Below are 907,942 nucleotides of genomic sequence, written 5' to 3'. Positions count from 1 at the left end.
AGTGCACCAGCAACGTCAGGGTCTGGGACACGCCGGGGAAGCCGGACGAGACCATGATGACAGCCCCGAACTCGCCGAGCGCGCGGGCGACGGTGAGGACCACGCCGTACGTCAGGCCCCACCGGATCGAGGGGAGGGTGATGCGCCGGAACGTCTGCCAGCCGTTCGCGCCGAGTGTCGCGGCGGCCTGCTCCTGTTCCTGGCCGATCTCGTGAAGCACCGGTTCGACCTCGCGCACGACGAACGGCAAGGTGACGAAGATCGTGGCGATCACCATGCCCGGTAGCCCGAATACCACCTTGAATCCGAGGGATTCGACACCTCCGAACCACCCGCCGGCACCCCACAGCATGATCAGGGCGACACCGACGACGATCGGCGAGACGGCGAACGGCAGGTCCACCACGGCTTGCAGCAGCCCGCGGCCGCGGAACCGGCCGCGCACGAGCGCAAGTGCGACGACGACACCGAACACGACGTTGACGGGCACCACGATGGCGACGATCAGCAGCGACAGGTTCAACGCCGAGATCGCCGCGGGCGTGCTGATCGACTGGAGGAACGCACCCACGCCGTTCTCGAATGTGCGGTAGAGGATCACCCCGATCGGAACGAGCAACAGGACCAACAGGTAGGCGAGTGCGATCGTCCGCAGCGAGATTCGCGTCCACGGGGAGACCTTCATCGGTCCTCCTCCTCCCGGCGCAGGCTGCGTCCCGTTGCCAGGCGCAGCACGAACAGCACGACGAAGGCGATGAGCAGCAGTGCCACGGACACCGCGGCAGCGTTCACCGGGCGGTCGATCTCGATCTGCTGCTGGATGTACTGCGACGCCACCTGGGTCTCGTACGGGATGTTGCCGCCGATGAGCACGATCGATCCGTATTCGCCGAGGGCACGGGCGAACGCGAGCCCGGCACCGCTGACGACAGCCGGGGTCAGCACGGGCAGTACCACGGACCGGAAGATGGTCAGGTTGTTCGCGCCGAGGGACGCCGCGGCCTCTTCCACCTCTCGGTCCGCTTCGAGGAGCACCGGCTGCACCGAACGCACCACGAACGGCAGCGTCACGAATGCCAGCGCGACGACGAGCCCCGGCTGGGAGGCGTTGAGATGGATACCGATCGGGCTCTCCGGCCCGTACAGCGCCAGCAGCACAATGCTCGCCACGATGGTGGGCAGCGCGAAGGGCAGGTCGATCAGGGCATTGACGAACTTCTTGCCCGGGAACTCGTCGCGCACCAGTACCCACGCGATGAGGGTGCCCATGACCACGTTGACGACCGCGACGATTGCGGAGACGACCACGGTGATCCGCAGCGTCGCCAGCGCGGCCGGGGCGGTGACGGCGTTCCAGAAGCCACTCGGACCGTCGGCGAACGCCTCGGTGGCCAGCGCCGCGAGCGGCAACAGAACGATGACGGACAGCCACAGCACGGCCACTCCGATGCCGAGCGGTCCGACCGTGCCGGTGGCTGCACGCAGCGGAGTGCGGCGGCGCGCCGCCGGGGCGGGAGCCGGCCTCGATCCCACCCCGGTGGCGCTGTCGGTGATACTCACTGTCCGGGCTCTACTTCGTGGCGTTGTCGTAGATCACGGCGATCGAGCCGGTCTCGGCCTTGAACAACTGCTCGTCGACGGCCTTCCAGCCGCCCAGGTCCGCGATCGTCCACAGCTTCGCCGGCTGCGGGAAGTCGGCCGCGAACTCCTCCGCCACCGCGGGGTCGACGGGACGGAAGCCCGCCTCCGCCCACAGACGCTGCGCCTGCGGGGTGTAGAGGAAGTCCGCGAACGCCCGTGCCTTCTCGGCGTTCTTCGAATTCGTGAGCACTGCAGCCGGATTCTCGATCTTGAAGGTGGTGGGCGGGGTGACGTGCTCGACAGGGTCGCCGTTGCGCTCGATGAACAGCGCCTCGTTCTCGTAGCTGAGCAGCACGTCGCCGGAGCCCTGCAGGAACGCCTCGGTGGCCTCGCGACCGGACTTGGGCTGGATCTTGACGTGCTCGTTCACGAGTGTGGTGACGTAGTCCAGACCCGCCTGCGGGTTCGCGCCGCCGTCGCTCTTCGCCGCGTAGGGGGCGAGCAGGTTCCACTTGGCCGAGCCGGAACTGAACGGGTTGGGCGTGACGACCTCGAGGCCGGGCTGCAGCAGGTCGTCCCAGTCGGTGATGTTCTTGGGGTTGCCCTCGCGCACCACGATCGTCACCACCGAACCGAAGGGAATTCCGTTGTACGGACCGGAGTTCCAATCGGCCTCGACGAGCCCGGCGTCGACGAGACGGGTGATGTCCGGCTCGACGGAGAAGTTGACGAAGTCCGCCTCGGCGCCGTCCTTGACCTTCCGGGACTGATCGCCGGAGGCGCCGTAGGACTGCTGGAACTCGACGTCCGCACCCTCCTCGGTGGCCTGGAAGGCGGGGATCAGCTTGTCGAATCCGGGCTTCGGCACGGCGTACGCGTACAGGTTGATCGTGCCGCCGGAGCCGTCGCCGCTGCTCTCACCTCCGCCCACGGTGTCGCTGGATCCGCCGGAGCACGCGGTCAGCACGGTCGCGCCGAGGGCGGCGAGGGCGGTGACGAACAGACCCGAACGTCTCTTCATGAGGTGATGCCTTTCCTGCAGGAGTGTCTCTGTGCGAGACGGGGGAGGACCCGGGCACACCGGTTCGAGGAGACGCTCCGCAGGACGGACGAAGGTGGTGGAGACGTGGACCCGAACGAGTCGGGCCGACGAATGTCACGCCGGACGGGGCGACGCGACTCCTCGGCAACCGGGGGGCGGCAACGATGCCGCAAGGGTTGGTGACGGGAGTCAGCGACGACAGTCGACGTCGGCGACCGCGCGCACGCCGACAGCGATCAGCGCCAGTTCATGGCGGACGCGAGGCACGGCGGTAGCGGACACGCGGCAGACTCTAGCAGAGGCACTCGGCCTGTTCGGCGGTGTCGCCCGGAAGCGCGCGCAGTCCGGTGACGCGACCGCCGCCCCCGCCGCCCATCGCGTCCATCGCCTCGCCGAGGAGCAGGCAGCCGGCGAACACGACACCGCCGACGGTGAGAACCGTGGCGTACATCTTGTCGATCACGATCTGCCTCCCGGCGGGTTCCGCGGTGTCGCGAGTGGTCGTGCTCCAGCGTGACGCGGGATCGGCGCCCCGAACTGTCCGGATTCTGGACAGCGACCCGACCCGCGTCACGGCACTGTGCGCGCGCCGGGCGAGCCCTCGCCCCCCTCGGCCGCGGCGACCCCGAGCATCAGCCGCGTGATCTCTTCCCGGTCCGACGCGCCGGGCAGGCCCCAGCCGGGCTGGTAGCCGTACATTTCCGCGAGCGTGATCGCGCGGCGGTTGCCGTCCGCCACCTCGACGTCGGTCGGGGTGATCAGACCGGGATGCGCGACGCCGCACGCCTCGGCCAGCTTGAAGATGTCCCGGCGCAGCGCCCGGATGTAGTTGGCGGCGCGCACCGACTTCAGCTCGACGTCGAGGCCGCGCTCGAGCCACGGGTTCTGGGTGGCGACGCCCGTTGGACACCGGTCGGTGTGGCACTTCTGGGCCTGGATGCAGCCGATCGCGAGCATCGGCTCCCGCGCGATGTTGACCATGTCGCAGCCCAGGGCCATCGCCACCACCGCGTTGTCGGGCAGTCCGAGCTTGCCGCCGCCGATGAACGTCACGTCGTCGCTGAGGCCCGCCTCCGTGAACAGCTTGTAGACCCGCGCGAAGCCGCTGCGGAAGGGCAGCGAGACCGCGTCCGTGAACACGAGCGGCGCGGCGCCCGTGCCACCCTCGCCGCCGTCGATCGTCACGAAGTCGACGCCGCGGTCGGAGTTGCACATCGCGTCGACGAGGTTCTGCCAGAACACCATGTCGCCGACCGCCGACTTGATGCCGACCGGCAACCCGGTCTCGTGGGCGATCAGCTCGATCCAGTCGAGCATGCTGTCGACGTCGTGGAACGTGGTGTGCCGCGACGGGCTGACACAGTCGCGACCCTCCGGGATGCCGCGGATCTCGGCGATCTCGGGGGTCACCTTGGCTCCGGGCAGCAGGCCGCCGAGGCCGGGCTTGGCACCCTGGCTCAGTTTGATCTCGATCGCCCGCACCGGCGCCGACTCGACGACGGCCTTCAGCCGGGCCAGGTCGAACCGGCCCTCCTCGTCGCGGCAGCCGAAGTACGCGGTGCCGATCTGGAAGATCAGGTCTGCCCCGTTGCGGTGGTAGCGCGACAGCCCGCCCTCGCCGGTGTTGTGCAGGCACCCGCTGGCGGCGGCACCGCGGTTGAGCGCCGAGACGGCGGCTCCGCTCAGCGAGCCGAAGCTCATCGCCGAGATGTTGACGATCGACTGCGGCCGGAACGCCTTCGCCCGCCCGCGCGCCCCGCCGAGGATCTTCGCCGACGGGATCCGCAGCTCCTCCCCGGCGTGCGGCGCCGCCGACGGCGGGGTCTCGGAGAACGTGCGGTGCTTGATGATCGTGTAACCGTCGGTGTATTCGACGTCGTTGTCGGTGCCGAAACCGAAGGTGTTGTTCACGAGTTTCGACGACGCGTACACCCAGCGACGCTGATCGCGGGTGAAGGGGCGCTCCTCGTCGTTGCCGGTGGTGATGTACTGCCGCAACTCGGGACCGACCGCTTCGAGCAGGTAGCGGCCGTGCCCGACAACGGGGAAGTTGCGTAGCAGCGCGTGGCGCCGCTGCAGCAGGTCGTACGAGGCGACCGCGGCCATCGCCGCGGCGGGGATTCCGAGGGCTTTCGACCACTTCATGGGGCCACCGTACGACGCTGCCGCGATGCCCGCCGACCTTCGTGAACGCGGTTTCGGGAGCGGGCCGGGCGGGTAGGCAGTGCACCGACACGCGTGCGCGGGGAACCCGGGCGCGCGGACACGGTGTGGACGACCGCGGACACAGTGTGGACGACGAGGGGCCGGCGATGCGCAGACACGATCGGGACTACGACGAGCGCGACCTCGAGGTCGACGACGCCGAGGATCACGCCGCGGGCCCGACCGCGGTGGCGGTGTCGCTGAAGCGGTCCCTCGAACGGATGGGACCGATCCGGACGGCGCAGACGCTGTTGCGGCTGAACCAGGCCGAGGGCTTCGACTGCATGAGCTGTGCGTGGCCCGATCCGGACCCGGGACATCGATCGGTCGCCGAGTTCTGCGAGAACGGTGCGAAGGCGGTGGCGGAGGAGGCGACCCGGCGCCGTGCCACTCCCGAGTTCTTCGCCGCACACAGCATCGCCGATCTGGATTCGCACAGCGAGCACTGGCTCGGCCAGCAGGGCCGCATCACGCATCCGATGATCAAGCGGCCCGGCGCCACCCACTACGAGCCGATCGACTGGGACGAGGCGTTCGCCCTGATCGGTGCGGAGCTGAAGGCGCTCGACAGCCCCGACGAGGCGATCTTCTACACCTCCGGGCGTGCCTCGAACGAGGTGGCATTCGCCTACCAGCTGTTCGCCCGGGCCTTCGGCACGAACAACCTGCCCGACTGCTCCAACATGTGCCACGAGTCCACCAGCATCGCGCTGCAGGAGTCGATCGGCATCGGCAAGGCGAGCGTCACGCTCGACGACGTGTACCACGCGGAGCTCATCGTCCTGCAGGGCCAGAATCCGGGGACGAACCATCCGCGCATGCTGACCGCCCTCGAGAAGGCGAAACGCAACGGCGCCACGATCCTGTCGATCAACCCGCTGCGCGAGGCGGGCCTGGTCAACTTCCGCAATCCGCAGACCCCACGCGGAGTCGTCGGCCGCGGCACCGACCTGTCGGACCTGCACCTGCCGATCGCGCTGAACGGCGACCTCGCGCTGCTGCAGGCGTTCGGTTCGCTGCTCGTGGAATGGGACGCGCTCGACCACGAGTTCATCGAACGGCACACCCACGGTTTCGAGCAGTGGCGCCACCACGTCGCCGGCGTCGACTGGGACGTCGTCACCACCGCCACGGGGCTGTCGCGGGAGCAGATCACCGAGGCGGCGACGCTGCTGCGCGACTCGCGCGCGACGGTGTTCTGCTGGGCGATGGGCCTGACCCAGCACCGCAACGCGGTGGCCACCATCAAGGAGGTCACCAACCTGGCCCTCGCGCAGGGCAACATCGGCAAGCGGGGCGCGGGTCTGTTCCCCGTGCGCGGGCATTCGAACGTGCAGGGCGACCGCACCATGGGTATCTGGGAGCGGCCGCCGGCCCACTTCCTCGATGCGCTGCAACGGGAGTTCGGCTTCGATCCGCCGCGCGAGAACGGCTTCGACACCGTCGACTCCATCCGGGCCCTGCGCGACGGCCGGGCCCGCTTCTTCATGGGGCTCGGGGGCAACTTCGTGCAGGCCGCGCCGGACACCCACGTCACCGCGGCGGCGATGCGCAGGGCCCGGATGACGGTGCAGGTCTCCACCAAGATCAACCGGTCGCATCTCGTGTGCGGCGAGACGGCGCTGATTCTGCCGGCCAAGGGCCGCACCGAGCAGGACGTGCAGGCGTCGGGCCCGCAGTTCGTGACGGTCGAGGACTCCACGTGCTCGGTCCACGCGTCCCGCGGACCGTTGCCGCCGGCGAGCGCGCACCTGAAGTCCGAGGTCGAGATCGTCTCCCGGATCGCCGAGGCCACGCTGGGGGACCGGTACGGCCTCGACTGGAAGGCGATGCGCGACGACTACGGCGTCGTCCGCGGCCTGATCTCGCGGGTGGTGCCCGGGTGCGAGAGCTACGACGTGAACGTGCGGCGGCCGGGCGGCTTCGTCCTGCCGCATCCGCCGCGCGATTCGCGCTCCTTCCACACCGCCTCCGGGCGGGCCGAGTTCGCGGTCTCCCCGATCGACGTGCTGCAGGTGCCCGCGGGGCACGTGATCCTGCAGACCCTGCGGAGCCACGACCAGTTCAACACCACCGTCTACGGGCTGAGCGACCGGTACCGCGGCATCGAGGGCGGGCGGCGGGTGATCTTCCTGCACCGCGACGACATCGCCGCCCTCGGCTTCGACGAGGGCGACCTGGTCGACCTGTTCACCCGGTGGGACGGCGACGAGCGGGTCCGGTGCGCGCGGTCGTTCCGGATCGTCGAGTACGACACGCCGCGCGGCTCGGCGGCCGCCTACTATCCCGAGACCAACGAGCTGGTGCCGCTGGATTCGACTGCACGCCAGAGCAATTGCCCTACCTCGAAATCCGTCGTGGTGTCCCTGGCGCGCGCGGGCGAGCGCAGCGGCGAGTGCCCGGAGGGCTCGCACCAGGGCCGCCTCGGGTCGGACTGGTCGCACAAGACCTGCCCGGACCCCGAGTACCTGTCCTGAGACCCGCTCAGCCGGCCCCGGTGTGCCGGGCCGCGGTACGCGAGTGACCGGCGCGGAACGCCGCCGGTGACGCCCCGTAGCGACGGGTGAACGCCTGCCGCAGCGTCTCGGCCGTGCCGAAGCCGCAGCGCGCCGCGACCGCCGTGACCGGCAGCGACGTGGTGGTGAGCAGGACGGCGGCGGACTCGAGCCGAACCCGGCGGACGTAGCGGGCGGGTGTGTCGTGCAGGTGGTGCAGGAACATCCGGGTGAGGTGCCGTTCGCTCATCCCGGCGCGCGCGGCGAGCGCGGCGGCCGACAGATCGCCGTCGAGGTGGGTGGTGATGTGGTCGACGAGGCGCCGCATCCCGCGGTCCTTCGGTTCGGGGGCCGTGGTGAACATGCTCATCTGCGCCTGGTTACCCGGCCGCTGCAGGTAGGTGACGAGGGCCCGGGAGACCCGGCGGGCCATGTCGGGGCCGTGGTCCTCCTCGACGAACGCGAGGGCGAGGTCCAGGGCGCTGGTCACGCCGGCGGCGGTGGCGACGTGCCCGTCGCGCACGAAGATCGGCAACGGATCCACCTGCACCTGCGGATACCGCGCGGCGAGCCGATCGGCGAACGCCCAGTGGGTGGTGGCGCGACGGCCGTCGAGCAGACCGGCGGCCGCGAGGACGGAGGCGCCCGTGCACACGGACGCCACCCGGCGGCTGTCCCGCGCCAGGCGGCGCACGTGGCCGACGAACCGGGCGTCGTCGGCCATGTCGACGTGCCCGAAGCCACCGGAGACCACGAGGGTGTCGAGCGTTCCGACGAGCCGCTCGAGCCGTCGCTGTCCGGCCAGCACGAGCCCGGTGTCGCAGGTGATCGCGGCCCCGCCGGGGGTGGCCAGCTCGACCCGGTACGCCGGGACCGCGCCGAACCGGTTCGCCGCCGCGAACGTGGTCGTCACGCAGGCGATGTCGAGCAGCTCCGCCCGGTCATAGCCGACGACCACCACGAGTCGTTCGTCCACACCGTCGACCGTAACCGGGGCCGGGCCCGGACGCGACGTGTCCGGCGGACAGGGATCCCAAATTTCCGGACCTGTCCGGCGCCCGGGTCTCGCCCGGCCGCCCCCGGCCGCCGATCGTGGAGGCATCCCCCACCACTGCCCCCGGGAGACCTCATGGACACCACGACGGCCGTGAGCACGGCCCGCCCCGCATCGCGCCGCTCGGCCGGGCCGGCCATCCTGGCGCAGCGCTGGCCGACGGTGGCGGCTCTTGCGTTCGCTCTGATCGGCACGCCCGCCGAGGCGAGCGTCGAGATCCTCACCGAGATGATGATGCTGCTGCCGTTCCTGTATCTCGTCACGGCCGTGCTCGACCGCCCGCGTGCGGTATGGGTGGTGTTCCCGGCCTCCTACACGGCGTGGTTCGTGGTGCGGGCGCTGGACGTCGTCGTGCCGTCGACGGTGCTGATCGGCGCCGCGGCGGCGGTCGTGGTCGTCGTGGGCGCGGTGCGCGGCCGGCTGCGCGACCGCCGTTTCCTCGTCCAGGCGGCCGGCATGATCGCCTTCGGGGCGCTCGGCCTGGTCGCGCTCGCCGTCGATCCGGACGTCGCCCGGTACATCGTCGCGGCCGGATGGTTCCTGCACGGCGTGTGGGATCTCGTCCACCATCGGCTCCGCGTCACCGTGGACCGTTCCTTCGCCGAGTTCTGCGCCGTCCTCGACATCGCGGTCGCCGTCGCGCTCGTCCTCGTGTGAGACACCGGTACTGAGGCCACTGTGCTGTTGGCCGACCCCGCCGCCATGGATGCGTACCTGCGGCGGGTGCAGGCCGAGATCGACAAGGTTCGCACCGATGCCGGCGCCGAGCTCGCCCCAGCTGCGGGAGCGGCTCGAACACCTTCGGTTGGACCGTGGACGGGCGTCCGTCCTGGGACGGAACGCTCAGCTGCGCCTGCGAACGAAGCTCCTTCCGCTGGGTCCGGAGAAACCTGCGTGCCCGTGTCGTCTCCACCGGACGGATGATGCGACCACTCTTCGTTGATGGCTGAGTGGCTCCTGATGTCCGGTCGTGCCTGCACACGATCAGGCCGATCGTATGGGCGTCGGCTTGTGAGAATCGTGGGGACGATCCCGCTCTGGTGCAGAACCAGCGCGTTCCGGTCTTGACGAACGAGAAACTCCACTTTGCAATTCGCGCCTGCACTGCTCAGCTCACGGCCATGATCATTGCTCAGTGTCCGGAGGCCTACAGTCCGATCGCGGCGCCGGCGGCCCAGGGCGGGCGTTCTGAGCCCGGGATGCACTGCCGATGGTCGGTGTCGATCTTCCACCGATTTCGGGACGATCGACGCTACCGGCGCCGGATGTCCCAACGGGCGGTGCACCCCGCCAGAAATGGCCCTCGTTCTCGACGCGCTCAGGTGCCTCGCACGCCCGCCCCGAGAGGCACGCCACTCCCTCTCCGATGACCGAGACTATGTCAACTTGCGGTCATGACACCAACTCCTTCAGTGGATTCAATGATCCGGACCCAGCGCGACCTACAAACGCTCGTTTGTCAAACGCAATGTAGATCATGCCCCGCCTCGGTGCAAGACGATCTCTAGTCGACGTCCGAGTTCTGCCGGCAGGAAGGGGGCACACGACTTTGGTTCTTGCACAATGTCATCGCATCTCCGTCTGTCCGCGTGCGGCGGGTAGAGAGCGCTCCGCCGACCGTGGGACCGCTATGACTACACACCCGCCGGTCTTGTGATCACAGATGCACCGCCCCGCTCGGTGTGAGGGTTGACACAACCGCTTCAAGCTCTAATACTTACGAGCGTACGTACGTTTAACCCCGAAGGGAACTGCGAACAGGGCGATCAGCTGGCACTTTTGGTACGAGAGCCGTCGCGCCAGCCGCACCAGCTGGCGCGGTGCCCGGCGGTGAAGGGAACCCCCAAGGTTCTCCGAATACGTCCGTCTCGTCCCGCCAACGGCACACGAAGTCATGTAGCTCGTTGATACGCACCAAGCACGGAGTCAACTGGTCCCGCTGCCGGCAAACCGCCGACTGTGCTGGACAGAGCTTGCGCGCGGCTCGTCAACTGACGCCTGCAGGAAAGATCCTCATCCCCCATAAAGGAGTTCTCAAGCATGCTGTTCGACACAATCAAGCTGGGCTCGATCGAGCTGCCGAACCGGGTTGTCATGGCACCGATGACGCGCGTCCGCGCATCCGAGACCGGAATGCCGTCCGATAGTGCCGCGCTCTACTACGCTCAGCGCGCATCCGCTGGGTTGATAGTCAGCGAAGGCATCTCCCCGTCCAAGCAGGGGCAGTCCGAGCCGAACATCCCCGGCCTCTACAACGACGAGCAGGAAGCCGCCTGGCGCCCGATCACCCAGGCGGTCCACGACGCGGGCGGACGGATCTTCGCTCAGCTCATGCACGGTGGCCGGGTCGGCCATCCGGAGATCAGCGGAATGCAGCCGCTGGGGGCTTCACCGATCGCGGCACAGGGCACGATCTTCAACTCAGGCGGCCGGCTCGCATTCGTGACGCCGGTCGAGATGACCGTCGAGCAGATTCAGGAGCAGATCGCGGTCTTCGTCGATGCGGCCGAGCGTGCTGTTGCCGCGGGCTTTGACGGCGTGGAGATCCACGGCGCCAACGGCTACTTGATCCAGCAGTTCCTCTCGGACAACAGCAATCAGCGCACCGACCAGTACGGTGGATCGAACGAGAACCGAGCCCGGTTCGCGGTCGAGGTCGCGACAGCGGTCAGCAAGGCGATCGGCGCAGACCGGGTCGGTATCCGGTTCTCGCCCGGTGGAAAGTTCCACGACATGAACGAGAGCGATCCCGCCGGCCTGTACACGACCCTGCTCGAGGCCCTCAATCCTCTCGGACTGGCGTACCTGCACATTCTTGAGACGGCGTCGGAGGAGATCAACGACAAACTGCGGGAGCTGTGGACCGGACCGCTGATCGTCAATCCCGCTCAGGTCGGTAGCTCGACGTTCGTCGACAAGACGGATGCCGATCGGTGGCTCGCACGGGGCGCCGATCTGATCGCTTTCGGCCGGTACTTCATCTCCAACCCCGACCTCGTGCGTCGCCTCCGAGACAATCTCGAGCTCGCCGAGCCTGATCTCGACACCTTCTACTCGGGCGGCGACAAGGGCTACATCGACTACCCGGAGTGGTCGCCGACGGCCGTCGGGTAATGAAAGGAATCAGGGTGGTGGCCGGTCCGAATCGAGTCGGACCGGCCACCACGTCGTTGCCGGACCAGCTTGCCTGGTCGGTGGCCGGGTACTCACAGGGGTCCGGTATCGGCAAGAGACGTTGCGTCGCAACGGCTTTCGTCAGTTCCTCGAGCGTTTCCGACCACGGTAACGCCGTCGTGCCGGCAGCAGCGGCCAATCCCCCGGGTACCGCGCATCCAGGTCATGCTCACCATCGCGTTCGACGAGTGGCACGCCGTCTGTGAAGGAGTGCACCACTGCGGACGCCGGACGCAGCGCCATTCGCGTCTTGCCCACACCCTGAAACCGGTGAACGTGACCAGTGGGTAGGTGCCGAGGAGTCGCGTGGCCTCGGCTAGTTCGGCACGCCGACCGACGAAGCCGGTCAACCCGAGCGCGAGGCCGGATGCTCGTTCCGGAGGGGTAAGCGAGATGGGAGCGCTTCCTTCACCGAGGAGGTGAGTCGACAACTGTCAGCCACCAGCTTAAACTTACAAGTGTTTGTTTGCGGGTGCGGAGGTCTGTCGCTGAGGGCAAGGATGACGCGCATTGAGATCGTTCGTACATCGGTGTCGTCCGGCAAACACCGTCGAGAACCGGCCCCTGGGAATGAGTGGATGATGATGCAGACCGATTGGGTCGGGCACTTGCCGTGCTCCGTTCCCGGCACATCACCGACCGCGAAGCCCGCTGCGAGCAACATCGATGCTGGAGCATCCTCGGGGCCCCCGGTGGCGCCGGCGTGAGGACGCACCGCGCCGAGGGAGTGACCGAAAGCGACTGGGTCCGTGGCGAACCGTTGACCGGCCGCGAGCACGAGGTACTCGGTATGATGGCGGCCGGTGCCTCGAACGCCGCAATCGGCCGCGACCTGTTCATCTCGGCGAATACGGTGCGGTTTCACGTGAGCAATATCCTTCGCAAGCTGGCGGTGACCAACCGAACCGCTGCGGTCGCGAAGATGAAGGAAGGCGCCGTCAGATGGTAGGTCGTGTCGAAGGTTCCGGGTTCTCGGGAACCACCTTCCGAGGCGGCCGCCCTTCACCTCAGGCATGGGCGCCGTGCCTACGCGCCGGTTCGCTCGCCTCGCGGTGAGCGCCGCGGGGGCGCGGGGCCGCCTATCGGCAGCATTCGATTCATCTCAGGGGCTCGGGAGAGAGTCGAACCGGCTGCGCACGCGGCGCAAATCGACCGAAGAGTCCTGCTGAGAAAGTGGTCAGCGCGCCTCGGTCGGAGCGTCGACGCGGACGTAACCCTCGAGCGTGCAGTCGTCGACATCAGGAAGGTACTCACTAAAGTTCTCGCCGAAGTAGATACCCGCCTTGCCGGTCAGGACGTATCCGCCGGTCTCGGCCTCTCCGTGGTGGTGCGGCAGGGACCGGTAGCCCGGACCGTTGAAAACCTTCCCGAACCGGATCTTGGTCGCCGGCGCGTGCTGCACGCTGACCCCGGAGACGCGCACGGCGCCGCCGGACTGACCTGCGCTTCTTCGCCCCCTCGCCCCTACGGGTGACTACCGGCTTGTCGTGCGCGGCCGTACTCGCCCCCTTTCGCGTCACTGATTGTGTGCTTTCCTTGCCTTCGTAAGCATCACGTCGCCCCGCGCAAGGGGTCGCGTATCACCGGCAGACGAGCGCCTGCGGCGCGACCACGACACCCGTCCACGAAGGACGTCGACGTGCCCGCGCTGATGGCGACGTCAGCGCAGCGGTTCGGGACGGCGCCGGATCATGAAGCTGCTGCGGAAGGTCATGACGGACTCGCCGCGCTGATTGAGAGCACTGTAGGCGAGGGTCCAGATTCCCTGGTCCGGCTTCTTCGTCGGCCGCGCAGCGACCAGTTCGGCTTCCGGATGCAGGGTGTCACCGATGATCACCGGACGTGCCGCTCGAACCTCGTCGAGCCCGAGCCAGGCAACGACGTTGTTGAAGTACCCCGTCTGGGTGGTCAGTCCGAGTGCGAGCGAGAGGGTGAACGGTCCATGCGCGATCCGTTGCCCGAACTGGGTGCCGGCGGCGTACTCCTCGTCGAGGTGCAGCGAAACAATGTCGCAGGTCAGGCCCGCCCACTGCACCAAATGCGCATCGGTGACGGTCATGCCGGGGCCCCGGAGAACATCGCCCAGTGCGAGATCTTCCCACCAGCGATCGGGCTGGCCGATCACGCGGGCCGTGGTGCTGATGTCGTTGGCTGTCATCGAAGCTCCTCATAGCGCCGGCACTGCCGGCCGTGTTAACGTACGAGCGATTGTTCGTTTTACAGTACGGGTCAGCCCGTCCGCCGGTCAATCATTTGGCCAACCTTGCACCCCGATCTCTTGGATGGGACGAGATGACGCACACCACGTCCTCGCTGCGGTCCGCGCACCGGCCTCTCCGGTGGCCGGTGGTGTCACCGCATCCCTGGTCACGACCGGTCTGCAACGCCTCGGCGCACCGTGCCACCACCCCCTGTGTCATCCCTGCACCAGTGGTGCCCTATCGAGTGAGGAAGTAATGCGACCCCTACGTTCTCTGTTGTTCGTGCCGGCCCATCGCGAGGGTTGGGCGCAGAAGGCGGTGCGCGCGGGTGCCGACGCCGTGATCCTCGATCTCGAGGATTCGGTTCCCGAGCCGAGCAAGGCCGACGCCCGCGCGATCGCGGCCGACACCATCGACACCCTGCGACGCGAGCATCCCGAGGTGACGGTGCTGGTGCGCCCGAACCCCCTCGATACGGACCATTTCGGCAAAGACCTGCAGGCCGTCGTCCGGGCTGGGCTCGGCGGCCTCCTGCTGCCGAAGATCTACGGCCCGCGAGAGGTCCTCGATTTCGCGGCCCTGCTCGACCACTTCGAGATCGAGGCCGCGCTCGACCGCGGCAGCGTGGAGGTGATCCCCACCCTCGAGACCGCGAAGTCGCTGGTGAACTGCGAGGTGATCGCCGCCGCGCATCCGCGGGTCGCGTCGTTGATGGTGGCCGCCGCCCGCGATGCCGACGTTTCGCGCGAGGTCGGTTTCGAGTGGACAGCCGAGGGTCTCGAGACCCTGCATTACCGCAGTAAGGCGGTGCTCGCCTGCCGCGCCGCCGGTTTGGCCCATCCCATAGTGGGTCTGTGGCAGGAGATTTCCGATCTGGACGGTTTGCGCCGATTCGCCGAGGGCAACCGTCGGCTGGGCTTTACCGGTCAGGTTCTCATTCACCCCTCACACATCCACACGGTCAACGACGTCTACGCACCGGACCCGAAGGTCGTCGACCGCTTCCGGCGCATGATCGAGGCCTTCGAACTGGCTCAGGCAAAGGGCCAGGCCGCCGCTCTGTTCGAGGGTGAACACGTCGATATCGCGCACGTCAAGACTGCCCGCGGCGTGGTCGCCCTCGCCGAATCCATCAATACGCAGTAACCGCAACAACCTCGTAAGGAACCGACAATGAGTGGACTGTACTTCGAAGAGCTCGAGCCGGGGCTCGTCCTCAAGCACGCGGTAACCCGCACCGTCACCGAGACCGACAATCTGCTGTTCACGACCCTCACCTTGAACGTCCAGCCCCTGCATCTCGACGCGGAATTCGCCAAGAACAGCATGTACGGCGAACGCATCGTCAACAGCGTCTTCACCCTCGGCGTCGTGGTCGGCATCCCGGTGCAGGAGACCACCCTCGGAACCACCCTGGGCAATCTCGGGTTCGAGGAGATCGCCTTTCCGGCGCCGGTGCTGATCGGTGACACCCTGCGGATCGAGACCGAGATCCTGTCTCGACGTGAGTCGAAGTCGCGCCCGGACACCGGCATCGTGCGGTTCGAACACCGTGGCTTCAACCAGAACGACAAGTTGGTTTGCCGCGTGCAGCGGTCCGGCCTGATGCTCAAGAAGCCCGCCGAGGTCGCTGTCTCATGAGGCTGGCCACGCTGCGCCTGAACGGATCATCGACCGCCGCCGCACGGATCGAGGGCGAGCGCGCGGTGCTGATCGAGCCCCATCCCAGCCTCTCGGATCTGTTACGGGATCCTCACTGGCAGCGCATCGCCACCGAGGCCGCCGGACAGGTGGTTGAGCTCGGTGCCGTGGAGTACGCCCCTGTGGTGACGCACCCGACGAAGATTGTGTGCGTGGGGCTGAACTACGCGAACCACATCGCGGAGATGGGGCGCGAACTCCCCCGCTATCCGACGTTGTTTGCCAAGTTCCCCGAAGCACTCATCGGCGCCTACGACGACATCCACGTCCCGGCCGAAGCCGATCAGCAGGTCGACTGGGAAGGAGAGCTCGCCGTCGTCATCGGCAAGAAGGCGAGAGCGGTGCAGGCCGCCGACGCCGGCGAGTACATCGCCGGCTTCGCCGTCGCCAACGATGTCACCATGCGCGATTATCAATATCGGACACAACAGTGGTTGCAGGGCAAGACCTTCGAAGGTACGTGTCCGCTCGGCCCGACGCTGGTGACCCCGGACGAGTTTTCGCTCGGTGCCCCATTGAACACTCTCGTCGACGGGGCCACTGTCCAGTCGGACTCGACCGGCGACCTGGTGTTCACCCCCACCCGGTTGATCGAGTACATCTCCCACATCGTCACCTTGCAGGCCGGGGACGTGATCTTGACCGGAACTCCCGGCGGGGTCGGCCACCCGACGGGAACACATCTGTCCGACGGCCAGATACTCACCACGGAGATCACCGGCCTGGGCATGCTGCGTAACACCGTGTGCGTAGCTGCTCCGATCGCGGTCGGCTGACACCCACACCGAGCTCCCACAATCGAATACGACACAGCCAGCCCTCCCAGTCCTTCCCGGACCGGGAGGGCTGGTGGGCGTCGGTCCGCGAGCTTCCGACGAGCTCCGCGGTCTGAATCACCTCGACGGTTCCCGCCCGGTCGTTCTCTCGCAGTACCGACCACCACAGCAACAGGCGCAACAGCGGTTTCGCCACCGAAACAACAGGTCTCGCGCATCGACGATGAGAGGGACGTCAGCGGCGCCGTCCTGCAGGCATGTGATGGCCGCGAGAATCCCATATCGCCCCAGGTCGCGGCATGCCGCAGATCACCCGTTGACGGATGCTGTGCTCTACGCCACAATACAAACAAACGAGCAAACGTTCGTCAGTGTCTGGCATCGAGAAGGAACATCCAATGAAAGCTCTGTCTTGTCGTCGCGCAGCCTTTGCCGGAGTTGTCTTCAGCGCAGCCCTGAGTGTCGCGGCGTGTACGGCCAGCGCCCCGGCCGAATCGAGCGGCAACTCCGGCGGTTCGACGAGCGACGGCGGCCAGGCCCTGCCGGTCGAGCAGCTGTGCGGCGATCGTCCGCTGAAGATCGCACATGTCGCCGGTTTCGGCGCCAACTCCTGGCGCAAGATCACGCAGGCCGAACTCACCGACGAGCTTTCCGCCTGCCCGAACGTCACCCTCGAGTACACCCAGGCCGACAACGACCTGCAGAAGTACATCACCGCGATCAACTCGTACACCGCACAGGGATTCGATGCGATCGTCACCTACGACGACTTCGGCAGTCAGGCACTCAGCGCCCTGAAGAACGCCCACGACTCCGGTGTGGTCGTCGTGCCCTACATCGCCGATCCCGGCGGGGAGGTCGGTGTCGACTACGACGGATACGTCCAGTACGACTTCGACGTCGAGGGCGACACGATGGCCAAGTGGCTGGCCGGCCAGGTCCAGCCGGGCGCCAAGCTGCTCTTCAGCGGTGGCCTGCCGGGTGGCAGCCCGTCGACCGTGGCGCTGTGGGACGGAATCCTGGAGACCTCGAAGGAACTCGGTGATCCGTTCACTTCGCTGACCAGCGAGCCGCAACCGTCGAGCTGGGACGCCGCGTACGAGCAGCGCGCGATGGCGGGGGCGCTGACCAAGTACCCGGAAATCGACGCTCTGGCATCGGATTACGGCGTTGCGTCGAAGGGCGGTCTGCGGGCGTTCATCAACGCCGGTCGCCCCATTCCGCCGCTGGCGACGTCGGCGACCGACAACGAACTCGGGTGCATGTGGTTGCAGCACCACCAGGCCAACCCGGACTTCCACTTGCTCACCCTCGACGGCACCACCACCGTCGTGCGCATCGCCGCCCGCAAGGCGCTGGCCGCACTGAGCGGCCAGCCCGACAACGAGCGGGAGAACTTCGAACTGCCGACGTTCATCGATACCCGCAACGGCAAGCTCCCGACCTGCCGCGAGGACCTGCCACCGGACGCCGACCTGTCCTCGGCGCTCTCGCCCGAGCAGCTTTCGGCCGTCTTCGAGTAGCGGCTGGGCGCGAGGGATGAGGAGTGGTCAACAGTGACTCAGCAAGACATCGTCGAGGATGTGATGTACGTGAGTGACCTACAGGTGCAGAATGATCCGGTCCAGGAGAGCACCGATCAGGACATCGTCCTGCGACTGGACGCAGTCGACAAGAAGTACCCGGGCGTCCACGCCATCAAGGGTGTCTCGCTCACCGTCCGGCGCGGCGAGATCCATGCGCTGGTTGGCCAGAACGGGGCGGGCAAGTCCACGCTCGTCGGCATTGCGGCCGGTTCGATCACCGCCGACTCGGGGACAGTGGAGATCGGTGGTGTCACCGCCACCGACCCGTCCCCGGACTGGTGTCGGGAGCAGGGACTGGCCATCGTCTACCAGGAACCGGCGCTTTTGCCGGATCTGACGGTGGCGGAGAACATGCGCCTGAGCATGCCCGAGGACCGCCGCCCTTCGGTCGGCGAGCAGGTCGGCTGGGCGGAAGGCATCCTCTCGCGGTGGAGCAGCGTGGCCGCGATCGATCCGCGCACCCCGGTCCGCGAACTGCCGCCCGATGCGCGGTTCGTCGTCGAAATTGCGAAGGCACTGGCGGAAGAGCCCAAGGTCATCGTCCTCGACGAACCCACCGAGCATCTGCTGCCGCCCGCGGTCGCCGAACTGTTCCGCCTGATTTCGGAGTTGATCGACGCCGGCGGCGCGGTCGTGTACATCTCGCACCGACTCAACGAGGTCAAGCAGATCGCCCACACCGTGTCGGTACTGCGCGACGGCGCACTGGTCGGGACGTTCGACGGCGCCGAAGTCACCGAGCAGGACGTGGTCAACCTCGTCGTCGGCCGCGAGCTCACCCGCGCGCACACCCGGGCCGAGACCCGCACGACCGCGCTCGGCGACACCTTGCTGAAGGTCACCGGATTTACCGGTGACGGGTTCGACGATCTGGACCTGACGGTCCGTGCCGGCGAGATCGTCGGGTTCGCCGGTGTCGAGGGGCAGGGGCAACGCGAGGTCCTGCGTGCGCTCGGCGGCCTGGTCACCGGGCACGGCACCATCGAGCTCGGCGGCCGCACGATCAAGACGTCGAGTCCGACCGCGGCGCTGGCCGGGGGGATCGCCTATCTGCCCCACGACCGGCACAACGAGGGCATTCTGCCGGGCCTGAGCCTACGGGAGAACGCCTCGCTGTCCTCTCTGCGGCGGTTGTCGCACCTCGGCGTGCTCTCACGGGTGCGCGAGCGCAAGGCCACATCGGAAACGTTCGCGTCGATGCGGGTCAAGGCGCCCTCCCCCGAGGTCGACATCACCACCCTCTCGGGCGGAAACCAGCAGAAGGTCGTACTCAGCCGCGTGCTGATGACCGAGTCGAAGCTGATTCTGGCCGACGAGCCCACCCAGGGCGTCGATATCGGCGCCCGGGAGGAGATCTACACCATCCTGCGTGAGGCGGCAGCCCGCGGCGCGGCGATCATCGTGCTCTCCTCCTCTGCTGCCGAACTCGAGCAGCTCTGCGATCGGGTCATCGTTTTCTCCCGCGGCAAGGCCGCGAAGGAACTCGTCGACGACGAGTTGTCCGAGCACGGCATCGCCCAGGCCGCACTGAGCGCCACCGGCAGCCGCAGTCGCGTCGGCGCGGCCCTGCAGAAAATCACTCTCGGCCGGAAGCTCGCCCGCAACGACCTCACTCCCGCCGCGATCCTCGCGCTCGCGACCATCCTGCTCGCCGGGGTGGCGATCACCCAGAGCGAGTTCTACCTCACCTCCCGCAACTTCGGGCTGATCTTGCCGCTGCTGGCCACCTTGGCATTCTTTGCGATGGCCCAGCAGGTGGTGATGATGGTCGGAGGCATCGACCTGTCGGTCGGGCCCCTGGCAGGGTTGCTCGTCGTGGTCGGCTCGTTCGTGCTGTCGGCGTACAAGACGCCGATCGGGATGATCATCGGGCTGATCGTGCTCGCGCTCGTGGCCGCGGTCGTCGGTCTGGTCAACTGGACCTTGGCAGCGGTGGTGAAGATCAATCCCCTGATCGCCACCCTGGTGACCTACACCGCGATCCAAGGCATCGCGTACCTGCTGCGACCACTGCCCGCCGGCAAGATCGACCCCGTCTTCCTGTCGTACGCGTCCACCACGCTCGGATTCATCCCGATCATGATGGTCTTGGCAATCATCGTCGCGGTGCTTCTCGAGTTCGCGATGTACCGGAGTCTGTTCGGTGTCCGCCTGCGCGCCACCGGATCCGCGCATGCCACCGCCGATCGGATCGGTGTGCGCACCATGAGGATCACTCTCATCGCGTACGTGGGCTGTTCGGTGTTGGTCGTCCCGGCAGCGGTGCTGCTGATGGCGCAGGCCGGGACCGGCAATGCCAGCATCGGGGACAGTTACACCCTTGCCAGCATCGGTGCCGCGGTGCTCGGCGGTGCCTCGATCTTCGGTGGGCGCGGCTCGTTCATCGGTGCTTGCCTCGGCGCGGTGCTGGTCATCCAGATCAACACGGTGGTGCAGTTCATCGGCTTGCCGCTGTATTGGCAGCAGTGGCTGCTCGGCGGTCTGACCATCGCCGCGGCCGCCTTCTATTCGAAGTCCCGAACCCTCGCAGAGCGGAGCTGACGGCGTGAGCGCACTGCACGCACAACAAGCACTCCCGGACACCGAACCGACGGGCGCCGGTCGGCGTCGCTGGACGCCGACCTGGAACGGCACCACCTCGGTCATCGCGATCACCGTGGCCCTGTTCGGCTTCAGCTGGCTCATCGCACCCGGCAGCGTCTCCGGCAGCGCGATCGACTCGCTGCTGCCCTTCGCCGGGATCCTGGCGATCGCCGCGATCGGACAGACCATCGTGGTCATGCTCAAGGGCATCGACCTGTCGCTGCCCGGCATGATGACCATGGCCGCCCTGGTCAGCAGCCAATACGCTCAGGACCACGGCAGCATTCTCACCGCCCTGCTCATCGTCGCCGCCATCGCCGTCGTCGTCGGGCTGGTCAACGGCATCGTCGTCTCGGCGTTCTCGGTGACCCCGCTGGTGGCCACCCTGGCAGTCAATGCCATCTTGATGGGCGCCGCCCTGGCCTACTCCGGAGGCACACCCACCCGTGCCCCCCAGAGCGTGTCCGACTTTGCTCTGGAAAAGACGATCGGTATCTCCAACACGGTGTGGCTGGCCATCGCGCTGATGCTCGTGACCGTTTTCGCCACCGGCCGCACCGCGTGGGGACGCCGGGTGGTTGCCGTCGGCTCGAACGAGCGCACCGCCCACGCGGCGGGGGTGCGTACCGCACGGATCAAGATCAGCGGTTATGTCGCCGCAGCGCTGTGTTACAGCGGTGCGGGGGTCCTGCTGGCCGGATATGTGAGCACACCGAACACCAATGCTGGCACCAGCTACCTCCTGCCGGCCATCGCAGCGGTCGTCGTCGGCGGTACCGCCCTGACCGGTGGCCGCGGCAACATCATCGGCACGGCCGTCGGGGCACTGTTCCTGAGCCAGCTCACCCAGCTGGTGCTCTCCCTCGGCGCACCGTCCTCCACCCAGTTCCTCGTCCAGGCCGTGGTCATCGCCGTCGCGGTGGGAGCACAGCAATTGGACCTGCGCCACATCCTCCACCGTCTGATTCCCGGAAAGGATCTTTCATGACGAACATCGGTCAGCGACTGATAGGCAAGGTGGCGTTCGTGACCGGCGCCGCCCGCGGTCAAGGCCGGTCGCACGCCCTGACTCTCGCCGGTGAGGGCGCCGACCTCATTCTGCTCGACTCGGTGCGCCCGATCGACCAGGTGAGCTACGCGATGCCGGACCACGCGGATCTGAAAGAGACCGCCCGCCTGGTCGAAGAGCGGGGCCGCAAGGCGGTCGTGATCGAAGCCGACGTCCGCGACGAGTCGATGATCGACTCGGTCGCCGCTGCCGCCACCGAGCTGGGACGACTCGACATCGTCGTCGCCAACGCCGGCGTTCTCGGTGCCGCCAAACCCTCCTGGGAACTCACCCGCGCCGAATGGGACACCCTCATCGACATCAACCTCACCGGTGTCTGGCAGACGATGAAGGCGGCGTTGCCGCACATCATCGCCGGTGGCCGGGGCGGGTCGATCATCGCGATCAGTTCCATCGCCGGCATTCGCGGTGTTCCGCACGTAGCGCACTACAGCGCCGCCAAACATGCCCTCGTCGGACTGGTCGGCTCGGTAGCGAACGAGGTTGCTCCGCACAATATCCGCGTCAACACGGTGCATCCGACCAACGTCCGTACCGACATGATCGACAACCCGACGGCGGCGAAGATCTTCCGACCGGACCTCGAGAATCCGACTCTCGACGACGGTGTCGAGGTCCTCGGTCGCATCAATCTGCTCCCGGTGCCGTGGGTGGACTCCGCCGACATCTCCGAGGCCGTCCTGTGGCTGGCCTGCGACGAGTCCCGGTACGTGACCGGCACGGCGCTGCCCGTCGATGCCGGAATGCTCGCAAAGTACCCCGGCTGACGATCCGCATTCCCCCTCGACAAGACCCCAACAGAGAAGGAAGATCAATGACAGTCAACGATGGGCCGGTCCGCACGATCGCACTGATCGGACGCAAGCCGGGTATGTCGTTCGCCCAGTTCGACGAGTACTGGCGGGAAAAGCACGCTCCCCTCGCCGCCCAGGTGCCCGGCGTGATCCGCTACGTGCAGCGGCACGTCGTTCCCCAGGAAGGTGCCACCGAACCCGACAACGGATTCGGGATCGACGGCCTGGCCGTTCTCGATTACGAGAGCGCGGAGGCGATGGAGGCAGGATGGGCGTCCGAGGCCGGTCAGGCGGCCCTGGCGGATGTCGAGAACTTCATCGGCAAGCACTACGTGGTGGTCCTCAAGGATCACGTCGTCGTCGGCGACGCCTGAATTCGTCGGCGTCCTTACACGCAGACACGTCAGTTAGGAGCCCGTCATGGATGTGGGCGTAGTTTACTTCTTCACCGATCAAGGTCCGGACCCCATCGAGTTCGGGCAGGCCGCGGAGGGTTACGGATTCGAGTCCCTGTTCGTGCCCGAACACACACATTTCCCGGCGTCCCGGAAAACCGACTACCCGATTTCCTATGGCGGGCCCGAGCTACCCGGGTTCTACCTGCGCACATATGACCAGATCGTCACGCTGTCGATGATCGCCGCGCACACGCGGACAATCATGCTCGGTACCGGCGTCTGCCTGCTCGCCCAGCACGATCCGATCGCCAAGGCCAAGCAGATCGCCACCCTCGACCACCTCTCCGGCGGCCGCGTCATCTGCGGTGTCGGAATGGGATGGAACGTCGAGGAGGCCGAGGCCCACGGCGTCGTCTGGAAGCACCGCTATTCGACCGTGCGCGACAAGCTCAAGGTCATGCAGGCGTTGTGGACCCAGGAGGAGGCGAGTTACGACGGGCAGCGCGCGTCCCTCGCCCCCTCGTGGGCGTGGCCCAAGCCGGCGCAACCGAGCGGCCCCCGCATCTATCTCGGTGGTGCCGGACCCACGACGATGCGGCATGCGGCCGAGTGGGCCGATGCCTGGTATGTCGTCCCCCCCGCCGACGATCCCACGCTGACCAAGAGCGTGTCCGAGTTCCGCAGGCTCGTCGAGAAAACTGGACGCGATCCCGATTCGGTGGGTATCGCGGTGGCGTCGGCGCCCCCGGACCCGGCCGTACTCGACAGCTATCGGGAACTCGGCATCGAGCGGGCGGTGTTGTGGGTCGATCCCGCCGACGATCCGGGCGAGGGCATGCGCAACCTCGAAACCGTCTCCAAGGTTCTTGCGCAGATCTCCTAACTACCTGCGTGCCCAGAAATCAACTTTTACAGGAGGACTCGTAGTCATGAACACAACTACCGTGGATGTGATCGTCAGCGAGCTCGCGGAGCGATTGACACGTCTCGAGGATGTCCGCGCAATCGAACAGCTCAAGTACCGCTACGCCGGATTCTGCGACAACAGCTACGACCCGGAAGGCATCGCCGGGCTGTTCGTCGAGGACGGCCGGTGGGTCGTGGACGGCGAGGGCGGTTCCATGACCGGCCACGAGGAGATCAAGGCTCACTTCAGGGCCTTGTCCGGCAAGATCACCTGGGCTCAGCACTACATGATCGCCCCCCGCGTCGAACTGAGCGAGGACGGCCGAAGCGCAACGGGGTACTTCTACCTGCTGTGCCTGTGCACCATCGAGAACAGCCAGGACCCGACCCAGAAAGATGCGGTCATCCTGACGATCAACTACACCGACCAGTTCGTCAAGCGCGACGGCGCCTGGTACTTCCAGGAGCTGCGCGGTCGCACCCACCAAGTGTCGAACTGGGACCAGGGTTGGGTCAAGCAGCCCTTCCGCGACTGACGGCCGTATCTGTTCGACGACCCCGGCCTCGCCCGAGCGAGGCCGGGGTCGTCCGTACGGGCCTACGGGCACCTCCGTCGCCCCGCACCTGTGGCGCATCCGGTCCGTGACGGATGTGGCGCAACGTCCCTTCATCAGAACACTCCTGTCGACCCTTCAACGGCGGCTCCACGTTGTCGGCCACGATCATGACCGATCGCGTGGTCGGCGGTGCGTGTGTCTTCGGTAGTTATTATCGTGCGGCCGAGACTAATCCGATTGCTGATAGCGGCGACCGACGGCGACGCTCAGGTCGCGCGACACAAGCCCCTGCGGCGCGAGAAGCGCGAACGCGAACGCCAGAAGGCGCCTCCACGGGCGGAAACCTCTGCGCACACGATGGTTCGTGCGACTCTTGCGTTCATCGCAGGTGGGGCGCTGTCGGATGCACCAGTTCCAAGCATGGCTTGTCGGGTTCACCCGGCAGACGTTGTTCGACTACGCGTACCAGAATATGCGGGTGAACACGATCGCGCCCGATTCGGTGGAAACCGTCCTGTTCCAGTACATCTCGTACAACGAGGATTTGCTGATCGTCGAGGCGCTGCGTAGTGCCCCGGCCGGCCGGCACGCGCCGCCCGGGGAGCTGGCGAATGTCGCGCTGTTCCCGGTCGGCGACGAGGCGAGCTTCGTGCAGGGCGCGGTCTACGTCGCGGATGGTGGCTGGGCGATCCGCTGACTTTCCTCACATCGACGGAAAACGGGCCGGACCGGATCGCGGTCCGAGCCCGTTTCGTCCGTGTTCGTCCCGTCATCCGGAAGCCACCTCGGGTGTGGTCGAGCACGACCCACAGAGTTCGCGGGAGAGCTCGCCGGTTCCGGGATGGCGCTGCTGTGGTGTGAGCGGTCCGGAATCGGAGAGCGTTCGGGAGCCGCCCCGCAAGGATGGCGCGTCGGCGGGTAGGCGGGTTTGCGGTCTCGCGGGTCGGCGGCCAGGGGTGGAGGGCGGTCTACAGCCGCGAGCGGCGGGCGCACTCCACGATCAGCAGGCCGAGGACGCCTATCGTCACCATGGCGTAGGTGGCGCTGCCGGTGGCGTCGATGATCAGTCCCAGCATCGGGGCGGCCAGCACGGCGCCGACATTGCTGACGGTGACGATGAGTCCGCTTGTCTGGTAGTTCGCCCGGGGCTGCGACAGTTCCGCCGCCCACGCCCAGTAGGTGCCACCGTAGAGCGAGGCCGCCAGGAACATGATGCACAGGTAGATTCCGAGTGTGCTCGCGGGGATCCCGGGCAGGGTCACGACCATGATTCCGGCCAGGTGTCCGCGTACACCCTGACGTGACGGTCCAGGTACAACCTCATATGTAGGTGTTCGGCGAGTCCTGCCGTTACTCGCCCACGGCAAGGGCCACCCTTCGATTCGTCTACCGCCAAGTCGACGAACCCGAAGGGTGGCCCTTGCCCATGATCCTCGATGGAGAGTCCTGGATGAACATCCGCCGTTTCACAGCACTGCACGAGGCCGGTGCGACCTATGCCGAGATCGCCCGTGAATGCGGCTGCGATTGGCGCACCGTGCGCCGCTACCTCGCCGCCGACGCCCCGACCACCCCACCGAAGGGCACGTCCCGAGCCGGGACGCAGCCCCGGGCGATCACCGACGAGACCGCCGCGGTGATCGAGCAGATGCTCCGCACCGACATCGGCCTCAAGGCATCGGTGATCTGCGAACGTCTCGCCGCCGACTACAACATCACCGTGCACTATCAACGTGTCAAAATGTATTGCCGCACAGCACGTCCCATAATTTCTGACGAACTGGACGCGGTTCGGTCCCGGCCGGCCGCGGGGTTGCATCGTCGCTTCGAAACCGTGGCAGGCGCCCAGGCGCAGGTCGACTGGGGTGAGGAAGGCGACCTGTTCGGCACCGGCCGCAAGGTCTACTCGTTCCACATGGTGCTCTCGTACTCCCGCGACCCATTTTGTTGTTTCACCCACAGCATGGATCTGTCCGCGTTCTGGGGCTGCCACATCCGCGCGTTCGACCACTTCGGTGGTGCCCCGGCCACCGTCGTCTACGACCGCACCAAAACGGTGGTGCGCCGCCACGTCCGCCCTGGTCATGCGGTGCCGCTGCACCCGGCCGCGGTCGCCTTCTCCGGTCATTACGGCTTCGAGATCGACGTCCTCGGTGCGTACCGCCCCACCGGCAAGGGGCGGGTCGAGCGGCAGGTCACGATCGTGCGCGACCACGTGCTGGCCGGCCGCACCTTCACCGACCTCGCCGACGTCGACCGGGCCTTCACCGAGTGGGTGCCGATCCGCCGCGGCCAGGTCCATCGCACTCACGGGCAGCTCATCGGGGATCGCGCCGGCGCCGATCACGCTGCGCTGCGGCCGCTGCCGGCCCAGCCGTATCTGGTGGCCGATGCGCACCTGCGGCGGGTCGGCAAGGACGCGTTGATCTCGTTCGAGGCGTCGTTGTACTCGGTGCCCGCCGACCGGGTCCGCGCCGGTCAGCGCGTCGAGGTCCGGGCCGGGACCGACAGCGTCGCCATCGCCGCCCTGACCTGCGACGGCGGGCAGATCCTGTGCGTGCATCCACGGGCGACGACGAAAGGGTCGTGGATCGTCGATCCGGCGCACTGGGCCGGCCTGCCGGACGGGCACACCCGCGCCACCACCATCGACCCCGACCCGCACCCCGGCCACGCCGTGACAACTGCCCCGTCGGCCCCGGCGCCGGTCGAGCTGCTCGAGCAACTGGTCGCGGCGAAGGTCGGACACATCCACGTCGACCACCGCCCCTTGTCGGTCTACGCCGACGTCATCTGACCACACAACCACCCTGGAGATACCAATGAATTCCCTTGTTACCCAACGTATCATCGACAACGCCCTCAAACTCGGTCTCGGTCACACCGCCGAGACCGCCGGCGAGGCCGCCGCCCGCGCCGAGACGGACTCGATGGGTTATCTCGACTTCCTCGACCACCTGCTCGCCGAGGAGTTGGCCGTGCGGGAATCACGGCGCTTCCGCAATGCCCTCAAGCTGTCGGCCCTGCCGCACCACAAGACCCTCGACGAGTTCGACTACAGCTTCCAACCTGGCCTCGAACCGCGTCGGGTCCGGGACCTGGCGACACTCGAATTCGTGTCCCGTGCAAGCAATGTCGCCCTTCTCGGTCCGCCCGGGGTAGGCAAGACACACATCGCGGTGGCGTTGGCTGTCGCGGCGTGTCAGGCCGGGTACTCGATCTACTTCACCACCCTCGACGACCTGGTCCGCAAACTCAAAGCCGCCGATGCGGTCGGGCGGTTGCCCAAGCAGCTGGGCAGCCTGATGCGCCCGTCACTGCTGGTGATCGACGAGGTCGGCTACCTGCCGCTCGACCGGGAGGAGGCCAACATGTTCTTCCAGTTGATCAGCCGCCGATACGAGAAGGGCGCGACGATCGTCACCAGCAACAAGTCGTTCACCGAGTGGGGATCGGTCCTCGGCGACGATGTCCTCGCCACCGCCATCTTGGACCGACTGCTGCATCACTGCGACGTGCTGACCATCAACGGGCCCAGCTACCGACTCAAGGACCGCCAAGCCCTTGTCAGCAAGCCCGACGCCCCGGCACCATAAGACCGTCGGACACCGACACATGAGGTCGTACCCGCAACGACAGATGAGGCCGTACCCGGACACCAGGCCCGCGCCGATCATGTTCGTCTGGAAGCGTTCACCGCGGAAGAGCCGGTCCGACATCAACCCCCCGATGGGGGCGGCGACCAGTTTGAACATGAAGGTGACGCCGATGATCGCGGAGGCTTCGAGCAGCGTCATTCCCCGGTCCTGTTCGAGGAACAGCGGCAGGGCGTAGGCGAGCCCGTAGAGGGTGATCGCGGTGCCTGCACCGTAGAGAGAGGACCACCAGATGCGGGAGCTGCGGAGCGCCTCGGCGAGCGACCCCGGCTTGGGCAATGCGTCGAAGCGGGTCGAGTGTGGGCGCCGGAGTCCGACGGGTTCGGCAACGAGAGCGTCCATCGACGGCACACCGGGGTGGGACTGGTGGAAGTCTTTGACGGTGAGCACGAACAACGCACCGCAGGCGATGCTCGGGACCACGGTCAGCCACATCGACGCGGTCTCCCACGACATGCCGCTGTCAGTCAGCAGTGGTCCGGCGAACGAGGTGATGGAGAAGCCGACGCCGAGGAAACCCATCAGCAGACCGGTGGCAAATCCGCGCCTGTTCTTGGGGAACCACAAGGAGGCGTGGGTGGCCAGCGACGCATTCATCACGCCGCCGCAGCAGCCCAGGAGCAGACGGAGCACAAGCATGCCCGTGTAGGACTCACCGACGAATGGGATCAACAGCCCCGAAACGACGTTGCAGAGCAGGCCGATGACGACGATCTTCTTCACCCCGATACGAGCGGCCCACTTGCCGGCGAAGACCGGCACCACGCAGAAGGTGAGCATCGATGCGGTGGTGAGCAAGGACAATTGGGTGGCATTGATTCCCCAGTCGTCCTGGATGACCGTGCCGAACACCGCCACGGTGTTCAGGCCGATGAAGCAGGTCATGAAGCACAGCAGGCTGACCAGCAGGACCCACCAGCTGTAGAGGGGTGCGCGCGTGTAGGTCGCACGCGTGCCGGTGAGCGTCAACGTTGTCATGACGTGGCTCCTGTATCTGGGACGCCGCCGACAAGGCAAAAGGCGCCGTCGGGACGGGTTCGATGGACCGAAGTGCACACGGTATGTGGTGCATCGACCGTGCTGGGCACCCGGAACGGATGGCATGCGGTGGCGCGGGATGGATCCGACAACGCCTTAAGCAAACGTACGTATGTTAGTTTGATCTCGCTTGCCGTGTCAACGGTCACAGCCGGGATTGCCTACCGGGCCAGCTCATAACGTTCCGGTGGGGGGATGAACCGGGGTACGGCCACAGCACACGCAGACGCCCGGCTGGTGTGCCAGCCGGGCGTCTGCGGGCGCTTCGAACGGTGTCAGGCGAGCGAGACGGTGACCGCCTTGCTCTGCAGGTACCCGTCGAGGGCTTCGCCGCCCATTTCCTTACCCCAACCGGACTGCTTGAATCCACCGAACGGCAACGCGGCATCGAAGACGTTGTAACAGTTGACCCATACCGCACCGGCGTTGACCGCCTCGGCGAAGCGGTGGGCCCGTCCGACGTTGGTCGTCCACACTCCGGCCGCCAGGCCGTAGGTGGTATCGTTCGCGCGGCGCAGCACCTCTGCTTCGTCGTCGAACGGCATCAGCGACACCACGGGACCGAAGATCTCTTCTCGGGCGATGGTCATGTCGTCGTCGACTCCCCCCAGCACGGTCGGCTCGAGGTAGTAACCGGGCTCGCGGGTTCGAGCGCCGCCGGCGATGATCTCGGCTCCGTCATCGAGTGCACCCTCGACGTAGGTCTTGACCTTGGAGCGGTGCTGGTCGGAGATCATCGGGCCGACCAGCACACCGCGCTCCGCGCTGGGACCGATCTTGATTTCCGGCACCTTGGCGGCGATGCGGTTCTGCACCTCGTCGTAGATGTTGCGGTGCACATACAACCGCGACCCGGCCGTGCAGGCCTCCCCCTGGGCGTAGAGGACAGCGCCCAGCACACCATCGACGGCGATGTCGAGGTCGGCGTCGTCATAGATGACGTTGGGGGACTTACCGCCCAGTTCGAGGGTCAGCTTGCTCAGATTCGATGCCGCCGCGACGACGATCCTCTTGCCGGTCTCGACCGAGCCGGTGAACGCGACCTTGTCGACCTGGGGATGACCGGCCAACGGGGCCCCGGCGTCCGCGCCCGTGCCGGTGATCACGTTGACCACTCCGTCGGGAATGCCGGCTTCGACGGCCAGCTCCGCCAGACGCAGCGGGGCCAGAGACGCGAGTTCGGCGGGCTTGAGCACCACCGTGCATCCGGCAGCCAGCGCCGGGGCAAGCTTCCAGACCGCGGCGAGTGCTGCACCGTTCCAGGGGATGATCTGAGCAACGACACCGACGGGCTGCCGGCGGGTGTAGGAGAAGAAGTCTCCGGGGGCCTGGCGCGAGAGCGGGATGGTGCGGCCCTCGAGCTTGGTGGTCCACCCGGCCATGTAACGCAGCAGATCAGCCATGTTCGGCAGATCGATGTCACGGATGAACGCGTACGGTTTTCCGCAGTCCTGGGTGTCGATGAGGGCGATCTCGTCGGCGTTGGCCTCGATGAGATCCGCGAAGCGGTGCAGGATGCGAGCACGGGCCTCGGCCGGCATCCGCCGCCACGGGCCGTCGTCGAACGCCCGGCGTGCAGCCTGCACCGCCAGCTCGACGTCGTGCGGACCGCCGGCGGCGAGTTCGGCGAGCTTGTCTCCTGTCGACGGGTCGAAGACGTCGATGGTGCCGCCTTCGACCGGATCCACCCATTTGCCGTCGATCAGCAGCTGATGACGACTCGGGTTGGTCTCGGACATCTTTATCTCCTTCTCGATAGAGCTGCTCGGCGAACACCGGACCACTGGCGGCGACGAGACGATGATGCGGCCGTGGGCGCCGCCGGGTGCGCTCGGAGGTCCTCCGGACCCGACACGCTTATCGCATACGAACGATTGTTCTTCTACAGTACCTGGGGGGTACCCGCCACTGTCAACGATCGTGCCCACCAGGGTCAGGGGATGTTGCCGCGGTAGCGCGCGGACCGGTACGGGGCCGGCCAGTCGAGCGTGTCCTCGACCCCGAGTTCCTTTGCCGCCTTGAGTGGCCACATCGGCTCGCGGAGCAAGTTCCGGCCGACGAAAACCGCGTCGGCGGCTCCGTCGACGAGGACCTGCTCGGCCTGGGAGGAGTCGGTGATCAGCCCCACAGCCGCGACCGGCAGGGCGGCCTCGCTGCGGATCCGGCGGGCGAAGGGCACCTGGTATCCCGGTCCGACGGTGATCCGCTGCTCGGGCGTCAGACCACCGCTGGAGACGTCGACGAGGTCGATCCCGGAGCCTTCGAGCGAGCGGATCAGCGCCACGCTGTCGTCGACGTCCCAGCCGTCCTCCACCCAGTCGGTGGCGGAAATCCGCAGGAACAACGGCAACTCCTCCGGCCAGACCGCGCGGACCGCGGCGACGACCTCCCGCAGCATCCGGGCGCGGCGGTCAGGGTCTCCGCCGTAGCCGTCGGTTCGCCGGTTGGTGATCGGGGACAGGAACTGGTGAAGCAGGTACCCGTGTGCGGCGTGGATCTCGACGACCCGGAATCCAGCGGCGAAGGCACGGGCGGCAGCGTCGGCGAAGTCGGTGACCACCCTCGCGATGTCGGCCACGGTCATCTCGCGCGGAACGGCTTGGTCCCCCCAGGCCGTTGCGGACGGACCGACCGTCTCCCAGCCGCCCTCGCCGACCGGAACGGTGCCGTCGCCCTCCCAGGGCACGTGCGCCGAGGCCTTGCGGCCGGCGTGCGCGAGTTGGATGCCGGGGATCGATCCGTGCTCGGTGACGAAGCGATTGATGCGGGCGAACGCCTCGAGCTGCGTGTCGTTCCACAGTCCGGTGCACTTGCGGCTGATCCGTCCGGCCGGGCTGACTGCGGTCGCCTCGGTGAGCACCAGTCCGGCCTTGCCCTTGGCGAAGGAACCGAGGTGCACCAGATGCCAGTCGTCGGGTATGCCGTCGTCAGCGGAGAACTGGCACATCGGCGCCACCCACAGGCGGTTGCGGAAGCTCACACCGCGCAGGGTCAGCGGTGAGAACAGCCGCGTGCGATGAACGGTGTTCTGAGACAACACGAACTCCTCGGGTCGGGTGTGGCGGTCATTCCAGCGTGGAGCCGGCGTTCGGGCCCTCGAGGAACTTGTTGGGAGTCAGGAAGAAGCACAGCACCAGGGCGCCGTTCGGGGAGGCGGCGCGGTGCTGGTTGCCCTGCGGCCGCCAAGAGAAGTTCCCGACCGTGGCTTCACCTTCCTCGTCGACGATGCTGCCCTCGAGCACCCAGGTCTGCTCGATCCGAACGTGCTCGTGCTTGGGCAGGACCGATCCGGGCTGCCAGCGGAACAGGGCGGTGAGCAGGCCGCTCTCTTCGTCCTTGAGCAGCACTTTGATGTCGATGCCGTCGTATCCGGAGGGCCGCCACGGCAGGGCATCGACGTCGACGTAGCGCGAGGCCAGGGGCGGCAGGGCGTTGAGAGCGTCGGCGAACGGGGTAATTGCGGTCATGAGTGAGCCTTCTTTCTGCGTGAGGGGTGCGATCGGTGCGGTCAGAACGACCGCGGCAGTCCCAGGTACTTCTCACCGATGTGGTTGCGGAGCATCTCGTTGGTCAGTGGCGCGAAGGTGTAGAGGCGGGCGTCGCGGAACAGCCGCTCCATGGGGTACTCCTTGCTGAACCCGGATCCGCCCATCAGGCGCATGCCGGCGTCGGTGACCGCGACGGCTGCGTCGGAGGCGGCGACTTTGGCCATGGCGCTGAGGATGTCGGCGCGTTTGCCGGTGGCGGTGGCTTCGGCGGCCTGCAGCATCAGCGCCCGAGCCGCTTCGACGGCGATAGCGCCGTCGACGAGTCGGTGCTGCCCGACCTGGAAGCTGCCGACGGGGCGCCCGAACACCTGCCGTTGCCGGCCGTAGTCGACGGCCGCGTCCAGGGCGCCGCGGGCGATTCCGAGCGCGGCGGCGGCGGCATTGAGTCGCTCCCCGTTGAGGGTGCCGAGCACCTGCCGGAACCCCTGATCGACGTGTCCGAGCACGGCGGAGGCGGCGACTTCGACGTTGTCGAAACTCACCTCACAGGTGTCGAGGCTGTGGATGGCAAAGGTATCGAGTTCTTTCACGGTGATCCCCGGGGTGTCAGTAGGGACCACGAACATGGTGATGCCGTCGATCGGCGAGGATTCCGGTGTCGAAGTCCGGGCCAGAACGATGAGGTTCCTCGCGTGCTGGGGGCCGGAGATCCAGGCCTTGGCGCCGTTGAGGATCCACCGGCCGTCGTCGGACTGCTTCGCCCGGGTGCGCATGACGCGAGCGACGTCGGTGCCGCCGTCGGGTTCGGTCAGCGCGAAGGCGACCCGCTCGCGGCCGTCCAGGAGCGGGGCCAGGACGGTGCGGCGTTGCTCGTGAGTGCCGTACTCGGTGAGTAGGCCGACGCCCATGTACTGCACGACCAGGCACACCGCCATCGAGGTCGGGCCGGCGGCGAGTTCTTCGAGGACGATGATCTGGTGTCGGGGGTCGGGGCCGGTCGCGCCGTCGGTCTGGGCGTCGAGTCCGATCAGTCCGGCTTTCCCGAGGGCGCGGTACAGCTCGAGGTCGAAGGCGTTGGCGTCGTCGAGCTCCCGGACGCGCTGCGGGGGTGCGTACCTCTCGATGATCTCGCGCACCATCTCGCGTAGATCCGCTTGCTCCGTGGTGTCCGGCAGGGTGCCGCTTCCGATCATGGGACTCCTCCAACTCGAGGTGACGGCGCCCTTCGGGGTCTCGAGGTGTTGCCGTCGTCGCGTGTGACCTGGTCACTCACCCCACCATACAAACGAACGAACGTTTTTCCAAGGGTCAACCGGCTTCGGGCTCGATCTAGACAAACAAACACCCGTTCGTATAAGATGTGTGATGCCCATTACAGAGGGCGTAGCGGACCTTTCGGTCCCACACCGCGACCGGTCCCGCCCTCGCTCGTCGCGAATTCGCGGTACACGCGCGAAAGAAGGCGCCGACCATCACGAGAAAGGGTGACCATGACTCCCACCGAGACCGCCGTCGACTGGAGTCGGCTCTGGTCGGATCCGGCGATGCTCCGCCTGCGGGGTGACCGCCGCAGTTTCTTCACCGTCGCCTGGAGCGTTTTCGCGGTGGCGTTCTGCACACTCGTCGGATTCGCGGCATTCGCGCCGGAAATCGTCGCGAAGCGTCCCGTGCCGGGCCTGAGCATCGGGCTGATCCTGTCCCTGACCTACGTCGCAACCGTGATGGGGCTCGGAGCCTGGTATGTGCGCCGCGCACGTCACTGGGACACCCTGGCCGCGGCCGTGCTGGACGCCCCCACCACTTCTCGGGAGCGAGAGGTCACGAGCAATGTCTGACGGATTCAACACCACCGCCGTCGTCGTCACCGTCCTGCTGCTGGCGACGACCTTCGTGGCCACCTACTTCGCCTCGCGCCGTACGAAGACGTCGGCGGAGTTCTGGACGGCCGGCGGTGGTATGACCGGACGCAAGAACGGCACCGCCATCGCCGGTGACTTCCTGTCCTCGGCGTCCCTGCTGGGCTATGCCGGGCTGGCCTACCTCTACGGCATGGACGGCATCGTCTACGCGATCTTCGCCTGCGGGATCTTCCTGATGGTGATGTTCCTGATCGCCGAGAAACTCCGCAACCTCGGTCGTTTCACGTTCGCCGACGCGCTCGCCACCCGGTTGCGGTCCGGTCCGGTGCGCATCGTCTCGGCGATCTCGACGCTGTTCATCTGCATCTTCTACCTCCTCGCCCAGATGGTGGCGGGCGGGGTGCTGATGGAAGCACTCGCCGGAATCGACTTCTCCTGGGGCGTGGTGATCGCCGCGGTCCTGATGCTGACCTACGTGCTCTTCGGCGGCATGCTCGCCACCACGTGGCTGCAGATCATCAAGGCCGTGGCCCTGATGACCGTCGTTGCGCTGCTGGTGATCCTGGTCCTTGTCCGGATCGATCCCAACCCGCTCAACATCATCGAGCAGGCGATCTCACAGAGTAAATTCGGCGACCACTACCTGGCCACCGGCAACTCCTTCAAGGGACCCTGGAACATCATTTCAATGGCGGTGGCCGTGACCTTGTCCGCGGTGGGCCTGCCCCACGTACTGATGCGGTTCTTCACCGTCCCCGATGCCATCGAGGCCCGCAAGTCTGCGATCTGGGCGATCAGCCTGATCGGCGGATTCAACGTCCTGATCGCCTTCCTCGGCATCTCCGCGCGTGCCGCCCTCGGCACCGGCGGTGAGGAAATCGCCGGCAAGGGTGGCAACCTCGCCCTGCCCGCCTTGACCGTCTGGCTCGGTGGCGGGGACGGATTCGCGTCAGACCTGCTGCTGGCGCTGGTGGTCGCGGTCTCGATCGCCACGCTGCTCGCGGTGTCGGCCGGTCTGGTGCTCAGTGCATCGAGCGCGATCGCCCACGACCTGTGGGCCAAGACTTTCCACCGGCCCGAACGGGAGGAGATGGCGGTCGGCCGGATCGCCGCGGTGGCGTTGGTGATCGTCACCGTCGGGGCCACCCTCGCCATCGGCGGAACCCAGAACGTCACCTTCCTGGCCACGCTGGCGACGTCCACCGCGGCCAGTGCGAACTTCCCCGTCCTGATCATGACGCTGCTCTGGCGGCGGATGCGCACCTTCGGGGCCGTGGTCGGCGCGCTGTCGGGTTTGCTCACCGCACTCGCGTTGATCCTGACCGGCCCCCTCGTCTGGCCGAGCCTGGCGCCGCTGCTGTCGGATTCGCTGTCGACCACCGCTCCGTTCCCGCTGGCATTCCCGATCCTGCTGTCGGTGCCCGCCGGCTTCCTCGGGTGCATCGTGGGCAGCTACCTCAGCCGTGAGCCGGCCGACGACGCCGCCTTCGACGAACTTCAGGTCCGCGCCCTGACCGGGGCGGGTCTGGACAAGACGAAGACCCTCGCGCACTGATCATTCACGGCGGCGTTCGACGAGGAATCTGCGGATCTTCCGGTCGAACGCCGCCGCGCATTCCCGATCGGTCGTCGAATTTCGGCCGACCCGACACAAGGAGAAAGTGCATGTCCGTCAAGATCGTTGCGCTGATCACCTCGAAGCCCGAACTCTCTCGCGACGAATTCCTCCGTTACTGGAATGTCGAGCATCCCCAATACGTTTGGAAACTCCCGGAACTCGAGCGCTACGTGCAGAACCCCACGATCGAGCATCGCAAGGGATGGGCGTACGACGGGATGGCGGAGCTGTGGTTCCCCTCGGTCGCCGCGGTGGCCCAGGCGTTCTCCTCGCCGGAGGCCGACGCGGTTCGCGAGCACGAGGAAGAGTTCATCGGCGACATCACCTGGTTCCTCGCGTCCGAGTCGGAGATCGTGCCGGTCTGATGGGCATTCCTCGCGGTCAGGGTTCGCGCAGGACCCCTTCCTGCGAGGCCGACGCGATGCGCGCACCCTCGTCGGTGGTGAAGTCGCAGGTGCACAGGCATCGACCACCGGTGGCGATCGGACTGGTCTGTCGACACAGCATCCAGTCGTTCATCGAAAACCGGCGGTGAAACCACATCGCGTGGTCGATGCTGGCCCCGGCGATGGCCCGGTTGCCGTACCAGGAGCGCCCGTGCGGCAGCAGCGCCGGATCGAGCAGGGTCAGGTCACTGACGTACGCCAGCAGGGCGGTGTGCAGCAACGGTTCGTCCGGGACGCCGGCGGCGGCACGCACCCAGAACCGCTGCTCGGGACTCCGGGTTCCGGCCGCGGCAAGCGCCTCGGGATGCTCGAGAAAGCGGATATCGAAGGGATGGGGCTGCGACCACCACGGGGGCAACACCGCACTCTCCGACTCGAGCCGCTCGTGCAGTGGCAGCAGTTCCTCCGGCGCCGCCTCCGGCAGCGGCGCGGACCATTGGTGCTCAGGGCCATCCTGCTCGGTCGCGAACGACAGCTGCAAGGTCGCCAGTACGTCCTCGCCCTGGGTGGCGAGGACAGTCCGGGCACTGTACGAGCGGCCGTCGCGCAGGATCATCACCTGGTAGGTGACGGGTGTATTCGGGTCGCCCCCGCGCAGGAACAGCGTGTGCAGCGAATGCGGATACCGGCCGTCGGGCACGGTCGCACCGGCCGCCATCACGGCCTGCGCGAGCACCTGCCCACCGAAGAGCCGCGGAAGTTTGCGCGCCGCGGTCGGTCCACGGAACCGGTTGCCTCCGGCGGAAGTCACCCGCAGAGCGTCGACCAGCAATTCCAGTTGTTCGGCAGAGGCAATCACCGTCCGCGTCCTCCTTGGCGTCGACCCCCGACCCGCGCAGGCGGGACGGGACCCATCGTTGACCGTTACCACATCGGACGGTACCGTAAGCGAACGTACGATTGTTTGTCTAACGGCATGGTCCTACGAAGGCGACCCCACACCGGGGCGTCCATCGGCACAGATATTCACACCCCCAAGGAGTCCGGGCATGTTGTCCAAGGTCCTCGTCGCCAACCGCGGCGAAATCGCGGTCCGCATCATTCGCACGTGCACAGAGGCCGGCATCGCCAGCGTCGCCGTGTACTCGGAGGCCGACGAGAAGGCGCTCCACGTGCGGCTGGCCGACGAAGCGGTGCTGCTCGGCGCGGCGGCGGCGTCCGAGTCGTACCTGGCGATCGACAAGATCATCGAGGCCGCCCGAAGCACCGGCGCACAGGCCGTGCACCCCGGCTACGGCTTCCTGGCCGAGAACGCCGCCTTCGCCAAGGCCGTCGAGGATGCCGGGCTGATCTTCATCGGGCCACCCTCGTCGGCGATCGAGGTGATGGGATCGAAGATCGCCGCCCGCGAGATCGCCGCGAAGGCCGACGTCCCGCAGGTCCCCGGTTCGCAGGGCACCATCGCCTCCGCGGCGGATGTGATCGCGTTCGGCGACGAGCACGGCTACCCGGTCGCGATCAAGGCCACCTACGGTGGTGGTGGCCGCGGCATGCGGATGGTCGCCTCGGCCCCCGACGCCGAATCCGCTTTCGCCTCGGCCAAACAGGAATCGGCCGCCGCGTTCGGCCGCGACGACGTCTACCTCGAGCGGTACCTGTCCAGTGCCCGCCACGTCGAAGTCCAGGTCTTCGCCGACACCCACGGCAATGCGGTATGGATCGGCGACCGCGATTGCTCGGTCCAGCGCCGGCACCAGAAACTGATCGAGGAGGCTCCCGCCCCCGGCCTGTCCGACGAGCTGCGCCGCGCCATGGGCGAAGCCTCGGTCCGTCTGGCCAAGCAAGTCGGCTACGTCGGTGCCGGCACCGTCGAGTTCCTCGTCGAGGCCGACCGGGAGGCCTTCTACTTCCTGGAGATGAACACCCGCATCCAGGTCGAGCACCCGGTCACCGAGATGACCCTCGGTCTGGATCTGGTCGCCGAACAGCTCGCCGTCGCCGCCGGGGAACCGCTGTCGATCACCGAGTCCGGTGCCGCCCCGCGCGGGCATGCGATCGAGGTCCGCGTCAACGCCGAGGACACCCGGGGTGCGCTTTTCATGCCCAGTCCCGGCCCGATCGCCACCGTCAAGGCGCCGACCCGGGCCGGTGTCCGCTGGGACGGCGGCTACGAATCCGGCGACGAGGTCCAGCCCTACTACGACAGCCTGGTCGGCAAGCTCATCGTGTGGGCACCCAGCCGGGACCGAGCCCTGGACCGGCTGACCCTCGCCTTGGACGAACTGGTCATCGACGGCGTTCCCACCACGGTCCCTGCCGCACGAGAGATCATTGCACACAAGGACTTCCGCAATGTGGCCATGCACACCAACTGGCTCGAACACGACATCGACTTCGCCTCGATGCTGCCGCCGGTCGTAGACCCCGACACCGACGACGACGCCGAGAACGAGGAGATCCAGCCCCGCAACGAGGTGTGGGTCGGTGATCGCCGCTACGTGATCCCGTTCTTTTCACCGGCCACGGCAGCCGTTCCCGGTGCCCTGGCGGCCGAGGCCCCGGCCCGGCGTGCGACCGGCGCGAGCGGCGGGCCGCGCAAGAAGCGAGGCGGTGGCGCCGCAGCGAGCGGTGAGGTCAAGAGTCCGATGCAGGGCACGGTCGCCCAGATCGACGTCGAGGTCGGCGCCCAGGTCGAAGCGGGCCAGGTGCTCATGGTCCTGGAGGCGATGAAGATGCAGAACCCGATCCGCGCCGCTATCGCCGGTGTCGTGGAGTCCCTGCAGGTGAAGGTCGGTCAGGTCGTGGCCTCCGGCGCCGCCCTGGCCACCGTCGTGGCGGCAGGTGAGTGAGATGGCCACACCAGCAGGGTCGTCGGTCGCGGTCGTCACCGGCGCCGGCGGCGGGCTCGGGGCGGTCACCGCGGCGGCGCTCGGTGACTTGGGCCTGGCGGTTGCCTGTGTCGACATCGACCAAGTCGCCGCCGAGCGCACCGCCACCGAGCTGAGCGGCCACGGGGTGGCCAGCGCCGCCTACGGTGTGGACATCACCTCCGAGTCGGCGGCCGAATCCTTGGTCGAAGCGGTGCACGCCGACCTCGGTCAGGTCTCACATCTGGTCAACATCGCCGGCATCCTGCGCCGCACCCATCTCGCCGACACCGACGCCGCGTCCTGGCGGCAGGTCATGGACGTCAACGTCACCGCCCCGTTCCTGCTCACCCAGTCCTTCGCCGACGATCTGCGGGCCGCCGAATACGGGCGGGTGATCAACTGCGCCTCCTTCGCCGGCACCCGCGGCTACGAGTACCCCGCCTACGCCGCTTCCAAGGCCGCGCTGATCAACCTGACCAGTTCGTTGCTGTTCGACTTCTGGGGGACCACAGTCACCGTGAACGCAGTCGCTCCCGGCGCGATGGTCACCCCGATGCTCGACCGACCCGCGGCAGAGCGGATGGCGGCCAAGACCCCGACCGGGCGCATCCTCGACCCCGAGGACGTCGCCGCGGTCATCGGCTTCCTCGCCGGCCGCTCCTCCCGCGGGGTCAACGGCACCACCACCGTGATCGACGGTGGCGCCTCCCTGCTGTTCAGCTACCGATGACAGCACCGTCGATTCGCAATCCAGTACCTCCCAAACAGTTTGGAAAGATCATGACTGACATTCTCGACCAGAAGACCACCGCCCCGGTGGGGCCGCACGAAGAACTCGACGCCCGCCTGGCCGCGGCCCGGCTCGGCGGCTCGGAGAAGCAGCGTCAGAAGCAGATCGAGGCCGGCAAGATGCTGGTCCGCGACCGGCTCGAGTTGCTCTTCGACAACGGGTGGTCCTTCGAGGACGGCCTGCTGGCCCGCTTCGACGAGGGTCTGCCCGGCGACGCCGTGGTCACCGCGGTCGGCAAGGTCGACGGCCGCGACGTGGTCGTGATCGCCAACGACTACACCGTCAAGGCCGGCACCTGGGGCAAGCGGACCTTCGAGAAGATCACCCGCGCGCAGGAACTCGCCGACTCCACCGGCACCCCGATCGTGTACCTGTTCGACTCCGCCGGCGCCCGCATCGACGAACAGTTCGAAAGCTTCGTCGGCCGCCGCGCCTGGGGCAACATCTTCTACAACCAGGTCCAGATCTCCGGCCGCGTCCCCCAGGTCTGTGCCCTGTTCGGCCCCTCCCCCGCCGGCTCGGCCTACGTGCCCGCGCTGTGCGATCTGACGATCATGGTCCGCGGGCACGCCACCGCCTACCTCGGGTCCCCGCGCCTGGCCCAGATGGTCACCGGCGAGGACGTCACCCTCGAGGAAATGGGCGGGGCGGAGATGCACTCGACCGTCTCCGGTCTGTCCGACGTCCTCGTCGAAGACGACGCCGAAGCCATCGCCGCCGTGCGGGTGTGGCTGTCGTTCCTGCCGTCGAACTGGCAACAGGAACCCCCGGTCACCGCACCGGCCGACCCGTCCGGTGCCCGGACCATCAAGGAGATCGTCCCCGAGGTCGAGTCCGAGATCTTCGACATCCACGAACTGATCGACTCGCTCGTCGACGACGCCAGCTTCTTCCCGTACAAGGACCTGTTCGCCCCGGAACTGGTCACCGGATTCGCCCGCTTGAACGGGCAGAGCGTCGGCATCGTCGCCAACCAGCCCACCGTCAAGGGTGGGGTGATCTTCCCCGATTCCTCCGACAAGGCCGCGCGGTTCATCTGGATCTGCAATGCCTACAACATCCCGATCCTGTTCCTGGTCGACATCGCCGGCTACATGATCGGCTCCGAGGTCGAACGTCAGGGCATCATCCGGCACGGCGCGAAGATGATCTTCGCGGTCTCCGAAGCCCGCGTCCCGCGCATCACCGTGCTGCTGCGCAAGGCGTACGGCGGCGGCTACCTCGCGATGTCCGGCGCCCCGATGCAGCCGGACGCCCTGATCGCGCTGCCGACGGCCAAGCCCGCGCTGATGGGCCCGGATGCCGCGGTCAACGGCATCCACTACAACCGCATCCAGGCCATCGAGGACCCCGAGGAGCGCGCGGCGTTCATCGCCGAGAAGCAGGCCGAGTACGCCGCCGGGATCGACGTGTTCAAGATCGCCAACGAGAACGCCGTCGAAGCCGTCGTGCCCGCAAACGAGCTGCGCAACGAACTCACCCAGCGCCTCGCCCTCTACCGCAAGCGGGACCGCACCGCCCCCGCCCGCCGCAACGGCGTCACCCCGGTATGAGCGGCCCGGTGCTCGCCCCGCGGCGGGAAGGGCTCACCGGAGTCGTCACCGGTGCGGGCACCGGGATCGGCCGCGCCTGCCTCGAGATGCTCGTCGACCACGGCGCCCGCGTGGATGCGTGGGACCGCAGCGCTGACGCGTTGTCCGACCTGGCCGACTGCGACCATGTCGCAGCTCGTACCGTCGATGTCACCGATGCCGATGCAGTCGCTTCGGCCGCCGTGTCCGCGCAGAACCATTGGCAGAGAATTGATTTCGTGATCAATTGTGCAGGTGTGTTTCTGGCCGGGCCGCTCGCCGAGGTCAGTGCGGCATCGGTGCGCTCGTTGTTCGAAGTGAACGTGCTCGGAACCACGCACGTCACGCAGGCGTTGCTCCCGGCGCTCGAGAGTAGCCGGGGCTCGATCGTGAACGTGGCCAGCTCGGTCGCCCTCAAGCCGACCGTCAGCAATGCGCACTACGCCGCCTCCAAGGCGGCGGTGGCGCATCTGACCCGGTGCTGGGCGCTCGAGCTGGCACCGGCGGGGGTGCGGGTCAACGCCGTGGCTCCCGGGCCGACACCCACGGCGATCTACCGGTCGGCCGGGATGAGCGCGGAGCAGGAGTCGACCCTCCTACGCGAGCGCGCAGCCGCGATTCCGTTGCGGCGGGTCGGCGACCCGCTCGACACCGCGCGGTGGATCGCGCGTTTCGCACTCGAAGACGACTGGACCACCGGTGTGGTTCTGCCCGTCGACGGCGGCATGGCGCTCTGACACCGCGACCGCCGTGCTCGGCCACGAAATCCCGGGCCCTCGAGCGACGAGGGTCCGGGATTTCGTTGTGCGTGAGCCACAAGCCCACCACTTCACTCGGTCGGCGTTTCCGGAGGACCGCTGGCCTGTCCCTTCCCTGCGCGGCGGCTGCGGCCCGGTCCGGACCACGTCGGCGAGTCTGACGGCCGACGAAGGCACGTGAAAGAAGTACTGCCCGCACCCCGGCGTGTCGGCCGAAGTGCGGGCAGTACGTGGGTGTCACGCGCGTTGAACCGGGTGACGCAGGGTACGGCGAGAGCGTGCTGGTGCCGGGCAACCGGGTTCCCGCGGTCGGGGCTGTATGCCGCCCGACCGCGGGATCCGGGAGTGTCAGCCGCCGACCTTCTGGCTGGCGCCGGCGTCGATGGGCAGGTTGATTCCGGTGATGTAGCGCGATTCATCGGAGGCCAGGAAGATGATCGCGTTGGTGATGTCGATGGGTTCGACCCACGGGATGTTCGGCAGCGAGTGCATGGTGGCGAAGGCATCGCGGGAGTCCTCGAGGGTGGGGTGCTCGAGGTCGGGTCGGAACAGCCCGTAGAAGGTCTCGTTCTGCAGCAGTTTGGTGTTGACGTTCGTCGGGTGCACCGCGTTGACCCGGATTCCCTTGGGGCCGAGCTCGTTCGCGAGGGTGTGCATCAGGCCGACGATGCCGTGCTTGGCGGTGACGTAGTGGCCGACGTTCGGGTATCCACTCAGGCTCGAGGTCGATCCGGTGAAGATCACCGAGCCGCCCTCTCCGCGCTCGACCATGTTCGGGACCGCGGCCTTGACGGTGTGGAAGACACCGGTCAGGTTCGTGTCGATCATGTCGTTCCACTGTTCTTCGGTCAGGTCCAGGACCTTGTTGGCCGAGATGATGCCCGCGTTGGCGCAGACGATGTCGATCTTGCCGAATTCGGCGAGGCCGTCGGCGACGGCGGCCTGCATCTGCTGCAGATTGCGTACGTCGGCCTGGGCGGTGACTACGCGGCGGCCCAGTTCCTCGACCAGCCGTGCCGTTTCCTTCAGGTCCTCGAGCGAGGCCATCGGGTACGGCACACTGCCGATCTGGTCGGCGATGTCGATGGCGATGATGTCAGCGCCCTCTTTCGCCAGTCCCAGTGCGTGTGAACGTCCCTGGCCGCGTGCGGCCCCGGTGATCAGGGCGACCTTGCCCTCCAAGCGGCTCATTGAGTTTCCCAATCTCTCGATGTACTTCACTGCCGGTATCGGGTGAGTGGCAACAAACGTACGTGCGTTTGTTTCCTTAGAGTGTGATCTGAACGACAGCAAATGTCAACCACCTCGCTCGAGGAGAGCGTGAGCCCGTCACGAGCTCGATGCCGCAATCGCAAAGGCGGCTCAGATCTGGTGAAATTCACTCTCGAACAGAGACTTTCGCAACAGCAGGAACGAAGGCCTCCGCTGCAATGCACGGTCGAGGTCTAGGCGGCATGGCATACCGGCACGCCCCGCGGAGCGGCCCAGCACAGGCGGCCCCGCCGGGTCGACGTGCGCGAATACTCGTCGACCCGAGTCGGTATGTCGGTCAGCCGGCGGTCTCGACGCCGAGCTGACGCAGGGCCATCGTGATGTAGGTGTTGACCACCTTGTCGAGCGACTTGGGGCCGCCGGGCTTGTACCAGGACGACACGTGTGCGCCCTGCGCCAGAATCGAGTAGGTCTGCAGTTTGGCGTCGAGGATGTCGGCGCCGGTCTCCCTGGCGACGTCCTTGACCAGCTTCTGCAGCAACCGCTCGTATTCGGCGCGTTTGGCGAGGACTTCTTCGAGGTCCCCGTCGCTGAGCGAGCGCAGCTCGGAATTGCCGATGAAGACTTCCCGGGCGTGTTCGGCGTGGTAGCGGATGTGGCAATCGACCGCAGCCTTGAAGCGGTCCACTGCCGTGCCGTCGACACTCTCGAGCGCGGCGTGGACCGCTTCGAGGAGTTCGTCCATGACCGACACCATGATGTCGGTCAGGAGTTCCTCTTTACCGCTGATGTGGTTGTAGAGGCTGCCGACCTGGATGCCGACCTCACTGGCCACCGTGCGCAGCGACGTCGCCTCGTAGCCGTGCGCGTAGAACAGCTTGGCCGCGGCCTCGCGAATCGCGAGATTGGTGCGCGCGCCGCCGCGTGTCACCCGAGTTGCTCGAGTCACTGTGCCCCTCCGAAGTAAAGTAGACGGTCCCCGAAGGGGCCGGCGAGCGATCTCGAAAACAATCGTACGTTAGCCGATCCACATCTGGCTGATCGTCTACGCGCCGTTACCAGCCCATCGCCGCCCGGATGTTTGTCTTGACGATCTTGCCGCTGGGATTCATCGGCAGGGCGTTCGGTCCGACCAAGGCGATCATCTTCGGCACCTTGTAGCCCGCCAGGCGCTCGCGCAGGAACGACGCGATCTCCGCCTCCGTGACGCTCTGGCCCGGTCGAACTGCGATGACCGCGCGCACTTCCTCGTCCCATTCCTCACTCGGAACACCGAGGACGGCCGCTTCCATGACCGCCGGGTGCGTGTGGAGCAGTTGCTCGATCTCCGAGCTGTACACATTCTCGCCGCCGGTCTTGATCATGTCCTTGGCTCGGTCACGGAAGTACAGGTAGCCCTGCTCGTCGCGGACCGCAAGGTCGCCGGTGCGCAGCCACCCGTTCTCGAGCACCTCCTTGGTGGCCTCCGGACGCCCGAAGTAACCGGTCATCAGATTGGGACCGCGGACACAGATCTCCCCGATCTCCCCGACGGCGGCCGGGGTGCCGTCGTACAGATCGCGCAGTTCGACCTCGGTGAGCAGGTACTCGGTCCCGATCGAGCCGTCGATCTCCGGCCGGAGCATGTCGTGGGGCTGCAGCCGGGTGACCATCGGTCCGGCTTCGGTGAGTCCGTAGCGGAAGAACAGCTCGACGTCCGGGATCAGCGCCGACACCGCCAGCTTGTCCGGCATGCGCAACAGGCCGGCACCGGTGTGCAGGGCCTTGAAGTGGCTGCGGAACCCGTCGGTGTCGAACGTGCCCGCCTTGAGCATGCGCCGGATCATGTTGGGCACGAGGAACATGTTGGTGATCGACTCGCGGGCGACGAGGTCCGCAATCTCGTCCTCCACGAACTTGTGCACGAGGACCGAGCTGTTGCCGGTGACGTAGTGCGGGAGGAACCAGCACAGCAGGGCTGCGGAGTGGAACAGCGGGGTGACGACCAGACCGCGGTCGTTCGCCCGGCCGCCGATCCGACAGTCCGCGATCTCGTTGACGGCGTTGGTCAGAATCGCCGAGTGCGAGAGTACGACGCCCTTGGAGAACCCGGTGGTTCCGCCGGTGAACAGAATGCAGGCGGCATCTGACGGGCCGACCGGGACATCCCGGAGCGACTGCAAGCTCAGAAGGTGGTCGAACTCCTCGCCCTCGTGCACGACCGTAATCGGCCCGTTCAGGCCGCCGCCGGCCAGCACCTCGGCGATCGCGGCATCGAATCCGTCACCGACGAGGACGACGCGGGCGCCCGTCTCGTTGATACCGTGCGTCAGCTCCTCGGTGGCCCACCGCCAGTTGTACGGGACGAAGGCCGCCCCGGCGGCCACGATGCCGAGAAACGTTTCGATGCTGAAGGCCGTGTTGCCGGCCAGCACACCGACGGTGTCGCCGGGCTTGACACCCTGGGCCCGGAGGCCGGCAGCGATCCGCCACGCCCGATCGGCGAGTTCTCCATGGGTGAGCCGCCGCGTCCCGTCGAAGATCGCTTCGCGTTGAGGCACCAGCCGCTCGTTACGACGAATAGCGTCGACGAGAGTAAACATCGTTCTCCTTAGCCGTACAGGTGTCAGTGTGGTCTCCAACACTACGCTAAACGTACGTACGTTTGCTAGTCCCAGGTTGTCTCACGGCAGTAGGGAGTGTCGGACAGGCCGCAACTGACGGAGGGGATGGGAATCCGGCGCAATTCTCATGGAGGCGCTGGGCGGGTCCTCACGGTGTGTCGGCCTGCGGCGGGCACTCTCGCTACCGACGGAAGCTCTAGGGCACCGCGATCACAGGAGCCCGGACCGACGCCATCATGGCCCTGACGCGCACCGGTGCTCAGCGCGAAGATCGCGGCGATCAAGTCGGCCCGTGGCCGGCCGGGCCGGGGCCCGCCGGGCGGCTCGCCTCGAGGTCGGCGCCACCCGAGTTGGCTCACGTTTCCGGGATGAACAGCGGCTCACGTCTGTGACCTGCAGTTTCTCGTCGGGATCGGTCTGATTTCACGCACTAACGGCGCTGGTTCTAGGCTCGGCAGGTGGCGTTTGTCAGGAAGGTGCGCACCAAATCCGGGGCCACGGCCGTGCAGATCGCCCGATATGTGGGCGGCCGGCAGGAGATCGTCAAGCACATCGGTTCCGCACATACCGACGTCGAACTCGGCATGCTTCTCGAACGCGCTCGGGCCTGGCTCGAACCCGATCAGCAGGTTCTCGATCTGGGCGTCACCCCGCAGGTTCCGGTCGAAAAGCCCCTGGCCGGCGGCCAGAGCGCACTTTTCGACCCTGCTCAGCGAACTTCGCAGGTGGACGCGCCGGGGCGCACCGAATCGACCGGGTCGGTGCTGCTGCGCCAGGTGCTGACCGATGTGTACGACCAGCTCGGGTTCGGGATCGTCGACGATGCGGTCTTCCGCGATCTGGTGATCGCCCGCATCGTCGAGCCCGGCTCGAAACTCGACGCCGGTCGCGTCCTGAAGGACCTCGGGGCCGATCCGCCGAGCTACGCCACGATCAAACGCCACCTGGGGCAGATCAATACCGGCAGATACCGGGATCGCATCGCCGAGCAGTGTTTCGAGTATGCCGCCGAAACCGGTGGTTTGAGCCTGTTGTTGTACGACGTGACGACCTTGTACTTCGAAGCAGAAAAGGAAGATGACCTGCGCAAAGTCGGGTACTCGAAGGAACGGCGGGTCGACCCGCAGATCGTGGTGGGGTTGCTTGTGGACAGAACCGGTTTCCCGCTGGAGATCGGATGCTACGAGGGCAATTCGGCCGAAACCCGCACGATCGTGCCGATCGTACGGCAGTTCCAGGCCCGCCACGACCTCGACGGGGTCGAGATGGTCGTGGCCGCTGACGCCGGGATGCTGTCCGCCGCCAACCTCGCAGCGTTGGACGAGGCCGGACTGAAGTTCATCGTCGGCTCCCGTACCACGAAGGCGCCCGGTGATCTTGCATCGCACTTCCATTGGAATGGAAACGTTTTCACCGATGGCCAGATCATCGACACCATCACTCCGCGGCACGGCCGCTCCGTGGTCAACAATCCCCGGCGACGGGCCGAGCCAATCTGGAACGCGACAGCGCATCCGAACGCGTGGCGGGCGATCTGGCAGTACTCACGCAGCCGCGCCGGCCGGGACGAGAAGACCCTCAATGCCCAGGAGGCCCGTGCCCGGGCGGTGGTCGACGGGGACACGGTTCCGAAGTCCACGCGGTTCGTGACGGTGACCGCGAAGGGCCGGCGACTGGACACCGCCTCGCTCGAGCGGGCACGGATGCTCGTCGGCCTGAAAGGTTACGTCACCAATCTCCCTGCCCCATTGATGGATCCGCGTGAAATCATCGCGAAGTACCACGAGTTGTGGCACGTCGAGCAGTCGTTTCGGATGTCGAAGACGGATCTGCGGGCCCGGCCGATCTTCCATCGCACCCGCGATGCGATCGAGGCGCACCTGACCGTGGTGTTCGCGGCGTTGGCCGTTTCCCGGGTGGTGCAGGAACGCAGTGGCCTCGCGATCGGCAAGGTCGTCAAGCTGCTGCGACCGTTGCGGTCGGCGACCATCGCGATCAACGGCACCCGACACACGTTCCCACCGCAGGTCGACGCCGACCTACAAGCACTGCTCGACCGGATTTCAGGATCTGGACTCACGCACTAACAAAATGAGCCAACTCGGGCCTGACGCGCACCGGTGCTCAGCGCGAAGATCGCGGCGATCAAGTCGGCCCGTGGCCGGCCGGGCCGGGGCCCGCCGGGCGGCTCGCCTCGAGGTCGGCGCCATCCGCGACACCCTGCCGCGGGAGGTACGCGCCAGGACCGATCCGACGATCGGCTACGTCAGCGTCCTCCCAGGTCGATGGTCCTCGTGGCGGTGTTGAGGGCTCACCGGGCGCGCAGCCGCAACCGGGTGTAGGTGAACGTGGCGTAGACGATGCCGAGGAGGAGCAGCATCCCGGCGGAGAGCAGCCACCACGACGGGGCGTGTTGCCACAGCACGTCGGCCTCGGCGGTCGGGTCCTTGGCACGCAGGTCGGCGGTCGAGGCGGTCGCGGCATAGCCCCAGCGCGACGGCGACAGCCACGACAGCTGGGCGAGCACGGCGCGCCCGGTGATGGGAATCAGGCCGCCGCTGAGCACGAGTTGCACCATGACCGTCACGACGAGCAGCGGCATCACCTGTTCGCCGGACCGGGCGACGGCCGACAGGGCCAGGCCGACCACCACGCAGGCACACGTGGTCAGCGCGATGTCGACGACGAGTTCGACGCTGCCGGAGGGGATCACGCTGCCGGGCCCGGGGGTGCCCTTGCCGACGAGGACGACGAGGACCAGCACGAGCGACTGCACGATCGCGGCGGCGCAGAACACCACGATCTTCGCGATCAGGTACGCCGAGGGCGCGAGCCCGGCGGCGCGTTCGCGGTGGTAGATCATCCGTTCGCCGACGAGGTCCCGGACGGTGAGCGACGAGCCCATGAAGCAGGCGCCGAGGATCAGCAGGATGAGGATGAATGCCAGCTCGCCGGGCTCCGCCCCCGGGCTCGGTGGGCCGAATCCGTCGCTGCCGGGCACCAGGATCGACAGCCCGCCGAGGATGAACGGCAGCAGTGACAGGAAGACGAGGTAGCCGCGGTCGGCACGGATCAGCCGCATCTGCCGCCGGGCGACGGTGCTCAGCTGTCGGCGGCGGGAGGTGTGGGCGGGGCGGCCCAGCGGCCCGGGGGCGGCGGCGGGGGGATGGTCGACGGCCGCGCTGCGGGCGAGGTGCTCGGCGTGCACCGCGTCGGGTTCGGCCGCGACGCGGGCGAAGATCTCCGCCCAGTCGGTGCTGCCGAGGGCGGCGCCGACCTCGCCGGGCGGCCCGACGTAGGCGGTCTTGCCGCCGGGGGCGAGCAGCAGCACCTGGTCGCACAGTTCGAGGTAGGACAGCGAGTGCGTGATGACGAGGACGACCCGGCCGGAGTCGGCGAGGCGGCGCAGCGTGGTCATGATCTGCCGGTCGAGCGCCGGGTCGAGGCCGGAGGTGGGTTCGTCGAGGATCAGCAGCGACGGCCCGGTGAGCAGTTCGAGGGCGACCGACGCGCGCTTGCGCTGGCCCCCGGAGAGGCGGTCGACGCGGGTACCGGCGTGCTCGGTGAGCTGTAGCTCGGCGAGCACCCGAGCGATCACCTCGTCGCGGTCGGCGCGGGTGGTGTCCGGCGGCAGCCGCAGTTCGGCGGCGTAGCCGAGGGCCTCGCGGACGGTGAGTTGCCGGTGGAGCACGTCGTCCTGGGGGACGAGACCGATCCGGGAGCGCAGGGCCTGGTATTCGGCGTGCACGCTGTGGCCGTCGAACTCCACGACCCCGTCGGTGGGGTTGCCGGTGCCGGACACGATCTTGGCCACGGTGGATTTGCCGGCGCCGGAGGGGCCGATGACGGCGGTGAGCGTGCCGGGCGGCGCGGCCAGGGTGACGTCGTGGAGCAGCCGACGATTCCCGTCGATGGTCAGCCCGACGGCGCGGACCCGCAGGCCACCGGTCGCGGGAGCCACCACCTTCTCCCGGGGGACGAGGGTGCCGTCCCGGACGACGAGGTCGGTGTTGCCGATCGTCACGACGTCGCCCTCGGTGAGGGCGGCGCGGGTGATCCGGGTGCCGGCGACGAAGGTGCCGTTGACGCTGCCGAGGTCCTCGATCTCGAGACCGGACGGTCCGGTGCGCAGGGCCGCGTGCTGCCGGGAGGCCAGGACGTCGGGGACGACGACGGCGTTGTCGGCGGCGCGGCCGATCGACACGTCGCCGGGCCGGGGCGCGGGACGGGGCCGGCGCAGCGGTCCGCGGGTGTCGCCGGCGCGGACCGCGGTCAGCTGGTCGAGCAGCCCCCATCTGCGTTCGCGGGTCGCCTCGGGTTCGGCGACGGAGATCCGGAGGTCGGGTCCCTCGGCCCGGTCGCCGAGCCTGGCGACGACGGTCCCGGTGACCCGGACCCGCTCCACCCGGCGGCCGTCGACGAAAAGCCCGTTCTTGCTGCCGGAGTCGACGAGATACCACCCGTCGTCCCAGTGCAGGAACGCGTGTTCGCGGGAGACCACCGGGTCGTCGAGGGTGACGTCCATCGATCGGTCGCGGCCGATGCGCACCGTCGCGCCGGGGCCGTAGCCGGCGCGCCCGTCGTCCCATTCGAGCAGGACCTGCGCGTGCCGGGTCTCCAGGTCGTCCATCGTCTCGGCCTTCCGTCAGACGTGTCCGCTCGCACCGACGTGCGGTCCTCGACCGCCCACCGACGATTCCCGACCGCTCGTCGCATCGTGCGCCGGGAGCCGGTCGATCTCCGATTCTCCCACTCCGGGAATGCCCAGGCCAGGCCGTCGACGCGGACGGCGCGAGTGTGGTGTGCCCGATTTGACAGGCGCTTGTGTGGCCCAGGACACTACTAACAGACCGCTTACCGACCGAGCGATCGGTCGTGGCGGTGGGAAGGTTCCGCAGTCGAGTGGAAGGAACTGCGTCGTGACGTCCGAGAAGCGTCCCTGGACCGCGCTCTACCCGAACGGGTTCGATCCCGAGCCGGCGGTGCCGTTCGTCTCCCTGGTGGACGCGTGGCGCGCCCGCGTGGATGCCAACCCGGACGGCAAGGCCATCGCCTACTTCGACGGTGTGCTGACCGCCCGCGAGACCGACGAGCTCTCCGACGCCCTCGCCGTCGCCCTCGCCGCCCGTGGGGTGCAGCGCGGCGACCGGGTGGGCATCTACCTGCAGAACATCCCCCAGTACGCGCTGACCCTGCTCGCGTTGTGGAAGCTCGGGGCCGCGGCGCTCGTGCTCAACCCCATGTACCGGCGGGCCGAACTGCGCCGCCTCGTCGACGACGCCGAGATCGTCGGCATCGTGTGCGCCGACACCGCCGTCGCGGAGACCGCGGACACCGTCCGCGACAGCTCCGTGCGGTGGATCCTCAGCACCAGCGACCTGGACTTCCAGACCCGCGACGACGCCCGGGTCTTCCCGTCGACGGACCGCGCCGTGGCCGCGCCCGACGGTGACCTCGTCGAGCTGATCGAACAACACCGGGGCCGGCGGCCGCCCCACGTCGAGATCACCGGCGACGACGTCGCGTTGCTCGCCTACACCTCCGGCACCACCGGTCCGCCGAAGGGTGCGATGAACACCCACGCCAACGTGCTGGCCGTGGCCACCACCTTCGGTTCCTTCGTCGGCCTGGCCGCCGGCGACGCGGTGTTCGCCGTCGCCCCGCTGTTCCACATCACCGGCGCCGTCATCAACGCCACGCTGGCGCTGGTGCACGACACCGCCCTGGTCTTCGCGAACCGCTTCAACGCCGAGGTCGCGCTCGAGGCCCTCGTCGAGCACGGGGTCACGTTCACGATCGGCTCGATCACGGTGTTCAACGCCCTGTACGAAACCCCCGGCGCCGAGGCCCGCCACTTCGCCTCGATCAAGACCCTCTACTCCGGCGGCGCGCCGATCCCGCCCGCGACCGTGGAGAAGTTCGAAGCGAAGTTCGGCAAGTACATCCACAACGCCTACGGCATGACCGAGACCTCCTCCGGCGTGATCGCGGTACCGCCCGGGCGGCGGGCACCCGTCGACCCCGCCAGCGGCACCCTCGCGATCGGCGTCCCGCTGCCCCTGCTCGACGCGCGTGTCGTCGATGCGGACGGCGCCGACGTCGAACCCGGCAAGCAGGGTGAACTGGAACTGTCCGGCCCGCAGGTGATCTCCGGGTACTGGCGCAACCCCGAGGCGTCCGCCGCCACCCTGCCGGGCGGGCGGCTGCGCACCGGCGACGGTGCGATCATCGACCGGCACGGCTGGGTCTACCTGGTGGACCGCCTGAAGGACCAGATCAACGTCTCCGGATACAAGGTGTGGCCCCGCGAGGTCGAGGACGCCCTGTACGAGCATCCCGCCGTCCACGAGGCCGCCGTCGTCGGCCAGCCCGACGACTACCAGGGCGAATCCGTGGTCGCGTACGTGTCGCTCGAACGCGACGCCCACACCACCGAGCGCGAGCTCGTGGACTTCGTCCGCGACCGCCTCGCCGCCTACAAGCGGCCCCGCCGGGTCCACATCGTCGAGAACCTCCCCAAGACCCAGACCGGCAAGATCCGGCGCAGCGACCTGCGCGACCGCACGATCCCCACCCCGACCGCCTGACGGTCCGTCCCCTCCGGCGTGACCGAATGTCACACGGGTTCGGTCACATCGAACCCATGTGACATTCGGCCACCGCTCCCGCGAACGAAAAGAGATACGACGTGAACACCGACGTCCGGAACACCCGGGGTGCGGTCGACACCGCGCCCACCCTGGCATCGAAGAAGAAATCGCTGTTCGCCAGCGCGGTCGGCAACGTGCTCGAGTGGTACGAGTGGAGCGCCTACGCGGTCTTCGCACCGTTCATCGCCGCGGTGATGTTCAACAACTCCGATCCGATCTCCGCGCTGCTGTCGACGCTCGCGGTCTTCGCCGTCGGCTTCCTCATGCGCCCCCTCGGCGGCATCGTGTTCGGCCGCATCGCCGACCGGCGGGGCCGCAAGTTCGTCCTCGTCACCACGATGCTCATGATGGCGACGGGCAGCCTCGTCATCGGCATCATGCCCACCTACGAGTCCATCGGGGCGTGGGCGTCGCTGATCCTGCTCGCCGCGCGGATCATGCAGGGCTTCGCCCACGGCGGCGAATCGGCCACCGCCTACTCGTACGTCGGTGAGATCGCCCCGCCGCACCGTCGCGGGATGTGGGGCAGCGTCGCCTTCATCGCGATCTTCGGTGGCTCGGTCCTCGCCTACAGCATCGGTGGCGCCGTCACCTCGTCGCTCTCCGAAACCGCCGTCGCCGAATGGGGCTGGCGCATCCCATTCCTCATCGGCGCCTGCCTGGCCCTGGTCGCCCTGTACCTGCGTCGCAGCATGGACGAGAGCGACGTGTTCGACGCCCACCAGGAGCAGGACGAGCAGCCGCGCATCCCGCGGAAGACCGTCGTCCGCGCGATCCTGCTGATGATCGGCATGACCTCCGGCATCACCGCCGCCCACTACACCTGGACGTCGTACGTCGCCACCTACGCGATCACCCAGCAGGGGATGGACCCCGACGTCGCCTACTGGATGTCGGTGATCGCCCAGTCGATCGCGCTCGTCTCCCTGCCCTTCTGGGGCATGCTGTCCGACCGGATCGGCCGCCGCCCGATGCTGTTCGCGTTCGCCGCACTGATGCTCGTACTGCAGCTGCCGCTGACGATGATGATCTCCTCGGCCGGATGGACCCTGCTCGTCGCGACGACCGTCGCGCTGCTCGTCGTGTCCGTCCCCGCGTCGGTGCTGTCGGCGACGCTGTCGGAGAGCTTCCCCACCCGGCTGCGGACCCAGGCGATCGGCTTCGCGTACTCGTTCTCCGTCGCGGTGTTCGGCGGAACCGCCCCGTACCTGAATCAGCTCCTGATCGGCCGCGGCATCGGATGGGCGTTCAGCGTGTACATCATGGTGCTGTGCGTGCTGACCGGCATCGCCTGCGTCTTCATGAAGGAGACCAAGGGCATCCGCCTCGAACACGCCTGACGGACGATCGGCTGCGCCCCGCCGGCACGGAACCGGCGGGGCGCAGCCGTGTCCCGTGACGTCCCGCGGCCCGGACCGGATGCCGTTACGCTGGGGCTGCCGCAGCGGCGGGACCGGTCCCGGCGTGCTATACCCGCTCCTCGTCGCGGTGACACGTCGATCCCGTGGGCGAGGAGGCGGTGTGCAGGCAGATTCCGGTGCGCGGCTGCGCGACAGCGACGGGCTCACCGGCCGGGAGGCCGCCGCGCGGCTCCGCCGGGACGGGCCGAACCAGCTTCCGGCCGCGCGACGGGTGCCGTGGTGGCGCAGGCTGATCGCGCAGCTCACGCACTTCTTCGCGCTGCTGTTGTGGTTCGCTTCGGCCCTCGCGTTCGTCGCGGGTATGCCGGAGCTGGGCATCGCCGTGATCGTGGTGATCGTCGTCAACGGCATCTTCGCCTTCGTGCAGCAGGAGCGCGCCGAGAAGGCCGCCGAACGCCTGGGGGAGCTGCTGCCCACCACCATCGTCGTGCGGCGCGACGGGGCGGTGCGCACCGTCGACGCCCGTGACCTGGTGGTCGGCGACGTCGTCGTGCTCACCGGCGGCGACCGGGTCCCGGCCGATCTGACCCTCGCGGTCGCGGGCCGCTGCACCTTCGACGAATCCACCCTTACCGGGGAGAGCGAACCGGTGCTCCGCACGGCCGGCGCGGCCGTGTTCGCCGGAACATTCGTCGCCGAGGGCGAATCCGAAGGGATCGTCACGGCGACGGGTGCGAACACCCGCCTCGCCGGTATCGCGGCCCTGACCACTTCGGTGCGACGTCCACCCGGCCCGCTCGATCTGGAGATCCAGCGCATCGTCCGGACGCTCGCCTTCGGTTCCGTCGGCGTCGGCGCGGTGTTCTTCGCCGTGTCTCTCCTGGTGGGGATCTCCTGGCAGGACGCCTTCCTCTTCGCGGTGGGCATCACCGTCGCCCTCGTGCCCGAGGGACTGCTGCCCACCGTGACGCTGTCGCTGGCGATGGGGGCGCAGCGCATGGCCCGCGACAACGCGCTGGTGCGCAACCTCGAGGCCGTCGAGACCCTCGGTTCGACGACGTTCATCTGCACCGACAAGACGGGCACGCTCACCCAGAACCAGATGAACGTCGTCGAGGCGTGGACCCCGGCCGGGACCGTCGCGGTGCGCGGGGAGGGGTATGCGCCCACCGGTGAGGTGACCGGCCCGGAGCCGGCGGTGGCGGCGGCCGCGACCGCCGGTCTCGCCGGTGCGGCCGCCTCGAAGGGTGGGATCACCCTCGACGACGACGAGTGGCGGGCGGTCGGTGACCCGATGGAGGCGGCGATCGCCGCGTTCGCGGCCCGTCTCGCCGGCCCCGGCGCACAGCCGGGGCCGGTCACCCGCCGGTTCGTGTTCGACCCCCGGCGCCGCCGCGAATCGGTGATCGTGGGCGGGCAGCTGCTCCTCAAGGGCGCCCCGGACGCGGTGCTTCCGCGCTGCGCCGACCCGGGCGAACTCGTCGACCGGGCGGAGGAGGCGCTCGCGGACATGGCGTCGCGGGGCCTGCGGGTGCTCGCCGTCGCCCGCCGGACCCTGACCGATCCCGGCGTGGAGACCGACCCGGACCTCGCCGAACGCGACCTCGAACTCCTCGGCCTGCTCGGCATGGAGGATCCGCCGCGGACCGCCGTCCCGGCCGCGTTGCGGGCCGCCCGCGGCGCCGGCATCAAGGTCGCGATGCTCACCGGCGACCATCCAGAGACCGCGCGCGCCATCGCCCGCGAGATCGGGCTGCTCGGGCCCGCGGGCCTGGTGGTGCAGGGCAAGGACCTGCCCGAGGACGATCAGCTGCTCGGTGCCCTGCTCGACCGGGACGGCATCGTGATCAGCCGCGTCTCGCCCGAGCAGAAGCTGCGCGTGGCCAAGGCCCTGCAGGACCGCGGCCACGTGGTGGCGATGACCGGTGACGGCGTCAACGACGGACCGGCCCTGCGGCAGGCCGACATCGGGGTGGCGATGGGTGAGGGCGGCACGGACGTCGCGCGCGAGGCCGCCGATCTGGTGCTGCTCGACGACGACTTCGCGACCATCCTCACCGCAGTGGAACAGGGCCGTGCCACCTACGCCAACATCCGCCGCTTCCTCAGCTATCACCTGACCTCCAACGTGGCCGAACTGACGCCCTTCGCGCTGTGGGGCCTGTCGGGCGGGCAGTTCCCGCTCGCCCTGGGGGTGCTGCAGATCCTGTGCATCGACATCGGCACCGATCTGCTGCCGGCGCTCGCCCTCGGTGGCGAGCCCCCGAGCCGGGACACGCTGAAACGCCCGCCGGAACGCCGCCACCTCGTCGACGGAACCCTGTTGGTCCGGGTGTTCGGTGTGCTCGGGCCGACCGAGGCAATCGTCGAGATGAGCGCGTTCCTCGTGGCGCTGCTCGTCGCGGGCTGGCGCCCCGGGGGCGAATTTCCCACCGGAACGGCACTTCTCGCTGCCTCCGGTGCCGCGTTCACCGCCGTCGTCCTCGGTCAGGTGGGCGCCGCGTTCGCCTGTCGCAGCGCGACCCGGCCGCCGTGGCAGCTCGGGTGGGGCTCGAACCGGCTGCTGCTGTGGGCCGTGCTCGCCGAACTCGTCGCCCTCGTCGTCTTCCTCGGCGTCGGCCCGGTCGCCGACGTTCTCGGGCACGCGGTTCCGCCGCTCGAGGCGCTGGGGGTCGCGCTTCTGGGCATCCCCGCGGTCCTCGTGGTCGACTCCGTGTACAAGCGGGTGCGCCGTCGCCGGCAGTGAGCCCCCGGGGCGTTCGGGGTGCGGGCATCCCGCCGCACGCGCACGATGGGACCGAAGGGGAGGAGCCGCATGGATGTCGTCACAGTCACGGATCTGCACAAGCACTACGGAGACGTGCGGGCCGTCGACGTCGTTGACGTGCCGAACCTGGGGTTGCGCCGCCGCGGCACCGGGTATCCCCGGAACACCGCTCGCCGATGATCGGAAGTGACCCGCCATGATCGTCCCCGGCCTGACCGCACCGGACCCGGACACGGAGCCGGGCTCGCCCGAGCCTGCCCCGCCGATCCCGCCGACGCCCACGCCGCCGCCGCCGTTCCCACCGGAGCCGAACCCGGTGCCGACCCCACCGGAGCCGCAGCCGCCGTTCCCGCCGGAGCCGGATCCCGAGCCCTCGCCGCCGCATCCGCAGCGGCCCTTCCCCCAGATCCACGACCTCGCGATGTGACGACCTCGCCGACGGCGGGAGTAAGGAGAGCAGGTATGTCGAGCATGTTCGGCCGCACGTTGCTCGGAACGACCGCGGCGACCGCCGCGACGGCGGTGGTGGGATCGATCGCCTCCCGGGACGTGGACACACGCTGGTACCGGCGACTGCGCAAGCCGTCGTTCCAGCCGCCGAGTGCGGTCTTCCCCGTCGTGTGGACGGCGCTGTACGGCGACATCGCGGTGAGTTCCGCGGTGGCCATCGACGAGCTCGAATCGGAGGCGCGGGTCGACGAGGCCACCTACTACCGGGCCGCCCTCGCGGTGAACCTGGCACTCAACGCGTCCTGGTCGTGGGTGTTCTTCAAGGCGCATCGGCTCGTGCCGGCGACGGTGGTCGCCGGGGCGCTCGCGGTGAGCAGCGCCGACCTGGCGCGCCGCGCCGCCCTCGCGAAGCCGGCGGCGGGGGCCGCGCTCGGCCCGTACGCGGTGTGGTGCGCGTTCGCCACGGTCCTCAGCGGCCGGATCGCGCGGCTCAACCGGTCCTGACCGAGCGCGGTCGTCAGTAGAGCGGGTCGTGGCGGATGCAGTCCGCGGGCACGCCGGTGGCCTGCAGCCGGAACTTGGTCGCCTGGATCATGGCGGGGGACCCGGCGATCTGCACGTCGTGCCCCGACCAGTCCCCGGCCTCGGCGACGCACCGGCTCACCGGGCCCTCCAGGAGGGACAGCCCGGCCGGCGGATCGGTGGGGCCGGTGAACCACCACGGGTCGGTCGGCGACTCGGTCACGGGCACGACCGTCAGCCACGGGTTGGTGCGGGCGAGGTGCCACAGGGTCGGCAGGTCGTAGAGGTCGCACGGGTAGCGCCCGGCGTAGAACACGGTGACCGCCCGCGTGGCGGGACGCCGGGCGAGGGCCATGAGCTGGGCCCGCATGGGGGCGATCGCGGTACCCGACGCGATCATCAGCAGCGGGCGCGGCCGACCGGGGGCGGGCCGCATCGTCTCCGCCCCCAGGGCGCCGATCGGTGAGCCGAGCACCCACGTCTCGCCGACGCGGGCGTGGCTCACGATGTACGGGCTCACCCAGCCGCCGGAGACGCGACGGACGTGGAACTCCACGGCGCCGTCCGCGTCCGGCGGCGTCGCCGGTGACAGGTAACGCCACATGCGCGGCCGCCCCGGAACCTGCACGCTCACGTACTGTCCCGGCTCGTACGCCATCGGCTGGTCGAGCCGCAGGCGCACGACGGCGACGTCGTCGAGCGGTCTGCGGTGCTCCACGACGGTGCCCACCCAGGCGGCGGGGCCGGTTTCGGCGGCCGCGGCCTCGGTCATCGTGGTGGCGACGAGGTGCAGCGCGTGGTGCCATGCGTCGTCGAGCTCGGTGGTCCAGTCGTCGCCGGCGGCCTGCGCCACCGCATCGATCAGGGCCTCGGTGAGCGCCTTGTACTGCCACAGCTCGATGCCGTACTTGCGGTGGTCGCGGCCGAGCTGCTCGAGGAACGGGACGACGGTCTCGGGTCGGCTCAGCCGGTCCACCACGTGGACGACGGCGTGCAGGATGCGTTCGCGTTGCTCGCCCATGGCGGCGGGAAAGTACTGCCGGGTCTCGGGATGACGCGCGAACAGGTTGGCGTAGAACGCTTTCGACAGGGTTTGCAGGCCGTCCGGGCGGGCGGACACGGCCTCGACGTTACTGCGGATCAGCGCACACAGTCTCGGGTCCACAATGTCCGCCACCTCCGCGATCCTGTCCGTGTGCGGCGCGGCGCATGCCGGACGCGTCGCACCGGGGAGCGACTCTAGGGCGGAATACTGCTTGTCGCGAATCGCCCTGTGCCCGGAACGGTCGGCCGGGGAACAGATCTCGGGACGTACGTCCCGGGCGGTCGGGTACTTCGGTCCTGTGGACGAAGCATGTGGACGAAATGCCGGCGCCGCGTGTGCGACCGGCACCACCTGCAGGCGGTGCCCGCATCGCCGCGAAGGTGCCTGGGGAGGAACGGAAGACGCGTCGGTCTCCGTGCCGTAGGTCACCGTCGCCGGAGGGTGCGGCGGCGGCCCGAAGGTCCCGCGACAATCGGGACCTTCGGGCCGGTTCCCCGGGACGGTTGCGTCGCCCCGGTGGTTACCGCTGGGCTGCAATGCGGTTGCGCATCGCCTCGAGCCCCGCGACGACGACAAGTGCGATCACCACGTGCATCAGCGACAGCGTGATCGTGCTCGGGGTGTCGAAGTCGGCGACGATCGTCGACGCGATGGTGCCGAGCGCGGCCACCGCGCCGACGACCTCGGCGACGCGGATGATGCCGAACCAGCGCAGGCTGAGCAGCGCCGCGAGACTCATGCCGACGGTGAGCGGGACGACGGTCATGACGAGAACGCCGCCCGGGGCGGCGCTTTCGACGGTGTCGCCGTTGGTCACCTCGAACGAGCCGCCGGCGGCGAGGCCGACGAGCCACAGTGCGACGTTGGCGACGAGAGCCACGACGACCGGGACGAGCACCGCCATCGGACGGCTGAGCGAGAAGGCGGGCAGGGTCGACGTGGTGGTGCGGTCGAGAGGCTTGACAACACTCATGGTGTCCTCCGGAAGGGCCGATGAACTGACGTCGCTCATCGTTCAACCTCGAGTCGACTCGAGGTCAAGTCCGTTCCGCGCAAGCTATGCCGCGGCCACCGCGCACCAGTCCACGGTGACCGAACGGGCACCGGAATGCGCGAGCATCGAACGCACGGGGCCGCCCAGGCACAGCTGCCGGTCGAGCTCCCGCTGCTCCGCATCCGGGTCGCGGGCGTCGGGGGCGCCCACGAGGATCTCCGCCGGCTCGGTGCTGCGCGCACCCTCCACCAGCAGTCGCTCCTCGTCGACCACCCGCACGGGCACGTCGTCCGATCCGGCCACGTCGCCGACCAGCAGGGCCACGTAGTCGGCGTCGTCGTCGGCGTCGTGATAGGCCAGCAGCCGGCCGCGGACGGTGCCCGAGGCGACCCGGTGATCGAGAGTCAGCCCGGACTGCGTGGGTGTTCCCGCCGCGACGGCACGCAGGCAGTGCGGCAACGTCACCCGTCGTGAGGTCCAGCTGAAGAAGGCCCCACACCCCGTTTCCATGGCACTCGCTCCTCCTCGGTACGTCCGGGCGAGGTGGTCCCCGGTTCTGTGATCAGTGTGCGCCGGGGGTCCGACATGTTCCGGGAGTGGCCGAGCTGCTGCCGGAGCAGGTTCAGGGCGTGGTGCTGGGCGAGCCGGACGGAGGTGGCATCGGTGTTCAGGGCACGGGCCGTGTCGGTGATCGACAGGCCACACGCGATGCGCAAGTGCAGCACGGCACGGTAGCGGTGCGGGAGGGCAGCGATCAGCGTCGAGGGTCGTGTCGCCGCCTTGTCCGTCGTCACCGCCTCGTCCGTCGTCACCGCGTGCGTCCTCCTCCGTCCGGTGCGGGACATCGTGTCGCGACCGGTGTCCCGGACGGAAGGGACCGGTGTCCCGATCCTGTGGGCGCGCGGCGTCTGCTGTGATGCACTCGCGGAACGACGCACCAGGAGGCTTTCGTGAGACCCACCACCGAGGACATCGAGCGGATGACCTCCACCCTGTTCCTGTCCGAGGACGCCCGGCCCCGTTCCCGGCGCGCGACATTCTGGACCCTGCTCGTGCTGGCCGCGGTCATCGCCTCGGCGGGCGTCGTCGCGGACTCGACCGCCACCGTCATCGGCGCCATGATCGTGGCGCCGCTGATGACGCCGATCGTCGGGACCGCACTGGCCGTCGTCCTCAACGACCACCGCAACCTGATCGCCTCCGCGTTGCTCGTCGTGGCCGGAGCGGCCGCGGTGGTCGCGACCGGATTCGCGGTGGGCCTGCTCGATCCGCTGGACGTGCTCGCGCAGAACAACACCCGAGTTGGCTCATTTTGTTAGTGCGTGAGTCCAGATCCTGAAATCCGGTCGAGCAGTGCTTGTAGGTCGGCGTCGACCTGCGGTGGGAACGTGTGTCGGGTGCCGTTGATCGCGATGGTCGCCGACCGCAACGGTCGCAGCAGCTTGACGACCTTGCCGATCGCGAGGCCACTGCGTTCCTGCACCACCCGGGAAACGGCCAACGCCGCGAACACCACGGTCAGGTGCGCCTCGATCGCATCGCGGGTGCGATGGAAGATCGGCCGGGCCCGCAGATCCGTCTTCGACATCCGAAACGACTGCTCGACGTGCCACAACTCGTGGTACTTCGCGATGATTTCACGCGGATCCATCAATGGGGCAGGGAGATTGGTGACGTAACCTTTCAGGCCGACGAGCATCCGTGCCCGCTCGAGCGAGGCGGTGTCCAGTCGCCGGCCCTTCGCGGTCACCGTCACGAACCGCGTGGACTTCGGAACCGTGTCCCCGTCGACCACCGCCCGGGCACGGGCCTCCTGGGCATTGAGGGTCTTCTCGTCCCGGCCGGCGCGGCTGCGTGAGTACTGCCAGATCGCCCGCCACGCGTTCGGATGCGCTGTCGCGTTCCAGATTGGCTCGGCCCGTCGCCGGGGATTGTTGACCACGGAGCGGCCGTGCCGCGGAGTGATGGTGTCGATGATCTGGCCATCGGTGAAAACGTTTCCATTCCAATGGAAGTGCGATGCAAGATCACCGGGCGCCTTCGTGGTACGGGAGCCGACGATGAACTTCAGTCCGGCCTCGTCCAACGCTGCGAGGTTGGCGGCGGACAGCATCCCGGCGTCAGCGGCCACGACCATCTCGACCCCGTCGAGGTCGTGGCGGGCCTGGAACTGCCGTACGATCGGCACGATCGTGCGGGTTTCGGCCGAATTGCCCTCGTAGCATCCGATCTCCAGCGGGAAACCGGTTCTGTCCACAAGCAACCCCACCACGATCTGCGGGTCGACCCGCCGTTCCTTCGAGTACCCGACTTTGCGCAGGTCATCTTCCTTTTCTGCTTCGAAGTACAAGGTCGTCACGTCGTACAACAACAGGCTCAAACCACCGGTTTCGGCGGCATACTCGAAACACTGCTCGGCGATGCGATCCCGGTATCTGCCGGTATTGATCTGCCCCAGGTGGCGTTTGATCGTGGCGTAGCTCGGCGGATCGGCCCCGAGGTCCTTCAGGACGCGACCGGCGTCGAGTTTCGAGCCGGGCTCGACGATGCGGGCGATCACCAGATCGCGGAAGACCGCATCGTCGACGATCCCGAACCCGAGCTGGTCGTACACATCGGTCAGCACCTGGCGCAGCAGCACCGACCCGGTCGATTCGGTGCGCCCCGGCGCGTCCACCTGCGAAGTTCGCTGAGCAGGGTCGAAAAGTGCGCTCTGGCCGCCGGCCAGGGGCTTTTCGACCGGAACCTGCGGGGTGACGCCCAGATCGAGAACCTGCTGATCGGGTTCGAGCCAGGCCCGAGCGCGTTCGAGAAGCATGCCGAGTTCGACGTCGGTATGTGCGGAACCGATGTGCTTGACGATCTCCTGCCGGCCGCCCACATATCGGGCGATCTGCACGGCCGTGGCCCCGGATTTGGTGCGCACCTTCCTGACAAACGCCACCTGCCGAGCCTAGAACCAGCGCCGTTAGTGCGTGAAATCAGACCGATCCCGACGAGAAACTGCAGGTCACAGACGTGAGCCGCTGTTCATCCCGGAAACGTGAGCCAACTCGGGCTGGACGTGCTCGCGCAGAACAACAGCCAGGTGGCGGGACGGGTCGCGCCGCGGATGATCGACCTCGTCGCCGCCTTGGCCACCGGTGCGGTCGGGGCCTTCGCGCTGGTGCGCCGCGATGTGTCCGACACCCTGCCCGGTGTGGCGATCGCGATCTCGCTCGTGCCGCCGCTCGCGGTGGTCGGCCTGACCCTCGAGTCCGGCGCGCCGCGGCAGGCCGGTGGGGCCCTGTTGCTGTTCGCCACCAACGTCGCCGCCATCGTCGCCACCGGCACCCTGGTCTTTCTGCTGGCGGGGGTGCGCGGGGCGGCGCACCGCGCCGGCCGTACGGTCGGGGACCTGCGCGGTCTCAGCGTGCTCACGGTCGTCGCCGCGGTCGTGCTCGTCGCGGTCCCCCTGGGTGTGTCCAGCACGCGAGTGATCCGGCAGGAGACGTTGAAGGCCGACGTCGCCCCCGTCGCGGAGCAGTGGGCGCAGGAGCAGGGCTGGGTGATCACCGACATCGGATTCCGCGAGTCCGTGCTGTGGATCGAGGCGCTCGGGCCGCCGCCCGAGGCGGATCCGGCGACCCTGCGCGACGCCCTGAACGAGGCCGGGCTGCGCGACGTCGACGTGGAGGTCACCCTCGTGATCGGCGGAACGCGGCGCCTGCCCGGCGGGTAGGGGCGGCGCTCAGCACACGACCGGCCGCGCCCCGGCCGGGTCCAGCGCGGCCAGCACCAGCTGCTCGGCGACCGGATCGTAGGGGATCGAGACGTGGTCGGCGGTGTTCGCGGGGCACACGTCCTGCAGCAGGATGTTCTGCGCGCCGGGCCCGGTGAGGAACGACGCCGTGTAGGGGATGATCACCTGGTCGTATCTGGTCGCGACGACCGTGTAGGAGACGCCCTCGACGGTGTCGCTGCCGGCGTTGAGCTCGGCGAGCACGGCATCCTGCGCGACCGACGGCGGCCCGAGCGACGGGTAGTTCGCCGGCGCCAGCCCGACGATGCGGCTGGTCTTGTCCGCCCCGCCGAGGAACCGCACGTACCACCGGGGGACGGCGCCGCCCTTGGAGTGACCGACGATGCTCACTCGCTCGGCGCCGGTTTCGGCCAGGACGGTGTCGACGAACGCCGCCAGTTCGCCGGCGGCGTCCGGGATCGGCTCGCGCGCCTTGAACGGCTCGCCCGGCGGTGCGCCGTAGTCGAGTGCGAACACGCAGTACCCCTCGGCCTTCAGCGCCGGTGCCAATCCGGCCCAGTTGGCGTAGGAGTTCTCGAGGAAGCCGTGGACGAGCACCACCGGTTCGGGATGCGCCGGTGTGGGCACGCAGTCGGCATCGTTCGTCCCGGCCGGGACGACGCCGGGATGCGCCAGCGAGTAGGCGAGCGCGGCGCCGAAGGTGCTCTGCGGCGGGCCGGTCGTTGCCTCCGGGGCACGCTGTTCGGCGCCCGCCGTGGGGGCGGCGGTCGCGATGCTGCACGCCGCGATCAGCCCTACGAGGGCGAGCCTGCCGACCATGCCGCCCATCCTCGCGTCCGGCGGGTGTCCGGGGGCGCGAAATGCGCGAAAGGGCGTCATCCCGCGGGCGTGGGCCGGACCTTCTGCTGCGTGACGCGCCACAGTCGCCGCGGCAGGCCGCCTTCCTCGAAGGCTTCCACCTGCGGTTCGGTGAATCCCTGCGCCAGACGCTCGACGAGTGCCCGATCGAAGAAGTGGACGACGAACCCGCCGTGCTCGGTCAGGTTGTCGCCCCGGTCCGTCCCGGTGGCGAAGTGGGCGTCGCCGGTGTGCCGCACGGTGTAGACGTGCCAGCCGCCCGGGCGCAGCACCCGATGCACTTCGGTGCCGAGCGCGTCGATCTCCTCGGTGGTGAGGGCCATGTTGAAGAGCATGTGGCTGTAGACGGCGTCGACGGACGCGTCGGCGACGGGCAGGGGTTCACGCACGTCGTGCACGCGGGTCGTGAGCCGGTCGGCCACACCGGCTTCGGCCGCGACGCGCCGGAGTTCGCCGAGGCCCTCGGGCGCGTAGTCGAGCGCGGTCACCGACAACCCGCCCCGGAGGAAGGCCAGCGTGTCCCGGCCCTGGCCGGCGCCGAGTTCGAGGACCTCACGCACCTGCTCGCGGTCGAACAGCTCGAGGGCGCGCCGGGCAGGCTCGCTCGGTGCGGGCCCGTACATCGTCGGGTTGTCGCGATAGGTGCGCTGCCAGTGTCCGCGCTGGGCGTCCAGGGCGCCGCGGTCGACATGTTCCATGCCGTGCCTTCCTCGTGACTTCCGGCCGTGGACGGCCGGCCCTGTGCGGTCGGGCGCGCCGGCGTCGATGCCCATCGACACATGGTGCCTCGGCTGCCTCCGAGGGCGGGCCCGAATCGTGGACCCGGCAGACGGTCCCGCTCGCGTCCCGCTCCGTAGCGAGCACCCGGCGACGCTCGATCGAATGGTCTGCCGGCCGTTGAGGTGGGGTCGATGTGCAGCGTAAAGTGAGTACGATCGTTGTCAGATGGAGGGTGTATGCGGACGATCCGTACCGTCGGTGACCTTGTCTCGCCTCTGGGGGATCGATCAACGCGGCGAATGTCATCATGCAACTGGCCGTGCCCGGAGTGGGGCAGGGAGTGATCGAGAGCGCGGTGCACTCCGGCCGGGCGGATCTGCATCCCGTCAAGCGCGCCCGCACCACCACCACGACGTACCTCGCGGTGGCGGTATTCGGCAACGAGGACGATCGCGCCTACGTGCGGGAAGCGGTACGGCGAATCCACGCCCGGGTCGTGTCCGGGCCGGATTCGGTGACCCCCTACAGCGCCAACTCTCCCAAGCTGCAGTTGTGGGTGGCGGTGTGCCTGCTGAAGTACTTCGTCGACCAGTACGAATACCTGCACGGTCCGTTGACCGACGCCGAGTACGAGCGGGTGCTTCGCGACGGGGCCACGTTGGGCACCACCTTGAACGTGCGGCCCGGGGCGTGGCCGGTCACGCGCGAGGAGTACGACAGCGTGTGGCGTGCGGGCCTGGACGAGGTGTCGATGACGGACGAAGTCCGTACCTATCTCGCCGCCCTGGCGGACCTCGGTTTCCTCGAGGTCCGGCTGGGCCGGGCCGGCTACGCGATACACCGAGCGCTCGGCCGCCCGTTCCGGCTCGTCACACGAGGAGCGTTACCGCCGGAACTCCGCGCGGTCATGGAATTCGAGTGGTCGTCGGACGATCAGCGCGCCTTCGCCCGGTACCTGCGCCTGCTGCGCGCCGTGCACCGGCCGACGCCGGGACTGTGGAGCATTCCGTGGAAGGCGTATCTGGTCGACCTGCGCCTGCGGCGCCGCTTGGGCCTGCCCGTCTTCTGACATGCCGCCGCGCCGGTGTCCGGGTGGCCGGAATATCGCCCGCACCGCACCGGTTCGTATAGTTGAGTAATCAACTATTGACGGAGGCTCATCGTGCAGTTCGGCATCTTCACCATCGGCGACGTGACCCGCGACCCGACCACGGGCCGCGTACCCACCGAGCACGAACGCATCGTCGCGATGACGGAGATCGCGCTGAAGGCCGAGGAGGTCGGGCTCGACGTCTTCGCGAGCGGCGAGCACCACAATCCGCCGTTCGTCCCGTCGTCGCCCACCACCATGCTCGGCTGGATCGCCGCCAGGACCGAGAAACTGATCCTTTCCACGGCCACGACGCTGATCACGACGAACGATCCGCTGAAGATCGCCGAGGACTTTGCGATGCTGCAGCACCTCTCGGGCGGCCGCGTCGACCTCATGATGGGCCGCGGCAACACCGGCCCGGTCTACCCGTGGTTCGGCAAGGACATCCGCCAGGGCATCCCGCTCGCGATCGAGAACTACCACCTGCTGCGCCGCCTGTGGCGGGAGAAGGCCCTCGATTGGGAAGGCAAGTTCCGCACCCCGCTGCGCGGCTACACCTCGACCCCGTGGCCGCTCGACGACACCCCGCCGTTCGTGTGGCACGGCTCGATCCGCTCGCCGGAGATCGCCGAACAGGCCGCGTTCTACGGCGACGGCTTCTTCCACAACAACATCTTCTGGAACCGGGAACACATCCAGCAGATGATCAGCCTCTACCGCACCCGGTTCGAGCAGTACGGCCACGGCGCCGCCGACCAGGCGATCGTCGGCCTCGGCGGCCAGGTGTTCATGGCGGAGACCGAGGAGAAGGCCAAGCGCGTCTTCCGGCCGTACTTCGACAACGCCCCCGTCTACGGTCACGGACCGTCGCTCGAGGACTTCTCCGCGACGACCCCGCTGACCGTCGGCACCCCCGAGCAGGTGATCGAGCGCACCCTGGGCTTCGCCGACTACGCGGGCGACTACCAGCGGCAGCTGTTCCTCATGGACCACGCCGGTCTGCCCCTCGACGTGGTGCTCGAGCAGATCGAGATCCTCGGCCGCGAGGTCGTGCCCGTGCTGCGCACCGAGTTCGAACGACGCCGCCCGGCGCACGTGCCGTCGGAGCCCCCGACGCACGCCTCGCTCGTCGCCGCGGGTCCGGATTCCCCGCACCGCCTCGTGGTTCCCGCAAAGGTGGATCTGTCCGCCGCCGAGGAGGCCGACGCCCGATGAGCCGCCGCATCGTCGTCGTCACCGCCGGGCTCTCGCAGCCGTCGTCGACGCGTCTGCTGGCGGACCGGATCGCCGCCGCCGTCACCGCGGCGGTCGGCGCGCGGGGTGAGTCCACGGATGTCGAGGTGATCGAACTCCGCGATCTCGCAACCGATCTCGCGATCACGGTCGCCACCGGCGGCCTGCCGGCCCCGGCCGTCGCGCGGGCGCGTGAGCAGGTGTCGCACGCCGACGGTCTGATCGCCGTCACTCCGGTGTTCACCGCAAGTTACAGCGGCCTGTTCAAGATGTTCTTCGACGTGCTCGACACCGACGCGCTGAACGGCATGCCCACGATCGTCGCCGCGACCGCGGGCTCGGCCCGGCACTCGATGGTGCTCGACTTCGCGATGCGTCCACTGCTGACGTTCCTGCGCGCGGTGGTCGTCGCCACGGGCGTGTTCGCCGCGACCGAGGACTTCGGCGACGGGGAGGCCGGCGTCGCCCTCGGCAGCCGGATCCGGCGGGCGGCCGAGGAACTCGCAGCGCTCGTCGTCGGTGAACGGACCGGTGTGGACGGCTTCACGCCCGCGTCCTCCCCGGCGCGGCCGCGCCCGTCGGGGAACTCGCTACGCGCCCCCGGCACGCCGTTCCAGGACCTGCTGCGCGCCCACATGGGTTGAGAACTCGTCGTACCGCGGCGTGGCGCGGAGCGGGTCGGGTAGGCCGTGCCGCATCCGAAACCTGATCACCCGGCCGGCAACCGCGCGCGCAACTCGTCCGCGCCCGGCCCGGACGCCAGGGGCAGCGCCACGCGGCGGCCGGTGAGCAGCAACAGGATCGCGGAGATCGGCCCCCGGATCTCCGGCCCCTCCCCGGCCGACCATTCGACGTCCGTGGCGGTGAGCCGGTAGCCGCGCAGCGGAAGGGAGCGGAAGACCCGGGCCTTGCCCCTGCCGCCGAAGGACCACACGCGGGTGGCCGCCGCGGCCGCCGCGGTCACCGGCATCTCGAGGTCGCGGTGCAGCGGGATCGCGATGTCCTGGCCGTGCACGAGGATGTCGCTCAGGGGCTCGAGGCTGGTCAGCCCCACGTTGCGGCGGCGGGAACCGATCGTCGCGCGCAGGTCCGCGATCAACCGGTCGGTCGGCAGGGCCGCCCGTCGGCGGGCGGCGGCGCAGATCATCGAGTTCAGCGGGCCGGGATGACGCAGAACCATCCGGACGCAGTCCCCGACGGTCAGCTGCTGCAGGGTCAGGTGGGCCGCGACGTCGCGTACCGTCCAGCCGTCGCACAGCGACGGCTGTGCCCATTCGTCGTCGGACAGCTGCCCGAGCAGGTCGGCCGTGCGTCGTCGCTCGCTGTCGATCGCGGCCCACACCTCGTCGTCGTTCATGGCCGGAGCCTTCCGTCTCAGCGGAACACCGGTGGCCGGGTCCTGGTGCGTTCGAGCTCGAAGACGTCCGCGAAGCCGGACAGCACTCGCGCCCTCGAAGACGCGCACGGCGTCGTGGCCGCGGGGAATCGAGTCCCCGGCGATCGGTTCGCCGGTCATATCGCACCTCCCGGACGGGCACAATCAGTACGATGTTGGTACCAATATAGTTCGATGATCGGACTATCGGCAAGGGAGGATGATGGCCGAGGACCTCAGTGCCGCCGTGCTGATGTTCATCGCCCAGCGCTCGGCGGAGAACCGCATTCTCGCGGCGCTGCGGCGCGCCGGCTACGACGACATCACGCTCGCCCAGGCGCGGGTGGCCGCCCGGATCGGACCCGGTGGAACCCGGCTGACAGATCTCGCTGAACAGGCCCAGGTGGCCAAGCAGACAGCCAGCTTCCTCATCGACCAGCTCGAGCGGGCCGGCTACGTCGAACGCACGGTCGACCCCACCGACGCCCGCGCGCGACTCGTGCGGATCGCTCCGCGCGGCGCCGAGGCCGGCCACGTCGCCCGGGCCGAGGAGGCGCGGATCGAGGCCGAGTGGACCGAGCATCTCGGTGCGCGCCGGATGAAGCAGCTGCGCGAGGCGCTCACCCTGCTCCGTGAGATCACCGATCCGTACCGGCCGTCGGGGGAGTAGTCGCCCGGTCACGTCCCACCGGACGTGGGGCGGTCATCCGCCGGTGTCACGCGCGCCGTACATCGGGAACGATGTTGGCGTTCCGATGAAAGGCGTTGTGCGGATCGTACTTCGCCTTGATCTCGGCCAGTCGGGCATATTTGGTGGGGCCGTAGGTGGCGCGCACCCGGTCCTGTTCGAACTCGGTCATGGAGTTGACGTACGCGCCGATGCCGACCGAATACGGGCGCAGGGCCTCCCAGACGGACCGCACCCACGCCCGCTCCGGTGGCAGCAGACCGGGATCGGGACAGACGCCGACGATGAAGACGGCGAAGCGTGGCGTCCGTCCGCCGCCGAAAGCGGTGTCGTCCTCCCTCGTTTCGCAGTACGCCTCGTCCAGCCGGTAGAACAACAGGAGCGACAGGGGCGAGTTCTTCTGCGGCACGACATCGACGACTGTCGCGATCAGATCGTCGGAGAGATCTTCGACGTAGCAACCCTTGTCGTAGCAGTAGAAGCCCCACGCGTTGCCCTCGTCGAGCAGCTGCTGCACGTCGACGTAGGGCATCGGCGTGACGAACTCGAACAGCGGTGGCAGAGCGCGCCGAATCCGCGCCAGCGCGTCCTCGTGCGTCTGCGGTGCTCCGAAACCGGTGACAAGGAAGGCATAGCCGGGCTGGAGGTGGTATTGCTCGGGCACGAACGGGGCGGGTGGGGCGTTCACGCCGGCGATCACGATGTTCAGCTCGCGGGGCAGCGTATCGATGACCTCCCGGGCGAGCCGCAACACCTCGGTGCCTTGATCCAGGCCCCAGAACAGGAGCCCGAACTGCACGACGGGGCCGGCCTCGTGCAGGCGGAACTCGAACTCCGTCACCACCCCGAAGTTGCCGCCGCCGCCCCGGATCGCCCAGAACAGGTCCGGATTCTCGTCCTCGGCGGCACGCAGGATCCGGCCGTCGGCAGTGACGACCTCGGCCGACTCGAGGTTGTCGATGCTCAATCCGGCCTGCCGGGTGAGCCAGCCCATTCCTCCGCCCAGCGTCAGTCCCGCGACACCCGTGTGACTGATCAGACCGGCCGGGACGGCGAGCCCGTGGGCCTGCGTGGCGGCATCGAGGTCACGCAACAGGGCGCCCCCGCCGACCCGTACTCGCCTGCTCTCCGGGTCGACGACGACGTGATCCATCGATCCGAGGTCGATCACCAGGCCGTAGTCGACGACCGAGGCGCCCGCGGTGCTGTGCGCACCCGCGCGCACGGCCATCTCCATTCCGTGCTCGGTCGCGTAGGCGATCGACGCCTTCACGTCGGCGGTGCTCCGGCATCGTGCGATCGCGGCCGGGCGGCGGTCGATGTCGGCGTTCCACACCGTGCGCGCTTCGTCGTAGTCCGCGTCGCCGGGTCCGAGAACCGGGCCCTCCATCGCGGCCCGCAGCATGCCGAGGTCGCCGGTCGTACGAGTCATGTGTCCTCCAGACGTTGCCGGGAGCAGGCGGGATCGTCTCCGGCGAGGCGTTCGGCGCGTTCCCGGATGCCGAGCAGCATCCTGCGCATCATCGGAAAATCGGCCAGTTCCATCAGCGCGACGGTGAGCGGAAGCGACGGCGTGGGCCGGTAGGAGGCCTTCAATCGGCTCACGAGCCGCGTCCGTCGCCCGTCGTCGATGGGATCGAGGCGCCACGACCACGTCGAATCCGGCTTCGCCCAGACGAGGCAGCGCCCCGGATCGAAGGAGTGCACCCGGAAGGACGTCGCCGCCGTGGCCCGACTCGCCATCGGCGCCGCCACGTCGCCGACCTCGATGCACTGCAGGCGCGGATCGATCGTCGTCGCGCTGGGCCGCCCCAGATTGTCGAGACGGTCGTAGGAGTAGAAGCCGGCCCGGTTGTAGCCGACCTGGACGATCCACGGCCACACGCACTCGGCCGGCGCCTCGATCGTGAGGGCACGGGTCGCAGTGAACGTCGCCGAGGAGAGGATGTCGTCTCCGGGCATCGCACCGGCGTGCTCGGCGGTCGTCGCTCCCCACCGCAGGTGCCACCGGCGGTAGAAGGCGAATGCGCTCACCGCTGTCGCGACGCCTGCGATCGTGAGGATCGCCATGAGGAAACTGTTCCACACCGGAGCCGGGGAGAGAAGGTCCCGGAGGCCCCGCTCATCCGCTTCCCCCGTGAGCCCGGAGGGCGAGGGCGGCCTGTACCACCGCGGCATGGGTGAGCGCCTGCGGGTAATTGCCGAGGTAGGCGCCGGTGCCCGGGTCCACCTCTTCCGGGAGCAGGCCGAGGGGGCCGGCGCGCCGCAGCAGCGTTTCGAACAGTTCCCCGGCTTCGGTCCGCCGGCCGGTGAAGGCCAGCGCCTGGACCAGCCAGAAGGAGCACGGCAGGAACGCGCCCTCGACGCCGGGCAGCCCGTCCTGTCCGGGGGGATATCGGTAGAGCAGAGGGCCTCCGGCCGACAGCTCGCTGCGGATCGCGTCGATCGTGCCGCGCACCCGGTGCGAGTCCGGATCCTCCATGCCCAGGACGGGGAGCACCAGCAGGGCGGCATCGATGTCACGCGACCCGTAGGTGCGGGTGTACCGATTTCCGATCCGGTCGAAGCCGCGGGCGAGCACCTCGTCGGCGAGGTCGTCTCGCGCCGCGAGCCAGCGCCGGCGACGACGGCTGGACAGGCGGTGGGTCTCGGCGATGCGCAGGGCCCGGTCGAGGGCCAGCCAGGCCATCATCTTGGAGTGCACGTGGTGGTCGGCGTCGCCCCGGATCTCCCAGATGCCGGCGTCCGGGTCACGCCACCGTGCGCAGACGTGATCGGCGAATCCCCTTACCATGCGCCAGGTTTCCGAATTCAGCGGCCGACCGGAGCGGACGAACGTCCATGCGGCGTCGACGACCCAGCCGTAGCCGTCGAGCTGATGCTGATCGGCCGCGTCGTTGCCGAGCCGCACGGGTACGCTGCCCGCGAAGCCCGGCCATCCCGGCAGGGTGCGTTCGGCGGGGGCGTGCCGGCCGTCGAGGGTGAACAGGACCGGCAGGCGGGGCCGCTGCAGGCGACTGGCGTGCAGGAGCCATCCGAGGAACCCGCGTGCCTCGTCGACCTTGCCCGCGCCCAGGAAGGCTGCGACGCCGATGCTGGCGTCGCGCGGCCAGGCGTAGCGGTAGTCCCAGTTCCGGACCCCGCCGGGCCACTCGGGTAACGACGTCGTCGGGGCGGCGATCGGCGCCCCCGACGGGGAATACGTGAGCAGCCGCAGCGTCAGCAGGCTTCGCACGACGGCCTCACGACAGGGCAGATCGTGAGCGATCTCCGCCGTCCACGCCCGCCAGCGTGCCTCGTCCTCGGTCACGAGCTCCCAGGCCGCGGCGGGAGGGAGGTGGATCAGCGGCTCGCGGTGGGCCACAGTCAGGACGACGGTGACCGGATGCCGCGGGGTCACGAGGATCGAGGTCGGCCGGCCCGGCGGGATCGGGGTGCCGGAGTCGCAGGCCAGGGACAGGGCGAGCGAGCCCCACTCGCACACGAGGTCGGGACCGCGCCGCACCTTCGGGGGGCGGTGGCGTTCACCGAGCCTCGGATCGAATTCGACGACGGCGCGCGCGGTTTCGCCCTCGACGGAGAGGCGACGCACGAGGACGGTCGCCGGGAGCAGCCGTCCGGCCACCTCCGCGATCATCGCCTCGCTCAGGGTGAGCCGGGTGTTGCCGAGGTCCCAGGTGGTTTCCAGCGTTGCGGTGTGCGTGCGGTAGCGGCGCCGGACGACGGTGGCATGCCCCTCGGGCCCGAGCCGGAACCGCCCCGCCGGCGCTCCGCCGACGAGTCGGCCGAAGACGGGATCTCCGTCGAAGCGGGGCACGCAGAGCCAGTCGAGCGATCCGTCGCCGGAGACCAGGGCCGCGGTGCGGGTGTCGCCCAGCAGGCCGTAGTCCCCGATCCGGGTCTGCGTGCCCGCCCTGTCCTCGATGCCACTCTCGTCGAAATCGGTCATCCTGAAAGTCATTTCAGCGCACCTGGAGAAGAAGGCCGAGTGCGGTGCCGTAGACGAGATGGGCGGCGACGGCGACGGCGGGGGTCTGCGCACCGTAGTTCAGGCCGAGCAGTCCGGGTGGTTCGAGGACCGCGGTGCTCCGTGGCCCGGCTCGATGGGAGGCCATGCGCGGATGCACGCCCGGCAGTAGTGGCAGCAGGACCGTCAAGGCGACCGCGACGTGCAGCAGGCCGAGCAGCATGCCCAGCCACCACGTCGCCCGGTGGAGCAGCGCGAAGGTGGCGGCGTAGCCGAGTGCGAAGGCCTGGCCGATCGCGAGGTGGATGAAGAATCCGACCACCCGGGCACGATCCGGGTCGGCGGTGACGACGGTGCCGAGCACGAGCGGCAGATCCAGGCGGCTGTAACCGGCCAGTTGGGCGGCGATCATGACTGCGGTCAGGGCGGTGGTGGCCACCGATCCGAAGAGCGCCCATCCGGCCCAGTCCATGGCGGAGTCACCTTTCGGTGGGGAGGTCGCTGCCGCCGGTCCACGGTCGCCGTCGGACGTCCGTGAACCGGCGGCTCGGTTTCACGATGTGCCCGGGGTGGGTCCGCGGCGAGTCACCGGGGCGGTGGCCAGCCGGGCCAGGGCGAGGGCGGCGACCGCCAATCCGAAGTCGCGCAGCGCGATGTCGAGGTAGCCGCCGAGGGTGACCAGGTCGACGATGATGCCGAGCAGCCATGCGGCCACGACGTAGCCGCCGATGGCGGGTCTGATCGCGACGACGATGCCGGCGAGGATCTCGACCACGCCGACCGCGAGCATGGCTTGGTGGGCGGTGCCCGGGACGAGGTCGTCGATCCAGGGTGCGAGGTAGCGCTCCCAGTCGGTGAGCAGGTTCGCGAACTTGTCGAGACCGAAGGCGATCGGGGCCACCGTGAACACGGTCCGGAGAAGGACGAATGCCTGGCGGGCGCCGGCGTTCGTGCCGGCCGGGGTGGAGTGGAGCGTGGTGGGGGAGGTGGGCGTGTGGCTCATCGAAGTCTCCTGACTTCTAAGAGGGAGTAGATTTGATTTTAGAAGTGTGACGTAGATTACGTCAAGAAGTTTCTCTTTTAGAAGGGGGAATCGTGCAGGACGAGTTCGCCGAACAGGCGTCGGGGATCGGTGCGCTGGCAGACCCGGCTCGAAGGTCCCTCTACCGCTACGTCGCCGCACAAGCGGACGCGGTCGGGCGCGAGCAGGCTGCGGCCGCGGTAGGCCTGCCGCTGCACGCAGCGAGGTTCCACCTCGACCGGCTCGTGGAGGAGGGCCTGCTCGAGACGGAGTACCGCAGGCTCTCGGGGCGGACGGGCCCGGGCGCAGGACGGCCGTCGAAGCTCTATCGGCGCTCGTCGCGCGAGCTGTCGATCTCCCTGCCCGAGCGGCGCTACGACCTCGCCGGGGAGGTTCTGGCGGCCGCGATCGAGCGGTCGATGCGCGACTCGGTGCCCATCTCGGAGGCGGTGCGGACCGCTGCTGTCGAGCACGGCCGGCGTATTGCCGCGAATGCGGCCACCCCAGCCGTGCCCGCCGGAACGGTGCCCGCTCCTATGGACGCGGGAGGTACCGACCTCGAACGTATGGCGCGGCTGCTCGCCCGGCACGGCTACGAGCCGCGCCTGTCCGGCGACGGGCAGATGCGGTTGGCGAACTGCCCGTTCGACCGGCTGGCGAACGAGCACCGTGAACTGGTCTGCGGGATGAACCTCGCCCTGCTCGACGGGGTCGTCGCCGGACTCGGGACCGACCGGCTCTGCGCGGAACTCGCCCCGGAACCGGGGTTCTGCTGCGTCCGGATCCGGGGCGTCGAGCGGTGAGTCGTCGCGGTTCCGGGCCTCAGAGCCCGAGCGCCGCGGCGACCTCCCGCAGGGCCGGAACCGGGTCGTCCCGCATCGGCAGGGCCTGGACCGCGACGTGGTCCGCCCCGGCGTCGAGGTGCTCCCGCAGACGCGACGCGATGTATTCCGCGTCGCCGTGCGCGACGAGCGCGTCGACGACCCGGTCGGTGCCGTCGTTGTCGAGTTCCTCGGCGGTGAAGCCGGTGCGTTCCAGATTCGCACGGTAGTTGCGCAGCTTCAGATACGGGTTGGCCACGGCCTTGCGGCCGATGGTGCGGGCCGTGGCGACGTCGGTGGACAGCACGATCTTCTGCTCGGGGGCGAGCACGGCGCCCGGGCCGAGAACGGCGCGCGCCTCGCGGGTGTGCTCGGGGGTGGTGAGGTAGGGGTGGGCTCCGGCGGCCCGGTCCGCGGACAGCTTCAGCACCTTCGGTCCCAGCGCGGCGAGGACCCGCCGCGCCTCGGGCACGCCCTCGCGGTCGAGCACGTCCAGGTACTCGACCAGTGCCGCGTAGGGCTTGCGGTACGTCTCACCGTGCGCCTCGGGGTGGCCGACGCCGACACCGAGCAGGAAGCGGCCGGGATGGCGTTCCTCGAGCCGGTGGTAGGAGGCCGCGATCTCGTCGGCGGGGGCGGTCCAGATGTTGACGATGCCGGTGGCCACGACGATGTTCTCGGTGGCGTCGAGGAGGCGTTCGGCCACCTCGAGGTCGGCGGGCGGCGAACCGCCGATCCAGATGGTGCCGTAGCCGAGCTTCTCGATCTCGGCTCCGGTCTCCGGTGGGAGGCCGGTCGCGTGCCGCCAGACGCCGAAGCGGCCGAGCGGGGGAGTCTGCGTCGTGTTCTCTGCCTTCGTCGAATCCGTCACGCCGGGTCCAACCTCCGTCGCCGCCGGTTTCATTCCGGGCGGTCGATCGGTGGCGGTCGGCCCGGACCGCGGCCCTGGATGATCGTCCAAACCCCTCCGCCGGACCGCGGCCGACTTTGTAGCTGCGGGCACCCCGGGAGCCGCCCCGCCTGCGCGAGGGTGGAGACACCGGAACGAAGGAGGCTCCCGTGCCGTACACCGTCGCCGAGTTCGACGCCCTGCCGGAACCCGAGGCCGTCGCGCTGCTGACGACCTGCTGCGCCGGCGCGACCTGGGCCGCCCGGGTGGCCGCCGGACGCCCGTACGGCGACCGTCCGGCCCTGCTCGACGCCGTGTCCGTCGCGATCGCGAGTCTCGACGACCACGGCCGGGCCGAGGCCCTGGCCGGGCATCCGCGCATCGGGGAACGTTCGGAGAGCGCGTCGTCGCAGCGGGAGCAGTCGGCCGTCGCCACCGCCGACGCCCGGATCCTTGCCGCCCTCGCCGCCGGCAACCGTGCCTACGAGGAGAGGTTCGGGCACGTGTACCTCGTGCGTGCGGCCGGGCGGTCCGCCGCCGAACTGCTCGACATCCTCCACCGCCGCCTCGGCAACGACCCCGCCACCGAGTCCGCGGAGGTGTGCTCCGCCCTGGCCGACATCACCCGGCTCCGGCTCGAACGTCTCGTGCTCGACGAGGCCGACGTCGCGTCCCGCGGGGGCGGGCGATGAGCACCCTCAGTACGCACGTGCTCGACGCCACCACCGGGACTCCGGCAGCCGGAGTGCACGTCGCCCTGGCCGGCGCGGACGGCACCGTCCTCGGGACGGGGCGCACCGACGACGACGGCCGGATCCGCGCACTGACCGGCGAGCCCCTGCCGCCCGGCACCTACACCCTCACCTTCGGCACGGGCGACTGGTTCGCCGAGCGCGACATCGTCCCCTTCTATCCGGAGGTCGTCGTCACCTTCCGGATCTCTGTGGCCGGCAATCGCTTCCACGTTCCGCTGTTGCTGTCCCCGTTCGCCTACTCCACCTACCGCGGGAGCTGACCCCATGACCGAACTGACCGGCAAGATCGTCCTCGGACCGCACCAGTACGGCAAGGCCGAGAACCGCGTGGTGCGGATCCATCGCGACACCCCGCGGCACGAGATCCGCGACATGAACGTCTCGTCCTGCCTGCGCGGCGACTTCGGCGCCGCGCACCTCGAGGGCGACCAGGGCACCGTCCTGCCCACCGACACCCAGAAGCAGACGATCTACGCCTACGCCAAGGGCGTCGAGTTCGTCGAGACCTACGCCCTCGCCCTCGCGCGGCACTTCGTCGACGACGTCGAACCCGTCCACTCGGCCCGCATCGAGATCGAGGAATACGCCTGGGAGCGCGTCGCCGTCGACGGCGTGGGACACGACCACACCTGGACCCGGAAGGGCTCCGAGGTACGCACCGCTTCGGTGACCGTCCAGGGTTCCGGCCGGGCGCGCCGGGAATGGGTGATCGGCGGGCTGAAGGACCTCGTCGTACTCAAGTCCACCGGTTCCGAGTTCGCCGGGTTCCTCACCGATCCGTACACGGTCCTCGAGCCGACTCGCGACCGGGTGATGGCGACGAGCCTCGTCGCGAAGTGGCGGTTCACCACGACCGACGTCGACTGGGACGTCACCTACGCCGGGATCAAGGCGACCATGCTCGAGCGGTTCGCGAACCTTCAGTCGAAAGCATTGCAGCAGACTCTTTTCGAGATGGGACGCGCCGTGCTCGAGAAGTACCCGTTCGTCGCCGAGATCCGGCTGTCGGCCCCCAACAAGCATCACTTCGTCTACGACCTCGAGCGGTTCGGCGTGGCCAACGACAACGAGGTCTTCCACGCCGACGACCGGCCCTACGGTCTCATCCAGGCGACGGTGCAGCGCGAGGACGCCCCCGACGCCGGGATCGCCTGGGACGCCTACACCGGCGCCGTCTGACGGGCCGCTCTCATGCCAGGGCGCGCACGGCGAGGTACACGTCGAGCCGGTCGCCGATGCGTCCGAGGTCGCGGCCGGTGAGTGCCTCGACGCGGCCGATCCGGTAGCGGACCGTGTTCAGGTGCACGTGCAGTCGGTCCGCCGTGCGGCGCCAGGAGCCGTCGCAGTCGAGGAACGCCTCGAGGGTGGCGAGCAGCCCGGCGTCGGTGCGCCGGTCGTGCTCGAGCACGGGTCCGAGGATGCGCCCGGCGAACGCGCGGCGCAACTGATCGGGAACGGCGGTGAACAACCCGAGCGCGGAATCGAGCTCGGCCGCCCGCACGCACACCGCCCCCGCGTCGCCGCGCGCCGCGGCGACGGCGGCGGCCGCGGAGCGCACCGCGCCGTCAACGGATTCGTCTGTGCCGCAGGCACTGACACCGACGAGTAGGCGAGTCCGGGCCAGCGCGGGAGCGAGGCGCCCCAGGCGCCGTCGCAGCGTGGCAACCACCTCGGACTCGTCGCCGTCGACCAGCGCGACGACGCGCCCGGCGACGTCGACGGTGGTGACGGCGCCGGACAACGCGTCCTGCACGGCGGCCCGCATCGCGGCGCGCTGCTCCGGGGTGCCGGCCGGGGCACGGTCGACCACCACGGCGACCGGTGATCTGCCGCAGTCGATGTCGCCCCCGGGGGGCGTCCGGTCCGCGGCCTCCCACCCGAGCCGGCGGCGTTCCTCCCGCCGCACCCGGTCGAGGGCCGCCACCGCGGCGAATTCGCCGAAGGCGTCGAGGCACTCCGCGTCCGGGGTGCCGGCGTGCCGGACCACGAGGTACCACGAGCCGATCCGGTCGGCGAGCCCCGAACCGACGGGCAGCACCGTGTATCCCCCCGCCACCTCGGCGGGCAGGCGATCGGCGGTCAGCGCGGTCCTGGTGAGGGCGTCGACATCCTCGTCGGGCAGGGGATCGGCGCCGGCGACGGGCATCCCGGTGGCGGTGAGCAGCCACGCCGACACCCCGAACTCCCGGGCGGTCCGGTCCGTGAGTTCGTCGAGGCTGCACCCGTCGGCGACCGCGGTGAGCAGCCGTCGCTGCCGGGCCAGGCCGGTCTGCAACCGGTCCATCCGCGCCCCGGCCATCCGGCCGGTCATGTACTCGATGACCCGGCTGAACGGCACCTCCTCGGGCACCGAGAGCAGCGGTATCCCGTGCCGGACGCAGGCCTCGACCACGTCGGACGGCACCTGCCCGTGCAGCGCCTCCCCGGCGGCGAGGGCGGAGACCCCGGCGCGGGCGAGCAGCGTGACGAACAGGTCCGCGTCCGCCGCGGTGCGCCGCCAGACGAGGCCGGTGAACACCAACGATCCCGCGCTCACGTAGCGGGTGGGATCGGGCATGTCGGTCGTGCACGCCCGCAGCACCGGGCGGGTGAGCGCATCGGAGTCGCCGTGCAGCAGGCGGATTCCGAGCTCCGGTGCGTCGAGGACATCCTGTAGCAGCACGGCGTTCACCTCCGGGTGACGGGTTTGGACGATCGCACAATACGAAGCCGATATTTCGGTTCCGTTTCGTGTGTGCCGACCGGGATGTTGCGGTTTCCGGGGCGTTGACTGGGAGCGTCGACGAGCGTGAGGAGCAACGCCGATGCAGCCGAACACCACCCGGCCGATCGTGATCCAGGGCGCGCACGTGGTGACGATGGACGCCGGACGGGCCGAGTACCGGCGCGGGCACGTCGTCGTCGAGGGCAACCGGATCGTCGCCGTGGGCGCCGGCGAGCCGCGCGGCTACGCCGACGCCACCCTCGTGGACGGCACCGGCTGTGTGCTGACGCCCGGCCTGGTGAACACCCACCACCACCTGTACCAGTGGATCACCCGGGGCCTCGCCGTCGACCACACCCTCTTCGAGTGGCTGACGACGCTGTACCCCGTCTGGGGTGGGATCGACGCCGACGCCGTGCACGTCGCGGCGAAGGGAGCCCTCGCCCACCTGGTGCGCACGGGCTGCACCACCAGCACCGACCACCACTACGTGGTCCCGCGCGACGGCGGCGACGTCTTCGGCGCCGAGATCGCCGCGGCCGCGGACGTCGGCATCCGGTTCCACCCGTGCCGCGGATCCATGGACCTCGGCGCGAGGGCGGGCGGCCTGCCACCGGACCACGTCGTCGAGGACCTCGACACCATCCTCGTCGAGAGCCAACGGGCCGTGGAGAGGTGGCACGATCCGTCGTTCGGGTCCATGCTGCGGATCGCGCTCGCACCGTGCTCGCCGTTCTCGGTGAGCACGGAGTTGCTGAAGCAGTCCGCGGTGCTCGCCCGCGATCTGGGGGTGCGGCTGCACACCCACCTCGCGGAGACCCTCGACGAGCAGGACTTCTGCACGGAGCGGTTCGGCTGCAATCCGGTGCAGTACATGGAGTCGCTCGACTGGACGGGCCCCGACGTCTGGTACGCGCACGCCGTGCACCTGGACGACCGCGACATCGGAGTGCTCGCCGCCTCGGGCACGGGCGCGGCGCACTGCCCGACGTCCAACGCCCGCCTCGGTGCCGGCATCGCCCGCGCCGCCGACCTGTACGCGGCGGGGGTACCGCTCGGTCTCGGGGTCGACGGGGCGGCGAGCAACGAGTCGTGCTGCATGCTCGAGGAGGCCCACCACGCCGCGCTGTTCGCCCGGGCCCGCAGCGGGCCGCGCGCGATGACGGTCCGGCAGAGCCTGGAACTGGCGACCGTCGGCGGGGCGCGGGTCCTCGGCCGGGAGAACGAGATCGGCTCTCTGGAGGTCGGCAAGCTCGCCGACCTCGCGCTGTGGCGGATCGACACGCTCGCCCATGCGGGCATCACCGATCCCGTCGCCGCGCTCGTGCTCGGCTCCCCGCCGCCGCTCGAGCTGCTGCTGATCGACGGTCGCGAGGTGGTGCGCCGCGACGAGGTGCGCACCGTCGACGAGACGTCGGTGGCCGCGGAGGTTGCCGCCGCGCACGACGCCCTGGTGGCGAAGGCGGGGTGAGCGCATGGACCTGCACACCGTGACCGCATACGACATAGCCTGTACCCGAGAGGATCTCGTCGCCGATGCTGCTACGGCGTTCGTCGGCGGCGGGACGTGGCTGTTCTCCGAGCCGCAGCCGCACCTGCGCCGGCTGCTGGACCTGTCCGGGCTGCGCTGGCCCGCTCTGACCGTCACCGACGCCGGTCTCGAGATCGCGGCCACCTGCACCGTGGAACGCCTCGCCGCGCTGTCGGGCACCGAAACATGGCCGAGCGCAGCGCTGTTCCATCAGTGCGCGGCGGCACTGCTCGCCTCGTGGAAGATCTGGAAGCGCGCCACCGTCGGCGGCAATGTCTGCCTCGCGTTCCCGGCGGGGGCGATGATCTCGCTGTCGACGGCGCTCGACGCCACCGCCCTGATCTGGGCGCCGGACGGCGCGGAGCGCCGGATTCCCGTGCAGCAGTTCGTTACCGGAAACGGCACGAATCTGCTCGGGCCGGGCGAGGTGCTGCGCAGCGTGCACGTCCCCGCGGCGGCGCTGGCGTCACGCACCGCGTTCCGCAAGATCGCGCTCGCCCCACTCGGCCGCTCCGGCGCGGTGGTGATCGGCCGCGTCGGCCCCGACGGCGCCTTCACGCTGTCGGTGACCGCCGCGACCGTGCGGCCCTACGTGTTCCGATTCCCCGAGCCACCCACGCCCGGCGAACTCGCCGACGCGCTGCGTACCGGTGTGCCGGCCGACGCGTACTTCACCGACGCGCACGGCGCCGCCGACTGGCGCCGCGCCGTCACCGCCGTCCTGGCCGACGAGATCCGGGAGGAACTGTCGTGAGGTTCACCGTCAACGGCCGCGAACTCGACGCCGACCCCCGTCCGGGACAGTGCCTGCGCACGCTGCTGCGGGAGCACGCCCATTTCGAGGTCAAGAAGGGCTGCGACGCCGGCGACTGCGGCGCCTGCTCGGTCCTCGTCGGCGGAGAGGCGGTGCACTCGTGCGTCTTTCCCGCCGTGCGTGCCGAGGGCCACGCCGTGACCACCGTCGCCGGCCTCGGCACCGGTGACGATCTGCATCCGCTGCAGCAGCGGTTCGTCGACGCCGCCGGGTTCCAGTGCGGATTCTGCACGGCCGGAATGATCGTCACCGCCGCCACCCTGACCGACGACGATCTGACGGACCTGCCGAACCGGCTCAAGGGGAACCTGTGCCGGTGCACCGGCTACCGGTCCGTCGACGACGCGCTGCGCGGCGTCACCAACGTGGAGGCGCCAGGGCCCGGGCCCTCCTGCGGGCGGTCCCTGCGTGCCCCGGCCGCCGCGCGGGTGGTGACCGGCGCCGAGCCCTACACCTTCGACACCACCGTCGCCGGTGCGCTGCACGTCGCCGTGCTCGGCAGCCCGCACGCCCACGCACGGATCGTCTCGATCGACACCACTGCCGCCGAGGCACTGCCCGGCGTGCACGCGGTGCTCTGTCACCGCGACGCCCCGGCCGTCGCGTACTCCACCGCCCGCCACGAACACCGGGACGACGACCCCGACGACACCGTGCTGTTCGACCGGATCCTGCGCCACCACGGGCAGCGGGTCGCGGCCGTCGTCGCCGAGACCCCGGCGCTCGCGCAGGAGGGATGTCGCCTGCTCGCCGTCGAATACGAGGTGCTGCCGTACGTCCTGGACCCGGACGAGGCGCGCCGGCCCGGCGCTCCGCTGCTGCACGCGGACAAGGGACCCGAGAACCGCATCGCCGATCCGTCGCGCAACCTCGTCGCCGAACTGCACGGCGAGGTCGGTGACGTCGACGCCGGCGTTGCCGCGGCCGCCGCCGTCGTGCGCGGCCGGTGGCAGACGCAGCGCGTGCAGCACACCCACCTCGAGACCCACGGCGCCATCGGATGGATCGACGGCAGCGGTGATCTCGCGACCGGGGGCCGCCTGGTGATCCGCAGTTCCACGCAGGTGCCGTTCCTCGTCCGCGACGAGCTGTGCCACATCTTCGGTCTCGACCGCGATCGGGTACGGGTGTTCGCCGCGCGCGTCGGCGGCGGCTTCGGCGCCAAACAGGAGATGCTCGCCGAGGACGTCGTCGCGGCGGCTGTCCTGCGCACCGGACGCCCGGTGCAGTGGGAGTTCACCCGCACCGATCAGCTCACCGTCGCGCCGTGCCGGCATCCGATGCGCGTGGACGTCACGGTCGCGGCCGGTGCCGACGGCGTCCTCACCGCCCTGGCGATCGATGTGCTCTCCGACGCGGGCGCCTACGGAAACCATTCGGCGGGAGTGATGTTCCACGGATGCGGCGAATCCGTCGAGGTGTACCGGTGCCCGAACAAGCGGGTCGACGCCCAGGCCGCGTACACCAACAACCGTCCCTCCGGTGCGTTCCGCGGTTACGGGCTGGGGCAGATCATCTTCGCAATCGAGTCGGCGATGGACGAGCTCGCCGTCGAACTCGGCATGGACCCGTACGAGTTGCGGCGGCGCAACGTCGTCGTGCCCGGCGACGACCTGGTGGGCGCGCACCCGGAGGGCGGCGATCTGATCTTCGGCAGCTACGGGCTGGACCAGTGCCTGGACCTGGTGCAGGACGCGATGCGCCGAGGCGGTGCCGGGGAACCGGCCGGGCCGCAGTGGCGCGTCGGTGAGGGCATGGCCCTGGCGATGATCGCGTCGAACCCGCCGGGCGGGCACGTCGCCGACACGTCCGTCGAACTGCTGCGCGACGGCACCTATCTCGCGCGGGTCGGCACCGCCGAGTTCGGCAACGGCACCACCACCGTGCACACCCAGATCGCCGCCACCGAGCTGGCCACCCACCCCGACCGCATCCGGATCCGCCAGTCCGACACCGACGTCACCACCCACGACACCGGTGCGTACGGATCGTCGGGGACGGTCGTCGCCGCCAAGGCGCTGCTCGCCGCCGCGCGGGAACTGCGCCGGCGGATGGTCAAACTCGCCGGACAGATCACCGGCACCGACCCCGACGACGCGGTGCCCGAGGCGGACGGGGTGCGTGCGGGCGGCCGCCTCGTCAGCCCCGGCGAACTGCTCGACGCGGCCGGCGGCACCCTGCGGGCCGAGGGCAGCCACGGCGGCCTGCCCCGCTCGTTGTCGTTCAACGTGCAGGCCTTCCGCGTCGCCGTCGACGTGCGCACCGGCGAGCTGCGGATCCTGCAGTCGGTGCAGGCCGCCGACGCCGGCGTCGTGGTCAACCCCGAGCAGTGCCGCGGCCAGGTGGAGGGCGGCGCCGCCCAGGCGATCGGGGTCGCGCTGTACGAGGAACTCGTCACCGACGACACCGGCCGCGTCGTCACCGATGCGCTGCGGAACTACCACATTCCGCAGTACGCCGACCTGCCCCGCACCGAGGTGTATTTCGCCGACACCTACGACGCGCTCGGCCCGATGGGCGCGAAGTCGATGAGCGAGGCGCCCTTCAACCCGGTGGCGCCCGCGCTGGCGAACGCGGTGCGCCGCGCGATCGGGGTCCGGCCGCACGAGCTGCCGCTCTCCCGCGACCGGATCTGGCGGCTGCTGCAGTGATCGGGGCCGGTTCCGTCGGCCCGCCCGTGCCGAGCGAATGTATCGCTCACTCGATCAGGCCGACGGAACGATACATTCGCTCGAGGAGGGGAGGGGCGAACAGGCGGTCTCAGGGGTGGCGGCGCCGCAGCAGCAGGTAGACGATCAGGGCCACCAGCGTCGACACGGCCACTGCCGGGCCGACGCGCTTGAGCACGGACCCGCGGGCGTACTGCATCAGGTCCAGCGGCGCGGCCTCGGTGGGCTGTGGTGCCGCCGTCACCGGCACGGCCGGGGTCACCTCCGGGGCCCCGCCCGCCGGGGGTGGGGGCGCGGCGGCCTCGGGCGTCGGCACCGGGGCGGGCGGGCCACCGAGCTTGTCCGCCAGGCACGCCGTGAACTGCTCGATGATCTTGCCGCCGACGTCGGAGATCATGCCCCGCCCGAACTGGGCGGGCTTGCCGGTGATGGACAGGTCGGTCACGACGGTGCCCTCGGTGCGGTCGCCGTCACCGACGAGGGTGATCGTGAACGTCGCGTTCACGGTGCCGTTGCCGCGCGAGTCCTTCGCGGCGGCCTCCATGACCGCGCGGCGGGCCTGCTCGTCGGTCTCGACGAACTCCCCGGTGCCCTTGTACAGCAGCTGTACCGGTCCCATCTTGATCTTCACCGTGCCGGTGAAGGTGTTGCCGTCGACGCCGGTGAGGGTGGCGCCGGGCATGCAGGGTGCCACCTTCTCGGGGTCGAGCAGTGCCGTCCACACCTCGTCGATGGGTGCCGGCACGGACATGTGGTGTTCGAGTTGCATGGTTCGTCTCCAGTGTGTGCTCAGGCGACGTCCGCTGCCGTCGCCACGGCACGGCGCGTGAGCACCCGCGCGAGCTGGCGGCGGTAGTCGGCGTCGGCGTTGCCGTCGCTCATGGGTGAGGTGCCCTCGGTGGCCTGCTCGGCGGCGGCACGGACGGTGTCCGCCGTCGCGGGCTGCCCGACGAGGGCCTGCTCGACGGCGTGCGCCCGCACGGGCACGGCCGCCATGTTCGTCAGCGCCACCCGGGCCTGACGGATCGTGCCGCCGTCCGTCTGCACGGTGGCGGCGACCGCGACGATCGACCAGGCGTGGGCCACCCGGTTGAACTTCTCGTACCGCGCCGCCCATCCCGTGAGCTTGGGGATCCGCACCTCGACGAGGATCTCCTCGGGTTGCAGGGTGGTGGTGAAGTAGTCGTCGAAGAACTCCGCGACGGGGATGCTGCGCCGCCCCGACGGTCCGGCCGCGACGAGGGTGGCCTCGAGGGCGAGCACCGGCGCGCCGAGATCCCCGGCCGGATCGGCGTGGGCCAGGGCCCCACCGACGGTGCCGCGGTGCCGGATCTGCGGGTCGGCCACCGTGCTCGTGGCTTCGGCGAGCAGCCGCGCGTGTTCACGCACGAGCGGATCGTGGATCACGTCGTGGTGGGTGGTCATCGCGCCGATCACGAGGTCGCCGCCGTCCTCGCGCACCCCCCGCAGGTCGGGGACGCGCCCGAGGTCGACGAGCGTGGTGGGGGCGGCCAGCCGCAGCCGCAGCACCGGCATCAGGCTCTGCCCGCCGGCGATGATCTTGGCGTCCTCCCCGGCAGCGGCCAGCGCGGCGACGGCCTCGTCGATGGTGGTGGGCGCGACGTAGTCGAACGTCGACGGAATCATCGGGCACCTCCCTGAGCCGATTGCCGAGCTGATTCGACGGCGTGCCACACCCGCATCGGGGTGCACGGCATCTCGATGTCCCGCACGCCGAGGTGGCGCACGGCGTCGAGGACGGCGTTGACCACCGCCGGCGTGGAGGCGATCGTGCCGGACTCGCCGACCCCCTTGACGCCCAGCGGGTTTCCGGTCGCGGGGGTCTCGGTGCGGTCGGTGGTGAACGTCGGCAGGTCCGCGGCCGACGGCAGCAGGTACTCGGCGAACGAACCGCTGAGCAGGGTGCCGGACTCGTCGTGGACGGCCTCCTCGTACAGGGCCTGCGCGATGCCCTGGGCGAGGCCGCCGTGCACCTGCCCCTCCACGATGAGCGGGTTCACGACGTGCCCGACGTCGTCGACGCACACGTACGAGCGGATGCGCACCTGCCCGGTCTCGGTGTCCACCTCGGCGGCGCACAGGTGCGTGCCGTGCGGGAACGAAAAGTTGTCCGGGTCGTAGGTGGCCTCGGAATCCAGGTTCGGCTCGATGCCTTCGGGCAGGTCGGCCGCGGTGAACACCGCGAGCGCGATGTCGCTCATGCCCACGGCCTTCTCGGTACCCCGGACCCGGAACCGGCCCTCGGCGAACTCGAGGTCGTCCTCCGAGCACTCCATCATGTGCGCCGCGATCGGGCGGGCCTTCGCGATCACCTTCTCCGCGGCCTTGACCACGGCCATACCGCCGACGGCGAGGGACCGGGATCCGTAGGTGTCCAGCCCCTTCGGCGAGGTCTGCGTGTCGCCGTGCAGCACCTCGATGTCCTCGAACGGCACTCCGAGCCGGTCGGCGACGATCTGGCTCCACGCCGTCTCGTGGCCCTGCCCGTGCGACGACGAACCGGTGACCACCTCCACCCGGCCGGTGGGCAGCATGCGGATCGCGGCGTGCTCCCAGCCGCCCGCCCCGTAGTTGAGCGAGCCGAGTACCCGCGACGGCGCCAGGCCGCACATCTCGGTGAAGGTCGACACCCCGATGCCGAGCTGGACCGGGTCCTGCCGGCGGCGGCGTTCCTCCTGCTCGCGGCGTAACTCGTCGTACCGGAACAGATCGCGGGCCTTCGCGGTGGCCGCCTCGTAGTTGCCCGAGTCGTACGTCAGGCCCGCGACGGTGTCGAACGGGAACTCCTCGTGCCGGATCCAGTTCTTGGCGCGCAGCTCGAGCGGATCCATCGACAGCTCGGCGGCGAGCTCGTCCATGATCCGTTCGATCCCGAACGTCGCCTCCGGCCGGCCCGCCCCGCGGTAGGCGTCGGTGGGCACCTTGTTGGTGAACACGTTGGTGCACGAGAAGTGGTAGGCGCCGAACTTGTAGATGCCGTTGAACATGAACGCGCCCAGGATCGGTACGCCCGGGGTGACGAGCCTCAGGTAGGCGCCCATGTCGGCGAGCAGCTCGACCTTCAGGCCGACGACGGTGCCGTCGCGGCGCGCGGCGAGGGTGAGCTTCTGGATCTGGTCGCGGCCGTGATGCGCCGCGACCATCGACTCGCTGCGGGTCTCGGTGTACTTGACCGGTTTCCCGAGCCGGCGCGCGACGAGCAGTGCGAGCAGTTCCTCCGGGGTCACCTGCAGCTTGCCGCCGAAACCACCGCCGACGTCCGGTGCGATCACCCGCAGCTTGTGCTCGGGGATGCCCAGCGTCATCGCCAGCATGATCTTGAGGATGTGCGGGATCTGCGTGGCCGACCACACGGTGATCTGCGGCCCGGTCGGGTCGACGACGACGGAGCGCGGTTCCATGAACGCCGGGATGAGCCGCTGCTGCCGGAACGTGCGCTCGACGACGACCTCGGCGTCGCGGATGGCCTGCTCGACGTCGCCGCCGGTGCCGGCCTCGGCGGAGTCGAACGTCCAGGTGGCGCTGACGTTGGTGCCGAGGTCCGGGTGCACGAGGTCGGCGCCGTCGCGGGCGGCGGTCGCCAGGTCGAGGACCACGGGCAGCTCGTCGTAGTCCACGTCGATCGCCTCGAGGGCGTCGTGGGCCTCGTAGGCGCTGCGCGCGACGACGAGGGCGACGGCCTCCCCGGCGAAGTTGACCGTGTCGACGGCCAGGGACGGCGCGGGCGGGATCTTCATGTCGGGGGTGATCACCCACGCGCACGGCAGGCTGCCCTGCTCCGGCGAGGCGTCCGCGCCGGTGAGCACCGCCACCACGCCGGGTCTCTGCCGTGCTTCCGACGTGTCGATCGAGGTGATGCGGGCGTGGGCGAACGGGCTGCGCAGGATCGCCATGTGCAGCATCCCGGGGAGGACGAGGTTGTCGGTCCAGCGGGTGCGCCCGGTGACGAGGTGCTCGTCCTCCTTGCGCCGCCGCGACTGGCCGATCTCGGGTTCGACGGTGCTGGTCATCGCCCGCCTCCTGCCGTCGTGTTGTCCGTCTGCAGTTCGGCGGCCCGGGCCTTCTGCGCCGCGTCCAGCGCCGCCCGCACGATGTTCTGGTAGCCGGTGCAGCGGCACAGGTTGCCCTCGAGACCCAGCCGCACCTCGTGCTCGTCGGGATCGGGATTCTCCTCGAGCAGGTCGATCGTCGACATGATCATGCCGGGCGTGCAGTAGCCGCACTGCAGTGCGTGGTTGTCGTGGAATGCCTGCTGGACGGGGTGCAGCACGCCGTCGCGGGACAGGCCTTCGACGGTCGTGACCTCCGCACCGTCGGCCTGCACGGCGAGCACCGAGCAGGATTTGACGCTGCGGCCGTCGAGGTGCACGGTGCAGGCACCGCAGTTGCTGGTGTCGCAGCCCACCACGGTGCCGACCTTGCCGAGCCGGTCGCGCAGATAGTGCACGAGCAGCAGCCTCGGTTCCACCTCGTCCGTGTAGGTCGTCCCGTCGACGGTGACAGTGATGCGCATCGGGCCTCCAATGCCGGGAACATCCGGGATCCAAGATCGTCGAGAAGTGTTCACTGACACTGTGCTCCAACGATGACCACCGAATACGCCGATTCGCCGAATCGGTGGCGGAACAACCTCGTTCCCGCGCGGGTGGCGGCGGGACGGGGGAATCCGACTCGCGAAGCCGACCCGCGGCAGGGCATTTTCGGTCCGCGTGCGGGGTACCCCCCGGGCATGGATCAGTCCGAAACTCCCCTGCTGGATGCACTGGATCAGTACCACCGGCTCGACCGTTACGGCTTCTCCCCGCCCGGCCACCGCCAAGGCCGCGGTGCCGACCCGCGGGTGAAGAAGGTCCTCGGGCTCGACACGTTCCGCTCGGACGTGCTCGCCTCGGGCGGCCTCGACGACCGGAAGTCGGGCAACGGCTACCTGTCGCGGGCCGAGCAGCTCATGGCCGAGGCGGTCGGAGCGGAGCAGGCGTTCTTCTCCACCTGCGGCAGCTCCCTGTCGGTGAAGGCCGCGATGATGGCGGTGGCGGGCAACGATCCGGGGGGACTGCTCGTCGGCCGGGACTCGCACAAGTCGATCGTCGCCGGGCTGATCTTCAGCGGCGTCACGCCCCGCTGGATCACCCCCCGATGGGACGAGGAGATGCACTTCTCCCATCCGCCGTCGCCGGACCAGGTGCGCGCGACGTGGGAGAAGTACCCGGATGCGGCCGGCGCGCTGATCGTCAGCCCGAGCCCCTACGGCACGTGCGCGGACCTCGAGGGCATCGCGAAGGTCTGCCACGAGCGGGGCAAGCCCCTCATCGTCGACGAGGCGTGGGGCGCGCACCTGCCGTTCCACGACGACCTGCCCACCTGGGCCATGGACGCCGGCGCCGACATCTGCGTGGTCAGCGTCCACAAGATGGGTGCCGGATTCGAGCAAGGATCGGTGTATCACCTACAAGGCGACCTGGTGGACGGGGCGCACCTGTCGGCCTGTGCCGACCTGTTGATGACCACGAGTCCGAACGTGATGATCTACTCGGCCATCGACGGGTGGCGCCGGCAGATGGTCGAGCACGGCGCCGAGTTGCTCGGTGACGCACTGCAGCTGGCTCGGCGTACCCGCGACCGGATCGCCGCGATCGACGGGCCGACCGTCCTCGAGGACCGGTTGCTCGGCGAGGAGGCCTCGCACGATCTCGATCGGCTGCAGATCCTCCTGGACGTGAGCGAACTCGGCGTCTCCGGCTATCAGTGCAGCGACTGGCTGCGCGAGCACTGCCGGCTCGACCTCGGCATGACCGATCATCGGCGCATCCTGGCCACCCTCTCCATGGCGGACGACGAGGGCACCACGGCCCGGCTCGTCGCGGCGCTCGAGTCGCTGTCGCAGGCCGCGGAGTCGTTCGATCCGCCGCCGAAGATGTATCTGCCGAGTCCCGGCGAGCTGCAGCTCGACTCGGTGATGTCGCCGCGCGACGCGTTCTTCGGCAGGGCGGAGATGGTCGACGCGGGCCGGGCCGCCGGGCGCATCGCGGCCGAGCAGATCACCCCCTATCCGCCGGGCATTCCCGCCGTCGTGCCGGGTGAGCGGCTCGACGACGCCGTCGTCGACTACCTGCGCAGCGGCGTGAACGCCGGGATGGTGATTCCCGACGCGACCGACACCTCGCTCGAGAAGTTCCGGGTCGCCGCCGAGGGCTGAGCGCGGCCGCCCCGGGCAGCTCCTACTGCCCGGGAACCGCGCTGTCCTCGTGGGCGTGGATCGGGCCCTCGGTGCGGGCGAGGTGCTCGCCCCGGCCACCCCATTTCAGCGCGATGATCTCCGCCGCGATCGACACCGCGGTCTCCTCCGGAGTGCGCGCCCCCAGATCCAGGCCGATCGGGGAGCACAGCCGGGCCAGCTCGTCCTCCGTCATCCCCGCTTCGCGCAGGCGCGCCAACCGGTCCTCGTGTGTCCGCCGCGACCCCATGGCACCGACGTACGCCAGGTCGAGCCGCAATGCCACCTCGAGCAGCGGCACGTCGAACTTCGGGTCGTGGGTGAGCACCGTGACGACCGTGCGCGAGTCGATGCGCCCCGCGGCCGCCTCGGCGGCGAGGTAGCGGTGCGGCCAGTCCACGACCACCTCGTCGGCGGCCGGGAACCGGGCGGCGGTGGTGAACACGCCCCGGGCGTCGCACACCGTCACGCGGTAGCCGAGGAACGAGCCGAGCTGCGCCATGGCGGCCGCGAAGTCGATGGCGCCGAACACCAGCAACCGCGGCGGCGGCTGGAACGAGTGGACGAACACCGACATGCCCTCGCCGCGGCGCTGCCCGTCCGGTCCGTAGTGCAGCGTCGCGGTCCGGCCCGCGGCGAGCAGACCCCGCGTGTCGTCGGCGACGGCGTCGTCCGCCCGCGCCGACCCCAGCGCCCCGTGCGCGCGATCCGGCCACACCGCCATGCGACGACCCACCCACGCCGGATCGGGATGCTCGGTGACGGTGGCGACCGCGACGGGTTCCCCGGCCCGCACCGACGCGACGACCTCGCCCAGCTCGGGGAATCCGGCGACGTCCACCCGTTCGACGAACACGTCGATGATGCCGCCGCACGTGAGCCCCACGGCGAAGGCGTCGTCGTCGGACACGCCGTACCGCTGCAACACGGGCACACCGTCCTCGATCACCTGCTGGGCGAGCTCGTACACGGCGCCCTCCACGCAACCGCCGGAGACGCTGCCGGTCACGGTGCCGTCGCCGGCGACGAGCATCGACGCGCCCGGTGCGCGCGGCGCGGAACGGAACGTCGAGACCACGGTTCCCAAGGCGACGGTGTCGCCGGCCCGGTAGCGACGGTCGAGTTCGTCGAGAACCTCACGCACGGTGGACCTCCTCCAGCAGTTCCTGCAGCGTCGCGAGGCTGTGCCCGGCGAGCAGACGGTCGAGATGCGGCAGGGCGGCCGCAATGCCGGACTGCACCGGCTCGTACCCGGCCGCCCCGGCGTGCGGGTTGACCCACAGCACGGCGCGGGCGAGGCGGCGCAGCTGGGCGAGCTGCTCGGCGAGCAGGCCGGGATCGCCGCGTTCCCAGCCGTCCGAGAAGATCACCACGACGGCACCGCGCGCGAGCCCACGACGGCCCCACCGGTCCAGGAACGCCCGCAGGGTCTCGCCGAGCCGGGTGCCGCCCGCCCAGTCGGGGACCGCCCGGCCCGCCGCGGCGAGGGCGAGTTCCGGGTCGCGGGCCCGCAGCGCGCGCGACAGCCGCGTCAGGCGTGTGCCGAGGGAGAACACCTCGGTGTGGGCGGGATCGGCGCGGGTCACCACGTGCGCGAACCGCAGCAGCGCGTCCGTGTAGGGGCTCATCGATCCGGAGACGTCGAGCAGCAGCACCACCCGGCGCGCACGGGTCGCCTTGCCGTGCCGGCTCGGCCGGACGGGCTCGCCCCCGGCCGCGAGCATCCGGCGCACCGTGCGGCGCGGGTCGATGCGGCCCCGGCGCGACGGGCGCAGCCGCATCGCCGGGCGGGTGGGCGGTCGCGGATGCAGCGTGGCGATCAGCTCGGCGAGGTGTGCCCGCTCGGCGTCGGACAGTTCCGCGATGTCGCGACGGCGGAGCACGTCGGCGTCGTCCGCGGCGACCCGCAGTTCCGGACCCTCCCCGGCGGTCTCGTCACCCCCCGCGGATGTGAGTCCGGCGATGCGGGCCCGACGCGGGGTGCGGGTCTGCGGCGACGTCACGCCGGGTGCCGTTCCCCCGAACCAGCTTTCGAACGCGAGGTCGTAGCGGGGGATGTCGTCGGGGTCGTGGCACAGGGTGGCACGTCCGGTCCAGTACACCTGCCGGCGGTCGCCGAGGTCGATCTCGCGCAGGGCGCGCACGTAGGCCTCGGCGGCGTCCGAGGCGACGGGCAGGCCGGCCGCGGCGAGGGCGCGGGTGAACCCGGCGATCCCGACGAGGGGACCTCCGACGTCCGCGGCCGTCGTCATCGCGGGCCTCACCCCGTCAGGAGCCGGTCGAGCCCGGTGCGGACCACCCGGTCGAGGTCCTCCCGGTACTTGAGGACGGCGCCCAGCGTCGCGGCCGCGGTCGTCGCGTCGAGCACGTCGCGGTCGAGTTCGCGCAGCGCTCGGGCCCAGTCCAGCGACTCGGCGACGCCGGGCGGCTTGAGCAGATCCATCCCGCGCATGGTCTGCACCGCGTGGGCGACCTGCTCCGCGAGGTGTTCGGCGATGCCCGGGATGCGGCGGCGCAGGATCTCCACTTCCCGCGCGAGGTCGGGATGTTCGAGCCAGTGGTACAGGCAGCGGCGTTTGAGGGCGTCGTGTACCTCGCGGGTGCGGTTGGAGGTGAGCACCACCAGCGGCGGCGTCCGCGCCCGCACCTGCCCGAGCTCGGGGATGGTGACGGCGTTCTCGTCCAGCACCTGCAGCAGGAACGCCTCGAACTCGTCGTCGGCCCGGTCGATCTCGTCGACGAGCAGCACGCACGGCGCGTCGGTGAGCGCCTGCAGCAGGGGCCGCGCCAGCAGGAACCGCTCGGTGTACAGCGAGCGTTCCGCCTCCTCGGCCTCCAGGTGGCCGCCGCTCGCGGCCTCGAGGGTACGCAGGTGCAGCAACTGCCGGGGGAAGTCCCAGTCGTAGAGGGCCTGGGACGCATCGATGCCCTCGTGGCACTGCAACCGGATCAGCGGCAGGGCCAGCGCGTCGGCGAGGGCAATGGCCAGCGATGTCTTGCCGGTGCCGGGTTCCCCCTCGCAGAACAGCGGGCGGCCCATGCGCAGCGCCAGGAAGGCGACCGTCGCGAGGCCGTCGTCGGCGAGATAGCCCGTCGTGTCCAGCGCCCGCGCCAGCTCCTTCGGTGAGCCGATCGCCGCCGATGCCGTCATGCTGCGAGCCTATGGCAGCGCCGCTGCCGTGGCGTCCTTTCGGAGCTCCGGAAGTCCGGAAAGGCACCATTGCCTCGACGTGCAGCCGGGGCCCTGCCTCGATCCGGCCGGCTCGGCCCTGATGTGCTCCCTCGTCGAGTTGTGTGCCACGACCGGCCGGAATCGGGACAATGTCTGCAAGGCCTTGCGGTCGACACTGACACCGACGGTGGTGCGACCCCGTGCGTCGGCCGCCGAAATTCGGACCGAAGGTTGTGGCCGCGCTGGTGTTTGGTGGGCGGTGCTCGCGATGCCGTCAGGCAAGCGTCCGGCCCCGATCCTGAGCGATCTGGTGCCCGTGTTGCGGTCGTTCCCGGAACCGGACATCCGCGACGGGACCACCGTCCTGCTCAGGGGATGCCCGAGGCGACGATCGACCGACGACTCGCCGTCGTGGGATCACCGCGCGACTGGGCCGTCGAGGGAGGTCAGTGTCGCGGTGAGTCCGGTGAACAGGATGTCGAGGCCGCGTTCGAGTTCCGCGGCGCCGTCGTAGGACGCCAGTACCGGTGCGAGGCCGCGCAGGAGGGGAAGTCGCCGATCGGTAGGCGGTGCAGTCCCAGGCGTAGCAGATCGTCGTGCTCGTCGGGTCGTTCGACGAGTTCCTGGAGCTCGCTGAGGACGTGACCGTGGAGGAATCCGAACAAGGCCCGGTAGACGTGCAGGGCATCAGTCGCGGTGAAGCCGGCCCGGGTGAGCAAGGTGAGGATGTCTTCCAGCGGGCGCAGTGTTCCCAGCGGCCGCAGTCCGAGGGGCGTCGCCAGGGGCCGGGTGACCAGGAGCGGGACAACGTGGGGATGGTCGAGCGCCAACCGGCGGAAGCCCCGGGCGACCTCCCGGAGTTGAGTTACCCAGTCGCCGTCGTCGGTGTCGACCTCGAGCTGTTCGAGGACGTTCTCGGCGACGGCGTCGAGGAGAGCGGCCTTGTTCGGGGCGTGACGGTAGAGGGTCATCGGGTCGCGGTCGAGGGCTTTGCCGAGGCGACGCATGGACAGTGCGTCGATTCCGTCGCGGTCGATGATCTCGAGTGCGGCCGTCAGGATTCGCTGTCGGGTGATCGGGCCGCCGTCCGGGACCCGACCCTTGCCGGAGCGGGGCGTGCGATCAGCGGGGGCCTTGGCCATCACAAACACTTCCTTCACTCATTTCCCCCCACCGTAGGCCTTTACCGTAGGTCTTGGCAGTAGACCTACAGTGTTGACATGCGGTGGATTTCGGCGTTGACTGAGTCTCACGACGTAGGCCCGGGAGGCCGCCATGATCATCATCTTCGGACTCATCGTCCTTCTCGCCGCCGTGATTGTCGGACTCACCGGCGTGCTGAGCAACAGCGGTGACGGGCACGCCGTGACCGACGGGTTTGCCGTGTTCGGCTATCACGTCACCGGCTCCACCGGCACGCTGTTCCTCTACGGCATCGTCGTCGGCGCAGTAGGGCTCATCGGGCTCAGCATGCTCCTTGCCGGCGCCCGGCGCACCTCCCGGCGCGGCCGTGTCGCCCGCCACGACCTGACAGAATCCCGCCGCGAAACAGCGGATGCGTACCAGGACCGGGACCGCCTCGCCGAACAGCGCGAGATGGCCGCCGCGAACCCGGATACAGTCGACAGGACACCGCACGGGACGAACCACCGCGACCAGCACGACGGGCGACGTGACTGGCGACACCCGTTCGGTCACCGAACAGGTCAAGCCACCGTGCGCCACGGCGTCACACACTGACGGCCGGCCCGGTACCGATTCATCCACGACCGGCGCATCCGTGCCGGCGAAACACCAGAGGAAGAAGAACCCGTCATGAGTATGCGTACAAAGTTCGCGCATTCGGCCGAGGCCGCCAAGGGCTCGGTGAAGAAGGTGTTCGGCAGGGCCACCCGGAATCGCAGCCTCGAAGCCGAAGGACGGGCCGACCAGGTCAAGGGCAACCTCAAGCAGTCCGGCGCCAAGATCAAGGACGCCTTCAAACACTAGATTCCGCATCTCACGTCGGTGCGCCGTGTGCTGCCCGGCGCACCGGCTGCCGTCCGCACAAGTAAGACAACCCGAAATCAGTTGGTCCTCATGATCGTTCTCGGAATCATCCTCGCCATCGTCGGCGTGGTCATCAGCCTGCCCATCCTGTTGTATGTCGGGGTCGCGCTCATCCTCATCGGAGTGGTCCTGGCGATCATGGGGTCGATGGGCCACGCGGTGGCAGGCCGACGCCACTACTACTGACCCGGCCCTGAGGCCGCACCGGGCGCCGCCCCCCACCCGGCGTTCCGGGTGGGGCTCGTCCGGAACCTGGAGCGCACCATGGCTATCTCCGATATCAAGGAATACGCACACCTCACCGACGAGGACGTCGAGGCACTCAGCGACGAGCTCACCAGCATTCGCCAGGACGTCACCGAGTCGCTCGGTGAGGCCGATGCCGCCTACATCCGCCGTACCATCGGCCTCCAGCGGCTACTGGATACCGCTGCGCGGCTGGTGATCTACGGCACCAGGGGCCCGGTTGGCTGGGTCCTCGGAACGGCGGCGCTCGGCGTGGCCAAGAGTGTGGAGAACATGGAGATCGGCCACAACGTCTCCCACGGTCAATGGGACTGGATGAACGACCCGGAAATCCACTCCAGCAACTGGGAATGGGACATGGCCGGCCTCTCGTCGCAGTGGCGCTACTCCCACAACTACCGCCATCACGTGTTCAGCAACATCGTCGGAATGGACGACGACCTCGGCTACGGTGTCCTCCGCATCACTCGTGACCAGCCCTGGAAGCCTGAACATCTGTTGCAACCGCTGCGGAATCTGTTGCTGGCAGCCACGTTCGAATGGGGCATCGCTCTGCACGACCTGTACTCCGAACAGGACCGCGTCGGCACCGCTGCCGAGAAATCCGCCCACTTCCGAGCGCTGATCGGGAAGATCGCCCGTCAGACGGGCAAGGACTACCTGCTCTTTCCCGCCCTCAGCGGACGTCGCTGGCGGCGAACGCTGACGGCGAACCTGACCGCGAATCTGGTGCGGAACGTGTGGGCGTACGTGGTGATCTTCTGCGGGCACTTCCCCGACGGCGCCGAGAAGTTCACCCTCGCCGAACTCGAGAACGAGACGAGGGCCGAATGGTACCTGCGGCAGATGCTCGGCGCGGCCAACTTCCGGGCCGGCCCGGTGATGGCGTTCCTGAGCGGCAACCTCTGCTACCAGATCGAGCATCACCTGTTTCCCGATCTCCCCAGCAACCGCTATGCGGAAATCTCCACCAGGGTGCAAGCGCTGTGCGAGAAGTACGACCTGCCCTACACCACCGGTCCCCTTGCACGGCAGTACCTGCTGACGCTGCGCACCATCCACAAACTCGCACTGCCCGACCGGTTCCTGCGAGCGACCGCCGACGACGCCCCCGAGACGGCCTCCGAACTGAAATTCCGTGCCTTGCGTGAGACGGGCGGGGAGGCTCCGGCTTCCCGCATCGGGCTACGGACAGCCCTACGAACCCTGCCCACGAACCGTCGCACCCCCCGACGGCGAATTCCACCACCAACATGGGACGATCGCCATGCCTGACACCACCCCTTCCCCGGCACCCGCCGCGAGCTCTTCGCCGGCGTCGTACGACAACTCGTCCTCCACCGCGGGCCGTCTGGCCCAGAACAGCATCTTCGAACGATTCGCCCGCGCGGGGTTCGTCGTGAGCGGCATCGTGCACCTGATCATCGGCTACATCGCCATCCGGCTCGCCCTCGGCGGCGCAGCCGGCACCGCCGACCAATCCGGCGCCATGACCGAACTGGCCGCAAAGCCGGGCGGCATCGCAGCACTGTGGGTGGGCGTCGTCGCGTTCGCAATCATGGGACTGTGGCGGCTCGCCGAAGCGGCACTCGGCAGTTCGTCCCGACCGGACGCCGACAGCAAGAAATCGGAAGTGATCGATCGTCTCAAGGCCTTTGCCCTGGCGGTGGTCTACTTCGCTTTCGCTTTCTCCGCGTTCGGTTTCGCCCGCGGCAGCGGCAAGTCCAGCAGCGGGCAGAGTGCGGGCATCACGGCCCGCCTGATGCAGTCCACCGCCGGTACGATCGTCCTCGTCGCGGGGGCGCTGGTCATCATCGCGGTCGGCGGATACCACGTCTACAAGGGTGTCAGTCGCAGCTTCCTCGACGACCTCGAAGGAACTACCAGTCCTCTCGTGCGACGACTGGGCATGGTCGGGTACATCGCGAAGGGTCTGGCCATCGCCGCCATCGGGTTGCTGGTGATTCTCGCCGTCAGTCAATCCGAGCCCGATAAAGCCACCGGACTCGACGGCGCCTTCAAAACCGTCGGGGCGCAACCCTATGGAGCTGCCCTCCTCATCGCGGCCGGCGTGGGCATCATCACCTACGGCCTCTACAGCTTCGCCATGGCCAGATACGCCAAGATGTAGCCGGGCGCAGCCCCGAGCCGCCGAACGGAGCACCCCCAGACTCTAGGCGTTTTTCATCAGTTGTCCGTCCGGAGCCACTAATTGGTCGCGGTGATGCGGACGGTAGACGCGTAGCGAACGGCGAGTTGTCGTATCGAGTTGCCACGGCCCGGTTCTGCTCGAGTTGGTTGATACCGCATTCGACGGCGTGCCGCTGCTTGCACCGTCGTTCACGCAGGAAGTCAGATTTCCGCCGCAGGCGACGTCAGCCGCCCGTGCACGCGCAGCCGGGCGATGCCCCCGTCGGGGTAGACGTCGAGCCGCACGTGCCGCAACGGCACGGCCGCGTCGACGCGGAAACGGTGCCGGCAGTCGGGCAGCAGTGCCGTCCGCGGCACGAGCTCGACCCACGCGTTTTCGTCGGAGAGCGCTGCGCCGTCCGGGATTCCGATCAGTCGTGCCCACCCGGGGGCGTTGCCGACGAAGTACGAGGTGTCGATTTCGACGTGGTCGACGTGGCCCTCCCCGGCCAGGCGCACCACCACATGGTCGTTGCCGCCGTCGCGGCGGCGGGCGTTCTCCCAGCCCTCGCCCATGTGCCGCGCCCGGCCGGGGGCGATGATGTTGCGCGGGGACGAGTAGAAGCGGTTCGAGCAGTCCACCACGTCGGCCCCGTGCTCGAGCGCGGCGAGGTCGATCGTCCCGGTGAGGAACGCCGGGTCGGGCCGGGGCTCGCCGTGCACCCGCAGCCGGGCCACCCCGCCGTCGGGAAAGATGTTGAGCCGCAGGTGTGTCCATCGGAATTCGCTGTCGACCGCGAAGGTGTTGGCGGTGTCCCCGGCGAGGGCCACCTTGTCGAGGATCGGCTGCCACGGCGCCGCGAGCAGCTGGTCCGGTGTCGGATACCCCTCCGTCTCGACGGCGTCCACCGAGGCGAACGGCGGGTAGTTGCCGGTGAACCATCGGGTGTCGATCACCACGCCGCGCACGACTCCGGGCACCCCGAGCCGGACGATCGCGAAGTCGTGGCCGGGTTCGCGGCGCCGCCGGGTCTCCCAGCCGTCGTACACCTTGCCCTTGTGCCCGAAGTCCCCGGTATCGAAGGCCGGGGGTTCCGGGGTGACGAGATTCTCCCGCTGGGCGAACAGTTCGTCATTGGCGTACACCACGGATCCGGCGAGGGTCCGGGACGCGAGGTCGGGCAGCTGCAGGAAAGCGGGGTCGGTCACGGGTTCGTCCTCTCACGGTCGAGCAGGCGCCCGCGCGGCGTCCGGTCCACGGGGCGGCCGCCGAGCCACGTCCCGCGGACCACCCCGGCCAGCGCGGTCTCGGCATAGGGGGTGACGGCGTTGCGGTGGTGCAGGCGTTCGGGTAAGACGACGAACGCGTCGTCGGGGGCGAGGACGCAGAAGTCCGCCACGTTGCCGATCGCGATCTCGCCCCGGTCGGTCATGCCCACCAGGTCGCGGGGGCCCCGGGCCATCCATCGGGTCACCTCCGCCAGGGTGTGGCCGCGGCGCCTGGCCTGGGACCACACGATCGGCAGGCCGAGCTGCAGCGACGAGATGCCGCCCCACGCCTCGCCGAAGTCTCCGGTCGCGAACTTCTTCAGTTCCGGCACGCACGGCGAGTGGTCCGAGACCACGGCGTCGATCGTGCCGTCGGCGAGGCCGCGCCACAGGCCTTCCCGGTTGCTCGCCTCGCGGATCGGCGGGCAGCACTTGAAATGGGTCGCACCGTCCAGGATCTCCTCGCTGAACAGCGACAGGTAGTGGGGGCACGTCTCGACGGTGACGGGCACGCCGTCGGCCTTGGCCTGCGCGATCAGTGGCAGGCTCCCGGCGTCGGACAGGTGCAGAATGTGGGTGCGGCAACCCGTTTCCCGGGCGCCCTCGAGCACCCGGGCGACGGCCCGCGACTCCGCGGCCGGCGGACGCGACCGCAGGAAGCCGGCGTACCGGCGGCCCGCGGGCGGCGGCTGGGCGTCGAGGGTGGGCCCGTCCTCGGCGTGGACGATGAGCAGGCCCCCGAAGCCCGCGATCGTGCGCATCGCGGCGAGCATCTGTTCCCGGTCGAGCGGCGGATACTCGTCCAGCCCGGAATAGGCGAGGAAGCACTTGAAGCCGTACACGCCCGCGTCCCAGAGCGGTTCGAGGTCGGCGAGGTTGCCCGGCACGGCGCCGCCCCAGAATCCGACGTCGACCGAGATCTGTTCGGCGGCAACCTTCTTCTTGACCTCCAGCGCAGCGACGTCGACGGTGGCCGGCACGGAGTTGAGCGGCATGTCCACGACGGTGGTGACGCCGCCCGCGGCGGCCGCGCGGGTCGCGGTCGCGAATCCCTCCCACTCGGTGCGGCCGGGGTCGTTGATGTGCACGTGCGTGTCGACCAGACCGGGCAGAAGAGCCTCGTCGTCGGCGAGGACGAACTCCTCGGCGCCCGCGGGGGCAGGGGCGTCGTAGGCCCCGATCGCGGCGATGCGCCCGTCCCGGAGCACGACCGAGCAGGGGTGTTCGCGGTCGCCGACGACGGCGCGTCGCGTGCGGATCACGGTGGGCATCCGGTGGGTCCTTCCTGTCGGCCCGCGAGCCGCGCCAGCCGGTCCGGCGTGGTCTCCGCGCGGTCGCGGACCTCGGTCTCGGTGAGGGCTCCGCAGGCGAGGCCGCGGAGCAGGAACGTGGCCAGGGCGCGGGCCGTCGCGGGTTCGTCGAGATAGCCGGAGTCACGCCCCGGCGACAGGTAGGCGGCGACGCGGGCCGCCGCGGTGGGGAACGAACGGCGGTAGAACGCGAACGTCGCGGCATAGCGGGTGGGCAGTTGCGCGGGGTGCAGGTCCCAGCCCTGGTAGAACCCGCGGCGCAGAGACCGCTCCACCAGCCGGGCGTGCAGGCCCCACGCGGCCCGGATCTGTTCGCGGGTGCCGACGGGGAGGCGGTTGGTGGATCCGTCGGACAGGGGTACGCCGGTGCCGGCGGCGGCCACCTGCATGGTGGCCTTGGCGTGGTCGGCGACGGGGTGGTCCATGGCCTGGTATTCGGCGGCGATGCCGCACGCGGCGGAGTAGTCGTAGGTGCCGTAGTGCAGTCCCGCGCAACGGCCCGCGGCGGCGTGCAGCATCCGCGCCACCTGGGCGGTGCCGTCGGGACCGCAGATCGCCTGCGGGGTCTCGATCTGGATCTCGAACCGCAGGGGAACGGCGAGCCCGTGCGCACGCTCGAGGTGCTCGCACATGGTGACCATCGCGGAGACCTGCTCGAGTGCAGTCACCTTGGGCAGGGTCACGACGAAACCGTCCGGAGCGGAGGCCTTCTCGGCGAGAGCACCGACGAAGGCGTCGAGCGTGCGGATCCCGCGACGGCGGGTGGCGGGCTCGAGACACTTGAAGCGCAGCCCCACGAACGGGGTGGCGGAGGGATTGCCGGCGAGAACGGTGGCGGCCCGGGCGACGTGGGCGTCCTCGTCGGCGTCGCGGTGCGGGCCGGGCACGTCCGTCTGGGGGAATCCGTCCTCGAAGTCGATGCGCAGATCTTCGATCGGCTCGGTGCCGAGCTTGGCCCGCACGAGCGGTAGGACCTGTTCGGCGAGCTCCGGTTCGATCCCCGTCACGCCGGCCAGGTCGCCGGGGCCGGAGCAGTTCTCGTCGAGCGCCCGGCGGGCGTGTGCACCCCACTCGGCGACGGTCGTCGCGTCGTACCGGTGGGCCGGCACGTACACGGTGTGCACGGGTTGCCGCGCCGGTGTCGTCCCGGGATAGGCGGTGGCGTACGCGGCGTCGACGGGCCCGAGCGTCGCGTCGAGCGAGGCGTGGAGCCGTTCGAGTCCGTCCACCGCTGCACGCTCCCGTCGTCTGTATCCACGGCTGTATACGCGTGGCTCCGCCGACGGTAGTGGCGTCGTGTCAAGCGAACGGTTAACCGCGGTAACGACGGTGTTACGCGGTGGACCGCGTGCGGCGAGCGAATGTATCGCTCACCTCCTCAGTCCGAGTCGGTGATACATTCGCTCGCCCCACCCGGGCGGGTGCTCAGCCGGCGGCCGAGAGATCGAGGCGCGTGGCCGACAGATCCGTGCGGCGCCGGGCCAGGTCAGCGGCGCCGACGATCCCGGCGTCGGGGCCGAGCTCGGCCAGCCGCACCGGGGCGGCCGGGCGGTGCCCGCGTCCGGTCAGCCGCTGGGCGAACGTGGCGACGGCGGGCCCGCGCAGCAATTCCCCGGCCTCGCACACACCGCCGCCGAGGACGAACACCTCCGGGTCGAGGAACGCGGCGAGGTCCGCCATGCCGTGCCCGAGCCAGGTGCCGATCGTGCGGAAGCACTCGAGCGCGGCGGCGTCGCCCTCGCGGGCGGCGGTGGTGACGTGGAGCCCGGTGATCTGCTCGGCGCGCCCGCCGGCCAGCTCGAGCAGCCGGCCGGCGAGCGCGGGCGAGATGCTCGCGATCTCCTGCGCCTCCCGCACCAGGGCCCGCCCGCTGGCGTAACGCTCCCAGCAGCCGTGGTTCCCGCACCCGCAGCGACGGCCGTGCGGCTCGACGTTGAGATGGCCGAGTTCCGCGGCCAGCCCCGAGGCTCCGCGGTGCAGGGCGCCGTCGATGATCAGCCCACCGCCGATGCCGGTGCCGACGGTGAGCACGATCGCGGTGCGGGCACCCCGGCCGGCGCCGAAGCGTGCCTCGCCCCAGGCGGCGGCGTTGGCGTCGTTCTCGACGACGGTCGGCAGCCCGCACGCGGCCTCGACGGCCTCGCCGAGCGGTTCGCCGCGCCACGCGAGGTTGGGGGCAAACAGCACGGTACGACGATCGGACGCGACGAATCCGGCGGCGCCGATTCCCACCGCGCACACGTCGTGCGCGGCGCGGAGTTCGCGGACCACGTCGGCGACGACGTCCTCGGTGCGGGCGGGGTCGTCCGACGGGGTGGCGCGGCGGAGCCGGGCGTGCAGGGTGCCGTGTTCGTCGACCACGCCGGCGGCGACCTTGGTGCCGCCCACGTCGATTCCGATGGTCAGTGCCATGTCTGTTCTCTCCCTGACTGTTCTGTTACCGGGTTGCCCGGGTTCAGGCGGCGTCCATGTCCTCGAGCTCGCGGCCCTTGGTCTCCTTGACCCAGCGCAGGACGAACAGCAGCGACAGCACCGCGCACACGGCGTAGAAGCCGTACGACAGCCCCAGCGACAGTTCCTTCATGGCGGGGAAGCTCACGGTGATGACCCAGTTGGCCGCCCACTGCGCGCCGGCGGCGAGCGACAGTGCCGCCGCGCGGATCCGGTTGGGGAAGGCCTCGCCGAGCAGGACCCACACGACCGGTCCCCACGACATGCCGAACGCGACGACGAACAGGTTCGCGGCGATCAGCGCGATCGGTCCCTGCAGTCCGGTCAGGTGCGGGGTGGTCACACCGTCGACGACGGTGGTGGAGGCGGTGGCGAAGACGACGGCCATCGTGGTGAGGGTGACGGCCATGCCGGCCGAGCCGATGATCAGCAGGGGCCGGCGTCCGATGCGGTCGACGAACGCGATGGCCACGAGGGTGGTGGCGATGTTGACCACGGACGTGACGACGGTGATGACGAGGGAGCTGTTCTCGTCGAATCCCACTGCCTGCCAGAGGATGCTGGAGTAGTAGAAGATCACGTTGATGCCGACGAACTGCTGGAACACCGACAGCCCGATGCCGATCCACACGATGGGCAGCAGGCCCAGCGCGGGTCCCCTCAGGTCGCGCAGCGACGGGGTGCGCTCGTGGCCGAGGGTGGCGCGGATCGATTCGATGCGCAGGTCGATGCCCTGCTCGCCGAGCAGCGTGCCGAGGATGCCGCGGGCCTCCCCGATGCGGCCCTTCGCGACGAGATAGCGCGGGGACTCCGGGATGGTGAGCGTCAGGAATCCGTACACGAGGGCGGGAACGGTCATGGACAGGAACATCCAGCGCCACGCCTCGAGCCCGAACCACAGTTCCTCGCGGGAGCCACCCGCGAGGGCGGCGAGGGCGTAGTCGACGAGCAGGGCGGCGAAGATGCCGACGACGATCGCGAGCTGCTGCAGCGATCCCAGGCGACCGCGTACCCGGGCGGGGGAGATCTCGGCGATGTAGGCGGGGGCGATGACGGAGGCGAGTCCGACGCCGACACCGCCGACGATGCGGAACAGGACGAGAGTTTCGACGTTGAAGGCGAATCCGGTGCCCAGCGCGCTGATCAGGAACATCGCGGCGGCGACCTGCATGGTGGTGAGCCGGCCGTAGCGGTCCGCGATGCGGCCGGCGAGGACGGCGCCGCCGGCCGCGCCGAGCAGGGCCGAGGCGACCGCGAAGCCGAGGACGGCGGACGAGACGGCGAACCGGGATTCGATGGCCGACACGGCACCGTTGATGACGGCGCTGTCGAAGCCGAACAACAGGCCGCCGAGCGCGGCGATGGCGGCGATGCGGACCGGCACCGGGGCGCCGGCGGTGTCCGGTCCGGTGTCGGGGACGGTCGGGAGCGCGACGTGGTTGCTCATGGGACTCCTCGTGGGCGGCGGGACCCGGCCGCGGCGGTCCCGTTCCGGGAGGCGAGTGGCGGCGGTCACGCGAACTGTGTGCTGGACCACAGTAGGACGAAGCGGCGTCAGTCGTCAAGAAATGAATGAAAAAACGTCTTGAGGCGCTGAATATGTTCGAATTTGAACCTAGTTCTGGACGTGAAGCGGCGTCGAAGCCTCGAAGATGATCTTCAGCGGGGGCTGGCCGCCCGCAGTCCGAGGGCGACCGCCCCGAGTACCTGGGCCCGGGCGCCGAGCGCCGCCGTCCGTACCTGCACGGTGCGCGCGGCGCTGGGCACCGCGTACCGCTCGATCGCGCGACGCAGGGGCTCGAGCAGCAGCTCTCCCGCCAGGGCGAGTTCGCCGCCGATCAGGAGGAGCTGCGGATTGAGCAGGTTGCACAGGCTCGCCGCCGCGACCCCGACGTGGCGGCCGGTGTCCGCGAGCACCCGGGCACACCCGGCGTCGCCGGCCTCGGCGAGTGCCACCACGTCCGCGATCGTCAGGCCGGGCCCCCGGCTCGGCTCGAGCAGCCCGATCACCACGTGCGAGGCCACCATCGTCTCTAGGCAGCCGCGGTTGCCGCACCGGCACACCTGGCCGAACTCGTCGAGGGAGGTGTGGCCGATCTCGCCGGCCGTGCCGGCGCGGCCCCGGTACAGCCGCCCGTCCAGCACCAGTCCGGCGCCGACGCCGTCGGACAGCTTGATGTAGGCCAGGTCGTCCACGCCGCACCCGGCACCCCAGATGTGCTCGGCCAGCGCACCGAGATTGGCGTCGTTGTCGACGTGGACGGGAAGCGCGAGCCGCTCGGCGGCCAGTGCGGCGGGGTCGACGCCCACCCAGCCCGGCAGGATCGACGGCCCGCCGATCCGGTGCGTGGCGGACTCGACTGGCGCGGGCAGGCCCATGCCGACGGCCGCGACGGCGTCGCGTCCGCACCCGAGTTCGACGAGGGCGTCGTCGAGAAGCGCCCCGGCCCTTGTTATCCCGTCCTCGGCACGATGTCCGCTCGCCAGCTCGACCCGCTTCTCGGCGAGGATCTCGTGCGACAGGTCGGCGACGGCGACGGTGAGATGCCGGTGCCCGAAATCGATTCCGACGGCCAGGCCCGCCGACCGGGTGAGCTTCACGGCCCGCCCCCGCTGGCCCGGGCGCTCGGCCGCGGCCACCTCCACCAGGCCGCTGGTGGTCAGTTCCCGCACCAGATTCGACACCGTGGCCGGGGCCAGACCGGTGCGCCGGGCGATCTCCGCCTGGGTGAGTTCGCCACCGGACTGCAGAACCCGAACCACCCGTTGCTGATTGGCCGACCGCAACGACGACTGCGAGCCGGGGTGGTCGGTGTCCTCACGCATCCGCCCAGGGTACCGTCCCCCGGCGCTCCGCTCGCTCCGGCCGGCGCGGAAGATCTGCGACCGGCCTGGTCGGATGCGCGCGTCACGCGCGCTGGTCGCGGCTGACGGCGAAACGCGCGGATCCAGCAACGTCGAGGGCTCGCCCCCGTCGCGTCCGAGTAGGACGGGGGCGAGCCCGGTCCGCCTACGCCTCGGCCAGGCGTAGTTTCGTGGTCACCTGCGCGAGTCGGGTGATCCGGGCCCAGTCCCGGGTCTGCACCGCATCGGCGGGGGTGAGCCACGAGCCCCCCACGCAGCCGACGTTGGGCAGCGCGAGGTAGTCGGGGGCGGTTGCGACCGAGATCCCGCCGGTGGGGCAGAACCGGGCCGCGGGCACGGGGGAGTGGACGGACGCGAGGAACCGGGTGCCCCCCGCGGCCTCCGCGGGAAAGAACTTCATCTCGCGGTAGCCGCGTTCGAGGAGCAGCAGCACCTCCGAGACGGTCGCGGCACCCGGCAGGTGCGGCAGTCCCGTGTCGGTCATGGCCTTCAGCAGCGACTCCGTCGCGCCCGGCGACACCAGGAAGCGCGCACCGGCCGCCGCGGCCTGCGCGGCCTGGCCGGGTTCGACGATCGTGCCGGCACCGACGGTGATCTCGGGAACCTCGGCGGCGATCCGCTCGATCGCCTCGAGGGCGCACGGGGTGCGCAGAGTCAGCTCGATCATCGGCACACCGCCGTCGACGAGGGCCCGGGCGATCGGGACCGCGTCCGCGGCATCGTCTATCACGACGACGGGAACGACGGGGGTCACGTCCAGCAGGCTCATCGGGGTCTCCTTCACGCGGGGTTGGGTTGGAAGACGCTGGCGCCGAGGGTGGCCGGGCCCACGGCGGCCCGCAGGCCCGCGAACAGTTCCCGGCCCGTGCCCGTCCAGGCGTCGTCGGTGGGGGCGTGGCCGGTCGCCACGCGGTCGGCGAGTGTGGCGTCGGACAGGTGCACGCACAGCGAGCCGGCGACGGCGTCGACGGTGATCAGGTCGCCGTCGCGGACGCGGGCGAGCGGGCCGCCGGCCGCGGCCTCGGGCGTGACGTGGATGGCGGCGGGAACCTTGCCGGACGCGCCCGACATCCGGCCGTCGGTCACCAGCGCGACCCGGCGCCCGCGGTCCTGCAGCACCCCCAGCGCGGGGGTGAGCTTGTGCAGCTCCGGCATTCCGTTCGCGCGCGGGCCCTGGTAACGCAGCACCGCCACGACGTCGCGGTCGAGTTCGCCCGCCTCGAAGGCCGTGAGGAAGTCGGCCTGGTCGTCGAACACCCGGGCCGGCGCGGTGACGATGTGGTGCTCCGGGGCGACCGCGGACACCTTGAGCACGGCCTCGCCGAGGTTGCCGTCGAGCACCTTGAGCCCGCCGTCCACGGCGAACGGGTCCACGACGCCGCGCAGCACGGTGCGGTCCAGGCTCTCGGACGGCCCGGTCTCCCACTGCAGCGTCCCGTCGCGCAGCCGCGGCTCCTGCGTGTACCGGTGCAGACCGGGGCCGGCGACGGTGGTGACGTCGTCGTGCAGCAGGCCCGCCGAGAGCAGTTCCGAGACGACGACACCGAGCCCGCCGGCGGCGTGGAAGTGGTTCACGTCGGCCGCGCCGTTGGGGTAGATCCGGGCGAGCAGCGGCACGACGGCCGACAGGTCCGCCAGGTCGCGCCACGTGAGCGTGATGCCCGCGGCCCGCGCGATCGCCACCAGGTGCATCGTGTGATTGGTGGAGCCGCCGGTGGCGAGCAGTGCGACGCAGCCGTTGACGACGGCCCGCTCGTCGACGACCTCCCCGACCGGGGTGAAGGCGGAGCCGAGCGCGGTGAGGCCGGTGACGCGGCGCGCGGCCTCGTCGGTGAGCGCGTCCCGCAGCTCGGTGCCCGGGTTGACGAAGCTCGCGCCGGGCAGGTGCAGGCCCATCACCTCCATCAGCAGCTGATTGGAGTTCGCGGTGCCGAAGAACGTGCACGTGCCGGCGCCGTGATAGGACGCGGCCTCGGCCTCGAGCAGGTCTTCGCGTCGGGCGCGGCCCTCCGCGTAGAGCTGCCGCACCCGGGCCTTCTCGCCGTTGGGCAGCCCCGACGTCATCGGCCCGGCCGGGACGAACACCGTCGGCAGGTGTCCGAAGCCCAGGGCGCCGATCAGCATGCCGGGGACGATCTTGTCGCAGACCCCGAGCATGAGCGCGCCGTCGAACATGTCGTGCGACAACGCGATAGCGGTGGACATCGCGATGACGTCGCGGCTGAACAGCGACAGCTGCATGCCGTCGCGGCCCTGGGTGATGCCGTCGCACATGGCCGGGACGCCGCCGGCGAACTGTGCGATGCCGCCCGCCTCGAGGACCGCGGCCTTCAGCCGTGCCGGGTACTCCTCGAAGGGCCGGTGCGCGGAGAGCATGTCGTTGTAGGACGAGACGATCGCGATGTTCGGCTTCACCAGCCCGCGCAGCGCGGACTTGTCGGCGGGCTCGGCCGCGGCGAATCCGTGGGCCAGGTTGGCGCACGCGAGGCGCCCGCGGGCAGGCCCCTTGTCGGCGGCGGCGCGCAGCCGCTCGAGGTAGGCGGCACGCTCGGCCCGGCTGCGCCGGACGATGCGGTCGGTGACCCGGGCGAGAACGGGATGGACGTGGCTCATGAGGAAGGTCCTTCGTACCAGGCGCGGCCGTCGCGCTCGATGAGGGTGATCGCGTCGGTGGGGCCGGACGTACCCGCCGGGTAGCGGCGCGGCACCCGGCCGGTGCGGTCCCAGGTCTGCAGGATCGGCTCGACCCATGCCCACGCGGTCTCGACCTCGTCGCGGCGCATGAACAGGGTCGGGTCACCCCGCACCACGTCCATCAGCAGCCGCTCGTACGCGTCGGGGGACGGACGGTCGAACGCGTCCACGTAGTTCAGATCCAGCGACACCGGACGCAGGCGGATCCCGCCGGGCCCGGGTTCCTTGGCGGTCATGTGCAGGCAGATGCCCTCGTCGGGCTGCAGCCGGATCACCAGGCGATTGGGTTCGGTGGCGCCCTCGGCCCGGGGGAACATCGGGTGCGGAACGTCCTTGAACTGCACCACGATCTCGGAACTGCGCTTCTCGAGACGCTTGCCGGTGCGCAGGTAGAACGGCACGCCGGCCCAGCGCCAGTTGCGCACCTCCGCGCGCACCGCGACGAAGGTCTCGGTGTGGCTGTCCGGGTTCTCCACCTCGTCGCGATACCCGGGCACGGCACCGCCGTCGACCAACCCGGGTCCGTATTGCCCGGTGACGGTGAATCTTTCGACGTCGTCGGGAGTCATCGGCCGCAGTGCCTGCAGCACCTTGAGTTTCTCGTCGCGCACGGTCTCGCGGTCGACGACCGTCGGCGGTTCCATCGCCACCAGGCACAGCACCTGCAGCAGGTGGTTCTGCAGCATGTCGCGCAGCGCCCCGGAGGTGTCGTAGTAGCCGCCGCGGGTGCCCACGCCGAGGGATTCGGAGACGGTGATCTGCACGTGGTCGATCCACGTCGAGTTCCACAGCGGCTCGAGCAGGGTGTTGGCGAACCGGGTGACCAGCAGGTTCTGGACACTCTCCTTGCCGAGGTAGTGGTCGATGCGGAAGATCTGCGACTCGTCGAACACCTCGCCGACCGCGTCGTTGATCGCGCGGGCGGACGCGAGGTCGCGGCCGATGGGCTTCTCGAGCACCACCCGCGACGTCGGCTCGACGAGTCCGTGCCGCGCGAGGTGATGGGAGATCGGCCCGAACAGCGAAGGGGCGCAAGCGAGGTAGAACACGCGCACGGAGTCCGGGGCCAGGACGTCGCGCAGGGCGGACCAGTCGTCCCCGCCTGCGAAGTCGACGCTCACGTAGTCGAGGCGGTCCAGGAACCGCGTGAGGGTGCCGGCGTCCAGCAGGTGGGCGGGTACGAAGCGCGCGAGCTCGCCGCGGACCTTGTCGCGGTAGCCGTCGGTGTCGAGGCCGGCGCGCGCGGCGCCGACGATCCGGCTGCCGGGCGGCAACTGGCCGTCGTGATCGCGCAGGTAGAGGGCGGGCAGGAGCTTACGGACGGCGAGGTCGCCGGTGCCGCCGAAGACGACGACGGTACAGGGAGCGGCGGGTGACATGGCTTGTCCTCCCGAATGAGGGGGTGAGGGCTGTCACTGGCAACCGTAGAACATCTTCCGCACTGAAACAACAAACTTACGCATTTCTAAGAACAAAGTCCGGTTCGACGCAGCACGCCGCGGCTGCACGAGGCGCTCTCGGGTGCGGTTCCTTGGTTCAATGGCGGTATGAGCCGATCCTCCAGCGCGCCCGCCACAGCGGGCGAGGTCTTCGCCCTCGTCCGCGCCGGCGCCGCGACCACCCGAAGCGAGATCGGGCACCACACCGGGCTCTCCCGCACCGCCGTCGCCGCCCGGGTCGCGGCACTCCAGGACCTCGGCCTCGTCGTCGAAACGGAGGAGGGGCCCTCCACCGGTGGGCGGCCACCGCTCACCCTCACCTTCGGGGCCGGCGCGGGCATCGTGCTCGTCGGCGCGATCGGCCGCAGCCGCACCCAGCTCGCCGTCTGCGATCTCGCCGGGGAACTGCTCCGGACCGAGGGCCTCGAGCAGGAGATCGGGGCGAGCCCGGGCGAGCTGATGCCGAAGATCGCCGCGCACCTCGCCGACCTGCGCGACGCGCTCGGTCCCGGCGCGCCCCGCACCGTCGGCATCGGGGTGAGCCTGCCGGGCACGGTGGACACGGTCCGCGGCTGCAGCCTCGACTCGCCGATGATGGCCGGCTGGGACGGTGTCGAGCTGCAGCCCTTCCTCGCCGGCCTCGGTGCGGCGCCGGTGTTCGTCGACAACGACGCGAACGTCATGGTGCTCGCCGAAAGGCTCGGCGAACGACGGAAATTCGATGACATGCTCCTCATCAAGGCGTCCACGGGCCTCGGCGCGGGCATCGTGTCGGGCGGTGTGCTGCAGCGCGGCGCGGTGGGCGCGGCCGGCGAGATCGGGCACACCAAGACCGCCGCCGCGCAGGGCGTCCTGTGCCGCTGCGGCGACGTCGGCTGCGTCGAGGCGATCGCCGGGGGCTGGGCCCTGGTCCGCGACCTGCAGGAGCAGGGCCGGGACGTGACCCACATCCGCGACGTCGTAGCCCTCGCTGTCGGCGGGGATGCGGAGGCGCGCCGCATGATCCGGGACAGCGGCCGGCGGATCGGTGAGGTGATCGCCGGTGCCGTCAACCTCCTCGACCCGGCGGTGCTCGTCGTGGGTGGCGACATGGCCGAGGCCTACGACGTGTTCGTCGCCGGACTGCGCGAAACCCTCTATCGCGACGCGGTGTCCGTGGCCACCCGCGCCCTGCAGATCCTGCCCTGGTCGCACGGCGATCGCTCCGGGATGATCGGCTGCGCCTCCATGGCTCTCGACCAGGTGCTCAGCGTGCGCGCCGTGGACCGGATGGTGGCCGAGCGGGGCCGCTGATCCGGCTACTCCGCCGGTTGACGGCGGATGAAGTCGGCCATACCCGGGACGGTGAAGGCGATGCGACCGTGCTCCGGTGCCCAGATCAGGCCCTTGCGGATGGCCGAGTTGCGGACGTCGCTGACACCGGTGGCGGTCGAGCCCATCAGCTGGGCGACCTTCCCGGACCGCGGGGTCTCCTCGCCGGTGGCGGCGAGCGCGGTGAGGTAACGGCGCTCGCGGTCGGTTGCCCGGTTCCAGCGGGACGGGAAGAATCCCTCGTCGAGGTGACGCCGGCCCACCTCGACGGCGAGTTCGGCATCCTCGAGCTGAAAGGGGCTGTGTGGAGCGATGTTCCAGATCGCCTTCCCGTACTCCTGGAGGAAGTACGGGTAACCGCCGCTGGCCTGGACGAGCACGGCGAGCGCGTCGTCGGTGAAGTCCCCGCCCTGACGGCGTACCGGGATGCGCAGGGCGTCGGCTGCGGCCGCCGGCGTGAGGGGGCCGATGGTGCTGTAGAGGAACTGTCGCTCCGCGTACGAGCGGTTGCCGGCCAGCACCGCGGGAAGATTGGGTAGTCCGGCGCCGATGAGGAAGAACGGCCATTCGCGCTGGTTCGCCCGGTGCTGGACGGCGAGCAGCGCCGACAGCAGATCGGAGTCGAGGTCCTGCATCTCGTCGATGAACAATCCGAACGCGCTGGATCTGGGCCGCAGTTCGGCGGTGATCGCTTCGACGAGTTCCTCGAGGTCGAGATCGATGTCGCCGCTGGCTGCCGGACGCTGGTCGAGGGAGAAGCTTGCGGTCGCCGGGCCGAGGCCGAGGCCGAGGGAGAAGCCGCGGGCGAGGTCGATGAGCGGGTCGATCGCGTGCTGGATCCGGTGCTTGCGGCTGTAGCGGCGCAGTCCGACCGTCAGCTCCTGGGAGAGCTTGGCGCGGACCGCGGTGGTGCCGGCCTCGCTGGGGCGGGCCTCGATGGCGATGGTGAGCCATCCCTGCCGGTCGGCGTGCTCGACGAGGGTGTTGAGCAGGGTCGTCTTCCCGACCCCGCGCAATCCCGACAGGATCGGGCCACGGTCGTAGTTCTGCCGTTTGCTGCGGGCGACCAGGAGTTCGAACGCCCCGATCTGCTCGTCGCGCCCCTCGAGCGCCGGCGGCCGGAGTCCGGAGTCGGGCTTGAACGGATTGAGCTCGAGGTCCATGGGGCGAGTATAGAGACTTATGGAGTTCTATCTGAAGTTCTCCATAACTGACCATAACGTCCCATAGTCGCCCGCAGACACCAGACTTCTTTGCACTCTGGGGACAATGGTGCAACCATGCACTCTATGGATGAAAGTGCAACAACTCCGTCCAGGCGGCGGAACCGCCGGATGGAGCGCACCAGAGCCGCACTCGTCGGCGAGGCGCGCGCGCTCACCGCCCGACATGGTCTTGCCGGGTTCACCGTGGAGGAACTCTGCGAGCGGGTGGAGATCTCCCGGCGCACCTTCTTCAACTACTTCCCGTCCAAGGAGGACGCGGTCCTCGGCGAGCCCCCGCTCAGCCTGACCCCCGAGGAGGAGGACGCCTTCGTGGCCGCCGGGCGGCACGACGGGGACGGCATCTCCCCCACGCTGCTCCAGGACCTCGTCGCGGTGATCCTCGCCCAGATCGGGCGCACCGACTTCACCCGCGAGCACGCGAAGCAGTACCACGACATCATCCACCGCGAGCCGCAGCTGCTGCCCCGCATCCTGCACAACGGCGAGGCCCAGCTCCGGCGGTTCGCCGAGGTCGTCGCCCGGAGAGAGAACCTGCCTCCCGACGATCCGCTGCCGCGGACCGTCGTCTACGCGCTCGCCGACATCACCCGGCACACCGCCGACGAGTTCTTCGGCGACGACACCGATCGACCCTTCGCGGAGCTGCTGCTCCGCAACCTCGACATCGTCCGGCGACTGTTCGGGCAGCGACTCGACCCCATCGAAACGGCAGGAAACCCGTGACCGCAACGTCGTCCCGGCCCGCGGCACCACCGTTGGTGCTCACGCAGCGCCGGATCTGGCTCATCTTCTCCGCGCTGATCGCCGGCATGCTGCTGTCGAGCCTCGACCAGACCATCGTCTCCACCGCGATGCCGACCATCGTCGGGCAGCTCGGCGGCGTCGAGCACCAGGCCTGGATCACCACCGCCTACCTGCTGGCGACCACCATCGTGATGCCGATCTACGGAAAGTTCGGCGACGTGTTCGGCCGCCGCACCCTCTTCCTCGTCGCCATCGCGGTGTTCACCCTCGCCTCCGCCGGCTGTGCCTTCGCCACCGACTTCTGGTGGTTCGTGATCTTCCGCGCGATGCAGGGCCTCGGCGGCGGCGGCCTGATGATCCTCTCCCAGGCCATCATCGCCGACATCGTCCCGGCCGACCAGCGTGGCAAGTACCTGGGTCCGCTCGGTGCGGTCTTCGGTGTGGCCGCCGTCGCCGGCCCCCTGCTCGGCGGCTTCTTCGTCGACCACCTGACCTGGCACTGGGCCTTCTACATCAACCTGCCCGTCGGCGTGCTCGCCTTCGCGATCGCCTGGTTCACCCTCACGCTGCCCACGAAGCGGCCCGAGAAGAAGGTCGACTTCCTCGGAGTGCTCACCCTCTCGGCCGCCACCACGTGCCTGATCCTGTTCACGGACTTCGGTGGCGACCGGGGCTGGACGGATCCGCTGACCCTCGCGCTCGCCGTCGGAGTGCTCGTCGCGGCAAGCCTTTTCGTCCTCGTCGAGTCCCGCGCCGAGGATCCGATCATCCCGCTGTCGCTGTTCCGCAATCCGATCTTCGTCAACGCCACCGCGATCGGCTTCACCGTGGGCCTCGGCATGTTCGCGGCGCTGGCCTTCATGCCGACGTTCCTGCAGATGTCGTCCGGCACCTCGGCCGCGGTCTCCGGCCTTCTGATGATCCCGATGATGGCCGGCCTGATGGCCACCTCGATCGCCTCCGGCATCGCAATCACGAAAACCGGTCACTACAAGGCGTATCCCATCGCCGGTGCCCTCGTCACGGCCGCCGCGATGTTGTGGCTGACCACTCTCGAAGGCAGCACGCCGCTGTGGCTGATCTGCACGATGCTGTTCACCCTCGGCCTCGGCCTGGGTCTGATCATGCAGGTGGTCGTTCTCGTGGTGCAGAACGCCGTGCCGCCCACCGAGATCGGGACCGCGACCAGCACCAACAACTACTTTCGGGAGGTGGGCGCGTCCCTCGGCGTGGCGGTCTTCGGCACGATCTTCACCAACCGGCTGGCCGAGAAGCTCACCGCCGTATTCACCGGAGCCGGGGCCTCCCCGGAGCAGGCCGGCCAGGCGACGGCGACGCTCGATCCCGCGGCCCTGAACCAGCTGCCGGACTCCGTGCGCACCGGCGTGGTCGACGCCTACGCCGACTCCCTCGCACCGGTGTTCTGGTACCTGATCCCATTCCTGTTGGTGGCCTTCGTCATCGCGTGCTTCCTGCGGCAGATCCCGCTGTCGCACGAGGCGGGCATGGTCGCCCGCGGTGAGGCGGTCACGGAGGAACAGCTGACGCACGCGGCAGGCGCGCGACCGCACCCCGCCGAGGCCGAGGCCGGGAGTCGACCGGCCCCGTGACGGCGTCCAGGCGCGCGGGGTCGGCCAGCGCCGCCCGAAGGCGGGACAACGCGCGATGCTGACCCACACGAACGGCGCCGGGCGTCGTCCGCAGGACGGCGGCGGACTCCTCCACAGACAACCCCTCGACCACCCGCAGGCGCAGGATTTCGCGTTGCCTGCGGGTGAGCGTCGAGAGCAGCGCGTCGACGTGCTGCCGCTCGCAGCGCAGCACGCGCAGCTCCGGACCGTCCCTCTCGCATACGGAGTCCGGCCGATTCCCGCGTGCGGCCGCGGCGTCGGCGGTGTCGAGGGCCTGGGTGGGGGTTGTCATCGAGTCGTGCCTTCCTTGCTGTGGCATGACGCATCGCGTCCGTTCACGCACCCACACAACCGGACGACCCTCGGGCGTCCATGGGAGTGAGCCGTGGATCTGCTGGGAAGTGCGCCTTCGGTGAACCCGACACGTGTCGGGGACACCGGTCACCGAGGTGCCGATGCCACTGCGGTGCCGGAGATCGCCACTGCGGTGCCGGAGATTGTCACTGCGTACCGGAGATCGTCACTGCGCGCACGGGGGATCCGCCGCCGAGTGCGCAGCGGTCCGTCCCGTCCTGCGTCAGCAATCCGAACACCCGGATCTTCGCATCGTCGCGAGTGGTGACGACGACGTGGTCCCACGGACCCCCGGCCGGGGCGTCGTCCTCGCGGGTGAGGTGCGGTCGCAGAGCCGTCCACCGATGCCAGTGCCGCGCGAACGACGACTCGTTCACCACGCGCCCGCGAGCGTGCTGTCCGGCCCGCGCGACATCGCGGGGCACGTCGAGGAAGACCAGCACCGGCGTCCAGCCTCGTCGCCGTGCCAGGCGGGCCGTCCAGTCGCGTCGGCGCCTGCGCGTGGCGGTGTCGTGAACGGCCACAGGCCCTTCGCTCCGGTGCGGTCCGGCCAGGAGGGTGCGCACCACGTCGAGGGTGTGCATGAGATGGACCAGTGGCCGATACCAGCGATACGGCAGGCCCGGCGGAAGCGCGGCGGCGAGGCGTTCGGCTCGGCGCTCCGGATCGAGAACGGTCAGACCCGGGATGTCGTGCTCGATCCGGCGAAGCAGGGTGCTCTTACCCGCTCCGGGAACGCCACCGGCCATCAGGAAGACGGCACCGGTGTCGCGCCCGGACGGGTGTCCCGGGTGGGGGACCGTCGGAGCTGAGGTGGTTATGACGATTCCTTTCCCTGCGGGCAGATTCGTGATCGATTCTGCCGTCTCCAGAATGCCGGCAGGGACTGGGCCGACGCTGAGTCCTTCCTGAGGTCCGGCTGTGAAACCGGGCCGCACCTCGCGGCCCGGCGCTCGCGCCTCGTCCGGTCGACTGTCACGCAGTTCTGTCACGCAGCTCCGCGAGCGCAGCGGTGCGCTGTTCGATCCAGGACCGCATCGAGTCCGCGCTCGACTGGAGGGAAGCGGCCGGGAGTGCGTCGCTGACAGGGACGGTCGAGACCAGGGTGTCGAGCATCTCGAGGGCGCGTCCGCTGCCGTACATCTGTTCGTGGAGGTCCCGGTAGGCGTCCTCGTAGACCTGGGTGAAGGCGTCGGATTCGAGGAACCGTGTCTTCAGGCTGTTGCCGGACTGCACCCGGCCTGCCCCCTGCCCGCCCTGCGGTGCAGCTGCGCCCGGAGGCAGCATCCCACGCGGCTGGGGCATGGTGCCGGGGTCGGCCGCCGCGGTGCCGGCCTCGCCCTGCCCGGGGCCGCCCATCGCGCCGGGTGTCATCGAGACGGTGTCGTGCGGGCCGGTGGTGACATCGCCTTGCATGGCCAGGTTCAGGTCCCAGGACACGACGGAGAGCTTGCCCGTCTGCAGGTCGTACCAGAGGTAGTAGTTCTGGCCCGGCCCGCTCATGTCGTCACCGTTGACGAGCAGGTTCTGCGTGGCGACGTACCGCGCGAACGAGTCCACGTCCACCCACTCCGACAGGTGTGCGCCGAACTCCTCGTCGCTCGCCGAGTCCAGCCACTTCAGGAAGCTGACGACCGGCTGCAGGTTCCCCGTCCCGACCGCATTGATCTGCTCGAACTGGTCGGCGTAGTCCGACTGGTCGTCGCCGATGTACTCGAACCGCGACGACGCGTCCGCCTTGTACAGGTAGCCGTCGGAGTCGAACAGGGAGTTCGCATACGTGTCGTCGGGGTGTTCGAGCAGCAGGCGCGTGGTGGTGGCGCTGTCGTTGACCGAATAGACCGTGTACGCGTAGCGCTGCGTCGGCTGCCCGGTCTCCGCGGTCAGCGACAGGGCCATCGCCTCGTTGAGCACGGGCGAGCCGGGGCGCACCGAGATCTCGGTCATGCCCTGGTAGGCGCGGCCGCCGGCGTTCTCGTCGAAGCTGATGAGCAGCGGCAGCGACGTCGGATCGTCCTCGGACGCCTGCGACATGCCGCCCGGGCCGCCCATGGCCGCCGGATCGAATCCGTCGGGCAGCTCCATCCCCTCCGGGGGCTCGAAGCCCTCGCCGCCGGGCCCGGCGTCCTCGCCGCGCACGCCCATGAGGGTGGAGTTGCCCTTCAACCGCACCGAGACGTCGGTGATCAGCGTGCCGTCGATGGTGACATCGGCGGTGACCCACTTCTTCTCGCCGGTGCTCTGGAAGGCGGTGATCATCTCGTCGTATTCCGCGTCGGTGATCTCGACCGACAGTTCGTGCGGGACCGAGGCGTCGAACAGGTCCACCGTGCCGGTGATGTTGTCGGTGATCTCCGAGGCGATGATCGTCGGGTCGCCGGTGATGTACGGGCGGATGCGGGTCGCCCCGAACACGGTCGCCAGGATCGTCACGAACACGACGAACACAGCCAGGAGTTTCCAGTGCCGGCGCAGCGACGTCGGGACCCGGTGCCGGAGCCGGCGCCGCGGCGGCGACTGCCCGGCGGTGGGTGTGTCGTCCATCAGATGTCCGTCTGGTCGTATCCGGTCAGGACGGTCACCCGCTGGCCGGTGTTGACCGCACTCAGGGCCGAGATCAGCTCGTTCGGCTTCGTGCCCTTCTTCAGCTGCGCGGTGTAGTACAGCTCGGTCAGCGCACCGGAGCGAACGGATTCGGTCGAGACCAGTTCGAACTCGGAGCAGTACCGGATGAGCACGTCCTCGACCAGCGCGTTGTACTCCTGCTCCGGCGGCACCTGCACCTTCACGACCTGACGCTGGACGTCGAGCTTGAACCAGTTGAACTTGTTCATGATCAGCAGCACCAGGCAGATCGCGATCGTCGCGGCGATCGCCAGCAGGTAGAAGCGGGTGCCGGTCGTCATGCCGACGGCCATCACCAGGAAGATGAAGCCTACATCGCGAGTTTCCTTGATGGCGTTGCGGAATCGAACCACCGACAGGGCGCCGACGAGTGCGAACGCGCGGGCGATGTTGGAGCCGACGACCAGCATGATCAGCGAGATCACCATGCCGACCAGCACGAGGGTCTGCACGTAGGACTGGCTGTAGGAGACGTTCCTGTGGGTGTGGCGGTAGACCCAGCCGATGATCGAGGCGAGCACGAACGACAGCGACAGCGACACGATGATGTCGAACGTCGTGAACGTCCCGCTGAGGTCTTGCAGGTCGAAATTCATGATGGTCCTGGTTCGGTGTAGGGACGGGAACGGCGCCCGTGCGGGGGACGCGGGCAGACGGTGCGGCGGTCAGCGCGCCATCGTCGAGGTCTCGAAGAGACCGGTCGGCACACGGTCGTCGAAGCCTTGCGGCAGAACGAGTTCGGGGGCGCCCATCCGGGAGCGCGGAGCGAGGCCGAACGCCTCGACGGACTGGCAGTACTTCGAGACGCGGACGACCGACATGTCCAGCCGGGCGGTCAGATCGGTCGCCCAGTACGGAACGCGTTCGTTGGCCTTCAGTTCGACGATCGCCAGCCTCGGCGGGACGACGAACCGGTTCTGTGCTCCCGAGGGGAAGTGGAAGTCGCGGTCGCGGCCGTGCACCTTGTGGTCGATCGTCACTCGCAGGCCGAGGTCGGCCTCGCGGCCGACGAACGCCTCCCGCAGGTAGCCGGTGGTCACGATCGGCCGCAGGTCGAGGTTGCCGATCAGCGTCGTCACCTCGTGGACGAACGGGCGTTGCGAGGGTTCGCAGTCGATCTCCTGCCGTCCGTCGAGCCAGCGTCGCGCGTTCCCGTACGGCACTGCGATGCGCCGTTTCTGGGTGACGCGGTTGACGCGCTGCTTGATCTCGATGTGCACCGGCGTGTCGTCGGTGCATTCGGAAGGGTTGCCGTACAGGCGCATCCGCAGCTTGCGCCGGAACCGCAGGCCCTCGATCTTCTCCCAGTAGAACCGCAGGTCCGGCGTGTCGTAGTAGAGCGAGGTGACCGGGTACCCGCCGTGGGGCGAATACGGATCGGTGTCCATCCGCGCCGCGAGTTCCCGCCGCAGTTCGGGGACCTTCATCTCGTCGACGAAGTATTTGATCTCGTAGCGGTTGAAGGCGTGCAGCCTGCCGGCGGTCTGCTGGTAGCCGGTCGGTGCGGTGGGGACGTCCTCCGCCCGGTGCGTGCCCTTCGCGGAGGACGTGCGGAATCGGTCGAACACTCCCATGGAACCGGCCTCTCGTCGGCGAACCGCTGTGCGGTGAACGCGATGCGAACGACACCAGTACAGCCGGTGACGCTCGAGGAACCTTGGGACGTTCCTGGCAGTCTGCTGGCAACGGGTACGCCGAGCGGGACGGCACCTTCGTCTCCGCGACACGAACCGACGAACGCCCCGACAATCAGCGAATGGTGGTCGCGGACGGCTGTGGACCGCGCGGCTGTGCGGTCGTGCGGATTCGGGGGAGCGAACTCGTCGCCGCTCTGCGCCTCAGGTTCCGGCGGACCGGATTCCCAGGACTCGGTGCCACCAGCGCCGACGCGGCGGCTCGGGGGCATACTCGCGCAGCACGGCGGCCGCTGCCGCGGCCCGCTCGGCGCGTTTCGACCGCAGCTCCGCCCGGTCCGCGGCCCACTGCCGGACCACCTCCTCCGGGTCGACCCTGTGGATGGGGACCAGGGGGCCGCTCGGTGCGCGCAGGCAGTCCACGATCCGCCGGTTCAGCTCCCGGACGATCTGCCGCACCGCCGGCTCGGAGGGCACGTCGAGCACGGTGCTGCGCAACCGCTCGATCTCCTTGCGCAGTTGCAGCGGGGGCGGCAGCAACGCCTCGGTCGACAGTCCTTCCCGGCGCAGATAGTCCTTCACCCACCACAGCTCGTCGTCGCTGCGATGCGGGATGGGTTTGCCGGCTCCCCTGAGGTTGTCGAAGTCGCCCCGCTCCTGCGCGACGCGGATCTGACGTTCGATCCACGACTCGAAGGTGATGTCCGGCCGCTTGCGCTCGGTCATGGAGGCGATTGTCCTCCGCGGGGCGCCGGGTTTCACGGTCGCGGGGTGACCGGGACCGTCGCCGACACGCCGATCGGATCGGAGACGAGGGGCGTCGCGACCATGTGCCAGCGGCCGCACGCGCAGCGCTGGTAGTGCACCACACCTTCGCTCGTCGGGTGGCGGGAGACCTCGGTCCAGTGGTGGCGATGGGATGTCTGCATGCCACCCAGCGTGATGTAATGGCATTGTGCATCTCAACCCTTACGGCGAATATGCCGTGCGGCTCGCCGCGGATCTGGTGAACGACCCACCCGTGACCGTCGACGCGCTGGTGCAGCGCTGCGTCGAGGCGGGCCTGGTGATCGACTTCCCGGTCGGTGCCGACGACCTGCTCGGCGTCGGCGCGATGCTCGGACGCTGGTGCCGCGTCGTCGACGCGACCGGGGACGCCGAGCGCGCCGCGCTGGTCAACGAGATGCTTGCCGCCGCATCGGCGTACCCGCGCATGACGAACCACGCCGGCGACGGCTGGCACCTGCACTACCGGGACGACCAGCATTCCCTCGCCGGTGTCGTCGAGGCCCTCGTCTCCGTGGGAACGGCCCTGCACCTGGTGGGCCGGGGCATGCACCGCCTCGGCCGCTGCGCCCTCGACGAGTGCGACCACGTCTACGCGGACACCTCCCGCAACGGGCGGCAGCGGTACTGCTCGCCGCGGTGCGCGAACCGCGACGCCGTGCGCCGGCACCGGGCCGCGCACGTCGGGTGAGCCGGGACGATCAGCGCGGAGCGGTGCCGACGACGACGGTCGCGAACGCGTCGTCGCTGTGTACCACCTGCGGGATCAGCCCGCTGCGTGCGAAGCACTCGGCGATCCCGGCGGCCTGCCGCTCGCTCGATTCGACCAGCAGGTGCCCGCCCGGTGCCAGCCATCGCCCGGCCGTCGCGGTCACCCGCCGCAGCAGGTCGAGGCCGTCGGCGCCCCCGTCGAGGGCGATGCGCTCCTCGTGGTCCCGGGCCTCGGCGGGCAGCAGCGCCAGGTCCGCGGTCGGTACGTACGGCACGTTCGCGAGCAGGAGATGGACGCGCCCGCGCAGCACCTCGGGGAGCGGGTCGTAGAGGTCGCCCTCGTACACCCGGCCGCCGAGCGCGGCGACGTTGCGGCCCGCGCACCGCACCGCGGCGGGATCGAGGTCCGTCGCATGCAGGTCCACCCCGGCAACGGCCGTCGCCACCGCGGCACCCAGGGCCCCCGAGCCGCAGCACAGGTCGACGACGACGGCGCCGGGCAGGGCGAGAGCGACGGCGCGATCGACGAGGAACTCGCTCCGCCGGCGCGGCACGAACACCCGGGGGTCCAGGAGGATGCGCAGGCCGTGGAACTCGGTCCAGCCGAGGATGTGCTCGAGCGGCTCGCCGGCGGCTCGCCGGTCCACCATGCCGGCGAGCTCGCCGGGCGTGCCGGCGGCCTCGACGAGCAGCCGCGCCTCCTCCTCCGCGAACACGCAACCCGCGCGCCGCAGGGTGGCCGCGACGGCGGAGGGATCCGGCGGAGTCGGCATGCGGCGGTGTCCCGGTCTCAGTCGGCGAGATCCTTGTATTCGGGGTGCTTGTCGATGAAGCCGTCGACGAACGGGCAGATCGCCACCACCCGCTTGCCGCGGGCACGCACGTCGTCGAGCGCGAACCGCACCAGCGTGCTCGACAGGCCTTGACCCGAGTAGGCGCGGTCGACCTCGGTGTGGTCGAACACGAGTTGAACGTCGCCGTCGGGGTGGTACTGGGTGTAGCCGACGACGGTGTCGCCGTCGCGCAGTTCGTAGCGCTGTTGCTGCGGATTGTGGACGGCGAAGACGGACGGGTCGCTCATGGCATTCCTCCGGCTGTTCAGGTGTTGTCGAGCAGGTGCGCGCGCATCGCGGTGTACGTGTCACCGAAGCGGGTCACGTCCTGACGGCTGAGCAGGTCGAACACGTAGGAGCGTACGGCCTCGACGTGTCCGGGGCTGGCCTGGGCCAGCTTCGCGGCGCCGGCCTCGGTGAGTTCGGCCAGCATGCCGCGCTTGTCCTCGTCGCATTCGACGCGTTGCACCCAGCCGGCGTCGACGAGGCGGCTGATCGCGCGGGTGACGCCGCTGCGGGTCGTGACGACGGCGTCGGCGAGGGCGCGCATGCGCAGCCGCCGGCCGGGGGCCTCCGAGAGGGCGACCAGCAGTTCGTAGTCGGTGAGGGACATCCCGGAGTCTTGGGTGAGCTGCTTGTCCAGGGCGCTCATCAGCAGCCGGGTGCTGTCGAGGTAGGCGCGCCAGGTGCGCTGCTCGTCGTCGCTGAGCCACCGGGTCTTCGTCATCCGTCGAGAATAACCGGGTGGTTGCTCAGGAAATCAATTCGGCCGTCACTGTTGCGGGGGACGTACCGGGTGCCGGCTGACGATGGAGATCCGGTTGAACGCGTTCATCGCCACGGCAACCCACGCGATCGCGGAGAGTTCGTCCTCGGTGAGCCGGGCGCGCGCGAAGTCGTAGTCCCGGTCCTGCAGGTGACTGTCGGGCAGCGTGGTGATCGACTCGGCGAGGGCGAGAGCGGCCTGCTCCTGCTCGGTGAACAGGTCCGTCTCCCGCCAGGCTCGCAGCACCGCGAGTCGCTGGGTGGTCTCGCCCTCGCGCAGGGCGTCCCGGACGTGCACGTCCAGGCAGTAGGCGCAGCCGTTCATCTGGGAGACGCGTACGTTCACCAGCTCCACGAGCCGACGCTCGAGTCCGGCGTCGGCCGTGGCCTGGCGGATCGCTTTGGCTACCTCGATCTGCGCCCGGTACACCGGGCGGGTCTGCTTGTCGATCGGGACGCGCGCCTCGCTCACTCCGGCGGCGATACGTGCACGGAGATGTAGAGGGCTTCGCCGAGCTGCTCGAGCAGGCCCAGCTGGGTCTCCAGGTAGTCGATGTGCTCTTCCTCGTTCGCGAGGATCTCCTCGAAGATGCGGGCCGAGGTGATGTCGCTGACCGAGCGCATGTACTCGGAGCCCTTGCGGAGGCGGTCGCGGGCCTCGATCTCGACCTGCAGGTCGGCCTCGAACATCTCCTTGACCGTCTCGCCGAGCCGCAGCGTGCCGAGCCGCTGGTAGTTGGGCAGGCCCTCGAGGAACAGGATCCGGTCGGTGAGGGTTTCGGCGTGCCGCATCTCCTCGAAGGATTCGGCGCGGGTGTGCGCGGCGAGCTTGGTCCAGCCGTTGTTGTCCTGCATCTTCGAGTGCAGGAAATACTGGTTGATCGCCGTGAGCTCGGCGGTGAGCTGCTCGTTGAGGTACTCGATGACCTTCTTGTCGCCCTTCATGGCGCCTCCCGGGGACCGAACGCGGATCGACCGCCGGGTAGGGGTCTAGACGGCGGTCTCGAGTTCGATCCTCTCATCCCGCTCGCGGGATGCGCGAACGATCGCCGAGATATTTCGGACGCACCGTCCGCAGTCGGTGCCGGCGCGGCAGGCCGCGCCGATCTCGCGGGTGCAGCGCGCCCCGGCAGCGATGTGGGCCTCGATGTGCCGGTGCGAGAGAGCGTGGCAGCTGCAGACGATCATCGAGACCCTCCTGGACGTACTACTTAGGTTCACCAAACCTTACCTCAATGAGGTGTGGCTTACCTGTGAGCGTAGTCACAATCCGGCCTCGGGCGCCCCGGGCAAGTGCCCAGTCCCGGCCCGGGGTGCCCTGAGGCCGGTGCTGCCGGGCTCAGGGCTGCCGAGTTCAGGGCTGCCGAGTTCAGGGCTGCCGAGTTCAGTGCTGCTGTGACTGCAACTGCGACGCCACCACCTGGTTGATCCGCTGCAGACCGCCGGGGGTCAGACCCGGTAGCTGTCCCTCGATGGTCCGGACGATCGTGCTGTCGTCGATCACCTTCTCGCTGGACTGGATGAGCACGGTCCCGGCGCCCGTGAAGTCGAACTGCCGCTCCTCGCCGGACTGCACACCGAACATGCGCGCCCCCGCCGCCACGAAGCCGTTGACCCACGCCTCGTCGTAGTGATGGCTCGGCGACGGGCAGTCCGCCCACCCGACGAGCGCCTCGGGATCGACCCGCAGCGGCGGCTCGGCGAACATCACGGGCCCGTTCGACGACGCGAGGAACTTGCCCGTCCCGATCAGCGTGAGGAAGCCCGGCACGATCGACTGGTTCAGCGACAGCCCGGGCTCGAACGCGAGCAGGTTCGCGGCCCGGATGGTGAGGTTGCCGTCGTCGAGGTCGTAGGAGTTGATGTCGTACCCACGGTCACCGAGGATCAGCTTCCCGTACCCCTCGGCGACGACGTAGTCGCCCATGTACAGCGGGGCCGAGAACTGGTGCGCCACCATCTGCAGCAGCTGCCCCTGCAGTCCGTGGGTGAGCGAGGTGAACTGCACCTGCCCGTAGTAGGCGATCATCGCGCCCTTGGACAGGAACCACGGGCTCTGCAGGTCGATGCAGAAGGCGTAGTGGTTGCCGGGCAGGTTGTCGCTGCCGACGAGGTGGGACGGGTTCAGGACGACGCTCACAGTTTCTCCTCCGACGCTTGCACGTAGACGATGCCCTGACCGGTGCATTCGAGCTGGAGGCCCTCGCCGCCGCTGCGCCCCGCGGTGCGCCAGCTCATCGCGGACTTCAGTTCCGTCCGCACCGGTCCGTGGGCGGCGATGAAGGACTGCGGGTCGACGACGACCGGGGCCGGCCCGCCGACCTGCAGCTCGAGGAATCCACCGTGCCCGAGCAGCACCGCGGCCCCGCGCCCGGACAGCTGGGTGGTGAACATGCCGGTGCCGGTCACCATGCCGGTGGCGGCGCTGCGCAGCGCGCCCAGGAAGCCGCCACCGCCCCCGCCGCCCCCGGCCGGGGGCGCCGACATCGACACCACCGAGCTCTGCAGGCTCGCGGTGTATCCCAGCAGCCGCGACGCCTCCACCCGCAGCTCGCCGCCCGCGGACAGGTCCACCACGTGCACCTCGAGGCCGCGGAAGCCGTAGTGCACCACGCCGTTGCCCTGCGCGAGCATCGTGCGTTCGTGCTCGCCCTGCATCATCCGTCCCGCCATCCCGGCGATCCCGCCCATGCCCGGCATCCCACCGGCCCCGGGTACCTGGTGCGGAGCGAACTGCACCATGCCGGTGTAGAACAGCATCGCGCCGCGACGGGCGACGACCGGCCCGGACTGGTTCAGATCGACCTTGACGACCTTGCCGTTGATCTTCGAGAACACCGCTGTCTCCGTCATCGCTGCCTCCCTCACCGCTCCGCCGGCTGGATGGACACGACGCCCATGCCGTCCCACCGCAGCGAGAACGCCTCGCCGCTGCCCTGACCGACGAACGTGCGCCACGAGACGTCGGTGACGAACGACTGGCTCAACTGTCCCTTCGCGCACACGAACGCGTCCGGGTCGACGACGAGCGGGTACTGCGGCGAGACCTCGAGGTGGATCAGTGGGCCACCGGCCGACAGCAGCGCGACCTGCCCGCTGCCGGTGACCGTCGTGGTGAACAGGCCCTGGCCGCTCATGTTGCCGCGCACCCCGGCGAACGTGACGTTCGTGGTGAGGTTGCCGTTCAGGGCGAGCAGTTGCTCCGACTCGACCTGCAGCGTCTCGTTGTTCAACTCGAGCACCGTGACGTCCTGCCCCTGATGGGCGAGATAGACCACGCCGTTGCCGGCGCACTCCATCAGCGACAGGCCCTCACCCGTGGCCCGCTGCCGCAGGCCGGCCAGCACGCCCTCGCCGCCGCCGAATCCGGCCGACTTGAACTGCACCTGACCCTCGTACGCCACCATCGACCCCGACAGTGCCCGGATGCTGGTGTTGTTCAGGTGCGCCTCTATGACCCGTTTCGATCTCTCGACCAGTCGCATGCGCGAACACGATAGACGCTCGGCCGCCGGTGCGCCCTTCCGGCTCGCGCCCGCCCGATGCGGACACCCCCACAATGGGTGCGTGCCCGATGTTCCCGACCGGACCCTGCTCGGCCGCGCCTTCGCCGTGCTGGGCGCGTTCACCGCCGAGCGCCCGCGCCTGACCCAGTCGGAACTGAGCCGCCGGACCGGGCTGCCCCTGCCGACGGTGTTCCGGCTGTGCGGCCAGCTCGTCGACGCCGGGGCACTCGAACGCCGTGCGGACGGCAGCTATCAGGTCGGGGTGCGGGTGTGGGAGCTCGGCGCCCTCGCGCCCCGCGCGCACGGCCTGCGCCAGGTGGCGATGCCCTATCTCGAGGACCTGTTCGATGCGACCCGGGAGAACGTGCAGCTGGTCGTCCGGGAGGGGCTCGAGGCGCTCTACGTCGAGCGGTTGTCGGCGCGCGGTGCCGTGGCCGTGGTCGGCCGGGCGGGCGGCCGGCTGCCGCTGCACGCGTCGAGCGGTGGGCTGGTGCTGCTCGCCCACGGCGGGCCCGAGCTGCTGCAGGAGGTGCTCGATGCCGGGCTCGAACGGTTCACCCCCGCCACGATCACCGACGAGGCCCGGTTGCGGCGCGTGCTCGACGGCGTCCGCCGCACCGGCATCGTGATCTGCCGCGAATACCTGAACGTGGGCACGATGGCGATGGCGGCACCGATCCGGGAGCGTTCCGGCCGGGTCGTCGCGGCGATATCGGTGGTGGTGTCGATCGATGCGGATCCCGCGCCGTTGATCCCGGCCATGCGAGCGGCGGCGAGCGGCATCTCCCGGCGGCTGACCTGAAAGCTGTCTTTCGCTGAGTGAAAGTGGGGGGTGACGACGTGGACCTTCCTTCGGGACAGTGAGGGTCGTCACCGCTTCCCGATCCCGAGGAGTCCCCCATGAGCGAATCCCGCACCCAGGTCGCCGTCGTCGGCGCCGGCCCCGCCGGGCTGATGCTGTCGCACCTGCTGCACCTGCGCGGCATCGAGTCCGTCGTGCTCGAGGCGCGCTCGCGGGAGGACATCGAGGCCACCATCCGCGCCGGCGTGCTCGAGCAGAACACCGTCGACCTCATGGTCGAGACCGGCGTCGGCGACCGGCTGAAGGCCGAGGGTTACGAGCACCACGGCGTGGAGTTCCGTTTCGGCGGCAGGGGGCACCGCATCGCGTTCGACGAACTCGTCGGGCGCGCGGTCACCGTCTACCCGCAGCACGAGGTCAACAAGGACCTCATCGCCCGCCGTCTCGCCGACGGTGGCGACCTCCGCTTCGGTGTCTCCGACGTGCAGGTCCACGACCACCTCACCGATCGGCCGTACCTGACCTACACCGACGCGCAGGGCAACCCGCAGCGCCTCGACGCGCTGCTCGTCGCCGGCTGCGACGGCTCGCGCACCGGCACCCGCGGTCTGATTCCGGCGCCGCAGGTGCGCACCGACCACTTCCGGCAGTACCCGTTCGCCTGGCTCGGCATCCTCGCCGAGGCGCCCCGCTCGTCGGAGGAACTGATCTACGCCCGGCACGAGCGGGGCTTCGCACTGATCTCCACCCGCACCGCCGACGTGCAGCGGCACTACCTGCAGGTGGACCCGGACGACGACGTCGCCAACTGGTCCGACGACCGCATCTGGAGCGAACTGCACGCCCGGGTCGACGGGGAGGGGGCCGAGATCAAGGACGGCCGGATCTTCGAGAAGTCGATCCTGCAGTTCCGCAGCTTCGTGTGCGAGCCCATGCAGCACGGCAACCTGTTCCTCGCCGGCGATGCCGCGCACACCGTCCCGCCGACCGGCGCCAAGGGGCTCAACCTCGCGGTCGCGGACGTGTTCGTGCTGGCCCGTTCGATGGACGAGTACCTCACCCGCGGTGAACGCGGCCGGCTCGACGGTTACACCGCGGAAGTGCTGCCGCGGGTGTGGCGGGCCCAGCACTTCTCGTGGTGGATGTCGTCGATGCTGCACGCCCACCCGGGCAGCAGCCCGTTCGACAACAAGCGCCAGGACGCCGAGCTCGACGCGATCACCCGTTCCGTCGCCGGGCGCACCCTGATCGCCGAGCAGTACACCGGGTGGCCCCTGGTCTGACGCGCCGACGCCTCCGCGTGCAGCCTGCTCCGGGTCGAACGGGAGCTTGTCGCGCCGAGCGGGCCGTGACGGCGGCGTCGGCCGAGTAGCTCCGACGACAAGTTCCCGCTGGACGCGGAAACCTCCCGCTCGTCGGCCGAGTGCGGACCGTCAGTACGACGCGCGGCCGCCGCTCGCGTCGTACACGGCGCCGGTCGAGAAGCTCAGCGCGTCCGAGGAGAGCCAGGCGACGAGTTCGGCGATCTCGTCCGGCCGGCCCATCCGGGCCATCGGCGTCAGGCTCTGCGACCGCGCCAGGATCGCCGGATCCGTTCCGGCGTTCATTGGGCTCTCCACCGCCGCGGGCGCAACCACGTTGGCGAGCACCCCGGTCGTCGCGATCTCCTTGCCGAGCGACTTCGTCAGCGCGATCACCGCGGCCTTGGACGCCGAGTAGGCGCTCTGCTTCGGATTGCCGTCCTTGGCCGCGATGCTCGCCAGGTTCACCACCCGGCCCCAGCCGGCGCCGATCATCGCGGGAACGAAGGCGCGGCACGCGAGGAACGTGCCGTCGACGTTGATGCGGAACGTGCGGTGCCAGTCGGACAGCGCGGTGTCGACCAGCGGCGCCGACGGTCCCACGACGCCGGCGCTGTTGACGAGGATGTCGACCCGGCCCAGGCGTTCTCGCAGCCGTTCGACGGCGACGGGGTCGGTGACGTCGACGCGTTCGTCGGCGCCGTCCGCGATGTCGGCGGTGACGACCCGGACGCCCGCGGCGGACAGCCGCCTCGCGCAGGCCGCGCCGATTCCGCTCGCCCCGCCGGTGACGAGCGCGGTCGCGCCCGAGGGATAGGTCACCATACGGCTGCTCCTCGCCGGTGTGTGGATAGTAGTCTGAATCCATGTGCGAAATCGAAACAATCGGAGACGCACCATGTATGAATCTGGATATACGGCTGTAGGTGCAGCCGTCAAGTCCCCGAAGGGATCGACATGGAGATCCGCTGGCTTCAGGCCTTCGTCGCCGTCGCGGAGGAACTGCACTTCGGCCGGGCCGCCGCCCGCTTGCAGATGGCGCAGTCACCCCTGAGTCAGACGGTGCGCAAGCTCGAGAAGGACCTCGGTGTGCCGTTGTTCGAGCGCAATACGCGCAGCGTCGCCCTCACGGCGGGCGGTCACGCCTTCCTGCCCCACGCCTACCACATCCTCGAAAGCGTCGAGACGGCACGGCAGGCCACGCGCGCGTCCGCCGGCGGCGTGTACGGCCGCATCAAGATCGGGTTCACCGGTGTGCTGAACCATCTTTCGCTCCCGCCGCTGACCCGGGCGCTGCGACAGCGTTACCCGGACATCGAGCTCGACCTCGTCGGCCGCATCATGACCCGCGAGGCGGTCACCCAATTGGAGAGTGGTGCATTGGATCTCGCGTTCGTCGGGCTGCCGGTCCAGTCCACGGCGGTGGCCACCCGGCTGATCCGCCGCGAGTCGTTCGGTGCCGTGCTGCCCTCCGACCACCCGCTCGCCGGAGAGCCGGAGATCGACCTGCACGAACTCGCGGACGACGGCTTCATCACCACCCCGTTGTCGGCGGGGTCGGCCCTGCAGGAGAGCGCCATGCGTGCGTGCCTCGACGCGGGGTTCCGCCCGCGCGTGGTCCAGGAGATCACCGACCCGTACATGATCCTGGTGCTCGTCTCGGCCGGCGTGGGGGTGGCGTTGATGACGTCGAGCATCGCGACGATCACGCCGCCGGGCACGGTCTTCGTCCCCCTCGCCGGAGAATCCGTCTACATGCACCACGGGATCGGCTGGTCGCCCCGGCGCGTGTCGCCGGCGCTCGAGGTGGCCTTGAAGGTCGCCGAGGAGATTCTTCCGACGCCCGATTGAGACGATAAGGGTCTTTATCTGAGACTTTTTCAGTGTTGGACGCTGCATAGTGCGGCGTGTCACGCTCGTCTCGTTCCGGCGACTGTGAGGGCCATCACCGAATGGCCGACTCGGCGTCCGTCGGATCCTGGGACGAAAGGAACGCCATGGCGAACACGCACGCTGCCGGCCCCGACGGACGACCGAACGAGAACGCCCGCCGGGCGGCCATCTCCGGTTTCCTGGGCAGCACCCTGGAGTACTACGACTTCTTCATCTACGGCTCCGCCGCAGCCCTCGTCTTCGGGAAGATCTTCTTTCCCGGCGACGGAGCCACCTCGACGCTGCTGTCGATCAGCACCCTCGGCGTCGCATACATCGCCCGCCCGCTCGGCGCCGTGCTGTGGGGGCACTGGGGCGACAAGTTCGGCCGGCGCAACGCCCTCCTGGCCTGCCTGATGCTGATGGGCATCGCCACGTTCGTCATCGGCTGCCTGCCCACCTACGAGCAGATCGGCATCGCCGCGCCGGTGATCCTGGTGCTGCTGCGCCTGCTGCAGGGCCTGTCGGCCGGTGGTGAATCCCCGGGCTCGTCGTCCCTGACGCTCGAGCACGCCCCGGCGCACCGGCGCTCGTTCTTCACGTCGTTCACCATGAGCGGCATCATGTTCGGCATCGTCATCTCGAGCCTCGTGTTCATTCCGGTGGCATCGCTGCCCGACGAGGCGCTGTACTCGTGGGGCTGGCGGGTGCCGTTCTGGCTCAGCATCGTCGTCACGGTGGTCGCGGTGTGGCTGCGCCGCAAGCTCGACGAGCCCGAGGTGTTCGAGGAACTCCAGGAGAACGGCGAGACCGCCACCCTGCCGGTCGTCGAGATGTTCCGCTCGCACTGGCGCACCGTCCTGCGGATCAGCCTCAGCGCCACGTTCGCCATGATCAACACGATCGTCAACGTCTTCGCACTCGCCTACGCCGTGCAGGTCGAAGGCTTCGAGCGCTCCACGATGCTGTGGGCGATCGCCGCCGCCAACTTCGTGGCGGTACTCAGCCAGCCCGTGGCCGGGCTCCTCGCGGACCGGATCGGCCGCAAGCCGGTGTTCGTGTTCGGTGCCCTCGGCTCGGGCGCGATGGTGTTCGCCTTCTTCCACGCCATCGGAACCGGCAGCACGCCACTGGTGTTCGCCTCGGGGATCGTGCTGATCGGCTTCTTCTACGCCATGCCGAACGGTGTCTACCCGGCCTACTTCCCGGAGCAGTTCCCGGCCCGGGTCCGGTACACGGGCATGGCCGTGAGCCTCATGCTCGGTCTGCTCGTCGCCGGATTCACACCCGCCGTCGCGCAGATGCTCTCGGCGGGGGACACCAGCAACTGGGCCCCGGTCGCCTGGATGTGCCTGGGCTTCGCGGTGCTGTCGTCGATCGCCGCCCTCACCGGTCCGGAGACCTACCGCACCCCCACCGAGGACCTGGGCGAGCGTCGCCCGGCGCCGGCGGCGCGACCGGCGCAGGAACTCGTCCGCAGCGACGTCTGACCGGCCACCGAGCCCCGGCGCCCGACGCGCCGGGGCCACGGGCCCGTCCCACCCCCGTAGGAGTAACCGTGACCCCGTCCACCGCCCGCCACCGCATCCGGCTCGTGGGGGCAGGCATCGCCTCGTCCCTGTCGCCGGCCCTCCACGAGCGCGAGGCCGCCGCACTCGGTGTGAGCGACTACCGCTACGAACTGCTCGACCTCGAGGCGGAGAACGTTCCCGTCGAACGCACCGGCGACCTGGTGCGCGCCGTCGTCGCCGGCGGCTGCACCGGCCTGAACATCACCCACCCGTGCAAGCAGGTCGTCATCCCGGCCCTCGACGGCCTGTCCGACAACGCCCGCCTGCTCGGCGCGGTCAACACCGTCGTCGTCCGGGACGGGCGCCTGATCGGCCACAACACGGACCACAGCGGATTCCTCACGGCGCTGCGCCGCGGGCTGCCCGATGCCGCCCTGGATGCGGTCGTGCTGGTCGGTGCGGGCGGTGCGGGCTCGGCGGTGGCCTACGCGCTCGCCGCCGCGGGTGTGGCGGACCTGCGGATCGCCGACGTGGACACCGCCCGCGCCGCGGACGTCTGCGCGCGACTGTCCACCGCCTTCCCCGCGACACGGGCCACGGCTCTGCCGGCGGAGGCGATCCCCGCCGCCCTGCGCACGTGCACCGGGGTGGTCAACGCCTCGCCGATCGGCATGGTCGGCCACCCCGGAACGCCGTTCGACACCGGCGCCCTGCACCCCGGGCTGTGGGTCGCGGACATCGTCTACCGGCCGATCCGAACCGAGCTGATCGCGGCCGCAGCGGTTCTCGGCTGCGACGTGCTCGACGGCGGGCAGATGCTCGTCGCCCAGGCCGCCGACACGTTCGCGCTGCTGACCGGGATCCGTCCGGACGTCGACCGCATGCGGAAGCACCTCGACGAGCTGATCTCGGACCGGGTTCTCGTGGCCGCGCCGGTGGACCGTGCGCCGGCCGGACGTCCCGATGCCCACCAGGAGATGGAATGAACACCACCGCGTCCTTCGCGCAACCGCTGGACATGGGTTCGGTCCGTTTGCGCAACCGCTTCGTGTCCGCGCCCATGGAACGCAACTACTGCGAACTCGACGGCACGATGACCGACCGCTACATTGCCTACCTCGAGCGACGTGCCGCCGGAGGCGCCGCGCTCGTCTTCACCGAGGCGAGCTACGTGCGGGCCGACGGCAAGGGCCGCATCCGCCAGATGGGTGTGGACGTCGACGAACGCATCCCCGGCATCGCCCGGATGGCGGAGGCGGTGCACGCCCACGGCGCGCTCGTCGGTGTCGAACTCAACCACGGGGGCCGCACCGCGCAGGGCGCGGTGAGCGGATTCGTCCCGGTCGCCCCCACCCCGATCCCGTGCGCGGTCGTCGGCGGCGAGATGCCCGAGCAGCTCGACAGCGACGACATCGAGCACCTCGTCGAGTGCTTCGGTGAGGCTGCGGCACGCTGCGCGGAGGCCGGCGTCGACGTGATCTCCCTGCACGGCGGGCACGGTTATCTCATCCACCAGTTTCTCTCGCCCGCATACAACCACCGCGACGACGAGTGGGCCGAGCCGACGCTGTTCGTCAACCGGGTCATCGACGCGGTCCGCACCATGGCGCCGGGTATCACTCTGGGACTGCGTTTCTCGGCCTTCGAGGCGGTCGACGGCGGGCTCGACGCGGAGACGACGCGCGAGCGCATCGACGCGATCGACACGCACCGGCTGGACTTCCTCGACGTTTCGGCGGGCAACTACGAGTCGGGGCAGTGGATCATCCAGCCGGGGGAGTGGCAGCGCGGTCTGCTCGCCCCGTACGCCGAACCGTATGCCCGCGACTTCGACATCCCGGTGGGCGTCGCCGGCCGGATCAGCTCACCCGAGACGGCGGAGCAGATCATCGCCTCCGGCCGGGCCGACTTCGTGAGCATGGCCCGGACCCTGCACGCCGACCCGGACTTCCCGAACCGTGCCCTCGACGGGGGTCGGTACCGGCCCTGTATCGCCTGCAACTACTGCATCGACAGCCTGGCGGCCGGGCCGATCCCGTGTTCGGTCAACCCGTGGGTCGGTCGCGAACTCGAGCAGCCCTCGACGCCGGCCGGGACCGCGGTGCGCGTCGCCGTCGTGGGCGGCGGACCGGCCGGCACGGCGGCCGCGCGTGAGCTCGCACTGGCGGGCCACAGCGTCGATCTGTACGACGAACGCGGCAGTCTGGGTGGCGATTTCGCGTTGGCCTCCCGGCTGCACGAGTACCCGGAATACCATCGGATCGTCGACTGGTACCGCGACGAACTCGCCGACCTGAATGTCACCTGCCACACCGGTACGAGAGTCGATGCCGCCACGCTGGCCCCGCTCGACTTCGACGCGATCGTCCTCGCGACCGGCGGGCGCGGACCGGCGATCGACCTTCCCGGTGCCGGCACGCGACGGATCCGCGACGTGCGGGAGTTCCTCGCCTCCGGGGACCCCGCGCCCGAGTCGATCACGATCTTCGGTGCCGACCGGGAGGCCGCGGCGGTGGCCGACGACCTGCTCCAGCACGGCACGAGGGTGGTGATGATCGGTCCGCAGGAGACGATCGCGCACGATGTCGGCCGTCGCGGCAAGATCGTCCTGCTGCCCCGGCTGGCGGCGAGCGAGAACCTCACCACGTACCTGTCGTCCGTCGTCACGCACATCGAGGCCGACCGGGTGGTCATTTCGACGAACGGGCAACAGCGCACCGTGCCCGCTCCCGGGGAACTGCTCGTCTCGCACGGCGTCGAGCCACGCGCCGGCCTGCTGACCGAGCTGCGGCGGCTCGCGCCGCGGCTCGGCGTCCATTCCGTCGGGGACGCGAGCGGCGACGGCGGCTCCCTTCATGCCGCGCTCGTCACGGCCGCCGACGTCGCCGTCCGCATCACCGCGGCCGCCGATTCGCGCGTGGGGGCCGACGCGTGAACCCGGAGACCACCGCGCCGGCACCGGATTCCGTGCGCACCGCGCTGCCGCGTCTCGGCCTGGGCACCTGGCCCCTCGTCGGGCCCGACGCCACGCGCGCCGTGCTCGCCGGCATCGAGGCCGGATACCGGTTGATCGACACGGCAGCGATCTACGGGAACGAGGACGCCGTCGGCGCCGCCCTCGCCACCTGCGGCGTGCCCCGCGACGACCTGTTCGTCACCACCAAACTCCGCGGCAGCGACCATGTTTCCGGCGACGTTCGCGGTGCCGTGGAGCGGAGCCTCGAGCGCCTCGGCCTCGAGCGGCTCGACCTGTTCCTCATCCACTGGCCGCTGCCGCGGTTCGACCGGTACGCCGCGGCCTTCGAGGCCATGCTCGAGTGCCGCGACGCCGGGCTCGTCCGCTACGTGGGGGTTTCCAACTTCCTCGGCCACCATCTGCGCAAGGTGGTGGCCGAGACCGGGGAGGCTCCCGCCGTCAACCAGATCCAGATGGACCCGTCGCTGGCCCGCCTGCCCGTCCGCCGCGCGAACGACGAGCTCGGGGTGTTCACCCAGTCGTGGAGCCCGCTCGGCCGCGGCGAGGTGCTCGGCGCCCCCGTCGTCGCCTCGATCGCGGACCGCGTCGGCTGCACGCGTGCGCAGGTCGTGCTGGCCTGGCACCTCGCGCAGGGCGTCGTGCCGGTCGCGCGGTCGGCGAACCCGGCGCGCCAGTCCGAGAATCTGGCCGCCGTCGACGTGGAACTCACGGCGGCGGACGTCGCCGCGCTGAACCGTCTCGACCGCGGCGAAGCCGCGGCCCGGGACGTCGAACGAGAGGAACACTTCTGATGCCCCTTCGTGCAGGCATCGTCGGATGCGGAAAGATCGCGGGCAACCACGCGCACGCACTGCAGCAGGTGCCCGGCGTCGAGGTCGTCGCGTGCTGCGACCCCGACCTGGAGCGCGCTCGCGCATTCGCCGCCCGGCACGGCATCGCCCACGCCGTCGGATCGGTGGCGGAGTTGTTCGCTCTCGGCCTCGACGCCTGCACCGTCTGCACACCACACCCCGTGCACGAACAGATCGTCCGCGCCGCCGCCGAGGCCGGGATCCACGTGCTGTGTGAGAAGCCGATCGCGGTGGACGTGGCCGCGGCCGACCGGATGATCGCGGCCGCCGACCGCGCGGGCATCACCTTCGGGGTGTTGTTCCAGCGCCGATTCTGGCCCGCGGCGCGCCGCATCAAGGCGGCGATCGAGGACGGCCGCCTCGGCGTTCCCGTCCTCGGGGAGGTGTCGGTGATCCTGCACCGCCCGTCGACCTACTACTCGGCCGACGCGTGGCGCGGGCGGTGGGACACCGACGGCGGGGGCGTCCTCATGACGCAGGCCGTACACCAGATCGACATGCTGCAGTGGTTCATGGGCGCGCCGGTCCGCGTCAGTGGCTTCGTCGGCACCCGCTTCCACGGCGAGCACATCGAAACCGAGGACAGCGCCTCGGCCGTCGTCTCGTTCGCCTCCGGTGGCACCGCGACGATCACCGCCACCACCGGCGCCAACCACAACCTCGGCAACCGCGTGACGGTGATCGGCGCAACCGGGGCGATCGCGAGCGTCCTCGAGTTCCCCGAGGGGCGTGAGGGCGTCAACGAGCTGTGGACCGCGCCGGGCGAGGTGGAGCTGCGAACCCCGTATTCCCCCGAGGTCGACGCCAATCTCGACGTCCGCGACGTCAACGCCGGCCTCGCCGACTTCCACACCCTGCAGGTCCAGGACTTCGCCGAGTCCGTGCTGACCGGCCGCCGGCCCGCGGTGACCGGGCGGGACGCCCGCGCCTCCCTGGCCGTCGTCGCCGCGATCTACGAATCCTCCCGCACCGGCCGGGTCGTCGACCTCGCGCCCGCACCCACCCTCGTCTCGTCCGGCAAGGAGCTCCGATGACCCCCGACACAGTGTCCGAATCCCTCACCTACGACGTGGTTGTCGTCGGGTCCGGCGCGGGCGGGCTGTCCACGGCCGTGGCTGCCGCCCACGGGGGCGCCTCCGTGCTCGTCGTCGAGAAGGCGGACGTGTGCGGCGGCGCCACCGCCTGGTCGGGCGGGTGGATGTGGACGCCGCGGACCCTGTTCGCCCACGCCGACGGGGTGCACGAGGACCGCTCGGAGCCGCGCCGCTACCTCGAACACCGGCTCGGGGACAACTTCGATGCCGCCAAGGTGGACGCGCTCCTCGACGGTGCCCCCGAGATGGTCGAGTTCTTCGAACACCACACGGCGCTGCAGTTCGTCCCCGGCGCCGCCATCGCCGACATCCACGGTGACACCCCCGGCGCCGGCACGGGACACCGCTCCGTCGCGCCGAAGCCCGTGAGCCTGCGCCGCCTCGGACCCGACGTCGCCGCGCTGCTGCGGCGGCAGCTGTACGAGACCTCGTTCCTCGGCATGGGCATCATGGCCGGCCCGGACCTGCAGGCCTTCCTGCACTCGACCCGCTCGGGCCGGGCGTTCCTGCACTGCGCGCGCCGCGTCTCGACCCACATGTTCGACCTCGCCACCAGGCGTCGGGGCCAGCAACTGGTCAACGGGACGGCGCTCGTGGGCCGGCTGCTGCGCTCCGCACTCGATGCCGGCGCCGACATCCGCGTCGCCACCGCCGCCACCGCACTCGTCACCGACCCGTCCGGCCGTGTCGTCGGTGTCCGGCTCGAGGGCCCCGACGGCGCCTACACGGTGTCCGCCCGCCGGGGTGTCGTCCTCGCGACCGGCGGGTTCACCCGCGACCTCGACCGGCGGCGAGAGCTGTTCCCCCGCACCCCGACCGGACGCGAACACTGGACGCTCACGCCGTCGACGACGACCGGTGACGGCATCTCGCTGGGCGAATCCGTCGGTGGCCGCCTCGACCGTTCGCTCGCCTCGCCGGTGGCATACTGTCCCGTATCCCTCGTCCGGTACCGCAACGGCAGGCAAGGCGTGTTCCCGCACATCCTGGACCGCGGAAAGCCCGGTGTCATCGGGGTGCTGGCCGACGGGCGCCGTTTCGTCAACGAGGCGCTCGGATATCACGACTACACACTGGCAATGGTCGAACAGGTGCCGGACGGCGAGGAGATCTGCTCCTGGCTGATCGCCGACCAGCAGTACCTGCGGTACTTCCCGCTCGGCATGGCCAAGCCCTTCCCGATCCCGACGTGGCCCTACCTGCGATCCGGATACCTCTCGAAGGGCCGGACGCTCCGCGAACTCGCGGAGCGGATCGGCGTCGACCCGGACGGGCTCGAGAAGACCGTCACCGCGTTCAACGAGAGCGCACGCCTCGGGGAGGATCCCGAATTCGGCCGCGGCACCACCCCGTTCAACGTCAAGTCCGGGGATGCGGACAACCCGTGGCCCAACCCGTCCCTCGCGCCGCTCGAGCGCGGACCGTTCTACGCCGTCAAGGTCGTCCCCGGCAGTTTCGGCACGTTCGCCGGCCTGGTCACCGACTCGTCGTCCCGGGTGCTGAACCGCGAGGACCGGCCGATCGACGGGCTGTTCGCGGTCGGCGTCGACCAGTCCAGCGTAATGGGCGGCCACTACCCCTCCGGCGGAATCAATCTGGGCCCGGCAATGACCTTCGGGTACCTGACCGGACGCCGCCTCGCATCGACCACAGGAGCCACCCGATGAGCACCCCGCTCGGCCTCGCCGCCCTCACCGTCCTCGACACCCCGCCGCTGCAGCACGTCGATCTCGCCGAACGGCACGGATTCGACACGATCGGACTGCGTCTGCTGCCCGCGGCGCCCGGCACCACGGCCTACCCGCTGCATGAGGACGACGCCGCGCTCTCCGCGCTCGTCCGCCGTCTCGCCGATTCCCCGGTCGAGGTGTTCGATCTCGAGATCATCCGTCTCGGTCCGGATTTCGACCCGTCCGACTACGCTCCGCTGCTCGAGGCGGGCGCGCGGCTCGGGGCGCGGGCCGTCCTGGTCGGCGGCGACGACCCCGACCGGGCCCGTCTCACCGACTCCTACGCGCGGCTGGCGGAGCTGTGCGCCTCCTACGGCATCGTTGCGAGCCTCGAATTCATGCCGTGGACAGCGGTTCCCGACGCGAAGACGGCCGTCGAGATCGTCGCCGGGGCCGACGGTCCGGCCCGCAGTGTGCTCGTCGACGCGCTGCACGTCGCACGCTCTTCCACGACCGTCGCCGACCTGGCGGTCATCCCGCGCGAGTGGTTGCACTACGCCCAGATGTGCGACGGCGCCACCCCCGCCCCGCGCGATCACGCCGAACTGATCCGGCACGCCCGGGAGGAAAGGCTCGTGCCCGGCACGGGCGGCATCGACCTCCCGGCGATCTGGTCCGCCCTGCCGGAGGGGTTGCCGGTGAGCATCGAGCTGCCGAACGAGCCGCTGCGCCAGGCGATCGGCACGGACGCCTGGCTCGAGCAGCTCGTCACCGCCACCAGGGCCGTGCTCGGACGTGTCCCGGCCACCGCGATCGTCGAGTGAATCCGGAGCGCAACCGAATTCGCTCGCAGTACCGGAATCCGCCCACGCCGTGGCGTGGGCGGATTCCGGTTCGCCGCACGGATCCTGTGCGGGCGGCGGTCAGAGCCCGAGGTCCTTGGCGATGATCGTCTTCATGACCTCGCTGGTGCCGCCGTAGATGCGGGTGACGCGGGTGTCGGCGTAGAGCCGCGCGATCGGGTACTCGGTGATGTAGCCGTAGCCGCCGTGCAGCTGCAGGCACTTGTCGATGACCCGGCCGGCGGCCTCGGTGCAGAACAGCTTGGCCTTCGCCGCGTCCGCGACGGTCAGCTCGCCCGCGTCGTGCAGGTCGAGGGCACGGTCGACCATGAGCCGGATCGCCTCGACCTCGGTGGCGCACTCGGCGAGGACGAACTTGGTGTTCTGGAACGACGCGACCGGCTTGCCGAACACCTTGCGGTCCTTGACGTACGCGATCGCGTGCGAGAGCGCCGCGGCCGAGGACGCCGATGCGCCGAATGCGATGGTCAGCCGCTCCTGCGCGAGATTGTGCGTCAGGTACGAGAATCCGGATCCCTCCTCGCCGAGCCGATCCGTCACGGGCACCTTCACGTCGGTGAAGGACAGCTCGGCGGTGTCGGACGCCTTGAGGCCGATCTTCTCGATCTTGCGGCCCACGGCAAAGCCCTCGGAGGTGGTGTCGACGACGAGAATGCTCAGCCCCGCGCGGCGGTCCTCCGGCGTGGCGGGCGCCGTGCGGCACACCACGAGGATGCGGTCGGCGAGCGCACCACCGGTGATGAAGGTCTTCGCGCCGTTGACGACGTAGTGGCTGCCGTCGGCCGACAGCTTCGCCGTCGTCGAGATGTTTGCCAGGTCCGACCCGGTGCCGGGCTCGGTCATCGCGATCGCGAACATCAGGTCACCCGAGGCGAATCCGGGCAACCAGCGCTGCTTCTGCTCCTCGGAAGCGTACTCGAGCAGGTACGGCAGGATCAGGTTGGAATGCACCGAGTAGCTGCCGAAGGACACGCCCGCGGCGGCCGTCTCCTCGGCGACGACGGCGTTGAACTTGATGGACTTCTCGCCGCCCCCGCCGAACTCCTCGGGCACCTGGATGCCGAGCACGCCGAGCTCACCGAGACGGCGGTAGAAGTCGCGCGGCGGATGCCCCTCGACCTCCCAGTCGTGGTGGACCGGCGCGACCTCCTTGGCGATGAAGTCGCGGACGAGCTTGCGGAAGGCCTCGTGGTCCTCATTGAACACGGTTCGCTGCACGGAAAGGTTCTCCTTCGAATGGGGTCGATGCGGATCAGAGTGCGTAGCTGCGCAGTACGCCCTTGCTGATGATCGTCTTCTGGATCTCGCTGGTGCCCTCGCCGATGAGCAGGAACGGCGCCTCGCGCATGAGCCGCTCGATCTCGTACTCCTTGGAATAGCCGTAGCCGCCGTGGATGCGGAAGCTGGCCTGGGTGACCTCCGAGCAGTACTCGCTGGTGAGGTATTTCGCCATGCCGGCGGCGACGTCGTTGCGCTCGCCGGAGTCCTTCAGCCGCGCGGCGTTGACCATCATCAGATGAGCGGCCTCGACCTTCGTCGCCATCTCCGCGAGGGAGAAGGAGATCGCCTGGTGCTGCGCGATGGGCTTGCCGAAGGTGGTGCGCTGCTGCGCGTACCGGGCGGCGAGTTCGAACGCGCGGATGGCGACGCCGCAGGCTCGGGCGGAGACGTTGACGCGGCCGACCTCGACGCCGTCCATCATCTGGTAGAAGCCGCGGCCGGGAGTGCCACCGAGGACATCGGTCGCCTTGGCGCGGTAGTTGTCGAAGATCAGCTCGGTGGTGTCGATCCCCTTGTAGCCCATCTTGTCGATCTTGCCGGGGATGGTGACGCCGGGCACGACCTCGCCGAAGCCGGCGGGCTTCTCCACGAGGAACGTGGTGAGATTCTCGTGGGGCTTGGCGGCACCCTCCTCGGTGCGCACCAGCGCGGCCACGAGGGTCGAGCTGCCGCCGTTGGTCAGCCACATCTTCTGGCCGTTGATCACGTAGTCGCCGTCGGCGTCACGCTTGGCCTTCGTGCGGATCGCGGCGACGTCCGAGCCCAGTTCCGGCTCGGACATCGAGAAGGCGCCGCGGGTCTCGCCGGTCGCCATCTTCGGCAGGTAGTAGTTCTTCTGCTCGTCGGTGCCGTGCTGGCGCAGCATGTAGGCGACGATGAAGTGGGTGTTGATCACGCCGGACACGCTCATCCAGCCGCGGGCGAGTTCCTCGACGCACAGGGCATAGGTGAGAAGCGACTCGCCGAGCCCGCCGTACTCCTCGGGGATCATCAGCCCGAACAGGCCCATCTCCCGCATCTGATCGACGATGGCCTGCGGGTAGGTGTCCGAGTGCTCGAGTTCCTGCGCGTTCGGGATGATCTCCCGGTCGACGAACTGCCGGACGGTGGCGAGGATCTCGGTCTGGAACTCGGTGAGGCCGAGGGTCTGGGCGAGACGGGTCATGCGAAGTCCTTCTCGAGGGCGGGGAGGGTGCCGGCGGGGACACCGACGGTCCCGTCGGTGGCGAGACGATCGATCTCCTCGGGCGTCAGGCCGAGGTGTTCGCTGAGGACGGCGGCGGTGTCGTCGCCGTTGGCCGGCGCCGGCCGGGGTGAGGGGTGGAGGCCGTCGAACGACATCGGCAGGCTGGGGGCCAGGTGCCCGCCGACGCGGGGCTGCTCAACGTACTGGAACATCGGATTGGCGGTGACGCGAGGGTCTTTCGCGATCTCGGCGAAGGTGCGGTACCGCTCGTGCAGGATCGAGGTGCCCGACAGGGCGGTCTCCACCTCGGCGGCGGTGTGCTCGCGGAACCACACGGCGAACAACGCGTCGAGTACCTCGCGGTGGCGGTAGCGGGCGCCCTCGTCGCGGAAGTCGGCGCCGAGGGCGGCTTCGAGCGCGTCGACCGCGGCCGTCGTGCCGGTCAGTTCGGTCAGGTCGCGGAAGTGGCGCGGGGTCAGCGCGACGACCATGAAGGACGCGCCGTCGGAGGTGGTGAAATCGCGACCGTAGGTGCCGTAGACGGCGTTGCCGATCCGGTCGCGGTCGGGCCCGCCGAGCTGGGCCTCGGCGAGGTAGCCGAGGTTGCCGACGGTGGCGAGGGCGACGTCTTCGAGGGGGAGCACGATCTTCGCGCCCGCACCCGTGACCTCGCGGCGGTGCACCGCGGACGCGACCGAGAGCGCGGCGTAGAGACCGCACGCGACGTCCCACGCCGGCAACAGGTGATTGACCGGTCCGGCGTGGCCGACGGGGCCGGTGGCGAGCGGGAAGCCCGCGGCGGCGTTGACGGTGTAGTCGACGGCGGAACCGCCGTCCGCGCGGCCCAGGACCTGCACGTGGATCAGATCGGGGCGGATCGTGGCGAGCTCGTTGTAGTCGAGCCAGTCGCGTCCCGCGGCGTTGGTGACGAGCACCCCGGCGTCGGTGATGAGGTCCCGGATCAGCTTGTGCGCGTTCGGGTCCCGGAAATCCGCCGCGAGGGAGCGCTTGCCCTTGTTCAGGCCCGCCCAGTAGATGGACTCGCCGTCCTCGGTGACGGGCCACCGGTGGTAGTCGGCAGCGCCGCCGATCGGGTCGACGCGGACGACCTCGGCGCCGAGCTGCGCGAGCGTCATGCCGCACAGTGGGGCTGCGATGAAACTCGAGACCTCGATGACCCGCACACCGGCCAGGGGCGCGGTGGACGAGGGAAGCTCGTCGATGGAAGCAGTGGAGTTCATATCGCCTGTCCTCATCCGGGCGGACGCCGGAGCCCAGGGCGCGCCGGCGAAGCTGTCCGAGCAAATATGCAGCACCGCCGGGCCACAGGGCCAACACCGTTCGGCTATAGGTCGGTTAGCGCCGATCAATGGCCCTCGCATTGGAGGGCCGGAAGTCCATAGGTTTCGACGATCGATCGATTCGTCGACGGGACATTGCCTCAGTGACCTAGACCACGTTGAATGGATCCCGAGCGCCTGATCGGTGCATCTCCTTCGATCGCCGACGCACCGTCCCGATCGATATATCCCTTCGAGCCATTAAGGGGACACTCCGGTGACCACTGGCGAAATCTCGCACGACGCAGCGCACGGCGCCCCGCCGAAGGGGGCGACACCACTCGTCAGCGGCAAGCAGGCATGGGGCATGACCGGCCTCGTGATCTTCCTGTACGTCGTCAACTACGCCGACAAGGCGGTGCTGGGCATCATCGCGCAGCCGCTGGCTCGCGAGCTGGGACTGTCCTCTTCCCAGATCGGCCTCGTCGGATCCCTGTTCTTCGTGACCTTCACACTCGGCGGCTTCCTGGCCGGCCCGCTCAACAAGTACCTCACCCTGCGGTGGGCGCTACTCGCGCTGGGCGCGATGTGGTCGGTGGTCATGCTGCCGCTGGTCGTCTCGGCGAGCCTGGTGATGCTGATCGTCACCCGCATGCTGCTCGGCCTGGCCGAAGGCCCCAGTTCGGCGCTCATGCACACCGCCGCGTACTCCTGGCATCCCCCGGCCAAGCGCGGCCTGCCCGGCGCCTTCCTCGCCGGCTCGGCGTCGGTCGCCAAGATCGCCCTCGCCCCGGTCCTCGCCTACATCACGGTCGAGTGGGGCTGGCGGGCCGCCCTGGTCTCCCTGTCGATCCTCGGCGCCGTGTGGATGGCCTCGTGGCTGACCGGCTGGAAGGAAGGCCCGTTCACCGCGACGGCCGTGAAGAAGGGGACCGGCACCGCATCCACCGAACCGTCGGTGCCGTGGAAGAAGATCTTCCTCACCCGCACGTTCATCAGCTGCGCCGTCCTGATCATGGTCGTCTACGCGCTCACCACCGTCGTGCTGACCTGGCTGCCCTCCTACTTCGAGGTGGGCCTCGGCTACAGCGCCCTGCAGGCCGGTTCGATGTTCGCCCTGCCGTCGATCGTCGGTCTCGTCCTCATGGTCACCTCCGGTTCGGTCACCGACCGGCTCGCCCAGCGCGGCTACCGCTCCCGGGTCGTGCGGATCATCGTTCCCGGCATCGGCGTCCTCGTCTGCGGTTCGGTCCTGGTCTTCCTGCCCAGCATCGGCACCCCCGGCCTCGCCGTCGCGGCCGTGTCCATCGGCTACGGCTTCGGCGCGATCGTCTTCCCCCTGATCAACGCCGCCATCTCGGAGCTGTGCCCGCCGCAGCAGACCGCCGGCACGATGGGCGTGTTCCTCGCACTGATGGCCGTCGGCGGCCTGATCGCCCCCTACGGCACCGGCGTGCTCGTCGACAACGCGGCCACCCCGGCCGAGGGCTACGCGACCGCCTTCCAGGTCATCGGTGCACTCGGCATCGTCGCGGCGATCCTCGTCCTGATCTTCGCGAACCCGGAGCGCGACCGCGCCGTCATCCGGGGCGAGTCGGACGCCACCGCGAAGGCATAGCTTCCGCCTAACGGAGTCATCCACCGAATGTCCTTTCCCCACCGGCCGGGTGCGTGATCGACTCGATATCGAGGACCACCACCCGGCCGGTCGTCGTCTCCGCTCCTCGCTCTTCTACTGCAGTAAGGAATCCCCATGCGCGATGCCGTGATCGTCGATGCCGTCCGTACTCCGATCGGGCGCCGTGGCGGTGCCCTGTCCGAGATCCATCCCGCCAACCTGTCGGCACACGTGCTCGGGGCCCTCGCCGACCGCACCGGGCTCGATCCCGCGTCGGTCGAGGATGTCGTGTGGGGTTGCGTGAGCCAGGTCGGCGAGCAGGCCGGAATCGTCTCACGCAGTGCCGTGTTCGCCGCTGGCTGGCCCGAGACGGTTCCGGCCACCACCGTGAACCGCGCCTGCGGGTCGAGCCAGCAGGCCGTCTCGTTCGCCGCGGCTACCGTGATCTCCGGTCAGAGCGACGTGGTCGTCGCCGGTGGCGTGGAGTCGATGAGCCGCGTCCCGATGGGCAGCGCGAGCAAGAACGGTGAGCACTTCCCGGCCGAGGTTCTCGAGCGGTTCGGTGTCGAGGGCTTCAGCCAGGGCACCGGCGCGGAGATGATGGCCGAGAAGTGGGGCCTGTCCCGCACCGCGCTCGACGAGTACTCGCTGCGCTCGCACGAGCTGTCCGCGGCCGCGACCGACGCCGGCGCCTTCGCCGGGCAACTCGCCCCGATCGCCGGCCTGAGCGCCGACGAGGGCATCCGCCGCGGGGGCAGCCTCGAGTCCCTGGCCAAGCTGAAGACCGTGTTCAAGGAGGACGGCGTGATCCACGCCGGCAACTCCTCGCAGATCTCCGACGGCGCCGGTGCCCTGCTGATCACCACGAGCGAGTACGCCGCGGCGCAGGGCTGGACCCCGATGGCCCGCATCCACACCGCCGTCGTCGCCGCCGACGATCCGGTCATCATGCTCACCGGTCCCATCGCGGCCACCGAGAAGGCGCTGAAGCGGTCGGGCCTGTCCATCGACGAGATCGGCGCCTTCGAGATCAACGAGGCGTTCGCCCCGGTGCCGCTCGCGTGGCAGATCGAGACCGGCGCCGCGATGGACCGGCTCAACCCCCTCGGTGGCGCCATCGGCGTCGGCCACCCGCTCGGCGGCTCCGGCGCGATCCTCATGACCCGTCTCGTGCACCACATGCGCGACAACGGCATTCGATACGGCTTGCAGTCGATGTGCGAGGCCGGCGGCATGGCGAACGCCACCATCCTCGAACTGCTCTGACACCCCGCTTCGCATTTCACGAAAAGGAACGAAAGATATGGAACTGAAGGGTCTTTCCGTCGCGATCACCGGCGGCGCCTCCGGTCTCGGCCTGGCCACCGCCCGCCGCGTCCTCGACGCCGGCGGCACCGTCACCCTCATCGACCTGCCCGGCTCGCCGGGTGCCGACGTCGCGAGCTCCCTCGGTGACGGCGCGGCCTTCGCCGCCGCCGACGTCACCGACGCCGAGCAGTTCGCCGCCGCCCTCGACGTCGCGCACGAGCGCGGCGGCCTGCGCGGACTCGTGCACTGCGCCGGCGCCGGCCGGAAGATGCGCGTCCTCGACAAGGAGGGCAAGGCCGGATCGCTCGAGGACTTCGAGTTCGTGATCCGGCTGAACCTGATCGGCTCGTTCAACGCGCTGCGTCTCGGTGCCGAGCGCATGGCCGCGCTCGAGCCGGTCGACGGCGAGCGTGGCGCCATCGTCATGACCGCGTCGGTCGCCGCCTTCGAGGGGCAGATCGGCCAGATCAACTACTCGGCGTCCAAGGCCGGCATCGTCGGCATGACCGTCGTCGCCGCCCGCGACCTGGCCAGCAAGAACATCCGCGTCAACACCATCGCGCCGGGCATCATGGACACCCCGCTGCTCGCGCGCCTGCGCGACGATGTGCGTGCCTCGCTCGAGAAGACCGTGCCGAACCCGGCGCGCCTGGGCCGCCCCGACGAGTTCGGCCGGCTGGCCACCAACATCCTCGAGAACGGCTACCTCAACGGTGAGACCATCCGTCTCGACGGTGCCATCCGCATGGCCCCGCGCTGAGGTGGGACGGATGACCATGAACCTGCCGGATCCGTCGACGATGTCGCTGTCCTACCCGGACGTGACGATGGGCGTGTGGGCGCCGAGCATGGCCGCCCTCTACGGCGACCGCCCGGCGATCGTCGACGGGGAACGGGTGTGCACGTACCGCGAGCTCGACGAGCGCTCCGCGCAGTTCGCCTCCGCCCTGCAGGGAGCCGGTGTCGCCCCGCGCGACGTGGTGCTGCTGCACGTGGGCAACTGCATCGAGTTCATCGTGGCCTACTACGGTGCGCTGCGGGCCGGCGCCACCGTGACGCTGGTCAACCCGCTGCAACCGGAACCGGGCCTGCGCAAGCAGATCGAGGAGACGGGCGCCGTGGCGGCGGTGACCCAGCCGCAGCAGCTCGGTGTCCTCCTCGGCGCCGCGGCGGGCACCACGGCCGCGACGATCGTGGTGGTCTCCGACGAGCCGGTGGAGGTGCCCCCCACCTCCGCGGCCGTCGTGCGGTACGACGAGTTCCTCGCCGGGCAGCCCACGGCGTTCACGCCGGCGGAGGTCGCCGGAACGGACGTCGCGCACCTGGCCTTCACCGGCGGTACCACCGGCATCTCCAAGGGCGTGCGCGTGCTGCACCGCAACGTGGTCGCCAACGTGACCCAGATGTGCGGGTGGCGGGCCGCCCACCAGGTCGTCACCACCGACGATGGGCTGGTCGCGCTGCGCCCGATCGAGGGTCTCGATGTGCACGGGGTGATCCCCGGTGAGGGCGCCACCGTCGTCGTGTCGCCCCTGTTCCATGCCCACGCGCTGATCAACACGTCGTTCCTGCTGCTGTGCGGCCTCACCCAGGTGCTCGCGGGCCGCTTCGACCCCGCCCGCATGCTCGAGCTCGTGGAGCGGCACCGCGCCAGCTACATCACCGGCAGCCCGGCCATGTGGCATGCGCTGGCCACCCACCCCGACGTCGCCCGCCGTGACACCACGTCGGTGCGGGTCGTGTCGTCGGGGGCGGCGCCGATCGACCACGTCACGCTCGAGGCGCTCGGTGCAGCGTTCCCGAACGCCCGCGTGGCCGAGGGCTACGGCCTGACCGAGGGCACGTGTGTGGTCACCGCCATGCCGCTGATCATCGGGTCCACCTATCGTCTCGGCAGTGTGGGCCTGCCCGTCTTCGACACCGAGATCGAGATCCGGGTCCAGGACGATCCGAGCGTCGTCCTCGGCGAGGGCGAGCGCGGCGAACTGTGGGTCCGTGGGCCTCAGGTGACCGACGGCTACCTCGGCCATCCCGAGATCACGGCCCAGCAGTACGTGGACGGCTGGCTCGACACCGGCGACATCGCCTACCGCGATGCCGACGGCTATCTCTACATCTGCGACCGCGCCAAGGACATGCTGATCTACAAGGGCTACAACGTGTATCCGCGTGAGCTCGAGGAGATCCTGGTGTCCCATCCCGCGGTGTCGACGGCGGCGGTGGTCGGCCGCGAGGCCGGCAACGTCGGGCAGGAACCGGTCGCCTTCGTGGTGCCGGTGCCGGGCGCGCAGCCCGACCCTGCCGAGCTGATGGCATTCGTTGCCGAGCAGGTCCTGCCCTACAAGAAGATTCGCGAGGTCGTCCTCGTGGACGCGCTGCCCACCTCCGCGGCGGGCAAGGTGCTCAAGACGGATCTGCGGGCCCGGATCGAGCAGGCCGCGGCCTCACGCTGAACCGGCAGCCGGGTACCGCGACGGTGCCCGGCTGTCGCCGTGTCGCCGTGTCGCCGCGTCGCCGCGTCGCCGCGTCGCCGTGTCGCCGCGTCGCCGAGCGAATGGACCATACTGTCGGTCTGATGAGGTGAGCGATACATTCGCTCGGACGAACAGACGAAAAGGGGCGGTGCCTTCGACAGGCACCGCCCCTCGTCGCGTTCCGGGGTCAGCCGCGCTGGGCCTGCTTGACCAGTCCGCCGCCGATGATCAGACGCTGGATCTCGCTGGTGCCCTCGTACAGGCGCAGCAGCCGCACGTCCCGGTAGATCCGCTCGACCGGCACCTCCCGCATGTACCCGGTGCCGCCGTGGATCTGCACCGCCAGGTCGGCGACCTCGCCGACCATCTCGGTGCAGAACAGCTTCGCCACCGACGGCGCGATCCGCCGATCGGTGCCCTCCACCCACGCCCGCGCCGCGTCGCGCACCAGCGCCCGCCCGGCCATCACCCCGGTCTGCTGATCGGCGAGCATCGCCTGCACCAGCTGGAAGTTGCCGATCGCGGTGCCGCCCTGCGTCGCGGTCGCCGCATACGCCACCGACTCGTCCAGCGCGCGCTGCGCCTGCCCCACCGACAGCGCCGCGATGTGCACCCGGCCGCGGGCCAGGGAGGTCATCGCGGCCTTGTAGCCGACGTCCTCGCTGCCGCCGACCAGCGCCGCGGCCGGCACCCGCACGTCGGTGAAGTGCACGTCCGCCGTCCAGGACCCCTCCTGGCCCATCTTGCGGTCCTTGGCGCCGACCTGCACCCCGTCGGTGTCGGCCGGGACCAGGAACACCGCGATGCCGGTGCCGTTCTCGTCGGCGGGGCGGGTGCGGGCGAAGACGACGAACAGGTCCGCGAGCGGGGCGTTGGTGATGAACCGCTTCTCGCCGGTGATGATCCAGTCGTCGCCGTCGCGCACCGCCTTGGTGCGCAGCCCGGCCGGGTTCGAGCCGGCGCCGGGCTCGGTCAGCGCGAACGACGCGACGACCTCGCCGGAGGCGATCTTCTCGAGCCACTGCGCCTTCTGCTCGTCGGTGCCGAACCCGACGAGGACCTGCCCGGCGATGCCGTTGTTGGTGCCGAACATCGACCGCAGCGACAGCGTGGTGTAGCCCAGCTCCATCGCCAGCTCGGCGTCCTGCGCCAGGTTCAGGCCCAGCCCGCCCCACTCCTGCGGGATGGCGTACCCGAACAGGCCCATCTCCTTGGCGGCGGTGCGGATGTCGTCCGGAATCGCGTTGGTGTCGGCGATCTCCTGCTCGCGCGGCACCACCACGCCGCGCACGAACGCGCGGGTCTGGGCGAGGATTTCCTGGAAGTCGTCGTCGTCGACCTGGGCAGCCGGCGTCGCAGTCGAGGTTGTCATGAATCCACCATCGGTTTCCGGGGCGGCGGGTGTCCAATACGAATCACCCCATCGCCACATAGGCACTGTCGATGAATGGGGCGGGGTCGAATCACCGGTCCTCTCGGTATATTCGGAGCATCAGCCGACGGGCGTCGCCCGCGTCCTCGATTCATCGGTGCCTTCCCACCGTCCCCGGACCGGGTGGGCTCGTGCGAAAGGAACCTCATGTCACTGCTGGAGAACCGAACCGCCGTCATCACCGGAGGCGCTCAGGGCATCGGTTTCGCGATCGCACAGGAGTTCGTCGACGCCGGCGCCCGGGTCGTCCTCGGCGACCTCGACCTCGATGCCGCGACGGCCGCCGCCGAGAAGCTCGGTGGCCGCGAGGTGGCCCGGGCGGTGCGGTGCAATGTGGTGAACGCAGAGGAGTGGGACACGCTCCTCGCCGAGGCCGTCGACGGGTTCGGCTCGCTCGACGTCGTCGTCAACAACGCCGGCATCACCCGCGACGCGACGATGCGCACCATGACCGAGGAGGACTTCGACCTGGTGATCGCCGTCCACCTCAAGGGCACCTGGCACGGCACCCGCAAGGCGTCGGCGATCATGCGCGATTCCAAGCGTGGCGCCATCGTCAACATCTCCTCGCTCTCCGGCAAGGTCGGCATGGTCGGCCAGACCAACTACTCGGCCGCGAAGGCGGGCATCGTCGGCCTCACCAAGGCGGCCGCGAAGGAGATGGCGCACCACGGCGTGCGGGTCAACGCGATCCAGCCGGGCCTGATCCGTTCCGCGATGACCGAGGCGATGCCGCAGAAGGCCTGGGATCAGAAGATGAGCGAGATCCCCATGGGCCGGCCCGGCGAGGTGTCCGAGATCGCGTCCGTGGCCCTCTTCCTCGCGTCCGACATGTCCTCGTACATGACCGGCACGGTACTCGAGGTCACCGGCGGCCGATTCATGTGAGTCCCTGTCTCACGGTCTCTTTCACAATCACTCTCCTCTCCCGAAGGTCGTCATGCGCGAAGTAGTCATCTGCGAGCCCGTCCGCACTCCCATCGGCCGCTACGGCGGAATGTTCAAGTCCCTCACCGCCGTCGACCTCGGTGTCGCCGCACTGAAGGGTCTTCTCGACCGCACCGGAATCGCCCCCGACGCGATCGAGGACGTCATTCTCGGCCACTGCAACGGCAACAGCGAGGCCCCCGCCATCGGCCGCGTCGTCGCGCTCGACGCGGGCCTGCCGATCACGGTGCCCGGTATGCACATCGACCGTCGCTGCGGCTCCGGCCTGCAGGCCGTCATCCAGGCTGCGCTCCAGGTGGGCAACGGCGACAACGAGGTCGTCGTCGCCGGCGGTGCCGAGTCGATGAGCAACGCCTCGTTCTACTCCGTCGACATGCGCTGGGGCGGCGCCCGCACCGGCGTGCAGATGCACGACAGCCTCGTGCGTGCCCGGGCCACCGCCGGCGGCCGCTTCTACCCGGTGCCCGGCGGCATGATCGAGACCGCCGAGAACCTGCGCCGCGACTACGGCATCAGCCGGCTCGAACAGGACGAGCTCGCGGTGTCCTCGCACGCCCGCGCCGTCGCCGCGCAGAAGAACGGCATCCTCGCCGAGGAGATCGTCCCGCTCACCGTCACGACCCGCTCCGGTGACGACGTCATCGACACCGACGAGCATCCCCGCCCGGACGTCACCGTCGAGTCGCTGGCGAAGCTGAAGCCGATCATGGGCAAGCAGGATCCCGAGGCCACGGTCACCGCCGGTAACGCCAGCGGCCAGAACGACGCCGCGTCCATGTGCCTCGTCACCACCCCCGAGCGCGCCGCGGAGCTGGGCCTGACCCCGCTCGTGCGGGTCGTGTCCTGGGGCTTGGCCGGTGTGGCTCCGAAGATCATGGGCATCGGCCCGGTTCCGGCCACGGAGAAGGCCCTCGCCAAGGCCGGCATCACGCTCGCCGACGTCGACGTGATCGAACTCAACGAGGCCTTCGCGGCGCAGGCACTCGCGGTGACCCGCGAATGGAAGTTCGGCGCAGCCGATTTCGAGCGCACCAACGTCCACGGGTCCGGCATCTCGCTGGGCCACCCGGTCGGCGCGACCGGCGGCCGCATGCTGGCGACGCTCGCCCGGGAACTGCACCGCCGCGACGGCCGTTACGGCCTCGAGACGATGTGCATCGGCGGCGGTCAGGGTCTGGCCGCGGTGTTCGAGAGGGTGTAGGCCGCTTCGCGGCCGGTGCGTCCTTTGGGCTGTGGGAGCAACTCAAAGGACGCACCGGCGCGTCAGCGCCGCCGTACCAGGTCGACGAACGCCTGACCCACCGCAGACAGGGTCGCCGGATCGAACGCGAGCCCGTACGTGCCCACCAGCCGCGGCTCGCATGCGCGCACCACGAGCCGGTCCCCGGCGGCCTCCGCCGGCACCCGATCCACGATCGACCCGCCGAGTCCGGCTGCTACCATCGGCAGCCGGACTTCGCGCTGGCCGACCAGGACGGAGATCTCCGGACGGGCACCGGCCGCGCGCAGCGCCGACTCCACCGCATCGACCATCGACCCACCGGTCGGCGCGAACACCATGGGGATGTCCGGCAGCTCGGACAGGTGGATCGGGCCCTCCGGCAGCTCGGATCCCGGCGGATACGCCAGCCACCACTCCTGCTCGCCCAGCTCGATCACCTCGAGTCCGTCGCCGCCCTCGAGCGGCAGGTGCGCGACGACGAACTCGCAGTGACCGTCGCGGATCAGCGACGCGACCAGCTCCTCGTCCTGCAGGGCCGAGAACCGCACCGCGACCTTGGGATATTCGCGGCGGAACCGCGCGATCAGCTCCACCAGCGGGCCGGCGGACAGTGCCGGGAAGGCCATGATGTCGAGCCGGCCCGCCACCGCGCCGTCCGACGTGGCGAGCAGCTCCTCGACCGCGGTCACGTCACGCAGGATCTGCCGGCTCGGGCCGATGAGGCTGCGGCCCGCCGCGGTGAGAACCATGCCGCGACCGATGCGGTGGAACAGCTCGACGCCGAGCTCGCGTTCGAGGCTGCGCAGGGCCTGCGACACCGTCGGCTGCGCGACGCCGAGCGCGGTCGCGGCCCCGTTGATGCCGTTGTTCTCGACGACCGCGAGGAAGTACTCCACCTGCCGGAAATCCACAGTCCTACACTCCCTGCCGCAGTGTCGAGGCGACGTCGAGGAACGCCGCCGCGGCCGGCGACGGCTCGCCCGCCCGCAGCACGAGTCCGACGGGCCGGGTCAGTGGCGGCTCCAGCGGCCGCACCGTCACCGTGGGCATCTGCTGTTCGGCCACCGGCCTGGGCACCACCGTTGCGCCGGTGCCCAGGCACACCAGTTCCCACGTCGCCGCCGGGTGGGCGCAGTCGACGACCACATTGGCGGCGTTCTCGGCGAGCAGCCCGCCCGCCTTCGCGGCGTTGGTCCGGTCGCCGAGATCGACGACGAGGGGTACGTCCCGCACACGGGTGCGCGGGATCGGGTCCGGCAGGTCGGCCGCGAGGTCGTGGTGGAGGGCGAGCACGAGTTCCTGCTCGAACAGCGGCACGGTGATCATGCCCGCGTGCTCGACCGACAGGTCGGTCATGCCGATCTCCGCCTCGCCGCGGCGCAGCGCGGTGTGCACCCCGGCGGGACCGTCCGTGTCGACGATCCGCACCAGGATGTGCGGGTAGCGGTCACGGAAGCGGCGGGCGAGCTCGATCATCGGGTCGAACGAGAACGACGAGTATGTCACCACGTCGACGCGGCCCGAGGCGAGTTCGCGTACCGCGGCGACCTTCGCCTTCGCCCGCTCGACGTCGGCGAGGATGCGGCGCGCCGCTACGTCGAGCCGGCGGCCGTCGTCGGTGAGCGTGAGCCGGCGCCCGGTCCGGTCGAACAGGGTTGTGCCGAGCCGACGTTCGAGTGTGCGGATGGCCTGCGACAGCGACGGCTGCGAAATGTAGAGGGACTGGGCGGCCTTCGTGATCCCACCCCGGTCGACGACCGCGACGAAATAGGTGATGAGGTGAAGGTCCACCGGCTCATCGTACGGGGACGGCGGTTGCCGGCATCCAGCGGTCCGGGTCGGTACCGCACCCGGTGACCACGTCCCGGTCGGCGAGAACCAACAGGTGGGCGTCGGTCTCCCGCACCGCGAGCCGGCACAGACGCGGCGACATCGTCTCGAACGGACGGGACCACGAGATCCGCGTGGCGACCTCCCACGCCGTGGAACCGGGATGCCGGGACACGGCCTCGGCGATCTCGGCCAGCCGTTCCTCGTGGTGGCCGAGCAGCGCCTGCGCGCGGGAAGCGACACCGCGGAAGCGGTATTCGTGGGCGGGGAAGACCTCGCCGTCGGGCAGGCTCGTGGTGGCGTGCAGCGACAGCAGGTAGCGGTGCAACGGATTCGGCAGTTCGCCCGGGACGGTGGAGATGTTGGGACTGATGCGGGGGAGCATGTGGTCGCCGCTGAACACCAGCTCGTGGGTGCGATCCACGAAGCACAGGTGGCCGGGGGTGTGGCCGGGCGTCCACACGGCGTGCAGGTCCCAGCCCGGCAGATCCAGGGGGGTGCCGTCGTCGAGCACGACGTCGAGCGACTCGCGCGGCCCGAACCGGACCAGTTCCATGACCTCGCCCGATCGGACCTCTTCGGGGGCTCCGAGCCGGGCCAGCTGCCGGGCCCAGGCCGCGGTGAACCCTTCCCGATCCGTGGCGGTGTGGTGGCCGAGCAGCGACGCGTCGGCGGCGTGCATCGCCAGTGCGGCACCGCTGACCTCGCGCAGCCGCGGCGCCAGGCCGAAGTGGTCCGGGTGCAGGTGCGTGATCGCCGCGAACCGGACCTCGGTGATGTCGTGCCCGGTCTGCCGGATTCCGTCGACCAGGGCCTGCCACGACTGTTCCGAGTCCCAGCCGACGTCGATCAGGGCCAGGCCGTCGGGCAGGGCCAGCGCGTAGACCAGCACGTAGCGCAGTGGGTTCTTCGGCATGGGCACGGGAATCGACCACAGCCCGGGCCGGACCTGCTCGACCGGTGGCAGCTCGCCGCGCCGCCACGCCTCCTGCTGCACGACGCCGACGACCTCGACCGCGGTCACGACACCTCCTCCGCGAGGGTGTCGCGCAACGTGCGCTTGAGGATCTTGCCGCTGGCGTTGCGCGGCAGCTCGCTCACGAAGTGGATGCGCTGCGGCTTCTTGTAGGAGGCGAGCCGGCTGGTGGTGAACGCGACCAGTTCGCTCTCGTCCGGCACGGCGGCACCGTCGGCCACCCGCACGACGGCGGTGACGGCCTCGCCCCACTTGCGGTCGGGGACCCCGACCACGGCGACCTCGGCGACGGCGGGATGCTCGGCGAGCACCGACTCCACCTCGATCGGGTAGACGTTCTCCCCGCCGGTGATGATCATGTCCTTCACCCGGTCGGTGACGAACAGGTAGCCGTCCTCGTCGAGGTGGCCGGCGTCGCCGGTGCGCAGGAACCCGTCGTGGGTGAACAGCGCCGCGGTCTCCTCCGGGCGCCGCCAATAGCCGGACGTGTTGTGGCGGGAGCGGCACACGATCTCGCCGGACCCTCCTACCGGCAGGTCCTCCCCGGTCGCCACGTCGCGGATGGCGATCTCCACACCGGGCATGGGGCGGCCCGCCGAGCGCAGCAGGTAGGAGCGGGGACCGGTCGGGTCGTGATCCTCGACGCGCAACGCGGTGACGGAGCCGCTCGTCTCCGTCATCCCGTAGCGCTGGACGAATCCGCATCCGAGGGTGTGCACGGCTCGGCGCAGCATCGACGGGGTGACGGGGGAGGCGCCGTAGAAGATCAACTGCAGGCTCGACAGGTCGAACCTTTCCAGGCCGGGCAGGTCGAGCAGCATCTGGACGGTCGCGGGCACCAGGAACGCATGGGTGATGCGATGGCGTTCGACGAGCGACGCGACGGTGCGTGGCTGGAACTCGCCGAGCAGGACGGCGTGCACACCGGCGGAAAGGCAGGTGCTCAGCCATCCGGCCCCGGCGATGTGGAACAGCGGCATCGCGTTCAGCGCGACCGAGTCGGGCTGCCAGTGGTAGATGCGCTGTCCCTCCTCGTCGTTGTGGAGGTTGCGGTGGGTGATGAGCACCCCCTTCGGCGTGCCGGTGGTGCCGGAGGTGTACAGCTGCAACAGCGTCGTGTCGGGGTCGTCGCCGCGGCCGGGATCGGTGTCGGCGCCGGTGGCGGTGAGCCGTTCCCAGGTCCACGCCCCGGGCAGCAGGTCGTCGCCGGGATCGGTGTCGACGAGGACGACGGGCAGGCCGGGCAGTGCGGCACGGATCGCCTCGGCTGCCGCTGCGAACCCGGATTCGACGACGAGCACGTCGAGTTCCGCGTCCTCGGCGATGCGGGCGGCTTCCGCCGGGGTGAGCCGCCAGTTCAGGGGGACGAACACCAGCCCCGCTTTCCCGCAGGCGACGAACGTCTCGGCGGACTCGAGCCGCATGCGCAGGAGCGCTCCGATCCGACCGCCGCGGCGGGCCAGACCGCTCAGGGCGGTCGCGAGCCGATTGGTGCGCCGATCGAGTTCGGCGAAGGTGACGGTGGTGTCGCCGCAGGTCAGTGCTAGTGCGTCCGGCCGTTCCGCCGCGTGCTGCCGGACCCGCTGCGGAAGGTGCAGACCGCTCACATCCCACTCCTCGCTCCGTTCGGCGAGCGCCTCGATGTCGGGCCCGCCGTGCCCGATCAGTCGATCACCAGCGCCTCGGCGGAACAAAGTCCAAGATCCACAGCGACCGATAGCGAGTGCCTATGTCGGGACCGGCGGCGCGCGACTGTCCTTGCGCGCAGAGGTGCTTCCTGCGCGGGTACGGCCCCCGACGGACGCGCGCAAGGAGCACGGCCGCGCGCGGTTGTTCGGCTCAGCCCGAGGCTCAGCGCCCGAGCGCAGCGACGACGCGGCGGAGCCCGTCGAGGTCCGGCGCAGTGTCCAACGTGAGCTGCCAGTCGGTGCCGGTCCACGGATCGGCCATGTGGGTGCCCGGCGCCACCGGTAGGTGCTGAGCCTCCTGCGAGAGCAGGTCCAGCAACGGCTCGTCCGTCACATCGTCGTCCTCGCCGACGATGATCACCGAAACCGGCTGTGTCGCAGACGCCTCCACGATCCGGATGACGTGCCTCAGATCGTCACGGGTGTAGCCGTGCGGGATACCCGCGAGCACCACGATCCGTGGCGCCGGTGGCTCGGCACCCGGATCCGCGGTCGCGGCCAGGGCGGCGAGATCGACCGCGTGCGCCACGTCGCGCAGCCGGGGTCCGATGTCCGGGATGTCGCGGACGACCGGGCTCGTCACTGCGAAGGACACCACATCGGTGAGGGCGGACAACGCACCGGCCGTGTCGACGACGTCGAGGCGCGCCGCCGGGTGCGCCGCGAGGAGCCGCACCACGAGGGCCGACACGATCGGGGCGGCGGCGACGGAGTCCCCGTCGACCCACAGCGGGCGCCGCAGCGGCAACGGGAGGCACAACGGAAGTGTCGGCGAGTCGCGATCCGGGGCCCCGAGTTCGCCTATCCGCAGCCCGTTTCCGCCGAGACCCGGCCGCTGCCACGCCGGTGCGTCCCACGAGGCCATCGCCGCGGGCAGGGCCGCGCGGACGGCGCGCAGTTCCTCGGTCAACAACGCGGTGTCGGCGGCGTGCCGGGCGCGAGCCGCGGCGATCAGCTCGTCGCATCGCCGATTCGCCTCGGCCCGAGCCTGGTCGGCGGCCGGTCCGGTGCGGCGGGCCGGGTCGGAGACGGCTGCGGACAGTTCCTCGTCGAGCCGGTGCAGTGCGTAGTCGTGTGCGGAGACGAGCGCGGCGGCGGAGCGGGATGCGTCCTCGAAGATCTGCCAGGTCTGCTCCCACGCCTGCTCCGGTTCGACCGGCACCGTCGCCGGGGTATCCGGCGAGGGCGGAGCCGGCTCGTCGTCGACGTCCACTCCGTGCGCGCGGAACAGTTCGGCGAGTCCACCGGCATACCCCTGGCCCACCGCCCGCAGCTTCCATCCGCCGTCGCGGCGGTACAACTCCCAGCAGATCACCGCCGACTCGGCACCGCCGGCGGGCGCGTCGAACGTCGCCGGCCCGGATCCGGGCGGCCCGGTCAGGTCGGTGGACAGCGCGCCCACCGGCCCTCGGTCCGAGGAGACCGCCAACAGCACCGCGGCGGCCTGCGGGCACACCCGGTCGAGATCCACGACGACGGCGTCGCCGGCCAGGTCCACGCCCGGCGCCGCGGGCTGGTTGTAGAACACGGCGTCGGCGGAGGTGCGTACCTGCAGGTTCGTGTCGACCACCAGCGCGCACACGTCCAGCGGCCCCGCCGCGCGCGCCGTGAAGCGGACCCGGCGCGCCGTCAGCGGGGCGTTCTGCCCCGCCGCGAATCTCCCCGTCACGGCGTCAGGACACCAGGAACCGGCCGAGCTGCGGCGCGGCCTCCCCGGGATGCTTGGCCTGGATGCCCTCGCCGATCGCCTGAAGCTTCCAGTCCTGCCCCTGCCGGTACACCTTGGCCATCACCATGCCGGTGAACGGCATACCGCCCTGCATGGTGTAGCGGGCCAGCTCGGCGTTGTTGGTGCCGTCCACCAGCCGGCAGAACGCGTTCGCGACCTGCTCGAAGGTGTGCCCCTTGTACGAGGTGACGATGAACATGACCGTCGTGATGTGGGCCGGGACCCGGGTGAGGTCGACGAGCACGACCTCGTCGTCGCCGGCGCCCTCGCCGGTGAGGTTGTCGCCCTGGTGCTGGACCGAGCCGTCCTTGGACCGCAGCTGGCCGTAGTACGCGACGTCGACGAGGTTCTGGTCGGCGAACAGCACGGCCGACGCGTCGAGGTCGATGTCGGCGGCACGGTTGCCGAACAGACCGCGCTTCGCGATCGGATCCCAGCCCAGCCCCATGCGCAGGTAGGTCAGGGCCACACCACCCTCCTTGCGGAGGGTGACCTTCTGGCCCTTGACGAGGCTGACCGGCCGGCTCTTGGTGAGGCTGACCTCGGGCTGGGCGTCCTGCGCCGGCTGCGGCGCGGAGGCCTGCACGTACGGCTGCGGCGGGGCCGGCTGCTGGTAGGGCTGCTGAGCAGAAGGCGGCGGCGTGGAGTAGGCCGGCGGTACGGGCGGCGCGGCCGGGGCCGACGGCGGCACGGGCTGAGCCGTTTGCGGCGCCGCCGCGGGCGCGTCGTCGACGCTCACCCCGTGATCGGTCACGAGCGCGGCGAACCCGCCCGCGTATCCCTGGCCGACGGCCCGCACCTTCCACGCGCCCTGCCGCCGGTACAGCTCGAGGGCGATCACGATCGACTCGCTGCTCAGCCCGTCGATCCGGTACTCGTAGAGGACGTTGCCCGCGGTGTCGGAGACCCGCGCGGACGGCGGGGCGAAGCGACCGAAGCTGCTCGACGCGTCGTCGAGGGTGATGACCGCGCGCACCTGGTCGATGTCTGCCGGCACCTGGTTCAGCGACACGGCCAGCGACGCGGCCTGCCCGGGAGCGCCCGGCACGAGCCGCACCCCCGGCCCGCTCGGCTGGTTGAAGAAGACGAAGTCGGCGTCGGAGCGCACCTTGCCGTCGGCCTTGACCAACAGGGCGGACAGGTCGGCCGGGGTGGTCAGCTCGAGCGAGACGACGACGTCGGTGGCGGTGAGGGGGCCGTTCTGACCCTTGGCGAGAGATACGGGCACGGGAGGGGTCCTCACTGTTACTGGAAACTCTGTCTTGGGGAACATGGAGCGTCACTGCCACTGTACGAACCCGCGCCGATCCGGGCGTATCGGGCGAACCAGGCCAGGATCTCCTCGCCGGCCCGGATCCCCGTTTCCCGGGTCACCGTCACCGTCGGGTGCCGCCAGTCCAGCGCCTCGAGTTCGCCGTGCCGCGGCCGGATCGCGGCGTCGGCGGCGATCAGCATCTCGGCGTCGAGCGCTCCGTCCCCGGCGGCGAGTACCGCGGCATCCGGGGCGAGCGTTCCGTCGGCGACCAGGCGCCGGCGGACCTCGGCGACGGCCTTGCTCTTGCACACCGCCGACGGCATCGTGTACAGCTTGCGGCCCTGCTGCGAGGCGCTCCACCCGCGGCCGCGGCACCAGTGGTCCCATTCGTCGAGGAACCCGACCGGCTGGGCGGCGACGTCGATCACGAGATAGCAGAACAACTCGTCGGCGATGCGGAACTTGTGCACCCAGTCGTCGGAGACGCGGCGCCGCAGTTCGGCGGTGACCTCGTCGAGTCCGGCGCCCTCGGCGCGCACGCCCGCGTCCACCGCCTGCCGCCACCCGGTGTCCGGCACACCGTCGGCGAGGATCACGCCGCCGTTGCTGGCGATCGCGTAGCGCCACGGTGCGCCGGGCAGCGCGATGCGCCGGAACTGTTCCGGGGTGCGCGTGGTGGTCGGCACCACCACCGCGGCGGCGGCCAGGTCGCGCAGGCGCTGCGCGGACGTGACGGTCAGGTACGACAGGGGCGCACCGTCGTAGTGCTCGACACACACCAGATCGCCGTCGACGACGGGCGATTCGCCCATCGCGGCGCGCGAGTAGATCATCGTGCGGTCGAGGTCGGTCGCGACGAGGGCGGTGGTCACGGCAGATCCTTGATCAGTCCCATGCAGGAATACGCCAGGTCGGGAACCGTTTCGACCGGCACGTCGCGGGCGGCGGCGAGCATCCGGATGTGCGCGTGCTCCTCGGCATCGGCCTCGCGGACCAGCACCCGCCACGGCACGCGCCGCAACAGCACCCGGGTGGTCTCACCGACACCGGGCTTGACGTAGTTGACGGTGGAGATGCCGTACTCGGCCCGTACCCTCTCCACCGACTCCCAGCCCGCCCACGTGGGGGTGCGGTCGGACCGCAGGATGTCCCCGGCGGCGGTGACTGCGGCGTCCCGGTCGCCGAATTCCGCGGCGACGGTGTCGAGGAGGACGGCCGAGACGTCCTCGCCGGCAAGTTCGGCGTAGAACTTGGCGCCGTGGAACTCGCCCGGGCCGATCAGGGTTTCGTTGAGGACGGTGCGTGAGACCAGGCCGGAGACAGTGGAATTCAGGCACGCCGAGGCGATGAGGAAGTCGTCGCGGGTGCCGTAGGTCCGCACGCAGTACCCGGGGTCGGCGAGCACGGCGAGGTCGCCGGAGAGTTCCGGACCGCCCGCGGCCCGGTACTCGGCCAGGGCCGCCGCGAGTTCGCGGGCGATGGCGCCCTTGCCGGTCCAGCCGTCGACGAACACCACCGAGGCCGGATCGTGACGCGCCGTCACGTGGTCGAGGGCGGCGACGTCGATGCCGCGGCCCCGCACGATCGACACCGCGTAGTGCGGCAGGTCCAGCCCGTGGTGCCGCTGCGCCCAGCGACGGATCAGGATGCCGACGGGAGTGCCTGCGCGGGCCAGTGATACGAGCGTCAGGTCCCGGCCCCGTTCGGCGAGCAGCAGTTCGGTGACCGTACCGACGGCGTGGGCGAGGCGCCCCGCCGTCGCGGCGAGTACCTTGTCGAACAGCTCGCGGTAGGCGGCATCGGGTTGGTATTCGATCGGCAGCGTCTCGGCGTAGTGGGCGAGACCCGACTGGATGCGGCGCTCGCGCTCGGCGATGTCGGCCTCGAGGGCGACGTGCGAGAGGTCCTTGAGGAGCCACCGCACCTCGTCCGGGGCGTAGGAGCCGAAGTCGGGTCCGGCCAGCGGAACGGTCATCGTCCCTCCCGGGCGGCGCGCAGCACCGACGGGTCGGTGGCGGGCACGACGGCGACGACCACGTCCTCCCCGGCGGCGGTCAGCACGTCGAGCAGGCCACCGTCGGCCCGGAGGCGATCGGTGTCGGCGGGATCGTCGAGCACCAGCAGCAGCCGTGCCCGTTCCTCCGGCCACCGCGCGTTGTACAGGTACCGCGGGACGTCGTCGGGTTCGGGTGCGATGAAGGTGAATCCGCGCCGAAGGGGGTAGCAGGGCACGTCCCGGACGTACGCAGGGGAGCGGGTGGTGGTCTGGAACCGCGTGGGGATCCCCCGGCGGGCGAGCGCGTCGGCGATGCGCAGCGGCAGGTACATCAGTTCCTCGTGGCCCACCACGACGACCGGCCGTCCCGGTCCGAGGGCGGTGGCCACGGCCTCGGTCGTGTGCTCGATCGCGGCGTCGAAAGCCGCGGTGTCGGTGCGCAGGAAGCCGTGCCGCCCGCCGTCGGGCACGGTCGCCGGCCACGGCAACGTCACGAAATCCACGGAGCCTCTTTGTGAGGCAACGGGATTCATATCCGGATCGGGCAGTGCGGCGACCCGCTCGACGAGCCCGTCGGGAAGGATCGTGTGTCCCGCCGCGAGGCTCACGTGGTCGATCCGGGCGCCGAGTTCGGCGGCCGCCTCGTCGACCGCGCGACGGTGATCGGCGGTGCGCATGTCCACCAGCGACGCGACGACGTACCGGGCGCGGGGATGGTGCCGGTGCAGGGACCGGATCGCGTCGACGGCCGTGGCGCCGGTGGAGATCTCGTCGTCCACCAGGATCAGCGGTGCGTCGTTCGCGAACAGCTCCGGCGACGTCGGCTGGAGCAGGTGCGACGTGGCGTGCGAGTGGCCTTCCTCGAACCCGGCGAAGGTGCCGGCGCCGGGCACGTCGCGCCGGGTGGAGTGCAGGTAGCAGCGCGCTCGCAGCCGGCTGGCCACACAATGACCCAGGCCCGTTGCGGTTTCGGCGAATCCGAGTACGACCGTGTCGTGCGCGGCGGAGCCCAGCAGGTCCGCGACGAGATCGCCGAGCCGGTCACCCGCGCCGATGACCGCGGCCGGGTCGGTGGGAATGTGCTTGCCGAGCACCGTGGAGACCAGCAGGTGTGCGCGACGGGGGTTGCGGCGCAGCCCCGGCACGACGAGGTCCGGCACGGTGTCGCCGGTCGCCGAGTCGAAGTGCTGCAGTTCCAGGCCGAATTGCTCCGTCGCCCAGGGTGACTGCAATCCCGCCGTCACCGGTCCACCAATGCCGTCAGCAGGTCCACGAAAGTGACTCCCTTGTTGGTGACGCCGAACACCGAGGCGCGCAGCAACGTCTGCTGCGCCCAGGTGCGGTGCGGACGCCGCTCGTTCATCTTGTTGCGGTAACCGGAGGCCTGCACGCCACCTGCGTCGCCGCCGAGGATGTCGACCGCGTCGTGGTACTCCTCGTGGGTGACCGCGGACAAGGCGTGCACCGCGGCCACATGGGAGGGATGGATCACGGTCTTGCCCTGGATGCCGTTCGCCCGGTCGAGGGCGATCTCGCGGAGCAGCCCGTCGAGATCCCGGCTGACGAGCTGCTGGCGGAACATCACCGCGTCGTGCTCGGCGAACGGCGTGGCCCGCAGCATCGGGCGGAACATGCGCTCGTGATCGGCGAAGTACTCCCAGACGGGACCGGTGATGACGAATCCGGTGCCGTCGGTGCGGCCGAGGTAGTTGACGACATCCGCAATGACGTCGACGACCACGCGCACGTCGTAGATGGTCAGGTCGCGGTCGCGGCGGATGCCGAACGTGCCGCACATGTCGGTGGCCCCGATCCGTACCGCCAGCACCCGGTCACGGTGCCCGGCGAGCAGTGCCGCGATCTGCTGCAACTCGCCGTCGCGGGTCTGCCGGTGCACCAGCTCGGCGGACTCGAGCACCGGCATCGCGTACAGGTGCTTGCCGAGCCGCTCGGACGCCGCCGCCACCGCATCGAGGAAGGCCGGCCCCGACGCCGCGGTGAACTTGGGCAGAACGAATCCGGTCAACGCGGTGACGCCGGGCCCCAGGATGTCGGCGATGCGGTCGACACCGTCGGGGGTGCGCACCCGGACGAACAGCAGCATCGTCGCGGCCGCGGTGCCGGCGAGCTCGTCGAGGGTGACGACCGCGTTGCGCAGGCCGTCCTCGACCTCGTGATCGGCGACGGCGTCCTCGAGGTCGATCACCATCGAGGCGACACCCTCGCGGGCTCGGCGGGCGATCGTGGCGGTCAGATCCGCGCGGGTGGCCGGGACGTACAGGGTGGCCCCGAGCGCGACGGCGAGCCGATCGCGCTCGTCGGCATCGGAGAATGCCTGCGGCGGATGCAGGAACAGCGTGTCCCGGGTCGCGCGGTCCATGTGGTGGAAATGGTGCATCGTGCGCATATCGGCGAAGGTTCCCCACTCATGCCTCTTCCGTTCGTCCTCTCATTCGTTGCACCACGCCGGCGATGAAGCGCGAAACGGCGTCGAGCTCTCGGACGTACGCCCAGTAGTCGGGGTGTACGCCGGTGAGCGAACCGACTGCCCTGTCGATCCGATCGAGCTGCGCGTCGAGCACCGATCCCCATTCTGCGGTCAACCCCCGTTGCACCGCGAGTTGTTGCGCGTCGCGCAGACGGAACCGTACCTGCTCCACCTTCGCGGCCGGATCACGGCGGACCGCGCGGAGGACGGACAGCCGCTCGGTGACGGCGTCGACGTAGCGTTCCGCCTGGGTGAGCGATGCCCGGGCCGCCGCGGTCAGCTCGAGCGCCTGCTCGGGCCGGTTCCCGGCCGAAGCCGTTCGCGCCGCGGTCACGTCGGCGTCGGCCCGGTCGAGGAACTCGCGGGCGGCGCGCTCGTTGCCGGACAGGTCGGCGGAGCTGGCCGCGTTGAACTCGCGCAGCAGGGCCGAGAACGCCGGCGCCAGGCTCTCGGCGCGGGTGCGGACCGCCGACAGGCGGGTGGTGACGGATGCCACAGCTTTCCGGGCGGACTCGGCCTTGTCCGGCGCCTGCGCGAGGGCGCGACGCAGGGCGATGGCCGCCTCCTCGGCCCGCCGTGCCGCCGTTCGGACGGCGCCGGTTCCCACCGCCGAATCCAGGGCGCGGACCTCCGCGTCGAGCGCGTTCGCCGCGGCCCGCACGGACGGGTAGTCGGCGTATGCGGCGTGCTCGGGCGCGTCCACCAGCGCCGCCGCGGCCTGCGCCTCGGTGCGGACCTGCCGGGCGAGCTGCGGGACGGTCTGTGCCACCGCGACCGAATGCTCGAGGTGTGCGCGGTGGCGATCGTAGAACTGGTCGAGGGTGCGGGTGGCGAGACCGATCTGCTGCAGAGCCTGTTCGTAGGCCGGGGCGGGAGCGAGCGGATCGGTCGGTTCGGTGCGGGCGAGGTGCAGGTACGTCTCGGCCGCGCGGTAACAGGCTTCGCGGACGGGCTCCCACTCGCGGCGCAGCCCGCGCTGCGGCGCGAGTTCGTGCGAGGCCGTGACGCCGGCCTCGGCGACGGACTGGCGGCGGTCCATGTCGAGGAACGCGGCGACCATCGCGTCGTAGGCGCCACGGGCCACCGGATCGTCGGTGCTCCCACCGCCGAAGAGGCGGCGCGTCCATCGGCTCGCCACGCCCCGAATGGTACTGGTCCGCGCGGTTCGGCCCCGTGCGCGCGCCCCGAGCATGGGGCGTCGGCGCGGAACAGCTATTAGGGTGGAGTGACACGCGCAAATCGGGCGTGCCCGCCCGGGCACCTCGTCCGGACCGACAGATCGAAAGGACCCCGCATGGGCGTCAGCTTGACCAAGGGCGGCAATGTTTCCCTCACCAAGGAAGCGCCGAACCTCACCGCCGTGGCCGTCGGCCTCGGCTGGGACATCCGCAGCACCACCGGTGCCGACTTCGACCTCGATGCCAGCGCGATCGCGACCGGCGCCGACAAGAAGGTCGTCTCGGACCAGCACTTCGTCTTCTTCAACAACCTCAAGTCCCCGGACGGCTCGATCGAGCACATCGGCGACAACCGTACGGGCGAGGGCGAGGGCGACGACGAGGTCGTCAACGTCGACCTGAGCGCCGTGCCGGCCAACATCGAGAGCATCTTCTTCCCGGTCTCGATCTACGACGCCGACTCCCGCAGCCAGTCGTTCGGACAGGTCCGCAACGCGTACATCCGCGTCGTCGACCGCGCCAACGGCAACGAGCTCGCCCGCTACGACCTGTCGGAGGACGCCTCCACCGAGACCGCCATGGTCTTCGGTGAGCTGTACCGGCACGGTGCGGAGTGGAAGTTCCGCGCCATCGGCCAGGGCTACGCGTCCGGCCTGGCGGGCATCGCCCGCGACTACGGCGTCAACGTCTGACGTCGCATCCGGATTCCGGATCCGGCCCCCGGCTTCGTCGCCGGGGGCCGCTTTCCTTGGTTCACCGATAAATTGCTGCAGTAGCCACCCTGCACCGCCCCGATCCAGACAGAAAGGCCACGCTTCGTGGTTCTGCGCATCTTCGGCATATCGTTTGCCGTCACCGTCGTCTCCCTGGTGGTCGCCTTCCTCTACGGCGGACCCCAGGCCCTGTTCCTCGCCGCGATCCTCGGCATCCTCGAGGTCTCGCTCTCGTTCGACAACGCGGTCATCAACGCCACCGTGCTGCAGCGGATGAGCGAATTCTGGCAGAAGATCTTCCTCACCATCGGCATCCTCATCGCCGTGTTCGGCATGCGGCTGATCTTCCCGCTGCTCATCGTGTGGATCGCCTCCGGCCTCGGTCCGATCGAGGCACTCGACCTCGCCTTGAACCCGCCGCCGAACGACGCCGCGTACTTCCCCGACGGCAGCCCCAGCTACGAGACCATCATCACCGACGCCCACCCGCAGATCGCCGGGTTCGGTGGCATGTTCCTGCTGATGCTGTTCCTGAACTTCATCTTCGAGGAACGCGAGATCAAGTGGCTGGCCTGGCTCGAGCGTCCGCTTGCGCGGGCCGGCAAGCTGGACCAGCTCGAGGTCGTCACCGCCTCGGTGCTGCTGGTGCTGACCGCCACGATCCTCGCTCCCGAGGACAAGGTCTCCACCGTGATGATCGCCGGCGTGCTCGGCATGATCACCTACATCGTCGTCAACGGGCTCGGCGAGCTGTTCCACATCCCCGAGGAAGAGGAAGAGCCGACGGGCGGGCCCACCCAGCTGGCCAAGGCCACCGGCAAGGCCGGGTTCTTCCTGTTCCTCTACCTCGAGGTGCTCGACGCGTCGTTCTCCTTCGACGGCGTGATCGGCGCGTTCGCCATCACCTCGGACCCGATCATCATCGCCCTGGGCCTCGGTTTCATCGGCGCGATGTTCGTCCGCTCGATCACGGTGTTCCTCGTCCGCAAGGGCACCCTCTCGGAGTACCGCTACCTCGAGCACGGCGCGCACTGGGCGATCGGTGCGCTCGCGTTCATCCTGCTGTACTCGATCGGCCATCACGTGAACGAGATCGTCACGGGTCTCGTGGGGGTCGCGCTCATCGGTGCCGCGTTCGCCAGCAGCATCCGCCGCAATCGTCAGGAGGCGAAGGCGACCGTCGCCGCCTGACCGCACGACTTCGATGGGAATCCTCGATCGGTTCGAGCGATCGAGGGTTCCCATCTTCGTATCCAGGGAAAGGTCTTACCCATGGCAATCGATTACACCCGACCCTCGAAGAACCCCGGCGACAAGCAGGGCGGAGTCGGCCTGAGCAAGATCAGCCTCACCAAGGCCGCTCCGACGGTCGGCCTCGCCAAGTCCGGAGCGGAGCGAGGGATCACCCATGTGAACCTCAACTGGTCCCAGGGCGGATCCCCGACCCCACGGAAGCAGGGGTTCCTCGCCAAGCTCACGGGTGGCGCGACGGGCCGCGGCGTCGACCTCGACCTCGCCTGCCTCTACGAGCTTGCCGACGGCTCCAAGGGCGTCGTCCAGGCCCTCGGGAACAGCTTCGGTGCGCTGGAGAAACCCCCGTTCATCGCGCTCGACGGCGACGACCGGACCGGCGCCGTATCCGGCGGTGAGACCATGCGCATCGACCTGGGCCAACCCGAACGATTCCGGCGGATCCTGATCTTCGCGATGATCTACGAGGGCGCCCCGAACTGGGCTGCCGTGGACGGTGTCGTCACCCTCACTCCGCCCTCCGGACCGCAGATCGAGGTGCGCCTCGACTCGCCGAACAATGGCGCACGCATCTGTGCCATCGCGATGCTGCAGAACACCGGCCGCGAGATCAGCGTCTCGCGGCTCGTCGAGTACGTCGACGGCAGCCAGTCCGACCTCGATCGTGCTTACGGTTGGGGCATGAACTGGGCCCCGGGCCGCAAGTAGCACCATCGCGCCCGATGGTGGCATTCGGCTGCAACGAATATCGGGCCGACAGCGATCCCTTCAGAGGTTCACCCCTTCGGGTGGAACGATGCCGACTACTCAGGGGGTTTGCCGTGACATCTCCGATTCTGTCCAAGGGACAGAACATCACTCTGCCGAGTGACCTGTCGCAGATCGACGTGGTCGTCGGGTGGGTCGAATCGGAGGTCGAGGTCGACGCTTCGGCGCTGCTGCTCGGCTCCGAACGAAAGGTACGTTCGGACGCGGACTTCGTCTTCTACAACCAGCCGGAGTCCGCCGACGGGTCCGTACGGTTCCTCGGCACGAGTACAACCGAAGAAGGAGCGCAGGCGCGGATCGCTGTCGTTCTCTCGGACGTGCCCGCCGACGTACACACGGTGGCGCTCGCGGGAAGCCTCGGTACCGGGAGATTCGGAGACCTGGGCAAGCTCACCCTGCGAGTGGTCGACCCTGCAGGGCATCCGGTGGCGGAGTACGTGACCGCAGATGCGACCAGCGAAGCTGCCTTCGTTTTCGGGGAGATATATCGGCGCAACGGCGAATGGAAGGTCCGTGCTGTCGGGCAAGGATGGGATTCCGGTCTGTCCGCGCTCGCGACGGATTTCGGCGTCGACATCGACGAGGAACCGGGGGGACCGTCGCACGACGCCGGTGACACCGTCTCAGTGCGCGACTCCGCTCACACCGATGCCGGGGAGGCACCGACCGCTCCGGCCGCGGATGTCATCGAGGACCACGCCGGCACATCCGCCGCACCTTCAGCGAAGCGGCGCGGTGTACGAACCACCAGGCGAGTTGTCACAAAGGCGAAGCCGATCGATTTCAAGCTCGCAGAGCACGACGCCTGGCAACCTGCGCGACTCTTCTCCGTAGCTGGAGTGGGTAGCGGCGAAGAGCAGGAACGCAGGGCAACGTCCGCGCTTGTTGCGACTATGCAGGCGGTACGTCCTTTCGCCCGTGCCATCTGTTCCCGAGTCGGGGCGCCGGCAGGTGCGTTCGAGGGTTATTGCGAAGTGCAGTACGCCCAGGGCGAGTCGAAGGTGATTCCCGACGCCGTGCTGAAGGTGTCGCGTGGCGCCAAACTCTGGACCGCGTTGCTCGAGGTCAAGACGGGGAACGGCAAGCTCAGACGGGAGCAGTTGGAGAACTATCTCGATGTCGCGCGGAAGAACAAGTACGACGTCGTCGTGAGTCTTTCGAACGACATTCCTGCCAGTGCGGGCGAGCTTCCCGTCGAGGTCGACCGCCGCAAACTCGCCAAGGTGGCCCTGCGGCATCTGTCCTGGTCGGAGGTAGCGCACGAAGCTCGCATGCTTCTGTCCCACGGCGGTGTCGACGATGCGCTGCAGGCGTGGATTCTCGGTGAGTTTCTTCGCTACCTGGACCACCCCCGGTCCGGTGCGGCCGAGTTCGTCGACATGGGACGCCATTGGGTTGGGGTCCGAGATGCCGTCGCGTCAGGAACTTTGCGTGCGGGCGACAAGAAGGCGGCAGCAGTGGCGGACACGTGGGTGTCCTTGGCGCGGCATCTTGCGCTTCGTTTGACCGCTGAATTGGGAGTGACGGTCAAACATGTTCTACCTCGGCGATACAACAACGACCCGAGTGCACGAAACGCCTACTTCGCAGAAAAGCTGGCGTCCGAGGGGACTCTCGAGGCCCTTCTCCGTATTCCGGAAACAGCCGGTGATCTCGTGGTAGTGGCCGATCTCCGCACCAACCGTGTCCGCTGCCGGACCACCATCGATGCTCCTGACGAAGGCACTTCGGCACGTCGATTGTCCTGGTTGCTGAGGCAACTGAAGGACGCACCGGGTGATGTCCAAGTGGAAGCAGTCTTCTCCGAGCGCGGAAACGAAGCCTGCGAGCATCTCGACGCCGTCCGTGCCGATTCCAAGATCCTCACCGAGGGGAGGGACGGCCGGATCGTCAGCTTCACCCTTCAGCAGGGCTTCCCTATGGGAGGCCGACGGTCGGGAACTGCCGCCGGATTCATCACCAGCGTGACCTCTTCCACCGACTCGTTCTATGCCGGTGTCGTCCAGCCCCTGAGGGGGTGGGTGCCGGCTGCTCCCAAACCGGCACCTCTCGGCGAACCGGCTGCTTCCGAGCTCGAATAGGCCCGGGGGAGGGCTCGCCCTACCGGCGGGCCCTTCACCGTTTCGCGGACAACTCGCGCAGCAGCGTCTCTGCGTCGGCGAACGCCCGCGCCCGTCGCACGACGGTCGGCGCCGCCGGCGGATGCCCGTCCCACCCGTGGAACAGCGTGCTCAGGCTCAGGACGATCCGCTCCGGGTGGATCCAAACGCCCCACCGGACGAATTCGGGATCCCGCACCAGCTGCCGGGCCGCCTCGAGCGGCCCGGCGCCGCGCGCGTACTGTTCCCGGCCGGCCTGCTCGAGCCACACCCAGTAGGCGCGCAACTCGCGGATCTCCGCGGGTCCGCACAGCGGCCCGTGACCGGGCACGTAGAGGTCCGCGTCCAGGGCCAGCAGCCGGTCGATCGCGGCGAGCCAGTTCTCCAGCGGCCCGTGCCACAGGATCGGGGTCGAGCCGATGAACAGCAGATCGCCGGCGAACACGATGCCGGCGTCCGGCACGTGCGCGATGAGGTCCCCGGCGGTGTGGCACGGCCCGAGGCGCTCGAGCTGGACCGGACGTTGCCCCACATCGAGCCGCAGGATTGTGTCGAAGGTGTGGTCGGGCAGCCGAGGCGATCGCAGCGGCAGGCGGGCGCCGCCCGGCACCCGGCGCATGTAGGCGGCCGCGGCGCCCAGCATCCCGGGCAGCGCGGCGAGCGGACGTCCGGCCGCCGCGAGCGCCGCCACCGCGGCGGGAGGGAGATCCTCGCGCATGCCGCGCAGCGCGGCCGCACTCGTCGTGATGCGAGCCGTCGCCGGAAGCGTGTCGTTGCCCCACCAGTGGTCGCCGTCGGAATGGGTGTTGACGGCCTCGGTGATCGGTGCCCGCGACACCAGCGGCTGCTGTGCCTCGGCGATCCGCCGCGCCAGCCGCGTGTCCCACGCGGTGTCCACGACCAGCGACGCCGTGCCCGCATCGACGACGAGACCGGTGTTCGCTTCTCCCCAGCCGCCCGGCGTCCGTACAACCGCCCACACCCCGTCGCCGATCTGCGTCAACCCGCCGTCGCCCACCGTTCGCCCCCCGTCCGCAGTGGCGGTGAGTCTAACCGCACGAGCCGGACCGTGGTTTGCCCCCGGCCCGGCCCGGGAACGCGGTATGAATCGCACGGACGGCGTCACGAGCGAAGGGGATCCCATGGGAACGACGGTTGCGGTCACCGGTCCCACCGGCGAGATCGGCAGGGCCGCGGTCGCGGCCCTCGAACAGGACCCGCGCATCGACCGGATCCTCGGCATGGCGCGAGGCCCGTTCGATCCTGCCCGGCAGGGCTGGACCAAGACCGAGTACCGGCAGGGCGACATCCTCGACCGCGGCGCCGTCGACGCCCTGGTCGCGGAGGCCGACGTCGTCGTGCACCTGGCCTTCGTCATCATGGGCTCGCGCGCCGAGAGTCACCGGATCAACATCGCCGGGACCCGCAACGTCTTCGAGGCGACGGTTGCCGCCGCCCGGCCGCGGCGTCTCGTGTACACCTCGTCCGTCGCCGCGTACGGATACCACCCCGACAATCCGACCCCGCTCTCCGAGGACGTGCCCACGCGTGGCTCGCACGAGCACTACTACTCCGAACAGAAGGCCGAACTCGAGCGGGTGCTCGACGAGGTCACCCGCGGATCGGACCTCGAGGTGTTCGTGCTGCGGCCCTGCATCGTCGCGGGGCCGCACGCGACCGCCCTGGCCGATGCCATGCCGTGGCGGCAGGTCGCCGCGCATCTGCCCGGGGCAGTGCGGAAGGCTGCCGGCGCCCTGCCCCTGCCGCGCCCGGTGTTCCCGGACCCCGGTCATCCGCTCCAGCTCGTGCACCACGACGACGTCGCGAGTGCCGTCGTCGCCGCCGTGACGTCCGAGGGGCCGCCCGGCGCGTACAACATCGCCGGCGACGGGGTGGTGTCGCTGTCGGACGTCGCGGCCGCGCTCGGCGCCCGGCCGATCCGGGTCCCGGCGTCGGTCGCGACGGCCGCGTCGGCCGTGGTTGCGCGGCTGCCGTTCCTGCCCTCGATGGTCGAGTGGATCCACACGGGCCGCACGTCCGTCGTGATGGACACGACGAGGGCCCGGACGCAGCTCGGCTGGCAGCCGCGCTACACGAGCGCCCAGACCCTCGCGGCGCTGGCGAGCGCGGTGGGTGGCGCCCGGTAGCAGTGGGTCAGCGTCGCGCGGCGGCGTGCGCGGCCATGCGGATCGGGGCGTTGACCGTGCCGTGACCCCGGTAGCCGCCGCGCCGCTGCACCAGTTCGAAGAACACCCGGGCACTGACGACCTTGGTGAACACCTGGAACAGCTCGCCGCCGTCCTCGTCCCGATCGTAGAGCACGTTGTATTCCCGCAGGGCGGCAAGCATTTCCGGATCCGGAGCCAGGCGCGCATCCAGATCGTCGTAGTAGTTGCGGGGGATCTCGAGCACCGGCGCTCCCGAATCATGCAGGGCGCGAGCGGCTTCCACCGCATCGTCGACACCGAACGCGATGTGCTGGGGGTGCCGCACGCCCGGTGCCCATTCGCCGCGACGGAGCACGGGTGCGACCAGGCCGACCTCGAAACCGTCCGTGGCGAGGACGCGGCTGCGCACCAAGCCGAACGGTCCCGCGTATTCGGCGGCCTCGGCGTCGGTCAGGCCCAGCACCGACCGGTAGAACAGCGTGGCTTCGTCGAATCGGTCGTAGGCCTGGGTCAGCGCGACGTACTCGGTGCACCGCACGCCCACCGCCGTCGTCGGCGTCGTGCCGGTGGGGCGGAAGTCGTTGCGCCAGCTCGCCGGGCCGTCGCTCCGCGACGACAGGAACAGGGCGGTGCCGTCCGGGGAGACCACTGCGGACAACGGTGCCTCACCCGGGCCGACGACCCGCGCCAGCTGCGGTGCCAGCAGCTCGTGGGCGTGCCGGGAGACGGCGCCGACGTCCGCGACCTCGATCCCCAGAGCGGTGACGGCCGCGCCCTCAGCCGCGCTGTGGGCCGGGTTCGAGGTGTTCACCAGCACCCGCGCATCCCCCTGCTCCCACAGCTCCACCGGCTTGCTGTGATGCTGCCCCGAGTGGGTGAAGCCGAGCGAGGCGAGGGCCGCACGGACCGGCTCCGCAGCGGTGGGCGGAGTTCCGATCTCCGTGAACGCGTGCCCGCGCACCTGTACCGGGTTGGGGTCACCGTCGAGCCGCAGTTCCAGATCGAGCAGCGAGCGCATCGCGTCGATCGCCGTCGGCACCGGCGCCGACTGGCGGAACACATCGTTGAACACCTCCAGCGAGAGCGGCCCGGTGTAACCCGCCGCGAGGACGTGCCCGACGAGTCCGACGAGATCGAACTCGCCTTCGCCCGGGAACACCCGGTAGTGGCGGCTCCACTGCAGGACGTTCATGTCCATCTCCGGTGCGTCGGAGAGTTGCAGGAAGAAGATCTTCTCGCCCGGGATGTCCGCGATGCCGGCGACGTCCTTGGTGCGGGAGAAGATGTGGAAGCTGTCGAGGCACAGCCCGAGGGCCGGATGATCGGCCCGGCGCACGATCTCCCACGAGCGCTGCCAGGTGTTCACGTGGCGGCCCCACGCCAGCGCCTCGAAGGCGATCCGCATGCCCCGCTGCGCTGCCGCATCCGCCAGTTCCCGCAGCTGCGCGGCCGCGAGATCGACATCGTCGACGGTGTGCGGCGACACCGACGAGCACACCAGCACGAGGTCGGTGCCGAGCTGTTCCATCACGTCGAACTTGTGCCGCGCGCGGCGCATGTTGCGGGCGTGGATCTCGGCCGGGACGGCCTCGAAGTCGCGGAAGGGCTGATACAGCGGGATGCTCAGCCCGAGTTCGGCGCAGCGCTCGCGCACCGCCGCGGGGGTGAGCGGGGAGCCGATCAGGTCGGGTTCGAACAGTTCGATGCCGTCGAACCCGGCGTGGGCGGCGGCGACGAGCTTGTCCTCGAGGGTGCCGGACAGGCACACGGTGGCGATTGCCTTGGCGCGCTTGGTCCCAGGACGGGGGTGGGTCATGGTCGGGCTCCTCCACGGTGCCGCCTGTGCGGGCGGACTCGGAATCGGGGACCGGTGCGCGAGGGCGGGTTTGCCCCGCACACCGGTATCGGCAGGGGTGGCTCGCCGCGGGTCGCGCGCGAGGGGACCGGTCTCGGGGTGTGGGGGCGCCGGTTACGCCTGCGCCGTGCGCTGGGCCACGAGCGCGCGCAGCGCCCACTCGTAGCCGGCGACGCCGAGACCCACGATGATCCCGGATGCGACCGGGGAGATGTAGGAGTGGTGGCGGAACCCCTCGCGGGCATGGACGTTGGAGATGTGCAACTCGATGAGCGGTACGTGGGCGCCCTTGATCGCATCGTGCAGGGCCACCGAGGTGTGCGTGTAGGCGCCCGCGTTGAACACCACCCCGAGGGACTCCCCGCGGGCGACCGCGGCGCCGGCGTCGTGGAGGGCGTCGATGAGGACGCCCTCGTGGTTGGACTGCCGGAAGTCGATGTCGACGCCCAGTTCCTTGCCGACGTTGCGGCACAGGGTCTCCACGTCCTCGAGGGTCTGCGCGCCGTACACGCCGGGCTCGCGGGTGCCGAGCAGGTTGAGGTTGGGGCCGTTGAGGACGAGCACCGAGGTCATGGACGAATCTCCTTTGCTTTCTTCGTGTTCCGGGGTCATCTCCCGGCCGGGTCTGTCAGTCGACGGGGCAGGCGGGCGGTGACGGTGCTCGAGCGCACGACGAGGTGGGTGCCGAGTTCCACAGGCGCAGCGCGGGGTGTGGTCTTTCCGTCGAGGACGTCGCACAGCAGGTCGATCGCAGTCACGCCGGCCTCGTCGAACGCGAGATGCACGGTGGTCAGCGGCGGCGAGGTCATCTCGCAGAGCCACGAGTCGTCGAACCCGACGACGGAGTAGTCGCGGCCCGCCCGCAGTCCGTGCTCGGCGAAGCCTTGCATGAGGCCGACGGCGGCCTGGTCGTTGTACGCGACGACGGCCGTCGTCCCGGTGCCGACCAGTTCCTCGGCCGCCTTCCGGCCCGCGACGACGAAGTCGGGCTCGAGGGGGCCGAGCACCGTGCCGGTGATGCCCCGGCCGGCGCAGGCCTCCACGAAGGCGGCGCGGCGGCGGCGCTGGGCGAGCCAGTACTCGGGGCCGCCGAGGTAGGTGACGGCAGTGTGCCCGGCGTCGGCGAGATGCTCGACGGCCTCGACCATGCCGTCGTCGGAGGACAGCAGCACGGCGGGCAGATCGCCGGCAGTGTGGTTGACGAGCACGACGGGCGTGACCCGTGCGAGATCCTCGAGGTCGGTGTCGGACATGCGCGGGGCGATCAGAACCAGCCCGTCGACCTGCCGGGCGATCGCCCGGACGAGGTCCAGCTCGTCGGCGGACCGTCCCTCGCCCGCCGCGACGAAGAGGGAGTAGCCGCGCGCGCGGGCCCGGTCCTGTGCCGACTCGACGGCGGGGCCGAACACGGGGTTGCGGATGTCCGGGACGAGGAAGCCCAGGTTGTGGGTGCGGCCGAGGGCGAGCGAGCGGGCGGTGGGGTTGGGGGTGAAGGACAGTGCCTCCGCGGCGGTGAACACCTTCGCGCGCGTGTCGGGACTGACGGCCTCCGGGCGGGAGAACACGCGTGAGACCGTGGCGGTCGAGACGCCGGCGCGCGCTGCGACCTCGCGAAGCGTCGCCATGGGTTCTCCTCGGGTGTGGGGTCCACCCACTGTGCAAGCGGTTACATCGCTTTGTCAAGCTGCATGTAACCGCTTGCGCGGAGGAGCGGCCCGGGTGCCGCCCGCCGACCGTTCCCAGCGGGCGACGCGTCGCTCACCCGTCGATGCTGGACATGTCCCCGTAGCGCTCCCCCCCGACCGCCTCCCGGGGCACCGCCGACTCGATCGCGCCCAGCTCGTCCGCGGTGAGCGACACGGCCGCGGCCTCGACGTTCTCCTCGAGGAAACGCACCCGCTTCGTCCCCGGGATGGGGACCACGTCGTCGCCCTGGGCGAGAACCCACGCCAGTGCCAGCTGGCCCGGGGTGCAGTTCTTGGACCGGGCCAGGCGGCGGACGGCGGTCACGAGCGCCAGGTTCGCCTCCAGCGCCGCACCCTGGAATCGTGGGAAATACGCGGTGCGGCGAGAATCCGAGCTCGAGATCGGACGGCGCCGTGATCGCGCCCGTCAGGATGCCGCGCCCGAGCGGCGAATACGGCACGAGCCCGATGCCGAGGTCACGCAGGGCCGGCAGGATCTCGTCCTCGATGTCGCGGGTGAACAGCGAGTACTCGGTCTGCAGCGCGGTGATCGGGTGGACGGCGTGGGCCCGGCGGATCGTCTCCGCGGACGCCTCCGACAGACCCAGATGGCGGACCTTCCCCGCCTGCACCAGTTCGGCCATCGCGCCGACGGTGTCCTCGATCGGCACGGTCTTGTCCACGCGGTGCTGGTAGTAGAGATCGATGTGGTCGACGCCGAGGCGGCGGAGCGACGCGTCGCAGGCCGCGTGGACGTATTCGGGCCGGCCGTTGATGCCGAGGCGGGTGCCGTCCTCGGCGCGCTCGTTGCCGAACTTGGTCGCGAGGACGACGCGGTCGCGGCGATCCGCGACGGCGCGGCCGACGAGGTTCTCGTTGGTGAACGGCCCGTACATGTCGGCGGTGTCGAGCAACGTCACGCCGAGCTCGAGGGCCCGGTGGATGGTGGCGACGGCATCGGCCTCGTCCCCGGTGCCGTAGAACTCGGACATGCCCATGCACCCGAGTCCCATCGCCGAGACCGTCAGCGGCGACGCGGTGCCGAGCGTGCGGGTGCCGAGTGGGGGCCGGGAGGTGTTGTTCGTGGTCATGGCGACGAGTCAAGACCTTCGAGCGCGCTCGAAGTCAAGCGCGAGCGCTCTCGCACGGTCCGTCGTCGCGGCCGCTCGTCCGGGAGAGGTAGATGTCGATCTTGCCGTCGATCGCGGCGAGGTGCTCGGTCACCTCGTCGAGTTGGGTGAGCACCCGCGCCCGGTGCGCGCGGAGCAGCGCGAGGCGGTCCTGTTCGTTGCCGCCGCCGGCCCGGCAGAGGGCCGCGTACTCGCGGATCTCGCGGATCGGCATGCCCGTCGCCCGCAGCCGGGTCAGCAGCACCACCCAGGAGAGGTCGTCCTCGGTATAGAGCCGGTGGCCGGAGGAGGAGCGGCCGATTTCACGCAGCATGAGGCCGTCGCGCTCGTAATAGCGGAGGGTGTGGGTGGTCAGACCGGTGCGCTCGGCGGCCTCGGCGATGGTCGCAACGGTCGTCGCGGAAGGGGCGGTCGTCATGGCTTCATGATCCGCCTCGGGGGTGGTCCTGCGCTCCGAAGGCGATCCGGGGTGGCCGCATCGGCACCACAGGGTGCCTGTCGAGGACCCGGATGGCGGCCGACGATGGGCGAACCCCGTTTCTCACCACCCTCAGGAGGCTGCCATGAAGACCCGGATCCGCACCACCGTCGCGGTCGTCGCGACCTTGTTCACCGTCGTCCTCGGCACCGCAGGCGCCGCGAACGCCGCCACCGCGACCGCGTCCGTCAAATGCGGCCACGTGACCATCCACTGCCCGGGCTGAGCACGGGCGGCGTCGGGGACGTCGCCGTTCCCGACGCCGCCCACCCTGGGCGCGGTGTGCGGCCCTCCGCGATGACGAACAGATGGATGATGAACAGATGATCGAGACACCCGTGATCGTGGGCATCGTGTCCATCTGCGTCGGATTCGTGCTCTTCGTGCTCGCCGCGAGCGGAACGCGCGGCGGATGGAACAGGAAGCTGACGATCACGCTGTTCGTCCTGTCGGTCCTGTTCCTGACGCTCGTGCCGGTGACCGGCGCGGTCTTCTTCGCGACCTGATTTCCGGTCACCTATCGAGGACCGAAACTGTCCGCATTCGTCCCTACCGTCGTAGTCGTAGCCAGAATCGACATCACGAAGGGCGGAAGCGACATGACCGAGCGGACCCTCTCCGGAGAACGGGCCGACATCCTCGACATGCTGGCCGAGCAGCGGAAGATGTTCCTGATCACCCTCCGCAACCTCGACGACGAGCAGGCCCGCACCCGCAGCACCGTCAGCGACCTGACCCTGGGTGGGCTGCTCAAGCACGTCTCGACCACCGAGCAGCACTGGATCGACACGATCCGCACACCCGACGACACCGCCGAGTTCGACATGGAGTCCGCGATGGAGCAGTACTACATGCGCGACGACGAAACCGTCGCCGGCCTGCTCGAGCGGTACGAGGCGATCGCGGAGCAGACGGAGGCCTTCGTCGCCGGCCTCGCGGACCTCGACCTGCAGGTGCCGCTGCCCACCGCGCCGTGGGCGCCGGAGCGACAGTGGTGGAGCGCCCGAAAGGTGCTGCTGCACATCATCCGGGAGACCGCCCACCACAGCGGTCATGCCGACATCATCCGCGAATCCCTCGACGGCGCGAACACCACCATGCAGCAGGGCACCGACGCCGGCATGACCTTCGACTAGACGTCCGCGCGCGGGGGTGCTTCCCGCGCGCGTCCGTACGAGCGCGGGAAGCACTTTCGGTCGCGGGACGGCAGCCCGATCCGCGACACGCGCACGAATGTCGTTGGCCGTGCGCTCGACACGGAGCAGTATCGGGCCATGTCGGCACTCTGGGACGAAGACGGCCGCGTCGCCTGGGAACTGCACGCGTCCGGGTGGGACTGGGAACAGATCGGTCGCGAACTCGCGTGCCCCGAACACATCGCACGCGAGATGTGCGAGAGACACGGCGCGGTGCTCGCCGAACAGGCGCAGCAGGACCATCCGACGCTGTTCGACCTGCCCTGACGACGGCGACGCGACGGGCACCCCGCTCGGACCTGGCCGAGTGCGGGTGCCCGCCTGCGTTGTCGTCAGTGGGCGCTCGCGACCTCGGCCCCGATCCCGGTTTCCGCGCGCACCAGCATCTCGGCGAACTTCTCGTCCTCGTGCGCGGAGCGTCCGCGTCGCTTCTCGGCCACGAGTGAGCCGACGACGCACGCGGCAAGGCCGAGCGGCATGGTGACGATCACCGGAAGCTGGATCGTCAGGGGTGCCGGGCCGCTGCCGAGCCACAGCGCCTCGGTGAGCATGAGACTGACGATGGTCGAGACCAGGCCGGTGAGGATTCCCCACACGGCACCGGTGCTGTTGAAGCGCCGCCAGTTCAGGCTGAGCACCAGCGACGGCAGGTGGGCGCTGCCGGCCACCATGAACGCCATTCCCATGAAGTAGGTGATGTTCGTGTCGTCGCCGATCAGCATGGTCAGCCCGATCGCGACGGCGCTGAACGCCACCGCACCGAACCGGGCGACACGGGCCTGGGCGTTCTCCTCGCGCGTGCGCGCCGCGACGTCGAGTTCGTCCACCGGCGGCTTGCGGGTCAGCGCCGGCCAGATGTCGCGGGCGAAGGTGCCCGCGGCGGAGATCACCACGCCGGCGACAACGGCGACGATGCTCGCGAACGCGACCGCCGCGACCATCGCGAGGGCGATCGAGCCGCCGATCGTGCCCACGCCCCCGCCGAGTTCGGTGACGAGCACGGGCGCCGCGAGATTGCCGCCGGCGCCGACCCGATCGGCGCCGCCGTCCCCCAGCAGGGCTGCGGCGCCGAAGCCCATCACGATGACGATCAGGTAGAACATGCTGCACAGCGCGACGGTCCAGCCCAGCGAGCGTCGGGCGGTGCTCGCCTCGGGGACGGTGAAGAAGCGGATCAGGATGTGTGCCATGCCCGCCGTGCCGAGCGCGAACGCCAGCGAGTACGAGACGAGGTTCAGCGCGCTGGTCTGCCCGAAGATCAGGCCCGGGGACAGGACGGCCTCGCCCGCAACCGCGTGCTCGGTCGCGGTGTCGAGGACCTTCGGGAAGCTGAACCCGAACTGCGCGAGAATGCCCAGCCCGACCACGATCGCGAGGACCGACAGGATCGTGGACTTGATGACCTGCACCCACGTGGTGGCGAGCATGCCGCCGACGAAGACGTAGATGCCCATGAGGGTGCCGGCGACGATGACGGACAGCCAGAACGGGATACCGGAGACCGACTCGAGCAGCACCCCGGCCGCGACGAGTTGCGCGAGCAACACGAAGGTGCCGGTGGCGATGGTGCTCAACGCCACGACGACCCGCACGCTGCGTGCCTCGGTGCGGAACACGAGTACGTCGGCGAGAGTGTACTTGCCCACGTTGCGCATCTTCTCGGCGAGCAGGAACAGCACGGGCAGGAACGAGATCACCGAGGTGCAGAGGATGACAGCGCCGTCGACGCCCTTGTAGAAGATCAGGCCGGTGGTTCCGAGAAAGCTTCCGGCCGAGATGAATTCACCGGCGATCGCGAAGCCGTTCTGCCAGCTCGAGATCGAGCGGCCGGCGGCGAAGAATCCGTCGGCGCTGCGGGCCCGCCGGGACACGGCGAACGTGACCCACAGGGTCAGCGAGATCACCGCCGCGCAGATCGCGATCGCGAGGTAGTCGGCGTCGCCGGTCATGCCGCACGCTCCTGGTTCTCGAGGACGGCCGCGACGGCGGCGTCGGCGGCGGGCTGGATGTAGATGCGGGTGAGCCGGAAGTAGGCGTAGACGAGGACCCACGTCCCGGCGAACTGGGAGAACACGACCCACAGCGAGAGGGGAACTCCGAGGAGCTCGGTGTCACCGAGGAATTCGGGGAAGTAGGCGAAGCCGACGAGGAAGGACGCGAAGAGCGTGATCGCGAGGGCGCCGAGGGAGTTGGTGACGGTGCGCCGGCGGCGGCGCAGTTCGACGACCTCGGGCAGGGAGAGCATCGCGCTCCAGGTCGGTTGCGTTCCGGTCTGCAACTCGGTCACGGCCGCACCGCCGCCCGGCGTGCCGTCTCCAGCGCGAAGAGGTTCTCGTCCCAGCCCTGCTCGAGCGGACCGAAGAAGTGGAAGCGGACCTGCTTGACCCGGTAGCGCCAACGGCCGTCGACCTTGACCACCTCGTCGGTGTAGCGGCCGGCGGCGATGGCGGGGGCGCCGTCGGTCACGCAGGGCTGCCACAGGAAGGACCGCACGGTGGCGCGGTCGCCGTCGAGGTCGATCTCCATGTTCGTGATGAAGTGCCAGAACGTGGTCAGCCCTCCGGCGGCGAGGCCCGCGAAGAACTCGCGCATCTCGGCCTTGCCGCGGGGATGGGACAGGCCGTCGAACTCGCCGTCGTCGGTGAACAGGTCCATCAGGGCGTCCCAGTCGCCGTCGTCGAGGTGACGGCAGTAGCGGGCGTCGAGCGAACGGATCGCCTCGAGGTCCTCGAGGCGGGTGATGCGCTCGGTGAGCGTGATGTCGGGGATGGTGGTCACAGGTGCGCCCTCCGAAGAAGTGGTTAACGCATGTTCATGTGAGGTGGACCATAGACGGGCGGTAACCGCACCGTCAAGACCGGCTTCTTGCTGGTCCCGACCTGGGCCTCTACCCTCCATCTCATGAACACTCGATCGGGCACGACCCTGATGGGCGTCCGGGACCGGATCCTCGACGCGGCGCTCGACGAGTTCTTCGCGGCCGGTTTCCACGGCGCGACGATGCGCACCATCGCCAATCGTGCTGGTTGCAGCGCTGCGAACGTCTACAACCACTTCGAGAACAAGTCGGAGTTGCTCGTCGAGATCCTCCGGGCGGCCAGCGACGAGCAATTCACCGCCACGCGCAACGCGCTGCGCAAGGCGGGTACGGATCCCGCCGAGCGCTGGCGGGTCGCCGTGGTGGCGCACGCGCTGTTCACCGCCCGTAATCCGCGTGAGTGCCTGGTGGCGAACACCGAGCTCCGGTATCTCGGCGAGGTGGATCGCAAGCGGGTGGTCGGTTCGCGGGACGCGCAGGAGCAGCTGTTCGTCGAGATCGCCGAACAAGGTTCCCGGATAGGGATTTTCGATGTTCCGCACGTGCACCAGGCCGTGACCGCGGTCCTCACGATGTGCGCCGGTATCCCGCTGTGGTTCCGCCCGGACGGGCCGCTCGGCGCGGCCGAGGTGGCCGACGACTACGGCCGGTACGCGCTCAACCTGCTCGGATACCGCCCCGCCTGAACTCCGGCGTTGACGCCCGGGCGGGAGCGTGCTGTACTGGGTGAACAAGCGTTAATAACCAGATTCTGGTTCACCGAGGGAGTCCCCCATGACCCACCGGCCGTCGCAGCCCCGTACCGACACCCCGCGGTACCTCACCGAAGAGCGCCTCGCCATCCGCGACCTCGCCCGTGACTTCGCCATGACGAAGGTGCTGCCCGTCGCCAACGAGCTCGACCCCGTCCAGGGCACCATCCCCGACTCGCTGAAGAAGGAGATGGCCGAGATCGGGTTCTTCGGCATCATGATCCCCGAGGAGCACGGCGGCCTCGGTCTCGGCGTGTTCGAGTACTGCCTGGTCGCCGAGGAGCTGTCCCGGGCCTGGATGAGCGTGTCCGGTCTCCTCGCCCGCGGCAACGGCATGGGCGGTGGCTTCACTCCCGAGCAGGAGGCCGCCCTGCTGCCGAAGGTGGCTCGCGGCGAATACCTCGGCGCGTACGCCCTGTCCGAGGCGGAGGCCGGCTCCGACGTCGCCAACATCTCCTGCCGGGCGACCCGCGACGGGGACGAATGGGTCGTCAACGGCACGAAGATGTGGTGCACCTACGCCGACGAGGCCGACTACCTGGTGCTGTTCGCCCGCACCGATCCGCACAAGGATCCGGCCAAGCCGCACCGCGGGATCAGCGCGTTCCTCGTCGAGAAGCAGCGCGGCGTGTTCCCGGAGGGAATCTCGGGCACCAAGGTCCGCAAGATCGGCTACTTCGGCTGGCACACCTGGGAGCTGTCGTTCGACAACTTCCGCATCCCCGCCGGCAAGATGCTCGGCGAGGAGGGCAAGGGTTTCTATCTCGCCGTCTCCGGGCTCGAGGTCGGCCGGGCCCACACCGCGGCCCGCGCGATCGGCCTCGCCCGTGCGGCCCTCGAGGACTCGATCGCCTACGTACACACCCGGCGCCAATTCGGCCGTCCCATCGGTGACTTCCAGCACCTGCGGTTCAAGATCGCGAAGATGGCGGCCGACATCGAGGCGGCCCGCCAGCTGATGTACTCCGTGGCCACCGACATCGACACCGGGCGGCGCTGCTCGCTCGAGGCGTCGATGTGCAAGCTCGTCGCCACCGAGATGGCCGAGCAGGTGACCAGCGAGGCCGTGCAGATCCACGGCGGTGCCGGCTACACCACGGACTTCCAGGTCGAACGGCACTGGCGCGACGCCCGCCTGACGAAGATCTTCGAAGGCACCAGCGAGATCCAGATGCGCATCATCTCCGACGAGCTGCTCGGAAGGCCGGAAACCGCATGAGCACCACACTGAACACCCTCCGCGTCGGCGATCGCACCGCCGGTTCCGGCCGGATGGCCGCCGACCTGCTCGCAGAGTCCGGAATCGTCCTCCCGACAGGGACGTTCGCGCTCGGGACCGTCGCCGCCGAGCTGCTCACCCCGCCTGTGCCCGCCGCGCACCGCACGGGACTGCGCTGGACGGCGATCACGCCGGTCACGGCGGTAGACCGGATCCGGTCGGAGGCCGTCGTCACCCGCGTCGAGGGCACCACCGCCGAGCGGTTCGTCCGCGTGCTCGATGCCGCCGGCGCCGTGCGGGAGGAGGGCACCGAGACCTGGCGGCTCGCCACGCCATCCGAACCTGTTCCGGCACTGGACTTCTGCACTCCGGCCTGGGGTGAGCTGCTCCGTGACCACCTCGAGGCCGACCCCGCCTTCGGGTCTGCCCTGGCCACCTGGGACGGCACCGTCGGCCTGCGCTGCGGCGACCGGGAACTGCACCTGCGGATCTACCGCGGCCGCATCGTCGACGTCACGCGGCGCACCCCGCACGGGGCCACCTTCACGTTCGTCGCACCCGACCACACCTGGGTCGACCTGATCCTCGGTGCGCACGACGACTTCATGCGCCGCGCAATCGGCGGCGAATTCTCCTCCACTGGAGACGGATACGAGTACCTCCGGCTCACCAAACCGCTGAACCTGATCATCGGCCACGCCCGTGCCGTCGCGAGAAAGGCCTGCTCATGATCGAGGCCCGTTACCTGGACATCGACGGAGCCCTCGGATTCGTCGAGATCGTCACCCCCGCCGGCGAACACGCCCCCGACGCGCTTCCCACCGTGCTGTGCATCCACACCGCCGGGCAGAGCGGGGTGCAGTGGCGGCACGTCGCCCACGACCTCGCGGCCCGCGGCTACCGCGTGCTCGTGCCCGACCTGCCGGGACACGGCCGATCCGAGCCCGCCCCGGACGGGCCGGTCACCAGCCTCACCACGTACGGCGACTGGCTCACCGCCCTGCTCGACGCGCTCGACGTGCACCGGCCGTACGTGCTCGGCTGCTCGATCGGCGGCAAGCTGACCCTCGAACTCGCCACCCGACCGGACCGGCCGCTCGCCGGCGCCGTCGCGATGGAGGCCGAGGCCGGCCCCGGCCGCGTCAATGTCTCGGGTCTGCGCCGCGAACTCGAGGACGTCGCCGGGCCGTCGCGCGCCGAACGCACCTATCTGGGCACCCTCGCCTCCGTCGGGCGTTCGGTACCCGCCGCGACGGCGCACCGGATCGCCCTCATGCACAAGCGGGAGGACCCGGAGATCTCGTCGTCCGACCTCATCGGCTGGGGCACCCACGACGTGCGCGACCGGCTGCCGCTGCTGACCTGCCCGCTCCACCTCGTCGTCGGGGCCGACGATCCGTGGCTCGACCCGGACGCCGTCGCGGACCTCGCCGTCCGGATCAACGACATCTCGCCGGGACGGGCGCGGTTCACCCGGCTCGACGGCGTCGGCCACTACCCCATGGAGGAGGTGGAGGGCTTCGCCGTCCTCGCCGACTCGTGGCTGACCGACCTGCGGGGCGCCACCGCGGAGGTGCTGTCGTGACCGCGACCACCACCTCCGGACTGGCCGCGTTCCTCGACGACCTCGTCGCCGCCGATCCCGGTGCCGTCGCCACCTACGACGTCGCCGACGGGCGGCTGCTGATCTGCAACAGGGCGGAGCTGCGGCGCCGCGTGCAGGCGGTGCGGGCCGAACTCGCGGCCGTCGGCGTCCGGCGCGGCCGGTGCATCGCGGTGCTGTTGCCCAACTGGTCCGACGCCCTCGTGTGGCAGTTCGCGGCCGCGGCGCTCGGCGCCCACGTGATCGGCGTGAACACCCGCTACAACACCGCCGAGGTGGCCCACATCCTCACCGCGGCGCGGCCGGCGGTCGTCGCCGTCGCGGCCGGCTTCCACGGCCTGGACCTGTTCGGCACGCTCCGTGCCGCCTCGGAGGTCGCCGCGGTGCCGGCTCCCGCGGTCGCGGTCGTCACCGGACCCGGCGGGGGATCCGCCGATCCGGCCCCCTTCGACCTCGGCGCCGGGTCCTGGTGCGCGGGCGGCGGCGACACCCGCGGCGTGCGCGCCCCGGACACGCCCGACACCGCGACGCTCACGCCCGCCGGCGCGGAGGACGATCCGGCGGACCCGCTGGCCGTCGCGTTCACCACGTCCGGCTCCACCGGAACCCCCAAGCTCGCCGCCCACCGCGACTCGGCGGTCGTGCGGCACGCCCGCGCCGACGCCGCGATCATGCGGGTCGAGCCCGGCGACGTCGCGCTGTGCGTGCTGCCGGTCTCCGGGGTGTTCGGCTACAGCACCGCCATGGCCGCGCTCGCCGGCGGTGCCGCGCTGCTGATGGAGCCGGTCTTCGATGCCGCGGCGACCCTGCGCCGCATGGAACAGCTGTACGTCACCCACGTCGTCGGGGGCGACGACCTGTTCGGCCGGCTCCACGACACGTGGCACGCCGAGATGCGCGCCGACCTGTCGGCACTGAAGTGGCTCGGCATCGCCGACTTCCTCGGCCGCTCGCACGAGATCGCCCGCTGGGCGCGCGACGAGTTCGGCGCCCACACCTCGGGCGTGTTCGGGTCGTCCGAGGTGTTCGCGCTGGCGTTGCTGTGGTCGGCCGGCGACCCGGAGTCGGTGCGCTGGAACGGCGGCGGCCGCCCGGTCGACCCGTCGGTCGACGTCCGCATCGCCGACCCGCTCGACGACCGTGTCCTCCCGGACGGGGAACAGGGCGAGCTGCAGGTGCGCGGCCCCAACGTCGTCGACGCCTACCTCGGCAACCCCGATGCCGCCGGCCGCGCATTCACCGCCGACGGCTGGTTCCGCAGCGGCGACCTCGCCGTCGCGACCGGAGACGGCGGCTACACCTACGTGTGCCGGATGGGAGACGTGCTGCGGCTGCGGGGGTTTCTCGTGGACCCGGCCGAGATCGAGCACCGTCTCGCCGAACACCCCGGGGTGCGGACCGCGAAGGTCGTCGGCATCACCGGCGAGGGCGGCTACACCCGGGCGGTGGGGTTCGTCGTCCCCGTCGAGGACGCCGTCGAGTTCGATGCGGCATCGCTGAAGGCGTGGTGCGCCGAGACGCTGGCCGCGTTCAAGGTGCCGGCGACGATCCACGTGATCGAGACGATGCCCACGACGGTGGGCGGCAACGGCACCAAGATCCGCGCCGTGGAACTGCGTGAGTGGGCGCAGCAATGGACCGACCGCGAAAGGGACTTCCGACGTGACCGCAACTGATGTGACCGCAACCGATGTGGTGATCTGCGAACCGCTGCGCACACCGGTGGGCCGGTACGGCGGGGCGTTCGTCGACGTCCCCGCCACCGACCTCGCCGCCGGGGTGATCTCGGAACTGCTGGCGCGCACGGGCATCGACCCGGAGTCGGTGGACGACGTGATCTTCGGCCAGTGCTATCCCAACGGCGAGGCCCCCGCGATCGGCCGCGTCGCCGCGCTCGACGCGGGCCTGCCGGTGACGGTGCCGGGCCTGCAGCTCGACCGCCGGTGTGGGTCCGGGCTGCAGGCCGTGCTCGACGCGGCGATGCGCGTGCAGACCGGCGTCGCCGACGTCGTGATCGCCGGTGGCGTCGAATCCATGAGCCGCGCCGAGTACTACACCGAATCGATGCGGTGGGGTGCCAAGGGGGCTCCGGCCGCCCTGCACGACCGCCTCGCCCGCGGCCGGGTCACCGCCGGCGGCCGTCACCATCCCGTCCCCGGCGGGATGCTCGAGACCGCCGAGAACCTGCGCCGCAAGTACGGCATCGGCCGACGCGAACAGGACGAGCTGGCCGTCGAATCGCACCGGCGCGCGATGGCCGCCATCGAATCCGGGGTGTTCGCGCAGGAGATCGTGCCGGTGGCGGTGCCCCAGCGCAAGGGCGACGACCGCATCGTGGACCGGGACGAGCATCCGCGCGCGGACGCCTCCGTCGACACCCTCGCGAAACTGCGGCCGATCATGGCGGCGCAGGATCCGGAGGCGACGGTGACCGCGGGCAACGCCAGCGGTCAGAACGACGGTGCCGCAGCCTGTCTCGTCACCACCCGCGCGCAGGCGGACCGCCTGGGCCTGCGTCCCCTGGGCCGGTTGGTGACCTGGGCGGTGGCCGGCGTCGCGCCGGCGGAGATGGGCATCGGCCCGGTGCCGTCCACCGAGAAGGCCCTGAAGCGCGCCGGCCTGACGCTCGCCGACATCGACCTGATCGAACTCAACGAGGCGTTCGCGGCGCAAGCACTCGCGGTGACCCGTGAATGGAACTTCGGGACAACCGATTTCGAGCGGACGAACGTCAACGGTTCGGGAATCTCGCTCGGCCACCCGGTCGGGGCGACCGGCGTGCGCATCCTCGCCACGTTGCTGCGCGAACTGGATCGTCGCGGGGCGCGCTACGGCCTCGAGACGATGTGCATCGGTGGCGGGCAGGGGTTGACGGCGATCTTCGAAAGGGCCGCATGACGACCCGGCCGCTCGAGGGGATCCGCGTCGTCGACCTGTCGAGCTTCGTCGCCGGTCCGACCGCCGGGCGCATCCTCGCCGAGCTCGGTGCCGACGTGGTCCGTGTCGATCCGGTCGCCGGCGCGGTCGACGGCGGGCGGTGGCCCCTCGCGGAGTCGGGGGCGAGCCTGTACTGGACGGGGTTGAACCAGGCGAAGCGGTCCGTCGCGGTGGACCTGCGCAGTGCGGACGGTCGTGCCGTCGTCACCGAGCTGATCGCCCGGTCCGGGGTGGTGCTCGAGAACGCGGCCCACGCACCGTGGCTTGCCCACGAGGTGCTCGCCGCGCGACGACCCGACCTGATCCACCTGCACATCGCCGGCAACGCCGACGGCACCCCCGCCGTGGACTACACGGTCAACGCCGCTGTCGGGCTGCCTCTCATGACCGGGCCCGTCGATGCTGCGGCCCCGGTGAACCACGTGCTCCCGGCCTGGGACCTGATCACCGGGGTGCAGGCGGCCCTCGGGATCGTCGCCGCGCTGCGCAGGCGGGACCGGACGGGGGAGGGCGCGTACCTTGAGCTCGCGCTCGAGGACGTCGCGGTGTCCGCGGTCGCGAGCATGGGCTGGCTGGCCGAGGCCGAGGAACGCGGCTCGGCCCGCGACCGGCAGGGCAACGCGCTCTACGGCAGCTACGGGTCCGACTTCGCCACGGCGGACGGCCGCGCCGTCATGGTTGTCGGCCTCACCCCCGCACAGTGGCGATCGCTCGTCGAGGTCACCGGCACCGCCGAGGTCTTCGCGGCGCTCGAACGGCACCGCGGGCTGCGGTTCGCCGACGAGGGTGACCGCTACGCCGCGCGCGACGAGATCACGGCGATCCTGCGTCCGTGGTTCGCGGCGCGCACGCTCGCCGAGATCGAGAAGGAACTGTCCGGCAGCCGGGTGCTGTGGGCGCCGTACCGGACCATGGACGAGGTGGCCGCCCGCGAGTACGCGGTGATCGAACGCGTCGAGCAGCCCGGCGTCGGCCCGGTGCCGACGGCGCGCTCCCCGTTGCGCTGGGACGGGACGTACACCGAGGCGCGCCCGGCGCCGCGCCACGGGCAGCACACCCGAGAGGTACTCGAAGAACTCGGTCTCTCCCCCGAGCGTGGAGACGAACCCGGCGGAGCGCGCTGACCGCGGCCGTGTCGAGTGCGCTGAGCGCCGTTCGGTCCGGTGACGAGTCCGGTCACTCCTCGGCGAAACCGCCGAAGAACAGCGCAACGAGCACGTCGGTGAACTCGTCGGTGGTGTATCCGTCCCGTCCCGGCCAGTGCATGCTCGCCCACAGCGCGTCCCGCACCGTGCGGTAGAAGACCTCGGCGGGGATGTCGGAGCGGAAGCTGCCGTCGGCGACGCCGGTGGCGATCGCGGTCAGCCAGTAGTCGCGCACCGTGCGCGACGGTGCGTCGACGACGTCGAGCAGGCCGTTGTCGCGCAGGTACTGCCGGTTCTGCTGGTAGATCGCCGTCGGATGGGGATGCTCCTCGATCACGACGAGGGTCTGGTGGATCAGGCCGCGCACAGTCTCGCGGGGACTCGTCGAGGTCTCCACGACGCGCCGGAAGCGCTGGTCGATGTCGGCCATGAAGCCGCTGAGGATCTCGGCGACGAGTGCATTCTTGGATCTGAAGAAGTGGTACAGGCTGCCGGAGAACACTCCGGCGCGTTCGCCGATGTCGCGGACCGTCGTCGGCCCGATCCCCTTGGTTGCGAAGAGTTCGGCCGCGAGCCGCATGATCTCGTCGCGTCGGTCCGACGTCATGGTCACCTCACCTTCCGATTCGCCGGTTCGGCGCGAGTTTTCCGCCCTCTGTTCCAACTGAGTGGGAGTGGGCAGCCCTGGCGGGGCGCCCGCGCCTACTGTACTGCACCAAGCGCTTGCTCAAGAAAGGTGGTGCGGACATGCCGACGCTGGAACAGGAGTTGGAACGCGAGTTCGAACAGTACGTCGGGAAGGTGGCCGAGCCCGCCCGGGTGGCCCGGTACGCCGTCGACGAGGCGATGATCCGGAACTGGGTCGAGGCCCACGACGACTACAACCCCGTCTACGTCGACCGGGACGCGGCCCGCGCGACCGGACGACCGGACGTGGTGTGCCCGCCCGCGATGATCTCGACGTGGGTGATGGCCGGCTACCGCCGCTGGCGCGAGGTGCAGCGGCTGCGCGCCGAAGGACGGACCGAGGACTTCGCCTACTCCGCGCTGATGACACTGCTGGACCGGCACGGTTGCACCTCCGTCGTCGCCACCAACGCCGAGCAGGACTACCACCGCGAACTCGTCCCGGGCGACCACGTCACCGCGCACTTCACCATCGAGTCGATCTCCCCGGTCAAGCACACCGGCCTGGGCCGCGGCTGCTTCGTCACCCTGCACAAACGCTACGAGAACCAGCACGGCGAACTGCTCGTCGAGGAGCGGTTCCGATTGCTCCGCTTCAACCCGAACACCACCGAGGAGGCGTGATGACGGCCGTTCCCAGGCTGACCGTCACCCAGGACAACGAGTTCTGGTTCGCAGCCGCCCGCGAGGGCCGGCTCGAGATCCAGCGCTGCAGCGACTGCGGCGCGCTCCGGCATCCGCCGGGACCGGCGTGCCCGAAGTGCCGCTCCTTCAAATGGGACACTGTCGAGTCGTCGCGCCGCGGCACCCTGCACAGCTGGACCGTGATCCACCACCCGAAGGACCCGTCCTTCGACTATCCCCTCGCGGTCGGGCTGATCGACCTCGAAGAGGGCATCCGGATCGTCGCCGACATCGGCGGGGTCGAGCACGACCGGCTGCAGATCGGCATGCAGCTCGAGGTCGGATTCGCCGAGCACGCGCACGGCGAAATCCTGCCGCAGCTGCGTCTACCGGGTGGAGGTGCCGCATGAGCCTGCCGACCGTGTCCGTCGGCACCGAACTGCCGGCACTGGACCTGCCTCTCGATCGCAGCACCATCGTCGCCACCGCGATCGCCTCCCAGGATTTCGAGGACGTGCACCACGATCCGGGCGCAGCCGGAAAGCGCGGCACGCCCGACATCTTCATGAGCATCAACTCGACGAACGGATTCGTCGACCGCTACATCACCGACTGGGCCGGGCCGACCGCCCGCATCCGCCGCGTCGCACTGCGGCTGGGCGTCCCCAACTTTCCCGGCGACACCATGCGCCTGACCGGGACGGTGACCCGCGTCGACGCCGGCGCCGTCACCGTCGAGGTGCTCGGCCGTAACGCCCGAGGAACGCACGTGACCGCCGAGGTCACCGTCGCACCGTACGAAGGACAGACACGATGAGCGGCAGGATAATTCCCGGCGGGGGCTTCGCCCGCAGGGCGGCGATCGCCGGCATCGGCGCCACCGAATTCTCCAAGAACTCCGGGCGCAGCGAATGGCAACTGGCCTGCGAGAGTGTGCTCGCCGCGCTCCAGGACGCACAGATCGGCGTCGAGGAGGTGGACGGCTTCGCGCTGTTCACGATGGAGACCAACCCCGAGATCGCGGTCGCCCGCGCACTCGGCATCCCCGAACTGACGTTCTTCAGCCGCATCCCGCACGGCGGCGGCGGCGCATGCGCACCCGTGCAGCAGGCGGCGCTCGCCGTCGCGAGCGGTGTCGCCGACGTCGTGGTCGTCTACCGGGCCTTCAACGAACGTTCCGGCACCCGGTTCGGCGCCGGCCCGCCGCCGTTCGCCTACACGGCCAACACCGATCAGGAATACCGCAACTGGATCAATCCCTACGGGCTGCTCACCCCCGCCCAGCAGGAGGCGTTCCTCGCCCGGCGCTACATGCACAAGTACGGCGCGACCAGCGCCGACTTCGGCCGCATCTCCGTGCTGTCGCGCAAGCATGCCGCAAACAACCCCAAGGCATGGTTCTACGAGCGGCCCATCACCCTCGACGAGCACCAGAACTCCCGGATGATCGCCGACCCGCTGCGGCTGCTCGACTGCTGCCAGGAGAGCGACGGCGGACAGGCCCTGGTGATCGTCAGCACCGAGCGGGCCCGCGACCTGCCGCACCCGCCGGCCGTCGTCTCCGCCGCCGCGCAAGGCGTCGGGCCCCAGCAGATCTCCATGAGCAGCTACTACCGCGAGGACATCGACGAGATGCCCGAGGTCGAGCTGGTGGCACGGCAGCTGTGGGATCAGGCCGGCATCGATCCGGACGACATCGACGCCGCAATCCTCTACGACGCGTTCACCCCGATGGTGCTGCTGCAACTCGAGGAGTACGGGTTCTGCGCCCGCGGCGAGGCCAAGGACTTCATCGCGGACGGCAACCTCGAACTCGACGGCCGTCTGCCCGTCAACACCCACGGCGGACAACTCGGCGAGGGATACATCCACGGCGTCAACGGAATCGCCGAGGGCGTGCGGCTGATCCGCGGCACGTCGGTGAACCAGCCCGGCAAGGACGTGGCGAACGTTCTGGTCACGGGCGGCTCCCCGGTGCCGCACAGCGCACTCGTGCTCTCCACCGACAACTGACCGACCACCCATCCAGAGGAAGTCCCGACATGACCGAACGCATCACCTATGCCCGCGCCACCCACGGCGAGGACGAAATCCGAGCGGTGGTCGACGTCCTGCGCAGCGGCCATCAGGGGCTGCGCATCGGCAAGAACGTCCTCGAGCTCGAACGCCGCATCCCCGAGCTGTCCGGGAAACAGTACGGCGTGATGTGCAACTCCGGATCCTCCGGCCTGTACCTCGCGGTCGAGCTGCTCGACCTGCCGAAGGGCAGCGAAGTCATCACCTCGCCGCTGACCTTCTCCACCGACGTCGCGCCCCTCGTGCGCGCCGGCCTGATACCGGTCTTCGTCGACGTCGAACCGAACACGTTCAACGTCGACGTCACCAGGATCGAGGCGATGGTCACCGACCGGACCCGCGCCGTGCTCATCCCGAACCTCGCCGGCAACTGCCCGGACTGGGACGCGATCCGGGCCGTCGCCGACCGGCACGACCTGAAGGTGATCGAGGACACCTGCGACACCCTCGGCGCCCGGCTGCGCGGCACGCCCACCGGCGCGCGCGCCGACCTGACCGTCACCAGCTTCTCCATGGCCCACATCATCACGTGTGCCGGCACCGGCGGCATGGTCATGATGGACGACGAGCAGACCCGCGATCGCGCACTCCTGCTGCGCCGGTGGGGACGTCGATCCGAGCCGAACCTGTTCGGCAACGGACGTGGACGCGTCTTCCGGGAGGATCTGGACGGGGTCGACTACGACAACGACTTCATCTTCGACCTGCTGCCGTGGAACTTCGAGCCGTCCGAACTCGGCGCCGCCTACGGTGTCGTGCAGCTGAACAAGCTCGCGCAGAACTACGAGCGGCGCCGCAAGACCTTCGCGGAGTTCACCGCCGCGTACGGCGCCTACCCCGAGTTCTTCAGCACGCCGGTGGAGACCGACGAACTCGACACCGCCTGGTTGTGCTATCCCGTCACGGTCACCGCCGACGCCCCGTTCTCCCGTAGCGACCTGCAGGAATTCGTCGACGCGCAGGGCATCGACACGCGAACCGTGTGGAGCGGCAACATCACCCGCCACCCGATGATGGCGGGCGTCGAGCACCGCGTGCCGGACGAAGGCCTGCCCGAGGCCGATGCGGTGTTCGAGCGCGGCATGACGCTCGGCATGAGCCACGGGCTGTCCGACGAGGAGGTCACCCGCGTGACCGACGCGATCCACGCCTTCGCCGCGAAGTGGAGGTGACCGCCGTGCCGTCTCGTTTCACCGGCCGCATCTGCGACAGCCTCGGCCTCGTCGACGAATTCGGGCGCGAGGTCCGCGGGCTCGACAATCGGCAGTGGACCCGGGTGCAGGTGCCCGAATGAAGCCCGTGATCGTCGACGCCGCACGCACCCCCTTCGGCAAGCGCGACGGCTGGATCTCCGGTCTGCACGCCGCCGAGCTGCTCGGTCTCGCGCAACGCGGCGTGCTCGACCGGCTCGACCTCGATGCCACCCTCGTCGAGCAGGCCGTCGGCGGGTGTGTCACCCCGATCGGGGAGCAGTTCGGCAACATCACCCGCACCGCGTGGATGCACGCCGGCCTACCGTCCCACACCGGGACCACCACCATCGACGCCCAGTGCGGCACCGCGCTGCAGGCGGTGCATCTCGTCGCCGGGCAGATCGCGCTCGGCACCCTCGAGGTCGGCCTGGCGTGCGGCGTCGAACTGATGTCGCGGGTCCCGCTCACCTACAAGGTCGGCACCGGCGCCGGCACCCCGCGGCCGGCGTCGTGGTCGGTGGACACCCCCGACCAGTACACGGCGGCCGATCGCATCGCCCGGCACCGCGGCTTCTCCCGCGAGGACCTCGACGCGTTCGGCCTGCGGTCGCAGCAGCGGGCGCGCGACGCCTGGGACGCCGGGTGGTTCGACCGGCAGGTCATCCCCGTCGCCGTCCCGAGCGACGACGGCGACACCACGGTCACCCGGGACCAGGGACTGCGCGAGACCGGCATGGAGGCGCTCGCGCGGTTGCGTGCCACGATCGAGGGCGGTCTCCACACCGCCGGCACCTCGTCGCAGGTGTCCGACGGGGCGAGCGCCGCGGTCCTGATGTCCGAGGACAGGGCACGTGAACTCGGTGCGGCGCCGCGGGCCCGGCTGCTCGCGCAGTGCGTCATCGGCGGCGACACCGAGTTCATGCTCGACGGTCCGGTGGCCGCGGCGCAGGTGCTGTTCGACCGCACCGGGATGACGGTCGCCGACGTGGACCTGTTCGAGGTCAACGAAGCCTTTGCGGCCGTGCCGATGTCGTTCGCCCAGGTGCACAAGGTCGACCCGGACGTGCTCAACGTCGGCGGCGGTGCCATCGCCCTCGGTCACCCGGCCGGCGCCACCGGAATCCGGCTGCTGGCCACCGCGATCGACGAACTCGAACGCCGGGACCGGCAGGTCGCGATGATCGCCATCTGCGCGTCGGCTGCCACCACGTGCATGATTCTGGAACGGATGTAAGTCATGGCCATTGCACTCGACGCCGACCATCGCGACCTTGCCGACTCCGTCGCGGGCCTCGCCCGTCGCCATGCCCCGATCGAACGCACCCGCGCCGCGTTCGCCGACCTGGCGGCGGGCAAGCGGCCCGAGATCTGGGATGCGTGCATCGCGCAGGGCCTGCACGCCCTGCACCTGCCCGAGGCGCACGGCGGCGGTGGGGCGGGACTGCCGGAACTCGCGGTCGTGGCCGAGCAGTTCGGCCGCGCCCTGGTACCCGGGCCATGGGTGCCCACCATCGTGGCCGGCGCGCTGACCGCCACCCTCCCGGCCGAGGGCACCGCGGCGGAGTTGTTGCGGCGGTTCGCCGACGGAGCGACCGGTGCCGCCGTCACCACCCCCGGTCTCGTCGCGATCACGTCGGGGCGAGGATTGACGGTCACCGGTGTCTCCGAGCCGGTGCTCGGGTTGCCCGGCGCCGACGAGGTGATCGTGCGCGCCACCGCCGACGGCGCGCCCGTGTGGTTCCGGCTCCCGCCCGCGGCCGGAGAGGTCGAGCTCGCCGACGGCGTGGACCCCACCCGCTCGGTGGGACGACTGCGACTGTCCGGAGCGGCGATCACGCCCGAGCACCTGCTCCCGGCGATCGACGACGACGACGTGCAGCTGATCGTCAACACCGTGCTCGGCGCCGAGGCGGCCGGGCTTGCGGCGTGGGCGCTGGACACCGCCGTGGACCACGTCCGCAACCGGCACCAGTTCGGCCGCCCGGTGGGCAGCTTCCAGGCCGTGCAGCACAAGGCTGCGATGATGCTGGTGCGTAGCGAGATCGCCTGTGCCGCCGCGTGGGACGCGGCCCGGTCGGTGCAGCAGGGCCGGGAGCAGCAGCGGCTCGCGGCGGCGCAGGCAGGACTGACGGCAGTGCCGGCGGCCGTCGACGTGGCGCTCGAATGCGTCACCCTGCTCGGCGGTCTCGGCTTCACCTGGGAACACGACGCGCACCTGTACTGGCGACGGGCACTGTCGATCGCCTCCGTCGCCGGCCCGGAGGACGTCTGGGCACGCCGGCTCGGTGAGCTCGCACTGTCGGACGAGCGCGACTTCTCCTTCGTCGAGGCCGATGCGCTACCGGAGCTGCGCGCGCAGGTCGGCGCCGTCCTCGACGAGGTACGTGCACTGCCGGACGACGCGGTGCACAGCGACGGATGGGCGCCGGCGCGAGGCGGGGCACGTCGCGCCCGCCTCGCCGAGGCCGGTCTCGTCGCGCCGCACTATCCCCGGCCGTACGGGCTGGCCGCCGGACCGCAGGAGCAGGCCGTGATCGCGGACGAATTCGCGCGCCGCGGCCTCGAACAGCCGACCACCGTCATCGGCGAGTGGGCCCTGCCCACCCTGCTGCTGCACTGCAGCGAGGACCAGCAGCGCCGCTTCGTCGCGCCCACCCTGCGCGGCGAGATCGTCTGGTGCCAGTTGTTCAGCGAACCGGGCGCCGGCTCGGACCTGCCCGGGTTGTCCACCCGGGCCCGCAAGGTGGACGGCGGCTGGATCCTCACCGGACAGAAGGTGTGGAATTCGATGGCGCACGAGGCGGATTGGGGTATCTGCCTGGCCCGCACCGATCCCGATGTGCCCAGGCACGAGGGCATCTCGTACTTCCTCGTCGACATGCGCAGCGACGGGCTCGACGTGCGGCCGCTGCGGCAGGCGACCGGGCGCGCGGAGTTCAACGAGGTGTTCTTCGACGACGTCTTCGTCCCCGACGACTGTCTGGTCTCCGAACCGGGGCAGGGCTGGCGCCTCGCGGTGACCACGCTCGCCAACGAACGGCTCAGCATGGGCGCACAGCTCGCGCACGGCGCGGCCGCGCGGGTGCGCGACCTCGTCGAGTCGGGCCGCTACGCCGCCGGCCGCGACGACGCGTTGCGCGTCCTCGGCCGCAACACCGGCCGCGAGATGGCCCTGTCGGCGATGAACCTGCGCAGCGTGCTGCGACGGTTGTCCGGTCTCGACGCCGGCGCGGAGATCAGCGTCCAGAAGGTCTTCAGCGCCCTCGCCCAACGCGACGGCTCGCGCGGGCTGGTCTCGCTGGTCGGCCCGGTCGGCGCCGTCGACGACGACGGCCACATGCTCGACCACATCGGCCTGCCCGCGGTGCTGTTCGGCGGCGGCACCATCGAGATCCAGCTCAACGTGATCGCCCGTCGCGTGCTGGGACTGCCGCGCTGACACCGAATCCATCACACGAACCTGGAGGGGCCATGCACCCGGAACTGTCCGACAACTCACGTCGGCTCCGCACCGAACTGCGCAACTACTTCGCCGAGATCATCGACGACGACGACCGGCGCGCACTCGTCGATCAGACCGAGGGCGGTCCCGTGTTCGACCGCATCCTGCGGCGGATGGGCCGCGACGGGTGGCTCGGTCTCGGCTGGCCCACCGAATACGGCGGCCGGGGAGAGGATCCCGAGGCCCTGTACGTGTTCTACGACGAGGTGATCCGCGCCGGCGCACCGCTGTCGCTCGTCACCCTCAACACCGTCGCGCCGGCGCTGATGAAGCACGGTACCCAGGCGCAGAAGGACTTCTTCCTACCGCCGATCCTGGCGGGCGAACTCATCTTCGCCATCGGCTACACCGAACCGAACGCGGGCACCGACCTCGCCTCGTTGCAGACCCGCGCCCGCATCGAGGGCGACGAACTGGTCATCAACGGCAACAAGATCTTCACCAGCGCCGGAGTCTACGCGGACTGGATCTGGCTGGCCGTCCGGACCGATCCGGACGCGCCGCGGCACGAGGGCATCTCGGTGGTGCTGGTACCGACGTCGGCGGCCGGGTTCTCGGTGACCGAGATCCACACCGTCGGTGGCATCAGCACCTCCGCCACCTACTACGACGACGTCCGCGTGCCGCTGACCAACGTCGTCGGCGAGCTGAACCAGGGCTGGGGCCTGATCACCAACCAGCTCAACCACGAGCGGGTGGCGCTCGCCGCCCGCGGTGGCATCGCGAACGAGTTGTACGACGCCGTCCTGGCCTGGGCGCAGTCCGAGCCCCTGGGCACCGGGACGGTCTACGACCTGCCCTGGGTGCGCGCCAATCTGGCGGAGACGTACGCGCTGCTCAGCGCCGCCGACCTCGTCAACCTCCGGCTCGTCGCGGACGTCGCCGCGAACACCCTCGGCGGCGGTGATTCCGCGGCGGCGAAGATCTTCGGCACCGAGGCGGTCGTCACCGCCTACGGCAAGATGCAGGAGATCCTCGGCGTGCGGGGTCTGCTCCGGCCCGGCAGCCCCGGTGCCGTCCTCGAGGGGCGCGTCGAAACCCTGGCGCGCAGAGCCCAGAACAACACCTTCGGCGGCGGCACCAATGAGGTGATGCGCGAGATCGTCGCCGCCAAGTGCCTCGGCATGACGCTCGCCGCCCGTCGCCGCACCGACGCCCCCACCTGCACGAGGAGCTGACATGGATTTCGAACTAGACGACGACCTGACGAGTGTGCAGGACCTGGCGTCCCAGCTCTTCCGGCAGCTCGCGCCGGTCGACCGGGTTGTCGAGGTGGAGAAGAACGAGGGCGGCTTCGACGCGAAGCTGTGGAGTGCCCTGGCCGACGCCGGTCTGCTCGGCATCGCGGTGCCGGAGGAGTCCGGTGGCGCCGGGATGGGCCTGCTCGGCCTGATCACGGTGCTCGAACAGCAGGGCCGGCACGTGGCGCCGGTACCGCTGTGGTCGGTGACGGCGGCCGCATCGGCGATCGTCCGTTTCGGCACGGCCGAACAGGTCGAACGCCTGGTCCCCGGCATCGTGGACGGATCCCGACCCGTCGTCGCGGCGTTCGACGCGCCCTACGGTGAACTCACCTCGCTGTCGGCGGTGAGCAAGGGCGACGACCTGGTCGTCAGCGGAACCGTCGCCGGTGTGCCCGCCGCAGCCGTGGCCGCCGCGACGATCGTTCCGGTCCGGTGCGACGACGGGTCGCTCGCCGTCGCGGTGATACCGACCGGGGCGGACGGTGTCACGGTGGAACCGGTCGCCGCAACCGACCGCGGCAGCCTCGCCCACGTCCGGTTCGACGACGTCGTCGTGCCCGCGTCCGATCGCCTGCCGGGCGACGGCGCGGAGACGGTCACCTGGGTGCGCCGCCGGATCCAGCTCGCGCTCGCCGCGGTGCAGCTGGGCGTGTGCGGGCAGGCGCTGAAGACGACGGCCGAATACACCTCGCAGCGAATCCAATTCGACCGTCCGCTGTCGACCAACCAGGCGGTGGCGGTGCGGGCCGCAGACGCCTACCTCGACACCGAGGCGATCCGGCTCACCACCCGGAGGGCGGCGTGGCTGCTCGACGCCGGACGGGAGCAGGAGGCCGAATCCGCGGTTCTCGTCGCCACATGGTGGGCGTCGCGCGGCGGTCTGCGGGTGGTGCACGCGACGCAGCACCTGCACGGCGGTATCGGTGCGGACGTGGACTACCCGATCCACCGCTACTTCCTGTGGGGACGGCAATTGTGCTTCACCCTCGGCGGTGCGGACGCCACCGCGGCCGAGCTGGGAGACGTCCTCGGATCCGCACCAGGAATCGGGGCGCCCGCATGACGAACGCCGGGCAGCTCGTCACCGGCGCGAGCCGCGGCACCGGCCGGGCGATCGCTCGAGATCCACTTCGGCGCGGACGAGGCGCGCCCGGCTGGTCGCGAACGCCCTGCACGAGGGCCCGCCCGACAGCGTGCACGGCGGGTTCAGCGCTCACCTGCTGGACTGCATGCTCGGCATCCTCATGCAGGCACGGGGCAGTCGTTCGCTGACGGCGTCGCTCGACCTGCGCTACCTGCGGCGCACGCCGCTCGACGAGCCGCTGGATCTGTATTCGCGGATCGTCGAGATCGAGGGCCGGAAGACCGTCGCCGGGGGTTGGATCGAATGCCGCGGTGAGTGCACGGTCGAGGCGCGGGGAGTGTTCGTCCGCGTCGAGGAATGACCGGTTCCGTCGACGGAACAGTGTGCAGGCAGCTCGAATTCGCGGCGCGCCGGACGACCTCCGGCGCGCCGCCACGTTCTAGTTCACGACACCCACGTGCGTTCGGTGCGACAGACGGGTCCGCGCGGTGGAACCGGGCCGGCCGGGTGTGAGCATCCGCGAGGTGCGGCGCGCGGTGGCCCAGACCATCGGTGCGATGTGGGCGAGTTCGACCGTTCCGCGGCACGCCACCGAGATCGCACCCACGACGCCGTCGGGCCCGACGACCGGTGCGGCGACCGCGCTGATGGACATGGGGCACGCGTGGCCGGGCACGAACGCGAGACCCTGCCGCTGGCGCACCCGGTTCAGACGGTCGTGCAGTGTCGACAGGTCGGCCCGGGACCGTACGTGCGGTCCGGCCGTCATGAGGGCGTCGACCTTCTCCGGCTCGAGACCGGCGAGCAGCGCCCGTCCGCTGACGGTGCTCTCGGCCGGCAGCCGGGCCGCGACCTGGGAGGGGATGCCCGCGCTCGCCGTGCCCCCGATCCGGTCGAGGAAATAGACGGACGAGCCTTCGAGCACCGTCAGGTGCGCGACTCCGCCGGTGCCGATCTGCAGGTCGTTGAGCATCCCCGCGGCTGCGGCGCGCAGCTGCGAGTAGTCCCGGGGTCGGGCCATCGTCTGCATCCGCAGACCGGGGCCGTATCCGCGGGAGTCGTGTTCGACCCAGTGAAGGTCGACGAGCTGGGTGAGCAGGCGGAAGGCGGTCGAGCGGGGCAATCCGGTGGCGGCCGTGATCTCCTCGAGGAACATCCGGTCGGGACCGGATGCGAACACGTCGAGGATCTGGGTGAACCGTTCCGCCACGCTGGGGCGTTGCTCGCGCGGCATGTCCGACGTCGGAATCGAGTCACTACGCGTCACTGTCAATGTCTGGCCTCCTTCGCTGCACTTTACCTAGCATTTGCTTGGTGCGCTATGCGGAATGCGGTGCGCTCCCGTCAGGCGGGAACGGGCCGTGTCTGCTGTGACTGCTCTGATGTGGTGCGCTCGTACAGAATCGAGGCGTTGCAGCCGCGGCGACAATTCCGCACCGGACGGTTCCCGGCGGTGCGTCGAACCGGACGGCAGGCGCCGCATGCTGCACACAGCGGAGGTGGACGGTGGAGACATTCACGGACGTGCTGCTCGCGCGGCGAGGCGACCCGAAAGTCGGACTGCGTTTCGAGGGGAGGGACTGGACCTGGGACGAGGTGGTGTCCGAAAGTGCCTGTAGAGCAGCCGCTCTCGAGGCGATCGTGACCGCCCCGGCCGGTCGGCAACGCCACGTCGGGGTCCTGCTGGACAACGTGCCCGATTTCGTGTTCTGGATAGGAGCCGGGGCGCTCGCCGGCGCCGTCGTAGTCGGAATCAACGCCAGCCGCGGCGGGCCCGAGATCGCTCACGACATCGCCCACGCGGACGTCGACCTCCTCGTCACCGAGAACCGGCTCGCGCACCTGGTCCACGGTGAGGAGCACGGCCTTGCGGAAGAGCGGATCCTGAACGTCGACTCGGACTCCTACGCCGAACTGCTCGCACCGTTCCGCGGCGTGGAGCCGCCCGCCGCGACACCGTCGCCTGAGCAACTTGCCCTTCTGCTGTTCAGTTCGGGATCGACCGGGGCGCCCAAGGCGGTCGTCGTCGGCCAGGGGCGACTCGGCCGGCTGATCGACGTTCTCGTCGACCGGACACAGATGCGCCGGGACTCGGTCGCCTACCTGTGCATGCCCTTGTTCCACGGCAATGCGCTCATGCTCAACCTGGGCACGGCGATGCGCGTGGGGGCCACGGTGGCGATGGTCCGCAAGTTCTCCGCCTCGCGTTTCGGGGACGACATCCACCGGTACGGCGCGACGTTCGTCAACTACGTCGGCCGGGCCCTGTCCTACGTGCTGAGCCGGCCCGAGGATCCCCGGGACCGGACGGGCACACTGGAACTGGCGTTCGGCACCGAGGCCTCCGAGGCCGACGTCGCGCGTTTCGCCGAGCGATTCGGCTGCACGGTGATCGAGGGTTACGGCCTCAGTGAGGGAGTGTTCCGGATCAACCGCACGCCCGGGACTCCGCCGGGCTCGCTGGGCCTGCCCGCCGGCGACGCCGACGTCCGGATCCTGGACGAGGCGACCGGACACGAATGCCCACGCGCCCGGTTCGACGCCACCGGCCGGCTGACGAACCCCGAGGCGGTGGGGCAGATCGTCGCGGTGGGGGCTGCCGGCATGTTCGAGGGCTACTACAAGAACCCGGGGGCGATGGCGGACCGCGTCCGGGGCGACGACTTCTGGTCCGGGGATCTCGGATACCGGGATGCCGACGGGTACTTCTACTTCGCCGGCCGCTCCTCCGACTGGCTACGGGTCGACAGCGAGAACTTCTCCGCGGCACCGATCGAACGGATTCTGCAGCGTCATCCGGCGGTCCTGTCCGCCCCGGTCTTCGCGGTGCCCGATCCGGTCACCGGCGACCAGGTCATGTGTGTACTCGAACTGTCGCCCGGCGCGCACCTGGACGGGCGACAGTTCGGTTCGTTTCTCGCTGCGCAACCGGACATGGGCGACAAGTGGTGGCCGCGGTTCGTGCGGATCGTCGAGCGAATCCCGTTGACAGGCAGCAACAAGGTGAACAAGGCGCCGTTGCGGTCCGCGGCGTGGCGCACCGACGATCCGGTCCTGGTCCGGGTGGGACGAACCAGCGAGTACGTTCCGTTCGACGAGGACGCGCGGGACCGCCACGAGGCCGAGTTCGTCGCGCACGGCCGGGCAGGACTGCTTCCGGCCCGATCGGTGGCCGCAACCCCGGTCGCCTGACCGGAACGACGGCACCCCGAGCCGGGCGGGGCGATCGGCGAAGTACCCGGAGACCTGTGCCTCGAGTTCGTCGCCGGTGCTTGGGGAGCGGCCCGCTCGGTGCTCGGGGGGAGCGGCCCGCTCAGTGCTCGGGGGAGCGGCCCGCTCAGTGCTCGGGGGAGCGGCCCGCTCAGTGCTCGGGGGGAGCGGCCCGCTCAGTGCCCGGGCGTCCGGTACGCGGCGTTGCGATGCACCGCGTCGTCCATCTCCTGCGGGGTGAGCAGCCGGATCGGCACGGAACGCGCGATGCCGGACGCCCGGGTGCGGAACTCGAGCGTGGCCACGGCGAGGTCGTCGGGCACCTCCCCGATGACGTAGAGGTCGTGCCCGCCGAGTGCGAAGTGCACGGACTCGACGCTGCCGCCCACGCTCTCGACCATCTCGGTGATGGCGGAACTACGGACGGAACCACCCTCGGAGAGCAGTCCCTGCGCGCCCTCCGGGGTGTAGGTGACCTGCCACAGGTACTTCGGCATGTTCTCAGCTCCTCGGCTGTCGGACCATTCCATGGTCGGGCTCGTGGACCCTCCCATCGTCGGCCCGGAGGCCCTGTCGCGGGATGGTTTCCGCCGGAACCGGCGTAGGTTCGTGATCGAACATCCGCCACCGTCCGCCGAGGAAAGGACCACGCCGTGCCCGAAGCCCCGCTGCCGCAGGCCGTCGCCGAGATGCTGGCCCAGCCGAATTACGCCACGATCAGTACGTTGCGCGCCGACGGACATCCGGTGTCGGTGCCCACCTGGTATCTGTTCGAGAACGGCCGCATCCTGGTCAACATGGACGCCGGTCGCACCCGCCTCGGGCACCTGCGGCGCGATCCTCGGGTCAGTCTCAGCGCCATGGACCCGACGGACTGGGTGACGCACGTGAGCATCCAGGGCCGGGTCACCGAGTTCGCCGACGACCCGGAACTGACCGACATCGACCGGATCGCGCGGCACTACACCGGCAAGCCGTACGGGGTGCGCAACCGGCCGCGGGTGAGTGCCTGGATCGACATCGACCGCTGGCACGCGTGGGGCCGGCTCAAGGACGTCGCCTGAGCCGGCCCCGGGCGGCCGGGCTCACACGAGCCCGGCCGCCTTGGCCACCTTGCGGATCTGGAAGGAAAGGACGATCAGCAGCACGCCGAAGAGGATCGCGTAGATGCCGAGCAACCAGATCAGGCTGATGATGCCGCTGCCCGGGAAGATCAGCAGCACGACGCCGAGCAGGACGGCGAGGATCCCGGCGAACAGCGACCATCCCCACCCGGAGTTCGGTACCTTCCGGAAGCTCAGCGCACCGATGATGCCGGTGACGCCGAAGAGGATCGCATAGAACGCGATGATGTACAGCACCACGAGCGCGGTGGCCGCCGGCCAGACGAGGGCGACGATGCCGGCGGCGATGGAGACCAAGCCCATCGCGAGCCACCATCCCCAGCCGTCGAGGCGGGCCCGGTCACGAATCGAGTGGTAGACGAGCACCACGCCGTCGACGATGGCATAGATGCCGAACACCACCACCAGGGCCCAGACGGTGATCCCGGGCCACACCAGCGCGACCACGCCGAACAACACGGCGAGGATGCCGCGGATCAGCACCAACCACCACATCTGTTTGAACAGGGGACTGAACTGATCGTTTGCGGTGAAAGCTCTCTCGGACACGGCCACTCCTAGGATGCGGTCTCGTAGTTCGGGCACAGCGTAGGCCCGTGCCGCGCCCGGCGCCCGCCGAATGACGATCCGATTCCCAGTCGTGACGAGCGTTACCGTGTAGCGGTGGCTCAGGTGCGGATCGGGATCTCCGGTTGGCGGTACGCCCCGTGGCGTGGCGACTTCTATCCGTCCGGCCTGCCGCAGCGGCGCGAACTCGAGTACGCCGCGGAGCGGTTCGGCTCCATCGAGATCAACGGCACCTTCTACGCGCTGCAGCGGCCGTCGAGCTTCCTACGGTGGCGCGACGAGACGCCGGACGGGTTCGTCTTCGCCGTCAAGGGCGGACGGTTCGTCACCCACATGAAGCGTCTCGTCGACGTGGACGACGCCCTCGCCAACTTCTTCGCCTCCGGTGTGCTCGCCCTCGGTCCCAAGCTCGGACCGGTGCTGTGGCAACTGCCCCCCACTCTGGCATTCGAGCCGGAGCGCCTCGGCGCATTTCTCACGAGCCTGCCCGCGTCGACGCGCGAGGCCGCGGCGCTCGCGGCGCGGCACACGGACAAGGTGCGCGAGGACCGGGTGTGGACCGAGATCGACGCGGACCGGCCGATCCGGTACGCGCTCGAGGTGCGCCACCCCAGCTTCGCCGACGAGGAGGCGGCCGCCCTGCTCCGCCGGCTCGACGTCGCCCTCGTCGTCGCGGACACCGCGGGCCGCTTCCCGTTCCTCACCGAGGCCACCACCGATTTCGTCTACGTGCGGTTGCACGGCGACACCGAGCTGTACGCCAGCGGCTACACCCCCGAGGCGCTGGACGAGTGGGCGGCCCGGATCCGCGGTTGGCGCTCCGAGGGGCGCGACGTGTACGTGTACTTCGACAACGACATCAAGGGCTACGCGCCGTGGGACGCGCTCGAGCTGCAACGCCGGGTGTGACATGGATGTCGGTGCCGGCTGGCAGGCTGGCGCCGACACGTCGGCAACCCCAGGAGGACATCGTGTGGCCAACGCAGTGGCCGGAGATCGCACGCGACGTTGCGGATCACACCGCGACCGCGCTCGCCGCGGCCCGGGCGCAGTCGGTGCCGGCGTGGGAGGACGCGGTGGCCGAGCTCGCCGCGTTGCCGTACGAGCAGGTCGCCGGGGTACACGCGACGATGATGCGGGAACTGCTCGAGGAGTTGCATCCGGACGGGCTGACCGGTGAGGACGTGCAGGCGGTGCTGGAGCGCAGCGCGCGCACGGCGTCGACGTGGCTGCCGTCACTGCAGCCGGACACGCTGGTCGCGGTGCTCACCGGCACGCTCGGGGTGTCCGATCCCGCCGCGCCGAAGGCTAGCCCCGACGAGTACCTGCGGGCGGGGCTGGTCGTGCTCGCGGATCTGCTCGCGGCACGCCGGGCGGGTCCCGAGCTCTACCTGCGCCGCGCGCTGGGCGAGATCGAACGCGCAGAGACGATCGAGCTGCCCTGACGTCCCGGATCAGGGCCGGGTCTGCGCCTCGACCTCGCGGGTGAGGCGCCGCAGCAGAGCGGTGAGGGTGTCGAGTTCGCCGTCGGTGAATCCGTCGAGCAGGTGGCGTTCCCGGGTGAGGCGGCGCGGGAACTCGGTGTCGACCACGGCTCGCCCCGCATCGGTGAGTGCGAGCAGGACCACGCGACCGTCCCGCTCGAAGCGCTGACGTTCGACGAGGCCGAGCCCGACGAGGCGGTCCGCGTGCTTGGTGGTGGAAGCGCCGCTCAGTCCGGTGACGGAGGTGACTTCGCTGGCGCGCAGCGGTGATTCGCTGCGGGCGAGGGCGCACAGCACCTCGAATTCGGGGCGCGTGACGCCGCTGGGGACGAGTTCGCGGTCCAGTTGGGCGAGCACCAGGGAGCTGATCCGCGTGATGCGGCCGACGACGTCGATGGGTCGCGTGTCGATGTCGGGGTACGTCTCGGCCCAGCCGACCCGCACGCGGTCGACGAAGTCCTCGGGCTGGGTGGCGTCCGTCATGGGCCCATTCTAGCGATGAGTCTCACAATCGATTTATATTTAATTTATATGTGAAGTATATACGCTGGGGGAGTGCCCCTCGCTACCTCTGTCCCGGACCGCAGCCGCCTCCGTCACTCGCGGATCGCCCTCGCACACTCCCTCTCGCCGACGGCGTGGCGCGAGTCGCTCGAGTTCCGCAGTGCGGACGCCACGCGCGCTCCGGCGCTGCGCGTCGGGGCGGCAGTTCTCGTAGTCCTTGTCGCGGGAGGGCTGCTGGATCTGCCGCATCCGGCCGGCTTCGCCGCACTCGGTGCACTCGCCTCGGCGTTCGGCCGGCACGAGCCCTACTCGCAGCAGGCCGGCAAGATCGCGGTGGTCGGCCTCGGGGTGGTCGGGTACGCCGCACTCGGTGCCGCCGTGGGGACCACCGGTGCGGCCATGTGGACGCAGATCGCGGTGCTCTCCGTCGCGGCCGCGATCGCCTTCTGGATCCTCGGCGCCTTCCGGCTGTCCGGCCCCGGCCCGGTGATCCTCATCTTCGCCGCGGCCGGTGCCGCCGGATTCGCCCGCACCGCCGTAGACGTGCGCGACGTGGTCGTCGCGACGGCCCTCGGCGCGCTCGTCGGCTGGGCCGTCGCGATGCTGCCCGCGCTGCATCACCCGCACGGTCCCGCCCGGCTCGCCGTGGCCCGGGCCCTGGCGGCAGTCGCGGCGATCGAACGCGACGGCGAACGGGCCGTGCCGGGCGCCCGGGCGGCGATCGGCCGCGCCCACGAGGTTCTCGCACTCGGCTCCAGCCGGACCGACCGGCACACCCACGAACTGCTCGCGCTGCTCGACGCGGCCGAGACGGTCGTCGACGGGGCCGCATCCGGCGTCGCGGCCGATCGCGTCGCCGAATTCGCCCTGTTCGAGGCCGAGCTGCGAAAGGTGCGGCGCGACATCGCGATTCCTCGCGTTGATGCGGCGGGGGCGCCGGTCCTCGCGCGGCCCGCCGGGTTCGCGCGAGAGGGATTCGCGCGGTTGCGCGATCGCGCGCTTCTCGTCGGCGTGGGCCGGGTGCTGCTCGCCGCGCTGATCGCGGGCTGGTTCGCCGAGGCCGCCGGTCTGCAGCACCCGCTGTGGGCGACGATGGGCGCGATGGCCGCGTTGCAGGGGGCCAACTACCGGAACACCGTGCAGCGCGCCATCCAGCGGTTGCTCGGCAACGTCGCAGGCGCGGTGCTCGCCGCCGCGCTGCTCGCGCTGTCCCTCGACTACTGGCCGTACGCGCTGGCCATCGTCGTCCTGCAGACGGTGGCGGAACTGTACGTGATGAAGAACTACGCAGCGACCTCCGTCGCGGTGACCGCGATGGCGCTGCTCCTCACCGGTCTCGGGGCGTCCGTCGGGCCGGAGATCGCGCTGAGCCGGATCGCCGACACCCTCGTCGGTGTGGTGGTCGGCGTGCTCGTCGCGGCCGCGACGATCGACCGCGCCGACCGGCATCACCTCACGGCAGCGCCGGCGCGCTGAGTGAGCCCCGCGCGGCGGGGCTGCGTGACGCCGCGGATCGCGGGTCACCCGTTAGCATCGGCGCATGCGCGTGCGCCGGATCGTCGACCTGAGCCGCACCGTCTCCGGCGACACCCAGGTCTACCCGGGCGATCCCGTGCCGGTGCTCACGCCGCACGCGACGCTCGAGCGCGACGGGTACAACCTGCTGCGGGTGGAGATCGGCTCGCAGACCGGAACGCACGTCGACGCCCCGCTGCACATGCGCGCCGGGGCCGCGCCGATCGACCGGGTGCCGCTCGAACATTTCGTGGGTCGCGGGATCGTCCTGGACGTGCGGGGCCTGCCGCCGCGCACCGCGGTGACGCGGCGGCACGTCGTCGACGGGGTGGCCGGCGGGCCGGACCCGGGCCCCGGCGACATCGTCCTCCTGCATACCGGGTGGGCCGAGCACTACGGCACCGATGCCTACTTCGAGCACCCCTATCTGTCGGAGGACGCGTGCCGGTGGCTGCTCGGGCGGGGCGTGCGCACCATCGGCCTCGACGCCCCGAGCATCGATTCCGCCCTCGGCAGTGACTATCCCGCGCATCGCCTCGTCGCCGAGGCCGGCGGCATCGTGTGCGAGAACCTGTGCAACCTCGAACTCGTCGACTTTCCCGATCCGCTGATCAGTCTTCTTCCGCTGCGGCTGCGGGACGCGGACGGCGCCCCGGTGCGGGCCGTGGCGATCGCGCTCGAGCCGTGATCAGGGCACCTGCGTCGCGACGATGCGTGCGGTGCCGTACGCCGCGGTACCGAGCGTGACGACCGCGAACGCCACGATCCATACCGCCGTCGGCACCCGGGTGAGCCACCGCAGCTGATCCGCGTCGGAGCCCTGCCCGCGGCCGCGCCGGTGGGTGCGCGCCAGTTCGAGCACCGGCCGGGTGGCGCCGAACAGCAGCACCCAGGTGGTCAGGTACGCGACGGTGTAGCGCACCAGCTCGTCGCCGTAGTAGGCGGCGGTCCCGATCACCGCGCCGGCCGCCAGCACCGAGACGAATCCGAAGAAGTTGCGGATCAACAGGATCAGCAGGGCGAGCGCGGCCAGCACGGACCACAGCACCGCTGCGGGCCGGTCGACGGTGAGCAGGGTCGCGGCCACGAACCCGAGCACGGCCGGGCCGGTGTACCCGGCGAACGCGGTGGCGATCATGCCCGGCCCGCGTGGGTTGCCGGAGGACACGGTCACGCCCGAGGTGTCGCTGTGCAGGCGGATGCCCGCCAGCTGCCGGCCCACGAGCCGTGCGACGAGCGCGTGCGAGCCCTCGTGTGCCTGGGTGATCACATGCCGCGTCACCAGCCACAGCGGGCGCACCGTCACCAGCACCAGCGCGACGGTGGCGGTGAGGGCGACGAGCAGGGGCGGCGCGGGCTCGCTCACCGCGGAGACGGCGTGCCATCCGGCGCGGACCGCCGACCAGAAGGACTCGAGTGGCGTGGACGGATCGGCCTCAGGGTCCACGGTCGGCACCTTTCTCTCGGGAGTCCGCCATCGTACGGTCCGGCAATTCGCTCCACGGGCGCCGGGAATGTGCCACTCTCTATAGGGGCTAATCATTCATATCAATAGGGAGGCCGGGTGTCGGTCGAGGTTCTGGAAAGGCGCCGGGTGGCTCGGCCGTCGTGGATCGCACTGTCGGTGTTCCTCGTGTTCGCGGCGAGTAATGCCCCGGCTCCGCTGTATGTGGTCTGGCAGCGCGAGATGGGTTTTCCACCCAGCACGGTCAGCCTGATCTTCGTCAGTTACATAGTCGGGTCGGTCGTGGCGCTGGTGTTCGGTGGCCGCGCTTCGGACCGATTCGGACGTCGGGCCGTCCTGCTGCCCGCCCTGGGTCTCGCGATCGTGGCCTGCCTCGTGTTCGCGACGGCCCGCACGCCCCTGTGGCTGGAGGCGGGGCGGTTCTTCATCGGCCTCGCATCCGGGGCGTTCGGCGCGGCGGGGTCGGCGGCGATCGCCGACGCGTTCGGCCCCGGCCGCGGAGCGCGTGCCGCGCTGTACGCGAGCGCGGCACCCGTCGCCGGGTCGGCCGTGGGGCCGCTGCTCTCCGGGGTGCTGGCCGACGTCGCGCCGGCGCCCACACGGCTGGTCTTCCTGGTGCTGATCGTTCCGCTGGCGGCGGCCGCGATACCGCTGACCGCCGTCGGCGGTCGTCCGGCCGGGGTGGGCGGTCGCTGGGTGCAGCTGCCGAGCATCCCGCGCGAGATCGCGGGAACCGTGCTGCTGTCCATGGCTGTGGCCGGCAGCCCCTTCGCGCTGGCGGGGCTGTTCATCTCCCTCGGCCCGGCGTTGATCGCCGACCTGCTCGGCAACGACACGCGAACCCTGGCCGGCGCGGTGTCGTTCGTGGTCTTCGGGGCCGGGGCCGGGGCGCAGTTCCTCGTCCGCCGGATGAGCATCTACCGGGTCGCGGTGGTCGGGCTCTCGGTTTCCGCGCTGGCTGCGGTGCTCATCGCCGTCGCCGTCGGCGCCGCCTCGGTGCCCGTCATCGTCGTGGCCGCGATCGCGGCAGGCCTGGGTCAGAGCCTGGCACAGCTCGCCGGGCTCACCCTCGCGCGCGGGTATGCGCCGGAGGGGCGGACCGCCGAAGTGGTGTCCATGGTGTGGCTCGCCGGATACGCCACCGTCGGGTCGGGGATCCTCGGGCTGGGATTCCTGGCGGACGGAATCGGCTTGCGCCCGGCGACTTACGCCTTCTGCGGGTTCTTCCTGGCCTGCGTCTGCGGTGCCGGGGTCGCGGTGGTGCGTCGCCGGCCGGTCGTCGAGGCACTCGGAGCGGACACCCATTGACACCCGACAATCAATGAATATGATTATGACCTAAATCACGCGGTCATCGAATCGGAGGAGTGCGCAGTGACCTACACCATCACCGAGCCCTGTGTCGACGTCCTCGACAAGGCGTGCATCGAGGAGTGTCCGGTGGACTGCATCTACGAGGGCGGCCGGATGATGTACATCAACCCGGAGGAATGCGTCGACTGCGGCGCCTGCGAACCCGTCTGCCCCGTGGAGGCGATCTTCTTCGAGGACGACGTCCCCGAGGATCGCGCCGGGTACACGCAGATCAACGCCGACTTCTTCGCCGAGATCGGCTCACCGGGCGGCGCTTCCAAGATCGGAAAGACCGACTACGACCCACCGCTCGTGAAGAGTCTGCCCGTACGGGCATGATCGCGGTCCGGGCTCCGCGACCCGGCCGGGGACCGGTGCTCCTGGGCGCCGCGGTGGCGGCCGCATTCACGTTCGCCGTCGTCGGGTCCAACATTCCGGGCCCGATCCTGCCGTTGTACGAGGACCATCTGGGCCTGTCCCCGTTCGTGCTGGCCGCCCTGTTCGTGACGTACTTCGTCGCCCTGGTGTCGATGTTCCTGGTCGTGAGCAGGAGCGCGCTCGGACGGTTCGCGTGGGCCGTCCTGCCGGGTGCGCTCGTCGTCGGGGTCCTCGGCGACGTCGCCCTGTGGTCCGGCGCCGACACCGTCTGGCTGCTCTTCGTCGGCCGTGCCCTGACCGGAACGTGTGTCGGGCTCGCCACCGGATCCGCCGCCACGCTCGCCGTGGCGGCGCGCGGCGACGCGGGCCGCACCCTGGCGGCGACCGGCGCGATCGCCGGCTCGTTCCTCGGCCTGATCGCCGCGGCCACCGTCGCCCAATTGCTGCCGGAGCCCACCGTTCTCATCTACCGGCTGCACGCCGTCTCCCTCGTGCTCTCGGGACTGCTGCTCGCCGCCGCGCTGTGGGGGAACAGGCGTCGGCTCTCCGCGCTCCGGCACGCCGAGCCCCCGCGCCCGGCGGGGCCCGTTCCGGCCGGCGCGGGCGCCGCGTTCGACCGGAACAGGTTGCCCGCCTACGGATTGGGTGCGGCCGGGTGGACGGTCGGCGGCATCGCCGTCGGCGTGCTGCCGTCGGCGTTGCGCGACGGGATCGGGTCCGAGCTGCTGGTGGTCGGCGTCCTCGCCGCCATCATCCTGCTCGTCACGGCCTGGTTGGGCCCCTACCTCGCCCGGGCCGCAGGCCGTTCCCCGGGGCCCCAGCTGTGTCTGCTCCTGCTCGCCGGTGGTGGCGTGTTCGTCGCCGCCGGCCTCGTCGCCCGCACGCTGTGGCCGGTACTGGCCGGCAGCTTCCTGTGGGGCATCGGGCAGGGCTTCGCATACGCGCAGGGCCTCATCCTGCTCACCGCCGGCATGACGCCGGTGGAGCAGGGGAGGAGCACGTCGCTGTACGCGTGTTCGTCGTACGGCTTCGCGGCGGTGATGATCCTGGTGGCCGGCGCCTTCTCGTCGGCGTGGGGATACTCCTACGGATCCGCCGGTGCGGTAACGATTTTTGTCCTCTTCTGTGTGGCCGTCGCGGGGGCGGGCCGGGGTCGGTGGACGCCGGCCGTCGCCGTGGACCCCGTACGCGTCCCCGCCCGCAAATAATTCCTGCGCATATCCGGATCGGCCTCTGGACATTTCGTCGGCGTGGCTCTACTGTGACGGGCATCACGACTAATGATGCATATCATTCGACCGGAAGGTGCACACATGTCTCGAGTCGACCGGAAAGTCCGGCGTCGTCTGCTCGGAGCCGCGAGCGCGTTCGGCGTCCTGTTCACGGCCGCCTGCGGCTCCGGCGGAAACGGCACCGTCGCCGACGGTGACCTGCCGGCCGAGATCAAGGTCGTCTCCGTGACCGACCAGACCGGCACCACGGCGTACGTCGGCAACAGCCAGCTCAAGGGCATCGAACTCGCGATCCAGGAGATCAACGAGCAGAATTACCTGGGTGACTCGAGGATCGTTCTGCAGAAGCGTGATTCGGCGAGCGATACGCAGACCGCGGTCAGCCAGGCCACCGAGACGCTGACCGACAAGAGTGTCAGCGCCCTGCTCGGACCGGTGCTCAGCGCCCATGCCGTCGCGATCGCCCCGCTCGTGGAACGGGCCGGGCTGCCGACGATCTTCACCCAGTCCGGCAGCGAGGGCGTCGTCATCGGCGACTACACCTACCGCGCGACGGCTCCGATGGAGACCTACTTCGTCAAGGCGCTCGAGCGGCTGCAGCAGCAGGGTGTGAAGACCGTGAGCGTGCTCTACAACGCGGGCAACGTCACCCTCGCCGGACTCGGTGAGAAGACCATCCCCGAGGGCCAGGAGAAGTACGGCTACCGGATCCTGTCGAGCACCTCCGTCCAGGCCACCACGCAGGACTTCGGCACCACCGCAACGAAGATCGCCGGTGAGAAGCCCGACGCGGTCATCGTCCTGCTCGTCGGCGCCGGCAACTCCACGGCCATGTCGCAGCTGCGCCAGGCCGGCTACACCGGCACCGTGGTGGGCAACCCCGCCGCCGGCGCGGGCAACCTCGCACCCGCCGGTGCCGCGGGCGCGGGCATGTACTGGGCCACCGACTTCAGCTTCCACCAGAAGGACGAGTCCTCGCAGCAGTTCGTCGAGGCGTACCGCGCCGAGTACAACGGGGAGAATCCGCTCAACTACGCGGCCGAGGGCTACGACGCGACCTGGATGCTCGCCCACGCTGCCAAGAACGCCGGCGGTGCGTCCCGCGACGACCTGCAGCGCGGCCTCGAGCAGGTCGTGGCCGAGGGCTTCGACGGCGCGCTCGGCCCGGTGCGCTTCGAAGGCAACGACATGCGCGTCAACGGCGTGCTCGTGGAATGGAACGGCACGGAAGAAGTGCTGATCGACGACCAGGAATCGGCGAAGTAGTGCGGATCGCTCCGCACCTGTGCACCAAGGAGTTCGACGAATGACCGGAAGAACATCGCACCGCCGCCGGGGAATCCCGGCCGGAGGAAGGCAGGCGTCATGTCACAGCTGGTGATCGACGCGCTCGTGCTCGGCTCCATCTACCTGCTCTTCTGCCTGGGAATGAGCATCTCCTGGGGAACGATCGACATCCTCAACTTCGCCCACGGCGGGATCTTCATGTTCTCCGCGTTCGTGGCCTCCCAGATCGTGTCCAACGTCGGTCTCGGGCTCGTCACGGTCTGCCTGATCTCCGTCGTGGTCGGGGCGGCGCTCTCGGCGGCCATCGACGTCTTCGCGTTCCAGCCGATCCTGCGACGGGCCAAGAACCAGCGGACCGCCGAACTGCAGATCCTCATCGGCGGCATCGGAATCGGCACCATCCCGGTCGCCGTCGTGCAGTTCCGCACGCTGAGCGAGCCGTTCGGTTTCGTGGGCAGCTCGTACGAGACGTCGGTCTACACCGTCGGCGACCTGCGACTGACGAGCACGGGCCTGATCGTGCTCGGCTGCGCGCTGATCCTCACGCTGGCGATCTCCTTCTGGCTCAAGAACACCAGCCACGGGCTCGCCCTGCGGGCCATCGGCGTGGACTCGGAGACCGCCGAACTGATGGGCGTCAAGCGGCGCCAGCTGTCGCTGCTGACGATGGCGGTGTCGGGCGGCCTCGCCGGCCTCGCCGGTGCCCTGCTCACCTACAACCTCGGCGCCATCACCGCCGAGAGCGGTGAGACCCTCCTCATCAAGGCGTTCGCCATCATCATCCTCGGCGGCGTGGGCAGCACCGGCGGCGCCGCGCTCGGTGCGATGGTGCTCGCGTTCTCCGAGGTCCTGGTGCTCCGCTACACCGGCGGCGGCTGGGTCGACGCCGTCGGCTTCGGCCTCATCCTCGTGGTTCTGCTGCTGCGGCCGCAGGGCATCTTCGGAAGGAAGGAGGTGCGACGGGTATGAGCGACTTCTACTTCTCCAACATCGTCCTCATCCAGAGCACGTTCACGGTGCTGCTCCTCGCCCTGAGCATCCAGATCCAGTTCCGGATGGGAGTGTTCTCCTTCGCCGGCGCCGCCTTCTACGGCATGGGCAGCTACGGCGCCGCAATCTTCGTGCTGCACTACGGATTCGACGCAATCTCCGCGACCGCCGCCATCGTCGTGATCTGCGCGGTCATCGGATACCTGCTCTCGCTGATCCTGCAGCGCCTCGCCGGCCTGTACCTGGCCATGGCCACCGTCGCGTTCGTCATGATCGTCACCGTCGTCGCCCACAACGGCGGCGAGCTCACCGGCGGCTCGGTCGGCCTGTTCGGCGTTCTCACCACCCCGGAGATCTCCGTCCCGCACCTGGCCGTCGTCTGTGCCGCCGTCGTCGCGGCGATGATCCTCAGCGAGCGCGGCCGCATGGGCCGGCGCATCGAGGCGGTCCGCGAAGACCCGGAACTCGCCTCGGCCATGGGCATCAACGTCGCCCGCTACCGCCGGATGTCCTTCGTGATCAGCGGTGTGCTCGGCGCGCTCGGAGGCGCCCTGAACATCCTGATGATGACGGCCATCGCCCCGGAGAACATCGGCTTCCCGTTGATCGTGCTCGCGCTGACGATCATCATCGTCGGTGGCTCCCGGTCCTGGCTCGGTGTGCTCATCGGCGCCCTCATCTTCACGTGGCTTCCGGTGATGCTGGAGCAGGTGGGCACCTACCAGAGCATCGTCTACGGCATCATCGTCGCCATCGCCGCGATCTTCATGCCCGGCGGCATCACCGGCGTCGTCACCGACCTGTACCGTCGCCGCCTCGCCCGTCGCGACAGCGCGGCCCTCGAGGACGCGGCTGCCGCGGAACGTCTCGCCGACGCGGCCGACGACGAGGCCGCCGCAGAACTCGGCGCCGAACTCGCGGGCACCGGTGCCCACTCCGCCTCGACAGGAGAAACGCGATGACCACCGAAGTCGCTCCCCAGGAGGGCGTTCCCGGCCGGGTTCCGGATCAGGTGCTACGCATCGAGGATCTCGCGGTCCACTTCGGCGGCATCAAGGCCGTCGACGGCATCACCCTGGGCCTCGAGCGCGGCCTGATCTCCGGCATCCTCGGACCCAACGGGTCGGGCAAGAGCACCCTGCTCGGCGCCGTCACCCGGCTCACGCCCCTGACCCGCGGATCGATGCACTTCGAGGGGCGGGACTTCTCCGGCGTCCAACCCGAGCAGGTGGCGCGGCTCGGCATCGGGCGCACCTTCCAGACCGTCCGTCTCCTCGACGATCTCACCGTGCACGAGAACGTCGAACTCGGGCACGACCTGATCGCGGGACCGCGACGGTGGTGGCGACGGGTCGACAGCACCGAACGCGACGCCGCCGAGGCGGCCGTGCGCACCGCCCTCGAGCGCACCGGGCTCGACGGCAAGGAGAAGCTGCGCCCCGGCCAGCTCTCGTACGGCCTGCAGCGCCGGGTGGAGATCGCCCGCGCCATCGTGATGTCCCCGAAGCTGCTGCTGCTCGACGAACCCACCGCCGGCATGAACCGCTTCGAACGCGAGGAGATCGGCCGGCTCATGTCCGACCTGCGTTCGGAAGGACTCACCCAGCTGATCGTCGAACACGACGTGCAGATGATGGTGGACGTCTGCGATCACCTCTTCGCCATGAACTCCGGACAGCTCATCGCCTCCGGTTCCCCCGCCGACGTGGTGCGTGATCCGGCGGTGCGCGAGGCCTATCTCGGAAAGCAGGACAACGATGATCGAGATTCGTGATCTGCACGTCGATTACGGCAAGGTCAGTGCCGTGCGCGGGGTGTCCGTCACCGCGCGGCCGGGCCGGGTGACGCTCGTCCTCGGCGCCAACGGCGCCGGCAAGACCACCACCCTCCGCACCGTCGCGGGGCTGACCACGCCCAGTTCCGGGGACGTGCTTCTGGACGGCGAGTCGATCAAGGGATGGCCCGCCCACAAGATCCTCAAGCGGGGCATCTCGCTGGTTCCCGAGGGCCGCAAGGTGTTCGGCTCGCTCACCGTCCACGAGAACCTCAAGATCGGGGGCCTGGTGGCGTCGAAGAAGGCCCGCGAGGAATCGATGCGGACCGTGTTCGAGATGTTCCCCATCCTCGAGGAGCGGCAGTCCGGCCCCGCCGGCCTGCTCAGCGGCGGCGAGCAGCAGATGCTCGCCTTCGGCCGCAGCCTCATGTCGCAGCCCGGGTACATTCTCATGGACGAGCCGTCGATGGGTCTGGCCCCCGCCGTGGTCGACCGGGTCATGGCCAGCGTGCGCAGCATCGCCGACCGTGGCATCGGCGTCCTCATGGTCGAACAGAACGCCGAGGCCGGCATGAAGATCGCGGACGACGTCGTCGTCGTCAACCGCGGCGAATCCGTGTACTCCGGACCGGTCGACGAGGCGCGAAACCACTCGTCCGTGGTGCTGGCCTTCCTCGGTGAAGCCGCGCTCACCGGAACCGACAACTGAACCGAGAACGGAAGAGAATGAAGAACAAGCGCATTGCCGTCGCCGCGTTGGCCGGTGTCGCCGGGCTCGCCCTGACCACCGCGTGCGGCTCGGGCGGCGGCGGAACCGTGGGGTCCGGCGAGATGCCCGGCGAGATCAAGATCGTGTCCGTGACCGACAAGACCGGTCTGACCGCCTTCGGTGGCCTGCCCCAGTTCCGGGGTATCGAGCTCGCCGTCGAACAGGTCAACAGCAGTGGGTTCCTCGGTGAGTCGAAGCTCGTGCTCGAGAGCCGCGATGCGGCCAGCGACACGCAGACCGCTGTGAGTCAGGCGACCGAAGCGACCGCGGACCGGTCGGTCAGCGCCCTGCTCGGCGGCATCTCCAGTGCCCAGGCGATCGCGATCTCGCCGCTCGTCGACCGGGCGAAGCTGCCGACCGTCTACACGCAGTCCGCCAGCGACGGTGTGCTCGGCGGCGACTACACCTTCCGGGCGACCCCGCCGCAGACCACGCACATCGGCACCTCCCTGGCTCATCTCGAGGACCTCGGCGTCGAGCGGGTCAGCGTGTTGTTCAACGCGGCCAACCCGGCCCTCGCGGAGATGGCGGAGAAGAACCTTCCCGAGGGGCAGGCCGAGCACGGATACCAGATCGTCTCGACCACGTCCGTGCAGAACACCACCCAGGACTTCGCGTCCTCGGCGACGAAGATCGCCGGGGAACGGCCCGACGCCGTGGCGATGCTCCTCACCGGCGCCCAGAACGCCACGGCCATGCGGCAGTTGCGCCAGGCCGGATACACGGGACCGGTGCTCGGCCAGACCGGTGCAGGCGCGAAGAACCTCGTCCCGGCGGGGGCTGACGGCGCCGGCATGTTCTGGACCGCCAACTTCACACTCGACCAGCCGGCGGCGTCGTCCCAGGAGTTCGTCGCGGCGTATCGGGCGAAGTACAACGAGGACCCGCTGAACTACGCGGCCGAGGGGTACGACGCCGCGTGGCTGCTGGCGCGCGCGATCAAGGCCTCCGGCGGTGCGTCCCGCGAGGACATCCAGCGTGGTCTCGAGCAGGTCACCGCCGAAGGATTCGACGGTGCACAGGGCGAGATCACGTTCGAGGGTCACGACATGCGTACCCCGGGCGTGCTCGTCGAATGGGACGGCAGCCGTGAGGTGGTCGTCGCCAAGCCGTCGGCCTGATTCATCCTGTGCCCGAATGTCACACCGCTTCGATCAGATCGAAGCGGTGTGACATTCGGTCCTTCGGCACACGAATGCGAGCGGGGCCCGGGAATTCCTCCCGGGCCCCGCTCGTCGTACCGCTGGGTCAGCGTCCCTGCCAGACGGGTTCGCGCTTCTCCTTGAACGCCAGCGCGCCTTCCTTCGCGTCGGCGGAGGAACGCACCGGCTCGTAGATCTCACGCATGCGCTCGAACTCCTCCTCGTTGGACCAGTCCCGGGCCTGCGCGATGATCTGCTTGGTGGCGCGCAGTGCGAGCGGGCCGTTCTTCGCGATGGTCTTCGCCAGGGCGATCGCCTCGGTCAGTGCCTGCCCCTCGGGCACGAGGCGGTTGAGCAGCTTCGCCTCGTACGCGGTCTGCGCCGGGAAGTACTCACCGGTGAGGCACCATTCGACGGCGAGCTGGTGCGGGACGCGGCGCGGCAGCCGCAGGAGTCCGCCGCCACCGGCCAGCAGGCCGCGCTTGACCTCGGGGAGGCCGAAGACGGCTGTCTCGGAGGCGACGATGAGGTCGCAGGCGAGCACGATCTCGAACCCGCCGGCCACGGCGTGTCCCTCGACCGCCGCGACGAGCGGCTTGGCCGGGGACTTCTCGGTGATGCCCGCGAAGCCGCGACCCTCGACGGAGGGGCGTTCGCCGGCGAGGAAGGCCTTCAGATCCATCCCGGTGCAGAAAGTCTTGCCGGCGCCGGTGATCACGCCGGCGACGAGATCGTCGCGGGCGTCGAGTTCGTCGAGGGCGGCGGCGACGGCGACGGCGGTCTCGGTGTTGATCGCGTTACGCACCTCGGGCCGGTTGATCGTGATGATCTGCACGCCGTCGGACTGTTCGACGTGTACGGGGGTGTCCATGGCTGTCTCCTAGCGGGGCTGCATGCGGATCGCGCCGTCGATACGGATCGTCTCGCCGTTGATCATCGCGTTGTCCACGATCGACAGGGCGAGCTTCGCGTACTCGTCGGGCTGCCCGAGGCGGGCGGGGTGCGGGGTCTGGGCGGCGAGTCCGTCGCGGATCTCCTGCGAGAACCGGGACAGGATCGGTGTGTCGAAGGTGCCCGGCGCGATGCTGTTGACGCGCACGAGCTTCCGGGCCAGATCACGGGCGGCGACGAGGGTCATGCCGACGACACCGGCCTTGGCGGAGGCGTAGGGGATCTGGCCGATCTGGCCCTCCCACGCCGCGACCGACGCGGTGAGGACGATGACGCCGCGTTCGCCGTCGACGGGCTCGTTGTTCACCATGCGGGCGGCCGACAGGCGCAGCACGTTGAACGATCCGATCAGGTTGATCCGGATCAGGTTCTCGTACATGTCCAGCGAACCGGGGGTGCCGTCCTTCTCGACGACGCGGACGGTGCCACCGCGGCCGGCGCAGTGCACGACGGCCCGGAGCGGAGCGCGTTCCTCGGCGGCGTCGAGCGCGCGGTTCACCGCGTCGGGATCGGTGACGTCGGCCGGGGCGAACGCGGCGAGCTCGCCGAGTTCCTTGGCGACGACCTCCCCGTCGGAGGTGGGCAGGTCGAGGATCACCGTCGGCACGCCGAGGCCGACGAAGCGCTTGACGGTGGCCAGGCCGAGGCCGGAGGCCCCGCCGGTCACTACCGCCGATCCCTGGGTGATGTCCATGATTTCTCCTGAGTCGGAAGTGGGTTTCTACAGTCGTTCCACGACGGTCGCGTTGGCCATTCCGCCGGCTTCGCACATGGTCTGCAGGCCGTAGCGCCCGCCGGTGCGTTCGAGGTGGTGGAGCAGTGTGGTCATCAGCCGGGCACCGGACGCGCCCAGCGGGTGTCCGAGGGCGACGGCGCCGCCGAGCGGGTTCAGGACGTCGTCGGACGCGCCGATCTCGCGCTGCCAGGCGAGGGGGACGGCGGCGAATGCCTCGTTGACCTCGAAGGCGGCGATGTCCCGGACGGACAGCCCGGCCCGGGCGAGGACCTTTTCGGTGGCGGGGATGGGGCCGGTGAGCATGAGGGTGGGATCGTCGCCCACGACGGCCGAGGCCACGATCGCGGCGCGCGGGCGCAGGCCGAGCGCGGCCGCCTTCTCCTCGGACATGATCAGCAGGGCGGCCGCGCCGTCGGAGATCTGCGAGGAGTTGCCCGCGGTGACCTTCCAGTCCAGCTCGGGGAAACGCTCGCGCCACGTGTCGGTGTCGAAGGCCGCGGGCAGACCGGCGAGCCTGCCGGCGGTGGTGCCCTCGCGGATGGTCTCGTCGGAGGTCACCACGCCGTCGGGGGTGGTGACGGGAACGATCTCGCCGTCGAACCAGCCCGCGGCGCGCGCGTGTGCCGCGCGTTCGTGCGAGCGGGCCGAGTACTCGTCCAGCTCGGCCCGGCTCAGTGCCCACTTCTGCGCGACGAGCTCCGCGGCGATGCCCTGCGGGACGAGATCGGGGAAGCGCTCGCGCACGGCGGGCCCGTGCGGGTCCTTGCCCATGGCCGCCGATCCCATCGGGACCCGGCTCATCGACTCGACGCCGCCGGCGACGACGATGTCGTACGCGCCGGCGGTGATGCCCTGGACCGCGAAGTCGACGGCCTGCTGGCCGGAGCCGCACTTGCGTTCGATGGTCACGGAGGGCACGTGCGTGGGAAATCCGGCCGCGAGCAGGGCCTGCCGCCCGGGGGTGGCGGACTGTTCGCCGGACTGGTTGACGCAGCCGATGAGGACGTCGTCGATCAGGCCGGGATCGAGGTCGTTGCGGGCGACGAGCCCGGCCAGGACCTGGGCGAGCAGATCGCTGGGGTGCACCCCGGCCAGCGCTCCCTGCGCTCTGCCCCGTCCGGTGGGGGATCGGACGGCGTCGACGATGACAGCGCGGGTCATGGGCGTTCCTCCAGTCGGGAAATCAATTCATGATGATGGTTACTATAAACCATTCTCCGACCGATCGTATGGCCCGCGTCACATCGGTAGGGCCCTCATCGGTAGGTCGACCAGGTCGGCAGGGATTCGGGGAAGTCGGCGCGCCGGTGCGGGGTGCCCGGCCACTGGATGCGCTCCGTCGTGCACAGGCCCGCATTCATCCGCTCGAACGGCACGGCGTACATGAACCGCAGGTCCCGGCGCCGGAACAGCCAGCGGCCGTCCACGCGGGCGTACTCGTCGGAGTACCGGTACGCCGCCATCATCAACGTCCCGTCGAGCGCCAGTTCTGCTCGGCCCGTGAGCAATCCGCGTGCGCGGTCCCCGTCGACGGAGATCTGGTCGCTCTGCGGCGAGTGCAGGGTCAGGCTGTAGCGGTCCATGGCGGCGACGTAGAACTCGCGGATCTCCTCGCGCCCGCGGGCGATGGAGCCGGCGCGCTCGAACTCGCCGTCCTCGGTGAACAGCGAGAGCAGGGTCTCGAGGTCGTGGTCGTCGACGGCGATGGCGTAGGCCGCGACGAGGTCCTGGATGCGCGCACGGTCCTCGAGCCGGGTGAGGCGCCGGGCCAGCTCCTCCAGCGCCCTCGGGGACGAGTCGAGTGTCGTCATGTGACCTCCATAGAAACTGATAACGATTGTGATGTATTGCACAATAGGCGGTGGAGGCGCGGGAAGGACAGGGCGGCGCCGGCGAGGCCGCGAATTCCGCAGGTGACGACCCTTCCGGGCCTGGGTGGCGACCATCGACCAAAGAAGCGATTGCCTCTTAATCATTATCATGGTTAGTATGTGAGTCATCGAACTGAGTGACCTTGACCACATCCGGTGGGCACTTTAGGTTAATGATGAACACAGAAAGGTGGGGACATGGCGACATCGCACGTCGACGACGAGCTCCGGGACATCCGTGCGGCCGCGGCGACCGTAGCCCGGGAGCGCTACGCACCGAAGGCTGCGCAGTGGGATCTCGAACGCACCGCGTTCCCGCACGACGAGCGTCGCTTCCTCGGCGAGCTGGGCTATCTCGGCATCTCGCTGCCGGAGGAGTACGGAGGGTCCGGCGCTCCGCTGTCCCACGCCCTGGCGGTGATCGAGGAGTTCGCGAAGGTGTGCCGGCCGGCGGCCTTCCAGATCTTCGAATCCAACACCGGTCCGGCCCAGGCCATCGCCCGCCTGGGCACGGAACACCAGAAGAAGACGTTCCTGCCGCAGATCGTCGCCGGCGAGAAGACCATGGCCGTCGCGATCTCCGAGCCCGACGCCGGCTCCGCCGCCACCGACATGACCACCAAGGCCGTGCGCACCGACAAGGGTGTCGTCGTCAACGGCATGAAGCGGTGGATTTCCAACGGCAGCGAGGCCGACGTCTACCTCACCTACTGCCGCATGGGCGATGCCCCCGGCGCCAAGGGCATCGGAGCCGTCCTCGTCGAGGCCGACCGGCCCGGCATCAGCTACGGCGCACGCGAGAAGCTCATGGGCTTCCGGGGCATTCCGTCGGCCGACATCTTCTACGACGACGTGGTCGTTCCGGAGGAGAACATCGTCGCCGAGGCCGGCGGCTTCAGGAAGCTGTTCGGCGCGTTCACCATCGAGCGCCTGGGCAACACGACCATGAGCCTGGCCATCGGACAGGAGGCGCTCGACCGCACCGTCACCTACGTGCAGGAACGCCACCAGTTCGGCAAGCCGCTCGTCGAGTTCCAGTCCGTCCAGATGACCCTGGCCGACATGGTCCTGCAGGTCGAGGCCGCTCGGCTGCTCCGCGATCGCGCCGTCGCGAACATCACCGACGGCCTGCCCGATCCGCTCGAGGTCTCCCTCGCCAAGTGCACCGCCAACGAGATGGCCAAGCGCGTCACCGACATGGCGATCCAGCTGCACGGCGGCAACGGGTACACCGAGGAGTTCGGAATCGAACGGCTGCACCGCGATTCGCACGGATGGGCGCTGGCGGGCGGCACGCCGACCATGCAGCGCACCCGGATCGTCTCCGAGCTCCTGGGCCGCACGTTCGATCAGCGCGCCTGACATTGCACATCAACGAAGAACTTCTCGAGAACGAGGTGAACGAAATGCTGGGTCGTTACGAGGGACGTATTGCCGCGATCATCGGTGGTGGTTCGGGCATGGGCCGCGCGATCAGCCATCGCATCGCCCAGGAGGGCGGCCACGTGTACGTCGCCGACCTGTCCGAGGACGGTGCGGTCACCGTCGCAGAGGAGATCCGGGCCGAGGGCGGTCAGGCCACTCCGATGCGGGTGGACGCGACGAACAACGACGATCTTCGCTCGCTCTTCGGCAAGATCGACGCCGACCACGGCGTCCTCCATGCGCTGCACGCGCAGGTCGGCATGCCCGGCCCGGGCGGCCTCGAGGTCGGCGACGCCGACTGGGAGAAGAACATCGCGGTCAACGTCAAGAGCGCCTACTACTCCACCACCCTCGGCTTCGACCTGCTGAAGAAGGCGGAGGGCAAGGGCTCGGTCACCCTCACGTCGTCGACATCCGCGCTGATCGGTTCGCCGTTCAGCCCGATCTACTCGATGACCAAGGGCTCGCTCGTCCCGTTCGCCCGCTCCCTCGCGCTCGTCGGCGCCAAGGACGGTATCCGGGTCAACGTCATCTGCCCCGGCCAGGTCGTCACGCCGATGCTCTCGCAGTTCTTCGGGCGCGAGCCCGGCGCCGACGTCTCGGCCCTGACCAAGGACTTCGTCGCCACCATCCCGCTCGGCCGGGGTGCTCAGCCCGAGGAGATCGCGTCGGTGATCGCCTTCCTCAACAGCGACGATGCCAGCTACATCACCGGCGTGACCATTCCGGTCGACGGCGGACTCACCGCTCAGTAACGACCACTTCGACCGGAGGGACAGGACCATGGTTCAGGTCGGATTGCTGCTCAGCGACGTTCCGAAGTCGGTGAGCCCCGCACAGCAGTTCAAGGACGTACTGCGCATCGTCGACGCGGCGCAGGAGAACGGCTTCACCTACATCGCGATCGGCCAGCACTTCCTCTACGGGGAACTGCGGTGGCTGCAGCCCGTGCCGCTGCTCGCGCGCCTCGCCGCGCACGTCGAGCCGCACATCAAGCTCGTCACCCAGATCATGATCGCGCCGCTGTATCACCCCGTGATGCTGGCCGAGGAGATCGCCACGCTCGACGTGGTCACCGAGGGGCGGCTGATCTTCGGTGCCGGCCTGGGCTATCGACCCGAGGAGTTCGACTACCTCGGTATTCCGTTCAAGCAGCGGGCCGGACGGTTCGACGAGTCGCTGCAGATCATGAAGAAGCTGTGGACGGAGGAAGAGGTCACCTTCCACGGCAAGTACTTCCAGCTCGAGGGCGTCAAGCCGCACCTGTTCCCGGTGCAGGATCCGCACCCGCCGATCTGGATCGGCGCGCACGCGATGGGCGGTGTCCGCCGCGCCGGCAAGTACGGTGACGCGTACGCGACGCCGCCGGAGACCCCGAAAGAAGAAGTGCTCGAACGCTTCCGGGTCGTACGGGACCTCTTCGCCGAGCGGGGCAAGGAATTCGGCCCGCAGCCGCTGCGCCGCAACGTGCTGGTCGCCGACACCCGCGAGCAGGCGATGCAGGAGTACGCCCGCGTGGCGCAGGGCCGCTACCTCACCTACGCGAACAAGGGCCTGGACGTCATGAAGGGCACCGACCTCGAGAACGAGTTCGCCAAGGCGGTGTCGAGCCACGCCGTCGTCGGCGATCCCGAGCAGGTCGTCGCCCAGCTGACCGACCTGGTGACCACCATGCCGGTCGACCCGCTGCTGATGCGTCCGCAGTGGCCGACGATGGACGCGGACGAGACCATCGCCGCCATCTCCCGGCTCGGCAAGGAAATCGTTCCGTCGATCACCGCGATCCCCGCAAACCGGGAGTTGTCCTGATGCAGACCTACACCGATCTGAAACCGACCTTCGCCGACCCGGAGGACTGGACGCTGGGCCACGTGCTGCGCACGTACGCTGCGTCCCAGCCGGATTCGGAGTTCCTCGTCACGCCGGAGGAGGATCGGCGCTTCACCTACGCCGAAATGCTCTCCTCCGCCGAACGGATCGCGAGCTCCTGGTATCGGGCCGGCGCGCAGCAGGGTGATCGGGTGATCATCATGGCGCAGAACTCGTCCCAGCTCGTGCGCTCCTGGTTCGGCACCGCGGTCGGCGCACTCGTCGAGGTGCCGATCAACACCAACTACGAGGGCGAGTTCCTCCGCCACCAGGTGGTGACCGTCGAGCCGCGGTGGGCGGTGATCGACGACACCTACGCCGAGCGGTTCGTGGCGATCGCCGAGCATGCGCGTGGCATCGAGAAGTTCTGGGTGGTCGACTCGGGAGCCGGAAACCGCGACCTGGCACTCGAACTGCTGCGCGCCAACGGCTGGGACGCCGAGGCGTGGGAGACGCTGGAGGCGGGCGAGGTGCAGGAGCTGCCGCAGGCACGGCCCCAGGACCTCGGCGCGATCTTCTTCACCTCCGGGACCACCGGCCCGTCCAAGGGCGTGGCGATGCCGAACTCGCAGCTGTACTTCTTCGCGCAGGAGGTGGTGTGCTTCACCCGGCTCACCCGCGAGGACACCTACCTCACCACCACGCCGCTGTTCCACGGCAACGCCCAGTTCATGGCGGTCTACCCCGCCCTGGTGGCCGGGGCGCGGGCCGTGGTGCGCTCGAAGTTCAGCGCGAGCCGCTGGATCGACCACGTGCGCGACGACGACGTCACCGTCACCAACTTCGTCGGGGTCATGATGGACTTTGCGTGGAAGCAGCCGCCGCGCGAGAACGACCTCGACAACCGCCTGCGCTGCGTGTACGCGGCGCCGACGGCCAGCTCCATCGTCGAGGACTTCAAGAAGCGCTACGGCATCGAGGCCTTCGTCGATGCGTTCGGGCTGACGGAGACCTGCGCGCCGATCGTCGCGCCCTACGGGGTGCCCCGGCCGGCCGGGGCCGCGGGGCTCGCGGCCTCCGAGTGGTTCGACATCCGCCTGGTCGACCCGGAGACGGACCGCGAGGTCGAGGTCGGCGAGGTCGGCGAGCTGGTCGTGCGTCCGGTGCAACCGTGGACGTGCAGCATGGGGTACTACAACATGCCGGAGAAGACGCTCGAGGCGTGGCGCAACCTGTGGTTCCACACCGGCGACGCCCTCAAGAAGGACGAGGACGGCTGGTTCTACTTCGTGGACCGGTACAAGGACGCGCTGCGCCGTCGCGGCGAGAACATCAGCTCCTACGAGATCGAGCAGGCGGTGCTCGGGCACCCGGCCGTCGTCGAGTGCGCGGTGATCGGTGTTCCCGCCGACGTGGAGGGCGGCGAGGACGAGGTGCTCGCGACCGTGGTCGGCACCGGCGACGTCGGTCCGGAGGAGATCCTGGCCTGGTGCGACGGCCGGATTCCGGCCTTCGCGATCCCGCGCTACCTTCGATTCGTCGGCGCGCTGCCCAAGACCCCGTCGGAGAAGGTCCGCAAGGCGGTCCTGCGCGAGGAGGGCATCACCCCCGACACCTATGACCGCACCGCGGTCTCCGACGCAGACCGCACCGCGGTCCCCGCGGTCTGACGGCCGGGAAAGGCAACCGAGATGGACTACAGCAAGAACGAGACCCACGAGGAAATCCGGCGGGGGATCCACGATCTGTGCAAGCGGTTCCCCGACGAGTACTGGGCCGAGCACGACGAGTCCCACGAGTTCCCGTGGGAGTTCTACAACGCCATGGCCGAGGGCGGCTGGATGGGTCTCACCGTCCCCGAGGAGTACGGCGGCGGCGGCCTCGGCGTCACCGAGGCCGCGATCGTCGAGCGGGAGATCGCCGCATCCGGCGCCGGCATGGGCGGGTGCAGCGCGGTGCACATCGGCATCTTCGGCTTCGAGCCGATCATCCACCACGGTTCCGAGGAGATGAAGCGCAAGTACCTGCCGCGCGTCGTCACCGGCGAGCTGCACACCTCGTTCGCCGTCACCGAGCCGGACGCCGGCACGGACACCACCAACATCCGCACGTTCGCCAAGAAGGTCGACGGCGGCTGGCTGGTGTCCGGCAAGAAGGTGTGGATCACCAAGGCGCAGGAGGCCGAGCGCATGCTCCTGCTGTGCCGCACCAGCCCCCGCGACGAGAACGCCAAGCGCACCGCCGGCATGACGCTGATGTTCGCGGAGATGGACCGCAGCAAGGTGCAGATCCGGCCGATCCCCAAGATGGGCCGCAACGCCGTCGACACCAACGAGCTGTTCATCGACGAGCTGTTCGTCGCGGACGAGGACGTCGTCGGTGAGGTCGGGCACGGCTTCCGCACCATCCTCGGCGGCCTCAACGCCGAACGCGTCATCTCGGCGAACGCCGCCCTCGGCATCGGTGAGGCGGCGTTGCGCCGCGGCGTCGACTACGCCAAGCAGCGCGAGGTCTTCGGCCGTCCCATCGGGAAGAACCAGGGCATCGCGTTCCAGCTCGCCGAGGCCCGCATCCGCCTCGACGCCGCCGAGGCGGTCCTGGACAAGGCGACGTGGATGGTCGACCAGGGCCTGCCGTGCGGACGGGAGGCGAACGCGGCGAAGTTCCTGTGCGCCGAGGCCGGCTTCTACGCCGCCGACGTCGCCCTGCAGACCCACGGCGGCTTCGGTTACGGCAAGGAGTTCCACGTCGAGCGGTACTTCCGGGAGGCGCGGCTCATGCGGATCGCGCCGATCAGCCAGGAGATGGTCCTCAACTACACGGCCGAGCACGTGCTGGGCCTGCCGCGAAGCTACTAGGAGGACGACGTGCAGCCGTATCGTTCGATCCTGTTCGTCCCGGGGCACCGCCCGAAGTGGGTGGACAAGGCCGTCGCGGCCGGCGCCGACTGCGTCGTGCTCGACCTCGAGGACTCCGTGCCGGCCGCGGAGAAGGCGGCCGCCCGCGCGACCGTCGCCGAGTCCATCGCGCGGGTGCGCGAGTCCAACCGGGACGTCGGGCTGTTCGTGCGCGTCAACCCCCTCGCCACCCGGCTGACCGGGGCCGATCTCGAGGCGGTCGTGGTGCCGGGCCTGACCGGCATCTTCGCCCCGAAGATCGAGCAGGCCACCGACGTCCTGCGCTACGACGCGCTGCTCGACCACTTCGAGCTGCGCAACGGGGTGGCGGGGCTCGAGTACATCGTGCCCGTCGAGACGGTGAAGGCCATCCACAACTGTCTCGAGGTGGCCACGGCGTCGCCGCGCGTCGGCGCCATGATCGGCCCGTCGGCCGAGCACGCCGACATCGCCCGCGAGGTCGGCTACGAGTGGACCCCCGAGGGACACGAAACCCTCTACCTGCGCAGCCGGGTGCTGCTGGCCTGCCGGGAGGCCGGCATCCACGCCCTGACCGGCCTGTGGGAGGATCTCGAGAACCTGGACGGGCTTCGCGACTTCGCGGTGCGAGGCCGGCAGCTCGGGTTCCGCGGGATGATTGCGATCCACCCCTCCCACGTGGCCACCGTCAACGACGTGTTCAGCCCGTCGGAGCAGGACCTGGAGTTCTACCGCGGACTCGCCGAGGCCTACGAGAAGGCGGAGGCGGAGGGCGTCGGCGCGCTGCGGTATCGCGGCCTGCACATCGACAAGGCCCACTACGACAAGGCAATTCAATGGCTCGAACGAGCCGAGGCGATCCTACGGAGAGGTGAACGGTGATGCGCGGTCTGTACTTCGAGGAGTTCGAGGTCGGGAAGCACTACAAGCACTCGATGACCCGCACCGTCACCGAGATGGACAACGTGCTGTTCACCTCGCTGACGATGAACATCCAGCCGCTGCACCTCGACGAGGAGTTCTGCAAGACGACGATCCACAAGCAGCGGGTGGTCAACAGCCTGTTCACCGTCGCGCTCATCGGTGCGTTCCACGTACCCGAGCTGACCATGGGGACCACGCTCGGAAACCTCGGCTACGACAAGGTCAAGTTCCCGAATCCGGTCTTCCACGGCGACACCCTGCGCGCGGAGACCACCATCCTGAAGAAGCGTGAATCCGAGAGCCGCACCGACAGCGGCATCGTGTGGTTCGAACACCGCGGCTTCAACCAGCGCGACGAACTCGTCTGCCTGCTCGAGCGCGTCGGCCTGATGGCCAAGCGCCCCACCACCGAGGAAGGTGCCTGAGATGACTGCAGCGCCCGAAACCGAATTCCCGTTGAAGGACTGGGTTCCCGAAACCCGGACCCTGCTGATCGGCGACCGGGAGGTCGAGCCCGCCGGTGACACGTGGGACGTCTACAACCCGGCCACCGAGGAGGTCATCGCCACCGTCGGCGGCGCCTCCACCGACCAGGTCGACGCCGCCGTCGCCGCCGCCCGCGCCGCCTTCCCGGCGTGGTCCGCCCTGAGCGGCGAGGAGCGCTCCCGCCACATCCACCGCTTCGCCGACGTGCTCGAGAAGGCCGCCGACCGGCTGCTGCCCTCGATCGTCAACGAGGTCGGCACGCCGGTCTCGCTCGCCGAGTACCTGCAGGTCAAGATGGCCGTCGACGAGCACCTGCGGTGGGCCGCCGAGGCCGCGAAGACCGACCGCACCGTCCATCTCGGCGAGTACGACAAGCCGGTGCCGACGATGAGCGACGTCGTGTACGAGCCGGTGGGCGTCGTCGCGGCGATCACCGGGTACAACTACCCGCTGAACCTGGCGATCTTCAAGTTCGGCGCCGCGCTCGCGGCCGGCTGCACCGTGGTGCTGCTCCCGTCCCCGCGCACCCCGCTGACCACCCTGTTCCTGGGCGATCTCATCCGCGAGGCGGGTCTGCCGCCGGGCGTGATGAACGTCGTCATCGGCGGCGCGGACGTCGGGCAGCGGCTGTCCTCGCATCCCGGCGTGGACCGGGTGTCCTTCACCGGTTCCGACGGGGTGGGCGCGAAGATCATGGAGCAGGCCGCGGCGAACCTGGCCGGCGTGACCCTCGAGCTCGGCGGCAAGTCGCCGAACATCGTGCTGCCCGGCGTGGACGTGCAGAAGATCGCCGTCGAGATGCACCTGCGCTGGTCCCGCAACGGCGGTCAGGGCTGCGCCGCCCTCGCCCGGCTGCTGGTGCACGACTCGGTCTACGACGAGTTCCTCGAGGCCGGCGCGTCGGCGTTCGACCAGATGGTCGTCGGCGACCCGTGGGACCGTGCGACGAACATCGGCCCGATGATCCGGCCCGACCACCAGAACCGCGTGCAGGGCTTCATCGACGGCGCGGCGGCCGAGGGCGGCAGGAAGCTGCTCGAGGTGACCAAGCCGCTGCCCGAGAAGGGCTGGTTCGTCAATCCGGTTCTGCTCGGCAATCTTCCGCCCAACGCGCGTGCGGTGCAGGAAGAGATCTTCGGTCCCGTCGCGGTGATCCTGCCGTTCAAGGACACCGAGGAGGCCATCCGCCTCGCCAACGACACCCCCTTCGGTCTCGCCGCGAACGTGTGGTGCGACGACCCGGTCGAGGCGCGCCGCGTCGCGGAGAAGATCCGCGCCGGAACGGTATGGATCAACGGCGGCGGTGCCATGCGGCCGGACGCGCCGTTCGGCGGCTACGGGCGCTCGGGAGTCGGCCGCGAGCTCGGTGAGTGGGGGATGCGCGAGTACCTCGAGGTCAAGCACATCCAGTGGCGGATCTGATTCGCCGGCAAGGTATTCGGCAACATCGCATTCGGCAGGGCCGAACCGGACGACAAGGCTAGGAGAGACGACGATGAACGCATCCGCTGCGGGTCCGCTCGCGGGAGTCAAGGTGCTCGAGCTCGGCACCATGTATGCCGCCCCCACCGCGGGGCGCATGCTCCGCGACTTCGGCGCCGAGGTGGTCAAGGTCGAGGACCCGACGACCGGAGACTTCGCACGCCAGTGGGTTCCGCAGAAGGAGGGGTTGTCGCTGGGCTTCTCCCGTCTCAACGCCGGGAAGAAGTCCCTCGGCATCGACCTGCGTTCGCCGGAAGGCCGCGACCTGGTGCGCCGGCTCGCGGCCGAGGTCGACGTCGTCGTCGAGTCGTTCCGTCCCGGCCGGCTCGAGGAGTGGGGCCTGGGCTACGACGTGCTGAGCGCGGACAACCCGGGGCTCGTGCTGGCCCGGGTGTCCGGGTTCGGGCAGACCGGACCCAATCGCAGCCTGCCGGGATTCGGCACCGTCGCCGAGACGGCCAGCGGTTTCGCGCACGTCAACGGCTGGCCGGACTCGCCGCCGACCTCCCCGCCGTTCGGGTTCGCCGATTCCATCGCCGGGCTGTCCGCCGCGATGGGCGTCGCGATGTCGTTGTACAAGCGGGAGCGGACGGGGCAGGGCGACGTCGTCGACGTCGCGCTGTACGAGCCGCTGATGTTCATCATCGGTGACATGTTCCTGCGCTACACCGCGCTCGGCGAGATCCAGCAGCGCATCGGCAACGCCACCGGCGCGGCGTCGCCGCGGGGCATCTACGAGGCCCAGGACGGGCGCTTCCTGTCCATCGCGGCGTCCAACCAGGGCATCGCCAAGCGGCTGTTCGCCGCGATGGGGCGGCCCGAGATCATCGAGAATCCCCGCTACGCCACCAACGCCGCACGCCTCGAGCACAACGACGAGGTGCAGGCGATGGTGAAGGAATGGGTCGGCTCGATGCCGCGGGCGAGCGTGCTCGAGACACTGGAGAAGTTCGAGGTCGTCAGCGCACCGGTGAACGATGCCGCGGACGTCGTCGCCGACCCGCACTTCCAGGAGCGCACCCTCGTCGAGATCACGGGCAACGAGATCATGAAGGGTGTGCTGATGCCGGGGCCGGTGCTGCACCTCGGCAGCTACGACGGTCCCAGCTACGACGGTGTGCCCACCATCGGCGAGCACACCGCCGAGGTGCTCTCGGACCGGCTGGGGCTGAGCGCGGACCAGCTCGCGGCGCTCGCCGAGGCGGGCGTGATCGGCAAGTCCTGAGAGTCGCACGGACCGCAGTCCGAAAATCGATGCGGTGAACCGGAATCCGCCCACGACACGGCGTGCGCGGATTCCGGTGTCACGCGCGAATTCACCAGGTTCGCCGACGCACGCAACGAGACGAGGTACCAATGCAGCTGAGTATCGGCTCGGGCTCGGCCTACGCCAACGACCGGCTCGAGACAGCGGCCGCCATGGCCGACAGCGGCCGGGTCCGGTACATGGGCTTCGACTGCCTGGCCGAACGCACGATGGCGCTGGCCCAGATCCGCCGCCTGCGCGATCCGTCGGCCGGCCAGGACGAACGCATCTCCGCCCTGGTGCCGATCCTGCGCCGCTTCCTCGCGTCGGGAGGTCGCGTCGTCGGCAACTTCGGTGCCGCCAATCCCGACGCCGCGGCGGCCGAATTCGCCGTCAATCTGCGCGCTCTGGGGCTCGGGGGGACCCGGATCGGCATCATCCGCGGCGACGACGTGCGGGACGCCGTCACGGCCGCCGACGTCGCGCTCCCCGAACTCGGCACCACCACGCGCGCGCTCGCCGACCGGATCGTCTCCGCCAACGCCTACATCGGAGCCGATCCGATCGTCGACTGCCTGCGGCAGGACGCCCAGATCGTGCTCGGCGGCCGGATCGCCGACCCGTCCCTGTTCGTCGGGCCGATCTGCCACGAGCTGGGATGGTCGCTCGACGACTGGGACCGCGTCGGCACCGCGACCCTCGCCGGGCACCTGCTCGAGTGCGGCGTCCACAGCACCGGCGGCAACTTCGAGGACCCGCCGTACCGGGTCGTCCCCGACCCGCACAACCTGAGCTTCCCCCTGGCCGAGATCGACGACGACGAGCTGATCGTCACCAAGCTCGACGGCACCGGCGGGGCCGTCGACCTGCGCACCACCCGCACCCAGCTCTACTACGAAATCCACGATCCCGCGCGCTATCTCACCCCCGACGTGACCGCGGACTTCAGCGACGTGCGGATCGAACAGGCCGGGCCCGACCGGGTACGCCTGTCCGGCGCCCGCGGATCCGCCCGGCCCGACACGCTCAAGGTGCTCGTCGGCGTCGACCTCGGATACAAGGCCGTCGCCGAGATCTCCTACGGCGGACCGGGCTGCGTCGACCGCGCCCGTCGCGCCGAGGAGATCGTGCGCCGGCGACTCGAACCGATCCGGGCGCAGATCGACGAACTGCGGATCGAACTGCACGGCGTCGACACCCTCTTCGGTGACCGGATCGCCGGCGGCGAGCCGGCGGAGGTGCGGCTGCGGCTCGCGGCCCGGGCCCTCGATCCCGACGTCGCCAAGGCCGCCGCCTACGAGGTCGAATACCTGTACTTCGGTCCCGCAGGTGGCGGTGGCGTGGTCACCTCGGTCGTCCCCGCCGTCGTCGTGACCCCCGCCCTGCTGCCCCGCAGCGAGGTACCCCTGTCCGTGGAGGTGACCACCGCATGAAACTTCGTGACGTCGCGTACAGCCGCTCCGGCGACAAGGGCGACACCAGCAACATCTGCGTGTTCCCGCACGACGACGCCGACTACGACTGGCTCCGGTCGGTGCTCACCGAGGACATCGTCGCCGAGGCGTTCGGGAACCTCGTCGAGGGCGAGGTGACCCGCTACGAGATCCCGGTGAACTGCTGCCTGAACTTCGTCCTCACCCGTGCCCTCGCGGGCGGGGTCTCCAAGTCCCTGCGGGTGGACCCGCACGGAAAGTCCTACCAGTCCCTGATTCTCGACATCGACGTTCCGGGACGCGAGGAGAGGCGATGATCCACGACCTGTTCGCCCGGGCGGCGCACGGCCCGTCCGTGCACGTCGGCGGCAGAGGGGAGACCGGGCGCGGCGAGACGTTCGACTCGATCGATCCCGCCACCGAGGAGGCGCTGGCACGGTGGACCGCCGCTGACCGGGAGCAGACCGAACGCGCGATCACGGCCGCCCGCCGCAGCTTCGACGCCGGGGAATGGCGCGCCGCCTCCCCGGACCAGCGCGCCAAGGTCCTGCGGCGGCTGGCGGACCTGATCGACGAGCACGCCGGGCAACTCACCGAACTGGTCGTGCGGGAGGTCGGATCACCCATCGGTCTGGCCCGCACCCTGCAGGTCGCGCAGCCGGCGATCAACTTCCGGTGGTTCGCCGACGCGGCGCTGCGTGGTCCCCGTGGGGGTTACCAGGAGCGGTTGCCCGGCATCCGCGGCGCGGTGTCGTCCGAGAGCCTCCTGCTGCGCGAGCCGATCGGCGTGGTCTCGGCGATCGTGCCGTACAACTACCCGCTGAACATGATCTCGTGGAAGGTGGCGCCCGCGCTCGCCGCCGGCTGCAGCGTGGTCCTGCTGCCCTCGCCGCGGGGCACGTTGTCCGCGCTGGCCTTCATGCACCTCGCCGACGAGGCCGGATTGCCGCCCGGCGTGCTGAATCTCGTGCCGGGTGGACCGGCCGTGGGCGAACTGCTCAGCTCCCACCCCGGGGTGGACATGGTGAGCTTCACCGGATCCTCCGCCGTCGGCGCGGCCGTGATGGCACAGGCCGCGGCCACCCACAAGAAGGTCGTGCTCGAACTCGGCGGCAAGTCCCCCAACATCCTTCTCCCGTCGGCGGACCTGTCCACCGCCGTGGGACCGTCGATCCTGCGGTTCTGCCGCAACGCCGGACAGGGCTGCGGCGCCACCACCCGGATCCTCGTTCCACACGATCGCATCGACGAATTCCTCGATCTGGCAGCGGGCTTCATCGAGGAGAACGTGCCGACCGGCGACCCGTTCGACGAGCGCACCGAAGTGGGGCCGCTGATCTCCGCCGAGCACCTCGCGCGCGTGCGCGGCTACCTCGACCGCGCCGTCGCCGCCGGCGGGCGCATCTCGGTCGCCGGCGAGCGGCCGGTGGGCAAGGGCTGGTTCCTGCCGCCGACCCTGGTGACGGGTGTGGACAACTCCGCCGAGATCTGCCGGGAGGAACTGTTCGCTCCCGTCGCGGTGGTCCTGCCGTACCGGGACGTCGACGAGGCGGTCGCCGTCGCGAACGACTCCCCGTACGGACTCAACGCGAGCGTCTTCGGCGACCACGCCGAGGCGGTGGCCGTGGCTCAGCGCCTCGACACCGGCACCGTCGCGATCAACGGTGGCGGCCCCATGCGGGCGGACGTGCCGTGGGGCGGATCGAAGCGCAGCGGCACCGGCGTCGAGATGGGCGAGGACGGGTTCGCCGAGTTCTTCCGGATCAGGCACCTGAACTGGCAGGTGCCGTCGTGACCACCGAAACCCGAATGCCCGCACACGCTCCCGCGTACCCGATCCTCGACGGACCGGCACCCGACCTCGCCGTCCGCGCGTCTACCGGAAGCCGTACCGTGCCGTGGCTGCTCGACCGGTGGCGCACCGACCGGCCGGAGACGACCTTCCTCATCTGGGAGCCGCACACCGGCGCCGAGGCGCAGCGCTGGAGCTATGCGGAATTCGCCGCCGCGGTGGATCGGCTCGCGGCCGGACTGCAGGCGCGCGGCATCGCACCCGGTGACCGTGTGGTGCTGCTGATGGACAACTGCCCCGACTTCCTCGTCGGATGGGCGGCGATCGTGTCGACCGGCGCGGTCGCGGTGTGCCTCAACACCCGCAGCAGCGCCGACGAACTCGCCTACTACGACCGGCACTGCGCCCCCCGGGCCGCGCTGATCGGAACCCGGTCGGCCGAGGCCGCGCGGGCCGCCATGCCCGGCCTGGAGTGGATCGCGACGACCGGCGGCACCGAGACCCTCGAGGCCGCGGCACCGGGGGGTACCGTGCCCGAAAGGGCGTCCGGCAGCCTCGGCGCGCTCGGACGGGCCGCCGGGGCACTCGCGCCGGTGTCCATCGATCCGCTCGCGCCCGCGAGCATCCAGTACACCTCCGGGACGACGGCGCGGCCCAAGGCCGTGGTCTGGACACACGCCAACTGCCTCTGGGCCGCCCGGGTCAACGCCGCCCACGCCGGGCTGCGGGGCACCGACGTCGGACTGATCACTCTGCCGCTGTTCCATACCAACGCCCTGGGCTACTCGTTTCTGGGACTGCTGTGGGTGGGGGCCACCGTGGTGCTTACCCCGAAGTTCTCCGCGTCCCGCTTCTGGGACGTCTCGCTCCGGCACCGGTGCACGTGGGCATCGGTGGTGTCGTTCATGCTCCGGGCCCTCGACGGTGCTCCCGTTCCGGCCGGCCACACCTACCGGCACTGGTCGGGCAGCGCGACGCAGCACTCGGTGGCCGACGGGATCCGCATGACCGGATGGTTCGGCATGACGGAGACCGTGTCGCACCCCGTCGTCAGCGAACTGGCCCATCCCGACCCCGACGGGACCATGGGACGTCCGGCCCCCGAGTACGCCGTCGCCGTCGTCGGCGACGACGGCCGTCCCGTCGAGCCCGGCACGGTGGGTGACCTGTGGGTGCGCGGAACACCGGGTGTGTCCCTGTTCGCCGGGTACCTGCACAACGACGACGCGACGCGGGAGGCCTTCACCGCCGACGGCTGGTTCCGCACCGGAGACCGGGTGCGCCAGGACCGCTCCGGGCAGTTGTGGTTCGTCGAGCGGTCCAAGGACATGCTCAAGGTCGGCGGTGAGAACGTCGCCGCCGCCGAGATCGAACGCGTGCTCGCGGCGGTGCCCGGCGTCCGGGAGGCCGCCGTCGTGGCGAAACCGGACCCGATGCTCGGCGACGTCCCGGTCGCCTTCGTGATCCCGGACGGCGCCGCGCCCGACGGCCTGCCGGCCGACATCGAACGGGCCTGCGCAGAACTGCTGTCCGACTTCAAACGACCGCGCGAGGTCCACCTGGTACCGGAGTTCCCGCGCGCCACCTTGAACAAGGTCGCCAAGGCGAAGCTGCGGCACTGGCTGCTCGAGCCGTCGACGGAAGCGAGGAAGACATGGACCTGGGTGTGATCCTCGGCGACGTGCACTCCACGCTGTCGCCGCGCGAGCACCTCGACGGACTGCTGCGCCAGGTCGAGGCCGCGCAGCGCAACGGCGTGCGCTACATCGTGATGGGCCACCACTACATCTACGGCAACCTGCGCTGGCTGCAGCCGATCCCGACCCTGGCGCGGATCGCGGCCGAATTGGACCCCGGCGTGAAGATCGGCACGATGGTGGTGCAGGTGCCGCTGTTCCATCCGGTCGCGCTCGCCGAGGAACTCGCCACCCTCGACATCCTGACCCGGGGCAACCTCATCGTCGGCGCCGGCGCGGGATACCGGCGCGAGGAGTTCGCCGCGTTCGGCGTCGACTTCGACCGGCGGTTCGCCATGATGGACGAGGCGCTGCAGATCATCCGGCTCATGTGGACGCAGGACGAGGTCGACTTCCACGGCAGGTTCTGGCGGCTCGACGGGGTCAAGACCCACATCCGTCCCTGGCAGGATCCCCACCCGCCGATCTGGATCGGCGCACTGAAGGATTCCGGCGTCCGGCGCTCCGCACGACTGGGCGACGCGTGGCCGGTGACGCCCGAAACCCGGACCGACGACATGCACCGCATGTTCGGCGTCTATGCCGCGGCGCGGCACAAGCACGGGCGGCCGCCGGTGGCGCGGCATCCGCTGCGCCGCGAGATCGTTCCCGGCGCCACCACCGAGGGTGCGTTCCGGCGCTTCGAATCCATGGCGCGGGACCGCCTCCTGGCCTACGCGCAGCGGGAACTGGACACCCGCGATGCCACCGCCCTCACCGAACGATTCCGGCAGGTCGCCGCCGCGGAGGCGATCGTCGGAACCCCCGACGACTGTCTCGGCCAGTTGCGCGCTCTCGCGGCGCAGGTGCCGGTCGATCCGGTGATCGTGCGCGCGCAGTGGCCCGACATGACGGCGGACGACGTCGTCGCGTACCTCGACGACCTCGGCCGCGACATCGTTCCCGGAATGCGCGAGATCGTGTCGATCGACGCCCGCACCATGGCGGCCCCCTCGGCGATGGCGTCCACGAGCCCGACAGGAGAAGTCCGATGACGCTCGACGACCGGAGCACCGAACCGCGTTGTCCCGTGGTCGACTTCGACCACAACTCCGCCGCGCACGCCGAGGACCCGGTCGGCTCCTACCGTCGGATGCGGGCGGCAGGGCCGGTGGTCCGGTCGACCCGTCACGGCGGCTTCTGGGTGCTCACCGACTACGACGGCGTGTTCGAGGCCGCCCGCGACGACCAGACCTTCTCGTCCGCGCGGTGCCCCTACGGCGGCGACGGCCTGGCCACCGTCATCCCCAAGACGCCGGTGAACCACCACATCCCCGTCGAACTCGATCCTCCGGAACATCGCAAGTACCGCAAGCTGATCAACCCGCTGACCTCCCCGGCGGCCGTCGAGCACCTGCGGCCGGCGATCGAGAAGTACACGACGTGGTTCATCGACCAGGTCATCGAGGCCGGCACGTGCGACTTCGCGACGGTCATCGGCGTGCCGGCCGTGGTGACGATCGACTGGCTCGGCCTGCCGCCGGCGGACTGGGAGCGGTACGCGCACGCCCATCACGCCGCGCTCTCCGACCTGCCGGGCACGCCGGAGTTCGAGCACGCCATCTCCGTCGAGTTCCCGTGGATGGAGGAGCAATTGCGGGCCGCGATCGCCGAGCGGCGCGTACGGCCGCGGGACGACGTGCTGAGTCACCTCGTCGGCTCGGAGGTGGACGGCCGGCCGGTGACGGACGACGAGGTATTCGCCATGGCGGAGCTGCTGATCTCCGGCGGCGTGGGCACCACCGCCTCCCTCGTCAGCCAGACGCTGATGTACCTCGACCGCAACCACGAGCTGCGTCGCACCCTCGCCGAGCACCCGGAGAAGCTGCCGCGGGCGATCGAGGAGTTCCTGCGCGTCTTCTCACCCACGCAGGCCCTGGCCCGCACGGTGACTCGTGATGTCGAGTTCCACGGGCACGACTTCCGCACGGGCGATCGCGTGCTCCTCGGCTGGGCGTCGGCGAACCGCGACCCGAAGGCGTTCGACGACCCGGACACCGTGGACATCGAGCGGTGGCCGAACCGGCACACGGCGTTCGGCATGGGTGTGCACCGGTGCGCCGGGGCGCACATCGCCCGTGCGCTGTCCGTCGGGATGCTCGGCCAGATCCTGTGCCGCATGCCGGATTACGAGATCCTGCACGACCGGGTGGTCCCGTTCGCGCACCAGGCGGTCAATCCCGGTTGGAAGCGAATTCCCGCGCGCTTCACGCCGGGACCGCGTATCGGCCCCACTGCCGGGAACGCGCGCCCCTTCTCGGCCTGAAAGGTTCATCTTCAAGAGATTTCGCGCCGGTGGAACGGGACGGGCGGACCGTGAACCCGGGGGTGCTCGCCGAATCGACCATTGACCTCCCGGGTCCGATGTGAGCATAATCATATGCAGAGATTTCTTCCGTTTCCGTTCTTCTCGCGTCTCGCGATCCACCGCTCTGCACGCAAGCCCGGCCGGCCTCCTCGCGGGGACGGTCGCCCGGTCCGTGACGCGAACCGAAGAGCGAGTCGAGAGAGAGGTTCACGTCATGGGATTCGACGGAATGGTTGCCTTCGTCACCGGTGCGGCGAGGGGACAGGGGCGCAACCACGCGGTGCGCCTCGCCCGCGAGGGCGCCGACATCATCGCGATCGACCTGTGCGCTCCGGTGCAGGGCGCCCCGTACGACATGGCCACCCGGGCGGACCTCGACGAGACGGTCCGCCTGGTGCAGGCCGAGGGGCGGCAGATCGTCGCCACCGAAGCGGACGTGCGGGATTCGGCCGCGGTCGCCAAGGCCGTGACGACGGGGGTCGAGCGGTTCGGCCGCCTCGACGTCGTCGTCGCCAACGCCGGGATCGCCGGCAGCTATCCGGTCGAGGATCTCACCGACGAGATCTGGCGCGACATGATCGACATCAACCTCACCGGCGTGTGGAACACGGTGAAGGCCTCCGTCCCGCACCTGCGTGCCGGCGGCCGCGGCGGCAGCATCGTGCTGATCAGCTCCATCGCCGGACTGAAGGGCCTGCCGAACAACGCCCACTACGCGGCGGCCAAGCACGGCGTGCTCGGCGTGATGCGCAGTCTCGCCAACGAACTCGGCCCCGAAGGTATCCGGGTCAACGCGGTCCTGCCGACCAACGTGGAGACCCGCATGCTGCTGAACGACGCGATCTACAAGTTGTTCCTCCCGGACGAGCCCCAGCCCACCCGGGAACAGGTCGAACCGCTGCTGCACGGCATGCACGCCCTCGACGTCCCGTTCGTGCAGCCCGACGACGTCAGCAACGCCGTTCTGTTCCTCGCCGGAGCCGAGTCCCGCTACGTCACCGGCATCACGATGCCGATCGACGCCGGCGCCCTGGTGAAGTAGTGACAGGCCCCGAAACGCGCTCTGCGACGGAAGGACACGACATGCTCGACGGCCGGGACCGCCACCCGCGACGGACGGAGGATGTCCTCGAGATCCGCGAACTGGCGACGCGGTACGCCCTGGCCGTCGACGACCACGACATGGAGACGCTGGCCGCGCTGTATACGCCGGACGCCGCGTTCCACGGTCTGTCGGAATCGCTGTGGGGGCGGGACGCGATCATCACCTACGTTCGTGCCGCGCTCGACGGATACGACGGGGTCAGCGTGCACACCCCGCACCCCGGCACGGTGGACTTCACCGATGAGGACACGGCGCAGGGGGTCGTGCCCTGCCACGTCGAGTTCGCGCAGGCGGGGGTGCAGAGCATTCTCGCGTTGCGATACCACGACCGTTACGTGAGACGGGCCGGGCGCTGGTACTTCGGCGAACGCCGGCTCGAGGTCCGGTACGCGACGCCGACCGCGACGTACGGGACGGTCCTCACGGCCGGGGCCGCACCCGACCCGCCGTCCCCTGTCGAGCAGGACGGACGACTCCGGCCGAGTCCGTCACCCACCTTCGACTGAACCATCCCGAGAGAGGGAATTACGATGCAAGACAACGACGGATCGGACGCCTACGACGTCATCGTGCTCGGCAGCGGGGGTGCCGGACTGTGCGCCGCCCTGTCGGCCGCCCGGTGCGGTGCCCGAGTGGGCGTGTTCGAGAAGGGCGAACTGCTCGGCGGTACCACGTGCCTGTCGAGCGCCGTGGCGTGGCTGCCGAACAACCGGTACGCGCGGGAGGCGGGGATCGTCGACTCGCGCGAGCAGTCCCTCGCCTATCTCGAATCCCTGTCGCACGGGATGATCCTGCCCGAGCTCGCGGAGGCGTTCGTCGACACCGTTCCCGAACTGCTCGACTGGCTCGACACCACGCCGCTGAAGATGCGCCTCGTCGCCGGCTACCCCGACTACCACCCCGAGCGGCCCGGCGGGATGCCGCAGGGCGGACGGTCCCTCGAACCCGACCTGTTCAGCTTCATCGACCTCGGCCGATGGGAGGACAAGCTCGTCGGGGTCCCGCGCCGTATGACGGTCGCGGAGACCCCCATCGGCGGCGGCACCGGCCACCTTCCCCCCGACGTGCTCGAGCAGCGGGAGCGGGACCGCGTGGAGGGCCTGGGCCGCGGCATGATCGCGGCCCTGCTCCAGGGCTGCCTCGACGAGGGCGTCGCCGTGCACACCGGGGAGCGGGGCGTGCGGCTGATCCAGGACGAGTCCGGCCGCATCACCGGCGTGCGGTTCGAGGGGCGGAACGGGGCGCACGACGTGCGCGCGGAGCACGGCGTCGTGCTCGCCACCGGCGGCTTCGAATGGGACGAGCGGCTGCGGCGCGACTTCCTGCGCGGACCGATGGCGCACCCCGCCACCGTGCCCACGTGCACGGGGGACGGATTGCGCATGGCGATGCGCGTCGGCGCGCAGCTCGGCAACATGCGCGAGGCCTGGTGGGCGCCGGTCGCGGTGCTGCCCGGGCAACGGGCGAACGGTGCCCAGGCCGTCCAGCTCGTGCACCGGGAGCGCACTGCGCCGCACTCGATCATGGTCAACCGGCTCGGCCGGCGGTTCACCAACGAGGCGACCAACTACAACGCGCTCGGTGGGGCGTTCCACCAGCTCGACGCGCACGACTTCGACTACCTGAACCAGCCGTGCTGGCTGATCTTCGACGCCGACCACGTCGAGAAGTACGGGGCGTTCGGGGCCGCGCCGGGCACCGAAGCCCCGGAGTGGGTCGTGCGGGCCGACACTCTCGCCGATCTGGCACGGCAGATCGACGTCCCCGCGGACACCCTCGAATCGACGGTCGCCCACTGGAACGAGGACGTGCGCCGGGGCCACGACAGCGAGTACCACCGCGGCGAGAGCGTGTACGACGGGTTCGTCGGTGACAAGAACAGGTACCCCGGCGTGGAATCCACCCTGGGACCCGTCGCGCGGGCCCCCTTCCATGCGGTGCAGATCCACAGCAGCACGCTCGGCACGAAGGGCGGTCCGCGCACCGACGCCGACGGCGCGGTCCTCGACGTCGACGATCGGGTCATCCCCGGCCTGTTCGCCGCCGGGAACGTCATGGCGGCCCCCACCGGCATGGTCTACGGCGGAGCCGGCGGAACCCTGGGCCCTGCCCTGGTATTCGGCTACCGGGCGGGCCGGGCCGCGGCGAGGGCGTCGGTCCGTGCGGACGATCCGTCGGCGGATCCGGCCGCGGCGCCGTTGCGGCCGGTGTCGCTCGCCTGACGGATCAGGGGAGGGATCCCTGCCGAATATCCGCGCGGTCCCCAGTCAGCCGCGACAGCCGTTCGTTGCTGTCGCGGCTGACTGCCGTGCGCGCGGCTCCGGAACCTGTGCCGGCACGGGACGTAGGTGTCCGGCGATCGGGGACCTTCGGACCTTGCGGGCTCACTAGCTAATAATCATGATAAGCATTAGAGTGCGGTTCGTCACAATACGCATACAATGAGAACGGGAGCACCCATGGGACGAGTAGCCGGAAAGGTCGCGCTGGTCACCGGCGCCGCCCGGGGCCAGGGACGATCGAACGCCGTCCGCCTCGCGGAGGAGGGTGCCGACGTCGTGATCCTCGACTCCTGCAAGGACGTCGACACGGTCGCGTATCCGCTCGCCACCACCGACGACCTCGCCGAGACCCACCGGCTCGTCGAGGCGACGGGCCGCCGCTGCCTGTCCCGGGTGGTCGACGTGCGTGACCAGGCGGCCCTCGACCTCCTCGTCTCCGACGCCGTCGACGAGTTCGGGCACCTCGACATCGTCAGCGCCAACGCCGGCATCGTCAGTTTCACGCCTACCTGGCATCTCAGCGACGAGGAATGGCAGAACGTCATCGACGTCAACCTCACCGGTGTCTTCCACACCGTGCGGGCCGTCGTGCCCCGGATGATCGAGCAGGGTACCGGCGGCGCGATCGTGCTCACCAGCTCGGTCGCGGCGATCCGGGCGAGCCGCAACCTCGGGCACTACGCGGCCAGCAAGGGCGGGGTCGTCAGCCTCATGCGCACCCTCTCCAACGAGCTGGGGGAACACGGCATCCGGGTCAACACCCTCAACCCCGGCGCCGTCCGGACGGACATGATCGAGAACGACGCCATGTACCGCATCTACCGTCCGGACCTCGAGTCGCCCACGCAGGCCGACATCGTCGACCACTGCCGCCGGCGCAACGAACTCGACGTCCCCTGGGTCGAGGCCGTCGACATCAGCAATGCCCTGGTCTGGCTGGCCTCCGACGAGGCCCGGTATGTGACCGGCGTGGTCCTGCCCATCGACGCCGGATTGCTCGCCAAGGCTTAGAACCCGATTCGCCGCCAACGAATCCCGTCTCGGAAGGAACGCACGATGGAAAGCCCCGATCGCTGTCCGGTCGTCCACTTCGACCACAATTCGCCCGAGCACTCGGCCGACCCGGCCGAGTCGTACCGGAAGATTCGCGAAACCGTCAAGATCGGCTGGACTCCCGCTCACGGCGGATACTGGGTGCTCTCCGACTACAGTTCGGTCTTCGACGCCGCCCGCGACGACGAGACGTTCTCCTCGGCGCGCAGCGAGTACGGCGGCGACGGGCTGTCCGTGGTGATCCCGAAAACCCCGCATCACGACCATATTCCGATCGAGCTCGATCCCCCGGAGTTCCGCAAGTACCGCAGGATCGTCAACCCGGTCAGTGCGCCGGCCGCCGTCGAGAAGATGAAGCCCACCATCGACCGGCACGTCGCGGGCTTCATCGACAGCGTGATCGAGAGCGGTGAGTGCGACCTGACGTCGGTCATCGGAGTGCCCTCGATCGTCACGGTGGAGTGGCTCGGACTCGACGTCTCGGAGTGGCGCCGCTACTCCAACGCCCACTTCCAGGTGCTCGCGGGAATTCCGGGCACCCCCGAGCACACCCGCGCGGTCGAGGTCGACTTCCCGTACCTGGCCGGACGCATCGAGCAGACCATCACCGAACGGCGACGGGATCCGAAGGACGACATCATCAGCTACCTCGTCCAGCAGGAGGTCGAGGGCAGCCCGATGAACGATCACGACGTGTTCGCGATCGTCGACCTGCTCATCTCCGGCGGCGTCGGCACCACCGCGTCCCTGGTGAGCAACTCGCTGGTCTGGCTCAGCCGCCACAAGGACGTGCGGCAGCGTCTCATCGACCACCCCGATCTCCTCGATCACGCCATCGAGGAGTTCCTGCGGTACTTCTCGCCGACCCAGGCGCTCGCCCGCACCGTGACGCACGACGTCGAGTTCCACGGCTGCCCCATGCAGAAGGGCGACCGGGTGCTGCTGTCGTGGGCCTCCGCCAATCGCGATTCGGAACTGTTCGACAAGCCCGACGAGATCGACATCGAACGGTGGCCCAACCGGCACACCGCCTTCGGCATCGGTGTGCACCGCTGCGCCGGTTCGCACCTCGGCCGGTACATGTCGCACGCTCTGATCAGCCAGGTGCTCGAACGGATGCCGGACTACGACGTCGACCTCGCGGCGCTGCAGCCGTACCCGCGACAGGGCGTGAACACCGGCTACCAGCGCATCCCGGCCACCTTCACGCCCGGTCGCCGGGTACTGACGGACTACACGCTGCAGTAACGTCTTTCGCCGACGCGGCAGTGACGTCTTTCGCCGACGCGGCAGTAACGTCTTTCGCCGACGCGGCAGTGCCGTCTTTCGTCGACGCGGCAGTGCCGGCCGTCCGCGTACGCGATCGCATGCGCGGACGGCCGGCTGTCGCGGCTGTCAGCCGAGCTTCCCGGTCGGTTCGAACTTCACGCGCAGTTCGGGGATGCTGCGGGTGTAGAGGCCCTCCTCGCGCGGTACGAAGCCGTCCTGGTACTCGATCGAGTCCATCGTGTCGAGCACGAGGTTCAGCGCGATGGTCATCTCCGTCTTCGCGAGCATAGAGCCCACGCAGAAGTGGCGGCCGAGGATGAACTGCACGTGGTTGGCCGCACCACTGAATGCTCGGTCGACGTTGAGGTCGGTTCGGAAGATGTCGAACTCGTCCGGATTCGAGAAGTGGCGCTCGTCGCGGTTGGCGGCCGCGAGCATCATGATGCACGTCGCCCCTGCGGGGATGGTCGAGTCCTCGATCTGCACCTCGTCCTCGGTCTGGCGCATGATCATGTGGACGGGTCCGGAATACCGCAGCGTCTCGGCGATGACGCGGTCGGCGAGGGTGCGGTCCTCGCGCACGGCCCGCATCTGCTCGGGATGGTCGATCAGATTGCGAATCATGCTGGCGATGGCCTTGTCCGTCGTCTCGCCACCGGCGACGAGGAGCAGACTGACGAAGGCCTTGATCTCCTCGTCGGACATCTGCTCGCCGTCGACCTCCGCGCGGCACAGGCGCGAGAGCAGATCGTCGCCGTCGCCCGAGCGTCGTTCGCGGATGATCGGCAGCATGTACTCGCGCAGCTCGACATGGGTGCGTTCGGCGGCGGCGTTGATCTCGGGGTCTCCGGCCAGGTTGTTGAGATAGGCCCTGATCGAGAAGTACCAGCCGCGGAACCGCTCGTGATCGCTCTTGGGCAGGCCCAGCATGTCGACCATCACGTTGATGGGGAATCGGCTGGTGAACTGGGAGACGAGTTCGGCCTCGCCCTGCCGGGCCACCGCGCCGAGCAGCTCGCCGGCGTTGCGCGCGACGATGTCGCCGATCAGCTGGGCGGCATTGTGGGTGATGGCCGGCATGAAGCGTTCGAGTCCGTTGCCGCGGAAGAACGGGTTGAGCAGCGCGCGGTGCGTGGAGTGCTCGCGCCCTTCCATCTGCAGGATCGTGCGGCCGTGGATGGGCTCGAGCTGCCATTCGTAGTTGCGGCTGGAGAACTTCGGGCTGCGGAAGGCCTCGGCGCAGTCGGCGTACCTGCTGATCAGGTAGCTGTCCGTGCCCTCGTGGTGCAGGGCCGGGTAGTGGTCGCGCAACACGCGGTGGAGCGGGTACGGGTTGTCGAGGAACTCGGGGGAGAGGATGTCGGGGGCGATGGGGCGGGGATCGACTGCGGTCACTCTGGGATCTCCTGATCGTCGAATCGAGGGTCGAGCAGGATCGGTGCCGGAGCACCGGTCGGGGTCGTGCCGCTCCGCCGAGGGTCTGGGGCCGGAGGTGGACAGTGATCCGGATCACTAGGTGCTGATAACTATAAATACGATTCGAATGATGTCAACGCATATTGGTGAAACGAGTTCTCGACGGGAACGGGCGCCCACTCGTGAGGAGTGGGCGCCCGCACCGAATCTGCCGTCCAGCTCGAGGGTGCTGCCACGCCGGCGGTAGTCGGCGAGCGCCGCGTCGTACTCGTCGTCCGATCCGAGTCGGCTGCACATGCTGGACCCGCAGCGGGTTAGAAGAACCGTTTGACGACCTTCGCTGTCGGCGCGACGTCCATGTCCGAGCGGACGTAGAGGGCGTCTGTGATCCGTTTGATCGGCAGGGGTGTGCCATGGATCGAGTTCGGATTCCACACCGAACGAGATCGAGCCGCGCCCGGACCATGCTTGCTTCGGGGTCACACGGCAGGAGTTGAGCACCAGATCCGCGAGCGACGGGTCCCCACCCTCGGGATTCGGGATGACCCGGAGGCCCATCGGCTTCATGTCGTAGGGCTCGAGGTCGACCGGACGCTCCGGCTTCATCTGTACGGTGCAGATGCGGCTTCCCTTGGGACGTTCCACGATTCCCTGCATGACCTCGCTTTCCTGCTGCCACTCGATGTGGCCGAACTTCTTGGGGTTGCCCCAGATCTCACGGCCGGCGGCGAGTGCCGACTCCTGGTTGAGCAGGATGCGGACGGGATAGATGCACGGCTCGCCCTCCCACGTGCAGTCGAGGAACTGGTAAGCCTCCTCGTACGCACCGAACGTGGTGAACGGCATCTTGGCGATGACGATGCGGACGGTTGCGGGGAGAGTGAGTTCGAAACCCGCTGCCTCCGGAAGGAGGTCGAGCGCGGCGTTCTCGTCGGTCTCGTAGGCGACCGTGATGGTCTCCATGTCGCGATAGTAGACGGGCGGCTTCGGGTAGAGCGGCTCGTCCACCGGCATCGTGTAGCCGAATTTCTCCCGGGTGAGTCGTCCCTGCTTGGCCATGATTGCTCCTTGCGTCGAGGGAAATGTGGCGGATCAGTGTTCGTAGACGGGTGTGGTGGTACCCCGGGGGACGATCATCTTGTCGAACTGCGCCTGCTCGATCAGGGCGGTGTCGCAGAACTCGAGCATGGCCGCGATCTTGTCGTCGCGGACGGTGACGATCCAGCAGTACTGGTTCTTGTACGGAACCCCGTTGCGGCCCATGCCATCCGAGCGGCAGAATACGACGACGCGCCCGTCCTCCAGCGAGAGGACGTCCTCGACCTCGAGTGGCTTGATGCCGTACTCCTGGCTCAGGCCCTGCACGGACGGGCCTTCGCGCTCCTCGCCGCGGAAGTTCGCGCCGAGAAAGTCGTTCTGGATGGACTCGAGACCCTTGTAGGTGCCCGAGATGGGAGTGGATCCGATGAGGGTCCAGGTGGCATCGGGATGGAAGTAGCGGGTGAACGCGTCTCCCACCCCCTCCGAATCGCCGCGGACGGCGGCGAGCCAGTTCTGTACGACCTTCTTTTCGTTGGTTCCCATGTCCATTCGCTTTCGTGATTCCGGGGCGGGCTGCTCCCGCGCCGGTCGACGGGTCGTCCCGAGGAAAGCCGCCGCCAATGCTCGCGCGGCGTCGGGGATGTGACGGGGACGGTCGAGCGGAAGTTGCGTCGAGAGCGCCTCCGCGGACGGTTCGGGACCGGAGTCGCAGTGATCCAGATCACCAATGCTGACGACTGTATACGGAATTTTGTGGGTGTCAACGGATTTCGCGAACTCCCAGGATGCCGAAGGGGCGTCCACTCGGTTGAGTGGACGCCCCTTCGCGCGCGGGAAACTACTGTTCCGTTGTTCTCGGCGGCTCCAGCGTGCGGAGGGCGGCGAGCAGTCGCTCCGGAATCTGCGCCTTCTTCCCGTCCGCGCCGCGCACGGCGAACGTGATCTTGCCGTGGGCGACGAGTTCGTCGCCGCGCTCGAAGTCGAATCCCAGCGCGTACGAGGTGGTGCCGAGGTGGTCGAGGACGACCGTGCAGGTCAGCTCGTCGAACACCTCGCAGCTGGTGATGTATTGGCACTCCGATTTCAGGCCCACGGTGTAGACGCCGACGGTGTCGAGCAACGTGTGGCTGTCGAGGCCGAACGAGTGCAGCCAGACGCTGTACGTGCGTTCCATCCACGGGTAGTTGATGGCGAAGTACGAGATCCCGACGGCGTCGCAGTCGCCGTAGGCGAGCTGGAAGCGCTGCTGCGTGACGGCGGTGGTGGCGGTGGTCATGTCGTGTCCTTCCGGGTGGATCAGGGGTGGCCGCCGTCGACGGTGACGATGGAGCCGGTCGTGAAACTCGAGGCGTCGCTCGCGAGGTAGAGGGCGGCGCCGACGATCTCGTCGGGCTGTCCGCCGCGCTTGGCGGCGAAGCGCTGCGCCCGCTGGGAGAACGCCTCCATGTCCCAGGAGTTGCTCACGTCCGTGAGGAAGGTGCCGGCCATGATCGCGTTGCTGCGCACCGTGGGACCGAACGCGTGTGCCATACCGATCGTAATGGCGTTGAGTCCGGCCTTGGCGGCGGCGTAGGGCAGGATGTCCGGCCTGGGGTGGACGGACCCGGCGCTGGAAATGTTGATAATGGATCCACCGTCGCCCTGCGCCATGCGGGTTCCGACGAGTGCCGCGAGCCGGAACGGGCCCTTGAGGTTCACCCCGATCACCTTGTCGAACAGCGTTTCGCTGACGGTGTCGAGGCTGTCGTACAGCGGGGACATGCCGGCGTTGTTGATCAGCACGTCGATCTTCCCGAAGTGGCCGTAGGCCGCCTCGACGAGTTCCTCGATCGACTCCCATCTGCCGACGTGGAACGAATGCGCAAGCGTCTTGCGTCCCGTCTCCTCGGTGATCTCGTCGGCGGTGGCCTGGCAGGAGGCCAGGTCACGGCTGGCGATGACGACGTCGCAGCCGGCGCGAGCCAGCCCGAACGCCATGGCGCGGCCGAGGCCGCGGCTGCCGCCGGTGACGATCGCCGTGCGGTCGGTCAGATCGAACGCGCGCGCGGGGTCGAAACCCGGGCGGGCCCGGCCGGTCGTTGAATCGGTCATCGAGTTCCTCCACTGGTCCTGGTTGACGGTATCCAATTCCTTGCTATTGTGATCATAGATTAGCGGATAGTGATCCAGTTCACGACAATGGCCGAGACCGCGCCGAGTCACACCGCCGTGTCGCACCCGGTGGATCGGACGCATCGCCAGAACGGAGTACAAGGTGAGTGACGACCAGCAGGACCTGTTCGCCCTGCCGCAGCGGTACCTCGACCTCCAGCGGGAAGCCCGGGACCTCGCGGCCGAGTGCGCCGACATCGCCGCGCGCGCCGACGAGGCGGACAGCTTCGATCCGGACGTCCGCAAGCGGCTGACCGCGTCCCGGCTCACCGAGGTCGTCGTGCCGGCTGCCTACGGTGGTCGCTTCGAGAAGGTCGATTCGCTCGCGGTGACCATCGTGCGCGAGGCCCTCGCCGCCGAGTCGGCCCACCTCGACTCCATGTTCGGCATGCAGGGCATCGGCAGCTACTGCATCAGCGTCGGCGGCTCCGAGGAACTCAAGGCGGAGTGGCTGCCCAAGGTGGCGCGGCTCGAGGCCGTGGCCGCGCTCGGCCTGACGGAGCCGCACGTCGGCTCCGACCTCAAGGCGCTCAGCACCACCGTCGTCGAGCGCGACGGCAAGCTGATCGTCGACGGGCACAAGTCCTTCATCACCAACGGCGGCGACGCGGACTTCTACAGCATCCTCGCCCGCGAGGGCGACGGATACTCCCTCGTGCTGGTCCCGGCCGACGCGCCGGGCCTGCGCATCGAGCGCCCGCACCAGATCATCGCGCCCCACGTGCTCAGCGACGTCATCCTCGAGAACGTCGAGGTACCGGTCGGCAACCGCATCGGGGAACCGGGTAAGGGCTTCGGGCTCGTCCTCGCCACCCTCGCCACGTTCCGCGTGTCCGTGGCCGGCGCCGCCGTCGGCGTGGCCCAGGCCGCGCTGGACGAGGCGGTCGCCCACGCCAAGACCCGGGAGGGCTTCGGCGTCAGCCTCGCGCGTCTCGGATCGGTGCCCGAGCACCTCGCCTCCTGCTGGACCGACATCGAGATGGCGCGCTCGCTGACCTACCGCGCAGCCGCCGCGTCGGCCCGCGACGCACGCGCCAATCTGCACCTGTCGTCGATGGCGAAGGTCGGCGCCACCGAGGCGGCCGCCCGCGTCGTCGACCGCTCGGTCCAGATCATGGGCCGCTTCGGGCTCGTGCGCGGCGGGAAGCTCGAGCGCCTCTACCGGGAGGCCCGTCCCATGCGGATCTACGAGGGCTCGACCGAGGTGATCTTCGATTCCCTGGCCAAGCAACTCGTGAAGGAAGCCCACTAGGGGCAGAATGCGGACCAGAGGCAGGAACCCATGACAACGGACGCGAACACCACCAAGCTGGAGCGAGTCGTCATCCGCTTCGCGGGCGACTCGGGCGACGGCATGCAGCTGACCGGCGACCGGTTCACCTCCGAAGCGGCCGCGTTCGGCAACGACCTCGCGACGCAGCCGAACTTCCCCGCCGAGATCCGGGCGCCGCAGGGCACGCTGCCCGGGGTGTCGTCGTTCCAGATCCAGATCGCGGACCACGACATCCTCACCGCGGGTGATCGCCCGGACGTCCTCGTCGCGATGAACCCGGCGGCGCTGAAGGCGAACATCGGCGACCTGCCGCGCGGCGGCACCGTCATCGTCAACACCGACGAGTTCACCAAGCGCAACCTGTCCAAGGTCGGCTACGCCGCCAACCCGCTCGAGGACGGCAGCCTCGACGAGTTCGTGATCCACCAGGTGCCGATGTCGAGCCTGTCGGTCGGGGCGGTCGAGCCGGCCGGCCTGAGCCGCAAGGACGGGGAACGCGCGAAGAACATGTTCGCGCTCGGGCTGCTGTCGTGGATGTACAACCGGCCGGTCGGGCGGATCGAGGAGTTCCTGCGCACCAAGTTCGCCAAGAAGCCGCAGGTCGCCCAGGGCAACCTGCTCGCATTCCACGCCGGGTGGAACTACGGCGAGACCACGGAGACGTTCGCGACGACGTTCGAGGTGGCCAAGGCGGACCTGCCGCCCGGTACGTACCGGCAGATCACCGGTAACACCGCCCTGGCCTACGGCCTGGTGGCCGCCGGTGAGCTGTCCGGGCTCGAGGTGTTCCTCGGGACGTATCCGATCACTCCCGCCTCCGACATCCTGCACGAGCTGACCAAGCACCGCAGCCTCGGCGTGACCACCTTCCAGGCGGAAGACGAGATCGCCGCCATCGGTGCGGCGGTCGGGGCCTCCATCGGCGGCGCCCTGGGCGTCACCAGCACCTCCGGTCCGGGCCTGGCCCTCAAGAGCGAGGCCATCGGCCTGGCCGTGATGACCGAAATCCCCCTCGTGGTGATCGACGTGCAGCGCGGCGGACCGTCGACGGGCCTGCCGACCAAGACCGAGCAATCCGACCTGCTGCAGGCGCTGTACGGGCGCAACGGCGAGTCGCCGGTCGCGGTGCTCGCGCCGCGCTCGCCGGCCGACTGCTTCGCCACCGCGGTCGAGGCGGCCCACATCGCCCTGACCTACCGGACCCCGGTGCTGCTGCTGTCCGACGGCGCCATCGCCAACGGCTCGGAACCCTGGCAGATCCCGCGGGTCGACGAGCTCGCCCCGATCGAGCCGGGCTACGAGACGGGCCCGGACGCCGGTGGTGCGCCCCTGCGCCCCTACGCCCGGGACCGCGAAACCCTGGCCCGCACCGTGGCGATCCCCGGAACGCCCGGCCTCGAGCACCGGATCGGTGGCCTCGAGAAGGCGAACGGCAGCGGCAACATCTCCTACGACCCGGCCAACCACGATCTGATGGTGCGCCTGCGCCAGGCGAAGATCGACGGGATCTCGGTCCCGGACGCCGAGGTCGACGATCCGTCGGGGCAGACGGAACTGCTGATCGTGGGATGGGGCAGTTCCTACGGGCCGATCGGCGAGGCGTGCCGCCGGGCCCGGCGTCGCGGCACCGCGGTCGCTCACCTGCACCTGCGGCACCTGAACCCGTTGCCGCGCAACCTCGGTGAGGTGCTCGGCCGGTACCGCACGGTGATCGCGCCCGAGATGAACCTGGGACAGCTGACGAGCGTGCTGCGGGCGCGCTACCTTGTCGACGTCCAGCCGGTGACCAAGGTTCAGGGCCTGGCCTTCCTCGCCGACGAGATCGTCGACGCGATCGATGCCGCGCTCGCCGGCACCCTGCGCGAGCTGGAACACGCCAAGACCACCGCCGCGCTGGCTGCGGCCGAGTACCGTCCGGAGCCGGACCGCGAGGAGGAATCGGCATGACCGAGTTGATCAGCCGCGTGGGCACCGATCTCGGCTTGAGTGCCACCGCGCTCGTCCCGACGACCGACACCCCGCAGAAGGCCAAGGACTTCACGAGCGACCAGGAGGTGCGCTGGTGCCCGGGCTGCGGTGACTACGTCATTCTGGCCGCGATCCGCAACTTCCTGCCCGAACTCGGCCTGCGGCGCGAGAACCTGATGTTCGTCTCGGGCATCGGCTGTTCGAGCCGGTTCCCGTACTACCTCGAGACCTACGGCCTGCACTCCATCCACGGCCGTGCGCCGGCGATCGCGACCGGTCTGGCCGTCACCCGGCCCGACCTGTCGGTGTGGGTGGTCACCGGTGACGGCGATGCCCTCTCGATCGGCGGAAACCACCTGATCCATGCGCTGCGCCGCAACGTGAACCTCACGATCCTGTTGTTCAACAACCGGATCTACGGCCTGACGAAGGGGCAGTACTCGCCCACGTCCGAGGTCGGGAAGATCACCAAGTCCACGCCGATGGGTTCGGTGGACCACCCGTTCAACACGCTGTCCCTCGCTCTCGGTGCCGAGGCCACCTTCGCGGGCCGAGCGCTCGACTCCGACCGCAAGGGTCTGACCGACGTGCTGCGCCGCGCAGCCGAGCACCGGGGCACCTCGTTCGTCGAGATCTATCAGGACTGCCCGATCTTCAACGACGGCTCCTTCGACGTGTTGCGCAAGGAGGACGCCGAGCAGCGGGTGATCCCGCTGCGCCACGGTGAGCCGATCGTGTTCGGCGCCGAGGGCCAGAAGTGCGTCGTCCGTGACGGATTCGGACTGCGCGTGGTGGACACGGCGACGGCCGACCCGGGTGCGATCGTGGTGCACGATGCGCACGCCGACGATCCGGAGTACGCCTTCGCGCTGTCGCGGCTGTCTGACCAGGACCTCGAACACACCGTGTTCGGCGTGTTCCGCAGCGTTGCCCGTCCGACGTACGACGACCTGGTGCGGGAGCAGAACGAGAGCGCCCGCACCGGCGGTCTCGACCGCCGAGACTCCCTGCAGTCCTTGTTGACCGGGCACGACACCTGGACTGTGTCCGATTAGCCCGATGTTCGAATAGGGTCGATCGCCGTCCCTCGGCGCGGAAACTGGGGTCCTCGTACCCCTAGACAATGCGCATGATTAGTATAAAGTGACTGCCATCACACCTCCCTTCCTTCCCTCCCCTCGGCAGGAGTAGTCGTAATGTCGCTCAGGAACGAAATCGAAAACGCCCTCGCCCGCTACGCGCTCGCCTACGACGACGGCGACATGGACGGCGTCGAGCGCGTCTTCGGCGAAACCGCCGTGTTCACCATGAAGATCGGCGACGGCGACCTCATCGGGCCGCTGAACGGCCGCGAGGAGATCATGGGCCTGTTCCGCGGCGCGCACGAGTCGCAGACCGACCAGCGGCGGCACATCACCACCAATCTGCTGATCGACGAGATCGACGAGAAGAACGTCCGCACGGTGTCCTACCTGCTCATCACCTCCGCGGAGAACGGTGCGCTGAAGGTGTTGTCCACGGGCAAGTACGAGGACGAGTGGACCCGGAGCGGCGGCGACTGGGTGCTCACCAAGCGGCACATCGCCCTCGACCTCCCGTACTGAACCCTCCCGCATCCGGAGACACCCATGACGATGAACCAGGGCCTCATCCCCGCCAAGTGGGCCGCCCTCACCCCGAACCGCATGGCGTTGTACGACGTCCCCAACGATCGCCGCATCACGTTCGCCGACCTCGACGAGCGCGTCCGGCGCCTGGCGAACGGACTGCGCGGACTCGGCCTGGAGAAGGGCGACCGCGTCGCCGTGCTGACCAAGAACAGCATCGAGTTCCAGGAACTGTTCTTCGCCGTCGGCCGAGCGGGACTGATCCTGCAGCCGCTGAACTGGCGGCTGGCAACTCCGTCCCTGCTCGGGCTCGTCGCCGACGCCACCCCGAAGGTGCTCATCACCGCCTCCGAGTTCCGGTCCGTGGCAGAGGAACTGAGTCGATCCACCACGGTCGACCACTGGCTCGAGTTCGGCCCGGGCGGAAGCGGGACGTACGAGGAGCTGCTCGCGAGCTCCAGTCCGGCCGAACCGATCTGGACGCCGAGCGTCGGGGGAGACGACCCGTTCTTCATCCTCTACACCGGCGGCACCACCGGCGAGTCCAAGGGCGCGCTGCACTCGCACACCAGCGCGGCCGCCGGCATGCTCAACCAGACCGTCGCCGAGCGGGTCGTTCCGACCGACGTCTACATGCTCACCGGCCAGATGTACCACATCCCGGTGGTGCTCTCGATGAACTACATGAAGCACGGATGTCCGGTCGTGCTGGTCAATTTCGAGGCCAAGCAGGCGCTCGAGATCATCGAGTCGGAACGGGTCTCGGCGTTCCTCGGCATCACCACGATGCTGAACTGGATGATGGCCGTGGAGAACTTCGACTCCTACGACCTGTCGAGCCTGCGCAACATCCAGTACGGCGGCGGCCCCATGCCGTCCGCGATCGTGCGCAGCGCGCTCGAGGCGTTCCCGTGCACCCTCATCCAGGGATACGGCCAGACCGAGGGCACGACGATGTCGTTCCTGTCCCAGGAGGACCACCTCGACGCGGTCAACGGCATCAACGAGCACCGGCTGAAGTCCTGCGGCCGCGAAGGATTCGGCACCACGATCCGGGTCGTCGACTTCGACGGCAACGAGGTCCCCAAGGACGGCAGGACCCCCGGCGAGATCGTGGTCCGCTCCGAGGCCAACATGCTCGGCTACTGGAACAAGCCGGAGCTGACCGCGCAGACCCTGCGCGACGGCTGGATGTGGACCGGCGACGTCGCGGTCTGGGACGAGGACCACTACGTCTATATCGTCGACCGGGCCAAGGACATGATCATCTCCGGTGGCGAGAACATCTACAGCATCCAGGTCGAAGAGGCCATCGGCGCCCATCCCGCAGTCCTCGAATGCGCCGTCATCGGCATCCCCGACGACGAGTGGGGCGAGGTCGTCAAGGCCGTCGTCGTGCTCAAGCCCGGGCACACTGCCACCGAACAGGAGATCATCGACACCGCCAAGCGGAACCTGGCCTCCTACCAGAAGCCCCGTTCGGTCGACTTCGTCGACGCCCTGCCGAAGGCGCCGACCGGGAAGATCATGAAGCGGGACCTGCGGGCGCCGTACCTCGAAGCGACGGCGGCCCGATGACCGTGGACACCGGACGCCGGGTGCCGACCGAGACCGAACTCGCCGAACTGGTCGGCACCCGCTTCCCCGGCGGCCAGGCCACGCTCGAGCCGTGGTGGGTGCACCTCGTCCTCGACAGCATGCTCGCCGACCCCGCCGACGGCGGTGCGCACCCGGTGCTGGTGTTCCTCGTCGCCACCGGCGCGATGGGCTGGAGCTGGGACGAGTTGTTCGCGGTGTTCGGGGCCACCGAGGCCGACGGCCCGATGGCCGGGGAAACCGAGACGGTGGTGCACCGGCCGCTGCGCGTCGGCGCCACCTACCGCGTCTCGGGCGAGATCGTCTCCGCGACACGCAAGGTGGGCCGGCGCACCGGCGTCTTCGACATCGTCGGCTACCGTCTCGACCTGCACGACGAGGACGGCGCGCACTGCGCCTCCACCACCAACTCGATCGTGTTCCCGCGGCGAGGAGAGAACGCATGAAACCGACTGTCGGACAGAAGATTCCCGAGCGCACCATCGACGCGGTGGATCCGGCCCGGATGAAGACCCTCTCGGCGCTCATGCGGGACCCGAACCCGATCCATTTCGATCGGAAGGCGGCGAGCGCGCTGGGCCTCGGCGACCGCACGGTCAATCAGGGCCCGAGCAACATCGCCTACGTCGTGTCCATGCTCGGCTCCTGGGCCGGTGGCGTGGACCGGGTCACCGGATACCGGTTCAGATTCCTCGGCAACGTATTCGAGGGTGACAGGCTGCGGGCCGCGGGCGTGGTGACCGACGTGGAGGAGACAGCCGACGGCCTCCTGGTGCGCTGCGACCTCACGCTCGACGTCCTCGGCGGAGCGCGCGTTCTCGAAGGCACTGGGACCGTCCGGTTCCCCGCCGATCGCTAGACACCATTTCCCACGAGAGGGGCGACAATCATGGCAGGACGAGTAGAAGGCAAGGTCGCGTTCATCACCGGGGCCGCCCGCGGCCAGGGTCGCAGCCACGCGCTGCGGCTCGCCGAGGAGGGCGCCGACATCATCGCGGTCGACATCTGCGAGAACATCGACTCGGTGACCCCGTACTACCCGCTGGCCACCGAGGACGAGCTCAAGGAGACCGTCCGGCTCGTCGAGGCCCTCGACCGGCGGATCGTGGCGCACCGCGCCGACGTCCGGGACCGCGCGGCGCTGCAGCGCGCCTTCGACGACGGGGTGGCGCAGCTCGGCGGCGTCGACATCGTGGTCGCCAACGCCGGCATCGCCACCTACGGCCGCTCGTGGGAACTCACCGCCGAGCAGTGGCGCGACATGATCGACGTCAACCTCACCGGCGTCTTCAACACCGCGGTCGTCGCGATCCCCACGATGATCGAGCAGGGCCGCGGTGGGTCCATCATGTTCACCAGTTCGATCGGCGGCCTCAAGGGCATTCAGCAGGTCGCCCACTACGTCGCCGCCAAGCACGGCATCGTCGGGCTCATGCGGACCATGGCGAACGAGCTCGGTCCCCACAGCATCCGGGTCAACACCATCCACCCGACGAACGTCGACACCATCATGATCCAGAATCCCGGGACGTACGGCATGTTCTCCCCGGGGGATCCGGAGCCGTCGCAGGAGAAGGCGATGCCGGGGTTCATGTCGCTGAACACGCTGCCGGTGCCCTGGGTCGAATCGATCGACATCAGCAACGCGGTGCTGTTCCTCGGCAGCGACGAGGCACGGTACGTCACCGGAGTCACCTTCCCGGTGGACGCCGGCGCGTACGTGAAGTGATGTGACGATGGCCGTCGGAATCGACGACAACGAGGATCTGCGTACACTGCGGGTCGACGAGGAGGGCATCGCCGAACTCGTTGCGGCGCAGACCGAATGTACCTTCGCCTTCAGTACGGCGGCCGGGTGGCCCGCCGGGGTGGTGATGAGCTACCTGCACCACGACGACCGGTTCTGGCTCACCGCCGCGAAGGACCGCGCGCACGTACGTGCGGCGATGCGCGAATCCCGCGTGACGCTCGTGATCTCGAATGCCGGCACCGGCCTGCCCGGCAGGCGGATGCTCGCCGTCCGCGGCCGCGTCACCGTCCACGCCGACGCGGAGACCAAACGCTGGTTCTATGCGGCGTTCGCGCAGCGCCATGCTCCGACCGATCCCGCAGCCTTCCAGCGACTGCTGGACAGCCCCAACCGAGTCGTCCTGGAAGTCCGTCCCGTTCGCATCGCGGTCAGTCACGACTCGACCAGGATGCCGGGCGACGGACGCGGCGGCTCGCTCGGGCCTCGACCGAACAAGGAGTGAACAATATGACCGCGGATCCGGACTCCGCCTACGCCCACCTGCTCTCGCCGTTCCAGATCGGCCCGATGAAACTGCGCAACCGCGTGGTGCTGCCGCCGCACGCCTCGGCGATCGGCAACATCTTCGGGTCCGAGGCCGACGCCGAACGCAACCTCGCCTACTACGTGTCCCGGGCGAGGGGCGGAGCCGCGTGGTTCGACAGCCTCAGCGCCTGGGTTCCGAACACCGGGGTGATCCCGGGGTTCGAGCCCACCGGCGTCGGCGCCACGGTCGAGGGCCACTACAGCCTGCCGATCTTCGTCGAACGCGTACAGGCGTATTCCGATGCCCTGCACGCCGAGGGCGCGGTGGCGACGGGGCAGATGGTCCACCAGGGCGGCATGCCGCATGGTGCGTCGTCGGTCCTGAGCGCTCCGGTGATCAACAACGTTCCGCACAAGCTGAACCGGGACGAGATCGCCTACTTCGTCGGCCAGTACAAGTTCTGTGCGGAGCAGGCCCAGAAGGCACGCCTCGACGGCGTCGAACTCCACATGAACCACGACGATCTGCTCGAGTACTTCCTCTCGCCGCTGACCAACAAGCGCGACGACGAGTACGGCGGCTCGATCGAGAACCGTTGCCGGTTCCCGGTCGAGGTGCTGCGGGCCATCCGCGACGTGATCGGATCGTCCATGGTCATCGGCATCCGGCTGAACCTGCGCGAGGAGGTCCCGGGTGGCTACGACATCACCGGGGCCATCGAGATCGCGCAGTACCTCGAGAGCACCGGCCTCGTCGACTACTTCCACGGCGTGGTGGGCAGCCCGTGGGGCAACCCGTCCTACATCCAGCCGCACTTCTACGAGGCCGGCCAGTGGAGCGATCTCGCCGGGCAGCTCAAGCGGGCGGTGTCGCTGCCCGTCGTGCACACGGGCCGCATCAACCACCCCGACGTCGCCGAACGGATCCTCGCGGCCGGCGACGCCGACGTCGTCGGCATGGCCCGCGCGCACATCGCCGAGCCGTCGATCATCGAGAAGGTCCGCACCGGCCGCGTCGACGAGATCCGGCCCTGCGTCGGCGGCAACGAGTGCATCAGCCGCCGCTACGTCGAGGGCCTGCCGTTCGGCTGCGCGGTCAACCCCGTCACCAGCAACGAGGTCGACGGGCCGTGGCCCACCGTGACCGACCCCCGGCGCGTGCTCGTCGTCGGTGGCGGCCCGGCGGGCATGGAGTTCGCGGCCCTGGCCCGGGAGAAGGGCCACGACGTGGAGTTGTGGGAGGCGTCCGACGTGCTCGGCGGCCAGCTGCGCACCGCGATCAACGCGCCCACGTACGACATGTTCGAGAAGTACCTGGACTGGCAGCAGCGCCGGCTCGAGCGGGCGGGCGTGAAGATCGACTACCGGCACGCGGCGACGAAGGCGGAGATCGAGGCCGCCGGATTCGACGTGGTGGCGGTCGCCACCGGCTCCACCCGCCGGATCCCGGACATCCCGGGCGTGTACGGCGACAACGTCGCCGACATCCGCGACGTCCTGAACGGCGACGCCGCGGTCGGCAAGCGGGTCCTGATCGTCGCGCAGGACGATCACATGCCGCCGCTGTCGCTCGCCGACTTCCTCACCGATCGCGGTCACGACGTCACCATCGTCTACGCGACGCAGGTCGCGGGCCAGCTGCTCGGCCGCTACATCGTCGGTGCGATCCTCGGGCGCCTCGACGAGAAGGGCGTGCAGTACCGGTTCATGGAGGACGTCGTCGAGATCACCCCGACCGGGGTGGTCACCCGCAACGTCTACTCCGGCCGCACGCACCAGGTCGACGGCTTCGACTCGGTGGTGCTCGCCTGCGGTGGCATCGGGGACGCCGGCCTGTACGAGAGCATCAAGGACGGCCCGGCCGCAGAGGGCGATCGGGAGGTGCACATCCTCGGTGACGCCTACGCACCGCGCCGCCTGGTGTTCGCCACCCGTCAGGCATTCGCGCTCGCGAAGCTGATCTGACGGACACCACAGCGGGGGTGCGGGCTTCGGGCCCGCACCCCCGCTGTGGTGTCCGTCGGCGATGAGCGGGAGGTTGCTGCGTCGAGCGGGAGGTTGTCGTCGTCGCTTCTCGCGTTTCGGCGCGAGATCCTCCCGCTCGGCGCGAGATCCTCCCGCTCGGCGCGAGATCCACCCGCGCGACACGAACGACGCAGCGAAAAGCGCCGGGCGATCGCTGGTCGCGATCGCCCGGCGCGAGATCCGCCGCATCAGGCCAGGACGAATCCCTTGAAGTCGGCGTCCCGGACCTCATTCCACGTCTGCTCGTAGAGCACGATTCCGCCGGCGTACGGCATGAAGATCTGCGGCTTACCGGGCACATTCGCGCCGCGGTACCACGACCCGGACTCGCCCTGCGGCCACAGGGTCATGTTCGCGATCTCCTCGACCGTCTCGACCCACGCGTTCTGCGCTTCCTCGGTGGCCTCGATCGTGGTCAGTCCGTGCTCGCGCATGTGGTCCATGGTCTCGACCGTCCACTCGACGTGCTGCTCGATGGCGGTCACCATGTTCGACAGCACCGACGGGCTGCCGACGTTGGCGATGATGAACATGTTGGGGAATCCGGCGGTGCCCAGGCCGAGGTGCGTCTTCGGGCCCTCCTGCCACGCCTTCTGCAAGGGCAGGCCGCCCCGGCCGCGAATGTCGATCTGGGTGAACGCGCCGGTGAAGGCGTCGAATCCGGTGGCGAGAACGACGGCGTCGAACTCGTACTCGGTGCCGTCGGCCAGATGCATGCCGTGTGCGGTGAAGCTGTCGAGGGGCTTCTTGCGCAGGTCGACCATTTCGACGTTGTCGCGATTGAAGGTCTCGTACCAGTCGGTGCCGACGACGGGCCGCTTCGCTCCCATCGGGTAGCCGAACGGCTTGAGGCTGTCCGCGACGTCCGGGTCGTCGACGATCTCGTCGATCTTGGCCCGGATGAAGTCACACACCGAGTCGTTCGCCCGTTGGTCCACCATCAGGTCCGCGAAGGCGCCGAGGAAGGCGATTCCTCCTCCCTGCCAACGCTTCTCGTACTCGGCCCACCGCTCCTCGTCGCTGACGTCGAACGCGGCCTTAGGATTGTCGTCGCGGATGCAGCCGGCGGCGGCGGTCCGGCAGGCACGGCGTCGCTCGCGGTAGTTCGCCTTGACGTTCGCGACGAACTCCGGGTCGAGCTTGTGGTTGCGGGCGGGAATGACGAAGTTGGCGGTGCGCTGCAGCACGGTCAGCTTGCCGGCCTGCTTGGCGATCTCCGGGATGGCCTGCACACCGGAGGATCCGGTGCCGACAGCGGCGACCCGGAGACCGGTGAAGTCCACTCCCTCCTCCGGCCACTCGCTGGTGCGGTAGATCGGCCCCTGGAACTTGTCGAGGCCCGGGACGTCGACGTCCTTGGGGACCGACAGGCAGCCGACGGCCATGAGGCAGAACCGTGAAACGTACTCGTCGCCCTTGTCGGTGCGAACGTGCCACTTCTGCTCGCCCTCGTCGAAACGGGCTTCGGTGACGGTGGTTTCGAGACGGATGTCGCGGCGCAGGTCGAACCGGTCGGCGACGTGCGAGAGATACGCCTGCAGCTCGGGCTGCGACGGGTAGCGCTCGCTCCACTCCCACTCCTGCTCGAGTTCCTCGTCGAATCCGAACGAGTAGTCGTGGCTGTCCACGTCGCAGCGGGCGCCGGGGTAGCGGTTCCAATGCCAGGTGCCGCCGACCTCCTCGCCCTTGTCGAGCGCGACGGCGGTGTAACCGTGCCTGCGCAGCTTCCACAACAGGTACAGGCCTGCGAAGCCGGCGCCGACGACGACGGCGTCGACCTCGATTGCGGATGTTGAGGAGTTGGGGGTTGCAGTCATCGGATGACCTCTCTGACTGGGGGATTCGGTCGGATGTGCCGATGTCGCCGCCGGGCTCGCGGTTTCGGTGAGCCAGGCGGGAGCGCGGTGCGGCCGGATGGTCGTCCGCTCGCGGAAAAGTTTGTGACGGGTATCACTCTATCAATGCGAATGGATATAATCAAAGGTGTAGAGCGGATATATTTGGCGGGCGTCGTCGCGCCACCCCGTGTGCGGGGCCGTTCCACACCCCCGTGTGCGGGGCCGTTCCACACCCCCGTGTGCGGGGCTGTTCCACACCCCCGTGTGCGGGGCTGTTCCACACCCCCGTGTGCGGGGCTGTTCCACACGGAAATCTCCGAATCCACCATGGAAAGAGGTCGACATGTACCGACTCGTCGCCGCGTACAACCACCCCGAGGATCCCGAGAAGTTCCTCGAGCACTACCGCAACGTGCACTCCAAGCTCGCGCTGAAGCAGCAGGGGATCCGGAACTACGAATGGGGCGTGTGCTCCACCCCCGACGGCAGCACCCCGCCGCACTTCCTGGTCGCGGTGTGCGACTGGGACAGCAAGGAAGCCATGCTCGCCGACATGGCGTCTCCGGAAGGGCAGCAGGGCGCCGCCGACCTCGAGAACTTTGCGCAGGCCGGCGTCTCGTTCGACTTCTACGAGATCACCAAGGACATCTGAGCCGAGACATGCGACAGGGTGGGGACCGCGAAGTCCCCACCCTGCCGCATGTGCCGCTGCCGTGCTCCGGTCAGGCGTCGAAACCGTCCATCTGCGGCGTGGTGAGGCCGGTGATGATCCGCTCGGCGATCTTCCAGCCGTCGGCGGTGCGGACGTAGCGGTCCTCGTTGAGCGCGATTGCCTTGATGGCGGCGCCGTTCTTCATCTCCGCTTCGGAGAAGACGTAGTTCGTACCAGTGGCGTGGTCGTCGTCCTCGAAGTCGATGACGTGGTTGGTGATGATGTGGAACTGCTTGTCCACTGCCTGTGCGTCCCGCTCGAAGAAGTCGAGGATCTGCTCGTGCCCCTCGTACCGGGTCAGGCCGACGGCGCTGGCGTCCCACGCTCCGTCGGGTGCGAAGGCGGACAGTGCCTCCTTGGGGTCGAATCGATCGAGGCCACGGGCGTAGAGATGGGTGATGCGGATGATCTCGTTGATGTCGTCGGCGCGCATGTGTCGGTCTCCGATGTACTCGAGGTGCAGGGTCAGGGAACGGACGGCAGGTCGATGCCGTCCAGGTCGGCCTTGATCTGGAGAGCAAGGTACTTGTTGTAGATGCGGGCGAGGGTGAGATTGCCGCCGCTGAACCAGAATCCGTCGTGACCCGAACGTCGCCACACCGACCGGATCTCGCCCTCGTCGTCGAGACCCCAGACCGGTCCGCATTGGTCGGCGACGGCGTCGCCCAGGACGCGTCGGGCAGTGTCGAGGATGCCCCGGAACCCGGTGGCGAACACAACGCTGTCGGCGGGTACGACGGTGCCGTCCGACATGACCACTCCCTCGGGAACGAACCGTTCCACGGTCTTCCCTGCGACCAGTCCGATCGACCCGGCGGCGACGAGCCGGGACGCTCCGACGTCGATGTAGTAGCCGCCGTTCCGGGTGAGGAAGAGGTCCATCGCTCCGGTCCCGCCGTCGCCCAGGTGATGACGGAATCCCCGGGCGCTCAGGGCATCGAGCAGGTCGCGATCGATGTCGGCCATGGCCGCGACGGCGGTGCGCAGGCCGTCGACGAATCCCTGGTCCCGCCGCGCGAACGACGCACCGACGAGGTCGGCGATCTCGGTGGGCGCGGTGTTCTCGCCGTAGGCGGGTTTCAGCATGACGTCGACCACGGTGGTGCCGCCGACGACGTAGGTCGGACCCCGCTGGACGAGGGTCACGTGAGCGCCGGTGTTGTACAGGTCCTGGGCGATGTCGTGGCCGCTGTTCCCGGTGCCGATGACGACGACATCACGGCCGCTCCGTCGTGGGTCCGTCGTGTACCGGCCGGAATGCAGCAGCTCGCCCGCGAATTCTCCGGTCCCGGGGATGTCCGGTACGAGCGGCTCGGTGCCGCTCAGGCCGGTGGCCAGGACCACGTGCTGCGGGCGCAGCACCCGCCGTTCACCTCCGCGGTCGAGCAGCACCTCCCACCGCTTCGTCGCGGGATCGTACGAGGCGCTCACGAGTTCCGTGCGGGTCCACACGTTCAGTTCCAGGGCTCGGGCGTAGATGTCGAGCCAGTCGCCCATCTTGTCCTTCGGTGTGAACACCGGCCAGGTGGGTGGGAACGGCATCATCGGCAGATGGTTCGACCACACGGGGTCGTGCAGCACCAGCGAGTCGTAGCGGTTGCGCCAGTTGTCACCCACGCGCTCGTTGCGCTCGACGACGAGCGCGTGGACGTTCATCGCCCCGAGGTAGGCGGCGAGCCCGAGACCGGAATGTCCGGCGCCGATGACGAGGACCTCCGGATCCTGTTCGGTGCACTCGCTCGCGAGGAGCCGGCGGTCACCCCAGTGGGTGGTGACGCGTTCACCGGGTTCCGGGGCGCCGTTCGGACGGCGTTCTCCCACAGCCGGTTCGGCCCCGGAGAGACTGTCGAGCGTCGTCAGGACAGCCGTCGCGCGCCAGCGGCCCATGTCGTCCGGGGTCAGTCGCGCGACGCCACGGACGTGTCCGAACCGGATGGTGAGGCGGAAGAGCAGCTGCACGACCGGCGGGCCCTCGCCTGTCGGCAGCAGCGCCGGTGGCACGGAGGAATCGAGCGCTTCGTCGCGGACCTCGAGATCCGCCGCGCCGGTGAGCAGCGGGCGGATCGCCGATTCGCCGTGCAGGCTGCGCAGATCGCCGGTGAAGGCGAGCAGATCGCGCCACCACGCGTCGGTGGCGAGTGCGTCCGGGTAGTCGTCGGCGTTTCCCGATCGGAGCGCACCGGCGAAGTCCGCGAGCCAGCGTTCGGCGACCGCGTCGGGGTGGGCGGGATCGAGGCGCGGTGTGTCGAGTCGAGCAGTCATGTGGTCTCCCGTTCGTCCGGCCGGGTCAGCGGAGGGTGTAGCCGGCGTCGACCTTCAGTTCGGTGCCGGTGACGTACCGGGCCTCGTCGGAGGCCAGGTACAACACCGCGTTGGAGATGTCGATCGGCTCGATCCACGGCACGGGCAGGACGTTGGTGGTGGCGAAGACCGGTGCGGCCTGTTCCTGGGTGGGATGTTCGACGTCCGGGAGGAACAGCCGGAAGCAGGCCTCGTTGAGGATCATGTCCGTGGCGACGCCGGTGGGATGCACGGTGTTGACGCGGATGCCGTGCGGACCCAGTTCCAGTGCGAGCGTGCGCATCAGGCCGACCACGGCATGCTTGCTCGCGGTATAGGGCGCGACGTTCGGCGTGCCCTTCAGGCCGGCGGTGGAGCTGGTGATGACGATCGACCCCCCGGTGCCCTGTTCGATCAGGTGCGGGGTGACGGCCTTGCACGTGTGCCACACGCCCTTGAGATTAATGTCGAGGACATCGTCCCAGTCGCGTTCGCTCACCAGGTGTGTCTCGTCGCCGAAGAGGAAGATGCCGGCGTTGGCGGCGACGATGTCGATCCGGCCGAGCTCGGCGATGCCCTCGTCGACCACGGCTTTGACGGCGTCGAAGTTACGGACGTCGGCCTTGCGGGCGATGATCCGGCGATCGAGTGCCTCCACGGCGCGCACCGTCTCGGCCAGGTCGTCCTCGGTGGCGCCGGGGTAGAAGCGGGTGACGCTCTCGATGTCCTCGGCCACATCGAGAGCGACGATGTCGGCGCCCTCCTCGGCGAGGCGGATCGCATGGCTGCGTCCCTGGCCGCGGGCCGCGCCCGTGATGAAAGCGACCTTACCTGCTACCCGTCCTGTCATAGCTGCTCCTTCGGGGGCCGCCGACGGGCCCGATCCGCCGTCAGCGGTAGGTGTTCCAGGTGGGAGCCGACTCCGGATAGTCGGCCTCGGTGTATCGGGTCTGGGGCCACCGAATCCGTTTGGTGGTACGGAAACTCGAGCCCATCGACTCGAACGGTACCGCGTACATGAACGACACGGCGCGTCTTTCGAAAAGCCAGGTGCCGTCCCGGCGCACGTATCGGTCGCGGTACCGGAACGCGGTCATCATCAGGGTGTCGTGGACCGCGAGTTCGGCATGGCCGGTCATGATTCCGCTTGCGTGCGAGTCGTCTTCGATCGTGACGAGGTGGATCTCGGGTGTGTGCAGCATGGTGTGGTAACGGTCCATGCTGGAGACGTAGAAGGGGCGGATCTGCTCACGGCCGCGCAGCTCGGTGCCGGCGACCTCGAAGACACCGTCCTCGGTGAACATCGACAGCACGGTATCGATGTCGTGGTCGTCGACGGCCAGGGCGTAACGTCCGGCCAGGTCCCGGATCTCGTCCTTGGCGACGAGGCGGCTCAGGGCGGCGGAATCGAGGTCCGCGAGTTTCGAGGCAGTCATCGGCTCTGTTCCTGTCGGAGGTACACGGATCGGGCCGGGACGGAGTGTGGACCCCCGTCCCGGCCCGTGCGCCGGGCGCGAACACTCCCGGGGAATCGCGTGTGCCGATCTAGTCGTCGTACATGATGACGCCGCGAATGTTCTTGCCCTCGCGGAGATCCTTGAACGCGGTGTTGATGTCCTCGAGCTTGTAGGTCTTGGTGACCAGCTCGTCGAGCTTGAACTCGCCACGGCGGTACATGTCGGCGATGAGCGGGATGTCGCGGCGCGCCGTCGTGGTGCCGTACAGGGTGCCCTGCAGGCGCTTGCCCGACATCGCGAAGGTGAACAGGTCGAACGGCACGTCGCGCTGGGTGACGGGAGCGGCGGCGGTGAGCACCAGGGTGCCGCCGCGGCGGGTCATCTCCTGCGCCGGGTTGAGCAGGTGCCCGTAGGCGATGTCGACGGTGATGATGACGACGTCGGCGCCCTGCCCCTCGGTGAGCTGGTCGACGACCTCTCGGCACTGTTCGAAGTTCTCGGTGGTGTGGGTGGCACCGAAGATCTTGGCCTGGTCGCGCTTGTGCTCGACGGGGTCGATCGTGACGATGTTCTTGGCGCCCTTGTGCCGGGCGCCCTGGACCGCGTTCATGCCCACACCGCCGGTGCCGATGACGACGACGGTGTCCCCGAGCTGGATGTCGGCCGCATAGACGGACGAGCCCCAGCCGGTGGGGACGCCGCAGCCGATCAGTGCGGCCTTGTCGAGCGGGATGTCCTTGCCGATCTTGACGCACGAGTCGATGTTGACCACGACGTACGGGGAGAAGGTGCCGAGGTAGGAGAACGGGCCGACGCCCTGGCCCCGGGCGTGGACGCGGTGGGTGCCGTCGGGGGCGAAGCCGCCGAGCACCCCGGCGCCCATCTCGCACATGTTGGAACGGCCGATGGTGCACATCTTGCAGTGGCCACAGGACGGCAGGAAGGACAGGACGACGTGGTCGCCGACCTCGAAGCCGGTGACGTCGGGGCCGAGCTCCTCGATCACGCCCGCACCTTCGTGCCCGCCGATGATCGGCGCCCAGTCGAGGGGGATGTCGCCGGTGTCGACGTGGTCGTCGCTGTGGCAGATGCCGGAGGCGGCGAGCTTGACCCGCACCTCCCGGCTCTTCGGGGGATCGATCTCGATTTCCTCGACGCTCCAACCGGACCGGGTTCCCGGCTCCCACAGCAGCGCTCCGATGGTCTTCATGGCTTCTCCTCGTGACGAACGGGGGTGAAGGCGCGAGCGGCGGCCGGCGTAGGGCGCCGGCACGGGCTCGACGGTGTTGATCGCTATGCATGCATGTGATCGCTATCACCATAACCATATGCATGGATATAAGCAATAGCGGTGTCGTCGGAGGTCGCCGGACCTCGGGAACCGGGCCGCCGGTCGCGAATCGGCCCGGAAACACGGCGGGCCCGCGCCGAGACGATGCTCGGTGCGGGCCCGCGGGGTCCGTGTCGCCGGACGGCGGCGACAGTGGTGTTCAGCCGCCGAGCGCCTGGTTCCAGGGCAGGACCTGGCTCAGGAGTTCGGGGAACTTGCGCTCGGCGTACCGGACGTATTCGTTGATGTGGTCGCGCATCCGGTCCTCGGACAGGTCCGCGTCGTGCGAATGCAGCGCCTCGTAGATCTGGATGTGCGCCTTGAGGGTCGTCTCCCGCAGCGGGGCGGGGTGGTCGACGCCCATCACCGTGCCGCCGGTGATCCGCAGCAGCGCGTCCGTCAGGTAGCCGAAGAGCGCGTTGCCGGTGGACCAGGCGATGACGTCGTGGAACTGCTTGTTCGTCTCGAGGAACGTGTCGATGTCCGCCGTGTCGAACGACTGCTGCATGCGGTCGACGGACTGCTTGAGCTCGAGCAGGTTCTCGTCGCTGATCCGCTCGGCGGCCAGGCGGCAGATGACGGGCTCGAGGGCGGTGCGGGCCTCCACGATCGTGCTGAGCGAGGCGTTCTGGAGCTGCATCAGCAGGATGATGGTGCTCGCCAGATGGGACGCGTCCGGATCGAGGAGGACGGGACCGCCCTTGGGCCCCGGCTTGAGGGCGATCATCCCCTGGAACTCCAGCAGCCGCAGTCCCTCACGGAGGGTGCCGCGGCCGATCTGGTACTCCTCGAGCATCGCCTTCTCCGGGGGCAGCAGGTCCCCGGGCTGCAGACCTTTTCGCGCCGTATCCCGGACGATCTGCTGGGCGACCACCAGCGATGTCTTCGGGCCTCTCGACATTGCAGCCACGGAACCTCCTTAGCCTCGTGGCCTCCTGACTTCCGGGAAGCGGAGGCTGTCACGGCGCAGCGGGTGCTCGCCGTGTCGGCGGATCGGGCGGGCAACTTCCCCGGACGATCCGAATTGTGCACTGTACTCATTGTGCACGCGATTGTGCACATTGATGTGCACCATTATCGAACGTGTGCCTATTCGGCGGGCGGGAACTGCGGCTTACGCTTTTCCAGAAAGGCCTGCGCACCCTCGATCATGTCGGCGCTGCCGATCGCCTGGACGAGCATGCCGAGCCCGTTGCTGAACGAGTCCCGGGCGGAGTTCCACCAGATGTTCGAGCTGACCTTGGTGATCTCGAGGTAGCGCGGGCTCAGGGCCTCGAACTCGCGGCACAGCGAGCGGACGGATTCCTCGAGAAGCTCGTCGTCGACCACCTCGTTCACCAGTCCCATCTCGTAGGCGCGTTCCGCCGGGTAGCGCCGGCACAGCAGCGACAGTTCCTTGGCGCGCTTCTCGCCGATCTGGACCCCCATCACGTTCGTGGCGCCGCTGACCGGAGAGCTGCCGACGCGGGGACCCGTCTGACCGAATGTCGCCGAGCGGGCGGCGACGGCGAGATCGCAGGCCACCACCAGTTCGTTGCCGCCACCTGCCGCGGCACCGTTGACGGCCGCGACGACCGGGCGGGGACAGGTGCGGATCGCGTCGAAGAGTTCGAGCGATGAACGGTAGAGACCCCGCAATTCCTTGACGGTGGGCTGGCTGAGCTGGCCGAGCGAGCCGCCGGCGCAGAAGCTTCCCCCCGATCCGGTGATGACCACCGAGCGGTACTCGGTGGCCTCGTGGAGCGCGTCGACCATGACAGCGCACATCTCGGCGTCGAAGGCGTTGCGGCGCTCGGGCCGGTTGAGCCGGATCCACAGGCTGGAGTCGACGGATTCGAGAACGACGCTCGTGGTGGTGGAGGTGGGGCTGCTCATGGGAACTCCTTCGGTCGAGGTTCACGGTTCGGCTCGGCGGGGTACGAGAGAGGCGGGGTATGGGAGGGGCTGGGGCCGGCGGGAGTGTCTCTGCGCCGGTAAGGAGCCAAGACACGAACTGTACGTTATAATCGTTAGCATTATTTTGGCCCGTCGGGAAGTGGGGGAGTGTCCGATCCGGACAGAGTTCCCGAACCGGCAGGTGCTCTCGGGAGGAGAAGGCGCGATGATCACAGGACGGGCGCCGAAAGCTGCCATGGTGGTGGCGCAGCACATCATCAGGGACGCGACCAGGCAAAACCTGGCGGCGGGCGATCTGCTGCCGTCGGAGCGGGTCATGCTCGAGAAGTACGAGATCGGCCGCGGCACGCTGCGGGAAGCCCTGCGGCTGTTGGAGTTTCAGGGGGTGATCGCCCTCAAGCCCGGCCCCCGGGGCGGGCCGGTGATACTGGATCCCGATGCGTCCCACCTCGCGAGTTCGCTCATCCTTCTCATGCAGCTCAAGGACGCGCCGTTCAGTGTCATCATCGAGGCGCGCACCGCCCTCGAGCCGATGATCAGCCGCCTGGCTGCCCAGCGCATCAGCGGGGAGACACTGGTCGAGCTCAAGGAGACCATCGACCGGATGCACGGTTCGCTCGGCGATCAGCACGAGTTCCTCGAGGCGAACAAGAACTTCCACGATCTGATCGCCTGGTCCTCGGGCAATCCGCTGTTCGGGTACATGGTCGATTCGCTGCTCGGAATCATGGACGGCACTGCGATCGGGATCGACTACCCACCGCACCGGCGCGAGGCGATCATCGTCGCGCACACCCAGATCTACGAGTCGCTCTCGCAGGGGGACCCGATCGGATCCGAGGAACGCATGCGCGACCACATCAACGCCTACCGGAGGTACGCGCAGCGCAAGTACCCCGACCTGCTCGAACAGGTCATCCAGTGGGACCGCGCCCTGGGCTGAGGCGCACGGCCGCACACGGAGGAAGGGGCCCCGGGTCGAACCCGGGGCCCCTTCCTCCGTCGTGTGCCGGCCGCTCGGAAGGCGTCGTCACTCGGTGACGACGGAGATCGCACGCTCGGGGCAGGACGCGGCGGCCTCGCGTGCGGCGTGCTCGTTGGCCGGGTCGTCGCCCCCGGGCAGGACGTACGCGTGGCCGTCCTCCTCGCGCAGCGCGAAGACCTGCGGGGAGGTCATGAAGCACAGCCCGTGGCCCTGGCAGTGGTTCTCGTCGACAACAACCTTCATCGGTCGCTCCTTCCGTCATCCGGATATCGAGGATGCCAGCTCGTTGAACATTTGATTTGATAGCCGGGCTGGCGGTGTGATCTACACTACTATATCATCTGTTATAACCATTAGCAGGAGATGCCCGATCCGACGCAGGAGGGTCCACGCGATGGACAGCCGCAATCGTTGCCCCGTCATCAACTTCGACCACAATTCGCAGGAGCACTCTGCCGATCCGGTCGCCTCGTACCGCAAGGTCCGCCAGAACGAGCGAGTCGCCTGGACGGAGGCGCACGGCGGGTACTGGGTGCTCAGCGACTACGACTCGGTCTTCGAAGCCGCCCGTGACGACGAGACGTTCTCGTCCGCGCGCAACGAATATGGGGGAGAGGGCCTTTCGGTCGTCATCCCGAAGACGCCGATGCACTTCCACATCCCCATCGAGCTCGATCCCCCGGAGTTCCGCAAGTACCGCAAGATCGTCAACCCGATCACCGCGCCCGCGGCCGTCGAGCGGATGAAGGCGCTCGTCGACCGCCACACCGCCGGGTTCATCGACAGCGTGATCGAGGACGGGCAGTGTGACCTCACCTCGGTCATCTCGGTTCCCTCCATCGTGACGGTGGACTGGCTCGGTCTCGACCTCGCCGACTGGAAGCGCTATTCCCACGCGCACCACCAGGCGCTCGCCGGCATTCCGGGAAGTGACGACTACCGCCACGCGATGGAGGTCGACTTCCCGTACCTGGGCGACCGCATGCGCGAGACCATCCGGGCCCGTCGCGAGAACCCCACCGACGACATCATCAGCTACCTCGTGCAGCAGGAGGTCGACGGTCGTCCGCTCAACGACTTCGAGATGTACTCGATCGTCGATCTGCTGCTCGCCGGCGGTGTCGGTACCACCGCGTCCCTGGTGAGCCAGGCGCTGGTGTGGCTCGCCGAGCACCCGGCCGTGCGGCAGCGGCTCATCGACGATCCGAGCCTGATGGACCACGCCGTCGAGGAGTTCCTGCGGTACTTCTCGCCCACTCAGGCGCTCGCCCGGACCGTCACCAAGGACACCGAGTTCCAGGGCTGCCCCATGAAGAAGGGCGATCGGGTGCTGCTGTCCTGGTCGTCGGCCAATCGCGACGAGAAGCTCTTCGACAACCCGGACGAGATCGACATCGAACGGTGGCCGAACCGGCACACCGCATTCGGAATCGGCGTACACCGTTGCGCCGGATCGCATCTCGGCCGCTACATGTCCAAGACGCTCATCACCCAGATTCTCGAGCGGATGCCCGACTACGAGGTGGACTTCTCCGCGCTCGAGCGGTACCCGCATCAGGGCACCAACATGGGCTGGCAGCGGATCCCGGCCACCTACACGCCGGGCCCGCGCGTGCTGTCGGACTACACCTTGTACTGAGTTGTACCGAGCGCACCCACCGCACCATCCGATTCATCGACAGGACAGGGGAACGCCGTGTTCAACGGCCGAAGAATCGTCGTCGTCGGCGGCGGCCTCGCCGGGCTCCGCACGTGTGAGGCGTTGCGCGCCGAAGGCTTCGACGGCGAGCTCGAGCTGATCTGTTCCGAGCCCACCCCGCCGTACGACCGCCCGCCGCTGAGCAAGTCCGCACTCCTCGAGGCGCAGGACACCACGTTCGACGTCGACTACGCGGCGCTCGGCGTCGAACTGCGCCTCGGTGTCCGGGCCCGGGCGCTCGACACCGCAGCCCGGGCGGTGCACACCGATGCCGGCGCACATTCCTACGACGCGCTGGTCGTCGCGACCGGGGCGGCCCCGGTCTCGCTGCCCGGGGCGGGCCGGCAACTCGTGCTCCGCACCGCCGCGGACGCCGAGCGTCTCCGCGCCGAGCTGCGCCCGGGAGCCCGCGTCGTTCTCGTCGGTGCCGGCTGGATCAACGCCGAGATCGCCACGACCGCACTGTCTCTCGGCTGCTCGGTCACCTGCGTGGAAGCCGGGTCCCGGCCGCTCGCGGGTCCGCTGGGCGCGCAGGTCGCCGAACGGCTGCGATCGTGGTGGGACGGAGTCGATCTGCGCTGCGGCACCGGCGTCGGCGAGGTCACGACAGACGGGCTGACACTGGACGACGGCACCGCACTGCCGGCGGACGTCGTCGTCACCGGTATCGGAGTGCGGCCCGACGTGGGCTGGCTGACCGGATCGGGACTCGAGATCGATCGCGGGGTCGTCGTCGACGAGTCGCTGCGAACCGCCGACCCGGCGGTGTTCGCCGTCGGAGACGTCGCGATGCGCTGGTCGCCCCGGTTCGGGACGCGACTCGGGGGTGAACACTGGGACGAGGCGCGCACCGGGCCGGCGACGGTCGCCGGCGCGCTCCTGCGACCGCAGTCGCCGCCCGTCTTCGACCCGGTCCCGTACTTCTGGAGCGACCAGTTCGGACACAAAATCCAATTCGTCGGACACAGAAGCGAATCCGACGATATGGTGTTCCGCGAGGGTGCGGACGGCAAGTGGGGTGCGGCCTGGTTCGATGCCGCCGGGCAGCTCACCGCGCACCTGAGCGTCGATTCCCCCCGGCACATGGTGCAGGCCCGCATGGCGATCGACCGCCGTGTCGTCGTGGATCCGGACGAGATCCGGGATCTGTCGGCGCCCCTGCAGGCGCCGGCCCCGGCAGCGAAGTAGTACTCCCATCCCATCCAGCGAGTCGCCGTGGCGAGAGTCCGCGGTCGAGTGGAGGAACACAGCATGACCACAGCCACTCCCATCCAGCTGAAGAGCTACGACAAGCTGTTCATCGGCGGATCGTGGGTCGAGCCGTCCAGCGACGCGGTGATCGAGGTGATCTCCCCGATCAACGGCGAGGTCATCGCGACCGTGCCCGAGGCGCGCGAGGCGGACATGGACCGCGCCGTCGCGGCGGCGCGCAAGGCGTTCGACGAAGGTCCCTGGCCGCGGATGACGCCCGCCGAGCGGGCGGAGATCCTCGTGCGCGTCGGGAACGAGGTGAAGAAGCGCATCCCCGAGATGGCCGAGGCCTTCACCCTCGAACTGGGCGCCCCCGCAGCGGTTTCCACTCTGTTCCACCAGAACGCCGTCGACATGTGGGACGACGCGGCCACGTTCCACGAGCGCTTCGCGTTCGAGGAGGAGCGCACCTGGAAGGGCGGGCACGGCAAGATCGTGCGTGAGCCCATCGGTGTCGTCGCGGTCGTGGTCCCGTGGAACGGTCCGGTTGCGACCGGCTCGCTGAAGATCTCGCCCGCACTCGCCGCGGGCTGCACGGTGGTGCTCAAGCCGGCCCCGGAGGGCCCCGTCACGATGATGATGCTGGCCGAGGCGCTCGACGCCGCCGGTCTGCCCGAAGGCGTCATCAGCGTCGTGCCGGCAGGACGGGAGGTGGGTGACTACCTCGTCAGCCACCCGGACGTCGACAAGATCAGCTTCACCGGCAGCACGGCGGCCGGCCGCGTCGTCATGAGCCGGGCCGCCGAGCGGATCAAGCGGGTCACCCTCGAGCTGGGCGGCAAGTCTGCCGCGATCATCGCCGACGACATCGACCTGGACACCTTCCTGCCCGGCATGGTGTTCGGCGGCATCGGTCACTCGGGGCAGGTCTGCGCCGCCCTCACCCGCATCATCGTCCCGCGCGAGCGCCAGGAGGAGGTCGTCGAGGCGATCAAGGCGGTGATGGAGAGCGTGAAGGTCGGTGATCCCCGTGACGAGGACACTGTCCTCGGCCCCCTGGCCGCCGAGCGTCAGCAGACGCGGGTGCTCGACTACATCGAGATCGGCAAGAAGGAGGGTGCCCGTCTGGTGACCGGTGGCGGCAAGCCCGCCCACCTCGACCGCGGGTGGTACGTCGAACCGACCCTGTTCGCGGACGTCTCCAACGACATGCGCATCGCGCAGGAGGAGATCTTCGGGCCTGTGCTGGTGGTCATTCCGTTCGATTCGATCGACGAGGCCGTCGCCATCGCCAACGACTCGGACTACGGCCTCTCCGGCTCCGTCTACGCGAGGGACGAAGAGCTGGCCCAGAGCATCGCGCGACGGGTGCGCACCGGCCAGATCTCCGTCAACGGCTACGCGATGTGCGTCGTGCAGCCCTTCGGCGGCTACAAGCAGTCCGGTCTCGGCCGCGAGGGCGGCATCGAGGGCTTCGACGCGTTCTTCGAAACCAAGCTGATCCAGCTTCCCTGACCCACGACGAAAGCGAAGGACCCGATATGACTGCGGTTTCTCCCGATCTCGCGCGCCGCGCGGAGGACGTGATGTACGCGTACGCGACCGCCGTGGACGAGGGCGACCTCGACGCCCTGCGCGCGCTGATCACCGACGACGTCTCGATCACCCAGAACGGCAAGGAGGATGCGGGCCCGGAGGAGTTCCTCGGCGTCTACCGTGCCTTCGCCGAGTCCGGCGCGGAGTTCTCCCGCCACGCGATCACCAACGTCCGCGTGTCCGACGAGGGCGACGGCCGGGTACGGGTCGACGCGTACTTCGAGGCCACGGTGGCCGGCCCCGAGGGCACGCAGCGGCTGTACGGGCGTTACGCCGACACGTTCGCCGAGCGTGAAGGGACACTGCTCATCGAACGCAAGCGCATCACCGTGGACCGCGTGCTGGACCAGCCGGCCTCCGCGGCGGCGTACGCGCCGTACTGATCGAACGGGAAAGGGCGGCGATTCGACGAATCGCCGCCCTTTCCCATGTCCTGGGGGCCGTCCTACGGGCGACCGCCGTGGGTGGCGCCGACGCGGGTGGCGAGCAGGCTCGCGTCGCGCGTGTGACGACGGGCGGCCTCCGAGGAGTTCGGCGCGGCACAGGCGTAGAGGGTGTTGCCCTCCGGGCCGCCGAGCATGCACGCGAACACCCCGGTCGGGAACACGACCTCGCCGGTGATCGCGCCACCCTCCTCGACGCGGATGACCCGCCGGTTGAGGGCGTCGGCGACCCACACCGCACCGTCGCTGTCGAGGCAGATGCCGTCCGGCGCGACCGCCGCGGCGCTCATCGCGGCCTTGACGGAGTCGGTGGGCAGGTCCGGACCGAACGCGGCCCAGGTGCGCTGCCCGCCGAGCCGGCCGTCGGAACCGATGTCGAACGCAGTCAGCTTGTTGCCCATGCTTTCCGCGACGATCAGCGTGCCGGTGGGGGTGATCACCATGCCGTTGGGGAAGCGGAGATCCGAGGCCTCGACGGTGAAGGACCCGTCGGGCGCGACACGGATCAGGTTGGCCGGCGCGATCGGGGTGTCGCGCTTGAACTCGAAGCCGAAACTGCCCACGTACGCGGTGCCGTCCTCGGCGACCACCATGTCGTTGAGTTTGCCGGTGGCGACCGACGAGAGGTCGGCGTGGACGACGATCTCGCCGTCGTGCTCGCGGCGCATGATCCGCCCGGACTCCATCGCGGTGATCAGCAGGCGGCCGTCGGGCAGCCAGCCGAGGCCGGACGGCTCGTCGCCGGGGAGGGTGGCCTCGACGGTCACCGCACCGTCGGCGCCGATCGAGATCACCTCGTGCCGATAGAGATCCGAGACCCATACCCGTCCGTCGTGCCAGCGGGGGCACTCGAGGAAGGCACGGTCGGAGACGACGGTGTCGATGGGGCTCTGCAGCGCGGTGTCCTGGTTTCCGGCAGTCATGGTCGGTGGCCTTCCGTAGTAGATGCGGGGAGATGCCCCCGGAACTCTCGCTTCCAAGCTAGACCAATCATGCGCATAGATAAAGGCCCTAGCGCGCCGGTATTGCAAATAATCATGCGTATGGTTATGGTGATGTGCATCACTCGCTGGGCGCCGACTCTGCGCATCCGATCGGGAGTCGTCGACGTCTGTCGAAACCCATGCCGCACACGAAGGAGATGCCATGGCCCTCGACCCGGCCACCACCGCGTTTCTTGCCGAGATGGCGAAGGCAGGCGGTCCGCCCCTGCACGAAATGGCCCCGCAGGAGGCCCGCGCCATGAGCGAAGGCTTCACGCCGCTCTACGGCGACGGCCCGGAGATGACCCGGGTGGAAAACCGCACCGTGCCGACTCCGGACGGTCACCAGCTGCCGATCCGGCTCCTGGTGCCGACCGACAACGCCCGCGGCGTCATCGCCTACCTGCACGGTGGGGGCTGGGTGGTCGGGAGCCTCGACGGGTACGACACGCTCGGCCGTCAGCTCGCCGAGCGCACCGGCTGCGTCGTCGCCCTCGTCGACTACCGGCTCGCGCCCGAGCACGTGTTCCCGTCCGCCGCCGACGACGCGTGGACCGCGGTGCAGTGGCTCGCGGCGAACCGTGCCACCTACGCGGCCGCGGACGCCCCGCTGATCGTGGGCGGTGACAGTGCCGGCGGCAACCTCGCCGCGGTGGTCGCGCAGCGCGCCGCCCGGGAGAACGGTCCCGAACTCGCCCTGCAGTTCCTCGCCTACCCCGTCATCGACTGCGACTTCGACACACCCAGTTACCTCGACCCCGCGAATGAGCTCATGCTCACCCGGGACGCAATGGTGTGGTTCTGGGACCTGTACGTGCCCGAGGCGAAGGACCGCACCCGCTGGGAGGTCGCCCCGATCAACGCGAAATCGTTCGATGGTGTCGCCCCGGCCGCGGTGCTGATCGCCGAGCACGACGTCCTGCACGACGAGGGCCGCAAGTACGCGCAGGCGCTCCGCTCGGCCGGAGTGCCACTGCGCGAGAAGGTGTTCACCGGGCAGATGCACGGATTCTTCCAGTTCGTGAACATCCTGCCGGGCGCGAAGGACGGCATGGACTACGTCGTCGAGGCGGTCGAGGACGTGCTCGCCGGCGCGGACATCGCCCGATGAGCCCCGATCGGACGGAGAACGGCATGGGTACCGATCGGACGGAGAACGGCATGGGTACCGAGAACACCGCCGAGGAGTTCGACGCGATCGTGGTCGGTGCCGGCTTCTCCGGCATCTACATGGTGCACCGGCTGCGGGAGATGGGGCTGACGGTCCGCGCCTTCGAGGCCGCCGACGGTGTGGGCGGCACCTGGTTCTGGAACCGCTATCCCGGCGCTCGATGCGACTGCATCAGCATGGAATACGCCTACACCTTCTCGCCCGAGCTGATCGACGAGTGGGAGTGGACCGAGCGCTATCCCGCCCAGCCGGAGATCCTGCGCTACCTGAACTTCGCCGCCGACAGACTCGACGTGAAGAAGCACTTCCGGTTCCGGACCCGGGTCGACTCGGCCCGGTTCGACGACCACACCGACCGATGGACGATCACCACCGACTCCGGTGACGTCGCCGTCGCCAAGTACTTCGTGACCGCGGTCGGCTGTCTGTCCACGTCGCAGACGCCGGACTTCCCGGGCCTGAACAACTTCCGCGGTGCGACGTACCACACGGCCGACTGGCCACGCGAGGGCGTCGACTTCACCGGCAAGCGGGTCGGGGTGATCGGCACCGGTTCGTCCGGCGTCCAGGTGATCCCGCTCGTCGCCGAGCAGGCCGAGAAACTGACCGTGTTCCAGCGGACTCCGGCGTTCAGCCTCGACTGCGGCAACCGCCCCCTCACCGAGGACGAGAAGCGGGAGTTCAAGGAGAACATCGAGACGTTCAAGGCGACCTCGAAGACCACACCGTCGGGCCAGTACACCGACACCCTCGAGGTCGGCGCGCTCGACCACTCCCCCGAGGAGCGGTGGGCGGTCTACGAGGAGCGGTGGAACCGGCACCGGGCGATCGACCTCATCGCCGCCTACCCCGACCTGTTCACCAACCGGGAGGCCAACGAGACCATCGCCGAGTTCTTCCGCAGCAAGATCCGCGCGGTGGTGCAGGACCCCGAGCTCGCCGAACACCTGTCACCGCGGACCTACCCGCTCGGTGCCAAGCGGATCACGCTCGACACCAACTACTTCCAGACCTTCAATCGGGAGAACGTCGAGCTCGTCTCCCTCCGCGAAGCGCCGCTCGAGGAGTTCACGGACAAGGGCATCCGGGCCGGGGGAACGGAGCACGAACTCGACGCGGTGATCCTCGCCACGGGGTTCGACGCGATCACCGGTCCGCTGCTGAAGATGGACATCTCCGGTGTCGGCGGCGAGACGCTGCGGGAGAAGTGGCAGGACGGACCCGTCACGTACCTCGGGATCGCGGTCGACGGGTTCCCGAACATGTTCATGCTCACCGGTCCCGGAAGCCCGAACGTGCTCACCAACGTGGTGTGCGCGATCGAGCAGCACGTGGAGTGGACCGCCGACTGCATCGAACGTCTCGAGCAGCGCGGCGCCCGCCGGTTCGAGGCGCTCGAGCCGTATACGCACGATTGGACCGAGCTCAACAACGAACTGGCGAAGGGCACGCTCTATCCCGAGGGCAACTCGTGGTACACGGGCGCCAATGTGCCGGGCAAGCCGCGGGTGATCATGTCCTACGTCGGTGGGCTCAACACCTACCGCGAGATCTGCGACGACGTCGCGGCCGAAGGCTATCGCGGTTTCGCCATCAAGTAACGGGAAACGGCAACGGCAGGACGCGCACTCGCGGCTGCGTGCCGCGGCGCGTCCTGCCGTCGTTTCCGAGGTTTCCGACGACGAGGAGTTCGTGGTGTCGCAGGGTCTGAAGTTGGGGTACAAGGCGTCGGCGGAGCAGTTCGGGCCGCGGGAGCTGGTGGAGCTGGCGGTGCTGGCGGAGGAACACGGGATGGATTCGGCGACGGTGTCGGATCATTTCCAGCCGTGGCGGCACAACGGGGGGCATGCGCCGTTCTCGTTGGCGTGGATGACCGCGGTCGGTGAGCGCACCTCGCGGCTGCAGTTGGGGACCTCGGTGCTGACCCCGACGTTCCGGTACAACCCGGCGGTGATCGCGCAGGCGTTCGCGACGATGGGGTGCCTGTATCCGGGACGGGTCATGCTCGGGGTCGGCACCGGGGAGGCGCTCAACGAGATCGCCACCGGGTATGCGGGGGTGTGGCCGGAGTTCAAGGAGCGGTTCGCGCGGTTGCGGGAATCGGTGGCGTTGATGCGCGAGTTGTGGACCGGGGAGCGGGTCGACTTCGACGGGGAGTACTACACCACGAAGGGGGCGTCGATCTACGACGTGCCCGCCGGCGGGATCCCGGTGTACATCGCGGCGGGGGGTCCGGTGGTGGCGCGGTATGCGGGCCGGGCGGGGGACGGGTTCATCTGCACCTCGGGTAAGGGGATGGAGCTCTACACCGGGAAGTTGTTGCCGGCGGTGGCCGAGGGCGCGGGCAAGGCCGGGCGGGACACCGGGGCGATCGACAAGATGATCGAGATCAAGATCTCCTACGACACCGATCCGGAGCGGGCGCTGGAGAACACCCGGTTCTGGGCGCCGTTGTCGCTGACGGCGGAGCAGAAGCACAGCATCGACGATCCGGTGCAGATGGAGGCGGCGGCCGATGCGCTGCCGATCGAGCAGGTGGCCAGGCGGTGGATCGTGGCGTCGGATCCGGACGAGGCGGTGGAGAAGGTCGCGGCGTATGTCGACGCGGGGCTGAACCATCTGGTGTTCCACGCGCCGGGGCACGATCAGCGGCGCTTCCTCGACCTGTTCGAGAAGGATCTCGCTCCCCGCCTGCGGGCGCTGGCCTGAGGAAGGAAAGTCCGAATGAGCACGGCCACAACTACACTCACCGGCACGGCGCCGTGGCGGGCGCTGGCCGCCCATCGCGGCGAGCTCGAGGCGGTGGATCTGCGGGGGTTGTTCGCGGCGGATCCGGGGCGGGCGCAGCGGTTCTCGCTGACCGTCGGGGAGTGGTACATCGACTACAGCAAGCATCGGATCACCGACACCACGGTGGGGTTGCTGCTCGAGCTGGCCCGGGCGTGTGGGCTCGAGGCCCGCCGCGATGCGATGTTCGCCGGGGACCGGATCAACACCACCGAGGACCGGGCGGTGCTGCACACCGCGCTGCGGCTGCCGCGGTCGGCGACGCTGACCGTGGACGGCACCGACGTGGTCGCCGAGGTGCACACCGTGCTCGACGCGATGGCCGGCTTCGCCGAGAAGGTCCGCTCGGGCACCTGGCGCGGCGCCACCGGCGAGCCGATCGCCACGGTGGTGAACCTCGGGATCGGCGGCTCGGATCTGGGCCCGGCGATGGTGGCGCGGGCGTTGCGGCACTACGCCGACGGCCCGGCGGTGCGGTTCGTCGCCAACATCGACCCGGCGGATCTGACCGCGCAGCTGACCGGCCTGGACCCGGCCACCACGCTGTTCGTGGTGGCGTCGAAGACGTTCACCACCGTCGAAACCCTCACCAACGCCACCGCCGCGCGGCGCTGGCTGGTCGCCGCGCTCGGCGAGGACGCCGTCGCGGCGCATTTCGTGGCGGTGTCGACCAACGCGAGCAAGGTCGCCGAGTTCGGCATCGACCCGGCGAACATGTTCGGGTTCTGGGACTGGGTGGGCGGGCGGTACTCGGTGGGCTCGGCGATCGGGCTGGCGGTGATGTGCGCGATCGGCCCGGTGCGCTTCGCCGAGTTCCTCGCCGGGATGCACACCGTGGACGAGCACTTCGCCACCGCCCCGCTGGAGGCGAACGCGCCGGTGCTGCTCGGGCTGCTGGGGGTGTGGTACGCGTCGGTGCTGGGCGCGCAGTCCCGGGCGGTGCTGCCCTACAGTCAGGACCTGGCCCGGCTGCCGGCGTATCTGCAGCAGCTGACCATGGAGTCGAACGGCAAGAGCGTGCGGCGGGACGGCACCGCGGTGGACCACGACACCGGGGAGATCTTCTGGGGGGAGCCGGGCACCAACGGGCAGCACGCGTTCTACCAGTTGCTGCACCAGGGCACCCGGCTGATCCCGGCCGATTTCGTCGGGTTCGCCGCCGCGTGCGAGGACCTGCCCACCCGGGACGGGACCGGCAGCATGCACCAGATCCTGCTGGCGAACATGCTCGCCCAGGCGAAGGTGCTCGCGTTCGGGCGCACCGCGGCCGAGGTCGCCGCCGACGGCACCGACCCGGGGTTGGTGGCGCACAAGGTGATGCCCGGCAACCGGCCCTCGACCACCCTGCTCGCCCCGGCGTTGACCCCGGCGACGCTGGGCCAGTTGATCGCGTTGTACGAGCATCAGACCTTCGTCCAGGGCGTGATCTGGGGCATCGACTCGTTCGACCAGTGGGGCGTCGAACTCGGCAAGACCCAGGCCCTGGCCCTGGCACCGGCCCTGACCGGCGCGGCGGACCCGGACACCGGCGACAGTTCCACCGACACCCTCGTCCGCACCATCCGGCGCCTCCGCCGCACGTGAGTCCCTCGGGCGGCCCCCACCGCCTCGAGGACGCACCGGCGAAGCCGCCCAGAGAAGGGAGAATCATGCCCGCGCCCAAGCTGTTGACCTTGCCCCCGGCGATCACGGAGTCCTGGGACTGGCAGCTGCACGCAGCCTGCCGGGACGCCGATGCCGCGACGTTCTTCCATCCGGACAACGAACGGGGTGAGGCGCGCACCGACAGAGTTCGTGCCGCGAAGCGGATCTGCCAATCCTGTCCTGTGCGGACGCAGTGTCTCCGGCACGCGCTCGAGGCCGGGGAACGGCACGGAATCTGGGGCGGGTTCTCGGAGGAAGAACGCAGAGTCCTGGTGCGGCCGTCGAACAGGGCACCCCATAGCCTGGAGCCGTGTCCGGTAGCCGTCTCCCCGAGATCCGCACGGGTGTCCGCGACTCCTGGGCGGTCGGTCTCGGCCTGATCCCGTTCGGCCTCGCGTTCGGGGTCGTGCTCACGCAGGCGGGCTTCGACTGGTGGTGGGCGCCCGTCTTCTCGACGGTGATCTACGCGGGCTCGATGGAGTTCCTCGCCGTCGGCCTGATCGGTGCGGTGACGCCGGTGGCGTCGATCGCCGCGGCGACCCTGCTCGTGAACTTCCGGCACGTGTTCTACGGGCTGTCGTTCCCCCTGGAGAAGATCCGCAGCCGGCTCGGCCGGGCGTACGGTGTCTACGCCCTCACGGACGAGACCTATGCCATCGTCGCCACCAAGCACCGCGACGAGCTGACCGGCCCGCGGATGCTGACGGTCGCGGCGACCTGCCAGCTGCTGTGGGTCGCCTCCGGGACCGCCGGCGCCCTGATCGGCGCGGCGCTGCCGGCGGGGCTGTCGGGCCTGGAATTCGCCCTCACCGCGTTGTTCGCCGTGCTCGCGCTCGACGCCTTCCGCCTCGGGCGGGACCTGCCGGCCTCGGCTCTCGCGGTGGTGTGCGGCCTCGTCGGGGCGGCCGTGTCGAAGGACGGCATGCTGGTGATCTCGCTGGGACTGTTCGTCGCGTGCCTGCTGGTGCGGTTCGTCTACCGCAACAAGGTGGCCCGTGCCTGAGCCGGTACCGGGCGCCGGCTACGTCGTCGCTGCCCTGATCGCGATGTTCCTCGTCACCGTGGGCCTGCGGGCGGCGCCGTTCGCCGCGCTCGCCCGGCTGCGGGAGTCGGACGTGGTGGGGTACCTCGGCGCCGCGATGCCGGCCGGCGTGATGGTCATCCTGGTGATGTACACCCTGCGCGACGTCGGGCCGGCGACGTGGCTACCGGCGGTGCTGGGCCTGGCGGGAACCGTCGCGGTGCACCTGTGGCGGCGCAGCGCGGCGCTGAGCACCGTGGCCGGAACCGCGATCTACGTCCTGGCCGGGGCGTTCTGGAGCTGAGCGGTGCGAGCGCCGACCGGCGCCGGGACCACGCCGGGGCGGCGGGAACGTGCCGCGACGACCGCGGCGACGAGCACCGCGAGACCGGTGACGCACTGCGCGTTGCCGAGGGTCTGCTGGATGGCCGACTCGACCCAGCCGTGCGTGGAGGTGTCCTCGAGCAGGTAGTTGGGTCCGACGAGGAAGACCAGCGTGGCCGGCAGCAGCACGGGCCACCACGAGCGGTACCGGGGAGCCAGCGCGACCGCGACGAGCAGCACGCTGTATGCCCAGTGGTGCGTGACTGCGATGGGCGCCGCGAGCAGGGTCGCCAGCGCGATCACCCCGAGGGCGACGACGTGCTCGCCGGCCCGGGTGAAGCGGTGGGCGGCCCAGAGCGCCGCTCCGACGACGAGCGCGACGCCCGCGAGCCACGCCGCGGTGTACGCGTGGCCCTCGAGGCCGAGCCGGGCGAGCAGGCCGCTGAGCGCCTGATTGCGGAAGAAGTCCTGGTCGCCGGCCCGGTCGGTGGCCCAGGCTTCGGTGGTCCAGAAGTACACGGAGGATTCCGGGCGCAGCCAGTACGCGAAGCCTGCGACGGCGAGGAACGCACCGAAGGCGCGCACCGCGGACGGCATGTCCCGACGGAGCAGGAACAGCACACCGAACGCGGCGGGGGTCACCTTGATCGCGGCGGCGAGCGCGATCCCGACGCCGCGGAACCGCTGCGGGATCACACCGAGGACGTCGGCGACGACCAGGGCCATGAGGATGATGTTGATCTGCCCGAACAGGAAGTTGGACCGGATGGGTTCGAGCCAGAGCGCCACGCCCAGCGCGGCGGTCGCGACCACGTTCGCGCGACGGACGTCCATGCGGTCGAGCGAGACCTTCAGCACCCACCACACCAGGCCGATCAATCCCGCGGTCCACAGCACCTGCATCAACGTCGCGTTGAGCAGGGGGAGCGGGGCGAAGAGGAACGCCGCGAACGGCGGATAGATGAACCGGAATCCCGAGTTGGTGTGGAAGCCCTCGGTGTAGAGGGGGGTGTGGTGCAGGAATGCCCACCCCGCGTCGCGGAAGACGGACAGGTCCATGAGGTATCCGGTGACGGCGTTCTCGAGGTGGACACCGACCACGATCGCCGAGGCCATCAGCCCCACCCCCACGAGCAGGGAGTACCCGGGCCGGGCACGGACTTCGGACAGCAGCACGGACGATCACCTCCGCTTGTCGGGACAGGAACCTCCCGGATACGTTACACAATCGTTGCCTTCGGGGCCGGATGCGCGGGTTGCCCGGTCCCCCACCGCGTTTCCGGCCGGTTTGTCCGGTTCGGGCGATTCCGTGCGACGGCCTGCCTCGCACAGTCGAGACGAAATCGCGATCTCTACGACGTCTCCTAGATATGGACAGAAATTCCTGTCGAGCGGGGCCTTGCGATACTGGGCGCATGCCGCGCCGCGTGCCCGAGGAGCTTCTGCCGCACCTGCGCCGCGCCCGCGATCTCGCGGACCGGGAATACGCGCAACCTCTCGACCTCGCCGGGCTCGCCGCCGCCGCGGGGGTCTCGAAGTATCACTTCCTGCGCAGCTTCACCGCCGTGTACGGCAGGACGCCCGGGGTTCACCTCACCGAACGACGCATCGAGCGGGCGCAGGACCTGCTGCGCGCGACGAACCTGACCGTGACGGAGATCTGTCACCTCGTCGGGTACAGCAGCCTCGGGTCGTTCAGCACCCGGTTCCGTCAGCTGGTCGGCGTCACTCCCACCGAGTATCAGGCCACGTTCGCCGAGTCCGGTGCGCCCCGCATCCCCGGCTGCTGGGTGTTCATGCACGGTCTGAGCGACCGCCGTCGAACTGCGCAATTTGGGAGAAGCCCGCACCGTTCCCGTCGATCTACGGTCGAGGCGTGCCGCACCATCGACCCGGAGGACACGCTGTGATCACCAACATCTCCCTGTTCACCCTCTATGTCACCGATCAGGACGAGGCGAAGAAGTTCTATGTCGACACGCTGGGGTTCGTGGAGACCGCGGACGTGGCGATGGGTGAGGGCTTCCGCTGGGTGACCGTCGCGCACCCGGACCACCCGGAACTCGAGGTGACGCTGATGGTGCCCGGCCCACCCCTGGGCCCGGACATGGCCGCGGCGGTGCGCCGCGCGCTGGCCGACGGCACCATGGGCGGTTTCGGGCTTCGCACCACGGACTGCCGCAAGACGTACGAGGAGCTCACGGCCAAGGGGGTCGAGTTCACCCAGCCGCCGTCCGAGCGTCCCTACGGTGTCGAGGCCGTGTTCCGGGACAACTCGGGAAACTGGCTCGTGCTGGTGGAGCCCCGCGAGTACACGCCCGACGAGTTCCGTTGATTCGGAACTCTACGACTTTCTCGAACTTTTCCGAGAGAGGGATATAAAGGCGCAGATCCACGTCGGGAAGCCGCCCGGACGCGCCGGCGGTACCCTCCTGTGCGGCGCCGGGCCGTCCGGCACGGTGACGCACGGGAGGGAACCCATGACACGGCAGGCGCCGGTGATCGCGCTGCTCGCTGCGGTGCTGGCGGCGACGCCGGCGCATGCCGCACCCGCCGAGCCCGCGACGGACGGGGTGCCCGGCAGCGGCCCGTGTGCGAGCGACACGTGGCAGCACGAGTCGCTGATCCCGAAGGACCTCGACATCCCGGTGCCGTACCCGGTGATCACCACCGTGCCGTACCCGGCGCCGGAACCGGAGACCGTGCGGATCGATCCGCCTCCGCTGCCGGTCGACCCGTGCGCCGATCCGTGCCCGGACCTGACCGACGAGCCGGTCACCCCGGATTCGGTCTTTCCCCGGATCGCCCTGAAGCCCAGTCCCTTCCACCTCGGCATCCCGGTGCCCGGCGAGGGGGCCGAGCCGCTGCCGCCGCTTCCGGCGCCCGAGACCCCGCCGATCGAGCCCGCCCCGCAGGCGCCCGCGCTCCCGGCTCCGCGGGTCGTCGAGGTCTCCACCGTCGCCAAGCAGACGGGCGCCGGATCGGTCACCCGGACCGACAAGCGCTGGCAGGTGTACGGCACCGATCTGGGCATCATGTGGGAGTCGGAGCCCGGCCGGATCGCCGTCGCGTTCGGTGACACCGTCGGCAAGGGCTTCCATCCGCCGGGCGGGCAGGGTGACGACTGGCGCAGCAACGTGCTGGCCTTCTCCACCGACCGTGATCTCGCCGACGGGATGAGCTTCGACTCGATGGTGCAGGACTCGCGGTGCCATGCCGCCGAGATCCTCGGCAGCCGCAAGCTCGACAACGTCGAGATCACCACGATCCCGACGTCGGGATTCGCGGTCGGCGACCGCCAGTACCTGACGTACATGTCCATCCGGACCTGGAACAGCATTCCCGGCACGTGGTGGACCAACCACGGTGGCATCGCGTACTCGGACGACGGTGGTTCCACCTGGACCAAGGATCCGTACGCCAAGTGGGACAACATCTTCGGCGTCACCAACTTCCAGGTGGCCGCGGCGGTGCCGGCACACGGATACGTCTACCTGTTCGGCACCCCCAATACCCGGCTCGGCTCGGTGGCGCTGGCCCGGGTGCCCGAGGACCGGGTGCTCGAGCCGGGCGCCTACCAGTACTGGCGCGACGGGAACTGGACCCCTGCCGGCGGATACACTGCGGCGACGCCGGTCGTGCACGGCCCCGCTGGGGAGTTGTCCGTGCGCTACGACGCCGCCGCGGACCGCTGGCAGATGACGTACCTGGACACCGCCAAGGCCGCGATCGTCGTGCGGGAGGCCGGGTCGCCCCAGGGAGTGTGGTCGGAGAGCACGCGGCTGGTCGGCGTGGAACAACACCCGGAGCTGTACGGCGGGTTCGTCCATCCGTGGTCGACGGACGAGGACCTGTACTTCATGCTCTCGACGTGGTCGGACTACAACACCTTCCTGCTGCGGGCGAGGATCGAGCGCTGAGCCGCGGCCGCCCATTGCCCGGCCGCCCGCTGACCGGCCGAATGTCACATGGGTACGGTTCGATCGAACCCATGTGACATTCGGTCACCTAGGTGCCGGTGATCTCGTTGGGGGTCTGCGGCAGCGACGCGGTCGTTACGGCGGCCGAGTCGAGGTCGACCGCGTGCAGCGCGTTGTTCGCCGGGTCGGTGACGTAGGCGGTGTGGCCCTGCACGTACAGCGCCGGGCGCGGTGACTGCCACTCGTCGGGCTCGGTCCACGGGGCGAGGACGTCGATGCGCCGGACCACCGCGCCGCTGTTCTGGTCGATCACGTGCAGCGCTCCGTCGGTGCCCAGGACGAGTGCCTCGCCGTGGGGTCCGCGTCCGAGCGAGCGGAACGTGTAGCTGGTGCCGAGGTCGACGAGCCGCAGCTCGCCGGTGCGGGTATCGGTGAGCGAGACACGCTGTGGTCGTTCGAGTTCCGCGTCCGGATCGCTCTTGTAGTCGCCGAGCACGATGTCGGACTCCTCGGATCCGGCCTGGTTGCCGATCCGGCCGTACGGGTCGGGGGCGCTCACCTTCGTGATCGTGCCGTCGCGGTAGACGAGCAGGCCGTCCTCGCAGCCCAGCACGACGGCCTCGTCGGCGGCGACGGCCTCGCCGTGCACGCCGGGGCACTGCTCGTTGCGGGTGATCTCCCGGCGCTCGGCGTCGAGGACGGCGATGCCGTTGCGGGACTCGCTGTTGCCGAGGGTGACGAGCAGGCTGCCGTCGGCGAGCGCGACCGCGACGCCGTGGTGCGCTTCCGGAGTGGTGTAGGTGTCGGTCTGCGGCGTGCCGTCGGCGAGGTCCGCGGGGTCGAGGATGTCGACGCGGCCGGTGCCGTCGTCGAAGAGCACGGTCCTGCCCGCGTGCCGGACGACGTGCCCGGGCTTGGCGGCGGCGAACTCGACGTCGGTGAGTGCCGCGCTGCCCGCGTAGTGGTGCGCGTGGTCGCCGTGGGGTTCGGACCAGCTGCCGGTGTCGAGGACGCGGAAGCGGCCGGCGGTGGAGACGAACACGTGCCGGCCGTCGCCGGCGGCATTGAGGCGGTTGAATCCGTCGAGCGGCAGGTCGGCGACGACGTCGAGGTCGTTCGCGTCGAGGACGAGAATGCCGCCGTCGTAGGTGACGGCGAGCCGGGGCTCGGCGGCAGCGACCTCGGCGGGGGCGGTCGGGGCGGGGGCCGCAGGGGCGTCCTCGGCGGTGGAGGTGGAGCAGCCGGCCACGAGCACGGCGGCCAGCCCGGCGGTGAGCGCGAGACTTCGGGAGGACTTCATGCCGGAACATCTACGCGTTATTGCAAACGAATGTCAAAGCCTATTATGCGAATGTCCGCATCCGGGATGTCCCGCGACACGCGGTGCAAGGAGGCGGTGTCCACGCGCGGCGCCGTTACCATCGACCGATGGACCCGGTCCGCAACCCGTACGCTCCCGGCGCGGGGCAGCGCCCGCCCGAGCTCGCCGGCCGGGCGAAGCAGCTCGACGCCTTCGACGTGGTGCTCGAACGGATCGCCCGCGGCCGCCCCGAACGCAGCGTCGTGCTCACCGGGTTGCGCGGCGTCGGCAAGACCGTCCTGCTCAATCAGCTTCGCTCCGCGGCGATCTCGCGGAGCTGGGGCACCGGCAAGATCGAGGCCCGGCCCGACCAGGACCTGCGCCGGCCGCTGTCGTCGGCGCTGCACATGGCGGTGCGCGAGATCGCCCCGGCCCATCCGCACCCCGAATCGGTCGAGTACTTCCTCGGCGTGCTCAAGTCGTTCGCGCTGCGGGCCACCGCGGACAAGGGCATGCGCGAGCGGTGGCAGCCCGGCATCGACGCCCCCGCGGTCAAGGGCCGCGCCGACACCGGCGACCTCGAGATCGACCTCGTCGAACTCCTGATCGACGCCTCCGGGCTCGCGCGCGACGTGGGCGTGGGCATCGCGCTGTTCGTCGACGAGATGCAGGACCTCGGCGCACCGGACATCTCCGCGATCTGCGGGGCGTGCCACGAGCTCAGCCAGGACGCCGCACCGCTCATCGTGGTCGGCGCCGGGCTGCCGCACCTGCCCGCGGTGCTCTCCGCGTCGAAGAGCTACTCGGAGCGGCTGTTCAGCTACCACCGGATCGACCGGCTCGACCGCGGCTCCGCCGACATCGCGCTCATCGCGCCGGCCGAGCGGGAGGGAGTGACCTTCACAGAGGAGGCGCTCGACGCGCTGTACGAGACGGCCGACGGATACCCCTACTTCGTCCAGGCCTACGGCAAGGCGACCTGGGACGTCGCGGCGACGAGCCCGATCACCGCCGACGACGTGCGCGTCGGCGCGCCCGCCGCCGAGGAGGAACTCGCCGTCGGGTTCTTCGGCTCCCGGTACGAGCGCGCCACCCCCGCGGAGCGGGAGTACATGCGCGCCATGGCCGACCTCTCCGGCGACGACGGTCCCGTCGCGACGTCGAAGATCGCGGCCGAACTCGGCCGCAAGCCTGCGTCGCTGTCGCCCGCGCGGGACGGGCTCATCAAGAAGGGGCTCATCTACTCCGCCGAGCGGGGCTTCATCGGATTCACCGTGCCGCACTTCGGACGGTATCTGCGCGCTCAGCACGACTGAGCTGCAACCGGATTCGCTGCAGGGCGCGGTGCTGGGCGATGCGGACGGCGCCGACCGAGGTGCCGAGCATCGCGGCGGTGCGTTCGGCGCTGTAGCCCTGCAGGATCCGCAGCTGCACCACGCGGCGCTGCTGCTCCGGCAGCAGCGCGAGTTGCCGGCGGACCGCGGAACGCAGCTCCTCGTCGAGCACGCCCTCCTCGGGCCCGGGGCCGGCGACGTCGTGCAGCGGCGTCACGGTACGCGCAGCCTTGCGCCGGGCGTCCGCGACCTTGTGCGTGGCGATCCCGAACGCGAAGCGCAGCAGCGACGCACCGCGATCCTGGTAGCGCGGCAGTGCCCGCGTCAGTGCGAGGCACACCTCCTGGGTGACGTCCTCGGCCGGAGTGTGCGCGCGGGTGCCCTCGTCCATGCGCGCGGCGCAGAAGCTCAGCACATGGGGGCGAACGGAACTCACCACCACGCCCACGGCGTGCGGTTCACCGGCGACGGCGCGCGGTACCCAATGGCGGAGCAGCTCCTCGGTTTCGATGCGGTGCACGGGGTGTCCTCTCGGGCGGGGAAGGTGGTGAGTTCCACCTTCCGTCGCCCGGGCGCCCCGGGCCAGGACCCCTGGGGGTGGTTACTCCTCCACCCACCGCACGGCGTCGTCCAGGCTCGCCCGGTCGGTGCGGCAGGTGTTGGCGGGGTGGCTCTCGTCGGCGTAGCCGAAGGAGATCGCGCACACGATGTCGCGCTCGTCGGAGATGCCGAGTTCGCGGCGGACGGCTCCGGCGGCCATCGCGACGGCGGCCTGCGGGACGGCGGCGATGCCGAGCGCCTGCGCGGCGAGGAGCAGGGTGGCGACGTACCCGCCGCAGTCGACCGCTCCGTACGTGCCGAGTGCCTTGTCGGTCGTGACGATCGCGACGTGCGGCGCCCCGAAGAAGCGGTAGTTCTCGAGCATCTGCTCGGTGCGGCGCGCGTAGTCGTCGCGGGCGATGCCGAGGCTGTTGTAGAGGGCGTAACCGGCGCCTCGGCGCCGGTCGGCGTACACCCCGCGGTACTCGGCGGGGCCGGGGATGTCCGGGTCGAGATGGCCGGACGCCGCCTGCTCGTACACCGCGGTCCGCAGCCGCTCGATGGCGTCCCCGCCGGCCACGACGACCTCCCACGGCTGGGAGTTGCACCACGACGGGGTGCGCTGCGCCATCCGCAGCATGGTTTCGATGTCCTCGCGCGGCACCGGCTTGGACAGGAACGCCCGGCAGGAGTAGCGGGTGTCGAGCAGGGTCGAGAGCGAGGCACGGTGGTCGATCGTCATGTGACCAGGGTCGCACAGGCACCTGTGTAGCGCTCGTTCAGGGCCGTCGTGCGGGACCGGCGGCCGTGTAGTTCTCCCGGTCGAACCGCCGGGTGCGCAGCCGGTATCGCCAGGACGAGCCCGGCCACAGCGACCGGTTCACCGCGTCGCGGTCCAGGTACCAGCTCCGGCACCCCGTGCTCCACACGGTGCCTGTCGAGCGCCGGCGCATCTCGTCGGCGAACTCTCGCTGGGTGGCCGCCCGCACCTCGAGTGCGGTGACGCCCTCCCGGTCGGTGGCGTCCATCGCGGCGGCGACGTAGCGGAGCTGGCTCTCGATCATGAACAGCAGCGAGGTGTGGCCGATGCCGGTGTTGGGCCCGCCGAGCAGGAAGGCGTTGGGGAACCCGGCGACGGTCGTGCCCAGGTGCGCCGACGCGCCGTCGCGCCCCCACCGCTCGAGCAGGGTGCGGCCGTCGCGGCCGACGACCGGCAGGCCGGCGAGCGCGGCGGACACCCGGAATCCGGTCGCATACACCAGGACGTCGGCCGCGTGTTCCCGACCGTCGACGGTGCGCACACCGTGCGGGCCCAGTCCCGCGACCGGGGTGGTGACCACCGTGCTGGAGTCTCGGGCGAGCGCGGGATAGTAACTGTCGGAGAACAGGATCCGTTTGCACCCGATCCGGTGCCGCGGGGTCAGGGCGCGGCGCAGGTCCGGGTCGGGCACCTGCCGGTGCAGGTGCCGCAGCGCCCGGGCCTCGAGGCGGGCGAGCCGGCGGTCGGACCCGGTGAGGGCGGGGACGAGCGCCTCGCCGCGCCAGTACTCGACCGTCCGTCGCGCGCGGTGCGGCAGCGGTAGGTGCTGCCTGCGGCGCGGCAGCACCCAGGCGGGGCTGCGCTGGAACAGCGTGACACGGCCGGCGGTGTCGGCGAGGTACGGGATCACCTGGGCGGCGCTCGCACCGGTGCCGATCACGGCGACGTGCCGCCCGGTGACGTCGACGGCGTGGTCCCAGCGCGCGGTGTGGAAGGCGGGGCCCGCGAAGGAGCCTTCGAGGCGGGGAATCTGCGGGACGTTCAGGGCGCCGGTGGCCAGGACGAGGAAGCGGGCCGCGTAGTCCGGACCGTGGTCGGTGCGCACGTGCCAGCGGCCCGTCGTCTCGTCCCACCGGCACCCGGTTGCGGTCGTGCCGTAGGCGATCCGGTCGTCGAGCCCGTTCCCTGCGGCGAACGCGTGCAGGTGCGCGAGGATCTCCGGCTGGGTAGCGCGGCCGCGGGCCCAGCCGGCCTGGGGAGCGGACGAGTACGAGTACAGGGCCGGATGGATGTCGCACTCGCACCCCGGGTAGGTGTTGTCGCGCCACGTGCCGCCGAGAGCGGCGCTCCGTTCGAGAACGCGCACGTCGCGGCCGCGTTGCCGCAGGTATGCGGCGGCACCGAGCCCGGCGAAGCCGGCGCCGACGACGAGTACTTCGGTTCCGATCACTTGAACAGTGTGCAAGTACCGGCTTCACCAGGCAAATTATGGTCTATATCGCCATCTAGTACGCGGTCGAGAATCCCGGATACTTCCCGATCAGACCACGTCCTCCTCGTTGCCCGGCGTGACCCGGCGCAGCCCCCGGTACGCGTCGGCGGGGGAGCGGCGGCCGGCCACGACGGCCTCGACCTCGGCGGCGATGGGCATCTCCACCTCGTACTCGCGCGCCAGTTCCATCACCGTCGGTGCCGTCTTCACCCCCTCGGCCACCTGGCCCAGCCGGGCCACCGCCTCCTCGAGGGTGAGCCCGCTCGCCAGCGCCTCGCCGATCCGGCGGTTGCGGGACGCCGGGCTCGTGCACGTCGCGATCAGGTCGCCCATGCCGGTCAGGCCGGCGAACGTCCGCGGGTTGGCCCCCATCACCTCACCGAGCCGGGTCATCTCGGCGAGGCCCCGGGTGAGCACCATCGCCCGGGTGTTGTCGCCGACCCGCAGCCCCTCGGCCATGCCCGCCGCGATCGCGACGATGTTCTTCAGGACCCCGCCGAGTTCACAGCCGAGGACGTCGGTGTTGCGGTACACGCGGAAGACCTTCGAGGCGAACAGTGGCTGCAGGGCCGCCGCGACGCGTTCGTCCGCCGTGGCCACCACCGCGGCGGCCGCCATGCCGTCGGCGACCTCGCCGGCGATGTTCGGCCCGGCCAGCAGCCCCACGGGGTGCCCCGGCAGGCATTCGCCGATCACCTCGGTGGGCCGCAGGCGCGTGCCCGGTTCGAGTCCCTTCGCGAGCGAGAGGATCGGCACCCAGGCCCGCACCTCGTTCGAGATCTCGGCGAGGGTGGCGCGGACCGCGTGGGACGGCACTCCGACCACCAGCACGTCGGCCTCGTGCGCGGCCTCGAGGAGGTCCGAGGTGGCGCGCAGGTTGGCCGGCAGGGTCCGCTCGCCGAGGTACCGGGTGTTGCGGTGCTCCTCGTCGATCTCGCGGGCGGTGTCCGGATTGCGGGACCAGAGCAGGGTCGGGGTGTTCCGGGCCGACAGCCCTGCGACGGTGGTGCCCCACGAGCCGGAACCGAGGACGACGACGCGAACCGGACGTGCCATGGGTTGTTGATCCTGTCTGCGCGGCGGGACGGTACGGCCCTCAGGGTGTCAGTTCGCCCGTCCCGGCGCCGGATTTTCGCGGTATGCCCGGTCCCCGATCTGCGTCGTCCCGTATGTGCGGATGCGCACACTGGCATATCTGATACCCCAGGGGGTATATTGACGATAGACCCCGACCGCTTCCCCGAGGAGGACGCCCATGTGTTACCCCGTCACCTGCCCCAAGTGCGGAAAGACCGGCTGGGGCGGCTGCGGCCAGCACGTCGACAGCGTGATGAAGTCCGTGCCCGCCGCCGAGCGATGCGCCTGCGACCAGGACTCCGCTCCCAAGACGAGCTCCGGCATCTTCGGCTCGCTGTTCGGCCGCTGACACCCACCGGCTCGGGACACGGCGGGTGCGCGCACCCACGCGCGCGCCCGCCGTCACCGGCCGGGGGTCCAGTCCCCCCGCTCGAGCAACCGCGACACGATCACCCCGGCCACCAGGCCCCAGAACGCCGCCCCGATGTTCCAGAACGTCACGTTCGCGGCGGTGACGACGAATGCCACCAGCGCCCCCATCGTGTACTTCGAGGCGAACGCCGTCACGAACGCGCCCTGCAGCGCCCGCAGCATCGCCAGGCCCCCGAGGGTCGCGACGAACGCCGCCGGCGCGGCGGTCATCCACCGCACGAACAGCGGCGCGAACAGTCCGAACACGATCGAATACAGCCCGAAACACACGGCCGCCGTGTACTGGCGGCTCCGCTCACCGGACGCGGTGAGCAGGGCGTTCGTCGGGCCGGTCAGGCACGTCGACACCGCGCCGACGCAGGCGGCACCGAGCGACCACACCCCGCACGCGATCGTGGTGACGTTGATCGGGGGCCGGTGCCCGGCCGCCGTGAGCACTGCGACGCCCTGCCCGTTCTGCACCACCAGCACGGTGATCGCCAGCGGGATCACCAACTCCAGCAACGCCGTCCACGTGAACACCGGGGCGGTGAAGACCGGCGACGCGAGGATACCCGCTCCGCCCGGGGCCGGGGAGAAACGCCCCGACGCCGCCACCGCGACCGCACCGGCGATCAGCGCCCCGAGGATCGGCGGCAGCCACCGGCCGATCCGGCCGAACGCGCTCAACGCCAGGAACATCAGCACCATGGGCGCGGCGATCGCGACGTCCGCACCGAGCGCGAGCACCAGGTCCACACCGAACTTCAGGAAGACGCCGGCCACCATCGCCATGACGATCGGCATCGGCAGCGCCTCCATCACCCGCCGCACCAGCCCGGACGCCCCCAGCACCAGCACCAGCAGGCCGGTGACCAGGAACGCCCCGATCACCTCCGGCCAGGACAGGTGCCCCAGCGACCCGCCGACGAGGATCGTGCCCGGAATCGTCCAGGCGAAGCCGAGGGGCTGCCGGTAGGCGATGCTCATCGCGATCGTCAGCACGCCGTTGAGGACGAAGATCCCGAAGATCCACGACGCCAGTTCGGCGGCGCCGAGCCCGCCGGCCGCGCCGGCCGCGAGGACGACCGCGACCGGCCCCGTCGACGAGAACACCAGCCCGATCACGCCGTTCGCCGCGTACTCGACGCCGAGGTCCCGCAGCACCCGGCGCGGCCGGGTCACGGGCCGAGCGGGCCGCTCGAGCAGGTCGGTGTCGTTCGGGGGAGAGGTCTTCTCGTCGACTGCTGTCATCTCTTCCTCACTCCTCTTGCCGGAACTGGGCGGCCAGCTCGCTGCGCGAACGGATGCCGAGCTTCGCGTAGACCCGTGTCAGGTGGTACTGCACCGTCTTCACCGACAGGAACAGCTCGCCCGCCACGTCCTTGTTGGTATTGCCCGCGGCCACCAGCGCGGCGACCGCCTTCTCCTGCGGGGTCAACGCCGCCAGATCCATGTGTGTCCGGCGGGTATCGTCGCCGTTCGCCTTCATCCCCCCGGCCTTGAGTTCGCGGTCGCAGCGCTGCACGTACGACGTCGCGCCGAGCGTCACGTACAGCTCGCGGGCCGTGCGCATCACCGCGTCCGCCTCCCGCCGGCGTCCGGCGCGGCGCAGCGTCTGCCCGTACGCGAAGTTCACGCGGGCACGGTCGTACGGCAGCGACAGCGTCGCCAGGTTCGCCAGCGCGTCCTCGAATATTCTGCGGGCGGCGTCGATGTCACCCCGTGCCCCGTGGATCCGTCCGCGCACGTATCCGAGCCGCGCCCGGGCGGACAGGTGCCCACGGGAGACGGCCAGTTCCTCGAACGGACGGAGGAACTCGTCGGCCTCGTCGACGCGTCCGGTCATCACGAGAGCATTCGCGTACAGGTCCGGCCACGGCCAGAAACCCGGTTCCACCAAGGCCTGCCGCCGACGGGTGGTGAGCGGTGCGAGGTGCCGCAGCACCCCGTCGTAGTCGGCGGCGACCTCTGCGCACTGGGCGGCCGCGATGCAGGACGGCACCACCATGACGGCATAGTCGGTGGCGCCCGCGCGTCCGCGACGCAGGTGCTCGCGGGCCAGCGACCAGTCCCCGCGCAGGGCGTGCACCTGTGCTCCCGTCCAATGCACCAGCGGCCGAAGCAGATCCAGGCCGGCCGTGTCGAGCTGTGCGGCCGCGCGGTCGACGGTGCGTACGGCGTCGTCCCATGCGCCGAGCGCGAACTCCGTGCGCGCCAGCCACGCCTGCGCCCACAACGAGATCCGGATCGAGCCGCCGCGGAAGACGGTCGGCTCGGCACTCTCGAGCTCCGCGCGGGCGCGATCCGGCTCGTCCAGCGCCAGGGCGAGCCAGCCCTCCGCCATGCGGATCCGCTGGCTCTGGGCGCCGAGCCGGAAGGTCTCCGACAGCTCTGCGTACGAGGCGCGTGCCTCGTCGACGCGGCCGGTCATGGCCAGGCCGAGGCCGCGGATCGCGGCCGACTCGACGGCAGCGGGCATGTCGGGAGCTACGAGGGACGACGCGCGGTCGGCCCACTCGACGAGGCCCGCGCCGTCGAGCTGGGCCAGCGAATGCAGCACCATGCGCTGGCAGATCATCGCACCCAGATCGGGGTCCCGGGCCGGGTCCGGGAGCAGTTGCCATGCGCGCGTGAGCAGCTGGGAGGCCTCGGCCGACCGGCCGCGCTGGATCGCCAGGTAGCCGAGCACCACGTCGCGCATGGAGCCCTCGGGCGCGGCCTCCATCGCCGGCACGAACGTCAGCGCCTGGGGCAGGTCCGCCGCGCCCGTGAGGGCGTCGACGCCGCGGATCAGCCGCTGCGCGCGCTGGTCGCGGTCGGGACTGATGCCACTCGCGATGATCAGTGCCTCGGCAGCATCCGACCACGCACCGACGGCGGCGCGGCGCCGGCCGTACCGATCGAGGCGGTCCGCGAGGTCCGCATCGGCGGTGGGGGTGGCGGAGACCAGGTGGGTGAGGGCGGCACCCTCGTCGTCGACCAGTTCGGCGGCGCGGGCGTGCAGGTCGCGCCAGCGGGCGGGACCGATGTCGTCCGCGACGGCGGCCCGCGTCATCGGGTCCGGGAAGATCAGGGTGACCGCGCCGCGCTGTTCGCGTCGCCGGAGCAATCCGGCGGTGTGCGCGGCGTCGAGCGCCGCGGTCGGGTCCGCCAGCCCGGCCAGCGCCGCGGCCTGGGTCAGGGTGCTTTCGCCACCGAGCACGGCCGCCGCTTCCACGAGTGCCCGGGTCTCGGCGGGGCAGTGGTCCAGCGTGCGGCGCACGGCGCCCGACCGTTCCTGGGGCGCCGGGAACCGGGCCTGCCAGTGCTGCCACTGGTTGCGGGGGATCTCGTCGAGCAACTGCAGGATCGGGCGGGGTGTGCCGAGAGTGTGCTCGAACAGCCGTCGCGCGGTCCACGGCGACAGGTCCACGCCGATGCGGGCGAGGGCCAGCTGGGCGATGTCCTGCGGCCCGAGGGGCCGCACGTGCACGGAGAGGGCGCGGTGATGGTCGAGCACCTGCCGGGTGCTGTCCGGGACCGCCTCCGGCAGCGGGTCCACGGTCACCAGCAGGACGAGCAACTGCTTGCCGTGGGCGCGGCGGACGGCGGACGACAGAGCCTGCAACGACTCGGAATCGGACCAGTGCGCGTCGTCGACGACGAGAACGGTGGGATCGTCCACGAGGGACAACAGTTCGTGCGCCACTTCCACCGGATCACGTCCGGTGACGGGGGCCTGCAGCAGTTGCTCGGCCGTGCTCCACGCGCGCGCCGCCTCCCACGGGACGCCCGCGGACACGCGGACCTGCCAGCCGTTCAAGACCTCGGTGAATCGTTGCACCAGGGCGGATTTGCCGATACCCGGCGGACCCTCGACGAGGGCGAGCACGGGTGAACCGGCTCGCGCCTCGCCGAGGTGACGGTCGAGCTCGGAGAGCTCTCGGGTACGTCCGACCAGCATGGCGGGGTGAGTCACACTTCCACGGTAGTGGGGCTCGCGGCCGCAGCTTCGGGGGTTCGGGCAACGTACTGCGCACCCCGTCGGATGGGAACGAACACCGTGACCAGGGCGCCGGCCACGGCGATGCCCGCGAAGATGTAGAAGCTCACGTCGTTGCTCAGCCCGGCACCGATGAGCAGGCCGCCGATGATGGGGCCGAAGATGCCGCCGAGCCGTCCGAATCCGGCGCACCAGGCGACACCGGCACCGCGCGCTGCCGTCTCGTAGTAGTTGGAGACGAACCCGTAGATGAGCACCTGGGTGCCGATCGTGCCGACCCCGGCGATCGCCACCGCGGTCAGCAGGACGGGCAGCGGGAACCCGAAGGTGAGGAGGATCAGTGCCAGGCCGGCGAGGCCGAACGTGGTGGCGATGACCGGCTGGGGACCGCGGCCGTCGGCGATCCGGGAGGCCAGGAGGCCGCCGATGATCGCACCGCCGTTGAGCACCAACAGGAATGCGAGCGAGCCCTTCGCGTTGTAGCCGGCGTCGGCCATGATCTTCGGCAGCCACGTGTTCAGGCCGTAGGTCAGCAGGAGCCCGGCGAAGCTCATCAGGCCGAGCAGGGTGGTGCCCCACGCGTAGCGGCGGGTGGCCAGTGCGGCGAATCCGACCTTCTCGGCCGGGGCCGGGGCGATCGTGGGCAGGGGGAGACCGAACTTGTCACAGACCGCGGCCGCCTCGTCCGTCCGCCCGCGCGCCTGCAGCCACATCGGAGATTCGGGGAGCTTCACCAGGGCCAGGGGCAGCAGGATCACCAGCGGCAGCGCGCCGATCCAGAACAGTCCGCGCCAGCCGATGGTGTCGCGCAGCACGATGGCCAGCAGAGAGGCGAGGACGCCGCCGGCGGGGACGCCGCTGTAGACGATCGCGTTGAACAGGTTCCGTTTCCCGGGCGGAGCGAACTCGGCCACCACGGCACCCGCGGTGGCGACGAGACCACCGACGCCGATGCCGGTGAAGAAACGCAGGATGCCGAAGGAGGTGATGCTGGTGGCCATCGCCGCGGCGCCCATGCCGACGGAGAACCAGACGATGTTGATCAGCATCATCTTCCGGCGCCCGAGCCGGTCGCCGAACGCGCCGGTGAACAGGGCGCCGACCATGACGCCGATGAGGGCGTACGAGCCCAGCGCGCCGCCCTGCTGCGCGGAGATCGCTCCGATCTGGCTGGGGTCGGCCATCAGTGTGGGCAGGATCGTCCCGTAGACGACGAGGTCGTAGCCGTCGAAGATGATCGCGAGCGTGGCGAGGGCGACGACCCAGATGACGGTGCGGCGGTGCCGGGGACTTGCCCAGGCGGTTGTGTTGTCGGCCATGTCGGCTCCGGTCTGTGAGTGCGGTCACAAATGAAACGGGGCAGAAAGAGGGCCTCACCGGCAGGGGATCCCTGGCCTGTCGGTGAGGCCTGTGGCGGTGCTGGGGTGTTACCCCAGGTCGCCGCCGGCGACGGGAAGAACCGTGCCGGTGATGTAGGAGGCCTCCTCCGAGGCCAGGAAGGTGATCGCGGCGGCCTGCTCGTCGAGCGTGCCGTACCGCTTGAGCAGCGAGGAGTCGACCGTCTGGTCCACGATCTGCTGGTACCAGCCCTTCTCCTGCTCGCTCTGCGCGGCGGGGCCGCGCGCTACCCGGCGGGCGGGGGCGTCGGTGCCGCCGGGGGCGGTGGCGACGACCCGGATCCCGTACGGGGCGGCCTCGAGGGCGAGCGCGGCGGTGATCGCGTTGACCCCGCCCTTGGCGGCGGCGTAGGGGACGCGGTTGACACCGCGCGTCGCCACGGAGGACACGTTGACGATCGTGCCCGAGCGTTGCTCGATCAGGTACGGCAGCACCGCGCGGCATGTCCACAGCGTCGGGAACAGCGACCGCTGCACCTCCGCCTGGATCTGCTCGGGGGTGTAGTGCTCGTACGGCTTCGCCCAGATCGTCCCGCCGACGTTGTTGACGAGCACGTCGATGCGGCCGTGCTGCTGCCGGGCCTCGTCGATCGCGGACTGCGCTCCCTCGAAAGTCTCGAGGTCGACGGTGACGGAGTGCGACTGGAAACCCTTCTCGCGCAACTCCTTCGCCACCTCGTGCACGAGCTCGGAGCGGTCGACGAGGGTCACGGATCCGCCCTCGGCTGCGATGCGGGACGCGACCACGAGGCCGATACCCTGCGCGGCGCCGGTGACGGTGACGACCCTGCCGTCGAAGCGGCCCGGGTACACGGTGCCGACCGGAAGAAGGGCACTCACGCGAGTTCCACCTTCGCGGACTCCTCGATGGCGCGGCGCATCGTCGCCTTGGCGTGCTCGGCATGGCTGACGATGAGGTCGCGGGCCGCCGCGCGGTCCTTGCGTTCGAACGCCCGCACGATCTGCAGGTGGTCGTGCGGAATCTGCTCGTCCACCCACTGCGCGGTGCGCAGCACCTTGCGCATCAGCTGGGTCACCTCGAGCCGGTTGTACGCCTCGAGCAGCACGGGATTGCCGCAGCAGCGGAACAGGAACTCGTGGAAGGCGGCGTTGGTGTCGGTGAACGCGCCCGCGTCGGTGAAGCGGTCGTGGTCGATCGACGCGGTCGACGCCTCGGCGAGAATCCGGAATTCCACGAGCTGCGCGTCGGTGAGCCGGCCGATGGTCAGCTCCAGCGCACCGAGTTCGAGCGCCATGCGCGCGTCGAACTGGGCGTCGGATTCGGTGACGGGCGGGTGCTCCTCGCCGATCTCGTAGTTGCCCACCGGCACCTGCTCGGCGGCGCCGAGGGACACCGGCAGGCCGGTCTCCTCGGCGGCCCTGGTGGCGGCTTCGAGTTCCCGCTCGGTGGGCCGGGGCGCCGGTTCGGCGGCGCCGGGGGTCGCGGAGTTGTTGAACTTCTCGAAGTAGAAGTTCGTCACCGAGATGCCCTCGTCCGACAGGTGCGTGCGCACCGCCTCGACCATCGGCGGCGGCCCGCACAGGTAGACGTCGACGTCGCCGTCGTTGAGGTGCTTCGGCTCGAACAGGCCGGTGACGTACCCCTTGTTGGGGGCGGTCGACTCCGGATCGGAAACGCAGTAGTCGAACGTGAAGTTCGGCAGCGACCGCGTGTAGGCCTCGAGCTTGTCCAGCTCGACCAGGTCCTGGTCGAAGCTGACGCCGTAGACCAGGTGCACTGGCAGGTCGCTGCCCTCCTCCTGCATCTTCGACAGGATGGCGAGCAGTGGCGCGAGGCCGGTACCGCCGGCGAGCAGGAGGGCGGGGCGCTTACGCTCACGCAGGAAGAAGCTGCCGAACGGGCCGGTGAACTGCAGGGTGTCTCCCACCTGGGCGCGATCACTCAGGTACTCGGACATCAGGCCGCCCTCGGTGATCTTCACCAGGAAGGACAACTGTGGGTCGTTCGGTCCCGTGCTGAACGAGTACGACCGGGTCTGTTCCGTTCCGGGCACGGTGATGTTCACGTACTGGCCCGGCAGGAACACCAGGTCGTCCCGATTGGGGATCTCGACGGTGAAGCCCACGGTGCTGGGAGAGAACCGCTGCAGGTCCGTGATCGTCGCCGTGTACGTCGCGGCCGCGGTCTTCGCGACGTCCGAGGTCGTCGCGATCTGCAGCACGAGATCGGATTCCGGGACCATCTGGCACGGCAGGCAGAATCCCTGCTCGGCCTCGTCGTCGGTCAGCGCCTCCTCGATGTAGTCGCCGCCGTCGTAGTTGCCGGACTCGCACAGTGCCTTGCAGGTACCGCACGCGCCGTCGCGGCAGTCGAGAGGAATGTTGATCCGCGCCTTGTACGACGCGTCGGCGACCGTCTCGTTCGGTCCGCACTTGATGAAGCGGGTCACCCCGTCCTCGAAGCTCAATGCCACCTGAAAGCTCACGGCATGTGCCTCCTTTCGTGAATCGGGGGTGGATCAGACGACGTAGACGTCCACGATGTGGTGGATGTAGTCGTTCTTGAGCACGATCTTCTTCTTCTTGATCACCGGGTGCGGGCCCGAGACGTCGAGGGTCACGAAGTTCGTGCCGAAGTAGGTGTCGGTGGTGTTGTACCGGTAGTACAGCGAGAACCAGTTGTGGCGCAGGTCGATCTCGGTGCCGCGGCGCTCGAGGATCTCGACGTTGGTGATGTTGTGGCCGGTGCGCGGTTCGGGCAGCGACGTCGCGGAGGAGCGGTCGGTGCGGATGCGGAACACCCGGTCCTCGAGGCCACCGCGGTTGGGGTAGTAGATGAGCGAGATCTCGCGCTGCGGGTCCTCGGTGAGCGCACCGTTGTCGTCCCATGCCGGCATCCAGTACTCGGCCTGCGGGTGGTAGCACTCGAGCCACTTCTCGAACTCGCGGTCGTCGAGGAGACGGGCCTCACGGTAGAGGAACTGCTCGATGTCGGTCTGCGTCAATTCCGTTGCGGCGGTCATGTCCTGGTCTTCCTCAGCGCTCGTTCGTGGTGGTGGGCTCGGCGGCGGCGTTCTCGGCGGTTTCCGCCGCGACGGCCTTGCGCATGCTCTCGAGCCAGAAACCGTGCTGGATCGGGTACAGGCCCTCGTCCTCGGTCTTCACGCCGCTCGACAGCACGTTCTTCATGCCGAGGTCCAGCGCGACCTGGTCCGGTCCGTTGAGCTGGTGGGTGGCGCCGCGGCTGAGGTCGTTCCACGGGGCGGCCGACGCGAGATAGGTCTTCTGGCAGGACCGGAACTCCTCGAGGTCGTCCGGGGTGGCCATTCCGGTGGCGTTGAAGAAGTCCTCGTACTGGCGGATGCGGTTGGCGCGGGATTCGGCGCTCTCACCCTTGGGGGCGATGCAGTAGATGGTGACTTCGGTCTTGTCCACGGAGATCGGCCGGAAATGCCGGATCTGCGAGGAGAACTGGTCCATCAGGTACACGTTCGGGTAGAGGCAGAGGTTGCGGGACGCGCCGACCATGAACTCGGCCTTCTTCTCGCCGAATTCTGCGGCGAGCTTGTCCTTGCGGGGGAAGAGCGGGCGGTCCTGCGGGTTGCCCCACCACATCCACAGCAGCAGGTGGCCGTTCTCGAACGAGTGGTAGCCGCCGCCCTGCTTGCCCCAGGTGCCGGCGTCCATCGCCTTGGTCTCGTTGGTCGACTCGCCGGCGGTGCGGCGCGCGGTGGTGGCCGCATAGTTCCAGTGCGTCGCCGACACGTGGTAGCCGTCGGCGCCGTTCTCCGCCTGCAGCTTCCAGTTGCCGTCGTAGGTGTAGGTGGACGAACCGCGCAGCACCTCGAGACCCTCGGGGGACTGGTCCACGATCATGTCGATGATCTTGGTGGCGTCGCCGAGGTGCTCTTCGAGGGGCTTGACGTCCTCGTTCAGGCTGCCGAACAGGAAGCCGCGGTAGCTCTCGAACCGGGCAACCTTGGTCAGGTCGTGGCTGCCGTCCTTGTTGAACCCCTCCGGGTAGCCGGCGTCGCGCGGGTCCTTGACCTTGAGCAGCTTGCCGTTGTTGCGGAACGTCCAGCCGTGGAACGGGCAGGTGAACGTGGTGCGGTTGTCGGTCTTGCGCCGGCACAGCATCGCGCCCCGGTGGCTGCACGCGTTGATCAGGCAGTGCAGCTCGCCCTCCTTGTCGCGGCTGATCACGACGGGCTGGCGACCGATGTAGGTGGTGAAGTAGTCCCCGTTGTTCGGAACCTGGCTCTCGTGCGCGAGGTAGACCCAGTTGCCTTCGAAGATGTGCTTCATCTCCAGCTCGAAGACTTCCTCGTCGGTGAAGATGTTGCGGCGCACTTGGTATCGGCCGCTGGCCGCGTCTTCGACGAGAGCGCCGTCGAGGGCGGCGCGCACATGGTCCAGGGTCTCGGTCATGGGGATCCTCCAGAAAGGGTGTCGGGTCGGCCCCGGCGGAGAATGGGGCTGTTTCCGCGTTATCTCCACCATGCCACCATGTGGCCGCAGTCACACCAGGCAAATGCCTAGGCCTACCTAGGACCCTCGGCAGGAGGGTAGGAAGTCCCCAAACGCCCGGTGCGTCCTTTGGGCTGCTGGAACAGCCCAAAGGACGCACCGGGGGTGGGTCACGTCGCCGAGGTGAACTTCTCCCGCCGGATCCGGCGCGGCGACATCCGGCGCCGCTTGCACGCCTTGACGGCGCTGTCGACGAAGGCCTCGGAGCCGCAGATGTAGCCCGTGTACTCCTTCGCCGACGCCACGTCCTCGACGAAGGCGTCGGGGGCGTAGCCCTCGCGGTCGCCGCCGGACTCACGGCTCAGGCACGCCACGAACCGGAAGCCGGGATGCTGCGCCTCCAGCTCGCGGAAGAAGCCGGAGTCGTAGAGGTCCTCGGCGGTGCGCACCCCGTGGTAGAGGACGATCTCGCGCCGCGGATCCAGCGACAGCGCCTGCCGGACGATGCTCTTCATCGGGGCCAGTCCGGTCCCGCCCGCGAGCAGCACCATGGGGCCGGTGGACTCCGCGTCGAACGTGAAGTCCCCGAGCGGTCCGGTGACGTCGACACGGTCGCCGACCGCGACGGTGCCGAACGCCCACCGGTCGCTCGCGACCCCACCCGGCCGGCGACGGACATGCAGCTCGAGCAGCTTCGCCTCACCCGGGGTGTTCGCCAGCGAGTACTGCCGCCGGACGCCGGTGCCCGGGACAGTCAGTTCGACGTACTGCCCGGCGGAGAATTCGAGCGGCGTGTCCAGGGTGAGCAGCATCCGCCGCGTGTCGTGGGCGATGTCGCGGACCTCGGTGACGGTGCCGACGAGGTCGCGCAGCGCGTGGGTGGCGTCCCGGTCCCGGCCGTCGTCGGTGCGTGGCCGCTCGACGACGGTGTCGCCGCACGGCGTGGCCTGGCACGCGAGGGCGAAGCCCGCGTCGCGTTCCGTCGCGGGCAGCGTCGCCTCGGGGGACGTGCGGTGGTCGACGGCGCCGGAGCGGACCCGGATCTTGCAGGTGCCGCACGTGCCCTGGTTGCACGAATTGGGCATCCACACCCCGCTGCGCAGCAGTGCGTCGAGCACGGTCTGCTCGGGTGCGCACGCGACGGTGGTGTCGCCGACGGTGACGGTGGCGCTCATGTCCTAGACCTCCCAGGTGACGTGCAGGGCGGTGGGTCCGCGGAAGCCCCAGCCCCAGAACTCGACGTCGGCGTTCGTGTCCCGCTCGAGGTTGGGGATGGTGTCGAGCAGTTCCTCGAGGCCGATGCGGCACACGTGGTTCGCGAAGTAGATGCCGGCGCACGCGTGGTTGCCGGCGCCGAACGCCAGGTGCGGCAGCGGCGGGCGGGTCATGTCGTATTCGGTGGGGGCGTCGTACTTGCCGGTGTCGTGATTGGCCGAGCCGTACGACAGGATCACCACGGTGCCTGCCGCGATGTCGACCCCGGACACCGTGGTGTCCCGCGTCGCGAGGCGGGCGGTCGCCGACCAGATCGGCGACGTCCACCGCATGCCCTCGGCGATCGCGCGCGGAATCAGACCCGGCTCGTCGACGACGGCTTCGAACTGTTCGGGCCGGCTGAACAGCCCCGCCAGCGTCGAGGACATGGCGTGCCCCGGCTCCTGCATGGCCCCGAGCAGGAACACGTACAGCGTGGGATAGATGTACTCGCGGTCGCGGGTCTGTCCCTCGGGCATGCCGTCGTGCAGCCAGTGCGACATCGCACTGTCGTCCGGGTGTTCGATCCAGTGGTCGATCAGGGGATCGACGATCGAGCGGATCTCCGCCTTCGCGGCGTCGCCGGCCGCGAACCGCTCCTGGTCGGTGAATTCACCGTGGTCGTCGACCTCGGCGTTGGTGAAGGAGTCGGACAGCTTGTGGAACCACTCGCGCAGCGTGTCGGAGCCGACGTCCTTCAGCCCGAGCAGGTCGCCGAGCGCGCGGACGCTGACCGGTTCGCAGTACCGGGCGACGAGATCGGCGCGGCCGTCGTTCTCGAAACCCTCGAGGTAGCGGCGGGCGATGGGCCGGACCAGGTCCTCGATCCAGCGGTCGACCTCGCTCGGCTGCAGCGCGGGTTCGACCATCGAGCGCAGATCCTGGTGGATGTCGCCGTTGACACCGATGATCGCGGGATGTCCGAACGTGCGGCCGCCGGCCGGGGTGATGATGGCCTCGAAGTCGTCGCTCGTCGCGATGGCGTGGCACGCCTCGGCGGTCGAGGCGACGAACGCGCCGAGGACGGGGACGAAGGCGACCGGTGCCTCGGCCCGCAGCCGCTCGTAGACCGGGTACGGGTTGCGCTCGAGTTCGGTCATGGTGATCTCGTCGATCCATGAAAGGGTGCTCGTCATCGGTAGTGCTCCTCGATGTGTCTTCGGCGGTTAGGCCCCTCGAGCGGGGCCGTTCGTCGGGTGAGGCAGAACATATGACGGCAGTCACACGATCGCCGAGACGATCCGCGCGGCCCCTGGACACATCGCGCGACTTTCTGTGACCGGCGTCTCCGCTACGTACGCTCGTGGTGTGAGTGCGACCGAGATCGGAGACTGGGATGCCGCATCCCGGGCGGTGGCGGACGCGTACTTTCCCCATGAGCTGACCGATTTGTCGGGCACCGACCGGCCGAAGCTGTCGCTGACGACGGTCGATCTCGGCGGGGTGACCCTCGGCCGCCTGCACTGGGGTGCCGACATCGCCATCGCGTGCGACTATCCGGGCGCCTACGAGGTGAACATCCCGGTCACCGGCCGGCTCGAGTCCCGTGGCAGCCACGGCGAGACCGTTTCGGTGCCCGGTCAGGCCACCGTCTTCCGGGCCGACACTCCGAGTGTGATCACCCATTGGGGCGCAACGTGTTCCGTGCTCGGGGTGAAGTTCGACCGGGAGCATCTCGAGCGGGAGGCCGACCGGATCCTCGGTTCGCCGGTGCGATCGAAGCTCGAGCTGCCCGACCAGCTCGACCTGACCGGTCCGGCGAGCGAGTGGCACGGGCTCGTCCGGGCCCTGTCCGAACAGCTCGACGGCGCCCTCGAGGTGGTGCGCAATCCGGTGGTCGGGGCGCAGCTCGCCGGTGCCGTGACCGCGGCGTTCGTCCTGGCCGTCGCCCCGCAGGACGGACCGGCCGGACCCCCGCGGCCGGGCATGATCCGTCGCGTCCTCGACGCCCTGCACGACGATCCCGGCCGGGCGTGGACCTCGGCCGACATGGCCGAACTGGCCGGCACCAGCGTCCGCCGCCTGCAGGAGGCGTTCGCCCACTTCGTCGGCCGCAGCCCGTCGGCGTGCCTGCTCGACATCCGGCTCGACCGCGCCCACGCCGACCTCGTCGCCGGAGCGGGCGCGGTCACCGTCGCCGACGTGGCCTACCGGTGGGGTTTCAGCCACCCCGGCCGGTTCGCCGCGGCGTTCAAGCGGCGCTACGGGACGACGCCCGCGGAGGTCCTGCGCGGCCGCTGACGCACACAGAAGTCCCGGACGTCGACAACCGTCGAGACGCTTGTCGATGTCCGGGACCTGTGTCGTTGCGTGCGCCTACCCGACCCAGAACTGCGGGGTGGGCCGGTCGAACGACAGCTCCGGGAAGTCGTCGTCGCAGATCGGGACCCGGGCTCGGCGCTCGACGTAGTCGTGGCCGTAGGCGCGCATGTGCTCGATGCACGCGACGGTGTATCCGACGGGATCGGGGTGGACGGCGGTGGCCGGCCGGAAGAGGTTGGGAAAACCCTTCGCCGTCAACGTGTTCGCCGTGCACCGCGCACCGTCGCGGCCGCACAGCGGGAGGGTGCCGTCCCCGTCGACGAGGAACTTGGCCCGCGCGACGACGGTCGAGCCGTCGAGGATGTCCCAGCGGTGGTCGACGTCGTCGTAGCGGGCGGAGGTCGCGCCGGCCGTGTCGTGGACGGCCAATCGCAGTTCGTCGCGCAGGCGGCCGGCCGCCCGCAGGGCGGCGAAGGAGCGCCCGAGGACCACGGCGTCGAACTCCGGGACGGGGGCATGGGCGACGGACTTCGAGGCGGTGGTCATCTCGGGCGCTCCTTCGCGGGTGGAACGCCGCGCGCGGGCGGCAGGGGATCGCCCGCGCGCGGCAGCTGGGGGTTACTTGCGGTAGTAGGCGCTGACGTCGTCGTTGCCGATGAGGTCGGGCACGGTCCAGCCGTCGAGGTCGTACTCGCTCATGAACTGCTCGGCCAGGCCCTTCATGCCGGAGACGATGCCGCGGTTCTCGGCGGCGAACAGCAGTTCGGCCTTGACGTTCTCGTGGTTGCCGGAGTAGTTGCGCTCGTACAGTTCGTGGCGGCCGCCGAACTCGGAGCCGATCGAGTCCCACAGGGCCTTCATGACCTTGACCCGGTCCACGGCGGTGATGCCGTCGGAGCCGCGGACGTACTTGTCCAGGTAGGGGCGCACCTCGGGGCTCTTGAAGTCCGCCGCCGACGAGGGCAGGTAGATCAGGCCGGACGCGACGTCCTGCTCGATGATCTCCTTGATCCGCGGGTAGCCGGAGATCATGAACATCCGGTAGGTCAGGCCGTACTCGAGCTTCGGGATGACGGTGTCGCCGATCCACGGCTCGGGGTCGCGGGCCATCGACTCGGTGAGCGACCAGAACAGGTTGCGCCAGCCGATGACCTCCCCGACGCGGGTCTGCACCCCGCGGAAACCGCCGGCGCCGGTGGCGTCGAGGGCCTTGAGCAGCAGGCCCGCGATGAAGTCGAGCTTGACGGCGAGACGGGTGCAGCCCTGGAAGGTGAACCGCGGCAGGAATCCGGACTGCGGGAAGAACGCGTTGATCTTCTCCACGTCCCCGTACATGAACACGTTCTCCCACGGCACGAGCACCTTGTCGAAGATGAAGATCGCGTCGTTCTCGTCCATGCGCGAGGACAGCGGGTAGTCGAACGGCGAGCCGACCACGGCGGCGTTCTGGCTGTAGGAGGCCCGCGAGATCAGCTTGATGCCGGGCGCATCCATCGGCACCGTGCAGATCAGGGCGAATTCCTTCTTCTTGATCGGCAGGCCGTAGTGGGCGATGAAGTTGTAGTTGGTGATCGCCGAGCCGGTGGCGACGACCTTGGCGCCGGAGACGATCAGGCCCGCGTCGGTCTCCTTCTCCACCTTCATGAACACGTCGCCGACCTGGTCCGGGGGCAGTTGCCGGTCCACCGGGGGGTTGATGATGGCGTGGTTCCAGTACAGGACCTTCTCCTGCGATTCGCGGTACCAGCGCTTGGCGTTGTCCTGGAACGGGGCGTAGAGCTCGCTGTTGGCGTTGAGGGTGCCGAGGAAGGAGGCCTTGTAGTCGGGGGACCGGCCCATCCAGCCGTAGGTCATCCGCGCCCAGGTGGCGATGGCGTCGCGCTCGGCGAGCAGGTCGTCGGCGGAGGTGGGGGTGCGGAAGAACGGCATGGTCACCCCGCCGTTGCCGGTGTCGGTGGGACAGGTGAGGGTGCCGACGTGCTCGCCGGTGTGCAGCGCGTCGTAGAGGCGGGCGGTCATGCGGATGGAGTTGCGGAACGCCGGATGGTTGGTGAAGTCCTTGACGCGCTCGCCGTGCAGCCAGATCTCGCGGCCGTCCTTGATCGATTCGATGTACTCGTCCCCGGTCATCGGCCGCGTGGCGAAGTTCTGCTGCCGGTTCGCCGGGGAATCGGCGGCGACGTTCACCGTGGAGCGGTCGATCGTGTTCTCGCCGGGACGGGACTCGAGAGTGGTCATGGATATCTCCTTGCGGGTGAAGGGAACTGGTAAGTGGTTCCGGGCGGTGGTCAGTTCACCGCGGCATCGAGGTGGAGCGGGGTGAACCGGGTCCGGGCGTCGAACCAGCCGCTGTGCGGATCGTCCATCGAGCCGTTCCATGCGGCGGAGGCGCTCGGTGCGCCGAGTTCGTGGAAGGTGCTCCGGTAGAACAGCAGCGGGGCGGTGTCGCGACACTGGGCGTCGACGATCTCGCCGATGTAGATCACGTGGTCGCCGCCGTCGTACTCGCGCCACGGGACGCAGGACAGGGTCGCCGCGGCCCCGGCGAGCACCGGCGCCGTGGGTCCGTCCTCGAACACCGGGCCGGGGGTCTGCGGCCGGCCGGCGAAGTGCAGGGCGGTGTCGACCTGGTCCGCGGCGAGGATGTTCACCGCGAACGGTGCGCCGGAGAGGAAGCCGCACGCCTTCGACGTGCGGGTCAGGGTGACCTGGCACAGCCGGGGCTCGAGGGAGACGGCGGTGAACGCGGTGACCGTCGCGCCGTGGGGTGTGCCCTCGCGGTTGGCGCAGGTGATCACGGTGACGCCACTTGCGAACTGTCCGAAGATGTTCCGGAGCCGACGCTGTTCCATTTCGGCGCTCCTCCCGGGTCGATCCGTGCTGGTGTGATGTAGACCATAGGAGCGGGTGGGTGCCGGCTGCGATCCGCTGAACGCGGTCGCTATCCGGTTAGCGCGGTCGGCGTGACCGATGGCCTCGTTTGCCCGGAGACGTGTTGCCCATCACACTGGGCAGTGGGTCCCGGGTATACCGGGACGAAGGTCCCGAATGGCGAACGGCGCCGAAGGTCCCGGGGACGGAAACGGAGGTACAGGGTGAGGTCGACGCCTGATCCGGCCGATTGGGACGAAGCCGAGCATGTGGTGTCCGACGCATACTTCCCGCACACCCTGGCCCCGCTGGCCGCCGGTACGGAACCGCACGTCGATGTCCGCGCGCTGCAGCTCGGTCCGCTGCGGCTGGCGCGAATCGGATGGGGCGCCGAGGTCACGGTGCAGTCGGACCATCCGGGTGCCTACGCGGTCAACATCCCCCTGTCCGGGCGCATCGAATCGGTGACGGCGGGCCGCGAGGTGGTCTCGGTGCAGGGACAGGCGTCGGTGTTCCGGCCGGACACCGCCGCCACCATCACCCGCTGGACCGACGACTGCGAGATCGTCGGCGTCAAGCTCGACCGCGACTACCTGGACCGTGAGCTGGCGCGGATCCTGGGACGTCCCGACCTGCAGTTGCCGGAGCAGGTGGACCTGACCGGGGAGGCCGGTCAGAGCTGGATGACCCTGCTGCGTTCGGTGGTCGACCAGCTGCGCGCGGACGAGGAGCTGTGGCGCAACCCATTGGTCGCCGAGCAGCTCTCCGGCGCCCTGACCTCGGCGTTTGTGCTCGCGGTGATGCCCGACGGCGGAACCGGCACCGCGGCGCGACCGCGGATCGTCAAGCGGGTCCTCGACCGCATCCACGAGGATCCGGCCCAGCCGTGGACGTCGGCGGACATGGCCGAGCTGGCGGGCGTGAGCGTGCGCCGCCTCCAGGAGGGATTCCGCGAGTACCTGGGGGTCTGTCCCCGCGACTACCTGCTCGACCTGCGCCTCGAGCGGATCCACGAGGAGCTCGCGGCCGGCGACCCGGCGGCGACGTCGGTCACGGAGGTGGCCATGCGCTGGGGGATGACGCACACCGGCCGCTTCGCCGCCGCCTACCGCCGCAAGTACGGCGTGACCCCGTCCGCGACCCTGCGCGGCTGACGAGACCTACCCGCGGTACCCGAGGTCGGCGCTGAGGTCGTTCGCGGACTTCACCAGGCAGTCCACGGCGAGCGCGCGGAATTCCTCGGGCGTGTGCCGGGCCGCCGACGTCGAGCAGGCGAGCACACCGACCACGGTGCCGGCGGCGTCGCGCACCGGCGCCGCCGCCGAGATGAGGCCCTCCTCGAGCTCGGCGGAGGTGAGCGCGTAGCCCTGGGCGCGCACCCGGGCCAGCTCGGCCCGCAGTTCGTCCGCGTTGCCGACGGTCGCGGTGGCGAGCTTCTCGAAACTCGTGTCGGCGACGACCTGCTCGACGGTGTCGGTGGGGGCCCACGCCAGCAGCGCCCGGCCCATCGACGTCGCGTATGCGGGGACCCGGGTGCCCACCGAGACGTTGATGCTCATGATGCGCCGCACCGGGACCCGGGCGGCGTACACCACCTCGGCGCCGTCGAGAACGCCGAGGGAGGCGGATTCGCCGGTGTACTCGGAGATCTCGACCAGCCGCGGCATGGCGGCCTCGACCAGGGCGTGCGAGGCGGAGTAGTGCTGACCGATGCTGAGCACGCGCGGGGTCAGCGACCATCGGCTGCCCGTGTTGCTCACGTAGCCGAGTTTCTGCAGGGTCAGCAGGATGCGGCGGACCGCGGGCCGGGACAGGTCGGTCTTCGCTGCCAGTTCGGCGAGGGACGGGTTGGGGTGCTGTTCGTCGAACGCGAGCAGCACGGCAAAGCCGCGCTCGATGCTTTGGACGAAATCCCGGTCCTGGCTAGGCATTGCTGGCTCCTACCTGCGGTTTCGGCGCCCGGGGCCACCCGGGTGTTGACAATCACCTGTGACTGGACGCACAGTGTGTGTACGCACTGCGATACGGAAGTACGCACAGCGTACAACCCGAGTGGCGAGAGCGCCAGCCCCGCGATCACCACGACAGCTTTCGTGACCATCGTTCGAGCCTCGCCGAGGAGGACACATGACCACCACCGAGAATCCCACCGCCCACGCGTCCGGCAATGCGGCCACCGACAAGTTCAAGAACGAGCGCGTCTCGTCGGACACGTCGGTCGAGCGTGCCGCCGCCATCTACAAGGATGTGCTCGGGGCGTTCGCCGAGATCATCCACAAGCACGAGGTCACCTACGACGAGTACCGCGTGCTCAAGCAGTGGATGATCGACGTGGGCGAGTACGGCGAGTGGCCGCTGTGGCTGGACGTCTTCGTCGAGCACGAGATCGAAGAGGTGCACTACAACCGCAAGCACTTCACCGGCACCAAGGGCAGCATCGAGGGCCCGTACTACGTGGCCGACTCCCCGAAGCTGCCGGCCAAGTGCACCATGCCGATGCGTGAGCAGGACAAGGCGGCCGAGTCCCTGATCTTCAAGGGCCGGGTCACCGACCTCGAGGGCAACGGACTGCAGGGCGCCACCATCGAGTTGTGGCACGCCGACGCGGAGGGCCTCTACTCGCAGTTCGCCCCCGGCATCCCCGAGTGGAACCTGCGCGGCACCGTCGAGTGCGACGACGAGGGCAACTTCGAGATCACCACCCTCAAGCCCGCCCCCTACAAGATCCCCGCCGACGGCCCGACCGGCTGGTTCATCGAGTCCTACGGTGGACACCCGTGGCGCCCCGCCCACCTGCACCTGATGGTGAAGGCCCCCGGCAAGCGCTCGATCACCACCCAGCTGTACTTCCAGGGTGGCGAGTGGGTCGAGGACGACGTCGCGACCGCGACCAAGCCCGAGCTCATCCTCGACCCGCAGCCGAACGCCGAGGGCGTCGACGAGGTGACCTACAACTTCGTGCTCGACCCCGAGGCCTGATCGTCTCCATGGACCGGGTCCACGTGAGTTGACGAATGCCGGTGTCCATCAAGAGGACACCGGCATTCGTCGTCCCCGAGGGTCCACTGTTGCCCGCATCACCGACGATATCCGATTGTGAGCTGTTCGATGTCCGACCCCGACCTGAAGATCGTCTCGATCGACACGACGATCATCGACGTGCCGCTGGTACGTCCGCACAAGTTCGCCACCACCACCGCCGAGAAGCAGCCCATCCTGCTCGTGGCGATCACCACCGCGGGCGGCGTCACCGGTTACGGCGAGGGCGTCGTGCCCGGCGGTCCGTGGTGGGGTGGTGAATCCGTCGAGACGATGAAGGCGATCGTCGACGGCTACATCGCCCCCTACATCGCCGGCCGCGGCGTCGACGAGATCAGCGGCATCATGGTCGACATCGAACGCGTCGTCTCCGGCGCCCGGTTCGCCAAGGCCGCCGTCGACGTCGCCCTGCACGACGCCTGGGCCCGCGCCCTCGGCGTCGGCGTGCACGCCCTGCTCGGCGGCGCCTTCCGCACCGGGGTCGACGTGCGCTGGGCGCTCGGCGCCGCGCCGGTCGAGGAGATCCTCGAGGAGGTCGAGGAGAAGATGGCGGCCCGCCTGAACTTCGCGTTCAAGCTCAAGATGGGCGCGCTCGACCCGAAGGTCGACACCGAACGTGTCGTCACGATCGCGCAGGCCCTCGAGGGCAAGGCCGGCGTCAGCATCGACGTCAACGCCCGCTGGGACCGGTTCACCGCGCTGCGGTACGTCCCGCAACTCGTCGACGGCGGCGTAGAACTCATCGAACAGCCGACCCCCGGCGAGCAGCGCGAGGTCCTCGCCGAGATCAACCATCTGGTGTCCGCCCCGGTCATGGCCGACGAGTCCGTGCAGACGCCGCACGACGCGCTCGAGATCGCCAAGCTCGGCGCCGCCGACGTCATCGCCCTCAAGACCACCAAGTGCGGTGGGTTGCAACGCAGCAAGGAGGTCGTGGCCGTCGCCAAGGCGGCCGGAATCCGCTGCCACGGCGCCACCTCGATCGAGGGGCCCATCGGCACTGCGGCGTCCATTCACTTCGCCTGCGCCGAGCCCGGGATCAACTACGGCACCGAGCTGTTCGGGCCGCAGCTGTTCGCCGTCGAGCTGCTGCAGACCCCGCTCGACTACTCCGACGGGCAGGTGCACCTCCCGCAGGGGCCCGGCCTCGGCGTCGAACTCGACATGGACGTCGTCAAGCACCTCGCCCGCGACTGACCACACCCGTGCGCGGTTTCGGTAGAAGCAGCTACCGAAACCGCGCACGGCCCGAAAGGAGTACGCACCATGGCACTGTTCCACGTTCGCATGGACGTCGACATCCCCCGCGACCTCGATCCCGAGGTGCGGGCCGAGACCGTCGCGCGGGAGAAGGCCTACAGCCAGGAACTGCAGCGCGAGGGCAAGTGGCGGGAGATCTGGCGCATCGTCGGCAAGTACAGCAACATCAGCATCTTCGACGTCGACTCCGCCGACGAACTCCACGAGATCCTGTGGAACCTGCCGCTGTTCCCGTACATGAACATCGAGATCATGCCGCTGACCAAGCACGGATCCGACATCAAGGACTAGTGGCCGCCGGCAGGCCATACTCGGGTAATGGACCTGCCGCTGCACGACGTCTACGCCGAACCGACCCTCGCGGACCTGATGCCGTCCGTGCTCGCGTCCGCGGGGGTGCCCGGCGAGGCCAACCGTCTCGCGCTCGACGAGCAGTCCCGCACCGTCGTGTTGCTCGTCGACGGCATGGGGTGGAACCTGCTGCGGCGCAATGCCGCAGCCGCCCCGTTTCTCACCGGACTCGACGGCCGGCCGATCCGCGCCGGATTCCCCACCACCACCGCGGTGAGTATCGCGTCGCTGGGCACCGGCCTGGCCTCCGGCGCCCACGCCATCACCGGTTACCAGTCCTACGTCGAGGAGATCGACGCCCCGTTCAACTGGCTGCGCTGGACCCTCGCCGGGACCGCAGTCGACCAGCGTGAGCGACTCGTCCCCGAATGGGTGCAGCCCCACCCGACGGCGTTCGAACGCGCCGACGCCGCCGGGCTCACCGTGACCACCGTCGTGCCCCGCAGCTTCGACGGCAGCGGGCTCACCCGGGCCGTGCTGCGCGGCGGCAACTTCGTCGGTGTCTCCGCCTACGGCGACCTGCTCGCCCACGTCGTCGCTGCCGTCGCCGCCGGCGACCGCACCCTCGTCTACTGCTACCTCGGCGAGGTCGACACGATCGGCCACCTCTACGGACCCGAGTCCCCGTCCTGGACCGCGCAGCTCACCGTCGTCGACCGGTTCGTCGAGCAGCTCGTCGCGGCCCTGCCCGCCGGGGCGCGGCTGCTGATCACCGCCGACCACGGCATGGTCGACGCCTCCCGGGGCCGTCGCGCCGACTTCGACCACATCTCCGGCCTCTCGGAGGACGTCGACGCGATCGCGGGCGAACCCCGTTGCCGGCACGTGCACACCCGCCGGCCCGACGCAGTGCTGGAGCGGTGGCGCAACGAACTCGGCGACGACATGTGGATCGGCACCCGCGACGACGTGATCGCCGGCGGCCTGTTCGGCCCGGACCCGTCGCCCGCCGCGTGCCGACGCATCGGTGACGTCGTCGCGATCGGCCTCGGCGAGTCCACGGTGATCCGCTCCGACGGCGAATTGGTCATGTCGCAGCTGCCCGGCCAGCACGGTGCGCTGACCGAGGAGGAGCTGCTGGTGCCGTTGCTGCAGGTCTGAGGGCTGAGGGTTCGGAAGATACGTGTGACGGAGAGTACCTCGACCGGGTATCGGCCTCGTCCTATCGTGGCGTACATGCGCACCCACGGATCGACGATCTGGCACTGGACGGTGAGCCTGCGGGCGATCCTCGTCTTCTGGTTCGTGCGGATCTTCGTGAAGCCGCTCTTCACCTGGTGGCCTGCCACCGATCGGGGCATCGAGACCCTCAGCCGGCTCGACCGTCGCGTCGACAAACTGCTGCCCCGACCGCGTGGCGTCGACATCGACCCCCTGACCCTCGGCGGGGTGCCCAGCGAGCGCATCGAACCGCCGCGACCCGCCCGGGACTCGCTCGCCGGGGTCACCATCCTGTACTTCCACGGCGGCGCCTTCGTGTTCTGCGGCCTCGCCACCCACCGCACCGTCTGCTCACTGCTCGCCGCCGAGTCGGGGGTTCCGGTGTACTCCGTCGCCTACCGGCAGCTTCCCGTGGGCTCGATCGGTACCTCCGTCATCGACGCGATGGCCGCGTACACCGCGCTGCTCGAGACGGTCGAGGACCCCACCCGCATCGTCGTCGCCGGTGACTCGGCCGGCGGCTACCTGGCGATGAAGGTCGCCGAGATCGCCGCGCTGCGCGGCATGATCCGGCCGGCCGCGGTGATCGGTTACTCGCCGCTGCTCAACCTCGAACTCGAGGAGCACGACCCCGACTTCATGAAGCGGGACGCGTACCTGCCGATGCGGCAGGTCGAGAAGCTACGCGACCGCTGGCTCGCCGGTCCCGACTACATCGAGGGCGAGGAGTCGCCCGTCCGTGCCGATCCGGCGCTGTTCCCGCCCGTGTTCTTCTCCGTCGCCGAGTACGAGATCACCCGACCCGACGTCGAGATCATGACCGGCGCCTTCGACGAGGTGGGCGCGACGGTCGAGACCCACCTGTGGGCCGGTCAGGTGCACGCCTTCCCGGTGATAGGGCAGGTGCTGCCCGAGGCCCGCACGCTGCTGCACTACAGCATCGACTTCGTGCGGCGCACCGTCGTCGCGCAGGAGCGTCGCCACACGGCATGACCCCGTCGTGGCGGCCCGATGTCACATCCATTCGATCTGAGTGACGCGGTGTGACATTCGGCCGCGTGCCCGAGCGGTCAGGTGTTGGTGTCGGACGGGTTCGGGGTGTCGGGGAACCCGGCGGACGGGGGGCCGTCCTCGCCGGCCGTGCACGTGACCCCGAGGGTGTAGGCGCTCATCGACAGCGATCCGTACGCGAAGCCGTCGACCAGGGGTTCGACGAGATCGTCGCCCACACTCGCCAGGCCCGCGAGGTACAGCAGCGGCAGGAAGTGATCCGTGGTGGGGACCGCGTGCTCGAAGTCGGCGTGCCCGTCGAGACTCGCGACACCGTCGGGGCGGTCCATGATCATGACCCGCGCCGCCGCGTCGAACCGGTGCGCCCAGTCGAATCCCTCGTCCGGGAGGCGCCGATCCATGCGGGCGAGGTTGTGCACGATGTTGCCGCTGGCCACGACGAGAACGCCCCGTTCGCGTAGCGGCGCGAGCTTCGCGCCGAGTTCGAGGTGGTAGTCGAAATCCTGGTAGGCGTTCAGGCTCAGCTGCACGACCGGCACGTCCGCGGCCGGGAAGGCGTGGGTGAGCACCGACCAGGTGCCGTGGTCGATGCCCCACGAGTCGACGTCCGCGCCGACCCAGGTCGGATGCACGACGTCGGCGATCTCCTCGGCCAGTTCGGGCAGCCCCGGCGCCGGGTACTGCACGTCGAACAGTTGCTGCTCGAAGCCGAAGAAGTCGTGGATCGTGCGCGGGCTGGGCATGGCGGTGACGGCGGTGGCGTTGATGAACCAGTGCGCCGAGATCGCGAGGATCGCACGCGGCGTGGGGACCGCGCGCCCGAACTCCCGCCACGCCCGGGTGTAGCGGTTCGCGTCGAGCGCGTTGCGGGGACTGCCGTGCCCGAGGAACGCGGCCGGCATGCGCGCGGACGGTTCGGCGGCCACGTCAGATGAGCCTCGGCCGGAGCCATTCCACGAGGTCGTCGAGGACCTGCTTCTTCTCCGGTTCGTTGAACACCTCGTGGTAGAGGCCGTCGTACAACTTCAGGGTCACGTCCGGCGACCCGACCCGCTCGGCGACGAGCCGGCTGCCGGCCGGAGCGGTCAACCGGTCCTCGGCGCCGTGCTGCAGCAGGACCGGCAGGTTCAGCGCAGGCAGCCGGTCGGGGAGGCTCTCCCCGGTGACGACGAGGGCCCGCGCGATGCCGGCGGGCACGAGCCCGTGGTGCACCAGCGGATCGGCTTCGTACGCGGCGACGACGTCGGGGTCGCGGGAGACGCCCGCGGAGTCGAGCTTCTGCACCGGTAGCTGCGGCAGCACGCGCCCGATGAGCTTGCCGAGTTCGACGACGACGCGCGGCGTGCCGGAGGTGACGTCGACCGCGGGGCCGGAGAGGACGAGGGCGGTGAGCTCGTCGGGGTGTTCGAGCGCGTAGGCCAGGGCGACGGCCCCGCCCATGGAGTGGCCGAGCAGGAACCGCGGCAGGCCGGGATTGTCGAAGGAGGCGATGCCGAACAGCCGGTTCACGTCGCCGGTGTACTCGGCCATCTCCCGCAGATATACGCGCCTGCCGCCGGAGCGGCCGTGCCCGCGGTGGTCGAGCGCGTACACCGTGAGGCCGAGATCACCGAGGCGCTCGATCACGTGGTCGTATCTACGTGCGTGTTCGCCGAACCCGTGGCACAGCACGAGCACGCCGGTCGGGTCCCCGCCGGGCGACCACACGTCGTAGACGATGCGGGTGCCGTCGGCACTGGTGAACGAAGTCTCGGTTCGCTGCATGATCGCTCCTCACCGCGTGGATCCGCCGCCGGATCGGGTCATCCTTCCACGAAACGCCGCCGGATCGGTGCGCATTTCGGCGACCGCGCGGCTGCGTGTTCAGTCCTCGGGTCCCGGCGGTGCCTCGCTGGTCATCGACCGTCGCAGCGCGAGGATCAGGCTCGACATCGCCGACGAGCGGGGCGCGTCGCTGCGGACCACGCCGCACACCGGGACGCTGAGGCGATTGCGCGCCTCGCGCATGTAGGCCAGGCCCGTCCGTGGGGTCTCCGCGGCGGTGCTCGGGTACAGGACCGTCCACGCCCGCGGATTGGTGATGACGTCGAGGGTGGCGGTGTGGTCGCTCGCGATCGACGGCCCGAGCTGCACCCGGCGTCCCACCGCGCGGAAGGCGTCCTCGATCACCGTGTGGATGAGCACCTGGCTGGGCCGGGGCGGCAGCAGCAGCGGGTAGGGCGCCAGGTCGCCGAGGTCGACGGTGGAGAACGCGGAAAGCGGGTGCCGGCTCGACGTGACGATGACCAGGTCCTCGATCCCCAGTTCCACGGTCTCGAGACCCGGGCGGTCGACGCCGCCGCGGATCAGGGCGACGTCGGCGTCGCCGCCGGCGACGGCGTCGATCCGGTCGGCGAAGCTCTTGATGACGAACTCGATGTCGATCGCCGGGTACTGCTCGCGGACGTGGGCGATGGCATCGAGGCTCTGGGACGCGAAGGTCATGTTCGCGGCGATGCGGATGCGGTTGCGCGGTTCGCGCGCCACCGCATACGCCTGCGCCTCGAGGCTGAGCACCTGCTGCGCGATGGGGACCAGCCGCGAACCGGCGGGGGTCAACCGCACCACCCGGGTGGACCGCTCGAACAGCGACGTATCGAGTTCCTTCTCGAGCCGGGTGATCTGGTGACTGATGGCGGACTGGGAGATGAAGCACTTCTGCGCGGCCTTGCTGAAGCTCAGCTCCTCGCTCACGGCGAGGAAGTAACGCAGCTGCCGGAAGTCCATGCCCCCAATCCTACTTATGAGCGATCGAGATAAGACTTCCGCGAATACGGCAGGTTGGTGGCCATCGGTCTGCCGTCTCCATACGGTGGTTGTCATACATCGACTTCAAGGTGGAGGTAGAGGTAATCGTGGGCAGCACAGCAGTGACCGATCGGACCGAGGTCGTCGTCGTCGGTTCGGGCTTCGGCGCGCTGGCAACGGCGAAGAAGCTCGCCAAGGCCGGGACGCCGTTCGTCCTGATTTCGGAGACCACCGAACATCTCTTCCAGCCCCTGCTGTACCAGGTCGCCACCGGCGTGCTCTCGGCCGGCGAGATCGCCCCGTCGATCCGCTCCATCCTCGCCAAGTACCCCAGCGCGGACGTCCGCCTCGGCCGGGTCGTCGACGTGCGGCCGGACGTGCACGAGGTCGACTACGTTGCCGGCGGCGTCGTCCACACCGTCGGGTACCGCTCGCTCGTCGCGGCGACGGGTGCGCGCCAGGCCTACTTCGGCCGCGACGAGTTCGAGAAGGTCACCTACGCCCTCAAGACCGTCGAGGACGCCGAGCGGCTGCGCCGGCAGATCCTGCGGTGCTTCGAGGAGGCGCACACCACCACCGACCCGGAGCGCCGCCGCAACCTGCTGAGCTTCGTGGTCATCGGTGCCGGCGCGACGGGCGTCGAGCTCGCCGGCCAGATCAAGGAACTCGCGGGCCGCTACTTCGAGCAGTCGTTCCACGACATCAGCGCCGACGACGTCTCCGTCACCCTCGTCGAGGGCGCGGGCGAGGCCCTCCCGGCCTTCGGTGGCAAGCTCAGCGAGTACACCAAGCAGTCGCTGGAGAAGTCGGGTGTCGACGTCGTGCTCGGCACCTTCGTCACCGACATCGACGAGCACGGTGCCACGCTCAAGGCGGGCGACGAGGAGCGCCGGATCACCGCCGAGACGATCATCTGGTCGGCCGGCGTGCGCGCCAACGACTTCGCCGGAGTCCTCGCCGAGCGCACCGGTTGCGCCACCGACCGTGCGGGCCGGCTGCTGGTCAACCCGGACCTCACCGTGGGCGGCTACGCCGACGTGTACGCCATCGGCGACATGACGTCGCTGAACAACCTGCCCGGGCAGTCGCCCGTCGCGATGCAGGGCGGCCGCCACGTCGCGCGGACCATCCTCGGCAAGCAGCCGGTGGGCACCCGATTCAAGTACCGGGACAAGGGCAGCATGGCCATCATCAACCGCTTCCGCGCGATCACCCGCGTCGGAAAGATCGAGCTGAGCGGCTTCATCGCCTGGGTGCTGTGGCTTGCCGTGCACCTGGTCTACATGGTGGGCTTCCGCAACCGCTACGTCGCGGTGATGTCGTGGTTCGGATCCTTCCTCGGTCACCGGCGCCCGCACTTCCACTACGCGCAGGAGCAGCACCGGCTCGACGCCGATGTCCCCGACGACGTGACCGTCACCGCTGCACCTGCCCGGGTCGACCGCGCTCCCGAGAAGAAGCCGGAACCCGAGAAGGTCAGCGTCCGATAGGGCGACTCGACGAGAACCGGGCCCCGTGCCGTTCACTGCGAACGGCACGGGGCCCGGTCTTCTCGCTGCCCCTGCCCCTGCCCCCGGCCTCTGCCGCGGCACCCGTCGCGCATCCGCACTCGGGTGCAGTGCGTTCGCCGGGAATGCCGGGGGACGTGTGTGGTTGGATGCGGCATGACGACTCTTGCCGAGAAGGCCGTAGCGCTGAAATCTCTGCACGTTCCGGGTGACCCGGTGGTGCTGCCGACTGTGTGGGATGCCTGGTCGGCGAACCTGGCGGTGCAGGCCGGTTTCGCCGCGTTGACGATGGGCAGCCATCCGGTGGCCGACTCGGTCGGCAAGCCGGACAACGAGGGTATGACGTTCGAGGAGCTGCTGACCCGGGTCCGGCAGGTCACCGCAGCGGTCGACGTCCCGATCTCGGTGGATGTGGAGGCCGGTTACGGCGAGGCCCCCGCTCGGATCGTCGAGGGGCTGCTCGGGGCGGGCGCTGTCGGATTGAACGTCGAGGACACCGTGCACAGCGAGGGCGGCCGGCTGCGCGAGCCGGCCGAGCACGCCGAGTACGTGGCCGGGTTGCGTGCCGCCGCCGACGCCGCCGGTGTGCACCTGGTGGTCAACGCCCGCACCGACCTGTTCGTCAAGAAGATCGGTGCCGAGTCCGACCGGGTGGACCGGGCGATCGACCGCCTGAAGCTGGCCGCAGATGCCGGCGCCGATGTGCTCTATCCGGTGGGCTTCCACAGCGACGAGGTCCAGCGGCGCCTGACGTCGGAGCTGCCGTTGCCGGTCAATGCGATCGCCCACCCGGCGAAGAACGATCTCGCGTCGCTCGCTGCCCTCGGCGTCGCCCGGATCAGCTTCGGGCCGCTGCTGCAGGCCACCCTGGCCGAGCGGGCGGGTGAGCTGCTGGGGCGGTGGCGCTGAACGATCGCGCAGCGCGCGTTCGCCGGCCGGGTGACTCCGCCGGCGTCCCACTCCGCACCGCTCGGCGACCGCCGACGATCGTCCGTCACGGCTCCGTCCGCGCCGCCAGCGCGTCCAGGTAGTGCTGGTTGTACATCACGCCGAGCACGTTGCCGAACGGGTCGACCACCGAGGCGGTGACGAATCCGGGGCCGTGCTCGACCGGCTTGTCGTGCACCGTCGCACCCATCGATTCGAGCCGCTCGAGGGCGGCCGCGGGATCGTCGACGTGCCAGTAGGTCGTCGCGGGGCCGGGCTGCCCGGGGCGCTCGTGGGCGACGAACCGCCCGTCGATGATCCCGAGTTCGTGCCCGTAGTCGCCGGTGCGGAACTCGAGGTATGCAAGCCTGCCCTCGACGGAGCGTCGGAAGTACGGCTCGACGCCGAGCAGTTCGGTGTACCAGGCACCGGCGGCCGTCAGGTCGTCGGCGAAGAAGCTGACGGTGGAGAGTCCTCGCAACATGGCTCGTTCCTTTCCTCGGGGGGGTGTCGACATCCATCCTGCGGGCGAAAGCGCTCACCTTCCGAGCACTTTTCGTGAGACATTTCGGGGATGCGCGCCGACCGTCTCGTCGCCGTCCTGCTGCTCCTGCAGAGTCGTGGGCGGGTGACCGCCGCCGAGCTCGCCGCCGAACTCGAGGTGTCCGTGGCCACTGCTCGCCGCGACCTCGAGGCGCTGTCCGCGGCGGGGATCCCGGTGTATCCGCAGCCCGGACGCGGCGGTGGGTGGTCGCTCGTCGGCGGCGCCCGCACCGACCTCAGCGGGCTCTCGGCCGCCGAGGCGCAGGCACTGTTCCTGCTCGTCGGCCCCGCGGCGGCCGTCTCCGGTGAGGTCAAGACCGCCCTGCGCAAGCTGGTGCGGGCGCTGCCGTCGACGTTCCGGGCCGACGCCGAGGCCGCTGCGGACGCCACGATGATCGATCCCACCCGGTGGGGCGCGCGAGACCGGCACCGGCCCGAGACGGTCGATGTTCTGCAGACCGCCGTCGTGCGGCGACGGAGAGTGCGCCTCGTCTACACCGACAGCGCGCGCGAGCGTAGTGAGCGGCTGGTGGACCCGTGGGGTCTCGTCGACAAGGACGACATCTGGTACCTGATCGCGGGGACCGATCGCGGCCAGCGCACCTTTCGCGTCGATCGGATCGTCCGGGCCGAACCGACCGACGAACCGGCCGCGCGCCCGGACGGCTTCGCGCTCGACGCCGCGTGGCGGCAGGTCGTCGGCGAGGTCGAGCAGCGGCGGTCACGTACCCGGGCGACCGTCCTGCTCGCGGCCCGGTTCGTGCCGATCCTGCGCGACCACTTCGGCCGGCACTGCCACGCCGCCGGCGAACTCGGCGACGGGCGCGTCCGGGTCCGCGTCGCCGCACCGACGCCGCTGGACATCGCTCGCACTCTCGCCGGCTGGGGCGCGATGATCGAGGTGACCGAACCGCCTTCCGTCCGGGCGGAACTCGCGCGGATCGGCGCGGAGCTCACCGGCCGCTACCGCGATCCGGAAAGCGCCGGTGCGGCACCGGAACGGGACTGCCGGTAGATCCGGCTCGCGGAAGAGGTGCAGGTCTCCCGTGGTGGCGAGGATCCGGCGTGCCGTGCGGGTATTCGGTGACATGGACGATCGGCGGGTCGAATCGGCTTGTGCGAGAAGAAGTGACGTGGCCGGCGAACGGCGGCGATTCGTACGGCGTCCCCTCCGTCCGGCCACGCACGGCGCGGCCCGCCGTGCGTGGCCGGACGGGATCCCGGTCGTGCCGGGGGTAGACTCCCGGCATTGTGGGAGAGCCTGGGGATCGCGACGCCGTGGACGCCATCGTCGCGCATTGGGCCGTGGCCCGTCCCGAACTCGACGTGTCGGGGCTGAAGGTGTTCGGTCGCCTCCACCGGAGCTTCCTCGTCTACAAGTCCCGCATCGCGCCCACGTTCGAGGAGCACGGGATCAACGATTCGGGGTTCGACGTTCTCGCCTGCCTGCGTCGCGCCGTGCCGCATCATCGGCTCACCGCGGGGGAGCTGGCCGACCAGACGCTGGTCACCACCGGCGGGCTGTCGCTGCGCGTCAATCGGCTCGAGCAGGCGGGCCTGGTGACCCGATCGAAGGACAGTCAGGACGCCCGGGTGGTGTATGTCGAGCTCACACCCGCCGGTGCCGCGCTCGTCGACTCGGTCGCCGACGCGCACTTCGCCAAGTTGCGCGCGATGCTCGGCGACCTCGACACCGGCGAGCGCGAGACGCTGGCGCGCCTGCTCGCCCGTCTGGAGCACTCCGCCCGAGCGGCCGAGTTCGAGGACTCGGGCACCGGTGTGGGCGTGGACTCGGACGCCGATCGGCCGGTCTGACGCCGCAGTCGGGCGTCCGCCGAGAAAAATTTCGGGATCTCTATGGCGCCCGCCACACCGCTGTGACCTGCGTCTCCTCCGTTTCGGCCCCGTAAATCCGGCGTAACGAGCGGCTGATCTGGGCATTCGGCTATTGACCTCTTTGCGCTAAGACGATACAAATCTCTTAGTGCAAAGATATCGACTCGGCGCGCACCACCCTCCGGCTCCGCGAGCAGCGTGGTCCGCGTCCGTCCCGACCGAACGGACCTCCCTCATGCCCATTGCTTACGCGTCCCCGCTCCAGGTGGGACCCGCCGAGCACGAGCCCGAGTCCGTCGACACGGTCGACGAGATCCTCGTCGCCGGCCGATGGCAGCGTGGACTCGGTGAGTGCATCGAGTCCGTCGACCCCGCCACCGGCCGGGTCTTCGCGAGCCTGCACACCGCGACCGTCGACGACGTCGACCGGGCCGTCACCGAAGGTCTGCGCGCCGCCCGCGGCGGGTGGTCGGCACTGCTCCCGCACGAGCGTGCACGGGTCCTGCACCGCGTCGGCAACGCCCTCGACGACGAGGCCGAACGGGTGGCACGGCTCCAGACCCTCGACACCGGCAAGACACTGCCCGAGACCCGGGCCCTGGTTGCCAGCGCCGCCAACACGTTTCGTTACACCGCGGCCGCACTCGAGACGATGGACTCCGCACTGACCACGCCCCGGGGGCCGTGGTTGACCATGTCGACGTACCAGCCGATGGGCGTCGTCGCCGCGATCACGCCGTGGAACTCACCGATCGCGTCCGACGCCCAGAAGATCGCCCCGGCCCTCGCCGCCGGCAACGCCGTCGTGAGCAAGCCGCCGGTGTGGGCGCCGTGGGTGACGCTGCGTCTCGCCCGCATCTGCGAGGCGGCCGGGCTGCCCGCGGGGGTGCTCTCGGTCCTGCCGGGATCCGGGCGCACCGTCGGCGAGGCGCTGGTCCGGCACCCGGACGTCGCCAAGGTCACCTTCACCGGCGGCACCGAAACCGGCCGTCACCTCGCGCATCTCGCCGCCGACAAGCTCATGCCGATCACGCTCGAACTCGGCGGCAAGTCCCCGACGATCGTGTTCGAGGACGCCGATCTCGAACAGGCCCTCGCCGGCGTCCTCTACGGCGTCTTCTCCTCGTCCGGGCAGAGCTGCATCGCCGGATCCCGGATCTTCGTCCACCGCAGCATCGCCGAGACCTTCACCGGCGAACTCGTCCGGCGCGCAGCGGCCCTGCGTCTCGGCCCCGGCACGGACCCGCGCACCCGGGTGGCTCCGATGGTCACCTTCGCGCACCGGGACCGGGTGGCCGCGATGGTCGACGACGCCGTCGCCGCCGGGGCCCGGGCGTTGTGCGGGGGCGCGATCCCGGCCGACGAACGGCTCTCGTCCGGCGCGTACTACCCGCCCACGGTGCTCACCGGAGCCGACAACGCCGCGACGATCTGCCGCGAAGAGGTCTTCGGTCCGGTGGCCGTCGTGCTGCCCTTCGACGACGAGGAGGACCTGATCGCGCAGGCGAACGACTCGGTATACGGGTTGGCCTGCGGCATCTGGACCTCCGACTACCGGCGGGCGTGGCGCGTGGCCGGCGCGGTGAAGGCGGGCACCGTCTGGATCAACACCTACAAGCAGTTCAGCATCTCGACGCCCTTCACCGGTCTCGGCGACAGCGGTCTCGGCACCGAGAAGGGACGCGAGGGCATCCGCCAGTACTGCGATCAGAAGAGCATCTACCTCGACCTGTCCGGCGAACCGATCGCCTGGGCCACCCCCGACCCGACAGAAACCCGAAAGGACTTTTCCCGGTGACCGATTCGATTACCGCGACCCACGACCGCACCGCCCACCCGTACAGCCCCGCCTACGCCGTCGCCGGCTTCGGGTTCGTCTCCGGCGCCCTGTCGGTCGACGAGCACGGAATCGCCGTCGACGGTACGACCCCCGCCCTCGACGCCGCGATCGCCCGCCTCGGCGAGCGCCTCGCGACCATCGGCATGACCCTGGCCGACGTCGTCAAGACCACGTACTTCGTGACCGACGTGACGCTCCGCGACGAGGCGAACCGCCACTACGAGAAGGTCTTCGCCGAGCCCCGGCCCGCCCGCTCGTTCGTCGAGGTCGCCGCCCTGCCCTACGGCGCCACCGTCGAGATCGAAGCCGTCGCGCATCGCGCCTGAACCCCCCACCGCACGAAAGGACCCACCTCATGGCCGCACCCGAGAAGACCACCGTCGACCTCGAAGCCCTCATCGACTCCTGCATCGCCAGCCGCGACAGCCGCTACGAGGACTGGGACACCCTCGGCTTCCAGGCCGCCAAGGGCGGAGATCGCTTCAAGCGCGCCCAGATCCGCTACATCGGCTCCGGTGCCACCGGCAACCACGAGGGCGACGCCCGCACGCTGCCCGCCGAGCACTTCACCCTGTCCAACATGCGGCTGCCCGCCGGTGCGGTCGGCCCGGAGCACACCCACCACGACGTCGAAGAGGTGTTCTTCGTGCTCGAGGGTGAGCTCGAGGTCGCGGTCCACGACGTCGAGGACGGCACCCGGAAGGCCGTCCGCCGGCTCGGCTACCGCGACATGATCCGCGTTCCCGCCGGCGTGCCGCGCAGCCTCGCGAACGTGGGCGACACCGACGCCCTGTTCTGCGTGATCATCGGCGCCGCGAAGCCGCAGCTGCCCACCTACCCGCCGAGCTCGGAGATGTACGGCGTCACCCGCTGACGCCGCCGAGAAGACCCTCCACCGACAGGGAGATCACCGATGGAGCAGTCCGTCCGACGTCGCCTCCGCGTCCACCAGAAGACCTGGGAGGCAGACGGAGTCACCAGCGTGACGTTCGTCGATCCGGCCGGTGCGCCGTTGCCGCAGTGGCAGCCGGGCGCGCATCTCGCCCTGCACCTGCCGAACGGTGTGGTGCGCGAGTACTCGCTGTGCTCGGATCCGCGGGACACCACGCGCTGGACGGTCGCCGTGCTGCGCGCCGAGCGCTCCCGCGGGGGCAGCGCCTACGTGCACGAGTCGCTGCAGATCGGCGCGGAGATCGACGTCGACGGACCGCGCAGCGCCTTCGCCCTCGACGCCGCCGCGACCGACCACGTCCTCGTGGCCGGCGGCATCGGCATCACCCCGATCGTCGCGATGATGCGGGAGCTGCGGGCGACGGGACGGCCGTGGCGCCTGCTCTACGCCGGACGCTCCCGGCAGGCCATGGCGTTCGTCGACGAGATCGCCGCCCATCCCGCCGAGCAGGTGACCGTCCACGCCGACGACGAGGCCGGGGGCCTGCCGGACCTCGCCGGGCTGCTGTCCGGCCTGCCGCCGACCGCCGTCGTCTACTGCTGTGGCCCCGCCCCCCTCATGGACGCGGTGGCCGCGACCGTCCCGGACCCCGGTCAGGTACGCACCGAACGGTTCGCGGCCCCGGAACCGGCGCCGCGCCAGGGGGAGGACACCGCCTTCGACGTGATCGTCGAGAGCACCGGCCGCCGCATCCCGGTGCCGCCGACCGTGTCGGTGCTCGACGCCCTCGCCGCCGCCGGTGTGCCCGTACCCAGCTCGTGCACCGAAGGCATCTGCGGGACGTGCGAGGTCGGGGTGATCAAGGGCGACGTGGACCACCGCGACTTCCTGCTCACCGAGTCCGAACACGCCGCCGGATCGACGATGTTCCCGTGCGTGTCCCGTTGCCGCTCCGCCGAACTCGTACTGGATCTGTGAGAAGGGAACCGGAACGCATGTACCACCACCAACTTCCGCGCTACAGCGACTCGCCCGTCTGCCGGCTGCGCGCCCTGCGCTCGGTGACCCTCTCGGTGCCGGACCCCGCCGCGTCGCGGGACTTCTACCACGAGGCCTGGGGACTGACGACCGTCGATGCCGACGGCGACCGATTCTGGCTGCGCGCCACCGGACCCGAGCATCACGTGCTCGCGGTCGAACGGGCCGACGTCAACGCGCTGGGACGGATCAGCTTCGCCCTCGCCACCCCGCGCGAGGTCGACGACGCCGCACTGGCCCTCGACCGGCTCGGCATCCCGCTGCTGCGCACGCCGGGCCCGCTCGACGACGCCGGGGGCGGCTACGGCCTGCAACTGGTCGATCCGGAGGGGCGGTGCCTCGAGTTGTCGGCCGACACCCACGCGGTGACCGAGCAGGAACCGGCCGGCCGCCGGGCCATCCCCCGCAAGATCGCCCACGTCGTGCTCAACACGACCGACATCGAACGCACCACCGCCTTCTACACGCAGGTGCTCGGCATGCGGGTCTCCGACTGGTCGGAACGGCAGATGTCCTTCCTCCGCTGCAACTCCGACCACCACGTCATTGCGCTCAACCGGGCGTCGTGGCCCTCGCTCAACCATGTGGCGTACGAGATGCAGAGCCTCGATCACTTCATGCGCGGCATCGGCGGGCTCCGGGCGCACGGCATCGCGCCGCAGTGGGGCCCGGGCCGGCACGGCCCCGGCGACAACACCTTCTCCTACTTCACCGACCCCGCGGGCCTGGTGTGCGAGTACACCTCCGAGGTCGCCCAGATCGACGAGGACGCCTGGCTGTGCCGCACGTGGAAGCGCACACCGGAACTGTCCGACCAGTGGGGGACGGCCGGGCCACCCACCACGACCGTGCGCGCCGCCATGGCCGGCAGCCCCGACCCGGGTCACCGCGACCGCGTCGAGGCCCGCGACGCCGACTACTTCTACGGGGCCGGCCTCGCGGCCGGAGCGCCGTCGTGACCGCGGACGCCGCGGTGACCGGGCACCTGCACGTCGCGCGGCTCGGGACGGGGGAGCCGGTGCTCCTGCTGCACGGCATCGGCGGCAACGCGAACTCGTGTGCACCGCTCGCGGCGGAACTCGCCGCCCGCGGACACGCGACGTACCGGCTCGACGCCGCGGGGTACGGCCGCTCCGCCGACCCGGTCGACGTCCGGCACGACCACGCGACGGACGTCCTGGACGTCCTCGACGACATCGACCCGGTCCGGCCCGTGCACCTGGTGGGCACGTCGTGGGGCGGAGTCGTCGCACTCGAGGTCGCGCGGCGCCGGCCCGACCGGGTGCGCACGCTCGTCCTCGCCGACAGCACCCGGGGCTCGGGCACGTCGCCCGAACGCGCCGCCGCCATGCGCGACCGTGTCCGCGCCCTGCGCGAGGCCGGCGCCGACCGGTTCGCGGCGGAGCGGGCACCGAAACTCACGGCGCCCGGAGCGCCCGGCGCCGTCCGCTCACGCGTCGCCGCCGACATGGCCGCCGTGCGCCTCGCCGGATACGCGGCGGCCGCGGAAGCCATGGCGACCACCGACCACGGGCCCATCCTGCCCACCCTGACCGTCCCCACCCTGGTCCTCGTCGGCGAACACGACGTCGTCACCGGCGTCGCCGAATCGCAGCTCCTGGCGGACGCGATCCCCGGGGCACGGCTCGTCGTCGTCGCCGATGCGGGTCACGCGGCGATCCAGGAGCAGCCCCGCACGGTCGCCCGCGAACTCGTCCGATTCTGGGAAGGAGCTGCGTGATGAGCGGAACCGTCGTGGTGACCGGGGCCGGCCGCGGCCTCGGCTACTGCATCGCCGAGCGGTTGTGTGCCGACGGACGCCGGGTGGTGATCGCCGAGCGCAACGCGGACACCGCCGAGGGCGCCGCCCGTGCCCTGCGCGAACGCGGCGGCGACGCGATCGCGGTGGTCACGGACATCGCCGATGCCGGCTCCGTGCGCGCTCTCGCGTCGCGACTGGCGGACGAGGGGCCGCTGACGGGCCTGGTCAACAACGCGGCCATCGCCGACGGCGTCGGCGGGGACGCATTCTGGGAACTGTCCGAGAGCGAATTCGACCGCATCACCTCGGTCAACGTGCGCGGCACCTGGATGGTGACCAAGCACCTGTGGCCGCTGCTCGCCGCCAACCGGGGCGCGATCGTGAACATGGCGTCCGACGTGGCCTTCTACGGATCGCCCCGGCTGATCCACTACGTCGCCTCCAAGGGCGCCGTCGTCGCGATGACCCGTTCGATGGCCCGGGACGCCGGCCCGCACGGGGTGCGGGTCAACGCCGTGGCCCCCGGGCTCGTCCGGGTCGAGGCCACCGAATCCGTTCCCGCCGCCCGCTATGCCACCTACGCGCAGGGCCGCGCCCTCCCGCGTGACCAGACCCCCGAGGACGTCGCCGGGGTCGTCCGGTTCCTCCTGTCGGAGGACGCCGCCTTCGTCACCGGCCAGACCGTCGTCGTCGACGGCGGATTCGTCCTGAACTGACCTGCTCGCCCGGCGAGCACCCGAACCCCACGGAGATCCCATGGACCTGCACCTCACCGGACGCACGGTGATCGTCACCGGCGCGAGTTCCGGTGTCGGCCTCGCCACCGCCCGGATGCTCGCCGCCGAAGGCGCCCGAGTGGCACTGTGCGCGCGGGACCTCGACCGCCTGCGCGCCGCCGCCGGCACGTTGGCGGCCGACCCGGCCGATGTCCTCACCGTCGCGTGCGACGTCACCGACCGGAACTCCGTGCAGGCCTTCGCCGATGCGGTCGTCGACCGGTTCGGGGGGATCGACGGGGTGGTGTGCAACGCCGGGCGCTCGCTGATGTCGACGCTCACCGACACCACCGACGAGCAGATCCGGGACGAGTTCGAACTCAAGATTTTCGGCGCGCTGCATCTGATCCGCGCGGCACGGCCGGCGCTCGCGAAGTCCGATGCGGCCTCCGTGGTGATCGTCAACGCGATCCTCGCGCGGCAACCCGAGTTGCGGCTCGCCGTCACCTCGGCGGCCCGTGCCGGACTGCTCAACCTGGCGCAGTCCCTGTCCGGGGAACTCGCACCCGACGGCATCCGCGTCAACTCCGTGCTGCTCGGCCTCGTCGACACCGGTCAGTGGCAGCGCCGCCACGCCGAATCCGGCGACGGCCGCGCCTTCGACGAGTGGAGCGCCGAGATCGCCGCCGACCGCGGGATCGGACTGGGCCGCTTCGGAATCGCGGACGAGGTCGCCTTCCCCGTCACCACCCTGCTCTCACCCCGCAACAGCTACGTGACCGGCGCGACCGTCGACGTCGGCGGCGGTGTCGGGCGCTACGTCTGACCCGCCAGTGGTCATCTGCATCGGAGGAAACATGGACACCCCCTCATCCGCGCCGGGTCGGCGCGCCACCGGCGGCGACGTCCTCGTGTCGGTCATGCGCCGGCACGGCATCGACACCGCGTTCGGCGTCGTCAGCATCCACAACCTTCCCCTCGTCGAGGCCGTCGCCCGCGACCTGAACTTCGTCGAGGTGCGGCACGAGGCCGCCGCGGTCAACGCCGCGGACGGGTACGCCCGCGCCTCGGGCCGCATCGGCGTGGCGCTGACGAGCACCGGCACCGGCGCCGGCAACGCCGCCGGATCGATGATCGAGGCCCTCACCGCCGGCAGCCGCGTCCTGCACGTGACCGGCCAGATCGAAAGCGAATACCTCACGCCCGAACCGGCCGCGTCGAGCCGCGGCGTGATCCACGAATTTCCCCGGCAACGGCAGATGCTCGACGCCGTCTCCCGGTACGCGACGACGATCACCGACGCCAAGGACGCCGAGGCGGAACTCGAGGCCGCGATCGCCCGCATCCTGTCGGCACCGCAGGGACCCGCCAGCGTCGAATGGCCCACCGACCTGCAGTATCTGGCGTCGCCGGACGAACAGCGAGCGGCGGAGGCCCGGATCGCACAGCCACCGGCCCCCAATGCTGCTGCGCTGGAGCGCGCCGCCGCGGTGCTCGCCTCCGCCGAGCGGCCCCTGCTGTGGCTCGGTGGGGGCGCCGCCGGCGCCGGCGACGAACTGCGCGCCCTCGCGGACCGGCTCGGGGCCGGGATTCTCACCAGCAACTCCGGACGGGGCATCGTGTCCGAGGACGACGACCTCGTCGTCGGGAACTTCGCGGCGTCCCCCGAGGTCGCCGGGCTCCTCGCCGACGCCGACGTCCTGCTCGCCGTCGGAACCCACTTCCGATCCAACGAGACCAAGAGCTACCACCTCACGCTGCCTGCGACGCAGGTGCAGATCGACATCGATCCCGCCGCGATCGGCCGGGTGTATCCGGCCACGGTCGGAATCGTCGCCGACGCCCGCACGGCACTGCGCGGCATCCGCGACGCGCTCGACGGCACCGTCCGGCGCGACGAGTGGGCGGCCCGGGTTCAGGCGGCGCGGAAGCGCAGCCGGGCCGCGCTCACCGCGTACATCGGCGGCTACGCCGAGATCTGCGAGGGCATGCGCCGCGTGCTGCCCCGCCGGTCGGTGGTCGCCCGCGACGTGACGATCCCGTCCAGCCAGTGGGGCAACCGCCTGCTGCCGTTCTACGAGCGCGAGACCAACATCTTCCCGCTCGGCGGCGGCATCGGGCAGGGCCTCGCCATGGGGCTCGGCGCGGCCCATGCCCGCCGGGACGTTCCGACGGTCGTGATGGCCGGGGACGGGGGTCTGGCCGTGCACCTCGGCGAGCTCGCCTCGCTCGCCGGGTCCGACGCCTGGTGCGTCGTGCTGGTGTTCAACGACGGCGGCTACGGCGTTCTCCGGAACATGCAGGAGGCCAACGGTTTTAGTCGGTCCGGGGTGGACCTGCACACGCCGCGGTTCGATCTGCTCGCCGCCTCGATGGGCATGCCGTACACCCTCGTGCAGCGGCCCGGCGTCTTCGAGTCCGCGTTGGGGGAGGCGATCGCGACGCGCCGGCCCGCGCTGGTCGAGGTCGACGTGACCGCCCTCGACCCGCAGCCCGGACCGTTCGTGCCACCGGTGCACGTGCCGACGGGAGGTGCCCGATGACCCCGCTGATTCGCGCCGAGGCGGCCTGGTGGACCGACGGGCAGGCCGCCGCCGCGCTGCGCGACGGCCGCGCGGTGCACCTGTACGCCGCGGGCGCCGACGCCGAACCCGCCCTGCGCGCGGCCGAGCGTCACGGCACCCTGCTGCGCAGCCTGATCCTGGCCGATCCCGTGTGCGACGTCGACGCCGTCGCCGGCCTCCTCGGCCGGATCACCGTCCCCACGCTGGTGGTGGCCTCCGCTCTCGGCGACGACACCGATCTGTCCGTACCGCAGCGGCTCGCGGGCGAGATCGACAACGGAGTCTTCGTCGTCGTCGACGGATGTCCGGCGCCCGTCCACCTCACCCGGCCCGAGTCCTTCACGGAATGGGCGAGCGCCTTCGCCGCCATCGCCGAGGGACTCGCCGCCCGCTACCGGTCCGGGCTCGCCGCCCCCACCCCCCACATCGAAGGAGTTCTCGCGTGAACCGCACTGCGACGGCACGATTCACAGAACCGTACCTGGAACCACGACAGACCCATCCCGATCCGCTGACCCCCTACGAGGACAAGCTCGCCGGGTCGCTCATGGAGATCTTCGGGACCGGCACCCACGACCTGCCCGGTGTCGTCGAGGGACTCAACGGCCTGGGCCTGCACGGCCCCGACGGCCGGCCCTGGACCGAGGACACCTTCCGCGCCGAAATGCGACGACTGGGGAGATGACATGACCACCTTCGAGACTGCACAGACCACCACCAGCGGCGCCCCGCGCCCGGCCGGACCGCGGTTCGCCGTCGGCACCCGCCGGCCGATGGACGCCGACGAGATCGCGGCGACCGGCCTGCGCGACCGCTGGTACCCGATCCTTCCGTCGCGCATGGTCGAACCGGGCGCGATGGTCAAGGTCACCCGCCTCGGCGTGGACTGGCTGCTGTTCCGCGACGCCCGGGGCGCGGTCCACATGCTCGAGGACCGGTGCCCGCACCGCAGCGCCCCGCTGTCGGTGGGGCAGCACCTCGGTGACCGCGTCGCCTGCCTGTACCACGGCGTGCAGGTCGACGGAACCGGCACCGTCGTCTCCGTGCCCGGCATGCCCGGGTGCGCGCTCGAGGGCAAACGCGCGACCGCCTCGCTGTCGGTGGTCGAGGCCGCCGACACGATCTTCGCGTTCGTGCCCCTGACCCACGACTCCGTGCCGACGCCGTTCGTCCTGCCGGACCGGCTCGCGGACGAGGAGGTGTCGTGGTTCCCCAACTACGCGGAGTGGGCCGGGCCGTGGCGCTTCTACATGGACAACGTGCTCGACCCGATGCACGGGGCCTTCCTGCACCGCAACTCGCACTCGATGTTCGGCGGCGACACCTCGGCGCGGTTCCGGATCCGCGAGACCGACCGCGGGTTCTTCTTCGAGAAGACCGACCAGCGCGGCGTGAACTTCGACTGGGTCGAGTTCGTGCGCGGATCGATGGACTACGTGGACCTCGAGATCCCCTACGCCCCCAATGCCGGTCCCGGCGGCGTGTTCGGCATCGTCGGCATGTGCACCCCGATCGACCGGGACCACTCCGCCATCTTCCACTGGCGCACCCGGCGGGTGTCGGGCTGGGAACGGGAGGCGTGGCGCTTCCTGTACCGGACCCGGCTCGAGGAACGGCACTGGGAGGTGCTCGAACAGGACCGCGCCGTCCTGGAGGCGCTGGCCGCGGATGCCGACGTCGAGGAACACCTCTACCAGCACGACCTCGGTGTCTCCCGGATCCGCCGGATCTACCGGGCCGACGCGAAGCAGCAGGCGGCGGTGCTCGCGGGAGTGCCGGCGTGAGCGGCGGGACCATGATGCTCACCGTGGTCCTGCGGCACGATCAGAGCCGGAACCTCGAACAGTTGCAGGGCCGGCTCGACGACGCGGACTGGTGGCACGGGTTCCCGCCCGAGGGGTGCGAGGTCGTCTCGTGGGTGGTCGCGATGGGGATCGGGCAGATCGTGACCCTGCGGCTGCCCGCCGATCGGCTGGCCGCCGTCAACGTCGAACTCGAGCGCCGCGCGTGGGGCGTGTTCCGCACCGAGTGCTACCCGACCTACGACTTCGTGCCGGTGCGGGAGCGGCTGACCCGCGAATCCGACGAACGTCGCGGCGCGGTGCTCCGATGACCCGGGTGGGTCACCCGGCCGTTCCGGAGCCGCCGCGGCTGGACATGTTCAGCAACGCCCGCGTCGTCGGCCGGCACTTCTTCGTCTCCGGCATGCACGCCGGCACCCCCGACGGTCCCGTCGGCGGTGCCGACGTCTACCGCCAGGCGCGGGAGGCGTTCCGACGCACCCGCGCGCTGGTGGAAGCCTGCGGCGCGCAGGTCGACGACATCCTCGCGCTGCGCATCTACGTCACGGACATCGGAGCCAAGGCCGCCGTCGGGCGGGCCCGCGCCGAGGTGTTCCGCGGCGACTTCCCGTGCTCGACCCTGGTCGCGGTGTCGGCCCTGGTCGAGGACGGCCTCAGCGTCGAGGTCGAAGCACAGGGAATCATCTCGGCGGCCGCGACGGCGGACGCGTAACCTTCTGATTCGACGCCCCTGGCAGGGCATCGACCGACCCGAGGACGCCACCATGCGCGGACCCAACACCACATCGTCCACTTCCCGAACCGACGAGGCAGCGCCGAACTGGCCCGTCCTCGTCCTGACCTTCGTCGCCGTCGTCCTCGACGGTTACGACACGATCGCCCTGGGCCTGTCGGTCCCGGCGCTCGCGAAGGACTGGGACGTCGCCCCGTCCCACTTCACCCCCGCACTGTCCCTGACCAGCGTCGGCGTGGCACTCGGTTACCTCGCCTGCGGCCGGATCGTCGCACGGTTCGGCGCCCGGCGCGTCGTGCTGGCCGCAGTGGTGGTGTTCACCGTCGGCTCGCTGCTGACCGCGTTCGCGTCGACGATCACCGAACTCACCGCCCTGCGCGTGCTGACCGGCCTCGGCCTCGGTGCGGTCCTGCCGGCGGCCGTCTCCCACGCGACGGCCCTCAATCCCGCCCGGCTGCGGCAGTCGATCGCCGTGTTCGTCACCATGGGCATCTCCCTCGGTGCGCTGATCGCCGGGGTGCTGGGCACGCGCCTGATCGGCGCGTTCGGCTGGGAATCGGTGTTCCTCGTCGGCGCCGCGGCCTCGGCCGTCCTGTTGCCGCTGCTGTGGATCGGCCTCCCCGACGGACGCGCCGCCGCCGGCGAGCCCGCGCCGGCCGCCGCCGCGACCGCGTCGGCGGTGCGCGAGGCGTCCGTCGCGCGCCTGTTCGACCCGGGGCTGCGGAGCCGCACGCTGCTGCTGTGGGGCTTCTCGTTCCTGATGTTCACCGTGTACTACGTCTTCTCGTCGTGGTTGCCGACGCTGCTGACGAGCTACGGGTTCTCGGCTGGGCTGGCACCGTTGGGCTCGGCCGCGCTCGGGGTCGGCAGCATCGTCGGTGCGGCGGTCCTCATGATCGGTGCGCTGCGGTTCCGGATGTCGTCGGTGCTCCTGGTCACCACGTCGCTGGCGATCGTCTTCCTCGTCGTGTCCGCGTTCCTCGGTCCCGACAAGGTGCTCTTGCTGATCGTGTTCGGCGGCGTGGGCCTCGGCATCCAGGCCGGCATGATCGGTCAGACCGCGCTGTCGGTGTCGATGTACCCGCAGGGGACTGCGACGACCGCGGTCGGCTGGTCCGCGTCCATGGGACGGCTCGGCTCGGTCGTCGGCCCGGTGGTGGGCGGCGCGCTCATCGGCCTCGGCGTCCCGACCGGCACCATCGTGCTGGTGGCGTGCGTTCCGGTCCTGGCCGCCCTGGTCCTCATCGCGGTGCTCGGCTGGATCACCGCTCCGAAGACCCTCTCGAAGTCGGCACCGGCGGCCGTGCCCGCAGGCCGCTGACGCGGCCGGTGTGTCCTTCGGGCTGCTGGAACAGCCCGAAGGACACACGGGCGTTTACGCCCTCTCGAACACCGCGGCCAGGCCCTGGCCGCCGCCGATGCACATCGTCTCGAGGCCGTAGCGGCCCTCCCGGCGGTCGAGCTCGCGCAGCAGGGTGGCGAGGATGCGGCCGCCGGTCGCGCCGACGGGGTGGCCGAGCGAGATGCCCGACCCGTGGGGGTTCAGGCGCGCATCGTCGGGCTCGAGGCGCCAGCTGCGGGTCACGGCGAGGGTCTGCGCGGCGAACGCCTCGTTGAGCTCGATCACGTCCATGTCCGCCAGGCTCAGGCCGAGGCGGCCGAGGGCCTTCTCCGTGGCCGGGACCGGGCCGATGCCCATGGTGCGCGGCGGCACCCCGGCCACCGCCCAGCTCGCCAGCCGGGCCAGCGGGCGCAGGCCCAGCTGCGCGGCCTTCTCGGCGGTGGTGACGATCGCCAGCGCGGCACCGTCGTTCTGACCGCTGGCGTTGCCGGCGGTGACGGTCGACTCCGGGTCGATCCTGCCGCGGATCGGGCGCAGCTTGGCGAGGGATTCGACGCTGGTGTCGGCGCGCGGATGCTCGTCGGTGTCGACGACGAGCGGATCACCCTTGCGCTGGGGCACGGCCACCGGGACGATCTCCTGCGCGAACACGCCGTCCTTCTGCGCGGCCACGGCGCGCTGGTGCGACTGGACCGCCAGGGCGTCCTGGTCGGCGCGGCTGATGGCGAACTCGGCGCGCAGGTTCTCGGCCGTTTCGATCATGCCGCCCGGCACGGGGAAGTCCCGGCCGCCGGCGGTGACCCGGGCGCGGGCCAGACGGTCGGACAGGGCCACGGCCTCACCCTTGACACCCCAGCGCATGCCGGTGGCGTAGAACTCGGCCTGGCTCATGGACTCGGCACCACCCGCGAGGATCAGGTCGCTGCCGCCGGACTGGACCTGCATGACGGCCTGCAGGACGGCCTGCAGCCCCGAGCCGCAGCGACGGTCGACCTGCTGGCCCGGAACCTCCACGCCGAGACCGGCGTTGAGGGCGGCGACGCGGCCGAGGGCGGGAGCTTCCCCGTTGGGCGAGGCCTGGCCGAGGATCACGTCGTCGACGTCGGAGCCGGAGATACCGGTGCGGGCGACGAGCTCGCGAATCACGGTGGCGGCGAGGTCTTCCGGTGCGACGTCCTTCAGGACGCCACCGAAGCGGCCGACGGGGGTACGGAGGGGTTCGCAGATCACTACGTCGCGCATGGCAGTTTCCTTGTCGATATTCGGGGTCAGTGCTTCTGGGTCCGGGCGAGATCGGCCGAGATCGCCGCTGCCGTCTCGATCACGGCGGGCACGAGTTCGCTCCGCACGGCGTCGAGGCTGTAGCGGGCGGCCTGGGTGGAGATGTTCACGGCGGCGACGACGCCGCCGGAGGCGTCGCGGATGGGCGCGGCCAGCGAGCGGAGCCCTTCCTCGAGTTCCTGGTCGACGATGCAGTAGCCGTCGCGCCGGATCCGGTCGAGCTCGGCGCGCAACCCGTCGGCCGTGATCAGGGTGCGGGAGGTGAGCGGCTCGAGCGTCGCGGTGGCGAGGTAGGCGTCGAGTTCGGCGGGGGAGAGCCCGGCGAGCAGGACGCGCCCCATCGAGGTGGCGTGCGCGGGAAAGCGCGTGCCGATGGTGATGGAGACGGTCATGATGCGGCTGACCGGAACCCGCGCGACGTAGACGACGTCGCCACCGTCGAGCACCGACACCGACGTCGACTCGTGGACGTTCTTCGCCAGCGCCTCGAGGTGCGGGCGTGCCACCTCCGGCAGCGTCAGGCTCGACAGGTAGCTGTAGCCGAGCTCGAGCACGCGCGGGGTCAGCCAGAACTGGGAGCCGTCCGTACGTACGTATCCGAGCTCGACCAGCGTGAGCAGGAACCGTCGCGCGGTGGCCCGGGTCAGGTCGGTGGCCCTGGCCACCTCGCTGAGGGTGCGCCGGGGGTGCTCGGCGTCGAACGCCTTGATGACGGACAGTCCGCGCGCGAGCGACTGCACGTAGTCCGGCGACGCTGCGGTCGCCGCGATCGGGTCGCCGTCGGTGATCGTCATGGTGTGGTGCTCCCCTCGCCGTCTGCGAGCGCCTGCCTGCCGAGCGCGAACGCCCGGTTGCTGTTCGGCACTCCCGCGTAGATCGCGGTGTGCAGGAATACTTCCACGAGCTCGTCGGGGTCGAGACCGGCGCGCAGGGCCGCCCGGATGTGCATGTCGAGTTCGTGCTCGTTGCCGACGGCGGTGAGGATCGCCAGCGTCAGCAGCCGGCGGGTGTGATGGTCCAGTCCGGGCCGGGACCAGACGTCGCCCCACGCGGTGCGGGTGATGAAGTCCTGGAACGGCTCGGTGAACGCGGTGGCCGCCGACATCGCCCGGTCGACGTGCGCGTCGCCGAGCACCGAGCGCCGGACCCGCATGCCCTGTTCGAAGGCGGCGGTGCGCTGCGCCCCGGCCGGGGTGGCGCGGGCGATGTGCTCGCGGATCAGGGCGGTGATCCGGCCCGCCTGTTCGACGTTGGCCAGGTGCGCGCCCGGGTCGACGACGTGGAAGGCGGCGCCGGCGATGCCGTCGGCGATCTGCTCCATGACGGCCGGCGGGGTGGCCGGGTCCTGGGCACCGGCGACGACGAGGGTCGGCGCGACGATGCGGGCGAGGTCGGGGCGCCCGTCCCACGTGGCCAGCGCCTCACAGCACGCGGCGTAGCCCTCGTCGCTGGTGCCCGCCACCATCTCGACGTGGCGTGCGACCAGGTCGGGGTCGCGTTCGGCGAGGCCCGGGGTGAACCAGCGGCCGACGATGGACTCGGCGATGGACGCCAGCCCGTCGGCGCGGACCGTGGCGGCGCGGTCGAGCCACGGCTGGGCCGGGGCGAAGGCGGCGGACGTGCACAGCAGGGTCAGGGTGCGGACGCGTTCGGGGTGGTGCGCGGCGAGCCACTGGCCGACGGCGCCGCCGAGCGACAGGCCCACGAAGTGCACCGAGCCGAGGCCGAGCGAGTCGAGCAGCGCGACGACGTCACCGCCGAGATCGGCCATCGTGTAGGGACCGGCGACGACGGGGGACTTGCCGTGCCCGCGGTGGTCGACGGCGACGACGTGGGCGATCGGGGACAGCGCGGTGATCTGCGGCGCCCACATCGACAGGTCGGAGCCGAGCGACCCGAGCAGCACCACCGGGGGAGCGGTGGGGTCGCCGTGCTGTTCGTAGTTGAGCGTGACGGTCATGCCTGTCCTCCAAGGGGCCGGTCGGCGGTGGTGTCGTGGTGGGCCAGGGCACGGTCGACGAGGTCGCCGGCATGGCCGAGGTAGCGGGTGGGGTCGAGCAGGGCGCGGACCCGGTCGGCGCCGAGGTGCTCGACGATGCCGGGATCGCGGTCGAGCGGAGTGCCGGCGCGGGCCGCCGCGGTGACGATCTCGCGCGCCGAGCCGGTGTGCTCGGACAGCGCCGCGGCGACCTTCTCCGCGAGGATCGCCCCGCCGGTGAGTTCGAGGTTGCGGGTCAACGCGTCGGCGTGGACGTGCAGCCCGGTCAGGCTGACCGAAAGCTGATGGGCCGCACCGCCGGTCAACCGGAGCAGGTCGGTGAGCGTCTCCCACTCGGCATGCCAGGCGCCCGCGGCGCGGGCGAACTCGTGGTCCGTCGACGCGAGGGCGGTCGCGACGAGGCCGGGCACGCGCCGCGCGGCCGCCCGGGCGGTGATCGCCGCGACCGGATTGCGCTTGTGCGGCATCGCCGACGATCCGCCCGGCGCGTCCTCGCTGACCTCGCCGAGTTCGGTTGCGGCCATGAGGACGACGTCGGTGGCGGGCTTGGCGACCGCGCCCGCGGCGACCCCCAGGGCGACCGCGAGCCCGGTCACGGGGGTACGCGCGGTGTGCCACGGCACGAGGGGCCTGGCCAGCCCGAGCAGGTCCGCCAGGGTGTCCGCGAACGCGAGGCCGTCCGGGTGCACTGCGGCGAGAGTGCCTGCTGCGCCGCCGTATTGGGCGGGCAGCGAGACGAGGGCGCGGTCGAGCGAGGCGGTGGCGTCGTCGAGCGCGACGAGCCACGTCGCGGCGAGGGCCCCGAACGTGGTGGGCAGCGCCTGCTGCCCGAGGGTGCGCGCGACCATCGGGGTGTCACGGTGCCGGCGGGCCAGGCGTGCCGTCGCCTCGGCGGCGCCGCGCAACTCGGCGACGACGAGCCGGCCGGCCTTGTGCGCCAGCAACATCAGCGCGGTGTCGAGTACGTCCTGGCTCGTGGCCCCGACGTGCACCGCGGCGGCAGGGGCCTGCGCGCGCTCCCGCAGGATCTTCACCAGGGGGATCACCGGATTGCCCCCGGCCGCGGAGAGCCGGCCCAGTTCGGCCGGGTCCAGTTCGCGGGTGAGTTCCCCGGCCGCCGCGGCGACGGCCGTGACGTCGGCGGCGGTGGCGCGACCGTGCTTCTCGGCGGCGCGCGTGATCGCCACCTCGACGTCGAGCAGGGCGGCGATCCACGCCCGGTCGGACAGCAGCGGTGCGAGGTCGCCGGCCCCGAACACAGGGTCGAAGAGGGCACCGCGGGTATTGTCGGACTGCGCCGGCACGGTCAAGGCACGCTCCCGTCTAGATCGCGAAGAACGGCGTCTCCACACCGTTCGGATCGAGGTCCTGAACGTACACGGTCCAGGCGTAGCCGTCGTCGGACTTGTCGGCGATCAGCTTGTGCCGCTGCGACTCCGGCAGCGCGGTGAGCACCGGGTCGGAGGCGTGCGCGGCGAGGTCCTCCGGGAAGTACATGCGGGTGCAGAGGCGGTCGAGCATGCCGCGCGCGAAGATCCCGACGTTCAGGTGCGGCGCCTCGTCGGCCTCGGTGTCGGACTCGTGGGCGCCGGGCTTGATCGTGTGGATCGCGGCGGTGCCGGTGCCGTCGGCGGCGCTGCGGGCGAAGCCGCGGAAGCCCTCGGCGCCGAACCGGCCCTCGGCGTCGGCCTGCCAGGTCTCGACCATGGCGTCGGCGATCGGCTCGCGGTTCCCGTCGATCACGGTGATGCGCACGGTGATCCGGCCGGGGGTGTCGGCGGGGACGACGTCCGCGCCGTCGGCCCACTCGAGGCCGATCTTCCAGTACGGACCGACGGTCTGCGACGGTGTGGGACCGAAGGCGGCGGTGCTCTGGTCGCCCGGGGTGACGGGGTAACGAGGAGCGAACTCACTCATCGTCGTCCTCCTCGTTCTCGAAGGGGGTGGCCTCGCGTCCGCGCAGGACGATGTCGAAGCGGAAGCCGAGGGCCCAGTTGTCGACGGTGGCGTCGTAGTCGAAGACGCTGACCATCCGGTGCCGCGCCTCGGCGGGCACCGCGTTGTAGATGGGGTCCTGGAAGAACATCGGGTCGTCGGGGAAGTACATCTGGGTGACGAGCCGCTGCGTGAACGCCGTGCCGAACAACGAGAAGTGGATGTGGGCGGGACGCCAGGCGTTGTGGTGGTTGCGCCACGGGTAGGCCCCGGGCTTGACGGTGGTGAACCGGTATCGGCCCGCCGCGTCGGTGACGCAGCGGCCGACGCCGTTGAAGAACGGGTCCAGCGGGGCGGGCCAGTTGTCGTCGACGTGCCGGTAGCGGCCGGCGGCGTTGGCCTGCCACACCTCGAGCAGCGCGTGGGGGACGGGCTTGCCGTTGCCGTCGAGGACGCGGCCGTGCACGATGATGCGCTGGCCGGCGGCCTCGCCGCCGTTGGCGATGCTCAGGTCGGCGTCCCCCTCCTGCACGCGGTCCTCGCCGAAGACCGGCCCGGTGAGCTCGCCGAGCCGCTGTGGGACGAGCGTGAGCGGCTGCGCCGGGCGGCGCAGCGCGGTGGTCCGGTAGTCGGGGAAGTCGAGCGGCGGGTGCACGCCGTCGGGGCGGGCGAAGCGGGGCGGCAGGTGAAGCATGGGACCTCGGTGTTCGATGCGTGTTCGCGATATGGACGGAAGGACGCTATGCGTACGAGGCTAGTGGGTCGTCCTGGCCGAATCAATATTCCCAAATGAAACAGTCTCGAAATGGTTCGTATCACGGACGGGGGTTCACATTACGCACAACTGCCGCTATCGTAGAGGCATGGACAAAGTCGTTGCCACCGCCGCCGAGGCCGTAGCCGACATCCCGAACGGCGTCACCATCGCCGTGGGCGGATTCGGTCTGGTCGGCGTCCCGGAAATCCTGATCAACGCGCTGCTCGAGCAGGGCGCCACCGACCTCGAGACGGTCAGCAACAACTGCGGCACCGACGGCTTCGGCCTCGGGGTGCTGCTGGAGAAGGGCCGCATCCGCCGCACCATCTCCTCCTACGTCGGCTCCAACAAGGAGTTCGCGCGGCAGTACCTCTCCGGCGAGCTCGAGGTGGAGCTGACCCCGCAGGGCACCCTCGCGGAGCGGCTGCGCGCCGGCGGCGCCGGCATCCCCGCGTTCTTCACCCCCGCGGGTGTCGGCACCCAGGTCGAGGAGGGTGGCCTGCCGCTGCGCTACGACGGCAAGGGCGGTATCGCCGTCGCGTCCCCGCCGAAGGAGACCCGCGAGTTCGACGGCGAGACCTACGTCATGGAACGCGGAATCGTCGCCGACTACGCCCTGGTCCACGCCTGGAAGGGCGACCGGCACGGCAACCTCGTCTACCGCACGAGCGCCCGCAACTTCAACCCGCCCGCCGCCACGTCGGGCCGCATCACCATCGCGCAGGTCGAGCACCTCGTCGAACCCGGCGAGCTCGACCCCAACGAGATCCATACTTCCGGCATCCACGTCCAGCGCGTCGTGCACGTCGGCCCCGTCACTGTCGGCATCGAGAATCGGACGGTCCGTTCATGACCCAGGCAGCCACCACCATCCAGAAGCTCACCCGTGAGCAGATGGCCGCGCGCGTGGCCGCGGAACTCTCGGACGGCCAGTACGTCAACCTCGGCATCGGCATGCCGACCCTGGTGCCCAACTACCTCGACCCGGACGTCGAGGTGATCCTGCACTCGGAGAACGGCGTGCTCGGTGTCGGGCCGTATCCGACCGAGGATGAGCTCGACCCCGAGCTCATCAACGCCGGCAAGGAGACCATCACGGTCATCCCCGGGGCCTCGTTCTTCGACTCGGCGGAGTCCTTCGGCATGATCCGCGGCGGACAGATCGACGTCGCCGTCCTCGGCGCGATGCAGGTCTCCGCCAAGGGCGACATCGCCAACTGGATGATCCCCGGCGCGATGGTCAAGGGCATGGGCGGCGCGATGGACCTCGTCCACGGCGCCAAGCGCGTCATCGTGATGATGGAGCACGTCACCAAGAAGGGCGAGCCCAAGATCTTCGAGGAGTGCACCCTGCCGCTCACCGGCAAGCACTGCGTCCAGCGGATCATCACCGACATGGCGGTCATCGACGTCACCGACGAGGGCCTGAAGCTCGTCGAGACCGCGCCCGGCGTGAGTGTCGACGACGTTCTGGCCGCGACCGCCGCGACGCTCATCGTCTGACCCTTCCTCCCCTGACGGGCCGAATGTCACACGGGTTCGATCTGACTGAACCCGTGTGACATTCGGCCGTCTGCGTTTACGGGGCGACCTCCTCGCGTCGCCACGCGAACGGCGCGAGCGGCGGGTCCAGCTCGGCGGCGGTGAGGCGGTTGGCGAGCGTCGAGAGGGTGAAGGTGCCGACGCCGAGGACCACCTCGAGGGCGTTGCGCGCCGTGAACCCCGCCGCGGTGAACTCGGCCCACCGGTCGTCGGGCACCGCACCGGCCGAATCGAGTACCGCCAGGGTGAACCTCCGCAGGACCTCGAGTCGTTCGTCGGCGAGGGCCCGGCCGGTGCGCAGTGCGTCGACGAGGTCCCCGGGTGCGCCCATCCTGGTGAGCTTCGCGCTGTGCAGGGCGACACACACGTGGCATTCGTTGCGGGTGGCGATCGTCAGCACCAGCACCTCCCGTTCGATCTCGCCGAGGCTGCTGCGCTCGAACAGTGCGTTGGCGCGGGTGAAGGCCGACAGCAGTGCGGGGGATTCGGCCATGAGCGCGACGGGGTCGGGCACGAATCCGAACTCTCGTCCGATCGCCGACATGATCGGCCGGGCTGCGGACGGCGCGGTCTCGGCGCTGTGGCGGGTGAAGGTGGTGGGCATCGAACCGTCCTCCGTTAAGATAGACAACATGGTTGACGGAACGGTAAACCAAGTTGTCGAATCCGTGCAAGGCCCCGGCTACGAGCTGCCACTCCTGCTGTTCGCGGGATTCCGTGCCCTGGTCGACGCTCTGCATCGGCAGCTCGCCGAGGAGGGGCATCCGGACGTGCGCCCCGCGCACGGCTTCGCGATGCAGGCCATCGGAACCGCCGGCGCCTCGGCCAGCGAGATCGGCCGCCGTCTCGGCGTGTCCAAACAGGCGGCGGGCAAGACGGTGGATCGGCTCGAGCAACTCGGGTACGTGCGGCGGGAGGCGGATCCGTCCGATGCGCGCGCGAAGACCGTCGTCCTCACCGACCGAGGCCTCGACTGCCTCCGGCGCTCCGCGGCGATCTTCGACGAACTCCGTGGCCGGTGGGGCCGGACGTTGGGCTCCGAGCGCCTGCGGCGGCTCGAAGCCGATCTGCGCACGGTCGCCGGCGCCGAGGGCTTCCGTCTCGATGCGCAGGCGTGGTTCGACCGGTGACCGCCGTGGCGCGGCGATCTGGACAACTCGGTTAATTCCGGTTAACTTCAGGGTCCGTTGTCCCGACCGGCCCAGGAGACCTTGTGAGCACGCGCTTTCCCGCCATGGAACTGAAGGATCTGCCCGGGGACATCGCAGAGCGCGTCCTCGAAGTGCAGGAGAAGTCGGGGTTCGTGCCCAACGTGTTCCTCACTTTCGCGCGACGTCCCGCCGAGTGGCGGGCCTTCTTCGCGTACCACGACGCGATCATGTTGCGGGAGGACTCCGGCCTGACCAAGGGCGACCGGGAGATGATCGTCACCACGATCTCCGCCGCCAACAACTGCCTGTACTGCGTCGTGGCGCACGGCGCGATCCTGCGGATCTACGAGAAGAAGCCGACGGTGGCCGACCAGGTGGCGGTCAACTACCGCACCGCCGACATCGAACCGCGGCAGCGCGCGATGCTCGACTTCGCCACCAAGGTCAACGAGCGTGCCTACGACGTCGACGAGGCCGACTTCGCAGCCCTGCACGCCCACGGCTTCACCGACGAGGACGCCTGGGACATCGCCGCGATCACCGCGTTCTTCGGCCTGAGCAACAAGATGGCCAGCGTGACCGGGATGATGCCCAATCCCGAGTTCTATCTCATGGGCCGGGTGCCGCGGCAGTAACGTTCAGCCGTCCTCGTCGTCGCGGGGTTCCGGCTCGGGCTTCGTCCTGCCGGTGGGGTCGACGACGAGATCGTAGCGGCGTCCGTATGTTTCGACCAACGCCTGCAGCACGGCGACGACGGGGACCGACACCAGCGCCCCGATCGCACCGAACAGCGACGCGCCGACGATCACCGAACCGAATGCGACGGCCGGGTGGATCGACACGGTCTTCGACGTGATCCGCGGGTGCAGCACGTAGTTCTCGACCTGCTGATAGGCAGTGCCGAACAACACCACCCACAGCCCGTCGATCGGCTGGTTGGCCGCGGCGATGATCGCCGGCAGCGCGATCGCGAGATACGTCCCGAGGGTGGGCACGAACTGCGACACGACCCCGGTCCACAGCGCGAGCGGCAGCCAGTACGGCACACCGATCGCCATCAGGAAGATGCCGGTGCCCACGGCGCTGACCGCACCCAGGATGAGCCGCGAGACGACGTATCCGCCGGCCTTCTCGACGGAGGTCTCCCACACCGTCGAGATCACCTGCTGCTGCCGGGCCGGGAACCAGCTCGAGATCGTGCGGCGCATCGCCGGTCCCTCGGCCGACATGTAGAACACGAACAGCAGCATCGTCATGGCCTGGAAGACCACTCCCACCACAGACGACACCACCCCCAGGACCCCGGGGGTGAACCGCTGGACCAGTTCCCGGACGGTCTCCGGGGTCAGGCGGAGGAGCTCCGGACCGGTGGCGAAATTCGTGTCGAAGACGCGGTTGGCCCATTCGGTGACCGCGGTGAGGGCGTCCGGCAGGGCCTTCAACAGCTGGCCCAGCTGCTCGACGAACAGGGTGCCGAACAGCGCGACGAACCCGATCGCGAAGGCCAGCAGAGAGAAGAGCACCAGGCCGGTGGCGGCGCCGCGCCGCATGCCGACGCGTTCGAGCCAGTCGACGACCGGCTCGAGGGTGATGCTCAGCAACCACGCCAGGAACAGCAGGCCCAGGAAGCCGCGCAGGTTGTGGAACAGCCAACCCGAGAGCTGGTAGGCGGCGACGGCGAACAGCACGTACAAGATCGTCGGCCGCAGCCAGCGGGGAGCACGCCGGCCGGCGTTCTCACGCTGCGCCGGTCGCCCGCCCGGGTCGTCCTCGCTCATCGCACACTCCGCGGTCGCCCGACTGTTCCGTACACAGCGGGAATGTACTCGCCTGCCCACCGCGGCTCGGAGCGAATGTATCGGTCGCTACCGCTGTCGAGATGAGCGATACATTCGCTCGGCCCACAGGGTTCGCACGGGACAACGAAACCGGCCCGGACTCGTGAGAGTCCGGGCCGGTGGTGGTAGCGGGGACAGGATTTGAACCTGCGACCTCTGGGTTATGAGCCCAGCGAGCTACCGAGCTGCTCCACCCCGCGTTGCATCGCCAACTATACACGAGGTCGGGGGTGCTCGCGTTCAGGGGCGTCCGGGCGCCCCAGGCTCTCCGCGTAGTAGCCGCGAATGTGCTCGACGATACGGGCGCGGGCCAGCTCGGGATCGCCCGCCCGAACGGCTTCGAGCAGCCCGCGATGCTCGCAGCGCAGCCGGGTGCACGTCGTGGGCCAGGTGGTCAGAGGGGCGCCGGCGAGCACGTAGCTTTCGATCGAGTCGCGCAGGCCCGTCATCATCGCCGCGATCACCTGGTTTCCGGCCGCGTCCGCCATCGCGATGTGGAACCGGGCGTCGAGCACCAGGAATTCGTGTGCGGCGAGCGTCGCCTCGTCCATCGCGTCGAGCAGTTGCTCGGCGTGCGACAGGTCCGGGGTGGGGTCGCTCGCGGCCAGCGCGCGCATCACCTCGGTCTCGAGGACGAGACGGGTCTGCACCACGTCCGACACCGGGAAATTCTGCGCTGCCACCTGCAGGCGCATGAGCATGGACATACCGCCGGTGGGCCGCGAGACGATCATCGCGCCCGCGGTGGGCCCGGAGCCGGTCTGCGCGGTGAGCAACCCGAGCGCTTCCATCACGCGCAGTGCCTCCCGCACCGACGAACGGCCCACCCCGAGCTCGGCGGCCAGGACGCGTTCCCCGGGCAACCGCTGGCCGGGGGCGAGGTGTCCCGAGACCAGTTGCTGCTCGAGGTGGTTCAACACGGTCTCCCATGCGCGGGGCTCGGACTGCGACATGGTGCGAGCCTATGCCGTTTGCCGGTCGCACCGAACGCGCGGATCCTGGGAGACAGTGATCGTCGTGAGGAGCAGTCATGACCGAACCGATTCCTCCCGAGCTCGAACCGTTCGTCGCCGAGAAGGTGGTGCTGCTGCAGACCCGGAAACGGGACGGCAGCTGGGTCGACACCCCCGTCAACATCGCGGTGCGGGGCGATCGCGCCTATTTCCGTACGCCCGGGCGGGCATCGAAGAACAAGCGGTTGAAGAACTTTCCCGAGGTACGCATCAGCCCGTGCACGTGGCGGGGGCGGGTCACCGGATCCGCGGTCGAGGCCACCGCCCGGCTGCTGTCGGGCGCCGAGTCGGTGGCCGCGGCACGCGCGATCGACCGCAAGTATCCGGTGCTGCAGCGCTACCTGGTGCGTGCCGCCCACAAGGTCATGCGCACGCCCACACTGCACTACGAGCTGACCGGGCTGCACCCGCCCCGGTAGTGCCGGCTCACGGCAGCATCCACGACAGCACCGGAGTCGACTGGAGATACACCAGCACACACAACAGCGCGAGCATCCCGACGCTGTAGCCGACGACCTTGCGCAGCAGCAGCGGCTCGCTGCCCGGCCGGGCGACTGCGGTCGCCGCGATGGTGAGGTTCTGCGGGCTGATCAGCTTGCCGACGACACCGCCGGAGGTGTTCGCCGCGACCAGCAGTGTCGGATCGATACCCGCGGCCTGGCCCGCTGTCTGCTGCAGCCGCGCGAACAGCGCGTTCGCCGAGGTGTCCGAGCCGGTGACGGCGGTACCCAGCCAGCCGAGGATCGGCGACAGCAACGCGAAGATCGCGCCGGTGCCGGCGAGCCACGTACCGATCGCGACGGTCTGCCCGGAGTGGTTCATCACGTACGCCAGTCCGAGCACCGTCGCCACTGTGGCGATGGAAATCCGCATCTTCCACAGTGTTTCGCCGAAGGTGCGGAAGGTGAGCCGGACGGTCATCGGGAACCGCCCGTCGCCGCTGCGCACCGTGTACACGACGCCGACGATGATCCCCGAGAGCAGCAGGAGTGTGCCGGGATTCGACAGCCACGGCAGCGTGTAGATCGCCCCGGTCGACGGATCCCCGCTCGCGGTGAGCAGATTCCCGTACAGCCCGGGCCACTCGATCTTGATGTCGGTGCCCGACAGCCACTTCGGCACGTCGAGGCCGAGGGTCCACAGCTTGGCGATGCCGAACACCACGATGACGAGCAGGTACGGGAACAGGGCCATTGCCGTGCGCACGGCGCCGATCGGTTCGGCCGTGACGTGCGAATGCTGGTCCTCGGGCGTGGTGGGCCGCCAGAACCGCAGCATGAGGACGGCGGCGGCGAGCCCGACGAGGGACGCGACGACGTCGGTGAGTTCGTACGAGAAGTTGCTCGAGCACCAGTACTGGGCGACCGCGAAGGCGAAACCGGTGACCAGCGCGATCGGCCACACCTGCCGGACGCCGCGCCGGCCGTCGACCAGCAGCAGCAACAGCAACGGCACGAACCACGCCAGGACCGGCGTCTGCCGGCCGACGACGGCCGCGATCTCGGTCGACGGGATGCCGGTGAGGTTGCCGGCGGTGGTGATCGGAATTGCCATGGCGCCGAACGCAACCGGTGCGGTGTTCGCGACGAGCACGGTGACGGCGGCGCGGATCGGGGGCATTCCGATCGCGATGAGCATCGCGCCGGTGATGGCGACCGGTGCGCCGAATCCGGCGAGGGCCTCGAGCATGCCGCCGAAGCAGAATGCGATGAGCATCGCCTGGATGCGCATGTCGCCGTGACCGACCGAGCTGAACACGTGCCGCAAGTCCTCGAAACGTCCACTGACAACGGTGAGTTCGTAGAACCAGATTGCGGTCACCACGATCCACATGACCGGGAACAGGCCGAACGTGATGCCCTGCAGCGCGGACAGTCCGGCCAGCGGCGCCGGCATGCCGAAGCCGACGACGGCGACGACGAGCGCGACGGCGAGCGCGCCGAGCCCGGAGTACCAGGCCTTGAGCTTGAGGCCGGCGAGCAGCACGAAGAACGTCAGCAGGGGGACCAGGCCCAGCAGGGCCGTCGCGGTGAGGTTGCCGGCGACGGCGGTGGTCGACGGCGTGTACGTCACCGCCAGCAGTTCGGTTTCCACATGAAACTCCCGGTTTGCGCCGCGGACCGCGGCGGGTTCTGTGGTCAGACCACAGGACCGTACACCATGACCCCGGTCACAATCGAGTGCCGGAGGGATCCGGGAGAATTTCGGCCGAGGGGGTGACGCACCGCACCGACCATGCGTTACTGTGGTCTGACCACATAGACCCGATGCGGAGATCCACATGCGAATCGCCCTGTTCGCGACGTGCCTCGGGGACACGATGTTCCCCGGTGCCGTCTCGGCCACCGCCCTGCTCCTCACCCGGCTCGGCCACGACGTCGTCTTCCCCGAAGGCCAGACCTGCTGCGGCCAGATGCACGTCAACACCGGCTACCAACCCGACGCGCTGCCCCTCGTCGAGAACTACGCCGACACCTTCGGCGACACCCACATCGACGCGATCGTCGCGCCGTCCGGGTCCTGCGTCGGTTCCGTGCGGCACCAGCACGAGATCGTCGCCGCCCGCTACGGCTCGCCGGCGCTGTGCGGCCGCGTCGACACGGTGAAGGCGAAGACGTACGAGCTGTCCGAGTTCCTCGTCGACGTCCTCGGCGTCACCGACGTCGGTGCCTACTTCCCGCACCGGGTCACCTACCACCCCACCTGCCATTCGCTGCGCATGCTGCGCGTCGGCGACAGACCGCTGCAACTGCTGCGGGCGGTCCGCGAGATCGACCTCGTCGAACTGCCCGAGGCCGACTCCTGCTGCGGGTTCGGCGGCACGTTCGCGATCAAGAACGCCGAGACCTCCACCGCGATGCTCGCGGACAAACTGTGCAACATCACAGCGACCGGCGCCGAATACTGCAGCGCCGGCGACTCGTCGTGCCTGATGCACATCGGCGGCGGGCTCTCGCGCCTGCGCACCGGGGCCCGCACCATCCACCTCGCGGAGATCCTCGCCTCCGTCGAACCGGCCGTCGCGCCGAAGGGAGTGCCCGAATGACCGTCCTCGGCATGCCCGCCGTCCCCCCGCGCGGCTCCGGCAATCTGCGCGGCACCGAGAAATTCCCCGCCGCAGCGCATCACGAACTCGCGAACACCCAGCTGCGCCGCAACATCGGCAAGGCCACCCACACCATCCGGGCCAAGCGGCTGAACGTGACCGACGAACTGCCCGACTGGCAGCAGCTCCGCGACGCCGGCGCCGCCGTCAAGCGCGACGTGCTCGGCCGGCTGCCGGAACTGCTCATCGAGCTCGAGGCGGCGGTCGTCGCCCGCGGTGGCGTCGTGCACTGGGCGGCCGACGCCACCGAGGCCAACGCCATCGTCACCGACCTGGTCCGCAAGACCGGCTCGGACGAGGTCATCAAGGTCAAGTCGATGGCCACGCAGGAAATCGGGCTCAACGAGCATCTCGAGGACCAGGGGATCACGGCCTACGAGACCGATCTCGCCGAACTCATCGTCCAGCTGGGTCACGACAAGCCGTCGCACATCCTCGTCCCCGCCATCCACCGCAACCGTGCCGAGATCCGCGAGATCTTCCTGCGCGAGATGCCCGATGTCGACCCCGATCTCGACGACAACCCGGCACATCTCGCGGCCGCGGCCCGCAAGTTCCTGCGCCGGAAGTTCATGACCGTGCCGGTCGCGGTGTCGGGCGCGAACTTCGGGATCGCCGAGACCGGCACGCTCGCCGTCGTCGAATCCGAGGGCAACGGTCGCATGTGCCTGACCCTGCCGCAGACCCTCATCACGGTGATGGGCATCGAGAAGCTGCTGCCCACCTTCCGGGACCTCGAGGTGTTCCTGCAACTGCTGCCGCGGTCGTCGACGGGGGAGCGGATGAACCCGTACACGTCGATGTGGACCGGCGTCACCCACGGCGACGGACCGCAGGAGTTCCACCTCGTGCTGCTCGACAACGGCCGCACCGCCGCGCTCGCCGACGGGGTGGGACGCGAAGCGCTGCACTGCATCCGGTGCTCGGCCTGCCTGAACGTGTGCCCGGTGTACGAGCGCACCGGCGGGCACGCCTACGGCTCGACGTATCCCGGACCGATCGGCGCCGTGCTCAGCCCGCAACTCGCCGGCATGGACACACCGGGTGACCCCAACGCGACCCTGCCGTTCGCGTCGAGCCTGTGCGGAGCATGTTTCGACGCGTGCCCGGTCAAGATCGACATCCCGTCGCTGCTGGTCGAACTGCGGCACCAGAAGGTCGAGCACGCGCCGTTCGGGGTCGAGGCCGCGGCGATGAAGGCGGCCTCGCTGGCGATGTCGTCGTCGCGCCGGTGGACGGCCGCGCAGAAGGCCGCCGGACTCGGCCGGCTCCTCGCCGGGAGGAAGGGGAAGATCACGACGCTGCCCGGGCCGCTGGGAGGCTGGACCGAGGCGCGTGATATTCCGGCACCACCGAAACAGACGTTCCGGCAATGGTGGAACTCGGACGAGGGGCGGGCCGCGCTGGCGCAGGCTCGCGAGAAGGGACGACAGCAGTGAGCACCCGGGATGTCATCCTCGGCCGGATCCGTGACGCCCTGACCCTGGCTCCGCCGGAGCCCGTGCAGGTTCCGCGCGACTATCGCACCGGACGCACCCTGCCCGACGCGCAGCGCCGGGAACTGCTCGTGGACCGGCTCGTCGACTACAAGGCACACGTCCGCGAGTGCACGCCCGGCGACCTGCCCGACGTGCTCGCACGGGTCCTCGCGGAGAGGGGTGTGCGGCGCGTGGGGATTCCCGCCGGACTGGATCCCTCGTGGCTGGCGCGGTTCGACGGTGACGTGGTGGTGGACTCGGCCGAGATTCCCGCGCCGGACCTCGGCGCACTCGACGGCGTCGTTACCGCCTCCGCCGTCACGTGCGCCGAGACCGGCACGATCTTCCTCGACGGAAGCCCGGGCCAGGGGCGGCGTGCGCTGACCCTGGTGCCGGACCTGCACGTGTGCGTGGTGCCGCTCGCTGACGTCGAGGTCGGGGTTCCGGAGGCACTGGCCCGGCTGGTGCCGGAGCGGCCCACCACCATGATCAGCGGCCCGTCCGCAACCTCCGACATCGAACTCGAACGAGTCGAGGGTGTGCACGGTCCGCGGACCCTGGACGTGGTGATCGTTGGGTGAGCCTGCTGAGCGAGCACACCCGGCCGGCCCTCGGCTGGCGGTTCCGCGGTAGCTGCCGATCCGCCGGTGAATTCTACTTCTTCGCCCCGGACGACGAACCATCGCACGTCCGGCGCCGGCGCGAGGCCGCCGCGAAGCGGATCTGCGCGAGCTGCCCGGTGCTGACGGAGTGCCGAACCCACGCGATGCTCAGCAGGGAGCGGCACGGTGGGTGGGGCGGTCTGTCGGAGCGGGAACGCCGCACCCGGCGCTGACCGCGGACGCGCTCCCCGGTTCCGTGACCGGGGAGCGCGTACCACCTCTGTGTCACACCGCGGCCACCAGCGGGGCCACGACCCGCCGTCCGGTGGCGGTGCGGATCGCATCGGTCAGCACGGCCGGGTCCGCGGTGTCGACGACCGCGGCGATGTGCGCGTCGGGCCGGACAACCCACACCTCGTGCGCTGCCGCGGAAAGGCTTTCGGCGAGCGCGCCGGTCGCATCGATGTCGTCGATGGCGTGGATCCGAACCGGAGCGCTCGTGGCGTCCAGCGCGAGCGTGCGCAGCGTGGTCGCGTCGACGTCGCGGCCGTGCAGGAGCAGGATTCCCGCCCGGGCCAGCGCACGCAGGCGCGTGGCCCGACCGCACACCGCGACCGGCATGTCCGGCAGCAGAACGCCCGGAACAGGCTGTGGAGCAACACCCCTGGCGGGCCGACCAGCGAAGGGACGGGCCGGGTCCGCGGTGGTCAGTGGCGAGTCGGCATACCAGAACGGTTCCGCGAGGCGGCCCGAGTCGACCTGGGCGCGGGCGTCGGCGTCGTCGGCCGCCGCCTCGAGGATACGCAGGCGGTGTGCGCGCTGCTCGTCGGTCTGCGGCACCAGGAAATCCATTGTCGCGGAGGTGACCTCGATGTTCTCGCGCGCCGCGGCCCGCCGCTCCAGGTCGTAGGTGTCCAGGAGCGACTCGTCGGCCCAGCCGCGCAGCACGAACGCGAGCTTCCACGCGGCGTTCTCGGCGTCGCCGACCCCGGAGTTCAGTCCGCGCGCACCGAACGGCGACACGAGATGAGCGCAGTCGCCGGCGACGAGGACGCGGCCCACGCGCATCCGGTCGACGAGACGAGCATGGAAGCGGTACACGGACTTCCACACGATCTCGTAGGGCAGCTCGGCGCCGATGATCCGGCGGATCCGGCGGTCGAGGGCGCCGCTCTCCGTTTCGGCCTCGAGGTCGTAGTCGCCGGGGACCTGCCAGTCGATGCGGAACGTCGAATCCGGGCACGGGTGGATGAGCACCTGGCGTCCGGGATTCCACTCGGGATCGAAGTAGAACCTGCGCTCGTGTGCCCAGTCGGGGATGTCGGCCTTGATGTCGCAGATGAGGAACTTGTCGTCGAACGTGCGACCCGCGAAGTCCAGCCCGAGGTGCGTGCGGAACCCGTCGGCCCGCGCCCCCATCGTCGCGACCGCGTAGGCGACGGGCACGACGGCGGGACCGTCCGGGGTCGTGCACAGCACGCGTACGCCGGCGTCGTCCTGGTCGATACCGTCGACATGGTGACCCCACCGGACCTCGATGAGCGGTTCCTCGGCGATGCGCTCGTCGAGCAGCTGCTCCGTGCGGGCCTGGGAGATGTTGACGAACGGCGGGAACGCGGAGCGGCCGTTGTCGACGAACGGTTGGGTGAACAGCTTCTCGTCGCGGTAGAAGGTGCTCGCGGTGTCCCACGTGACGCCCTCCGCGGCGACCTGCTCGCCGACACCGACGGCGGCCCACACTTCGAGCACGTCGCGTTGCTGGCAGATCGCCTTCGAGCCGATCGGGTCGCGTTCGGGGCGAGCGTCCAGGACGATCACGCGAATGCCCCACCGGGCGAGCAGCAGGGCGGTGGTCTGCCCGACAGGTCCGTTCCCGAGCACCGCGACGGTGCCGTTGTGAATGTTCCGCACTGTCATCACATTTCCTTCTCGTACCGTGGTGGGGTCAGCTCTGGAGCTGGGCCCAGACCTCGTGGTCGCGCTCGGCGGTCCAGATCACGGGCCGTTCGATGCCGGACAGTTCGTCCCACACCCGGGAGACGTCGAACGGCAGGCAGTGCTCGAAGATCGGCCAGTGCCCATAGCGGTCGAACAGTGCCGCGTGCGTCGCCTCGAACGCCTCCTTCAATGTGCCGCCACGCCGCTGCACGGTCCCTACCTCGGTGAGCATCACGTTCAGGAAGTGCCGGGTCTGCTCGATGGCGGCGTCGACCTCCTCGCGGCCGCGGCTGACCGCGCCGCGCCCGCCGACGAGCGCCTCGGCGCCGAGCGCCTTGATCCGGTCGAGTGTGCCGGTGGACCAGTCGCGGTGGAACGCGTCGCCCGTGTACAGCGCGGCCTGCGCCTCGACGAGATCGCCGGCGAACAGGATCTTCTGCTGCGGCAGCCACGCGACGATGTCGCCCTCGGTGTGGCCGCGGCCGAGGTGCTGGAGTACCAGGTTGCCGCGGTCGCCACCGAGGTCGATGGTGAGCCGGTCGCTGAACGTCAGTGTCGGCCAGGTCAGGCCGGGCACGGAGTCGGCACCCCTGGCCAGACGCGGCATGCGGCCGAACTCGGACTCCCAGTCCTCACGGCCGCGCTCGGCGATGAGGTTGTAGGTGTTCTCGTGCGCGACGATGGTGTCGGCGTCGAAGGCGGACGCTCCCAGCACCCGCACCGCGTGGTAGTGCGAGAGCACGAGGTAGCGCACGGGCTTGTCGGTGTGCTCACGCAGCTTGGCCAGCCAGTCGCGCGCCGCGACCGGGGTGGCGAGCGCCTCGAAGCACACGAGGAAGTCCTCGCCCTCGACAGCTCCGAGGTTGGGATCGCCCTCGGCGGTCAGCGCGTACACCCCGTCGGCGAGAATCTCGAGGGTCTGCTCCTTCTCGCCCAGATCGGCGGAGGAAGCGAAGGACAGTGCGGTCATATGGAACCACCCCCAGTTAGTAAAAGGTTTGAACGAATCTGTGACCAATGTAAGTGGCGTCACACCGGATGTGCAAGCCTTTGACCACTTCGGCACGGTGCATGCGGCGCCACCTCTACGCTGGCGGGGTGAGCGAGCCTGCGGACGACGTGGACAACCTGGACTTTCTGAGCTTTGTCGACTTCGCCGTGCGCAAGACGACGCGCGTCATGCCCGAGGTCGATCCCCAGTCGATGCGGCTCGTGCTCGAACTGACCCGGGTCGCGAGTGCGCTCGTCTACGACCTCGAGTCCACCGTGCACCGCCCGCAGGGCTGGAGCTGGCCCGGCTTCCGGGTGCTGTTCATGCTGTGGTTGTCCGGGCCGAGCGATGCCAAGCGGGTCGCCCAGCTCTCCGGTATGAGCCGCGCCGCCGTGTCCGCGCTGGTCAACACGCTGGAACGGGACGGCCTCGTGACCCGGCGGCGCTCTGAGCGCGACCGGCGCTCGGTCGAGCTGAGTCTGACCCAGGCCGGTGTCGACGCGATCACCAGCACCTACGCGGCGCACAACAAGCGCGAACGGACCTGGACGAGCGTGCTGACCAAGCCCGAGCAGACCATCCTGATCGGCCTGCTGGAGAAGCTCGCCACCGCGGCCGACGACCTCGATATCCACACCCGCGACTGAGTCGCGGCGCCGGAGTACTTGCGCTTTGTGATGGCCCTCACTTACGGTAGGGCGTCCAATCAATCAAAGCATTGATTGATTGATCCCTTCACACCCCATTGAGGTGATCATGTCGCTCGACATCTCCACGGCCGCCGGCGGCGGCACGACCCGGCCGGACGACGCCGGTCTCGACGCCGTCCTCGCCCTTGCTCGGCAACGCCGACGCCTGTCGCTCGGCTCCGCAGCCGTCCTGCTCGCCGTGTTCATGGGCTACATCGTCCTGACAACCTCCACCACGGTCTTGTCCGGCCGCCTCGGCGGACTCGGCATCGCGTACTGGGTCGGGTTCGCCGTCTTCGCCGCGATCCTCGTCGTCGCGCAGATCTACACCCGCTGGGCGCGCCGCATGGACGCAGTCGTCGATGCGCACCTTGCCGCGCTGGAAGGGCGGTGACCGGCATGGGACTCAGCGTCGCGATCGTCGTCGCCATCATCGGTGTCACCCTCGGCATCACCTACCTGGCCGCCAAGCGCAACACCTCCACGGACTCGCACTACGTCGCCGAGGGGCAGGTCGGGCCCGTCGGCAACGGACTGGCCATCTCCGGCGACTACGTCTCGGCCGCTTCGTTTCTCGGTATCACCGGCATGATCGGGATCGCCGGGTTCAGCGGCTTCTACTACGCCACCGCGGTGCCTCTGGCGTACCTGCTGGTGCTGCTCATCATCGCCGAACCGCTGCGCAACCTCGGCCGCTTCACCCTCGCCGACGCCGTCGCCGCCCGGTTCGACGGCCGCGGACTGCGCGCCGCTCTCGCCGTCACCACGATCGTCATCTCCGCGATGTACATGGTGATCCAGTTCGTCGGCGCGGGACTGCTCGTGCAGGCCCTGCTGGGCATCAAGTTCTGGGTCGCCGTCATCGTCCTCGGGCTGCTCATGGTCGTCTACACCATGTTCGGCGGCATGCTCGCCACCACCTGGGTGCAGGTGCTCAAGACCGGGCTGCTGCTGACCGGCACCGCTCTCATCCTGCTCCTGGTGCTCGCGAAGTACGGGCCGAGCCCGCTGCACGTCGTCGAGCCGCTGCCGGACTCGGTCGCGTCGTCGCACCCGCAGAACACCACCAAGACCTTCGACATCATCTCCCAGCAGCTCGCCCTTGCCCTCGGCGTGATGGGTCTGCCGCACGTGATGGTCCGGTTCCTCACCGTCAAGGACGCCCGCGCCGCCCGCAAATCCGGTGTGGTCGCACTGTGGATCTTCAGCGCCTTCTACGTGGTGCTGCCGTTCGTCGGATACGGCGCGATCCGCGCCCTCGGATCCGACGCCATCGCCGCCGCGCATCCGCAGGGTAACCTCGCCGTCGTTCAGCTCGCCGGCGCCCTCGGCGGTCCTGCCCTCGAGGCCGTGATCATCGGCATCACCCTCGCCACGATCCTCGCGGTCCTCGCCGGCGTCGCCATCGCCACCTCCGGAGCGTTCGCGCACGACCTCTACACTCACGTCGTCAAGGGCGGAAAGGCCACCGGTGAACAGCAATTGAAGGTGGCCCGGCTGTCACTGCTCGGCATCGCCGTCGTCGCCATGTTCCTCGCGCTCGGGGCCAAGGGCTTCAACCTCGGCTTCCTCGCCAACGTCGCGTTCGCCGTCGCCGCGAGCACCAGCCTGCCTGTGCTGCTGCTGAGCATCTACTGGCGCGGATTCAACCGCGTCGGCACGACCTGGGCCCTGGTCGGCGGCCTCGCAGTGAGCCTCGGGTTGGTGGCGATCAGTCCCAACATCCTGGGACCCACCGGGCTGATCCACGGGATCGACCCGATCTTCCCGCTCACGATCCCGGCCCTGGTGTCCGTGCCGGCGGGATTCCTGCTGGCCTATGTGGGCTCGCTGGTCGGCCGCTCCCGGCCGGAGGCCGCCGGCACCGACTTCGCCGAGATCGAACGCCTCGCACTCATCGGCCGCTGACACGGCCGGTGTGTCCTTCGGGCTGCCAGGACAGCCCGAAGGACACACCGCCGCGGCCACCACGGGTAGGGGAGCTACTGCCAGGGGACCCGGTAGGACTCCCATTCCTGCCCTTCCGCAGTCGAGGCATGCGGCTGTTCCGGGAACCACCGGAGCCGCGGATTCGCCTTCAGTTCGGCCACCTCCGGTGGAACCGGACGCGCCGTCACCTCGATCTCGGACCACCGGCACTGTCCGGCAGCGACTCTCGACGCATACAGCCGCAACTCGGGGGACGCGTCCGCGGTCGCTGCGAGTTGTTCCATCAATGCATCGTCGACCTCGATGCGTCGGTCCCGGTCGGCGCGGGCGAACCGTCGTGCGCGGATCACGGCGGCTTCGAGGTCGGTCACGGCCTGGTGGATTCGCCGCAGTGGACTGTCGAGGTGCGGCGGCACTTCCCTCATATCGCATCCGCCCACGGGTCCTCACCGACCGAATACGCGCTGGAGGGCTTGTTCACGGGGCCGCTCGCGTCTGCGACGCCGGCGAGGTCGATGGCCACCGCCGCCCTGTGCTCGGTGCGCTCGTGCGCCTCGGTCAGCGGCGCCAGCTTCTGCTCGACCCGATCCTGCAGGACGTCCGCCGGCGACGACAGTGCGTCGAGGAATTCCTTCAGTGCGTCGGCGAGGTCGCGGATCCGGTCCACTACATCGTCGACGAATTCCATCGTGTTCTGAACGATTTTGGTGATCGTGACGATCTGTGCGGCCGTGCCGACGAACGGAGTCTTCTTCAGGAGGAACTTCAACTTCTGCAACGCGTCGTCGAATGCCACTTCTTCTTCGAGCATCTCCTTCAGTGACCGAACCGCCGTGACGATCCCTTCCCGGATCTTCTCCGCAACCAGGTAGCAGGTTTCTTTGATGACGCGTCCGACCGGTCCTTCCCATCGGAGGGCATCGACGATGCGGTCGGCGTAGTCCGTGAACGCCCGGGCGGCCTGCCCGCCCCAGTGGGGATCCAGGGTCCGGACGACGGCGGCGAGGTTCCCGCCGCTGGTCTCTACCGCCTCCCCGGCGATGCGGTAGGCGTCGCCGAGGCGCTCGAGTTCGTTCCAGTTTCCGCTCAGCGGTTCGACGACCTGCGCGATCGGGCTCCACCCGGTCAGCATGTCGATCGCCTCGTCGACATCGCCGAGCCAACCGGCTGCATCCGCGACGACCTGGCGGACGTCCTCGGGGAGGGTTTCGGGGTGACCGAGTTCGATCCGGTCCGGACCGCCATACGGGAAGGTGCCGGGATACGGCCGCGCCGGACCGGGCGCCGGTGTGTCGGGATCGAATGCGTCGACCGACTCCGGGAAGAGCATGTTGGCATTGAGCCGTTCGTAATTCCGTGCCTCGGTGTCGTCGTACATCCACGCGCATCGGTTCAGTTCGATGCTGGTCTTCAGGCAGAGATCGGCAACCTGGAAGTATCGAGATTGTGCCGACGGGAGAACCGCCTGGAACCCGGCCCGGATCGTCTGCAACAGCACACCGTCGAAATTGCCGTTCGGCTCACCGTGGACGGCGAGGTACCGGTTCGCCCGCACAACATCGTGTCCGATCTCCTGCACGGCGACGGCAGCGCCGGCTATCCGGCGTGTGGTGGCGGAGAATTCCTCGTGCGTCCCGGACATCACGATCTCCTCAGCGACGCGACGAGATCATCGATAGAGCTGTCGTCGAGCTGTCCGGCCACACCGCGATCCGCCCGGACGACGAAGACCGCGACCTCCGCTGTTGCAAGGCCGGTGGTGGCCACGACGTCCAATCGCGCTGCCGGCGGGTCACATTCGTCGGTGGGAGGGATGTCGGACACCAGCGCCGTGAGCCGGACTGCCGGGTTTCCGGAAATCTCGAAATGGACGGGTCCAAATAGTTGATCGTCGGCAGTCGTCCCTCGTCGGAGTACATCCATTCGACCGCCCGGACTTCGTGAGCAGCGACGGTCAGGAGGTCGCCCGCGGGGCGCCCCGTGATCCCCACTGCGGCCAGCATCGACATGTCGTCTGCCTCGCAGTACTCCTTCCCGAAAGCGGATGCCGAACCGATCATCATCGCTGCACCGTCCCGGCTTCTCCAGCCCATGACCGATTGGCCCTGCCCGAACCAGCCGGCTGGAGTGGTGTACGTGAGCCCGAACCGTGTCGGTACCGGTTGCGGTTCCCCTTCGGGAACCTCCGGCGGGAGCGGAGCGCGCTCCATCGACGGGAAACCCGGGGGGAGTTCGCGCGGTGGTGTTGCGGCAGTGGGTGACTCGGTGCGTGTCGTCGTGATCGGTGGTGGTGGCGCCCAGCCGGAATCCGGAAGGTCCGGCCTCAGCAGGCTCGCCGCTGCCGATATTCCACCGATGGCCAGCAAGCCCCCCACATACCACAACGCCACCTTGGCCAGCTGAAGGACAACGACGCCCCATTTCGACATTGTTCGATCCCCCCTATCGACGGCAGAACCATACCAGTTGATGTGTTCCGCATGGGGATTGAACTTTTCTGGGCCGCGCAGATACCCGGATCGTCGTGTGTTCGTTCCCGGCTGTCGGGATGCAACCGTCGGCGACGTGCGCGGTCGTCCTGGCAACCGGCGGGGTGCGGCAGCGGTTGACCCGCAGACGCGCGGGTGCGGTCGAGGGAGGTCATGCGCTGTCCGCGAGGCGGTTCGCCCTCGCCCTTACGTACTGTCGAGGCGCCACTGCGCGAGTTGGACAGCGTTCGAGACACATTCGGTCAGCACGGCCAGCCGTTCGGTGGGTCCGTGCGCCGTGAGTACCTGCAGCCGGTCGGCCTCACCCATAGGGACGAAGCGTGCCAGCGCGAACAGCCGGGCACCCGGCTCGTCGGGCAGTTCGGTGATGCTCGGGGGTTCGATCCGGCCGCCCGACAGGCGGTCGAGCAGACCGTACAGCCGGCCGAGCCCCACGCTCAGGCCGGAGAAGTCCACCGGACCGGACTCCGTGTCCGGCCACGGCTCGACCTCCGCCCGCGGATACGGGTCGTCCGGTAGCCAGTCGATCACCCGGATGCGTTCCTCGCCGATGCATTCCAGGAAGTAGCGACCGTCGTCGAGTTCGGTGTCCATCACGATCCGCGCGACCGTGCCGACGTCGTGGCGGGTCTCGCCCCCACCCACCTCGTGGCCTCGCTCGATGAGCACCACGCCGAACCGCGGCCCGTCCGGATCTGCGAGGCAGTCCCGGACCAGCTCGCGATACCTCGGTTCGAACACGTGGAGTGGAAGGGCGTCGCCCGGAAGCAGCGCGGTTCCCAGCGGGAACATCGGGAGCACGGGCATCAGGGCAGCCGCAGCCGCGGTATCGGCGGCGCCGGGATCGGCTCGCCGCGCGCGATCTCCGTCAACAGGTGTTCCGCCCATGCCGCGAGGCCGTCTATGTCCAGCCCGTGCGGCGGCTCGTCCTCGTAATGGCGGATCCGAGCCTCCCCTTGCCGTAGCAGCGACGCGGCCCCGGCCGGATTGTCCCGCAGCAGATGCGTCAGCCCCACGGTGAGCTGCGCCAAGCCCTGCCACAGCGTCCGCTCGTCGGCCGGCGCCGACTTCCACGTGCCTTCCAGCACCTCGTGCGCATGGAACGGATACCCGTGGTCGAGCAGCCGCTGCGCCTCGGTGATCGCCTCGTCGGGCTCGAGCTGCAGGTCCTCCGGGACCCGTTCGACTCCCTCCTCGCCGTAGGGCAACGGGCGCCCCAGGGCGTCGCGCGGGCGGGCGTTCTGCGGTTTGCCGTCGACCGTTCGATCCCGTTCAGCCATGCACCCAGCGTAAACCGGCAGCGCCGACGCGACCCCGCTTCTCGCGCGCCCCGTCGACCGCGTAGGCCAGCTCGTCGCGCAGCAGCTCCGGGGTGGCCGGGCAGACGTGGGTGTGGTGGCCGGTCCGGAACAGGTACCGCCCGTCGCCTGCGACGTCGAACCAGCCGAGATCGGTGACCGGCGTGAAGTTCAGACCGTCCGGTGAGCACAGCACCCGCACGCTGCCCGTTCCGGACCGCGGATCGGTCAGCAGCCGCCGCAACCGGACGGCCGGGGGCGCCTGCGCGGTCCGGAGCACCTGCGTCGGGCGCGCGAACTCCGCCACTTCCGCGGTGGGTGCCGACAGCGCCGGCGCCGTACCCGGGGACGCGCCGGGTAGACACTGTACGACCGCCTCCGCCAGTGTGTGCGCCGCGGTCGCCGTCACGACGAGATCGCCGGCACGTCCCGGATCCTGCCGCGCCAGAACGGCGGAGTCGTGCCTGATGCATCCCCGCAGCCGCAACTGGGAGCCCTCCGAGAACTGCCCGTACACCTCGACGGCGACCTCCGCGTATCGCATCGTCGCTATCGCCGCGGTGAGCCGCTCGTCGGGATTCGTGCGCCGCCACCGGTGGGCCGCCTCGAGGTTCGCGGCGTGCTCGTCCTCCCACAGCGCGGTGGAGCGGTAGCGCAGAGGAAACGGAATCTCGTCGAGTCCCGTCGCGGTCCACAGGGCCAGGAACCGGTCGGGGGTGAGCCGCCACCTCATGCCGGATCGACCCCCAGCACCGGCGGCGCGGTGAGCGGCATCGGACCGACGAGCTCGTTCCCGTTGTCGGCGCCCACCAGATAACTGGGCACCGTGCGGGCGGCCTCGTCGTCGCGCGCAGGACGCGCCGGGGCGCCCAGCATGCCCGGGTACATGCCGCCCAGGCGGCTCGACCCGGCGCGGGTGCCGGCGCCCGACGTCGCCGGGTTCGTCGTACCGTTCGCGACCGGTAGGCCACCCACGGGTCCGAGCCCGCCGGGGCCGGCAGCGCCGGCGCCGCCGCTTCCACCGCCGGCGCCTCCGGACGTTGGACCACCGGGTCCGCCCGGAGGTCCACCCGAACCCGGGTATCGCTCCGGACCCGACGTCGCGCCGGTCGCGGTCGCGGCCGGGGTGGTGGCTGCATGCTCGCCGGCGCCCGGCGCCGGGCCGCCCGGGTCTGCTTCCCCGTCTGTCGCGGAGGTGCCGCGGGACGGAGCGTCCGTGACCTGCCCGTCGTCGGCGCCGGCCGCCGAGGCCGAGGGCCCGGTGCCGGCCGCCGAGGCCGAGGGGCCGGTGCCGCCGCCCCGGCCCTCCGCGCTGCCCGAGGGGTGCCGCGACGGATCTGCCCCGACCGGACCGGATCCTGCCGTCGCCTCGTGCGGCGACGGCAGGACCGGAACCGCCGTGCCGGATTCACGGTAGTGCGGGACGTAGAGCGATTCCATGACGCGTACTGCCTCGGCGTGCGCCGCCTCCGCCGCCCGCGCGAACTCGGTCGTGTCCTGGGGCACCACCACGCCCAGCGGCATCGGAATCTGCGCCGGCGGTGGTGGCACGTTGTTCCGCACAGCCGAAGCGACCTCCGATGCCGCAGCGAGTTTGGTCGACACCGCAAGTAGCGCGGTCACGAGTTGTTCGGTCGACCTCGCGAAGGAGCGGGTCGCCGCCACGGCGCGGCGCGCCGCGTCACCATCCCACCCCTCGGCAATCTTGTTGCAGATCATCTGGGTTCCGAAGATGAAACCGACGCTCATGTCGGTCGCGATCTTGCGCCAGCTCTCCGCCAGGCTTCGCATCGCGCCCGGGTCCATTCTCTGGACGTCTCGATAGATGGCGTCGTGCTCCATGCTGTGGAAGTTCTCGAATGCGGTGGCGTAGTCGGGATCGAAGCTGCCTTCGAGCCGTGCCACCAGTCTGGTGTGCCAGTCCGCCAGCGCGCCGACCCGCTCCGGTACCCGATGCTCGAGCAGCGGTTCGAGCATCGCTGCGACGGGATTCTCGTTCTCCGGCACCCTATTCGGTGCTTCCGCTCACGGTCCCGACGTGCTGCGCCGTGCGTCTTCCGGTGCCGTGCGAAACATCAAGTGACGTGTCCATGGAGTCCCCCCGATTCCGTGGTAGTGCGCAGCATCGTAGCGGACCGTGCGGTCTCGTGGCGAGTCGTGCCGAGGAACGAACGGCATCAGCCATCCGCGACTTTCCCAGTCATACGCTCCCCCAATTGTGTTCGCGGACGACTGGCACCCGCGCGGATACAGCACGACTCGTGGAATTCTCCGGGTTCCGGAGTGATGCGCAGTGGCGGCGGTTCACGCGGAGTCGGTGGTGCCGAGTTGCCGGGCCCAGTCGTAGTCGGCGTCGAGGAAGCCCTGTCCACCGGCGGCGAACGTGTCGCGCATGCGGGAGAGGGCCTCGTGGAATTGGGTGAGCCGCTCGTAGGCGGACTCGGGGGTGCCTCTGGCCTTGGTGAGGAAACCTTTCCGAAGCTGTTCCGCGGACTCGAATCCACCGAAGCTTCCGACTTTGGCCAGGTCTTCCGAATTGTCGATCGCATCGGAGAGTGTCGCGAGCATGGTGTCACAGATGGCGACGATCTCGTCGATGGTATGTGGGTCGAGTCGCAGCGCTTCGCTCACCTCGGGCCTTTCGATCAGTCGTCGATGACGGCGGCCATGCGCGAGGCTGTGTCCTCGAGCCCGGCGCACCATTCGTTGTTCGGGACTCCATTGCCGTGGTCGGGGTGATAGATGCGCGAGATGATGAGAACCCCGTACGACGTCTCCACAGTGACGGCACACGACTGACGCAAGCTCGGGTCGACCTCGAGGAGGGCGCGTCGTCCGTTGATCTCGATGGGAGTGGCGTACTCGGCGACCTTCTCCTGCACCTCGGCGAAGGTGATGTTGCCGGAGTTGAGATTGAGTCCGTAGCGACGGAGAACGCCGGGGATGCGCAGCGTGCCGTGATAGCTGCACCCGAGGAAGGTGTAGTGCGTCGCGGCGAAGTCGCTGATCTCCTCCGACCTCGGGTCGTAGCCCGCCTCGACGAGCACTCGGTCGGGGATGTCGAGGCAGGGGTCGAACGTGACTGGGGGGCGGTCGGATTCGTCGACGATGCGGGGTGTGCGTGTCGTCGTGGTGGTGGCGGGTGGTTCCGCGGGTGCCGCGGGCGTGACGGCGGTGCACGCGCTGACCGCCGCCGCGACGAGGGCGACGATCCATCCGCGAGTGCGCAGGTGTCGTCGTCGCTCTCGTTCGCTCGCTTCCCGGTCGCACGCGACATCGATTGCGGACGCGGACGACCGACAGCCGCGCGAACATTGCCCCCCGCCCATGGACCCCCCGATCCGTCGTGTGGGGACAGATGCTAGCGGACGGCGCCCACGAGCCGGAGGGCGAGATCGGAGTAGAGGTGCGCGAGGGCGTGGGGCTCGTGGTAGCGGCCGGAGGGGTACCAGCGGCAGATGTCGACGCACAGCGACATCAGGGCAAGGGTGACGCCCTCGGTGTCGGGGACGGTGAACTCACCCGAGGCGACGCCGGCGTCGACGATGGTGCGGACGACCTGGGTGGTGCGCCGCCGCAGGCCGGTGATGACGCGGTAGTGCTCGGGCGTCAGGGCGGTGAGCTCGTACTGGACGACGCGGGCGCGGCGATGGTGCTCGGCCTGCCACTCGGCGAACCGGCCGATGACGTTGGCCAGCCGAGTGGTGGCGTCCTCGCCGGGGAGGTCGGCGTCGCGCACGACCTCGAGGGCCAGGTCGTGGCCCTCGTAGCTGATCGCGTAGAGCAGCTCTTCCTTGGACTTGTAGTGGGGATACATCGCGGCCGGGCTCATGTCGAGGCGGGCGGCGATCAGTCTGGTGGTGGTGCCGCCGTAGCCGTTCTCGGCGAACACCTCGACGGCCGCCTCGCGTAGGCGGGCCGCGGCCTTCGATCCGCTGATCACCGCGTCCCTCGATGTGCTCACGTCCTGCTCCCGTTCCTGCTACGGCCCTGGTTGACAAGATAGCGGCCGCGGTTCACTATAAGCGCACGCTTAGAAAATAAGCAGATGCTTACAGATTTGAGGAGCGGTTGATGCAACGCACCCTGTACGGCCCCGATCACGAGGCGTTCCGCGAGTCGGCGCGCGAGTTCGTGAACCGGTTCGTCATGCCCCGTGCGGAGGAGCTCATCGAACGTCACGAGATTCCCCGTGACATCTGGATCGAGGCCGGTAAGGCAGGTTTCCTGGGACTCGAGATCCCGGAGCGCTTCGGTGGCATGGAGGCGAACGACTACCGCTTCAACGCCATCCTCGGCGAGGAGTTCGCCCGCGCGAACATGGCGCTGTCGTCGTCGATGGGCATCCACTCGGACATCACCGTTCCCTACATCGTCCACCTGGGCAACGAGGAGCAGCGTGAGCGCTGGCTGCCGCGCTGCGCCACCGGTGAGCTCATCTGCGCCATCGGTATGACCGAGCCTTCCGGCGGTTCCGACCTCGCCAACCTGAAGACCACCGCCGTGCGCGACGGTGACGACTGGATCCTCAACGGCGCCAAGACCTTCATCACCAACGGTTACAACTGCGACCTCGTCGTCGTCGCGGCCCGCACCGACCCGTCGAAGGGCGCGAAGGGCATCTCCCTGTTCGCCGTCGAGCGCGGCATGGAGGGCTTCGAGAACGGTCGCAAGCTCGACAAGGTCGGCCAGCCCGAGGCCGACACCGCAGAGCTGTTCTTCAAGGACGTCCGCGTCCCGCACGCCAACCTCATCGGCGAGGAGGGCATGGGCTTCATCTCGATGATGAAGATGCTGCCGCAGGAGCGGCTCGGCTCCGCGGTCAACAACGTGCACCACGCCAAGCACATCCTGCTCGAGACCATCGAGTACGCGAAGGAGCGCAAGGCGTTCGGCCAGGCCATCGGCGCCATGCAGTACAACAAGTTCCTGCTCGCCGAGCTGATCACCAAGATCGAGGTGGCCGAGGCCTACGTCGACCAGGCCGTCGAGGCCCACGCCGACGGCAAGCTCACCGCCGTGGACGCGGCCAAGGCCAAGTGGTGGACCGCGCAGACGCAGTCCGAGGTCCTGGACGCGTGCGTGCAGATCCACGGTGGCTACGGCTTCATGAACGAGTACCGTGTGGCTCGTGCATGGAAGGACGCCCGCGTCACCAAGATCTGGGCCGGCACCAACGAGATCATGAAGGAACTCATCGGCCGCGATCTGGGCCTGTAGAGACTCGAAGCGTCAACACAAAAAAGGAGCACGTGATGCCCGAAGCTGTGATCGTGTCCGCCGCCCGTTCTCCCATCGGGCGGGCGATGAAGGGGTCGCTCAAGACGGTGCGTCCGGACGACCTGGCCACCCAGATGGTCGCGGCCGCCCTGGCGAAGGTGCCGGAGCTGGACCCGGCCCAGATCGACGACCTGATGCTCGGCTGCGGCCAGCCCGCCGGCCAGTCCGGGTTCAACATCGCCCGCGTCGTCGCCGTGCAGCTGGGTTACGACTTCCTGCCCGGCGTGACCGTCAACCGCTACTGCTCGTCGTCGCTGCAGACCACCCGCATGGCGCTGCACGCGATCAAGGCCGGCGAGGGGGACGTGTTCGTCTCCGCCGGTGTCGAGTCCGTCTCCAGCTTCGTCACCGGCAACGCCGACGGGCTGCCGAACACCAGGAACCCGCTCTTCGCCGACGCCGAGGCCCGCACCGCCACGCTCGCCGAGGGCGGCACCGCGTGGACCGACCCGCGCAGCGAGGCCCTGCTGCCCGATGTCTACATCGCGATGGGCCAGACCGCGGAGAACGTCGCCTCGCTCACCGGCATCTCCCGCGAGGACCAGGACCGGTGGGGTGTGCGGTCGCAGAACCGGGCCGAGGAAGCCCTCGAGTCGGGCTTCTTCGAGCGCGAGATCAGCCCCGTCACCCTGCCCGACGGCACCGTCGTGACCACCGACGACGGGCCGCGGCCCGGCACCACCTACGAGGCCGTGAGCCAGCTGAAGCCGGTCTTCCGCCCCGACGGCACCATCACCGCCGGCAACGCCTGCCCGCTCAACGACGGCGCCGCGGCCCTGGTGATCATGTCCGACACCAAGGCCGAGGAGCTCGGGCTGACCCCGCTGGCGCGGATCGTCTCGACCGGCGTGTCCGGCCTGTCGCCGGAGATCATGGGTCTGGGCCCGATCGAGGCCGTGAAGAAGGCGCTCGCCCACGCCGGCAAGACCATCTCCGACATCGACCTGTTCGAGATCAACGAGGCGTTCGCCGTGCAGGTGCTCGGCTCCGCCCGGGAGCTCGGCATCGACGAGGACAAGCTGAACGTCTCCGGTGGTGCGATCGCCCTCGGTCACCCGTTCGGCATGACCGGGGCGCGGATCACCGCCACCCTGCTCAACAACCTGCAGACCCACGACAAGCAGTTCGGCGTGGAGACCATGTGCGTCGGCGGCGGTCAGGGCATGGCGATGGTGCTCGAGCGCCTGAGCTGATCGTCCCCCTCGGACCGGGAAGACGGATGAGGCGCGGTCGCGGGCCCGAAAGGGCTTGTGGCCGCGCCTTTTTCGAACTTCAGGTCTTGAACTCGAGCGCGAATTCAACTATACAATTCGCATAGGTATCGACTATCGGAGGAGACTACACACATGTCCGTGCTCGACAAGTTCCGCCTCGACGACCGCGTCGCGATCGTCACCGGCGCCTCCTCGGGCCTCGGCGTCGCCTTCGCCCAGGCTCTCGCGGAGGCTGGGGCCGACGTCGTGCTCGCGGCCCGTCGCGCCGACCGGCTCGAGCGGACCGCCGAACTCGTCCGTGCCGCCGGCCGCCGCGCGCTGAGCGTCGAGACCGACATCGCCGAGCCCGAGCAGGCGCAACGGATGGTCGATGCCGCGATCGAGCACTTCGGCAAGGTCGACATTCTCATCAACAACGCCGGCATCGGCACGGCCGTCCCGGCCACCAAGGAGACCCCGGAACAGTTCCGGCGCGTCATCGACATCAACCTGAACGGCTCCTATTGGGCCGCGCAGGCCGCCGGGCGCGTCATGCAGCCCGGCAGCTCCATCGTCAACATCTCCTCCGTCCTGGGCCTCACCACCGCGGGACTGCCGCAGGCCGCCTACGCCGCCAGCAAGGCCGGCGTGATCGGCCTGACCCGGGACCTGGCCCAGCAGTGGGGGGCACGCAAGGGCATCCGCGTCAATGCCATCGCGCCGGGATTCTTCGAGACCGAGATGACCGACGAGTACCAGCCCGGCTACCTCGACAGCATGAAGCCGCGAATCGTCCTGGGCCGCACCGGTGATCCCGCAGAGATCGCCGCCACCGCCGTGTGGCTCACCTCGGAGGCCGCCGGCTACGTCACCGGCCAGACGATTGCGGTCGACGGCGGCCTGACCATCAACTGAAGTTTCCAACCACAACAGCACGGAGGTAAGCAGTGAGCGAAACAGTCACCCGCACCGCCATCGTCACCGGAGCCGCGCGCGGCATCGGCGCCGCAGTCGCCAAGCGGCTGGCGCAGGACGGATTCCAGGTCGCGGTCCTGGACCTCGACGAGTCCGCATGCGGCGACACCGTCTCGGCCATCGAGGCGGCCGGCGGCAAGGCCCTCGCGGTGGGCGCGAACGTCGCCGACGAGCAGTCCGTCGCCGCGGCTGTGGAGAAGGTCGCGAACGAGCTGGGCGATCCCACGGTGCTGATCAACAACGCCGGCATCACCCGCGACAACCTGCTGTTCAAGATGACCGTCGACGACTGGGACGCCGTGATGAACGTGCACCTGCGGGGCGCGTTCCTCATGTCCCGGGCGACGCAGAAGTACATGGTGGAGGCCAAGTTCGGCCGCATCGTCAACCTGTCGAGCACCTCCGCACTGGGCAACCGCGGTCAGGTCAACTACTCCGCCGCCAAGGCCGGCATGCAGGGCTTCACCAAGACCCTCGCGATCGAGCTCGGCAAGTACGGCGTCACCGCCAACGCGATCGCCCCCGGCTTCATCGAGACCGAGATGACCGCTGCGACGGCCGAGCGGGTGGGCATGTCGTTCGAGGACTTCAAGGCCGCCGCGGCCTCGCAGATCCCCGTCGCCCGCACCGGAAAGCCCGACGACATCGCGCACACCGCCTCGTTCCTCGCGAGCGAGGGTGCGGGATTCGTGTCGGGTCAGGTCATCTACGTCGCCGGTGGTCCGAAGGACTGACGGCGGGGACCGATCCGCGACGACGCCGTGCGTCCCTCCCCCCTGCGGGAGGACGCACGGCGTCGTCGTCTGTGCGGTCGGCTACGGTTGCCGGACCGTCTGCCGGCGGTGCAGAAGCCAGCACGCGCCCGCGATCGTGGCGGTGAGTGCGCCCGTCGCGATGAGCTGGGTGCGGGCGGCCGTGTCGAACAGCGCGAGCACGGCGATGCCGGCGAGCAGGCCGAGGGTCGCGTACGACAGGTACGGGAAGCCCCACATCTTCAGCGGCAGGGCGTCTTCGGTGCCGTCGCGACGGGCCCGCCGGCGCAGCACGAGGTGCGAGACCGCCACGAACGTCCACAGTACGAGGATGGTCGAGCCCACGGCGTTGAGCAGCAGCGGCAACACCTTGTCGGGACGCACGTAGTTGAGTGCGACGGTGACGAATCCGAACGCGACCGAGGCGAGGACCGCGTTGCGGGGCACCCCGTTGGCGGCCACCCGGCCGAACGCGGGGTAGGCCGAACCGCGTTGCGAGAGGGAGTAGATCATCCGTGAGGCGCTGAAGAGCATCGCGTTGAGCGAGGACAGCAGCGCCACCACCACGATCACGGTCATCACGGCGGCCGCCCCCGGCACGGCGCCGGCGTTCAGCACCGCGACGAACGGGCCCGTGACGAGATCCTCGGACGTCCACGGCAGCACCGTCACCATGATCAGCACCGAGCCGATGTAGAAGACCAGGATGCGCCAGATCAGCGTGCGCACCGCGCGGCCGACGTTCCGGCGCGGATCGGAGGTCTCGGCGGCCGCGATGGCGATGATCTCGGTGCCGCCGAACGCGAACACCACGATGAGCAGGCCCGCGGCGATACCGGCGATACCGGTGGGCGCGAAGCCGCCGTGCGCGGTGAGGTTCGCGAACCCGGTGCTGTCGAAGGCGGGCACCCATCCCGCGATCATCGCGACGCCGATCGCGAGGAAGGCGACGATGGCGACGATCTTCAGTGCCGCGAACCAGAATTCGACCTCGCCGAACCGGCGTACGCCGACGAGGTTCACGCCGGTGAGCACCACCATGAAGAACAGTGCCGCGGCCCACTGCGGGATCCCGGGAATCGAGGCGGCGGTGATGGCGGCGGCGCCGGTCGCCTCCGCCGCGATCACGATGACCACCTGGATCCAGTACAGCCAGCCGATGGTGCGGCCGGCGACGGAGCCGAGGGCGTTCTCCGCGTGCACGGAGAAGGCGCCGCTGGCGGGGTTCGCGGCCGCCATCTCGCCCATCATCCGCATGATGAGGACGACGAGAGCCGCGGCGGCGAGGAACGAGACGAGGATGGCCGGTCCGGCGACGGCGATGCCGGCGCCGGAGCCGACGAACAGTCCCGCGCCGATCGCGCCGCCGAGACTCATCATCACCAGCTGTCGCGGCCGCATCGCCTGGTGCAGCATCGCCCGCGGCGCCGGCTCGGTGGTGGTGGCCGGCGTGGTGGCCAGGGTGTCAGTCATCGATGCGCTCCCCGGCCGGCACCAGCTGGTCGAGGGCGATCTCGAACGCGGTGGCCGCGACGCCCGTATGGTCGGCGCAGCGGTCGTGGCAGCGCTGCAGCGCACCCGCGACGGTGTCCGAGACGTCGCCGAAGATCGCCGCGTCCGAGACCTCCACGTCACCCTCCATGAGCTGGGCGAAGGCGCGGGCCATGCCGCTGTTGGCGATGAAGTCGGGGATCACGGAGACGGACTTGTCCGCGTGCTCGTAGGTGGGGCCGTAGAAGATCTCGTCGTCGGCGAAGGGCACGTTCGCTCCGCTGGCGATCACCTCGAGGCCGGCCGCGACCATACGGTCGACCTGTTCGCGGGTGACCAGGCGGGAGGCCGCGCAGGGGAGGAAGATCTCGGCGCCGAGGTCCCAGATCGCGTCGTGCACCTCGGTGAAGGGACGCATCCGGTCGCTGCGGAGCGCGTTGCCGTCCTTGTTCAGCAGCAGCGTGCGCACCTCGTCGAAGTCGAGACCGGCCGTGTCGAGGATGCCGCCGTCGCGGTCGATGATGCCGACCACGCGAGCCCCGGCCTGGGCCAGGTAGTAGGCCGCGGCCGCGCCGACGTTGCCCCAGCCCTGGACGATCACCCGCTTGCCCCCGAGCCCGTGATTGCCGGCGGGGTCGCCGTAGATGCGGTAGTGGTGGCGCACCGACTCGGCGACGCCCCAGCCCGTGATCAGATCGGCCACCGTGTACTTCGCATCCGGTGCCGGGGTGAACCGGGTGTCCTCGACGACCTTCGCGACACCGAGCCGCAGCTGCCCGACCCGCTGGACGCGTTCGCGGTCGTCCGCCGCGAAGTGCCCGTTGACGACGCCCTCCTGCGGATGCCACAGCCCGTTGCTCTCGGTGAGCGGCACGACCTCGGTCATCTCGTCGACGTTCAGGTCGCCGCCGGTGCCGTAGTAGGCGCGCAGCAGCGGCGCGACCGCCCGGAACCAGCGCCGCAGCACGCCGTCCTTGCGGGGATCGGAGGGGTCGAAGTCGATGCCGGACTTGGCGCCGCCGATGGCCGGACCGGAGACGGTGAACTTGACCTCCATCGTCTTCGCCAGCGACTCGACCTCGCGGCGGTCGAGGCCGCGGCGCATCCGCGTGCCGCCACCGGCCGCGCCGCCGCGCAGGGAGTTGATGACGACCCAGCCACGGGCGGTGGTCTCGGTGTCGTGCCACTCGAAGACGATCTCGGGGGCCTTGTCCTCGAAACGGGTCAGCAGGTTCTTCATGTCTTCTCTCGGGAGTCGGGACGGTGCGATGCCCGGGGAGCGGGCGAATGAAGAAGACTGTGACCGTGGTTACAGAGGAGGCGCAAGTGCGGCCTGCACTACTGGTCAGGCTGAAGAGCTGTAGCGCAGCCGCCCGTCGTTTTTCTGTGCAGTGTGCAGAGCTGTTTCGACGTTTTCGGCGGGTGGGGGCGAGCGCGCCGACCTTCAGCTCTACCGACGGTAGGCGGGCGCTTTGGCGGTTTTGCCCGGCTGCAGCGTGCGGAGCAGCGGCATGGCCCGGTACCGCACCACCTCCGACAGCACCATGACGCTGGTCGACCGGGCGACGATCGACGACCGGTTCAGTTCGATCAGCGTCTGCTGCAGACCGAGGTGGGAGTCCGCGGCGATCCGGCACAGAATGTCGCCGGCGCCGGTCGTCGCGAACGCCTCGAGCACCCCCGGAATCGCTTCGAGGACATCGGTGATCGCTTCGAGCGCGCCCTGGACGATCTCCATCGTCACGAAGGCCTGGACCTCGAATCCGGCGGCCGCCAGGTCCAGTCGCGGTTCGTAGCCGGCGATGATCCCGGACTCCTCGAGCCGGCGCAGCCGTGCCGAGACCGTCGCGCGCGCCACCCGCAACCTCCGGGACAGCTCCAGGGCGCCGATCTTCGGATCCGTGTGCAGCGTATCCAGGAGCGCGAAATCCAACTCGTCCAGCTGCACGGCGTCACGCATAGCCGTTCCTTCCGAAGAGGCGGCGGAAACTGTGCCGATTGTATAGCGGCTCGCCCGGCGTCCCGCATTTTCCAGTCAGGTCGATCAGCTGGGAGAGGCGAGATTGCACCGTCGCCGCGACGGGGTTTTTCCTGGTGACACACGACACACCGATGGCGCCGCGTCCGGCGGCAGGAGGAATCGCCATGACTCTCGAGTTCACCCTCACCGACAGCGAGAAGCTCGCCCAGCTGAACCCCGAGGAACTGCGGCAGCTCGTCGGCCTCGTCGAGTACGACGCCGAGCGGGACCCGTTCCCCGTCAGCGGCTGGGACGCGGTGGTGTGGGTGGTGGGCAACGCCACCCAGGCCGCGCACTACTACCAGTCCGCGTTCGGGATGGAACTGATCGCCTACTCCGGTCCCACCACCGGCAACCGCGACCACCACGCCTACGTCCTGCGCAGCGGGGCGGTGCGGTTCGTGGTCAAGGGTGCGGTCGATCCGGACAGCCCGCTCGTCGAGCATCATCGCCGGCACGGCGACGGCGTCGTGGACATCGCGCTGCAGGTGCCCGACGTCGACAAGTGCATCGCGCACGCCCGGGCCCAGGGCGCGACGGTCCTCGAGGAGCCGTACGAGATCAGCGACGAGTACGGCACGGTGCGGCTCGCCGCGATCGCCACCTACGGCGAGACGCGCCACACGCTCGTCGACCGGTCCCGCTACACGGGCCCGTATCTGCCCGGCTACGTGGAGAAGTCGTCGACCTACCGCAAGCGCGACGGCGCGCCCAAGCGGATCTTCCAGGCCCTCGACCACGTGGTCGGCAACGTCGAGCTCGGCAACATGGACGAGTGGGTCGGCTTCTACAACCGCGTCATGGGCTTCACCAACATGGCCGAGTTCATCGGTGACGACATCGCCACCGACTACTCGGCCCTGATGAGCAAGGTGGTCTGCAACGGCAACCACCGCGTCAAGTTCCCGCTCAACGAGCCGGCCGTCGCGAAGAAGCGCTCGCAGATCGACGAGTACCTCGATTTCTACCGTGGTCCCGGCGCGCAGCACCTGGCGCTGGCCACCAACGACATCCTCACCGCCGTCGACCGGCTCCGCGAGGAGGGCGTGGAGTTCCTCGCCACGCCCGACGCCTACTACGAGGACCCCGAGCTGCGCGCGCGGATCGGGAACGTGCGGGTGCCGATCGAGGAACTGCAGAAGCGTGGCATTCTCGTCGACCGGGACGAAGACGGTTACCTCCTGCAGATCTTCACCAAGCCGATCACCGATCGCCCGACGGTGTTCTTCGAGCTGATCGAGCGGCACGGTTCGCTCGGCTTCGGCAAGGGCAACTTCAAGGCCCTGTTCGAGGCGATCGAGCGCGAGCAGGCGGCGCGCGGCAACTTCTGACCGGACGCGCGGCGGGTCAGGAGATCCGGCTGACCTGCTCCCTCAGCGCGTGCTCAGTCCGGCGGACGATCGTGCCCACCAGCGGCTCGATGAGCAGCCCCGCCGCGCGACCGGCCGCGCCGCCGGGCAGCCGGTAGCCGAAGTCGACGGCGAGACGCATGCGACCGTCGCCCAGATCGTCGAACTGCCACGACGACAGGGTGCGGAAGCCGGAGATCGAGCTCAGCACGATCCGGTGGTTGTCTTCCCACTCGACGATCTCGAGCCGGGAGTCGAAGGTGGCCGGCCCGATCCGCATGCTCGCGTCGAAGCGCGCGCCCACGCCGCGGACCCGATCACCCACGGGCTCGAAGCGGGTGACTCCGAACATCCACTCCGGGACCGTGCGGTGATCGGCGACGTAGGCGAAGGCGGCCTGGCGGTCCACGTGCGCCACGCCGTCGTGGCACACGTGGATCATGCGGCGATCGTCAGTCATCCGGCGGCACCTCCGCCGGTGAACCTAGCGGACTTGCTCACGTCTCCGGGATCCGCCCGCACACCTGTGTGGGCGGATCCCGGAAGGGCGCGTGAATTCCCTTGTTCTCCAAGAATTTGTCGCCCGAAGCGAGCGGGCTCGCTCACGGGTGCGGCGCGATGCCGAACAGCAGGGCCTCGATCCCGGCCCGGAATGCGGCATCGTTGTCGACGGGTGTGGCGCCGGCGTTCCCGCCCGCGGAAGCGAGCAGGCCGGCCAGGTGGGGGTAGTCGCCGTGGGCCAGCATGGCGGTGATGTGCTCGGAGCCGCCACCGGCGGTGGGGGCGGACAACCCCGCCGCCTCCTGCGCGGCGAAGGTGGTGACCCAGCCTGAGAGCAGGGCGATTCCCATCATGGTCGCGGTGGCGTCGAGGCCGGTCGGTGCGAGGGCGCCGACCATGTGGTCGAGGTATCGCATCGAGTGCGGACCCAGTGTCGTCGTGCCCGCGACGCTCAACCACGGATGCCGACGGTGCAGCTGCCGGGCCTGCTCCGCGAGGGCGAGGACGTCGGTCCGCACGTCCCCGGTCAGGGGCGGGTACCGGTACTCCGCGGCGACGCGGTCGACCATGAGAGCGACGAGATCGTCCTTGCCTGCGACGTAGCGGTAGAGCGAGGCGGCCGCCGTCCCGAGTTCCTGCGCGACGCGCCGCATCGAAACGGCACGCAGCCCGTCTGCGTCGGCGAGGCCGACGCACGCCTCGGCGAGCTGCTCGAGCGTATGGGCAGGGCGCGGCCCGGGCCTGGGGTCGTCGGCGCGCAACCACAGCGAGGTCGGGGGTTCGGCATGCGGCATGGGTGCCAGCATGCACTACCCGGACAGTTGCGAACGACGTTCGCAGACGCGTACGGTGTAATTGCGAACGATGTTCCCAATCGTGGAGGTCGGAATGACGGTTCTGGAAACCGAGGCGCTCACCAGGCGGTACGGCAGCCACCTCGTGCTCGACGGGCTGAACCTGGAGGTGCCCGCCGGTCGGGTGCACGCGCTGCTCGGCCCCAACGGGTCCGGCAAGACCACGACCGTGCGGATGCTGGCGACCCTGCTGCAACCGACCTCCGGCAGCGCCAGGATCCTCGGTCACGACACCGTCCGCGAGGCTGCTCACGTCAAGCGCAACATCGGCTTCGTCGGCCAGTACCACGCGGTCGACCCCCGACTCGCCGGCACCCAGAACCTGACGATGGTTGCCCGCCTGAACGGGTACAGCGCCCGGGGCGCCCGCCGGCACGCAGACGACCTGCTCGAGCGCTTCGACCTGACCGACGCCGCGGCCCGGCAGGTGCACACATACTCCGGCGGCATGCGAAGGCGGCTCGACATCGTCGCGGGCATGGTCGTCCGTCCCGCGGTGCTCTTCCTCGACGAGCCCACCACCGGCCTCGATCCCCGCAGCCGCAACGAGATCTACCGGTATGTACGGTCTTTCGTGGAGGAAGGCACCACCGTCGTGCTCACGACCCAGTACCTCGACGAGGCCGAGCGGCTGGCGGACACGGTCACCATCCTCGACGCCGGTCGGGTCGTCGCCACCGGGACGCCGGACGCGATAGCCCGCACCATGGGCAGCGGCCTCGACGTCGTCGTGCTCGATCCGCACCGGCGGGGCGACGTCGCCGCGATCGTCGAGCGATTCGGCGGAAGACCCGTCGACGCGCCGGCCCGGGACGAGAATGCGCCGCTGCGGCTGACGTTCGGATTCGACGGTGAGCCGGCCGCCCTGCTGCCGATCCTGCGCGCCCTCGACGCGGAGGGCATCGCGGTGCAGGACATCGGCCGCCGGCGCGCCACCTTGGACGACGCTTTCCTCGCACTCACCGGTCGCCCGACCGAAGGGATTCCCGCATGACTGCCCCCACCGCCACCCGCACCGTCTCGCCGGCGGCGGGTGCCTGGATTCTGTTCCTGCGGGTGGCCGCGACGTACCGGAACGCGCCCGGCCTGCTCGCGGTGACCCTCGCGGCACCGCTGGGAATGATGCTGCTGTTCGGCTTCGTATTCGGCGGCGCGCTCGCCGGCGAATCCGACGCTGCCGCCTACCGGTCGTATCTGACGCCCGGAGTCCTCGTCCTCGTCGCGGCCATGGGGCTCGTCGTCACCGCGTCGACCGTGAACGCCGACCTCCGCAGCGGCCTGACGGACCGGCTGCGGGCCCTGCCCGTCCCGCCGGTCGCGGTGCCGGCGGGCCTCGCACTCGCGGAGACGGTGACCGGCGCCTCGGCGCTGGCGACGATGGCCGCCGTGGGATTTCTCGCGGGATGGCGGGTCGAGGCCACCCCCGCCGACGTGGCGCTTGCCGTGCTGCTGCTGCTCGCGTTCCGGTTCGCGCTCGCGTGGCTCGGGATCGTGCTCGGCGCCTCGATCCGCGACGAGCAGATGCTGCAGCAGGTGGCGCCGCTGATCTTCGGGGCGGTCATGTTCTCCAACGTCTTCGTCCCCACCGAGACGATGCCGGCCGTGGTCGCGACGATCGCCGAATGGAACCCCGTCAGCGCCGTGGTCGCGGCCCTGCGGCAGTTGTTCGGATCCGGGACGACGGTCGCCGCCGACGCGGCCTGGCCCATGCAGCATCCGGTCGTCGCGGCCTTCGCCTGGACGGCGGTGATCCTTGCCGTGTCCGTGCCGATCGCCGTGCGAGGGTACGCATCCTCCCGCTGATCGGATCCTTGCGCAGGATGCGCGTCGCTCAGGCGACGCGGCCGAGGTTCGAGCGCAGCGCCTGCTCGGTCTGGCGGATCGCGGTGCCCACCACCGGTTCGATGAGCTTGCCGAGCGCCCGTCCGGCCAGGCCGCCGGGAAGTTGGTACCCGAAGTCGACGTCGAGGCGGATCCGCCCGTCGCCGAGGTCGGCGAGTTCCCACGACGAGGCGGTGCGGAACCCCGCGATGGAGTCGAGAACGATCCTGCGGTCGAGTTCCCAGTCGACGATCGCAAGGCGGGAGTCGAGGCCCCTCGGTCCGATCTGCATGGTCGCGTCGAAGACCGCGCCGAGGCCGTTGACCTGCGGTCCCACCGGCACGAAGCGGTTGACGCCGTACATCCATTCGGGGACCGTGCGGTGATCGTCGAGGTAGGCGAACGCCACCTCGAGGGGAACCTCCGCAACGGCGGTGTGGCGGATGTGGATCATCGTGTACCTCCATGAGGACATTTCCGTTACCCACGGTATCAGGTAACTCGCGTCCCGGGGAGATCCTCAAAGTCGTCCATGCGGACGCTCGTCCTGCTCTACTCATGGTGACACAGTTCACAGTGGATCCGGTGGGAGGGTTCGTGAAGACCAAGGCTGCGGTGATCAAAGGGCTCAATCAGCCATGGGAGATCGAGGAGATCGACCTCGGAGACCCGGTCGCCGGTGAAGTGCAGGTGCGTCTGGCCGCGTCCGGACTGTGCCACTCCGACGAACATCTACGCTCCGGCGCGACGCCGATGGCGTCCTTCCCCGTCCTCGGCGGGCACGAGGGCGCCGGCGTGGTCACCAAGGTCGGGCCGGGGGTGGCCAACATCCGGGAGGGCGACCACGTCGTGCTCGCCTTCATCCCCGCGTGCGGGCGATGCCGTTCGTGCGCGAAGGGCCTGCAGAACATCTGCGACGAGGGGGCGAACCTCCTCACCGGGCAGGCCATCGCCGACAAGACGCACCGGGTGACCCTCAATGGTGATCCGGTCATCCAGATGTGCCTGCTCGGCACGTTCGCGCCCTACGTCACCGTGCACGAGGCCTCGGTCATCAAGATCGAGGACGACATCCCGCTCGACAAGGCCGCCCTGCTCGGCTGTGGCGTTGCCACGGGCTGGGGCTCCGCGACGGCGATCGGCGGCACCAAGGTGGGCGACTCCGTCGTCGTGATCGGCATCGGCGGCGTGGGCATCAACGCGGTGCAGGGGGCCGCGCACGCGGGTGCCCGGCACGTCGTCGCCATCGACCCGGTGGAGTTCAAGCGGGATCAGGCCAAGAAGTTCGGGGCGACCCACACGTTCGTCTCGATCGAGGAGGCGCTGCCGGTGATCGGCGAGATCACCTGGGGTGCGATGGCCGACGTCACGATCATCACCGTCGGTGAGATCCACGGGGACATCATCGCCCCCTCGATGGCGCTGACCGGCAAGGGCGGCCAGGTGGTCGTGGTGGGCATGGGCAGCGCCGCCGACACCCAGGTGACGCTGAGCCTGTTCGAGCTGACCCTGCTGCAGAAGCGCCTGCAGGGCGCGATCTTCGGTGGTGTCGGCCCGCGCTCGCAGATCCCGAAGCTGCTCGACCTCTACCGCAGCGGACAGCTCGAGCTCGACAAGCTGGTCACCAAGACATACCGGCTCGAGGACATCAACGACGGCTATGCCGACATGCACGAGGGTCGAAACCTGCGCGGCATGGTGCTCTACGGCGACGACGACTACTGACGGTAGCCGGCACCGGCACCGCGATCCGGTGACGGGCCGGCCGGCGGTGACGTTCGGCCGGCCCGCCGGCGGTGACGTTCGGCCGGCCCGCCGGCAGTGACGTTCGGCCGGCCCGCCGGCAGTGACGTTCGGCCGGCCCGCCGGGGTCGCCTACGGTGATGCCATGGAAACGCGTGAGGAAGCCGTCGAATCGGGATCGTGGCGGCAGTACGGGCCGTCGACCCTGCCCAAGCCGCTCGAGGCCGCCCTCGAGGCGTTCGCCGAGCGCGGTTACGACGGCACCTCGATCCGGGAGATCGCCGCCCGGGCCGGGCTGTCGGTGCCTGGCCTGTACCACCACTACCCGTCGAAGCAGGCGCTGCTGGTCTCGCTGACGACGGCGGTGATGGGCGATCTGCTCGACCGCAGCCGGCGGGCACTGGCGGAGGCCGGCCCCACGGCCTCCGAGCGGTTCGACGCGGTTGTCGAGTCCCTGCTGCGGTTCCACATGTTCCGGCGCAATCAGGCTTTCGTCGCCTCCACCGAGATGCGCAGCATGGAACCGGACAGCCGGAAGGCCTACATCGCGTTGCGCGACGAGCAGCAGCGGATGCTCGACGAGATCGTCCGGGACGGGGTGACGAGCGGGGAGTTCGGTACCGAGTTCCCGGAGGACGCGAGCCGGGCGGTGACCACCATGTGCGTCGCCGTCGCCGGGTGGTACCGACCGGACGGGCCGCTTGCTCCCGACGAGGTCGTCCACCGCTACCTCGCCATCGCGCGCTGCGCCGTGGGCGCACGGTAGGGACTGCGCCGTGGGCGCCCGGTAAGGACCGCGCCGTGGGCGCCCGGTAAGGACCGCGCCGTGGGCGCCCGGTAGGGACTGCGCCGTGGGCGCACGGTAGGTCGTCCGGGTTGACCGCGCGGGGTGGGGTGTGTCACGGTTGTCGTAACCGAGCGATCGATCGGTCGGGGTGAGGAGGAGGAATCGCGATGGCTGTCGATCTGTCGTACCCGGAACACGTCCAGGCACTGGTGGCGAGGACCGAGGAGTTCGTCCGGGAGCACGTGCTGCCCGTCGAGGACGCCCACAACGGTGACATCACCGCCGCCGGGGGCGACGACCTGCGGGTGAAGCTGCAGCAGGCGGCCAAGGACGCCGGCGTCTTCGCGCCGCACGCGCCCGTCGAGTACGGCGGCCACGGACTCGGCATGGTCGACCGCGCCCCGGTGTTCGAGGCGGCGGGCTACTCGCTGTTCGGGCCCATCGCGCTCAACATCGCCGCCCCGGACGAGGGCAACGTGCACATGCTCGCGCACATCGCCAGCCCGGAACAGAAGGAGCAGTTCCTCGCGCCGCTCGCCCACGGCGACGTGCGGTCCGGATTCGCGATGACCGAACCGGCACCCGGCGCCGGGTCCGATCCCAACGCGCTCACCACCCGCGCCGAGAAGGTCCCCGGCGGCTGGAAGATCAACGGCCGCAAGTACTTCATCACCGGGGCCGACGGTGCCGGCTTCTTCATCATCATGGCCCGCACCTCCGGCGAACCCGGACAGCGCGGCGGCGCCACGATGTTCCTCGCCCCCGCCGACACCCCGGGCCTGACCGTCGGCCGGCACATCGACACCATCGACCGCGCCATGATCGGCGGTCACTGCGAGGTCTTCTTCGAGGACCTGTTCGTGCCGGATTCCGCCGTCCTCGGTGAGGTCGACCAGGGCTTCGCCTACGCGCAGGTACGGCTCGGGCCCGCCCGCATGACGCACGTGATGCGCTGGCTCGGCGCGGCGCGCCGCGGCCACGACATCGCCGTCGCCCGCGTCGCCGAGCGGGAAGGCTTCGGCGGCAAGCTCGGCGACCTCGGCATGATCCAGAAGATGGTCGCCGACAACGAGATCGACATCGCCGCCACCCGTGCCCTGCTGACGCAGGCGTGCTGGGAACTCGACCAGGGCTCGCATGCGTCCAACTCCACGTCCATCGCCAAGACCTTCGCGGCCGAGGCGGTGTTCCGCATCGTCGACCGGTCGATGCAGATGTGCGGCGGCCTCGGCGTCTCCGCCGACCTGCCCGTCGCGCGGCTCGCCCGCGAGGTCCGCCCGTTCCGCATCTACGACGGGCCTTCCGAGGTGCACCGCTGGGCCATCGCCAAGCGCGCCGTCGGCGCCGCGAAGAAGGCCGCCGCCGCGAAGGAGAGCCGGGCATGAAGACCGCACAGCACGAGGGACTCGACCTGAGTGCCCTGCACCGCTATCTGGAGGACTCGGGCATCGCCCTCGACGGCGAACTGCGCGCCGAACTCATCTCCGGCGGCAAGTCGAATCTGACGTACGCGATCTTCGACGACACGTCGCGGTGGGTGCTGCGCCGGCCGCCGACGGCAGGGCTCACCCCGTCCGCACACGACGTCGCCCGCGAGTTCCGCATCACGTCGGCGCTGCAGGGTTGCGGCGTGCCCGTCGCGCAGACCGTCGTCCTGTGCGAGGACGACTCCGTGATGGGCGCTCCGTTCACCGTCGTCGAGCACGTCACCGGGCGGGTGATCCGCACGACCGAGGACCTCGCCACCCTGAGCGACGACGAGATCGAATCGTGCACCGGCGAGCTCGTCCGCGTGCTCGCCGCCCTGCACTCGGTGGACTACGAGGCCGTCGGCCTCGGAAACCTCGGCCGCCCCGACGGGTACGTCGCCCGGCAGGTGAAGCTGTGGGCCGGCCAGTGGGACCGGGTCAAGACCCGCGACCTCGACGACCTCGATCGGCTCCACGCCGCCCTCGCCGACGCGATCCCCGCGTCGTCGGCGGCGTCGATCGTGCACGGCGACTACCGGATCGACAACACCATTCTCGATCCGGCCGATGCCGGAAAGATTGCGGCGGTGGTGGATTGGGAACTGTCCACGCTCGGTGACCCGCTCACCGACGTCGCCCTGATGTGCGTGTACCGCAACCCCGCGCTCGATCAGGTGCTCGGCGAATCCGCCGCGTGGACGAGCCCGCGCCTGCCGTCGGCCGACGACCTCGCACAGCGCTACGCGGTGGCGACGGGCCGCGAACTCGCCCACTGGAACTTCTACATGGGCCTGGCGAACTTCAAGCTCGCCGTCATCGCCGAGGGCATCAACCACCGCTGGCGCGTGGGGGCGACCGTCGGCGACGGCTTCGACCGGGCAGGGGAGGCCGTACCGGTCTTCGCGGCCGCCGGCCTGGAGGCACTGCGGGGAGGCGCAGCGTGACAACCGATCTCGTGAACCCCAGCGCCCTGGTCACCGGCGCATCCCGCGGCATCGGGCTCGGTGTCGCCACCCGCCTCGCGGAGCAGGGCTACGGTCTGACCCTCACCGCGCGCGACGAGGCGCGGCTCGACGCGGTGGCCGCCGGCCTGCGCGACGCCGGTGCGCCCGAGGTCCGGGTCGTCGCCGCCGACCTCGGCGACCCCGACACCGCGGCACGCGTCGTCGCGGCGCACGAGGAGACGTTCGGCAGCATGCGGGCGCTCGTGCTCAACGCCGGCGTCGGCACCGCCGGCACCATCGCCGAGTTCCCGATGCGGCGCTTCGGCAAGACGGTGTCCGTCAACTTCGAGACCCCCTTCGCCCTGATCCAGGCATCGTTGCCGCTGCTGCGCAAGGCCGCGACCGCCGCCCCAGGCCGCGGTGCGAAAGTGGTTGCGTTGTCGTCGATCACCGGCGTCTACGCCGAGGCCGGCCTGGCCGTGTACGGGGCGACGAAGGCGGCGCTGATCTCTCTGGTCGAGACGCTCAACGCCGAGGAGTCCGGCAACGGTGTCAGCGCGTCCGCGATCGCCCCCGCCTACGTCGACACCGACATGTCCGACTGGATCAAGGACCGCATCCCCGCCGAGGAGATGCTCGAGGTGAACGACGTCGTCGAACTCGTCGACGCGGTGCTGCGGCTGTCCTCCCGTGCGGTGCTGCCGCGCCTGGTGCTCAGCCGGGCCGGGACGGACGCCTACCGGGCCTGAGCTCTCACCGGCCGTCCGCGAGTGCGCGGACGGCCGGGCTGGTCGCGTGCCGGACGAACGCGCAGTCCGCGAGGCGTTCGGCCGTTCCGAGGGTGAGCGTCATGTCGACCGAGTCGGCGAGCCGGTAGGGCCGGCTCTCGACGACGGAGCCGAGGACGCGGCGCAGCCGGGACACCTCCGCCCGCACCGCGACGGCGTGGTCCGGGTCGCCGTAGATGCCGTTGCTCACCTCGGTCACCGTCATTCCCTGCGGCCCCCGCAGGTGCAGCAGGAGCAGGATCTCGGCGTGCCGGGCGGACAGCGGGCTGCGCCACGCCGAGTCGGCGCCGCTGACGACGACCGTCGGCGTGCCGGACAGGTCCAGTTCGATCGCCATCCGCGCCGGGCCACCCGCGGGCCGGATCAGCCAGCCGTGCGCGAGCTGCTCCGGCACGCACAGGCCCAGGCCGGGCACGCTCAAGGTCCGCTCGGACGTCGGCGCCGCCACGCGCTTGGTGGCCGCAACGCCCGATGCGTGCGCCACCCACCCGTGCTCGTCGACGAGCAGCAGCGGCCCGCTCATCGAGGCGAGCACCGGCGCCGCGGCCGTGCGCAGCCGTTCGAGCCGGTTCTCGTGCAACCGCCACAGCTGCGCCTCGGCGAGTCGCACCGCCGTCTCGACGAGCGCGCTGATGGTGGGATGGATCGTCAGGGCGGGGCCGCTCACGTCGACCACGCCGAGCAGTTCCCCGGTGCGCGGATCGTGGATCGGTGCCGCGGTGCAGTACCAGGGGTGCTGGGACTGCTCGAAGTGCTCGGCGGAGAACAGCTGTACCGGGGCGGCCTCGGCGAGGGCCGTCCCGATCGCATTGGTCCCCACGGTCGACTCCGTCCACCGGGCGCCCTCGCTGAATCCGAGGCTGTCGGCGCGGCTGCGCACCTTGGCCGACCCGGCCCGCCACAGCACGATCCCGTCCGCGTCGGTCACGACCATCAACATGTGCGACGCCTCGGCCACGGAGCACACCACCTGCTCGAGGTCGCCGATCACCCCCGACAGCGGGGAGTTCCGCCGGCGCCGTTCGACCTCGGCGAGCGGCAGCAGGGCGCGGGCGTTGCTGCCGTCCGGAGCCAGCCCCGCGACGAGCACCCGGGACCAGGACCGGGCCACCACCGACCGCGGCCGCAGCGGCGACCGACCGCCGCCGATGACCGCATCGTGCATGCGCGCCAGCTCACGCGCGTATCGATGCAGGTCGGTGCCGGGTTCGATGGCGCTGAAGTTGCCCACTGTCTCCGTCTCTCGTCGGTCGGGTTGCGGTGAGCATATGCCGAATTGTGTGGCCGGCACCACACCCGTCGCGCGGCGGTGCCGCGGCGCAACGCACTGCAACACTTGTTGCGGCGACGCCGGCGCTGTGTTCTGGATCACGCGCCGGCCTCGGTAGCGGCGCACCCGGATGGTCCCGCGTCGGACATGGCCGAACAGGTCCGACGCCCGTACAGCGAGGAGATCGACCCATGAAGGCAGCCCGCTTCCACGGCCCCGGGGACATCCGGGTCGAGGATGTCCCCGAACCGGCGACCCGGCCCGGAACCGTCAAGGTCGAGGTCGAGTGGTGCGGTATCTGCGGCACCGACCTGCACGAGTACCTCGAGGGCCCGATCTTCGCCCCGCCCGCCGACGCACCGCACCCCATCACCGGCGAGACCGTGCCGATCACCCTCGGTCACGAGTTCGCCGGTGTCGTCGCGGAAGTGGGCGACGGCGTGGACGACGTGCGGGTGGGCGACCGGGTGGTCGTCGAGCCGTACATCATCTGTGGCCGCTGCGACGCCTGCCGCAACGGCCGCTACAACGTGTGCAGCACACTGGGATTCGTGGGCCTGTCCGGGTACGGCGGCGGCTTCTCGCAGTACGTCGTCGCCGAGCGGCGCTGGATTCATCCGCTCGGCGAACTCGGTACCGACGTCGGCGCCCTCGTCGAACCGCTCGCCGTCGCGTACCACGCCGTGCGGCTCTCGGGTGCGCGGCCGAGCCACTCAGCGCTCGTGTTCGGGGCCGGGCCGATCGGGCTCGTCACCACCTCGGCGCTGCGCGCGGCGGGCGTCGAGCAGATCATCGTCGTCGAACCGGCCGAGGTGCGGAAGAAGAAGGCCGAGCCGGCCGGGGCGGACCACATCATCGACCCGCGCGACGGCGACGTCACCGAGCAGGTGCTGGAGCTGACCGGCGGCCGTGGCGCCGACGTCTCCTTCGAATGCGCCGGCATCGACGCGGTCCTGAAGACCGCTATCCAGTCCACCCGGGCGGGCGGCACGTGCGTCAACGTCGCGATCTGGGGCCACGAGGCGAGCGTCGCCATGAACGACCTCGTCTTCCGCGAGGTCAACCTGCTCGGCAGCCTCGCCTACGCGAACGATCATCCCGCCACGATCGAGATGATCGCCTCCGGCAAGGTCGACCCCTACCAGTTCATCACCGGCCGGATCGGGCTCGACGACATCGTCAAGGACGGCTTCGAGGAACTGATCACCAACAAGGAGGAGAACGTCAAGATCCTCGTCCAGCCGTGATCGTCAGTCGTCGTCGCCGTTCTCCTTGTCCTCGCCGCGACGGCGCAGAAAGTTGAAGCCCGGGACGCCGACGATCGCCTGCCGCACGTCCTTCGCGACGCCCAGCAGCTCGTGGATCTCCGGGGCGACGCTCTCGAGCGTGCCCAGGATCGGCATCAGGGCCGTCATCCGGTCCGCGAGCTCCGGCAGCTGATCGAGCAGGACGACGGCCGCGTGGACCTCCTCGGCGCTGAGTTCCTCGATGAACTGGCCCGCGAGCGGCGCGGCCCGCGTCGCCATCGGCGCGTAGGTGTCGAGCAGTTCGCCGGCCGCGTCGGATGTGCGGCCGGCGGACGACACCACATCCTGCGCGCGGTGGGCCACGGCCGCGGCGTCGCCGACCACCGTCGAGCTGCTGTCGATGACCTCGTCGACCCGGCCGACGGCGGCGCGGGCGTCGGTGACGACCTCGTCGATGCGCGTGACGATTGCGCGGGCGTCGGTGACCACGTCGTCGACGCGGGCGACGAGCGCCTCGGTGGCCTCGAACAGGCTCGTGACCCGCCCGGGAACGGACACCGCGAACTCGGCGACCTCCACGGTCCGGTCCAGGGCGATGCGGGCGGCGCCGAGGGGGGCGGCGAAAAGCGACATCATGTGCTCATCCTGCCGGACGGGTGACCCTGCCGGTGTCATCGGGGAGCGGCCCTCCGCTAGCCTCTCCACTGCGGCCCGACGGACTTCCGCTGCGATGAGCGGTCCCGGACATGTCCCCACCCGCACGACTGAATTCGTGCTGCCCAGGGGACCTGACCGTGACGCTGCTTCGTACATCTGCCCGCCGGATCGCCGAGTTGGATCGGCCCGATTCGCTGGCGGAGCAGTTGTTGGAGCAGATGCTGTTTCGCACCGGTCATCGTCCCAGCCAGGCCGAACAGAAGTCGTGGAGCCGAAGCCTGCCGGTGCTTGCGCAGGATCTCGTCGATGCCGGTCTCGGCGATGTCGAGATGCTGCTCGAGTACCATCTGCCGCTCACCTCGCAGCGTGCCGACGTGGTGCTCGCCGGCACTCATCCGGCCACCGGGGCCGTGTCGTATGTCGTGGTGGAGCTGAAGCAGTGGTCGGCCGCGCGGCGCTTCGAGGACAATCCCGAACTCGTCGAGGTGGCGGGGATGCCGGGCGGGCCGAGGCTGCATCCCGTCGCGCAGGTCAAGGGGTACTGCGACTACCTGAGCGATTTCGCGCGCGCTGTCGCGGATCAGCCCGATGCCCTCGCGGGACTCGCGTATCTGCACAACGCCACCGATCCGTCCGCGGTGGCGGAGCTGCGCGCCTATCCGGGCGGGATCACCGGCCGATTGTTCACCGCCGCCGACCGCGGCGACATGATCGACTTTCTCCGCACCCGGCTCGCCCCGGTGTCCGGGCACACCGCAGGCGACACACTCTTGAAGTCCGCGGTCGCACCGTCCCAGCAGCTGCTGAAGGTCGCCGCCGCCGAGGTGCGCGACCGGCCGCAGTTCCATCTGCTCGGCAATCAGCAGTTGGCCGTGGACCTGGTGCTGCACGAGGTCGAGGTGTCCCGCGCCGCGGACCGCAAGCGCGTCGTCATCGTCACCGGGGGACCCGGCAGTGGCAAGAGCGTGATCGCGCTGTCCCTGCTCGGCGAGCTGGCCCGCCGTGGCCGCACCGTCCTGCATGCCACCGGGTCGCGTTCGTTCACCCAGACCCTGCGCAAGGTCGCCGGGGCGCGCGCCCCGCGGGTGCAGAAGATGTTCAAGTACTTCAACCAGTTCATGTCGGCCGAACGGAACGGCCTCGACGTGCTGATCCTCGACGAGGCGCACCGAATCCGTGAGACCTCCGTCGATCGGTATACCCGCGCCGAACTGCGCACCGATCGACCGCAGATCGACGAACTCATCTCGGCGGCGCGCGTCCCGGTGTTCCTGCTCGACGAGCACCAGGTGGTGCGGCCGGGCGAACTCGGCTCGCTCGAACAGATCGAGCGCTACGCCGCGACGCTCGGACTCGAAACCCATCACGTGCACCTCGGGGAGCAGTTCCGCTGCGGAGGCAGCGAGGAGTACGTGCTGTGGGTCAAGCGTCTGCTCGGTCTCGTCGAGGGTGGCCCGGTGCGGTGGTCGGGGGATCCGCAGTTCGCGGTGCGCGTGGCCGATTCCCCGGAGGAACTCGAGTTCCTGCTCGAGCAGCAGCGCGACCGCGGATACTCGGCACGCATGACCGCGGGGTACTGCTGGCCGTGGAGCAACCCCGACAAGGACGGCCGTCTCGTCCCGGATGTGCAGATCGGCGCGTGGGCACGGCCGTGGAACAGCAAGAGCGAACGCCGCACCGGCGACGCGCCGCCGGCCGCACTGTGGGCCACCGAGGACGGGGGTTTCGGGCAGGTCGGCTGTGTCTACACCGCGCAGGGTTTCGAATACGACTGGAACGGCGTCATCCTCGGACCGGACCTGGTGTGGCGGGACGGAGGATTCGTTTCGGTCCGTACGGCCAACAAGGATCCCGACTTCAGAAATGCGAAGAAGATCAGCGATATTCGATTCGATCGTCTGGTGCGAAACGTGTACAAGGTTCTCCTGACGCGGGGCATGATCGGCACCGTCATCTATTCCACCGACGAGCCGACTCGCGAGGCGCTGAGAAGGCTGATTCCCGAGGGAAATTGACACTACGCCGGGAGAGGCCGCGATCCGATCGCGTGTGGTTCGGCGACGGGACGCCGCATCACCGCCTACCGAGAGGAAATCGTGATCACCGCTTGGGCGATGAGCCGGTGGCGATCGTCTCCAGGGGTGTTCGAGTCGCTCCGCGAGACCGTTTACCTGATGCGCTCACCAGCGAACGCCCGGCGTCCGCTCGATGCGATGGAACGGCGGGATTCAGGCGAGAGGCAGCCGCACGAGCTGCTCGATGGTGACGACTGACCGTGTCGCGGTAGATGTGAGGGTCGCCGGCCTCTTGTGAAGCACCGGAACCCGGCGCACGCTGGACGTATGGCAGTCGCACCGAAGATTGCGGTGGCGGGCGCGGCGACGGCCGTGGTCTACGGGAGCCTCGTGCGCCCCCGGCTCGTGCGGTGGGGCGCCACCGACGAGGAGATCAGCGGGCCGTTCCCCGGCGCCGACCTGGTGCCCGACGGCGAGAGGTCGGGAGCGATGGCCGTCACCATCGACGCGCCGCCCGAGCAGGTGTGGCCGTGGCTGGTGCAGATGGGCTGGGACCGGGGCGGCTGGTACTCCTGGGATCACCTGGACAACGCCGGTCGTCCGAGCGCCCGGGAAGTGCACCCGGAATGGCAGGACATCCGGCCCGGCGACCAGCTGAAGTACTGGGCACCCGGCGCGGGACCGATGGACGCGTACAAGGTCGCGCGGATCGAGCCGAACCGTTTCCTCGGGCTGTACGGGCTGATCGATCTGCGGGGCCGCACCCTCGACCCCGGGCAGCCGCGACCGTCCGGCTATCTGGAAGGACTGTGGGGCTTCCAGCTGAAGGAGCTGCCCGGCGGGCGCACCCGCCTCGTCATCAGCGGATATCAGGCGGGCCGACCGCGATGGATTACGCGCCTCGTCTACTCCGGAATCTTCCCCCCGGTCGTGTGGATCATGCAGGCGCGCATGCTGGCGGTCCTCAAAAGAAGAATCGAAAATAACTCGCGGGCAATAGATTCGAATGCAGCGACAGGCGAGGTGCGACGACGCGACGACCATCGGCCTTCGTCGGCGGCGGTGAAATGGCGCGGCAGCCTGCACCGCGTCCGGCCCGGTCGAATCCCGATCCGGGACACCTCCCTCTATGTCGACGTCGTCGGGCAGGGGCCGCCGCTGGTGCTCATGCACGGCGGACCGTCGGCGGACCTGTGGACGATGCAGTCCTTCCGGCAGTGCGCGGATCGATTCACCCTGGTGTTCTACGACCACCGTTGCAACGGGCGGTCTGTCGGCGCCCCGGTCAGCTCGATGACGTGGGAGAACCTGACCGCGGACGCCGACGCCCTGCGCGAGCGGCTCGGGTTCGAGCGGTGGGCGGTGCTCGGGCACTCGTTCGGCGGGCAGGTCGCGCTCGAGTACGCGCTGCGTTACCCCGACCGGGTGTCGCGCCTCGTGCTCCTCGACACCGGCGCCGACAGTCGCTGGGAGCGGCAGAACGCACCCGAGGTGCTCCGCGAACGCGGCTACGACCGCAAGAAGGTGGAGCTGAGCCGGCGGTGGTTCGCCGGCGAGTTCACGCCCGGCGAGTACTACCCGATCTTCGCGCAGATCGGGGGCGCATACTTCCACCGGTCCGGACTCGGCGTGCTGGCGCACGAACTGAGGATCGGTGGGTGGCGTTCAAGGCCACGGGCGGAGCCGCTCATTTTCGCCGGCCGGCACCTGCTGAAGGATTGGACGGTCGCGGACCGTCTCGGCGAGATCACCGCCCCGACGCTCGTCGTGGCCGGGCGCGACGACTTCGTGTTCCCGCCGCAGTCTCAACGGGATCTGGCCGCCGGTATTCCCCATGCACGCCTTCGGATCATCGACCTGGCCGGTCACAATCCACACGACGAGCAGACGGCCGAGGTGATGGAGGCGGTCACGTACTTCCTCGGTGGCGGCCTTCCCGGCGGATGACGAACGTGCCGGAGCGGGAAGCGTGTCGAGGAAGCGGACGCCCTGCGGGCGGCTGCCCTCGACCGAGCGGAGACCCTGCGGGTCCCTGTGTTCTTCGGCCCCTTCCCCAACGCTGCCCGGTCGCCATACCCCGATAGACCTTCTCGGCCAGCACTTTCGGCCCCACGTCGCGGGCGACGTGCGGCTGTGCTGGACCCGAACGAACGTGTCGACCCGCGCGATCAGGTGCCCCGCCACCAGCTACGGGGACAAAGGTACTGGTGCCCAGTCGGTTTCGAGCACGACGAAGTCGCGCTCGCAGCGTCCGTGCGCTGACGTCGGACCACGGGAGAGTAGCGACGTGGACCGGTGTGTCTCGGTTACCGTTGCGCACACCGGGAACAGCGATGCACGACGAGCCCCTCGAAGCCGAGGGGCTCGTGCGTCAGGACGTCGACCGGGCGCGGCGGTGTGAGATCGGCGCGACGGAACGTGCGCGCGGTTGCGGATACACGCCCCTGCCGGGCGTGTGGATAGACTCCACCCTACGGTGCATGACAGCTCTTTTCTGTCGTGTGCCCAGACCCCGGTGCGGTGCTGCAACACCTGCCGGGGTCGACCTGTTTTCAGGCCAATGGAGGGATGGTGGCACGGCCGACGCGTGCCGTCAACTCGAACGCGCGTTCGGATTCTGGGGCGCGCGTGGCGAAATCCGAAGAGAGTCCGGCGCGTCGAGCACGCCCGAGGTGGGACGCCCGGCGATGGTAGGGCGTGGCGTCAATTTTCCGATATGTCCTTCTTGTCGTCGGCGGGTTCACCGCCGGGCTGGTGCTGGCCGCCCCGAGCGTCGACACCTATCCCTTGGCCGACGGGTTGCTGCCCGGGCCCGGTGTTCACATCCGACGTTGCTGCCGCCGGAGCCGGGGGGCTCGCGGCGCTGGCCGTGGCGGCAGCGATTAGCCGGCGCGTGCTCGCGGCCGCCCTGGTGGGGGCGATGGCGGTGGCCGTCGTCGCGCTGCCGGGAGGATGGCGGTTCGACGTGTACGTCGCGACGATCGGGGCGGGCCTGCTGCTCGGCGCGCTCGTCGTGCTGGGCGCCGAGAAGCTGCACGCCGCCCTGCCCGGAGTGGTGGTCGCCGGGCTGCTGACGGCCGAGCCGCTTGCGCAGTTCCGGGAGCTGGACTCGGCGCCTCAGCGGTACGCGTCCTACCTGGCAGCGAGCGTTCAACCGGTCAATGCCGTGTGGCTGTCGCTGGCGATCGTCACCGCCGTTGCGGCAGGGGTGGTGGCGCTGACCGCCCGAAACGACACGGCGCCGGTCGCCCGGGCGCGTGGGCGGGAGGTGGCCGTCGGCATCGGTGTGCCGATCCTCGGGGTGGGGCTGTACTGGTCGTTCCACCACGCGCTGTTCTCCCTGGACGACCTCGGGGAGGGTCGGTGGCTGTGGGGTCTGGTGGCGGTGCCTGTGCTCGTCGCCGCGGCGCTGTGGCTGCGGGGACGAACGGGGGCGGTGCTCCTGGCGGCGACGGCGGTGGTCGTCGCCGTGGGCGGCACCGTCTTGTGGTCGCCGGCCGCGTGGCCGGCGCTGCTGATCGGGCCGGTTCTCGTGGCCGTTGGTGTATGGCTGGGTCGCCGCAGGCCGATGCCCCTGGTGGGCGTGGGGCTGCTCGCGCTCGTCGCGGCTTCCGGGATCGTCGATCGTCCGCCGTGGGACAACGTGAACTTCGCGGCGACGATCCTCGTGGTGCCGTTCGCCGCCGCATACACGATCATCGCGTCACTGCCGTCGACGGCGCCCGTGACCGCCACCTCGCTGGCTCTGCCGTCGGTGCTGGCGCTGCCGCTGGTCGCCCAGTTCGGGTGGACGGCCTACACTCCGCTCACAGACGACGCAGCCGGGTGGAGTCCGGGTGCGTGGACGTGGACGTCGGTGGGCGCGTCGACCGCCGCCATCCTGGCCTGCGGTGCGGCGATGGTGTGGCTACGGCATCGCGGGACGAGCGAGGACATCGGAACCTGACCGGGACGTTCGCTGAGGAAACGAGTGCTGCGAGAATCCGAGCATGCCTGACTCCATGCGCGGATACTTCACCGAATCGGACGGCACGTACCTTCCCACGAAGTACGCCGTCAGCCCCTGGTCGTCGACGATGCTGGCCGGACCGTGCGTGACCGGCCTGCTCGCCCGGGAACTCGACAAGGACCACGGTCCCGACGGGTTCGTCCCCGCCCGGCTCACCGTCGACCTGTTCAGGCCGGTGCAGAACGCGCCCGTCCGGTTCGAGACGACCCGCGTGCGAGACGGCAACCGCATCCGCGTCGCCGACGCCTACCTGATCCAGGGCGACGACGTCACCGCCCGCGGGACCGTCGTCTACCTGCGCCCATCCGAGCAGCCGCCGGGCACCGTCTGGACCCGTGACGAGCACCCGACGCCGCCCGCCGAAGCACTCGACGGCCCGGAGGCGGGATTCGCACCCACCTGGTTCGGCAGCGACGCGCACCCTGAGGGCTGGTCGCAGGTGCGGTCCGAGCATCAGAACGCGAGCCGGAAACGCATGTGGTCCCGGCAGATTCCGGTGATCGTGGGGGAGGAGATGTCGCCGTTCGTGCGGACCGCGGTCGTCGGCGAGGGCACCAGTTTCATGGCCAACTGGAGCGACGAGGGCGTCGGCTTCATCAACGGCGACCTCACGCTGGCCCTCTCGCGGCTGCCCGTCGGCACCGAGGTCGGCGTCGAAGCCGATCACCACCTCAGCGCCGCCGGCGTCGCGGTGGGCACCTCGGTGCTGTTCGACCAGCTCGGCCCGTTCGGGACGGGCGCCGTCACATGCCTGGCGAACGCTCGTCGTCAGGTCGATTTCGGTTGAGCGGCACTGTGCCGAGCGCGCAGTTCTCGTGGACGTTGCCCGGCGCGTCGTCACGAGAACTGCACATCCGAGCGAACCCGTGACTGTCAGGTCTCTGCGGCTCACCTCGCAGACTGTTCAGCACCGGACATCGACAACCGTCGCGTTCGTTGTCGATGTCCGAAAGAGGTGCGGGAGGACGGGCGCAACGGCCCCCTCGAGCCGGTGCTTCGTCGTACTCGCGCGCGAAAGTGCTTCCTGCGCACGTAAAAGCACGCGCGAGAGAACATCGATGCGCGCGGATATCGGAGTTCCCTTCGCGCCCACCAGGGCCGCGCGAGGGCCGGATCCCGTCACCACACGGGACCGCGCACGACGCGACGCGCCAGCACCGCGGCGGTCGCGGCGACGCCCACCCCTTCCACCCACAACCTCGGATTCGTCGCCGGCGTCCGCTTCCGGGCGGACAGCGGCATCAGCTCGAAGTGCACGGACATGTCGTCCGTTCCGGGCTCGCGCCCGAACACGAGCCGGCTGGAGCCCAGACCGTCGCCGAGGTCGAACCGGAACGCGTACGGATCGGCGGGGTCGTCGGGGTGCAGCGGCAGGCCCCGGTAGAGCGGAGGCAGCGGGGTCAGGAACCGGAGCAGGAGTTCGCCGCGACGGACGAAGACCTCGACGCCGGCGCCGATCATGGCCCGGACGCGGGTGTCGGTGACCCGGCCGGGTAGGTAGTACCACCCGCAGATCTCGGACCAGACCTCGGGGCGCTGCGGAACATCGGTGCGGATCTTCTCGCCCGGAACGCCGAGCACGGACCCGAGCAGCGTCCCGGTTTCCACCGGCAGCCACATCACGGCCCGGTGCGCTCCGTTGGTGAAGGCGAGGATCCCGACGCCGTCGTCCGGGGCGACGGTGATCTGCGAGTTGAAGCCGGGCAGGATGCCCTGGTGCTCGGCCACGTGGTGGCCGCCCACGTCGCCGCGGAAGAAGGTCAGACCGACGCCCGGCAGCCGCGGATCGGCCTGGTACTGGGGCGCGAACATGGTGGCGAGCGTCGCGGGTTCGAGCACCGATCCGTGCTCGTTGGCGCCGCCGCCCAACAGCGCCGCGACGTAGCGGGCCATGTCCGTGGGTGTCGAGTACGCCGCGCCGGCTCCCGCCGTCACCGGTTCCCGCTCGGGGACCGCCCTCGGGCCACTCGAGCGCAGCGTGTAGCCGGTCGCGATCCGCGAGGCGTCCAGCTCGGACCGGACGAGGCTGGTGCTCGTCATGCCGAGGGGTTCGAAGACGTGCTCGCGCAGGTAGCGGTGCAGCGGCTGCCCGGTCATGTCCTCGACCATCTGGCCGAGCGTCGCGTGCGAGTGGTTCCCGTACCGGAACCTGGTGCCGGGCTCCGCGTCGATGCGCAGTCTTCCTCGATAGTGCTCGGCCAGGGATCGTGGCCGTCCGAGCTCGACGTTCTCCCCGAAATTCGGTCGGAGCGCGCCGGACGCCGGCGCCACCTCGCCGAGTCCCGCGGTGTGGGTCAGCAGGTGGCGCACCGTCGCGGGCCGCCAGCCGGACCGCGCGGGGACCAGCCGGAAGGCGCGCAGATAGTCGGCGGCGGGCGCATCGAGGTCGACGAGTCCCCGTTCCCACAGCTGCATGACCGCGATCGCCGTGAACGTCTTGGTGATCGATGCGATCCGGAAGATCGTGTCCTCGGTGACGGGTCTGTTCGACGGGATGTCCGCGACGCCGTGCCCGTGGAAGAACTCCAGGGTTCCGTCGCGGACCACGCCGACCGCCAGGCCGACGGCGGGCCGGCGGTTGAGGATCTCGTCGACTGCGGCCCGCAGCTCGGGCCTCTCGATCTCGGACATGGCTCCCCCTCGGGCGTCCCGGCTCGAATCGATCGTAGGTGGGTTGCTCGCGTCGCGCCCGAAAGTGCGGTCCGCGCGGGTAAGAACACGCGCGAGAGAACACCGATGGGCGCGGGTGTTCCGGGCCGACGCAGCAACCGCTGCGTGTCTTGCCCACAATCGGCGTTTCCGACTGGGCCTGCGGTGCCATACTCTCTGAATGTCCTTCAGCCGAGCCCTGGCTGGGCTGCCCGGTGTCGTGACGGTACGCCGTTACCGCCGCGAATGGTTGCGCTCGGATGTGACGGCCGGGCTCGTTCTGACCGCACTGCTCATTCCTGCCGGCATGGGCTACGCCGAAGCCGCCGGGCTGCCCGCGTACGCGGGACTGTACGCGACCATCGTGCCGTTGCTCGCGTACGCCGTCGTGGGACCGTCCAAGATTCTCGTTCTGGGACCGGACTCGTCGCTGGCGCCGCTGATCGCTGCGGCGGTGTTGCCGCTGACCGTGGCCGCGGACCCGGAAAGCGCACTGATCCTGGCGGGCGTCCTGGCGGTGCTGGTCGGCGTGATCATGATCCTCGGAGGGTTGCTGCGGCTCGGGTTCGTCACCGAGTTGTTGTCCAAGCCGTTGCGCCTGGGCTATCTCAACGCGATCGCGCTCATCGTGATCGTCGGGCAGCTGCCGAAGCTGCTGGGCTTCTCAGTCGACGCCTCGGGCCTTCTCGACGAGCTCGCCGGGATCGTCGGGGCGGTGCTGGACGGGGACGTCGACCCGACGACGGCGCTCGTGGGCGGTGTGTCGCTGGCGGTGATCATCGGGCTCAAGGTGCTGCATTCCAAGGTTCCGGGTGTTCTGGTCGCGGTCGGGGGAGCCATGGTCGTCGCCTTCGCGATCGACCTCACCGACGACATCGACATGGTCGGAGCCTTGCCGCGCGGTATGCCCCTCCCGTCGTTCGGCGGGGTGAGCTGGGATGAGGTGGCCGCGCTCGTGGGACCGGCGGCGGGTATCGCGTTGATCGCCTTCGCCGACTCCGGCGTGCTGTCGCGTACCTTCGCCGCCCGGCGGGGCGAGAACGTCGACGGCAGTACGGAGATGAAGGCGATCGGAGTCGCGAACGTGGCCAGCGGGGTGTTCGGCGGGTTCCCGATCTCGGCCAGCGGGTCCCGTACCCCGGTGGCAGAGGAGAGCGGAGCCCGCACCCAGCTGGCCGGAGTCGTCGGAGCCACAGCGGTGCTGTTGTTCGTTCTGCTCGCACCCGGAGTGACGGCGTATCTCCCCCAGGCCACGCTGGGGGCGGTGGTGATCGTCGCGGCGTGGGCGCTGGTCGACGTGCCCGGTGTGGTGCGGATGTGGCGGATGAGCCGCGTCGAAGCGGGTCTGGCCGCGGCAGCGTTCGTCGGCGTCGCCTTGGTGGGGGTCTTGCAGGGCATCCTGGTGGCGATCGGATTGTCCTTCGTGGCAGTGGTCGTGCGGGTATGGCAGCCCTATCGGACGGAGCTGGTCGCCCTTCCGGATCGGGACGGGTTCCACGACATCACCCGGCACCCCGAGGGCCGGCGCATCCCGGGTCTGGTCCTCGTTCGATTCGATGCTCCGTTGTTCTTCGCCAACGGGGAGATATTCGACAGCTACGTCCGTTCCTTGGTGAACGACTCGGCGTCGCCCGTCGAATGGGTCGTCGTCGCCGCCGAGCCGATCATCGGATTGGACACCACAGCCGTCGACGAAGTGGTCGACCTCGACCGGTATCTGGAGAGCCAGCACGTCAGGCTCGTCTTCGCAGAGATGAAAGGCCCCGTCAAGGATCGGCTCGTGCGCTTCGGCGTGGGTGACCGATTCGATACGTCGCGGTTCTATCCGACGATCGAAGCTGCGGTGAGCGCCTTCGAGCAACGGCGTCGGCGCCACGGCGACGACCGGCCCGAGGGCGACGGCCCGGAAACCTCGTGACGTACCGCGGATCGGTCCGACGAGCGAAGTGCGGCACGTGCCTCCTCGTCGGACCGTCGCGGCGCAGAAGCCGTCATCCGGTCGCGAGAAACGCATCGATGACCGGCACGACCTCGCCGGCTCCGGTGAGCACGTCGATGTGCCCCCCGGAGTGCATATGCAGGGTGGCATGGGGAAGCAGCCGGTGCATGATGCGGGCATTGACGGCGGGAACGACCGGGTCGTCGGTACCGGCGACCACGAGGACCGGTTGCCGGATCAGCGGCAGCAGCGGCAGGCTCGTCCACAGGGCCCCGGCGAGCAGTTGCTGCAGATACCCGGTTCGCGACGTCGTGCGGGGCTGCCTCCCGAGCAGGCCGGCGACCGCGCCGGCGTTCGGGCGGGCGGTACCGCCGTACAGTTCCGCGACGTTCGCCGCGGCCCAGGCGGCGTCGTCGAATCGCCGGCGGGTGAGCATCTTCGCCAAGGTGCGCGGACTGCCCGGGACGGACACTGCCCCGGTGCTGGTGGCGACGAGCACGAGACGCCGGCAGCGGCGCGGATTCTGCAGGGCGAACTGCTGAGCCAGGGCGCCGCCCCACGAGTATCCGACGACGTCGACGACCCGGAAACCGAGGGCGTCGAGGACCCGGCCCACGACCCATGCCAGATACGGGAAGCCGTACGGCACCAGCGACGACGGCGACCCACCGGCGCCGGGAACGTCGAAGCGCACGATCGTCGCCCCCGCGTTCCAGGACTCTACGATCGGACCGAGGATTTCCAATCCGGCGCCGAGACCGTTGCACAACACCACAGGAACTCCGCTCCCGTGGCGCACGCTGACCCGGATCCGGTGGCAGCCGACGCGGACGATCCGCTCCTCGAACCGGGTGTGGTGATCGAGCACGTTTCCGGCGGTCACGTGTAGAGCACAACCATCTCGGCGATACACACCGGTCGTGTCCCACCGTCGATCTCGCAGTTGATCTCGAAGACCGCCTCGAGACCTGCGGGCTTGTGCTGAAGTCGAAGCGTCATGATTGTTCCTCGAGATGTGGGGCGTTCTGCCCGGGGAGTGCGGGAGCGGCGTTGTGTCAGGCGTGCCCGGCACGGTCCGATTCGGGCACCCGACCCTGGGAGGACAGTTCCTCGAGGAGGAGGGGCACGCCGATGTTCAGCGAGTGGATGCCGATGGTGGTCGCGAGCTTCAGGACTTCGACGATCTCGCGGGCGGTGACGCCCAGATCGAGTGCGGCTCGTATGTGTCGCCGCAGCCCGGGAGCGTACATGTGGGTGCAGGAGGCATCGACGGCGATGCACAGCAACTGGACGACCTGCGGTGAGAGCACGCCGCTCTGGTACGGCTGCATCGTCGCCGTCAGGTAATGCTCGGTCCATTCGGGATCGAGTTCCTCGATCCCGTCCCACAGCGGGTTCCAGGTGCCCTCCGCCTTCATGCGGTCGACGATGGAAGGAGCCGCACCGGGCGTGTGGGCGGTCATCGGCCGCGAACCTGGTCGACGACGGCCGAGACCAGCTCGCGCTTGAGGATCTTTCCGGTGGCGGTCATGGGCAGGGCCGTGGTGAATTCGACGGACCGGGGGTACTTGTAGCCGGCCATCTGGTCCTTGCACCAGTCGATCAGCTCCGTCTCGGTGATCCGTGCACCCGGTTCGAGGATGACGAATGCCTTGACTTCTTCGCCGTGCCGTTCGTCCGGGACGCCCACGACGGCTGCGAGCGAGACCGCGGTGTGCGTCATCAGTACTTCCTCGATCTCTCGGGGGTAGACGTTGAATCCGCCGCGGACGATGAGATCCTTGGCCCGGTCGACGATGTAGTAGAAGTCGTCCTCGTCGCGCCGTGCGAGATCGCCTGTGCGGAACCAGCCGTCGCGCATCACCTCGGCGGTGGCGTCGGGCCGGCCGAGGTAGCCCTTCATCACGTTGTGGCCGCGGAGTGCGAGCTCCCCGACCTGGTCGTCGCCGAGAACGGGGTTCCAGTGCTCGTCGACGAGCTTGGCCTCGATGCCCCAGACCGGAACACCGATCGAGCCGGGGCGGGGGTCGCGTTCGGGGTCGCTGAAGACCGCCAGCGGCGAGGTTTCGGACAGACCGTAGCCCTCGAGAATCCGCACGCCGAAGCGGCGTTCGAACTGGGCGTGGATCTCCACGGGCAGCGCGGCGCCACCGGAGATCGCGCGCCGCAGGGAGCGGGAGATGCGGTCGACGTCGACGGTGTCGTCGACCGCGCCGAGCAGAGCCCAGTACATGGTCGGCACCCCGGCGAAGACGGTGATGTCCTCGCCGACCATGAGCTCGAGCGCCGCCTTCGCGTCGAACCGCGGCAGGAGCACGAGGGTGGCGCCGACCGACAGGCCGGCATTCATCGTCACGGTCTGGCCGAAGGAATGGAACAGTGGCAGGGTGAGCAGGTAGGTGTCCGGGCGCAGCGAGGTGCTGTCGAACAACCGGTTGGCGGTCAGGGCATTGAGCAGCATGTTCGCGTGCGTCAGTTCCGCGCCCTTCGGCCGGCCGGTGGTGCCGCTGGTGTAGAGGATCACCGCGGTATCGCCGGGCTCGCGAACGACGGTGTCGAATGTGTCCGGACGGGCCTCGACGGCCCGGGCGAGGGTGTCGACGCCGGGGATCGGCGACGACGTGTCCGGGTCCGCGGTGAGGAGAATCATCTCACGGCATCCGGCGGCGTTGTCGAATCCGGCACGGCCGTATTCGCCCATGGGCAGGTCGTCGGTGCCCTCGAAGCAGAAGTAGAGGGCGGCACCGGAATCGTCGAGATGGTAGGTGATCTCGCGCGGCTTGAGCAGGATGTTCAACGGCACGACGATCGCGCCGGCCTTGAGGATCCCGTAGTAGACGGCGGGGAACTGCGGGATGTTCGGGCACGAGAGCGCGACCTTGTCGCCGGGGCCGATGCCCCGGGCGGCGAGCAGGTTCGCCACCTGGTTGGCCAGGGCGTCGAGGTGGGCGTAGGTGAGGCGTTCCGTGCCGAAGACCAGTGCGACGCGATCGGGGTAGCGACGGACGGAGTCTTCCAGTAGTACGGAGAGATTGAGCACGAGAGTGTGTCCTGTCGTTGTGACGAGGGAGACGGTGGGGTCAGCTCAGGGGTGCGTCGGTGGCGGCGCGGACCTGCTCGGCGGTGACGCCGGGTGCGCACTCGACCAGCACCAGTCCGGTGTCGGTGACGTCGAGGACGGCGAGGTCGGTGATGATCCGTTGTACCACGGCCTCCCCGGTGAGCGGCAGGGTGCACCGCTCGACAATCTTCGATGCGCCGGTCTTGTCGGTGTGCTCCATCAGCACGATGACCGTGCGGGCGCCGTGGACGAGGTCCATCGCCCCGCCCATGCCCTTGACCATCTTGCCCGGCACCATCCAGTTCGCCAGATCCCCGGTGGCGGAGACCTGCATCCCACCGAGCACCGCGGTGTCGATGTGCCCGCCGCGGATCATCCCGAACGAGATGGCCGAGTCGAAGAACGCCGCACCGGGGTGGACGGTGACGGTTTCCTTGCCGGCGTTGATCAGGTCCGGATCGACGGCGTCCTCGGTCGGGTAGGGGCCCGTCCCCAGGATCCCGTTCTCCGAATGCAGCGTGACCCGCACGCCCTCGGGCAGGAAGTTCGGAATCAGCGTCGGCAGCCCGATGCCGAGATTGACGTACTGCCCCGGCGTGAGTTCCTGCGCGGCGCGGGCCGCCATCTCGGTACGTGACCAGCCGAGGGTGTCGATCACTGCGGTCATGCTCGGGCCTCCTTGGCGGCGCGCACGGTGCGCTTCTCGATCTGCTTGTCCTGCATTCCGGTGTGCACGATGCGGTCGACGAAGATTCCCGGAAGGTGCACCTGGTCCGGGTCGATCTCGCCGGGTTCGACGAGCTGTTCGACCTGGGCGATGCAGATCTTCCCGGCCATCGCGGCCAGCGGGTTGAAGTTCATCGCGGCCTTGTTGAACACCAGGTTGCCCTCGGTGTCGCCGCGCAGCGCATGTACCAGGGCGAAGTCCGCGGTGATCGATTCCTCGAGCACGTACCGCCTGCCGCGGAACTCGCGGATCTCCTTCGGCGGCGACGCGAGCGCGACGGATCCGTCCGCGTGGTAGCGCCACGGCAGCCCGCCCTGCGAGACGGGGGTGCCGACCCCGGCGGGAGTGAAGAACGCCGGGATGCCGGCGCCGCCGGCACGCATCTTCTCCGCCAGGGTGCCCTGCGGGGTCAGCTCCACCTCGAGTTCACCGGAGAGGTACTGACGGGCGAACTCCTTGTTCTCCCCCACATAGGAGGCGGTGACGCGGCGGATCCGCTTGTCGCCGAGCAGGATTCCCAGCCCGTGCCCGTCGACGCCGCAGTTGTTGGAGAACACCTCGAAATCGGTGCCCTCCCCCTCCGCGAGCGCCGCGATCAGCTCGTCCGGGATGCCTGACAGGCCGAAACCTCCGACTGCGAGCGAGGCACCGGACGGGATGTCGGCGACGGCCTCGGCCGCAGTTGTGTAGATCTTGCTCAATTTCTTTCTCCGTACTGGCGCAGGACGCGCGATGCAGGGGGGCGTGTGGCTGGCGTGAGGGGCGGGCCGGCGACCTCGAGTCGTGGCCCGCCCCGGAATCAGCACCGCGCTGCGGCGGATGCTGCGGTGTGCTCGATCAGTTCCTGCAGCAGCTCCTCGGCGCGCGGCCAATATCCGTAGCCGGCGGCGGGATTCAGGTGCCCGACGTTGCCGAGGTCGACCAGCCGGCTGCCCCACAGCTCGGCCATGCCGGTCACACGGCGGTAGCAGGCGAGTGGATCGTTGCGGCTTGCTGCGACGACACTCGGGAACGGCAGCCTCCGGCGAGGGATGGGGTTCCAGCCGCCACGGTCGAGGTCTTCGCCGGAGGGGTAGCCGGCGGGCAGCGGCAACTCCAGGTCCGCCGGGGTCGCCAGGAGGGCGCCCTGGATCGGCCGGGTGGGGTTCTGGGCCCAGTGGACTGTGGTCATGACTCCGGCGCTGTGGGCGACGAGCACGACCGGGCCGGAGATGTCGTTCAGGACGGTGTCGAGAGCGGCGACGCGGGCGGCACGGTCGAGCTTGTCGTGCTCGAGCGGGGGCACGGTGCGCGCGTCGTCGAGGCGTTCGGCGAGCAGGGTCTGCCAGTGGTCCGCGACGTGGTCTCGCAGACCCGGCACTATCACTACGGTCGGAGAGGTGGGGCTGTTCAAGATCGGCTCCAGGAGCTTGTTCGAAGTGACGGGGAAGCAGGAGTGTCTGCCTCAGCGGGCGACAGGAGTGCTCAGTGCGAGGAGTTTGCGCAGTCCCGCAGGATGGAGGCGCTTGCCGGCCAGCAGCGCGGCGATGGCGGCGAGGTAGACCAGGGGCGACAGCTGCAGCGCCTCTCGCAAGCCGAGCCGATCGGCGAGGATGCCGACGACGAACGGGCCCAGGGCGAGACCCAGCAGGTTGTTGGCGACGGTGAGCGTGCCCATCGCGGACGCGCGCACCGACGTGTGGGTCAGGTTCGCGACCATCGCTGCGGTTGGACCCGAGGAGCCGGCGGAGAAGAAGGCACCGATTCCGATGAGCACAAGCTGGGCGGGGCCGGCCTCGAGCCGGAAGGCGGTAAGCAGGCACACCAGCGCGATGATGCAGAAGACGACGGCAGCGGTCCACTTGCGGGTGATGTCGTGGCGGCCGAGGCGGTCGGTGATGATGCCGCAGACGACCATGCCACTGCCGACGAGAAGTACGACGATCGAGGCGGCGGCTCCGGCCTTGTCCGGGGCGAGGCCGTAGTACCGGTTGAAGTAGCTCGGCGTCCACGACAGCAGCACTGCGGCGGTGAATATCTGCAGTCCGCCACCGATGTAGGCGAACAGCACTGCCGGATTGGTGAACAGGCTCGACACCGGGGCGCGAAAGCCGTCGGGTGGGGTTGCGGTCTGCCTCGGGTGTTCGTCGGCGGCGTTCTCGGCGAGCCTGCGTTCGGTGACGAGCGTCCGGAACAGCGCAACCAGGATCAGGCCGAAGACCGCCATGGCCGCGAACGACCATCGCCAGCTCAGGTGCACGGCGATCACTCCGCCGAGCGCGACGCCGATCACCGACCCGAACGATCCGCCGGCCATGAAGGCGCCGCTGAGTGAGGCGTGCACCCGCGGGGCGAATACGCTCAGCACCACCGCGATGCCCACGCTGCCGTAGGCGGCTTCGCCGACGCCGACGAGGAATCTGGCACCGAGCATCTGCTCGAAGTTGGAGGCGACCGCACAGAGCAGGGTGGCCGCGCTCCACAACACGGCCATGAGCACGAGGCTCTTGACCCGGCCCCACCGGTCCGCGAGCAGCGACAACGGCAGGGTGAGCAGGCCGACCATGAGGGCGACGATGCTGGTGAGGGAGGCGAGCTGTGAATCAGACAGGGCCCATTCGCTTTTCAGGAACGGGAAGACGGCGCTGAGGACCTGTCGGGACATGTAGTCCGAGAGCAGCAGCCCGAAGGTCAGGGCGAAGACGATCCACGGGTACGTCCGTGAGCGCGTGTGGGGGCGGGGACCGGCGGCCGGTGTGCCGGTCGGATTCTCCACGGGGGAGGTGGGCAGTCCCATGGGAACTCCTGTGGGCGAGGGTGGCGGTGAATGCGGAGGAACGACAGCGAGGAGGACAGAACGAGACGTCGTGGGCCTCTCCCGTGGCACCGCCACGGGAGAGGTGGCACCCACGGCCGGGGCACGCACGGTGCTGTGTGCGTGCCCCTCCGGGGAGGTGTCCGGTGTGCCTGGCTCAGGCGTGCTGGGTGAAGCCGCGCTGGCCGGGCTTGCGGTTGGGTGCGAAGCCGACCTTGGCGAGGGTCTCGTCGGCGTCGGCGTAGCGCTCGTCGAGCTTGTAGATCTCGCGGGCCTCCTTGCCGGTGGCCACCTGCCGGCCGAGTTCACCGGCGATGCGCACGAGCTGTTCGATCTGCTGGACCGAGGTCATCTTCTCCTTGGTCGGCGTCCACAGGGTGTCCTCGTTGCCGACCCGGCAGTGCAGGCCCATCGCGATTGCCATGGTGTTGATCGGCAGTACCGACCGCATCAGGGTCTCGAGGGTCAGCACCGCGCCGTCGGGGGTGCGGCGGATGAACTCCATCATGTTGTAGGGGTTGGGGCCGTCGAACCCACCGCCGATACCGACCCAGGTCACCATCAGCGGGCCGGTGTAGACGCCGCGGCGGATCAGCCGTTCGACGGTTTCGAGCTGCGGGATACTCGAGAGCTGGAAGTGCGGCTGGATACCCTTGGCCTGCAAGCGCTTCAGGTGCTCTTCGACCCATTCCGGGCCGGCCGGGACGACCATCTCACGGTACGCCTCCCACACCTCGGGACGCTCGAAGGAGGTACCGCGGATGTCGTCGGGGGTCATCAACTCCACGATGTTCATCTGGCTGGTGTTGATGGCGATGGTGACCTGATCCGGGGCGGGATCGAGCTCGGCCAGCATGTGGCGGGCGTCGTCCGAGAGCCACTTGGCGTCGGCACCCTCCCCCTCGGGGGCGAACGAGATCGACCCACCGACCTGCAGGATCATGTCGGGCACGGCCTCACGCAACCGGCCGAGCAGCTCGTTGAACTTCGACAGCCGCTTGGAGCCCTTGCCGTCGAGTTCACGCACGTGGATGTGCAGGACGGTCGCGCCGGCGTCGTAGCAGTCCACCGCCTGCTGGACGTGCTCGTCCATGGTCAACGGCAGGTCCTCACGGAAGTCGTCGAGTTCCCATTCCGGGCCGTACGGCGCGGCGGTGATGACCAGTTTCTCCTGGTTCTCGGGGAACAGGGAATCGTCGAGGAAGTGCATCTGTGGTCTCCGTTTCAGAGTCGATGAGGAAGGAAGAGGAAGTCAGAAGGGGCGGTCGCCGATGATCCCGGCGCGCTCCATCTTGCGTACGGCGGGCCAATAGTCCTGCACCGCATAGTGTTGGGTGGAACGGTTGTCCCAGATGGCGATGCTGTTCTTCGTCCACCGCCAGCGCACCTGGTACTCGGGGATCGCGGCCTGGCTGATCAGGTACTGCAGCAGATTGCCGGCGCCGGGGGCGTAGTCGATCCCGAACCGGACATTGCCGGGGGTGTGGTAGTTGACCAGGTGCGTGGCAAAGGCGTTGACGAACAGGATCTTCTCGCCGGTCTCGGGGTGGGTGCGCACCACCGGGTGCTCCGCGTCCGGGTACCGCGCATGCAGCTGATGGCGCTGTTCCATCGGCAGGGCGGCACCGAAGCTCGCCTCGATGCTGTGCCGGGCCCGCAGTCCGGCGACCTGTTCCTTCACCGGCGCGGGCAGCCGCCGGTACGCCTCGGCCATGTTCACCCAGACGGTATCGCCACCGACCGGCGGCGTCTCCACGCACCGCAGCACGCACCCCATGGGCGGGTTCTGCCGCCATGTGGCGTCGCAGTGGTAGGCGTTCTCGTAGTGCTCGGGCGGGCTGTCGACGTCCTTGTAGATCCGCACCAGGCCAGGGTTGTCGGGGTCGCTGCCGACCATCGGGTGATCCTCGAGCGGACCGAACCGTTCGGCCAGCGCCACATGCTCGGCGCGAGTGATGTCCTGGTCGCGGAAGAAGAGCACCTTGTGTTCGAGCAGGAGCGCGTGCAGCTGCTCGAACAGCGCATGGTCACGCGAAACCTCCCCGAGGTCGACGTCGAACAGTTCGGCGCCGATGGTGCAGGTGAGCGGTTCGACGCGGAACTCCCGCGTGGTGGTCGTGGTCGTCTCCGACGGCCGGGTGGTGGTAGTCATGACAGATCCTTCGTGGGTGGTGGGGTGGCGGTGGTGTCCGGAGCAACATCCCGCCCAGCCGGGGTCAGAGGGTGAAGACCGACGAGCCGATGCTGCGACCGGCTTCGAGATCGTGGTGGGCGCGGATCGCGTCTTCGAGTGCATACCGCTGGTTGATCTCGATCGCGATCTTCCCGGTTGCGACGTGGGAGAACAGCTCTCCGGCGAGTTCGGCGCGCTCGGCCGGGTCGGCGATGTAGTCCGCGAGCGCCGGACGGGTCACGAACAACGATCCCTTGACCGCGAGCTGCATTGCGTCGATCGGCGGGATGGGCCCGGAGGCGGTACCGAAGCAGACCAGCAGACCGCGGCGCGCCAGCGAATCGAGGGAGGTCGAGTACGTCGTCCTGCCGATGCTGTCGTACACCACGGGAACGCCGGCGCCGTCGGTCAGTTCCCGCACTCGCTGCGCGACGTCCTCCTGCGTGTAGATCACGACGTGATCGCACCCGTGGGCGCGCGCTGTCTCGGCCTTCTCCTCGCTCGAGACCGTTCCGATCACGTTGATTCCCAACAACTTCGCCCACTGGGTGAAGATCAGGCCCACGCCTCCCGCCGCGGCGTGCAGCAGTACGGTGTCCCCGGCCTTCAGCGGGTGGATGCGGCGCAGCAGGTAGGCGGTGGTCAAGCCGCGCATGGTCATCGCCGCGGCGGTGTCGAACCCGATGGCATCGGGCAGGGGGATCAGGTGTTCGGCGGGCATCACGCGCTCGGTGCTGTAGGCGCCGAGCGGGCTGCCGGTGTAGGTCACCCGGTCGCCTTCCCGCACGTGCGCGACGTCCGGTCCGACGGCCTCGACCACGCCGGCGGCTTCGACGCCCATGCCGGCCGGCAGGGGAGCGGGGTACAGGCCGGTGCGGAAGTACGTGTCGGCGAAGTTGAGACCCACGGCCTCGTGCCGGATCCGGACCTCGCCCGGGCCGGGGTCTCCGACCTCGACGGCTTCCCACCGCATGACCTCGGGGCCACCGGTTTCGTAGAAGCGGACGGCTTTTGCCACAGTCTCCTCCTTGTCGCGCCTGCCGGCCCGTTCCACGGGGCAGGCTTCGGCGCCTTGATGTTTCTCGGGATGAAATTGCTTCCCGCTGTACGGGATCCGGGCTGTCGAGGGCACGTTGCCGTGCTCGACGGCGGTCGGTGTTCCGGCGGGAGGAGGTGGGCGATGTCGCGGCCGTGGCCGACGTTCCCCTCTTCCCAACCGGCTCTGTGTGATGGACCTAACAGTAGTGGAGTTCATGCCCGAATGCTTATCCCTAGGGGACGTGAAACTGTGCATTTCGGGACATGCAATGTGCGCCGGGGAAGGCTCTCGGTCCGGGCGGTCACCACATCCGGACTCGTCGATCGGATCCGGTCGACGTGGGTCGCGAATCCGGTGAGGGATCAGCGCGTTCCGGGCCGGTTCCAGGGCACGGGGCAACAGGCCGACAACCCGACCGGTGCCGGCCACCGAACCGGCTCCTGCCCGCCGGAATCGACGTCAGTGCGCGCCTGCTCGTTGCGGGCCGACTGCGGCCTCGGGCGGAAGCACTGGCGGCGGTCCCGATCGACGACGGCGGCGAAGCGCCTTCTCCGCCTCGACGACGATCGGGACGATCAGCGCCCAGCCGAGGCAGGCGAGCCACTGGCCCCCGGTCAGCGAGGTGGTCATCAGGAGTTCCTGGAGGAAGCCGATTTCGACGGCGAATACGGTGACCACGACGGGAATCGACAGGATCTTCAGCGCCCCGAGTATCGGTGCCTCCAGGCCGGACTCCGGATCGCGCCGCATGACGAGTCCGGCGAGGACGGATCCGAAGGACAGTACCACGAACGCCGTGGTCATGGGGACGTTCGCTTCGGTGGTGCTCATCTCGCCCGGGGCGAGGAGCATCGCGGCGAGGGTGACGGCGAACTGCAGTATGCCGTAGGCCAGCCACTGCGTGAACGCGCTCCGGTTGGCGATCGGCATCTCGGGGTCGCGGGGCGGTTTGTTCATCAGGTCGGGCGGCGGCGGGTCGAGCATGATGACCGCGACCGGGAACAGGGTGATGAAGAAGTGCTGGAACAGCACCATCAGCGGGGTCAGCGCCACCCCGTCGTTGATGTCGAAGATGCTCGCGACGAGGAACAGCAGCACCAGGGAGAACAGTTTCGACATCTGGTAACGGATGTAGGAGACGATCTTTTCGTAGATATTGCGGCCCAACCGGATCGCGGTGATCAGCGTTCCGAAGTTGTCGTCGGTGAGCACCATCTTGCCGGCCTGCTTGGTGACCTCGCTGCCCGAGCCCATGGCCACCCCGATGTCGGCCTTCTTCAGTGCGGCCGCGTCGTTGACCGCGTCGCCGGTCATCGCCACGACCGCGCCGGCCTTCTGCATGACGCCGGCGAGACGGAGCTTGTCCTGCGGGGTGACGCGACCGAACACGTGGAGGTTCGGCAGTGCTGCCGTCAGTTCCTCGTCCGACATGGCCTGCAGCTCGGCGCCGCCGATCGCGCCCGGCCCGAGGCCGAGCTCGGCGCCGATGGCGGATGCGGTGATCGCGTGGTCTCCGGTGATCATGCGGACGTCGATGCCGGCCTCGTGGGCGGTGCGCACGGCCTCGATGGCCTCCGGCCGGAGTGGGTCGATGATGCCGACCATACCGACGAACGTGAGGTCCTCGACGAACGCCATCGGGTCGGCGTTCACGGCCGGCTCCTGCCCGTCGAGCAGGCGTGCTGCGAACGCCAGGACGCGCAGGCCCTTCTCGGACATGGCCTGGTTCGCCGCGAGCAGTTCCTGCCGGACGTCGCCGATCGGTACCGCCTGCCGGCCGGGACGGAAGGCGTTCGTGCACCGCGCGAGAACGACGTCCGGTCCGCCCTTGACCAGTTCCACGAATCGGGTGGTGCCGTCGACCGGTAGGTGGTGGAACGTCGCCATGAACTTGTACGCGGAGTCGAACGGCACGGCGGCGACGCGGGGATACGTCCGCCGGGTCTGGGGAGCGTCGACGCCGACCTTCGCGGCGAGCACCACCAGGGCGGCCTCGGTGGGATCGCCGACCACCTGTCCGGTGTCGGAGACGGTGGCGTCGCTGTCGAGGCACAGCCCGTAGGCGAGCAGGGTGAAGTCGGGGGCCGCCTCGCCCGCGACGTGGGTGATGCGCCCCGACTTGCTGTATCCCTCGCCGTCGACGGTGTACCAGCGGCAGTGGAAGTACAGGGACCGCACGGTCATCTGGTTCATGGTCAGCGTGCCGGTCTTGTCGGAGTTGATCGCGCTGGTGGCGCCGAGGGTCTCGACGTCGGTGAGGTTCTTCACGACGGCCTTCGCCTCGGCCAGCTGGCGGGCGCCGTAGGCGAGCATGGCCTGGACGAACGTCGGCAGGCCGGTCGGGATCGCGGAGACCCCCATGGAGATGCCCAGCAGCAAGACCGTGGCCAGGCTCTGTCCGCGGATCACGCCGAGGACGACGATGAGAGCGACCGCGGTCCACGCGATGATGCCGAGCATCTTGGTGAGCGAATTGAGTTCGCGTTGCAGCGGCGACTTGCTCGGCGTGACGGCCGAGAGCATCGAGGCGATGCGGCCCATCTGGGTGTGCATGCCGGTTTCGGTGACCACCATGGTGGCGGTGCCGCGGGTGACCGAGGTGTTCTGGAAGACCATGTTGCTGCGGTCGCCGAGGGGGACGTCGGCGGCGCCGAGAGTCTGGGGATCCTTCGGGACGGGGGCGCTCTCGCCCGTCAGTGCCGCCTCCTGCGTCTCGAGGGTGGCCGAGGTGAGCAGCCGCCCGTCCGCGGGGACGATGTCGCCCGCCTCGAGCTGCACGACGTCGCCCGGCACCAGGTCGGTGGCGGCGAGCTGAACCAGTGTCCCGTCCCGGGTCACCCGCGCCTGCGGGGTCTGCATCTTCGCCAGCGCGTCGACGCTGGCGCGGGCCTTCAACTCCTGCCGGGTGCCCAGGACCACATTCAGTCCGACGAGTACGGCAACGATGATCGCCGTGGGGATCTCCCCGATGACGACGCTGACGACCGCCACCGCGACCAGCATCAGGTTCATCAGGTCCTTCAGCTGGAGCAGCGCGAGCGCCCGTGCCGACGGTGCGGGTTCGGAGACGATGCTGTTGGACCCGTAGCGTCGACGACGCTCGCCCACCTCGTCGCTCGTCAGTCCGGTCTGCGTGTCGGTGGCCAGTGCGGACACCACGACGTCGGCACTCTGGGCGTGCCACGTCGTCTGCGTTTGCCCTGTCGCGGGGGTGTCCGTCCGTTTCGGCGTGCGTTCTGTCGAGGCCATGACTGGCAGGTCCTTCCCGGCGCGGACGTCAGTAGGGAGTGGGGATCCAGTGCAGCGGTTGCGTCGACACCCGGTAACCGTCGGGGCTCTGCCGCGCCGGCAGGGTGATGTCGGGACCTTCCAGGGGCTCGTAGGGGATCTTGCTCAGCAGATGGCAGATGATGTTGAGCCGCCCGCGCTTCTTGTCGTCGTTGTTGGCGACATACCACGGTGCCCAGCCGGTGTCGGTGAAGCGGAACATCTCGTCCCGCGCCCGTGAGTAGTCGTACCACCGGCTGTACGACTGCAGATCGAGGTCCGACAGCTTCCAGATCTTGCGCGGATCGTCGATCCGGCTCTGCAAACGCAGCGTCTGTTGCTCCTCGCTCACCTCGAGCCAGTACTTCAGCAGGATTACCCCCGACTCCGCCATCGCGCGTTCGAACGCCGGAACGAGCTGGAGAAAGCGGTGCGACTCCTCCTCGGTGCAAAACCCCATCACCCGTTCCACACCGGCACGGTTGTACCAGCTGCGGTCGAAGATCACGACCTCACCACCGGCGGGCAGATACGGCAGATACCGCTGCACATACATCTGCGTCTTCTCCCGCTCGGTCGGTGCGGACAACGCGACCACGCGGAACACCCGAGGGCTCACCCGCTCGGTGATCGCCTTGATGACCCCACCCTTCCCGGCGGTGTCGCGCCCCTCGAACACGATGCAGATCTTCGCGCCCGACGCTTTCACCCACTCCTGCACCGCGACGAGCTCGGCGTGCAGCGGTCTGAGCAGACGCCGGTACTCCTTGTTCTTCATCGGTGGGGTGAACTCGACGGTCGGCGCGTGCAATTCGCCGGTATCAGCATGCTGCTGCGGCCCGCGCTTCGCGTCGCTGTGCGCCGTGCCCTTCTTCTTTTTCTTCTTCGATTTCGAGGGTGCGGATTTCGATCCCACAGCTGTATCTCCTGCTACCAGGAATCCGATGGATCATGCCCGGGGCCGGCTCGGGACCTTTCCGACCCGACGTCGAGTTCTCGAGTCCGGCACCGGAGGTGCGGACGATGCGTATGAATCGAGGGGGAATCGCCGGACGTCGCGCTCGCGTGTTCCGTCGATGGCGTGCATGGGTGGGATTCTCCTCCCAACCGTGCAGGGCATGTCGCGTTTTGCGGCGGATGGTCGGCGCTGTGTCGATTGCGAGGGCGGCCGATTACGAGGGCGGGGGCTCATGCCGGCGTCCCCGGCCTGCCGGCTCGCGGGCGCGAGTGGACGGGTCGAGCTTCGGCATCACGTCAGGTCGTTTCGATGTGACGTGCCTGGATCTGTTCCGACGACGAGTCTCCGGCGCGCCAGCGACTCGGGGTGCAGCCGAAGCGCGTCCGGAACCAGCGCGAGAAGTTGCCGGGCGAGGAGAATCCGAGCAGCTCGGAGACCTCCGTCAGGGAGTAGCGCCGGTTGCCGACCATGTGCCCGGCCAGTTCGGCGCGGACCGAATCCAGGAGCGACGAGAAGGTGTGGCCTTCCTCGGCGAGTCTGCGGTGCACCGTCCTGCGGTCCACCCCCAGGCTGCGAGCGACCTGCTCGATCGAGCAACGACCGGTGGGAAGCAGGAGTTCGATCAGCTCGCGGACGCGATTGAGCGTCGTCGCCTCACGAGGGGCATGCATCGAATCCAGGAGCTGCTGGGCGTAGGGTCGCAACAGCGGATCGGACATCGCATTGGGGGCGTCGAGGTCCTTGGCATAGAGGGTGATTCCGTCGAAGTCCTGCTCGAATTCGACGACGGGTCCGAAGGTCCGGAGGTGCGTGCGCATGTTGCGCGGGGCGGGATGGGTGAACGACACGGTGACGGGCTGCCAGGCCGGCCCGAGGAAGCCTTGCAGCAATCGGTGCAGAACTCCGACGGCGAGCTCGACAGATTGGCGGAAGGTCCCGGGTTTCCCCAGGTCGAGGGTGAGCCGGAGGGTCGCGACACCGCGGTGTTCGTTCAATCGGATGCGTAGCGCTTCGTTGTACATGTGCTCGTAGCGCATGAGGACCTTCAGCGCGCTGCGGACGTCCGGTTCCTCCCGGATGACCAGGCTCAGCGGGCCGAGGTTGGAGAATCGCCGGCGCTCGGCGAGGGCGAGACCGAAGTCGTCCCGGCCGGACTCGGCGGCGGAGCGTTCGAGCAACTCGGCGATCGTCGCTGCCGGCACCCAGCGGTCCTGCAGGCTCAGGCCGGCCGGGTCCAGCCCCGCGCTCCTGACGAGAGAGGCGGGGTCCAGGCCCAGCGAGTGGGCGAGTTCGACGTAGTTGTTCAGTGAGGCATAGCGTGCGAGAGGCTTCAACTGCCGCTTCCTGTCCCGAATCGATAAGCCACGCGACGAGTGATGACGACTATATCGGCGTCGGCCGAGAGGCTCGACGCCGCGACCGCGGGTTCGCCCGGTGCTGGGACGGGTCACGCCCGCCGAGACAGGAAGAAAGAAAAAGGACCGGCACGTCCGGTCGCCTCACGGCGAAAGGCGCAATGCAGCTCCAGCCGGACGGAACTCTGCAAAGGCAAAATAACTGAGCCCGGGGGACACGGAGCGTGCCGATCCGAACTCTTCAACACCGCCCCTGTCCCGGGTATTCCATCCCCGCCCGTGTGAACTGCATCTCGGATCGCTGATTTCTCACATTTCCGTCCGCCGACGCGTCTACCTCGTATACGCCGGATGGAAGGATCAACCCCGTGAACGCGACGCGAACCCACACGGTCGTCGACTCACCGATCGGACCGCTGACCCTGGTACGGACGGACGGGGCACTCAGTGGCCTGTACCTCGCCGAACACCGGCACCGGCCCGGCCCGCGCACCTTCGGAGATGCCGCGGCGGCCGGCTTCGAGGAGGTCACCGAGCAGCTCGCCGAGTACTTCGCCGGGCAGCGCACCGAGTTCACCGTGCCCCTGGCACTGCACGGCACCGCCTTCCAGCTCCGCGTCTGGCAGGCGCTGCGGACCGTCGCATATGGCACGGTGTGCACCTACACGGACCTGGCCGCCGCCGTCGGGCACCCCACGGCCGTGCGTGCGGTGGCCGCCGCGAACGGCCGCAACCCCGTCAGCATCGTCGTGCCGTGTCACCGCGTGATCGGCCGCAACGGCAGCCTCACCGGATACGCCGGGGGTCTCGCCCGCAAGCGCCACCTGCTCGACCGGGAGGCGCAGGTGACCCATGCCGTCCCCTGACCCGCTGCCGCCGTTCGAGCGGGTCGTCGCCGAGCACGGTGCCACCGTCCTGCGGGTGTGCCGCGCGCTGCTCGGTCCGGTCGACGCCGACGACGCGTGGTCCGAGACGTTCCTTGCCGCGCTGCGCGCCTATCCGGCGCTGCGTCCGGGCAGCAACGTCGAGGCGTGGCTCGTCACGATCGCGCACCGCAAGGCCGTCGACGTCCACCGCGCCCGGGCGCGGACACCGGTGCCCGTCGCCGCCCTGCCGGAACGCCCCCTCACCTCCGGGATGCCCGAGCCCGACGACGACCTGTGGTCGGCGGTCGCCGCGCTGCCGTTCACTCAGCGCGCTGCTGTCGTCTACCACCACGTCGTCGGCCTGCCCTACGCCGAGATCGCCGCGATCCTCGGCAACTCCACCGACGCCGCGCGCCGCGCCGCCGCCGACGGCCGGGCCGCGCTGCGCCGCCGCTACCTGACGGAGGAACCGTCATGACGCTCGAATCGTCGCCTGTCGATGCTGCCGACCTGACGCGCCTGCACGCGCGGCTGATCCTCGACGCCGAGGCCGCCGACCTGCTCGACGTCGCCTATCGGATCGTCGACACCCCCGTGGGACCGCTGCTGCTCGCCGCCACCCCCGCCGGCCTCGTGCGCGTCGCCTACGCCGCCGAGGATCACGAGGCGGTCCTCGCCCGGCTCGCCGCCGACATCAGCCCGCGCATCCTCGCCGCGCCCGCTCGGCTCGACGCCGCCGCCCGCCAGCTCGACGAGTACTTCCGCGGCGCCCGCACCGCGTTCGACCTGCCGCTCGACCTGCGCCTGGCCAGGGGCTTCCGCCGCGAGGTGATCACGCACCTGCCGCGCATCGGCTACGGCCGTACCGCCAGCTACGCCGAGGTGGCGACCGTGGCCGGCAGCCCCCGTGCCGTCCGGGCGGTGGGTACGGCGTGCGCGCGGAATCCGTTGCCCGTCGTCCTGCCGTGCCACCGGGTGGTGCGCAGCGACGGAGACCTCGGCAGGTACGTGGGCGGAGTGGACGTCAAGCGCGCCCTGTTGCGGCTCGAGGCCGCGGCGTGAGCGTCGCCCTGCGTTTGGCGGTGACGCCGCCGCTGGCCACCGCCCCGATGCTGGCGGCCCTGCGCAGCCACACCGTCGCCGGCCTCGAACGACACGACGCGGCCACCTGCACGCACGTGCGGTCGGTGCGGGGCCGGCACGGCCCGGCGGTGGTCGCGATCCGGCCCCGGCCCGACGCCGAGCACGTGCCCGTCCGGATCGACGCGGACCGCCGCGACCTGCCCGAGGTCGAGCAGTCGGTCCGGCGGTGGCTGGACCTCGACGCCGAGCCGGCCGTGATCGACGCGGCGCTCGGCGCCGATCCGCAGCTCGGCCCGATGGTGGCGGCCCGGCCGGGACTGCGCGTCCTCGGGACGACGGACTGGTTCGACACCGCCGTCCAGACCGTGCTGGGTCAGCAGGTCAGCGTCGCCGCCGCCGCCACGTTCGCCGGCCGGCTCGTCGCCCGCTACGGAGATCAGGGATCCGGTGATATGCGCTGCTTTCCGACCCCGGAGCGGCTCGCCGCCGCGGATGCCAGCGAGGTGCAGGGTGCGGTGGGGCTCACCCGGGCACGGGTGCGGACCGTGCTGGCGCTCGCTCGCGCCGCGGCTGACGGGCTCGATCCGGCCGAACCGGTGCGGTTCCGCACCGATCTGGCGGCACTGCCCGGCATTGGGCCGTGGACCGTGGACTACCTCGCCGTCCGCGTCCTCGGGGACCGTGACGCGTATCCCGCCGGAGATCTGGTGCTGCGCAGGGCCCTCGGCGTGGGTTCTGCCCGCGAGGCGACGGCCCGGGCCCGGCAGTGGAGTCCGTGGCGGGCCTACGCCGCGTTCCACCTGTGGACGCACGCCGCCTACGGCTCGCCCTCTCCGTAACGGTCCCGTATCGAGACATGCATGGGGAAAAGCACTTTCGTGTCACCGAACAAAAGCCGGGTCGCCGACTCCACCGCAGCGGACAGGTGCGCCGTCGCGGCCTCCGGGGTGCGGGTGTGCACCACGATCTCGTCGTGCTGGAAGAAGACGAGTTCGCCGGTGTCGTCGGCGGCCAGGCGCAGGCGCAGATCGGCCAGCACGCACAGCGCCCATTCGGCGGCCGTCGCCTGGACGACGAAGTTGCGGGTGAACCGCCCCCGCGCCCGCGCGTCGCCGTGCGCGAAGAAGTCGGCACCCGGCGGCGGGCACGCGCGGCCGAGCCACGAATGCACCACCTCACCGCGCTCACCGGCACGTGCGGCGCGTTCCACGAACTCCACCGCCTCGGGAAAGCTCCTGCGCAGCAGGGTGAGCATCGCACGTGACTCGCCGGCCGTCGCACCGTAGAGCACGCCGAGCACGGCCACCTTCGCCTTCGCCCGGTCGCCGCCGAACGCGGCCGCAGCCACCGGTGCGTACAGGTCGTCGCCGCCCGCCGCCGCCGTCATCCGCGGGTCGCCGGACATCGCGGCCAGGATGCGCGGTTCGAGCTGGCCGGCGTCGGCGATCACGAAGACGTGCCCGGGCTCGGCGATCACGCTCGACCGCAGCGCCTTCGGGATCTGCAGGGCCCCACCGCCGCGGCTCGCCCAGCGCCCGGACACCACGGCGCCGGGTACATAGACCGGATGGAACCGGCCGCCGCGCACCCAGGCGTCGAGCCACTGCCAGCCGTTCGTGCTGTGCAGCTTCGACAGATCCCGGTGCTGCAAGAGCAGCGGCACCGCCGGATGGTCGAGTTCGCGCAGCACCCATTTGCGGGTGGACGACAGGTCGATGCCTTCGCGGCGGAACGCCTCGAGAATCTCGTTGTGCGAGGCCGGATTCAGCGCACGACCGAACACCTCGCCGATCCGTGCGTTCAGTTCCGCGATCCGGGGCGGCAGCCCGTCGTCGGCGGGGCGCGGACCGAGGGTGCGCTCGAGCACCCGGCGGTGGTCGTCGGCGGAGAACGGCAACCCGTCGAAACCCATCTCCGCGGCGGCCAGCGTGCCCGCCGATTCGGCGGCGACGAGCAGTTCGAGCCGGGCATTGCCGGCGAGTTCGGTGCGCTGCCGCGCGAACTCGGCGAGCACGGTCTCGGGGTCGACGGTGGGGGCGACGTCGAACAGCCCGGGACGCTCGTCGACCGGTTGTTGTTCCGGTGGTGCGGGAATCCCGGCGCGTACGTTCAGGATCGCGCGTGTGGACGCCAGATCGTGGCATCGGCGCACCCGGATCCCGGCGCGAAGCAGGGCGGGGTACACGGTCGCGGTGCCGGTCCAGATCCACCGCGGCGGATCCGCCGCCTCGAGCGTCCGCACGGCCGTCGCGAGGTCGTCGTGGTGTTCGGCCGCGGCGAGCGGTCGCCCGTCGGCGCCGACCGGAACGGTCCATCCGCCGGGCGGCTGCCCGCCGGCGGTGTCGGGAACCAGTACGGTGCGCACCCGTCCAGTCTGCACCCCGGGCGATTTCATCCCCCGTTTCACCCCGGCGCGGCTGGGCCGGGCGGAATCGGAACGCTACCTTCGAGACCTGGGACCCCGCTGCTCTGCCCTCGAGGAGCAGCGGGGTCCTGTCTTTCGCGTCCTCAGGCCGAGGCGAGGGCGGATGGGACGGGTGCGGGTTCCGCGTCGCTGCGGCGGTGGAATCCGCGCACATCGTAGATCCGGGTCACCACCCCACCCAGCACGAGGCCGATGCCGAGTCCGAGGAGCGTCATCAGGGCGCCCCGGGTCAGACCCGCCGGCCCGCTGCCGTCGAAGTACAGGATGGCCCGGGTCGCGATGTACACCTGGTGCATCGGTTCGAACGTCGACAGCCACGAGTACAACGGCGGCATGGCCTCGAGTGGCACGGTGCCCCCCGACGACGGCAGGCCCAGGATGATGAAGATCAACAGGTTCACCAGCAGTCCGGCGGAACCGAACACGGCCATCACCGAGATCGAGGTGACACCCACGGCGGTGATCGCGAGGGCGCCGTACTCCCACAGCAGCAGGGCGCGGGTCACGGGCATGCCGAGCAGGGTGGCGATCCAGAGGTAGAGCGCGGAGACGATCAGTGCCAGGATCACCATGATCGCCCACTTCACGAGCAGGACCCGGAACCGCGACAGGTGCGCCGTCTTCCGGTCGACGTACCAGGGCCCGTACTCGGTGGGGACGAAGCCGAGGGCGCTGTCGACGAGCGAGTTGACGATGGTGGCGCCGGTGAAGCCCGCGAGGATGAGCAGCAGCGTGTAGTAGAACGCGGACAGGCCCAGTCCGGTGCCGTCGGGCAGGGGCTTGTGCTCGACGAAGCGGATGTCGATCGGATCCGCCAGCACCAAGCGGCTTCCGCCGGACAACTGCAGATCCGGGGCGCTGGTGGCGAGGGTATCGGTGACCGTGGTGGTGAGTTGCTCCCCGACGGTCGTGTTCACGGTGGTCAGGGCGCGGTCGGCGATCGACTCGACGATGCCCTTGCCGAAGGTGCCGGTGCGTGGGTTGGTGTAGACGGTGATGATCGGCTTCTCGATGTCGCCGGGGATCACGCTGCCCTGCGCAAGAATCGACGTGCGTTTGGTGAAGTCGCTCGGAATCACGATCGCCCCGTAGAGCCGGCCCGAATCGAGTCCCGAGGTCGCCGCGGAGATCCCGACCTGTTGCAGATCGATCTCCTCCGGATCGACCCCGTCGGCGATGGCGGCGGTGATCTCGGCGCCGAGGTTGCGCTGCTGATCCGAACCGGGGAGCACGTCGCCGACATCCTGGTTCACGATCGCGACCGGGAACTTGTGCAGATTGTCGGCCGGATTGATCATGCTGCCGATGTAGAGGGCCGCCAGGGCCGCCATCACGGCGGTCACCACGACGACCGGCACCAGCCAGAAGCGGGGGCTGCGCAGTGTGCCGGCGTGGGGGTCGGCGCTGATCTCCGTCGAACTCATTCCGGGCCTTCCATGGTGCGTGCAGTCGGGTAGTGCGGGTGGCCGGTCGGAACGGGCCGGCCACTCAATTGTGCACGCCCGTGAGCAGATAAGCGCCCTACTCGGCCCACTCGTGGCAGGAGACACGTCCCCGCCTCTCGCGCGAGATGGCTCACTCATGGGCACACTGGGGGCCGAGTGAGCGAATGTATCGTGCTGTCGGTCTGATCGAGTGAGCGATACATTCGCTGTTCATCCCGCAGGGCGCGCCGACGAACATCGGCTTCCTCGGCGCCTTGCCGTTCCTGATCGGCGGCATCGGCATGGTGCTGGTCGCCCGCAACTCGGACCGCACCGGCGAACGCAAGTTCCACGTGGTCGCGATGATGGTGCTCGCCGCGGTCGGGCTGTTCGGCACGATCATGTTCGTCGACACCCCGTGGGTGGCGCTGGGCTTCCTGTCCATGACCGCGATCGGCGTGCTCGGCTACCTGGCTCCGTACTGGGCGATGGCCTCCCGCGTGCTCACTCGCGCCGGGACGGCGGTGGGACTGGCCGCGATCAACACCATCGCCGCGATGGGCGGGTTCTTCGGCCCGTACGTCATCGGTAAGAACGCCACCGCCGACGACGTCACCATCGGCCTGTATTTCCCGATCGGGTGCCTGCTCGTGGCAGGAGTGATGCTGGCGCTGGTGAAGCTGCCGCGGGTTGCGGCGCCGGTGGACACCACGAAACTGGTCAGGCCCACAAATGTCTGAGCCCGAGGCTTGACGCAGCCCTTCGACCTCATGGTCGGAGGGCTGCGCTGCGTCAGGAGTGCCTCTTGCCGTCTCGGCAGGTCGTCTTCCTGGGGTTATGCCGCACCGGGACGCAGAACTACTATTACCTTCACAAATATTGCCATAGTTGCTATGGTTCACATCGGGAGGGAGAAGTGACGTGAAGCACTTCCCTGTTCCTTCGAGGAGGGCGTCGGCCGGAAGCACAGATGAGGTCGTCGCATCGTGAGCATGTTTTCAGACAGGTGGTGAAATGGGCATCGCAATGGTCCTGGACATGGCGTCGTCGGCCACACCCGATCGGCTCGCAATGGGACGCCGGGCCGATGGGACTACCTACAGGCAGCTCGACGAGATCGCGTCGAGGGGAGCCACGGTCCTGGAGAAACTCGGGGCCCGCCATGTGGTCTTCGTGGGCGTGAACGGCCCCGTTCTGCCGGTCCTGATGTTCGCCTCGGCGCGCGCCGGCATCCCGCTCGCGCCGCTGAACTACCGACTCGGCGCCGACCAGCTACGCGAACTGATCGAGCGGCTCGACCAGCCGATCGTCGTCGCCGACGACGTGTACGTCGACAAGCTCTCCGGGCTCTCGCACCGGATCGTCACGCCCTCGCAGTTCCACGAGCTCGCACGCACGACGGAGCGGGCGACGGGGGATCGCTCGACCGACGACGACACGGCGATCGTGCTGTTCACCTCTGGGACGACCTCCGCGCCAAAGGGCGTGTTGCTGCGCCACCGGCATCTGCTGTCGTATCTGCTCAACACCGTCGAATTCGGTTCTGCGGGAGAAGAACAGGCGACGATCGTCAGCACCCCGCCCTATCACATCGCGGGTCTGGGGGCGGTGCTCAGCAACATCTACGCCGGCCGTCGGATGGTGTATCTGCCCGACTTCTCGCCCCGGGCCTGGCTCGATCTCGTCCGAGAGGAGGAGGTATCGAGCGCGATGGTCGTGCCGACGATGCTCGCGCGCATCGTGGAACATCTCGACGGCGCACCCGCCGACACACCGTCTCTCGCGTCTCTCGCGTACGGCGGAGCCCGCATGCCACAGCCGGTGCTCGAAAAGGCCCTGACGGCCTTCCCCGACACCGGCTTCGTGAATGCCTACGGTCTCACCGAGACCAGTTCGACGATCGCCGTGCTCGGTCCCGAGGACCATCGGGCAGCGTTCGCCGACCCTGCCCTCCGCGGCCGGCTTGCTTCTGCGGGACGCATCGTTCCCGGGATGCAGGCCCAGGTCCGGGACGACGACGACGTGACCGTCCTCGCCGAGGGGGAGACGGGGCTGCTCTGGGTTCGCGGCGCACAGGTCAGTGGCGAGTACATGGGCAAGGGTTCGGTGCTCGACGCGCACGGCTGGTTCCCCACCCGCGACCGCGCCCGGATCGAGGACGGCTTCCTCTACATCGGCGGCCGCGCCGACGACACCATCATTCGGGGCGGTGAGAACATCGCACCGGCCGAGATCGAGGACGTCCTTGTGCATCACGGCCAGGTCCGTGAGGCGGCCGTGATCGGTGTGCCGGACGACGAGTGGGGCGAGCGGATCTGCGCGGTGATCGTGCCGAACAGCGAGGTTCACGACGATGCACAGTCGTTCCGGGCCTGGTGCCGTGAGCGGCTGCGCGGCTCCCGCACACCGGACGACGTCGTGTTCGTCGACGAGCTGCCGCGGACGCCGACCGGCAAGCTCGTGCGGCGCGACCTCGTCGACCGGATCTGCGCCGTCGCCTGACCGCCACTTCCGGGTACCGCCCCGGGCGCTCATCAGCTCTTTCGCAGTTCCCGATCCGACATGGAGGACGAGACCGACGTGAACCTCACCGGCACAGCAGATCCGACTCAGCAGGCGTGGGTGCTGCGCGCCCGGCCGAGCGGCCGGCCACGCGACACCGACGTCGAACTCGTGGCGACGACGATCGGTGCTCCCGGAGCCGGCGAGGTCCGCGTCGCGAACCTGGTGATGTCGGTCGAGCCGTACATGCGGGGGCGCATGGGCGGCGAGGCCACCTACGCGGAGCCCTACGAGATCGGCGAGCCGATGCTCGCCCCGACCGTCGGGCGCGTCACCGAGTCTTCCAAGAGCGCCGTCCCCGTCGGTGCTCTCGTCCTGCACGACCACGGCTGGCGGGAGCATTCGCTGGTCCCGGCATCCGAGTGCCGTGTCCTGCGGCACGACGACCTCCCGCCCGCCATGCATTTGGGACTGTTGGGGATTCCCGGCATGACGGCATGGGTCGGCGTCGAGCGGATCGCTCGCGTCGTGGCCGGCGATGTCGTGTTCGTGTCGTCGGCCGCCGGAGCGGTCGGCTCGACGGTTGTCCAGCTCGCGAAACTGCGCGGTGCCACGGTGATCGCGAGTGCGGGGTCGCCCGAGAAGGTTGCGCTCACGAGGAGCCTGGGAGCCGACGCCGCGTTCGACTACCACGACGGCCCGATCAAGGACCTTCTGCGCCGTGCGATGAACGAACTCGGTGTCACGGGCGTGGACGTGTACTTCGACAACGTCGGCGGAGAACATCTCGAGGCCGCAATCCGGGTGATCAACGATCACGCCCGCATCGCGCTGTGCGGAATGATCAGCATCTACAACGCGGCCGCGCCGCAACCCGGCCCGAGCAATCTCCTCAAGCTGATCTGGCGGCGCGCGCGCATGGAGGGTTTCCTGCTCGGCGACCACCTCGATGCCCGCGACGAATTCGAGTCGGAAATGGCCGGTCTCGTCCGCTCGGATCGGATTCGCTCGGTGCACACCGAGTTCACCGGTGGCGTCGCGGGCGCGTGGGACGCATTCCTCGGCATGCTCGACGGCACCGCCACCGGGAAGGCCGTGGTCCCGCTTGCCGCGGACACCGCCGGCGGCTGACCGAACCGAACCCGAAAGCACACCTCGATCGGCACCGCTGCTGCGGTACCGGCCCCGAACCTACCGAAAATCCGGCACAGCACCCGAAGCACACGGTGCGGCCCCATACCCGAAGGAGTCACACGATGACCGACCAGGCGCTGCCACTGGAAGGAAAGGTCGCCCTCGTCACGGGCGGGAGCCGCGGCCTCGGCCGGGAGATGACCCTCGCGTTCGCCCGTGCCGGTGCTGACACCGTGATTGTCAGCCGCAAGGTCGAAAGCTGCGAGAAACTGGCCGCGGAGGTCGCCGAGACCACCGGTCGCCGGGCCCTTCCGCTGGCCTTCCATGTCGGTGACTGGGACGCTCATCAACCGCTCGTCGAACGTGTCTACGAGGAATTCGGCCGCATCGACGTCCTCGTCAACAACGCGGGTATGGCCCCGCTGTACCCGAGCCTGGACCAGGTGTCGGAAGCCTTGTTCGACAAGGTCATCGACGTCAACCTCAAAGGCACCTTCCGCCTCACCGCACTGATCGCGCCGCGGATGGCCGCCGGTGCAGGCGGTTCGATCATCAACATCAGCTCGATCGCGGCCGAACGCCCGACGCCGAACGACCTGCCGTACGCCGCGGCAAAGGCGGGACTGAACGCCCTCACCAAGGGCTTCGCGCAGGCGTACGGGCCAACGGTGCGCGTCAACACGGTCATGGCCGGTGCGTTTCTCACCGACATCAGCAAGGCATGGGACATGGACTACGCCAACGAGATCTTCGAGGCCCTGCCGCTGCAGCGAGCAGGGAATCCGGACGAGATCGTCGGTGCCGCCTTGTACCTGGCCGGCCCTGGGTCCACCTACACCACCGGCGCGATCATCCCGGTCGACGGTGGTCGGACGTCGACCGCCTGATCGGGCGAACCCGTGATCGCGAACCCGTGATCGCCGGAACGCGGTGATCCCCTTTACGTCGGCCGTGCCGACCGTTCGACAGGAGTCGTCCCACATGCGTATTCCCTCCCGGCGCTCGCACGCTGACCGCACCGTCCGTCGCCGGTCCTCTCGCACCCGACCCACCGCCGTGATCGCCGTCGCCGTCGTGTCCACGCTGCTCGCCGCGTGCGGCGGGGGTGGTGACGATCGCATCACCTCAGAGGCCGTCGGAGCGACCGGACCCGCCGGGGACGAGTCGTGGCAGAAGATCGTCGGGGCCGCCGAGGCGGAAGGTGAGGTAACTATCTACTCCTCGAACGCGGCCGATGCCCTCGCCGAACTCGGCCGCCGCTTCGAGGCGGACTACGGGATCCGCGTGAACGTCGTCCGCGACGTCGATGCGAACATCCACCAGAAGGTCGGCGCGGAGGCGGACACCGGCAACCAGGTCGCCGACATCGTCACCCAGGCCACTTCACCCTGGGTCGTCGAGCTCGCGGCCGCCGGTGGGATCGCCGAGCCGATCGGTCCGGCCTTCACCGACCCGTCCTCCGAATACGACACCGACACGTTGCTGCGCGAGTCCGGCGACTTCGTCACCGGCGCCTCCGTGCTGACCTTCGGCTGGAACACCGACCGGTACCCCGCGGGACTGGAAAGCTATGAGGACCTGCTCGACCCGGCGCTTGCCGACGGCAAGATCGGTATCGTGCTGCCGACGTCGACCGCGCACGTCGACTTCTACGGCAGCTACCTCGAGCAGGTCGGTGGTGAGGGCTTCGTCGAAAGGCTCGCCGCGCAGAAGCCGCGGATCTACCCGGGCGCGCTGCCGGTCGCGCAGGCCCTCGCCTCCGGTGAGATCGCCGCGACGGTGTTCGCCCAGGACCAGACGGTGGAGAAAAAGAACGGCGCACCGGTCGACAGCGGGTTCGACAAGCTCGTGTGGGGGGCCCCGATGTACACGTCGATTCTGGCGAAAGCTCCGCACCCCAACGCTGCTCAGCTTCTGGCCAACTACATGGTTACCCCGGCCGGGCAGGAGGCGCTCTCGTTCCGCAACGCGGCCGTGCTGCCGAACGTCTCGTCGGCCGTGACGACGATCGACACGGTGGCGCCGCAGGACCTGAGCGCGATGACGCCCGAGGCGCTGGAGGCCCTGAAGGTCCGGTTCGGCCAGCTGTTCAACCAGTGATCCCTGCCGGCAGTGACTTCCGTTCACCGAGCGCTCTCGAGCGGGTCTCGACAACCAGTGGTATTCCGAGAAGGAGACGGATCGATGGGAAGAGTTGAAGGCAAGGTTGCGCTCGTCACGGGCGCAGCCCGAGGACAGGGCCGGTCGCATGCGCTGCGGCTCGCTCAGGAGGGCGCGGATGTCGTCGTCCTCGACGCATGCACCGAGATCGACTCGGTGCCTTACCCACTCCCGACCGAGGTGGAACTGAAGGAGACCGAGGCGCTGGTCGCCGCGACCGGGCGGCGCGTACTGGCACGCACCGCCGATGTGCGCAGCCAGGAGCAGCTCGACGCGGTCGTCGACGAGGCCCTCGCAGAGTTCGGCCACATCGATATCGTCGCCGCCAACGCCGGCATCGTCGGCTTCCGTCCCACGTGGGAGCTCAGCGACACCGAGTGGCAGGACATGCTCGACGTCAACCTCACCGGCGCCTTCCATACCGTCAAGGCGGTCGTGCCGGCGATGATCGAGGCCGGCCGGGGTGGTTCGATCGTCATCACGAGCTCGATCCAGGCCATGCTCGGATCCGCCAACATCGCCCACTACAACGCTTCCAAGAGCGGCGTCATGGGCCTGATGCGCACGCTCGCCGCGGAACTCGGCCCGCACGGCATCCGGGTGAACACCGTCAACCCGAGCGCCGTCGAAACCCCGATGCTGCTGAACGAGGCCACCTTCCGCATCTTCGGCCCGGATCTGGAGAACCCGGGGCCGGACGACCTGTGGGAACGCTCCAAGAACCGCAATCCGATGGGCGTCGGGTGGGTTTCGGCGGCCCACCTGAGCAACGCGGTGCTGTTCCTGGCTTCCGACGAGGCCCAGTACATCACCGGGGTCGCGCTCCCCGTCGATATGGGGGTGCGGCTGTGACGATCACCGAGACCAGCGGAACGACGTCCGCGGACCTGACGCAGCGGCTCGCCGGGCGGCGGGTGTTCCTCACCGGTGGCGGCAGCGGAATCGGCGCGGCCGTCGCACACCGCCTCGCCGCCGAGGGCGCGGCCGTCGCGGTCACCGACGCCCGTGAGGACGCGGCCGTGGAGGTCGCCGACGCGGTGCGCGCGGCCGGCGGCACCGTGATCGGGTCGGTGTGCGACGTCGGCGACGAGGCTTCCGTCGCCGCGGCCGTGGAAGCGGCCGTCGCCGAGTTCGGTGGACTGGACGGGGTGGTCACGTGCGCGGGCATTTCCGGGACCGCGATGCTGCACGAGATGGACCTGGGCCACTGGGAGCGCATCCTGCGGGTGAACCTCACCGGCACATTTCTGCCGCTGCGCGCGACGATTCCGCACCTGCTCGACGCGGACGGGGGGTCGATCGTCACCGTCGGATCGGTCGCGTCGCTGGTGTCCACGAATCTGAACACCCCCGGCTACGACGCGTCGAAGGGGGGCGTCCTGCAGTTGACCCGTTCGGTTGCCATGGGATACGCCGACCGCGGGATCCGGGCCAACTGCCTGTGCCCGGGTCTGGTGAGCACCGGACTGCGCGCGAATTCCGCCGCGCTGCAGGGCCCGGAGCCGGAGGCCACGCGCAGCCGGGTGGTCGAGAACACGGCGCTGGCGCGGTCCGCGGACCCCGGCGAGATGGCGTCGGTGGTCGCGTTCCTGCTCTCCGACGACGCCTCGTTCATGACCGGAGCCGCGATTGCCGCGGACGGCGGCTTGACTGCGAACTGACGAGACCGGTGGAATCCGGCCTCGACCTCGAGCATTCCGAAAACGACAGAACCCATCCGCCCGCCGCTTCCCGGCGAGCGCTACGCAGAGGTGACCGCCTATGTCCACCGACCCCACCTGGCGCAGGGATGCCTGCGCGATCGCCGGCATCGGCACGACGGAGTACTCCCGCGACTCCGGCGTGTCGGTCACGGCCCTGGCCGTCGAGGCCGCAGCGAACGCCCTCTCCGATGCCGGACTGACCCCGGCCGATGTCGACGGCATCGTCCGCAACGACATGGACCTGGTCTCCTGCGCGGCCCTGGCCGACGGACTGGGCGTTCCGAACCTGACCTACTGGGGCGAGGCCGGCCCGGGCGGCTCCGGCCCGGCCGCGATGGTCGCGCAGGCCGTCGCCGCGATCATGAGCGGGCAGGCGACCACCGTCGTGGTGTTCCGCTCCCTCAACGGCCGCTCCGGCCGTCGCTTCGGTCTGTCCCCGGTCGCCACCCCCGAGGTCGGGGGCAACGAGACGTTCGAGGAGTTCTTCGGCCCCTACGGCCTGCTGTCGTCGGGGCAGTACTTCGCCCTGGTCGCGCAGCGTTATATGACCGAAACGGGGTTGACCGCCGAGCAGCTCGCGCAGATCGCCCTGGTAACCCGCCGCCGCGCCAACTCCAATCCGGCCGCACAGATGTACGAGCGCGCCATGACGCTCGACGACTACTTCGACTCGCGCATGCTGTCGTCGCCGCTGCGTCTGTACGACTACTGCCTCGAGACCGACGGTGCCGCCGCGGTCGTCGTCACCACCACCGAACGGGCCGAGGACCTGAGGCAGACACCGGCCCTGATCCGGTCGGTCGCGATGTCCACCTGTCCGCACCCGCAGCCGGGCCTCATGTACCCGACGCTCATGCGTGAGGACATCACCGCCCTGCCGTCGAGGGTGTGCCAGGAGACGCTGTACTCGCGGGCCGGTCTCGGCCCGGCCGACGTCGACGTCGCACAGATCTACGACTGCTATTCGATCACTGCGCTGATTCAGCTCGAGGACTACGGATTCTGCAAGCGCGGGGACACCGGCGATTTCCTTGCCGACGGGCAGATCGACCTCGGCGGGTCGATCCCGATCAATACGAGTGGAGGACACATGTCCGAGGGATACATCCACGGAATGAACCACGTCGTGGAGGGAGTGCGGCAGATCCGCGGCACCTCCACCAGCCAGGTCGAGGGAGCCCGGGTCTCCCTCGTCACCTCCGCGCCGCCGCCGGCGGCCAGCGCGCTGATCCTGGTGTCGGCATGAGCGCCCGCGGCACCGCCGTACCGGCGGACACCACGCGAGACCGGCTGCGCCCCCTCGTCACCGAGCGCGGCAGCAAGGGCTTCTTCGACGCCGCCGCGGACGGAGAGCTCGCGATCCTCACCTGTGAGGACTGCGGCCGCCGCATACACCTGCCCCGGCCGCGTTGTGTGTACTGCGCGAGCACGTCGGTGCGCTGGAAGCCGGTCGCCCGCACAGGCACCGTCTATGCCCACACGATCGTCGAGCATCAGGTCCATCCGCTGTTTCCGGTGCCGTACACGGTGATCGTCGTCGACGTCGACGGTGAGGCGGACGGGGTTCGGCTGATCGGCAACCTGCCCGGCCGCATCGACGTCGCGGCCGGTACCCCCGTGCGTAGCGTGTTCGAGGACCTCGGCACCGACGCGACGGGCAACCCTGTGGTGCTGCCGGTGTGGGAGATCGACACCGAACGCACGGCCGTTACGGATGGAGCCGGCCGATGAGCGCCTCCACCGCAACGCGGCGCCCCATCGACCCGGAGTTGTTCGTCGGCGGCAACCCCGGGGCCGCGCTGCGGGGTGCCCGCTGCCCGTCCTGCGGCACGGTCACCTTCCCGTACCAGAGCGGTTGCCCGCGGTGCGGCGGGAATGCGATGACGGATCTCGAACTGCCGCGCGAGGGCACCCTATGGTCCTACACCGTGCAGTCCTTCCCGCCGAAACACCCGTTCGTGTGCGTCGAGCCGTTCGAACCGTTCGGCGTGGGCTATGTCGACCTCGGTGACGTGATCGTCGAGGCGCGGCTGACTGTCGCCGATGCGGATGCGTTGCGGATCGACATGCCGATGCGGCTGAAAACGATCGTCAACCACGTGGACGAGGACGGCACCGAGATCGTCACGTTCGCGTTCGCCCCGAACAGTGAGGAGCAGCGATGAAGGTCGCGATCGTGGGCGTCGGCATCCACAAGTTCGGCCGCACGGAGGGCGTGAGCGGGCTCGAGCAGGGCGCGTATGCGGCACGGCAGGCACTCACCGACGCCGGAGTCGAGTTCAAGGACATCCAGTTCGCGTACGGTGGCAGCGATTCGGCCGGCAACGCCGACACGCTCGTCTCTGCCCTGGGCCTGACCGGGCTGCCGTTCGTCAACGTCAAGAACGGCTGCGCGACCGGTGGCAGTGCCCTGACCTCCGCGGTCAGCCGGATCCGTTCCGGCGAGTCCGATCTGGGCCTGGTCGTCGGGTTCGACAAACATCCGCGTGGCGCGTTCAATGCCCGCCCCGAGGACAACGGTATCGGCCGCTGGTACGGCGAGAGCGGCATGATGGTCACCACCCAGTTCTTCGCGATGAAGATCCAGCGCTACCTCGTCGAACACAACCTGCCCAGGTCGCTGCTCGCGACAGTCGCCGCCAAGGCGTTTCGCAACGGCGCGCTCGCCCCCCACGCGTGGCGCCGCACGCCGATGACGGAGGAGCAGATCGCCGGCTCCACGATGGTCAACGACCCGCTGACGCAGTACATGTTCTGCTCACCCGCCGAGGGCGGGGTTGCTCTCGTCCTCGCCCGCGCGGACCGGGCTCACGAATACACCGATGCCCCGGTGTTTCTCGAGTCCGCGGAACTGCGCTCCAGGGAGTTCGGCTCGTTCGAGGTGTTCAGTCCGTGGACGTCACCCGAGCGGGCCGACGGCCCGACCGTCACGGCCTCCCGCGCGGCGTTCGAGGCCGCCGGCATCGAACCCGGCGATGTCGACGTCGCACAGATCCAGGACACCGAGGCCGGAGCCGAGATCATGCACCTCGCCGAGACGGGGCTGTGCAAGCACGGCGAGCAGGAGTCCCTCATCCGGTCCGGTGCCACCGAGATCGGCGGTTCGATCCCGGTCAACACCGACGGCGGCTGCTTGGCCAACGGCGAGCCGATCGGCGCGACCGGCCTGCGCCAGGTCTACGAGAACGTCGTACAGCTCCGTGGCGCGGCAGGGGACCGGCAGGTCCCCGGGGAGCCGAAGGTCGGCTTCACCCACGTCTACGGCGCGCCGGGTATCAGCGCCTGCACCGTCCTCACGCGCTGAGCGGCACATCCCGACTTCACCTTCCGAGTAGGAGATCACTGATATGGCATGGGATTTCGAAACCGATCCGCAGTTCCAGGAGAAGCTGGACTGGGTGCAGCGATTCGTGGACGAGGAGGTCGCCCCGGTCGACCGCGTCGTCGAGCACGCATGGGACGTCACCGACCCCACCCGGAACAAGCTCATCCGGCCCTTGCAGGACGTCGTGCGCGGGCAGGGCCTGTGGGCGTGCCACCTGGGCCCGAAGCTCGGCGGCCCGGGCTACGGCCAGCTCAAACTCGCACTGCTCAACGAGATCCTCGGCGCCACCCACAGTGGCCCCGTGGTCTTCGGCTGCCAGGCCCCGGACTCCGGCAACGCCGAGATCCTCGCGCACTACGGCACACCCGAACTCAAGGAGCGGTACCTTCGCCCGCTCATCGACGGCGACATCATGTCTTGCTATTCGATGACCGAACCGCGGGGCGGCTCGGATCCGACCAGCTTCGTCACCCGTGCCGTCCGGGACGGCGACCACTACGTCATCAACGGTGAGAAGTGGTTCTCCTCGCACGCCCGGTTCTCGTCGTTCCTGATCGTGATGGCCGTGACCGATCCCGCCGCCCCGCGGACGAAGCGCGCGTCGATGTTCGTCGTCCCCATGGACACCCCGGGTATCGAGATCATCCGCAACGTCGGGGTGTGGGGACATAACGAGGCGGAGGGCACCCACGCCTACATCCGTTACACCGATGTGCGCGTGCCCGCCGACCACCTGCTCGGCGAGGAGGGCGAGGGCTTCGCCGTCGCGCAGACCCGCCTGGGCGGCGGACGCATCCATCACGCGATGCGTACCGTCGGGTTGGTCCGCGCCTCGCTCGATATGATGCTCGAGCGCGCGGTGTCTCGTGAGACGCGCGGCCGGAGTCTCGCGGACATGCAGTTGGTGCAGGACATGATCGCCGAGTCGTGGGCCGAGCTCGAGCAGTTCCGCCTGCTCGTCCTGCGGACAGCCTGGAAGATCGACGAACTCGACGACTACAAGAAGGTCATCGCCGACATTTCCGCCGTGAAGATGGTGATGCCCAAGGTGCTCAACAACGTCGTGTCCCGGGCGATCCAGCTGCACGGTTCCCTCGGCATCTCGAAGGAGATGCCGTTCGGCAAGTGGCTGCTCGAGAGCTACCACATGGGCCTGGCCGACGGCGCCACCGAGCTGCACAAGCAGCAGATCGCCAAGCAGCTGCTGAAGAACGCCACGCCGGCGTCGGGCCTGTTCCCGACGACGCACCTGCCGGCGCTCGACGCGGCCGCCGAACTCAAGTTCGGCCTGCCCGCGGTGGGAGCCCAGTGATGACGGGCTCGGTCGTGTCCGGCGAGCAGCCGTCGGCCTCGAACGTCGGGGAGCCGCGCACGGAGGTCGCGCCGGTCCGGACGGGGGAGGACCTCGACTGGGCCGCGCTCGAGGCATACCTGCGGATGCACCTCGACGACGTCGACGGGGAGTTCTCCGTCCTGCAGTTCCCGCGCGGCTCGGCGAATCTCACCTATCGTGTGGGCTTCGGCGACCGTCTCCTCGTCGTGCGCCGCCCGCCCTTCGGCCAGCTCGCTCGGGGCGCTCACGACATGACCCGCGAATATCGGGTGCTGTCCCGGCTGCACCGCGAGTACGACCGCGCCCCCCGGGCGCTGTTGCACTGTGCGGACGAGAGTGTCGTCGGTGCCGAGTTCTTCGTCTCCGAGTACCGCGACGGTGTCGTGGTGTGGGATTCGGTGCCCGAGTCGATGTCCGGCGTCGACGACGCCGGCCGGCGGATCGGCTTCGCGGTGATCGACGCGCTCGCGGATCTGCATGCGGTCGACCCCGCCGCATGCGACCTGGCGGGCCTCGGCCGGCCCGAGGGCTACCTCGAGCGCCAGGTGCAGGGCTGGTCGGCACGATGGGACGCCGTCGCCGAGTACGCCCCGGCCGAGACCGCGGCGCTCGTGGCCGAGGCGACCCGGCGGATCCGCGCGGCGATTCCGGCAAGCCAGCGGGCCGGGATCGTCCACAATGACTACAAGGTCGACAACTGCCAATTCCCGCACGGCGACCCGGACCGGGTCAAGTCGGTGTTCGACTGGGACATGGCCACGACCGGGGACGTGCTGGTCGACCTGGGCACGCTGCTCAACTACTGGCCGGACCGGACCGTGGATCCGGCCTCGGACGCGGCGTTCATCGTCGTGCCCGGTATGCACGGCCTCGACCTTCCGTCGCGAGTGGAGGTGGTCGCGCGGTACGCGGCCGGCAGCGATCTGGACCTGTCGAACATCGACTGGTACGAGGCGTTCGGATGCTGGAAGACCGTGGTCATTCTGCAGCAGCTCTATGCACGGTTCGTGCGCGGCGAGACCACCGACGCGCGGATGGGTCAACGCGGCGAATTCGTCGCGCCCCTGGTCCGTCGCGCGCTCGGCCTGCTCCCCGCCTGACCCCGCCTCCGCACGCCCGTCCGCGCGGTGGCACCGGCCACCGCGCGGACGAGTCGTCTCACCATCGATCACACGAAAGGCGAACCCCATGGCCTCCATCGGACTGAGCGCATACGGAATGAATCCCACCGAACTCGTCGAACTGGCGGTCTGCGCCGACGACCTGGGATTCGACGCATTGTGGCTGGGGGAGCACGTGCTCCATCCGGTCGCCTACTCCAGCAGCCACCCTTCGACGGGGACGGCGCAGCACCACACGGGACCCATCGTCGATGTGTCGACGGAGCTGACGGATCCGTGGGCGGTGCACGCGGCCGTGGCCGCGACCACGAACCGCATCAAACTGGGCACGGCCGTGTATGTCACTGCCCTGCGGCACCCACTGCACACTGCGCGCACCACCATCACCGTGCAGGAACTCAGCGGCGGTCGTCTGCTCTTCGGGGTCGGCGCCGGATGGCTCGAGGAGGAGTTCGCAGCGTTGGACGTGCCGTTCCGCAAACGTTTCTCGCGCACCGACGAGTGCGTGACCATCCTGCGGAAGGCGTGGTCGGGCAGGCCGTTCTCCCATGAGGGCGAGCACTACCGGTTCGATGAGGTACAACTGCATCCTCGCCCCGTGCACGTGCCCGTCATCCACGGCGGTAACGGCCCGAAGGCGCTTGCCCGCGCGGCGCGGCTGGGAGACGGATGGTTCTCCTCCGGCACCCCGAGCTTCGGACAGGCGGTGGAGATGGTGAACGAGATTCGCAGGCTGCGGCGCGAATTCGGTCGGATCGGCGAGTTTCCGTGCTACGTGCGCGTCGACGCGGCGACTTCGGCGGACCTGCGCCGGTACCGCGACCACGGCATCGAGGACCTCGTGGTCTGGGCCGACTCGGTCTGGAAGGGCGACTCCGCCGAAGAGCGCCGCGCCTTCCTGACCGCGGCCGCCGATCGCCTGGGCGTGGGACCGTCGCGGGTGTGAGAGTCAGTCCGAGCCTGCGACGTTCACGACCGGGATCGACGCGCCGCTGACCGCGCGCGAGGAATCACCGAGCAGGAAGCCGATGACCTCGGCGATGTCGGTGGGGCGGGCCCAGCTGGAGCGGTCGGCCTCGGGCATTGCGTCCCGGTTGGCGGGGGTGTCGACCATGGTAGGCAGCAGACCGTTGACGCGGATGTTGTCGCCGGCGTATTCGACTGCGAGCGCCTGGACCAGGGCGGAGACGGCGGCCTTGGACGCGACGTAGGTGGCGGCGCCCGGGAAGGGCCGGACGGCGGCGGCGGAGCCGATGCACACCACGGACCCGCCGCCGTGGCGGATGAGTTCGGGTAGGGCGGCCTGGATGACGCGGTAGGCGATCGTGAGGTTGATCGACAACTGGGCCTCGAGGACCTCGATGGGCGTTTCGTGGACCCGGCGGCCGGCAGCGAATCCGCCGACGAGGTTGACCACGCCGTACAGCGGCCGGGCCTCGTCCTTCGTCGCGCACTCCACGACCGCCTCGACGTCCTGCTCGTCGGACAGATCGGCGCGGATCGTCTCGAGGTTCGGGTGCGGAGCGACGCGGTCGAGTTCGGCCTCGACGTACCAGGGGACCACCAGCCGCCAGCCGGCGTCGAGGAGGTGGCGGGTGACCGCGGCGCCGAGGCCGCCGGTGCCGCCGGTGACGATCACGGTGCGGGCGGGGGACATCTCGTTCATGGGCAGAGCCTTTCGAGGTGCGAACGGGTGGTATCGGGATGGGAGGTGCGGTCAGGGCACGCGAGGGTCGGCGCGCCGGATCTCGGGGGCCGCGCGCCAGTCGTCCAGCCCGTGCTCGACCGTGCCGATGCAGGTTTCGCCACGGGTCAGCGCGGACCAGTGGGCGTGATTGAGCTGGTGAAGGGTGAAGCCCGCGTCGAGGGCGGACTGGAATCCGCCGGCGTCCTGGCTCTGGTTCACCGATTCCTTGATCAGCAGGGCTGCCATCGTAGGGACCCGGGCGATCCGGCGCGCGAATGCGAGGGTCGAGTCGGCGAGTTCGTTCTCGGGGAAGATCTTCGAAACCATGCCGAGGGCATGGGCATCGGCCGCATCGAGGCAGTCACCGGTCAGGAGAAGTTCCTTGGTCTTGCGGAGACCGAACTCCCACGGATGGGCGAAATACTCGACGCCGCACATCCCCAGCCGGGTGCCGACGACGTCCGCGAACGTGGTGTCCTCGGCTGCGACGATCAGATCGCAGCTCCACATCAACATGAGCGCGGCGGAGTACACGGCTCCGTGCACCTGCGCGATGGTGATCTTGCGAAGGTTGCGCCAGCGGCGGGTGTTCTCGAAGTAGTAGTGCCACTCCTGGTGGTGGCGCATCTCGATCTCGGAGTAGGTGGCGCCGTTGCAGGCGTAGGTGACGTGCTGGTCCGGACCGGGAGTACGTTCGCGCACGTCGTCGGAGGAGCCGAGATCGTGCCCGGCCGAGAAGGACGGTCCGTGGCCCCCCAGGATGACCACGCGCACCGTGTCGTCGGCCTCGGCGCGTGCGTAGGCCTTGGCGAGTTCGACGAGCAGGCCCCGGTTCTGGGCGTTGCGCTGCTTCGGGCGGTCGAGCATGATGCGGACGATGCGACCCTCGTCGAGGGACTCGTAGGTCAGGTACTGGTAGTCGGTCATCACGGTCCTCACGGAGTCCGGCGCCGGCCGACGGTGTGTCCGCGCGCCCGACTAAATATTGCAATATTTGGTGTGGTTATCGATATGTACCGTATCCTTTGCTGTGGCGCAAGTCACCGGGTGGCTGTAAGGCTTTGCGGTTCAACGCTGCCGACGGTGGTGAACGGGCAGTCGGCGCCGGCCGAGGGCCAGCACCCCCAACGCCAGCGCGACGGCGCCGGCGGCGGCGGCGAACGGAACGTGAGGGTTGAAGATCTCGCCCATCCGGCTTGCGAGCCACGGGGCCACCGCGCCGCCGCCGAAGCGCACGAAGCTGTACGCCGCGGCTGCGGTGCTCCCGTCCACCGGCGCGGCGTCCATACCGATTTCGGTCACCAGGGTGTTGAGGACGCCCAGGAACAGGCCCGAGACGACGATGCACGTCACGACCGCCGGTCGGTTGCCGGTGAATACGGCCACGACTGCAAGGGTGAGGGCGAACAGGGCCAGGCCCAGGGCGGTCGCGCCGATCGCGCCGAGCGCGGTGCGCAACCGAGGCGCGACGGACACCGACGAGATCACCACGCACACGCCCCAGCCGCAGAAGACGAATCCGAGCCGAAGTGGATCGAGTTCGAGGACGAACGGCGCGTATGCGAACAGGGCGAAAAGGCCGAGGTGGTACAGCAGGGAGACGAGGGCGATCGACAGCAGGCCCGCGTGCCCGAGCGCCCGGAGCGGTGCGATGAGCGGGATCGGCCGGTCGGGCGTCGTGGCGGGCGGCAGCAGGACGACGAGCAGCGCGAAGGCCACGGCCATGAGTACGGAGGCGCCGAGGAAGGCGGCGCGCCAGGAGATCTGGCCGAGAAGTCCGCCGACGAGCGGGCCCGTCGCGATGCCGATGCCGACGGCCGACTCGTAGAACACGATCGCTTTCGGCGCACCGCCGGTCGCGGCGCCGACTATCGCGGCGAGCGAGGTCGCGACGAACAGCGCGTTACCCAGTCCCCATCCGGCGCGGAAGCCGATGATCTGGCCGAGCGTCCCCGACAGGCTCGCGCCCAGGGAGCATCCGGCGATGACGAACAGGCCCAGCAACAGGGTCTTGCGGGTGCCGATGCGGCTGGATATCGCGCCGGTGACCAGCATCGCGAGACCCATCACGGCCATGTAGCCGGTGAACAGCAACGACACCTGTGACGGCGTGCCGCCGAGCTGCTCGGCCAGCGGGCGCAGGATCGGGCTGACCACGCCGATACCCATGAACGCGACGATCACGGCGAACGTGATCGCCCATACCGCGCGCGGTTGCTTCGGCTGTCCCGGTGCCGCACCCGGGGGAGGCGCGGCAGCGGCTGTGGGCGGTTCTGCCGGACGCGCCGGGAGGGAAGTCTCGGCGGCGGGTATGGAGGGTCTGGTCGTCAAGGGGTCTCCGCTCTCGTTCGTCACCCGACGGGACACGCTCGACCGAGAACGCCGCGGAACTCCTCCGGATACGGTCATGCCGCATACGAACGGGCCGCACCTGCCGGGTGGACCCGGGGAGGCGGCGGCCGGACTACGAAGGGCAGGCTAGTCGGTCAGAGCCACTCCACCCGCTCGTCGAGGATGCGCGGGTTCTGGCGGCTGATGCGGTCGATGACCTCGCGCATGTGTGCGCGGGTCAGAGTGCGGGCGAGTTCGGCGTTGCCGGCAGCGATGGCGTCGTGGATCTGGCGGTGCGGCTCGGTGAAGGCCTCCCGCTCCTTCTCGTTCCACTCCTCGGGGTGGGCGCCGAGCATCCGGTCGGTATACAGGTGGGCCAGGGCCGAACCGGTGAGGTCGAGGACGTAGTTGCCGGTCAGGTTCCGCAGCGCGCTGTGGAATCCGGTGGCGGTCTCGGTGACCTCTTCGTTCGACATGTCCGGTCTGAGATCGTGGGCGGCCAGGGGAGTGAGGTCGACGTCCTCTCCGGCGGCGATCCGATCGGCGAGCATTGCTGCGGCCAGCCCCTCCATCTCCAGGGCGGCCTCGGCAACTTCGCGGAACTGAATGCCGTTCGCCTGCAGATACATCGACAGCGTGTCGCCGAACTCGGAGCCCGAGGGCTCCGACACGATCGGGCCCCCGCCCAGGCCCTGCCGGACCGTCACCAGCCCCTGCGCCTCGAGCAGGCGCAGGCCCTCTCGCACCGACGCGCGGCCGACCCCGAACCGCTTGGCCATGTCGTTCTCGGACTCGAGCGCGGAACCCGGGCCGAGCCGGCGGTCGGCGATGTCCTTGGCGACCATGCGCGCGACCGTCCGCGAGACCTTCTCGTTCCGTGTCATCGCGATGGCGCGTCGGAGGGCGGCGGTTCCTGTGGGAGAACCCATGGTGTTGCGCGTCATTCGATGTCCTCGTCGGTTGTTCGGTCGGCGATCGGGGTGGTGATGAGTATAGGGACGGGGACCGTCCCGACCGGGCACTCCTCCTTAACCATGCCAATATTTCGTATCTAATGCTATACCAAAGCTATGACGCAGCACACAGTGGAACCCTATTCGACGCACTCCGGCTCGCGGCACCAGGCGCTGGTGGGGCAGAATGCCCTGGTCACCGGCGGTAGCGAAGGCATCGGTCGCGGTATCGCGGAGCGGTTGCTCGACGCCGGCGCGACGGTCGCGGTGGCGGCCCGCCGCCCCGAGATCCTCGACGAGGCCGTCGCATCGTTGCGCGCCCGGTGCGGCGACGAGTCGCGGGTCGCGGGCATCGTGGCCGACATCGCCGACGCCGACTCGGTAGCGGCGATGTTCGAACGGGTCGAGCGGGAGTTCGGTTCGCTCAACGTCCTGGTCGCGAACGCCGGCAGCGGCACCGTGGCGCCGTTCCTCGAACTCACCGAGGAGCAGTGGCAGGCCTGCATCGACCTCAATCTCACCGGCACGTTCCGGTGCGTGCAGGCCGCGGCCCGCGCGATGGTCCGCCGAGAGGGGACGAATCGCTCGATCGTCGTGGTCTCGTCGATCCGGGCGCTGGGAGTGCGGCCGAGCCTGGTGCCGTACGGCACCGCAAAGGCCGGTCTCAACCAGTTGGTACGAATGGCTGCCTACGAGCTCGCCCCCACGGGCATTCGGGTCAACGCACTGTCCCCCGGGATCACTGCGACGCCACTTACGCAGGAGCGCAATTCGCTGTTCGACGAGCGTGCCGCCACCGTGCCGATGGGGCGCGCCGGTACGCCGGCGGACATGGCGAGCGCGGCGCTGTACCTCGCGGGCCCGGACTCGGCGTTCGTCACCGGGACGAACCTCATCGTCGACGGCGGGGAGTCCCTGTACTGACCTGTCACGCGGAAGCCGCGGGACCGGATCCCGTGCGTATCGAACAGGCCTTCACCGGTGATGTGATGTACAACTCATAAAACATTGCTATAGTTACGGTGTTTTTCACCCCGGCTCTGGAGGCCGCTCCGTCGAATCCGCGCCCGTGTGTCGCCGCGCCGGCCGACGGAACCACCACCACACGCAGCGTAGCTGCCGTGTGGCCCGAAAATCTTTGCAGTAGAACGTGACTGCGGTACGACGAAGGAGAACGCTCGATGACCAAGGTGATGAACGGAATCAAGGTCGTGGAGGTCGCGTTGTATGCGTTCGTCCCCTCGGCCGGCGCGATCCTGTCCGACTGGGGAGCCGACGTGATCAAGGTCGAGCACTCCGACTTCGGGGATCCGATGCGCACGACCGCGGCGTGGGGCGTGCCCGGCGACGTCGACGGCATGTCGGGTCTGTGGGAGATCAACAACCGTGGCAAGCGCGCCATCGCCCTCGACATCGCCACCCCGCAGGGTCGCGAGGTCCTCATGAAGCTGGTCGAGACGGCCGACGTCTTCTCCACCAACTTCCTGCCGGATGCGCGGACCAAGCTGGGTATCGACGTCGACGACATCATGGCGCGCAATCCGCGCATCGTCTACGCGCGCGGAACCGCCCAGGGTGTCGCCGGACCCGACTCCGAGAAGGGTGGATTCGACGGCATCACCTACTGGGCCCGCTCCGGTGCGGCGGGGTCGATCGCCCCCGACGACCTCGAGTGGCCGGCCAACATGCCGGGGCCGGCCTTCGGCGACGTGCAGAGCGGGATGGCGCTCGCCGGCGGGATCGCGGCCGGCCTGCTGCACCGTGAACGCACCGGGGAGGGCATCGTCGTCGACACGTCGCTGTTCGCGGTCGGCGCGTGGGCGATGCAGGCGACCATCGCCGGCGCCCAGCTCGTCGGGGCCGCGGAACTGCCCTATCCGGACCGGTCCGCGCCGGTGAACCCGGTCTCGAACATCTACCGGACCAGCGACGGCCGGTACATCCATCTGGCGTTGTTGCAGAGCCAGAAGTACTGGCCCGGGCTGTGCGAGGCGATCGGCCGACCCGACCTGATCGACGACCCGCGTTACGCGACGTTCGAGGACCGCGCCCGCAACACCCGCGAGTGCACCGCCGAGCTCACCGAGGTGTTCCGGACCCGCACCCTCGCGGAGTGGACGGACATCCTCGGCAAGCAGGAGGGACAGTGGGACGTCTTCCGCAAGCCCCTCGACGTGCTGACGGACCCGCAGGCGATCGCGAACGAGTACGTCCGCACCGTCGAGTACGAAGACGGGCGCACTCTGGATCTCGTCACGGCGCCGATGCGGTTCGGAAACGAGGCGCCGGTGCTCACCCGTGCCCCCCAGCACGGTGAACACACCGAGGAGGTGCTGCTCGAGCACGGCCTCGACTGGGATCAGATCGTCCAGCTCAAGGTCGACGGCGCGATCAAGTGAGCCGGCTCCGGGACGCGACGGTGGGCCACCGACGCCGTCGCATCCGGGTCGGCCTGGGAGCGCTGACCGCCCAGACTGTCGGCGGGACCGCGGCGGAGTCGGGCCGGGCGTTGGACGCCCTCGTGCGGCATGCCGTGACCGCTGAGAAGTCCGGGTTCGACTCGGTCTGGCTCAGCGAGCACCACTTCGCAGAGGACGGCTATCTTCCCAGTCCCCTGGTGGTGATGGGTGCGCTCGCTCGCGAGACCACCGCTGTCGACCTCGCGACCAACGTCGCGATCGGGCCGCTGTACGATCCGCTGCGGCTGGCCGAGGATGTCGCGGTCGTCGACCAGCTCAGCGGCGGGCGCGTGATTCTGGGCCTCGGACTCGGTTATCGCCCGGAGGAATTCGCGGCCCTCGGCGTCGATCGTTCGCGGCGCGGACGAATTCTGGAGACGACCGTCTGCACACTGCGTGCGGCCTGGTCGGGCGAGGCGGTCGTGACGGACGGACGGACCGGACATGCTGTGCCGGTGCGCCCGCTCCCCGCACAGACCGGGGGACCGCCGATTCTCCTCGGGGCGTTCGCGAGCCGGGGTGTGCGCCGCGCCGCGCGCATCGCCGACGGTTGGATCGCGCCCGACCTCGCGTCCGTCGCACAGTTGGCCCGCCGGCTCGAGATACTCGAACTCGCAGACCTGGACCGGCCCTTCCACATCGCCCTGACGATGTGCGCATTCACCGCCGCCTCGGGGGCGTGGGAGGCGGTGGCGCCCGGGCATTTCCTCGTCGGCGAGCGGTACCGGCGGTGGATGGCGCAGGCCGGTGACGGCGCCGTACCGGACGGGCCGGGCACGAACGTGCCCGTCCCGACGCGGCCGGACCATGTCGTGGCCGGCACGCCCGAAGAGTGTGTCGACCAACTGCGTCCGTGGTGGGAACTGCTGAGGGCGCTGCCGCAGACGGTGAGCGCGCACGTGACGGTGCGTGTGGTGTTCCCCGGAGTTGACGATGTGGCGACCCGCGAGTCGATCCGGCTGCTGGGAACGGACGTATTCCCGGCTCTGGCCGAGTGACTCGGCCCCTCGTGACGCGGAACGCTTCCGGGTATGGACTGTGATCTAAATCTCCGTTAATATTCGCATGTTCCTAATAGTAAGGGCATGCAATCCGCCGAGCGGATCTTCCGTTCGAACTCCATCCGATTCTCAGGAGGATTACGTGTACGACCTTCGCGATATCAAGATCATCGACACCGACACCCATGTCGTCGAGCCCCCGGACCTGTGGACCTCGCGGATGTCGACCAAGAAGTGGGGCGATCTGGTGCCGCACGTGCGCTGGGACGATCACCGCGGTGATCAGGCGTGGTTCGTTGCCGGCAAGCGCATGAGCGCGGTCGGTTCGCCGGCGATGGCCGGCTGGCACGAGTACCCGCCGAGCTGCCCGCCGCGATTCGAGGACACCGACCCGCGCTCGTGGGATCCGGCCAAGCGCCTGACGATCATGGACGACTACGGCATCCACGCGCAGATCCTCTACCCCAACGTCGCGGTGTTCAGCTCCAAGACGCTGCAGTCCAACGGTGACAACGAGTTGCAGATCGCGTGCATCAAGGCCTACAACGACTACCTGACCGAGTGGGCGCAATTCGCTCCCGGGCGGTACATTCCGGTCGGCATTCTGCCTTTCTGGGACATGGAGGCCACGCTCGCCGAGGTCGAGCGCGTCGCCGCGGCGGGTCACAAGGGGCTGGTCTTCACGCAGAATCCGGCGGCATTCGGTCTGCCGATGCTCACCGACCCGTACTGGGACCGCCTGTGGGCTTCGGCGCAGGAGAAGAAGCTGCCGATCAACTTCCACATCGCGTCCGGCGAGGTCGACCTCAGCGGCTTCGGCCACGAGAGCAACGGCGTGCACGCCAACTACGCGATGATGGGCATCTCGTTCTTCATGGACAACGCCCGCACCATCTCTCAGCTCATCTGCGGCGGCATCTGCGATCGATTCCCCGACCTGAAGTTCGTCTCGGTCGAGTCGGGCATCGGCTGGATCCCGTTCGCGCTCGAGGGCCTGGACTGGCAGTGGAAGAACTCGGGTGTGCACAAGGAGCACCCGGAGTACGAACTGCTCCCCAGCGAGTACTTCAAGCGGCAGATCTACGGCTGCTTCTGGTTCGAGCAGGACTCGGCCCGCAGCGCGATCGAGCAGCTCGGCGCCGACAACGTCCTGTACGAAACCGATTACCCGCACCCGACGTCGATGTCGCCCGGTCCGGCCTCCGATGCGCTGGCTCCCGACGAGTACCTGCGTCGCAACTTCGCACACCTGTCCGAGGCGGACGCCCGGAAGATCCTGCACGACAACGCCGCCGCGCTGTACAACCTGGACTCCTGAGTCCGCAGCCCCGCCGCTACCCCGTCTGCCGCGCATTCGCACGGCCCAGCACTGTGGAGGAAAGATGTCCCTCTCGGAGTTCGAGTCCCGCGCCCGCGCGTGGGTCGTCGAGAACGTCGCCCGACTCGGGTTCGACCGGGTCGACGACCCTTACGACGTGGCCGTGTTCCATGATCTCGGATTCGACGAGGAGAAGGCACTACTCGATCAGCACCGCGTGTGGCAGAAGGTCAAGCTCGAAGCCGGCTACGGCGCTCTCGACTGGCCGGAGGAGTTCGGTGGCGCAGGTCTCGGCGCCGATGTCGCGGAGGCGTTCTCCCGTATCGAGAACGATCACTGTCCTTTGCGACCGCACGAATTATTCTCCGTGACAATGCATCTGATCGCTCCTACTATACGGCTCCTCGGAACGGACGGGCAGAAGCGCGAGTTCCTGCCAGCGATGCTGCGAGGCGACCTGCTTGCGTGCCAGCTCTTCTCCGAGCCCGAGGCTGGATCCGATCTGGCGAACCTGGGTACCCGAGCCGTGCGCGACGGCGACGACTGGGTGATCACCGGACAGAAGGTGTGGACGTCGGGCGCACAGTTCGCCGACTGGGGTGAACTCATCGCGCGCACCGACCCGGACCAGCCCAAGCATGCGGGCATGACGGCGTTTCTGATTCCGCTGGACGCCCCGGGTGTCGAGATCCGCCCGATCCGGCAGATGTCCGGTGGCAGCAGCTTCAACGAGGTCTTCCTCGACCGGGTGCGCATCCCCGATTCGCTGCGCCTGGGTGGAATCGGCAAGGGCTGGTCCGTCGCGCTGACCACGCTGGCGTTCGAGCGGGAGGGCGGGTCCAACTCGGCGAACGTCGGCGGGCAGTTCGACCAGCTCCTCGCCACCGCCCGCACTCTCGGCCGCGACACCGATCCGCGGGTGCGCGAGCTCCTCGCGCGGGTCTACCTGCGGCAGAAGCTCGCCCAGGTCGACGTGCTGCGCGATCGTCAGGCCCGGGAGGCCGACGCCGCCCCGACGGCGGTCGGGTCGGTGCGCAAGATCCAGTGGGTCGACAAGCTCGCCGCGGTCTCCGAGGCTGCGCGCATCATCCTCGGACGCGATCTCGTCGCGGACACCGGCGTGCCGGGCACGTTCGGCTGGAACGCGCACGTGCTCGGCGCGCCCGGGTACAGCATCGCCGGTGGCTCCGACGAGATCCAGCGCAACATCGTTGCCGAGCGACTGCTCGGACTGCCGGCGGAAGTTCGAGTAGACCGCGGAGTGACCTGGCGGGAAGCACGCGCGCGTGCCGCCGCCGCGACCGCCTGAGCCGACCCTCGACGCCACGATCCGAACATCACCCTTGTGTACTACCCCTCGAGTACTGCTCTTCACGAAAGGCCGTGTTCCATGAGAATCTCGACGCTGCGCCGCACGATCACCGGACTGGGGGTCGCCGCGCTGACGTTCACCGCGGTCGCCTGCGGTTCCGGCACCACCACCGAGGTCGCCGCAGAGGACCTGGGCCCGCAGGGGGATGCCGCGTGGCAGGAGGTGATCGAGGCGGCCAAGCAGGAGGGCTCGGTGACGTACTACACCGGGCAGGCGACCGACAATCTCGAGAACCTCGCCAACCGCTTCGAGTCGGCGTACGGGATCACGGTCGACATCGTCCGTGACAACGACGCGAATCTGCAGACCAAACTGGCCGCGGAGGCCTCGACCGGCCGGCAGGTCGCCGATGTCGTCGCCTCGGCGGCCCGCCCGTGGGTCGACGAGCGTATCGCCGAGGGCTACTACGCCCCGGTCACCGGCCCGGCGTTCGACGCAGCCGAGTTCGACAGTGAGAAGTTCATGATCGGCGACACGATCTTCACCTCGTCGGCGGCGGTGCTCACCTACGGCTGGAACACCGACCGGGTCCCCGAGGGCATGGACAGCTACGAGGACCTGCTCGCCCCCGAGCTGGCCGGCGGCAAGATCGGCGTGATCCTGCCGGTATCCGCAGCGATCGTCGACTTCTACGACTACCTCGCCGACACTGTCTCACCCGACTTCGTCGAGAAACTCGCCGCGCAGCAACCACGCACCTATCCAGGTGCGCAGGCAATGGGTCAGGCCCTGGCCTCCGGGGAACTCGCCGCCACCGTCTACACCGTCCCGCTGACCGCCGAGAAGGCGGCCGGCGCGCCGGTCGAGTCAGCCATGCCGAAGCCGGTGTTCGGTGCGGCCTTCTACACGGGCGTCAGCGGCGCCGCTCCGCATCCCAACGCGGCGCAACTGTTCGCGAACTTCCTCGTGACCAAGGCCGGTCAGGAAGCGGTCGCCAACCGGGCCGGCGCGGTCCTGTCCGACATCGCGACGGCGGCGACTCCGGCCGAGAACATCTGGGTCAACTCGCGGACCGTTACCGCCGCCGATGTGGAGGCCTTCCGCGCCGAGTTCGAGCAGTTGTTCGGCGCTTCCCAATAAGCACACCGGTTCGGTACGGACCTGACACGAGAGGAATTTCCGATGAACGTCGGTGAACGTTTGAAGAGCGCGGTGTGCACCGCGGAGGTGATTGTCGTCCGTATCGACGACGGCGCGACGGGGCCGCTGCTGTGCGGCGGCGAGCCGATGAGCGCGGATGCGGCGCCAGCCGCACCCGCGCAGGGCGGCGAGCTTCTCATGGGTAAGCGCTACTCCGGTGGCGGCGTCGAGGTCGTGGTCGTGCGCGGCGGCGCCGGGCCGCTCGCGGTCGGTGACGAGGTCCTCAGCCAGAAGCAGGCAAAGCCCCTCCCGTCCTCGGACTGACCGGGCACCCGGCGCTCCCTCATCCACGAAAGGCGACAGCATGATTCTCGGAACCTCGGCCGCGGCAGAGGACACCGCGTTGCTCACCGACACCATCCGCTCGGTGATCCGTCGGACGGACCCGGTCGACGGACGCGCGGAGCGCGTATACCGCGACGGTCCGGTCGATCGTGACCTGTGGGCCGTGCTGGGCACCGAGATCGGCGTGGGTGCACTCGCCGTTCCGGAGGCCGCCGGTGGTCTCGGCGCGTCGTTCGCCGACGTCGCCGCCGTCCTCGAGCTGCTCGGTGCGGAACTGAGCAGGGTCCCGGTCCTCAGCGGCGTCGTTGCCGCCGCGGCGTTGTCGCGCTGCGACGGCGCGCCGCGTGCCGCGGAACTGCTCGCCGGCATCGCGACGGGGGAGACCGTCGTCGCCACTGTCGTCACCGCACCGGGTACGGACCCCGGATTTCGGGCTGAACACGTGGGTGACGACGTGTTCGTGACGGGCCGAGCCGGTTTCGTCGTGGATGGCGACGTCGCCGACACCGTGCTGATGCCCGCCGCCGACGAATCCGGGAAGGTGGGCCTCTACGCCGTCGACGCAGCCGTGCTCACGACCGAGCGGATGGACACTACCGATGCGACCCGGATCCTGTCCCGGGTTCGTGCCGAGGCCGCCCCGGCGACCGTCCTCGCGGAGCGCGCTCCACTCGGGTGGATCCACGACAGGGCGGTCGTGGCCCTCGCGTGCGAGAGCCTGGGCGTCGCGCGTACCTGCCTGGCCAATGCCGTCGACTACGCCGGCCGGCGCGTCCAGTTCGGCCGCGTCATCGGCGGATTCCAGGCGATCAAGCACATGCTCGCCGAGGTCTCCGTGGCCGTCGAACTCGCCGAGTCCGCCGTTGCCCACGCCGTGTGGGCCGTCGTGGAGGGGAGCGACGACGATCTGGCCGAGGCCGCTGCGATCGCAGCCCTCGCCTGCGGGGACGCCGCACGCCTCGCCGTCGAGAAGAACGTCCAGGTGCACGGCGGCATCGGCTTCACCTGGGAACACACCGCACACCTGTACTACCGCCGTGCTCTGACTTCCGGCGTCCTGTGGGGGAGCGGTGACGATCATGCCCAGCGCCTCTATGCTCTGGCCGCGGCAGGCGCTGCGACAAGCAGCGAGGCATCCACCGATCCGAGGCAGGAGCCGGCATCCGCCGTGCTCTCCTCCACCGAGTCCTGAACCCCGCTCGTTCAGAAAGCGAGTACACCGTGTCCCACGTCTCCGTACGCCAGCTGCTCAAGAACTTCGACGGAAAACCACCCACCGTCGCCGTCGACCACCTCGACCTCGAGATCGAGGACGGCGAATTCCTCGTGCTGCTCGGCCCGTCGGGCTGCGGCAAGACCACGACGCTCCGCTGCCTCGCGGGCCTCGAACAGCCGGCCGGAGGCTCCATCACCCTCGGCGACCAGGTGGTGTTCGACCGGCAGCGCGGCATCAACCTCACCCCGGACAAGCGGTTCATCGGAATGGTGTTCCAGTCCTACGCTCTGTGGCCGCACATGACCGTGCGCAAGAACATCGCCTATCCGCTCAAGTCCCGCAAGCTCACCGACGCTCTCGCGAGCGGGCGCGTCGAGGAGACCGCGGCGCTGGTGGACTGCGAGCGGTTGCTCGACCGTCTCCCCGCCGAGCTGTCCGGCGGTCAGCAGCAGCGCGTGGCTCTGGCCCGCGGCCTGGTCTCCCACCCTGACCTGGTGCTGTTCGACGAGCCGCTGAGCAACCTCGACGCCCGCCTGCGCGACCAGGTGCGCGCGGAGCTCCACGACCTGCACCAGCGCAAGCCGTTCACCGCGGTGTTCGTCACGCACGACCAGAGCGAAGCCCTCGCTCTGGGAACCCGGATGGCGATCATGAGGTCGGGCAGCATCGTCCAGATGGGCCCGCCCCGCGAGGTCTTCGAGGAGCCGGTCGACGAGTACGTCGCGGGTTTCACCGGCATGTCGAACCGGGTCCCGTGCGAGTACGTCGACGGCCGCTGGTACGCGTTGGGCACCGAGATCCACGGCATGCAGCCGCGTGCGGCCGCGTCGGTCGGCTCGTTCGTGGTGCGCCTGCGCCCCGAAAAAGTACGCCTGGTCCCGGACGTGGCGGACCTGCAGCCCGGCGAGGCGGGCATGGTCGTCAACGTCGACGACGTCGAGTACGGGGGCCTGCACCTGGACGTCATGCTCTCGGTCGCGGTCGAGGGCTCCCAACGCCGCGAGTTGCACGCCCGCGTCGCGACGTTCGATTCGTTCCGCGCACCGCGGCTGATCGAACGCGACGCGCGGATGGTTCTCGCCTTCGACCCGATCGACGGGCGCACCTTCGACACCGACGGCAGGGCGCTGCCGATGGATCAGCAGGCGCTCGTCAGCGCCCTGGTGGGGTGAGGGCGATGGCGATTCTGACACTGCCACGGACCGAGGAGAACGAGTCCGTCACAACCGCCCCGAACGGCATGCGGAATACGGCGGTGCGCGCCGGGGCACGCCGAATGGGTGTCGTCGCGTTCACCGCGTTGCTCGCCTACCTGGTCGTCCTCCCGATCGTGCGCCTGCAACTGACCGCGTTCGAGGACGGCGCTGCCGGTTACTCGCGGGCATTCGGATTGTCACGTATCGGTCAGATCCTGTGGTACACGCTCGGATTGGCGATCGGATCACTGGCCATCGCGATGGTGCTGGGAACCGCTCTGGCGTGGGCGGCCAGCCGCCTGCCCCGCCGATTCGCGTTCCTCGAAGTCCTGCCGATTCTGCCCATCGTCATTCCGGCTGTCGCCTCGATCGTCGGCTGGGCGTTTCTGCTGTCGCCGCGGCCCGGCTACCTCAACGCCATGCTGCGGAATCTGCCGTGGTGGTCGCACCTCGAGGAAGGCCCGGTCGACATCTACTCGATCGAGTGGATCGTCATCATCACCGGCTTCTCGCTGAGTTCGTTCGTCTTCATGTTCGTCCGCTCCGGATTCGAGAACATCAACTCCGAGATGATCGAGGCCGCACAGGTTTCCGGCATGCCGGAATGGAAGGTCTTTTTCAGGATCACCCTTCCGCTGCTGCGCCCGACCCTCATCTACGGCTCCGGTGTCGCGCTGCTGCTCGGTCTCGGCCAGTTCACCGGACCACTGCTTCTGGGCACCAACTCCGGCGTCAGCGTGCTCACGACCGAGATGTACTTCCAGATCAGTGACAGTCCCGCGCAGTTCGCGACCGCCGCAGCGCTCGGCTCACCGCTGCTCGTCGTCGGTGTCGTCGTGGTCTTCGCGCAGAAGGCGATGCTCGGCAATCAGCGTCGGTTCGTCACGCACGGCGGCAAGGCGTTCAAATCACAGGGTCGGCCCTCCAAGGCCGGCGTCGCGGTGATCCTGGTGTTCTCGCTGCTGTCGACGATCCTGCCGCTGCTCGCCCTGGTGTTCGTCGCGCTGTCCCGATACTGGCGCGGCACCATCGACTTCTCGACCCTGACGTTCGACAACTTCCGCACGATCTTCTCCGGCACGGCCGTGCCGGCCGCGGTCGGCAACAGCTTGATGTTCTCGTTCGCGGCCATGGCGATCGTGCTGCCGCTCGGCTTCGTCGCGGCCGGCCTGATCGTGCGCGGCCAGCGCTACCCGGCCCTTCGCCTCCTCGTCGACGTTCTGGTATCGATGCCGCTCGGAGTTCCAGCCGTGATCTTCGGCGCAGCGTTCCTGCTGACCTACACCACCGGTCCGATCATCCTGTACGGCACGCCGTGGGTCGTGATTCTGGTGTACGTCACGCTCATGCTGCCGTTCGCGACCCGCATGCAGCTGTCGTCGATGCTCGCGCTCGGCGACAGCTACCTCGAGGCGTCCCGCGTCAGCGGCGCGGGCTTCGTCACCACGAATGTGAAGATCTTGCTGCCGCTCATGCGCGGCAGCTTGGGCGGCACCGCGGCACTGCTGTTCGTGCTGCTCACCCACGAGTTCACGGCGTCGCTGCTCGTGCGCGCGTCCCGGACCCAGGTCATGGGCACCATCCTGTTCGAGTACTGGTCCAACGGCGGGTACCCGCTGGTGGCCGCCGTGGCCCTCGTGATGACGGGCGTGACCGCCGTGGGTGTCACTGCGGCGATGCTCGCCGGCGGCGCGGACGCGATGAGCAAGATGTGAGATGTCCCCGGACCGCCCGGCCGACCACGTGTCGGCCGGGCGGTCGTGCGTTCTGCCCGATTGTGCGGTGCCGACACACAACGGCGGACAGCCCGGGCTTCCGTATCGGAATTGATTAACACATATACTAACGCGGCCGTCCTCGGATAAGGTGGCGCCCATGACCGAAGCGGACGCCCGCGACCTCGACTACTGGTCCTTCGTCGAACTCGCGAACCGGCGCCTGAGCAGCCGATACGGCGATTACCACGAGCAGGCCACCGAGGTGCTGCTGACCCTCAACCGGGCCTCCGACATCGTCACGTACGACCTGGAGGCGGCCGTGCACCGCCCGAGGGGGCGGTCGTGGTCGGCGTACCGCCTGATGTTCGTCACCTGGCTTGCCGGCCCCATCGAGCCGAAGGTGGCCGCCAAGCTCACCGGCATGAGCCGCGCCGCTGTCTCCAATCTCGCGAAACCGCTGGTCGAGGCCGGCCTGCTGGCTCGCACCCCAGATCCGGAGGACGGCCGGTCGGTCCGCTTGTCGCTCACCGAGGCCGGCGAGCGGGAGATCGTGGAGACGTTCCGCGCCCAGAACGAGCGCGAGGCCGCCTGGGTCGATGTGCTGACCGAGGCGGAGCAGCAGATCCTCGTCATGCTGCTCAACAAGCTCATCACCAAGCGCAGCCGGTTCGATATGCGCGACCGCAACTGACAGCCGATCTTCCCGATGTGGTTGCGCTCACGTCCGAAAACTAGTTAAGGTGTTTACTAACACCGCGGGGGATCTCCGCGGATCAGCCACCCAGAGCCCGAGGAGCGGAATCCCATGGCGTTCTATCGACAGCTCGGCGTTATCCCGCCGAAGCGGCACACGCAGCACCGCAACGAGGACGGCGGGCTGTTCTACGAGGAGCTGATGGGCGAGGAGGGCTTCTCCTTGGACTCGGCGCTGCTCTACCACCGCCACATCCCGTCGGCCATCGTCGACGCGACCGAGTGGAAGCTGCCCGAGCAGGCCACCACCCCGAACCACCCGCTCAAGCCGCGCCACCTGAAGCTGCACGATCTGTTCCCGGAGACCGTCTGGGCCGAGACCGACGTCGTCACCGGCCGCCGGCTGATCCTCGGCAACGCGGACGTGCGCCTCTCCTACGTCGTCTCGACGAAGGAGTCGCCGCTCTACCGCAACGTCGTCGGCGACGAGATGGTCTACGTCGAGTCCGGCACCGCCCGCGTCGAGACCGTCTTCGGTGTGCTCGACGCGAAGGCCGGCGACTACGTGCTGCTGCCGATGGCCACCACGCACCGCTGGATCCCTACCGGCGACGAGCCGCTGCGCGCCTATGTCATCGAGGCCAACAGCCACATCGTCCCGCCGAAGCGCTTCCTGTCGCGGTTCGGCCAGTTCCTCGAGCACGCGCCGTTCTGCGAGCGCGACCTGCACGGCCCGACCGAGCTGATCCAGGTGGAGGACACCAACGTCGAGGTCCTGGTCAAGCACCGCACCTCGCACGGCATCGTCGGCACCCGCTACCTCGTGCCCAACCACCCGTTCGACGTCGTCGGCTGGGACGGCTGCCTGTACCCGTACACCTTCAGCATCCACGACTACGAGCCCATCACCGGCCGAGTCCACCAGCCGCCGCCGGCGCACCAGGCGTTCGAGGGCAACAACTTCGTCATCTGCAACTTCGTGCCCCGCAAGGTGGACTACCACCCGCTGGCGATCCCGGTGCCGTACTACCACTCCAACGTCGACTCCGACGAGATCATGTTCTACTGCGGCGGCGACTACGAGGCCCGCAAGGGCTCCGGCATCGGCCAGGGTTCGATCTCCGTCCATCCCGGCGGCCACGCCCACGGTCCGCAGCCCGGTGCCTACGAGCGGAGCATCGGTGTCGACTTCTTCGACGAGCTCGCCGTCATGGTGGACACGTTCCGGCCGCTCGAACTCGGCGAGGGTGCGCTCGCGTGCGAGGATGCGGCCTACGCCGGAAGCCGGAACCGGGGGCTGCAGAAGTGAGCACTCTCGGAGCCCTGCTGACGGAACTGTGCGACGACGCCGCGCTGTTCCCGCCCGGCAACGCCCCGCTCGATCGCGCCCTGCCGGCCCACGCCGCGCACCGCGTCGCCGACCACGCCGAGCTGGTAGGCACGTTCGTGTTCCCGGCGCCACGGATCCCGGAGCTGGTCGAGGCGCTCGGGCAGCGACCGCTCGGCGGTGAGCTGACACTGAGCCTGACCGTTCCCGGCGGCCCCGCCGCGGTCGTTCCCGCGATGGAGAGCCTGCGCGGCCTCGACGGCGTTGCCGTGGCGGCGCTCGAGATCGCCGTTCCGGCCGACGAGACCCCCACCGGGCTTCTCGTCGCCCTCGATGTGCTCGCCGCCGAGTACCCGGGAGTGGCTCTGTTCGTGGAGATTCCGCGCGACGAGCGCCGCGCCGAGATCCTCCAGGGTCTCGTGGGATCGCGCTACGCGGCGAAGTTCCGCACCGGCGGCGTGGTCGCGGAGGCGTACCCCGACGAGCAGGAACTCGCGGAGGCCGTCGCGACCGTGGTCCGCACGAAGGTCCCGTTCAAGGCCACGGCCGGTCTGCACCACGCGGTCCGCAACACCGACCCACATACCGGATTCGAGCAGCACGGATTCCTCAACGTGCTCGCCGCCGTCGACGCCGCGCTCGACGGCGCGGACACCCCGGACCTGGCGGCCGTGCTCGCCGACCGGAACGGTGACCGACTCGCCGCACGACTGGGCTCGCTGACACCCGCGCGTACCACTCAGGTGCGCAACAGCTTCCGTTCGTTCGGAACCTGCAGCATCGCGGAGCCGCTCGTCGACCTCATCGAGGTCGGCCTGGCTCCGTCGACGATGTCCCCGATCACCGAAGGATCCCTTGCATGACCGTCATCGACATTCCGGAAGATTCGCTCTTCGGCGCGAACAACCTGCCCTACGGTGTGTTCTCCACGGCCGGAACGCAGCCCCGCGTCGGTGTGCGCGTCGGTGACTCCGTTCTCGACCTGTCCGTCGTGTTCGACGACCCCGCCTTCGCCGAGCCCACCCTCAACGCCTTCATGGCGCAGGGCCGCGCCCGCTGGGACGAGGTGCGCGCCGCGCTGCAGAACCTGGTCACCGGGGACGTGCCCGCCGAGGCCGTGCACGCCGTCGCGGACGTCGAGCTGCACCTGCCGATCGAGGTCGCCGACTACGTCGACTTCTACGCGTCGGAGAACCACGCGTCGAACCTCGGACGGCTGTTCCGGCCCGACAACCCGTCGCCGCTGATGCCGAACTGGAAGCACCTGCCGGTCGGCTACCACGGTCGCTCGAGCACCGTCGTCGTTTCCGGCGTGGACATCGTGCGCCCGTGCGGCCAGCGCAAGGGCCCCAACGACCCGGCGCCCGTCTTCGGCCCGTCGATCCGTCTCGACATCGAGGCCGAGATGGGCTTCGTCGTCGGAGTCGGCTCCCCGATGGGATCGTCGATCACCCCGGACGAGTTCGCCGACCACTGCTTCGGGGCCGTCATCCTCAACGACTGGTCGGCCCGCGACATCCAGGCGTGGGAGTACGTGCCGCTCGGCCCGAACCTCGGCAAGTCCTTCGCGACCTCCATCTCCCCGTGGGTCGTGCCGCTGGCCGCGCTCGAGGCCGCCCGCGTCGACACCCCGGTTCAGGACCCGGAGCCGCTGCCGTACCTGAAGGGCACCGAGAAGTGGGGCCTGGACATCGATCTCGAGGTCGAATGGAACGGCCACGTCGTCTCACGTCCGCCGTACGCCCAGATGTACTGGTCGCCGGCGCAGATGCTCGCGCACACGTCCGTCAACGGTGCCGCCACCCGCACCGGCGACCTGTTCGGTTCCGGCACCATCTCCGGGCCGGAGAAGGACCAGCGCGGCGCGTTCATCGAACTCACCTGGGGTGGTAAGGAACCGGTTCAGGTCGGCGACGAGACCCGCACCTTCCTCGAGGACGGCGACGAGATCGCGATCTCCGCGACCGCGCCCGGCCCGGACGGCACCCGCATCGGCTTCGGCGAGGTCCGCACCCGCATCCTGCCCGCGAAGGACGCCGGCCGCTGAGCCGACTCTCCCCGGATCCGCGCGCCGGTTCGACAGCGGCGCGGTGCATTCCGCGCGTCGACGTCCGGTCGGCGCGCGGATCCGTTTCAGCGGACGATCAGCGAATCACCGACGGCCAGAACGCCGTCCGATGCCACGTCGGCGTAGACGCCGATGCAGGGGGCGGGCTTGCCGCCCGCCCGGTTCGGGACGCGGTTGCGGTCGGTGACGGTGCGCAGCATGTCGCGCCGGGCCGGCACCTCCTGGTGCGGCAGCGTCACCATCACACACCGCGCCGTGCGCTGCGTCGGCACGAGCGCGACGGAACCGGCCTCGACACGCCGGCCCAGCCAGTCGTCCTCGACGAACCCGGTGTCGTCGGTCGAGACCACGAGGTTGGGCCGGAAGCGGCGCAGCGCGACACCGGCGGTGTCGCCCGTGCCGAGCGCCTCCACGGCGGCCGTCGTGAGCAGGTGCAGCGGCGCCTCGTCGTAGGTGCGGGGGCGGGGCTCCAGGGTCAACGCACGCCCGGTCAGCTCGGACAGCAGCCCGGGGGTGCGCGGGTCGTCGCCGCGGGTGCACCGGCCGTCGGGCAGCGTGATCTCGAGGGCGGACGGATCCGACGGGTCGGCGTCGTCGAGCAGGCGGGCTCGGCACTCGAGCAGCCGCGACCAGGCCCGCACCTTCTTCGCTGACGCGACGGTGCCGGTCTCGGCGTCGATCACCGCCCACATGTGGTCGCCGCGCAGCCCGTCGGACTCGATCGCCGCCGACTGCAGTTGCTCGCCGCCGAACGACTTGACCGGGTAACGCCAGAGCTGGGAGACCTGCACAACGGGCCAGCATACGGACCGGTGTGTCCTTCGGGCGGTCGTGGCAGCCCGAAGGACGCACCGGCGCAGCCTAAGGTGTGGCGTATGAGCGATGATGCGACGCCGCGCCGTTGGGGCCTGACGATCCCCCTCGACGGCATTTCCCTGCCGGATCAGCGAAACCTGATCGCCGAACTGCCCGACCTCGGCTACACCGACGTGTGGTCGTCCGAGAGCAGCGTGGCCGACGCCTTCACGCCCCTGGCGCTGGCGAGCGTGTGGGCGCCGACGCTGCGCCTGGGCACCGCGATCGTCCCGGTGTTCACGCGCGGCCCGGCCACCCTGGCGATCTCCGCGGCCACCCTCGCCGCCGCCGCCCCGGGCCGCTTCGTCCTCGGCGTCGGAACCTCGTCCAACGTGATCGTCGAGAAGTGGAACAGCACCCCGTTCGAGGAGCCGTTCAAGCGGGCCCGCGACACGCTGCAGTTCCTGCGCGCCGCGCTCGCCGGTGAGAAGGTCACCCACAAGTACGACACGTTCGAGGTCAGCGGGTTCCGGGCCGGCCTCGTCCCCGATCCCGCCCCGCCCCTGCTGCTCGCCGCCCTGCGGCCCGGCATGCTGCGCCTCGCCGGACGCGAGGCCGACGGTGCGATCGTCAACTGGCTCTCGGCCGACAACGTGCGCACCGTCGCGCCGTACGTGCACGAGGGCGGAGCGGGCAAGGAGATCGTCGCCCGCATCTTCGTGCTGCCCGGCTTCGACGCCGAGACCGCCCGCAGCATCGGCCGTCGCATGATCGCCGCCTACATGAACGTCCCCGTCTACCGCGCCTTCCACGAATTCCTGGGCCGCAGCGAGGATTTCGAGGGCATGTGGCGGTTGTGGGGGAAGGGGGAGCGATCGGCGGCCCTCGCCGCGATCCCGGATCACGTGGTGGACCAGCTGGTCGTGCACGGGCCGCCGGAGGCGTGCCGGGAGCACATCGAACGGTACGTCGAGGCGGGTGTGACCACCCCCGTGATCGCGATGACCACCGCGGGCGATCCTACGGAGATGATCCGGGCCCTCGCCCCACGCTGAGTGCCGGATCCGCGCCGGGCGGTCGACCGCGAATCGAGCGCGCCACTGTCCGGGAACCGTGCGGCAGTTCCGTGCCGATCGGTTCGGCGCCGAGCGTCGTCACGATTCGGTCGCGGCGGTAACGTCCCCGTCGGGCACCGACGACATTCCGGGCAGATCGACCGCTGGGAGGCCGCGATGCCTGGACCGGATCTGCGTCGGGTGACCGTCGCCGCCGACGACGGCCTGCCCCTGTCGGTGCGGGTGCACGGACCCGCCGACGCGCCCGTCACGGTCGTGCTGGTGCACGGGCACTGCCTGCGCACCGACAGCTGGTCGGCGGTGCGCGAGCGCCTTGCCGGGCAGGCCGGCGCGGCGGTCCGCATCGTCGCCTACGACCAGCGCGGTCACGGCCGGTCGGGGGTCGGCGCGCCCGAGACGTACACCATCGAGCAGCTCGCCCACGACCTCGACGCCGTGCTGCGCACCGTCGTGCCCCGCGGGCCCGTGGTGCTGGCGGGGCACTCGATGGGCGGGATGGTGGCGATGGCCTACGCACGGCTGTACCCGGAGGCGATCGGCAGCCGCGTCGTCGCCGCCGCGCTCGTCGCGACCGCGGCGAGCGGCCTGGCCGACCTGGGGCTCGGCCGCTACCTGCGGCACCCGGCGGTGTCCGTGCTGCACCGCGCGGTGCGACGGGCGCCGCGGGTGATGCAGGGATCGATGCGCGTCGGCGGGCGGATGTGCGCGCCGGTGGTCCGTCGCGGCACCACGGACTCGTGGGCGCGTTCGCTGGCGACGACCCTGACGAACGAGACGTCGATCGTGACGCTCTCGCGTTTCCTGGCGGCGTTCGCGGTGCTGGACGAGTCGGCCGCGCTGGCCGTGCTCGCGGCGATCCCGGTCCTGGTGGTCGGCGGGTCGGCCGACGAGCTGACCCCGTTCGCGCATTCGCGGGCCATCGCCGCGCGGCTGCCGGCCGCCGAACTGGTGCGGGTCGACGGCGCGGGGCACTCGCTCATCGTCGAGCGCGCCGACGAGGTGGCGGCCGCGCTGCTGCGACTGCTCACCCACGTTCGGGGGGTGGCCACCCCCGTCGGGGTCGTGTAGGCAGGAGCACATGACCGACACGCGCACCGACCAGCCCGCCGCCGTTCTCATCGCCGTCGACGAGGCCTCCGGCATCGGCCTGCTCACCCTGAACCGTCCCGATCAGCGAAACCCGTTGTCCGCGGCGGCGATGCGCGAGGTCACGATGGGACTGCGCGCGCTGTCCGCGGAGTCCGCGACCCGGGTGATCGTGATCCGCGCCGAGGGGCCGGTGTTCTCCGCCGGTCACGACCTGCGCGAGATGATCGGCCGCACCCTCGAGGACGAGCGGGTCATCTTCGACACCTGTACCGAGATGATGCAGACCGTGCAGTCGGTGCCGCAGCCGGTGATCGCGTCGGTGCAGGGTGCGGCCGTCGCGGCCGGGTGCCAGCTGGTGGCGTCGTGCGACCTGGCGGTCGCGTCGTCGGACGCGGTGTTCGGCACCCCGGGGGTGAAGATCGGCCTGTTCTGCTCCACGCCGATGGTCGCGCTCAGCCGCGCGGTGGGGCGCAAGCGGGCCATGCAGATGCTGCTCACGGGCGAAACCATCGATGCGGAGACGGCCGCGGACTGGGGGCTGGTCAACTTCGTCGTCGACCCGGCGGCGCTGGAAACCGAGACCGCCGCGCTGGCCGCGAAGATCGTCTCGGCGTCGCCGGCGACGGTGCGGATCGGCAAGGAGGCCTTCTACCGGCAGATCGAGCTGCCGCAGGAGCAGGCCTACGAGGCGATGGCCGAGACCATGGCGACCAACGCGATGATCTGCGATGCGCAGGAGGGCATGACCGCGTTCGTGGAGAAGCGCCGGCCCGTATGGCAGGGCCGCTAGGCTTATCGAGCGTTAAGTCTGGACCATTGGTTGGACGTCCTATAACGTGTCCGATCATGAGCTCAGACCCGCGCGCGAACACCGTCGACGGCGTGCTGCACCGCAGCGCCGCCCGCTTCCCCCACCGCACCGCCCTGCGGTTCGGCGACCGCACCCTCACCTACCGTGAACTCGACGACGCGGTTACCCGGGCGGCCGCGCGGCTGCGCGCGCTGGGCCTGGACCAGGGCGATCGCGTCGCCGCGTACGGCACCAACTCCGACGCCTACGTCGTCGGGTACCTCGCCGTCGCCCGGGCCGGCCTGGTACACGTGCCGATCAACTACGCGCTGCGCGGCGAGGAGCTGAGCTACCTGCTCGGTCAGTCCGGAGCGCGTGCCGTCCTCGTCGACCCCGCCCTGGCCGGCAACCTCGAGCAGGTGCTCGCCGACGTCCCGGCCGAACACGTCCTGCCGCTACGCGACGCCGACGACTCGCTGCTCACCGCCGCGTGCGCGGGCGAGGTTCCGGAACTCGACGTGACCGTCTCCGACGCCGACCTCGTGCAGTTGCTCTACACCTCCGGCACCACGTCGAAGCCCAAGGGCGCCATGATGCCCCACCGGGCGCTGGTGCACGAGTACACCTCGTCGATCGTCGCGCTGGACCTGACTGCGGACGACAACCCGCTGGTCTGCATGCCGCTCTACCACTCGGCCGGCATGCACGTGTTCATGATGCCGTACCTGGCCGTCGGCGCCACGATCACGCTGCTGCCCGCCCCCGACATCCCGGAGATCCTCCGGCTCGTCGAGTCCGAGCGCATCGGCTCGCTGTTCCTCGCCCCCACGGTGTGGGTGCCGCTGGCGAACCACCCCGACCTCGAGACCCGCGATCTGTCGTCGTTGCGCAAGGCCCAGTACGGCGCGTCGATCATGCCCGTCACCGTGCTGAACCGGCTCCGCGGGCGCTACCCCGGCCTGGGGTTCTACAACTGCTTCGGCCAATCCGAGATCGGTCCGCTGGCAACGGTTCTGCGCCCGGAGGAGCACGAGGACCGGCCGTCGTCGTGCGGGAAGGCGGTGCTGTTCGTCGAGACCCGCGTCGTCGACGCCGACGGCAACGACGTGCCCGACGGTGAGTCCGGCGAGGTGCTGTACCGGTCGCCGCAGCTGTGCCTGGGCTACTGGGACAACCCGGAGGCCACCGCGGAAGCGTTCCGCGACGGCTGGTTCCACTCCGGCGACCTCGTCACGCGCGACCCCGAGGGCTACATCACCGTCGTCGACCGCATCAAGGACGTCATCAACACCGGCGGCATCCTCGTCGCCTCCCGGGAGGTGGAGGACGCGCTCTACACCCACGAGGCCGTCGCCGAGGTGGCGGTCATCGGCACGCCCGACGAGAAGTGGATCGAGGCCGTCACCGCCGTCGTCGTGCTGCGCGACGGCGCGGATGTCGACGAGCGCGAGCTGATCGACCACGTCAAGCAGCGGCTCGCGCCGTTCAAGGTGCCGAAGCTCGTCCGGTTCGTGGACACGTTGCCGCGCAACCAGAGTGGCAAGCTGCTCAAGCGCGAGCTGCGCACCACGTGACCGAATGTCACATGAGTTCGATCGAAGTGGAGCGGTGTGACATTCGGTCACACGCGACGGAAGGCTGAAGGACACCGATGGTCAAGAAGCACGTGCCGTCCTGGCACGACGACGAGGTACAGGCGGTCTCCGAACTCGCCCGTGACTTCTTCGAGCGCGAGGTGATGGCCCGCGCCGAGAAGTGGGACGCGCAGCGGCGCATCGATCGCGACGTGTGGCTCGCCGCAGGCAAGCTCGGGCTGCTGCTGTGCTCGGTGCCGGAGGAGTACGGCGGCGGTGGCGGCACCTTCGCCCACGATCTGGCCGTCTTCGAGGCGCAGGGCTACTCGGGTGACCTCGCACTGGGCATCTCGGTGCACAGCGGCATCGTCGCCCACTACATCCTCGAGTATGGCAGCGAGGAGCAGAAGCGGACCTGGTTGCCCGGCATGGCCACCGGTGAGATCCTCGGCGCGATCGGCATGACCGAGCCGGGCGCCGGCTCGGACCTCAAGGCCATCAAGACCACCGCGATCCGCGACGGCGACACGTACGTGGTCAACGGCTCGAAGACCTTCATCACCAACGGCTCGTCGGCGGACGTCATCGTGCTCGCCGTCAAGACCGACCCCAAGGCCGGTGCCAAGGGCGTGTCCCTGCTCATCGTCGACCTGCGCGACTGCCCCGGCTTCGCGGTCGGGCGGGTGCTGGACAAGGTCGGCCAGCACGGCGCTGACACCTCCGAGCTGTCGTTCACCGACGTGCGGGTGCCGGTGGCGAACCTGCTCGGCGGGAGCGAGGGGCAGGGCTTCGCACAGCTGATGGCGCAGCTGGTGCAGGAGCGGCTGATCATCGGCGCGCAGGCCGCCGGCGCGATGGAGCGCGCGGTCGAGGAGACCGTCCGCTACACGAAGGAGCGGCAGGCGTTCGGGCACAGCCTGTTCGAGTTCCAGAACACCGCGTTCGAGCTGGCGGAGTGCCGGACCATCGCCCGGACGTGCCAGGTATTCCTGGATCACTGCATCGAGCAGCACCTGAAGGGCGAGCTCGACGACGCGGACGCCGCGATGGTCAAGTACTGGCTGACCGACAGGCAGTGCGAGGTGATCGACCGCTGCGTGCAGCTGCACGGCGGCTACGGCTACATGCGCGAGTACCTGATCGCGCGGATGTACGAGGACGCCCGCGTGCAGCGGATCTACGCAGGCGCCAACGAGGTGATGAAGCAGATCATCGCCCGCTCCCTCTGAGCCCGCCCCGGGTGGAGGGTTCCCGCGAGGAACCCTTCACCTGCCGGCCTGCCGGGTGTGGTGGGCCAGCACCTTCGCGAGCAGGACGGCGAGCTGGTCGCGCTCGGTCGGGTCGAGCGGCGCGAACGCCTCGTCCTGCGCCGCGACGAGTACGTCATCGAGGGTGCGCAGGTGCTGCCGCCCGCGGCGGGTGACGCTGATGATGTTGCGGCGCCGATCGGTGGGATCGGGGCTGCGGTCGACGAGCCGCCGGTCGGCCAGCTCGTTGACGGTGGCGACGATGTCGCTGCGGTCCATCCCCGCGCGACGGCCGAGATCCGTCTGACACAGCGAGCCGTACTCCTCGAGTGCCGCGAGCGCGCGGTAGTGGTAGCCGCGGGCGTCGGCCTGGCCGAGCCGGTCGACCACCACCCGGTGCACGTGGCGGGCGGATTGGGTCAGCAGCCAGCTCGGGAGCCGCTCGAGCCTCGTGGGCGCGGTCGAAATGTCTGGGTCGGACATGCCACCAGGGTACGGTTCGACGGTCGGAAATCCGACGGTCGCGTCAGCCGTCGGTGCCGCGGCAGCGCGGCTCCAGCCGTACCGGGCCGACGACTCCGGCACCGGTCCGTACTCTCGCGCCCCGGTCGGGCGGACGCCCACAGCATGTCGACCGTCCCGGCGTTGGTGTGGGCTCGTATCTGCATGCCGCAGGGGCGCAATGCGTGCAGGTCATGCCGGTGGCGGGGTAGTGGGTGACGTTCGTGTCGTGCTCTTTCGGCGGTGCGGGCCGGCCGGATGGGCCGGGCGTGGTGGGGCACGGCCGACGCTGATGCCACCGTGGGCGGGTGCGCGGGGCTCACCTCGGCCTGTCGACGATGAGGACCTGGACGGCGCCCAGACGTGGGACGATGCGGCCCAGCAGTGCTGCGAGGGGCTCGAAGTGGTGTAGGAACCAGGGGTGCGCGGCGGTGAACAGCCGGCCCTGCACGGTTGCCCGCCCATGGCGGCGGCCGAGGCGCCGCAACTCACCCGGGGTGAGGTAGGTGCCACTCGAGAACGGTGCGCGGTGGGTGGGTTTGTCGAGCAGACCCCAGGGGCTGGTCGGGTTGAGCGTGAGCACGACGATGCGGCCGCCCAGACGGGTGATGCGCGCCAACTCGGCCAGGACCGCTGCGGGGTCGGTGAACTCGAGCGTCGCGATCGTGACGGCGGCGTCCGCGATGTCGTCCGGCAGAGGCAGGCGGCAGGCGTCGGCGCGTAGGAGTCGACCGGCGGCACGGTCGGCCGCTACCGTGAGCATCCCGGCCGACAGGTCCACGCCGAGCACTCTGGCCCCCCGACCGGCCAGGTGGTGGACGAGCCTGCCGGTGCCGCAGCCGACTTCGACCACCGTCAGGTCGGCGGGATCGGATAGTGCCTCGTCGACCGCGGCCCGCTCCACAGCCCACGCATGAGCGCCCCAGGACGTGTCGAACCACCGGTCGTACCCCCGGGCCCGGGCGGCAGTCAGTTCGTCCATCGCGGCTCGGGTCCAGGCGGCGGCGACCGGCGCGGAACCTCAGCGCGGCGACCGTCCGCGAGCAGCACTGATCCACCCTCCTTCACCGGTTCACTCTCCTCCGGAGGTTCTTCGCACGGTGGCGCATGCACGGGAGATGGCTTCGGCAGCGACCACCACGTCCGTCTCCCGCGTCCAGCGGCCCAGGGAGAGCCGGATGGCGCCAAGCGCGGCGTCGTGCTCGATGCCCATCGCCCGCAGGACGGGGGAGGGTTCGTGAGTCCCGGAATGACAGGCCGACCCAGTGGACGCGGCGATGTCCGGTGCCGCGGCGAGGACCGCGGGCCCCTCGGCGCCGTCGATGCGCAGGTTGGCGGTGTTGGGCAGGCGCCGGCTCGGATGACCGTGCAGATGAACCCGGCCTGGCAGGGACTCGGACAGCATTGCGACGAGGCGGTCGCGCAGCACCGCGAGCCGGTACGGCTCGCTCTCGACCAATGCCGTGGCGGCCAGCTCGGCGGCGATCCCGAGCGCCATGGCGAACGCGACGTTCTCCGTCCCGGCCCGCGCACCGCGTTCTTGCCCCCCACCGCCGATGAGCGGCACCATCGACACTCCCTCGCGAACATACAGGGCCGCAATGCCTTTCGGGGCGTACATCTTGTGTCCGACGACGGTGAGCAGGTCGACGCCGAAGGCCCCGACATCGAGGGCGATCTTCCCGGCGCTCTGGGCGGCGTCGGAGTGCAGGAGGACTCCGTGCCGCCTGGTCACGTCTGCGATCTCCCGGACCGGCTGGAGCGTGCCGGTCTCGTTGTTCGCGTGCATGACCGTGACCAGGACAGTCCGAGAAGTGATCGCCGCCTCGACGTCGGTGGGGTCGAGGATTCCGTGGCCGTCGACAGGAAGGTACGTGATCTCCACACCGTGGAGATCGTGCAGCGCCCGGCACGCGGCGAGGACCGCGGGGTGCTCGGTGACCTGCGTGATCACGTGCGCTTCGTCTTGGCCGGCGGTCATCGCGGCCAGGACGACGCCCCGGACGGCGAGGGCGTCCGCCTCCGAGCCGCTGCCCGTGAAGACAATTTCCTGTGGGGAACAACCCACGAACGCGGCGACCTGTTCGCGTGCCAGTCGCAGTGCCGCCTTGGGGGCGGCGCCGAATGCGTGGTCGCTCGAGGGATTGCCGAAGTTCTCCCGGAGTGCCGGTAGCAGGGCCTCGACGACTCGGGGATCCACGGGTGTGGTCGCGTTGTAGTCCAGATAGACGGGTCGTGCGGGCAGACCCGGGTGCTCCACAGTCATGCTGCTGCTCGTCCCCTCGGCGTCGGGAGAGGTCTTCATAGAGGCGTCCGGACCGGACTTCCTCGTCGATCATTGTCCACCCGTTCGTGGCGACCGACCGAGATGCGGGATCGGACTCCTGCAGCCGGATCCGCGAGACCCGTCGACTGCGACCGGCCATCGCCCGCGTCGACCCGTGCGTCGTGTCCTTCGGTGTGGTCTGGAGCGAGTGGCTCACCACTGAGCGTCGGCCACCGACTGCGGTCCACTGGACCGCGGCATGTCCCCGAGGCCGGCGATCCGGTGCTCGAGGAATCGGGAACGTCACCGTCCAACGCATGTGGCGTCGTACCCAGCCGGGTGGCCAGGTCTTTGTTCGACGCGCCTCAGTGCCCGCGGTGATCGGTGATCGGCGTGCGGGGTCCCCGTCGCGGGACCCGCCCCGCCCCGCCGGTCGCCATGATCAGCCGCACAGCTCGATAACGGTGCGGCCGAAGCGGTTCCAGATACTTCACCATGCCGGCGTCGTCGAGTGGTGCGCCCAGCAGCGACCAGCCGACGATCGTCGCGAGGTGGTAGTCGCCCACCGACAGCGCGTCCGCGTCGCCGAAGGCGCGCTGGGCGACCTCGGCGGCGGTCCATACGCCCACGCCCGGGATCGAGCGCAGCTTCCGCTGCGCCTCGGCGGGCGCGAGGTCGACGAGCCGCTCGAGGCGGTCGGCCAGCCGGGCGCAGCTCACGACGGTCCGGGCCCGGCCGGGGTCGACGTTGGCGCGGTGGAACTCCCACGACGGGACGCGGCGCCACGTCTCGGCGGCCGGTGGCACCCGCATCCCCTCCGGTGCCGGACCGGGCGCGACGTCGCCGAACCACGTGACGAGCCGCCGCCACGACGCGAACGCGGCGACGCTGTGCACCCGCTGCTCGAGGATCGCCGGGACCAGGGCCTCGAGCACGCGGCCGGTGCGCGGGATCCGCAGGGCCGGCAGGCGGCGATGGGCCTCGGCCAGGCTCGGATACTCGGGCCGGAACCCGGTCGGGTCGTCCTCGGCACCGAGAAGGGTGGGAAGGTGTGCCGACAGTTCCTCGGCCCCGGCACCCCACGCGTGGCAGCGCACGCCGCGCGGACCGTCCTGCACGAGCCGGTAGGTGACCGGCCCCGACGCCAACCGGGACGTGCGCCACACGGCCTGCCCGTCGCGGCGATGGCAAGGGTCGTAGGGCCCGCGCTGCAGGGGTTGCAACGTCAGCGCGACGTCCACCGGCCGGGGCAGCTCGGCGCGGACGACGAGCGCGCCGGTGCTGGGTGGAGCGGGGGCGGGCACCGGTCCACCGTACTGTGCGACGAGGTGACCGTGCGACGAGGTGCGGATCGAAGGCGGCGACCCGCCGAGCGTGCGCTTCTCGCGCCGACACGCCGATGGGTGCCGCGATTTCTGCGCAGCCGCGGCGCGTCGGCGCCTCGGGCGCGACGTCGCCCCTGCCACGGGATATGGTCTGGCACATGATCATCGTGAGCACCGACGGTTCCTGCCTTCGCAATCCGGGCGGCGCCATCGGATGGGCGTGGGTCAATCACGAGGGACCGAGCCGCTCGGGCGGGGAGCACTCGGGCACCAATCAAATCGCCGAGCTGCGGGCGCTGCTCGAGGCGCTGAAGGCCCATCCCGGTCCGGAACCGATGATCATCGAATCCGACTCGCAGTACGCCATCAAGTGCGCCTCGGAATGGTTGCCGGGCTGGAAGCGCAAGGGCTGGAAGACGGCGACCGGCGCGCCGGTGAAGAACCTCGATCTGGTCCAGGCCATCGACCGCGTCCTCGCCGACCGGTCCGGGCCGGTGCGGTTCCGGTGGGTGCGCGGACACGTCGGCAACCACTTCAACGAACTCGCCGACACCCTCGCGGGCGAGGCGGCGCGCGCGCAGGCGGCGGCCCCGCCCGCCCCGAACGCGCCCGTCTCCGAACCGGCCGGGCCCGAGCCGACCGCCGCGCGTGCGCGGCCCGAGCCGACCGCCGCGGATGCGCGGCCCGAGCCGACCGCCGCGCCTGCGCGGGCGAAGAAGGCGGTGCGCCGGACGGTGAAGGTGGTCGAGGAGGTCGAGCTCACCCTCTTCTGACGAGCCCTCAGAATCCGCCGGCAACCTCGATCACCGCGCGCCCGGTGAACTTGCCGGCCCGCACGAGGTCGAGCGCGGGCACCAGCTCTCGCGCGGGGATATGGCGGGTGATGTCGGCCAGGTGCCGGGGCCGCAGGTCGCCCGCGAGGCGCTCCCACAGCGCCCGGCGCGGACCGATGGGCAGCTGCACCGAGTCGATGCCCAGCAGGGCGACGCTGCGCAGGATGAAGGGCATCACCGTGGTCTGCAGGGCGGCGCCACCGGTGAGTCCGCTGGCGGCGACCGCGCCGCCCCACTGGACGGTGCTGAGGACGTGGGCGAGTGTGGCGCCGCCGACGCAATCCACGGCCCCGGCCCAGATCGCCTTGCCGAGCGGTCGCGGCTTCGCGTCGGGGTCCTCGGGCAGCCGCCCGATCACCGAGGCGGCGCCCAGTTCGGTGAGCAGGTCGTGGGCTTCCGGCTTGCCGGTCGAGGCGACCACCTCGAATCCGGCGGCGGCGAGCAGGTCGACGCTGACGGTGCCCACGCCGCCGGAGGCGCCGGTGACGACGACGGGCCCGTCGTCCGGGGTCAGGCCGTGCCGCAGCAGGGCCTGCACGCTCAGCGCCGCGGTGAATCCGGCGGTGCCGATGGCGGCGGCGTCGGCTGTGGAGAGCTCGCCGAGCCGGACGAGCTGGTCGGCGGGGACGCGGGCGTACTCGGCGTAGCCGCCGTGGCGGCCGGTGCCGATCTCGTAGCCGTGCGCAAGGACCCGGTCCCCGGGCGCGAAGTCGGGGTGATCGGAGGTGACGACCTCACCGGCAAGGTCGATGCCGGGAATGATCGGGTAGTTGCGGACCACGCCGCCGCGCGGGACGACGGCGAGGGCGTCCTTGTAGTTGATGCTCGAATGCAGGACGCGGACGGTGATGCCGTCGTCGGGCAGCATCGTCTCGTCGACGGTCTCGGGGGCGAAGTCGATCGCGTCGTCGTGCTCGCGCGCGACCCAGGCGGAGAACGTGGTGGAGGTCATGGGTCCGACCGTAGTGGCGGCGCGCTCGTCCGTGGGGCGACACGACCCTTGCCAACGGTAAGTAAAGGCATGCTAAGTTAGGCAACGCTTGGCTGAGTTCGAAGTGGTGGGTAGGGCTGCGCGGGTGGCTCCGTCTACCTCGGAAGTTCAATTTTCAAGGAGATTGCCCATGCGTATCCGGTTGTCCGCCGCCGTCGCGTTAGTCGCGGCCGCCTCGCTCGGGCTTTCCGCCTGCTCCTCCGACACCTCCTCCGGCACCGCGGCGGAGACCGGCGAGACCGTCGTCATCAGTCACGCCCAGGGCGATACCGAGGTGCCCGTCGATCCCGAACGGGTCGTGGTCTTCGACCAGAGCGTGCTGCAGTCCATGATCGACCTCGACCTGCCCGACGCCGTCGGCGTCCCCGCGCTCACGAATTGGCCCGAATCGTTCGCGCGTTACCGGGGCGACGACGTCGCCAAGGTCGGCTCGCTGTTCGAGCCCGACTTCGAGGCCGTCAACGCCCTCGAGCCCGACCTCATCATCGTCGCCGCCCGGTCGGCCACCAGCTACGACGCGCTCAGCGAGATCGCCCCGACCGTCGACCTCTCCGTCGACGCCAAGGACTTCCTCGTCAGCGTCGCGAAGCAGAACCGCAACCTCGCCACCATCTTCGGCGCCGAGGGCGCGTTCGAGGAGAAGTTCGCCGGCATCGAGGCGTCGTTCGACGCGGTGTCCGCTGCCGCCGCACAGGCGAACCTGCGGGGACTCATCATGCGCGTCGAGGCCGCCGAGGTCACCGCGTACGGACCCGGCTCCCGGTACGGGATCATCCACGACCTCGGCGTCAAGCCCGTGTCGGAGACCTTCGCCGACGACGTCGCCCACGGTGACGCCGTGTCCTTCGAGTACATCGCCCAGGCCGACCCCGACCTGATGTTCGTCCAGGACCGCGAGGCACCCCTCGGCGACACCACCGGACCCAACGCGTCCCGAGTCCTCGACAACCCGCTCGTCGGCGGCACCACCGCCGCGAAGGAAGGCCGGATCACCTACCTCGACCTGTACACCTGGTACATGGCGCCGAGCGCGCTGAGCTCCGTCCAGTCGCAGATCGACGTCGTCGGGCAGGCCGTCGGCAAGGCCGCGGCGGCATGACCGCCTCCCGCCCGTGAGCTCCCCGGTAACGACCGGCAGGGCCGGCGACCGCACCCCGCGTGCGGCCGCCGGCCCCGCCGCGCGTCTGCGTCCCGTCCTGATCGGCGCGGCGCTGCTCGCCGTCGCCGCCTTCGCGTCCCTGTTCGTCGGCGTCGCCGACGTCACCCCCGCCGACCTGCTGCGCGGCGACACCGCGACCCTCGAGGTGTTCTTCGTCTCGCGCGTGCCCCGCCTGATCGCGATCCTGCTCGCCGGCGCCGCCCTGAGCGTGTCCGGCCTGATCATGCAGCACCTGACCCGCAACCGGTTCGTGGCGCCGGACACCGCCGGCACCGTCGAATGGGCCCTGCTCGGCATCCTCGTCGCCACCCTGTTCCTCGGGGGACAGTCCGTGCTCGGCAAGATGCTCGTCGCCGTCGCCTTCTCCCTCGTCGGCACCTTCCTGTTCCTGCGGCTCCTGCGCCGCGTCCGGTTCACCGACATGATCGTCGTGCCGCTCGTCGGCCTCATGTTCGGCGGCGTCGTCATGGCCGTCACCACGTTCTTCGCCTACCGGCTCGAACTGATGCAGGCCCTGAACACCTGGACCAGCGGTGACTTCTCCGGCATCCTGCGCGGCCGCTACGAGATCATCTGGGTCGTCGTCGCCGTCATGGCCGTCGCCTATCTGTACGCCGACCGCTTCACCGTGGCCGGCCTCGGCGAGGGCTTCGCGAAGAACCTCGGCGTCCCGTACCAGCTGGTGATCAACATCGGGATGGTCGTCGTTGCCGTCACCACCGCCGTCGTCACCGTCGTCGTCGGCGCCATCCCGTTCCTCGGTCTCGTCGTGCCCAACCTCGTCACCCTGGCGCTCGGCGACAACCTGCGCCGCGTCCTGCCGATCACCGCGCTCGCCGGCGCCGGATTCGTGCTCGCGTGCGACGTCGTCGGCCGCGTCCTCCGCTACCCGTACGAGATCCCGGTCGGCACCGTCGCGAGCGTCGTCGGCGCCGTCGTGTTCATCGCGCTGATCCTGCGTACCCGGCGAGGTGCGCGATGAGCCCGGCCGTCGCCGCACCCGCCGTGACGAGTCGCCGGAACCCTGCCCGTGTGCTCGTCGTGCTCGCCGTCGTCGCCGCACTGGCGGTGTGCGCCTACCTGTTCCTCTTCGTCACCGGCTCGTGGGACTTCGCCATGAAGATCCGCGGCCGGCAGGTGCTGTCGATTGTGCTCGTCGGCTACGCCACCGCCTTCGCCGCGGTGATCTTCCAGACCGTCACCAACAACCGCATCCTCACCCCGGGCGTGATGGGTTTCGACAGCCTGTTCATGCTGCTGCAGACCCTCGTGGTGTTCCTGTTCGGCGCGAGCGCCCTCGCGACACTGGATCCGCGCCTGAAGTTCGGGGTCGAGGTGCTCGCCATGGTCGGCTTCGCGCTCGTGCTGTTCCGATGGCTCTTCGACCGCGGATCCCGCGACCTGTACGTGCTGGTGCTCGTCGGCATCGTGCTCGGCGCACTGTTCGGTGGGCTGTCGTCGCTGGTGTCGCGGCTGATCGACCCCAACGACTTCATGACCCTGCAGGACGTGCTGTTCGCCAGCTTCAACAACGTGCAGGTCGACCTGCTCGCCGTGTCGGCCCTGCTCGTCGTCGCGGCGACGGCGTTCTCGGTGCCGCTGCTGTGTCAGCTCGACGTCGTCGCACTGGGCCGCGAGCACGCGATCGGCCTCGGCGTCGACCACCGGCGCGTCGTCACCCGCGCGCTGATCGTCGTCGCGGTGCTGGTCTCGGTGTCCACAGCGCTCGTCGGGCCCATCACGTTCCTCGGGCTGCTGGTGGCCAACCTGGCCCGGGAACTCGTCGGCACGTTCCGGCACCGCTGGACGGTGCCCGCCGCGACGCTCGTCGCGATCGTCGCCCTGGTCGGCGGGCAGTTCGTCCTCGCCCGGCTGCTCGACTACAACTCGAGCCTCATCGTCGTCGTCAACTTCGTCGGCGGCATCTACTTCATCTCCCTGCTCGTGAGGGGTGCGCGCCTGTGATCACCGTTCGGGACCTCGCCAAGAACTACGCCGGCACCACCGTGCTCGGGCCCGTCGACCTCGACGTCCCGCGCGGCGGCCTCACGTCGATCATCGGTGCCAACGGCGCCGGCAAGTCGACACTGCTGACCATCGTCGCGCGGCTGCTCGACACCGACGCCGGATCGGTCAGCATCGACGGGCTCGACCTGCGGGCCACCCCCTCGGACGCGCTGGCGAAGAAACTGTCGGTGCTGCGCCAGGACAACACCACGGCGGTGCGGTTGTCGGTGCGCGAACTCGTCGAGTTCGGGCGCTTCCCGCATTCGAAGGGCCGGCTCTCGGCGGCCTGCCACGACGCGGTCGACCGCGCCCTCGAGTACACCGGCCTGGGCGGGTTCGAGCACCGCTTCCTCGACCAGCTCTCCGGCGGACAGCGGCAGCGCGCGTTCGTCGCGATGGTGCTCGCGCAGGACACCGACTACGTGCTGCTCGACGAACCGCTCAACAACCTGGACATGAAGCACTCGCAACACATGATGCAGCTGCTGCGACGCATGGCCCACGAGATGGGCAAGACCGTGATCCTGGTGATCCACGACATCAACTTCGCGTCGTGCCACTCGGATCGCATCGTCGCGATGCGCGACGGCGCCGTCGTCGCGGACGGCGACGTCGACGAGATCCTGCAGCCCGAGGTGCTGCGCAAGGTGTACGACATGGACATCGCCGTGCACGAGATCGACGGCCGTCGCATCGCTGTGTACTTCTGAGGCGCCTCCGGCGCCGGTGTGTCCTTCGGGCGGCTGGGGCAGCCCAAAAGACGCACCGGCGACGGGGTCGCTACCTTCGGGTGATGGACGAAGCGCAGCAGGTGGCCGACTTCCGGGCCCGGCACGGCCTCAGCGGCCTGATCGACGTGCACACCCACTTCATGCCGTCGAACGTGATGGACAAGGTGTGGAGCTACTTCGACTCCGCCGGGCCGCTGGTGGGCCGGGCGTGGCCCATCACCTACCGGCACGCCGAGGAGGAGCGCGTCGAGCGGCTGCGGGGTTTCAGGGTCCGCCGGTTCACGGCGATGCTCTATCCGCACAAGCCCGCGATGGCCGCGTGGCTGAACGCGTGGGCGGTGGACTTCGCGGCCCGCACCCCCGATTGCCTGCACACCGCGACGTTCTATCCCGAGCCCGACGCCGCCGGCTACGTGGCCGCGGCACTCGAGCACGGGGCACGGGTGTTCAAGTCGCACATCCAGGTCGGCGACTACGACCCCAACGACCCGCTGCTCGACCCGGTGTGGGGACTGCTCGAGGATGCCGGCGTGCCGATCGTGATCCACTGCGGATCGGGACCGGCTCCGGGGACGCACACCGGGCCCGGACCGATCGCCGCGCTGCTGGAACGGTTCCCGCGGCTGGCGCTGATCGTCGCGCACATGGGCATGCCGGAGTACCGCCAGTTCCTCGATCTGGCGGAGAAGTACCCGCGGGTGCACCTGGACACCACCATGGCGTTCACCGACTTCACGCAGGAGTCGATGCCGTTCCCGGAGGACGAGCTGCCGCGGCTGCAGGCACTGGGGTCGAAGGTGCTGTTCGGCAGCGACTTCCCGAACATCCCGTACCCGTACGTCCATCAGCTCGAGGCGGTCGAACGGCTCGGTCTCGGCAGCGAATGGGTCCGCGCGGTGTGCTGGGACAACGCACAGGTCTTGTTCGGCGCGGTGTGAGCCGGGGGCTGTGTGGCCGAATGTCACATGGGTTCGATGTGATCGAACCCATGTGACATTCGGCCCCTCTCACGTGCAGCAGTTGGGGTCGAGGACGAGACGCAGTGCCTGCAGAGCCTCGTTGCAGGCGCGATGGTGGACGTTCATGCCGCGGCGCGTGGACTGCACCATCCCGGCCTTGCGCAGCTGGCCGAGGTGGTGGCTGACGGTCGACTCCGTCAGGCCCACGGCCGACGCCAGGTCGCACGTGCAGACGTCGTCCTCCCGCGTGGTGAGCAGGATCGACATCAGCTGGATCCGGGTCGGGTCGGCGAGCGCCTTGAGCCGCAGCGCCACCTCGAGGGCGGCTGCCTCGCTCATCGGTGCGGCCGAGACCGGCGCGCAGCAGATGGGGGCGGAGACGTCGATGACCGGGAGCGCCTTGGGCATGTCCCCATCATCCACCCCTCTTGACATATGTCAAAAAGGGGGTGACAGTGGGCGTACTAATTCGATGTATGTCTCACAGGTGGAGGTCATCATGTCCCGCGTTCAGCTCGCCCTCAACGTCGACGATCTGCAGGAGGCCGTGACGTTCTACTCGAAGCTGTTCGGCACCGAGCCGGCGAAGGTGAAGCCCGGCTACGCGAACTTCGCGATCGCCGAGCCGCCGCTGAAGCTCGTCCTGATCGAGAACGCGGGCAAGGGCGGCTCGATCAACCACCTCGGGGTGGAGGTGGAGTCGAGCGAAAAGGTGCACTCCGAAATCGCCCGCCTCACGGACGAAGGACTGTTCACCGACGAGGAGATCGGCACCACGTGCTGCTTCGCCACCCAGGACAAGGTGTGGGTCACCGGCCCGGCGGGGGAGAAGTGGGAGGTCTACACCGTCCTCGCCGATAGCGACACCTTCGGCACGAGCCCGAAGCTGCTCGACCAGGGCGAGAACTCGGAGGGAGTCTGCTGCGGCACCGCCGCCGAGCAGGAACCGGCGACCGGCACCGAGAAGGCGCCCGCCGCGACGACGTGCTGCTGAGCGACACCCACGGGCCCGCTACGGACGCACGTCCGTAGCGGGCCCGATCCGTCGGAGACGGGTCGTCGGCACGTCCGTGCCGCCGCAATCCGGTGCCGGACACCCGGCCGGAGCCCTATCGTGAGGGGATGACTGCCGACGAGCGCAGTGGCGGGGCGACGGGCGGGCGTCCGGCCCGGCCGTCGGAGGAGCTCACACCGCTGCCGGATCTGGTGCACGGCCGTCCCCGCGCGGGGCCGGTGCGCCGGCGTCGGCCCGTGTATGTGGACCTGTTGCCGCCGTGCAACGCCCGCTGCCCCGCCGGGGAGAACATCCAGGCCTGGCTGGCGCACGCGAAGGCCGGCCGCTACGAGCAGGCCTGGCGGCAGTTGGTCGCCGACAATCCGTTCGCCGCCATCCACGGCCGGGTGTGCTACCACCCCTGCGAATCCGTCTGCAACCGCGCCACTCTGGACAGCGCCGTGTCCATCCATTCGGTGGAGCGGTTTCTCGGCGACCGGGCGCGCGAGCAGGGCTGGATGTTCGAACCGCCGCCCGCCCGCAGCGGCAAGCGGGTACTGGTGATCGGTGCCGGACCGAGCGGGCTGTCCGCTGCCTGTCACCTCGCCCGCCGCGGCCACGACGTCGAGATCCGCGACGCCGGCTCCGAGCCCGGCGGGATGATGCGCTACGGCATCCCGAACTACCGGCTTCCGCGCGACGTGCTCGAGGCGGAACTGGAGCGGGTCGCGGCGCTGGGCGTGGAGCTGACCTGCAACCACCGGGTCGAGGACCTCGCGGCGGAACGCGCCGAGGGTGGTTTCGACGCGGTCTTCGTCGCGGTCGGCGCGCATCTGGCCAAACGGGTCGATATCCCGGCCTGCGACGCGGGCACGATGATCGACGCGGTGTCGTTCCTGCGCGGTGTCGCCGCCGGGGAACCCCCGGCCGTCGGGCGGCACGTTGCCGTCTACGGCGGCGGCAACACGGCGATGGACGCGGCCCGGGTGGCCCGCCGGCTCGGGGCCGAGGACGCGGTCATCGTCTATCGCCGCACCCGCGAGCAGATGTCCGCCCACGAGGAGGAAGCCGAGGACGCCGAACGCGAAGGCGTACGGATCAACTGGCTGCGCACGGTCACCGCCTTCGACGGTCCCGAACTGCAGGTCGAGGTCATGGAACTCGACGAGTCCGGTCGTCCGCGGCCGACCGGACGTTTCGAGACCCTGGCCGCGGACACCCTGATCATGGCGATCGGCCAGGAGACCGAGTCGGCGTTCATGCGCACGCTGCCCGGAGTCGAGTTCGAGCGCGACGGCAGCGTGCGGGTGGACGGGTCGCTGATGACCGGTTGCCCCGGGGTGTTCGCGGGCGGCGACATGGTGCCCGGCGAGCGCACCGTGACGGTAGGGGTGGGGCACGGGAAGAAGGCGGCACACCACATCGACGCCTGGTTGCGCCGAGTGCCCGACGAGCGGCCTGCCAAGCATCCGATCGCGACGTTCGACCAGCTGCACCTGTGGTACTTCGCCGACGCGGATCGGCGGGTGCAGCCCGAACTGCCTGTTGACCAACGCGTTTCCGGGTTCGACGAGGTGGTCGGCGGGGTGTCGGCCGAGGCGGCGACGTTCGAGGCGGGCCGGTGCCTGTCGTGCGGCAACTGCTTCGAGTGCGACGGCTGTCTCGGCGCGTGCCCGGAGGACGCGATCGTCAAGCTGGGTGCCGGCCACGGCTACCGGTACGACTACGACAAGTGCACCGGCTGCGCAGAGTGCTTCGAGCAGTGCCCGGTCCACGCCATCGAGATGTTTCCGGAGCCGACATGACGCGTGCCACGGTGGACGGTAACGAGGCGGCCGTGTCGGTTGCCTACCGGCTCAACGAAGTGTGCTGCATCTATCCGATCACCCCGTCGTCGGCGATGGCCGAGCTGGCCGACGAATGGTCCAGCCGGCACCGGCCGAACGTGTGGGGCACCGTGCCGAGTGTGGTGGAGATGCAGAGCGAGGGCGGCGCGGCGGGCGCGCTGCACGGCGCGCTGCAGGGCGGGGCACTGGCGACGACGTTCACCGCGTCGCAGGGGCTGCTGCTGATGATCCCGAACATGTACAAGATCGCCGGCGAGCTGACCTCGGCGGTCATGCACGTCGCCGCCCGGTCCCTGGCCGCGCAGGGACTGTCGATCTTCGGTGACCATTCGGACGTGATGGCGGTGCGCCAGACCGGGTTCGCGTTGCTCGCCTCGGCCTCGGTGCAGGAGGCGCACGATCTGGCGCTGGTGGCGCAGGCCGCCACCCTGCGGACGCGGGTGCCCTTCGTGCACTTCTTCGACGGCTTCCGCACCTCGCACGAGCTCAACACCATCGAGACGCTGGCCGACGACGACCTGCGGGCCCTGGTGCCCGAGGAGCTGATCCGCGAGCACCGCGGACGCGCGTTGTCGCCGGAGCGGCCGTTCATCCGGGGCACCGCGCAGAACCCGGACACCTACTTCCAGGCGCGTGAGACGGTCAACCCGTTCTACGCCCGGGTTCCGGCGGTGGTGGACGAGTTGATGACGCGGTTGGGGGAGCGCACCGGCCGCGACATGCGCATCGTCGACTACACCGGGCACCCCGAGGCGGAACGGGTGCTGGTGCTGATGGGGTCCGGGGCGCACACCGCGGCCGAAACCGCTGCCGCGCTCACCGCCCGCGGTGAGCGGGTCGGGGTGGTGCAGGTGCGGCTGTATCGGCCCTTCCCCGCCGAGGCGCTGTCGGCGGCGCTGCCGGCGACGGTGCGCACGATCGGCGTGCTGGACCGCACCAAGGAACCGGGTTCGCTCGGCGAGCCGCTGTATCTCGACGTCGTCGCGGCCCTCACCGAGGCACATGCCGACGGTGAGCGGGCCGTCATGCCCCGGGTCTGCGGCGGACGTTACGGCCTGTCGTCGAAGGAATTCACGCCCGGCATGGTCGCCGGCGTCTTCACCGAGCTCGCCCGCGAGCGGCCCCGGCGCCGGTTCACCGTCGGCATCGACGACGACGTGTCCGGCACCAGCATCACCTACGACCCGTCCTTCGACATCGAATCCCCCGACACCGTGCGGGCGATCTTCTACGGCCTGGGATCGGACGGCACGGTCGGGGCCAACAAGAACACCATCAAGATCCTCGGCGACGAGGAGCACCTGCACGCGCAGGGCTACTTCGTCTACGACTCGAAGAAGTCCGGCTCGCAGACCGTCTCGCACCTGCGCTTCGGGCCGCGGCCCATCCGCGCACCGTATCTGGTGAGCCGCGCGGACCTCGTCGGCTGCCATCAGTTCCGATTCCTCGACAAGATCGACGTCCTGGGGCCGGCCGCGCCGGGAGCGACCCTCCTGCTGAACTGCAGACACCGGCCGGGCGAGGTCTGGGACGCGCTGCCCCGCCGGGTCCAGGAACAGATCCTCGACAAACGGATCACGCTGTATGCGGTCGACGCGGGCCGGATCGCTCGTGAGGTCGGGCTCGCCGGGCGGATCAATGTCGTGCTGCAGACCTGCTTCTTCGCTATCTCGGATGTGCTGCCGCGCGAGCAGGCCGTCGCCCGGATCAAGAAGTCGGTGGAGAAGACCTACGGCAACCGCGGAGCCGACGTGCTGCGGCGCGAACTGGCCGCGGTGGACCGGGCATTGGAAGAGCTGCACCGGATCGATGTGCCCGACCGGGTGACCACCACGCGGGTGCCGGCGCCGATCGTGCCCGAGTACGCGCCCGAGTTCGTCCGCACCGTCACCGCGGAGATGATGGCCGGGCGCGGGGACGCCTTGCCGGTCAGCGCGTTTCCCGTGGACGGCACCTACCCGAGCGGCACCACCGCCTACGAGAAGCGCAACATTTCGGAACTGGTCGCGGTGTGGGACCCGGACACCTGCATCCAGTGCGGAAACTGCAGTTTCGTCTGTCCGCACAGCGTGATCCGTACCAAGTTCTACGACAAGTCCCACTTGGACGGTGCCCCGGAGCAGTTCGGCTCGGCGGCATTGGGCGCTGTGGGCCTGCCGGATGCCCGGTACACCCTGCAGGTCTACGCCGAGGACTGCACCGGATGCGGGCTGTGCGTCGAGGCCTGTCCTGCCGTGGCCCCCGGCGCGACGGTGACCAAGGCCATCAACCTCGCCCCCCGCGAACCGCGGGTGGCCCCCGAACGCGAGAACATCACCTTCTTCGAGACGCTGCCGACGGCCGACCGGGCCCGGGTGGACTTCGGCACCGTCCGCGGAACGCAGTTCCTCGAGCCGCTGTTCGAGTTTCCCGGCGCCTGCGCGGGCTGCGGGGAGACCCCGTACCTCAAGCTGCTCTCCCAGCTGTTCGGCGACCGGTTGATGATCGCGAACGCCACGGGCTGCTCGTCGATCTACGGCGGCAATCTGCCCACCACCCCCTGGACGACCAACGCGGACGGACGCGGCCCCGCCTGGTCCAATTCCCTGTTCGAGGACAACGCCGAATTCGGGCTGGGGTTCCGGCTGGCCGCCGACGAGCACACCCGGCTCGCCCGGCGGCGCCTGACCGAACTGCGCGAGGCGATCGGTGCCGACCTCGTCGACGACATCCTGACGGCGCCGCAACTGCGCGAGTCCGAGCTGCGCGCCCAGCGGGAGCGGGTGGCCGAACTCGAAACCCTGCTCGCAGAGCTGGATCCCGCCGTAACCGCCGACCTGCGCAGTGTGCTCGACCACCTGGTGCGGCGCAGCGTGTGGATCGTCGGCGGCGACGGCTGGGCCTACGACATCGGTGCCGGGGGCCTCGACCACGTCCTGGCCAGCGGCCGCAACGTCAACGTCCTCGTCCTCGACACCGAGGTGTATTCCAACACCGGGGGGCAGATGTCCAAGGCCACCCCGCTCGGGGCGGTCGCGAAGTTCGCCGCCGGCGGCAAGACGGTCCCGATGAAGGATCTCGCGTTGCAGGCCATCGCCTACGGCAACGTCTACGTCGCCCGGGTCGCGATGGGCGCCGATCCGCAACACACGTTGCAGGCGATGCGGGAAGCCGAAGCCTACGAGGGACCCTCGCTCGTGATCGCCTACAGTCAGTGCATCGCGCACGGCATCGACATGCGTCACGGGATGGACCAGCAGTACCGCGCGGTGGCCAGCGGGCACTGGCCGCTGATCCGCTACGACCCGGTGTTGCGGGCGGCCGGGCAGAATCCGTTCCTGCTCGATTCGCACCGGCCGAGGATTCCGCTCGAGGACTACCGCAGCCGCGAACTGCGGTACCGCGCGCTCGCCAACACCGATCCGGCGGAATACGACCGGCTCCTCGGCCTCTCCGAGGAGGCGATCGCTCAGCGCTGGGACCGGTACGAGGACATGGCGTCGCAAGGGTCGCACCACTTCACCGCCGACGCCCGCAAGGACCGCTGATGGACCTGTCGACGCGGTATCTGGGCCTGGCCCTGCCGAACCCACTGGTGGCGGCGGCATCCCCGCTGTCCCGCACGGTCGACGGTGTCCGACGGCTCGCCGGGGCAGGCGTCGGTGCGGTGGTGCTCTATTCGCTGTTCGAAGAGCAGCTGCTGCGCGAAGCGGAGCGCAATGCGGCACTGACCGAGCACGGTTCGCAGAGCTACGCCGAGTCCCTGTCGTACTTTCCGGAGGAAGCCGTCGAGGACCACGGACCGCGCCGCTACCTGAGTCTGCTCGAACGCGCCGCGCAGGCAGTCGCCGTCCCGGTGATCGGCAGCCTGAACGGCGTCACCCCGGGCGGGTGGGCGGGCTACGCCCGGTCGATGCAGGACGCCGGTGCGGCCGCGATCGAGCTGAACATCTACTACCTGCCCGGTGATCCGCACATCAGCGGCCGGGACGTCGAACAACGGCACCTCGACGTCCTGGCCCGGGTCGCGGACGCCGTCACCGTGCCGGTGGCGGTCAAGGTGAGCCCCCAGTTCAGTTCGATCGCCGAGATGGCGCTTCGCCTCGACGAGGCCGGGGCCGACGGGCTGGTGCTGTTCAACCGGTTCCTGCAGCCCGACATCGATCCCGAAACCCTCACCGTGGTGCCTGCCGTGACCCTCTCGACCGCTGCGGAAACCCGGCTGCCGCAGACCTGGATCGCGTTGCTGCGTGGACGGGTGCGTGCCGACCTGGCCGCGACCACCGGCGTCGAGGACGCCACCGACGTGATCAAGTACCTGCTCGCCGGCGCGGACGTCGTGCAGTCCGCCTCGGCGTTGCTGCGCCACGGTCCCGACTACGCCGCTGTCCTGCTCGACGGCGTGCGCGAGTGGATGCGCCGCAAGGGGTATCGCAGCGTCGACGAGTTCCGGGGGATGCTCGCCGTGCCGCCCGGCGCGGACGGGACCGGCCGCGGACGGGGCGACTACGTGAGCGCGCTCCGCGAGGCCGACCACCGCGCCTACGGCATCCTGTGAGCCGAGGTGGCCGAGTTCATACGCGGTGTGGTCCCGGCGAACCGGGGCCGGCGCCCGGTGCGCCGAGTGCGCCACCCGGGGGCAATTCCACCGCGACGATCCCCGCCCGCTGGGCGTGGTGGACGAATTCGGCGCCCGGACCGAAGAACAACCGGGGGCGTACGGCGTCGAGGCCGATCGGCCACAGCGTGCCGTAGTGGATCGGCACCGCCAGGCCCGCTGCCACCAGGCGCGCGACGACCGCGGCCCGGGACGGGTCGAGGTGGCCGTTGCCGAGGGTCGGACCCCAGCCCCCGACGGGTAGCAACGCGAGGTCCACCGGGCCGACGTGGTCGGCGAGGTCCGGGTACAGGTCGGTGTCGCCGGCGAAGTAGGTCCGCCGGTCCCCCTCGACGACGTACCCGATCGCCGGGGCGAGTTCCGGGCCGCGTCGCCAGCGCCGCCCGTCGTGTCGGGCGGGCACGGCGCGGACGGTGAGCGTGCCGATCCGTGTCTCGTCGCCGGGCCGCAGCGGCACCAGGCGGTCGGCGAATCGGCGCAGCGCGGGCAGGCCGTCGATCGCCCGCCACGGGGCCACGATCGGAACGTCCGGGTCGAGCAGCCGCAGCGACGGCAGGTGGGTGTGGTCGGCGTGCAGGTGTGAGAGCAGGACGGCGTCCGGGTTGCGCACGTGCGGCCCGATCGGGGTGGGCCCCCGGCGGCGGCGCAGATGCGCGACGCGGTCGGTCAGCACCGGATCGGTCAGGACGACCGTCCCGCGGTCCATGATCAGCGCGCTGGCATGTCCGAGCCAGCGCACACCGGATGTGGCGGCATCCGGACCCGGTGGCGTGCTCACGACCCTTACGATTCCAGACGAGGGAAGGGGCCGCGATGCGCACGGTGGGCGGCATGGTGCGGGTGCTCGTCGAGTTCCTGGTGCTGTGGGGGTCGTCGGCGCTCGCGCTCATGGTGCTCGACCGCATCCTCGACGGCATCACCCTGGACCCGTCGGGCTTCACTCCGCTACCGACGCTGCCGGCCGCGCTGGTGCTCGCGTTGGTGTTCGGCCTCCTGAACGCGGCGCTGTGGCCGGTGATGATGCGGTTGATGTCGTGGATCGGTCCGGTGCTGCTGTTCGTCGGGGTGTTCGTGGCGGGCGGTGTGATCATGCTGTTGACGCTCTACCTGGTACCGGTCGCGTCGGTGGACCAGCGCCGGGATGCGTTCTACCTCGCGGCGCTGCTCTCGCTGTTCACCTCCGTCGTCTCGGGCGCCATCGCGTCCCGTTCCGATACCGCGTACCGGCTGATGCAGGTGCGCCGACAGCGGTTCCGGTTGCGTCGCAACACCGCACTCGTGGACGCGTCCCCGGGGCTGTTGTGCATCCAGATCGACGGCCTCGGCTACGACGTGCTGCGTCGCGCGATCGCCGACGGTGTGACCCCCGCGCTGGCGAAGTTGGTGCGCGAGACCCACCGGCTGATGCCGTGGCACACCGACTGGAGCAGTCAGACGGGTGCGACCCAGCTGGGCGTGCTGCACGGCTCCAACCACAACGTGCCGGCGTTCCGCTGGTACGACAAGACCACCGAGCACGTCTCTGTGTTCAGCAACCCGGTCGACAACGAGCAACGCGAACTCGAACGCACCCACATCCCCGGCCTGCTGGCGCACGACGGTACGAGCCGGGGCAACCTGTTCACCGGCGGCGCGCACGACAACGTGCTCGTCGTCAGCCGGATGCGCGGTGCCCGCCTCGGCGGCGGTGCCGGCTACAGCGACTACTTCGCCGACCCGGCGAGCGCGCTGCGCACGTTCATCCGGATGCTCGCGGAACTGCAACGGGAACTACGCCAGTCGCTGCGGCAGAAGCGGAAGGACATCCAGCCGCGGGTGCCGCGGGGCGGGCTCTATCCGTTCGTGCGGGCGTTCGCGACCGTGCTCGCCACCGATGTCGCCGTCGCGGCGGTGGTGGGCGATCTGATCAAGGGGCGCAGCGTCGTCTACGTCGACCTGATCGGCTACGACGAGGTGTCGCACCACTCCGGCATCTCCCGGCCCGAGACCCTCGCGGTGCTGACCAAACTCGACGACGTCGTCGAGATGCTGCTCGCCGTGGTGGCGCAGGCCGATCGGCCCTACCGCGTCGTCGTGCTGTCCGACCACGGGCAGAGTCAGGGCGCGACCTTTCTGCAACGCTACGGGGAAACCTTGGGGCAGTTGGTCATCCGGCTGGCCACCCGGCGCGAACCGGCGAAGCGCCACTGGTACGAGCGCGAATCCGACGTCTCTGCCCAGCCCGGGTCGGAGGGGCGCGCCTACGCCGCGGCCAGCGTGCACTCGCCGGCCGCCGCCGAGGAGGCGCACGCCTGCGCGGGTGAGCCGATCGTGCTCGGCTCGGGCAACCTCGGCCTGGTCTACTTCCCGCACCTGCCCGGACGCGCCGACGTCGACGCCATCGAGGCCGCCCACCCTGGTCTGCTCACCGGGCTGCGCGAGCATCCCGGGATCGGCTTCCTGCTCGTGGCCGCTCCCGGGGGGTCCGTGGTGCTCGGGCCCCACGGCGAGGTCGACGTGACCACGGGGAAGGTCACCGGCCGGAACCCGCTGGCGGTGATGGGCCCCGACGCGCTGGCGAAGGTGCGTCGCACCGACACCTTCGACAACGTTGCCGACATCATGGTCGGCGGCACGTACTGGCCCGACACCGACGAGGTCGCGGCGTTCGAGGAGCAGGTCGGCTCGCACGGCGGCATGGGCGGACCGCAGAGCACTCCGTTTCTCGTCTACCCCGCCGATCTGCCCGCCCCGCCCGAACCGCTGCACGGCGCCGAAACCGTGCACACGGTGCTCGTCGGCTGGCGGGATTTTTCGACGGGACCGCGCCCAGCGGTGACGAAGCAGGACGCGACGACCGGTGCGGATGACCCGGGACGCCCGGCATCCCGGGGCTGACCGCGGGACAGACCGGCCGAGGAGAGGTGGAGCCGGCCGACCGCTTCGAGGCCGAGGGATCTCGGCGCGGCGTGGGAGGACCTCGAGGTCGGGGTCGAACACCTCACCCGATGGGAAGCGGATTGCGCTGGTCACCGACCGGATGATCACCGTCATCTCGTTCCCGGGTGCCGGGGCAGTGGCCGGACATACACTCGAGGCAGTCCTATCCGGCGGAGCACACCGGGACTGCGTGATTCGAGACGAGCATGACCGAGGCGGGTGCGGTTCCCCTCACCGCGGAGCGGTGGAGCGGCTCGTCGCCGAGTTCGACGGCCGTCCCCACCTGCATCGAGTGGAGGCGGTCGTGGCGCCGGCGTCGAGGACTTGCGGGGGTTCCGGTGCCGGACCTGCCCCGAGCTGGTCGAACGATTCGCCCGGCGGCGCCTGCTCGATCCGGTCGAGTCCGGGCAGTGTGCGGTGCCGTAGCAGCGGCGTCGACGCCGCTGTGGCGGTCGAGGAGGTCCGGTCGAGGAGGTGCACATCATGGAGTCGTTCTGGGATTTCCTGTGGTACACGATCGTCGTGTTCGTGTTCGCGGCGTATCTGATCGTGCTGTTCCAGATCCTGATCGATCTGTTCCGGGACCACACCGTCTCCGGCGTGGCCAAGGCCTTCTGGGTGGTGGTGCTGATCGTGGTCCCGTTCTTCAGCGCCTTGATCTACCTCGTGGTGCGCGGCCAGGGGATGGCCATCCGGGCCGGGCAGGCGCAGCTCGCGGCCAGGCAGACCACCGACGAGTACATCCGGCAGGTGACGGCCGGCAGATCTCCGGCCGGGCAGATCGCCGACGCGAAGGCCCTGCTCGACTCGGGTGCGATCACCCCCGCGGAGTTCGCGCAGCTCAAGGCCAAGGCGGTGGGGCAGAATACCGCCGGGCAGGGCACCACCGGGCGCGACAGCATGCCCCGTCGCTGACGAGCGACTGCACGAGGTGCCGGTGCGGGGACCGCCTGCGCCGGCCGTGACCTCGGGCCGAAGTAGACGTGCGGGGTGAAGGTGATGGAGACCGGACCGTCCCGGACCGTTCGCCTGTGGCGTCGGGCCCCGTGGAGCCGCAGTCCTTTGATGCGCCGGTACGACCGGATCGAATGGGTCGATGTGACCGGCACTCCGGTCGCCCCTCCGCGGAGCGGGGCGGACAGTGCCGCCACCGCCGTCGTCGCGGCCCTGGCGGTATGGACGGTGACGGCGGCGGCAGGAGCGGGGCTGTAAGGGCTGCACCGGTGGGCCGAGCATCGCCGAGGGGCGGCCTGGGACAGCGAGTGGCGCGGGCTGGGCACCACGCCGGGATGGCCGGCCTGAACGGCAGGTATGCGGCCGTGTGCGGACGCGCTCGAACGCGGAGCTCAGGGGGCGATGCGAGCGTTCGCGAGGTTATCGATTCTGCTCGGCGTTCCTGATGTCGATGGCGAGTTGGTCGGCGGCCATGTCGGTGGCTTTGGAGACGATCCGGTTGGCGGCTTTGATGTTTGCGACGATCTGATCGGCGAGGTTGGTTTCGTACACCACGATCACGCCGGCCTGGCCCTCGTCGAGGGTCTCACCGAGTTCTTTGACGTCGCTGCGTTTCATCCGGTCGCTGGCGTGCCCCACCACGGCCCCGAGGGCCGTCCCGCCGGCGGCGGCGCCGACGAGACCGATGCCCACGGGCGGGAACAGCGCCGCCACCACACCCACCGCCAGTCCCCAGCCGAGGCCGACCGCTGCCCCGTGGCGGGTGGGTTGTTCGTGCTTCTTGACGATGTGGACCTTCCCGTTCTCGTCCTTGGCGATGACGGACGCGTCGAAGTCGTGGGAGGTGCGTATCTCGCGGTACAGCTGCTCGAGTGCCTCGTAGTCCGCTACGGCGTCGTCGACGCTGTCGTATGCCGCAGCGCTCACGTACAGGATGTCGTGCTCGTGCTTGCTCATGTGCAAACCTCCGAAATCTGATCGACCTGCAGGGGCTGACCGACGGACGTCAGCGCCTGGCGGCCGTCGCGTTGCCGAGGGCGAAGCTCGGCCCGACGGCAGGATTCGTCCTAGTAGTCGGCTCGCGGATTCCAGGTCGACACCGCCCAGATGACCACCACGTCCAAGGCGATGATCAGGATCGACCACCACGGGTAGTACGGCAGCCACAGGAAGTTCGCCAGGATCGACAGTGCCGCGACGACGATCGCCGCTACCCGCGCCCACGTTGCGCCGGTGATCAAGGCGATGCCCACGACCACCAACACCACCCCGAGGACGATGTGGATCCACCCCCACGCGGTGAAGTCGAACTTGAACGTGTACTCCTGGCCCTGGACGAACAACTCGTCCTCGGCCACCGCGGCGATGCCCTGGAGCAACTGGACGATGCCGACGGTGGCCATGATGACCGCCGCCCCCACCGACGTGCCCGCCGCGATGCCCTGCTTGACGCTGATGCTTCCCGGATCGTGACGTACATCCTCGGACATTGCGGTCCCCTTCACAGGTTGGGATGAGACATCAGCAGTATGCGCCGATCCCGCATCCGCCTCGGGGAAAGTGCTGATCTTCCTCACCGTCCGGGGTGAACGGTGCGTGGTCCGGGAAACGGTCTCACGTGCTTTCGCTCGGTTGCACGAGGTGCCTTCCCCGGGCGGACACCGCGCCGAAAGTGGGCACACAGGGCGACCGTCAACGACGAACCCGGTTCCTGCCCCGTACCCGACCCGCTGTGCAGAGGACAGGGCCTCGGGCGGAGTCGGTTCGAGCGTTTCGCTACAGTGGGAGAGGCTCTGCGACGGCCGTTATCGACAGCGACGAGACGGGCCCGATCGACTATCTCGTCATCGAGTGGCCCGCCGCCGGCCCGTGCCCACCGCCGCAGGCGTTCGACATGACCTCGGGCCGGCCGACGATCCGAACAGACCCCACCGGCCTCGTGCAGAGAGGCCTGATTCCGCCGCGGGTGCGCCGATCGAAGTGGTATCGAAACGTGTTCCTACCCGTCCTGTTGTGCGGGACAATACTTCTCATGGACGACAGCGAAGTGCACGCCATCGACGTCGTCCGAATCCGACTCGGCCAGCGCTACCCCGACCTCGACCCCGAGGTGGTCGCGAGCCTGATCGAGGCCACGCTCGGTCGGCTCGACGGATGCCGCATCCGAGACTTCGTCCCCCTGCTGGTCGAACGGGCCGCCACGCGCACACTCGACGCGACGTACCACCGTGCACCGGAGTCTCGAGAACCGATGCGCACACCCGAACCGCCCGCGGTGACCGAGACCGGTGAGGTGCGGACCACGAGCAGCGTCCGGGTGCGGTGGGCCGTTCTCGTGCGTCGCTCACCACGCCAGTCGTAGACGGTGACAAGAGACGGCGAGGCCCGGGTCGGAACCGGAGTCGACGGTCGTCCACCACACCCGGGCGGGCGGGATGCTCGGCACGCAGCCAGGGTGTCGGCGACACACCCATGCCCGAAACCGGAGTCACGTCCTGAATCGGTTGGGAATCCGATACGAATCAACGACGGGGGGCTCAGGGCTGGGGTCCATCGCCAGTCCGGCGACGGCGGCCTTGGCGGTGCGCCCGACCCCGATCAGCGTGGCCGAGCCGGGGCCGGTCCAGTCCCCGTAGCCGAGCAGATGCAGCCGGGGTTCCTTCAACGCCTGGGTGCCCGCCACAGCGATCGAACCGTCCGGCCCACGCAGGTGCAACGGCCGCAGAGGCGTCAGGGCGGGCCGAAAACCGGTGGCCCACACGATCACCTCCACGTGCCGGCTCTCGCCGGTGTCGTCCCAGAAGACGCCGTCACGGGTCAGTCGGTCGAACATCGGCAGCGGATCCAGGGCGCCGCGGTCCCGGGCCGCGAGGACCTCCGGGACCATCACGATGTCACCGAGGTCGGTGATACCGCCCGGATCGGGGCGTCCGGCCGCCAGCGCCATCGCTCGCCGCGAGGCCATCTCGAACAACACGCGTCCGTCGACGTCGTCCGGCAGGAACCGCGGCGGCCGGGGGGTCACCCACGTGGTGCCTGTGACCTCCGAGATCTCGGCGACCAGCTGGGCCCCGGAGTTGCCGCCGCCGACCACCGCCACCGACTTACCGGCGAATTCACCCGGGGTGCGGTACTGCACGGTGTGTAACTGTCTGCCCGCGAAGCTGCGGGCTCCGGGATAGACGGGCCAGAACGGCTGCTGCCAGGTGCCGGTGGCACTGATCACCCGCCGTGCCCGCCACACCTGCTCCGCGGTGTCCACCCGCAGCCGCTCCCGGTCGTCGTCACGGGTGACCGCCCGCACCCGCACCGGCCGCCGCACCGGCAGGCCGTAGCGACGCTCGTACGCGGTCAGATACTCGATCACATGCCGAGCCGGTGGGAACCCGTCCCGCCACGGCGGCATCGGCCATCCCGGCAGCGACGCATACTCCGCCGGGGAGAACAGCCGCAGCGACGGCCAGGTGTGCGGCCACGCCCCGCCCGGCGCGGACCGGTCGTCGAGGATGACGAACTCGTGCCCGGCCCGGCGCAGGTAGTACCCGGCGGCCAGGCCGGCCTGCCCGCCCCCGATCACCACGACGTCCACCTCGATCGCGCTCATCGTCTCCCTCGTCACCCGTGGCCCGCCGCCGTGCGCGGACCGTCGATCTCAGCCGTCAGGGATGGTCGGGGGCGTCGAGCAGGCTCCCCGCGGCGATCAGGGCGGCATTGACGATCAGTCGTTCGGGGATCTCCTCGAACGTGACCGGTCCGAGTGCGACGGTCCGGCACGGGGAGTCGCCGCACACCGAGCAGCAGCAGCTGCTGCCGACGTCGGCGTCGAGCCAGTCCTCGAGCGGGCGGCCGGCGATCCAGATGCGGTTGGATTCGGCCGGGTTCGCGGTGAAGGCGGCGTCGTCGAGTTCGCGGACCTCGAGCTCCGGTGCGATGCCGAGCGGGCGCAGGACCTGCTCGAGCGTGCCGACCGCGTGCTGGACCTGCTCACCGGTGCCGGCGCAGCGGCGGCACGTCTGGCCCTGGCTGACCAGGCGTTGCCAGACGATGGGCAGTGCCGTCATCGCACACCCCTTCTCGGTTCGCGGGGAAGGTGGGAGTCGCCCCGGGCTCCAGTGTGGCCGACCCGGCCGGGCCGCAGGGCGTGTCCCGACGGATCCGGCCGGGCCCGCCCTGCGGTCGGGTCAGCTGCGGACGGCGCCAGGGACGAGTTCGGCGATCAGTGCCTCGACCCGCGTCTTGATCTCGTCGCGGATGGGGCGGACCGACTCGACGCCCTTGCCGGCCGGGTCCTCGAGCACCCAGTCGCGGTAGCTCTTGCCGGGGAAGACCGGGCAGGTGTCGCCGCAGCCCATGGTGATCACCACGTCGGAGGCTTTGACGGCGTCGGTGGTGAGGATCTTCGGGGATTGGGTGGAGATGTCGATGCCGAGCTCGGCCATGGCCTCGACGGCGGCGGGGTTGACCTGATCGGCGGGGGCGCTGCCGGCGGAACGGACCTCGACGGCGTCGCCGGCGAGGGCGGTGAGGAATCCGGCGGCCATCTGGGAGCGACCGGCGTTGTGCACGCACACGAACAGCACGGACGGCTTGGTGGTCATCGAGGGAACCTTTCGGGTGTCAGACGGTGGGAACGGCGGTGAGGTCGGCGAGCAGAGCGCGGACCCGGGCGTCGAGGTCGTCACGGAGGGTGCGGACCACCTCGAGGGATTGTCCGTCCGGGTCGGGGACGGTCCAGTCGAGGTAGCGCTTGCCTGGGTAGACGGCGCAGGCGTCGCCGCAGCCCATGGTCACGACCACGTCCGCGGCGGCGACGACGTCGTCGGTGAGCGGCTTGGGGAACTCGGCGCCGAGATCGAGTCCGAGTTCGGCCATGGCCTCGACCACGACCGGGTTGATCGCCGCGATCGGCGCGGAGCCGGCGGAGCGGACGTGGACGTGGCCACCGGCACGGTGGTCGAGCAGGGCGGCGGCCATCTGGGAGCGGCCGGCGTTGTGTACACAGACGAACAGCACCTCCGGAACGTCCTTGGCGACGGCGCCTTCGGCCTGGGCCAGCGCGGTCAGGCGTTCGGCGGCGAACCGCGGGGCGAGCGCGGTCAGGTGGGTGTAGACGGTGGCGGTGCGGCGCAGTGCCGCATAGGACTCGAACACCACCCGTTCGACGGTCTGCGGGGAGAAGATTCCGTCGTACTTGTCGGCGAGGTGCTCGGCGGCACGCTGGAGTACTGCCTGCGGCATGAGCAGTTCGGGCTGGTGGCGGTCGGACATGTCGTCTCCCTGGCTCTCGGGCTTCACGAAGCAGCGGGGGTGGCGGAGGGGGTGAAGCGCTTGCGCAGGGCGAGCGAGACGTAGACGAGGCCGACGAGCACGGGCACCTCGATGAGCGGCCCGACGACGCCCGCGAGGGCCTGCCCGGAGGTGACGCCGAAGGTGGCGATGGCCACGGCGATGGCGAGTTCGAAGTTGTTGCCGGCCGCGGTGAACGCGAGGGTGGTGGTGCGCTCGTAGCCCAGGCCCATCGCGGCGCCCAGGAGATAGCCGCCGCCCCACATGATCGCGAAGTACGCCAGCAGCGGCAGGGCGATGCGGGCGACGTCCCACGGGTGGGAGGTGATCTGCTCGCCCTGCAGCGCGAAGAGCATCACGATGGTGAACAGCAGCCCGTACAGGGCCCACGGCCCGATCCTGGGCAGGAACTTCTGCTCGTACCAGGTCCGGCCCTTGGCCTTCTCGCCGAAGTGCCGGGTGAGGAAACCGGCGAGCAGCGGGATGCCGAGGAAGATGAGCACCGACTTGGCGATCTGCCAGGGCGAGACGTCGAGGGTGGTCTGTTCGAGTCCGAGCCAGCCCGGCAGCACCGAGAGATAGAACCAGCCGAGGCCGGCGAACATGATCACCTGGAAGACGGAGTTCAGCGCGACCAGCACGGCGGCGGCTTCGCGGTCGCCGCAGGCGAGGTCGTTCCAGATGATGACCATGGCGATGCAGCGGGCCAGACCGACGATGATCAGTCCGGTGCGGTACTCGGGCAGGTCGGGCAGCATCAGCCAGGCCAGGGCGAACATCAACGCCGGCCCGACGATCCAGTTCAGGACCAGCGAGCCGATCAGCATCCGCCGGTCGCCGGTGACGGTGTCGAGCCGGTCGTAGCGCACCTTGGCCAGCACCGGGTACATCATGATCAGCAGGCCGAGGGCGATCGGCAGCGAGATGCCGTCGATCTCGACGGCGGAGATGATGTCGCCGAGGCCCGGGATCAGGCGGCCGAGCAACAGGCCGGCGACCATGGCGACGCCGATCCACACCGGCAGGAACCGGTCGAGTGTGGATAGCTTGCCGACCACGGCCGGATGGTCGCTGGTGGTGGTCACGAGGCGACCTCCTCGAGGGTGACGGCGGGCGTGCAGGACGAGGTCGCGACGATCCCGGATTCGACGGACAGCACCGCGGACAGCTGGGCCAGAGCGGAGGGGACGACCCGGTAGTGCACCCAGGTGCCGCGACGTTCGCAGTCGAGGAGGCCGGCCTCCCGCAGCACCTTCAGATGGTGCGAGATGGTCGGTTGCGACAGGTCGAAGGACGGTGAGATGTCGCACACGCAGCACTCGCCGCCCTCGTGGCTGGCGATCAGGCTCAGCATCCGCAGGCGCACCGGATCGCCCAGGGCCTTGAACATGCGGGCCAGGTCACCGGCCCAATCGGAGGTGAGCGGCTCGCGGCTGAGCGGCGGGCAGCAAGGCTCGTCCCCGCGCGGCGGTTGATTCGGCATGCGTCTATATTGACGGTTGTCGAAACACGGCGTCAAACGGACAGCCGGCCCGGTCGGAAGGAAACCCTCACGTGCGCACACCCTCGGTGCTGTTCGTCTGCGTGAAGAACGGCGGCAAGTCCCAGATGGCCGCCGCGCTGATGCGCCAGGCCGCCGGCGGCCGCATCGCCGTGCACTCCGCCGGAACGGCACCGGGTCCGGCGCTCAACGCCCTCTCGGTGCAGGCGCTCGAGGAGGTCGGCGCACCGGTGGACGGCGAGTACCCCAAGCCGATCGATCCGCAGCTGCTGCGGGAGGTCGACCTCGTCGTCACCCTCGGCCGCGACGCCCGCGTCGACGCGGCGTACGTGGAGAACTGGGACACCGACGAGCCGTCCGAGCGCGGCATCGACGGCATCGAACGGATGCGCCTCGTGCGCGACGACATCGCCGCCCGCGTCGACGCGCTCGCCGCCCGCCTGCTCGACTCCGCCTCCCCCACCCGCTGATCCGACCGATCCAGGAGAAACTCATGAGCACCATCGCAGTCTTCGAGCCGGCCCTGTGCTGCAACACCGGCGTGTGCGGCGACGACGTGGACCGGAACCTCGTCACCTTCACGGCCGACATGCAGTGGCTGAAGGATCAGGGTGCCGCCATCACCCGGCACAACCTCGCCAACGATCCGCTGGCCTTCGCGCACAATCCCGCCGTCAAGCGCTTCCTCGAGGTCGCCGGCTCCGCCGGTCTGCCACTCGTGCTCGTCGACGACGTCACCGTGCTCACCGGCCGCTACCCCGATCGGACCCAGCTCGCCGCGTGGGCGGGACTCGACGCCGCGCAGGCGCCCGTCGGCGCGACGATGCTGAATCTCGCGGACGATGCCTGCTGCACACCCGGCGACTCCACCTGCTGCTGAGCTGTCGAGGACGAGGAGATCACCGGATGACCACCCCCACGTTCCTGACCGACCCGCCGCGGTTCGTGTTCTTCACCGGCAAGGGCGGCGTCGGCAAGACCTCCATCGCCTGTGCGAGCGCGCTGAGCCTCGCCCGCGCCGGGAAGAAGGTGCTGCTGGTCTCGACGGACCCCGCCTCGAACGTCGGCCAGGTCTTCGGCCTGGCGATCGGCAACGCCCTCACCGCAATTCCCGCGGTGCCGGGCCTGTCGGCGCTCGAGATCGATCCCGAGCAGGCCGCCGACGCCTACCGTGAACGCATCGTCGGACCGGTGCGGGGTTTGCTGCCCGACGCGGAGATCGCCTCGATCACCGAGCAGCTCTCCGGTTCGTGCACCACCGAGGTCGCGTCCTTCGACGAGTTCACCTCCCTGCTGACCGACACCGACGGCGAGATCGCCTCGTTCGACCACGTGCTGTTCGACACCGCCCCCACCGGACACACCATCCGGCTGCTGCAGCTGCCCGGGAACTGGACCGAGTTCCTCGAGGCGGGCAAGGGTGACGCGTCGTGCCTCGGACCGCTCGCCGGGCTCGACAAGCAGAAGGTCATGTACGCCGCCGCGGTCGACGCACTGGCGGACCCGCAGCGCACCCGGCTCGTGCTCGTCGCCCGCGCCACCCGCTCCGCCCTCGCCGAGATCGACCGCACGCACGGCGAACTCGCCACCCTCGGGCTGAGCCGCCAGCACGTCGTCGTCAACGGCGTCCTGCCGGCGCCGTCCGGCGACACGGACCCTCTCGCCCTCGCGATCCACCGTCGCGAACAGGCCGCATTGGCGGGCATGCCGGCGGCGCTGAAACCGTTGCCACTGGACCTGATCGAGCTCAAGGCCGCGAACATGATCGGTCTCGATGCCCTCGGGACGCTGTTCGAGACGGCCGACGGCGGCATGGACCTCCCGCCGGAGACCGGCGCGGTGTCGGAGGCCGCGGATGCACCGCTGCGCGCCCTGATCGACGAGATCGAGCGGGACGGGCACGGTCTCGTGATGTGCATGGGCAAGGGCGGGGTCGGGAAGACCACGGTCGCCGCGGCCGTCGCCGTGGCCCTGGCCGAACGCGGACACGAGGTCCACCTGACCACCACCGACCCCGCCGCACACCTGACCGAGACCCTGCACGGCGACGTCGAACACCTCCACGTCTCGCGCATCGATCCCGCCGAGGCCACTCGCGCCTACCGCGAGCGGGTGATGGCCACCAAGGGTGCACACCTCGACGAGCAGGGCCGCGCGACCCTCGCCGAGGACCTGCGCTCCCCGTGCACCGAGGAAGTGGCTGTCTTCCAAGCCTTCTCGCGAGTGATCCAGGAGTCCCGGCGCAAGTTCGTCGTCGTCGACACCGCGCCCACCGGCCACACCCTGCTGCTGCTCGACGCCACCGGGTCCTACCACCGCGACGTCACCCGGCAGCTGGGCCCGGGCCTGCACGCCGTCACCCCGATGATGCGCCTGCAGGACCCGGCTTCGACCAAGGTCCTGTTGATCACCCTCGCCGAGACCACCCCCGTGCTCGAGGCCGCCGGGCTCCAGGCCGACCTCGAACGTGCCGGTATTCACCCCTGGGCGTGGGTGATCGACAACTCCGTGGCCGCCGCCGCGCCCACCGCGCCGCTGCTGCGCCGCCGCGCCGCCGCCGAGCTCGAACAGATCGACAAGATCCGTACCGAACTCGCCGATCGCTACGCGGTCGTGCCGCTGCTCGCGACCGAACCGGTCGGGGTGCCGGCGCTCAGGGCGCTCGGCGAAGTGTCCGCCCCGGTCGCCGTGCGGTAGCGCCCGGTTCCGACATGCGCGATCCCGCCCCGGCATCCGGGGCGGGATCGATGCGTGCGGCCGTGATCAGGCGCCGGCGGCCTCGAGGCCGGTGGTGATGTCGGCGAGGATGTCGTCGATGCCTTCGATGCCCACGGCGAGGCGGACCTGGCCGGGGGTGACGCCGGCGGCGAGTTGCTCGGTGGCGGTGAGCTGGGAGTGGGTGGTGGAGGCGGGGTGGATGACCAGCGAGCGGACGTCGCCGATGTTGGCGACGTGGCTGTGCAGGGTCAGTGCGTCGACGAACTTCTTGCCGGCGTCGACGCCGCCGGCGAGTTCGAAGGTGACGATGGCGCCGGTGCCGCGGGGGGCGAGCTGCCGGCCGCGCCGGTACCAGGGGGAGGAGGGCAGGCCGGCGTAGGACACCGCGGTGACCTCGGGGCGGGTGGTGAGGAATTCGGCGACGCGGGCGGCGTTGGCGACGTGCCGTTCCATGCGCAGCGACAGGGTTTCCAGGCCCTGGGCGATGAGGAAGGCGTTGAACGGGGAGACCGCGGCGCCGAGGTCGCGCAGCAGTTGCACGCGGGCCTTGAGGGCGTAGGCGGGGGCGCCGAGGTCGGCGTAGACCACGCCGTGGTAGCTGGGGTCGGGGGTGACGAACTGGGGGTGCCGCGCGGTGCCGTCGGGGCCGGTGGCGGTCCAGTCGAAGGTGCCGCCGTCGACGAGGACGCCGGCGATGGCGGTGCCGTGGCCGCCGAGGTATTTGGTGGCCGAGTGCACGACGATGTCGGCGCCGTGCTCGAGGGGGCGGATCAGGTAGGGGGTGGCGACGGTGTTGTCGACGATCAGCGGCAGGTGGTGCTCGTGGGCCACCCCGGAGATGCCCGGCAGGTCGAGGAGGTGGTTCTTGGGGTTGGCGATGGTTTCGCCGTAGAAGGCGCGGGTGGTGGGGCGGATCGCGGCGCGCCACTGGTCGAGGTCGTCGGGGTCGTCGACGAAGGTGACCTCGATGCCGAGTCGGGGCAGGGTGTAGTGGAACAGGTTGTAGGTGCCGCCGTAGAGGTAGGGGCTGGAGACGAGGTGGTCGCCGGCGGCGGCGAGGTTGAGCACGGCGAAGGTTTCGGCGGCCTGGCCGGAGGACAGCAGCAGGGCGGCGGCGCCGCCTTCGAGGGCGGCGATGCGTTGTTCGACCGCGTCCTGGGTGGGGTTCATGATGCGGGTGTAGATGTTGCCCGGTTCGGTGAGGCCGAACAGGGCGGCGGCGTGGTCGGTGCTGTCGAAGGTGTAGCTGGTGGTCTGGTAGATCGGCAGGGCGCGGGCGCGGGTGTCGCCGCCGCCGGGCTGGCCCACGTGGATCTGCTTGGTCTCGAAGCTCCAGCCGGCGGCGGGATCGGTTGCGGGGGTTTCGCTCATGGGTTGCTGCTCCGTCTTTCGTTCGACAATCGTCTCGAGGTGACGTGACGCTTCCCGCGCGGGACTCGACACGGGGAACGCCACGTCGGATGCACAATCGGGATGCCCGATACGGGCGAGGTCCGGGTGCGGCCGGTCAGGCGGCCGGACACCCGCAGATACACATGCGCACGGCCCGGCAGCGGGCGGAAGGCCCCGGCATTGCCTGCATTCGTGTCCGGCTCACGCGCCCGACACTATCTGTTGTGCGGGGCGCCGACCAGCGCTCCCCGGAATTCACGCGATCTCGACCACGGTCCGCACCGGGGTGGGGTTGCGCGTCAGATCGAGGACGGGGCAGTGGGCGTCCACCGCTTCCTGCAGTTCGAGGTAGCGTTCGCGCGGCTCCGGTCCCGACAGCGTGACGGCGACCCGCACCTCCCCGAATCCGGGGCGGACGTCGTCGAAGCCGAAGAACCCGCGCACGTCCAGATCGCCCTCGGCGCGCGCCGAGATGTCGTCGACGCGGATCCCGAGCCGCTCCGCCCAGACGCGGTAGGTCACCACCTGGCAGGACAGCAGCGAGGCGAGGTAGTACTCGACGGGGTTCGGCGCGGTGTTCTCCCCGCCCAGGGCCGGCGGTTCGTCGACCTCGACGCTGAACCTGCCGAGGGCGACGGTGCTGGCGACGGCGTCGTGCCCGTGCGCTTCGGCGCGGAAGACGGCGTGAGCCCGGGTGGGGTCGTCGGCGATCGCCTCACGATTCGTGTCGATGACGGCGCGCAGGTGGGTGGACGGAGCAGTGGTCATGAATGTGCTTCCTCGACAGTCGGTTCGGGAGAGAGTCGGGCCTACGGGCACGGACACGTGGACGTCGCCGTGCGGGCGAAGTCGATGTGGCGGCGACGGGTCAGCAGGAGCACGGCGCAGACCGTAACCAATTCCCGACCGGAAAGCTAGGGATAGGTGCGTGTGTTCCGCGGCTCAGTGGGTGCACCCGGCGGGCGTCAGTTCGGCCAGCCGGGCGATCACGTCCCGGGCGGTGCCGCCGGCCGAGAGCACCCGCCGCTGCCGGACGGCCCCGTTGCCGCACGCCAGCACGGTGTGCAGACCCTCGCGGGCGTGCTGGTAGCTGCCGAGGTCCTCGAGGGCCGGCCGGACGTGCTCGATCATCGCCCGGAGCAGGTGCGCGGTCGGGCGACGGGCGGTCGACGGAAGGTCGATGCCGTCACCGGGCAGCCCGTCGTGCGCCGCGCGCCAGTACGCGGCCCGCAGCACTTCGGAGGAGAACGGCTCGGCGATGCGGCCGGCATCGAGGGCACGCAGAGCGGTGAGCACCAGAGCACGGACGAGGACGGCCACGAGGACCGTCTCGGTGACGGTCGAGGGGACATCGCACACCCGCACCTCGACGGTGGGGAAATTGGTCGACGGGCGGACGTCCCAGTAGACCATCGCCTTGTCGAGGATGCTGCCGCACTCCAGCATCGCCGCGACGGTGCGGTCGTACTCCTCGAGGGACGAGAAGTACGGTGGCGGACCGGCGCTCGGCCAGCGCGACCACAGGATCGAGCGCCAGCTCGCGTACCCGGTGTCGACGCCGCGGTGGATCGGGGAGTTGGCCGACAGCGCCAGCAGGGACGGCAACCACGGCCGGAGATGATTGCTCACCTGCACGGCGGTGGCGCGATCCGGCACGGCCACGTGCACGTGACAGCCGCAGATGCCCTGTTCCCGGGCCAGCATGCCGAAGACGCGTTCCATGCGCAGGTAGCGCGGCTTCGCCGTGACCGGCAGCTCGCGCGACCCGACGACCGGGACACCGACCGCCACCAGCCGGGAGCCGCAGCGGCGGGCGGCCTCGGCGACCAGGGACCGCCGGGTGGACAGGTCGGTGTACAGCTCGAGGGCGTCGTGGCACACGCCCGACGCCGTTTCCACCTGACACCGGTCCAGCTCGTACTGCAGTTCCACGCCGAGGTCGCGGGCCTGCGCGACGACCTCGGAGTTGTTGACGGCGGGTTCCCCGGTTTCCGCGTCGACGAGGAGGAACTCCTCCTCGACCCCCACCGTGGGGAGGTCGGACGATGTGGCCATGGTGCTCCCGGCGGGACTCGCGGTTCGTACCTGAATTCTGCGCCGCCGGGGACGGTGCTGCAGCACTTGCACGAATCCGGGTTTGCCGATCGGCGTGCGTCGCCGTCCGCACGGTACGCACGCTCCCCGGCTCCGCGGGCGACGAACACGTACAGGACCGGTGCCTCGGCCGGAGCGGAGAATCCCGTCGACAGCGCCCCGGCCGGCGGTCCGGCCGAGTAGGGTCGATTCCCGGACCGTGGGAGGCGTAGTGAACGAATCGACACCGGTTCCCGGAGGGGCGTGGCCGACTCTGCGAACGGCCGACTGGGCCGCGACCCGGGACACCCTGCACATGTGGCTGCAGATCGTCGGCAAGATCCGGCTGGCCCACGCGCCGATGGTCAACCACTGGTGGCAGGCGACGCTGTATGTCACTCCACGCGGGCTGGGCACCTCGTCGATCCCCTACCGGCACGCCGCCTTCGACATCGAGTTCGACTTCTGCGAGCACCGCCTGCACATCCGCTCGAGCGACGGCGGCAGCCGTTTCGTCCCGCTCACCGCACAATCGGTGGCGGACTTCTACTCCCGCACTCTGGGCGCCCTGGACGAGCTGGGCATCGCCACGCGAATCCAGGGCACCCCCAACGAGGTGGATCCGGCGATCCCGTTCGCGCAGGACCGCGAGCACAACACGTACGACCCCGATGCGGCCCACCTCTTCTGGCGGCAACTGCTCCAGGCCGACCGCATCCTCCACGAGTTCCGAGGGGACTTCCTCGGCAAGGTCAGTCCGGTGCACTTCTTCTGGGGCGCGATGGATCTCGCCTGTACCCGCTTCTCCGGACGCACCGCGCCACCGCACCCCGGAGGAATCCCCAACTGTGCCGACTGGGTGATGACCGAGGCGTACTCGCACGAGCTCAGCAGCTGCGGATTCTGGCCCGGCGGTGCGGACGAAGGGGCCTTCTATTCCTACGCCTATCCCGCACCGGAGGGCTTCGCCGCGCATCCGGTGCGCCCGGACGCCGCCTACTACTCCGCCGAGCTGGGTGAGTTCCTGTTGCCGTACGAGGCGGTGAGGACCGCCGCCGACCCCGACGCGGAACTGCTGCGGTTCCTGCGCAGCACCTATGAGGCAGCCGCCGAGCTCGGCCACTGGGATCGGGCCTACCTCGAGCGTCGACCGCAGTGAGCACGTTCGACGAATCCGGGCGGCCCGACGGCCGGGCGGGGTCGCGCGAGACCCCACGAGCTCGCGCGACCTCCGAGGCGGCGGCTCAGAGGAGATGGACCTTCTTGTAGAGGATCTTCGACGGACCGCCGATCAGGCCGACGCTGTCGAGGAACGTCATCAGCTTGGCGCCGGACTTGCGCACGCGGTCGTGGTAGTGGGTGTTGTTCCGGGCCGCGGCGATTGCCCGGTCGCGGTCGACGCCCGCGTTGCTGTACACGTCGGGGTGGATCATGCTCTTGACCACGAAGTACACGGTCACGGCGGTGTTGATGCGCTCGAACTGCAGGCGGGCGCGGCTCGCGCCGGCCAGCCGGCGCGCGACCTCCTCGCGGGCGAACCGGATGTGCCGGGCCTCCTCGAGAACGTGGATCTTGCTGACCGTGCGGGTGACCGGCTGGACGCGTTCGTCGCGCATGAAGTCGCGCTGCATCATGTCCAGGATCTCCTCGGCGGCCATGACGCTCGCGTAGGCGTTGGCGCCCCGGAAGAATCCGCCCCACAGCCGGCCGAGGCGGTGGATGTAGCGGGCGGGACCGTAGTCCGGCATGCCGAGGCGCTCGCCGGCGCGGCCGAACATGACGGAGTGACGGCATTCGTCGGCGACCTCGGTGAGGGCGAACTGGACGTGGCGGGAGTGCTTGTCGCGGTTGTAGACGTCGCGCAGCAGCATCTGCATGAGCAGGATCTCGAACCACAGACCCACGCTCGAGACGCTCGCGGCCTCGTGCTTGGTCAGCTCGATGCGCTGTTCCTCGGTCATCTCGTCCCACAGCGCGGTGCCGTACAGCGTGCTCCACTCGGGGGTCATGCCGTACTTGTCGGCGGGGACGGGGGCCTCCCAGTCGACCTCGACCGTCGGGTCGTAGGACTTGCGGGCCGACGAGGCGAGCAGGCGCTGCGCCGTCTCCTCGCGGTCGGAGAGCGGGACGCCGGGGACGAAGCCCGTGCTCTCGGCTTCCGACGGGCGGGTGAGCGATGCGGTCATGTCTCCACCTTTTTAGTGTGACGACTGGTAACTGTTAATCCGAGGTTACCTCGTCTGCCGTCGACGCACAACAAGTCGTGGGCGTCCAGGCGGTCACCACCCGCGCGGCACCGCTCCCGCCAGTGCCGCCGCCCCGTGCTCCCAGATCGCCTGTTGCATCCTGTGCGGCAGTGCACAGCGAGCGACTCCGCGCTCGGGTCCGCGCGGACCGGCGGCTTCGGTGACGACCACCGCGGCAGCGAGTGAATCCGAGATCGCACTGCTCGCCGGTTCTGGGATAACCCCCGCGACCGGCGCGATCCGGTCGGAAAAGGCCGCTGCAGGCACGCTGCCGGCGAGGGCGACGTCGATCGCGTCCCCGAGCTCAAGGAGGGTGACGTCGACCACGGACGCGACACCCTGCTTGGTGTAGAGACGACGATTGCGTGCGTCGAGGAGGCTGTGCAGAGGCCCAGGCCGAATCTCATGGCGGGCAGTGCGACCGTCACTTCCCAGTAGGAGCCGCGGGCCGAGCACGGCCTGCCGTGCCCAAGAGCGCTGGGACGTCGTCCTCCCACGACGTCGTGGTCGGCTCTCCGGCACGCCGTGCTCTATCTCGGCTACCCGGATGGCTCGTGCACGCGGGCATCGAGTTCATCTCCGGCCCGCTGGCAGAGGACCGCACCGGTCGAGCGAACCGCTGCGCAGCGAGGTCGAGGGCCTGCGCAGCGCCGCTCGCGGCGACTACCGGGTCCTGCTCCGCATCGACGACATCGACCACCGCGTGCACTTCTACCGAACCTGAGCCCCCTCGAAGCCGGTGAGCACGCGCAAGATCGACTCGGGCTCTCGTATCCTTCAGCACGCATCCAGTCGATGAACTGGCAGATCAGCGTGGCGAGGGGGGTGCCTCCCGCGTGCGGGGGGACGGGCTCCCTCGCGCAGAGGGCCGAAGCTGCCTTGAGAATCTCGTTGTCTTCCTGGGGATCTCGAACCTGGCGTTCGAGTTCTTGGATCCGCTGCTGCTCGGCCGTCGCCACACCGGGGGCTTTGTCGGCATCGATCAATGCCTGGCGCGTCCACATTCGCAATGACTCGACACCGATCCCGAGCTTCGGGGCGATGGCTTTGCACGCCGCGAACGGCGACGGGTACTCACCCGAGACGGTCCAAGGCCATCCTCACCGCTCGCTCACGCTGCTCGGCAGAGTAACGCTTGGACATGATGTGCATCCTTTCCCGAGAAGAGACGCGGCATCAAACCCGGGACGGTTCACCTTGTCGTGGACGGTGTGCCAGCCGCACCGGTACTTGGCGGCGACGGCGGCCACCGAGCGGTCGTCGTCGAGGATGGCCGCGGCCGTCATCGTCTTCGCTCGGGGGTGACCCGGGCGTGGGGCGGGATGCCGGGCACCGACTCGGTGAAGACCTTCCGATCACAGACACTATCGGCGCACAACTACTCCCGCATGCTCCATTCGAGCCGGGGGACGATGGGGGCCGACCTGCACATCGCGGGGACGGGTGGTGACCCAGTCCTTCGACCGCGTCGACCTCTGCCCGCACTGCGGGCACACCCCGACCCATCGGGGGTCGGGGCCGAGCCGGACGATCCGACTGCCGTCGTCGACGCGCCGCACCGATTCGACGACGACGCCCTCGAGAGCGGGCAGCAATGAACTACCGTGGAGCATGGCCGCGTTCCTTGCCGGTCTGGTCGCCTGAAGAACATCCAGTTCACAAGGGCGCGAGCACTTTTCGATCATCGACACGGCGCGGGGTCGGACAACATCACGCCCCGATCAGCTGCGAAGGGTCGCGTTCCGACTCCCACGACCGCGCAATTGCATGCGTATATGAATGCTTATACACATGACATATGACATGCAGTTAGCTACTCTCTGAGTTCGATTTCGTTCGGAGGCGAAGGGTGAGGTAGATGACACATATGCTGGAGGGCAAAGTTGCCGTTGTGACCGGCGGGGCGAGCGGAATCGGTCTCGCTACAGCGGAACGCTTCGTCTCCGAAGGCGCGAAGGTGGTTCTCGGGGATGTACAGGAAGAGCGTGGTCGGGAAGCGGCGGCCCGTCTCGGTGACGCCGCCCTGTATGTAGGTACAGATGTGACCGAGGAGTCCTCGATCGAGGCGCTCGTGGCCGCGGCCGTGGAGCACTTCGGACGGCTCGATATCATGCACAACAATGCGGCGGCACAGGGCGACGTCGCGGCGATCGTGGACCTGGACGGGGAGTCTTTCGAGTCGGTTCTGAGACTGGTAACCCGCTCGGTATTGCTCGGTCACAAGTACGCGGCCCGTCAGTTTCTACGTCAGGGCGGCGGCGGGTCGATCATCACGACGGCAAGTTCGGCATCGCTGGAGGCAGGCTGGGGTGCCGCCGGTTACACGATCGGCAAACACGCCGTTCTAGGTATCGTGCACCAGGCGGTGGCTGAGTTCGCTGGTCTCGGGATTCGCTCGAACGCAATTGCCCCCGGCATCGTCATCACTCCGATCATGGCGTCGTCGTTCGGTGTTCCTCCGGAGACGGCCGCGGACTTCTCGGAGTTTCTCTCGAGCCGACTCGGCCTTCACAACCCTTCTGGGCGGGTGGCGCAGCCCGACGATGTCGCCAAGGTCGCGCTTTTCCTGGCCAGCGACTTGGCATCGCATGTGAACGGAGCGACGATCAATGTCGATGGGGGTGCGACGGTGGTGGCGCTCGGTGACGCCTCCGCGGCCGGCGTGACGAAAGCCGCCATGGAGTACTCAGCGCGCTGATCCTTCCCCAGTCGCCGCGTGCCGGGCGGGGGCGCCCGCAGTCCGCCCGCGGCACTCCGGCAGGGACTCCCGTGCGGCGCGGGATCTGCGGTACTTGGTGCTCGTTGTGCGCTGAACGTGCTCGCTGGCGGACTGTGCGGGGTCGGGGTTCACGACGGCAGCGCGATCATTCCGGCATCGGAGAACGCGGATGGAAGCGGTTCCGCGGCGTAGACCCCGGCGGGTACGCCCTTGTTGAGATCGTCGGCGGCCGACTGCGCCCAGGCTCGGTCCACGAAGCGGAGTCCGGTGACGGAGTTGCCGGTCTCGATCACCCACCACGTGTTGTCGGCGCGATGATGGCGAACGTAGTGAGGGGAGGGCGAGCACCGGTCTATTGACCTGGGCTTTCGCGTCGGCGTCGCAGTGAAGGAGGGGCGATGGGGCATGTTCGCTGTCATCATGCATGCAGAATATAATGCAAAAAAGCATTTGCAACAGTCTGTTGTGCGGATTCACTTGCATCGGGCCGAGGTCACGAAGTGGCGGGGAGAACTTCTTCCGGGCGCAGCGTGCCCTGGACTCGACGAGGGGATTGCGGGCGACAATTGTGCATGACAAGATGCACACCAATCTGAACGCCACTAGAGGGACGAGGGTGACTCGATGGTTACCGCGACGCACGTATCGGATCGGCCGTCCGCGCTGCGCTTGACCGGACTGGCAAAGTCCTTCGGTGCTACCACGGCGCTCGCGCCGTTCGACCTGGAAATCGCACAGGGCGAGATCCACGCCCTGGTAGGCGAGAACGGCTCCGGAAAATCAACCTTCATCAAGATCCTCGCTGGTTACCACGTCCCCGACGGGGGCGACGTTCAGGTCGCCGGCGATGCACTGGAGTTGGGCTCTCCCGAATCGGCGCATCGGTTGGGAATCCGCTTCGTCCACCAGGACCTCGGTCTGATCAATGATCTGTCCGTCGAAGACAACCTGTACCTGACCAACGGCTTTCCCACTCGCCTGGGCACCGTTTCGGCCAAGAAGGCGCGGGCCGGCGCGCAGCAGGCGCTGCGGCGCCTCGACTTGGCCGTGGACCCGAGCGCAAAAGTCGAGACGCTCTCCCCCGCCCAGCGCACAGGTGTAGCGGTGGCTCGGGCCCTGTACCCCGACCCGACTGCGCCTGTACGGGTCATCGTCATGGACGAGCCGACGGCGACGCTCCCACAGGAGGAAGTCGTTCACTTGCTGTCGCTGGTGAAGAGCGTGGCGTCGACCGGTGTCGGGGTCATCTTCGTGACCCATCGGCTCGATGAGCTCTTCGGCTTCGCCGATCGGATCACCGTCCTGCGCGACGGGGTCAAGCAGGCCACCCGCTCCGTCGCCGAGCTCACCCGACGCGAGATCGTCAATCTCATGGTCGGCACCGAGTTCGACGAAGCGCACGCAGAGGCAACAAACCTCCCGCACTTCGAACGGACACAGGTTCTCTCGGTGAGTCACCTGAAATCCGTTCCGTTGCGAGACGTCAGCTTCACGGTCGCGGCGGGCGAGGTTCTCGGAGTCGCCGGTCTGACCGGATCAGGGCGAGAAATCCTGTTGTCCGCAGTGTTCGGGGGATGTCCGCGCGACGGGGGCGACGCTCACGTCGGATCCGATCGACTGCCCGCCGGTCGTCCGGACCTGGCAGTGCAGTTGGGTGTGGGCTACGTACCGCCGGACCGCAAACTGAACGGCGCACTGCTCGATCTGACGGCCCGGGAGAACCTGGTCCTCCCTCGTCTCCGTCCCTTCTGGAAATTCCCCCGATTGCACAAGAGCGCAGAGTCGAACGAAGTTCGGCGGTGGTTCGAAAAGCTCGACATTCGGCCGCGCGAGGGGCTCACGCGGCCACTGGCGACGTTCAGCGGTGGGAACCAGCAGAAGGTCGTACTGGCCAAGTGGCTCCGTCTCGATCCTCGTCTGCTGTTGCTGGACGAACCGACACAGGGAGTAGATGTCGGAGCCAAGGCGACGATCTACCACCATCTGCTCGAGGCTGCCGGGACGGGGACAGCCATCGCCGTCGCCTCTTCGGACTCCGACGAACTGGCCGCCATCTGCAACCGCGTGATCGTCCTCAGAGACGGCCGAATAGTGGCCGAACTGGTCGGTGATGCCGTCACCGCCAAGAACATCTCGGCTGAAGCGCTCGGCAGAAACCACGCCGACTTCGACGGTGCACCCGACCCCTTCGTCGCCCAGGCGTAGTGCATCGACGATCCCGCACGTTCCCCCGAAAGCAAAGAGAGAGATCAATAATGAAGTCGATGGCAGGTCCCCGACTCGATCTCGGGATGGACCGATTCAGCGGGCTCTACTTGTGGGCCCTGTTGATCGTGATCTTCTCCCTGTGGATCCCGCAATTGTTCCTCAATATGGTCACGTTCAGATCAGTCGCGTCGGCGCAGGCCGTAGTTGCCATCCTGGCGATCGCTGCGACCATTTCGCTGGCGTCCGGTGCCTTCGACGTCTCCATCGGCGCCGTGGCAAACCTGTCGACGGTCGTGGCAGTCGCGATGCAGACCATCTACGGCTGGGGCATGTGGCAATCCATCGTGCTTGCTCTGCTCATCGGGCCGATCGTCGGTTTCGTCAACGGATTCGTGATCGTTGCGTTGAAGGTGAACCCCGTAGTTGCGACGCTGGGCATGGGCTCCGTACTGCTGGCCGTCCAGGAGATCGTCACCCGATCCTCGCAACCGGCACCGCCGAGCTCCGAAACGTGGATGAATCTCACGCTGACCCCGATATTCGGAGTTCAGGTCATCGTCGTCTACATGATCGTCATCGCGTTGGTGGTCTGGTGGGCGACGGCGCACACACCGGTCGGTCGCCACCTCTACGCGGTGGGCAGCAACCCCGAAGCGGCGAAGCTGTCGGGCGTCAGGGTTGGGCGAGTGCAGTGGCTCGCCTTGATCGCCTCGTCGACGATCTGTTCCATCGCGGGCGTCCTGTATGCCTCCGCGTACGGACCCTCGCTGACCTACGGCGCCAGCCTGCTCCTGCCTGCGTTCGCCGCGGTATTCCTCGGTTCCACGCAGCTGATACCCGGCAGGTTCAACGTCTGGGGTACCTTGATTGCGGTCTATGTTCTGGCCACAGGCGTCCAGGGGCTGCAGCTCGTAACAGGGGTGTCGTGGCTCAACCAGCTCTTCAGCGGGCTGGCCCTCATCGTCGCTGTCAGCCTCGCGGGATGGCGTCAGCGTAAGGTGGCCGAGGCCCGTCGGATCGACTCGGCGCCCCCGGGCAAGGTCGGCGGAGACGGTCCTGCAGGGAATCGGCCCGACGCCCTGTCGACATCGTCCGCGTCCGTTCCGGCGAACTGACATCGGGTCATGCGAGCTCTCGTCACAGGAGCGAGTCACGGTGGAATCGGTGGCGCCATCTGCCGCCGCATGGTGTCCGATGCACTCACCCGCGATGAGGTTGCCACTCTGGTCCTCTCGGCGACGGGTGGCGACCGCGGCCTGAGAACGCTGGCGGAGGAGTTGCGCGGGATGGGCGCAGCTGTGCACGTCGACGTCGGCGATCTGAGCGACCTCGACTATCCACGCGAACTTGCTGCTCGTGCTGTCGACACCTGTGAGGGCTTGGATGTCGTAGTCGCCAATGCCGGCCTCGCGCAGGCTGTGCCCCTCGGTGAGGCCGAGGTCGAGCATTGGGAAACGATGCTCGCCGTCCACGCCCGAGCCTCGTGGTTGATTGCCAAGGAAGCTTTTCCGGCTCTTCGTGATTCGAAAGGAAGCTTCATTGCTACGGGGTCGGTCAGTGGAATCCTCCCACACGGTGGACTCGGGGCCTATTCGGTGGCGAAGGCTGCACTGATCATGATGTGTCAAACCTTGGCCATGGAATGGGGCCCGTCCGGGGTGCGAGTCAACGTCGTGTCCCCGGGCCCGATCCGGACGCCGATCAACTCGAAGCTCGGCAACGACCCTGCCGAACTCGAGGCCAAGGCCGCTCGGCGGGCGTCGATCCTCCCGATCAGGCGTCTGGGGCGCCCCGACGACGTGGCCGCAGCGGTGGCGTTTCTCGCAGGACCTGATGGCGGATTCATCACCGGTGAGAACTTGGTTGTCGACGGCGGACTTTCTCGCTCGGTGAATCAACACGTGTGACGGACCCGGCGCTCGCGGTCCGAGATGCGTTTCGTCGATCGCATTCATATGAACTACCGATCTGGTCTGAGGAGGCCGACAATGGCGTTGTTTCGAAGGTTCACAGCATCCGGAAGATGGGCGATCGTCCGCGGCCGATCCAGAAGCGCAACAACTGTACTCGCGCTGACATCCTGCGCGATCATGCTGGCAGCATGTGGTAGCGCGACAGACACCAAGGGATCGGCGGATACGAATCCGGGCACAGCCGGCCCCGGGGTCGCAGCTGCTCAGGAGGCCTACAACCAACTCCGCCAACCCAGCGAGGGGTTGGGCGGGTTGACGACGAAGCTCGGGAGCACGCCCGAGCCTGGAAAGACGATCGTTCTCATGCGGTGTAATGCCACCACATGCGACAACTACGACCGGGCGATCAAGGAGGCTGCAGCCGAGGTCGGCTGGACCGCACGCTCGATTGCATACAACCTCGCCGATCCGGCCACGCTCAGCTCGGGTCTCGACACCGCTCTGCAGTTCCATCCGGCCGCGGTGCTGGTGCCCGGAACCGAGCCGGAGGTGTGGGCGGCCTCACGAAAGGCATACGAGCAGGCTGGTGTGCCGATCATCGGGCTGACCCTGCCGACGCTCGAGCCGAGCGCCAACCCGCCGATCTTCAACATCCTGGGGGATCCGTACCTCGAGGCCCAGGGGAAGGCGGCCGCCGACTGGTTCGTCGCCGATTCCAACGGCAGTGGTAAGGGTCTACTGCTGTCCATTCCCGCATATCCGCTCTACAGGACCATGACGGACAGCGTGAAGGCCGAGGCGGCGGCCAAGTGCCCCGATTGCACGCTCGAGGATCTGGAGATCACCATCCCGATGGTCAGCGCGCAGCAGATTCCCCAGGCAGTTGTCAGCGCACTCCGGCAGGATCCTTCCTACACGCACATCGTCACCATGGACGGGCGCTTCCTCGTCGGACTCTCGGCTCAGTTGAAGGCCGCCGGGCTGGACAATATCCGGGTCGGCGGCACATTCGCCCGGCCCGACAATGCACAAGAGATCAAGAATGGGACGATCGTCGCGCTGACGAATCAGTCCGAAGAGCAGCAGATCTGGCTGGCGGTCGATGCCGCCCTGCGGATGTCGCAAGGAATGGACCTTCCGACCGATCTGTACCAGCAGCTCCCGGCGTTCCAGATCGTCGACAAGTCGAACATCGATTCGCTGCCGGACCCGTTCAACACCCCGCAGGGCTACCGCGAGAAGTTCAAGCAGCTCTGGCTGGTCGAGTGATCCGTTCGCGCTCTGAATGCTGAGTCGCAATGCGTACGGTACCCGCTCGACGGGCGGGTACCGTACGCATCCCAGCGCGTCCGAGTGACAGTAGCGTCAGCCGAATACGTTGGTCTTGCCAGGGTCTCGTCGAATGATCGGGAACGTGTACGTCCAGTACGGCATATTCTCGTCGGTAGCCATCCACACGTCTCCGGGCTTTCCGTTCTCCAATGCGTTTATCACTGCCTCGGCTTGGAAGCTTGCCGGCGCGAACTCGCGACCCTCGTGGAGATCCGGGGGGATGATCGCGGTGTTCGTCCCTCCCGGGCAGAGGGCCTGGATACGTATCCCTTCGGCCTCGAGTTGAGCGGTGACCGAGCGGAGGAAACCGATCACCGCGTGCTTGGACGAGCTGTAGACCGGATCGATGGGCAGCGCAGTAACGCCTGCGTTCGACGCGGTGACAACGATGTCCGCCGGCGGTGTGGCGAGGCCCCGCGCGGCCAGCACGCCGTTGACGACTCCTTCGTAGTTGACGGAGAACACTCGGCGAATCACCTCGGGGGTGACCCATTTGAATCCGTCGGTGCCGATCTCGACGCCGATCGGCGACGATTGGACCCCGGCATTGAGGTGCAGGACGTCCAGGCGGCCGTGGTTCTCGATCGCGTGCGCGAACGCGGAGTGGTATGCGGCGGGATCCGAGACGTCGAGAGTCACGTACTCTGCGCCGATCTCGGCAGCCACCTCGTCGCCGTCGCGCCGTACGTCACCGATCAGCACTGTTGCTCCCAACTCGACCATTCGCTGTGCCGTCGCCTTTCCGATACCGGATCCGCCGCCGGTGACGAGCGCTACTTTTCCCGTCAAGTTCATCTTCTGTCCCCTGTAGATCGGGCCGTCGCAGGGACGCAACGGCTGACACTCCACACTAGCGATTTGTCACACATAAATGCATACTTAACTGCACAATATCCTCGAGGAAGGGAGCGTCTGGTGCGCCATGCAGGACGAGAGGTGTGGTTCATTACCGGTGTCGGTAGGGGGTTGGGCCACGGCATCGCAGAGACGGTATTGAGGTCCGGACGGACGGTGCTCGGGACGGTCCGACGTGACGGCGACGCAGCGGACCTCCGCGAGAAGTACGGGGATCGCATTTGTCTGGTCACCGCCGACGTGACCGATCAAAGGAGTGTGTCCGCCGCCGTCGCCGCTGCCGTCGATGTCTTCGGAAGGATCGACGTACTCGTCAACAACGCGGGCTACACGCTTGTCTCAGGTATCGAGGACGCGACAGACCAGCAGATCCGCGACCAGTTCGAGACCAACACGTTCGGGACGATGAGCGTCACGCGCCAGGTGCTGCCCGTCATGCGCAAGCAATCGTCGGGCCGAATCATCATGGTGTCCTCGGTTGCGGGAGCGTCTGCGGCACCGGGCATGGGCTATTACGCCGCGACGAAGCATGCGATCGAGGGATTTGCAGAGTCGCTGTCGAAGGAAGTGGCTGACCTGGGCATCAAGGTCAGCATTGTCCAGCCGGGATTGTTCCGCACCGACACCCTCGGCTCGTCCATGCAATCCACAACCCCCAGCGACGTCTACGAGAGGTCGGTAGGCAACCTCCTGAGCGCTCTCACCGGTCTGAGCGGCTCACAGCCCGGCGACCCGAGTCGTCTGGGTGACGCGCTCATCACTCTCGTCGAGGAGGAGAACCCGCCGCTGCGGGTACCCATCGACCCCGGCGCCACCGGATCGGTCCGGGGCCGACTCGAACAGCAACTCGCAGAGCTCGACGAGTGGGGGCCGAAGCTCGCCACCGAGCCCATCGGCTGAGTGCTCGAGGGGTCCCTGCCGAGCGCCGAAACCTACCAGGCGGCGCGGAGGAGTGCGAGCACCTCCGCGCCGCCTGGTAGGCCCGGCGCTGTGCTCACGGCGAAGTCGGACATCGCTGCGTCCGAGAGGTCCGCAAGAGCATCTTTGCCGACTCCGATATCGCGCAGCCGGCCGGGTGTGCCGAGCTGCCGGAAGAGCGAGTCGAGGGCCTGCGGAACCCGTTCGGAGCGAGAGATTCCCATCGAAGTTGCAGCCGCCAGGCGACCGGGGTGGTGCGCGGCGACACGATCCAGGACGTGCGGTAGGAGGATCGCTTCTACGACACCGTTGGCGACGTTGTGGTCATGACCGATCGTGTGCGCGAGCGCCGCACCGAGTCCGCCCCGGGCCGTGTCGGTTCCGTCGCCGGCCATGATGGCGGCGAGGGCAAGTTCGGTGCGCGTCGACCCGGCCGAGAGACCCTTTTGTCGCTGCAACAACGCACTCAGCCGTCGAGCGGCGTGAATCAGAGCCGAATCCGACCAGTCGTTGGCGGACACGGAGATCAGTCCTTCGAAGGACATGCACAACGCGTCGAGCGACGCACTCAGCACCAGTTCCTCGGGCGCTGTGGCCACGAACTCCGGGTGGACAGCGATTGTGTGAGCGCGGGTCTTCGGGTCGAAGAGCGCAAAACGGTGTCGGTGGCCCGGCCGGGTCACCGCGCTTCCCGCCTTGCTCGTCGCTGTCGTCGGCGTGGTAGGAACAGCGTACATCGGCAGTTTCGGCGCGTTCAGGCGCGGACTGACGAAACCCTCGGACGTTCGGTGGGTGGCGAGTTCACGAACCGGCCTGTCTTCGGCATGGAGAATGTTGGCCGCCCGCGCCGTGACCATGACCGAACCGCCACCGACGGCGATCAAAGCATCCGTCCTGTTGGCCGAAATCGCTTCGACTGCAGCCAGTACCGCATCGAGGGGACTGTGTCGACGCACCTCGGCGAATATTCCGGTGACGCGTCCGGCGGCGGCTGCATCGAGAAGGCGCCACAAGTCCCGACGGGCTCCGAGCGACGGTCCGGTCACAACCAGCGCACGCTGCCGCCCGGAGCGCTCGAGCGCTTCGCCGATGGATTCCAAACTGTCCGGTCCCCACCGCACACGCAACGGCGCACGCCGGAACTGCCCGGCGGGGCCCGGTGCGGAACCGATCATGCGACGACTACGGCGGCATCCACGGTTTGGGGGAGGTTCGTCTCGACCGAACGGCGGATTGCGGCGTGGACGGCGGTGTTGGCCACACCGTCATCGAAGGTCGGCAAGGGCGGCCACTCGGTGCGCTCGCGCCCGAGAATCCGGTCACGAAAGGCCTCGTGCAGCAGTTGGGTAGGCCTGATGAATCGAGTGGCGCCCGACAGCGCTGCGGAGAGCGTGTTCGAACTTGCAATGCCGTCGGCCCGCCTGGTGGGCATGTCCGAGGGATCGCCCACCAGATCGGCGCGCGGCTCGACGATGCGCTCGGAAGTACCGTCGTGCACCATGACGGTGCCGTCCATGGCTGTCCACACGCTGCCCGCGGTACCTGTGACCCGTTGGAGGTTGACCATCGGCCCGTACGCGCCGATCGAACTCTGGATGGTTCCCATCGCGCCGTCCACGGTTGTGAATTGCACCAGGAAGGTCTCGGGTGCGTCCCAGTCGTGCTTGGTGACCTGTCCTTCCATTGCGGTGACTGTGGCGAATTCTCCGACCGACATCCGAATCTCGTCGACGACGTGCTGGATCTCGGCATTCGGCCAGCCGCCGAAATTTTCCTTCTTCTGGAACCAGCCCGGAGCGCTGGCCTGTGGACCCGCGATGATTCCGTTGATGCGGACGTGCGTCACGAGAGTGGGGTCACCGATGACTCCGCTGCGAATCGTCTGTGCAGTAGCGGCCATATGCGGCTGCCAGCGGAACTCGTGCCCGACCGCGTGAACGACACCGTTGGACCTGGCGGCATCGCGCATGCGGATCGCATCCGTGAGCGTCGTGGCGAAAGGCTTCTCGCACAGGACGTGTTTGCCGGCGGCCACCGCCGCAAGGACGACGTCGACGTGGGTTTCCGGCGGGGTGGCGACGACAACGGCATCGATGGAGGCGTCGGCGAGTACTCGGTCGAGGTCAGTGCTGGCTTGTGGTACGTCCGATGCGATCGCGCGCTGACTCGTGCGCTCGGGATCCGTCCCGACGAGAGTCCGGACATCGAATCCGGCCGCGCGCAGCGCAGGAACGTGGGTCAGGCATCCCCACCCTGTCCCGACGACGGCGACGCCGAGCGAACGGTTCTGTGTGTTCACATCTTTCACGATGTCCTCCTATGGTGGGTCGTGGTGGTCACGAGTGCAGTCCATTACCTGCCGGTGGTTCGACAGGAGTGAGCGTTCCGGTGGCGGCGGCGTGCTCGATCGCGGACAGCAGCCGATGGTGCCGCACGCCGTCCGCGAAGTCCGGAAGAGTCTTCGTCCCGGCGTGAAGACCGTGAACCAGTTGTTCGTACGAGTGCGCAACGACGTAGGCCGGGGTCGTTTCGGGTAGCCCGTGAACGCGCTCGTATTCACCAGGCGTCGGAAGCGGGTGGAGCTTCTGGTCGTCCCGGCTGGCTATCGCAATCCGTACCATGCCCATCTGCATATGACCGTGGACACCGGTGACGACGATGTCGCCGAGCGTTCCGTTGATTTCCCAATGGAAGTTCGTGGCCTTGGACATGCCGCCTCGGTAGTGCACGACCATGGGGATTCCCGACCCCAGTGTCCCCATCACGGCAATCTGGTCCGGGGTGCCTCTTTCATGGACCCGTCCGTCGGGGGACTCGACGGCCGTAGGCCGCCGGACGGCGGTGGTCGCCTGCACGCTGGTCACATTTCCCAGGACGGCTTCGACACCTGCCAAGGTGTGCCCCATCGGGATGGTCAACATCGTGGCACCCTCGGCCGGATCGAGAAGATAGATTTGATCGGATGCAATCGTGGGACCCCACGTGGAGCCGGAAGCGAGAATCGACGTCGACAGGATCTCGCCGATTTCGCCGCTGCGGACGACATCCCCGAGGTGCGCGATGAACGGCGCCGAAAGGACCTGAAGACCCACGAAGTGGGGTACGCCGGCGTCTGTCGCTCGACGGGCCAGCTCTTGGGCCTCCGACAGACCGTTGCCGAGCGGCCACTCGCACAGGACGGCCTTACCTGCAGTCAGTGCGGCCTCGACCAGCTCACGGTGGCGGGAAACCTTGACGGTGATGACTACGAGGTCGACGTCGTCCGAGCCGGCAAGTTCTTCGGCCGTGTCGTAAACCCTGTCCAAGCCGTGGGCCACCGCGGCCTTCGCGCTCGACTCCGGCGAGCTGGCGCATCCCCCGACAAGTTCTATCCCCTCGACCGCGCGAATGGCGGGCACGTGCGCATGGGCGGCCCATCCGCGCTCAGCGCTCAACCCGACGATGCCCACTCTCAGTGTGTCGGTCACGTCAGGTTCCCGAGCGCGGGCGACGGGCTCGGCAGTGCATCCATGGTGGTCGCCAGAACGTCCAACCGGCGACGTGAGGATCCGAGCAGGCGAGCCGTCGCCGTGGCGCGTTTGAAGTAGAGGTGGCCCGGGTGCTCCCAGGTGTATCCGATGCCGCCCAGTACCTGGAGGAGGTTCGCGACAGCGCGGAGCGAGTGCGACGAACTGTACACGCATGTGAGGTGCGCGGACTCGACGAGGTCCGCGGTCGTCGTCTTCTCGTCGGCGGCGAGGGCCGCGGCATGATAGACGACCCAGCGTGTTGTCTCCGTGTCGATGAAGACGTCGGCGCACCGATGCTTGATCGCCTGGAACCCCCCGATGGGACGTCCGAATTGCACGCGTGATCGTGCATATTCCACGACCATGTCGAGTGTTGCGGACAGGCAGCCTAGTTGGAGGGCGGCCAGTGCGATGCTCACCAGTGCATACGCCCGCTCCAAACCGTCGGCACAGCCCGCACCGCTCAATCGCTGCGCCGGGGTGGCATCGAAGGACACATCTGCCAGGAGGAGCGTCGGGTCGAGACTGTCTCCGGCCGTGCGGCTCAGACCCTCGGCGTCGGTGGTATCGACCAGGAACAGGGCGGGCCCATCCGGCGTCGCCGCAGCCGTGAGGACGACATCGGCGATCGCACCGTCCAGCACCCATCGACGCCGTCCATCGATCGTCCAGCCTTCCTCAGAACGGGTCGCACACACGTCCCGTCCGGCCAGGTCTGGCTCGCCGACCGCGTCGAGCAGCGCCCATGTGGCCGTGATGTCACCATTCGCCAGAAGCGGCAGCCAGAGGGACCGTGCGTCTTCGGTGCCGGTGCATGCGATGACCGGTGCCGCGAGGGCGCTTGTGGCGACGAGAGGTGAACTTACGAGGGCCCGGCCGTACTCCTCCAGAAGCAGGCTGAGCTCGACGATGCTTGCCCCCGAACCGCCGTACGCGTCGTCGATCGTCAGGCCCGGGAGTTCGAGTTCGTGGGTCATTGCGCCCCACAACGCCGGGTCGTATTCCTTCCCGCCGTCGACGATCGCGCGAAGTCCTTTGTCGCCGTACCGTTCGCCGAAGAATGCACGGAGCATCTCCGCGAAGTCGCGCTGGTCCTGACTCAGGTCGAAATTCATCTCTGTCACCCGGCCTTGGTCGGAGGTACTGGACGCGGCTCTCGGGGTAGGCCGAGCACCTGTTCCCCGATAGTGTTGCGCTGGATCTCCGACGAGCCTCCGTACACCGTGCCGGGGCGGGCGTGGAGATAGTCGGCGATCCATGCGGTCGACGAGGCGGAATTCACACCGAGCGGTTGGGGACCCAGATTGATCTTGGACTCCATGCCCGATGGTGTGAGGGCCCTGGGACCCAGGACCTCGACCGCGAGTTCGGTGACGCGTTTGCGGTACTCGGACATCATCAGCTTCGAGATCGACGACTCCGGCCCCGGCGGTCGTCCGGAGGCGGTGACCGTGAGATTGCGCAGCGCCAGGCAGTGCATAGCGTGCACAGACGTCCAACATTCGGCAAGCCTCCGCCGAAGCTCGACGTCGACGATGCCGAATTCGCGCATGGCGTCACGGAGCCGTAGAAGTTCGAGCTTGGCGGCGAGGGCAGCTGCGATACCACCCGAGCCTCGTTCGAAGCCGAGGAGTGTGAGGGCTACCTTGGCACCGTCGCCAGGTTTGCCAACGATGTTCTCCGCAGCTGTCCGCGCGTCCGTGAAGAACACTTCCGCAAGCTCGAACCCTCCGTCCATGGTCTTGATACCGCGGACTTCGACTCCCGGTTGATCGTAGGGAATCAGGAGGAAGGACAGGCCTTTTCCCTTGGGAAGCTCGGGCTCGGTGCGTACCAGCGCGAAGATCCAGTTGGCATGCGTTCCAGCGGTCTGCCAGATCTTCGAGCCATTGATGATCCACTCGTCGCCGTCCAACACGGCGCGGGTTCGCAGCCCGAAAAGATCCGATCCCGCCTCCGGCTCCGAATATCCCTGAGCCCACCGGATGTCAGCGCTGATGGTGCGTGGAACGAAATGCTTTTTCTGCGACTCCGTCCCCCAGTGCATGAGGGTGGGACCCAGAAGGGTCATGCCTACCGGATCGGTGGGGAGGGCGTACTGAGGAACTCCGGCGCGAACGAACTCTTCGGCGACGATCGACTGACTGGTCAGATCGAGACCGCCGCCGCCGTACTCCCTCGGCCATCCAGGGGCGATGAGGGCGTTCTCGACGAGAAACGCCCGCCAGGTCGCATTGAACGACTCGCGCTCGGCGGGATCGAGAGCGCCGACACCTTTCCAGTCGGGGGGCAGCTCCTGGGCGAGAAGCGAACGCACATGCGTCCGGTACTCCTCGGCGGTGGTGGGGAATGTGATGTCCACAAGACTCCAGGTGACATTGTGGGGTAACGGAGATGAAGTTCATAGGCAGGTTTGCATACAATCTGGAATATTGCAAGGTAAGAAGCGCTCTACCTGCGGGGTTCCTGGCGGATTCGGCGCTGCTCGACGGCGCCGCAGTGGAAATTTGGCATGCAAGATGTAATACTTTCATATCGATTGTCGAGGCATGGAGGTTTACCTGTGGGTATCGAAGAGCATGTGCCGCTGGATGGATCAAGTTTGCTTGTCGGCGTGCGTGTCGTAGAGCTGTCGTCGAGTGTCGCAGGCGCCTACGCGGGCCGGCTGCTGGCGGACATGGGAGCAGCGGTGTCCCGCGTCGATTACCGGCTCGAGACCTCCAGCTCGGAAGCGGCCACACCTCTGCTCGAGCAGTGGCTCCACAAGGGAAAGACGACTTGCGTGCCGGGCAGCGACGAGGTGCTGGCCGCTCTCGACGCTGCGCACCTGGTTATCGCGGAGGCGGATCCGGGTGACCGCGAGTTCTGCGCCTACGCGGTCGGCCTGGAACAGCGAGCGCGAGAACTTCCGCACCATCCCGTCGTCGTCATGCTTCGTCATGGCGTGCAGGACGGAGTGGGGATTCCCGGTACCGCATTGACGATCTCGGCTTGGTCGGGGATGAGCTGGGCGATGGGAAATCCGGATGACGCACCGCTGACGTTGCCGTTCGATCTGGGGGCATACGAGGGTGGCATTCATGCGTGCGCTGCAGGGCTCGCGGCGCTGCTCGCTCAGCCTTCCGCGTTCGGATTGCGGCACGTGGACGTGTCCAGCCGTGACGTCCTGACCTACTTCACCGGCATGATCACGGCGAACTTCCTCCCGTACGAGCGGCCGTGGACTCGGGACGGCGCCCGGCCGCCCGGGTCCGCCGGCGTCTACCCGGCCAGCATCTTCCCTTGTAAGGACGGCCACGTCGTACTGATGTGCCGGTCGCAGAAGGAATGGGACGTCTTCATCGAGGGGATGGGCAACCCGGAGTGGGCCGCCGATCCGAAGTTCCGCGACCCGCGGGTCGTTGCCAGGCTATACGCGGACGAAGCTGATACCCACCTGATGCCATGGATCCTCGACCGTACGCAGCAGGAACTGTTGGATTTCGGCACGCGACTGGGTTTACCGATCGCTCCTGTCCGCTCGATGCGCGAGGCCATCGACGAGCCACAGCTTGCCCACCGCGGCTACCTCGAGAATCTGCCGGACACAGACATCCGTGTCCCCACCACGCCGTGGCAACTCCGGGAGTCCCTTGCCACTGCCACCGAGAGCGGTCGTCCCTGGCCCCTGACCCCGGATACGGCACGCTCGGCAGGGCAACTGTTCGAAGGCCTGCGGATCCTCGACTTGTCGTGGGTCTGGTCGGGGCCACTGGTGACATCGGTGCTGTGCGACCTCGGCGCCGAAGTGATCAAGATCGAGCACACGAACAACATGGACTCGAGCCGAACGAGGGGACGAGCCCGCCGCAACGGAGTCGAGATCGAGGGTCCCGAGCACGAGGTCACCCCTTATTTCAATCAGATGAACCACGGCAAGCGCAGCGTCACCTTGAATCTCAAGGAGAAGCGAGCTCGCGAGATTCTGCTCGACATGGTCGAGCACTGCGACGTCGTGGTGGAGAACATGCGCCCGGGGGCGCTGCGGCGGCTTGGGCTGGGCTACGAGGTACTCGCCGAGCGCAACCCCGGCGTCGTCCTGCTCAGCATGTCCATGGCTGGTCAGAGCGGGCCGCTGAGCGGCATGAAGGGATATGCAGGTGTCATGGCCGCCATGTCCGGGATGGAATCGCTCATCGGGTACGACGAGGACACCATCGTCGGCAGCCTCGCCCCGGCACTGGGAGATCCCAACGCCGCGGGACACGCATTGAGTGTCCTGTTCGCAGCCCTGTTCCGCAGACGTGAGACGGGCCGTGGAGCGTGGATCGACCTGTCACAGACCGAGGCGCTCATGAACGTCCTGGTAGGACCGATGATCGAGAGTCAGATCAGCGGTCGGGTCGGCCCGCCGGCCAACACTCATCCGCGATTCGTTCCCAACGGCCACTTCCGGTGCGAGGGTGACGATTCGTGGATCGCGTTGTCGATCCGACGCGACTCGGAGTGGGCGGCTTTCACCGAGCTGGCGACCGCCGGCGCATTCGAGGCTCGCCCCGAGTGGTCGACCGCAGCGGGCCGATCGAAGGACGTGTCGAGTGTGGAGAGGGCGGTCGCCCGGTGGGTGTCGACGCGAAAGCGCGACGAACTGCTGGACGAACTGCTCTCACGGGGCATCGCCGCGGCTCCGGTAGCGTCTTTCGAGGATCTGGTCACCTCCGACTGGAAGGCCGAACGCGGGCTCACCGCCATCGTTGCGCATCCGTATCTCGGGAAGACCGAAGTGTTCCTCGTGCCTTGGCGGTTCGCCGGTCAGGGCCCTGCGACCCCCGCACCGGGCCCGATACTGGGCAGCTCGACCCAGGCTGTGCTCGACGAGCTGCTCTCCCTGCCGGCGGACGAAGTGCACCGGCTGCAACACGAACAGATCCTGTACTAGGGCGAGGATTGACACATGCCGATCGACATCCGCGCAGTCGGTAAGCGAGCCGATCCGTTTCGTCGAACGTGGGACTCCACCGACGCGCTGCTGTACGCGCTCGGTGTCGGTGCCGGTCAGGAGGATGCGTCTCGTGAACTGCAGTTCACCACGGAGAACACAGCTGGAGTGGAGCAGCAGGTTGTACCCAGCTTCGCCATCCCTGTGGTGCAGACAGGACTGGGGAAAATTCTCACTTTCGGTGACTATCCCCGAGGATCGCTCGTTCACGCCGAGCAGTCGCTGACCGTGCATCGCCCGCTGACACCTGCCGGTTCGGTGACTGTGTCGGCGCGCATCGCATCCATCGCCGACAAGGGGTCGGGTGCACTCGTACACATGGAGACGGAGGCGGTCGACACCACGACGGGGGAACCGGTCGTCTCCACCAGACTGGGATACTTCATCCGCGGTGAGGGCGGCTTCGGTGGTCAGCACGGTGACCTGAGTGGTGGCACGCCGTGGAGTGAGCCACTCGGTGACCCGCACGAATCCATCGTCGTGCCGACGCGTCCGGACCAGGCACTGCTCTACCGGCTCAGCGGTGACCGAAATCCGCTTCACTCCGATCCTACGGCCGCCGGTGCCGCCGGCTTTCCGCGACCGATCCTTCACGGCTTGGCCACCTACGGAATTGCGACCCGCGTTCTGACGAATCGATTGCTCGACGGTGACCCTGCTCGTTTCGGCTCCATTTCGGCTCGCTTCACGAGACCGGTCTTCCCGGGAGACACACTCGTCGTCCGCGTGTGGCGCACCGAAGAGAGCGTCGTCTTTCGTGTGCTGAACGACGCCGGCGCCATAGTGCTCGATCGCGGCAGGCTGACCGGCCACTTCCTCGATCGTCACCCACCACAGTCTTGATCGACGGAACGATCCACCTACGGACGAATCGGATGAGTAAACAAAGGAGACACCATGGTTGATCTCAACGGTCGCGTGGCTTTCGTGACCGGCGCCGCACAGGGAATCGGCGCCGCAACGGTGATGCGGCTTGCCCGCGCGGGTGCCGATGTGGCGGTCGTCGACATGAATCTCGACGGCGCAGAGGAAGTTGCGTCCTCGATCCGCGAGTCGGGCGGAAAGGCGATCGCCCTGCGGTGCGACGTCTCCTCGAGCGAGGCCGTCAACGCCGCGGTTGCGCAGACGAAGAGCGAGTTGGGCCCCGTCGGGGTGCTCGTCAACAACGCCGGTGTGCTGCGCGACAACTACCTGTTCAAGATGTCCGACGACGACTGGGACACGGTGATCGACACCCACCTTCGAGGTACCTTCAACTGCACGCGCGCGGCCCAAGCGCACATGGTTGAGCAGAAATGGGGAAAGATCGTCAACGTCAGCAGCGTCGCGGCGCTGGGAAACACGGCGCAGTCGAACTACGCTGCGGCGAAGGCCGGCATCCAAGGACTGACGAAGACGCATGCTCTCGAACTCGGCAAGTTCAATATCAACGTCAATTCCGTTGCGCCGGGGTTCGTCGAGACTGCGATGATCCGGGCCACGGCCAAGGCACAGGGTGTCGACTTCGAGGTCTACAAGCAGCGTGCCGTAGACCGCAATCCCATGAAGCGCGTCGCTCAGCCGGAAGACATCGCGGGTGCCATCGCACTCCTCTGCAGTGACGATGCGTCCATGATCAACGGCCAAGTGATCTACGTGGCCGGCGGCCCTCGGACCTGACGGAGCGCAAGATGACGATTTCCCTTCGAGGTGCCGCGTATATCGTGGGCGCCTACGAGCACCCGGGGCGCGACCTACCCGACAAGTCCGTCGCCCAGATACACGCCGAAGTCGCCAAGGGTGCGCTCCGCGACGCCGGACTGACTACAGCCGACGTCGATGGGTATTTCTGCGCCGGAGACGCTCCCGGCGGCCCTATAGCGATGGCGGACTATCTGGGCCTTCCTGTCCGTCATTGTGATTCGACCGACTACGGAGGGTCGTCCTACGTCGCGCTCGTCTCGCACGCCGCCCAGGCCATCGCCACCGGAAAGTGCTCGGTCGCGCTGATCACGATGGGGGGACGGCCGCGCAGCGGACGTCGGCGTGCTCCCGCACAGGACAACCCCGCATTTCCGTTCGAGGAGACCTACGGGCACAGCAACCCGGCGTCGTACGCATTGGCGGCGCGACGTCACATGTATGAATTCGGTACGACCTCCGAGCAACTTGCCGAGGTGAAGGTCGCTGCTTCCACCCATGCGCAGCACAACCCGAACGCGCTACTGCGCAAGGTCGTCACGGTCGAGGAGGTCGTCGACTCCCGTTTCATTGCCGAGCCTCTGCACCTGCTCGACTGCTGTGTGATCACCGACGGCGGAGGAGCGGTCGTGGTGGTGAGTCCCGAGGTAGCGCGGCGACTCGATCGCCGCGGGGTGAAGTTGCTCGGAGCGGGCGAGGCGCCCAAGCACACCGGGCGCGCGCCGATCGATCTCACGTACACCGGAGCCGTGTGGTCCGGTCCGCGGGCGTTCGCGGAGGCACGTGTGACCCCGGGTGACATCGACTACGCCTCCGTCTACGACTCGTTCACCATCACCGTCGTGGAAACCCTGGAGGACTTGGGGTTCTGCGAAAAGGGTCAAGGAGGTCGATTTGTTCTCGACGGCCGTCTGCAGGCCCCGCATGGTGGATTGCCTCTGAACACCGACGGCGGGTCGTTGTGCAACAACCATCCCGGCAATCGCGGGGGGATGACGCGCCTCATCGAGGCCGTCCGGCAGCTGCGAGGCGAGACGCATCCGGCCGTTCAGGTTCCCGACGTCCAGCTCGCACTCGTCCACGGTACCGGCGGCTGGCTCGGGAGCCGTATGGGCAGTGCGACACTCATTCTCGGACAGGAGGACTCATGACGGACAACGCCCGACAGAACGGTTCGGGCCTGCCCAGTGGCGAACCCGTCTTCGATGTCGATACCGAGCCCTACTGGCGCGGTGCTGCCGAGGGTAGGCTGCTGCTCACCCGGTGCGAAGATTGCAGCACCTACGTCTGGATCCCGCGACCGTACTGCCCCGTCGATCAGGCACCCACACGATGGGTGGAGGCATCGGGGAAGGGGACGGTATACAGCCACACGACCGTGCACCGCGGGGAGCGCTCCTATTCGAAGTCGGCGCCGTTCGTCCTTGCCTACGTGGAGTTGGCCGAAGGGCCGCGAATCATGAGCAATATCGTCGGATGTGCACCCGACGAGGTCGAGATCGGGATGCCGGTCACCGTCACCTTCGACCCGGTGGACGATGACGAACAATATGCCATCCCGCGGTTCAGGCCGGCCTGAACCGCATCTGTTCCGGGCGCACGCAGCATCGATCCGGTCTCGGCTCGGCGCACCGTGGCCTCGGCTGCGATCGTTTCGATCGCAGCCGAGGCCACGGTGCGCGTGTATGGAATCGTAGTCCCGTGCTCACCTCGATGCCGATGGGGCGGGCGCATCAGGGAGTGAAAGCCCTTCACCACGGGATTCGGTCCTGATCTTCGTCGAGTCCTGCAGATGCATGCGACGGAAGCCCGTGCGGGACTTCTCCGCACGGGTAAGGGATCGGGTCAGGACAGGATCGGCGCGCGAGTCGGCATCGGCACGGCGCGGGCGAATCGGATGGTCAGACCGACATGCTCACGCGGCGGGGGGCGAGGACTGGGGAAGGGAGAGCAGGGCTTGGCTGAGCGACGAGCCGAGCATGTCCTGCAGCATCTGGCGGCTGGTCGAGCGGTGGGCATCCATCAGCGAGACGAGTCGCTCGGCGTCTTTCGCCTCAATTGCTTCGATCATCTTCTGGTGGTCCTCGGTGACCCTGCGGCGACGCTCAGTGTTCGACAGGTGCAGGCTTCGATAGGGGTCGGAAACTCTCCAGACCCGCTCGATCTCGGCCTTGAGGATGTTCAAGGGAGACCACGAGAACATGATGAAGTGAAACTCTCGGTTCGCCTTCACCAGGTTGTCGATCGATCCAGACTCTGCGGACTCGTGACAGCGCTTGTTCGCATCGCGCAGTTCCTGCAGCTGCGCCTCGTCCGGCCATGCGATCGACCGCAGCACCTCGCTTTCGAGGAAGGTGCGAAGCGCGTAGTACTGCAGAAGGTCGCCGGCGGAGAGTTTGGCGACGGCGTATCCCTGATTGGGCGTGCGCACCAGGACGCCATCGGATGCCAGGGCACGCAGTGCCTCGCGAAGCGGTGTCCGGCTGACGTCGAGTCGCTCGGAGACGGCCCGCTGATCCACTCGCTGACCCGGTGAGAGTTCGCCGGTACGAATGAGGTCGTACAGCGAAGTGACCAGAGGATCCGCCGCAGCCGTGTCGTTCATGGTGTTCAATTCCCCATCTCCAAGGTGCCGCGAACGTCGAATAGCACGAATATTATCCGAAAAATTATGCAAACGCATCAGGTCGGTTCGGGTTCCCCGGCGGTTGTGGCCGGGTTCACGTGTATGCACTCGACTGTGCTGGTTCGTTTCGGTGGTTCGGAGGCCGGACGTGGTGTTGCGGCTGATGGGGCCGAGAGTCTCATATCCGCCCGCGTGGGACGGTCGATTCCACCTTCGCGGCGACCGGATCGGGCGAGATGCGTCAGGCGAGTGTGTAGACCGTGTAGGAGACCCCGCCGTTACGGACGGTCCCGACGGATATGCAAACGAGACGGTTCATCCACGCGAATGCCGACTCCGAGGGGGCGCTGAACCGCGGAGCGGTGTGAACCTGCCCGTCGGCGCTCACGCCGTCGTACGTCATCAAGATCACGGTGCCGTCGGATGTCTGGAGCTGAGCGCGAACGTCGAGGGACATGGAGCCGTCGGGATGTTGCGTCACCCAATCCGATGCGCTGTTCACGACGCCGTCGAAGAACCCGTCGGGTCCCTCGCCACGGAATCGTCCTCCCGTCGCAGTCAGCAGATACCGATTGCCCTCCGGATGCCCGGGCGATGCCGTCCGTTCGGTGTCGAAGTCGACGGACAGTACGTGGCGAAGGGAAGGGATGGCCTCTGTGCTCGTGTGCGACATCGCTCTGTTGTAGCAGACAACGGGACGAACGTCCCTTGCGATCCGCAAATTTTGCATGCAAGATGGTCGTCGAGAGTGGACCCGTGCGGGAAGATCTCGGCCGGCGTCGGTCGATCACGAAGATCATTCGAGGAGGTTGCTGGCTGTGCCCATCATCACCGTTCTACCGCTCGGCGTGAAAATTGAAGTGGAGGAGGGAAAGAGCGTCTTCCATGCGGCGGTCGAGGCGGGGTATCGGTGGCCGACTGTGTGTCAGGGCCTGGGATCGTGCCGCACGTGTTACATGCAGGTCGTCGAGGGCGCGGACGGCTTCGAAGAGCCCGACGACTGGGAACAGGAAGGCCTGGAGGATCTGGAGAGCACGGTCGGCGGAGTACACGCCGGAGTGCGCCTGGCTTGTCAGGCCCTCGTCTGCGGTGAAGCAACAGTTCGCAAGACCGGCGTCAAGCCGCCCGCGAGCGGGGACTGACAGGCGCCGTGCAGAAGATGCACGAGAGCACAGGAGGAGAGTAATGGCAAAGCAATTCACCCATGCGGGGACCGGAGACGTCTACTCCCTTCGGGAGGACGGGCGTGTCGAGGTCAAGAGCGCTGCAACGGGAGAGACCGGGGTGTTCACCTCCGAGGGTGAGTATGTCGAGGGCGAGCTGTACTACGCCGAAATGGTCATGTGCCAGTTCGTCGGACGATCCTACCCGGCCGAGAATCCGCCTCCCGAAACGCGTGAGCCCCGCAATGCATGAAACGCCGGTCGCGAACCGGTAAGGATGTGTCGGCCGAGCCACGCTCCGGCTTCCGATCGACGCATGGCAGTCCCGAGGGCTGTCGATCTTGTGGATACATCGACGCAATGACGGAAATCGAATGACGGCCGTGCCGGAGCGGATCGCATTCCCACAGAGGTGAACCGGAAGCCAGGACCAGTGGACGGGACGTACCCGACATCCCTGGGCGGTCATATGGCTGCCGGTAGCACATCCTGCAAGAAAGGTTAGGACCATGACGGACAATACCCCACGCGCGGTGACGCCCGAACAGCAGGCGATCGACGACCTTGTCGCCAAGAAGGTCGAAGGCCGGCCCGGTCCGAGCTACCGCGACATCCTCGAGTCCGACGGTCATCCGGTTCCGGAGTATCTGGAGCTCGCCTGGCAGGACCTGGGGGATGAGAACATTCCGATCGAACGCTACATCTCGCCGGAGTTCGCCAAACTGGAAGCGGAACGCGTGTGGCGCAGGGTCTGGCAGATGGTATGCCGCGAAGAGGACATCCCGAGGCCGGGCGATCACATCGTGTACGAGATCGTCGAAGACTCCTTTATTGTCACCCGTACGAACGACGGTTCCATCAAGGCCCTGCAGAACACCTGCCTGCATCGCGGACGAACCTTGCGGAGCCGAGACGGCCGGGTGCCCGAGTTCCGCTGCCCCTTCCACGGCCTCACTTGGAACCTCGACGGTGACCTGAAGGATCTTCCATGCGAGTGGGACTTCAAACATCTCGACAAGGACAAGATGTCCCTGCCTCAGGCCAAGGTGGGCACATGGGGCGGCTACGTCTTCATCAACATGGACCCCGACTGTGTGCCGCTCGAAGAATATCTTGAGGTGCTGCCCGAGCATTTCAAGATCACCGAGTATGAAACTCGAGTGAAGACGGCACATGTCGCGCAGATAATTCCATGCAACTGGAAGGTCGCCCAGGAAGCCTTCATGGAGGCCTGGCATTTGACTCAGACTCATCCGCAGTCGGCGCCGAGCGCTGGGGACGTCACAACTCAGGTCGACCTCTACGGGGACAATGTGGCCCGCACGCTTACGCCGGTGGGCGTCGCCAGCCCCAATCTGATCGGACTCGACGAACAGGATATCTACGACAACTACGTCGAAGGGCGCACCTTCTACCAGGAGCGCCTCGGCGTCCAGGGCACGAAGGACATCAAGAGGGAAGACGTCGACACGACGTTGCCCGAGGGTACGACGGCACGTCAGAAGATCACCGAGGAGATCCGGCGTACGGTCGGTGCCGCCATGGGTGCGGACTTGAGCGACACACCCCCGTACTTCCTGGTGGATGCCCTGGAGTACTTCCTCTTCCCCAACTTCTTCCCGTGGTCCCAGAAGCAGACCAACCAGGTCTATCGCTTCCGCCCCAACGGTCTCGACCCGGACTCCTGCATTGCCGAAGTCATGTTCCTGACTCCCGTCCCCGACGGTGCCGAGCGCCCCAAGCCGGCGAAGATCACTTGGTTGGAGCCGGGTATGGACTGGGTGGACGCGAAGGATCTGGGCCGGATCGCATCGACGATCAACCAGGACACCCTCAACGTCCCCGAAGTCCAGAAGGGCTTGAAAGCGCTGTCGCGCACTCAGGACAGCATCCCGCTCGCGTCGTACCAGGAGAGCCGCATCCGGCATTTCCACCACACGCTGACCAAGTGGATCGAAAAGGACTGACCACCGGCCGATTGCGCGCGTTCCTCCGCAGCATTCCGGTCGACGGGCGTGTCTCGACACCCGCCGACCGGGATGCGTGCGCACTACAACACGAACGGAGCTGCCTTTCATGCCGAACAAGCAGTTTCCGATGGCAGACCTGTTCCACGTCGGGGTCGTCGTCGAGGACATCCACGAGGCCATTGCTGCATACAGCGCAACCGGGGCGACCTTCACGGAAGTTCGTGACATCACCCTGGAGGTGGTGCTCGACGGCGTCCGCCGGACCGAGCACATGTTCGCTGCGTACACCAAACAAGGGCCGCCCTACCTCGAGCTGATCCAAGAACTGGAGGGGAACATCTGGGGATCGGACGCACTCGATCTCAACCACCTCGGCTATTGGGCGGAAGACGTCGAGGCGACGGCAAAGACTCTCGAACAGGCGGGTTTCACGCTCCGGATGATGCCGCCGGCGAGTCCGCCCCGGATCGCATACCTGTCCGGCCCTGGGAGCATCTGGGTGGAACTCTGTGGTCCAGGTGTGCGGACCATGCTCGCCGAATGGCTCACCACTTCATATGCCGGACCGGATTCTCTGCCCGTCCGCCCTCCGGCGTTGCCCACTCGATCATGACAGGAGCCGAGCCGATGGCCGACGTGTTGATCCGCGAGGAGAAGGACGGAATTCTCTTTCTCCAACTCAATCGACCCGAGCAGCGAAATGCCGTCAACAGCGAGCTGCGCCGACTGCTCAGCCAGGCAATGAACGATTTCGCGGCCGATACTTCCTTGCGCGTTGCCGTCATCACTGGTTCTGGTACCAAGTCCTTCTGCGCCGGAGCAGATTTGAAGGAATTGGCGGAGAACAGGGTGGGGCAGCCACCGCGGGACTACTTCGCAGACTTCGGCCCCGATGACTTCATCGAAAAGCCGGTGATCACCGCGGTGAACGGATACGCCTTGGCGGGCGGATTCCGTCTCGCGCAATTCGGTGATCTGTGCATCGCGTCGGAAAACGCTTCCTTCGGCATCTCCGAGGCAAAGTGGAGCCGAGGCGCGCCGTGGGCGGCCCCGTTGGTGAACATGATTCCGAGGCGCATCATGGCCGAACTCCTCCTCACCGCACAGCCTATATCTGCGCAGAGGGCCTACGACGTCGGTCTCGTCAACGAGGTCGTTCCCGAAGAGCGACTCATCCCACGGGCGTGGGAACTCGCCGAGACCATCGCGAACAACGCACCGCTCTCGCTCTCCGCCTCGAAGTGGTTGATGAGGGTGGGCGCGGAGGCTGGGGTGGGTGCTACGGGGAAGATCGCCGCCGAGATCTTCAGGCACGTGTATGCCAGCGAGGACGCCCTCGAAGGGCCTCGTGCCTTCCGGGAGGGCAGGAAGCCGCAGTGGAAGGGGCGGTGAGACTGCACAATTGTCGCGCATACAGAACAGGGACCGAGCCGGGATGCCACCCGCTGCGTTGATTCGGCGCTGCGGGGTCGCCGCCGAGACCCGATTCGGCGGCTGACGTCCATGACTCGAGCGGGCGCGTTGCTCGATGAGTGGTGCCACCGGACCTGTGGCAGCGCACCGACGGGCGGGTCCCAGACTGCGTGCGCAATGCCGTGCATCTTCTTTCGGTACGCGACCCTCCCGCTGTGCTCGACGATTCGGCCGGAATCTTCGCTACGCGAGGTGATCGGGCGGGTCGCGAGCACCCCCACGATGGGGGGAGCCCGTCTGATCCCGGCGGTGCGGACCGGGACGTCGACCTCCGGCACCAGGTGGGCGGCACAGACATTGTAGAACCGATACGCGGCAACATGGATCGAGTGCCGCAGCCCGTCGCATCCCAGCAGGCCCGTATGCCTGAGATCATCCGATTCGCAAGGTTTCCGGTCTCTTCCCGATACCGATACGGCAGGGGTCCGGGTGTCGTCATGCCCCTGCTGCCTGCGAAGTGCCGGTCCTCGTGCCGGTTGCACACGGTCGCTCACCACCGCCCCGCCGCTCACAGCCTCAGCATCTGTGGCGGCGGCCCAGCGGTTGCATGCAGACATTTATGCATGCAATAATTTCGGCCACAAGTTCGATAAGCGGTGAAGGATGTGAAGCTGGTGAAGTCCGTACGAATCGGGGGCGGAATGGGCTACTGGGGCGACGACATCGCTGCGCCGCTTCGTCTCGTCCGAGACGGCAATCTCGACTACTTGGTGATGGACTATCTGGCCGAAGTGACCATGTCCATTCTGCAGAAGCAGCGCCGTCGAGATCGCAACGCAGGTTACGCGACCGACATCGTCGATGTGATCCGTTCGGTGCTCCCGGATGCGGTCGAGAAGGGCGTCAAGATCGTTTGCAACGCAGGCGGTGTCAACCCCCTGGGGTGCGCGGAGGCAGTGGCGGGGGTTGCAGACGAGTTGGGTTTGCGTGATCGAGTGAAGATCGCCGCCATCACCGGAGACGACCTTCTCGGACGGATCGAGGAGCTGCAGGCCGCGGGGGTAACTCTCGACAACACCGAGACCGGCCAGTCGCTGCAGGAGATCGGAGGAGAACTTGCCTCCGCCAACGCCTACATCGGTGCCGAGCCGGTTGTCACGGCACTCGAGTCCGGTGCCACCATCGTCATCGCCGGTCGCGTCGCGGATCCGTCCATGACGTTGGGGGCCCTGCGCTTCGAGCATGGCTGGCACGCCGATGACTGGGACCGGTTGGCGGCCGGCATCGTCGCGGGGCACCTCATCGAGTGCGGCGCTCACAGCACCGGCGGCAATCATCAGGCGGGGTGGGAGAGAGTTCCGGCGATGGAGGACATCGGATTCCCCATCGTCGAGGTCGATGCCTCGGGGCGGATCGTCTTCGGCAAGGTCCCCGGCTCCGGCGGCCTGGTCGATCGCGAGACGACCATCGAACAGCTCCTGTACGAGATCGGTGACCCCACTGCGTATCTCACCCCGGATGTGTCATGTGACTGGACCAGCTTCACGGTGACGGATCTCGGTGACGACCAGGTGGAGATCGTCGGCTGCACAGGTTCCCCGCCACCGGAAACCCTGAAGGTCTCGGCTGCGTATCGAGATGGCTATTCGGCGACGTCGATGTTTCTGTATTCGGCCCCGAATGCTCCCGGGCGGGCGAAGAAGGCCCTGGATGTCATTTCGCATCGAGTCAATCGCCTGTGCCTGGATCTCGAGCCCATTCACAGCGATCTCATCGGCATGGGGGCCGTCCACGGTCCCCGTACACCGAAGACGTACGAAGGCGAGCCGAACGAGGTTGTCCTGCGCGTCGGTTTCCGTTCCCGGAATCGTGCCGATGTCTCCCGGGCCGTAGCGGAATTGAGCACGGTCTTCCACGGCCCCCCCGGCAAGACCAATCTCGTCTCGGGTCGGGCACGGGTGTCCGAAACATTGGGCTATTGGCCCACGGTCGTGCCGCGCAATCTGGTCAAGACCGACGTTGTGACGATCTGAAGGAGGCTGCAGATGAAGGTTGCCGTGGGTGACATCGCCTACGCCCGTTCCGGTGACAAGGGCGGAATGTCCAACATCGGTGTCGCGGCGCGACGGCCCGTCTTCTATCCTGCTCTGGTGCGCGAGCTCACGGCCGCGCGGGTCCAGGAGTACTTCTCCGACCGGGCGAAGTCGACCGACCGTTACGAAGTGCCGAATCTCGAGGCATTGAACTTCCTGCTGCACGGCATTCTCGGCAAGGGCGGGACGAGCACGCTGCGACTCGATCCCCAGGGAAAGGCCCTCGCCGATGCCATGTGCTTCCTGCAGATAGATCTGACCGAGGAAGAGGCCGCCGCGTTCGTCGGCGATCGTACCTGAGCAGGCCCCTTCTTCGCTTTCCCGCTGTGAACCACTGCCTACCCCGAACCCTGTATCCGTGACTGCCTTTGCGGTCCGACACCGAAGGTCGACGACATGACCATCAAGCCCGAGCACCTTCCCATCACGACACTGGGCCACGAGAGCATCCGCGAGGCCATTCGAGCGATCAACGCCAAGTTCCCGCTCGAATACTGGTCGGAGAAGGAGAAGAAGGAAGAGTTCCCGCAGGAGTATTACGACGAGTTCGTCAAGGGTCGCTGGACGACCATGTCCGTGCCCGAGGAATTCGGCGGCGGCGGCGCTACGATCAGCGAAACCGCGGCAATGCTCGAGGAGGTCGGCGCGGGCGGGGGAGCTACGGCGGCGTGCAGCACCGTGCATTCCTCGTCTATCGCTCTGTCGTCGATCATCAAGTACGGCAGCCAGACGGTCAAGGACCGGTATCTGCAGCGAATGATCGACGGAGATCTCGTCGTGAGCTTCGGTGTCACCGAGCCGAACGCCGGGACCGACACCACCCGGATCGCCACGTCCGCGGAGCGAAAGGACGACCATTACATCGTCAACGGCGCCAAGGTCTGGAACTCGCACGCGCAAAGGGCCGAGAAGGTTCTCCTGCTCTGCCGGACGTCTCCCCGCGGCGAGAACGGCGCCAAGCCCGCCGACGGGCTGACCATGCTCATGGCGGATCTCCACGTGCCCGAAGTGACGATTCGCAAGATCGACAAGCTCGGCCGCAACGCGGTCGATTCCAACGAGGTGTGGTTCGACAACCTGCAGGTTCCTCTCGACGACCTCGTCGGCACCGAGGGGCGCGGCTTCTATCAGATCCTGTCGAGCGTCAACACCGAGCGAATCCTGCTCGCCGCGGAGTGTGTCGGAATGGGGCGCTGGTGCCTGGAGCGTGCTGTCACGTACGCCGGCGAACGCGTGGTGTTCGATCGCCCGATCGGTAAGAACCAGTCCGTGTCCCATCCGTTGGCGCAGTCGTACATCGAACTGCAGGCGGCGGCACTCGCCGTTCGCGAAGCTGCCGCCGCCTACGATGCAGGGGCTCCGGCCAAGGAGATCGGTCGCTTGGCGAACACCGCGAAGTTCCTCGCGTCGGAAGCTGCTTTCAAGGCCGCAGACAACGCCATGCAGGTCCATGGTGGGTACTCGTTTGCGACGGAATACCACATCGGTCGGCACTGGATCGAGCTGCGCCCGCACAAGATCGCTCCCGTCAACAATCAGATGGTGCTCAACTTCATTGCAGACACCGTCCTGGGCCTGCCGAAGTCGTACTGACGGGTGAACCGGTGCACCTCTGACAGAACCCAACGACGGAATGGAGGAGGCCAGATGATCGAGGCCGTGGACCCACTGGTGATCGACGGGTATCTCGTTCGAGCAGCGGAGCGGTCCCCGAACCACCCGGCTGTGTCCGACGGGGACCGGCACCTCACGTACGGCGAGTTCGATGAGCGCGTCACCAGGCTGGCTCGCGTGCTCGCCGAACTCGGCGTCGGATACGGTGATCGCGTCGCCATGCTCATGGACAACAGCATCGAGAATGCCATCTGTCTCTTCGCTGCGCCGAGGATCGGTGCCATGGCTGCGCCGATCAACAACCGGTTGACGGCGGCAGAAGTCGCCTACATCGTGGCGGACCTCGAGCCGGTGGTCGTTGTGGTCGACGCAGCCCATCTCGCCAAACTGGATCGGATCGGCTCGAACGCGGGAGTCGAGCACATCATGGTTGTCGGGGGCGGTGTCCGGTCCGATGCTGTATCGGTGGCGCCGGCGATTCGGTCCGTCGTGTCGTACGAGGAGTGCGTCGCCGCGGCGAATTCGGACAGGCTCGTCGTGAACATCGATGCCCGTGACGGGGCATTCATCCTGTACACCTCGGGGACCACGGGTAAGCCGAAGGGCGCTGTTCTCGGTCACGCCGGATATGTCGCCAACACCCTGGGCATCCTTCATGCGATGCGAATGACCAGTCGCGACGAACTGCGTCACATCGGCGTGCCCATGTTCCACTCAGGCGGTCTGAACAGCATTCTCCAGCAGATCGTGCTCGGAGCGCCAGCACTGATCACCGAACCTGGCGGGTACGCGGCCGACGCGCTGGTCGATCTCTGGGCGAAACACAGCGTGTTCACCGCCTTCCTCACACCCACACAGTGGGGTCAGGTCTGCGACGTGCCAGGCGTACGAGAGCGCAACCTCGCACTGGGACGGTTGATCTGGGGTACGTCCAAACCTCCCGCATCGGTTCTCGCCCGCATGCAGGAGACCTTCCCCGGGGTGCCCGTCTACGCCAATTTCGGCATGACGGAGACCAGCGGGACCACATGCTCGCTTGCTCCCGAGTACGCCCTCTCGAAGATCCACACCGTCGGCCGACCGGTCGGCCACATCCAGGTGCGGGTCGTGGGGCCGGACCTGCGCGATGTCCCGACGGGCGAGGTCGGTGAGATCGTCTACCAGGGTCCGCCGGTGATGCGCGAATATTGGCGAAACAAGAAGGCCACTGCCAAAGCCTTCACCGGTGGGTGGTTCCATTCGGGCGACTTGGGGCGGTTCGACGAGGACGGCTTCCTGATTGTCGTCGACCGGCTCAAGGACATGATTGTCTCGGGTGGCGAAAACATCTACGCCTCCGAAGTGGAGGCGGCGCTCGTCTCACACCCCAAGGTCGCCGAAGTCGTCGTGGTCGGTGTTCCGCATCCGAAGTGGGTCGAGACGCCGCGCGCGGTCGTGGTACCGACGGACCCGGATGATCCGCCCAGCCTCGAAGAGCTTCAGGACCACGTCAGGCCTGTGTTGGCCTCGTACAAGAAGCCCACCTCACTGACCATCGCGTCGTCATTGCCGAGAAACACCATGGGTAAACTGCTCCGCAACAAGATCAAGGATGATCAGAGTGTCTGACGAGACAGAGTTGGGAAACACGGACCGGAAGACCGCCGACCGCCTCGAGGTCCTGCTCATTACGGGAGGTCATGCGTTCGACCGGGAACCGTTCCTGGCGGCGTGGCAGTCCGACCACGGGTTGCACGTCACGCACCTGGAACACCCGTCTGCGACCGACGCCATCGCTGACGGCAGTGCGGCAGAGTACGACGCCGTCGTCTTCTACGACATGCCAGGAGTAGATCCGCGGGGGCCGGCGAAGCCGACTCGATTGCCGCCGGGTGTCCAGGAGGGATTCGGAGAACTGACCCGTCGCGGCGTCGGGCTTGTCTTCCTTCATCATGCGCTCGCCTCCTGGCCCGCGTGGGAGGGGTACGCCGAGTTGGTCGGCGGTCGGTACCACTTCTGGCCCGGCAGTCTCCGAGGCATCGACTGGCCCGACTCGGGCTACCTGCACGACACCCAGCACAACGTCACCGTGGTGGCGTCCGACCACCCTGTCACCAGGGGAGTGCAGTCGACGTTCAGCATCCGCGACGAGTTGTATCTGTTTGCCCTACTCGAAGATTCGGTCACACCGCTGGTGACGAGCGACTTCGATTTCCGATCGGAGAACTTCTTCTCCACGGGCCGTGCGATGCTCGGACACAAGTTCGACCGGGAGGGATGGACGCATCCGAAGGGCTCCAATCTGGTCGGGTGGGTACGCGAACAGGATCGGAGCCGGATCGTCTACATCCAGCCGGGAGACGGCGTGGGAGCGTACGGTGACCCCAACATCCGGGCTCTGTGGTTCAACGGCGTGCGCTGGGCCGCCCGGCGTACGTGACATTCGCTGTGGGCCGGTCTATCCGGTGTCAACCGCATCGTCCGAGGTTGAAGAAGGTGGAGGTAGGAGATGAGCGTCGTCGAAGTCAGGGATGAGGGCACCGTTCGTGTCATCACCCTCAATCGTCCGGATCGCCGCAATGCCACGAGTCCGGAGCTGATGACTGCGTTGAACGATGCACTTCCGATGCCGAACGACGCCGTCCGAGCCGTGATCGTCACCGGTAACGGACCCTCTTTCAGCTCCGGGGGGGACATCAAGGCCAAGCCGCTTCCGATCGAGCCCGGATCGCGCCGCATGCGCGAGGTCTTCAACCCGACGATGCTCAGGCTGGCGACGCTGCCATTGCCGATCATCGCCGCGGTCAACGGTCCGGCACTGGGCGCGGGGCTCTCCCTGGCTCTCGTCGCTGATATGCGAGTGGCCTCACGCCACGCGGTCTTCTCCTCCGGGTTCGTGGACGTGGGCTTGGCGACCGACACCGGCGCGAGCTTCTTTCTGCCGCGTCTGATCGGATACGGCCGCGCATTCGAGCTGTTGACGACGGGCCGAAAGGTCGGGCCGGCGGAGGCGCTCGATATGGGACTGGTCAACCGTGTCGTCGATCCGGATCACCTCATGGCCTCGTCCATGGAGCTCGCGCAGTTGCTGGCGGCCAAACCCGGCGTCGCGGTTCCGGCTGTGAAGGAGCTGTTGGGGATGGCAGCACGCAATACCGTTGCGGAACAGCTCGAGGCCGAAGCCGCAATGTACGACCGCACGGCGACACATCCACAGCGGATTGCGGCCAAGCAAGCGATGGTCGCCAAGATGTCCCGCACCGGCGCCGAGCCGGCGCCGGCGTCCGCTCCGCCCAACTCATCCTCTTCGTAGTGACCAGCGCGTGTCGCCGCGAGGTCTGCTCCGCATATCGGGTGCGGAGCAGACCGTCTCGCTGCTCCGAAGATCAGGGCTCGATCAGATCGGGATCCGCTTGGTGAGCCCGCCGTCGGCCACGATGTTCGCGCCGGTCACGAGCGCCGCGACCGGGCTCGCGGCGAAGGCAACGATGCGGGCCACCTCCTCGGGCGTGCCCATCCGGCCGCGGGGAATCTGTCCCACGATGCTCTCGTAGTAGTCGGGACGTTCCGATCGCACCCGATCCCACGGTCCGCCCTCGAAGAAGATCGGACCAGGGGAGACGGCGTTGACCCGGATCCCCTGGGGAGCAAGAGTCTTCGACAGACCCGCGCACTGGTGGATGAGAGCGGCCTTCATGGCCCCGAACGGAGCAGCCGGGTTTGCGAACGATTCGATTGCCGCGGTGCTGCTGATGGCGACGACCGAGGCCGCAGAGGACTCCGCGAGATGCTTCGTAGCGTGCTCTACGAGGCGGGAGAATCCGAGCACGTCGATGTCGATGTTGCGTCGCCAGGCTTCCTCGCCCACACCGGCCGCTCCACTTGCGTTGTGGACGACGATGTCGATTCCGCCCAGAGACGATGCTGCTGCGTCTACCCACGGGCCGATGGCCGTTCCATCTGCGATGTCGACGACGTGAGCGACAGCGCGTCCACCATGTGAAGTGAGCTGATTGACGGCGGTATCGAGTGTCGACCTGGTCCGACCGCAGATCGCCACCGAGCAACCTTCCTGGGCGAACTGGTCCGCGATGGCGAGGCCGATTCCGCTGCCTCCGCCGGTGATCACAACGCGCAAGCCCTTCAAGCCCAGATCCATACCCAACCCTTCCGAGGTGCTCGCGGAAGTGACGTGCCTACAGGCTCGATCGACGGGTTGTCGAAGCGTCCCCTTCCGGCTACTTTACTCAATATAGCATGCAAAGTAGTATGCGATTTGTATCGCGTCTCTCGGTAGACGACCGCCCGCACTCGAAGAGGAGCAGTGATGGCAGATTTCGATGTCGACGTATTCGTGATCGGGTCGGGGGGCGCCGGGCTTGCCGCCGCCGTCGCCGCCAGGGAGGCAGGCGCGGAACGTGTCATGATCTGCGAATCCGAAAGTGTTGTCGGCGGTTCGTCACGCCTGTCGGGTGGCCTGTTCATGGCGGCCGGCAGCAGGGCCCAGCAGGCCGACGGCATTGAGGACGACGTCGACACCTTCCTGTACGACTATCTGCACTGGAACAACTACGATGTGGACTTGGGACCGGTCAAGACTCTGGTCGAGAACGCAGGAGCCACGGTCGACTGGTTGGAAGGGCACGGAGTCGAGTTCGCCGACCGTCTGATCTACACGAGCACCGAGCGCAACAAGCGTGGCCACATCCCCTTGGGCGGTGGCCAGGCGATTGTCGACGCAATGCACACCGTGGCGAAGCGGCTCGGCATCGACATCGCGATCGGCCAGCGGGTCGACCGTCTCCTCGTCGAGGATCGCAAGGTCGTCGGTGCTGCGGTGGGCGACGACGAGATCCGGGCAAAGGCCGTCGTGGTGGCCACCGGTGGCTTCGGAGCGAACAACGAGCGTGTCGCGAAGTACACCCCCTCCGTATGGTACGAAGGCTGGTCCTGGTACATCGGAGCCGACGGTGCTCGCGGAGACGCGCTCGATTTCGCGGAGGCGATCGGTGCGCAATTGACCGGGTTCGACCACTGCCTGCGTACCCTTGCCCCGAATTTCGCTCCGAACAAGCTCAATGAAGCCTTCCAGCCTGGGTGGTGCATGTTGGTCACCGAGGACGGGCACAGGTTCCTCGACGAATCGATGCCATACGCGGTCGTCGACGAGCGGATCAATCACGTGGGCAACCGGGCCTTCATGATCTTCGACAACGCAGCGATGCACCCGCCGGCCGAACTTGCCGATCGTTATCGGAGTCCCTACCGACAGAACTGGCCGGACCGCGACGAGTTCCGTCCGAAGAACTACGTCCCCGACCTCGTCGAGGAGATGGTGCAGAAGGGGCGGATGTTCGCGGGTGACACCGTCGAGGACGCCGCCGCGCATGCCGGTCTCAACCCGGGCGTCGTCGCGGGTGCAGTGGCGCGCTACAACCGCATGTGCGCCGAAGGCGTCGACCACGACTATCTCAAGCCGACGAAGTTCCTGTTGCCGATTTCCACCGGGCCGTACTACATCGCCGAGGTTCGGCCTTGCACCGTCAACTGGACTGCCTACGGGTTCCGCATCGACGACACTGCGCGCGTACTGCACCAGGACGGCACGGAAATCCAAGGACTCTACGCAGCCGGTGAGTGCACCGGCGGTGTGCTCGGTGGTGCATACGTCGGTAGCGGCAACTCGATCGCCAACTCCTACACGATCGGTCGAGTCGCGGGGTCCGAGGCGGCAATCTATGCCGCATCCGTCGAAGGCTGATCGGAGCGCGCCGCGTGGAACTCGGACTTCGATACGACCTGCGCGCGCCGGACTTCGGCGCACCGATCGCAGATCTGTACGCGGCTGCCCTCGAGCAGTGTGCATGGGCAGATGCGCTGGGCTTCGACGCTGTGCACGTCGCCGAGCATCACGGAACCGAGGATGGCTATCTCCCATCCTCGCTCGTATTCTGCAGCGCGGTGGCGGCCCGAACCAAGCGGATCGGGCTGCAACCCTCCGCGCTGCTGGTGACGCTGCACGATCCGCTCCGCCTTGCCGAGGATCTTGCCGTGATCGACATCCTCAGCGGCGGTGGGCGGCTCAACGTCGTCACCGGCATCGGATACCTCGAACGGGAATTCGAGATGTTCGGAGTCGACTTCGCAACGCGAGCACGAACCTTCGAGACGAAGATCGACGTTCTGCGCACGGCATTGCGGGGCGTGCCGTTCGAGTACCAAGGCCGGACCGTTGTCGTCTCGCCGGCACCGCTCGGCGACGGCCCCACGATCAGCATCGGCGGTAGTGCTCCGCCGTCCGCGCGTAGGGCCGCCCGGTTGGGACTGCCGTATGTCCCCACATCGAGAGAGCTCTACGAACTCTATGAGGAAGAACTTGCCAAGGCGGGCAAACCTGCACCGGCACCGTTCCGGAACCATACCCCGACATTCGTGCATCTGGCCGAGGATCCGGAGAGGGCCCTTGCCGTCGTCGGTCCTCACGTGATGCACACCTCGAATATGTATGCTCGGTGGGCGATGTCGAGGTCCGATGCGGCGAACGGCAACTACAGACCGATGACTTCGCTGGATCAGGTGGGGCAGGATCCAGACATCTGGATCATCACTCCCGAAGAGTGCCTGAGTCGGCTCGAGGGGTTCGGGGAACACGACGAATTGCGTTTTCACCCGCTATTCGGGGGGCTGGATCCCGACGAGTCCTGGGAGAGTCTGCGCCTTTTCGAGGACCGTGTTCTGCCGAAACTGATTGCGAACGGCTCCTTCACGAAAACATGAGGAAAACTGTCATGAAGAACTTCGTCGTGGTCGGTGCATCGCTGGCGGGATTGCGTGCCGTCGAAGCAGCACGAAAGGATGGCTTCGACGGCCGGATCACGCTCATCGGGGGAGAGGAGCACCTTCCGTACGACCGGCCACCGCTGAGTAAGCAACTCCTCTACGAAGACGACGAGCTCGATACCACGTTCCGATCTCGGAGCTACCTGCGCGACGATTTGGGTGTCGATCTTCGGCTCGGCACATGGGCACGAGGGCTGGACATCCGCGAGAAGCGCGTTCAACTGGACACGGGCGAGATAGGTTATGACGCTTTGGTCGTGGCAACCGGTTCCAGGGCCCGCACTCTGAGCGACTACGATCACCTCGACGGAGTCCACACCCTCCGCACGGTCGACGATGCCCGTGCCGTCCGTGCGGCACTCGCAAGCGCTGTGCACGTCGTGGTGGTAGGCGCGGGTTTCATCGGAGCAGAGGTTGCCTCGGCCGCCCGCCGACGCGGCCTCGACGTCACCATCGTCGAGGCAGCACCCGTACCGCTCGTCCGCGCGCTCGGTGACGAGATGGGGGAGGCATGCTCGGCCCTGCACGTTCGCAACGGAGTTCGGCTGATCTGTGGCGCGCACGTCCAGGAGATCGAGGGGAAACGTCGGGTCGAGGCGGTTCGACTCGGGGACGGCACAAGACTTCCGGCGGACCTCGTCGTCGTCGGCATCGGTGCGGATCCTGCGACGGCGTGGCTCGAGAGTTCGGGCATCGCCGTCGAACGGGGCCTGACATGCGACGCCACCCTGGCCACCTCGGCAGAGGGTGTGTACGGTGCCGGCGACATCGTAAGCTGGCACAACCGAACCTTCGGCCAGTCGATGCGCCTCGAGAACTGGACCAGCGCCGCCGAGCAGGGCCGTATGGCCGCGCGCAATGCACTCGGACTGGGCGAGCCCACCGCATATGCGACTGTGCCGTACTACTGGACGCACTGGTACGGAATGTCGCTGCAGTTCGTCGGTCTTCCCACCGCCGAGGAGACCCAGGTGGTCTCGGGCTCGGTGGACTCCGACAAGTGGGTGACTGTCTATCGTCTGAATGATCGGCTGGTGGGTGCTCTGGCTGTCAATTCACCTTCGGTGATCATGAAGTGCCGCATGATGATCAACAACGGTGTCTCGTGGCAGGAGGGGCTCGACTTCATGGCAGAGCGCCGGCGGGCCTCGTCCGGAGTGTGAATGGACCAGCCGCCGGGTGGCGGGCCACCTCCTCGGGCGGCAGCCGAAGATGTGACAAATTGTATGCAATGAGGAGGTGTTTGGGTGTCTCGAGTGCTGGTGCCGCCTGTTGCCGTGGAAAATCGTGAGCTGGCCACCCTCAGGGGCGAGGTACGTCGATTTCTGCGAGAACAGATCGAACAGGGCAGGTTTGTTCCGCATGTGGATACCTGGTTGACCCGATGGGACCGCGAGTTCACCCGTGAACTCGGTCGTCGGGGGTGGCTCGGCATGGTTATCCCGAAAGAGTATGGGGGCCAAGGGCGAACTTTTCTGGAGCGATTCGTCGTTACCGAGGAATTGCTCGTCGTCGGAGCGCCGGTCGGGGCGCACTGGGTGGCCGAACGTCAGATCGGGCCGTCGCTTCTGCGATACGGCACCGAAGAACAGAAGAACGAGTTCCTGCCTCGGATCAGCCGCGGCGAAATGGTATGGGCCATCGGCATGTCGGAGCCGGATTCAGGATCCGATCTTGCGAGTGTGCGGATGCGGGCCGTTCGCATCGACGGTGGTTGGAGCCTGAGCGGGACCAAGGTGTGGACGTCGGGCGCGCATGAATCCGACGCCTTCTTCGCGCTTGCCAGATCGGAGCCTTTCGACCCGGCGCACCGGCATGCCGGGCTCAGTCAGTTCATCGTCGATCTCCATGCACCCGGTGTCACCATCCGCCCGATTCTGTCCATGGGCGGCGAACACCACTTCAACGAGGTTCATCTCGACGAAGTCTTCGTCCCGGACGACCGGGTCCTGGGCAAGGTCGGTGACGGTTGGCGACAGGTCACGTCCGAACTCGGTTTCGAGCGCAGTGGACCGGAACGGATCCTCTCGACCTATGCGCTGCTCGCCGCGTCCGCCGGTGCAATGGCCGAGGGCGGGTTACCTCGTGACCCGAATCTGGGCAAGCACGTTGCGAGGGTGTCCGCTCTGCGCCAGATGTCCTTCGCTGTCTCGACGGCGCTGCAATCCCATGATCCTGATGCCGACACCGCGGCTGCGGTCGTCAAACTGCTCGGTACAACCGAGGAGGGGGACATCGCCGACTATGTCGACCGCATCACCGCGTCGGGAATACCGGACCATCCCGAAGTGGAGGCCCTGCTGAGGGCATCGATCCTGCAGCGCCCGGGCTTCACGCTTCGAGGTGGTACCAACGAAATTCTTCGCGGCCTGATTGCCCGCGGATTGGGGATTCGCTGATGACCGTGCATGATTCGACGATCGAACTCGCCGCGTCTCCGCGTGCGGACACCGACCTCGTCGCGATGCTCGAAAGCCTTTTCGCCGACTACCGGTCGAAGCGCGGGGAACCTACCGCAACCGTCAATTTCGACGCCGTTCTGTGGCAGCGCCTGGACGATCTCGGTCTGACCCGGCTCACAGGGGACGAATCCAGGGGCGGGAGCGGTGCCTCCTGGGTGGAGGCGTCCGTACTGCTCGGGGCGGCGGCCGGCGCGGCCGCACCGGTACCCCTTGCAGAGCACGATCTCTTGGGCGGCTGGCTGCTCGAGGTTGCGGATCTGTCCGAGGGCGGCGGCCTCCGCACCGTGTGTCAGCCCGATGACGGCGGTCTCGCTCGGACGGTGCCGTGGGCACGAAGCGCCACCTCGATCGTGGCATTGTGGAAGTCGGACCGGGGGTGGCGAGTGGCCGATGTGCCGGCGGCAAGCCTCTCCGTCACCCATGCTCGCAACCTTGCCGGGGAGCCGTGCGACTCGGTGCGGTTCGACATCTGTGATCTCGAGGATGGAGCCGACGTGAGTGACGACACGGCGGCCTTGTACCGCCTGCGCGGTGCACTTGCCCGATGTGCCCAGGCAGCAGGTGGTATCGCCCGAGTGGTGGAGATCGTGCTCGCCTACGTCGACGAGCGCGTGCAGTTCGGTCGGCCGATCGGCAAGTTCCAGGCTGTCCAATCGCTGGTCGCCGATTTGGCCGCGGAGGCGGCACTTGCCCGGGCGGCGACCGATGTGGCCGTCGCCCGAGTGGTCACCACCGGGTGGAACGACCCAGGGACGCCGTTCACGATCGGAGTTGCGAAATCCTGTGTCGGTCACGCCTCCTCGGTTGTCGTCCGCAATGCCCATCAGGTGCTCGGCGCGCTCGGTACCACGCTCGAACACGAGCTTCCGATGTTGACCAAGTCGATACTGGTCCACCGTAGTGATTTCGGCTCTGTTCATGAGTGGGACACGATGCTGACCGATCTGAGCACGGAAGCGGGACGGGACGGATTGTGGCCTCTCATCACGTCCCGATCCGATCACCCGACCGCCTGACCGAGGGAGCATCTACCGTTGTCCGAGATCTCGTATGCCATGAGCGACGGTGTCGCCACGATCCGCCTCGGTGCTCCGGAGCGCCGTAATGCCCTGTCCGTGCAGATGGCGCGGGATCTCACCGACGCTGCCCTGACCGCCGAGGCCGATTCGTCCGTCGGTGCACTCGTGGTCACCGGTGGAGCCCACTTCTGCGCTGGAGCAGTTCGCGAAGTTCTCGCCGATGTGGGGCACGATCCGACTGAGGAGGCGGCATATCGGGACTTGGAAACCGTCTACCGGGCATTCACTGCCATCGGCACAGTCGGGATCCCCACGGTCGCCGCCGTCCGTGGCGCAGCGGTCGGAGCAGGCCTCAACCTCGCGCTGGCCGCAGACCTGCGCATCGTGTCGGCGACGGCGAGGCTGATCCCCGGCTTCGCTCAGATCGGTATCCATCCCGGTGGGGGACATTTCACCCTTCTGAATCGATCGATAGGTCGTGAAGCCGCCGCCGCCCTAGGCGTTTTCGGTGAGGGTGTCACCGGTGAGCGAGCCGTCGACCTCGGCCTGGCCTGGGCTGCGGTGGACGACCCCGAGACCGAGGACTACGCCGCTTCCCTTGCCCGGCGAGTCGCGGCCGATCCGGATCTCGCTCGCCGACTTGTCATGAGCTTTCGTCGGGAGACGGCTCCAGGCGGAATGCCCTGGGATGTCGCTGTCGAACTGGAGAAGGCACCCCAGATGTGGTCGCTTCGGCGTAAGCACGGCAAATGACGTCATTGCTGCGGCCGTCACAGTAACGAACGCGGGGGCAGACCATTGTGTGGTTGCCCCCGCGGCCGGCCGTATCGGCATCCCCCCGATCGAGGGGAAGATCGGATCAGCGTGCGCTGCCGAGGTGCGGTAGTTCGCCCGGTGCCACTGCGCGTTGGACCTGATGAGGCTCACCGAGATAGATTTCTTCGCCCGCAATGAGCCCGTCCGATGTGATCGGCCAGACCACCAGAGCCTGGTAGGCCGTGAGATAGCTGAGATCGGGGTCGAGCGGCCCGCCGTCCGGCAGCCTTCTGTCGGGCAGAAAGGCACCCTTGACGACGTGGCGGAAGACGCCTTCGGTGATCACGGTGGACTCGTCGACGAGGACGCGGGTGATATCGAAGGACAGGCGGTTCTTGCCGACCCGCATGTTGTTCTCGTAGAACGCCTCGACCTCCACCATCGACCTGAGCCGCGTCGGTGACTCCCCACCCCAGAACGAGTACCGTGGGTCGGCTACGAGCGTCGCCTTCAGCGCCTCGAGATCACCGGCGACTTCCGCCACGACGTGCCGCGCAACCACGTCGAGATTGCGGCGGAGTATCGGATCGGACTCTCTCGCAATGCGATCGGTGAGCAGTGACCAGCTCGACGCGGCGTCCGGATGCACCGTCGGGGCCGGGTGCCTGTCTTCCGTCATGGTTCAGAACAGCTTTCTGGTCTCTGCCACGATGCGCTCGGTGGTCGGCAGGCGATCGAGAGTCTTGGCGAATGGCACCGGCGTGAACAGACCACCGACACGCAGAACCGGTCCCAGCAACTCGTTGAACAGGTCCTCGGTGATACGGGCGCTGATCTCCGCACCTGGTCCGGCGAACTGGGTTGCCTCATGTGTCACGACGCATCGGCGAGTGCGCTCGACCGAGTCGAGCACGGTTTCGAAATCCAATGGCACCAGCGAGCGGAGGTCGATGATCTCCGCGTCGATGCCGTCCCGGGCCAGCATGTCGGCCGCCTCGATCGCCATGGCCACGGTGGTGCCGTATGCGACGATCGTGACGTCGTTACCGGCCCGCACGGTTTTGGCCTTGCCGAGGGGAACGCGGTAGGGGCCCGTCGGCACCTCCTCCTTGACGGAGTAGAGGAGGCCGGTGTGTTGGATGAGGAGGGTCGGATCGGGTGACTCCAGGCAGGACATGAGCAGTCCCTTGGCATCGCGTGGAGTGGAGGGGAAACAGACATTGATTCCGGGGGTGTGCATGAACCAGGTCTCCACCGATTGAGCGTGCTGTGCGCCGAAGTGGCTGCTTCCGATCACACTCGTGACCATGACCGGCGTCGGTGTGGCGCCGCCGGTCATGTAACGGAACTTGGCGGCATGGTTGAGGATCTGATCCAGAACGTGCGTCGAGAAGTCGAAGAACATGACTTCGACCACGCCGCGGTAGCCGCCGAGTGCCAGACCCACCGCCGCCCCGGCGATAGCGCCCTCCGCGATCGGCGTGGCGCGAACCCGCTCGGTGCCGAACCGCGTGGACAGGTCCTTGGTGGTCTTGAAGACTCCCCCGATCGGATCGGCCACGTCCTCGCCGAGAATGACGATCTTCTCGTCGGCCTCCATGGCGCAGTGGTAGCCGGAGTTGATCGCCTGGGCGATGGTCATCTGTTGGATGCTGGTGTTACTCACCGCTGGCGCTCCTCGCGAAGGTTTCGTCGGCGAAGACACCCTCGTAGATGTCCGCCTGGTCGGGATCGGTGCCGGCCGCCGCGTACCGGAAGGCGTCGTCGACCGTGGTTGCCGCGTCGGCCTCGATGCCGCAAATTTGCTGCTCGGACAAGTGCCCGTTCTCCAGGAGCCATCTGCGGAAGGTCGGGGCGGGGTCGCGCTTCATCGCCGCCGCCAGTTCTTCCTTGGGCACGTAGCTGTAGTCCGCGGTTCCCGTGTGCCCGGTGAGCCGGTAGTGCACGAACTCCAGGAATGTCGGACCCCTGTTCGCACGAGCCCGTGTCAGTGCGGCATCGAGTGCGTCTACACATGCCATGGGATCGAATCCGTCCACACGCTCGGCCGCCATGCCGTAAGTGGCAGCACGCTTGGCGAGGTCGGTGTTGGGCGCGTAGTCGGCAATTGCCGTATGCTCGCCCCACTGATTGTTCTGGCACACGATCACGACGGGCAGCTTCCACAGGGCGACGAAGTTCATGCCCTCGTGGTAGGCGCCGATCGACGTCGCCCCGTCACCGAAGGTGACGACGACGGCGTTGCCGGACCTGTCCATCTGTTCGGCCATGCCCAGGCCTGCCGCGATTTGCATGCCGGAGCCGACGATGCCGGTGGTCGCGGTGAAGTTGACCTCTTGATCCTGCAGATGCATGGGGCCACCTCGCCCCCGGGAGCAGCCCTCCTCCTTGCCGTACAGTTCGGCAACGATCGATTGGAGCGACATTCCCTTGGCCATGGCGTCGCCGAGATTGCGGTAAGTGGAAATCATCTTGTCGTCGCGTCGCATCGTCGCTCCGAGAGCGGCGCAGACGGCCTCCATTCCACGGACGGGGTAGAAGGCCGCGCGGAGTCGCCCCGCTTTGGATTCGGCAGAGGCCCGCTGATCGGCCATGGTGGTGCTGAGCATGAGGTTGTACATGCGCTCCAGCGCATCGGCACTCAGCGGCACGCGTTGCATGGGGGCTGGACTGTCATTCATGCTTCGATCCTCACGAGTCTCTCGAGGCGCGGGGGCTGCATATCGGCAGTTCCACCGGCCGTGAACGTCCGTCGCCGCAATATACAGAGAGTGTATACATTTTTGCCTTCGTATGGGAGCTGTCACCCCGTGCCCTACCGGTCGACGCCCGGTGCATGCAGAGCAGGGAGGGCCCGCTCAGATTGCCTTCACCTCGAGACGGCGGCCTCGAGTGCGGCCAGGATCTCGGTCTTGGGCTTGGCCCCGATCATCGAGGAGACCAGCTCGCCGCCGCGGTAGATGTGCAGTGTCGGGACGCTGATGATGCCCTTGGCGGCGGCAGTCGCAGACTGTTCCTCGATGTTGAGTTTGACGACTCGAACAGCCTCACCCATTTCGGCGGCAACCTCGTCGAGAACCTGTGCGAGTCCCCTGCAGGGACCGCACCAGGGCGCCCAGAAGTCGACGACGACGAGCTTGTCGGATCCTAGGACGTCGGCGTCGAACGTCGCGTCGGTGGTCTCCACAACTAGTCCCATTGATTATCCTTCCTCGTTTCCCAGTGGATGAGACCGTGCTCACGGTGAGATGCCGGCCGTTCAGACGTGACCGGCCCGCGCCAGGAATCGTTCGGCGTCGAGTGCGGCCGAGCAGCCGGAGCCGGCGGCAGTGATGGCCTGCCGGTAGGTGTGGTCCACGAGATCCCCGCAGGCGAAAACGCCCTCCACGCTGGTGTGCGTAGATCGTCCCTCCACAAGGACGTATCCCTGGTCGTCGAGGTCGACGACACCCTTGACGAGTTCGTTGCGGGGGTCGTGCCCGACAGCAACGAACATCCCGGAGACTGCCAGTTCTCGGGTCGTCCCCGTCGAATTGTCACGCAGTGTGATGCCGGTGAGCCGGTCGTCGCCGTGAAGGGCTTCGACAGTGCTGTTCCAGGCGAAGGAGATCTTGTCATCGGCGAAGGCGCGGTCGGCCATGATCTTGGAGGCGCGCAATTCGTCGCGGCGGTGCACGATCGTCACCGAGCGTGCGAATCTGGTGAGGAATGTCGCCTCCTCGATGGCCGAGTCACCTCCTCCGATGACCGCGATGTCCTGGTCCTTGAAGAAGAAGCCGTCGCACGTCGCACACCAGGACACACCATGCCCGGAGAGCCGCTTCTCGTCGGGCAGGCCGAGTTCCCGGTAGGCAGAACCCATCGCAAGGATGACCGCGCGCGAGGTGTACGTTTTGCCCGCACTGTCGGTTACCCGCTTGATGTCGCCGATCAGGTCGACCGATACCACATCATCGCTGATGATCTCGGCGTCGAACCGGAGGGCTTGAGCCCGCATCTCCGCCATGAGCTCCGGACCCGTGATGCCCTCTTCGAAGCCGGGGAAGTTCTCCACCTCGGTGGTGTTCATGAGCGCGCCCCCCGCGCTGATGGAACCCTCGAACAGGAGGGGACGAAGGTTCGCACGGGCGGCATAGACGGCTGCCGTGTAGCCGGCCGGACCGGATCCGATGATGATGAGATTGCGGAGCGGGTCGCTCTCGGTCATGGGTTCTCCTTGCAGGGGCGCTGGCTGTGGATGGGATCACGTCCTCGCGTGACAGTCGCCGAAGAAGCGCCGATGAGCCATAATGGCATACAGAAACGCATAATTTCTAGAGCGAGGCGGATTCATGATCGTCACCGACGCCCAAGTTCACGTATGGCCCGCCGAAACGCCCGACCGCCCGTGGCCGGACGAACGGCGCCAGTATGCTCATCGACCCCATTACACGATCGATGAACTGCGGGCCGATATGGCCGTCGCGGGGGTGGACCGCGCGATACTCGTACCACCTCTCTCCGAAGGAGACCGGAACGACTACTGTCTTCAGGCGGCAGCCGATCATCCCGGCGTCTTTCGTGTGATGGGCCGGCTCGATGTCGCGGACCGGACGAGCCGACGTCTTGTGCCTCGGTGGCTGGAGCAGCCGGGGATGCTCGGAATCCGTGTCACCTTCAGCAAGAACCCTCCCGCCTCCTGGCTCGAGGACGGGACGGCAGACTGGCTCTGGTCTGCCGCGGAGGTGGCAGGCATACCGATAATGGTGTTCTCTCCCTTCGGTATTCCCCAGATCGGACGCATCGCGGCGCGTTATCCCGACCTGCGCATCGTGGTGGACCATCTTGGGTTCGCCACCGGCCTCACCGACGACCTCGGTCCCTCGATCGAGCGCCTGATTCGCCTGGCCCATCTCCCGAATATTGCGGTGAAGGCAAGCAGTCTGCCCGCCTATATCACCGAGCCCTATCCGTTTCGGACCCTGCACGACCACATCGAGAGAGTGGTCGACGCCTTCGGCCCACGGCGGGTCTTCTGGGGTAGCGACGTCACGCGGTTGCCCTGTTCCTACCGCGAGGCGCGGCGCCTTTTCACCGAGGAATTGGACTTCTTGGACGCGGAGAGTCTGGAATGGATCATGGGGCGGGGGCTGTCCGAATGGATCGGCTGGGAGTAGGAAGAGCCGCTGCAGGCAGCGCCGGTCGATCTTGTCAGGCCGTTTTGCATGCATTACAGTATGCGAATGGCGTATGCAATTGGGGTTGACATCGGCGGTACCTTTACCGATTGTGTGGCAGTCGACACGCAGGGCAACATCATCCAAAGCAAGGTGCCCTCGACGCACGCAAGCTCCCCCGACGAGGGGGTGATAGCGGGAGTGCAGAAGCTGGCCGAGGCTGCGGGACGGGAAGTCGAGGAGTTTCTCGCGGATACCGAGGCCTTCGGCCACGGCACCACCATCGGAACGAACCTGGTAGTGGAGCGGCTCGGTGCCCGAGTCGGGCTCGTGGCCACCGCCGGCCATGGAGATGCCCTTCTGATGATGCGCGGGCGAGGTCGGACCGCGGGCATTCCCAAGGACAAGTTGCTCAGTGTGCGCGACACCGACAAGCCGGATCCTCTGGTTCCACGCGAGCACGTCGTCGAGGTGGTCGAGCGCGTCACCAAGGACGGCTCGGTGCTGGTACCCCTCGACGAGCAACAGGCCCGGAATGCGTTGCGCTTGCTGCTGGATCAAGACATAGAAGCAGTGGCCGTCGCGTTGATGTGGTCCTTCCGAAACCCGACGCACGAGCAGCGGATCCGGGAACTGATCCACGAAATCCGTCCGGACATCTACGTCAGCATCTCCTCTGAGATCGCTCCCCGGATCGGCGAGTACGAACGGACCGTGGCAACCGTCATCAATTCCTACGTCGGCCCCCGATCCAGCCGTTACCTGAAGAAGCTCGAGTCGGAGTTGCAGAGCCGCGGCTTGGATGCTCCGGCCTTCATCATGCAATCGAACGGTGGGGTGGCCCCACTGGCGTCAGCCGTCGGGGCGCCGGTCAAGACGATCGGATCGGGGCCCGTCGGCGGTCTTACAGGCACTGCCTCCATCGCTGCGCGCCTGGGGCATCGCAACGTCATCGCCACGGATATGGGGGGGACCTCGTTCGAGGTCGGCCTCATCATCGATGGCAGCCCGCTCCTCGTCGGCGAACAAGTGATCGAGCAGTACACCTATCGGGTGCCACAGCTCGACGTTCGTTCGATCGCCTGTGGCGGCGGCTCCATCGCCCAGGTCGATCACATCAGCCGCGGCATCAGGGTCGGTCCCGAATCTGCGGGATCGTATCCGGGACCGGCCTGCTACGGCGCCGGCACGCTTCCGACGGTGACAGACGCCGATGTCGTTCTCGGACTGATCGATCCGGACCAATTCCTGGGTGGTCAGATGAAGCTGGATCGCACGGCTGCCGAAGCGGCCGTCCAGCGCCTGGCCGACGAGCTGGGAATGAGCCTGGAGGAGACCGCTGCAGGCATCCTCAAGGTCAACAGCTTTGCCGCCGCAACGCTGATTCGTCAGCGGACCTTGGAACAAGGCCTGGACCCGCGCGACTTCATGGTCTACGCCTTCGGTGGTGCAGGACCCGTGCACGCCTTCGCCTTCGCGCACGAGCTCGGCGCCCGGGGAGTGCTCATACCCCTTGGTAACGGGGCCTCCACTCTTTCGGCGTACGGCATCGCGGTCACCGATGCGAAGCAGATCTTCGAGCAGGAGTGCTCGATCAAGGCGCCTTTCGACGTCCGTGCGCTTCAGGATGTCTGTACTCGACTCGAGAACCGTGCCGTCACCACGATGACCGAGGGGGGCTTCGCCCCGGAGGACATCCGTCTCGAGCGGACCGCGCTCGCCCGCTACGCAGAGCAGTACATGCAGGAACTGCCCCTGCCGCTGCCGGAAGGGGGGGTGAGCGAGGAGAGACGGAGTTCATTGGAGAGCGCGTTCGCGGCAGAGTACGCACGGCTCTACGGAGCCACGGCCGTGTCCGGCTTCCAACAGGTCGAGATCTTCTCCGTCCGCGTGATCGCCACCGCTGTACGGCACGCCGGTGCCCTCGAATCCGAGCCCCACGAGGCCGGTGGCGGTGCGGCGGTGTCCGCCGGCACGCGGGAGATCTTCTGGCCGGATGAGGGCAGGTGGGTCACGACGGACGTCTACGACGCCCCGCCCGCGCACGGCCTGGCGGTTCACGGGCCGGCCGTGGTGCAACTACCCCACACTACGATTTCCGTTCCCCCCGGACAGTTCCTCGAGACGGACCGCGCCGGAAACTGTGTGCTCACCCGGAGAAAGGAACTGTCGGCATGACCGCCAACACCGTCGAGACTCCCCAGGACACTGTCCCGTGGGACGGTCGTCAGCGAGGCTACATCCCCTCCAACCCACCTGTAGTTCATCCGGCAATCACGCTCCACACATCGGCGCAAACGGACGTCGACCCGGTAACAGCCGAGGTCGTCCGCTACGCGCTGATGAACATCAACCTCGAGCACGCGGATCTCATTCAGCGCCTGGCCGTCTCTCCGGTCGTCATGCTGTCCCGTGATTTCCAGTCCTCGATTCTCACGGAGGTCGGTGACCTCGTATATCTCGGCTCTGGAGTCCAGTACTACTCGAACTTCCATTCGCTGATCGTCAAGTACATTCTCGAGCACCATCAGGCCGAGACGCTCGCCGACGGTGACATGTTGCTGTGCAACGACCCGTACATCGGGTGCGCTCACCAGTGCGACACCTCGCTCGTAGCACCGATTTTCGTCGACGGCGAGCTGTTCTGCTGGATCGCCAACTCCATGCACTTCCAGGACCTGGGCGGCACGGTGCCAGGCAGCCTGTGCGTGTCGGCTGAGGACTGCTGGCAGGAGTCGGCGATCTGGACTCCGATCAGTCTCGTCGAGAGGGGCCGCGTCCGGACCGACGTCGAGGATCTGTTCGTACGCCAGAGCCGATTCCCGGACGTGACTCGTATGGATCTGCGCGCGGCTTACGGTTCGCTGGAGACCACGCGAAAGAAGATCGTCGCGCTCGTGGAACGGTACGGTGCAGCTGTCGTCAAGGGCATCATGAACCGAGTGCTGGACGCCGGCGAGGAACTCTTCGTCGAGCGCCTCGCCAAGATCCCCGACGGTCGCTGGTCCTACCGGGCTTCCATGGAGGGATCGGTCCCCGGTGACCACGAGTTCTACCGCTACCAGATCAATGTGACCAAGCAAGGCGACCGGCTCATCGTCGACAACGAAGGCAGCGATCCCCAGGTGGGTGCCATCAATGTGACGTATGCCGGGATGAGCGGGTGCGTCCTCGCCTCCTTCACGTCACAGATGTTGCCGGAGATGGCCGGCGCGTTCGGCGGGGCCTATCGGCGGATCGAGTTCCGGCCCACTCCGGGAACCGTCTCCTGCGCAGACCATCCCGCGGCCGTCAGCGCCTCGGCGGTCTTCACCCAGATGCACGTGCTCAACGTGGCGGCGACGCCGGTCTGCATGATGCTTGCCGCGGGAGACGACGAGACTCGGGACCTGATTCTCGGGGCGCCGACACCCAACCTGTCATCTGTCCTGGCAGGAGGAGTGCGGGACGACGGCAAGCCCTTCATGCTCATGGACAGCAACGGACTGATGGGCTCCCTGGCTGGACGTGCGTCCCGTGACGGGGTCGACGTCGGTGGCCAGTGGTGGATTCCGGATTCGATCGCCTACAACTCCGAGGAGATGGAGGCGCAGACTCCCTTCCTGGTGCTGAGCCGGGTGCTGCTTCCCGTAGCGGGCGATGGTGCCGGCCGCTGTCGTGCGGGCGTGGGTATGCGAGAGACGTTGATGGCCCACGGGATCGCCGGGGGAGCATTGGTCGTCCACCAGAACGAGAACGTCCCTCGCGCGGCCGGGTTGTTCGGAGGAAATCCCGGCTCGCTGGCCACGTGTCGCTTCAAGCGCAACAACGATGCGCTGCAACAACTGGCGTCGGGTGCGCTTCCGGTGTCCATCGAAGACATCCACGGCGACGAGGTCGAGCTCGAATTCAAGGGCGGTCCGGAGACACTCGCCAACGGTGACGTCATCGAGTGGGTCTCGCCGGGTGCGGCGGGCTACGGCGACCCCCTCCTGAGGGATCCGCAGGATGTGCAGAAGGACCTCGACGCGAGACTGATCACCGAGGAAGCCGCGGCCGCAGTTTACGGCGTGGTTTTCGCCGACGGCGTGGTGGATGCGGAGGCCACTGCGAGGGCACGTGCCGCTGTCCGACGCGAACGCCTCGGTGGGATCGAGGCCGGTGAGTGCGTCGAGCCGCCTGCAGGGGCGCGCCGTATCGGTGAACTCCTCTACATCGTGAATGGTCGCTGGTGGTGCAATGGTGCCGATCTCGGAGACCAGTACGAAAATTACAAGGATCGCGCCGTGACCCGGGTGGTGCCTGTCCGCAAGATCGCGGCCGAATTCGAGGTCGCCAACCACGAGATCGCGGATCGCTGGGAGTTCCGTGAGGCCATCTGTCCGGTCACGGGTTTCCGCATCGATGCCGAACTGGCAATGGTCGGCGAGCCGTCACTGCACGACGTGATCCCCGCAGGGGCCTGACCAACCCGGTCATCCGGTGGCCACGCCGGATCCGAATGGACTCATTCCCGCGCCGGTACGGCGGCGTCCGAGGACGGACGTCGCCGTGCTCGGGCACCGCGTCGAACCGATACGTCCTGCCCCCATGGTGGCAGATCTCGTTGTAGCCCAACCACACCGATATCGGCGCCCAGCCGGACGCGCCAGAGAAGGAACACGAATGGTGTCGGATGCAGCCCGCCGGTCGTCACATGAAGTTGCGGGTGTGAAGTGCTGAAAGTTCGACCGCCTCGGCCCCGGAGAACCCAAGGCGGAGAAGGCGTCTCTGACGGCCTTCATCCATCGTCTTGTTGAGGTCCGCGACGGCACGGTGGCCGCGAGCGATTGCGGCCGGAGTCCACTCTCCGGCCGCGAGCAGCACCAGGGAGTCGAACACGTCGGAGTTGAGCGCCACCGTCGTGGCAAGAACGTCGTGACGACGCTCGACTGCCCCCCGGAGGCGCCCGCGCAGCGACGGGTCGTGACTCGCTTGATGCTCGAGGTGCGCGACACCGAACGCGACGTGCCGTGCCTCGTCGACGCGGGCCAAGCGTGTGACGGCTCTGGTGATCGGGTCCGGAGCATACTTGTCGAGGAACGACAACAGCGAGAGGAAAGTACCTTCCCCCAGAACCGACAGCAGGAAAGAAGCCAAGGAGAAATCCGGCTCGTCGAGAAGGCTGGCCAACGACTCTCGACCCCCGACCGACGATGTGCCGAGCTCCCCACCGTTCAACACCGCGCGGCGTCGGAACACTTCCATGTGCCGGGCCTCGTCGGCGGCCTGCACCGCAAGTAGCTGCTGGACCTCGTAGAAGTAGGGATGGACCCGTGCAAGGAGCCGCGCCGGAATGACGAGTGCCGCCTGCTCGTTTTCGATCAGGTAGGTCATGATCTGCACGACCGCCCGCTCGATGTCGCCGGGAACGTCGATCTCCGACGTCCAATCTACTGCAGATGCGGGATCCCACTGGGCTGCCGCCGCATGAGCATAGAGCCGTGGTGCGAGGTCCGCCCACACCACGTCTCGATCGTCGAGATCGAACGATACGGCCGGCCCTCCAGGTTCGACCAGCGCCCCTCTGGCAGCCAGACCCCAAGTGGGATCCGGTCGTCGAACGAGTGCGGATGCACTGGAGGAGCCGGCCCGTTCGGCATTCAGCCACCGTGCGAGCTGAGCTCCCCCTCGCACCACCTCGTATGCGCCCGACTGCTCGGTTGATTCGAATCTGTGTCCCTCCGCGCGGCACCAGGAGCGAAGGTCGACGCCCAGTGCGGGAGCCGTGCCGACGACCGTCGCTCTGCCGCCCACAGGAACCTTTTCGAGAAAATGGCGGACCAGGAGATAAGCGCCCTGATCGAAACTCAGACCCTCGAGGTCCAAGCGAATCATGGTCGGTAGTCCTGGTCCGTCAGATTGCCGTCCGCATCGAGAAACCCGGCCTCGTCCACAGCGCGCTCGAGGGATGCGTACGCCTGGGTCCTCCCGACCCTCCACTCCTTCAGGCCCTCCAGTTCCAGGAGAGAGCGCACTTCCGGATCGGCATACGACATCGACAGGAGCAGTTCGGTGAAACGGTCCGCGGTCTTCTTCGGAATCGAATCGGCGACCGTCATGTTGCAGTGGTCGTACGTGCCGGTCTGCGCCACGATTCGGACTGCCCCCACAGGGAACGTACCTTCTCGACCGAAGAGCATGTGGTTCGAGTCGATCATGCAGCAGGCGTCGACTTCGCCACGAAGGAGTGCCCGGGCGGCGTCCCGCTCTCCACCGATGTGGTCGCCGTGAAGACCGACCCCGACGTCGAATCGGCGTACTTCCAAGTTTTGTCCCGGCACGAGCCCTGCCGACCGCAGGTGCGCCAAAGGGATGAGTGTTGCCTGGGGCGAGTCCACGGCTCCCACCCCTACGGCCCTTCCCGACAATTCCGTCACGTCTCGGATCTGCGAATCCGCCCGCACGACAATTACGGATGTCAGATCCTGGTCCGAGTCCCGCATCACAGCGGGCCGGACGACACGACCCGCGCGAGCGGCCATCCGCACCGTTCGGACCCAGGCGAGGGGCGAGTTCCACGCTGCGTCGATCCGGCCTTCGACGAGATCGACGACCTGCCGCTCGTAATTCGAGTAGAGGACGTAGTCGAAATCGAGTCCGTGATCTCGGAACCACGCGCGAAAGCCGTCCCATATTGTCACCACTTTGGGGTCGTACGCGACCGCCCCCATCAACAGCGGGCGCGACATCAGGCGGGCTCCTCGTCGAACAAGGGACGCCCCAGCGACAGGCGGCCGACGAAGTCGCGGAGCGCCTCCGATGTCGGTGCCATCACTCGAGCAGCAAGCGAGTCCCGGAATTGGCGTTCGATGCCGAGTTCCTTCCGGAAGGCCGTCCCGCCGCACAGTTTCATCACGCCGTCGCTGACTGCGGACGCGGCCTCCGCTGCGACGAGTTTCACCTGGAGGACACGCAGAATCGCGTCGTCGCGGTCGCCCTCGAGTGCGCTCAGGGTGTCGTTGATGAACGCGCGGGTCGAATCGACCTGAATCCTCAGATCTGCAAATGCGCTGCGGGGGAGCACCTGAGAGGCGAGGTTGGTGTCGAGATGCTCGAGCCGCGAGTGTGTCAGGTGGGCGGCCGCCTGGTCCAGCAGAGCCTCCATCAAGCCGAGTGAGAAGGCGGCATTGAGGAGCAGGAATCGGGGAAGGATGACGCCCAGGGCGATGTTCAGCCCGTCGCCGTCCTCCCCCAGAATGGCAGTCCGTGGGACCAGCACTGCCTCGGCCCGCATCGGCCGCGACGCGTTGCCGCACAGCCCGAGCCCGTTGAAGCTGCCGTCGACGCGCAGGCCTGCAATGCCGTCGGGTACCGACCACAGGGTCATCCCCCCGGTCGCGGCATTTCCGAGGGGTCGGCTCGACCAGACATAGATGTCGGCCTCTCCAGCCGAGGTGACCCAGCTCTTTCGAGCATCGAGGCGAATTCGGTCACCGTCGGATGTTGCCGTCGACATGGGCGCCCAGAAGTGACTGCGGGACCCGGTCTCGGAGAAGGCCAAGGTGCACAAGCCCCGGCCCGTCGCGACCTGCGCCTGCTGTTCGGGAGATCCGTGAGTGTCGATCACGGCCGAAGCCGCGTAGTGCATCATGAGAGTCATCGCGGTCGAGCCGCACGCCGATGCGACCCGTTCGATCACCTCGACTCCCGCGGACAGGGGAGCGCCACCGCCCCCCGCTTCGGAGGGGCTCATGAGACCGAGCAGTCCGTTCTTCGCGAGGGCAGCGAGCGCCTCGCGCGGATACTCACCCGCCTCGTCGATGCGCTGGGCCGAAGGGCGAACGATATTCTCGATGATCGCGCTCAATCTCGCGTCGAGATCGTGGTCCAGGGCAGTGCCGTCGGTCATGGATGGATTCCTTTCGAATATCGGGCTGAAGCAGTAGCGGTCGGTCCCTCCCGTCGGTCGAAAATTGCGGTGGGAGGAGTACCTTCATTCCTCGGAGATGCTCAATGCCTCATTCGGGCAGCCCTCTACGGCGGAGATGATCAATTCCCGATCGGTCTCGACGAACGTGCCCTCGGTGGGCAGGCTCAGTACCCCGTCCTCGGTCACCTCGAAGACCCGGGGAGCAATCGACTCGCACAGGCCCAAGCCCTGGCACTTCCTTCGATCGACGTACACCTTGGCCATGATGGTTCCCTTCTCGCCTGAACTTGTGATCCGGCATACAAGAGTATGCCCTATTGCATGCATATTGGAAGAGCGGCACGTCCCCTGTCACACCGCGGCAAGAACGGTCGTGGCCGCTGCCATCAGTGCGGCGGCGTGCTCGTCCGGCGTCCGCCCGTCGGGGCGCGGCACCTCGATACTCAGGGGGAGATCGGCGGGCAGTGCCCGAATCGTCTCTACCAGCGGGAGTACGCCCGCGCCCGGGTCGAGTCGCGCCGATATGGCCTCAGCGCGCGCCTTGACCGGGTCGCTCTCGGCGCCGGTACGACTCACGTCACAGATCTGGGCCACGGTGAGGTATCGCGGAGGGAGTGCGGACAGGTCGCTGACGGTTGCGCCGGTCCTGGTCAAGTGCAGGGTGTCGACGAGGATGTAAGCATTTTCGGCTTCCGACCGATCGACGACGGTTCGTGCATCGTCGAGGGTCTTGACGCCACTGAAACCCATGAACTCCAGCACGCAGGACAGCCTGTACTCGGCGGCAGCTCCTGCCAGTTCGGCCAGAAGGTCGGCATTGCGGTCGAGGTCGGGTTCGTAGCTGGTGACCCCGACAGAACGAGCTCCGAGCTCGGCTGCAGTCTCGAGCATGGCTTGCCGGGGAGTGAGCACTCCGTCCGCGGGGCTGAAGCGGAACACCTCCGCGTCCAAGAGCTGCACTCCTGCGTCGTCCAGCGCGCGGCGCACCTGGCGAATGCCCGTCGCATTGCCCAGCAGATCGTTGTCCACGCCGCTTCCCGGAATTGCGGCCAAGCGAAGCCCCACGGACCGGAAGCCTGCCTTGCCTGCGGCTCGAATGGCGTCCACGGGATGCGATCCGATCAGGCTCAGGGCTGCGAGGGAAAGCTCTTGCATAATTTTCGACCTCATTGCGTTGATGAAGAATTGTATGCAGAATAGCCTAAACGATCGCCGTAACGGCGGTCTCGTATCTGAGGCCCGAGGCCGGATGCGAAGACGCACCAGCCGCTTTCGAAAGGCAAGCCGACGTATGACGAAGTACAAGACGATCGAGGTCGCCGAGGATGCGGGGGTTGCCGAGATCATCCTGTCGCGTCCGGAGCGACTGAACGCCATCGACGAGGATGTACGTCCCGAGTTGATCGATGCGCTCACCGACCTCGGTTTCACCAAGGGGATCCGCGCCGTCGTACTCGGCGCACGGGGCAAGGTGTTCTCCGCGGGTGGCGACTTCGAGATGATGAAGCGACGCAACGGAGATCCGGTCGGGGCCGAGAGGGGCTCCCTCGACGGCCGGCAACTGTTGCGCACCATCTTCGAGGTGCCGGTTCCTGTGATCGCGGCCCTGCAGGGTCATGCGGTCGGGCTGGGATCCACCATCGCGCTCTCGTGCGACGTCGTCGTGGCGAGCAAGGGGGTCCGCATCATGGACTCGCACGTCAAGATCGGGCTGGTCGCGGGGGACGGCGGAGCGGTGGTGTGGCCACCGAGTGTCGGGCTCATCCGCACCAAGCGGCACCTGCTCTTCGGGGATCCGGTGTTGGCCGAGGACGGCTATGCCATGGGCATGGTCTCGGACCTGGTGGAGACTCCCGACGAGGTGCTGCCTCTGGCCAGGGATCTGGCTCGCCGGCTGGCGGAACTCCCACCCCTGGCCGTTCAGGGGACCAAGCGCACGTTGAATGCTGCACTGGCTCAGCAATCGACCGGCGTGCTGGATCTCGGCCTGATGCTCGAGCTCGGCACCATGCAGAGCGAGGATCTGCTCGAAGCCATCGATGCCTTCGAGAACAAGCGGAAAGGTCACTACACCGGTGCGTGAGCTCACCAGTCTGTTCAACCTACGCTCGGCTCGATATCATGCAAAATAATATGCACACACCCGTTCTCCTCCCTACAGATTGGGTAGAGTCATGACTGCTGCAACCATCCCCGCGTTCCCCGCTCGTCGAAAGTGCCCGTTCTCTGCTCCGGACGAGTACGCGCAGTGGCGCGAGCACGACAAGCCCGTCAAGGTGCAGTACCCCAACGGGACCGAGGTGTGGGCCGTCACGAGGTACCAGGATGTCAAGGCGGTGCTCCACGACGGTGAGAGAACCACGGCGAACAAGCTGGCGCCGGGCTTCCCGCAACAGCGCAAGGGCGTCATCGCCCTGACTCAGGACGGCAACCTGGAGTACCTCGACGAGCCCGAGCACGGTCGGCTGCGCAGGATGATGTCGCCCGACTTCACGGCGCGCAGGATCTTCTCCAATCGGGGTGAGCTTCAGCGGATTGTCGACCTCGCCATCGACAATATGCTGGAACTGGGTGGTAAGGCCGATCTGCAGCAGGCATTCAGCCTTCCGGTCCCCAGCCTGGTCACGTGCAACCTTCTCGGGGTTCCCTACGAGGATCACCACTTCTTCGAAGAGGTGACCGGGGTCATGCTCTCGACTCAAACCACCGCGGAGAAGTTCAAGGCCACCTTGGACAGCCTCGTCGACTACCTTCATGGAATTGTGAAGAGGAAGGTGGACGCGCCGTCCGAGGACGACTTGATCGGCCGTCTCATCATCGAGCATGTCCGTAACGGCGAACTCACCTATGACACCATCGTCAATCTCACCCTCCAGCTCCTGGTGGCCGGCCACGAGACGACCGCAAATCAGATCTCGATGGGCGTCCTTTCTTTGCTTACCGACGACGAGCTCCGGGCGACGATGCTGGCCAACCCGGACATGTGGCCGCGCGCGGTGGACGAGCTCCTCCGAATCCACTCGGTCACGGACGCCGTCATGATCCGCATGGCCACCGCAGACATCGAAGTCGGAGGCCAGCTCATCAAGACCGGCGAAGGAATCCTTCCCCTGGGCGCCGGCGCCAACCACGATCCGGACGTCTTCCCCGAGCCCATGAAGGTCAAGCTCGACCGGCCGAAGGGCGTTCACCACATGGGATTCGGCATCGGTATGCACTCGTGCATCGGTCAGAACCTGGCTCGCACCGAACTGGAGCTCGCGTACAAGACCCTGCTGGAGCGAATCCCCACGCTGAGACTCGCCGTCCCCGAGGAAAAGCTGGATTACAAGCACGACGGTTTCGTCTGGGGTGTGCACTCCCTGCCCGTCGAGTGGTGACAGGCGGTCTCCGACCGACAGCGAACCGGCGTCCCGGCCCGGATCCCTCTCCCGTCGCGGCGAAGATGTGAAACCTTCGACACCGCTGGTGGCGACGGGTGAGGACGGCCTCCGGTATCCGCTGCGCGTGAAGCGCCGGTCGGACGGATCTCCGGGGTACTTCACACAACAATGTCTATGGATAGGGTAGCTTCATGAATTCACGGTCTGATCAAAGTCACTCGTCGCCGCAGTTCTCCGTTCTCGCGCCGCTCGGGGAACGGAGGCAGCAGGAAGGCAGCCTGGCTCCGCGCTTGTCGACATTGTCGGGCAAGCGGATCGCATTCGTGTTCGACTATGCGTTTCGGGGCGACGAGATGTTCGCCCGGTTCATGGAACAGGCGCACGAGCGCTTCGCGGATGTGACATTCCTCGATCCCGACAAGTTCGGCAACTTCCACGGTCCCGCGGAGGAAGGTGAAGAGGCTCTGGGGCGCCTCGCCGAGAGCCTCGAGAGCCAGGAGTTCGACGCCGCCATCGTCGGCGTCGGTGCTTGAGGCAGTTGCACGCCTGCCGTGTTGCGGGCTTGCGTTTCGATCGAGCGTGCAGGATTGCCCTCGGTCGGTTTGATCGGAAGTGAGTTCGTGCCGATGGCCGAACTGACTGCCAAGGCGTTCGGAATCGCCGGGGTACCACTGGCCGTGTACCCGGGTGTGATCATGGCCGACTCCGACATCGACTTCCATGTCAAGGTCGCCAACGCCATGGTGCCCGCGATGTTCGATGCACTGCTCAGCGATCGAGCGGCAGCGGTCGACGGATCGGTCGAGCACATAGCCGCCGGCGAAGTGGTTTTCACCGGCGACTACGACGAGGTCCTGGAGGAATTCACGAGGCGGGGCTGGACCGAGGGTCTGCCCATCGTTCCGCCTACGCGCGAGCGCGTCGATGCGTTCCTGGCATGCACAGATCTCGCTGCCACCACCTCGCTGGGCAACCTGCGCTCGTCGAATACCGAGGCAACGGTCCTGTCGGTCGCGGTAAATGGTGTGATGGCGGGATGCCGTCCCGAATTCATGCCGATTCTCGTTGCGGTTGTGGAGGCTTTGGCCGATCGGGCATTCGGTGTCGAGGACGCTGGGAGTACGCCCGGCTGGGAGCCCCTCATCACGATAAGTGGGCCGCTGGTAAGGCAGCTGGGCTTCAACTCCGGTGCGGGTGCCTTGCGCGTCGGCAACCGCGCCAACACTTCTGTCGGCCGGTTCCTGCGCCTGTACATGCGCAATGTGGCAGGCTTCCGGCCCTACCCCGACGAGTCCGACAAGGGAGCGATCTCCTACACGTTCAACGTCGCACTCGCGGAGGACGAAGAGGTGACGAATGAGCTGGGCTGGGCCCCGCAACGGGTCGATCGGGGCTTCGGGCTCGAGGACACCACGGTCACCTTGCGCAGCGTGTCCGCGATCAGCGCTCCGATCTACAGCAGCGGTGAACGGGCGGACGACAATCTCAGGGTGATCGCGCGCACCGCCGCCGAGGCGCTCGGCGGATGGGCGGGGTACACCTACCTCAACGGTGGGCAGTTCCCGTTGGTGATCCTCGGACCGGCTATCGCCCGGAATATTGCGGCCGACGGATGGACCAAGGACCGGGTGAAGCAGTACCTCTACGAGAATCTCGTGATCGATGCCGCATGGGTGCAGGAATATGCGCGCGGAGTGAGCGGGCGCAACTTCGACTGGGGTCTGCTCGCCGACGACGGCCGCGCCCCCGAGGAATACCGGTACGCCATCGAGGAGAAACTGATGGTGCGGGGCACCCTGGGGCCGGATGCATTCGACATCGTGGTCGCGGGCAATCCTGGTCGCAACCAGTCACGGGCCTACATTTCCAACCAGATTCAAGGTAGGCCGCTGACCAAGGCGGTGAAGCTGCCGGCGTCGTGGGACGAGATTCGGGAGCGCTTCTCCCAGCCATGAGGAGTCGCGGGTGCCCTGTCCTGGCAGGGCACCCGCAGGGCTTCCCTTCCTCAAATTGTGTGCAATAATGTATTCACACTTGATGCGAGGAGAGATCATGAGCAACATGGCTGTCGAGAAGGCTCTCGAGACGATCCGGCCGAGCTTGGGCGCGGACGGCTACATTCTGAAGGTAGGTGAAAGCATGCCGGACAGCGTCGAGGTCGTTCTCGAGGCGCTTCCCGATGCATGCAGTGATTGTCTGGTCCCTGACGCGGTGCTCCTGCAGATCCTTCAGGTGGCGATCAAGGACAACGGAGACAACCGGTCGGTTCGACTGAGCAAGGTCGGCTTCGACGGGGCCGAGTCCCACTGACACGCCGCTGCCGACGAGAGTTGTCCCGACGGCCGCCGCAATATTCCCGATGTAGGAATACTGCGGCGGCCGTTGCCGTCTCGGACCGCTCGGCTACAGCGCGCCCGGCAACTCCGAGTCCATGCCGGACCAGGAGACTCCTGACGGGCCCGAACGGGGAGGACAAGACCGCACCGGCGATCCGGATCACGGCTGCTTCGGTCGGAAAGATCCCTGCGGGTGCGGAGCGGTCCGGCGGACGTCGACCACAATGCCTTTGAGTCGCCCCGCCGCAGGGAGGCCGGGATTTGCGGTCGACTCGGCACCACATCCGGGAATTCGGCGCGAAAGTGGAGTCCTGCAGTTCGCAAGAGCTTCGATTACGTCAGCCGGCAGCTCTGGTCACCGATTCGGTGACCAGAGCTGCCGGGTGTGTCGTCGGCTCATTCAGCCGGGCTGAGAAGCTCGGCCAGTTCCAGCGCCTGCAGGGTGGCGAATGCCGCGCGCCGGGGAGCATAGGCATCACCCAGGAGGTGCACCTCTGGATGAACACCGCTCAGTTCGTGGAACAGGCCGTCCTCTGGGACAGAGCCGCACGCGAGCACGACGGTGTCCACGTCGGTCAGATCCCACGTTCGACCACTATAGATGTGGGACAACGTGATCGACCTGCCGTTCACAGCCGTCAGCCTCGCACTGGGTATCGTCTTGACGCCCTGGGCATCCAGACGCGCCAGAATGGCACCGATCGTGTATTTGCTCACGAGCGATGAGGGGCCGGGCGAGGCATGAACGACGGTCACGTCCAACCCCAGCGACGCGATGTGGTCGGCTACCGTCAGGGGCAGGCTGCGGTCGTCCTCCGAGAGAAGTACGACCCGGCCGGACGGCACCGCGACCCCACGCGCGACGTCGTACGCTGTCACAACGTTGGGCTGGTCGAGGCCGGTGGCCAATGGGCGACGCGGTGTGGCTCCTGTCGCGACCGCGACGATGTCTGCTTCGGCGGCCAGGACGTCGGCGGCAGTCGCGAACTTGTTCAAGACGACGTCGACGTCCAGCGACTTGAGTCGTGCACCCTGCCACTGGATCCAGTCCGGATAGTGATCCCCATGGATACGCAGGCGTCCGGCTGCGGCGAATTGACCACCGAGCGCGGATTCGCCCTCCCACAGGCGGACGTGATGACCACGCTCGGCCATCTGAGCGGCGAACTCGGTGCCTGCGGGGCCGCCACCGATGACCAGGACGTCCTTGACTTCCTTGGCCGGGGCCGAATCGGGATATTCCGCCCGACCCGCCCGCGGGTTGATGCCGCAGCCGAACGACATGCCCTCGGCCATCCCGCGGTCGATGCACTCGTTCATGCCGATGCAGTGTCGCGTCTCTCGACTGCTGCCCTCGCGGGCATTGCGAAGGAACATGGGATCAGCGATAGCCGCGCGGGCCATCCCCACCAGGTCGGCCTGGCCGGCGGCCAGAATTTCCTCGGCGCGTTCGACGGATGCGACACGACCGACGTAGATGACCGGAAGGTTGGTCGCTTCCTTGATGCGTCCGCACGTGGGGGCCCACTCGCCTTCCTTGAAGAAGCCCGGCTGGATATAGGGTAAGCGCCCCCAGTTGTCCCCTGCGACGAAGCTGAAGTAGTCGACAGTCCCGTCTGCCGTGAACGCACTGACCAGTTCTTGGACGTATTCGACATCCTGGCCGCCTTCCACCGTCTCCTCGAGGTTCAGGCGCAGACCGAGGGTGATCGGTCGTCCGACACTGTCCCGCATCCGTTCGACGATCTCGCGAACCAGGCGTCGGTTGTTCTCCAGGCTCCCGCCATAGGCATCCGTACGCTTGTTGGTGAAGGGCGACAGGAACCATTGCAGAAGGTCGTCGTGACATGCGTGTAGTTCGAGGGCATCGACCCCCGCGTCTGCGACGATCTTTGCGCTGGCTGCGTACTCGCCGACGAGCCAGTTGATCTCCTCGAGCGACGTAGCGTGGGGAATCCTGTGTTCGAAGAATCCCGACAGGGCGTTGGACGGGCCTAGCGGTGTGCCTCCCTGAATCAGGAACTGTTGCGTCACATAGGCTCCCGACGAGTGGACCATATCGGTGAAAGTGGCGAGCCGGGAGGCGAAGTTGACTGTGCGAATCGTGCCCGCTTGGTTGGCGCCGACTCCGGTCGCCTCGAAACCGGGATTGGCGGGGCTGGCCACGAAGGCAGGACTGCCGCCGATCCATTCGGCGCCGCCGTCGATGCGTGTCTTCCAGTACGCCAGAAAGCGCTCGAAGAGTGGGCCCGGACCGGTCAACGAGCCGCCCCCACCTGCATGTGTCGGGACGACGACGCGCTGACTGAGGTCGAGAGTTCCGACCTTCACGGGACTGAAGACGTGTGGTAGGACGCGCGAGACGGCCATCGGTGAGCGAGCTCCTTCGGTGAGAGTCCGGGCGTGTCCTTGCCCGGATGGGGTTCAGCTGTCGCGCGGCCGGCTATATCCTGAGCGAGTAGACGGGGTCCGTCTTGTCGCGCTTTCCAGGGAGGGTCAGGGCCGCGCGAGACCCCTCGGTTTGCTCGGTCGACGGGCCGGTCTGGTTCCACTCGTTCGTGATGCGCCGATGCACAATCCGCCACACGCCGTCGCGTCGCTCGAAGTTGTCGAGATATCTTCCACCGCAGAGGTATTCGTGTGGCTTGTCCAGAGTCCCCTCCTCCTTGGCCCGCTCGGCGTATTTCTCGCCGAAGAATGTGGACAGGGACTCCCAGCCGGCGGGGACCTTGTGGTAGCCCCAGTACGACGACTCGCAGATGGCCTTGTCTCCCTCGACCTCGATCAGCGGGTTCGTCACCTGATGCTGCCCGTACGACACGTTTACTGCCATGCGCTCGAGTACGTGCTCGGCGAACTCGTGGGCATTGCCGACGAAGTAGCCGTGCTCATCGATGGCGTCGGAGTGATACACGGATTTGAGAACCTCGAGGTCCTGCCGGTCGACCCCCCGGCAATACGTGTACAGGACCCGTTCGATCTCCTGGCGGTCCCACATGAGTTGGAGGCGTGCGTTCCAATCGATCGTCACTTGTTCTCTCCTCAGCTGCGAGCGTGATATTCGGCAATTTTGCATGCTATCGGCGGCAAGGGCAATAGGGGAGGAGGTACGGTCGGCGCGTACCGAGCGGGCGGATGACCTCACAGCTGTCGAAGTCGGGAATGCGATAGCATATCTGCATGCATAATGGTCGACTATGTGGACGTTTCTGGGGTGGAGCTGATCCTTCGCATGCTGCGGCCGCGGGAGAGGAAAGAGTGTGCCCATGAGATTCGGTGCGGTTCTGCCGACGCAGGAGGTCGGAAGCGATCCGATCGCTGTCCGCGATTACGTCCAGGCGGTCGAGGGGCTCGGCTTCGATCACCTCGTCACGTACGATCACGTGCTGGGCGCAGTCCAGGAGTCACGGGAACCCCCGCTGACCGGGCCCTATGACGAGAAGGATCCGTTTCACGAGCCGTTGGTCCTTTTCGGTTTCCTGGCTGCATTGACAAGCACCCTGGAATTCTGCACGGGAGTTCTGGTCCTGCCGCAGCGGCAGACCGCGCTTGTGGCGAAGCAGGTCGCAGAGGTGAGCCTGCTCTCCGGGGGTAGGATTCGGCTGGCTGTCGGCACGGGGTGGAACCACACCGAGTACGAGTCGCTCGGTCAGGACTTCGACACCCGCGGTCCGAGATTGACCGAGCAGATGAAGCTTCTGCGCAGGCTGTGGACCGAGCCTGTGATCGATTTCGAGGGCCGATTCCACCGGGTCGATCGGGCCGGAATCCTACCGCTACCCGAGGTGCCGATTCCGCTGTGGTGCGGGGGTAAGGCCCTGCCAGCCCTCAAGCGGGCAGCGCGGCACGGGGACGGCTTCATGTGGGGATCGACCCGTCCCGAGGTTTTCGAGCAGGCTCCCGTCGTCCTCGATCTCGTCGCCGGATACGGCCGTGATCCCGCCACCTTCGGACTGGAGGCGGTCGTGGACGTCACCGCCGGCGAGAAGGAGTGGGAGCGTCGCCTGACCGCGTTCGAGATCGTCGGTGGCACGCACTTTTCGTTCCGAACCATCAGCACCGCTGCGGAGCGGATGCACAGTCGAGATCCGGCCTGCACTTCCGTGAGTCAACACATCGATGCACTCGAAAGGTTTGCGAAAACATGCATGTGACTTCCGAGCCACCCCAGGGTGACTACGCTCGTGCCTTCGAGCGGAGCCTCGCCGACCCGTCTGCCTTCTGGGCGGAAGCTGCCCGATCCATCGATTGGATCTCCTTTCCCACACGAATCCTCGACGACACCGATGCCCCGTTCTATCGCTGGTACTCGGATGGTGAACTCAATGTGTGCTACAACGCGGTCGACCGCCACGTGGAGGCGGGCCGAGGCGAGCAGGCGGCCATCTACTACGACTCACCGGTGACGGGCCGGAAGTCGACAATCACCTACTCGCAGTTGCTGGCGCGCGTGCGTGCCGTCGCGGGTGGACTGCGTGGACTCGGCGTCGAGAAGGGCGACCGCGTACTGATTTACATGCCGATGGTTCCAGAGGCTGCCATCGCGATGCTCGCGTGCGCCCGGCTCGGGGCTGTCCACTCGGTCGTCTTCGGTGGATTCGCACCTCAGGAACTCGCCGTGCGCATCGAGGACGCTGCACCGAAGGTGATCCTTTCCGCCTCGTGTGGAATCGAACCGTCCCGTGTAGTGCACTACAAGCCGTTTCTGGACGAGGCGATCGAACGGTCGACTCGGAAACCGGAACGCTGCGTCATCCTTCAGAGGGAGCAGGGGCGCGTCGAACTGGGAAAACGCGATCTCGACTGGGCGGAGTGGGAATCGAGCGAGGCGGCCGCAGCAGGTGCCGGCCCCGTGCCGGTTGCGTCCACCGATCCTCTCTATGTCCTCTACACATCGGGTACGACGGGAAAGCCGAAGGGCATCTATCGTGACAGTGGCGGGTACGCGGTCGCGTTGCGGTGGTCGATGGAGAATCTCTACGACGTCGCACCGGGCGAGACGATGTTCACCGCAAGCGATGTCGGTTGGGTGGTCGGCCACTCGTACATTGTGTACGGGCCGTTGTTGGCAGGGGCTACGACCGTCCTCTACGAGGGGAAGCCGGTCGGCACTCCCGATGCCGGTGCATTCTGGCGCGTTGCGTCCGAGTACCGAGCCGTGGCCCTCTTCACCGCACCTACTGCGCTGCGCGCCATCAAGAAGGACGATCCGCAGGCGGAACTTCTCGCCGGGCACGACCTGTCCGAGTTCCGCACACTCTTCCTCGCCGGTGAGCGTCTCGACCCGGACACGTACCACTGGGCCACATCGAGGCTCGGTGTACCGGTGATCGACAACTGGTGGCAGACCGAAACCGGGTGGCCGGTCGCATGCAACCCGCGGGGGATCGAACTCATGCCGGTCAAGCCAGGCTCGCCGACGAAGCCTGTTCCGGGATACGACGTGCACGTTCTCGATCAGGACGGCCGACAGGTCGAACCGGGTACCGAGGGCGCGATCTGCATCAAGCTGCCCATGCCGCCGGGCACCCTTCCTACCTTGTGGCATGACGACGAGCGGTACGTGAGTTCGTACTTGTCGACGTACCCGGGCTACTACCTCACCGGCGACGGCGGTTACATCGACAAGGACGGCTATCTGTTCGTGATGGGTCGGACCGACGACGTGCTCAACGTTGCCGGGCACCGGCTTTCCACCGGTTCCCTCGAAGCCGCGCTCGCGGGACACGACGCGGTGGCGGAATGCGCGGTCATCGGGGTTCGCGACGACCTCAAGGGCCAAGTGCCGCGTGCTCTGGTGGTGCTCAAGTCGGGAATCGACGGCGAGGCCGACGGCCCTCGCATTCGTGACGAGCTCGTCGATCGGGTCCGGACGGAAGTGGGTGCGGTGGCTGCGCTCCGCCGGGTCGACATCGTTTCGGCACTGCCGAAGACGCGCTCCGGCAAGATTCTGCGCAGAACGATGCGCGAAATGGCTGACGGAGGCAGTCCGGTGGTTCCGGCGACCATCGAGGATTCCGCCGTCCTCGACACCCTCGAACCCGTTCTTCGGGGTTCGTGATCGGGATCGCTCTCGATCTCAGCGGACCACGACGCGGTGCCCTGCATCGATTCGCCGCGTCCATCCGCGCGCGTCGAGATGTTCGAGGAGAGGCAGCGCTACCCGCCGGGTCGTGCCGAGCGCCTGGCGGGCCTCGCTCGTGGTGAACGGCTGGGGTAGGGCAGCGAGGACGCGCATGGCCTGCGCGGGAGCCAGAGGCAACAGGACGACGTCGTCGCGCCCGGCTTGGCCGACTCGGATCAGGCGACCGAGCCGGATTGCCGCGGCGATCTCGCGAGAACCCAGGCCCGCATTCGTGAGGTCGCCGCGTTCCGGTGCAGCGAACGGAGAGGTGGCGAGTCGTTGCTCGAGAGCGCGAAGCGCATGCTCGGCCGGACCCAGCGACGGCACCACACCTGGTGCCTGTAGCCGCCCGTCGATGACCTCGACGTCGACGCCCGCCAACACCAGCGGCATGAGGGCCGGGTCGGGGAGGTGGATGGCAGCCCGGCCCGCGCCGACACTGAGCGTCGGGTCGAGCGGCTCTGTCTCGGCTCGCTCCGCCAGCGCCTGCACCAGGTCCTGACGCCACTGTGCGAGTGCCTCGGGGGAGACGAGCCAATCGCCGTAGGCGATGACGCCGTCGGGTAAGGGCTCTTCGTGGCCGGACCGCAGGACTCCCAATTCCCGGGCGTCGGCCATATGCAGGGCTCCGCGTCGTGAAACCTCACGCTGCAAGTCCGGCCGATGCGGCGCCTGCGCGAGCGTCTGTGCCCACTTCGCTGCCGCTCCTCGTCGAGTCAGCGCGGGTGGATCGATGTCGAGCACCACAAAGCCCTGGACCGAGTCGTGTGCCCCGGGATTGCGGAGGATACCCCGATCGCCCGTCGTCAGAGGCAAGGGAATACGTAGAGTCAGTCGTGCGGTGTCGGCGCCCAAAGGACGGATCCGAGCCGAGACGCCGGCGGTCCCCACATGCACCATGACTTCCTGGGCGGATTCGCGCGGGTCCGCGCTCATGCGTACATCCAGGACGGAGATGCTGCGCCATCCCCCGGGCGTGACCAGGGCGTCCCCGCGGCCGACGGCACCGGCTGGCAAATTCCGTAGATTGAGTCCTACGCGGGCGACTGCTTTCACCCGGGTCCGTGGCTTACCGAGCGACTGCACACCTCGAACCCGCACCCGACGCCCGTTGAGCAGGAGTTCGTCGCCCACCGCGACGGTTCCCTGACTCAGGGTGCCGGTCACCACTGTGCCACTGCCGTGGATTGTGAAGGAGCGGTCGACCCACAACCGGGCCGGGCCCTCGACGTCCGAAGGCGGAAGGGAACCGACAAGATCGTCGAGGCGGCTCCGTAACTCGCTCAGTCCCTCTCCGGTGAGAGCCGACACCGCGACGGCCGGCATGTCACGCAGGCTCGTCCGAGCCAGCGCGTCGCGCGCTTCACGCAGCGCCGGACGGGGATCCGCCAGGTCTGTTCGGGTGACGACGAGCAGGCCGTGTTCGATTCCCAGTGCATCCGCGGCGGCGAGATGTTCGGCGGACTGCTGTCGCCAGCCCTCGTCCGCGGCGACGACGAACAGAGCAGCGCGTAGAGGCCCAAGTCCCGCAAGCATATTCGAGACGAAACGCTCATGTCCTGGGACGTCGACGATGGCAAGGTCCGCACCGGAGGGCAGCCTGGTCCAGGCGTAGCCCAGGTCGATCGTCATGCCGCGCTGGTGCTCCTCGGTCCAACGGTCCGGTTCGATTCCGGTGAGAGCACGGACGAGAGCCGATTTGCCATGATCGACGTGCCCGGCGGTCGCGATCACGTACATGGTCAACTCACAGCAGCCAGCGCAACGCGCACGGCGGTCGTCAGAGCGGCGTCTGCCGCTTCCGGTACACATCTCGGGTCGACCAGGCAGCGACCCCGCTCGACGCGCGCCACGACACCCGGATCACCGTGACGAAGAGCCTCGGCGCAGGTGGCCGGCAACGACACGGCATATCCGGGAAGCACGACACCCGGCGCCCCTCCGCCGCCGACGGCGCCGTCGACGGAAACCACGTCGCACCCCACGGACGCCGCGATCCGCTCGGCCCGCTCACGCAGACGCGTCGGATCTGCGTGGAGATACCGCATCACCGGATGTGCGGGTCCGCGAAGAGTCGCTTCGAGGGCGGCCAGGGTCAGTTTGTCGACGCGCAGGGCCCGCGCGAGAGGATGGCGCCGCATTCGCTGCACGATGTCGGCCTGGCCGAACACGATTCCCGCTTGTGGACCCCCCAGAAGCTTGTCCCCGCTCGCCGTGACGAGGGAAGCCCCCTCCGCCAGGCACGTGGACGCGTCCGGCTCGTCGGGCAAGAGCGGGTCGGGGCGCAGCAGACCGCTACCGATGTCCATGATCACCGGCACACCGAGGCCGGACAGCTCGGCCAAACCCACCGAGGCGGTGAATCCATCGATCTTGAAGTTGCTCGGGTGCACCTTCAGGATGCAACCCGTGTCCGGGCCGAGGGCATCGGCATAGTCCCGCAAATGAGTCCGATTGGTCGTGCCGACTTCGCGCAGGCGCGCTCCGGTGGAAGCGAGGAGGTCCGGGAGGCGGAAGCCATCGCCGATCTCGACCATCTCGCCGCGGCTGACGAGCACCTCGGACCCGGCGGCCAGGGTCGTCGTCGCGAGCACGAGGGCGGCAGCACCGTTGTTGACCACGAGGGCGTCGCCCGCGGACGGGACCGCCGCGCGCAACGCGGCAAGTGTCCCGCGGCCCCGCTGTGCGCGGGCGCCGCTTGCCACGTCGTACTCGACGTCCACGTATGCCGCTGCGGCGACGATCGCCTCGACGGCCGCGTCCGACAGCGGCGCCCTACCGATGTTCGTGTGCACGACGACGCCCGTCGCGTTGAGCAGTGGTCGGAGAGTCGTGGCCCGGGAGGGGAGCAGGCGCAAGGCAGTCTCAGGCACGGCGGACGGTGACACCTCGCCGGTCCGGGCGAGGCGTTGCGCGGTCCGCACCGCTTCGAGGACGGTGGGGCGTCCTAGTCGCTCCACGGCCTCGCCGAGGTCCGGACGAGCGAGGAGCGCGTCGGTGCGAGGAATCCCCCTGCGTGGATCGGGGTCGAGCACCCATGCCTCCGTCGGTCGTGCGAGAGTGTGGCGGAGATGGACGGGAATCGAACCCGCCAGACCGAGATACTCGATCTCACCGGTTTTGAAGACCGGGGGGACCACCAGGAACCCAGACATCTCCGCGGCCAACTATAGCGGCATGACGGATTGTGTGCACCAACAGGGTGCCATTTTGTCCGCCAGATGGCATACAGTTGTGGTCATGACTGTTGCAGAGTCCTATCGCCTCACTCAGTTCGCCCACGGCGGCGGATGTGCCTGCAAGATCCCGCCGGGCGAATTGGAGGAGATCGTCCAGGGCCTCGTCGGTGTGGTGTCGTCGGACCTCCTCGTAGGCCTCGACGACGGGGACGACGCGGCCGCCGTCCGGCTCAGCGGCGATACGGCGGTTATTGCGACTGCCGACTTCTTCACCCCAGTGGTGGACGACCCCTACGACTGGGGCCGGATCGCCGCCGCGAACGCGTTGTCCGACATATACGCAATGGGGGGCCGACCGCTGGTGGCGCTCAACCTCTTGGGCTGGCCGAGGGAGGTTCTCCCGGTCGAACTCGTTCGGGAGGTCCTACGGGGCGGCCTGGACATCGCCCGAGAGGCAGAATGTCCCGTTGCCGGAGGTCACAGCGTAGACGACCCGGAACCCAAGTACGGTATGGCCGTCACGGGAGTCGCCGACGCTCGACGCCTACTGCGCAACGATGCCGCTCGTCCCGGACAGGCGCTGTCGCTGACCAAACCGCTCGGTGTCGGCATTCTCAACAACCGGCACAAGGCGACAGGCGAACAGTTCCCCGAAGCAGTGGAGTCCATGGTGACACTCAACCGCGAGGCTGCTGGTCAGGCGCTGGATGCGGGGATCGAGGCCGCGACGGACGTCACCGGGTTCGGCCTGCTGGGACACCTCTACAAGATGGCGCGGGCGTCCGGCGTGAGTGTGGTCGTCGATGCAGCCGCGGTCCCATACCTGGCCGGTGCTCGTGAGTCCTTGGCCGACGGGTACGTTCCCGGCGGGAGCAAACGAAACCTCGATTGGGTACGTCCGCACCTGGAGGCCGGCGTGGGCGACGATGTCCTCATCTTGCTTGCCGACGCACAGACCAGCGGTGGTTTGTTGCTGGCGGGAGAGATTCCCGCGGGCACGGTCATCGGCGAATTCGTTCCCCGTGGGGAATCCGTGGTCGTGGTGCGCTGAGCCGGAGGTCGATCGCCGCAATGGGTACAGAGCCGTTCGAGATCGCCGTTCCGGACGTGAAACTGGAGGAGTTGAGGCGTCGATTGGAGGCCACCAACTGGCCGCACGACATGGCGAACGACGAGTGGAACTACGGCGCGAACGGTGAGTATCTGCGCGGTCTGGTCGACTACTGGCTGCACGGCTACGATTGGCGCGCCCAAGAGCGTCTGATCAACAGCTTCACCCACTACAAGACCGAGATCGACGGCGTCCCATTGCACTTCATACGGGAGCCGGGCAAGGGACCGAATCCGATCCCACTGGTCATGATCCACGGCTGGCCCTGGACCTTCTGGGACTATCACGAATTGATCCGGCCGCTGGCGGACCCCGCGTCCTTCGGTGGCGATCCGAACGACAGTTTCGAGGTCATTGTCGTGTCCATGCCGGGTTTCGGCTTCTCGTCGCCGCTCGTGCAGCCCGGCATGAATGCGTGGCGTGCCGCCGACCCCATCCACAGACTCATGACGGAGCACCTGGGGTTCAACCGATTCGGTGCCCACGGTGGGGACTGGGGTGCCACGACCACGGCTCAACTCGGTCACAAGTACCCTGACAGCGTCATCGGAATTCACTTGACGAGCACACCCCGACTCGATCACTGGAACAGTCAGCGACCATGGGATGTGACCGCCGGGCGAATGGTGTCCGACGACCTGCCGGAGTCGACACGGATCGCTCACCTCGACATCCAGCGCCGCGTCGCCAGTCATGTCGCCGTGCACATGCTGGATCCGCAGACCCTCGCCTATGCCCTACACGATTCGCCGGTGGGACTGCTGGCTTGGTTGGTGGAGCGGCGCCGGGCCTGGAGTGCCAACGACGGCGACGTCGAGCAGGCATTCACCCGCGACTTCCTGCTGACCACCACATCGATCTACTGGTTCACCGACACCTTCGTGACCTCGGCCCGGCTGTACGCCGAAGCCGGACGGAACCCGTGGCAGCCGTCCCATTCGCACACGCCTCGGGTCAACGTGCCGACGGGAGTGTCGTACATGAGATTCGACGTGAGCAGCCGTTCGAGTGAGGCGGAACGGCAGTTCGACATGCGCTATACCAAAGAGCATCCGTTCGGCGGTCACTTCGCTCCCGCCGAGGAGCCGCGGGCCGTCGTGGACGACATCAGGGCCGTCTTCCGGCTCTTGCGCTGAGTGCTCCGATTGCCCGGCTTCTCCCCGACGGGTGGCCCGGCGCGCAGCCGGGCCACCCGAATATCCGCTGGGCTCTGCAATCCGAGGCGGGACGTACCGGAGTTCAGTGTGTGTTGTTCTCGCGCAACGGGAATCGTGCGACCATGGTGGTGTCGGTGGCTGTGGCACCGAGCTTGGCCGCACCTCCCGGCGAGCCGAGCGGCTCGGCGTGGCCGGACAGCGGTTCGGCGAAGAAGACTGCGTTGTCGGCGATGTGCGGGGTCCACTCGTGTGGGACGTCGTCTTCGTAGAAGATGGCTTCGACGGGGCAGACGGGCTCGCATGCTCCGCAGTCGACGCACTCGTCGGGGTGGATGTAGAGCGCTCGTGCGCCTTCGTAGATGCAGTCGACCGGGCATTCTTCCATGCAGGATCGGTCCATGACGTCGATGCAGGGCTCGGTGATCACATATGCCATGATCTATCACCTTCGGTGTGGGTCGGGTCGGGTTGTGGTAAGCCGAGGGCGATCTGTCGCATCTCAGGTGACGGTCCAGGTGTCGCGGCCGCGGAGGAGTTCGTCGACGTCGGCGTCGGTGGCCGGGCCGCCGGCGTTGTCGACGCAGTCGCTGACCTGGGCGCGCACGAGGTCGTCGTAGGTCGGGCGCGCCACGTTGCGGAAGATGCCCATGGGCACGTGGGTCATCTCGGGGCTGTCGAGCCGGGACAACGCGAAGGCCTGTGTCGGCTCGGCGGCCGCGCTGTCGTGGACAACGACGTCGAGGCCGTGCGACTGGGCGTGGGGGACGAACTCCATCGCTCCGCCGGTGCGGCGGACGAGTACCCGGCGATCGTCGGCGGGGCCGAGTTGGACGACCTCCCCGTGCCGCAGGTGTACCAGGCGGGCCTGCTGTTCGGTGCGGTCCTTGATCAGGTCGAAGGCCCCGTCGTTGAAGATCGGGCAGTTCTGGTAGATCTCGACCAGGGCGGTGCCGCGATGTTCGGCGGCGGCCCGAAGGACCTCGGTGAGGTGTTTGCGGTCGGAGTCCATGGTCCGGGCCACGAAGCTGGCCTCGGCCCCCAGGGCCAGCGAGACCGGGTTGAACGGCTGGTCGACCGAGCCGAGGGGGGTGGATTTGGTGATCTTGCCGACCTCGGAGGTGGGTGAGTACTGTCCCTTGGTCAGTCCGTAGATGTGGTTGTTGAACAGCAGGATCGTGAGGTTGACGTTGCGGCGCAGCGCGTGGATGAGGTGATTGCCGCCGATGGACAGGGCGTCGCCGTCGCCGGTGACCACCCACACCGACAGGTCCGGTCGGCTCGTCGCCAGGCCGGTGGCGATGGCCGGTGCGCGTCCGTGGATCGAGTGCATGCCGTAGGTGTCGAGGTAGTACGGGAACCGCGAGGAGCACCCGATGCCGGAGATGAACACGATGTTCTCCCGGGCGAGTCCGAGTTCGGGCAGAAAGCCCTGCACCGCGCCGAGGATGGCGTAGTCGCCGCAGCCCGGGCACCAGCGCACCTCCTGGTCGGAGGCGAAGTCCTTCTTCGTCTGCTTCGGAGCGTCGGGGCGATGATGCGGCACACCGGCGGTTCCGCCGAAGAGGTGGTTCGTCGGGAAACCGAGATCGGTGGTCATGCGGGCACCTCCGGGGAAGCGGCATCGAGGTCGGACACCGCGATCGATGTGATCGCCTCGGTCAGTTCGGCGGTCGTGAGCGGCAGCCCGCGTACCGAGGTGAACGAACGGACGTCGACGAGATACCGGGCACGCAGCAGCAGGGCGAGCTGGCCGAGATTCATCTCCGGGACCAGTACGCGTTCGTAGCGTGCGAGCACCTCGCCGGTGTTGGCGGGGAACGGGTTCAGGTGACGCAGGTGGGCGCGGGCAACCTTGACGCCGGTGCGGCGCACCGCGCGCACCGCCGAGGCGATCGGCCCGTATGTCGATCCCCATCCCAGCACCAGCACCGTCGCGTCCTCGCTCGGGTCGTCGACCTCGAGGTCACCGACGGCGTCGGCGATCCGGGCGACCTTGCCGGCCCGCAGCCGCGTCATCAGGTCGTGATTGTCCGGGTCGTAGGAGATGTTGCCGGTGATGTGCGCCTTCTCGATCCCGCCCACCCGATGTTCGAGTCCGGGCGTGCCGGGGACCACCCACGGTCGGGCCAGGGTGTGCTCGTCGCGCAGGAACGGGTGGAAGACCGGTTCGCCGTTGTCGTCGACATCGTTCGGTGCGGTGGTGAACCGCACGGTCGACTCGGGCAGCTCGGCGATGCTCGGCACCGCCCACGGCTCCGAGCCGTTGGCGAGGGAGCCGTCGGACAGCACGAACACCGGGGTGCGATAGGTGACGGCGATCCGCACCGCCTCGACGGCGGCGTCGAAGCAGTCGGCCGGGGACCGCGGAGCAACGACCGGCACCGGCGATTCCCCGTTGCGGCCGAACATCGCCTGCAGCAGATCCGATTGCTCGGTCTTGGTGGGCAGGCCGGTGGAGGGACCGCCCCGTTGGACGTCGACGATCACCAGCGGCAGTTCCAGCGAGACCGCAAGACCGATCGCCTCGGACTTGAGCGCCACTCCCGGCCCGGACGTCGACGTCACCCCGACGGCGCCGCCGAACGAGGCCCCGATCGCGGCCCCGATGCCGGCGATCTCGTCCTCGGCCTGCATGGTGATCACGCCGTAGCGCTTGAGCCCGGCGAGCGTGTGCAAGATGTCCGAGGCCGGCGTGATCGGATACGAGCCGAGCACCAGCGGCAGCCCCGCCTTGTGTGCGGCCGCGACCAGCCCGTACGCCAGGGCCGTGTTGCCGGTGACGTTGCGGTAGATCCCCGGTGGCATCGTCGCCGGGGCGACCTCGTAGGATACCGAGAAGTCCTCGGTGGTCTCCCCGTAGTTGAACCCGGCGCGCAGCGCGGTGAGGTTGGCGGCGAGCAGATCGGGCTCGGCCGCGAACTTCCTGCCCAGGAAGGCTTCCGTCCCGGCGGTCGGCCGGTTGTACATCCACGACAGCAGACCGAGGGCGAACATGTTCTTCGCCCGCTCCCTGTCCTTGCGGGACAACGAGGCGAATTCGCCGAGTGCTTCGACCGTGATCGACGTCAGCGCGACCGGGTGCACGTGCCACGACTCGAGCGAGCCGTCCTCGAGCGGGTTGGCGGCGTAGCCGACCTTGGCCAGATTCCGCCTGGTGAACTCGTCGGTGTTGACGATCAGCGTGCCGCCGCGAGGCAGATCACGCAGATTCGCCACGAGCGCAGCGGGATTCATCGCAACAAGCACATCGGGCGCATCGCCCGGGGTGAGTACGTCGTGATCGGCGAAATGCACCTGGAAACTCGACACACCCGGAAGAGTGCCCTGCGGAGCGCGGATCTCGGCCGGGAAGTTCGGCAGGGTCGACAGATCGTTGCCCAGTGCCGCGGTCTGCGAGGTGAATCGATCCCCCGTCAATTGCATGCCGTCGCCGGAATCCCCGGCGAATCTGATCACCACGCGATCGAGTTGGCGGACAGGTTTACCGCTGTCCGATCCACGGCCCGGCGTGCCGGGGCTAACGGATGTCGACGATGTCACTGGAAGTTTCTCCGAGTCTTGGTGCATTTTCGGTCTTGTCGGTCGGTGCGCAACCGGCGCAGTCGATCCCTCGTGCCTCCACGGGCATTGTCCCTAGTCCAGGCACACACCGGAAGGGATCCGCGATCCGGGTGTGAACGTGGCCGGCATGGCGATGAACGAGTTCACCACTCCGAGATCGGGGATCTTGTGGGATTCGGCCCGATCGATCTTCAGGTCGGGGATGCGGGTGAGGACCTGACGCAGCACCACCTGGAAGATGGTACGGGCCAGGTGCGAACCCAGGCAGCGGTGGATGCCGGTGCCGAAACCGAGGTGTCGGTTCGGGAACCGTTCGAGGTCGACCTCCGCGGGATTGTCGAAGACCTTTTCGTCGTAGTTGGCCGAGCGGAACATCATCAACATTCGTTCACCCGCGGTGACGGTTTGACCTTCGACCCGGAAGTCCTTGGCGGCGGTGCGGGCCAGTCCTGCGACCGGGCTGATCCAGCGAACGAACTCCTCCGTGGCGGTCTGGAGCAGTTTGTCGTCGGTGAGCAGGCGTTGTTTGTTCTCGGGGTGTTCGTCGAGCCAGAACAGGGAGCCGGTGATCAGGGTTGCGGTCGTGTCGAAGCCGCCGAGCAGCATGAGCCAGAAGAGGGCTTGCAGGTCCTCGTCGGGCATGTGTTCGCCGTCGATCTTCACGGCGATCATGTCGTCGATGAGGCCCTGTCGGGGGTTGTCGCGGCGCTCTTTGACGATGTCGAGCAACTGGACGAAGATCTGGCCGATCTGAGCCTGAACCTCGGCGTTGTACGGTTCGTAGGTGATTCGGTGGATCGGTTCGGCGTAGAACTTCCACGTGTTCAGAGGCAAGCCGAGAAGGTCGAGGGTGGCGAGGGCGGTGACGGGGTTGGCGAGGTCCATGACGAGGTCGAGTTCGCCCTTTTCAATGACCTTGTTGATGACCTCGGTGGTGAGCGCTTCGATACGGTCACGGCGCCGGCGGATGGCGGTTGGCGAGAAGTGGGGGTTGAGCGCTCCCCGGTAGCCGTCCCACTCCGGCGGATCCGTCTCCTCCGGGATGTTGCAGGGTTGCGGCGGCGCCGGGATCGACACGCCGCCTACCGGTGTGCCATCCGCGGTGAACGTCTTCTTGGTCGAGCACCGGTCGCGGTCGCGTAGTGACTCGGTCACACCTTGGTGGCTGGCGACGACCCAGAAGCCGTCGTACGACTCGGTCCACGATACCGGGCAGCGTGAGCGAAGCTCTGCTGAGATGCGATCGCCGTCGGCGGCGAATTCGGGAGAGTGATGGTCGAACTCGACCGTTGGTCGGGTGCTCGTCATCGGGTGGCTCCGTTCTCGAGGTAGGACTGGGTTCGATACGCGCGAGACTTCGGTCGATGTCCGCTTCCGGTTTCGGGATCGAAACCGAGTTGATGGAGGGAAAGGTGCATGTCGAACGGGCGAGCCCTCCCGCTCAGCTTTCGGTGATTTTCACGGCTCTCTCGGGGCAGGTTGCCTGTGCGTCACGGATGGCGTCGTATCGGTCGGGTCTCACGGCGGTCTCGTCGACGAATGCGTGACCGTCGTCGTCGCGAAGGAGGAAGACGTCAGGAGATGCCATAGCGCACAGAGTGTGGCCCTGGCATCGACCCTCATCGACTCGAACCTTCATTGATGCTCCTCTTGGGGGTCGGGGCCTACTGTGTCGGCCCTCACGTTCTAATGATCTACAGTTTTGCATGCAAATCTTGATCGAACAAGGGGGAGTTTCACCGACCTTTCCAAGCTTGTCGACGCGCAGGGGACTCGATCCACCGGCGCGTTCACCCGAGGTGCCTGCGCTTGCAAGGGACTTCGGAGTGCCACGGCGAACCCGTCCACTCGCGGCGGAGGCCGAAATGCTACGCCGAAAGAACGGTGGCCATTGGCACATAATCTATTGCATACATGAGTCGGCGACGATACTGTTGTCGCTGCTTCCTGGCGCCGGCGAGGGGGCACGATCCCACCGAGTAGACGGTGGGGGACCGGTTGTCGCGAGGTGTTCGAGCGTGATGGCAACTCCCTGGTTGTGGCCGGAGTGCCGGCCGCACCTCAGAGCAGCGCAAAGTCCGTCCACAAACTGACCTATGACTCTGGAGGTAGTGATGAAGGCTCGTGCAGCGGTTCTCTGGGAGCAGCCGGGAAAATGGACGATCGAGGATGTCGAGCTCGACGGCCCGCGAGCGGGTGAAGTACTCGTCGAGATGGTGGCGACCGGACTGTGCCACTCCGACGACCATATGGCGGTGGGCGATGTTCCGTGTCCGACGCTGCCGTTCTGTGCAGGACACGAGGGCGCTGGCATCGTTCGGGAAGTCGGGCCGGGCGTGCGGGACCTGAAGGTCGGCGATCACATCATCACGTCCTTTGTCCCGTCCTGCGGAAAATGTCGCTGGTGCGCTTCCGGAATGCAGCACCTCTGCGACTACGGTGCACTCATCATGACGGGCGCTCAGCTCGACGGTACGTGCCGTATGCATATCGGTGACGCAGACGTACCGACGGCAGCCATGCTCGGCACATTCGCCACCCACCAGGTATTCAACGAGGAGTCGTGCATCAAGATTCGACAGGATGTGCCTCTCAATGTTGCGTGCATCGCCGCCTGCGGCGTTCCGACAGGTTGGGGATCGGCAACCAACGCCGCCGACGTGCGTCCCGGAGATGTGGTCGTCGTCATGGGGACGGGCGGTCTCGGGATGAGCGCCGTCCAAGGTGCTCGGTTCGCCGGGGCAGCCCACGTCATCGCCGTGGAACCGGTGGCGTTCAAGCGGGAGAAGGCTCTCGAACTCGGTGCTACCGAGGCATACGACGATATCGATGAGGCAACCGAATTCGCGCGCTCCATTACCAACGGGCAAGGAGCCGACTCCGCCATCATCACGACGAGTCTGATAACGGGTGAACACGTCAACAACGCCTTCAAGGCGATTCGCAAGGCCGGCACGGTTGCGGTGACGGCCCAGGGGTCCCCGTTCGAGACGGGTATTCCGATCAATCTGTTCGAATTGTCGATGTACCAGAAGCGGATTCAGGGTGTTCTGTTCGGTATGAGCTCGCCGCGCGAGGCTGTCCCCATGCTTCTCGACCTCTACGCCGAGGGGCAGCTCAAGCTCGACGAGATGATCACCACGCGGTATACCCTCGACCAGATCAACGATGGATACGCAGATATGCACGCGGGCAGGAACATCCGTGGGGTTATCGACTTCTGATGGCTCGCCGCACGGCTCTGTCGAGCCGTGCGGCGTGTAGGGACCACTGCAGAGCGAAGATCAGGTATTCGTCGTGCGACCCGGCTGTCACCAGCCGGGTCGCACCGGTCTGTATACCCCCGCCGCGCGGATCGACTCCGTTTCGTGACAGGCCGAGCAGCTGTCGACGACTCGGTACAGCAAGCCGTAGAGCCCCTGCCCGTAAGGGGCAGGGGCTCTACGAGTGGTCGGCTCGAGGCTTGTTACGCGTCTTGCGAATACACCGGCTGTCAGGCCCCGCATCCCCAGGTCACCGTAGTGGACTGCAGGTATTCTGCGATCGCTTCCGGGCCGCGTTCGCGGCCGATCCCACTGGCCCCGAAGCCGCCGAAGGGAGCGTCGAGGTTGAATCCGCCCTGGCCGTTGATCGTGACGAATCCGGAACGGATCTGCTTGGCCATGTCGTATGCGCGACTGGCGTCCTTGGACCAGATCCCGCCACCGAGTCCGTAGAGGCTCTCGTTGGCGAGAGCCACGGCCTCCTCGTCGGTGTCGAATGGGTTGATGATCTGAACGGGTCCGAAGAATTCGGTGGTCGCAATGGTCGACGTGTTGTCCACGTTGGTGAACAGCGTCGGCTCGACGTAGAAGCCTTTGTCGAGACCCGCGGGGCGGCCGCCGCCCGTCACGAGTTCGCCGCCCTCCTCGATGCCCTTGGCGATGAGCGCCTCGACCTTGGCGCGTTGCGCTTCACGGATGAGGGGTCCCATCTCGACCGTGGCATCGGCGGGATCGCCGATCTTCATTGCCTGCATGGCCTTGCTGGTGGCGGACACCACCTCGTCGAAGATCGACCGGTGCACGAATGTTCGCGTGGTGAGCGAACAGCCTTGGCCTGCTTGAATTGTGGAGTTCAGGAGGACGTCGGCGATCGCCTTCTCGAGGTCTGCATCGGCGCGGATGATGCTTGCAGACTTGCCGCCCAGCTCCAACACGACACGTTTGAACGAGGGTGCTGCCTGAGTGGCGATCTTCGAGCCGACGATATCCGAGCCGGTGAAGCTCACCATGTCGACGAGGGGGCTGGTCGTCAGAAGCTCACCGACCTCCACGTCACCGGTGAGGACGTTGAGTACTCCAGCGGGAAGACCGGCCTCCTCGGCGATTTCGCCGAGGACGAGGGCCTCGAGGGGGGTGTAGGGCGAGGGCTTGAGGACGGTCGTGCACCCTGCTGCGAGTGCAGGGCCGAGCTTGAAGAGGTTGAGGAAGAAGGGAAAGTTGTAGCCTGTGATCAGCGCCGCTACACCCGCGGGACGTTGCCGCACCACTCCCTGGGTCAGGCCACCCATGCCCGCCATGGGTGTGAGAGGCCGCTCGAACGAGTAGGCCGGCAACGTCCGATCCACCATGTCCATCCATGCATCGATCGGGAAGTTGGTGTGGACCACCTGCGATTGCCACCCCACCGACCCGGCTTCCGCTACGTTGAGCGCGGCGATCTCCTCGGAGCGACGCTGCATGATCTCGCCCATGCGCCGCAAAATGTCCGCCCTTTCGCGGGTTGAGGTGCGGCCCCAGGGTCCCTCGTCGAACGCCTTCCGCGCTGCCCGAAGCGCGCGCATGGCATCGTCGCGAGAGGCGCGGCCGACCTGAGCGATTGTCTGCTCGGTCGCGGGGTTGATCACGATGTCTACTTCATCGGTTCCGGCATCGGTCCAGGAACCGTCGACGAAGATCTGTCGGACATTGTCGGTCATGTGGAGTCCTTATCCAAAGCGGGTACTGCTACCTGGTCGGCCATCCCTCAGGACGAGTGGATTCATGATTGCATGCGACTTTGAATGCGTCTAGACATGTCTTATGGTGTGCAGAGGGTGAGGGGCGCCCCGGGCGCCGTGCGAGAGTGTGATCGTCATTCGGTCCTTAGGAGAACAGCATGAGCCAACCGGTGTTGTTGGTGCACGGCGCATTTACCGGTGCGTGGGCATGGAGGCCGGTTCTGGGCGAGCTGGAACGGCGCGGTATCGATGCATCTGCGATCGATCTACCCAGTCGACGTGCGGGGGGCACCTTTGCCGCCGACGTCGCTTCCGTACGCGGGGCCTTGAAGGACCTCCGTGGACCTGCTGTACTTGTCGGCCACTCGTACGCGGGCGCTGTGATAACCGCAGCCTCTGCAAACAACGACGATGTCGCTCGACTGGTCTACGTATGTGCGGCTCTCCCCCAGGAAGGCGAATCGGTTTCCGCGTTGATGCAACGGGATCCCGATCCGGGACAGTTGGGATCGGCCATCAGACCCACCGACGACGGTATGGCGGTGTTGGATCCGGTCGGAGCGAAAGCCCACCTCTGCAACGACGCGACAGGCGCGCAGGCGACCCCCTTCATCGAGTCGCTCGGATCGCATGCTCTGGCAACCTTCGGAGAAGCGGTACACGACCTCGGGTGGAAGGACCATCCGGTCACATACATACTGTGCACTCGGGACAAGACCTTTTCCCCGGCACTGCAACGCGAGTTCGCCCGCCATGCCGAAACGGTCGTCGAAGTGGACTCGGGACACTGCCCGATGCTCACCCGCCCGGCGGCGGTGGCCGACGCGATCACCGCCACGGAGCGTCGGTAGACGCACCACCGAATTCGGATGTGCCCATGTGATCCTTGCCATTTCTTGTGAAACGGTTTCGAGCGCAGTCGGATTCGATGATCAGTTCGCTGCAGTTCTCTCTGGGACGGCCTGCCCGCCCCGCCCGGGTAGGCACAAGTGCGGCTTTGGTAAGTGAGTCGATTCGGGTCGAGGTGAACGCTCATGCGGATCGTTCACCCACGATGCGGTTCGCTCGGTCGCCGAGGTCGCGTCGTGTCCACGGCGTCCTGTCCGAGTCCGGGCCGGCACCAAGCGTCAACACAAAACAAGGAGCACGTGATGCCCGAAGCTGTGATCGTGTCCGCCGCCCGTTCTCCCATCGGGCGGGCGATGAAGGGGTCGCTCAAGACGGTGCGTCCGGACGACCTGGCCACCCAGATGGTCGCGGCGGCCCTGGCGAAGGTGCCGGAGCTGGACCCGGCCCAGATCGACGACCTGATGCTCGGCTGCGGCCAGCCCGCCGGCCAGTCCGGGTTCAACATCGCCCGCGTCGTCGCCGTGCAGCTGGGTTACGACTTCCTGCCCGGCGTGACCGTCAACCGCTACTGCTCGTCGTCGCTGCAGACCACCCGCATGGCGCTGCACGCGATCAAGGCCGGCGAGGGGGACGTGTTCGTCTCCGCCGGTGTCGAGTCCGTCTCCAGCTTCGTCACCGGCAACGCCGACGGCCTGCCGAACACCAAGAACCCGCTCTTCGCCGACGCCGAGGCCCGCACCGCCACGCTCGCCGAGGGCGGCACCGCGTGGACCGACCCGCGCAGCGAGGCCCTGCTGCCCGATGTCTACATCGCGATGGGCCAGACCGCGGAGAACGTCGCCTCGCTCACCGGCATCTCCCGCGAGGACCAGGACCGGTGGGGTGTGCGGTCGCAGAACCGGGCCGAGGAAGCCCTCGAGTCGGGCTTCTTCGAGCGTGAGATCAGCCCCGTCACCCTGCCCGACGGCACCGTCGTGACCACCGACGACGGGCCGCGGCCCGGCACCACCTACGAGGCCGTGAGCCAGCTGAAGCCGGTCTTCCGCCCCGACGGCACCATCACCGCCGGCAACGCCTGCCCGCTCAACGACGGCGCCGCGGCCCTGGTGATCATGTCCGACACCAAGGCCGAGGAGCTCGGGCTGACCCCGCTGGCGCGGATCGTCTCGACCGGCGTGTCCGGCCTGTCGCCGGAGATCATGGGTCTGGGCCCGATCGAGGCCGTGAAGAAGGCCCTCGCCCACGCCGGCAAGACCATCTCCGACATCGACCTGTTCGAGATCAACGAGGCGTTCGCCGTGCAGGTGCTCGGCTCCGCCCGGGAGCTCGGCATCGACGAGGACAAGCTGAACGTCTCCGGTGGTGCGATCGCCCTCGGTCACCCGTTCGGCATGACCGGGGCGCGGATCACCGCCACCCTGCTCAACAACCTGCAGACCCACGACAAGCAGTTCGGCGTGGAGACCATGTGCGTCGGCGGCGGTCAGGGCATGGCGATGGTGCTCGAGCGCCTGAGCTGATCCGAAGTCAACGTGAACCGCCTTGGATCCGGTAGAGACGTTATTCAGGACACCTCAAGGAAAGGATGTCTCATTGGGGAGTTTTCCAGTAGGTCGGAGCGGCGGCGAGTTGCAGAAAGCCGGCGAAGTGCTTGTTATGGCGTTCATAGCGGATGGTCCGCCGCCGGTATCCGGTCAGCCATGCCGACGATCGTGATCGGCGTAGGTATCGATGACGTCCTGGTAGACCCGCTACGTGATCGCGAACGGCGGGTGCTGTTCCTCGCCGAATACCGCTTCGAGACTTCGGCGTTGCGGATCGCTGAGCAGTTCCTGCCGGGTGCGGGCGGTGCGGCGAAGGCCGTAGAGCGGATCCCCCAAACGGCCGCGGTGCCCACAGGTGTGCTGCTGCACGCGCTGGCGACACAGATCCAGCTTCGTCCCGGTCAGAGCCACGACGTGGAACGGATCCATCACCGTCGCCGCATCGGGAACCCCGCTGGTCGCGGCGTGCCTGTAGCCGCCGAACCCGTCCATCGCCGCCACTTCGATACGTCCCGAAAGCGGCACTCTGCCGGTCGAGCCAGGTGGTGAGGGCCGCCGAAGATCTCAGGTTCGGACGCAGGGCTCCCGAGTGCTCGGATGACGATCGGTGTAGGAACATGCATCATCTACCACCCGGAGCCCGTCTCACGTTGACGACGCCGACCGCACCGAACGCATTGTTACAGCCTGAACCGGGGGTTCCATACCACGGATTGTCGCAGATTCGACTTCTCGCTACCGCGACATGAGCACTCTCCTGGGTCCCGACGTCGCCGTCACCCGTCGGCCATGTGCCCAGAGCCCTACAGCGACTCTGATCTCAGTATCGCGCGCCCAGTGATTCATGCCACACCACCTCTTAGTCTCGATGGTGCCCTGATGCATGCGCATCGATCGTGCTCACCCGCGTTGATCGACGCCTACGGATCATCGACCGATTCAGAAGTTCACATGGTGAGGAGTTGTCGTGACCACAGCTGACCGAGTAGAGGTGCAGGACGAGAGCAGCATGCCGGCTGATGCCGCACAGCCGGCGGCTCGTCAGGTCGGGGACGGAGCGTCCGGCCGCTCGGACCATTCGTGGATGGGCACCGAGGTCCCTCACGTCGTGATCTCGCTGGAAAAGTGCATGGGTGTGTGGGCAGCGGCCACAGATCCCCGTTCCGATCGGGTGTTGCTGTATCTGCACGCGGGGGGGCGCCGCTGCTGCAAACTGCCGAGCCATCGTCGTCTGGTGTCGCGGCTGTGCGATGCGCTGGACGCCTCGGTGCTCGTGGTCGACTATCGGACGGCGCCCGAGTACACCGTCGGGGACGGTATCGACGACGCGGTGGGCGCCTATCGGCTGCTCATGGCAGCAGGTTACGACTCCGAGCACATCGTTCTGGCAGTCGATTGCGCAGACGGTGACCTCGCGGTGATGGTACCGATGGTGCTCAGGGACCTCGGGCTCCCGGACCCTGCATCCGTCGTGATGATGTCCGCATTGGAGGACGGCGGCGAACTCGATGACACATCGCATCAAGCTGCCACACCGGGTTGCGCGCTCTTGCCGTCAACTCCACGTGCCTTGACGCCGCCACTGCACTGATCGCCTCGAGGCGTCACGGACCCATCCCGGGACGGTAGGCTCGAGGAGTGGGACGGATCGAGCGCTCGGACGACGATAACTGCAGTTGTCGCCAGGGTCGAGTCGATGCACGATCCTGACCCCTCGGTGCGGGCGCTTGTGATGCGCGTTGCTGCGGTCGCCGGTAAGCACGCCGATGAGATTGCCGCCCTGATGGTCGACGAAGCCGTCAACGAAGTCGACGAGATCAAGGCCGATCAACGCCTCCTCGAGTTGGCGACTGCGGGAGCCCAGGCCGCGGTCGTCACCAACCTGCAGATGCTCGAGCATGACCTCGACGTCTCCTCGATGGAGGTCCCGGGGGCCGTTGTGGAGTATGCACGTGTGGTCGCGCAGCGTGGTTTTCCTTTCGACCTCCTCGAGCGGGGGACCCGCGTGACGCGCAACGTGATGCTGCGCTGGTGCCTGGAACGGCTCGGAGAGTTGGGTGAGGACCCCGTCGTCGTGGCAAGGTCCGCCGTCTACCTCATGACGCGACTGACCACGTGGACCGATGATCTCTATCGTCAGGTCTTGCACCATTACGAGATCGCACGCGAGACATGGTTGCGGGAGCGTACTGCTGCTCGAACGGCCCTCATCGAAGCTATCCTCGCTGGGCGCTCTGTCGATGTCGGAGACGTCGAGAGAGCGTTCTCCTACCGTCTGAACCAATGGCACGTGGGGGTCATCGCGTGGATCGATCGGTCGACCTCCGAGGATCGGCTTGCCCGACTGGAGAGTGCGGTTTCCGTACTCGCCAAACGATGTGGTGCGCAGTCGCGTCCATTGTTCGAACCTCGCGATGAGCGCACCGCGTGGGCGTGGCTACCGCTGGGGGCCGCCGCGGGGGTCGACCTCTTCGAGGTCGCGTCGACCTTCGACAGGGGTGACGATTCGGTGACCATGGCCATAGGCGCGATGCAGGAGGGAGTCGAAGGCTTCGCTCGCACGCATCGGCAGGCCACTCGGGCGGCGATGGTCGCACGGGCCTCGCAAGTTCCCGATCTTCGTGTGGTGTTCAGCGAGAGCGCAGGGTCGGTGGCGCTGATGTGCTCAGACCTCGGCCTTGCGAGCGAATGGGTGCGGGATGTGCTGGGACCCTTGGCCGTTGACGACCCGCCGATGGCGCAGTACCGAGAAACGCTGCGTACATTCTTGGCGAGTGGTGGCAGTTACGCCACCACCGCCGTCATCCTCACCATGCACAAGAACTCGGTCATGTACCGACTCCGAAAGATCGAGCAACTACTCGGACGTAGTGTCCGAGAGAGACGACTCGACGTGGAGAACGCTCTCGCGTTGTGCGAGTGGCTCGGCTCCGCTGTCATGGAGCCGAGCGTTCGCAGCGACTGAGCTTGATCAGCGACGTTTTCTCAGTAGGTGGGTGTCCGACGCGCTGCCGGGCAGTACCCACGATCCGACCGCCTCCCGAACGCACCGGATCATCGGGCTCTGTAAGCCCCCCGCGGCCCACGGCCGTGCCGCCCTCTCGAACAAGGGTCACCAGACGCCGGGATCGGCACCCATACCCCCCACGAAGGTCCCTGCCGACGGCAACTCCCTCGATGTCGACACCGTCTGCCGCCACGCGCTGCTGTCCGGACTTCGGTGCCTCGGCGAACGCGCCGCCGCGCTGCACACCACCCGATGGGAGGTCCTCGACAGGATCACGCTGTGTCCCAACCGAATCGGCTGCATCGCCAAGGCGGCGCTCGAACTGACACAATTCGAGCGCGTAGGGCGTTATGCCCTCGAATATGTACGGGATGTCCCGCGATTATACGCGTGGGGGGCCCGCTGGAGTCGATGCCCCTTCCGGACCTGTAGTCGCAGCGCTCGCGCCGCCCGGGCGGATCTGACCGGAGCCCTGACCGCCGTCACCACGATCGCGGACACCGCCACCACACTCCTCGACAGCGGGACCTCGACGGTCCCGGCGCACTCGCCGCAGAACCAGGCCTTGGCGTCGCTCACCATCCCCCTCGGCGGGCAGCTCTCACCCCTCGCGCCCACCTGGGCCGAAGCGCTGTCCACCGCTCCGCGGGTGCTTTCGGTGCGCATACCCTCGGTGTTCGAACCCACCGTCGTGCTCGATCAGGTCCTCACCGTCGCCACCGGCCTCACCGCCCTCGATGTGCCTGCCATCCTGCACAACCTGACCTTGCTTCCGTAGAAGGTGGCCGCGCTCGACGCGCGCGGCGCCACCAGATAGCGGGGGAGCTCGACAACCAGTTCTCCCCACTGGTCGCGATGGCCGCCGCCGTGGACCCGACCTCGATCTCCCAAGTGCTCGCCGTGGTCCCGGACCTGTCCGGGTTCGCCTGGATCGCCGCTACGGTCGCCTCGATCCTGGCGAACGTCGACATTATCCGGCTCGCTATCCTGGTTGGACGGGTCCAGGAGATCGCGTGGACCGCCCTGGGGAGGCTGCTGCCTCCGTCGGGACGGGTGCCGGATCCGGTCGGTGCCGGTGCGGTGATGACCGGCCTCGTCCCCGTCGGCCTGGACCTGGCGTCGGTAGCGGTGAGGATGCTCTCGGCAAGGTCACCAAGACTTCGCCCGTGCTCCTGGAAAGCAGACCCCGATCGACGGCACCCCCGCTTCACGTCCGACGCAGGCCCCGATCTGCTGGCACTGGCCGGCTGACCGCCCTCGCCGAATCGCGAAGCGCCGAAGAGTTTCTCACCCCGTCGGGAGGGAGTCGAGGCCGCGAGCTTCTTCCCTCCGGCGCGCACACCAACTACCCAGTCCCTCGTTGTCGACAACGCCGGCACCGCCGCCCTCACCTGGCTTACCGACTGGTTCGACGTCCAGATCGGACGCGGAGACCGAACCGACACCCTTGCACGCACAACCCTGCCACCGGCCGAACCTCTGCAAAGGGCTGCGCCGCGTACCCACAACATCCGGAGAGGCAGGGGGCGGCTCTGCTCGTACAGTTTCTTCTCGGCGTGGCAATACTCCTCGGCACAGCCGGTCCGGTGGTCGGAGGGACGCTGCCGGACCACACGGCCTTGATCGCCGCCCACCGCCCCGTCGATCCCTCTGCGATCACATAGAGGTCGCGGTACGCAGCGCGGAGTGGGCGCCTTCCCTCCAATAGTGCATATGAATGGCATACTGAGTGCAGTGCATACTTCGGATCGACCGGGTGAGTTGCCCGGCCGATCCGCCGTCACGGCGAGCACCCGCTGCGCCGTGACAGCCTCCGCTTCCCGGAAGTCAGGAGGCCGAGAGGCTGAGGAGACTTTCGTGGCTGCAATGTCGAGAGGCCCGAAGACGTCGCTGGTGGTAGCGCAGCAGATCGTCCGGGATACGGCGCGAAAAGGCCTGCAGCCCGGGGACCTGCTGCCCCCGGAGAAGGCGATGCTCGAGGAGTACCAGATCGGCCGCGGCACCCTCCGTGAGGGACTGCGGCTGCTCGAGTTCCAGGGGATGATCGCCCTCAAGCCGGGGCCCAAGGGCGGTCCCGTCCTCCTCGATCCGGACGCGTCCCATCTGGCGAGCACCATCATCCTGCTGATGCAGCTCCAGAACGCCTCGCTCAGCACGATCGTGGAGGCCCGCACCGCCCTCGAGCCCGTCATCTGCCGCCTGGCCGCCGAGCGGATCAGCGACGAGAACCTGCTCGAGCTCAAGCAGTCCGTCGACCGCATGCAGCAGTCGTTCGACACGGCGGACATCGACACGTTCCTCGAGACGAACAAGCAGTTCCACGACGTCATCGCCTGGTCCACCGGCAACGCGCTCTTCGGCTACCTGACGGACGCGCTGCTGCGGATCACCGGCGGCACGGTGATGGGCGTCGACCACCCCGCCCCGCTGCGGGAGACGACCCTCAAGGCGCACATCCAGATCTACGAGGCGCTGCATTCGCACGACGCGGACCTGTCCGAGGACCGGATGCGCGACCACATCAACGAATACGTCCGGTACGCCGAGCGCAAGTTCCCCGAACTCCTGAGCCAGGTCCTGCCCTGGAACCAGGCCCTCGGCGGCTGAACGAGACCCCTTCTCGACGGACGGAGGCATCGCCCGTGGGCCCGCACCGAAGAACTTCTCCGATCGTCGCCCTGAATGCACACAGTCAGTAATCCCCGCCTGCTGCCATCGCCGGAACAACGCGTAACCGTTTGCCACGGTCCTCGTACCAGGAATCCTTCGCAGCTCGCGTGCCCTTCTGATCCGACCGCTTCGGACAGGTGAACCGGATCCCACGCCCACGCAGCTGAGAGCGGGTACTCGGAGGCGAATGCGCCTTGTCCGCCGCCACAGCCTCCGGGCGCGATCGAGGGCGCCCACCCCCCAGGACCTGCACGCTCGCTGTGCTCCAACAGTGGCTCGAGCTGGGAATCGTCACCGGCCTGGCCGGCGGTGAGGAGCACACTCGTCGGCATCCGCGCCCGTCACGGCAAGGTGAATCTTGCTGCTCGGTCCTCCACGGGATCATCCGAGAGATTCTCCGTCGACAGCAAGGGCCTCGATCGCTGATGTGCAGCCCCCTGACGAGAGCCGACGGGGCCTTCCATACGGCAAACTCGTCACCGGTAGTGGCGGGCAGGTGATCATTCGAGCCCCCGGGACATCGAGTCCTGAAAAGGACCGTGCCCCTGCCCATCCGGAGTGCCGCCCCTGGCGCCGCCGGAGCGTGCGACAGGACCGTCGACGTTCTCCGACTGCCCCGGTGCCGGCGTCTCAGCCCTCGGCCGGCCGCAGCACCGAGGGGCGCAACCGGTGGAAATCTTTGACCCGCAGTGCGCGCAGGGGGCGCAACCGGAAGTGCTCGTCGCCCTCGAGCACGCCGGCGAGGGTCGAATCGACCAGGACCGTTCCCGGCCGCGCGGCACCGGTCAGCCGCGCTGCGATGTTGACCGCCGACCCGAACACGTCCCCGAACCGGGCCAGCACCGGCCCCTGCGCCATTCCCACGCGGAGATCCGGGGCGTCGGGACGGGAGCCGGACGACTCCTGCAGCGCCAGCGCGATCCGCGCGGCGTCCGCCGGATCCTCGGCGGCGAACATCACCTCGTCGCCCACGGTCTTGATCACCCAGCCGCCGCCCTGGGTCACGATCCCCGTCGCGGTCGACTCGAAGTCCTCGAGCAGGTCGTTGAGCTCGTCGGCGTCGATCCGGCGGGTCAGGCGCGTATACCCCACCATGTCGGCGAAGCCTACGACCAGGACCCGGCCGGCCGACTCGCCCCCGGCCCGCACCACGTTGCGTCCCGTCGTTGCCGCCAGGTGCCGTCGCCACACGTACAGCTGTAAGGTCTCGGTCAGGGGCAGGACCCGTTGCAGCAGTTCGTCGACGAACGACCGGATCTCCCGCTCGGAGGGGGTGGTCCCGGTGTACTCGGTCTCGAGCCGATCGAGGATGTGGGTGTTCATCAGGGCCACCTCCCACTCGGCCAGCCGCGACATGGACTGTCCCAGCGACCGGGCGGCCGCCAGTTCCAGGTCGGGGTGCAGGGCGCCGCTCGCCACGATCGCGTCGATGTTCCGCAGCGCCGCGACGTCGCCGTCCGTGAAGGTCCGCGCGTCCGGGTCCGGATCCACGGTGAATCCCAGCGCCTGCCAGAGCCGTTGGGCGCGTTCCGAGTCTACCCCGGCCAGGTCGGCGCTCTCCCGCTGGGTGTAGCGACGCTCGCCGCCGAGCAGGGTCCGCTCGAGTTCGGCCTGCACGGCCTGCAGGAGCTCGGGCTCGAGCTCCGGTTGCTCCGACGCGCTCACGTCGCTCCTTCCCGGCCGCCGAACGTGACCGGCCGACCCAGCATGGCCCACCTCGGTTCGGGCGCGCAACGAATCCGCGAGAGTGTCGCACCTGTGTGCGACAGTGATCGCGCCTCCTGCACCACCCAGCCCGAAAGGACGTGGCATGCCGCCCCGCAGACGAGCCGGCACAACCGGCCCGGATCATCTCACCGAGGAGCAGCTCGCCGAGCTGTCCACCGCCGTCGCGGACGGTCGCCGCGCCACCGTCTATCTCATCGAGGGCATTCCGAGCCTGGGCATCGCCCCGGGCGCGTCGGCCCGGGCGGTGTCGGTGGCGGGCCGCACGGTCACCGTCCGTCCCAAGGGCGTCGACGACGAGCTGCCCTTCGAGGCCGAGGAGCTGCGTCTGACGAAGGAGCCGTCGAAGCCGGTCCGCAAGGCCGCGGATCGATCGACCCCGCGCCCCACCACCCCGCGCCCCACCACCCTGCGCACGTCCGCGTCGCAGCCCACCGCGTCGGGTCCCTCCCGCGCTCCCGCCCCGAAGAGCTCGTCGTCCCCGGCATCCACCCCCGCCACGAAGGAGACCACCACCGTGCCGCCGACCGCACCCGAACCGCAGACCGGCGCGACCCCGAAGCCGAAGGCGGCGTCGCGCCGGCCCAAGAAGCAGCCCGGCGTGACCGTCACCATCACCATCGACCCCGAGCAGGAGTGGACGGTCGGTGTCGCGCAGGGCACCCGGCGCCTGAGCAAGGCCAATCCCGTCAGCCCCGACGCCGTGGAGCGCGCCGTGCTCGAGCTCGGCGACGAGGCGGCCCTCGAGGCGGTCCGGTCCGTGATCGACGCGGCGCGCCAGGCCGCGGAGGAACGCGTCGCGCAGCTCAGCCGCGAACTCGAGGAGGCCAGAAAGGCGTTGGAGAGCCTGGGATCGGGCCCGACCGGGTAGTCTGATCCGCTGATGCGGCCGGAACCGGCCGGGCGGGAGGGCTCATGTTCAAGCGCGTTGCGATGGCGATCGTCGCGGGGGTCGCACTGCTGACAGGTGGGACGGGGGTCGCGGTGGCGGCGCCGCCGGTTCCGCTCGGGGGCGGGTCGGGCATCACGCTCGGCAACGGATCCGAGGATCTGTTCGACTGCACGCTCGCCACGATCGGCAACGACCGTGCCGGCCGGCTCGTCGGCTTCACCGCCGGGCACTGCGGCGGTCCCGGGACGACCGTGAAGTCCGAGGTGGACCCCGGGGCCGGGGTCGTCGGGCGCATCGTCGGCACCAACGAAGTGCTCGACTACTCGGTGATCGAGTTCGACCGCGGCCGCGTCGCGCCGGTGAACCGAGTCGGCAACGTCACCATCACCGGCGTCGGCACCCCCGTGGGGTTCCCCAACGTGGCGTGCAAGGAAGGCCGCACCACCGGCAACACCTGCGGTGTCGTGTGGGGCGACGTGTTCAATTCCCAGGAGACCTGGACGCAGGTGTGCGTCGTCGAGGGCGACTCCGGCGCCCCGCTGGTCGTCGGCACGACGCTCGTCGCGATGGTCAACGCGTACCTGCTCACACCGTGCATCGGCCCGGAGGTGGGCACCAACTTCGTCACGATCCTCGGCGACGTCGACGCCCGGGGCGGCGTCGGCGCGGGTTACCGCCCCATCTGACGTACAGGCGCGGGCTCGTCGGCCGGCTACGGGACCGACAGCGGTAGCGGCCGGCCGACGAGGCTTCGTCTCGGGGCCTGCAGGGCCGCGGCGATCTGCCGGATCTGCGAGACGGAATGGGCGTGCGGCGTCGCCACCATGGCCGGGACGCCGCTGTCGCCCGCCGCGCGCAGGTCGAGGTCGAGGGGCACCTGCCCGAGGAGCGGTGCCGCGACGGCCCGGGCGAGGCGCTCGCCGCCTCCGGCACCGAACAACGGTGTGCTCGCGTGGCACGACGAGCACACCAGCGCCGACATGTTCTCCACGACGCCGGCGACCGGCATCCGCAGGTCACGCGCCATGCGGCCCACCCGTTGGGCGACGGTCTGGGCCGCCGGCTGGGGCGTGGTGACGACGAGGAGCGCCGCGTCCGGCACGAGTTCGAGCAGCGAGAGTGTCACATCTCCGGTGCCCGGTGGCAGGTCGATGAGCAGGACGTCGAGTTCACCCCAGTACACGTCGCGCAGGAACTGCTCGATCGCCTTGTGCAGCATGGGGCCGCGCCAGACGACCGGCTCGTCGTCGCGGACGAAGAACCCGACGGACATGAGGGCGACGCCGAACGCCTCGACCGGCAGCATCGTTCCGTGCAGGGCGACCGGTGCGCGGCGCACCCCGAACAGATGCGGAACGGAGTAACCCCAGACGTCGGCGTCGAGAACGCCGACCCGCTTGCCCTGCTGGGCCAGCGCCACCGCGAGGTTGGCCGTGAGCGTCGACTTGCCGACGCCGCCCTTGCCGGAGGCCACGGCGTACACCCGGGTCGCCGAATCGGGACCGAAGGGGGGAGCGTCCACGGGTCTCGTACCGCGCAAGCCGGCGGCGAGCCGCCTCCGCTCGGCTTCGCTCATCACCGCGAAGACGACCTCGACGCCGGTCACGCCGGCGACTGCCCCGGCGGCCGCGGTGACGTCGGCGGAGAGGGAGGCCTGCATCGGACACGAGGAGGTGGTGAGCCGGACGGTCACCCGGACGAGTCCGGAGCGATCGATCCTCACCTCGCCGAGCATGCCGGCCTGCTCGAGCGGCAGATGCAGCTCGGGATCCTCGACCCGGGCCAGCGCGGCACGCACCGCAGCCGCGGAGACCGCCGGGCCGGACGTCCTCCGCGACAGCAGGCTCATGTTCGCTCCTCCGTCCCGGGCGCGCGGAAGGCACGCCGGCGGGGTTTGACCGGGCGCATCAGGAACTCCGGGCGGCGCAGCCCGGACCGGCTGGGGCCGGGCCGGGTGTATGCCAGCCAGGCGCGGTAGACCTCGCGGGACCGCCGGGTGTCCACCACCACGTCGCCGTACCGGTCGTCGGCGTGGGCCTTCTCCACGCGCACCCTCTGGTGCCAGCAGTGCATGCCCGACAGCGGGTCGGGGTGCACGGCGAAGGCGAGGTTCTGATGCACGCCGGGGTCGTCCCAGTAGATCCGCTCGCTGTCCGGGTCGTCGCTGCGGAACGGCTGCACGCCCTGCTTGTAGCGCAACCGCCACACCCCGTCTCCGTCGTGGTCGAGATCGACGAGGCCCATCGCCCAACGGGATCCGGCGTTCTCGGACGTGCGCCAGCGGCCCATGTGGTGCGAGAGCGCGAGGACGCCGGGGCGGATCGACTCGGTCGCCCACACACGGGCCACGAAGTACCCGATCTCGGTGTTGACCCGGACCAGGTCACCCGTGCCGACGCCGAAGCGCGCGGCGTCCGAGGGATTCGTCCACAGCGGATGCGTGTTGCTGATCTCGTTGAGGTACTTCGCGTTCGCGGACCGGGTGTGGACCAGGGTCGGCAGGCGGAAGGTCGGCACGAGCACGATCTCGTTGTTCGCCGGGTCGATCGAGCGGTGCCCGACGTGGGACTCGATGTAGCCGGGCGTGGCGTACTCCTCCCACCCGAAGTCGACCATGGTCTCGCTGAACAGCTCGAGTTTGCGCGACGGGGTGAGCCACCCGGCGGTCCTGCTGCCGTCCTCGTGGACGACACCGACGGCACCCGCCTCGCCGACGAGCGGCGGGGTCGTGTCCAGGGTGACGGGTTTGCGCAGCACCCCGTGCTCGTCCGGGTCCGCCCCCTCGGTCTCGGCGGCCGTCAGCGGCCGCTCGTCGAGCCGGTAGGTGTCCTTGGCGACCTCGAAGACGCCGTATCTGCGCATGTACTCCAGCGGGGTGAGCCCTTGGTCGGCCGCGGCCTTCGGCAGGCCCGGCACGCTGTTCTCGAACACCCACCGGTAGTACTCGTCGACGGTGACCTTCTGCCCGGGCCGGTAGGGGGATTCGAAGAACTTGCGGATGCCGAGGCTGCCGTCGGGGTCGATGCGCCAGGACAGCTCGAACCAGAACTCGTTCTCCTCCCACACCTCTCCGGGATTGGACTCGCGGGAGTCGGACACGCTCCGGCCCATGCGCTCGAGCGCCACCCGGGTGACGGGCTGGCGGAATCCGAGCCACTTGCCGGCGTACTGCTCGTAGGACTGGGTGTCGTGCCGCTCGGTGCTGTGCCCCATGGGCAGGACGTAGTCGGCGAAGGTTGCCGTCTCGGACCACGTGGGGGTGAGTGCGACGTGGCAGCCCACGAGCGATTCGTCGGTCAGGGCCTCCAGCCAGCTGAAGCCGTCGGGGTTGGTCCACACCGGGTTGTAGACGCGCGAGAAGTACATCGACAGCGTGCCGCGGCCGTCCTGGAGCAGATGCGGCAGCAGGATCGACATCTCGTTGGTCGACAGGGGGAACTCGGGGGGCCAGAGCAGCTCGTTCCAGGACTCGTGTCCCTGGGGCAGGTTCGGGCCGTGGGCGATGATCTTGTCCCAGCCGTTGGGGCTGGTGCCGCCCTTGGTGCCGACGCTGCCGGTGAGTACGTTGAGGAAGAACAGGGCCCGCGAGACCTGCCACCCGCCGAGGTTGCCGGCGGTCGCCGCCCGCCACACGTGCGCCGACAGGGCCGAGCCGGCGGTGGCGACGATCCGGGCGAGTTCGGCGATCTGCTTCTCGGGTACCTGCGCCTCCTGCGCGGCGAAGGCGAAGGTGAAGCAGGCGTAGTCCTCGGTCAGTGCGCCGACGAACACGTCGAAGTCGTCGGCGGGCAGGTCGGGGTGGCGGTGCTTCATGTAGGTGGGCCAGTTCACCCAGCGGCGCAGGAATGCCCGGTCGATGTGGCCGGTGCGCAGCAGGTACGACGCGACGGACAGCAGGATCGCCGCCTCGCTGCCGGGCCACGGGGCGATCCACAGGTCGGCGTGGGACGCGGTGTTCGACAGCCGCGGATCGAGCACGACGACCTTGGCGCCGCCCTCGACCTTGCCCTCCATGATCCGCTGCGCGTGCGGGTTGAAGTAGTGCCCGGTCTCGAGGTGGCTCGAGATCAGCAGGATGACCTTGGCGTTCGCGTAGTCCGGTGAGGGCCGGTCGTAGCCACCCCACAGGGCGTAGCCCAGCCGGGCGCCGGCGGAGCAGATGTTGGTGTGGCTGTTGTGTCCGTCCACCCCCCACGCCAGCAGGAACCGCTCGGCGAAGCCGTCCTCGCCGGGTCGGCCCACGTGGTAGACGACCTCGTCCCGGCGGTCCTCGACGATGGCGGCCCGGATCCGGGCGGCGATGTCGTCGAGGGCCTCGTCCCAGCCGATGCGCTCCCACTGCCCACTGCCGCGGGCACCGACGCGCTTGAGCGGGTACAGGATGCGCTCGGGGTCCTTGATCTGGTTGATGGTCGCGGGACCTTTGGCGCAGTTGCGTCCGCGTGAGCCCGGATGCGCCGGGTTCCCCTCGAGCCGCTTGATGGACAGGTCGGACTTGTCCACGTACGCGAGCAGGCCGCACGCCGATTCGCAGTTGAAGCAGGTGGTGGGCACCAGCATGTATTCGTGCGGCACCTTACGAGGGTGGGCCTTGGCGTCGTATTCGACGTGGTGGTCCCAGTTTTCGACCGGAGGAAAGTTCCGCAGCCGCTCGTGCGTGCGCTGACCGGGCAGCGCCGACCCGGTCGGGGTGTGCTCCGTCTCGGCAGTCATGGGGTTCCCTTCGGGTGGGTGGTCGGGTGCCGGTCGGGCCGCTCACGACAGGGGTGGGTCCTGGCCCGCCCGGACGAACGCAGTCTCGTAGGCCAGCAGTGAGATCTGCGTCAGCAGGCCGGCCGCGACGAGGAGGGCGGCACCGGCGGAGCCGTTCCACGACGGGGCGGCCAGTGCGGCCGCCACCACTGCCGGGACGATCGCCCCCAGCCAGAACAGCCGGGCGTAGCGGCCGCGGGTGATGATGTGCGCGGCCAGGGTCGCCTGCCGACTGGCGTGCCGGCCGGAGTACTCGATGAGCAGCATCAGCAGGTGCAGTCCGGTCGAGAGCACGAAGACGCGCACGAGGAAGCCGACCGCCCCGTCGGAGAGACCCGCGAACGGCGCGACGACGAGCAGCGCCCCGGTCCCGACCATGGCGGCCTGAACCAGCAGGTGCCAGAACAACAACGGTGACTGCCACAGGTCGCGGCCCTCGGCCTGCCCGAAGAGGAATCCGGTGTAGCCGGCGACCAGCGCGCCGGAGGCCAGGGCGGCCCAGGCGAGCACGGTTGCGCCCCAAGCCGATCCGAGGAAGGCGGCGAGGACCCACAGGGCGGCCACCCCGCCGAAGGCGGCCAGCGCGTAGGCGCCCCATACGAGCCACGAGGACCAGTTGGATCTCAGGAAGATGTAGAGAAAACGCTCCGGCCGCTTCAGGTCCCAGATCAGCAGGACTCCGGTGAGGGCCGCGCCCGCCATGGCCACTGCGGGCGCCGCGTAGTCGCCCAGCCACCCCAGGTCGATGCCGAGGAGGTGGGCGAGCCCCGCGACGGCGAGGGCGCCGGCGGCGACGGCCTTGGTCCACAGGTAGGTCGTCACGCGCCATCCCCACGGCCGGGGATGCGCGGTGTTCAGCGTGGTGCGCGCCTTCGTGGTGCGATCCCCGGGCAGGTCGGCCGCGGTCTCGCGGCGGTGCGCGTCCGGCTCGGCCCAGATGTAGGTGTCGGCGACCGGGGCGACCAGCGGATCGAGGACCGCCCGGTCGGCACCGAGATAGAAGACGTTCGGCCCGGTGTTCTGTTCCGGCGAGCGCACGGCGGTCTGCTGCGTGCTGACCAGGGTGGCGATGCCGCTGGTCGGGTCGTCGAGGTCGCCGACCCAGATCGAGTGGGTGGGGCACACCACGACGCAGGCAGGCTCCATGTCGTTGTCGACGCGGTGCGCGCACATGTTGCACTTCGCTGCGGTGTGGGTGTCCTGATCGATGTAGATGGCGTCGTAGGGGCACGCCTGCATGCAGCTCTTGCAGCCGATGCAGCGCTCGTTGTCGAAGTCGACGATTCCGTCGTCGCGCTTGAACAGCGCGCCGGTGGGGCAGATCTTCACGCACGGTGCGTCGGTGCAGTGGTTGCAGCGCATCACACCGAAAGATCTTGTGGTGTTCGGAAACTCACCCGCGTCGACGTACTTCACCCACGTGCGGAACTGGCCGAGCGGCACCTCGTGCTCGGTCTTGCAGGCGACCGTGCAGGCGTGGCAGCCGATGCACGTGCGCTGATCGATCGCGAAGCCGTAGCGCACCGTCTCACTTCTTCCGGATGAGGTAGCGGTGGACGCCGTCCTCGCTGTTGTTGTCCAGCAGTTCGTTTCCCGTGTCGGTCGCCCACGACGGGATGTCGCGTTTCGATCCGCCGTCGGTGGCCTCGACGAGCAGGATCTGCCCGGACTCGAGCTTCTTGATCGCACGCGAGGCGAGCAGCACGGGCATCGGGCATTTCTGTCCCTTGGCGTCGACGACGACGTCGATCTGGTAGTCCACGGTCCGCTCCTGGGTTCCGAAGGGTCAGATGAAGAGGCTGATCTGGGACCTGCTCATCGCGGACAGGGCGGTGGCGGCACCGACGGGCTCGCCCACTCCCTCGAGGAGCTGGTCGCGGCGAAGGCCCAGCAGGTCCATGGTCATCTCGCACGGCCACAGGTTCACGCCCAGCTCGGTGCACATCTCGACCAGCTCGGCCGGGTGGGCCACGTTCTTCTGGCGCGCAAGTCTTTTCATCATCCAGGGACCGGCGCCGGCCAGGTGGAGCTTCGACAGCTTCATGTGCCGCATGCCCGGCCGGTTCATGCCGGCCAGCGCCTTGGTCATCGCGTCGGTGCCGGTGATCCGGACGTCGTCGCGCACCAGGGGGAACAGTCCCCAGAAGGTGAAGAAGATCGTCGTGGACATGCCGTAGGCGGCGCCGGTGGAGCCGAGGATCAGGGTCGGCCACATTCTGTCCAGATCGCCGCTCCACGCCACGATCGTCATGCTCTCCGGGGCGTCGTCGACGTCACGCTGCGGGTTGTCCGACATGCGCCGGCCCCTTTCGTGGTTGCCGGGGAGGCCTCGTGCGGCCTTCGCGCGGAGTGTTGCGATATGTGATCCAGAACACTACATTCGTGTATGCGCATACCGCAAGATGGTTCGGAAAGTCACCCTCCCGGTGTGCGGACCACCCGCCCGTTTCGTCCCTGGGAGGACACGTGGCCGATACCGTCACAGCGTTGGAACTGTTTCGCGAGCTCCAGGCGGGCACCGTTCCCGAGATCCTCGACATCCGCAGCACCGAGGATTTCCGGGCCGGCCGGATCGAAGGACCCCGGCCCGTTCCCACTCGCCACGTCCCGGTCTATCGGGTGATGGAAGAACTCGAGGAACAGGCCGCCGTCACGCGGGCGGGCGCCGTCGTCGTCTGCGGACAGGGCAACGGCTCCGAACTGGTCGCCGAGGAGTTCGAGACGCTGGGCCTGTGCACCCGCTCCCTCGAGGGCGGTACCGACGCGTGGAACCGGCTCCTCGTTCCCGTCGAGATCACCGGACTCCCCGGCGACGTGCGCATCTGGCAGTTCCAGCGCCCGGCGAAGGCCTGCCTGTCGTACCTCGTCGGCGTGCCCGGCGGCCGCGGCATCGTCGTCGACCCCGCCAGATCGACCGAGGAATACCTGGAACTCGCTCGAATGCAAGATGTTTCGATCGTGCACGTCGTGGACACCCACGTGCACGCGGACCATGTCAGTGGAGGCCCGGCACTGGCCGCCCGGCTCGATGCGGAGTATCACCTGCCGCCGGAGGACGCCGGCGGCATCGTCCCGTTCCCCAACCGGCCGCTGAAGGAGGGCGACGCACTCGACCTGGGGTCCACCGTCGTCCGGGCCATGACCATGCACCTGCCGGGCCACACCCCCGGCACGACGGCGCTGCTGGTCAGCGATTCGGTCCTGCTCGTCGGCGACACCGTCTTCGTCCGGGGACTCGGCCGGCCCGACCTGACCGGCCGGGCCGAGGAGCTGGCGCGGGATCTGTTCCGCAGCGTGCACGACAGGCTGCGGCCCCTCGACCCGCGAACGATGATCGCCCCGGCCCACTGGTCGAGCAGCGAGGAGATCAACGCCGAAGGACTGGTCGTCACCACGTTGGAGGAGGTTTTCACCGCCACACTGCTGAACGAGCACGCCCTCGAACGCTTCGTCGAGCAGATCGTGAACTCGCTGCCCGCAGCCCCGCACACCTACGAGACGATCCGCCGCGTGAACGCCGGCCAACTCGCCCCCGCCGAGGACGAGCTCGAGGTCCTCGACGTCGGCCGCAACCAATGCGCGGCAGCCACCTCGCTGAAGACCGCCCACTGAGCTGTGCGGCCACCGACGGCACCGTCGCGCTCGCCGGGCCGGCGCCCCGCCGCGATCCGCCGCCGCCCGGCCGGCGCACCTATAATCGGCACCCGACGCTCGGTTCGGAGGGGTGATGGAACAGGACATCGCGGCACAGTTGCAGGAACTCCACGCCCGAGTCTGCAAGGCCATCGCCGACCCCAAGCGACTGCTCATCATCAACGAGCTGCGGGACGGCGAACTCAGCGTCGGTGACCTGTGCGAGGCGCTGGGCTTCAGCCAGTCCAACGCCAGCCAGCATCTGTCCGTTCTCCGCGAGCGCGGCATCGTGAACGCGCGACGTTCCGGCAACAACGTCTTCTATTCGCTGCGCAGCCGGAAGATCGTGCAGGCGGTGGACCTGCTCCGGGAATTCCTGGCCGAGGACCTGGCCGACCAGGCGATCCTGCGGGGCGCCCTCGACGGCCGGGACGTCGACCTCGGCCTCGATCTGTAGGGCGCCGTCGCGCAGGCCGATTCTCCACCGCCTCGACGGATCCGCGAATCGGGTCAGCCGCAGACCGCGCCGCTCGACGCCGAACCGACCAGCTTCGTGTACTTGGCCAGCACCCCGCGGGTGTAGCGGGGAGGCAGCGGCTCCCACCCCTGCCGGCGGGACGCGAGTTCGTCCTCGTCGACCAGCACGTCGAGGGTGCCGTTCGCGACGTCGAGGCGGATCGGGTCGCCGTCGCGGACGAAGGCGATCGGGCCACCGTCCACCGCCTCGGGAGCCACGTGCCCGACGCACAGGCCCGTCGTGCCGCCGGAGAACCGCCCGTCGGTGAGCAGCAGCACGTCCTTACCGAGGCCGGCACCCTTGATCGCGCCGGTGATGGCGAGCATCTCCCGCATTCCCGGCCCGCCCTTCGGGCCCTCGTACCGGATCACCACCACGTCTCCCGCGGTGATCGTGCCGTCCTCGAGCGCGTCCATCGCGGCACGCTCGCGCTCGAAGACCCGGGCGGTGCCCTCGAACACCGACTCGTCGAACCCGGCGGACTTCACCACCGCGCCGCCCGGGGCGAGGCTGCCCTTCAGGATCGTGATGCCCCCCGTGGGATGGATGGGCTCGCTCAGTGCGCGCAACACCTTCCCGTCCGGGTCGGGCGGGGCGATCTCGGCCAGGTTCTCGGCGACGGTCCGCCCGGTGACGGTGAGGCAGTCGCCGTGCAGCAGGCCCGCGTCGAGCAGGGTCTTCATGATCACCGGCACGCCGCCGATGCGGTCGACGTCCTGCATCACGTGCCGGCCGAACGGCTTGACGTCGGCCAGGTGCGGGACGCGCGCACCGATGCGGGAGAAGTCGTCCAGGCTCAGCTCGACCTGCGTCTCGTGCGCGATCGCGAGCAGATGCAGCACCGCGTTGGTCGACCCACCGAACGCCATCACCACGGCGATCGCGTTCTCGAACGCCTCCTTCGTGAGGATGTCGGAGGCGGTGATGCCGCGGCGCAGCAGGTTCACCACGGCCTGCCCGCTGCGGCGGGCGTACCCGTCGCGGCGGCGGTCCGTCGCCGGCGGCGCCGCGCTTCCCGGCAGCGACATGCCGAGCGCCTCGGCCGCGCTGGCCATCGTGTTCGCCGTGTACATGCCGCCGCACGCGCCCTCGCCGGGGCAGATGGCCCGCTCGATCGCGTCGACGTCCTCCCGGCTCATCAGCCCGCGGGCGCAGGCGCCGACCGCCTCGAAGGCGTCGATGATCGTCACGTCGCGTTCGGATCCGTCGGACAGCTTCGCGACGCCCGGCAGGATCGACCCCGCATACAGGAACACGGCCGCCAGGTCGAGACGCGCGGCGGCCATCAGCATTCCGGGCAGGGACTTGTCGCATCCTGCGAGCAGTACCGACCCGTCGAGCCGCTCCGCCTGCATGACCGTCTCCACGCTGTCGGCGATCACCTCCCGCGACACCAGCGAGAAGTGCATCCCCTCGTGGCCCATCGAGATGCCGTCGGAGACGGAGATCGTGCCGAACTCGAGTGGATACCCGCCGGCGGCGTGCACGCCGTCCTTGACCGCCTGCGCCAGCCGGTCCAGCGACAGGTTGCACGGGGTGATCTCGTTCCACGACGAGGCCACCCCGATCTGCGGCTTGCCCCAGTCGTCGTCGCCCATGCCGACCGCGCGGAGCATGCCGCGCGCCGCGGTCTTCTCGAGGCCGTCGGTGACGTCGCGGCTGCGGGGCTTGATGTCCGGCTCGGTCGCGCTGCTCGCCTCCGGCTCGATCGGCGTGCTCGCCTCCGGCTCGGTCGCGCGGCTCGCCTCCGGCTCGATCGGCGTGCTCGCCTCCGGCTCGGTCGGCGTGCTCATCGCGTTCCTCCCGGTCGGGGATCACGCCCGGTCAGCGCCAGCAACCGGTCCTGCACGGCCGCGTCGTCGGGCACCGGCACGGGCGGCGCGAACAGCCCGCTCGCGGCCAGCATGTCCCGCTGCGGTTGTATGTCCTCCCACACGGCCGCCACCAGGTCGGGATCGAGGCGCTCGTCGGCCCCCACGGCCCGGGCCAGGTCCCACGTGTGGATCGCGATGTCCGCGACCTGCTGCCGCAGATAGTCGCGGACGGGCACCATCCCGTAGGACAGGTGCACCTGCTTGTCCGGGTCGGTGGACGCCCACGCGACGGAGGCGTCGACGGCGTGCCGGTCCCATTCGGCGGACAGGTCGTCGCCGAGCGGGTCGAGTTCGGCCTCCGCCTCGGCGATCGTCCTGCCGGCGAGCAGCGGCGGCACCCACCGTTGCTCGTCCACGACGTGCCGGACCAGGGTGGCGACGTCCCATTCGGTGTCGGGGGTGGGGGCGGACCAGTCGGTGACCGCCGAGAGCCGGCTCTCGAAACCTTGCCGGGCGATGTGCTGCAGTTCGAGCCAGTCGTACGACATGGATTCAGACTAGGCGGGCGGTGGCGGCGGCACCGGGTTTCCCGACGTGCGGCGGCCCGCGATGTTCGGAAGGATCGGTGTCGCCGCACCTGGTGCGGTCCCCCGATCGTCCGGACAGTACTGGAGAAGTCATGCCCGTCCCCACCGTCGAGCTCGCCCCCGGCCTGACCGTCAGCGCACAGGGATACGGCGCGATGTCGGTCTCGCCCGCCTACGGCCCCGTCGCTCTCGACGAGGCCTTGGCGACGCTGCATCACGCCGTCGACCTGGGGGTCACGTTCGTCGATACCGCGAACGTCTACGGCGACGGCACCAGCGAACGGGTCGTCGGGAAGCTGCTGCATGACCGCGGGGACGAGGTGCAGGTGGCCACGAAGTTCGGGCTCGTCGGCGCGCTGGGCAGCGGTAATCGCGGCATCGACGGCCGTCCCGAGTACGCGAAGAAGGCCCTCGACGAGTCCCTCGACCGGCTCGGGGTGGACCGCGTCGACCTGTACTACCTGCACCGCGTGGACCCGGACGTGCCCATCGAGGACACGGTCGGCGCGTTGGCCGAGCTGGTGCAGGCCGGCAAGATCCGGCACATCGGGTTGTCCGAGGCCACCGGCGACGAGCTGCGCCGCGCGCACGCCGTGCACCCGATCGCCGCGATCCAGTCCGAGTGGAGCATCGTCTCCCGGGACGTCGAGAAGAACGTCGTGCCGACCGCCGTCGAGCTGGGCATCGGCTTCGTGCCGTACTCGCCGGTCAGCCGAGGTCTGCTCACCGACGCGTTCGATGCCGCCCGGATCGGGGAGAAGGACCTGCGCCGGCGCTTCCCCCGATTCGACGCCGACGCGCTGCCCGCGAACCTGCAGGTGCGTGCCGCGGTGCGCGCGGTGGCCGACGAGGTGGGCGCGACGATCGCGCAGGTGGCGCTGGCGTGGCTCGACGCCAAGGCGCGGCAGTTCGGGCTGCCGTCGGTGGCGATCCCGGGCAGCCGCTCCGCCGCGCGGGTCACCGAGAATGCCGGCGCGCTCGACGTGCGTCTCACCGACGAGCACGTCGCCAGGCTCGACATCCTCGCCGACGCGGTCGTGGGTGGGCGGGCCGCGGACCCGACCTGGGTGTCGTGGGGCCGGGAGTGACTACCGGCGGGTAGTCGCGTCGCCGCGTAGGGTCGTTTCATCATGAAACGGGTTTGGTGGGTGTGGGGCGTGGGTGTCCTCGCCTATGTCGTGGCCGTCATGCATCGCACGTCGTTCGGCGTATCCGGACTCGCCGCGACGGAACGCTTCGACATCACCCCGGCCGTGCTGTCGGGCTTCGTGGTCCTGCAGATCGTGGTGTACGCGAGCATGCAGATCCCGGCCGGGGTGCTGCTCGACCGGTTCGGTTCCCGGGTGATGATCGCCTCGGGTGCGGCGATCATGGCGGTGGCGCAGCTGGTGCTGGCGTTCACCGAGTCCCTGCCCGCCGCCTATGCGGCCCGCGTCTTCGTCGGGGCGGGCGACGCGCTGACCTTCATCTCGGTGCTGCGGCTGGTGCCGGTGTGGTTCGACACGCGGCGGGTGCCGCTGGTGTCGCAGCTGACCGGCATCCTGGGGCAGCTGGGTCAGGTGCTCTCGGCGCTGCCCTTCGTGCTGATCCTGGGCGGAGCGGGGTGGAGCGCGGCGTTCGCGAGCGCCGCGGCGCTCGGTGTGCTCGCCTGCGTGCTCGCGGTCGCAGTGGTGCGCGACGCGCCGCCGGGGGTGGTCGTGCGGACCGAGGCTGCCGGGATGCGGCAGGTGCTCGGGCAGATCGGGGTGGTGTGGCGCAGACCGGGCACACGGCTCGGCTTCTTCACCCACATGGGCACCCAATTCTCTATCACCACGTTCGCGTTGCTGTGGGGCGTGCCGTACCTCCAGTCGGCGCAGGGCCTGTCCGCGGCGGCCGCCGGTTCGCTGCTCACCCTCTCCGTGGTCTCGGCGATCGCGGCCGGCCCGGTGCTCGGGATCCTCAGCGGCCGGTTCCCGCTGCACCGCTCGTGGCTGGTGCTGTCGATCATGGTGAGCAACGCCGCGATGTGGACGGTCGTGCTGCTGTTGCCGGCGCCGGCCCCGATGTGGCTGCTCGTCCTCCTGATCGTGACCATCTCGGTGGGCGGACCCGGGTCTATGATCGGATTCGACTATGCGCGGACATTCAACCCGAGCACCGCGCTCGGCACCGCCCAGGGCATGGTCAACATCGGCGGATTCCTGGCGTCCCTGCTGGTGATCCAGGCGATGGGGTTGATCCTGCAGCGTCTCGGCGGCTACACCTTCGAGGCGTTCCGGGTCGCCTGGCTGGCGCAGTATCCCGTGTGGGTCGTGGCGATCATCGGGGTGCTCGTCACCCGCGGCAAGGCCCGCCGCGAGGCGGGCGTGTCGCCGCGGACGCTGCGGGAGGTGCTGCGCGACGGTCGTCGCGCGGGGCCGGCGAATTCGCAGACGCGGATCGAGGAGGCTGGCGATGACGGGGAGCGGACCCGGGCGGACTGACATCCTCCGGCGGGATCTGGCTCGGTTCCTGAAGACCTGCGGGTTCGGTGTCGAAGAGTTGCGGACGAAGATCGACATCGTCCGCAGCGAGTTCGCCGACACCCACGGTTACGATCCCGTCGAGCATGCCGAAACGTGGCTGACCACGCCCGACTCGGTCCTGGGCGAGGCCGATCCACCGCTGCGGGTCGAGGACCTCGGGCGGGACGTCGCCGGGATCCGGCTCACGTGCGCCGTCACCGCCGACGTGTACCGCGTACGGGACCTGCTCGTCGCCCGGCGGGACGTGCGGGTGATCGAGGCGAGGGACTACATCAAGCGCGCCGGCCCGGACGGGTACCGCGGGCTGTGCCTCGTCGTGGAGGTGCCGGTGGCGTCGACCGGCCGGGTGCGGACCGTGTACGTGGAGGTGCAGATCCGCACCGGGGTCATGGAGTCGTGGGAGAGCGTGGCGACGCGGCTGCGCACCGAGTTCGACGGTCACGTCCCGCGGGAGATGCTCGACGAACTGCGCGCCGCCGCGGAGAGCGCCCGGGATCTCGACTTGCGGATCGGCGCGTTGCAGCGGCACGTGGAGGAGCGGTCCGAGGCGGACCGGGACGCACCCCCGGCGTAGGTCCGCTCGCCCGGCGTGGCCGCGCGCGGACGGCACCGATGCGCGCGGGGGATCACGGATACGACGAACCCCGCCGCGAGCGCGTCGCGACGGGGTTCGTGCTGCGGGGCTCAGTTGTAGCTGTAGAAGCCCTGGCCGGTCTTGCGGCCGAGGCGGCCGGCGTCGACCATGCGGCGCAGCAGCGCCGGGGGCGCGTAGTGCGGCTCGGCGAACTCGTCGTACAGCGACTGGGCGGCGTTGAGGGTGACGTCGAGACCGACGGTGTCGATGAGGGTGAGCGGGCCCATCGGGTAGCCGCAGCCGCCCTTCATCGCGGCGTCGATGTCTTCCTTCGTCGCGTAGCCCGACTCGAGCATCCGCACGGCGGACGTCAGGTACGGGATCAGCAGCGCGTTGACGATGAAGCCGGCGCGGTCGCCCGCGCGGACCGTCATCTTGCCGAGGGTGTTCTTGACGTAGTCGAAGACGGCGTTCGCCGTCTCCTCCTCGGTGGTCAGCGCCGAGATGATCTCCACCAGCGGCATCACCGGCACCGGGTTGAAGAAGTGCACACCCACCACCTGTCCCGGACGCGACGTCGCCTGGGCCATCTTGATCACCGGGAGCGACGACGTGTTGGTCGCCAGGATGCCGGAGGGCTTCACGACCGCGTCGAGCTTGGTGAAGATGTCGACCTTGAGCGACTCGATCTCGGGCGCCGCCTCGATGACGAGATCACGGTCGGCGAGATCGGCGACATCGGTGGTGACCCGAACCCGCGCGATCGCGGCGTCGGCCTCCTCCTGCGTGATCTTGCCGCGGGCGACGCCCTTGCCGATCGAGCCGGAGACGCGCTTGCGGGCCGCGTCGGCGAACTCCTCGCTGGTCTCGAGCACGATCACGTCGCTGCCGGCCTTGGCGCACACCTCGGCGATGCCGGCCCCCATCGTGCCGCCACCGACTACACCGATCAATTCCACTGCCACGGGAGATTCTCCTCGATACGAAGGTTGGACCAGGGTGAACTTACTGCCGCCGCGTCAGCGGAGCAGCGCGCGGGACATGACGACCCGCTGGATCTGGTTGGTGCCCTCGTAGATCTGGGTGATCTTGGCGTCGCGCATCATCCGCTCGACCGGGAAGTCGGTGGTGTAGCCGGCACCGCCGAACAGCTGCACGGCGTCCGTGGTGACCTCCATCGCGACGTCGGAGGCGAAGCACTTGGCGGCGGAGGAGATGAAGCCCAGGTTCGGCTCCCCGCGCTCGGCGCGCGCCGCGGAGGTGTACACCATCAGGCGTGCCGCCTCGACCTTCATGGCCATGTCGGCCAGCATGAACTGCACACCCTGGAAGTCGGAGATCGGCTTGCCGAACTGCTTGCGGTCCTTGGTGTAGGCGATCGCCGCGTCGAGCGCACCCTGCGCGAGGCCGACCGCCTGCGCGCCGATGGTGGGGCGGGTGTGGTCGAGGGTCGCGAGGGCGGTCTTGAAGCCGGTGCCGGGCTCGCCGATGATGCGGTCGCCGGGGATGCGGCAGTTCTCGAAGTACAGCTCGGCGGTCGGGGAGCCCTTGATGCCGAGCTTCTTCTCCTTGGGGCCGACGACGAAGCCCTCGTCGTCCTTGTGGACCATGAACGCGGAGATGCCGTTGGCGCCCTTGTCGGGGTCGGTGACGGCCATGACGGTGTACCAGCTGGACTTGCCGCCGTTGGTGATCCAGCACTTGGAGCCGTTGAGGATCCAGTCGTCGCCGTCGGCCTTGGCGCGGGTACGCATGCCCGCGGCGTCGGAGCCGGCCTCCCGCTCGGACAGCGCGTAGGACGCCATGTCGCCCTTGACCAGGTCGGGCAGGACCTTCTGCTTGAGTTCCTCGGAGCCGGACAGGATCAGGCCCATGGTGCCGAGCTTGTTCACGGCCGGGATCAGCGAGGACGAACCGCAGACGCGGGCGACCTCCTCGATGACGATGCAGGTGGCGACCGAGTCGGCGCCGTCGCCGCCGTACTCCGTGGGGACGTGGATCGCGTTCAGGCCGGACTTGTTGAGGGCGTCGAGGGCCTCCTGCGGGAAGCGGGAGTTCTCGTCGACGTCCTTGGCGTAGGGTGCGATCTCCTTTTCGGCCAGCGCGCGGATGGCGGCGCGGAGCTCATCGTGCTCCTCGCCCAGCTTGAACAGACCGAACTCCGGGTTGAAGGCCATGACGGCGGACTCCTATCGGCACGCAGTGCCAGTTCTTGTTTGGGTGTCGCATCCATCCTACTGAGTGGAGGGCTCGCGACGTCACGAAATCGGTTCCAGTGAATCACGGCACTCAGTGCCACGTCAATGGGGTGGTGGATCGTCGGCCACCCCCTGACGTCAGTCCGACGCCGCCTCGAGCTGCGCCTGCACCTGGCGGGCGACCTCCGCGGGCGACGTGCCCGGGGGATAGGTCACCACCGTGATCGCGCGCTCGGCGTCCCGCGCCGGACCGACGGCCGGCGCGGCGCTCTGCCCCGGTGCGACACCGAACGAGCGCCGCACCTCGAGCAGCGCGCGGCGCAGTTCCTCCGCCGTCGCGGACTCGTCGCCGCGGATCATCGCGCGCAGCAGGAAGTTGTGCGTCGCGGTCATCGCGGCCGCGAAGCTGACGATCCGCACCCCCGACTCCGACGGCACCGCCGAGCGCAGGTAGTCGGTGAACAGCCGCTCGTAGCGGTACGTCGTGACCAGCTCCCGCTCGCGCAGCGCAGGCACCCGCTGCACCACGCGATACCGCCACACCGCAAGCTCCCGCTTGTCCCGGAAGTGCCCGAACACCAGCTCGGCGGCCTCGGCGGCGGCCGCCCACGGATCGTCGAAGTTCCCCGACAGATAGTGTCCGACCTGCTCGAGCAGCGATTCGTGATCGGCGAAGATCACGTCCTCCTTCGAGCGGAACTGCCGGAAGAAGGTCCGTCGCGACACTCCCGCGGCCGACGCGATCTGCTCGACGGTGGTCGACTCGTAGCCGTACTCGGAGAACAGGCGGATCGCCTGCGTCACCACGTGCACCCGGAACTGGGCGGGATCGGGGCCGGTCGCGTCGATGCGGCGGGCGGAGTCGGGACCGAGTGCCATGGTTCTCAGTATCCAATCCGCGGTATCGAAGTCGAAACGGCCGCGCCGCCGGACCCGGCGGCGCGGCCGGCGTCAGGCCTGCGCCGAGTGCGCGGCCCGCAGCTCGAACTTGAGGATCTTGCCGGTCGGCGTCCGCGGCAGATCCAGCGGGAACACGATCTCCCGCGGCACCTTGTACCCGGCGAGCAACGTGCGCGTGTAGGAGATCAGCTCCTCGGCCGTCACGGTCTCGCCCTTCTTCAGGATCACGAACGCCTTGGGACGCTCGCCCCACTTCTCGTCGGGCACGCCCACCACCGCGACGTCCAGCACGGCCGGGTGGCTGACGATGGCCTGCTCGACCTCCACGGTGGAGATGTTCTCGCCGCCGGAGATGATGATGTCCTTGGCGCGGTCCTTGAGCTGGATGTATCCGTCCGGGTACATCACGCCCAGGTCGCCGGTGTGGAACCAGCCGCCCTTGAACGCCTCCGCCGTGGCCTCCGGATCCTTGAAGTACCCCGCCATGACGTTGTTGCCGCGCAGCACGATCTCGCCCATCGTCTGCCCGTCCGCGGGCACGTCGTTCATGTTCGCGTCGACGACCCGTGCGTTCTCCGCCTGCAGCATGCCCACGCCCTGCCGCGACAGGAGCGCCGCGCGTTCCTCGGCGGGCTTGTCGTCCCACGAGTCCTGGTATTCGCAGATCGTGTACGGCCCGTAGACCTCGGTGAGGCCGTACACGTGCACGACGGTCACGCCGATCGCCTCGAGCTGCGCGATCACCGTCGGCGACGGGGGCGCGCCCGCCGTGGTGATCCGCAGCGGCCGGTCCAGCCGGTGGGCCTGCGGGGCCTCGGCGATGGTCGAGCACACCGCGGGGGCGCCGCAGAGGTTGGTCACGCCCAGGTTGTCGATGGCGTCCCAGATCGCGTCCGCCCGCACGGCCCGCAGGCAGATGTGCGTGCCGGCGGCCGCCGTCACGGCCCACGGCGTGCACCAGCCGTTGCAGTGGAACATCGGCAGGGTCCACAGGTACTGCGTCTTCCCGTCGAACCCGTTGTGGAACGTCTCGCCGAAGGAATTGAGGTAGGCGCCGCGGTGCGTGTACATCACGCCCTTCGGCTTGCCGGTGGTGCCCGACGTGTAGTTCAGGGTGATGACCTGCTCCTCGTCGTCGACGCCCCAGTGCAGCGGGGTGTCGTCGAGGTCGTCGGCGGCGGCGAGGAACTCGTCGTACCGGGTGGTGACGATCCCGGCCGGCACGTCGGGGTACGGGACCGTCGAATCCGGCACCTCCACGACCGCCGTCAGCGACGGCACGCCGGCCGTGACACCGGCGACCGACCCCACGAACTCCGAGTCGACGAACAGCAGCGACGCCTCGGCGTGCCCGAGGATGTACTCGAGCTCGGGCCCGGCGAGCCGGGAGTTCAGCGCGATCAGCACGCCCCCGGCGAGCGGCACCGCGAAGTGCGCGATGAGCAGTTCCGGCACGTTCGGCGCCAGGAAGGCCACCCGGTCACCCGGCTGGATCCGGCTGCGCAGGACCCGGGCCAGGCGCTGCGCCTCGTCGGCGAACTGCGCGTACGTGTAGCGGCGGTCGCCGTGGACGATCGCGGTGCGGTCGGGGAACACGGACGACGAACGCTCGAGGAACCGCAGGGGGCTGAGCGGGGTGTGGTTCGCCGTTCGGGCGGTGGGGACGGACGTGGGGGTGGGCACGGATACCTCCGGGACTTCGGCACTCGGTCGGTGTACGCCATTGTGATCGCTGCAACACCGGAACGGGTGGAGGTTATGAGTCACGACAGATTCCCCGCTACCCTCCGAAGTGGGTATTCGCGGTCTCGGAGGTGGTTCCGGTGAGGTCTGTGTCGACGAACCCAGCGTCGACGAGCACGGCGTCGACGAACCCGGCATCGACACGGGTCGGGACGCCGAATGTTGCGGCGACGCGCCAGGGCCCGCACGCGCACCTGCGGCCGAGCGACGAGGACGCCCTGCGCGCCGAGTTGCGGCAGCTGCAGATCTCGACCGGGATGCCCGTGCTGTTCGGTGGCACCGTGCACGGCGGGGACATGCTGCTGTCCGGTTTCGTCGGCACCCGCAGCGGCATCCTCCGCGACCTGGTGATCAGCTCCGAGTGCGGGCTCGGCGGCAAGGTGGTCGCCGAGCAACGGCCCGGCGCGGTGTCGGACTACTTCAACTCCCCCCAGATCTCCCACGAGTACGACCGGGAGGTCGCGGGGGAGGGCATCGAGTCGCTGCTCGCCGTTCCGGTGGTGGTGCGCCGCCGCACCCGCGCCGCCCTGTACGGCGGCCTGCGGACCAGCCTGCCGATCGGCGACGTGGTCGTCGAGCAGGTGATGCGGTCGGCCCGCAGGCTCGCCCGCGAGATCGAGATCCGGGACGAGGTGGACCGGCGGGTCGCCCTCATCGACAACGCCCGCGCCGCCGCCCCGTCCGCCGTGTCCGCGTCGGTGTCGGAGGGCATCACCGAGAGCTACCTGGCCCTGCGGGAGATCGCGGCACAGACGTCCGACCCGGGGATCGAAGCGCGCCTGCGGGAGGTCGAGGAGAAGCTGCGGACGCTGACCGGCGGGGCGGCCACACCGACGGTGCGGCTCTCGGCGCGGGAACGGGATGTGCTGGCGTACGTGGCGCTCGGGTGCCGCAACGCCGAGATCGCCGAGCGGCTGTCGCTGAGCGTGGAGACCGTCAAGAGCTACATGCGCAATCTGATGGGCAAGCTCGAGGTCGGCAGCCGGCACGAGGCGGTCGTCGAGGCCCGTCGGCAGGGCCTGTTGCCCTAGCAGGGCTTTGTCGCAGCCCACCTCCGTAGCGGACCGGGGCGGATTCCCGGCTCGGCGCCAGCCGGTAGCGGTGGGCAGCGCCGACATCGGATGAGTTTCTTCAGCAGATCTTCACCGGATCTCGTGCTGGGCTACAGCGGTGGGCACCTACGGTGAGTGCGCCCGCCACAACCGCGGTGGAAGAAGGCGCCGGTGGCGCGTGCACGCCTTCGAGTGTCCGAGGTGAGAGATGGCTGCATCCGAGTCCGGTTCCCCGGAGTCCACGGCCGAGTCGGCCGATTCGGCGCAGTCGTCGTTGCTGGCGGCTGATGGGATCGAGAAGAGCTTCGGTCGCGGCTGGTGGCCGCGACGGCACCGCACCCCGGTGTTGCGCGGGGCGGACCTGGTGCTGCGCCCCGGGGAGGTTGTCGGGCTGGCGGGGGAGAACGGCTCGGGCAAGTCGACGCTGATGAAGATTCTCGTCGGGGACCTGCGGGCCGATGCCGGCTGTGTGCGCCGTCCGCGGCGGCTGGGCTACTGCCCGCAACAGCCGGTGGTCTACGAACGGCTCACGTGCGACGAGCACTTCGAGTTGTTCGGTCGGGCGTACCGGATGAGCCCGGAAGTTGCGCACCGCTCGCGCGGCCACCTGTACGCCACGTTGGGGTTCGACCGCTACGCCGGCACCCGTGCCGACCGGTTGTCGGGCGGGACGCTGGCGAAATTGAACCTGGGTCTGGCGCTGCTGGCCGATCCGGAGGTGTTGCTGCTGGACGAGCCGTATGCCGGGTTCGACTGGGATACCTATCTGCGGTTCTGGGAGATCGTGGCGCAGCGTCGGCAGGCGGGCCGCTCGGTGTTGATCATCAGTCATTTCGTGGCGGACGAGCAGCGGTTCGATCGCATCGTCGATCTGCGGGAGGGCCGGACGGTGCCGCGATGAGCCTCGCCCCCACCGTGCGGTCGGCGGTCGGCGACGTCCGGGCGCTGATCGGCCGGTTCCTGGCCGACTATGTCCGCAACCCGGTGAACCTGCTGGTGCTGGTGATTGTGCCTGTGGTGTTCGTGATCGTCGCGGCTGGAGCGATGGCCGATGCGGCCAGGCTGCTCGGTGGCGCGGGCGGACCGGCGGTGGAAGCGGCGACGGCCGGGTGGGCGGCGGGATTCCTGGCCGGGATCGCGATGTACTTCCAGATCAATGCCGCCCGGGCGGCGGACCGGCGGCTGGTGTCGGCGGGCCTGGCGACAGGGCGGCTGGTGCTGGCCCGGCTCGGCACCGGCCTGGTGTTGGCGGTGCTGGTCTCGGCGGTGGCGTTGCTGGCGCTGGCGGTGCGGGTCGGCATCGATGCTCCGGTGCGGGTGACGGTGGGCACGGTGATGTTCGCGATGATCTACCTGGCGATCGGGGCGGTGGTCGGCGCACTGGTGCCCAATCCGGTCAACGGCACCGTGCTGATCCTGTTCGTCTGGATCGTCGACGTGTTCTTCGGGCCGGCGATCGGTTCGGCGGAGCGGGTGGCCACCCGCGGGTTTCCCACCCATTTCGTGACGCTGTGGATGGTGGATGTGCCCTCCCGCCACGGCGGAAAGGTCGGGGACCTGGGATGGGCACTGGTGTGGATGGCCGGGGCTCTCCTCGTCGGGGCGGTGGTGGTCACCACCACGGTCGGCGGGGTGCGCCGCAGCGGTGGGCTCAGCGGCCGGGCCGGGCGGGCGGATCGGTTCGCGGTGGGGCTGGACATGGGGTTGCGGGACTGGCGCCGCAACCCGGTGCTGTGGGTGCTGCTGGTGGTGGTGCCGATCGTGTTCATCGCGTTGTCGAAGGCGATGACCGTCCCCGAGTTCGGGATGTTCTCCCTGGTCGAGGACGGACGAACGGTGACGGAGGTGTTCTGGCTGCCGGACGTGCATGCCGGGACCATGACTCCGATCGCCATTGCGTCGCTGTCGGCGCTGGCCGGGTTGTTCGTGGTACTCGATGCGCGCAGCGGTGATCGGCGACTGTCGCTGGCCGGCTTCGGGGCCGGGGTGCTGCTGGCGGTCCGGTTGACGGTGATCGCGGTGGCGGCGGTGGTGGTGACCGCCTCGTCGTTGCTGGTCACCGCCACGGTGTTCGATGCGCGTCAGTGGGGCCTGTACGCGGCCGGGAACCTGCTGCTGGCGTTGACCTACGGGCTGGTGGGGGTGTGTCTGGGACCGTTGTTCGGGCGGGTGGGCGGGGTATTCATCGCGTTCTTGGTGCCGTTCGTGGATCTGGGAATCGGGCAGAGCCCGATGCTGCGGCCGCAGCCGTCGCAGTGGGCGCAGACGCTCCCCGGCTACGGCGCGACCCGGATGATCCTCGACGGCGGGCTGACCGACAGTTTCGACGCCGCCGGGCCGTTGCTGGCTGCGCTGGGGTGGCTGGTCGGGCTCACTGCGGTGGCGGCCTGGTTGTTCCACCGGGCCCCGGCGAGCCCGCCGCGGCCCGGCGCCGGGCTCTGAACCACCCGGAGGTCAGTACTTGGCGACGGTGAGCAGCGCGACCGTGTCGGCGACGGCGTCGATCCGGTGCCGGGTGCGGGGTAAAGCGATCAGGTCCCCGCTGCGTCCGTCCCAGCTCGTCCGGTCGGCGACGACACGGATGCGCCCGCGCAGGATGTACACCGTGGCCTCACCGGGACTGACGTGCTCGGCCATGGACTGTCCGGCCTGCAACGCCACGAGAGTCTGCCGCAGCACGTGTTCGTGCCCGCCGTAGACGGTCTCGGCGCTGCGGCCGCTGGGCGCGGCGGCGGCATGCGCGGCCAGGTGCCGGGCGAGCGCATCGAGCGCAAGCTTCTTCATCGCCGCTCCCGGGGACCGGTGCCGGCGTGCACGGCACCCCGCGGAGGGGTGGTGCGCGCGCTGCTGCGGGCGCCTGCGGCGGTGGGCAGGTGCACGGTGAATCGGGCGCCGGTTCCGGCTCCGCCGCTGGAGGCGGTCAGCGTACCGCCGTGGGCTTCGACCAGGGCGCGGGCGATGGTCAATCCGATGCCGCTGCCGCCTTCTTGCCGTCGGCGGGCGGGGTCGGCACGGTAGAACCGGTCGAACAGATGACTCAGGTGCTCGGCGGCGATGCCGTCGCCGGTGTCGGTGACGGTGATCCCGGCTTCTCCGTCGACGGTAGAGGTGGCGACGGTGACCGTGCCCCCGGCGGGGGTGTGCCGCAGGGCGTTGTCGAGCAGATTGCCCAGCACCTGCCCGATCCGGTCCGGGTCGACCGTGACCGCGGCGGGGTGCTCGACGTCTTCGACCAGGGCGACGCCCTTGGCGGCGTAGCGGTCGGCGGCGACGCGGACCGCGGCGTCGACGAGGGTGCGGGTGTCGGTGGGCACGGGCGTGACGGACAGCCGGCCCTCTTCGGCGCGCGAGACCGCGCCCATGTCCTCGGCGAGCCGCCCGAGCCGGGCGGTGCTCGACCGCAGGACCGCGAGGGTCTCGGCGTCGGGAACCCGGATGCCGTCTTCGAGGGCCTCGAGGTGGGCATCGAGAGTGGCCAGCGGGGTGCGCATTTCGTGCGCGAGATCCGAGAGCATGCGCCGCCGGGTGGTTTCGACCGAGTCCAGCCGATCGGCGAGCTGGTTGAACGTCTCGGCGAGCTGGTCGAATTCGTGCCCGAGACCGGGTCCGGGCAGACGCACGCCGTAGTGGCCGCCGGCGATCTCGGTGGCCGAGGCGGCCACGCCGGTGACCGAGCGCTGCACCCTGCGGGTGAAGTACCAGCTCACCGCCAGCGCCATCAGCGCCGAGACCACCAGCGCGATGGCCAGCGAGATGATCATCGCCGAAGTGAACGCCTCCTCCACATGCGCTGCCTCGGTCGAGACGTGCTCGATACCTGCCTGCTCGAGGTGGTTGTGGAACAGTCCTGGGGCGACGGCGGCGGCCACCAGCCAGGCGCTGATCGCGCCGCCGACGACGACGATCGCCTGCGCGGCCAGTAGCCGGCTGCCGAATCCGACACTGCGGCGCCCGGGCCTCCGCCCTGCTGCCGCCGGTGGGGGTGGTGTGGTCACTGCCCGGCTCCCATGCGGTATCCGACCCCGCGCACGGTGCGCACGAACACCCCGCGGGTGGCGTCGTCGCCGAGTTTGCGGCGCAGGTGCCCGATGTGCACGTCGACCAGGTGTTCGTCGCCGACCCAGCTCGGGCCCCACACCGCGGTGATGAGCTGCGCCCGGGTGAACACCATGTTGGGGTGTGCGGACAGCGCGGCGAGGAGGTCGAATTCGGTGCGGGTCAAGGCGATCGGGGTACCGTCGACCCACACCTCGCGGCCGGCCGCATCGAGCGTCAACGACCCGAACGTACGGCGGCCGGTATCGGTGCCGGACTGCGCGGGGGTGCGGCCGTCGCCGGTCGAGGGTCGGGGGCGCCGCAACATGGCCTGGATGCGGGCGATGAGTTCACGCGGACTGAAGGGTTTGGTCATGTAGTCGTCGGCGCCGACCGACAGGCCGACCAGGGTGTCGATCTCGTCGGCGCGGGCGGTGAGCATGACGACGTAGGCGTCGGAGAACGTGCGCAGCTGCCGGCACACCTCGATCCCGTCCAGGTGCGGCAACCCCAGATCGAGCACCACGACATCCGGATCGACCCGCCGGGCGCGCTCGACGGCGTCGAGCCCGTCGTGCACGAGCGTGACCTCGCAGCCGGCGCGTTCGAGGTAGGTGCCCACAACCCGGGCCAGCGCCACTTCGTCTTCGACCACCAGCGCCCGCAGGCCGCTCGGGGGGACCGCTGCGCTCGGGGCAGAGGCGGGGACGAGCTGATCGGAACCGGAGGCCATGTCCCATCGTGACCGCCGCGGCGGGCCGGTGGCGACGTTCTTCAGCGAACCTTCATCGAACGCCAACCCGCGGCGTCGGGTAGCGGGCCCAGACTCGGATCCGGGCCTTTCGAGGAAGGGAGCGGCCGTGATGTGGGGATCGGGTGCAATGGGCTGGGCCGGCTGGATGGTGATGGCGCTGACGATGATCGGTTTCTGGGCGTTGGTGGCCTTCGGCATCGCCGCACTGTTCCGCACCGGCCACCGCACCGGCACCCCGCCACCGCCGGCCGATCCGCTGCGCGTCCTCGACGACCGTTTCGCACGGGGCGAGATCGACGCCGACGAGTACCAAGCCCGGCGGCGGGCGCTGCGTCCCTATCGGTGAGCGGCGCCGACCTCGTGTCGTCCGTTGTCGTCCCAACGTTTCCAGGAGATGTGTGTGGTGCAGATGTCCCGCCGTATGTTTCTGCTCGGTGCGTCCGCGGCCGCCGGGGCGATGGCCCTCGGTGGACCGGTCGGCTGCGCCCGCACCGGTGTGGCAGGAAGTCCGGTCGGGCCGGGCGCCGAGGCGGTGCGCCGGCTCGAGGCCCAACGTCGTACCGCCGGGCAGGCGGTGGTCGCCGCGCAGGTGACGGCGCGGCCTGTGCAGGTCGACCTCGGCGGTACGGTGGTCTCGACCTGGGGCTACGGTGACACGCTGCCCGGTCCGCTGCTGCGGGCCCGGGCCGGGGATCTGCTGCAGGTACGGGTTGACAACCGGCTCGAGGCCGACACCAGCATCCACTTCCACGGCATCGCGATGAGCAACGACATGGACGGGGTACCAGGGCTCACGCAGGAGCCCATCGTCGCCGGGGAGTCGTTCACCTACGAATTCACGGCCCCGCATCCGGGCACCTACTTCTACCACTCGCATACCGGGCTGCAGCTCGACCGCGGCCTGTACGGGGTGGTGGTGATCGACGACCCGGCCGAGCCCGGCGGCTACGACGACGAATGGGTCGTCGTGCTCGACGACTGGGTCGACGGGACCGGCCGCACCCCCGACGATGTCGCCCGCGAACTCGGCATGCCGGCCCCCGGCCGGCCCGCCCCCCGCGCGGGTGGGATGGGCTCGATGATGGACCACGGCGCGATGGGCGGCATGGGCTCGATGATGGGTGCAGAGAGCATGCGCTCGGACCTGCTCGGCGGCGCCGGCGACGTGAACTACTCGTACTACCTGCTCAACGGCCGCACCCCCGTCGACCCGGTGACCCTGACCGCCGCCCCGGGGCAGCGGGTGCGGATCCGGCTGGTCAATGCCGCCTCGGACACCGCCTTCCGCGTCGGGCTCGGTGGACATGCGATGACGGTCACCCACAGTGACGGTTTCCCCGTGTCCCCCCGGAACACCGACGCGGTGCTGATCGGTATGGGCGAACGGTTCGATGTGCTGGTCACCCTCGCCGGCGGGGTGTTCCCGCTCTACGCCGCCGCCGAAGGCAAACCCGGCCACGCGGTGGCCGTCGTGCGCACCGCCGCCGGGACGGCCACCACCGATACCCGGCCCGGCGAGCTGGATCGGCGGGTGCTGCTCGGCACCGCCCTGTCCCCGGCCGAGCAGGTGCGGCTGCCCCGACGATCCCACGACAACTACCTGAGCGTCGACATGGGCGGCACGATGGTCCCGTACCGGTGGATGCTCAACGGCGCCACCTTCCCCGACACCGCGCCGCTGACCGTCGCCCAGGGACAACGGGTACGGATGCGGTTACGGAACATGTCGGCCATGTTCCACCCGATGCACGTGCACGGACACACCTTCGCCCTGGTCGACGGCGGAGCCCGCAAGGACACCGTGACGGTGCGTCCGATGCAGACTGTGGAAATCGAGTTCGACGCCGACAACCCGGGCCAGTGGGCCCTGCACTGCCACAACGCCTACCACCAGGAAGCCGGGATGATGACGACCCTGTCCTACCGCGCCTGAGAAGACGGAGCCTGCGTATGACGACTCCTCCCGGCGAGCACCCCGCCACCGCCGAAGCCATGAGCACCCCACCGGCGGCCGTGCCGGCCCGCAAGAGCCCGCTGGCCGCGACCTGGAACGCCGTGTCCGCGGCCCTCGGCGCGGTGATGGGGCTGGCGCCGCACGTGCTGCACCACGTCGGCCTGATCGCCGGGGCCGCGCTGGTCACCGGCGCCGGGGGCAACCTGTTGTTCTTCGCCCTCGGGGTGGTGTTCTCGATTCCGCTGCTGCGCCGGCTGTATCGGCGGTTTGCCACCTGGAAGGCCCCGGCGATCGCCCTGGTGGTGTTCGCGGCGATGTTCTCGCTCTCGGCGTTCGTGCTCGGACCGGCTCTGACCGGCCCCTCGGCCCCGAACCCTGCGCCGGCGCCGGGACCGAGCTCGGTGCCGACCACCACCGTCCCGGCCGACCACGGCGAACACCACAGCGGCTGAGGGACTGTCACCGCAGGGCCCGGCGGTACCCGTTTCGGGGGATGCAGAGTCTTCAACAGATCTTCACCGAACCACCAGACGAAACCCCCACCGCGGCGGGAAGAGTCATCGGCGCACGGCTCCGGTACCCACCGACCCGCACATCCGGAATCCGAGGAGGCGAGATGGCTGATCATCGCCGGGGCACTGGTACCGACGAGCACGGACCATGACCCGAGACCCGGACTTCTTCAACGGATCTTCATCCAACCACCAGAAGACGCCGGGGCGGGGCAGACTCGGACTCGATCAGCGATGACCGCTCACCGGTGTCGGCTACCGGTACTGCGGTTCGGCGGAACCGCACTGCGTACGGGGGCGAGTAACGCGTCCCCGCCATCAGAGGGAGGGACCGGATCGAATGAACCGAACCACTGTTCTCGAAGTAGGCGGCCTGCACTGGGCGACGTCGACGCCGGCCATCGAATCGACCCTGCTGCGCCGACCGGGAGTGACCGCAGTGGAGGCCAACGCGGTGAACCAGACCGCCACCGTCACCTACGATCCGGACCGCACGTCGGTGGCGGAGCTGTCGAAATGGGTGCGGGACTGCGGCTATCACTGCGCCGGCCGCTCGGTGCCCGAGCACGTGTGCGACCCGATGAGCGAACCGGCTCCGGGCCCGGGCACACCCGCACATCCCCCGCAGCCGGCGGCGCACGAGATGCCCGGCGGGCACACCGCGCAGGAGCTGATGGGTCACGGCGGTCACGCCGGGATGTCGATGGACGCCATGGTCCGCGACATGCGCAATCGGTTCCTGGTGGCGTTGGTGCTGTCGATCCCGATCATGTTGTGGTCGCCGATGGGTCGCGAGATGTTCGGGTTCACCGTCCCGGCGCCGTTCGGCCTGCGCGACGACGTGTTCACCCTGTTGCTGAGCCTGCCGGTGATCTTCTACTCGTCGTGGATCTTCTTCGACGGTGCCTACCGGGCCTTGAAGGCGCGGACCCTGGACATGATGGTGCTCGTCGCCGTCGCGATCGGCACCGGCTGGCTCTACAGCGTGGGCGTGACACTGACGGGCGGCGGCGAGGTGTTCTACGAGGCCGCCTCCGTGCTGGCGAGCTTCGTGCTGCTCGGGCACTGGTTCGAGATGCGCGCCCGCGGCGGCGCCAACGATGCCATCCGGACCCTGCTCGAACTCGCCCCGCCGATGGCGGTCGTACTGCGCGACGGGCAGCCGGTGGAGATCCCCACCGCCGAGGTCGTGGTCGGGGACCTCCTCCTGATCCGACCGGGGGCGAAGATCCCGGTCGACGGCACCGTCGAGACCGGCAGTTCCGAGGTCGACGAATCCATGGTCACCGGGGAATCCCTGCCGGTGACCAAGGCCGAAGGGTCCGAGGTGATCGGTGCGTCGATCAACACCACCGGCACCCTGCGGGTACGGGCGACCAGGGTCGGCTCCGACACCGCGCTCGCGCAGATCGTCGCGCTGGTGCAGGAGGCCCAGAACTCCAAGGCACCCGGCCAGCGCCTGGCCGACCGCGCCGCTTTCTGGCTGGTGCTCGTCGCCCTGATCGGGGGGCTGGGCACGTTCGTGGTGTGGTGGGCGGTCGACGGGGATGTGCAGCGGGCGCTGCTGTTCGCCATCACCGTCGTGGTGATCACCTGCCCCGACGCGCTCGGGTTGGCCACCCCGACTGCGATCATGGTCGGCACCGGTCTCGGCGCCCAGCGCGGCGTGCTGTTCAAGAACGCCACCGCCCTCGAGACCTCGGCCCGCATCGACACCGTGGTGATGGACAAGACCGGCACCTTGACCAAGGGCGAGCCGGAGGTCACCGACGTCGTCGTCGACGGACTCACCGAGAACGAGCTGCTGACCCTGGTGACGGCGGTCGAACGCGAATCCGAGCATCCTCTCGCCGGTGCGATCGTGCGCTATGCCGCCGCCCGCGGCCTTCCCGCGGTGTCGTTGGAGAACTTCCGCAACGTGCCCGGACACGGTGCGGTCGCCGAGGTGGCGGGCCGGCGGGTGGCCGTCGGCAACCGCAAACTCATGGTCGCCGAGAATGTCGACTTCGGCGCGTTGATGGACCGGCGCGACGAGCTGGCTTCGACCGGCCGCACCGCGGTCCTCGTCGCTGTCGACGGCCGCGGCGTCGGGGCGATTGCCTTGGCCGACGCCGCCCGGGAGACCTCGGCCGAGGCGGTGGCGTCGCTGCACGAACTCGGCATCGAGGTGGTCATGCTCTCCGGCGACAACGTGGCCACAGCCCACCGCATCGCCGGACAACTGGGCATCGACACCGTCATCGCCGAGGTGCTGCCCGGCGACAAGGCCGACAAGATCGCCGAACTGCAAAGAGCCGAGAAGAAGGTCGCCATGGTCGGCGACGGCGTCAACGACGCACCTGCCCTCGCGCAGGCAGATCTGGGGATCGCCATCGGTGCCGGCACCGACGTCGCGATCGAAACCGCCGATCTGGTGCTGATGCGCTCGGACCCGCTGGATGTGCCGATTGCGCTGCGCATCGGCCGGGGCACCTTGCGCAAGATGCGGCAGAATCTCGGCTGGGCCGTCGGCTACAACGTCATCGCGCTGCCGATCGCCGCCGGCGTGTTCGAGCCCGCCTTCGGGCTGGTGCTGCGCCCGGAGATCGCGGCGTTGTCGATGTCCGGCTCGAGCCTGATCGTGGCGGTCAATGCGCTGATGCTCAAGCGGCTGCGGTTGCCGTCCCCACCGCAGGAGCAACCGGCGCCACGCCCGGCACCGGAGCCGATCCCTACCAGCCCGCGCCGCTGACCTCACCGCGGTGTCGGCGCATCCAGGGGTCGATGCCAGGGTGGGATCGGGTGGCCGGCGCGGCCGTAGGATCGGTGGTGTGGTCCTCGTATACGAGATCGCGCTCGTGCTGGTGTCCGTGCTGATCGTCTGGTTCTCGGTCTACGTGCTGTACCGCCTGGTCACCGACGACTCCGACGGTCGCCACTACCGCCGCTGACACCGCCGCTCCTGAACCCGGCGCACCTGAGGTGGGCAGGGCGATTCGACCTGCCTGCGGTGTTCACGCCCCCGGGCCGGGCCGATGGGTGTGCAGGGCGTCGAGACGGCGCCGGTACTCGTCCTCGTCGATCTCGCCGCGGGCGAAGCGCATGGCCACAATCTCTTCCGGCGTCGGGGCATAGGGCGCCGGCGGTGGTGTCGACCGGGGAGTCGCGGCGCGCACCAGCATCACGATGCCGACGATCACCAACGCCCAGAACGCCACCATGCCGACGGTCATGAGCACATAACCCCAACCGTTCATGCCGTTGCCGTACCAGAACATCATCGAAACCACCCTTCCTCGCCCTCGGTCGGCGCCACCGGAGGCTGTCCGACCCGGTCGGCCGCAGCACCGGCACCCCGCGTGGGGCAGCGGTGCGCGGTCCCGGTGTGTTCGCTGTCCACGGTGCCCGGCCTCGATGAGCTCTTCGCCGTCGTTTCCGTGAAGATCTGCTCAAGAACAGCGGCGATGGTCGCCCAGGCGTCCGGGTCGGTCGCCGACTGCCGGAGGGGCCGGGGCGGGAAGGGGGCGCAGCGTCCACGGTCCGGGCACGGAGCGCCGTGTGACCCCGGCTCCGGGCTCGGCGCGGTGGTTCTTCAGGAAATCTTCACCGAAAGGTCCGAGTTGTCGCCGGGTGCGGCTGCCAGGCTCGGATCCGGACGAGGTGCGGCCGGGCCGGTCCGCCGCACCGCAGAGGGCGTATCACACCCGCAGTGGTCCGCGTCCCCCGCCGAGGGGTGAGGCGGGCCGGGTTTGCCGCAGCCGCTGTGGGGGATGCCTTCGGTATCGCGACCGTGGTGTCGGCCCGGTGCGTGTACACGACGGAAAGGAATGTGCTTGTGAGGAAGAAGTCTCTGGCCACTGGCGCAGTGGCGGTCGCTGCGGCGCTCACCCTGGCCGCCTGCAGCGACTCGGGCAATGATCAGGCCTCGCAGGCGAGCCCGTCGGCGACGGCGACCACCAGCGCCTCCGCCGAGACGGCCGCCGACCACAACCAGGCGGATGTGACCTTCGCCCAGCAGATGATCCCGCACCACAGCCAGGCCATCGAGATGAGCGACGTCATCCTGGCCAAGGAGGGCATCGACCCGCGGGTCACCGAACTGGCCCAGCAGATCAAGGCCGCCCAGGGCCCGGAGATCGAGCAGCTGCAGAGCTGGCTCACCTACTGGGGGCAGCCCACCATGCCCATGGGCACGACCAGCATGCCGATGGCCACTCCGAACATGCCCATGTCGTCCCCCGGGATGGAGATGCCCGGACACGACATGCCGATGCAGTCCACCACGATGCCCGGCGGCGGACAGATGGGTGGCGGCATGAGCGGGATGATGTCGGCCGAGGACATGACCGCCCTGCGCGACGCACAGGGTGTCGACGCGTCCCGCCTGTTCCTGACCCAGATGATCGAACATCACCGCGGCGCGATCGCGATGGCGCAGACCGAGGTCGACTCCGGGCAGAATTCCGACGCGGTGGCCATGGCGCGCACCATCGCCGAGACGCAGCAGCAGGAGATCCCCACGATGGAGAACATTTTGTCCTCGTTGTGACCGCGAGAAAGCCGCCGCGCTCGCGCGGTCGGCACGGTGGGGCCCGGCACGCGGACGTGCCGGGCCCCACCGGTTGGCGGGGAGCACCGCCCGGTCCGACCGCGTCAGTTCAGTGTGTACAAGACCTCGGCCGTGGCGGCGTAGGCGGTGTCGAACCCGGTGGCGGTCAGGGCCTCCACCTGCCCGACGAAGGCCCGCTGCTCCCAGGCGGCGCCGTCCCGGCTGCGCCAGGCGTAGCCGTCGGCATCGATGCCCCACAGCCCGTCGCCGGTGCCGGCCAGCAGCACGAGGGCGGGTGCGTCCTCGACCGGGGTGAAGGTGCGTGCCAGGTCGGTGCTGCGCTCGAGCCCGGCCGGCGTGATCGCCCATACCGCGTCCGGGGTCAGGGCCAGTGCCGCGGCCGCCACGGTGGCACCGGCGCTCCAGGTGATGCCGGCGTCGGTGGACACCCGGATGCCGCGGGTGCCGTCGAAACCGACCACCACGGTGCCGTCCGTGGCCAGGGCGTGGAAATCCACCTCTCCGAGCAGGGACCGGTCGGTCCAGGTGCGCCCGCCGTCGTCGCTGCGGCGCAAACCCAGCGGGTTGGGGCCGGGGTTCGACGGACCCGGATGGCCCGAGGCGACCAGCACGTCGCTGCCGGACACCCCGGCCAGCCCCATCAGATCGTCGTCGGAGGTGCCGACCTCGGTGGTGGCGCCGGACGGCGCGACCGCGACCAGTCCGCTGTGGGTGCCGGCCAGGATCGTGCCGGCGGAATCGACGCTCAGCCCGTGCACGTGATCGAGCGCCGGGGACAACGCAACGCGCGGTGCGGTGGCGGCGCCGGAGGGTACGGTCGCCGCGCTAGGGGCGTCGGGGGACGAGCACCCGGCCACGAGCAGGGCAGCTGCGGCCAACGCCGACACCGCGCCCGGCAGGCTCGTCCAGGTGCGCGCACGCGCCTTGAGGTCCATGGAGAACTGGTCGCGATTCATGCAGCTCGCTGCCGGAGCTGTTCGAGCACCCGCAGGCGCTCCTGCTCGGTCAGCACGATCGTCAGCGGCGACAGGTTCCGCATCTCCGCTCCTCTCACACTCGACATACCGAGTGCCCTCAGTGTAGGGGGGACGGTAGCGGTCGAGAGCACGCGAGATTCGGGCAACCCCCGGCACCGGAGCCTGGGAGGCCGCCCGACGGCGACGACGCGCCTGCTGCGGGCACACCCGATACGGCCCCCGGCAACAAGAGCGCCACCGGAGGGGAAGACCCCGGCGCCGCACCCGCAAGCCCCACCCTGCCGCGCCCGGCCGACGGCGGGCACTGGGGCGGGACCGGGCGGTCCGTCGCCCCGACCGCCGGGGTGATCACCTCCACCTTCGGGGACGGGCGGGGACACGGAGGCATCGACATCGCCGATACCATGGGCGCACCGATCGTCGCCGTCGCCGACGGGGAGGTCATCAGCGCCGGACCGGCACAGGGCTACGGGCTGTGGGTACGCATCCGGCACGACGACGGCACGGTGGCCACCTACGGCCACAACAACACCAACCTGGTGACGGCCGGGCAACGAGTCGAAGCCGGGCAGAAGATCGCCACCGTCGGAGATCGCGGCAACTCCACCGGACCCCACTTGCACTTCGAGGTCGAAGACCGCTCCGGCGCCAAGACCGACCCGGCGCAGTGGCTGGCCGACCGCGGCACCCCCATCATCGCTGCGGACTGACCTCCGAGCGGGCAACCGCACCGCCCCACTGGCACAGCCCGCAGCGCACCCACCCCAGGCGGCGCACGACAGCTCGAATGAACCGGTGCCACGCCATGCGCGCCGGCAGGTTCCGAAGTGCGGGGGTGCTGCGGCCCACTCCTGCCGTGTCCGGACACCGAAAGTCGAGATCTCGTGAAGATCTGTTGAAGAAGACGGATCTCGCACGCGAGGTGGCACATCGGGGAACAACAGAGCGCCATAGTGGGACGATCCCGCCCCCGAGGGTTACTCGGCTCCAGAAAGGTCACGGCCGTGAACATGATGGGCATGATGGACCAGGCGCACACCCTGCTGCACCAGCTGATGATGTGGCTCCACCAGATGGGCGGGATGCCCATGATGAACATGCCGATATAGCGCAGCCGCTCGCCGGAGCTCGCCGACCACCCGGGTCTCGGCCCCGGCAACGGGCACCGGCCCAGCAGGCAATCCCGGCCATCTACAGCGGAAAGTCACAACGGCGAGGGCGCCCACACGGTCGCCTGCGCTCGGCGTGCCGCGACCGGTACTGCGGCGCTCGTCGCCGGTTCACACGTCCAGCGTCACCGAGCACGACCACCCTTCCGGTCCTCGGTCGAGGCGCAGCTCGTGGAGCGACACCGCCTTCGGGACCGCACCGATCTGGGGCACCGCGGCGGCGTCGACCATCGAGAACCGCGCCTCCGCTGTGCCGCCGCCGGATTCGACGACCACGTCGATCGGGATCTCCCCGGCCGTGTCGAGCAGATAGATCACCTCGTCGAGCACCGCGACGAGCAGGTCCTCGTCGCCGTCGGCCGTCAACGGGCGGTTGCGGACCCGGCCGGGTCCCGCGGACGAGATGTCGGCGAAGCTCGCGACGGCGCCGCGCACCGCCTGCGCGATGCACTCGTCACGGGTCGGTGCCCACGCCTCGATGCGCAGATCCGCCGTGTGCGGCACCGACCGGTACCCGCTTCCGTTCATGATTCGCTCCCGGGCCTGTGCAGCAGGCACTGCAGATCCTATGGTGGAACGAGGCCGCCGACGTCGCGTTCCCGCCCCCGGATCGGACAGTGATGAGGATCGTCGAGGAGACCCCGTACCGGTTCCGGATCGATCGGGCCGGCGCGATGCGCGTACCCGGGATCGTCTTCGCCACCCGGTCCCTGCTCCCCGTCGCGGAGGGGGACGAGGCGCTCACCCAGGTCGCCAACGTCGCGACGCTGCCCGGCATCGTCACCGCGTCGTTCGCCATGCCGGACGTGCACTGGGGTTACGGCTTTCCCATCGGCGGGGTCGCGGCGACGGACATCGACGACGGCGGCGTCGTCTCCCCCGGCGGCGTGGGCTTCGACATCTCGTGCGGCGTACGGCTCCTGATCGCACGCGACGCGGACCGGTCCGCCCTCGCGTCGCGCCTGGGTGTGTTGATGGACCGGCTCGGTCGCGTCGTACCGCGCGGCATGGAGACCCGGGGCGTGTGGGAACTCCCGGACCGTACCGTGCTGCGGCAGGTGCTCGCGGGCGGCGCCCGCTTCGCGGTGGAGCAGGGGCACGGCGTCGCCCGCGACCTCGAGCGGTGTGAGGACCGTGGCGTGTTGGACGGCGCCGACCCGGACGCGGTGAGCGACCGTGCCGTGGAGCGGGGCCTCGGTCAGCTCGGCAGCCTCGGGTCGGGAAACCACTTCCTCGAGGTCCAGGCCGTCGAGCGGGTCTTCGATCCGGACACCGCGCGGCTGATGGGGCTCGACGTGGGCACGGTGTGCGTGATGATCCACTGCGGATCCCGCGGCCTGGGCCACCAGATTTGCACCGACCATGTACGTGAGATGGGTAAGGCAATGGGCCGCTACGGGATTCACGTCCCCGACCGGCAGCTGGCGTGCGTTCCGGTCCGGTCGCCGGAGGGGGAGGCCTATCTCGGGGCCATGGTGGCGGCGGCCAACTACGGCCGGGCCAACCGGCAGTTGCTCACCGAGGCGGCCCGCCGGGTCTTCGAGGAAACGGCCGGCACGACCCTCGACCTCCTCTACGACATCTCGCACAACCTGGCGAAGATCGAGCGGCACGAGGTCGGCGGCCGGGTCCGCGCGCTGTGCGTGCACCGCAAGGGCGCGACGCGGTCCCTGCCGCCGGACCACCCCGACGTGCCCGCCGACCTCACCGATGCAGGGCAGCCCGTGCTCATCCCCGGCACGATGGGCACCGCGTCGTACGTGCTGGCCGGTGTCGCCGGGAACCCGGCGTTCTACTCCACCGCGCACGGGGCCGGTCGGGTGCAGAGCCGGCACCGTGCTGCCCGGCACACCGACGGCCGGGCGGTGCGCGACGCACTCGAGACGCACGGGGTGCTCGTGCGGGGAAGCTCGTGGCGGGGACTCGCCGAGGAGAAGCCGGAGGCGTACAAGGACATCGACGCGGTGGCGGAGGTGAGCGAACGTGCGGGCCTGGCCCGCCGGATCGCCCGGCTCGTGCCGCTCGGCGTCGTCAAGGGGTGAGCGCCGAGCGGCCGGACCGAATGTCACATGCGTTCGATCGAATCGAACGCATGTGACATTCGGTCGCCCACGGGCGGTGTCGATAGACACAAACTTTGGAAACCTCTGCCCGGCAACTTCTCTCAGGCGATACCGCGGATGGGCCATTGCGGGTCCACGTCCGACGCGTCGCGCCCGAGGCCCGAGAGGTACTCGGCGAAATTGCGTTGCCGCTCCGCGTGCCAGGCCGCCTGGTCCGTCATGATGTCCAGGTCGGCGAGCTGCGGGAAGCGGGTGCACAGCGCCCGCGCCAGTTGCCCGGCCGCGAGTGCGTCCGCCTCGGCCTGATGGGCGGCGGTCAGCGTGACGCCGTACGCAGCGCAGACCGCCTGCAGGGTGCGGCCGCCCTCGCGGCCGCGGTCCATCTCGCGGTCGACGACGTAGGGGTCGAACACCAGGCCCGTGGCGAGTCCCGGCAGGCCCAGCCGGCGGCCCTCGGCGTCGATGACCGTCAGGTCGTAACTGGCGTTGAACGCCACGACGATGTGATCGCGGACCCAGGCCTCGCACAGTGCCTCGCGGATCTGGGCGTAGCCGGCCGTGTACTCGAGGCCCTCGGCGCGCGCCCGCTCCGTGGTCACGCCGTGGATCGCCGACGTCTCCTCCGGGATCTCGATGCCCGGATCGAGCAGCCACGTCCGCGACGCGACGGTGTCACCGTCGAGGACGACGACGGACGCGGTCACGATGCGCGCGATCCGCGGATCGCGGTCGGTGGTCTCGAGGTCGAACGCGCAGATCGGTCGATCGGGCCAGTGCGTCATCGGGGGTCCTGTCGTCGGTCGTGCGGGCGGTGAGGGCGGTCACGGCGATTGTGGCCGCAGCCACCGACACCGTCCGCCGGGCGGCACGACGTCGTGCGCCGGACCGGCCGAAATGGCTCCGTGCGGCACGAAGGCGTACGCTGCTGGTGTTTCGTCAGGCCCCCGGAGCGGTTCCGGGTGATGTGGAGGAGGTGGGACTCGCGATGCGCAGTCGACCTCCGAGTACCGGCTGACGGCAGCCCGTACGCGTCCTTTCGGTGCGCGACGGTTGCCGTCGCGTGTACGTCCCACGGCGAATGCCCTCGCCGTCGTCCCCCGTGCCCCCCGAAAGGCCGTGCCGACATGCTGCCGAACCGTTCCGTCCGTGCCCTGCTGCCGCGTCGCTCCGCGGCGGCGACCGCCGACCCGTCCGCCGGGTTCGGTGCGTCCCTGCACCCCGCCGTCGCGTCGAGTCCCGGCCGTGACGCCGCGGGGGCGGAGAGCAGCATCGTCGACAGCGCGGTCTACCGTGACGGCCGCCGCGTCGCGTCGCCGGCGACGCTCGCGCAGGCCCTCGACTGCCTGCCCGAGCCCGGCTCGATGGCGTGGATCGGGATGTACCGGCCCACCGACGCTCAACTCAACGCCGCCGCAGAGCAATTCGGGCTGCACGAACTCGCGGTCGAGGATGCCATCGTCGCGCATCAGCGCCCGAAGCTCGAGCGGTACGGCGACACGCTGTTCGTCGTGCTGCGGGCCGCCCGCTACGTCGACGAATCCGAGCGGGTCGACTTCGGTGAGGTGCACGTCTTCGTCGGCCCGACGTTCGTGCTGACCGTCCGGCACAGCGAATCGCCCGACCTGTCGGCGGTGCGGGACCGGATGGAGAGCGAGCCGGATCTGCTGCGGCTCGGCCCCGAGGCGGTGCTCTACGCGATCCTCGACGCCGTCGTCGACGGGTACGCGCCGGTCGTCGCGGGCCTGCAGAACGACATCGACGAGATCGAGACCGAGGTGTTCAGCGGCGATCCGCGGGTCTCGCGCCGCATCTACGAACTGTCCCGCGAGGTCATCGAGTTCCAGCGGGCGGCCAAGCCGCTGCTCACCGTGCTGTCCGGTCTGTCGTCGGGATTCGCCAAGTACCGCACCGACGACGAACTGCAGCGCTACCTGCGGGACGTCACCGACCACGCGACGACGGTCGTCGAGCAGGTCGACAGCTTCCGTCAGCTGCTCGGCAACATCCTCACGGTCAACGCGACGCTGGTCTCGCAGATGCAGAACGAGGAGATGCGCAATCTCAGCCGGGCGAGCATCGAGCAGAACGAGGAGATCAAGCGGATCTCGGCGTGGGCGGCGATTCTGTTCGCGCCCACGCTGATCGGCACGGTCTACGGGATGAATTTCGACACAATGCCGGAATTGCATTGGGCCGCGGGCTATCCCATGGCCCTACTGATGATGGTCATGACGTGCGCGGGGCTCTACGCGATCTTCCGCCGCCGCGGCTGGTTGTAGCCGGCCGCGGCGGACGGCGACCTCAGAGTGTGTCGGTGCAGACCACGAAACGACGCTCGCTGTAGACGAATCCGCCTTCGGAGACGGAGCAGTCGTTCACGTTGTCGGTGTTCTGCAGGATCTCGGTGACCTTCTCCGTCTCGGGGCCGGGCGCGGCGCAGTCGACGCGTTGCGGGTCCTCACCGGAGATGTCCATGCAGCTGTCCACCACCCAGTCGACGTCGAGGCACAGGGCGCCCACCTCGACACCGGCGGAGGACTCGTAGTAGGTCTGGTCGGCGTCCGAGACACACTGCTCGCTGGAGTCGACGATGTCGATCACCTTGTAGTTCGAGTCCATGCTGCCGCAGGTCGCGTTCTCGATGGTCGCGTCGTCGACGGTGCCGCCGAGGCGCACGCAGTCGCCGATCTCGACGTCGATGTCCAGGCCGGAGGAGCCGGGGGACGTCGGTGCCGTGGTAGTGGTCGGACGGCCGGTGGTGGTCCGGGTATCCGATGCACTCGCCGACGTGGTCTCGGACCCGGACTCGGGCACCGCCCGGGGCTCGACGTCCGATCCGCACGCGCCGAGTACCAGAGCCGCCGCGGCCAGCGCGACGGCGGTGCCGCTCACCCGTCGAATGAAGTTCATGGGGGGAGAGCGTACGGAATGTCCGCCTCGGGCGGGAAACGTAGGGTGATTTCTCGCAAATCCGGCGGGCACGAGTCGGCTCCGGGTGCGACCATGGGCCGGTGCAGCTGCCCGTCGCTCCGCCGATCGCACCGATGCTCGCCAAGGCCGTGTCCGAGGTCCCGGCCCAGCCCGCCGACGGCGACCCCGAGTGGTCGTACGAGCCGAAATGGGACGGCTTCCGCGCCGTCGTGTTCCGCGACGGCGACGAGGTGGTGTTCGCCTCGCGCGGCGGCAAGGACCTCGTGCGGTACTTCCCGGAACTGGCGGCGGCGGTGCGGGCCGAGTTGCCCGCCCGGTGCGTCGTCGACGGTGAGATCGTGGTGCCGCGCCCGCGCGACGGCCGGATCCGGCTCGACTGGCAGGCGCTGTCCGAGCGAATCCACCCGGCGGCGAGCCGCATCGCGTTGCTCGCCGAGCAGACCCCCGCGCAGTTCGTCGGCTTCGATCTGCTCGCGATCGGTGACGAGAACCTGATGGAGGCGCCGTTCGCGCGGCGCAGGGAGCGGCTGCGGGCGGTGGTCGGCGGCGGCCCCAGCTGCCACGTCACGGCCGCCACCCGCGACCCGGACACCGCCGGCCGGTGGTTCGCCGAGTTCGAGGGTGCCGGTCTCGACGGGGTCGTCGCCAAGCGTCTCGACGGGCCCTATGTGCCGGACAAGCGGGAGATGCTCAAGGTCAAGCACGCCCGCACCGCCGACTGCGTGCTCATCGGCTACCGGCCGCACAAGAGCATCGACGGGGTCGGGTCCCTGCTGCTGGGCCTGTACGACGGCGGCGACGAACCGGTGATGGTGGGCGGTGCGTCGGCGTTCACCGTCGACCAGCGCAAGGAGCTGCTCGCCGAACTCGCACCGCTGCGGGTCGGCGCCGACGTCGTCGCCGAGGGGGAGGCGAGCCGGTGGCGGACGGCGGTGGACCGCCGATGGATACCGCTGCGGCCGGAGCGGGTCCTGGAGGTGGCCTACGACCAGATGGAGGGCAACGCCGAGGCCGGCCTGCGGTTCCGGCACGCGGCGCGGTTCCTGCGGTGGCGACCGGACCGCGAGCCGCGCAGCTGCACCTTCGAGCAGTTGGACGTGCCGGTGCGGTACGACCTCGGCGACGTCCTCGACCGGACAGGAGTGTGACCTCCGGTGCCCGATGCGAAGCGTTCTCCCGCCGTGGAACTGGACGTCGGCGGCGTGCCCGTCCGCCTGTCCAACCCCGACAAGGTGTACTTCCCCCGGCTCGGAGAGGCCGGCACCAAGCGCCGCCTCGTCGAGTACTACCGGACCGTCGCGACGGCCGGCTCGGCGCCGCTGCTGCGGGCGCTGCGGGAGCGGCCGACACATCTGCAGCGGTTCCCCGACGGGATCGAGGGCGAGGAGATCTACCAGAAGCGGGTGCCTGCCCGCCGGCCCGACCACGTCGCGACGTGCGAGGTGACGTTTCCGTCCGGCCGCACCGCCGACGTGCTGCGGGTGCGCAGCGCCGCGGACGTCGTGTGGGCGGCGAACCTGGGCACCGTGACGTTCCACCCGTGGGCGGTGCGCTGCGGGGACGTCGACCGCCCGGACGAGTTGCGCATCGATCTCGACCCGCAGCCGGGGACCGCGTTCGACGACGCCCGCGCGGTCGCGCTCGAGGTGCTGCGACCGCTGCTCGACGAGCTGGGTCTGGTCGGTTTCCCGAAGACGTCGGGCGGCCGCGGCCTGCACGTGTACGTCCGCATCGTCCCGGAGTGGGACTTCGTCGGCGTGCGCCGCGCCGGGATCGCCCTGATGCGGGAGGTGGAACGCCGCAGCGGCGGCCGGGCCACCACCGCGTGGTGGAAGGAGGAGCGCGGGCAGCGCATCTTCCTCGACTTCAACCAGAACGCCCGGGACAAGACGATCGCGTCGGCATATTCGGTGCGGCGCACCCCGATCGCGACGGTGTCGACACCCCTGACGTGGGACGAACTCGTCGACGCCGACCCGGACGATCTCACGATCGCGACCGTGCCGGGCCTGCTCGAGCGCCGCGGCGATCCGATGGCCGCGATGGACGAGACCGCGCAGGCGCTCGACGTGCTGCTCGAGATGGCCGAGCGGGACGCCGCCGCGGGCCTCGGCGACCTGCCCTACCCGCCGACCCATCCGAAGATGCCGGGCGAGCCGAAGCGGGTGCAGCCGTCCCGCGACACCGACCGCAAGCGGCCCGGCTAGGGATCCACCGGGGCGGTGACCTCTCGTGACCGCATCGATGCCCGCCGACCCGGTGAACCGGTGCGCGTCTCCGTAGACTCCCCTGGGGGATTCGGTTTGCGGGGGACGAGGCCGGAGGAGGCAGTCACCGTGTCGGTGGTAGCGGATGCGCGGAAGTCGGTTCGGGTTCTCGGTGGTGGGGCCGTGGTGGCGGCGGCCGTCGGGGCTGCACTCGTCGCGGCGCCGTCCGCGCAGGCGGTGACGTGTGCGGCGCCCCCGGGTTCGGCGGCCTCGGTCACCCAGCTCGACGGGCGGACCGCGTGCGGCGCGGTCGCGGACGCACCGAGCGGCGCGTGGGCCCACGGCGACGGCGGAGTCGGCTTCGCCGACGCGCGCACCGGGGCGCGGGTGCTCGCGGCCGGGCTCTCGGGGGGTGCCGGGGCGGGCGAGGCCCGCGGCGGTTCTCTCGCCACGCTCGGTTTCGGTGAGGACGCGCTGGCCCTGGGCATCGTCGAGGAGCCCGCGGCCGCGCTCGTCGTGGCCGGCCCGCAGTCCCAGGCCTTCATCGGCGACCTGCGCGACCCGGTGCTGTGCGAGGGGTCCGCCGCGACCGCCGTCAACCTCACCACCGGCCGTGGGTGCGTCGTGCTGGGGACGTTCCGGTACGTCACGCCCTGACCGGGAGCCTGCGGAAAACCCGTTCGGGACCGGACGCTGCGACGTAACCTGGCGGCACGATGTCGACTGGGAGGTACCACGGATGACAGCCCGACCGGTGCGGGGCGCGGCGGCGGTACAGGAACCGCCGCCGACCGAGATGCACGTCGACCGGCGATTCCTGCCGCTCGCGGATCGCTTCTTCGACCTGTACCGGCTGCCCCGGCACGGGGGCGGGGCCCTCGCGGCCTACCTGGACGGCGAGAAGGTGCTCGACATCTGGGCGGGCTGGGCCACCCGCGACCGGCGGTGGAACCGCGACACGGTGTCGCTGTCCTTCTCCACCGGCAAGGGCGTGGCGTCCACCGTGGTGCACCGGCTCGCCGACCGCGGCCTGATCGACTACTTCGCCCCCGTCGCGCGGTACTGGCCGGAGTTCGCGGCGGCCGGCAAGGAGGACGTCACCGTCGCGGACGTGCTCACCCACCGGGCCGGACTGCACCGGGTGCGCAACCTGCGGCCCGGCCGGATGGGCATCGTCGACTACGACGCCACGGTGCGTGCGCTGGCCGCGGCCCCACCCGACCCGCGCCGGCTGGAAGGCCCGGGATACCACGCCGTCACGTACGGCTGGCTCGTCGCGGAGATCGTGCAGCGCGTGACCGGGTCGCCGTTCGTCGACGTCGTCCGGCAGGAGATCGCCGAACCCCTGGGTACCCCCGAATTCTGGTTCCGGGTGCCGGAGGAGCAGCGGCACCGCATCGCCAAGCTGTTCCCGCGGATCAATCCCGCCGGCCTGCACTGGGGGATGACCGCCTCGGTGCTGTCCCGGGTGAGCCTCACCCGGGGCCTCGCGGAGGCCGCGATGCCGGAGGAGTTCGACGAGCTGGTGCGCGATCCCGCGGTGCACGACGCGGTGATGCCCGGCTGGAACGGGGTGTTCTCGGCGCGCGCCCTGGCGCGGATGTACGGGGCGATCGCCGCGGGCGGCACGATCGACGGCGTGCAGTTCCTGCACCCGGAAACCATCGAGGCCCTGAGCGAGGTCCAGGTGCGCGGCCGCGACTACGTGCTCGGGGTCCCGATGGCGTGGCGGCTCGGCTACCACCAGCCGGTGTTCGTCAGCCGGGAGCGGCCGCGCGGGGCGCTCGGCCACTACGGGGTCGGCGGTTCCGGCGCCTTCGCCGACCTCGACACCGGACTGTCGCTCGCGTTCACGACGAACCGGCTGGGCAGCGGTCCGATCGCGCTGGGCGATCTGCGCCTCGCGCGGCTCGGCGCGCTGGCGCGCGACCTGGCCCGCCGCGCCTGAGGAAGGTGCCGCGGCGCCTACCCCCACGATTGATTGTTCGAAGCAGTTCGATACGGAGGGAGCGACACTGTGAGCCACGTGTACCGGGTGATCGAGGTGGTGGGTTCGTCGACGGACAGCGTCGACGACGCGATCAAGCAGGCCGTCGCGCGTGCGGCGGAGACCACGCGCCACCTCGAGTGGTTCGAGGTGATGAACGTCAGGGGCCACATCGACGACGGGGCCGTCGCGCACATCCAGGTGACCGTGAAGATCGGCTTCCGCATCGAGCCGACCGACGGCTGACGCGTGGCGGGGGACACGCCGGGAGAGCAGGGGCGGCGAACCGGATCTCGACCGGAATTGGAACACGTTATAGTCTGGGTGGGTCGTCGAACCCCCGGCACTTCAGGCAGGTATCCACCGTGGTTTACGTGATCACCCAGGCGTGTTGCAACGATGCCTCGTGCGTCGAGGTCTGCCCCGTCAACTGCATCCATCCCACGCCCGACGAGGCGCCGTTCGCCACCACCGAGATGCTCTACATCGACCCGGACACCTGCATCGACTGCGGCGCGTGCGTGGACGAATGCCCGGTGGACGCGATCTACGCCGACAACGAGCTGCCCGCCGCGCACGAGCCCTATCTGAAGATCGCCGAGGACTACTACCGGCGATACCCGATCGGACCGGACTGGCCCGAGGAACGCGACCGCACCAAGATTCCCGCCGAGCTCGGCACCCTGCGGGTGGCGATCGTCGGCTCGGGGCCGGCGGCCTGCTACGCCGCGCTGGAGCTGACCGGCCGGGCCCGCGTCGAGGTCGACATCTTCGACCGCCTGCCCACCCCGTACGGCCTCGTCCGTGCAGGTGTCGCCCCGGACCATCAGAGCACCAAGGCCGTCGGTGAGCTGTTCCGTAGTGCCCTCGGCCACAAGAAGAGCCAGTGCTGGTTCAACGTCGAGGTGGGCACCCACATCAGCCACGAGGAACTGCTCGCGCACCACCACGCGGTGCTCTACGCCGTCGGCGCCGCCGGGGACCGGCGCCTGGACGTGCCCGGCGAGGACCTGCCCGGTTCGCACGCGGCCACCGAGTTCGTCGCCTGGTACAACGGACACCCCGACTACGCCGACCGCACCTTCGACCTGTCCGGCGAACGCGCGGTGATCGTCGGCAACGGCAACGTCGCCCTCGACGTGGCGCGGGCGCTGGTCATGGACCCGGACGAGCTGGCGAAGACCGACATGGCCGACCACGCCGTCGCCGCCCTGCGCGAGTCGAACATCCGCGAGGTCGTCGTCGTGGGACGCCGCGGACCCGCCCAGGCCGCCTACACCAACCCGGAACTGCTGGCCCTCGGTCAGCTCACGGGCGTCGACATCGTCGTCGACCCGGCCGAGGCCGACCTCGACCCGGCCAGCCGCGCCCTCGTCGACGACCCCACCGCCGAACCGCGGATCGCGCTGAAGGTCGAACAGGTCCAGGGCTTCGCCCAGCGGCGCCCCACCGAGGGCAACAAGCGGATCGTGCTGCGCTTCCTCGCCGCCCCCGTCGAGCTGAGCGGTGACGGCCGGGTCGAATCGATCACCCTCGAACGCACCGAACTGGTCGAGGCGAACGGCCGGCTCGAGGCGCACCGCACCGGGCAGACCGAGACCCTGGCCACCGGCCTGGTCCTGCGTTCTGTCGGCTACCGCGGGGCCCCCGTCGCCGACCTGCCGTTCGACGACCAGCGCGGCATCCTCCCCAACGAGGAGGGCCGGGTCGTGGACCCGGAGACGAACGAGCCGCTGCCCGGCGTGTACACCGCCGGCTGGATCAAGCGCGGACCCACCGGCGTCATCGGCACCAACAAGCAGTGCTCCGCCCAGACCGTCGAGCACCTGGTCCAGGATTTCGTGGCCGGCCGGCTCGTCGCACCCGTCGCCGACCGGGAGAAGCTCGCGGCGCTGGTCTCCGAGCGCCGGCCGGAGTACGTCGACTACCGGGGCTGGCAGCAGATCGACAAGCAGGAACGCGCCCGGGGCGGCGCCGCGGGTCGCTCTCGCGTGAAGTTCGTCGCTGTCGCCGATCTCCTTGCCGCCTCTCGAATCGAGTCCTGACCTGGGCGCGAGCCCGTGAGGGGTGGCCCGGGCGGGCATGGTCGAATTGCCCGCTTGCGGGGGAGCTGTGTCTAATGGGTTCGCCAAGTCGTCGCTGTCGGGGCGGACGTGGGTGCGACGGCACGAACGAACGATGGGTTGTCGAATGTTCGAGAAGAAGGGTCGGCCGAGCAGTCGTGGCCGCGCCGGTCGCTGGTCCGGCCGTGTCGCCACCGCGCTGGTGGGGGCCGGCGCCGCCATGCTCACCATGACGGGACCCGCCGCCGCGGTACCCCTGTGGCCGGGCGGGCCCGAACTGCCGAGCGTGCAGGAACTCGTCGAGAGGCTTCCGGGCGGCTCGAACTCCGTCGCACCCACGCCGCCGCCGTTCTCGGCCCCGTCGATCAACCCGTCGAACGGTGAGACGGTCGGCGTGGCCCAGCCGATCATCATCCGCTTCGACGAGAACGTCACCGATCGCGCGGCCGCCGAGCGCGCCATCACCGTCACGTCGAACCCGCCGGTGTCCGGGCACTTCTACTGGGCCTCGGACCGGCAGGTGCGGTGGCGGCCGTTCGAGTTCTGGCCGGCCCACACCCAGGTCACCGTGAACGCCGGGGGCACGCAGTCGTCGTACACCGTCGGCGACGCGCTGATCACCGTCGCGGACGACAACACCAAGACCATCACCGTCACCCGCAACGGCGAGGTCGTCAAGACCATGCCGACGTCGTTCGGCAAGCCCGGCTACGAGACGCCCAACGGCACCTACATCGTCGGCGAGAAGTTCCGCGACATGTACATGGACTCGTCCACGTACGGCGTTCCGGTCGACTCGCCCGAGGGATACCGCACCTACGTCGAGTACGCGACCCGCATCTCCAACAGCGGCATCTTCGTGCACGCGGCGCCGTGGTCCGAGTGGGCGCAGGGCAACACCAACGTCAGCCACGGGTGCCTGAACGTGAGCACCGAGGACGGTCGCTGGTTCTTCGAGAACGCCCAGAAGGGCGACCCGGTGATCGTGCAGAACACCGGTGGCGGCACCCTCAACGGCTGGGACGGCCTCGGCGACTGGAACCTCTAGCCGGACAACGGTCGACGCCGGCGAGCACCTGGTGACCTTCCGGGTGGCGAGAGTACTCGCCGGCGCCAGACCGGCGTAACCTCCGGTTCGCCCGCGGCAGGCACACTGCCGCAGTGCGCTCGAATCCGGAAAGAGTATTGCCCCAACCCGATCGGGGGCTGTCGCGACGCCCATGGGGCGACTACGCGCTGTTCGCTGCGCTGATCGGACCGAATCTCGCGCTGCTGATCCTGTTCACGTACCGGCCGCTCGTCGACAACATCCGCCTCTCGTTCTTCGAGTGGAACATCTCGAGCCCCACCGCCACGTTCGTCGGATTCGGCAACTACCGCGAGTGGTTCGGCCGCGCCGACACCTGGCAGATCGTCGGCAACACCGTCGTGTTCACCGTCGCCACCGTCGCGGGATCCATGCTGCTCGGTCTGGCGCTGGCGCTGTTGCTGGACCGTAAACTCCTGGGCCGCAACCTCGTCCGCTCCGCACTCTTCGCGCCGTTCGTCATCTCCGGCGCCGCGGTGGGCGTGGCGTTCCAGTTCGTGTTCGACCCGAACTTCGGCCTCGTCCAGGACCTGCTGGACAGGGTCGGGATCGGCGCCCCGGACTTCTACCAGGATCCGGCCTGGGCGCTGGTGATGGTCACCCTCGCCTACCTGTGGAAGAACCTCGGCTACACCTTCGTCATCTATCTCGCCGCCCTGCAGGGCCTGCGCCCCGAACTCTCCGAGGCCGCCGCGATCGACGGCGCCTCGTCGTGGACCGCCTTCCGGCGTGTACTCCTGCCGCAGCTGCGGCCCACCACCTACTTCCTGTCGATCACCGTGCTGCTCAATTCGTTCCAGGTCTTCGACATCATCAACGTGATGACCCGGGGCGGACCGCTCGGCACCGGAACCACCACGATGGTCTACCAGGTCTACAACGAGTCCTTCCGCAACTTCCGGGCCGGCTACGGCGCCACCGTCGCGACCGTCATGTTCCTCGTACTGCTGGCGGTCACGGTGTACCAGGTGTGTCTCATGGACCGCGACGACCGGCCCCGCCCCGTCCGCGGCCACCGCCTTCGCCGTCGCCGTCGCGGGCGCGGGGCCGAATGTGACACGCGTTCGGTCCCATCGACGGAATGTGACATCCGGCCGGTGGCGCGGAAGGAGATCGTGGGATGACGGCGCTTCTGGACCGTCGGATCGTACGTGCGGAGCCGACGGCGGCAGAGCCGTACCGGCGTCGGGAGCGCGCGATCCGTGTGCTCGCCTACGCCGCGATGGTCGTCGCACTGCTCGTCGTGGCGCTGCCGCTGTACTGGATCGTGGTGACGTCGTTCAAGCAGCGGCCCGACATCTACACGCTGCCGGTCACCTGGTGGCCCAGCATGTTCCATCCCCAGAACTACACGGAGGCCGTCACCTCGGTGCCGTTCGGCACGTTCCTGCGGAACTCGCTGATCATCACCACGGTGCTGTCGAGCGTGAAGTTCGTCCTCGGCATCCTGAGCGCCTACGGTCTGGTGTTCCTGCGGTTCCCCGGCAAGAATCTCGTGTTCGTCGGCATCGTCGCCGCCCTGATGGTGCCGAACCAGATCACGGTCATCTCCAACTACGCGCTGGTGGCGGAATGGGGATGGCGCAACACCTTCCAGGGGATCATCGTGCCGCTCGCGGGCGTCGCGTTCGGAACGTTCCTGCTGCGCAACCACTTCCTGTCCATTCCCGCGGAGATCATCGAGGCGGCACGGATGGACGGCGCCGGGCACGTCCGTCTGCTGTGGCGGGTCGTGCTGCCCGTGTCCGGCCCGACCCTGGTCGCGTTCGCGCTCATCACCGTGGTCAACGAGTGGAACGAATACCTGTGGCCGTTCCTCATGGCCGACGACGCGTCGGTGGCCCCGCTGCCGATCGGACTGACCCAGTTGCAGAACAACGACGGCGTCACCAACTGGGGTCCGGTGATGGCCGGCACGGTGCTGGCCATGCTGCCGATCCTCGTGGTCTTCCTTGCGCTGCAACGACACATGATCAAGGGCCTCACCTCCGGTGCGGTCAAGGGCTGAACTCTTCCAGGAGCAACTTCGTGAACATCGACAGGCGTGGATTTCTGGGACTGACCGGGGTGGTCGCGGTGAGCGCAGCGCTGGCCGCGTGCGCCGGCACCGGCTCGTCCGGGTCGGCGGGCACCTCGGGGTCCGCTTCCGATACGAACACGATCAAGTTCTGGTCCAACCACCCGGGCAAGTCCCAGGACGTGGAGAAGGAACTCATCGCCCGGTTCCAGGCGAAGTACCCGGACCTGACCGTCGACCTCGTCGACGGCGGCAAGAACTACGAAGAGGTGTCACAGAAGTTCAACGCAGCCCTGTCCGGGGGCGATCTGCCCGACGTTGTGGTCCTGTCGGACGTGTGGTGGTTCAACTACGCGCTCGCCGGCGCGATCACGCCGCTCGACGACCTGTTCACCGAGGTCGGCGTGGATACCGGCGACTACGTCGAATCCCTGCTGGCCGACTACCTCTTCGAGGGCCGCCACTTCGCGCTGCCCTACGCCCGCTCGACCCCGCTGTTCTACTACAACCGCGACGTCTGGCGGCAGGCGGGACTGCCCGACCGCGGGCCCGCCACCTGGCAGGAGTTCTCCGAGTGGGGGCCCGAACTGCAACGCGCCGTCGGCTCAGGCAAGCTGGCGCACGGCTGGGGCAACGCCAAGGACTACCTGGGTTGGACCTTCGAAGGACCGATCTGGACGTTCGGCGGTGCCTACTCCGACGGCTGGCGGCTGCGCTTCGGCGACGCGGAGACGATCGCCGCGGGACAGTTCCTGAAGGACATGATCCACACCGGGAAGTACGCGGGTGTCTCCACGGACATCGCCAACGACTTCTCCGCCGGGATCATCGCGTCCACGATCGCCTCCACCGGCGACCTGTCCGGCATCACGAAGAACGCCGCGTTCGACTTCGGCACCGCGTTCCTGCCGGCCCCCGACGGTACTCCGGGATGCCCCACCGGCGGCGCCGGACTGGCGATCCCCGCGAACATCTCCGACGAGCGAAAGCGCAACGCGCTGAAGTTCATCGACTTCGTCACCAACAGGGAGAACACCGCCTACTTCTCGCAGCGGATCGGCTACATGCCGGTGCGCAAGTCCGCCACCGAGAACCCCGACATGAAGGCGTTCCTCGAGCAGAACCCCAACTCCCGCACCGCCGTCGACCAACTCGCGCGCACCCGCTCGCAGGACTACGCGCGCGTCTTCGTACCCGGCGGCGACCAGATCATCGGCACCGGCCTCGAGCAGATCGCCCTCCAGGGCGCCGACGTGACGACGGCGTTCGGCGACGTCACCCGTCAGCTGCAGCAGATCATCGATCGCCAGATCACCCCGAACCTGTAGGAACAGCCTTGGCAAGCATAGGTTTCCGGACCGTCACCCACCGCTACCCGGGCGTCGAACGGCCGTCGGTGGACCGGCTCGACCTCGACGTCGCGGACGGCGAGTTCCTGGTCCTGGTCGGTCCGTCGGGCTGCGGGAAATCCACGAGCCTGCGGATGCTCGCCGGGCTCGAGGCAGTCGACGACGGCCGCATCGACATCGGCGGAGCCGACGTGACGGCGTTGCCGCCCAAGGCACGCGACGTGGCGATGGTGTTCCAGAACTACGCGCTGTATCCGAACATGACGGTGGCGGAGAACATGGGTTTCGCGTTGCGCAACGCCGGCGTCGGCAAGGCGGAACGGTCGGCGCGGGTGCTCGAAGCCGCGCGGATGCTCGAGCTCGAGCCGCTGCTCGACCGCAAACCGGGCAAGCTCTCGGGCGGGCAGCGGCAGCGCGTGGCGATGGGCCGGGCCATCGTGCGACGGCCCGCGGTGTTCTGCATGGACGAACCGCTGAGCAACCTCGACGCGAAGTTGCGGGTCAGCACACGCTCGCAGATCGCGGGACTGCAACGTCGGCTGGGCACCACGACCGTGTACGTCACCCATGATCAGGTGGAGGCGATGACCATGGGGGATCGGGTGGCCGTCCTCGACGGCGGCCGCCTGCAGCAGGTCGCCGCGCCCCGCGACCTGTACGACAACCCGGTCAACACCTTCGTCGCCGGATTCATCGGGTCGCCCGGCATGAACCTGCTCGACGCGCCCGTCCGCGACGGCGCGGCCGTGCTCGGCAGTCTGCGGGTCGCCGTGCCGGCCGACGTCGATGCCGAGCGGATCGTCGTCGGGGTGCGGCCCGAGGCGTGGACCCCCGTCGGGGCGTGGCGTTCCGGAACCCTGTCGTTGACGGTGGACCTCGTCGAGCAACTCGGCGCGGAATCGTTCGTCCACGCGACGGCCGCCGAGCCGGCCGACTGGTCGAGCGCGTCGGGCAAGGTCGTGGTGCGGGTGGATCGACGCGTCCCGATCGGTCCGGGCGAGCGGGTGCACCTGCTCCCGCAGGCGGGCGAGGTCTACTTCTTCTCGGCGACGACGGGCGCCCGCCTCTGACCCCGCCTCGGCGGCCGAATGTCACATGCATTCGATTGAACTGAATGCGTGTGACATTCGGCCCATCCGGCGGTGCGGACATCCGACCCGACCGCGGCGCGCGGACGGCCGCGCTCAGCCCGGATACGGCGGGTACGGCCGTTCGCGCAGCACGGTGCTCAGATGCACGGCGTTCCGCGCCAGCGACCGCGTGGTCGAGGAGACCGGCTCGGGCACCTCGGACAGGTCCTTGAAGTCCGTGCCGGACATCGCTTCACCGTTCCAGTAGGTGCAACCCTGGGCCGGGATGCTGAACCCGATGTCGTCGAGGCCCTGGAACAGGTCGGCGACGATCTTGTGGGCCCCGTCCTCGTTGCCTACGACCGCGGCGACGGCGACCTTCCCGACCATGCGGGGCCGATTCTCGTCGTCGGTATCCGACAGTTCCGCGTCGAGTCGTTCGAGCACGCGCTGAGCCACGCTGGACATGTGGCCGACCCAGGTGGGCGTGGCGACGACCAGGATGTCGGCGGCAGCGATGCGTTCGAGCAGGACCGGCCACTCGTCGCCGGCGCCCATGTCCGCCTGCACGCCGGGGCGGACGTCGTGATCGACGACCCGCACGGAGTCCGTGATCACACCGTGCCCGGCGAGCGCGGACAGCACATGCGACACCATCAGGTCGGTGCTGGATTCCTCGGGGGACGGTTTGAGAGTGCAGTTCAGGGCCAGGGCACGAAGGGTGGTCATGTGTGCGGTTACCCGGGCCGGTGGGCGTCAATCCTCGTCCGCGGGTTTCCCCGGCAGCGGGAGGGGCACTCGGGTGGGACCGCGCCGGTACCGCAGGACGGCTCCGGGCCGGACATCTGGAGGAAAAGGAACACGTGATGACAGAGCCGAATTCGTATAGGTACTCCGCGACGGCCGAGGACACGTCGGTGCGTATCGAGGGTCACTCACCGGACCTTCGCGTGACGACGCCGGACAACACGTCCGGGTTCGACTCGGTGACGCCCGAGCAACTGTATGCGGCGGCACTGGCCGCGTGCGTGTATCAGACCCTGATCGCCACCGCGTCGACCGGCGACCACGACCTGGGTGAGTGCGCCGTGGACGCCCGCGTACAGCTCACCCATCGGGGGAACCAGGAGTACGCCCTCTCCGCCGAGGTCGACGTGCGACTGCCGCGCGTCCAGGACCGGTACGCACGTGACACCCTGGCGTTGCGGGCCGTGGAGCGGTGCCCGATGGCCAAGTCCGTCGAGGTGCGGCTCGTCGGCTCCCGGACGTCGTGACGAACACGAGACCGGCCCGCGCCGCGCCCTCGCGGTCTCGAGGCGAGCGGACGGTTCACCGGGATCACCCGTCGCCGGTCGGGCCTCGCAGGCTCGCGGGGGCCCAGCACGGCCCGTCCGGTGGCGGGGTGTGCTCGTAGCCGGGGTAGCAGGGCAGTATCTCCGGCGCGGGCGCGGGCGCGGGCGCGGGTGCGGGTGCCGGGGCTGGTGCGGGGGGTGAGCCGGCCGGAAGGCAGGGTCCGTCCGGTAGCGGGGTGTGCTCGTAGCCGGGGTAGCAGGGCAGTACCTGCGGCGCGGGCGCCGGCGGTGCCGGGGCTGGTGCGGGGGGTGAGCCGGCCTGAAGGCAGGGTCCGTCCGGTGGCGGGGTGTGCTCGTAGCCGGGGTAGCAGGGCAGTACCTGCGGCGCGGGCGCCGGCGGTGCCGGTGCAGGTGGCGGTGCCGGTGCCGGTGCCGGTGGCGGTGCGGATCGGGGTGTGGGTGCCGGTGGGGCCGCCTCCCGAAGCGGAGGAGCCTCGGCGGCCGGAGCTTCCGTCCGAGGTGTCGCTGGTTCCGGCGGCACCTCGCCCGCACCTGTCGGGGTGGTCGGTGGCGACGGTGTCGGCGCGGCCGGCCGCGCCGCGATCGGGAGCGGAGCGGGGTCGGCGCCCTCGGACGAGGGCGATATCGCGCCGAGTGCCATGCTGCCGACGACGAAAACGGCGATGATCGCCGCCAGCGCGAGGCCTGCGACCAGGATGCGCCGGCTCCAGTCGACCGGAACGATCGCGGTCGAGGCCCTGTGGGCGGGTCGCTGCGATGTTGCCGCGGTGCGCGCGGCAGCGGCCAGCTCGCCCACCGATCCGTAACGCCGCGCGGGTTCGGCTGCCGTTCCGCGGGCGATCACGTCGACCATACCGGCGGGCAGGGTCGAGAGCACCGACGACGATTGCGGTGGCAACGTCGGTCCGCTCGACGACTGGAAGAGTCGGCCGGTGAGGCATTCGTACAGCACGGTGGTCAGGCCGTAGACGCCCGACGCCGCGCCGGGATGCGGGGGGAACCCCACATCGGTGAGGCAGATCAGCCCGTCGTCCTGCACGAGGACGTTCGCCGACGTCACCTCCTGCTCGACCAGTCCGGCCGCGTGCACGGCCGCGAGGGCCGACGCCAGCTGCTCGACGACGTCGACCGCGCGCGGCACCTCCATTGCGCCGGTGGCCCGGAGCATCGCCTGCAGGCTCGTGCCCTGGACGATCGGCGTTGCGAGGAAGAGCCGGCTGCCGATCTGCCCGAAGTCGTGGATCGGGACCACATGCGGGTTCCGGATGCGCGCTGCGATCTCGGCTTCCCGTTCGAAACGAGCGCGGTAGTCGTCGTCCTCGGTCGCCTCCGGCGGCAGCGCCCGCACGGCGACGTGCCGATGCGTGATCGTGTCGAACGCGGCCCACACCTCGCCGGTCGCATCCACCGACAGTGGACGGTCCAGGCGATACCTGCCGAACAGGGCACCAACTTGCATATGTCACTCTCCGCCCCTGGAAATTGCCGCGGTTGCGGAACTGTGCGCCGGGGAGGGGAGGGTCGACCGCCTCCTCCACCGGCAGTCTATGCGGCGGATCCGGATGGTGTCGCGCTCGGCTGGGAACCGCCCACCTACGCTGCTACTTTCGATCGGGCGGGCAGCGAGATTCCTCGCGGATACGCGGACATACGCATCCGCGGAAGCGGGCCCCGGGATGCTCGGAGATTCCGTACGGGGACCTCAGGCGGCCGGCTGCTTCGCTGTCGGGACCGCTGCCCGCGAGAAGCGCATGGCGCCGTCCTCGAGCCCGCCGCGGCGCATCATCACCAGGTCACGGACGTAGTTCTGGAACAGTCGCCACGGAGCCGCGGGTCCCTGCTTGGGGAGCGAATCGATGCTGCGCAGTACGTACCCGGACGCCAGATCGACCAGCGGTGACGCGGCCGTTGTGGAGGCGGGAGCGGTCGGGGTGCAGTAGGCGTACCCGCGCGCGTCCATATGCCGCAGCAGGCGGCACACGTATCCGGCGACGAGGTCGGCCTTCAATGTCCAGGACGCGTTGGTGTATCCCACGGTGAACGCCAGGTTGGGGACACCGGAGAGCATCATCCCCTTGTACGCCAGCGTCTTTCCCATCTCCACGTCGCGACCGTCGACGCGTACGGCCATCCCGCCGAGCAGGAGCAGGTTCAGCCCCGTCGCGGTGACGACCACGTCGGCCTCGAGTTCCTGCCCCGAGGCGAGCCGGATTCCGTTCTCCGTGAACGTGTCGATCGTGTCGGTCACGACCGTCGCCCGGCCCTCGCGCAGGGCCTTGAACAGGTCGCCGTCGGGAACGAAACACACCCGCTGGTCCCACGGGTCGTACCGCGGCCGGAAATGGACATCCACCTCGTAGTCCGCGGGCAGGTGGCTCAGCACGCCCTTGCGCAGCAGCCTCTTGACCAGAGCCGGCCGGCGCCGGCTCAACTGGAAGAAGGCCATGCTGCCCAGCACGTTGGCCCAGCGGACGATCGGATAGGCGATCTTCGACGGCACCCGGCCGAGCAGCGCACCGGCGACGGGGTCGATCGAAGGCCGTGACATGACGTAGCTCGGGGAGCGCTGCAGCATCGTCACGTGTGCGGCCGACTCCGCGAGCGCCGGGACGAGGGTCACCGCGGTGGCGCCGCTGCCGATGACGACAACGCGCTTGCCGGTGCAGTCCAGGTCCTCGGGCCAGTGCTGCGGATGCACGAGCGTGCCGGTGAACCGTTCGACGCCGGGCAGTTCGGGGGTGAATCCCTCGTCGTAGCGGTAGTAGCCCGAGTTGACGAACAGGAAGCCGCACGTGAGACGAATGCGCTCGCCGGTGTCGGTGCGCTCGGCCGTCACGGTCCAGCGGGCCTCGGGCGTGGACCACTCGGCGCGGACCACACGATGGTGGAACCGGACCTTCTCGTCGATGCCGCGGGTCCGCGCGGTGCGACGGACGTAGTCGCGGATGGACGGGCCGTCGGCGAAGGTTTCTGGTTCGGTCCAGGGCTGGAACGAGTACCCCAGGGTGAACATGTCGGAGTCGGAGCGGATGCCCGGGTAGCGGAACAGGTCCCAGGTGCCTCCGATGGCGTCGCGCGCCTCGAGGACGGTGTAGCTCTTGTCCGGGCATTCGTCCTGCAGATGGCAGGCCGCGCCGATCCCGGAGAGTCCGGCGCCGACGATCAGGACGTCGACGTGCTCGTCGTGCATCGCGCTTCTCCGTTCCCCGAGGTCTCGGCGACCGAGGTAGGTGACGCAGAACACTATCAACGGGCGGGCGATCGGCCAACGGCCTCGGCGCGGACAGCACACGCCCGCGCACGACGCACCGCACACGGCCGTCCGGAAGGTGTGAAGTCAGCGGCGGCGCCGCAGCGCCCCCTGCAACGCTGCGGTGCCACCGATGCCTGCTGCCAGCACGAACAGCAGCAGGACGACATTGGCGGTCACGGCTGCACCCGCCGTGCCGCGGTCCGGAGGTCGCACCCGCGGTGTGCCGCCTCGAATGCCGGACCGAAGGTGTCGAAGCACGCGATCCGGTCCTCGAATCCCGCGTCCCGTACCGCGCGCCGCACCGCCGCACCGCCGGCGACGGTGATGTTCGCGCCCCGCTCGCGGAGCAGCGACTCGGCCCGCTCGAGCAGTGCCGCGGTGTCGCACTCGACGGCGGTGACCTGCAACAGGTCCAGTACCACGCCTCGACCCCGCACGACGGCCTCGCGCAGGAACGAGTGCAGCACCGGCGCGGCGGCCTCGTCGACGCTCCCTGACACCTGCACCACGACGGGACCGCCCGGCGGTTCGTCGACGTCGATGCAGACCCGGGTCCCGTCGCCGGAGAAGTCGTCGAACAGCGCGGTGTCGAGCAGCGACGACGAATACCGGTGCGGTGCGTCCAGGATGGAGCGCAGATAGACCATGGCTGTTCCTCCGATGATTCCGACTGCTGGAGCAGCGCCCGGTCGGGGGACAGGGGAGCGCAGCAATCGCCTCCACGAGACGAGAACCGGCTGCTTCTCAACCTTGTTCGCAACAGTAACGTCTCGGCCCTGTGCCCGGCGGCCGAATCTGTGAAATTTCCGTGAAGATCCCGGGAGTTCCTTCAGCGCGCTCCGGAGCGCGTGGACCGCACCGCCTGCCGCGGTTCCGGCACGCACCGCTCATAGGTGCGCGCGGCGTCGGCGGCGGACCGGTCCCACGAGTAGCGGGTACTCGCCCGGTCGTGGCCGGCGAGACCGAAGGCGGTGCGCTGGACGTCATCGGTGAGCAGGCCGTACAGGGCCGCAGCGACGGCCTCGGATGCGTGCGGGGGCACCAGCGTGCCCGTCACCCCGTCGACGACCGTGTCGAGCAGGCCGCCGACGGCGGTCGCGACGACGGGCCGCCCGCAGGCCATCGCCTCCAGCGGCACGATGCCGAGCGGTTCGTACCAGGGAGTGCACACCACGACGTCCGCCGACCGCAGCAGCGCGGGCATGTCCTTCCGGGGCACGGGCCCGGTCATCCGCACCCGGTCCCGCACGCCGTGCTGTTCGGCGACGGCGCGCAGGCGGGCGGCCTCGGCATCGCCGGCGAGGTCGCCGTCCACCGGTCCGCCGGCGAGCACCAGTTCCGTGTCGGGGAGCACGGCCAGGGCCCGGATCGCGACGTCGAAGCCCATGCGCGGCACGAGCGGGCCCACGGTGACGATGCGGTGCCCGGCCCCGCGCGCCCGATCCCCGGGGCCGGTGGGCGTGAAGAGCTCGAGGTTCACGCCGCAGGGCACGACGGACGTGCGGGTGCGGGGCAGACCCAGCGTGGCGAGCTCGAACACCTCTTCCGAGCAGGTGGCGGCCACCCGGCTCGCGCCCAGGGCCAGGAGCCGCTCGACGCGGATCCGGCTCGACGAGCCGGCGTCCGCGCTGCCCTGGTGCCGGCGCTCGACCACGCCCAGGGTGTGGAAGGTCTGCACCGTGGGCACCCGGGCGTTGCGGGCGGCGAGCTGGGTCGCGATGCCCGACATCCAGAAGTGGGCGTGGGCGACGTCGGGCCGGTCCTTCGTCCATGCGCGTTCGAGGAAGGTGCCGAACTCGCCCATCCGCGGGAGGAGCTCGTCCGCCGGCAGGCGGGTGGGTGGCCCGGCGGGGACGTGGACCACCTCGTACCCCTCCTCGGTCCGGGCTCGTTCGGGAAGATCGGGGTCGTCGCGACGGGTGTAGACGGTGACGTCGTGTCCCGCCCGTACCAGCGCCGCCGACAGTTCGGCGACGTGCACGTCCCGGCCGCCGGAGTCTGCGTCGCCCGGGGCCGCGAGGAGGCGTGCGTGCTCGGACACCATCGCAATCTTCATGGCCCTTCCCTCCTGCGGGTTGCCGCGCTCGTCACCTCGTCGATCAGCGCGTACCGCCCGCAGCAGCCCCGCGCCCACGGCCCGCCGTCGAGGAGGGACGGCAACGGGTCCTGGGACCCCTGAACGTGTGAGGGCGTCCACGAGCCGTGGATCTGCCACGGAAGCACGTTCGGTGGGTGCGCCATGGGCACAGGGTTACCGATTCTGCGGCGGGTAAAACCGAGGAGGCGGAATCGTCTCGGATGCACGCGTGCCTCGATCCGGCGGACGGGATCGTCGCACTGCCGGGGGAGCGTCTCGAGTTTGATCGGCGGCTGTGCGGGTAGCGCCCTCGGCCTGACGCGCACAGCCAGGATCCGGGAGCCGTGGAACACACGCACGGGGCAGGCGCACGTCCCACGGCCCGGCGAGCCGTGACCGACCCGGTCGACATGCAAGCTGGCGAAGACCGACCGGTACCCCTCATGGCACCGGATGTCGCGGTGTACCGCGTTCCGCGGGAACGGGTTACCGGTCGGAGTCGGTACCGCTCTCGAGGACGCCGACGACCGCCTTGGCCCGAGCGATCCACTCTCGTACCCGCGTCCCGGACACCCGGCGAGGAAGTTGCGCCAATCGCAGCGTGAGCGTGTAGTCACCTTTTCGGTCGCGAACCGGTAGTACGACCGAACCGAGGTCGTACGTTTCCGCACCGTCGAGGTCGTGCAACCGGTAGTCGACCGTCGACCTTACGACGCATTCCCGGATGCTCCGTTCCTGTGCCGGTGTCAGCCTTCCGCTCTCGTACCGGCGGGTGGCGGCGCGCATCTCCTCGTATGCGGCACCGCCCTCCCGGGGCAGGAACGACAGCAGGAACCCGTGTTCGCGGACGAAGTCGAGACGGTCCCGGTAGAGCTGTCTGCCGGACTCCTCGACGCCGCGAGCCTTGGCGATCCACCGCTCCTGATCCTCGGGAGGCAGATCGAAGACGAGTGAATCGCCGATGGGTGGCACGATCGGAACTCGCTGCGCCAGTCCGTTCTCCGGGTCGATTCCGGGAGCCGACGCGGAGAGAACGGTCGCCATCTCGTCATGGCCGACGGCCGTGTAGAGCGTGACTTCGCAACCTATTTCGTTCGCGAGGTCCCTCACGGCCGGCCGCGCGCAGTCCGCATCCTGAATCGCCGACAGAATCCGGTGCTCCATCCGGGCCATCAGCGACGTGCCGACGAAACTTCCGTAACCGCCCTGAAAGAAGATCAGCGGGGCCACCGGGTTGGTGACGGCCATGTCCGCCACAGCGCACAGGACGATCCAATGGTCGCCCGCCTCCACCGTGTCGGTGATGCGGGTGTCGATCCACGCCACCGATTCCGCCAGTACGGGGTCCCCCGACGGGGACGGGAACCAGTCGATCCCGTCGAACTTGTTCTCCCAGCGTCGTGCGACGGTGGCGACCAGTTCCTCCTGCTCGCCGCCGACGATGTTGACGCACAGCGAAGTACACTCCCGCATCTTGGCGAACGTCCTCGACGTCTTCATCGGCATGAAGGAGACGAGGGGCGGATCGAGAGACACCGAACCGAAGGTTCCGACCACCAGGGCGAGCAGTTCCCCGTCGTCCGCGCGGCCGGTCACGACAGCCACACCGGTCGGGTAGTGCCCCATCACTTCCCGGAAGAGCCCCTGGTCTACCGGGGTCGCGAAACCTGTCATGGAGGTCCTCCTGATCTCGGGGACGGTGGGATGGTGCCGGCATGCATCGAGATGCCGGGTTCAGTGCTTGACGTACTTGGACTGCAGTTTCCGGCCGAGGCTCTCGGGCCGCAGGAAGAGGATGCAGAGGAGACCGCCGACGAGAAGGATGATGCCGGTGATGGTGAATGCCTGGTGCACGCCGATCGCCATGTTCGTCGCCATTTCGGTGGTCAGTTCGCTTCCTGCAGCGGGAGAGACGTAACCGGCGCGGGCCATCAGCCAGCCCACGAGCGTGGGGGAGACGATGGCACCGATCGACGCCACGCCGCCGAGCGTGGCCATGAGAATCGGTCGCTGCTTGGCGCCGACCGCATAGGCGATCGCAGAGGCGGTCATCGGGTACGCGAGGCTGCAGCCCGCGGCGAGGCACAGGAGGGCGACGGCCAGCACACCGGAGGTCGCCTGGACCAGGATGAAGCAGACTCCGGCCACCAGAGCCGCGATGCCGAACGGGACTGCGATCGCGCGATGCGCGTTGTGGCCGCGCTTCATCAACCGGTGGCCGAGGAAACCGAGCAGCAGCAACACGGCGGCTCCGAGGATCCAGGGAAAGGTGGTGACGGTGCCGACCTGAGGAAGCGACAGGCCGACGACGGTGCCGAGGTACTGGGGCAACCATGTCGTGACGAACCCCTGGACCCAGAAGTTCGAGGCGCCGCCGATCACCGCGGCGAGGAAGGTCATGCTGAGCAGGGCACGCCATACGACGACAGGCTTCTGTTCGTCCACATCGTTCGTGGCCACCTCGTCGGCGACATCGGCCGGCTTCCGATCGGCGGTGCGGGCGGCGGCGGGGTTCTGCTTGCCGTGCCCGGCAAACGGTCCGTCACCGGCGATCAGGAGCCAGGCGACGACCCACACGAGCCCGACGATGCCGAGGACGCCGAAGGCCCAGCGCCATCCCCAGGCGACGATGACCCAGGCGAGGGCAGGCGCTGCGATGACCGGGCCCAGCGTCGAGCCGGCGGCCACCAGGTTGGACGGCAGGGCGCGACGGCGCGGTTCGAACCACGAATGGGCCGCGGTGAGGGACATCGCCGTGGCGGGACCTTCCGCGCCGCCCAGGACGATGCGGGTCACCAGCAGCACCGCGGCACCGCCACCGAGGAGCATCGGGAACTGCATGACCGCCCAGACGACGCCCATGGTGAGGATGATCCACTTGACCGAGAACCTGGCGGCGAGGAAACCCGTGACCACGGAGACCACCGCGTAGAGGAAGAAGAACGCGCTGCCGATGAAACCGAACTGTACGGCGGAGATTCCGAGATCGGGCATGGCCTTCGAGGCCACCAGGCCGAGTACGGCCTTGTCGGCGAAGGCCACGATCTGGAAGAGGACGAGCAGAGTCGTGATTATCCACGCCTTGCGGTTCATCCTGTGGAAGTCGATCCTCTTCTCCCCGGGTTCCGGGGAGACGGAGACTTCGGGCGCCACGGTCGAAGCCATGAGCAGCCACCTTTCCTAGCGAGCTGCGGATGCGGAATCCGCCAGCGGGTCGACAGTGGTTCAGAAGCTATTTCCATGCGTCCTTACTGCGGTAGGAGGGAAACCTTTACTGTCGGCCCTCGGCTTGTTCGCCCAGAATGGAGGAGTCGAGACCGGAGGAGGAGTATGAGCACGCGCGCGTCGGAGCTGTCTCTGCGGGAGCAGGTCGGGGTGGTCCGGACCGGGTCGGTGCCGGCCGAGGACCTCGCCACGCAGGTCAGACGAGCGATCGAGCTGCGCGAACCGGAACTCGACGCCTGGGTGTGCCTGTCGTCGACGATTGCGGCAGAGGCTCGTGCCGTCGACCGGGACCCCGGCTCTGCGCCTCTGGCCGGTGTGTCCGCCGGAGTCAAGGACCTCATCGACGTAGCCGGGATGCCCACGCGTGCCGGCTCCGCAGTCACCTCCCCGGATGCCGTCGGCACCGATGCTGCCTGCGTGACCCGTCTGCGTTCCCTCGGTGCGATCGTCCAGGGCAAGACCGTGACGACCGAGTTCGGCTACTTCACCCCCGGCCCCACCCGCAATCCCCACGCCCTCGATCACACCCCCGGCGGGTCCTCCAGTGGATCGGCTGCGGCCGTCGCGGCGGGGACCGTGCCCCTCGCGCTCGGCACCCAGACGGCGGGTTCGCTGACCCGGCCGGCCTCGTACTGCGGAGCCGCCGGCATGGTCCTCGCCCACGGCACCACGGACATGTCCGGCATCACCGGTCTGAGCGAGTCACTGGACTCGCTGGGCCTGCTCACCCGGTCCGTGGCCGATCTTCGCTTCGTGCACAACGCATTCACCGGTCGCGAGCGCTCCGATGCCCGGGCTCCGGAGCCGGTTGCCCGGGGCCTGGTCTGGAACGCCGGTGCTCTCCACCCCCTGGAGCCGCCCATGGCGGCGTTGCTGGAACATGTGCCCGCCCTGCTGGAAGAGATCGGAGTGAAGGCCGAACCGCTCGACTGGGACGATCATGTTCAGACCTTGGCCGAGGACCACATCACCGTCATGTCGTACGAAGCCGCCCGGGCACGGGCACACGAGTTCGACGAACACGCGCAGGCACTGAGCGCGCCGATCCGAGACCTCCTGGAGAACGGTCGCAGAACCCCCGGGGCCGAGTATTCCGCGGCCCTGACCCGTCGGGACCGTTCTCGTGAACTGCTGGACGAGATTCTGGACTCCGCTCCGATCATCGTCGGTCCTGCAGCGCTGGGTCCGGCCCCGCTCGGCCTGTCCGCGACCGGGTCGCCGATCCTCAGCCGGCCGTGGCAGCTGCTCGGTCTACCGGTCGTGGTCGTGCCGGGTGCCCGTACCCCCGCGGGACTGCCGCTGGGCCTGCAGATCGTCGGGCTGCCGGGGCACGAGGACCGGCTGCTCGACGTGGGCGAGAAGCTCGAGGCCCTCCTACGTGAACTGCCCGTGATTGCCGTCTGAGCCGCCCGCTCGCTCGGCTCGGTGACAAGACTCGCTCGGCTCGGTGACATTACTCGCTCGGCTCGGTGACATTACTCGCTCGGCTCGGTGAAAGGATCAGCCATGCTCGAACCCCGCCCCACCAACCACCACCGGATGTTCCTCACCTGCTACGAGGACACGTTCGACCGCGGCTGGCACCACGTCGATCTGTTCGTCCACGACGAGTACGGTCGTGAGGTCAACTGGGTCCACTGGACGGTGGAGGCCGACGGCCCCGAGGCGGCCGACGAGTCGGTCCGCAGGGAAGAACCACTCCTGCGACGGACCACCGCCTGGCGGCACCAGGTGAGCGCGGCGGGAATGAACTACTGGACCGCCGATGCCGGCTGGGACGACGCCGCGGCGGACGTCGCCTGAGCAGGTGGTTCCCCCCGCGGGGCGGACGGGGACAATGTCGGGAGCCAGGGATACGCCCTGGCCCCCGAATCCGGAGGTGAAGAGCCATGGCGGAGAGTGCGGACGACCTCCGAGCCGAGACGACGGTGTACGTGGTCGACGACGATCTCGAACTGTGCGAATCCGTCGACTGGTTGCTGGAGAGCATCGGGATCAGACCGGTGATCTGCCACAGCGGTGAGCAGTTCCTGAACGCCTACGACGGGAGCCGGCCGGCCTGCATCGTCCTCGACGTGCGCATGCCCCGCATGAGTGGGACACGGTTGCAGGAGAAGCTCAACGAGTTCGCGCCGCACGTGGCGATCATCTTCGTCTCCGCCCACGGCGACATCCGGATGTCCGTCTCCACCCTGAAGGCGGGGGCGCTGGACTTCCTCGAGAAGCCCTACGATCCGCAACGGCTGCTGGACGCCGTGCAGGCCGGGGTGGAGAAGGCCCGGCTCCGCTTCACCGACCATGTCGTGCGGGAATCGGTCCGGAACAAGGTCTCGTCCCTCACGCCGCGCGAGCGTCAGATCCTGGCCCTGGTGGTCGAAGGCCTACCCAGCCAGAACATCGCCCGGAAACTCGGCATGAGCGTGAAGACCGTCGACGTCCATCGTGCTCGCATCAAGAGCAAGACGGACGCCGACAGCATCAGCACCCTCGTGCGGGACGTCCTTCGGTACGGGGTGGACGTGCCGGTCGAGGATCAGTAGTCGAGGATCAGTAGTAGTCCAGCACCAGGCGCTCGCCCGCTGCCCGGGACACGCAGACTGCCATGATCTCGCCGGATTCCTTCTCGGACTGCGTGAGAACGTTGTCCCGGTGGATCGGAGTCCCTGCCAGCACCTGCATGATGCAGGTACCGCAGATGCCCTCCTGGCAGGACGTGTCCACGTCGCAGCCGTTCTCCTGAAGCACCTCGACGATGCTCCGGTCGGCCGGGACCTGATAGGTCTCCCCCTCCAGTTCCACCTCGAACGCGGAGTTCTCGGAGGCGTCCGGCTGTTCCGCCGCGTGGAAGTTCTCGAGGTGGATCGACCCGGCCGGGACGTGCCGGCCGGCGAGCGCAACGACCTTGGTCATGAACCCGTCGGGTCCGCACGTGTAGACGTGGGCGCCGGGATCCATTCCCGCAAAGGTGGTTCCGAGGATCTCGTCCTGGTCCTCCCGGGCCACCCCCAGATGGGCACGGAGCTTCTCCGGGCAGCGGTCACGCAGCAGCGGAAGGAAGGCGGCTTCCTTCTCGCTGCGCGCGAAGTAGTGCAGTTCGAAGCTGATGCCGTGGACGTCCATGTAGCGCGCCAGGCTCAGCATCGGGGTGATGCCGATGCCGGCGGCGACCAGGACGTGGTGCGTGGCGTCCGTCGCGATGCTCAGCAGGTTCCGTGGGGAGCTGATCCGGAGAACGTCGCCCACCCCCACTTCGTGGAGGGCGGCCGAGCCGCCGCGGGAGTTCTCCTCGCGCTTCACCGCGAAGGCGAACGAATCCTGCGCATCGGGCGTGCTGAACAGCGAGTACTGGCGGGTGATCGACGTGGGTCCGACGACATCGATGTGCGCGCCCGGCAGATACGTACCCAGTGGCGACCCGTCGGTCTTCGCCAGCCTGAACGATCTGACGGTGGGTGATTCCTGAATGATCTCGGCGACGGTGACGTCGATGAGTGCCATGTCCGTTCTCCTCGTGAATTTCTCCGGACGGAAAACGCCGACCGGGGCCCTCCCGGACGGGAGGACTCCGCTCAGCGGAGGTACAGCCCGCCGTTGACGTCCCAGCAGGCACCTGTGACGAAGTAGGCGTCGTCCGAGGTGAGCAGCCCGACCATGTCCGCCACGAACGACGGACTTCCCAAGCGGCCCACCGGAATCCCGGCGACGATGCCCGCGAGCCTGTCCGGGGGCACCGTGGCCCGCACGACCGGGAGGTCGTGCGGCCCGGGAGAGATCGCGTTCACGGTCACTCCCCGGCCGGCCAGCTCGCGCGCGAAGACCTTGGTGGTGGTCAGGATCGCTCCCTTGGAGGCCGCGTAGTGGCCACCGGTTGCCGTCCCTCCGTTCTGGCCGGCAAGTGAGGCCATGTTGACGATCCGTCCGAAGCCCTGGTCGGCCATGGCCGCGCCGAACACCTGGCAACCGAAGAAGATGCTGTTCACGTTCGTCGTGAGCACACTCGTGAAGTCCGCCTCCGCCAGGTTCATCAGATCCGCTGCCTGCGTGACGGCAGCATTGTTGACGACGATCGTGGGGATGCCCCAGATCTGCCGGCATGTCGCCAGGGCCTCCTCGAATCCGACCTTGCGACTGACGTCGAGCTCGAGACCGCGTGCGGTCGATCCGTCGGGGGACAACTCCGCCGCGAGGGCTTCGACACCGGCCGTGTCGATGTCGGCGAGCAGAACCCTTCTACCGTCGGCGTGGAGTTTCCGGGCAATGGCGGCACCCATACCTCCGGCCGCGCCGGTGACAACGGCGATACCCGGCCCGGTGCCGGGGGACTGAGAGATCACATCGGCCCCCTACAGCAGGTAACCCGAGGCGCTGACCGCGTCCTCGCTGTCGATGAGCCGCACGACCTTGAGCGAGATTCTGTCCCCGTCCGCTCCGAGAACGATCCGGTGGGTCAGCTCGGCGCCGAGCGTCGTGAATTCGTTGCGCTTGAACGCATTGAGGATCTGGGCCGATCGGAGAGTGACCGAGGTGTCGGTGATTTCCTCCACGGTGAACCGCGAGACGATCCGCACGGTCCGGGCCGCGGCCACCGCGGAGGGCGAGTAGCCCTGCATCATCCGCTCGACGCGCAGGTGCCGCATGCGCTTGTCGTCGTAGACCATGTTCAGGCCCGCGGCGAAGTCGTCGGTGTCCGGATCGATGGGAATCACGTAATGTGCGTCGTCCGTGTACATCTGCTCCCAGGCTCGATAGTCCTTGGCGTCGAGGACCTGAGCTTCCTTCCAGACGAGCTCGATGGCCCGGAGGGTACGGGAGTCCGTCAGGGTCGGCATCGGTACGACCTCAGTCATTGCTCATCATCTTCTTCCACATCGCGTAGGCTTCCCGCATCCCCGTCTCGTCGGTGACATGAGAGGTGGGCCAGCCTTCTTCGGTCGTGTACTCGCGTCCCTCGCCGCGGTTGACGAGGATCGGCATGTTCGGATTGCCGCCGGCCCCGATCTGCACCCGGATCCAACCCTCGGCGTCGTCGGGACTACCGAAACCGAACGGCCCCTGGAAGTGCTCGTGGATCCTCAGTCGCTCGCGGTTGACGCTCTCGGGCCCGCCGTCCATGCCGAGGGCCATGTGCCAGATCTCGGTCTCGTCGACGGAGAGAGGGATCAGGACCCGGAAGAACGACGACGACATCGCGACGTTCGGGAAGGTGTTGAGGTTGAACCCGCAACCGTGCATGGAACGCATATAGCGACGGATCCGTTCGGGGCTTTCTCCCGCGGCGGCGAGTTCGTCGACCAGATGCTGGAAGCGGGGCTGGATCTCCTCCGTTCCGTCGTCCACATCGAGATCCGCGTGGGCCGCGGCCATGATCGCGACGCTGTGCCCGTTGCCGAGGGCGTGGGTCTCGGCCGCGGGGTCGTCCATGAACGACATCATGTCCGCCGTCTCGGCGTCGACGGAGGCCATCCACGACTTGTGCACCATCGGGAAGTGGTACCCGTCCGTGGTGTTCTCGAGCTGGATCTTCCAGTTCCCCTTGAACCGGAACTTGTGAACGCCGAGCACCTTGGTCGGAAATCCGTTGCTCTGCTTGAAGAAGCGTTCCATCCAGATCTTGGCGTCGCCGAGGAAGTCCTCGAGCGGCTCGGCGTCCTGGTCGAAGGTTGCCCAGATCATCCCCAGGTAGCTCTCGGTGCGCAGCGTCTGGAGCGGGAAGTCCTTCTTGTCCACGACGCCCTCGTAACCGTCCGGGTAGGGGATGCCGCGAAGACGTCCGTCGAGTGCGTAGGACCAGTTGTGGTACGGGCACGTGAAGCCGTTGGCCTTGCCGCTGCGCTGGTCGCACACCGTCGCCCCGCGATGCCGGCACCGGTTCAGCAGGGTGTTGAAGTTGCCCTTGCGATCCCGGGTCACGATGACCGGCTGGTCTCCGACCTGGGTGGTCTTGAACGAACCCGCCTCCGGGATCTCGCTCTCGTGTGCCACCCACACCCAGGTCTTGTAGAAGATCTTCTTCATCTCCTCCTGGAAGATGTCCGGATCGGTGTACAGCCGGCCCGCGACCCGGTCGTTCGCGACGAGGTCCGCGTAGGTGCGTGCGGTGGGTTCTTCTGTCGTCGTCATGTGATTCCTTCGTTCGTGAAGTGCAAGGGCGGGCATCACCGGGATGCATCAGATCCGTTGGAACATAGCCTCGGCGGGCAGCGGCGCGGCGAACATCCGGCGGGTGCAGAACCGGCTCATGTGAGCCGCCGTACGTCCCCCGGTCCGGCCCAGGTCGAAGTCGATCGTGAGCCGGGCGCAGAGAATCTCGGCCGTTCCCGTCGCATAGAGCGACAGTTGCTGCATGATCCACTGCCCGCTCGCACGGTTGCCGTCGAGACGGATCTGCTCGCTCCCGAGGAGATGCACGTTGCGGAGGAAGTGGTCGGCCGGCGGCAGGTACCGGGACACGAGGGCCACGATTTCGTCTCGGCCCCGGGCGATTCCGAATTTGCCGGCGTACTCCGGACCCAGTCCTTCCCAGGTCGCGTCGTCGGTGAACAGGACGCCGAGCTGATCCGGGCTCTGCAGCGGGCCGGGCACGTCACACAGGTCCAGATAGCGGGCGAGACAGTCGCGGACGGCCTCCTTCGCCTCGACCACCTCGAGGCGGTGCTCCGTGTCGGTCACGGATCAGACCCCGACGTCGGCGCGGATCGTCAGCTCTCGGCCCATGCGGGCCTCGATCTTGAAGTACTTCCAGAGGGCGTACTCGCCGATCATCGTCGTCCGCAACAGGTTGCACGCGGCCCGCACGGTTTCCTGGTCCTTCACGTCGGCCAGGACGTAGCAGGTCCAGGGCCAGCCGTCGGACGGGCCCACCATGTGGGCGTCGTCGTCGAACGTGCCGATGACATGGATGCCGTCCATGTCCGCGAGATTCGAGAGCATGGTGGAGATGCCGACCCACACCGGGCCGATCTCCGCCTTCGGCAGGTCGAAGAAGTTCTGGTTGTTGCCGATGCAGAACAGGGTGCGCAACGGTTCGGCGGTCATGGGGCGTCCTTTCGCTGGGAAGGCAGGCGCTGGTCTCGAAGATCCCGCCCCGGTCAGGGGAAACTGGGGATCCCGGGTTCCAGGCCGAGGAGAACGGCTCCGGCCGCCTCGAAGGTGTTGGTCTGAAGCATGGCGTGCTGAGCCGGGACGAGAGCGTCCCGAAGGTAGCGCTGCAGCGGGTGGCTCTCGTAGATCGCCCCGGTGCCGGCCAGGTCGAACGCGGCGAGCACGACGTTGCGGCCGACGTGGGCGGCCTGGGTTGCTCCCAGGCGGAGCAGGGCCGTGTACTCGTCGGTGATCTCGTCGCCGCGGACCGCCAGGTCCCACACCTCGTCGGTGATCTCGTAGAAGAAGGCCCGAGCGGAGCGGAGATCGGCCTCGGCGCGGGCCAGGCCGGTCTTGTAGGCGGGCCGGTTTCCCTTGCTGTCACCGCCGGTGATGCTGGATCGGACCGCTCCGACCTCGTGGACGTAGTCCAGCGCGCCGCGGGCGGCGCCGAGAGTCACCACCGCCAGCACCTGGGCGGCGTAGGCGAGCGACGGATACCGCGTGAGCGGCTCGTCGATCAGGGAGCGCCACCGCGGACGAACGTCATCTCCTCGGGGACGAAGAGCCTGTCGGCCTTCACTGCGTGTGACCCCGTCGCCTTCATTCCGGCGACATCCCAGTTCTCCACGATCTCCACGTCGGCAGGGTCCACGAGGGCGGTCAGTGGCTTGCCGTTCGTTTCCGGGCCTCCGGCGAGACCGATGCCGAGGATGTCGGCGCCCAGGCATCCGCTGGCGAACTGCCAGAGCCCGCTGCACAGGTAGCCGCCGTCCACCTTCTCGGCCTTCTGCATGGGGAACAACCCGCCGGCATAGGCGACGTCCGGGCCGTCGGAGTAGATCTTCTCCTGGGTTTCGACCGGCAGGGCCGCGAAGTACACGAGCGAGGATCCGAAGCTTGCCACCCACCCGGTGGCCGGATCCACCGCGGAAATCCGCTCGACCTGCCTCATGAAGGAGGAGGGGGCCATCGGTTCTCCGCCGAACCGTGCCGGGGTCGACGCGCGGTAGAGTCCGGCCTGCTTCAAGAGCGCGATGAAGTCCTTCGGCACGAATCGTTGCCGGTTGAACTCGTCGCGCCGGTCCAGCAGCACGGCGAGGGCGTCCTCGAAGGCCTTCTCCCGGGCAGGGCCCACCGCTGCCGCCTGCACTGGTTTCATCGTGCTCCGGATCGCCATCGTCGTCTCCATCCACCTCGTCGTGTCGCGCTGAGGAAAACGCTAGGAAAGGTTCGGACGAGGCGGTATCGGGATTTCCTCCGCCGGTCATAAAGCATTCCCCTATGGTCGATCCGCCGCTCGTGGGTCGACAATGAACCGTCACGGCACCCGGAGGTGAGGATCGATGTTCCCGACAGGCCGCGACTTCCAGGAGATGGTGGAGAAGACGGAAACAGGGATCCTCATCCACGAGGCCGCGTCCAAGAACATCCTCTGGGCCAACCCCGCCGCGTGCCGGATGTTCGGTTTCACCCTCGACGAACTGCGACCGTTGAAGGCCCACCACATGAGCAGCCAGGAGCGTCAGTACCGGCGCTCGGTCGGGGTGGCGTGGTTGCAGGACGCGGTCGTACACGGCTCGAGCCGCAGACAGTGGAAGTACCGGACCAAGGACGGTCAGGACTTCCTGGCAGATGCGGTCGCCTCGCTCCTGACCTTCCAGGACGGGCAGGTCGTGATGGTCGAGTTCCGCAACATCGCCGAAGAGGTGGAGCTCCAGGAGGAGCTCAGCTGGGTGTCGCAGTCCCTACAGCGCATCATGACGCACACGTCGGCGGGCATCGTGGTGCTCGACGAGATGAACTGCATCGAGGACATCTCGCCGCTCGCGGCCCAGCTCTTCGGCAGAACGCCGGACGAACTGTCCGGTGTGTACCTGGAGGATCTGGGCCGGTGTGAGCCTCGCCTGACCGCCGAGCCCGTCGTCGCCAAATTGGACGCGGCGGCCGGGCCGGTGGGCATCATGCAGGAGATCGAGAAGAGCGACGGCAGCACCACCTGGCTGGCCGGCTTTCTCGAGGCCGTGGTGCACGACGGAATGACGTCCCGGGTGCTGACGATCCGTGACGTGACGGATCGCGTGGAGTGGGAACGCCGGCATGCGTATCAGGAGGCCAACCTCCAGTACCTCAGCCGGTACAACGCGATGGGTGACATGGCCATGATCCTCGCTCACGAACTCGGGCAGCCCCTCGCCGCCTCGACGAACTATCTGAGCGGCCTCAAGGCGCGCATCTCCGACCGATCCCTCGACCCCGAGGCGCTGAGCTACGGGTTGGACAGGATGGAGAAGCAGCTCGGCCGGGCGGCGGAAATCGTGTCCTCCGTGAAGCGCTACGTGCGGCGGATCGAGAGCACCAAGGCTGCCATAGACCTCAACGAGACGGTCGAGGAGAGTTTGTACTTCGTTCGTCTGCGGGCAGCCGAGCGGGGCGTGCACATATCGATCGACAGGTCCCGTTCCCCGTTGCCGGTGGAAGGAGAGAGCGTGCTGATCGGGCAGGTGGTCATCAACCTCTGCTTCAACGCGATCGACGAGATCGTGTTGCCCTCGACTTCCGTCAAGGAGCTGACAGTCCGGACGGCCCGGCGGGGTGAGTGGGCCTGCGTCTCCGTTCTCGACCAGGGACGAGGGATGGACGGTGCCTCGGGAAACCGTCTGGCCTCCGGGGCCTTCTCGGCCAAGCAGGACAGTTCCGGGATCGGCCTGATCATCTCGGAGCACATCGTCGAGCGACACGGGGGCAGCATCCGGTACCTGCCCAACCACCCGCACGGTACCGAGGTCCGGATGTGCCTGCCCATCTCCGAGTAACTGCGCCCACCTGGGTGGCAGCCTCGGGTGATGCGGATGTGTGCACGCTCCGCAGGACGGGCCGGAGACGTGGGCGTTCACGGGTTTGTGCAACGACACCTCCGCGGCGGGCTGCGCGGCTGGACTACCCTCGGTCTGCCCGTCGAACACCTCGAGGGACCCTCCTGTCCACAGCAGCCCGTCGCCCGGTCGGACCGGCGGATCGAAAGGGGAAACTGTGCCCCGCAGCGTCCTCGTCGTCGACGACGAACCCCACATCCGTCGCGTCCTGCGCGGCTACCTCGAGGCGGACGGCTACGACGTCATCGAAGCCGCAACGGGCTCGCAAGCGCTGACATCGGTGCAGTCCCACCGCCCCGACCTGGTGCTGCTCGACATCCGCCTTCCCGACCTCGACGGTCTCGAGGTGCTGCGCAGGATCCGCGGATTCTCCGACGTGTACGTCGTGTTGGTCACCGCGCGCGCCGAGGAGGTCGACAAGCTGGTGGGTCTGGCGGTCGGCGCCGACGACTACATCACCAAACCGTTCGCGCCTCGCGAGGTCGCCGCCCGCGTCCGTGCCGTCCTGCGCCGCGCCCGAGGCACCGACGGTGGGACCTCCCGCGTGGTCGTCGCCGGTCTGACCGTCGACCCCGACTCCCGGGAGGTGACGGTCGACAGCACTCCCGTGGAACTGTCCGCGCTCGAGTTCGACCTGCTCCTGGCCCTGGCCCGGGCGCCGGGCCGGGTGTACTCGCGCCGGCAACTGCTCGAGAAGGTGTGGGGCGGCGACTTCTTCGGTGACGAACGGGTCGTGGACGTGCACATCCGCAGCATCCGCCGGGCGCTCGGTGACGACGCCACCGCCCCCCGCTTCATCGGGACCGTCCGCGGGGTCGGCTACAAGTTCGTGGCCACGGCCGGGGCCGACCGGTGAACCTCGGCGGTTCCCGGTTTCCCGTGCCGAGCCTGACGACGCGGCTGTTCGTCTCCCATCTGCTGGTGGCGGTGGTCGGAGCGCTGGTCACCTTCGCCGTCGTCCGGGTCGCGGCGCCGGCGTTGTTCGACGAACGCGCCCCCGGTCCCGGCGGCGGCCGCAACCGCACGAACGGGTCTTCTCCGTTGCGCGAGGTCGTGGCCGATGCCGTGACGACGGCGTTGCTGCTCGGGGTGCTTGCCGGGGTGATCGCGGCCGCCGCGCTGGGTCTGCTGGCGTCCCGGCGCCTGCTGCGGTCGCTGCGGTCGGTGCGCTCGGGCACCCGGGCGATCGCCGCCGGTGACTACCGGCACCGCATCCCGGTGCCGCCGGAGGTCGAACTTGCCGCGGTCGCCACCGATGTCAACGATCTCGCCATCCGCCTCGCCGACACAGAAGCCCGGCGGGTCCGGCTGCTGTCGGAGGTGGCGCACGAGATGCGCACCCCGTTGACCGTGATCGACGGCTACGCCGAGGGTGTCCTCGACGGTGTCTTCGCACCGGCAGAGCTGGTCCAGATCGAAACCGAGGTGGGCCGGCTGCGCAGGCTCGCCGATGATCTGTCCACCCTGTCCCGGGCGGAGGAGGGCCGTTTGGACCTGCACCCGGACGACGTCGATCTGTCCGGCCTCGTCGTGCAGGTCACGGGCCGGTTGCGCCCGCAGTTCGACGATGCCGGCCTGACCTTGACCGTGCACCCGCCGTCCCGGCCGGTCGTGGTGTGGGCCGATGCCGACCGGATCACGCAGGTGCTGACGAATCTGCTCGGCAACGCCCTCGCCGCGACGGAGACCGGCGGCGTGAGCATCGACATCACCGCCGGTCGAGACGTCGCCACCGTCACCGTCACCGATACGGGCGAGGGACTCGACCCGGACGATGTGGAACGGATCTTCGAGCGCTTCTACCGGGTCCCGTCCCGGCGCCGGGGCGAGCACGATCTCGGCTCCGGCATCGGCCTGACCATCAGCCGGGGCATCGCCCGCGCCCACGGCGGCGACCTGTCGGCCGACTCTCCCGGCCGCGGTCACGGATCACGGTTCACACTGCAGCTGCCCACTCGAAGCGACCACCCGATCCGACACTGACACACCCGCGCCTTCCGCGGCCGTGCGCTACTCCGAGTGCTGCGGCCCCTGCCCGTGTCCCTGGCCCTGCCCGTGTCCCTGGCCCTGCCCGTGTCCGCCGGCCGGCTCCTCGCCGGTCAGGGCTGCCCGGAAGGCCTGCAGATGGTGCTCGGAACCGGTGCGCAGCTTGCCGTACAGGCGGTCGATCGCGTCCTCGTCACTTACCTCGATCGCGGTGGACAGTTCGGCGATGTCGGCGGCCTCGAGTTCGGCCCCGACCGCGTACGCCTCCTCGACCGAGGTCAGACCGCGGGCGAGCCAACCATCGTAGGCGCTCTCCAACTGAGGCTCGGCGTAGGTTCCGGCAGTGAGCCCGGCCGATGGATCGCTCACACCGTACCGACCGAGCAGAGCGCCGACGGCATCGTAGTGACGCTGTTCGCTGGCGGAGATGCGCTCGAAGATCTGTGCCCCCCACTTCTGCGCGAACTGCTGGTACAGATCTCGTGCCAGGCGTTCCTCCTCCCGCATCACCATCAGGTCGGACTGCTCCTGTGTGGACAGCGCACCGCCCGTGCCCTCGTCCGGCTCCTGGGCTGTCGCGACGGCCGTCCCGAATCCGGCGATTCCGATCGTCGCCCCTGCCGCGAGTGCGGCCACTGTCTTCCGCCAGGTGTTCATCACCGGCACCACCTTTCTCTCACCACCGAGTCAACGCACCGTCGGTGAAGAGTTCCCGTCCCGATGTGTGAAGCTTGTGTGAGAGGGCCACCGCAGGGACGGGTTCGGCAGATGCCGGGGTACTCGGCTTCCGCTGAGGGGAGCTATGGGCTTTGGACCCTAGAGAGCCGGTGATGTGATTCGTAGCGTCGGAGTCGGCGGCATCGCGACGAGGAGGCTGGCGATGATTGATACGACGGCGACCCCCATCCCGGCCGGCATCGAGTCGCCCGACGAGGTTCACACCCGGTTGGGCACGTTGCGGTTCTTCGACGGCTTCCCGGACGACGCGACGGTCCGGACGTTGTTCGACAACCTGGACTTTCAGCGTGCCGTGCAGGCGTACCTGCTGGCTCTGCCCGCGCTGAACATGGCGGCGATGCGCAGCGCGCTCCTCGAGTGGGGCCCGGTGAACTCGACGGCGTACGTCTTCGAAGACCTGATGCATCCGCGCACCGTGTGGCTCACGGCTAACACGAGCACGTCGTACACCGCCATCTGGATCGACCTGCGCGACGGTCCGCTCGTGATCGAGGCGCCGCCCGGCGTCCTGGGCGCGATCGACGACAGCTGGGGACGCTGGGTGGTCGACGTCGGCCTGACCGGACCCGACAAGGGCCGGGGCGGCGCCTATCTGCTGCTGCCCCCCGGCTACGACGGTGAGGTCCCCGGCGGCTACTTCGTGGTGCGGACCAACAGCTTCGGCATGGTGCTGTTCGTTCGGGGCTTCCTCGACGAGCACGGCGATCCCCACCCCGCCGTCGAGGTCATCAAGGACAAGACCCGGGCCTACCCCCTCGCGCTCGCGGACCGTCCGCCGTCCATGCGGTTCGTGAACGTGTCGCCCGAACCCATGGTCGGCGTCCCCCCGGCCGACTTCCGGGCGTGGGAAATGCTCGACGAGGTGGTGCAGTCGGAGCCGCCCGAGTCGTCCGATCCGCTCACCCTGGGATTCTTCGCCTCGATCGGCATCCGGCGCGGCAGGCCGTTCGACCCCGACGAGCGCATGCGCGCGATCCTCACCGAAGCCGCCGCGGTGGGTGACGCCACCGGTCGCGCCCTCACCTACCGGTTCCGGCAGTCGGAGGCCTACCGCTACCCGGGCAGTACTTGGCGCGCATTCTTCCTCGGTGGTCATCGGTTCGAGGAGGACGGGGTCGCTCTGCTCGACGCCGCCGCTCAGTTCAACTTCTCGGTGACCGGCGTGAGTCCGGCAGAGGACGTCGAGAGGATCGGCACCGGTTCCCAGTACGTCGTCGCGTGCGTCGACGCCGACGGCGCCCCGTTCGACGGCGGCCGGACCTACCGGCTCCGCGTCCCTGCGAACGTTCCGGCCGGCAACTTCTGGTCGATCCTCGCCTACGACACCCAGACCCGGTCCATGCTGCAGACCGGACAGGAGTGGCCGTCGGTGACGAGCCAGGACCGGGATTTCACCACGAACGAGGACGGCTCCGTCGACGTCCACTTCGGTCCCGAACCGCCCGAGGACGGTCACAACTGGATCCAGACCGTTCCCGGCAAGAGCTGGTGGGCCATGTTCCGGCTGTACGGTCCCCTCGCACCGTGGTTCGACAAGACGTGGCAGCTACCGGACATCGAGCGACTCGCGTAGAGGCGCCGACGCGGCCTCGTCGTGCCCTCCGCCCGGTACCGCGAGATCAGGTCGGTGCGATCTCAGATCTCGCGCCAGCTCTCCCCGGCCATGTCGTGGCCGTGTGCCGCCATGAGCATCAGCCCACCGTCGACCGGAATCGAGCCGCCCGTGAGGTACGACGAGCGCGGCGACGCGAGGAATGCGATGGCCGACGCGACCTCGTTGACGTGCCCGGGCCGGCCGACCGGGTTGCCGGGGCGGTCCTCACGATATGCCTGGGATTCGTCCATGCCCGTCATCGGGGTCGAGATCTCGCCCGGCGCAATCGCATTGACGAGGATGCCGTGCCGTCCCAGCTCGAGTGCGAGGCACTTGGTGAGCATGCCCAGGCCGGCCTTGGCGCTGCAGTAGGCGGCGGCGCCGAGCCGGGGGATGTGCTCGTGCACACTCGTGACGTTGATGATCCGGCCACCGCGGCCGCCCGCGATCATCCGACGGGCGGCGCGCTGAGCGCACAGGAACGGACCCTCGAGGTCGGTCGCGAGAACCTCCCGCCACGTGTCGTAGCTCAGGTCGAGGATCCGGTCCATGTGCCCGGTTCCGGCGTTGTTGACCAGAACGCCCAGGCCGCCGAGCTTCTCGGCGAGCGTGTCGACGACGTCGGCGGTGTCCGGACTGGTCAGGTCCTGGCGGACGACGAAGCAGCGCTGTCCGCGCTCCTCGATCCCGTCCCGGGTGTTCCGGGCCCCGGCCTCGTCGGTGTGGAACGTGATGCCTACGTCGAATCCCTCCGAGGCCAGCACCTCGGCGGTGGCTTTTCCGATTCCCGAATCGGCTCCGGTGACGATCGCAAGTCTCTCGGGTGCAGGAATACTCATGCAGGGCCTGTACCCACTCGTCGTCCCCTCCACGCCGATCGTTGGTCGACGGGCGCTCACCTCGAGTAACGTCATGACCGGTGAGCACAGGAGGTGCACCCATGACGACCTTTGCCGTGACCGACACCGGCGACGGGCTGGATGTCACCGTCGACGGCACGACCCACCGCCTCGGCGTGGCGGACGCGCGCCGGCTCGCACACCGGATTCTCGACGTCGTCCACGCCGCCTATCCCGAACGCACGGGCGCGGGACTCGAATCGTGGCCCACGGAGCGCCTGGAGGAGTTCGTCGCCGACCTCGAACGGACCGTGAACCCGGACCGGCCCGGGCACATTCTCAGGGCCGCTCGGGTGGAGCTGGATCGCCGTCGGGGCGCCGCCCGGTGATCAGGAAGATGACCCGTTCGGCCACGTCCACGGCCTGGTCCCCGAAGCGTTCGTAGAAGCGTGCCACCAGGGCGAGGTCGACGGCGGGGGTCACGCCGTGCGTCCACGCCGGGTCCCGGAGCGTCCCGAGCAGACGGGCGTGGACGGCGTCGAGTTCCGCGTCGGTGCTCCGGACCCGGGTGACCAGCTCCAGATTCGGCTCCGTGAAGACGTCACACAGTCCGCGCGCCATGCCGGCCGTGAGTTCGCCCATCCGGGCGATGTCGTCCCGGACCTCGTCGGGGGCGAGCTCTCCGGGGGTGCGCCGCCGGGCTGCCCGCGCGATGTGCAGGGCGAGCTGGCCCATCCGCGCCAGGTCGCTGCTCATCCGCACCGCCGAGAAGACGAACCGGAGATCGCCGGCCACCGGATGCTGCAACGCCAGGATCGCCACGGCCCGCTCGCTGCACTCGGTGTGCAACGTGTCGATCTGCTCGCCGAGATCGAGCGCCTCCTCGGCCGCGGCCACGTCGCCGTCGAGCAGCGCACGCGTCGACAGCTCCAGGGCCTTCGCCGCGAGCTCGGCGAGACCGCGGAGCCTGCCGGTGAGGTCGCGTAACTGTTGATCGAACGAGGCCCTCATGTACACCGATCCACTGCGCTGTCCTCCGTTGCCGTTACGGGGGTATACCCGGAAGCGGCCCCGTCGACGCCCGGTGGAGGCCCTTCGGGCCGGGGAACCGCCGCCGTCAGTTCTCGGCTTCCTGCTCGCGCTGCCGCCGCAGCCGCTGTGCGGCCGTGTGCGCGCCTTCCCGCTCGAGGGCCTGGAGCATCTTCTCGACCTTGTCCGCAGAGGCGCGCGGCGGCAGCAGCGGGGTAGCCGGATCGACGACCGCCTGGATCAGCACCGGACGGTCGGCGGTCAGGGCGGTGTGCCACGCCCCGTCGACGTCCTCGGGGCGATCGACCCGGATGCCCTCCAGGCCGAGCAGCCGGGCGTAGTCGGCATAGGGGAAGGGCGGGACGGTCTGCGAGGCGGGGATGCGGGCGTCGCCCTCCATTTCCCTCTGCTCCCAGGACACTTCGGTGAGGTCGCCGTTGTCGAGGACGAGGACGACGAAGCGCGGATCGGCCCAGTCTCGCCAGCGGTGGGCAAGGGTGATCAGCTCCGAGATGCCGTTCATCTGCATGGCGCCGTCCCCGGCCAGGGCGATCACCGGACGATCCGGATGGGCGAGCTTGGCGGCCAGTCCGTACGGCATCGCGGACCCCATCGAGGCGAGCGTGCTCGACAGGTGCGCCGGCACTCCCGGCGGCAGTCGCAGGAAACGCGCGTACCAATACACGACCGATCCGACGTCCACCGCCACCTGGGCGTCCGCCGGGAGCCGGTCGGACAGGGCTGCGACGACAGCCTGCGGATCGAGGACGACGGCCTGCGGATCGAGACCGTCCGGGGGCTCCGTGCACCGTGCGGCGGCGATCCGCCGCCAGTTCCGGACCATCTGCTCGACGTCGCGGCGCCACGGTCCGGCGGTCCGGTGCAGCCGGGGCAGCAGGGCGCGCAGGGTCTCGCGGGCGTCCCCGGCGAGGGGCACCTCGACGGGATACTTGGCGCCGAGGTTGCGGGCGGCGATGTCGATCTGCACTGCACGTGCCTGTCCCGGGGCGGGATAGAACTCCGTCCACGGATCGTTGCTGCCCACGATCAGCAGGGTGTCGCATCCGGCCGTCAGGTCCGCAGAGGCGGTCGTGCCGAGGTGTCCCATGACACCGCAGGCCCAGTCCCGGGACTCGTCGATCACCGGTTTGCCGAGCAGCGACGTCGTGACGCCGGCGCCGAGCAGCTCCGCGACCTCGCCGATCTCCGGGGCCGCGCCGTATGCGCCCTGGCCGACGAGCAGCGCGACCCGTCGCCCGGCGTTGAGCAGGTCGGCGGCCCGGTCGAGATCGGCGTCGGTGGGCAGCACCCGCGGGACCGCGACCGTCGCGGCGCTGGGGACCACGCCGTGGGCGTGCTCCTCCCCGGCGACGTCGGCCTGCTGCACGTCGTGCGGGACGATCACACACGTCGGGCTGGAGGTCGCCCGTGCGGTGCGGAAGGCGTTGTCGAGCACCGCGCCGAGTTGTTCGGGGGTATCGAGGGTCTGCACGTACTGGGCGCACACGTCCTTGAACAGCGTGGGCAGCGCGACTTCCTGCTGGTAGCCGCTGCCCTGGGCCGTCGTCACCACGTGTCCGACGATCGCCACCACCGGTTTGCCGTCCAGCTTGGCGTCGTAGAGGCCGGTGAGCAGATGCACCGCCCCGGGTCCCTGGGTGGCGAGGCACACCCCCACCTCCCCGGTGTATTTCGCGTGCCCGGTGGCCATGAAGGCCGCCATCTCCTCGTGCCGGGCGGTGACGAGCTCGATGTGCTCGGCCGCCCGATCCAGAGCGGCCAGAATCGGGTCGATCCCGTCTCCGGCGTAGCCGAAGACGCGGTGGACGCCCCAGGCCCGGAGCCGGTCGACTATCCCGTCGGCGACGTTGGCCATGCTGTTCCTCCCGGTGGCGCCCGGCGTCCGCCGCGGGCGTCCTTCGTCGTGTCCTCCGGGGCCGGGTGCCCGGTGGGGGACGGGCGAAACCTCGGCGCCGAGCGCGACGAGAATCGTTCGGGGCGGGCGGGCGGGCGGGGTGGTCCGTCCCGGGCGGCACACTGGTCGCATGAGGTTGCTGCTGCTGGCCGACACCCACATCCCTGCGCGTGCGAGGGACCTGCCGGCCCGGGTGTGGGAGGAGGTCGATCACGCCGACGTGGTGCTGCACGCCGGCGACTGGGTCGAGGTTGCGTTCTTCGACGCCCTGTCCGAGCGGTCCGCCCGGTTGGTCGCGTGCTGGGGCAACAACGACGGTGCCGAGTTGCGGCGCCGGATGCCCGAGACCGCGCGCGTGACATTGGAGGGTGTGCGCTTCACCGTCGTCCACGAGACCGGAGCCTCGGCAGGCCGGGACGGGCGGATGTCGGCCGCTCATCCCGACACCGACGTTCTGGTGTTCGGGCACAGCCACATTCCGTGGGACACCACCACGGCGACGGGGCTGCGCCTGCTCAACCCGGGGTCACCGACCGACCGTCGGCGCCAACCGTTCTGCACCTTCGTGACCGCGACCGTCGCCGACGGCGGACTGCACGAGGTGGAACTGCACCGCCTGTGACGGGCGGAAGTCGGATATCGAGCCGAACGACCGGTTCGGGCGTACGGTGGGTGTGCCCCGCCACCGCCCGAGGGAGCCCACATGCCTGCATCCTTCTTTGCGCATCCGCACCAGGCGTTCACCGCAGGTTTCTACCGCGACGAGGACTTCGACTTCGAGGTCCGGTTCCTGCTCGGGCAGGCCGTGCACGGCGCGGCGGACGTCGGCGAGGTGCTCGCCACGATCGCCCCGCTCGGCGAGAAGGATCACGAGAAGTGGTTCGAGGCCTGGGTGGCGCTCGGCAGTCGCGTCCGGGGGCTCGCCGATGCCTCCGCCGAGGCCGGGCACGTCGTCAGCGCCGCGGGCGCATATCTGCGTGCCGCAACGTATTTCGCTACCGCGGTCAACTCCGTGGACGGTCTGGCCGACGACGGCCCGCTGCTGCCGACGTTTCGGCAGCACCGGGCGGCGTGGGACCGGTTCGTCGAGACCACCCCGCACCCGGCCGAGCGGGTGGACATTCCCTACGAGGACGGCTTCCTGCCGGGCTACCTGCTGCGGCCGCTCGGCGAGGAGACCCGCGAACCACGCCCCACCCTGATCCTGAACAACGGCAGCGACGGGCCCATCAGCAGCCTGTGGACCGCCGCCGGGGCCGGCGCCCTCGCCCGCGGCTACAACGTGCTGTTCTTCGACGGTCCGGGCCAGCAGTCCATGCTGTTCGAGCGCGGCGTGCCGTTCCGGCACGACTGGGAGGCCGTGATCACGCCGATCGTGGACTTCCTCCTCCGGTACCCGGAGGTCGACGGCTCGCGCATCGCCCTCTACGGGATCAGTCAGGCCGGATACTGGGTGCCGCGCGCACTGGCCTTCGAGCACCGGATCGCGGCGGCAATCGCCGATCCGGGGGTGGTCGACGTGTCCGCGTCGTGGCTCGCCCACATGCCCAAGAACATGATCGAGTTGCTCGAGAAGGGCGACCGGGAGAAGTTCGATCGCGACATGGCCTTCGGCATGCGGCTGTCGGGCCGGCTCGAGCGCACGTGGCGGTTCCGGGCCCGCCCCTACCGCAGGATGGACTCGTACTTCGACACCCTCACCGAGGTGCTGAAGTACCGGCTCGGCGATCTCCCCGAGTCGATCACGACGCCGCTGTTCGTCACCGACCCCGAGGACGAGCAGTTCTGGCCCGGCCAGTCCCGGCAGCTCGCCGAGCGGCTGCGCGGGGCGAAGGAACTGGCGTCGTTCACCGCGGCGGAGGGTGCCAACTTCCACTGCCAGCCCCTCGCTCGCAGCCTCACCGACCAGCGGATGTTCGACTGGCTGGACACGGTGCTGGCCGACCGGGCCCGCGTCCGGGCCTCCGGCGGCGCGTCGGCACGTGAGGCGGCGGACGGCTGAGCGAGGTGGCCGCCGGGCAGGAGATCCGGCCCGGAGACCTCCTCAGTCCGCGAAGAACAGGGCCGCCGCCGCATCCCGCGCGATCAGGAACCCGGCGATACCCAGCACCCATCCCAGCGCCGAGTCGGCGTGCCGGGCGGTGAACTCGTCGAGACGTCGCAGCAGCGGCTCGATCCGCCGGTGCACGACGAGCCGGCCCACCACCAGCAGCAGGGCCGGCAGCACCATCACCGCGCAGTACCCGGCGAGCAGGCCGGCGCCGGTGGCGGCCGGCAGGCCCGTCGCCACGATCGTCCCGATCGCCGCCAGGTACGGCAGCATCGTGGCGACCTCGACGGTCCCGGCACCGAGCGCGAGCACTGCCACACCGGACGCCGTCCGTTGCCGCTCGAGGGCCCGGGAGCGCCAGTGCCGCAGCCGGCTCCCGCGGCCCGCAACCCGCGCCTTCCCCGAGTCGAATCGCCAGCTCATCGCGAACAGAGCCGCGCCCACCGAGAGTTGCGCCCAGTGCCACGCCGTCGTGTCGCTCCACCGCGCGAGCGCCGCGGCGCCGCTCCGGCCCGCGGACATCAGCACGAGTCCGACGACGAAGTAGAACGCGGCGATCGACAGCAGGTACACCAGCAGGCGGCGTACGGGGGGCCGGCCCGGCACGGTGAGCAACCACAGCGGCACGACGAGGGTGCCGAGACTGGTGCTGTCCACGAGCGCCAGCACCGCGAGCGTGCCCAGGAGAGCGAGGTCCATGGCTCGATGCTCGGCGGTCACCGCACGCGTGTCGTCGGTCTTCGGAACGAGGCGGGGTCCTCCGTCGGGAGGACGAACCGGCCGCGCGCCTGTGCTGTGATGAACGGGTGCCGCGTTGGTCGTCTCTCTCCGTCACCGCGCAGGGCTGGTGTATCGCGGTGGCCGAGTTCCTGCTCGGGCTGCTGTTGCTGTCCGCAGGTCTGTACGAACTCGCCCCCGTCAGGGTGGAGGCTCCGGCGGCCGTGCGTATCGGCCTGCTGGCGGCCGTGTGCGGCGCAGCGGTGCTCCGGGTGCGGCGGCCGGTGGCGGCACTCGTGCTCGGTGCGGTGCCGCTGGGCATCGACCTCCTGCTCGGGCCGTCCCTGCCCGTGTGGCTCGTCTACTCCGACCTGCTCTACGCCGGCGTCCGCTACGGCACCGAGCGGCAGGCACGGGCGCTGCTCGGCCTCGCCTCCGCGCTCTCCGCGGCCTGTTTCGGGGTCGTCTACGTCGTCACCGGGAACTGGCAGCTGCTGGTGCTCACGGCGATTGCGCTGTCCGCGTTCGTCGGCACTCCGCTGTGGTGGGGGCGCGCGGTCCGGTTGCACAAGGACGTCGCCGACGCCGAACGCGCCCGCGCCGAGGCCGTCACCACGATCGCCGAACTCGACCGGCGGGCCGCCGTGGCGGCCGAGCGCAACCGCATGGCCCGCGATCTGCACGACGTCGTCGCCGGGCACCTGTCGGCGATCGCGATCCAGTCCGAGGCCGCGCTGGGCCTCTCCCGCGATGCGTCGTCGCCGACGGCCCGCCGGATGGAGGCGCTGCACGCCGTGCTCGAATCGGTGCGGAGCAACAGCGTCGACGCGCTCGAGGAGATGCGGGAGATGATCGGACTACTGCGGGACCGGCCCGTCCTCGGCGAGACGACCGCGCCCGGGCGGCTGGCCCACCTCGGCAAGCTCGTCGACTCGGCCCACGCCGGGGGCACCGTCGTCCACGTCCGTCGGTCGGGTCCGGGGCGGCAGCTGCCCGTCGCCGTCGACCACGCCGCCTATCGCATCGTCCAGGAGGCCCTGACCAACGCCGCCAAGCACGCGCCCGGCGTCCCCGTCGAGCTGTCGCTGGACGCGCGCGGCGACCGGTTGGAGGTGACCGTGCGCAACCCGCTCCCCGACGGGACGGTTGCCGCGCCGCGCACGCCGTCGGGCGGCCGGGGCCTGGCGAGCATGCGGGAACGCACCGAGCTTCTCGGCGGCCGGTTCCGGGCGGGTCCGTCCGACGGGACGTGGGTCGTGGGGGCGTCGCTGCCGCTGCGCCCGGGAGCGCCGTCGTGATCCGGGTGTTGCTCGCAGACGACCACGGCGCCATCCGCGCGGGGCTGGCGATGATCCTGTCCGCGACCTCCGATCTCGAGGTGGTCGGCGAGGCCGCCGACGGCGACGTCGCCGTGCGTCAGGTGCGGGCGCTGCGGCCGGACGTGGTGCTCATGGACATCCGCATGCCGGGCACCGACGGCATCGAGGCCACCCGCCGGATCCGCGAGACGAGCGATACCCAGGTGCTCGTCCTCACGACCTTCGACGTCGACGAGTACGTCCTGGGTGCGCTGCGCGCCGGCGCCGCGGGCTTCCTGCTGAAGTCGGCCTCCGCGCAGGAACTGACCGACGGTATCCGGCGGGTGGCCCACGGCGACGGCGTGCTGTCCCCGCAGGTGACCCGCACCGTCATCGCGGGCCTGGCCGCCGGTGCCGCCGAACCGGTGCCGCCGCCGACCGGCGTGGACCTGCTCACGGACCGGGAACGCGAGGTGCTCGACTGCCTCGGTGAGGGCCTGGCGAACCAGCAGATCGCCGAGCGCCTGAACATCGGCGCCACCACCGTCAAGACCCACGTCTCCCGGGTCCTGGCGAAGCTGGGGGTGGATTCGCGGTTGCACGCCGCGTTCGTCGCCCGGCAGATCGCGGGCAGGTAGGTCGCCTCCTCCGGAGGGAGGACACCCGGTCCGTCGGATGGCCGACGCGCCGGCGACCGCCTCACGTCAGGGTCGAAGTCATGACGGCAACCGAGACGACGACCCGGCCCGGGCGCATCGTGGCGCTCGACGTCGCGCGCGGCATCGCCATCCTGGGCACGCTCGGCACGAACATCTGGATCTTGACCGACCCGGCCGGCATCGTCGGCTACCTGAACACGCTCGGTTCCGAGCCGTGGCCCCAGCGGATCCTCATGCAACTCGCCCAGGGCAAGTTCCTGGGGTTGCTGACCTTGATGTTCGGGATCGGTCTGGCGATCCAGGCGGCGTCGGCGCGACGGGCGGGACGGCCGTGGCCGGGCGGGTACCGGGTGCGTGCCGCGCTGCTGTTGCTCGACGGCGCGCTGCACTACCTGCTCGTCGCCGAATTCGACATCCTCATGGGTTACGCACTGGTGTCGATGCTCGTGTGTGGTCTCGTCGTCGCATCGGTACGGGCGCGGCTGTGGGTGGCCGTCGCCGCGTCCGCCGCGCACATGCTGCTGCTCACCGCGCTGGTGGCGGTGATCGCGGCCGAGCCGGACTCCGGGGCGCCCACCGCCCCGGCCACCGACGTGTTCGCCACCGGCAGCTGGTGGGATCTGGTGGTGTTCCGGGCCGAGAACGTCGGCGCGTTCCGGGCCGAGGTGATCTTCGTGATCCCGATGACGATCGCGATGTTCCTCGCCGGTGCCGCGCTGTACGAGGCGGGAATCTTCGATCCGGGCAGCCGGGTGCTGCGGCGGAAGCTGATGCTGCTCGGGGCGGTCGCCGCCCCGGTCGACGCGGTCGTGGGATTGTGCGGCGGTGAGGCCGGTGTGCTGGTCGCCCGCTACGGCGTGGCTCCGTTCGTCGCGGTCGGCCTGCTCGCCTGGATCGCGCAGTTCCACGTGACGCCACGGCGGGCGGGGGTGGTCGCGACCGGACTGGAACGCATCGGCCGGACCGCGTTGAGCTGCTACGTCGCGCAGAACGTTCTCGCCTCTGCGCTGTGCTACGGCTGGGGCCTCAGGCTGGCGGCGAGAGTTGATCCGTCGCTGCGGGTGCCGTTCACCGTCGCGGTGTACCTGCTGGTGTGTGCGGTGCTGGTCGTCACGGCGAGCTGGTGGCTGCGGCGGTATCGGCAGGGGCCGGTCGAGTGGTTGTGGCGGGTCTCGTACCAGCGGCTGGTGCGCGAGCCGGCGACCCCTTCCTAGTGGGCCGAATGTCACATTTGGATCGCGGAGCGGAACGCCTGTGACATTCGGTCCGCTGGGAGCGGCTACCCACCGGCGGGGCTATGCGCTAATCTGTGACTCGACCGTGATCAATCCGTTATTAAACGGACCGCTCGAACGTCGAGGACAGCAGATTGGCCCCGTACGCCCGCCACGATGGTGACAACTCCAGCGAAGCTTCCGAACCCGTGGCGCCCCGGCGTGGGGCCCACCGGCGCTCGACCCGGACCGGGCCCGCGCGCCGGTTGCTGACCATCCCCCTGGCGGTCGGCGCCGTGCTCGCGGCCGGCAGCGCCGCGGCCCAGGCGGCGCCCGGGCAACCCCGGGCCGAGGCCGCCCCCGAGCGGCAGCAGCCGACGGTCGGACTCTCGACGGCACCGCAGGTGCTGCAGCTTCCGGACGCCGGCACCGACCGGTACGTCGACCAGCTGCAGCGCGCCGCCGAGCGGGAGGCCGCGCGCCTCGCCGCGGAGGCCGCGGAGCGCCAGCGCGAGGCGGAGCGCCTCGCCCAGCAGGAGGCCGAGCGCCTCGCCCAGCAGGAGTCCGAGCGGATCGCACGGGAACTCGCGAGCCGCCCGAGCGCGGTCTTCCCGACCGTCGGGGCGCTGACCTCCGGCTTCGGTCCCCGCTGGGGAACGGCGCACAACGGCATCGACATCGCCAACGCCATCGGCACGCCGATCAAGTCGGTCACCGACGGCACCGTGATCGAATCCGGTCCCGCCTCCGGCTTCGGGCTGTGGGTTCGCATCCAGCAGGACGACGGCACCATCGGCGTCTATGGGCACATCAACGAGTCGCTCGTGTCCGTCGGCCAGCAGGTGCGGGCGGGCGACGTGATCGCCACGATGGGCAACCGAGGCCAGTCCACCGGGCCGCACCTGCACTTCGAGGTGTGGCAGCCGGGCGGCGCCAAGATGGACCCGATGGCCTGGTTCGGCTCGCGCGGGATCTCGGTACCTCAGGCCTCGCGCTCCTAGTCGGGCGCCGGTACGCCGCCCCGTCGGGGGGCGCGGCGCACCGGCGTCCGGCTCACCAGATCCGCACGCGCTCCTCCTGCGCGAGATACAGCGCATCGCCGAGACGCACGTCGAACGCCTCGTAGAAGGCGTCGATGTTGCGCACCACCCCGTTGCAGCGGAACTCCGGCGGCGAGTGCGGGTCCACGGCGAGCCGGCGCAGCGCCTCCTCGTCGCGGACCTTGGTCCGCCACACCTGCGCCCAGCCGAAGAACACCCGCTGCAGGCCCGTGAGGCCGTCGATCACCGGCGCCTCGGCACCGTCGAGTGCGATCTCGTACGCCTTCAGTGCGATGGACAGCCCGCCGAGGTCGCCGATGTTCTCGCCGATGGTGAAGCTGCCGTTGACGCGATGGCCGGCGAGCGCCTTCGGCTCGAACTCGTCGTACTGCGCGATCAGCGCCGCGGTGCGCTTGCCGAACTCGGTGCGATCGTCGTCGGTCCACCAGTTCTCGAGATTGCCGTCGCCGTCGTACTTGGCGCCCTGATCGTCGAAGCCGTGCCCGATCTCGTGGCCGATGACGGCGCCGATCCCGCCGTAGTTGGCGGCGTCGTCGGCGTGCAGGTCGAAGAACGGCGGTTGCAGGATCGCGGCAGGGAACACGATCTCGTTCATACCCGGGTTGTAGTAGGCGTTGACGGTCTGCGGCGTCATGAACCACTCGTCGCGGTCCACCGGCCCACCGAGCTTGGCCAGGTCGCGGTCGTACTCGGCGGCGTAGCCGCTGCGGTAGTTGCCGACCAGATCGCCCGCGTCGATCGTCACGGCCGAGTAGTCCCGCCACTTGTCCGGGTAGCCGATCTTGGGGGTGAACTTCTCCAGCTTGCGCAGCGCCGCCTCGCGGGTCTGCGGGCTCATCCACTCCAGATCGGCGATGCTGCGCCGGTACGCCTCCTGCAGGTTGGCGACGAGGTGCTGCATGCGGGCCTTGGCCTCGGCCGGGAAGTGCCGTTCCACATACAGCTTGCCGACGGCCTCGCCGAGCAGGTCCTGTACGAGCGCCACGCCGCGCTTCCACCGGTCGCGGATCTCCTGCGCGCCGGTCAGGGTGCGGCCGTAGAACGCGAAGTTCTCGGCGACGAGCGCCTCGGTGAGGTACGGGGCGCGGGCGTGCAGGACCCGCCAGGTGGCCCAAGCCTTCCAGTCCTCGAGGGGCGCGTCGGCCCACAGCCGCGCGAACGTGTCGAGGAAGTCCGGCTGGCGGACAACGATCTCGGCCCACTGCTCCTCGGTGGCGCCGAGCGCGTCGATCCAGCCGCGCCAGTCGAAGCCGGGCCGATCGGAGGTCAGCGCCTCGAACGTCACCAGGTTGTAGGACAGGTCGGCGTCGCGCCGCTTGACCACGTCCCAGTGCCCGGCGGCCAGCCGGGTCTCGAGGTCGAGGACCCGCTGCGGGTCGTGCCCGATGCCCGTCAGCTCGAACATGCGCCCGATGTGCGCGACGTACTGCGCCCGGATCTCGGCGTGGCCGTCCTCGCGGTAGTACGACTCGTCGGGCAGGCCGAGGCCGGACTGCGTCGTGTGCATCAGATAGCGCGACGAGTTCTTCGCGTCGGTGTCGACGTAGTGCGCGACGGCGCCGCCGACCCCGACGCGTTGCAGCCGCCCGAGCACGGCCGCGAGCTCGGCCCGGTCCGCGGCGTCCGCCACGGCGGCCAGCTCGCCGGCGATCGGGCTCAGCCCCGCCGCCTCCACGGCCTCGGTGTTCAGGAAGCTCGCGTACAGGTCGCCGATGCGCTGTGCGTCGGTGCCCCGCTCGGCCGAGGACGCGGCCGCCTCCTCGATGAGGGTGCGGACGTCGACCTCGGCCTTGTCGAACAGCGTGCGGAACGCGCCGTCGAGGGCCCGGTCGGCGGGGATCTCGTGTTCGGCGAGCCAGCGCCCGTTGACGTGCTCGAACAGATCGTCCTGCGCTCGGGTGCTCTCGTCGAGGTGGGTCAGGTCGATGCCCGAGTGCCGAGCCCGGGAATGCTCCACGATGGTCATGTCGTCCATCCTTACACCCATTCTCCGCACCCGGCACGGGCCTGCGCGTGCGCGACCGGCCGTCCCGGCCCGCGACGCGTCCCGCTCGAGTTACCGTGACCGAAGCCTCACAGACACGTGGAAGCGGGGTGAGCATGTGGGTCTGATGGACCCGATCGACGCCGTTCTCATGACGGCGGAGCTGCTGGCCAACCCCATGCACGTCGCGGTGGTGCTGATCCTCGACCCGCCCGAGGATGCCGGCCCGCGGTTCGTCGACGACGCGTACCGGGACGCCCTCGGCCGGGGCGGCGAGGTGGATCCGGTGCTGCGGCGCCGGGCGCACCGGGGAGTGGACACCGGCGGGTGGTGGGCCTGGCGCGACGTGGACGACATCGACCTGAGCTACCACGTGCGGCGGGCATCGCTGCCGCCGGGCGCCGGACGGGAGGAGTTGTGGCAGCTGGTGGGCGCGTTGCATGCCGAGCCCCTCGACCGCTCCCGCCCGATGTGGGAGGCACACCTCGTCGACGGCCTTCCCGACGGCCGGTACGCGCTCTACATCAAGGTCCACCATGCGGTCCTCGACGGGATCGCGGGCCTGCGGATGATCGAGGAGTCGATGTCGCCGGACCCCGATCGTCGGTCGATGTCCCCGTTCTTCGCCACCGGCGGGCAGGACCGGTCCGGGTCCGCACACGGCGGGCTTCCCACCCCGCTCGCCCTGGCCCGCTCGGCCGTCGGGGCGCTCGCCTCCGGGATGGGCCTGGTCCGTCGGACCGTCGAAGGGCAGGTCCGCTCCACGGTGCAGGGCCTGACCACCGACACCACCGTGCTGCCGTTCGCGGCGCCCCGCACCCGGCTCAACGGCCCTCTCGGAGCCGGCCGCACCTTCGCGGCCGCCGGCTGGCCGAAGGCGCGGCTGCGCGCGATCCAGCACGCGGCGGGGGTGACCGGCAACGACGTCGTCACGGCCGTTGTGGCCGGGGCGTTGCGCTCGTGGTTCGCCGAGCACGACGAACTGCCCGGTGACTCCCTGGTGGCGATCTGCCCGGTCTCGGTACGCGGGCGGGAGGACGGCGGGACGGCGGGCAATGCGTTCGGAACCGCGGTGTGCACCCTGGGCACCGACCTCGCCGATCCGGCCGACCGGCTGGGCCTGATCCACCGGTCGATGCAGGTGGCCAAGGAGCGCGTCGCGTCGCTGGGGCCGGTGCCGTCGCTGCTGGTGGCAGCTCCGAGCATCCTGCCAACCATTCTGCTCCCGATGCTCCCGTTCGACCCGAGGGTGCGGCCCGGCTACAACCTCCCGATCTCCAACGTGCCCGGCCCGCGCACCGAGCTGTACTGGAACGGCGCCCACCTCGAGGAGATCTACCCCGTGTCGATCGTGTACGACGGGATGGCTCTCAACGTCACGGTGTGCTCGTATGCCGACCGAGTCGGCTTCGGATATGTGGCCGGTGGGGAAGTAATACCGGACATCGAAGCGTTGATACCTCTGACAGAGCGGTCTCTGTCACAACTGGAGGCCGCGGTAGGAGTGGCGCCATGAGTTCCGACACCGGAGCGACCAGGCGGGTGGACGGCGAGCACCCCCGGACGGAGATGATCGTCGACCCTCGCTTCCTGCCGGTTGCCGACCGGTTCTTCAAGATGTTCCGCGACACCCGGCAGGGCGGCGGGGCGCTGGCCGCGTACCTGCACGGCGAACCGGTGCTCGACATCTGGGCGGGCTGGGCGTCCCGGGACAAGCGCTGGACCCACGACACGGTGGCGCTGTCGTTCTCCACCGGCAAGGGCGTCGCGAGCACCGTGCTGCACCGGCTCGCCGAGCGCGGGCTGGTCGACTACGACGAACCGGTCGCGGCGTACTGGCCCGAATTCGGGGCCGCCGGGAAGGAATCCATCACCGTCCGGGAACTGATGTCGCACCGCGCCGGCCTGCACCGCGCGCGCGGCCTCGTGCCGGGACGCTTCGGGCTGCTCGACTCCGACGCGGTGGCGGCCGCCCTCGCGGCAGCCGCGCCGGACCCGCGCCGGCTCGCCGGCCCCGGCTATCACGCCGTCACCTACGGCAACCTCGTCGCCGAGATCGCCATCCGGGTGACCGGCCTGTCCTTCACCGAGCTGATCGAGCAGGAGATCGCCGGCCCACTCGGTCTGCGCGAGTTCTGGTTCCACGTGCCGCAGGAAGAGCGGCACCGCATCGCCCGGGTGTTTCCCCGGCTGAATCCGACCCCCGCGCCGTGGGCGGTCACCGGCACCGTGCTGTCGCGGCTGCCCGGGTTGCGTGGCGTCGCCGAAGCGGGCATGGCCGAAGGCTTCGACGAGCTGGCCCGCAGCCCTGCGGCGCACGACGCGGTGATGCCGGGGTGGAACGGGGTGTTCACCGCTCGCGCGCTGGCCCGGATGTACGGGGCCCTCGCGAACGCCGGCGAACTCGGCGGGGCACGGCTGCTGAAGGAGGAGACCCTCGAACAGGTCCTGGAGGTGCAGACCCGTCGCCGCGACTACGTGCTCGGTATCCGCCCGAACTGGCGGCTGGGCTACCACCCGGGCTGGGTCGCCCTGCGCGAGCAGCCGCTGCAGTCGATCGGCCACTTCGGCTTCGGCGGCTCCGGCGCGTTCGCCGATCCGGAAACCGGCCTGTCGATCGCCTTCGTCACCAACCGCCTCGGTAGCGTCACCCCCATCTCGGACATGCGGTTCCCGCGCCTCGGCGCCGCGGGTGTCGTCGTCGCCCGGCAGGCGGCCTGACGGCGGGCTACCTGACGGCCTGCCGAGGAGCCCGCACCCCGTGCCGACCCGGGACCTGCCAGTAGTGCACGCGGCGCCCGGTGACCGCCTCGACTACGAACAACAGGATCACCGGCGGCTCTGTTCCGAACCACGGATGACGGTGGGAGACTGGGAAGCGCGAAACGGTTTCGTCTGTCCGAGGAGCGCGGCGATGACCACCCACCGAGAACATGCAGGCCACGAACACGCCCACGGCGAGGGCTGCGGGCACGTGGCCGTGCCACACGGCGACCACGTCGACTATGTGCACGACGGGCATCTGCACCGAGTCCACGACGGACACGTCGACGAGTGTGAACCCGCCGAGCATGTGGCCCACGAAGGACACGACCACGTCCACGGTGAAGGCTGCGGGCACGTGGCCGTCCCGCACGGGGATCACCTGGACTACATCCACGACGGGCACCGGCACGCCGCGCACGACGGGCACTACGACGACCACTGACCGGCGACCTGCGCCCGCCCCTGATGCGACGGTCCGAGCCCGGGGGTCGGACGAGGGTCGTCTCTGCCCACCGCGCGGCGAGTTGATCGAGCGCGGTCGGAAGCCGACACCTTCAGAGCGAACCCATGTGCACGCTCGCGTGGGCCCGCACCAGGACCGCGCCGTCCGGTGCGGTGAGGTGCGTGTCGATCGAGGCGAGTCGCCGGCCCGCACGGGTGACCTTCGCCTCGACGAGCATGTCGGGACCCGGCGCCTCGGGTGAGCGCAGGTAGTCGAGGGTCAGGTTCAGCAGCCGGTACTGCCGGCCGGCGGCGGTGAGGGTCTGGGCCGCCAGTTCGGCGACGGCGTCGGCGACGGAGACCAGCACCCCGCCCTGCACTGCCCCCATGGGATTGGCCATCCACTCCACCGGCGGCACCACCGCGGTGACGTGGCCCTTCTCGACGGTCTGCAGGCGCAGGCCGAGTAGTCCCGCGAGCGGTCCGCGGGCCACCGTGCCGGCGGCGATGCCGGAGACTACGTCGAGCCCGGGGCGGTCGGTGAGCTCCGCCGGATCCGTCCAGGGTTCGGGGGTGGGCCGGGACAGACCGGACACGTCCGCGAACGAGTCTGCGTCGAACACGGCGGGACGATTCACAACCATGGACCGCCCCGTCAGCTGGATCACCAGATCGCCTGCGTCGTCGCGGATCTGCGCGGTGCTCAGTGCCGTGTCCTCGTCCACGTGGACGGCGCGGCCGGTACCGTGCAGATTCCCCTGGGCGGAAATCGGATTCGCGGTCGACGCACTGAGTTGGGTGAGTACGGACCGGGTGTCGCGGCCCTGGCCCCGCCACACGAGGTGCGGGGCGGCGCCGAGCACGACGTCGGTGAGCACACCGACGGACCCGACGGTGGTGCGGCCGCGGTGGTCGAGAAACCGGTTGCCGAGCGGTTGGCGGAACGCCACCGTTCGGGGCTCCCCGGTCACGGTGTCGATACCCATGAAGGCGTTGAGGCGATCGGTTTCGGGGGCGGTGACGGTCACGGGAGGCATCCTGGGATCGGGAGGGACGGAGCGAGGGTTCGCTCGGTCACCGTACCGAGGCCGGGACCGGGGCGTCCCGCCCACCCCGGTCAGCCGAGATGCGCGTGCATCTCCCACACGAGGATCTCCGCGGCCGTGTCGGTGTGGATCCGCTGTCCGCCGGACCCGGTCAGTCGCACGGCGTCACCCTCCCGCAGGGTGCCGGCGCCCTCGAGCTCGGCCGTGCCCTGGGCGACGAACACGTGCAGGTACGGCGCATCGGGTAGGACGACCGTCCGGCCCGGCTGCAGCCGGGCGACCGACAGCCCGGCGTACCTGTTGTGGATGCGGATGGCGGCGTGGTCGCGGTGCTCGGGGATCCCGGTCGCGACGGGCACCAGTCCGCCGCGCATCAGCTCGTCGTCGATCTCGAGCTGTTCGTAGCCGGGGGTGATGCCCGACTCGTCCGGGACCACCCACATCTGGATGAAGCGCACCGGTTCGGCGTGCTCCCCGGCGTGCAGCCCCGTGACGCCGGGCAGTCGCCAGGAGTCGTTCTTCTCCGAGTGCAGGATGCCCGTCCCGGCGCTCATCCGTTGCGCCAGGCCGGGGTAGATGACGCCGGAGTGCCCGATCGAGTCCTGGTGCACGAGGCTGCCGCGCAGCACCCAGGTCACGATCTCCATGTCGCGGTGCGGATGCGTGTCGAAGCCCTGGCCCGGCAGGACTGTGTCGTCGTTGCTGACCAGCAGCAGCCCGTGGTGGGTGTTGTCCGGGTCGTAGTGGTGCCCGAAGGAGAACGAGTGCTTCGAATCGAGCCAGGAGATCTTCGTCGTCAGCCGGTCCTCGGCGCGCCGGATGTCGATGGTCGGGGCGTCGGTCATGGTGTCTCCTCGAAAGGTATCGCGGTTCAGGGTACGGAGCGGAACGGGGCGCGGACGGGCCGGGCCGCGCAGCTTTCGGATGCGCGCCCCGGTCCCGGCGCGCGTTACGGCAACTGCTCGTGTTCGGCCGGGACGGTCCCGAGCCGGCCGGCCTGGAAGTCCTCGAACGCCTGGATGATCTCGGCCTTGGTGTTCATCACGAACGGCCCGTACATCGCCACGGGCTCGCGGATCGGCCGCCCGCCGAGCAGGAACACCTCGAGCGACGCGGTGCGCGAGTCCTGGGTGGCGGCGGCGGTGAACGTGACGCTGTCACCGTTGGGTCCGAACACGGCGGTCTGTCCCGCCCGGATCGGTGCGCGCTCCGCGCCGACGGTGCCGTCCCCGGCGAGCACGTAACCGAGCGCGTTGTACTCCCGGCGCCACGGCAGGGTCACCGAGGCGCCGGGCGCGACGGTCAGGTGGGCGAGGGCGATCGGGGTGTGGGTGACGCCGGGGCCGCGCACACCGCCGATCTCGCCGGCGACGACGCGGACGAGGGCGCCGCCGTCGGGGGAGGAGGCCAGGGCCACCTGGCTGCCGGAGATGTCCTGATATCGGGGCTGCGCCATCTTGTTGTCCCGGGGCAGGTTCACCCACAACTGCACGCCGTGGAACAGGCCGCCGCTGGCCACGACATGTTCGGGCGGGGCCTCGATGTGCAGGATGCCCGACCCCGCCGTCATCCACTGGGTGTCGCCGCCGCCGATGGTGCCGCCGCCGCCGTTGGAGTCCTTGTGCTCCAGGATCCCGTCGATCATGTAGGTGACGGTCTCGAAGCCGCGGTGCGGGTGCCACGGGGTGCCCTTGGGTTCACCGGGTGCGTACTGCACCTCGCCCATCTGGTCCATGTGGATGAACGGATCGAGGAAGCGCTGGTCGATGCCTGCGAATGCCCGGCGCACGGGGAAACCCTCACCCTCGTATCCGACGGGGGCGGTACGGACGCCGAGGACGGGACGGGCGGGGGCGTCGGGCGCGGGGGACGGGATGCGGGGCAGGGTGAGGATGTTGTCTACGGTCACCGCGGGCATGGCGGGCTCCTTCGGCATGTAGTTGACTGTTCAACTACTCTAACCGACCGGCCGGGGGATTTGTTCCAGCCGTGCGACGGGCGCGAGCCGGCCGGTCCGGAAACGGCAAACCCCCTGCCCGAGGGGAGGGGAGGGCAGGGGGTCCGCGCCGGGCGCGTGACGCCCGGCGCCACGTCCCGCCTACGGGGGGAGGGAGGTGGGACGCGGTGTCTGTGACGGCCGATCGTCTCCGTCGGCCGGATGAAGCCAGGATACATACCCGCTGGGGTATGGTCCATCGCTTCGGTGCGCTGAGCGCCGGCCGCAGAGCATAGTTCCTCGCACGGCTCTGCGCCGGGATTTCGGCGATCCCGGGCGGGCGATGAGTTTCCCGCTGCCGGGTGGTCTACCTGCTCGACACCCTCACCCGAGGTACCGTCCGCCCGCTCACACGCAAGGAGTTGAAGATGTCCCGCATGCTCTTCGCCAACCTGGCCGTCAAGGATGTCGCCGCCACCCGCACGTTCTTCGACGCTCTCGGCTTCACCTTCAACGAGATGTTCTGCGACGCCAACACCGCCTGCCTCGAGATCAACGAACAGACCTACGTGATGCTCCTCGAGGAGCCGCGCTTCCGCGATTTCATCACCGGCGACATCTGCGACACCGCCACGGCCCGTGAGGTGCTCATGAGCGTGTCCGCCGAGAGCCGCGACGAGGTCGACCGGCTCGTCGACGCCGCGCTCGCCGCCGGTGGCAGCGACTGGATCACCGCCGGGTCGGAGGAGATGAAGACCGACTTCATGTACGGCCGAGCCTTCCGCGACCTCGACGGGCACGTCTGGGAGGTCATGTGGATGGACGTCGAGGCCGCGGCCGCCGCGATGGGACCCCAGGCCGAGACGTCCGTGCAGACGTAGCGGCCGGCGTCAGGGGTGCTCGGGCAGCCCGAACAGGGCGAACAGCTCGGTGTCGAAGAACACCGTCACATGCACCACCCGGTCGCCCACGACATCGAGCACCTGCAGCTGAAACGGATGGTGCTGCCCGTCCTCGCCTCTCATGTAGAGGCCGAGGGCGGGCTGCCCGTTCGCCACCGTCGGCAGCAGAACCTGGTCTCCCGGCCCGCTCGCCGGGCAATGCGTCCGGATGAGGGTCCCGATCGCCTCGGCGCCGCGGTACCAGCCTTCGAACGGCGGCATCTCCCAGACCGCCTCCTGGGTGAGCATCTCGACGATCGAATCGATGTCGTACTTCTCGAACCCCTCGACCCAGCGCCGCACCAGCGCCTGCGCCTCCGGGCTCTCCGGCTCGACCAGATTCTCCTTCGTCACCTGCGCCTGCTGCAGCTGCGCGCGGGCCCGCTGGAGCAGGCTGTTCACCGCGGCCGTCGAGGTGTCCAGCGCGGTGGCCACCTCCGTCGCCCGCCACTGCAGCACGTCCCTCAGCAGCAGCACTGCCCGCTGCCGCGCCGACAGATGCTGCAGCGCCGCCACGAACGCCAGACGGATGGACTCGCGCGAGGTCACGATCGCCGCCGGGTCCGTCGGGTCGTCCGGCCGACCGTCGTCGCCGAGGGATCCGCCGGGAATCGGCTCGAGCCACGGCACTTCCCCGCGCTCGACGAGGTCGTCGACCGGATCCGAACTCGGCGCCCCCAGCCCCGTCGGCAGCGGCCGGCGCGACCGGCCCTCCAGCGCGGTCAGGCACACGTTGGTCGCGATGCGGTGCAGCCACGTCCGCAGCGACGAGCGGCCGCCGAAGTTGGCGTAGCCGCGCCAGGCGCGCAGGTACGTCTCCTGCACGAGGTCCTCCGCGTCGTGGATCGAGCCACTCATCCGGTAACAGTGCGCCAGCAGCTCACGCCGGTACGGACCGGCGAGCGTCAGAAAGTCGTCCTGCGAATCGAGAACCTGCTCCGTCATGGTGTGCCCCCGCCTGCCCGTCGGTCCGAAGTGCAGTTACGAGCGTGAGCGTAGCCCTGGGGGCCGACAGGAAACAGGGTCTCGAACTATCTGTGCACTCCGGGTACCGTCCAGTAACTGCCCCCGGCCGACAGCCCCGCCGGCAGGCAGCAAGGACGAGGGGGACGCGTGCCCGACATCGCGCCACGACCGACAGGCCCGTACGCCGGGGGACCGCCCGCGTCGGCCCTGCACGTCGACATGCCCCCGCTCGAGCGTTTCGGTCTGCGCGAAGCCGGCCGCACGGTCGTCGTCGCTGTGGTGCTCGTCGTCAGCGTGCTGCTGAAGCTGCTGGCCTGGCCGCTGCGACCCGACGGGCGCGGCCCGGCCGACGCCGCCGCCGAGGGCACCGTCGACGCATTCGAGATCCTCGGCCCCACGTTCGTCAAGCTCGGCCAGCTCATGGCGTCGTCGTCCGGTGTGTTCCCCAAGCCGCTGGCCGACGCGTGCCTGCGCTGCCTGGACGACGTCGCGCCCGTCTCCGCGGACCAGGCCCGCGCCGTGATCGAGGAAGACCTCGGGCATCCCGTCGGCGAACTGTTCGCCCGGTTCGACGACCTGCCGCTGGCCGCCGCGTCCGTCGGCCAGGTGCACGCGTGCGTGCTGCACGACGGGCGGGAGGCGGTCGTGAAGGTGCAGCGGCCCGGCATCGCCCACCGCATGCTCATCGACCTGCGTGCGGCCTACCTCGGCGCGCGCCTGCTGCAGGCCTTCGAGTTCTTCCGCATCGCGAACGCCACCGCCATCATCCGCGACCTGCACTCGTCCACGATGACCGAACTCAACAGTGCGGTCGAGGCGGACCGGCAGAGCCGGTTCCGGGAGTGCATCGGCGCGTTCGGGGACAACACGGTCGTCACCACGCCGCAGGTGTACTGGGACTATTGCGGGCCGCGCGTGATCTGCATGGAACGCCTTCGCGGTGTGCCCATGGACCGCGTGCCCGCCGACGCCGGCATCGACACCCGCCTGCTCATCCGCCGCGGGGTGAAGGTATGGATCGAATCGGTCGTCCTGCACGGGCCGTTCCACGGCGACGTGCACGCCGGGAACCTGTGGCTGCTCGACGACGGCCGCCTCGCCTTCCTGGACTTCGGCATCGTCGGCGAGCTGCCCGAGCACTGGCGCGCCATCCTGCGCGACCTGTTCCGCGCGACCGCCATCGACGGGGACTTCGCCCGCGTGGCGCAAGGCATCCGCGCACTCGGCTACACCAGCGGACTCGATGCCGACGACGCCGAGATCGGCCGGCAGGTGGCGCAGGCCCTCGCTCCGCTCCTCGGCCGCGACCTCGGGCAGCTCCGGCTCAGCGAACTCATCGTCGCGCTGATCCGGCTCGGCAAGCAATGGGGGATCGCCAGCCCGGAGGAACTGGTGCTGTTCGGCAAGCAGCTCGGCTACTTCGAGCGCTACGCCACCGCCCTCGCCCCCGGCTGGGTCATCGGCCAGGACCTGTACCTGCTGCGCAACGTCTTCCCGGAGGAGGTGGCGCGCCGCGCCGGCGAGCAGGGGCTCGAGCTACCCGCATAGCGCGGGCGCGCGGGGCGCGGGGGGGAGCGAATGTATCGTTCAGCTCCTCACGTCGACAGCATGGTCCATTCGCTCGGTTCGAGCCGGAGCGGCCCGACGGGTGCGGAGTGCGCCGGGCGCGTCAGCCCACATGCGTGACGGGTATCGAAGCCCCGGTGACGGCGGCGCCGTCGTCGGAGAGCAGGAACCGGATCACGCGCGCGATCTCGGCGGGCTGCGACCACGAGCGCCGGTTCGCGTCGGGCATCGCCGCCCGGTTCGCGGGCGTGTCGATGACGACGGGCAGCAGCGCGTTGACCCGGACGCCGTCGGCGGCGTACTCGACGGCCAGGGTCTCGACCAGTGCGGTCACGGCGGCCTTCGACGCGACGTAGGCGGCGCCCCCGGCGAACGGCCGCTTCGTCGCCGCGGTCGACATGCAGACCACCGACCCACCGCTGCCCGCGAGCAGGTGCGGCAGCGCCGCGCGGGTCACGGCGTAGGCGGTGCGCACGTTGAGATCCAGCTGGGCGTCGAGGACCTCGATCGGAGTCTCGTGCACCCGCGGCCCCGAGGTGAACCCGCCCACCAGATTCACCACACCGAACAGGGGCGCGGATTCCTCGGCCGCCGCGAGCGAGACGGCCTGCCGCAGCTGCGCCTCGTCGGACAGGTCCGCCTCCACGAGATGCAGACGCGGATGGTCCGCGAGCCGGCCGAGTTCGGTACGAGCCACCCAGGGGACCACGACCCGCCAGCCGGTCTCGAGCAGATGCGTCGTGACGGCGGCACCGAGCCCGCCGGTGCCGCCGGTGACGAGCGCGGTCCGGATCGCGGTCATGGGAATCCTCTCGGCCGAGCGGACGGATGCCCGTCCACGATAGGCGTCGGACGTGCCCGCGCATCGCGATACCGAGCCACACGCGCCGGTTCCGGACATCAACAACCGTCCCGGCGGTTGTCGATGTCCGAAACATGCACTCCGATAGGCGAATCCGGATCGCCGACGGACGGGGTGGTCCTATGCCGTGCGCGACGCCGCGTACGCGCCCTGCCACACCGTGTCGAACGGCGTGTGCGCCCCGACCCGGCCCTCGATGCCGGCGGTGACGAAGTCCTTCGCCAGCGCGACGGCGGCGGGCACGTCGGCGCCCTTGGCGAGTTCGGCGGTCACGGCCGCGGCGAGCGTGCAGCCGGCGCCGGAGACCCGTTCCCGGCCGACCTTCGGCGCGGAGAACACGGTGACCTCCACACCGTCGAAGAGCACGTCGACGGCGTCGTCGCCGGCTAGCTCCACGCCGCCCTTGGCCAGGACGTACCGCGGGCCGAGGGCGTGGATGCGGCGGGCGGCCTCGACGAGGCCGTCGACGGTGTCGATGCGGTCCATCCCCGCCAGGGTGCGGGCCTCGAACAGGTTGGGGGTGACCACCGTGGCCAGGGGCAGCACGGCCTCGCGCAGCGCGTTGTCGGTGTCGAGCGCGGCGCCGGGCTCCTGACCCTTGCAGATCAGCACCGGGTCCAGGACGACGTGCCGCCACGACCGGCGACGCAGGCCCTCGGCGACCACCTCGATGGTCGCGGGGGTGCCGAGCATGCCGATCTTGACGACGTCGAGGTCGTGGGCCGCGGTGGCGGCCTCGATCTGGTCCGCGATGACCTCGGGCGCGATCGGGACGAAGCGGTGCGACCAGTCGTTCCGCGGGTCGAACGAGACGATGCAGGTGGTGGTGCCGACGCCGTAGACGCCCAGCTCCTGGAATGTCTTCAGATCCACCTGCAACCCTGCGCCGCCGGTGGCTTCGGACCCGGCGATGACATAGGCGAGGTCGACCACGATGTACTCCAATCCGATGGGGGACAGACTGCGTGCCGGACCGGAAGGTACCGGCACGTCGGGGGAGACCACGGCTGCCCGCGACGTCGTCGCCGGGTTCGCACGATCGGTCCCGGCACCAGGCTAGCGCGCCCGGCCGTGCGTCCCGGCCGGACGACCCGCGCCGATGACCGGCGTCACATGCGGTCCGGCGCGTGTCGGTGCGGTGCGGCACCATGGGAACCGACCAGTCGAGGCACGACGACAGAAGGTGGGCGGCATGTGCGGTCGGTATGCGAGCACGGTCACCGATCAGGAACTGCGCTCCCTGTTCGACGTGGTGGAGACGGTGGGCGAGCCGCTGCCCCCGTCGTACAACGTCGCGCCGACGCAGACGGTGCGGGTGGTGCTCGAGCGCGCCCCGAAGGACGATCCGGGCGGGGAGGCGGTGCGTCAGCTCCGGTCCGCCCGGTGGGGGCTGGTGCCGTCGTGGGCCAAGGACCCGAAGATCGGCAACCGGCTGATCAATGCCCGCTGCGAGACGATCACCGAGAAACCGTCGTTCAAGGCCGCGGCCGCCCGGCGACGGTGCATCCTGCCGGCCGACGGGTACTTCGAGTGGCAGAAGCGCGAGGACGGCACCAAGGTGCCGTACTTCCTGCACGGCGACGGCGTGCTCGGAATGGCCGGCCTGTACGAGCTGTGGCCGGATCCGAGCCTGCCGGACGACCATCCCGACAAGTGGCTGTGGACCGTCACGGTGCTGACGACGGAGGCCACCGACGCCGCCGGGCAGATCCACGAGCGGTGCCCGCTGGTGCTGCCGCCGTCCTTCCACGACGTGTGGCTCGATCCGGCCCTCACCGACCGCGACGACGTCGACGCGCTGATCGCCTCCGTCCCCGAACCCCACCTGGAGCCCTACGAGGTCGGCACCGCGGTCAACAACCCTCGCAACAACCGCCCGGAACTGCTCGAGCCGGTGTGAGTGGCGCGGGGCCACCGGGGCTCGGGTGGCCCTGCCGTGGCGCGCCTCGCGATCCGAATCACTTTCCATGAAGGGAGGATTCGCGGAATCGGGGGGCGATGCTGTGGAACGCCGTGCTGACGGACGTGCCGACGGGTCTCGACCGGATCGCGTGCCCCGTCACCCTCGCGCAGGGCGTACTCGACGTCGTCGCCTCCGCGCAGACGGTGCGGTACGTCCCGCTGGTTCCCGGGGCGCGGTTCGTGCCGCTGGCGTGGGCCGGGCATGCGCCGGAGTCGGATGTCCCCGAGGCGATCGTCGACCTGGTCCGGCGGGCCGCGGCGGAGGCATGATTCCGGCGAGCGGGTGCCGGCTGTGCTTCGCTGGTGGTTCAGCCGATCCGGACGCCGTCCGTGACGACCCAGATTCCGTCGGCGCTCTCCCGGACGGGCCGGCGCAGCTGGAGCACCACGATGCTGCCGTCCGCCCGGTTGGTCACCTCGACGGTGTGCGGGTCGGCCGCGCGCGCGTCGGTGTCGCTCCATCCGAATCGGTCCGCCACGAACGCCTGCGCGACGAGGGGCGGATCCAGCCGCCACGGCTGGCTACCCTCGTCGACCGCGCGCTGAAGCGCTTCGGCCTGCTCCGGGGTGAGGTCTTCTCCGGGAAAGGACGACCCGGCCGGTGGCGTCGCGTCCTCGCTCGTCGCGGCCGGCGGCGTCTCCGGCGAGGAGGACGCGGGGGCGCTTTCGGCCGTCGTCGCCGGTGCCGGTGCCGACGCGGGAACGGACGCGCTCATGGTCGATTGCGCACCCGGCGTGGTGTCGCCGTCGCCGCACGACGCGACCAATCCTACCGAGACAACCACTACAGCAACAGTTTTCGACAATCGTACCCGCACGGAATCCTCCTCGCGATCCGGTCACCGAGGCCGGGTGAACCGGAACTCCCACGGTTGCTGCCCCTTACCGGTCTGCACCCAGTGATCGTCCTCGATGTGCCGGAGCACCTCGGCGAGGCTTCGGTTCATCTCCGGCGCCCACGCCTCCTGCGGCGGGATGTCCCCCCACGTCCGGGGGACCGGGAAGGTGGGACCGACATAGCGGCGTTCCTCGTCCACCCGGCCGACGAACCGCTTGTACGCGTTGCCGTACTGCGAACTCAGCGTCGCGAGCAGGGAGGCCCACCACGGCGTGCCGCCCGCGTCCTCCAGTACCACGGTCAGCGTCTCCGCGTCCCCGGTTCCCGAGCTCTCGCCCATGTCTACTCCCACCTCGTCCTTCGCGGTGTCCGTCACCGGCGACGGGAGTCGACCTTTTCTCGCTCACCAGCCCCTCGATGTGCTGGAAGAGGTCGTTCTCGCCCATGGGAAGGCTCCCTCGCCGTGGTCGTGCCCCGGGCATAGACGGTATCCGGGGCAGGCAAACCCGTCCGCGTTTCGCAGTCCCACGGCTCGGGTACTCGCAGCCATGAGTATCGAAGACGGTCCCGGCGACACGCTCAGCCCGAGCGAGGGCCTCGATTCCGACGAAGTCCGCAACGACGACGGCGACGAGGTCGTGGACCCGCCGGAGGGCTGGAGCGGGGCCGACCGGTTCGGCACCACGCAGCGGGAGGAGCAGGAAGGCGAGTCGCTGGGCCAGCGCCTCGCCGAGGAGGAACCCGACGTGGCGCCCCCGGAGCCGCTCGAGCGGCCGGTTGCGGCCATGCCGGACGACGAGCTGACCGAGGACATCGTCGACGAGGTCTACGACGGCGGAGGCGACACAGCCGTCTACGACGGCGGAGGCGACACAGCCGTCTACGACGGCGGAGGCGACACAGCCGTCTACGACGGCGGACGCGACACAGCCGTCGTCGACGGCGGACGTAAGCACGCAGAGCTGGTCGAGGGTGTCATCGTCGAGGACTCGCGGGTCGATCGAGGTCAGATCGACGGCAGCCCCGAGGACGGCGAGTCCCTCTTCCCGGTGGTCGAGTGAGATGGGCGCCGCCGGTGACGCGCAGGTGCCGACACGGAGGCGGTCCTGTCGTGGTAGGGGTGTCCGGAAGAGCGATCGATGCAATGATCATTTGTCATGAGTGACAACTCGGGAGTTGCAGGCAGGGGCGGGCTCACCGTCGGCTCGCGGGTGGTGGTGCGTCGTGGCGACGACAAGAGCCGACTGCCCGGAGTGGTGGTCGAGGACTATGCGAGCGAAGCCGCCCGGGCCGGCGAGCAGCTCGGGCGGGACTGGGCGCCGGTGCGCCGGTGGGCCGTCGCGCTGGACGACGGCCGGCTCGTCTTCGCCGACGACGACGAGGTCGAGGCGGAGCCGAAGAAGTCCTGACCGCTGTCCGTACGCCCCGGACCCTCGCGATCAACCCCGCCGGCGTGCCGGCCTTGGACGAACCGGGCGCATCGAGAAGTGCGGTTGGCTCATGCCCTGAATCTGCTAGGTTGATACCTAGCTGATCTAGGCATAGGAGTTCTATGTACCTCGACAAGGACCTGGTGGCGGCCTCGGCGACCCCGCTTGTGCTCGGAATCCTCGCCGACGGCGACTCCTACGGGTACGCCATCCTCAAACGAGTCAAGGATCTGTCCGGTGGACGGATCCAGTGGACCGACGGAATGCTGTACCCGCTGCTGCATCGCCTGGAACGGTCCGGATACGTGTCGGCGTCGTGGGGAAGTTCCGACAGTGGGCGACGGCGCAAGCACTACGCGATCACCGACGCCGGCCGGAGCGTGCTCGCGGAACGGCGCAGTCAGTGGGACGTCGTGGCGGACGCGCTGGACCAGGTCTGGCGCTGCGCCGAGGTGCCCGCGACCCCCGCCGGAGGATGGTCGTGATGGACACCGATGCCGCGCTGGAGTCGCAGATCGGTCAGTGGCGCGGCTACGTCGAGCGTCGTCGCGCGATATCCGCCGCCGACGCCGACGAGATGGAAGACCACCTGCGCGACCAGATCTCGGATCTGTCCGCCGCCGGACTGGGGACCGACGAGGCCTTCCTGGTCGCGGTCAAACGCATGGGCAGCGTGGACGACATCTCCCGCGAGTTCGCGCGGGAGCATTCCGAACGCCTGTGGAAGCAACTCGTGCTGATGCCCGCACCGGACGACGGTGCCACGCGGCCCACACGTGAGTTGTTCGTCGTGCTCGCGCTCGCCGTCGGCGCGGCGGTCGCCCTGAAGGCCGGACTGGCGACACTGGACGAGGGCGTCGTCGTGCGCAACGTCAGCCTTCTCGTGCTTCCGTTCCTCGCCGGGTACTTCGCCTGGAAGCGCCGCGTGACGCCCCGCGGCGCCGCGGCGCTGCTGGTGCCGTTCGCCCTGGTGGAGGTCGTGACGAACGCGTTTCCCTTCGTCCCGAACGGATCGACCGAGGTGATCGCCGCGATCCATGCCCCGATCGCGTTGTGGTTCGTCGTCGGCCTCGCCTACGTCGGAGGCGAGTGGCGGTCCGACCGGCGGTGGATGGACTTCGTCCGATTTACCGGCGAATGGGTCGTCTATCTCACCCTGCTCGCCCTCGGCGGCGGCGTCCTCGTGGGCCTGACGATCGGCGCGTTCGACGCGCTCGGCACGGATGCCGAGTGGGTCGTCGAGGATTGGGTGCTGCCGTTCGGTGCGGCGGGCGCGGTCGTCGTCGCCGCCTGGCTCGTGGAGGCGAAGCAGAACGTGGTGGAGAACATCGCGCCCGTCCTCACCCGCGTGTTCACACCCCTCACAATCCTCATGCTGCTGGTGCTGCTCGCGGCGTTCGCGACGACCGGGAGCGTCGTCGACGTCGACCGAAACCTGTTGATCCTGATGGACCTCATCCTCGTCGTCGTCCTGGGGCTGCTGCTGTATGCGATCTCCGCCCGCGAACCTCACCTGCCGCCCGACCTGTTTGACCGTCTCCAGCTCGTCCTCGTCGTCCTCGCTCTCGCGGTCGACCTGCTCATGCTCACAGCCATGCTCACCCGGATCGCGGAGTTCGGCTTCACCCCCAACAAGGTGGCCGCTCTCGGGATGAACCTGGTCCTACTGGTCAATCTCACCTGGTCGGCCCGGCTCGTCCTCGGGTTCGTCCGTGGCCGCCGCGGGTTCGGCTCCCTCGAACGCTGGCAGACCCGCTACCTGCCCGTCTTCGGCATCTGGGCGGCGCTGGTCGTCTGCCTCCTCCCGCCGATGTTCGACTTCGCGTGACCGTCGGTCACCGAATGCCGGCCGTCGGTCTGTCCACGCCTTTACAACCGGTCCGCAAGGCAGTAATTTGAACGATCGTTCGACCTAATCTGCTGCCTGCCGCCGATCGCCGGCCGAAAGGACCTCCGCATGAGCGCACCCGAGGACGTCGTACTCTCCCGCCGGGAAGGCCACGTCACGACGTGGACGATCAACCTGCCCGAGGCGCGCAATCCGATCTCCGGCGACGACGTCGTCGAGCGGCTGGTGCAGCTGGTGGAGGAGGCGAACGCGGACTACGAGACCCGCGTGGTGATCCTCACCGGCGCCGGCAGCGCGTTCTCGGCCGGCGGCAACGTCAAGGACATGGCCGACCGCGCCGGGATGTTCGGTGGTGCCCCGCATCAGCTGCGTGAGGGCTACCGTCGCGGAATCCAGCGGCTGCCCAAGGCGATCTACCACTGCGAGGTGCCGATCATCGCCGCCGTCAACGGTCCCGCGGTCGGCGCCGGCTGCGACCTGGCCATGATGTGCGACATGCGGATCGCTTCGAGCACCGCATTCTTCGCCGAGAGCTTCGTCAAGCTCGGCATCATCCCCGGCGACGGCGGCGCGTGGCTGCTGCCCCGCGCCATCGGTGCGGCGCGGGCCGCGGAAATGGCCTTCACCGGCGACCGGGTCGACGCGGCGACCGCGCTGGACTGGGGCATGGTCTCCCGCGTCGTCGAACCCGAGCAGCTGCTGGTCACCGCGAACGAACTCGCCGCCCGCGTCGCGGTGAATCCGCCGCACGCGCTGCGCATGACCAAGAAGCTGATGCGCGAGGGGCAGCGCCAGGATCTCGACAGCATCCTCGAGCTCTCCGCCGCGTTCCAGGCCCTCTCGCACCACACCGCCGACCACGGTGAGGCACTCTCGGCGTTCCTCGAACGCCGCACCGGGAACTTCACCGGCAACTGACCGCCCCGGCCCCCGAGCCGCCGCACACAACGAAGGAGAGACGGCCGTGGAGCGGACGATCTTCACTCAGGAACACGACGAATTCCGTTCCATGCTGCGGGATTTCATCGACCGCGAGGTTCTGCCGCATCAGGCGGAGTGGGATGCGCTGGGCCGGCCGCCGCGCGAGTTCTTCCAGCGTCTCGGTGAGCTCGGCGTCCTCGGCATCCAGGTGCCCGAGGAGTTCGGCGGCGGCGGCGAATCGAGCTTCAAGTACAACGCCATCGTGTTCGAGGAGGTGGCCCGGGCCGGCGTGTCGTTCGGTTCCTACACCGTGCACTCCTGCCTGATCCTGCCGTACCTGCTCGAGTACGGCAGCGACGAGCAGCGGAAGCGCTGGCTGCCGGACTTCGCGTCCGGCCGGATGATGACCGCCATCGCGATGACCGAGCCCGGCACCGGCTCGGACCTGGCCAACATCGCCACCACCGCCAAGCTGTCCGCCGACGGCTCGCACTACGTCGTCAACGGCGCCAAGACGTTCATCACCGGAGGCGTCACCGCCGACCTGGTCCTCACCGTCTGCCGGACGGCGCCGTTCGACCCGGAGGACCGCCGCGCCGGCCTGTCGATCCTCTGCGTGCCCACCGATGCCGAGGGGTTCTCCGTCGGTCGCAAGCTGGACAAGATCGGGCTGCACCAGCAGGACACCGCCGAGCTGTCGTACCAGGATGTGCGGGTTCCGGTGGAGAATCTCCTCGGCGAGGAGGGCAAGGCCTTCGGCTACCTCGCCCACAACCTGCCTCAGGAACGCCTGAGCATCGCGCTCAACCAGGTCGGCCAGGCCGCGGCCGCGATCGAGCATGCCGTCGCATACACCAAGGACCGCAAGGTGTTCGGCAAGCCGGTGGCCTCCTTCCAGAACACCAAGTTCGTTCTCGCGGAATGCTCCGCCGAGGTGCAGGCGGCGCGAGTCTTCGCCGACCACTGCCTCGAGCTGCTCGACCGGGGCGAGCTGTCGGTGGCGGACGCCGCCCGTGCCAAGCTGTACTGCACCGAGGTCGCCGGCCGCGTGATCGACAAGTGCCTGCAGTTGCACGGTGGCTACGGCTACATCACCGAATACCCGATCGCCCGCCTCTACGCCGACACCCGCGTCAGCCGGATCTACGGCGGCACCAGCGAAGTCATGAAGACGATCATCGCCAAGGACCTCGGCCTCTAGACGTCCCGGTGGGACCGGCAGAAGGAGCACGAATGTATCCAGGACGCTATGCCTCGATTACCCCGGACAAGCCGGCGGCGATCGAGGCGGCCACGGGGCGCGAGATCAGTTACCGCGAGCTCGAGGACCGTTCGGTGCAGTTCGCGCACTGGCTCCGCGCTCACGGCCTCGGCGCGGGCGACCACCTCGCCGTGCTGTCGGTCAACGACGTGACCGTCTTCGAACTGTACTGGGCTGCAGTGCGTTCCGGCATGTACGTGACGTTCGTGAACACGCATCTCGCCCCGCCCGAGGTCGCCTACATCGTGGACGATTGTGACGCCGCGGCTCTCGTGGTCGCCGCGCCGCTCGTGGACCTCGCGGTCGCCGTGGCCGGCGACACGCCGAAGGTGCGGCACCGCCTGGCGTTCGGCGGCGACGTTCCCGGCCACCTCGGATACGAGGCCGAGATCGCCGCGATGAGCACCACCGCGCCGGTCGACCAGCCCGGCGGGACGGACATGCTCTACTCGTCGGGCACGACCGGCCGGCCGAAGGGGATCAAGCCCGCGCTCAGCGGAGCGCAGGTCGGTGAGCAGGCGGCCTCCAACGCGGTCGGGCTGCTGCAGAGCTTCGGCTTCGACGACGACTGCGTGTACTACGCGCCCGCCCCGATCTACCATGCCGCGCCCCTGCGGTTCGGCGCCGCGGCGCAGGCACTCGGCGGCACAGCGATCGTCGCGGGCAGGTTCGACGCCGAGACCTGCCTCGCCGACCTTGAGCGCTACCGCGTGACCCACAGTCAGTGGGTGCCCACGCATTTCGTCCGGCTCCTGAAGCTGCCCGAGCAGGTCCGCGGCCGCTACGACCTGTCCGCGATGCGCGCCGCCATCCACTCCGCCGCGCCGTGCCCCGTCGAGGTCAAGCAGGCGATGATCGACTGGTGGGGCGAGGTGATCTACGAGTACTACTCGTCCACCGAATCCGTGGGCAGCACCATCGTCTCGCCGCAGGAATGGCTCCGGAAGCCCGGCACCGTCGGCCGCACCGGACACGGCCATGCCAGCCTCGCGCACATCTGTGCCGAGGACGGAACGGAGTTGCCGCACGGACAGATCGGGTTGATCTACTTCGAACGTCCGGGCTACAGCTTCGAGTATCACAACGATCCGGAGAAGACGGCCGAGTCCCGCAACCCGCTCCACCCCACCTGGGCGACGACCGGGGACATCGGATACCTGGACGAGGACGACTACCTCTTCCTCACCGACCGGGCGAAGTTCACCATCATCTCCGGCGGGGTGAACATCTATCCGCAGGAGATCGAGAACGCCCTCGCCTTGCACCCCAAGGTGTTCGACGTGGCAGTGATCGGTGTGCCGGATGCCGAGATGGGCGAATCGGTCAAGGCGGTCGTCCAGCCGGCGGCGGGCGTCGCCGGCGACGACGCGCTCGCCGCGGAGCTGATCGCCTACTGCCGCGACCGCATCGCCGGGTACAAGTGCCCGCGCAGCGTCGACTTCGTCGACGCGCTGCCCCGGACACCCACCGGCAAGCTCGTCAAGGGGACGCTGCGCCCCGCGACCGCCGGAGGAAACGGATGAGTGTTCGACGGGGAACATACGCACGACAGGGCGACACCGTGGCGCCGTCGGAGCGGCAACGGGTGTTCATCGAGGCGGCGCGTCGCGAGTTCGTCCGCAACGGATACGGTGCGTCGTCGATCCGGACGATCGCCCAGGAGGCGGGCGTGAGCCTGTCGGCGCTGTACTACCACTACAAGAACAAGCAGGACCTGCTGCTGGCCATCCTCATCGACGGCGTGAACGCCTTCGACGCGATGTGCGACGAGGAGCTGTCACGCGTCGGTGACGACCCGGTGGAGCGGCTCCGGGCCCTGGTGGTCGCCCTGGTCCGGTTCCGGACCATCTGCCAGGAACAGAGCCTGATGATCGGCACCGAGGTTCGCAACCTGGAACCGGAGAACGCGGCCGTCTACGAGCAGCGGCGGCGTTCCGGAAACGAGTTGCTGGGCAGCATCATCGACGACGGGATGCGATCCGGAGCGTTCACCACCCCCTACCCGGAGGACTGTCGCCGCTCGATCCTGGCGATGACGACCTCGATCGCGAACTGGTACGACCCGGACGGTCCGGACACCCCCGCCGACATCGCGGCCCGGTACGGCGATCTGGCCCTGCTGTTGCTGCAGCCGCGACCCTGACCCCCTCACGGAAGAAGACGACCATGCGTACATCACTGGTACCGTCCGCCGGTGCCCCCGACCCGAGTCTCGCAGCGTTGCGGGCCGAGGTGCGCGCCTTCCTGCGCGAGCAGATCGAGGCCGGCGTGTTCACCCCGGGCGTGGACACCTGGCTCGCCCGCTGGAACACCGACTTCACCAAGGCCCTGGCCGCCCGCGGCTGGGTCGGCATGACCATCCCCACCGAGTACGGCGGGCACGGCCGCACCTTCATGGAGCGTTTCGTCGTCACCGAGGAACTCCTCGCGGTCGGCGCGCCGGTCGCCGCCCAGTGGGTGGCGGACCGGCAGGCCGCGCCCTCGCTGCTCAAGTACGGCACCGAGGAGCAGAAGCGACGGTTCCTTCCCGGCATCGCTCGCGGCGAGATCTGCTGGGCCATCGGCATGAGCGAGCCCGAGTCCGGATCGGACCTGGCGAGCGTGAAGACCAAGGCCGTGCAGGTCGACGGCGGCTGGCGCATCACCGGCACCAAGCTGTGGACCTCCGGCGCCCACCACGCCGACGCCTTCTTCGGGCTGGCCCGCTCCGCCCCGCTCGACCCGGCGCACCGGCACGCCGGGCTGAGCCAGTTCATCGTCCTGCTCGACTCGCCCGGCGTGGAGATCCGGCCCGTGCTGTCGATGTCCGGTGAGCACCACTTCAACGAGGTCGTCCTCGACGACGTGTTCGTGCCCGACGACCTCGTGCTCGGCACGATCGGCGACGGCTGGGCGCAGGTCACCTCCGAACTCGGCTACGAGCGCAGCGGCCCGGAACGCTTCATGTCCACCTTCGGTGTGCTCGCCGGCGCGGTGGACGAGGCAGCCGCCGGCCGCCTGCCGGCCGACCCCCGCATCGGCGCGTTCGTCGGCCGGATCTTCGGCCTGCACCACATGTCGCGCGGGGTGTCCGAGGCGCTGCAGCGGCACGAGAACGCGGAGGTCGCCGCCTCGGTGGTCAAGGTGCTCGGCACGCAGGCCGAGGGCGACATCGCGGACCTCGCCGACGAGCTGGCCGGCGAGAGCGACACCGCTGGTGACGAGTTCGCCGAGCTGGTGCGGTCGGGTGTCATGCAGCGTCCCGGATTCACCCTCCGAGGCGGCACGAGTGAGATTCTGCGCGGGGTCATCGCGCGGGGATTGGGGATGCGCTGATGAGCAACGCGACGAACGGCACGTCGACCGATAACGATGTGGAGATGCGCGAATTCGCGCAGATGCTCGAACAGGTCTTCGGCGAGCGCCGCGGCGACGACCACCGCCTCACCGGGCCGCTGCGCCTCGATCGCGAATTGTGGTCCACTCTGGTCGAACTCGGTCTCGCCCGGCTCACCGGTCCGGAGGCGGACGGGGGCAGCGAGGCGGGCTGGGCCGAGGCCGCATATCTGCTCGGCGCCGCGGGCGCCGGTGCCGCGGCGGTGCCGGTGGCCGAGAACGACCTCCTCGCGGGCTGGCTGCTGCAGCTGTCCGGCTGCAAGCGCGCGGTGACCGATCCGGCGGCGGCACGCACCGCCGCCGTGCTGGCCGCCGACGGCTCGGCCCGGCACGTGCCGTGGGCCCGCGACGTCGACGCCGTGGTCGTGCTGTGGGAGGCGGACGGCACGTGGCGGGTCGCCGACGTCGCCCGCGCCGACGTCGAGGTCACCGAGGCGGTCGACGTCGCGTCCGAGCCGCGCGACCACATCCGTGTCGACGTCGCCGCGCTGTCCGGCGCCGAAGTTCCGGCGGGCACCGCGGAGGAGTTCCTGCGCCGGGGGGCGCTCGCCCGGGCTCTCGCGATGAGCGGCGCGATGGAGCGGGTGCTCGACCTGGTCGTCGAGCACACCACCACGCGTGTGCAGTTCGGCCGTGCCCTGGGCAAGTTCCAGGCCGTGCAGCACCTGGTATCGGACATCGCCGCCGAGGGCGCGCTCGCGCGTGCCGCCGCGCAGGCAGCCGTGACGATCGCCGAGGATTCCGGATTCGGCAGCGACGAAGCGGGATTCGCGATCGCTGCCGCGAAGTCCTGCGCGGGGCACGCCGCGTCGGTGGTCGTGCGCAACGCCCACCAGAGCCTCGGCGCGATCGGCTTCACCATGGAGCACGAGCTGCACCGGCACGCGAACCGGCTGCTGTCGTGGCGCAGGGAGTTCGGCTCCGTGCGGTTCTGGGACGAGGTGCTCACCGCGGCGGCCGTCGACGCCGGGTCCCGGGGGCTGTGGCCGTTGATCGCGGACGGCCGATCGGAATAGGGCATCCGCCGCGGCCCGCTGGACAGGTACCACCGGCCCGGTATGAACTGTGGGGTGACGGCGCGTGTTCCGGCGGTGCCGGACCGACGAGGAGAGGTGCGAGTGCAGGACGAGCAACAGCGCGTGCCCGGACCGGTGAATCTGCGAGATCTCGGCGGACTGCCGCTGACCGACGGCGGTCGCACCGCGCCCGGCGTGCTGTATCGGGGCGACGCCTGCTACACCGGCGACGTGGTGCGCGGCATCCTCTCCGACCGGCCGCCCACGACGGTGGTGGACCTGCGATCCGACGCCGAACGCGGGCACCGCGCCTTCACCTGGCCGGGCGGCACGCACGTGCATCGCCTGTCGCTGCACGCGGACGCCGCGCCGGCCGGGCGCACCGGCCTCGGCCTCGCCGAACTCTACGGCCGGGTGTTCGACGTGGCCGCGCCGCTGTTCGCCGGGCTCGTGCCGGTCGTCGCGCGGGCCGCGGGCCCGGTCCTCGTGCACTGCACCGCCGGCAAGGACCGCACCGGTCTCGCGGTCGCCGTCCTGCTGCTCGCCGCGGGCGTGGAACCGCAGGCCGTCGTCGACGACTACGCCGCCACCGACACGAACATGCCCCTGCTCCTCCGTCGCTGGGAGGCCGTCGGGCTGCGCGTGGGCGGCTCGTCCCCGGGCGGCGACCGGGCGGTGCCGTCCGACCTGTTCCGCGCCCCGGCCGAGGCGATCTCCCCGATCGTCGAACGCCTCGTCGCGCATCCCGGAGGGCCGGGGGCGTGGCTGATCGACCACGGGGCGGGGGAGGACGACGTGCGGCGGTGGCGCGCACGTGCCCGAGGAGAAGACGTGGCTGCAACGGTATACGGAGACAGGAAGGCACCGACGCGATGAGCGAGAACAGCGAGCCGAAAGCCGGGGGATCGGCGGGACTGCCGCTGGAAGGCATCACCGTCGTCAGCCTCGAGCAGGCGGTCGCCGCCCCCATCGCGACCCGCCATCTCGCCGATCTCGGCGCCCGCGTCATCAAGGTCGAACGCATCGGGGAGGGCGACTTCGCCCGCAACTACGACGCCGCCGTGCACGGGCTGGCATCGCATTTCGTGTGGCTCAACCGCGGCAAGGAGTCGATCTGCGTCGACCTCAAGGCCACCGAGGGCGTCGCCGCGGTGCGCCGGCTCGTCGGCGAGGCCGACGTGGTGATCCAGAACTTCGCGCCCGGCGCGGCGGCGCGGCTCGGGCTCGGCGCCGACGAGCTGCGGCGCGAGCGGCCCGAGCTGATCGTGGTGAACATGACCGGTTACGGCACCGAAGGCCCGCTGCGCGAGCGCAAGGCCTACGACATGCTGGTCCAGGCCGAGACCGGGCTGTGCTCGATCACCGGCACCCCGGAGACCGCCACCAAGACCGGCATCCCGACCTCCGACATCGCGGCCGGCATGTACGCGCTCACCTCGATCCAGGCGGCGCTGTTCCGGCGCGAACGCACCGGCGCGGGGGCGACGATCGACGTGTCGATGTTCGACGCGACCGTCGAGTGGCTCGGCCACCCGATGTACCTGCAGATGTACCAGGACACGCAGGTGCAGCGGATGGGTCTGAGCCACGCGTCGATCGCGCCCTACGACGCGTACCCGACCGTCGACGGAAAGATCCTCATCGGCGTGCAGAACGACCGGGGCTGGCGGGCGCTGGTCACCGAGGTGTTCGGCCGCCCGGATCTCGCCGGGCACCCGAAGTTCGCGACGAACATCCTGCGGGTGCAGCACCGCGCCGAGACCGACGCGGTCGTCGCCGAGAACACACGCCGCTTCGAGACCGCCGAACTGGACAAGCGTCTCGCCGCGGCCGGTGTTCCGGCCGCCCGCCTGAACGACATGAAGCACCTGATCGAGCATCCCCAGCTCGCCGAGCGCGACCGCTGGCGGGAGGTCGGCACCGAGGCCGGCGCGGTGCGGGCGGTGCTGCCGCCCATGACCTTCTCCGATGTCGAGATGCGCATGGGTGCGGTACCGGCGCTGGGACAGCACACCGACGCGGTGCTCGCCGAACTCGGCCTCACCGACGAGCAGGTCGCCGGGCTGCGTGCCGCCGGCATCGTGCAGTAGCCGGTAGTCGTCCGGCGCAGTACCCGAACCCGAAGGAGCCCGACGTGCCCCAGCTGCTGCAGCTCGATTCGTCCGCGAACCTGCAGACGTCCGTCACGCGCGAACTGACCCGCCTGTTCGCCGACACGTGGCGCCGCCGCGGACCCGGCTACACCGTGGTCGAGCGGGACCTGCACCGAGACCCGGTCCCGCATCTCGCGGACGCGGAACTGCACTATGCGCCCCGGCTGCGGGTCTCCGGCGTCGCCGTCGATCCTGCGGCCGAGGCGGTGCAGACCGAGCTGATCGCCGAGGTCGCCGCCGCCGACGTCGTCGTGATCGGCGCCCCGATGTACAACTGGTCGCTGCCGTCGACGCTGAAGGCGTGGATCGACCACGTCCACGTGCTCGGCACCACCGTGCCGTTCGACACGCCGGACCAGCCGTTCGCGGGCACGCCCGTCGTGGTGATCTCGAGCCGCGGGCTGGCCTACGGCCCCGGCGACCCGGACGAGGGCCTCGACCACACCGTGCCGCCGCTGCAGCAGGTGCTCGGCAACTCACTGGGCATGGACGTCACGGTCGTGACCGCCGAATACACTCTCGCGTCCCGTATTCCGGCGCTGGCGCCGATGACCGAGCGCTCCACGGCGAGCCTGGACGCGGCGCGCGAGCGGGTGCAGCGGCTCGCGCACGACCTCGGCGCGTGACCGGCGCGGCCGGTCCTCCCGTTGGTTCTCAGGCGAATTCGACGTCGGCTCCGCGCTCGTCAAGGTAGTCCGCGCCAGGGACACTGAGTTCCCCTGGTAGCCGGTCAAGCTCCACATGGAGGCGGCCGGGGCGAGCAGCTCGGTCTGCTGCACCGAGCCCGCGGGTGCGCGGGCAGCCAGGTCGTCGAAGGTCCGTGCGACCAGCGGGAGACGGCCCGGGCCCTTCCGCCGTTCGCATCTGCCCCGGGAGATGCGCCGGTTCTGGTGGGCCGATCGGGCTCCCCACCACGATCCCTTCGTTCGGTCTTGCCGCGCCGCGCTCGAGCGGACGCTGTCGATGTGATGCGTCCACATCGCGGGTCGCTCGTCAGAAGAGTCAAGCTCCCCACCCAGGGGAGCGCCGTCTCGGAAGGACCCTCAGATGATGACCAGCCGTGTCCACATCGCACTCGACGTCGACGACACCAACGCATCGCCCCTCCCTGCTGGGGTGCCCCACCGTCCTGGCCGGCGACATCGCGGCGCGCCGGCGGTGCACGTGCCCGGCACCGGTTCGGAGGCGTGAGATGAACACCCCTGCAGTAGTTGTGGAAGATCTCCATGTCGCCTACGACAAGACGTGGGCGCTCGACGGCCTCGACCTCGAGGTGGGGGCGGGCACGACGCTCGGCGTGCTCGGCCACAACGGCGCCGGTAAGACGACCTTGATTCGCGTGCTCACCACGCTGGTGCGGCCGACCGTCGGCCGGGCGCTGGTCGAGGGCCTCGACGTCGTCACCGATGCGATGGACGTCCGCCGCCGGATCGGGGTCACCGGCCAGTACGCCGGCCTCGACGAGTTCCTCACTACCCGAGAGAATGTGGAACTGATCGGCCGCCTCGCCGGCCTGCGTGGTCGGGCACGGGCTCGGGCCGACACCCTGATCGACCGGCTCGGATTGCACGACCTCGCGTCGCGGCGGGTCGGTGAGCTCTCCGGCGGTTCACGACGTCGGGTCGACCTGGCCGCCAGCCTGGTCGGATCTCCGTCGGTACTGTTCCTCGACGAGCCGACCACCGGCCTGGATCCCATCGCCCGCAGCGCGCTGTGGGACGTCGTCGACGAACTCACCACCAACGGCACCACCGTCGTGCTCACGACCCAGTACCTCGAAGAGGCCGACCGGCTTGCCGACCATATTGTCGTGCTCAGCCAGGGGCGGGTCGCCGCCCGCGGCACTCCCGCCGAGCTGAAGCGGATTGTCGGCGGCAAGGTGGTGACCGCCACGATCCCCACGCACCAGCTCGGCGGCCTGCCGTTCCGCCCCGACGCCGAAAATCCCGGCGAGGACGGCCGGGTCCGTGTCGCACTCACCGTGGGTGACGCGATGACCGCTGCCGAACTCGTCGCCCAGCTCACCCGGGACCGCGTCGCCATCGGCGACCTCGATGTCACCTCGCCCAGCCTCGACGACGTCTTCACCCACCTCACCCACAACGGAGCCACCCGATGAACGCCATGCTCACCACCGGACCCGGGCGCTCACCCGCCGCGGACCAGCTTGCCGCCCTCGTGGTCCGCAATCTGCGCACGAGTGCCCGCGTCCCGCAGTTGCTGATGTTCTCGCTGACCATGCCGATGGCGATGTTGGTCCTGTTCAGTCAGGTGTTCCGCAGTGTGGCGGCCGGACCCGGCTTCCCTCCCGGGGTCAGCTACATCGACTTCCTCACCCCCGCCATGCTGGCAGTCTCCACCGTGATGGCCGGCACCAACGCGGGGGTGTCCGCGGCGATCGATCACACCAACGGCCTGCACGATCGCTTCGCCGCGCTACCCATGCGGGGGGCGCTGCCCGGTGTGGCGCGCACGCTCAACGAAGCCGCATTCACGCTCGCCCGGGCCGCGCTCCTCGGTGTCGCCGCCGTCGTACTCGGATTCGAGTTCCATGGCACCGTCGTCGACGCCCTGGCCGGGATCGTCGTTCTCGCCGTGCTGGCCGCGGCGATGAGTGCCCTGTTCGGGCTCATCGGTGACCGACTCCGCCGTCCCGACGTGGTGCAGTTCGCCGGGATGATGGTGATGATGCCGCTGATGTTCGTCTCGAGCGCCTTCGCCCCGATCGAGACCATGCCCGATTGGATGCAGGCCGCCGCGACGCTCAACCCGGTCGCGCACGCCACCGATGCCCTGCGCGGCCACGAACTCGGCACCGCCACGTTCGGCGACACGGCCACTGCCGTCGTCGCCGCGGTCGCGCTGGGGGCGGTGGTGACGCTCCTGCCCGGCATCGCGCGCCGGGTGCGCGCATTGGTCGCGCGTTGAGGCAGCCCACCTGGGCGGTGCGCCGCGCTGGAGACGAAGATCGCGACCCACCGGGACGACCTCGTCGTGCAGCGCGGACGCACTCCTCGACTAGCGAACAGGTATTCATGACGGTGGTGCGGGCGTGACCCGCGAACGGGTGCAGCAGCCCGGGCAGGGCCTCGTCCGACCGGGCCCGGGCTCAGCGGCGATACCGGATCTCGCCGCGGATCACGGTGCAGCGCACTGCTTCCGCGGTCGGCTCCGCAAGCGCATCGGTGAGCGGGTGGTCGAGCAGCACCAGATCCGCCGGCGCGCCCACCCGCACCCTGCGCGGCTCGGTGCCGGGGTCGTCGAGGGGGGACAGGTAGCGGTCGAGGGCGGCGGCGGCGGTGATCCGCTCCTGTGGACCGACGACGTCGCCGGTGGGGGCGCGACGGTTCGTCGCGGCCGCGATCACCGCCCACGGGTCGAGCGGCCCGTACGGGGCGTCGCTCGACAGGGCGACGGACACGCCGCCGTCGAGCAGGGACCGGCAGCGGTACAGGTCCGGCAGATCCCGGGTATCGACCCGCTCGAGGTAGTCGTCGCCGCGGTGCGCGAGGAAGCCGGGCTGGGTCACCACGCACACCCGGCGACGACGCAGCTCGCCGATCGACTCGGCCGGGACCAGCGCCCCGTGCTCGATCCGGTCTCCGGGACGGGTGCCGGCCTCCTCGAACACCGCGAGCAGCAACAGCAGCGCCTCGCGGCTGACGCAGTGCACCGCCACCGGCCGGCCGCGGGCGTGGGCGCGACGGACGGTGCCGGCCAGGGCCTCGAAGTCGGGCAGTCCCGAGTCGGCGAGAACGATCTTGTACGGGCCGGTCGTCACGGTCGCCGGTCGATCCTCGGGTTCGTCGCCGAGGGGCACCCCCAGCAGGTGCACTCGCTGCGGCAGCGCGCCGGAGACGTGTGCGTCGATCAGCGCGGCCAGCGAGCCCGGCGCCAGATCGGGGGTGGCGTCGGTGATCCCGGTGATCCCGAGGCGGGTCAGGTCCGCGCCCACGGCATCGAGCGGGGGCGGCCCGGTGGCGGGCAGCCGCTCGCGCAGCCAGGCATCCGCCCGCCACACCCGCCCGGTGGGGCGACCTGCGTCGTCGCGCTCCACCCCGGGATGGTCGGCCGAGTCCAGTCCGGCCAGGATCGTCGCCGCCGAGTTGAGCACCCACATCGCGCCGCTGCGGTGCTGCACCCGCACCGGCCGCCGCGCGTGCAGCCGGTCCAGCGCCGCGGCGTCGAGCAGGCCCGCGACCGTCTCGACGTAGCCGACGCCGCGGACCCAGCCGTCGCCGGGCGCGGCGTCCAGCGCCCGGGCCAGGTCGCCGGGTGTGCGCACGTGCGGGGGCCCGCACCGGACCGAGGTGGCGTCCGCGGCGATCGCGTGCAGGTGCAGGTGATGATCGTGCAGTCCCGGCAGCAGCGCCCCACCACGGCCGTCGATCACCTCGCCGTCGGTTTCGAGGCCGACCCCGATCGCCGTGATGCGGCCGTCGCGGACCGCGACGTCGCACCGGCCGGCCGGCAGCGCGACGTCGCGCAGCAGCAGGCCGGTCACCGCGCCGACCCCAGTTCGGCGAGCACCGCGGCGGTGTCGCGACCCGGTTCGGCGACGTCGCCGCGCGGGGCGCGTGGTTGCGGCGTCTCGATCTGCGCGGTGCCCGTCGCGGTGTCGACGTACCACTCGTGGCCTCGCCGGTATGCCTGCGCCGCAGCGGTTTCGGCTCCGTCCAGGGTGGCGGCCACCGTCGCCGACATCGAGATGTCCCACAACACCCCGCCACCGTCGCCGGGTGTGGACATCGCCAGCGCCGCCGCGGTCAGACCCGTGAGTGGATCGGCGATCGCGTCGCCGACGAACATCGGCCCGTCGCCGTCGCGGGCGACCAGTCCCGCGGCCGCGGCGATGTCGTCGCCGAAACCGATCCGGTTCGAGGCGCGTCCGTGCGCGGTGATCGAGATCCAGGTCCCGCCGGTGGCGACGAATTCGTCTGCGTGCAGGCCGAATCCGGCCAGCGCGCGCGGGCGGGACGCCTCGATCACGATGTCGGCGGCCGCGACGAGCGCGGCGAGGGCTGCGCGTTCGTGGGGGAGGGCGGGATCGAGGGTCACGGCCTCGTGGCCGCCGTGCAGCAGGCGATAGAAGTCGGGATTGCCGCGGCGGGCGCCGTCCGGCCGGGACGGTGTCTCCACCTTGATCACCCGCGCCCCCGCCAGGCCCAGCACGTGCGCGCACAGCGGTCCCGCCCACAGCGCACTGAAGTCGACGACGAGCAACCCGTCGACGGGGCGCGGCGCCGGCGGTCGCAGGGGGGCAGGAGCGTGCGCAGGGGTGACGGGTCCGGCCGCGACGCCGAGCAGGTCGGCGCGCTCGGCCAGGTCGGCGCCGGTGTGCTCGCGCAGCCAGGCCTCGACCGCGGGCCACGGGTCGGCCCCGACGTCGGCGCCGACGAGGGCGCCGAGCAGCAGGGGATCGTCGGGCCGGGCGCAGGAGACGGCGGCCCAGCCGTCGGCCGTCGGCAGCAGCCGGCACGAACCGCCGGCCGACGTCGCGCCGCCGCGGCGATGCCCGGTGAAGGCGGCGCGCTCGGCGAGCATGCGCGCCCCGTCGAGCTGCACCGCTCCGCCGGTGACGTCGGCGATCCAGGCGGTGCGTTCCCGCGCGACGGTCGCCGCGCGACCGGGGGGAATCAGGGGTGGCCCGTCGGGACGGCCGGTGAGAGAAGCGATTCCGCTCTCGGCCCAGTCCCGCAGCACATCCGGGCGCGCGGAGGTCGACACGCCGCCGATGCTACAGTCCGCGAAACGACTTCAGGACGGCGGACATGGGCACGGGCGTACGAACCCTCACGGTGGCGGAACTCGCGGGCGGCGCCGCGGACACACCGGTTCTCGGCGACGGCGCCGCCCTGTGCGAACCCGTGCTGCTCGTCGACCTCGACGACGCCGACGCGTCGATTGTCGAGGCCGCGGCCGCCCGGGTGCCGGCACTGGATCGGCTGCTCGTCGGGCGCTGCACGGGCGCCGTCCCGGCCGCCCTGGCGCCGCTGACCGCCGCGCTGGACCTCACGTACGTCGCGGGGCCCGATCCGGCGGACCGGGCGGTGGTCGGCACCGAGGACGTCGACGCGGCGCTCGCCGAGTTCGTCCGGGCGGTGGGGCGGTATCCGCAGTCGGCCCTCGTCGCCGGGCAGGTGCTGCGAATCACCGAGAAGCTGCCGGTGCCCGAGGCGATCGACGTCGAATCGCTCGCCTACTCCACCCTGCAGGGCGGCGCCGAGTTCGGTGGCTGGCTCGACGAGCGTCGCAGGCTCGGGCGGCCGCTGCCGTCGCCGCCCGTCGCGGATCCGGTGCTGATCGACCGCGACGGCGACACCCTGCACCTCACCCTCAACCGGCCCGAACGCCGCAACGCCTACGGCACCGCGCTGCGCGACGCCCTGGTCGAGGCGCTGCGCCTGCCGCTGCTCGACGACACCGTCGCGCGGGTGGTGCTCGACGGTGCCGGGCCGTCGTTCTGCGCCGGCGGTGACCTCGACGAGTTCGGCCACACCCCGGACACCGCGACCGCGCACCTGATCCGCACCCGCGGCGGCGCGGGACGGCTGATCGCCGCGCTCGCGGACCGCACCGAGGTGCGCGTGCACGGGCACTGCGTCGGCGCCGGCATCGAGGTCCCGGCGTTCGCACACCGGATCGTCGCCGCCCCCGACACGCTCTTCCGGCTGCCCGAGGTGACGATGGGCCTGATCCCCGGCGCGGGCGGCACCGTGAGCGTGCCCCGCCGCATCGGCCGCTGGCGCGCGCTGCACCTGTTCGTCACCGGCGTCGCGCTCGAGGCACCGCGGGCGCTCGAGTGGGGGCTGATCGACGAGATCGCCGTCCGCGGGGAGTGAGCGAAGGGGAGTGAGCGAATGTATCGCCCACTCGATCAGATCGAGTGGGCGATACATTCGCTCGGCCCCGAGCGCATGCGAGGGAGGTCAGCCGGCCGCCGACGTACCCGCCCCACGAGTCGCAGAACCGTCCGGCAGCCAGCGGACATACCGCAGTCCGCGGCGTTCCCTTTCGGTCAGTCCACCCCAGATCCCGTGCTGTTCCTTGTTCTTCACGGCATCGTCGCGGCACGGGATGCGGACCGGGCAGGCCGCGCAGATGTCCCGGGCCGCTCGTTCCCGGCGTTGCCGCTCGCCCCAGGTCTCGTCCTCGGGGGCGTAGAAGGTGTCCGGTCCGATGAACCGGCAGCGGGCGTGCAGACGCCAGTGGTGCCCGTCGTATGGGTCCGGGACTTCGGTGGGGCTCGGGGCGAAGGCGGGGAGTGTCATGTCGGTTCCGGGGTCAGGCCATGAGGGCGGTGAAGCGCCAGTCCAGCACGGGTGCCGGCGCGTCGGTGCCGCGGTGGGCGTGGACGATCGAGCGCAGTTCGAGGACGCCTCCGCCGCCGTCGAGGGGCTGGGCGGAGTCGATGTGCAGGTCGCTGGTGAGGGTGTCGCCCTCGTGGACCGGGCCGGTGTGGTCGCACGAGTGCCAGCCGAGGACGGTGACGAGGTTGGGCAGCGCGCGGGTGGCCTGGGCCAGGGCGAGGCCGATGGTGTGGCCCCCGTACACCAGTCGTCCTGCGGCGCCGACGCGTTCGTCGTGGTGGGTGGCGGCGATGTTGAGGGTCAGGCGCGCGAGTTCGGGTGCGCTGGAGACGACGTCGCCGCTGGACCGCAGCACTGCACCGGCGAGCGACGGATCGAAATGCGGTCCCGGAACGCGGGTCCGGTAGGCGGCGAGGTCCCAGTCGGCGGGGGCAGACCACCGCGGCGGTTCCTGCGGGCCGATCGCGGACAGGTCGTCGGCGGGCACGGCGCGCGCGGGATCGGGGGTTTCGCTCAGCGGCAGCATCGCGCACCGGTAGAAGTCGAGGACGGTCTGCCCGTTCTGGTCGACGGTGTTCATGCGCAGCGCCGCCAGCCCGGTGGGCTTGCGGCCGGGCTTGGCCGAATTCTCCTTCAGGCCCACCACTTCGGTGGTGGTGTAGAGCGTGTCGCCGAGGTGGGGGAAGCGGTGGAAGCGCAGGCCGCGGTAGAACAGATTGGCCTTGACGTGGTGGGTGACCAGGGTGGACTGGCCGATCGCCAGGTCGGTGACGAGGCCGGCGTGCGCGACGGGCCCACCGGCGACGGCCGCCGACAGGTGCGCATCGAGGGGCAGGCGCAGCCGGTCGCCGAGGATCGCCTGGTGGGCGGCGGCGAGGCCGTCGGTGATCGTGACGGCCGGGGCGGTGTCGAAGACCTGGCCGACGGTGAGCTCGTCGAAGTAGGGTCCGCCGACCTCGGTGGCGGTGCGTGCGGTGGTCATCTCACTTGTCTCCGATCAGGGCGAGGGTGCGGCGGGCGGCGACGGCGACCGCCTCGTCGAGCATCTGTCCGTCGAGCTGGGCGGCTCCGGCGCCGCGGGCCTCGGCCTCGGCGAGGGCGGCCAGCACCCGTCGGGCCTGCTCGGCCTGCGCGTCGTCGGGGGTGAAGGCCGCTGCGGCCGAGTCGATCTGGGCCGGGTGGATGACCCACTTGCCGTCGAAGCCGAGGTCGGCGGTCCAGCGGGCGGCGCGACGGAAGTCCTCGTCGTCGGTGATGGACAGGAACGGTCCGTCGATCGCCTGCACGCCCGCGGCGCGGGCGGCGTGCAGGAGGCGGTCCTGCACGTACAGCCAGTGCTCGGGGGCGGCGGTGCGGGCGCGGCCGAGCGCGGCGCCGAGGTCGGCGTAGCCGAGGATCACCGCGGCCAGCCGGGGGCCGGTGACGATCTCGTCGAGGCGGGTCACCCCGGCCGGGGTCTCGATCAGTGCCTGCACCACGAGGTCGGCATCGCCCGCCTCGGTGAGGATCCGGTCGGTCTCGGCGAGGTCGGCCGGGCCCTCCACCTTGGGCACCACGATCGACGACAGGGCCGGTCCGAGGGCGGCGCAGGCGCGCAGGTCGTCGGCGAACCACGGCGTGCCGGGACCGTTGACGCGGACCGCGATCGCGCGGCCAGTGCCGTGGGTGGACACCAGATCGGCGACGAGGTCGCGGGCGGTGTCCTTGAGGGCGGTGGCGACGGCGTCCTCGAGGTCGAGGACCACCTCGTCGGCCGAGGAGGCCAGCGCCTTGCCGGCCTTGCGTTCGTCGGAGCCGGGGGCGACGAGCACGGCTCGCCGGCGGCGGGGCTGCGCAGGATTCACGGATCAACCTCTGCTGTGGGGCGGTCGGGAACGGGATAAATGTACGGCCATTGTCCGGTCCGGCGCTACCCGGCGCCGACTCATAAGCGAGGACTGGGGCGACACATAGGCCGTTCAAGGGGTGTCTCGCGCCCAGAGGTATTGACATCGCGAGGCCGTGAGGCCAAAAATGGCCGTACAAATGACGGGTGGGATTACAGGTCCCGTGTCGATTCGAGGATTTTTCCGTGAGCTACCTGAGCGACGAAGAGACCTTCCTGGTCAAGACGGTGCGCGAGTTCATCGACCGGGAGGTCAAGCCGTCGGTGCAGGAGGTCGAGCACGCCAACGAGTACCCCGAGAAGTGGATCGAGCAGATGAAGCAGATCGGGATCTACGGGCTGGCGGTGCCGGAGGAGTACGGCGGGATGCCGGTGTCGATGCCGTGCTACGCGCAGGTCACCGAGGAACTCGCCCGCGGCTGGATGTCGCTGGCCGGCGCGATGGGCGGGCACACCGTCGTCGCGAAGCTGCTGTCGCTGTTCGGCACCGAGGAGCAGAAGCGCACGTACCTGCCCCGCCTGGCGACCGGTGAGGTGCGGGCGACGATGGCGCTGACCGAGCCCGGCGGCGGCTCGGACCTGCAGGCGATGACCACCACCGCCCGCCGGGACGGCGACGACCTGGTGATCAACGGCGCCAAGACGTGGATCACCAACGCGCGGCGCGCCGGGCTGATCGCGCTGCTGTGCAAGACCGACCCGGCCGCCACCCCGCGGCACAAGGGCATCTCCATCGTCCTGGTCGAGCACGGGCCCGGCCTGACCGTCTCGCGGGATCTGCCCAAGCTCGGCTACAAGGGCGTCGAGAGCTGTGAGCTGAGCTTCGACAACTATCGGATCTCCGCCGACGCGATCCTCGGCGGCGAGCCCGGGCGGGGCTTCGCGCAGATGATGAAGGGTCTCGAGACCGGCCGCATCCAGGTCGCGTGCCGCGCCCTCGGTGTCGCCGCGGCCGCGCTCGAGGACTCCCTCGCCTACGCGCAGCAGCGCGAGAGCTTCGGGCAGCCGATCTGGAAGCACCAGTCGATCGGCAACTACCTGGCGGAGATGGCCACCAAGCTCACCGCGGCGCGGCAGCTGACCCGCTACGCGGCGGAGAAGTTCGACAGCGGCGAGCGGTGCGACATGGAGGCCGGCATGGCCAAGCTGTACTGCTCGGAGATCGCGATGGAGATCGCGCTGAACGCGGTGCGCATCCACGGCGGCTACGGCTACTCCACCGAGTACGACGTCGAACGCTACTTCCGCGACGCCCCGCTGATGATCGTCGGCGAGGGCACCAACGAGATCCAGAAGGGCGTCATCGCATCCCAACTGGTGGCCCGCGGCGGCCTGTGACCAGCCGTCACTAGGATTCATGGTCGTCATGGGCGAACGCGACACGGAACCGGCGTACGCGCAGCTGTCGCGACGGCTGCGCGAGGCCGTCGACGCCGGTGAGTACCGCGGCGGCGTCCGCCTGCCCACCGAGGCCGAACTCGCGCAGCGTTACGGGCTGAGCCGGCAGACGGTGCGGCGCGCGTTCCAGGACCTCGTCGCCGACGGCGTCGTCTACCGGGTGCCCGGCCGCGGCACGTTCGCCAACGAGGACGGGCGGCGCTACCGGCGCCAGCTCGGCTCCATCGAGGACCTGCTCGACCTCGCCGCCGACACCACGATGGAGATCGTCGCGCCGCTGCGCCGCGGCGTGCACATCGAGGCCGCGAGCCGGCTGCGCCTGGACACCGATCTGGTGCACGCGGTGGTGCTGCGCCGCGTGCACGACGGGATCCCGTTCGCGCTGACCACCGTGTACCTGCCCGATCACGTGGCCGCGCACGTGCAGGGCGCCCCGGAGCTCGCGGCCGGGGCGTCGAGCCGGAACACGGTGATGGGCCTGCTCGAGCCGTACCTCGAGCACCCCATCGTCGAGGCGGCCCAGACGATCACCGTCGCGCGGGCCACGGAAGAGGTTGCGCGCGAGCTGAACTGCGGGCCCGGACATCCGCTGCTGCGGGTGGACCGGCTGTACTCGAACGATGCGGGCGAACCGACCGAGCTGTCCGTCAGCTACTTCCTGCCCGAGCACTACACGTATCGCGTCACCCTCCGCCGCGCCGGGCACCGGCCACTGCGGCCCTGACACAGGAGAAATGGAACATGCGGACCTTCAACGGAATCGACGAGATCGAGGCGGCCGTCGGCGAGGACCTCGGCCACAGCGACTGGCTCGAGATCACCCAGGAACGGGTGAATCAGTTCGCCGATGCCACGGGCGACCATCAGTGGATCCACGTCGACCCCGAGCGGGCGAAGTCCGGGCCCTTCGGCCGGACCATCGCCCACGGCTACCTCACCCTCTCGCTGCTGCCCGTCCTCGGCTCGCAGATCTTCGCCATCGAGGGCCTGAAGATGAAGATCAACTACGGCGCCAACAAGGTTCGCTTCCCTTCGCCCGTCCCGGTGGGTTCGACGGTGCGGGCGACCGCGAAGTTCGCGTCCCTCGAGCGCACCGCCAAGGGCGCGAACCTCACCGTCACCTACACCGTCGAGGCCGAAGGCGCCGAGAAGCCGGCGCTGGTCGCGGAGACCATCGTCGTGCTCGTCGCGTAGCGGTCCACCAGCCTGCGGACGGACGCGGGTACAGGCACGTCGTCCGCGACCCACGGCGCGGCGACCGGCCGGCCCGCGACCGTCCGCAACGGGACCACGCCCGCCCAGGAGCCGTCGCTCATGTCGGGCGCGGACGGGGGTGCGTCGCGGATCTTGACCGTCCACTGCCCCGGCCGGATGGGCAGCGCCAGGGTGGCCGTGGCCGCCAGTTCCTTCCTGGTGTGTGCCCGGGTTTCGGCGCTGCGCCCCGGTATCAGGCCGTCCGACAGGACGTCCAGTGCGCCGGCGGACTCCTCTGCGGACAGGACGGTGACTTCGCCTCGGACCACTGCGGATCGGAAGTTCGCGGACGAGTGGAACAGGTCCTGCGCCACGACGACGCCGTCGAGGATCGACACGCACACGGCCACCGGCGCCCCGGACGTCCCCAGGCGCAGCGCGCCCGCTCCGGTGGAGCCGTGCAGGAGGAGCCGGTCGCCGTCGCGCGCGTAGAGCATCGGTACGACCCACGGCAGGCCGTCGACGACGGTGGTGAACGTGCACGTGACCGCCGCGTCCAGTACCGCGTCGAGGTCGGCCCGCTGGGTCCGGGCCCGTTCGGGATAGCGCCTGATGTTGTCCATGCAGGCGAGCCTCGTCAATATGCGGACCGATGAACAGATCCACAAGACCCGCCGAATCCAGGACCAGTATTGTCGTGCCGTGCCCCGCGTCGCGCCCGTCGTCCATCTGACCTTCGAGCTGCCCGACACCGGCGCCCCCCTGCGGCAGCGTCTCGCCGAGGCCGTCGTCGACCGGATCCGGTGCGGTCACATCCGGGTCGGCGATCTCCTGCCGTCGACCCGCACGCTGGCCGCGGAGCTCGGGGTGTCCCGCGGCTGCGTGGTCGAGGCGTACGACGAGCTGTGCGCCTCGGGCTTCGCTGTGGCCCGGGCGGGCTCGGGTACGCGCGTCGCGGCCGGAGCGGACGTGGCGGCCCGGGCGCACGCCGCATCACACCCGGTCGTGGCTGCCGCGCCGCCGTCGGAGCCGGACCGGGCTCGTCGCGCGCCCGTACTGGACCTGCGGCCGGGCATACCGGACCCGGCGCTGGTCTCGGACGCGGAGTGGCGCCGGGCCTGGCGTGCGGCCGCCGCGGCACCACGCACCCTCGGCGTCGCCGATCCGGATGCGCATCCGGAGCTGCGCCGGGCGCTGGCCGATCACCTCCGGCGGACGCGGGGCCTCGCCTGCGGCCCGGACGAGATCGTCGTGTTGCCGGGCGTCGCCGCCGCGATCCGGGTGCTCGCGATCGCCGCGACGTTGCGGGACCGCGACGTCGCGTTCGAGGACCCGGGGTACGGCCGTGCGCGACGGGCGCTCGTCGGCGAGGGCGCCCGGCCGCGGCCGATCCCGGTGGGGGAGGACGGTCTGGATCCCGACCTGGTGCGGGAGACCGACGCCGCGGTGTACTGCACACCCGCTCATCAGTATCCGATGGGGGCGCGCATGCCGGTGTCCCGTCGGGCACGGCTCGTCGCCCGTGCCGCCGAGACCGGGACTGTCGTCGTCGAGGACGACTACGACGGCGAGTTCCGATACGACGTGTCCGCACTCCCGGCGCTGCGCAGCATCGACGGCGGGCGCGAGTGCGTCGCCTACGTGGGGGCCGCCTCGAAGATCCTGTCGCCGGATCTGCGGCTCGCGTGGCTGATACCGCCGGTCCCGCTGCGTTCGCGGATCGCGGCAGCCGTGACCGAGAGCGGGGAGGTGGCGTGTTCGGTCACCGCGTCCGCGCTGGCCCGGCTGATCGAGTCGGGGGCGCTGTCGCGGCATCTGGCGCGTGCGTCCCGCACGTACCGCGCCCGGCGGTCCGCGTTCGTCGGTGCGCTACGCGATCTCGAGCGGTTCGGCGTGTCGGTGACCGGTATCGAAGCGGGTTTGCACGTGGTGCTGCGTTTTCCGGAGGACGTCGACGACGTGGCGGTCGCCGCCGCAGCACGACGGCTCGGGGTGGAGAGCGCGCCGCTCAGCACGTACAGCGCGGCCCCCGGCGGTCCGCGCGGACTCGTGTGCGGGTACGCGCGGTTGCCGGAATCCCGGGCGGTGGACGCGGCCGACGCGATCGGGGCGGCCCTGCGCGGTGTGTCCTTCGGGCCGTCCTAGCCGCCCAAAGGACGCACCGGCGCCGGAGCCGCCTACGTGTTGCAGCCGCGGGCGGCGACGGGCCACCGGTCGACGACCGTGTCCCCGGCGACGACGATCAGGTCGTCGGCGAGATTGACCGTGGTGCACACGTGATTGGGGATCACCCGGACCCGGGTGCCGAGCGCGGGGCGATCGGCGGCGTCCGGCCACTGCACGGTGGCGTGGTGCTCGGACAGCGCGACGATCCGCGCGTCCGGTGCGCCCAGGATGCGGCCGTAGCCCGTCGCCCAGGCGGCGCGATCGGCGCCGAGCACCTTGCTGCCGGCGTCGAGCACCACCGTGTCGTCACGCGCCGACACCACCGTCGACAGCGCCGTCAGCGCGATCGCGTCCGCACCGGCCGTGCCCAGCTCGAGCTGCTGCGCGTCGCCGAAGACGTACACGCCCGGCCGCAGCTCGGTGGCAGCCGGCACGTCGAGGTGCGCGGTGGGGGTCGAGCCGCCGCTGACCACGCTCGCGTCGTGTCCGGTGGCCGCCACCGCCGCCACCGCCCGGCTCAGTGCCGTCGCCTCGTCCGCCGCCGCGGCGGCCGGCCGACCGGGCCCGTAGGAGTGCCCCGGGAACGTGAACACGCCGCGCACCTCGAGCCCGACCGAGGCGGCCGCGACGGCGACCGACCCGGCCCGCTCCGGGGCGACCCCGGTGCGGTGGTGACCGCTGTCGACCTCGACGAGCACGTGCAGGCCCGGTCGGGCGTGCTCGGCGAGTGCCCGCGCGCCCTCGGCCGAGTCCACCCCGACGGTCAGGCGGACCTCCGCGGCGAGCGCACGCAGCCGGGCCCCGCGCGCGGCGTCCGTCCACAGGGGATACGCGATGAACAGGTCGCGGAAACCGGCATCGGCGAAGACCTCGGCCTCGGAGACCGTCGCGACGGTCAGCCCGACGGCGCCGGCGGCGATCTGGCGACGGGCGATCTCGACGCACTTGTGCGTCTTGGCATGCGGGCGCAGGGCCACGCCACGAATGCGCGCCGCGTCGGCCATCCGCGCGATGTTGCGGTCGAGGACGTCACGGTCGACGAGCAGAGCGGGGGTGGCGGGGACGGCCGGGAACGCGGGCATGGCCGCACTCTATTCGTGGCCCCGACCGGTCCGGCGCCTGCCCGGCGAGTTGCCGAAAATAGAGAGCGGTCGTCCTCTTTCTCGCTATGCTCGGTGCATCGACGTGAGGGAGGTCACATGGACACGACACCGGCGCCCGCCGAGTTCGACCTGGTTGTCCGCGGAGGTCTGTGGTTCGACGGCACCGGCGCACCCGGCGTCGTCCGCGACCTCGGTGTCCGGGACGGCGTGGTGGCGGCGGCGAGCGCCGAACCGCTGCCCATCGGGCCGGACACCGAGGTGATCGAGGCGGAAGGCCGGTGGGTGATGCCCGGCTTCGTGGACCCCCACACCCACTACGACGCCGAGGTGCTCGTCTCGCCCGGCCTGCCCGAGTCGGTGCGGCACGGCGTCACCACTGTCCTCATGGGCAACTGCTCGCTCTCGACGGTGTTCGTGCCGCCGCTCGACGCCGCGGATCTGTTCAGCCGGGTCGAGGCGCTGCCCCGCGAACACGTGCTCGCCGCGCTCGAGCAGGGCAGGACCTGGTCGTCGCCCCGGGAATACGTCGCCGCGCTCGACGCCCTGCCGCTCGGCCCGAACGTCGCCGCGTTCATCGGGCATTCCGACGTCCGGGCCGCCGTCCTGGGGCTCGGCCGCTCCACCGATCCCGCCAGCGCTCCGAGCCGTGCCGAACTCGCCGCGATCGAGGCCGGTATCGAGGACGCCCTCGACGCCGGATTCCTCGGCGTGTCCACCATGACGAATCCCTGGGACAAACTCGACGGCGATCGCTACCGCTCCCGCACGCTGCCCTCGACCCACGCCTCGTGGTCCGAGTTCCGCCGGATACACCGCATCCTGCGCCGCCGCGGCCGCGTCCTGCAGGCCGTGCCGAACCTCAACACCAAGTACGACGTGGCGTTCTTCGCCCTCGCCACCACCGGTCTGGGCCGCAAGCCGATGAAGGCCGCCGTGCTCGCCGCCGCCGACACCAAGGCCGAACGCTGGGTGCACCGCATCTTCGCTCCGATCGCCTTCGCCGCCAACCGGGTCGGCCGCGGCGCCTTCCGCTGGCAGCACCTGCCCACCACGTTCGAGGTGTACTCCGACGGGATCGACCTCGTGGTGTTCGAGGAGTTCGGCTCGGGGCGGGCCGCCCTGCACCTGAAGGAGGAGGTCGCCCGCAACGAGCTGCTGCGCGACGAGGCGTACCGCCGCTGGTTCCGGCAGGACTTCGACAAGAAGTTCTCGCCGCGCGTGTGGCACCGCGACTTCGACGACACCACCATCGTGGAGTGCCCAGACGCGTCGCTCGTCGGTCGTTCCATCGGCGCCGTGGCGCGCGAACGCGGTGTGCACCCGGTGGACACCTTCCTGGACCTCGTCGTCGAACACGGACGGAAGTTCCGCTGGCACACGGTGATCGCGAACGATCGGCCCGAGGTGGCCAACCGGCTCCTGCGGCAGCCCGGCGTGACCGTCGGCTTCTCCGACGCCGGCGCGCACCTGCGCAACATGGCGTTCTACAACTACGGCATCTGCATGCTGCGCCGCATCCACGAGTACGCCGGGCGCGGAAAGCCCGTCATGCCGCTGGAATCGGCGATCCACAAGCTCACCGGTGAACTCGGCGACTTCTACGGCATCGACGCCGGGCACCTGCGCATCGGCGACCGCGCCGACCTCGTGGTGGTCGACCCGGCCGGTCTGAACGAGGACACCGACGCCTACCACGAGGCGCCCATGCCCGAGTTCGGCGGACTGAGCCGCATGGTCAACCGCAACGACGCCGCCGTCACCGCGACCGCGGTGGCCGGGCGCGTGGTGTGCCGTGCGGGCGAGTTCGTGCCCGGCTACGGCGCCACCGTCGGCACCGGGCGCTTCCTGCGCGCGGGCGTCGACGCGCGTGGACCCGTGCCGGCGCGGAGCGGCACCCGATGACGGAAGCGCCGGAGCGAGAACGACACCCGGTCGCGGGGCGGCGCACCCAGCAGCAGCGCCGCACGGCCACGATCGAGCGGATCCTCGACGCGACCGTCGAGGCCCTCGGCGAACTCGGCTACACCGCCACCACCATCGGGGAGGTGTGCCGCCGCTCCGGGGTGTCCTCCGGTGGGGTGTTCCGGCACTTCCCGGCCCGGCTCGATCTGATGGTCGCCGCCGCCGACGCCGTCCGCGAGCGGCAGTTCGCGAACTTCCGGCTCGGGCTCGAACAACTCGGTGGGCCCGGCGACAGCCCCGAGTCGGTCCGCGAGTGCCTGCGGCTGCTGCGGGCCGCGTGCCGCGCCCCGATCAACGCCGCCTGGTACGAACTGCTCGGCGCGGCGCGCACCGATCCCGCGCTGCGCGCCCGTCTCGCTCCGATGGCGCAGCGGTACCACGCCCAGATCGCCGAGTTCGGCCGCACCCTGCCGATCGCCTCCCGGTTCGAACCGGCGGAATTCGACACGCTGCTGTTCACGATCGTGCACCTGCTGGACGGGGAGGCCGTCGCCGCGGTGGTCCACCCGCAGCCCGAGCAGGAGGAGCCGCGTCTCGCTCTGGTGGCCCAGCTGGTGACCGGAAGGTGAGAGCGAAGTAGGTTCGGGTAATGAGCATCGACAACGAATCGGCGCCGAAGTGGTTCGTCGAGGCACTTGCCGCGCCGGTGGAGACCGGCAACGTCGAGGTCGCCGGCGTCTCGATCGCCTACCGCGCGTGGGGTGAGGAGGGCCGTCCCGGCATCGTGCTGGTGCACGGCGGGATGGCGCACTCGCGCTGGTGGGATCACGTCGCACCCCAGCTCGCCGAGGGCCGGCGCGTCGTCGCGCTGGACATGAGCGGGCACGGGGACAGCGGCCACCGCGACGGCTACTCCCTCGAGCTGTGGGCCGCGGAGGTGCTCGCGGTGGCGCAGGCCGGCGGGATCGCCGGGCCCCCGGTGCTGGTCGGCCACAGCATGGGCGGGATCGTCTCCTTCGCGGCCTCCCATCTGTACGGCGACCGGCTGGACGGGGTGGTGATCCTCGACTCCCCGATCCGGGACCTGACGCCCGAGGAGATCGAGATGCGGGCGCAGGCCGCGCGGGAGCGCAGTGGCACGAAGGTGTATCCGACGGCGGAGGAGGCGATGGCGCGGTTCCGGCTGGTCCCGCCCCAGGAGACCGCCGAGCCGTACGTGCTCGAGCACATCGCGCGGCAGTCCATGCGGCAGGTGCCCGGGGGGTGGAGCTGGAAGTTCGACGCCCTGCGGATGACCAAGGACCGGCGCACCAGCCTCGAGAGCTTCGAGGCGAAGTGCCGCATCGCCTACTTCCGCTCGGAGAACGGCATCGTCGGTCCCGACCTGCTGGCCCGGATGCGGCCCCAGTTCGGTCCGGACGCGCTGGTGACGGATCTGCCGGTCGCGGGACATCACCCGGTCATCGACCAGCCGCTGGCGGTGGTCACCGCCGTGCGCACGGTCCTGGCGGCCTGGTCGCCGGCGTGAATCCGATCCGGCCGGTGGCGGTGAAACTGGGGAGCCAGCCGTGGCTGCCGCGGTTCGGCAAGCAGATCGTCACCGTCGACCACACCATCCAGCGGGTCACGTTCGGCCGCGTCACTCTGCTCACCCTGGCCGGCCTGCCGGAGCTCGTCCTCACGGTCCGCGGCCGCAAGAGCGGGGTCGAGCGGAACACGCCGCTGCTGGGCGTTCCGCACGACGACGCCTGGCTCGTCGCCGGCTCGAACTGGGGGATGCCGGAGCTGCCCGGCTGGGCCCGCAATCTCGACGCCGCCGACGAGGCCCGGGTCACCTACCGCGGCCGCGAGACCGTGGTGGTACCGCGACGCTCGGAGGGCAGCGAGCGGGCGATCCACTGGGAGGTGCTGGTGGAGGTGTGGCCCAACTACGAGGTGTACGCCCGGCGCACGGAGCGGGAGATCCCGATCTACGTCCTCGCGCCGTACGAGGACTGACAGGGCTCGCCGAATCGGTCAGGGTCGGCATCGGCCCTCCGACGAGCCCTGCGTGCGGTATCTGCCCGCGTTGCTAGTCTCGAACCGTGCGGGAGGCTTCGGAGTTCCACGTGCGGGCGCCCGGACCGGCCGACGCCGATGCGATCGCTCGGGTGCTGATCGTCACCTGGCGCGTCACGTACGGGCACCTTCTCCCGAGCTCCTTCTTCGACGACGACGCGCTCGAACAGCGGAAGGCCATGTGGCGCTCCATGCTGAACGGGCCGCGGCGGCCGCCGCGACTGCGCGTTGCAGAGGCTCACGGGGAGATTGTCGGGTTCGCTTCTGCAGGCATACCGATAGACGACGAGGACCCCGTCCGAGATCTTCAGCTCTACACCCTCTATCTCCTGCCCGAACACCACGGGAGTGGTGCGGGGCAGGAACTTCTGGACGCGGTTCTGGCCGGGGACCGTGCGCAACTCTGGGTCGCCGAGGACAATCCCCGCGCGCACAGCTTCTATCGCCGCAACGGCTTCCTGCCCGACGGAGCGGAGAAGAACTACCCGGGCACGGCTCTCGTCGAAGTCAGACTCGTCCGATAACCGGCCCCCTGTGACAACCACCGCGAGCGACGGGTATCCCTGTCTGCAGCGCCGGGGCCGGGCGGAACCGCAGTCGGGGCCCGGCGGGGGCTACTTCCCCGGACCGGTCGCCGCGCCCAGTCGGAACACCCGGGAGCAAGGTCAGCGTGTCTCCGGTTCGTCGGCGTAGTAGTCGCTCTCCAAGACCACGGGCGCGACCGTTGCCGGCGTCGTGTCGCCCGCGCGCCGTCGTGCGGAGAACATCGCTCCGCGGGCCGGCACGCGTGGGGCAACCCGCGCGAGACCGGTCGGCTCGGCCATGTCGTCGTAGATCGCCTCGACGCCGCCGCGCATGAAGTAGGTCTCGTGCCAGAACCCGGTGCCGCCGGAGTCGCGCAGGAACGTGCGCCACCAGAGCCGATGCGGGTCGGAGCGGGTCCAGCGTTCCAGACTGTCCAGGTCGCGCCAGTATTGCCGCATCCCGGCGTGGGGCGGAAGCAGGGACCAGATGAAGTCCTCGTGCAGCAGCAGCCCGTCGGGCTTGTCCTTCCACGATCGGTTGATCTGCGGTCCGAGCCCCAGCATCCGCAGCAAGCCGCGAGGACGATTCACGCGCATTCCGAGGTAGACGACGACCAGGTCCGGGTAGCCGGACAGGTCGATTGTCGAACGGTCGACACGCATGACACGGTCCTTCGTCGGCAGGTGGCCGTCGGCCTTCGTTTCGAGCAGACCCTTGAGGTTCTCCAGGTTCACGGCAAATTCCCGTCGGAGGCCGGCAGCAACCAGCGGGTCACCGAGCTTGAAGAGGCCCCTCTGCTCCATCCGCATGCGGCACGTCACCCGGGTCCCGTCGGCCGTCGTGTCGGTCAGATACGCCGCCTCGAAACTGCTCGGTCCCGAAGCCCCGGTGAAGGTGATCTTCGTGTTCGGCTCGTAGTGGACGTACTCGTTGGTCAGCTCGAGCTTGCGTCCCATGAATCTACGGACAGCGACATGCCTGGTACCTACTCCCGGCGGTCCGGCGGTGATCCGGCGTACTTCCAGCAATCCGTCTTGCCATCGGGGAGCGTTGGTCTGGTCCGCGACAAAGGTGAATACTTCGCCGATCGGGCGCGCGATGACAATGCTGTCCTCGACTTCGATCATGGCGGCCTCCTATCCGGCCTCGCACCGCCGCGCCCCCACCGGGTGTGAGTGATGGTGACCGGTCTCAGGTCCCTGAATCTACGTCTTCGGACACGGCATTCATGTCTTCGGACACGGTTTCGGTGCGTAGACCGCTCCCCTTGCCCGAGCACATATTCGATCTTCGAATGACGGCCGGTCGCTGCGGCAGCCGGCGCAACCGGCCGGGGTCGTCCTTCTCGAAAGTTGATCAGCTCACGCCATCTCGGGGACGTGCAGGTGCGCGATGGCGAGCTCGAACTCGCAGGTATCGAGCACCTCGGCGCCCGCCGCGCGAGCCACTTCGGCCCGGATGCTGTCGACGCGTTCTCTGTTGCGTTCCATCGCCTCGGCGCTGTCGAACGTCAGCGACGACACGCCCCGACCCGCGGCGCGGTCGAGCATCAGGCTGGCGCTGCAGAATCCGTCGAGTTCCTCCATCTGGGGCAGTGCGGCCATCTTCCACATGTCGACGCCGCGGTCCATGTGGGCCGGCTCGGTCTTGATCCAGGTGACGCGGCACCAGGCCCCGCGCTCGGAATGGTGGTCGCGATGCATGACAGCGATCTCCCACCGCGAGACCTCCGTGGTGCCGTGGAAGATCTCGGCGGCGGCGTCACGCAGCGTCCGCACCGGGCCCTCGCTGGCGCGTAGCGATTCCTCGTCCCGCCACGAACTGGTCGCGATGCACCGGCCCGAGCCGCGATCGATCAGCAGGGACATTCCGAGGCAGCCCTCGATGTCCGCCAGCGCGGGCATCACGGTGTCGCGTACGTGCTTGATCCCGGCGTCGATGTACGACGGATGCGCGTGAATCGTGGTGGAGCGTGCGAACATGATCGGCACCCTTCTCCTCAGGGCGGCGCCGACGCGGCGTCGCCGGTCATTCCCCCGTGCTTCACCCTGCTCCCTCAATCCGCCGGAGGCAATGGGCGGTGGCCGATTCTCTCCGCGGCCAGGAGCCGTCGCAGTCGTCGCGGGCTCGCGGGGTCTCGTGTTTTCCGAGGTGCATGCCCTCGGTGTCCACAGCAGAACGCTGCGCCGGTGTGGTGTCACCACGCCGTCGGGTGCGTCTGCGCGTTGTCCGACGGGTACGGGAGGCGCCCGTTCCATGGGTCGATGCAACGATCGGAAGGCGTTGCAAACCCGAGACGTCTCCAAGGTGCCGGAGAGCGGGTCTCCAGCAGGAGCAGAGCGGTCGTCACTACCGCTGTGGTGGGACACCCGTCCGGGTCCGGGTCCGATTCCGGGTCACCGGGGACGGGCGGTCAGCCGGCGGGCAGGTCGCGCACGTACCGGCCGGGGGCGGCGTCGAGCGCGGGATGCTGCGCACTGCCGGGTGCGTCCGGCGCGGCGGTTTCCTCCCCGCCGCGGGCGAGCACCCAGTCGGCCCAGGCCTGCCACCAGCTGCCCTGCTGCCGCTCGGCGTTCTCGAACCAGGCATCCGGGTCCGGGCCGGGTGTGCCCCCGGTCCAGTAGTGTGCCTTCGGATTACCCGGCGGGTTGACCAGGCTGGCGATGTGCCCGGAGAAGCTGAGCGCGAATTCTGTTTCTCCACCGAGCAATTGGGTGGTGCGGTAGCAGTTGCGCCACGCGGTCAGGTGGTCGGCGATGGCGCCCGAGACGAACGTGGGCACGGTGATCGACTTCAGGTCGACGGGCGTGCCCAGCACGGCGAGCCGGCCGGGCTCGACGAGCACGTTGTCACGGAAGATGTCGAGGAACTGACCGTGCAGGGCGCCGGGCAGGTTGGTGCCGTCGTCGTTCCAGGCGAGGATGTCGAAGGCCGGTGGGGTGCGACCCATGAGGTAGTTGTTGACGACGTAGTTGAACACCAGGTCGTTCGGGCGCATCCAGGTGAACGCGGACCCCATGTCGCGGGCGCTGATTATGCCCTTGCGGCGGGACCGGCCCTTGGCGAACCGGATCAGGCCGGGCCGGGCGAACGCGCCGAGCAGTGCCGGATCACCGAAGTCCAGCATCGTCACCGCATAGGCCATGCTGTGCACTCGGGTGTCGCCCTGCGCGGCAAGGTGATTGAGCACCGTGGTGGCGATGATCCCGCCGGCGCAGAAACCGATCAGGTTCACGTCGTCGCTGCCGGTGATCTCCCGCACCTCGTCGATCGCCCGGATCACCCGGCCCGCGTACGTGTCGAAGTCCCAGTCGCCCTGCTCGGCGGTGGGATTGCGCCACGACAGCAGGAAGGTCTGCAGGCCCCGGCCCACGCTGTACTCGACGAAGCTGCGTCCCGGCCGCAGGTCCAGGAAGTAGTACCGGCCGATCGGCGGGGGCACCACGAGCACCGGCCGGCGGCGGACCGTCTCCGTGGTCGGGGTGTACTGCAGCACCTCTGCGACCTCGTCGCGGGAGATCACCGCACCCGGGGTCACCGCAAGGTCCTTCCCGACGGTGAAGGCGCCGCGCTGGACCATCGACGGCATGCCCCGGTTCTCGATCAGATCGGAGACGAAGTGCTTGGTGCCGCGTGCGAGGCTGAGTCCGGCGGTGTCGAACGCCTCCTTCAGCGCCGCAGGGTTGGTCCACAGGTAGTTCGTCGGGGCCAGGGCCGCGGTGAGGATGTCGGCGGCGAACCTGGCCTCGGCCGTGCGTCGCGGGCCGATCGCGCGACCGACCTCGTCGACGACTCCGTCGACGGCCTCGGTTGCCGCCAGGTAGGTCTGCCCGAGCCGGCGGTAGGCGGGGTTCGCACTCCACGCCGAGTCGGCGAACCGGCGGTCCCCCTTCGCCGGAGCCACCGTCGACCGGCCGACGGCGATCTTCGCCAGTTCCCTGCCGAACGACACGCCGTGCCGGGCCACCGCCCGGCCGTGACCGAACACGTCGGCCAGGGCGCCGACGGCCGGCCCGAGCCTCGGTGGCGCGACGTCCTCGCCACCCCCGATCGACTCCTCGACGCTCTCACCGATCACGGTTCGTGCCTGGACCATCATGCGCCTCCCTTCGACTCCTGGATTGTCTCACCGAATTGATGCTGTGACGTCCAACAGTATCGAATTACATTAGGCGGTAAGACATTCAGACGGTATGTATCCATGTCGGCATGACGCGGCCGCTCGGGGGCCGGCGCCGGCGAACCGGGACGAGCGTCCAGTTCCACGCCCGCGAGCCGGAGGTGACGGTCGAGACCGCCGCGGACGAGTTCGCTCGGGTGGCGGACACCGCGCCCCCTGAGGCCCTGAGGCCGCAGCCCAGGCTCGTCGGCTCGACCAGGTCCCGGAGATGGTCGCCGACGCCGTGCATCTGCATCGAGGATGCTCCGTCGAGGAGATCGAGGTGGTGCTCGATCACGACCCGAGGCTACCGCCGTCCCGTTGCTGTCCTGACCGCCGAGTCCGGCAGCCCCGTTTCGGCCCAGCCGTGGCTTTCGGCGAAGATCCGCTCCGTGAGGCGCCCGGCTCGGGTCTCGAGCAGATTCATCGGAAACGCGGCGAAGCCATACCGCCGGGGGCACACTCGAGACAGGACTTCGTCTTCCCCGGTCCGGACCGGGGAAGAGGGTTGAGGGCAGGCCGTCGTCCGTGAGGAGCAGCACCCTGTTCGGGTACGACCACACCGTCAACTACGCCACGTGCTTCTGAGCCCGCGGGAGGAGCCGCGACGCGCGTCGCCCTCCTCGTGTCGGCGCGATCGCTCGGGTTCCGCCATCTCACGGCCCGGACCACCCAGTTGCGGCGCAGAAGACTCCGTGCCCAGTGATCGGCGCAATGCTGTCCGGCCTTGCGTCGGAGATTCGGCGGCCGTATCGAGAGATGCGACGTCGAGAAATGACCACGGCATGCCCGGCCTGACCTGACCGCAGAAGGGGAACCGGTTCGTGTACCGACCGACGTTGCGTCGCCGCCGCCCGCGGTGCCGTGCCCGACCGGCGCCTTCTCCACGGCCCGGTCCGTTGACCGCGAACGATCTCGTCCTGCGAGGCACCACTGCCGCCGATCTCGACGCCACAGCGCAACTGCACATCGAGCAGCTGCCTGTCGGGTTCTTCCCCGCTCTGGGGCCGCGTTTCATGCGTCGCTGGCACAGGACATTCCTCGACTCACCGCATGCAGTGGCGTTCGTCGCGGAGCGTCGGTGCGACTCCGGCGAGGACGTGTGCGCCTTCCTGTTCGGATCGACCGACGAATCGGCACACATGCGGGCAGTGCTGGCCGACCGCCGCTGCATGCTGGCCCTGGCCTCGACCGCAGCCTTGTCGCTGCTGCATCACCCACCACTGGCGGTGCGGTTCCTGCGCACACGGGCGGGGCCGTGGACCCGACGCCTTCTTCGCACGATCACCTCACGGCCTGCCGCGCACTCGGCCCAGATCGATCCCGTGCCGGTAGCTCTGCTGGCCGCGGTCGCCGTCCGGCCGCCGCTGCGGGGTAGCGGCGTCGGTGCGTGCCTGGTCGAGCTGTTTCTCACCCATGCGCACGAGCGGGGCGCTGCAACAGCCGAGCTGCTCACCAGCGCCGGCCCGGACGGCGCCGGCGCGTTCTACGAACACCTGGGATGGAGCCCGGTGCGAGAACACCTCACCCGCGACGGCGTCGCCGTACGCAGCTATCGCCACCCCGTCGTGCCTCCGGCCCGCCCCGGCAGTTTCTGCGACCGGTGCGGGACAGATCCCTGATGAATCTGACCCGGCGTCAGCTGTTGACGTTGCTGACCGCGGGCTCGGCCGCCGCAGTGGCATCGTGCGCCGTCGAGTCGACCCCGTCCGAACCTGCGCACCCGGCAACCACGCCGACACCGCAGCAACCTCACCCTGGTCCCGGAGCCGGCCCACTTCGTTCTCCGTTGTCCGCCGACGCGAGTCGCTGGCGGCCGGCCCCAGGCGAAGTGTCCCCGGAGATCAAGCGCACCGCGGCGGCGTTTCTGGAAACCGCCGGCAACTGGAGCGACGACGGGACGGCCGTCGACAACCTCGTCCGGGCCGGCGCGTCACCGGCGGCGGCAGCGACCGCGTCCGTCCTCCAACCGTCCACCGCCCGCGCCGGGGAACTGACCGTGGTCTATCCGCAGTACGGCGGGCTGGCCCGCGACACCGCGGCGGTGATCGCCTTGGTCGGTCAGAACCTGCGCACCGTCTCGGGGCCCTGGATCCGAGAACTCGTCGTGGACGTGCGGCTGGCCCGAGAACCCGGCGGCAGCTGGACCGTCGAGCGAGTCGTCCCACCGACCTCGCTGGGTTCGCCGCTGCCGTTGACCGACACGGCCGCAGCGGTGCTCGCCAACCCGAAGATCGTCCTGCCGGACCCCGCCCGGAGCGACGTCCGCACCGGCAGGATCGACACCCAGCTGCTGGCGATACTCCACGCACTGTCCCGGGAGTTCACCCTGACAGTCCAGGTGATGCATACCGGCCACATCCAGACGGTGTTTCCGACCGCGCGGGTGTCCAACCACGCCGTCGGACGAGCCGTGGACATCCGCGAGATCGACGGTCGGCCGGTGGTCGCCCCGGCCGGTGACGATCGACCGCTTCGACTGATGCGGCGAGCCGCCGAGTTGGGGGCCACCGAGGTCGGTGGACCTGTCGACCTCAACGGAGTACGCAAGGGCTTCTTCTCCGACCGCGTCCACCACGATCACATCCACCTCGGTATCACCCCCGGCGACCCGCCGGCGCACCTGCGGTAGGGTGCTCGTCCCTGCAGGAGCTGCACCAGGTCACCGCATCGGGCACCCACAGCAGCGGCTTCTGCTTTGCCCGCAGATGGTGGTAGGTCGGACCGTCGTTCCATCGCCGAAGCACGCCAGGCGCGGACCCGGGTCGAAGCAGCCGCTCGCGCGCAGGAGCAGGCTGCGCGGGCGGCGGTGGTGCATCTGCGCCGCCCTGGGCTGTCGGTGCGGGATATCGCAGTGATCCTCGGTGTCAGTCCGCAACGGGATTTGCAGCTCGACCGTGAGGCAGTCCGAAAAGCGAGTATCTCGTTTCATGTCGGTGCGGGGGTGTCATGGGCCGTATGGCGCCTGGGCGCTCGTCGTATCGGACGGTGCGGCTGTCGCCAGCGGCAGGGAAGTGTTCGACCGGGAGGCCGAAACGATGCCGCGTCGGGGCCGGTGCGATTATCGTCGGCACTCGATGGACACCGGCTGGGACGAACACGCGGTGCGGGCGCTGCGTGCCGCTCTGCACACGAGTACCGACACGGTCCTCGAGCTGGTGCGGGGACGACCCGCCGATGCGGTCTTGCAGTTGATCGGTGACGCGCTCGTCGCGGCCGTCGACGATCGGCTGCCCGGAGCGCGGGAGGTGGCCGCCCGGTGCGCCGCGGCGCTGCACGTGCGTGGCTGGACCGGAGACGCGGAGCTCGCCGACCAGCTCGAGGCCGCACTGGGCCGGGCCACTCCGATGCTCCGGCCACTGGCGGTCGATCTCGACGAGCTGTCCTCGCTGCTCGAAGGCGACGTCGTCTACGGCGGCGGCCGTCTCGACCTCGAGACCGGGCAGACGTGGCCGGCCATGGTCATCGACGAGATGTCCGACGACGACGCGGACGGCGACCCTGACCGCTGGTTGTTCGTCGAGTGCGTCGGATCGCGCCCCGGTTACCGCGACATGGAGGTGTTCCTCGACTCGGTGGCCGATCCCGCCCTGGCCGAGCAGCTGCGCATCGCGCTCGGTGGGCGAGGCGCTTTCCGCCGCTTCAAGGACGTGCTCTCGCAGTCGCCCAACGAGTTTCACCGGTATCGGCTGTTCTCGGACGAACGCAGAGCTGGTCGCGCCCGCGCATGGCTCACGGACCAGGGGTATCGGGTACGTCCCCGCCGTATCGGATAGGTCCTGGGCTTGCGGACCACGGACGTGCCCGGAGTCGAGTCCTTGACAGCGTGCTCGTCGGCGATCGGCGTTGTTTTCTCGCGAGCTGCCGGACGAGGCTCCCGGCCCGGCGCGCCGTCTCGCCGAGCAGTCGGGTGCGCCGGTGCGGGCCGCCACCGCCGGGAATCGGGGTCCGCTGGGTCAGTGCGCTGCCGTGCCGAGGAGCCCGGTGCACCACCTCCGGATCCCGGACGAGGTGGCCACGACACTGTGGAGCTCATGCTGCTCGATACCGACTGCGAACGGGCCGTCTTCCGCGCGTACGTCCGCGGCATCACGACGCGCCACCCGACGATCGTCGAACGACGCGCCCCCTGGCGCGCCGACGTCGGACCGGGATGGACCCGGCCTGCCCGTCGCGCGGCTTCGGTATACGGCGACACCGGATAAAGTGTTTGACTGCAGAGCATTACAGCACTTTTCCTATCGTCCTTCTGGGGCCGGTTGAGCGTAACCCGGAAAACGTCCACCACCGTTCGTCCGGGCCGGCGGCCGAGCTCAACTACACCGGCACGCCCCCGCGCCGTCGGCGGCGTGCACGGGTTAGCGCTGTTCATCCGGAAGAGAACCGATTTGCGTTCCATCTCAACGGGTTTGGTGTATCGCCCGGATGTGGTCGGTCAGTGCACCTCACGGACGTTCACCGAGGCACGGACCGAATCGGGCATCGCCGGCTCGATCGGTGGCGTCGGGGACGCCCTCGACAACGCGATGAGGGAACCGACCGTAGGGCTCTACAAGATCGAATTGATCCACCGGGCCGATTGTGGTCCGTGCGGACGCAAGCGGAGAAGTGGAGACGGAAACCGCGGAGTGGGTGCGCTGGTCAACGCGGACCGGCTGCATTCGTCGATCGGATACCTCTCGCCGATCGACTACGAGACACGCTCTCGCGAACCCCGTCCCACCGCCGCCTCAGGCCTCGAGGTGGCCTGAACGAGGTCTCCACTCGATCCAGGACGGTTCATCGTGCCGTCGGCAGCTACTTCTCACGGGTCCGAGTGCGACGGGCTACCTCAGGCGCCGGCGCTCGGCCCGCGGAGGTATCTGCCGAGGTAACTCTCGTCGAGGGCGAGTGCTTTGGTGATCGTCGCGGCACCCACGATCACCATCGACAGCGCGAACAGCCAGCTGATCGAGGTGAACACCACCCCCAGGGGACCGAACTTCGTCTCTGCTGTGGCTGTAAGCTTCGGCAGCACGATCCGACCTGCGGCACGGACCACCGTGAGGCCTGACGCGGTGAGCATCCCGGTGGCCCACAGCACGCGACCGGACAACGCGCCCCTGGTGAGCAGATACGGGCACACGGTCCACACGACCGCCCACACCGCCAGTTCGCCGAGGATCGCCAGCGACCTGCCGACGAAGTGCGGACCGGACACCTGCCGTATCACGCCGATCAGCGCAGCCGACGCAGCGACCAAGAGGAGGACCACCAGCCACCGCCAGGCATCGCGGGCGCTGATCGGCGGCACGTTCCAGATCTTTCCGTAGATCCGTGCCAGGGTCCGGGTGAATGATGTGCCGCTGATGGCGACCAGCAGCAATCCGAGGACACCGAATGCCGCGAAGGTCGGGTCGGTGGCGTCGTATTCGCTGGTCCAGGCCGACAGGTCGGTCGAGTCGATACCGAGTTGTTCCTCGATTGCGTGGGTGGCCAGATCCCAGTCACTGAAGATCGAGGCGGCTATGATCAGCGGCAGTACCGAGGTGAAGATCTTGGCTGCGAGGCTCATCGATCGGTCGGCGAGCTCGATGTCGATGAGTCCGTCGATGACACGCCGGACCGTCCGTCCCGGTGGTGTTCCCTGCAACCAGCCGTTCGCGGATTCGGTACGCGCGGCGAGGGCTTCTCGGCCCAGGGCGACTGACAGTTTGGTTGGACGCACAGAGTCGACTCAACTCCACGATCAGGCGTTTGTCACCGCATCACCCGGCTCGGACTCCGGGATCCGAAACCGGGGTGGTGTGAGGGCGGCGTGCCACCTCCCGCAGTCGAATCGACGTCCACCCGGAGTCGATCTCGGGCGCCTGCATCCCCCGGACCGGCGACCCGGTCCTGCCGGCCGGCGACCCCGTCTCGTCGCGGCGGCGCCCCCGTCTCGTCGCGGCGGCAGTCTGCGACACCGGGCACGTCACCGACGGCGATCTCCTTGTTCCAGGCGTGACGCCGTGGGCCTGCGGGGCGGATAATGGCGGCGGGTGATCGGTGCTGGGCCGAGTCGAGGGCGGTCGGCATGCAGTGGCAGCAGCGTTGGGCGGTCGAGGGTGTACAGACCGGGGTTCTCATCGTGCGGTCTCTGGTCGCGGAGGCGCTCGAGGAGGTCCCCGCGGGAGTCGCACTGCGCGATGTTGCGCTGACCGACGATCTTCGGTGCCGCTACGAGTATGCCCGCCGGTTGTTGGCCCGTGCGGTGGCCGAGGCGCGGGCGCTCGGTGTGGTGGTGGCCCCGGTAGCCGAACTCGACCCGGACCGGCTTTTTCGGGCGCTGCGACCGGATGAGTCGGGGACGAATTAGAGCACCTGCCGGTCGGCCGGAGCCGACGGCGGCGCCCGTGCCGAGCCGGGCGGCGAGCAGCGCACCCGTGGGACCACCGGCGCCGGAAGGAGGCCGAAGGCTGGTCTTCCCTAGCGCATGCCGATCACCGTGGAGCGGTGGTCCGTCGGTGGCATCCGGGCGGCCGGACGTCTGGAGTCCGACGGTGATGAGTTCGGCCGTGGTTTCAGTCTGTATCCACGCCCGATCGCCCGCTCTCGAGGAGAGCATCAGGACCGCTACCTCCACCTTCGACGCCTTCTCCAGCCCGGACGGCTACGGCTCCCACCGCGGCTGCTGGGGCACGCAGGGCCCCGCGCTGCTCGACCACCGCCTCGCCCTGTACGACGCGGAGCGGCGGATGGTCTTCGGAGCCACTACCTATCGGCAATTCGTGCGACTGCCGGCCTCGAGGACCGAGGAGTCCGGCGCGAACGACTCATGGGTCACCCGGATGAGGAGCATGCCGCACGGTGTGTCGACCACACTGGAAGGGGCCCTCGACGGGCCGAACGCGACCGTCGTGAGCGGTGACGCCGTCGACGTCGTCGCGCGGCTCGAGGAGGAGACGATCGGTGCCGTCTTCTGCCGTTGGTGGAGGCGATCGGCACGCCGCTGCCGTATCAGCTGTGACCACCCGGAGCTCGGGCTGAAAGCCACACCGATGGCTGGTCTTCCTGTGGTGAAGCTTCCTCGGGCCCGCCTATGCAATGTCAGCTCGGCAGAGGTGACTGCGCCTTACCCCCGCGTCCGCAGGTCGGCGCGCATCGTGGAGTGGAGCCGCTCGTAGGCGGCCTTCTCGGCGTCGCGCTCCCGGACGCGCCGGGGGTTCTCGAGGTCTCCCGGCAGGCCGTTGCGCTCGAGCCGGCGCCGGCGGTTCTGCGCCATGTAGGCGGCGGAGAAGAACAGCGCGAGGGCGACGCCGAGTCCCATCGTCGACAGGCGCAGCCACACCGGGCCGGGCAGGAGCAGGAACGCGGCGTACAGCGGGAGGAAGGGGACCTGGCTGCGGATCATGTGGCGGGCGACGGCGTGGTCGCCGATCAGGTCGTTGCGCACCCACTCGCGCATCGAGGCGGGAAGGGGGCGGCCGACGGCGTAGGCGAGCCACTGGAGCGGGCCGGGGCGGGTGCGCATCTCTCGGGCCTTTCGTGCGGGGGCGACATCAGGAGTCTACGCAAATAGATCGTGCATTAACTAATCGTAGGCTAAATATGCCCGATGTCACTGCCGGTTCCGCGGATCCGTATACGTACACGAGAACGTGTTCTATATTTCGAGGCATGTACGAGTGGTCCGACACCGATCTCATGTTCCGTGACGCGCTGCGCGGATTCATCGACAAGGAGATCCGCCCCCACGTGGATCGGCTCGAGAGCGGTGAGCTGCCGCCCTACGACATCATCCGCAGACTGTTCTCCGCCTTCGGCATCGACGAGCTGGCCCGCGACGGCCTCAACAAGGCCCTCGCCCGGGAGGAGGCCGGCGAGGCGTCGTCTGCCAAGCCGGGCGGCGGCATGGGCTCCGGCGGTATGGCGGCCCTGCTCAACAGCGAGATCGCCGGGGTCAGCCTCGGGCTCGTCGCTTCGATGGGCGTCAGCCTCGGCCTCACCGCGGGCACCATCCGCAGCCGCGGCACGCTCGCCCAGAAGAAGCGGTGGCTGCCCGAACTGGTGACCTTCGAGAAGGTCGGCGCCTGGGCCATCACCGAACCCGACTCCGGGTCGGACGCCTTCGGTGGAATGAAGTCCACCGTCCGGCGCGACGGCGACGACTACATCCTCAACGGGCAGAAGACCTTCATCACCAACGGTCCCTACGCCGACGTCCTCATCGTGTACGCCAAGCTCGACGAGGGCGACCCGAGCATCGACCGCCGCGACCGCAAGGTGCTCGCCTTCGTGCTCGAGAAGGGCATGGAGGGACTGACCCAGAGCCCGCCGTTCAAGAAGATGGGGATGAACTCCTCGCCCACCGGCGAGCTGTTCTTCGACAACGTCCGCATCACCCGCGACCGGCTGCTCGGCGAGACCGAGGAGGGTGGCCGCAGCGACGGCAAGGAGAGCGCGCGCGAATCCTTCGCCGCCGAGCGGATCGGCATCGCCTACCTGGCCCTCGGCATCATCGAGGAGTGTCTGCGCCTGTGCAAGGACTACGCCCGCACCCGCAAGCTGTGGGGAGCGGAGATCTCCCGGTTCCAGCTGATCCAGCTCAAGCTCGCCGAGATGGAGATCGCCCGCATCAACGTCCGCAACATGGTGTTCAGCGCCATCGAACGCACGGAGGCCGGCAAGCCCGTCGGCCTGGCCGAGGCCTCGGCCATGAAGCTGTACTCCTCGCGCGCGGCCACCGACGTGGCGATGGAGGCGGTGCAGCTCTTCGGCGGCAACGGCTACATGGCCGAGTACCGCGTCGAGCAACTCGCGCGGGACGCGAAGTCGCTGATGATCTACGCGGGCAGCAACGAGATCCAGGTGACGCACATCGCCAAGGGCCTGCTCGCCGAGTGACCGGGACCCCGGGCCGGGCCGCGCGGTCCGGGATCCCGGTACCCGGGACCGGTATCTGCACCTACGCTGCACATTCCACTATCGTGTCGCCATGACCGAGATCATGCCAGTCTCGACCGACGTCGATCCCGAACTGGCCGACGCGGTGACGACCCTCCCCGACCTCGATCTCGCCGACGTGGACGGAGGCCGTCGCACCCTCGACTCGATCGTGGCGGCCGCCGGCCCCGCCGACACCACCGGTGTCACCGTCGAGGAGTGGCTCGTCCCCGGCGCGCCCGGCGGCCCCGAGGTGCCCGTGCGGATCCACACGCCCGACAGGTGTCCCGACGGCAACCCCGCGGGCCGGCCCGTCGTTCTCGAAATCCACGGCGGAGGATTCGTCCTCGGCAGCGCCGCCCACAGCGAAGCCTTCGCCGCCGCCGTCGCCCGCGCGACCGGTGCCGTCGTCATCTCCGTCGACTACCGGCTCGCCCCCGAGCACCCCTATCCCGCTGCCGCCGACGACTGTTACGCGGTCCTCGAGTGGATCGCTTCCGGCGCAGCATGTCTCGACATCGATCCGGACCGCGTCGTCGTCCTCGGCGATTCCGCGGGCGGCGCCCTCGCCGCGACCGTCGCGCTGCGGGCCCGGGACGAGGGCGGCCCGCGCATCGCGCTGCAGGCCCTGCTCGAACCCGCACTCGACGACCGGCTCGAGACCGCCTCCATGCGCGGCGGCGGCGCCACCGCCGTGTGGGACAACCGCAAGGCCGCCCAGAGCTGGCGGCACTACCTCGGCGGGCAGGAGCCCACCGGGCAGTCCGTGCCCGCGCGCCGGGCCGACCTGACCGGACTGCCGCCCACCTACCTCACCGTCAACGAACTCGACCCGCTCCGCGACGAGGGGCTCGTCTACGCCCAGCGTCTCCTGCAGGCCGGGGTACGCGTCGAACTGCACTGCTGGCCGGGCGTATTCCACGGATTCACCCTCGTTCGAGGGGCCGGCGCCACGCGTCGCGCCGCTCGCTCGCTGTACGACGCGATCGTCCGGGCCACCGCCCGCACCCCCGTCCTCGACCACGACTGACCCGCCCCCGCGCGGCGCCACCCCCTCGGTGACACAGGCCCTGGCACAATCGAGTGCGCCGCACCGGTTGGGAGGAACCGGTCGGCGACACGGGAGGAGGGACACGTGACCGTCACCGACGGACGCGTCGCGCGGGCCGAACGGACCCGCCACGCAGTGATAGAGGCGCACATCGCCCTGATCGAGGCCGGTGAGCTGAAACCGACCGGTGCGCAGATCGCCGCACGGGCCGGGGTCTCGCTCCGGGCGCTGTGGGCGAACTTCAACGATCTGGAAACGCTGTTCGAGGAGACGGGGACGGAGCTGCTGCGGCGGCAGGACACCGCGTTCGCCCCGGTCCCCGTCGACCTGCCGCTCGACGAGCGGATCGACGCGTTCTGCCGGCAGCGCGCCGAACTGCTCGAGCGGATGGCGCCGTTCGCGCGCGCGTCGGCGATCCGGGCCCCGCAGTCCAAGAGGATCCAGCGAAACAGGTTGCGGCACATCGCACGTGTGGTCAACGAGGTCGACGAGCTGTTCGCGGCGGAACTCGCCGCGCTCGACGCGTCGCGCCGGGCCACGCTGGTGCGCTCCGTGGCGGTGGCGAGCACCTGGGCGTCGTGGGTGGCGTTGCGCGATGTGCTGGACCTGCCGGTGGCCGAGGCCGCCGAACTGATGAAGCACACCGTCACCGCACTGCTGTCGGAGGCGCGCCAGCCGACGTCGTGCTGAGGCCGGTCAGGGCGTCAGACGGTAGAACCGCCAGAACCCGAAGTCCTCGATCGGCAGCACCGACACGTCCGAGAAGCCCGCGTCGAGCGCGTACCGGCGCAGGGTGTCCGCACGCATCACCGTGCCGGTTCCCGCGCTCGGCGGGTGGCTCATGCCATCCGGCAGGCAGCACGAGATGCTGAACCCGTACATCAGCCGCTCGACCTCGTCGCCGGGTGCGGTGAACCGGTCGGCGACGGCCTCGTCCATGACAACCATGACCCCGTCGGCCGCGAGCGAGCCGCGCACCGCGGACAGCACCTCGACGGGACGTGGCATGTCGTGGACGCACTCGAAGGCGAACGCCGCCGTGAAGCGTTCGTCGGGCAGGCTCGCCGCGTCGGTCTCGACGACGGTGATCCGGTCGGCGACGTCGGGGCAGGCCGCGACGTTCGTCCGGGCCAGGGCGACGGTCGCCGGATCGATGTCGATGGCGAACAACCGGGCCTGCGGGTACGCACGGGCCAGTGCGATCGTGGACCACGCACCGCCACAGCCGATGTCGGCGATCTCGGCACCCGGTCGGCGCAGCAGCGCGTCGAGGTCCGGCACGGACGCCAGGGCGCCCGGCAGCGCCTTCTCGTACCACGGCCGGTTCATGTCCGCCTGCCCCTCGCGGGCATCGGTGCCGAGCTGCGCCCAGCTCACGCCGCCCCCGGTGCGGTAGGCGTCGAGCAGGGCCGGAAGCTGCGCGGACACCCCGGCGAACATGCGGGCCAGGGGTCCGAGGTAGTTGAGACTGTGCTCGTCGGTGAGGACCTCGGCCACCGCGGGCGGCAGCGTGAAGCGCGGCGGATCGCCGTCGTCGACCTCGAGCAGGCCGGTCACCGCCTGCTGCTCGAGCCATTCGCGGGCGTAGCGCGGGTCGGTCCCGGTCCGCGCCGCGAGCTCGTCGGAGGTGGCGGGACCGTCGGCGGCGAGGCTGCGGTACCAGCCGAGCCGGTCGCCGAGATAGATCGCGATCAGATCGACGGCGCCGAGCGCCGAGTCGAGGACGCGCTGGGCGACCGTGTCGACGGGGGAAACGGTGTGCGTCACGGTGGGGCCTCCGGATGAGAGGGACAGGGGTGATTCCGAGAGTCCTCCGGTTCCGGACGGCGGACAACGCCCCCATGGGGGCCGAATGTGACACCTCGTCGATCCGGTGTCACATTCGGCCCCGTAGCGGGGCGCGGGAACCGGACGGGGGTCCTGGACGTTCGGAGTCGTGCAACCGGAAGGAGTTCACCTTGCAGATCACCGCCAGTGCCGTGTCCCTCAACGTTCCCGACGTGGCCGCGTCGGCCGACTTCGTGACCCGTCACCTCGGGTTCACCGAGACGATGGCCGAGGACGGGTTCGTCTCGCTCACCCGTGAGGACGCGGGCTTCAGCCTCGTCTTCCTGCGCACCGGGCTCGGCACCTTCAAGCCCGCAAGCATCGCCGGCGACGCCGGGCAGGGGACGCTCGTCGCGTTCGTCGTAGACGCCATCGACGACGAGTACGAACGACTGCGGGCGGAGGGGGTTCCGATCGTCACGCCGATCGAGACCGAGCCGTGGGGCGAGCGGTACTTCCAGATGCGCGACCCGAACGGCATCGTCTACCAGCTCGTGCAGTGGATGGACGAGGCGCCCTCGGTGAGTTAGCCGGACGATCGGCCGGCGTGCGCCGCGAGGAACGGTCCGACCACCGACAGCACCTCCGGCGCCGCCGCGATCGTCGTGGCGTGGTCGTATCCCCGGATCACCGCGAGCAGGGCACCGGGGATCGTCCGCGACAGCTCGCGGGTGTCGTCGATCCGTTCGCGGTCCTCCGAACCGACGAACGCCAACGTCGGCACGTCCAGGGCGGCGAGGTCGGCGTCGTCGATCCCGGGTTCGCGATCCGACCGTCGCATGTACGCGGCCAGGGCGGCGGCGTCGTTCGCCCGGAACGCGGCCTGCGTCGCGGCATCGACGGGCGAACCGAGGTGTTCCGCCCACGCCTCGAGGAACCCGTCGATCCCGTAGTGCCCGAGCACGTCGGCGCATCCCGGGAAGAACAGGCGATCGAACGCCCCGGCCTGCGCGCGGGCACTGCCGCCGCCCACGGTGAGCGTCCGCAGCCGGCCGGCGTCGCGCACCGCCAGGGACAAGCCGACCCGTGCTCCGAACGAGTACCCGAGGTAGTGCACGCGCTCGGTGCCGGCGGCGTCGAGGACCGCCAGCACGTCCCCGACGATCAGGTCCATCGCGTATGCGTCGGGGACGTGCGGCTTGTCGCTGCGGCCGTGACCGCGCAGGTCGGGCAGGATCAGCCGGTACCGCTCGCGCAGGGGGCGCACGTATCCGAATCCCCGCCAGATGGCCGACGACAGAGCACTGCCGTGCGCGAGCAGCAGCGACGGGCTGCCGGCGCCGGCGTCCGATTCGATCACCGTGAAGGCGATGCGGGTTCCGTCGACGGGGTTGATCGCGTGGCTCACCGTTCCAGTCTGACCGACCGGGTCACCCCGATGTCGGCCAGGAACCGCTCGTCGTGGCTGACCACCACGAAGGCGCCCCGGTACGCGCGCAGTGCCTGCACCAGATGCGTCAGGCTGGGCAGGTCCAGGTTGTTGGTCGGTTCGTCGAGGAGCAGCAGCCGCGGAGCCGGGTCCGCCGCGAGCAGGGTCGCCAGCGCCGCCCGCAGTCGCTCGCCGCCCGAGAGGGCGGCCGCCGGCACGTCCGCGTCGGCGCCGCGGAACAGGAACCGGGCGAGCAGTGCCCGGACCTGCTGCGGCGACGCATGCGGGGCCCGCAGCGCGACGTTGTCCGCCACCGACAGCGACTCGTCGAAGACGTCCAGCCGCTGCGGCAGCACCGCGAACGGCACCCGGGGACCGGCCGCGACGATGTCGCGCAGCAGCGTCGTCTTGCCCGAGCCGTTGGGTCCGCGCAGCGCGATCCGCTCCGGGCCGACGATCTCGAGCGGTCCCTCGGCGACGCGCGCACCGGGATGCACCTCCGTCTCGGGCAGGTCCACCCGGATCTCCCGGTCGTCGCGCACGGTGCCCTGGGCGCGCTCGAGGTTCTCGCGCGCGCCGGCGAGCTTGCCCTCGTGTTCGCGGCGGAGCCGGCCCGCCGACTCCTGGGCCTGCCGCTTGCGGGCCCCCATCACGATCTTCGGTTCCCGCTTGTTCTCGAACATCTTGCGGCCGTAGCGCTCTCGTCGGGCGAGCTTGATGTGCGAGTCGCTCAGCTCGCGTGCCTGCCGGCGCACGTCCGCCCGGGCGTCGCGCACCGCGGCCAGTGCCGCCTCCTGCTCGGCCGCGACGATGCGTTCGTACTCGCTGTAGTTGCCGCCGAACAGCCGCAGCCGCCCGTCGCGCACCTCCGCGACGGTGTCGATCCGCTCGAGCAGGTCGCGGTCGTGGGTCGCGACGACGAGCGTGCCGGCGAACTCGCGCAGCACGTCGTACAGCCGCGCGCGGGCCGCCGAGTCAAGGTTGTTCGTCGGCTCGTCGAGCAGCAGGACGTCCGGCTCGTCGAGCAGGCGTGCCGTGAGCGCCAGCAGGACGGCCTCGCCGCCGGAGAGGGTGCCGACGGTGCGCTCGAAGTCGCTGGGGGAGGCGACGATTCGGTCGAGGCCAAGGCGGTGCAGGGTGGCCAGGGCGCGCTCCTCGATGTCCCATCGCTCGCCGACGGCGTCGAAGTCCTCGACGGCGGTCGAGCCGGCCTCGATGCGCCGCAGCGCCGCGCGCACGGTGTCGATGCCGAGGACGGCGTCGACGGCGCGGTGTGGATCGAGGATGACGTCCTGCGGCAGCCGCGAGACCCGGCCGCGCACCGTGACGGAGCCCCGGGTCGGTTGAAACTCACCCGACATGATCTGCAGCAGAGTTGATTTGCCGGACCCGTTGCGTCCGACGAGTCCGGTGCGCCCGGCGGGGAGGGCGGTGTCGAGACCGTCGAACACGGCGGTGCCGTCCGGCCAGGCGAAGGTCAGGTCCGACAGGGAAAGGCCCGAGGACGGGGAAGGGTGTGACATGGCTGCTCCCGGAATAGGTGACGGTACCGCGCGCAGGTGCGGCGCGGCGGGCGAAACCTCTACAGGAGCAACGGCCTTCTCCGATCGACGGGAATGTGACAGGAACCGACGGTAGAACAGCGTCCGTGGGGCCGGCAATCGATTTTCCCGAATTGGGGGCCGCGTCACTACAGGCAGCATGTACGCAACGTGCGGGCGGTGGTGAACGACGGCACCGTCCGGCTTCGGGCATGATCGTTGCTGTGCCACTCCTCCGACGCCGACCGGTTCCGCTCCTGTTGACCGTCGCCGCCGCGCTGGCGGCCGCCGGGTGTTCCTTCGGGCCCGACCAGCCCGAGACGGTCGTGGGGGAGTTCGCCGCGGCGCTCGAGGCCGGTGACGTGCGGGCCGCGGCGGAGCTCACCACCGATCCCGAGGCGGCGGCCGCCACGATCGACGGCGCGTTCGAGGGGCTCGGCGGGGTCCGGCCCGACCTCGAGCTCGCCGGCACGGGCGACGGCGGCACCTTCGAACTCGACGTCGCGTGGCATTTCGCCGAGGGCCGGGACTGGTCGTACCGCACGTCCGGCAGTGCCCTGGACGTCGACGCGGAGGGCTGGCGCATCGAGTGGGACCCGGCGGTGCTGGCCCCGGGCCTGACCGCCGGCACCACGCTGAGCTACACGACGACCGTCGGCCCGCCGCCGTCCGTGCTCGACCGTGGCGGGTGGCCGATCCTCGAACAGCAGGTCGTGACGCTGGTGAACGTCGATGCCACCGCCGACCCGGCGGCCGTCGCGCCGCTGCTCGCGACCGCCGCGCCCACCGTCACCGCCGAGTCGCTCGCCGCCGACGTCGCCGCGGCGGAGGGCAAGCCCGTGACCGCGGTGACCCTCCGCGACGCGGACATCGCGCCGATCGAGGCGCGGCTCGCCGCGCTGCCCGGCGTGACCCTCGTCCGGCAGACCCGGCTGCTGACGGTCGACCGCGCGCTCGCGTCCCCGGTCCTCTCCGGGCTCGGGGAGCTGTGGCAGCAGGGCCAGGACGCGTCCGCCGGCTGGGCCGTGCAGGCGGTGTCCGGGGACGGCAGCGCCCGCCGCGTCGCCGGTGCCGACGGTCCGCCGGCGCCGGACCTGCAGTCCACGCTCGACCTGGGTCTGCAGACCCGCGCCGAGGCGGTGCTGGCGCCACTGCCGCAGCCGGCGGTGATCGTCGCGATCGAACCGTCCACCGGGGCGGTACGCGCGGTGGCGCAGAACGCCGCCGCCGACGCCGAGGGACCGATCGCGCTGACGGGGCTCTATCCGCCCGGTTCCACGTTCAAGACCGTCACCACCTCGGCCGCCCTGCAGGCCGGGGCCGTGACTCCCGACACGGTGGTGCCGTGCCCCGGGACGGCGAACATCGAGGGTCGCGTCATCCCCAACGACGACAGCTTCGACCTCGGTCCGGTCCCGTTGCACACGGCCTTCGCCTTCTCGTGCAACACCACGATGGGCCGGCTCGCGGTGGGATTGCCGGCGACCGCGCTCACCGACGCGGCCCTGCAGTTCGGGCTCGGGGTCGACTACGTCACGCCCGGACTGGTCACGGTCACCGGCAGCGCGCCCGAGGCGCAGACCCCGGCGGAGCGCGTCGAGTCCGCGATCGGCCAGGGCCGGGTGACGGCGTCACCGTTCGGTATGGCACTCGTGGCGGCGTCCATCGCGCACGGCTCGACGCCGCTGCCGGTGCTCGTCGAGGGCCGGCCCACGGTGGCCGATCGCACCCCTGGTGCCGCGCCGGCGGAGGTCACTGCCGCGTTGCGGACGATGATGCGGGAGACTGTGACGGGTGGAACCGCGAGCACGCTGCGGGACCTACCCGAACTCGTCGGTAAGACGGGGACGGCAGAGTACGGTGATGGCACCGGTGCCCACGGTTGGTTCGTCGGCTCGCAGGGAGACCTCGCGTTCGCGGTTTTCGTTGCGGGAGCGGGCAGTTCGGCGCCGGCAGTGGACGTGGCGGGACGCCTGCTGAGGGGGTGATGCGCGGCTTGTGGCGCAATCGTGATCGCATCGTAGGCAGGGCGTGCTTGTTACTGAAGTGACAGAAGTGAAGGTTGGTCGTTATGGGTTTTCGGGACTGGCGCAGGGGGCGCGGCCGCGTGACAGCCCTGGTCTCCGTCGTGGTTCTCGCGGCCGGCATGGCGTCGTGCGTGTTCGGTGAACCCCGGAGCGATGCGCAGCGACTCGTCGACGACTTCGTCGCGGAACTGAACGAGGGCGACGCCGCCGGCGCTGCCGCGCTCACGTCGTACCCGAACGCCGCCGAGGCGTCGATCCGGCAGATGTTCGAGGGCATGAAGGACGGCAGCGTCGACTACGACGTCGCCCAGTTCGTCGAACTCAACGAGCAGACGGGGTTCTTCACCCTCGGCGCCGACTGGAACTTCGGACCCGGCAAGGACTGGGGATACCAGGTGGACGGCGTGGCGAAGAACCTCGCCGTCGGCTGGCGGATCTCCTGGGACCCGCAGGTGCTGGTGCCCGACCTGAACCGGACCCGCACCGTGCACCACGTGCGCACCGACGCCGCGCCGCCGAAGATCTTCGACCGCACCGGTCAGTTGCTCATGGCCGAGCAGACCATCAACGCCGTCGTCGTCGATCCCGCCCTCATGCCCGACCCGGTCGACACCACGACGCGGCTGGCGAAGGTGCTCGAACCCGTCGCGCCGGTCATCACCGCCGACCTGCTGCAGCGCAACCTCGCGGCGGACCCCGGGGCGCGCATCACCGCAGTGAAGCTGCGCGACCAGGACTACCAGTTCCTCGAGGACGAGATCGTCCCGATCCCCGGCGTGGTGGTCGTCAAGACCCCGACGCTGATCAGCGCGGACCGGCGGATCTCCACGCCGCTGCTGGACCCGCTGCGCGCGGCCTGGCAGCTCGAGCGTGACGCCACCGCCGGGTGGGCCGTCACCCTCGAGGAGCCCGGCGCCGACCCGGTGCAGGTCGCCGGCTTCCAGGGCCCGCCGCCGCCGGACCTGCAGGCGACCCTCGACGCGCACGTCCAGCTCGCCGCCAAGGAGGCGGTGGTCAGCGTGGGCACCCCGGCGGCGATCGTGGCGATCCAGCCGTCCACCGGCGGCGTCCTGGCCCTGGACGTGAACAACTGGGCGATGGAACTCGGACCCGTCGCCTCCCGCGGGCTGTATCCGGCCGGGCAGACGCTGGATCCGGTGCGGCTGGCCGCGGGCCTGGACCGGGGCGTCGACCCGGCCTCGGTGAGCACCGACGATCTGGCCGACACCGCCCGCCGGCTCGGGCTCGGCCTGGACTACGACGTCCCCGGCTTCGACTTCGAGACCGCGCAGATCGGGGAGGACCGGTCCGGTGTGGTGCAGTTCTCCGGCTCGGACGGCGGCGGGGAGGCGCTCCTCAGTCCGTTCGGTGCCGCGCTGCTCGCCGCGTCCGTCGCGCGGGGGGAGGCACCGTTGCCCGCGATCGTGCAGGGCAAGCCCGCGACGGTGGGGGAGGCCGCCGAACCGCTGCCGCCGCACGTGACCGACGCGCTGCGCGCCGCGATGGCCGAGAACGTGCGCAGCGGCCCGGCATCGTTCCTGAAGGGGCACCCCGGTCTGTCCGGCATCGCGGCCGCGAGCGGTGACGACCGCTGGTTCTACGGGTACACCGGCGACCTGGCGTTCGCGGTGTTCGTCGCCAACGCCGACGGCGGCGACCGCGCGGTGAAGATGGCCGACATGTTCCTGCGGGAGCTGGGCAAGCCGCCCGCCGACCGCTGACCGCTGCCGCCCTCGGCGGACCGGCCGAAGCGGACCCCGGTACGTTTGTCGGTCGTGACCCCTGTCGACCTGCTGCTGCTCGCGGTCGCGGGGTTCTTCGCCGGGCTCATCGGGTTCGTCACCGGCCTCGCGTCCATCGTCTCGTACCCCGCGCTGCTCGCCGCGGGGCTGCCGCCCGTCGCCGCCAACGTCACCAACACCGTCGCGATGGTGGGGGTCGGCGTCGGGGCGCTCGCCAACTCGACCCGCGAGGTCGTCGACACCGGCCCGCGGCTGTGGCGGTGGACCCTGTACTCGGCGCTCGGCGGCCTCGTCGGTGCCGTCGTCCTGATGTGGGCGCCCGCGGGGTCCTTCGAGACGGTCGTGCCCTACATGGTCGCGTTCGCCTCCCTCGCGCTGCTGGCCCAACCCCGGATCCGCGCCCTGTCCGGGAGCCGGGACCTGCCCCGGACGTACTCGGCGCTGCTGTTCGTCGTGGCGGTGTACGGCGGCTACTTCGGGGCGGGTGCGGGTGTCGTCTTCCTCGCACTCACCCTGATCTGCACCTCCGAGCACATCTGGCGCGCCACCATCCTCAAGAGCTACCTGCTGGGGGTCGCCAACCTCGTCGCTGCGATCGGCTTCGCCGTGTTCGGCCCCGTGCACTGGGGTGCGGCCGCCGCGATGGCGCTCGGCGCCGTCGCGGGCGGCTGGTGCGGGCCGCCCGTCGTCCGGCGCATCCCACCCGAGGTGCTGCGGGTGACGGTCGCGCTCGCCGGCCTCGGGCTCGCGGTGTGGCTGGCGGTGCGGTGAGAACCGGTCAGTGCACTCCGCGCATCATCCGCCGGATCCACGGTGACAGCAGCGCCAGCACGACGCCGATCGCGATCGAGCCGAGGCCGACCCAGGCGAAGTACGGCTTCTCGTTCGCCTCGTCGTAGTACTTGGCGAGGGTGCCGGCCATGGCCGTGCCGAGCGCCACCGACAGGAAGAACAGCGCCACCATCTGGGTGTGGAAGTTGCGCGGGGCCAGTTTCGTCGCCAGCGACAGGCCCACGGGGGAGAGCAGCAGCTCCGCGAACGTGAACAGCAGGAGGATGCCCGCGAGGCCGAGCAGGGGGGCGCTGTTGGGGCCGCCGCCGGACATCGGGATGAAGCACAGGAAGGCGATGCCCATGATCACGGTGCCCATCGCGAACTTCACCGGCGACGACGGCTGCCGCGGGCCGAGCCGGGTCCACACGGCGGCGAACACGCCCGCGAACACGATGATGAACACCGGGTTGATCGACTGCACCCACGCCGGCGGGAAGTCCCAGCCGAACAGGTTGCGGTCGAGCCTCTTGTCGGCGTACACCGCGACGGTGGTGAACTGCTGCTGGAACAGCGACCAGAATGCCGCGCTGGCCAGGAACATGGGGACGAAGCTGATCACCCGGCTGCGTTCGACGGCGGTGATCTGCCGGCTGGACAGGATCACGACGAAGTAGACGACGGACGCGGCGACGGTCGCTGCGACCACGACGTCCGACAGGTTGTCGACGGTGACCAGCCCGGTGCCGAACAGCGCCGCGATCAGCGCGACGGCCAGGACGGCGACGCCGGCGGCCCTGGTGCGCCGGTCGGCGGGCAGCGGGTGCGGCGGCGTGGCGCCGATCCCGCGCAGGTGCTTGCGGCCGAGGGTGTACTGGATCAGGCCGAGTGCCATGCCGATGGCGGCCAGGCCGAAGCCGTAGTGGAAGCCCAGCTCGGTCTGCGCCCAGCCGGTGAGGAGCGGGCCGATCAGTGCGCCCAGGTTGATCCCCATGTAGAAGATCGAGAACCCGGCGTCGCGCCGGGTGTCCTGCTCGTCGTAGAGATCCCCGACCAGGGAGGTGGCGTTGGCCTTGAGGCCACCGCTGCCGACGGCGACGAACACCAGGCCCACCGCCACGCCGCCGAGGCCGGGGAGCAGCGCCAGGGAGATGTGGCCGAGCATGATGAGGATCGCGCTGTAGAACAGCGTGCGCTCGGAGCCGAGCAGCCGGTCGGCGATCCACGCGCCGAGGATGGTCGACAGGTAGACCGTGCCGCCGTACGCCCCGACGATCGACGTGGCGGCGAGCTCGCTGATCCCCAGTCCGCCGTCGGCCGCCGAGTAGTACAGGTAATAGATCAGGATGCCCTGCATGCCGTAGAAGGAGAACCTCTCCCACATCTCGACACCGAACAGGTTGGCCAGCGCGAAGGGCTGGCCGAAGAAGGTGCGTTCCTTCGTCCGATCGGGGGGCGCGGCGGTCTCGCTCATGGCTGACACTCTGGCACCGCGGCCACCTCCGGCGCGCGGCTTTCGGCGGTGCGGAGGGTCACCTCCGCGCGGCCGGGGTCAGGCGGCGTCGACGCGGCGCCGCAGCCACAGCCCGGCGAGCAGGCGCCAGCCGAGCAGGAACACGCCCAGCACGATGGACGCGACGACGATGAACGAACCGGCTGTGCCCTGGCCCGTGATCACGCGCAGCAGCATCCCGACGACCACGGTGGACACCCATGCGATCACGCCGGTCGGCACGACCAGCCACGGATCGAACTTCTCCTTGTAGAGGGCCGCCGTCGCGAGCCATCCGACGGTGAGGCCGCCGAGGAACGGCCACGCGGTGTTCGCCAGTCCCGCCAGCGTCAGCCCCTCGTCGTGACTTGCGCGCCCGAGGGCGGCGAACACGATGACCAGGACGACGTCGAGCAGGGCCGGTGCGTACTTCTTCACGTCGTCCAGCGTAGGTCGCCGACGAAAGCGAGCGCCCTCCGGGACGGAGAGCGCTCGCGTGTCGTGCGGGTGCGGCGGATCAGGCCTGCAGACCGGCCTCGATCTCGAGGTTGATGGTGATCTTGTCGCCGACGACGGCGCCGCCGCCCTCGAGCGGCATGTCGATCGAGATGCCGAAGTCCTTGCGGTTGAGGACGGTGGTGGCCTCGAAGCCCGCGACCGGGCCCTGGCCCATGCCCGGGTTCACGCCGTTGAACTCCAGCTTCAGCTCGACCGGCTTGGTGACGCCGTGCAGGGTGAACTCACCGTCGACGACGTAGTCGCTGCCGGCGGCGCGCACGCCGGTGGACTTGAACGTCGCGGTGGGGAACTGCTCGGCGTCGAAGAAGTCGGCGGAGCGGATGTGGGCGTCGCGGTCGGCGTTCTTGGTGTCGATGGACGTGACCTGGATCTCGGCGGCGACGGCGGGGGTGCCGTCCTCGGCGACGGTGATCGCGCCGGAGAAGTCGTTGAACGTGCCGCGCACCTTGCTCACGACGAGGTGGCGGACGGTGAAGCCCACGGTGGAGTGGACCGAGTCGATGGCCCAGGTGCCGGCGGTGAGTCCGGGGAAGGTGGTGGTAGCGGTCGTCATGGGGATTCCTCCGAGTCGAGTTTTGGTTGAAGTTTCAACCTTCGATGTACTCAACGATCGCATCGAATAATTGATTCCGCAACTACTTCGGATGTGAGGTGGAGCACACTTCGTCACTCCGGCAGGGCGGTGCCCTCGCTCGCGGCCCGTCCGCGCCGTCGCTCGAGCACCGAACGGGCGTGTTCCTCGCGTTCGAGATCGGCGTCGATGTGCTCGTCGTGCTGGCTCGACCGGAACTTGGCGGCCACCACCGTCCAGCCGACCAGCGCGACCAGGATGAAGCTGACGCCCCGGTACACGAACACGGCTGCCAGGGCCTGCGAGGCGCTCATCCCCGCCGCGGTGAGGGTCGCGATCAGCGTGCCGTCGACGAACCCCAGCCCGCCCGGCGCCAGGGGGATGCTCCCCACCGCCTTGGCCGCCGCGAACGCGATCAGCAGGCCCGGCAGCGACGGCTCACCGCCCACCGCCCAGCACGCGAACCCCAGGCACGCGACGTCGAAGACCCGGTGCACGGCCGACCAGCAGATCGTCGCGAGCCCGTCGCGGCGACCCAGGTGCACCGCCTCGATCTGCCCGAGGATCTGCTCGAACTTCTCCATCCCGGTGTCCGCCGGCTTGCGCAGCAGGCGGTTGACGCGGGCGAGGACCCATTCCCCGGCCGACTCGACGGACGACGGATGCCGGGAGACGTACCGGACGGCGACGACCAGCGCGATCACGCCGGCGACCGACAGGACCAGCGTCACCGGGCTCACCCGTGTGCCCACCGCGAACGCCCCGCCCACGCCGACCGCCGCGAGCGTCACCGCCGCGATCACCCCCGAGACCGCCAGCTGCCACGACGCCACCACCGGCGTCGCACCCCAGCGCCGGGTCTGCTGGTAGGTGAACGCGGTGGAGAACACCGGACCGGCCGGCAGCGTCACCGCCATCGCCGTGCTCGCATAGATCACCGACGCCGAGCGCAGGTGCCCGACGACGACCTCACCGGCCCGCAGCAGCCGCCGCTGCACCTCCGCGAAGCCGCTCAGCGACAGGGCCTGCGCGACGATGCACGCGGCGAGCCAGCCCCAGTGCAGCTCGGTCAGGGCGCGCCAGGAGTCGCTGAGCGTCGGCCACAGGTAGATGCCCTCGACCACCAGCAGGGCCACGAGGGCGACGGCGAGCAGCCACTTCACCCACCCGAAGCGGCCCCGGCGCCGCGCGGCGTCGGGTGCGGGCGGGTCACGTCGGGGCTGCGCCACAGGATTCAGCGTAGCCAAGCCGGCCGGAGGGCGGATCGTCCTTTTCGTCGCCGGGGGCCCCGGCCGTCCGTCACTCGTCGTGGCCCGAGTCCGGATACCGCACCGGCCAGGCGAGATGCGTCACCCGGCGCCGGCCGCGCAGCTGCACCTCGTCGCCGAGTTCCCAGTGGGCGCGTTCCTCGTCGTCGGCGAAGTACAGCGCGCTCGACGACGCGAGCACCCGGCTCGGACGCAGCTTCGCCAGCTCGGTCAGCCGCGACGCCTCATTCACCGGATCGCCGATGACGGTGTACTCGAACCGCTCGGCCGCGCCGATGTTGCCGGCCACCGCCAGCCCCGCCGAGACCCCGATGCCGATGTCGAGATCGGTGATCTCGTCCAGCGCGAACCGCAGCTCCCGGGCCGCCGCGAGCGCGGCGGTGGGCGCGTCGGGACGGTCCAGCGGAGCACCGAAGATGGCCAGCGCCGCGTCGCCCATGAACTTGTTGACGAAACCGTGGTGCCGGTCCACGACGTCCACCACGACCCGGAAGAACTCGTTGAGCAGCTCGACGACCTCGCCGGGCGGGCGTTCGGCCGCCGTCGCCGTCGAGCCCACCATGTCCACGAACAGCACCGCGACGTAGCGGGTCTCCCCGCCGAGCTCGGTGCCGTACTGGAGGGCGCGGCGCGCCACGTCCTCGCCGACGTGCTGACCGAACAACTGCCGCAGCCGCCGCCGCTCGTCGGACTCGGCCATCATCCGGTTGAAGCCGACCTGCAGGCGGCCGATCTCGCTGCCGTCGAACACCTCGACCTGCACGTCCGTCGCGCCGCGCTGGACCCGTTCGATGGCCCAGCGCAGCTGCTTGACCGGATCGGAGAGCTGGGCGGCGGTGAGCGAGGACAGCACCCCGGCCAGGCCGATCGCCATGATCGACAGCGCGAGGACCGCCCACGCCATCGCGTCCGGCGGGAACTCGACGTCGGTGGTCAGCTGGGTGACGCACAGCAGCGCGATGCCGCCGGCCGGCATCAGCGTGCCGAGACCCCACGTCATGGCGAGGCGGGTGCCGACGCCCGGCGCCAGGGTCCGGTCGAACTCCCCCTCGCTCAAGGCCCGCGCCGCGACCGGCCGCAGGATCCGCTCGCCCAGCATGTAGGTGAAGCCGAAGGTGCTCGTCGCGGCCATCGCGACGGTGATCGCCACCGCCACGGCGAGCTCCGGCATCTCCTCCGCGGTGAGGAACACGAACAGCACGCCGCCGAGGATCCACAGGATCAGGTGCACGATCGCCTGACGCAACGGCGCGTGCAGCGCCGACATCTGCTCGGATCGGGTGGGCGGGCCGCCGCGCAGCTGCCACCGCACCACCGACCGCAGCATCAGGGCCGCGGCCGTCAGGCTCACGATCCCCGCGAACACCAGATACACCGCGAACACCGCGAAGTTGCGGACCCGGTCCGCGATGATGTTCTCGTTCTCGGACAGCGGGATGCCGTAGCGGACGAACGCGAACACCAGCAGCGCGCCGAACAGGTTCGAGGCGCCCATCGAGGCCATATAGAGCGGCCAACGACTGCGCAACGTCGCCGCGACGGCTCGATAGGACCCCAACACGACATCAAATCAAACCACTGTGCCCACCGTCACAACGCGCCATGGTCGTGATCCGGGCGTTTCGGGCGGCTACTCTCAGCGCGATCACCGACCGGGAAAGGGAGCATCCACATGGTCCGGCGCCGAGCCGACGGCAGGCTGTCGCGCCGCGCCGCCGTGCCCGCCGAACCGTCCCCGCCCGCCCGGCGCCAGGTCGGCGCCGACCCCGATGCGCCGCTGTGGCGGGCCGCGCAGGTGTTCCGGCTCGTCACCGTCGTCTACGCCGTCAGCTCCCAGTTCTCCACCGTCGCCCACTACACGTCGCCGCGGCTCAGCTGGTTCTTCGTCGCCCTGCTGGCGGTGTGGTCCGGCGTGTCGGCGGTGCTGCTGGCGCAGGGGGTCGGGCAGCGCGCCGTGGTGGTCGGGATCGACCAGGTCGTCGCGGTCGCGCTCATGGGCGCGACGCGGCTCGTCGCCGGCCACGACTGGTACAGCGCCCACCAGACGCTGCCCACCACCCTGTGGGTCGCCAACGCCGTGCTGTCGGCCGCGATCCTGGGCGGTCCCGCCGCGGGAGTCGCGTCGGCGCTGGCGATGGCGACGGTCAGCGCCGTCGTCCGCGACCAGGTCAACCTCGACCTGTGGCGCGACGCGACCGCCCCCGTGCTCGTCGCGGTCGGCGTCGCGATGGGATTCGCCACCACCACCGCCCGGCGCGCCCACCGGCAGCTCGAACAGGCCGTGCGTGTGGCGGCCGCCACCGAGGAACGCGACCGGCTCGCCCGGGAGGTGCACGACGGGGTGCTGCAGGTGCTGGCCCTGGTGCGGCGCCGCGGCACCGCGCTCGGCGGCGAGGCCGCGGAACTCGCCCGCCTCGCCGGGGAACAGGAGGCGGCGCTGCGGATGCTCGTCTCCGAGCAGGGCACCCAGCTCGACCGCGGCGAGGAGCTCGTGGACCTGCGGGCGCTGCTGCGGGCGCAGGCCGGAGCCGGCGTCACCGTCTCCGCGCCCGCCGACCCGGTCCTGCTCGACCGCGTCCGCGCCGCGGAACTGGCGGCGATCGCCGCGACGGCCCTGACCAACACGACGCTGCACGCGGGCGCAGGGGCGAAGGCGTACGTGCTGGTCGAGGACCTCGGCGACGAGGTGATCCTCAGCATCCGCGACGACGGGGTGGGCATTGCGGACGGCCGTCTCGCCGAGGCCCGCGCCGAGGGGCGGATGGGCGTGTCGAAGTCGATCGTCGGCCGCGCGCGGTGGCTCGGTGGCGCCGCCGTGCTCGACAGCTCGCCCGGCCAGGGCACCGAATGGGAGATCCGGGTGCCGAGGAGAGGAGTACGAGGTGCGTGAGGGCAGCAACGCGGCGAACGGTGACGGGCCGATCACGGTGATGATCGTCGACGACCATCCGATGTGGCGCGACGGCGTCTCGCGGGACCTCGACGCGGCCGGCTTCCGCGTCGTCGCCACTGCCGACGGGGTCGGTGCGGCCGCGCGCCGGGCCGCGGCGGTGCAGCCGACCGTGGTGCTGATGGACATGTCGCTGCCCGACGGCACCGGCACCGAGGCCACCGTCGCCGTGCTCCGGGTCTCCCCGGCCAGCCGCGTGCTGGTGCTGTCCGCTTCCTCCGAACGCGACGACGTCCTCGGTGCGGTGAAGGCCGGCGCGTCCGGATACCTGGTCAAGAGCGCGTCGGCCGCGGAGCTGGTCGAGGCCGTGCGGGCGACCGCCGCCGGGCAGGCGGTGTTCACGCCCGGACTCGCCGGGCTGGTCCTCGGGGAGTACCGCCGCATGTCGTCGGCCGCCGACCGGCGCGCGCCCGCCCCGCCCACCCTCACCGAGCGCGAGACCGAGGTGCTGCGACTCGTCGCCAAGGGACTGTCGGCCAAGCAGATCGCCGCGCGGCTCACGCTCAGTCACCGCACGGTGGAGAACCACGTGCAGGCGACCCTGCGCAAGCTGCAGCTCGCCAACCGCGTGGAGCTCACCCGTTACGCGATCGAGCAGGGGCTGGACTAGCGCACCGGAGCCGCACCGGTCCTCTAGAATTCGACCGCTCCCGCAGTTCCGGTGCGGCGGTGGCGTGCTCGATCGAAAGGCGGGGCGATCGAAAGGCGGGGCGATCGAAAGGCGGGGCGATCGAAAGGCGGGGCGATCGAAAGGCGGGGCGATCGAAAGGCGGGGCGATCGAAAGGCGGGCGGGATGAGTTCCCCTGGCGTGGCGCTCGGCGTGCTGGGAGGCTTCGCCGCCACCGTCGACGGACGACCGATCGACCTCGGCGGCATCCGGCAGCGTGCCCTGCTCGCCGCCCTCGTCGTCGCGTTCCCGGGCGACGTCTCGGGGGAGCGGCTGCTCGAACAGGTCTGGCACGACGTCGACGACCCGAAGACGAGCTCGCTGCACTTCGCCGTCTCCAAGCTGCGCGACCGGCTCAGCCCGCAGCGACCGCGCGGGGACGAGGGGGTGATCGTCCGGAAGGGCTCGCGGTATCGGCTCGCCGTCGCCGCGGAGCAGATCGACGCCGTGCGGTTCGCCGACCTCGTCGCGCGCGGCGACGGGCTGCGCGAGCAGGGTGCCGCTCAGGCCGCGGCCGAGGCCTACGCGACCGCGTTGTCGTGCTGGCGGGGGTCGCCCTACGCCGACGTCGCCGACGCCGAGTTCGTGCGCCCCGAGGTCGCGCGGCTGACGGCGATCGAGTTGCGCACCCGCAAGGCCCTGCTGCAGATCCGGCTGGACCAGGGCGGCTCCGACGACGTCGTCGAGGCCGCCGAGCGGCTCGTCGCCGCGCATCCGCTCGACGAACGGTCCTGGGAACTGCTGGTCGTCGCCCTGTATCGGGCGGGCCGGCAGGCCGACGCCCTGGCGGCGCTGCGCCGCGTGCGTACCGTGCTCGACGGCGAACTCGGCATCGAGCCGGGCACCGGGCTGCGCGAACTCGAGACGGCGGTGCTGCGGCAGGACGACGTCCGGCTGCTCGGGACCGCCGGGGTCTCGCCGGGGCCCGCCGCCGCGCTGGGCACCCCGAGCGCGACCTCCAACGTGCCGTCGCCCCGCACCGCCCTCGTCGATCGGGCCCGTGAGCTCGCGGACGTCGGCGCGGCGCTGGCCGGGGAACGGTTGGTCACGCTCGTGGGGCCGGGCGGGGTCGGCAAGACGCGGCTGGCGGTGGAGGTGTGCCGCAACGGCGGTGAACGTCCCGCCGACGGGCCGTGGTTCGTGGACCTGGCGGCCGTGCGGGCCGATGCGCTGGTGGCCGCGACGGTGGCGTCGGCCCTGCAGATCCTCGGCCCCGGGACCGTCGACCACCTGGCGACGGTGCTCGCCCCACGTGAGTGCGTCCTCGTGCTGGACAACTGTGAGCATCTGCTCGACGGTTCGGCGGAGCTGGTGACGGCGCTGCTCGAGCGCTGCCCCGGCGTGCGGATCCTGGCGACGAGCCGGGAGCCGCTCGGCCTCGACGGGGAGTGGGTCTACGAGGTGCCGCCGTTGGACGAGTGTGCCGCCGTCGAGTTGTTCGGCGTCCGGGCCGCCGGGGTGGTGCCGGGCTGGACGATCCACGACGAGGTGACCGAACCGGTGCGTCGCATCTGCACCGAGCTCGACGGGATCCCGCTCGGGATCGAGCTCGCGGCGGCGCAGCTGCGGGTGCTGTCCGAGCAGCAGATCGCCGAGGGGCTGAGCGACCGGTTCGCGCTGCTGCAGGGCGGCTCCCGCACCGCTCCGCCGCGGCAGCGGGGGCTGGCCGACGCGATCGAGTGGAGCTACCGGCTCCTCGACGACGAGCAGGCGCGGCTGCTGCGCGAGGTCGCGGTGTTCGCGGGCAGCTTCGACATCGAGGGTGCCGCCGCCGTGCACGGCAGCACGCCGCCGCTGAGCGTCCTGCCGCCGCTGACGGCCCTCGTGCGGCGGTCGCTGCTGCGGGTGGAGCCGTCGTCGTCGCCGCGGCGGTACTCGATGCTGCAGACCATCCGCGAGTTCGCCCTGGCCCGCGCGGACGCGGCCGAACGGGACCGGATGGCCGACGTGCACCGCCGGTTCGTGCTGCGGCGGGCCCTCGCGGCGGTGCCGCACCTGCGCGGCTCCCGGGCACGGCAGACCTTCGACGCCCTGACGGCGGACATCGCCGAGCACCGTGCCGCTGCGGCCTCCGCGCTGGCCGCCGGTGATCCCGTCTACGCGCTCGAACTCGCCGGGGCCCTCTATTGGTTCTGGTATCGGCGGGGGCACATCCGGGAAGGCCTGGAGCTGATATCGGCAGCCCTGGACGCGGTCGAGCGGACCGGTACCGCCGTCGCAGCGGCAACCCTGTCGTCGGCGCTGACCGGCCTGGGCGGACTCACCTACCTGGCCGGGGACGCGGCCGGCGCGGCGGCCGTGCTGGGACGGTCCGCCGACGCCGCGGGGAGGGGCGGCGATGTCGTCACCGAGGCGTGGATGCGGTCCTGGTGGGCGTACTGCTCCGCGATCACGGGCCCGTCCGACGAGTTCCTGCACGCAGCGCACGAGAGTGCGGACGTCCTGCGCCGGGAAGGCGCCGTGTGGCAGCGCGCCGACGCCCTGCTCATCGAGGGCATGATCCTGCGCTTCCTCGGCGATCCGCAACGGGCGCAGCAGGTGCTGCGCGAGGCGGTCGCGACAGCCGAACGTTGCGGCCACGGCTGGGCGGTCGGCTCGGCGTCGTGGACACTCATGCGCACGGCGATGGACGTCGGGGACACGGACGCGGCGCTCGACGCGGTCCGGGTGATGCAGCCGGTCCTCGAGGCCGAGCGGGACGTGACGTCGTGGCTGGTGCTCGTCCACAGCGCCGCGGCACTGGTGGCCCGGCTCGGTACTCCCGACGTCGGCGCGATGCTCCTCGGGGCGGTCCGGGCGCTCGGCGGCCGCATCGGCTTCCTACCCGAGGTGATGGATCCGGTCGACGGGCCGCGCGAGGCGGCGGTCGTCCGTGACGCGCTCGGTGACGCCGAGTTCGAGCGGTGCGCGAGCCTCGGCGCCGGCCTGGACCGGGACGAGGTGAGCGCGCTGCTGGCCCGGCTGTGCCGGACGGGGCACGTCGGTGCGCAGCCGGAGCTAAGCGGCAGCTAAGCGGTGGCGGTTGTCCTGGAAGGGACCGAGATCCGATCCTTCCGAGGAGCACCATGTCCCACCCGACGCCCCAGACCCTGGCCCCCACGTCCGTCGTCGACCTGCTTCGGACCGCCGTCGCCGGTGTCGTGCACGCCCCCGAGGACGAGGGCTACCGGCTGTCCGCCACCGGCTTCAACCTCGCCACCGCCCACCGCAGCGCCGCCGTCGTGGTCGCCTCGAGTGCCGCCGACGTCGCCGCCGCGGTCCGGATCGCGGCCGAGAACGGGCTGACCGTCGCGGTGCAGGCCACCGGCCACGGCGCCGCCCCCGCGCCGGAGAACAGCATCCTGGTCGACACCGCCCTCCTCGACGGGGTGAGCATCAACCGCGCCGAGCGCACCGCCACCGTCGAGGCCGGGGTCCGCTGGCAGCAGGTGCTCGACGCCGCGGCCCCGCACGGGCTGGCGCCGCTGGCCGGCTCGGCACCGGGCGTCGGGGTGGTCGGGTATACCCTCGGCGGCGGGCTCGGCCCGATCGCCCGCACCCACGGGTTCGCCGCCGACCGGGTCCTGCGGATGGAGGTCGTCACCGCCGACGGGCAGCTGCGGCGGGTCACCCCCGACGACGAACCCGACCTGTTCTGGGCCCTGCTCGGCGGCGGCGCGGCATTCGGGATCGTCACCCAGATGACGTTCGAACTCCTGCCCATCCAGACCCTGGACGGCGGCGGCCTCTTCTACGACATCGCCGACGCCCCGGCCGTGCTGCGCCGCTGGCGGGACTGGATCTCCGCGGCGCCGACCTCGGTGTCCAGCTCGCTGGCGATCGTCAACTTCCCGCCGCTCCCGGAACTGCCCGAGCCGCTGCGCGGCCGCACCGCCGTGCACGTGCGGTTCGCGCACGTCGACGACACCGAGGACGCCGGCGCGCTGCTCGCCCCGCTGCGCGCGGTGGCCACCCCGGTCCTCGACACCGTGACCGAGATCGTCTACCCCGCCCTTGGTTCGATCCACGCCGACCCCACCGACCCGATGCCCGGCATGGAGCGCTCGGCGCTGCTGCGGGAGCTGCCGGACGCCGCCCTCGACGCCCTGCTCGCCGTCGCGGGTCCCGCCGGCGCGCTGCCGATCGCGCTCGCCGAGGTCCGGGCCATGGGCGGCGCGCTCGGTGTGCCGCCCGAGACCCCCAACGCCGTCGCGGGCCGCGACGCCGCGTTCACCCTGTTCACCGTCGGGGTGCTGGTGCCGCCCATCGCCGACGCGGTGCCCGGAGCGCTCGAGACCGTCGTCGGGGCGATGGCGCCGTGGGCCACCGGCGGTGCGCTGATGAACTTCGCGGGCGGCGTGGACGGGGCCCCGGCCGCCCGGGTGGCGAACGCGTGGACCCCCGCCCAGCGGACCCGGCTCGCCGAGATCCGCGCGGCATACGATCCCAGCGGCGTCTTCGCGCCCGCCGCGCGATGGGCGGCAACGGCGATCTGAGCCGACCGCATCCGTCCGTCCCTCGGCTCCACGACCGTCGGGCCGGCGCGCCAGCGCCTACCCTGATGATCCCGGCGCGCCAGCGCCTACCCTGATGATCCCGGCGCGCCAGCGCCTACCCTGATGATCCCGGCGCGCCAGCGCCTACCCTGATGATCATGGAGTCGAGGGATCTGCGTGTTTCGGACGCCGAGCGCGAACACGTCGGGACGCTGCTGCAGCGCGCGGTCGGGCAGGGGATGCTGTCGCTGGGGGAGTTCACCGAGCGGATGGACACGGCGCTGGCCGCCAGAACCCGCGGAGAACTGAACGCCGTGCTCGTCGACCTGCCCGGAATGCAGGTGCGGCCCGAGTACCTGCCACATCCGATGCAGCCCACCCCCGCCCCGGCGCCGCCGATGGCCGGGCCGGTGCCCCCCGCCCCGCCCTCGCATCTGCAGACACCCACCATCCGCGGCCGGTTGTCCAACCTCAGCCGCAAGGGGCGGTGGGAAGTGCCACCGGTGCTGCGGCTCGACACCCTGATGTCCTCGGTGACCCTCGACTTCACCGAGGCCGTCATGCGCACCCAGGTGGTGCGGATCCAGGTCGAGGACTACCTCAGCTCCATCACCCTGATCGTTCCCGCCGAAGCCACGGCCGACATCAACGGCCTCGACACCGTCGCCGCGAGCGCCGAGTCGAAGGTGCGCAACGGGCCCCCGTTCGGCCCGCTGCATCTGATCGTCGGCGGCACCGTCCGCCTCGGTTCCGTCAACGTCAAGCACCCGCTGGGCACGACGCTGCGCAAGCTGCTGGGCTAGCCGGCCGGCGGTCCCCGAGGAGCGTCGGGCCTCTCGGCCGGTGGAGGCGCACCCGTGTCGGTCCCAATGCGTGTTGGTGCGACGAAAGGAAGCGGCCCGCCCCGGGCCGGAACGCTTATGGCAGAGCTTGCGCGTGGCGAGAACACCACCATCCCCTCGGGGCCGGTGACGGTCGCGGTGGCCGGTGCCCGGCAGGGCACGGTCGATCTGATGGTGTTCCAACTCGGCGCCGACCAGCGTGTCCGTAGCGACGCCGATTTCGTGTTCTTCAACCAGCCGGCCTCCCCGGAGGGCGCGGTCCGGTTGGTCGCGGCCGACCGGATCGGTGTCGATCTGGCCGCGATACCCGCGGGGATCGAGCGGCTGTCGGTCGCGGTCGCCCTCGACGACAGTGTGCCGGGCAGCTTGTCCGCCGTCCCCGGTTTGGGCGTGCAGGTTGCCCACCCGGCGGGCGAGACGACGGCGCCCGCGTTGGGGTTGAGCACCGAGCGGGCGGCGGTCCTGCTCGAGATCTATCGCCGCAACGGCGCGTGGAAGCTTCGCAACGTCTCCGCCGGGTGGGACACGGGCCTGTCGGCGCTGGTGGTCCACCATGGGGTGCAGGTCGACGATCAACCCGCCAGTGCCGAACCTGCCGCGGTGGCCCCGCCGCCTGCGGTCGTGGACAGCGCTGGTGTCCGCACCGTCGCCGGCGAAGCGAAACTCTCGTTGGAGAAGCGGCAGAGGCTGGACCTGCGCAAGCGGGAAGTCGCCAAGGTGCTGCTGGACAAGGGCGCGGCCGGGGTGCGGGCCCGGGTCGTCCTGGTGATCGACAAGACCGGCAGCATGCACCGCGAGTACACCAGCGCACGCATCCATCAGGTCGTCGAGAGGATGGTGCCGATCGCGGTGCAGGTCGACGACGACGGCACCCTCGAGCCGTACCTGTATGCGGTCTCGTTCGCCCGGCTGCCGGACATCGCCGTCCACGATGTCGAGTCCTGGTGCGCGACGTATCTGCATCTCGGTGGGGTGCACGGGGGCATCGACTACGAACAGATCGGTGGCTACAACGACGAGCTGCCGGTGATGGGGGAGATCATCTCCACCCTCACCGCGGGGGCGTCGATGCCGACGCTGGTGCTGTTCTTCACCGACGGCGGCTTCCACAAGAAGGGCCCGATCACCGCGTTGATGAAGAAGGCATCCGGTCTGCCCGCCTTCTGGCAGTTCGTCGGCCTCGGCAAGGCGAACTACGGCGTGCTCGAAAAACTCGACACCATGAGAGGGCGGGTGGTCGACAACGCCGGGTTCTTCAGCGTCGACGACATCTCCCAGGTCAGCGATGCCGAACTCTATCGGCGCCTGCTGGGTGAGTTTCCCGACTGGCTGCGCGCGGCGCGCGCCGCGCGCATCGTGGGCTGAACTGCGACGGGGTCCGCACCAACACCACGATGAGGGCGGTGCACAAGCCCGCATGTCCGGTAGTGATACTCATGCCCGCGGGCGCCGCTCCGCGGACCATGTAGGGATGAGTACGCCGACCCCGCCCGGCCTCGATCCGCGGCTCGTCGCCCAGCTGTCCGGCGAGTGCTACGCGCTCGAACAGCACCTGTACGCCGTCGGCGCGCACGTCGCACATCTGCGGGCCCAGCTCGACCGCCTCGCCGTCGCGCCGGCCCCGGCGCCCGTGCCACCCATGTCGCGGGCCCCGGCGCCACCACCGCGGCCGGTCCCGTCCGTGGCCCCGCCGCGGCCGCCGGCGCGGGAACCGTGGTGGCAGCGCGACGGCGTGATCAGCCGCCTGCTCGCCGTCGCCGGGGTGGCGGTCACCCTCATCGGCGTGGTGATGCTGCTCGTGCTCGCCGCGCAGGCCGGTGTCTTCGGTCCCGTGCCCCGCGTCGTCTCCGGTGCGGTGCTGTCGGCCGCGCTGGTGGCCGCCGGGATCCGGGTGCACCGCCGCGACGGCGGACGCGTCGGCGGTGCCGCCCTGGCCGCGACCGGTTTCGCGGGCGGCTACCTGGTGGTCTTCGCCGCGACCGCCTACTACCGGTGGGTGCCGGCGGTCGTCGGTCTGGCCGCCGCGCTCGTCGTCGCCGGCGCCGGGGTCGCGCTCGCGGTGCGCTGGTCGGACCGGATTCTGGCCGTGCTGCTCGTGCTCGGGGCCGCGCTGCTCGCGCCCACCCTGTCGGACGGTGATCCGTTGCTGCTGCTCGGCTTCCTGCTGGTGCTGCTCGTCGCGAGCTTTCCGGCCCAGTGGCACCGCAATTGGGCCCTGCTGCATCTCGCGCGGGTCGTGCCGATCGCCGCGGTCCTGCTGGTGTCGATCGCCGGGGCCGAGCTTGCCGAGCGGGGCGAGCTCGCCTGGCTGGTCGGCTTCTCGGTGGCGGTCGCCGCATTCGTCGCCGGCACCGCGGTGCTGCTGCTGCGCCGGGAGCCGGGCGACGTCGTCGCCGCGGTGTGCCTGGCGGTGGCGGCGCTGCCGCTGCTCGCCGTCGGGTTGCGGCTGGACCGGTGGCCCGCCGTCGCGCTCGAGGGCACGGCCGCCGCCGGGTACCTCATGTTGTTCGCCCTCGTCGGGCCCCGGTCGCGTCCGCTGCGGGTGGCGTCCGTCGCGGTGGCGGCGTTGGCGCTGCTGCACGCGTGCCTCGCGGGCACGAGCCCCGACGCGGCTGCCACGGTGCTGCTCGCGGTCGCCGCCGGGTATGCCGGTGCGGCCGCGTCGATGCGGTCGCGCCTGCTGTACGTCGCCGGCCTCGGCTTCTGGGTGCTCGGAGGAGCGATGTTCTACGACGGCGCCGAACTCGAGAACCTCACCGACCGGGAGCTGGCCGTGGACCGCCTCGACGCGGCCACGCTCGTCACGGCCGTCCTGCTCGCCGCGGTGACGCTGCTGCTCGCGTGGACGGCGACGCGACTGCGGCTCGTCCGCGAACGCGGCGTCCCGTGGATGTGGAGCGGTGCGGCACTCGTGGTGCTGTATGCGGTGACCACGGCATTGGTGACCGCGGGCGTCCTCCTGGGCGGTGCGGACGCCGGATTCGTCGCCGGGCACACCGCGGCGACCATCTGCTGGATGATCGCGGCGACCGCGATGCTGGCGCTCGGCCTCGCCCGCACCGAGTACGCGCACGCCGCGCTGGCCGCGGGGCTGTCGCTGACCGGCGCCGCGCTGGCGAAGCTCTTCCTGTTCGACCTCGCTGCCCTCGAGGGAGTGTGGCGGGTCGTCGCCTTCATCGTGGTGGGCCTGCTGCTGCTCGCCGCCGGTACCCGGTACGCCAAGGCGTTCGCCGGACGCTCCGCCGCCCCTGAGACCGGCTCCGGCCGGGAGACCGGATCTGGCTCGGCGGAGCCGGGACCCGGCGAGGACTGACCCGCTCGGTCAGCGGCGGCGCTGCCGCGCGATGAGTTCACTCACGCTGATCGACTGGCTGTTCTCGGCACCGCCGTGCCGGCCGCGCTGCGAATCCTGCGCGTCGGTCTCCGGCCGGTTCGCCGGGGCGTCGTCGGCCCTGCCGGCGGGGGCGCTGTCCTGCGCCGGAGGCGTCGTCGACGGCCGCTCGCCCGCGACCGGCTGATCCGCCGTCCGCGGGTTGGCCCGTCGCAGCTGCGAGAGCCAGTTCTCGATTGCCTGCGGGTCCCGGGTGGGCGCGCCGGACGAGCGCGGCTGCGGCTGAACCTGCGGCCGCACGTACGTCTGGGTCACCGGGGGCGGCACGTCGCCGCGCTGCCGGCGGGGCAGCGGCGGCGTGGCGGGCGGGGAGGACCGCTGGTCCTGCACGGGCGGGACCTGGCCCGGCACTTCTCTCGGGGGCTGAGACGGCGCCTGCTGGGACGGTGTCTGCTGGGACGGTGTCTGCTGGGACGGCGCCTGCTGCGGGCGGGGGCGCTGGGGCAGGGGACCCTGCGCCTGCGGTTGCGGGGCCGGTGGCCGCTCGGTGCGCGGTTGCTGCGGCTCGGGTGCCGGCGGGCGGGGACGGTCCTGCGGGGGAGCGGGCCGATTCGGCGCCGGGATCCGACCCGAGGGATTCTGCGCCGCCGGCGCCGGCTGCTGCGGCCGTGCCCCGGGAGCTGCCGGGGTCGCCCCGGCCGGACGACGCCGGGGCGGCCGGTCCCGGTCCTCCGGTGCCCGTGCCGGTGGCTCGGCCGGGCGCGGGGCGCGTGGCGGGGCCGACCGGCGCGGTGGCGGCTGCAGGTCGCGGACGCGCCGCTGCTCGGCGGCCGAGCGGGGTGCGGCGATCTTCGGCAGCGGCTGCGTCATCGGATCGTCCGTGGCGACGCCGGCGACGGTGGGCAGGCGGTGCGACCCGGTGGCCGCGACGGTCGCCGGACCGAACATGCCGACCGTGATCAGCTCCGGCACGTCCTGCGGCATGAGCTCGTTGTCGAGGATCGGCTCCGCGAGCCCGATCCTGGCCTGGATCCGCTTCATCCACGCCGGTGCCCACCAGCAGTCGTCGCCGAGCAGTTTCATCGTCGCCGGCACGAGCAGCATGCGGATCACCGTGGCGTCGATGATCAGGGCCGCGATCATGCCGTAGGCGATGTACTTCATCATCACCAGTTCGGAGAAGCCGAAGGCGCCGGTGACGACGATCAGGATCAGCGCCGCGGCCGTGATGATGCGGCCGGTGTGCGCCGTGCCGATCCGGATGGATTCGGTGGTGCTCGCCCCCTGCGAGCGGGCCTCGACCATGCGGGAGAGCAGGAAGACCTCGTAGTCGGTGGACAGGCCGTAGATGATCGCGATGATCAGCACGAGCACCGGCGACATGATGGGACCGGGCGTGAAGTTCAGCGGCCCGGCCCCGTGACCGTCGATGAAGATCCACGTCAGGATGCCGAGGGTGGAGCCGAGGCCCAGCGCACTCATCAGCGCCGCCTTGATCGGCAGCACCAGCGACCCGAACGCCAGGAACATCAGCAGGGTCGTGAGCACGACGACCACCGTCACCATCAGCGGCAGCGTGTTCATCAGCGCGGCGATCGAATCCTGTTCGATCGCCGGTGTGCCGCCGACGAGCACCTCCACGCCGTCGGGCCACTGCGCCGCATGCAGGTAGTCGATGGTCTCGGCGGAGTTGTTGCGGTCCTCGAGCCCGGCCTTGACGACGCGGACGCCGTCCCGGGCGGGACCCTCGATGGTGAACTTCTCCACCAGGCCGGGGGCCGCGCTGGCCGTCTGGATGATCTCGTTGAGGTCGCCGCCCTCGGCGCCGCGGACGACGATGCGCACCGGCTCCGCGCGCTGGCCGGGGAACAGTTCGTCGAACTGTTCCTGGGCGAGCCGCGTCGGATGGTCGGGCGGCAGGTAGGTCTCGTTGATGCCGCCGAACTTGATGCCGGTCAGCGGCACGATGAGCAGCAGCAGGCCGATCACCGTGGGGATGGTGACCTTGAGCGGGTTGCGCATCACCCACCGGGTGATCCGTCCCCAGATGCTGTTCTCGACCTGCTCGTTGGACTGGATCTGCCCGAACCGGGACCAGCCCCACTTGTCGATGTTCCGGCCGAGGATGGCGAGCATGGCGGGCAGCAGCGTGATCGAGGTGATCGCCGCCAGCGTCACCGTCGCGATCGCGCCGTACGCGACGGACTTGAGGAAGCCCTGCGGGAACAGCAGCAGGCCGCCGAGGCTGGTGACGACCATCGTGGCGGAGAACACCACGGTGCGCCCGGCCGTCATCACCGTGCGGCGCACGGCGGCGGACGCGGCGTAGCCCTCGGCGAGTTCCTCGCGGAACCGGGACACCATGAACAGGCCGTAGTCGATCGCCAGGCCCAGGCCGATCAGCGAGACCACGGGCGCGACGAACGAGTTGACCTCGGTGAAGTTCGTGATGAGCCGCACGATGCCGTTCGCGGCGACGACCGTCAGGCCGCCGGTGATCAGCGGCATCGCGGCCGCGATCACGCCGCCGAAGACGAAGAACAGCAGGATTCCGACCGCCGGGATGGCGAGGAGCTCCATGCGCTTGATGTCCTGCGCCATCGTGTCGTTGAGGGCGCCGGAGATCGGTTGCAGGCCGGCGAGCTGTACGTCGACCCCGTCGATGAGGAACTCGTCCTTCACGTCGCGGAAGTTGTTGGTCAGCTCGGTGTCGTTGTCGCCCGCGATGGCGACCGACGCCACGGCGTGCTGCCGCGACTGGTCCGCCAGCGCCGGCACCGCCGGGGCGCCGTTCGTCGGCCAGTACGCACCGTTGATCTTCAGGATCTGATCCGGATGGTCCGCGACCAGCGAGTTGAGACTGTCCTTGACCTTCGCCGCGAACTCCGGATCGTCGACCGTCCTGCCCTCCGGCGCCGTGTACAACGCCAGGACGTCGCCGTTCGTGTCGCGGCCGAAGGTGCCGTCGGCCAGCTTCGCCGCAGCGACGGACTCCGAGCCGGGATCGTCCCAGCCGCTCTGACTGAGATGATCGTTCAGGCTCGCGCCGTACCCGGCGAGCCCGAGCAGACCGGCCACCATCACCGCGATGACGGTGAAGCGCGCACGGTGGACGAGCTCTCCCCAGCGGTCGAACACGAAACTCTCCTATTCGGCCACGCTCTTGCGGCCCACGAGCAGGGCGGACAGCGGTCGGAACGGCTGCAACCAGGCGCCCTCGTCGGGCAGCGAGTCCAGGCTCACGCGTGGCAGCGGCTCACGGAACACCCCCGGGATGTCCTCGAGGTCGACGAAGTCGAGCACCTCGGACGTGACCGCCCAGCTGGCGTGCTCGCGGAAACCGAGGACCTGCACCGCCACGCCGGTCGCGGCGATCTCCTCGAGCGGTTCCCGGAACGCCTGCCCGTCGGCGGAGGCGACCATCACCCCCGCCAGACCCTCACTGCGTCGCAGCGCGATGTGCCGCAACATGTCGGAGTCTACGTCGCTGTCCTCGTCGATCTTCGGCTTGGCGAACACCGCGAAGCCGACGTTGCGCAACGCCTCGACCCACGGGCGCACGACGTCGGCGCTGCCCGGCGCGATGTTCGTGAACACCGTCGCCTCGGGGTCGAGGGTGGCCGTCGTGGTGCGCGAGAGCTCGGACGTGCGGCCGAGCAGCCACCGTCCGAGCGCGTCGAACCGCGGCCGGTAGGCGGCGGTGGGCCGGCCGCCCAGGATGGCACCGAGACCCATGTCCAGGTTCGGCGCGTCCCACACGAGCAGCACCCGCTCGTGCCGCTCGGTGCCGTCCGTCGTGGGGGCCGCGGACACGTCGGACAGTTCTTCGTGGACGCTCATGCCCTGATCTTCCCCCAGACCAGCTCCGTGATGCTGCTGCCCACCCGCTGCGCCTTGTCCTCGAACTTCGTGACGGGGCGCTCGTGGCTGATGGGGGACTCCCAGTCGAGCGTCGTCAGCAACGGCTCGGCGTTGCCCGCCTCGGCGATGGCCTCGGCGTACTCGGCGTGGTCCGTCGCGACGTGCAACACGCCGCCCGGCTGCAGCCGGCTCGCGATCAGGGCGAACGTCGGCGGCTGCAGCAGGCGGCGCTTGTGGTGGCGGGCCTTGGGCCACGGGTCCGGGAAGAACACCCGCACCCCGGTCAGCGACTCGGGGGCCACCATGTGCTCGAGTACCTCGACCGCGTCGCCGCGCAGGATCCGCAGGTTCCGGATCGGCGTGTCGGTGTCGTAGGTCCGTTCGATCTGCTGCAGCGTCTGCGCGATTCCGGGCTTGTAGACCTCGACGGCGATGAGGTTCACGTGCGGTTCGGTCCGGGCCATCGTCACCGCGGCCGTTCCGGTGCCGGAGCCGATCTCCAGGACGACCGGCGCCGAGCGGCCGAACCAGGCGTCGACGTCGAGCCGGTCGTCGCCGACGTCGCGGCCCAGCTCGGGCCAGCAGCGGTCCCACGACTCCTGCTGCGGGAGCGTCAGCGCGCCCCGCCGCGAGCGGAAACTCGTCACCCGCGGGTACAGACGGTTTCCTCGGGTCGGGCGCTGCTCCAGCGTCTCGGTCGTGTCCAGATCGGCGTCGTTCACCCGACCATTGTCGCGTATCGGGAGGGTGTGTGGCAGGAGGGACTGAAGTGACCACAGTGTTTTCTCAGGGTGCCGGGTTTTCTCAGGGTGCCCGCCCCCGGGCCGCTGCCGTCGACGGCAGCCTCTGCCAGAATCGGCGGCGACACACGGGGGTGGTCATGGTGGGGGATGCGGGGGCCGCGCACGCGCGGTGGCGGCAGATCGTCGAGGACATCGGCCGGTTCGACGCCCGGGCCGGCCGACAGGTGCAGCGCGCCCTCGACCGGCACGACGCCCCACTGCGAGTGCAGATCGCCGGTCGCGGCGGCGCCGTCCGTCCCGCGCTCCGCGCAGCCGTCGAGGCGGCGGTCGCGGCGTCGGCACTGGTCGACACCGTGGAGCTCGACTCGCCGGACCGGCCCGAACCGGTCCTCGACGCGGATGTCGTCCTCCTCGTGCTCGCGGCGCGGGTCCACCCCGCCGATCTGGCGGCACTCGTCCGCTCCGCCGATCCGGCGGCACTCGTCACACGCGACGACGAACGCCTCGTCGTCGTGCTCGATCGGACCGAGGGACTCGAGGATGCCGAGGCCGCGTTCGCCCGCGCGGCCGCGCACGTGCGACGGCCGGTCCTCACGCCCGGCTCCGGGCCGGCGGCGGTCGTCGAACGACTCGGTTCCGCGCGCCGCCGTCGCGACGCCGTGCTCGCCCGCGACCTGGCGGGCATCGGTGCCGGCCCGCGGGCCCGCGACGTCATCGAGGCCGCCCTCGACGACCTCACCGGATCGTCGCGGTGATCCCGCCCGACGTCGGCGACGTCGTGCGCCGCTGGAACCCGGAGGGATGGGCGCGGCTGCACGCCACGTCGGACCCGCCGCGGATCCGGGTGGCCGGGGTCGACGGCTGCGGCCGCGCGGCGCTCGTCGACGAGCTCACCGCGCTCGGCCCGGCCGTCGACTACGTCCATGACGGTCCCGCGACCGTCGTGCTGATGGTGTTCGAGGCGTCGGCCCACCTCGGCCGGACCGAACTCGCCGTCCTCGAGTCCGCCGGGCGCGGCAGCGGCCGCGTGGTGTGCGCGCTCACCGGAACCGACGCGCACCCGGACTGGCGGGCGGTGCACGAGCGGGACGTCGCGCTGCTGCAACGGCACGCCCCTTGGCTCGGTCCGGTGACATTGCTGCCCGTCGGGACGTCGCTCGCCGCCCGCGCCCGTGCTGTCGGCGGCGACGCGGGAGCGGTGCTGCGGCTCGAATCCGGGATCGTCGACCTGCACGAGGCGCTCACGGCGGCGCTGGTCCCGGGTCCGCATGCGGGCCGGGCCCTGCGCAGCGCCGTCGTCGCCGAGACCCGCCACCTCGTGGTGCAGGCGATCGCTGCCCTGCGCGCCGGCGACGACACCGGGGCCCTGCGCGCCGAACGGGCGCGGTGGAGCCTGCGGGCCACCACTCCCGCCGACGACGGAGGGCTCCGCGCCGAGCTGCAACGGGCCCGCATCGACACCGCGCAGGCCGTCGCGGCGGCCGTGCGCGCGGCGTCCGCCGAACTACGCGACGCGATCGAGACGGTGGACCCGGCGCACGTGCCGCACCTGCTCGACGACGTGGTCCGCGACCTGCACGCCCGGGTCGGCACGGTCGTCACCGAGCGGCTGGCCCGGATCGGACCGGGTGACCCGGAACCGGCCGGCCCGGACACCGTGCCCCCGCGGCCCGCGCCGCCGTCCCCGCGACGTCCCGTGGAGGACCGCCTCACCGTGCTGATCGGCGCGTCGGCCGGGGCGGGGCTGGGACGCGTCGCGGTGTCCCCGCTGGCCCTGGTGCCCACGCTCGAGCTGGCGGCGGTACCGCTGAGCCTGCTGCTCGGCGCGGCGGCGGCGTGGTGGCTGGTGCGGGTGCGGCGACGGCTCGCCGAACGGGACCGGATGCGCAGGTGGGCGCTCGAGGAACTCGTCGAGGTACGCGCCGAGCTCGAGGCCGTCGCGCTCGAGCGCATCGTCGACGCGGAGGCCCGGCTCGGGTCCGCGCTCGCCGTCGCGCGCACCGCCCGGCTCGCCACGGCGCGCGACCGCATCGCCGCCCTCGACGACGAGCTGAGACGTCGCGCCGAGGACCGTGCCGGGCAGCTGGCGGCGTGCGAGCGCGATCTCGCCGTGCTCGCCCGGGCGGGAACCGCCGGCCGGCCGGGCGCGTCCAACGGGACGACAGCGTCCGATGGTGTGACACGGCAGTGAGGAGCGCGCGATGGTGGACGGATTCGCCGGCACCGACGACGAGGTGTGGGAGCCCGACGTGCCCGTCCCGGGACGTCCCGCGTTCGGTCCGGGGCTGGCCCCCGCGCTGCTCGACCCGGCTGGCCCGGGCGCGCTGCCGCCGGCCGTGGACGTCGACGGCGACGGGCTGCTCGACACCGTCACGTTCGCCACCGCGGACGCACTCGTCGTCGCATCGGACACCGACGCCGACGGGTGGTTCGACCGGGTCACCGAACTCGGCGACGACGGACGATTCGGGGTGTGGCAGTTCCGGCGCGACGTCGACGGTGCGGAGCACTGGACCCGGATTGACGAAGGTCACCTCGATCGAGGAAAGTGAGGCAAATCGCCCGTGCCCCGGGCGTGTGAGGCGGGTACTGTGTTCGCCCTCTGAATCGTTTCTGTGACATTTCCGACCGGCCCCGATTGCCATCACCCCGAAGTCCGGCGTTAACCTCTATGAATAGGACATCCGGCGCCCGCCTCGTCCGTTCGGCCACGGAGGAAGCGGGTGGTACCCCTGCCGAGAGGGGGAGTCCGGGTCCGCCGCTGGTCCCTGGGACGGTTCGTCGCAGGTCGGGGGAGGGATCCGGTTCCGGCGCACCCCAGGAGAGTTTGATGACCTCAGTGACCATTCCCGGTCTGAACGGCACCGATGGCAAGCCCCCGACCCAGCACGCCGAGCTGCTCGCATGGGTACAGGAGGTCGCCGAACTCACTCAGCCCGACCGGGTCGTCTGGGCCGACGGGTCCGACGCGGAATGGGACCGGCTGACCACCCAGCTGGTCGAGGCCGGGACCTTCACCCGCCTCAACGACGAGAAGAAGCCCAATTCCTTCCTGGGCAACTCCGACCCGTCGGACGTCGCGCGCGTCGAGTCGCGCACCTTCATCTGCTCGCGCAACGAGGTCGATGCCGGACCGACCAACAACTGGATGGATCCGGCCGAGATGCGGGCGACCATGACCGAGCTGTACCGCGGCAGCATGCGCGGGCGCACCCTCTACGTGGTGCCGTTCTGCATGGGCCCGCTCGGCGCGGACGACCCGAAGCTCGGCGTCGAGATCACCGACTCGGAGTACGTCGTCGTCTCCATGCGCATCATGACCCGCATGGGTACCGCGGCCCTGGAGAAGCTGGGCACCGACAAGCCGTTCGTCAAGGCCCTGCACTCGGTGGGTGCGCCGCTCGAGCCCGGCCAGAAGGACGTGCCGTGGCCGTGCAACGACACCAAGTACATCACCCACTTCCCGGAGGACCGGGAGATCTGGAGCTACGGCTCCGGCTACGGCGGCAACGCCCTGCTCGGCAAGAAGTGCTACTCGTTGCGTATCGCTTCGGCCATGGCGCACGACGAGGGCTGGCTCGCCGAGCACATGCTGATCCTCAAGCTGATCTCGCCGGAGGACAAGGCCTACTACGTGGCGGCCGCGTTCCCGAGTGCCTGCGGCAAGACCAACCTCGCGATGATCCAGCCGACCATCCCGGGCTGGCGCGCCGAGACCCTCGGCGACGACATCGCCTGGATGCGTTTCGGTGAGGACGGCCGGCTGTATGCGGTGAACCCGGAGTACGGCTTCTTCGGCGTCGCCCCCGGCACCAACCACGGCTCCAACCCCAACGCCATGAAGACGATGGAGGCCGGCAACACGCTGTACACCAACGTCGCGCAGACCGACGACGGCGACGTGTGGTGGGAGGGCCTGGAAGGCAATCCCGAGCACCTCATCGATTGGAAGGGCAACGACTGGACTCCCGAGTCCGGCACCCCGGCCGCGCACCCGAACTCGCGCTACTGCACGCCGATGTCGCAGTGCCCGATCCTCGCCCCCGAGTGGGACGATCCGCAGGGTGTGCCGATCTCCGCGATCCTGTTCGGCGGTCGTCGCAAGACGACTGTGCCGCTGGTGAGCGAGTCTCTCGACTGGCAGCACGGCACCTTCCTCGGCGCGACGCTGTCGTCCGAGCAGACCGCCGCCGCCGAGGGCAAGGTCGGCACCGTCCGTCGCGACCCCATGGCGATGCTGCCGTTCATCGGTTACAACGCCGGCGACTACCTGAACCACTGGATCAACATCGGCAAGTCCGCGGATGCGGACAAGCTGCCGAAGATTTTCTACGTCAACTGGTTCCGTCGCGGCGACGACGGCCGCTTCCTGTGGCCGGGCTTCGGTGAGAACTCCCGTGTGCTCAAGTGGATCGTCGACCGCATCGAGCACCGGGCCGGCGCCCAGACCACGCCGATCGGCTTCGTGCCGACCGCCGCGGACCTCGACCTCGAGGGCCTCGACGTCGACCGCGACGACGTCGACGAGGCGCTGAAGGTCGACGTGGCGGAGTGGAAGGAAGAGCTGCCCCTCATCGAGGAGTGGTTCGAGTTCCTCGGCGAGAAGGTGCCCTCCGGCATCCGCGACGAGTTCGAGGCCCTGAAGCAGCGCCTCGCCTGACGCCTTGATCGACCGAATGTCACATCGGATCGCTTGTATCGATCCGATGTGACATTCGGCGTTTCAGGGATGCTCAGGACGACTGACTCGCGAGCCACTCGTCGATGCGACGTCGTGCCTCTTCGGGCGCGACGTCCTCGACGCGCGTCATGATCGCCCACCGGTGCCCGAACGGGTCGAGGATCGTCCCGAACCGGTCTCCGGTGACGAACGTCGAGGGTTCCTCGAAGACCTGCGCACCCTGCTCGACCGCGCGGGCGAACGTCGCGTCGGCGTCGGTGCAGTACAGCACGTAGGAATGGTCGACGGTGTTCGTTCCGTCGGGCGCGCGCAGCCCCATGGCCGGCGCGGGGTCGCTCAGCTGGAGCCGGCCGTGCCCGAAGTCCAGTTCGGCGTGCGCGATCGTGCCGTCGGGCCCGTCGGTTCGTTCGACGACCTCGGCGCCGAAGACCGTGCGGTAGAACTCGACGGCTCGGGCCGCGCCGTCGACGACGAGGAACGGCGTGAGGGAGGTGTAGCCGGCGGGGATCGGATTCACGGAATGCGTCATGCGACGAGTCTCGCGTCGTCTCCGCCGGCCGTATTGAACATTTCCGACATTCCCCGGGACGGCGGTGGTGGGCCGAATGTCACACAGGTTCGATTCGATCGAATGTGTGTGACATTCGGCCCGTTGCAGGGCGCCGGCCCGGCACCGGAGTCACGGCCGGAACACCGCGCGCACGCAGCCGTCCTTCTTGTCCTTGAACATCTCGTACCCGCGCACCGAGTCCTCGAGCGACATGTCGTGGGTGATCAACAGGCTGGGGTCGAGCTTGCCGGCCTGCACGTGCTCGAACAGCCGCGGGACGTACCGCTGTCCGTGTTGCTGGGCGGTGCGCAGGGTCAGGCTCTTGTTGGTGAGCAGGCCCATCGGGAACTTGTCGGTGAGTCCGTAGACCCCGAGGACGGACACCACCCCACCCTTGCGGCACGCCATGATCGCCTGCCGCAGCGGCGTGGCGCGGTCGGTCTCCATCCGCAGCGCCTGCTTGACGCGGTCGTAGATCTGCATCAGGCCGGTGCCGTGGGCCTCCATGCCGACCGCCTCGATGCACGCGTCGGGTCCGCGGCCGCCGGTGCTCTCGCGCAGCGCCTCCTGCATGCTGTCCTCGGCGGAGTAGTCGATCGTCTCCAGCCCCAGCCGGGCGGCGAGGTCGAGGCGTTCGCCCAGGCGGTCGACGACGATCACTCGTTCGGCGCCGAGGATCCGGGCGCTCACGGCCGCCATCAGGCCCACGCCCCCGGCACCCCACACTGCGACGGTGTCGCCGGCGGAGATGTCGCAGAAGTCGGCCCCCATGTATCCGGTGGGCACCGCGTCGGAGAGGAACAGGGCCTGCTCGTCGGTGATCCCCTCGGGGATCGGAAAGCAGTTGACGTCGCCGAACGGCACCCGCACGTACTGCGCGTGCGAACCCTGGTACCCGCCGAACGGGTGGGTGTAGCCGTAGATGCCGCCGGACGGGTAGCCGAGCAGCGGCTGCTGCATCGCAGCGTTCGGGTTGGTGGTGTCACACGCCGAGTACAGGTCGTGGTCGCAGTACCAGCAGGCGCCGCACCCGATGAACGACGGCACGACGACGCGGTCGCCGACGTTCACGGAGGTGACCTCCGCGCCCTTCTCGACGACGTCGCCCATGAACTCGTGCCCGAACACGTCGCCCTCCCGCATGCCGGGGAGATAGCCGTCGATGAAATGCAGATCGGATCCGCAGGTGGTCGTGAGGCGGACCTCCACGATCACGTCGTGCGGGTTGAGCAGCTTCGGGTCCTCGACCGTCTCGACGGACAGGTCGTTCACGCCCATCCAGCACAGCGCTCGCATCAGTGGGATCCTTCCGTTCGGGAGTCGCGTCCGGAGGCACCGGAGCTGCCGCGGGCGCTGTCATTGCCGCGGGCGCTGGGATTGCCGCGGGCGCTGGGATTGCAGCGCAGGGTCGGCATCTCGCCGGTCTGCAGCAGCGCGCGGGCCCGGTACAGGGCGGTGAACGTGGCCGCGCCGGTGATCAGGCCGGGCACCGGGGTGTCGGCCCGCATGCTCACCTCGGTGCCGAGGCCGTGCGGGGCCGTGGCGAACGACAGCAGGATCCGGGGCGGCTGCGACGAGTCGCCGGCGTCGGTGGCGACGAACTGCAGTTCCCCGTCGCTCTCGAGCACGCGCGTCTCCCACGTGATCGGGTCGGCGCCGAGTTCGAAGGTCCACCGGAGGCGGTCGGGGCCGCTCGCGGCGACGGAGGTGCGCTCCCCGAACACCTGCGACAGGTTGGCGGGCTCGCGCCAGAACCGTTGCACCGTTTCGCGGGGTGCGCCGATGGTGACGGTCTGCTGGGGACCGGGGTGGGAGCCGGTGCGTTCGACGACGCGACGGACGACCCCCTCGATCTGCCGCCCGGATCTCTCCACGGTCTTGACGATGTCGAACACGGGTTTCTCCTTCCGGGCGCGGGCGGGCCTGCCCCGTGCCGGGTCTGGTGGGCGACGCCCTACCACAGCGGGGTGCTGTCCTGCAGGGCTGCGACCGGCCGGCCGGCGACGTTCCGGGCGTGCCGGTGACGAGTCATGATGTCGGCTACCCGCGGGAGCAGGGTGGGCAAACCGGTGGATCCCGGGGCGGCCGGACCGCTGTGCGGCTCCCCACGTGAATCGGACATCCGCCGGAATGATGCAATAGGTGACGACGGAACCAATCCGGTCGGCACTGCGACCGGGAGGAGGATCGGGCCCATGAGCGGTATCTACAACAATGTCACCGAGCTGGTCGGGCGAACCCCGATCGTGCGGCTGAACCGGCTGACCGAGGGTCTCGGCGCCCAGGTCGCGGTCAAGCTCGAGTTCTACAACCCGGCCAACAGCGTCAAGGACCGGATCGGCGTGGCGATCATCGACGCCGCCGAGAAGTCCGGTGAGCTGCGCCCCGGTGGCACCATCGTCGAGGGGACCAGCGGCAATACCGGTATCGCGCTGGCGATGGTCGGTGCCGCGCGCGGCTACAAGGTCATCCTGACGATGCCCGAGACGATGTCCACCGAGCGTCGCGTGATGCTGCGGGCGTTCGGCGCGGAGATCGTCCTGACCCCCGGCTCCGAGGGCATGGCCGGCGCGGTCGCGAAGGCGGAGGAGATCGTCGCGAAGACCGAGAACGCGGTCCTCGCCCGCCAGTTCGCCAACCCGGCGAACCCGGAGATCCACTACCAGACCACCGGTGAGGAGATCTGGAAGGACACCGAGGGCGCGGTCGACATCTTCGTCGCCGGCATCGGCACCGGCGGCACGATCACCGGCGCGGGCCGCAGGCTCAAGGAATACAAGCCGGAGGTGAAGATCGTCGGCGTCGAACCCATCGATTCGCCCATCCTCACCGGCGGACAGCCGGGCCCGCACAAGATCCAGGGCATCGGCGCGAACTTCGTGCCCGACGTGCTCGACCGCGAGGTCTACGACGAGATCGTCGACGTCTCGTTCGACGACGCCGTCCGCGTGGGCCGGGATCTCGGCACGCAGGAGGGCATTCTCGGCGGCATCTCGTCCGGCGCGATCGTGTGGGCCGCTCTGGAGCTGGCGAAGCGTCCGGAGAACGCCGGCAAGCTCATCGTCGCCGTGGTCTGCGACTTCGGTGAGCGGTACATCTCCACTCCGCTGTTCGAGCACATCCGGGACTGAACGCATCGTGAGTGTTCTGCGCACCCTCCGGGAAGACCTGCAGGCGGCCCGCGGCCACGATCCGGCGTCGCGCGGTGACATGGAGAACGCCCTCGTGTATTCGGGGCTGCACGCGATCTGGTCGCATCGGCTCGCACACCGGATGTGGGCGCGGCCGGCGCTGCGGGGACCGGCCCGCATCCTGGCGCAGTTCACCCGCTTCCTCACGGGCATCGAGATCCACCCCGGCGCGACGATCGGACGGCGCTTCTTCGTCGATCACGGCATGGGCGTGGTGATCGGGGAGACCGCCGAGATCGGCGAAGACGTGATGATCTATCACGGCGTCACGCTCGGCGGGCGGTCGCTGGCGCGGACCAAGCGGCACCCCACCATCGGCAACCGGGTCACCATCGGCGCGGGGGCGAAGGTCCTCGGGCCGGTGGTGATCGGCGACGACGTCGCGATCGGCGCGAACGCGGTGGTCACGCGCGACGTGCCCGCCGATTCGATCGCCGTCGGCATCCCGGCGACGATCCGCCCCCGCAAGCAGCACGAGGAACTCGTGGACCCGGCCTGCTACATCGATCCTGCGATGTACATCTGAGGTCTCGCCGGCACCCGCAGCCGGCCGGGCCGAATGTCACATCGCGTCTATCCAACCGACGCGATGTGACATTCGGCCACCTACGAACTCAGGCGCCGTAGCCGGGCGGGTACAGCACCGACTTGGTCTCGCAGAACGCCTCGAGGCCCTCGGGGCCGTTCTCCCGGCCGATGCCGGAATTCTTGTAGCCGCCGAACGGCGAGCCCGGGTCGAAGGCGTACCAGTTGATGCCGTAGGTGCCGGTGCGCACCCGCGACGCCACCTCGAGGCCCTTCTCGACGTCGGTGGTGTACACCGAGCCGGCGAGGCCGTAGTCGGAGTCGTTGGCGATCTCGACGGCCTCGTCGACGCTGTCGTAGGGGATCACGCACAGCACGGGACCGAAGATCTCCTCGCGCGCGACGGTCATGGAGTTGTCGACGTCGGCGAAGATCGTCGGCTCGACGAACCAGCCCTTGTCGAGCCCGGCGGGCCGGCCGCCGCCGAGCACCAGCCGCGCGCCCTCCTCCGTGCCCTTGGCTATGTAGCCCTCGACGCGGTCGCGCTGCTTCGCGGAGATCAGCGGCCCGAGTTGCGCCGCCGCGTCGTCGGGCATGCCGACGGGGAAGAAGGCCGCGGTCGCCACCATCTTCTCGACGACCTCGTCGTAGCGCGAGCGCGGCGCCAGGATGCGGGTCTGGCCGACGCAGGCCTGCCCGGTGTTCATCAGGCCCGACATCACGAGCATCGCGACGGTCGAGTCGAGGTCGGCGTCCTCGAGGACGATGGCGGCGGACTTGCCGCCGAGCTCGAGGGAGCAGCGCTTGAGGTTCCGGGCCGCGATCTCGCCGATGTGCTTGCCGACGGCGGTCGAGCCGGTGAAGGTGATCTTGTCGATGTCGGGGTGCGAGACGAGGTACTCGCCGGTCTCGGCGCCGCCCGGGACGAGCGACAGCACGCCCTCTGGCAGCCCGGCCTCGGCGAAGATCTCCGCGACCGCGTTGGTGGTCAGCGGCGACTCGGGCGCGGGCTTGAGGACCACGGTGCAGCCGGCGAGCAGGGCCGGGCCGAGCTTGTTGATCATCAGGAACAGCGGCACGTTCCAGGCGATGACGGCGGCGACCACGCCGACGGGTTCGCGCGTCACCCGGGAGCGTCCGAAGGCGCCGGTGCGCTCCTCCGTCCACGGGAACGAATCGGCAAGTCCCGCATAGTAGTTGATGGTCGCCAGGGACGGCGTCACCTGCATCATCTGCACGGAGGCGGGCGGCTGACCCATCTCGGCGGACAGCGACGCGGCGAGGTCGGCGCTGCGCTCCTCGAGCAGCTTGGCGGCCTTGGCGAGTACCTGGGCCCGCTCGGACGGTGAGGTGCGGGGCCACGGTCCGTCGTCGAAGGCGGCACGGGCCGCGGCGACGGCGGCGTCGATGTCCGCCGGCCCGGCGACCGGCACCGAACCGACGCGTTCCTCGGTGGCCGGCGAGAACACCTCGAGTCGCTCGTCGGTCGACGGGGCGACCCAGCGGCCGCCGATGAACAGCTTGTCGTAGTCGGTCATGTTCTCTTTCCTCAACGGTCCTGGTTTCCTACTGGTCGGATGTCGCTCGGTCGTTGTCGTGCGCTGGGTAGGTGTCGGCGAACCCGGTGAAGCCGTACTGCCGGTGCGGTCCGATCACGGCGACCTCGAACAGTCCGGTGCCGACGGTGTCCGACCCGGCGATCCGGAACCGCGCGAGATGGTCGGTGGGACAGAACATCAGCAGCGCCGGATCGATCTCCCGGACATCGCGGCGCAGCGCCTGCACGACCAGTTCGCCCTGCCACATGCCGTGCCGCCAGTCCTGTTCGAGTCCGTACCCGGTGCCGATGCCGAGCAGGTTCGGCACCAGCAGTTTGCATTCGACGGTCACCGCCTCGCAGCCGGGCCGGTGGAACGTCAGCGTCGCCCCCGTGACGTTGCGGGTGCCCGGCGCGAACACCAGCCGATGTTCCGGCCGGCCCAGCCATTCGGGCTCGGCGCCGGGCCGGATCCGGACCGCCTCCTCGACCAGTCGGCGGCCGTGGTCGTCCTCCTGCACGATAGTGACGATCGTGTCGTCGTCGAACTGCATCACCGAGTAGATCCAGAAGAATCCGGGCGTGCCCTCGTGGGCCGTGCGCCCGGGCGGCTCGGGTTCCCCGACGGGCCGCACCCCCCAGGAGCGGTCGCGGTTGCCGAGCCACGTGCCCGGGTCCACCTGCCGGGTCCGGCCGTCGACGGTGAGGGTGCCCGACCACCGGCCGGTCTGCACGAACCGGGAGGTGTCCATGACGACGCGCTCGAGCCGGCGCAGCCGCTGCGGGGTCTCCTCGGTGGCGGGGACGACCCCGTCGAACGTGAGATCGAAGGACAGGTCGGCGGTTTCGGCATGGCCGGGCTCGAGCACCACCCGCAGCCGCCGCAGCCCCTCGAGCACCTCCACCCGCAGCGGGCCGACGGTGGTGTCGGTGCGATCGGTCCCCAGGGCCCGCGAGGCCCGCACGACGAGGTGGTCGTCGCCGCGGCGCAGCACCGCGAAACCGTCGGCCACACCGAGATTCGGGTACTGGCCCATGCCGACGATCAGGAACAGGTCGGTGGTGTCGGCGGGGTAGCAGTTGAAGTAGTACCGGTCGTAGAAGTTGCGGTCGGACGTGGCGACGCGCCGGATCGGTTCGGCCGTCTGGTGGACGGGGTAGTCGTCCAGGGGGGAGAGGGAACTCACGGCGCCGCCCCCTGCCGATCGGTGTCGTCGAGCATGGCTTCGAGGGCGGCGCGGTGCATGATCGCGTCGTCGGGATCGCCGGGTGGCTGCGCCTGGCCGAAATGCACCGCGCGAGTGTGGATGCGCAGCATGATGATCGCGTGCTGCAGCGCCGCGTGGACGGTGTAGAAGTGCAGGTCGCGCGGGACGTGGCCGGTGCGCTGCGCGTATGCGCGGGCGACGTCGTCGAGGCGCAGGAAGCCCGGCAGGCCGGGCAGCCCGGCCGCGGCGGCGATGTCCTCGAAGAACCTGTGCAGGAACGTCATCCAGGCCAGGTCCATCTCGCGGGCGCCGAGGGTGGCCAGCTCCCAGTCGAGCACCGCGACGGGCCGGAAACCGTCGAACAGGATGTTGCCGATCCGCGCGTCGCCCCAGCACAGCACCGCGGGCGAGCGGTCGTCGGGGCAACGGGCGTCGAGCCAGGCGAGCGCACGTTCGACGAGCGGGGAGCGGGGACCACCGGTGCGGGTCGTCCACTCGTAGTAGGAGTGCTGCCGGTCCAGGTGCGCCCGGACGGCGTCGGTGACGGTGCCGGCCGGTCCCAGCCCGGCGGCCACTGGGGCGACGTCGTGGATCCGGGCCAGCACGTCGACGCACGCGTCCTGCATGGCGGCACGCTCGGCGTCGCCGGCCTCGGTGACCCAGGAGCCGAAGTTGTACGGCATGACATCCGGTGGCACCCGGCCCGCCACCCGGGTCATGACGAAGAACGGGGCCCCGAGCGGCGCGGGATCGGGCTCGTACCAGTGCACCCGGGGGACGGGGACGGTGGAGTGCTCGCCGACGGCGCGCATGACCCGGGCCTGACCCTCGAGGTCGTAGGCGGGGAAGACGGGCACGGTGGTGTCGGCGGGGGCGACGCGGGCGACGAGCGGATGGTCGGTGCCGTCCCAGCGGGCGTCGAACAGCAGCGTCTCGCTGGACATGCCGGTGGTCTCGGGGAGGTGCACGTTCTCGACGACGGGGGCGGTGACCTTGGTGGCGAGCCAGCGCTGCAGGTTCTCGCGGACCTGTCCGGGATCCCGGCGGGAGTCGCGGGGGTGCGCGACCTCGACATCGTGGGCGGAGCCGTCCTGGGCGCCGTGCGCCGACGCGTCGGGGTCGATGCTCACGCGCTCTCCTTCCGGCCACCGGGGCTGTGACCTCGAACACTAGAACACGTTACAAGTTTTCGGAAGGGGTCAGCCGAGGTGTGTCCCGAACCAGGCGAGCATGCGGTCGTATGCCTGCGCGGCCGCGTCCGCGTTGTACCGCGGTCCGGTGTCGTTGAAGAACGCGTGGTCGGCGCCGGGGTAGGTCACCACCTCGTGCACCAGGCCCGCGCGCTCGAGGGCGGCGGTCGCCGCGTCCCGCGACGCGTTCACCCGCTGGTCGAGTTCGGCGTAGACCGCGAGGACGGCGGCCCGCGACCCGGCGAAGTCGGCGCCGTCGGGCAGCGGTCCGTAGAACGGGACGGCCGCCGCGAGGCGCGGGTCGCCGGTCGTCAGCAGCAGCCACGTCATGCCGCCGCCGAAGCAGAACCCCACGGCCCCGATGCGCCGGTCGGGCACCCGTCGCGTCAACTCGTCGATGCCCGAGCGCATGTCCTGGGAGAATCGTTGCGGCGGAACGGTACTCAGTGCGGCCGTGGCCTGCGCCGGGTCGGCGAACGACGCTGTGCCCCCCTCCTCGGAGAGCAGGTCGATCGCGAGTGCCGAGTAGCCCGCCCCCGCCAGGCGCCCGGCCACCGATCGGATATGGTCGTTGAGCCCCTTGTTCTCGTGGACCACGAGCACGGCGCCCCGCGGGTCCGCCGCCGGCGCCCACGCACCCTGCAGCGTCCGCCCGTCCGGGCCGGGGAACGTGATCGCCTCCGTCGCAACGGCATCTGCGCTGCCCGGCGGCGCCACCGGCGACGTCGGGGCCAGAGTGCCCGAGGGCGCTCCCGGGGTCTCGGAAGGCGTTGCGGGCGAGCCGTTCTCGTTTGCGCAGGCGGCGAGCAGCGAGGACGCCGCGGTGAGGGTGAGTCCCAGCAGCCCCAGCCGTCGCAGCGCCTCGCGGCGGGTGAGCAGACCGTCGGCGTGGTCCACCGCGATCTCCTCGGCGATGTAGCGCTGGAAAGGCGTCATGGCCGCTCCCGTCCCGAGGACACTGTCTTCGTATTGTGACGCGACGGGGGCCGCGGTGCGGGCGATTCGCGCCGAAGCTCAGTCCCCGAGGGCCAGGATCCCGGCGCCGGTCAGGGTCCCCACGGCGGCGAGCCGCGCCGGCACGATCTCTAGCCCGGTCAGGAACGGCAGCCGCGCGTGCCGGGCCGCGGCCTCGCGCATCGGCCGCCACATCGGCTCCCCGGCCTGCGCGAACCCGCCGCCGACCACCACGAGGTCCACGTCCACCAGCGCCGCGGCCGACGCGAACACCTCCCCGAGCGCCGCCCCCGCACGCCCCAGGGCCGCGACCGCGACCGGATCTCCCGCGCCCGCGGCGCGGGCCAGCGCCGCCCCGTCGGCACCGGACCAGCCGTGCTCCCGCGCCCACCGCACCGCGGCCGGCCCGCTCGCCACGGTCTCGACGCACCCGACACCCCCGCACGCGCACGAGTCGGCGCCCACGCTCGACACCATGTGCCCGATGTGGCCCGCATTGCCCGTCCGGCCCCCGGCGATCCGGCCGCCCAGCACCAGACCGCCGCCGATGCCGGTCGAGACCACGACGCCGACGAGGTCCGTCGCACCCCGGCCCGCCCCGAGCCGGTGCTCGGCCAGCGCGGCCGCGGCCCCGTCGACCGCGAGCCGCACCCGCGACCGCGGGAACAGGCCGCGCACGGCGTCGACCAGGCCGAAACCGCCCGCCCACTCGCCGATGTTGATCGGCGCCACCGCACCGGCGCCGACGTCGACCGGCCCGGCGCTCGCGATCCCCACGGCCGTCACCTCGGCTCCCGCGGCGACCCGCCGCAACAGCTCCGCGCATGCCGCCCACACGCCGGCCGCGGGCGTCGGCACCGTCCGCGGTGCGTCGAGCGTGCCGTCGGCGCGGACGCGGGCGGCCGCCATCTTGGTGCCGCCGACGTCGAGGGCGAGCGCGACCATCAGCGCCTGCGCAGCACGAGCACCAGATTGCTGACCAGGAACTCCCGCACCGCGGGGACCCGCACCAGCCACCACGCCCAGCGTGGGTGGTACCGGGGGAACGCGGCCAGCAGCTCGCCGTGCGGCGTCGAACGCGCCCACCGCAGCCCGTCGCCGCAACCCACCTCGAACAACGAGACCCCGTACCGGTTCTTCGGCTCCCGCCCGTGCCGGCGGGCGTAGCGCCGCGCCGCGTACTCGCCGCCGAACGCGTGCCACGGGCCGGTCTCGTGCCCGCCGAACGGGCCCCACCACAGGGTGTACGACAGCACCGTCAGCCCGCCCGGCCGCGTCACCCGCAGCATCTCGTCGGCCATCACCCACGGCTGCGCCACGTGCTCGGCGACGTTCGAGGAGAAGCACACGTCCACCGATCCCGTGCGCAGCGGCAGCGCGAGGCCCGAGCCACGGATCGACCCGCCCACCGCGAGACCGGCCGCGTGCATCTCCGACGGATCCGGCTCGACCGGCACGTAGCGGGCGCCCGACGCGCCGAACACCTCCGCGAAGTACCCCGGCCCGCCGCCCACGTCGACGACGGTCGTGCCGGTCAGGTCCCGGCCGGTCAGGCCCGCGTACAGATCACCGATCAGTTCCACGGTGTCGCGCGCGAGCGCCCCGTAGAACAACTCGGGGGCGGACTGCTCGTGCCGGAAGTCGCCGAGCAGCCCGACGGACCGGCGCAGGGTCGCGCGCCGGGCGAAGGTTCGAGCCACCGGGGGGACGGGCAGGGTCGGAACAACCACGAGGAGCAACCATAGCGGCCACCGCACCGCACTACCCGCCGGTAACCCTCCACCGCGGGCGGCCCCGCACCCGTTAGTGTGTTCCGGGATACAACCGTCGACGACGAACCACAGGGGGTCGCCACGTGCGCGAGGTTCTGTTGCTGTGCTGGCGCGACACCGGGCATCCCCAGGGTGGGGGCAGCGAACGCTACCTCGAACAGGTCGGCGCCCAGCTCGCCGCGCGCGGCATCCGCGTCACCCTCCGCACCGCCGCCTACCCCGGCGCCCCCGGCCGCGACGAGATCGACGGCATCACCGTCAGCCGCGGCGGCGGCCGGCTCACCGTCTACCCCCGCGCCCTCGCCGCGATCGCCGCCGGCCGTCTCGGCTTCGGTCCGCTGCGCCACCTCCGGCCCGACGCGGTGATCGACACCCAGAACGGCATCCCGTTCTTCGCCCGCCTCGTCGCCGGCGCGCCCGTGACCGTGCTCGTGCACCACTGCCACCGTGAGCAGTGGCCCGTCGCCGGCCGCGTCATGGCCAGGCTCGGCTGGTGGATCGAGTCCGCCCTGTCGCCGCGCCTGCACCGCGACGACCAGTACCTGACCGTGTCGTTGCCGTCCGCCGACGAACTGATGGCCCTCGGCGTCGACCGTGACCGCATCGCCGTCGTCCGCAACGGCGCCGACGCCGTCCCCGCCGGGGTCGAGCCCGGCGACGAACACACCCGCACCGCGCACCCCACCGTGTGCGTGCTGTCGCGGCTCGTGCCGCACAAGCAGATCGAGGACGCCCTCGCCGCCGTCGCCGCGCTGCGCGACCGCGTCCCCGGCCTGCACCTCGACGTCATCGGCGGCGGCTGGTGGGAGAGGAACCTGCGCGCGGCCGCCGCGGACCTCGGCATCACCGATGCCGTCACCTTCCACGGCCACGTCGCCGAGGACCGCAAGCACGAACTGCTCTCCCGGTCCTGGGTGCACGTGATGCCGTCGCGCAAGGAGGGCTGGGGGCTGGCCGTCGTCGAGGCCGCGCAGCACGGCGTGCCCACCGTCGGCTACCGCAGCTCGCGGGGACTGACCGACTCGATTATCGACGGCGTCACCGGCGTGCTCGTCGACTCCGCGGACGAGCTCACCGACGCCGTCGCCGACCTGCTCGCCGACGCGGATCGTCGCCGCACCCTCGGCGGCAAGGCCCGGGTGCGGGCCGCAGAGTTCTCCTGGTCCGCGACCGGCGACGGGGTGCACGAGGTGCTCGCCGCGACGGCCGCGGGCCGCCGCGTCTCAGGACTGTTCCCGCGCCCGGCGGAGGCCGCCGTGGTGCTCGCGGCGCCGGGCGGGCCGTCGCAGGACCAGCAGGCCCACGAGCCCGCCTGCTGACACCGCCACCCACAGTGCGTGCGCGGCGATCGCCGCCGTCCGGTCGTCCGACCGCGTCCCGTCGACCCCCGGCACCCGGTACAGCGACAGCGCGGCATCGGAGAACACCGGCTCGAGCTGCTCGAGCGCGCGGGCCGAGTCGCCGAGGTCCCCGGGCGTGCCGTGCTCGACGAGCACCCAGCCCACGCCGTGGGCAGCGAGGTCGGCCGGCGCCGCCCCGGCCAGCAGCAGGCGCTCCACCTCCGCGGCGCCCCGACCCTCGCCGGCGACGGTGCCGCCGGCGACGATCAGCTCCCCGGACTGCAGCACGTCCGCGCGCAGCATCCGAGGTGCCGGATCGAGAACCGGTGCGGCGCCGCTGAACTCGAATCGCCGGAACATTCCGGCCGGCAGCACCGCCACGTCGCCGGCGCCCGCCGGCACCGCCGCCGCGACCCGCTGCCACGCGTCCGGATACTGCACCGGCCGCACCCGCCCGCCCACGCCCCACGCCAGATCCGGAAGGGCCAGCAGCACGGTCAGCGCGGCCGCCGTGGCCCAGGCGCCTGCCCGGCCGCCGAACCGCCCGCGCACCGTGCCGACACCTGCCGCGGCAGCCAGCGCGTACAGCGGCACCGCCCACGCCACCCACTTCTGGGTGTCGCGCAGCAGACCCGCGCCCGGCACGTGCACCATCGCCCACGCTCCGGCCCGCAACCCCGTCCCCGTCGCCGCGAGGGCCGGACCGAGCACCGCGACCGCCGCCAGCGCCGTCAGCACCCCCAGCACCGGGTTGCGCCGGCGCCGCCACAGCGCCGGCACCCCGCACGCCACCACCAGCAGCAGCGCCGCCGTGCCGACCAGCGCCCACACCGTCGCCCGCGAACCGGGCACCGCGTCGGCGTTCCAGATGCCCCCGAGCCCCGCCACGCTGCCGAGCGTGCCCAGCGCGGGCTCGGCCCGCGCCGCGAACGCCCGCACCCCCGCCGGATCCGACCCGTCGCCCGCGCCGCCGGAGAGGGCCGTCGCCACCAGCCACGGCGCCGCCACCGCAGTCGCCAGCGCCACCGCGCCCGCGAGACGGGGAAGCAGTGGGGACCGCCCGCCCGGGGCGGCCAGCACGGCCAGCGCTGTCACCGACGCCAGCAGCGCGCCCGTCGGCGTCAGCCCCGCCGCGCCCAGGCACACCGCCAGCGACGCCCACCCGGAGCGGGCGCCCCGTCGCACCGCCACCGACGCCACCACCGTCCACGGCAGCGCCGCGTAGCCCACCAGCAGGCTCCAGTGCCCCTGCAGCAGCCGCTCCGCCACGTACGGGTTCCACACGAACACCGTCGCCGCCACCAGCCGCGCCGGCAGACCGGCCGCCGGCAACAGCACCGCCACCAGGCGGGCGCCGCCCCAACCGGCCGCCCACAGGGCGCCGGTGAGCAGCGCCGTCACCACCACACCGCCGTCCACCACCGCACTCGCCGTCGCCAGCAACGCGTCCTGCGGCACCGCCCGCGCCGCGGCGTCGGTCAGACCCAGCGCCGAATCCGTCAGGAAGGACCGCGGGGTGCTCACCGCGTCGCGCAACAGCAGGTAACCGGGGGAGACGAGCAGCGGCCCGAGCACCACGACCGCCAGGGCCAGGCTGTAGAGGGCCGGGACAGCGGGACGCAGCGACACCGGCCTGGGCATGGCCGCACAATACCCAGCCCGCCCCGGCACCCCGGTCCGGATCCGGTGCCTCGCCGCCCGCACCCGGCGGCGTGCAACCATGGTCCGATGCCGCGACCTGAGACGCCGCGCTCGGCCACCGGAACCACCGTCGCCGGGATGACGATGGTGACCGCCGGGGCCATGACCGCCAACCTGGCCTCCTACCTGCTGCACCTGCCGGCCGCCCAGTGGCTCGGCCCCGCGGGGTACGGCGAGTTCGCCGGCCTGCTGGCCGCCCAGTTGGTGCTGGCCGTGCCGGCGCTCGCGCTGCAGACGGTCGTCGCCCGGGAGACCGTGCTCGGTGCCGGCACCGCGTCCCTGCGCCGTCTCGGGTACCGCTGCGCCGGCCTCGCCGGGTTCGTCGCGCTGGCCGTCGTGCCGCTCGTCGCGTGGGCCCTCGACACCAGCGTCGCCGGTGCCCTCGGCTCGCTCGTCACCGCGCCGCTGCTGGTGCTGCTCGCCGCCGAGCAGGGCCTGCTGCAGGGGCGGGGACGGTTCGGCGCGCTCAGTGTCGTCCTCGCCGCGGCCGGCGTGGCGAAGGTCGTGCCCGCCGTCGCGGTGCTCGCCGCCGGCGGCGGGCCCGGCGCGGCGCTGTTCGCCGGGGCGGTCGGCACCGGGTTCGTCGCGGCCGGGGCCGCCGCGCTCGTGTCGCGCTCCCCGGCGGGACCGGAGTCGGGTGCCGCCCCGGCGGTCGGCGTGCCCGCGGTGCTGCGCGCCTCCCAGGTGCAGCTGGCGCTGATCGCCCTGACCTCGCTGGACCTGCTGCTCGCCCGCGCCGTGCTCGACCCGGAGGATGCCGGGTTGTACGCGCTCGGCGCCGTCGCGACGAAGGTCGCGTTCTGGCTGCCGCAGGCCGTCGGGGTGGTGCTGTACCCGCGGATGGCCAACCCCGCCCAGTCCGCGGCCGCCGTCCGGTCCGCCCTGGCCGTCCTCGTCGGGATCGGCGCGGTCCTCGTCGTCGGGGCGGCCGTGTGTGCGCCGCTGGTGCCGCTGCTCGTCGGCGACGCGTACGCCCCGGTGCAGTCGCTGCTGTGGCTGTTCGCGCTGCAGGGCGCGTGCCTGGCGGTGCTGCAGGGGGCACTGCTGTCCGCGATCGCGGGCGAGCGCACCCATCTCGCCGCCGTCGCGTGGGCCGGCCTCGCGGTGGAGGCCACCCTCATGCTCACCGTCGCGTCCACCACCCGGCAGTTCGTGCTCGTCGCCGTAGCCGTCGCGGCCGTCACCGCCACGGTGGTCTCCGTGCTGGCGGTCCGCGCGGCCCACCCCGCGGGGCCGAATGTGACAGCTGTTCGATCCGACTGACCCCGTGTGACATTCGGTTGCCGCGGGCGGAACGAGCGCGCCCGCGAAAACGCCGATGCCCCTCCCCGAGCGGATCGGGGAGAGGCATCGGCGCTCGTGACTACTGCTGCGGCGGTTCCTTGCGCAGGTCGGTGCGCGGGATCTCCTGCGTCTGGTCGGTGGTCCAGTCCCGCTGCTGCGGGGGAGCGTCCGTGCGGGGGATCTCCTCGGTGCGGTCGCTGGTCCAGTCGCGCTGTCCCGGCGCGGCATGGGCCGGGCCGGCCGGGGCGGTCGGGGCGGTCGGGCCGCCCGTCGCGGCGACGGGACGGCCGGTGCGGCCGCTGCCGCCGCGCAGGCCGAGCACGATGCCGGCGATCAGGGAGATCAGACCGAGGATGCCGAGGATGATCGGCACGGTGCGACCGAAGAGGCTGAGGGTGTCGATGCCGTTCTTGGCCTGGTCCACCTGGAACTCGATGGTGTCCTCGTTGAACGGCAGGCTCACCTGCAGCACCGTCACCTCGGGACGGTTCGCCTCGCGGGCGTAGTACTGGTACTGCTGCTCCTGGCCCTTGATGACGACGCCGGTCTCCGGCTCGACCCACAGGTCACGAACGTTGGTGTACCACCGGGTCATGGTCACCGGCGTCTCGCCGCCCTCGACGCCCCACGTGGAGGCGGGCAGGCTCAGCTTGTAGGTCGGCACCGACGGATCGACCGTGGACAGGTCGATGGGCCCGACCTCGTGCCGGAAGTGGTAGACCTTGACGCCGTTGATCTCGGTCTCGTCGATGTAGTCGATCGGGAACGTCTCGCGCGCGTTCAGATCGAAGTACGGGTACGACTTCTGCTCGGTGCCGAACGGGAAGCGGTACTGCAGGCCGTCGCGGTTCGGGATCTCCGCCGGCGGCGCCGTCGCCGAGGTCTGGATGGTGCTGACGGCGTCCGGGTTCTCCTCCTGGGTGACGGGCATGCCGCTGACCCGGTCCACGGTGACCCGGTCGACGGTGGCGGAGACCAGGCCCGTGTCACCCTGCATGTCCAGGCGACGGACCGTCTGGCCGGCCTGCAGGGTCATGATGTCGGCGTCCGACGGCTCCTCCACGGTGACGAACCGCTGCGCCACGATCGGCACGTCGGTGTCGACCTGCGCCCGCCCCGACAGCAGTGCCCGCGCGTTGAGGATGTCGCCGGTGCCCTCGGCGACCGTGGTCACCTCGAGATCCAGCGGCGTCTTGGCGAGCTTGCCGACGGTATAGGTCGGGATCAGTATCGCCGCGACAATAAGGAAGGCGCCCAGGCCCACCAACGCCAATGCCAGTTTCCGGCCCGAGCCCGAACGCTCAGCCATGCTGTGTCTCCTCACTCAACGGTTCCATCGAGTACCCCCACCGGCAGCCGGTCTGCACGGATCGCCTGGCATCCGGCTCGCGAATACCACGTGAGCCCAGACACTAACAGGGCAGCCGCCCGGCGCGCGCCACCGCGCGGACTCGAGATCCCGGCTTCCCCGCCACGACCCCACCGGGCAGACTGTCCTCGATGACCAGCACCACCCCGCCCGTCGCCCCGGCTTCCGCGATCTCCGGATTCCTGCCGGCGCTCGAGGGCATGCGCGGATTCGCCGCCGTCGGTGTCCTGATCACGCACGTGGCGTTCCAGACCGGGGCGGTGGACGATCCGGTGCTCGGCCGCATCTGGGGCCGGTTCGACCTGGCCGTCGCCCTGTTCTTCGCGCTGTCGGGCTTCCTGTTGTGGCGGCCGCACGCGGCGGCCGCGCGTGGTCTCGGGGCCGCGCCGCCCGCCGGGCGTTACCTGCTGTCGCGGGCCACCCGCATCCTGCCCGCGTACTGGGTGGTGGTGTGCGTCGTGCTGCTCCTGCTGCCCGGGGCGGGCAGCGGCTGGCGGCTGTGGCTGGCGAACCTGACCCTGGTGCAGGTGTTCGTGCCGCTGAGCCTCACCGAGGGACTGACCCAGATGTGGAGCCTGTCCGTGGAGGTGGCCTTCTATCTGTTGCTGCCGCTGTTCGCCGCGGCGCTCGCCGGGCTGCGCGGCGACCGGGCCCGGTTCCGCGTCCCGCTGCTGCTCGCCGTGAGCGCGCTGTCGCTGGTGTGGGCGTGGCTGCCGGTCCCCACCCCGGGCCACATCAACCACGACAACTGGCTGCCGGGTTATCTGCCGTGGTTCGGCGCCGGCATGCTGCTCGCCGAACTCGTGTCGGGCGAACGGACCTGGGTGCACCGGCTCGCCTCCCACCGGGTGCTCATGGCGGGGATCGCCGTGGCCGCATTCGCGTTGTCCACCACGTCCCTCGGGGGGCCGGAGGGGCTCGTGACGCTCGAGCCGTGGCAGTACAACGGCAAGATCCTCCTCGGTGCGCTCATGAGTTTCGCGTTGCTGGCGCCGCTCGTCCTCGCGCCGCGCGCCGAGCACCGCATCCTGGCGAGCGGGCCGGCGCTGACCGTGGGCCGATGGTCGTACGGCATCTTCATCTGGCACCTGGCGGTGCTGTCCATCGTCTTCCCGGTCTTCGGGCTCATCCCGTTCCAGGGCGACTTCTGGTTCGTGCTCGCGGTCACGCTGGTGCTGAGCATCGCCGTCGCGTCGGTCAGCTACGCGCTCGTCGAGGAGCCGGTGCGCCGGGAGGTCAGGCGCCGCCAGCGCCGCGTCGCGACCACCGCAGAACGCGTCGCAGACTCCGCCGCGCCCTGAGCGAGACCGGCAGCGCCGCGAGCCCCAGCGCGACGAGCCCGCACAGCGCGGCGAACTGGATCGCGAACGAGTGCCCGACGTAGCCGCCCGGCGCTCGCCACGGCCCGGTGGACAGCAACGCCATCGCCGTCATGGTGGCGGCCCCGGTCACGACGACGAGCGTGCGGGCGGCCACGTCGCGGCCCCAGCGTGCGCCCACTGCCACGATCGCCGCCGCCGCGACGATCGTCGTCGCCGCGCCCACCGCACCGGCCGCGAGGGTCGCGACGGCCAGCACGCCGGCGAAGCCGACGGTGGTGCTGCCCCACACCCGTGGCGGCGGCCCCGGGTCGGCGACGGGGCGCCGGCGCGGCCAGGCCGCGAGCGCGAACAGCGGCAGCAGCAGGAGCAGACCGCCGAAGATGCCGAGGCGGTACCAGCGGTCGGTGGCGAACTCGAGCGTCACGGTGCCACCGGCCCCGGCGGGCACGACCCAGCCCTGCTGCCAGCCGTCGACCACCACGGGCGTCAGTTCGGTGCCGTCCGCGGCCGTGGCGACCCAGCCGACGTTGGTACTCTCCGGCACGACGACGATCCGCTCCCGCTCGGCCGCAGGCACCTCGAGCTCGCGCAGGTTCTCCGTCCAGGTGCCGACGGCGAGCTCGGTGGGTTCGGGCGACGGCGGGCTCACGGCGCCGGGCACCGGCAGCCGCAGCGTCCCGACGGTGAACGCCTGGCCGGGGTCCAGCTCGACGTCGACGTGCCCGGCGGGCAGCGGCGCGACGGTCTCGCCGCACAGGGTGGCGGGCACCTCGACCCCCGCGGCGAGGTCCGCGACGGTCGCGGTGACCGACGTCCGGTAGGTGCGGCCGTCGACGGTCAGCACGGGCCCGGCGTCGCACCCGACGGTGACCTGCCGCTCGTACACCGGGTCCTGCGGGCCGATCGGCCCGTCCGGGCCGAGCACGGCCACCTCCGCCAGTCCCGGCGGGCCGACCTTGGCAAAGCCGAGCACGGTCTGGTCCAGCACGTCGTCCCAGCCGACCAGGCTGAGCACCACCCGGTCCGTGACGTATGGTTCGAGATCGATTGTCGCTGTTGATGATTCGATATCGCGCACCTGCGGGCCGTTGCCGAGGTCGACGGCGACGCGGGTCGGCCGCGCCGGCAGCGGTCCCAGGCTCGGCGCCACCTCGAGGCCGGTGACCAGCTGCGGGGACGGCAGGTCGAGGGTGAGGGTCGGTCGCGGTGCCCCGGGCCGCACCGCCTCCTCCGACGCCGTCCACGTCGTCCGCGGATCACCGTCGGTGGCGGCGAACGCGGAGCCCTGCAGGTCCACGACGTCGGCGGCGCCGCGGGCGACCACCCGGTCCGGCAGCGCGGCGACCTCGGCGAGCGCCGGCCCGGGCCGTCCCCGCACCCACGGCTGCGGCGCCACCGACGTCGCGTCGGGCACCGACAGGGTGCGGGTGAAGACGTTCGGCTCCTCGGGTGCGACGGCCAGGCCCCGCGCGCACCGCACCCGGTCGGGGGTGTCGACGCAGCTGCCGCGGCCGGGCAGTTCCTGACCGAGGTTCCAGCCCCGCACGGCGGCCCCGGCGGCGACGTCCGGCAGCACGATCCGCTGCCGGATGTCGACGGGCCGCGGGTTGTCCCGGTCGGTGAAGTCGTCCACCGCCACCTCGGTCAGCCCGAACTGGTTGCCCACGGATCCGTCCTCGGTGCGGGTGGAGGTGATCCGGATCCAGGTCGTCCGTCCGAGCGGCAGCGCCACCGTCTGTTCCCGGCCGGGCTTCTCGATGCGCACGGCGGTGCTGCCGCGGTCGGTGGTCACCTCGAGCCATTTCACCGGCGTGCCGATCGCGCCGGGGCTGGTGCTCAGCCGGAGCAGCCCGGCCTCGATGGGCCGGTCGAGGTCGAGTTGCAGCCATTGCCCGACCGCGGACTCGAGGCCGTTGCTGTGCCAGCCGGTGGTCGGGTCGCCGTCGACGGTGGCCGCCGGCCCGCTGCCGACGGAGGTGCCGCCGAGCTGGGTGGCGTCCGACGCGGAGCTGGACACGCTGATCCGCGCGCCCTCCCACTCGGCGCGCACGAGGTCGGTGTCCGGCACCGGGTAGTCCGGCACGAGGTTGTAGGTGCGCCGCGGGTCGCCGGCGGCGCGGATCGCCGAGCTGTGGTGGTCGACCTGGCCGTAGTCGGTCTCCCGGTCGGTGGGGGTGTCGGTGACGACGACGTCGCCGACGGGCAGGCCGGCCCGGCTCGCGTCGGCCGCGAGCAGCGCGGGGCCGGTGTTCCCCGGCTCGGCGTCGTCGAGCCGCAGCAGAGCCTCGGGACCGCCCTGGACGCGGGGAACGGTCGCCGCGTCCACGGCGTACGGGCCGACCGGCGCGCCGGGCACGTCCACGCGGTAGATCTCGATCGCCCGGTAGGCCGGTCGCAGGTCGGAGTCGGCGGTGAAGCCCTCCTCGAAGTTCCGGGTGATCTCGTTGCCGAACTCGGCGACCCGCACGAGCCCGGGGGAGCCCTCGATCGCCCGGTGCACGAGCACCGGCCGCGCCGACGGCGACGTCTCCGGGTCGAGGTCGTTGCGGATCACCACGTAGCCGATGCCCTGGCCGCGCAGCGTCGCCGCCAGGCCGGGGGTGGGCCGGCCGTCGGCCAGGTGCCGCTGCACCGCGTCCAGGGCCCGGATCGCGCCGGGCGGCACGAGCGGCACGGCGTCGCGGGAGGCCCACGGCGTCGACGCGAGCGGCTGGATCGGCTCGTCGCGGGTCAGGCCCCAGATCTGGCTGCCGAACGGGGCGCCCGGCACGATCAGCGCGCGTTCCCCGCGGGCCGAGGTGTGCTCGTCGAGCCACGCGGCGGTCTCGTGCCAGTATCCGGGCACCGCGTCGTAGGCACCGCGCGGGGCGAGCCGGCCGGTCCACGCGAGCGACGTCGCGAGGGTCAGCGCCACGAGGATCAGGGTGGTGAACGCGACCATGGGCTGGCGTTCGGGGTGGGCGAACGCGGTCCGGGCCTGCCGCCACGGTACCGCGCCGGGCAGCGGCACCCGGCGCAGCAGGTGCGCGAGCCCGAGCACGAGCGGCAACCGCACCAGCGGCTCGAGCTTGTGCACGTTGCGCAGCGGGGCGCCGGCCGAATCCAGGAAGAACCGCACCTGCTCGGCGATCGGCGAGCCGAGTTCACCGACGTACCCGGCGGCCAGCCCGGCGATGCCGGCGAACAGGATCAGCGCCCACCGCCCCCGGGCGGGCATCGACCGCATCGCCAGCCCCGCGAGGCCCGCGGCGGCGAGCAGGCCGGTGACGAGGACCGCCGCGGGCTGGGTGACGAGCACCGCGCCGGCGATGCGCTCGGGGGAGACGAACGGGGTCCAGCTGCCGGTGCCGCGCAGCACCTCCGCCAGCGACGTCCACTGCGTCGTCACCCCGGACGATTCGATGTAGTCCAGGAACGGGGGACTGACCCGGCCGAGCAGCAGCAGCGGCACGATCCACCACAGCACCGCGACGACGCAGCTCGGGATCCACCACAGCGTGAACCGCCACCACCGCCGGTTCGGGCGGTGCGCGATCCACCACAGCCCGGCGACGAGGCACGCGGCGACGGTGGCGACGGCGTTGATCGCGCCCATGAGGGCCACCGCGACGGCGGACTGCGCGGCGAGCTGCGGTGCCCCCCGCCGGTGCGGGAGCGCCCGGTCGCCGTCGAGGTAGCGCACGAGCGGCAGCAGCACCCACGGCGCCAGCATCATCGGCAGCGTCTCCGACGAGATGGATCCCAGGGTGGTCAGCACGCGGGGGGAGAGTGCGAACGCCGCCGCGGCGATCAGCCGGGAACCACGGTTGCCGACGCCGAGCGCCTCGGCGAGCCGCACCACGCCCCAGAACCCGGCGAGCAGCAGCAGCGCCCACCACACCCGTTGGGTGATCCACGGGGGGACGTGCAGGAGCTGGCCGACGGCGAAGAAGGAGCCGTGCGGGAAGAAATAGCCGTACGCCTGGTTCTGGACCTGGCCGAGCGGGGCGAGGCTGCTCCACTGGTGGGCGGCGCGGGTGAGGAACCCGAGGGGGTTCTGGGTCAGGTCGTACTTGGTGTCGGCGACGATCAGGCCGGGGGCCTGCGCGAACGCCAACAGCAGCGACACCACGGCGGCCCCGTACAACCACCGCCTGGAGAGGGGGTCGGCGGACGGTGCCCCACCGGGGTGGGGCACCGCGCCGTGGGAAGTGCGTGAACTCGTCGCGTGGATGGCGCCGTCAGCGGCTGCCGTACTCAACCTGGTTCAGCAGGGAGGAATCGGCGTTGCCGCTGCGGTCGACCTCCGGGCGGGTGTTCTCCTGAACCGCCGCCGTGACCCCGAACACCGCCACGGCGCCGAGGGCGGCGCCGATCGCCGCGCTGACCAGGCCCGGGCCCAGGAACTTCGCCATACCCATCTCCCCATCGTCCGTCGTCGGCTTCCGTGTGCAGCCGACATTCGTCGTGCGCGACGGTGCCGGAACCGGTCCGGCGTCGTTGCGCTCCGCGTCAAGGTATCACCCGCACGGGTGCGACTGTGGCCTGCTCCACTCGCGGCGGCCTAGAGGCCGAGCACGCCGAGCAGCGTGCGCAGCTTCGCGGTGGTCTCGTCGAGTTCGGCCTGCGGATCGGACGCCGCAACGATGCCCCCGCCGCCCCACGCGAGGGCCCGCCTGCCGTCGGCGCTGAGCTCGGCGCAGCGGATCGCCACCAGCCAGTCCCCGTCGCCGTCCCCGTCGCACCACCCCACGGCGCCGCCGTAGAAGCGACGGTCGCCCTCCGTGCTGCGGATCGCCGCGAGTGCGGCCTCGGTGGGCGTGCCGGCCACGGCCGGGGTCGGGTGCAGTGCCGCTGCCAGCGTCAGGGCGTCCGTGCGGGGGTCGCGCAGGGTGGCGGTGATCGGGGTGGCCAGGTGCCACACGTCGCTCGTGGCGGTCAGCACGGGCGTGCCCGGGATCTCCAGCTCGCTGCACAGCGGGGTCAGGCGGGAGCGGATCCAGTCGATGACGAACGCGTGCTCGGCGAGGTTCTTCGCCGAGGCGAGCAGCTGCCGGCCCGCCTCACGGTCGGCACCGGGGTCGGCGCAGCGGGCGGCGGTGCCCGCGAGCGGACGGCACGTGACGGCGTCGCCGCGGCGGCTGACCAGCAGTTCGGGCGTCGCGCCGACCAGGGTGTGGCCGCGGTACCGCTCGCCGGCGGCGCTCAGGTCCGCCGCGTAGACGTGGGCGGTGGGGTGGCGCTCGGCCATCCGGGCCGCGAGGGCGAGCGGGTCGACGGGCGTCTCGGAGACGAGCGTGACCGAGCGCGCGGCGACGACCTTGTCGAGTTCGCCGCGGCCGAGCCGGTCGCGCAGCGCCGCGACCCGCGCGACGTGCTGCTGCGGCGCCGGGGTCTGCGCGGCGATCCGCACCGCCGGCAGGGCGGGCAGGGCGTCCGGTGGCTGCCACGCCGCGTCGGTCACGTCGGCGGTCTCCGGCTGGGTCAGCGCGGCGGGGCGCTCGGGATCGAAGGGCAGCGCGCCCACGATCAGGTCGGCCTCGCCGCGGCGCAACGCGAAAGAGGCCTCGGCGACGTCGGTGAACCGGCGGCGCGTCCCGGTGGTGTGCACGGTGCGATCGGCGCGGGAGAGCAGGAAACCGTCCATGGTGGGTCGACGATATCCCCTGCCCGCGCCCGGTACGCGCCGCGGTTAGCGCCCCGGGGGGACGATCAGCACGGGCCGATGGCTGTGGCGCAGCACGTGGTCGGCCACCGACGACTGCAGCAGCGAGCGCAGGCCCGTGGTGCCGCGGGTGCCGGTGACGATGATGTCGACGTTCAGCTCGTCGGCGGCCTCGACGATCGCGGTCCACACGGCACTGACCACCTCGAGGGTGCGGCCCTCCGCGGCGAGGCCGGCGGAGCGGGCGAGTTCGAGTCCCTCCGCGTTGATCACCTTCGCGTCGGTGAGGGCCACGTCCTCGGTTTCCTCGTCGGGTACCCACTCCGGCTGCATCACCCCCGACAGCCCGGACATGCGTGCGGCCTGACGGACCATCGGTTCCCAGGCCGTGACGACGACGGCGCGGCACGAGGCGAGGAATCGCCCCGCGTACCGCACGGCCCGCTTGGCGTTCTCGGAGCCGTCGTAGGCGATGAGGATGAGATCTGCGGGCATCACGCGTCCCCTGCTGTCGTGGCGGTCCTTGGGGGGCACTTTACCCGTCGCCGCGGGTCGTCGGGGCAGGCGCGGCGGTGGTCGGCTACCGTCGGTGGCCATGCGGATCCGTCACACCCTCACCGTCGCGGTCGCGGCTGTCCTCGCCGTCGCCGGGTGCGGGGGACAGGACGCGCCCCGGACCCCGGAGCCCACGGCCGCCGCGACGTCGCAGGCCACGTCGACCGTCGCACAGTCGCCGTCGCCCGCCCCGATGGCGACCGCGTCACCCGCACCGTCCTGCGGCGACGAGCTGCTCGCGTCGCTGACGGTGCGGCAGCGGCTCGCCCAGCTGCTCAACGTCGGTGTCACCGGCACCGCCGACGCCCTCGAGGCGGTGCGGTCCGAACAGATCGGCGGGATCTTCGTCGGCAGCTGGACCGACGTGTCGATGCTGGCCAACCGGGAGATCCCGCAGGTGGTGGCGGCGAGCCGGTTGCCGCTGATGGTCACCATCGACGAGGAGGGCGGCCGGGTCTCGCGCGTGGGGGCGCTGTTCGGCCCCGATCCGTCGGCGCGGGTGACGGCGCAGACGATGACCGTCGAGGAGACGTACCGGATGGCGCTCGAGCGGGGCCGCGAGCTCCGCGAGCTGGGCGTCACCGTCGACTTCGCGCCGGACGTGGACGTGAGCAGTCAGCCGGACGACTCGGTGATCGGCGACCGCTCCTTCTCCGACGATCCGCAGGTGGTGGTGCAGTATGCCGGCGCCTATGCGCAGGGCCTGCGCGACGCGGGAATCCTGCCGGTGCTCAAGCACTTCCCGGGCCACGGTTCGGCGTCGGGCGACTCGCACACCGGTGCGGTCACGGCGCCGCCGCTCGATCAGCTGCAGCAGGTGGACCTGGTGCCGTACCGGGAGCTCGTGGATTCCGGGGTCGCGGTGATGCTCGGGCACCTCGACGTGCCGGGGCTGACCGAGGGACTGCCGGCGAGCATCAGCCCGCAGGCGGTGCAGTTGCTGCGGTCCGGAACGGGTTACGGCGCCCCGCCGTTCGACGGGGTGGTCTTCACCGACGACCTGTCGGGCATGCGGGCCATCACCGACACGTACGACATCACCGAAGCGGTGCAGGCGGCGCTCGCCGCCGGGGTGGACCAGGCGTTGTGGCTGACCACCGACGACGTCCCGCGGGTGCTCGACCATCTCGAACAGGCCGTGGCGACGGGAGCGCTGCCGGCCGCGCGGGTGGACGACGCGGTGCGCACCGTCGCGCGCGCCAAGGGCGCGCTGGACTGCTGAATCGGCGTCGGAAACCAGCTCCTTACTCTAGAGTAAGGAGCTGGGAGCATCGGGACTTGGAGGAGACATGGCCGGCGGTACCAAGCGACTGCCTCGCGCGGTGCGGGAACAGCAGATGCTGGACGCCGCCGTGGAGGTTTTCTCCGAGAACGGGTTTCACAATACCTCGATGGACGCCATCGCGGCCCGGGCTCAGATCTCCAAGCCGATGCTCTACCTGTACTACGGCTCGAAGGACGAACTGTTCGCCGCGTGCATCAGCCGGGAGGGGCAGCGGTTCGTCGAGGCCCTGACGCCCGCCGGTGATCCCGGGCTCACGCCGCGCGATCAGCTGCGGGTGGCGCTCGAGTCGTTCCTCGGGTTCGTCGACGCCCACCGCAACTCGTGGATGGTGCTCTACCGCCAGGCGATGTCCCAGCAGGCGTTCGCCGGGCAGGTGCGCAGCAGCCGGGACCGGCTCATCGAGCTCACCGCGCACCTGCTCGAGTCGAGCACGCGCGACCCGGAGCCGGGAACCGACTTCGCCATCATGGCCGTTGCGCTCGTCGGCGCCGGTGAGGCCGTCGCCGACCGCATCGCCGGCGGCGAGATCGACGTGGAGAAGGCCGCCGATCTGCTCGAGAACCTGGCCTGGCGCGGTCTGGCCGGCAAGAAGCGCACCGACCATCAAGGCTGAGCGGCCCGCTACAGCGATGCCGGCGTGGCCGCCGCGCGCCGACCCGCGACGTCGCCCAGTGCGACGGACTCGTCCGCGAGCGCACCGCGATCGACCGCCGCGCCGGCGGCAACGAGCTGCCGCACGATGCGGATGTCCTTCGGGCGGCCGAGGGCGATCGCCCCCACCAGCCGGTCGCCGCGCAGCGCGAGGGCCGTGAAGTCCCGGCCCTCGATCGACCCGCGCACCACGTAGTCGTCGTCGTGGCGGGACCAGCCGGCGAACTGCAGGTTGTGCCCGTACTGGTTGGACCAGCCCCACGGCACCTCCGCGGCGCCGAGCGGCTGCCCGAGGACGGACTTCGCGGCGGCGATGCCCTGGGCCCGGGCGCTGTTCCAGTTCTCCGTGCGGTGCCGGCCGCCGAGCACCGGGTTGGGCTGCTCGATCACGTCGCCCGCGGAGTAGACCCCGGCGGCGGAGGTGCGGTAGGCCTCGTCGACGACGATGCCGTCGCCGACGGTCAGCCCGGCCGCGCGGGCGAGCGCGGTGTCCGGCACCGAGCCCACCGCGACGAGGGCGGCGCCGGCCGTCCAGGCGCGCCCGTCCTCGGCGGTGGCATGCACCCCGTCGTCGTCGCCGGTGAGGGAGCGCAGCGCGACGCCGGTGTGGACGGGCACGTCGCGTTCGGCGTGCAGGCCGACGTACATCTCGGCGACGGCGGGCGGCACGATGCGGCCGAGCGGCGACGGCGCGCTCTCGAGCACGGTGACCTCTGCTCCCAGTTCCCTTGCGGTGGAGGCGACTTCGCAGCCGATCAGGCCGGCGCCGACGACGAGGAGCGAACGGTGCGCCTCGATCGCGGCCCGCAGCGGGGCGACGTTCCCGGCCGTGCGCAGGCTCAGCACCCTGTCCCCGCCGTCGTGGTCCAGGTGGCGGGCGCGGGCGCCCGTCGCCAGGATCACCGCGTCGTAGTCGAGAATCTCGTTGTCCCACAGCCGGAGCCGGCGACGCCGTGGGTCGAGTTCGACGACGCGGGTCTCGGTGCGCAGGTCGATGTCGTGGTCGGCCCAGTAGCCGGCCGGTTCGAGCTGTGCCCGCTCCGCGGTGATGCGGCCGGCGAGCAGGTCCTTCGACAGCACCGGCCGCCGGTAGGGCAGCGCGGCCTCCTCGCCGATCAGCACGACACGTCCGGCGAAGCCCTCCTTGCGCAGGGTCTGTGCGGCGGTCGCGCCGGCCACCCCGGTGCCGACGACGACGATCGTCTCGGTCATGTCCGGCTGACCTCGACCATCTCGAAATCGGACTTGGCGGCGCCGCAGTCCGGGCAGGACCAGTCGTCGGGGATCTCGTCCCATCGGGTGCCGGGGGCGATGCCGTCCTCCGGCCAGCCCTCGGCCTCGTCGTATTCGAATCCGCACTGCAGGCAACGGAAGAGCTTGTAGTTCGTGGTCATGTCAGCGTCCTTCGAAGTCGATCTTCTCGCGGACCCCGCAGTCGGGGCAGCACCAGTCGTCGGGAATCGCGTCCCAGGGTGTGCCGGCGGGGAAACCCTCGCGGGGCGCGCCTGCGGTCTCGTCGTAGACGTAGTTGCACACCGGGCACTCGTAGGCGGCCATCACTGCGCCCCGTACTCGGCGAGGACCTTGCCGCGCTTGCTCGGCTGGATGTTGGCGCGGGTGATGTCGCCGTCGTAGTGCTCGACGACGCGGTGGTCCATCACCTTGCGCCACAGCGGCGGGATGTAGGCGAGCCCGATCATGCTCGCGTAGCCGCTGGGCAGGTTGGGGGCGCCGTCCATGCTCCGCAGGGTCTGGTAGCGGCGGGTCGGGTTCGCGTGGTGATCGCTGTGCCGCTGCAGGTGGTACAGAAAGATGTTGGTGACGATGTGGTCGGAGTTCCAGCTGTGCGCGGGGGTGCAGCGCTCGTACCGGCCGGTGGCGGTCTTCTGCCGCAGCAGCCCGTAGTGCTCGAGGTAGTTCACCGTCTCGAGCAGGGAGAAGCCGTAGACGGCCTGCAGGATCAGGAACGGGATGATCACCGGGCCGAACACCGCGACGAGCACACCGAACAGGACCACCGACATCGCCCACGCGTTGAGAACGTCGTTACGCAGGGTCCACGGGCTGTTGCCGAGGCGCTGCAGGCGGGTCTTCTCGAGTTCCCACGAGGACTTCAGGCTGCCCCACACGCTGCGCGGCAGGAACGTCCAGAACGATTCGCCGAAGCGGGCCGAAGCCGGGTCCTCCGGGGTCGACACCCGCACGTGGTGGCCGCGGTTGTGCTCGATGTAGAAGTGGCCGTAAAAGGTCTGGGCCAGGGTGATCTTCGACAGCCACCGTTCGAGGTCGTCCTTCTTGTGGCCGAGCTCGTGGGCGGTGTTGATCCCGACACCACCCATCACGCCGACGCTGAACGCCAGGCCGATCTTCGAGATCAGCCCCAGGCCGCCGTCGATCCCCAGCCAGGACAGGTTCCCGGTCGACCACAGGTAGCAGGCGAAGACGAGACTGGCCAGCTGGAACGGGATGTAGGCGTAGGTGCAGTACCGGTAGTACTTGTCGTTCTCGAGCATCTCCATCACCTCGTCCGGCGGGTTCTGCCCGTCGGGGCCGAAGAACCGGTCGAGGATCGGCAGCAGCACGTACACCAGCAGGGGGCCGATCCACCACCACATCGGCGAGACCGCGGTCCAGCCGAGTTGGTTGAATCCCCAGACCAGTGCGGTCGCGAGGAAGATCGCCGTGGGCGGGATCAACCCCATGAGCCACAGATACCGCTTGCGATCGCGCCACTGTTCCACCGGCGCCTGCGCGTACCGCCCGATGTCCGACGTCGTCACCGTTCGACCTCCCTGTCCCGTGAAGCGTCCAGTTCGAGGAGCCGGTATGAGCCAGCTCACTGTGATGTGGACAGTACAGGACATTTGGTCTCAGCGATAGACAAAAGATCGTAATTTGTAAAAGGCTCGTCGCGCCGGCGGGGTTGTCCGTTTCCGTCGTCGACGCCGACTCCTTTACAGGCGGGGGTTGTGCGGCTAATCTACAACCAAATGGTTGTAGATCGGATTCGTGAAGACGCGGTGGACGAGCTGTTCCACGCCCTGGCGGACGCCACCCGGCGGGACATCCTGCATCGCTGCGCGCGGACCGCGGCGTCGGTCTCGCGGCTGGCCGAGGCCTATCCCATGAGCTTTGCCGCGGTGCAGAAGCACGTGGCGGTACTCGAACGGGCCGGCCTCGTCAGGAAGGAACGACGCGGACGGGAGCAACTCGTGCACACCGACCCGGACGCGATCGACACGGCCCGGCGGGTGCTCGACCAGCTCGAGGGCGCCTGGCGGGAACGAGTGGATCGGATGTCGGCCCTGCTCACCGAGGAACCGGATCCGGCCCGGAACGACCCGAGGAAAGGACGACAACGATGAGCGTGACCAGCGTCGAGAAGGACTTCGACAGCCTGACCCTGACCTTGATCGCCGACTTCCGCGCACCGCTCGAACGGGTGTGGCAGTTGTGGGCCGACCCCCGGCAGCTGGAGCGGTGGTGGGGACCGCCGACCCACCCGGCGACTGTGGAACAACACGATCTGGTCCCGGGTGGCACCGTCACCTACTTCATGACCGGTCCCGAGGGGGACAAGTACCGCGGCTGGTGGAACGTCACCGCGGTCGCGCCGCCCGAGTCCCTGGAATTCACCGACGGGTTCGCCGACGAGGACGGGACGCCGAACCGCGAGATGCCGACCACCACGGTGCGGATGCAGCTCGTCGAGCACGAGGGCGGCACCCGGATGCGGATTCTTTCCGCGTTCGCGTCCCGGGAACAGATGGAGCAACTGGCCGGCATGGGTATGGAAGAAGGCCTGCGGCTCGCCGTCGGTCAGATGGACGCTCTGCTCGCCGGCTGATCCGCCGAGCGCGCCCCGCCCCCGCCCTCGAGCCCGCCCCCGCCCGAGCGAATGTATCGTTGATCTCCTCAGTGGGAGTCGACGATACATTCGCTCGGAGCGATTGCGGCGCAGCCGCTCTCAGCGCAGGGTGGCGGTGAGGTGCGGGTAGCCCTTCTTCGGGTGGCGCAGCGCCAGGTCCCAGCCGTCGGCGGCGCGTGCGGCGTAGAGGTTCACGGTCGCGGGCAACAGGACCGGCTTGCCGAACCGGACCGAGTACGTCGCGCGCGACGGGATGCGGCCCTCCACGGCCCGCAGCGCCGCGGCCGCGCTCCACATGCCGTGCGCGATGGGCTTGGGGAACCCGAACGCCTTGGCGCCGAGCCGGGAGACGTGGATCGGGTTGCGGTCACCCGAGACCGATGCGTAGCGGTCGATCGTCTTCTGGTCCACCCGCAGCGTCGACGTCGGCACCGGAGGGATCTCCTCGGCCTTCGGTTCGGGCTTCGGCTGATCCGACAGCGAGGTGCGCTGCTGGTGCAGGAACGACGACGTCTGCCGCCACACCAGCTCCCGGCCGACGCTGATCTCGCTCACCAGGTCGACGAGCAGGCCCTTGCGGTGCTCCCGCAGGTTCTCGGCATGCACCCTCAGATCCAGCGGCTCGGTCACGGACACGGGCCGCACCTGCTCGATCACGTTCTCGGCATGGACGGAACCGACGGCGGCGAAGGGAAAGCCCTTCGACACCATCAGCTTCATCACGACGGGGAACGTCAGCGTGAACGGGTACGTCAGCGGGAGCGTGTCGCCGAAGCGCAGTCCGCACACCTTCGTGTACTCGGCCAGGTTGTCCGGGTCGACGCGCAGGCCGCGCAGCACGAGGGTGTCGTCGGGCAGGCGGTCGCCCGAGGCGCCCACGACGGGCAGCGCCGAGAGCGCCGCCCGCGCGTAGACGTCGAGAGTCGAAGGGCGCGAGGAGAGTTCGACGACAGCCATCACGCCCCCAGCATGGACTGGCCGCACACGCGCACGACCTGGCCGGTGACCGCGCTCGACGCCGGGTTGGCGAACCAGGCGACGGTCTCGGCGACGTCGACGGTCTGCCCGCCCTGCTGCAGCGAACTCATGAGGCGACCGGCCTCGCGGGTGGCCACCGGGATCGCTGCGGTCATGGCCGTCTCGATGAAGCCGGGTGCGACGGCGTTGATGGTGATGTTCTTCTCGGCCAGCACGGGCGCGGTGGCCTGCACCATCCCGATGACACCCGCCTTGGACGCGCCGTAGTTGGTCTGGCCGCGGTTGCCGGCGATGCCGGCGATCGACGACACGTCGACCACGCGGCCGCCCTCCTTCAGCGCGCCCTTCTCGACCAGCTTCTCGGTGATCTTCTGGGGGGCGAGCAGATTCACGGCCATGACGGCGTTCCACCGCGCGGCGTCCATGTTGGCGAGCAGCTTGTCGCGGGTGATGCCGGCGTTGTGGACGATGATGTCGGCGCCGCCGTGCCGCTCGAGCAGGTACTCGGCGAGCCTGTCGCCCGCGTCCGGGGCGGTGACGTCCAGGGCGAGGGAGACGCCGCCGACCTTGTTCGCGGTCTGCGACAGGGCGTCGCCGGCCGCGGGGATGTCCGCGCAGACGACGTGCGCGCCGTCGCGGGCGAGTACCTCGGCGATCGTGGCGCCGATGCCGCGGGCCGCGCCGGTGACGACGGCGACCTTCCCGGCGAGCGGGCGCTCCCACGACTCGGGGGCCTTCGCGTCGCCGGCACCGACGCGGATCACCTGGCCGGAGACGAACGCGGACTTCGCGGACAACAGGAAGCGCAGCGTGGATTCGAGGCCGGACAGGCCGGTGGCGGCATCGGGGGAGATGTACACCAGCTGGGCCGTCGCGCCGCGGCGCAGTTCCTTGCCGACGCTGCGGGTGAAGCCTTCGAGCGCGCGCTGGGCGATGCGCTCGTCCACGGAGGAGGCTTCCTCCGGGGTGGTGCCGAGCACCACGACGCGCCCGCTCGGGCCGAGCCCCTTGATCGCGGGCTGGAAGAAGGTGAACAGCTGCTCGAGGCCCGCGACGTCCGTGATGCCGGTGGCGTCGAAGACGAGCGCCCCGTACGCGGTGTCGGCGGGATCGGCGAACGGGTAGTCGGACAGCAGAGTGCGGATCGGTTCGACGAGGCGGCCGTTGCCCCCGACGAGCAGCGGGCCGGCCAGCGGCGGCTGACCCGGCTCGTACCGGCGCAGCTTCTCCGGCTTCGGCAGGCCGAACTGCTTGGCGAGGAATGCTCCGGGCGCGGACCCGATCAACTGGGCATAGAGGCCGGGGGCGCTCTTGGTTTCAGCCACGATTCCACCTTCTCTGGTTCGGACGTCGGTATTGTCGGGAGGGGCCGACGGTGTGGTGTCGACAACGAACTTACTCGCGAGTAAGAATAGTAGCCAGAGTCTGTATCCACCAGCATCCCGGGAGACGTCAGTGACCACCACCGCTCGTTCCACGCAGCTGCGCCGTGTCGCAATCCTCGGCGGCAACCGGATCCCCTTCGCCCGGTCGGACCGCACGTACGCCCGCGCGTCGAACCAGGACATGTTCACCGCCACGCTCGACGGGCTGGTGAGCCGGTTCAACCTCCAGGGAGAGCGGCTCGGTGCCGTCGTCGGCGGGGCCGTCCTCAAGCACAGCCGCGACTTCAACCTGATCCGCGAGTGCGTACTCGGCAGCGCGCTGAACCCGCACACCCCCGCCTGGGACCTGCAGCAGGCCTGCGGCACCGGCCTGCAGTCGATCATCTCCGTCGGTGACGCCGTCGCCGCCGGCCGCATCGAGGCCGGCATCGGCGGCGGTGTCGACACCACCTCCGATGCCCCCATCGGCGTCAACAACGAGCTGCGCGAGTTCCTGCTCTCCCTCAACCGGGCCCGCTCGACCGGCGACCGCGTCAAGCTGCTCGGCCAGGTCCGGCCGTCGATGCTCGGCATCGAGATCCCCCGCAACGGCGAGCCCCGCACCGGTCTGTCGATGGGCGAGCACGCGGCGATCACCGCCAAGGAGTTCGGCATCGCCCGGGAGGCTCAGGACGAGCTGGCCGCCGCGAGCCACCGCAACATGGCCGCCGCCTACGATCGTGGCTTCTTCGACGACCTCGTCACCCCGTTCCTCGGCCTCACCCGCGACGACAACCTGCGCCCGGACTCGACGGTCGAGAAGCTCTCCGGCCTGAAGCCGGTGTTCGGCGTCGAGCTCGGCGGCGCCACCATGACCGCGGGCAATTCGACCCCGCTCACCGACGGTGCGTCGGCGGCGCTGCTGTCGTCGGAGGAGTGGGCTGCGGAGCGCAGGCTGCCCGTGCTCGCCTACCTCGTGGACTCGGAGACCGCGGCGGTCGACTACGTCCACGGTGGCGACGGCCTGCTCATGGCCCCCACCTACGCGATCCCGCGGCTGCTGAAGCGCAACGGCCTGACGCTGCAGGACTTCGACTTCTACGAGATCCACGAGGCGTTCGCCTCCGTCGTCCTGGCCACGCTCCAGGCGTTCGAGTCGGAGGAGTACTGCAAGGGCCGGCTCGGTCTGGACGCTCCGCTCGGGTCCATCGACCGCAGCAAGCTCAACGTCAACGGCTCGTCGCTGGCGGCCGGGCACCCGTTCGCCGCGACGGGTGGCCGCATCGTCGCGTCCCTGGCGAAGATGCTGCATGAGAAGCGGCAGGAGACCGGCAAGCCCGTGCGGGGCCTCATCTCGATCTGCGCCGCAGGTGGGCAGGGTGTGACCGCCATCCTCGAGGCCTGAGCCGACCCCGGCGGCCCCGTCCGGAAAAAATCCCGGAAGTCTGTAACGCCCCGGCGGGGCCGCCGATAAACCAGTCGACCTCGCGTTGCTGCCTGACCCCCGACCTGGCGGCAACGCGAGGTCTTTCGCTTGTCCGCGGGGGGCTCGGACCGCCCATCGGCTCGGGGGCGCCGGGAACCCGACATTAGGCTGGATACCGAGTGGTGCGCCCGATCCGGGGCGCACCCCGGTGAAAGGACATGGGTGAGCGGCAAGAGCGGGACGAACGACCCCGAGGACGGCCAGGACGAGGTTCGGTCCGCCGTCCCCGAGCCGGAGGCGACGCCCCAGGACGCCGCCGGCAACCGGACGGAGGCCGTCCCCGTGGCGAGCGCCGAGCCCACCCCGCCCCCGCAGCCCGTCGCCGGCGACGTTGCCGGGGCACCCGAGCAGGTCCCGGACGCCGAGCCGGAACCGCCGGCGGACGCCGACGTGCCGCCCTGGGAGGCGCCCACCGCCGTGCTGCCCGTCGTCGCGCCGGCGTCCGGCCGCACCGACGCCGACGTCGAGACCGAGGTCATCCCCACCCTGTCGGACGACGCCTCCCGGGAGCCGGCCACCGAGCAGGAATCGGCCCCTCGGCCGGCGACCGTACCTCCCGAGTCCGGCACCCCGGCCGGACCGCCCCCGGCCGAGCCACCACCGCCCGGACCGCCCCCGGCCGAGCCGGCGCAGGCCGGACCCGGACGCGGCGGCGGTCCGCCCTGGCGTCGCATCGCGCTGGTGGTCGGCGGCGTCGCCGCCGTGCTCGCCGCCCTCTACGTCGGCGACCTCGCCGTCTCGTCGGGCAACGTGCCGCGCGGCGTCACCGTCGCCGGTATCGAGATCGGCGGGCGGTCGGTCGCGGAGGCGGAACAGATACTGCGGACCGAACTCGGGCCGCGCGTCGACGAGCCCGTGACCGTCACGGCGGGCGACGTGGCCGCGCAGATCGTGCCGGCGCAGGCGGGTCTGGACGTCGACTGGGAGCACACCCTCGACCGCATCGGATCGCAGCCGCTCGACCCGATCACCCGCGTGGCGTCGTTCTTCGGCGGCGGCAACGAGATCGGCGTCGTGTCGACGCGCGACGACGCCGCGCTGTCGGCGGCGATCGGCGGCGTCCGCGCGGTCGCCGACCGGCCGCCACGGGAGGGCAACCTCGTGTTCGACGGGGCGACCCCGGTGCCCGTGCCGCCGCTGCCCGGGCAGACGCTCGATGCGGAGGCCTCCGCAGACCTGTTCGCCGAACGCTGGGCGTTCGGCGACGTCGCGTTCCCCGTCGAGACGGTCGAGGTGACGGTCACGCCCGAGGGACTCGAACGCGCACTGCGAGACGTCGCGGACCCCGCCGTCGCAGCCGACGTGACGGTGCGCGGTCGCGACGGGGCCGTCGCGACCCTGCCCAGCGACCGTGTCGGCGCCGTGCTGACCTTCGTGCCCGACGGCAACGGGGGACTGACCCCGCAGTACGGGATCGAGGCCGCGACCGAGATCCTCCGGCCGCAACTGGCCGCGACCGAGGTGGAGCCGAAAGACGCCCGGATCGTGCTCGAGGGCGGGGGCCCCACGGTGATCCCGTCGGTCGACGGCGAGCTCGTCGACTGGGCGGTCAGCCTCGAAGCGCTGCCGCAGCTGCTGGCCGCGCCGGGGGAGCGGGTGACCGACGCCGTGTACAAGCCGGTCACTCCCAAGCTGACCACGGAGGCCGCCGAGAAGCTGGGCATCCGCGAGGTGATCGGCGAGTTCACCACCGGGGGCTTCGAGTACGCCTCGGGCGTGAACATCCGCCTGGCGGCCTCGGAGATCAACGGTGCGCTGGTCAAGCCGGGGGAGACGTTCTCGCTCAACGGCTACACCGGCCCGCGCGGCGCGGCGCAGGGGTACGTCGAGTCCGGCATCATCAACAACGGGCGCCCATCCAAAGCGGTGGGCGGCGGCATCAGCCAGCTCGCGACCACCCTGTACAACGCGACGTACTTCGCAGGCATGGAGGACGTCGAGCACACCGAGCACAGCTACTACATCTCCCGGTACCCGGCGGCCCGGGAGGCGACGGTCTTCGAGGGCGCGATCGACCTGAAGTTCCGCAATCCTTTCGACACCGGGGTGCTGATCCAGGCGATCGGCACGTCGTCGGACATCACGGTGCGGATCTGGGGCACCAAGACCGTGGACGTCGAATCCGTGACCGGTCCCCGCACGAACTTCACGGCGCCGAACACGATCACGCTGCCGGCCGGGCCGGGGTGCATCCCGTCGAGCGGCGCGCAGGGCTTCACCGTGAGCGACACCCGCATCATCACCGACGCGGCCACTGGCCGGCAGATCTCGAGCACCACCCGCACGGTCCGCTACGACCCGGTGCCCGTGGTGCGCTGCGTCAGCGCCGAGCCGGAGCCCGCGCCGGAGGCGGCACCGGCCGCGCCGTCGCAGCCGGCGCCCGGGGAGGCGGAGACGCCCGGAGGCGGCGCGGAGGCACCCGCCGGCGCGCGACCGGCCGTGACGACGACCCCGCAGCCCGCCCCGAGCACCTCGGACGAATCCGGAGATGCGCCGGCCGCGGCCCCCGCGGGAACGTCGCAGACCGGCACGCCGTAGCGCGGAACCAGCCTGCACACGACTGTGCCCTCCCGTTACGAAACGGGAGGGCACAGTCCTGTGTACTACCTACTCACTCGGATCCGGGCCGGGCCGAGCCGGGCCGGGCCGGGCCGAGCGAATGTATCGTTCAGCTCCTCAGCGGTAGCGGACGATACATTCGCTCACCTGCCGCGGCCACCTGCCGCGGCCACCTGCCGCGGCCACCTGCCACGCTCACCTGCCACGGCCACCTGCCACGGCTCAGAAGGCCGCTTCGTCGAGCTCCATGATGTCGAGGTCGACGTTCGCGACGATGCCGCGCACGGCGGTCAGCTCGGGCAGGACGTTCTTGGCGAAGAAGCCGGCGACGGCGACCTTGCCTTCGTAGAACGCCTTGTCCTTGGCGTCCGGGCCGGCGTCGAGGGCCGCGAGGGCGATCTCGGCCTGCTCGAGCAGGCGCCAGCCGATGAGCAGGTCACCGAAGGCGAGCAGGAACCGCACCGAGCCCAGACCCACCTTGTACAGCTCGGTCGGCTGTTCCTGGGCGCCCATGAGGAAGCCGGTCAGGGTGGCGGTCATGGCCTGGACGTCCTCGAGGGCCGTGGCGAGCAGGGCCCGCTCGGACTTGAGGCGCTCGTCGGCGCTGTCGGAGGCGAGGAACTTCTGGATCTGGCCGGTGAGGTGGGCGAGGGCGACGCCGCGGTCGCGGGCGATCTTGCGGAAGAAGAAGTCCTGCGCCTGGATGGCGGTGGTGCCCTCGTAGAGGGAGTCGATCTTCGCGTCGCGGATGTACTGCTCGATCGGGTAGTCCTGCAGGAAGCCGGAGCCGCCGAGGGTCTGCAGCGAGTCGGTCAGGTACTGGTAGGCGCGCTCGGAGCCGACGCCCTTGACGATGGGCAGCAGCAGGTCGTTGACGCGGTGCGCCAGCTCGCGGTCGGCGCCGGAGATCTGCTCGGCGACGACGTCGTCCTGGTGGGCGGCGGTGTAGAGGTAGACCGCGCGCAGACCCTCGGCGTAGGCCTTCTGCATGGCCAGGGCGCGCCGCACGTCCGGGTGGTGGGTGATGGTGACCCGGGGGGCGGTCTTGTCGGTCATCTGGGTCAGATCGGCGCCCTGGACGCGTTCCTTGGCGTAGGCCAGGGCGTTGAGGTAGCCGGTGGAGAGGGTCGCGATGGCCTTGGTGCCCACCATCATGCGGGCGTGCTCGATGACGTCGAACATCTGGGCGATGCCGTTGTGGACCTCGCCGACGAGCCAGCCCTGGGCGGGCACGCCGTGGCCGCCGAAGGTGACCTCGCAGGTGGCGGACGCCTTCAGGCCCATCTTGTGCTCGACGTTGGTGACGAACACGCCGTTGCGCTCGCCCATCTCGTTCTTCTCGAAGTCGAAGTGGAACTTCGGGACGAAGAACAGCGACAGGCCCTTGGTGCCGGGGCCGGCGCCCTCGGGGCGGGCGAGGACGAGGTGGAAGATGTTTTCGAACAGATCGTCGGAGTCGGCGGAGGTGATGAACCGCTTGACGCCCTCGATGTGCCAGGAGCCGTCGTCCTGCTTGATCGCCTTGGTGCGGCCGGCGCCGACGTCGGAACCGGCATCGGGCTCGGTCAGGACCATGGTGGCGCCCCAGCCGCGTTCGACGATGGTCGCGGCCCACTGCTTCTGCTCGTCGGTGCCGTTGGCGTGGAGCACGCCGGCGAAGGAGGGGCCGGCGGCGTACATGAAGGCGGCCGGCTGGGCGCCGAGCATCATCTCGTTGACGGCCCAGCTCAGGGCGCGCGGCGCCGGCGTTCCGCCGATCTCCTCCTCGAGGCCCATGGACCAGTAGCCGGCCTCGTACCAGGAGTTGAACGCCTTCTTGAAGCCTTCGGGCAGCGAGACCGAGTGGGTCTCGGGATCGAAGACCGGGGGTGCGGTCGGTTTCGGCGAACGACTCCGCTGCGGGGCCCTCGGTGAGGGTCTTCACCTCGGCCAGAATGCCACGAGAGGTCTCCTCGTCGAGGTCACCGAACTTCCCGGCCTCGAGGAGCGTCTGAATCTTCAGCACCTCGAAGAGGTTGAACTCCAGATCCCGGAGGTTGCTCTTGTAATGGCCCATGTCTGCGCTACTCCCAGTGAGATGGTGCGGTCAAGCAGTGTTCGAGTACCGCCCAAGTTATTACTCGTCGGTAACATTCGCCTATGTTACCCGCCGGGCAACTAACTGCCAAGGGTCGGTTTGCGTGCCACGACCAGTGCGTCGATCGCCATTCCTGCGTCCGTTTCCCGCATTCTCCGCTCGGCGGTCCGGATATCCAGCCGGTCGTGCATTTCCTCGGCGAGATCCGTTGGTGTGTAGAGGATCTCGGGGTCGCGAGGACCTCCGACGCCCTCGGTGGGATTGGTCGAATCGTGCCCCAGAAATATGAGGATTCCGTCAGGTTTCAGGGCCGCGATCGCATTGTCGATCAATGCTCGTCGCTGTGGCGGAGGGAAATGGAGATAGGCGGAGAGGACGAGATCATATTCGGCATCGAAGGTGACCTCGGTCACGTCGGCGCACGCGTACGTCAGGCGCTCACGCACCCGTCGCGGCGCCTGCGCCGCGATCGCCCGGGCCTTGTCCACCGCCACCCGGGAGAAGTCGACGCCGGTCACCTCCCAGCCGCGCGTGGCCAGCCAGAGCGAGTGCCGGCCCTCGCCGCACCCCAGATCCAGTGCCCGGCCGTGCGGCAGCGACGTCGCGAACTCGACGATCACCGGGTTCGGCGGCGATCCCCACACCGTCTCGCTCTCCGCATACCGCGCATCCCACTCCTGTGCGTCCATGGAGGCACGGTAGCCCGGACGCCGCGCCGGTCAGGGGTGGAGCGTGGTACGCAGCAGCAGCACGTTGTAGTTCTGGTGCACGGTCGTGAGGAAGTACAGGTCCGGGCCCGACGACCACGGGTGGATGTAGGCGCCGTACGCCGTCGGCAGCTCCCGGGTGTCGACGACGACCTCCGGCGCGCTCCACGGGCCGGTGGGCGACGGGGCGCGGCGCATCACCACGGAGTTGTGGCCGTCGGTGGTCAGCAGCACGAACTGCCCGAGGTAGTCGTTCCACTGCACCGACAGCTCGGCCGCGCCGCCCGCCATCACCGGGCGGGCCGCATTCACGTCGCGCACCCACGCGCCGCCGTCCCAGTACTCGTAGGCCGCGAGATCGAGCATCTGCAGTTCCGGCACGCGCGCCAGGTGCACCAGGCCGCCGCGGCCGGGCGGCGTTCCGTACTGATAGACGAACCCGCCCTGCCGGACGAAGGCGCCCATCTGAAAGTTCCGGTTCCCGCCGACGCTCGGCCGCTCGGTCTGCGGCGCCACCGTCCAGTTCTCCCCGTTGTCGTGGGAGAAGGCCAGCCCCGAGAAGTTGGTCTCCCACGAGCCGGCCTGCCCCCAGTTCTTCACCGACATCAAGCTCAGGAACTGGGTGTCGCCGACGGCGATCCCCGCGGTGGGGATCCGGCTGATCTCCACGAACGGGATCTTCGGGCTCGGTACGAGTTCCTTCGCCTGACCGAAGAAGTCACGGGCCGCGCTGTCGAACGTCATTCCGTCCGTGAGGTTGCGGTCCGAGCTGCGGAACAGCGCGCTGCTGCGCCAGGCCCAGATGCTGCCCGAGAGAAGGTTGGGCAGCCCGAGGCCCGCCGTGTCGCCGAACGCGGTCAGCACCTGGCCGCGGCCGTTGTCCCACATGACGCCGAGGTCGGTGCCGAGCACGTTCATGTCCTGCGTGCGGTTGGTGCTGAGCATCCCGGTCTGCTGCGCCACCACCTGGGTGCGGCCGCGCAGCTCCGGCAGGCCGTTGACCCCGTTGAGTCCCGGGATGGGATTGATCGCGTTCGGGTTCGCCGCCACGGTGCCCGCGAACGGAACCACCGTCACGGCGGCACAGGTCAGCGCAAGGACTCCGATGCGGGCGGAAGCACGTCGGTAACCCCCATTACGTGTGTGCACGGCCACAGACGGTAACAGGAGGTGGCAGTAGTCACACGCGGTCCCGGGCCCGTCGGCGTGTCCCGGCGGCCCGCGCGCAAGGGCCGTGGCCGACGGGTCGGCTCCGCTACGATTCGCGCGCGCGTTACCGTGTCAGGAACGCGATGCACTGACAGCCAGTGCACGAAGAAGAGGAGTTCGCCTGATGGGTGCACAGATCGCCGGTCCCGCCCCGCTGCGGAACACCGCACTGCTCGGGCTGGGCGTGCACCGCCCCGAGCGGATCGTGACCAACCACGAGATCTGTCAGCAGATCGACTCGAGCGACGAGTGGATCCAGTCCCGTTCCGGCATCAAGGAGCGGCGCTTCGCGGAGGACACCGGCGAGACCGTCCTCGACATGGCGATCTCCGCGGGCCGCAAGGCGCTCGAGGCCGCCGGCATCACCGGCGACCGGCTCGGCGCCGTCATCGTGGCGACCTCGACCTACCCGTACCAGACCCCGCAGTCCGCCGCGCTGGTCGCCGACGCCCTCGGCACCGGCGGCGCCGCCGCCCTCGACATCTCCGCGGGCTGCGCCGGCTTCTGCTACGCCCTCGGCGTCGCCTCCGACCTGGTGCGCGCGGGCACCGAGGACTACGCGCTCGTCATCGGCGTCGAGCGGATGAGCGACACCACCGAGCCCACCGATCGCTCGGTGCGGTTCATCTTCGGCGACGGCGCCGGCGCCGTGGTCGTCGGCCCGTCCGACGAGGTGGGCATCGGCCCCACCGTGTGGGGATCGGACGGCTCGCAGGCCGACGCCATCCGCCAGGAACCCGACTGGGTGAACTTCGCGAACAACCCCGATCAGAAGCGGCCCTGGATCATCATGGAGGGCACCGCGGTGTTCCGCTGGGCGGCCTTCGAGATGGGCAAGATCGCCCGGCAGATCGCCGACAAGGCCGGTGTCGAGCTCGCCGCCCTCGACGCGTTCGTCCCGCACCAGGCCAACCTGCGCATCAACGACGTCATCGTCCGCCAGCTCGACCTGCCGGAGACGGTCGCCGTCGCCGACGACATCATCGAGACGGGCAACACCTCCGCCGCCTCCATCCCCCTCGCGATGGAGAAGATGCTGCGCACCGGTCAGGTCCAGCCGGGTGGGCTCGGCCTGCTGCTCGCCTTCGGTGCCGGCCTGTCCTACGCGGGACAGGTCGTGAAGATGCCGCCGCTCGCGCAGTAGTGGCCGCGGCGAACTCCGCCGGCCGCCGGCGCTGGTTGTGGTTGCTCGCCTACGTGCTCGCCTTCGTCGCGTTCGTCGTCCTCCAGCAGACGTACGGCGGCGACGAGGCGGGTCCCGGCGGGTCCACGTCGGCGCCCGCGCCGGCCCCGTCGTCGGCCGCCGCCGCCGAGGCGGTCGAACTGCTGAAGAGCCTCGCCGTGCGGGAACCGGACCCGTCCGGCGGTTACGACCGCGCCCTGTTCGGGCCGGCATGGACCGACGACGTGACCGTCGCGGGCGGGCGCAACGGCTGCGACACGCGCAACGACGTGCTGAAGCGGGATCTCGTGAACATCAAGCTGGCGCCGGTGACGAAGGAGTGCACCGTCGAGGCGGGGACCCTGTACGACCCGTACACGGGGCGGGAGATCTACTTCCGGCGCGGCGTCGACACGTCGTCGGCGGTGCAGATCGATCACGTCGTCGCCCTGTCGGACGCGTGGCAGAAGGGTGCGCGGCTGCTCGATGCGCAGGCCCGCAAGAACCTCGCGAACGATCCCCGGAACCTGCAGGCCGTCGACGGGCCCACGAACCAGGGCAAGGGCGACAAGGACGCGGCGCAGTGGCTGCCCCCGAACGCGGAGTACCGCTGCACCTACGTCTCCCGGCAGATCGAGGTGAAGGCGGAGTACGGCCTGTGGATCACGCCGGACGAGAAGGACGCGATGGCCGGCGTCCTGGCCACCTGCTGACGGCCGGGCCTCAGGCGCGGCGGTGCGCGAGGTGCTTGCGGACCGCCGTCACCACCCCGGCCGCTGAGGCGACGATCACCACGATGCACACGATGCCGACCGCCAGGTTCAGCTGAGCCGTCAGGTCGGAGCCCGTGCGCTCGCGCAGGTCGGACAGGAACTGCGGCGAGAAGTACGGCCGGTGCACGAGCACGGCCGTGGCCACCGCGACGGCGAGCAGATCGGAGACCACCGACAGCGCGGTGACGACCGTCGTCCAGCTGCGCACGACCAGCGCCACGCTCGCCGAGACCACCCACAGCGCCGCGACGGCCATCATCGCCGGCACCAGCCGGTCGGTGAAGCTGGGGTCGAGGGCTTCGTACCCGGCACCGAAGAACGACGGCGCGAGCGACGGGGACAGGCTCGCCACCCCGATCAGCACGACCACCGCGAACACCAGTTCAGCGACCGCCTCGCCGACGGGGATCTCCCGGCCGTGCGGCACCGCCGGGAGGTCGTCCGGGTCCCACCGGCCGAGGTCCGTGCCGGCGGGCGCGGTGCGCTCGAGCACCGCGAAGACGACGGTCACCCAGAACGCGGCGTACACACCGCCGGTCAGGGCCGCGTCGATCGCGTCCCACACGACGTCGGCGGTGTCGAGGGGCGCGGCCGCGGGAGCGGTGGCCTCGGTCAGGGCGCCGAGCAGGGTCAGTCCGCCGAGCACCGCCGCCACGACCCCGACGACGGGCCACAGCACCCGTAGATAGGTGTCGTAGAGCCGGGGACCGATCAGGTGCCGCGGGGCGCCCCGGTAGGTGCGGGCGAGATCCTCCGGGGAGCCGAGGCCGGCGAGCACCTCACGCACGTCGCGGTCGGCGGCGGCGTCGTCGATGCGCCGGCGCAGTTCGGCGGCCACGTCGTCGCGCCGGGACCGCGGCAGGTGGACGAGGACGGCGTGCAGGTACCGGTCGACGAGTTCCCCGTCGGTGAGGCGGGTGGACATCTCGGTGTTCCTTCCGTTCGGTCCCGGTCTGCATGTGCGGCCGGGCGCGACGACCCGCGCCGACCGGGACCGGGCGGTACTGTGCCGGTACACAGTATTGGGCAGGACCTGCGAGGGTGTGGGGAAGCGCGATGACGGCCGAGCCGCTCGACGAGTACTTCACCGCCTCCGTCCGCGGCTGGAGCGCCGGCCGTGCCGTGGCCGGACAGGTACCGGACGAGCTGGTGCTGCGCTGTTTCGACGCCCAACTGCAGTCCCGTCACCTCGACTTCGCGGCCCGGGAGATGCAGCGGCGCGGTGCCGGGTTCTACACCATCGGCTCGGCCGGGCACGAGGCGAACGCCGCCCTGGGCCTGCTGTCCCGGGTCACCGATCCGGCACTGCTGCACTACCGGTCGGGGGCCTTCTACGCCGCACGGGCGGCCCGGGTGCCGGGCACGACGCCGGTGCGGGACGTGCTCGCCGGCTGCACCGCCTCGACGCTGGACCCGATCTCCGGCGGCCGGCACAAGGTGTTCGGCAACGCCGAGTTGAACATTCTCCCGCAGACCTCGACGATCGCCTCCCATCTGCCGCGCGCGGTGGGGACGGCGTTCGCCCTCGCCCGCGCGGCCCGGCTGGGCCTGCAGTGCCCGTGGCCCGCGGACTCGGTGGTGCTGTGCAGCTTCGGGGACGCCTCGGCGAACCATTCCACCGCGGTCGGGGCGCTCAACGCGGCCGCCTACTGCGCGTACCGGGGGCTGCCGCTGCCGCTGCTGTTCGTGTGCGAGGACAACGGGTTCGGCATCAGCGTCCGGACGCCGGAGGGCTGGGCGGAACGCACCCTCTCGTCGTATCCGGGGGTGAGCTACCGCGCGGCCGACGGCGCGGACCCGGTCGGCGTGCTCACCGCCGTCGCGGACCTGCTCGTCGCCGTCCGCACCTCCCGCGCACCGGCCGTGCTGCACCTGAAGACGGTGCGGTTCCTCGGCCACGCCGGCTCCGACGCCGAGACCGCGTACCGCACCCGCGAGGAGATCGCCGCCGACTACGTCCGGGATCCGTTGCTGGCCACCGCGCGTACTCTGGTCGACCGCGGAACGCTTTCCCCCGCAGGGATTCTCGAACGATACGAGGAGATGCGTTCCGTCGTCGCCGCCGAGATGGAGGCGCTCGCGACCGCCCCGCGGCTGGTATCGGCCGCCGAGGTGATGCGGCCGCTGCACGCGCACGGTCGCCGGCGGGTTCCGGACGAGCCGGGGCCCCCGTCGCCGGAGCCCCGCACGCTCGCCCAGGCGGTGAACGCCGCGCTCACAGGGATTCTCGAGGCGATACCGGAGTCGTTCGTGTTCGGTGAGGACGTGGCGGACAAGGGCGGGGTGTACGGGCTCACGCGCGGTCTGCTCCGCCGATTCGGGCCGCACCGCGTCTTCGACACAATCCTGGACGAGCAGACGATCCTCGGTACGGCACTGGGTTTCGCGGTGGCGGGCCTGCTGCCGATTCCGGAGATCCAATACCTGGCCTACCTGCACAACGCCGAGGACCAGTTGCGCGGCGAGGCGGCGAGTCTGATGTTCTTCTCCGACGGCCGCTTCCGCAACCCGATGGTGGTGCGCATCGCCGGCCTCGCCTACCAGCGCGGCTTCGGTGGGCACTTCCACAACGACAACTCCGTCGCGGTGCTGCGCGACATTCCCGGTCTGGTGCTCGCGGTGCCGAGCCGTCCGTCGGTTGCGGGGGCGCTGCTGCGCAGCTGCGTGCACCTCGCGCGCAGTGAGGGCCGGGTGTGCGTGTTCCTCGAGCCGATCGCGCTGTACCACGAGCGCGACCTGTACGACGAGGACGACGGGCTGTGGCAGGAGCCGCCCGATTCCGTTGCGGTACAGCCGGGCTCGGTGCGGGTGTACGGTACGGGCGACGACGTGCTCATCGTGACGTTCGGCAACGGCGTCCGGATGAGCCTGCGCGCGGCCCGTCGGCTGTCGGCGCGCGGCGTGGAGGCCGCCGTGCTGGACCTGCAGTGGCTGGCGCCGCTGCCGCTGGCGGAACTGCTGGCGTGCGCGCAGTCCTTCCCGCGCGTGCTGGTGGTGGACGAGACGCGGCGCAGCGGAGGGGTGTCGGAGGCGGTGGTCACCGCACTGGTGGACGCGGGCTACCGGGGCCGGATCTCGCGGGTCACCAGCCGCGACAGTTTCGTGCCGCTCGGCCCGGCGGCGGCCGAGGTGCTGCTGTCCGAGGACGACGTCGTCAGCGCGGCGACGGAGTAGCGGCGCGCGGTCGCGGTCGTCTCCGGGTCGCCGCCGTCGCGCAGCTCGACGGCCTCGCGCCCCGCCCCGGCAGGGACGAAGGTCCCGGGAAGCGGGGACCTTCACCGGGCAGAAATACCCGGAGGGGTACTTGAAGAGTCCCGGGCCCGGGTCTACAGTCGTCGTTGAATACCCCACCGGGTATCAAGGGGCGTGGAGGCCCAGCCCGCGTCCGCGCCTGCGTCACGGACGGAAAGGACTGTTCACATGTCGCTCCATTCAGGCAACGGTGCCGCGCGACATCGAGTACTCGTCGTCGGAGGTGGCACGGCCGGAATCGCGACCGCTGCGCGCCTGCGCCGGGCCGGCGTCACCGACATCGCGGTGATCGAGCCCTCCGATGAGCACTGGTACCAGCCCCTGTGGACGCTCGTCGGCGGCGGACAGGCGTCGCTGGACGAGACCCGCCGAGCCGAGGAGAAGCTGATCCCCAAGGGCGTCCGGTGGATCCGGGCCGCCGCGACCGCCGTCGACCCCGACGCGCAGACCGTCACGACCGATCGCGGGACCGTCGTCGGCTACGACTACCTTGTGCTGGCCACCGGCCTGCAACTCGACTGGGACGGCGTGCCGGGCCTCGCCGAGGCCGTCGGGCACGGTGCCGTCTCGAGCAACTACTCCTCGCAGTACGCCCCCTACACGTGGGAGCTGATCCGGAACATGCGCTCCGGCACGGCGATCTTCACCCAGCCCGCCGGCCCCATCAAGTGTGCCGGCGCGCCGCAGAAGATCGCCTACATCGCCTCCGACTACTGGCGGCGGCAGGGCCTGCTGGACGGGATCCGCGTCATGCTCGTCCTGCCCGGCGACTCGATGTTCGGCATCCCGTCCTGGCGGCAGACCCTCGAGGGGGTCGCCGCGAAGTACGGCATCGAGGTGCGCCTGAGCTCGGAGATGACCGCGCTCGACGGATCGTCGCGCAAGGCGACGATCGTGAACAACGCCACCGGCACCGAGGAGGTCGTCGGGTTCGACATGCTCCACGCCGTGCCCCCGCAGCGCGCGCCCGGCTGGGTCGCGGCGAGCCCGCTCGCCAACCCGGCGAGTCCCTTCGGCTACGTCGAGGTCGACAAGCACACGCTCCAGCACCGCCGGTATCCCAACGTGTTCGCACTCGGTGACGTCGCGGACCTGCCGACGTCGAAGACCGGCGCGGCGGTCCGCAAGCAGGCGCCCGTCCTCGTCGCCAACCTGGTCGCCGAGATGCGCGGCGTCGGCAAGCGCAAGAGCTACGACGGGTACTCGTCCTGCCCGTTCGTCACCGCCCGGGACAGGATGATGCTCGCGGAGTTCGACTACGAGCTCAACCCGTCTCCGAGCATCCCGGTCATCGACACCACCAAGGATCGCCGCGACATGTGGCTGCTCAAGCGCTACGGCCTGCCGGCCATGTACTGGCACGGGATGGTCAAGGGCCGCGTCTGAGTCACCGGAGGCGGCGCAGCGCGATCGGTTGCCCGTCCGACGGGTACGGAAGTGACGTGAAGTTCAGCGGCGCAACGTAATCGGACGGAACGTGCCACCGGTACCCGAGCAGCAGGTGGTGCAGCACCGTCTTGATCTCGGCGCCGGAGAAGTACATGCCCAGGCAGCGGTGCTCTCCGGCGCCGAACGGCGTCCACGCGAACTTGTGCACGCGGTCCTCACGTCGTTCCGGTGCGAAGCGACCGGGATCGAACTTCTCCGGTTCCGGCCACAACTCGGGCATGTGGTGGCTGTAGTGCAGCCCGACGTTGATCAGGGTGCCGCGCGGCACGAAGTGGCCCAGGATCTCGGTGTCGGCGGTGGTGTACCGGACGATGCCGGGTACCGGGGTCACGATCCGCTGGCACTCCTTGATCACCAGGTCCAGGCTCGTGAGCGATTCGAGGTCCGCCAGGGTCGGGCTCGTCGTACCGAGTGCCTGCGACTCCTCCCGGCACAGTTGCTGCCACTGGGGGAACTGGCCGAGGTACTGCAGCACGGTGGACAGCGTGATGGTCGAGGTGTCGTGCGCAGCCATCATCAGGAAGATCATGTGGTTGACGACGTCCTCGTCCGAGAATCGCTCGCCGTCCTCGGATTCCACGTGACACAGCGCGGTGAACAGGTCGTCGCCGTCACCGGCGCGACGGGCCGGCAGGTAACGCCGGAAGAACTCCTCGAGCCGGCGGCGGCCCACCACGCCACGGCGCCAGCGGGTTCCGGGCAGGGGATAGCGCACGATCGCCGTGGCCGCCTGCACGCACCCGATGAACGCCTTGTTCACCTCGGCCATCTCGGTGGCCGACGATCCCTCGGCACCGCCCATGAAGATCGACGTGGCGAGCCCGAGGGTGAGGTCCTTCAGTGCCGGGTAGGCGCGGAAATCCTCGCTCGGTGTCCACGAGTCGAGGGCCTGTGCGATCGCGGGCTGCATCGAGTCCGTGTAGCGGGCCAGGCGATCCCGGGTGAAGGCCTGCTGCATGATCCGGCGGTGCGTGCGGTGCTCGTCGCCGTCGAGCAGCATCAGGCCGCGGTCGAAGAACGGGCCGATGAGGGTCCGCCAGCCCGGACCGTTCGCGAGGGCCCGGTCGCGGTTCTGCAGCGCGGCGCCGCAGGCGTCGGGTCCGAGCAGCACCACCCAGGGCCGGCCCGCGAACCGGAACCAGGACACCGGCCCGTGTTCGCGGTATCGCCGGTCGTAGGCCCTCAGCGGGTTGCGCATGTAGTCGAGGGCGTACCCGACGTAGGGCAGGCCGGCGTCCCCGGGTACCGCGGTCAGGCCGGGCGGGGAGGGCGCGAGCACTTTCGTCATGAGGTCTCCGATTCGTCGGACCGTATCTGACATGAAGCTCTGTCAATTGACAGTAGCGTGGATCACAGGCGGCGATCTGTCAAGATTCGACTATGGGCAGGCCCAGTCGTCAGTACCGCGGAAAGAGCGCCGAGCAGCGCACCGCCGACCGCCGTGAGCAGTTGCTCGCGGCCGGCCTGACGGTGTTCGGCCGCGAGGGCGGTGACCGTGCCACCATGACCGCGATCTGCCAGGAGGCCGGGCTCACCGAGCGGTACTTCTACGAGAGCTTCTCCGGCCGGGACGAGCTGCTCGTGTGCGTCGTCGAGCGGATCGCCGACGAGATCCGCGAGCGCGCGCTGACGGCACTCGCCGAATCCGAGCGCGGCCCCGAGGAGCGGGCCCGCGCCGCCATCGCCGCGTTCGTCGCGGTCCTCACCGACGATCCGCGCAAGGGCCGGGTCGCCGTCGTCGAGTCCGCGGCCGCCGGGCCCTTGCGCACCCGTCGCCGGGAACTGCTGCGCCAGTTCGCGGACCTCGTCGCGATCGAATCCCGCGAGCTGTGGGGCGACCGCGCGCTGCAGCCGCCCCACGACCAGATCGCCGCGCTGCTGTTCGTCGGGGGCCTCGCCGAGCTCATGACCGCGTGGCTGGGCGGCGAGATCGACGTGACCCCCGATCAGATCGTCGAGGCGGCGACTCGCCAGTACACGTTCACCGCCCACCGCTGAGGCTGTCGTCGCGCTCGGGCCGCGCCGCGCGGCGTCGGCTGCCCGGCCGCCGCCACACGGGTTCGAGCGCCGCGGTCTCCTCGGCTGTGGCCACCCGGAACGGCGGGGTCGCGGGCGCCGCGAGGCTGCGGCGGCCCTGGCCGCGCGTTGCGCGCAGGCTGGCGACGATCGACACGGTCAGGATCGTGGCGACGACGGCGAGCGAGATCGGTGTCGGCACGTAGAACACGTCGATCTTCAGAAGCATCTTGACGCCGACCCACATCAGCACCAGCGCCAGCCCGATCTTCAGGTACACGAAGCGGTGGATCAGGTCGGCGAGCAGGAAGTACATCGCTCGCAGGCCCAGCACCGCGAACGCGTTGGCGGTGAAGACGAGGAACGGCACGTCCGTGACCGCGAAGATCGCGGGGATCGAGTCGACCGCGAAGACGATGTCGGTGATCTCGATGAGCACCAGCACCGCGAGCAGGGGGGTGGCCAGCAGCGCACCACCGCGGCGGACGAGGAACTTCTGTCCGTGGTAGGCGTCGGTCATCGGTACGTGGCGGCGGAACAGCCGCAGCGCCCGGGACTTCTCGGGGTCGAGGTGCTCGTCGCGCTGCCGGATCATCCGGTAGCCGGTGTAGAGCAGGAACGCCGCGAACAGGTAGAGGATCCAGCCGAAGCTCGCGATGAGGACCGAGCCCGCCGCGATGAACAGACCCCGGAACACCAGGGCGCCGAGCACGCCGAGGAACAGGACCCGGTGCTGGTACTCACGCGGCACGGCGAAGTACGTCAGGATGATCGCCCAGACGAAGACGTTGTCGACGGCGAGCGACTTCTCGATCAGGTAGCCGGAGAAGTACTGCTGGCCGAACTCCGAGCCGTACTGCCACCAGATCAGCGCGCCGAATCCGACGCCGGTGCCGACCCAGAACAGCGACCAGCCTGCGGCCTCGCGCACGCCGATCACGTGCGCGCGGCGGTGCGCGAACAGGTCCACCGCGAGCATCGCCACGATCGCGGCGAGTACCGCCGCCCACAACCACAACGGAACGGTCATCGGGACCACCTCTCAGCCTCGAAACGGCCGAAAGTCTTTCCCGGCTCGAACCGAGCCCGCTCCGCCGGGGGGCCGGCGGACGGCCCCCGAGTTGACGACGAAGCGCGGAGGGATACTCCCTTTCGCGAACTGTAATTAGTGAATAGTATTTCCGGTTAACTGTCAAGGGAGCGGGAGGTAGGGGCGGGTGAGCAGCTCGATCGCGTGACCGGCCGGGTCCTTGAAATTGACCCCGCGCCCGCCGTGCCCCGTGTTCGTTTCGCCGGGGCGGCGCATCTGCGGATCGGCCCAGTGCTCGATGCCGGCGTCGCACAGCCGCCGATACGCCCGGTCGAAGAGGTCGTCGTCGACCATGAACGCGTAGTGCTGCATCTGGATCTCCACCGGGGGCTCGGCGAACTGCAGCAGTACGCCGTCGTCGAGCTGGATGTTGGTGAACGGGCCCCAGGACGGTGCTTCCGACAGTTCCAGCAGTTCACGGAAGAACCGCGCCGACTCGTTGCGGTCCACGGCGGCGATGATCGTGTGGTTGAAAGTGACGGACATGGGAGTTCCTCGCTGTAGTTCGATTCGGGGACGGGACGGCGGTACGCACGAGCCCGGCGGTCCCCGTATCGAACGCGGGCGGCGACGCTGCGCCGCCCGGTCCACGCTCAGACCTCCACCGGGTCGCCGATCCGTGAGTGGCGTAGTGCCGGCCCGGTGTTCACCCGGCGAACCCTACCCGGGGCCACCCGGGCGCACCAGGGACGCGGCCGCGGCCCGAGCACGAAGCGCGATACCGGAAACCGCGGTGCCCTATGGTGTGCGGGTGACCTCCTCCGCCCGCCCCGGAACGCCGCCCGCCGGCGACGAGGACCGTGCCCGGGGCTGGACGTTCCTGACCAACCACGCGCACGTACTGCTGTGTGTCGCCGGAGGCGGACAGCCCACCGTCCGCGAACTCGCGCAGCGGATCGGGATCACCGAGCGGTCCGTGCAGACGATCCTCGCCGACCTGGTCGACGGCGGCTACCTGACCCGCACCCGCGCGGGCCGCCGCAACCTCTACTCGGTGAATCCGGCCGGGCGCCTCCGTCATCCGCTCGAATCCGCACACACCGTCGGTGAGCTGATCGACGCGCTGCGCTGAGCGCGGGGCCCGTCGCCGGGGATGCCCGGCCCGCGCTGTCACGGACACCTGCGTCGTGTGACCGCAGCCACGTGGCATGCTGGCGCCCATGATCGACGTCGAACGTCCCAAGCTGGAAGGTTCCGTCGCGGTCGGGGGCGGCCGCCGGATCGGCTTCGCCGAGTTCGGATCGGCCCAGGGCCGGGCGGTGTTCTGGCTACACGGCACCCCCGGGGCGCGTCGGCAGATCCCCGTCGAGGCACGCAGCTACGCCGAGCGCGAGCACGTACGGCTCATCGGCCTCGACCGCCCCGGCATCGGCTCGTCGAGTCCGCACCGCTACGAGAACGTCCTCGCCTTCGCGGACGACCTGCGCATCGTCGCGGACACTCTCGGCGTGGACCGGATGGCGGTCGTCGGACTCTCCGGCGGCGGCCCCTACACCCTCGCCGCGGCGCATGCGATGCCCGAGCGGGTCGTGGCCGCCGCGGTGCTCGGGGGCGTTGCGCCCGTTGTCGGGCCCGACGCGATCAGCGGCGGCCTGATGCGGTTGGGCACAATGGTCGCGCCGCTGCTCACCGTCTGGGGTGTCCCCATCGGCTTGGGCGTGACGTCGATGATCCGGGTCGTGCGGCCGTTCGCGTCTCCGCTCATCGACATGTACGGGTGGCTCTCGCCCGAGGCCGACCGGCAGTTGCTGGCCCGCCCCGAGTTCAAGGCGATGTTCCTCGACGATCTGCTCAACGGCAGCCGCAAGCAGATGGCCGCGCCCTTCGCCGATATCGTGGCGTTCGCCCGGGACTGGGGTTTCCGTCTCGAGGACGTCAAGGTGCCGGTCCGGTGGTGGCACGGCGACACGGACCACATCGTCCCCATGGAACACGGCCTGCATGTGGTGGGCCGGCTGCCCGACGCCCAGTTCCACCACCTGCCCGGCGAGAGCCACCTCGGCGGCCTGGGCGTGTCCGAGGACATCCTCTCGACCATCCTGCGGATCTGGGACGACGCCGACCGCTGACTCCGCGGTGGCCGAATGTCACACAGGTTCGATCACATTGAACGCGTGTCACATTCGGCCGAGGCGGGGCGCACGGCGCCGGAGAGGGCATGATGTCCGGATGGACACCGGCGTCGAAGCGGACGGGTGGGCCACCCGCTGGGTGGAGCCGCTCGCCGACCTCGCCGCCGGCACGACGACCGCCCTGGTCCCGGACGTGATCGTCACCGCGCTCGCTCTGGGCCTGACGCACCGATACGTCGGACGCACCGTCGCGACGGACGTGCACGGCGTGCCGGTGCGGGCGACGGTGCGGTCGGTGCAGGTGCGCCGTCGCCGCGCGCACCTGCAGTCCCGGGTCGAGCTCGCGGCGGTCGACTGGGGCGGGCGCCGGGTGGACGAGGTGACCGTGGTGGCGCACGGGGTGCGTGTCGTCCCCGGGCTCCGCACCCGGCTCAGCGCACACCGCCTCGACGTGCACGGCACCAGCGGCGTCGGCACCGTGCTCGACTGGCTCAACTCCCTCGGCCACGCCTGGGTTCTCGCCCTCGACCGCGACGGATCGATCCGCGCGACGCATCGCCGCCGCCGGCTCACCGCGCTCGTCGACGCCACCGTCACGGACGGCGTGGCCCGGATCGAGCTGGGCGACGCCCGCTGCTACGGCGTGCCGGTGCCGGGACGGCTGCTCCCACCACGCGACGTCGCGCTGCCACCCCTGCCCGGCGGTGCCGGGAGCGTCTGCGCCGCGCGCGAGGGTCACCTCGTCCGGTTCGCGATGCAGGTGCCGGCCGTGTCGTACGCGTTCGACCCGCTCGGCGCGTGAGGGTCCGGGGGGCTCACAGCCACCGGCGCGGCGGCTTCTTCACCCACATGATCTTCTCGTCCGCGGCGGTGGGGGCGGCTGCGGGATGGCCGGGATGCTGCGCGGCCCACGCCGACTTCTCGGTGAGCAGCCGCGCGACGAGCGCCCACGTCTCCATCGTGCGCGGCGGGTGCGCTCCGGCGGCCCGGGCCAGCTTCCGGCGCACGTCGTCGCTCAGGGCCAGCAGCTCGTCCGCGGTGATGCCGCGATTCCAGGCGAACCGGGCGAGGACGAGCGCCTTCTCCCGCCGATTGCGGGCTGCCTCGTCGGTGTGCGCGAAGTCCTCGTCGGTAGCCATGCCCTACAGAATTGGTCGCCGGCCGGGTCGTTGACAACCCACCGCGCGCGGCTCACGCTCGGAGCAGGCGCACGCGCGGCCCGGGGGGAGGACGAAATGCCGGTGACTCCGATGGATCTCCCGGACGGCACACCCGCGGACGTGCGGGTGCGCGCGGCGTCCGCCCCCCGGGTGCCGGTGTCGGATCCGGCGCTCGGCCGCGACGTGCGGATCGACACCAAGGGGGTGCCCCCGCACCGGCTCGTCGCGATCGGCGACTCGGTGCTGCAGGGGTTCCAGAGCGGCGCCGTCTTCCACACCGACGTCTCGGTCCCCGCGATCGTCGCCCACGAACTCGGCTGGCTCCGCCGGTTCCGCTACCCGCGCTACGGCGGTCCGGGCGGGTTGCCGCTCAACATCGAACTGCTCCTGCGCGATCTCGAGCGACGCTTCGGGCCCTCGGTGAACATGTGGGAGACCCCGCTCGCGCTGTTCGCCGTCCGCGCGTTCATGGACCAGGTGGAGGACTACTGGGAGCGCGGGCCCGGTCGGGAGCCGCCGCTGCCGGTGGCATACCAGCACAACCTGTCCTGTTTCGGCTGGGACCTGCGCGACGCCCTGAGCAAGACCGCCGCGACGTGCGAGGCGGCGATCGCCGCACCGAACGACGACCTGCTCGACCAGATCGTGCAGAACAACGGGGAGCGCGCCGCGTTGCGGGTGTATCCGCGCTGGAGCGACGGGGCGAAGGCGATGACGTTGTTCGACGCGGCCGCGGCGCTCGGCGACGACCACGACGACACGACCGAGTCCGGGATCGAGACGCTGGTGGTGTTCCTCGGCTCCAACAACGCGCTCGGCACGGTCACGGACCTGCGCATCGCATGGAGCGGTCCGGACTTTCGCGACCTCACCGCGAAGGACGCCTACACCATCTGGCGGCCCGAGCACTTCGCGGCCGAGTTCGCGGAGGTGGTCGAGCGGGTGGCGGCGATCCGGGCGCGGCACGTCGTGTGGTGCACGATTCCCCACGTCACCATCGCGCCGATCGCGAAGGGACTCGGACGCAAGATGGAACCGGGGTCGCCCTATTTCCCGTACTACACCCGGCCGTGGATCGAGGAGGCGCGGTTCGACCCGGCTCAGGACGAGCACATCACGGGTGCCGGCGCGTACGCGGTGGACGTCGCGATCGACCTGTACAACGAGCGCATCGAGCAGGCGGTCGCCGACGCTCGTTCCGGGGTGCACGGCCCGGCCCGGGACTGGTATCTGCTGGACGTGGCCGGCCTGCTCGAGCGCTTCGCGTCGCGGCGCTTCGTCACCGATGTCGGTGCCCGTCCGGCGTGGTGGACCCCGTACCCGCTCCCGTCCGCACTCGCCGCGCTCGACCCCGTGCCGGACTCGCGGTTCCTGACGGCCGACGGTCGTGGGGGCCGGGCCGCGGGCGGGCTGTTCTCCCTCGACGGCGTGCATCCGACGACGGTCGCGAACGGGATCCTCGCGCAGGAGCTGATCAACGTGATGCGCCGCGCCGGGGTGCAGTTCCACCACGGCAACGGCGCGGTGCGCCCGGACCCGGTGACCGTGGACTTCGAGCGGTTGATCCGCAGGGACACACTGGTACGGACGCCGCCCGGGAACATCGACTCGACGCTCGGCATCCTCGCGTGGGCGGACGAGATCGGTGACCTCGTCCGGCGCACGCTGAGCATCCGCTTCCGGTGATCAGTTCTCGGCGGAGGCGGTCCTCCGGTCGAGCAGCGGGCCCCACAGTTCGGCCGCGACGGTGTGGGCGCGCCGGTGTCCATGGACGGTACGTCGGAGTCCCTGGATGGTGCCGGGACCGGTGGCCAGGTCGGTGAGGGCTTCGCACAGGTCGACGATGTCGACGTGGAAGCGCATCGAGGCGTCGAGCAGTTCGTCGAACGCCTGGTCCTCGGTGTAGGAACGGCCCCTTGCGGAGCGGAGAAGAGCCTGCGCGGTGTCGAGTGCCGTCAGGCGTCGTACCGCGGGGATGTCACGGTGTGCTTCGATCGTCAATTGTCCGCCTCTGAGGTGTCGCCACTGGGCGTGTGTCAACTCGTTGTAGTGCGGGTACCCCGCCGGTTCGGCAGTTACCCGAGTTTGTGTCCTCCGTCACAGTACGAGGACTGTGCCGTCGTGTCCACCGTACCCGTGTTTGCCCAGCGCAGGCCGGTGAGTCGGTGCGGTGCCCCCGGGCGTTCCGTCTTCGATGTCCGAATTCCCCGGAGCGGCAGAGAGATCCGACGCCGTGTATGTTGCGCGCCGGTCAGGCCGGAGGCGCCGGGCGGTGATCGAGGAACCAGTCCCGCGCTTGCTGTGCCACGACCTCGAGCGTGCCGGGTTCCTCGAACAGGTGCGTCGCCCCGCGCACGATCCGCAGTTCGTGTTCGCACCGCATGGCCGCGGCGGCCTGCCGGTTCAGTTCGATCACCATGCGATCCAGGCCGCCGACCAGCATGAGCGTGGGGGCGCGGACCCGGCCGAGCCGGGGCATCGCCAGATCGGGTCGCCCGCCGCGGGAGACGACGGCGGCGATCTCTCGGTCCGGATCGGCGGCGGCCCACAGCGCCGCGGCGGCGCCGGTGCTGGCCCCGAAGTAGCCGATCCACTCGGCTTCCGCGCGGACGAGATCGGTCACCTCGCCGAGCCGGCTCGCGAGCAGTTCGATGTCGAAGACGAGGGCGCGGTCGCCCTCCTCGCCGGCGGTCAGCAGGTCGAACAGCAACGTGCCCAGGCCGGCGGCGTTCAGTTCCCCGGCGACGTACCGGTTGCGCGGGCTGAACCGGCTGCTGCCGCTGCCGTGCACGAAGACCACCAGGCCGTCCGATCCGGCGGGGACGGTCAGGGTGCCGGCCAGGCTCACGTCGCGAAGCTCCAGCTCGACGTCCCGGCCGCCGGAATCGACGCCGCGCTCGCGCCGGCTGTCGGCGGTGCTCATCGGGTCCGGCTCAGGCCAGGGTGACGGTGCGGGTGTGCGAGCGGACCGCGGCCTGCAGGTCCTGGCGCGAGAGGGTGTGCGGACCGCACGCGCAGCGCGCGGGCACGTCGTCGTCCTCGAACTGGGTCGCCTCGAGGGTGTCGACGAACTCGGACCCGAGGGATCCGCCGTGGTGCGCGGTCTCGGACCGGTCGCGATTGCCGTGCGCCGTCGGACCACCGCCGGCGACGAGCACCGGCCCCTCCGGGGTGCGGTAGACGGTGGCGACGTTGTGGCTGGCGGGGCACTTCACGCGTACGAGGGCGTGGTCGCTGCGCTGGCTGCCCAACGAATCCACGGCAGCACGAGCCATCCGGCGGCGGTCTGTGGGAAGGAGGTCGGGGATGTTCATGGGACCTATTGCACACCCGATCGCGGCCGGATCGAGGGCTTTCGCGAGCAACGGGCCCGATTCGCCCGTTGCGCTACCAGTGCTCGGGTGTGGCCACTGTGGCGGGCAGCCGGGTACGTGCGTCGCCCCGGGCGGAATCGACCTGTGACTGGACGAGGAACAGGCATCCGGTGAGGTCGGCGCCGCGCAGGTCGGCGTCCCTCAGGTCGGCGCCGATGAGGTCGGCCCGGCGCAGGTCCGCCTCGCGCAGGTCCGCGGCGACGAGGAGGGCGCCGCGCAGGTTCGCACCGTGCAGGTCGGCGCGCCGGAGCTTCGCGCCGAGCAGGTCCGCGCCGCGGCGGTTCTTCCTCCGGCCGGGCACGGCGGCCTGGGCGAGTTCGCTCGCGCGCAACAGCAGGGCATTGATCTCCTGCCGGTGCGCCGCGACGTCGAGTCCGGCGAGGGCGTCGGCGTCGCCGCGGGTCAGCCGGTCGGTCGCGGCACGCGCACCGCGCAGGTCCGCGCGGAGCGGCCCGGAGGTGGGCAGGGACACCGCCTCGTCGAGATACCAGAGCAGCTCGTGCAGTTGGCGCACGACGGGAAAGACGTCGAACATCCGCCGGGCGGTCTGCGGCGCGCGACGCCAGTCCGCGCCGCCGAACGTGACCTGTGAGACCTTCTGGCCGGCGCCGAAACAGTCGTAGACGGTGCACCCGGTGAACCCCTTGCGCCGCAGGTCCCGGTGGATGCCGCAGCGGAAGTCGTCCCGCAGATTCGGGCAGGGCCGGCCCGCCTCCTTGTCGATCGCGAAATCGGTCGATGCGGCGAAAGGCAGAGCCACACAACACAAACCGAAGCAACTGCCGCAGTCGGCCAGAAGGTCCGGACGGGGAGGGCGGCGGTCCGTCTCGGACAAGGCTCACGTTCCTTTCGGTGGGCGGGGCGCAGCCGGTGGCCGGCCGAGCCTAGCCCGGCCCGCCCTCCGGGGCCCGCGGTGGGCGGCCCGAGGGGCCGGGCGGTGGCCGCCACGACGGGTCACGCCCGCTGAGCCCGATCAGACGATCGAGGTCCGGGGCGTCGTCGGGAACCGCGACCGCCGGCCCGAAGAGCCCGCCGGCCGCGCGTTCCTGGTCGGTGGTCGCGGCGACGAACGACAGGCACGCGGCCAGCGCGGCGGGATCGCAGGAGAACCTCCGGCCGCTGGCGGTGGCGATGTCCCAGCCGTGGATCACGAGTTCGTCGAGCGCCACGATCCCCGCGACGTGACCGGGCAGATCGATGCCGCCGGCCTGGGTGGTTCCGGTCCATGCGCCGGGATCGCGCCACGCCTCGGCGAGGGCGAGGACCTGCCCGGGGATCCTGGTGCGCCAGTCGTCGCCGAGCCGGGACGCGTCGGCGGACGGTCCCTGCCCGGTGTGGTCGCCGACGGCTTTCCCGGCGGCGGCGGTGAATGCCAGGGACAGCCCGCCCACGTGATCCACCAGGTCCCCGATGGTGGTGCCCGCGCACGGGGTGGGACGGGCGAGTTGTTCGTGCGTGAGCGCGCCGACGAGCCGTGCCATCTCGTGGGCGGCCGGTGCCAGGTCGAGGATCTCGGTCATGAGCGTTCCTTCCGGCGGCGGTGTGCTCATGGTGCCGCACCGGTCCGACAGGTTCGGCCGGCCGTTCCGGACGTCTCGACGCGACGAGAAAATCTACAGTCGAAACAGTAGACTTTCGGCATCGAGGCCGATAACATCGAGGACGTCAACGCGAAGGATCCGGAAGAGGGGCAACCGACGGGTTGCCGGGGAAGTTGCAGAGGGGGCGGAGCCGCACTCGGTTCTGCGGCTCCGCCCCGACGACGCGACGGGCGGACTCTGCGGAGGCCGACCACGTCGCCACCGGAGAGCAGAGCGAGAGGCTGGTGATGCGTATCCCTCGGGATTGCGAACTCGTGTATGTCATTTCCTCGTGCCGGTCGAGGCCGGCACTGTCGTAACCGTCACGAACCCCGGCGCCCCATGTGCCGGGGTTCCCTCTCGTAGCAACGAAGGGCACGTGGATCCCACACCCGACCGCGCTCCCGCGGTCACCAACGAACTCGACAACGACGACTACCCCGCCTTCAGCATGGGTCGCGCCGCTGCGGCGCTCGGGGTCACTCCTGCCTTCCTCCGCAGTCTGGACGACACGGGCCTCGTGGTGCCGCACCGTTCCGGGGGCGGTCACCGCCGCTACTCCCGGAACCAGCTCCGGCTCGTCGCGCGGGTGCGGGAACTGGTCGACAGCGGCACCGCGGTGGACGCGGCGTGCCGGATCGTCTACCTCGAGGATCAGCTCGCCGAAGCGCGAAGTCGCATTCCGAGCAAGTGAGGCACCCGGGTTCGGGTGGCGGCGATGTGAACGCAGACACGCCTCCGCGCCGCAGGGGCTACCCCTCGTATAGTCCCGGCGGCGCGGAGGTGCTGTGACCTCGGGCCTGCCGCGCGAACACCCCTCCGCGTGCTCGACGGCCGACCCTGTTCATTTGTTTCCCGACTGCCTGACACCTTACCATAAACCGGTCGATCGGTTTGTTGGATTCGAAGAATTCATCCGAGCGACCGACGGGGGACGAAAGCCGTTCCCGGCGTCCGATCCAGTCACTGGACACGGGCGTGCTCCGATTCGTCCGGGTCGTCTATAGTCCCTCGATAAAAGCAGTCCGGCCGGTTTGCAATGAAAGAAGCGACAATGACCGTGGATGCGGACGCAGTGCCCCGGAACAGTCCCGTCCTCGGTTTCGAGTCGACGGTGCCCAGGCGGTACGTCCACCGGCAATCGGTGTCGGAGGTGTTCCTGACGGACTGCACGTCCGCCGGCGCCGACCATCGATTCCTGCTGGGCGCGCAGTGGCCACGGCTGCACGGCTTCTACCGGACCGAAACCGGCCGATACGACACCATGCTGATCGCCGAGACCCTGCGCCAGACGGCGATCTACTTGGGGCACACGCAATATCGCGTTCCCCTCGGTCATCCGTTCGTCATGCAGACCCTGCGGGTGGACGCGGCGGTGCAGGCGCTCGCCATCGGTACCGGCGCCGCGGAGGTCGTGCTGGACGCCTGCCTGGAGGACCCGGTGTACCGCGGCGGGCTGCTGTCCCAGTTCGATCTGACGGTGGTGTTCGTCGTCGGCGGACGGCAGGTGGGCACGGGACAGGGAGTGGCGAACGTCCTCACCCCCGACGACTACCAGCGGCTGCGCTGGAACGGCACCGGCCCGCGCACGATCGGGGATCCCGTCTGCCCCCCGGCGATTCCCCCCGCCGTCGTCGGGCAGTCCCGGCCACTGGACGTCGTGCTCGGTCCGCAGTACGCCGAGAACCGCTGGCGCCTGCGGGTCGACGATCGTCATCCGGTCCTGTTCGACCACCCCAGCGATCACGTTCCCGGCATGCTCGTCCTCGAGGCGTTCCGGCAGAGCGCCCGCGCCGCATGCGGCCGCCCGCACGCCGACGTCGACCTCATCGAGGCCGCCTACCACCGGTTCGTCGAACTGGACGAGCGGGCGAACGTGGTGGCGCGGATCGATCCGCACGATCCGTGGACCGTGCGGACCTCGGTCGAGCAGTGGGGCGAGGCGCTGGCGACCGGCACGGTGCGGCTCGCACCGGATCGGTCACGATGCTGACCGCCGCGTGGCGTTCAGTCGGCGGGCGGCGTCCAGCGGGCCCGGCGGATCCGCGGGATCTCACCGTGGCGGTCTGCGGGCATCACGGCGGGCAGCAACAGGATCCACATCTCGTCGAGGCGCTGCTCGAGATCCTGCCGGTGGGTGAGGACGTTGGACACGAGCTGGACGCCGTTGTAGGCGGAGATCACGAACCGGGCCAGCATGGTCGCGTCGATCGTGTCGAGGATGTCGCCCTGGGCGATCGCCTGCTCGGTGAGCTTCTCGCAGGCGGCGATCCAGTCCAGGTACGGGCCGGTGGGACCGTCGGTGGCGCTGAGTTCGAGCGTCAGGCGGATGCCGGCCCGCACGATCGGCTCGTCGATCATCTGCCGCGCCATCTCGTGCGAGAGCATCACGATCTGCTCGAGTGCGGAAATGTCGAGGCCCGCGATGGCCTCGACCGCGGCGATCGAGATGCGATGCTGCTCCTCGATGACGACTTGGGCGAGTTCGTCCTTCGACCGGAAGTGGAAGTAGAGGGCGCCCTTGGTGATGCCCGAGCTCTCGACGATCGCGCCGAGGCTCGCGCCCTCGTAGCCCGACCGTTCGAAGTTCTCGGCCGCGCCGAGAACGATCTGCTGCCTGGTCGCCACCGCCCGCGCTTGCTGAGCCATCCGTCCTCACTCCGTTCCCACCCTGTGTTCCGACGAGGTGCATCGTGACGAACCCCATCGGGTTTCCCCCACCCGGCCGAATGGTACCCACAGTAATGGACCGCCGCCGCGACGAAGGTTCGTCGCAACCCCTGCGAATCGCGCTGATCGGCGCCACCGGCTTCGTCGGGGGCGCCGTGCTCGCGGCGCTCGCGGCGTCCGGCGTACCCTGCACGGCCGTCGCGCGACGGCCGGACGAGCTGCCCCCCGCCGCGACGCGGACGGCCGCGGCGGACCTGACCGAACCGTCGTCCCTGGACGCCGTGGTCGCCGCCGCCGACGTGATCGTGCACGCCGCCTCCTACACCGGATCGGACCCGCAGACGTGCGACGCGGTGAACCGTGCCGGGACCGGGAACCTCCTGGCCGCGGCGGTCCGGCAGCACCGGCCGCACGTGATCTACGTCAGCACGATCGGGGTCTACGGTCCCGGCCCGCACCGCGGTGTGGACGAGGATGCCGTCGTGCCGAATCCGGTCTCGGTGCTCAGCGAGAGCCGGCTCGCGGCCGAACTGGCCGTGCGTGATTACGGCGGCACCGTGGTGCGGGCCGCCTTCGTCTACGGGCCCGGAGACCGCTGGTTCGTGCCCGGCATCGCGCAGATCCTCACTCGCCTCGGCGCCTGGGTCGAGGACGGCCGCCCCCTGCTGTCGGTGATCTCGGTCGGTGATCTCGGCCGCCTGATCGCGGCACTCGCGGTCCGCGGCACCCGCCCCGGCTCCGGCGGCGAGGTCCTGCACGCCGCCCACCCGGATCCGGTGAGTGTGCGGGCCCTCGCGTCGGCCTTCGCGCGCGGCGCCGGATTCGACCTGCCCCGCACCAGTCTCGGGTACGACGAGGCCGTGGCCGTCGCGCCGGAGCGGGGACTGACCGAGCGGCACATAGATCTCGCCGGCCACGACCACTACTACGACGCGGCGCGCATCTGGCGGGAGACCGGGCTGCGAGTGCCGCCCTCTGGCTTCGGTCCGTAGGGGGCCCTCCCTGCGCGCGGGCTCGGTCTCGTTCCCGGCCACCGGGAACGACCGGGGCGCCTCGGGGCGCGGCAGCTACCGTCGCGACGGTGACCACCGTTCCGGCTTCGAGTAATATGTCGCATCCCTTGCTGTCCGGAAGAACGGCGATCGTCACCGGAGGGGCGAACGGCATCGGCGCGGCCGTCGTCCGGCTGTTCGCCGAGCACGGTGCCCGCGTCGTCCTCGTCGACACCGATCGTGGGGCGGCCGAGCGGCTGGCCGCCGGAATTCCCGGCGTGGTGCCGATCGTCGGCGACGCCGCGGACCCGGCCGTCGCGACGGAGGCCGCGAGCCATGCCCCGGACGTACTCGTCAACAACGTCGGTGACTTCCTCCGCCCGTCGACGCCCTTCGCGGAGGCCGACGAATCCGAATGGGAGGCCCTGGCCCGCGCCAATCTCGACCACGCCCTGCGGATGACCCGCGCCGTCCTTCCGGGCATGATCGACCGCGGCCGGGGCGGCTCCGTCGTCAACGTCACCACGGTCGAGGCGCACCGCGGCATTCCCGGGCACGTCGTGTACGGCACGTACAAGGCCGGGCTGCGGCACTTCACCCGCAGTCTCGCGGTCGAGGTCGGCCGGCACGGCATCCGGGTGAACGCGATCGCGCCCGACCTGATCGCGACGCCGCAGGTGCCGTACGAGCGGCTAGTGTCGGAGGCGGACCGGCACCGCTGGCCGGGGTGGGCGCCGCTGGGCGGCCCGGGCCGCCCCGAGGACGTCGCCGGACCGGCCCTGTTCCTCGCCTCCGACCTCTCCCGCTACGTCACGGGGTCCACCGTTCACGTCGACGGTGGCAGCTACGCGGCCGGTGGCTGGTTCCCGCGCGCCGACGGCTCGTGGACCAATCGTCCCCTGTCACCCTGACCGGATCCTCTACACCCGAAGGATTTTCGTGTGAACTTCCTCCCCCCGACGCTGAGCGTCAATCTCCCCAATTTCGGCGACGTGCTGGCCCGCGACAACTTCGCCCACCTCGTGGACGTCGCGGTCCGGGCCGAGGAATGCGGCGTGGACCGCGTGAACGTCACCGACCATGTCGTGATGGGAGCCGACACCTCCGGTTACGCGTGGGGACCGTTCGCCACCGAACCCGATGCGATGTGGCTCGAACCCATGACCGTGCTCGCGGTGATCGCCGGCCGGACCCGCACGATTCGCCTCGGCACCGGCGTGATCATCGCGGCGCTGCGGGGCGCCGCCGTGCTCGCCAAGACCGCGGCCACCCTGGACCACATGTCGGGTGGGCGGCTCGACCTCGGGGTCGGAACAGGCTGGCAGGAGAAGGAATACGAGGCCGCGGGACTGAGCTTCGCCGATCGTGGCCCGCTGCTCGACGACACGCTCGCCGCCTGCCGGGCGCTGTGGGAGCACGCCCCGGCCTCGGTGCAGCGCCCGAGCGTGGCGTTCACCGACGTGTACTGTGCGCCGCGTCCCGGCGGCCGTCGCATCCCGGTCTGGGTCTCGGGGTCGTTGTCGAAGCCGGTGATCCGCCGGCTCGCCCGGTGGGGCGACGGGTGGATTCCCATCATGGGTGCCGGCCCGGACGAGCTGCGCCGGGGCCGCGATCTGCTCCGCGGCGCGCTCGAGCGGGACGGCCGCGATCCCGACGTCCTGCAGATCCGCGGACGGCTGCAGGTGGTCCACGACTCGGCCGGCGAGATCGCCGTGCCCGCGACGGCGCAGGCGGTGAAGGAGCTTCTCGCCGTGGGTGTCACCGACGTGATGGTGCCGCTGACCCTGGTGAATCCCGATCCGGACCGGGCCGCGGACCGGCTCGCGACGCTCGTCACGGTGCTGCGGGAGGCGGCCCTCTAGCGGCGGCGGGCCGCCCACGCGGTGCGGCTGCCACGGACCGTCAGGTCGCCGCGGTGCAGCAGACCGTCGGGGCTGTCGGGCGCCAGCAGGGCGTCGAGGGTCTCGAGATCGTCGGTGGCCAGCCGGCCGTCGAGCGCGGCGCGGATGCGGGACAGGTAGGCGTGTGCGTAGCGGGTCGCGCTCGGTGGTGCCGGCGCCGCCGCCACGGTGAAGCTGCGCTGGGCGGTGACCTGGAAACCGGCCCGCTCCAGGTGGGTCCGCCAGTCCGGGTGCGCGTTCCAGCCCGCGCGCGCCAGGGCCTCGTGGCAGCGCCGCTCCAGGCCCGGCCTGCCCCGCCCGACGTCGTCGGGCAGGAACCGGGGCAACTCGTCCATCTCGACGACCACCAGCAGGCCACCGGGATTCAGCGCGGCGTGGAGGTCGCGCAGCACCCTGTCCGGGTCGGCGACCTCGTGCAGCGACGAGGCCGCCCACGCGACATCGACCGTACCGATCGAGGGCCAGGCGGCATCCAGGTCGGCGAGCACGACCCGGAGCCGCTCGGCCGTGCCGTGCTCGGCCGCGGCGGCGCGGACGCGTGCAAGCATCGACGCCGACCTGTCGACCGCGACGATCTCGGCGGCGGGGAAGCGGCGCCCGAGCGCCAGGCTGCCCGTGCCCGTTCCGGCGCCGACGTCGACGATCGTGCGCGGCCCCTGCGGGGCGTGCAGCTCGGCCCACGCGGTCACCTCGTCCAGGTACGAGCCCAGTACCTCCGCGTCCAGGTCCAGTAGTTCCGCCAGCCCGGGGTCGTGGTGTGCGTGCCGGCTGCCGGGGGGCTGATGATCGTGCGTCATGGCTGCCACGGTAGCGACTTCGATGCGTGAAGGGCATACCATCTTGCGTATGACGCAAGATCTCGATCTGGACGCCGTGATCCGCCGACGCATCCGCGGCCTGCGACTGGCCCGTGGCTGGTCGCTCGATTCGCTGGCGGCCCGCTGCCGGCTCAGCCCGTCGACGCTGAGCCGCATCGAGACCGGCAACCGTCGGATCGCTCTGGATCAACTGGTGCCGATTGCCCGGGCCCTGGGCACCACGCTCGATCAGCTCGTCGAATCCGCCGAGGACGAGGACGTGGTGATCCGGCCGCAGCCCGAGCACATGCCCGGGGTGACCACGTGGCTGCTGTCCCGGGAACGTGCCCTGCACGGCGTGACGGTGGCGAAGATGCGTATCACCCCCGACCGGTCCACCGGAACCGGTGCGGCGAAGGTGCATCCGGGCCGGGAGTGGTTCACCGTGCTCTCCGGCACGGCCCGATTGCAGCTGGGCGAGCGGACCGTGCTCGTGCGGACCGGCGAGGCCGCCGCGTTCTCGACGATGGTCCCGCACGTGATCGGTGCCCACGACGGTCCGGTGGAGATTCTCACGATCTTCGACCACGACGGCGAGCGTGCCCACCTCCACGGTGAGCACGGCGCGTCGCGGCCGTGACGCCGGCGGCTACAGCGGTTTCAGAAAGTCGAAGAACCCGGGCGTGTGCACCTGCCGCAGCCGGGTGAGCGCGCGGTAGCTGATCAGCCACACGCCGTCGACCCTCCGGTACTCCTCGTGGTAGTGGCCCCAGCCGTGCAGGTGCTCCTCGACCGCTCCGTTCGTCCACCACAGTTGGTCCTCCATCGCCCAGATCCCGGTGGCCGTGGTGTCGGAGGTGAGCGTGATCTCGGGTGTGTGACCGTGGTGCGCGCTGGTGACCGGCGTGTCTCCGTCGAGCAGGTTCTCGATCGCGCGCCGCAGCGGTTCCCGGCCCACCACCCGGTTGGCGCGATCACCGCTCCGCGGCTGGGTGTCCTCGGGCAGGCCGCTCCACGTCTCGCTCACGACGTCCTCGGTGTGCAGCGTGGGATACAGGTCCCATTGTTTGGTGTCCATCACGCGAAGCCGCGCGGCGAAGAGCCGCTTGATCTCCTCGACGGCCAGCAGTTGTTCCGCGGCGGTCAGCGTCAGGGCCGGTTCCGTTTGCATCACAAGGGCTTTCCCTTCACTCGGTAGCGGATCGGAGCAGCCGCACCTCGCGGTCGGCGGTGAGGTCGACGACCAGTTCCCGGCGCGCGATGCGCCACCCGTCCGGGACGCGGCGGTACTCGTCCCGGTAGCGGACGGACACCGTGTAGTCCCGGTATCCGTCGCCGCTCGGGTACACGTGGTGCGCCTCGCAATACAGCTCGCCCCGGGCCTGGTCGCCGTCGAAGTCGATCACATGCTGGCCGAGGACGTGCCGGGTGGAGTGCAGGTGCGCGACCGCGGCGAGCACCCCCTCGGCGATCGGCCCTGCTCCGGTGAGCACCGGGTCGTGCCCGCGACGGACCAGTCCCGGCGGCTGCACGAACTCGGCGTCGTCGGCGAACAGCGAGCGCAGCACGGTCGGATCGCGCCGGTCGACGGCGCGGGCATACCGTGCGACGACGTCCGCGAGGGCGAGGCGGTCCTCGACGGGGCTGCTCATGCCGGCATTCTCCATCGCCCGCCGGCCGGCGCGCGTCCCTCGTCCCGCTGACCGGACGGCGCCGCGCCGGGGCGGGTGAAGCGCAGGACGGGGCAGGTGCCCGGATGGTCGGTGACGGTCACGACCAGGCCGGCGTTCTCGGTGACGGCGGGGAGCAGCGCGGCATACGTCGCGGCGAGGGCGTCGGCGAACGTGCGGCGGTGCGGTGTCACCGATCGCGCGGCGCCGGGACGCAGCACGGTCGCCGTCCCGGCGCCGGCGGGTGCGCGCTCGCCGGTGATCACCACGTGGTCGAACCGGTCGGCGGTGATCGCATCGTCGTGTTCGCCGACGCCGATCATCACCGCGATGTCCGTGGGGTCGAGCATGGCCTCGGCGGCCTCGGAGAGGACACGCACGGTGCGCGGCAGGCCCTGCGCCGGCATCAGGACGGCACGGTGCCCGGTGCCGACCGCGCTGACCCACGGCCCCAGCAGCGAGAACAGGGGAGCGGTGCGGGTTCCGAGGATGGCCACCGTCCCGGCGTCGTGGTGGGGGCCGCAGTGCCACAGCGCTCCGGACGGTCCGGGGATCCGGTAGGTGGGACGGGCGGCGGTGCCCCAGCCTTCCAGGGACTCCCGGACGCGGTGCAGCGCCGTCAGGGAGGTGACGATGTCGTCCATGACCACGTGCGACGGCAGCACACCGTCGAAGTCCGCGTGGACCGCCTCGGTCAGCGGCTTGTGGTGCCGCACGAGCACGTCGATCATCGCGCGGACGGTCCGGACGCGGTGCGCGGGATCGGTGGCCGGCGCGGTCGCGGGCGCACGGCGCTGCCGATCGAGTACAGCGGAAAGCTGCTCGGGGATCGAGGATTCCATGGGGCCTCCTGTCGTCACCGCCGCGTACCCGCCCGTGCCGGGCGCTAGGTCAGCGACGCTTCGTGGATCTCGCGGTCGAATGCGGGCAGCGGTCCCCCGGCGCGCAGGGTGGTCACCAGCGCCGGATCGGCCAGGTGCAGCCGGCCGACGGCGATCAGGTCGAACTCCCCGCTGCCGAGACGCCGTTCGAGCTCGGGGATGTTGTCGTCGACCGGTGCCGAGCCGCTGATCCGGCTCTCCCGCAGCGACTTGCCGATGCCGACGCTGCCGACGGCCATCGTCGTGACCCCGGTCAGCTGCTTCGCCCAGCCGGCGAGCGAGAGGTCGCTGCCCTCGAAGGCGGGGGTGTCGAAGCGCCGGATGCTCGCATCGAGGATGTCGACCCCGGCCTCGACGAGAGCACCGAGGATCACCTTCAGCTCGTCGGGCGTCTCGGCGATGCGGGCGGTGTAGTTCTGCTGCTTGTGCTGCGAGAAGCGGAACACGATGGGCAGGTCGTCGCCGATCTCGGCGCGCACGGCCTCGACCACCGCCGCGGGGAACCGGGTGCGGCGCTCGAGGTCGCCGCCCCAGGCGTCGGTGCGGGTGTTGGTGCCCTCCCACAGGAACGAGTCCAGCAGGTAGCCGTGCCCGCCGTGCAGCGCGATCCCGTCGAAGCCGACCTCCGCCGCGGCGGCCGCCGCGCGCGCATAGGCGGAGATCACGTCGGCGATGTCCTGCTCGGTCATCGCCTCCGTCGGGCGCGACGCCCGCGCGACGTAGTCGGCGGAATACGAGGTGACCCCCGGGGTGCCCCAGCTGCCCGAGGGGCGCATGGGCTTCAGTGCGGGGTCCACGGCGCTCATCGCACCCCACAGCGGCCCGACGTGCCACAACTGCGGGACGATCCGCCCGCCGGCTGCGTGCACCTCGTCCACGACCCGGCGCCAGCCCGCCAGCGCAGCCGCGCCGTGCATGCGGGGTACTCGCGGATTGTCCACGGCCGTCGGATGATCGACGGCCACCCCCTCGGTGACGATCAGGCCGGTCCCGCCCTCGGCCCGCCGGCGGTAGTAGGCGGCGACATCGTCGCCCGGCACGCCGTCGATCGAGTACGACCGCGTCATGGGTGACATGACGATGCGGTTCGCCAGTTCGAGCGAACGCACGCGGAGCGGGCGGAACAGCGGGGAGGAGGAAGCCATGCGGTCGAAAACCTCTCTCGGCAGGACGGTATGGAATCTCCCGCCTCTCGGCGGGACGGTCTGGAAGTGGCCCGCCGGCCGGGTACGACACCGGCCGGCGGGCCCGTGCGGCTCACATTCCCATGCGGTCCGGCCGGCGGCGACCCGGTGTCCCACTCAGTGCGATCGAGGAACGGGCCGGCGTCCCCGGCCGCGTCAGCGCAACTTGATGCTGCCGCCGTCGGCCATCAGCGTCTGGCCCGTCATGTACCTCGAATCGTCGGACGCGAGGAACACGACCACCGGGGCGATGTCCGTCTCGGGATCGCCGATCCGCTGCAACGGCACCTTCGCCGCCGCGGCGGCCGCCCGGTCGGGGAACGCCTGCTGCCAGGCGAGCACACCTTCCGTGGCGGCGAACGGGCACACGACGTTGACGCGGATGCCGTCGGCCGCCCACTCGTTCGCGGCCACGCGGCTCACCGCCCGGATCGCCTCCTTCGCCGCCGCGTACGACGTCTGCGTCGGCATGCCGTCGAGGGCGGATCCGGAGCCGAAGTTGACGACGGACCCGCGGGCCTGCTTCAACTGCGGGTGGCAGGCCTGCATGAGGTGCACGGTGGGGTAGAAGCCCGTGCCGAACGACAGCTCGAACATCTCCGCGGTGTGCTCGAGCAGCGGGGCCTGGCGGGACGCGTGCGCGTTGTTGACCAGGACGTCGATGCCTCCGAACGCCGCCACAGCGGCGTCCCGGATCCGCTCCGCGCTCTCGCGCCGGGAGATGTCGGCCCGCAGGAACTTCGCCTCGCCGCCGGAGTCGACGAGTTCGGTCTCGAGGGCGTGGCCGCGGTCGTCGTCGACGTCGACGAACAGCACGCGCGCGCCCTCGCGAACGAACACCCGGGTGACGGCGCGCCCGATCCCGCCCGCGCCGCCGGTCACGACGGCGGTTTTTCCGCTCAGTTTCACGACCGTGTCCTTCCGCTCAGGCGCCGACGGTCTCACCGGTGGCCAGCGCGACCTTCTCCAGTTCGGCCACACTGTAGGCCGAGTATGTCTCGTACGGTCCGCGACCGGAGAAGTAGGACGACAGCTGTCCGCCGAGTTCCTCGACGGTGAACGCGGAACCGGCGGCGTCGAAACGGTGCTCGACCTTGGGTGCTTCCATGAGCGCGACCATCTTGCCGTACACGACGAAGACCTGGCCGGTGACCTCGTCGGAGGCGGGGGAGGCGAGGTACCGGACCAGGGTGGCCACTCGCTCGGGCGCGAGCGGGTCCAGGCCCGACGCACCGGTGTTGTTCTCGCCGAACGCGTCCGCCGTCATGGCCGTGCGGGCGCGGGGGCAGATGGCATTGGCTCGCACCCCGTACCGCGACAGGCCCTGGGCGGTCGAGAGGGTCAGGGCCGTGATGCCGGCCTTGGCGGCCGAGTAGTTGGGCTGCCCGGCCGAGCCGAACAGGAACGCCTCGGAAGAGGTGTTGATGACGCGGCCGTAGACCGGGCAGTTCGCGTCCTTCGAAGCCTGCCGCCAGTGCACGGCCGCGGCGCGCGACGTGGCGGCGTGGCCCTTGAGGTGCACCCGGATCACGTCGTCCCAGTCCGACTCGGACAGGTTGAAGATCATCTTGTCGCGCAGGATGCCGGCGTTGTTGACCAGGATGTCCATCGAGCCGAACTCGGTGACCGCGGTGCGGACGAGTTCCTCACCGAGCGCCCAGTCCGAGACGTCGCCGGTGACGGCGACGGCGCGGCCTCCGGCGGCGCGGATCTCGTCGACGACGTCGTGGGCGGCCGCCCCCATGTCGTTGACGACGACGGCGGCCCCGGCGTCGGCGAGGGCGAGGGCTTCGGCACGGCCGAGGCCGGCGCCTGCTCCGGTGACAACGGCGGCGCGGCCGTCGAGGGTCAGGTTCTGGGTCATGGTGGGCTCCTTGTGTCCGTGCGGGTATGCAGAACGATGACTGAAAACTAGTATTCATTCTATTGCTTGCACAAGGGTGTTCTCGGACCGCGGTCCCTGGGGTGGCAGGCGGTCTTCGAAGCCTGCGGAAAGGCTGGGGGCCTGGCTCCTCGCTCGTCGCTATCCGGCCGTTGATCCCGGAATAGGAATATGTTCTACTGAGGCCGCTGTGATCCGCGGCACACACGTGACGATCGCGTGGGCGTGCGCGTCCTCGCCCACCCACGAACTCCGGAAGGACCCGCGATGTCTCTGAACCTGGCCGACCTCACCGAGGCCGTCGTCGATGCGATACCCGACCGGACGGCCCTGAGCTGCGGGGACGAGTCCCGGACGTACGCCGAGTTCGACGCCCGCGCCAACCGGGTCGCGCATTACCTCGCGGCCGTCGGAGTGACCGCAGGTGATCATGTGGGCCTGCACATGCGCAACAGCCTCGAATTCCTCGAGGTCATGTTGGGCTGTTTGAAGATTCGCGCAGTACCCGTGAACATCAACTTCCGCTACGTGGGTGCCGAGCTCGTGCACCTCTACACCGATGCGGACCTCGTGGCACTCGTGCTCGACGACGAGTTCGCCGACGTCGCGGCGCAGGCCGTGCCGCACACCTCACGGCTGCGGCACATCGTCGTCGTCGGAAGCGCGGAGACGGCGGCGCTCGAACAGGCTGCGGCAGGTGCGGGTGCGACCGTGGTGCGGTATGCGGAGGCTGCGGAGAGCGTCTCGGCGGAGAGGGATTTCGGTGAGCGCAGCGGCGACGACCGGTACATTCTCTACACCGGTGGCACGACGGGCATGCCCAAGGGGGTGATGTGGCGGCACGAGGACTTCTACTTGGCGGCGCTGGCCGGCGGCAACCCGTACGGCGAACCGCACCGCAGCCCTGCCGATCTCGCCGCGGCCGCCGCGGCAAACGAGCACCCGATGTCCTATCTCGTCACGGCACCGCTCATGCACGGGGCTGCGATGTATTCGGTGCTGATGGGGTTGTTCACGGGTGCGAAGCAGGTGCTGATGCGGTCGTTCGAGCCGGTGGAGGCGCTACGCCTGATCGAACGGCACCGGATCGCGATCGTGATGGTGGTCGGCGACGCCATCAGCCGGCCGCTGGCCGATGCGGTGGCCGCGCGCGGCAAGGAGTTCGACCTGAGTTCGCTGCTGGTCATCGGTTCCGGCGGGGCGCTGTGGTCGGCGAGTGTGCGCGCGCAACTGGCGGAGCTGCTGCCGAACGTCTACCTGCGCAACTCGTTCGGCTCGTCGGAGGCAGGCGCGACCGGCACCCTCGACGTCGGTTCGGACGGCCGTGCCCGGATCTCCCCGTCGCCGACGCTACGAGTGGTCGACACGGATCTGGCCGAGGTCGAGCCCGGCTCGGAGACCATCGGCTACCTCGCGCGCATCGGCCACGTTCCCCTCGGCTACTACAACGACCCGGACAAGTCCGCGGCGACGTTCCCCGAGCGCGACGGCGTGCGCATGTGCCTGCTCGGCGACCTGGCCACCGTGGAGCCGGACGGCTCGATCGTGGTACTCGGCCGCGGCTCGGCGTGCATCAACACCGGCGGCGAGAAGGTCTACGCGGAGGAGGTCGAGGAGGCCGTCAAGAGCCATCCAGCCGTCCTCGATGCGGTGGTGGCAGGAGTGCCGGATCGGCTACTGGGAGAACGGGTCTCGGTGGCCATCCAGTTCCGTCCCGGTGTGGAAGCGCCCTCGGCCACGGAACTGGCCGATCACTGCCGGACCCTGATCGCCGGGTACAAGATCCCGAAGACGATCGTGCCGGTTCCCGAGGTGATGCGCTCACCGGCGGGGAAGGCGGACTATCGGTGGGCCAAGGCGACGCTCGAGAACGCGACCGTCGACGCCTGACGCCGTCGGACACGGAAGCGGCCGGCCCCACATCCGGGGCCGGCCGTTCCCGGTCTTCGGGGCACGTCAGTGGCCGGCTCGGGCGAGCAGCTCGCGCGCTTCGTCGCGGCCGTCGAGGACCCGTGCGGTGCGCTTGCGGATCCGCCACCGACCGTCGTTCTTGACGAGTTCGAAGCGGTTGGCCGTTACGCGCCAGACGCGGAAGCCGTTCTCGTCGTGACGCAGCAGCTGCGAATGGCAGGTGGCCACGGCCGTGTCACCCTCGACCCGGATGTGCACAGGGTCGAGGAGGTGTCCGCATCCTTCGTGGATGTAGTCCTGGTGCGGCCGCGTGCGCACCATCTCCATGATCTCCCTGCGGCCGTTCATGGTGCGCATGTCGACGTCGTAGACGGCGTCCTCGGTCCACAATTCGCCCACCGCGTCGGCGTCACCGGCATCGACGGCCGGGCCGTAGGCGGTGACGATCTCCTGGACGGCGATCTTGTCCTCGAGGAGCTGGACGCGGGCGAGGAGGGACTGGACGAGCTGTGCGGTGTCGGTCGCTGCGGTGTCGGTCATCGGGTCTCCTGTTCGGACGGTTCGGCCGGGGCGAAGTCCAGCCCCAGGTCGGTGCCGAGTGCCCGCAGGCACTCGAGTTGTTCGCAGTAGTGTTCGACGCCGGTCGCGGCGACGGTCGCCCCCACGACGGTGGCGCCGGCCTCGCGACGGCGTTCCAGGGACCGGACGGTGCGCTCGCGCGCGCCCAGCGGGTCGAGGGGCGCCCCGGTGTCGAGGACGACGTCGAAGCCCGGCGGGAGGTCCACCCGGCCCAGCATCGCGGTCAGGTCGGGCAGGGGCAGACCGAACGGCACCCAGCCGTCGCCGTGGGAGACGGCGCGGCGCAGCGAGCGCAGCGTGCGGCCCCCGATCCACAGCGGGACGCGGGGTTGGACGGCGTGCGGCTCCACGAGCAGGTTCTGGAATTCGTAATAGGACCCGTGGTACTCCGGCAGGCGTCGGGACAACGCGGCGCGCAACGCGGCCAGGGCGTCGTCGGCGCGGGCGCCCCGGTCGTCGAACGGGGCGCCGAGGAGGTCGAACTCCTCGCGCAGGCTGCCCACCCCGAGGCCGAGCGTCAGCCGGCCGCCGCTGAGGACGTCGAGAGTGCCGTAGCGTTTGGCGATCGCGAGCGGGTGGTGGTAACCCAGGACGAGCACCTGGGTGGCGAGCCGGATGCGGTGCGTCCGGGCGGCGAGATAGCTCAGGGTGGCGAGCGGGTCCCAGTAGGTGCCTCCGCGGGTGTCCGCAATGTCCACCGGCACGGCGACGTGCTCACTGCAGGTCAGATGGTGGAAGCCGAGCCGGTCGGCGGTCCGGGCCACCCGGACGAGGTCGTCGACGCCGGCGGCGCGTTCCCACGGTGAGTGCACGCCGGGGTGCTGGACCACGACGGGGCTGACGATTCCGATGCGCATGCGAGCCTCTCCGCTGCCGGGACTGGGAGGGTGTCGGTCCGTTGTACCGGACGGCATCGCTCCGTCGCGGTCGACGTTCCGATGAGCGGGATCCGGGTCGATCGTGGACGCGAGGCGCGTCAGGGTCGCAGGTGGGAGATTCGCGCCGCCGATCACTACTGGTGGCGAGAGTGAGCTGATACACTTTCAGAATTCATTTCAGTTTTCCCGCTCCCACCCCGGGAGCAGATGTATCGGGAGGCCGCAGATGGCAGTCGTCGAAGCAACGGAACCGACAGCTACCTCCGCCCCGCGGCGCGACGTGCCGCCGTCGATGGTCGAACGGATGACACTCATCCTCGACGCGTTCGAGGGCCGGTCCTCGCGGCTGACGCTGGAGGAGGTGGCCTGCCGCACCCGGCTGCCCCGCTCGACCGTGCACCGCATCCTCGATCAGCTCGTGAAGCTGAACTGGGTCGATCACGCATCCTTCGGCTACTGCCTCGGCCGGCGGGCGCTCGGCCTCGGCGGCGGGGACGGCGGCCACGGGGAGATCCGGGCGTCGGCGGCGCCGCTCCTGCACGAGCTGCACATGCAGACCGGCATGGTGGTCCACCTCGCCGTCCTCGACGGCGCCGAGAGCGTCTACCTCGACAAGGTCGGCGGCCGCTTCGCCGCGGCGCTGCCCTCGCGGGTCGGCGGCCGGGCACCGGCGTACACCACTGCCGGCGGCAAGGCGATGCTCGCGTGGCTCGAGCCCGAACGCGTGGACGACCTGTACGAGCGGCGCCTGGCCCGCCGCACCGAGCACACCATCGGTGACCTTGCGACCCTGCACCAGGAACTCAGCCGGATCCGGCAGCGGCGCGGTCTGTCGTTCGAGCGCAGCGAGTCCGTACGCGGCGTTGCCTGCGTCGCCGTCGCGGTGCGCGGGCACGACGGTCCGGTCGCCGCGATCTCGCTGTGTGGCGATGCCCGCACCGCGCAGCTCGAGCGGGTCGCGCCCCTCGTGGTGGATGCCGCCCGGGAGGTCTCCCGCAGCCTCTACCCGGAACTCGGCGCCCCGCGCCGGGGCCGCAGGGCACCCGAACCGCCCGAGAGCACGTGGTCCCCGGACGCGATGGACCGGTTGCTGTCGGTCCAGAGCGGGCAGTGGCTCTAGCGACCAGCGGCGCCAGCGGTCACCAGCTCTGATCGACACCGCGGCCTGGGCCCCGCCGACAGCGGTTCGTCGGCGCGTCCTGCGCCGCCCCCGGCGGACTGCACCCAGACCGTCGGCGCGCGTGATCCGGCGCCCAACATGTCGAGGATCGGCTGCGGCCGCCGGCGGAACAGCCGATACGGTATGCCGCGGTCCGCGGCACTCCCAGTCGACTTCTGTCCGTGCCGGTGCACTCGAATTCGGTTTCGGACGGGCGGGTGTCATTGCCGCGGATCGGTGACACCTGCTGGTTCGACGCCTCAGTTCCGCACCGCATCCGATCGGTCGCAACCGAGCCCTCCGAGGCGCTCGTGGTGACCAACGATGTTCCCGTGCAACAGCGGGACAACGAGGGCATGGCGAGCGGGCGGTCGACCCGACCGAGGATGCGATCGCCGAGGCCGTGTCGGCCGAGCACCACAGGCGCATGGCCGCCGTGCTCGACGACTTCACTGCCGCCGATGCACCGGTGTTCGAGCGGATGGCCCGGCTGGGACACATCAGGATCTGCGCAACGACCTGGATTCCAGCCAAGTGGCCTTCGTGACGGTGGCTGCCATCCGCGGGGTGGAGGAGGTGTGACCACCGACCACTGAATTCACCAGGCACACAGCGGTCTTCACCGGTTTACTACCGACACCGCCGGATCAGGGCGCATGAAGTGCCGACGGGAGTACCCGGAGCAACCCCCGCGCCGAGCGGATGTCGGATGCTCTCCTCGCGCGGCGCCAGTCCGTGCCTGCTTCTCGGGCGCGCGGTACCCAGCTCGCGCGCGTTCCGTGCGGCGCTCGGCCCGGCTGCCACCGCGAGTGCTCGTGCGGGGTCCGGGCTGCAATCCGCTGCAACGTTGAGTGGGCTCGCCCCCTCTCCCTACATTCGTGGCCTGGGTTACACGGCGTGAGACGAGAACCGTCACGAAGTCTCGTCACGCTCGGGGCCTGAACCTGTGCGGCCGGCCCTCAGACAGAAAGTAGAGGAGAGCAATGGCGCTGAACAAGAGTGCATTACTGAGCGCGTATCGGAAGATGTCGGAGATCCGCGAATTCGAGGACCGGTTGCACGAGGAGAACGCGACCGGCGACATCCCGGGGTTCATCCACCTGTACTCGGGGCAGGAAGCGATCGCAGTCGGTGTGTGCGAGAACCTGAACGACACCGACTACATCGGCTCCACCCACCGCGGGCACGGCCACTGCATTGCCAAGGGGTGTGACCTCGACGGGATGATGGCCGAAATCTTCGGCAAGAACGACGGATTGTGCCACGGCAAGGGCGGATCGATGCACATCGCCGACCTGTCGGTCGGCATGCTCGGCGCGAACGCGATCGTCGGCGGTGCCCCGTCGCTGGCGATCGGCGCTGCGCTGAGCGCCAAGACCCTGGGGAACGGCGGTGTCGCGGCCTCGTTCACCGGCGACGGCGGATCCAATCAGGGCACCGTGTTCGAGGCCATGAACATGGCGGTCGTGCTTGAGTTGCCGATCGTCTTCGTCATCGAGAACAACGGATTCGGTGAGGCCACCGGCCGCGACTACGCGGTCGGCACACCGAGTATCGCTGGGCGGGCCGCATCGTTCGGGATGCCCGCCACCACCGTCGACGGTACCGACTTCTTCGAGGTCCACGAGGCAGCGCGCGAGGCGGTCGAACGAGCCCGCAGGGGAGGCGGTCCCTCCACCATCGAGGCGGTGGCACACCGCTGGCACGGCCACTTCGAGGGCGACGCCCAGCTGTACCGCACCGCGGCCCAGGTCGCCGAACTCCGCAGGACCCAGGATCCGCTGGTGAAGTTCCGCGCGAAGGTCGACGGCAAGAAGGTCACCGCGAAGGAACTCGATGCGATCGACGCCGAGGCTCGTGAACGGGTCGACGTCGCCGTCACGAAGGCGCGAGCTGCCGAGTACCCGCCGCTGACGAACCTGCTGACCGACGTCTACGTGTCGTACTGAGAGAGAGAACGAAAATGACCACGTCGAAGACGACATATCGCGAAGCGATCAAGGCCGCACTCGCACAGGAGATGCAGCGGGACGCGACGGTCGTGCAGATCGGTGAGGACCTGCGCGGTGGTCACGCCGGCACCAATCCGGAACTCGAGTCCGGGAAGGTGGAGGCGTTCGGCGGTGTGCTGGGGGTGACGAAGGGTCTGTGGACCGAGTTCGGTTCCGACCGTGTCATCGACACCCCGATCACCGAGTCCGCGATCATCGGCATGGCAGCCGGCGCTGCTCTGACCGGGCTGCGGCCGGTGGCCGAGTTGATGTTCATGGACTTCTTCGGAGTCTGCTACGACGCGCTCTACAACCAGGCGGCGAAGTTCCGGTACATGTTCGGCGGCAAGGCCCGTACCCCGCTGGTGGTGCGGGGCATGATCGGCGCCGGATTCTCCGCCGCCGCTCAGCACTCGCAGTCACCGTACAACGTGTTCGCCGCCGTTCCCGGCCTCAAGGTCGTCGCCCCGTCGAACGCCTACGACGCCAAAGGCCTGCTGATCCAGTCGATTCGCGACGACGATCCGGTCGTGTTCTGCGAACACAAGACACTCTACGACGTCAAGGGCGAGGTTCCGGACGAGCCGTACACGATCCCGTTCGGTGTCGCCAACTACACCCGTGAAGGCACGGACGTCACGATCATCGCGCTGTCGGCGATGGTGAACGCCGCCAACACCGCCGCGGACAAGCTGGCCGCCGAGGGGATCTCCGTCGAGGTCGTCGACCCCCGCACGGTGTCGCCGCTCGACGAGGAGGGCATCCTCGAATCCGTGGCGTCCACCGGCCGGGTAGTGATCGCCGACGAGTCCGCGGCGCGCTGCGGGTTCGGTCACGACGTCGCCGCGCTGATCGCGACGCGTGCTTTCGGGTCACTGAAGGCGCCGATCGAACTGGTCACCCCGCCGCACACTCCGGTGCCGTTCTCCCCGGTCCTCGAGCAGGCGTGGCTGCCGAACGCGGCTCGGATCGAGGCCGCCGTCCGCAAGGTTGTGAGTGCCTGACATGAGTGAGATCAAATTGATCGAAGTTCCGAAGTGGGGCCTGTCCATGGAGGAAGGCACCGTGGCGGAGTGGCTGGTCGAGGAGGGAGCGTCCTTTTCGAAGGGCGACCTGATCTGCGAGATCGAGACCAGCAAGATCGCCAACCAGTTGGAGGCGCCGTTCGACGGGGTGCTCCGACGGGTCGTCGCCAAGCCGGGGGAGACGTTGCCGGTCGGTGCGGTGCTGGCGGTGTCGGCCGAGGCCGCAGTCTCCGACGCCGATATCGAGGAATTCCTCGCCGGCATCGGGGCGGATCAGGTGCCGACCCCGGCCGAGTCCGGCCGCTCACCGGGCGGACAGCCCGCCCCCGCGCAGCCGGATCTCGAGAGCAGCCCGCCGGCGCCGGCGGCCCACGAATCGGTACCGGTGACCGGGGCGACCACCGGGTCCCGTCAGCGTCCCGGTGCGACGATCGTTCCCGATGCCCTGCGAGGACGGACGAACGGTGACGTGTTCGCGACCCCGCACGCCCACCGCTTGGCGGACGAGTTGTCGATCGACCTGGCCCGTGTGACGGGGACCGGCCGGGACGGCCGGATCTCCGTTGCCGACATCCACGACACGATCCGGGCGGCCGGTGGAACCGTCGCACAACCGCCGTCGCCGACGCGGTCAGGTATACCGGGACGTTCCTTCGAGGACGACAGCACCGTCCCGGCCACCCCCTTGGCCCGACGTCTGGCCGCATCCCTCGGGATCAACCTGCACGACTGCCGGGCCACCGGGTCACGCGGCCGGGTGTGTGAGGCCGACGTCCGCGAGGCCGAGCGCCGGTTCCGGCTGCAACCGGAAGTCGTCGCAGCGCCCGAACCCGTCGCGGAGGCGGAGTTCGAGACGATTCCGTTCACCGCGATGCGCAAGGCGATCGGGCAGCGGTTGCAGGAGTCGAAACGCAGCGCCCCGCACTTCCGGCTCACCGCGGACCTGCAGATCGACGATCTTCTGGCCTTGCGGGCAAAGATCAATGCAACCGTTCCGGCCGTCAAGCTGTCGGTCAACGATTTCGTCGTCAAGGCGTGTGCCGCAGCGCTGCGGAAGGTGCCCGATGTCAACGTTCAGTTCGACGAGGCGACACAGTCGGTGCTGCGCTATGCAAGTGCCGACATCTCGGTGGCTGTCGCACTGCCGTCGGGTCTGATCACCCCGATCGTGCGCGGCGCCGACGGCAAGACTCTCGCCGAGATTTCCGGGGAGGTGCAGTCGCTGGTGACCAAGGCCAAGACCGGGAAACTGGCGGCCGGCGAGTTCCAGGGCGGCACCTTCACGGTGTCCAATCTCGGCATGTTCGGTGTGCGGGAATTCGACGCGATCATCAACCCACCGCAGGGCGCCATCCTCGCGGTCGGTGCCGCACAGGAGCGTCCCGTCGTCGTCGACGGTCAGGTCGTTGCGCGCACGATGCTCACCGTCACGCTCTCGTGCGACCACCGGGTGATCGACGGCGCGCTCGGCGCGACCTTCCTGCGAGAACTCCGGCGTTTCGTCGAGTCACCCGCGCTGATGCTGGTCTGAGAGGTACACCATGACAGAGAAATACGACGTCCTCGTCGTCGGCAGCGGGCCGGGTGGCTATGTCGCCGCAATCCGTGCCGCGCAGTACGGTCTGCGCACCGCCGTCGTCGAGCGGGACCGGCTCGGCGGGATCTGCCTGAACTGGGGGTGCATCCCTACCAAAGCGTTGCTGCACGGTGCCGATGTCGCCCACACGCTGGCGAACCTTCGGCCGCTCGGGTTCAGTGCGAGTGGTGTGGAATTCGACATGGCACGCCTCGTCGAGTTCAGCCGGTCGGTGTCGGGGCGACTGTCCGACGGCATCGGCTACCTGATGAAGAAGAACGGCATCGACGTCGTCCGGGGGTCGGCGCGGCTGCTCGACAAGGGAGTCGTCGCAGTGACGGCCGCGGACGAGTCGGTGTCCGAGTATCGGGCCGACCACGTCATCCTGGCCACCGGAGCCCGGCCGCGTTCGGTTCCCGGTGTCGTGCCTGACGGCGACCGGGTCTGGACATACTTCGATGCTCTGGTCCCGTCGGAGCTGCCGAAGTCATTGCTGGTCATCGGATCCGGTGCCATCGGCGTCGAATTCGCGAGTCTGTACAACGATCTCGGGACTGACGTCACCCTCGTTGAATTGGCCCCGCAGATCATGCCGGTCGAGGATGCTGCCGTCGCAGGCCATGTACGGCGGCAGTTCGAGAAGCGAGGCATCGGGATTCACACCGGCGCCTCGGTGTCCGAACTGACGGTCGGCACGGATGCCGTCACCGTGGCCGTCCGGTCGGCCGACGGAACGATCGACGAATCGACCGTGGACAGAGTTCTCGTTGCGGCCGGAATCCAGGGCAACGTCGAGGGTCTCGGCCTCGAGGAACTCGGTGTCGAGGTCGATCGCGGATTCGTCACCACCGACCAGTGGTGTCGCACTACCGCATTCGGCGTGTACGCGATCGGTGACGTGGCGGGCGCACCCTGCCTCGCCCACAAGGCCAGCCACGAAGCCGTGCTGTGTGTGGACAAGCTCGCCGGTGCGGATCACGTCCGGCCGTTGGACCGCGACTACGTTCCGGGCTGTACCTACGCGAGGCCGCAGGTCGCCAGCCTCGGTCTCACCGAAGAACGAGCGCGTGCGACCGGCCGTCGCCTGCAGATCGGGCAGTTCGATCTGCAGGCGTCCGGAAAGGCGCTCGCGATCGGCGAAGCCGACGGCTTCGTGAAGACGATCTTCGACGCCGACAGCGGCGAACTCCTCGGTGCCCACATGGTCGGCCCGGACGTCACCGAGCAGATTCAGGGATTCGGCATCGCTCGATCCCTGGAGGCGACCGCCGACGATCTCGCCGAGGTCGTCTTCGCGCACCCGACACTGTCGGAGGCGATGCACGAATCGGTTCTGGCCGCACTGGGCCGTCCGATCAACATGTAGCAAGTCCCGTCGAACCGCGGACCCGGGTGGGACCGTGGTTCGGCGGGAACTCACGCCCAGGAATCGAACAAAACGTGAATCCCATACCTGGAACATCATCCGAGGGGCCGGTTCCGTCGGGCCGCAGATTGCTTCGACTGGAGGTCCGCAATGCGCAAACCCCCATCGAACGCAAGCCGAACTGGATCAAGGCCCGCGTCAAGACGAGTCCTGCGTACGCCGAACTCGAGAGCCTGGTCGAACGCGAAGGACTGCACACGGTGTGTGCGGAAGCCGGATGCCCCAACATCTTCGAATGCTGGGAAGACCGCGAAGCCACGTTCCTGATCGGCGGTCGGCAGTGCACGCGCCGCTGCGACTTCTGCCAGATCGACACCGGCAAACCCACCGACCTCGACCGGGACGAGCCCCGCCGTGTCGCCGAGTCCGTGCACGCGATGGGACTTCGGTACTCCACCATCACCGGGGTTGCCCGCGACGACCTGCCCGACGGCGGCGCCTGGCTCTACGCCGAAACCGTCCGACAGATCCACGCCCTCAACCCCGGGACCGGCGTCGAGAATCTCGTCCCCGACTTCAGCGGAAGGCCCGACCTGCTGGCCGAGGTGTTCGAATCCCGGCCCGAGGTGCTCGCCCACAACCTCGAGACCGTGCCGCGGATCTTCAAGCAGATCCGCCCCGCGTTTCGCTACGAACGCTCGCTCGGTGTGCTCGCCGCGGCCCGCGACTTCGGCCTGATCACCAAGTCGAACCTGATCCTCGGTATGGGGGAGACCCCACAGGAAGTGCAGCAGGCGATGATCGACCTGCACGATGCCGGCTGCGACATCCTCACCATCACCCAGTATCTGCGTCCCTCGCCGCGGCACCACCCGGTAGATCGGTGGGTCGAGCCGGAAGAATTCGTCGAGTACTCGAAGGCCGCCGAGGAGGTCGGTTTCGCCGGCGTCCTGGCGGGGCCGCTCGTGCGTTCCTCGTACCGCGCCGGCCGCCTCTACGCCGACGCCATGGCTCACCACCGCCGTGAACTCGCGGCTCCCCTCAGCCATCTCGCCGAAGCGCACCCGTCAGGAGATTGACCACATGAGTTCCGCTATCGAAGACGACCGCATCATCGAATTCGCCCGTCGCCGGCTGCCGTACGGGGGCGGAAGTCCCGGCGACCTTCTGGTCGAATTCGGTATGACCCCAGCCGATTATCTGATCCGGTTGGGTGAGATCCTCGACAGCCCTGTCGCCTTACGACTGCACCCCCGGCTACGTGCGGACCTGCGCAACTTCGTCGCTGCGCGCACCCCTGCGCCGCGCGCCGCGCCGAATCGGAGCGACCGGGTTCGGAGAGGATCCCGGTCCGCCGCGGTGTGAGCCCCGGGAGCAGGGCACGCGTGCCCCCGGATTCGTCGACACGGAGGCGGCGGGGCTCGGAGCGAGATGTTCGCAGGCGGAATGTCACCTGATCACACGGACTTCGACACCGTCCGCGAACCGGTACGGCTGGGGCGTCAGCACAGGGCCGAGGCTCTTGCGCAGCCGGGAGACCTCGGCGCGGACGGCAACGATGTGGTCCCGGTCGCCGAACAGGGCCTCGCTCAACGACGCGGCATCGATACCGGCCGATCGGGTACGTGCCAATACCCGCAGAATCTGCGCGTGCCGCGGTGACAGGGCACGCGTCCATTCCATCTCCCCCCGCACCGTCGCCCGAGGGGCCGCCCCCAGGTCGAGTTCGAGTTCGATGGCCGTCCGTTCCGCGCGGCGGCGCACCAACCATGCGTCACCGAGCGGTTCGGGTACGCAAAGTCCGAGACCGGGCACGAGCAGCGGTCGGTCGGCCTCCGGTGATGCCAGTCGTTCGGGAACGCCGATGCCGCTGGCTGCCACGACCCAGCCGTGACCGTCCACGACGACAGCAGGCCCGCACGTCCTTGCGAGCACCGGCGCCGCGTCAGTACGGAGCCTGTCGAGGTGGGCGGCATGCTCGCGCCAGAGCATCGACTCAGCCAACCGCACAGCCGTCTGCACGAGGGCCACGGTGGCCGGATGCACCGACATCGCCGACCCGCTGAGATCCAGTACGCCGAGTACCTCGCCGGAGCGTGGATCGTGGACCGGTGACCCCGTACACGACCAGCCGTAGTGGGACCGCGCATAGTGTTCGGCCGAGAAGAGCTGTACCGGAGCGTCCTCGACCAGCGACGTGCCGACAGAATTGGTGCCTACCGACTTCTCCGACCAGCGGGCGCCTTCCACGAATCCGAGGACGTCAGCTTCCCTCTGCACGTCGCGTGCACCCTCTCGCCACAGCACCACCCCGTCCGAGTCGGCGACGACCACGATGAAGTTCGCGTCGCTCGCCACCTCGGTCAAGGCGCCGCGTAGCTCGGGCAGAACCGACCTCAGGGCACTTCGCGCACGGCGAGCTTCGAGTTCGGAGACGTCCGCGAGTACGACGTCCTCACACCGGGCGGGACTGACACCGTCTGCCCGAAGACGCGACCACGACCGGGCGACAACGTCACGCGGAGGCACCGGCGGCGTCCGACCGGACATCACCGCGTCGTGGACGTCGCTCAACAATCGGGCGCGTCGCGACAAGTCTTCACCGGAACCGAAAGCGAGCAACCGTTGGCGCGCCGAACTGGCCCTACTCACACCGTTCAGCCTACCGTCAGGAGTGTGAGCCGCACCATGGCCCCTGCCGTCTGCGGCCATCACGAACGCGGAAGTCGTCGACGATCTCACACACTCGTCGAGGAGTGGTTCGTTGCCGGCGCCTGCGACGGATTCAACCTGATGTGTCCGGCGTATCCGGATTCGCTGGACGACTTCGTCGACCTCGTCGTCCCGGAACTGCAGCGCCGCGGCCTGTTTCGCACCACGTACCCGGGTACCACGTGGCGCGACAGTCTGGGACTGTGGTCCTTCGCGTAAATGCGCTCGGGTGATGGCGCCGCTCGGGTAGTGGACAGCGGGTTATGGGTCCTGCTCGTCGAGCACCCGCCCGATGAAGCCACCGAGTCGGGTCTCGAGGTGGCGGATCCGAGTCTCGCTGGGCAGTGCTCGATCGGGCTGATTGCCGGGCAGTGGCAGCAGCTCTCGCACATACAGTGAGCACGCGAAGTTGCTGCACATGTAGGTTCCGATGCTGTTTCCGGCCTTGCCGCCGGCGCCGGCCTTGCGTGCCGTGAACAGCGCCGTTCCGCCGATGCGGTGAACGGCGTGGCAGATGGTGCACATCGTGCTGCGCGGCCGGGACCTGTCGGTCTCGGCCTGTCGCAACTCGATTCCGACCACCTGCCCGGCGTGCTGGGCAATCAGATACGCGCGAAGCGGGGCTCGGGGGTCCGTCCAGCCGAAGAAGTCGAGTTCCGCCCAGCGCACGGTGTCGAAGTCGGGCGGGAACGTCACCGTCCTGATCTTGCTGCGCGAGCTGTTGACGAACGATCCGAGGACGTCGTCGCGGGACGGTGCCTGCATCACCACTATTCCTTCCACGTTTGATTCATGAAACAAGTGGAGTATAAACTCGCGGGCATGGGTCGCCACAAGGATGTCGAGCGTCGGCGCGCACTCCTCGAGGGCTGCTGCGCCTACGCCGAGGAGCAGGGGCTGTTCGGTCTCACCCTCCGCCCGCTGGCCGATCGGCTCGAAACGTCGACCCGAAATCTCCTCCACCACTTCGGCAGTCGTGAGAACCTGATCGTCGAGATCGTCGACCGCACCCTGGTGACCCATCTGACCGCGTCGCGGGATCTGCTCCTGCGGATCCGCGATCTCTCGGCCGACGAGTCGTCGCCGTCGGCGGCCGCCGCCCACGTGACCGCCGTGATCTCGCAGGGGCTCGAGATGGCGTGGGCGGAAGCGCACACGCCGGATGGGCGCCGACGAACCGCCATGTTCTTCGAGATCTATGTCGCGGCGACGCGGGATCCCGAGCTGCAGCAGACATTCCTCGTCCCGGTGGTGACGGAATGGGTCGCCCCCATGGCCGCGGCGATCGAGGCCGCGGGCGCGTCACCGGGCGCGGCCCGGTCCGTCGCCTCGCGCATCCTCGCGGCCCATCGAGGTCTTCTCCTCGAGGATCTCGCGCTCGGCTGCAACGTCGCCACCGATGCCGCGCATCGGGACGCCGTCCTGGCGGTCCGTACCGAGATCTCCCGTGCGACTTCCTCGGGCGGGGAAGGGGTCCATGACCCGGCGGAGTGAGCAGCCCGCCAGTCGTTCGTCGCGATCTCGTTCGCACCGCTGTTCCGGGCTTTCCCGGCGTCGCCGGGGTCGCCGGCCGGCCTGGTATCGAGCCCCGGCTCGATCGGCTGACCGGCACGAGCTGCCGGACCTTTCCTGGGCACCTGTTCTCACCAGGCTTGCAATCTTCGACACCCCGGTCTTGCTAACGATAACGATTATCAGTAGCTTCTGTGGCGCTGGGTACTGCGGGAGATGCGAGCGGAAGGCCACGTGTGGCACACCTACTGCTGGTGGAGAGCTGGGTCGGCGCAATGGGAACGTTGCTGCCGAGAGCGATTGCCGACCTGGGAGTCGAGTTCACGTTCCTGACCCGACGGCCGGAGCACTACCCGGACATCCTGCCGGACGGTTCCCCGCATCCGCTGCGTCTCGGTCGCGCGGTAGCGACTGCCGAGACCAACGATCCGGCTGCCGCACTCGAGGCGGCGCGGCGGATCGATGCCGAGGCAAGGATCGACGGCGTCCTCACCAGCTGCGACTACTACCTGCCGACCGCCGCGCGAATTGCCTCCGCACTCGGACTTCCCGGTCCGACACCCGAGGCGATCGAGACCGCCTGCGACAAGGCGCGCACCCGGGCGGTGTTGGATTGCGTCGGTGTCCCGGGGCCGCGGCACACCACCGCGTCGGTCGACGACACGATCCGGCTCCGTACCGCGGCCGAGTCGGTGGGATTCCCCTTGGTGGTCAAACCCACCGATCTGTGTGCGGGAATGTTCGTGCGACGCGCGGACAGTTGGCTGGATGTCGAGTCGGCGGTGCACGCGCTGCGGGGGTTCGAGATCAATGCGCGCGGGCAGCGGCGGAACTCGACGGTGTTGCTCGAGGAGTTCCTCACCGGCCCGGAATTCAGTGTGGAGAGCTGGATTTCGCGCGGCAAGGTCCACACGGTCGGTGTGACCGACAAGAGCCTGGGCGGGGCGTCGGGTTTCGTGGAGACCGGGCACATGTTCCCGGCCGACCTGGCTGAGGGGGACCGCGCGAGAGTGATGGCCGCCGCGGAGGAGGCGATCGATGCGGTGGGTCTCGATCACGGTGTGGTGCACACCGAACTACGCCTGACCGCCGCCGGGCCGCGGATCATCGAGATCAATCCACGGCCGGCCGGCAATCAGATCACCGAGCTGATCCGGCATGTGAGCGGAGTCGACCTGCCGCGGGTGGCGGTCGAGCTTGCACTGGGACGCGAGCCGATCGTCCCGACGGTCCCGGACGAGCACCGTGACGGCGGACGGCCCTCGAGCGCAGCCGTGAGCATGCTGGTGCCGACGAGGGCGGGTGTTGTCACCGGAATCGAGGGAGTGGACACCGTCGCAGCCGATCCGTCGGTGGTTTCGGCGGCGTTCAAGGGGCCCGGTCACCGAACCACGCCGGGAATGGACAACAACAGCTACCTGGGCAGCGTCGTCGTCATCTCGCCGGAGCGGTCCGGCGCCCGCCCGCTGGCGGAGCGCCTGTTGTCGTCGATCTCCGCCACATACGGCGAGGAGCCGGCGTCGTGACCGCCACCTCAGCGATCGGTACCGCGACGAACGGTCGCCTGGCTGCGCTTCTCGAGCGCTACCGCACCGACCCTGCCCGGCGTCCCGCGCACGACGTGGTGGTGTCGGTTGCGTTCACCACGTCACAGGGAGTACGGCACGGCGGGCGCAGTGGCGGCTACCGCAACCAGGTGATCTCGCTGCGGGTCGGGGCTGCGACGGGCTCGTGCGCGGTCGAGCCGGGCTCGGTGGATCCGGAGATCGTGCACGCGTGCGCAGGGGTGGCGGTGGCCGATCTGCTGCACCATGCCGAGATCGCCGTGCAGATCGCCGCACTCGACGCTTACCTGACGCACCAGCGCCCGCACTCGGGTGAGCCCCGCGCAGTGACGGTGCAGCTGGATTCCGGGGATTCGCTGCAGCGCTCGCTGGCCCGGGCGCATCACGTGACCGGGCTGGTCGACGCACCACCCGACGGGCGGGTGCTGGTGATCGGAGTGGTCAACTCGCTGCTCGTCAGCTTGCGCGAGCGCGGGCTGCGGTACGTGCCGTGTGATCTGAAGGGCGGCACCACCGAGTGGGGTGAGCCGATCGTTACCGACTTCGCCGAGCATCTCGACGAGTGTGATGCGGTGCTGGCCAGCGGAATGATGCTGGGCAACGGCTCCGTCGACACCTTGTTCGCGCGGGTGGCAGGGTCCGGCCGGCGGCTTCCGGTCACGATGTTCGCCCAGAGTGGCGCCGCGGTCGCCCGGGAGTTGCTCGGACGCGGCATCGACGCACTCTCCGCCGAGCCGTACCCGTTCTTCTGGCTGACCGGGGACGCCGGCCCGATCTACCTGTACCAGGGGTCGCGTGCACGATGACCGTGATCGATTCGCCGGCGCGGGTGGGGAACAGCCCACTCGTGCGCATCCTCACCCCGGTGCCGAACCCGCATCCGGGCTACTTCGCGAAGATCGAGTCGCTCGGCTTCGGTGGGCTCAAGGCGCGGTCGGCCCTGTCGATGCTGGCCGGTGCCCGGCGACGCGGGGAACTGCGTGACGGCGCGCGGATCGTCGAATCCACCAGCGGCACTTTGGGGGTCGGGCTGGCATACGTGGCACAGCCGCTCGGCCACCCCGTCACCCTGGTGGTGGACTGCGAGCTCGAACCCGCCATGCGCAATCTGCTGTGCGCGCTGGGTGCCACCTTGGAGATCGTGGGCCGTCCGCACCCGGAGGGCGGGTGGCAGCAGGCCAGGCTCGACGTCCTGCACCGGATTCTTGCCGCCGACCCGGATGCGTACTGGCCCAACCAGTACGACAATCCCGACAACGCCGTGGGCTACCACGGGCTCGCCGACGAGATCGTCGCGGGCCTGGCCGCACAGGGTATCGAGCGGGCCGACGTGCTTGTGTGCAGTGTGGGCACCGGCGGCCACAGCAGCGGAGTGGGTCTGCGATTGCGGCAGGTGTGGCCGGACCTGCGGATCATCGGGGTCGATGCGGTGGGGTCGACGATCTTCGGACAGCCTGCCGCCTGCCGGGTCATGCGGGGACTGGGCAGCAGCGTGCATCCGGGCAATGTGCGATACGAGATGTTCGACGAGGTGCACTGGGTCGGCCCGCGCGAGGCCGTGCACGCCTGCCGCAGCCTGGCGCGGGACGGGTTCCACACCGGCGGCTGGTCGACGGGTGCGGTGGCCACGGTGGCCGGGTGGGCGGCCACCCGCTGGCCGGGCCCGGTGGTCACCGTCTTTCCGGACGGCCCCGACCGCTACCTGCGCACCATCTTCGACGACGACTGGTGCGCTCGGCACGGCCTGCTCGCTCCGCCGCGAACACATCCGCACGAGATCGCCGAGTGCGGTGACCCGGCGGAGTGCTGGACGCGGTGCGAATCCGTGCGGGCCCCGCACCCGTCGGCGAGGGACCGGATGGAGACGGCGCGATGAGCCTGACCTGGTCGGTGAGCACCCTCGCCCTGGCCCGGCCGTTCCGGATCAGCCGGGCGGTGATGGCGTCCCGCCAGGCGGTCACGGTCACCGTGACCGATCCCGAAACGGGATCGTGCGGCCGCGGCGAGGTCGTCACCTCCGTGTTCGCGGGCCTGGACGTGCACCACATCGAGACCCAGCTGCGGGCAGTCGCGGCGTACTGCGGTGCCCGAGTGATCCCCGAAACGATTCCGGCACAGGTGCACCCGGCGGTTGCCGGCGCCGTGTGGTCCGCCGTCGCCGACTACCGGGCACGCGTGAACAGGCAGACGGTCGCTGCGCACCTCGGGTTGCCGCTGCCCGCCGAGATCCCGATCTCCCGCACCCTCGGAATCGGTGCGCCCCAGGACATGGCCGCCGAGGCCGCCGAGTTGTCCGGGTGTGGGTTCGCTCTGCTGAAGGTCAAGACCGACGCCGACCCGACCGAATCGGTACGGCGGCTGGCCGCCATCGCCGCTGCCGCTCCAGGCGTGGATCTGATCGTCGACCCGAACGAAGCGTGGACCGCGGCCACCGCCCTGTCGGTGCTCGCCGACAGCGGTGGTCTGCCGATCGTCGCGCTCGAACAACCGCTGCCGGTGCACGACCGCGACGGAATGCGGGAGCTGCGCAGCCGCACCGATCTTCCGCTCGTCGCGGACGAGGCCGTCCACGGCCTGGCGGACCTGGACGAGCTGACCGGCCTCGCGGACGTGGTGAACATCAAACTCGCCAAGTGCGGCGGCATCTACCGCGCCCACGCACTGGCCGCGGCGGCCGGCGCGCGCGGAATGGAGGTGATGCTCGGCTGCCTGGTGTGCAGTTCGCTGGGCATCGCCCCGGCGGCGCAGCTGGCGTCCCTGGCCCGATGGTGCGACCTGGACGGACACCTGCTTCTGGCCCGGGACCCGTGGGTCGGTCTCGGTGGCGAAGACGGCACGCTGCGTCCGAGCGGTCTGCCCGGACTCGGTGTGCACCGCCCCGACGACGAGGAACCGCGATGATCGCCGCACACTCGCCGGTGGGGACATTCGCTCTGCTGCGCAGCTTCCCTCGCTCGGTGCAGCTGCTGGTCCTCAACCAGTACGGCGTCAACACCGGCTTCTACATGCTGGTGCCCTACCTGTCGATGCACCTGACGGGGAACCTGGGTCTGTCCCTGGCGATCACCGGCCTGATCCTCGGGGTGCGCACCCTCAGCCAGCAGGGCTTGTTCCTGATCGGGGGCACCGCTGCCGACCGGCTCGGACCGCATCGGGTGATCATCGCCGGCTGTGCCTTGCGGTCGGTGGGCTTTGCGGTGTTCGCCGTCGGCACCAGCGTGCCGCTGCTGCTTCTCGCCTCCGCCCTGTCGGGATTGGCGGGGGCTCTGTTCAACCCGGCCGTGCGTTCCTATATCGCGGTTGCCGAACCCCGGCGCCGGGCGGAGGCGTTCGCGGTCTTCAACGTCTTCGCGCAGGCGGGGGCGCTGTCCGGACCGTTGATCGGAAGCGCGCTGCTGGCGGTGGACTTCCGTACCGTCGCGGTCGCCGCGGCGGTCGTCTTCGCCGCACTCACCTTGGCGCAGCTGCGGTTTCTGCCCGTACACCCGGTGGACCGCGCCGAGACGACGGTGCTCCGCGGCTGGGGTGCGGTGCTGGCCGACCGTCGATTCGTGCTGTTCACGGTGGCCATGCTCGGGATGTTCGCCCTGCAGACGCAGATGTATCTGGTGTATCCGGTGCTGGCCGGGCGGATCACCGACTGGGATGGAGCTGTTGCGGTGCTGTTCCTGTCCAGCACTGTTTTCGGTCTGCTCACCCAGGTGCGGCTGACCCGGTGGTTCGATCGCCACACCAGTCGGGGCACCGCCGTCACGGCGGGGCTGATGTTGATGGGCGCCGCGTTCGTGGTAGCGCTGCCGGTCCTGTGGGGCGAACCTTCCCACGGCGCGGGACGGATCGCGCTGGCGCTGGCGCCGCTGTTGCTTTCCGCGCTGATCCTCGAAGCGGGAATCCTGATCGCGCAGCCGTTCGTGATGGAACTGATCCCGGCGTACGGGGCGTCGAAGATTTCCGGAACTCTGTTCGGGATGTTCTACCTGGTCTCCGGGGTGGCCGCCGCCGGCGGCAACGCGTTGATCGGGTACGGCCTCGACCTGGGCAACGGGTGGCCAGGAGCGCTGGTGTGCGTCGCCCTCGCGTGGGGTTCGGCCACCGGGATCTGGCTGTTGCACCGCCGTGGCCTGCTCGCCGACCCGACCGGAGCGCGGACATGACCGCAACCACAGAGGCACGGAACCTGTTGACGGACAATCCCGCTCTGTACGAGGCACGGTTTCCCGACCCCGACCACAGTGCCGCCCGGTTCGTCGACGACATTCTCGCGACCTACCTGAACACCGACGATCCGGCGCCGCGGACACAACCGGCGACGGTGCTGGACCTGGGCTGCGGCACCGGCCGCGATCTGGGATATCTGGCCCGGCGGGGATACCGCTGCCTGGGCATCGACCGATCGCCGGCGATGGTGCGGTACGCGCTACAACAGTATCCGGGTGTGAGTGCCGCGGTCGGCGACCTGCGCAGCTTCCACGTCGACGCGAGCGTCGATGCCGTCGTCTGCCTCGACAGTGCCCTGCTGTACTGCCACACCGACGCCGAGCTGGAATCGTGCCTGCAGTGCTGCCGCAGGCACCTGCCTCCCGGCGGGCTGCTGATCGCGGAAATGCGCAACGGCGCCTTCTTCCTAGGCAATACCGAACTCCTCGACGGCCCCACCCGCTGGTCCTTCTCCTGGCACGGTCACACCTGGCGGGCCGAGACCACCCTGTGGATCGACCACGCCGCGCAGCTGCTGCGCCGCCGCCGGCAGTGGCAGATCCCCGAGTCCGACGAGCCCCTCGTCCAAACCTCGGCGTGGCGGCTGCTGTTTCCGCTGGAGCTGACCGGCCACCTGCGACGTACCGGATTCGAGGTGCGGGCACTGTTCGACACGCCCGGACCCCGCACCGAGACCGGCTGGCCGGGGCGTGCAGCCGATCTCGGCGGCACTGCGCTCAGCGGCGACCGGCTGCACGTGATCGCCCAGGCCGTCTGACTTACCTCCACGCTCCATGCCGACCCGTCCGATCCACTGCCCGAGGAGACTTCCCGATGAATCCGATTCCCCTGCCTACGATTCCGCACCTGAGCCGGCGCTCGTTCCTCGGTCTCGGCGCCGCCGCCGGCGCTGTACTGCTCGGCGCATGCAGCACTAGCGGCGAGACCGCCCCCGCGGCCACCATCGCGCCCCGGAACGGCGGCCGACTACGAGCGGTGTTCGCGGGCGGTGGCGCACAGGAGGTGTTGGACCCGCACAAGACCAACCTGTACGCCGACGTCGCCCGCGCGAACGCGCTCTACGACAAGCTCGTCGAGTACGGCGACGACCTCGGCCCGGTACCGCGGCTCGCCACCGCCTGGCATCCGAACGCCGACGCGACCACCTGGACGGTGGAGCTGCGCCCGGCGGTCTTCCACGACGGCCGGCCGGTGCGCGCCGCCGACGTGCTGTACTCCTACCAGCGGATCCTGGACCCGACGAACGCACTGCGCCCGCGGGCCTCTCTCGAGGTGATCGACATCGCGCGCTCCCGAGCTCTCGACGACCACATGATCGAATTCGTCTGCGCCCGCCCGTGCGGGGAACTGGCGAACGTGCTGGCCGCGTTCGGCGCCTACATCATCCCGGAGGGCACCACCGACTTCAGCCGTCCGATCGGCTCCGGGCCGTTCACGTTCGTCTCGTTCGAACCGGGTCGCTCACTCGTCGCCGCGCGATTCCCGGACTACTGGGACGGCGCCCCCCATGTGGACGAACTCGAGATCCTCACCGCTCCGGACGAGACCGCACGAATCAACGCCCTGCTCGGTGGGCAGGTCGACTACGCCGACGACCTCGGTGTCACCTCGGCGCGCACCTACGAAACCGATGCCCGGATGCAGATTCTGCGGTCGCCGCGCAGCGCGATGTCGGCGTTCGCGATGAAGGTGGACCGGCCCCCCTTCGACAACGTGGATCTGCGGCGGGCGATGTTCGCCCTCGTCGATCGCGACGAGCTGGTCGCCACCGTGCTGGGCAGCACCGGTGTGGTCGGCAACGATCTGTTCGGCAAGGACGCCAAGTACTATGCCGCGGACCTGCCGCAGCGCACCCTGGATCTGGACGAGGCCGAGGCCCTGATCCGCAAGGCCGGCGCCCGGAACACCACCGTCGAACTGCAGACCACCGGTGCCACCAACGGATTCGTCGAAGCGGCGAACATCCTCGCCGAACAGGCCGGTCGCGCCGGACTGAAGATCGATGTGAAAGTCACCGAGGGGTCGACCTATTGGACGCGAACCCTCGACGAGGGTGTGTTGTCGAGTTTCCGCTCCGGGGCCATGCCCATCGAAACCCACATCGCGCAGCGGATGCTGTCGACCTCGGCGAAGAACTACACCCAGTGGCGCCGCCCCGAGTTCGACGCATTGTTCGCCACCGCCAGCGAAACCACCGACGAGAACATCCGGGCCCGCGCATACCAGCAGATGCAGTCGCAGCTCCACAGCGAGGGCGGTCTGCTGGTGTGGGGCTTCTCCGACGGCCTGCACGGGATGGCGCCGCACCTGGCGGGGATGGCCGAGAACGCGCCCAGCAACACCCTCGGGTACGCCCGCTTCGACAGGGCCTGGCTTTCGTGATGCTCGCCCGCTACGCCGGTACCCGCCTCACGGTGGGACTGGCCCAGGTGCTGGGCGTACTCGTCGTCGTCTTCTCGATCGCCTCCGCGCTGCCGGGGGACGCTGCGGTGGTGATCGCGGGCGATGACGCAGATCCGAGGCGGATTGCGCAGCTACGCGAGCTCCTCGGGCTGGACCGGCCGCTGTCCGTGCAGTTCGGGGACTGGCTGACCGGTCTCCTCGGCGGCGACCTGGGCACCTCCGTGGTATCCGGTCGCCCCGTCACCGCGATGCTGGGCTCGGCGCTGGCGCCGACGCTGACCCTCGCCGCCCTGGCGTTCGTGGTGCTCGTCCCGCTGGCACTGCTCCTCGGAGTGGTCGCCGCGGTGCGCCGCGGCCACCGGATCGACCGGGCCGTCACCGCCCTGACCGTAGCGTTCTACGCGGCACCGGAATTCGCGTTGGCGATCGTGCTGGTGGCAGTGTTCGCGGTCGGGCTGGGATGGTTCGCGCCCACCGCGGTCGGCGCCGGCGGTCCGTTGCTGATGCAACCGGAGCTGTGGGTGCTGCCCGTACTGGTGCTGGTGATCCGCCCGGTGTGCTCGCTGTCGCGGTTGGTGCGCTCGTCGCTGATCACCACCCTCGACACCGAATACATCCGGCACACCCGTCGCCTCGGTGTGCCCGTGCGCCGGGTGATCTGGCGGCATGCCCTGCCGGGCTCGCTCACCCCGGCGGCACAGCATCTCGCGCGGGTCGCCGATTGGCTGCTCGGCGGGGTCGTGGTCGTCGAGGCGGTGTTCGCGCTCGGCGGTCTCGGGCAGTTGCTGGTCAGCGCAGTCAGCAGCCGCGACATTCCGCTGTTGATGGGATTGGTGACGGTGTTCGCGGTGATCACGGTGACGGTGAACACGGTCGCGGACATCGCGGCGTTCCAGCTCAACCCCACGGCCGGACTGGCATCATGACCGGCTCCACGCTTCTCGAGCGTGCGTGCGGGCGGTCCCGAATGCGCATCGGGGCCGCCCTGACGGCGGTCCCGCTCGCGGTCGCGCTGCTGGGGCCCCTGTTCACCGAACCCGGTGCCCGTGGCCCGGCGTTCACCTACGGGGACCAGTGGCTCCTGGGAACCGATTCCGAGGGGCGCGACCTGCTCACGCAGGTCCTGCTCGGGGGACGTTCGCTGGTGCTGGTGGCCGCGGCGGCCGTAACCCTGACCTACCTGCTCGCCGTGCCGTGGGGGGCAGCTGCCGCGACCGCTCGGATACGGATCGTCGACGAGATGCTGATGCGCCCCCTGGATCTGCTGCTGTCGCTGCCGTCGATCATGGTGCTGCTGCTGGCCGTGGCGCTCACCGCCGCCGACCTGGTCGTTCTCACAGTCACCGTGGCGGTGCTGCTGTTCCCGGATGCGGCGCGTCTGGTGCGAGCGTCGGCGCTGCACGCCGCGCACACCCCGGCCATGGAGGCGCTGCTCCTGCAACACGAAACCTGGTGGCGCCGGCATCTCGGCTACCTGGGACGATCGCTGCTCCCGGTCCTCGCGGCGGACGCAGGGCTGCGATTCGTCGGGGCGATCTACCTGGTCGCCTCGGCCAGCTTCCTGGGGGTGAGCGCGGACTCCGCCGGCACCGACTGGGCCGTGATGATCGACCGCAACCGCGCGGGCCTCGCCCTGGTCCCGTGGGGTGTCGTCCTGCCCGCGGCCCTGATCATCGCCTTGGCGATGGGTGTGAATCTGCTGTTCGACTCCGGTGCTCGCGCGGCAACACGCGAGGTGTCGACGAGGAAGTGGCGATGACCGAGGTAGTCCCGGCGGCCCCGGCCGCCGCTGTGCCCAGCGGCACCATCCGAGTGCGCGGACTGACCGCACGGACACGGGATCGGCTCCTGGTCGAAGGCGTCGACCTGGACATTCCCGCCGGGGTGGTCACCGCGCTCGTCGGGGCTTCCGGAAGCGGCAAGACCACCACCGCGCTGGCATTGATGGGCGAGCACCGCCCGGCGGTCGACGTGAACACGACCGTCCTGGACACGGGCGGGGCACGGTTCGGGTATGTGCCCCAGCATCCTTCCTCGGTGCTGAACCCGGCTCTGCGGATCGGTACTGTGCTCGACGACATCGCTCGTGCCGGCCGACGGCACGGGCATCCGGTGACCGTGGCCGACGCACTCGAACGTGCCGGATTCGCCGATGGTGCGGGCATGCTGCGCCGTTACCCGCATCAGTTGTCGGGCGGACAGCAACAACGACTGGTCATCGCCCAGGCTCTGCTGACCGACCCGACATGCCTGATCCTCGACGAACCCACTACCGGGCAGGACCCGGCTCGTCGGACGGCGGTCCTCGACGAGATCACCCGACTTGCCCGGCAGGGCCTGACGATCGTGCTCGTCACTCACGACCTGGACGCGGTCCGAGCGGTCGCCCAGCGTGTGATCGTCATGGGCGGCGGCCGGGTGCTCGAGACCGGTGACGCCGAGATCCTGCCCGCCGCCGCCCCGCGGATCCCGCAGACACGCGCCGACAGTGGTGAGCGCCGCTCGACCCGGGGCGATGCCCGGTTGTCCCTGGACGCCGTCTCGGCCGGCTACCGCAACAATCCGGTCCTGCATCGGTTTTCACTCTCGCTGCAGCCCGGTGAATGCCTGGCACTTCACGGCCCCTCGGGCTGCGGCAAGACCACCGCGGCCCGGGTCGTCGCCGGCTTGCACCCATCCACGGCCGGGCGCGTACTTCTCGACGGCCATCCGTTGGCCGCATCGGTACGGCGACGGACCCGGCACCAAGCGGCGGCGATCGGGTACGTCTTCCAGGACGCCAAGGCGGCCTTCGACCCGTATCGCACCGTGTGGGATCAGATCCTGCGCGGTCCGACGCGCCTGCGCGGTGCCACCGGCCCGGAAGCGGCCGCGGCGGCCCGCCGCGCTCTCGACCGAGTGGGTCTGGCCGAACGGATCACCCGGCAGCATCCGTCCGCCCTTTCCGGCGGCGAGGCCCAGCGCGCCGCCCTCGCCCGTGCCCTGGCGGTCGAGCCGTCGCTGCTCATCTGCGACGAAGTCACCACGGGACTCGACCCCGGATCCCGGCAGCGGGTGCTCGACATCTTGTCCGATCTGATACGAACACAACGGATATCCCTGCTGGTGATCAGCCACGACGGCGCCGTGGTGGACGCGATCGCCGACCGGGTCGTCGACATGACGCTCCCGGCCACGAACCGGGAACCGCTGTGAGCGCGCCTCGCCGCGTCCGTCACCGAAGAGCCCGACTGTATCCGCACCGAGCCGGAACCGGACAAATCGCTCGCGTTCGGGGGATTCGTTGTGCCAGTCTCTCGGACATGACTGTCGAAGACACGATCGCCGTCCGTACCGCGACCGACGACGACTGGCCGGCCCTGGAGTTGCTCGACTCGGTGGGCTTCGGGTATCACCCCATCGATGCCGATCGGACGTTGCTTCGTCCGATGTTCCGCACGGAGAACATCGTGGTGGCGACCGAGCGGGAGGTACCGATCGGTCTGGCGCTGTATCTGGACCTGGAGATCACCGTGCCCGGCGGGTACCAGGTCCCGGCCTGTGGTGTCAGCTGGGTTTCGGTCGCGCCGACGCACCGCCGCCGCGGCGTGCTGCGGGCGATGTTCACCGAACTGCACCGCCGGATGGAGGCGACCGGGGCGCCGCTGGCCGCCCTGACCGCCAGTGACGCCGGCATCTACGGGCGCTTCGGGTACGGGCCGGCCACCGTCGCCACCGAGGTCACCGTCGACCGGCGCTTCGCCCGCTTCCGCGACGACGTCCCCGATCCCGGCGGGGTGGCCCTCGCCGACGCTGCGACGGCGGCCGGCCGGTTGCCGGAACTCTACGACCGGTGGCGGCTGCGCACGCCGGGAGCGCAGGCCCGTCCGCAGGCCGAGTGGGATTACACCTTTGCCGATCCCGAGGAGCGCCGCGAGGGCGCCTCGGCGCTGTTCTTCCTGGTTCATCCCGACGGGTACGCCACCTTCCGTCGCAAGGGACCCGACGCCGAGCCGGTCGCGGTGGTCGAGGAGTTGATCGCGGTCACCCACGACGCCCACGCCGCGCTGTGGCGCACCCTGTGCGGACTGGACCTGACCCACCGCATCGAAGCCGTCCAGCATCCCGACGACCCGCTGCGCCTGCTGCTGACCGACTACCGCCTGCCACGCACCACCGCCCGGTTCGACGAGTTGTGGCTGCGGATCATGGACGTGCCGGCCGCGTTGACCGCCCGCGACTATGCCGCCGATCTGGACACGGTGCTGGCGGTCCGTGACCCGTTCCGCAGCGCCGGGGGCACCTTCGCACTGACGGTCCGCAACGGCCGGGCCCGGTGTGGCCGCACCGACGCGGCGCCGGCGATCACGCTGGACCTGGACGCGCTGGCCGCGTTGTATCTCGGCGCGCACAAGGCCCGCACATTTGCTGCCGCCGGCCGGGTGGAGGCGCGCAGCGCCGGTGACATCGACGACCTGGACCGCGCATTCGACGTCGCCCGCCCCGCAATGTTGGGCTGGCACTTCTGAATCGAGCGCTGACCTGTGTCTTATCGGCACAGTGCGGGGCTCTCATGATCTGGTCGGATTTCTCGAGTTGTGACCTTCAGCAGTCGGCGGGCCGGGAGGGCGCCGCTCAGACACCCGAGTGAGGGGTCAGGGCTCGGCCGGGGGCACGACCTGCTGACCCGGGTGTAGGCGTGCCTGCAGCTCGATCCCGCCGCCGGTCGGTGCAGGCGGCAGCGCACCGTCCACACCACCAGCACCCACAGTGCCGCCCGGGGCGTGCCGAGCCTGGAGCCGACGACGTCGACGGTGGCTGTCGATGCCACGGTCAGCCACACCAGCACGATCACCGAGGTTACCGCCGCGAGCCCGCCACACCTCCGGACTGCGCGGACCGGCGACGCGTCAGCTCGGCGACGTCGATTCGACGACGTGTTCAGGTCAATCGGCGACCAGTCGCGCCGACCCGTAGCGTCCTGCGCCGTGCTCTCGTTGTCGACGGATCACGTAGCAGCCCGGAGCGATACCCGTCGCCCCGTGCTCGGGGTGAAGAAGATACGCCGTCCCGGTGGTCTCGACGATGCCCAGAGCGAGACCCATGGTGTCCCGGACGGGCGTCGTCCACGTGCAGGTGCCCTCGTCGGCGACGAGGGAATGCGGGTTGCCGCCGGCGGCGCTCCGCAGCAATTCCACTCCCGATCGTGGCACCCGGATGGAGCGCGCCCACGATGTGCGTTCGACGGCGGCACCGACCACCGGGTGGGGGATGACGATCAGATCACCTTGAGCCTGGAGACCACCGGTCACCGGGACGGTGACCTCCCGGTCCAGGTGGTCGAGGACGTCCAGCCCGCTGAGGGCCGTGAGGTCGGACAGTGTGAGTTCGGAATGCATGGGATCACCTTGGTGGGGTTCAGGTTCGGCGAACGAGTTGTGCATAGTCGGTACCGCTGATGCCATAGGTCCAGCCCGCGGCGTCCAGAGCGGAGGGAACCCATTCGGGGACGTGAAGGCCGTACCGGCGCCGTTGCCCGTCGCGTTCGACGGAACCGTTGACGACGAGCAGGATCCGGCCGGGGCGACCCCAACCGGTCGGTGATGCATAGAGTCCGAGCGTGCATCCCGGGTTTCCCGGATCGTCTGCATGGTCCACGAGTGCGAGCGCGGCCATGTCGATGTACCTGTCCCAGCCGATTCGCTCGACAGCGCATCGGCGGACCTCGACATTGCGCTCGTCGTTGATCCGCTCGACGGTGGGATCGAGGACGACCCAATCGGGAACGACGGTGCCATGTTGCACGAAAACATGGCTGCCGTCCGAGAATTCGAGCGCCGGACGATCGGGGTGGTGTAAGCGGCGTTCGTTGTGGACGCCCTCGGGTGTGGGTTCGGTGTGCACGGCGGTGGGCCGTTCGGCCATGACGCAGACTCCGTCGAACGCCCACCACCACCCGGTGGCGCGGACCAGTGCGGCCTGAAGATCGAGAAGGTCGCCGTCGCGCGACTCGAAGCTCGCGAGGCCGAAGCGTCGGACAGTGTCGTAGTACGCGACCCGATGTGCCTCCTGTTGCCCGTACCAGGTGACGCCGGGAGTCGGGCGCGGCCACAGTGTGCGTATCGCCGTCGCGACACCGACGTACAGAGAGGTCCGCAACGAATCCCACACGGCCGCACGAAGGAGCGGGTCCGGCCGGTGCCGCCGAAGTATGCGCGCGTCCATCCGGTCACGGGACGCGGACCAGAGTGCGGCGATCCCTGCCGAAGGGTGTGCAGGCTTTCCGAAGCGCAGCGGGGGGACCGATAAGCCTTCGTCGGCAATCAACTGCAGTGCCGCTGGGGGAGAGGGTACCCAGACGAACTCCGGTTCCTCGAACCCCGCTCGTCGGTAGAGCCCTGCGACGGCGGATTCCGCGGAGGGCCGGTCGGAAGGTCCCGTACACAGTCCTTGCGCAAGCCAATGGTCGCGCCGGACGGACACCGCGGCGGCAATCGCGTGAGGATCGGTGATTCTGGTGGACAGGGTGCGGTGTGGAACCGCTGATGAGATCGGCACGGCGCTCACCGGATGGTGGCGGTGGCCGCCTTTCCTGTAGTCATGGTTATCGAGGATGGCACGGGAAGGCTCTGGGCGCAAGCAATTGTCCCCGCCCAGGCATTCGGACGTGGACGAAGACCGGCGCCTACTTCATCGGCCGATCGTGACCGTCATCGATCGTCGTACGGGACTGCTGCAGAAGGGCATTCTCGGAGCTACCGCCGCGTCCAGGGCAACGGATCGACACATGGGCAACGGCGCGCGCGTCAGCCGATCTGCTCGAAGAGGGACACGATGATCCCTTCGGGTCCACGCACGTAGGCCATCCGCACGCTGTTCTCGTACTCGCCGATGCCGCCGATGAGCCCGTATCCGTCCGCAGCCACCGCATCGACGGCCGCTTGGAGGTCGCCGACCTCGAAGGACACGTTGCGCAGCCCGAGCTCGTTGGCCATCGCCAAGGGTGATCCGGGCACGTGGTCGGGCGTGACGAAGGTTGCGAGCTCGAGTCGGGTCCCTCCGTCGGGCGGCCGCAGCATGGCGATCTCACAGTGCGCGCCGGGGATGCCGCAGACGGTCTCCACAAACTCGCCCTCCACGGATCCGGTGCCCTCCACTTCGAGACCCAGTCCGACGAAGAACGCTGTCACCGAGTCGAGGTCCGCGACGGTGATGCCGATGTGGTCGAAACGTTTCACGTGCGCCATGGGATCCATCCTCCGATTGTCGTTGTGCCGATGCTGGGACGGAGGCGGGTCTGGGATCTCGACATGTACTTGCCGCAGAGCTGCGGTCGACCCGTGGTGTCGAAGGTCGCTGCCGTCCTGCACGTACCGGACCTCGCTGGTCATGGGCACGCATCCAGTGTTGTCCCGGGTGCTACGAAACCTGAGAAGTGACACGCGAGCGACCGGGCCGTCCGCGACGTCACCGAGGAGATCGGCGAGGAGTGGACCACCCGGCTGCCGACGGCGGGCGGCTCACAGGCCGTCGGCGCGTAGCCAGGTGCGGAGGCGGCGTCGGGCGTTGGTGTACGGAGAGGAGGTGTTGAGCTGGATCATCCGTCCCGCGGTGTGCGTGCGAAACCAGGGCGCGCCGTAGAGTTCGCCGTTGTCGAGCCCGCGCACCAGGGCAACGATGCGGCCGTGGTCGGCATCGAGCCGCTGCAGCAGCTGCGGCCACGGTACGTCGGCAAGATCGCGGTAGAACTTCTGCGCCGGCGAGCCGAGTTGGTTCCAGGTGAATCCCGGTGCCGGGAGCTGCGGTTCGATGCCGCGAGCGCGGTCGTCGTGCCACGAAACGACCAGTTCGTTCCATCCGATCAGGTACGCCACCAGATCGGCCGGGCTCATCCGGGTTCCGGTGCGGTGCCCGGGCAGCGACGCCGCCCGGGCCCGTTCGACTGGCACACGTTGCAGCGCGCGCGTGAGCGCGCCGTACGTCTCGGTGAGGGCGCGCAGCAACTCGTCCTCGGTGTGCGGTACCGGCATGCGTGTCTCCGTCGGGCGGGCGGTGGTGTCGGGATGCACGGTATCGGCGACGGTGGTTCCTGCGCCTGGCGACGGGCCCGGTCAGACCACCGGCGCCGGGTGGTCGATCCCGAACCGGCCCCGGAAGAACACCATCGGCCGCTCCTCGCAGACGGTGTCCAGCTCGAGCACCCGGCCGATGATCACGTCGTGATCGCCGGCGACGTGCACCTCGTGCACCTCGGCGTGCACGCGCATCAGCACGTCCGGCAGTGTCGGCGTCCCCCACCGGGAGACCTCCCAGTCGAGTTCCTCGTACCTGCGGCCCCGGCTCGAGCCGAACCGCGCGCACAGGTCGGACTGGTCCTCGCGGAGCACGTTGACGCAGAAGCGTCCCGCGGCCCGGATGCGCGGCCACGCGCGGCCCCGGTGGTCGGCGCAGATGAGGATCAGCGGCGGCTCCAGGGACACCGAGGCGAACGACTGGCACGCGAACCCGACCGGGCCCGCGTCGTCCAGTCCCGTCACCACGGTGACCCCGGTGGCGAACTGTCCCATCACCCGGCGCATCTCCTCCGGATCGGGCGCAGTGACGGTCGATCGTGCGAGTGTCGTCGTCTCGAGGGGCATGAGTCCACCTCCGGTTGTGGGGACGGGTCGGCGCGACTACGCCGTGGTCGATGCGACCGACGCTAGGGCAGGCCCGGCGTGCCCCCCATCGGGGTCCCGCTGAGCGGAAGCGGCCGCGCGCGCCGCCTCGGCGGGCCGGGCGATCTCGCTGAACGGGATGGTGTATGGCCGCTGCGGGCCACGGCTGGCAGCCTGCGGTTCGTATGGGCGGTGCGCCCGGCACCACGGCGACGAACAGGGACGACGATGACGGATGTGAGCTACGAGGGGACCTTGAAGGAACTCTCCACCGACCAGGGTGTGCTGCGCTACCACGAGGCCGGCGACGGCCCGCCGCTGCTCCTGCTGCACGGCTCCGGCCCGGGGGTGACCGGTTGGCGCAACTACCGCGGCGTCCTCGCCGACTTCGCGCGGCACTTCCGCTGCCTGGTGCTCGAGTTCCCCGGCTTCGGCGTGAGCGATCCCGGCGACGGCCACCCCATGGTGATGGCCCAGGGCGCCGTCGGCACCTTCCTCGACGGCCTCGGCCTCGGGGCCGTGGACATGATCGGCAACTCCATGGGCGGGATCGTTGCCACCAAGGTCGCCATCGACGAGCCGCACCGGGTGCGCAGACTCGTCACCATCGGCGGCATGGGCAAGAACGTCTTCGCGCCGGGGCCGGGCGAGGGCATCAAGCTGCTGATGGAATTCACCGACAATCCCACGCGCGAGGGGCTCGTCCGCTGGCTCCACTCCATGGTCTACGACCCGGCCGTCGTCACCGAACAGCTGATCGAGGAGCGCTGGGCGCTGGCGACCGAGCCGAAGACGCTCGAGATCGCCCGCCGGATGTACAGCTCCCAGGCGTTCGCGGCCGGCGCCGCGGCCGCCGCGGCGTCGAACGCGACCCCGTACTGGGCGCAGCTGCACAAGATCAAGGCCCCCACCCTGCTGACGTGGGGTCGCGACGACCGGGTCAGCCCCGTCGACATGGCGATGCTGCCCATGCGCGACATTCCGAACAGCGAGCTGCACACCTTCCCGAAGTGCGGGCACTGGACGATGATCGAGGCCCGCGACGCGTGGCTCTCGGCCGTCCTCGCCTTCCTGCTGCGCGACGAGCGGCGGACCTAGCCCACGGTCCCGCTGAGCGGGAGAGCTTTGCCCTCCCACCTGCGCATATGTCACCTTTCGAGTCAGTCGATCGGCGCGGAGAAGAAGCGCGGATCCTTCACCAGTTCCAGGAGTGCACGATGCTCGACGGTTCGCAGCGAATCGCCGCCGCCGATCTCTTGTGGGCCGCCGAGCGTGACCGCGCCCCGATCGGTCCGCTGACGGAGACGTTCCCCGAGATCGACGTGGTGGACTCGTACGAGATCCAGCTGATCAACATCCGCCGGCGGCTCGAGGCCGGCGCCACGGTGTACGGCCACAAGGTCGGGCTCTCGTCCGAGGTCATGCAGAAGATGATGGGCGTCGACGAACCCGACTACGGGCATCTGCTCTCGACGATGGTGTACTCCGAGGACGAGCCGATCGACACCGCGCAGTTCTGCTACCCGCGCATCGAGGTCGAGATCGGCTACGTCCTCGGCGAGACCCTGCCCGGCGCGGACTGCACCGAGGAGGACGTGCTCCGGGCGACCGAATACATCGTTCCCAGCATCGAACTCATCGACTCGCGGATCGAGGACTGGCGCATCGGCCTCGCCGACACGATCGCCGACAACGCCTCCTCGGCGGGCGTGATCCTCGGTGCCGGCCGCATCGCGCCGGACCGGGTCGACATCGGCGGTATCGCCGCGGTGCTGTACCAGGGCGACGAGGAGATCGCGCGCGGTGCGGCGGCCGCCGTGCTCGGCGACCCGACCCGTGCCGTGGCGTGGCTGGCCCGCAAGGTCGCCGGCTTCGGGGTGCGGCTCGAGGCCGGGCACGTGATCCTGCCCGGCTCGTGCACCCGCGCGATCGACGCCCGGCCGGGTGACACCTTCCGGGCCGAGTTCAGTGATATCGGCTCTGTCTCAGTCGAATTCAAGTGAGGAACAGACCAGTGACCAAGGCTACCGCCGCGATCGTCGGGCCCGGCAACATCGGCACCGACCTGATGTACAAACTGCTGCGCTCGGACGTCATCGAGCCGCGCTGGATGATCGGCGTCGACCCCGCCAGCGAGGGGCTCACCCGGGCGGCCGCCGAGGGTCTGGTCGCGAGCCACGAGGGCGTGGACTGGCTGCTCGCCCAGGACGAGCGCCCCGACGTGATCTTCGAGGCCACCTCGGCCTACGTGCACCGGGTGAATGCGCCCCGCTACGCCGAGCTCGGCATCCAGGTCGTCGACCTCACCCCGGCCGCCCTCGGACCCGCCGTCGTGCCCGCCGTGAACATGGGGGAGCACGAGGACGCACCGAACGTCAACCTCATCACCTGCGGCGGCCAGGCCACGATCCCGATGGTGCACGCCGTCTCCCGCGTCACCGAGGTGGAGTACGCCGAGATCGTCGCGAGCGTCGCCTCGCCGTCGGCCGGTCCCGGAACCCGCGCCAACATCGACGAGTTCACCATCACCACCAGCCGCGGCATCGAGACGATCGGCGGTGCCCGAACGGGCAAGGCCATCATCGTTCTCAACCCCGCCGAACCGCCGATGCTCATGCGCGACACCGTGTTCTGCTCGATCCCCGAGGATGCCGACCGGGACGCGATCGCCGCGTCGATCCACGACGTGGCCGCGACCGTGCAGGGCTACGTTCCCGGTTACCGGCTGCGTGCCGAGCCGCAGTTCGACGATCCCACCCCGATGAGCGGCGGGCGCGCCCGGGTCGCGATCTTCCTCGAGGTCGAGGGCGCCGGCGACTTCCTGCCGCCGTACTCGGGCAATCTCGACATCATGACCGCGGCCGCCACCAAGGTGGGCGAGAGCTTCGCGGCCAAGCTGCTCGCCGCCCGCGTGTAGACCCCCACCGCAGACCGTACTTTCGAAGGAACACAGTCGATGCCCTACAGCGCAGATCTCGACATCCGGATCACGGACTCGTCGTTGCGTGACGGCTCCCACGCCAAGCGTCACCAGTTCACCGTCGAGGACGTGCGCTCCATCGTCGGTGCGCTCGACGACGCCGGCGTGCCCGTCATCGAGGTCACCCACGGCGACGGCCTCGGCGGCTCGTCGTTCAACTACGGCTTCAGCCGCACCCCGGAGCAGGAGCTCATCAAGGCCGCCGTCGAGACGGCGAGGCAGGCGAAGATCGCGTTCCTGATGCTCCCGGGGCTCGGGGTGCGCTCGGACATCCGGGAGGCCGCCGACAACGGTGCCGCGATCTGTCGGATCGCCACGCACTGCACCGAGGCCGACATCTCCGCCCAGCACTTCGGTCTCGCCCGGGAACTCGGCCTCGAGACCGTCGGATTCCTGATGATGTCGCACAGTCAGCCGCCCGAGGTGCTCGCGAAGCAGGCCCGCATCATGGCCGACGCCGGCTGCCAGTGCGTGTACGTCGTCGACTCGGCCGGCGCCCTCGTCCTCGAGGGGGTCTCGGACCGGGTCGCGGCTCTGGTCGCCGAGCTGGGCGACGACGCCCAGGTCGGATTCCACGGCCACGAGAACATGGGCCTCGGCGTGGCCAATTCGGTGCTCGCCGTGCGGGCCGGGGCCCTGCAGATCGACGGGTCCACCCGCCGGTTCGGCGCCGGTGCGGGCAACACCCCGGTCGAGGCGTTCGTCGCCGTGGCCGAGAAGCTCGGTATCCGAACGGGTATCGACACCCTGAAGATCATCGACGCCGCCGAGGACGTCGTCCGGCCGGTCATGGACGGCGAGTGCCTCCTCGACCGACTGTCGCTGACGATGGGCTACGCCGGTGTGTACTCGAGCTTCCTCAAGCATGCCGCCGCCCACGCCGAGCGGTACGGGGTCTCCGGTGCGGAGATCCTCATCGAGGCCGGCCGGCGCAACCTCGTCGGCGGCCAGGAAGACCAGCTGATCGAGATCGCCGTCGGTCTCGCCGCCCAGAAGTAGACCCCCGGGTCTTGAGAGAGAGCTGACAGTCATGGGCCAGGTTTTGGACAACATCATCCAGTACGCGGACGAGATCCGCGCCGAGGGCGCCGAGGGCGACAAGCTCATGCGCCTGACGGACAACAACGCCAAGCGGCTGCGCGACGCCGGTGTCATCCGCATGCTGCAGCCGAAGGAGCACGGCGGCCTCGAGGTCCACCCGCGCGAGTTCGCCGAGACCGCGATGGCGATCGGCGCGATGGACGGCGCCACCGGATGGGTCGCCGGCATCGTCGGCGTGCATCCGTGGGAGCTCACGTTCTTCGATCCCAAGGCGCAGGACGAGATCTGGGGCGAGGACCCCGACATGTGGATGGCCTCCCCGTACGCCCCGATGGGCGTCGCGGTTCCGGTCGACGGCGGGTACATCCTCAACGGCCGCTGGTCGTTCTCCTCCGGCACCGACCACTGCGGCTGGATCATGATCGGCGCCGCGGTGGGCGACAAGGACGGCAACCGGCTGAACCCGCCGCAGGTCCTGCACGTGCTGCTGCCGCGCTCGGACTACGACATCGACCAGGACAGCTGGAACGTCGTGGGCCTGCGCGGCACCGGCTCGAAGGACCTGATCGTCGAGGACGCCTTCATCCCCGCCTACCGCACCCTCGACGCCGACATCGTCCTCGGCGGCAACGGGTGGCGTCACGCGGGCCGGGATGAAACCCTCTACAAGTTCCCGTTCTCGTGCATCTTCCCGCTGGGCATCACCTCGTCGCTCATCGGCATGGCCGAGGGCGCGCTCGCGTGCTACATCGCGGCCCAGAAGGAGCGCGTCGCGGTCACCGGCATCCCGATCAAGGAGGACCCGTACGTCCTCTACGCCCTCGGTGAGGCGGCCGCCGAGATCGCCGCGTCGCGCGCCGCGATCCTCGAGACCGTCGACCGCTTCTGGGACAAGACGGACAAGGGCCAGGAGGTCACGTTCGAGGAGCGCGCGATCGGCCGCCGCACCCAGACCGCCGCCGCGTGGCGGGCCGTGCGCGCCGTCGACGAGATCTTCGCCCGCTCCGGCGGCGGCGCGATGCACCTGAAGTTCCCGATGCAGCGCTTCTGGCGCGACGCGCACGTCGGCCTGTCGCACGCGATCCACGTCCCCGGCTCGATCTTCCACGCGTCTTCGCTGACCCAGCTCGGCGGCGAGCCGCAGGGCGTCCACCGCTCGATGATCTAGCCTGCCCCGCCGACCTTTTCAGGATGGAAGACAAATGACGGACATTCGAGCACTCGGATACCTCCGGATCCAGACCACCGACGTCGCGCGCTGGCGCGAACTCGTCGTCGACGGACTCGGCATGGCCGTGGGCTCCGGCCCGGAGCCGGACGGCCTCTACCTGCGGGTGGACGAGCGGCGCGCACGCCTGATCGTCCTGCCCGGCGAATCGGACAGGGCGCTCGCGGTCGGCTGGGAGGTGCGGGATCAGTTCGCACTCCAGCGTGTCCGGGAGACCGTGGAGAAGGCGGGTATCACCGTCGACGTCCTCTCGCAGGAGGAGTGCGACTACCGCGATGCCGAGCAGGTCATCGCGTTCGACGACCCGATCGGCACCCGCGTCGAGGTGTTCTTCGGTCCGGTGCTCGATCACAGCCCGGTGGTGACTCTGCACGGTGGCCGGTGGGTCACCGGCGAACAGGGGCTCGGCCATGTCGTGTTGCCCGCCACCGATTTCGATGCGGCGTACGCGTTCTACACCGAGGTGCTCGGTTTCCTGCCGCGTGGCGCGATCCGCCTTCAGGCACCCGGACCGGCGCGGCGCGTGCGCTTCCTCGGAGTGAACCAGCGCCACCACAGCCTGGCCCTGTGCCCGGCGCCGCCGACCGAGGAGCCCGGCCTCGTGCACCTGATGACGGAGGTCGACACCCTCGACGCCGTCGGGCAGGCGCTCGACCGTGTGCGCAAGCTCGGCTTCTCCATCTCCTCGACGCTGGGCCGGCACACGAACGACAAGATGGTGTCGTTCTACGTTCGCGCGCCGGGCGGGTGGGACCTCGAGTTCGGCACCGAGGGGATGCTCGTCGACGAAACCTATTACACGGCCGAGGAGATCACCGCCGACAGCTACTGGGGCCACGACTGGTCCGAGTCCGAGCCGTTGGCGGCCTTCACGCCGAAGGCCTGACTCTCGCAGTGGAACACGACGAAGACCCGGCCGGGGGATCTCCCCGGCCGGGTCTTCGTCTCTCGTTCCCGGAGTCGTACTCCGTGGCTCTCGGGAGTCGTACTCCGTGGCTCTCGGGAGTCGTACTCCGTGGCTCTCGGGAGTCGTACTCCGTGGCTCTCCGGAGTCGTGCTCCGTGGGTCGGAACCGCGTGGATCAGGCGTGGGTGACCTGTTCGAGCTGTGGCGGCGGGAGGCGTCGGACGAAGGGCGCGGCGACCACGGCGATGAGGGCGAGCACACCGCCCAGCACGAATGCGGTCTGCGCACCCGAGGCCTGGGCCTCGGCCGTGCCGGAGCCGGCGGCGGCGTCGGCGCCGATCGTGAGCGCGGCGACGAGCAGCGCGGTACCGGCGGCACCGGCGAGCTGCTGCAGCGTGTTCATGATCGCGCTGCCGTGGCCGTAGAGCCGCGGCGGCAGGGCGCCTAGCGAGACGGTCATCAGCGGGGTCATGAGCATGGCCATGCCGATGCAGAACACCACGTGCATCGCGATCACGAGCCCGATCGACGTGTCGGTGCCGACGGTGCTCAGCCACCACTGGCCGGCTGCCAGCAGGAGCGCGCCCGGGGTCACGATCGGGCGCGGCCCCACGGCGTCGTAGATGCGGCCGACGATCGGCGAGATCACGCCCTGGACGAGACCGCCGGGCAGCAGGATCAGGCCGGTCGTCAGGATGCTCACCCCGAGCCCGGCCTGCAGGTAGATCGGCAGGACGACGACGGTGCCGAGCATGGTCGCCATGGCGATGACGACGATGACGATCGAGATGCGGAAGTGGGGCACCTCGAACGGATTCAGGTCCAGCAGTGCGGTGCCGGTGCGCTCGAGGCGCTTCTGGCGCGCGACGAAGAGGCCGAGGGCAACGACGCCGACGATCAGCGCGGCCGCGGGGCCGACGATGGTGCCGTCGAGGAGGGACGCGACGTTCGCGAGGCCGTAGACCAGGCCGCCGAAGGCGAAGACCGAGAGGACGACCGACACCACGTCCAACGGCGCCGTGCGGGTCCTGCCGGTGTTGCGGAGGAGGAGCAGGCCCGCCGCGAAGGCGACGATCGTGATCGGAAGCATGAGACCGAACAGCCAGCGCCAGCTCATGGAGTCGACGATGATGCCGGAGACGGTGGGGCCGATCGCGGGCGCGACCGAGATGACGACGGAGTTCAGGCCCATGACGGTGCCGCGGTGGGCGACGGTAACCGTGGTGATGGTCGTGGTCGTCAGCAGCGGCAGGATGACCGCCGTGCCACCGGCCTGGACGACGCGGGCGAGCAGCATGACCTCGAAGCCGGGGGCGGCGGCGGCGAGCGCGGTGCCGGCGATGAAGAGGATCATGGCGGCGGTGAACAGGGTTCGGGTCGAGAACCTCTGCAGCAGGAAGCCCGTGGTGGGGATGACCACGGCCATCGTCAACATGAAGCCGGTGGTGAGCCACTGGACGGTGGCGGCGGAGACCGAGAAGTCCCCCATGAGTTGCGGGAGCGCAACACTGAGCACCGTCTCGTTGAGGATCATGATCAGGGCGGAGACCACCAGCACGCCGATCACCTGAGCGATGTGCCGCGTGGAGGTGAGCCCCTCCGACGCGCCGGGGGCCGCGCCGGCCGGGCGCGTGTCTTTCAGTTCGAGGTTCGTCATCGACACCTTCGCTTCTTCGGTCGTGGACCGGTCAATGATGTCACAGAGTGACGAAGTGTCATGATGTGACATCAATCGCCTTGTCGGGTGCAGTGGGGGCGTGGGGTCACCCGTGTCCGGACATGCAGGCAGGAAAATTGTCACCAAGAAAGTATTCTTGACACTCTGTCAGTGAAGCGCATACGGTGTTGCGTGACTCACGTGTTGCGGCTCACACCCGGGCGCATGTCCGCCGACGTCCTGTCCGAGGACGCGTCCGGTGGGGCGTCTTCGACGTGGTCGTGCCGAACGCGTCACAGCCCTGACCATCACTCACGAGGGAATGATCGAATGTCTCTGCAAAACAAGGGGATTCTGATCCAGGCCGGGCTCGGCGCGGTGCTCGTCACCGTCGTGATGATTCCGTTCCAGTCCCTGACCCCGCTCGCGCTCTACAGCCCGATGCTCATCCTGCCCGTCATGCTGTTCTTCACGCTGCAGGCACCACCGCGGGCCCTGCTCGGCATGTTCCTCAGCTTCGTGTTCGGCGTTGCCTGGGGCGCAGTGTTTCTCGCCGTCCAGAGCGCCCTGCCCGGCGTACCGCTCGAGCTCGTGATGGGCATCGGAGTGGCGTGCGTGATCTTCCTCGTCCTCGCGGTGCACCCGCTCGTATTCGGCCGCACCCCGCTCGGCATGGTCCCCGCCGTGCTGCTCGGCGTCGTGGAGACGCTGCTCGTGACGAACCTGTCGGTTCTGCTGCCCGACGGTGCGCCCGTGCCGAACCTGCGGTGGCTCGTCGTGATCTTCGGTTACGGCTGCGTCATGACCCTGATCCTCGTCCTCGTGCAGGACAAGATCATCGGGGCCCTGCTCGGTGCGCAGTGGCGTTCCGCGCCCACCGACGAGGCGCCGAGCTCCCAGATCCCGCCCACCCCGCCGGTGCGTCCGTCCCCCCCTCCGACGGCCTGATCCGCCGCGGTTGAGCCGTGTCCGAACGGCATCGGCCGTCGGCTCCGGTGGATCGGGCCGGCCTGCCGGCGCAGCAAGTCGACGGTGGACCGACTGTCATGGAATGTGCGCCGCCCGGCCGACCCGATCCCGGGTAAGGTACCCGCCCGTCGACACTTTCACACCAACGGAGCCCGGGGAACCGGTGTGAGGTTTCTCGCGCCCGGAACGGACGTCGCAGGGCCGGCATCCGATTCCGGATGCCGGCCCTGCGATGCGAGCGAGTCAGCCGCGGTTGAGCAGCTTGCGCATGGCGTCGGCCGCGCCCTTGACGAGCGTGTCGCGCGGGAAGCCGCTGCGCTTGACCGCCGCGTCGTAGTTGCCGCCGGCCACCCACACCGGCCCGTCGGTGAGGTGTTCGAGCCCCTCGCGGGCCACATCCTCCGGCTCGGCGACGAGCATGCCGGGGATGTCGAAGTTCAGCCCGGCGCGGATCATCGCCGGGGTGCGGGTCACGCCGAGAACGAGTTCGACGACGTGTACCCCGTGCGGGGCGAGCTCGAGCCACAGGCTTTCGGCGAACACGCGACTGAACGCCTTGGACGCCGCGTAGATGCTCTGGTGTTCCGCCCCCATGTAGCCGGCGAGCGAACCGAGCAGCATGATGCCGCCCCGGCCGCGCTCCTTCATCTTCGCGCCGAACAGGTGCGAGAGTTCGAGCTGCCGATGGATGTTGAGGTCGATGACGCCACGGAAGCCGTCGAGGTCGCCGGTGACGAACTCGTTGCCATAGCTGTTGGCGCCGGCGTTGAAGATGAGCAGGCCCACCTCGACGTCGTCGGTCGCCTGCCGGATCTGCTCGACGGCGTCGGGGGAGAGCAGGTCGAGTGCCAGGGTGCGGACCTGGACGCCGTTGCTGCGTACCTTCTCCGCGGTCTCCTCGAGCGGGCCGGGCTTGCGGGCGATGAGCACCAGATTCAGCCCCGCCTTGCTCAGCTCGTCGGCGAAGGCGGAGCCGACGCCCTCGGAGCCGCCGGCGATGACGGCCCATGGGCCGTAGTGCTGGACGTCGATCACGAAAGTTCCTTTCCGGCTGACTTACTGGACGATCGGTCCCGGGACCGGGGTGTCGTCGAGGACGGTGAGGCGGCCTTCGGTCGCGGCCCACGTGATCGTCTCGGCGAGCTTCGCGCAACCGCGGCGCGGAGCCCCGGGCCGGGAGTCCTGCCCACCCTGCTCACGCATCTCGGGGCACCGGGACCGCGCCTGCTCGTTCCACTGGACGGAGGTGTGCTCCCAGCTGTTCTTGGCGACGAGAACCCGGGCGCCGCACTCAGTGCACTGCAGGGGTTGCATCGGTGGTCGCCGCCTCCTCGGCTGCCGTCCTGCGGGCGAGGTTCTCCTCGACCTCCTTCATCCACGCCGCCACCGGGCGGGTGGTGTCCATCTCGAACTCGAACCGCTCGGTCATCTCCGGCTTGACGTCGGCCGCGTCCACGTAGAACTGCTCGTACCAGCGGCGCAGCTGGTAGACCGGGCCGTCCTCGTCGCACAGCAGCGGATTCTCGATGCGCGTCTTGTTCTTCCAGATCTCGACGTCCTGCTCGAAGCCTCGGGCGATGAAGTCACCGAACTTGCGGGCCGTCTCGTCGGCCGAGTCGCCGAGGGCGTCCGACTTCTTCACGATGATCCCGTACATCAGGACGAACTTGTTCTCGGTGACGGGGTAGTGGCAGTTGAGCAGCACCGAGTCGATATCGTAGCCCTCGTACTTGTACTGCAGGTCGTCGATCATGAACGACGGCCCGAAGTACGCCGCCTCGGAGCGGCTGCCGACGAGCTTCGGCTGGCCGTCGGCGTGCGGCCGCATGTCCTCCCGCGCCTGACCGTGCATGATCTGCGTCGCGACGTGCCCCTCGAAGATGTTCTTGAAATACGTGGGGAACGAGTAGTGCACGTAGAAGAAGTGCGCCATGTCGACGATGTTGTCGATGATCTCGCGGCAGTTGGTGTCGACCTCGGTGGTGTACCAGACCCAGTCGGTCCACTCGTCGCTCGTCGCGCCGGCGATACGGGGAATGGTCACGTCGGCCGGCGGCGGGTTGCCCTCGGGGTCGTTCCAGACGAACAGCATCCCGTCCTGATCGAGCGTGTGCCAGGCGCGGGTCTTCGCGATCGGCGGAACGCGGCGGGCGTAGGGGATTGCGGTGCAACGTCCGTTGCCGCCCCAGCGCCAGTCGTGGAACGGGCAGGCCACCGAGTCGCCCTTGATCGTGCCCTGGCTGAGGTCGCCGCCCATGTGCCGGCAGTACGCGTCGAGGATCTTCAGGTCGCCGTTGCTGTCGGCGAACACGACGAGCTTGGTGCCGAAGGCATGGACCGAGTGCGGCGTGCCGTCCTTGAAGGACTCGGACAGGCCGAGGCAGTGCCAGCCGCGGGCGAACCGGGTGGGCGCGGAACCGGCCTCGATCTCGCGAACTTCGACGTCGTCGGACTTGCTGGAGCTCACTGTCGTCCGTCCTTTCGAATGGAATGTCGTATCGGATGGAGCACCTCGGGCACCGGTGCTGTGCGCGGGTGGGCCGGGGGACGGTGGCCGCCTGCGACCGTGTGCTCGACGCTAGGTGAGCCCGCTCACCGGGGATGGAGCGCATCCCACTGTCCGGGACCGTCTGCGGCGGTGCATCCGGACGGCACCGCAGGATGGGGTGCCTGTTCCTGCCACGGTGACCCGTTCGGGTCGCGAAGGAGACACACCGATGTCCGACGACGTGCTGACGAAGGTCCGCGAGCTGCTGCCGTCCATCGCGGAGCGCGCCCGCAGCGTCGACGAAACGCGCCGGGTGCCCGACCAGACCGTCCAGGACCTGGCCGCCGCGGGAGTGTTCCGGATGCTGCAGCCCGCCCGGCACGGCGGTCTGGAGAGCAACCCTGTGCGCTTCTACGAGGTGGTGCGGGCGATCTCGGGTGCCTGCGGCTCGACGGGCTGGGTGGCCTCGATCCTCGGCGTCCACTCGTGGCATCTGGCGTTGTTCGATGCGCGGGCACAGGACGACGTGTGGGGACAGGACGAGTCGACGCTCCTGTCGTCGTCGTACGCACCGGTCGGCGAGCTCGTCCCGGTCGAGGGCGGCTTCGAGCTGTCGGGCAGCTGGCGGTTCTCCTCCGGCTGCGAACACGCGTCCTGGGCGCTGCTCGGGGCGCTCGTCGTCGGGGCCGAGGGCCGGCCGGTGGACTTCATGACGGTGCTCGTGCCGCGCACCGACTACCGGATCCAGGACGTGTGGGACGTCGTCGGCATGCGCGGCACCGCGAGCAACGAGATCACCGTGGAGAAGGCGTTCGTCCCGCACCACCGGACGGTGCGCAACTACGAGCTCGCGCAGCTGCGGGCCCCCGGGCACAAGGTCAACCCGGGGCCGCTGTTCAGGCTGCCGTTCGCGGCGGTCTTCACCACCGCCGTTGCCGCGCCGGTCATCGGGACGGTCGCCGGATGCTACGAGCAGTACCTGAGCGCGATGCGCGACCGGGTGCGCCTGAGCCTGGGTGGAGGCCGGTTCGCCGAGGACCAGTTTGCGCAGGTCGCCGTCGCCCGCGCCGCGTCCGAGATCGACGCGGCGATCCTGCAGACGGACCGCAACATCCGCGAGTTGTACGAGCTGGCCGTGGCCGGGGAGCCGCTGCCGACGAGCATGCGGCTGCGGGTGCGCCGCGATCAGGTGCGCGGCACCGAGCGCGCCGTCGAGGCGATCGATCTGCTGTTCAAGACCGCGGGCGGCAACTCGCTCGGCCGCGGCAACCCCGTCGAGCGGGCGTGGCGCGACGCGCATGCCGGCAGCGTGCACGTCGCCAACGATCCCGAACGTGCCCTCGCCCTGTACGGCCGGGGCGTGTTCGGGCTGCCGGTGGAGGACAACCTCGTCTGAGCCGGTCCTTCCCGCGCGCGTCGATGCTTCCTGCGCGCGTCGGAACACGCAAGTAAGCACCGTGCCGCGCAACCACATGGGATCGCCCGGTTCGGTATCCTCCATCTGGCCTGGGCGTGGACGTCGAACCCGGACGCAGGGATGCGGCACAGTCCAGGGCAGGTCCCACTGAGCGGAAGATTTCTGCCGGCACGATGCAGGATGAGGGACGCTGGGCGGCACGGCGTAGCCGCAGGTACGAGACGACGGAGGAACCACGGTGCCGAGAGTTGCCGAAGCGCGGGACGCCGCGGAGCCGACGTCCGCCGAGCAGCGCGCACGGTTCGGCCGCATCCTCGACGCGGCGGCGCGCCTGGCGACCGAGAAGGAACTCGAGCGGGTGCAGATGCACGAGGTCGCGAAGATGGCCGGCGTCGCCATCGGCACCCTGTACCGCTACTTCCCGTCCAAGACGCACCTGTTCGTGGCGGTGATGGTCGACCAGATCGAGCAGATGAGCGACCGGATGACCCAGCGCCCGAACCCGGATTCGACGCCGCAGGAGGCCATCTACGAGGCTCTCGTGCGGGCCACCCGGGCGCTGCGGCGACGGCCGTTGCTGGCGGCGGCGATGATCCAGTCCACGAGCACCGCCAAGGCCACGGCCATCCCCGACGTCGCCAAGATCGACCGCCGGTTCCGGGAGGTCCTCTACCGCGCGGCCGGGCTCGAGTACGTCACCGAGCGGGATGCGACGCTCGTGCGGGTGCTCGAGCAGGCGTGGTTCGGGATCATCCAGTCGAGTCTCAACGGCCGGATCTCGGTGCCGGATGCGGAGTCGGACCTGCGCGTGGCCTGCGAGCTGCTGCTCGCGGGTCTGTCGAACGCGCGGCCCGCTCCGTCCGCCTGACGCCGGTCCGCTCCGGTCCCCGCCGGGGCGCCGTGCCCGCCCAGTACTGAAATGAATTCTTCTATCGACGATGGTCGCGCGGGCCGGTCGACTGCGCGACGTGCGCATGCATACTGGTAGTTCATTGCGAGAGCAGCCTCGCCGCCGACAGGCCATTGTCTCGGCGTAGTCAATAGAATACATTACAAAAATGAACGCGTTCCCGGTTCGTCCGTCGGCGCGTCCGATTGCCTTCCAGCCCAGCACTCACGTTCCGAGGAGCTTGTTCATGACCGAGGTAGTCATCGTCGAGGCGGCGCGCACCCCCATCGGCCGCCGCCGGGGCGCCCTGGCCGGTCTGCACCCGGCCACCCTGCTCGGCACCGCACAGCGCGCCGTGCTCGACCGCGCCGGCCTCGCCCCCGACCAGGTGGGTCAGATCGTCGGCGGCTGTGTCACCCAGGCCGGGGAACAGTCCAACAACATCACCCGGCAGGCGTGGCTGCACGCCGGCCTGCCCTACGGCACGGCCGCCACATCGATCGACTGCGCGTGCGGCTCCTCCCAGCAGGCCGTCCACATCGTCGCCGGCCTCATCGCCTCCGGGCAGATCTCCGCGGGCATCGGCTGCGGTGTCGAGTCCATGAGCCGTGTCTTCCTCGGCCAGGCACTCACCCCGGAGACCGGCAACCCGTATCCGGACGACTGGACCATCGACATGGGCGACCAGTTCACGTCGGCCGAGCGCATCGCCACCCATCGCGGCATCAAGCGGGGTGACACCGACGCCTTCGGCCTCGAGTCGCAGCGCCGCGCCGCCCGGGCCTGGGCCGAGGGCCGGTTCGACCGCGAGATCGTGCCCACCGAGGCGCCCGTCCTCGCCGACGGCGTGCCCACCGGGGAGACCGCCGTCGTCACCCGCGACGGCGGCCTGCGCGAGACCACCGCCGAGGGGCTGGCCGCCCTGAAGCCCGTCGTGGAGGGCGGCATCCACACTGCCGGGTCGGCGTCGCAGATCAGCGACGGCGCCGCCGCCGTCCTGCTGACCAGCGCGCAGCGCGCACAGGAACTGGGCCTGCGGCCCCGCGCACGCATCGTCGCCTCGGGAATGGTCGGGTCGGACCCCTACTACCACCTCGACGGCCCGATCGACGCCACGCGGAACGTCCTGGCCAAGGCCGGCATGACACTGGGCGACATCGATCTCGTCGAGATCAACGAGGCGTTCGCGTCGGTCGTGCTGTCGTGGGCGCAGGTGCTCGGCGCCGACCTGTCCAAGGTCAACGTCAACGGCGGCGCCATCGCCCTCGGCCACCCGGTCGGCTCGACCGGCGCCCGGCTCCTCACCACCGCACTGCACGAGCTCGAACGATCCGACCGGTCCACGGCACTGGTCACCATGTGCGCGGGCGGCGCACTGTCCACCGCCACCGTCATCGAACGCATCTGACCACACCATCGAATCCACGAGGCCGACATGACCATTGGACTGACAGACGAGGATCGCGACCTGCGCGACTCGGTGCGGAGCTGGGCCGCCCGGCACGTCACCCCCGAGGTGCTGCGTGAGGCCGTCGAGGCCAAGACCGACACCCGCCCGGCGTTCTGGGGCTCGCTCGCCGAGCTCGGGGTGCTCGGCCTGCACCTTCCCGAGGAGGTCGGCGGTGCCGGATGCGGCCTCGTCGAACTCGCCGTCGTCACCGAGGAACTCGGCCGGTCGATGGTGCCGGGCCCGTTCCTGCCGACCGTGCTGACCGCGGCCGTGCTGCGCGACGCCGGCCGGACCGGCGAGCTCGCCGGCCTCGCGGACGGATCCACGCTCGCCGGCATCGCCCTCGACCCGGGCACGCTGCAGGTGGAGCGCGGCGCCTCGGGCGCCACGCTGTCCGGCCGGTCCGGGTACGTGCTCGGCGGCCACACCGCCGACCTGCTGCTCGTCGCCGCCGAGGACGCCGGCAACCGGGCCTGGGTGCTGCTGCGCCGGGACGGACTCGAGCTCGAGGACCTGCCCAGCCACGATGTGGTGCGCGGCAATTCGCAGATCGTGGTGGACGGTTTCGCGCTCGCCGCGGCGGACGTGCTGCGGATCGAGCCGCAGCGGGTCACCGACCTCGCCGCCACTCTGTTCGCGGCCGAGGCGTCCGGAATCGCGGACTGGTGCGTGCGCACCGCGGCCGACTACGCCGCCGTGCGCCGCCAGTTCGGCCGCCCGATCGGCCAGTTCCAGGGCGTCAAGCACCGGGCGGCGCGCATGCTCACGCTCGCGGAGCAGGCCCGCGTGTGCGCGTGGGACGCCGCCCGCGCGCTGACGCCCGGCGCTGCCGACGCCGACGAGGCGTCCCTCGCGGCCGCCGTCGCCGGCGCCACCGCCCCCGAGGCCGCCTTCGCCGTGGCCAAGGACTGCATCCAGATCCTCGGCGGCATCGGCTACACGTGGGAGCACGACGCGCACCTGTATCTGCGTCGCGCACAGTCGCTGCGAATCCTGCTGGGCTCCACCGCGTCCTGGCGCCGGCGCGTCACCGATCTCACCCGCCGCGGCGCCCGCCGCGTCCTCGGCATCGACCTGCCGCCGGAGGCGGAGCAGATCCGCACCGGGGTGCGTGACGAACTCGCCCCGGCCGTCGACCTCGGCGGCGGCGAACGCACGCGGTATCTCGCGGAGAAGGGATACACCGCACCGCATCTGCCCGCACCCTGGGGCAAGGGCGCCGACGCCGTCACCCAGCTGGTGATCGCCGAGGAGCTGCGCGCGGCGAACCTGACGCCGCACGACATGATCATCGGCAACTGGGTGGTGCCGACCCTCATCGCGCACGGCAGCCCCGAGCAGCAGCGACGGTTCGTGCCGCCGTCCCTGCGGGGCGAGATCGTCTGGTGCCAGCTGTTCTCCGAGCCCGGCGCCGGCTCCGACCTCGCGTCGCTCACCACCAAGGCCACCAAGGTCGACGGCGGATGGGTGCTGCAGGGACAGAAGGTGTGGACCTCGATGGCGCGCGATGCCCACTGGGGCATCTGCCTCGCCCGCACAGACGCCTCGGTGCCCAAGCACAAGGGCCTGTCGTACTTCCTCGTCGACATGCGCAGCAGCGAGGGGCTCGACATCCGCCCGCTGCGCGAGATCACCGGCGAGGCCCTGTTCAACGAGATCTTCATCGACAACGTGTTCGTTCCCGACGACTGCCTCGTCGGCGAGCCCGGCGACGGCTGGAAGCTCGCCCGCACCACCCTCGCCAACGAACGCGTCTCCCTCTCGCACGACTCGTCCCTCGGCTCCGGGGGTGAGGCCCTCCTCGAGCTGGCGGCCGGACTGCCCGGCGGCCTCGACGACGAGCAGGCCACCACGCTCGGAAAGGTGCTGTGCGACGCCCAGACCGGCGGTCTGATGGGCCTGCGCACCACGCTGCGGTCCCTCGCCGGGGCCCAGCCGGGAGCCGAGTCCTCGGTCGCGAAGCTGCTCGGCGTCGAGCACATCCAGCAGGTGTGGGAGGTCGCGATGGACTGGGCCGGGCCGCGCGCCCTGCTCGGCGGGCAGCACCGCCGGTCGGCGACGCAGATGTTCCTCAACTCGCAGTGCATGTCGATCGCCGGCGGCACCACCAACGTTCAGCTCAACATCATCGGCGAGCGGCTGCTCGGCCTGCCCCGCGACCCCGAACCCGGAAAGTGAGCACGGCGATGACATCGACGCAACGAGGCACCGGTTCCGCGGACGAAGAGGAGAACTGACCGTGCCCATCGACCCGAACGTCGCCCTGTCCGCCGAACCCGCGGTACGCGAAGCGATCTGGACCGACCGCGACGTCATGCTCTACCACCTCGGTCTCGGCGCCGGGGGCGACGGACTCGACCCGGCCGAGCTGAGCTGGGTGTACGAGAAGAACCTGCGCGTGCTCCCGACCTTCGCAATGGTCGCCGGTCAGGGGATCTCGGCCGGCGCGCTGAAGCCGGCCGGAATGAACCTGCCCGGCATCGACATCGACCTGCGCCGGATCCTGCACGGTGGGCAGTCGCTGCAGGTGCACGCACCGATCCCCACCTCCGGCACGGCGCACATCTCGTCGCGGGTGGCGCACGTGTGGGACAAGGGCAAGGCCGCGGTCATCGTGCTGGAGCAGTCCGCCGCCACCCCCGAGGGCGCCCCGCTGTGGACCACCGGCATGCAGATCTGGGCCCGGGGCGAGGGCGGCTTCGGCGGTGAGCCCGGACCGGAAGCGGCCCAGTCGATTCCGGATCGGGAGGCGGACGCGGTCCTCGTCTCCCCGACGAGCCCGCGGCAGGCGCTGCTGTACCGGCTCAGCGGCGACATGAACCCGCTGCACGCCGATCCGGCGTTCGCGCGGGCCGCCGGCTTCGACCGGCCGATCCTGCACGGCCTCGCGTCGTACGGCATCGTGTGCAAGGCCGTCGTCGACGGCATCCTCGACGGCGATCCCACCCCGGTGCGGGACTTCTCGGTGCGGTTCGCCGGCTCCCTGTTCCCGGGCGAGACCCTCGAGACCGCCGTCTGGCGCGACGGCGACCGGCTGACGCTGCTCGCCACCTGCCCGGAGCGCGACGGCGCCCCCGTCCTCACCCACGCCACGATGGAGGTCCGCTCGTGAAGACCGGCACCCATCCCACCGCCGCCACCCACGCGCACCGCACGGTGCTGACGTCGGCGCCGCAGGACGCACCCGTCGACCGGGCCACCGCCGCCGCGCGGCGCGTGGTCGACGCCATGCTGCGCACCGACCGGGGCAACGCCAACCTCGACCGCGTCGCCGAGGAACTCGACAGCATCGCCGACCACCTCGAGGAGCACGCACCCGCCGTCGCCGAGCGGCTGATCGACATGTGGAACGGCGAGGGTGTCACCCGGCACGACCCGGTCACCGGCCCCGAGAACGCGATCGCGCCGCCCCTGGTCCTCGAGGGCCTCGAGGACGGCTCGGTACAGGGCACCGTCACGCTCACGCTGCCGTATCAGGGCCCGCCCGGGTGCGTGCACGGCGGCGTGTCCGCGCTGATCCTCGACCACGTGCTCGGCGTCGCCAACGCCTGGGGCGGCAAGTCCGGCATGACGGCGAACCTCGTCACGAACTACCACCGGCCGACGCCGCTGTTCGAGCCGCTCGTCGTCACCGGCCGGCTCGTCTCCGTCGACGGCCGCAAGATCCGCACCGTCGGCAGCATCGCGACGACCGACGGGCAGCTGTGTGTCTCGGTGGAGGGGCTGTTCGTCGACAAGACGGTGCCGCGGCCCCGCTAGGAGGAGAACACCGATGGGAGCACTCGAAGGCCGGGTCGCGCTGGTCACCGGCGCCGGTATGGGCATCGGCCGGGGCATCGCCGCGGCGTTCGCGCGGGAGGGCGCGGACGTCGTCGTCGCCGAGATCGACGAGACGGCCGGCGCCGGCACGGCCCGGTGGCTGCGGGACGAGTGGGGCGTGCGCGCCCACTTCCAGCGCACCGACATCACCGACAAGGGCCAGGTCCACGCGATGGTCGACGCCGCGGTCGAGCGGTTCGGCCGCCTCGACATCCTCGTCAACAACGCGTGGCGCAGCTCCGGTTACGCCCGGTTCGAGAACATGACCGACGAGCAGCTGCGCGGCGGCTTCGACATGGCGGTGATGGCCGCGTTCTGGGCGATGCGGCGCGCCCTGCCCGAACTCGAGCGTCGCGGCACCGGCCGGGTGATCAACCTGTGCTCCCTCAACGGCGTCAACGCGCACATGTACTCCGTGCAGTACAACGCCGCCAAGGAGGCGCTGCGCACCCTCACCCGCACCGCCGCGCGGGAATGGGCGCCGAAGCAGATCTGCTGCAACGTGATCTGCCCGGGCGCGCAGAGCGAGGCGTTCCGGCGGGTGGCCGAGGCCAACCCGCAGATGGCGGCCGCGTCGGCGGCGGCCAACCCGATGGGCCGGATCGGCGATCCGGTCGAGGACATCGGGTCCGTCGCGGTGTTCCTCGCCGGCGACGCCTCCCGCTACGTGACGGGCAACACGCTGTTCGTCGACGGCGGCGCCCACATCAACGGTGTCCAGTGGGCGCCGCAGGTGGACTGAGCCCGTCGCCGACAACGGTCCCGGACATCGACAACTGTCGCGACGTGTGTCGGTGTCCGGTTCCGTCCACCGCACCTGTTCGACGGGACGCGGGCCCCGAATCCGGGCGCGACCACAGCGTCGACCTCCCCCCGCGACCGAACCGTGACCGACGCCGACGAGGATGGAGCGGACACGAGTCGGTGAGTGGCGGGAGGCGTGGGCGGCGATGAGGCCGAGCAGGTGCGTGCGGTGCGGCCGGGTAATGGGCCCGTTCGAGGAGCGGATCCACGATCGGTGCGCGCGGTGCGCGGGCCCGGCACCGCGCTCGTCGGCACCGCGCTGGGCGGCACCGCGCTCGTCGGCACCGCGCTGGGCGGCACCGCAGCGCGACGCCGGACCCACGCCCTGGCCGCCGTCCGGTGAGCCGCCGCGCCCCGAGCCCGGCCCCGGGTCCCTGCTGCAGAGGCTTCGGCGCTCCCGACTGCACTGGCGTCGTCCCGCCCCCGCACCGCCGCCGCGCGTCCCGGTCCCGCCGCCGAATCCCTGGCTGCGCCGGGCGAAACGCGCGGCCGCGGCGCTCACGGTGGTCGCGTTCGTCACCGTCGTCGCGGCCTCGTCGCTGCGCGTGTGGACGCCGTCGTCGTCGCGGTTCATGCGGATCGACGACGGTCCGATCGCCTACCAGTACGTCTCGCTCGACCATGTCAGCCGGTACGTCGTCGCGTCGGTGATCGCGCACGAGGACGACCAGATGGGCCTGCGGGCACAGGCGTTCCACTGGGGTGACTTCGCCGACCGCGCCCGTGCCCATCTGACGGGCGAGGAACAACAGACGTATTCGACGATCCCGCAGCAGCTGGCGAAGAACATGTTCTTCACCCCCGACCAGAGCGCGGTCCGCAAGGCCGTCGAGACGGTGCCCTCGGTGCTGCTGAGTGCGACCCTGCCGGACGCCCGCATCATGGAGCTGTACCTGAACTACGCGCAGTTCGGCCCGGACCTGTACGGGGTGTGCGCGGCCAGCTGGTACTACTTCGACACCCCGCCGTGGGAGATGTACCAGTACCACGCGATGCAGCTGGCCGGCATGCTGCCCAACCCGGAGGACGTGGTGCGCCTGCCCGGCGGCGGTGTCGCGACTCCCGCCGACGCGCAGTACCCGAGCGCGGCGTTCCACATCAACGGCGCCGCGAACGTCGACCTGCCCGCCCGGTTCGCCGGCTGGGGCGGCTGGGAGAACCTCGTCGCGTCGGTCGGGATCGACGACTCGGCCGCCGACCACGCCGACGACCGTCCGAGCGACGACTCGTGCTCGTCGATGCCCGAGCCGGTGCGGCAGCGCCTGGCCGTGGAGGATCCGGGGTTCGTGTCCCGGTCGCAGTAGCCGGACGCGCCGCGACGGACCTGGCGGTTGCGCGCAGCGGTGTTTCTTGCGCACGTACGGACGCGCGTAAGAAACACCTTGCCGCGCAGGAGCATTCGACGACGGCCGCTAGATGCCGACCTCGCGGCGCAGCGTCTTGCCCGTCGCGTTGCGGGGCAGCAGGTCGGAGGTGATCCGCCAGCGCGTGGGCACCTTGAAGTACGACAGCCGCTCGGCCGCGAACTCGCGCAGTTCCTCCTCGGTGACGTGAGCCCCCTCGGCGACGACGACCACCGCCGCGACTTCCTGGCCGAGATCGGGGTGCGGAACGCCGATCACGGCGCACTCGCGCACGGCCGGGTGCTCGTCGAGGGTCTGCTCGATCTCGGTGGGATAGACGTTCTCGCCGCCGCGCAGGATCAGGTCGGAGCGACGGCCCGTCAGTCGCAGCCGGCCGTTCTCGATGACGCCGTAGTCGCCGGTGCGCAGCCACCGGTCCGGGGTGATGGCCGCGGCCGTGGCCTCCTCGTCCTCCCAGTAGCCGAGCATGACGAACGGGCTGCGCACGCACACCTCGCCCTCCACGCCGTCCGGCAGCCATTCGCCGAACGGGTCGCGGATCTCGAGGCTCACGGTGATGATCGGCCGGCCCAGGGTGCCGGGGAACGCCTCGAGGTCCTGGGAGTTGGCCACCGCGATGGCGGTGCTGCACTCGGTGAGGCCGTAGCTGTCGACGAGGGCGTTGCGGGCGAACGGCACCTTCTCGCGCAGCCGGTCCTTGAACGCGATCGACGACGGCGCCGACGCGAGCGCGAACGCCGTCAGCGACGACAGGTCGTACTTGCCGAGGTCGTGGTGCTCGAGCAGCCGCGACGCCATGGTGGGGACCGCACCCCAGTTGGTGACGCGTTCGCGCTCGATGAGGCCGAGCACCTTGTCGACGTCGAACGAGCCCTGGTGCATGATCACGGCGCTGCCCGTCGCCAGGCGCGGGACGACCAGGTTGTGCAGGCTCGCGATGTGGAACAGCGGCGAGGTGAGCAGGTAGCGCAGGTCGCTGGGGACGTCGTCGCCGGCGGTCCGCCCGGTGAACGCGGCGAGCAGGGCGTCGCTGAACCGGTGGTAGTCCACGACGGCGAGCAGGTTGCGGTGCGAGTGCAGCGCGCCTTTGGGCCGGCCGCTGGTGCCGCTGGTGTACAGGATAACGGACGGGTCGTCCTCGTCGATGTCGACGCGCGGCGGCACGGCGTCGGGGAACTGCGCGATCAGCCGGGGCAGGTCCTCCTCCATCGTCAGGACCGTGATCCCACCGGTGTCGACGTCGGCCAGGGCCGCGGCACGCTTGGCGTCGACGACGAGGATCTTCGGCCGGCTGTGCTTCAGGCCGTACTCGATCTCCCGCGGCACCCACCATCCGTTGAGGCCGACGGTGATGGCGCCGAGCACCTGGCTCGCCCAGAACGCGATCACCCATTCGGGGGTGTTCGCTCCCAGGATCGCGACCCGGTCACCCTTCTCCACGCCGTACCGCTCGCGCAACGCGTGGGCGAGGGAGTACGCCGCGGCGGCGTGCTCGGTGAACGACAGCCGGCGGTCGGCGGTGACGAGGTAGTCCCGGTCGCCCCAGCGCAGGGAGTCGGCGAGCAGGTCGCCCACGGCCTTGCCGCGGTTCTTCATCACCGGCATCGAGGCGCCGAGCACCTCTTCCTCGACGATCTCGAACCGGCCACCCGGGCCGGTGAGGCGGGAGACGACCTCGTCGAGGTACAGCCGGGGATCTGCGGACGCAGTCATGCGGGGACCTTTCCTTCGTGTCACGTGAATACCGTGTCACCTGCTGCGATGGACCTGGAACCCCACCCCGGCCGCGGCCGCGTGTGAGGCGTGCCACTGCAATTTCTCATGCCGGATCGCGGCCGCGGAAGTGGTTACCACTGAGCGGGACTTCCCGTGATCCACCCGACAGCCGGGGCTACGTTCGGCGCAGAATCGCTGCCGGAGGAGCAACCGCATGTCCACATTTCTCGACAACCCGACGACGAGGATCGATCCCTTCGCCCCCGCGAAGCTCGGTCCGCTGACCCTGCGCAACCGGGTCATCAAGGCGGCCACGTTCGAGGGGCTCACCCCGAAGGGGCTCGTCACCGACGAGCTCATCGAGTTCCACCGCCGGCCCGCCGCCGGCGGCGTCGGCATGACGACGGTCGCGTACTGCGCCGTCGCGCCGGACGGCCGCACCGCGCCCGGCCAGCTGCAGTGGACCGACGAGACCCGGCCCGGCATGCGCAGGCTCACCGACGCGATCCACGCCGAGGGCGCCGCGGTGTCGGCGCAGATCGGGCACGCCGGACCGGTCGCCGCCGCCAAGTACCTGGGCACCCCCGCCCTCGGGCCGAGCCGCGCCTTCCGCATGACGACCCAGAACTTCAGCAAGCCCGCGACCAAGGCGGACATCGCCCGCATCACCGAGGGCCACGCCGAGGCCGCGCGCCGCGCCGTCGAGGCCGGGTTCGACGCGGTCGAGATCCACTTCGGGCACAACTACCTGATCAGCTCGTTCCTGAGCCCGAAGATCAACAAGCGCAAGGACGAGTACGGCGGCTCGCTCGAGAACCGCGCGCGCTTCGCGCGGGAAGCCGCCCGCGCCGTCCGCGACGCCGTGGGAGACAGGATCGCGATCCTCGCCAAGCTCAACATGGACGACGGTGTGCCCGGCGGCTTCTGGCTCGACGAGTCGATCCAGGTGGCCAAGTGGCTCGAGGCCGACGGCTCCCTCGACGCCCTCGAGCTCACCGCCGGCAGCTCCCTGCTCAACCCGATGTACCTGTTCAAGGGCGACGCGCCGCTGCGCGACTTCGCCGCCGTGATGCCGCAGCCCACGAAGCTCGGGATCCAGCTGGTGGGCAAGCACTTCCTGCGCGAGTACCCCTACCGCGACGGCTACCTGCTCGAGGACGCCAAGCAGTTCCGGTCGCAGCTGAAGATGCCGCTGGTGCTGCTCGGCGGCATCACCAACCGGGCGATCATCGACGAGGCGATGGCCGAGGGCTTCCAGTTCGTCGCCGCCGCGCGGGCGCTGCTGCGCGAGCCGGATCTCGTCAACCGCATGCAGGAGGACGCGGCCGCCGCGTCGCTGTGCAACCACTGCAACAAGTGCATGACCGCCATCTACGGGGGCACCCACTGCGTGCTCCGGACGGCGTGAAGGGAGCCGCGACGATGACGAGCACCGTGAACCCCCGCGCCGCCGCAACGGAGACGGGGGTGCAGCGCGCCACCATCGCCGAGATGCTGCTCGACCGCGTCGGCGACGACCGGCTCGGCCTGCGGACCCGGGAGCAGGACTGGACCTGGGACGCCGTGGTGCGCGAGAGCGCGGCCCGCGGCGAGCTGGCCCGCGCGCTGCGCGTCGACGGCCCGTTCCACATCGGCATTCTTCTCGACAACGTCCCGGACTTCCTGTTCTGGCTCGGCGGGGCGGCCCTGGCGGGCGCGACGGTCGTCGGCATCAATCCCACGCGCGGCGCGGCGGAGCTCGAGGCCGAGATCCGGTACGTGGACTGCCAGCTCATCGTCACCGACACCGCCGGGATGGCGAAGCTGCGCGGCCTCGACCTGGGCCTCGACGAGGACCGCTTCCTGCTGATCGACGATCCCGACTACGCGGCGCGGCTCGAGCGGGTGGAACCGTCGATCGCCGACGGCGTCGGCGAGGACAGCCTGTTCCTGCTGCTGTTCACCTCCGGCACCACCGGCCGTTCGAAGGCCGTCAAGTGCTCCCAGGGCCGGTTGTCGCGGCTCGCGTACGCCAACACCGCCAAGTACGGGCACCACCGCGACGACGTGGACTACTGCTGCATGCCGCTGTTCCACGGCAACGCGCTGATGGCGCTGTGGGCGCCGGCCCTGGCCAACGGCGCGACGGTGTGCCTGACCCGCAAGTTCTCCGCGTCCGGGTTCCTGCCCGACGTGAAGTTCTTCGGCGCGACGTTCTTCACCTACGTCGGCAAGGCCCTGGCCTATCTGATGGCCACCCCCGAGCAGCCCGACGACGCCGACAACCGGCTCGAACGGGGTTTCGGCACCGAGGCCTCGCCCGAGGACAAGGCCGAGTTCGTGCGCCGGTTCGGTGCGGTGCTGTACGAGGGGTACGGCTCGAGCGAGGGCGCCGGTTCGGTCCGGCTCGATCCGCAGGCCCCGGAGGGCGCCCTCGGCCGGCCCGCCCACGCGGGCATCGCGGTGGTGAACCCCGACACCCTCGAGGAGTGCGCCCGCGCGGTGCTCGACGAGCACGGCCGCGTCCTCAACCCGGACGAGGCGATCGGGGAGATGATCAACAAGGAGGGCGCCCGCGCCTTCGAGGGCTACTACAAGAACGACGTCGCCGACGCGGAGCGGATCCGCAACGGCTGGTACTGGACCGGCGATCTCGGCTACGTCGACGAGGCCGGCTTCATCTACTTCGCCGGCCGCAAGGGCGACTGGATCCGGGTCGACGGCGAGAACACCTCGGCCCTGATGATCGAGCGGGTCCTGCGCCGGCATCCGAAGGTCGTGAGCACCGGCGTCTACGCGGTGCCGGATCCCCGGTCGGGCGATCAGGTGATGGCGGCGATCGAGGTCGAGTCCCTCGCCGGCTTCGATCCGGTCGAGTTCGCCGAATTCCTCACCGGGCAGGCCGATCTCGGTTCGAAGGCCGCGCCGCGGTTCGTACGCGTGTCGACGAACCTGCCGGTGACGGGCTCGAACAAGGTCCTCAAGCGCGAGCTGCAGGCGCAGCGCTGGCACACCACCGAGCCCGTGTACCGGTGGGTGGGACGCGGCGCGCCGGAGTACACCGCGATGAGCGCGGACGACAAGGCCGCGCTCGACCGGGAGTTCGCCGCGCACGGCCGGCAACGGCTGCTGAGCGTGTAGGCGATGCCGGACACCCGCGTCGCCCTCGTCACCGGTGCCAGCCGCGGCATCGGGCGCGAGACCGCCCTCGCGTTCGCCCGGGCCGGCTTCGACGTCGCGGTCACCGCCCGCACGGTCCGCGAGGGCCGGGGCACGGTGCCTCCGCGCACCCGCCGCGACGGCGACGAGCCGATCGCCGTCCCCGGCAGTCTCGAGACCACCGCGGCGGCGATCGAATCGCTCGGGGTGCGGGCACTGCCCGTCCCGATGGACCTGCTCGACGTCGACTCCGTGCGGGCCGCGGGCCGCCGTGTGCTGGACGTGTGGGGCCGGATCGACGTGCTCGTCAACAACGCCTACGCACAGACGAGCGGCAACATGGACCGGCTCCTCGACATCGATCTCGCCGACGCCGCCGCCATGGTGGAGGGCAACTACCTGCACCAGCTGGCGCTGATCCAGACGGTGCTGCCGGCCATGCTCGCCCGCGGCGGCGGCGTCGTGATCGACCTCGTGTCCGGGTCGGCCGCGATCGATCCGCCCGCGCCGCCGGGGGAGGGCGGCTGGGGTCTGTCGTACGCGGCGTCGAAGGCCGCGTTCGCGCGGGTCGCCGGGATGATCAACGCCGAGTACCGCGCCCGCGGCGTCCGGGCGTTCAACCTCAGTCCGGGTTTCGTCGTCACCGAGTCGGGGCGGGCCCGGGGCGGCACCCGCGCGGTGGAGGACGCCGGGTTCGACGCGGTGCCGGCGACGGTGCCCGCCGACGCCGCGGTGTGGCTGGCGACGGTGCCCGACGCGGACCGGTTGCTGGGCAAGGTCGTATGGGCGCCGACGCTGATCGAGAGGATGCCCGCTTCCGCGGTGGAGCGGCGGAACGAGAGGACGGACGTCACGTGAAGCTGGGTGTGGTGGTGCCGGTCGAGCTGGAGCAGAGCGGGGAACCCGAGTGGATTCTCGAATTCGCCCGCGCCGCCGAGAAACTGGGTTTCGACGAGATCTCCGCCGTCGAGCATTCCGTCGTCGTCGCGAACACGGGCAGCGCGTACCCGTATGCGCCGACCGGCAAGTCGCACCTCCCCGACGACTGCGACCTGCCCGACCCGCTCGAGCTGCTGTCGTTCGTCGCCGGCGCCACCACCGACCTCGGGCTCGCGACCGGGGTGCTGGTGCTGCCCAACCACCATCCCGTGGTCCTGGCCAAACGCCTGGCCACCCTCGACCGGCTCGCCCGCGGCCGGGTCCGGATCTGCCTGGGACTGGGCTGGATGCGGGAGGAGATCGAGGCGTGCGGCGGCGACTTCGACCGTCGCGGGAAGATCGCCGACGAGGCGATCGCGGTGATGCGGGCCCTGTGGGCCGGCACCGGTCCGGCCGGGGTGGACTTCGACGGCGAGTTCTTCACGTTCCGCGGCGCCCACAGCTGGCCGAAACCGCACCGCGAGACCGGGGTGCCGCTGTACATCGGTGGGCACAGCGCGGCCGCCGCGCGGCGGGCCGGCCGGCTCGGCGACGGGTTCCAGCCGCTCGGCCTGGCGGGGGAGGACCTCGACCGCGCGATCGGGCGGATGCGCCGCGCCGCCGAGGCGGCGGGCCGCGATCCCGGCACCGTCGAGCTGGTCTTGGGGGCGACCCTGCCGCGGCTGGACGAGGCGCGGATGGACCGGGCCCGGAAGCTGGGGGCGGGGCGGATGGTGTTGTCGGCCTCGCCGAACGCGGGATCGCTGAGCCAGGTCGTCGACGAGATGGCCGCCTGCGCCGAACGCCTCGGCCGGGTCTGACGCCGGGCCGGTTCCCGCTGGCCGAGATGCGCCGCCCGGCCGCCGGCAACGCTGACTAGCGTCCGAGGTCACAACGACATTCGGTCGCTAGGAGAATCGCGATGGATCTGAAGGAATCCCCGGAGCAGGTCGCGCTCAGGAAGGAGCTGCGCGCCTACTTCGCGTCGCTGCTGCCGGAGGACAAGCGCCGCCGTGCCGGTGAGCAGGGGGTGGGCGGCGAGCACTTCCGCGAGGTCGTCACGCTGCTCGGCAAGGACGGCTGGCTGGGGATCGGCTGGCCCACGGAGTACGGCGGGCAGGGCCGCTCCATCGAGGAACAGTTCGTGTTCTTCGACGAGGTGCAGCGGGCGGGCCTGCCCTTCCCGTTCGTCACCGTGAACACCGTCGGACCGACCCTGATGAAATACGGCACGCAGGAACAGAAGGACCGCTTCCTGCCCGGCATCCTCTCCGGCGACATCGTCTTCGCGATCGGCTACACCGAACCGGAGGCCGGCACCGACCTGGCGTCGCTGAAGACCCGCGCGGTGCGCGACGGCGACGAGTGGGTGGTCGACGGCAACAAGATCTTCACCTCGGGCGCGAACACGGCCGACTACGTGTGGCTCGCGTGCCGCACCGACCCGGACGTCCCGAAGCACAAGGGCATCTCGATCCTCATCGTGCCGACCGACGCGCCCGGGTTCTCGTGGTCACCGATCCACACCGTCGGGGGTCTCTCGGTCACCGCCACCTACTACAGCGGTATCCGAATCCCGGACCGGGACGTCGTCGGCGAGGTCGGCGGCGGCTGGCCGCTGATCACCGCGCAGCTCAACCACGAACGCATCGGCCTCGCCGCGATCGGCGGCCGCACCTACGGGCTGTGGCAGCAGGTGCTGGACTGGGCGAAGGAGAACGGCGCCATCGAGATTCCCTGGGTACAGCAGGAGTTCGCTCGCACCCACGCCAAGCTCGAGGCGATGCGGCTGCTGAACTGGAAGATGACCGCCGCCGTCGCGGCCGACACCCTCTCCGGTGCCGACGCGGGCGCGACCAAGGTGTACGGCACGGAGACGCACGTCGACGTGTACCGGACGCTGCTGGGCATTCTCGGGGCCGCCGGCCGGATCCGCCCCGAGTCGCCGGGAGCCGTGCTCGCCGGACAGATCGAGCAGATCTCCCGTCAGGGCATGGTCAACACGTTCGGCGGCGGTGTCAACGAGGTCCTGCGCGACATGGTCGGCACGATGGGCCTGGGCCTGGTGCGGGAGAAGAGGGTCAAGTGAGCGAACTGCTGATCAGGCTGAGGGCGTTCGAGGGGCAGACCCTGACGCCGACGACGTGGGGCCCGGACGCGGTCAACACCCCGATGATCCGGCACTGGGTCGAGACGATGGGTGACACCAGCCCGATCTACCTCGACGACGCCGCCGCCCGCGCCACCGGCCGCGACGGTGCCGTCGCGCCCGCGCTCATGACGCAGGTGTGGACGATGCGCACCTTCACCGACAAGATGGCGAACAACGACCCGTCGCCGGTGTGGACCGACCTGATCGCCACGCTCGACGGCGCCGGCTTCACGTCCGTCGTCGCGACGGACTCGGACTTCGAGTTCTTCGTCGAACTGCGCCCCGGCGAACGGGTTTCACTCACCGAGGTGATCGAATCGATCTCCGAGGAGAAGAGGACCGGGCTCGGCGCGGGTCACTTCGTGACCACCCTCAAGACGTACCGCAACGGGGACGGCGCGGTCGTCGCCACCCAGCGCTGGCGCACCCTGCGCTTCCGGCCGAAGGACACGGCGCAGCCGGAGCCGAAGCGCGAGAGCTCGCCCGGCTCGGAATCCGCCGCCCCGAAGGGTCTGCGCCCGCGTCCGGCGATCAACGCCGACAACGCCTTCTGGTTCGAGGCGGCCAGGGAGCACCGCCTGGTGATCCAGCGTTGCGCGGCGTGCGGCACGCTGCGGCATCCGACCGGGCCGATGTGCGGGCGGTGCCGTTCCCTCGAGTGGGACACCGTCGACGCGTCGGGCCGCGGCACCGTCTACAGCTTCGTCGTCAACCACCACCCGCGGATCCCCGGGTTCGAGTACCCGCTCGTCGTCGCGACGATCGAACTCGAGGAGGGCACCCGGCTGATCGCGAACATGACCGGTGTAGAACCGCACGCGGTCGAGATCGGGATGGCGGTGGAACTGGACTGGATCGACGCCGACCCCGAGTTGACGCTGCCCGCGTTCCGGCCGGCCGCACGGAAGGATTCGTAGATGGATTTCAACTTCAGCGAAGAGCAGGAAGCGATTCGCGGCCTCGCGCACGAGGTCTTCACCGGCAAGGCCGGCATCGATCGGGTCAAGCAGGTCGAGCTGAGCGACGAGCGCCTCGACCGGGAGCTGTGGCGGGAGCTGGCTACCACGGGTCTGCTCGGCGTCGCGCTGCCCGAAGACCTCGGCGGCGGTGGGCTCGGCCTGGCGGAGCTGTACGTCCTGCTCGAACAGCAGGGCCGGCACGTGGCGCCGGTGCCGATCTGGCAGTCGGTGCTCGCCGCGCTCGCCGTCGCCGAGTTCGGCACCGACGACCAGCGCACCGCGCTGGTGCCGGGTGTCGCCGACGGCAGCCGGTTCCTGACGATCGGTCTCGAGGAGTTCGGCCCCTACGTCCCCGGTGACCCGCAGACCACCGCCACGGAGGCCGGTGGCCGGTGGACCCTCACCGGCGCGAAGGCCGTCGTCCCGGTCACCCACGTCGCGTCCCGCGCGATCGTCTCGGCGACCACGCCGGTCGGTGCCGCGCTGTTCGTCGTCGATCTCGCCGGCGCGGGCGTCTCCGTCGAGCAGACGCACTCGACCACCTGGGAGATCTGCGGCAACGTCACGTTCGACTCGGCTCCCGCCGAGCTGCTCGGGCCCACCGACGGCACCGCCGCGCAGTGGCTGCTCGACCGCGTCGAGCTCGCGCTCGCCGCGATCCAGCTCGGTGTCGGCTCGGGTGCCGTCCAGCAGGCCGTCACCTACCTCAACGGGCGCATGCAGTTCGGACGTCCGCTCGCGACGTTCCAGGCCGTGGGCCACCAGCTGGCCGACTGCTATATCGACCTCGAGGCGATGCGCGTGACGCTGTGGCAGGCCGCGTGGCTCCTCGCCGAGGGACAGGACCCCGGCACGTCGGTGCTCGTCGCGAAGTGGTGGGCCACCGACGGCGGCCAGCGCGTCGTGCACCGCACCACGCACGTGCACGGCGGCATGGGCGTCGACACCGACTATCCGGTGCATCGGCACCTGTTGTGGGGCAAGCAGATCGGCGCCACCCTCGGCGGCTCCGCGTCGGATCTGGCGCGCCTGGGCGCCCAGCTCGCCGCCGGCGTCGAGGTGGTCGCGTGACCGCCACCGTGTCCACGGGCCGCAGCTACGACGACATCGAGATCGGCGAGGTACTGCCCGAACTCGCGATCCCGCTCACCCGCACACTGATCGTCGCAACCGCCCTCGCGACCCGCGACTTCCAGGATGTCCACCACGACCCCGAGCTGGCGCGCGAGCGCGGCTCGAAGGACGTGTTCATGAACATCCTCACCAGCAACGGGCTGGTGGGCCGGTTCGTCACGGACTGGTCCGGTCCGTGCGCCGTCGTGCGGCGGGTGAAGATCCGTCTGGGCGCACCGAACTACCCCGGGGACACCATGACGATGACCGGCGAGGTGGTCGGCAAGTCCGACGGCCTCGTCGAGGTCCGCGTCCGCGGCGCCAACAGCCTCGGCGACCACGCCACCGGCACTGTCACGATCGCCTTCACCGACCGGCCGGGAGGAACCCGATGACCAGCCCGCTCTCCGGTGCCGCCGCGATCGTCGGCATCGGCGCCACCGAGTTCTCCAAGAAGTCCGGCCGCTCGGAGCTGCAGCTCGCGTGCGAGGCCGTCGTCGCCGCACTGGCCGACGCCGGCATCGACCCGTCCGAGGTCGACGGACTGGCCACCTACACGATGGAGACCAACGGCGAGATCCTCGTCGCCCGCAACTGCGGGCTCGGGGAGCTGAAGTTCTTCTCCCGCATCGGCTACGGCGGCGGGGCGGCGTGCGCGACGGTGCAGCAGGCCGCGATGGCCGTCGCGACGGGCGTCGCCGAGGTCGTCGTGGTCTACCGCGCGTTCAACGAACGTTCCGGTATCCGGTTCGGTCTCGGCCAGCACGACCGGCCGATGGATTCGACCGCCGACCGCGCCGCCTACGCGTGGCTGACCCCGCAGGGGCTGGCGACGCCCGCTCAGTGGGTCGCGATGTTCGCCCGCCGCTACATGCACCAGTACGGTGCCACGAGTGAGGATTTCGGTCGGGTTGCCGTCGTCGCCCGCAAGCACGCCGCGAGCAATCCGGCCGCGTGGTTCCACGGCAAGCCCATCACGCTCGCGGACCATCAGAACTCGCGGTGGATCGCCGAGCCGCTGCACCTGCTCGACTGCTGCCAGGAGACCGACGGCGGTCAGGCCCTCGTCGTCGTCTCCGCGGAACGCGCCCGGGACCTGCGGCACCGGCCCGTGCTCGTCAAGGGCGCCGCGCAGGGCTCCGGCAAGGACCAGCACATGATGACCAGCTACTACCGTCCGGACATCACCGGCATCCCCGAGATGGGACTGGTGGGCCGCCAGCTCTACGGCCAGAGCGGACTGAGTCCGGACCACATCGACGCGGCGATCCTCTACGACCACTTCACCCCGCTGGTGCTGCCGCAGCTCGAGGAACTCGGCTTCTGTGGCGTCGGCGAGGCCAGGGACTTCGTCCGCGAGGGCAACCTCGAGATCGGGGGCCGGCTGCCGAGCAACACCCACGGCGGCCAGGTCGGCGAGGCGTATCTGCACGGTGTCAACGGCATCGCCGAGGCGGTCCGCCTGGTGCGCGGCACCTCCACCAATCAACCCGACGGCGTCGAGAACGTGATCGTCACGGCGGGAACCGCGGTTCCCACGTCCGGACTGATCCTCGGTGCCGCCTGATCCCGGAAGGATTCGACAATGACGGCAGTGGAGACAATGACGGCAGTGGAGCAGAAGGCCGGCGCGTGGCGCGGAGCCGACCTGGGCACCCGCACGGTGGCCTACGACGAGCGCGACGCGATCCTCTACGCGCTCGCCGTCGGCGCCCAGCCCGCCACCGACCTGGACCTGGTGCTCGAGGACCGGCTGCGGGTACTGCCGACGTTCGCGCTGACCCTGGCCCAGTGGGCACCGGACGAGCTGGGCTCGCGCGGCGCGTTCGACACGACGACGGCGCTGCACGGCTCGCAGGAGCTGACCGTGCTGGCCCCGCTGCCGCGTCGCGGTGAGGTGGAGCTGCGGGCGTCGGTGGGTGAGGTGTGGGACAAGGGGGCCGCGGCCGTGTTCGAGGTCCGCGTCGAGTGCGAGTACTTCGTCGCGACGTGGTCGATCTTCGCGCCCGGCGCGGGTGGTTTCGGGGGCGAGCGCGGCCCGTCGAAGCCGGCGACGCCGCAGGGCGAGCCGGAGCTGACCGGGGAACTGGCCACGGCCGCGAACCAAGCCGCGCTGTACCGGCTCACCGGCGACCGGCACCACATCCACATCGATCCGGAGGCGGCCGCGCGGATCGGTCAGCCGCGCCCGATCATGCACGGGCTGTGCACCCTGGCGGCGGCGACCCTGCCCCTGGCCCGGCTCCTCGGGGCGCATCCGGCGGACCTGACCGAACTGCAGGGCCGCTTCGCGGCGCCGGTGTTCCCCGGCGACGTCGCCGGGCTGCGGGTGTGGGGCGGACGCGACGACGCCGTGTTCGAGGTGGCCGCGGACGGGCAGGCCGTGATCTCGGGGGCGCGCGCGTCGTTCGCGTGAGGTCGTGGACCGGTGCCCGGCTGCCGGGCACCGGTCCACGCGTCACTTGCCGTGCAGGGCCATGTAGCGGGCCGGGTACTCGCCGCCGCCGTGGACCGCCAGGTCGGCGCCGTTGACGTAGGACGCGAGGTCGCTGCCGAGGAACAGGCAGGCGCGCGCGATGTCCGACGGGACGGCCATCCGCTCCATCGGCAGGGTGCGGGTCACCGCGGCGCCGCCGTCGTCGCCGTAGACCGAGGCCGCGGCCTCGGTGCGGATCAGGCCGGTGGTGATGTGGTTGACCCGCACCTTAGGTGCCCATTCGAGGGCGAGGGCCTTGGTCAGGCCCAGCAGACCGGCCTTTGCGGCGGTGTACGCGGCGGTGCCGGGCTGCGGATCGTGTGCCGAGACGCTGCCGATGTTGATGATCGAGCCGCCCCCGGGCCGCTCCTGCATCACCCGGTTGGCCGCCTGCGCCGCGTAGAACGGGGCGAGCAGGTTCAGCGCGACGATCTTCTCCACGAAGCGCGGGGAGACGGTGGCGGCGTCGGAGTCCGGCGACCCGCCGGCATTGTTGACCAGCACGTCGAGCCGGCCGAACCGGGCG

Annotated in this window: 857 protein-coding genes, 2 tRNA genes and 9 pseudogenes (2 of these 868 running past the window's edge); 490 read left to right on the top strand and 378 right to left on the bottom strand. The window is 69.6% G+C overall.

Annotation, left to right across the window (positions count from 1 at the left end):
• The 6 genes from cysW to ISO16_RS16285 all read right to left on the bottom strand — a co-directional run.
• Positions 1-685, bottom strand: partial view of a sulfate ABC transporter permease subunit CysW gene (gene cysW, locus ISO16_RS16305; RefSeq protein ID WP_072636653.1) — the 5' portion only. It extends 122 nt beyond the left edge of the window; the window shows 685 of its 807 coding nt (coding positions 1-685); the start codon lies at positions 683-685; its stop codon lies off the left edge, out of view.
• The gene (gene cysT / locus ISO16_RS16300) at positions 682-1,554 is read right to left on the bottom strand and encodes a sulfate ABC transporter permease subunit CysT (RefSeq protein ID WP_044476338.1); all 873 of its coding nucleotides are present in this window, start codon (positions 1,552-1,554) and stop codon (positions 682-684) included. Before cysT ends, cysW begins: the two co-directional genes overlap by 4 nt.
• Positions 1,555-1,570: 16 nt before the next feature.
• Positions 1,571-2,602 (bottom strand): sulfate ABC transporter substrate-binding protein, encoded by a 1,032-nt coding sequence (locus ISO16_RS16295; RefSeq protein ID WP_006943619.1) that lies wholly within the window; start codon positions 2,600-2,602, stop codon positions 1,571-1,573.
• Between the two features lie 210 nt (positions 2,603-2,812).
• Entirely contained in the window at positions 2,813-2,905 is a 93-nt protein-coding gene (locus ISO16_RS29010; RefSeq protein WP_312026504.1) for an Ms4533A family Cys-rich leader peptide, read from the bottom strand.
• A 10-nt stretch (positions 2,906-2,915) separates the two neighbouring features.
• Positions 2,916-3,086, bottom strand: coding sequence for a hypothetical protein (locus tag ISO16_RS16290; protein ID WP_006943616.1), 171 nt, complete (start codon positions 3,084-3,086; stop codon positions 2,916-2,918).
• A 107-nt stretch (positions 3,087-3,193) separates the two neighbouring features.
• Positions 3,194-4,768 (bottom strand): FMN-binding glutamate synthase family protein, encoded by a 1,575-nt coding sequence (locus ISO16_RS16285; protein ID WP_139310925.1) that lies wholly within the window; start codon positions 4,766-4,768, stop codon positions 3,194-3,196.
• A 167-nt stretch (positions 4,769-4,935) separates the two neighbouring features.
• On the opposite strand from ISO16_RS16285, the gene ISO16_RS16280 reads away from it, so the two are divergent.
• Entirely contained in the window at positions 4,936-7,305 is a 2,370-nt protein-coding gene (locus ISO16_RS16280; protein ID WP_072636672.1) for an FdhF/YdeP family oxidoreductase, read from the top strand.
• 7 nt (positions 7,306-7,312) lie between these two features.
• Here ISO16_RS16280 and ISO16_RS16275 read toward each other — a convergent pair whose 3' ends face one another.
• Positions 7,313-8,299 (bottom strand): GlxA family transcriptional regulator, encoded by a 987-nt coding sequence (locus ISO16_RS16275; protein WP_170914000.1) that lies wholly within the window; start codon positions 8,297-8,299, stop codon positions 7,313-7,315.
• A gap of 153 nt (positions 8,300-8,452) precedes the next feature.
• Here ISO16_RS16275 and ISO16_RS16270 point away from each other — a divergent pair, with 153 nt between their 5' ends.
• The 3 genes from ISO16_RS16270 (at position 8,453) to ISO16_RS28730 (ending at position 12,500) form a co-directional block, all read left to right on the top strand.
• On the top strand, positions 8,453-9,034 hold the full coding sequence (locus ISO16_RS16270; protein ID WP_072636652.1) for a hypothetical protein: 582 nt from the start codon (positions 8,453-8,455) through the stop codon (positions 9,032-9,034).
• A gap of 1,383 nt (positions 9,035-10,417) precedes the next feature.
• On the top strand, positions 10,418-11,491 hold the full coding sequence (locus ISO16_RS16265; RefSeq protein ID WP_072636650.1) for an alkene reductase: 1,074 nt from the start codon (positions 10,418-10,420) through the stop codon (positions 11,489-11,491).
• 787 nt (positions 11,492-12,278) lie between these two features.
• Entirely contained in the window at positions 12,279-12,500 is a 222-nt protein-coding gene (locus tag ISO16_RS28730; RefSeq protein WP_276207661.1) for a helix-turn-helix domain-containing protein, read from the top strand.
• A 228-nt stretch (positions 12,501-12,728) separates the two neighbouring features.
• Here the strand turns inward: ISO16_RS28730 and ISO16_RS16255 are convergent, their stop codons facing one another.
• Positions 12,729-12,974 carry a hypothetical protein gene (locus tag ISO16_RS16255; RefSeq protein WP_326839317.1) on the bottom strand — a complete coding sequence of 82 codons (246 nt, stop codon included), beginning with the start codon at positions 12,972-12,974 and terminating at the stop codon, positions 12,729-12,731.
• A gap of 237 nt (positions 12,975-13,211) precedes the next feature.
• On the bottom strand, positions 13,212-13,709 hold the full coding sequence (locus ISO16_RS16250) for a MaoC/PaaZ C-terminal domain-containing protein (protein ID WP_072636648.1): 498 nt from the start codon (positions 13,707-13,709) through the stop codon (positions 13,212-13,214).
• 298 nt (positions 13,710-14,007) lie between these two features.
• On the opposite strand from ISO16_RS16250, the gene ISO16_RS16245 reads away from it, so the two are divergent.
• From ISO16_RS16245 to ISO16_RS28725, 11 genes are all read left to right on the top strand, one after another.
• Positions 14,008-14,898 (top strand): HpcH/HpaI aldolase/citrate lyase family protein, encoded by an 891-nt coding sequence (locus tag ISO16_RS16245; protein ID WP_072636647.1) that lies wholly within the window; start codon positions 14,008-14,010, stop codon positions 14,896-14,898.
• 27 nt (positions 14,899-14,925) lie between these two features.
• Positions 14,926-15,393, top strand: a complete 468-nt coding sequence (locus ISO16_RS16240) for a MaoC family dehydratase (RefSeq protein WP_072636646.1) — start codon at positions 14,926-14,928, stop codon at positions 15,391-15,393.
• Positions 15,390-16,229 (top strand): fumarylacetoacetate hydrolase family protein, encoded by an 840-nt coding sequence (locus ISO16_RS16235; RefSeq protein ID WP_072636645.1) that lies wholly within the window; start codon positions 15,390-15,392, stop codon positions 16,227-16,229. Before ISO16_RS16240 ends, ISO16_RS16235 begins: the two co-directional genes overlap by 4 nt.
• Before the next feature lie 398 nt (positions 16,230-16,627).
• Positions 16,628-17,752, top strand: coding sequence for a substrate-binding domain-containing protein (locus tag ISO16_RS16230; protein WP_072636644.1), 1,125 nt, complete (start codon positions 16,628-16,630; stop codon positions 17,750-17,752).
• 63 nt (positions 17,753-17,815) lie between these two features.
• Positions 17,816-20,356, top strand: coding sequence for an ATP-binding cassette domain-containing protein (locus tag ISO16_RS16225; RefSeq protein ID WP_072636670.1), 2,541 nt, complete (start codon positions 17,816-17,818; stop codon positions 20,354-20,356).
• A gap of 4 nt (positions 20,357-20,360) precedes the next feature.
• Positions 20,361-21,386, top strand: coding sequence for an ABC transporter permease (locus ISO16_RS16220; protein ID WP_072636643.1), 1,026 nt, complete (start codon positions 20,361-20,363; stop codon positions 21,384-21,386).
• The gene (locus ISO16_RS16215; RefSeq protein WP_072636642.1) at positions 21,383-22,234 is read left to right on the top strand and encodes a mycofactocin-coupled SDR family oxidoreductase; all 852 of its coding nucleotides are present in this window, start codon (positions 21,383-21,385) and stop codon (positions 22,232-22,234) included. The genes ISO16_RS16220 and ISO16_RS16215 overlap by 4 nt, the downstream gene beginning before the upstream one ends.
• A 47-nt stretch (positions 22,235-22,281) precedes the next feature.
• On the top strand, positions 22,282-22,635 hold the full coding sequence (locus tag ISO16_RS16210) for an EthD family reductase (RefSeq protein ID WP_072636641.1): 354 nt from the start codon (positions 22,282-22,284) through the stop codon (positions 22,633-22,635).
• Positions 22,636-22,681: 46 nt separating this feature from the next.
• On the top strand, positions 22,682-23,542 hold the full coding sequence (locus ISO16_RS16205) for an LLM class F420-dependent oxidoreductase (protein ID WP_072636640.1): 861 nt from the start codon (positions 22,682-22,684) through the stop codon (positions 23,540-23,542).
• Between the two features lie 46 nt (positions 23,543-23,588).
• A complete protein-coding gene (locus ISO16_RS16200) occupies positions 23,589-24,101 on the top strand; it encodes a nuclear transport factor 2 family protein (protein ID WP_170913999.1) in 513 nt (170 codons plus the stop codon).
• 424 nt (positions 24,102-24,525) lie between these two features.
• Positions 24,526-24,819: an SDR family oxidoreductase gene (locus ISO16_RS28725; protein ID WP_230304368.1), complete on the top strand. Its 294-nt coding sequence runs from the start codon at positions 24,526-24,528 to the stop codon at positions 24,817-24,819.
• 271 nt (positions 24,820-25,090) lie between these two features.
• On the opposite strand, the gene ISO16_RS16190 is transcribed toward ISO16_RS28725, so the two are convergent.
• Complete coding sequence (locus ISO16_RS16190) at positions 25,091-25,384, bottom strand: hypothetical protein (RefSeq protein ID WP_230304367.1); 294 nt, start codon at positions 25,382-25,384, stop codon at positions 25,091-25,093.
• Positions 25,385-25,572: 188 nt separating this feature from the next.
• Here ISO16_RS16190 and istA point away from each other — a divergent pair, with 188 nt between their 5' ends.
• Both istA and istB read left to right on the top strand, forming a co-directional pair.
• Positions 25,573-26,919, top strand: coding sequence for an IS21 family transposase (gene istA, locus ISO16_RS16185; protein ID WP_072636668.1), 1,347 nt, complete (start codon positions 25,573-25,575; stop codon positions 26,917-26,919).
• 25 nt (positions 26,920-26,944) lie between these two features.
• Positions 26,945-27,718: an IS21-like element helper ATPase IstB gene (gene istB / locus ISO16_RS16180; protein ID WP_072636638.1), complete on the top strand. Its 774-nt coding sequence runs from the start codon at positions 26,945-26,947 to the stop codon at positions 27,716-27,718.
• A gap of 69 nt (positions 27,719-27,787) precedes the next feature.
• Here the strand turns inward: istB and ISO16_RS16175 are convergent.
• From ISO16_RS16175 to ISO16_RS16155, 5 genes and pseudogenes are all read right to left on the bottom strand, one after another.
• Positions 27,788-28,663 (bottom strand): annotated as a pseudogene (locus ISO16_RS16175) (MFS transporter); the annotation flags it as partial.
• Between the two features lie 428 nt (positions 28,664-29,091).
• Positions 29,092-30,555, bottom strand: a complete 1,464-nt coding sequence (locus tag ISO16_RS16170) for an aldehyde dehydrogenase family protein (protein WP_072636637.1) — start codon at positions 30,553-30,555, stop codon at positions 29,092-29,094.
• 194 nt (positions 30,556-30,749) lie between these two features.
• A complete protein-coding gene (locus tag ISO16_RS16165) occupies positions 30,750-31,853 on the bottom strand; it encodes an NADH:flavin oxidoreductase/NADH oxidase (RefSeq protein ID WP_072636667.1) in 1,104 nt (367 codons plus the stop codon).
• A 28-nt stretch (positions 31,854-31,881) separates the two neighbouring features.
• Entirely contained in the window at positions 31,882-32,283 is a 402-nt protein-coding gene (locus tag ISO16_RS16160; protein ID WP_072636636.1) for a cupin domain-containing protein, read from the bottom strand.
• Between the two features lie 41 nt (positions 32,284-32,324).
• Positions 32,325-33,497 (bottom strand): acyl-CoA dehydrogenase family protein, encoded by a 1,173-nt coding sequence (locus tag ISO16_RS16155; RefSeq protein ID WP_072636635.1) that lies wholly within the window; start codon positions 33,495-33,497, stop codon positions 32,325-32,327.
• A gap of 297 nt (positions 33,498-33,794) precedes the next feature.
• Here ISO16_RS16155 and ISO16_RS16150 point away from each other — a divergent pair, with 297 nt between their 5' ends.
• The 3 genes from ISO16_RS16150 to ISO16_RS16140 all read left to right on the top strand — a co-directional run bounded on the left by ISO16_RS16150 (position 33,795) and on the right by ISO16_RS16140 (position 36,146).
• The gene (locus tag ISO16_RS16150; RefSeq protein ID WP_072636634.1) at positions 33,795-34,139 is read left to right on the top strand and encodes a DUF485 domain-containing protein; all 345 of its coding nucleotides are present in this window, start codon (positions 33,795-33,797) and stop codon (positions 34,137-34,139) included.
• The gene (locus ISO16_RS16145; RefSeq protein ID WP_072636633.1) at positions 34,132-35,718 is read left to right on the top strand and encodes a solute symporter family protein; all 1,587 of its coding nucleotides are present in this window, start codon (positions 34,132-34,134) and stop codon (positions 35,716-35,718) included. The genes ISO16_RS16150 and ISO16_RS16145 overlap by 8 nt, the downstream gene beginning before the upstream one ends.
• 110 nt (positions 35,719-35,828) lie before the next feature.
• The gene (locus ISO16_RS16140) at positions 35,829-36,146 is read left to right on the top strand and encodes an EthD family reductase (RefSeq protein WP_072636632.1); all 318 of its coding nucleotides are present in this window, start codon (positions 35,829-35,831) and stop codon (positions 36,144-36,146) included.
• 16 nt (positions 36,147-36,162) lie between these two features.
• Here the strand turns inward: ISO16_RS16140 and ISO16_RS16135 are convergent, their stop codons facing one another.
• Positions 36,163-37,026: an acyl-CoA thioesterase gene (locus ISO16_RS16135; protein ID WP_072636631.1), complete on the bottom strand. Its 864-nt coding sequence runs from the start codon at positions 37,024-37,026 to the stop codon at positions 36,163-36,165.
• A 190-nt stretch (positions 37,027-37,216) separates the two neighbouring features.
• Between ISO16_RS16135 and ISO16_RS16130 the strand changes: the two genes are divergently transcribed.
• From ISO16_RS16130 to ISO16_RS16115, 4 genes are read left to right on the top strand one after another with little or no spacing between them, the layout of a single operon-like run.
• Positions 37,217-39,016, top strand: coding sequence for an acetyl/propionyl/methylcrotonyl-CoA carboxylase subunit alpha (locus ISO16_RS16130; protein WP_072636630.1), 1,800 nt, complete (start codon positions 37,217-37,219; stop codon positions 39,014-39,016).
• A gap of 1 nt (position 39,017) precedes the next feature.
• Positions 39,018-39,767 carry an SDR family NAD(P)-dependent oxidoreductase gene (locus ISO16_RS16125; RefSeq protein ID WP_072636629.1) on the top strand — a complete coding sequence of 250 codons (750 nt, stop codon included), beginning with the start codon at positions 39,018-39,020 and terminating at the stop codon, positions 39,765-39,767.
• Between the two features lie 50 nt (positions 39,768-39,817).
• Positions 39,818-41,380, top strand: coding sequence for an acyl-CoA carboxylase subunit beta (locus tag ISO16_RS16120; protein WP_072636628.1), 1,563 nt, complete (start codon positions 39,818-39,820; stop codon positions 41,378-41,380).
• Positions 41,377-42,135 carry an SDR family NAD(P)-dependent oxidoreductase gene (locus ISO16_RS16115; RefSeq protein ID WP_072636627.1) on the top strand — a complete coding sequence of 253 codons (759 nt, stop codon included), beginning with the start codon at positions 41,377-41,379 and terminating at the stop codon, positions 42,133-42,135. Before ISO16_RS16120 ends, ISO16_RS16115 begins: the two co-directional genes overlap by 4 nt.
• A 369-nt stretch (positions 42,136-42,504) precedes the next feature.
• Here the strand turns inward: ISO16_RS16115 and ISO16_RS16110 are convergent, their stop codons facing one another.
• From ISO16_RS16110 to ISO16_RS16100, 3 genes are all read right to left on the bottom strand, one after another.
• Positions 42,505-43,347 (bottom strand): mycofactocin-coupled SDR family oxidoreductase, encoded by an 843-nt coding sequence (locus tag ISO16_RS16110; protein ID WP_072636626.1) that lies wholly within the window; start codon positions 43,345-43,347, stop codon positions 42,505-42,507.
• Positions 43,348-43,705: 358 nt separating this feature from the next.
• The gene (locus ISO16_RS16105; RefSeq protein WP_230304365.1) at positions 43,706-44,317 is read right to left on the bottom strand and encodes a TetR/AcrR family transcriptional regulator; all 612 of its coding nucleotides are present in this window, start codon (positions 44,315-44,317) and stop codon (positions 43,706-43,708) included.
• Positions 44,318-44,423: 106 nt separating this feature from the next.
• Positions 44,424-45,950, bottom strand: a complete 1,527-nt coding sequence (locus ISO16_RS16100) for a class I adenylate-forming enzyme family protein (RefSeq protein ID WP_072636624.1) — start codon at positions 45,948-45,950, stop codon at positions 44,424-44,426.
• 479 nt (positions 45,951-46,429) lie between these two features.
• Here ISO16_RS16100 and ISO16_RS16095 point away from each other — a divergent pair, with 479 nt between their 5' ends.
• The gene (locus ISO16_RS16095) at positions 46,430-48,058 is read left to right on the top strand and encodes an IS1634 family transposase (protein WP_072634899.1); all 1,629 of its coding nucleotides are present in this window, start codon (positions 46,430-46,432) and stop codon (positions 48,056-48,058) included.
• 224 nt (positions 48,059-48,282) lie between these two features.
• On the opposite strand, the gene ISO16_RS16090 is transcribed toward ISO16_RS16095, so the two are convergent.
• Entirely contained in the window at positions 48,283-50,601 is a 2,319-nt protein-coding gene (locus tag ISO16_RS16090) for an FHA domain-containing protein (protein WP_072636622.1), read from the bottom strand.
• Between the two features lie 289 nt (positions 50,602-50,890).
• Here ISO16_RS16090 and ISO16_RS16085 point away from each other — a divergent pair, with 289 nt between their 5' ends.
• From ISO16_RS16085 to ISO16_RS16065, 6 genes are all read left to right on the top strand, one after another.
• Positions 50,891-52,558 carry a class I adenylate-forming enzyme family protein gene (locus ISO16_RS16085; RefSeq protein WP_072636621.1) on the top strand — a complete coding sequence of 556 codons (1,668 nt, stop codon included), beginning with the start codon at positions 50,891-50,893 and terminating at the stop codon, positions 52,556-52,558.
• A 101-nt stretch (positions 52,559-52,659) separates the two neighbouring features.
• Positions 52,660-53,961 (top strand): MFS transporter, encoded by a 1,302-nt coding sequence (locus tag ISO16_RS16080; RefSeq protein ID WP_029546660.1) that lies wholly within the window; start codon positions 52,660-52,662, stop codon positions 53,959-53,961.
• Positions 53,962-54,142: 181 nt separating this feature from the next.
• Positions 54,143-56,728, top strand: coding sequence for a cation-translocating P-type ATPase (locus ISO16_RS16075; protein ID WP_072636620.1), 2,586 nt, complete (start codon positions 54,143-54,145; stop codon positions 56,726-56,728).
• 69 nt (positions 56,729-56,797) lie between these two features.
• Positions 56,798-56,929 carry a hypothetical protein gene (locus tag ISO16_RS28940; RefSeq protein ID WP_268256876.1) on the top strand — a complete coding sequence of 44 codons (132 nt, stop codon included), beginning with the start codon at positions 56,798-56,800 and terminating at the stop codon, positions 56,927-56,929.
• A 16-nt stretch (positions 56,930-56,945) separates the two neighbouring features.
• On the top strand, positions 56,946-57,176 hold the full coding sequence (locus ISO16_RS16070) for a hypothetical protein (RefSeq protein ID WP_029546658.1): 231 nt from the start codon (positions 56,946-56,948) through the stop codon (positions 57,174-57,176).
• A gap of 35 nt (positions 57,177-57,211) precedes the next feature.
• Positions 57,212-57,703 carry a TspO/MBR family protein gene (locus ISO16_RS16065; RefSeq protein WP_006943512.1) on the top strand — a complete coding sequence of 164 codons (492 nt, stop codon included), beginning with the start codon at positions 57,212-57,214 and terminating at the stop codon, positions 57,701-57,703.
• A 13-nt stretch (positions 57,704-57,716) separates the two neighbouring features.
• Here the strand turns inward: ISO16_RS16065 and ISO16_RS16060 are convergent, their stop codons facing one another.
• From ISO16_RS16060 to ISO16_RS16045, 4 genes are all read right to left on the bottom strand, one after another.
• The gene (locus ISO16_RS16060; RefSeq protein WP_072636623.1) at positions 57,717-58,886 is read right to left on the bottom strand and encodes a globin domain-containing protein; all 1,170 of its coding nucleotides are present in this window, start codon (positions 58,884-58,886) and stop codon (positions 57,717-57,719) included.
• Between the two features lie 400 nt (positions 58,887-59,286).
• Entirely contained in the window at positions 59,287-59,778 is a 492-nt protein-coding gene (locus ISO16_RS16055) for a DUF6069 family protein (protein ID WP_037201237.1), read from the bottom strand.
• Positions 59,779-59,823: 45 nt separating this feature from the next.
• Complete coding sequence (locus tag ISO16_RS16050) at positions 59,824-60,270, bottom strand: hypothetical protein (protein ID WP_065923311.1); 447 nt, start codon at positions 60,268-60,270, stop codon at positions 59,824-59,826.
• The gene (locus ISO16_RS16045) at positions 60,222-60,572 is read right to left on the bottom strand and encodes a sigma factor-like helix-turn-helix DNA-binding protein (protein WP_006932498.1); all 351 of its coding nucleotides are present in this window, start codon (positions 60,570-60,572) and stop codon (positions 60,222-60,224) included. Before ISO16_RS16045 ends, ISO16_RS16050 begins: the two co-directional genes overlap by 49 nt.
• A gap of 138 nt (positions 60,573-60,710) precedes the next feature.
• Between ISO16_RS16045 and ISO16_RS16040 the strand changes: the two genes are divergently transcribed.
• A complete protein-coding gene (locus ISO16_RS16040; RefSeq protein WP_230304364.1) occupies positions 60,711-61,079 on the top strand; it encodes a DUF389 domain-containing protein in 369 nt (122 codons plus the stop codon).
• Here ISO16_RS16040 and ISO16_RS16035 read toward each other — a convergent pair.
• Positions 61,076-62,704, bottom strand: a complete 1,629-nt coding sequence (locus ISO16_RS16035) for an IS1634 family transposase (protein WP_072634899.1) — start codon at positions 62,702-62,704, stop codon at positions 61,076-61,078. The two genes, ISO16_RS16040 and ISO16_RS16035, sit on opposite strands and share 4 nt — an antisense overlap.
• A gap of 99 nt (positions 62,705-62,803) precedes the next feature.
• On the opposite strand from ISO16_RS16035, the gene ISO16_RS16030 reads away from it, so the two are divergent.
• Complete coding sequence (locus tag ISO16_RS16030; RefSeq protein WP_230304363.1) at positions 62,804-63,481, top strand: DUF389 domain-containing protein; 678 nt, start codon at positions 62,804-62,806, stop codon at positions 63,479-63,481.
• A gap of 9 nt (positions 63,482-63,490) precedes the next feature.
• On the opposite strand, the gene ISO16_RS16025 is transcribed toward ISO16_RS16030, so the two are convergent.
• On the bottom strand, positions 63,491-64,330 hold the full coding sequence (locus tag ISO16_RS16025) for an esterase/lipase family protein (RefSeq protein WP_083662349.1): 840 nt from the start codon (positions 64,328-64,330) through the stop codon (positions 63,491-63,493).
• 47 nt (positions 64,331-64,377) lie between these two features.
• A complete protein-coding gene (locus tag ISO16_RS16020; RefSeq protein WP_072636609.1) occupies positions 64,378-65,058 on the bottom strand; it encodes a class I SAM-dependent methyltransferase in 681 nt (226 codons plus the stop codon).
• 329 nt (positions 65,059-65,387) lie between these two features.
• Here ISO16_RS16020 and ISO16_RS16015 point away from each other — a divergent pair, with 329 nt between their 5' ends.
• The 3 genes from ISO16_RS16015 (at position 65,388) to ISO16_RS16005 (ending at position 68,050) form a co-directional block, all read left to right on the top strand.
• A complete protein-coding gene (locus ISO16_RS16015; RefSeq protein WP_083662348.1) occupies positions 65,388-66,149 on the top strand; it encodes an oxygenase MpaB family protein in 762 nt (253 codons plus the stop codon).
• A 93-nt stretch (positions 66,150-66,242) separates the two neighbouring features.
• Positions 66,243-67,388 (top strand): LLM class flavin-dependent oxidoreductase, encoded by a 1,146-nt coding sequence (locus ISO16_RS16010; protein ID WP_006932509.1) that lies wholly within the window; start codon positions 66,243-66,245, stop codon positions 67,386-67,388.
• Positions 67,385-68,050 carry an FMN reductase gene (locus tag ISO16_RS16005; protein WP_072636608.1) on the top strand — a complete coding sequence of 222 codons (666 nt, stop codon included), beginning with the start codon at positions 67,385-67,387 and terminating at the stop codon, positions 68,048-68,050. The genes ISO16_RS16010 and ISO16_RS16005 overlap by 4 nt, the downstream gene beginning before the upstream one ends.
• A gap of 65 nt (positions 68,051-68,115) precedes the next feature.
• On the opposite strand, the gene ISO16_RS16000 is transcribed toward ISO16_RS16005, so the two are convergent.
• The gene (locus ISO16_RS16000) at positions 68,116-68,763 is read right to left on the bottom strand and encodes a maleylpyruvate isomerase family mycothiol-dependent enzyme (RefSeq protein WP_072636607.1); all 648 of its coding nucleotides are present in this window, start codon (positions 68,761-68,763) and stop codon (positions 68,116-68,118) included.
• 241 nt (positions 68,764-69,004) lie between these two features.
• Between ISO16_RS16000 and ISO16_RS15995 the strand changes: the two genes are divergently transcribed.
• Complete coding sequence (locus tag ISO16_RS15995) at positions 69,005-69,451, top strand: MarR family winged helix-turn-helix transcriptional regulator (RefSeq protein ID WP_083662347.1); 447 nt, start codon at positions 69,005-69,007, stop codon at positions 69,449-69,451.
• A 46-nt stretch (positions 69,452-69,497) separates the two neighbouring features.
• Here ISO16_RS15995 and ISO16_RS15990 read toward each other — a convergent pair whose 3' ends face one another.
• From ISO16_RS15990 to ISO16_RS15970, 5 genes are all read right to left on the bottom strand, one after another.
• Positions 69,498-70,901, bottom strand: a complete 1,404-nt coding sequence (locus ISO16_RS15990) for an FAD-binding oxidoreductase (RefSeq protein WP_072636605.1) — start codon at positions 70,899-70,901, stop codon at positions 69,498-69,500.
• Positions 70,898-71,539: a hypothetical protein gene (locus tag ISO16_RS15985; protein ID WP_006944155.1), complete on the bottom strand. Its 642-nt coding sequence runs from the start codon at positions 71,537-71,539 to the stop codon at positions 70,898-70,900. Before ISO16_RS15985 ends, ISO16_RS15990 begins: the two co-directional genes overlap by 4 nt.
• Before the next feature lie 52 nt (positions 71,540-71,591).
• A complete protein-coding gene (locus tag ISO16_RS15980) occupies positions 71,592-73,418 on the bottom strand; it encodes a glycoside hydrolase family 15 protein (RefSeq protein ID WP_051445974.1) in 1,827 nt (608 codons plus the stop codon).
• Positions 73,419-73,431: 13 nt separating this feature from the next.
• Entirely contained in the window at positions 73,432-73,908 is a 477-nt protein-coding gene (locus tag ISO16_RS15975; RefSeq protein WP_006944153.1) for a hypothetical protein, read from the bottom strand.
• Between the two features lie 81 nt (positions 73,909-73,989).
• A complete protein-coding gene (locus ISO16_RS15970) occupies positions 73,990-74,439 on the bottom strand; it encodes a hypothetical protein (RefSeq protein WP_006944152.1) in 450 nt (149 codons plus the stop codon).
• Positions 74,440-74,531: 92 nt separating this feature from the next.
• Here ISO16_RS15970 and ISO16_RS15965 point away from each other — a divergent pair, with 92 nt between their 5' ends.
• Positions 74,532-75,260 carry a helix-turn-helix transcriptional regulator gene (locus ISO16_RS15965; RefSeq protein WP_072636604.1) on the top strand — a complete coding sequence of 243 codons (729 nt, stop codon included), beginning with the start codon at positions 74,532-74,534 and terminating at the stop codon, positions 75,258-75,260.
• Positions 75,261-75,279: 19 nt separating this feature from the next.
• On the opposite strand, the gene ISO16_RS15960 is transcribed toward ISO16_RS15965, so the two are convergent.
• The gene (locus ISO16_RS15960; RefSeq protein WP_029546642.1) at positions 75,280-76,182 is read right to left on the bottom strand and encodes an LLM class F420-dependent oxidoreductase; all 903 of its coding nucleotides are present in this window, start codon (positions 76,180-76,182) and stop codon (positions 75,280-75,282) included.
• 155 nt (positions 76,183-76,337) lie between these two features.
• Between ISO16_RS15960 and uraD the strand changes: the two genes are divergently transcribed.
• The 3 genes from uraD to pucL are packed head-to-tail and all read left to right on the top strand — an operon-like array spanning position 76,338 to position 78,101.
• A complete protein-coding gene (gene uraD / locus ISO16_RS15955) occupies positions 76,338-76,859 on the top strand; it encodes a 2-oxo-4-hydroxy-4-carboxy-5-ureidoimidazoline decarboxylase (protein WP_072636603.1) in 522 nt (173 codons plus the stop codon).
• Positions 76,856-77,182 (top strand): hydroxyisourate hydrolase, encoded by a 327-nt coding sequence (gene uraH / locus ISO16_RS15950; RefSeq protein ID WP_072636602.1) that lies wholly within the window; start codon positions 76,856-76,858, stop codon positions 77,180-77,182. The genes uraD and uraH overlap by 4 nt, the downstream gene beginning before the upstream one ends.
• Before the next feature lie 4 nt (positions 77,183-77,186).
• Positions 77,187-78,101: a factor-independent urate hydroxylase gene (gene pucL / locus ISO16_RS15945; protein ID WP_072636601.1), complete on the top strand. Its 915-nt coding sequence runs from the start codon at positions 77,187-77,189 to the stop codon at positions 78,099-78,101.
• A gap of 10 nt (positions 78,102-78,111) precedes the next feature.
• Here the strand turns inward: pucL and ISO16_RS15940 are convergent, their stop codons facing one another.
• On the bottom strand, positions 78,112-79,584 hold the full coding sequence (locus tag ISO16_RS15940; protein WP_072636619.1) for a PucR family transcriptional regulator: 1,473 nt from the start codon (positions 79,582-79,584) through the stop codon (positions 78,112-78,114).
• 142 nt (positions 79,585-79,726) lie between these two features.
• On the opposite strand from ISO16_RS15940, the gene ISO16_RS15935 reads away from it, so the two are divergent.
• From ISO16_RS15935 to ISO16_RS15925, 3 genes are read left to right on the top strand one after another with little or no spacing between them, the layout of a single operon-like run.
• Complete coding sequence (locus ISO16_RS15935) at positions 79,727-81,097, top strand: 8-oxoguanine deaminase (protein WP_072636600.1); 1,371 nt, start codon at positions 79,727-79,729, stop codon at positions 81,095-81,097.
• 4 nt (positions 81,098-81,101) lie between these two features.
• Positions 81,102-81,911, top strand: coding sequence for an FAD binding domain-containing protein (locus tag ISO16_RS15930; protein WP_050036123.1), 810 nt, complete (start codon positions 81,102-81,104; stop codon positions 81,909-81,911).
• A complete protein-coding gene (locus ISO16_RS15925; protein WP_072636599.1) occupies positions 81,908-84,622 on the top strand; it encodes a molybdopterin-dependent oxidoreductase in 2,715 nt (904 codons plus the stop codon). The genes ISO16_RS15930 and ISO16_RS15925 overlap by 4 nt, the downstream gene beginning before the upstream one ends.
• Before the next feature lie 109 nt (positions 84,623-84,731).
• Here the strand turns inward: ISO16_RS15925 and ISO16_RS15920 are convergent, their stop codons facing one another.
• The 4 genes from ISO16_RS15920 to ISO16_RS15905 are packed head-to-tail and all read right to left on the bottom strand — an operon-like array spanning position 84,732 to position 89,174.
• A complete protein-coding gene (locus ISO16_RS15920; RefSeq protein ID WP_072636598.1) occupies positions 84,732-85,409 on the bottom strand; it encodes an SRPBCC family protein in 678 nt (225 codons plus the stop codon).
• 20 nt (positions 85,410-85,429) lie between these two features.
• Positions 85,430-86,287 carry an FAD binding domain-containing protein gene (locus ISO16_RS15915; RefSeq protein ID WP_072636597.1) on the bottom strand — a complete coding sequence of 286 codons (858 nt, stop codon included), beginning with the start codon at positions 86,285-86,287 and terminating at the stop codon, positions 85,430-85,432.
• A complete protein-coding gene (locus tag ISO16_RS15910) occupies positions 86,284-88,671 on the bottom strand; it encodes a xanthine dehydrogenase family protein molybdopterin-binding subunit (protein ID WP_029546634.1) in 2,388 nt (795 codons plus the stop codon). The genes ISO16_RS15915 and ISO16_RS15910 overlap by 4 nt, the downstream gene beginning before the upstream one ends.
• On the bottom strand, positions 88,668-89,174 hold the full coding sequence (locus ISO16_RS15905; protein ID WP_006944121.1) for a (2Fe-2S)-binding protein: 507 nt from the start codon (positions 89,172-89,174) through the stop codon (positions 88,668-88,670). The genes ISO16_RS15910 and ISO16_RS15905 overlap by 4 nt, the downstream gene beginning before the upstream one ends.
• Before the next feature lie 216 nt (positions 89,175-89,390).
• Between ISO16_RS15905 and ISO16_RS15900 the strand changes: the two genes are divergently transcribed.
• Positions 89,391-90,857, top strand: coding sequence for an aminotransferase class I/II-fold pyridoxal phosphate-dependent enzyme (locus ISO16_RS15900; protein WP_072636618.1), 1,467 nt, complete (start codon positions 89,391-89,393; stop codon positions 90,855-90,857).
• A gap of 22 nt (positions 90,858-90,879) precedes the next feature.
• On the opposite strand, the gene ISO16_RS15895 is transcribed toward ISO16_RS15900, so the two are convergent.
• From ISO16_RS15895 to ISO16_RS15880, 4 genes and pseudogenes are all read right to left on the bottom strand, one after another.
• Positions 90,880-92,019: an XdhC family protein gene (locus ISO16_RS15895; RefSeq protein ID WP_072636596.1), complete on the bottom strand. Its 1,140-nt coding sequence runs from the start codon at positions 92,017-92,019 to the stop codon at positions 90,880-90,882.
• The gene (locus ISO16_RS15890) at positions 92,012-93,127 is read right to left on the bottom strand and encodes a vWA domain-containing protein (RefSeq protein WP_072636595.1); all 1,116 of its coding nucleotides are present in this window, start codon (positions 93,125-93,127) and stop codon (positions 92,012-92,014) included. Before ISO16_RS15890 ends, ISO16_RS15895 begins: the two co-directional genes overlap by 8 nt.
• 8 nt (positions 93,128-93,135) lie before the next feature.
• A complete protein-coding gene (locus ISO16_RS15885) occupies positions 93,136-94,026 on the bottom strand; it encodes an AAA family ATPase (protein WP_072636594.1) in 891 nt (296 codons plus the stop codon).
• 438 nt (positions 94,027-94,464) lie between these two features.
• Positions 94,465-95,189, bottom strand: a pseudogene (locus tag ISO16_RS15880) (TetR/AcrR family transcriptional regulator C-terminal domain-containing protein).
• 133 nt (positions 95,190-95,322) lie between these two features.
• On the opposite strand from ISO16_RS15880, the gene ISO16_RS15875 reads away from it, so the two are divergent.
• The 5 genes from ISO16_RS15875 to ISO16_RS15855 all read left to right on the top strand — a co-directional run bounded on the left by ISO16_RS15875 (position 95,323) and on the right by ISO16_RS15855 (position 98,473).
• Positions 95,323-95,787, top strand: a complete 465-nt coding sequence (locus tag ISO16_RS15875) for an APC family permease (RefSeq protein WP_072636593.1) — start codon at positions 95,323-95,325, stop codon at positions 95,785-95,787.
• An 81-nt stretch (positions 95,788-95,868) separates the two neighbouring features.
• Positions 95,869-96,036 (top strand): CsbD family protein, encoded by a 168-nt coding sequence (locus tag ISO16_RS15870; RefSeq protein WP_170914042.1) that lies wholly within the window; start codon positions 95,869-95,871, stop codon positions 96,034-96,036.
• A 90-nt stretch (positions 96,037-96,126) separates the two neighbouring features.
• Positions 96,127-96,282, top strand: coding sequence for a DUF6131 family protein (locus ISO16_RS15865; protein ID WP_164528060.1), 156 nt, complete (start codon positions 96,127-96,129; stop codon positions 96,280-96,282).
• Between the two features lie 78 nt (positions 96,283-96,360).
• Positions 96,361-97,617, top strand: coding sequence for a fatty acid desaturase family protein (locus ISO16_RS15860; RefSeq protein ID WP_072636591.1), 1,257 nt, complete (start codon positions 96,361-96,363; stop codon positions 97,615-97,617).
• On the top strand, positions 97,610-98,473 hold the full coding sequence (locus tag ISO16_RS15855) for a DUF1206 domain-containing protein (protein ID WP_072636590.1): 864 nt from the start codon (positions 97,610-97,612) through the stop codon (positions 98,471-98,473). The genes ISO16_RS15860 and ISO16_RS15855 overlap by 8 nt, the downstream gene beginning before the upstream one ends.
• A gap of 221 nt (positions 98,474-98,694) precedes the next feature.
• Here ISO16_RS15855 and alc read toward each other — a convergent pair whose 3' ends face one another.
• From alc to zwf, 9 genes are all read right to left on the bottom strand, one after another.
• A complete protein-coding gene (alc, locus tag ISO16_RS15850) occupies positions 98,695-99,681 on the bottom strand; it encodes an allantoicase (protein WP_072636589.1) in 987 nt (328 codons plus the stop codon).
• Positions 99,678-101,012, bottom strand: coding sequence for an allantoinase AllB (gene allB / locus ISO16_RS15845; protein ID WP_072636588.1), 1,335 nt, complete (start codon positions 101,010-101,012; stop codon positions 99,678-99,680). Before allB ends, alc begins: the two co-directional genes overlap by 4 nt.
• Positions 101,000-102,280, bottom strand: a complete 1,281-nt coding sequence (locus tag ISO16_RS15840) for a DUF6986 family protein (RefSeq protein WP_072636587.1) — start codon at positions 102,278-102,280, stop codon at positions 101,000-101,002. Before ISO16_RS15840 ends, allB begins: the two co-directional genes overlap by 13 nt.
• Positions 102,281-102,476: 196 nt before the next feature.
• Positions 102,477-103,463: an ROK family glucokinase gene (locus ISO16_RS15835; RefSeq protein WP_072636586.1), complete on the bottom strand. Its 987-nt coding sequence runs from the start codon at positions 103,461-103,463 to the stop codon at positions 102,477-102,479.
• Positions 103,464-103,506: 43 nt separating this feature from the next.
• Entirely contained in the window at positions 103,507-104,949 is a 1,443-nt protein-coding gene (locus ISO16_RS15830) for a sugar porter family MFS transporter (RefSeq protein WP_072636585.1), read from the bottom strand.
• Between the two features lie 212 nt (positions 104,950-105,161).
• Positions 105,162-106,328 (bottom strand): ROK family transcriptional regulator, encoded by a 1,167-nt coding sequence (locus ISO16_RS15825; RefSeq protein WP_072636584.1) that lies wholly within the window; start codon positions 106,326-106,328, stop codon positions 105,162-105,164.
• 184 nt (positions 106,329-106,512) lie between these two features.
• Positions 106,513-107,136 carry a bifunctional 4-hydroxy-2-oxoglutarate aldolase/2-dehydro-3-deoxy-phosphogluconate aldolase gene (eda, locus tag ISO16_RS15820; protein WP_043799984.1) on the bottom strand — a complete coding sequence of 208 codons (624 nt, stop codon included), beginning with the start codon at positions 107,134-107,136 and terminating at the stop codon, positions 106,513-106,515.
• A gap of 11 nt (positions 107,137-107,147) precedes the next feature.
• On the bottom strand, positions 107,148-108,980 hold the full coding sequence (gene edd / locus ISO16_RS15815) for a phosphogluconate dehydratase (protein WP_072636583.1): 1,833 nt from the start codon (positions 108,978-108,980) through the stop codon (positions 107,148-107,150).
• Positions 108,977-110,440 (bottom strand): glucose-6-phosphate dehydrogenase, encoded by a 1,464-nt coding sequence (gene zwf / locus ISO16_RS15810; RefSeq protein ID WP_072636582.1) that lies wholly within the window; start codon positions 110,438-110,440, stop codon positions 108,977-108,979. Before zwf ends, edd begins: the two co-directional genes overlap by 4 nt.
• 168 nt (positions 110,441-110,608) lie before the next feature.
• Between zwf and ISO16_RS15805 the strand changes: the two genes are divergently transcribed.
• Positions 110,609-111,793 carry an ROK family protein gene (locus ISO16_RS15805; RefSeq protein WP_072636581.1) on the top strand — a complete coding sequence of 395 codons (1,185 nt, stop codon included), beginning with the start codon at positions 110,609-110,611 and terminating at the stop codon, positions 111,791-111,793.
• A 5-nt stretch (positions 111,794-111,798) separates the two neighbouring features.
• Here the strand turns inward: ISO16_RS15805 and ISO16_RS15800 are convergent, their stop codons facing one another.
• A complete protein-coding gene (locus ISO16_RS15800) occupies positions 111,799-112,974 on the bottom strand; it encodes an ATP-binding protein (RefSeq protein ID WP_072636580.1) in 1,176 nt (391 codons plus the stop codon).
• Between the two features lie 171 nt (positions 112,975-113,145).
• Here ISO16_RS15800 and ISO16_RS15795 point away from each other — a divergent pair, with 171 nt between their 5' ends.
• On the top strand, positions 113,146-113,760 hold the full coding sequence (locus ISO16_RS15795; RefSeq protein WP_050036107.1) for a TetR family transcriptional regulator: 615 nt from the start codon (positions 113,146-113,148) through the stop codon (positions 113,758-113,760).
• Positions 113,757-115,391, top strand: a complete 1,635-nt coding sequence (locus ISO16_RS15790) for an MDR family MFS transporter (protein WP_006944088.1) — start codon at positions 113,757-113,759, stop codon at positions 115,389-115,391. Before ISO16_RS15795 ends, ISO16_RS15790 begins: the two co-directional genes overlap by 4 nt.
• On the opposite strand, the gene ISO16_RS29005 is transcribed toward ISO16_RS15790, so the two are convergent.
• From ISO16_RS29005 to ISO16_RS15755, 7 genes are all read right to left on the bottom strand, one after another.
• Positions 115,309-115,704, bottom strand: a complete 396-nt coding sequence (locus ISO16_RS29005) for a sigma factor-like helix-turn-helix DNA-binding protein (protein ID WP_276207660.1) — start codon at positions 115,702-115,704, stop codon at positions 115,309-115,311. The genes ISO16_RS15790 and ISO16_RS29005 overlap by 83 nt on opposite strands.
• Before the next feature lie 208 nt (positions 115,705-115,912).
• Complete coding sequence (locus tag ISO16_RS15780; RefSeq protein ID WP_072636577.1) at positions 115,913-116,515, bottom strand: AAA family ATPase; 603 nt, start codon at positions 116,513-116,515, stop codon at positions 115,913-115,915.
• A 226-nt stretch (positions 116,516-116,741) separates the two neighbouring features.
• Positions 116,742-118,310: a CotH kinase family protein gene (locus ISO16_RS15775; RefSeq protein WP_230304362.1), complete on the bottom strand. Its 1,569-nt coding sequence runs from the start codon at positions 118,308-118,310 to the stop codon at positions 116,742-116,744.
• Positions 118,310-118,987: a DUF4956 domain-containing protein gene (locus ISO16_RS15770; protein ID WP_006944084.1), complete on the bottom strand. Its 678-nt coding sequence runs from the start codon at positions 118,985-118,987 to the stop codon at positions 118,310-118,312. The genes ISO16_RS15775 and ISO16_RS15770 overlap by 1 nt, the downstream gene beginning before the upstream one ends.
• A 69-nt stretch (positions 118,988-119,056) precedes the next feature.
• The gene (locus tag ISO16_RS15765) at positions 119,057-119,965 is read right to left on the bottom strand and encodes a polyphosphate polymerase domain-containing protein (RefSeq protein WP_072636576.1); all 909 of its coding nucleotides are present in this window, start codon (positions 119,963-119,965) and stop codon (positions 119,057-119,059) included.
• 264 nt (positions 119,966-120,229) lie between these two features.
• A complete protein-coding gene (locus ISO16_RS15760; RefSeq protein WP_006944077.1) occupies positions 120,230-120,751 on the bottom strand; it encodes a J-domain-containing protein in 522 nt (173 codons plus the stop codon).
• Positions 120,752-120,783: 32 nt separating this feature from the next.
• Positions 120,784-120,954 (bottom strand): hypothetical protein, encoded by a 171-nt coding sequence (locus ISO16_RS15755; RefSeq protein WP_006944075.1) that lies wholly within the window; start codon positions 120,952-120,954, stop codon positions 120,784-120,786.
• A gap of 26 nt (positions 120,955-120,980) precedes the next feature.
• Here ISO16_RS15755 and ISO16_RS15750 point away from each other — a divergent pair, with 26 nt between their 5' ends.
• The gene (locus tag ISO16_RS15750; RefSeq protein WP_006944073.1) at positions 120,981-121,502 is read left to right on the top strand and encodes a CGNR zinc finger domain-containing protein; all 522 of its coding nucleotides are present in this window, start codon (positions 120,981-120,983) and stop codon (positions 121,500-121,502) included.
• Between the two features lie 10 nt (positions 121,503-121,512).
• Here ISO16_RS15750 and ISO16_RS15745 read toward each other — a convergent pair whose 3' ends face one another.
• The 9 genes from ISO16_RS15745 to ISO16_RS15705 all read right to left on the bottom strand — a co-directional run bounded on the left by ISO16_RS15745 (position 121,513) and on the right by ISO16_RS15705 (position 126,605).
• Complete coding sequence (locus ISO16_RS15745; RefSeq protein WP_072636575.1) at positions 121,513-122,295, bottom strand: putative protein N(5)-glutamine methyltransferase; 783 nt, start codon at positions 122,293-122,295, stop codon at positions 121,513-121,515.
• A gap of 17 nt (positions 122,296-122,312) precedes the next feature.
• On the bottom strand, positions 122,313-122,603 hold the full coding sequence (locus tag ISO16_RS15740; protein ID WP_072636574.1) for a GNAT family N-acetyltransferase: 291 nt from the start codon (positions 122,601-122,603) through the stop codon (positions 122,313-122,315).
• A gap of 17 nt (positions 122,604-122,620) precedes the next feature.
• The gene (locus ISO16_RS15735; RefSeq protein WP_072636573.1) at positions 122,621-123,082 is read right to left on the bottom strand and encodes a MarR family winged helix-turn-helix transcriptional regulator; all 462 of its coding nucleotides are present in this window, start codon (positions 123,080-123,082) and stop codon (positions 122,621-122,623) included.
• Between the two features lie 45 nt (positions 123,083-123,127).
• Positions 123,128-123,592 carry a carboxymuconolactone decarboxylase family protein gene (locus tag ISO16_RS15730; protein WP_006944065.1) on the bottom strand — a complete coding sequence of 155 codons (465 nt, stop codon included), beginning with the start codon at positions 123,590-123,592 and terminating at the stop codon, positions 123,128-123,130.
• Positions 123,589-124,065: a bacterioferritin gene (gene bfr / locus ISO16_RS15725; RefSeq protein ID WP_006944064.1), complete on the bottom strand. Its 477-nt coding sequence runs from the start codon at positions 124,063-124,065 to the stop codon at positions 123,589-123,591. Before bfr ends, ISO16_RS15730 begins: the two co-directional genes overlap by 4 nt.
• A gap of 45 nt (positions 124,066-124,110) precedes the next feature.
• Positions 124,111-124,308, bottom strand: a complete 198-nt coding sequence (locus tag ISO16_RS15720; protein ID WP_006944063.1) for a (2Fe-2S)-binding protein — start codon at positions 124,306-124,308, stop codon at positions 124,111-124,113.
• Positions 124,309-124,504: 196 nt separating this feature from the next.
• A complete protein-coding gene (locus ISO16_RS15715) occupies positions 124,505-125,308 on the bottom strand; it encodes an AIM24 family protein (RefSeq protein WP_442800797.1) in 804 nt (267 codons plus the stop codon).
• Complete coding sequence (locus ISO16_RS15710; protein ID WP_206530738.1) at positions 125,257-125,973, bottom strand: AIM24 family protein; 717 nt, start codon at positions 125,971-125,973, stop codon at positions 125,257-125,259. The genes ISO16_RS15715 and ISO16_RS15710 overlap by 52 nt, the downstream gene beginning before the upstream one ends.
• A gap of 11 nt (positions 125,974-125,984) precedes the next feature.
• The gene (locus ISO16_RS15705) at positions 125,985-126,605 is read right to left on the bottom strand and encodes an AIM24 family protein (protein ID WP_006944059.1); all 621 of its coding nucleotides are present in this window, start codon (positions 126,603-126,605) and stop codon (positions 125,985-125,987) included.
• Between the two features lie 82 nt (positions 126,606-126,687).
• On the opposite strand from ISO16_RS15705, the gene ISO16_RS15700 reads away from it, so the two are divergent.
• Together ISO16_RS15700 and ISO16_RS15695 are read left to right on the top strand one after the other, a co-directional pair.
• The gene (locus ISO16_RS15700) at positions 126,688-127,428 is read left to right on the top strand and encodes an IclR family transcriptional regulator (RefSeq protein WP_006944058.1); all 741 of its coding nucleotides are present in this window, start codon (positions 126,688-126,690) and stop codon (positions 127,426-127,428) included.
• A gap of 98 nt (positions 127,429-127,526) precedes the next feature.
• On the top strand, positions 127,527-128,711 hold the full coding sequence (locus tag ISO16_RS15695) for a 4-hydroxybenzoate 3-monooxygenase (RefSeq protein ID WP_043799955.1): 1,185 nt from the start codon (positions 127,527-127,529) through the stop codon (positions 128,709-128,711).
• 150 nt (positions 128,712-128,861) lie between these two features.
• Here ISO16_RS15695 and ISO16_RS15690 read toward each other — a convergent pair whose 3' ends face one another.
• Positions 128,862-129,554 (bottom strand): SDR family NAD(P)-dependent oxidoreductase, encoded by a 693-nt coding sequence (locus ISO16_RS15690; RefSeq protein ID WP_050036101.1) that lies wholly within the window; start codon positions 129,552-129,554, stop codon positions 128,862-128,864.
• 132 nt (positions 129,555-129,686) lie between these two features.
• Here ISO16_RS15690 and ISO16_RS15685 point away from each other — a divergent pair, with 132 nt between their 5' ends.
• From ISO16_RS15685 to ISO16_RS15650, 8 genes are all read left to right on the top strand, one after another.
• Positions 129,687-130,580: a LysR family transcriptional regulator gene (locus tag ISO16_RS15685; RefSeq protein ID WP_006944055.1), complete on the top strand. Its 894-nt coding sequence runs from the start codon at positions 129,687-129,689 to the stop codon at positions 130,578-130,580.
• A 146-nt stretch (positions 130,581-130,726) separates the two neighbouring features.
• Complete coding sequence (locus ISO16_RS15680; RefSeq protein WP_006944053.1) at positions 130,727-132,091, top strand: MFS transporter; 1,365 nt, start codon at positions 130,727-130,729, stop codon at positions 132,089-132,091.
• A gap of 68 nt (positions 132,092-132,159) precedes the next feature.
• On the top strand, positions 132,160-133,098 hold the full coding sequence (locus ISO16_RS15675; RefSeq protein WP_065923328.1) for a shikimate dehydrogenase: 939 nt from the start codon (positions 132,160-132,162) through the stop codon (positions 133,096-133,098).
• Positions 133,095-135,047, top strand: coding sequence for an oxidoreductase (locus tag ISO16_RS15670; protein WP_072636571.1), 1,953 nt, complete (start codon positions 133,095-133,097; stop codon positions 135,045-135,047). The genes ISO16_RS15675 and ISO16_RS15670 overlap by 4 nt, the downstream gene beginning before the upstream one ends.
• Positions 135,044-135,880: an aldo/keto reductase gene (locus ISO16_RS15665; RefSeq protein ID WP_029546614.1), complete on the top strand. Its 837-nt coding sequence runs from the start codon at positions 135,044-135,046 to the stop codon at positions 135,878-135,880. The genes ISO16_RS15670 and ISO16_RS15665 overlap by 4 nt, the downstream gene beginning before the upstream one ends.
• The gene (locus tag ISO16_RS15660; protein WP_072636570.1) at positions 135,880-136,974 is read left to right on the top strand and encodes a Gfo/Idh/MocA family protein; all 1,095 of its coding nucleotides are present in this window, start codon (positions 135,880-135,882) and stop codon (positions 136,972-136,974) included. Before ISO16_RS15665 ends, ISO16_RS15660 begins: the two co-directional genes overlap by 1 nt.
• Positions 136,971-138,701: an FAD-dependent oxidoreductase gene (locus ISO16_RS15655; protein ID WP_050036096.1), complete on the top strand. Its 1,731-nt coding sequence runs from the start codon at positions 136,971-136,973 to the stop codon at positions 138,699-138,701. Before ISO16_RS15660 ends, ISO16_RS15655 begins: the two co-directional genes overlap by 4 nt.
• Positions 138,698-139,528 carry a sugar phosphate isomerase/epimerase family protein gene (locus ISO16_RS15650; protein ID WP_072636569.1) on the top strand — a complete coding sequence of 277 codons (831 nt, stop codon included), beginning with the start codon at positions 138,698-138,700 and terminating at the stop codon, positions 139,526-139,528. Before ISO16_RS15655 ends, ISO16_RS15650 begins: the two co-directional genes overlap by 4 nt.
• Before the next feature lie 99 nt (positions 139,529-139,627).
• Here the strand turns inward: ISO16_RS15650 and ISO16_RS15645 are convergent, their stop codons facing one another.
• Genes ISO16_RS15645 through ISO16_RS15635 form a run of 3 tightly spaced genes read right to left on the bottom strand, consistent with a single transcriptional unit; the run spans position 139,628 to position 143,275 of the window.
• Positions 139,628-140,785 (bottom strand): acyl-CoA dehydrogenase family protein, encoded by a 1,158-nt coding sequence (locus ISO16_RS15645; protein ID WP_006944033.1) that lies wholly within the window; start codon positions 140,783-140,785, stop codon positions 139,628-139,630.
• 34 nt (positions 140,786-140,819) lie between these two features.
• Positions 140,820-142,013 carry an acyl-CoA dehydrogenase family protein gene (locus ISO16_RS15640; protein WP_006944025.1) on the bottom strand — a complete coding sequence of 398 codons (1,194 nt, stop codon included), beginning with the start codon at positions 142,011-142,013 and terminating at the stop codon, positions 140,820-140,822.
• Entirely contained in the window at positions 142,010-143,275 is a 1,266-nt protein-coding gene (locus ISO16_RS15635; RefSeq protein WP_072636568.1) for a CoA transferase, read from the bottom strand. Before ISO16_RS15635 ends, ISO16_RS15640 begins: the two co-directional genes overlap by 4 nt.
• A 316-nt stretch (positions 143,276-143,591) precedes the next feature.
• On the opposite strand from ISO16_RS15635, the gene ISO16_RS15630 reads away from it, so the two are divergent.
• The 4 genes from ISO16_RS15630 (at position 143,592) to ISO16_RS15615 (ending at position 148,693) form a co-directional block, all read left to right on the top strand.
• A complete protein-coding gene (locus ISO16_RS15630) occupies positions 143,592-144,932 on the top strand; it encodes an MFS transporter (RefSeq protein WP_050036094.1) in 1,341 nt (446 codons plus the stop codon).
• 135 nt (positions 144,933-145,067) lie between these two features.
• Positions 145,068-146,198 (top strand): thiolase family protein, encoded by a 1,131-nt coding sequence (locus tag ISO16_RS15625; protein ID WP_006944012.1) that lies wholly within the window; start codon positions 145,068-145,070, stop codon positions 146,196-146,198.
• 37 nt (positions 146,199-146,235) lie between these two features.
• Positions 146,236-147,000, top strand: a complete 765-nt coding sequence (locus tag ISO16_RS15620) for an SDR family NAD(P)-dependent oxidoreductase (RefSeq protein WP_006944010.1) — start codon at positions 146,236-146,238, stop codon at positions 146,998-147,000.
• Positions 147,001-147,010: 10 nt separating this feature from the next.
• Complete coding sequence (locus ISO16_RS15615; RefSeq protein WP_072636616.1) at positions 147,011-148,693, top strand: class I adenylate-forming enzyme family protein; 1,683 nt, start codon at positions 147,011-147,013, stop codon at positions 148,691-148,693.
• Positions 148,694-148,901: 208 nt separating this feature from the next.
• Here the strand turns inward: ISO16_RS15615 and ISO16_RS15610 are convergent, their stop codons facing one another.
• On the bottom strand, positions 148,902-150,086 hold the full coding sequence (locus tag ISO16_RS15610; protein ID WP_072636567.1) for an acyl-CoA dehydrogenase family protein: 1,185 nt from the start codon (positions 150,084-150,086) through the stop codon (positions 148,902-148,904).
• A 207-nt stretch (positions 150,087-150,293) separates the two neighbouring features.
• Here ISO16_RS15610 and fabG (ISO16_RS15605) point away from each other — a divergent pair, with 207 nt between their 5' ends.
• Together fabG (ISO16_RS15605) and ISO16_RS15600 are read left to right on the top strand one after the other, a co-directional pair.
• Positions 150,294-151,034, top strand: a complete 741-nt coding sequence (gene fabG, locus ISO16_RS15605) for a 3-oxoacyl-ACP reductase FabG (RefSeq protein WP_006944004.1) — start codon at positions 150,294-150,296, stop codon at positions 151,032-151,034.
• Between the two features lie 52 nt (positions 151,035-151,086).
• Positions 151,087-152,295: an acetyl-CoA C-acetyltransferase gene (locus ISO16_RS15600; protein ID WP_072636566.1), complete on the top strand. Its 1,209-nt coding sequence runs from the start codon at positions 151,087-151,089 to the stop codon at positions 152,293-152,295.
• A gap of 62 nt (positions 152,296-152,357) precedes the next feature.
• Here ISO16_RS15600 and ISO16_RS15595 read toward each other — a convergent pair whose 3' ends face one another.
• From ISO16_RS15595 to ISO16_RS15545, 11 genes are all read right to left on the bottom strand, one after another.
• Positions 152,358-153,227, bottom strand: coding sequence for a LysR family transcriptional regulator (locus tag ISO16_RS15595; protein WP_043799932.1), 870 nt, complete (start codon positions 153,225-153,227; stop codon positions 152,358-152,360).
• A 4-nt stretch (positions 153,228-153,231) separates the two neighbouring features.
• Positions 153,232-154,107 (bottom strand): LysR family transcriptional regulator, encoded by an 876-nt coding sequence (locus ISO16_RS15590; RefSeq protein WP_072636565.1) that lies wholly within the window; start codon positions 154,105-154,107, stop codon positions 153,232-153,234.
• 4 nt (positions 154,108-154,111) lie between these two features.
• Positions 154,112-155,170 carry an MBL fold metallo-hydrolase gene (locus tag ISO16_RS15585; protein ID WP_006941752.1) on the bottom strand — a complete coding sequence of 353 codons (1,059 nt, stop codon included), beginning with the start codon at positions 155,168-155,170 and terminating at the stop codon, positions 154,112-154,114.
• Positions 155,167-156,729 (bottom strand): long-chain-fatty-acid--CoA ligase, encoded by a 1,563-nt coding sequence (locus tag ISO16_RS15580; protein WP_072636615.1) that lies wholly within the window; start codon positions 156,727-156,729, stop codon positions 155,167-155,169. The genes ISO16_RS15585 and ISO16_RS15580 overlap by 4 nt, the downstream gene beginning before the upstream one ends.
• A gap of 244 nt (positions 156,730-156,973) precedes the next feature.
• On the bottom strand, positions 156,974-158,479 hold the full coding sequence (locus ISO16_RS15575) for a TerD family protein (RefSeq protein WP_072636564.1): 1,506 nt from the start codon (positions 158,477-158,479) through the stop codon (positions 156,974-156,976).
• Between the two features lie 4 nt (positions 158,480-158,483).
• Positions 158,484-159,767 carry a TerD family protein gene (locus tag ISO16_RS15570; protein ID WP_139310924.1) on the bottom strand — a complete coding sequence of 428 codons (1,284 nt, stop codon included), beginning with the start codon at positions 159,765-159,767 and terminating at the stop codon, positions 158,484-158,486.
• A gap of 17 nt (positions 159,768-159,784) precedes the next feature.
• Positions 159,785-160,627 carry an HAD family hydrolase gene (locus tag ISO16_RS15565; RefSeq protein ID WP_072636613.1) on the bottom strand — a complete coding sequence of 281 codons (843 nt, stop codon included), beginning with the start codon at positions 160,625-160,627 and terminating at the stop codon, positions 159,785-159,787.
• 35 nt (positions 160,628-160,662) lie between these two features.
• Positions 160,663-161,769, bottom strand: coding sequence for a cysteine protease StiP family protein (locus ISO16_RS15560; RefSeq protein WP_006941747.1), 1,107 nt, complete (start codon positions 161,767-161,769; stop codon positions 160,663-160,665).
• Positions 161,766-163,034 (bottom strand): phosphoribosyltransferase family protein, encoded by a 1,269-nt coding sequence (locus tag ISO16_RS15555; RefSeq protein WP_072636562.1) that lies wholly within the window; start codon positions 163,032-163,034, stop codon positions 161,766-161,768. Before ISO16_RS15555 ends, ISO16_RS15560 begins: the two co-directional genes overlap by 4 nt.
• Positions 163,031-164,188, bottom strand: coding sequence for an HpcH/HpaI aldolase/citrate lyase family protein (locus ISO16_RS15550; protein ID WP_072636612.1), 1,158 nt, complete (start codon positions 164,186-164,188; stop codon positions 163,031-163,033). The genes ISO16_RS15555 and ISO16_RS15550 overlap by 4 nt, the downstream gene beginning before the upstream one ends.
• A gap of 28 nt (positions 164,189-164,216) precedes the next feature.
• Positions 164,217-165,338, bottom strand: a complete 1,122-nt coding sequence (locus ISO16_RS15545) for a hypothetical protein (protein ID WP_072636614.1) — start codon at positions 165,336-165,338, stop codon at positions 164,217-164,219.
• Between the two features lie 234 nt (positions 165,339-165,572).
• Between ISO16_RS15545 and ISO16_RS15540 the strand changes: the two genes are divergently transcribed.
• The 4 genes from ISO16_RS15540 to ISO16_RS15525 all read left to right on the top strand — a co-directional run bounded on the left by ISO16_RS15540 (position 165,573) and on the right by ISO16_RS15525 (position 170,269).
• Positions 165,573-166,148 (top strand): TerD family protein, encoded by a 576-nt coding sequence (locus ISO16_RS15540; RefSeq protein WP_006941734.1) that lies wholly within the window; start codon positions 165,573-165,575, stop codon positions 166,146-166,148.
• 126 nt (positions 166,149-166,274) lie between these two features.
• Complete coding sequence (locus tag ISO16_RS15535; protein WP_006941733.1) at positions 166,275-167,360, top strand: DUF475 domain-containing protein; 1,086 nt, start codon at positions 166,275-166,277, stop codon at positions 167,358-167,360.
• Between the two features lie 81 nt (positions 167,361-167,441).
• Complete coding sequence (locus ISO16_RS15530) at positions 167,442-168,128, top strand: TerD family protein (protein ID WP_072636561.1); 687 nt, start codon at positions 167,442-167,444, stop codon at positions 168,126-168,128.
• Positions 168,129-168,241: 113 nt separating this feature from the next.
• Positions 168,242-170,269, top strand: coding sequence for a TerD family protein (locus ISO16_RS15525; protein WP_072636560.1), 2,028 nt, complete (start codon positions 168,242-168,244; stop codon positions 170,267-170,269).
• A 34-nt stretch (positions 170,270-170,303) separates the two neighbouring features.
• On the opposite strand, the gene ISO16_RS15520 is transcribed toward ISO16_RS15525, so the two are convergent.
• Positions 170,304-171,305 (bottom strand): MBL fold metallo-hydrolase, encoded by a 1,002-nt coding sequence (locus ISO16_RS15520; protein ID WP_072636559.1) that lies wholly within the window; start codon positions 171,303-171,305, stop codon positions 170,304-170,306.
• A 124-nt stretch (positions 171,306-171,429) separates the two neighbouring features.
• On the opposite strand from ISO16_RS15520, the gene ISO16_RS15515 reads away from it, so the two are divergent.
• Positions 171,430-172,434, top strand: a complete 1,005-nt coding sequence (locus tag ISO16_RS15515) for an NAD-dependent epimerase/dehydratase family protein (RefSeq protein WP_072636558.1) — start codon at positions 171,430-171,432, stop codon at positions 172,432-172,434.
• A gap of 7 nt (positions 172,435-172,441) precedes the next feature.
• On the opposite strand, the gene ISO16_RS15510 is transcribed toward ISO16_RS15515, so the two are convergent.
• From ISO16_RS15510 to ISO16_RS15490, 5 genes and pseudogenes are all read right to left on the bottom strand, one after another.
• A complete protein-coding gene (locus ISO16_RS15510; RefSeq protein WP_072636557.1) occupies positions 172,442-174,271 on the bottom strand; it encodes a sugar phosphate isomerase/epimerase and 4-hydroxyphenylpyruvate domain-containing protein in 1,830 nt (609 codons plus the stop codon).
• 153 nt (positions 174,272-174,424) lie between these two features.
• A complete protein-coding gene (gene aroQ, locus ISO16_RS15505; RefSeq protein ID WP_006941726.1) occupies positions 174,425-174,883 on the bottom strand; it encodes a type II 3-dehydroquinate dehydratase in 459 nt (152 codons plus the stop codon).
• A 35-nt stretch (positions 174,884-174,918) separates the two neighbouring features.
• Entirely contained in the window at positions 174,919-175,935 is a 1,017-nt protein-coding gene (locus ISO16_RS15500; RefSeq protein WP_072636556.1) for a LacI family DNA-binding transcriptional regulator, read from the bottom strand.
• A 133-nt stretch (positions 175,936-176,068) separates the two neighbouring features.
• A pseudogene (locus ISO16_RS15495) lies at positions 176,069-177,008 on the bottom strand (aldo/keto reductase).
• A 112-nt stretch (positions 177,009-177,120) separates the two neighbouring features.
• Positions 177,121-177,543, bottom strand: coding sequence for a MerR family transcriptional regulator (locus ISO16_RS15490; protein WP_006941723.1), 423 nt, complete (start codon positions 177,541-177,543; stop codon positions 177,121-177,123).
• Between the two features lie 145 nt (positions 177,544-177,688).
• Here ISO16_RS15490 and ISO16_RS15485 point away from each other — a divergent pair, with 145 nt between their 5' ends.
• From ISO16_RS15485 to ISO16_RS15470, 4 genes are all read left to right on the top strand, one after another.
• Positions 177,689-177,829 carry a hypothetical protein gene (locus ISO16_RS15485; protein ID WP_170913998.1) on the top strand — a complete coding sequence of 47 codons (141 nt, stop codon included), beginning with the start codon at positions 177,689-177,691 and terminating at the stop codon, positions 177,827-177,829.
• A gap of 97 nt (positions 177,830-177,926) precedes the next feature.
• Complete coding sequence (locus ISO16_RS15480) at positions 177,927-178,109, top strand: hypothetical protein (RefSeq protein WP_006941721.1); 183 nt, start codon at positions 177,927-177,929, stop codon at positions 178,107-178,109.
• Between the two features lie 93 nt (positions 178,110-178,202).
• Positions 178,203-178,739, top strand: a complete 537-nt coding sequence (locus ISO16_RS15475) for a DinB family protein (RefSeq protein ID WP_006941719.1) — start codon at positions 178,203-178,205, stop codon at positions 178,737-178,739.
• Between the two features lie 138 nt (positions 178,740-178,877).
• Positions 178,878-179,066 carry a hypothetical protein gene (locus ISO16_RS15470; protein WP_003938775.1) on the top strand — a complete coding sequence of 63 codons (189 nt, stop codon included), beginning with the start codon at positions 178,878-178,880 and terminating at the stop codon, positions 179,064-179,066.
• A 65-nt stretch (positions 179,067-179,131) separates the two neighbouring features.
• Here ISO16_RS15470 and ISO16_RS15465 read toward each other — a convergent pair whose 3' ends face one another.
• The 3 genes from ISO16_RS15465 to ISO16_RS15455 are packed head-to-tail and all read right to left on the bottom strand — an operon-like array spanning position 179,132 to position 181,577.
• Positions 179,132-180,748: a solute symporter family protein gene (locus ISO16_RS15465; RefSeq protein WP_072636554.1), complete on the bottom strand. Its 1,617-nt coding sequence runs from the start codon at positions 180,746-180,748 to the stop codon at positions 179,132-179,134.
• Positions 180,745-181,086, bottom strand: coding sequence for a DUF485 domain-containing protein (locus tag ISO16_RS15460; RefSeq protein WP_006941716.1), 342 nt, complete (start codon positions 181,084-181,086; stop codon positions 180,745-180,747). Before ISO16_RS15460 ends, ISO16_RS15465 begins: the two co-directional genes overlap by 4 nt.
• Positions 181,083-181,577, bottom strand: coding sequence for a nuclear transport factor 2 family protein (locus tag ISO16_RS15455; protein WP_006941715.1), 495 nt, complete (start codon positions 181,575-181,577; stop codon positions 181,083-181,085). Before ISO16_RS15455 ends, ISO16_RS15460 begins: the two co-directional genes overlap by 4 nt.
• A 123-nt stretch (positions 181,578-181,700) precedes the next feature.
• On the opposite strand from ISO16_RS15455, the gene ISO16_RS15450 reads away from it, so the two are divergent.
• The 7 genes from ISO16_RS15450 (at position 181,701) to ISO16_RS15420 (ending at position 189,252) form a co-directional block, all read left to right on the top strand.
• Positions 181,701-182,303 (top strand): TetR/AcrR family transcriptional regulator, encoded by a 603-nt coding sequence (locus ISO16_RS15450; protein ID WP_072636553.1) that lies wholly within the window; start codon positions 181,701-181,703, stop codon positions 182,301-182,303.
• A gap of 88 nt (positions 182,304-182,391) precedes the next feature.
• The gene (locus tag ISO16_RS15445) at positions 182,392-183,588 is read left to right on the top strand and encodes an acyl-CoA dehydrogenase family protein (RefSeq protein ID WP_006941711.1); all 1,197 of its coding nucleotides are present in this window, start codon (positions 182,392-182,394) and stop codon (positions 183,586-183,588) included.
• Positions 183,585-184,319 (top strand): hypothetical protein, encoded by a 735-nt coding sequence (locus ISO16_RS15440; protein WP_072636552.1) that lies wholly within the window; start codon positions 183,585-183,587, stop codon positions 184,317-184,319. Before ISO16_RS15445 ends, ISO16_RS15440 begins: the two co-directional genes overlap by 4 nt.
• Complete coding sequence (locus ISO16_RS15435; protein WP_006941707.1) at positions 184,316-185,173, top strand: alpha/beta fold hydrolase; 858 nt, start codon at positions 184,316-184,318, stop codon at positions 185,171-185,173. Before ISO16_RS15440 ends, ISO16_RS15435 begins: the two co-directional genes overlap by 4 nt.
• On the top strand, positions 185,170-186,867 hold the full coding sequence (locus ISO16_RS15430) for an AMP-binding protein (RefSeq protein WP_072636551.1): 1,698 nt from the start codon (positions 185,170-185,172) through the stop codon (positions 186,865-186,867). The genes ISO16_RS15435 and ISO16_RS15430 overlap by 4 nt, the downstream gene beginning before the upstream one ends.
• Complete coding sequence (locus ISO16_RS15425; RefSeq protein WP_072636550.1) at positions 186,854-188,089, top strand: acetyl-CoA C-acetyltransferase; 1,236 nt, start codon at positions 186,854-186,856, stop codon at positions 188,087-188,089. The genes ISO16_RS15430 and ISO16_RS15425 overlap by 14 nt, the downstream gene beginning before the upstream one ends.
• Positions 188,086-189,252 (top strand): CoA transferase, encoded by a 1,167-nt coding sequence (locus ISO16_RS15420; protein WP_043803132.1) that lies wholly within the window; start codon positions 188,086-188,088, stop codon positions 189,250-189,252. The genes ISO16_RS15425 and ISO16_RS15420 overlap by 4 nt, the downstream gene beginning before the upstream one ends.
• 52 nt (positions 189,253-189,304) lie before the next feature.
• Here the strand turns inward: ISO16_RS15420 and ISO16_RS15415 are convergent, their stop codons facing one another.
• Positions 189,305-189,880: a TetR/AcrR family transcriptional regulator gene (locus ISO16_RS15415; protein WP_029546586.1), complete on the bottom strand. Its 576-nt coding sequence runs from the start codon at positions 189,878-189,880 to the stop codon at positions 189,305-189,307.
• Between the two features lie 140 nt (positions 189,881-190,020).
• Here ISO16_RS15415 and ISO16_RS15410 point away from each other — a divergent pair, with 140 nt between their 5' ends.
• From ISO16_RS15410 to ISO16_RS15365, 10 genes are all read left to right on the top strand, one after another.
• Positions 190,021-190,584, top strand: a complete 564-nt coding sequence (locus ISO16_RS15410; protein WP_072636549.1) for an FAS1-like dehydratase domain-containing protein — start codon at positions 190,021-190,023, stop codon at positions 190,582-190,584.
• On the top strand, positions 190,584-190,994 hold the full coding sequence (locus tag ISO16_RS15405; protein WP_072636548.1) for a Zn-ribbon domain-containing OB-fold protein: 411 nt from the start codon (positions 190,584-190,586) through the stop codon (positions 190,992-190,994). Before ISO16_RS15410 ends, ISO16_RS15405 begins: the two co-directional genes overlap by 1 nt.
• Complete coding sequence (locus ISO16_RS15400) at positions 190,991-191,401, top strand: MaoC/PaaZ C-terminal domain-containing protein (RefSeq protein ID WP_072636547.1); 411 nt, start codon at positions 190,991-190,993, stop codon at positions 191,399-191,401. Before ISO16_RS15405 ends, ISO16_RS15400 begins: the two co-directional genes overlap by 4 nt.
• A complete protein-coding gene (locus ISO16_RS15395) occupies positions 191,398-192,597 on the top strand; it encodes a lipid-transfer protein (protein ID WP_072636546.1) in 1,200 nt (399 codons plus the stop codon). Before ISO16_RS15400 ends, ISO16_RS15395 begins: the two co-directional genes overlap by 4 nt.
• Before the next feature lie 29 nt (positions 192,598-192,626).
• On the top strand, positions 192,627-193,832 hold the full coding sequence (locus ISO16_RS15390) for a DegT/DnrJ/EryC1/StrS family aminotransferase (RefSeq protein ID WP_006941691.1): 1,206 nt from the start codon (positions 192,627-192,629) through the stop codon (positions 193,830-193,832).
• A gap of 118 nt (positions 193,833-193,950) precedes the next feature.
• A complete protein-coding gene (locus tag ISO16_RS15385) occupies positions 193,951-195,087 on the top strand; it encodes a steroid 3-ketoacyl-CoA thiolase (protein ID WP_072636545.1) in 1,137 nt (378 codons plus the stop codon).
• A 3-nt stretch (positions 195,088-195,090) separates the two neighbouring features.
• Entirely contained in the window at positions 195,091-197,292 is a 2,202-nt protein-coding gene (locus ISO16_RS15380; protein ID WP_072636544.1) for an acyl-CoA dehydrogenase, read from the top strand.
• A 32-nt stretch (positions 197,293-197,324) separates the two neighbouring features.
• Positions 197,325-198,533: an acyl-CoA dehydrogenase family protein gene (locus ISO16_RS15375; protein ID WP_072636543.1), complete on the top strand. Its 1,209-nt coding sequence runs from the start codon at positions 197,325-197,327 to the stop codon at positions 198,531-198,533.
• Between the two features lies 1 nt (position 198,534).
• Positions 198,535-199,662 (top strand): acyl-CoA dehydrogenase family protein, encoded by a 1,128-nt coding sequence (locus ISO16_RS15370; RefSeq protein WP_029546579.1) that lies wholly within the window; start codon positions 198,535-198,537, stop codon positions 199,660-199,662.
• Positions 199,663-199,792: 130 nt separating this feature from the next.
• On the top strand, positions 199,793-200,044 hold the full coding sequence (locus ISO16_RS15365) for a PaaI family thioesterase (protein WP_072636542.1): 252 nt from the start codon (positions 199,793-199,795) through the stop codon (positions 200,042-200,044).
• A 78-nt stretch (positions 200,045-200,122) separates the two neighbouring features.
• Here ISO16_RS15365 and ISO16_RS15360 read toward each other — a convergent pair whose 3' ends face one another.
• The gene (locus ISO16_RS15360; RefSeq protein WP_230304361.1) at positions 200,123-200,950 is read right to left on the bottom strand and encodes an IclR family transcriptional regulator; all 828 of its coding nucleotides are present in this window, start codon (positions 200,948-200,950) and stop codon (positions 200,123-200,125) included.
• A gap of 239 nt (positions 200,951-201,189) precedes the next feature.
• On the opposite strand from ISO16_RS15360, the gene ISO16_RS15355 reads away from it, so the two are divergent.
• Positions 201,190-202,875 (top strand): AMP-binding protein, encoded by a 1,686-nt coding sequence (locus ISO16_RS15355; protein ID WP_072636540.1) that lies wholly within the window; start codon positions 201,190-201,192, stop codon positions 202,873-202,875.
• A 194-nt stretch (positions 202,876-203,069) separates the two neighbouring features.
• On the opposite strand, the gene ISO16_RS15350 is transcribed toward ISO16_RS15355, so the two are convergent.
• Positions 203,070-203,390 (bottom strand): GYD domain-containing protein, encoded by a 321-nt coding sequence (locus ISO16_RS15350; RefSeq protein ID WP_006941680.1) that lies wholly within the window; start codon positions 203,388-203,390, stop codon positions 203,070-203,072.
• Positions 203,391-203,546: 156 nt separating this feature from the next.
• Between ISO16_RS15350 and ISO16_RS15345 the strand changes: the two genes are divergently transcribed.
• Positions 203,547-203,957 (top strand): PPOX class F420-dependent oxidoreductase, encoded by a 411-nt coding sequence (locus ISO16_RS15345; RefSeq protein WP_006941679.1) that lies wholly within the window; start codon positions 203,547-203,549, stop codon positions 203,955-203,957.
• 21 nt (positions 203,958-203,978) lie between these two features.
• Here the strand turns inward: ISO16_RS15345 and ISO16_RS15340 are convergent, their stop codons facing one another.
• Positions 203,979-204,572 carry an HdeD family acid-resistance protein gene (locus tag ISO16_RS15340; RefSeq protein ID WP_037201226.1) on the bottom strand — a complete coding sequence of 198 codons (594 nt, stop codon included), beginning with the start codon at positions 204,570-204,572 and terminating at the stop codon, positions 203,979-203,981.
• A 108-nt stretch (positions 204,573-204,680) separates the two neighbouring features.
• Between ISO16_RS15340 and ISO16_RS15335 the strand changes: the two genes are divergently transcribed.
• Both ISO16_RS15335 and ISO16_RS15330 read left to right on the top strand, forming a co-directional pair.
• Complete coding sequence (locus ISO16_RS15335; RefSeq protein ID WP_029546575.1) at positions 204,681-205,493, top strand: DUF72 domain-containing protein; 813 nt, start codon at positions 204,681-204,683, stop codon at positions 205,491-205,493.
• A 62-nt stretch (positions 205,494-205,555) separates the two neighbouring features.
• A complete protein-coding gene (locus ISO16_RS15330; RefSeq protein ID WP_170913997.1) occupies positions 205,556-206,029 on the top strand; it encodes a hypothetical protein in 474 nt (157 codons plus the stop codon).
• A 9-nt stretch (positions 206,030-206,038) separates the two neighbouring features.
• Here the strand turns inward: ISO16_RS15330 and ISO16_RS15325 are convergent, their stop codons facing one another.
• Positions 206,039-206,551, bottom strand: coding sequence for a MarR family winged helix-turn-helix transcriptional regulator (locus ISO16_RS15325; protein ID WP_006941674.1), 513 nt, complete (start codon positions 206,549-206,551; stop codon positions 206,039-206,041).
• A 72-nt stretch (positions 206,552-206,623) separates the two neighbouring features.
• Between ISO16_RS15325 and ISO16_RS15320 the strand changes: the two genes are divergently transcribed.
• Entirely contained in the window at positions 206,624-208,048 is a 1,425-nt protein-coding gene (locus ISO16_RS15320) for an FUSC family protein (RefSeq protein WP_072636538.1), read from the top strand.
• A gap of 64 nt (positions 208,049-208,112) precedes the next feature.
• Positions 208,113-208,775, top strand: a complete 663-nt coding sequence (locus ISO16_RS15315) for a cyclase family protein (protein ID WP_006941672.1) — start codon at positions 208,113-208,115, stop codon at positions 208,773-208,775.
• Here ISO16_RS15315 and ISO16_RS15310 read toward each other — a convergent pair whose 3' ends face one another.
• Positions 208,776-209,534, bottom strand: coding sequence for a M50 family metallopeptidase (locus ISO16_RS15310; protein WP_072636611.1), 759 nt, complete (start codon positions 209,532-209,534; stop codon positions 208,776-208,778).
• A 117-nt stretch (positions 209,535-209,651) separates the two neighbouring features.
• Between ISO16_RS15310 and ISO16_RS15305 the strand changes: the two genes are divergently transcribed.
• The 9 genes from ISO16_RS15305 to ISO16_RS15265 all read left to right on the top strand — a co-directional run bounded on the left by ISO16_RS15305 (position 209,652) and on the right by ISO16_RS15265 (position 218,456).
• Positions 209,652-210,860, top strand: coding sequence for an MFS transporter (locus ISO16_RS15305; protein WP_230304360.1), 1,209 nt, complete (start codon positions 209,652-209,654; stop codon positions 210,858-210,860).
• Between the two features lie 66 nt (positions 210,861-210,926).
• Positions 210,927-211,244: a ferredoxin gene (gene fdxA / locus ISO16_RS15300; RefSeq protein WP_029546568.1), complete on the top strand. Its 318-nt coding sequence runs from the start codon at positions 210,927-210,929 to the stop codon at positions 211,242-211,244.
• A complete protein-coding gene (locus tag ISO16_RS15295; protein ID WP_044476231.1) occupies positions 211,241-212,491 on the top strand; it encodes an MFS transporter in 1,251 nt (416 codons plus the stop codon). Before fdxA (ISO16_RS15300) ends, ISO16_RS15295 begins: the two co-directional genes overlap by 4 nt.
• Before the next feature lie 105 nt (positions 212,492-212,596).
• Positions 212,597-213,781, top strand: coding sequence for an ABC transporter substrate-binding protein (locus ISO16_RS15290; RefSeq protein WP_072636537.1), 1,185 nt, complete (start codon positions 212,597-212,599; stop codon positions 213,779-213,781).
• Between the two features lie 99 nt (positions 213,782-213,880).
• Complete coding sequence (locus ISO16_RS15285; protein WP_006941660.1) at positions 213,881-214,771, top strand: branched-chain amino acid ABC transporter permease; 891 nt, start codon at positions 213,881-213,883, stop codon at positions 214,769-214,771.
• Positions 214,768-215,754 (top strand): branched-chain amino acid ABC transporter permease, encoded by a 987-nt coding sequence (locus ISO16_RS15280; protein ID WP_006941659.1) that lies wholly within the window; start codon positions 214,768-214,770, stop codon positions 215,752-215,754. The genes ISO16_RS15285 and ISO16_RS15280 overlap by 4 nt, the downstream gene beginning before the upstream one ends.
• The gene (locus tag ISO16_RS15275; protein WP_072636536.1) at positions 215,751-216,566 is read left to right on the top strand and encodes an ABC transporter ATP-binding protein; all 816 of its coding nucleotides are present in this window, start codon (positions 215,751-215,753) and stop codon (positions 216,564-216,566) included. The genes ISO16_RS15280 and ISO16_RS15275 overlap by 4 nt, the downstream gene beginning before the upstream one ends.
• Positions 216,550-217,275, top strand: coding sequence for an ABC transporter ATP-binding protein (locus ISO16_RS15270; RefSeq protein WP_006941656.1), 726 nt, complete (start codon positions 216,550-216,552; stop codon positions 217,273-217,275). Before ISO16_RS15275 ends, ISO16_RS15270 begins: the two co-directional genes overlap by 17 nt.
• 17 nt (positions 217,276-217,292) lie before the next feature.
• Entirely contained in the window at positions 217,293-218,456 is a 1,164-nt protein-coding gene (locus ISO16_RS15265; protein WP_029546563.1) for an ABC transporter substrate-binding protein, read from the top strand.
• Between the two features lie 127 nt (positions 218,457-218,583).
• Here the strand turns inward: ISO16_RS15265 and ISO16_RS15260 are convergent, their stop codons facing one another.
• From ISO16_RS15260 to ISO16_RS15245, 4 genes are all read right to left on the bottom strand, one after another.
• A complete protein-coding gene (locus ISO16_RS15260; RefSeq protein ID WP_072636535.1) occupies positions 218,584-219,348 on the bottom strand; it encodes a crotonase/enoyl-CoA hydratase family protein in 765 nt (254 codons plus the stop codon).
• A gap of 9 nt (positions 219,349-219,357) precedes the next feature.
• On the bottom strand, positions 219,358-220,122 hold the full coding sequence (locus tag ISO16_RS15255) for an SDR family NAD(P)-dependent oxidoreductase (protein ID WP_072636534.1): 765 nt from the start codon (positions 220,120-220,122) through the stop codon (positions 219,358-219,360).
• Positions 220,123-220,149: 27 nt separating this feature from the next.
• Positions 220,150-221,325, bottom strand: coding sequence for a thiolase family protein (locus ISO16_RS15250; RefSeq protein WP_050036072.1), 1,176 nt, complete (start codon positions 221,323-221,325; stop codon positions 220,150-220,152).
• Between the two features lie 95 nt (positions 221,326-221,420).
• Positions 221,421-221,975, bottom strand: coding sequence for a nuclear transport factor 2 family protein (locus ISO16_RS15245; protein WP_072636533.1), 555 nt, complete (start codon positions 221,973-221,975; stop codon positions 221,421-221,423).
• Between the two features lie 258 nt (positions 221,976-222,233).
• Between ISO16_RS15245 and ISO16_RS15240 the strand changes: the two genes are divergently transcribed.
• The 20 genes from ISO16_RS15240 to ISO16_RS15145 all read left to right on the top strand — a co-directional run bounded on the left by ISO16_RS15240 (position 222,234) and on the right by ISO16_RS15145 (position 245,240).
• Positions 222,234-223,397, top strand: a complete 1,164-nt coding sequence (locus ISO16_RS15240; RefSeq protein WP_029546558.1) for an acyl-CoA dehydrogenase family protein — start codon at positions 222,234-222,236, stop codon at positions 223,395-223,397.
• 44 nt (positions 223,398-223,441) lie between these two features.
• Positions 223,442-224,215 carry an SDR family NAD(P)-dependent oxidoreductase gene (locus ISO16_RS15235; RefSeq protein WP_196813340.1) on the top strand — a complete coding sequence of 258 codons (774 nt, stop codon included), beginning with the start codon at positions 223,442-223,444 and terminating at the stop codon, positions 224,213-224,215.
• Positions 224,216-224,243: 28 nt separating this feature from the next.
• A complete protein-coding gene (locus tag ISO16_RS15230; RefSeq protein ID WP_006941639.1) occupies positions 224,244-225,269 on the top strand; it encodes an LLM class flavin-dependent oxidoreductase in 1,026 nt (341 codons plus the stop codon).
• Positions 225,269-226,939 carry an AMP-binding protein gene (locus ISO16_RS15225; RefSeq protein ID WP_072636532.1) on the top strand — a complete coding sequence of 557 codons (1,671 nt, stop codon included), beginning with the start codon at positions 225,269-225,271 and terminating at the stop codon, positions 226,937-226,939. The genes ISO16_RS15230 and ISO16_RS15225 overlap by 1 nt, the downstream gene beginning before the upstream one ends.
• A gap of 21 nt (positions 226,940-226,960) precedes the next feature.
• The gene (locus ISO16_RS15220; RefSeq protein ID WP_006941637.1) at positions 226,961-228,127 is read left to right on the top strand and encodes an acyl-CoA dehydrogenase family protein; all 1,167 of its coding nucleotides are present in this window, start codon (positions 226,961-226,963) and stop codon (positions 228,125-228,127) included.
• 9 nt (positions 228,128-228,136) lie between these two features.
• Positions 228,137-229,027, top strand: a complete 891-nt coding sequence (locus ISO16_RS15215; RefSeq protein ID WP_006941636.1) for an HpcH/HpaI aldolase/citrate lyase family protein — start codon at positions 228,137-228,139, stop codon at positions 229,025-229,027.
• Positions 229,027-229,494, top strand: a complete 468-nt coding sequence (locus ISO16_RS15210; RefSeq protein ID WP_029546556.1) for a MaoC family dehydratase — start codon at positions 229,027-229,029, stop codon at positions 229,492-229,494. The genes ISO16_RS15215 and ISO16_RS15210 overlap by 1 nt, the downstream gene beginning before the upstream one ends.
• A gap of 1 nt (position 229,495) precedes the next feature.
• Positions 229,496-230,977: an aldehyde dehydrogenase family protein gene (locus ISO16_RS15205; protein ID WP_072636531.1), complete on the top strand. Its 1,482-nt coding sequence runs from the start codon at positions 229,496-229,498 to the stop codon at positions 230,975-230,977.
• Between the two features lie 73 nt (positions 230,978-231,050).
• Positions 231,051-232,262: a CaiB/BaiF CoA transferase family protein gene (locus ISO16_RS15200; RefSeq protein WP_072636530.1), complete on the top strand. Its 1,212-nt coding sequence runs from the start codon at positions 231,051-231,053 to the stop codon at positions 232,260-232,262.
• Positions 232,263-232,393: 131 nt separating this feature from the next.
• A complete protein-coding gene (locus ISO16_RS15195) occupies positions 232,394-233,716 on the top strand; it encodes an acyclic terpene utilization AtuA family protein (protein WP_006941631.1) in 1,323 nt (440 codons plus the stop codon).
• A complete protein-coding gene (locus ISO16_RS15190) occupies positions 233,713-234,033 on the top strand; it encodes an AtuA-related protein (RefSeq protein WP_006941630.1) in 321 nt (106 codons plus the stop codon). Before ISO16_RS15195 ends, ISO16_RS15190 begins: the two co-directional genes overlap by 4 nt.
• On the top strand, positions 234,030-235,511 hold the full coding sequence (locus ISO16_RS15185; protein ID WP_072636529.1) for an aldehyde dehydrogenase family protein: 1,482 nt from the start codon (positions 234,030-234,032) through the stop codon (positions 235,509-235,511). The genes ISO16_RS15190 and ISO16_RS15185 overlap by 4 nt, the downstream gene beginning before the upstream one ends.
• Positions 235,512-235,525: 14 nt before the next feature.
• Entirely contained in the window at positions 235,526-237,178 is a 1,653-nt protein-coding gene (locus tag ISO16_RS15180; protein WP_442800829.1) for an AMP-binding protein, read from the top strand.
• Positions 237,163-238,239 carry an LLM class flavin-dependent oxidoreductase gene (locus ISO16_RS15175; RefSeq protein ID WP_072636527.1) on the top strand — a complete coding sequence of 359 codons (1,077 nt, stop codon included), beginning with the start codon at positions 237,163-237,165 and terminating at the stop codon, positions 238,237-238,239. Before ISO16_RS15180 ends, ISO16_RS15175 begins: the two co-directional genes overlap by 16 nt.
• Positions 238,236-239,510 carry a cytochrome P450 gene (locus tag ISO16_RS15170; protein WP_072636526.1) on the top strand — a complete coding sequence of 425 codons (1,275 nt, stop codon included), beginning with the start codon at positions 238,236-238,238 and terminating at the stop codon, positions 239,508-239,510. The genes ISO16_RS15175 and ISO16_RS15170 overlap by 4 nt, the downstream gene beginning before the upstream one ends.
• 256 nt (positions 239,511-239,766) lie before the next feature.
• Positions 239,767-240,594: a mycofactocin-coupled SDR family oxidoreductase gene (locus tag ISO16_RS15165; protein ID WP_072636525.1), complete on the top strand. Its 828-nt coding sequence runs from the start codon at positions 239,767-239,769 to the stop codon at positions 240,592-240,594.
• Between the two features lie 41 nt (positions 240,595-240,635).
• Positions 240,636-241,163 carry a nuclear transport factor 2 family protein gene (locus tag ISO16_RS15160; RefSeq protein WP_072636524.1) on the top strand — a complete coding sequence of 176 codons (528 nt, stop codon included), beginning with the start codon at positions 240,636-240,638 and terminating at the stop codon, positions 241,161-241,163.
• Positions 241,164-241,187: 24 nt separating this feature from the next.
• Positions 241,188-242,879: an FAD-dependent oxidoreductase gene (locus tag ISO16_RS15155; RefSeq protein WP_072636523.1), complete on the top strand. Its 1,692-nt coding sequence runs from the start codon at positions 241,188-241,190 to the stop codon at positions 242,877-242,879.
• A gap of 237 nt (positions 242,880-243,116) precedes the next feature.
• Positions 243,117-243,950, top strand: coding sequence for a mycofactocin-coupled SDR family oxidoreductase (locus ISO16_RS15150; RefSeq protein ID WP_072636522.1), 834 nt, complete (start codon positions 243,117-243,119; stop codon positions 243,948-243,950).
• Between the two features lie 45 nt (positions 243,951-243,995).
• Positions 243,996-245,240, top strand: coding sequence for a cytochrome P450 (locus ISO16_RS15145; protein WP_072636521.1), 1,245 nt, complete (start codon positions 243,996-243,998; stop codon positions 245,238-245,240).
• A 147-nt stretch (positions 245,241-245,387) separates the two neighbouring features.
• Here the strand turns inward: ISO16_RS15145 and ISO16_RS15140 are convergent, their stop codons facing one another.
• From ISO16_RS15140 to ISO16_RS15120, 5 genes are all read right to left on the bottom strand, one after another.
• Positions 245,388-246,656, bottom strand: a complete 1,269-nt coding sequence (locus ISO16_RS15140; protein WP_072636520.1) for a cytochrome P450 — start codon at positions 246,654-246,656, stop codon at positions 245,388-245,390.
• A 117-nt stretch (positions 246,657-246,773) separates the two neighbouring features.
• Positions 246,774-247,736 (bottom strand): acetoacetate decarboxylase family protein, encoded by a 963-nt coding sequence (locus tag ISO16_RS15135; RefSeq protein WP_072636519.1) that lies wholly within the window; start codon positions 247,734-247,736, stop codon positions 246,774-246,776.
• A gap of 33 nt (positions 247,737-247,769) precedes the next feature.
• Entirely contained in the window at positions 247,770-248,261 is a 492-nt protein-coding gene (locus ISO16_RS15130) for a nuclear transport factor 2 family protein (protein ID WP_144415056.1), read from the bottom strand.
• A gap of 295 nt (positions 248,262-248,556) precedes the next feature.
• Positions 248,557-248,994 carry an acyl-CoA thioesterase gene (locus ISO16_RS15125; RefSeq protein ID WP_072636518.1) on the bottom strand — a complete coding sequence of 146 codons (438 nt, stop codon included), beginning with the start codon at positions 248,992-248,994 and terminating at the stop codon, positions 248,557-248,559.
• 20 nt (positions 248,995-249,014) lie between these two features.
• On the bottom strand, positions 249,015-249,809 hold the full coding sequence (locus ISO16_RS15120) for an SDR family NAD(P)-dependent oxidoreductase (RefSeq protein ID WP_072636517.1): 795 nt from the start codon (positions 249,807-249,809) through the stop codon (positions 249,015-249,017).
• A 163-nt stretch (positions 249,810-249,972) separates the two neighbouring features.
• Here ISO16_RS15120 and ISO16_RS15115 point away from each other — a divergent pair, with 163 nt between their 5' ends.
• The 10 genes from ISO16_RS15115 (at position 249,973) to ISO16_RS15070 (ending at position 260,553) form a co-directional block, all read left to right on the top strand.
• Entirely contained in the window at positions 249,973-251,121 is a 1,149-nt protein-coding gene (locus ISO16_RS15115) for an acyl-CoA dehydrogenase family protein (RefSeq protein WP_006934114.1), read from the top strand.
• 30 nt (positions 251,122-251,151) lie between these two features.
• The gene (locus tag ISO16_RS15110; protein WP_072636516.1) at positions 251,152-253,089 is read left to right on the top strand and encodes a 2-oxoacid:acceptor oxidoreductase subunit alpha; all 1,938 of its coding nucleotides are present in this window, start codon (positions 251,152-251,154) and stop codon (positions 253,087-253,089) included.
• On the top strand, positions 253,086-254,165 hold the full coding sequence (locus ISO16_RS15105; protein ID WP_072636515.1) for a 2-oxoacid:ferredoxin oxidoreductase subunit beta: 1,080 nt from the start codon (positions 253,086-253,088) through the stop codon (positions 254,163-254,165). The genes ISO16_RS15110 and ISO16_RS15105 overlap by 4 nt, the downstream gene beginning before the upstream one ends.
• Positions 254,166-254,306: 141 nt before the next feature.
• The gene (locus ISO16_RS15100) at positions 254,307-254,714 is read left to right on the top strand and encodes a nuclear transport factor 2 family protein (RefSeq protein WP_006934104.1); all 408 of its coding nucleotides are present in this window, start codon (positions 254,307-254,309) and stop codon (positions 254,712-254,714) included.
• Between the two features lie 24 nt (positions 254,715-254,738).
• A complete protein-coding gene (locus ISO16_RS15095) occupies positions 254,739-256,295 on the top strand; it encodes an AMP-binding protein (protein WP_029546543.1) in 1,557 nt (518 codons plus the stop codon).
• Positions 256,292-256,759 (top strand): hypothetical protein, encoded by a 468-nt coding sequence (locus ISO16_RS15090; protein WP_043802042.1) that lies wholly within the window; start codon positions 256,292-256,294, stop codon positions 256,757-256,759. Before ISO16_RS15095 ends, ISO16_RS15090 begins: the two co-directional genes overlap by 4 nt.
• Positions 256,756-257,172: a MaoC family dehydratase gene (locus tag ISO16_RS15085; RefSeq protein ID WP_006934099.1), complete on the top strand. Its 417-nt coding sequence runs from the start codon at positions 256,756-256,758 to the stop codon at positions 257,170-257,172. The genes ISO16_RS15090 and ISO16_RS15085 overlap by 4 nt, the downstream gene beginning before the upstream one ends.
• Before the next feature lie 30 nt (positions 257,173-257,202).
• A complete protein-coding gene (locus ISO16_RS15080) occupies positions 257,203-258,042 on the top strand; it encodes a mycofactocin-coupled SDR family oxidoreductase (protein ID WP_006934097.1) in 840 nt (279 codons plus the stop codon).
• Between the two features lie 7 nt (positions 258,043-258,049).
• The gene (locus tag ISO16_RS15075) at positions 258,050-258,565 is read left to right on the top strand and encodes a pyridoxamine 5'-phosphate oxidase family protein (protein ID WP_006934096.1); all 516 of its coding nucleotides are present in this window, start codon (positions 258,050-258,052) and stop codon (positions 258,563-258,565) included.
• A 5-nt stretch (positions 258,566-258,570) separates the two neighbouring features.
• Positions 258,571-260,553: an oxidoreductase gene (locus ISO16_RS15070; RefSeq protein ID WP_072636514.1), complete on the top strand. Its 1,983-nt coding sequence runs from the start codon at positions 258,571-258,573 to the stop codon at positions 260,551-260,553.
• A gap of 248 nt (positions 260,554-260,801) precedes the next feature.
• Here the strand turns inward: ISO16_RS15070 and ISO16_RS15065 are convergent, their stop codons facing one another.
• The gene (locus ISO16_RS15065; protein ID WP_072636513.1) at positions 260,802-262,430 is read right to left on the bottom strand and encodes a flavin-containing monooxygenase; all 1,629 of its coding nucleotides are present in this window, start codon (positions 262,428-262,430) and stop codon (positions 260,802-260,804) included.
• Positions 262,431-262,794: 364 nt separating this feature from the next.
• Here ISO16_RS15065 and ISO16_RS15060 point away from each other — a divergent pair, with 364 nt between their 5' ends.
• Positions 262,795-263,103: an EthD family reductase gene (locus tag ISO16_RS15060; protein ID WP_006934089.1), complete on the top strand. Its 309-nt coding sequence runs from the start codon at positions 262,795-262,797 to the stop codon at positions 263,101-263,103.
• A 70-nt stretch (positions 263,104-263,173) separates the two neighbouring features.
• On the opposite strand, the gene ISO16_RS15055 is transcribed toward ISO16_RS15060, so the two are convergent.
• From ISO16_RS15055 to ISO16_RS15025, 7 genes are all read right to left on the bottom strand, one after another.
• A complete protein-coding gene (locus ISO16_RS15055) occupies positions 263,174-263,596 on the bottom strand; it encodes a nuclear transport factor 2 family protein (protein ID WP_006934087.1) in 423 nt (140 codons plus the stop codon).
• Positions 263,597-263,628: 32 nt separating this feature from the next.
• Entirely contained in the window at positions 263,629-265,425 is a 1,797-nt protein-coding gene (locus tag ISO16_RS15050; protein ID WP_072636512.1) for a flavin-containing monooxygenase, read from the bottom strand.
• A gap of 25 nt (positions 265,426-265,450) precedes the next feature.
• A complete protein-coding gene (locus ISO16_RS15045; RefSeq protein WP_029546539.1) occupies positions 265,451-266,293 on the bottom strand; it encodes a mycofactocin-coupled SDR family oxidoreductase in 843 nt (280 codons plus the stop codon).
• 40 nt (positions 266,294-266,333) lie between these two features.
• On the bottom strand, positions 266,334-266,879 hold the full coding sequence (locus ISO16_RS15040; RefSeq protein ID WP_006934081.1) for an SgcJ/EcaC family oxidoreductase: 546 nt from the start codon (positions 266,877-266,879) through the stop codon (positions 266,334-266,336).
• 109 nt (positions 266,880-266,988) lie between these two features.
• The gene (locus tag ISO16_RS15035; protein ID WP_072636511.1) at positions 266,989-268,110 is read right to left on the bottom strand and encodes an NDMA-dependent alcohol dehydrogenase; all 1,122 of its coding nucleotides are present in this window, start codon (positions 268,108-268,110) and stop codon (positions 266,989-266,991) included.
• A 280-nt stretch (positions 268,111-268,390) separates the two neighbouring features.
• Complete coding sequence (locus ISO16_RS15030) at positions 268,391-269,131, bottom strand: FadR/GntR family transcriptional regulator (protein ID WP_029546538.1); 741 nt, start codon at positions 269,129-269,131, stop codon at positions 268,391-268,393.
• A gap of 188 nt (positions 269,132-269,319) precedes the next feature.
• Positions 269,320-270,105 carry an enoyl-CoA hydratase/isomerase family protein gene (locus tag ISO16_RS15025; RefSeq protein WP_006934075.1) on the bottom strand — a complete coding sequence of 262 codons (786 nt, stop codon included), beginning with the start codon at positions 270,103-270,105 and terminating at the stop codon, positions 269,320-269,322.
• A 226-nt stretch (positions 270,106-270,331) separates the two neighbouring features.
• Between ISO16_RS15025 and ISO16_RS15020 the strand changes: the two genes are divergently transcribed.
• The gene (locus ISO16_RS15020; RefSeq protein ID WP_029546537.1) at positions 270,332-271,069 is read left to right on the top strand and encodes a FadR/GntR family transcriptional regulator; all 738 of its coding nucleotides are present in this window, start codon (positions 270,332-270,334) and stop codon (positions 271,067-271,069) included.
• A gap of 87 nt (positions 271,070-271,156) precedes the next feature.
• On the opposite strand, the gene ISO16_RS15015 is transcribed toward ISO16_RS15020, so the two are convergent.
• Positions 271,157-271,354, bottom strand: a complete 198-nt coding sequence (locus tag ISO16_RS15015) for a ferredoxin (RefSeq protein WP_003938422.1) — start codon at positions 271,352-271,354, stop codon at positions 271,157-271,159.
• A gap of 151 nt (positions 271,355-271,505) precedes the next feature.
• Here ISO16_RS15015 and ISO16_RS15010 point away from each other — a divergent pair, with 151 nt between their 5' ends.
• The 4 genes from ISO16_RS15010 to ISO16_RS14995 all read left to right on the top strand — a co-directional run bounded on the left by ISO16_RS15010 (position 271,506) and on the right by ISO16_RS14995 (position 275,980).
• A complete protein-coding gene (locus tag ISO16_RS15010; RefSeq protein WP_006934071.1) occupies positions 271,506-272,750 on the top strand; it encodes a cytochrome P450 in 1,245 nt (414 codons plus the stop codon).
• Positions 272,751-272,807: 57 nt separating this feature from the next.
• The gene (locus tag ISO16_RS15005) at positions 272,808-273,998 is read left to right on the top strand and encodes an NAD(P)/FAD-dependent oxidoreductase (RefSeq protein ID WP_006934069.1); all 1,191 of its coding nucleotides are present in this window, start codon (positions 272,808-272,810) and stop codon (positions 273,996-273,998) included.
• Positions 273,999-274,061: 63 nt separating this feature from the next.
• Positions 274,062-275,516, top strand: a complete 1,455-nt coding sequence (locus ISO16_RS15000; protein ID WP_029546536.1) for an aldehyde dehydrogenase — start codon at positions 274,062-274,064, stop codon at positions 275,514-275,516.
• A gap of 26 nt (positions 275,517-275,542) precedes the next feature.
• Positions 275,543-275,980 (top strand): nuclear transport factor 2 family protein, encoded by a 438-nt coding sequence (locus ISO16_RS14995; RefSeq protein ID WP_029546535.1) that lies wholly within the window; start codon positions 275,543-275,545, stop codon positions 275,978-275,980.
• 62 nt (positions 275,981-276,042) lie between these two features.
• On the opposite strand, the gene ISO16_RS14990 is transcribed toward ISO16_RS14995, so the two are convergent.
• Positions 276,043-276,963, bottom strand: a complete 921-nt coding sequence (locus tag ISO16_RS14990) for an SMP-30/gluconolactonase/LRE family protein (RefSeq protein ID WP_029546534.1) — start codon at positions 276,961-276,963, stop codon at positions 276,043-276,045.
• Positions 276,964-277,186: 223 nt separating this feature from the next.
• Between ISO16_RS14990 and ISO16_RS14985 the strand changes: the two genes are divergently transcribed.
• From ISO16_RS14985 to ISO16_RS14955, 7 genes are all read left to right on the top strand, one after another.
• Entirely contained in the window at positions 277,187-278,134 is a 948-nt protein-coding gene (locus ISO16_RS14985) for an alpha/beta hydrolase (RefSeq protein ID WP_029546533.1), read from the top strand.
• A gap of 50 nt (positions 278,135-278,184) precedes the next feature.
• Positions 278,185-279,795, top strand: a complete 1,611-nt coding sequence (locus tag ISO16_RS14980; RefSeq protein WP_029546532.1) for a flavin-containing monooxygenase — start codon at positions 278,185-278,187, stop codon at positions 279,793-279,795.
• 94 nt (positions 279,796-279,889) lie between these two features.
• Positions 279,890-280,903 (top strand): glucose-6-phosphate dehydrogenase (coenzyme-F420), encoded by a 1,014-nt coding sequence (fgd, locus tag ISO16_RS14975; protein WP_075288595.1) that lies wholly within the window; start codon positions 279,890-279,892, stop codon positions 280,901-280,903.
• Between the two features lie 15 nt (positions 280,904-280,918).
• Complete coding sequence (gene pgi / locus ISO16_RS14970; RefSeq protein WP_075288580.1) at positions 280,919-282,565, top strand: glucose-6-phosphate isomerase; 1,647 nt, start codon at positions 280,919-280,921, stop codon at positions 282,563-282,565.
• A 65-nt stretch (positions 282,566-282,630) separates the two neighbouring features.
• Positions 282,631-283,005, top strand: a complete 375-nt coding sequence (locus tag ISO16_RS14965; RefSeq protein WP_037201217.1) for a WhiB family transcriptional regulator — start codon at positions 282,631-282,633, stop codon at positions 283,003-283,005.
• The gene (locus ISO16_RS14960) at positions 282,936-283,628 is read left to right on the top strand and encodes an AzlC family ABC transporter permease (RefSeq protein WP_072636509.1); all 693 of its coding nucleotides are present in this window, start codon (positions 282,936-282,938) and stop codon (positions 283,626-283,628) included. The genes ISO16_RS14965 and ISO16_RS14960 overlap by 70 nt, the downstream gene beginning before the upstream one ends.
• Positions 283,621-283,950 carry a branched-chain amino acid transporter permease gene (locus ISO16_RS14955; protein WP_006940914.1) on the top strand — a complete coding sequence of 110 codons (330 nt, stop codon included), beginning with the start codon at positions 283,621-283,623 and terminating at the stop codon, positions 283,948-283,950. The genes ISO16_RS14960 and ISO16_RS14955 overlap by 8 nt, the downstream gene beginning before the upstream one ends.
• On the opposite strand, the gene ISO16_RS14950 is transcribed toward ISO16_RS14955, so the two are convergent.
• The gene (locus tag ISO16_RS14950) at positions 283,920-285,146 is read right to left on the bottom strand and encodes a glycosyltransferase 87 family protein (RefSeq protein WP_006940916.1); all 1,227 of its coding nucleotides are present in this window, start codon (positions 285,144-285,146) and stop codon (positions 283,920-283,922) included. The two genes, ISO16_RS14955 and ISO16_RS14950, sit on opposite strands and share 31 nt — an antisense overlap.
• A 239-nt stretch (positions 285,147-285,385) precedes the next feature.
• Between ISO16_RS14950 and ISO16_RS14945 the strand changes: the two genes are divergently transcribed.
• The 3 genes from ISO16_RS14945 to ISO16_RS14935 all read left to right on the top strand — a co-directional run bounded on the left by ISO16_RS14945 (position 285,386) and on the right by ISO16_RS14935 (position 287,890).
• Positions 285,386-285,880, top strand: a complete 495-nt coding sequence (locus ISO16_RS14945) for a helix-turn-helix transcriptional regulator (protein ID WP_072636508.1) — start codon at positions 285,386-285,388, stop codon at positions 285,878-285,880.
• Positions 285,877-286,305, top strand: coding sequence for a VOC family protein (locus tag ISO16_RS14940; protein WP_006940919.1), 429 nt, complete (start codon positions 285,877-285,879; stop codon positions 286,303-286,305). Before ISO16_RS14945 ends, ISO16_RS14940 begins: the two co-directional genes overlap by 4 nt.
• 145 nt (positions 286,306-286,450) lie before the next feature.
• On the top strand, positions 286,451-287,890 hold the full coding sequence (locus tag ISO16_RS14935; RefSeq protein ID WP_072636507.1) for a DUF4185 domain-containing protein: 1,440 nt from the start codon (positions 286,451-286,453) through the stop codon (positions 287,888-287,890).
• Between the two features lie 88 nt (positions 287,891-287,978).
• Here the strand turns inward: ISO16_RS14935 and aztD are convergent, their stop codons facing one another.
• Complete coding sequence (aztD, locus tag ISO16_RS14930) at positions 287,979-289,190, bottom strand: zinc metallochaperone AztD (RefSeq protein ID WP_072636506.1); 1,212 nt, start codon at positions 289,188-289,190, stop codon at positions 287,979-287,981.
• A gap of 128 nt (positions 289,191-289,318) precedes the next feature.
• Between aztD and ISO16_RS14925 the strand changes: the two genes are divergently transcribed.
• Entirely contained in the window at positions 289,319-290,506 is a 1,188-nt protein-coding gene (locus ISO16_RS14925; protein WP_029546523.1) for an AAA family ATPase, read from the top strand.
• Here ISO16_RS14925 and ISO16_RS14920 read toward each other — a convergent pair.
• The 4 genes from ISO16_RS14920 to ISO16_RS14905 all read right to left on the bottom strand — a co-directional run bounded on the left by ISO16_RS14920 (position 290,460) and on the right by ISO16_RS14905 (position 294,372).
• On the bottom strand, positions 290,460-291,044 hold the full coding sequence (locus tag ISO16_RS14920; protein ID WP_072636505.1) for a sigma-70 family RNA polymerase sigma factor: 585 nt from the start codon (positions 291,042-291,044) through the stop codon (positions 290,460-290,462). The genes ISO16_RS14925 and ISO16_RS14920 overlap by 47 nt on opposite strands.
• 81 nt (positions 291,045-291,125) lie before the next feature.
• Positions 291,126-291,806, bottom strand: a complete 681-nt coding sequence (locus ISO16_RS14915; RefSeq protein ID WP_006940961.1) for a nitroreductase — start codon at positions 291,804-291,806, stop codon at positions 291,126-291,128.
• 37 nt (positions 291,807-291,843) lie between these two features.
• On the bottom strand, positions 291,844-293,274 hold the full coding sequence (locus ISO16_RS14910; protein ID WP_072636504.1) for a flavin-containing monooxygenase: 1,431 nt from the start codon (positions 293,272-293,274) through the stop codon (positions 291,844-291,846).
• Positions 293,275-293,364: 90 nt separating this feature from the next.
• On the bottom strand, positions 293,365-294,372 hold the full coding sequence (locus tag ISO16_RS14905; RefSeq protein WP_006940963.1) for an NAD(P)H-dependent glycerol-3-phosphate dehydrogenase: 1,008 nt from the start codon (positions 294,370-294,372) through the stop codon (positions 293,365-293,367).
• A gap of 199 nt (positions 294,373-294,571) precedes the next feature.
• Here ISO16_RS14905 and ISO16_RS14900 point away from each other — a divergent pair, with 199 nt between their 5' ends.
• Entirely contained in the window at positions 294,572-294,742 is a 171-nt protein-coding gene (locus tag ISO16_RS14900; protein WP_167666173.1) for a hypothetical protein, read from the top strand.
• A gap of 53 nt (positions 294,743-294,795) precedes the next feature.
• Here ISO16_RS14900 and ISO16_RS14895 read toward each other — a convergent pair whose 3' ends face one another.
• The 9 genes from ISO16_RS14895 to ISO16_RS14855 all read right to left on the bottom strand — a co-directional run bounded on the left by ISO16_RS14895 (position 294,796) and on the right by ISO16_RS14855 (position 307,004).
• Complete coding sequence (locus ISO16_RS14895; protein WP_072636503.1) at positions 294,796-296,058, bottom strand: benzoate/H(+) symporter BenE family transporter; 1,263 nt, start codon at positions 296,056-296,058, stop codon at positions 294,796-294,798.
• 7 nt (positions 296,059-296,065) lie between these two features.
• Complete coding sequence (locus ISO16_RS14890) at positions 296,066-298,750, bottom strand: helix-turn-helix transcriptional regulator (protein ID WP_072636502.1); 2,685 nt, start codon at positions 298,748-298,750, stop codon at positions 296,066-296,068.
• Between the two features lie 11 nt (positions 298,751-298,761).
• Positions 298,762-300,108, bottom strand: coding sequence for an MFS transporter (locus ISO16_RS14885; RefSeq protein WP_006946218.1), 1,347 nt, complete (start codon positions 300,106-300,108; stop codon positions 298,762-298,764).
• Positions 300,109-300,216: 108 nt separating this feature from the next.
• On the bottom strand, positions 300,217-301,026 hold the full coding sequence (locus ISO16_RS14880) for a 1,6-dihydroxycyclohexa-2,4-diene-1-carboxylate dehydrogenase (RefSeq protein WP_072636501.1): 810 nt from the start codon (positions 301,024-301,026) through the stop codon (positions 300,217-300,219).
• Positions 301,023-302,633: a benzoate 1,2-dioxygenase electron transfer component BenC gene (gene benC, locus ISO16_RS14875; RefSeq protein ID WP_006946215.1), complete on the bottom strand. Its 1,611-nt coding sequence runs from the start codon at positions 302,631-302,633 to the stop codon at positions 301,023-301,025. Before benC ends, ISO16_RS14880 begins: the two co-directional genes overlap by 4 nt.
• 33 nt (positions 302,634-302,666) lie before the next feature.
• Positions 302,667-303,170: a benzoate 1,2-dioxygenase small subunit gene (gene benB, locus ISO16_RS14870; RefSeq protein ID WP_043801243.1), complete on the bottom strand. Its 504-nt coding sequence runs from the start codon at positions 303,168-303,170 to the stop codon at positions 302,667-302,669.
• A 13-nt stretch (positions 303,171-303,183) separates the two neighbouring features.
• The gene (gene benA / locus ISO16_RS14865; RefSeq protein ID WP_072636500.1) at positions 303,184-304,575 is read right to left on the bottom strand and encodes a benzoate 1,2-dioxygenase large subunit; all 1,392 of its coding nucleotides are present in this window, start codon (positions 304,573-304,575) and stop codon (positions 303,184-303,186) included.
• Between the two features lie 209 nt (positions 304,576-304,784).
• Positions 304,785-305,789 (bottom strand): 2Fe-2S iron-sulfur cluster-binding protein, encoded by a 1,005-nt coding sequence (locus ISO16_RS14860; RefSeq protein WP_006946208.1) that lies wholly within the window; start codon positions 305,787-305,789, stop codon positions 304,785-304,787.
• A 3-nt stretch (positions 305,790-305,792) separates the two neighbouring features.
• A complete protein-coding gene (locus ISO16_RS14855; RefSeq protein ID WP_072636499.1) occupies positions 305,793-307,004 on the bottom strand; it encodes a cytochrome P450 in 1,212 nt (403 codons plus the stop codon).
• A 139-nt stretch (positions 307,005-307,143) separates the two neighbouring features.
• On the opposite strand from ISO16_RS14855, the gene ISO16_RS14850 reads away from it, so the two are divergent.
• On the top strand, positions 307,144-308,109 hold the full coding sequence (locus ISO16_RS14850) for an AraC family transcriptional regulator (RefSeq protein WP_037201213.1): 966 nt from the start codon (positions 307,144-307,146) through the stop codon (positions 308,107-308,109).
• 75 nt (positions 308,110-308,184) lie between these two features.
• On the opposite strand, the gene ISO16_RS14845 is transcribed toward ISO16_RS14850, so the two are convergent.
• The 3 genes from ISO16_RS14845 to ISO16_RS14835 form a co-directional block, all read right to left on the bottom strand.
• On the bottom strand, positions 308,185-308,676 hold the full coding sequence (locus ISO16_RS14845; protein WP_072636498.1) for a hypothetical protein: 492 nt from the start codon (positions 308,674-308,676) through the stop codon (positions 308,185-308,187).
• A gap of 72 nt (positions 308,677-308,748) precedes the next feature.
• The gene (locus ISO16_RS14840; protein ID WP_029546515.1) at positions 308,749-310,368 is read right to left on the bottom strand and encodes a 4-hydroxyphenylacetate 3-hydroxylase family protein; all 1,620 of its coding nucleotides are present in this window, start codon (positions 310,366-310,368) and stop codon (positions 308,749-308,751) included.
• A gap of 50 nt (positions 310,369-310,418) precedes the next feature.
• Complete coding sequence (locus ISO16_RS14835; protein WP_072636488.1) at positions 310,419-310,982, bottom strand: flavin reductase family protein; 564 nt, start codon at positions 310,980-310,982, stop codon at positions 310,419-310,421.
• 243 nt (positions 310,983-311,225) lie between these two features.
• On the opposite strand from ISO16_RS14835, the gene ISO16_RS14830 reads away from it, so the two are divergent.
• A complete protein-coding gene (locus ISO16_RS14830) occupies positions 311,226-312,155 on the top strand; it encodes an AraC family transcriptional regulator (protein ID WP_043802485.1) in 930 nt (309 codons plus the stop codon).
• Positions 312,156-312,161: 6 nt separating this feature from the next.
• On the opposite strand, the gene ISO16_RS14825 is transcribed toward ISO16_RS14830, so the two are convergent.
• On the bottom strand, positions 312,162-312,932 hold the full coding sequence (locus ISO16_RS14825; RefSeq protein ID WP_043802481.1) for an IclR family transcriptional regulator domain-containing protein: 771 nt from the start codon (positions 312,930-312,932) through the stop codon (positions 312,162-312,164).
• 196 nt (positions 312,933-313,128) lie between these two features.
• Between ISO16_RS14825 and catA the strand changes: the two genes are divergently transcribed.
• The 5 genes from catA to ISO16_RS14800 all read left to right on the top strand — a co-directional run bounded on the left by catA (position 313,129) and on the right by ISO16_RS14800 (position 317,805).
• Complete coding sequence (gene catA / locus ISO16_RS14820) at positions 313,129-313,980, top strand: catechol 1,2-dioxygenase (protein WP_029546511.1); 852 nt, start codon at positions 313,129-313,131, stop codon at positions 313,978-313,980.
• A 129-nt stretch (positions 313,981-314,109) separates the two neighbouring features.
• On the top strand, positions 314,110-315,237 hold the full coding sequence (locus ISO16_RS14815) for a muconate/chloromuconate family cycloisomerase (RefSeq protein ID WP_029546510.1): 1,128 nt from the start codon (positions 314,110-314,112) through the stop codon (positions 315,235-315,237).
• Between the two features lie 69 nt (positions 315,238-315,306).
• The gene (gene catC, locus ISO16_RS14810; protein WP_029546509.1) at positions 315,307-315,591 is read left to right on the top strand and encodes a muconolactone Delta-isomerase; all 285 of its coding nucleotides are present in this window, start codon (positions 315,307-315,309) and stop codon (positions 315,589-315,591) included.
• Between the two features lie 27 nt (positions 315,592-315,618).
• Positions 315,619-316,752: an alkaline phosphatase family protein gene (locus ISO16_RS14805; RefSeq protein ID WP_029546508.1), complete on the top strand. Its 1,134-nt coding sequence runs from the start codon at positions 315,619-315,621 to the stop codon at positions 316,750-316,752.
• A 75-nt stretch (positions 316,753-316,827) separates the two neighbouring features.
• Positions 316,828-317,805, top strand: a complete 978-nt coding sequence (locus ISO16_RS14800; protein WP_029546507.1) for an alpha/beta hydrolase — start codon at positions 316,828-316,830, stop codon at positions 317,803-317,805.
• A 77-nt stretch (positions 317,806-317,882) separates the two neighbouring features.
• Here ISO16_RS14800 and ygiD read toward each other — a convergent pair whose 3' ends face one another.
• The 3 genes from ygiD to ISO16_RS14785 form a co-directional block, all read right to left on the bottom strand.
• Positions 317,883-318,725, bottom strand: coding sequence for a 4,5-DOPA dioxygenase extradiol (gene ygiD, locus ISO16_RS14795; protein WP_072636497.1), 843 nt, complete (start codon positions 318,723-318,725; stop codon positions 317,883-317,885).
• Between the two features lie 25 nt (positions 318,726-318,750).
• Positions 318,751-319,587, bottom strand: a complete 837-nt coding sequence (locus ISO16_RS14790; RefSeq protein WP_072636487.1) for an alpha/beta hydrolase — start codon at positions 319,585-319,587, stop codon at positions 318,751-318,753.
• Between the two features lie 99 nt (positions 319,588-319,686).
• Positions 319,687-320,589 carry a LysR family transcriptional regulator gene (locus ISO16_RS14785; RefSeq protein ID WP_029546504.1) on the bottom strand — a complete coding sequence of 301 codons (903 nt, stop codon included), beginning with the start codon at positions 320,587-320,589 and terminating at the stop codon, positions 319,687-319,689.
• A gap of 143 nt (positions 320,590-320,732) precedes the next feature.
• Between ISO16_RS14785 and ISO16_RS14780 the strand changes: the two genes are divergently transcribed.
• Both ISO16_RS14780 and ISO16_RS14775 read left to right on the top strand, forming a co-directional pair.
• Positions 320,733-322,100 (top strand): NAD(P)/FAD-dependent oxidoreductase, encoded by a 1,368-nt coding sequence (locus ISO16_RS14780; RefSeq protein ID WP_072636486.1) that lies wholly within the window; start codon positions 320,733-320,735, stop codon positions 322,098-322,100.
• A gap of 174 nt (positions 322,101-322,274) precedes the next feature.
• Positions 322,275-323,027, top strand: coding sequence for an isocitrate lyase/PEP mutase family protein (locus ISO16_RS14775; RefSeq protein ID WP_006938316.1), 753 nt, complete (start codon positions 322,275-322,277; stop codon positions 323,025-323,027).
• A gap of 85 nt (positions 323,028-323,112) precedes the next feature.
• Here ISO16_RS14775 and ISO16_RS14770 read toward each other — a convergent pair whose 3' ends face one another.
• Positions 323,113-323,529: a VOC family protein gene (locus tag ISO16_RS14770; RefSeq protein WP_072636485.1), complete on the bottom strand. Its 417-nt coding sequence runs from the start codon at positions 323,527-323,529 to the stop codon at positions 323,113-323,115.
• A gap of 90 nt (positions 323,530-323,619) precedes the next feature.
• Between ISO16_RS14770 and ISO16_RS14765 the strand changes: the two genes are divergently transcribed.
• From ISO16_RS14765 to ISO16_RS14685, 17 genes are all read left to right on the top strand, one after another.
• On the top strand, positions 323,620-324,603 hold the full coding sequence (locus tag ISO16_RS14765) for a helix-turn-helix transcriptional regulator (protein ID WP_072636484.1): 984 nt from the start codon (positions 323,620-323,622) through the stop codon (positions 324,601-324,603).
• A gap of 263 nt (positions 324,604-324,866) precedes the next feature.
• Positions 324,867-325,403: a MarR family winged helix-turn-helix transcriptional regulator gene (locus ISO16_RS14760; protein ID WP_029546502.1), complete on the top strand. Its 537-nt coding sequence runs from the start codon at positions 324,867-324,869 to the stop codon at positions 325,401-325,403.
• Between the two features lie 256 nt (positions 325,404-325,659).
• Positions 325,660-327,222 (top strand): aldehyde dehydrogenase, encoded by a 1,563-nt coding sequence (locus tag ISO16_RS14755; RefSeq protein WP_072636483.1) that lies wholly within the window; start codon positions 325,660-325,662, stop codon positions 327,220-327,222.
• Positions 327,219-327,590, top strand: coding sequence for a RidA family protein (locus tag ISO16_RS14750; RefSeq protein WP_006938326.1), 372 nt, complete (start codon positions 327,219-327,221; stop codon positions 327,588-327,590). The genes ISO16_RS14755 and ISO16_RS14750 overlap by 4 nt, the downstream gene beginning before the upstream one ends.
• A 29-nt stretch (positions 327,591-327,619) precedes the next feature.
• Positions 327,620-328,138: a cupin domain-containing protein gene (locus ISO16_RS14745; RefSeq protein WP_006938328.1), complete on the top strand. Its 519-nt coding sequence runs from the start codon at positions 327,620-327,622 to the stop codon at positions 328,136-328,138.
• Positions 328,139-328,246: 108 nt separating this feature from the next.
• Positions 328,247-329,134: a PDR/VanB family oxidoreductase gene (locus tag ISO16_RS14740; RefSeq protein ID WP_072636496.1), complete on the top strand. Its 888-nt coding sequence runs from the start codon at positions 328,247-328,249 to the stop codon at positions 329,132-329,134.
• Positions 329,135-329,151: 17 nt separating this feature from the next.
• Positions 329,152-330,153, top strand: a complete 1,002-nt coding sequence (locus ISO16_RS14735) for a VOC family protein (RefSeq protein WP_072636482.1) — start codon at positions 329,152-329,154, stop codon at positions 330,151-330,153.
• Entirely contained in the window at positions 330,150-330,935 is a 786-nt protein-coding gene (locus tag ISO16_RS14730) for an alpha/beta fold hydrolase (RefSeq protein WP_230304359.1), read from the top strand. Before ISO16_RS14735 ends, ISO16_RS14730 begins: the two co-directional genes overlap by 4 nt.
• Positions 330,935-331,672, top strand: coding sequence for an SDR family oxidoreductase (locus ISO16_RS14725; RefSeq protein ID WP_029546497.1), 738 nt, complete (start codon positions 330,935-330,937; stop codon positions 331,670-331,672). The genes ISO16_RS14730 and ISO16_RS14725 overlap by 1 nt, the downstream gene beginning before the upstream one ends.
• Positions 331,673-331,712: 40 nt before the next feature.
• Positions 331,713-332,498, top strand: a complete 786-nt coding sequence (locus ISO16_RS14720; protein WP_029546496.1) for an SDR family oxidoreductase — start codon at positions 331,713-331,715, stop codon at positions 332,496-332,498.
• 31 nt (positions 332,499-332,529) lie between these two features.
• Positions 332,530-334,215: a thiamine pyrophosphate-binding protein gene (locus ISO16_RS14715; protein ID WP_072636481.1), complete on the top strand. Its 1,686-nt coding sequence runs from the start codon at positions 332,530-332,532 to the stop codon at positions 334,213-334,215.
• Complete coding sequence (locus ISO16_RS14710) at positions 334,212-334,682, top strand: alpha/beta fold hydrolase (RefSeq protein WP_072636480.1); 471 nt, start codon at positions 334,212-334,214, stop codon at positions 334,680-334,682. Before ISO16_RS14715 ends, ISO16_RS14710 begins: the two co-directional genes overlap by 4 nt.
• A complete protein-coding gene (locus ISO16_RS14705; protein WP_029546493.1) occupies positions 334,679-334,921 on the top strand; it encodes a recombinase-like helix-turn-helix domain-containing protein in 243 nt (80 codons plus the stop codon). Before ISO16_RS14710 ends, ISO16_RS14705 begins: the two co-directional genes overlap by 4 nt.
• Position 334,922: 1 nt before the next feature.
• Complete coding sequence (locus tag ISO16_RS14700) at positions 334,923-336,020, top strand: Rieske 2Fe-2S domain-containing protein (RefSeq protein ID WP_029546492.1); 1,098 nt, start codon at positions 334,923-334,925, stop codon at positions 336,018-336,020.
• Between the two features lie 11 nt (positions 336,021-336,031).
• Entirely contained in the window at positions 336,032-336,349 is a 318-nt protein-coding gene (locus ISO16_RS14695; protein ID WP_043802519.1) for a hypothetical protein, read from the top strand.
• A complete protein-coding gene (locus tag ISO16_RS14690) occupies positions 336,346-336,750 on the top strand; it encodes a RidA family protein (protein WP_170913996.1) in 405 nt (134 codons plus the stop codon). Before ISO16_RS14695 ends, ISO16_RS14690 begins: the two co-directional genes overlap by 4 nt.
• A 52-nt stretch (positions 336,751-336,802) precedes the next feature.
• The gene (locus ISO16_RS14685) at positions 336,803-338,092 is read left to right on the top strand and encodes an MFS transporter (RefSeq protein ID WP_072636479.1); all 1,290 of its coding nucleotides are present in this window, start codon (positions 336,803-336,805) and stop codon (positions 338,090-338,092) included.
• 54 nt (positions 338,093-338,146) lie between these two features.
• On the opposite strand, the gene ISO16_RS14680 is transcribed toward ISO16_RS14685, so the two are convergent.
• The 6 genes from ISO16_RS14680 to pcaH are packed head-to-tail and all read right to left on the bottom strand — an operon-like array spanning position 338,147 to position 344,022.
• Positions 338,147-339,355 (bottom strand): acetyl-CoA C-acetyltransferase, encoded by a 1,209-nt coding sequence (locus ISO16_RS14680; RefSeq protein ID WP_072636478.1) that lies wholly within the window; start codon positions 339,353-339,355, stop codon positions 338,147-338,149.
• Between the two features lie 26 nt (positions 339,356-339,381).
• Positions 339,382-340,188, bottom strand: coding sequence for an IclR family transcriptional regulator (locus ISO16_RS14675; RefSeq protein ID WP_050036044.1), 807 nt, complete (start codon positions 340,186-340,188; stop codon positions 339,382-339,384).
• Positions 340,185-341,354, bottom strand: a complete 1,170-nt coding sequence (gene pcaDC, locus ISO16_RS14670; RefSeq protein WP_072636477.1) for a bifunctional 3-oxoadipate enol-lactonase/4-carboxymuconolactone decarboxylase PcaDC — start codon at positions 341,352-341,354, stop codon at positions 340,185-340,187. Before pcaDC ends, ISO16_RS14675 begins: the two co-directional genes overlap by 4 nt.
• Entirely contained in the window at positions 341,351-342,703 is a 1,353-nt protein-coding gene (locus ISO16_RS14665) for a lyase family protein (protein ID WP_072636476.1), read from the bottom strand. Before ISO16_RS14665 ends, pcaDC begins: the two co-directional genes overlap by 4 nt.
• Positions 342,704-342,716: 13 nt before the next feature.
• A complete protein-coding gene (pcaG, locus tag ISO16_RS14660; protein ID WP_029546484.1) occupies positions 342,717-343,310 on the bottom strand; it encodes a protocatechuate 3,4-dioxygenase subunit alpha in 594 nt (197 codons plus the stop codon).
• Positions 343,303-344,022, bottom strand: coding sequence for a protocatechuate 3,4-dioxygenase subunit beta (pcaH, locus tag ISO16_RS14655; protein WP_072636475.1), 720 nt, complete (start codon positions 344,020-344,022; stop codon positions 343,303-343,305). Before pcaH ends, pcaG begins: the two co-directional genes overlap by 8 nt.
• A gap of 169 nt (positions 344,023-344,191) precedes the next feature.
• On the opposite strand from pcaH, the gene ISO16_RS14650 reads away from it, so the two are divergent.
• Positions 344,192-344,938 (top strand): CoA transferase subunit A, encoded by a 747-nt coding sequence (locus ISO16_RS14650; protein WP_050036039.1) that lies wholly within the window; start codon positions 344,192-344,194, stop codon positions 344,936-344,938.
• The gene (locus ISO16_RS14645) at positions 344,935-345,588 is read left to right on the top strand and encodes a CoA transferase subunit B (protein ID WP_072636474.1); all 654 of its coding nucleotides are present in this window, start codon (positions 344,935-344,937) and stop codon (positions 345,586-345,588) included. Before ISO16_RS14650 ends, ISO16_RS14645 begins: the two co-directional genes overlap by 4 nt.
• Positions 345,589-345,664: 76 nt before the next feature.
• Here the strand turns inward: ISO16_RS14645 and ISO16_RS14640 are convergent, their stop codons facing one another.
• On the bottom strand, positions 345,665-346,231 hold the full coding sequence (locus tag ISO16_RS14640) for a carboxymuconolactone decarboxylase family protein (protein WP_230304358.1): 567 nt from the start codon (positions 346,229-346,231) through the stop codon (positions 345,665-345,667).
• 28 nt (positions 346,232-346,259) lie between these two features.
• On the opposite strand from ISO16_RS14640, the gene ISO16_RS14635 reads away from it, so the two are divergent.
• A complete protein-coding gene (locus ISO16_RS14635; RefSeq protein WP_072636473.1) occupies positions 346,260-346,757 on the top strand; it encodes a MarR family winged helix-turn-helix transcriptional regulator in 498 nt (165 codons plus the stop codon).
• Positions 346,758-346,861: 104 nt separating this feature from the next.
• A complete protein-coding gene (locus tag ISO16_RS14630; protein WP_072636472.1) occupies positions 346,862-347,413 on the top strand; it encodes a peroxidase-related enzyme in 552 nt (183 codons plus the stop codon).
• A 3-nt stretch (positions 347,414-347,416) separates the two neighbouring features.
• Here ISO16_RS14630 and ISO16_RS14625 read toward each other — a convergent pair whose 3' ends face one another.
• From ISO16_RS14625 to ISO16_RS14615, 3 genes are all read right to left on the bottom strand, one after another.
• Positions 347,417-348,556: an AI-2E family transporter gene (locus ISO16_RS14625; protein ID WP_072636471.1), complete on the bottom strand. Its 1,140-nt coding sequence runs from the start codon at positions 348,554-348,556 to the stop codon at positions 347,417-347,419.
• Between the two features lie 183 nt (positions 348,557-348,739).
• Positions 348,740-348,816 (bottom strand) — tRNA-Met (locus tag ISO16_RS14620).
• Between the two features lie 12 nt (positions 348,817-348,828).
• Positions 348,829-349,569 carry a FadR/GntR family transcriptional regulator gene (locus tag ISO16_RS14615; protein ID WP_072636470.1) on the bottom strand — a complete coding sequence of 247 codons (741 nt, stop codon included), beginning with the start codon at positions 349,567-349,569 and terminating at the stop codon, positions 348,829-348,831.
• Positions 349,570-349,646: 77 nt separating this feature from the next.
• Between ISO16_RS14615 and ISO16_RS14610 the strand changes: the two genes are divergently transcribed.
• Positions 349,647-350,048, top strand: coding sequence for a PPOX class F420-dependent oxidoreductase (locus ISO16_RS14610; protein ID WP_006940636.1), 402 nt, complete (start codon positions 349,647-349,649; stop codon positions 350,046-350,048).
• A 7-nt stretch (positions 350,049-350,055) separates the two neighbouring features.
• Here ISO16_RS14610 and ISO16_RS14605 read toward each other — a convergent pair whose 3' ends face one another.
• Complete coding sequence (locus ISO16_RS14605) at positions 350,056-351,723, bottom strand: L-lactate permease (RefSeq protein ID WP_072636469.1); 1,668 nt, start codon at positions 351,721-351,723, stop codon at positions 350,056-350,058.
• A gap of 187 nt (positions 351,724-351,910) precedes the next feature.
• Between ISO16_RS14605 and ISO16_RS14600 the strand changes: the two genes are divergently transcribed.
• From ISO16_RS14600 to ISO16_RS14585, 4 genes are read left to right on the top strand one after another with little or no spacing between them, the layout of a single operon-like run.
• The gene (locus ISO16_RS14600) at positions 351,911-352,675 is read left to right on the top strand and encodes a (Fe-S)-binding protein (protein ID WP_072636468.1); all 765 of its coding nucleotides are present in this window, start codon (positions 351,911-351,913) and stop codon (positions 352,673-352,675) included.
• On the top strand, positions 352,672-354,174 hold the full coding sequence (locus ISO16_RS14595) for a LutB/LldF family L-lactate oxidation iron-sulfur protein (protein WP_072636467.1): 1,503 nt from the start codon (positions 352,672-352,674) through the stop codon (positions 354,172-354,174). Before ISO16_RS14600 ends, ISO16_RS14595 begins: the two co-directional genes overlap by 4 nt.
• Positions 354,171-354,794, top strand: coding sequence for a LutC/YkgG family protein (locus ISO16_RS14590; RefSeq protein ID WP_072636466.1), 624 nt, complete (start codon positions 354,171-354,173; stop codon positions 354,792-354,794). Before ISO16_RS14595 ends, ISO16_RS14590 begins: the two co-directional genes overlap by 4 nt.
• Positions 354,791-355,048 carry a WhiB family transcriptional regulator gene (locus ISO16_RS14585; protein ID WP_139310923.1) on the top strand — a complete coding sequence of 86 codons (258 nt, stop codon included), beginning with the start codon at positions 354,791-354,793 and terminating at the stop codon, positions 355,046-355,048. The genes ISO16_RS14590 and ISO16_RS14585 overlap by 4 nt, the downstream gene beginning before the upstream one ends.
• A gap of 52 nt (positions 355,049-355,100) precedes the next feature.
• On the opposite strand, the gene ISO16_RS14580 is transcribed toward ISO16_RS14585, so the two are convergent.
• The gene (locus ISO16_RS14580) at positions 355,101-356,732 is read right to left on the bottom strand and encodes an FAD-dependent monooxygenase (protein ID WP_072636465.1); all 1,632 of its coding nucleotides are present in this window, start codon (positions 356,730-356,732) and stop codon (positions 355,101-355,103) included.
• A 28-nt stretch (positions 356,733-356,760) separates the two neighbouring features.
• A complete protein-coding gene (locus ISO16_RS14575; protein ID WP_072636464.1) occupies positions 356,761-357,723 on the bottom strand; it encodes an MBL fold metallo-hydrolase in 963 nt (320 codons plus the stop codon).
• Positions 357,724-357,851: 128 nt separating this feature from the next.
• Between ISO16_RS14575 and ISO16_RS14570 the strand changes: the two genes are divergently transcribed.
• The 3 genes from ISO16_RS14570 to ISO16_RS14560 all read left to right on the top strand — a co-directional run bounded on the left by ISO16_RS14570 (position 357,852) and on the right by ISO16_RS14560 (position 360,341).
• Positions 357,852-358,391 carry a MarR family winged helix-turn-helix transcriptional regulator gene (locus ISO16_RS14570; RefSeq protein ID WP_029546471.1) on the top strand — a complete coding sequence of 180 codons (540 nt, stop codon included), beginning with the start codon at positions 357,852-357,854 and terminating at the stop codon, positions 358,389-358,391.
• 109 nt (positions 358,392-358,500) lie between these two features.
• Complete coding sequence (locus ISO16_RS14565; RefSeq protein WP_006940653.1) at positions 358,501-358,827, top strand: DUF485 domain-containing protein; 327 nt, start codon at positions 358,501-358,503, stop codon at positions 358,825-358,827.
• Positions 358,828-358,832: 5 nt separating this feature from the next.
• Positions 358,833-360,341, top strand: coding sequence for a solute symporter family protein (locus ISO16_RS14560; RefSeq protein WP_072636491.1), 1,509 nt, complete (start codon positions 358,833-358,835; stop codon positions 360,339-360,341).
• Positions 360,342-360,415: 74 nt separating this feature from the next.
• Here the strand turns inward: ISO16_RS14560 and ISO16_RS14555 are convergent, their stop codons facing one another.
• From ISO16_RS14555 to ISO16_RS14510, 10 genes are all read right to left on the bottom strand, one after another.
• A complete protein-coding gene (locus ISO16_RS14555; RefSeq protein ID WP_230304357.1) occupies positions 360,416-360,733 on the bottom strand; it encodes a hypothetical protein in 318 nt (105 codons plus the stop codon).
• Positions 360,734-360,783: 50 nt separating this feature from the next.
• On the bottom strand, positions 360,784-362,004 hold the full coding sequence (locus ISO16_RS14550; RefSeq protein WP_072636462.1) for a WXG100 family type VII secretion target: 1,221 nt from the start codon (positions 362,002-362,004) through the stop codon (positions 360,784-360,786).
• Positions 362,004-362,129: a hypothetical protein gene (locus ISO16_RS28935; RefSeq protein ID WP_268256875.1), complete on the bottom strand. Its 126-nt coding sequence runs from the start codon at positions 362,127-362,129 to the stop codon at positions 362,004-362,006. The genes ISO16_RS14550 and ISO16_RS28935 overlap by 1 nt, the downstream gene beginning before the upstream one ends.
• 908 nt (positions 362,130-363,037) lie before the next feature.
• Positions 363,038-363,658, bottom strand: coding sequence for an LON peptidase substrate-binding domain-containing protein (locus tag ISO16_RS14540; RefSeq protein WP_072636461.1), 621 nt, complete (start codon positions 363,656-363,658; stop codon positions 363,038-363,040).
• A complete protein-coding gene (locus tag ISO16_RS14535; RefSeq protein ID WP_006940659.1) occupies positions 363,658-364,131 on the bottom strand; it encodes a DUF309 domain-containing protein in 474 nt (157 codons plus the stop codon). The genes ISO16_RS14540 and ISO16_RS14535 overlap by 1 nt, the downstream gene beginning before the upstream one ends.
• Positions 364,124-364,882 (bottom strand): ESX secretion-associated protein EspG, encoded by a 759-nt coding sequence (locus ISO16_RS14530; RefSeq protein WP_072636460.1) that lies wholly within the window; start codon positions 364,880-364,882, stop codon positions 364,124-364,126. Before ISO16_RS14530 ends, ISO16_RS14535 begins: the two co-directional genes overlap by 8 nt.
• A complete protein-coding gene (locus ISO16_RS14525; protein WP_083662342.1) occupies positions 364,879-366,156 on the bottom strand; it encodes a hypothetical protein in 1,278 nt (425 codons plus the stop codon). Before ISO16_RS14525 ends, ISO16_RS14530 begins: the two co-directional genes overlap by 4 nt.
• Positions 366,157-366,453: 297 nt before the next feature.
• Positions 366,454-366,780: a hypothetical protein gene (locus ISO16_RS14520; RefSeq protein ID WP_072636459.1), complete on the bottom strand. Its 327-nt coding sequence runs from the start codon at positions 366,778-366,780 to the stop codon at positions 366,454-366,456.
• 14 nt (positions 366,781-366,794) lie between these two features.
• On the bottom strand, positions 366,795-367,478 hold the full coding sequence (locus tag ISO16_RS14515) for a DUF3558 domain-containing protein (protein ID WP_083662341.1): 684 nt from the start codon (positions 367,476-367,478) through the stop codon (positions 366,795-366,797).
• Between the two features lie 32 nt (positions 367,479-367,510).
• Positions 367,511-368,113, bottom strand: a complete 603-nt coding sequence (locus ISO16_RS14510; protein ID WP_029546461.1) for a TetR/AcrR family transcriptional regulator — start codon at positions 368,111-368,113, stop codon at positions 367,511-367,513.
• A gap of 110 nt (positions 368,114-368,223) precedes the next feature.
• On the opposite strand from ISO16_RS14510, the gene ISO16_RS14505 reads away from it, so the two are divergent.
• The 4 genes from ISO16_RS14505 to fabG (ISO16_RS14490) all read left to right on the top strand — a co-directional run bounded on the left by ISO16_RS14505 (position 368,224) and on the right by fabG (ISO16_RS14490) (position 372,331).
• Positions 368,224-369,369: an acyl-CoA dehydrogenase family protein gene (locus ISO16_RS14505; protein WP_006940667.1), complete on the top strand. Its 1,146-nt coding sequence runs from the start codon at positions 368,224-368,226 to the stop codon at positions 369,367-369,369.
• Between the two features lie 35 nt (positions 369,370-369,404).
• Positions 369,405-370,622 (top strand): acetyl-CoA C-acetyltransferase, encoded by a 1,218-nt coding sequence (locus ISO16_RS14500; protein ID WP_075288578.1) that lies wholly within the window; start codon positions 369,405-369,407, stop codon positions 370,620-370,622.
• A gap of 153 nt (positions 370,623-370,775) precedes the next feature.
• Entirely contained in the window at positions 370,776-371,537 is a 762-nt protein-coding gene (locus ISO16_RS14495; RefSeq protein ID WP_006940669.1) for an SDR family NAD(P)-dependent oxidoreductase, read from the top strand.
• A gap of 32 nt (positions 371,538-371,569) precedes the next feature.
• Positions 371,570-372,331 carry a 3-oxoacyl-ACP reductase FabG gene (fabG, locus tag ISO16_RS14490; RefSeq protein ID WP_029546459.1) on the top strand — a complete coding sequence of 254 codons (762 nt, stop codon included), beginning with the start codon at positions 371,570-371,572 and terminating at the stop codon, positions 372,329-372,331.
• Between the two features lie 81 nt (positions 372,332-372,412).
• Here the strand turns inward: fabG (ISO16_RS14490) and ISO16_RS14485 are convergent, their stop codons facing one another.
• The 3 genes from ISO16_RS14485 to ISO16_RS14475 all read right to left on the bottom strand — a co-directional run bounded on the left by ISO16_RS14485 (position 372,413) and on the right by ISO16_RS14475 (position 375,800).
• The gene (locus ISO16_RS14485) at positions 372,413-373,822 is read right to left on the bottom strand and encodes an amino acid permease (protein WP_006940674.1); all 1,410 of its coding nucleotides are present in this window, start codon (positions 373,820-373,822) and stop codon (positions 372,413-372,415) included.
• Positions 373,815-375,080 (bottom strand): Glu/Leu/Phe/Val dehydrogenase dimerization domain-containing protein, encoded by a 1,266-nt coding sequence (locus ISO16_RS14480; RefSeq protein WP_006940679.1) that lies wholly within the window; start codon positions 375,078-375,080, stop codon positions 373,815-373,817. Before ISO16_RS14480 ends, ISO16_RS14485 begins: the two co-directional genes overlap by 8 nt.
• Before the next feature lie 210 nt (positions 375,081-375,290).
• Entirely contained in the window at positions 375,291-375,800 is a 510-nt protein-coding gene (locus ISO16_RS14475) for an Lrp/AsnC family transcriptional regulator (RefSeq protein WP_006940680.1), read from the bottom strand.
• A 185-nt stretch (positions 375,801-375,985) separates the two neighbouring features.
• Between ISO16_RS14475 and hppD the strand changes: the two genes are divergently transcribed.
• Complete coding sequence (gene hppD, locus ISO16_RS14470) at positions 375,986-377,191, top strand: 4-hydroxyphenylpyruvate dioxygenase (RefSeq protein WP_072636447.1); 1,206 nt, start codon at positions 375,986-375,988, stop codon at positions 377,189-377,191.
• A gap of 16 nt (positions 377,192-377,207) precedes the next feature.
• On the opposite strand, the gene ISO16_RS14465 is transcribed toward hppD, so the two are convergent.
• Together ISO16_RS14465 and ISO16_RS14460 are read right to left on the bottom strand one after the other, a co-directional pair.
• A complete protein-coding gene (locus tag ISO16_RS14465; RefSeq protein ID WP_006940686.1) occupies positions 377,208-377,651 on the bottom strand; it encodes an SRPBCC family protein in 444 nt (147 codons plus the stop codon).
• 160 nt (positions 377,652-377,811) lie between these two features.
• A complete protein-coding gene (locus ISO16_RS14460) occupies positions 377,812-378,504 on the bottom strand; it encodes a TetR/AcrR family transcriptional regulator (protein WP_230304356.1) in 693 nt (230 codons plus the stop codon).
• A 94-nt stretch (positions 378,505-378,598) separates the two neighbouring features.
• On the opposite strand from ISO16_RS14460, the gene ISO16_RS14455 reads away from it, so the two are divergent.
• Positions 378,599-379,558, top strand: a complete 960-nt coding sequence (locus tag ISO16_RS14455; RefSeq protein WP_139310922.1) for an ATP-binding cassette domain-containing protein — start codon at positions 378,599-378,601, stop codon at positions 379,556-379,558.
• Complete coding sequence (locus ISO16_RS14450) at positions 379,555-380,367, top strand: ABC transporter permease (RefSeq protein WP_083662340.1); 813 nt, start codon at positions 379,555-379,557, stop codon at positions 380,365-380,367. Before ISO16_RS14455 ends, ISO16_RS14450 begins: the two co-directional genes overlap by 4 nt.
• A gap of 28 nt (positions 380,368-380,395) precedes the next feature.
• On the opposite strand, the gene ISO16_RS14445 is transcribed toward ISO16_RS14450, so the two are convergent.
• Entirely contained in the window at positions 380,396-380,839 is a 444-nt protein-coding gene (locus ISO16_RS14445; RefSeq protein WP_006940694.1) for an SRPBCC family protein, read from the bottom strand.
• Positions 380,840-380,982: 143 nt separating this feature from the next.
• On the opposite strand from ISO16_RS14445, the gene ISO16_RS14440 reads away from it, so the two are divergent.
• From ISO16_RS14440 to ISO16_RS14420, 5 genes are all read left to right on the top strand, one after another.
• The gene (locus ISO16_RS14440) at positions 380,983-382,110 is read left to right on the top strand and encodes an NDMA-dependent alcohol dehydrogenase (protein ID WP_072636456.1); all 1,128 of its coding nucleotides are present in this window, start codon (positions 380,983-380,985) and stop codon (positions 382,108-382,110) included.
• 163 nt (positions 382,111-382,273) lie between these two features.
• On the top strand, positions 382,274-382,894 hold the full coding sequence (locus ISO16_RS14435) for a TetR/AcrR family transcriptional regulator (protein WP_006939960.1): 621 nt from the start codon (positions 382,274-382,276) through the stop codon (positions 382,892-382,894).
• Between the two features lie 188 nt (positions 382,895-383,082).
• Positions 383,083-384,300 carry an acyl-CoA dehydrogenase family protein gene (locus ISO16_RS14430; RefSeq protein ID WP_043798040.1) on the top strand — a complete coding sequence of 406 codons (1,218 nt, stop codon included), beginning with the start codon at positions 383,083-383,085 and terminating at the stop codon, positions 384,298-384,300.
• A complete protein-coding gene (locus ISO16_RS14425) occupies positions 384,297-385,328 on the top strand; it encodes a phosphotransferase family protein (protein WP_072636444.1) in 1,032 nt (343 codons plus the stop codon). Before ISO16_RS14430 ends, ISO16_RS14425 begins: the two co-directional genes overlap by 4 nt.
• Positions 385,325-386,077, top strand: coding sequence for an SDR family NAD(P)-dependent oxidoreductase (locus ISO16_RS14420; protein WP_006939955.1), 753 nt, complete (start codon positions 385,325-385,327; stop codon positions 386,075-386,077). Before ISO16_RS14425 ends, ISO16_RS14420 begins: the two co-directional genes overlap by 4 nt.
• Before the next feature lie 4 nt (positions 386,078-386,081).
• On the opposite strand, the gene ISO16_RS14415 is transcribed toward ISO16_RS14420, so the two are convergent.
• The gene (locus ISO16_RS14415; RefSeq protein WP_072636443.1) at positions 386,082-387,347 is read right to left on the bottom strand and encodes a GAF domain-containing protein; all 1,266 of its coding nucleotides are present in this window, start codon (positions 387,345-387,347) and stop codon (positions 386,082-386,084) included.
• A 230-nt stretch (positions 387,348-387,577) separates the two neighbouring features.
• On the opposite strand from ISO16_RS14415, the gene ISO16_RS14410 reads away from it, so the two are divergent.
• Complete coding sequence (locus tag ISO16_RS14410) at positions 387,578-388,633, top strand: 2,3-butanediol dehydrogenase (protein WP_029546450.1); 1,056 nt, start codon at positions 387,578-387,580, stop codon at positions 388,631-388,633.
• A gap of 3 nt (positions 388,634-388,636) precedes the next feature.
• On the opposite strand, the gene ISO16_RS14405 is transcribed toward ISO16_RS14410, so the two are convergent.
• Positions 388,637-389,269: a ribulose 1,5-bisphosphate carboxylase large subunit gene (locus tag ISO16_RS14405; RefSeq protein WP_072636442.1), complete on the bottom strand. Its 633-nt coding sequence runs from the start codon at positions 389,267-389,269 to the stop codon at positions 388,637-388,639.
• A 158-nt stretch (positions 389,270-389,427) separates the two neighbouring features.
• On the opposite strand from ISO16_RS14405, the gene ISO16_RS14400 reads away from it, so the two are divergent.
• The 4 genes from ISO16_RS14400 (at position 389,428) to ISO16_RS14385 (ending at position 396,101) form a co-directional block, all read left to right on the top strand.
• Positions 389,428-391,305 carry a DUF2075 domain-containing protein gene (locus ISO16_RS14400; protein ID WP_072636441.1) on the top strand — a complete coding sequence of 626 codons (1,878 nt, stop codon included), beginning with the start codon at positions 389,428-389,430 and terminating at the stop codon, positions 391,303-391,305.
• Positions 391,306-391,632: 327 nt separating this feature from the next.
• On the top strand, positions 391,633-393,252 hold the full coding sequence (locus tag ISO16_RS14395) for an alpha/beta fold hydrolase (protein ID WP_072636440.1): 1,620 nt from the start codon (positions 391,633-391,635) through the stop codon (positions 393,250-393,252).
• A gap of 868 nt (positions 393,253-394,120) precedes the next feature.
• Entirely contained in the window at positions 394,121-395,251 is a 1,131-nt protein-coding gene (locus ISO16_RS14390; RefSeq protein WP_230304355.1) for a hypothetical protein, read from the top strand.
• Between the two features lie 43 nt (positions 395,252-395,294).
• Positions 395,295-396,101, top strand: coding sequence for an acyl-CoA thioesterase domain-containing protein (locus ISO16_RS14385; RefSeq protein ID WP_072636439.1), 807 nt, complete (start codon positions 395,295-395,297; stop codon positions 396,099-396,101).
• A gap of 332 nt (positions 396,102-396,433) precedes the next feature.
• On the opposite strand, the gene ISO16_RS14380 is transcribed toward ISO16_RS14385, so the two are convergent.
• The gene (locus tag ISO16_RS14380) at positions 396,434-397,945 is read right to left on the bottom strand and encodes a serine hydrolase domain-containing protein (RefSeq protein WP_072636438.1); all 1,512 of its coding nucleotides are present in this window, start codon (positions 397,943-397,945) and stop codon (positions 396,434-396,436) included.
• Between the two features lie 199 nt (positions 397,946-398,144).
• On the opposite strand from ISO16_RS14380, the gene ISO16_RS14375 reads away from it, so the two are divergent.
• On the top strand, positions 398,145-399,881 hold the full coding sequence (locus ISO16_RS14375; protein WP_072636437.1) for a SulP family inorganic anion transporter: 1,737 nt from the start codon (positions 398,145-398,147) through the stop codon (positions 399,879-399,881).
• Between the two features lie 73 nt (positions 399,882-399,954).
• Here the strand turns inward: ISO16_RS14375 and ISO16_RS14370 are convergent, their stop codons facing one another.
• The 13 genes from ISO16_RS14370 to ISO16_RS14305 all read right to left on the bottom strand — a co-directional run bounded on the left by ISO16_RS14370 (position 399,955) and on the right by ISO16_RS14305 (position 415,255).
• Complete coding sequence (locus ISO16_RS14370; RefSeq protein ID WP_072636436.1) at positions 399,955-400,785, bottom strand: alpha/beta fold hydrolase; 831 nt, start codon at positions 400,783-400,785, stop codon at positions 399,955-399,957.
• A 172-nt stretch (positions 400,786-400,957) separates the two neighbouring features.
• A complete protein-coding gene (locus tag ISO16_RS14360; protein ID WP_006939919.1) occupies positions 400,958-401,365 on the bottom strand; it encodes a carboxymuconolactone decarboxylase family protein in 408 nt (135 codons plus the stop codon).
• Entirely contained in the window at positions 401,362-402,942 is a 1,581-nt protein-coding gene (locus tag ISO16_RS14355) for a long-chain-fatty-acid--CoA ligase (RefSeq protein ID WP_072636435.1), read from the bottom strand. Before ISO16_RS14355 ends, ISO16_RS14360 begins: the two co-directional genes overlap by 4 nt.
• A 40-nt stretch (positions 402,943-402,982) precedes the next feature.
• The gene (locus tag ISO16_RS14350; RefSeq protein ID WP_072636434.1) at positions 402,983-403,630 is read right to left on the bottom strand and encodes a CoA transferase subunit B; all 648 of its coding nucleotides are present in this window, start codon (positions 403,628-403,630) and stop codon (positions 402,983-402,985) included.
• Positions 403,627-404,391 carry a CoA transferase subunit A gene (locus ISO16_RS14345; RefSeq protein WP_072636433.1) on the bottom strand — a complete coding sequence of 255 codons (765 nt, stop codon included), beginning with the start codon at positions 404,389-404,391 and terminating at the stop codon, positions 403,627-403,629. Before ISO16_RS14345 ends, ISO16_RS14350 begins: the two co-directional genes overlap by 4 nt.
• Positions 404,392-404,489: 98 nt before the next feature.
• Positions 404,490-405,083: an RBBP9/YdeN family alpha/beta hydrolase gene (locus ISO16_RS14340; protein WP_029546440.1), complete on the bottom strand. Its 594-nt coding sequence runs from the start codon at positions 405,081-405,083 to the stop codon at positions 404,490-404,492.
• A gap of 51 nt (positions 405,084-405,134) precedes the next feature.
• Positions 405,135-406,466: an MFS transporter gene (locus ISO16_RS14335; protein ID WP_006939914.1), complete on the bottom strand. Its 1,332-nt coding sequence runs from the start codon at positions 406,464-406,466 to the stop codon at positions 405,135-405,137.
• Between the two features lie 175 nt (positions 406,467-406,641).
• Entirely contained in the window at positions 406,642-407,694 is a 1,053-nt protein-coding gene (locus ISO16_RS14330) for a 3-keto-5-aminohexanoate cleavage protein (RefSeq protein ID WP_006939913.1), read from the bottom strand.
• Between the two features lie 42 nt (positions 407,695-407,736).
• A complete protein-coding gene (locus ISO16_RS14325) occupies positions 407,737-408,636 on the bottom strand; it encodes a TauD/TfdA dioxygenase family protein (RefSeq protein WP_072636432.1) in 900 nt (299 codons plus the stop codon).
• Between the two features lie 64 nt (positions 408,637-408,700).
• Positions 408,701-409,675, bottom strand: coding sequence for a quinone oxidoreductase family protein (locus ISO16_RS14320; protein ID WP_072636455.1), 975 nt, complete (start codon positions 409,673-409,675; stop codon positions 408,701-408,703).
• 480 nt (positions 409,676-410,155) lie between these two features.
• The gene (locus ISO16_RS14315) at positions 410,156-412,945 is read right to left on the bottom strand and encodes a cation-translocating P-type ATPase (RefSeq protein ID WP_072636431.1); all 2,790 of its coding nucleotides are present in this window, start codon (positions 412,943-412,945) and stop codon (positions 410,156-410,158) included.
• A gap of 28 nt (positions 412,946-412,973) precedes the next feature.
• Complete coding sequence (gene ppk2 / locus ISO16_RS14310; protein ID WP_072636430.1) at positions 412,974-413,879, bottom strand: polyphosphate kinase 2; 906 nt, start codon at positions 413,877-413,879, stop codon at positions 412,974-412,976.
• Between the two features lie 338 nt (positions 413,880-414,217).
• Complete coding sequence (locus ISO16_RS14305; RefSeq protein WP_072636429.1) at positions 414,218-415,255, bottom strand: AraC family transcriptional regulator; 1,038 nt, start codon at positions 415,253-415,255, stop codon at positions 414,218-414,220.
• A 389-nt stretch (positions 415,256-415,644) separates the two neighbouring features.
• Here ISO16_RS14305 and ISO16_RS14300 point away from each other — a divergent pair, with 389 nt between their 5' ends.
• From ISO16_RS14300 to ISO16_RS14285, 4 genes are read left to right on the top strand one after another with little or no spacing between them, the layout of a single operon-like run.
• Positions 415,645-416,142 carry a methylated-DNA--[protein]-cysteine S-methyltransferase gene (locus ISO16_RS14300; RefSeq protein ID WP_072636428.1) on the top strand — a complete coding sequence of 166 codons (498 nt, stop codon included), beginning with the start codon at positions 415,645-415,647 and terminating at the stop codon, positions 416,140-416,142.
• Positions 416,129-416,620: an RNA polymerase sigma factor gene (locus ISO16_RS14295; RefSeq protein WP_072636427.1), complete on the top strand. Its 492-nt coding sequence runs from the start codon at positions 416,129-416,131 to the stop codon at positions 416,618-416,620. Before ISO16_RS14300 ends, ISO16_RS14295 begins: the two co-directional genes overlap by 14 nt.
• A complete protein-coding gene (locus ISO16_RS14290) occupies positions 416,617-417,204 on the top strand; it encodes a methylated-DNA--[protein]-cysteine S-methyltransferase (RefSeq protein ID WP_072636426.1) in 588 nt (195 codons plus the stop codon). Before ISO16_RS14295 ends, ISO16_RS14290 begins: the two co-directional genes overlap by 4 nt.
• Positions 417,201-418,064: a DNA-3-methyladenine glycosylase family protein gene (locus tag ISO16_RS14285; RefSeq protein WP_072636425.1), complete on the top strand. Its 864-nt coding sequence runs from the start codon at positions 417,201-417,203 to the stop codon at positions 418,062-418,064. The genes ISO16_RS14290 and ISO16_RS14285 overlap by 4 nt, the downstream gene beginning before the upstream one ends.
• Here the strand turns inward: ISO16_RS14285 and ISO16_RS14280 are convergent.
• The gene (locus ISO16_RS14280) at positions 418,043-419,620 is read right to left on the bottom strand and encodes a bifunctional 3'-5' exonuclease/DNA polymerase (RefSeq protein ID WP_072636424.1); all 1,578 of its coding nucleotides are present in this window, start codon (positions 419,618-419,620) and stop codon (positions 418,043-418,045) included. The two genes, ISO16_RS14285 and ISO16_RS14280, sit on opposite strands and share 22 nt — an antisense overlap.
• A gap of 113 nt (positions 419,621-419,733) precedes the next feature.
• Entirely contained in the window at positions 419,734-421,074 is a 1,341-nt protein-coding gene (locus tag ISO16_RS14275; RefSeq protein ID WP_072636423.1) for a YhgE/Pip domain-containing protein, read from the bottom strand.
• Between the two features lie 275 nt (positions 421,075-421,349).
• Between ISO16_RS14275 and ISO16_RS14270 the strand changes: the two genes are divergently transcribed.
• From ISO16_RS14270 to ISO16_RS14205, 14 genes are all read left to right on the top strand, one after another.
• Entirely contained in the window at positions 421,350-421,814 is a 465-nt protein-coding gene (locus tag ISO16_RS14270) for a hypothetical protein (RefSeq protein WP_230304354.1), read from the top strand.
• Between the two features lie 274 nt (positions 421,815-422,088).
• Entirely contained in the window at positions 422,089-423,576 is a 1,488-nt protein-coding gene (locus ISO16_RS14265; RefSeq protein WP_072636422.1) for a class I adenylate-forming enzyme family protein, read from the top strand.
• A 60-nt stretch (positions 423,577-423,636) separates the two neighbouring features.
• Complete coding sequence (locus ISO16_RS14260) at positions 423,637-424,707, top strand: NADP-dependent oxidoreductase (RefSeq protein WP_072636421.1); 1,071 nt, start codon at positions 423,637-423,639, stop codon at positions 424,705-424,707.
• Between the two features lie 125 nt (positions 424,708-424,832).
• Positions 424,833-425,597 carry an SDR family NAD(P)-dependent oxidoreductase gene (locus ISO16_RS14255; protein WP_029546425.1) on the top strand — a complete coding sequence of 255 codons (765 nt, stop codon included), beginning with the start codon at positions 424,833-424,835 and terminating at the stop codon, positions 425,595-425,597.
• A gap of 94 nt (positions 425,598-425,691) precedes the next feature.
• Positions 425,692-426,810 (top strand): extracellular solute-binding protein, encoded by a 1,119-nt coding sequence (locus ISO16_RS14250; RefSeq protein ID WP_072636420.1) that lies wholly within the window; start codon positions 425,692-425,694, stop codon positions 426,808-426,810.
• A gap of 84 nt (positions 426,811-426,894) precedes the next feature.
• Positions 426,895-427,722, top strand: a complete 828-nt coding sequence (locus ISO16_RS14245) for a mycofactocin-coupled SDR family oxidoreductase (protein WP_006939872.1) — start codon at positions 426,895-426,897, stop codon at positions 427,720-427,722.
• Complete coding sequence (locus ISO16_RS14240; RefSeq protein ID WP_006939870.1) at positions 427,719-428,531, top strand: SDR family NAD(P)-dependent oxidoreductase; 813 nt, start codon at positions 427,719-427,721, stop codon at positions 428,529-428,531. The genes ISO16_RS14245 and ISO16_RS14240 overlap by 4 nt, the downstream gene beginning before the upstream one ends.
• A gap of 100 nt (positions 428,532-428,631) precedes the next feature.
• Positions 428,632-429,819 carry a thiolase C-terminal domain-containing protein gene (locus tag ISO16_RS14235; RefSeq protein WP_072636419.1) on the top strand — a complete coding sequence of 396 codons (1,188 nt, stop codon included), beginning with the start codon at positions 428,632-428,634 and terminating at the stop codon, positions 429,817-429,819.
• Positions 429,816-430,304 (top strand): Zn-ribbon domain-containing OB-fold protein, encoded by a 489-nt coding sequence (locus ISO16_RS14230; RefSeq protein WP_072636418.1) that lies wholly within the window; start codon positions 429,816-429,818, stop codon positions 430,302-430,304. Before ISO16_RS14235 ends, ISO16_RS14230 begins: the two co-directional genes overlap by 4 nt.
• The gene (locus tag ISO16_RS14225) at positions 430,301-430,738 is read left to right on the top strand and encodes a Zn-ribbon domain-containing OB-fold protein (RefSeq protein ID WP_072636417.1); all 438 of its coding nucleotides are present in this window, start codon (positions 430,301-430,303) and stop codon (positions 430,736-430,738) included. The genes ISO16_RS14230 and ISO16_RS14225 overlap by 4 nt, the downstream gene beginning before the upstream one ends.
• Positions 430,735-431,877, top strand: coding sequence for a thiolase family protein (locus ISO16_RS14220; protein WP_072636416.1), 1,143 nt, complete (start codon positions 430,735-430,737; stop codon positions 431,875-431,877). Before ISO16_RS14225 ends, ISO16_RS14220 begins: the two co-directional genes overlap by 4 nt.
• A 43-nt stretch (positions 431,878-431,920) precedes the next feature.
• Entirely contained in the window at positions 431,921-433,210 is a 1,290-nt protein-coding gene (locus tag ISO16_RS14215; protein ID WP_072636415.1) for an acyl-CoA dehydrogenase family protein, read from the top strand.
• A complete protein-coding gene (locus tag ISO16_RS14210) occupies positions 433,210-434,331 on the top strand; it encodes a phosphotransferase family protein (RefSeq protein ID WP_072636454.1) in 1,122 nt (373 codons plus the stop codon). Before ISO16_RS14215 ends, ISO16_RS14210 begins: the two co-directional genes overlap by 1 nt.
• An 88-nt stretch (positions 434,332-434,419) precedes the next feature.
• Complete coding sequence (locus tag ISO16_RS14205; RefSeq protein WP_029546416.1) at positions 434,420-435,298, top strand: TIGR03619 family F420-dependent LLM class oxidoreductase; 879 nt, start codon at positions 434,420-434,422, stop codon at positions 435,296-435,298.
• A gap of 3 nt (positions 435,299-435,301) precedes the next feature.
• Here the strand turns inward: ISO16_RS14205 and ISO16_RS14200 are convergent, their stop codons facing one another.
• The 4 genes from ISO16_RS14200 to ISO16_RS14185 form a co-directional block, all read right to left on the bottom strand.
• The gene (locus ISO16_RS14200; protein WP_072636414.1) at positions 435,302-436,018 is read right to left on the bottom strand and encodes an SDR family NAD(P)-dependent oxidoreductase; all 717 of its coding nucleotides are present in this window, start codon (positions 436,016-436,018) and stop codon (positions 435,302-435,304) included.
• A gap of 51 nt (positions 436,019-436,069) precedes the next feature.
• Positions 436,070-436,966: an enoyl-CoA hydratase gene (locus tag ISO16_RS14195; RefSeq protein ID WP_072636413.1), complete on the bottom strand. Its 897-nt coding sequence runs from the start codon at positions 436,964-436,966 to the stop codon at positions 436,070-436,072.
• A 141-nt stretch (positions 436,967-437,107) separates the two neighbouring features.
• Positions 437,108-438,448: an MFS transporter gene (locus tag ISO16_RS14190; protein WP_139310921.1), complete on the bottom strand. Its 1,341-nt coding sequence runs from the start codon at positions 438,446-438,448 to the stop codon at positions 437,108-437,110.
• 77 nt (positions 438,449-438,525) lie between these two features.
• A complete protein-coding gene (locus tag ISO16_RS14185) occupies positions 438,526-439,314 on the bottom strand; it encodes a FadR/GntR family transcriptional regulator (protein WP_006939847.1) in 789 nt (262 codons plus the stop codon).
• A gap of 126 nt (positions 439,315-439,440) precedes the next feature.
• Here ISO16_RS14185 and ISO16_RS14180 point away from each other — a divergent pair, with 126 nt between their 5' ends.
• From ISO16_RS14180 to fahA, 14 genes are all read left to right on the top strand, one after another.
• Positions 439,441-440,247: an SDR family NAD(P)-dependent oxidoreductase gene (locus tag ISO16_RS14180; protein WP_072636412.1), complete on the top strand. Its 807-nt coding sequence runs from the start codon at positions 439,441-439,443 to the stop codon at positions 440,245-440,247.
• 257 nt (positions 440,248-440,504) lie between these two features.
• Positions 440,505-441,722, top strand: a complete 1,218-nt coding sequence (locus ISO16_RS14175) for a CaiB/BaiF CoA transferase family protein (RefSeq protein ID WP_072636411.1) — start codon at positions 440,505-440,507, stop codon at positions 441,720-441,722.
• Positions 441,719-442,780, top strand: coding sequence for an LLM class flavin-dependent oxidoreductase (locus tag ISO16_RS14170; RefSeq protein ID WP_230304353.1), 1,062 nt, complete (start codon positions 441,719-441,721; stop codon positions 442,778-442,780). Before ISO16_RS14175 ends, ISO16_RS14170 begins: the two co-directional genes overlap by 4 nt.
• A gap of 145 nt (positions 442,781-442,925) precedes the next feature.
• A complete protein-coding gene (locus ISO16_RS14165; protein WP_050035997.1) occupies positions 442,926-444,101 on the top strand; it encodes an amidohydrolase family protein in 1,176 nt (391 codons plus the stop codon).
• Positions 444,102-444,165: 64 nt separating this feature from the next.
• Positions 444,166-445,410 carry an acyl-CoA dehydrogenase family protein gene (locus tag ISO16_RS14160; protein ID WP_072636410.1) on the top strand — a complete coding sequence of 415 codons (1,245 nt, stop codon included), beginning with the start codon at positions 444,166-444,168 and terminating at the stop codon, positions 445,408-445,410.
• 81 nt (positions 445,411-445,491) lie between these two features.
• Positions 445,492-446,553: an ABC transporter substrate-binding protein gene (locus tag ISO16_RS14155; protein ID WP_072636409.1), complete on the top strand. Its 1,062-nt coding sequence runs from the start codon at positions 445,492-445,494 to the stop codon at positions 446,551-446,553.
• Between the two features lie 42 nt (positions 446,554-446,595).
• Positions 446,596-446,877 carry a hypothetical protein gene (locus tag ISO16_RS14150; protein ID WP_006939834.1) on the top strand — a complete coding sequence of 94 codons (282 nt, stop codon included), beginning with the start codon at positions 446,596-446,598 and terminating at the stop codon, positions 446,875-446,877.
• 40 nt (positions 446,878-446,917) lie between these two features.
• Positions 446,918-448,090 carry an acyl-CoA dehydrogenase family protein gene (locus ISO16_RS14145; protein WP_072636408.1) on the top strand — a complete coding sequence of 391 codons (1,173 nt, stop codon included), beginning with the start codon at positions 446,918-446,920 and terminating at the stop codon, positions 448,088-448,090.
• A 29-nt stretch (positions 448,091-448,119) separates the two neighbouring features.
• Positions 448,120-449,286 carry an ABC transporter ATP-binding protein gene (locus ISO16_RS14140; protein ID WP_072636407.1) on the top strand — a complete coding sequence of 389 codons (1,167 nt, stop codon included), beginning with the start codon at positions 448,120-448,122 and terminating at the stop codon, positions 449,284-449,286.
• Between the two features lie 5 nt (positions 449,287-449,291).
• The gene (locus ISO16_RS14135) at positions 449,292-451,025 is read left to right on the top strand and encodes an ABC transporter permease (RefSeq protein ID WP_072636452.1); all 1,734 of its coding nucleotides are present in this window, start codon (positions 449,292-449,294) and stop codon (positions 451,023-451,025) included.
• Positions 451,026-451,185: 160 nt separating this feature from the next.
• Positions 451,186-451,719: a MarR family winged helix-turn-helix transcriptional regulator gene (locus tag ISO16_RS14130; protein WP_006939823.1), complete on the top strand. Its 534-nt coding sequence runs from the start codon at positions 451,186-451,188 to the stop codon at positions 451,717-451,719.
• A gap of 114 nt (positions 451,720-451,833) precedes the next feature.
• Entirely contained in the window at positions 451,834-453,030 is a 1,197-nt protein-coding gene (locus tag ISO16_RS14125; RefSeq protein WP_072636406.1) for a homogentisate 1,2-dioxygenase, read from the top strand.
• Positions 453,027-453,911: a hypothetical protein gene (locus tag ISO16_RS14120; protein ID WP_072636405.1), complete on the top strand. Its 885-nt coding sequence runs from the start codon at positions 453,027-453,029 to the stop codon at positions 453,909-453,911. Before ISO16_RS14125 ends, ISO16_RS14120 begins: the two co-directional genes overlap by 4 nt.
• Positions 453,908-455,095: a fumarylacetoacetase gene (gene fahA, locus ISO16_RS14115; protein ID WP_072636404.1), complete on the top strand. Its 1,188-nt coding sequence runs from the start codon at positions 453,908-453,910 to the stop codon at positions 455,093-455,095. The genes ISO16_RS14120 and fahA overlap by 4 nt, the downstream gene beginning before the upstream one ends.
• Before the next feature lie 86 nt (positions 455,096-455,181).
• Here the strand turns inward: fahA and ISO16_RS14110 are convergent, their stop codons facing one another.
• Positions 455,182-455,907: an MOSC domain-containing protein gene (locus tag ISO16_RS14110; RefSeq protein ID WP_072636403.1), complete on the bottom strand. Its 726-nt coding sequence runs from the start codon at positions 455,905-455,907 to the stop codon at positions 455,182-455,184.
• An 84-nt stretch (positions 455,908-455,991) separates the two neighbouring features.
• Between ISO16_RS14110 and ISO16_RS14105 the strand changes: the two genes are divergently transcribed.
• The 5 genes from ISO16_RS14105 (at position 455,992) to ISO16_RS14085 (ending at position 461,669) form a co-directional block, all read left to right on the top strand.
• Positions 455,992-456,966, top strand: coding sequence for an LLM class F420-dependent oxidoreductase (locus tag ISO16_RS14105; protein WP_195886166.1), 975 nt, complete (start codon positions 455,992-455,994; stop codon positions 456,964-456,966).
• Positions 456,967-457,167: 201 nt separating this feature from the next.
• Entirely contained in the window at positions 457,168-458,055 is an 888-nt protein-coding gene (locus ISO16_RS14100) for an alpha/beta fold hydrolase (protein WP_006939810.1), read from the top strand.
• 10 nt (positions 458,056-458,065) lie between these two features.
• Positions 458,066-458,866, top strand: a complete 801-nt coding sequence (locus ISO16_RS14095; RefSeq protein WP_050035992.1) for an enoyl-CoA hydratase — start codon at positions 458,066-458,068, stop codon at positions 458,864-458,866.
• A 56-nt stretch (positions 458,867-458,922) separates the two neighbouring features.
• Entirely contained in the window at positions 458,923-460,440 is a 1,518-nt protein-coding gene (locus ISO16_RS14090) for an acyl-CoA synthetase (RefSeq protein ID WP_072636400.1), read from the top strand.
• A 77-nt stretch (positions 460,441-460,517) separates the two neighbouring features.
• Positions 460,518-461,669: an acyl-CoA dehydrogenase family protein gene (locus ISO16_RS14085; protein ID WP_006939807.1), complete on the top strand. Its 1,152-nt coding sequence runs from the start codon at positions 460,518-460,520 to the stop codon at positions 461,667-461,669.
• 36 nt (positions 461,670-461,705) lie between these two features.
• Here the strand turns inward: ISO16_RS14085 and ISO16_RS14080 are convergent, their stop codons facing one another.
• From ISO16_RS14080 to ISO16_RS14065, 4 genes are all read right to left on the bottom strand, one after another.
• Entirely contained in the window at positions 461,706-462,170 is a 465-nt protein-coding gene (locus ISO16_RS14080) for a MarR family winged helix-turn-helix transcriptional regulator (protein WP_006939806.1), read from the bottom strand.
• A gap of 337 nt (positions 462,171-462,507) precedes the next feature.
• Positions 462,508-463,170: a class I SAM-dependent methyltransferase gene (locus tag ISO16_RS14075; protein WP_230304352.1), complete on the bottom strand. Its 663-nt coding sequence runs from the start codon at positions 463,168-463,170 to the stop codon at positions 462,508-462,510.
• A gap of 90 nt (positions 463,171-463,260) precedes the next feature.
• The gene (locus tag ISO16_RS14070; RefSeq protein WP_072636450.1) at positions 463,261-464,454 is read right to left on the bottom strand and encodes a cysteine desulfurase family protein; all 1,194 of its coding nucleotides are present in this window, start codon (positions 464,452-464,454) and stop codon (positions 463,261-463,263) included.
• A 365-nt stretch (positions 464,455-464,819) separates the two neighbouring features.
• Complete coding sequence (locus tag ISO16_RS14065) at positions 464,820-465,758, bottom strand: DNA-3-methyladenine glycosylase family protein (protein ID WP_072636399.1); 939 nt, start codon at positions 465,756-465,758, stop codon at positions 464,820-464,822.
• Between the two features lie 179 nt (positions 465,759-465,937).
• Here ISO16_RS14065 and ISO16_RS14060 point away from each other — a divergent pair, with 179 nt between their 5' ends.
• Positions 465,938-466,552: a ribonuclease H family protein gene (locus tag ISO16_RS14060; protein ID WP_072636449.1), complete on the top strand. Its 615-nt coding sequence runs from the start codon at positions 465,938-465,940 to the stop codon at positions 466,550-466,552.
• A 7-nt stretch (positions 466,553-466,559) separates the two neighbouring features.
• On the opposite strand, the gene ISO16_RS14055 is transcribed toward ISO16_RS14060, so the two are convergent.
• Positions 466,560-467,564: an acrylyl-CoA reductase family protein gene (locus ISO16_RS14055; RefSeq protein ID WP_006935722.1), complete on the bottom strand. Its 1,005-nt coding sequence runs from the start codon at positions 467,562-467,564 to the stop codon at positions 466,560-466,562.
• 169 nt (positions 467,565-467,733) lie between these two features.
• Here ISO16_RS14055 and ISO16_RS14050 point away from each other — a divergent pair, with 169 nt between their 5' ends.
• The 5 genes from ISO16_RS14050 to ISO16_RS14030 all read left to right on the top strand — a co-directional run bounded on the left by ISO16_RS14050 (position 467,734) and on the right by ISO16_RS14030 (position 472,438).
• The gene (locus ISO16_RS14050; protein ID WP_072636398.1) at positions 467,734-468,702 is read left to right on the top strand and encodes a siderophore ABC transporter substrate-binding protein; all 969 of its coding nucleotides are present in this window, start codon (positions 467,734-467,736) and stop codon (positions 468,700-468,702) included.
• Positions 468,703-468,715: 13 nt separating this feature from the next.
• Positions 468,716-469,744, top strand: coding sequence for an ABC transporter permease (locus tag ISO16_RS14045; RefSeq protein ID WP_006935724.1), 1,029 nt, complete (start codon positions 468,716-468,718; stop codon positions 469,742-469,744).
• The gene (locus ISO16_RS14040) at positions 469,741-470,727 is read left to right on the top strand and encodes an iron chelate uptake ABC transporter family permease subunit (RefSeq protein WP_230304351.1); all 987 of its coding nucleotides are present in this window, start codon (positions 469,741-469,743) and stop codon (positions 470,725-470,727) included. Before ISO16_RS14045 ends, ISO16_RS14040 begins: the two co-directional genes overlap by 4 nt.
• Complete coding sequence (locus ISO16_RS14035) at positions 470,724-471,479, top strand: iron ABC transporter ATP-binding protein (protein WP_072636396.1); 756 nt, start codon at positions 470,724-470,726, stop codon at positions 471,477-471,479. Before ISO16_RS14040 ends, ISO16_RS14035 begins: the two co-directional genes overlap by 4 nt.
• Before the next feature lie 83 nt (positions 471,480-471,562).
• A complete protein-coding gene (locus ISO16_RS14030; RefSeq protein ID WP_029546395.1) occupies positions 471,563-472,438 on the top strand; it encodes an amidohydrolase family protein in 876 nt (291 codons plus the stop codon).
• Positions 472,439-472,507: 69 nt separating this feature from the next.
• Here ISO16_RS14030 and ISO16_RS14025 read toward each other — a convergent pair whose 3' ends face one another.
• Positions 472,508-472,867 (bottom strand): Rv2640c family ArsR-like transcriptional regulator, encoded by a 360-nt coding sequence (locus ISO16_RS14025; protein WP_006935749.1) that lies wholly within the window; start codon positions 472,865-472,867, stop codon positions 472,508-472,510.
• Positions 472,868-472,958: 91 nt separating this feature from the next.
• On the opposite strand from ISO16_RS14025, the gene ISO16_RS14020 reads away from it, so the two are divergent.
• The 4 genes from ISO16_RS14020 to ISO16_RS14005 all read left to right on the top strand — a co-directional run bounded on the left by ISO16_RS14020 (position 472,959) and on the right by ISO16_RS14005 (position 479,837).
• A complete protein-coding gene (locus tag ISO16_RS14020; protein WP_029546394.1) occupies positions 472,959-473,453 on the top strand; it encodes an ArsI/CadI family heavy metal resistance metalloenzyme in 495 nt (164 codons plus the stop codon).
• Positions 473,454-473,581: 128 nt separating this feature from the next.
• Entirely contained in the window at positions 473,582-475,258 is a 1,677-nt protein-coding gene (locus ISO16_RS14015) for an NAD(P)-binding protein (protein ID WP_072636395.1), read from the top strand.
• Complete coding sequence (gene nifJ, locus ISO16_RS14010) at positions 475,255-478,827, top strand: pyruvate:ferredoxin (flavodoxin) oxidoreductase (protein ID WP_072636394.1); 3,573 nt, start codon at positions 475,255-475,257, stop codon at positions 478,825-478,827. The genes ISO16_RS14015 and nifJ overlap by 4 nt, the downstream gene beginning before the upstream one ends.
• Entirely contained in the window at positions 478,827-479,837 is a 1,011-nt protein-coding gene (locus ISO16_RS14005) for a dihydroorotate dehydrogenase-like protein (protein WP_075288577.1), read from the top strand. Before nifJ ends, ISO16_RS14005 begins: the two co-directional genes overlap by 1 nt.
• A 16-nt stretch (positions 479,838-479,853) precedes the next feature.
• On the opposite strand, the gene ISO16_RS14000 is transcribed toward ISO16_RS14005, so the two are convergent.
• Complete coding sequence (locus ISO16_RS14000) at positions 479,854-480,675, bottom strand: MBL fold metallo-hydrolase (protein WP_006945056.1); 822 nt, start codon at positions 480,673-480,675, stop codon at positions 479,854-479,856.
• A 35-nt stretch (positions 480,676-480,710) separates the two neighbouring features.
• Between ISO16_RS14000 and ISO16_RS13995 the strand changes: the two genes are divergently transcribed.
• Together ISO16_RS13995 and ISO16_RS13990 are read left to right on the top strand one after the other, a co-directional pair.
• Positions 480,711-482,774: a phage holin family protein gene (locus ISO16_RS13995; protein ID WP_072636392.1), complete on the top strand. Its 2,064-nt coding sequence runs from the start codon at positions 480,711-480,713 to the stop codon at positions 482,772-482,774.
• 525 nt (positions 482,775-483,299) lie between these two features.
• Positions 483,300-483,731: an SHOCT domain-containing protein gene (locus ISO16_RS13990; protein WP_072636448.1), complete on the top strand. Its 432-nt coding sequence runs from the start codon at positions 483,300-483,302 to the stop codon at positions 483,729-483,731.
• A 459-nt stretch (positions 483,732-484,190) separates the two neighbouring features.
• Here the strand turns inward: ISO16_RS13990 and ISO16_RS13985 are convergent, their stop codons facing one another.
• Together ISO16_RS13985 and ISO16_RS13980 are read right to left on the bottom strand one after the other, a co-directional pair.
• Entirely contained in the window at positions 484,191-484,727 is a 537-nt protein-coding gene (locus ISO16_RS13985; RefSeq protein ID WP_072636391.1) for a DUF1269 domain-containing protein, read from the bottom strand.
• Positions 484,728-484,837: 110 nt separating this feature from the next.
• Positions 484,838-485,260 carry a DUF7144 family membrane protein gene (locus ISO16_RS13980; RefSeq protein ID WP_006945066.1) on the bottom strand — a complete coding sequence of 141 codons (423 nt, stop codon included), beginning with the start codon at positions 485,258-485,260 and terminating at the stop codon, positions 484,838-484,840.
• A gap of 542 nt (positions 485,261-485,802) precedes the next feature.
• Here ISO16_RS13980 and ISO16_RS13975 point away from each other — a divergent pair.
• Positions 485,803-486,132, top strand: coding sequence for a three-helix bundle dimerization domain-containing protein (locus ISO16_RS13975; protein ID WP_072636390.1), 330 nt, complete (start codon positions 485,803-485,805; stop codon positions 486,130-486,132).
• Positions 486,133-486,258: 126 nt separating this feature from the next.
• Here ISO16_RS13975 and ISO16_RS13970 read toward each other — a convergent pair whose 3' ends face one another.
• The 6 genes from ISO16_RS13970 to ISO16_RS13945 form a co-directional block, all read right to left on the bottom strand.
• Positions 486,259-487,374: an ArsO family NAD(P)H-dependent flavin-containing monooxygenase gene (locus ISO16_RS13970; RefSeq protein WP_072636389.1), complete on the bottom strand. Its 1,116-nt coding sequence runs from the start codon at positions 487,372-487,374 to the stop codon at positions 486,259-486,261.
• Positions 487,375-487,429: 55 nt separating this feature from the next.
• Complete coding sequence (locus ISO16_RS13965) at positions 487,430-487,831, bottom strand: DUF2703 domain-containing protein (protein ID WP_072636388.1); 402 nt, start codon at positions 487,829-487,831, stop codon at positions 487,430-487,432.
• Positions 487,832-487,951: 120 nt separating this feature from the next.
• Positions 487,952-488,368: an arsenate reductase ArsC gene (locus ISO16_RS13960; RefSeq protein ID WP_072636387.1), complete on the bottom strand. Its 417-nt coding sequence runs from the start codon at positions 488,366-488,368 to the stop codon at positions 487,952-487,954.
• 19 nt (positions 488,369-488,387) lie between these two features.
• A complete protein-coding gene (locus ISO16_RS13955) occupies positions 488,388-489,038 on the bottom strand; it encodes an arsenate reductase ArsC (RefSeq protein ID WP_072636386.1) in 651 nt (216 codons plus the stop codon).
• Between the two features lie 23 nt (positions 489,039-489,061).
• On the bottom strand, positions 489,062-490,141 hold the full coding sequence (gene arsB, locus ISO16_RS13950) for an ACR3 family arsenite efflux transporter (protein WP_050035983.1): 1,080 nt from the start codon (positions 490,139-490,141) through the stop codon (positions 489,062-489,064).
• Positions 490,138-490,539 (bottom strand): ArsR/SmtB family transcription factor, encoded by a 402-nt coding sequence (locus ISO16_RS13945; RefSeq protein ID WP_029546374.1) that lies wholly within the window; start codon positions 490,537-490,539, stop codon positions 490,138-490,140. Before ISO16_RS13945 ends, arsB begins: the two co-directional genes overlap by 4 nt.
• Positions 490,540-490,610: 71 nt before the next feature.
• On the opposite strand from ISO16_RS13945, the gene ISO16_RS13940 reads away from it, so the two are divergent.
• From ISO16_RS13940 to arsA, 3 genes are read left to right on the top strand one after another with little or no spacing between them, the layout of a single operon-like run.
• The gene (locus ISO16_RS13940) at positions 490,611-491,027 is read left to right on the top strand and encodes an arsenate-mycothiol transferase ArsC (RefSeq protein ID WP_029546373.1); all 417 of its coding nucleotides are present in this window, start codon (positions 490,611-490,613) and stop codon (positions 491,025-491,027) included.
• 23 nt (positions 491,028-491,050) lie between these two features.
• A complete protein-coding gene (gene arsD / locus ISO16_RS13935; RefSeq protein ID WP_006945082.1) occupies positions 491,051-491,437 on the top strand; it encodes an arsenite efflux transporter metallochaperone ArsD in 387 nt (128 codons plus the stop codon).
• A 26-nt stretch (positions 491,438-491,463) separates the two neighbouring features.
• Positions 491,464-493,254 (top strand): arsenical pump-driving ATPase, encoded by a 1,791-nt coding sequence (gene arsA, locus ISO16_RS13930; protein ID WP_072636385.1) that lies wholly within the window; start codon positions 491,464-491,466, stop codon positions 493,252-493,254.
• Positions 493,255-493,320: 66 nt separating this feature from the next.
• On the opposite strand, the gene ISO16_RS13925 is transcribed toward arsA, so the two are convergent.
• The 3 genes from ISO16_RS13925 to ISO16_RS13915 form a co-directional block, all read right to left on the bottom strand.
• The gene (locus ISO16_RS13925; protein ID WP_065922022.1) at positions 493,321-494,646 is read right to left on the bottom strand and encodes a bifunctional o-acetylhomoserine/o-acetylserine sulfhydrylase; all 1,326 of its coding nucleotides are present in this window, start codon (positions 494,644-494,646) and stop codon (positions 493,321-493,323) included.
• 276 nt (positions 494,647-494,922) lie between these two features.
• On the bottom strand, positions 494,923-495,435 hold the full coding sequence (locus tag ISO16_RS13920) for an OsmC family protein (protein ID WP_072636811.1): 513 nt from the start codon (positions 495,433-495,435) through the stop codon (positions 494,923-494,925).
• 174 nt (positions 495,436-495,609) lie between these two features.
• The gene (locus ISO16_RS13915; RefSeq protein ID WP_072636810.1) at positions 495,610-496,722 is read right to left on the bottom strand and encodes a carboxylate-amine ligase; all 1,113 of its coding nucleotides are present in this window, start codon (positions 496,720-496,722) and stop codon (positions 495,610-495,612) included.
• 250 nt (positions 496,723-496,972) lie between these two features.
• On the opposite strand from ISO16_RS13915, the gene ISO16_RS13910 reads away from it, so the two are divergent.
• The gene (locus ISO16_RS13910; protein WP_072636809.1) at positions 496,973-497,899 is read left to right on the top strand and encodes a DUF5996 family protein; all 927 of its coding nucleotides are present in this window, start codon (positions 496,973-496,975) and stop codon (positions 497,897-497,899) included.
• An 85-nt stretch (positions 497,900-497,984) separates the two neighbouring features.
• Here the strand turns inward: ISO16_RS13910 and ISO16_RS13905 are convergent, their stop codons facing one another.
• Positions 497,985-498,926 (bottom strand): AurF N-oxygenase family protein, encoded by a 942-nt coding sequence (locus ISO16_RS13905; RefSeq protein WP_072636808.1) that lies wholly within the window; start codon positions 498,924-498,926, stop codon positions 497,985-497,987.
• A gap of 93 nt (positions 498,927-499,019) precedes the next feature.
• The gene (locus ISO16_RS13900) at positions 499,020-499,313 is read right to left on the bottom strand and encodes a hypothetical protein (RefSeq protein WP_072636807.1); all 294 of its coding nucleotides are present in this window, start codon (positions 499,311-499,313) and stop codon (positions 499,020-499,022) included.
• 220 nt (positions 499,314-499,533) lie between these two features.
• Here ISO16_RS13900 and ISO16_RS13895 point away from each other — a divergent pair, with 220 nt between their 5' ends.
• Positions 499,534-499,710 (top strand): type II toxin-antitoxin system RelE family toxin, encoded by a 177-nt coding sequence (locus tag ISO16_RS13895; protein WP_230304350.1) that lies wholly within the window; start codon positions 499,534-499,536, stop codon positions 499,708-499,710.
• Between the two features lie 448 nt (positions 499,711-500,158).
• Here the strand turns inward: ISO16_RS13895 and ISO16_RS28715 are convergent.
• Positions 500,159-500,646, bottom strand: a pseudogene (locus ISO16_RS28715) (transposase family protein); the annotation flags it as partial.
• A gap of 198 nt (positions 500,647-500,844) precedes the next feature.
• On the opposite strand from ISO16_RS28715, the gene ISO16_RS13885 reads away from it, so the two are divergent.
• Positions 500,845-501,684 (top strand): SDR family NAD(P)-dependent oxidoreductase, encoded by an 840-nt coding sequence (locus ISO16_RS13885; RefSeq protein ID WP_072636806.1) that lies wholly within the window; start codon positions 500,845-500,847, stop codon positions 501,682-501,684.
• A gap of 149 nt (positions 501,685-501,833) precedes the next feature.
• Here the strand turns inward: ISO16_RS13885 and ISO16_RS13880 are convergent, their stop codons facing one another.
• Positions 501,834-501,998 (bottom strand): hypothetical protein, encoded by a 165-nt coding sequence (locus ISO16_RS13880; RefSeq protein ID WP_170913995.1) that lies wholly within the window; start codon positions 501,996-501,998, stop codon positions 501,834-501,836.
• Between the two features lie 331 nt (positions 501,999-502,329).
• On the opposite strand from ISO16_RS13880, the gene ISO16_RS13875 reads away from it, so the two are divergent.
• From ISO16_RS13875 to ISO16_RS13860, 4 genes are all read left to right on the top strand, one after another.
• Positions 502,330-503,910: a sugar ABC transporter ATP-binding protein gene (locus ISO16_RS13875; RefSeq protein WP_072636805.1), complete on the top strand. Its 1,581-nt coding sequence runs from the start codon at positions 502,330-502,332 to the stop codon at positions 503,908-503,910.
• Between the two features lie 50 nt (positions 503,911-503,960).
• A complete protein-coding gene (locus tag ISO16_RS13870; RefSeq protein WP_072636804.1) occupies positions 503,961-505,028 on the top strand; it encodes an ABC transporter permease in 1,068 nt (355 codons plus the stop codon).
• A gap of 9 nt (positions 505,029-505,037) precedes the next feature.
• Positions 505,038-505,820 (top strand): SDR family NAD(P)-dependent oxidoreductase, encoded by a 783-nt coding sequence (locus ISO16_RS13865; RefSeq protein ID WP_072636803.1) that lies wholly within the window; start codon positions 505,038-505,040, stop codon positions 505,818-505,820.
• 318 nt (positions 505,821-506,138) lie between these two features.
• Positions 506,139-507,095 carry a sugar ABC transporter substrate-binding protein gene (locus tag ISO16_RS13860; RefSeq protein ID WP_170913994.1) on the top strand — a complete coding sequence of 319 codons (957 nt, stop codon included), beginning with the start codon at positions 506,139-506,141 and terminating at the stop codon, positions 507,093-507,095.
• Between the two features lie 96 nt (positions 507,096-507,191).
• Here the strand turns inward: ISO16_RS13860 and ISO16_RS13855 are convergent, their stop codons facing one another.
• On the bottom strand, positions 507,192-507,953 hold the full coding sequence (locus tag ISO16_RS13855) for an SDR family oxidoreductase (RefSeq protein ID WP_072636801.1): 762 nt from the start codon (positions 507,951-507,953) through the stop codon (positions 507,192-507,194).
• 120 nt (positions 507,954-508,073) lie between these two features.
• Here ISO16_RS13855 and ISO16_RS13850 point away from each other — a divergent pair, with 120 nt between their 5' ends.
• Positions 508,074-508,913 carry an SDR family NAD(P)-dependent oxidoreductase gene (locus ISO16_RS13850; protein WP_072636800.1) on the top strand — a complete coding sequence of 280 codons (840 nt, stop codon included), beginning with the start codon at positions 508,074-508,076 and terminating at the stop codon, positions 508,911-508,913.
• Between the two features lie 32 nt (positions 508,914-508,945).
• Here the strand turns inward: ISO16_RS13850 and ISO16_RS13845 are convergent, their stop codons facing one another.
• Genes ISO16_RS13845 through ISO16_RS13825 form a run of 5 tightly spaced genes read right to left on the bottom strand, consistent with a single transcriptional unit; the run spans position 508,946 to position 514,802 of the window.
• Positions 508,946-510,106 carry an iron-containing alcohol dehydrogenase family protein gene (locus ISO16_RS13845; protein WP_072636799.1) on the bottom strand — a complete coding sequence of 387 codons (1,161 nt, stop codon included), beginning with the start codon at positions 510,104-510,106 and terminating at the stop codon, positions 508,946-508,948.
• Positions 510,103-511,239, bottom strand: coding sequence for a Gfo/Idh/MocA family protein (locus tag ISO16_RS13840; protein WP_170913992.1), 1,137 nt, complete (start codon positions 511,237-511,239; stop codon positions 510,103-510,105). The genes ISO16_RS13845 and ISO16_RS13840 overlap by 4 nt, the downstream gene beginning before the upstream one ends.
• A gap of 28 nt (positions 511,240-511,267) precedes the next feature.
• Positions 511,268-512,398 carry a Gfo/Idh/MocA family protein gene (locus tag ISO16_RS13835; protein WP_072636797.1) on the bottom strand — a complete coding sequence of 377 codons (1,131 nt, stop codon included), beginning with the start codon at positions 512,396-512,398 and terminating at the stop codon, positions 511,268-511,270.
• Positions 512,395-513,555 carry an acyl-CoA dehydrogenase family protein gene (locus ISO16_RS13830; RefSeq protein WP_072636796.1) on the bottom strand — a complete coding sequence of 387 codons (1,161 nt, stop codon included), beginning with the start codon at positions 513,553-513,555 and terminating at the stop codon, positions 512,395-512,397. The genes ISO16_RS13835 and ISO16_RS13830 overlap by 4 nt, the downstream gene beginning before the upstream one ends.
• A 5-nt stretch (positions 513,556-513,560) precedes the next feature.
• Positions 513,561-514,802: an acyl-CoA dehydrogenase family protein gene (locus tag ISO16_RS13825; protein WP_072636795.1), complete on the bottom strand. Its 1,242-nt coding sequence runs from the start codon at positions 514,800-514,802 to the stop codon at positions 513,561-513,563.
• A gap of 252 nt (positions 514,803-515,054) precedes the next feature.
• Here ISO16_RS13825 and ISO16_RS13820 point away from each other — a divergent pair, with 252 nt between their 5' ends.
• Genes ISO16_RS13820 through ISO16_RS13800 form a run of 5 tightly spaced genes read left to right on the top strand, consistent with a single transcriptional unit; the run spans position 515,055 to position 520,677 of the window.
• Complete coding sequence (locus ISO16_RS13820; protein ID WP_230304348.1) at positions 515,055-517,358, top strand: CaiB/BaiF CoA-transferase family protein; 2,304 nt, start codon at positions 515,055-515,057, stop codon at positions 517,356-517,358.
• 15 nt (positions 517,359-517,373) lie between these two features.
• The gene (locus tag ISO16_RS13815; protein WP_072636793.1) at positions 517,374-518,261 is read left to right on the top strand and encodes a MaoC/PaaZ C-terminal domain-containing protein; all 888 of its coding nucleotides are present in this window, start codon (positions 517,374-517,376) and stop codon (positions 518,259-518,261) included.
• Between the two features lie 54 nt (positions 518,262-518,315).
• A complete protein-coding gene (locus tag ISO16_RS13810) occupies positions 518,316-519,077 on the top strand; it encodes an SDR family NAD(P)-dependent oxidoreductase (RefSeq protein ID WP_072636792.1) in 762 nt (253 codons plus the stop codon).
• An 11-nt stretch (positions 519,078-519,088) separates the two neighbouring features.
• The gene (locus ISO16_RS13805; RefSeq protein WP_206003396.1) at positions 519,089-520,249 is read left to right on the top strand and encodes a thiolase domain-containing protein; all 1,161 of its coding nucleotides are present in this window, start codon (positions 519,089-519,091) and stop codon (positions 520,247-520,249) included.
• Complete coding sequence (locus tag ISO16_RS13800) at positions 520,246-520,677, top strand: Zn-ribbon domain-containing OB-fold protein (RefSeq protein ID WP_072636791.1); 432 nt, start codon at positions 520,246-520,248, stop codon at positions 520,675-520,677. Before ISO16_RS13805 ends, ISO16_RS13800 begins: the two co-directional genes overlap by 4 nt.
• Before the next feature lie 336 nt (positions 520,678-521,013).
• Here the strand turns inward: ISO16_RS13800 and ISO16_RS13795 are convergent, their stop codons facing one another.
• Entirely contained in the window at positions 521,014-521,703 is a 690-nt protein-coding gene (locus tag ISO16_RS13795; RefSeq protein ID WP_072636819.1) for a GntR family transcriptional regulator, read from the bottom strand.
• A gap of 262 nt (positions 521,704-521,965) precedes the next feature.
• Positions 521,966-522,397: a DUF3237 domain-containing protein gene (locus tag ISO16_RS13790; protein WP_072636790.1), complete on the bottom strand. Its 432-nt coding sequence runs from the start codon at positions 522,395-522,397 to the stop codon at positions 521,966-521,968.
• 145 nt (positions 522,398-522,542) lie between these two features.
• Between ISO16_RS13790 and ISO16_RS13785 the strand changes: the two genes are divergently transcribed.
• The 11 genes from ISO16_RS13785 (at position 522,543) to ISO16_RS13735 (ending at position 533,269) form a co-directional block, all read left to right on the top strand.
• Positions 522,543-522,866 (top strand): 2Fe-2S iron-sulfur cluster-binding protein, encoded by a 324-nt coding sequence (locus ISO16_RS13785; RefSeq protein WP_206003395.1) that lies wholly within the window; start codon positions 522,543-522,545, stop codon positions 522,864-522,866.
• A 43-nt stretch (positions 522,867-522,909) separates the two neighbouring features.
• Complete coding sequence (locus ISO16_RS13780) at positions 522,910-523,140, top strand: hypothetical protein (RefSeq protein ID WP_072636789.1); 231 nt, start codon at positions 522,910-522,912, stop codon at positions 523,138-523,140.
• Positions 523,141-523,396: 256 nt separating this feature from the next.
• The gene (locus tag ISO16_RS13775) at positions 523,397-524,854 is read left to right on the top strand and encodes an aromatic ring-hydroxylating oxygenase subunit alpha (RefSeq protein WP_083662333.1); all 1,458 of its coding nucleotides are present in this window, start codon (positions 523,397-523,399) and stop codon (positions 524,852-524,854) included.
• Positions 524,855-524,963: 109 nt separating this feature from the next.
• Positions 524,964-525,470 carry a VOC family protein gene (locus ISO16_RS13770; protein ID WP_072636788.1) on the top strand — a complete coding sequence of 169 codons (507 nt, stop codon included), beginning with the start codon at positions 524,964-524,966 and terminating at the stop codon, positions 525,468-525,470.
• A 14-nt stretch (positions 525,471-525,484) separates the two neighbouring features.
• Entirely contained in the window at positions 525,485-526,249 is a 765-nt protein-coding gene (locus tag ISO16_RS13765) for an enoyl-CoA hydratase/isomerase family protein (protein WP_072636787.1), read from the top strand.
• 686 nt (positions 526,250-526,935) lie between these two features.
• Complete coding sequence (locus tag ISO16_RS13760) at positions 526,936-528,303, top strand: acyclic terpene utilization AtuA family protein (protein ID WP_230304347.1); 1,368 nt, start codon at positions 526,936-526,938, stop codon at positions 528,301-528,303.
• Positions 528,304-528,315: 12 nt separating this feature from the next.
• Complete coding sequence (locus ISO16_RS13755; RefSeq protein WP_072636785.1) at positions 528,316-528,663, top strand: AtuA-related protein; 348 nt, start codon at positions 528,316-528,318, stop codon at positions 528,661-528,663.
• Between the two features lie 96 nt (positions 528,664-528,759).
• Positions 528,760-529,956 carry an acyl-CoA dehydrogenase family protein gene (locus ISO16_RS13750; RefSeq protein WP_072636784.1) on the top strand — a complete coding sequence of 399 codons (1,197 nt, stop codon included), beginning with the start codon at positions 528,760-528,762 and terminating at the stop codon, positions 529,954-529,956.
• A 54-nt stretch (positions 529,957-530,010) separates the two neighbouring features.
• Positions 530,011-531,585: an AMP-binding protein gene (locus ISO16_RS13745; protein ID WP_072636783.1), complete on the top strand. Its 1,575-nt coding sequence runs from the start codon at positions 530,011-530,013 to the stop codon at positions 531,583-531,585.
• Positions 531,578-532,396 carry a ThuA domain-containing protein gene (locus ISO16_RS13740; protein ID WP_170913990.1) on the top strand — a complete coding sequence of 273 codons (819 nt, stop codon included), beginning with the start codon at positions 531,578-531,580 and terminating at the stop codon, positions 532,394-532,396. Before ISO16_RS13745 ends, ISO16_RS13740 begins: the two co-directional genes overlap by 8 nt.
• Before the next feature lie 69 nt (positions 532,397-532,465).
• Positions 532,466-533,269: an enoyl-CoA hydratase/isomerase family protein gene (locus ISO16_RS13735; protein ID WP_072636781.1), complete on the top strand. Its 804-nt coding sequence runs from the start codon at positions 532,466-532,468 to the stop codon at positions 533,267-533,269.
• Between the two features lie 84 nt (positions 533,270-533,353).
• Here the strand turns inward: ISO16_RS13735 and ISO16_RS13730 are convergent, their stop codons facing one another.
• On the bottom strand, positions 533,354-534,115 hold the full coding sequence (locus ISO16_RS13730; RefSeq protein WP_072636780.1) for an SDR family NAD(P)-dependent oxidoreductase: 762 nt from the start codon (positions 534,113-534,115) through the stop codon (positions 533,354-533,356).
• A gap of 168 nt (positions 534,116-534,283) precedes the next feature.
• Here ISO16_RS13730 and ISO16_RS13725 point away from each other — a divergent pair, with 168 nt between their 5' ends.
• The 6 genes from ISO16_RS13725 (at position 534,284) to ISO16_RS13700 (ending at position 541,030) form a co-directional block, all read left to right on the top strand.
• Positions 534,284-535,717, top strand: coding sequence for an FAD-dependent oxidoreductase (locus ISO16_RS13725; protein ID WP_072636779.1), 1,434 nt, complete (start codon positions 534,284-534,286; stop codon positions 535,715-535,717).
• Between the two features lie 14 nt (positions 535,718-535,731).
• Positions 535,732-536,733: an LLM class flavin-dependent oxidoreductase gene (locus ISO16_RS13720; RefSeq protein ID WP_072636778.1), complete on the top strand. Its 1,002-nt coding sequence runs from the start codon at positions 535,732-535,734 to the stop codon at positions 536,731-536,733.
• A gap of 11 nt (positions 536,734-536,744) precedes the next feature.
• Positions 536,745-537,959, top strand: coding sequence for an NAD(P)/FAD-dependent oxidoreductase (locus ISO16_RS13715; protein ID WP_072636777.1), 1,215 nt, complete (start codon positions 536,745-536,747; stop codon positions 537,957-537,959).
• Positions 537,960-538,043: 84 nt separating this feature from the next.
• A complete protein-coding gene (locus tag ISO16_RS13710; protein WP_072636776.1) occupies positions 538,044-539,195 on the top strand; it encodes an acyl-CoA dehydrogenase family protein in 1,152 nt (383 codons plus the stop codon).
• Positions 539,195-540,274 (top strand): acyl-CoA dehydrogenase family protein, encoded by a 1,080-nt coding sequence (locus tag ISO16_RS13705; protein WP_230304346.1) that lies wholly within the window; start codon positions 539,195-539,197, stop codon positions 540,272-540,274. Before ISO16_RS13710 ends, ISO16_RS13705 begins: the two co-directional genes overlap by 1 nt.
• 18 nt (positions 540,275-540,292) lie before the next feature.
• A complete protein-coding gene (locus tag ISO16_RS13700) occupies positions 540,293-541,030 on the top strand; it encodes an enoyl-CoA hydratase-related protein (RefSeq protein ID WP_170913989.1) in 738 nt (245 codons plus the stop codon).
• A 106-nt stretch (positions 541,031-541,136) separates the two neighbouring features.
• Here the strand turns inward: ISO16_RS13700 and ISO16_RS13695 are convergent, their stop codons facing one another.
• The 5 genes from ISO16_RS13695 to trxB form a co-directional block, all read right to left on the bottom strand.
• The gene (locus ISO16_RS13695; RefSeq protein WP_230304345.1) at positions 541,137-541,682 is read right to left on the bottom strand and encodes a nuclear transport factor 2 family protein; all 546 of its coding nucleotides are present in this window, start codon (positions 541,680-541,682) and stop codon (positions 541,137-541,139) included.
• Positions 541,683-541,715: 33 nt separating this feature from the next.
• A complete protein-coding gene (locus tag ISO16_RS13690) occupies positions 541,716-542,675 on the bottom strand; it encodes an alpha-ketoacid dehydrogenase subunit beta (protein WP_072636774.1) in 960 nt (319 codons plus the stop codon).
• Between the two features lie 16 nt (positions 542,676-542,691).
• Complete coding sequence (locus tag ISO16_RS13685) at positions 542,692-543,714, bottom strand: thiamine pyrophosphate-dependent dehydrogenase E1 component subunit alpha (protein ID WP_072636773.1); 1,023 nt, start codon at positions 543,712-543,714, stop codon at positions 542,692-542,694.
• 188 nt (positions 543,715-543,902) lie between these two features.
• Positions 543,903-544,232, bottom strand: coding sequence for a thioredoxin (gene trxA, locus ISO16_RS13680; RefSeq protein WP_072636772.1), 330 nt, complete (start codon positions 544,230-544,232; stop codon positions 543,903-543,905).
• A gap of 60 nt (positions 544,233-544,292) precedes the next feature.
• Complete coding sequence (gene trxB / locus ISO16_RS13675; RefSeq protein WP_072636771.1) at positions 544,293-545,240, bottom strand: thioredoxin-disulfide reductase; 948 nt, start codon at positions 545,238-545,240, stop codon at positions 544,293-544,295.
• 124 nt (positions 545,241-545,364) lie between these two features.
• Between trxB and ISO16_RS13670 the strand changes: the two genes are divergently transcribed.
• The 3 genes from ISO16_RS13670 (at position 545,365) to ISO16_RS13660 (ending at position 550,634) form a co-directional block, all read left to right on the top strand.
• A complete protein-coding gene (locus ISO16_RS13670) occupies positions 545,365-546,189 on the top strand; it encodes an amidohydrolase family protein (protein ID WP_072636770.1) in 825 nt (274 codons plus the stop codon).
• A 66-nt stretch (positions 546,190-546,255) separates the two neighbouring features.
• Positions 546,256-548,367, top strand: coding sequence for a hydantoinase/oxoprolinase family protein (locus ISO16_RS13665; protein WP_072636813.1), 2,112 nt, complete (start codon positions 546,256-546,258; stop codon positions 548,365-548,367).
• The gene (locus ISO16_RS13660; protein ID WP_072636769.1) at positions 548,364-550,634 is read left to right on the top strand and encodes a hydantoinase B/oxoprolinase family protein; all 2,271 of its coding nucleotides are present in this window, start codon (positions 548,364-548,366) and stop codon (positions 550,632-550,634) included. The genes ISO16_RS13665 and ISO16_RS13660 overlap by 4 nt, the downstream gene beginning before the upstream one ends.
• 226 nt (positions 550,635-550,860) lie before the next feature.
• Here ISO16_RS13660 and ISO16_RS13655 read toward each other — a convergent pair whose 3' ends face one another.
• The 5 genes from ISO16_RS13655 to ISO16_RS13635 form a co-directional block, all read right to left on the bottom strand.
• Positions 550,861-552,045 carry a hypothetical protein gene (locus ISO16_RS13655; RefSeq protein WP_072636768.1) on the bottom strand — a complete coding sequence of 395 codons (1,185 nt, stop codon included), beginning with the start codon at positions 552,043-552,045 and terminating at the stop codon, positions 550,861-550,863.
• On the bottom strand, positions 552,042-552,899 hold the full coding sequence (locus tag ISO16_RS13650) for a phosphate/phosphite/phosphonate ABC transporter substrate-binding protein (RefSeq protein WP_072636767.1): 858 nt from the start codon (positions 552,897-552,899) through the stop codon (positions 552,042-552,044). Before ISO16_RS13650 ends, ISO16_RS13655 begins: the two co-directional genes overlap by 4 nt.
• Positions 552,899-554,059: an acyl-CoA dehydrogenase family protein gene (locus tag ISO16_RS13645; RefSeq protein WP_072636766.1), complete on the bottom strand. Its 1,161-nt coding sequence runs from the start codon at positions 554,057-554,059 to the stop codon at positions 552,899-552,901. The genes ISO16_RS13650 and ISO16_RS13645 overlap by 1 nt, the downstream gene beginning before the upstream one ends.
• Positions 554,060-554,143: 84 nt before the next feature.
• Positions 554,144-554,344 (bottom strand): ferredoxin, encoded by a 201-nt coding sequence (locus ISO16_RS13640; RefSeq protein WP_072636765.1) that lies wholly within the window; start codon positions 554,342-554,344, stop codon positions 554,144-554,146.
• Positions 554,345-554,431: 87 nt separating this feature from the next.
• Complete coding sequence (locus ISO16_RS13635) at positions 554,432-555,235, bottom strand: sugar phosphate isomerase/epimerase family protein (protein WP_072636764.1); 804 nt, start codon at positions 555,233-555,235, stop codon at positions 554,432-554,434.
• Between the two features lie 136 nt (positions 555,236-555,371).
• Between ISO16_RS13635 and ISO16_RS13630 the strand changes: the two genes are divergently transcribed.
• From ISO16_RS13630 to ISO16_RS13610, 4 genes are all read left to right on the top strand, one after another.
• A complete protein-coding gene (locus ISO16_RS13630; RefSeq protein ID WP_072636763.1) occupies positions 555,372-556,163 on the top strand; it encodes an enoyl-CoA hydratase/isomerase family protein in 792 nt (263 codons plus the stop codon).
• A 91-nt stretch (positions 556,164-556,254) separates the two neighbouring features.
• A complete protein-coding gene (locus ISO16_RS13625; RefSeq protein ID WP_072636762.1) occupies positions 556,255-557,460 on the top strand; it encodes a cytochrome P450 in 1,206 nt (401 codons plus the stop codon).
• A gap of 194 nt (positions 557,461-557,654) precedes the next feature.
• Complete coding sequence (locus ISO16_RS13615; RefSeq protein WP_442800821.1) at positions 557,655-559,418, top strand: UGSC family (seleno)protein; 1,764 nt, start codon at positions 557,655-557,657, stop codon at positions 559,416-559,418.
• Positions 559,419-559,515: 97 nt separating this feature from the next.
• Positions 559,516-559,773, top strand: a complete 258-nt coding sequence (locus ISO16_RS13610; protein WP_072636759.1) for a hypothetical protein — start codon at positions 559,516-559,518, stop codon at positions 559,771-559,773.
• Between the two features lie 422 nt (positions 559,774-560,195).
• On the opposite strand, the gene ISO16_RS13605 is transcribed toward ISO16_RS13610, so the two are convergent.
• Both ISO16_RS13605 and ISO16_RS13600 read right to left on the bottom strand, forming a co-directional pair.
• Positions 560,196-562,169, bottom strand: a complete 1,974-nt coding sequence (locus ISO16_RS13605; RefSeq protein ID WP_072636758.1) for an oxidoreductase — start codon at positions 562,167-562,169, stop codon at positions 560,196-560,198.
• Positions 562,170-562,242: 73 nt separating this feature from the next.
• The gene (locus ISO16_RS13600; RefSeq protein WP_072636757.1) at positions 562,243-562,830 is read right to left on the bottom strand and encodes a nuclear transport factor 2 family protein; all 588 of its coding nucleotides are present in this window, start codon (positions 562,828-562,830) and stop codon (positions 562,243-562,245) included.
• Between the two features lie 235 nt (positions 562,831-563,065).
• Here ISO16_RS13600 and ISO16_RS13595 point away from each other — a divergent pair, with 235 nt between their 5' ends.
• Together ISO16_RS13595 and ISO16_RS13590 are read left to right on the top strand one after the other, a co-directional pair.
• The gene (locus ISO16_RS13595; protein ID WP_072636756.1) at positions 563,066-563,953 is read left to right on the top strand and encodes an LLM class F420-dependent oxidoreductase; all 888 of its coding nucleotides are present in this window, start codon (positions 563,066-563,068) and stop codon (positions 563,951-563,953) included.
• The gene (locus ISO16_RS13590; protein WP_072636755.1) at positions 563,944-565,860 is read left to right on the top strand and encodes a propionyl-CoA synthetase; all 1,917 of its coding nucleotides are present in this window, start codon (positions 563,944-563,946) and stop codon (positions 565,858-565,860) included. Before ISO16_RS13595 ends, ISO16_RS13590 begins: the two co-directional genes overlap by 10 nt.
• 18 nt (positions 565,861-565,878) lie before the next feature.
• Here the strand turns inward: ISO16_RS13590 and selB are convergent, their stop codons facing one another.
• The 3 genes from selB to ISO16_RS13575 form a co-directional block, all read right to left on the bottom strand.
• Entirely contained in the window at positions 565,879-567,663 is a 1,785-nt protein-coding gene (selB, locus tag ISO16_RS13585; RefSeq protein WP_072636754.1) for a selenocysteine-specific translation elongation factor, read from the bottom strand.
• 2 nt (positions 567,664-567,665) lie between these two features.
• The gene (gene selA, locus ISO16_RS13580) at positions 567,666-568,958 is read right to left on the bottom strand and encodes an L-seryl-tRNA(Sec) selenium transferase (protein WP_072636753.1); all 1,293 of its coding nucleotides are present in this window, start codon (positions 568,956-568,958) and stop codon (positions 567,666-567,668) included.
• A gap of 28 nt (positions 568,959-568,986) precedes the next feature.
• Positions 568,987-569,082 (bottom strand) — tRNA-Sec (locus ISO16_RS13575).
• Between the two features lie 81 nt (positions 569,083-569,163).
• Here ISO16_RS13575 and selD point away from each other — a divergent pair.
• Positions 569,164-570,153, top strand: a complete 990-nt coding sequence (gene selD / locus ISO16_RS13570) for a selenide, water dikinase SelD (RefSeq protein ID WP_072636812.1) — start codon at positions 569,164-569,166, stop codon at positions 570,151-570,153.
• A 20-nt stretch (positions 570,154-570,173) separates the two neighbouring features.
• Positions 570,174-571,349 carry an epoxide hydrolase family protein gene (locus ISO16_RS13565; RefSeq protein WP_072636752.1) on the top strand — a complete coding sequence of 392 codons (1,176 nt, stop codon included), beginning with the start codon at positions 570,174-570,176 and terminating at the stop codon, positions 571,347-571,349.
• Between the two features lie 103 nt (positions 571,350-571,452).
• Here the strand turns inward: ISO16_RS13565 and fdxA (ISO16_RS13560) are convergent, their stop codons facing one another.
• From fdxA (ISO16_RS13560) to ISO16_RS13540, 5 genes are all read right to left on the bottom strand, one after another.
• Entirely contained in the window at positions 571,453-571,806 is a 354-nt protein-coding gene (gene fdxA, locus ISO16_RS13560) for a ferredoxin (protein WP_072636751.1), read from the bottom strand.
• Positions 571,807-571,869: 63 nt separating this feature from the next.
• Positions 571,870-572,967, bottom strand: a complete 1,098-nt coding sequence (locus tag ISO16_RS13555; protein WP_072636750.1) for a 2-oxoacid:ferredoxin oxidoreductase subunit beta — start codon at positions 572,965-572,967, stop codon at positions 571,870-571,872.
• Complete coding sequence (locus ISO16_RS13550; protein WP_083662328.1) at positions 572,964-574,937, bottom strand: 2-oxoacid:acceptor oxidoreductase subunit alpha; 1,974 nt, start codon at positions 574,935-574,937, stop codon at positions 572,964-572,966. Before ISO16_RS13550 ends, ISO16_RS13555 begins: the two co-directional genes overlap by 4 nt.
• A 66-nt stretch (positions 574,938-575,003) precedes the next feature.
• A complete protein-coding gene (locus ISO16_RS13545) occupies positions 575,004-576,239 on the bottom strand; it encodes a cytochrome P450 (protein ID WP_072636748.1) in 1,236 nt (411 codons plus the stop codon).
• Positions 576,240-576,372: 133 nt separating this feature from the next.
• Positions 576,373-576,570, bottom strand: a complete 198-nt coding sequence (locus tag ISO16_RS13540) for a ferredoxin (protein ID WP_072636747.1) — start codon at positions 576,568-576,570, stop codon at positions 576,373-576,375.
• Between the two features lie 475 nt (positions 576,571-577,045).
• Here ISO16_RS13540 and ISO16_RS13535 point away from each other — a divergent pair, with 475 nt between their 5' ends.
• Positions 577,046-578,155: an NDMA-dependent alcohol dehydrogenase gene (locus ISO16_RS13535; protein ID WP_072636746.1), complete on the top strand. Its 1,110-nt coding sequence runs from the start codon at positions 577,046-577,048 to the stop codon at positions 578,153-578,155.
• Positions 578,156-578,424: 269 nt separating this feature from the next.
• Here the strand turns inward: ISO16_RS13535 and ISO16_RS13530 are convergent, their stop codons facing one another.
• A complete protein-coding gene (locus ISO16_RS13530; protein ID WP_072636745.1) occupies positions 578,425-579,891 on the bottom strand; it encodes an aldehyde dehydrogenase family protein in 1,467 nt (488 codons plus the stop codon).
• A gap of 179 nt (positions 579,892-580,070) precedes the next feature.
• Here ISO16_RS13530 and ISO16_RS13525 point away from each other — a divergent pair, with 179 nt between their 5' ends.
• Positions 580,071-580,763, top strand: coding sequence for an alpha/beta fold hydrolase (locus ISO16_RS13525; RefSeq protein ID WP_072636744.1), 693 nt, complete (start codon positions 580,071-580,073; stop codon positions 580,761-580,763).
• A gap of 300 nt (positions 580,764-581,063) precedes the next feature.
• The gene (locus ISO16_RS13520; RefSeq protein ID WP_072636458.1) at positions 581,064-582,281 is read left to right on the top strand and encodes an acetyl-CoA C-acetyltransferase; all 1,218 of its coding nucleotides are present in this window, start codon (positions 581,064-581,066) and stop codon (positions 582,279-582,281) included.
• A gap of 231 nt (positions 582,282-582,512) precedes the next feature.
• Here the strand turns inward: ISO16_RS13520 and ISO16_RS13515 are convergent, their stop codons facing one another.
• Positions 582,513-582,797 (bottom strand): transposase, encoded by a 285-nt coding sequence (locus ISO16_RS13515; protein ID WP_072634900.1) that lies wholly within the window; start codon positions 582,795-582,797, stop codon positions 582,513-582,515.
• A 475-nt stretch (positions 582,798-583,272) separates the two neighbouring features.
• Between ISO16_RS13515 and ISO16_RS13510 the strand changes: the two genes are divergently transcribed.
• From ISO16_RS13510 to ISO16_RS13490, 5 genes are all read left to right on the top strand, one after another.
• Positions 583,273-583,896 carry an alpha/beta hydrolase gene (locus tag ISO16_RS13510; RefSeq protein WP_139310914.1) on the top strand — a complete coding sequence of 208 codons (624 nt, stop codon included), beginning with the start codon at positions 583,273-583,275 and terminating at the stop codon, positions 583,894-583,896.
• Between the two features lie 105 nt (positions 583,897-584,001).
• Positions 584,002-585,270: a PucR family transcriptional regulator gene (locus tag ISO16_RS13505; protein ID WP_083662327.1), complete on the top strand. Its 1,269-nt coding sequence runs from the start codon at positions 584,002-584,004 to the stop codon at positions 585,268-585,270.
• Positions 585,271-585,301: 31 nt separating this feature from the next.
• Positions 585,302-586,090, top strand: coding sequence for a transposase family protein (locus tag ISO16_RS28710; RefSeq protein ID WP_230304549.1), 789 nt, complete (start codon positions 585,302-585,304; stop codon positions 586,088-586,090).
• Between the two features lie 77 nt (positions 586,091-586,167).
• Positions 586,168-586,563, top strand: coding sequence for a hypothetical protein (locus ISO16_RS13495; protein ID WP_072634902.1), 396 nt, complete (start codon positions 586,168-586,170; stop codon positions 586,561-586,563).
• A gap of 615 nt (positions 586,564-587,178) precedes the next feature.
• The gene (locus ISO16_RS13490) at positions 587,179-587,919 is read left to right on the top strand and encodes a FadR/GntR family transcriptional regulator (RefSeq protein ID WP_029546538.1); all 741 of its coding nucleotides are present in this window, start codon (positions 587,179-587,181) and stop codon (positions 587,917-587,919) included.
• 693 nt (positions 587,920-588,612) lie between these two features.
• Here ISO16_RS13490 and ISO16_RS13485 read toward each other — a convergent pair.
• Entirely contained in the window at positions 588,613-589,647 is a 1,035-nt protein-coding gene (locus ISO16_RS13485) for an adenylate/guanylate cyclase domain-containing protein (RefSeq protein WP_072636369.1), read from the bottom strand.
• A gap of 145 nt (positions 589,648-589,792) precedes the next feature.
• Here ISO16_RS13485 and ISO16_RS13480 point away from each other — a divergent pair, with 145 nt between their 5' ends.
• Together ISO16_RS13480 and ISO16_RS13475 are read left to right on the top strand one after the other, a co-directional pair.
• Positions 589,793-590,578, top strand: a complete 786-nt coding sequence (locus tag ISO16_RS13480; RefSeq protein WP_072636368.1) for a DUF6319 family protein — start codon at positions 589,793-589,795, stop codon at positions 590,576-590,578.
• Positions 590,579-590,622: 44 nt separating this feature from the next.
• Positions 590,623-591,285, top strand: a complete 663-nt coding sequence (locus ISO16_RS13475) for a peptidase S1 family protein (RefSeq protein WP_072636367.1) — start codon at positions 590,623-590,625, stop codon at positions 591,283-591,285.
• A 26-nt stretch (positions 591,286-591,311) separates the two neighbouring features.
• Here the strand turns inward: ISO16_RS13475 and ISO16_RS13470 are convergent, their stop codons facing one another.
• From ISO16_RS13470 to ISO16_RS13450, 5 genes are read right to left on the bottom strand one after another with little or no spacing between them, the layout of a single operon-like run.
• The gene (locus ISO16_RS13470) at positions 591,312-592,448 is read right to left on the bottom strand and encodes an Mrp/NBP35 family ATP-binding protein (RefSeq protein WP_072636366.1); all 1,137 of its coding nucleotides are present in this window, start codon (positions 592,446-592,448) and stop codon (positions 591,312-591,314) included.
• A complete protein-coding gene (locus ISO16_RS13465; RefSeq protein ID WP_072636365.1) occupies positions 592,445-595,312 on the bottom strand; it encodes a molybdopterin-dependent oxidoreductase in 2,868 nt (955 codons plus the stop codon). The genes ISO16_RS13470 and ISO16_RS13465 overlap by 4 nt, the downstream gene beginning before the upstream one ends.
• A gap of 42 nt (positions 595,313-595,354) precedes the next feature.
• A complete protein-coding gene (locus tag ISO16_RS13460; protein ID WP_072636364.1) occupies positions 595,355-596,875 on the bottom strand; it encodes a 4Fe-4S dicluster domain-containing protein in 1,521 nt (506 codons plus the stop codon).
• Positions 596,876-596,879: 4 nt separating this feature from the next.
• Entirely contained in the window at positions 596,880-597,113 is a 234-nt protein-coding gene (locus ISO16_RS13455) for a sulfurtransferase TusA family protein (RefSeq protein ID WP_029546361.1), read from the bottom strand.
• A gap of 24 nt (positions 597,114-597,137) precedes the next feature.
• Positions 597,138-597,647: a DsrE/DsrF/DrsH-like family protein gene (locus ISO16_RS13450; RefSeq protein WP_006930336.1), complete on the bottom strand. Its 510-nt coding sequence runs from the start codon at positions 597,645-597,647 to the stop codon at positions 597,138-597,140.
• 191 nt (positions 597,648-597,838) lie between these two features.
• On the opposite strand from ISO16_RS13450, the gene ISO16_RS13445 reads away from it, so the two are divergent.
• Entirely contained in the window at positions 597,839-598,963 is a 1,125-nt protein-coding gene (locus tag ISO16_RS13445; RefSeq protein WP_230304548.1) for an MBL fold metallo-hydrolase, read from the top strand.
• Positions 598,964-599,078: 115 nt separating this feature from the next.
• Complete coding sequence (locus tag ISO16_RS13440) at positions 599,079-599,441, top strand: ArsR/SmtB family transcription factor (protein WP_006930324.1); 363 nt, start codon at positions 599,079-599,081, stop codon at positions 599,439-599,441.
• 53 nt (positions 599,442-599,494) lie between these two features.
• Here ISO16_RS13440 and ilvD read toward each other — a convergent pair whose 3' ends face one another.
• Together ilvD and ISO16_RS13430 are read right to left on the bottom strand one after the other, a co-directional pair.
• Positions 599,495-601,294, bottom strand: a complete 1,800-nt coding sequence (gene ilvD / locus ISO16_RS13435; RefSeq protein WP_230304547.1) for a dihydroxy-acid dehydratase — start codon at positions 601,292-601,294, stop codon at positions 599,495-599,497.
• The gene (locus tag ISO16_RS13430) at positions 601,291-601,863 is read right to left on the bottom strand and encodes a TIGR03086 family metal-binding protein (RefSeq protein WP_006930322.1); all 573 of its coding nucleotides are present in this window, start codon (positions 601,861-601,863) and stop codon (positions 601,291-601,293) included. The genes ilvD and ISO16_RS13430 overlap by 4 nt, the downstream gene beginning before the upstream one ends.
• 131 nt (positions 601,864-601,994) lie before the next feature.
• Here ISO16_RS13430 and ISO16_RS13425 point away from each other — a divergent pair, with 131 nt between their 5' ends.
• Genes ISO16_RS13425 through ISO16_RS13415 form a run of 3 tightly spaced genes read left to right on the top strand, consistent with a single transcriptional unit; the run spans position 601,995 to position 604,983 of the window.
• A complete protein-coding gene (locus ISO16_RS13425) occupies positions 601,995-602,990 on the top strand; it encodes an aldo/keto reductase (protein WP_072636362.1) in 996 nt (331 codons plus the stop codon).
• Positions 602,991-603,032: 42 nt separating this feature from the next.
• Positions 603,033-604,367 (top strand): MFS transporter, encoded by a 1,335-nt coding sequence (locus tag ISO16_RS13420; protein WP_072636361.1) that lies wholly within the window; start codon positions 603,033-603,035, stop codon positions 604,365-604,367.
• Positions 604,339-604,983 (top strand): GTP pyrophosphokinase, encoded by a 645-nt coding sequence (locus ISO16_RS13415; RefSeq protein ID WP_072636360.1) that lies wholly within the window; start codon positions 604,339-604,341, stop codon positions 604,981-604,983. The genes ISO16_RS13420 and ISO16_RS13415 overlap by 29 nt, the downstream gene beginning before the upstream one ends.
• A gap of 110 nt (positions 604,984-605,093) precedes the next feature.
• Here the strand turns inward: ISO16_RS13415 and ISO16_RS13410 are convergent, their stop codons facing one another.
• The 4 genes from ISO16_RS13410 to ISO16_RS13395 form a co-directional block, all read right to left on the bottom strand.
• The gene (locus ISO16_RS13410; RefSeq protein ID WP_029546354.1) at positions 605,094-605,942 is read right to left on the bottom strand and encodes a 3-hydroxybutyryl-CoA dehydrogenase; all 849 of its coding nucleotides are present in this window, start codon (positions 605,940-605,942) and stop codon (positions 605,094-605,096) included.
• Positions 605,943-606,002: 60 nt separating this feature from the next.
• Positions 606,003-607,160 carry an acyl-CoA dehydrogenase gene (locus ISO16_RS13405; protein ID WP_006930317.1) on the bottom strand — a complete coding sequence of 386 codons (1,158 nt, stop codon included), beginning with the start codon at positions 607,158-607,160 and terminating at the stop codon, positions 606,003-606,005.
• A 159-nt stretch (positions 607,161-607,319) separates the two neighbouring features.
• Entirely contained in the window at positions 607,320-608,060 is a 741-nt protein-coding gene (locus tag ISO16_RS13400) for a TetR family transcriptional regulator (protein ID WP_006930316.1), read from the bottom strand.
• Between the two features lie 72 nt (positions 608,061-608,132).
• Positions 608,133-609,764 carry an acyl--CoA ligase family protein gene (locus ISO16_RS13395; RefSeq protein ID WP_065922031.1) on the bottom strand — a complete coding sequence of 544 codons (1,632 nt, stop codon included), beginning with the start codon at positions 609,762-609,764 and terminating at the stop codon, positions 608,133-608,135.
• Between the two features lie 254 nt (positions 609,765-610,018).
• On the opposite strand from ISO16_RS13395, the gene ISO16_RS13390 reads away from it, so the two are divergent.
• From ISO16_RS13390 to ISO16_RS13380, 3 genes are all read left to right on the top strand, one after another.
• Positions 610,019-610,855: a helix-turn-helix transcriptional regulator gene (locus tag ISO16_RS13390; RefSeq protein ID WP_037202046.1), complete on the top strand. Its 837-nt coding sequence runs from the start codon at positions 610,019-610,021 to the stop codon at positions 610,853-610,855.
• 229 nt (positions 610,856-611,084) lie between these two features.
• Complete coding sequence (locus tag ISO16_RS13385; RefSeq protein ID WP_230304546.1) at positions 611,085-611,777, top strand: ATP-binding cassette domain-containing protein; 693 nt, start codon at positions 611,085-611,087, stop codon at positions 611,775-611,777.
• Positions 611,774-613,318 carry an ABC transporter permease gene (locus ISO16_RS13380; protein ID WP_072636359.1) on the top strand — a complete coding sequence of 515 codons (1,545 nt, stop codon included), beginning with the start codon at positions 611,774-611,776 and terminating at the stop codon, positions 613,316-613,318. The genes ISO16_RS13385 and ISO16_RS13380 overlap by 4 nt, the downstream gene beginning before the upstream one ends.
• Positions 613,319-613,330: 12 nt before the next feature.
• Here ISO16_RS13380 and ISO16_RS13375 read toward each other — a convergent pair whose 3' ends face one another.
• Genes ISO16_RS13375 through ISO16_RS13365 form a run of 3 tightly spaced genes read right to left on the bottom strand, consistent with a single transcriptional unit; the run spans position 613,331 to position 615,569 of the window.
• Positions 613,331-613,660 carry a cupin domain-containing protein gene (locus tag ISO16_RS13375; protein ID WP_029546350.1) on the bottom strand — a complete coding sequence of 110 codons (330 nt, stop codon included), beginning with the start codon at positions 613,658-613,660 and terminating at the stop codon, positions 613,331-613,333.
• Complete coding sequence (locus ISO16_RS13370) at positions 613,657-614,871, bottom strand: sensor histidine kinase (RefSeq protein WP_072636358.1); 1,215 nt, start codon at positions 614,869-614,871, stop codon at positions 613,657-613,659. The genes ISO16_RS13375 and ISO16_RS13370 overlap by 4 nt, the downstream gene beginning before the upstream one ends.
• The gene (locus ISO16_RS13365; protein ID WP_072636383.1) at positions 614,868-615,569 is read right to left on the bottom strand and encodes a response regulator transcription factor; all 702 of its coding nucleotides are present in this window, start codon (positions 615,567-615,569) and stop codon (positions 614,868-614,870) included. The genes ISO16_RS13370 and ISO16_RS13365 overlap by 4 nt, the downstream gene beginning before the upstream one ends.
• A gap of 205 nt (positions 615,570-615,774) precedes the next feature.
• On the opposite strand from ISO16_RS13365, the gene ISO16_RS13360 reads away from it, so the two are divergent.
• From ISO16_RS13360 to ISO16_RS13345, 4 genes are all read left to right on the top strand, one after another.
• Positions 615,775-616,011, top strand: a complete 237-nt coding sequence (locus tag ISO16_RS13360) for an SHOCT domain-containing protein (RefSeq protein ID WP_050036451.1) — start codon at positions 615,775-615,777, stop codon at positions 616,009-616,011.
• Positions 616,012-616,059: 48 nt separating this feature from the next.
• Positions 616,060-617,598 carry a multicopper oxidase family protein gene (locus tag ISO16_RS13355; protein WP_170914040.1) on the top strand — a complete coding sequence of 513 codons (1,539 nt, stop codon included), beginning with the start codon at positions 616,060-616,062 and terminating at the stop codon, positions 617,596-617,598.
• 17 nt (positions 617,599-617,615) lie between these two features.
• The gene (locus ISO16_RS13350) at positions 617,616-618,071 is read left to right on the top strand and encodes a hypothetical protein (protein ID WP_072636356.1); all 456 of its coding nucleotides are present in this window, start codon (positions 617,616-617,618) and stop codon (positions 618,069-618,071) included.
• 400 nt (positions 618,072-618,471) lie between these two features.
• Complete coding sequence (locus ISO16_RS13345) at positions 618,472-620,862, top strand: heavy metal translocating P-type ATPase (RefSeq protein WP_072636355.1); 2,391 nt, start codon at positions 618,472-618,474, stop codon at positions 620,860-620,862.
• Positions 620,863-621,124: 262 nt separating this feature from the next.
• Here the strand turns inward: ISO16_RS13345 and ISO16_RS13340 are convergent, their stop codons facing one another.
• Positions 621,125-621,391 carry an SHOCT domain-containing protein gene (locus ISO16_RS13340; RefSeq protein WP_006945984.1) on the bottom strand — a complete coding sequence of 89 codons (267 nt, stop codon included), beginning with the start codon at positions 621,389-621,391 and terminating at the stop codon, positions 621,125-621,127.
• Between the two features lie 554 nt (positions 621,392-621,945).
• Between ISO16_RS13340 and ISO16_RS13335 the strand changes: the two genes are divergently transcribed.
• The gene (locus ISO16_RS13335; protein ID WP_072636382.1) at positions 621,946-622,659 is read left to right on the top strand and encodes a DUF305 domain-containing protein; all 714 of its coding nucleotides are present in this window, start codon (positions 621,946-621,948) and stop codon (positions 622,657-622,659) included.
• A 104-nt stretch (positions 622,660-622,763) separates the two neighbouring features.
• On the opposite strand, the gene ISO16_RS13330 is transcribed toward ISO16_RS13335, so the two are convergent.
• Positions 622,764-623,636 (bottom strand): F510_1955 family glycosylhydrolase, encoded by an 873-nt coding sequence (locus ISO16_RS13330; RefSeq protein ID WP_442800820.1) that lies wholly within the window; start codon positions 623,634-623,636, stop codon positions 622,764-622,766.
• A 266-nt stretch (positions 623,637-623,902) separates the two neighbouring features.
• On the opposite strand from ISO16_RS13330, the pseudogene ISO16_RS13325 reads away from it, so the two are divergent.
• Positions 623,903-624,367 (top strand): annotated as a pseudogene (locus tag ISO16_RS13325) (murein hydrolase activator EnvC family protein); the annotation flags it as partial.
• Between the two features lie 570 nt (positions 624,368-624,937).
• Here the strand turns inward: ISO16_RS13325 and ISO16_RS13320 are convergent.
• Positions 624,938-625,354 carry an archease gene (locus ISO16_RS13320; protein ID WP_006931695.1) on the bottom strand — a complete coding sequence of 139 codons (417 nt, stop codon included), beginning with the start codon at positions 625,352-625,354 and terminating at the stop codon, positions 624,938-624,940.
• A 92-nt stretch (positions 625,355-625,446) separates the two neighbouring features.
• On the opposite strand from ISO16_RS13320, the gene ISO16_RS13315 reads away from it, so the two are divergent.
• Positions 625,447-626,868, top strand: a complete 1,422-nt coding sequence (locus ISO16_RS13315; protein ID WP_072636380.1) for an RtcB family protein — start codon at positions 625,447-625,449, stop codon at positions 626,866-626,868.
• Between the two features lie 122 nt (positions 626,869-626,990).
• Here ISO16_RS13315 and ISO16_RS13310 read toward each other — a convergent pair whose 3' ends face one another.
• Positions 626,991-627,671 (bottom strand): 3'-5' exonuclease, encoded by a 681-nt coding sequence (locus ISO16_RS13310; RefSeq protein WP_006931704.1) that lies wholly within the window; start codon positions 627,669-627,671, stop codon positions 626,991-626,993.
• 342 nt (positions 627,672-628,013) lie between these two features.
• Between ISO16_RS13310 and corA the strand changes: the two genes are divergently transcribed.
• Entirely contained in the window at positions 628,014-629,168 is a 1,155-nt protein-coding gene (gene corA, locus ISO16_RS13305) for a magnesium/cobalt transporter CorA (RefSeq protein WP_006931706.1), read from the top strand.
• A 22-nt stretch (positions 629,169-629,190) separates the two neighbouring features.
• Here corA and lppU read toward each other — a convergent pair whose 3' ends face one another.
• The gene (gene lppU / locus ISO16_RS13300) at positions 629,191-629,799 is read right to left on the bottom strand and encodes an LppU family putative lipoprotein (protein ID WP_006931708.1); all 609 of its coding nucleotides are present in this window, start codon (positions 629,797-629,799) and stop codon (positions 629,191-629,193) included.
• 101 nt (positions 629,800-629,900) lie between these two features.
• On the opposite strand from lppU, the gene ISO16_RS13295 reads away from it, so the two are divergent.
• The 11 genes from ISO16_RS13295 to ISO16_RS13245 all read left to right on the top strand — a co-directional run bounded on the left by ISO16_RS13295 (position 629,901) and on the right by ISO16_RS13245 (position 641,600).
• A complete protein-coding gene (locus ISO16_RS13295) occupies positions 629,901-630,968 on the top strand; it encodes an ATP-dependent DNA ligase (protein WP_072636354.1) in 1,068 nt (355 codons plus the stop codon).
• Positions 630,969-630,974: 6 nt separating this feature from the next.
• Positions 630,975-632,027, top strand: coding sequence for a DNA polymerase domain-containing protein (locus ISO16_RS13290; RefSeq protein WP_072636353.1), 1,053 nt, complete (start codon positions 630,975-630,977; stop codon positions 632,025-632,027).
• A gap of 129 nt (positions 632,028-632,156) precedes the next feature.
• Positions 632,157-632,684, top strand: coding sequence for a DUF6764 family protein (locus ISO16_RS13285; protein WP_072636352.1), 528 nt, complete (start codon positions 632,157-632,159; stop codon positions 632,682-632,684).
• 82 nt (positions 632,685-632,766) lie between these two features.
• Positions 632,767-633,975 (top strand): serine hydrolase domain-containing protein, encoded by a 1,209-nt coding sequence (locus ISO16_RS13280; RefSeq protein WP_072636351.1) that lies wholly within the window; start codon positions 632,767-632,769, stop codon positions 633,973-633,975.
• A 69-nt stretch (positions 633,976-634,044) separates the two neighbouring features.
• Positions 634,045-634,260, top strand: a complete 216-nt coding sequence (locus ISO16_RS13275; protein ID WP_006931721.1) for a dodecin — start codon at positions 634,045-634,047, stop codon at positions 634,258-634,260.
• A gap of 119 nt (positions 634,261-634,379) precedes the next feature.
• Positions 634,380-636,059: an FAD-dependent oxidoreductase gene (locus tag ISO16_RS13270; protein WP_072636350.1), complete on the top strand. Its 1,680-nt coding sequence runs from the start codon at positions 634,380-634,382 to the stop codon at positions 636,057-636,059.
• Positions 636,060-636,204: 145 nt separating this feature from the next.
• Positions 636,205-637,125 (top strand): L,D-transpeptidase, encoded by a 921-nt coding sequence (locus ISO16_RS13265; protein ID WP_029546319.1) that lies wholly within the window; start codon positions 636,205-636,207, stop codon positions 637,123-637,125.
• A gap of 137 nt (positions 637,126-637,262) precedes the next feature.
• Positions 637,263-638,288: a carbohydrate ABC transporter permease gene (locus ISO16_RS13260; protein ID WP_230304545.1), complete on the top strand. Its 1,026-nt coding sequence runs from the start codon at positions 637,263-637,265 to the stop codon at positions 638,286-638,288.
• Positions 638,285-639,172, top strand: a complete 888-nt coding sequence (locus tag ISO16_RS13255; protein ID WP_072636348.1) for a carbohydrate ABC transporter permease — start codon at positions 638,285-638,287, stop codon at positions 639,170-639,172. The genes ISO16_RS13260 and ISO16_RS13255 overlap by 4 nt, the downstream gene beginning before the upstream one ends.
• Positions 639,173-639,192: 20 nt before the next feature.
• The gene (locus ISO16_RS13250; RefSeq protein ID WP_072636347.1) at positions 639,193-640,509 is read left to right on the top strand and encodes an ABC transporter substrate-binding protein; all 1,317 of its coding nucleotides are present in this window, start codon (positions 639,193-639,195) and stop codon (positions 640,507-640,509) included.
• 8 nt (positions 640,510-640,517) lie between these two features.
• A complete protein-coding gene (locus tag ISO16_RS13245) occupies positions 640,518-641,600 on the top strand; it encodes an ABC transporter ATP-binding protein (protein WP_072636346.1) in 1,083 nt (360 codons plus the stop codon).
• A gap of 114 nt (positions 641,601-641,714) precedes the next feature.
• On the opposite strand, the gene ISO16_RS13240 is transcribed toward ISO16_RS13245, so the two are convergent.
• A complete protein-coding gene (locus ISO16_RS13240) occupies positions 641,715-642,329 on the bottom strand; it encodes a flavodoxin family protein (protein WP_072636345.1) in 615 nt (204 codons plus the stop codon).
• A gap of 221 nt (positions 642,330-642,550) precedes the next feature.
• Between ISO16_RS13240 and ISO16_RS13235 the strand changes: the two genes are divergently transcribed.
• Positions 642,551-642,874 carry an OsmC family protein gene (locus tag ISO16_RS13235; RefSeq protein ID WP_230304544.1) on the top strand — a complete coding sequence of 108 codons (324 nt, stop codon included), beginning with the start codon at positions 642,551-642,553 and terminating at the stop codon, positions 642,872-642,874.
• A 64-nt stretch (positions 642,875-642,938) separates the two neighbouring features.
• Here ISO16_RS13235 and ISO16_RS13230 read toward each other — a convergent pair whose 3' ends face one another.
• From ISO16_RS13230 to ISO16_RS13200, 7 genes are all read right to left on the bottom strand, one after another.
• On the bottom strand, positions 642,939-644,372 hold the full coding sequence (locus tag ISO16_RS13230) for a serine/threonine-protein kinase (RefSeq protein ID WP_075288573.1): 1,434 nt from the start codon (positions 644,370-644,372) through the stop codon (positions 642,939-642,941).
• Between the two features lie 243 nt (positions 644,373-644,615).
• Positions 644,616-646,103: a flavin-containing monooxygenase gene (locus ISO16_RS13225; protein WP_072636342.1), complete on the bottom strand. Its 1,488-nt coding sequence runs from the start codon at positions 646,101-646,103 to the stop codon at positions 644,616-644,618.
• A 236-nt stretch (positions 646,104-646,339) separates the two neighbouring features.
• A complete protein-coding gene (locus ISO16_RS13220; RefSeq protein ID WP_072636341.1) occupies positions 646,340-646,813 on the bottom strand; it encodes an STAS domain-containing protein in 474 nt (157 codons plus the stop codon).
• A gap of 182 nt (positions 646,814-646,995) precedes the next feature.
• Entirely contained in the window at positions 646,996-648,222 is a 1,227-nt protein-coding gene (locus tag ISO16_RS13215) for a glycosyltransferase (protein WP_072636340.1), read from the bottom strand.
• Positions 648,219-648,407 (bottom strand): hypothetical protein, encoded by a 189-nt coding sequence (locus ISO16_RS13210; protein ID WP_139310913.1) that lies wholly within the window; start codon positions 648,405-648,407, stop codon positions 648,219-648,221. Before ISO16_RS13210 ends, ISO16_RS13215 begins: the two co-directional genes overlap by 4 nt.
• Before the next feature lie 322 nt (positions 648,408-648,729).
• Positions 648,730-649,917 carry a flavin reductase family protein gene (locus ISO16_RS13205; protein WP_072636339.1) on the bottom strand — a complete coding sequence of 396 codons (1,188 nt, stop codon included), beginning with the start codon at positions 649,915-649,917 and terminating at the stop codon, positions 648,730-648,732.
• 60 nt (positions 649,918-649,977) lie between these two features.
• Positions 649,978-651,408 (bottom strand): MFS transporter, encoded by a 1,431-nt coding sequence (locus ISO16_RS13200; protein WP_072636338.1) that lies wholly within the window; start codon positions 651,406-651,408, stop codon positions 649,978-649,980.
• A gap of 165 nt (positions 651,409-651,573) precedes the next feature.
• On the opposite strand from ISO16_RS13200, the gene ISO16_RS13195 reads away from it, so the two are divergent.
• The 3 genes from ISO16_RS13195 (at position 651,574) to ISO16_RS13185 (ending at position 654,008) form a co-directional block, all read left to right on the top strand.
• Positions 651,574-652,872 (top strand): amidase, encoded by a 1,299-nt coding sequence (locus tag ISO16_RS13195; protein ID WP_006931782.1) that lies wholly within the window; start codon positions 651,574-651,576, stop codon positions 652,870-652,872.
• A 102-nt stretch (positions 652,873-652,974) separates the two neighbouring features.
• Positions 652,975-653,271, top strand: a complete 297-nt coding sequence (locus ISO16_RS13190; RefSeq protein ID WP_006931784.1) for a hypothetical protein — start codon at positions 652,975-652,977, stop codon at positions 653,269-653,271.
• An 86-nt stretch (positions 653,272-653,357) separates the two neighbouring features.
• On the top strand, positions 653,358-654,008 hold the full coding sequence (locus ISO16_RS13185) for a response regulator transcription factor (RefSeq protein ID WP_006931786.1): 651 nt from the start codon (positions 653,358-653,360) through the stop codon (positions 654,006-654,008).
• Positions 654,009-654,015: 7 nt separating this feature from the next.
• Here ISO16_RS13185 and ISO16_RS13180 read toward each other — a convergent pair whose 3' ends face one another.
• From ISO16_RS13180 to ISO16_RS13150, 7 genes and pseudogenes are all read right to left on the bottom strand, one after another.
• Positions 654,016-654,966 (bottom strand): PDR/VanB family oxidoreductase, encoded by a 951-nt coding sequence (locus tag ISO16_RS13180; protein WP_006931788.1) that lies wholly within the window; start codon positions 654,964-654,966, stop codon positions 654,016-654,018.
• Positions 654,967-655,037: 71 nt separating this feature from the next.
• Positions 655,038-655,802, bottom strand: coding sequence for an SDR family NAD(P)-dependent oxidoreductase (locus tag ISO16_RS13175; RefSeq protein ID WP_072636337.1), 765 nt, complete (start codon positions 655,800-655,802; stop codon positions 655,038-655,040).
• 9 nt (positions 655,803-655,811) lie between these two features.
• Positions 655,812-656,315: an aromatic-ring-hydroxylating dioxygenase subunit beta gene (locus ISO16_RS13170; RefSeq protein ID WP_029546282.1), complete on the bottom strand. Its 504-nt coding sequence runs from the start codon at positions 656,313-656,315 to the stop codon at positions 655,812-655,814.
• Complete coding sequence (locus tag ISO16_RS13165; protein ID WP_006931795.1) at positions 656,308-657,588, bottom strand: aromatic ring-hydroxylating oxygenase subunit alpha; 1,281 nt, start codon at positions 657,586-657,588, stop codon at positions 656,308-656,310. Before ISO16_RS13165 ends, ISO16_RS13170 begins: the two co-directional genes overlap by 8 nt.
• 48 nt (positions 657,589-657,636) lie before the next feature.
• Entirely contained in the window at positions 657,637-658,137 is a 501-nt protein-coding gene (locus ISO16_RS13160) for a nuclear transport factor 2 family protein (protein ID WP_072636336.1), read from the bottom strand.
• A gap of 3 nt (positions 658,138-658,140) precedes the next feature.
• The gene (locus ISO16_RS13155; protein ID WP_072636335.1) at positions 658,141-658,503 is read right to left on the bottom strand and encodes a hypothetical protein; all 363 of its coding nucleotides are present in this window, start codon (positions 658,501-658,503) and stop codon (positions 658,141-658,143) included.
• A gap of 53 nt (positions 658,504-658,556) precedes the next feature.
• A pseudogene (locus ISO16_RS13150) lies at positions 658,557-659,740 on the bottom strand (acyl-CoA dehydrogenase family protein).
• Positions 659,741-659,894: 154 nt separating this feature from the next.
• Here ISO16_RS13150 and ISO16_RS13145 point away from each other — a divergent pair.
• The 3 genes from ISO16_RS13145 (at position 659,895) to ISO16_RS13135 (ending at position 663,407) form a co-directional block, all read left to right on the top strand.
• The gene (locus tag ISO16_RS13145; protein WP_006931801.1) at positions 659,895-661,364 is read left to right on the top strand and encodes a PAS domain S-box protein; all 1,470 of its coding nucleotides are present in this window, start codon (positions 659,895-659,897) and stop codon (positions 661,362-661,364) included.
• A 217-nt stretch (positions 661,365-661,581) separates the two neighbouring features.
• On the top strand, positions 661,582-662,280 hold the full coding sequence (locus ISO16_RS13140; RefSeq protein ID WP_072636334.1) for a response regulator transcription factor: 699 nt from the start codon (positions 661,582-661,584) through the stop codon (positions 662,278-662,280).
• Positions 662,281-662,303: 23 nt separating this feature from the next.
• Entirely contained in the window at positions 662,304-663,407 is a 1,104-nt protein-coding gene (locus tag ISO16_RS13135; protein WP_230304543.1) for a sensor histidine kinase, read from the top strand.
• A gap of 27 nt (positions 663,408-663,434) precedes the next feature.
• On the opposite strand, the gene ISO16_RS13130 is transcribed toward ISO16_RS13135, so the two are convergent.
• Positions 663,435-664,067, bottom strand: coding sequence for a ferritin-like domain-containing protein (locus ISO16_RS13130; protein ID WP_072636379.1), 633 nt, complete (start codon positions 664,065-664,067; stop codon positions 663,435-663,437).
• Positions 664,068-664,290: 223 nt separating this feature from the next.
• Between ISO16_RS13130 and ISO16_RS13125 the strand changes: the two genes are divergently transcribed.
• The gene (locus ISO16_RS13125; RefSeq protein ID WP_072636332.1) at positions 664,291-665,721 is read left to right on the top strand and encodes a DUF1254 domain-containing protein; all 1,431 of its coding nucleotides are present in this window, start codon (positions 664,291-664,293) and stop codon (positions 665,719-665,721) included.
• A 62-nt stretch (positions 665,722-665,783) separates the two neighbouring features.
• Here the strand turns inward: ISO16_RS13125 and ISO16_RS13120 are convergent, their stop codons facing one another.
• Complete coding sequence (locus ISO16_RS13120; protein WP_072636331.1) at positions 665,784-666,581, bottom strand: SDR family oxidoreductase; 798 nt, start codon at positions 666,579-666,581, stop codon at positions 665,784-665,786.
• Between the two features lie 101 nt (positions 666,582-666,682).
• On the opposite strand from ISO16_RS13120, the gene ISO16_RS13115 reads away from it, so the two are divergent.
• Positions 666,683-666,970 (top strand): hypothetical protein, encoded by a 288-nt coding sequence (locus ISO16_RS13115; protein WP_006931807.1) that lies wholly within the window; start codon positions 666,683-666,685, stop codon positions 666,968-666,970.
• Here ISO16_RS13115 and phoU read toward each other — a convergent pair.
• On the bottom strand, positions 666,921-667,592 hold the full coding sequence (gene phoU, locus ISO16_RS13110) for a phosphate signaling complex protein PhoU (protein WP_006931809.1): 672 nt from the start codon (positions 667,590-667,592) through the stop codon (positions 666,921-666,923). The two genes, ISO16_RS13115 and phoU, sit on opposite strands and share 50 nt — an antisense overlap.
• Before the next feature lie 106 nt (positions 667,593-667,698).
• The gene (locus ISO16_RS13105; RefSeq protein WP_029546274.1) at positions 667,699-669,486 is read right to left on the bottom strand and encodes a thiamine pyrophosphate-requiring protein; all 1,788 of its coding nucleotides are present in this window, start codon (positions 669,484-669,486) and stop codon (positions 667,699-667,701) included.
• Between the two features lie 169 nt (positions 669,487-669,655).
• Here ISO16_RS13105 and ISO16_RS13100 point away from each other — a divergent pair, with 169 nt between their 5' ends.
• Together ISO16_RS13100 and ISO16_RS13095 are read left to right on the top strand one after the other, a co-directional pair.
• Positions 669,656-670,147 (top strand): metallophosphoesterase family protein, encoded by a 492-nt coding sequence (locus tag ISO16_RS13100; RefSeq protein ID WP_072636330.1) that lies wholly within the window; start codon positions 669,656-669,658, stop codon positions 670,145-670,147.
• An 81-nt stretch (positions 670,148-670,228) separates the two neighbouring features.
• Positions 670,229-671,527, top strand: a complete 1,299-nt coding sequence (locus ISO16_RS13095; protein ID WP_072636329.1) for an alpha/beta hydrolase family protein — start codon at positions 670,229-670,231, stop codon at positions 671,525-671,527.
• A gap of 42 nt (positions 671,528-671,569) precedes the next feature.
• Here the strand turns inward: ISO16_RS13095 and ISO16_RS13090 are convergent, their stop codons facing one another.
• Positions 671,570-672,274: a GAP family protein gene (locus ISO16_RS13090; protein WP_072636328.1), complete on the bottom strand. Its 705-nt coding sequence runs from the start codon at positions 672,272-672,274 to the stop codon at positions 671,570-671,572.
• Positions 672,275-672,381: 107 nt separating this feature from the next.
• Here ISO16_RS13090 and ISO16_RS13085 point away from each other — a divergent pair, with 107 nt between their 5' ends.
• The 4 genes from ISO16_RS13085 to ISO16_RS13070 all read left to right on the top strand — a co-directional run bounded on the left by ISO16_RS13085 (position 672,382) and on the right by ISO16_RS13070 (position 676,464).
• Positions 672,382-673,590, top strand: a complete 1,209-nt coding sequence (locus ISO16_RS13085; RefSeq protein ID WP_072636327.1) for a sensor histidine kinase — start codon at positions 672,382-672,384, stop codon at positions 673,588-673,590.
• On the top strand, positions 673,587-674,228 hold the full coding sequence (locus tag ISO16_RS13080) for a response regulator (RefSeq protein WP_006947321.1): 642 nt from the start codon (positions 673,587-673,589) through the stop codon (positions 674,226-674,228). The genes ISO16_RS13085 and ISO16_RS13080 overlap by 4 nt, the downstream gene beginning before the upstream one ends.
• A gap of 80 nt (positions 674,229-674,308) precedes the next feature.
• Positions 674,309-675,463 (top strand): DUF418 domain-containing protein, encoded by a 1,155-nt coding sequence (locus ISO16_RS13075; RefSeq protein WP_072636326.1) that lies wholly within the window; start codon positions 674,309-674,311, stop codon positions 675,461-675,463.
• Between the two features lie 266 nt (positions 675,464-675,729).
• Entirely contained in the window at positions 675,730-676,464 is a 735-nt protein-coding gene (locus ISO16_RS13070) for a M23 family metallopeptidase (RefSeq protein ID WP_006947325.1), read from the top strand.
• Between the two features lie 52 nt (positions 676,465-676,516).
• On the opposite strand, the gene ISO16_RS13065 is transcribed toward ISO16_RS13070, so the two are convergent.
• The gene (locus tag ISO16_RS13065; protein ID WP_072636325.1) at positions 676,517-678,490 is read right to left on the bottom strand and encodes a M13 family metallopeptidase; all 1,974 of its coding nucleotides are present in this window, start codon (positions 678,488-678,490) and stop codon (positions 676,517-676,519) included.
• A 136-nt stretch (positions 678,491-678,626) separates the two neighbouring features.
• Here ISO16_RS13065 and ISO16_RS13060 point away from each other — a divergent pair, with 136 nt between their 5' ends.
• The 3 genes from ISO16_RS13060 (at position 678,627) to ISO16_RS13050 (ending at position 681,716) form a co-directional block, all read left to right on the top strand.
• On the top strand, positions 678,627-680,024 hold the full coding sequence (locus ISO16_RS13060; protein WP_072636324.1) for a WS/DGAT/MGAT family O-acyltransferase: 1,398 nt from the start codon (positions 678,627-678,629) through the stop codon (positions 680,022-680,024).
• Positions 680,021-681,229: a serine hydrolase domain-containing protein gene (locus tag ISO16_RS13055; RefSeq protein ID WP_029546261.1), complete on the top strand. Its 1,209-nt coding sequence runs from the start codon at positions 680,021-680,023 to the stop codon at positions 681,227-681,229. Before ISO16_RS13060 ends, ISO16_RS13055 begins: the two co-directional genes overlap by 4 nt.
• Before the next feature lie 193 nt (positions 681,230-681,422).
• The gene (locus tag ISO16_RS13050) at positions 681,423-681,716 is read left to right on the top strand and encodes a hypothetical protein (RefSeq protein ID WP_037201177.1); all 294 of its coding nucleotides are present in this window, start codon (positions 681,423-681,425) and stop codon (positions 681,714-681,716) included.
• A gap of 112 nt (positions 681,717-681,828) precedes the next feature.
• Here ISO16_RS13050 and ISO16_RS13045 read toward each other — a convergent pair whose 3' ends face one another.
• The 3 genes from ISO16_RS13045 to ISO16_RS13035 form a co-directional block, all read right to left on the bottom strand.
• On the bottom strand, positions 681,829-682,752 hold the full coding sequence (locus ISO16_RS13045) for a PaaI family thioesterase (RefSeq protein WP_072636323.1): 924 nt from the start codon (positions 682,750-682,752) through the stop codon (positions 681,829-681,831).
• Between the two features lie 80 nt (positions 682,753-682,832).
• Complete coding sequence (locus tag ISO16_RS13040) at positions 682,833-683,606, bottom strand: pirin family protein (protein WP_006947341.1); 774 nt, start codon at positions 683,604-683,606, stop codon at positions 682,833-682,835.
• Between the two features lie 104 nt (positions 683,607-683,710).
• On the bottom strand, positions 683,711-684,679 hold the full coding sequence (locus tag ISO16_RS13035; protein ID WP_006947342.1) for a pirin family protein: 969 nt from the start codon (positions 684,677-684,679) through the stop codon (positions 683,711-683,713).
• Between the two features lie 446 nt (positions 684,680-685,125).
• On the opposite strand from ISO16_RS13035, the gene ISO16_RS13030 reads away from it, so the two are divergent.
• Positions 685,126-685,578 carry a VOC family protein gene (locus ISO16_RS13030; protein WP_029546253.1) on the top strand — a complete coding sequence of 151 codons (453 nt, stop codon included), beginning with the start codon at positions 685,126-685,128 and terminating at the stop codon, positions 685,576-685,578.
• A 9-nt stretch (positions 685,579-685,587) separates the two neighbouring features.
• Here ISO16_RS13030 and ISO16_RS13025 read toward each other — a convergent pair whose 3' ends face one another.
• Positions 685,588-686,583 carry a sigma-70 family RNA polymerase sigma factor gene (locus ISO16_RS13025; protein WP_006947344.1) on the bottom strand — a complete coding sequence of 332 codons (996 nt, stop codon included), beginning with the start codon at positions 686,581-686,583 and terminating at the stop codon, positions 685,588-685,590.
• A gap of 168 nt (positions 686,584-686,751) precedes the next feature.
• On the opposite strand from ISO16_RS13025, the gene ISO16_RS13020 reads away from it, so the two are divergent.
• A complete protein-coding gene (locus ISO16_RS13020) occupies positions 686,752-688,152 on the top strand; it encodes an ABC1 kinase family protein (protein WP_072636322.1) in 1,401 nt (466 codons plus the stop codon).
• A gap of 121 nt (positions 688,153-688,273) precedes the next feature.
• Here the strand turns inward: ISO16_RS13020 and ISO16_RS13015 are convergent, their stop codons facing one another.
• Complete coding sequence (locus ISO16_RS13015) at positions 688,274-688,972, bottom strand: SDR family NAD(P)-dependent oxidoreductase (protein ID WP_029546250.1); 699 nt, start codon at positions 688,970-688,972, stop codon at positions 688,274-688,276.
• 180 nt (positions 688,973-689,152) lie between these two features.
• Complete coding sequence (thiD, locus tag ISO16_RS13010) at positions 689,153-689,965, bottom strand: bifunctional hydroxymethylpyrimidine kinase/phosphomethylpyrimidine kinase (protein ID WP_072636378.1); 813 nt, start codon at positions 689,963-689,965, stop codon at positions 689,153-689,155.
• A gap of 259 nt (positions 689,966-690,224) precedes the next feature.
• On the opposite strand from thiD, the gene ISO16_RS13005 reads away from it, so the two are divergent.
• Both ISO16_RS13005 and ISO16_RS13000 read left to right on the top strand, forming a co-directional pair.
• Entirely contained in the window at positions 690,225-690,932 is a 708-nt protein-coding gene (locus tag ISO16_RS13005) for an SOS response-associated peptidase (RefSeq protein ID WP_044476587.1), read from the top strand.
• Positions 690,933-691,030: 98 nt separating this feature from the next.
• The gene (locus ISO16_RS13000; protein WP_230304542.1) at positions 691,031-691,264 is read left to right on the top strand and encodes an alpha/beta fold hydrolase; all 234 of its coding nucleotides are present in this window, start codon (positions 691,031-691,033) and stop codon (positions 691,262-691,264) included.
• Positions 691,265-691,302: 38 nt separating this feature from the next.
• Here ISO16_RS13000 and ISO16_RS12995 read toward each other — a convergent pair whose 3' ends face one another.
• A complete protein-coding gene (locus tag ISO16_RS12995; RefSeq protein ID WP_072636321.1) occupies positions 691,303-691,779 on the bottom strand; it encodes an acyl transferase in 477 nt (158 codons plus the stop codon).
• Positions 691,780-691,833: 54 nt separating this feature from the next.
• A complete protein-coding gene (locus ISO16_RS12990) occupies positions 691,834-692,208 on the bottom strand; it encodes a hypothetical protein (protein WP_230304541.1) in 375 nt (124 codons plus the stop codon).
• A gap of 172 nt (positions 692,209-692,380) precedes the next feature.
• Between ISO16_RS12990 and ISO16_RS12985 the strand changes: the two genes are divergently transcribed.
• From ISO16_RS12985 to ISO16_RS12915, 15 genes are all read left to right on the top strand, one after another.
• On the top strand, positions 692,381-692,893 hold the full coding sequence (locus tag ISO16_RS12985) for a hypothetical protein (RefSeq protein WP_075288572.1): 513 nt from the start codon (positions 692,381-692,383) through the stop codon (positions 692,891-692,893).
• Positions 692,894-692,989: 96 nt separating this feature from the next.
• On the top strand, positions 692,990-693,241 hold the full coding sequence (locus ISO16_RS12980; protein WP_006947358.1) for a hypothetical protein: 252 nt from the start codon (positions 692,990-692,992) through the stop codon (positions 693,239-693,241).
• A gap of 143 nt (positions 693,242-693,384) precedes the next feature.
• A complete protein-coding gene (locus tag ISO16_RS12975) occupies positions 693,385-693,747 on the top strand; it encodes a PadR family transcriptional regulator (protein WP_006947362.1) in 363 nt (120 codons plus the stop codon).
• Positions 693,747-695,090 carry a permease prefix domain 1-containing protein gene (locus ISO16_RS12970; RefSeq protein WP_072636320.1) on the top strand — a complete coding sequence of 448 codons (1,344 nt, stop codon included), beginning with the start codon at positions 693,747-693,749 and terminating at the stop codon, positions 695,088-695,090. Before ISO16_RS12975 ends, ISO16_RS12970 begins: the two co-directional genes overlap by 1 nt.
• A gap of 129 nt (positions 695,091-695,219) precedes the next feature.
• Positions 695,220-696,029 carry a crotonase/enoyl-CoA hydratase family protein gene (locus ISO16_RS12965; RefSeq protein WP_006947364.1) on the top strand — a complete coding sequence of 270 codons (810 nt, stop codon included), beginning with the start codon at positions 695,220-695,222 and terminating at the stop codon, positions 696,027-696,029.
• A gap of 46 nt (positions 696,030-696,075) precedes the next feature.
• On the top strand, positions 696,076-697,233 hold the full coding sequence (locus ISO16_RS12960; RefSeq protein ID WP_072636319.1) for an acyl-CoA dehydrogenase family protein: 1,158 nt from the start codon (positions 696,076-696,078) through the stop codon (positions 697,231-697,233).
• Between the two features lie 32 nt (positions 697,234-697,265).
• Positions 697,266-698,816 (top strand): acyl-CoA synthetase, encoded by a 1,551-nt coding sequence (locus ISO16_RS12955; protein WP_072636318.1) that lies wholly within the window; start codon positions 697,266-697,268, stop codon positions 698,814-698,816.
• Complete coding sequence (locus ISO16_RS12950) at positions 698,813-699,436, top strand: TetR/AcrR family transcriptional regulator (protein ID WP_043802744.1); 624 nt, start codon at positions 698,813-698,815, stop codon at positions 699,434-699,436. The genes ISO16_RS12955 and ISO16_RS12950 overlap by 4 nt, the downstream gene beginning before the upstream one ends.
• A 23-nt stretch (positions 699,437-699,459) precedes the next feature.
• Positions 699,460-700,608, top strand: a complete 1,149-nt coding sequence (locus ISO16_RS12945; RefSeq protein WP_006947369.1) for an acyl-CoA dehydrogenase family protein — start codon at positions 699,460-699,462, stop codon at positions 700,606-700,608.
• Complete coding sequence (locus tag ISO16_RS12940; protein WP_072636317.1) at positions 700,608-701,684, top strand: acyl-CoA dehydrogenase family protein; 1,077 nt, start codon at positions 700,608-700,610, stop codon at positions 701,682-701,684. The genes ISO16_RS12945 and ISO16_RS12940 overlap by 1 nt, the downstream gene beginning before the upstream one ends.
• A 96-nt stretch (positions 701,685-701,780) precedes the next feature.
• Positions 701,781-702,560, top strand: a complete 780-nt coding sequence (locus tag ISO16_RS12935) for a tyrosine-protein phosphatase (RefSeq protein WP_072636316.1) — start codon at positions 701,781-701,783, stop codon at positions 702,558-702,560.
• Complete coding sequence (locus ISO16_RS12930; RefSeq protein ID WP_006947372.1) at positions 702,557-703,774, top strand: CaiB/BaiF CoA transferase family protein; 1,218 nt, start codon at positions 702,557-702,559, stop codon at positions 703,772-703,774. Before ISO16_RS12935 ends, ISO16_RS12930 begins: the two co-directional genes overlap by 4 nt.
• Positions 703,775-703,818: 44 nt before the next feature.
• On the top strand, positions 703,819-704,463 hold the full coding sequence (locus tag ISO16_RS12925) for an FMN-dependent NADH-azoreductase (RefSeq protein WP_072636315.1): 645 nt from the start codon (positions 703,819-703,821) through the stop codon (positions 704,461-704,463).
• 566 nt (positions 704,464-705,029) lie between these two features.
• Positions 705,030-705,956 (top strand): ATP-binding cassette domain-containing protein, encoded by a 927-nt coding sequence (locus ISO16_RS12920; RefSeq protein ID WP_072636314.1) that lies wholly within the window; start codon positions 705,030-705,032, stop codon positions 705,954-705,956.
• Entirely contained in the window at positions 705,953-706,765 is an 813-nt protein-coding gene (locus ISO16_RS12915) for an ABC transporter permease (protein ID WP_072636313.1), read from the top strand. Before ISO16_RS12920 ends, ISO16_RS12915 begins: the two co-directional genes overlap by 4 nt.
• A 181-nt stretch (positions 706,766-706,946) precedes the next feature.
• Here the strand turns inward: ISO16_RS12915 and ISO16_RS12910 are convergent, their stop codons facing one another.
• The gene (locus tag ISO16_RS12910; RefSeq protein WP_072636312.1) at positions 706,947-708,341 is read right to left on the bottom strand and encodes an amidohydrolase family protein; all 1,395 of its coding nucleotides are present in this window, start codon (positions 708,339-708,341) and stop codon (positions 706,947-706,949) included.
• On the bottom strand, positions 708,338-709,564 hold the full coding sequence (locus ISO16_RS12905; protein ID WP_072636311.1) for a CoA transferase: 1,227 nt from the start codon (positions 709,562-709,564) through the stop codon (positions 708,338-708,340). Before ISO16_RS12905 ends, ISO16_RS12910 begins: the two co-directional genes overlap by 4 nt.
• 44 nt (positions 709,565-709,608) lie before the next feature.
• Between ISO16_RS12905 and ISO16_RS12900 the strand changes: the two genes are divergently transcribed.
• Positions 709,609-710,679, top strand: a complete 1,071-nt coding sequence (locus ISO16_RS12900) for an enoyl-CoA hydratase/isomerase family protein (RefSeq protein WP_072636310.1) — start codon at positions 709,609-709,611, stop codon at positions 710,677-710,679.
• A gap of 87 nt (positions 710,680-710,766) precedes the next feature.
• On the opposite strand, the gene ISO16_RS12895 is transcribed toward ISO16_RS12900, so the two are convergent.
• From ISO16_RS12895 to ISO16_RS12885, 3 genes are read right to left on the bottom strand one after another with little or no spacing between them, the layout of a single operon-like run.
• Positions 710,767-711,108: a WhiB family transcriptional regulator gene (locus tag ISO16_RS12895; RefSeq protein WP_006941435.1), complete on the bottom strand. Its 342-nt coding sequence runs from the start codon at positions 711,106-711,108 to the stop codon at positions 710,767-710,769.
• Positions 711,109-711,121: 13 nt separating this feature from the next.
• Complete coding sequence (locus tag ISO16_RS12890) at positions 711,122-712,129, bottom strand: MaoC family dehydratase (RefSeq protein ID WP_072636309.1); 1,008 nt, start codon at positions 712,127-712,129, stop codon at positions 711,122-711,124.
• 1 nt (position 712,130) lies between these two features.
• A complete protein-coding gene (locus ISO16_RS12885) occupies positions 712,131-712,958 on the bottom strand; it encodes an HpcH/HpaI aldolase/citrate lyase family protein (RefSeq protein WP_072636308.1) in 828 nt (275 codons plus the stop codon).
• 260 nt (positions 712,959-713,218) lie between these two features.
• Between ISO16_RS12885 and ISO16_RS12880 the strand changes: the two genes are divergently transcribed.
• From ISO16_RS12880 to ISO16_RS12870, 3 genes are read left to right on the top strand one after another with little or no spacing between them, the layout of a single operon-like run.
• On the top strand, positions 713,219-714,370 hold the full coding sequence (locus ISO16_RS12880) for an acyl-CoA dehydrogenase family protein (RefSeq protein WP_072636307.1): 1,152 nt from the start codon (positions 713,219-713,221) through the stop codon (positions 714,368-714,370).
• Positions 714,371-714,389: 19 nt separating this feature from the next.
• Positions 714,390-715,154 carry a GntR family transcriptional regulator gene (locus ISO16_RS12875; RefSeq protein ID WP_029546198.1) on the top strand — a complete coding sequence of 255 codons (765 nt, stop codon included), beginning with the start codon at positions 714,390-714,392 and terminating at the stop codon, positions 715,152-715,154.
• Positions 715,155-715,171: 17 nt separating this feature from the next.
• Complete coding sequence (locus ISO16_RS12870; protein WP_072636306.1) at positions 715,172-715,624, top strand: MaoC family dehydratase; 453 nt, start codon at positions 715,172-715,174, stop codon at positions 715,622-715,624.
• Here the strand turns inward: ISO16_RS12870 and ISO16_RS12865 are convergent.
• A complete protein-coding gene (locus tag ISO16_RS12865) occupies positions 715,552-716,247 on the bottom strand; it encodes a pyridoxamine 5'-phosphate oxidase family protein (RefSeq protein ID WP_072636305.1) in 696 nt (231 codons plus the stop codon). The two genes, ISO16_RS12870 and ISO16_RS12865, sit on opposite strands and share 73 nt — an antisense overlap.
• 19 nt (positions 716,248-716,266) lie before the next feature.
• On the opposite strand from ISO16_RS12865, the gene pdxR reads away from it, so the two are divergent.
• A complete protein-coding gene (pdxR, locus tag ISO16_RS12860) occupies positions 716,267-717,769 on the top strand; it encodes a MocR-like pyridoxine biosynthesis transcription factor PdxR (protein ID WP_230304539.1) in 1,503 nt (500 codons plus the stop codon).
• 32 nt (positions 717,770-717,801) lie between these two features.
• On the opposite strand, the gene ISO16_RS12855 is transcribed toward pdxR, so the two are convergent.
• Positions 717,802-718,872 (bottom strand): alanine racemase, encoded by a 1,071-nt coding sequence (locus ISO16_RS12855; RefSeq protein ID WP_072636304.1) that lies wholly within the window; start codon positions 718,870-718,872, stop codon positions 717,802-717,804.
• Positions 718,873-718,989: 117 nt separating this feature from the next.
• On the opposite strand from ISO16_RS12855, the gene ISO16_RS12850 reads away from it, so the two are divergent.
• The 5 genes from ISO16_RS12850 (at position 718,990) to ISO16_RS12830 (ending at position 723,377) form a co-directional block, all read left to right on the top strand.
• Positions 718,990-720,795, top strand: coding sequence for an N-acyl-D-amino-acid deacylase family protein (locus ISO16_RS12850; protein ID WP_072636303.1), 1,806 nt, complete (start codon positions 718,990-718,992; stop codon positions 720,793-720,795).
• The gene (locus ISO16_RS12845; protein WP_006941449.1) at positions 720,792-721,424 is read left to right on the top strand and encodes a TetR/AcrR family transcriptional regulator; all 633 of its coding nucleotides are present in this window, start codon (positions 720,792-720,794) and stop codon (positions 721,422-721,424) included. Before ISO16_RS12850 ends, ISO16_RS12845 begins: the two co-directional genes overlap by 4 nt.
• Before the next feature lie 20 nt (positions 721,425-721,444).
• A complete protein-coding gene (locus ISO16_RS12840) occupies positions 721,445-722,323 on the top strand; it encodes an alpha/beta fold hydrolase (RefSeq protein ID WP_072636302.1) in 879 nt (292 codons plus the stop codon).
• 14 nt (positions 722,324-722,337) lie between these two features.
• Positions 722,338-722,793, top strand: coding sequence for a nitroreductase/quinone reductase family protein (locus ISO16_RS12835; protein ID WP_230304538.1), 456 nt, complete (start codon positions 722,338-722,340; stop codon positions 722,791-722,793).
• Positions 722,794-722,879: 86 nt separating this feature from the next.
• Positions 722,880-723,377: a GNAT family N-acetyltransferase gene (locus ISO16_RS12830; RefSeq protein WP_230304537.1), complete on the top strand. Its 498-nt coding sequence runs from the start codon at positions 722,880-722,882 to the stop codon at positions 723,375-723,377.
• A gap of 141 nt (positions 723,378-723,518) precedes the next feature.
• Here ISO16_RS12830 and ISO16_RS29000 read toward each other — a convergent pair whose 3' ends face one another.
• The 4 genes from ISO16_RS29000 to ISO16_RS12805 form a co-directional block, all read right to left on the bottom strand.
• Positions 723,519-724,505, bottom strand: coding sequence for a monooxygenase family protein (locus ISO16_RS29000; protein WP_308410823.1), 987 nt, complete (start codon positions 724,503-724,505; stop codon positions 723,519-723,521).
• A 234-nt stretch (positions 724,506-724,739) separates the two neighbouring features.
• Positions 724,740-725,369, bottom strand: coding sequence for an antibiotic biosynthesis monooxygenase (locus ISO16_RS12815; RefSeq protein ID WP_072636300.1), 630 nt, complete (start codon positions 725,367-725,369; stop codon positions 724,740-724,742).
• Between the two features lie 422 nt (positions 725,370-725,791).
• On the bottom strand, positions 725,792-727,474 hold the full coding sequence (locus ISO16_RS12810; RefSeq protein WP_072636373.1) for a PHA/PHB synthase family protein: 1,683 nt from the start codon (positions 727,472-727,474) through the stop codon (positions 725,792-725,794).
• A gap of 88 nt (positions 727,475-727,562) precedes the next feature.
• Positions 727,563-727,835, bottom strand: a complete 273-nt coding sequence (locus ISO16_RS12805) for a hypothetical protein (RefSeq protein WP_072636299.1) — start codon at positions 727,833-727,835, stop codon at positions 727,563-727,565.
• Positions 727,836-728,436: 601 nt separating this feature from the next.
• On the opposite strand from ISO16_RS12805, the gene ISO16_RS12800 reads away from it, so the two are divergent.
• From ISO16_RS12800 to ISO16_RS12785, 4 genes are all read left to right on the top strand, one after another.
• Complete coding sequence (locus ISO16_RS12800; RefSeq protein WP_072636298.1) at positions 728,437-729,159, top strand: GNAT family N-acetyltransferase; 723 nt, start codon at positions 728,437-728,439, stop codon at positions 729,157-729,159.
• A 209-nt stretch (positions 729,160-729,368) separates the two neighbouring features.
• Positions 729,369-730,169, top strand: a complete 801-nt coding sequence (locus ISO16_RS12795) for an extensin family protein (protein WP_230304535.1) — start codon at positions 729,369-729,371, stop codon at positions 730,167-730,169.
• A 445-nt stretch (positions 730,170-730,614) separates the two neighbouring features.
• Positions 730,615-731,313, top strand: coding sequence for a UPF0158 family protein (locus tag ISO16_RS12790; protein ID WP_139310912.1), 699 nt, complete (start codon positions 730,615-730,617; stop codon positions 731,311-731,313).
• A gap of 258 nt (positions 731,314-731,571) precedes the next feature.
• A complete protein-coding gene (locus ISO16_RS12785; RefSeq protein WP_174824758.1) occupies positions 731,572-731,742 on the top strand; it encodes a hypothetical protein in 171 nt (56 codons plus the stop codon).
• A gap of 626 nt (positions 731,743-732,368) precedes the next feature.
• Here the strand turns inward: ISO16_RS12785 and ISO16_RS12780 are convergent.
• Complete coding sequence (locus ISO16_RS12780) at positions 732,369-733,244, bottom strand: hypothetical protein (protein WP_072636296.1); 876 nt, start codon at positions 733,242-733,244, stop codon at positions 732,369-732,371.
• A 348-nt stretch (positions 733,245-733,592) separates the two neighbouring features.
• On the opposite strand from ISO16_RS12780, the gene ISO16_RS12775 reads away from it, so the two are divergent.
• A complete protein-coding gene (locus ISO16_RS12775) occupies positions 733,593-733,874 on the top strand; it encodes a hypothetical protein (protein ID WP_139310911.1) in 282 nt (93 codons plus the stop codon).
• A gap of 187 nt (positions 733,875-734,061) precedes the next feature.
• Positions 734,062-734,463, top strand: a pseudogene (locus ISO16_RS28700) (dihydrofolate reductase family protein); the annotation flags it as partial.
• A gap of 167 nt (positions 734,464-734,630) precedes the next feature.
• Here ISO16_RS28700 and ISO16_RS12770 read toward each other — a convergent pair.
• The gene (locus tag ISO16_RS12770; protein WP_072636294.1) at positions 734,631-735,029 is read right to left on the bottom strand and encodes a DUF5313 family protein; all 399 of its coding nucleotides are present in this window, start codon (positions 735,027-735,029) and stop codon (positions 734,631-734,633) included.
• 146 nt (positions 735,030-735,175) lie between these two features.
• Between ISO16_RS12770 and ISO16_RS12765 the strand changes: the two genes are divergently transcribed.
• The 3 genes from ISO16_RS12765 to ISO16_RS12755 all read left to right on the top strand — a co-directional run bounded on the left by ISO16_RS12765 (position 735,176) and on the right by ISO16_RS12755 (position 738,182).
• A complete protein-coding gene (locus ISO16_RS12765) occupies positions 735,176-736,402 on the top strand; it encodes an acyl-CoA dehydrogenase family protein (protein WP_072636293.1) in 1,227 nt (408 codons plus the stop codon).
• 91 nt (positions 736,403-736,493) lie between these two features.
• The gene (locus ISO16_RS12760; protein ID WP_072636292.1) at positions 736,494-737,471 is read left to right on the top strand and encodes an alpha/beta hydrolase; all 978 of its coding nucleotides are present in this window, start codon (positions 736,494-736,496) and stop codon (positions 737,469-737,471) included.
• 105 nt (positions 737,472-737,576) lie between these two features.
• Positions 737,577-738,182, top strand: coding sequence for a TetR/AcrR family transcriptional regulator (locus ISO16_RS12755; protein WP_006941488.1), 606 nt, complete (start codon positions 737,577-737,579; stop codon positions 738,180-738,182).
• A gap of 6 nt (positions 738,183-738,188) precedes the next feature.
• On the opposite strand, the gene ISO16_RS12750 is transcribed toward ISO16_RS12755, so the two are convergent.
• Positions 738,189-739,259: a class I SAM-dependent methyltransferase gene (locus tag ISO16_RS12750; RefSeq protein ID WP_072636291.1), complete on the bottom strand. Its 1,071-nt coding sequence runs from the start codon at positions 739,257-739,259 to the stop codon at positions 738,189-738,191.
• Positions 739,260-739,450: 191 nt separating this feature from the next.
• Between ISO16_RS12750 and ISO16_RS12745 the strand changes: the two genes are divergently transcribed.
• Positions 739,451-739,849 (top strand): VOC family protein, encoded by a 399-nt coding sequence (locus ISO16_RS12745; protein ID WP_072636290.1) that lies wholly within the window; start codon positions 739,451-739,453, stop codon positions 739,847-739,849.
• Here ISO16_RS12745 and ISO16_RS12740 read toward each other — a convergent pair.
• Both ISO16_RS12740 and ISO16_RS12735 read right to left on the bottom strand, forming a co-directional pair.
• The gene (locus tag ISO16_RS12740) at positions 739,846-740,667 is read right to left on the bottom strand and encodes an alpha/beta fold hydrolase (RefSeq protein WP_043802696.1); all 822 of its coding nucleotides are present in this window, start codon (positions 740,665-740,667) and stop codon (positions 739,846-739,848) included. The two genes, ISO16_RS12745 and ISO16_RS12740, sit on opposite strands and share 4 nt — an antisense overlap.
• A complete protein-coding gene (locus ISO16_RS12735) occupies positions 740,664-742,211 on the bottom strand; it encodes an ABC-F family ATP-binding cassette domain-containing protein (RefSeq protein WP_072636289.1) in 1,548 nt (515 codons plus the stop codon). Before ISO16_RS12735 ends, ISO16_RS12740 begins: the two co-directional genes overlap by 4 nt.
• 230 nt (positions 742,212-742,441) lie before the next feature.
• Here ISO16_RS12735 and ISO16_RS12730 point away from each other — a divergent pair, with 230 nt between their 5' ends.
• From ISO16_RS12730 to ISO16_RS12720, 3 genes are all read left to right on the top strand, one after another.
• Positions 742,442-744,217, top strand: a complete 1,776-nt coding sequence (locus tag ISO16_RS12730) for a penicillin-binding transpeptidase domain-containing protein (RefSeq protein ID WP_072636288.1) — start codon at positions 742,442-742,444, stop codon at positions 744,215-744,217.
• Positions 744,218-744,300: 83 nt separating this feature from the next.
• Positions 744,301-745,977 (top strand): NTF2-like N-terminal transpeptidase domain-containing protein, encoded by a 1,677-nt coding sequence (locus ISO16_RS12725; protein WP_072636287.1) that lies wholly within the window; start codon positions 744,301-744,303, stop codon positions 745,975-745,977.
• 54 nt (positions 745,978-746,031) lie between these two features.
• Complete coding sequence (locus tag ISO16_RS12720) at positions 746,032-746,769, top strand: sulfite exporter TauE/SafE family protein (RefSeq protein WP_006941495.1); 738 nt, start codon at positions 746,032-746,034, stop codon at positions 746,767-746,769.
• 7 nt (positions 746,770-746,776) lie between these two features.
• Here the strand turns inward: ISO16_RS12720 and ISO16_RS12715 are convergent, their stop codons facing one another.
• The 5 genes from ISO16_RS12715 to ISO16_RS12695 form a co-directional block, all read right to left on the bottom strand.
• Entirely contained in the window at positions 746,777-748,243 is a 1,467-nt protein-coding gene (locus ISO16_RS12715; protein ID WP_006941500.1) for a peptide MFS transporter, read from the bottom strand.
• Positions 748,244-748,321: 78 nt separating this feature from the next.
• Entirely contained in the window at positions 748,322-748,699 is a 378-nt protein-coding gene (locus ISO16_RS12710) for a DUF3054 domain-containing protein (RefSeq protein WP_006941502.1), read from the bottom strand.
• A gap of 79 nt (positions 748,700-748,778) precedes the next feature.
• On the bottom strand, positions 748,779-749,333 hold the full coding sequence (locus ISO16_RS12705) for a YceI family protein (RefSeq protein ID WP_006941512.1): 555 nt from the start codon (positions 749,331-749,333) through the stop codon (positions 748,779-748,781).
• A gap of 113 nt (positions 749,334-749,446) precedes the next feature.
• Positions 749,447-750,580 (bottom strand): TIGR00374 family protein, encoded by a 1,134-nt coding sequence (locus ISO16_RS12700; protein WP_006941516.1) that lies wholly within the window; start codon positions 750,578-750,580, stop codon positions 749,447-749,449.
• Between the two features lie 70 nt (positions 750,581-750,650).
• A complete protein-coding gene (locus ISO16_RS12695; protein WP_029546144.1) occupies positions 750,651-752,123 on the bottom strand; it encodes an adenylate/guanylate cyclase domain-containing protein in 1,473 nt (490 codons plus the stop codon).
• A 168-nt stretch (positions 752,124-752,291) separates the two neighbouring features.
• On the opposite strand from ISO16_RS12695, the gene macS reads away from it, so the two are divergent.
• The 7 genes from macS (at position 752,292) to ISO16_RS12660 (ending at position 762,867) form a co-directional block, all read left to right on the top strand.
• Positions 752,292-753,509: a MacS family sensor histidine kinase gene (gene macS, locus ISO16_RS12690; RefSeq protein ID WP_072636286.1), complete on the top strand. Its 1,218-nt coding sequence runs from the start codon at positions 752,292-752,294 to the stop codon at positions 753,507-753,509.
• Between the two features lie 40 nt (positions 753,510-753,549).
• Entirely contained in the window at positions 753,550-754,179 is a 630-nt protein-coding gene (locus ISO16_RS12685) for a response regulator (protein WP_050036440.1), read from the top strand.
• A 184-nt stretch (positions 754,180-754,363) separates the two neighbouring features.
• Complete coding sequence (locus tag ISO16_RS12680; RefSeq protein WP_230304534.1) at positions 754,364-757,249, top strand: AfsR/SARP family transcriptional regulator; 2,886 nt, start codon at positions 754,364-754,366, stop codon at positions 757,247-757,249.
• A 53-nt stretch (positions 757,250-757,302) separates the two neighbouring features.
• On the top strand, positions 757,303-758,712 hold the full coding sequence (locus ISO16_RS12675) for an FAD-binding oxidoreductase (RefSeq protein ID WP_072636284.1): 1,410 nt from the start codon (positions 757,303-757,305) through the stop codon (positions 758,710-758,712).
• A 158-nt stretch (positions 758,713-758,870) separates the two neighbouring features.
• Complete coding sequence (locus tag ISO16_RS12670) at positions 758,871-759,515, top strand: DUF1707 SHOCT-like domain-containing protein (protein WP_043802811.1); 645 nt, start codon at positions 758,871-758,873, stop codon at positions 759,513-759,515.
• Positions 759,516-759,632: 117 nt separating this feature from the next.
• Complete coding sequence (locus ISO16_RS12665) at positions 759,633-760,919, top strand: VWA domain-containing protein (protein WP_072636283.1); 1,287 nt, start codon at positions 759,633-759,635, stop codon at positions 760,917-760,919.
• A gap of 106 nt (positions 760,920-761,025) precedes the next feature.
• The gene (locus ISO16_RS12660) at positions 761,026-762,867 is read left to right on the top strand and encodes a DUF2339 domain-containing protein (RefSeq protein ID WP_072636282.1); all 1,842 of its coding nucleotides are present in this window, start codon (positions 761,026-761,028) and stop codon (positions 762,865-762,867) included.
• A gap of 9 nt (positions 762,868-762,876) precedes the next feature.
• Here ISO16_RS12660 and ISO16_RS12655 read toward each other — a convergent pair whose 3' ends face one another.
• From ISO16_RS12655 to trmB, 3 genes are read right to left on the bottom strand one after another with little or no spacing between them, the layout of a single operon-like run.
• Positions 762,877-766,023 carry an MMPL family transporter gene (locus ISO16_RS12655; protein WP_072636281.1) on the bottom strand — a complete coding sequence of 1,049 codons (3,147 nt, stop codon included), beginning with the start codon at positions 766,021-766,023 and terminating at the stop codon, positions 762,877-762,879.
• A gap of 9 nt (positions 766,024-766,032) precedes the next feature.
• Positions 766,033-766,725 carry an NYN domain-containing protein gene (locus tag ISO16_RS12650; protein ID WP_006940232.1) on the bottom strand — a complete coding sequence of 231 codons (693 nt, stop codon included), beginning with the start codon at positions 766,723-766,725 and terminating at the stop codon, positions 766,033-766,035.
• Complete coding sequence (gene trmB, locus ISO16_RS12645) at positions 766,722-767,468, bottom strand: tRNA (guanosine(46)-N7)-methyltransferase TrmB (RefSeq protein ID WP_029546125.1); 747 nt, start codon at positions 767,466-767,468, stop codon at positions 766,722-766,724. Before trmB ends, ISO16_RS12650 begins: the two co-directional genes overlap by 4 nt.
• Before the next feature lie 158 nt (positions 767,469-767,626).
• On the opposite strand from trmB, the gene ISO16_RS12640 reads away from it, so the two are divergent.
• The 4 genes from ISO16_RS12640 to ISO16_RS12625 all read left to right on the top strand — a co-directional run bounded on the left by ISO16_RS12640 (position 767,627) and on the right by ISO16_RS12625 (position 772,149).
• Positions 767,627-768,244, top strand: coding sequence for a hypothetical protein (locus tag ISO16_RS12640; protein ID WP_072636280.1), 618 nt, complete (start codon positions 767,627-767,629; stop codon positions 768,242-768,244).
• Positions 768,241-769,680, top strand: a complete 1,440-nt coding sequence (locus ISO16_RS12635) for a hypothetical protein (RefSeq protein ID WP_072636279.1) — start codon at positions 768,241-768,243, stop codon at positions 769,678-769,680. Before ISO16_RS12640 ends, ISO16_RS12635 begins: the two co-directional genes overlap by 4 nt.
• Before the next feature lie 10 nt (positions 769,681-769,690).
• Entirely contained in the window at positions 769,691-770,041 is a 351-nt protein-coding gene (locus ISO16_RS12630) for a DUF6802 family protein (protein WP_006940234.1), read from the top strand.
• Between the two features lie 278 nt (positions 770,042-770,319).
• Complete coding sequence (locus tag ISO16_RS12625; RefSeq protein ID WP_029546116.1) at positions 770,320-772,149, top strand: phosphoenolpyruvate carboxykinase (GTP); 1,830 nt, start codon at positions 770,320-770,322, stop codon at positions 772,147-772,149.
• Between the two features lie 73 nt (positions 772,150-772,222).
• Here the strand turns inward: ISO16_RS12625 and ISO16_RS12620 are convergent, their stop codons facing one another.
• From ISO16_RS12620 to ISO16_RS12605, 4 genes are all read right to left on the bottom strand, one after another.
• Positions 772,223-772,699, bottom strand: coding sequence for a VOC family protein (locus ISO16_RS12620; RefSeq protein WP_029546114.1), 477 nt, complete (start codon positions 772,697-772,699; stop codon positions 772,223-772,225).
• Between the two features lie 150 nt (positions 772,700-772,849).
• Entirely contained in the window at positions 772,850-774,016 is a 1,167-nt protein-coding gene (locus ISO16_RS12615; protein ID WP_072636278.1) for a zinc-dependent alcohol dehydrogenase, read from the bottom strand.
• A complete protein-coding gene (locus ISO16_RS12610; protein ID WP_072636277.1) occupies positions 774,016-774,615 on the bottom strand; it encodes a hypothetical protein in 600 nt (199 codons plus the stop codon). The genes ISO16_RS12615 and ISO16_RS12610 overlap by 1 nt, the downstream gene beginning before the upstream one ends.
• A 59-nt stretch (positions 774,616-774,674) precedes the next feature.
• Entirely contained in the window at positions 774,675-774,842 is a 168-nt protein-coding gene (locus ISO16_RS12605) for a hypothetical protein (protein WP_170913988.1), read from the bottom strand.
• 73 nt (positions 774,843-774,915) lie between these two features.
• Here ISO16_RS12605 and cysK point away from each other — a divergent pair, with 73 nt between their 5' ends.
• Positions 774,916-775,851 carry a cysteine synthase A gene (gene cysK, locus ISO16_RS12600; RefSeq protein ID WP_072636276.1) on the top strand — a complete coding sequence of 312 codons (936 nt, stop codon included), beginning with the start codon at positions 774,916-774,918 and terminating at the stop codon, positions 775,849-775,851.
• Positions 775,852-775,858: 7 nt separating this feature from the next.
• Positions 775,859-776,437: a serine O-acetyltransferase EpsC gene (epsC, locus tag ISO16_RS12595; protein ID WP_006940242.1), complete on the top strand. Its 579-nt coding sequence runs from the start codon at positions 775,859-775,861 to the stop codon at positions 776,435-776,437.
• Positions 776,438-776,525: 88 nt separating this feature from the next.
• Here epsC and ISO16_RS12590 read toward each other — a convergent pair whose 3' ends face one another.
• The 6 genes from ISO16_RS12590 to ISO16_RS12565 all read right to left on the bottom strand — a co-directional run bounded on the left by ISO16_RS12590 (position 776,526) and on the right by ISO16_RS12565 (position 783,025).
• Complete coding sequence (locus ISO16_RS12590; RefSeq protein ID WP_029546090.1) at positions 776,526-777,974, bottom strand: aldehyde dehydrogenase; 1,449 nt, start codon at positions 777,972-777,974, stop codon at positions 776,526-776,528.
• A gap of 28 nt (positions 777,975-778,002) precedes the next feature.
• A complete protein-coding gene (locus ISO16_RS12585) occupies positions 778,003-779,160 on the bottom strand; it encodes a hypothetical protein (RefSeq protein ID WP_072636275.1) in 1,158 nt (385 codons plus the stop codon).
• Complete coding sequence (locus tag ISO16_RS12580; protein WP_072636274.1) at positions 779,157-780,311, bottom strand: phosphotransferase family protein; 1,155 nt, start codon at positions 780,309-780,311, stop codon at positions 779,157-779,159. The genes ISO16_RS12585 and ISO16_RS12580 overlap by 4 nt, the downstream gene beginning before the upstream one ends.
• 69 nt (positions 780,312-780,380) lie before the next feature.
• Positions 780,381-781,307, bottom strand: a complete 927-nt coding sequence (locus ISO16_RS12575) for a dienelactone hydrolase family protein (RefSeq protein ID WP_072636273.1) — start codon at positions 781,305-781,307, stop codon at positions 780,381-780,383.
• 78 nt (positions 781,308-781,385) lie between these two features.
• Complete coding sequence (locus ISO16_RS12570) at positions 781,386-782,270, bottom strand: ROK family protein (RefSeq protein ID WP_072636272.1); 885 nt, start codon at positions 782,268-782,270, stop codon at positions 781,386-781,388.
• A complete protein-coding gene (locus ISO16_RS12565) occupies positions 782,270-783,025 on the bottom strand; it encodes a class I SAM-dependent methyltransferase (RefSeq protein WP_029546061.1) in 756 nt (251 codons plus the stop codon). Before ISO16_RS12565 ends, ISO16_RS12570 begins: the two co-directional genes overlap by 1 nt.
• A gap of 155 nt (positions 783,026-783,180) precedes the next feature.
• Between ISO16_RS12565 and ISO16_RS12560 the strand changes: the two genes are divergently transcribed.
• Positions 783,181-784,416, top strand: a complete 1,236-nt coding sequence (locus ISO16_RS12560; protein WP_029546059.1) for a glycosyltransferase family 4 protein — start codon at positions 783,181-783,183, stop codon at positions 784,414-784,416.
• Here the strand turns inward: ISO16_RS12560 and ISO16_RS12555 are convergent.
• A complete protein-coding gene (locus tag ISO16_RS12555) occupies positions 784,321-786,078 on the bottom strand; it encodes a membrane protein (RefSeq protein ID WP_037201166.1) in 1,758 nt (585 codons plus the stop codon). The two genes, ISO16_RS12560 and ISO16_RS12555, sit on opposite strands and share 96 nt — an antisense overlap.
• Positions 786,079-786,165: 87 nt before the next feature.
• On the opposite strand from ISO16_RS12555, the gene ISO16_RS12550 reads away from it, so the two are divergent.
• Positions 786,166-787,401: a polysaccharide biosynthesis protein gene (locus tag ISO16_RS12550; protein ID WP_072636271.1), complete on the top strand. Its 1,236-nt coding sequence runs from the start codon at positions 786,166-786,168 to the stop codon at positions 787,399-787,401.
• 100 nt (positions 787,402-787,501) lie between these two features.
• Here the strand turns inward: ISO16_RS12550 and ISO16_RS12545 are convergent, their stop codons facing one another.
• The gene (locus ISO16_RS12545; protein ID WP_072636270.1) at positions 787,502-788,731 is read right to left on the bottom strand and encodes a DUF3068 domain-containing protein; all 1,230 of its coding nucleotides are present in this window, start codon (positions 788,729-788,731) and stop codon (positions 787,502-787,504) included.
• A gap of 191 nt (positions 788,732-788,922) precedes the next feature.
• Between ISO16_RS12545 and ISO16_RS12540 the strand changes: the two genes are divergently transcribed.
• Positions 788,923-790,092 carry an acyltransferase family protein gene (locus ISO16_RS12540; protein ID WP_029546051.1) on the top strand — a complete coding sequence of 390 codons (1,170 nt, stop codon included), beginning with the start codon at positions 788,923-788,925 and terminating at the stop codon, positions 790,090-790,092.
• Here ISO16_RS12540 and ISO16_RS12535 read toward each other — a convergent pair.
• The 4 genes from ISO16_RS12535 to ISO16_RS12520 form a co-directional block, all read right to left on the bottom strand.
• Positions 790,028-794,290: an alpha-(1->3)-arabinofuranosyltransferase domain-containing protein gene (locus ISO16_RS12535; protein ID WP_442800819.1), complete on the bottom strand. Its 4,263-nt coding sequence runs from the start codon at positions 794,288-794,290 to the stop codon at positions 790,028-790,030. The two genes, ISO16_RS12540 and ISO16_RS12535, sit on opposite strands and share 65 nt — an antisense overlap.
• 43 nt (positions 794,291-794,333) lie before the next feature.
• On the bottom strand, positions 794,334-794,507 hold the full coding sequence (locus ISO16_RS12530) for a DUF2613 domain-containing protein (RefSeq protein ID WP_072636268.1): 174 nt from the start codon (positions 794,505-794,507) through the stop codon (positions 794,334-794,336).
• A gap of 149 nt (positions 794,508-794,656) precedes the next feature.
• Complete coding sequence (locus tag ISO16_RS12525; RefSeq protein WP_006940273.1) at positions 794,657-795,739, bottom strand: isochorismate synthase; 1,083 nt, start codon at positions 795,737-795,739, stop codon at positions 794,657-794,659.
• A gap of 45 nt (positions 795,740-795,784) precedes the next feature.
• Entirely contained in the window at positions 795,785-796,252 is a 468-nt protein-coding gene (locus ISO16_RS12520; protein ID WP_006940275.1) for a universal stress protein, read from the bottom strand.
• Positions 796,253-796,352: 100 nt separating this feature from the next.
• Here ISO16_RS12520 and ISO16_RS12515 point away from each other — a divergent pair, with 100 nt between their 5' ends.
• Together ISO16_RS12515 and ISO16_RS12510 are read left to right on the top strand one after the other, a co-directional pair.
• Positions 796,353-797,534, top strand: a complete 1,182-nt coding sequence (locus tag ISO16_RS12515; RefSeq protein WP_072636267.1) for a glycoside hydrolase family 3 N-terminal domain-containing protein — start codon at positions 796,353-796,355, stop codon at positions 797,532-797,534.
• Between the two features lie 67 nt (positions 797,535-797,601).
• Positions 797,602-798,210 carry a TetR/AcrR family transcriptional regulator gene (locus ISO16_RS12510; RefSeq protein ID WP_006940279.1) on the top strand — a complete coding sequence of 203 codons (609 nt, stop codon included), beginning with the start codon at positions 797,602-797,604 and terminating at the stop codon, positions 798,208-798,210.
• Positions 798,211-798,218: 8 nt separating this feature from the next.
• On the opposite strand, the gene ISO16_RS12505 is transcribed toward ISO16_RS12510, so the two are convergent.
• Genes ISO16_RS12505 through ISO16_RS12490 form a run of 4 tightly spaced genes read right to left on the bottom strand, consistent with a single transcriptional unit; the run spans position 798,219 to position 801,028 of the window.
• A complete protein-coding gene (locus ISO16_RS12505; protein WP_072636266.1) occupies positions 798,219-799,460 on the bottom strand; it encodes an NAD(P)/FAD-dependent oxidoreductase in 1,242 nt (413 codons plus the stop codon).
• A complete protein-coding gene (locus tag ISO16_RS12500) occupies positions 799,457-799,642 on the bottom strand; it encodes a rubredoxin (protein WP_006940282.1) in 186 nt (61 codons plus the stop codon). Before ISO16_RS12500 ends, ISO16_RS12505 begins: the two co-directional genes overlap by 4 nt.
• A gap of 1 nt (position 799,643) precedes the next feature.
• A complete protein-coding gene (locus tag ISO16_RS12495) occupies positions 799,644-799,805 on the bottom strand; it encodes a rubredoxin (RefSeq protein ID WP_003939211.1) in 162 nt (53 codons plus the stop codon).
• Positions 799,805-801,028 (bottom strand): alkane 1-monooxygenase, encoded by a 1,224-nt coding sequence (locus ISO16_RS12490; RefSeq protein ID WP_072636265.1) that lies wholly within the window; start codon positions 801,026-801,028, stop codon positions 799,805-799,807. The genes ISO16_RS12495 and ISO16_RS12490 overlap by 1 nt, the downstream gene beginning before the upstream one ends.
• A gap of 210 nt (positions 801,029-801,238) precedes the next feature.
• Here ISO16_RS12490 and ISO16_RS12485 point away from each other — a divergent pair, with 210 nt between their 5' ends.
• Together ISO16_RS12485 and ISO16_RS12480 are read left to right on the top strand one after the other, a co-directional pair.
• Entirely contained in the window at positions 801,239-801,613 is a 375-nt protein-coding gene (locus ISO16_RS12485) for an ArsR/SmtB family transcription factor (protein ID WP_029546042.1), read from the top strand.
• Complete coding sequence (locus tag ISO16_RS12480) at positions 801,610-802,095, top strand: SRPBCC family protein (RefSeq protein WP_072636264.1); 486 nt, start codon at positions 801,610-801,612, stop codon at positions 802,093-802,095. Before ISO16_RS12485 ends, ISO16_RS12480 begins: the two co-directional genes overlap by 4 nt.
• A gap of 120 nt (positions 802,096-802,215) precedes the next feature.
• On the opposite strand, the gene ISO16_RS12475 is transcribed toward ISO16_RS12480, so the two are convergent.
• Both ISO16_RS12475 and ISO16_RS12470 read right to left on the bottom strand, forming a co-directional pair.
• A complete protein-coding gene (locus tag ISO16_RS12475; RefSeq protein ID WP_029546038.1) occupies positions 802,216-803,073 on the bottom strand; it encodes a MaoC/PaaZ C-terminal domain-containing protein in 858 nt (285 codons plus the stop codon).
• The gene (locus ISO16_RS12470; protein ID WP_072636263.1) at positions 803,073-804,419 is read right to left on the bottom strand and encodes a 3-oxoacyl-ACP reductase; all 1,347 of its coding nucleotides are present in this window, start codon (positions 804,417-804,419) and stop codon (positions 803,073-803,075) included. Before ISO16_RS12470 ends, ISO16_RS12475 begins: the two co-directional genes overlap by 1 nt.
• A 130-nt stretch (positions 804,420-804,549) precedes the next feature.
• Between ISO16_RS12470 and ISO16_RS12465 the strand changes: the two genes are divergently transcribed.
• Positions 804,550-805,863 (top strand): acetyl-CoA C-acetyltransferase, encoded by a 1,314-nt coding sequence (locus tag ISO16_RS12465; RefSeq protein WP_006931659.1) that lies wholly within the window; start codon positions 804,550-804,552, stop codon positions 805,861-805,863.
• Between the two features lie 243 nt (positions 805,864-806,106).
• The gene (locus ISO16_RS12460) at positions 806,107-808,482 is read left to right on the top strand and encodes a VanW family protein (protein WP_170913986.1); all 2,376 of its coding nucleotides are present in this window, start codon (positions 806,107-806,109) and stop codon (positions 808,480-808,482) included.
• 243 nt (positions 808,483-808,725) lie between these two features.
• Here ISO16_RS12460 and ISO16_RS12455 read toward each other — a convergent pair.
• The 3 genes and pseudogenes from ISO16_RS12455 to ISO16_RS12445 all read right to left on the bottom strand — a co-directional run bounded on the left by ISO16_RS12455 (position 808,726) and on the right by ISO16_RS12445 (position 812,436).
• Positions 808,726-810,559, bottom strand: a pseudogene (locus tag ISO16_RS12455) (acyl-CoA dehydrogenase).
• Positions 810,560-810,660: 101 nt separating this feature from the next.
• Entirely contained in the window at positions 810,661-811,269 is a 609-nt protein-coding gene (locus ISO16_RS12450; protein ID WP_072636182.1) for a class I SAM-dependent methyltransferase, read from the bottom strand.
• A gap of 30 nt (positions 811,270-811,299) precedes the next feature.
• Complete coding sequence (locus ISO16_RS12445; protein WP_442800818.1) at positions 811,300-812,436, bottom strand: DUF4185 domain-containing protein; 1,137 nt, start codon at positions 812,434-812,436, stop codon at positions 811,300-811,302.
• Between the two features lie 184 nt (positions 812,437-812,620).
• On the opposite strand from ISO16_RS12445, the gene ISO16_RS12440 reads away from it, so the two are divergent.
• Both ISO16_RS12440 and ISO16_RS12435 read left to right on the top strand, forming a co-directional pair.
• Entirely contained in the window at positions 812,621-813,640 is a 1,020-nt protein-coding gene (locus tag ISO16_RS12440) for a beta-ketoacyl-ACP synthase III (protein ID WP_006931650.1), read from the top strand.
• Positions 813,640-814,371, top strand: coding sequence for an HNH endonuclease family protein (locus tag ISO16_RS12435; RefSeq protein WP_072636180.1), 732 nt, complete (start codon positions 813,640-813,642; stop codon positions 814,369-814,371). The genes ISO16_RS12440 and ISO16_RS12435 overlap by 1 nt, the downstream gene beginning before the upstream one ends.
• 10 nt (positions 814,372-814,381) lie before the next feature.
• On the opposite strand, the gene ISO16_RS12430 is transcribed toward ISO16_RS12435, so the two are convergent.
• Positions 814,382-815,356: an HAAS signaling domain-containing protein gene (locus ISO16_RS12430; RefSeq protein ID WP_072636179.1), complete on the bottom strand. Its 975-nt coding sequence runs from the start codon at positions 815,354-815,356 to the stop codon at positions 814,382-814,384.
• A gap of 131 nt (positions 815,357-815,487) precedes the next feature.
• On the opposite strand from ISO16_RS12430, the gene ISO16_RS12425 reads away from it, so the two are divergent.
• The gene (locus ISO16_RS12425) at positions 815,488-817,605 is read left to right on the top strand and encodes a thiamine pyrophosphate-dependent enzyme (protein WP_170913985.1); all 2,118 of its coding nucleotides are present in this window, start codon (positions 815,488-815,490) and stop codon (positions 817,603-817,605) included.
• Between the two features lie 246 nt (positions 817,606-817,851).
• A complete protein-coding gene (locus tag ISO16_RS12420) occupies positions 817,852-819,069 on the top strand; it encodes an NAD(P)/FAD-dependent oxidoreductase (protein ID WP_043798675.1) in 1,218 nt (405 codons plus the stop codon).
• A 1-nt stretch (position 819,070) separates the two neighbouring features.
• Here the strand turns inward: ISO16_RS12420 and ISO16_RS12415 are convergent, their stop codons facing one another.
• Positions 819,071-820,420: a cytochrome P450 gene (locus ISO16_RS12415; RefSeq protein ID WP_043798673.1), complete on the bottom strand. Its 1,350-nt coding sequence runs from the start codon at positions 820,418-820,420 to the stop codon at positions 819,071-819,073.
• A gap of 92 nt (positions 820,421-820,512) precedes the next feature.
• Here ISO16_RS12415 and ISO16_RS12410 point away from each other — a divergent pair, with 92 nt between their 5' ends.
• Positions 820,513-821,130, top strand: a complete 618-nt coding sequence (locus tag ISO16_RS12410) for a TetR/AcrR family transcriptional regulator (protein WP_043798671.1) — start codon at positions 820,513-820,515, stop codon at positions 821,128-821,130.
• On the opposite strand, the gene ISO16_RS12405 is transcribed toward ISO16_RS12410, so the two are convergent.
• Positions 821,114-822,178, bottom strand: a complete 1,065-nt coding sequence (locus tag ISO16_RS12405) for a TerC family protein (protein WP_072636209.1) — start codon at positions 822,176-822,178, stop codon at positions 821,114-821,116. The two genes, ISO16_RS12410 and ISO16_RS12405, sit on opposite strands and share 17 nt — an antisense overlap.
• A gap of 162 nt (positions 822,179-822,340) precedes the next feature.
• The gene (locus tag ISO16_RS12400; protein WP_072636177.1) at positions 822,341-822,724 is read right to left on the bottom strand and encodes a VOC family protein; all 384 of its coding nucleotides are present in this window, start codon (positions 822,722-822,724) and stop codon (positions 822,341-822,343) included.
• 265 nt (positions 822,725-822,989) lie between these two features.
• On the opposite strand from ISO16_RS12400, the gene ISO16_RS12395 reads away from it, so the two are divergent.
• From ISO16_RS12395 to ISO16_RS12385, 3 genes are all read left to right on the top strand, one after another.
• On the top strand, positions 822,990-823,310 hold the full coding sequence (locus ISO16_RS12395) for a helix-turn-helix transcriptional regulator (protein ID WP_029546012.1): 321 nt from the start codon (positions 822,990-822,992) through the stop codon (positions 823,308-823,310).
• Positions 823,311-823,398: 88 nt separating this feature from the next.
• Positions 823,399-824,307, top strand: coding sequence for an alpha/beta fold hydrolase (locus tag ISO16_RS12390; RefSeq protein WP_170913984.1), 909 nt, complete (start codon positions 823,399-823,401; stop codon positions 824,305-824,307).
• A gap of 100 nt (positions 824,308-824,407) precedes the next feature.
• Positions 824,408-825,112 (top strand): hypothetical protein, encoded by a 705-nt coding sequence (locus ISO16_RS12385; protein WP_202917635.1) that lies wholly within the window; start codon positions 824,408-824,410, stop codon positions 825,110-825,112.
• Positions 825,113-825,125: 13 nt separating this feature from the next.
• Here the strand turns inward: ISO16_RS12385 and ISO16_RS12380 are convergent, their stop codons facing one another.
• On the bottom strand, positions 825,126-825,449 hold the full coding sequence (locus tag ISO16_RS12380) for a hypothetical protein (RefSeq protein ID WP_006931622.1): 324 nt from the start codon (positions 825,447-825,449) through the stop codon (positions 825,126-825,128).
• 96 nt (positions 825,450-825,545) lie between these two features.
• Between ISO16_RS12380 and ISO16_RS12375 the strand changes: the two genes are divergently transcribed.
• Positions 825,546-827,156, top strand: coding sequence for a hypothetical protein (locus ISO16_RS12375; RefSeq protein ID WP_072636175.1), 1,611 nt, complete (start codon positions 825,546-825,548; stop codon positions 827,154-827,156).
• Here the strand turns inward: ISO16_RS12375 and ISO16_RS12370 are convergent, their stop codons facing one another.
• The 5 genes from ISO16_RS12370 to ISO16_RS12350 form a co-directional block, all read right to left on the bottom strand.
• Positions 827,157-827,471, bottom strand: coding sequence for an ANTAR domain-containing protein (locus tag ISO16_RS12370; protein WP_072636174.1), 315 nt, complete (start codon positions 827,469-827,471; stop codon positions 827,157-827,159).
• A 250-nt stretch (positions 827,472-827,721) separates the two neighbouring features.
• Entirely contained in the window at positions 827,722-828,393 is a 672-nt protein-coding gene (locus ISO16_RS12365) for a dienelactone hydrolase family protein (RefSeq protein WP_072636173.1), read from the bottom strand.
• A gap of 10 nt (positions 828,394-828,403) precedes the next feature.
• Positions 828,404-828,745: a hypothetical protein gene (locus tag ISO16_RS12360; protein WP_230304533.1), complete on the bottom strand. Its 342-nt coding sequence runs from the start codon at positions 828,743-828,745 to the stop codon at positions 828,404-828,406.
• A 112-nt stretch (positions 828,746-828,857) separates the two neighbouring features.
• A complete protein-coding gene (locus tag ISO16_RS12355; protein WP_072636172.1) occupies positions 828,858-829,604 on the bottom strand; it encodes a pentapeptide repeat-containing protein in 747 nt (248 codons plus the stop codon).
• 124 nt (positions 829,605-829,728) lie between these two features.
• Positions 829,729-830,364: a TIGR03086 family metal-binding protein gene (locus ISO16_RS12350; protein WP_072636171.1), complete on the bottom strand. Its 636-nt coding sequence runs from the start codon at positions 830,362-830,364 to the stop codon at positions 829,729-829,731.
• Positions 830,365-830,803: 439 nt separating this feature from the next.
• Here ISO16_RS12350 and ISO16_RS12345 point away from each other — a divergent pair, with 439 nt between their 5' ends.
• Complete coding sequence (locus tag ISO16_RS12345) at positions 830,804-831,118, top strand: helix-turn-helix domain-containing protein (RefSeq protein ID WP_029545995.1); 315 nt, start codon at positions 830,804-830,806, stop codon at positions 831,116-831,118.
• Between the two features lie 360 nt (positions 831,119-831,478).
• Positions 831,479-832,417, top strand: a complete 939-nt coding sequence (locus ISO16_RS12340; protein ID WP_029545993.1) for a ScbA/BarX family gamma-butyrolactone biosynthesis protein — start codon at positions 831,479-831,481, stop codon at positions 832,415-832,417.
• Between the two features lie 14 nt (positions 832,418-832,431).
• On the opposite strand, the gene ISO16_RS12335 is transcribed toward ISO16_RS12340, so the two are convergent.
• Complete coding sequence (locus ISO16_RS12335; protein ID WP_072636170.1) at positions 832,432-833,073, bottom strand: ScbR family autoregulator-binding transcription factor; 642 nt, start codon at positions 833,071-833,073, stop codon at positions 832,432-832,434.
• Positions 833,074-833,168: 95 nt separating this feature from the next.
• On the opposite strand from ISO16_RS12335, the gene ISO16_RS12330 reads away from it, so the two are divergent.
• The 3 genes from ISO16_RS12330 to ISO16_RS12320 all read left to right on the top strand — a co-directional run bounded on the left by ISO16_RS12330 (position 833,169) and on the right by ISO16_RS12320 (position 835,948).
• Positions 833,169-834,086: an NAD-dependent epimerase/dehydratase family protein gene (locus tag ISO16_RS12330; protein WP_072636169.1), complete on the top strand. Its 918-nt coding sequence runs from the start codon at positions 833,169-833,171 to the stop codon at positions 834,084-834,086.
• 89 nt (positions 834,087-834,175) lie between these two features.
• A complete protein-coding gene (locus tag ISO16_RS12325) occupies positions 834,176-834,997 on the top strand; it encodes an SDR family NAD(P)-dependent oxidoreductase (RefSeq protein ID WP_072636168.1) in 822 nt (273 codons plus the stop codon).
• Between the two features lie 30 nt (positions 834,998-835,027).
• Positions 835,028-835,948: a TIGR03619 family F420-dependent LLM class oxidoreductase gene (locus ISO16_RS12320; protein WP_072636167.1), complete on the top strand. Its 921-nt coding sequence runs from the start codon at positions 835,028-835,030 to the stop codon at positions 835,946-835,948.
• Here the strand turns inward: ISO16_RS12320 and ISO16_RS12315 are convergent.
• Positions 835,945-836,784, bottom strand: a complete 840-nt coding sequence (locus ISO16_RS12315; protein WP_072636166.1) for a class I SAM-dependent methyltransferase — start codon at positions 836,782-836,784, stop codon at positions 835,945-835,947. The genes ISO16_RS12320 and ISO16_RS12315 overlap by 4 nt on opposite strands.
• Before the next feature lie 49 nt (positions 836,785-836,833).
• Between ISO16_RS12315 and ISO16_RS12310 the strand changes: the two genes are divergently transcribed.
• The gene (locus tag ISO16_RS12310; RefSeq protein WP_072636165.1) at positions 836,834-837,424 is read left to right on the top strand and encodes a helix-turn-helix domain-containing protein; all 591 of its coding nucleotides are present in this window, start codon (positions 836,834-836,836) and stop codon (positions 837,422-837,424) included.
• 9 nt (positions 837,425-837,433) lie between these two features.
• Here ISO16_RS12310 and ISO16_RS12305 read toward each other — a convergent pair whose 3' ends face one another.
• From ISO16_RS12305 to ISO16_RS12280, 6 genes are all read right to left on the bottom strand, one after another.
• Entirely contained in the window at positions 837,434-837,955 is a 522-nt protein-coding gene (locus tag ISO16_RS12305; RefSeq protein ID WP_170913983.1) for a nuclear transport factor 2 family protein, read from the bottom strand.
• Between the two features lie 16 nt (positions 837,956-837,971).
• Positions 837,972-838,436 carry a nuclear transport factor 2 family protein gene (locus ISO16_RS12300; protein WP_072636208.1) on the bottom strand — a complete coding sequence of 155 codons (465 nt, stop codon included), beginning with the start codon at positions 838,434-838,436 and terminating at the stop codon, positions 837,972-837,974.
• Positions 838,433-839,296 carry a coniferyl-aldehyde dehydrogenase gene (locus ISO16_RS12295; RefSeq protein ID WP_072636163.1) on the bottom strand — a complete coding sequence of 288 codons (864 nt, stop codon included), beginning with the start codon at positions 839,294-839,296 and terminating at the stop codon, positions 838,433-838,435. The genes ISO16_RS12300 and ISO16_RS12295 overlap by 4 nt, the downstream gene beginning before the upstream one ends.
• Positions 839,297-839,340: 44 nt before the next feature.
• Positions 839,341-840,480, bottom strand: a complete 1,140-nt coding sequence (locus ISO16_RS12290; protein ID WP_072636162.1) for an oxidoreductase — start codon at positions 840,478-840,480, stop codon at positions 839,341-839,343.
• Positions 840,481-840,675: 195 nt separating this feature from the next.
• Positions 840,676-841,428 (bottom strand): SDR family NAD(P)-dependent oxidoreductase, encoded by a 753-nt coding sequence (locus tag ISO16_RS12285; RefSeq protein ID WP_072636161.1) that lies wholly within the window; start codon positions 841,426-841,428, stop codon positions 840,676-840,678.
• A gap of 16 nt (positions 841,429-841,444) precedes the next feature.
• Positions 841,445-842,383: a 3-oxoacyl-ACP reductase gene (locus ISO16_RS12280; protein WP_072636160.1), complete on the bottom strand. Its 939-nt coding sequence runs from the start codon at positions 842,381-842,383 to the stop codon at positions 841,445-841,447.
• 285 nt (positions 842,384-842,668) lie between these two features.
• On the opposite strand from ISO16_RS12280, the gene ISO16_RS12275 reads away from it, so the two are divergent.
• A complete protein-coding gene (locus ISO16_RS12275; protein WP_072636159.1) occupies positions 842,669-844,291 on the top strand; it encodes an acyl-CoA synthetase in 1,623 nt (540 codons plus the stop codon).
• A gap of 66 nt (positions 844,292-844,357) precedes the next feature.
• On the opposite strand, the gene ISO16_RS12270 is transcribed toward ISO16_RS12275, so the two are convergent.
• Positions 844,358-844,852, bottom strand: a complete 495-nt coding sequence (locus ISO16_RS12270) for a nuclear transport factor 2 family protein (RefSeq protein WP_072636158.1) — start codon at positions 844,850-844,852, stop codon at positions 844,358-844,360.
• Positions 844,849-845,748, bottom strand: a complete 900-nt coding sequence (locus tag ISO16_RS12265; protein WP_072636157.1) for a TIGR03619 family F420-dependent LLM class oxidoreductase — start codon at positions 845,746-845,748, stop codon at positions 844,849-844,851. The genes ISO16_RS12270 and ISO16_RS12265 overlap by 4 nt, the downstream gene beginning before the upstream one ends.
• 247 nt (positions 845,749-845,995) lie before the next feature.
• On the opposite strand from ISO16_RS12265, the gene ISO16_RS12260 reads away from it, so the two are divergent.
• The 7 genes from ISO16_RS12260 to ISO16_RS12230 all read left to right on the top strand — a co-directional run bounded on the left by ISO16_RS12260 (position 845,996) and on the right by ISO16_RS12230 (position 854,251).
• Complete coding sequence (locus ISO16_RS12260; protein WP_043798636.1) at positions 845,996-846,889, top strand: IclR family transcriptional regulator; 894 nt, start codon at positions 845,996-845,998, stop codon at positions 846,887-846,889.
• 1,022 nt (positions 846,890-847,911) lie between these two features.
• Positions 847,912-848,877 (top strand): thiamine pyrophosphate-dependent dehydrogenase E1 component subunit alpha, encoded by a 966-nt coding sequence (locus ISO16_RS12255; protein WP_072636156.1) that lies wholly within the window; start codon positions 847,912-847,914, stop codon positions 848,875-848,877.
• A 14-nt stretch (positions 848,878-848,891) separates the two neighbouring features.
• A complete protein-coding gene (locus ISO16_RS12250; protein WP_017679840.1) occupies positions 848,892-849,923 on the top strand; it encodes an alpha-ketoacid dehydrogenase subunit beta in 1,032 nt (343 codons plus the stop codon).
• Between the two features lies 1 nt (position 849,924).
• Positions 849,925-851,475 carry a 2-oxo acid dehydrogenase subunit E2 gene (locus tag ISO16_RS12245; RefSeq protein WP_072636155.1) on the top strand — a complete coding sequence of 517 codons (1,551 nt, stop codon included), beginning with the start codon at positions 849,925-849,927 and terminating at the stop codon, positions 851,473-851,475.
• Between the two features lie 10 nt (positions 851,476-851,485).
• On the top strand, positions 851,486-852,886 hold the full coding sequence (gene lpdA, locus ISO16_RS12240) for a dihydrolipoyl dehydrogenase (protein ID WP_072636154.1): 1,401 nt from the start codon (positions 851,486-851,488) through the stop codon (positions 852,884-852,886).
• 74 nt (positions 852,887-852,960) lie between these two features.
• Positions 852,961-853,965, top strand: a complete 1,005-nt coding sequence (gene lipA / locus ISO16_RS12235) for a lipoyl synthase (protein ID WP_072636153.1) — start codon at positions 852,961-852,963, stop codon at positions 853,963-853,965.
• Between the two features lie 4 nt (positions 853,966-853,969).
• Complete coding sequence (locus ISO16_RS12230) at positions 853,970-854,251, top strand: DUF3263 domain-containing protein (RefSeq protein WP_072636152.1); 282 nt, start codon at positions 853,970-853,972, stop codon at positions 854,249-854,251.
• Between the two features lie 84 nt (positions 854,252-854,335).
• On the opposite strand, the gene ISO16_RS12225 is transcribed toward ISO16_RS12230, so the two are convergent.
• A complete protein-coding gene (locus ISO16_RS12225) occupies positions 854,336-855,463 on the bottom strand; it encodes a helix-turn-helix domain-containing protein (RefSeq protein ID WP_206530954.1) in 1,128 nt (375 codons plus the stop codon).
• A gap of 171 nt (positions 855,464-855,634) precedes the next feature.
• Between ISO16_RS12225 and ISO16_RS12220 the strand changes: the two are divergent.
• Positions 855,635-855,817 (top strand): annotated as a pseudogene (locus ISO16_RS12220) (LLM class flavin-dependent oxidoreductase); the annotation flags it as partial.
• Between the two features lie 42 nt (positions 855,818-855,859).
• Here the strand turns inward: ISO16_RS12220 and ISO16_RS12215 are convergent.
• The gene (locus tag ISO16_RS12215; RefSeq protein WP_050036436.1) at positions 855,860-856,363 is read right to left on the bottom strand and encodes an FBP domain-containing protein; all 504 of its coding nucleotides are present in this window, start codon (positions 856,361-856,363) and stop codon (positions 855,860-855,862) included.
• Between the two features lie 27 nt (positions 856,364-856,390).
• On the opposite strand from ISO16_RS12215, the gene ISO16_RS12210 reads away from it, so the two are divergent.
• The 12 genes from ISO16_RS12210 to ISO16_RS12155 all read left to right on the top strand — a co-directional run bounded on the left by ISO16_RS12210 (position 856,391) and on the right by ISO16_RS12155 (position 869,804).
• Positions 856,391-857,092, top strand: a complete 702-nt coding sequence (locus tag ISO16_RS12210) for a TetR/AcrR family transcriptional regulator (RefSeq protein ID WP_230304532.1) — start codon at positions 856,391-856,393, stop codon at positions 857,090-857,092.
• A 254-nt stretch (positions 857,093-857,346) separates the two neighbouring features.
• Positions 857,347-858,636 (top strand): ATP-grasp domain-containing protein, encoded by a 1,290-nt coding sequence (locus tag ISO16_RS12205; protein WP_072636150.1) that lies wholly within the window; start codon positions 857,347-857,349, stop codon positions 858,634-858,636.
• Positions 858,633-859,481, top strand: coding sequence for a hypothetical protein (locus ISO16_RS12200; RefSeq protein ID WP_072636149.1), 849 nt, complete (start codon positions 858,633-858,635; stop codon positions 859,479-859,481). The genes ISO16_RS12205 and ISO16_RS12200 overlap by 4 nt, the downstream gene beginning before the upstream one ends.
• A complete protein-coding gene (locus ISO16_RS12195) occupies positions 859,478-860,551 on the top strand; it encodes a PLP-dependent cysteine synthase family protein (RefSeq protein WP_072636148.1) in 1,074 nt (357 codons plus the stop codon). The genes ISO16_RS12200 and ISO16_RS12195 overlap by 4 nt, the downstream gene beginning before the upstream one ends.
• On the top strand, positions 860,548-861,576 hold the full coding sequence (locus tag ISO16_RS12190; protein WP_072636206.1) for an enolase C-terminal domain-like protein: 1,029 nt from the start codon (positions 860,548-860,550) through the stop codon (positions 861,574-861,576). The genes ISO16_RS12195 and ISO16_RS12190 overlap by 4 nt, the downstream gene beginning before the upstream one ends.
• Positions 861,573-862,829 carry an MFS transporter gene (locus ISO16_RS12185; RefSeq protein ID WP_072636147.1) on the top strand — a complete coding sequence of 419 codons (1,257 nt, stop codon included), beginning with the start codon at positions 861,573-861,575 and terminating at the stop codon, positions 862,827-862,829. Before ISO16_RS12190 ends, ISO16_RS12185 begins: the two co-directional genes overlap by 4 nt.
• Entirely contained in the window at positions 862,826-863,650 is an 825-nt protein-coding gene (locus ISO16_RS12180) for a class I SAM-dependent methyltransferase (protein ID WP_072636146.1), read from the top strand. Before ISO16_RS12185 ends, ISO16_RS12180 begins: the two co-directional genes overlap by 4 nt.
• A 56-nt stretch (positions 863,651-863,706) precedes the next feature.
• Positions 863,707-865,275 carry an ABC transporter substrate-binding protein gene (locus ISO16_RS12175; protein ID WP_072636145.1) on the top strand — a complete coding sequence of 523 codons (1,569 nt, stop codon included), beginning with the start codon at positions 863,707-863,709 and terminating at the stop codon, positions 865,273-865,275.
• On the top strand, positions 865,275-866,222 hold the full coding sequence (locus ISO16_RS12170) for an ABC transporter permease (RefSeq protein WP_072636205.1): 948 nt from the start codon (positions 865,275-865,277) through the stop codon (positions 866,220-866,222). Before ISO16_RS12175 ends, ISO16_RS12170 begins: the two co-directional genes overlap by 1 nt.
• On the top strand, positions 866,219-867,055 hold the full coding sequence (locus ISO16_RS12165; RefSeq protein ID WP_072636144.1) for an ABC transporter permease subunit: 837 nt from the start codon (positions 866,219-866,221) through the stop codon (positions 867,053-867,055). Before ISO16_RS12170 ends, ISO16_RS12165 begins: the two co-directional genes overlap by 4 nt.
• Positions 867,052-868,491 carry an ABC transporter ATP-binding protein gene (locus ISO16_RS12160; protein WP_072636143.1) on the top strand — a complete coding sequence of 480 codons (1,440 nt, stop codon included), beginning with the start codon at positions 867,052-867,054 and terminating at the stop codon, positions 868,489-868,491. Before ISO16_RS12165 ends, ISO16_RS12160 begins: the two co-directional genes overlap by 4 nt.
• Before the next feature lie 107 nt (positions 868,492-868,598).
• Positions 868,599-869,804, top strand: coding sequence for an enhanced intracellular survival protein Eis (locus ISO16_RS12155; protein WP_072636142.1), 1,206 nt, complete (start codon positions 868,599-868,601; stop codon positions 869,802-869,804).
• 417 nt (positions 869,805-870,221) lie between these two features.
• Here ISO16_RS12155 and ISO16_RS12150 read toward each other — a convergent pair whose 3' ends face one another.
• From ISO16_RS12150 to ISO16_RS12130, 5 genes are all read right to left on the bottom strand, one after another.
• Positions 870,222-870,674 (bottom strand): hypothetical protein, encoded by a 453-nt coding sequence (locus tag ISO16_RS12150; protein WP_072636141.1) that lies wholly within the window; start codon positions 870,672-870,674, stop codon positions 870,222-870,224.
• A 19-nt stretch (positions 870,675-870,693) separates the two neighbouring features.
• Complete coding sequence (locus ISO16_RS12145) at positions 870,694-871,842, bottom strand: DUF6745 domain-containing protein (RefSeq protein WP_072636140.1); 1,149 nt, start codon at positions 871,840-871,842, stop codon at positions 870,694-870,696.
• Between the two features lie 239 nt (positions 871,843-872,081).
• The gene (locus tag ISO16_RS12140; RefSeq protein ID WP_029545944.1) at positions 872,082-872,522 is read right to left on the bottom strand and encodes a VOC family protein; all 441 of its coding nucleotides are present in this window, start codon (positions 872,520-872,522) and stop codon (positions 872,082-872,084) included.
• A gap of 273 nt (positions 872,523-872,795) precedes the next feature.
• Positions 872,796-873,305: a ClbS/DfsB family four-helix bundle protein gene (locus ISO16_RS12135; protein WP_072636204.1), complete on the bottom strand. Its 510-nt coding sequence runs from the start codon at positions 873,303-873,305 to the stop codon at positions 872,796-872,798.
• A gap of 81 nt (positions 873,306-873,386) precedes the next feature.
• Complete coding sequence (locus tag ISO16_RS12130; RefSeq protein ID WP_072636139.1) at positions 873,387-873,914, bottom strand: flavin reductase family protein; 528 nt, start codon at positions 873,912-873,914, stop codon at positions 873,387-873,389.
• Positions 873,915-874,160: 246 nt separating this feature from the next.
• Here ISO16_RS12130 and ISO16_RS12125 point away from each other — a divergent pair, with 246 nt between their 5' ends.
• The 6 genes from ISO16_RS12125 (at position 874,161) to bphC (ending at position 880,067) form a co-directional block, all read left to right on the top strand.
• A complete protein-coding gene (locus ISO16_RS12125; RefSeq protein ID WP_029545938.1) occupies positions 874,161-875,030 on the top strand; it encodes an alpha/beta fold hydrolase in 870 nt (289 codons plus the stop codon).
• A 119-nt stretch (positions 875,031-875,149) separates the two neighbouring features.
• A complete protein-coding gene (locus tag ISO16_RS12120) occupies positions 875,150-875,935 on the top strand; it encodes a 2-keto-4-pentenoate hydratase (protein ID WP_006935104.1) in 786 nt (261 codons plus the stop codon).
• Between the two features lie 11 nt (positions 875,936-875,946).
• The gene (locus tag ISO16_RS12115) at positions 875,947-876,849 is read left to right on the top strand and encodes an acetaldehyde dehydrogenase (acetylating) (protein WP_006935110.1); all 903 of its coding nucleotides are present in this window, start codon (positions 875,947-875,949) and stop codon (positions 876,847-876,849) included.
• A gap of 39 nt (positions 876,850-876,888) precedes the next feature.
• Complete coding sequence (gene dmpG, locus ISO16_RS12110) at positions 876,889-877,911, top strand: 4-hydroxy-2-oxovalerate aldolase (RefSeq protein WP_006935112.1); 1,023 nt, start codon at positions 876,889-876,891, stop codon at positions 877,909-877,911.
• A gap of 31 nt (positions 877,912-877,942) precedes the next feature.
• Positions 877,943-879,121 (top strand): acyl-CoA dehydrogenase family protein, encoded by a 1,179-nt coding sequence (locus ISO16_RS12105; protein ID WP_072636138.1) that lies wholly within the window; start codon positions 877,943-877,945, stop codon positions 879,119-879,121.
• 34 nt (positions 879,122-879,155) lie between these two features.
• Positions 879,156-880,067 carry a biphenyl-2,3-diol 1,2-dioxygenase gene (gene bphC, locus ISO16_RS12100; protein WP_072636137.1) on the top strand — a complete coding sequence of 304 codons (912 nt, stop codon included), beginning with the start codon at positions 879,156-879,158 and terminating at the stop codon, positions 880,065-880,067.
• A gap of 195 nt (positions 880,068-880,262) precedes the next feature.
• Here bphC and ISO16_RS12095 read toward each other — a convergent pair whose 3' ends face one another.
• Positions 880,263-881,744 (bottom strand): MDR family MFS transporter, encoded by a 1,482-nt coding sequence (locus tag ISO16_RS12095; protein WP_072636203.1) that lies wholly within the window; start codon positions 881,742-881,744, stop codon positions 880,263-880,265.
• Positions 881,745-882,074: 330 nt separating this feature from the next.
• Here ISO16_RS12095 and ISO16_RS12090 point away from each other — a divergent pair, with 330 nt between their 5' ends.
• Positions 882,075-882,692 carry a hypothetical protein gene (locus ISO16_RS12090; protein ID WP_072636136.1) on the top strand — a complete coding sequence of 206 codons (618 nt, stop codon included), beginning with the start codon at positions 882,075-882,077 and terminating at the stop codon, positions 882,690-882,692.
• Positions 882,693-882,956: 264 nt separating this feature from the next.
• Here ISO16_RS12090 and ISO16_RS12085 read toward each other — a convergent pair whose 3' ends face one another.
• From ISO16_RS12085 to ISO16_RS12075, 3 genes are read right to left on the bottom strand one after another with little or no spacing between them, the layout of a single operon-like run.
• A complete protein-coding gene (locus ISO16_RS12085) occupies positions 882,957-883,748 on the bottom strand; it encodes an SDR family NAD(P)-dependent oxidoreductase (RefSeq protein WP_050035872.1) in 792 nt (263 codons plus the stop codon).
• A gap of 21 nt (positions 883,749-883,769) precedes the next feature.
• A complete protein-coding gene (locus tag ISO16_RS12080) occupies positions 883,770-884,027 on the bottom strand; it encodes a hypothetical protein (RefSeq protein WP_006935124.1) in 258 nt (85 codons plus the stop codon).
• Positions 884,005-885,180 carry a Rieske 2Fe-2S domain-containing protein gene (locus tag ISO16_RS12075; protein ID WP_072636135.1) on the bottom strand — a complete coding sequence of 392 codons (1,176 nt, stop codon included), beginning with the start codon at positions 885,178-885,180 and terminating at the stop codon, positions 884,005-884,007. The genes ISO16_RS12080 and ISO16_RS12075 overlap by 23 nt, the downstream gene beginning before the upstream one ends.
• Before the next feature lie 250 nt (positions 885,181-885,430).
• Between ISO16_RS12075 and hsaA the strand changes: the two genes are divergently transcribed.
• From hsaA to ISO16_RS12035, 9 genes are all read left to right on the top strand, one after another.
• Positions 885,431-886,597, top strand: coding sequence for a 3-hydroxy-9,10-secoandrosta-1,3,5(10)-triene-9,17-dione monooxygenase oxygenase subunit (gene hsaA / locus ISO16_RS12070; RefSeq protein WP_006935131.1), 1,167 nt, complete (start codon positions 885,431-885,433; stop codon positions 886,595-886,597).
• A gap of 259 nt (positions 886,598-886,856) precedes the next feature.
• Entirely contained in the window at positions 886,857-887,486 is a 630-nt protein-coding gene (locus tag ISO16_RS12065; protein WP_006935134.1) for a TetR family transcriptional regulator, read from the top strand.
• Positions 887,487-887,754: 268 nt separating this feature from the next.
• Positions 887,755-888,915, top strand: a complete 1,161-nt coding sequence (locus ISO16_RS12060; RefSeq protein WP_072636134.1) for a steroid 3-ketoacyl-CoA thiolase — start codon at positions 887,755-887,757, stop codon at positions 888,913-888,915.
• 27 nt (positions 888,916-888,942) lie between these two features.
• The gene (locus tag ISO16_RS12055) at positions 888,943-891,135 is read left to right on the top strand and encodes an acyl-CoA dehydrogenase (protein ID WP_072636133.1); all 2,193 of its coding nucleotides are present in this window, start codon (positions 888,943-888,945) and stop codon (positions 891,133-891,135) included.
• Between the two features lie 61 nt (positions 891,136-891,196).
• Complete coding sequence (locus ISO16_RS12050) at positions 891,197-892,069, top strand: MaoC/PaaZ C-terminal domain-containing protein (protein ID WP_072636132.1); 873 nt, start codon at positions 891,197-891,199, stop codon at positions 892,067-892,069.
• Positions 892,066-892,716: a PaaI family thioesterase gene (locus ISO16_RS12045; RefSeq protein ID WP_072636131.1), complete on the top strand. Its 651-nt coding sequence runs from the start codon at positions 892,066-892,068 to the stop codon at positions 892,714-892,716. The genes ISO16_RS12050 and ISO16_RS12045 overlap by 4 nt, the downstream gene beginning before the upstream one ends.
• A 13-nt stretch (positions 892,717-892,729) precedes the next feature.
• Positions 892,730-893,518 (top strand): SDR family NAD(P)-dependent oxidoreductase, encoded by a 789-nt coding sequence (locus ISO16_RS12040; RefSeq protein WP_072636130.1) that lies wholly within the window; start codon positions 892,730-892,732, stop codon positions 893,516-893,518.
• A gap of 276 nt (positions 893,519-893,794) precedes the next feature.
• The gene (locus ISO16_RS28930) at positions 893,795-893,923 is read left to right on the top strand and encodes a hypothetical protein (protein WP_255326706.1); all 129 of its coding nucleotides are present in this window, start codon (positions 893,795-893,797) and stop codon (positions 893,921-893,923) included.
• A gap of 160 nt (positions 893,924-894,083) precedes the next feature.
• Positions 894,084-894,884, top strand: coding sequence for a biosynthetic peptidoglycan transglycosylase (locus ISO16_RS12035; protein WP_006935153.1), 801 nt, complete (start codon positions 894,084-894,086; stop codon positions 894,882-894,884).
• A 108-nt stretch (positions 894,885-894,992) separates the two neighbouring features.
• Here ISO16_RS12035 and ISO16_RS12030 read toward each other — a convergent pair whose 3' ends face one another.
• Positions 894,993-896,657, bottom strand: a complete 1,665-nt coding sequence (locus ISO16_RS12030) for a class I adenylate-forming enzyme family protein (protein WP_072636128.1) — start codon at positions 896,655-896,657, stop codon at positions 894,993-894,995.
• Between the two features lie 217 nt (positions 896,658-896,874).
• Between ISO16_RS12030 and ISO16_RS12025 the strand changes: the two genes are divergently transcribed.
• The 10 genes from ISO16_RS12025 to ISO16_RS11980 all read left to right on the top strand — a co-directional run bounded on the left by ISO16_RS12025 (position 896,875) and on the right by ISO16_RS11980 (position 907,356).
• On the top strand, positions 896,875-898,068 hold the full coding sequence (locus tag ISO16_RS12025; RefSeq protein ID WP_006935158.1) for an NADH:flavin oxidoreductase: 1,194 nt from the start codon (positions 896,875-896,877) through the stop codon (positions 898,066-898,068).
• A 14-nt stretch (positions 898,069-898,082) separates the two neighbouring features.
• Positions 898,083-899,780, top strand: coding sequence for an AMP-binding protein (locus ISO16_RS12020; RefSeq protein WP_072636202.1), 1,698 nt, complete (start codon positions 898,083-898,085; stop codon positions 899,778-899,780).
• A gap of 3 nt (positions 899,781-899,783) precedes the next feature.
• Positions 899,784-900,656: an SDR family NAD(P)-dependent oxidoreductase gene (locus ISO16_RS12015; protein ID WP_072636127.1), complete on the top strand. Its 873-nt coding sequence runs from the start codon at positions 899,784-899,786 to the stop codon at positions 900,654-900,656.
• A complete protein-coding gene (locus ISO16_RS12010) occupies positions 900,653-901,537 on the top strand; it encodes an LLM class F420-dependent oxidoreductase (protein ID WP_072636126.1) in 885 nt (294 codons plus the stop codon). The genes ISO16_RS12015 and ISO16_RS12010 overlap by 4 nt, the downstream gene beginning before the upstream one ends.
• A 101-nt stretch (positions 901,538-901,638) precedes the next feature.
• Positions 901,639-902,805, top strand: coding sequence for an acyl-CoA dehydrogenase family protein (locus tag ISO16_RS12005; protein ID WP_072636125.1), 1,167 nt, complete (start codon positions 901,639-901,641; stop codon positions 902,803-902,805).
• Positions 902,802-903,785 carry a bifunctional MaoC family dehydratase N-terminal/OB-fold nucleic acid binding domain-containing protein gene (locus tag ISO16_RS12000; protein ID WP_072636124.1) on the top strand — a complete coding sequence of 328 codons (984 nt, stop codon included), beginning with the start codon at positions 902,802-902,804 and terminating at the stop codon, positions 903,783-903,785. Before ISO16_RS12005 ends, ISO16_RS12000 begins: the two co-directional genes overlap by 4 nt.
• A complete protein-coding gene (locus ISO16_RS11995; protein WP_072636123.1) occupies positions 903,786-904,898 on the top strand; it encodes an acyl-CoA dehydrogenase family protein in 1,113 nt (370 codons plus the stop codon). It abuts the gene before it with no gap.
• The gene (locus ISO16_RS11990; RefSeq protein ID WP_006935168.1) at positions 904,895-905,335 is read left to right on the top strand and encodes a MaoC family dehydratase; all 441 of its coding nucleotides are present in this window, start codon (positions 904,895-904,897) and stop codon (positions 905,333-905,335) included. The genes ISO16_RS11995 and ISO16_RS11990 overlap by 4 nt, the downstream gene beginning before the upstream one ends.
• On the top strand, positions 905,332-906,507 hold the full coding sequence (locus ISO16_RS11985) for a lipid-transfer protein (RefSeq protein WP_072636122.1): 1,176 nt from the start codon (positions 905,332-905,334) through the stop codon (positions 906,505-906,507). Before ISO16_RS11990 ends, ISO16_RS11985 begins: the two co-directional genes overlap by 4 nt.
• 36 nt (positions 906,508-906,543) lie before the next feature.
• Positions 906,544-907,356, top strand: coding sequence for a MaoC/PaaZ C-terminal domain-containing protein (locus tag ISO16_RS11980; RefSeq protein ID WP_072636121.1), 813 nt, complete (start codon positions 906,544-906,546; stop codon positions 907,354-907,356).
• Between the two features lie 42 nt (positions 907,357-907,398).
• Here the strand turns inward: ISO16_RS11980 and ISO16_RS11975 are convergent, their stop codons facing one another.
• On the bottom strand, positions 907,399-907,942 hold the 3' portion of the coding sequence (locus ISO16_RS11975) for an SDR family oxidoreductase (RefSeq protein ID WP_006935178.1). It continues 233 nt past the right edge of the window; 544 of the gene's 777 nt are visible here — the last part of the coding sequence; the start codon falls outside the window, past its right edge; its stop codon occupies positions 907,399-907,401.

Source organism: Rhodococcus sp. M8 (assembly GCF_015654185.1).
GTDB classification, from domain to species: Bacteria; Actinomycetota; Actinomycetes; order Mycobacteriales; family Mycobacteriaceae; genus Rhodococcus; species Rhodococcus aetherivorans.
This window is presented reverse-complemented; position numbering and strand designations above follow the sequence as displayed.

Coding starts and splice junctions, on each gene's coding strand:
- ISO16_RS12545 (WP_072636270.1), bottom strand. CDS start 788,731: ATGGCTGAGCGTTCGGGCTCGGGCCGGAAACTGGCATTGGCGTTGGTG.
- ISO16_RS13960 (WP_072636387.1), bottom strand. CDS start 488,368: ATGACCACCAAGCCGTCCGTGCTGTTCGTGTGCGTGCACAACGCCGGT.
- ISO16_RS14600 (WP_072636468.1), top strand. CDS start 351,911: ATGCGAATCGCCCTGTTCGCGACGTGCCTCGGGGACACGATGTTCCCC.
- ISO16_RS15985 (WP_006944155.1), bottom strand. CDS start 71,539: ATGGCGATCCTCACGATCGCAGGCGTCGCGACAGCGGTGAGCGCATTC.
- ISO16_RS15915 (WP_072636597.1), bottom strand. CDS start 86,287: ATGATTCCGTCGACGTTCGACTACGTCGCGCCCACCACCATCGACGAG.
- ISO16_RS12770 (WP_072636294.1), bottom strand. CDS start 735,029: ATGCGCACCCGCCCCGGCCCGCTCCAGTGGCTCGCCTACGCCGTCGGC.
- ISO16_RS12895 (WP_006941435.1), bottom strand. CDS start 711,108: ATGACACTCCCCGCCTTCGCCCCGAGCCCCACCGAAGTCCCGGACCCA.
- ISO16_RS14765 (WP_072636484.1), top strand. CDS start 323,620: ATGCGCGCCGACCGTCTCGTCGCCGTCCTGCTGCTCCTGCAGAGTCGT.
- ISO16_RS15400 (WP_072636547.1), top strand. CDS start 190,991: ATGAGCCTGCCGACCGTGTCCGTCGGCACCGAACTGCCGGCACTGGAC.
- ISO16_RS15060 (WP_006934089.1), top strand. CDS start 262,795: ATGTACCGACTCGTCGCCGCGTACAACCACCCCGAGGATCCCGAGAAG.
- ISO16_RS12390 (WP_170913984.1), top strand. CDS start 823,399: ATGATCGACGTCGAACGTCCCAAGCTGGAAGGTTCCGTCGCGGTCGGG.
- ISO16_RS13690 (WP_072636774.1), bottom strand. CDS start 542,675: ATGACCATCGCCCAGGCGATCAACTCCGGCTACCACTGCGCCATGGAG.
- ISO16_RS16215 (WP_072636642.1), top strand. CDS start 21,383: ATGACGAACATCGGTCAGCGACTGATAGGCAAGGTGGCGTTCGTGACC.
- ISO16_RS13205 (WP_072636339.1), bottom strand. CDS start 649,917: ATGACAGGTTTCGCGACCCCGGTAGACCAGGGGCTCTTCCGGGAAGTG.
- ISO16_RS16140 (WP_072636632.1), top strand. CDS start 35,829: ATGTCCGTCAAGATCGTTGCGCTGATCACCTCGAAGCCCGAACTCTCT.
- ISO16_RS15370 (WP_029546579.1), top strand. CDS start 198,535: ATGGATTTCGAACTAGACGACGACCTGACGAGTGTGCAGGACCTGGCG.
- ISO16_RS14435 (WP_006939960.1), top strand. CDS start 382,274: ATGGAAACGCGTGAGGAAGCCGTCGAATCGGGATCGTGGCGGCAGTAC.
- ISO16_RS12255 (WP_072636156.1), top strand. CDS start 847,912: ATGGCGCTGAACAAGAGTGCATTACTGAGCGCGTATCGGAAGATGTCG.
- ISO16_RS15765 (WP_072636576.1), bottom strand. CDS start 119,965: ATGGGAGTGTTCGACCGATTCCGCACGTCCTCCGCGAAGGGCACGCAC.
- ISO16_RS15550 (WP_072636612.1), bottom strand. CDS start 164,188: ATGCACCATTTCCACCACATGGACCGCGCGACCCGGGACACGCTGTTC.
- ISO16_RS12890 (WP_072636309.1), bottom strand. CDS start 712,129: ATGACCACCGCACGCACCGCCACCGAGGTCGGCGGACCCTACTTCGAC.
- ISO16_RS14745 (WP_006938328.1), top strand. CDS start 327,620: ATGGCCGCACCCGAGAAGACCACCGTCGACCTCGAAGCCCTCATCGAC.
- ISO16_RS14195 (WP_072636413.1), bottom strand. CDS start 436,966: ATGACCGACTACCAGTACCTGACCTACGAGTCCCTCGACGAGGGTCGC.
- ISO16_RS15480 (WP_006941721.1), top strand. CDS start 177,927: ATGATCGAGACACCCGTGATCGTGGGCATCGTGTCCATCTGCGTCGGA.
- ISO16_RS14405 (WP_072636442.1), bottom strand. CDS start 389,269: ATGATGTCGCTTTTCGCCGCCCCCCTCGGCGCCGCCCGCATCGCCCTG.
- ISO16_RS12570 (WP_072636272.1), bottom strand. CDS start 782,270: ATGGTCGCGCTCGCCCTCGACGTCGGCGGCACCAAGATGGCGGCCGCC.
- ISO16_RS16015 (WP_083662348.1), top strand. CDS start 65,388: ATGCAACTGGCCGTGCCCGGAGTGGGGCAGGGAGTGATCGAGAGCGCG.
- ISO16_RS15090 (WP_043802042.1), top strand. CDS start 256,292: ATGACCGTGGACACCGGACGCCGGGTGCCGACCGAGACCGAACTCGCC.
- ISO16_RS15110 (WP_072636516.1), top strand. CDS start 251,152: ATGACAACGGACGCGAACACCACCAAGCTGGAGCGAGTCGTCATCCGC.
- ISO16_RS16210 (WP_072636641.1), top strand. CDS start 22,282: ATGACAGTCAACGATGGGCCGGTCCGCACGATCGCACTGATCGGACGC.
- ISO16_RS14550 (WP_072636462.1), bottom strand. CDS start 362,004: ATGTCCGGGACGCACGAGGAATTCTCCGCCACCACACGCCGGATAGCC.
- ISO16_RS15250 (WP_050036072.1), bottom strand. CDS start 221,325: ATGACCCGCGCTGTCATCGTCGACGCCGTCCGATCCCCCACCGGACGG.
- trxA (WP_072636772.1), bottom strand. CDS start 544,232: ATGGGACTAGTTGTGGAGACCACCGACGCGACGTTCGACGCCGACGTC.
- ISO16_RS13350 (WP_072636356.1), top strand. CDS start 617,616: ATGACGACTCCTCCCGGCGAGCACCCCGCCACCGCCGAAGCCATGAGC.
- ISO16_RS15280 (WP_006941659.1), top strand. CDS start 214,768: ATGAGCGACTTCTACTTCTCCAACATCGTCCTCATCCAGAGCACGTTC.
- ISO16_RS14580 (WP_072636465.1), bottom strand. CDS start 356,732: ATGACAGTGCGGAACATTCACAACGGCACCGTCGCGGTGCTCGGGAAC.
- ISO16_RS13425 (WP_072636362.1), top strand. CDS start 601,995: ATGCCCGTCCCCACCGTCGAGCTCGCCCCCGGCCTGACCGTCAGCGCA.
- ISO16_RS15155 (WP_072636523.1), top strand. CDS start 241,188: ATGCAAGACAACGACGGATCGGACGCCTACGACGTCATCGTGCTCGGC.
- ISO16_RS13375 (WP_029546350.1), bottom strand. CDS start 613,660: ATGAAGAAGCTTGCGCTCGATGCGCTCGCCCGGCACCTGGCCGCGCAT.
- ISO16_RS13885 (WP_072636806.1), top strand. CDS start 500,845: ATGACACATATGCTGGAGGGCAAAGTTGCCGTTGTGACCGGCGGGGCG.
- ISO16_RS15415 (WP_029546586.1), bottom strand. CDS start 189,880: ATGACGTCGGACCGACGCGACGAGATCATGCGGCTCGCGGCCGAACTC.
- ISO16_RS11995 (WP_072636123.1), top strand. CDS start 903,786: ATGGATTTCAACTTCAGCGAAGAGCAGGAAGCGATTCGCGGCCTCGCG.
- ISO16_RS12375 (WP_072636175.1), top strand. CDS start 825,546: ATGCCGGTGACTCCGATGGATCTCCCGGACGGCACACCCGCGGACGTG.
- ISO16_RS14350 (WP_072636434.1), bottom strand. CDS start 403,630: ATGACCGCAGTGATCGACACCCTCGGCTGGTCACGTACCGAGATGGCG.
- ISO16_RS12410 (WP_043798671.1), top strand. CDS start 820,513: ATGGGCAGGCCCAGTCGTCAGTACCGCGGAAAGAGCGCCGAGCAGCGC.
- ISO16_RS13195 (WP_006931782.1), top strand. CDS start 651,574: ATGAGCACGCGCGCGTCGGAGCTGTCTCTGCGGGAGCAGGTCGGGGTG.
- ISO16_RS13475 (WP_072636367.1), top strand. CDS start 590,623: ATGTTCAAGCGCGTTGCGATGGCGATCGTCGCGGGGGTCGCACTGCTG.
- ISO16_RS15240 (WP_029546558.1), top strand. CDS start 222,234: ATGGCGACATCGCACGTCGACGACGAGCTCCGGGACATCCGTGCGGCC.
- pcaG (WP_029546484.1), bottom strand. CDS start 343,310: ATGAGTGAGTTCGCTCCTCGTTACCCCGTCACCCCGGGCGACCAGAGC.
- ISO16_RS15120 (WP_072636517.1), bottom strand. CDS start 249,809: ATGACCGATTCAACGACCGGCCGGGCCCGCCCGGGTTTCGACCCCGCG.
- ISO16_RS13980 (WP_006945066.1), bottom strand. CDS start 485,260: ATGTCCGAGGATGTACGTCACGATCCGGGAAGCATCAGCGTCAAGCAG.
- ISO16_RS12975 (WP_006947362.1), top strand. CDS start 693,385: ATGTACCTCGACAAGGACCTGGTGGCGGCCTCGGCGACCCCGCTTGTG.
- ISO16_RS14150 (WP_006939834.1), top strand. CDS start 446,596: ATGAACGTCGGTGAACGTTTGAAGAGCGCGGTGTGCACCGCGGAGGTG.
- ISO16_RS12120 (WP_006935104.1), top strand. CDS start 875,150: ATGCTCGACGGTTCGCAGCGAATCGCCGCCGCCGATCTCTTGTGGGCC.
- ISO16_RS16250 (WP_072636648.1), bottom strand. CDS start 13,709: ATGACAGCCAACGACATCAGCACCACGGCCCGCGTGATCGGCCAGCCC.
- ISO16_RS13715 (WP_072636777.1), top strand. CDS start 536,745: ATGAAGAACTTCGTCGTGGTCGGTGCATCGCTGGCGGGATTGCGTGCC.
- ISO16_RS13440 (WP_006930324.1), top strand. CDS start 599,079: ATGGAACAGGACATCGCGGCACAGTTGCAGGAACTCCACGCCCGAGTC.
- ISO16_RS15875 (WP_072636593.1), top strand. CDS start 95,323: ATGATCATCATCTTCGGACTCATCGTCCTTCTCGCCGCCGTGATTGTC.
- ISO16_RS14315 (WP_072636431.1), bottom strand. CDS start 412,945: ATGGCCTCGACAGAACGCACGCCGAAACGGACGGACACCCCCGCGACA.
- ISO16_RS13495 (WP_072634902.1), top strand. CDS start 586,168: ATGGCCGCCGCCGTGGACCCGACCTCGATCTCCCAAGTGCTCGCCGTG.
- ISO16_RS15545 (WP_072636614.1), bottom strand. CDS start 165,338: ATGGTCGCCGCGTTCCTCGACATGGACCGCCGCCAGTCCGTCGCCGAG.
- ISO16_RS13625 (WP_072636762.1), top strand. CDS start 556,255: ATGACTGCTGCAACCATCCCCGCGTTCCCCGCTCGTCGAAAGTGCCCG.
- ISO16_RS14790 (WP_072636487.1), bottom strand. CDS start 319,587: ATGCAGCGAACCGAGACTTCGTTCACCAGTGCCGACGGCACCCGCATC.
- ISO16_RS13725 (WP_072636779.1), top strand. CDS start 534,284: ATGGCAGATTTCGATGTCGACGTATTCGTGATCGGGTCGGGGGGCGCC.
- ISO16_RS13280 (WP_072636351.1), top strand. CDS start 632,767: ATGACAGCCCGACCGGTGCGGGGCGCGGCGGCGGTACAGGAACCGCCG.
- ISO16_RS12165 (WP_072636144.1), top strand. CDS start 866,219: ATGACCGGCTCCACGCTTCTCGAGCGTGCGTGCGGGCGGTCCCGAATG.
- ISO16_RS14565 (WP_006940653.1), top strand. CDS start 358,501: ATGTCGCTCGACATCTCCACGGCCGCCGGCGGCGGCACGACCCGGCCG.
- ISO16_RS13875 (WP_072636805.1), top strand. CDS start 502,330: ATGGTTACCGCGACGCACGTATCGGATCGGCCGTCCGCGCTGCGCTTG.
- ISO16_RS13605 (WP_072636758.1), bottom strand. CDS start 562,169: ATGGCCGTCTCGCGCGTCCTACCACACGTCTTCAGTCCCGTGAAGGTC.
- ISO16_RS15350 (WP_006941680.1), bottom strand. CDS start 203,390: ATGCCGAAGTACCTGTGGCAGGTCACCTACACCCCGGAGGGCGCGCAG.
- ISO16_RS13025 (WP_006947344.1), bottom strand. CDS start 686,583: ATGACGGAGCAGGTTCTCGATTCGCAGGACGACTTTCTGACGCTCGCC.
- ISO16_RS13765 (WP_072636787.1), top strand. CDS start 525,485: ATGGCCGACGTGTTGATCCGCGAGGAGAAGGACGGAATTCTCTTTCTC.
- ISO16_RS12180 (WP_072636146.1), top strand. CDS start 862,826: ATGACCGCAACCACAGAGGCACGGAACCTGTTGACGGACAATCCCGCT.
- ISO16_RS13665 (WP_072636813.1), top strand. CDS start 546,256: ATGGCGTATGCAATTGGGGTTGACATCGGCGGTACCTTTACCGATTGT.
- ISO16_RS13530 (WP_072636745.1), bottom strand. CDS start 579,891: ATGACCGACAATGTCCGACAGATCTTCGTCGACGGTTCCTGGACCGAT.
- ISO16_RS13340 (WP_006945984.1), bottom strand. CDS start 621,391: ATGATGTTCTGGTACGGCAACGGCATGAACGGTTGGGGTTATGTGCTC.
- ISO16_RS16090 (WP_072636622.1), bottom strand. CDS start 50,601: ATGGACGACCTGGAGACCCGGCACGCGCAGGTCCTGCTCGAATGGGAC.
- ISO16_RS14615 (WP_072636470.1), bottom strand. CDS start 349,569: ATGTCGCAGTCCGAGCCCCGCGCATGGGAGACCGTGTTGAACCACCTC.
- ISO16_RS16155 (WP_072636635.1), bottom strand. CDS start 33,497: ATGATCGGAAGCGGCACCCTGCCGGACACCACGGAGCAAGCGGATCTA.
- ISO16_RS12725 (WP_072636287.1), top strand. CDS start 744,301: ATGGGTTTTCGGGACTGGCGCAGGGGGCGCGGCCGCGTGACAGCCCTG.
- ISO16_RS14235 (WP_072636419.1), top strand. CDS start 428,632: ATGTCCACCGACCCCACCTGGCGCAGGGATGCCTGCGCGATCGCCGGC.
- benA (WP_072636500.1), bottom strand. CDS start 304,575: ATGACCGAGACCCTGGACCATGTGCGCGCCGCCCTCGACGGCGCTCTC.
- ISO16_RS13200 (WP_072636338.1), bottom strand. CDS start 651,408: ATGGCTTCGACCGTGGCGCCCGAAGTCTCCGTCTCCCCGGAACCCGGG.
- ISO16_RS13015 (WP_029546250.1), bottom strand. CDS start 688,972: ATGACCGCGATCCGGACCGCGCTCGTCACCGGCGGCACCGGCGGGCTC.
- ISO16_RS12160 (WP_072636143.1), top strand. CDS start 867,052: ATGACCGAGGTAGTCCCGGCGGCCCCGGCCGCCGCTGTGCCCAGCGGC.
- ISO16_RS12195 (WP_072636148.1), top strand. CDS start 859,478: ATGACCGTGATCGATTCGCCGGCGCGGGTGGGGAACAGCCCACTCGTG.
- ISO16_RS13525 (WP_072636744.1), top strand. CDS start 580,071: ATGAGCCAACCGGTGTTGTTGGTGCACGGCGCATTTACCGGTGCGTGG.
- ISO16_RS12480 (WP_072636264.1), top strand. CDS start 801,610: ATGAGCGTGACCAGCGTCGAGAAGGACTTCGACAGCCTGACCCTGACC.
- ISO16_RS15640 (WP_006944025.1), bottom strand. CDS start 142,013: ATGACCCGTCTCGCCCAGACCCTCGGCCTCACCGAGTTCCAGACCGAG.
- ISO16_RS15615 (WP_072636616.1), top strand. CDS start 147,011: ATGACCATGAACCTGCCGGATCCGTCGACGATGTCGCTGTCCTACCCG.
- ISO16_RS14985 (WP_029546533.1), top strand. CDS start 277,187: ATGGCCCTCGACCCGGCCACCACCGCGTTTCTTGCCGAGATGGCGAAG.
- ISO16_RS15265 (WP_029546563.1), top strand. CDS start 217,293: ATGAAGAACAAGCGCATTGCCGTCGCCGCGTTGGCCGGTGTCGCCGGG.
- ISO16_RS12695 (WP_029546144.1), bottom strand. CDS start 752,123: ATGGCCTCGATGGGCGCCTCGAACCTGTTCGGCGCGCTGCTGGTGTTC.
- ISO16_RS14715 (WP_072636481.1), top strand. CDS start 332,530: ATGGACACCCCCTCATCCGCGCCGGGTCGGCGCGCCACCGGCGGCGAC.
- ISO16_RS14900 (WP_167666173.1), top strand. CDS start 294,572: ATGTGTTACCCCGTCACCTGCCCCAAGTGCGGAAAGACCGGCTGGGGC.
- ISO16_RS15105 (WP_072636515.1), top strand. CDS start 253,086: ATGACCGAGTTGATCAGCCGCGTGGGCACCGATCTCGGCTTGAGTGCC.
- ISO16_RS12715 (WP_006941500.1), bottom strand. CDS start 748,243: ATGAGCGAGACCGCCGCGCCCCCCGATCGGACGAAGGAACGCACCTTC.
- ISO16_RS16120 (WP_072636628.1), top strand. CDS start 39,818: ATGACTGACATTCTCGACCAGAAGACCACCGCCCCGGTGGGGCCGCAC.
- ISO16_RS13645 (WP_072636766.1), bottom strand. CDS start 554,059: ATGACCGACGGCACTGCCCTGGACCACGATCTCGACGCGAGATTGAGC.
- ISO16_RS15405 (WP_072636548.1), top strand. CDS start 190,584: ATGACGGCCGTTCCCAGGCTGACCGTCACCCAGGACAACGAGTTCTGG.
- ISO16_RS13465 (WP_072636365.1), bottom strand. CDS start 595,312: ATGACTGCCGAGACGGAGCACACCCCGACCGGGTCGGCGCTGCCCGGT.
- ISO16_RS15610 (WP_072636567.1), bottom strand. CDS start 150,086: ATGACAACCTCGACTGCGACGCCGGCTGCCCAGGTCGACGACGACGAC.
- ISO16_RS14380 (WP_072636438.1), bottom strand. CDS start 397,945: ATGTCCGAGATCGAGAGGCCCGAGCTGCGGGCCGCAGTCGACGAGATC.
- ISO16_RS13795 (WP_072636819.1), bottom strand. CDS start 521,703: ATGAACGACACGGCTGCGGCGGATCCTCTGGTCACTTCGCTGTACGAC.
- ISO16_RS13470 (WP_072636366.1), bottom strand. CDS start 592,448: ATGAGCCTGCTGTCGCGGAGGACGTCCGGCCCGGCGGTCTCCGCGGCT.
- ISO16_RS12150 (WP_072636141.1), bottom strand. CDS start 870,674: ATGCATTCCGAACTCACACTGTCCGACCTCACGGCCCTCAGCGGGCTG.
- ISO16_RS15230 (WP_006941639.1), top strand. CDS start 224,244: ATGGTTCAGGTCGGATTGCTGCTCAGCGACGTTCCGAAGTCGGTGAGC.
- ISO16_RS13105 (WP_029546274.1), bottom strand. CDS start 669,486: ATGGCCAACGTCGCCGACGGGATAGTCGACCGGCTCCGGGCCTGGGGC.
- ISO16_RS13155 (WP_072636335.1), bottom strand. CDS start 658,503: ATGACCGCCGAACCGTTGCGCACCCTGTTCTGCATCGGCAACAACCAG.
- ISO16_RS13555 (WP_072636750.1), bottom strand. CDS start 572,967: ATGACCACCGATCTCGGTTTCCCGACGAACCACCTCTTCGGCGGAACC.
- arsD (WP_006945082.1), top strand. CDS start 491,051: ATGAGCACCATCGCAGTCTTCGAGCCGGCCCTGTGCTGCAACACCGGC.
- pucL (WP_072636601.1), top strand. CDS start 77,187: ATGACCGAACTGACCGGCAAGATCGTCCTCGGACCGCACCAGTACGGC.
- ISO16_RS15835 (WP_072636586.1), bottom strand. CDS start 103,463: ATGGCACTGACCATCGGAATCGACGTGGGCGGCACCAAGGTCGCCGCC.
- ISO16_RS13130 (WP_072636379.1), bottom strand. CDS start 664,067: ATGAACACCTGGCGGAAGACAGTGGCCGCACTCGCGGCAGGGGCGACG.
- ISO16_RS13055 (WP_029546261.1), top strand. CDS start 680,021: ATGAGTTCCGACACCGGAGCGACCAGGCGGGTGGACGGCGAGCACCCC.
- ISO16_RS15685 (WP_006944055.1), top strand. CDS start 129,687: ATGGAGATCCGCTGGCTTCAGGCCTTCGTCGCCGTCGCGGAGGAACTG.
- ISO16_RS12030 (WP_072636128.1), bottom strand. CDS start 896,657: ATGACTGCGTCCGCAGATCCCCGGCTGTACCTCGACGAGGTCGTCTCC.
- ISO16_RS15030 (WP_029546538.1), bottom strand. CDS start 269,131: ATGTCGAGAGGCCCGAAGACATCGCTGGTGGTCGCCCAGCAGATCGTC.
- ISO16_RS13970 (WP_072636389.1), bottom strand. CDS start 487,374: ATGAGCGCGATCGAGGTGGACGTCGTGGTGATCGGGGGCGGGCAGGCC.
- ISO16_RS14280 (WP_072636424.1), bottom strand. CDS start 419,620: ATGAAATCGCCCGGGGTGCAGACTGGACGGGTGCGCACCGTACTGGTT.
- ISO16_RS14635 (WP_072636473.1), top strand. CDS start 346,260: ATGGTTGACGGAACGGTAAACCAAGTTGTCGAATCCGTGCAAGGCCCC.
- ISO16_RS13145 (WP_006931801.1), top strand. CDS start 659,895: ATGTTCCCGACAGGCCGCGACTTCCAGGAGATGGTGGAGAAGACGGAA.
- ISO16_RS12985 (WP_075288572.1), top strand. CDS start 692,381: ATGAGTATCGAAGACGGTCCCGGCGACACGCTCAGCCCGAGCGAGGGC.
- ISO16_RS12620 (WP_029546114.1), bottom strand. CDS start 772,699: ATGACGCATTCCGTGAATCCGATCCCCGCCGGCTACACCTCCCTCACG.
- ISO16_RS14980 (WP_029546532.1), top strand. CDS start 278,185: ATGGGTACCGAGAACACCGCCGAGGAGTTCGACGCGATCGTGGTCGGT.
- ISO16_RS15050 (WP_072636512.1), bottom strand. CDS start 265,425: ATGACTGCTCGACTCGACACACCGCGCCTCGATCCCGCCCACCCCGAC.
- ISO16_RS12245 (WP_072636155.1), top strand. CDS start 849,925: ATGAGTGAGATCAAATTGATCGAAGTTCCGAAGTGGGGCCTGTCCATG.
- ISO16_RS13845 (WP_072636799.1), bottom strand. CDS start 510,106: ATGATCGGTTCCGCACCGGGCCCCGCCGGGCAGTTCCGGCGTGCGCCG.
- ISO16_RS16285 (WP_139310925.1), bottom strand. CDS start 4,768: ATGAAGTGGTCGAAAGCCCTCGGAATCCCCGCCGCGGCGATGGCCGCG.
- ISO16_RS14130 (WP_006939823.1), top strand. CDS start 451,186: ATGACCGAAGCGGACGCCCGCGACCTCGACTACTGGTCCTTCGTCGAA.
- ISO16_RS13745 (WP_072636783.1), top strand. CDS start 530,011: ATGATCGAGGCCGTGGACCCACTGGTGATCGACGGGTATCTCGTTCGA.
- ISO16_RS13990 (WP_072636448.1), top strand. CDS start 483,300: ATGGAGTCGTTCTGGGATTTCCTGTGGTACACGATCGTCGTGTTCGTG.
- ISO16_RS15010 (WP_006934071.1), top strand. CDS start 271,506: ATGGACAGCCGCAATCGTTGCCCCGTCATCAACTTCGACCACAATTCG.
- lpdA (WP_072636154.1), top strand. CDS start 851,486: ATGACAGAGAAATACGACGTCCTCGTCGTCGGCAGCGGGCCGGGTGGC.
- ISO16_RS12670 (WP_043802811.1), top strand. CDS start 758,871: ATGGAGTCGAGGGATCTGCGTGTTTCGGACGCCGAGCGCGAACACGTC.
- ISO16_RS12250 (WP_017679840.1), top strand. CDS start 848,892: ATGACCACGTCGAAGACGACATATCGCGAAGCGATCAAGGCCGCACTC.
- ISO16_RS13515 (WP_072634900.1), bottom strand. CDS start 582,797: ATGGACGGGTTCGGCGGCTACAGGCACGCCGCGACCAGCGGGGTTCCC.
- ISO16_RS14945 (WP_072636508.1), top strand. CDS start 285,386: ATGCCGCGCCGCGTGCCCGAGGAGCTTCTGCCGCACCTGCGCCGCGCC.
- ISO16_RS15260 (WP_072636535.1), bottom strand. CDS start 219,348: ATGGACACCCCCGTACACGTCGAACAGTCCGACGGCGTGCAGATCATC.
- macS (WP_072636286.1), top strand. CDS start 752,292: ATGGTCCGGCGCCGAGCCGACGGCAGGCTGTCGCGCCGCGCCGCCGTG.
- ISO16_RS14050 (WP_072636398.1), top strand. CDS start 467,734: ATGCGTATCCGGTTGTCCGCCGCCGTCGCGTTAGTCGCGGCCGCCTCG.
- ISO16_RS15445 (WP_006941711.1), top strand. CDS start 182,392: ATGACCCACCGGCCGTCGCAGCCCCGTACCGACACCCCGCGGTACCTC.
- ISO16_RS12420 (WP_043798675.1), top strand. CDS start 817,852: ATGTCGCTCCATTCAGGCAACGGTGCCGCGCGACATCGAGTACTCGTC.
- ISO16_RS14465 (WP_006940686.1), bottom strand. CDS start 377,651: ATGATCCACGTGTGCCACGACGGCGTGGCGCACGTGGACCGCCAGGCC.
- ISO16_RS12845 (WP_006941449.1), top strand. CDS start 720,792: ATGACGGAAGCGCCGGAGCGAGAACGACACCCGGTCGCGGGGCGGCGC.
- ISO16_RS12330 (WP_072636169.1), top strand. CDS start 833,169: ATGGACCGCCGCCGCGACGAAGGTTCGTCGCAACCCCTGCGAATCGCG.
- pdxR (WP_230304539.1), top strand. CDS start 716,267: ATGCGGACCGATGAACAGATCCACAAGACCCGCCGAATCCAGGACCAG.
- hppD (WP_072636447.1), top strand. CDS start 375,986: ATGACTCTCGAGTTCACCCTCACCGACAGCGAGAAGCTCGCCCAGCTG.
- ISO16_RS16025 (WP_083662349.1), bottom strand. CDS start 64,330: ATGGGCGGCATGGTCGGCAGGCTCGCCCTCGTAGGGCTGATCGCGGCG.
- ISO16_RS14995 (WP_029546535.1), top strand. CDS start 275,543: ATGACTGCGGTTTCTCCCGATCTCGCGCGCCGCGCGGAGGACGTGATG.
- ISO16_RS13265 (WP_029546319.1), top strand. CDS start 636,205: ATGTTCGAGAAGAAGGGTCGGCCGAGCAGTCGTGGCCGCGCCGGTCGC.
- ISO16_RS15180 (WP_442800829.1), top strand. CDS start 235,526: ATGCCCGCACACGCTCCCGCGTACCCGATCCTCGACGGACCGGCACCC.
- ISO16_RS16130 (WP_072636630.1), top strand. CDS start 37,217: ATGTTGTCCAAGGTCCTCGTCGCCAACCGCGGCGAAATCGCGGTCCGC.
- ISO16_RS13380 (WP_072636359.1), top strand. CDS start 611,774: ATGAGCCTCGCCCCCACCGTGCGGTCGGCGGTCGGCGACGTCCGGGCG.
- ISO16_RS12230 (WP_072636152.1), top strand. CDS start 853,970: ATGAGTTCCGCTATCGAAGACGACCGCATCATCGAATTCGCCCGTCGC.
- ISO16_RS13925 (WP_065922022.1), bottom strand. CDS start 494,646: ATGAGCGAAACCCCCGCAACCGATCCCGCCGCCGGCTGGAGCTTCGAG.
- ISO16_RS14905 (WP_006940963.1), bottom strand. CDS start 294,372: ATGGCACGTCCGGTTCGCGTCGTCGTCCTCGGTTCCGGCTCGTGGGGC.
- ISO16_RS15970 (WP_006944152.1), bottom strand. CDS start 74,439: ATGAGCCACACGCCCACCTCCCCCACCACGCTCCACTCCACCCCGGCC.
- ISO16_RS14825 (WP_043802481.1), bottom strand. CDS start 312,932: ATGCCTAGCCAGGACCGGGATTTCGTCCAAAGCATCGAGCGCGGCTTT.
- ISO16_RS12550 (WP_072636271.1), top strand. CDS start 786,166: ATGCCGCGACCTGAGACGCCGCGCTCGGCCACCGGAACCACCGTCGCC.
- ISO16_RS13790 (WP_072636790.1), bottom strand. CDS start 522,397: ATGTCGCACACGAGCACAGAGGCCATCCCTTCCCTTCGCCACGTACTG.
- ISO16_RS16230 (WP_072636644.1), top strand. CDS start 16,628: ATGAAAGCTCTGTCTTGTCGTCGCGCAGCCTTTGCCGGAGTTGTCTTC.
- ISO16_RS12735 (WP_072636289.1), bottom strand. CDS start 742,211: ATGTCACACCCTTCCCCGTCCTCGGGCCTTTCCCTGTCGGACCTGACC.
- ISO16_RS12155 (WP_072636142.1), top strand. CDS start 868,599: ATGACTGTCGAAGACACGATCGCCGTCCGTACCGCGACCGACGACGAC.
- ISO16_RS15710 (WP_206530738.1), bottom strand. CDS start 125,973: ATGACGGAGACAGCGGTGTTCTCGAAGATCAACGGCAAGGTCGTCAAG.
- ISO16_RS14725 (WP_029546497.1), top strand. CDS start 330,935: ATGAGCGGAACCGTCGTGGTGACCGGGGCCGGCCGCGGCCTCGGCTAC.
- istA (WP_072636668.1), top strand. CDS start 25,573: ATGAACATCCGCCGTTTCACAGCACTGCACGAGGCCGGTGCGACCTAT.
- ISO16_RS15315 (WP_006941672.1), top strand. CDS start 208,113: ATGCGCGTGCGCCGGATCGTCGACCTGAGCCGCACCGTCTCCGGCGAC.
- hsaA (WP_006935131.1), top strand. CDS start 885,431: ATGTCCGACGACGTGCTGACGAAGGTCCGCGAGCTGCTGCCGTCCATC.
- ISO16_RS13230 (WP_075288573.1), bottom strand. CDS start 644,372: ATGCAAGTTGGTGCCCTGTTCGGCAGGTATCGCCTGGACCGTCCACTG.
- ISO16_RS14020 (WP_029546394.1), top strand. CDS start 472,959: ATGTCCCGCGTTCAGCTCGCCCTCAACGTCGACGATCTGCAGGAGGCC.
- ISO16_RS13810 (WP_072636792.1), top strand. CDS start 518,316: ATGGTTGATCTCAACGGTCGCGTGGCTTTCGTGACCGGCGCCGCACAG.
- ISO16_RS13180 (WP_006931788.1), bottom strand. CDS start 654,966: ATGGCACTCATCGACGTCACCGTCGCCGAGATCATTCAGGAATCACCC.
- ISO16_RS12090 (WP_072636136.1), top strand. CDS start 882,075: ATGTCTCTGCAAAACAAGGGGATTCTGATCCAGGCCGGGCTCGGCGCG.
- ISO16_RS12650 (WP_006940232.1), bottom strand. CDS start 766,725: ATGAGCGTCCACGAAGAACTGTCCGACGTGTCCGCGGCCCCCACGACG.
- ISO16_RS15695 (WP_043799955.1), top strand. CDS start 127,527: ATGAGCGAATCCCGCACCCAGGTCGCCGTCGTCGGCGCCGGCCCCGCC.
- ISO16_RS14250 (WP_072636420.1), top strand. CDS start 425,692: ATGCGTATTCCCTCCCGGCGCTCGCACGCTGACCGCACCGTCCGTCGC.
- ISO16_RS14845 (WP_072636498.1), bottom strand. CDS start 308,676: ATGACCACCGCCTCGAAGTCCGTCGCCCATGCCCCCGTCCCGGAGTTC.
- ISO16_RS14215 (WP_072636415.1), top strand. CDS start 431,921: ATGGCATGGGATTTCGAAACCGATCCGCAGTTCCAGGAGAAGCTGGAC.
- ISO16_RS14645 (WP_072636474.1), top strand. CDS start 344,935: ATGACCCAGGCAGCCACCACCATCCAGAAGCTCACCCGTGAGCAGATG.
- ISO16_RS12350 (WP_072636171.1), bottom strand. CDS start 830,364: ATGACCGAGATCCTCGACCTGGCACCGGCCGCCCACGAGATGGCACGG.
- selB (WP_072636754.1), bottom strand. CDS start 567,663: ATGTACGTGATCGCGACCGCCGGGCACGTCGATCATGGCAAATCGGCT.
- ISO16_RS13185 (WP_006931786.1), top strand. CDS start 653,358: ATGGCGGAGAGTGCGGACGACCTCCGAGCCGAGACGACGGTGTACGTG.
- corA (WP_006931706.1), top strand. CDS start 628,014: ATGCTGCCGAACCGTTCCGTCCGTGCCCTGCTGCCGCGTCGCTCCGCG.
- ISO16_RS12020 (WP_072636202.1), top strand. CDS start 898,083: ATGACGAGCACCGTGAACCCCCGCGCCGCCGCAACGGAGACGGGGGTG.
- ISO16_RS15740 (WP_072636574.1), bottom strand. CDS start 122,603: ATGAGCGACCCGTCCGTCTTCGCCGTCCACAATCCGCAGCAACAGCGC.
- ISO16_RS14095 (WP_050035992.1), top strand. CDS start 458,066: ATGACCGACACGCGCACCGACCAGCCCGCCGCCGTTCTCATCGCCGTC.
- ISO16_RS14700 (WP_029546492.1), top strand. CDS start 334,923: ATGACCACCTTCGAGACTGCACAGACCACCACCAGCGGCGCCCCGCGC.
- ISO16_RS12315 (WP_072636166.1), bottom strand. CDS start 836,784: ATGACGCACGATCATCAGCCCCCCGGCAGCCGGCACGCACACCACGAC.
- ISO16_RS12175 (WP_072636145.1), top strand. CDS start 863,707: ATGAATCCGATTCCCCTGCCTACGATTCCGCACCTGAGCCGGCGCTCG.
- ISO16_RS16050 (WP_065923311.1), bottom strand. CDS start 60,270: ATGGAAACGGGGTGTGGGGCCTTCTTCAGCTGGACCTCACGACGGGTG.
- aztD (WP_072636506.1), bottom strand. CDS start 289,190: ATGAAGTCCTCCCGAAGTCTCGCGCTCACCGCCGGGCTGGCCGCCGTG.
- ISO16_RS12055 (WP_072636133.1), top strand. CDS start 888,943: ATGACCATTGGACTGACAGACGAGGATCGCGACCTGCGCGACTCGGTG.
- ISO16_RS14385 (WP_072636439.1), top strand. CDS start 395,295: ATGCCTGACTCCATGCGCGGATACTTCACCGAATCGGACGGCACGTAC.
- ISO16_RS13040 (WP_006947341.1), bottom strand. CDS start 683,606: ATGACCGACGCCCCGACCATCGACATCCGGCGCGCCGAGGACCGGCTG.
- ISO16_RS13095 (WP_072636329.1), top strand. CDS start 670,229: ATGCCTGCATCCTTCTTTGCGCATCCGCACCAGGCGTTCACCGCAGGT.
- ISO16_RS12105 (WP_072636138.1), top strand. CDS start 877,943: ATGGGCCAGGTTTTGGACAACATCATCCAGTACGCGGACGAGATCCGC.
- ISO16_RS15440 (WP_072636552.1), top strand. CDS start 183,585: ATGAGCACCACACTGAACACCCTCCGCGTCGGCGATCGCACCGCCGGT.
- ISO16_RS14610 (WP_006940636.1), top strand. CDS start 349,647: ATGACCGAACCGATTCCTCCCGAGCTCGAACCGTTCGTCGCCGAGAAG.
- ISO16_RS12440 (WP_006931650.1), top strand. CDS start 812,621: ATGGGTGCACAGATCGCCGGTCCCGCCCCGCTGCGGAACACCGCACTG.
- ISO16_RS15160 (WP_072636524.1), top strand. CDS start 240,636: ATGCTCGACGGCCGGGACCGCCACCCGCGACGGACGGAGGATGTCCTC.
- ISO16_RS14860 (WP_006946208.1), bottom strand. CDS start 305,789: ATGAGCGCCACCGTCACCGTCGGCGACACCACCGTCGCGTGCGCACCC.
- ISO16_RS15560 (WP_006941747.1), bottom strand. CDS start 161,769: ATGACCGTTCCGCTGGCCGGACCCGACTTCGGCTCCTACGCCCCGGAC.
- ISO16_RS14025 (WP_006935749.1), bottom strand. CDS start 472,867: ATGCCCAAGGCGCTCCCGGTCATCGACGTCTCCGCCCCCATCTGCTGC.
- ISO16_RS15095 (WP_029546543.1), top strand. CDS start 254,739: ATGACGATGAACCAGGGCCTCATCCCCGCCAAGTGGGCCGCCCTCACC.
- ISO16_RS12130 (WP_072636139.1), bottom strand. CDS start 873,914: ATGCCCCTCGAGACGACGACACTCGCACGATCGACCGTCACTGCGCCC.
- ISO16_RS14055 (WP_006935722.1), bottom strand. CDS start 467,564: ATGACCTCCACCACGTTCTCCGCCTGGGTCGCGCGCGAGCACGACGAC.
- ISO16_RS12915 (WP_072636313.1), top strand. CDS start 705,953: ATGAACGCCATGCTCACCACCGGACCCGGGCGCTCACCCGCCGCGGAC.
- ISO16_RS12515 (WP_072636267.1), top strand. CDS start 796,353: ATGCGGATCCGTCACACCCTCACCGTCGCGGTCGCGGCTGTCCTCGCC.
- ISO16_RS13755 (WP_072636785.1), top strand. CDS start 528,316: ATGAAGGTTGCCGTGGGTGACATCGCCTACGCCCGTTCCGGTGACAAG.
- ISO16_RS14325 (WP_072636432.1), bottom strand. CDS start 408,636: ATGACTACCACCACCCGGCCGTCGGAGACGACCACGACCACCACGCGG.
- ISO16_RS15805 (WP_072636581.1), top strand. CDS start 110,609: ATGAGCCGATCCTCCAGCGCGCCCGCCACAGCGGGCGAGGTCTTCGCC.
- ISO16_RS12365 (WP_072636173.1), bottom strand. CDS start 828,393: ATGAGCACCGCCGACAGCCGGCGCGAGCGCGGCGTCGATTCCGGCGGC.
- ISO16_RS12840 (WP_072636302.1), top strand. CDS start 721,445: ATGAGCATCGACAACGAATCGGCGCCGAAGTGGTTCGTCGAGGCACTT.
- ISO16_RS15000 (WP_029546536.1), top strand. CDS start 274,062: ATGACCACAGCCACTCCCATCCAGCTGAAGAGCTACGACAAGCTGTTC.
- ISO16_RS12775 (WP_139310911.1), top strand. CDS start 733,593: ATGCAGTGGCAGCAGCGTTGGGCGGTCGAGGGTGTACAGACCGGGGTT.
- ISO16_RS12430 (WP_072636179.1), bottom strand. CDS start 815,356: ATGTCCACCCGCCTCACCGACGGGGAACTCGTCGACCGGTACCTGCAC.
- ISO16_RS16100 (WP_072636624.1), bottom strand. CDS start 45,950: ATGTTTACTCTCGTCGACGCTATTCGTCGTAACGAGCGGCTGGTGCCT.
- ISO16_RS13100 (WP_072636330.1), top strand. CDS start 669,656: ATGAGGTTGCTGCTGCTGGCCGACACCCACATCCCTGCGCGTGCGAGG.
- istB (WP_072636638.1), top strand. CDS start 26,945: ATGAATTCCCTTGTTACCCAACGTATCATCGACAACGCCCTCAAACTC.
- ISO16_RS15270 (WP_006941656.1), top strand. CDS start 216,550: ATGATCGAGATTCGTGATCTGCACGTCGATTACGGCAAGGTCAGTGCC.
- ISO16_RS14265 (WP_072636422.1), top strand. CDS start 422,089: ATGGGCATCGCAATGGTCCTGGACATGGCGTCGTCGGCCACACCCGAT.
- ISO16_RS12005 (WP_072636125.1), top strand. CDS start 901,639: ATGGATCTGAAGGAATCCCCGGAGCAGGTCGCGCTCAGGAAGGAGCTG.
- ISO16_RS12405 (WP_072636209.1), bottom strand. CDS start 822,178: ATGACCGTTCCGTTGTGGTTGTGGGCGGCGGTACTCGCCGCGATCGTG.
- ISO16_RS14915 (WP_006940961.1), bottom strand. CDS start 291,806: ATGACGATCGACCACCGTGCCTCGCTCTCGACCCTGCTCGACACCCGC.
- ISO16_RS14680 (WP_072636478.1), bottom strand. CDS start 339,355: ATGCGCGACGTAGTGATCTGCGAACCCCTCCGTACCCCCGTCGGCCGC.
- ISO16_RS12170 (WP_072636205.1), top strand. CDS start 865,275: ATGCTCGCCCGCTACGCCGGTACCCGCCTCACGGTGGGACTGGCCCAG.
- ISO16_RS12950 (WP_043802744.1), top strand. CDS start 698,813: ATGAGTGTTCGACGGGGAACATACGCACGACAGGGCGACACCGTGGCG.
- ISO16_RS15295 (WP_044476231.1), top strand. CDS start 211,241: ATGATCGCGGTCCGGGCTCCGCGACCCGGCCGGGGACCGGTGCTCCTG.
- ISO16_RS16150 (WP_072636634.1), top strand. CDS start 33,795: ATGACTCCCACCGAGACCGCCGTCGACTGGAGTCGGCTCTGGTCGGAT.
- arsA (WP_072636385.1), top strand. CDS start 491,464: ATGACCACCCCCACGTTCCTGACCGACCCGCCGCGGTTCGTGTTCTTC.
- ISO16_RS14260 (WP_072636421.1), top strand. CDS start 423,637: ATGGAGGACGAGACCGACGTGAACCTCACCGGCACAGCAGATCCGACT.
- ISO16_RS16295 (WP_006943619.1), bottom strand. CDS start 2,602: ATGAAGAGACGTTCGGGTCTGTTCGTCACCGCCCTCGCCGCCCTCGGC.
- ISO16_RS14485 (WP_006940674.1), bottom strand. CDS start 373,822: ATGACTGACACCCTGGCCACCACGCCGGCCACCACCACCGAGCCGGCG.
- ISO16_RS15195 (WP_006941631.1), top strand. CDS start 232,394: ATGCAGCTGAGTATCGGCTCGGGCTCGGCCTACGCCAACGACCGGCTC.
- ISO16_RS15705 (WP_006944059.1), bottom strand. CDS start 126,605: ATGCGACTGGTCGAGAGATCGAAACGGGTCATAGAGGCGCACCTGAAC.
- ISO16_RS15225 (WP_072636532.1), top strand. CDS start 225,269: ATGCAGACCTACACCGATCTGAAACCGACCTTCGCCGACCCGGAGGAC.
- ISO16_RS12760 (WP_072636292.1), top strand. CDS start 736,494: ATGACCGAGATCATGCCAGTCTCGACCGACGTCGATCCCGAACTGGCC.
- ISO16_RS15125 (WP_072636518.1), bottom strand. CDS start 248,994: ATGACCACCGCCACCACCGCCGTCACGCAGCAGCGCTTCCAGCTCGCC.
- ISO16_RS14560 (WP_072636491.1), top strand. CDS start 358,833: ATGGGACTCAGCGTCGCGATCGTCGTCGCCATCATCGGTGTCACCCTC.
- ISO16_RS12500 (WP_006940282.1), bottom strand. CDS start 799,642: ATGACCACGAACTACAAGCTCTTCCGTTGCCTGCAGTGCGGATTCGAA.
- ISO16_RS13590 (WP_072636755.1), top strand. CDS start 563,944: ATGCATGTGACTTCCGAGCCACCCCAGGGTGACTACGCTCGTGCCTTC.
- ISO16_RS12625 (WP_029546116.1), top strand. CDS start 770,320: ATGACCTCAGTGACCATTCCCGGTCTGAACGGCACCGATGGCAAGCCC.
- catC (WP_029546509.1), top strand. CDS start 315,307: ATGGCACTGTTCCACGTTCGCATGGACGTCGACATCCCCCGCGACCTC.
- ISO16_RS15290 (WP_072636537.1), top strand. CDS start 212,597: ATGTCTCGAGTCGACCGGAAAGTCCGGCGTCGTCTGCTCGGAGCCGCG.
- ISO16_RS14200 (WP_072636414.1), bottom strand. CDS start 436,018: ATGAACGAGATGTCCCCCGCCCGCACCGTGATCGTCACCGGCGGCACC.
- ISO16_RS15470 (WP_003938775.1), top strand. CDS start 178,878: ATGTCGGCACTCTGGGACGAAGACGGCCGCGTCGCCTGGGAACTGCAC.
- ISO16_RS13635 (WP_072636764.1), bottom strand. CDS start 555,235: ATGCAAGAGCTTTCCCTCGCAGCCCTGAGCCTGATCGGATCGCATCCC.
- ISO16_RS15980 (WP_051445974.1), bottom strand. CDS start 73,418: ATGACCGATTTCGACGAGAGTGGCATCGAGGACAGGGCGGGCACGCAG.
- ISO16_RS15055 (WP_006934087.1), bottom strand. CDS start 263,596: ATGCGCGCCGACGACATCAACGAGATCATCCGCATCACCCATCTCTAC.
- ISO16_RS15170 (WP_072636526.1), top strand. CDS start 238,236: ATGACGCTCGACGACCGGAGCACCGAACCGCGTTGTCCCGTGGTCGAC.
- ISO16_RS15935 (WP_072636600.1), top strand. CDS start 79,727: ATGCAGCCGAACACCACCCGGCCGATCGTGATCCAGGGCGCGCACGTG.
- ISO16_RS14445 (WP_006940694.1), bottom strand. CDS start 380,839: ATGATCCACATCCGCCACACCGCCGTTGCGGAGGTTCCCCTCGAGGTG.
- ISO16_RS12040 (WP_072636130.1), top strand. CDS start 892,730: ATGGGAGCACTCGAAGGCCGGGTCGCGCTGGTCACCGGCGCCGGTATG.
- ISO16_RS14515 (WP_083662341.1), bottom strand. CDS start 367,478: ATGGGCGGGGGGCAATGTTCGCGCGGCTGTCGGTCGTCCGCGTCCGCA.
- ISO16_RS14105 (WP_195886166.1), top strand. CDS start 455,992: ATGAGCGATGATGCGACGCCGCGCCGTTGGGGCCTGACGATCCCCCTC.
- ISO16_RS13220 (WP_072636341.1), bottom strand. CDS start 646,813: ATGGTCTATCTGCGCTCCATCCTGGACGCACCGCACCGGTATTCGTCG.
- ISO16_RS12855 (WP_072636304.1), bottom strand. CDS start 718,872: ATGCCCGCGTTCCCGGCCGTCCCCGCCACCCCCGCTCTGCTCGTCGAC.
- ISO16_RS15930 (WP_050036123.1), top strand. CDS start 81,102: ATGGACCTGCACACCGTGACCGCATACGACATAGCCTGTACCCGAGAG.
- ISO16_RS14450 (WP_083662340.1), top strand. CDS start 379,555: ATGACTGCCCCCACCGCCACCCGCACCGTCTCGCCGGCGGCGGGTGCC.
- ISO16_RS15175 (WP_072636527.1), top strand. CDS start 237,163: ATGGACCTGGGTGTGATCCTCGGCGACGTGCACTCCACGCTGTCGCCG.
- ISO16_RS12790 (WP_139310912.1), top strand. CDS start 730,615: ATGGACACCGGCTGGGACGAACACGCGGTGCGGGCGCTGCGTGCCGCT.
- ISO16_RS12955 (WP_072636318.1), top strand. CDS start 697,266: ATGTATCCAGGACGCTATGCCTCGATTACCCCGGACAAGCCGGCGGCG.
- ISO16_RS12605 (WP_170913988.1), bottom strand. CDS start 774,842: ATGTCCGATTCACGTGGGGAGCCGCACAGCGGTCCGGCCGCCCCGGGA.
- ISO16_RS16160 (WP_072636636.1), bottom strand. CDS start 32,283: ATGACCGCAATTACCCCGTTCGCCGACGCTCTCAACGCCCTGCCGCCC.
- ISO16_RS15275 (WP_072636536.1), top strand. CDS start 215,751: ATGACCACCGAAGTCGCTCCCCAGGAGGGCGTTCCCGGCCGGGTTCCG.
- ISO16_RS14625 (WP_072636471.1), bottom strand. CDS start 348,556: ATGAGCGAGGACGACCCGGGCGGGCGACCGGCGCAGCGTGAGAACGCC.
- ISO16_RS15990 (WP_072636605.1), bottom strand. CDS start 70,901: ATGACTCGTACGACCGGCGACCTCGGCATGCTGCGGGCCGCGATGGAG.
- ISO16_RS12965 (WP_006947364.1), top strand. CDS start 695,220: ATGAGCGCACCCGAGGACGTCGTACTCTCCCGCCGGGAAGGCCACGTC.
- ISO16_RS16070 (WP_029546658.1), top strand. CDS start 56,946: ATGATCGTCCCCGGCCTGACCGCACCGGACCCGGACACGGAGCCGGGC.
- ISO16_RS12555 (WP_037201166.1), bottom strand. CDS start 786,078: ATGCCCAGGCCGGTGTCGCTGCGTCCCGCTGTCCCGGCCCTCTACAGC.
- ISO16_RS15770 (WP_006944084.1), bottom strand. CDS start 118,987: ATGAATTTCGACCTGCAAGACCTCAGCGGGACGTTCACGACGTTCGAC.
- ISO16_RS16240 (WP_072636646.1), top strand. CDS start 14,926: ATGAGTGGACTGTACTTCGAAGAGCTCGAGCCGGGGCTCGTCCTCAAG.
- ISO16_RS14540 (WP_072636461.1), bottom strand. CDS start 363,658: ATGCCCGTGCTCCCGATGTTCCCGCTGGGAACCGCGCTGCTTCCGGGC.
- ISO16_RS15655 (WP_050036096.1), top strand. CDS start 136,971: ATGACCCCCGACACAGTGTCCGAATCCCTCACCTACGACGTGGTTGTC.
- ISO16_RS14695 (WP_043802519.1), top strand. CDS start 336,032: ATGATGCTCACCGTGGTCCTGCGGCACGATCAGAGCCGGAACCTCGAA.
- ISO16_RS15070 (WP_072636514.1), top strand. CDS start 258,571: ATGACCGCGGATCCGGACTCCGCCTACGCCCACCTGCTCTCGCCGTTC.
- aroQ (WP_006941726.1), bottom strand. CDS start 174,883: ATGACCTCGGTGCTCGTCCTCAACGGCCCCAACCTCAACCTGCTCGGC.
- ISO16_RS13505 (WP_083662327.1), top strand. CDS start 584,002: ATGCACGATCCTGACCCCTCGGTGCGGGCGCTTGTGATGCGCGTTGCT.
- ISO16_RS15475 (WP_006941719.1), top strand. CDS start 178,203: ATGACCGAGCGGACCCTCTCCGGAGAACGGGCCGACATCCTCGACATG.
- ISO16_RS14375 (WP_072636437.1), top strand. CDS start 398,145: ATGTCCTTCAGCCGAGCCCTGGCTGGGCTGCCCGGTGTCGTGACGGTA.
- ISO16_RS16000 (WP_072636607.1), bottom strand. CDS start 68,763: ATGAACGACGACGAGGTGTGGGCCGCGATCGACAGCGAGCGACGACGC.
- ISO16_RS12135 (WP_072636204.1), bottom strand. CDS start 873,305: ATGCCGGTACCGCACACCGAGGACGAGTTGCTGCGCGCCCTCACCGAG.
- ISO16_RS15435 (WP_006941707.1), top strand. CDS start 184,316: ATGATCGAGGCCCGTTACCTGGACATCGACGGAGCCCTCGGATTCGTC.
- ISO16_RS15490 (WP_006941723.1), bottom strand. CDS start 177,543: ATGACGACCGCCCCTTCCGCGACGACCGTTGCGACCATCGCCGAGGCC.
- ISO16_RS13005 (WP_044476587.1), top strand. CDS start 690,225: ATGTGCGGTCGGTATGCGAGCACGGTCACCGATCAGGAACTGCGCTCC.
- ISO16_RS13330 (WP_442800820.1), bottom strand. CDS start 623,636: ATGAATCGCGACCAGTTCTCCATGGACCTCAAGGCGCGTGCGCGCACC.
- ISO16_RS13995 (WP_072636392.1), top strand. CDS start 480,711: ATGCGCACGGTGGGCGGCATGGTGCGGGTGCTCGTCGAGTTCCTGGTG.
- ISO16_RS14640 (WP_230304358.1), bottom strand. CDS start 346,231: ATGCCCACCACCTTCACCCGCCACAGCGCCGAGACCGCGCCGTCCGCA.
- ISO16_RS16065 (WP_006943512.1), top strand. CDS start 57,212: ATGTCGAGCATGTTCGGCCGCACGTTGCTCGGAACGACCGCGGCGACC.
- ISO16_RS15205 (WP_072636531.1), top strand. CDS start 229,496: ATGACTGCAGCGCCCGAAACCGAATTCCCGTTGAAGGACTGGGTTCCC.
- ISO16_RS12360 (WP_230304533.1), bottom strand. CDS start 828,745: ATGGCTCGTGCTGCCGTGGATTCGTTGGGCAGCCAGCGCAGCGACCAC.
- ISO16_RS15620 (WP_006944010.1), top strand. CDS start 146,236: ATGGAACTGAAGGGTCTTTCCGTCGCGATCACCGGCGGCGCCTCCGGT.
- ISO16_RS14180 (WP_072636412.1), top strand. CDS start 439,441: ATGACGCAGCACACAGTGGAACCCTATTCGACGCACTCCGGCTCGCGG.
- benB (WP_043801243.1), bottom strand. CDS start 303,170: ATGACCGCCGCAACGGAATTGACGCAGACCGACATCGAGCAGTTCCTC.
- ISO16_RS12385 (WP_202917635.1), top strand. CDS start 824,408: ATGGACACCGGCGTCGAAGCGGACGGGTGGGCCACCCGCTGGGTGGAG.
- ISO16_RS15910 (WP_029546634.1), bottom strand. CDS start 88,671: ATGACCAGCACCGTCGAACCCGAGATCGGCCAGTCGCGGCGGCGCAAG.
- ISO16_RS15380 (WP_072636544.1), top strand. CDS start 195,091: ATGGCCATTGCACTCGACGCCGACCATCGCGACCTTGCCGACTCCGTC.
- ISO16_RS15860 (WP_072636591.1), top strand. CDS start 96,361: ATGGCTATCTCCGATATCAAGGAATACGCACACCTCACCGACGAGGAC.
- ISO16_RS14155 (WP_072636409.1), top strand. CDS start 445,492: ATGAGAATCTCGACGCTGCGCCGCACGATCACCGGACTGGGGGTCGCC.
- cysK (WP_072636276.1), top strand. CDS start 774,916: ATGAGCGGTATCTACAACAATGTCACCGAGCTGGTCGGGCGAACCCCG.
- ISO16_RS14145 (WP_072636408.1), top strand. CDS start 446,918: ATGATTCTCGGAACCTCGGCCGCGGCAGAGGACACCGCGTTGCTCACC.
- ISO16_RS14185 (WP_006939847.1), bottom strand. CDS start 439,314: ATGACGCGCAACACCATGGGTTCTCCCACAGGAACCGCCGCCCTCCGA.
- ISO16_RS15515 (WP_072636558.1), top strand. CDS start 171,430: ATGGGAACGACGGTTGCGGTCACCGGTCCCACCGGCGAGATCGGCAGG.
- ISO16_RS16265 (WP_072636650.1), top strand. CDS start 10,418: ATGCTGTTCGACACAATCAAGCTGGGCTCGATCGAGCTGCCGAACCGG.
- zwf (WP_072636582.1), bottom strand. CDS start 110,440: ATGTCACCCGCCGCTCCCTGTACCGTCGTCGTCTTCGGCGGCACCGGC.
- ISO16_RS15150 (WP_072636522.1), top strand. CDS start 243,117: ATGGGACGAGTAGCCGGAAAGGTCGCGCTGGTCACCGGCGCCGCCCGG.
- ISO16_RS13165 (WP_006931795.1), bottom strand. CDS start 657,588: ATGACGACGACAGAAGAACCCACCGCACGCACCTACGCGGACCTCGTC.
- ISO16_RS12495 (WP_003939211.1), bottom strand. CDS start 799,805: ATGGCCGCCTACGAGTGCCCGGTGTGCAACTACGTCTACGACGAGACC.
- ISO16_RS15735 (WP_072636573.1), bottom strand. CDS start 123,082: ATGACGAAGACCCGGTGGCTCAGCGACGACGAGCAGCGCACCTGGCGC.
- ISO16_RS13360 (WP_050036451.1), top strand. CDS start 615,775: ATGTGGGGATCGGGTGCAATGGGCTGGGCCGGCTGGATGGTGATGGCG.
- ISO16_RS15680 (WP_006944053.1), top strand. CDS start 130,727: ATGGCGAACACGCACGCTGCCGGCCCCGACGGACGACCGAACGAGAAC.
- ISO16_RS12640 (WP_072636280.1), top strand. CDS start 767,627: ATGGTGGGGGATGCGGGGGCCGCGCACGCGCGGTGGCGGCAGATCGTC.
- ISO16_RS15045 (WP_029546539.1), bottom strand. CDS start 266,293: ATGACAGGACGGGTAGCAGGTAAGGTCGCTTTCATCACGGGCGCGGCC.
- ISO16_RS15975 (WP_006944153.1), bottom strand. CDS start 73,908: ATGGACTGGGCCGGATGGGCGCTCTTCGGATCGGTGGCCACCACCGCC.
- ISO16_RS13905 (WP_072636808.1), bottom strand. CDS start 498,926: ATGACCGCATCGCTCACCCGCCCGTCGGAAGCCGAGAGCACGGGCTTC.
- ISO16_RS14175 (WP_072636411.1), top strand. CDS start 440,505: ATGACCAAGGTGATGAACGGAATCAAGGTCGTGGAGGTCGCGTTGTAT.
- ISO16_RS15485 (WP_170913998.1), top strand. CDS start 177,689: ATGAAGACCCGGATCCGCACCACCGTCGCGGTCGTCGCGACCTTGTTC.
- ISO16_RS12575 (WP_072636273.1), bottom strand. CDS start 781,307: ATGACGCCTTTCCAGCGCTACATCGCCGAGGAGATCGCGGTGGACCAC.
- uraH (WP_072636602.1), top strand. CDS start 76,856: ATGAGCACCCTCAGTACGCACGTGCTCGACGCCACCACCGGGACTCCG.
- ISO16_RS15960 (WP_029546642.1), bottom strand. CDS start 76,182: ATGAAACCGGCGGCGACGGAGGTTGGACCCGGCGTGACGGATTCGACG.
- ISO16_RS14475 (WP_006940680.1), bottom strand. CDS start 375,800: ATGCGTGACGCCGTGCAGCTGGACGAGTTGGATTTCGCGCTCCTGGAT.
- ISO16_RS12870 (WP_072636306.1), top strand. CDS start 715,172: ATGCGGACCTTCAACGGAATCGACGAGATCGAGGCGGCCGTCGGCGAG.
- ISO16_RS15720 (WP_006944063.1), bottom strand. CDS start 124,308: ATGATCGTCTGCAGCTGCCACGCTCTCTCGCACCGGCACATCGAGGCC.
- ISO16_RS14925 (WP_029546523.1), top strand. CDS start 289,319: ATGGACCCGGTCCGCAACCCGTACGCTCCCGGCGCGGGGCAGCGCCCG.
- ISO16_RS14500 (WP_075288578.1), top strand. CDS start 369,405: ATGCCCGAAGCTGTGATCGTGTCCGCCGCCCGTTCTCCCATCGGGCGG.
- ISO16_RS14395 (WP_072636440.1), top strand. CDS start 391,633: ATGGCAGTCGCACCGAAGATTGCGGTGGCGGGCGCGGCGACGGCCGTG.
- pcaDC (WP_072636477.1), bottom strand. CDS start 341,354: ATGACCGTCACGCTCAACTACGAACAGCACGGCGACCCCACCGCTCCC.
- fahA (WP_072636404.1), top strand. CDS start 453,908: ATGACCGTCATCGACATTCCGGAAGATTCGCTCTTCGGCGCGAACAAC.
- ISO16_RS14575 (WP_072636464.1), bottom strand. CDS start 357,723: ATGACCGCACTGTCCTTCGCTTCCTCCGCCGATCTGGGCGAGAAGGAG.
- ISO16_RS14125 (WP_072636406.1), top strand. CDS start 451,834: ATGGCGTTCTATCGACAGCTCGGCGTTATCCCGCCGAAGCGGCACACG.
- ISO16_RS16020 (WP_072636609.1), bottom strand. CDS start 65,058: ATGGAACATGTCGACCGCGGCGCCCTGGACGCCCAGCGCGGACACTGG.
- ISO16_RS14070 (WP_072636450.1), bottom strand. CDS start 464,454: ATGACTGTGGAGCACCCGGGTCTGCCCGCACGACCCGTCTATCTGGAC.
- ISO16_RS15395 (WP_072636546.1), top strand. CDS start 191,398: ATGAGCGGCAGGATAATTCCCGGCGGGGGCTTCGCCCGCAGGGCGGCG.
- ISO16_RS13780 (WP_072636789.1), top strand. CDS start 522,910: ATGGCAAAGCAATTCACCCATGCGGGGACCGGAGACGTCTACTCCCTT.
- ISO16_RS16245 (WP_072636647.1), top strand. CDS start 14,008: ATGCGACCCCTACGTTCTCTGTTGTTCGTGCCGGCCCATCGCGAGGGT.
- ISO16_RS13400 (WP_006930316.1), bottom strand. CDS start 608,060: ATGGCACTCGGTCCCGACTCCGCCCGCCGCATCGACGCGACCGGCCCC.
- ISO16_RS15780 (WP_072636577.1), bottom strand. CDS start 116,515: ATGGCCGGTGGCGTTCCCGGAGCGGGTAAGAGCACCCTGCTTCGCCGG.
- ISO16_RS15755 (WP_006944075.1), bottom strand. CDS start 120,954: ATGCAGACATCCCATCGCCACCACTGGACCGAGGTCTCCCGCCACCCG.
- ISO16_RS13655 (WP_072636768.1), bottom strand. CDS start 552,045: ATGATTCGCTTGGACCTCGAGGGTCTGAGTTTCGATCAGGGCGCTTAT.
- ISO16_RS13385 (WP_230304546.1), top strand. CDS start 611,085: ATGGCTGCATCCGAGTCCGGTTCCCCGGAGTCCACGGCCGAGTCGGCC.
- ISO16_RS14410 (WP_029546450.1), top strand. CDS start 387,578: ATGAAGGCAGCCCGCTTCCACGGCCCCGGGGACATCCGGGTCGAGGAT.
- ISO16_RS28940 (WP_268256876.1), top strand. CDS start 56,798: ATGGATGTCGTCACAGTCACGGATCTGCACAAGCACTACGGAGACGTG.
- ISO16_RS15085 (WP_006934099.1), top strand. CDS start 256,756: ATGAAACCGACTGTCGGACAGAAGATTCCCGAGCGCACCATCGACGCG.
- ISO16_RS14295 (WP_072636427.1), top strand. CDS start 416,129: ATGCCGTCCCCTGACCCGCTGCCGCCGTTCGAGCGGGTCGTCGCCGAG.
- ISO16_RS12025 (WP_006935158.1), top strand. CDS start 896,875: ATGTCCACATTTCTCGACAACCCGACGACGAGGATCGATCCCTTCGCC.
- ISO16_RS12665 (WP_072636283.1), top strand. CDS start 759,633: ATGGCAGAGCTTGCGCGTGGCGAGAACACCACCATCCCCTCGGGGCCG.
- pgi (WP_075288580.1), top strand. CDS start 280,919: ATGAGCACGGCCACAACTACACTCACCGGCACGGCGCCGTGGCGGGCG.
- ISO16_RS14800 (WP_029546507.1), top strand. CDS start 316,828: ATGCGCACCCACGGATCGACGATCTGGCACTGGACGGTGAGCCTGCGG.
- ISO16_RS14650 (WP_050036039.1), top strand. CDS start 344,192: ATGGACAAAGTCGTTGCCACCGCCGCCGAGGCCGTAGCCGACATCCCG.
- ISO16_RS14085 (WP_006939807.1), top strand. CDS start 460,518: ATGGTCAAGAAGCACGTGCCGTCCTGGCACGACGACGAGGTACAGGCG.
- ISO16_RS15075 (WP_006934096.1), top strand. CDS start 258,050: ATGGCCGTCGGAATCGACGACAACGAGGATCTGCGTACACTGCGGGTC.
- ISO16_RS13775 (WP_083662333.1), top strand. CDS start 523,397: ATGACGGACAATACCCCACGCGCGGTGACGCCCGAACAGCAGGCGATC.
- ISO16_RS14190 (WP_139310921.1), bottom strand. CDS start 438,448: ATGACCGTATCCGGAGGAGTTCCGCGGCGTTCTCGGTCGAGCGTGTCC.
- ISO16_RS13030 (WP_029546253.1), top strand. CDS start 685,126: ATGTCCCGCATGCTCTTCGCCAACCTGGCCGTCAAGGATGTCGCCGCC.
- ISO16_RS13920 (WP_072636811.1), bottom strand. CDS start 495,435: ATGACCACTGCTCCGTCCACCCACCTGCGCGCCGTCATCGACACGAAT.
- ISO16_RS13450 (WP_006930336.1), bottom strand. CDS start 597,647: ATGTCGGACAACCCGCAGCGTGACGTCGACGACGCCCCGGAGAGCATG.
- ISO16_RS12850 (WP_072636303.1), top strand. CDS start 718,990: ATGGACACGACACCGGCGCCCGCCGAGTTCGACCTGGTTGTCCGCGGA.
- bfr (WP_006944064.1), bottom strand. CDS start 124,065: ATGAAGGGCGACAAGAAGGTCATCGAGTACCTCAACGAGCAGCTCACC.
- ISO16_RS12540 (WP_029546051.1), top strand. CDS start 788,923: ATGACCAGCACCACCCCGCCCGTCGCCCCGGCTTCCGCGATCTCCGGA.
- ISO16_RS12380 (WP_006931622.1), bottom strand. CDS start 825,449: ATGGCTACCGACGAGGACTTCGCGCACACCGACGAGGCAGCCCGCAAT.
- ISO16_RS13045 (WP_072636323.1), bottom strand. CDS start 682,752: ATGCCTCCCGTGACCGTCACCGCCCCCGAAACCGATCGCCTCAACGCC.
- ISO16_RS13065 (WP_072636325.1), bottom strand. CDS start 678,490: ATGACCATCGTGGAGCATTCCCGGGCTCGGCACTCGGGCATCGACCTG.
- ISO16_RS14060 (WP_072636449.1), top strand. CDS start 465,938: ATGATCATCGTGAGCACCGACGGTTCCTGCCTTCGCAATCCGGGCGGC.
- ISO16_RS15185 (WP_072636529.1), top strand. CDS start 234,030: ATGATCCACGACCTGTTCGCCCGGGCGGCGCACGGCCCGTCCGTGCAC.
- ISO16_RS15385 (WP_072636545.1), top strand. CDS start 193,951: ATGAAGCCCGTGATCGTCGACGCCGCACGCACCCCCTTCGGCAAGCGC.
- ISO16_RS15210 (WP_029546556.1), top strand. CDS start 229,027: ATGCGCGGTCTGTACTTCGAGGAGTTCGAGGTCGGGAAGCACTACAAG.
- ISO16_RS16225 (WP_072636670.1), top strand. CDS start 17,816: ATGTACGTGAGTGACCTACAGGTGCAGAATGATCCGGTCCAGGAGAGC.
- ISO16_RS13895 (WP_230304350.1), top strand. CDS start 499,534: ATGGCTCGTGCACGCGGGCATCGAGTTCATCTCCGGCCCGCTGGCAGA.
- ISO16_RS14090 (WP_072636400.1), top strand. CDS start 458,923: ATGAGCTCAGACCCGCGCGCGAACACCGTCGACGGCGTGCTGCACCGC.
- ISO16_RS15825 (WP_072636584.1), bottom strand. CDS start 106,328: ATGCGTGAGGACACCGACCACCCCGGCTCGCAGTCGTCGTTGCGGTCG.
- ISO16_RS14330 (WP_006939913.1), bottom strand. CDS start 407,694: ATGCACTTCCTCGACGATTCCCTGTTCCCCGAGAACCAGGAGAAACTG.
- ISO16_RS12530 (WP_072636268.1), bottom strand. CDS start 794,507: ATGGCGAAGTTCCTGGGCCCGGGCCTGGTCAGCGCGGCGATCGGCGCC.
- ISO16_RS12930 (WP_006947372.1), top strand. CDS start 702,557: ATGAGCGAGAACAGCGAGCCGAAAGCCGGGGGATCGGCGGGACTGCCG.
- ISO16_RS13865 (WP_072636803.1), top strand. CDS start 505,038: ATGCGAGCTCTCGTCACAGGAGCGAGTCACGGTGGAATCGGTGGCGCC.
- pcaH (WP_072636475.1), bottom strand. CDS start 344,022: ATGCTTCACCTGCCGCCCCGCTTCGCCCGCCCCGACGGCGTGCACCCG.
- ISO16_RS14855 (WP_072636499.1), bottom strand. CDS start 307,004: ATGACGAGCACCCTTTCATGGATCGACGAGATCACCATGACCGAACTC.
- ISO16_RS13965 (WP_072636388.1), bottom strand. CDS start 487,831: ATGACGGCACTGCCCATCGTCTGGCAACGCCTGGTCAGCCAGGGCCAG.
- ISO16_RS15135 (WP_072636519.1), bottom strand. CDS start 247,736: ATGGCCAAGCAGGGACGACTCACCCGGGAGAAATTCGGCTACACGATG.
- ISO16_RS15995 (WP_083662347.1), top strand. CDS start 69,005: ATGGCCGAGGACCTCAGTGCCGCCGTGCTGATGTTCATCGCCCAGCGC.
- ISO16_RS14135 (WP_072636452.1), top strand. CDS start 449,292: ATGGCGATTCTGACACTGCCACGGACCGAGGAGAACGAGTCCGTCACA.
- nifJ (WP_072636394.1), top strand. CDS start 475,255: ATGACGCGTGCCACGGTGGACGGTAACGAGGCGGCCGTGTCGGTTGCC.
- ISO16_RS13480 (WP_072636368.1), top strand. CDS start 589,793: ATGCCGCCCCGCAGACGAGCCGGCACAACCGGCCCGGATCATCTCACC.
- ISO16_RS15540 (WP_006941734.1), top strand. CDS start 165,573: ATGGGCGTCAGCTTGACCAAGGGCGGCAATGTTTCCCTCACCAAGGAA.
- ISO16_RS14275 (WP_072636423.1), bottom strand. CDS start 421,074: ATGAGTTCGACGGAGATCAGCGCCGACCCCCACGCCGGCACACTGCGC.
- ISO16_RS13310 (WP_006931704.1), bottom strand. CDS start 627,671: ATGACGCACTGGCCCGATCGACCGATCTGCGCGTTCGACCTCGAGACC.
- ISO16_RS16280 (WP_072636672.1), top strand. CDS start 4,936: ATGCGCAGACACGATCGGGACTACGACGAGCGCGACCTCGAGGTCGAC.
- ISO16_RS15900 (WP_072636618.1), top strand. CDS start 89,391: ATGGATCAGTCCGAAACTCCCCTGCTGGATGCACTGGATCAGTACCAC.
- ISO16_RS13630 (WP_072636763.1), top strand. CDS start 555,372: ATGACGAAGTACAAGACGATCGAGGTCGCCGAGGATGCGGGGGTTGCC.
- ISO16_RS12140 (WP_029545944.1), bottom strand. CDS start 872,522: ATGGCGCACGTGAAACGTTTCGACCACATCGGCATCACCGTCGCGGAC.
- ISO16_RS14775 (WP_006938316.1), top strand. CDS start 322,275: ATGACGACTCTTGCCGAGAAGGCCGTAGCGCTGAAATCTCTGCACGTT.
- fdxA (WP_072636751.1), bottom strand. CDS start 571,806: ATGGCATATGTGATCACCGAGCCCTGCATCGACGTCATGGACCGATCC.
- ISO16_RS15885 (WP_072636594.1), bottom strand. CDS start 94,026: ATGACGGCATCGGCGGCGATCGGCTCACCGAAGGAGCTGGCGCGGGCG.
- ISO16_RS12875 (WP_029546198.1), top strand. CDS start 714,390: ATGGTCGTCATGGGCGAACGCGACACGGAACCGGCGTACGCGCAGCTG.
- ISO16_RS12310 (WP_072636165.1), top strand. CDS start 836,834: ATGACGCAAGATCTCGATCTGGACGCCGTGATCCGCCGACGCATCCGC.
- ISO16_RS16125 (WP_072636629.1), top strand. CDS start 39,018: ATGGCCACACCAGCAGGGTCGTCGGTCGCGGTCGTCACCGGCGCCGGC.
- ISO16_RS13540 (WP_072636747.1), bottom strand. CDS start 576,570: ATGAAGGTTCGAGTCGATGAGGGTCGATGCCAGGGCCACACTCTGTGC.
- ISO16_RS14495 (WP_006940669.1), top strand. CDS start 370,776: ATGTCCGTGCTCGACAAGTTCCGCCTCGACGACCGCGTCGCGATCGTC.
- ISO16_RS13660 (WP_072636769.1), top strand. CDS start 548,364: ATGACCGCCAACACCGTCGAGACTCCCCAGGACACTGTCCCGTGGGAC.
- ISO16_RS12415 (WP_043798673.1), bottom strand. CDS start 820,420: ATGACGAAAGTGCTCGCGCCCTCCCCGCCCGGCCTGACCGCGGTACCC.
- eda (WP_043799984.1), bottom strand. CDS start 107,136: ATGAGCCTGCTGGACGTGACCCCCGTCGTTCCCGTCGTCGTGATAGAC.
- ISO16_RS16055 (WP_037201237.1), bottom strand. CDS start 59,778: ATGAGCGACGTCAGTTCATCGGCCCTTCCGGAGGACACCATGAGTGTT.
- ISO16_RS13345 (WP_072636355.1), top strand. CDS start 618,472: ATGAACCGAACCACTGTTCTCGAAGTAGGCGGCCTGCACTGGGCGACG.
- ISO16_RS14005 (WP_075288577.1), top strand. CDS start 478,827: ATGGACCTGTCGACGCGGTATCTGGGCCTGGCCCTGCCGAACCCACTG.
- ISO16_RS15245 (WP_072636533.1), bottom strand. CDS start 221,975: ATGACGACACTCGACTCGTCCCCGAGGGCGCTGGAGGAGCTGGCCCGG.
- ISO16_RS14245 (WP_006939872.1), top strand. CDS start 426,895: ATGGGAAGAGTTGAAGGCAAGGTTGCGCTCGTCACGGGCGCAGCCCGA.
- ISO16_RS13985 (WP_072636391.1), bottom strand. CDS start 484,727: ATGAGCAAGCACGAGCACGACATCCTGTACGTGAGCGCTGCGGCATAC.
- ISO16_RS12215 (WP_050036436.1), bottom strand. CDS start 856,363: ATGCAGGCACCGTCCCGCGACGACGTCCTCGGATCGTTCGTCAACAGC.
- phoU (WP_006931809.1), bottom strand. CDS start 667,592: ATGAGGGCCTCGTTCGATCAACAGTTACGCGACCTCACCGGCAGGCTC.
- ISO16_RS12295 (WP_072636163.1), bottom strand. CDS start 839,296: ATGGAATCCTCGATCCCCGAGCAGCTTTCCGCTGTACTCGATCGGCAG.
- ISO16_RS14895 (WP_072636503.1), bottom strand. CDS start 296,058: ATGACAGCAGTCGACGAGAAGACCTCTCCCCCGAACGACACCGACCTG.
- ISO16_RS14720 (WP_029546496.1), top strand. CDS start 331,713: ATGGACCTGCACCTCACCGGACGCACGGTGATCGTCACCGGCGCGAGT.
- ISO16_RS14080 (WP_006939806.1), bottom strand. CDS start 462,170: ATGTCCGACCCAGACATTTCGACCGCGCCCACGAGGCTCGAGCGGCTC.
- ISO16_RS13315 (WP_072636380.1), top strand. CDS start 625,447: ATGAGGATCGTCGAGGAGACCCCGTACCGGTTCCGGATCGATCGGGCC.
- ISO16_RS12095 (WP_072636203.1), bottom strand. CDS start 881,744: ATGACGAACCTCGAACTGAAAGACACGCGCCCGGCCGGCGCGGCCCCC.
- ISO16_RS12340 (WP_029545993.1), top strand. CDS start 831,479: ATGACCGTGGATGCGGACGCAGTGCCCCGGAACAGTCCCGTCCTCGGT.
- ISO16_RS15760 (WP_006944077.1), bottom strand. CDS start 120,751: ATGACCGAGCGCAAGCGGCCGGACATCACCTTCGAGTCGTGGATCGAA.
- ISO16_RS15565 (WP_072636613.1), bottom strand. CDS start 160,627: ATGATCTACTCGCGCGCCGCGATGGGCGAATCGCCCGTCGTCGACGGC.
- ISO16_RS14815 (WP_029546510.1), top strand. CDS start 314,110: ATGTCCGACCCCGACCTGAAGATCGTCTCGATCGACACGACGATCATC.
- ISO16_RS11980 (WP_072636121.1), top strand. CDS start 906,544: ATGACGGCAGTGGAGCAGAAGGCCGGCGCGTGGCGCGGAGCCGACCTG.
- ISO16_RS14755 (WP_072636483.1), top strand. CDS start 325,660: ATGCCCATTGCTTACGCGTCCCCGCTCCAGGTGGGACCCGCCGAGCAC.
- ISO16_RS12520 (WP_006940275.1), bottom strand. CDS start 796,252: ATGCCCGCAGATCTCATCCTCATCGCCTACGACGGCTCCGAGAACGCC.
- ISO16_RS15015 (WP_003938422.1), bottom strand. CDS start 271,354: ATGAAGGTTGTTGTCGACGAGAACCACTGCCAGGGCCACGGGCTGTGC.
- ISO16_RS12190 (WP_072636206.1), top strand. CDS start 860,548: ATGAGCCTGACCTGGTCGGTGAGCACCCTCGCCCTGGCCCGGCCGTTC.
- ISO16_RS12400 (WP_072636177.1), bottom strand. CDS start 822,724: ATGTCCGTCACTTTCAACCACACGATCATCGCCGCCGTGGACCGCAAC.
- ISO16_RS13125 (WP_072636332.1), top strand. CDS start 664,291: ATGATTGATACGACGGCGACCCCCATCCCGGCCGGCATCGAGTCGCCC.
- ISO16_RS15390 (WP_006941691.1), top strand. CDS start 192,627: ATGACCGAACGCATCACCTATGCCCGCGCCACCCACGGCGAGGACGAA.
- ISO16_RS14805 (WP_029546508.1), top strand. CDS start 315,619: ATGGACCTGCCGCTGCACGACGTCTACGCCGAACCGACCCTCGCGGAC.
- ISO16_RS13565 (WP_072636752.1), top strand. CDS start 570,174: ATGGGTACAGAGCCGTTCGAGATCGCCGTTCCGGACGTGAAACTGGAG.
- ISO16_RS12765 (WP_072636293.1), top strand. CDS start 735,176: ATGTACGAGTGGTCCGACACCGATCTCATGTTCCGTGACGCGCTGCGC.
- ISO16_RS13415 (WP_072636360.1), top strand. CDS start 604,339: ATGACGGGGAGCGGACCCGGGCGGACTGACATCCTCCGGCGGGATCTG.
- ISO16_RS14690 (WP_170913996.1), top strand. CDS start 336,346: ATGACCCGGGTGGGTCACCCGGCCGTTCCGGAGCCGCCGCGGCTGGAC.
- ISO16_RS14840 (WP_029546515.1), bottom strand. CDS start 310,368: ATGACCACTCTCGAGTCCCGTCCCGGCGAGAACACGATCGACCGCTCC.
- ISO16_RS15510 (WP_072636557.1), bottom strand. CDS start 174,271: ATGACCCACCCCCGTCCTGGGACCAAGCGCGCCAAGGCAATCGCCACC.
- ISO16_RS28725 (WP_230304368.1), top strand. CDS start 24,526: ATGCACCAGTTCCAAGCATGGCTTGTCGGGTTCACCCGGCAGACGTTG.
- ISO16_RS13805 (WP_206003396.1), top strand. CDS start 519,089: ATGACGATTTCCCTTCGAGGTGCCGCGTATATCGTGGGCGCCTACGAG.
- ISO16_RS12210 (WP_230304532.1), top strand. CDS start 856,391: ATGAAACAAGTGGAGTATAAACTCGCGGGCATGGGTCGCCACAAGGAT.
- ISO16_RS14210 (WP_072636454.1), top strand. CDS start 433,210: ATGACGGGCTCGGTCGTGTCCGGCGAGCAGCCGTCGGCCTCGAACGTC.
- ISO16_RS15410 (WP_072636549.1), top strand. CDS start 190,021: ATGCCGACGCTGGAACAGGAGTTGGAACGCGAGTTCGAACAGTACGTC.
- dmpG (WP_006935112.1), top strand. CDS start 876,889: ATGCCCTACAGCGCAGATCTCGACATCCGGATCACGGACTCGTCGTTG.
- ISO16_RS13090 (WP_072636328.1), bottom strand. CDS start 672,274: ATGGACCTCGCTCTCCTGGGCACGCTCGCGGTGCTGGCGCTCGTGGAC.
- ISO16_RS14015 (WP_072636395.1), top strand. CDS start 473,582: ATGACTGCCGACGAGCGCAGTGGCGGGGCGACGGGCGGGCGTCCGGCC.
- ISO16_RS14710 (WP_072636480.1), top strand. CDS start 334,212: ATGACCCCGCTGATTCGCGCCGAGGCGGCCTGGTGGACCGACGGGCAG.
- ISO16_RS15145 (WP_072636521.1), top strand. CDS start 243,996: ATGGAAAGCCCCGATCGCTGTCCGGTCGTCCACTTCGACCACAATTCG.
- ISO16_RS15080 (WP_006934097.1), top strand. CDS start 257,203: ATGGCAGGACGAGTAGAAGGCAAGGTCGCGTTCATCACCGGGGCCGCC.
- ISO16_RS14885 (WP_006946218.1), bottom strand. CDS start 300,108: ATGGCCGACAACACAACCGCCTGGGCAAGTCCCCGGCACCGCCGCACC.
- ISO16_RS12450 (WP_072636182.1), bottom strand. CDS start 811,269: ATGGACGCACAGGAGTGGGATGCGCGGTATGCGGAGAGCGAGACGGTG.
- ISO16_RS15800 (WP_072636580.1), bottom strand. CDS start 112,974: ATGGACCTCGAGCTCAATCCGTTCAAGCCCGACTCCGGACTCCGGCCG.
- ISO16_RS12945 (WP_006947369.1), top strand. CDS start 699,460: ATGCGTACATCACTGGTACCGTCCGCCGGTGCCCCCGACCCGAGTCTC.
- ISO16_RS13915 (WP_072636810.1), bottom strand. CDS start 496,722: ATGGCCACATCGTCCGACCTCCCCACGGTGGGGGTCGAGGAGGAGTTC.
- ISO16_RS14160 (WP_072636410.1), top strand. CDS start 444,166: ATGTCCCTCTCGGAGTTCGAGTCCCGCGCCCGCGCGTGGGTCGTCGAG.
- ISO16_RS13870 (WP_072636804.1), top strand. CDS start 503,961: ATGAAGTCGATGGCAGGTCCCCGACTCGATCTCGGGATGGACCGATTC.
- ISO16_RS15040 (WP_006934081.1), bottom strand. CDS start 266,879: ATGACTGCCTCGAAACTCGCGGACCTCGATTCCGCCGCCCTGAGCCGC.
- ISO16_RS13610 (WP_072636759.1), top strand. CDS start 559,516: ATGAGCAACATGGCTGTCGAGAAGGCTCTCGAGACGATCCGGCCGAGC.
- ISO16_RS14225 (WP_072636417.1), top strand. CDS start 430,301: ATGAGCGCCTCCACCGCAACGCGGCGCCCCATCGACCCGGAGTTGTTC.
- ISO16_RS13320 (WP_006931695.1), bottom strand. CDS start 625,354: ATGAACGGAAGCGGGTACCGGTCGGTGCCGCACACGGCGGATCTGCGC.
- ISO16_RS12675 (WP_072636284.1), top strand. CDS start 757,303: ATGTCCCACCCGACGCCCCAGACCCTGGCCCCCACGTCCGTCGTCGAC.
- ISO16_RS13945 (WP_029546374.1), bottom strand. CDS start 490,539: ATGCCGAATCAACCGCCGCGCGGGGACGAGCCTTGCTGCCCGCCGCTC.
- ISO16_RS14595 (WP_072636467.1), top strand. CDS start 352,672: ATGACCGTCCTCGGCATGCCCGCCGTCCCCCCGCGCGGCTCCGGCAAT.
- ISO16_RS12125 (WP_029545938.1), top strand. CDS start 874,161: ATGACGGATGTGAGCTACGAGGGGACCTTGAAGGAACTCTCCACCGAC.
- ISO16_RS15450 (WP_072636553.1), top strand. CDS start 181,701: ATGAACACTCGATCGGGCACGACCCTGATGGGCGTCCGGGACCGGATC.
- ISO16_RS13050 (WP_037201177.1), top strand. CDS start 681,423: ATGACCACCCACCGAGAACATGCAGGCCACGAACACGCCCACGGCGAG.
- ISO16_RS13170 (WP_029546282.1), bottom strand. CDS start 656,315: ATGACTGAGGTCGTACCGATGCCGACCCTGACGGACTCCCGTACCCTC.
- ISO16_RS15775 (WP_230304362.1), bottom strand. CDS start 118,310: ATGGACGACACACCCACCGCCGGGCAGTCGCCGCCGCGGCGCCGGCTC.
- ISO16_RS16110 (WP_072636626.1), bottom strand. CDS start 43,347: ATGAGCCGCTTGGAGGGCAAGGTCGCCCTGATCACCGGGGCCGCACGC.
- ISO16_RS12425 (WP_170913985.1), top strand. CDS start 815,488: ATGACGGCCGAGCCGCTCGACGAGTACTTCACCGCCTCCGTCCGCGGC.
- ISO16_RS15035 (WP_072636511.1), bottom strand. CDS start 268,110: ATGAAGACCATCGGAGCGCTGCTGTGGGAGCCGGGAACCCGGTCCGGT.
- allB (WP_072636588.1), bottom strand. CDS start 101,012: ATGCCCACCGTGATCCGCACGCGACGCGCCGTCGTCGGCGACCGCGAA.
- fabG (WP_006944004.1), top strand. CDS start 150,294: ATGTCACTGCTGGAGAACCGAACCGCCGTCATCACCGGAGGCGCTCAG.
- ISO16_RS15920 (WP_072636598.1), bottom strand. CDS start 85,409: ATGCAACTCGAACACCACATGTCCGTGCCGGCACCCATCGACGAGGTG.
- ISO16_RS13705 (WP_230304346.1), top strand. CDS start 539,195: ATGACCGTGCATGATTCGACGATCGAACTCGCCGCGTCTCCGCGTGCG.
- ISO16_RS13355 (WP_170914040.1), top strand. CDS start 616,060: ATGTGTGTGGTGCAGATGTCCCGCCGTATGTTTCTGCTCGGTGCGTCC.
- ISO16_RS15530 (WP_072636561.1), top strand. CDS start 167,442: ATGGCAATCGATTACACCCGACCCTCGAAGAACCCCGGCGACAAGCAG.
- ISO16_RS12920 (WP_072636314.1), top strand. CDS start 705,030: ATGAACACCCCTGCAGTAGTTGTGGAAGATCTCCATGTCGCCTACGAC.
- ISO16_RS12525 (WP_006940273.1), bottom strand. CDS start 795,739: ATGGACGGTTTCCTGCTCTCCCGCGCCGATCGCACCGTGCACACCACC.
- ISO16_RS14205 (WP_029546416.1), top strand. CDS start 434,420: ATGGCCTCCATCGGACTGAGCGCATACGGAATGAATCCCACCGAACTC.
- ISO16_RS15660 (WP_072636570.1), top strand. CDS start 135,880: ATGCCCCTTCGTGCAGGCATCGTCGGATGCGGAAAGATCGCGGGCAAC.
- ISO16_RS15890 (WP_072636595.1), bottom strand. CDS start 93,127: ATGACGACGGCCGCGGACGTCGGAGGTCCCCTCGTCGGGATCGCCGGG.
- ISO16_RS15190 (WP_006941630.1), top strand. CDS start 233,713: ATGAAACTTCGTGACGTCGCGTACAGCCGCTCCGGCGACAAGGGCGAC.
- ISO16_RS13815 (WP_072636793.1), top strand. CDS start 517,374: ATGCCGATCGACATCCGCGCAGTCGGTAAGCGAGCCGATCCGTTTCGT.
- ISO16_RS12970 (WP_072636320.1), top strand. CDS start 693,747: ATGGACACCGATGCCGCGCTGGAGTCGCAGATCGGTCAGTGGCGCGGC.
- ISO16_RS14965 (WP_037201217.1), top strand. CDS start 282,631: ATGCCCGCGCCCAAGCTGTTGACCTTGCCCCCGGCGATCACGGAGTCC.
- ISO16_RS13545 (WP_072636748.1), bottom strand. CDS start 576,239: ATGACGAGCACCCGACCAACGGTCGAGTTCGACCATCACTCTCCCGAA.
- ISO16_RS15375 (WP_072636543.1), top strand. CDS start 197,325: ATGCACCCGGAACTGTCCGACAACTCACGTCGGCTCCGCACCGAACTG.
- catA (WP_029546511.1), top strand. CDS start 313,129: ATGACCACCACCGAGAATCCCACCGCCCACGCGTCCGGCAATGCGGCC.
- ISO16_RS13115 (WP_006931807.1), top strand. CDS start 666,683: ATGACGACCTTTGCCGTGACCGACACCGGCGACGGGCTGGATGTCACC.
- ISO16_RS12615 (WP_072636278.1), bottom strand. CDS start 774,016: ATGCGAGCGCTGTGCTGGATGGGCGTGAACGACCTGTCCGTCGAGACG.
- ISO16_RS12270 (WP_072636158.1), bottom strand. CDS start 844,852: ATGACCGACACCGCAGCGACCGACACCGCACAGCTCGTCCAGTCCCTC.
- ISO16_RS12940 (WP_072636317.1), top strand. CDS start 700,608: ATGAGCAACGCGACGAACGGCACGTCGACCGATAACGATGTGGAGATG.
- ISO16_RS15285 (WP_006941660.1), top strand. CDS start 213,881: ATGTCACAGCTGGTGATCGACGCGCTCGTGCTCGGCTCCATCTACCTG.
- ISO16_RS15905 (WP_006944121.1), bottom strand. CDS start 89,174: ATGCGCATCACTGTCACCGTCGACGGGACGACCTACACGGACGAGGTG.
- ISO16_RS14075 (WP_230304352.1), bottom strand. CDS start 463,170: ATGGACGAACTGACTGCCGCCCGGGCCCGGGGGTACGACCGGTGGTTC.
- ISO16_RS15690 (WP_050036101.1), bottom strand. CDS start 129,554: ATGGTGACCTATCCCTCGGGCGCGACCGCGCTCGTCACCGGCGGGGCG.
- ISO16_RS13190 (WP_006931784.1), top strand. CDS start 652,975: ATGCTCGAACCCCGCCCCACCAACCACCACCGGATGTTCCTCACCTGC.
- ISO16_RS14360 (WP_006939919.1), bottom strand. CDS start 401,365: ATGACCGCCCACACGCCCGGTGCGGCTCCTTCCATCGTCGACCGCATG.
- ISO16_RS15650 (WP_072636569.1), top strand. CDS start 138,698: ATGAGCACCCCGCTCGGCCTCGCCGCCCTCACCGTCCTCGACACCCCG.
- ISO16_RS15325 (WP_006941674.1), bottom strand. CDS start 206,551: ATGACGGACGCCACCCAGCCCGAGGACTTCGTCGACCGCGTGCGGGTC.
- ISO16_RS12685 (WP_050036440.1), top strand. CDS start 753,550: ATGATCGTCGACGACCATCCGATGTGGCGCGACGGCGTCTCGCGGGAC.
- ISO16_RS14430 (WP_043798040.1), top strand. CDS start 383,083: ATGGCTGTCGATCTGTCGTACCCGGAACACGTCCAGGCACTGGTGGCG.
- ISO16_RS16145 (WP_072636633.1), top strand. CDS start 34,132: ATGTCTGACGGATTCAACACCACCGCCGTCGTCGTCACCGTCCTGCTG.
- ISO16_RS14835 (WP_072636488.1), bottom strand. CDS start 310,982: ATGGAACAGCGTCGGCTCCGGAACATCTTCGGACAGTTCGCAAGTGGC.
- ISO16_RS12510 (WP_006940279.1), top strand. CDS start 797,602: ATGGCCGGCGGTACCAAGCGACTGCCTCGCGCGGTGCGGGAACAGCAG.
- ISO16_RS16235 (WP_072636645.1), top strand. CDS start 15,390: ATGAGGCTGGCCACGCTGCGCCTGAACGGATCATCGACCGCCGCCGCA.
- selD (WP_072636812.1), top strand. CDS start 569,164: ATGACTGTTGCAGAGTCCTATCGCCTCACTCAGTTCGCCCACGGCGGC.
- ISO16_RS12705 (WP_006941512.1), bottom strand. CDS start 749,333: ATGACGACCGCTACCACCACCTTCCCCGGACTCACCGCCGGCACCTGG.
- ISO16_RS13035 (WP_006947342.1), bottom strand. CDS start 684,679: ATGCCCGCGGTGACCGTAGACAACATCCTCACCCTGCCCCGCATCCCG.
- ISO16_RS12265 (WP_072636157.1), bottom strand. CDS start 845,748: ATGCGCATCGGAATCGTCAGCCCCGTCGTGGTCCAGCACCCCGGCGTG.
- trxB (WP_072636771.1), bottom strand. CDS start 545,240: ATGACCGAGAGCGACCCGCTCCGCAATCTCATCATCATCGGATCCGGT.
- ISO16_RS13800 (WP_072636791.1), top strand. CDS start 520,246: ATGACGGACAACGCCCGACAGAACGGTTCGGGCCTGCCCAGTGGCGAA.
- ISO16_RS14630 (WP_072636472.1), top strand. CDS start 346,862: ATGGAACTGAAGGATCTGCCCGGGGACATCGCAGAGCGCGTCCTCGAA.
- ISO16_RS14505 (WP_006940667.1), top strand. CDS start 368,224: ATGCAACGCACCCTGTACGGCCCCGATCACGAGGCGTTCCGCGAGTCG.
- ISO16_RS14425 (WP_072636444.1), top strand. CDS start 384,297: ATGAAGACCGCACAGCACGAGGGACTCGACCTGAGTGCCCTGCACCGC.
- ISO16_RS15715 (WP_442800797.1), bottom strand. CDS start 125,308: ATGCACCGGTCAGGGCATCGTCTACGTGCAAGCGTCGGAGGAGAAACT.
- ISO16_RS15635 (WP_072636568.1), bottom strand. CDS start 143,275: ATGAACTCCACTGCTTCCATCGACGAGCTTCCCTCGTCCACCGCGCCC.
- ISO16_RS15235 (WP_196813340.1), top strand. CDS start 223,442: ATGCTGGGTCGTTACGAGGGACGTATTGCCGCGATCATCGGTGGTGGT.
- ISO16_RS16200 (WP_170913999.1), top strand. CDS start 23,589: ATGAACACAACTACCGTGGATGTGATCGTCAGCGAGCTCGCGGAGCGA.
- ISO16_RS14530 (WP_072636460.1), bottom strand. CDS start 364,882: ATGAGGTGGCGGCTCACCCCCGACCGGTTCCTGGCCCTGTGGACCGCG.
- ISO16_RS13225 (WP_072636342.1), bottom strand. CDS start 646,103: ATGCACGACGAGCACGTCGACGTCCTGATCGTCGGCGCCGGACTCTCC.
- ISO16_RS12335 (WP_072636170.1), bottom strand. CDS start 833,073: ATGGCTCAGCAAGCGCGGGCGGTGGCGACCAGGCAGCAGATCGTTCTC.
- ISO16_RS12275 (WP_072636159.1), top strand. CDS start 842,669: ATGTCTCTGAACCTGGCCGACCTCACCGAGGCCGTCGTCGATGCGATA.
- ISO16_RS15025 (WP_006934075.1), bottom strand. CDS start 270,105: ATGAGCAGCCCCACCTCCACCACCACGAGCGTCGTTCTCGAATCCGTC.
- ISO16_RS14480 (WP_006940679.1), bottom strand. CDS start 375,080: ATGAAGAACCTGCTGACCCGTTTCGAGGACAAGGCCCCCGAGATCGTC.
- ISO16_RS12900 (WP_072636310.1), top strand. CDS start 709,609: ATGGGCACGGGCGTACGAACCCTCACGGTGGCGGAACTCGCGGGCGGC.
- ISO16_RS14990 (WP_029546534.1), bottom strand. CDS start 276,963: ATGACTGCCGGAAACCAGGACACCGCGCTGCAGAGCCCCATCGACACC.
- ISO16_RS14675 (WP_050036044.1), bottom strand. CDS start 340,188: ATGACGATCACCGACGGCGACCCGATCGCGGCGACCGCAGCGTCGCCG.
- ISO16_RS13120 (WP_072636331.1), bottom strand. CDS start 666,581: ATGAGTATTCCTGCACCCGAGAGACTTGCGATCGTCACCGGAGCCGAT.
- ygiD (WP_072636497.1), bottom strand. CDS start 318,725: ATGCCGGCCGCGTTCCTCGGGCACGGCAGTCCCCGCAACGCGCTCGAC.
- ISO16_RS15865 (WP_164528060.1), top strand. CDS start 96,127: ATGATCGTTCTCGGAATCATCCTCGCCATCGTCGGCGTGGTCATCAGC.
- ISO16_RS15795 (WP_050036107.1), top strand. CDS start 113,146: ATGGAGCGCACCAGAGCCGCACTCGTCGGCGAGGCGCGCGCGCTCACC.
- ISO16_RS14770 (WP_072636485.1), bottom strand. CDS start 323,529: ATGTTGCGAGGACTCTCCACCGTCAGCTTCTTCGCCGACGACCTGACG.
- ISO16_RS15855 (WP_072636590.1), top strand. CDS start 97,610: ATGCCTGACACCACCCCTTCCCCGGCACCCGCCGCGAGCTCTTCGCCG.
- ISO16_RS13240 (WP_072636345.1), bottom strand. CDS start 642,329: ATGACCACCCTTCGTGCCCTGGCCCTGAACTGCACTCTCAAACCGTCC.
- ISO16_RS12475 (WP_029546038.1), bottom strand. CDS start 803,073: ATGGCTGTCGTCGAACTCTCCTCGCGCCCTTCGACTCTCGACGTCTAC.
- ISO16_RS12785 (WP_174824758.1), top strand. CDS start 731,572: ATGCTGCTCGATACCGACTGCGAACGGGCCGTCTTCCGCGCGTACGTC.
- ISO16_RS13490 (WP_029546538.1), top strand. CDS start 587,179: ATGTCGAGAGGCCCGAAGACGTCGCTGGTGGTAGCGCAGCAGATCGTC.
- ISO16_RS12185 (WP_072636147.1), top strand. CDS start 861,573: ATGATCGCCGCACACTCGCCGGTGGGGACATTCGCTCTGCTGCGCAGC.
- ISO16_RS12060 (WP_072636134.1), top strand. CDS start 887,755: ATGACCGAGGTAGTCATCGTCGAGGCGGCGCGCACCCCCATCGGCCGC.
- ISO16_RS16005 (WP_072636608.1), top strand. CDS start 67,385: ATGAGCCGCCGCATCGTCGTCGTCACCGCCGGGCTCTCGCAGCCGTCG.
- ISO16_RS13000 (WP_230304542.1), top strand. CDS start 691,031: ATGCTGTGGAACGCCGTGCTGACGGACGTGCCGACGGGTCTCGACCGG.
- ISO16_RS15020 (WP_029546537.1), top strand. CDS start 270,332: ATGATCACAGGACGGGCGCCGAAAGCTGCCATGGTGGTGGCGCAGCAC.
- ISO16_RS14735 (WP_072636482.1), top strand. CDS start 329,152: ATGTACCACCACCAACTTCCGCGCTACAGCGACTCGCCCGTCTGCCGG.
- ISO16_RS13770 (WP_072636788.1), top strand. CDS start 524,964: ATGCCGAACAAGCAGTTTCCGATGGCAGACCTGTTCCACGTCGGGGTC.
- ISO16_RS15200 (WP_072636530.1), top strand. CDS start 231,051: ATGAACGCATCCGCTGCGGGTCCGCTCGCGGGAGTCAAGGTGCTCGAG.
- ISO16_RS15130 (WP_144415056.1), bottom strand. CDS start 248,261: ATGGGAACCAACGAAAAGAAGGTCGTACAGAACTGGCTCGCCGCCGTC.
- ISO16_RS13520 (WP_072636458.1), top strand. CDS start 581,064: ATGCCCGAAGCTGTGATCGTGTCCGCCGCCCGTTCTCCCATCGGGCGG.
- ISO16_RS14290 (WP_072636426.1), top strand. CDS start 416,617: ATGACGCTCGAATCGTCGCCTGTCGATGCTGCCGACCTGACGCGCCTG.
- ISO16_RS15625 (WP_006944012.1), top strand. CDS start 145,068: ATGCGCGATGCCGTGATCGTCGATGCCGTCCGTACTCCGATCGGGCGC.
- ISO16_RS12305 (WP_170913983.1), bottom strand. CDS start 837,955: ATGCAAACGGAACCGGCCCTGACGCTGACCGCCGCGGAACAACTGCTG.
- ISO16_RS13075 (WP_072636326.1), top strand. CDS start 674,309: ATGACGGCAACCGAGACGACGACCCGGCCCGGGCGCATCGTGGCGCTC.
- ISO16_RS13215 (WP_072636340.1), bottom strand. CDS start 648,222: ATGAAGATTGCGATGGTGTCCGAGCACGCACGCCTCCTCGCGGCCCCG.
- ISO16_RS12505 (WP_072636266.1), bottom strand. CDS start 799,460: ATGACCGAGACGATCGTCGTCGTCGGCACCGGGGTGGCCGGCGCGACC.
- ISO16_RS12590 (WP_029546090.1), bottom strand. CDS start 777,974: ATGACCGACTACGACAAGCTGTTCATCGGCGGCCGCTGGGTCGCCCCG.
- ISO16_RS15600 (WP_072636566.1), top strand. CDS start 151,087: ATGCGCGAAGTAGTCATCTGCGAGCCCGTCCGCACTCCCATCGGCCGC.
- ISO16_RS13210 (WP_139310913.1), bottom strand. CDS start 648,407: ATGGCGCACCCACCGAACGTGCTTCCGTGGCAGATCCACGGCTCGTGG.
- ISO16_RS12260 (WP_043798636.1), top strand. CDS start 845,996: ATGGCAGTCGTCGAAGCAACGGAACCGACAGCTACCTCCGCCCCGCGG.
- ISO16_RS15745 (WP_072636575.1), bottom strand. CDS start 122,295: ATGCCGACTCCGCCGGATCCCTCCGCCGTCGCGGCCACCCTGCGGCGC.
- ISO16_RS12810 (WP_072636373.1), bottom strand. CDS start 727,474: ATGGTCCAGGCACGAACCGTGATCGGTGAGAGCGTCGAGGAGTCGATC.
- ISO16_RS13730 (WP_072636780.1), bottom strand. CDS start 534,115: ATGGATCTGGGCTTGAAGGGCTTGCGCGTTGTGATCACCGGCGGAGGC.
- ISO16_RS12680 (WP_230304534.1), top strand. CDS start 754,364: ATGAGTTCCCCTGGCGTGGCGCTCGGCGTGCTGGGAGGCTTCGCCGCC.
- ISO16_RS16115 (WP_072636627.1), top strand. CDS start 41,377: ATGAGCGGCCCGGTGCTCGCCCCGCGGCGGGAAGGGCTCACCGGAGTC.
- edd (WP_072636583.1), bottom strand. CDS start 108,980: ATGAGCCACGTCCATCCCGTTCTCGCCCGGGTCACCGACCGCATCGTC.
- ISO16_RS13955 (WP_072636386.1), bottom strand. CDS start 489,038: ATGTCCGACCGCCACCAGCCCGAACTGCTCATGCCGCAGGCAGTACTC.
- ISO16_RS12300 (WP_072636208.1), bottom strand. CDS start 838,436: ATGAGCAGCCCCGTCGAGGACCGCCTCGCCCTCGCGGACGTCGTCGCA.
- ISO16_RS13685 (WP_072636773.1), bottom strand. CDS start 543,714: ATGAATGACAGTCCAGCCCCCATGCAACGCGTGCCGCTGAGTGCCGAT.
- ISO16_RS15220 (WP_006941637.1), top strand. CDS start 226,961: ATGGACTACAGCAAGAACGAGACCCACGAGGAAATCCGGCGGGGGATC.
- ISO16_RS15465 (WP_072636554.1), bottom strand. CDS start 180,748: ATGACCGGCGACGCCGACTACCTCGCGATCGCGATCTGCGCGGCGGTG.
- ISO16_RS12015 (WP_072636127.1), top strand. CDS start 899,784: ATGCCGGACACCCGCGTCGCCCTCGTCACCGGTGCCAGCCGCGGCATC.
- ISO16_RS13830 (WP_072636796.1), bottom strand. CDS start 513,555: ATGAATTTCGACCTGAGTCAGGACCAGCGCGACTTCGCGGAGATGCTC.
- ISO16_RS13750 (WP_072636784.1), top strand. CDS start 528,760: ATGACCATCAAGCCCGAGCACCTTCCCATCACGACACTGGGCCACGAG.
- ISO16_RS14455 (WP_139310922.1), top strand. CDS start 378,599: ATGACGGTTCTGGAAACCGAGGCGCTCACCAGGCGGTACGGCAGCCAC.
- ISO16_RS12660 (WP_072636282.1), top strand. CDS start 761,026: ATGAGTACGCCGACCCCGCCCGGCCTCGATCCGCGGCTCGTCGCCCAG.
- ISO16_RS16270 (WP_072636652.1), top strand. CDS start 8,453: ATGGACACCACGACGGCCGTGAGCACGGCCCGCCCCGCATCGCGCCGC.
- ISO16_RS13255 (WP_072636348.1), top strand. CDS start 638,285: ATGACGGCGCTTCTGGACCGTCGGATCGTACGTGCGGAGCCGACGGCG.
- ISO16_RS15255 (WP_072636534.1), bottom strand. CDS start 220,122: ATGGACATCACCCAGGGATCGGCGGTAGTGACCGGCGGGGCCTCCGGC.
- ISO16_RS14040 (WP_230304351.1), top strand. CDS start 469,741: ATGAGCCCGGCCGTCGCCGCACCCGCCGTGACGAGTCGCCGGAACCCT.
- ISO16_RS14535 (WP_006940659.1), bottom strand. CDS start 364,131: ATGGCTGAACGGGATCGAACGGTCGACGGCAAACCGCAGAACGCCCGC.
- ISO16_RS14255 (WP_029546425.1), top strand. CDS start 424,833: ATGACCGACCAGGCGCTGCCACTGGAAGGAAAGGTCGCCCTCGTCACG.
- ISO16_RS14785 (WP_029546504.1), bottom strand. CDS start 320,589: ATGGACTTCCGGCAGCTGCGTTACTTCCTCGCCGTGAGCGAGGAGCTG.
- lppU (WP_006931708.1), bottom strand. CDS start 629,799: ATGAACTTCATTCGACGGGTGAGCGGCACCGCCGTCGCGCTGGCCGCG.
- ISO16_RS12980 (WP_006947358.1), top strand. CDS start 692,990: ATGAGTGACAACTCGGGAGTTGCAGGCAGGGGCGGGCTCACCGTCGGC.
- ISO16_RS15500 (WP_072636556.1), bottom strand. CDS start 175,935: ATGGCGACGCTTCGCGAGGTCGCAGCGCGCGCCGGCGTCTCGACCGCC.
- ilvD (WP_230304547.1), bottom strand. CDS start 601,294: ATGAGCACGCCGACCGAGCCGGAGGCGAGCACGCCGATCGAGCCGGAG.
- ISO16_RS13595 (WP_072636756.1), top strand. CDS start 563,066: ATGAGATTCGGTGCGGTTCTGCCGACGCAGGAGGTCGGAAGCGATCCG.
- bphC (WP_072636137.1), top strand. CDS start 879,156: ATGACGGACATTCGAGCACTCGGATACCTCCGGATCCAGACCACCGAC.
- ISO16_RS13735 (WP_072636781.1), top strand. CDS start 532,466: ATGAGCGTCGTCGAAGTCAGGGATGAGGGCACCGTTCGTGTCATCACC.
- ISO16_RS12290 (WP_072636162.1), bottom strand. CDS start 840,480: ATGGCTTCCTCCTCCCCGCTGTTCCGCCCGCTCCGCGTGCGTTCGCTC.
- ISO16_RS12865 (WP_072636305.1), bottom strand. CDS start 716,247: ATGGACAACATCAGGCGCTATCCCGAACGGGCCCGGACCCAGCGGGCC.
- ISO16_RS14890 (WP_072636502.1), bottom strand. CDS start 298,750: ATGCTGGTCGGACGTACCCGAGAGCTCTCCGAGCTCGACCGTCACCTC.
- ISO16_RS14220 (WP_072636416.1), top strand. CDS start 430,735: ATGAAGGTCGCGATCGTGGGCGTCGGCATCCACAAGTTCGGCCGCACG.
- ISO16_RS12080 (WP_006935124.1), bottom strand. CDS start 884,027: ATGCAACCCCTGCAGTGCACTGAGTGCGGCGCCCGGGTTCTCGTCGCC.
- ISO16_RS14335 (WP_006939914.1), bottom strand. CDS start 406,466: ATGGGACTGCCCACCTCCCCCGTGGAGAATCCGACCGGCACACCGGCC.
- ISO16_RS29005 (WP_276207660.1), bottom strand. CDS start 115,704: ATGACAACCCCCACCCAGGCCCTCGACACCGCCGACGCCGCGGCCGCA.
- ISO16_RS13650 (WP_072636767.1), bottom strand. CDS start 552,899: ATGTCGCGCCCGCTGTTGATGGGGGCGGTCGCGTACGACCCCAAAGTG.
- ISO16_RS13640 (WP_072636765.1), bottom strand. CDS start 554,344: ATGGCCAAGGTGTACGTCGATCGAAGGAAGTGCCAGGGCTTGGGCCTG.
- ISO16_RS13535 (WP_072636746.1), top strand. CDS start 577,046: ATGAAGGCTCGTGCAGCGGTTCTCTGGGAGCAGCCGGGAAAATGGACG.
- ISO16_RS14030 (WP_029546395.1), top strand. CDS start 471,563: ATGGACGAAGCGCAGCAGGTGGCCGACTTCCGGGCCCGGCACGGCCTC.
- ISO16_RS13550 (WP_083662328.1), bottom strand. CDS start 574,937: ATGCACCAAGACTCGGAGAAACTTCCAGTGACATCGTCGACATCCGTT.
- ISO16_RS12630 (WP_006940234.1), top strand. CDS start 769,691: ATGGTGGACGGATTCGCCGGCACCGACGACGAGGTGTGGGAGCCCGAC.
- ISO16_RS15165 (WP_072636525.1), top strand. CDS start 239,767: ATGGGATTCGACGGAATGGTTGCCTTCGTCACCGGTGCGGCGAGGGGA.
- ISO16_RS13855 (WP_072636801.1), bottom strand. CDS start 507,953: ATGAACTTGACGGGAAAAGTAGCGCTCGTCACCGGCGGCGGATCCGGT.
- ISO16_RS14230 (WP_072636418.1), top strand. CDS start 429,816: ATGAGCGCCCGCGGCACCGCCGTACCGGCGGACACCACGCGAGACCGG.
- ISO16_RS15830 (WP_072636585.1), bottom strand. CDS start 104,949: ATGAGCAACCACGTCGCGCTCCCGACCGTCCCCGACACCGGACCGGAC.
- ISO16_RS12730 (WP_072636288.1), top strand. CDS start 742,442: ATGATCGTTGCTGTGCCACTCCTCCGACGCCGACCGGTTCCGCTCCTG.
- ISO16_RS15870 (WP_170914042.1), top strand. CDS start 95,869: ATGCGTACAAAGTTCGCGCATTCGGCCGAGGCCGCCAAGGGCTCGGTG.
- ISO16_RS13430 (WP_006930322.1), bottom strand. CDS start 601,863: ATGTCGTACGACTGGCTCGAACTGCAGCACATCGCCCGGCAAGGTTTC.
- ISO16_RS16170 (WP_072636637.1), bottom strand. CDS start 30,555: ATGTCCGAGACCAACCCGAGTCGTCATCAGCTGCTGATCGACGGCAAA.
- ISO16_RS16205 (WP_072636640.1), top strand. CDS start 22,682: ATGGATGTGGGCGTAGTTTACTTCTTCACCGATCAAGGTCCGGACCCC.
- ISO16_RS14935 (WP_072636507.1), top strand. CDS start 286,451: ATGACACGGCAGGCGCCGGTGATCGCGCTGCTCGCTGCGGTGCTGGCG.
- ISO16_RS15670 (WP_072636571.1), top strand. CDS start 133,095: ATGAACACCACCGCGTCCTTCGCGCAACCGCTGGACATGGGTTCGGTC.
- ISO16_RS29000 (WP_308410823.1), bottom strand. CDS start 724,505: ATGATCGAAGTCGAGGACAGCATTGTCATCGCGCGCCCGATCGGCGAA.
- ISO16_RS13420 (WP_072636361.1), top strand. CDS start 603,033: ATGAAACGGGTTTGGTGGGTGTGGGGCGTGGGTGTCCTCGCCTATGTC.
- ISO16_RS12485 (WP_029546042.1), top strand. CDS start 801,239: ATGGTTGTAGATCGGATTCGTGAAGACGCGGTGGACGAGCTGTTCCAC.
- ISO16_RS15100 (WP_006934104.1), top strand. CDS start 254,307: ATGTCGCTCAGGAACGAAATCGAAAACGCCCTCGCCCGCTACGCGCTC.
- ISO16_RS15065 (WP_072636513.1), bottom strand. CDS start 262,430: ATGACTGCAACCCCCAACTCCTCAACATCCGCAATCGAGGTCGACGCC.
- ISO16_RS13405 (WP_006930317.1), bottom strand. CDS start 607,160: ATGGCCTTCAACCCGGAGTTCGGTCTGTTCAAGCTGGGCGAGGAGCAC.
- ISO16_RS13670 (WP_072636770.1), top strand. CDS start 545,365: ATGATCGTCACCGACGCCCAAGTTCACGTATGGCCCGCCGAAACGCCC.
- ISO16_RS14460 (WP_230304356.1), bottom strand. CDS start 378,504: ATGCCGCATGCCGAACCCCCGACCTCGCTGTGGTTGCGCGCCGACGAC.
- ISO16_RS12280 (WP_072636160.1), bottom strand. CDS start 842,383: ATGACCCAGAACCTGACCCTCGACGGCCGCGCCGCCGTTGTCACCGGA.
- ISO16_RS15420 (WP_043803132.1), top strand. CDS start 188,086: ATGACGACCCGGCCGCTCGAGGGGATCCGCGTCGTCGACCTGTCGAGC.
- ISO16_RS11985 (WP_072636122.1), top strand. CDS start 905,332: ATGACCAGCCCGCTCTCCGGTGCCGCCGCGATCGTCGGCATCGGCGCC.
- ISO16_RS14685 (WP_072636479.1), top strand. CDS start 336,803: ATGCGCGGACCCAACACCACATCGTCCACTTCCCGAACCGACGAGGCA.
- ISO16_RS13975 (WP_072636390.1), top strand. CDS start 485,803: ATGGACGACAGCGAAGTGCACGCCATCGACGTCGTCCGAATCCGACTC.